Annotated in this window: 822 protein-coding genes, 25 tRNA genes, 1 other RNA gene, 18 pseudogenes and 1 riboswitch (2 of these 867 only partly in view); of the genes and pseudogenes, 494 read left to right on the forward strand and 372 right to left on the reverse strand. The window is 65.1% G+C overall.

Annotation, left to right across the window (positions count from 1 at the left end; genetic code table 11):
* The 5 genes from APT59_RS22800 to APT59_RS05480 form a co-directional block, all read right to left on the reverse strand.
* Window positions 1-110, reverse strand: the beginning of a protein-coding gene (locus APT59_RS22800) for a hypothetical protein (RefSeq protein ID WP_059313929.1). The gene continues 670 nt to the left of window position 1, outside the view; 110 of the gene's 780 nt are visible here — the first part of the coding sequence; the start codon lies at window positions 108-110; its stop codon lies beyond the left edge, outside the window.
* A 153-nt stretch (window positions 111-263) separates the two neighbouring features.
* The gene (locus APT59_RS05465; RefSeq protein ID WP_059313930.1) at window positions 264-1601 is read right to left on the reverse strand and encodes a sigma-54-dependent transcriptional regulator; all 1338 of its coding nucleotides are present in this window, start codon (window positions 1599-1601) and stop codon (window positions 264-266) included.
* Window positions 1586-3031, reverse strand: coding sequence for a sensor histidine kinase (locus APT59_RS05470; protein ID WP_059313931.1), 1446 nt, complete (start codon window positions 3029-3031; stop codon window positions 1586-1588). The genes APT59_RS05465 and APT59_RS05470 overlap by 16 nt, the downstream gene beginning before the upstream one ends.
* 72 nt (window positions 3032-3103) lie before the next feature.
* Window positions 3104-4255 carry an L-talarate/galactarate dehydratase gene (locus APT59_RS05475; protein ID WP_059313932.1) on the reverse strand — a complete coding sequence of 384 codons (1152 nt, stop codon included), beginning with the start codon at window positions 4253-4255 and terminating at the stop codon, window positions 3104-3106.
* Between the two features lie 63 nt (window positions 4256-4318).
* Window positions 4319-5353, reverse strand: coding sequence for a LacI family DNA-binding transcriptional regulator (locus APT59_RS05480; protein WP_059313933.1), 1035 nt, complete (start codon window positions 5351-5353; stop codon window positions 4319-4321).
* A gap of 150 nt (window positions 5354-5503) precedes the next feature.
* Here APT59_RS05480 and APT59_RS05485 point away from each other — a divergent pair, with 150 nt between their 5' ends.
* From APT59_RS05485 to APT59_RS05495, 3 genes are all read left to right on the forward strand, one after another.
* Window positions 5504-6103, forward strand: coding sequence for a LysE family translocator (locus APT59_RS05485; protein WP_059313934.1), 600 nt, complete (start codon window positions 5504-5506; stop codon window positions 6101-6103).
* Window positions 6104-6120: 17 nt separating this feature from the next.
* Complete coding sequence (locus APT59_RS05490) at window positions 6121-6978, forward strand: AraC family transcriptional regulator (protein WP_059313935.1); 858 nt, start codon at window positions 6121-6123, stop codon at window positions 6976-6978.
* Window positions 6979-7098: 120 nt separating this feature from the next.
* A complete protein-coding gene (locus APT59_RS05495; RefSeq protein WP_059313936.1) occupies window positions 7099-9072 on the forward strand; it encodes a BCCT family transporter in 1974 nt (657 codons plus the stop codon).
* A 70-nt stretch (window positions 9073-9142) separates the two neighbouring features.
* Here APT59_RS05495 and APT59_RS22875 read toward each other — a convergent pair whose 3' ends face one another.
* The 3 genes and pseudogenes from APT59_RS22875 to APT59_RS05505 form a co-directional block, all read right to left on the reverse strand.
* Window positions 9143-9850, reverse strand: a complete 708-nt coding sequence (locus APT59_RS22875) for a methyl-accepting chemotaxis protein (RefSeq protein WP_420480506.1) — start codon at window positions 9848-9850, stop codon at window positions 9143-9145.
* 201 nt (window positions 9851-10051) lie between these two features.
* Window positions 10052-11143 (reverse strand): annotated as a pseudogene (locus APT59_RS22880) (cache domain-containing protein); the annotation flags it as partial.
* Window positions 11144-11327: 184 nt separating this feature from the next.
* Window positions 11328-12080, reverse strand: a complete 753-nt coding sequence (locus APT59_RS05505; RefSeq protein WP_059313938.1) for a carbon-nitrogen hydrolase family protein — start codon at window positions 12078-12080, stop codon at window positions 11328-11330.
* Window positions 12081-12282: 202 nt separating this feature from the next.
* Between APT59_RS05505 and APT59_RS05510 the strand changes: the two genes are divergently transcribed.
* The 3 genes from APT59_RS05510 to dld all read left to right on the forward strand — a co-directional run bounded on the left by APT59_RS05510 (window position 12283) and on the right by dld (window position 16776).
* A complete protein-coding gene (locus tag APT59_RS05510; protein ID WP_059313939.1) occupies window positions 12283-13419 on the forward strand; it encodes an iron-containing alcohol dehydrogenase in 1137 nt (378 codons plus the stop codon).
* A 261-nt stretch (window positions 13420-13680) separates the two neighbouring features.
* A complete protein-coding gene (locus APT59_RS05515; RefSeq protein WP_237140602.1) occupies window positions 13681-14925 on the forward strand; it encodes an MFS transporter in 1245 nt (414 codons plus the stop codon).
* Window positions 14926-15006: 81 nt separating this feature from the next.
* Entirely contained in the window at window positions 15007-16776 is a 1770-nt protein-coding gene (gene dld / locus APT59_RS05520) for a D-lactate dehydrogenase (RefSeq protein ID WP_059313940.1), read from the forward strand.
* A 19-nt stretch (window positions 16777-16795) separates the two neighbouring features.
* Here dld and APT59_RS05525 read toward each other — a convergent pair whose 3' ends face one another.
* The 3 genes from APT59_RS05525 to APT59_RS05535 all read right to left on the reverse strand — a co-directional run bounded on the left by APT59_RS05525 (window position 16796) and on the right by APT59_RS05535 (window position 21818).
* A complete protein-coding gene (locus APT59_RS05525) occupies window positions 16796-17734 on the reverse strand; it encodes a LysR family transcriptional regulator (protein WP_059313941.1) in 939 nt (312 codons plus the stop codon).
* A gap of 379 nt (window positions 17735-18113) precedes the next feature.
* Window positions 18114-20393 (reverse strand): beta-glucosidase BglX, encoded by a 2280-nt coding sequence (gene bglX, locus APT59_RS05530; RefSeq protein ID WP_059313942.1) that lies wholly within the window; start codon window positions 20391-20393, stop codon window positions 18114-18116.
* 147 nt (window positions 20394-20540) lie between these two features.
* Window positions 20541-21818 (reverse strand): glucarate dehydratase family protein, encoded by a 1278-nt coding sequence (locus tag APT59_RS05535; protein ID WP_059313943.1) that lies wholly within the window; start codon window positions 21816-21818, stop codon window positions 20541-20543.
* 185 nt (window positions 21819-22003) lie between these two features.
* On the opposite strand from APT59_RS05535, the gene APT59_RS05540 reads away from it, so the two are divergent.
* Together APT59_RS05540 and APT59_RS05545 are read left to right on the forward strand one after the other, a co-directional pair.
* Window positions 22004-23665 (forward strand): VRR-NUC domain-containing protein, encoded by a 1662-nt coding sequence (locus APT59_RS05540; RefSeq protein ID WP_059313944.1) that lies wholly within the window; start codon window positions 22004-22006, stop codon window positions 23663-23665.
* On the forward strand, window positions 23662-25935 hold the full coding sequence (locus tag APT59_RS05545) for an ATP-dependent DNA helicase (RefSeq protein WP_059313945.1): 2274 nt from the start codon (window positions 23662-23664) through the stop codon (window positions 25933-25935). The genes APT59_RS05540 and APT59_RS05545 overlap by 4 nt, the downstream gene beginning before the upstream one ends.
* A 626-nt stretch (window positions 25936-26561) precedes the next feature.
* Here the strand turns inward: APT59_RS05545 and APT59_RS05550 are convergent.
* Complete coding sequence (locus tag APT59_RS05550) at window positions 26562-26945, reverse strand: glyoxalase superfamily protein (protein WP_059313946.1); 384 nt, start codon at window positions 26943-26945, stop codon at window positions 26562-26564.
* Window positions 26946-27186: 241 nt separating this feature from the next.
* Here APT59_RS05550 and APT59_RS05555 point away from each other — a divergent pair, with 241 nt between their 5' ends.
* On the forward strand, window positions 27187-28821 hold the full coding sequence (locus APT59_RS05555) for a glucan biosynthesis protein D (RefSeq protein WP_059313947.1): 1635 nt from the start codon (window positions 27187-27189) through the stop codon (window positions 28819-28821).
* Window positions 28822-28921: 100 nt separating this feature from the next.
* Here APT59_RS05555 and APT59_RS05560 read toward each other — a convergent pair whose 3' ends face one another.
* The 5 genes from APT59_RS05560 to APT59_RS05580 all read right to left on the reverse strand — a co-directional run bounded on the left by APT59_RS05560 (window position 28922) and on the right by APT59_RS05580 (window position 34116).
* The gene (locus APT59_RS05560; protein WP_059313948.1) at window positions 28922-29656 is read right to left on the reverse strand and encodes a GGDEF domain-containing protein; all 735 of its coding nucleotides are present in this window, start codon (window positions 29654-29656) and stop codon (window positions 28922-28924) included.
* A complete protein-coding gene (locus APT59_RS05565; protein WP_059313949.1) occupies window positions 29653-30042 on the reverse strand; it encodes a DUF1987 domain-containing protein in 390 nt (129 codons plus the stop codon). The genes APT59_RS05560 and APT59_RS05565 overlap by 4 nt, the downstream gene beginning before the upstream one ends.
* A 17-nt stretch (window positions 30043-30059) precedes the next feature.
* Entirely contained in the window at window positions 30060-30623 is a 564-nt protein-coding gene (locus APT59_RS05570; RefSeq protein ID WP_059313950.1) for a SiaB family protein kinase, read from the reverse strand.
* A 4-nt stretch (window positions 30624-30627) separates the two neighbouring features.
* Window positions 30628-31854: a SpoIIE family protein phosphatase gene (locus APT59_RS05575; RefSeq protein WP_059313951.1), complete on the reverse strand. Its 1227-nt coding sequence runs from the start codon at window positions 31852-31854 to the stop codon at window positions 30628-30630.
* A gap of 117 nt (window positions 31855-31971) precedes the next feature.
* Complete coding sequence (locus APT59_RS05580; protein ID WP_059313952.1) at window positions 31972-34116, reverse strand: polysaccharide biosynthesis tyrosine autokinase; 2145 nt, start codon at window positions 34114-34116, stop codon at window positions 31972-31974.
* 557 nt (window positions 34117-34673) lie between these two features.
* On the opposite strand from APT59_RS05580, the gene APT59_RS05585 reads away from it, so the two are divergent.
* Together APT59_RS05585 and APT59_RS05590 are read left to right on the forward strand one after the other, a co-directional pair.
* Complete coding sequence (locus tag APT59_RS05585) at window positions 34674-36251, forward strand: hypothetical protein (RefSeq protein WP_059313953.1); 1578 nt, start codon at window positions 34674-34676, stop codon at window positions 36249-36251.
* Between the two features lie 37 nt (window positions 36252-36288).
* Window positions 36289-37560 carry a hypothetical protein gene (locus tag APT59_RS05590; protein WP_059313954.1) on the forward strand — a complete coding sequence of 424 codons (1272 nt, stop codon included), beginning with the start codon at window positions 36289-36291 and terminating at the stop codon, window positions 37558-37560.
* A gap of 9 nt (window positions 37561-37569) precedes the next feature.
* Here the strand turns inward: APT59_RS05590 and APT59_RS05595 are convergent, their stop codons facing one another.
* Window positions 37570-38781 carry a YeeE/YedE family protein gene (locus tag APT59_RS05595; RefSeq protein ID WP_156428934.1) on the reverse strand — a complete coding sequence of 404 codons (1212 nt, stop codon included), beginning with the start codon at window positions 38779-38781 and terminating at the stop codon, window positions 37570-37572.
* Window positions 38782-38969: 188 nt separating this feature from the next.
* Between APT59_RS05595 and APT59_RS05600 the strand changes: the two genes are divergently transcribed.
* Window positions 38970-40106 carry a DUF1615 domain-containing protein gene (locus tag APT59_RS05600; RefSeq protein WP_420480499.1) on the forward strand — a complete coding sequence of 379 codons (1137 nt, stop codon included), beginning with the start codon at window positions 38970-38972 and terminating at the stop codon, window positions 40104-40106.
* A gap of 140 nt (window positions 40107-40246) precedes the next feature.
* The gene (locus tag APT59_RS05605) at window positions 40247-40600 is read left to right on the forward strand and encodes a hypothetical protein (RefSeq protein ID WP_059313956.1); all 354 of its coding nucleotides are present in this window, start codon (window positions 40247-40249) and stop codon (window positions 40598-40600) included.
* 3 nt (window positions 40601-40603) lie between these two features.
* Here APT59_RS05605 and APT59_RS05610 read toward each other — a convergent pair whose 3' ends face one another.
* From APT59_RS05610 to APT59_RS05625, 4 genes are all read right to left on the reverse strand, one after another.
* The gene (locus APT59_RS05610; RefSeq protein ID WP_059313957.1) at window positions 40604-41683 is read right to left on the reverse strand and encodes an SMP-30/gluconolactonase/LRE family protein; all 1080 of its coding nucleotides are present in this window, start codon (window positions 41681-41683) and stop codon (window positions 40604-40606) included.
* A gap of 116 nt (window positions 41684-41799) precedes the next feature.
* Window positions 41800-43047: a diguanylate cyclase gene (locus APT59_RS05615; protein WP_059313958.1), complete on the reverse strand. Its 1248-nt coding sequence runs from the start codon at window positions 43045-43047 to the stop codon at window positions 41800-41802.
* A gap of 119 nt (window positions 43048-43166) precedes the next feature.
* The gene (locus APT59_RS05620; protein WP_059313959.1) at window positions 43167-44420 is read right to left on the reverse strand and encodes an EAL domain-containing protein; all 1254 of its coding nucleotides are present in this window, start codon (window positions 44418-44420) and stop codon (window positions 43167-43169) included.
* Between the two features lie 83 nt (window positions 44421-44503).
* Complete coding sequence (locus tag APT59_RS05625) at window positions 44504-46261, reverse strand: putative bifunctional diguanylate cyclase/phosphodiesterase (protein ID WP_059313960.1); 1758 nt, start codon at window positions 46259-46261, stop codon at window positions 44504-44506.
* 234 nt (window positions 46262-46495) lie between these two features.
* Here APT59_RS05625 and APT59_RS05630 point away from each other — a divergent pair, with 234 nt between their 5' ends.
* Both APT59_RS05630 and APT59_RS05635 read left to right on the forward strand, forming a co-directional pair.
* Window positions 46496-47173: a haloacid dehalogenase type II gene (locus APT59_RS05630; protein WP_059313961.1), complete on the forward strand. Its 678-nt coding sequence runs from the start codon at window positions 46496-46498 to the stop codon at window positions 47171-47173.
* Window positions 47174-47247: 74 nt separating this feature from the next.
* The gene (locus APT59_RS05635) at window positions 47248-48564 is read left to right on the forward strand and encodes a leucine-rich repeat-containing protein kinase family protein (protein WP_059313962.1); all 1317 of its coding nucleotides are present in this window, start codon (window positions 47248-47250) and stop codon (window positions 48562-48564) included.
* Here APT59_RS05635 and APT59_RS05640 read toward each other — a convergent pair.
* Entirely contained in the window at window positions 48561-49253 is a 693-nt protein-coding gene (locus tag APT59_RS05640) for an aspartate/glutamate racemase family protein (RefSeq protein WP_059313963.1), read from the reverse strand. The two genes, APT59_RS05635 and APT59_RS05640, sit on opposite strands and share 4 nt — an antisense overlap.
* 193 nt (window positions 49254-49446) lie before the next feature.
* Here APT59_RS05640 and APT59_RS05645 point away from each other — a divergent pair, with 193 nt between their 5' ends.
* Window positions 49447-49638, forward strand: a complete 192-nt coding sequence (locus tag APT59_RS05645; protein ID WP_059316830.1) for a hypothetical protein — start codon at window positions 49447-49449, stop codon at window positions 49636-49638.
* A 41-nt stretch (window positions 49639-49679) separates the two neighbouring features.
* Here the strand turns inward: APT59_RS05645 and APT59_RS05650 are convergent, their stop codons facing one another.
* Window positions 49680-51308 (reverse strand): methyl-accepting chemotaxis protein, encoded by a 1629-nt coding sequence (locus tag APT59_RS05650; RefSeq protein WP_082696291.1) that lies wholly within the window; start codon window positions 51306-51308, stop codon window positions 49680-49682.
* Between the two features lie 537 nt (window positions 51309-51845).
* The gene (locus APT59_RS05655) at window positions 51846-52655 is read right to left on the reverse strand and encodes an SDR family NAD(P)-dependent oxidoreductase (protein WP_059313965.1); all 810 of its coding nucleotides are present in this window, start codon (window positions 52653-52655) and stop codon (window positions 51846-51848) included.
* Between the two features lie 122 nt (window positions 52656-52777).
* On the opposite strand from APT59_RS05655, the gene APT59_RS05660 reads away from it, so the two are divergent.
* Window positions 52778-52990, forward strand: a complete 213-nt coding sequence (locus tag APT59_RS05660) for a DUF3820 family protein (RefSeq protein ID WP_042136137.1) — start codon at window positions 52778-52780, stop codon at window positions 52988-52990.
* Here APT59_RS05660 and APT59_RS05665 read toward each other — a convergent pair.
* Together APT59_RS05665 and APT59_RS05670 are read right to left on the reverse strand one after the other, a co-directional pair.
* Window positions 52987-53439, reverse strand: coding sequence for a GNAT family N-acetyltransferase (locus APT59_RS05665; RefSeq protein ID WP_059313966.1), 453 nt, complete (start codon window positions 53437-53439; stop codon window positions 52987-52989). The genes APT59_RS05660 and APT59_RS05665 overlap by 4 nt on opposite strands.
* A gap of 2 nt (window positions 53440-53441) precedes the next feature.
* A complete protein-coding gene (locus APT59_RS05670; RefSeq protein ID WP_059316831.1) occupies window positions 53442-53666 on the reverse strand; it encodes a hypothetical protein in 225 nt (74 codons plus the stop codon).
* A 125-nt stretch (window positions 53667-53791) separates the two neighbouring features.
* Between APT59_RS05670 and APT59_RS05675 the strand changes: the two genes are divergently transcribed.
* Window positions 53792-54205, forward strand: a complete 414-nt coding sequence (locus APT59_RS05675) for a VOC family protein (RefSeq protein ID WP_174523128.1) — start codon at window positions 53792-53794, stop codon at window positions 54203-54205.
* A 29-nt stretch (window positions 54206-54234) separates the two neighbouring features.
* On the opposite strand, the gene APT59_RS05680 is transcribed toward APT59_RS05675, so the two are convergent.
* Window positions 54235-54585, reverse strand: a complete 351-nt coding sequence (locus tag APT59_RS05680) for a 4a-hydroxytetrahydrobiopterin dehydratase (protein ID WP_059313968.1) — start codon at window positions 54583-54585, stop codon at window positions 54235-54237.
* Window positions 54586-54748: 163 nt separating this feature from the next.
* Here APT59_RS05680 and acs point away from each other — a divergent pair, with 163 nt between their 5' ends.
* Both acs and APT59_RS05690 read left to right on the forward strand, forming a co-directional pair.
* Window positions 54749-56707: an acetate--CoA ligase gene (gene acs / locus APT59_RS05685; protein ID WP_059313969.1), complete on the forward strand. Its 1959-nt coding sequence runs from the start codon at window positions 54749-54751 to the stop codon at window positions 56705-56707.
* A 284-nt stretch (window positions 56708-56991) separates the two neighbouring features.
* Complete coding sequence (locus APT59_RS05690; protein WP_059313970.1) at window positions 56992-57954, forward strand: GlxA family transcriptional regulator; 963 nt, start codon at window positions 56992-56994, stop codon at window positions 57952-57954.
* Window positions 57955-57982: 28 nt separating this feature from the next.
* On the opposite strand, the gene APT59_RS05695 is transcribed toward APT59_RS05690, so the two are convergent.
* The 3 genes from APT59_RS05695 to APT59_RS05705 all read right to left on the reverse strand — a co-directional run bounded on the left by APT59_RS05695 (window position 57983) and on the right by APT59_RS05705 (window position 62063).
* Window positions 57983-60547, reverse strand: a complete 2565-nt coding sequence (locus tag APT59_RS05695) for an EAL domain-containing protein (RefSeq protein WP_059313971.1) — start codon at window positions 60545-60547, stop codon at window positions 57983-57985.
* 175 nt (window positions 60548-60722) lie between these two features.
* Window positions 60723-61403, reverse strand: a complete 681-nt coding sequence (locus APT59_RS05700) for a COG3650 family protein (protein ID WP_059313972.1) — start codon at window positions 61401-61403, stop codon at window positions 60723-60725.
* A gap of 60 nt (window positions 61404-61463) precedes the next feature.
* Window positions 61464-62063, reverse strand: coding sequence for a short chain dehydrogenase (locus APT59_RS05705; protein ID WP_059313973.1), 600 nt, complete (start codon window positions 62061-62063; stop codon window positions 61464-61466).
* 96 nt (window positions 62064-62159) lie between these two features.
* On the opposite strand from APT59_RS05705, the gene APT59_RS05710 reads away from it, so the two are divergent.
* The gene (locus APT59_RS05710) at window positions 62160-63071 is read left to right on the forward strand and encodes a LysR family transcriptional regulator (protein ID WP_059313974.1); all 912 of its coding nucleotides are present in this window, start codon (window positions 62160-62162) and stop codon (window positions 63069-63071) included.
* A 299-nt stretch (window positions 63072-63370) separates the two neighbouring features.
* On the opposite strand, the gene APT59_RS05715 is transcribed toward APT59_RS05710, so the two are convergent.
* The 5 genes from APT59_RS05715 to APT59_RS05735 form a co-directional block, all read right to left on the reverse strand.
* The gene (locus APT59_RS05715) at window positions 63371-64072 is read right to left on the reverse strand and encodes an ABC transporter ATP-binding protein (RefSeq protein WP_059313975.1); all 702 of its coding nucleotides are present in this window, start codon (window positions 64070-64072) and stop codon (window positions 63371-63373) included.
* Between the two features lie 11 nt (window positions 64073-64083).
* Complete coding sequence (livG, locus tag APT59_RS05720) at window positions 64084-64851, reverse strand: high-affinity branched-chain amino acid ABC transporter ATP-binding protein LivG (protein WP_059313976.1); 768 nt, start codon at window positions 64849-64851, stop codon at window positions 64084-64086.
* A complete protein-coding gene (locus APT59_RS05725) occupies window positions 64848-66104 on the reverse strand; it encodes a high-affinity branched-chain amino acid ABC transporter permease LivM (RefSeq protein ID WP_059313977.1) in 1257 nt (418 codons plus the stop codon). The genes livG and APT59_RS05725 overlap by 4 nt, the downstream gene beginning before the upstream one ends.
* Window positions 66101-67024: a high-affinity branched-chain amino acid ABC transporter permease LivH gene (gene livH, locus APT59_RS05730; protein ID WP_017642422.1), complete on the reverse strand. Its 924-nt coding sequence runs from the start codon at window positions 67022-67024 to the stop codon at window positions 66101-66103. Before livH ends, APT59_RS05725 begins: the two co-directional genes overlap by 4 nt.
* A gap of 114 nt (window positions 67025-67138) precedes the next feature.
* Window positions 67139-68260 carry a branched-chain amino acid ABC transporter substrate-binding protein gene (locus tag APT59_RS05735; protein ID WP_059313978.1) on the reverse strand — a complete coding sequence of 374 codons (1122 nt, stop codon included), beginning with the start codon at window positions 68258-68260 and terminating at the stop codon, window positions 67139-67141.
* 214 nt (window positions 68261-68474) lie between these two features.
* Here APT59_RS05735 and APT59_RS05740 point away from each other — a divergent pair, with 214 nt between their 5' ends.
* A complete protein-coding gene (locus tag APT59_RS05740; RefSeq protein ID WP_059313979.1) occupies window positions 68475-68792 on the forward strand; it encodes a DUF2288 family protein in 318 nt (105 codons plus the stop codon).
* A 45-nt stretch (window positions 68793-68837) separates the two neighbouring features.
* Here APT59_RS05740 and APT59_RS05745 read toward each other — a convergent pair whose 3' ends face one another.
* Window positions 68838-69824, reverse strand: coding sequence for an aldo/keto reductase (locus APT59_RS05745; protein ID WP_059313980.1), 987 nt, complete (start codon window positions 69822-69824; stop codon window positions 68838-68840).
* A gap of 111 nt (window positions 69825-69935) precedes the next feature.
* Between APT59_RS05745 and APT59_RS05750 the strand changes: the two genes are divergently transcribed.
* The 3 genes from APT59_RS05750 to APT59_RS05760 all read left to right on the forward strand — a co-directional run bounded on the left by APT59_RS05750 (window position 69936) and on the right by APT59_RS05760 (window position 72931).
* On the forward strand, window positions 69936-70823 hold the full coding sequence (locus APT59_RS05750; RefSeq protein WP_059313981.1) for a LysR family transcriptional regulator: 888 nt from the start codon (window positions 69936-69938) through the stop codon (window positions 70821-70823).
* An 89-nt stretch (window positions 70824-70912) separates the two neighbouring features.
* Complete coding sequence (selB, locus tag APT59_RS05755; protein ID WP_059313982.1) at window positions 70913-72826, forward strand: selenocysteine-specific translation elongation factor; 1914 nt, start codon at window positions 70913-70915, stop codon at window positions 72824-72826.
* A 9-nt stretch (window positions 72827-72835) separates the two neighbouring features.
* Window positions 72836-72931 (forward strand) — tRNA-Sec (locus APT59_RS05760).
* Window positions 72932-72941: 10 nt separating this feature from the next.
* Here the strand turns inward: APT59_RS05760 and APT59_RS05765 are convergent.
* Window positions 72942-73952, reverse strand: a complete 1011-nt coding sequence (locus APT59_RS05765) for a hypothetical protein (protein ID WP_059313983.1) — start codon at window positions 73950-73952, stop codon at window positions 72942-72944.
* A gap of 189 nt (window positions 73953-74141) precedes the next feature.
* Here APT59_RS05765 and APT59_RS05770 point away from each other — a divergent pair, with 189 nt between their 5' ends.
* Window positions 74142-74750 carry a TetR/AcrR family transcriptional regulator gene (locus APT59_RS05770; RefSeq protein ID WP_237140572.1) on the forward strand — a complete coding sequence of 203 codons (609 nt, stop codon included), beginning with the start codon at window positions 74142-74144 and terminating at the stop codon, window positions 74748-74750.
* 9 nt (window positions 74751-74759) lie between these two features.
* On the opposite strand, the gene APT59_RS05775 is transcribed toward APT59_RS05770, so the two are convergent.
* On the reverse strand, window positions 74760-78791 hold the full coding sequence (locus APT59_RS05775) for a bifunctional nitrate reductase/sulfite reductase flavoprotein subunit alpha (RefSeq protein ID WP_059313984.1): 4032 nt from the start codon (window positions 78789-78791) through the stop codon (window positions 74760-74762).
* Window positions 78792-79373: 582 nt separating this feature from the next.
* Here APT59_RS05775 and nirB point away from each other — a divergent pair.
* The 3 genes from nirB (at window position 79374) to APT59_RS05790 (ending at window position 82990) form a co-directional block, all read left to right on the forward strand.
* On the forward strand, window positions 79374-81923 hold the full coding sequence (nirB, locus tag APT59_RS05780) for a nitrite reductase large subunit NirB (RefSeq protein WP_059313985.1): 2550 nt from the start codon (window positions 79374-79376) through the stop codon (window positions 81921-81923).
* A 2-nt stretch (window positions 81924-81925) separates the two neighbouring features.
* Window positions 81926-82282 (forward strand): nitrite reductase small subunit NirD, encoded by a 357-nt coding sequence (gene nirD / locus APT59_RS05785; RefSeq protein ID WP_059313986.1) that lies wholly within the window; start codon window positions 81926-81928, stop codon window positions 82280-82282.
* Window positions 82283-82780: 498 nt separating this feature from the next.
* Window positions 82781-82990 carry a hypothetical protein gene (locus APT59_RS05790; protein WP_059313987.1) on the forward strand — a complete coding sequence of 70 codons (210 nt, stop codon included), beginning with the start codon at window positions 82781-82783 and terminating at the stop codon, window positions 82988-82990.
* Between the two features lie 4 nt (window positions 82991-82994).
* Here APT59_RS05790 and APT59_RS05795 read toward each other — a convergent pair whose 3' ends face one another.
* The 5 genes from APT59_RS05795 to APT59_RS05815 all read right to left on the reverse strand — a co-directional run bounded on the left by APT59_RS05795 (window position 82995) and on the right by APT59_RS05815 (window position 88056).
* Window positions 82995-85538 carry an EAL domain-containing protein gene (locus APT59_RS05795; RefSeq protein WP_059313988.1) on the reverse strand — a complete coding sequence of 848 codons (2544 nt, stop codon included), beginning with the start codon at window positions 85536-85538 and terminating at the stop codon, window positions 82995-82997.
* Between the two features lie 161 nt (window positions 85539-85699).
* Window positions 85700-86284, reverse strand: coding sequence for a DUF4136 domain-containing protein (locus APT59_RS05800; RefSeq protein ID WP_059313989.1), 585 nt, complete (start codon window positions 86282-86284; stop codon window positions 85700-85702).
* A 61-nt stretch (window positions 86285-86345) separates the two neighbouring features.
* The gene (locus APT59_RS05805; protein ID WP_059313990.1) at window positions 86346-86951 is read right to left on the reverse strand and encodes a DUF4136 domain-containing protein; all 606 of its coding nucleotides are present in this window, start codon (window positions 86949-86951) and stop codon (window positions 86346-86348) included.
* Between the two features lie 47 nt (window positions 86952-86998).
* Entirely contained in the window at window positions 86999-87754 is a 756-nt protein-coding gene (locus tag APT59_RS05810) for a methyltransferase domain-containing protein (protein ID WP_059313991.1), read from the reverse strand.
* Entirely contained in the window at window positions 87751-88056 is a 306-nt protein-coding gene (locus tag APT59_RS05815; protein WP_059313992.1) for a nucleotide pyrophosphohydrolase, read from the reverse strand. Before APT59_RS05815 ends, APT59_RS05810 begins: the two co-directional genes overlap by 4 nt.
* A gap of 144 nt (window positions 88057-88200) precedes the next feature.
* On the opposite strand from APT59_RS05815, the gene APT59_RS05820 reads away from it, so the two are divergent.
* The gene (locus APT59_RS05820; protein WP_059313993.1) at window positions 88201-89319 is read left to right on the forward strand and encodes a hypothetical protein; all 1119 of its coding nucleotides are present in this window, start codon (window positions 88201-88203) and stop codon (window positions 89317-89319) included.
* 343 nt (window positions 89320-89662) lie between these two features.
* On the opposite strand, the gene APT59_RS05825 is transcribed toward APT59_RS05820, so the two are convergent.
* The 10 genes from APT59_RS05825 to APT59_RS05870 all read right to left on the reverse strand — a co-directional run bounded on the left by APT59_RS05825 (window position 89663) and on the right by APT59_RS05870 (window position 102066).
* Window positions 89663-90082 (reverse strand): GNAT family acetyltransferase, encoded by a 420-nt coding sequence (locus APT59_RS05825; protein WP_059313994.1) that lies wholly within the window; start codon window positions 90080-90082, stop codon window positions 89663-89665.
* A gap of 232 nt (window positions 90083-90314) precedes the next feature.
* Window positions 90315-91325 (reverse strand): peptide ABC transporter ATP-binding protein, encoded by a 1011-nt coding sequence (locus APT59_RS05830; RefSeq protein WP_059313995.1) that lies wholly within the window; start codon window positions 91323-91325, stop codon window positions 90315-90317.
* Complete coding sequence (locus tag APT59_RS05835; protein WP_059313996.1) at window positions 91312-92343, reverse strand: ABC transporter ATP-binding protein; 1032 nt, start codon at window positions 92341-92343, stop codon at window positions 91312-91314. The genes APT59_RS05830 and APT59_RS05835 overlap by 14 nt, the downstream gene beginning before the upstream one ends.
* Window positions 92340-93251 (reverse strand): ABC transporter permease subunit, encoded by a 912-nt coding sequence (locus APT59_RS05840; protein ID WP_059313997.1) that lies wholly within the window; start codon window positions 93249-93251, stop codon window positions 92340-92342. The genes APT59_RS05835 and APT59_RS05840 overlap by 4 nt, the downstream gene beginning before the upstream one ends.
* 22 nt (window positions 93252-93273) lie before the next feature.
* Entirely contained in the window at window positions 93274-94284 is a 1011-nt protein-coding gene (locus APT59_RS05845) for an ABC transporter permease subunit (protein ID WP_059313998.1), read from the reverse strand.
* A 360-nt stretch (window positions 94285-94644) separates the two neighbouring features.
* Window positions 94645-96063 carry an OprD family outer membrane porin gene (locus APT59_RS05850; RefSeq protein ID WP_059313999.1) on the reverse strand — a complete coding sequence of 473 codons (1419 nt, stop codon included), beginning with the start codon at window positions 96061-96063 and terminating at the stop codon, window positions 94645-94647.
* Between the two features lie 145 nt (window positions 96064-96208).
* The gene (locus APT59_RS05855) at window positions 96209-97801 is read right to left on the reverse strand and encodes an ABC transporter substrate-binding protein (RefSeq protein ID WP_059314000.1); all 1593 of its coding nucleotides are present in this window, start codon (window positions 97799-97801) and stop codon (window positions 96209-96211) included.
* Between the two features lie 43 nt (window positions 97802-97844).
* Window positions 97845-99443 carry an ABC transporter substrate-binding protein gene (locus tag APT59_RS05860; protein WP_059314001.1) on the reverse strand — a complete coding sequence of 533 codons (1599 nt, stop codon included), beginning with the start codon at window positions 99441-99443 and terminating at the stop codon, window positions 97845-97847.
* A 70-nt stretch (window positions 99444-99513) separates the two neighbouring features.
* Window positions 99514-101112, reverse strand: coding sequence for an ABC transporter substrate-binding protein (locus APT59_RS05865; RefSeq protein ID WP_059314002.1), 1599 nt, complete (start codon window positions 101110-101112; stop codon window positions 99514-99516).
* A gap of 246 nt (window positions 101113-101358) precedes the next feature.
* Window positions 101359-102066: an SIMPL domain-containing protein gene (locus tag APT59_RS05870; RefSeq protein WP_059314003.1), complete on the reverse strand. Its 708-nt coding sequence runs from the start codon at window positions 102064-102066 to the stop codon at window positions 101359-101361.
* Between the two features lie 179 nt (window positions 102067-102245).
* Here APT59_RS05870 and APT59_RS05875 point away from each other — a divergent pair, with 179 nt between their 5' ends.
* The 6 genes from APT59_RS05875 (at window position 102246) to APT59_RS05900 (ending at window position 109115) form a co-directional block, all read left to right on the forward strand.
* Window positions 102246-103505, forward strand: coding sequence for an ATP-binding protein (locus APT59_RS05875; RefSeq protein ID WP_059314004.1), 1260 nt, complete (start codon window positions 102246-102248; stop codon window positions 103503-103505).
* Window positions 103506-103521: 16 nt separating this feature from the next.
* The gene (locus tag APT59_RS05880; RefSeq protein ID WP_059314005.1) at window positions 103522-104082 is read left to right on the forward strand and encodes a response regulator transcription factor; all 561 of its coding nucleotides are present in this window, start codon (window positions 103522-103524) and stop codon (window positions 104080-104082) included.
* A 122-nt stretch (window positions 104083-104204) separates the two neighbouring features.
* Window positions 104205-105938 (forward strand): ABC transporter ATP-binding protein/permease, encoded by a 1734-nt coding sequence (locus APT59_RS05885; RefSeq protein ID WP_059314006.1) that lies wholly within the window; start codon window positions 104205-104207, stop codon window positions 105936-105938.
* An 83-nt stretch (window positions 105939-106021) separates the two neighbouring features.
* A complete protein-coding gene (locus APT59_RS05890) occupies window positions 106022-106774 on the forward strand; it encodes a FadR/GntR family transcriptional regulator (protein WP_174523129.1) in 753 nt (250 codons plus the stop codon).
* Between the two features lie 133 nt (window positions 106775-106907).
* Window positions 106908-107819 (forward strand): 5-dehydro-4-deoxyglucarate dehydratase, encoded by a 912-nt coding sequence (kdgD, locus tag APT59_RS05895; protein WP_017642389.1) that lies wholly within the window; start codon window positions 106908-106910, stop codon window positions 107817-107819.
* A gap of 276 nt (window positions 107820-108095) precedes the next feature.
* Window positions 108096-109115, forward strand: coding sequence for an alginate lyase family protein (locus tag APT59_RS05900; RefSeq protein ID WP_059314008.1), 1020 nt, complete (start codon window positions 108096-108098; stop codon window positions 109113-109115).
* 21 nt (window positions 109116-109136) lie between these two features.
* Here APT59_RS05900 and APT59_RS05905 read toward each other — a convergent pair whose 3' ends face one another.
* The 4 genes from APT59_RS05905 to gatC all read right to left on the reverse strand — a co-directional run bounded on the left by APT59_RS05905 (window position 109137) and on the right by gatC (window position 112835).
* A complete protein-coding gene (locus APT59_RS05905; protein ID WP_059314009.1) occupies window positions 109137-109535 on the reverse strand; it encodes a septal ring lytic transglycosylase RlpA family protein in 399 nt (132 codons plus the stop codon).
* Between the two features lie 89 nt (window positions 109536-109624).
* Window positions 109625-111073, reverse strand: a complete 1449-nt coding sequence (gene gatB, locus APT59_RS05910; RefSeq protein ID WP_059314010.1) for an Asp-tRNA(Asn)/Glu-tRNA(Gln) amidotransferase subunit GatB — start codon at window positions 111071-111073, stop codon at window positions 109625-109627.
* A 14-nt stretch (window positions 111074-111087) separates the two neighbouring features.
* Window positions 111088-112539, reverse strand: a complete 1452-nt coding sequence (gene gatA, locus APT59_RS05915; RefSeq protein WP_059314011.1) for an Asp-tRNA(Asn)/Glu-tRNA(Gln) amidotransferase subunit GatA — start codon at window positions 112537-112539, stop codon at window positions 111088-111090.
* Between the two features lie 8 nt (window positions 112540-112547).
* Complete coding sequence (gatC, locus tag APT59_RS05920) at window positions 112548-112835, reverse strand: Asp-tRNA(Asn)/Glu-tRNA(Gln) amidotransferase subunit GatC (RefSeq protein ID WP_059314012.1); 288 nt, start codon at window positions 112833-112835, stop codon at window positions 112548-112550.
* A 231-nt stretch (window positions 112836-113066) separates the two neighbouring features.
* On the opposite strand from gatC, the gene mreB reads away from it, so the two are divergent.
* The 8 genes from mreB (at window position 113067) to tldD (ending at window position 124508) form a co-directional block, all read left to right on the forward strand.
* Window positions 113067-114110, forward strand: a complete 1044-nt coding sequence (mreB, locus tag APT59_RS05925; RefSeq protein WP_059314013.1) for a rod shape-determining protein MreB — start codon at window positions 113067-113069, stop codon at window positions 114108-114110.
* Between the two features lie 126 nt (window positions 114111-114236).
* Window positions 114237-115385 (forward strand): rod shape-determining protein MreC, encoded by a 1149-nt coding sequence (mreC, locus tag APT59_RS05930; RefSeq protein WP_237140605.1) that lies wholly within the window; start codon window positions 114237-114239, stop codon window positions 115383-115385.
* Window positions 115385-115873, forward strand: a complete 489-nt coding sequence (mreD, locus tag APT59_RS05935; protein WP_059314014.1) for a rod shape-determining protein MreD — start codon at window positions 115385-115387, stop codon at window positions 115871-115873. Before mreC ends, mreD begins: the two co-directional genes overlap by 1 nt.
* 204 nt (window positions 115874-116077) lie before the next feature.
* Window positions 116078-116686 (forward strand): Maf family protein, encoded by a 609-nt coding sequence (locus tag APT59_RS05940; RefSeq protein ID WP_059314015.1) that lies wholly within the window; start codon window positions 116078-116080, stop codon window positions 116684-116686.
* A gap of 55 nt (window positions 116687-116741) precedes the next feature.
* The gene (rng, locus tag APT59_RS05945) at window positions 116742-118196 is read left to right on the forward strand and encodes a ribonuclease G (RefSeq protein ID WP_059314016.1); all 1455 of its coding nucleotides are present in this window, start codon (window positions 116742-116744) and stop codon (window positions 118194-118196) included.
* A gap of 12 nt (window positions 118197-118208) precedes the next feature.
* Entirely contained in the window at window positions 118209-122039 is a 3831-nt protein-coding gene (locus APT59_RS05950; RefSeq protein ID WP_059316834.1) for a YhdP family protein, read from the forward strand.
* Between the two features lie 58 nt (window positions 122040-122097).
* On the forward strand, window positions 122098-122934 hold the full coding sequence (locus APT59_RS05955; protein WP_059314017.1) for a carbon-nitrogen hydrolase family protein: 837 nt from the start codon (window positions 122098-122100) through the stop codon (window positions 122932-122934).
* 128 nt (window positions 122935-123062) lie between these two features.
* Window positions 123063-124508 carry a metalloprotease TldD gene (tldD, locus tag APT59_RS05960; RefSeq protein ID WP_059314018.1) on the forward strand — a complete coding sequence of 482 codons (1446 nt, stop codon included), beginning with the start codon at window positions 123063-123065 and terminating at the stop codon, window positions 124506-124508.
* Window positions 124509-124543: 35 nt separating this feature from the next.
* Here tldD and yjgA read toward each other — a convergent pair whose 3' ends face one another.
* Window positions 124544-125068, reverse strand: coding sequence for a ribosome biogenesis factor YjgA (gene yjgA / locus APT59_RS05965; protein WP_059314019.1), 525 nt, complete (start codon window positions 125066-125068; stop codon window positions 124544-124546).
* A 92-nt stretch (window positions 125069-125160) separates the two neighbouring features.
* On the opposite strand from yjgA, the gene pmbA reads away from it, so the two are divergent.
* Together pmbA and APT59_RS05975 are read left to right on the forward strand one after the other, a co-directional pair.
* Window positions 125161-126510 carry a metalloprotease PmbA gene (gene pmbA / locus APT59_RS05970; RefSeq protein ID WP_059314020.1) on the forward strand — a complete coding sequence of 450 codons (1350 nt, stop codon included), beginning with the start codon at window positions 125161-125163 and terminating at the stop codon, window positions 126508-126510.
* A 223-nt stretch (window positions 126511-126733) separates the two neighbouring features.
* Window positions 126734-127348, forward strand: a complete 615-nt coding sequence (locus APT59_RS05975) for a superoxide dismutase (RefSeq protein WP_059314021.1) — start codon at window positions 126734-126736, stop codon at window positions 127346-127348.
* Between the two features lie 69 nt (window positions 127349-127417).
* Here the strand turns inward: APT59_RS05975 and APT59_RS05980 are convergent, their stop codons facing one another.
* From APT59_RS05980 to APT59_RS06020, 9 genes are all read right to left on the reverse strand, one after another.
* Complete coding sequence (locus tag APT59_RS05980) at window positions 127418-127690, reverse strand: HPr family phosphocarrier protein (protein ID WP_059314022.1); 273 nt, start codon at window positions 127688-127690, stop codon at window positions 127418-127420.
* Window positions 127691-127721: 31 nt separating this feature from the next.
* Window positions 127722-128576: an RNase adapter RapZ gene (rapZ, locus tag APT59_RS05985; RefSeq protein ID WP_059314023.1), complete on the reverse strand. Its 855-nt coding sequence runs from the start codon at window positions 128574-128576 to the stop codon at window positions 127722-127724.
* A 1-nt stretch (window position 128577) separates the two neighbouring features.
* Complete coding sequence (gene ptsN, locus APT59_RS05990; RefSeq protein ID WP_007159520.1) at window positions 128578-129042, reverse strand: PTS IIA-like nitrogen regulatory protein PtsN; 465 nt, start codon at window positions 129040-129042, stop codon at window positions 128578-128580.
* Between the two features lie 18 nt (window positions 129043-129060).
* Complete coding sequence (hpf, locus tag APT59_RS05995) at window positions 129061-129369, reverse strand: ribosome hibernation-promoting factor, HPF/YfiA family (RefSeq protein ID WP_007159519.1); 309 nt, start codon at window positions 129367-129369, stop codon at window positions 129061-129063.
* Between the two features lie 89 nt (window positions 129370-129458).
* Window positions 129459-130958: an RNA polymerase factor sigma-54 gene (locus APT59_RS06000; RefSeq protein ID WP_082696292.1), complete on the reverse strand. Its 1500-nt coding sequence runs from the start codon at window positions 130956-130958 to the stop codon at window positions 129459-129461.
* Window positions 130959-131060: 102 nt separating this feature from the next.
* Entirely contained in the window at window positions 131061-131789 is a 729-nt protein-coding gene (gene lptB / locus APT59_RS06005; RefSeq protein ID WP_017640054.1) for an LPS export ABC transporter ATP-binding protein, read from the reverse strand.
* Complete coding sequence (lptA, locus tag APT59_RS06010; RefSeq protein ID WP_059314025.1) at window positions 131786-132328, reverse strand: lipopolysaccharide transport periplasmic protein LptA; 543 nt, start codon at window positions 132326-132328, stop codon at window positions 131786-131788. The genes lptB and lptA overlap by 4 nt, the downstream gene beginning before the upstream one ends.
* On the reverse strand, window positions 132315-132887 hold the full coding sequence (gene lptC, locus APT59_RS06015) for an LPS export ABC transporter periplasmic protein LptC (RefSeq protein WP_059314026.1): 573 nt from the start codon (window positions 132885-132887) through the stop codon (window positions 132315-132317). Before lptC ends, lptA begins: the two co-directional genes overlap by 14 nt.
* A gap of 82 nt (window positions 132888-132969) precedes the next feature.
* The gene (locus tag APT59_RS06020; protein ID WP_059314027.1) at window positions 132970-133944 is read right to left on the reverse strand and encodes a KpsF/GutQ family sugar-phosphate isomerase; all 975 of its coding nucleotides are present in this window, start codon (window positions 133942-133944) and stop codon (window positions 132970-132972) included.
* A gap of 201 nt (window positions 133945-134145) precedes the next feature.
* Between APT59_RS06020 and APT59_RS06025 the strand changes: the two genes are divergently transcribed.
* From APT59_RS06025 to hisC, 10 genes are all read left to right on the forward strand, one after another.
* Window positions 134146-134955 (forward strand): ATP-binding cassette domain-containing protein, encoded by an 810-nt coding sequence (locus tag APT59_RS06025; RefSeq protein WP_017640057.1) that lies wholly within the window; start codon window positions 134146-134148, stop codon window positions 134953-134955.
* On the forward strand, window positions 134955-135749 hold the full coding sequence (mlaE, locus tag APT59_RS06030; protein ID WP_059314028.1) for a lipid asymmetry maintenance ABC transporter permease subunit MlaE: 795 nt from the start codon (window positions 134955-134957) through the stop codon (window positions 135747-135749). The genes APT59_RS06025 and mlaE overlap by 1 nt, the downstream gene beginning before the upstream one ends.
* A complete protein-coding gene (gene mlaD / locus APT59_RS06035; RefSeq protein ID WP_007159511.1) occupies window positions 135749-136225 on the forward strand; it encodes an outer membrane lipid asymmetry maintenance protein MlaD in 477 nt (158 codons plus the stop codon). Before mlaE ends, mlaD begins: the two co-directional genes overlap by 1 nt.
* Before the next feature lie 14 nt (window positions 136226-136239).
* Window positions 136240-136890 (forward strand): MlaC/ttg2D family ABC transporter substrate-binding protein, encoded by a 651-nt coding sequence (locus tag APT59_RS06040; protein ID WP_059316835.1) that lies wholly within the window; start codon window positions 136240-136242, stop codon window positions 136888-136890.
* The gene (locus APT59_RS06045) at window positions 136887-137201 is read left to right on the forward strand and encodes an STAS domain-containing protein (RefSeq protein ID WP_059314029.1); all 315 of its coding nucleotides are present in this window, start codon (window positions 136887-136889) and stop codon (window positions 137199-137201) included. Before APT59_RS06040 ends, APT59_RS06045 begins: the two co-directional genes overlap by 4 nt.
* A 216-nt stretch (window positions 137202-137417) precedes the next feature.
* Window positions 137418-137657, forward strand: coding sequence for a BolA family protein (locus tag APT59_RS06050; protein WP_059314030.1), 240 nt, complete (start codon window positions 137418-137420; stop codon window positions 137655-137657).
* Between the two features lie 22 nt (window positions 137658-137679).
* On the forward strand, window positions 137680-138945 hold the full coding sequence (murA, locus tag APT59_RS06055; RefSeq protein WP_059314031.1) for a UDP-N-acetylglucosamine 1-carboxyvinyltransferase: 1266 nt from the start codon (window positions 137680-137682) through the stop codon (window positions 138943-138945).
* 9 nt (window positions 138946-138954) lie between these two features.
* On the forward strand, window positions 138955-139587 hold the full coding sequence (hisG, locus tag APT59_RS06060) for an ATP phosphoribosyltransferase (protein WP_059314032.1): 633 nt from the start codon (window positions 138955-138957) through the stop codon (window positions 139585-139587).
* A gap of 319 nt (window positions 139588-139906) precedes the next feature.
* Window positions 139907-141226, forward strand: a complete 1320-nt coding sequence (hisD, locus tag APT59_RS06065) for a histidinol dehydrogenase (RefSeq protein ID WP_059314033.1) — start codon at window positions 139907-139909, stop codon at window positions 141224-141226.
* Window positions 141223-142278 (forward strand): histidinol-phosphate transaminase, encoded by a 1056-nt coding sequence (hisC, locus tag APT59_RS06070; protein ID WP_059314034.1) that lies wholly within the window; start codon window positions 141223-141225, stop codon window positions 142276-142278. The genes hisD and hisC overlap by 4 nt, the downstream gene beginning before the upstream one ends.
* A gap of 100 nt (window positions 142279-142378) precedes the next feature.
* On the opposite strand, the gene APT59_RS06075 is transcribed toward hisC, so the two are convergent.
* Window positions 142379-143500 carry a S1C family serine protease gene (locus APT59_RS06075; protein ID WP_059314035.1) on the reverse strand — a complete coding sequence of 374 codons (1122 nt, stop codon included), beginning with the start codon at window positions 143498-143500 and terminating at the stop codon, window positions 142379-142381.
* A gap of 80 nt (window positions 143501-143580) precedes the next feature.
* On the opposite strand from APT59_RS06075, the gene APT59_RS06080 reads away from it, so the two are divergent.
* The 3 genes from APT59_RS06080 (at window position 143581) to cysN (ending at window position 147355) form a co-directional block, all read left to right on the forward strand.
* Window positions 143581-144372 (forward strand): Nif3-like dinuclear metal center hexameric protein, encoded by a 792-nt coding sequence (locus APT59_RS06080; protein ID WP_237140573.1) that lies wholly within the window; start codon window positions 143581-143583, stop codon window positions 144370-144372.
* Window positions 144373-144537: 165 nt separating this feature from the next.
* Window positions 144538-145455 carry a sulfate adenylyltransferase subunit CysD gene (cysD, locus tag APT59_RS06085; protein ID WP_059314037.1) on the forward strand — a complete coding sequence of 306 codons (918 nt, stop codon included), beginning with the start codon at window positions 144538-144540 and terminating at the stop codon, window positions 145453-145455.
* A gap of 1 nt (window position 145456) precedes the next feature.
* Window positions 145457-147355, forward strand: a complete 1899-nt coding sequence (gene cysN, locus APT59_RS06090) for a sulfate adenylyltransferase subunit CysN (RefSeq protein WP_059314038.1) — start codon at window positions 145457-145459, stop codon at window positions 147353-147355.
* A 51-nt stretch (window positions 147356-147406) separates the two neighbouring features.
* Here the strand turns inward: cysN and APT59_RS06095 are convergent, their stop codons facing one another.
* The gene (locus APT59_RS06095; protein WP_059314039.1) at window positions 147407-147721 is read right to left on the reverse strand and encodes a hypothetical protein; all 315 of its coding nucleotides are present in this window, start codon (window positions 147719-147721) and stop codon (window positions 147407-147409) included.
* 210 nt (window positions 147722-147931) lie between these two features.
* Between APT59_RS06095 and APT59_RS06100 the strand changes: the two genes are divergently transcribed.
* Complete coding sequence (locus tag APT59_RS06100) at window positions 147932-149566, forward strand: Na+/H+ antiporter (protein ID WP_059314040.1); 1635 nt, start codon at window positions 147932-147934, stop codon at window positions 149564-149566.
* On the opposite strand, the gene dapC is transcribed toward APT59_RS06100, so the two are convergent.
* Genes dapC through map form a run of 3 tightly spaced genes read right to left on the reverse strand, consistent with a single transcriptional unit; the run spans window position 149563 to window position 154273 of the window.
* The gene (gene dapC / locus APT59_RS06105) at window positions 149563-150756 is read right to left on the reverse strand and encodes a succinyldiaminopimelate transaminase (protein ID WP_059314041.1); all 1194 of its coding nucleotides are present in this window, start codon (window positions 150754-150756) and stop codon (window positions 149563-149565) included. The two genes, APT59_RS06100 and dapC, sit on opposite strands and share 4 nt — an antisense overlap.
* 24 nt (window positions 150757-150780) lie before the next feature.
* Window positions 150781-153480 (reverse strand): [protein-PII] uridylyltransferase, encoded by a 2700-nt coding sequence (locus tag APT59_RS06110; RefSeq protein ID WP_059314042.1) that lies wholly within the window; start codon window positions 153478-153480, stop codon window positions 150781-150783.
* A 10-nt stretch (window positions 153481-153490) separates the two neighbouring features.
* Window positions 153491-154273 carry a type I methionyl aminopeptidase gene (gene map, locus APT59_RS06115; RefSeq protein WP_059314043.1) on the reverse strand — a complete coding sequence of 261 codons (783 nt, stop codon included), beginning with the start codon at window positions 154271-154273 and terminating at the stop codon, window positions 153491-153493.
* Window positions 154274-154558: 285 nt separating this feature from the next.
* Here map and rpsB point away from each other — a divergent pair, with 285 nt between their 5' ends.
* From rpsB to ispD, 23 genes are all read left to right on the forward strand, one after another.
* Window positions 154559-155296 carry a 30S ribosomal protein S2 gene (gene rpsB / locus APT59_RS06120; protein ID WP_059314044.1) on the forward strand — a complete coding sequence of 246 codons (738 nt, stop codon included), beginning with the start codon at window positions 154559-154561 and terminating at the stop codon, window positions 155294-155296.
* Between the two features lie 131 nt (window positions 155297-155427).
* Window positions 155428-156297, forward strand: coding sequence for a translation elongation factor Ts (tsf, locus tag APT59_RS06125; protein WP_007159493.1), 870 nt, complete (start codon window positions 155428-155430; stop codon window positions 156295-156297).
* Between the two features lie 192 nt (window positions 156298-156489).
* Window positions 156490-157233: a UMP kinase gene (gene pyrH, locus APT59_RS06130; RefSeq protein WP_059314045.1), complete on the forward strand. Its 744-nt coding sequence runs from the start codon at window positions 156490-156492 to the stop codon at window positions 157231-157233.
* A complete protein-coding gene (gene frr / locus APT59_RS06135; RefSeq protein WP_059314046.1) occupies window positions 157230-157787 on the forward strand; it encodes a ribosome recycling factor in 558 nt (185 codons plus the stop codon). The genes pyrH and frr overlap by 4 nt, the downstream gene beginning before the upstream one ends.
* An 18-nt stretch (window positions 157788-157805) precedes the next feature.
* Entirely contained in the window at window positions 157806-158555 is a 750-nt protein-coding gene (gene uppS, locus APT59_RS06140; protein ID WP_167348558.1) for a polyprenyl diphosphate synthase, read from the forward strand.
* The gene (locus APT59_RS06145; protein WP_059314047.1) at window positions 158555-159370 is read left to right on the forward strand and encodes a phosphatidate cytidylyltransferase; all 816 of its coding nucleotides are present in this window, start codon (window positions 158555-158557) and stop codon (window positions 159368-159370) included. The genes uppS and APT59_RS06145 overlap by 1 nt, the downstream gene beginning before the upstream one ends.
* Window positions 159367-160548, forward strand: a complete 1182-nt coding sequence (gene ispC, locus APT59_RS06150) for a 1-deoxy-D-xylulose-5-phosphate reductoisomerase (protein WP_059314048.1) — start codon at window positions 159367-159369, stop codon at window positions 160546-160548. The genes APT59_RS06145 and ispC overlap by 4 nt, the downstream gene beginning before the upstream one ends.
* Window positions 160549-160614: 66 nt before the next feature.
* Window positions 160615-161967 carry an RIP metalloprotease RseP gene (gene rseP, locus APT59_RS06155; RefSeq protein WP_059314049.1) on the forward strand — a complete coding sequence of 451 codons (1353 nt, stop codon included), beginning with the start codon at window positions 160615-160617 and terminating at the stop codon, window positions 161965-161967.
* Window positions 161968-162040: 73 nt separating this feature from the next.
* The gene (bamA, locus tag APT59_RS06160; RefSeq protein WP_059314050.1) at window positions 162041-164410 is read left to right on the forward strand and encodes an outer membrane protein assembly factor BamA; all 2370 of its coding nucleotides are present in this window, start codon (window positions 162041-162043) and stop codon (window positions 164408-164410) included.
* A gap of 38 nt (window positions 164411-164448) precedes the next feature.
* Window positions 164449-164952 (forward strand): OmpH family outer membrane protein, encoded by a 504-nt coding sequence (locus APT59_RS06165; protein ID WP_059314051.1) that lies wholly within the window; start codon window positions 164449-164451, stop codon window positions 164950-164952.
* Complete coding sequence (gene lpxD, locus APT59_RS06170) at window positions 164952-166025, forward strand: UDP-3-O-(3-hydroxymyristoyl)glucosamine N-acyltransferase (protein WP_059314052.1); 1074 nt, start codon at window positions 164952-164954, stop codon at window positions 166023-166025. Before APT59_RS06165 ends, lpxD begins: the two co-directional genes overlap by 1 nt.
* Before the next feature lie 45 nt (window positions 166026-166070).
* Window positions 166071-166511: a 3-hydroxyacyl-ACP dehydratase FabZ gene (gene fabZ, locus APT59_RS06175; RefSeq protein WP_059314053.1), complete on the forward strand. Its 441-nt coding sequence runs from the start codon at window positions 166071-166073 to the stop codon at window positions 166509-166511.
* Window positions 166508-167284, forward strand: a complete 777-nt coding sequence (lpxA, locus tag APT59_RS06180; protein ID WP_059314054.1) for an acyl-ACP--UDP-N-acetylglucosamine O-acyltransferase — start codon at window positions 166508-166510, stop codon at window positions 167282-167284. Before fabZ ends, lpxA begins: the two co-directional genes overlap by 4 nt.
* A complete protein-coding gene (lpxB, locus tag APT59_RS06185) occupies window positions 167268-168428 on the forward strand; it encodes a lipid-A-disaccharide synthase (RefSeq protein WP_059314055.1) in 1161 nt (386 codons plus the stop codon). The genes lpxA and lpxB overlap by 17 nt, the downstream gene beginning before the upstream one ends.
* Window positions 168428-169063, forward strand: a complete 636-nt coding sequence (rnhB, locus tag APT59_RS06190; protein WP_059314056.1) for a ribonuclease HII — start codon at window positions 168428-168430, stop codon at window positions 169061-169063. The genes lpxB and rnhB overlap by 1 nt, the downstream gene beginning before the upstream one ends.
* Window positions 169064-169139: 76 nt before the next feature.
* Window positions 169140-172661, forward strand: a complete 3522-nt coding sequence (gene dnaE, locus APT59_RS06195; RefSeq protein ID WP_059314057.1) for a DNA polymerase III subunit alpha — start codon at window positions 169140-169142, stop codon at window positions 172659-172661.
* 140 nt (window positions 172662-172801) lie between these two features.
* Complete coding sequence (locus APT59_RS06200) at window positions 172802-173752, forward strand: acetyl-CoA carboxylase carboxyltransferase subunit alpha (protein WP_059314058.1); 951 nt, start codon at window positions 172802-172804, stop codon at window positions 173750-173752.
* A 10-nt stretch (window positions 173753-173762) separates the two neighbouring features.
* The gene (tilS, locus tag APT59_RS06205) at window positions 173763-175079 is read left to right on the forward strand and encodes a tRNA lysidine(34) synthetase TilS (protein WP_059314059.1); all 1317 of its coding nucleotides are present in this window, start codon (window positions 173763-173765) and stop codon (window positions 175077-175079) included.
* 142 nt (window positions 175080-175221) lie between these two features.
* Window positions 175222-176850, forward strand: coding sequence for a CTP synthase (locus tag APT59_RS06210; RefSeq protein WP_059314060.1), 1629 nt, complete (start codon window positions 175222-175224; stop codon window positions 176848-176850).
* A 2-nt stretch (window positions 176851-176852) separates the two neighbouring features.
* Window positions 176853-177701, forward strand: coding sequence for a 3-deoxy-8-phosphooctulonate synthase (kdsA, locus tag APT59_RS06215; RefSeq protein WP_059314061.1), 849 nt, complete (start codon window positions 176853-176855; stop codon window positions 177699-177701).
* 79 nt (window positions 177702-177780) lie between these two features.
* Window positions 177781-179070, forward strand: a complete 1290-nt coding sequence (gene eno, locus APT59_RS06220; RefSeq protein WP_007159474.1) for a phosphopyruvate hydratase — start codon at window positions 177781-177783, stop codon at window positions 179068-179070.
* 166 nt (window positions 179071-179236) lie between these two features.
* Complete coding sequence (locus tag APT59_RS06225; RefSeq protein WP_007159473.1) at window positions 179237-179515, forward strand: septum formation initiator family protein; 279 nt, start codon at window positions 179237-179239, stop codon at window positions 179513-179515.
* On the forward strand, window positions 179515-180216 hold the full coding sequence (gene ispD / locus APT59_RS06230) for a 2-C-methyl-D-erythritol 4-phosphate cytidylyltransferase (RefSeq protein WP_059314062.1): 702 nt from the start codon (window positions 179515-179517) through the stop codon (window positions 180214-180216). The genes APT59_RS06225 and ispD overlap by 1 nt, the downstream gene beginning before the upstream one ends.
* A 48-nt stretch (window positions 180217-180264) precedes the next feature.
* On the opposite strand, the gene APT59_RS06235 is transcribed toward ispD, so the two are convergent.
* On the reverse strand, window positions 180265-181170 hold the full coding sequence (locus APT59_RS06235) for a LysR substrate-binding domain-containing protein (RefSeq protein WP_156428993.1): 906 nt from the start codon (window positions 181168-181170) through the stop codon (window positions 180265-180267).
* A 101-nt stretch (window positions 181171-181271) separates the two neighbouring features.
* On the opposite strand from APT59_RS06235, the gene APT59_RS06240 reads away from it, so the two are divergent.
* From APT59_RS06240 to rpoS, 8 genes are all read left to right on the forward strand, one after another.
* Window positions 181272-182384, forward strand: coding sequence for an S-(hydroxymethyl)glutathione dehydrogenase/class III alcohol dehydrogenase (locus APT59_RS06240; RefSeq protein WP_017639036.1), 1113 nt, complete (start codon window positions 181272-181274; stop codon window positions 182382-182384).
* A 41-nt stretch (window positions 182385-182425) separates the two neighbouring features.
* A complete protein-coding gene (gene fghA, locus APT59_RS06245) occupies window positions 182426-183280 on the forward strand; it encodes an S-formylglutathione hydrolase (protein ID WP_167348578.1) in 855 nt (284 codons plus the stop codon).
* 66 nt (window positions 183281-183346) lie between these two features.
* Window positions 183347-183820 (forward strand): 2-C-methyl-D-erythritol 2,4-cyclodiphosphate synthase, encoded by a 474-nt coding sequence (ispF, locus tag APT59_RS06250; protein ID WP_059314064.1) that lies wholly within the window; start codon window positions 183347-183349, stop codon window positions 183818-183820.
* The gene (gene truD, locus APT59_RS06255; protein WP_059314065.1) at window positions 183817-184875 is read left to right on the forward strand and encodes a tRNA pseudouridine(13) synthase TruD; all 1059 of its coding nucleotides are present in this window, start codon (window positions 183817-183819) and stop codon (window positions 184873-184875) included. Before ispF ends, truD begins: the two co-directional genes overlap by 4 nt.
* A complete protein-coding gene (gene surE, locus APT59_RS06260) occupies window positions 184863-185618 on the forward strand; it encodes a 5'/3'-nucleotidase SurE (RefSeq protein WP_059314066.1) in 756 nt (251 codons plus the stop codon). Before truD ends, surE begins: the two co-directional genes overlap by 13 nt.
* Window positions 185619-185656: 38 nt before the next feature.
* Window positions 185657-186295, forward strand: a complete 639-nt coding sequence (locus APT59_RS06265; protein ID WP_167348579.1) for a protein-L-isoaspartate(D-aspartate) O-methyltransferase — start codon at window positions 185657-185659, stop codon at window positions 186293-186295.
* Window positions 186296-186465: 170 nt separating this feature from the next.
* Window positions 186466-187302 carry a peptidoglycan DD-metalloendopeptidase family protein gene (locus APT59_RS06270; RefSeq protein ID WP_082696293.1) on the forward strand — a complete coding sequence of 279 codons (837 nt, stop codon included), beginning with the start codon at window positions 186466-186468 and terminating at the stop codon, window positions 187300-187302.
* A 110-nt stretch (window positions 187303-187412) separates the two neighbouring features.
* Window positions 187413-188405: an RNA polymerase sigma factor RpoS gene (gene rpoS, locus APT59_RS06275; protein ID WP_059314068.1), complete on the forward strand. Its 993-nt coding sequence runs from the start codon at window positions 187413-187415 to the stop codon at window positions 188403-188405.
* 406 nt (window positions 188406-188811) lie between these two features.
* Here the strand turns inward: rpoS and fdxA are convergent, their stop codons facing one another.
* The 9 genes from fdxA to APT59_RS06320 all read right to left on the reverse strand — a co-directional run bounded on the left by fdxA (window position 188812) and on the right by APT59_RS06320 (window position 199277).
* On the reverse strand, window positions 188812-189135 hold the full coding sequence (fdxA, locus tag APT59_RS06280) for a ferredoxin FdxA (RefSeq protein ID WP_059314069.1): 324 nt from the start codon (window positions 189133-189135) through the stop codon (window positions 188812-188814).
* Between the two features lie 68 nt (window positions 189136-189203).
* Window positions 189204-191780: a DNA mismatch repair protein MutS gene (mutS, locus tag APT59_RS06285; RefSeq protein WP_059314070.1), complete on the reverse strand. Its 2577-nt coding sequence runs from the start codon at window positions 191778-191780 to the stop codon at window positions 189204-189206.
* Between the two features lie 92 nt (window positions 191781-191872).
* Window positions 191873-193822 (reverse strand): ATP-binding protein, encoded by a 1950-nt coding sequence (locus APT59_RS06290; RefSeq protein ID WP_059314071.1) that lies wholly within the window; start codon window positions 193820-193822, stop codon window positions 191873-191875.
* Window positions 193823-193900: 78 nt separating this feature from the next.
* Window positions 193901-194107, reverse strand: coding sequence for a hypothetical protein (locus APT59_RS06295; RefSeq protein ID WP_059314072.1), 207 nt, complete (start codon window positions 194105-194107; stop codon window positions 193901-193903).
* A 53-nt stretch (window positions 194108-194160) separates the two neighbouring features.
* A complete protein-coding gene (locus APT59_RS06300; protein WP_059314073.1) occupies window positions 194161-195144 on the reverse strand; it encodes a 2-hydroxyacid dehydrogenase in 984 nt (327 codons plus the stop codon).
* Window positions 195145-195159: 15 nt separating this feature from the next.
* Window positions 195160-196443: an MFS transporter gene (locus tag APT59_RS06305; RefSeq protein WP_059314074.1), complete on the reverse strand. Its 1284-nt coding sequence runs from the start codon at window positions 196441-196443 to the stop codon at window positions 195160-195162.
* 37 nt (window positions 196444-196480) lie between these two features.
* Window positions 196481-197410 carry a sugar kinase gene (locus APT59_RS06310; protein ID WP_059314075.1) on the reverse strand — a complete coding sequence of 310 codons (930 nt, stop codon included), beginning with the start codon at window positions 197408-197410 and terminating at the stop codon, window positions 196481-196483.
* The gene (locus APT59_RS06315) at window positions 197403-198182 is read right to left on the reverse strand and encodes a sugar phosphate isomerase/epimerase family protein (protein ID WP_059314076.1); all 780 of its coding nucleotides are present in this window, start codon (window positions 198180-198182) and stop codon (window positions 197403-197405) included. Before APT59_RS06315 ends, APT59_RS06310 begins: the two co-directional genes overlap by 8 nt.
* A 57-nt stretch (window positions 198183-198239) precedes the next feature.
* The gene (locus APT59_RS06320) at window positions 198240-199277 is read right to left on the reverse strand and encodes a LacI family DNA-binding transcriptional regulator (protein ID WP_059314077.1); all 1038 of its coding nucleotides are present in this window, start codon (window positions 199275-199277) and stop codon (window positions 198240-198242) included.
* 165 nt (window positions 199278-199442) lie between these two features.
* Between APT59_RS06320 and APT59_RS06325 the strand changes: the two genes are divergently transcribed.
* The 3 genes from APT59_RS06325 (at window position 199443) to recX (ending at window position 201590) form a co-directional block, all read left to right on the forward strand.
* Window positions 199443-199943 (forward strand): CinA family protein, encoded by a 501-nt coding sequence (locus APT59_RS06325; protein ID WP_059314078.1) that lies wholly within the window; start codon window positions 199443-199445, stop codon window positions 199941-199943.
* An 86-nt stretch (window positions 199944-200029) separates the two neighbouring features.
* Window positions 200030-201073, forward strand: a complete 1044-nt coding sequence (gene recA / locus APT59_RS06330) for a recombinase RecA (RefSeq protein WP_017639019.1) — start codon at window positions 200030-200032, stop codon at window positions 201071-201073.
* Window positions 201074-201137: 64 nt separating this feature from the next.
* The gene (gene recX / locus APT59_RS06335; RefSeq protein WP_082696294.1) at window positions 201138-201590 is read left to right on the forward strand and encodes a recombination regulator RecX; all 453 of its coding nucleotides are present in this window, start codon (window positions 201138-201140) and stop codon (window positions 201588-201590) included.
* A 497-nt stretch (window positions 201591-202087) separates the two neighbouring features.
* Here the strand turns inward: recX and APT59_RS06345 are convergent, their stop codons facing one another.
* A complete protein-coding gene (locus APT59_RS06345) occupies window positions 202088-203164 on the reverse strand; it encodes a TIGR00730 family Rossman fold protein (protein ID WP_059314080.1) in 1077 nt (358 codons plus the stop codon).
* Between the two features lie 15 nt (window positions 203165-203179).
* The gene (locus tag APT59_RS06350; protein ID WP_059314081.1) at window positions 203180-203587 is read right to left on the reverse strand and encodes a quorum-sensing-regulated virulence factor family protein; all 408 of its coding nucleotides are present in this window, start codon (window positions 203585-203587) and stop codon (window positions 203180-203182) included.
* Window positions 203588-203728: 141 nt separating this feature from the next.
* Here APT59_RS06350 and APT59_RS06355 point away from each other — a divergent pair, with 141 nt between their 5' ends.
* Window positions 203729-204466, forward strand: a complete 738-nt coding sequence (locus tag APT59_RS06355) for a tRNA-uridine aminocarboxypropyltransferase (protein WP_059314082.1) — start codon at window positions 203729-203731, stop codon at window positions 204464-204466.
* Here the strand turns inward: APT59_RS06355 and APT59_RS06360 are convergent.
* Window positions 204459-205355, reverse strand: coding sequence for a DMT family transporter (locus tag APT59_RS06360; RefSeq protein ID WP_059314083.1), 897 nt, complete (start codon window positions 205353-205355; stop codon window positions 204459-204461). The genes APT59_RS06355 and APT59_RS06360 overlap by 8 nt on opposite strands.
* A 325-nt stretch (window positions 205356-205680) precedes the next feature.
* Here APT59_RS06360 and erdR point away from each other — a divergent pair, with 325 nt between their 5' ends.
* Together erdR and APT59_RS06370 are read left to right on the forward strand one after the other, a co-directional pair.
* Window positions 205681-206331 (forward strand): response regulator transcription factor ErdR, encoded by a 651-nt coding sequence (gene erdR, locus APT59_RS06365; protein ID WP_059314084.1) that lies wholly within the window; start codon window positions 205681-205683, stop codon window positions 206329-206331.
* 110 nt (window positions 206332-206441) lie between these two features.
* Window positions 206442-206822: a diacylglycerol kinase gene (locus APT59_RS06370; RefSeq protein WP_059314085.1), complete on the forward strand. Its 381-nt coding sequence runs from the start codon at window positions 206442-206444 to the stop codon at window positions 206820-206822.
* Between the two features lie 12 nt (window positions 206823-206834).
* Here the strand turns inward: APT59_RS06370 and APT59_RS06375 are convergent, their stop codons facing one another.
* Complete coding sequence (locus APT59_RS06375; protein WP_059314086.1) at window positions 206835-208034, reverse strand: zinc-binding metallopeptidase family protein; 1200 nt, start codon at window positions 208032-208034, stop codon at window positions 206835-206837.
* A gap of 307 nt (window positions 208035-208341) precedes the next feature.
* On the opposite strand from APT59_RS06375, the gene APT59_RS06380 reads away from it, so the two are divergent.
* The 8 genes from APT59_RS06380 (at window position 208342) to hutC (ending at window position 219610) form a co-directional block, all read left to right on the forward strand.
* Complete coding sequence (locus tag APT59_RS06380; RefSeq protein ID WP_059314087.1) at window positions 208342-210822, forward strand: circularly permuted type 2 ATP-grasp protein; 2481 nt, start codon at window positions 208342-208344, stop codon at window positions 210820-210822.
* Complete coding sequence (locus APT59_RS06385; RefSeq protein ID WP_059314088.1) at window positions 210822-211703, forward strand: transglutaminase family protein; 882 nt, start codon at window positions 210822-210824, stop codon at window positions 211701-211703. Before APT59_RS06380 ends, APT59_RS06385 begins: the two co-directional genes overlap by 1 nt.
* 210 nt (window positions 211704-211913) lie before the next feature.
* Complete coding sequence (gene hutI / locus APT59_RS06390; protein WP_059314089.1) at window positions 211914-213131, forward strand: imidazolonepropionase; 1218 nt, start codon at window positions 211914-211916, stop codon at window positions 213129-213131.
* On the forward strand, window positions 213121-214101 hold the full coding sequence (gene hutG / locus APT59_RS06395; protein ID WP_059314090.1) for a formimidoylglutamase: 981 nt from the start codon (window positions 213121-213123) through the stop codon (window positions 214099-214101). The genes hutI and hutG overlap by 11 nt, the downstream gene beginning before the upstream one ends.
* Window positions 214098-215762: a urocanate hydratase gene (gene hutU / locus APT59_RS06400; protein WP_059314091.1), complete on the forward strand. Its 1665-nt coding sequence runs from the start codon at window positions 214098-214100 to the stop codon at window positions 215760-215762. The genes hutG and hutU overlap by 4 nt, the downstream gene beginning before the upstream one ends.
* Window positions 215763-215846: 84 nt before the next feature.
* Window positions 215847-217238 carry a purine-cytosine permease family protein gene (locus APT59_RS06405; RefSeq protein ID WP_059314092.1) on the forward strand — a complete coding sequence of 464 codons (1392 nt, stop codon included), beginning with the start codon at window positions 215847-215849 and terminating at the stop codon, window positions 217236-217238.
* 49 nt (window positions 217239-217287) lie between these two features.
* Window positions 217288-218820 carry a histidine ammonia-lyase gene (hutH, locus tag APT59_RS06410; protein WP_059314093.1) on the forward strand — a complete coding sequence of 511 codons (1533 nt, stop codon included), beginning with the start codon at window positions 217288-217290 and terminating at the stop codon, window positions 218818-218820.
* A gap of 76 nt (window positions 218821-218896) precedes the next feature.
* Window positions 218897-219610, forward strand: coding sequence for a histidine utilization repressor (gene hutC / locus APT59_RS06415; RefSeq protein WP_059314094.1), 714 nt, complete (start codon window positions 218897-218899; stop codon window positions 219608-219610).
* 131 nt (window positions 219611-219741) lie between these two features.
* Here hutC and APT59_RS06420 read toward each other — a convergent pair whose 3' ends face one another.
* The 3 genes from APT59_RS06420 to APT59_RS06430 all read right to left on the reverse strand — a co-directional run bounded on the left by APT59_RS06420 (window position 219742) and on the right by APT59_RS06430 (window position 222678).
* Window positions 219742-220350, reverse strand: coding sequence for an FMN-dependent NADH-azoreductase (locus APT59_RS06420; protein ID WP_059314095.1), 609 nt, complete (start codon window positions 220348-220350; stop codon window positions 219742-219744).
* Between the two features lie 452 nt (window positions 220351-220802).
* On the reverse strand, window positions 220803-222182 hold the full coding sequence (locus APT59_RS06425; protein WP_059314096.1) for a PepSY-associated TM helix domain-containing protein: 1380 nt from the start codon (window positions 222180-222182) through the stop codon (window positions 220803-220805).
* Between the two features lie 88 nt (window positions 222183-222270).
* Complete coding sequence (locus APT59_RS06430; RefSeq protein ID WP_059314097.1) at window positions 222271-222678, reverse strand: hypothetical protein; 408 nt, start codon at window positions 222676-222678, stop codon at window positions 222271-222273.
* 102 nt (window positions 222679-222780) lie between these two features.
* Between APT59_RS06430 and APT59_RS06435 the strand changes: the two genes are divergently transcribed.
* A complete protein-coding gene (locus APT59_RS06435; RefSeq protein WP_059314098.1) occupies window positions 222781-223299 on the forward strand; it encodes a GNAT family N-acetyltransferase in 519 nt (172 codons plus the stop codon).
* 4 nt (window positions 223300-223303) lie between these two features.
* Here the strand turns inward: APT59_RS06435 and cobF are convergent, their stop codons facing one another.
* The 9 genes and pseudogenes from cobF to APT59_RS06475 form a co-directional block, all read right to left on the reverse strand.
* Window positions 223304-224062, reverse strand: coding sequence for a precorrin-6A synthase (deacetylating) (cobF, locus tag APT59_RS06440; RefSeq protein WP_059314099.1), 759 nt, complete (start codon window positions 224060-224062; stop codon window positions 223304-223306).
* A gap of 301 nt (window positions 224063-224363) precedes the next feature.
* The gene (locus tag APT59_RS06445) at window positions 224364-226979 is read right to left on the reverse strand and encodes an excinuclease ABC subunit UvrA (protein ID WP_059314100.1); all 2616 of its coding nucleotides are present in this window, start codon (window positions 226977-226979) and stop codon (window positions 224364-224366) included.
* Between the two features lie 131 nt (window positions 226980-227110).
* The gene (locus APT59_RS06450; RefSeq protein WP_059314101.1) at window positions 227111-229507 is read right to left on the reverse strand and encodes a TonB-dependent siderophore receptor; all 2397 of its coding nucleotides are present in this window, start codon (window positions 229505-229507) and stop codon (window positions 227111-227113) included.
* Window positions 229508-229645: 138 nt separating this feature from the next.
* A complete protein-coding gene (locus APT59_RS06455) occupies window positions 229646-230599 on the reverse strand; it encodes a FecR domain-containing protein (protein WP_059314102.1) in 954 nt (317 codons plus the stop codon).
* Complete coding sequence (locus APT59_RS06460; protein WP_059314103.1) at window positions 230596-231111, reverse strand: sigma-70 family RNA polymerase sigma factor; 516 nt, start codon at window positions 231109-231111, stop codon at window positions 230596-230598. The genes APT59_RS06455 and APT59_RS06460 overlap by 4 nt, the downstream gene beginning before the upstream one ends.
* Window positions 231112-231345: 234 nt before the next feature.
* Complete coding sequence (locus APT59_RS06465) at window positions 231346-232539, reverse strand: DUF2252 domain-containing protein (protein WP_059314104.1); 1194 nt, start codon at window positions 232537-232539, stop codon at window positions 231346-231348.
* A 118-nt stretch (window positions 232540-232657) separates the two neighbouring features.
* Window positions 232658-233521: a methyl-accepting chemotaxis protein gene (locus APT59_RS22885; protein ID WP_420480507.1), complete on the reverse strand. Its 864-nt coding sequence runs from the start codon at window positions 233519-233521 to the stop codon at window positions 232658-232660.
* Between the two features lie 39 nt (window positions 233522-233560).
* Window positions 233561-234289 (reverse strand): annotated as a pseudogene (locus APT59_RS22890) (CHASE3 domain-containing protein); the annotation flags it as partial.
* Window positions 234290-234693: 404 nt separating this feature from the next.
* Window positions 234694-236097 carry a PLP-dependent aminotransferase family protein gene (locus APT59_RS06475; protein WP_059314106.1) on the reverse strand — a complete coding sequence of 468 codons (1404 nt, stop codon included), beginning with the start codon at window positions 236095-236097 and terminating at the stop codon, window positions 234694-234696.
* Between the two features lie 210 nt (window positions 236098-236307).
* Here APT59_RS06475 and APT59_RS06480 point away from each other — a divergent pair, with 210 nt between their 5' ends.
* From APT59_RS06480 to APT59_RS06520, 9 genes are all read left to right on the forward strand, one after another.
* The gene (locus APT59_RS06480; RefSeq protein WP_059314107.1) at window positions 236308-236739 is read left to right on the forward strand and encodes a carboxymuconolactone decarboxylase family protein; all 432 of its coding nucleotides are present in this window, start codon (window positions 236308-236310) and stop codon (window positions 236737-236739) included.
* 481 nt (window positions 236740-237220) lie between these two features.
* A complete protein-coding gene (gene aspT / locus APT59_RS06485; RefSeq protein ID WP_059314108.1) occupies window positions 237221-238918 on the forward strand; it encodes an aspartate-alanine antiporter in 1698 nt (565 codons plus the stop codon).
* Window positions 238919-238934: 16 nt separating this feature from the next.
* On the forward strand, window positions 238935-240554 hold the full coding sequence (locus APT59_RS06490) for a bifunctional aspartate transaminase/aspartate 4-decarboxylase (RefSeq protein ID WP_059314109.1): 1620 nt from the start codon (window positions 238935-238937) through the stop codon (window positions 240552-240554).
* A 123-nt stretch (window positions 240555-240677) separates the two neighbouring features.
* Window positions 240678-242654 (forward strand): alkyl/aryl-sulfatase, encoded by a 1977-nt coding sequence (locus tag APT59_RS06495; RefSeq protein WP_059314110.1) that lies wholly within the window; start codon window positions 240678-240680, stop codon window positions 242652-242654.
* Window positions 242655-242666: 12 nt separating this feature from the next.
* The gene (locus APT59_RS06500) at window positions 242667-243560 is read left to right on the forward strand and encodes a transporter (protein WP_082696296.1); all 894 of its coding nucleotides are present in this window, start codon (window positions 242667-242669) and stop codon (window positions 243558-243560) included.
* Between the two features lie 128 nt (window positions 243561-243688).
* The gene (locus tag APT59_RS06505) at window positions 243689-244045 is read left to right on the forward strand and encodes a YajD family HNH nuclease (protein WP_059314111.1); all 357 of its coding nucleotides are present in this window, start codon (window positions 243689-243691) and stop codon (window positions 244043-244045) included.
* Window positions 244046-244149: 104 nt separating this feature from the next.
* Window positions 244150-244851: an ATP-dependent Clp protease proteolytic subunit gene (locus APT59_RS06510; RefSeq protein WP_082696297.1), complete on the forward strand. Its 702-nt coding sequence runs from the start codon at window positions 244150-244152 to the stop codon at window positions 244849-244851.
* 263 nt (window positions 244852-245114) lie between these two features.
* Window positions 245115-246599 (forward strand): SulP family inorganic anion transporter, encoded by a 1485-nt coding sequence (locus APT59_RS06515; protein ID WP_059314113.1) that lies wholly within the window; start codon window positions 245115-245117, stop codon window positions 246597-246599.
* A 16-nt stretch (window positions 246600-246615) separates the two neighbouring features.
* Window positions 246616-247467 carry a universal stress protein gene (locus APT59_RS06520; RefSeq protein WP_059314114.1) on the forward strand — a complete coding sequence of 284 codons (852 nt, stop codon included), beginning with the start codon at window positions 246616-246618 and terminating at the stop codon, window positions 247465-247467.
* A gap of 42 nt (window positions 247468-247509) precedes the next feature.
* Here APT59_RS06520 and APT59_RS06525 read toward each other — a convergent pair whose 3' ends face one another.
* Window positions 247510-248424, reverse strand: coding sequence for a LysR family transcriptional regulator (locus APT59_RS06525; protein ID WP_059314115.1), 915 nt, complete (start codon window positions 248422-248424; stop codon window positions 247510-247512).
* Window positions 248425-248542: 118 nt separating this feature from the next.
* On the opposite strand from APT59_RS06525, the gene APT59_RS06530 reads away from it, so the two are divergent.
* Window positions 248543-248803, forward strand: coding sequence for a DUF2798 domain-containing protein (locus APT59_RS06530; protein WP_017638984.1), 261 nt, complete (start codon window positions 248543-248545; stop codon window positions 248801-248803).
* 22 nt (window positions 248804-248825) lie between these two features.
* Here APT59_RS06530 and APT59_RS06535 read toward each other — a convergent pair whose 3' ends face one another.
* Window positions 248826-249476 (reverse strand): DUF998 domain-containing protein, encoded by a 651-nt coding sequence (locus tag APT59_RS06535; RefSeq protein WP_237140574.1) that lies wholly within the window; start codon window positions 249474-249476, stop codon window positions 248826-248828.
* 134 nt (window positions 249477-249610) lie between these two features.
* Here APT59_RS06535 and APT59_RS06540 point away from each other — a divergent pair, with 134 nt between their 5' ends.
* A complete protein-coding gene (locus APT59_RS06540) occupies window positions 249611-250480 on the forward strand; it encodes a LysR substrate-binding domain-containing protein (RefSeq protein ID WP_059314117.1) in 870 nt (289 codons plus the stop codon).
* A 689-nt stretch (window positions 250481-251169) separates the two neighbouring features.
* Here APT59_RS06540 and APT59_RS06545 read toward each other — a convergent pair.
* Both APT59_RS06545 and APT59_RS06550 read right to left on the reverse strand, forming a co-directional pair.
* Window positions 251170-252816 (reverse strand): acetolactate synthase large subunit, encoded by a 1647-nt coding sequence (locus tag APT59_RS06545; protein ID WP_059314118.1) that lies wholly within the window; start codon window positions 252814-252816, stop codon window positions 251170-251172.
* A 152-nt stretch (window positions 252817-252968) separates the two neighbouring features.
* Window positions 252969-254117, reverse strand: a complete 1149-nt coding sequence (locus APT59_RS06550) for a YbfB/YjiJ family MFS transporter (protein ID WP_059314119.1) — start codon at window positions 254115-254117, stop codon at window positions 252969-252971.
* Window positions 254118-254227: 110 nt separating this feature from the next.
* On the opposite strand from APT59_RS06550, the gene ptrR reads away from it, so the two are divergent.
* Window positions 254228-255112, forward strand: coding sequence for a putrescine utilization regulator PtrR (gene ptrR / locus APT59_RS06555; RefSeq protein ID WP_059314120.1), 885 nt, complete (start codon window positions 254228-254230; stop codon window positions 255110-255112).
* Between the two features lie 50 nt (window positions 255113-255162).
* Window positions 255163-256083 (forward strand): Gfo/Idh/MocA family protein, encoded by a 921-nt coding sequence (locus APT59_RS06560; RefSeq protein WP_059314121.1) that lies wholly within the window; start codon window positions 255163-255165, stop codon window positions 256081-256083.
* Window positions 256084-256737: 654 nt separating this feature from the next.
* Here APT59_RS06560 and trmA read toward each other — a convergent pair.
* The 4 genes from trmA to APT59_RS06580 form a co-directional block, all read right to left on the reverse strand.
* Window positions 256738-257826 carry a tRNA (uridine(54)-C5)-methyltransferase TrmA gene (trmA, locus tag APT59_RS06565; RefSeq protein WP_059314122.1) on the reverse strand — a complete coding sequence of 363 codons (1089 nt, stop codon included), beginning with the start codon at window positions 257824-257826 and terminating at the stop codon, window positions 256738-256740.
* 61 nt (window positions 257827-257887) lie between these two features.
* Window positions 257888-259183, reverse strand: a complete 1296-nt coding sequence (locus APT59_RS06570) for an NCS2 family permease (RefSeq protein ID WP_059314123.1) — start codon at window positions 259181-259183, stop codon at window positions 257888-257890.
* 205 nt (window positions 259184-259388) lie between these two features.
* Entirely contained in the window at window positions 259389-260528 is a 1140-nt protein-coding gene (locus APT59_RS22805; RefSeq protein ID WP_420480508.1) for a PAS domain-containing protein, read from the reverse strand.
* Window positions 260529-260920: 392 nt separating this feature from the next.
* Window positions 260921-262309, reverse strand: a complete 1389-nt coding sequence (locus APT59_RS06580) for an MFS transporter (protein WP_059314125.1) — start codon at window positions 262307-262309, stop codon at window positions 260921-260923.
* A gap of 250 nt (window positions 262310-262559) precedes the next feature.
* Between APT59_RS06580 and APT59_RS06585 the strand changes: the two genes are divergently transcribed.
* The 3 genes from APT59_RS06585 (at window position 262560) to APT59_RS06595 (ending at window position 264972) form a co-directional block, all read left to right on the forward strand.
* The gene (locus tag APT59_RS06585) at window positions 262560-262964 is read left to right on the forward strand and encodes an RcnB family protein (RefSeq protein ID WP_059314126.1); all 405 of its coding nucleotides are present in this window, start codon (window positions 262560-262562) and stop codon (window positions 262962-262964) included.
* 89 nt (window positions 262965-263053) lie between these two features.
* Window positions 263054-263356, forward strand: coding sequence for a putative quinol monooxygenase (locus APT59_RS06590; protein WP_059314127.1), 303 nt, complete (start codon window positions 263054-263056; stop codon window positions 263354-263356).
* Between the two features lie 62 nt (window positions 263357-263418).
* Complete coding sequence (locus APT59_RS06595) at window positions 263419-264972, forward strand: alkaline phosphatase D family protein (protein ID WP_082696298.1); 1554 nt, start codon at window positions 263419-263421, stop codon at window positions 264970-264972.
* Window positions 264973-265150: 178 nt separating this feature from the next.
* Here APT59_RS06595 and APT59_RS06600 read toward each other — a convergent pair whose 3' ends face one another.
* A complete protein-coding gene (locus APT59_RS06600) occupies window positions 265151-266503 on the reverse strand; it encodes a GntP family permease (protein ID WP_059314129.1) in 1353 nt (450 codons plus the stop codon).
* 61 nt (window positions 266504-266564) lie between these two features.
* Window positions 266565-267098, reverse strand: a complete 534-nt coding sequence (locus tag APT59_RS06605; protein ID WP_059314130.1) for a gluconokinase — start codon at window positions 267096-267098, stop codon at window positions 266565-266567.
* Window positions 267099-267284: 186 nt separating this feature from the next.
* Here APT59_RS06605 and APT59_RS06610 point away from each other — a divergent pair, with 186 nt between their 5' ends.
* On the forward strand, window positions 267285-268301 hold the full coding sequence (locus APT59_RS06610; RefSeq protein ID WP_059314131.1) for a LacI family DNA-binding transcriptional regulator: 1017 nt from the start codon (window positions 267285-267287) through the stop codon (window positions 268299-268301).
* 504 nt (window positions 268302-268805) lie between these two features.
* Here the strand turns inward: APT59_RS06610 and APT59_RS06615 are convergent.
* The 5 genes from APT59_RS06615 to APT59_RS06635 all read right to left on the reverse strand — a co-directional run bounded on the left by APT59_RS06615 (window position 268806) and on the right by APT59_RS06635 (window position 271798).
* Complete coding sequence (locus APT59_RS06615; protein ID WP_059314132.1) at window positions 268806-269279, reverse strand: GNAT family N-acetyltransferase; 474 nt, start codon at window positions 269277-269279, stop codon at window positions 268806-268808.
* Between the two features lie 52 nt (window positions 269280-269331).
* Complete coding sequence (locus APT59_RS06620) at window positions 269332-269664, reverse strand: hypothetical protein (RefSeq protein ID WP_059314133.1); 333 nt, start codon at window positions 269662-269664, stop codon at window positions 269332-269334.
* A 15-nt stretch (window positions 269665-269679) separates the two neighbouring features.
* The gene (locus tag APT59_RS06625; protein ID WP_059314134.1) at window positions 269680-270336 is read right to left on the reverse strand and encodes a DUF2726 domain-containing protein; all 657 of its coding nucleotides are present in this window, start codon (window positions 270334-270336) and stop codon (window positions 269680-269682) included.
* A 70-nt stretch (window positions 270337-270406) separates the two neighbouring features.
* Complete coding sequence (locus tag APT59_RS06630; RefSeq protein WP_059314135.1) at window positions 270407-270787, reverse strand: lysozyme inhibitor LprI family protein; 381 nt, start codon at window positions 270785-270787, stop codon at window positions 270407-270409.
* Between the two features lie 54 nt (window positions 270788-270841).
* A complete protein-coding gene (locus APT59_RS06635; RefSeq protein ID WP_059314136.1) occupies window positions 270842-271798 on the reverse strand; it encodes a LysR substrate-binding domain-containing protein in 957 nt (318 codons plus the stop codon).
* Window positions 271799-271901: 103 nt separating this feature from the next.
* Here APT59_RS06635 and APT59_RS06640 point away from each other — a divergent pair, with 103 nt between their 5' ends.
* Entirely contained in the window at window positions 271902-272804 is a 903-nt protein-coding gene (locus APT59_RS06640) for a DMT family transporter (RefSeq protein ID WP_059314137.1), read from the forward strand.
* 22 nt (window positions 272805-272826) lie between these two features.
* Window positions 272827-273723 carry a DMT family transporter gene (locus tag APT59_RS06645; protein ID WP_059314138.1) on the forward strand — a complete coding sequence of 299 codons (897 nt, stop codon included), beginning with the start codon at window positions 272827-272829 and terminating at the stop codon, window positions 273721-273723.
* Window positions 273724-273741: 18 nt separating this feature from the next.
* Here APT59_RS06645 and APT59_RS06650 read toward each other — a convergent pair whose 3' ends face one another.
* From APT59_RS06650 to paoA, 3 genes are read right to left on the reverse strand one after another with little or no spacing between them, the layout of a single operon-like run.
* Complete coding sequence (locus APT59_RS06650; protein WP_059314139.1) at window positions 273742-275964, reverse strand: xanthine dehydrogenase family protein molybdopterin-binding subunit; 2223 nt, start codon at window positions 275962-275964, stop codon at window positions 273742-273744.
* A 10-nt stretch (window positions 275965-275974) separates the two neighbouring features.
* Entirely contained in the window at window positions 275975-276955 is a 981-nt protein-coding gene (locus tag APT59_RS06655; protein ID WP_059314140.1) for an FAD binding domain-containing protein, read from the reverse strand.
* On the reverse strand, window positions 276952-277620 hold the full coding sequence (paoA, locus tag APT59_RS06660; protein WP_059314141.1) for an aldehyde dehydrogenase iron-sulfur subunit PaoA: 669 nt from the start codon (window positions 277618-277620) through the stop codon (window positions 276952-276954). Before paoA ends, APT59_RS06655 begins: the two co-directional genes overlap by 4 nt.
* A gap of 318 nt (window positions 277621-277938) precedes the next feature.
* On the opposite strand from paoA, the gene APT59_RS06665 reads away from it, so the two are divergent.
* Genes APT59_RS06665 through APT59_RS06675 form a run of 3 tightly spaced genes read left to right on the forward strand, consistent with a single transcriptional unit; the run spans window position 277939 to window position 281674 of the window.
* Complete coding sequence (locus tag APT59_RS06665) at window positions 277939-278469, forward strand: (2Fe-2S)-binding protein (RefSeq protein WP_059314142.1); 531 nt, start codon at window positions 277939-277941, stop codon at window positions 278467-278469.
* Window positions 278466-279452, forward strand: a complete 987-nt coding sequence (locus tag APT59_RS06670; RefSeq protein WP_059314143.1) for an FAD binding domain-containing protein — start codon at window positions 278466-278468, stop codon at window positions 279450-279452. The genes APT59_RS06665 and APT59_RS06670 overlap by 4 nt, the downstream gene beginning before the upstream one ends.
* Window positions 279449-281674, forward strand: a complete 2226-nt coding sequence (locus tag APT59_RS06675) for a xanthine dehydrogenase family protein molybdopterin-binding subunit (protein WP_059314144.1) — start codon at window positions 279449-279451, stop codon at window positions 281672-281674. Before APT59_RS06670 ends, APT59_RS06675 begins: the two co-directional genes overlap by 4 nt.
* 320 nt (window positions 281675-281994) lie before the next feature.
* Here APT59_RS06675 and APT59_RS06680 read toward each other — a convergent pair whose 3' ends face one another.
* On the reverse strand, window positions 281995-282174 hold the full coding sequence (locus tag APT59_RS06680; protein ID WP_017638952.1) for a hypothetical protein: 180 nt from the start codon (window positions 282172-282174) through the stop codon (window positions 281995-281997).
* 175 nt (window positions 282175-282349) lie between these two features.
* Here APT59_RS06680 and APT59_RS06685 point away from each other — a divergent pair, with 175 nt between their 5' ends.
* Window positions 282350-282832 carry a GNAT family N-acetyltransferase gene (locus APT59_RS06685; RefSeq protein WP_237140575.1) on the forward strand — a complete coding sequence of 161 codons (483 nt, stop codon included), beginning with the start codon at window positions 282350-282352 and terminating at the stop codon, window positions 282830-282832.
* Window positions 282833-282893: 61 nt separating this feature from the next.
* Here the strand turns inward: APT59_RS06685 and APT59_RS06690 are convergent, their stop codons facing one another.
* From APT59_RS06690 to purM, 3 genes are read right to left on the reverse strand one after another with little or no spacing between them, the layout of a single operon-like run.
* On the reverse strand, window positions 282894-283607 hold the full coding sequence (locus APT59_RS06690; protein ID WP_059314145.1) for a DUF3108 domain-containing protein: 714 nt from the start codon (window positions 283605-283607) through the stop codon (window positions 282894-282896).
* A gap of 15 nt (window positions 283608-283622) precedes the next feature.
* The gene (purN, locus tag APT59_RS06695; RefSeq protein ID WP_059314146.1) at window positions 283623-284291 is read right to left on the reverse strand and encodes a phosphoribosylglycinamide formyltransferase; all 669 of its coding nucleotides are present in this window, start codon (window positions 284289-284291) and stop codon (window positions 283623-283625) included.
* On the reverse strand, window positions 284288-285349 hold the full coding sequence (gene purM / locus APT59_RS06700) for a phosphoribosylformylglycinamidine cyclo-ligase (RefSeq protein WP_059314147.1): 1062 nt from the start codon (window positions 285347-285349) through the stop codon (window positions 284288-284290). Before purM ends, purN begins: the two co-directional genes overlap by 4 nt.
* A gap of 286 nt (window positions 285350-285635) precedes the next feature.
* On the opposite strand from purM, the gene APT59_RS06705 reads away from it, so the two are divergent.
* On the forward strand, window positions 285636-286724 hold the full coding sequence (locus APT59_RS06705) for a DUF2066 domain-containing protein (protein ID WP_059314148.1): 1089 nt from the start codon (window positions 285636-285638) through the stop codon (window positions 286722-286724).
* Between the two features lie 97 nt (window positions 286725-286821).
* Window positions 286822-287526 carry a DnaA regulatory inactivator Hda gene (gene hda / locus APT59_RS06710; protein ID WP_017638945.1) on the forward strand — a complete coding sequence of 235 codons (705 nt, stop codon included), beginning with the start codon at window positions 286822-286824 and terminating at the stop codon, window positions 287524-287526.
* A 15-nt stretch (window positions 287527-287541) separates the two neighbouring features.
* Here hda and wrbA read toward each other — a convergent pair whose 3' ends face one another.
* Together wrbA and arsC are read right to left on the reverse strand one after the other, a co-directional pair.
* A complete protein-coding gene (gene wrbA, locus APT59_RS06715) occupies window positions 287542-288141 on the reverse strand; it encodes an NAD(P)H:quinone oxidoreductase (protein ID WP_017638944.1) in 600 nt (199 codons plus the stop codon).
* Complete coding sequence (gene arsC, locus APT59_RS06720) at window positions 288138-288491, reverse strand: arsenate reductase (glutaredoxin) (protein WP_059314149.1); 354 nt, start codon at window positions 288489-288491, stop codon at window positions 288138-288140. Before arsC ends, wrbA begins: the two co-directional genes overlap by 4 nt.
* A gap of 91 nt (window positions 288492-288582) precedes the next feature.
* On the opposite strand from arsC, the gene APT59_RS06725 reads away from it, so the two are divergent.
* The gene (locus APT59_RS06725; protein ID WP_059314150.1) at window positions 288583-289830 is read left to right on the forward strand and encodes a YihY family inner membrane protein; all 1248 of its coding nucleotides are present in this window, start codon (window positions 288583-288585) and stop codon (window positions 289828-289830) included.
* Window positions 289830-290117: an acylphosphatase gene (locus APT59_RS06730; protein WP_156428994.1), complete on the forward strand. Its 288-nt coding sequence runs from the start codon at window positions 289830-289832 to the stop codon at window positions 290115-290117. Before APT59_RS06725 ends, APT59_RS06730 begins: the two co-directional genes overlap by 1 nt.
* Before the next feature lie 16 nt (window positions 290118-290133).
* Here APT59_RS06730 and APT59_RS06735 read toward each other — a convergent pair whose 3' ends face one another.
* Window positions 290134-291840, reverse strand: coding sequence for a proline--tRNA ligase (locus APT59_RS06735; protein ID WP_059314152.1), 1707 nt, complete (start codon window positions 291838-291840; stop codon window positions 290134-290136).
* A gap of 151 nt (window positions 291841-291991) precedes the next feature.
* Entirely contained in the window at window positions 291992-293329 is a 1338-nt protein-coding gene (locus tag APT59_RS06740) for an OprD family porin (protein ID WP_059314153.1), read from the reverse strand.
* A 368-nt stretch (window positions 293330-293697) separates the two neighbouring features.
* Between APT59_RS06740 and APT59_RS06745 the strand changes: the two genes are divergently transcribed.
* The 3 genes from APT59_RS06745 (at window position 293698) to APT59_RS06755 (ending at window position 299360) form a co-directional block, all read left to right on the forward strand.
* Complete coding sequence (locus APT59_RS06745; protein WP_059314154.1) at window positions 293698-294114, forward strand: HIT domain-containing protein; 417 nt, start codon at window positions 293698-293700, stop codon at window positions 294112-294114.
* Complete coding sequence (locus APT59_RS06750; protein ID WP_059314155.1) at window positions 294111-294320, forward strand: SlyX family protein; 210 nt, start codon at window positions 294111-294113, stop codon at window positions 294318-294320. The genes APT59_RS06745 and APT59_RS06750 overlap by 4 nt, the downstream gene beginning before the upstream one ends.
* 192 nt (window positions 294321-294512) lie before the next feature.
* Complete coding sequence (locus tag APT59_RS06755) at window positions 294513-299360, forward strand: NAD-glutamate dehydrogenase (protein WP_059314156.1); 4848 nt, start codon at window positions 294513-294515, stop codon at window positions 299358-299360.
* Window positions 299361-299466: 106 nt separating this feature from the next.
* On the opposite strand, the gene APT59_RS06760 is transcribed toward APT59_RS06755, so the two are convergent.
* Window positions 299467-300492 (reverse strand): alpha/beta fold hydrolase, encoded by a 1026-nt coding sequence (locus APT59_RS06760; RefSeq protein ID WP_059314157.1) that lies wholly within the window; start codon window positions 300490-300492, stop codon window positions 299467-299469.
* Window positions 300493-300707: 215 nt separating this feature from the next.
* Here APT59_RS06760 and APT59_RS06765 point away from each other — a divergent pair, with 215 nt between their 5' ends.
* The 4 genes from APT59_RS06765 (at window position 300708) to APT59_RS06780 (ending at window position 306538) form a co-directional block, all read left to right on the forward strand.
* On the forward strand, window positions 300708-302957 hold the full coding sequence (locus APT59_RS06765; protein WP_059314158.1) for an ATP-binding protein: 2250 nt from the start codon (window positions 300708-300710) through the stop codon (window positions 302955-302957).
* A gap of 8 nt (window positions 302958-302965) precedes the next feature.
* Window positions 302966-303427, forward strand: a complete 462-nt coding sequence (locus APT59_RS06770; protein ID WP_059314159.1) for a response regulator — start codon at window positions 302966-302968, stop codon at window positions 303425-303427.
* 102 nt (window positions 303428-303529) lie between these two features.
* On the forward strand, window positions 303530-305941 hold the full coding sequence (locus APT59_RS06775; protein ID WP_059314160.1) for a response regulator: 2412 nt from the start codon (window positions 303530-303532) through the stop codon (window positions 305939-305941).
* Between the two features lie 27 nt (window positions 305942-305968).
* On the forward strand, window positions 305969-306538 hold the full coding sequence (locus APT59_RS06780; RefSeq protein ID WP_174523130.1) for a biliverdin-producing heme oxygenase: 570 nt from the start codon (window positions 305969-305971) through the stop codon (window positions 306536-306538).
* A 6-nt stretch (window positions 306539-306544) separates the two neighbouring features.
* Here the strand turns inward: APT59_RS06780 and APT59_RS06785 are convergent, their stop codons facing one another.
* Complete coding sequence (locus tag APT59_RS06785) at window positions 306545-307420, reverse strand: hypothetical protein (RefSeq protein WP_059314162.1); 876 nt, start codon at window positions 307418-307420, stop codon at window positions 306545-306547.
* Window positions 307421-307605: 185 nt separating this feature from the next.
* Here APT59_RS06785 and APT59_RS06790 point away from each other — a divergent pair, with 185 nt between their 5' ends.
* Window positions 307606-308625, forward strand: a complete 1020-nt coding sequence (locus APT59_RS06790) for a quinone-dependent dihydroorotate dehydrogenase (protein WP_059314163.1) — start codon at window positions 307606-307608, stop codon at window positions 308623-308625.
* A gap of 120 nt (window positions 308626-308745) precedes the next feature.
* Here APT59_RS06790 and rmf read toward each other — a convergent pair whose 3' ends face one another.
* On the reverse strand, window positions 308746-308961 hold the full coding sequence (rmf, locus tag APT59_RS06795; RefSeq protein WP_007159291.1) for a ribosome modulation factor: 216 nt from the start codon (window positions 308959-308961) through the stop codon (window positions 308746-308748).
* Between the two features lie 318 nt (window positions 308962-309279).
* On the opposite strand from rmf, the gene rlmKL reads away from it, so the two are divergent.
* On the forward strand, window positions 309280-311451 hold the full coding sequence (rlmKL, locus tag APT59_RS06800; RefSeq protein WP_059314164.1) for a bifunctional 23S rRNA (guanine(2069)-N(7))-methyltransferase RlmK/23S rRNA (guanine(2445)-N(2))-methyltransferase RlmL: 2172 nt from the start codon (window positions 309280-309282) through the stop codon (window positions 311449-311451).
* A 167-nt stretch (window positions 311452-311618) separates the two neighbouring features.
* On the forward strand, window positions 311619-312653 hold the full coding sequence (locus tag APT59_RS06805; RefSeq protein WP_059314165.1) for an acyltransferase family protein: 1035 nt from the start codon (window positions 311619-311621) through the stop codon (window positions 312651-312653).
* Here the strand turns inward: APT59_RS06805 and APT59_RS06810 are convergent.
* Together APT59_RS06810 and APT59_RS06815 are read right to left on the reverse strand one after the other, a co-directional pair.
* On the reverse strand, window positions 312647-313705 hold the full coding sequence (locus tag APT59_RS06810; RefSeq protein WP_059314166.1) for an oxidoreductase: 1059 nt from the start codon (window positions 313703-313705) through the stop codon (window positions 312647-312649). The two genes, APT59_RS06805 and APT59_RS06810, sit on opposite strands and share 7 nt — an antisense overlap.
* Window positions 313706-313787: 82 nt before the next feature.
* Complete coding sequence (locus APT59_RS06815) at window positions 313788-314225, reverse strand: HPF/RaiA family ribosome-associated protein (RefSeq protein WP_017638924.1); 438 nt, start codon at window positions 314223-314225, stop codon at window positions 313788-313790.
* A 223-nt stretch (window positions 314226-314448) separates the two neighbouring features.
* Here APT59_RS06815 and APT59_RS06820 point away from each other — a divergent pair, with 223 nt between their 5' ends.
* Window positions 314449-315513, forward strand: coding sequence for a diguanylate cyclase (locus APT59_RS06820; protein ID WP_059314167.1), 1065 nt, complete (start codon window positions 314449-314451; stop codon window positions 315511-315513).
* On the forward strand, window positions 315510-315980 hold the full coding sequence (gene ybaK / locus APT59_RS06825) for a Cys-tRNA(Pro) deacylase (RefSeq protein ID WP_059314168.1): 471 nt from the start codon (window positions 315510-315512) through the stop codon (window positions 315978-315980). The genes APT59_RS06820 and ybaK overlap by 4 nt, the downstream gene beginning before the upstream one ends.
* Window positions 315981-316125: 145 nt before the next feature.
* Here the strand turns inward: ybaK and xylB are convergent, their stop codons facing one another.
* The 9 genes from xylB to APT59_RS06870 form a co-directional block, all read right to left on the reverse strand.
* Complete coding sequence (gene xylB, locus APT59_RS06830; protein WP_059314169.1) at window positions 316126-317622, reverse strand: xylulokinase; 1497 nt, start codon at window positions 317620-317622, stop codon at window positions 316126-316128.
* Window positions 317623-317644: 22 nt separating this feature from the next.
* Window positions 317645-319120 (reverse strand): mannitol dehydrogenase family protein, encoded by a 1476-nt coding sequence (locus APT59_RS06835; RefSeq protein WP_059314170.1) that lies wholly within the window; start codon window positions 319118-319120, stop codon window positions 317645-317647.
* Window positions 319121-319187: 67 nt separating this feature from the next.
* Window positions 319188-320285 carry an ABC transporter ATP-binding protein gene (locus APT59_RS06840; protein ID WP_059314171.1) on the reverse strand — a complete coding sequence of 366 codons (1098 nt, stop codon included), beginning with the start codon at window positions 320283-320285 and terminating at the stop codon, window positions 319188-319190.
* A gap of 157 nt (window positions 320286-320442) precedes the next feature.
* Window positions 320443-321276 (reverse strand): carbohydrate ABC transporter permease, encoded by an 834-nt coding sequence (locus APT59_RS06845; protein WP_059314172.1) that lies wholly within the window; start codon window positions 321274-321276, stop codon window positions 320443-320445.
* A 10-nt stretch (window positions 321277-321286) separates the two neighbouring features.
* Window positions 321287-322219 (reverse strand): carbohydrate ABC transporter permease, encoded by a 933-nt coding sequence (locus APT59_RS06850; RefSeq protein ID WP_059314173.1) that lies wholly within the window; start codon window positions 322217-322219, stop codon window positions 321287-321289.
* Between the two features lie 122 nt (window positions 322220-322341).
* Window positions 322342-323613: an ABC transporter substrate-binding protein gene (locus tag APT59_RS06855; RefSeq protein WP_420480509.1), complete on the reverse strand. Its 1272-nt coding sequence runs from the start codon at window positions 323611-323613 to the stop codon at window positions 322342-322344.
* A gap of 270 nt (window positions 323614-323883) precedes the next feature.
* Window positions 323884-324198, reverse strand: coding sequence for a hypothetical protein (locus APT59_RS06860; protein ID WP_059314175.1), 315 nt, complete (start codon window positions 324196-324198; stop codon window positions 323884-323886).
* Window positions 324199-324340: 142 nt separating this feature from the next.
* The gene (locus APT59_RS06865; protein WP_059314176.1) at window positions 324341-324586 is read right to left on the reverse strand and encodes a hypothetical protein; all 246 of its coding nucleotides are present in this window, start codon (window positions 324584-324586) and stop codon (window positions 324341-324343) included.
* Between the two features lie 152 nt (window positions 324587-324738).
* Window positions 324739-325179 (reverse strand): hypothetical protein, encoded by a 441-nt coding sequence (locus APT59_RS06870; protein ID WP_059314177.1) that lies wholly within the window; start codon window positions 325177-325179, stop codon window positions 324739-324741.
* 311 nt (window positions 325180-325490) lie between these two features.
* Here APT59_RS06870 and APT59_RS06875 point away from each other — a divergent pair, with 311 nt between their 5' ends.
* Window positions 325491-326300 (forward strand): inositol monophosphatase family protein, encoded by an 810-nt coding sequence (locus APT59_RS06875; RefSeq protein ID WP_059314178.1) that lies wholly within the window; start codon window positions 325491-325493, stop codon window positions 326298-326300.
* Between the two features lie 53 nt (window positions 326301-326353).
* Here the strand turns inward: APT59_RS06875 and APT59_RS06880 are convergent, their stop codons facing one another.
* A complete protein-coding gene (locus tag APT59_RS06880; RefSeq protein ID WP_059314179.1) occupies window positions 326354-326920 on the reverse strand; it encodes a fructose-2,6-bisphosphatase in 567 nt (188 codons plus the stop codon).
* Window positions 326921-327174: 254 nt separating this feature from the next.
* Here APT59_RS06880 and APT59_RS06885 point away from each other — a divergent pair, with 254 nt between their 5' ends.
* The 6 genes from APT59_RS06885 (at window position 327175) to APT59_RS06910 (ending at window position 334851) form a co-directional block, all read left to right on the forward strand.
* Window positions 327175-327624, forward strand: coding sequence for a FecR family protein (locus tag APT59_RS06885; RefSeq protein WP_237140576.1), 450 nt, complete (start codon window positions 327175-327177; stop codon window positions 327622-327624).
* Window positions 327621-328250, forward strand: coding sequence for an OmpA family protein (locus APT59_RS06890; RefSeq protein ID WP_059314180.1), 630 nt, complete (start codon window positions 327621-327623; stop codon window positions 328248-328250). Before APT59_RS06885 ends, APT59_RS06890 begins: the two co-directional genes overlap by 4 nt.
* Before the next feature lie 10 nt (window positions 328251-328260).
* On the forward strand, window positions 328261-330264 hold the full coding sequence (locus APT59_RS06895) for a CHASE2 domain-containing protein (RefSeq protein WP_059314181.1): 2004 nt from the start codon (window positions 328261-328263) through the stop codon (window positions 330262-330264).
* Between the two features lie 421 nt (window positions 330265-330685).
* A complete protein-coding gene (locus tag APT59_RS06900; RefSeq protein ID WP_059314182.1) occupies window positions 330686-333088 on the forward strand; it encodes a TonB-dependent siderophore receptor in 2403 nt (800 codons plus the stop codon).
* Between the two features lie 92 nt (window positions 333089-333180).
* Window positions 333181-333687, forward strand: coding sequence for a GNAT family N-acetyltransferase (locus tag APT59_RS06905; RefSeq protein ID WP_059314183.1), 507 nt, complete (start codon window positions 333181-333183; stop codon window positions 333685-333687).
* 99 nt (window positions 333688-333786) lie between these two features.
* Window positions 333787-334851: a 5-methyltetrahydropteroyltriglutamate--homocysteine methyltransferase gene (locus APT59_RS06910; RefSeq protein ID WP_059314184.1), complete on the forward strand. Its 1065-nt coding sequence runs from the start codon at window positions 333787-333789 to the stop codon at window positions 334849-334851.
* Between the two features lie 19 nt (window positions 334852-334870).
* Here APT59_RS06910 and APT59_RS06915 read toward each other — a convergent pair whose 3' ends face one another.
* Window positions 334871-335500, reverse strand: coding sequence for a LysE family translocator (locus tag APT59_RS06915; protein ID WP_059314185.1), 630 nt, complete (start codon window positions 335498-335500; stop codon window positions 334871-334873).
* A gap of 49 nt (window positions 335501-335549) precedes the next feature.
* Window positions 335550-336368 (reverse strand): pyruvate, water dikinase regulatory protein, encoded by an 819-nt coding sequence (gene ppsR / locus APT59_RS06920; protein WP_058767088.1) that lies wholly within the window; start codon window positions 336366-336368, stop codon window positions 335550-335552.
* Between the two features lie 126 nt (window positions 336369-336494).
* On the opposite strand from ppsR, the gene ppsA reads away from it, so the two are divergent.
* The 6 genes from ppsA (at window position 336495) to APT59_RS06950 (ending at window position 342951) form a co-directional block, all read left to right on the forward strand.
* Window positions 336495-338864 (forward strand): phosphoenolpyruvate synthase, encoded by a 2370-nt coding sequence (gene ppsA, locus APT59_RS06925; protein ID WP_059314186.1) that lies wholly within the window; start codon window positions 336495-336497, stop codon window positions 338862-338864.
* Window positions 338865-339013: 149 nt separating this feature from the next.
* Window positions 339014-340015 carry a zinc transporter ZntB gene (locus tag APT59_RS06930; RefSeq protein ID WP_059314187.1) on the forward strand — a complete coding sequence of 334 codons (1002 nt, stop codon included), beginning with the start codon at window positions 339014-339016 and terminating at the stop codon, window positions 340013-340015.
* A 48-nt stretch (window positions 340016-340063) separates the two neighbouring features.
* Entirely contained in the window at window positions 340064-340330 is a 267-nt protein-coding gene (locus APT59_RS06935) for a hypothetical protein (RefSeq protein ID WP_059314188.1), read from the forward strand.
* Window positions 340331-341155, forward strand: coding sequence for a mechanosensitive ion channel family protein (locus APT59_RS06940; protein WP_059314189.1), 825 nt, complete (start codon window positions 340331-340333; stop codon window positions 341153-341155). It begins immediately after the preceding gene.
* Between the two features lie 55 nt (window positions 341156-341210).
* A complete protein-coding gene (gene sigX / locus APT59_RS06945) occupies window positions 341211-341795 on the forward strand; it encodes an RNA polymerase sigma factor SigX (protein WP_007159259.1) in 585 nt (194 codons plus the stop codon).
* 100 nt (window positions 341796-341895) lie between these two features.
* Window positions 341896-342951, forward strand: coding sequence for an OmpA family protein (locus tag APT59_RS06950; RefSeq protein WP_059314190.1), 1056 nt, complete (start codon window positions 341896-341898; stop codon window positions 342949-342951).
* 123 nt (window positions 342952-343074) lie between these two features.
* Here the strand turns inward: APT59_RS06950 and gltA are convergent, their stop codons facing one another.
* Complete coding sequence (gene gltA / locus APT59_RS06955) at window positions 343075-344355, reverse strand: citrate synthase (protein ID WP_059314191.1); 1281 nt, start codon at window positions 344353-344355, stop codon at window positions 343075-343077.
* A gap of 345 nt (window positions 344356-344700) precedes the next feature.
* Here gltA and sdhC point away from each other — a divergent pair, with 345 nt between their 5' ends.
* The 10 genes from sdhC (at window position 344701) to brnQ (ending at window position 357524) form a co-directional block, all read left to right on the forward strand.
* Window positions 344701-345087, forward strand: a complete 387-nt coding sequence (gene sdhC / locus APT59_RS06960) for a succinate dehydrogenase, cytochrome b556 subunit (RefSeq protein WP_167348559.1) — start codon at window positions 344701-344703, stop codon at window positions 345085-345087.
* Window positions 345081-345449: a succinate dehydrogenase, hydrophobic membrane anchor protein gene (gene sdhD / locus APT59_RS06965; RefSeq protein ID WP_059314192.1), complete on the forward strand. Its 369-nt coding sequence runs from the start codon at window positions 345081-345083 to the stop codon at window positions 345447-345449. Before sdhC ends, sdhD begins: the two co-directional genes overlap by 7 nt.
* A 3-nt stretch (window positions 345450-345452) precedes the next feature.
* Window positions 345453-347225, forward strand: a complete 1773-nt coding sequence (gene sdhA / locus APT59_RS06970; protein WP_059314193.1) for a succinate dehydrogenase flavoprotein subunit — start codon at window positions 345453-345455, stop codon at window positions 347223-347225.
* 11 nt (window positions 347226-347236) lie between these two features.
* Window positions 347237-347941, forward strand: coding sequence for a succinate dehydrogenase iron-sulfur subunit (locus APT59_RS06975; RefSeq protein WP_059226978.1), 705 nt, complete (start codon window positions 347237-347239; stop codon window positions 347939-347941).
* Between the two features lie 185 nt (window positions 347942-348126).
* Entirely contained in the window at window positions 348127-350958 is a 2832-nt protein-coding gene (locus APT59_RS06980; RefSeq protein ID WP_059314194.1) for a 2-oxoglutarate dehydrogenase E1 component, read from the forward strand.
* 42 nt (window positions 350959-351000) lie between these two features.
* Entirely contained in the window at window positions 351001-352221 is a 1221-nt protein-coding gene (gene odhB, locus APT59_RS06985) for a 2-oxoglutarate dehydrogenase complex dihydrolipoyllysine-residue succinyltransferase (RefSeq protein ID WP_059314195.1), read from the forward strand.
* 80 nt (window positions 352222-352301) lie between these two features.
* Entirely contained in the window at window positions 352302-353738 is a 1437-nt protein-coding gene (gene lpdA / locus APT59_RS06990) for a dihydrolipoyl dehydrogenase (RefSeq protein WP_059314196.1), read from the forward strand.
* 183 nt (window positions 353739-353921) lie between these two features.
* Window positions 353922-355088 carry an ADP-forming succinate--CoA ligase subunit beta gene (gene sucC / locus APT59_RS06995; RefSeq protein WP_007159249.1) on the forward strand — a complete coding sequence of 389 codons (1167 nt, stop codon included), beginning with the start codon at window positions 353922-353924 and terminating at the stop codon, window positions 355086-355088.
* Window positions 355088-355975 carry a succinate--CoA ligase subunit alpha gene (gene sucD, locus APT59_RS07000; protein ID WP_027602680.1) on the forward strand — a complete coding sequence of 296 codons (888 nt, stop codon included), beginning with the start codon at window positions 355088-355090 and terminating at the stop codon, window positions 355973-355975. Before sucC ends, sucD begins: the two co-directional genes overlap by 1 nt.
* Before the next feature lie 205 nt (window positions 355976-356180).
* The gene (brnQ, locus tag APT59_RS07005; protein ID WP_059316843.1) at window positions 356181-357524 is read left to right on the forward strand and encodes a branched-chain amino acid transport system II carrier protein; all 1344 of its coding nucleotides are present in this window, start codon (window positions 356181-356183) and stop codon (window positions 357522-357524) included.
* Between the two features lie 55 nt (window positions 357525-357579).
* Here the strand turns inward: brnQ and APT59_RS07010 are convergent, their stop codons facing one another.
* Window positions 357580-357861, reverse strand: a complete 282-nt coding sequence (locus APT59_RS07010; RefSeq protein WP_059314197.1) for a hypothetical protein — start codon at window positions 357859-357861, stop codon at window positions 357580-357582.
* Window positions 357862-358061: 200 nt separating this feature from the next.
* Here APT59_RS07010 and htpG point away from each other — a divergent pair, with 200 nt between their 5' ends.
* Both htpG and APT59_RS07020 read left to right on the forward strand, forming a co-directional pair.
* Entirely contained in the window at window positions 358062-359966 is a 1905-nt protein-coding gene (gene htpG, locus APT59_RS07015; RefSeq protein WP_059314198.1) for a molecular chaperone HtpG, read from the forward strand.
* Between the two features lie 55 nt (window positions 359967-360021).
* On the forward strand, window positions 360022-360759 hold the full coding sequence (locus APT59_RS07020) for a dienelactone hydrolase family protein (protein WP_059314199.1): 738 nt from the start codon (window positions 360022-360024) through the stop codon (window positions 360757-360759).
* Window positions 360760-360803: 44 nt separating this feature from the next.
* On the opposite strand, the gene APT59_RS07025 is transcribed toward APT59_RS07020, so the two are convergent.
* Both APT59_RS07025 and APT59_RS07030 read right to left on the reverse strand, forming a co-directional pair.
* Entirely contained in the window at window positions 360804-361298 is a 495-nt protein-coding gene (locus APT59_RS07025) for a SprT family zinc-dependent metalloprotease (RefSeq protein ID WP_059314200.1), read from the reverse strand.
* 25 nt (window positions 361299-361323) lie between these two features.
* The gene (locus APT59_RS07030) at window positions 361324-361944 is read right to left on the reverse strand and encodes a DNA-J related domain-containing protein (RefSeq protein ID WP_059314201.1); all 621 of its coding nucleotides are present in this window, start codon (window positions 361942-361944) and stop codon (window positions 361324-361326) included.
* A gap of 97 nt (window positions 361945-362041) precedes the next feature.
* Here APT59_RS07030 and ttcA point away from each other — a divergent pair, with 97 nt between their 5' ends.
* The 9 genes from ttcA (at window position 362042) to APT59_RS07075 (ending at window position 370288) form a co-directional block, all read left to right on the forward strand.
* Window positions 362042-362866: a tRNA 2-thiocytidine(32) synthetase TtcA gene (gene ttcA, locus APT59_RS07035; protein WP_059314202.1), complete on the forward strand. Its 825-nt coding sequence runs from the start codon at window positions 362042-362044 to the stop codon at window positions 362864-362866.
* On the forward strand, window positions 362866-363537 hold the full coding sequence (locus APT59_RS07040) for a DNA-3-methyladenine glycosylase I (RefSeq protein ID WP_059314203.1): 672 nt from the start codon (window positions 362866-362868) through the stop codon (window positions 363535-363537). Before ttcA ends, APT59_RS07040 begins: the two co-directional genes overlap by 1 nt.
* The gene (locus APT59_RS07045; RefSeq protein WP_059314204.1) at window positions 363534-364298 is read left to right on the forward strand and encodes an SIR2 family NAD-dependent protein deacylase; all 765 of its coding nucleotides are present in this window, start codon (window positions 363534-363536) and stop codon (window positions 364296-364298) included. The genes APT59_RS07040 and APT59_RS07045 overlap by 4 nt, the downstream gene beginning before the upstream one ends.
* Before the next feature lie 96 nt (window positions 364299-364394).
* Complete coding sequence (locus tag APT59_RS07050) at window positions 364395-365033, forward strand: C40 family peptidase (RefSeq protein WP_420480500.1); 639 nt, start codon at window positions 364395-364397, stop codon at window positions 365031-365033.
* A gap of 96 nt (window positions 365034-365129) precedes the next feature.
* Entirely contained in the window at window positions 365130-365666 is a 537-nt protein-coding gene (locus APT59_RS07055; RefSeq protein ID WP_059314206.1) for a C40 family peptidase, read from the forward strand.
* Between the two features lie 54 nt (window positions 365667-365720).
* Window positions 365721-366041, forward strand: coding sequence for a hypothetical protein (locus tag APT59_RS07060; RefSeq protein WP_059314207.1), 321 nt, complete (start codon window positions 365721-365723; stop codon window positions 366039-366041).
* A 292-nt stretch (window positions 366042-366333) separates the two neighbouring features.
* On the forward strand, window positions 366334-367560 hold the full coding sequence (locus APT59_RS07065) for a cytochrome c (protein ID WP_059314208.1): 1227 nt from the start codon (window positions 366334-366336) through the stop codon (window positions 367558-367560).
* A gap of 62 nt (window positions 367561-367622) precedes the next feature.
* Window positions 367623-368045, forward strand: coding sequence for a (2Fe-2S)-binding protein (locus APT59_RS07070; RefSeq protein WP_237140606.1), 423 nt, complete (start codon window positions 367623-367625; stop codon window positions 368043-368045).
* A complete protein-coding gene (locus APT59_RS07075) occupies window positions 368042-370288 on the forward strand; it encodes a xanthine dehydrogenase family protein molybdopterin-binding subunit (protein WP_059314210.1) in 2247 nt (748 codons plus the stop codon). The genes APT59_RS07070 and APT59_RS07075 overlap by 4 nt, the downstream gene beginning before the upstream one ends.
* Here the strand turns inward: APT59_RS07075 and APT59_RS07080 are convergent.
* From APT59_RS07080 to APT59_RS07090, 3 genes are all read right to left on the reverse strand, one after another.
* Window positions 370285-370902: a DedA family protein gene (locus APT59_RS07080; protein ID WP_059314211.1), complete on the reverse strand. Its 618-nt coding sequence runs from the start codon at window positions 370900-370902 to the stop codon at window positions 370285-370287. The two genes, APT59_RS07075 and APT59_RS07080, sit on opposite strands and share 4 nt — an antisense overlap.
* A gap of 130 nt (window positions 370903-371032) precedes the next feature.
* Window positions 371033-371866, reverse strand: a complete 834-nt coding sequence (locus APT59_RS07085; RefSeq protein WP_059314212.1) for a metallophosphoesterase family protein — start codon at window positions 371864-371866, stop codon at window positions 371033-371035.
* Window positions 371867-371987: 121 nt separating this feature from the next.
* Window positions 371988-372356: a YggL family protein gene (locus APT59_RS07090; RefSeq protein WP_044342397.1), complete on the reverse strand. Its 369-nt coding sequence runs from the start codon at window positions 372354-372356 to the stop codon at window positions 371988-371990.
* Window positions 372357-372488: 132 nt separating this feature from the next.
* Between APT59_RS07090 and APT59_RS07095 the strand changes: the two genes are divergently transcribed.
* The 3 genes from APT59_RS07095 (at window position 372489) to APT59_RS07105 (ending at window position 375783) form a co-directional block, all read left to right on the forward strand.
* Complete coding sequence (locus tag APT59_RS07095; protein ID WP_059314213.1) at window positions 372489-373505, forward strand: LacI family DNA-binding transcriptional regulator; 1017 nt, start codon at window positions 372489-372491, stop codon at window positions 373503-373505.
* A gap of 90 nt (window positions 373506-373595) precedes the next feature.
* A complete protein-coding gene (locus APT59_RS07100) occupies window positions 373596-374573 on the forward strand; it encodes a 2-hydroxyacid dehydrogenase (RefSeq protein WP_059314214.1) in 978 nt (325 codons plus the stop codon).
* A 10-nt stretch (window positions 374574-374583) separates the two neighbouring features.
* Window positions 374584-375783: a mandelate racemase/muconate lactonizing enzyme family protein gene (locus APT59_RS07105; protein WP_059314215.1), complete on the forward strand. Its 1200-nt coding sequence runs from the start codon at window positions 374584-374586 to the stop codon at window positions 375781-375783.
* Between the two features lie 5 nt (window positions 375784-375788).
* Here the strand turns inward: APT59_RS07105 and APT59_RS07110 are convergent, their stop codons facing one another.
* Complete coding sequence (locus tag APT59_RS07110) at window positions 375789-376118, reverse strand: four-helix bundle copper-binding protein (RefSeq protein ID WP_059314216.1); 330 nt, start codon at window positions 376116-376118, stop codon at window positions 375789-375791.
* A 97-nt stretch (window positions 376119-376215) separates the two neighbouring features.
* A riboswitch (cobalamin riboswitch) is annotated at window positions 376216-376411 on the forward strand.
* Between the two features lie 94 nt (window positions 376412-376505).
* Between APT59_RS07110 and cobO the strand changes: the two genes are divergently transcribed.
* From cobO to APT59_RS07165, 11 genes are all read left to right on the forward strand, one after another.
* On the forward strand, window positions 376506-377132 hold the full coding sequence (gene cobO / locus APT59_RS07115; RefSeq protein ID WP_059314217.1) for a cob(I)yrinic acid a,c-diamide adenosyltransferase: 627 nt from the start codon (window positions 376506-376508) through the stop codon (window positions 377130-377132).
* Window positions 377126-378424 carry a cobyrinate a,c-diamide synthase gene (locus APT59_RS07120; protein WP_059314218.1) on the forward strand — a complete coding sequence of 433 codons (1299 nt, stop codon included), beginning with the start codon at window positions 377126-377128 and terminating at the stop codon, window positions 378422-378424. Before cobO ends, APT59_RS07120 begins: the two co-directional genes overlap by 7 nt.
* Window positions 378421-379071, forward strand: coding sequence for a 5,6-dimethylbenzimidazole synthase (gene bluB / locus APT59_RS07125; protein WP_059314219.1), 651 nt, complete (start codon window positions 378421-378423; stop codon window positions 379069-379071). Before APT59_RS07120 ends, bluB begins: the two co-directional genes overlap by 4 nt.
* Window positions 379068-379976 carry an adenosylcobinamide-phosphate synthase CbiB gene (gene cbiB / locus APT59_RS07130; RefSeq protein WP_059314220.1) on the forward strand — a complete coding sequence of 303 codons (909 nt, stop codon included), beginning with the start codon at window positions 379068-379070 and terminating at the stop codon, window positions 379974-379976. The genes bluB and cbiB overlap by 4 nt, the downstream gene beginning before the upstream one ends.
* Window positions 379969-380958 (forward strand): threonine-phosphate decarboxylase CobD, encoded by a 990-nt coding sequence (gene cobD, locus APT59_RS07135; protein WP_059314221.1) that lies wholly within the window; start codon window positions 379969-379971, stop codon window positions 380956-380958. The genes cbiB and cobD overlap by 8 nt, the downstream gene beginning before the upstream one ends.
* On the forward strand, window positions 380955-382406 hold the full coding sequence (locus APT59_RS07140; RefSeq protein ID WP_059314222.1) for a cobyric acid synthase: 1452 nt from the start codon (window positions 380955-380957) through the stop codon (window positions 382404-382406). Before cobD ends, APT59_RS07140 begins: the two co-directional genes overlap by 4 nt.
* A complete protein-coding gene (gene cobU / locus APT59_RS07145; protein ID WP_059314223.1) occupies window positions 382407-382928 on the forward strand; it encodes a bifunctional adenosylcobinamide kinase/adenosylcobinamide-phosphate guanylyltransferase in 522 nt (173 codons plus the stop codon).
* Window positions 382925-383983: a nicotinate-nucleotide--dimethylbenzimidazole phosphoribosyltransferase gene (gene cobT, locus APT59_RS07150; protein WP_059314224.1), complete on the forward strand. Its 1059-nt coding sequence runs from the start codon at window positions 382925-382927 to the stop codon at window positions 383981-383983. The genes cobU and cobT overlap by 4 nt, the downstream gene beginning before the upstream one ends.
* Window positions 383976-384527, forward strand: coding sequence for a histidine phosphatase family protein (locus APT59_RS07155; protein WP_059314225.1), 552 nt, complete (start codon window positions 383976-383978; stop codon window positions 384525-384527). Before cobT ends, APT59_RS07155 begins: the two co-directional genes overlap by 8 nt.
* Window positions 384527-385258: an adenosylcobinamide-GDP ribazoletransferase gene (locus APT59_RS07160; RefSeq protein WP_059314226.1), complete on the forward strand. Its 732-nt coding sequence runs from the start codon at window positions 384527-384529 to the stop codon at window positions 385256-385258. The genes APT59_RS07155 and APT59_RS07160 overlap by 1 nt, the downstream gene beginning before the upstream one ends.
* Window positions 385259-385418: 160 nt before the next feature.
* Entirely contained in the window at window positions 385419-387572 is a 2154-nt protein-coding gene (locus tag APT59_RS07165) for a putative bifunctional diguanylate cyclase/phosphodiesterase (RefSeq protein ID WP_059314227.1), read from the forward strand.
* 103 nt (window positions 387573-387675) lie between these two features.
* On the opposite strand, the gene APT59_RS07170 is transcribed toward APT59_RS07165, so the two are convergent.
* Complete coding sequence (locus APT59_RS07170) at window positions 387676-388980, reverse strand: OmpP1/FadL family transporter (protein ID WP_059314228.1); 1305 nt, start codon at window positions 388978-388980, stop codon at window positions 387676-387678.
* Between the two features lie 282 nt (window positions 388981-389262).
* Between APT59_RS07170 and rnd the strand changes: the two genes are divergently transcribed.
* From rnd to APT59_RS07185, 3 genes are read left to right on the forward strand one after another with little or no spacing between them, the layout of a single operon-like run.
* Complete coding sequence (gene rnd, locus APT59_RS07175; protein ID WP_059314229.1) at window positions 389263-390411, forward strand: ribonuclease D; 1149 nt, start codon at window positions 389263-389265, stop codon at window positions 390409-390411.
* Window positions 390408-390710 carry a YcgL domain-containing protein gene (locus APT59_RS07180; RefSeq protein WP_059314230.1) on the forward strand — a complete coding sequence of 101 codons (303 nt, stop codon included), beginning with the start codon at window positions 390408-390410 and terminating at the stop codon, window positions 390708-390710. The genes rnd and APT59_RS07180 overlap by 4 nt, the downstream gene beginning before the upstream one ends.
* Complete coding sequence (locus APT59_RS07185; RefSeq protein WP_059314231.1) at window positions 390707-391648, forward strand: D-2-hydroxyacid dehydrogenase; 942 nt, start codon at window positions 390707-390709, stop codon at window positions 391646-391648. The genes APT59_RS07180 and APT59_RS07185 overlap by 4 nt, the downstream gene beginning before the upstream one ends.
* Here the strand turns inward: APT59_RS07185 and APT59_RS07190 are convergent.
* Window positions 391633-392229 (reverse strand): nitroreductase family protein, encoded by a 597-nt coding sequence (locus tag APT59_RS07190; RefSeq protein ID WP_059314232.1) that lies wholly within the window; start codon window positions 392227-392229, stop codon window positions 391633-391635. The two genes, APT59_RS07185 and APT59_RS07190, sit on opposite strands and share 16 nt — an antisense overlap.
* Window positions 392230-392365: 136 nt before the next feature.
* Between APT59_RS07190 and APT59_RS07195 the strand changes: the two genes are divergently transcribed.
* Complete coding sequence (locus APT59_RS07195; RefSeq protein ID WP_059314233.1) at window positions 392366-392815, forward strand: YcgN family cysteine cluster protein; 450 nt, start codon at window positions 392366-392368, stop codon at window positions 392813-392815.
* Here the strand turns inward: APT59_RS07195 and APT59_RS07200 are convergent.
* Complete coding sequence (locus APT59_RS07200) at window positions 392812-393567, reverse strand: SRPBCC family protein (RefSeq protein ID WP_059314234.1); 756 nt, start codon at window positions 393565-393567, stop codon at window positions 392812-392814. The genes APT59_RS07195 and APT59_RS07200 overlap by 4 nt on opposite strands.
* Window positions 393568-393620: 53 nt before the next feature.
* Complete coding sequence (locus APT59_RS07205; protein ID WP_059314235.1) at window positions 393621-395642, reverse strand: S9 family peptidase; 2022 nt, start codon at window positions 395640-395642, stop codon at window positions 393621-393623.
* A gap of 89 nt (window positions 395643-395731) precedes the next feature.
* On the opposite strand from APT59_RS07205, the gene APT59_RS07210 reads away from it, so the two are divergent.
* The 4 genes from APT59_RS07210 (at window position 395732) to APT59_RS07225 (ending at window position 397773) form a co-directional block, all read left to right on the forward strand.
* A complete protein-coding gene (locus APT59_RS07210; protein WP_059314236.1) occupies window positions 395732-396205 on the forward strand; it encodes a hypothetical protein in 474 nt (157 codons plus the stop codon).
* 97 nt (window positions 396206-396302) lie between these two features.
* Complete coding sequence (locus APT59_RS07215; protein WP_059314237.1) at window positions 396303-397076, forward strand: class II glutamine amidotransferase; 774 nt, start codon at window positions 396303-396305, stop codon at window positions 397074-397076.
* Between the two features lie 18 nt (window positions 397077-397094).
* Window positions 397095-397607: a DUF2937 family protein gene (locus APT59_RS07220; protein ID WP_059314238.1), complete on the forward strand. Its 513-nt coding sequence runs from the start codon at window positions 397095-397097 to the stop codon at window positions 397605-397607.
* Window positions 397608-397696: 89 nt separating this feature from the next.
* Window positions 397697-397773 (forward strand) — tRNA-Val (locus tag APT59_RS07225).
* A gap of 435 nt (window positions 397774-398208) precedes the next feature.
* On the opposite strand, the gene APT59_RS07230 is transcribed toward APT59_RS07225, so the two are convergent.
* Together APT59_RS07230 and APT59_RS07235 are read right to left on the reverse strand one after the other, a co-directional pair.
* Entirely contained in the window at window positions 398209-399378 is a 1170-nt protein-coding gene (locus tag APT59_RS07230) for an MFS transporter (protein WP_059314239.1), read from the reverse strand.
* A gap of 564 nt (window positions 399379-399942) precedes the next feature.
* Window positions 399943-400650 carry a YfdX family protein gene (locus APT59_RS07235; RefSeq protein WP_059314240.1) on the reverse strand — a complete coding sequence of 236 codons (708 nt, stop codon included), beginning with the start codon at window positions 400648-400650 and terminating at the stop codon, window positions 399943-399945.
* A 438-nt stretch (window positions 400651-401088) separates the two neighbouring features.
* Here APT59_RS07235 and APT59_RS07240 point away from each other — a divergent pair, with 438 nt between their 5' ends.
* The 10 genes from APT59_RS07240 to APT59_RS07285 all read left to right on the forward strand — a co-directional run bounded on the left by APT59_RS07240 (window position 401089) and on the right by APT59_RS07285 (window position 408978).
* On the forward strand, window positions 401089-401370 hold the full coding sequence (locus tag APT59_RS07240; RefSeq protein WP_059314241.1) for a hypothetical protein: 282 nt from the start codon (window positions 401089-401091) through the stop codon (window positions 401368-401370).
* A gap of 206 nt (window positions 401371-401576) precedes the next feature.
* Window positions 401577-403499, forward strand: coding sequence for a threonine--tRNA ligase (thrS, locus tag APT59_RS07245; protein ID WP_059314242.1), 1923 nt, complete (start codon window positions 401577-401579; stop codon window positions 403497-403499).
* A gap of 20 nt (window positions 403500-403519) precedes the next feature.
* On the forward strand, window positions 403520-404053 hold the full coding sequence (infC, locus tag APT59_RS07250; RefSeq protein ID WP_059314243.1) for a translation initiation factor IF-3: 534 nt from the start codon (window positions 403520-403522) through the stop codon (window positions 404051-404053).
* 61 nt (window positions 404054-404114) lie between these two features.
* A complete protein-coding gene (rpmI, locus tag APT59_RS07255; RefSeq protein WP_059227088.1) occupies window positions 404115-404309 on the forward strand; it encodes a 50S ribosomal protein L35 in 195 nt (64 codons plus the stop codon).
* Between the two features lie 30 nt (window positions 404310-404339).
* Window positions 404340-404696 carry a 50S ribosomal protein L20 gene (gene rplT / locus APT59_RS07260; RefSeq protein WP_007159199.1) on the forward strand — a complete coding sequence of 119 codons (357 nt, stop codon included), beginning with the start codon at window positions 404340-404342 and terminating at the stop codon, window positions 404694-404696.
* Between the two features lie 96 nt (window positions 404697-404792).
* Window positions 404793-405794, forward strand: a complete 1002-nt coding sequence (pheS, locus tag APT59_RS07265) for a phenylalanine--tRNA ligase subunit alpha (RefSeq protein ID WP_007159198.1) — start codon at window positions 404793-404795, stop codon at window positions 405792-405794.
* 18 nt (window positions 405795-405812) lie between these two features.
* Window positions 405813-408191, forward strand: coding sequence for a phenylalanine--tRNA ligase subunit beta (pheT, locus tag APT59_RS07270; protein ID WP_059314244.1), 2379 nt, complete (start codon window positions 405813-405815; stop codon window positions 408189-408191).
* Between the two features lie 3 nt (window positions 408192-408194).
* Window positions 408195-408497, forward strand: coding sequence for an integration host factor subunit alpha (gene ihfA, locus APT59_RS07275; protein ID WP_007159196.1), 303 nt, complete (start codon window positions 408195-408197; stop codon window positions 408495-408497).
* Complete coding sequence (locus APT59_RS07280; RefSeq protein ID WP_007159195.1) at window positions 408478-408837, forward strand: MerR family transcriptional regulator; 360 nt, start codon at window positions 408478-408480, stop codon at window positions 408835-408837. The genes ihfA and APT59_RS07280 overlap by 20 nt, the downstream gene beginning before the upstream one ends.
* Window positions 408838-408901: 64 nt before the next feature.
* Window positions 408902-408978 (forward strand) — tRNA-Pro (locus tag APT59_RS07285).
* Between the two features lie 405 nt (window positions 408979-409383).
* On the opposite strand, the gene APT59_RS22110 is transcribed toward APT59_RS07285, so the two are convergent.
* Both APT59_RS22110 and APT59_RS07295 read right to left on the reverse strand, forming a co-directional pair.
* On the reverse strand, window positions 409384-409635 hold the full coding sequence (locus APT59_RS22110; protein ID WP_082696299.1) for a hypothetical protein: 252 nt from the start codon (window positions 409633-409635) through the stop codon (window positions 409384-409386).
* A 534-nt stretch (window positions 409636-410169) separates the two neighbouring features.
* A complete protein-coding gene (locus APT59_RS07295) occupies window positions 410170-411063 on the reverse strand; it encodes a LysR substrate-binding domain-containing protein (RefSeq protein ID WP_059314246.1) in 894 nt (297 codons plus the stop codon).
* A 223-nt stretch (window positions 411064-411286) separates the two neighbouring features.
* Here APT59_RS07295 and APT59_RS07300 point away from each other — a divergent pair, with 223 nt between their 5' ends.
* From APT59_RS07300 to APT59_RS07340, 9 genes are all read left to right on the forward strand, one after another.
* A complete protein-coding gene (locus tag APT59_RS07300) occupies window positions 411287-412360 on the forward strand; it encodes an ABC transporter substrate-binding protein (protein ID WP_237140578.1) in 1074 nt (357 codons plus the stop codon).
* 232 nt (window positions 412361-412592) lie between these two features.
* The gene (locus APT59_RS07305; protein WP_059314247.1) at window positions 412593-413666 is read left to right on the forward strand and encodes an ABC transporter ATP-binding protein; all 1074 of its coding nucleotides are present in this window, start codon (window positions 412593-412595) and stop codon (window positions 413664-413666) included.
* On the forward strand, window positions 413653-414525 hold the full coding sequence (locus tag APT59_RS07310; protein ID WP_059314248.1) for an ABC transporter permease: 873 nt from the start codon (window positions 413653-413655) through the stop codon (window positions 414523-414525). The genes APT59_RS07305 and APT59_RS07310 overlap by 14 nt, the downstream gene beginning before the upstream one ends.
* A gap of 5 nt (window positions 414526-414530) precedes the next feature.
* Window positions 414531-415328: an ABC transporter permease gene (locus tag APT59_RS07315; RefSeq protein ID WP_059314249.1), complete on the forward strand. Its 798-nt coding sequence runs from the start codon at window positions 414531-414533 to the stop codon at window positions 415326-415328.
* Complete coding sequence (locus APT59_RS07320; protein ID WP_059314250.1) at window positions 415325-416464, forward strand: NAD(P)/FAD-dependent oxidoreductase; 1140 nt, start codon at window positions 415325-415327, stop codon at window positions 416462-416464. The genes APT59_RS07315 and APT59_RS07320 overlap by 4 nt, the downstream gene beginning before the upstream one ends.
* Complete coding sequence (locus APT59_RS07325; RefSeq protein WP_059314251.1) at window positions 416454-416801, forward strand: (2Fe-2S)-binding protein; 348 nt, start codon at window positions 416454-416456, stop codon at window positions 416799-416801. Before APT59_RS07320 ends, APT59_RS07325 begins: the two co-directional genes overlap by 11 nt.
* Window positions 416798-418177, forward strand: coding sequence for an NAD(P)/FAD-dependent oxidoreductase (locus APT59_RS07330; protein ID WP_059314252.1), 1380 nt, complete (start codon window positions 416798-416800; stop codon window positions 418175-418177). The genes APT59_RS07325 and APT59_RS07330 overlap by 4 nt, the downstream gene beginning before the upstream one ends.
* 13 nt (window positions 418178-418190) lie before the next feature.
* Complete coding sequence (locus tag APT59_RS07335) at window positions 418191-419357, forward strand: NAD(P)/FAD-dependent oxidoreductase (RefSeq protein WP_237140579.1); 1167 nt, start codon at window positions 418191-418193, stop codon at window positions 419355-419357.
* Window positions 419318-419677, forward strand: a complete 360-nt coding sequence (locus APT59_RS07340; RefSeq protein WP_027596893.1) for a RidA family protein — start codon at window positions 419318-419320, stop codon at window positions 419675-419677. Before APT59_RS07335 ends, APT59_RS07340 begins: the two co-directional genes overlap by 40 nt.
* Window positions 419678-420078: 401 nt before the next feature.
* Here the strand turns inward: APT59_RS07340 and APT59_RS07345 are convergent, their stop codons facing one another.
* Window positions 420079-420861, reverse strand: a complete 783-nt coding sequence (locus APT59_RS07345) for a helix-turn-helix transcriptional regulator (protein WP_059314254.1) — start codon at window positions 420859-420861, stop codon at window positions 420079-420081.
* 140 nt (window positions 420862-421001) lie between these two features.
* Here APT59_RS07345 and APT59_RS07350 point away from each other — a divergent pair, with 140 nt between their 5' ends.
* From APT59_RS07350 to APT59_RS22115, 9 genes are all read left to right on the forward strand, one after another.
* Window positions 421002-421817, forward strand: a complete 816-nt coding sequence (locus tag APT59_RS07350) for a carbon-nitrogen hydrolase family protein (RefSeq protein ID WP_059314255.1) — start codon at window positions 421002-421004, stop codon at window positions 421815-421817.
* Between the two features lie 101 nt (window positions 421818-421918).
* Complete coding sequence (locus APT59_RS07355; RefSeq protein WP_059314256.1) at window positions 421919-423247, forward strand: APC family permease; 1329 nt, start codon at window positions 421919-421921, stop codon at window positions 423245-423247.
* A gap of 840 nt (window positions 423248-424087) precedes the next feature.
* Window positions 424088-425110 carry a 2-keto-3-deoxygluconate permease gene (locus tag APT59_RS07360; protein WP_059314257.1) on the forward strand — a complete coding sequence of 341 codons (1023 nt, stop codon included), beginning with the start codon at window positions 424088-424090 and terminating at the stop codon, window positions 425108-425110.
* The gene (locus tag APT59_RS07365; protein ID WP_059314258.1) at window positions 425107-426402 is read left to right on the forward strand and encodes a four-carbon acid sugar kinase family protein; all 1296 of its coding nucleotides are present in this window, start codon (window positions 425107-425109) and stop codon (window positions 426400-426402) included. Before APT59_RS07360 ends, APT59_RS07365 begins: the two co-directional genes overlap by 4 nt.
* A complete protein-coding gene (pdxA, locus tag APT59_RS07370) occupies window positions 426395-427396 on the forward strand; it encodes a 4-hydroxythreonine-4-phosphate dehydrogenase PdxA (RefSeq protein WP_059314259.1) in 1002 nt (333 codons plus the stop codon). Before APT59_RS07365 ends, pdxA begins: the two co-directional genes overlap by 8 nt.
* A 54-nt stretch (window positions 427397-427450) precedes the next feature.
* The gene (locus APT59_RS07375) at window positions 427451-428224 is read left to right on the forward strand and encodes a DeoR/GlpR family DNA-binding transcription regulator (protein WP_059314260.1); all 774 of its coding nucleotides are present in this window, start codon (window positions 427451-427453) and stop codon (window positions 428222-428224) included.
* A gap of 727 nt (window positions 428225-428951) precedes the next feature.
* Window positions 428952-429428 carry a GlcG/HbpS family heme-binding protein gene (locus tag APT59_RS07385; RefSeq protein WP_059314262.1) on the forward strand — a complete coding sequence of 159 codons (477 nt, stop codon included), beginning with the start codon at window positions 428952-428954 and terminating at the stop codon, window positions 429426-429428.
* 11 nt (window positions 429429-429439) lie between these two features.
* Window positions 429440-429838, forward strand: coding sequence for a hydroxyisourate hydrolase (gene uraH, locus APT59_RS07390; RefSeq protein WP_059314263.1), 399 nt, complete (start codon window positions 429440-429442; stop codon window positions 429836-429838).
* Window positions 429839-430109: 271 nt separating this feature from the next.
* Window positions 430110-430271, forward strand: coding sequence for a hypothetical protein (locus APT59_RS22115; RefSeq protein ID WP_237140580.1), 162 nt, complete (start codon window positions 430110-430112; stop codon window positions 430269-430271).
* A gap of 10 nt (window positions 430272-430281) precedes the next feature.
* Here APT59_RS22115 and APT59_RS07395 read toward each other — a convergent pair whose 3' ends face one another.
* From APT59_RS07395 to APT59_RS07410, 4 genes are all read right to left on the reverse strand, one after another.
* Complete coding sequence (locus APT59_RS07395; protein ID WP_059314264.1) at window positions 430282-431025, reverse strand: SDR family oxidoreductase; 744 nt, start codon at window positions 431023-431025, stop codon at window positions 430282-430284.
* A gap of 165 nt (window positions 431026-431190) precedes the next feature.
* Entirely contained in the window at window positions 431191-431628 is a 438-nt protein-coding gene (locus APT59_RS07400) for a YqaA family protein (protein ID WP_059314265.1), read from the reverse strand.
* 113 nt (window positions 431629-431741) lie between these two features.
* The gene (locus tag APT59_RS07405) at window positions 431742-432281 is read right to left on the reverse strand and encodes a DsbA family protein (protein WP_059314266.1); all 540 of its coding nucleotides are present in this window, start codon (window positions 432279-432281) and stop codon (window positions 431742-431744) included.
* 93 nt (window positions 432282-432374) lie between these two features.
* On the reverse strand, window positions 432375-433418 hold the full coding sequence (locus APT59_RS07410) for an SDR family oxidoreductase (RefSeq protein ID WP_059314267.1): 1044 nt from the start codon (window positions 433416-433418) through the stop codon (window positions 432375-432377).
* Between the two features lie 161 nt (window positions 433419-433579).
* Between APT59_RS07410 and APT59_RS07415 the strand changes: the two genes are divergently transcribed.
* On the forward strand, window positions 433580-434971 hold the full coding sequence (locus APT59_RS07415; protein WP_059314268.1) for a CoA transferase: 1392 nt from the start codon (window positions 433580-433582) through the stop codon (window positions 434969-434971).
* A gap of 35 nt (window positions 434972-435006) precedes the next feature.
* On the opposite strand, the gene yghU is transcribed toward APT59_RS07415, so the two are convergent.
* From yghU to APT59_RS07430, 3 genes are all read right to left on the reverse strand, one after another.
* The gene (yghU, locus tag APT59_RS07420; RefSeq protein WP_059314269.1) at window positions 435007-435840 is read right to left on the reverse strand and encodes a glutathione-dependent disulfide-bond oxidoreductase; all 834 of its coding nucleotides are present in this window, start codon (window positions 435838-435840) and stop codon (window positions 435007-435009) included.
* Between the two features lie 167 nt (window positions 435841-436007).
* Window positions 436008-436910, reverse strand: coding sequence for an AraC family transcriptional regulator (locus APT59_RS07425; RefSeq protein ID WP_059314270.1), 903 nt, complete (start codon window positions 436908-436910; stop codon window positions 436008-436010).
* A 65-nt stretch (window positions 436911-436975) separates the two neighbouring features.
* Complete coding sequence (locus tag APT59_RS07430; RefSeq protein ID WP_059314271.1) at window positions 436976-438070, reverse strand: GNAT family N-acetyltransferase/peptidase C39 family protein; 1095 nt, start codon at window positions 438068-438070, stop codon at window positions 436976-436978.
* Window positions 438071-438209: 139 nt separating this feature from the next.
* Here APT59_RS07430 and APT59_RS07435 point away from each other — a divergent pair, with 139 nt between their 5' ends.
* Window positions 438210-439703: a RimK family protein gene (locus APT59_RS07435; protein WP_059314272.1), complete on the forward strand. Its 1494-nt coding sequence runs from the start codon at window positions 438210-438212 to the stop codon at window positions 439701-439703.
* A gap of 121 nt (window positions 439704-439824) precedes the next feature.
* Here APT59_RS07435 and APT59_RS07440 read toward each other — a convergent pair whose 3' ends face one another.
* Complete coding sequence (locus APT59_RS07440; protein WP_007159125.1) at window positions 439825-440022, reverse strand: SEC-C metal-binding domain-containing protein; 198 nt, start codon at window positions 440020-440022, stop codon at window positions 439825-439827.
* A gap of 1 nt (window position 440023) precedes the next feature.
* Window positions 440024-440506, reverse strand: a complete 483-nt coding sequence (locus APT59_RS07445) for an LEA type 2 family protein (RefSeq protein ID WP_059314273.1) — start codon at window positions 440504-440506, stop codon at window positions 440024-440026.
* A gap of 168 nt (window positions 440507-440674) precedes the next feature.
* Here APT59_RS07445 and APT59_RS07450 point away from each other — a divergent pair, with 168 nt between their 5' ends.
* Window positions 440675-441250: a hypothetical protein gene (locus APT59_RS07450; protein ID WP_059314274.1), complete on the forward strand. Its 576-nt coding sequence runs from the start codon at window positions 440675-440677 to the stop codon at window positions 441248-441250.
* Window positions 441251-441255: 5 nt separating this feature from the next.
* Here APT59_RS07450 and APT59_RS07455 read toward each other — a convergent pair whose 3' ends face one another.
* Together APT59_RS07455 and APT59_RS07460 are read right to left on the reverse strand one after the other, a co-directional pair.
* The gene (locus tag APT59_RS07455) at window positions 441256-441729 is read right to left on the reverse strand and encodes a YchJ family protein (protein ID WP_059314275.1); all 474 of its coding nucleotides are present in this window, start codon (window positions 441727-441729) and stop codon (window positions 441256-441258) included.
* Between the two features lies 1 nt (window position 441730).
* The gene (locus tag APT59_RS07460; RefSeq protein WP_059314276.1) at window positions 441731-442228 is read right to left on the reverse strand and encodes a DUF6231 family protein; all 498 of its coding nucleotides are present in this window, start codon (window positions 442226-442228) and stop codon (window positions 441731-441733) included.
* A 135-nt stretch (window positions 442229-442363) separates the two neighbouring features.
* Here APT59_RS07460 and APT59_RS07465 point away from each other — a divergent pair, with 135 nt between their 5' ends.
* The 4 genes from APT59_RS07465 (at window position 442364) to APT59_RS07480 (ending at window position 446987) form a co-directional block, all read left to right on the forward strand.
* Complete coding sequence (locus APT59_RS07465) at window positions 442364-443017, forward strand: OmpA family protein (protein WP_026083574.1); 654 nt, start codon at window positions 442364-442366, stop codon at window positions 443015-443017.
* A gap of 90 nt (window positions 443018-443107) precedes the next feature.
* Window positions 443108-443368 carry a DUF1145 domain-containing protein gene (locus APT59_RS07470; protein ID WP_059314277.1) on the forward strand — a complete coding sequence of 87 codons (261 nt, stop codon included), beginning with the start codon at window positions 443108-443110 and terminating at the stop codon, window positions 443366-443368.
* Window positions 443369-443503: 135 nt separating this feature from the next.
* Window positions 443504-445648: an ATP-dependent DNA helicase DinG gene (gene dinG / locus APT59_RS07475; RefSeq protein WP_059314278.1), complete on the forward strand. Its 2145-nt coding sequence runs from the start codon at window positions 443504-443506 to the stop codon at window positions 445646-445648.
* A gap of 193 nt (window positions 445649-445841) precedes the next feature.
* Window positions 445842-446987: a serine hydrolase domain-containing protein gene (locus APT59_RS07480; RefSeq protein WP_059314279.1), complete on the forward strand. Its 1146-nt coding sequence runs from the start codon at window positions 445842-445844 to the stop codon at window positions 446985-446987.
* Between the two features lie 18 nt (window positions 446988-447005).
* Here APT59_RS07480 and APT59_RS07485 read toward each other — a convergent pair whose 3' ends face one another.
* Both APT59_RS07485 and APT59_RS07490 read right to left on the reverse strand, forming a co-directional pair.
* Window positions 447006-447575 (reverse strand): NYN domain-containing protein, encoded by a 570-nt coding sequence (locus APT59_RS07485; RefSeq protein WP_174523131.1) that lies wholly within the window; start codon window positions 447573-447575, stop codon window positions 447006-447008.
* A gap of 208 nt (window positions 447576-447783) precedes the next feature.
* Entirely contained in the window at window positions 447784-448203 is a 420-nt protein-coding gene (locus tag APT59_RS07490; RefSeq protein WP_059314281.1) for a hypothetical protein, read from the reverse strand.
* A gap of 231 nt (window positions 448204-448434) precedes the next feature.
* On the opposite strand from APT59_RS07490, the gene APT59_RS07495 reads away from it, so the two are divergent.
* The 26 genes from APT59_RS07495 to APT59_RS22120 all read left to right on the forward strand — a co-directional run bounded on the left by APT59_RS07495 (window position 448435) and on the right by APT59_RS22120 (window position 473490).
* Window positions 448435-449667, forward strand: a complete 1233-nt coding sequence (locus tag APT59_RS07495) for a glutamate carboxypeptidase (RefSeq protein WP_059314282.1) — start codon at window positions 448435-448437, stop codon at window positions 449665-449667.
* Between the two features lie 420 nt (window positions 449668-450087).
* Window positions 450088-450930 carry an OmpA family protein gene (locus APT59_RS07500; protein WP_059314283.1) on the forward strand — a complete coding sequence of 281 codons (843 nt, stop codon included), beginning with the start codon at window positions 450088-450090 and terminating at the stop codon, window positions 450928-450930.
* An 82-nt stretch (window positions 450931-451012) separates the two neighbouring features.
* Window positions 451013-451660, forward strand: coding sequence for a pyridoxamine 5'-phosphate oxidase (pdxH, locus tag APT59_RS07505; RefSeq protein WP_059314284.1), 648 nt, complete (start codon window positions 451013-451015; stop codon window positions 451658-451660).
* A gap of 270 nt (window positions 451661-451930) precedes the next feature.
* Window positions 451931-452395 (forward strand): glycine zipper 2TM domain-containing protein, encoded by a 465-nt coding sequence (locus APT59_RS07510; RefSeq protein ID WP_017639693.1) that lies wholly within the window; start codon window positions 451931-451933, stop codon window positions 452393-452395.
* A 186-nt stretch (window positions 452396-452581) separates the two neighbouring features.
* Window positions 452582-453802 (forward strand): aspartate aminotransferase family protein, encoded by a 1221-nt coding sequence (locus APT59_RS07515; RefSeq protein ID WP_017639694.1) that lies wholly within the window; start codon window positions 452582-452584, stop codon window positions 453800-453802.
* A 62-nt stretch (window positions 453803-453864) separates the two neighbouring features.
* Window positions 453865-454884 carry an arginine/ornithine succinyltransferase subunit alpha gene (aruF, locus tag APT59_RS07520; RefSeq protein WP_059314285.1) on the forward strand — a complete coding sequence of 340 codons (1020 nt, stop codon included), beginning with the start codon at window positions 453865-453867 and terminating at the stop codon, window positions 454882-454884.
* Between the two features lie 26 nt (window positions 454885-454910).
* Window positions 454911-455918 (forward strand): arginine N-succinyltransferase, encoded by a 1008-nt coding sequence (gene astA / locus APT59_RS07525; RefSeq protein ID WP_059314286.1) that lies wholly within the window; start codon window positions 454911-454913, stop codon window positions 455916-455918.
* 9 nt (window positions 455919-455927) lie between these two features.
* Window positions 455928-457391: a succinylglutamate-semialdehyde dehydrogenase gene (gene astD / locus APT59_RS07530; protein WP_059314287.1), complete on the forward strand. Its 1464-nt coding sequence runs from the start codon at window positions 455928-455930 to the stop codon at window positions 457389-457391.
* Window positions 457388-458749: an N-succinylarginine dihydrolase gene (gene astB, locus APT59_RS07535; RefSeq protein ID WP_059314288.1), complete on the forward strand. Its 1362-nt coding sequence runs from the start codon at window positions 457388-457390 to the stop codon at window positions 458747-458749. Before astD ends, astB begins: the two co-directional genes overlap by 4 nt.
* A gap of 14 nt (window positions 458750-458763) precedes the next feature.
* Window positions 458764-459060 carry a hypothetical protein gene (locus APT59_RS07540; protein WP_059314289.1) on the forward strand — a complete coding sequence of 99 codons (297 nt, stop codon included), beginning with the start codon at window positions 458764-458766 and terminating at the stop codon, window positions 459058-459060.
* A gap of 37 nt (window positions 459061-459097) precedes the next feature.
* The gene (gene astE / locus APT59_RS07545; RefSeq protein ID WP_037063295.1) at window positions 459098-460105 is read left to right on the forward strand and encodes a succinylglutamate desuccinylase; all 1008 of its coding nucleotides are present in this window, start codon (window positions 459098-459100) and stop codon (window positions 460103-460105) included.
* Between the two features lie 12 nt (window positions 460106-460117).
* Window positions 460118-461116 carry a low-specificity L-threonine aldolase gene (gene ltaE / locus APT59_RS07550; protein ID WP_059314290.1) on the forward strand — a complete coding sequence of 333 codons (999 nt, stop codon included), beginning with the start codon at window positions 460118-460120 and terminating at the stop codon, window positions 461114-461116.
* 185 nt (window positions 461117-461301) lie between these two features.
* Window positions 461302-463926: an alanine--tRNA ligase gene (gene alaS, locus APT59_RS07555; protein ID WP_059314291.1), complete on the forward strand. Its 2625-nt coding sequence runs from the start codon at window positions 461302-461304 to the stop codon at window positions 463924-463926.
* Between the two features lie 84 nt (window positions 463927-464010).
* A complete protein-coding gene (locus APT59_RS07560; RefSeq protein ID WP_059314292.1) occupies window positions 464011-465246 on the forward strand; it encodes an aspartate kinase in 1236 nt (411 codons plus the stop codon).
* Window positions 465247-465403: 157 nt separating this feature from the next.
* On the forward strand, window positions 465404-465589 hold the full coding sequence (gene csrA / locus APT59_RS07565) for a carbon storage regulator CsrA (protein WP_007159101.1): 186 nt from the start codon (window positions 465404-465406) through the stop codon (window positions 465587-465589).
* A 61-nt stretch (window positions 465590-465650) separates the two neighbouring features.
* Window positions 465651-465741, forward strand: a tRNA-Ser gene (locus tag APT59_RS07570).
* 106 nt (window positions 465742-465847) lie between these two features.
* Window positions 465848-465924, forward strand: a tRNA-Arg gene (locus APT59_RS07575).
* Window positions 465925-465984: 60 nt separating this feature from the next.
* Window positions 465985-466061, forward strand: a tRNA-Arg gene (locus tag APT59_RS07580).
* A gap of 143 nt (window positions 466062-466204) precedes the next feature.
* A complete protein-coding gene (locus tag APT59_RS07585) occupies window positions 466205-466645 on the forward strand; it encodes an acyl-CoA thioesterase (protein ID WP_059314293.1) in 441 nt (146 codons plus the stop codon).
* Window positions 466646-466647: 2 nt separating this feature from the next.
* The gene (locus tag APT59_RS07590) at window positions 466648-467646 is read left to right on the forward strand and encodes a tRNA dihydrouridine synthase (protein ID WP_059314294.1); all 999 of its coding nucleotides are present in this window, start codon (window positions 466648-466650) and stop codon (window positions 467644-467646) included.
* A 152-nt stretch (window positions 467647-467798) separates the two neighbouring features.
* Window positions 467799-469802, forward strand: a complete 2004-nt coding sequence (locus tag APT59_RS07595) for an FUSC family protein (protein WP_059314295.1) — start codon at window positions 467799-467801, stop codon at window positions 469800-469802.
* Window positions 469789-469992, forward strand: coding sequence for a DUF1656 domain-containing protein (locus tag APT59_RS07600; RefSeq protein ID WP_059314296.1), 204 nt, complete (start codon window positions 469789-469791; stop codon window positions 469990-469992). The genes APT59_RS07595 and APT59_RS07600 overlap by 14 nt, the downstream gene beginning before the upstream one ends.
* Before the next feature lie 27 nt (window positions 469993-470019).
* On the forward strand, window positions 470020-470922 hold the full coding sequence (locus APT59_RS07605; protein ID WP_059314297.1) for an HlyD family secretion protein: 903 nt from the start codon (window positions 470020-470022) through the stop codon (window positions 470920-470922).
* A gap of 240 nt (window positions 470923-471162) precedes the next feature.
* The gene (locus APT59_RS07610; RefSeq protein ID WP_059314298.1) at window positions 471163-471474 is read left to right on the forward strand and encodes a DUF485 domain-containing protein; all 312 of its coding nucleotides are present in this window, start codon (window positions 471163-471165) and stop codon (window positions 471472-471474) included.
* Window positions 471471-473126 (forward strand): cation acetate symporter, encoded by a 1656-nt coding sequence (locus APT59_RS07615; RefSeq protein ID WP_059314299.1) that lies wholly within the window; start codon window positions 471471-471473, stop codon window positions 473124-473126. Before APT59_RS07610 ends, APT59_RS07615 begins: the two co-directional genes overlap by 4 nt.
* 205 nt (window positions 473127-473331) lie before the next feature.
* Window positions 473332-473490, forward strand: a complete 159-nt coding sequence (locus APT59_RS22120; RefSeq protein WP_007159093.1) for a DUF3309 family protein — start codon at window positions 473332-473334, stop codon at window positions 473488-473490.
* Between the two features lie 159 nt (window positions 473491-473649).
* Here APT59_RS22120 and dacB read toward each other — a convergent pair whose 3' ends face one another.
* The 4 genes from dacB to APT59_RS07630 form a co-directional block, all read right to left on the reverse strand.
* Window positions 473650-475113, reverse strand: a complete 1464-nt coding sequence (gene dacB, locus APT59_RS07620) for a D-alanyl-D-alanine carboxypeptidase/D-alanyl-D-alanine-endopeptidase (RefSeq protein ID WP_059314300.1) — start codon at window positions 475111-475113, stop codon at window positions 473650-473652.
* Window positions 475114-475281: 168 nt separating this feature from the next.
* The gene (locus APT59_RS22530) at window positions 475282-475431 is read right to left on the reverse strand and encodes a hypothetical protein (RefSeq protein WP_017639713.1); all 150 of its coding nucleotides are present in this window, start codon (window positions 475429-475431) and stop codon (window positions 475282-475284) included.
* Window positions 475432-475457: 26 nt separating this feature from the next.
* Window positions 475458-476114, reverse strand: a complete 657-nt coding sequence (locus APT59_RS07625) for a hypothetical protein (protein WP_059314301.1) — start codon at window positions 476112-476114, stop codon at window positions 475458-475460.
* A 115-nt stretch (window positions 476115-476229) separates the two neighbouring features.
* Window positions 476230-476439 carry a cold-shock protein gene (locus APT59_RS07630; protein WP_007159089.1) on the reverse strand — a complete coding sequence of 70 codons (210 nt, stop codon included), beginning with the start codon at window positions 476437-476439 and terminating at the stop codon, window positions 476230-476232.
* 842 nt (window positions 476440-477281) lie between these two features.
* On the opposite strand from APT59_RS07630, the gene APT59_RS07635 reads away from it, so the two are divergent.
* Together APT59_RS07635 and APT59_RS07640 are read left to right on the forward strand one after the other, a co-directional pair.
* The gene (locus APT59_RS07635) at window positions 477282-477551 is read left to right on the forward strand and encodes a hypothetical protein (RefSeq protein ID WP_237140581.1); all 270 of its coding nucleotides are present in this window, start codon (window positions 477282-477284) and stop codon (window positions 477549-477551) included.
* A 286-nt stretch (window positions 477552-477837) separates the two neighbouring features.
* On the forward strand, window positions 477838-478689 hold the full coding sequence (locus APT59_RS07640; protein ID WP_059314303.1) for a S1 RNA-binding domain-containing protein: 852 nt from the start codon (window positions 477838-477840) through the stop codon (window positions 478687-478689).
* Here APT59_RS07640 and APT59_RS07645 read toward each other — a convergent pair.
* From APT59_RS07645 to APT59_RS07670, 6 genes are all read right to left on the reverse strand, one after another.
* A complete protein-coding gene (locus tag APT59_RS07645) occupies window positions 478643-481264 on the reverse strand; it encodes a ligase-associated DNA damage response DEXH box helicase (RefSeq protein WP_059314304.1) in 2622 nt (873 codons plus the stop codon). The two genes, APT59_RS07640 and APT59_RS07645, sit on opposite strands and share 47 nt — an antisense overlap.
* Before the next feature lie 12 nt (window positions 481265-481276).
* A complete protein-coding gene (locus tag APT59_RS07650; protein ID WP_059316845.1) occupies window positions 481277-482608 on the reverse strand; it encodes a deoxyguanosinetriphosphate triphosphohydrolase in 1332 nt (443 codons plus the stop codon).
* A gap of 93 nt (window positions 482609-482701) precedes the next feature.
* The gene (locus APT59_RS07655) at window positions 482702-483880 is read right to left on the reverse strand and encodes an EAL domain-containing protein (protein WP_059314305.1); all 1179 of its coding nucleotides are present in this window, start codon (window positions 483878-483880) and stop codon (window positions 482702-482704) included.
* A gap of 105 nt (window positions 483881-483985) precedes the next feature.
* Entirely contained in the window at window positions 483986-484327 is a 342-nt protein-coding gene (locus tag APT59_RS07660) for a hypothetical protein (RefSeq protein ID WP_059314306.1), read from the reverse strand.
* Window positions 484324-484716, reverse strand: coding sequence for a phage holin family protein (locus APT59_RS07665; RefSeq protein WP_059314307.1), 393 nt, complete (start codon window positions 484714-484716; stop codon window positions 484324-484326). The genes APT59_RS07660 and APT59_RS07665 overlap by 4 nt, the downstream gene beginning before the upstream one ends.
* Window positions 484717-484731: 15 nt before the next feature.
* Window positions 484732-485127, reverse strand: a complete 396-nt coding sequence (locus APT59_RS07670) for a DUF883 family protein (RefSeq protein ID WP_059314308.1) — start codon at window positions 485125-485127, stop codon at window positions 484732-484734.
* A gap of 347 nt (window positions 485128-485474) precedes the next feature.
* Between APT59_RS07670 and APT59_RS07675 the strand changes: the two genes are divergently transcribed.
* Window positions 485475-485762 (forward strand): DUF3509 domain-containing protein, encoded by a 288-nt coding sequence (locus APT59_RS07675; protein WP_007159080.1) that lies wholly within the window; start codon window positions 485475-485477, stop codon window positions 485760-485762.
* Window positions 485763-485896: 134 nt separating this feature from the next.
* Here APT59_RS07675 and APT59_RS07680 read toward each other — a convergent pair whose 3' ends face one another.
* From APT59_RS07680 to APT59_RS07695, 4 genes are all read right to left on the reverse strand, one after another.
* Complete coding sequence (locus APT59_RS07680) at window positions 485897-486331, reverse strand: hypothetical protein (RefSeq protein WP_059314309.1); 435 nt, start codon at window positions 486329-486331, stop codon at window positions 485897-485899.
* A gap of 15 nt (window positions 486332-486346) precedes the next feature.
* A complete protein-coding gene (locus APT59_RS07685; RefSeq protein WP_059314310.1) occupies window positions 486347-486628 on the reverse strand; it encodes a DUF3509 domain-containing protein in 282 nt (93 codons plus the stop codon).
* 97 nt (window positions 486629-486725) lie between these two features.
* Window positions 486726-487604, reverse strand: a complete 879-nt coding sequence (gene rfbD / locus APT59_RS07690; RefSeq protein ID WP_059314311.1) for a dTDP-4-dehydrorhamnose reductase — start codon at window positions 487602-487604, stop codon at window positions 486726-486728.
* A 566-nt stretch (window positions 487605-488170) separates the two neighbouring features.
* Window positions 488171-491641: a PAS domain-containing hybrid sensor histidine kinase/response regulator gene (locus APT59_RS07695; protein ID WP_059314312.1), complete on the reverse strand. Its 3471-nt coding sequence runs from the start codon at window positions 491639-491641 to the stop codon at window positions 488171-488173.
* 146 nt (window positions 491642-491787) lie between these two features.
* Here APT59_RS07695 and APT59_RS07700 point away from each other — a divergent pair, with 146 nt between their 5' ends.
* Both APT59_RS07700 and APT59_RS07705 read left to right on the forward strand, forming a co-directional pair.
* Window positions 491788-492354, forward strand: a complete 567-nt coding sequence (locus tag APT59_RS07700) for a GNAT family N-acetyltransferase (protein WP_059314313.1) — start codon at window positions 491788-491790, stop codon at window positions 492352-492354.
* A 175-nt stretch (window positions 492355-492529) separates the two neighbouring features.
* Window positions 492530-494986 carry a putative bifunctional diguanylate cyclase/phosphodiesterase gene (locus tag APT59_RS07705; protein ID WP_059314314.1) on the forward strand — a complete coding sequence of 819 codons (2457 nt, stop codon included), beginning with the start codon at window positions 492530-492532 and terminating at the stop codon, window positions 494984-494986.
* On the opposite strand, the gene APT59_RS07710 is transcribed toward APT59_RS07705, so the two are convergent.
* Both APT59_RS07710 and rdgC read right to left on the reverse strand, forming a co-directional pair.
* Complete coding sequence (locus APT59_RS07710) at window positions 494936-495877, reverse strand: bile acid:sodium symporter family protein (protein ID WP_059314315.1); 942 nt, start codon at window positions 495875-495877, stop codon at window positions 494936-494938. The two genes, APT59_RS07705 and APT59_RS07710, sit on opposite strands and share 51 nt — an antisense overlap.
* 60 nt (window positions 495878-495937) lie before the next feature.
* Window positions 495938-496858, reverse strand: coding sequence for a recombination-associated protein RdgC (gene rdgC, locus APT59_RS07715; RefSeq protein WP_059314316.1), 921 nt, complete (start codon window positions 496856-496858; stop codon window positions 495938-495940).
* Between the two features lie 211 nt (window positions 496859-497069).
* Here rdgC and APT59_RS07720 point away from each other — a divergent pair.
* Both APT59_RS07720 and APT59_RS07725 read left to right on the forward strand, forming a co-directional pair.
* Window positions 497070-497145, forward strand: a tRNA-Val gene (locus APT59_RS07720).
* Between the two features lie 13 nt (window positions 497146-497158).
* Window positions 497159-497235, forward strand: a tRNA-Asp gene (locus APT59_RS07725).
* Window positions 497236-497503: 268 nt separating this feature from the next.
* On the opposite strand, the gene APT59_RS07730 is transcribed toward APT59_RS07725, so the two are convergent.
* Window positions 497504-500533, reverse strand: a complete 3030-nt coding sequence (locus APT59_RS07730; RefSeq protein WP_059316846.1) for an FAD-binding and (Fe-S)-binding domain-containing protein — start codon at window positions 500531-500533, stop codon at window positions 497504-497506.
* A gap of 151 nt (window positions 500534-500684) precedes the next feature.
* Here APT59_RS07730 and APT59_RS07735 point away from each other — a divergent pair, with 151 nt between their 5' ends.
* Together APT59_RS07735 and APT59_RS07740 are read left to right on the forward strand one after the other, a co-directional pair.
* Complete coding sequence (locus APT59_RS07735) at window positions 500685-501590, forward strand: LysR substrate-binding domain-containing protein (protein ID WP_059314317.1); 906 nt, start codon at window positions 500685-500687, stop codon at window positions 501588-501590.
* Window positions 501587-502294, forward strand: a complete 708-nt coding sequence (locus tag APT59_RS07740) for a GntR family transcriptional regulator (RefSeq protein WP_059314318.1) — start codon at window positions 501587-501589, stop codon at window positions 502292-502294. Before APT59_RS07735 ends, APT59_RS07740 begins: the two co-directional genes overlap by 4 nt.
* Window positions 502295-502351: 57 nt before the next feature.
* Here the strand turns inward: APT59_RS07740 and APT59_RS07745 are convergent, their stop codons facing one another.
* Window positions 502352-503305 carry a PDR/VanB family oxidoreductase gene (locus tag APT59_RS07745; protein ID WP_059314319.1) on the reverse strand — a complete coding sequence of 318 codons (954 nt, stop codon included), beginning with the start codon at window positions 503303-503305 and terminating at the stop codon, window positions 502352-502354.
* A 9-nt stretch (window positions 503306-503314) separates the two neighbouring features.
* On the reverse strand, window positions 503315-504373 hold the full coding sequence (locus APT59_RS07750) for an aromatic ring-hydroxylating oxygenase subunit alpha (RefSeq protein ID WP_059314320.1): 1059 nt from the start codon (window positions 504371-504373) through the stop codon (window positions 503315-503317).
* A 389-nt stretch (window positions 504374-504762) separates the two neighbouring features.
* Here APT59_RS07750 and APT59_RS07755 point away from each other — a divergent pair, with 389 nt between their 5' ends.
* The 6 genes from APT59_RS07755 to APT59_RS07780 all read left to right on the forward strand — a co-directional run bounded on the left by APT59_RS07755 (window position 504763) and on the right by APT59_RS07780 (window position 513255).
* Window positions 504763-506106, forward strand: coding sequence for an MFS transporter (locus tag APT59_RS07755; RefSeq protein WP_059314321.1), 1344 nt, complete (start codon window positions 504763-504765; stop codon window positions 506104-506106).
* Window positions 506107-506212: 106 nt separating this feature from the next.
* Complete coding sequence (locus APT59_RS07760) at window positions 506213-507043, forward strand: p-hydroxycinnamoyl CoA hydratase/lyase (RefSeq protein WP_059314322.1); 831 nt, start codon at window positions 506213-506215, stop codon at window positions 507041-507043.
* A 40-nt stretch (window positions 507044-507083) separates the two neighbouring features.
* Entirely contained in the window at window positions 507084-508532 is a 1449-nt protein-coding gene (locus APT59_RS07765) for an aldehyde dehydrogenase (protein WP_059314323.1), read from the forward strand.
* Window positions 508533-508611: 79 nt separating this feature from the next.
* A complete protein-coding gene (locus APT59_RS07770; RefSeq protein WP_059314324.1) occupies window positions 508612-510480 on the forward strand; it encodes a feruloyl-CoA synthase in 1869 nt (622 codons plus the stop codon).
* Window positions 510481-510930: 450 nt separating this feature from the next.
* On the forward strand, window positions 510931-511851 hold the full coding sequence (locus APT59_RS07775; RefSeq protein ID WP_059314325.1) for an SMP-30/gluconolactonase/LRE family protein: 921 nt from the start codon (window positions 510931-510933) through the stop codon (window positions 511849-511851).
* A gap of 48 nt (window positions 511852-511899) precedes the next feature.
* Complete coding sequence (locus APT59_RS07780; RefSeq protein WP_059314326.1) at window positions 511900-513255, forward strand: MFS transporter; 1356 nt, start codon at window positions 511900-511902, stop codon at window positions 513253-513255.
* Window positions 513256-513436: 181 nt separating this feature from the next.
* Here APT59_RS07780 and APT59_RS07785 read toward each other — a convergent pair whose 3' ends face one another.
* A complete protein-coding gene (locus APT59_RS07785; protein WP_059314327.1) occupies window positions 513437-514111 on the reverse strand; it encodes an RraA family protein in 675 nt (224 codons plus the stop codon).
* A 212-nt stretch (window positions 514112-514323) separates the two neighbouring features.
* Between APT59_RS07785 and APT59_RS07790 the strand changes: the two genes are divergently transcribed.
* From APT59_RS07790 to APT59_RS07800, 3 genes are all read left to right on the forward strand, one after another.
* Complete coding sequence (locus APT59_RS07790; RefSeq protein ID WP_059314328.1) at window positions 514324-515301, forward strand: hydroxyacid dehydrogenase; 978 nt, start codon at window positions 514324-514326, stop codon at window positions 515299-515301.
* A gap of 73 nt (window positions 515302-515374) precedes the next feature.
* Window positions 515375-516706, forward strand: coding sequence for an MFS transporter (locus APT59_RS07795; RefSeq protein ID WP_059314329.1), 1332 nt, complete (start codon window positions 515375-515377; stop codon window positions 516704-516706).
* A 51-nt stretch (window positions 516707-516757) separates the two neighbouring features.
* Complete coding sequence (locus APT59_RS07800) at window positions 516758-517690, forward strand: amidohydrolase family protein (RefSeq protein WP_059314330.1); 933 nt, start codon at window positions 516758-516760, stop codon at window positions 517688-517690.
* Here APT59_RS07800 and APT59_RS07805 read toward each other — a convergent pair.
* The 4 genes from APT59_RS07805 to APT59_RS07815 form a co-directional block, all read right to left on the reverse strand.
* Window positions 517671-518393 (reverse strand): IclR family transcriptional regulator, encoded by a 723-nt coding sequence (locus tag APT59_RS07805; protein WP_059314331.1) that lies wholly within the window; start codon window positions 518391-518393, stop codon window positions 517671-517673. The genes APT59_RS07800 and APT59_RS07805 overlap by 20 nt on opposite strands.
* A gap of 192 nt (window positions 518394-518585) precedes the next feature.
* Window positions 518586-519050 carry a MarR family winged helix-turn-helix transcriptional regulator gene (locus APT59_RS07810; protein WP_059314332.1) on the reverse strand — a complete coding sequence of 155 codons (465 nt, stop codon included), beginning with the start codon at window positions 519048-519050 and terminating at the stop codon, window positions 518586-518588.
* A gap of 54 nt (window positions 519051-519104) precedes the next feature.
* Entirely contained in the window at window positions 519105-519269 is a 165-nt protein-coding gene (locus APT59_RS22125) for a helix-turn-helix domain-containing protein (RefSeq protein ID WP_082696301.1), read from the reverse strand.
* Window positions 519270-519519: 250 nt separating this feature from the next.
* The gene (locus APT59_RS07815) at window positions 519520-520005 is read right to left on the reverse strand and encodes a DUF4124 domain-containing protein (protein ID WP_059314333.1); all 486 of its coding nucleotides are present in this window, start codon (window positions 520003-520005) and stop codon (window positions 519520-519522) included.
* A 167-nt stretch (window positions 520006-520172) separates the two neighbouring features.
* Between APT59_RS07815 and lpxO the strand changes: the two genes are divergently transcribed.
* From lpxO to APT59_RS07835, 4 genes are all read left to right on the forward strand, one after another.
* Window positions 520173-521072 (forward strand): lipid A hydroxylase LpxO, encoded by a 900-nt coding sequence (gene lpxO, locus APT59_RS07820; RefSeq protein WP_059314334.1) that lies wholly within the window; start codon window positions 520173-520175, stop codon window positions 521070-521072.
* A gap of 122 nt (window positions 521073-521194) precedes the next feature.
* A complete protein-coding gene (imuA, locus tag APT59_RS07825) occupies window positions 521195-521809 on the forward strand; it encodes a translesion DNA synthesis-associated protein ImuA (protein WP_059314335.1) in 615 nt (204 codons plus the stop codon).
* 7 nt (window positions 521810-521816) lie between these two features.
* On the forward strand, window positions 521817-523226 hold the full coding sequence (locus tag APT59_RS07830; protein WP_059314336.1) for a Y-family DNA polymerase: 1410 nt from the start codon (window positions 521817-521819) through the stop codon (window positions 523224-523226).
* On the forward strand, window positions 523223-526297 hold the full coding sequence (locus APT59_RS07835) for an error-prone DNA polymerase (RefSeq protein WP_059314337.1): 3075 nt from the start codon (window positions 523223-523225) through the stop codon (window positions 526295-526297). The genes APT59_RS07830 and APT59_RS07835 overlap by 4 nt, the downstream gene beginning before the upstream one ends.
* A 95-nt stretch (window positions 526298-526392) precedes the next feature.
* Here APT59_RS07835 and APT59_RS07840 read toward each other — a convergent pair whose 3' ends face one another.
* The 3 genes from APT59_RS07840 to APT59_RS07850 all read right to left on the reverse strand — a co-directional run bounded on the left by APT59_RS07840 (window position 526393) and on the right by APT59_RS07850 (window position 528476).
* Window positions 526393-526665 (reverse strand): HU family DNA-binding protein, encoded by a 273-nt coding sequence (locus tag APT59_RS07840; protein WP_007159052.1) that lies wholly within the window; start codon window positions 526663-526665, stop codon window positions 526393-526395.
* Between the two features lie 424 nt (window positions 526666-527089).
* The gene (locus APT59_RS07845) at window positions 527090-527461 is read right to left on the reverse strand and encodes a YkgJ family cysteine cluster protein (protein WP_059314338.1); all 372 of its coding nucleotides are present in this window, start codon (window positions 527459-527461) and stop codon (window positions 527090-527092) included.
* A 106-nt stretch (window positions 527462-527567) separates the two neighbouring features.
* Window positions 527568-528476 (reverse strand): LysR family transcriptional regulator, encoded by a 909-nt coding sequence (locus APT59_RS07850; RefSeq protein WP_059314339.1) that lies wholly within the window; start codon window positions 528474-528476, stop codon window positions 527568-527570.
* A gap of 99 nt (window positions 528477-528575) precedes the next feature.
* Here APT59_RS07850 and APT59_RS07855 point away from each other — a divergent pair, with 99 nt between their 5' ends.
* The gene (locus tag APT59_RS07855; RefSeq protein WP_156428935.1) at window positions 528576-528974 is read left to right on the forward strand and encodes a DoxX family protein; all 399 of its coding nucleotides are present in this window, start codon (window positions 528576-528578) and stop codon (window positions 528972-528974) included.
* A gap of 21 nt (window positions 528975-528995) precedes the next feature.
* Complete coding sequence (locus tag APT59_RS07860; RefSeq protein ID WP_059314340.1) at window positions 528996-529772, forward strand: DODA-type extradiol aromatic ring-opening family dioxygenase; 777 nt, start codon at window positions 528996-528998, stop codon at window positions 529770-529772.
* 82 nt (window positions 529773-529854) lie between these two features.
* Here the strand turns inward: APT59_RS07860 and APT59_RS07865 are convergent, their stop codons facing one another.
* Window positions 529855-530448 (reverse strand): Yip1 family protein, encoded by a 594-nt coding sequence (locus APT59_RS07865; RefSeq protein WP_007159047.1) that lies wholly within the window; start codon window positions 530446-530448, stop codon window positions 529855-529857.
* 292 nt (window positions 530449-530740) lie between these two features.
* Here APT59_RS07865 and hpxO point away from each other — a divergent pair, with 292 nt between their 5' ends.
* From hpxO to APT59_RS07880, 3 genes are all read left to right on the forward strand, one after another.
* The gene (gene hpxO, locus APT59_RS07870) at window positions 530741-531898 is read left to right on the forward strand and encodes an FAD-dependent urate hydroxylase HpxO (protein WP_059314341.1); all 1158 of its coding nucleotides are present in this window, start codon (window positions 530741-530743) and stop codon (window positions 531896-531898) included.
* 75 nt (window positions 531899-531973) lie between these two features.
* Window positions 531974-532987, forward strand: coding sequence for an ABC transporter substrate-binding protein (locus APT59_RS07875; protein ID WP_059314342.1), 1014 nt, complete (start codon window positions 531974-531976; stop codon window positions 532985-532987).
* A gap of 46 nt (window positions 532988-533033) precedes the next feature.
* Window positions 533034-533816 (forward strand): phosphate/phosphite/phosphonate ABC transporter substrate-binding protein, encoded by a 783-nt coding sequence (locus tag APT59_RS07880; RefSeq protein ID WP_059314343.1) that lies wholly within the window; start codon window positions 533034-533036, stop codon window positions 533814-533816.
* 695 nt (window positions 533817-534511) lie between these two features.
* Here APT59_RS07880 and APT59_RS07885 read toward each other — a convergent pair.
* Window positions 534512-535348 carry an MBL fold metallo-hydrolase gene (locus APT59_RS07885; protein ID WP_059314344.1) on the reverse strand — a complete coding sequence of 279 codons (837 nt, stop codon included), beginning with the start codon at window positions 535346-535348 and terminating at the stop codon, window positions 534512-534514.
* Between the two features lie 158 nt (window positions 535349-535506).
* Between APT59_RS07885 and APT59_RS07890 the strand changes: the two genes are divergently transcribed.
* The 6 genes from APT59_RS07890 (at window position 535507) to APT59_RS07915 (ending at window position 540115) form a co-directional block, all read left to right on the forward strand.
* Window positions 535507-536184 carry a class I SAM-dependent methyltransferase gene (locus tag APT59_RS07890; RefSeq protein WP_059314345.1) on the forward strand — a complete coding sequence of 226 codons (678 nt, stop codon included), beginning with the start codon at window positions 535507-535509 and terminating at the stop codon, window positions 536182-536184.
* A gap of 87 nt (window positions 536185-536271) precedes the next feature.
* Window positions 536272-537231 (forward strand): ABC transporter substrate-binding protein, encoded by a 960-nt coding sequence (locus APT59_RS07895; RefSeq protein WP_059314346.1) that lies wholly within the window; start codon window positions 536272-536274, stop codon window positions 537229-537231.
* A 1-nt stretch (window position 537232) separates the two neighbouring features.
* Window positions 537233-538084 carry an ABC transporter permease gene (locus APT59_RS07900; protein WP_059314347.1) on the forward strand — a complete coding sequence of 284 codons (852 nt, stop codon included), beginning with the start codon at window positions 537233-537235 and terminating at the stop codon, window positions 538082-538084.
* Window positions 538081-538896: a quaternary amine ABC transporter ATP-binding protein gene (locus APT59_RS07905; RefSeq protein ID WP_059314348.1), complete on the forward strand. Its 816-nt coding sequence runs from the start codon at window positions 538081-538083 to the stop codon at window positions 538894-538896. Before APT59_RS07900 ends, APT59_RS07905 begins: the two co-directional genes overlap by 4 nt.
* 111 nt (window positions 538897-539007) lie before the next feature.
* Window positions 539008-539760 (forward strand): TerC family protein, encoded by a 753-nt coding sequence (locus APT59_RS07910; RefSeq protein WP_059314349.1) that lies wholly within the window; start codon window positions 539008-539010, stop codon window positions 539758-539760.
* Window positions 539761-539890: 130 nt separating this feature from the next.
* A complete protein-coding gene (locus APT59_RS07915) occupies window positions 539891-540115 on the forward strand; it encodes a hypothetical protein (RefSeq protein ID WP_059314350.1) in 225 nt (74 codons plus the stop codon).
* A 56-nt stretch (window positions 540116-540171) separates the two neighbouring features.
* Here APT59_RS07915 and APT59_RS07920 read toward each other — a convergent pair whose 3' ends face one another.
* The 8 genes from APT59_RS07920 to APT59_RS07955 all read right to left on the reverse strand — a co-directional run bounded on the left by APT59_RS07920 (window position 540172) and on the right by APT59_RS07955 (window position 549240).
* Window positions 540172-541593, reverse strand: coding sequence for a short-chain fatty acid transporter (locus APT59_RS07920; RefSeq protein ID WP_059314351.1), 1422 nt, complete (start codon window positions 541591-541593; stop codon window positions 540172-540174).
* 229 nt (window positions 541594-541822) lie between these two features.
* Window positions 541823-543004 carry an acetyl-CoA C-acetyltransferase gene (locus tag APT59_RS07925; protein ID WP_059314352.1) on the reverse strand — a complete coding sequence of 394 codons (1182 nt, stop codon included), beginning with the start codon at window positions 543002-543004 and terminating at the stop codon, window positions 541823-541825.
* A 13-nt stretch (window positions 543005-543017) separates the two neighbouring features.
* On the reverse strand, window positions 543018-543644 hold the full coding sequence (locus APT59_RS07930; protein ID WP_059314353.1) for a CoA transferase subunit B: 627 nt from the start codon (window positions 543642-543644) through the stop codon (window positions 543018-543020).
* 1 nt (window position 543645) lies between these two features.
* Window positions 543646-544347, reverse strand: coding sequence for a CoA transferase subunit A (locus tag APT59_RS07935; RefSeq protein WP_059314354.1), 702 nt, complete (start codon window positions 544345-544347; stop codon window positions 543646-543648).
* Between the two features lie 19 nt (window positions 544348-544366).
* Window positions 544367-545119: a 3-hydroxybutyrate dehydrogenase gene (locus tag APT59_RS07940; protein ID WP_059314355.1), complete on the reverse strand. Its 753-nt coding sequence runs from the start codon at window positions 545117-545119 to the stop codon at window positions 544367-544369.
* Between the two features lie 10 nt (window positions 545120-545129).
* Window positions 545130-546524, reverse strand: coding sequence for a GntP family permease (locus APT59_RS07945; RefSeq protein WP_059314356.1), 1395 nt, complete (start codon window positions 546522-546524; stop codon window positions 545130-545132).
* Window positions 546525-546883: 359 nt separating this feature from the next.
* The gene (locus APT59_RS07950) at window positions 546884-548326 is read right to left on the reverse strand and encodes a sigma-54 interaction domain-containing protein (RefSeq protein WP_059314357.1); all 1443 of its coding nucleotides are present in this window, start codon (window positions 548324-548326) and stop codon (window positions 546884-546886) included.
* Window positions 548323-549240: a 3-hydroxyacyl-CoA dehydrogenase family protein gene (locus tag APT59_RS07955; protein ID WP_059314358.1), complete on the reverse strand. Its 918-nt coding sequence runs from the start codon at window positions 549238-549240 to the stop codon at window positions 548323-548325. Before APT59_RS07955 ends, APT59_RS07950 begins: the two co-directional genes overlap by 4 nt.
* 198 nt (window positions 549241-549438) lie before the next feature.
* On the opposite strand from APT59_RS07955, the gene codB reads away from it, so the two are divergent.
* Entirely contained in the window at window positions 549439-550701 is a 1263-nt protein-coding gene (gene codB, locus APT59_RS07960) for a cytosine permease (protein WP_059314359.1), read from the forward strand.
* A 10-nt stretch (window positions 550702-550711) separates the two neighbouring features.
* Window positions 550712-551952 (forward strand): annotated as a pseudogene (gene codA / locus APT59_RS07965) (cytosine deaminase).
* A gap of 829 nt (window positions 551953-552781) precedes the next feature.
* Here the strand turns inward: codA and APT59_RS07970 are convergent.
* From APT59_RS07970 to APT59_RS07985, 4 genes are all read right to left on the reverse strand, one after another.
* Complete coding sequence (locus APT59_RS07970) at window positions 552782-553267, reverse strand: GNAT family N-acetyltransferase (RefSeq protein WP_059314360.1); 486 nt, start codon at window positions 553265-553267, stop codon at window positions 552782-552784.
* Window positions 553268-553303: 36 nt separating this feature from the next.
* Complete coding sequence (locus tag APT59_RS07975; RefSeq protein ID WP_059314361.1) at window positions 553304-555406, reverse strand: ATP-binding protein; 2103 nt, start codon at window positions 555404-555406, stop codon at window positions 553304-553306.
* Window positions 555403-556896, reverse strand: coding sequence for an ATPase domain-containing protein (locus tag APT59_RS07980; protein WP_059314362.1), 1494 nt, complete (start codon window positions 556894-556896; stop codon window positions 555403-555405). The genes APT59_RS07975 and APT59_RS07980 overlap by 4 nt, the downstream gene beginning before the upstream one ends.
* A gap of 261 nt (window positions 556897-557157) precedes the next feature.
* Window positions 557158-558762, reverse strand: a complete 1605-nt coding sequence (locus APT59_RS07985) for a hybrid sensor histidine kinase/response regulator (RefSeq protein ID WP_059314363.1) — start codon at window positions 558760-558762, stop codon at window positions 557158-557160.
* Window positions 558763-559003: 241 nt separating this feature from the next.
* Here APT59_RS07985 and APT59_RS07990 point away from each other — a divergent pair, with 241 nt between their 5' ends.
* The 3 genes from APT59_RS07990 (at window position 559004) to APT59_RS08000 (ending at window position 563763) form a co-directional block, all read left to right on the forward strand.
* Window positions 559004-559390, forward strand: a complete 387-nt coding sequence (locus APT59_RS07990) for a response regulator (protein ID WP_059314364.1) — start codon at window positions 559004-559006, stop codon at window positions 559388-559390.
* A gap of 216 nt (window positions 559391-559606) precedes the next feature.
* Window positions 559607-560095, forward strand: a complete 489-nt coding sequence (locus APT59_RS07995) for a hypothetical protein (RefSeq protein WP_059314365.1) — start codon at window positions 559607-559609, stop codon at window positions 560093-560095.
* Window positions 560096-561111: 1016 nt separating this feature from the next.
* Window positions 561112-563763: a TrlF family AAA-like ATPase gene (locus APT59_RS08000; RefSeq protein ID WP_059314366.1), complete on the forward strand. Its 2652-nt coding sequence runs from the start codon at window positions 561112-561114 to the stop codon at window positions 563761-563763.
* 450 nt (window positions 563764-564213) lie between these two features.
* Here APT59_RS08000 and APT59_RS08005 read toward each other — a convergent pair whose 3' ends face one another.
* The 16 genes from APT59_RS08005 to mobA all read right to left on the reverse strand — a co-directional run bounded on the left by APT59_RS08005 (window position 564214) and on the right by mobA (window position 574443).
* Window positions 564214-564996 carry a hypothetical protein gene (locus APT59_RS08005; protein WP_059314367.1) on the reverse strand — a complete coding sequence of 261 codons (783 nt, stop codon included), beginning with the start codon at window positions 564994-564996 and terminating at the stop codon, window positions 564214-564216.
* Between the two features lie 399 nt (window positions 564997-565395).
* On the reverse strand, window positions 565396-567186 hold the full coding sequence (locus tag APT59_RS08010; RefSeq protein ID WP_059314368.1) for a DUF927 domain-containing protein: 1791 nt from the start codon (window positions 567184-567186) through the stop codon (window positions 565396-565398).
* Window positions 567183-568190 (reverse strand): toprim domain-containing protein, encoded by a 1008-nt coding sequence (locus APT59_RS08015; protein ID WP_059314369.1) that lies wholly within the window; start codon window positions 568188-568190, stop codon window positions 567183-567185. Before APT59_RS08015 ends, APT59_RS08010 begins: the two co-directional genes overlap by 4 nt.
* Window positions 568183-568461, reverse strand: a complete 279-nt coding sequence (locus APT59_RS08020) for a hypothetical protein (RefSeq protein ID WP_059314370.1) — start codon at window positions 568459-568461, stop codon at window positions 568183-568185. Before APT59_RS08020 ends, APT59_RS08015 begins: the two co-directional genes overlap by 8 nt.
* On the reverse strand, window positions 568454-568711 hold the full coding sequence (locus APT59_RS08025; RefSeq protein WP_059314371.1) for a hypothetical protein: 258 nt from the start codon (window positions 568709-568711) through the stop codon (window positions 568454-568456). Before APT59_RS08025 ends, APT59_RS08020 begins: the two co-directional genes overlap by 8 nt.
* Window positions 568704-568970: a hypothetical protein gene (locus tag APT59_RS08030; protein ID WP_059314372.1), complete on the reverse strand. Its 267-nt coding sequence runs from the start codon at window positions 568968-568970 to the stop codon at window positions 568704-568706. Before APT59_RS08030 ends, APT59_RS08025 begins: the two co-directional genes overlap by 8 nt.
* Window positions 568971-569488: 518 nt before the next feature.
* Complete coding sequence (locus tag APT59_RS08035) at window positions 569489-569758, reverse strand: hypothetical protein (protein WP_059314373.1); 270 nt, start codon at window positions 569756-569758, stop codon at window positions 569489-569491.
* Window positions 569759-569789: 31 nt separating this feature from the next.
* A complete protein-coding gene (locus APT59_RS08040; protein ID WP_059314374.1) occupies window positions 569790-570041 on the reverse strand; it encodes a helix-turn-helix transcriptional regulator in 252 nt (83 codons plus the stop codon).
* Window positions 570038-570292, reverse strand: a complete 255-nt coding sequence (locus APT59_RS08045; protein ID WP_059314375.1) for a helix-turn-helix transcriptional regulator — start codon at window positions 570290-570292, stop codon at window positions 570038-570040. The genes APT59_RS08040 and APT59_RS08045 overlap by 4 nt, the downstream gene beginning before the upstream one ends.
* Window positions 570289-570747: an ogr/Delta-like zinc finger family protein gene (locus APT59_RS22130; RefSeq protein ID WP_335343161.1), complete on the reverse strand. Its 459-nt coding sequence runs from the start codon at window positions 570745-570747 to the stop codon at window positions 570289-570291. Before APT59_RS22130 ends, APT59_RS08045 begins: the two co-directional genes overlap by 4 nt.
* A complete protein-coding gene (locus APT59_RS08050; RefSeq protein ID WP_027602814.1) occupies window positions 570744-570956 on the reverse strand; it encodes a helix-turn-helix domain-containing protein in 213 nt (70 codons plus the stop codon). The genes APT59_RS22130 and APT59_RS08050 overlap by 4 nt, the downstream gene beginning before the upstream one ends.
* A 93-nt stretch (window positions 570957-571049) precedes the next feature.
* Window positions 571050-571976: a hypothetical protein gene (locus APT59_RS22380; RefSeq protein ID WP_156428936.1), complete on the reverse strand. Its 927-nt coding sequence runs from the start codon at window positions 571974-571976 to the stop codon at window positions 571050-571052.
* 5 nt (window positions 571977-571981) lie between these two features.
* Window positions 571982-573217: a tyrosine-type recombinase/integrase gene (locus tag APT59_RS08060; protein ID WP_059314377.1), complete on the reverse strand. Its 1236-nt coding sequence runs from the start codon at window positions 573215-573217 to the stop codon at window positions 571982-571984.
* Window positions 573218-573383: 166 nt separating this feature from the next.
* Window positions 573384-573460: transfer RNA gene (locus APT59_RS08065), tRNA-Pro, on the reverse strand.
* A 76-nt stretch (window positions 573461-573536) separates the two neighbouring features.
* Window positions 573537-573758 (reverse strand): YgdI/YgdR family lipoprotein, encoded by a 222-nt coding sequence (locus APT59_RS08070; RefSeq protein WP_059314378.1) that lies wholly within the window; start codon window positions 573756-573758, stop codon window positions 573537-573539.
* A gap of 109 nt (window positions 573759-573867) precedes the next feature.
* Window positions 573868-574443 (reverse strand): molybdenum cofactor guanylyltransferase MobA, encoded by a 576-nt coding sequence (mobA, locus tag APT59_RS08075; RefSeq protein WP_059314379.1) that lies wholly within the window; start codon window positions 574441-574443, stop codon window positions 573868-573870.
* A gap of 218 nt (window positions 574444-574661) precedes the next feature.
* On the opposite strand from mobA, the gene APT59_RS08080 reads away from it, so the two are divergent.
* The 5 genes from APT59_RS08080 to APT59_RS08100 all read left to right on the forward strand — a co-directional run bounded on the left by APT59_RS08080 (window position 574662) and on the right by APT59_RS08100 (window position 578905).
* Window positions 574662-575153, forward strand: a complete 492-nt coding sequence (locus APT59_RS08080) for a hypothetical protein (protein ID WP_059314380.1) — start codon at window positions 574662-574664, stop codon at window positions 575151-575153.
* A 239-nt stretch (window positions 575154-575392) separates the two neighbouring features.
* Entirely contained in the window at window positions 575393-575932 is a 540-nt protein-coding gene (gene moaB / locus APT59_RS08085; protein ID WP_059314381.1) for a molybdenum cofactor biosynthesis protein B, read from the forward strand.
* Window positions 575929-577125, forward strand: coding sequence for a gephyrin-like molybdotransferase Glp (gene glp / locus APT59_RS08090; RefSeq protein ID WP_059314382.1), 1197 nt, complete (start codon window positions 575929-575931; stop codon window positions 577123-577125). Before moaB ends, glp begins: the two co-directional genes overlap by 4 nt.
* A gap of 126 nt (window positions 577126-577251) precedes the next feature.
* Window positions 577252-578196 (forward strand): lipid kinase YegS, encoded by a 945-nt coding sequence (gene yegS, locus APT59_RS08095; RefSeq protein ID WP_059314383.1) that lies wholly within the window; start codon window positions 577252-577254, stop codon window positions 578194-578196.
* A 181-nt stretch (window positions 578197-578377) separates the two neighbouring features.
* Complete coding sequence (locus APT59_RS08100) at window positions 578378-578905, forward strand: sterol desaturase family protein (protein ID WP_082696304.1); 528 nt, start codon at window positions 578378-578380, stop codon at window positions 578903-578905.
* A 37-nt stretch (window positions 578906-578942) separates the two neighbouring features.
* Here APT59_RS08100 and APT59_RS08105 read toward each other — a convergent pair whose 3' ends face one another.
* The 6 genes from APT59_RS08105 to fni all read right to left on the reverse strand — a co-directional run bounded on the left by APT59_RS08105 (window position 578943) and on the right by fni (window position 585577).
* Window positions 578943-579473: a gluconate 2-dehydrogenase subunit 3 family protein gene (locus APT59_RS08105; RefSeq protein WP_059314384.1), complete on the reverse strand. Its 531-nt coding sequence runs from the start codon at window positions 579471-579473 to the stop codon at window positions 578943-578945.
* 172 nt (window positions 579474-579645) lie between these two features.
* Entirely contained in the window at window positions 579646-580581 is a 936-nt protein-coding gene (locus tag APT59_RS08110; RefSeq protein ID WP_059314385.1) for a phytoene/squalene synthase family protein, read from the reverse strand.
* A gap of 2 nt (window positions 580582-580583) precedes the next feature.
* Complete coding sequence (locus APT59_RS08115) at window positions 580584-582080, reverse strand: phytoene desaturase (protein ID WP_059314386.1); 1497 nt, start codon at window positions 582078-582080, stop codon at window positions 580584-580586.
* Window positions 582077-583243 (reverse strand): lycopene beta-cyclase CrtY, encoded by a 1167-nt coding sequence (crtY, locus tag APT59_RS08120; RefSeq protein ID WP_059316849.1) that lies wholly within the window; start codon window positions 583241-583243, stop codon window positions 582077-582079. Before crtY ends, APT59_RS08115 begins: the two co-directional genes overlap by 4 nt.
* Window positions 583233-584528: a nucleotide disphospho-sugar-binding domain-containing protein gene (locus APT59_RS08125; protein WP_082696305.1), complete on the reverse strand. Its 1296-nt coding sequence runs from the start codon at window positions 584526-584528 to the stop codon at window positions 583233-583235. Before APT59_RS08125 ends, crtY begins: the two co-directional genes overlap by 11 nt.
* Window positions 584528-585577, reverse strand: coding sequence for a type 2 isopentenyl-diphosphate Delta-isomerase (gene fni / locus APT59_RS08130; RefSeq protein WP_059314387.1), 1050 nt, complete (start codon window positions 585575-585577; stop codon window positions 584528-584530). The genes APT59_RS08125 and fni overlap by 1 nt, the downstream gene beginning before the upstream one ends.
* Before the next feature lie 135 nt (window positions 585578-585712).
* On the opposite strand from fni, the gene APT59_RS08135 reads away from it, so the two are divergent.
* A complete protein-coding gene (locus tag APT59_RS08135) occupies window positions 585713-586594 on the forward strand; it encodes a polyprenyl synthetase family protein (protein WP_059314388.1) in 882 nt (293 codons plus the stop codon).
* A 67-nt stretch (window positions 586595-586661) separates the two neighbouring features.
* Window positions 586662-586886, forward strand: a complete 225-nt coding sequence (locus tag APT59_RS08140) for a hypothetical protein (protein ID WP_059314389.1) — start codon at window positions 586662-586664, stop codon at window positions 586884-586886.
* 18 nt (window positions 586887-586904) lie between these two features.
* Here the strand turns inward: APT59_RS08140 and pdeM are convergent, their stop codons facing one another.
* Entirely contained in the window at window positions 586905-587564 is a 660-nt protein-coding gene (gene pdeM / locus APT59_RS08145) for a ligase-associated DNA damage response endonuclease PdeM (protein WP_059314390.1), read from the reverse strand.
* A 296-nt stretch (window positions 587565-587860) separates the two neighbouring features.
* On the opposite strand from pdeM, the gene APT59_RS08150 reads away from it, so the two are divergent.
* The 6 genes from APT59_RS08150 (at window position 587861) to APT59_RS08175 (ending at window position 595077) form a co-directional block, all read left to right on the forward strand.
* On the forward strand, window positions 587861-588124 hold the full coding sequence (locus APT59_RS08150; RefSeq protein WP_059314391.1) for a YeaC family protein: 264 nt from the start codon (window positions 587861-587863) through the stop codon (window positions 588122-588124).
* Between the two features lie 226 nt (window positions 588125-588350).
* Entirely contained in the window at window positions 588351-589184 is an 834-nt protein-coding gene (locus APT59_RS08155) for a DUF2797 domain-containing protein (protein ID WP_059314392.1), read from the forward strand.
* Between the two features lie 12 nt (window positions 589185-589196).
* Window positions 589197-591836 (forward strand): aminopeptidase N, encoded by a 2640-nt coding sequence (gene pepN / locus APT59_RS08160; RefSeq protein WP_059314393.1) that lies wholly within the window; start codon window positions 589197-589199, stop codon window positions 591834-591836.
* 344 nt (window positions 591837-592180) lie between these two features.
* The gene (locus tag APT59_RS08165; RefSeq protein ID WP_059314394.1) at window positions 592181-592789 is read left to right on the forward strand and encodes a hypothetical protein; all 609 of its coding nucleotides are present in this window, start codon (window positions 592181-592183) and stop codon (window positions 592787-592789) included.
* A 548-nt stretch (window positions 592790-593337) separates the two neighbouring features.
* Complete coding sequence (locus tag APT59_RS08170; protein ID WP_059314395.1) at window positions 593338-594240, forward strand: response regulator; 903 nt, start codon at window positions 593338-593340, stop codon at window positions 594238-594240.
* A gap of 3 nt (window positions 594241-594243) precedes the next feature.
* Window positions 594244-595077 carry a hypothetical protein gene (locus APT59_RS08175; protein WP_059314396.1) on the forward strand — a complete coding sequence of 278 codons (834 nt, stop codon included), beginning with the start codon at window positions 594244-594246 and terminating at the stop codon, window positions 595075-595077.
* Here the strand turns inward: APT59_RS08175 and APT59_RS08180 are convergent.
* Entirely contained in the window at window positions 595068-596258 is a 1191-nt protein-coding gene (locus tag APT59_RS08180) for a serine hydrolase domain-containing protein (protein WP_059314397.1), read from the reverse strand. The genes APT59_RS08175 and APT59_RS08180 overlap by 10 nt on opposite strands.
* 58 nt (window positions 596259-596316) lie before the next feature.
* Here APT59_RS08180 and def point away from each other — a divergent pair, with 58 nt between their 5' ends.
* Complete coding sequence (gene def / locus APT59_RS08185) at window positions 596317-596856, forward strand: peptide deformylase (protein ID WP_059314398.1); 540 nt, start codon at window positions 596317-596319, stop codon at window positions 596854-596856.
* A 4-nt stretch (window positions 596857-596860) separates the two neighbouring features.
* Here the strand turns inward: def and APT59_RS08190 are convergent, their stop codons facing one another.
* Window positions 596861-597490 carry a DsbA family oxidoreductase gene (locus APT59_RS08190; RefSeq protein WP_059314399.1) on the reverse strand — a complete coding sequence of 210 codons (630 nt, stop codon included), beginning with the start codon at window positions 597488-597490 and terminating at the stop codon, window positions 596861-596863.
* A gap of 259 nt (window positions 597491-597749) precedes the next feature.
* Between APT59_RS08190 and APT59_RS08195 the strand changes: the two genes are divergently transcribed.
* A complete protein-coding gene (locus APT59_RS08195) occupies window positions 597750-598688 on the forward strand; it encodes a bestrophin family protein (RefSeq protein WP_082696306.1) in 939 nt (312 codons plus the stop codon).
* 52 nt (window positions 598689-598740) lie between these two features.
* Here APT59_RS08195 and cprA read toward each other — a convergent pair whose 3' ends face one another.
* Window positions 598741-599892, reverse strand: a complete 1152-nt coding sequence (gene cprA, locus APT59_RS08200) for a cationic peptide resistance protein CprA (protein ID WP_059314400.1) — start codon at window positions 599890-599892, stop codon at window positions 598741-598743.
* A gap of 141 nt (window positions 599893-600033) precedes the next feature.
* Here cprA and APT59_RS08205 point away from each other — a divergent pair, with 141 nt between their 5' ends.
* The 13 genes from APT59_RS08205 (at window position 600034) to APT59_RS08260 (ending at window position 606127) form a co-directional block, all read left to right on the forward strand.
* Window positions 600034-600273: a DUF2789 domain-containing protein gene (locus tag APT59_RS08205; protein WP_017641794.1), complete on the forward strand. Its 240-nt coding sequence runs from the start codon at window positions 600034-600036 to the stop codon at window positions 600271-600273.
* Window positions 600274-600334: 61 nt separating this feature from the next.
* Window positions 600335-600466: a hypothetical protein gene (locus APT59_RS22765; RefSeq protein ID WP_257721112.1), complete on the forward strand. Its 132-nt coding sequence runs from the start codon at window positions 600335-600337 to the stop codon at window positions 600464-600466.
* A gap of 185 nt (window positions 600467-600651) precedes the next feature.
* Window positions 600652-601641 carry a DctP family TRAP transporter solute-binding subunit gene (locus tag APT59_RS08210; RefSeq protein ID WP_059314401.1) on the forward strand — a complete coding sequence of 330 codons (990 nt, stop codon included), beginning with the start codon at window positions 600652-600654 and terminating at the stop codon, window positions 601639-601641.
* A 72-nt stretch (window positions 601642-601713) separates the two neighbouring features.
* Complete coding sequence (locus APT59_RS08215; protein WP_059314402.1) at window positions 601714-602835, forward strand: beta-ketoacyl-ACP synthase III; 1122 nt, start codon at window positions 601714-601716, stop codon at window positions 602833-602835.
* A gap of 70 nt (window positions 602836-602905) precedes the next feature.
* On the forward strand, window positions 602906-603784 hold the full coding sequence (locus tag APT59_RS08220; RefSeq protein ID WP_082696307.1) for a ParB/Srx family N-terminal domain-containing protein: 879 nt from the start codon (window positions 602906-602908) through the stop codon (window positions 603782-603784).
* A gap of 99 nt (window positions 603785-603883) precedes the next feature.
* Window positions 603884-603959, forward strand: a tRNA-Ala gene (locus tag APT59_RS08225).
* Between the two features lie 41 nt (window positions 603960-604000).
* Window positions 604001-604076: transfer RNA gene (locus APT59_RS08230), tRNA-Glu, on the forward strand.
* Between the two features lie 40 nt (window positions 604077-604116).
* A tRNA-Ala gene (locus APT59_RS08235) sits at window positions 604117-604192 on the forward strand.
* Between the two features lie 34 nt (window positions 604193-604226).
* Window positions 604227-604302, forward strand: a tRNA-Glu gene (locus tag APT59_RS08240).
* Window positions 604303-604342: 40 nt separating this feature from the next.
* A tRNA-Ala gene (locus tag APT59_RS08245) sits at window positions 604343-604418 on the forward strand.
* A gap of 34 nt (window positions 604419-604452) precedes the next feature.
* A tRNA-Glu gene (locus APT59_RS08250) sits at window positions 604453-604528 on the forward strand.
* Between the two features lie 133 nt (window positions 604529-604661).
* The gene (locus APT59_RS08255; protein WP_059314404.1) at window positions 604662-605804 is read left to right on the forward strand and encodes a GNAT family N-acetyltransferase; all 1143 of its coding nucleotides are present in this window, start codon (window positions 604662-604664) and stop codon (window positions 605802-605804) included.
* Window positions 605798-606127 carry a YnfA family protein gene (locus tag APT59_RS08260; protein WP_059314405.1) on the forward strand — a complete coding sequence of 110 codons (330 nt, stop codon included), beginning with the start codon at window positions 605798-605800 and terminating at the stop codon, window positions 606125-606127. Before APT59_RS08255 ends, APT59_RS08260 begins: the two co-directional genes overlap by 7 nt.
* 15 nt (window positions 606128-606142) lie before the next feature.
* Here the strand turns inward: APT59_RS08260 and APT59_RS08265 are convergent, their stop codons facing one another.
* From APT59_RS08265 to APT59_RS08280, 4 genes are read right to left on the reverse strand one after another with little or no spacing between them, the layout of a single operon-like run.
* Entirely contained in the window at window positions 606143-606373 is a 231-nt protein-coding gene (locus APT59_RS08265) for a YheU family protein (protein ID WP_007162735.1), read from the reverse strand.
* A 54-nt stretch (window positions 606374-606427) separates the two neighbouring features.
* Complete coding sequence (locus APT59_RS08270) at window positions 606428-607615, reverse strand: osmoprotectant NAGGN system M42 family peptidase (protein WP_059314406.1); 1188 nt, start codon at window positions 607613-607615, stop codon at window positions 606428-606430.
* A complete protein-coding gene (gene ngg / locus APT59_RS08275) occupies window positions 607612-609351 on the reverse strand; it encodes an N-acetylglutaminylglutamine synthetase (protein WP_059314407.1) in 1740 nt (579 codons plus the stop codon). Before ngg ends, APT59_RS08270 begins: the two co-directional genes overlap by 4 nt.
* Before the next feature lie 13 nt (window positions 609352-609364).
* A complete protein-coding gene (locus APT59_RS08280; protein ID WP_059314408.1) occupies window positions 609365-611137 on the reverse strand; it encodes an N-acetylglutaminylglutamine amidotransferase in 1773 nt (590 codons plus the stop codon).
* Between the two features lie 393 nt (window positions 611138-611530).
* Between APT59_RS08280 and APT59_RS08285 the strand changes: the two genes are divergently transcribed.
* Window positions 611531-611791 (forward strand): type B 50S ribosomal protein L31, encoded by a 261-nt coding sequence (locus APT59_RS08285; RefSeq protein ID WP_059314409.1) that lies wholly within the window; start codon window positions 611531-611533, stop codon window positions 611789-611791.
* A 23-nt stretch (window positions 611792-611814) separates the two neighbouring features.
* On the opposite strand, the gene metR is transcribed toward APT59_RS08285, so the two are convergent.
* The 5 genes from metR to APT59_RS08310 form a co-directional block, all read right to left on the reverse strand.
* On the reverse strand, window positions 611815-612732 hold the full coding sequence (gene metR / locus APT59_RS08290; RefSeq protein WP_059316852.1) for a transcriptional regulator MetR: 918 nt from the start codon (window positions 612730-612732) through the stop codon (window positions 611815-611817).
* Window positions 612733-612881: 149 nt separating this feature from the next.
* Window positions 612882-614411 (reverse strand): glycerol-3-phosphate dehydrogenase, encoded by a 1530-nt coding sequence (glpD, locus tag APT59_RS08295; RefSeq protein ID WP_059314410.1) that lies wholly within the window; start codon window positions 614409-614411, stop codon window positions 612882-612884.
* 152 nt (window positions 614412-614563) lie between these two features.
* The gene (locus APT59_RS08300; protein WP_059314411.1) at window positions 614564-615328 is read right to left on the reverse strand and encodes a DeoR/GlpR family DNA-binding transcription regulator; all 765 of its coding nucleotides are present in this window, start codon (window positions 615326-615328) and stop codon (window positions 614564-614566) included.
* Between the two features lie 117 nt (window positions 615329-615445).
* Window positions 615446-616954 carry a glycerol kinase GlpK gene (gene glpK, locus APT59_RS08305; protein ID WP_059314412.1) on the reverse strand — a complete coding sequence of 503 codons (1509 nt, stop codon included), beginning with the start codon at window positions 616952-616954 and terminating at the stop codon, window positions 615446-615448.
* A 30-nt stretch (window positions 616955-616984) separates the two neighbouring features.
* On the reverse strand, window positions 616985-617857 hold the full coding sequence (locus APT59_RS08310) for an MIP/aquaporin family protein (RefSeq protein WP_059314413.1): 873 nt from the start codon (window positions 617855-617857) through the stop codon (window positions 616985-616987).
* A gap of 294 nt (window positions 617858-618151) precedes the next feature.
* Here APT59_RS08310 and APT59_RS08315 point away from each other — a divergent pair, with 294 nt between their 5' ends.
* The gene (locus APT59_RS08315) at window positions 618152-618934 is read left to right on the forward strand and encodes a PhzF family phenazine biosynthesis protein (protein WP_059314414.1); all 783 of its coding nucleotides are present in this window, start codon (window positions 618152-618154) and stop codon (window positions 618932-618934) included.
* A 45-nt stretch (window positions 618935-618979) separates the two neighbouring features.
* Here the strand turns inward: APT59_RS08315 and argF are convergent, their stop codons facing one another.
* The gene (argF, locus tag APT59_RS08320; RefSeq protein WP_059314415.1) at window positions 618980-619897 is read right to left on the reverse strand and encodes an ornithine carbamoyltransferase; all 918 of its coding nucleotides are present in this window, start codon (window positions 619895-619897) and stop codon (window positions 618980-618982) included.
* A 215-nt stretch (window positions 619898-620112) separates the two neighbouring features.
* Window positions 620113-620517 (reverse strand): DUF3597 domain-containing protein, encoded by a 405-nt coding sequence (locus APT59_RS08325; RefSeq protein ID WP_059314416.1) that lies wholly within the window; start codon window positions 620515-620517, stop codon window positions 620113-620115.
* 244 nt (window positions 620518-620761) lie between these two features.
* Here APT59_RS08325 and grxD point away from each other — a divergent pair, with 244 nt between their 5' ends.
* On the forward strand, window positions 620762-621088 hold the full coding sequence (grxD, locus tag APT59_RS08330) for a Grx4 family monothiol glutaredoxin (RefSeq protein WP_059314417.1): 327 nt from the start codon (window positions 620762-620764) through the stop codon (window positions 621086-621088).
* Window positions 621089-621146: 58 nt separating this feature from the next.
* Here the strand turns inward: grxD and bfr are convergent, their stop codons facing one another.
* The 4 genes from bfr to pyrC all read right to left on the reverse strand — a co-directional run bounded on the left by bfr (window position 621147) and on the right by pyrC (window position 623867).
* Window positions 621147-621623, reverse strand: a complete 477-nt coding sequence (gene bfr / locus APT59_RS08335; RefSeq protein ID WP_017640309.1) for a bacterioferritin — start codon at window positions 621621-621623, stop codon at window positions 621147-621149.
* Window positions 621624-621815: 192 nt separating this feature from the next.
* Window positions 621816-622031, reverse strand: coding sequence for a bacterioferritin-associated ferredoxin (locus APT59_RS08340; RefSeq protein WP_026083759.1), 216 nt, complete (start codon window positions 622029-622031; stop codon window positions 621816-621818).
* 118 nt (window positions 622032-622149) lie between these two features.
* Window positions 622150-622821, reverse strand: coding sequence for a ribonuclease T (gene rnt / locus APT59_RS08345; protein WP_420480510.1), 672 nt, complete (start codon window positions 622819-622821; stop codon window positions 622150-622152).
* A gap of 2 nt (window positions 622822-622823) precedes the next feature.
* Window positions 622824-623867, reverse strand: coding sequence for a dihydroorotase (gene pyrC / locus APT59_RS08350; RefSeq protein ID WP_059314419.1), 1044 nt, complete (start codon window positions 623865-623867; stop codon window positions 622824-622826).
* A 142-nt stretch (window positions 623868-624009) separates the two neighbouring features.
* Between pyrC and APT59_RS08355 the strand changes: the two genes are divergently transcribed.
* Both APT59_RS08355 and APT59_RS08360 read left to right on the forward strand, forming a co-directional pair.
* Complete coding sequence (locus APT59_RS08355; protein ID WP_059314420.1) at window positions 624010-624960, forward strand: flagellar protein MotY; 951 nt, start codon at window positions 624010-624012, stop codon at window positions 624958-624960.
* A gap of 117 nt (window positions 624961-625077) precedes the next feature.
* On the forward strand, window positions 625078-626295 hold the full coding sequence (locus APT59_RS08360; protein ID WP_059314421.1) for an argininosuccinate synthase: 1218 nt from the start codon (window positions 625078-625080) through the stop codon (window positions 626293-626295).
* A gap of 50 nt (window positions 626296-626345) precedes the next feature.
* On the opposite strand, the gene APT59_RS08365 is transcribed toward APT59_RS08360, so the two are convergent.
* From APT59_RS08365 to APT59_RS08385, 5 genes are all read right to left on the reverse strand, one after another.
* Entirely contained in the window at window positions 626346-626525 is a 180-nt protein-coding gene (locus APT59_RS08365; RefSeq protein ID WP_059314422.1) for a PA3496 family putative envelope integrity protein, read from the reverse strand.
* A gap of 142 nt (window positions 626526-626667) precedes the next feature.
* Window positions 626668-627306, reverse strand: coding sequence for an endonuclease III (nth, locus tag APT59_RS08370; RefSeq protein WP_059314423.1), 639 nt, complete (start codon window positions 627304-627306; stop codon window positions 626668-626670).
* Window positions 627303-628277: an RnfABCDGE type electron transport complex subunit B gene (locus tag APT59_RS08375; protein WP_059314424.1), complete on the reverse strand. Its 975-nt coding sequence runs from the start codon at window positions 628275-628277 to the stop codon at window positions 627303-627305. Before APT59_RS08375 ends, nth begins: the two co-directional genes overlap by 4 nt.
* Window positions 628278-628469: 192 nt before the next feature.
* Window positions 628470-630509, reverse strand: coding sequence for a methionine--tRNA ligase (gene metG, locus APT59_RS08380; RefSeq protein WP_059316853.1), 2040 nt, complete (start codon window positions 630507-630509; stop codon window positions 628470-628472).
* A gap of 220 nt (window positions 630510-630729) precedes the next feature.
* Window positions 630730-631881: a M14 family metallopeptidase gene (locus APT59_RS08385; protein ID WP_059314425.1), complete on the reverse strand. Its 1152-nt coding sequence runs from the start codon at window positions 631879-631881 to the stop codon at window positions 630730-630732.
* Between the two features lie 122 nt (window positions 631882-632003).
* Between APT59_RS08385 and apbC the strand changes: the two genes are divergently transcribed.
* The 5 genes from apbC (at window position 632004) to APT59_RS08410 (ending at window position 636555) form a co-directional block, all read left to right on the forward strand.
* Window positions 632004-633098 carry an iron-sulfur cluster carrier protein ApbC gene (gene apbC, locus APT59_RS08390; RefSeq protein WP_059314426.1) on the forward strand — a complete coding sequence of 365 codons (1095 nt, stop codon included), beginning with the start codon at window positions 632004-632006 and terminating at the stop codon, window positions 633096-633098.
* 82 nt (window positions 633099-633180) lie between these two features.
* On the forward strand, window positions 633181-633747 hold the full coding sequence (gene dcd / locus APT59_RS08395) for a dCTP deaminase (RefSeq protein WP_007162761.1): 567 nt from the start codon (window positions 633181-633183) through the stop codon (window positions 633745-633747).
* Window positions 633748-633862: 115 nt separating this feature from the next.
* Entirely contained in the window at window positions 633863-634792 is a 930-nt protein-coding gene (locus tag APT59_RS08400; protein WP_017640322.1) for a chemotaxis protein CheV, read from the forward strand.
* A 72-nt stretch (window positions 634793-634864) separates the two neighbouring features.
* On the forward strand, window positions 634865-635668 hold the full coding sequence (locus tag APT59_RS08405; protein ID WP_059314427.1) for an MOSC domain-containing protein: 804 nt from the start codon (window positions 634865-634867) through the stop codon (window positions 635666-635668).
* Window positions 635665-636555, forward strand: coding sequence for a S66 peptidase family protein (locus tag APT59_RS08410; protein WP_059314428.1), 891 nt, complete (start codon window positions 635665-635667; stop codon window positions 636553-636555). Before APT59_RS08405 ends, APT59_RS08410 begins: the two co-directional genes overlap by 4 nt.
* 21 nt (window positions 636556-636576) lie before the next feature.
* Here the strand turns inward: APT59_RS08410 and APT59_RS08415 are convergent, their stop codons facing one another.
* Window positions 636577-638430, reverse strand: a complete 1854-nt coding sequence (locus APT59_RS08415) for a pyruvate kinase (protein WP_059314429.1) — start codon at window positions 638428-638430, stop codon at window positions 636577-636579.
* A gap of 213 nt (window positions 638431-638643) precedes the next feature.
* Here APT59_RS08415 and nadA point away from each other — a divergent pair, with 213 nt between their 5' ends.
* On the forward strand, window positions 638644-639702 hold the full coding sequence (gene nadA, locus APT59_RS08420; RefSeq protein ID WP_059316854.1) for a quinolinate synthase NadA: 1059 nt from the start codon (window positions 638644-638646) through the stop codon (window positions 639700-639702).
* Here the strand turns inward: nadA and APT59_RS08425 are convergent.
* The gene (locus APT59_RS08425; RefSeq protein ID WP_059314430.1) at window positions 639699-641138 is read right to left on the reverse strand and encodes a M48 family metalloprotease; all 1440 of its coding nucleotides are present in this window, start codon (window positions 641136-641138) and stop codon (window positions 639699-639701) included. The genes nadA and APT59_RS08425 overlap by 4 nt on opposite strands.
* A 96-nt stretch (window positions 641139-641234) precedes the next feature.
* On the opposite strand from APT59_RS08425, the gene APT59_RS08430 reads away from it, so the two are divergent.
* Entirely contained in the window at window positions 641235-641489 is a 255-nt protein-coding gene (locus APT59_RS08430; RefSeq protein WP_059314431.1) for a sulfurtransferase TusA family protein, read from the forward strand.
* Here the strand turns inward: APT59_RS08430 and APT59_RS08435 are convergent, their stop codons facing one another.
* Window positions 641490-641963 carry a peroxiredoxin gene (locus tag APT59_RS08435; protein WP_059314432.1) on the reverse strand — a complete coding sequence of 158 codons (474 nt, stop codon included), beginning with the start codon at window positions 641961-641963 and terminating at the stop codon, window positions 641490-641492.
* A gap of 24 nt (window positions 641964-641987) precedes the next feature.
* A complete protein-coding gene (locus APT59_RS08440; protein WP_059314433.1) occupies window positions 641988-642548 on the reverse strand; it encodes a glycine cleavage system protein R in 561 nt (186 codons plus the stop codon).
* A 294-nt stretch (window positions 642549-642842) separates the two neighbouring features.
* Between APT59_RS08440 and dapA the strand changes: the two genes are divergently transcribed.
* The 5 genes from dapA to APT59_RS08465 all read left to right on the forward strand — a co-directional run bounded on the left by dapA (window position 642843) and on the right by APT59_RS08465 (window position 646655).
* Window positions 642843-643721, forward strand: coding sequence for a 4-hydroxy-tetrahydrodipicolinate synthase (gene dapA, locus APT59_RS08445; RefSeq protein ID WP_059314434.1), 879 nt, complete (start codon window positions 642843-642845; stop codon window positions 643719-643721).
* Window positions 643722-643735: 14 nt separating this feature from the next.
* On the forward strand, window positions 643736-644920 hold the full coding sequence (gene bamC / locus APT59_RS08450; protein WP_059314435.1) for an outer membrane protein assembly factor BamC: 1185 nt from the start codon (window positions 643736-643738) through the stop codon (window positions 644918-644920).
* Window positions 644859-645617, forward strand: coding sequence for an MBL fold metallo-hydrolase (locus APT59_RS08455; protein WP_059314436.1), 759 nt, complete (start codon window positions 644859-644861; stop codon window positions 645615-645617). Before bamC ends, APT59_RS08455 begins: the two co-directional genes overlap by 62 nt.
* Window positions 645618-645774: 157 nt before the next feature.
* The gene (gene purC / locus APT59_RS08460) at window positions 645775-646485 is read left to right on the forward strand and encodes a phosphoribosylaminoimidazolesuccinocarboxamide synthase (RefSeq protein ID WP_007162774.1); all 711 of its coding nucleotides are present in this window, start codon (window positions 645775-645777) and stop codon (window positions 646483-646485) included.
* 80 nt (window positions 646486-646565) lie between these two features.
* Window positions 646566-646655 (forward strand) — tRNA-Ser (locus APT59_RS08465).
* 59 nt (window positions 646656-646714) lie between these two features.
* On the opposite strand, the gene APT59_RS22385 is transcribed toward APT59_RS08465, so the two are convergent.
* From APT59_RS22385 to APT59_RS08485, 6 genes are all read right to left on the reverse strand, one after another.
* Window positions 646715-646990, reverse strand: a complete 276-nt coding sequence (locus APT59_RS22385) for a hypothetical protein (protein ID WP_156428937.1) — start codon at window positions 646988-646990, stop codon at window positions 646715-646717.
* 21 nt (window positions 646991-647011) lie between these two features.
* A complete protein-coding gene (locus tag APT59_RS22390) occupies window positions 647012-647251 on the reverse strand; it encodes a hypothetical protein (protein WP_156428938.1) in 240 nt (79 codons plus the stop codon).
* Between the two features lie 67 nt (window positions 647252-647318).
* Window positions 647319-647954: an EcsC family protein gene (locus tag APT59_RS08470; RefSeq protein WP_059314437.1), complete on the reverse strand. Its 636-nt coding sequence runs from the start codon at window positions 647952-647954 to the stop codon at window positions 647319-647321.
* 126 nt (window positions 647955-648080) lie between these two features.
* Window positions 648081-648905 carry a GIY-YIG nuclease family protein gene (locus APT59_RS08475; RefSeq protein WP_059314438.1) on the reverse strand — a complete coding sequence of 275 codons (825 nt, stop codon included), beginning with the start codon at window positions 648903-648905 and terminating at the stop codon, window positions 648081-648083.
* A 265-nt stretch (window positions 648906-649170) separates the two neighbouring features.
* Window positions 649171-649380, reverse strand: coding sequence for an S-4TM family putative pore-forming effector (locus APT59_RS22895; RefSeq protein WP_167348560.1), 210 nt, complete (start codon window positions 649378-649380; stop codon window positions 649171-649173).
* A gap of 808 nt (window positions 649381-650188) precedes the next feature.
* A complete protein-coding gene (locus tag APT59_RS08485) occupies window positions 650189-650479 on the reverse strand; it encodes a hypothetical protein (RefSeq protein WP_059314440.1) in 291 nt (96 codons plus the stop codon).
* Window positions 650480-651063: 584 nt separating this feature from the next.
* On the opposite strand from APT59_RS08485, the gene APT59_RS22685 reads away from it, so the two are divergent.
* Window positions 651064-651525, forward strand: coding sequence for a hypothetical protein (locus APT59_RS22685; RefSeq protein ID WP_059314441.1), 462 nt, complete (start codon window positions 651064-651066; stop codon window positions 651523-651525).
* A 73-nt stretch (window positions 651526-651598) separates the two neighbouring features.
* The gene (locus tag APT59_RS22690) at window positions 651599-651742 is read left to right on the forward strand and encodes a hypothetical protein (protein WP_237140582.1); all 144 of its coding nucleotides are present in this window, start codon (window positions 651599-651601) and stop codon (window positions 651740-651742) included.
* Between the two features lie 126 nt (window positions 651743-651868).
* Here APT59_RS22690 and APT59_RS08495 read toward each other — a convergent pair whose 3' ends face one another.
* The 3 genes from APT59_RS08495 to APT59_RS08505 form a co-directional block, all read right to left on the reverse strand.
* The gene (locus tag APT59_RS08495; RefSeq protein ID WP_059314442.1) at window positions 651869-652135 is read right to left on the reverse strand and encodes a hypothetical protein; all 267 of its coding nucleotides are present in this window, start codon (window positions 652133-652135) and stop codon (window positions 651869-651871) included.
* 285 nt (window positions 652136-652420) lie between these two features.
* The gene (rfbD, locus tag APT59_RS08500; RefSeq protein WP_059314443.1) at window positions 652421-653305 is read right to left on the reverse strand and encodes a dTDP-4-dehydrorhamnose reductase; all 885 of its coding nucleotides are present in this window, start codon (window positions 653303-653305) and stop codon (window positions 652421-652423) included.
* Between the two features lie 250 nt (window positions 653306-653555).
* Window positions 653556-654380, reverse strand: a complete 825-nt coding sequence (locus APT59_RS08505) for a sigma-54-dependent transcriptional regulator (RefSeq protein WP_059314444.1) — start codon at window positions 654378-654380, stop codon at window positions 653556-653558.
* A gap of 293 nt (window positions 654381-654673) precedes the next feature.
* On the opposite strand from APT59_RS08505, the gene APT59_RS08510 reads away from it, so the two are divergent.
* Window positions 654674-655066, forward strand: coding sequence for a hypothetical protein (locus tag APT59_RS08510; protein ID WP_059314445.1), 393 nt, complete (start codon window positions 654674-654676; stop codon window positions 655064-655066).
* Between the two features lie 6 nt (window positions 655067-655072).
* Here the strand turns inward: APT59_RS08510 and xth are convergent, their stop codons facing one another.
* The gene (gene xth, locus APT59_RS08515; RefSeq protein WP_059314446.1) at window positions 655073-655861 is read right to left on the reverse strand and encodes an exodeoxyribonuclease III; all 789 of its coding nucleotides are present in this window, start codon (window positions 655859-655861) and stop codon (window positions 655073-655075) included.
* Between the two features lie 448 nt (window positions 655862-656309).
* Here xth and APT59_RS08520 point away from each other — a divergent pair, with 448 nt between their 5' ends.
* Together APT59_RS08520 and APT59_RS08525 are read left to right on the forward strand one after the other, a co-directional pair.
* Window positions 656310-658985: a glycoside hydrolase family 5 protein gene (locus APT59_RS08520; RefSeq protein WP_059314447.1), complete on the forward strand. Its 2676-nt coding sequence runs from the start codon at window positions 656310-656312 to the stop codon at window positions 658983-658985.
* Window positions 658986-659212: 227 nt separating this feature from the next.
* Complete coding sequence (locus APT59_RS08525; RefSeq protein ID WP_059314448.1) at window positions 659213-659401, forward strand: hypothetical protein; 189 nt, start codon at window positions 659213-659215, stop codon at window positions 659399-659401.
* Between the two features lie 23 nt (window positions 659402-659424).
* Here the strand turns inward: APT59_RS08525 and APT59_RS08530 are convergent, their stop codons facing one another.
* The 4 genes from APT59_RS08530 to APT59_RS08545 form a co-directional block, all read right to left on the reverse strand.
* Window positions 659425-659766 carry an FKBP-type peptidyl-prolyl cis-trans isomerase gene (locus tag APT59_RS08530; protein ID WP_059314449.1) on the reverse strand — a complete coding sequence of 114 codons (342 nt, stop codon included), beginning with the start codon at window positions 659764-659766 and terminating at the stop codon, window positions 659425-659427.
* A gap of 59 nt (window positions 659767-659825) precedes the next feature.
* A complete protein-coding gene (locus APT59_RS08535) occupies window positions 659826-660686 on the reverse strand; it encodes a pirin family protein (RefSeq protein ID WP_059314450.1) in 861 nt (286 codons plus the stop codon).
* Between the two features lie 78 nt (window positions 660687-660764).
* Window positions 660765-661850: a sigma-54 interaction domain-containing protein gene (locus tag APT59_RS08540; RefSeq protein WP_059314451.1), complete on the reverse strand. Its 1086-nt coding sequence runs from the start codon at window positions 661848-661850 to the stop codon at window positions 660765-660767.
* Window positions 661851-661860: 10 nt separating this feature from the next.
* Entirely contained in the window at window positions 661861-663027 is a 1167-nt protein-coding gene (locus tag APT59_RS08545) for an acyl-CoA dehydrogenase family protein (RefSeq protein WP_082696308.1), read from the reverse strand.
* A gap of 366 nt (window positions 663028-663393) precedes the next feature.
* Here APT59_RS08545 and APT59_RS22900 point away from each other — a divergent pair.
* Both APT59_RS22900 and APT59_RS22905 read left to right on the forward strand, forming a co-directional pair.
* Window positions 663394-663966 (forward strand): annotated as a pseudogene (locus APT59_RS22900) (PAS domain-containing protein); the annotation flags it as partial.
* A 225-nt stretch (window positions 663967-664191) separates the two neighbouring features.
* A pseudogene (locus APT59_RS22905) lies at window positions 664192-664554 on the forward strand (methyl-accepting chemotaxis protein); the annotation flags it as partial.
* A 58-nt stretch (window positions 664555-664612) separates the two neighbouring features.
* On the opposite strand, the gene APT59_RS08555 reads toward APT59_RS22905, so the two are convergent.
* On the reverse strand, window positions 664613-665857 hold the full coding sequence (locus APT59_RS08555) for an acyl-CoA dehydrogenase family protein (protein ID WP_059314454.1): 1245 nt from the start codon (window positions 665855-665857) through the stop codon (window positions 664613-664615).
* A gap of 186 nt (window positions 665858-666043) precedes the next feature.
* Here APT59_RS08555 and APT59_RS08560 point away from each other — a divergent pair, with 186 nt between their 5' ends.
* The 3 genes from APT59_RS08560 (at window position 666044) to APT59_RS08570 (ending at window position 668848) form a co-directional block, all read left to right on the forward strand.
* Window positions 666044-667036, forward strand: coding sequence for a ribonuclease Z (locus APT59_RS08560; protein WP_059314455.1), 993 nt, complete (start codon window positions 666044-666046; stop codon window positions 667034-667036).
* 114 nt (window positions 667037-667150) lie between these two features.
* Window positions 667151-668272 (forward strand): YncE family protein, encoded by a 1122-nt coding sequence (locus tag APT59_RS08565; RefSeq protein ID WP_059314456.1) that lies wholly within the window; start codon window positions 667151-667153, stop codon window positions 668270-668272.
* A 105-nt stretch (window positions 668273-668377) separates the two neighbouring features.
* Complete coding sequence (locus tag APT59_RS08570) at window positions 668378-668848, forward strand: MEKHLA domain-containing protein (protein ID WP_059314457.1); 471 nt, start codon at window positions 668378-668380, stop codon at window positions 668846-668848.
* Window positions 668849-669053: 205 nt separating this feature from the next.
* Here the strand turns inward: APT59_RS08570 and APT59_RS08575 are convergent, their stop codons facing one another.
* From APT59_RS08575 to APT59_RS08590, 4 genes are all read right to left on the reverse strand, one after another.
* A complete protein-coding gene (locus APT59_RS08575) occupies window positions 669054-669722 on the reverse strand; it encodes a LutC/YkgG family protein (protein ID WP_059314458.1) in 669 nt (222 codons plus the stop codon).
* Window positions 669719-671173, reverse strand: coding sequence for a LutB/LldF family L-lactate oxidation iron-sulfur protein (locus APT59_RS08580; protein WP_059314459.1), 1455 nt, complete (start codon window positions 671171-671173; stop codon window positions 669719-669721). The genes APT59_RS08575 and APT59_RS08580 overlap by 4 nt, the downstream gene beginning before the upstream one ends.
* Entirely contained in the window at window positions 671170-671994 is an 825-nt protein-coding gene (locus APT59_RS08585; RefSeq protein ID WP_059314460.1) for a (Fe-S)-binding protein, read from the reverse strand. The genes APT59_RS08580 and APT59_RS08585 overlap by 4 nt, the downstream gene beginning before the upstream one ends.
* Window positions 671995-672066: 72 nt before the next feature.
* A complete protein-coding gene (locus tag APT59_RS08590) occupies window positions 672067-673764 on the reverse strand; it encodes a lactate permease LctP family transporter (RefSeq protein ID WP_059314461.1) in 1698 nt (565 codons plus the stop codon).
* Window positions 673765-673982: 218 nt separating this feature from the next.
* Between APT59_RS08590 and APT59_RS08595 the strand changes: the two genes are divergently transcribed.
* The 18 genes and pseudogenes from APT59_RS08595 (at window position 673983) to APT59_RS08665 (ending at window position 692031) form a co-directional block, all read left to right on the forward strand.
* Entirely contained in the window at window positions 673983-674750 is a 768-nt protein-coding gene (locus tag APT59_RS08595; RefSeq protein WP_059314462.1) for a GntR family transcriptional regulator, read from the forward strand.
* 565 nt (window positions 674751-675315) lie between these two features.
* Entirely contained in the window at window positions 675316-676062 is a 747-nt protein-coding gene (locus APT59_RS08600; RefSeq protein WP_420480511.1) for a methyl-accepting chemotaxis protein, read from the forward strand.
* 10 nt (window positions 676063-676072) lie between these two features.
* Window positions 676073-676444 carry a response regulator gene (locus APT59_RS08605; RefSeq protein WP_007162125.1) on the forward strand — a complete coding sequence of 124 codons (372 nt, stop codon included), beginning with the start codon at window positions 676073-676075 and terminating at the stop codon, window positions 676442-676444.
* Between the two features lie 19 nt (window positions 676445-676463).
* The gene (locus tag APT59_RS08610) at window positions 676464-676766 is read left to right on the forward strand and encodes an STAS domain-containing protein (RefSeq protein WP_059314464.1); all 303 of its coding nucleotides are present in this window, start codon (window positions 676464-676466) and stop codon (window positions 676764-676766) included.
* Complete coding sequence (locus APT59_RS08615; protein ID WP_059314465.1) at window positions 676763-678928, forward strand: chemotaxis protein CheA; 2166 nt, start codon at window positions 676763-676765, stop codon at window positions 678926-678928. Before APT59_RS08610 ends, APT59_RS08615 begins: the two co-directional genes overlap by 4 nt.
* 21 nt (window positions 678929-678949) lie before the next feature.
* Window positions 678950-680470 (forward strand): annotated as a pseudogene (locus APT59_RS22910) (MCP four helix bundle domain-containing protein); the annotation flags it as partial.
* Between the two features lie 57 nt (window positions 680471-680527).
* A pseudogene (locus APT59_RS22915) lies at window positions 680528-681245 on the forward strand (methyl-accepting chemotaxis protein); the annotation flags it as partial.
* A 246-nt stretch (window positions 681246-681491) separates the two neighbouring features.
* Window positions 681492-682688: pseudogene (locus tag APT59_RS22920) on the forward strand (MCP four helix bundle domain-containing protein); the annotation flags it as partial.
* A 63-nt stretch (window positions 682689-682751) separates the two neighbouring features.
* Window positions 682752-683462 (forward strand): annotated as a pseudogene (locus APT59_RS22925) (methyl-accepting chemotaxis protein); the annotation flags it as partial.
* Window positions 683463-683618: 156 nt separating this feature from the next.
* A complete protein-coding gene (locus tag APT59_RS08630; protein WP_059314467.1) occupies window positions 683619-684122 on the forward strand; it encodes a chemotaxis protein CheW in 504 nt (167 codons plus the stop codon).
* 117 nt (window positions 684123-684239) lie between these two features.
* Window positions 684240-685124 (forward strand): annotated as a pseudogene (locus tag APT59_RS22930) (methyl-accepting chemotaxis protein); the annotation flags it as partial.
* 72 nt (window positions 685125-685196) lie between these two features.
* Window positions 685197-686729: pseudogene (locus APT59_RS22935) on the forward strand (methyl-accepting chemotaxis protein); the annotation flags it as partial.
* A gap of 148 nt (window positions 686730-686877) precedes the next feature.
* Window positions 686878-688533 (forward strand): methyl-accepting chemotaxis protein, encoded by a 1656-nt coding sequence (locus tag APT59_RS08640; protein ID WP_059314468.1) that lies wholly within the window; start codon window positions 686878-686880, stop codon window positions 688531-688533.
* Window positions 688533-689003, forward strand: coding sequence for a chemotaxis protein CheW (locus APT59_RS08645; RefSeq protein ID WP_059314469.1), 471 nt, complete (start codon window positions 688533-688535; stop codon window positions 689001-689003). Before APT59_RS08640 ends, APT59_RS08645 begins: the two co-directional genes overlap by 1 nt.
* Window positions 689004-689013: 10 nt before the next feature.
* Window positions 689014-689817 carry a CheR family methyltransferase gene (locus tag APT59_RS08650; RefSeq protein WP_059314470.1) on the forward strand — a complete coding sequence of 268 codons (804 nt, stop codon included), beginning with the start codon at window positions 689014-689016 and terminating at the stop codon, window positions 689815-689817.
* Between the two features lie 92 nt (window positions 689818-689909).
* Entirely contained in the window at window positions 689910-690335 is a 426-nt protein-coding gene (locus APT59_RS08655) for a chemotaxis protein CheD (protein ID WP_237140584.1), read from the forward strand.
* Complete coding sequence (locus tag APT59_RS08660) at window positions 690332-691402, forward strand: protein-glutamate methylesterase/protein-glutamine glutaminase (protein WP_059314472.1); 1071 nt, start codon at window positions 690332-690334, stop codon at window positions 691400-691402. Before APT59_RS08655 ends, APT59_RS08660 begins: the two co-directional genes overlap by 4 nt.
* A gap of 53 nt (window positions 691403-691455) precedes the next feature.
* On the forward strand, window positions 691456-692031 hold the full coding sequence (locus tag APT59_RS08665; RefSeq protein ID WP_059314473.1) for a DUF1349 domain-containing protein: 576 nt from the start codon (window positions 691456-691458) through the stop codon (window positions 692029-692031).
* 15 nt (window positions 692032-692046) lie between these two features.
* Here the strand turns inward: APT59_RS08665 and APT59_RS08670 are convergent, their stop codons facing one another.
* A complete protein-coding gene (locus APT59_RS08670) occupies window positions 692047-692517 on the reverse strand; it encodes a MaoC family dehydratase (protein ID WP_059314474.1) in 471 nt (156 codons plus the stop codon).
* Between the two features lie 259 nt (window positions 692518-692776).
* Between APT59_RS08670 and APT59_RS08675 the strand changes: the two genes are divergently transcribed.
* The 4 genes from APT59_RS08675 (at window position 692777) to APT59_RS08690 (ending at window position 700346) form a co-directional block, all read left to right on the forward strand.
* The gene (locus tag APT59_RS08675) at window positions 692777-694456 is read left to right on the forward strand and encodes a long-chain fatty acid--CoA ligase (protein ID WP_059314475.1); all 1680 of its coding nucleotides are present in this window, start codon (window positions 692777-692779) and stop codon (window positions 694454-694456) included.
* Between the two features lie 152 nt (window positions 694457-694608).
* On the forward strand, window positions 694609-695388 hold the full coding sequence (locus APT59_RS08680; protein ID WP_059314476.1) for an SGNH/GDSL hydrolase family protein: 780 nt from the start codon (window positions 694609-694611) through the stop codon (window positions 695386-695388).
* A 143-nt stretch (window positions 695389-695531) separates the two neighbouring features.
* Entirely contained in the window at window positions 695532-699557 is a 4026-nt protein-coding gene (gene hrpA, locus APT59_RS08685; RefSeq protein ID WP_059314477.1) for an ATP-dependent RNA helicase HrpA, read from the forward strand.
* Window positions 699558-699614: 57 nt separating this feature from the next.
* Window positions 699615-700346 carry a Mut7-C RNAse domain-containing protein gene (locus APT59_RS08690; RefSeq protein WP_059314478.1) on the forward strand — a complete coding sequence of 244 codons (732 nt, stop codon included), beginning with the start codon at window positions 699615-699617 and terminating at the stop codon, window positions 700344-700346.
* Between the two features lies 1 nt (window position 700347).
* Here the strand turns inward: APT59_RS08690 and APT59_RS08695 are convergent, their stop codons facing one another.
* The gene (locus APT59_RS08695; RefSeq protein WP_059314479.1) at window positions 700348-701181 is read right to left on the reverse strand and encodes a DUF1206 domain-containing protein; all 834 of its coding nucleotides are present in this window, start codon (window positions 701179-701181) and stop codon (window positions 700348-700350) included.
* A gap of 140 nt (window positions 701182-701321) precedes the next feature.
* Between APT59_RS08695 and APT59_RS08700 the strand changes: the two genes are divergently transcribed.
* Window positions 701322-701795, forward strand: coding sequence for a GreA/GreB family elongation factor (locus tag APT59_RS08700; protein ID WP_059314480.1), 474 nt, complete (start codon window positions 701322-701324; stop codon window positions 701793-701795).
* 377 nt (window positions 701796-702172) lie between these two features.
* Here APT59_RS08700 and APT59_RS08705 read toward each other — a convergent pair whose 3' ends face one another.
* The 5 genes from APT59_RS08705 to APT59_RS08725 all read right to left on the reverse strand — a co-directional run bounded on the left by APT59_RS08705 (window position 702173) and on the right by APT59_RS08725 (window position 705530).
* Window positions 702173-702460 (reverse strand): hypothetical protein, encoded by a 288-nt coding sequence (locus tag APT59_RS08705; protein ID WP_059314481.1) that lies wholly within the window; start codon window positions 702458-702460, stop codon window positions 702173-702175.
* 13 nt (window positions 702461-702473) lie between these two features.
* The gene (locus APT59_RS08710; protein ID WP_059314482.1) at window positions 702474-703499 is read right to left on the reverse strand and encodes a TerC family protein; all 1026 of its coding nucleotides are present in this window, start codon (window positions 703497-703499) and stop codon (window positions 702474-702476) included.
* Between the two features lie 143 nt (window positions 703500-703642).
* Window positions 703643-704065 (reverse strand): DUF4440 domain-containing protein, encoded by a 423-nt coding sequence (locus tag APT59_RS08715; protein ID WP_059314483.1) that lies wholly within the window; start codon window positions 704063-704065, stop codon window positions 703643-703645.
* Window positions 704066-704228: 163 nt separating this feature from the next.
* The gene (locus APT59_RS08720) at window positions 704229-704540 is read right to left on the reverse strand and encodes a DUF6482 family protein (protein ID WP_059314484.1); all 312 of its coding nucleotides are present in this window, start codon (window positions 704538-704540) and stop codon (window positions 704229-704231) included.
* An 87-nt stretch (window positions 704541-704627) separates the two neighbouring features.
* A complete protein-coding gene (locus APT59_RS08725; RefSeq protein ID WP_059314485.1) occupies window positions 704628-705530 on the reverse strand; it encodes a LysR substrate-binding domain-containing protein in 903 nt (300 codons plus the stop codon).
* Between the two features lie 196 nt (window positions 705531-705726).
* Here APT59_RS08725 and APT59_RS08730 point away from each other — a divergent pair, with 196 nt between their 5' ends.
* From APT59_RS08730 to APT59_RS08750, 5 genes are read left to right on the forward strand one after another with little or no spacing between them, the layout of a single operon-like run.
* Window positions 705727-706554 carry a transporter substrate-binding domain-containing protein gene (locus tag APT59_RS08730; RefSeq protein WP_059314486.1) on the forward strand — a complete coding sequence of 276 codons (828 nt, stop codon included), beginning with the start codon at window positions 705727-705729 and terminating at the stop codon, window positions 706552-706554.
* 10 nt (window positions 706555-706564) lie between these two features.
* Window positions 706565-707227: an amino acid ABC transporter permease gene (locus APT59_RS08735; protein ID WP_059314487.1), complete on the forward strand. Its 663-nt coding sequence runs from the start codon at window positions 706565-706567 to the stop codon at window positions 707225-707227.
* 7 nt (window positions 707228-707234) lie between these two features.
* Entirely contained in the window at window positions 707235-707912 is a 678-nt protein-coding gene (locus APT59_RS08740; protein WP_059314488.1) for an amino acid ABC transporter permease, read from the forward strand.
* Window positions 707913-707923: 11 nt separating this feature from the next.
* Window positions 707924-709423, forward strand: coding sequence for an argininosuccinate lyase (argH, locus tag APT59_RS08745; RefSeq protein ID WP_059314489.1), 1500 nt, complete (start codon window positions 707924-707926; stop codon window positions 709421-709423).
* Window positions 709424-709428: 5 nt separating this feature from the next.
* Window positions 709429-710157 (forward strand): amino acid ABC transporter ATP-binding protein, encoded by a 729-nt coding sequence (locus APT59_RS08750; protein WP_059316856.1) that lies wholly within the window; start codon window positions 709429-709431, stop codon window positions 710155-710157.
* On the opposite strand, the gene APT59_RS08755 is transcribed toward APT59_RS08750, so the two are convergent.
* The 4 genes from APT59_RS08755 to APT59_RS08770 form a co-directional block, all read right to left on the reverse strand.
* Window positions 710154-711206, reverse strand: a complete 1053-nt coding sequence (locus APT59_RS08755; RefSeq protein ID WP_059314490.1) for a lipocalin-like domain-containing protein — start codon at window positions 711204-711206, stop codon at window positions 710154-710156. The two genes, APT59_RS08750 and APT59_RS08755, sit on opposite strands and share 4 nt — an antisense overlap.
* On the reverse strand, window positions 711196-713655 hold the full coding sequence (locus tag APT59_RS08760; protein WP_059314491.1) for an FtsX-like permease family protein: 2460 nt from the start codon (window positions 713653-713655) through the stop codon (window positions 711196-711198). Before APT59_RS08760 ends, APT59_RS08755 begins: the two co-directional genes overlap by 11 nt.
* On the reverse strand, window positions 713652-714326 hold the full coding sequence (locus APT59_RS08765; protein ID WP_059314492.1) for an ABC transporter ATP-binding protein: 675 nt from the start codon (window positions 714324-714326) through the stop codon (window positions 713652-713654). Before APT59_RS08765 ends, APT59_RS08760 begins: the two co-directional genes overlap by 4 nt.
* A gap of 63 nt (window positions 714327-714389) precedes the next feature.
* On the reverse strand, window positions 714390-714680 hold the full coding sequence (locus APT59_RS08770; protein ID WP_059314493.1) for a hypothetical protein: 291 nt from the start codon (window positions 714678-714680) through the stop codon (window positions 714390-714392).
* A 256-nt stretch (window positions 714681-714936) separates the two neighbouring features.
* Here APT59_RS08770 and APT59_RS08775 point away from each other — a divergent pair, with 256 nt between their 5' ends.
* From APT59_RS08775 to APT59_RS08785, 3 genes are all read left to right on the forward strand, one after another.
* Window positions 714937-715710, forward strand: coding sequence for an FKBP-type peptidyl-prolyl cis-trans isomerase (locus APT59_RS08775; protein WP_059314494.1), 774 nt, complete (start codon window positions 714937-714939; stop codon window positions 715708-715710).
* A gap of 149 nt (window positions 715711-715859) precedes the next feature.
* A complete protein-coding gene (locus tag APT59_RS08780) occupies window positions 715860-716324 on the forward strand; it encodes a YkvA family protein (RefSeq protein ID WP_059314495.1) in 465 nt (154 codons plus the stop codon).
* A gap of 5 nt (window positions 716325-716329) precedes the next feature.
* On the forward strand, window positions 716330-716701 hold the full coding sequence (locus tag APT59_RS08785; RefSeq protein WP_059314496.1) for a hypothetical protein: 372 nt from the start codon (window positions 716330-716332) through the stop codon (window positions 716699-716701).
* Window positions 716702-716704: 3 nt separating this feature from the next.
* Here the strand turns inward: APT59_RS08785 and APT59_RS08790 are convergent, their stop codons facing one another.
* Together APT59_RS08790 and APT59_RS08795 are read right to left on the reverse strand one after the other, a co-directional pair.
* Entirely contained in the window at window positions 716705-718450 is a 1746-nt protein-coding gene (locus APT59_RS08790; protein ID WP_059314497.1) for a bifunctional diguanylate cyclase/phosphodiesterase, read from the reverse strand.
* A gap of 92 nt (window positions 718451-718542) precedes the next feature.
* Window positions 718543-720624, reverse strand: a complete 2082-nt coding sequence (locus APT59_RS08795; RefSeq protein WP_059314498.1) for a carboxy terminal-processing peptidase — start codon at window positions 720622-720624, stop codon at window positions 718543-718545.
* Window positions 720625-720865: 241 nt separating this feature from the next.
* On the opposite strand from APT59_RS08795, the gene APT59_RS08800 reads away from it, so the two are divergent.
* Window positions 720866-721828 (forward strand): NAD(P)H-quinone oxidoreductase, encoded by a 963-nt coding sequence (locus APT59_RS08800; protein WP_059314499.1) that lies wholly within the window; start codon window positions 720866-720868, stop codon window positions 721826-721828.
* 571 nt (window positions 721829-722399) lie between these two features.
* Here APT59_RS08800 and APT59_RS08805 read toward each other — a convergent pair.
* The 6 genes from APT59_RS08805 to APT59_RS08830 are packed head-to-tail and all read right to left on the reverse strand — an operon-like array spanning window position 722400 to window position 727501.
* Window positions 722400-723053, reverse strand: coding sequence for an HAD family hydrolase (locus APT59_RS08805; RefSeq protein WP_059314500.1), 654 nt, complete (start codon window positions 723051-723053; stop codon window positions 722400-722402).
* Window positions 723050-724039: an ABC transporter ATP-binding protein gene (locus APT59_RS08810; RefSeq protein WP_059314501.1), complete on the reverse strand. Its 990-nt coding sequence runs from the start codon at window positions 724037-724039 to the stop codon at window positions 723050-723052. Before APT59_RS08810 ends, APT59_RS08805 begins: the two co-directional genes overlap by 4 nt.
* A complete protein-coding gene (locus APT59_RS08815) occupies window positions 724036-724821 on the reverse strand; it encodes an ABC transporter permease (protein ID WP_059314502.1) in 786 nt (261 codons plus the stop codon). Before APT59_RS08815 ends, APT59_RS08810 begins: the two co-directional genes overlap by 4 nt.
* Window positions 724808-725641, reverse strand: a complete 834-nt coding sequence (locus tag APT59_RS08820; RefSeq protein ID WP_059314503.1) for an ABC transporter permease — start codon at window positions 725639-725641, stop codon at window positions 724808-724810. Before APT59_RS08820 ends, APT59_RS08815 begins: the two co-directional genes overlap by 14 nt.
* Window positions 725638-726435 carry an alkaline phosphatase family protein gene (locus APT59_RS08825; protein WP_059314504.1) on the reverse strand — a complete coding sequence of 266 codons (798 nt, stop codon included), beginning with the start codon at window positions 726433-726435 and terminating at the stop codon, window positions 725638-725640. The genes APT59_RS08820 and APT59_RS08825 overlap by 4 nt, the downstream gene beginning before the upstream one ends.
* 4 nt (window positions 726436-726439) lie before the next feature.
* On the reverse strand, window positions 726440-727501 hold the full coding sequence (locus tag APT59_RS08830; protein ID WP_059314505.1) for an ABC transporter substrate-binding protein: 1062 nt from the start codon (window positions 727499-727501) through the stop codon (window positions 726440-726442).
* A 182-nt stretch (window positions 727502-727683) separates the two neighbouring features.
* On the opposite strand from APT59_RS08830, the gene APT59_RS08835 reads away from it, so the two are divergent.
* Window positions 727684-728421: a UTRA domain-containing protein gene (locus tag APT59_RS08835; RefSeq protein ID WP_059314506.1), complete on the forward strand. Its 738-nt coding sequence runs from the start codon at window positions 727684-727686 to the stop codon at window positions 728419-728421.
* 7 nt (window positions 728422-728428) lie between these two features.
* Here the strand turns inward: APT59_RS08835 and APT59_RS08840 are convergent, their stop codons facing one another.
* From APT59_RS08840 to minC, 6 genes are all read right to left on the reverse strand, one after another.
* Window positions 728429-729718 (reverse strand): M18 family aminopeptidase, encoded by a 1290-nt coding sequence (locus APT59_RS08840; RefSeq protein WP_059314507.1) that lies wholly within the window; start codon window positions 729716-729718, stop codon window positions 728429-728431.
* Window positions 729719-729804: 86 nt separating this feature from the next.
* Window positions 729805-730383, reverse strand: a complete 579-nt coding sequence (locus APT59_RS08845) for a class I SAM-dependent methyltransferase (RefSeq protein WP_059314508.1) — start codon at window positions 730381-730383, stop codon at window positions 729805-729807.
* 46 nt (window positions 730384-730429) lie between these two features.
* Complete coding sequence (locus APT59_RS08850; protein WP_059314509.1) at window positions 730430-731065, reverse strand: RluA family pseudouridine synthase; 636 nt, start codon at window positions 731063-731065, stop codon at window positions 730430-730432.
* Between the two features lie 116 nt (window positions 731066-731181).
* Window positions 731182-731436 carry a cell division topological specificity factor MinE gene (minE, locus tag APT59_RS08855; RefSeq protein ID WP_017642793.1) on the reverse strand — a complete coding sequence of 85 codons (255 nt, stop codon included), beginning with the start codon at window positions 731434-731436 and terminating at the stop codon, window positions 731182-731184.
* Window positions 731433-732251 (reverse strand): septum site-determining protein MinD, encoded by an 819-nt coding sequence (gene minD, locus APT59_RS08860; RefSeq protein WP_017642794.1) that lies wholly within the window; start codon window positions 732249-732251, stop codon window positions 731433-731435. Before minD ends, minE begins: the two co-directional genes overlap by 4 nt.
* A gap of 134 nt (window positions 732252-732385) precedes the next feature.
* Window positions 732386-733132, reverse strand: a complete 747-nt coding sequence (gene minC, locus APT59_RS08865; protein WP_059314510.1) for a septum site-determining protein MinC — start codon at window positions 733130-733132, stop codon at window positions 732386-732388.
* Between the two features lie 151 nt (window positions 733133-733283).
* On the opposite strand from minC, the gene APT59_RS08870 reads away from it, so the two are divergent.
* A complete protein-coding gene (locus APT59_RS08870; RefSeq protein ID WP_059314511.1) occupies window positions 733284-734219 on the forward strand; it encodes a lipid A biosynthesis lauroyl acyltransferase in 936 nt (311 codons plus the stop codon).
* Window positions 734220-735356 carry a patatin-like phospholipase family protein gene (locus APT59_RS08875; RefSeq protein WP_059314512.1) on the forward strand — a complete coding sequence of 379 codons (1137 nt, stop codon included), beginning with the start codon at window positions 734220-734222 and terminating at the stop codon, window positions 735354-735356.
* Between the two features lie 3 nt (window positions 735357-735359).
* Here the strand turns inward: APT59_RS08875 and APT59_RS08880 are convergent, their stop codons facing one another.
* A complete protein-coding gene (locus APT59_RS08880) occupies window positions 735360-736076 on the reverse strand; it encodes a VacJ family lipoprotein (protein WP_420480512.1) in 717 nt (238 codons plus the stop codon).
* Window positions 736077-736173: 97 nt separating this feature from the next.
* The gene (locus APT59_RS08885) at window positions 736174-737484 is read right to left on the reverse strand and encodes an alpha/beta fold hydrolase (protein WP_059314514.1); all 1311 of its coding nucleotides are present in this window, start codon (window positions 737482-737484) and stop codon (window positions 736174-736176) included.
* Window positions 737485-737752: 268 nt separating this feature from the next.
* On the opposite strand from APT59_RS08885, the gene APT59_RS08890 reads away from it, so the two are divergent.
* Window positions 737753-738598, forward strand: a complete 846-nt coding sequence (locus APT59_RS08890; RefSeq protein ID WP_420480513.1) for a glycine betaine ABC transporter substrate-binding protein — start codon at window positions 737753-737755, stop codon at window positions 738596-738598.
* Between the two features lie 43 nt (window positions 738599-738641).
* Here APT59_RS08890 and folD read toward each other — a convergent pair whose 3' ends face one another.
* The gene (folD, locus tag APT59_RS08895) at window positions 738642-739496 is read right to left on the reverse strand and encodes a bifunctional methylenetetrahydrofolate dehydrogenase/methenyltetrahydrofolate cyclohydrolase FolD (RefSeq protein WP_059314516.1); all 855 of its coding nucleotides are present in this window, start codon (window positions 739494-739496) and stop codon (window positions 738642-738644) included.
* A 249-nt stretch (window positions 739497-739745) separates the two neighbouring features.
* Here folD and APT59_RS08900 point away from each other — a divergent pair.
* The 3 genes from APT59_RS08900 (at window position 739746) to APT59_RS08910 (ending at window position 740069) form a co-directional block, all read left to right on the forward strand.
* Window positions 739746-739822, forward strand: a tRNA-Arg gene (locus APT59_RS08900).
* A 35-nt stretch (window positions 739823-739857) separates the two neighbouring features.
* Window positions 739858-739933: transfer RNA gene (locus APT59_RS08905), tRNA-His, on the forward strand.
* Window positions 739934-739984: 51 nt separating this feature from the next.
* Window positions 739985-740069: transfer RNA gene (locus APT59_RS08910), tRNA-Leu, on the forward strand.
* Between the two features lie 118 nt (window positions 740070-740187).
* Here APT59_RS08910 and APT59_RS08915 read toward each other — a convergent pair.
* From APT59_RS08915 to APT59_RS08920, 3 genes are all read right to left on the reverse strand, one after another.
* On the reverse strand, window positions 740188-740382 hold the full coding sequence (locus APT59_RS08915; protein ID WP_059314517.1) for a hypothetical protein: 195 nt from the start codon (window positions 740380-740382) through the stop codon (window positions 740188-740190).
* Window positions 740383-740561: 179 nt separating this feature from the next.
* Window positions 740562-740690, reverse strand: coding sequence for a hypothetical protein (locus APT59_RS22770; RefSeq protein ID WP_257721113.1), 129 nt, complete (start codon window positions 740688-740690; stop codon window positions 740562-740564).
* Window positions 740691-740779: 89 nt separating this feature from the next.
* On the reverse strand, window positions 740780-740983 hold the full coding sequence (locus APT59_RS08920) for a hypothetical protein (RefSeq protein WP_059314518.1): 204 nt from the start codon (window positions 740981-740983) through the stop codon (window positions 740780-740782).
* 166 nt (window positions 740984-741149) lie between these two features.
* Between APT59_RS08920 and APT59_RS08925 the strand changes: the two genes are divergently transcribed.
* The 7 genes and pseudogenes from APT59_RS08925 to APT59_RS22950 form a co-directional block, all read left to right on the forward strand.
* A complete protein-coding gene (locus APT59_RS08925; RefSeq protein WP_059314519.1) occupies window positions 741150-741512 on the forward strand; it encodes a hypothetical protein in 363 nt (120 codons plus the stop codon).
* Between the two features lie 118 nt (window positions 741513-741630).
* Window positions 741631-742416 carry a sulfite exporter TauE/SafE family protein gene (locus APT59_RS08930; protein WP_059314520.1) on the forward strand — a complete coding sequence of 262 codons (786 nt, stop codon included), beginning with the start codon at window positions 741631-741633 and terminating at the stop codon, window positions 742414-742416.
* Between the two features lie 144 nt (window positions 742417-742560).
* A pseudogene (locus APT59_RS08935) lies at window positions 742561-744375 on the forward strand (PAS domain-containing protein); the annotation flags it as partial.
* A gap of 213 nt (window positions 744376-744588) precedes the next feature.
* Window positions 744589-745035: pseudogene (locus APT59_RS22940) on the forward strand (methyl-accepting chemotaxis protein); the annotation flags it as partial.
* Window positions 745035-746489 (forward strand): chemotaxis protein CheW, encoded by a 1455-nt coding sequence (locus APT59_RS08940; protein ID WP_237140609.1) that lies wholly within the window; start codon window positions 745035-745037, stop codon window positions 746487-746489. The pseudogene APT59_RS22940 and the gene APT59_RS08940, both read left to right, overlap by 1 nt.
* Before the next feature lie 260 nt (window positions 746490-746749).
* Window positions 746750-747520, forward strand: a pseudogene (locus tag APT59_RS22945) (PAS domain-containing protein); the annotation flags it as partial.
* 105 nt (window positions 747521-747625) lie between these two features.
* Window positions 747626-748063, forward strand: a pseudogene (locus APT59_RS22950) (methyl-accepting chemotaxis protein); the annotation flags it as partial.
* Here the strand turns inward: APT59_RS22950 and APT59_RS08950 are convergent.
* Entirely contained in the window at window positions 748060-748677 is a 618-nt protein-coding gene (locus APT59_RS08950; protein ID WP_059314523.1) for a histidine phosphatase family protein, read from the reverse strand. The pseudogene APT59_RS22950 and the gene APT59_RS08950 sit on opposite strands and share 4 nt — an antisense overlap.
* 5 nt (window positions 748678-748682) lie before the next feature.
* Entirely contained in the window at window positions 748683-749840 is a 1158-nt protein-coding gene (locus tag APT59_RS08955) for a GAF domain-containing sensor histidine kinase (RefSeq protein ID WP_059314524.1), read from the reverse strand.
* A gap of 595 nt (window positions 749841-750435) precedes the next feature.
* Here APT59_RS08955 and tyrS point away from each other — a divergent pair.
* From tyrS to APT59_RS08985, 6 genes are all read left to right on the forward strand, one after another.
* Window positions 750436-751680: a tyrosine--tRNA ligase gene (gene tyrS / locus APT59_RS08960; RefSeq protein ID WP_059314525.1), complete on the forward strand. Its 1245-nt coding sequence runs from the start codon at window positions 750436-750438 to the stop codon at window positions 751678-751680.
* A 140-nt stretch (window positions 751681-751820) separates the two neighbouring features.
* Entirely contained in the window at window positions 751821-752375 is a 555-nt protein-coding gene (locus APT59_RS08965; RefSeq protein ID WP_237140585.1) for an SDR family NAD(P)-dependent oxidoreductase, read from the forward strand.
* Window positions 752376-752474: 99 nt separating this feature from the next.
* Window positions 752475-753242: an SDR family NAD(P)-dependent oxidoreductase gene (locus APT59_RS08970; protein ID WP_059314526.1), complete on the forward strand. Its 768-nt coding sequence runs from the start codon at window positions 752475-752477 to the stop codon at window positions 753240-753242.
* 184 nt (window positions 753243-753426) lie between these two features.
* The gene (locus APT59_RS08975; RefSeq protein WP_059314527.1) at window positions 753427-754611 is read left to right on the forward strand and encodes an acetyl-CoA C-acyltransferase; all 1185 of its coding nucleotides are present in this window, start codon (window positions 753427-753429) and stop codon (window positions 754609-754611) included.
* A 14-nt stretch (window positions 754612-754625) separates the two neighbouring features.
* Window positions 754626-755411 (forward strand): enoyl-CoA hydratase, encoded by a 786-nt coding sequence (locus APT59_RS08980; protein WP_059314528.1) that lies wholly within the window; start codon window positions 754626-754628, stop codon window positions 755409-755411.
* A 22-nt stretch (window positions 755412-755433) separates the two neighbouring features.
* On the forward strand, window positions 755434-755829 hold the full coding sequence (locus APT59_RS08985; protein WP_059314529.1) for an ester cyclase: 396 nt from the start codon (window positions 755434-755436) through the stop codon (window positions 755827-755829).
* Here the strand turns inward: APT59_RS08985 and APT59_RS08990 are convergent.
* The 5 genes from APT59_RS08990 to APT59_RS09010 are packed head-to-tail and all read right to left on the reverse strand — an operon-like array spanning window position 755811 to window position 761810.
* The gene (locus APT59_RS08990; protein WP_059314530.1) at window positions 755811-756851 is read right to left on the reverse strand and encodes a helix-turn-helix domain-containing protein; all 1041 of its coding nucleotides are present in this window, start codon (window positions 756849-756851) and stop codon (window positions 755811-755813) included. The two genes, APT59_RS08985 and APT59_RS08990, sit on opposite strands and share 19 nt — an antisense overlap.
* Window positions 756848-758230, reverse strand: a complete 1383-nt coding sequence (lpdA, locus tag APT59_RS08995; RefSeq protein WP_059314531.1) for a dihydrolipoyl dehydrogenase — start codon at window positions 758228-758230, stop codon at window positions 756848-756850. Before lpdA (APT59_RS08995) ends, APT59_RS08990 begins: the two co-directional genes overlap by 4 nt.
* Window positions 758231-758232: 2 nt before the next feature.
* The gene (locus APT59_RS09000) at window positions 758233-759513 is read right to left on the reverse strand and encodes a dihydrolipoamide acetyltransferase family protein (protein WP_059314532.1); all 1281 of its coding nucleotides are present in this window, start codon (window positions 759511-759513) and stop codon (window positions 758233-758235) included.
* Between the two features lies 1 nt (window position 759514).
* A complete protein-coding gene (locus APT59_RS09005; RefSeq protein WP_059314533.1) occupies window positions 759515-760573 on the reverse strand; it encodes an alpha-ketoacid dehydrogenase subunit beta in 1059 nt (352 codons plus the stop codon).
* Between the two features lie 4 nt (window positions 760574-760577).
* A complete protein-coding gene (locus tag APT59_RS09010; protein ID WP_059314534.1) occupies window positions 760578-761810 on the reverse strand; it encodes a thiamine pyrophosphate-dependent enzyme in 1233 nt (410 codons plus the stop codon).
* A 223-nt stretch (window positions 761811-762033) separates the two neighbouring features.
* On the opposite strand from APT59_RS09010, the gene APT59_RS09015 reads away from it, so the two are divergent.
* Window positions 762034-762495, forward strand: a complete 462-nt coding sequence (locus tag APT59_RS09015; RefSeq protein WP_059314535.1) for an Lrp/AsnC family transcriptional regulator — start codon at window positions 762034-762036, stop codon at window positions 762493-762495.
* A 14-nt stretch (window positions 762496-762509) separates the two neighbouring features.
* Here APT59_RS09015 and APT59_RS09020 read toward each other — a convergent pair whose 3' ends face one another.
* The gene (locus tag APT59_RS09020) at window positions 762510-762719 is read right to left on the reverse strand and encodes a hypothetical protein (protein WP_059314536.1); all 210 of its coding nucleotides are present in this window, start codon (window positions 762717-762719) and stop codon (window positions 762510-762512) included.
* A 64-nt stretch (window positions 762720-762783) separates the two neighbouring features.
* A complete protein-coding gene (locus APT59_RS09025) occupies window positions 762784-763191 on the reverse strand; it encodes a response regulator (protein WP_059314537.1) in 408 nt (135 codons plus the stop codon).
* A 394-nt stretch (window positions 763192-763585) separates the two neighbouring features.
* On the opposite strand from APT59_RS09025, the gene APT59_RS09030 reads away from it, so the two are divergent.
* The gene (locus tag APT59_RS09030) at window positions 763586-765352 is read left to right on the forward strand and encodes a glycoside hydrolase family 5 protein (RefSeq protein ID WP_059314538.1); all 1767 of its coding nucleotides are present in this window, start codon (window positions 763586-763588) and stop codon (window positions 765350-765352) included.
* A gap of 62 nt (window positions 765353-765414) precedes the next feature.
* Here the strand turns inward: APT59_RS09030 and APT59_RS09035 are convergent, their stop codons facing one another.
* The 7 genes from APT59_RS09035 to APT59_RS09065 form a co-directional block, all read right to left on the reverse strand.
* Window positions 765415-765966, reverse strand: a complete 552-nt coding sequence (locus tag APT59_RS09035; protein ID WP_059314539.1) for an ATP-dependent Clp protease proteolytic subunit — start codon at window positions 765964-765966, stop codon at window positions 765415-765417.
* Window positions 765967-766099: 133 nt separating this feature from the next.
* The gene (locus tag APT59_RS09040; protein ID WP_059314540.1) at window positions 766100-766900 is read right to left on the reverse strand and encodes a universal stress protein; all 801 of its coding nucleotides are present in this window, start codon (window positions 766898-766900) and stop codon (window positions 766100-766102) included.
* A 136-nt stretch (window positions 766901-767036) separates the two neighbouring features.
* A complete protein-coding gene (locus APT59_RS09045) occupies window positions 767037-768188 on the reverse strand; it encodes an acyl-CoA dehydrogenase family protein (protein WP_059314541.1) in 1152 nt (383 codons plus the stop codon).
* Window positions 768189-768199: 11 nt separating this feature from the next.
* Window positions 768200-769252, reverse strand: coding sequence for an enoyl-CoA hydratase/isomerase family protein (locus APT59_RS09050; protein ID WP_059314542.1), 1053 nt, complete (start codon window positions 769250-769252; stop codon window positions 768200-768202).
* Window positions 769249-770145 carry a 3-hydroxyisobutyrate dehydrogenase gene (mmsB, locus tag APT59_RS09055; RefSeq protein ID WP_059314543.1) on the reverse strand — a complete coding sequence of 299 codons (897 nt, stop codon included), beginning with the start codon at window positions 770143-770145 and terminating at the stop codon, window positions 769249-769251. The genes APT59_RS09050 and mmsB overlap by 4 nt, the downstream gene beginning before the upstream one ends.
* A 14-nt stretch (window positions 770146-770159) precedes the next feature.
* A complete protein-coding gene (locus tag APT59_RS09060) occupies window positions 770160-771674 on the reverse strand; it encodes a CoA-acylating methylmalonate-semialdehyde dehydrogenase (RefSeq protein ID WP_059314544.1) in 1515 nt (504 codons plus the stop codon).
* Window positions 771671-773404 carry an AMP-binding protein gene (locus APT59_RS09065; protein WP_059314545.1) on the reverse strand — a complete coding sequence of 578 codons (1734 nt, stop codon included), beginning with the start codon at window positions 773402-773404 and terminating at the stop codon, window positions 771671-771673. The genes APT59_RS09060 and APT59_RS09065 overlap by 4 nt, the downstream gene beginning before the upstream one ends.
* 208 nt (window positions 773405-773612) lie before the next feature.
* Between APT59_RS09065 and APT59_RS09070 the strand changes: the two genes are divergently transcribed.
* Window positions 773613-774569, forward strand: coding sequence for a LysR family transcriptional regulator (locus APT59_RS09070; protein WP_059314546.1), 957 nt, complete (start codon window positions 773613-773615; stop codon window positions 774567-774569).
* Window positions 774570-774667: 98 nt separating this feature from the next.
* Window positions 774668-775114 (forward strand): hypothetical protein, encoded by a 447-nt coding sequence (locus APT59_RS09075; RefSeq protein ID WP_174523133.1) that lies wholly within the window; start codon window positions 774668-774670, stop codon window positions 775112-775114.
* Between the two features lie 29 nt (window positions 775115-775143).
* Here the strand turns inward: APT59_RS09075 and APT59_RS09080 are convergent, their stop codons facing one another.
* On the reverse strand, window positions 775144-776094 hold the full coding sequence (locus APT59_RS09080; RefSeq protein ID WP_059314548.1) for a 2-hydroxyacid dehydrogenase: 951 nt from the start codon (window positions 776092-776094) through the stop codon (window positions 775144-775146).
* Window positions 776095-776150: 56 nt separating this feature from the next.
* Window positions 776151-777458: an Nramp family divalent metal transporter gene (locus APT59_RS09085; RefSeq protein WP_059314549.1), complete on the reverse strand. Its 1308-nt coding sequence runs from the start codon at window positions 777456-777458 to the stop codon at window positions 776151-776153.
* A 281-nt stretch (window positions 777459-777739) separates the two neighbouring features.
* Here APT59_RS09085 and tig point away from each other — a divergent pair, with 281 nt between their 5' ends.
* The 5 genes from tig (at window position 777740) to APT59_RS09110 (ending at window position 785728) form a co-directional block, all read left to right on the forward strand.
* Window positions 777740-779050: a trigger factor gene (gene tig, locus APT59_RS09090; protein ID WP_059314550.1), complete on the forward strand. Its 1311-nt coding sequence runs from the start codon at window positions 777740-777742 to the stop codon at window positions 779048-779050.
* A gap of 90 nt (window positions 779051-779140) precedes the next feature.
* Window positions 779141-779782, forward strand: a complete 642-nt coding sequence (gene clpP / locus APT59_RS09095; protein ID WP_007162222.1) for an ATP-dependent Clp endopeptidase proteolytic subunit ClpP — start codon at window positions 779141-779143, stop codon at window positions 779780-779782.
* Window positions 779783-779892: 110 nt separating this feature from the next.
* Window positions 779893-781173, forward strand: a complete 1281-nt coding sequence (gene clpX, locus APT59_RS09100; RefSeq protein WP_059314551.1) for an ATP-dependent Clp protease ATP-binding subunit ClpX — start codon at window positions 779893-779895, stop codon at window positions 781171-781173.
* A 127-nt stretch (window positions 781174-781300) separates the two neighbouring features.
* Entirely contained in the window at window positions 781301-783697 is a 2397-nt protein-coding gene (gene lon / locus APT59_RS09105; protein ID WP_059314552.1) for an endopeptidase La, read from the forward strand.
* Window positions 783698-783871: 174 nt separating this feature from the next.
* A complete protein-coding gene (locus APT59_RS09110) occupies window positions 783872-785728 on the forward strand; it encodes a SurA N-terminal domain-containing protein (RefSeq protein ID WP_059316858.1) in 1857 nt (618 codons plus the stop codon).
* Between the two features lie 116 nt (window positions 785729-785844).
* Here the strand turns inward: APT59_RS09110 and cysK are convergent, their stop codons facing one another.
* Window positions 785845-786819, reverse strand: coding sequence for a cysteine synthase A (gene cysK / locus APT59_RS09115; RefSeq protein ID WP_059314553.1), 975 nt, complete (start codon window positions 786817-786819; stop codon window positions 785845-785847).
* 111 nt (window positions 786820-786930) lie between these two features.
* Here cysK and APT59_RS09120 point away from each other — a divergent pair, with 111 nt between their 5' ends.
* Together APT59_RS09120 and APT59_RS09125 are read left to right on the forward strand one after the other, a co-directional pair.
* Window positions 786931-787764 (forward strand): AAA family ATPase, encoded by an 834-nt coding sequence (locus APT59_RS09120; protein ID WP_059314554.1) that lies wholly within the window; start codon window positions 786931-786933, stop codon window positions 787762-787764.
* 8 nt (window positions 787765-787772) lie between these two features.
* On the forward strand, window positions 787773-788948 hold the full coding sequence (locus APT59_RS09125) for a vWA domain-containing protein (protein WP_059314555.1): 1176 nt from the start codon (window positions 787773-787775) through the stop codon (window positions 788946-788948).
* Between the two features lie 40 nt (window positions 788949-788988).
* Here APT59_RS09125 and htpX read toward each other — a convergent pair whose 3' ends face one another.
* Window positions 788989-789867, reverse strand: a complete 879-nt coding sequence (gene htpX, locus APT59_RS09130; RefSeq protein WP_059314556.1) for a protease HtpX — start codon at window positions 789865-789867, stop codon at window positions 788989-788991.
* Window positions 789868-790049: 182 nt separating this feature from the next.
* On the reverse strand, window positions 790050-791261 hold the full coding sequence (locus tag APT59_RS09135) for a pyridoxal phosphate-dependent aminotransferase (RefSeq protein WP_059314557.1): 1212 nt from the start codon (window positions 791259-791261) through the stop codon (window positions 790050-790052).
* Between the two features lie 155 nt (window positions 791262-791416).
* Here APT59_RS09135 and msrB point away from each other — a divergent pair, with 155 nt between their 5' ends.
* The 4 genes from msrB (at window position 791417) to APT59_RS09155 (ending at window position 793784) form a co-directional block, all read left to right on the forward strand.
* Complete coding sequence (gene msrB / locus APT59_RS09140) at window positions 791417-791818, forward strand: peptide-methionine (R)-S-oxide reductase MsrB (protein WP_059314558.1); 402 nt, start codon at window positions 791417-791419, stop codon at window positions 791816-791818.
* Window positions 791815-792300, forward strand: a complete 486-nt coding sequence (locus APT59_RS09145; protein WP_059314559.1) for a glutathione peroxidase — start codon at window positions 791815-791817, stop codon at window positions 792298-792300. The genes msrB and APT59_RS09145 overlap by 4 nt, the downstream gene beginning before the upstream one ends.
* Before the next feature lie 102 nt (window positions 792301-792402).
* Entirely contained in the window at window positions 792403-793299 is an 897-nt protein-coding gene (locus tag APT59_RS09150) for an ATP-binding protein (protein WP_420480501.1), read from the forward strand.
* Window positions 793296-793784 carry a GAF domain-containing protein gene (locus tag APT59_RS09155; protein ID WP_059314561.1) on the forward strand — a complete coding sequence of 163 codons (489 nt, stop codon included), beginning with the start codon at window positions 793296-793298 and terminating at the stop codon, window positions 793782-793784. Before APT59_RS09150 ends, APT59_RS09155 begins: the two co-directional genes overlap by 4 nt.
* Window positions 793785-793808: 24 nt before the next feature.
* On the opposite strand, the gene APT59_RS09160 is transcribed toward APT59_RS09155, so the two are convergent.
* Complete coding sequence (locus APT59_RS09160) at window positions 793809-794576, reverse strand: hypothetical protein (RefSeq protein ID WP_237140586.1); 768 nt, start codon at window positions 794574-794576, stop codon at window positions 793809-793811.
* Window positions 794577-794747: 171 nt separating this feature from the next.
* Here APT59_RS09160 and APT59_RS09165 point away from each other — a divergent pair.
* The 6 genes from APT59_RS09165 to APT59_RS09190 all read left to right on the forward strand — a co-directional run bounded on the left by APT59_RS09165 (window position 794748) and on the right by APT59_RS09190 (window position 795344).
* Window positions 794748-794823, forward strand: a tRNA-Glu gene (locus tag APT59_RS09165).
* A 5-nt stretch (window positions 794824-794828) separates the two neighbouring features.
* Window positions 794829-794904: transfer RNA gene (locus APT59_RS09170), tRNA-Gly, on the forward strand.
* Between the two features lie 64 nt (window positions 794905-794968).
* Window positions 794969-795044, forward strand: a tRNA-Glu gene (locus APT59_RS09175).
* Window positions 795045-795048: 4 nt separating this feature from the next.
* Window positions 795049-795124 (forward strand) — tRNA-Gly (locus APT59_RS09180).
* Between the two features lie 64 nt (window positions 795125-795188).
* Window positions 795189-795264 (forward strand) — tRNA-Glu (locus tag APT59_RS09185).
* Window positions 795265-795268: 4 nt separating this feature from the next.
* A tRNA-Gly gene (locus tag APT59_RS09190) sits at window positions 795269-795344 on the forward strand.
* Window positions 795345-795435: 91 nt separating this feature from the next.
* On the opposite strand, the gene APT59_RS09195 is transcribed toward APT59_RS09190, so the two are convergent.
* Window positions 795436-796428, reverse strand: coding sequence for a sulfate ABC transporter substrate-binding protein (locus tag APT59_RS09195; protein WP_059314563.1), 993 nt, complete (start codon window positions 796426-796428; stop codon window positions 795436-795438).
* Window positions 796429-796594: 166 nt separating this feature from the next.
* Here APT59_RS09195 and smc point away from each other — a divergent pair, with 166 nt between their 5' ends.
* From smc to APT59_RS09250, 11 genes are all read left to right on the forward strand, one after another.
* Entirely contained in the window at window positions 796595-800080 is a 3486-nt protein-coding gene (smc, locus tag APT59_RS09200; RefSeq protein ID WP_059314564.1) for a chromosome segregation protein SMC, read from the forward strand.
* 204 nt (window positions 800081-800284) lie between these two features.
* Window positions 800285-801184 carry a cell division protein ZipA gene (zipA, locus tag APT59_RS09205; protein WP_059314565.1) on the forward strand — a complete coding sequence of 300 codons (900 nt, stop codon included), beginning with the start codon at window positions 800285-800287 and terminating at the stop codon, window positions 801182-801184.
* Window positions 801185-801298: 114 nt separating this feature from the next.
* On the forward strand, window positions 801299-803680 hold the full coding sequence (gene ligA / locus APT59_RS09210; protein WP_059314566.1) for an NAD-dependent DNA ligase LigA: 2382 nt from the start codon (window positions 801299-801301) through the stop codon (window positions 803678-803680).
* 146 nt (window positions 803681-803826) lie between these two features.
* Window positions 803827-803923, forward strand: an RNA gene (ffs, locus tag APT59_RS09215) — signal recognition particle sRNA small type.
* A 145-nt stretch (window positions 803924-804068) separates the two neighbouring features.
* Window positions 804069-804395: a hypothetical protein gene (locus APT59_RS09220; RefSeq protein ID WP_237140587.1), complete on the forward strand. Its 327-nt coding sequence runs from the start codon at window positions 804069-804071 to the stop codon at window positions 804393-804395.
* 178 nt (window positions 804396-804573) lie between these two features.
* Window positions 804574-806553, forward strand: a complete 1980-nt coding sequence (dnaX, locus tag APT59_RS09225; protein WP_082696310.1) for a DNA polymerase III subunit gamma/tau — start codon at window positions 804574-804576, stop codon at window positions 806551-806553.
* A 33-nt stretch (window positions 806554-806586) separates the two neighbouring features.
* Window positions 806587-806913 carry a YbaB/EbfC family nucleoid-associated protein gene (locus APT59_RS09230; protein ID WP_059314569.1) on the forward strand — a complete coding sequence of 109 codons (327 nt, stop codon included), beginning with the start codon at window positions 806587-806589 and terminating at the stop codon, window positions 806911-806913.
* 62 nt (window positions 806914-806975) lie between these two features.
* Window positions 806976-807575, forward strand: coding sequence for a recombination mediator RecR (gene recR, locus APT59_RS09235; protein ID WP_059314570.1), 600 nt, complete (start codon window positions 806976-806978; stop codon window positions 807573-807575).
* 98 nt (window positions 807576-807673) lie between these two features.
* The gene (locus tag APT59_RS09240; RefSeq protein WP_059314571.1) at window positions 807674-808183 is read left to right on the forward strand and encodes a sigma-70 family RNA polymerase sigma factor; all 510 of its coding nucleotides are present in this window, start codon (window positions 807674-807676) and stop codon (window positions 808181-808183) included.
* Window positions 808180-809109 carry a DUF4880 domain-containing protein gene (locus tag APT59_RS09245; RefSeq protein ID WP_059314572.1) on the forward strand — a complete coding sequence of 310 codons (930 nt, stop codon included), beginning with the start codon at window positions 808180-808182 and terminating at the stop codon, window positions 809107-809109. Before APT59_RS09240 ends, APT59_RS09245 begins: the two co-directional genes overlap by 4 nt.
* A gap of 75 nt (window positions 809110-809184) precedes the next feature.
* Window positions 809185-811602, forward strand: a complete 2418-nt coding sequence (locus tag APT59_RS09250) for a TonB-dependent siderophore receptor (RefSeq protein ID WP_059314573.1) — start codon at window positions 809185-809187, stop codon at window positions 811600-811602.
* A gap of 45 nt (window positions 811603-811647) precedes the next feature.
* Here the strand turns inward: APT59_RS09250 and fnr are convergent, their stop codons facing one another.
* Both fnr and hemN read right to left on the reverse strand, forming a co-directional pair.
* Window positions 811648-812379 carry a fumarate/nitrate reduction transcriptional regulator Fnr gene (gene fnr / locus APT59_RS09255; protein ID WP_059314574.1) on the reverse strand — a complete coding sequence of 244 codons (732 nt, stop codon included), beginning with the start codon at window positions 812377-812379 and terminating at the stop codon, window positions 811648-811650.
* 63 nt (window positions 812380-812442) lie between these two features.
* Window positions 812443-813825 carry an oxygen-independent coproporphyrinogen III oxidase gene (hemN, locus tag APT59_RS09260; RefSeq protein ID WP_059314575.1) on the reverse strand — a complete coding sequence of 461 codons (1383 nt, stop codon included), beginning with the start codon at window positions 813823-813825 and terminating at the stop codon, window positions 812443-812445.
* A gap of 111 nt (window positions 813826-813936) precedes the next feature.
* Here hemN and APT59_RS09265 point away from each other — a divergent pair, with 111 nt between their 5' ends.
* The gene (locus APT59_RS09265) at window positions 813937-814584 is read left to right on the forward strand and encodes an alpha/beta family hydrolase (protein ID WP_059314576.1); all 648 of its coding nucleotides are present in this window, start codon (window positions 813937-813939) and stop codon (window positions 814582-814584) included.
* On the opposite strand, the gene APT59_RS09270 is transcribed toward APT59_RS09265, so the two are convergent.
* The gene (locus tag APT59_RS09270) at window positions 814581-816149 is read right to left on the reverse strand and encodes a rhodanese-related sulfurtransferase (protein WP_059314577.1); all 1569 of its coding nucleotides are present in this window, start codon (window positions 816147-816149) and stop codon (window positions 814581-814583) included. The two genes, APT59_RS09265 and APT59_RS09270, sit on opposite strands and share 4 nt — an antisense overlap.
* Window positions 816146-816748, reverse strand: coding sequence for a cysteine dioxygenase (locus APT59_RS09275; RefSeq protein WP_059314578.1), 603 nt, complete (start codon window positions 816746-816748; stop codon window positions 816146-816148). The genes APT59_RS09270 and APT59_RS09275 overlap by 4 nt, the downstream gene beginning before the upstream one ends.
* A 251-nt stretch (window positions 816749-816999) precedes the next feature.
* On the opposite strand from APT59_RS09275, the gene APT59_RS09280 reads away from it, so the two are divergent.
* The 7 genes from APT59_RS09280 (at window position 817000) to APT59_RS09310 (ending at window position 823577) form a co-directional block, all read left to right on the forward strand.
* Entirely contained in the window at window positions 817000-817779 is a 780-nt protein-coding gene (locus APT59_RS09280) for a class II aldolase/adducin family protein (protein ID WP_059314579.1), read from the forward strand.
* Window positions 817776-818729 carry an ABC transporter substrate-binding protein gene (locus tag APT59_RS09285; RefSeq protein WP_059314580.1) on the forward strand — a complete coding sequence of 318 codons (954 nt, stop codon included), beginning with the start codon at window positions 817776-817778 and terminating at the stop codon, window positions 818727-818729. The genes APT59_RS09280 and APT59_RS09285 overlap by 4 nt, the downstream gene beginning before the upstream one ends.
* Entirely contained in the window at window positions 818726-819700 is a 975-nt protein-coding gene (locus APT59_RS09290) for an ABC transporter substrate-binding protein (protein ID WP_059314581.1), read from the forward strand. Before APT59_RS09285 ends, APT59_RS09290 begins: the two co-directional genes overlap by 4 nt.
* Before the next feature lie 205 nt (window positions 819701-819905).
* Complete coding sequence (locus APT59_RS09295; protein WP_059314582.1) at window positions 819906-820934, forward strand: ABC transporter substrate-binding protein; 1029 nt, start codon at window positions 819906-819908, stop codon at window positions 820932-820934.
* 63 nt (window positions 820935-820997) lie between these two features.
* Window positions 820998-821840 carry a MetQ/NlpA family ABC transporter substrate-binding protein gene (locus tag APT59_RS09300; RefSeq protein ID WP_059314583.1) on the forward strand — a complete coding sequence of 281 codons (843 nt, stop codon included), beginning with the start codon at window positions 820998-821000 and terminating at the stop codon, window positions 821838-821840.
* The gene (locus APT59_RS09305; RefSeq protein WP_059314584.1) at window positions 821837-822931 is read left to right on the forward strand and encodes a methionine ABC transporter ATP-binding protein; all 1095 of its coding nucleotides are present in this window, start codon (window positions 821837-821839) and stop codon (window positions 822929-822931) included. Before APT59_RS09300 ends, APT59_RS09305 begins: the two co-directional genes overlap by 4 nt.
* On the forward strand, window positions 822924-823577 hold the full coding sequence (locus tag APT59_RS09310; RefSeq protein WP_059314585.1) for a methionine ABC transporter permease: 654 nt from the start codon (window positions 822924-822926) through the stop codon (window positions 823575-823577). Before APT59_RS09305 ends, APT59_RS09310 begins: the two co-directional genes overlap by 8 nt.
* Here the strand turns inward: APT59_RS09310 and APT59_RS09315 are convergent.
* The gene (locus APT59_RS09315) at window positions 823574-824587 is read right to left on the reverse strand and encodes a GntR family transcriptional regulator (protein ID WP_059314586.1); all 1014 of its coding nucleotides are present in this window, start codon (window positions 824585-824587) and stop codon (window positions 823574-823576) included. The two genes, APT59_RS09310 and APT59_RS09315, sit on opposite strands and share 4 nt — an antisense overlap.
* Window positions 824588-824869: 282 nt before the next feature.
* On the opposite strand from APT59_RS09315, the gene APT59_RS09320 reads away from it, so the two are divergent.
* From APT59_RS09320 to APT59_RS09365, 10 genes are all read left to right on the forward strand, one after another.
* The gene (locus APT59_RS09320) at window positions 824870-826228 is read left to right on the forward strand and encodes an amidase (RefSeq protein WP_059314587.1); all 1359 of its coding nucleotides are present in this window, start codon (window positions 824870-824872) and stop codon (window positions 826226-826228) included.
* Window positions 826229-826300: 72 nt separating this feature from the next.
* Window positions 826301-827182, forward strand: coding sequence for a polysaccharide deacetylase family protein (locus tag APT59_RS09325; RefSeq protein WP_059314588.1), 882 nt, complete (start codon window positions 826301-826303; stop codon window positions 827180-827182).
* Window positions 827183-827207: 25 nt separating this feature from the next.
* On the forward strand, window positions 827208-828563 hold the full coding sequence (locus APT59_RS09330; protein ID WP_059314589.1) for an MFS transporter: 1356 nt from the start codon (window positions 827208-827210) through the stop codon (window positions 828561-828563).
* 11 nt (window positions 828564-828574) lie between these two features.
* Entirely contained in the window at window positions 828575-829345 is a 771-nt protein-coding gene (locus APT59_RS09335; protein WP_059314590.1) for an SDR family NAD(P)-dependent oxidoreductase, read from the forward strand.
* A gap of 10 nt (window positions 829346-829355) precedes the next feature.
* Complete coding sequence (locus APT59_RS09340; protein WP_059314591.1) at window positions 829356-830105, forward strand: SDR family NAD(P)-dependent oxidoreductase; 750 nt, start codon at window positions 829356-829358, stop codon at window positions 830103-830105.
* 9 nt (window positions 830106-830114) lie between these two features.
* Complete coding sequence (locus APT59_RS09345) at window positions 830115-830414, forward strand: hypothetical protein (RefSeq protein ID WP_059314592.1); 300 nt, start codon at window positions 830115-830117, stop codon at window positions 830412-830414.
* Window positions 830411-831400 carry a CobW family GTP-binding protein gene (locus APT59_RS09350; RefSeq protein WP_059314593.1) on the forward strand — a complete coding sequence of 330 codons (990 nt, stop codon included), beginning with the start codon at window positions 830411-830413 and terminating at the stop codon, window positions 831398-831400. The genes APT59_RS09345 and APT59_RS09350 overlap by 4 nt, the downstream gene beginning before the upstream one ends.
* Entirely contained in the window at window positions 831397-832581 is a 1185-nt protein-coding gene (locus tag APT59_RS09355) for an ABC transporter substrate-binding protein (protein ID WP_059314594.1), read from the forward strand. Before APT59_RS09350 ends, APT59_RS09355 begins: the two co-directional genes overlap by 4 nt.
* A 226-nt stretch (window positions 832582-832807) precedes the next feature.
* Window positions 832808-833899: a dimethylsulfone monooxygenase SfnG gene (gene sfnG, locus APT59_RS09360; RefSeq protein ID WP_059314595.1), complete on the forward strand. Its 1092-nt coding sequence runs from the start codon at window positions 832808-832810 to the stop codon at window positions 833897-833899.
* A 183-nt stretch (window positions 833900-834082) separates the two neighbouring features.
* Window positions 834083-834685, forward strand: a complete 603-nt coding sequence (locus tag APT59_RS09365; protein ID WP_059314596.1) for a class I SAM-dependent methyltransferase — start codon at window positions 834083-834085, stop codon at window positions 834683-834685.
* Window positions 834686-834700: 15 nt separating this feature from the next.
* Here the strand turns inward: APT59_RS09365 and APT59_RS09370 are convergent, their stop codons facing one another.
* Window positions 834701-835486, reverse strand: coding sequence for a MetQ/NlpA family ABC transporter substrate-binding protein (locus tag APT59_RS09370; RefSeq protein ID WP_059314597.1), 786 nt, complete (start codon window positions 835484-835486; stop codon window positions 834701-834703).
* 17 nt (window positions 835487-835503) lie between these two features.
* Window positions 835504-836871 carry an LLM class flavin-dependent oxidoreductase gene (locus APT59_RS09375; protein WP_059314598.1) on the reverse strand — a complete coding sequence of 456 codons (1368 nt, stop codon included), beginning with the start codon at window positions 836869-836871 and terminating at the stop codon, window positions 835504-835506.
* 269 nt (window positions 836872-837140) lie between these two features.
* Between APT59_RS09375 and APT59_RS09380 the strand changes: the two genes are divergently transcribed.
* From APT59_RS09380 to APT59_RS09410, 7 genes and pseudogenes are all read left to right on the forward strand, one after another.
* Window positions 837141-838103, forward strand: a complete 963-nt coding sequence (locus tag APT59_RS09380; RefSeq protein WP_059316859.1) for an aliphatic sulfonate ABC transporter substrate-binding protein — start codon at window positions 837141-837143, stop codon at window positions 838101-838103.
* Between the two features lie 497 nt (window positions 838104-838600).
* Window positions 838601-839970 (forward strand): annotated as a pseudogene (locus APT59_RS09385) (NAD-dependent succinate-semialdehyde dehydrogenase).
* 15 nt (window positions 839971-839985) lie between these two features.
* Entirely contained in the window at window positions 839986-840399 is a 414-nt protein-coding gene (locus APT59_RS09390; protein ID WP_059314599.1) for a cupin domain-containing protein, read from the forward strand.
* Window positions 840400-840414: 15 nt separating this feature from the next.
* Window positions 840415-840600, forward strand: coding sequence for a tautomerase family protein (locus tag APT59_RS09395; RefSeq protein WP_059314600.1), 186 nt, complete (start codon window positions 840415-840417; stop codon window positions 840598-840600).
* Window positions 840601-840755: 155 nt separating this feature from the next.
* Window positions 840756-841799 carry a lactonase family protein gene (locus APT59_RS09400; protein WP_059314601.1) on the forward strand — a complete coding sequence of 348 codons (1044 nt, stop codon included), beginning with the start codon at window positions 840756-840758 and terminating at the stop codon, window positions 841797-841799.
* A 69-nt stretch (window positions 841800-841868) separates the two neighbouring features.
* Window positions 841869-843185, forward strand: coding sequence for an MFS transporter (locus APT59_RS09405; RefSeq protein ID WP_059314602.1), 1317 nt, complete (start codon window positions 841869-841871; stop codon window positions 843183-843185).
* Between the two features lie 18 nt (window positions 843186-843203).
* Entirely contained in the window at window positions 843204-843938 is a 735-nt protein-coding gene (locus APT59_RS09410; protein ID WP_059314603.1) for a transporter substrate-binding domain-containing protein, read from the forward strand.
* 90 nt (window positions 843939-844028) lie between these two features.
* On the opposite strand, the gene APT59_RS09415 is transcribed toward APT59_RS09410, so the two are convergent.
* The 8 genes from APT59_RS09415 to acnA (APT59_RS09450) all read right to left on the reverse strand — a co-directional run bounded on the left by APT59_RS09415 (window position 844029) and on the right by acnA (APT59_RS09450) (window position 854725).
* Complete coding sequence (locus tag APT59_RS09415; protein WP_059314604.1) at window positions 844029-845090, reverse strand: AbrB family transcriptional regulator; 1062 nt, start codon at window positions 845088-845090, stop codon at window positions 844029-844031.
* Window positions 845091-845119: 29 nt separating this feature from the next.
* On the reverse strand, window positions 845120-846016 hold the full coding sequence (locus APT59_RS09420; RefSeq protein ID WP_059314605.1) for a LysR family transcriptional regulator: 897 nt from the start codon (window positions 846014-846016) through the stop codon (window positions 845120-845122).
* A gap of 18 nt (window positions 846017-846034) precedes the next feature.
* Complete coding sequence (gene otnK, locus APT59_RS09425) at window positions 846035-847306, reverse strand: 3-oxo-tetronate kinase (protein WP_059314606.1); 1272 nt, start codon at window positions 847304-847306, stop codon at window positions 846035-846037.
* A 67-nt stretch (window positions 847307-847373) separates the two neighbouring features.
* Window positions 847374-848444: an isocitrate/isopropylmalate dehydrogenase family protein gene (locus tag APT59_RS09430; protein WP_059314607.1), complete on the reverse strand. Its 1071-nt coding sequence runs from the start codon at window positions 848442-848444 to the stop codon at window positions 847374-847376.
* Window positions 848445-848669: 225 nt separating this feature from the next.
* A complete protein-coding gene (locus tag APT59_RS09435; RefSeq protein ID WP_059314608.1) occupies window positions 848670-849590 on the reverse strand; it encodes a GntR family transcriptional regulator in 921 nt (306 codons plus the stop codon).
* 140 nt (window positions 849591-849730) lie between these two features.
* Complete coding sequence (locus APT59_RS09440) at window positions 849731-851068, reverse strand: CitMHS family transporter (RefSeq protein WP_059314609.1); 1338 nt, start codon at window positions 851066-851068, stop codon at window positions 849731-849733.
* Window positions 851069-851137: 69 nt separating this feature from the next.
* The gene (gene phbB / locus APT59_RS09445) at window positions 851138-851881 is read right to left on the reverse strand and encodes an acetoacetyl-CoA reductase (protein ID WP_059314610.1); all 744 of its coding nucleotides are present in this window, start codon (window positions 851879-851881) and stop codon (window positions 851138-851140) included.
* Window positions 851882-852040: 159 nt separating this feature from the next.
* On the reverse strand, window positions 852041-854725 hold the full coding sequence (gene acnA, locus APT59_RS09450) for an aconitate hydratase AcnA (RefSeq protein WP_059314611.1): 2685 nt from the start codon (window positions 854723-854725) through the stop codon (window positions 852041-852043).
* Window positions 854726-854955: 230 nt separating this feature from the next.
* On the opposite strand from acnA (APT59_RS09450), the gene APT59_RS09455 reads away from it, so the two are divergent.
* The 12 genes from APT59_RS09455 to APT59_RS09510 all read left to right on the forward strand — a co-directional run bounded on the left by APT59_RS09455 (window position 854956) and on the right by APT59_RS09510 (window position 867105).
* Window positions 854956-855639: a TerC family protein gene (locus APT59_RS09455; RefSeq protein WP_059314612.1), complete on the forward strand. Its 684-nt coding sequence runs from the start codon at window positions 854956-854958 to the stop codon at window positions 855637-855639.
* Between the two features lie 30 nt (window positions 855640-855669).
* On the forward strand, window positions 855670-856143 hold the full coding sequence (rraA, locus tag APT59_RS09460) for a ribonuclease E activity regulator RraA (protein ID WP_059314613.1): 474 nt from the start codon (window positions 855670-855672) through the stop codon (window positions 856141-856143).
* Window positions 856144-856200: 57 nt separating this feature from the next.
* Window positions 856201-856866, forward strand: coding sequence for an aspartate/glutamate racemase family protein (locus APT59_RS09465; protein ID WP_059314614.1), 666 nt, complete (start codon window positions 856201-856203; stop codon window positions 856864-856866).
* A 140-nt stretch (window positions 856867-857006) separates the two neighbouring features.
* Entirely contained in the window at window positions 857007-858014 is a 1008-nt protein-coding gene (locus APT59_RS09470) for an ABC transporter substrate-binding protein (protein WP_059314615.1), read from the forward strand.
* 26 nt (window positions 858015-858040) lie between these two features.
* Entirely contained in the window at window positions 858041-858922 is an 882-nt protein-coding gene (locus tag APT59_RS09475; protein ID WP_059314616.1) for a TauD/TfdA dioxygenase family protein, read from the forward strand.
* Between the two features lie 158 nt (window positions 858923-859080).
* Window positions 859081-859962 carry an ABC transporter ATP-binding protein gene (locus APT59_RS09480; protein ID WP_059314617.1) on the forward strand — a complete coding sequence of 294 codons (882 nt, stop codon included), beginning with the start codon at window positions 859081-859083 and terminating at the stop codon, window positions 859960-859962.
* A gap of 14 nt (window positions 859963-859976) precedes the next feature.
* Window positions 859977-860843, forward strand: a complete 867-nt coding sequence (locus tag APT59_RS09485; RefSeq protein WP_059314618.1) for an ABC transporter permease — start codon at window positions 859977-859979, stop codon at window positions 860841-860843.
* Between the two features lie 629 nt (window positions 860844-861472).
* Window positions 861473-862561 (forward strand): LLM class flavin-dependent oxidoreductase, encoded by a 1089-nt coding sequence (locus APT59_RS09490; protein WP_059314619.1) that lies wholly within the window; start codon window positions 861473-861475, stop codon window positions 862559-862561.
* Between the two features lie 70 nt (window positions 862562-862631).
* Window positions 862632-863579, forward strand: a complete 948-nt coding sequence (locus APT59_RS09495; protein WP_059314620.1) for an ABC transporter substrate-binding protein — start codon at window positions 862632-862634, stop codon at window positions 863577-863579.
* Entirely contained in the window at window positions 863576-864901 is a 1326-nt protein-coding gene (locus APT59_RS09500) for an LLM class flavin-dependent oxidoreductase (protein WP_059314621.1), read from the forward strand. Before APT59_RS09495 ends, APT59_RS09500 begins: the two co-directional genes overlap by 4 nt.
* Window positions 864902-866083: an acyl-CoA dehydrogenase family protein gene (locus APT59_RS09505; protein WP_059314622.1), complete on the forward strand. Its 1182-nt coding sequence runs from the start codon at window positions 864902-864904 to the stop codon at window positions 866081-866083.
* Window positions 866084-866211: 128 nt separating this feature from the next.
* Complete coding sequence (locus tag APT59_RS09510; RefSeq protein WP_059314623.1) at window positions 866212-867105, forward strand: LysR family transcriptional regulator; 894 nt, start codon at window positions 866212-866214, stop codon at window positions 867103-867105.
* 48 nt (window positions 867106-867153) lie between these two features.
* Here APT59_RS09510 and acnA (APT59_RS09515) read toward each other — a convergent pair whose 3' ends face one another.
* On the reverse strand, window positions 867154-869853 hold the full coding sequence (acnA, locus tag APT59_RS09515) for an aconitate hydratase AcnA (RefSeq protein WP_059314624.1): 2700 nt from the start codon (window positions 869851-869853) through the stop codon (window positions 867154-867156).
* Window positions 869854-870042: 189 nt separating this feature from the next.
* On the opposite strand from acnA (APT59_RS09515), the gene rlmM reads away from it, so the two are divergent.
* The 3 genes from rlmM (at window position 870043) to APT59_RS09530 (ending at window position 872271) form a co-directional block, all read left to right on the forward strand.
* A complete protein-coding gene (rlmM, locus tag APT59_RS09520; RefSeq protein ID WP_059314625.1) occupies window positions 870043-871104 on the forward strand; it encodes a 23S rRNA (cytidine(2498)-2'-O)-methyltransferase RlmM in 1062 nt (353 codons plus the stop codon).
* Between the two features lie 271 nt (window positions 871105-871375).
* Window positions 871376-871615, forward strand: a complete 240-nt coding sequence (gene tusA / locus APT59_RS09525; protein WP_027597771.1) for a sulfurtransferase TusA — start codon at window positions 871376-871378, stop codon at window positions 871613-871615.
* 74 nt (window positions 871616-871689) lie between these two features.
* Entirely contained in the window at window positions 871690-872271 is a 582-nt protein-coding gene (locus tag APT59_RS09530) for an Sbal_3080 family lipoprotein (RefSeq protein ID WP_237140588.1), read from the forward strand.
* A 214-nt stretch (window positions 872272-872485) separates the two neighbouring features.
* On the opposite strand, the gene APT59_RS09535 is transcribed toward APT59_RS09530, so the two are convergent.
* The 3 genes from APT59_RS09535 to APT59_RS09545 form a co-directional block, all read right to left on the reverse strand.
* Window positions 872486-873136 (reverse strand): SGNH/GDSL hydrolase family protein, encoded by a 651-nt coding sequence (locus APT59_RS09535; RefSeq protein ID WP_082696311.1) that lies wholly within the window; start codon window positions 873134-873136, stop codon window positions 872486-872488.
* An 84-nt stretch (window positions 873137-873220) separates the two neighbouring features.
* The gene (locus APT59_RS09540; protein ID WP_059314626.1) at window positions 873221-875374 is read right to left on the reverse strand and encodes a mechanosensitive ion channel family protein; all 2154 of its coding nucleotides are present in this window, start codon (window positions 875372-875374) and stop codon (window positions 873221-873223) included.
* Window positions 875375-875442: 68 nt separating this feature from the next.
* Entirely contained in the window at window positions 875443-876819 is a 1377-nt protein-coding gene (locus APT59_RS09545) for an MATE family efflux transporter (RefSeq protein ID WP_059314627.1), read from the reverse strand.
* A gap of 130 nt (window positions 876820-876949) precedes the next feature.
* On the opposite strand from APT59_RS09545, the gene pdxB reads away from it, so the two are divergent.
* Window positions 876950-878113, forward strand: coding sequence for a 4-phosphoerythronate dehydrogenase PdxB (gene pdxB / locus APT59_RS09550; RefSeq protein WP_059314628.1), 1164 nt, complete (start codon window positions 876950-876952; stop codon window positions 878111-878113).
* Between the two features lie 83 nt (window positions 878114-878196).
* Here pdxB and APT59_RS09555 read toward each other — a convergent pair whose 3' ends face one another.
* Together APT59_RS09555 and APT59_RS09560 are read right to left on the reverse strand one after the other, a co-directional pair.
* A complete protein-coding gene (locus APT59_RS09555; protein ID WP_027597776.1) occupies window positions 878197-878478 on the reverse strand; it encodes a pyrimidine/purine nucleoside phosphorylase in 282 nt (93 codons plus the stop codon).
* Window positions 878479-878561: 83 nt separating this feature from the next.
* Complete coding sequence (locus tag APT59_RS09560) at window positions 878562-879113, reverse strand: exonuclease domain-containing protein (protein WP_059314629.1); 552 nt, start codon at window positions 879111-879113, stop codon at window positions 878562-878564.
* 184 nt (window positions 879114-879297) lie between these two features.
* Here APT59_RS09560 and APT59_RS09565 point away from each other — a divergent pair, with 184 nt between their 5' ends.
* On the forward strand, window positions 879298-879552 hold the full coding sequence (locus tag APT59_RS09565) for a YkgJ family cysteine cluster protein (RefSeq protein WP_059314630.1): 255 nt from the start codon (window positions 879298-879300) through the stop codon (window positions 879550-879552).
* 51 nt (window positions 879553-879603) lie between these two features.
* Complete coding sequence (locus tag APT59_RS09570) at window positions 879604-880203, forward strand: START domain-containing protein (RefSeq protein WP_059314631.1); 600 nt, start codon at window positions 879604-879606, stop codon at window positions 880201-880203.
* Between the two features lie 107 nt (window positions 880204-880310).
* On the opposite strand, the gene msrQ is transcribed toward APT59_RS09570, so the two are convergent.
* From msrQ to APT59_RS09585, 3 genes are all read right to left on the reverse strand, one after another.
* A complete protein-coding gene (gene msrQ / locus APT59_RS09575; RefSeq protein WP_059314632.1) occupies window positions 880311-880922 on the reverse strand; it encodes a protein-methionine-sulfoxide reductase heme-binding subunit MsrQ in 612 nt (203 codons plus the stop codon).
* Window positions 880922-881932 (reverse strand): protein-methionine-sulfoxide reductase catalytic subunit MsrP, encoded by a 1011-nt coding sequence (gene msrP, locus APT59_RS09580; RefSeq protein ID WP_059314633.1) that lies wholly within the window; start codon window positions 881930-881932, stop codon window positions 880922-880924. The genes msrQ and msrP overlap by 1 nt, the downstream gene beginning before the upstream one ends.
* A gap of 125 nt (window positions 881933-882057) precedes the next feature.
* A complete protein-coding gene (locus tag APT59_RS09585; protein WP_059314634.1) occupies window positions 882058-884307 on the reverse strand; it encodes a xanthine dehydrogenase family protein molybdopterin-binding subunit in 2250 nt (749 codons plus the stop codon).
* A gap of 109 nt (window positions 884308-884416) precedes the next feature.
* On the opposite strand from APT59_RS09585, the gene APT59_RS09590 reads away from it, so the two are divergent.
* On the forward strand, window positions 884417-886114 hold the full coding sequence (locus APT59_RS09590; RefSeq protein WP_059314635.1) for a dihydroxyacetone kinase family protein: 1698 nt from the start codon (window positions 884417-884419) through the stop codon (window positions 886112-886114).
* Here APT59_RS09590 and APT59_RS09595 read toward each other — a convergent pair.
* From APT59_RS09595 to speB, 5 genes and pseudogenes are all read right to left on the reverse strand, one after another.
* Entirely contained in the window at window positions 886111-886764 is a 654-nt protein-coding gene (locus tag APT59_RS09595; protein WP_059316862.1) for a DUF2238 domain-containing protein, read from the reverse strand. The two genes, APT59_RS09590 and APT59_RS09595, sit on opposite strands and share 4 nt — an antisense overlap.
* A 379-nt stretch (window positions 886765-887143) precedes the next feature.
* Window positions 887144-888748: a 5-guanidino-2-oxopentanoate decarboxylase gene (locus APT59_RS09600; protein WP_059314636.1), complete on the reverse strand. Its 1605-nt coding sequence runs from the start codon at window positions 888746-888748 to the stop codon at window positions 887144-887146.
* A 22-nt stretch (window positions 888749-888770) separates the two neighbouring features.
* Complete coding sequence (locus APT59_RS09605) at window positions 888771-890150, reverse strand: sodium:solute symporter (protein ID WP_059314637.1); 1380 nt, start codon at window positions 890148-890150, stop codon at window positions 888771-888773.
* Between the two features lie 129 nt (window positions 890151-890279).
* A pseudogene (locus APT59_RS22955) lies at window positions 890280-890555 on the reverse strand (hypothetical protein); the annotation flags it as partial.
* A gap of 135 nt (window positions 890556-890690) precedes the next feature.
* Entirely contained in the window at window positions 890691-891641 is a 951-nt protein-coding gene (gene speB / locus APT59_RS09615) for an agmatinase (RefSeq protein ID WP_059314639.1), read from the reverse strand.
* A gap of 136 nt (window positions 891642-891777) precedes the next feature.
* Here speB and APT59_RS09620 point away from each other — a divergent pair, with 136 nt between their 5' ends.
* The 5 genes and pseudogenes from APT59_RS09620 to APT59_RS22545 all read left to right on the forward strand — a co-directional run bounded on the left by APT59_RS09620 (window position 891778) and on the right by APT59_RS22545 (window position 895258).
* Window positions 891778-892680: a LysR family transcriptional regulator gene (locus APT59_RS09620; protein ID WP_017641749.1), complete on the forward strand. Its 903-nt coding sequence runs from the start codon at window positions 891778-891780 to the stop codon at window positions 892678-892680.
* 104 nt (window positions 892681-892784) lie between these two features.
* A pseudogene (locus tag APT59_RS22960) lies at window positions 892785-893066 on the forward strand (PAS domain-containing protein); the annotation flags it as partial.
* 153 nt (window positions 893067-893219) lie between these two features.
* A complete protein-coding gene (locus tag APT59_RS09625) occupies window positions 893220-894350 on the forward strand; it encodes a methyl-accepting chemotaxis protein (protein WP_420480514.1) in 1131 nt (376 codons plus the stop codon).
* 62 nt (window positions 894351-894412) lie between these two features.
* Window positions 894413-895024: a tRNA-uridine aminocarboxypropyltransferase gene (locus APT59_RS09630; RefSeq protein WP_059314641.1), complete on the forward strand. Its 612-nt coding sequence runs from the start codon at window positions 894413-894415 to the stop codon at window positions 895022-895024.
* A gap of 57 nt (window positions 895025-895081) precedes the next feature.
* Window positions 895082-895258 (forward strand): hypothetical protein, encoded by a 177-nt coding sequence (locus APT59_RS22545; RefSeq protein ID WP_167348562.1) that lies wholly within the window; start codon window positions 895082-895084, stop codon window positions 895256-895258.
* 67 nt (window positions 895259-895325) lie between these two features.
* Here APT59_RS22545 and APT59_RS09635 read toward each other — a convergent pair whose 3' ends face one another.
* Complete coding sequence (locus APT59_RS09635) at window positions 895326-895724, reverse strand: YbaN family protein (protein WP_059314642.1); 399 nt, start codon at window positions 895722-895724, stop codon at window positions 895326-895328.
* Window positions 895725-895727: 3 nt separating this feature from the next.
* Complete coding sequence (locus APT59_RS09640; RefSeq protein ID WP_059314643.1) at window positions 895728-896312, reverse strand: YecA family protein; 585 nt, start codon at window positions 896310-896312, stop codon at window positions 895728-895730.
* 162 nt (window positions 896313-896474) lie between these two features.
* On the opposite strand from APT59_RS09640, the gene recQ reads away from it, so the two are divergent.
* The 3 genes from recQ to APT59_RS09655 all read left to right on the forward strand — a co-directional run bounded on the left by recQ (window position 896475) and on the right by APT59_RS09655 (window position 901563).
* Window positions 896475-898613, forward strand: coding sequence for a DNA helicase RecQ (gene recQ, locus APT59_RS09645; protein WP_059314644.1), 2139 nt, complete (start codon window positions 896475-896477; stop codon window positions 898611-898613).
* Window positions 898614-898686: 73 nt separating this feature from the next.
* Entirely contained in the window at window positions 898687-899124 is a 438-nt protein-coding gene (locus APT59_RS09650; protein WP_059314645.1) for a MarR family transcriptional regulator, read from the forward strand.
* A 240-nt stretch (window positions 899125-899364) separates the two neighbouring features.
* Complete coding sequence (locus APT59_RS09655; protein ID WP_059314646.1) at window positions 899365-901563, forward strand: FimV/HubP family polar landmark protein; 2199 nt, start codon at window positions 899365-899367, stop codon at window positions 901561-901563.
* Here APT59_RS09655 and APT59_RS09660 read toward each other — a convergent pair whose 3' ends face one another.
* On the reverse strand, window positions 901564-903762 hold the full coding sequence (locus APT59_RS09660) for a patatin-like phospholipase family protein (protein ID WP_059314647.1): 2199 nt from the start codon (window positions 903760-903762) through the stop codon (window positions 901564-901566).
* Window positions 903763-903833: 71 nt separating this feature from the next.
* Here APT59_RS09660 and APT59_RS09665 point away from each other — a divergent pair, with 71 nt between their 5' ends.
* A complete protein-coding gene (locus APT59_RS09665) occupies window positions 903834-904154 on the forward strand; it encodes a SelT/SelW/SelH family protein (protein ID WP_059314648.1) in 321 nt (106 codons plus the stop codon).
* A gap of 2 nt (window positions 904155-904156) precedes the next feature.
* Here the strand turns inward: APT59_RS09665 and cspD are convergent, their stop codons facing one another.
* Entirely contained in the window at window positions 904157-904432 is a 276-nt protein-coding gene (gene cspD, locus APT59_RS09670) for a cold shock domain-containing protein CspD (RefSeq protein ID WP_059314649.1), read from the reverse strand.
* 221 nt (window positions 904433-904653) lie between these two features.
* Between cspD and clpS the strand changes: the two genes are divergently transcribed.
* Window positions 904654-905010 carry an ATP-dependent Clp protease adapter ClpS gene (gene clpS, locus APT59_RS09675; protein ID WP_059314650.1) on the forward strand — a complete coding sequence of 119 codons (357 nt, stop codon included), beginning with the start codon at window positions 904654-904656 and terminating at the stop codon, window positions 905008-905010.
* A gap of 48 nt (window positions 905011-905058) precedes the next feature.
* The gene (gene clpA / locus APT59_RS09680; RefSeq protein ID WP_059314651.1) at window positions 905059-907329 is read left to right on the forward strand and encodes an ATP-dependent Clp protease ATP-binding subunit ClpA; all 2271 of its coding nucleotides are present in this window, start codon (window positions 905059-905061) and stop codon (window positions 907327-907329) included.
* A 72-nt stretch (window positions 907330-907401) separates the two neighbouring features.
* Here the strand turns inward: clpA and infA are convergent, their stop codons facing one another.
* From infA to aat, 3 genes are all read right to left on the reverse strand, one after another.
* The gene (gene infA / locus APT59_RS09685; protein WP_002553999.1) at window positions 907402-907620 is read right to left on the reverse strand and encodes a translation initiation factor IF-1; all 219 of its coding nucleotides are present in this window, start codon (window positions 907618-907620) and stop codon (window positions 907402-907404) included.
* A gap of 95 nt (window positions 907621-907715) precedes the next feature.
* Window positions 907716-908423, reverse strand: a complete 708-nt coding sequence (locus APT59_RS09690) for an arginyltransferase (RefSeq protein ID WP_059314652.1) — start codon at window positions 908421-908423, stop codon at window positions 907716-907718.
* A 35-nt stretch (window positions 908424-908458) separates the two neighbouring features.
* A protein-coding gene (aat, locus tag APT59_RS09695) for a leucyl/phenylalanyl-tRNA--protein transferase (protein WP_059314653.1) crosses the window boundary here: on the reverse strand, window positions 908459-908908 show its 3' portion. 240 nt of this gene lie beyond the right edge of the window; only the last 450 of its 690 coding nucleotides appear in the window; the start codon falls outside the window, past its right edge; the stop codon is at window positions 908459-908461.

Genomic DNA, 908908 nt, shown 5'->3' on the forward strand with positions numbered 1-908908 from the left:
GCAGCGGTGGTCGCGGTGCCGGTGGCCGGCGCGGTTTGTGCCAGGACGAGGCCGCTGACGGACAGCAGGGCGAAGGTCCCGATCACGAGGGTTTGGGTCTTGGTAGGCATGGATGACTCCTGCGGTGGTTGACGATCAGACTATTGCAGGGCCTGTGCCAACTTTTATTTTCTTTATCAATCAATGGCTTGGTACTTTTAGCGGCTATCCGGGCCAGGCATTGCGTCCGGCTTGCGGACAGCCCTGTCGGCAAAGCGGACAGCCTAGGCGGGGCTGTCTTCTTCGCCGACACCCAGGCCCAGCCGGCTCAGCTTGGTGTAGAGCAGCTGGCGATGAATGCCCAGACGCCGCGCTGCTTCGGCGCGATTGCCGCCGCTGCGTTGCAGGGCCCGCTCGATCAGCAGGCGTTCAAGGCGCGCGGTGGCTTCGGCCAGGGTCTCTTCCGGCCAGCTGGCATCGATAGCCACCGCATCCGGGGTCTCGCCCTGCAGAAAGGCCAGGTCGGCGGCGACGATGCGCTCGCCCTGGGCCAGGGTCGCGGCGCGCTGGATGGCGTTGCGCAATTCCCGCACGTTGCCTGGCCAGGGGTGGCGCAGCAGCAGGGCGGCGGCATCGTCCGCTAGCACCCGGCCGCTGGGCGCGAGGAAGTGCTCGGCCAGGGGCAGGATGTCGGCGCGGCGCTCGCGCAGAGCCGGCAGGTGGATGGGCACCACGTGCAGGCGATAGAAGAGGTCTTCGCGGAAGTCGCCAGTGGTGACGCGCTGGGCCAGGTCGCGGTGGGTGGCCGCCACCAGCCGCACGTCCAGGCGCACCGGTGCGCCACCCACCGGGGTCACCTCACGTTCCTGCAGGGCGCGGAGGATCTTGGCCTGCATCGGCAATGGCATGTCGCCGATCTCGTCGAGAAAGAGAGTGCCGCCCTGGGCCTTGCGAAAGGCGCCGAGGCGATTGGCGGTGGCCCCGCTGAAGGCCCCGCGCACATGGCCGAAGAGTTCGCTTTCCAGCAGATCCGGCGGGATGGCCGCGCAGTTGACTGCCATGAAGGGCGCGCCGCGGCGCTTGCCGTGCTCGTGGATGGCGCGGGCCACCAGTTCCTTGCCGGTGCCGGTCTCGCCGGTGACCAGTACCGTGGCCTCGCTGTCCACCAGGCGGCCGATGGTCTTTTGCACCTGGCGCAGGGCATCGCTGCCGCCTACCAGGGTATGGCTTTCGACCGAGGCTGGCGGTGCGCTGGCGGCGCCGCGCTGGGCAGTCATGCCGGCCAGTACCCGGATCAGCTCCTCGCGGCCAATGGGCTTGGTAAGGTGGTCGAAGGCGCCCAGACGCATGGCCTCGATGGTATTGCCGGCGCTGGCAAAGGCGGTGAGCACCGTGACCGCCGGCGGCTCGGGGAGAGCGCGAATGCGCGCCAGTACCTCCAGGCCATCCAGCCCGGGCATGCGCAGGTCGAGCAGCACGGCGTCCACCGCCTCCCGTTCGAGCAGCGCCAGCCCCGCTTCGCCTTGATCCGCCTGCAGTACCCGGTAGCCCTGGTCCGCGGCGGTTTCCGCCAGGGCGTCGCGCAGACCAGCGTCGTCATCGATGATCAGCAGGGTTGGCATGGCAAGAGGATCTCGAAACGGGTGGAAGGGAAGGGTTCGGCCAGGCGCGCCTCGCCGCCATGGGCGCGGGCGGTTTCGCGGACCAGGGCCAGGCCGAGGCCTGTGCCTTCGGGGCGACCGGTGACGAAGGGTTCGAAGAGCTGCCCGCGCAGTTCGGCAGGCGGCCCCTGGCCTGCGTCTTCCACCGCCAGCACCAGCCAGTCGTCGCGCCGGCTGACGTCCAGGCGGATCTCGCTGTCGGCCGGAGCGGCCTGCAGGGCGTTGAGCAGCAGGTTGTCCAGGGCGCGACCCAGGGCGTCGCGGTCGAAACAGCCTTGATCGACGGCCACCCGGGCGACCAGGCGGATGCCACGCTGGCCCGCCTGGTCTTCGTGACTGGCCAGCACCTCGCGGCAGAAGGTCGGGAGATCGACGGCAGTCGGCTGCAACTGCGGCGGCTGGGTGAGATCGAGCAGGCGGCGCAGCAGGCTGTCCAGGCGGGCGATCTGCGGCAGGATGGCGTCCAGGGCGCGCCGCTGGCGCTCGGCATCGCCGGCCAGGGCGTTCTCGGCCTTGAGGCGCATGGCGGCCAGCGGATTGCGGATCTCGTGGGCGACCCCGGCGGCCACCCGGCCCAGCGCCGCCAGCCGCTCGCTGGCGTGGACCTGGGTGGTCAGGCGCTGGGCTTCGGCGCGGGCCTGGGCCAGGCGTTGCCCGGCCTGGTTGAGCGCGGCGAGCACCCGGTCCAATTCGCGTTCGCCGGTAAGGGCGAGGGTGGGCAGGTCCTGGCTGGCGCTCGTCCCGAGATCACGTTCGACCCGGGTGACATGCCGCGACCATTGCCAGGTGAGCCGGCCGAGCAGCAGGGTGGCCGCCAGCATGGCCAGCAGCAAAAGGCCGAGGCCCAGTTTCAGCTGACGCTGGCCGCTGCCCTCGGCAAAGGTCAGGCGGGTCAGGGTCCAGGCGGCGAGATCGGGGATGGGGCCGGACAGCGGACAGGCCGCCACCAGCACCGTGGCGCCGTCGACGCTGAAGCTGTCGCTCAGGCTGCGCGCCTCGGCCAGGGCGGCGGCGGCGAGATCGGCCAGATGCCGGCGCTCGGCATCGGTCAGGCTGAAGGGACTGGCGTCGGCCAGCATCCCCGCCTGCTCCTGCCAGAGACCGCCGCCCATGCCGCGATAGCGCAGCAGGGCGACGCTGGCCACGCCGTTGAGGCCCTGGCGTAGCGCCGGATCGGCGAGGCCGGCGGTAGGGCCGGACCAGCCGTTGCTGTAGAAGCGATAGCTGCTGGCGATGACCTGGCAGGCCTGCTCGGCTTCCACCGTGGCCTGGCCGAGCTGTGCGCTTTCCGACTGGCGCAGCAGCAGGATCATCAGCCAGCCGACCCCGACGGCCATGCCGCCGAGCATCAGCAGCAGCGCGATCAGACGGCTGCGCAGCGATCCGAACATGGGCATTCTCTTCCAGGTCTTGGCCTGGATAGAGTGCCATACCCCGGCGGAGTTCGAGTGCCAGAGCGGGTGTCAGCCACGCTGGCCGAATTCCGCTTCCTGCGCTGTCCAGCCGGCCACCCTTTCGCTGAGGGACAGGCCCAGGCCCGGGCGGATCGGTACCAGCATCCGGCCATCACAGGTTTCCAGGCGTTCGTTGAACAACGGCTCCAGCCATTCGAAATGCTCCACCCAGGGCTCGGTGGGATAGGTGGCGGCCAGATGCACGTGCAATTCCATGGCGAAGTGCGGCGCCAGCATCAGTCCAGCCTGTTCGGCCAAGGCGGCCACCTTGAGAAAGGGGGTGATGCCGCCAACCCGCGGGGCATCGGGCATCAGGAAGTCGGCGCCGCGCAGGCGAATGAATTCCTGGTGCTCGGCCACGCTGGTCAGCATCTCGCCGGTGGCGATGGGCGTGTCGAAGGTGGCGGCCAGGGCGGCGTGGCCTTCGGCGTCGTAGCAGTCCAGCGGCTCTTCGATCCAGATCAGGTCGAATTCCTCGAAGCGGCGGCACATCCGTTGGGCGGTGGGTCTATCCCATTGCTGGTTGGCGTCCACCATCAACGGAAAGCTGTCGCCCAGGTGCTGCCGGACGCGGGCGACGCGCTCCAGGTCCACCGCCCAGTCCGGCTGGCCGACCTTGAGCTTGATGCCGCCGATGCCCTGCTCGCGGGAGCGGTCGGTGTTTTCCAGCAACTGCTCCAGCGGCGTGTGCAGGAAGCCACCGGAGGTGTTGTAGCAGCGCACCGAATCACGCTGGGCGCCAAGCAGCCGCGCCAGGGACAGGTTGGCTCGACGCGCCTTGAGATCCCACAGGGCCACATCGAAGGCACCGATGGCCTGGGTGGCGAGGCCGCTGCGGCCCACCGAGGCACCGGCCCAGCAGAGCTTGGTCCAGAGCTTCTGGATGTCGCTGGGATTCTCGTCTAGCAGCACCGGGGCGATTTCCCGGGCATGGGCGAACTGCCCGGGGCCGCCAGCGCGCTTGGCGTAGCTGAAGCCCAGGCCGCGCTGGCCGTCGCGGGTCTCGATCTCGACGAAGAGGATGGCGATCTCGGTCATCGGCTTCTGCCGGCCAGTGAGCACCTTGGCGTCACTGATGGGATTGGCCAGCGGCAGGAATACGGAAGACAGGCGGACCCAGGCGATGCGGTCCTGGTCGGCGCTATAGGAGTTATCGGACATGTCAGGGACTCTTGGCGAGACAGGAGTCATGGACGCTAAGCTGATTACGCAATCATTCAAGCGTCAGCGCGTACTCTCGCGCATGATCAATTCAAAGCCGGTATCCCGTTGTCGCGACGCCTCGGCGCCCGCCAGGCGGGCGAGCAGGGCCGCAGCCGCATGGGTGCCCATGTCGGCACCACGCACGTCCACCGTACTCAGCGCCGGAAGCAGATGAGCGGCGCTGGCCAGGTTGCCGAAGCCCATCACGGCCAGGTCCTCTGGGACCCGCAGGTTGCGGGCATGGGCCTCGGCTAGCACGCCATGGGCCAGGGTGTCGGAACTGCAGACCACCACCTCCGGGTGTTCGCCGGCATCCAGCAGGCGAGCCAGGCCCTCGCGCCCCAGCACCGGCGTGGCCGGTGGCGGCAGGCTGACCTCGGGCGGCGTGCCTAGTCCCTGGCGGGCCAGTTCGGCACGGAAGGCATCGCGGCGCAGGCGTCCCCGGGGATCATCCAGGGTCAGGCTGGCGAAGCGGCGATAGCCGCGCTCCAGCAGTTGTGCGGCGATGGCGCAGCCCACCGCCGCATGGGAGAAACCCACCAGCATGTCCAGCGGCCGCTCGCCTTGGTCCCAGCATTCCACCAGCGGGATGCCGGCCTGGGAAAGACGCAGGCGACTGGCTGCCGTGTGCAGGGTGCCGGTCAGTACCATGGCATCGGGACGGCGGCGCAGCAGCGTGTCCAGCAACTGCTCCTCGCGTTCGGCGGAATAGTCGGTCAGGCCCAGCAGGGTCTGGTGGCCGGCCTCGGTCAAGGTCTGCATGAGTGCCTGCACGGTGTCGGCAAAGATGGAATTGACGATGGTGGGCACCAGCACGGCGATCAGCCGGCTGTCCTGGGGCATCGCCCCGGTAGTCAGCATGGCCGGCTGGTAGCCGCTCTCGCGCACCGCGCGGAAGACCTTTTCGCGCAGCACCGGACGGACGATTTCCGGTTGGTTGAGGGTACGGGAGACAGTGATCGGCGAGACTCCGGCCAGGCGTGCGACGTCCTTGAGGGTCGGTGGCTTGCCGTCGGCGCGACCACGCCAGGGCGGGGCGCTGCGATCACTGGACAAGGGAGGCCTCCGCTACGGATGGGAGCCTCGATTCTGCCGGGTTGTATGATGACCCTCAAGGTGAAGCAGCGGACAGCCACGAATGTACAAGCCAGGGACCTGGGGCACTGGCTAGCCTGGGCATCCCTTTCGGTCTCTGGCAGGTGCCCCTTGGAAATCATCCTCTACGCCCTGAGCGTCATGTACAGCCCCGGTCCGGTCAACGCCTTGGGCCTCAACGCCGGTCTGCAGGGCCAGGCCCGGCGGGCCCTGGGTTTCTATGCTGGGGTGGGCTGCGCCATGCTGATCCTGTTCCTGACGCTGGGTTACGCCGGTGCGGCCCTGGTCTCGGGCGCCTTGCTGCCCTGGTTGGCGCTGCTGGGCGGCGGCTACTGCCTGTACCTCGGCTATCGCATCGCCCGGGCCGCACCACCAACGGCGGACGAAGAGGGCGGGGCAACGCGGCTGACCTTCGCTAGCGGCCTGCTGATCCAGGGACTCAATCCCAAGGGCTGGCTGGCGGTGCTGCCCATCGCCACGGTGATGTTTCCGGCGGCTCAGGTGACGGGAGGCAAGATCGTCCTCTGGTCGCTGCCCCTGGCCCTGTCGGCGGGTGGCGCCCCGGCGAGCTATGCCTTGCTCGGGGCGCTGCTCGGGCGCTACCTGGTGCAAGGACGCGGCTTGCGCGGGGTGAACCTGCTGCTGGGGCTGAGCCTGGTCGGCTGCGCCCTGCTGCTGTTCCATGATGCGTGGCGCGGTCTGCTAGGCTGAGCGCCGGAGGAGTCGCCATGAGTACCCAGATCGAACTACCCGGTGCCACGGACTGGGTACGCCACGCTCCGGCCTTCGATGAGCTGGAATCCATCGAAGCCTTTTTCAGCGGCCACGCCTTCAATCCCCATCGCCATGCGACCTACGCCATCGGTCGCACCCTGGCCGGGGTGCAGAGTTTTTCCTATCGCGGCGCCAAGGCCAGCAGCCTGCCGGGCGAGACCATGGTCTTTCACCCGGACGAGGTCCACGACGGCCGCGCCGGTGCCGCCTGCGGCTTTCGCTATCGGATGCTCTATGTGCCGCCGGCCCTGGTGCAGGACATCCTCGGCGGGCGGCCCTTGCCCTTCCATCGCGAGGGCGTTTCCCTGGATCCGCGCCTGGCGCGGGCTACCGATGCGGTATTCGCCGCCCTCGACGAGCACCCCGATGCCCTGGGTCGCGACGATGCCCTCTATGGACTGGTCGCCACCCTGGCGGAGGTCTGCCAGGCCTGGCCCAGTCGTGGCCGGGTCGACTTCGTTGCCGCGCTGCGCGCCCGCGAATACCTGGAGGACCATCTCGACCAGGCCGTCACCCTCGATGACCTGGCGCAGTGCACCGGACGTGATCGCTGGAGTCTGACCCGCGATTTTCGCGCCTACTTCGGCACCAGTCCGCACCGCTACCTGACCCTGCGTCGTCTGGACCGGGTGCGCCTGGAGGTGCGTCTGGGGAAGGGGCTAGCCGAGGCGGCGGTGGCGGCAGGTTTCTGCGACCAGAGTCATATGACCAAACATTTCCGTCAGGCCTTCGGGATCGCGCCGGGACGCTGGTTCCGTGGACTGGCCGAACGCCCCGGCGTGTCTGCGGCGGATGGTACGGCGTACCCTTAGCGCCATAACGATTGCGGCCATCCCGTACCGCGGCGTGTACGGTTCCAGAAGCGTCGCCGGCGAAACGATTGCCGCTGAAGGCAGTCAACCTGTGCGCACTTCATAAACAGGAGCCCCTTTATGACCGGCCAGGGAGAATCTGCCGCCCGTCCCACCTTCAGTCCTCCGGTCTTCTGGACCTCGACTCTGCTACTACTGATACTGGTGCTCTACGCCAGTCTGTTCCAGGCCAATGCCCAATGGCTGTTCGCTGCCATCCAGGGCTGGATCATCACCAACCTGAGCTGGTTCTATATCCTCGCCGTGGCCATCATCCTCGGCACCGTGGTGTTTCTCGGCATGAGTCGCTATGGCGACATCAAGCTCGGTCCGGACCACAGCGAACCGGACTACGCCAACACCACCTGGTTCGCCATGCTGTTTTCCGCCGGCATGGGCATCGGCCTGATGTTCTTTGGCGTCGCCGAACCGGTGATGCACTTTCTCAACCCGCCCTATGCCGATGGCCAGACAGTGGACGCCGCGCGCCAGGCCATGCGCATCACCTTCTTCCACTGGGGTTTGCACGCCTGGTCGATCTACGCCATCGTCGCCTTGATCCTGGCCTACTTCAGCTACCGCCACGGCTTGCCGCTGACCCTGAGATCGGCGCTCTATCCGCTGATCGGCGAGCGTATCTACGGCCCTATCGGCCACGCGGTGGATATCTTCGCGATCATCGGTACGGTGCTGGGGGTCGCCACGTCCCTGGGCTTCGGCGTGTCGCAGATCAATACCGGCCTGAACGTGCTGTTCGGCGTACCGGTGTCCACCCCGGTGCAGATCGGTCTGATCGTGATCACCACGGCGCTGGCCACCCTGTCGGTGGTCTCGGGCCTGGACAAGGGCGTACGGCGCCTGTCGGAGCTCAATCTGGGCCTGGCGGTGCTGCTGATGCTCACCGTGATCATCCTCGGCCCGACCGTGCTGATCCTGCAAACCTTCGTCGAGAACACCGGCGGCTATCTCAGCGAGATCGTCAGCCGCACCCTCAACCTCAACGCCTATCGACCCACCGACTGGATCGGCGGTTGGACGCTGTTCTACTGGGGCTGGTGGCTGGCCTGGTCGCCCTTCGTCGGCCTGTTCATCGCCCGTATCTCGCGCGGGCGGACCATCCGCGAGTTCGTCTCTGGCGTGCTGCTGGTGCCGGCGGGTTTCACCCTGCTGTGGATGACCGTGTTCGGCAACACGGCGATCCACATGATCCTCACCGAGGGGATTACCGATCTGGCCGCCGCGGTGTCCCAGGACAGCTCCCTGGCGCTGTTCGCCTTTCTCGAGCACTTTCCCTTCGCCAGTGCGATTTCCATGGTGGCCATCGTCATGGTGGTGGTGTTCTTCGTCACCTCGGCCGATTCGGGCGCCATGGTGGTAGACATGCTGGCCTCGGGCGGGCAGGACCAGACACCGGTCTGGCAGCGGGTGTTCTGGGGCGCCAGCATGGGCCTGGTGGCCATTGCACTGCTTTTGGCTGATGGCCTGAAAGCCTTGCAGACCGCCACCATCGCCAGTGCGTTGCCGTTCACCATCGCCCTGCTGTTCAGCATGCATGGGTTGCTCAAGGCCCTCAAGCTGGACGCCACCAAGCGCGGTCTGCGCCACCAGGCGCTGGGTATCTCGCCGCCAACCATGAGGTCTCCCGGTGGCTGGCAGCGCCGACTGCGCGGTCTGGCCATGTTCCCACGTCGTAGCCACGTAGTGCGCTTCATCACCGAGGTCGCCAAGCCGGCATGCCTGGCCGTGGCCGAGGAATGGCGCAAGCAGGGCTATATCTGCAGCGTCGAGGATCGTGATGACGGCGGCGTGCGCCTGAGCGTTGGCCCGGCCGATCAGCCGGAGTTCGTCTACCAGGTAAGACCCCATGCCTACGCGATGCCCAGTTTCGTCATGGGCAGCGAGCCGGGGGAGGAGCGCAAGTACTTCCGCGCCCAGGTCTATCTGCGCGAGGGTGGCCAGGACCATGACGTCATGGGCTGGTCGCGCGAGGACGTCATCGGCGACATCCTCGATCAGTACGAACGCCACATGCACTTCCTGCATCTGGTGGGCTGAAACGAGGACCGGGCCTTGCGCCCGGTCCGCTGATACCCAAGGACCGCTGCCGAACTGGCAGCGGTCTTTTTTATTTCACCCGGAAACGCCGGACCACGGCGATCAACTGCTCGTTGGATGACTGCACGGCAGCCGTACTCTCGGCAGTGCGCTGACCGCTGGTGACCAGGTCGTCGACCATGTGGCGCACGGCGACCATGTTCTGGTTGATCTCGCCGGCCACCACGCTCTGCTCTTCGGCCGCCGCGGCGATCTGGGTCGACAGGTCGCTGATGCGCACCACCGAACCGTTCATCTCGTCCAGGCCAGAGGTGACCTCGCGGGTCTTCTCGGCGGTACTCTGGCAGCTGGTCTTGGTCACTTCCATGGCGGCTACCGCGGAGCTCACCCCCTGCTGCAGTCGGCCGAGCATCTCGTTGATCTCGGCGGTGCTCTGCTGGGTACGACCGGCCAGTGCACGGACCTCATCGGCTACCACCGCGAAGCCACGACCCTGCTCGCCGGCACGGGCCGCCTCGATGGCCGCGTTGAGCGCCAGCAGGTTGGTCTGGCCGGCGATCTCGCCGATCACCCCGAGCACGTCATTGATGCGCTGGGCATCGCCCTGCATGGCCTGCACCTTGAGGGTGGCGTCTTCCACCTGATCCACCAAGGCCAGGACGCTGGCCGAGGCCTGCTGGACCACCGCACGGGAACGCTCGGCCTGGCCATTGGCAGCCTGGGTGAGGGTGGCGGTGTCGCTGGCGCTGCGAGCCACGGAGTCGGAGGTGGCGCTCATCTCGGTGATGGCTGTCACCGCCTGGTCGGTTTCGCTGGCATGCCGGGCGAGGATGGCGCCGTTCTGCTGGGCCTGGCCATGGAGCTGCTTGAGTCCGGTGTCGATGCGGTCGGTGGCGTCGCCCACCTCGCCGATCAGCCGCTGCAGATAACCGATGAAGCCATTGACCGCGCCCGCCACCGCATCCACTTCATCCTTGCCGTGCACCGGGATGCGCCGGGTCAGGTCGGCATCGCCAGCGGAGAGCGATTCGATGTTGCGTTGCAGCAGGCCGAGGCGACCCATCAGCTTGCCGAGCGCCAGCACCATGACCGCCACCAGCAGCAGGACCAGCGGCAACTGGATCGCCGCCAGGGTCTTGAGGATGCCGGTGTTGGTCGCGGCGATGAGCGAGGTGGGCAGCGCCGTGGCGAGCAGCCACGGCGTGCCGGCCAGGGGACGCAGGAAGAAGGTGTGGGGCGTGCCGTGTTCGTCGACGTAGTTGTCACGCACCACGGCCTCGCCCTTGAGCTTGCCGAGATTCTGCTGGATCGCCGCGACGAAGGGCGAACGCGCGCCATAGGCCGAGACGTTGTTCAGGATCTGCGAATCCCCGAGTTCGCTGAGGTTGCTGAGGATCTTGCCATCGGCCTCGACGATCATCATGTCGGTGTCGTCGAGATCCTTGCGCAGCTGCTCCACCAGCGGGTTGAAAAAGCCCAGGGTCAGGTCGACGGTCGACACGCCAAAGGCCTTGCCGTCGCGCTGGATGGCCATGGCGCAGTTGGTGCGCGGCTCGGCGCTGGCGGCGTCCTTGTAGGCGGCGGCCCAGACGCACTGGCCCGCAGGACCCTTGAGGCCGGCCTGGAACCAGGACTGCTCCCAGTAGTTGAGCGCCTCGGGCGAGTTCCAGTGGGTATTGACGATCAGTTTGCCGCTGGCATCGCGGTGATAGAAGGTGCTGAACTTGTCGCGGCCCTGCTCGCGCTGGTTGGGCAGCGGCCAGATGCCGCCGCCGAACACCTTGGTGTCACCGTACTGGTCCACCAGGCCGGGCAGCACCCGGTCGATGGCGGCGCTGTCCAGCAGCGGCACGGCCTGGGTGATGGAGCGCTGTTGCGCCTGGATCTGATTGAGTTCGCGATAGATGCGGGTGCCGACCTCGTTGACCCGGGTAAGCACAGTGGATTCACCGGCGGCGACCAGGTCCGGGGTCACCCAGAGACGGATGCCGATGACGGTGGCAGCGAGGGTGGCGCCGATGAAGCCTAGAAAGATCAGGGTGTAGCGGGTCCGAACGGTATTCAAGGCCATGATGTCGCTCCTGCGGTTACAGCGTCGTTCACGCTGCGAAAGGCATCCGATGCGGTCGTGGGAAAGGCGGATGTCAGAGCCTTATCGGCGTCTGATGTGTGACCTTTAGTCGCAGGGTGAATGAGATACCGCGCGCTGTGACAGGTCGTGAAGTGACCCTATGGCCGGTTTTTGGTCGATGGTTCTACCAGATCGACAGCGGCAGGCTTTCACCTTGCCAGTTGTCTCCTTGCTGGCGGACCACCACGAGGCAGGGGCCATCCCCGGGGGCCGCTACCAGGCAGTGCCCGTCGGCCTGCCAGAAGGCGCTGCGGCCCACGCAGGCATAGCCGCCGGTGGGAGCGCCATGATTGGCCATGAGCACGGCCATGCCCAGGCGCCGGGCATGGTCCGCCAACTGGGCGCTGTCGGCGGGATAGCCGGTCGCCCCGATCACCGCCGAGACCAGATAGAGGTCGGCGCCTCGGGCGCGGGCGGCAGCGGCGTGGGCGGGTTGGTTGCTGTCGGCGCAGATGGCCAGGGCGCCCTTCAACCCTGGTAGCTCCAGCAGTTCGCCACCGCTGCCCGGCACGAAGGGCGGCGCTTCGCCCGGATGCAGGTATTGCTTGGTATGGACGCGGCAGCTGCCGTCCGCCCCCAGGATCAAGGCGCCGATCTGCAGCCCCGTCGGACCCTGGACCGGCGCTCCGACCACGGCCGTGAGCCCAGCTGCGCGACAAGCTTCGCGCAGCGGCAGCAGACGGATATCGGCGGGCTCCAGTGCCAGCGCCGCCGCCAGGGTCGGCTCGTAGCCCGTCAGGGACAACTCGGGAAACAGCAGCAACGTCACCCCGGCCTCGGCCGCCGCAGTGACGACGTCCAGATGGCTACGCAGGTTGGCAGTGAGATTACCGGGGATCGAGATTGACTGGGCAGCGGCGAGGGTAGGGCTGGACATCGGAACTCCAGGGGAAGTCGAGGCGGCCGGGAAGGGCTGGCAGAAGCTAGCGCTGGGCGCCCAAGCGGGATTTCCCCATTGCCCTTGGCCAAAGCCGGGTTGCCTCCAGGTTATACCGCTATCGCTACCTCTCAGTATTTAGGCCAAGAGCGCGCCGCTATAGTCGGGCCGTCTATCAATTTCAAGAATAACAGGACGGGTCATGGCGATAATCAACTATGTAACGGAGATCCGCTTCGGCGCCGGCTGTGCCGCGGAGCTAGCCGAAGTCAGCGCGCGCCTGGGCTTCCAGCGACCGCTGATCGTCACCGATCGTGGCGTGGTGGCGGCCGGTCTCATCGAGCAGCTGCTGGACATGAATTCCCTGGCCGCCTACCGGGTCTTCGACGCTACCCCAGCCAACCCCACCGAAGCCGCTACTCGCGAGGGGGTGGCCTGTTTTCTGGAAGCGGAGTGCGACGGCATCATCGCCGTTGGCGGCGGTTCGCCCATCGATCTGGCCAAGGCCATCGCCGTGTCCGCGCGCCATCCGGGGCCGTTGAAAAACTTCGCGGTCATCGAAGGCGGGCTGGCGCGGATCACCGCGGCAACGGTGCCTATCGTGGCGATTCCGACCACGGCGGGCACCGGCAGCGAAGTAGGGCGAGGCGCCATCATCATTCTCGATGATGGTCGCAAGGTCGGCATCCTTTCGCCCCATGTCATCCCGCGCGTGGCAATCTGCGATCCGCTGCTGACGCTCAGCCTGCCCCCGCATCTGACCGCCGCGACGGGCATGGACGCGGTGGCCCATTGCATCGAGACCTTTCTCGCTCCCGGCTTCAATCCGCCGGCCGAGGGCATCGCGCTGGATGGCCTGCGCCGTGCGTGGCGCCATCTGGAGCTGGCCTTCAATGAGCCGAGCAACCTGGAAGCCCGCACCCAGATGCTCAGCGCCTCGCTGCAGGGCGCCCTGGCCTTTCAGAAGGGGCTGGGCTGCGTGCACAGCCTGAGCCATTCGCTGGGGGGCATCGATCCGCGCCTGCACCATGGCACCCTCAACGCGGTGCTGCTGCCGGCGGTGGTCGCCTTCAACCGGGGGGCGGAGTCGGTGGTCCGCGAGGAAAAACTCGAACGGCTCGCCCAGGCCATGCAGCTGCCCGCGCAGCTGTCGGTGGAACAGGCGCTGGCGCACAAGGCCGAGGCCCTGCGCCTGCCGACGGGCCTGGGGCAGATGGGCGTCGATAAGGCGCTCATCCCGCGCATCGTCACTGGCGCCCTGGCCGATCACAGCCACAAGACCAATCCCCGGGAAGCCACGGCGGATGATTACGCCCAGCTGATCCAGGCCTCGTTCTGAGGCCTGGACATCCGTAGCGGAAAGCTTTTCCGCTGCCGTGTCGTCCGCAGGTCTGCCGCCTGTCCTCGAATCCGTTCGGGGCGGCAACAGGATGCGGATGACAGACGACCGTTATGCAAGACCCTCGCGCGGCAATCACAACAACTAAAGGACGCGAAACCTCATGGCTAATCCTGATACCGCCGTACCCACGGTGCAGTTCGATCCGCTCTATCGCAAGGTCGCCTGGCGGTTCTACCCCTGCTGCTGCTCGGCTACATCATCGCCTATCTCGACCGGGTCAACGTCGGCTTCGCCAAGCTCGCCATGCTCGGCGATCTCGGCATGTCCGATGCGGCCTATGGCCTGGGCGCCGGCATCTTCTTCATCGGTTACTTCATCTTCGAGGTTCCCAGCAACCTGATGCTGCATCGGGTCGGCGCCAAGCTGTGGATCGCGCGCATCATGATCACCTGGGGTCTGGTCTCGTCGCTGATGGCCTTCACCGGTCCCATAGCCCAACTGCTGGGTATCAGCAACGAGATGACCTTCTATGGCCTGCGTTTTCTGCTCGGCGTCTGCGAGGCCGGCTTCTTTCCCGGGGTCATCCTCTACCTGACCTACTGGTTTCCCTCGGCGCTGCACAGCCGCATGATGGCCATCGTCATCCTCGGCAATCCGGTGTCCTTCATCTTTGGCGGTCCGCTCAGCGGCGCTATCATGTACTACATGGGCGGCAGCGGCTTGCTGGCGGGCTGGCAGTGGATGTTCGTCATCGAGGCCATACCGGCCGTGGTGATCGGGGTGGTGGTGCTCTGCCTGCTAGACAACGGCATCCAGGATGCCAAGTGGCTGAACGAGCAGGAAAAGGCTGAGCTGACCCGGCGCCTCGCCGTGGACGCCTCGGAGAAGGTCAGCGTGCCTTTCAAGCGGCTCTTTGCCTTGCCCATCATCTGGCTGCTGACCGCCATCTACGTGCTGTTGATGCTCGGTAACTACGGCATCAATTTCTGGGTGCCGACCATCATCAAGAACGCCGGGGTGGCCTCGGTCCTGGACATCGGCCTCATCACCGCCATCCCCTATGTATTCGGCGCGGTGACCATGGTCTGGGTGACCCGCCAGGCCCAGCGCACGGGTAACCAGCGTGCCTATGGCGCCCTGATGTCGGTGCTGGCTGGCATCGGCCTGATCCTCTGCGCGGCCTTCCCCCAGCAGCTGCTGCTGATGATCCTGGGCGTCGCCTTCGCGGTAGGTGGCAGCCTGAGCGCCATCGCACTGTTCTGGGGACTGCCCGGGGCCTTCCTGCAGGGCGCCGCCGCCGCAGCCGGCATTGCCCTCATCAACTCCTTCGGCAATCTCGGCGGTTTCGCCGGGCCCTATCTGCTGGGCCTGCTGACGACCCTGTTCGGCTCGGCGCAGGTCGGCCTGATGCTGCTTGGGGGTTGCCTGCTGGTGTGTGCGGCGCTGATGCTGTGGGTGACCCGGCGGCCCGTGCCATCGAATGCCGGGATGCTGGCCGAGTAATCGCGCCGGCGCTACCCGCGCGTTTCCGAGCGGGAGCGGCCTTTGCTCGCTCCCGTTTCCTTTGCCAGCGAAGAGGGCGTCATGGATCTGGTCAGTGAGTTGCAAGCCATCGTCGGGCGTCGCCACGTCCTGCAGGGGGACGCCGCGACCCGCCGCTTCCGCCTGGGGATCCGCTATGGCGGCGGGGCGGTACTCGCCGTGGTGCAGCCCGGCAGCCTGCTGGAGATGTGGCGGGTGCTGCAGCGTTGTCACCAAGCCGGGACCATCATCATCTGCCAGGCGGCCAACACGGGCCTGACCGGGGGCTCCACCCCGGTGGCCGAGGGCTACGACCGCCCGGTGGTGCTGATCAACACCCTGCGCCTGACCCGCCTGGCCCTGCTGCGCCAGGGCGAGCAGGTGGTGTCCCAGCCGGGCGTGACCCTGAGCCAGTTGGAAACGACCCTGAAACCCCTGGGGCGCGAGCCGCATTCGGTGATCGGCTCGACTTGCATCGGTGCCTCCATCACCGGAGGCGTCTGCAACAACTCCGGAGGCTCGCTGATCCGCCGCGGCCCGGCCTTCACCCAGCTGTCACTGTTCGCCCGGATCGACGAAGCCGGGCAGCTGCAACTGGTCAATCATCTGGGCCTGAAATTGGGCGACACCCCTGAGGAGATCCTGAGCCGGCTCGACGAGGGGCGTTTCGACGACAGCGCCGTGCAGGACCCGGCCGGGGCCATGGCCTCCGATCGCGAGTACGCCCGCCACGTTCGCGACGTGACATCCGCCACGCCGGCCCGCTACAACGCCGACCCGCGGCGGCTGTACGAGGCGTCGGGCTCGGCGGGCAAGCTCGCCGTGTTCGCCCTGCGCCTGGATACCTTTGCCGCTGATCGCAACACCCGGGTGTTCTACATAGGCTCCAACCGAGCCGCTGATCTCGAAGCCATTCGCCGGCACATCCTGGTCAATTTCACCTCTCTGCCAATCGCCGGCGAGTACATGCACCGCACGGCCTATGAGCTGAGTCGCACCTACGGCAAGGATCTGTTTCTCTTCATCCAGCGTTGCGGTGCGCAGCGGGTGCCCCAGGCCTTTGCCTGGAAGACCCGCTTCGATGCCCTGAGCGAACGCCTGGGCCTGAGCGCCCAGCTCGGCGACCGACTCCTGCAACGCCTCGCCGCGCCGCTACCCGAGCATCTGCCGGCGCGGCTCAATGCGTTCGCCGAGCGCTTCGAGCATCATCTGCTGCTCAAGATGGGCGAAGAGGGCATCGACGAGGCGCGTGCCTATCTGCAGGCCTGGCTGCCCAGCGCGGACGCGGATTTCATCGAGTGCAGCGTGGAGGAGGGCAACGCCGCCTTCCTCAATCGCTTCGCGGTCGGCAACGCCATGAATCGCTACCGGGCGGTGCACCGGGATACCGTGGAAGACATCCTCGCCCTGGACATCGCCTTGCCGCGCAACACCCAGGACTGGTTCGAGACCCTGCCGCCAGAGCTGGCGGAACAGATCGAGGTGACCATGTACTGCGGGCACTTCTTCTGCCACGTGCTGCACCAGGAGTACCTGGTGAAGAAGGGGCGCGACTGCGCGGTGCTCAAGCGTCGCCTGCTGGCCCTGCTGGACGCCCGCGGCGCCCGCTATCCGGCCGAGCACAATGTCGGCCACCTCTACGAGGCGGCGCCCGAACTGGAGCGGCACTATCGCCAGCTCGATCCGACCAATGCCTTCAATCCCGGCATCGGTCGGCTGACGCGCCGCTATCGTTGGCAGGACGAGTGTTGCGCCGAGCATGCCGGTGAGGCCATCGCCGCGGCGGCTGCCGTTGCCAGAGCGGAGCCTGCGGAGACGAGCGACACGCCCTGACCGCCGTCCTTGAGCGTGCTCAGGTCTCCTGCTGGATCGCGTAGAGCGACTCCACGAGCAGCTCGAACGCCGGATTCTGCTGGGCGCTGCGCCGCGAGACCAGCTCATAGGGCTCGCTGTGGGACCTCAGCTGCAGCGGCAGGCGACTGACCAGGCCATGCTGGCAGACATAGTCCGCCACCTCGACCGAGACCAGGGCCACCAGCCGAGGATTGCGGCTCAGCAGCGACAGGGTGGTCAGCGCCGAGGTGGTCTCGATCAGGTGCAGCGGAAACGGCAGCTGGGCTTCGAAGAACTCGTGCTCCAAGGTGCGGCGCATGGGCATGTTGGCCCGATAGACCACCCAGCGACTGTCCGACAGATCCTGCAGCTCGACTCGCTCGCGCTGAGCCGCCGGATGGGAGGCATGGGCGATGACCGCGAGGGACTCGTCCTTGATGACCAGGGCGTCGTAGGCAGCGGGCTTGTCGCTCACCGATAGCCGGCAGATGGCGGCATCCAGCCGCCCCTGATCGACCAGGCCGAGCAGACTCTCGCTGGTGTCCTCCACCACCTCGATCGACAGCCGCGGCTGCAGCTCCAGCAGCCGGGAAATGGCATGGGTGAGCAGGGGGACGGCGCCCATGATGGTGCCGATGGCCAACTTGCCGCCCGAGCCACTGGCGATGGCGTGCAGCTCATGGCGCAGGTTGTCCAGGTCGGCCTGGATCAGCCGGGCGAAGCGAATCGCGCAGGTGCCGGCCGGCGTCGGCAGCAGGCCGCGGTTGGTGCGCAGGAATAACTCCACCCCCAGCGTGGATTCCAGCTCCTTGAGCGCCTTGCTGGCGCCCGGCTGCGTGAGCCCCAGGCCGTCCGCCGCATTGAGCAGCGAGCCCTTTTCCGCCAGGGCGATGAGCAGGCGCAGCTGCTTGGCGTGCAGGCGGGACATGATGGAGTTGAGACTGGCGAGATTCTTCATTGATCGAAGGTTATACCGCAGTGGCTGCGATCAGATCCTTAACAATAAGCAGCAGGTACGCGGCTTGGCTCGGTTTGCTGGGCTGTGGCGATAGAACGCCCGCAACTCAATCTACGGAACCTGTGTAGGTTGGGTTGAGCGCAGCAAAGCCCAGCGGGCCGGATTCAAGGTGCGTACCCTTTCCCTCACCCCAACCCTCTCCCAGAGGGAGAGGGGGCGGCAAAGGCGCGAAGGGAGGCGGCGGCATCGAGAGGTACGCTTTTATCCCCTCTCACCCTGGGAGAGGGGGCGGTAAAAGCGTGAAGGGAGGTGGGGCGGTATCAAGATGCACGCTTTACCCCCTCTCCCTTTGGGAGAGGGTTGGGGTGAGGGCAGCCCCCTAGAGCAACGTGAAACTTCCCTCGCGCACCCGCTCCGAATCCAGGCCGACCATCACCTTGAATTCGCCCGGTTCCGAGACCAGCTTGAGGTCGTTGTTGTAGAAGCGCAGGTCCGCCTCGGTGAGGGGGAAGTCCAGCTCGCGGCTTTCGCCTGGTTGCAGCATCACCTTCTGGAAGCCTTTGAGCTCCTTGACCGGTCGCGCCAGGGAGGCGGTCACGTCGTGCAGGTAGAGCTGCACGACGGTGGCGCCGGCGCGGGTGCCGGTGTTCTTGACCGTGACCTTGGCAGTCAGGGTGTCGCCCTTTTTCAGGGTGGCGCTGGACAGCTGCGGCGCCGAGACGTCGAAGGTGGTGTAGCTCAGGCCATAGCCGAAGGGGTAGAGCGGGCCGTTGACGATGTCGAAGTAGCGCGAGGTGTACTTGTTCGGCTTGGCCGCGTCGAAGGGCCGGCCGCTGCTCAGGTGGTTGTAGTACAGCGGCACCTGGCCCACTTCGCGGGGAAAGGTCATGGTCAGCTTGCCGGACGGGTTGTGGTCGCCGAACAGCACATCGGCCACGGCGTTGCCGCCCTCGGTGCCGGGGAACCAGGCTTCCAGCAGCGCATTGGCCTGCTCCTGTTCCCATTCCAGGGCCAGCGGGCGGCCATTCATCAGCACCAGCACCAGCGGCTTGCCGGTGGCCTTGAGCGCCTTGATCAGCTCGCGCTGGGTGTCGGGTACGCTGATGCGGGCGCGGCTGGAGGCCTCGTGGGCCATGCCCTGCGACTCGCCGACCACGGCCACCACCACGTCGGCCTGGCGCGCGGTGGCCACGGCTTCGGCGATCAATTCGCTGGCGCTGCGCGGGTCCACCGCGACCGCGGGTTCATAGGAGTTGAGGTAGGCCAGCACATCGCGGTCGTCCAGCAGGTTGGCGCCCTTGGCATAGAGCACCGCGCCCTGGCCGGCCACGGCGTTTTCCAGCCCACGGCGGATGGAGACCGCCTGGGCGGCCACGCCAGCGGCGGACCAGTTGCCCATGACGTCGCGCGGGCTGTCGGCCAGCGGACCGACCACGGCCAGGGTGGCGCCCTTGCGCAGTGGCAGGACGGCCTTCTCGTTCTTCAGCAGCACCAGGCTCTCGCGGGCCACCTGGCGCGCCTCGGCGCGGTGCAGGCGCGATTCGGCGTTGGTGTCGACCGGGTCCTGGCCCTGCAGGCGACGATAGGGATCGTCGAACAGGCCCAGGCGATACTTGGTCAGCAGCATGTCGCGCACGGCCTGGTCGATCTCGGCCTGGGTCACCTTGCCGGCCGCCAGCAGGGCGGGCAGCTGCTTGCCATAGACGTCGTCGTGCATGTTCAGCTCGACACCGGCCTTGAGCGCCTGCTCGGCGGCGTCGCGGGTGTCCTTGGCCACGCCGTGCAAGACCAGTTCGTTGATGGCGCCGTGGTCGCTGATCACCAGGCCCTTGTAGTTCCAGTCCTTGCGCAGCAGGTCCTGCAGCAGCCAGCGATTGGCCGTGGCTGGAACGCCGTTGATGCTGTTCAGGGCCACCATCACCGCGCCGGCTCCGGCCTCGGCGGCGGCGCGATAGGGCGGCAGGTAGTCCTGCATGAGCCGCTGCGGACTCATGTCGACGTTGCTGTAGTCACGCCCGGCTTCCACTGCGCCATAGCCGCCGAAGTGCTTGATGCTGGCCATCAGGCTGTCGGGCGCGCGCAGGTCGTTGCCCTGGTAGGCGCGTACCAGGGTGGCGCCGATGCGCGAGGTCAGCCAGGTGTCCTCGCCGAAGGTCTCGGAGGTACGGCCCCAGCGCGGTTCGCGGGTGACGTCGACGGTGGGGGAGAAGGTCAGGTCGAGGCCGTCGGCGGCCGCCTCGATGGCGGAGATGTGCGCGCTGGTGGCGATGGCGTCGAGATTCCAGGTGCTGGCCAGGCCCAGGTTGATGGGGAAGATGGTGCGCATGCCGTGGATGACGTCATAGGCATAGAACAGCGGGATCTTCAGCCGGCTGTGCACGACCTGGTCCTGCATCTGGCGGATGTCGGGGCGGGTCACGGTATTGAACATGGCGCCCACCTTGCCGGCGCGGATGTCCGCCATGATGGCTTCCTTGGGATAGTCCGGCCCGACGCTCACCAGATTGAGCTGGCCGATCTTTTCCTCCAGGGTCATCTTCGCCAGCAGGGCGTCGACGTAGGCGCGCGCCGGATCGGCGTCTTGCGCCGAGGCGAGGGTGGCGCCGATGGCCAGTCCCAGGCCGAGCATGAGTGCGGTGAGGCGTGGTGCGTTCAACATCTTCCCCCGATTCCCTGTGCGTATTTTTTCGTTGTTCTTGGGCACTGTCGTGCGCCGCCGATTGTACACAGCGAAGGGGCGGGAGGCGGAGCCGTCGACGGCCGGCGCGGGGCCGGTCGTCCGGGCTCGGGTGGGCTGCTGGAGGCGTCAGAAGCGCGGCTTGCGCGTCTCCCAGTCCGGCTGGTACTTGCGCATCTGGCGCACGTCGTCGCGGCTGCGGATGTCGATGGCGAGGAACTGCTCATGCAGCTTGGCCAGTTGCTCCTGATCCAGCTCCACACCCAGGCCGGGGGCGTCGGTGATCGCCACGCAGCCGTTGCGGATCGGCAGCTTGCCGCCCAGGATGACTTCCTCGTCCTCTTCCTGCCACGGGTAGTGGGTGTCGCAGGCATAGGCGAGATTGGGCACGGCGGCGGCCACATGGGTCATGGCCATGAGGCTGATGCCCAGGTGCGAGTTGGAGTGCATGGAGACGCCCAGGCCGAAGGTGTCGCACATCCGCGCTAGGATCTGGGTGTCTCGGAGGCCACCCCAGTAGTGATGGTCAGCCAAGACGATCTGCACACTGTTCTGCGCCACGCTGCGGCGGAATTCGTCGAAGTCGGTGACCACCATGTTGGTGGCCAGGGGAATGCCGGTGCGCCGATGCAGTTCGGCCATGCCGTCGAGGCCGGGGGTCGGGTCCTCGTAGTACTGGAGGTCGCCCGCCAGGACCTCGGCGATGCGCAGCGACGTTTCCAGCGACCAGTTGCCGTTGGGGTCGATGCGCAGCGGTGCCTCGGGAAAGGCCTGGCGCAGCGCCTTGATGCAGGCCGCTTCGTGATCCGGGCCAAGCAGGGTGCCGGCCTTGAGCTTGATGCTCTGGAAGCCGTTCTCCTCGATCATCCGCGCGGCCTGGGCCACCACCTGCTCGGGGCTGATGGCCTCGCCCCAGCGATCGGGCGGGTAGGGGGCGTCGATGTGCTCGGCGTACTTGAGGAACAGGTAGGCGCTGAAGGGGACTTCGCGGCGCACCGCGCCACCGAGCAGCTCCACCAGCGGAATGCCCAGGGAGCGTGCCTGCAGATCGAGGAAGGCCACCTCGAAGGCGGAATAGGCATTGGCCACCTGCTTGCTCGGATGGGAGCCGGGCGCCAGCTCCGCACCGGCCACCACGCCGCCGGCGAGACTGGCGACGGTCTCCACCACCCGCGCGCGCAGGCCATTGAGATCCCAGGCGGAGAGGCCGACCAGGCTGCTTTCCATGGCCTTGAGCACTGCCAGCACCGGGGCGTCGCCGTAGCTCTCGCCGAGGCCGATGTGGCCGTTGTCGCCTTCCACCTCGATGATGGATCTCAGCGCATAGGGTTCGTGGATGCCGCTGGCATTGAGCAGCGGCGCATCGCGAAAGGCGATGGGGGTGACTTTGATGCGTTTGATCTTCACGCTCAGACTCCTGGACTTGTAATTATGACGGCGGTCTTTGTCAGTCATCGTATGACTACTGGTCGGCTTCTTCAACCTGGAAATCGCACGACCGCCCGGGCGAACGACCGCGCATCGCTTCAGGGTTGCCCGCTCCGGTCGGGGCTGGATAAATAGCCAGCCGCTCGCCTATTGCCCGTGTCGTCATGAACGCTCCGCTCGAAGATCCCCTCTACTATCTGCACAACTTCCAGCGGGTACTGGACTGGGTTGCCCTGCGCTATCCCGATCTGCTCGACGACCACGAGCAGGGTTTCATCGCGGCCTTCGCCGACTTGCCACAGCCCTCGCGGGCATTGCTGGTGCGCCTGGTGATGCGCAAGGGCGAGGTGTTCCGCGCCAGCAAGCTGGTGTACAGCGAGATCGGCTGCCCCCGTGCCGCCGCCTTGCCGCTGGTGGACCTTGGCTGGCTGCTTTCCGATCCCGAATTGCACCTGATCGAACTCTTCGCCCTGCTGCGCAAGGAAGAACTGCTCGGCTGTTTCGGCAGCCGCCTGCCCAAGGCCGGTCGCAAGGAAGATTGGCTGGCGCGGCTGGAGGCCGAGCAGGCCACGCCCCTGGCCTTCAGCGGCTGGGCCGGCACGGTGCCGGAGCTGGTGGAGGAGGGCGTCTGGCGCCTGACGCTGATGGACCTCTGCGACCGCCTGCGCCTGCTGTTCTTTGGCAATCTGCACCAGGACTGGACCGATTTCGTGCTGGCCGATCTGGGCATCTTCCAGTACGAGACGGTGGCCTTCAGTGCCGAATCCCGCGCCTTCGGGCAGCGGCACGAGGTGGATGCCTATCTGCACATCCAGCGTTGTCGCCAGGCGCTGCGCGATGGCCTGCCAGCCGCCGAGCTGCTGCCGCTGCTGCCCGCCGAGCGCTTTGCCAACACCTGGCTGGAATTGCGCCGCGGCAAGCTGCTCCACGAACTGGCCCAGCACCACGAGCGCCTCGGCGAACTGGCCCAGGCGCAGGCGCTCTATGCCGCCTCGGCGCATCCCGAGTCGCGTATTCGCGCCCTGCGCATGCTCGAACGCCTGGAGGACTGGCCCGCCGCCCAGGCGCTGGCGGAAGCCATCGCCGCCGCACCGGCCCATGACGCCGAGCGCCAGCAGGTGGCGCGTATCCTGCCGCGGCTGGTGCGCAAGCAAGGTGGCCCGCCCAACAAGCGCCGCCCCGCCAGCCCGGTGGAGCGCCTCGATTTCGAACTGGTCAACGACGGCCTGCGCCGGGTCGAGTGGCTGGTGCGCGAGCACCTGGGCCGCGACGAGGCACCGGTGCACTATGTGGAAAACACCCTGCTTACCAGCCTCTTCGGCCTGCTGTGCTGGGACGCCATCTTCCTGGCCATCCCCGGCGCCTTCTTCCACCCCTATCAGCGCGAGCCGGCCGACCTGCGTCTGCCGGGCTTCCGCGAACGCCGCGCCGAGGCCTTCGCCACCTGCCTGGCGCGGCTGGACGATGGCTCCTACGCGGCGGTGATCCGCGAGCGTTTCGCCGCCAAGCGCGGCCTGGCCTCGCCCTTCGTCGCCTGGGGCATCCTCGGCAGCGACTTGCTCGACCAGGCCCTGGCCTGCCTGCCGGCACGTCACCTGCGGCTGTGCTTCGAGCGACTGCTGGAGGATCCGGAAAACAACCGCACCGGCTTGCCCGACCTGATCCAGTTCTGGCCGGCGGAAGGCCGCTACCGGATGATCGAGGTCAAGGGCCCGGGCGACCGCCTGCAGGACAACCAGCGCCGCTGGCTGGACTTCTTCGCCGCCCACGACATCCCGGTCAGCGTCTGCCACGTGCAGTGGCAGGTGGCCGCGACCTCCGCATGAGCTATCGCATCGCCGTTCGCGCCCTCTGCGAATTCACCGCCAAGGCCGGCGACCTGGACCTCAGGTTCACCCCGTCGCCCACCGCCCTGGAAGGTATCGAAGGCCACCAGCGGGTGGCGGCGCGGCGCGGTCCCGGCTATGAGCGCGAGGTCAGCCTGCAGGGCGACTTCGAGGACCTGCAGGTGCGTGGTCGCGCCGATGGCTTCGACGCCGCTGCCAATCGCCTGGAAGAGATCAAGACCCACAGGGGCAGCCTGGACCGCCAGCCCGGAAACCATCGTCACCTGCATTGGGCCCAGGCCAAGGTCTATGGGCATCTGCTTTGCCTGAGTCGTGAGTTATCCGGGCTGACCCTGGCGCTGGTCTATTTCGACATCGGCAGTGGCGCCGAGACCGTCTTCACCGAAGCCTGGACGGCGGCCGATCTGGCTGAGCACTTCGCCTTGCAGTGCTCGTGCTTTCTCGCCTGGGCGCGCCAGGAGCTGGCCCATCGCGCCGCGCGCGATGAGGCGCTGGCGACCCTGGCCTTTCCCCATGCCGACTTCCGCCACGGCCAGCGGCCGCTGGCGGAAGCCGTCTACAAGGCCGCCAGCGTCGGCTGTTGCCTGCTGGCCCAGGCGCCCACCGGCATCGGCAAGACGGTGGGCACCTTGTTCCCGCTGCTCAAGGCCATGCCGCGGCAGAATCTGGACCGGCTGTTCTTTCTCGCCGCCAAGACCCCCGGTCGCGCTCTGGCCCTGCATGGGCTGGAGTCCCTGGCCGCACCGGTGCGGGTGCTGGAACTGGTGGCGCGGGACAAGGCCTGCGAGCACCCGGAACTGGCCTGCCATGGCGAGTCCTGTCCGCTGGCACGAGGCTTTTACGACCGACTGCCGGCCGCCCGCGCCGCTGCCCTGGCCGCACCCACGCAGCTGACCCGGGCGCGGGTACGGGAGACGGCCCTGGCCCATGAGGTCTGCCCTTATTACCTGGCGCAGGAACTGGCGCGCTGGAGCGACGTGGTGGTGGGCGACTACAACTACTATTTCGACGGGAGCGCCATGCTCCATGCCCTGGCCCAGACCCAGGAGTGGCGGGTCGGGGTGCTGGTGGACGAGGCCCACAACCTGCTCGACCGCGCCCGCGGCATGTACAGCGCCAGCCTCGACCAGCGCCGCCTGGCCGCCGGCAAGAGCGTGGCGCCGCCGACCATCGCCAAGGGCCTGCAGGCGCTCAATCGCGAATGGAACCGCCTGCACAAGGAGCAGCAGGTCGACTACCAGGTGCAGGCGGAATTGCCCGCCGCCTTCCTCACCGCCCTGCAACGGGTGGTGGGTCTGCTCACCGAGCATTTCGGCGAATCCGGTCAGCCCCCGGCGCCGGAGTTGCAGACGCTGTTCTTCGACCTGCTGCAGTTCATGCGCCTGGGCGAGACCTTTGGCGATCATTCGCTGTTCGATGTCACCCTGCTCAAGGGCCGTGGCAAGGCGCAGTCGCAACTCAACCTGCGCAACCTGGTGCCGGCACCCTTCGTCGGCCCGCGGCTGGCGGCGGCCCACAGCTGCACCCTGTTCTCGGCCACCCTGATTCCTCAGCATTTTCACCGCGACCTGCTCGGGATCCCGGTTGGCAGTGCCTGGGTCGATGTCGCTTCGCCCTTCGCCGCCGAGCAGCTGGAGGTGCGCCTGGTGCGCCTCTCCACCCGCTACGCCGATCGCGCCGCCTCCCGCGCACCCATCGCCGCCCTGATCGCCGGTCGCTATCGCCAGCGACCGGGCAACTACCTGGCCTTCTTCAGCAGCTTCGACTACCTCGACCAGGTGGCCGAAGCCCTGGCCGAATTGGCACCTGACGTCCCCCAGTGGCGCCAATCGCGCGGCATGGACGAAGCCGCGCGCCAGGCCTTTCTCGACCGATTCCAGGCCGATGGCCGTGGTATCGGTTTCGCCGTTCTGGGCGGCAGTTTCGGCGAGGGCATCGACCTGCCCGGCGACCGCCTGATCGGCGCTTTCGTCGCCACCCTGGGCCTGCCCCAGCTCAATCCGGTCAACGAACAGCTGCGCCAGCGCCTGCAGCGGCGCTTCGGCGATGGCTATCGCTACGCCTATCTCTATCCAGGGCTACAGAAGGTCATCCAGGCCGCCGGCCGGGTGATCCGTACCGTGCAGGACCGCGGCTGCCTCTACCTCATCGACGACAGATTCACCCAGCCCGAGGTCAGGGCACTGCTGCCGAGTTGGTGGCAGGTGGAGGAGGGCGCGGTGCCCCTGTTGGAGCCGTTGCCGGCCTGAGGTCGTTGGGCTTCGCTGCGCTCAACCCAACCTACGAAGGTGACGGTGACCGTGGGCGGTGCCTTTCCCTCACCCCCACCCTCCTCCCGAGGGAGAGGGGGTAGGGCGGCAGAGGTTTGGTTCTGTAGGTTGGGTTGAGACGGCTCCACCGTCGAAGCCCAGCATGGCGGCGTCGGGCGGTGCCTTTCCCTCACCCCAACCCTCTCCCCGAGGGAGAGGGGGTAGGGCGGCAGAGGTTTGGTTCTGTAGGTTGGGTTGAGACAGCTCCACCGTCGAAGCCCAGCATGGCGGCGTCGGGCGGTGCCTATCCCTCACCCCAACCCTCTCCCCGAGGGAGAGGGGGTAGGGCGGCAGAGGTTTGGTTCTGTAGGTTGGGTTGAGACAGCTCCACCGTCGAAGCCCAGCATGGCGGCGTCGGGCGGTGCCTATCCCTCACCCCAACCCTCTCCCCGAGGGAGAGGGGGCGGAGCGGCAGGGGGGCGTGACGCCGGCGTAGGGTGGAAAACCGCGTAGCGTTTTCCACGAAGTGTGCCTGCGCTGATAGCCAAGTCCATCCAGGGTCTTCCGTAGGTTGGGTTGAGACAGCTCCACCGTCGAAGCCCAACGAAGCGGGCCTGCGCCAGGGGCTAACCCGCCGCCTCGTCCTCGCAAAACCTCAACCTGTTGCCAAAGGGATCGGCGATCTCCATCACCAGGCCCCAGGGCAGTTCCTGGATGCCCGGCCGGGCGAAGCCGTAGTCCTTGGCCAGCAGCTCGGTCTGTAGCGCGCGGATGCCGGTCAGCCGTACGAAGACCGTCGAGCCGGGACAGGCGTCGCCATGATGGCCGGAAAGGTGCAGGCGCAGACCGGCGCGCTCGACTTCGGCGTAGAGCGGCAATCCCGGCTCGAAGCGATGCTCCCAGACCAGGCGGAAGCCCAGGAAGCTGCAATAGAATTCACGCGCCTTTTCGTCATCGAAGATGCGCAGGATGGGGCTGGGTTGCCCGAAGGCGACGGTATCGATGGGCATGGCGGTACTCGACAGGCGCAGAAAGCGCGGTGGGGTGAGCGCCAGGGCGCACCTTTGAGGCTGCCCGGCAACCCGAACTGTGATCCGGAAAGCTTTGGTAACCCCTTTGGCAGACCAGAGCGTGCGCTAGGCTGCAGTTCACCGGTGCGATGGCGAACCTATCCGGGTATCGTGCATTCTTTTTCTCTCTGGCGGTTCGGCTGGGCCGAATCTTTTCATCCTTAGTGACCAAGGTTGATCCATGCAGCGTCGACACCTGCTCAAAGCGTCCCTGGCCCTGGCGGCCTACACCGGCATTCCTTCCACCGGGCTGTTCGCCCTCCAGGCCTTTGCCAATCCGGCCAATGGCGACGGCCAGGCCTTCGATTTCGACTGGCTCAAGCAGCATGCCAAGGAGCTGGCCGGAAAGGCCTACCAGCCTACCGCCCAGAAGCTGCCCGATACCCTGGCGAACATGACGCCCCAGCAGTTCAACGCCATTGGCTACGATGCCCAGCATTCGCTCTGGCACGACCTCAAGGGCCAGCTGGACGTGCAGTTCTTCCATGTCGGCATGGGCTTCAAGACACCCGTGCACATGTATTCGGTGGACCCCAAGACCAACGAGGCCAAGGAAGTCCACTTCCGCCCCGAGTTGTTCAACTACAACGACAGCGGTGTCGACAAGAGCCAGCTCAAGGGCGACCTGGGCTTTGCTGGCTTCAAGCTGTTCAAGGCGCCGCACCTGGCCCAGTACGACATCGTCTCCTTCCTGGGCGCCAGCTACTTCCGCGCCGTGGACAAGACCCGCCAGTACGGCCTTTCGGCCCGTGGCCTGGCCATCGATACCTACGCCGATCGGCCCGAGGAATTCCCCGATTTCACCAAGTTCTGGTTCGTCACCCCGAACAAGAACAGCACCCGCTTCGTGGTCTATGCGCTGCTGGATTCGCCCAGCGCCACCGGTGCCTATCGCTTCGACATCGACTGCCTGAACGACCGGGTGGTGATGGACGTGGACGCCAACGTCAACGCCCGTCGCGACATCAAGCAACTGGGCATCGCGCCCATGACCAGCATGTTCAGCTGTGGCACCCACGAGCGCCAGAGCTGCAACACCTATCATCCGCAGATCCACGACTCCGACCGCCTGGCCATGTGGAAGGGCAATGGCGAGTGGATCTGCCGCCCGCTGAACAACCCGCCCAAGCTGCAATTCAACGCCTTCAAGGACGACAGTCCCAAGGGCTTCGGCCTGGTGCAGACCGATCACGAGTTCGAAAGCTACCAGGACGTCATGGTCCGCTATGACCGCCGGCCGAGCCTGTGGGTCGAGCCCACCTCCGCCTGGGGCGAGGGCGCCATCCAGTTGCTGGAGATCCCCACCACCGGCGAGACCCTGGACAACATCGTGGCCTTCTGGGCCCCGGCCGAGACCATCACCGCCGGCAAGTCGCTGCACTATGGCTACAAGCTGCACTGGAGCGCGTTGCCACCGGTGAGCACGCCGCTGGCACGGGTCTACGCGACGCGTTCCGGGATCGGCGGCTTCCCCGAAGGCTGGGCGCCCGGTGAGCATTGGCCCAAGGTCTGGGCACGGCGCTTTGCCATCGACTTCAATGGCGGCGGCCTGTCCTTCCTGCCCGAGGGCACCGGCATCGAGCCGGTGGTGACCGTCACCGACGGCAAGGTGCAGGATTTCCATGTGCTCAAGATCGACGAGATTGGCGGCTACCGGGTGATCTTCGACTGGTACCCCACCAGCGACAAGGCCGACCCGGTGCAGATCCGCGCCTTCATCCGGACCCAGGACCGCGCCCTGAGCGAAACCTGGCTGTTCCAGTACTTCCCGCCGGCGGCCGACCAGCGCCGCTATCCGGACTGGAAGCAGTCCTAAGCGACTGACCTGAAAAAGCCGCTGTGCCTCGCCAGGCGCAGTGGCTTTTTTTCGTCCCGTGAAAGGCCAGGCAGGTGGTGATCGCCTGCGCTGGGCACCGCTAGTCGGCCAGCATCACCTGGTTGCGCCCGCCACGCTTGGCCTGATAGAGCGCCGCATCGGCCAGGCTGTAGGCGATCTCGAACTCGGTGCCCGGCGCATTCAGGCTGAGGCCGAAGCTGGCGGTCACCGATGCCGGCCCTGTCGTGTCCTGGGCGATGCGCAGGCGCAGGCGCTCGGTCATGGCCAGGACTTCGTCCCGCGCCGTGGTTGGCAGCAAGACGGTGAATTCCTCGCCACCTACCCGGCCGACGATGGCCGGCGCCTGGACGATCTCCTGCAGACAGCGGGCGATGGCTTGGATGACCCGGTCTCCGACCGGATGGCCGAATTCGTCGTTGATGCGTTTGAAGTGATCGATGTCCAGCACGATCATGGCGCCGCCACCCTGGCGCAGGGCCTGGCCGGCCTGGTCGATGACCGCGCCGCGATTGAGCACCCCGGTCAGGGCATCGTGGGTGGCGCGGTACTCCAGCTGCTGGGTGAGGGTCTGCAACTGCTGGTTGAGGGCATTCATCTCGCGCTCGGCGCGGTCGCTGCGCGCGATCAGCCGGCGGGTCTCGCGCATCAGCCGCTCGAAGTGCAGGGTCAGGTCGCCCAACGCGGCTCGGTAGCGTTCGGCGTCGGCGTCATCGGCCGTATAGAGCGCGCGTGCCGCCTGCAGCACACCGGCCTCCTGCTCGAACAGGTCGGGGCCTGGATCGGCCGGGCTATAGCGCCGGACGCTGGCGGTCATGCCGGCAGCTCGGGATGCTCGACGAACGCCAGGGCCTGGAAGTCCAGCCGCAACTCTTCGCCGAACTCCTGGATGGTCTCGTCTTCGGCATCGTAGTACCAGTGCAGCTCCACCCGGTTGCCGGCCTGGGCCGCCTGGTCCAGGGCGTCGAACAGGGTGAACAGCATCTTGGTGCTGGAACTGTTGAAGTAGGCGAGGGCGACATGCACCAGCAGCGTGGCCTCCTGCCGCTGGTCGAGATAGGCACGTAGCTGCTCGATCACCGGCAGATAGAAGGCGGCGGCGTTTTCCGGAAAGGATTCACCCTTGAGCCAAAGCACGTCTTCGGCGAAGCGGAAATCCACCTCGGGCGACGTGGGCGTGGGGGCGATGAACAGATTGTCCATACGAGAGTAGGCCCTGGTCAGATGATGGCTTTCAGGCAGAACAGGGCGGTGCCCGGATTCCGCGTGGACGGATGGAAGGCGAACTCCAGTGGCGCGCTGGCATCGCGCGCCATGGTCAGGAAGCCCAGGCCGGCGCCCTTGCTGTCGGTGGGGGTCTCGGCGCGCAGGGACTCGCGGTAGGCCTGCTTGATCTGCTCGATCGACATGCTGCACAGGGGTTCGAGGCGCGCGCGCAGGGCCTGGACCTTGTCGCTGACGATGGGATTGGCGCAGAGCATCTGGTAGTTGCCGTCCTGGCGGGTGATACAGACCGAACCCTGGCCCAGCTTGGCATCCGCGAGCGTGTCCGGGGGCAGGGCATCGGCGGAATAGTGCAGGACGTTCTGTGACAGTTCGATGAAGGAGGAAAACAGCTTGCGCCGGGTGGCGCCGCTGATGCCCTCGAATTCCAGTTGCAGTTTCACCACCTCGGCCATGGCGGCGACGATGCCATGGGAGAAGTAACCGTGGTGATAGAAGATCACCTGTTGCTGCTGGGCGATCTCCAGGAAGGCCCCGTTCTCGGCTAGGGAGGTCAGCATGACGTCAGTCCACGCGGATGCAGAAGAAGGTGAGGTCGTCGCGGCGCTGCTCGTCGCCTTGCCAGGCGGCGAGATCGTCGGCGAGTTGCTGGCAGAACACCGCGGTCGGTGCCGTGCGCGCGTCGGTCAGCCGATTCAGGGCGCGTTTCTTGCCGAAGGAGGTGCGTCGCGGGCCGCCGATCTGGTCGAGCAGGCCATCGGTGGTGGCGAACAGCAGGCTTCCCGGTGGCAGCGGCAGGGTGGTGGCTGGCCAGCACTGCTCCAGCGGGCTGTCGGCATACCCCAGGCCCAGGCGCAGGGGGACCAGGGTCAGGACCTCCGCGGCGTCGGGCACCAGGAGATGGAGCGGCAGGCGCGCGCCCGCATAGGTCAGGCCGTGGCCGTGGCGATCCACCCAGAAGCAGGCCAGGTCCAGGCCGTCGTTGGATTCGGAGATGCCCCCGGATTGCCCCAGCATCGCCTTGACACTCACGTTGATCGCCGCCAGCAGGGCGGAAGGATCACGCGGCCCCAGTTGTTGCAGGGCCTGGGTCAGGGAGGACGAGGCGATCATGGTCATGAAGGCGCCGGGCACCCCATGGCCGGTGCAGTCGGCGATGGCGCCGAACCAGCCGTCTTCGTATTGGGCGAAGTGATAGAAGTCGCCGCCGACCACATCGCGCGGCTGCCAGACCAGGGTGGCGTCTTGGGCCATCACCGCCAGGGTCTCGCGAGAACTGCGCAGCATGGCCCGCTGGATGACGCTGGCGTATTCGATGCTGTGCATGATCTGGCGATTCTTCTCGGCCTGCAGATCCGCGACGATGCGCATCAGCTGCACGCCCAGGCCGAGGCCGACGAAGCGGCCTTCACGGGTGACGATGAAGCCATCGGCCAGCGCCTTCTCGCCCACCTCGACGGTGCGGCGGGTCAGCTCCTCGATGGACAGGCCGGCGTCCACCACCAGGGGTTCCTTGTCCATGAAGGCGATGCAGCTCTTGCGATCGTAGACTTCCCGGTGATACGGCTTGCTCATCTGCGAGAGGAAGATGTCGCGGTTGATGAGCCCGATCGGTCGGTCGTTCTCGATCACCGCGAGGCTGGTGATCTCGCGCCGCTCGTTGAACAGATCCATGACCCTGGCATTGGTGTGCTCGGCCTCGACCGCCGGCCATTGCGTACAGAGATCCAGGGCGCTGCGCTGACAGGGGCGGAAGGCCGCGCGGGAGGAAGGCAGGGGAGCGGACGACATCGATAAGAATCCGTTCTCGGGAGGTCGATGCAGCCTAGGGGCTCCGTATTGAGCTTTGATGACAGGGGATGGCCAGGCGCCAGCATGGCGCTGCACCTGGCCTTGGGCGCTGGCGCTTCAACTCACCAGCAGCCCCAGGGAGCCGCGGGCGAACGGTTGGGGCGGGACGGCATTGAGCACCGCGCCTTGCAGGACCAGGCCGCTGTGGGCGAATTGGCGCTGGGTCGCCTCGATTTCCTTGGCGGTGTTGCAGCCATGGCGCGACACCAGCAGGCAGGTGCCGGCCTGGGCGGCGAGCAGTACCGCATCGGTCACCGCTAGCACCGGTGGGGTATCGAGGATCACCAGTTCGTAGTCCTGCTGCAGCCCACGCAGTAGCTCGGTACAGCGTGAACTCATCAGCAGTTCGGCTGGATTGGGCGGCCGGATGCCCCCCACCAGGCAATCCAGGCCGGCGATTACCGTGGGCTGGATCGCCTGCTCGGGCGTCGCCAGGCCGGCCAGCACCTCGGCAAGGCCCGGGCGGCGCGTCAGTTGCAGGCGACGGTGCAGGCGCCCGCGACGCAGGTCGGCGTCCACCAGCAGCACCCGCATCCCGCCTTCCGCCAAGACCCGGGCCAGTTGCACGGCCACCGAAGACTTGCCGGCGCCCGGGCTGGCGCTGGTGACCAGCAGCAGGTCATTGCGCGCCTCGGTACGGGCGAAGGCCAGGCTGGTGCGCAGGATCCGCAGTGCCTCCTGATAGCCGGCGTCGAGCGGCGTCTGCAGCGATCCACCGGCCTGGCGACCTGGCGCCAGGGGCAGTTGCGCCAGCACCGGCAGGCCGAGCTCTTCCAGGCTTCCAGCGTCCTCGATGCCACGCTCCAGGCTGGCGCGCAGATAGACCCAGGCACCGCCGGCCAGGCAGCCGAAGAGCAGGGCGCTGAGGATCAGCAGGGGTTTCTTCGGGTAGACCGGCGCAATCTGGGTATAGGCGTGGTCGATGATGCGCACATCGCTCACCGTGCCGGCTCGCACCACCGACAACTCCTGGATGCGCCTGCTGATCAGCGCATAGACCTTGTCTGCCGCCTCCACCTCGCGTTGCAGGCGCAGCACCTCCTGCTGGGTCTGCGGCAATTGGCCCAGGCGCCGCTGCAGGACCTGACGCTGGCGATTCAACACCTGGCGCCGCGCCAGCAGGGTCTGGTACAGCGGGTGGGTGGGGGTGAAGCGCAGGGCCAGGCCAAGGCGCTCCATTTCCAGGGCCGATAGCTGGCCGTCGAGCTCCACCGCCTGGCTCAGCAGGCTACGCCCTTCTGCACCGATGGCGATGGAGCCCCGTTGCCGCTGGTAGCTGTCCAGGGCCTGGCGACCGGCACTCAGGCGCTGGTTCACCCGTGGCAGCTCCTGGCGCAGGAAGGCCAGCTGCTGGGTGGACTCGTCGGCATTGCGGGTCACGTCCTGGCGCACATAGGCCTCGGTGAGGCCCTGCAGGATGCGCTGGGCCCGCAGGGCATCGGTATCCTGCAACTGGATCGAGAGGATGCCCGAGCGCTTGCCGCGCTCGCTGACCCTGAGTCGTTCCTGCAACGCCTGGATTGCCACGCCGCGGCGCTGCTTGACCAGGATGAATTCGGTGCCTGGATAGGCGTGCAGCTGGGCGATGTCCAGCCGCAACTCGCCCGCACTGGCCGGCTGGCCCAGGCGGCCCTCCAGCAGGCGGTTCCCCTTGGCATCGGCCAGCACGAAGCGATCGGGTGCCTCGGCGGTGAGGGTGAGCGGCTGGCCATAGAGGGCAGCGGGTACCGTGAGACTGGCGATCGTGAGCTGCTCTCCGCCCCAACCGAACCGATGGAGGCCGAACGGCGCGGTGGCTATCGCCGCGCTGGCCCGTTCGTGGCGGCGCGCCAGCCAGTCGCCGAGCAGCGGCACCCGCCGCGGGGTGACGCTGAGGTCGAGGCCCAGGGCATCCACCACCTCTCCAACCACGCGCCGCGAGGTGAGCAACTGCATCTCGGTGATGGCTTCCGGCGGTGGCATGGGGCGGCCGTTGTCCGCGTCGTCCAGGCGCACGATGCCACGCTGGTATTCGATCTGCAGGGTCGCCACCGCCTGATAGCGAGGAGCGGCGAACTGGGCGTAGGCCACGCCCAGCAAAGTGCAGAGGACCACGCAGGCGAGCAGGCCGCGGCGATGGCGCCAGAGCGCGGCGCAGTAGCGCGCGAAACCAATGTCCGCGGCGTGAGGAGCAGGGGGTAGAGCCTGATGCGACTTGTCCATGCAGGAGCGGGCCTTGGGCAGGTACGGTGAGGACAGCCGTCGCGGCCGATGCCTGTCCGGGGGAGACGGCGGTCGGCGAACCGGGGTCGAGATTTTCACACCAGGCTGGGCACAGCTGGGAACGCCAGGCGCTGGATCAAGGATCCGCGCCTTGTCGGCTGGAGTGCTGCGTCGACTCTAAGCGAAAGCAAAAGCCAAAAATGTGACACCCCGTGCAGAACGCGCCGGATGCCGGCTTGGCAGCGTCAAGGTGCTAAGGCAGTCTTCTTTGCGACCTGTCATGCCTGCCGACGACGCACCGTGGCAGGCCCTGTTCCTCGTCCCTCCAGTGGGGCCGTCGAGCCAGTCTTGTGTTAAGCGGCGTCGCCCCCGGGTGATGCCGTGTTCCTGACGGCTTCTTGAATGTAGTCAGCGGTTGAAGCCCGGTTACCCGCCTGTGTGGCCTCATGCCCACGCGCGGTCCTGTACCGGTTGTACCAGGCCTGCGGAGGGTAGCGCCTGGTTCTTCACTGCCCTGGACGGCGTTCTCGACTGCATGGCTGTCAGGAGACAGGACAATGAGTGTGGCATCTGGCGTTACCCATTCCGGGGTCCGGGTCGGACGATGGCCGTTCTGGCTGGGTGGTCTGGCGGTTGGCCTGTTGCTGCTGGCTGCGCTGCTCTGGCGCCTGCCGGATTTCCGCGACGGTACCGGGGCGCAGAATCTCGAAGCCAGCTACCACGTGCTGCTCAGTCTCAACGCCCTGGATGAATCCGGCGTGACCCGCCACTGGTGGCTGCCCACCATCACCCTGGGCGGCAGCCATGACCAGCAGGTGTCCTGGGGCGCCACCATCCCGACCCACAGTGGCGATTACGTCTACACCAGCTTCAGCAGCTACGGTTTTCTCGCCCCCTATCTGGGGCTCAAGGTCGCCGGCCTGCCGCCTTCAATGCACAACCTGGCGCTGTTCAACGCCGCCCTTGGCGCCCTGACGGCGCTGCTGCTGTTCCGCTTGATGTACCTGGTCTTGCGCAGCCAGGGCGCCAGTCGCGCCCTGGCCGCCGGCACCGCGGTGCTGGGCTGCCTGATCGCCGTGTTCAGTCGTGAGGCACTGCTCTCCCAGGGCCTGCTGTACTGGGTGCAGAGCTTCTACCAGGTGCTGCTGCTGGCCAGCCTGCTGACCTTCTTCCACTACCTCCAGGCACCGGTGGGCCAGCGTGCCCGTCTTGGCTGGGTACTGGCCGGGCTGGTCTGTTTCGGCGCCCTGACCGAATGGACCGGCTACGTCTTCGGCGGCGGCCTGGTCGCGCTGTTCTGGCTGCAACGTCGGCAATGGCCGGAAGGACAGCGGATGGCCTGGCGGCTGGCCTTCGCCACGGCGCTGGCCGGCCTGCTGGTGCTGCTGCACTACAGCCTGGCGGCGGGCCTTTTGCCGACGCTCAAGGCCTTTGCCCGGCGCTTTCTCGCCCGCAGTCCGAACAATGCCCACCTGACCGACTTCTTCGCCGGCTATGGGCTGTCGTTCGGGCTGTTCCTGGCGGCAGTGGCCATCGCCCTGGGCGTGCTGGTGTGGAAACGGCGCACGCTGAACTGGCCGCGCAGCACGGCTCTGCTGCTGGCCGCCGCCAGTCTGCCGCTGCTGGAAAACCTGCTGCTGCTGCAGCACGCCACCCAGTTTTCCTTCGACCGTCTCAAGTTCATCTTTCCCGCCGCGCTGGTGCTCGGCCTGGCCTTCATCGCCCTGAAAACCCCCGGGCGCGCTCTGCTTGCCGTCTTGCTGGTGGCAGCCGCGCTGCAGAACGGCCAGACCTATCGCCAGGATATCGCCGGCTACGCCGGCTGGCGCGTCATCGACCAGCAGAACCAGGCCCTGGTGGGGCTGGTGAAGGGCCAGGTCGCGCTGGACTGCACCCTCATCTCCACCGACATGACGGTGCGCGGCTACGCCAACCTGCTGTTCCACCGCAGCATCCACGAATTGCAGCGCCAGCCACTGGACTACCACCGCGAGTCGGGGGCCTGTGGCGGGCTCTATCTGGAAGGCCGGGATTTCCGCGTCGACCTGCCTGAATACACCCGCGCCCGCCTGAGTCTGGCGGACGGCCGCCAGCTGACCTACACCAAGGTCGAGGGTGACTGGCGCCTGCAATGAACGCCTTATCCATGAACACGCTGCGAGGAAACCGGGCATGCCGGGTACGCTGATCAATCGACTGAGTTTTCTGGCCCTGGGTGGCCTGATGGTCCTGCAGTTCGGCGTTTTCGAACAGAGCCCGACCAATCCGGTGGGCATCCGCTACGTGGGCGAGTTGTACCTGGCGATCTGCCTGGGTTTCTTCGTGCTCTTCACCCTAAGCACCTGGCAGCGACCGCAGCGTGACTATCAGCTGCTGATGGGCTTCTGCCTGTTTTCCACGGCGGTGTTCGTTGGCCTGCCGGCGCTGTTCGCCCAGCTGTTCTGGGGCCAGCCGCTGGTCTATGGCCTCATCGAGGAGCGGCGGGTGCTCTACTGCTTCAGCGCCTTTCTGGTGCTCTATCTGGCCAAGCGCCTGAATGCCCCCCAGTTCGAAAACCTGATCATCCTGGTCGGGCTGCTTTCGGCACTGCTGTGCTGGCTGTCCTACTTCAAGATGCTGCCCGACCTGCGCGACGAGGTGAAGGACCTCAGCCGCCCCGGGCGCGCGTCCACGGGCGCGGGGGCCATCTTCTTCGGCTATTTCATCTGCATCTACTTCGCCGGTCGCGGGCGCTCCTTCATCGACGGCCAGCTGCGCCCCAAGCTGCGTCACGGCATGCTGGCGCTGTTCTTTCTGGCGACCATCGTGGTGGTGCTGCAGACCCGCCAGCTGATCGTGGTCTGCCTGGTGTTCACCATCCTCGCCCTGCGCGCGCGGCTGGTGGGACCGGCGCTGTTCGGCGCCATCATCGTGGCGCCGCTGATCCTCTATCCTCACCTCCTGGAAACCCTCGGCTTCAACCTGGATTTCTATGCGCGCTCGGTGCAGGAAGGGCCAACCGACAACGTTCGGGAAAACACCATTTCCCAGATCATCAACCACCTGCAGCTGTACAACGGCTTGCCCAGCGGCAGCCTGAGCCTGATGTGGAACGACGGCTTCAAGCCGATCTTCGGCGACTACTTCTTCCTCTCCGACGTCGGCATCTTCGGCACCGTGTTCCGCTTCGGCTTCCTGTCCGTCCTGGTCATTCCCATTGGCCTGGCGGTCCATTACCTGGTCGCGCGCAAGCTGAGCCGGGACCTGGAATTCACCCTGGCGGTGTTCCTCGCCTTCATGACCATCTGGCCGCTGCAGGGCCTGTTCGAATACCAGGGCACCGCCGCCTTGCTCTTCGTCATGCAGGCGCTCAAGACCTATCACGGCGCGCCCCAGGTAGGGAGGGTGAGTCTGCAGGAGCGACCGGCTGCCCTGCCGTCCGGTCACCAGCCCTTGCCGGTCTAGCGGTCCGTTCTAGCAGCCGGTCAGCCGCTCGACGCGACGCTCGCCGGGAAAGAAGAAGGGACGCAGGCGCACGCCCAGGCTGTTGCCGGCGAAGGCCGCCACCAGCCACAGCCAGCCGTGCAGGCTGCCCGAGGCGATGCCGCTGAAGTAGGCGCCGATGTTGCAGCCGTAGGCCAGGCGTGCGCCGTAGCCCAGCAGCAGGCCGCCGAGCACCGCCGCGATCAGCGACCGCGCGGGAATGCGCAGGCTGGGGGCGAAGCGACCGGCCAGGCCGGCGGCGGCCAAGGCACCCAGCATGATGCCGAGGTTCATCACGCTGGTGATGTCGAACCAGAACGGCTCGGCCAGCGCCCGGGCATTCGCCGGTTGCTGCCAGAAGGCCCAGCCGGACACGTCCAGGCCGAGCAGCCCGGCGCCCTTGGCGCCCCAGAGCGCGAAAGCCGAAGTGACGCCCCAGGGGCGACCGGCCAGGGCCAGGGTGATGAAGTTGAGCACGGCCAGGGCGATGGCGCCCCAGACCAGCGGCCAGCTGCCGCGCAGCAGGCGCGCCGCGCCCTGATGTTCGCCGGGGACCGTGACTTCCAGGCTGCCGTGACGACGGCGCTCCAGCACCACCGTGGTCCAGGCGATCAACGCGAACAGCGCCAGGCTGACCAAGATACCGGGCAGCACGCCCAGGCTGGTCACCAGGGAGGTCGGCGGCAGGCTGGGCAGGGCGAACCACCAGCCCAGGTGGTGGGTGGCGACGAGCGAACCGATGACGAAGAACAGCAGGGTCACCAGCATCCGCGCATTGCCGCCGCCGGCGGTGAACAGGGTGCCGGAGGCGCAGCCACCGCCCAGTTGCATGCCGATGCCGAACAGGAAGGCGCCAACCACCACCGAGGTGGACAGCGGCGAGACGTTGCCACGGACCGCCTCGCCGAAAAGGCTGCCAGCGCCCAGGGCGGGAAAGAACAGCAATACGGCCAGGGCCAGCATCACCATCTGGGCACGCAGGCCGGCGCCGCGGCGGTCACGGATGAAAACTCGCCAGGCCGAGGTGAAGCCAAAGGCAGCGTGATAAAGGGTAAGGCCCAGCGCGCCGCCCAAGAGCAGCAAGAGTGCCTGGCGGCTACCTGCGGCCTGTCCGACGAAGACCATGCTCAGGGCGAGCAGGAGCGCGGCCCAGAGAGCGGCCCAGGGCAGGCGCGGGGAGGAAAGCGTGGAGGTCTGCTGCATCATGGTTCCAGTAGGTTCGAACTAAAGTCCGACAATTTTAGTAGGACTTGTCAGGGAATCCCAGCGGACAGACGCGGCTGCTTGAATGAAAGTGTTACATGTATATAACCAGTGGTTATAAGTCTTCTAGCTCAGCCTTTTGGCGTGGAGCGTGGTCAAAGCGGCCAAAGAAATCTCTTGGAGCTGCCGTGTCATCCGCCCTCGTCTTGCCTGCCATCGTTCTGCCCACCTGGTCGCGGCTGCGCGGCTGGACCGCCCTCGCTGGTGCACTGGTACTGGCCGGTTGCAGCCTGACGCCCACTTCCCAGGGGCCCACCCGCTCGCCAGCCGAGGTGCGGGCCGAGCTCTTGCGCCTGCTGCCCGCCAACGTGTCTGATCGGCAGGGCTGGGCGAGCGACATCCAGACCGCCTTCAGCGCCCAGGAGCTCGATCCCTCGACGGACAACCTCTGCGCCGTGCTGGCCGTGGCAGAGCAGGAGTCCACCTACCAGGTCGATCCTCCGGTGCCGGGGCTGGGGCGGATCGCCCGCGAGGAGATTGATCGGCGCGCGGCGCGGGCCTATGTGCCTCAGCTGCTGGTGCGCACGGCGCTCAATCTCCAGTCGCCCAGCGGCAAGACCTATGCCCAGCGCCTGGACGGTGCCCGTACCGAGCGCGAACTGAGTCTGATCTTCGAGGACTTCATCGCCATGGTGCCTCTGGGTAGCCAGCTGTTCGGACGCTTCAATCCGGTGCGCACCGGCGGCCCCATGCAGGTCAGCATCGACTTCGCCGAGGCCCATGCCCGCGACTATCCCTATGACCGCGAGGGCTCCATTCGCCACGAGGTGTTCAGCCGACGTGGTGGCCTCTATTTCGGCACCGCGCATCTGCTCGGTTATCCGGCGGACTATCCCACCCCGCTGTATCGCTTCGCCGATTTCAACGCCGGCTGGTATGCCAGTCGCAACGCCGCCTTCCAGAGTGCGGTGAGCCGAGCTTCAGGGGTGAAGCTGGCGCTGGATGGTGATCTGGTGGTGCCCGGGTCGCGGACCCAGGGCGAGACCGAGCGCGCGGTGAATCGCCTGGCCCCGGCACTGGGAATGAGCGACATCGCCATCCGCCACGATCTGGAAGCGGGCAATTCGGAAGACTTCGCCAAGACCGATCTCTATGCCAAGGTCTATGCCCTGGCGGAGCGCAAGGCCGGCCGCAGCCTGCCGCGTGCCGTCCTGCCGGGCATCACCCTGGAGAGCCCCAAGATTACCCGCACCCTGACCACCGCCTGGTTCGCCCAGCGGGTGGAAGAGCGCTGGCAGCGCTGCCGGAGCCGCGCCACGCGCTGAGTGGGGCAGGGGCCGAACGGCGCTGTCAGGGCGATGAGGGCCAGGGCAAGGTATGGCAATTGGCCAGACTATTGCCCTACCATGGGGAGATGAAGCGGCCTTACGCCGTACGGTTCTGGTGTAGTCCCCTAGAGGTCCAGATGACCGATATCCCCGGCTCGCGGTTGACGCTTATCGTCGACCAGCCCACCCCCTCAGCCCGCCATCGGCTGCCGCCCCGCGAACAGGCCAAGGCCCTGCGCCTGCTGCGCACCCTGGGCCTCGAAGCCAATACCCCGCCCGAGCTGGTGCTGGCCTGGCTGGAACGCCGCGATGGCGGCTGCTCGCTACCGGAAGCGGCGCGCCAGATCGGCCTGGGCAACTGGCTGGGGATCACCACCAGCCTGGCCGACCTCACGCAGAACCTGGCGCGCTTCGAGGCGGCCTATGCCCTGGACAACGTGCTCGACTCCCTGACCACCCTGGTCGAGCAATCACCGCCCGAGTCCCGCTAGCGGCTAGAGTCCGGCGCCGCGGATGTTGACGTAGAGGCTATAGAGCGAGTGGGAGCCGGCCATGAACAGCCGGTTGCCTTCCGGGCCACCAAAGCAGAGGTTGGGGCAGCGTTCCGGCAGATGGATATGCCCCAGTGCCTTGCCGCTGGGATCGAACACCCGCACGCCATCGAGCACCTCGGGCTTGGCCGCCGGGGCGCCGCTGCTACCCCAGCCGCACCAGAGATTGCCCGCCACGTCGCACTTGATGCCATCCAGGGCGCCGAACTCCAGCGCCTCGATGTGCTTGCGGCGCTCGCCCAGGCTGCCGTCGTCCTTGACGGTATAGGCCCATACCAGGCGATTGGGCTTGGCGCGGCCCTCGACCACATAGAGCAGCTTTTCGTCCGGCGAGAAGGCCAGGCCATTGGGGCCGTTGAGGTCGCCGATCACCCGGGTGACCGCCAGACTCTCGCCGTCGATGCGATAGACCCCGTCGGGTTGCTCGGTCTTCACGCGATGGCCCTCGTAATCGCTGTTCGCCTGGAACGGCGGATCGCTGAACCAGATGGAGCCATCCCGCTTGACCACCACGTCGTTGGGGGAGTTGAACGGCTTGCCCTCGAAGCCATCGGCCAGCACCGTGATGCGGCCATCGTGCTCGGTGCGGGTGACCCGCCGGCCCTGGCCGTGGGTGGTGGAACCTTCGCAGGCGATCAGTCGGCCCTGACGGTCGCGGGTCAGGCCATTGGAGAAATTCGACTGGGCGCGATAGGTGTCCAGCCGACCGCTGACCTCATCCCAGCGGATGATGCGGTTGTTGGGGATGTCGCTCATCAGCAGGTAGTTGCCGTCGCCGATCCAGACTGGCCCCTCGGCCCAGCGCAGACCGGTGGCCAGACGCTCGACGCTGGCATTGAAGAGGCGCAGTTCCAGGAAGCGGTCATCAAGGATCTCGATGAGCGGATCGGGATAGCGTTGGCTTAGGGGTTCGGCGGCACGGGCGAGGCTGGGCAGCGTGAGGGCGGCGCCGCAGACCAGGCCGCCCTGGAGCAGCCGGCGACGTGACAATGGCCGAGTGAGACCCGGATGGGAGTCGTGCATGAGGCAGGTCCTTGCTTGTTATTGTTGGACGAGACGATACGCATCAGCCCGGCGAGCCAGGTTGATCGTACGACATCATATGTCTTGTGGTGGGTCGCGCCAACCCGGGTGCTGACCTAGTCGGCGTCCAGCACCAGGCAGGTACGGCCACGGCCCTCGCGCTTGGCCTGATAGAGACGGCGATCGGCTTCGTGCAGGAAACCTTCGAGGTCGTTGGCGAGGCCACTGAAGACGCCCGCACTGAACGACAGCGGTGGCGCGCCGGGGGCATAGGTCTGGGCGTGGCAGTAACGCCGCAACAGATCCAGTGCCTGCAGCAACTGCTCCGGCGGCATCCGGCTGACCAGGGCGAATTCCTCGCCACCCAGGCGACCGGTCAGGTCCTGGGGCAGGGTGCGCGCCAGGGCCTGGGCGAACACCACCAGGGCGCTGTCGCCACTGGCATGACCGTATTCGTCGTTGATGCGCTTGAAGTGATCCAGGTCGAGCATGGCGACGCTGAGCGACCGCCCCTCGCGCTCGGCCTGGCGAAACCAGTCCCGGGCCTGATCCTGGAAGGCGCGGCGATTGCGCAGGCCGGTGAGGGAATCGTACTGGGCGGCATGGGTCAGGGCGCGCATGAGATCCCGACGCTCCAGGGTCGAGACCACCCGGCAGTTGAGCTCCTCGGGGCAGAAGGGTTTGCGCAGGAAGTCGTCGGCGCCCTGCTTGATGAACTTGGCGCTGAGCGACCCCTTCTCGTCCGCTGACAGCCCGATGATGCTGAGATCGTGACGCCGTAGCTTCTGGCGCAGCAGCTGCACCAGTTCGAAACCGCTGATGCCGGGCATGCTGTGGTCCACCACCAGCAGGTCGATGTCCGGCTGCTCCTGCAGCAGGCGCAGGGCCTCGTTGCCATCGCAGGCATCCAGCAACTGGTAGCGGTGGGGCGTCAGCACGTGGCGGATGTAGTTGCGGGTGGCGTCGGAATCCTCGGCGATCAGGATCTTCACCGCGGTATTGCTATCCAGCCGGCGCAGCAGGCGGAAGGCGAATTCGTAGGAGTACTGGCTCTCCTTGAGCACATAGTCGACCACGCCCTTGGTCAAGAGGTCGTCGCGCCGACGTTCGTCGTAGGAGCCGCTCAGGACGATGCAGGGCAGCCGATAGCGCAGCACCAGGTCAACGCTTTCGCCATTGGCGGCGTCGGGCAGGTTGAGATCCACCAGGGCGGCGAAGAAGAGGTTGGCCGAGGTCTCCAGCATCAGCTCGGCTTCGGCCAGGGTGGCGCAGAACACCGGCTCGAATTCGCGCTGCTGCCGAAAGAGGTGCGCCAGGATCTTGAGGACCATGGGGCTGTCTTCGATGACCAGGATGGAACGCACCGGTAACTCCTGCAGGGCAAAGGTCGGCCGAGAGCGGGTCTGGCGTCAGGTGAAGCGATGATTCGCCTAGGCGTATCGGCCGAAGGATCGGCGACTTGAATGGCCGCCGATCCTTCGATTCAGCTGTCCTGCTGGCCTTCGAGTTGGCGCTGCCGGGGCAGGCGCAGGGCGTCGTCGCGCGGTAGCGGGCGACTCAGCAGGTTGCCCTGCACCTTGTCCACCTGCAAGGCCTTGAGGGTCGCCAGTTCGGCGAGGGTTTCCACGCCCTCGGCGATCACTTCCTTACGCGTCTCGCGGGCGAAGGCGATGATGGCCGAGGCCAGCGCCCGGCGTTCGGCGTCGCTGTCGATGTCACGGACCAGGCTCATGTCCAGCTTGATCATGTCCGGGCGCAGCTTGAGGATGTGCCTCAGGCTCGAATAACCGGCGCCGGCATCGTCGATGGCCAGGCGCACGCCCTGCGCCCGCAAGGGTCGCAACTGGGCGTGGAGGGCGTCGTAGTCGTTCACCTCGGCGTGCTCGGTGATCTCCAGCACCAGCCGTCCCGGCGGATTGCCAGCCAGCAGCACGGGCAGGCGGCCGGCCAGGATGGTCTGCGGTGAACAGTTCATGGTCAGGTAGGTATCGTCCGGCAGGCTTTGCAGACCTTGCAACGCATAGCGCATGGCGCTCTCTTCGAGTTCGTCGCCCAGACCAACGGCGCTGGCCTCGGAAAACCACAGGTCGGGGCTGCGTTGCGGTGGGCAATGGAAGCGCGACAGGGATTCCCAGCCGGCAATGCGTAGATCGGCCAGGTAATAGATCGGTTGGTAGACGATGCTGGGTTGATGGGCGGCCACCGCGCCCTGGATACGCTGGCGCATCTCCACCTGGCCGCGGCGGCTGGAAGCATCCAGGCTGAGACGATCCGCCACCAGTTCGGCGAAGGTTCGTACCAGTTCCAGATCGCGCGGACTCAAGGTCGGATCAGGCTGGTACTTGAAGCAACAGAAGGTGCCATAGAGTTCGCCATCGCTGAGACGGACAGGCACGCTCAGGTGCGCACCGATGGGGACGGCGCGGGTTTCCGGGATCAAGCGGGTGGCGCCGATGGCGCGGGTATCGGGGATGAGTTCAGGCAGATGACCGGTGACCACCTGCTGGCAATAGCCCTGGCTGAGCGGCAGCGCATCACCGGCCTTGATCGGCGCGTCGGGCTCGGCATCGACATTGCGGAAGACGCGATCCTGCTGACGAAATTCGGCCAGAAAGGCCACGTCCATGTTCAGATGGGTGCGCAGCGCGTGCAGCACCTTGTCGATGCAGCCCTGACTGCTCAGATTGCCGGTATCCAGGCCAACCACGTCCAACAACTCGGTACCTGATTCCCTCATGTCCTCACTCCCGGGAAACTACGACCTGAACCAGTGTAGAGCCTGGAATGAATTTGTCAGTCAAATGACCTCGTCCTTTCGACTTAACCCTGTTCGGCGTACCAGGCCTCGAAGGCGGGCAGGGCCATGGGCCGCGCCAGCAGATAGCCCTGAACCTCGTCACAGCCGGCGTCTTGCAGAAAGGTCAGCACGTCTTCCGTCTCTATCCCTTCGGCGACGCTGCGATAGCCCAGCTTGCCGATCAGCGCCAGCAGTGCCCTGACCACCTCCTGCTTGCGCGGGTCGCTGGGCAGGTCATGGATCAGCGAGCGGTCGAGCTTGACGCTGGTGACCGGTAATTCGTAGAGGTAGGCGAAATTGCTGTAGCCGCTGCCAAAGTCGTCGATGGCGATGTTCAGTCCCAGGGCACGCAGGTCGTGCAACTGGGCGATGGCCTCCGGATTACGCCTGAGCCATTCACCTTCGGTGATCTCGACTTCCAGCCGCCGCGGGTCCACACCTTGGCGCTGGCAGGTCTCGCGCAGCAGCGCCACCAGGTCGCCCTCGTCGAAATCCCGGGGCGACAGGTTGAGCGACAGCCGCCCCTGGTAGTCACTGTCCCAGCGCGCCAGCTGGGCGATGGCGGTGCGGATCACCCAGCGCGTGACGCTGTGGATCAGCGCGGTCTTCTCGATCGCCGGGATGAAGTCGCCGGGCGCGATGGGGCCGAGTTGCGGGTGCGTCCAGCGCAGCAAGGCCTCGGCACTGCACAGGGTACGGTCGGGCAAGGCCAGGCGTGGCTGGAAGGCCAGACTGAAGTCGCCGCGTTCGAGGGCTTCGGGAAGTTGCCGCACCAGCTGGAAGATCCGCTGGAAGGCCTGGTCCTGCGGTCGCTCGTAGAGTCCCCAGTGGCGCGGGCTCAGGGCCGCCTGGTCGACGGCCACCAGGCCCTTGCGCAGCAGGTCGCGCACCTCGCCTGCCGTCAGCACGAAGGGCACCACGCCGGCCTTCACCGGTGGGTCGATGGGAATCCGGTCGGCTTGGACCGGCGTCCTCAGCTGGGCGATCAGAGTGTCCAGCAGGGGCGGATAGTCGCAGTCCGCGGGCAGCAGGAAGGCGAATCGCCTGGTGTCCACGTGATAGACCTTGGCCCGCTCGCTCAGGGCGTCGCACAGCCGGAGGGCCAGGCAGCGCAGGAAGGTTTCGAAGGGCCACATGCCCTGGGCCAGGACCAGTTGGTCCTTCCACTGGGTTTCCAGGGGGTCTATCAGCACCAGCAGACGCAACTCGCCGGGACGGAGTTCGGCCAGTTGGGCGACATCCGCCTGGAACTGCTGGCGGTTGGGCAAGCCGCTGACCGGGTCGCGTCGCCGCAGGTGCTGGCGCAAGGCGATGAGCCTCATCACCTGGGCGGCGAAGTCGTCCAGCCGCTTGCGTTCCGTCGCGTTCAGTTCCCGTGGCTGGCTGTCGAGAATGCACAGGCTACCAATGGCATAGCCGCCCTCGGTGACCAGGGTCGAACCCGCATAGAAGCGCACATGGGGGGCGCGCACCACCAGCGGGTTATGGCTGAAGCGCGCATCGCAACGGGCATCGTTGATCTCCATCCGGCCGTCCGCCGCCTGGATGGTATGGGCGCAGAAGGCGTCCTCTCTCGGCATCTGCGGCAGGTCGAAGCCGACCCGTGCCTTGAACCACTGACGGTCGCGATCCACCAGGCTGATCAGCGCGGTCGGTACGTTGAAGCTGCTGGCGACCAGCTCGCAAAGGCGATCGAATTCCTCCGCTGGCGCCGAGTCGAGCAACTCCAGGGCGTGCAGGGCGTTGAGGCGATCATCTTCATACTGCAGGAAATCGGCCATCGGGCTATCTCGGGCGGGTCGATGAGCCTTGTACGGGCAGCAAGCGCATCTTGGGAAAACTGTTGCCACTCGAGCCGGGCGGGGACGGCAAGCGAGAGGCAGGTCGACTGAGGTATCGGCGAGAAATCGTAAGACTTTAGGCTTTTAATCTTTCCTGCCAGTGTAAAACCTTAGCGCGGCTGCACCTCAATCGCGAGCCCTGGTCGAAGAGACATTCGCCGCCGAGTATCCCTCATGACCCTCACCTGCCTGTTCGACATCAACGAGACCGTGCTCGACCTGTCCGCGCTGGATGGCCTGTTCAGCGAGCTGTTCGGCGATCCCCATAGCCGTGAACTGTGGTTCGCCCAGACCCTGCAGAATGCCATGACGGCCGAACTCTGTAGCCGCCATGCGCCCTTCGAGGCCCAGGGCCAGGCGGCGCTGGACATGGTCGGCGAGCGGCTCGGGCGTTCGCTGACCGCGTCCGACAAGCAGCGGGTGGCCGCGGCGCTGAAGGCCTTGCCCGCCCATCCCGACGTCAGACCTGGACTCGACTTCGCCCGGGAGCAGGGCGTGCATTGTATCGCCTTCTCCAACAACGCCCGCGCCGCCACCCAGGCACAGCTTGAGCACGCTGGCCTGAGCGACGCCTTCGCCACCATTCTTTCCGCCGAGGACGCCGGCGCCAGCAAGCCGGCCACTGCCACCTATCGCCAGGCCGCCGCCAGCCTGGGGCAGCCGGCCGAGCGTCTGTGGCTGGTCGCCGTCCACGCCTGGGACATCGCCGGGGCCCAGGCCGCCGGCTTCAAGGGCGCCCTCGTGCAGCGGCGCCCCGACCAGGTGGCCAATCCCCTGGCACCCCCCGTGGTGACCGGAAGCGATCTGAGAGAGGCAGTGGCGCGCATTCTGGCGCATGAGGGCCGCAGCTAGCGGCCTGGCGTGCTAACGTCCGCGCCATCACCGGCCAGGTGCCGGTTTTTCAAGACAGTGAGAGTCGCTTTGCCATGACGGATACCCTAGCCCGGCTGCGTGCCGGCGAACTGGCGGGGGCCACGCGGCTGACCCTGCGCGCCGACCTGACCGAGTTTCCCGAAGAGATCTATGCCCTGGCCGACAGCCTGGAAATCCTTGACCTGTCCGGCAACCGGCTGACCCATCTGCCCGCTGATCTGGGCCGGCTGCACCGGTTGCGCATTCTCTTCTGCTCGGGCAATCCCTTCACCGAATTGCCCGAGGTGCTGGGCACGCTGCCCAACCTGGAGATGATCGGCTTCAAGGCCTGTGAGCTGGAGCAGGTGAGCGCGGCTGCGCTGCCGCCGCGGTTGCGCTGGTTGATCCTGACCGACAACCGCATCGCTACCCTGCCGACCGCCCTGGGCGAACGCCCGGCGCTGCAAAAACTGATGTTGGCGGGCAACCAGCTGGAGGCATTGCCGGCGAGCATGGCCGAGCTGCACCAGCTGGAACTCCTGCGCCTGTCGGCGAATCGCTTCGCGGCGCTGCCGCCGGCCATTCTCGAGCTGCCGCGGCTGACCTGGCTGGCCTATGGCGACAACCCCCTCGGCGCCGCCCGCGAACAGGCGGTGCGGGCCCAGGCGGCCCAGCAGCAACGCATCGCCTGGCGCGATCTGCGGCTTGGCGAGCGGCTGGGGGAGGGCGCCTCCGGCATCATTCACCAGGCGTGCTGGCAGTCGCCCGAGGGCCCGCGCGAGGTGGCGGTCAAGCTGTTCAAGGGCAGCATGACCAGTGACGGCACCCCGGAGAGCGAAAGCGCCGCCAGTCTCAGTGCCGGTACCCATCCCTGGCTGATCGGCGCCCTGGGCGATCTGGCCGATCATCCCGAGCAGCGCAGCGGCTTGGTGCTGGAACTGGTGGAACCGGCCTTCGGCAATCTGGCTGGTCCGCCCAGCTTCACCACCTGCAGCCGTGACGTCTATCCGGAAGACACCCGCTTTACCGCCGCCGCCGTACGCGAGATGGCGGGCGGCATGGCCAGCGCCCTGGCGCACCTGCATGGCCACGGCTTGGTCCATGGTGACTTCTATGCCCACAACATCCTCTGGGATGGCGGCGCGCGCTGCCTGCTGGGTGACTTCGGCGGTGCCTCCCTGCTGCCCGACGACACCGCGCAGGCCGCCCGGCTGCAGCGCTTCGAGAGTCGCGCCTTTGGCATCCTGCTGGACGAATGGCTGGCGCGGTGCAGCGAACCGGTCGATCCGGCCCTGGCGGCCCTGGCCGAGGAGTGCCAGCAGAGTACGCTGGATGCGCGCCCGCTGCTGGCGGACGTGGCGCGTCGCCTGCAGGGTCGGGCTGACACCTAGCTTAGCGCCCAGTCCACGGCAGCCAGGGCATGCAGTCGGGTGGTGTCGAACAGCGGCACCGCACTGTCGCTCTGGTCCACCAGCAGCATGATCTCCGTGCAGCCGAGCACGATGCCCTCGGCACCCTGGGCGACCAGCTCGCCGATGACCGCGCGGTAGGCTTCCCGTGATTCCGCGCGTACCTCACCCCGCACCAGCTCCTCGTAGATGATGCGGTGTACGGTCTGGCGCCCTGCCAGCTCGGGTACCCGTACCTTCAGGCCAAAACGCTCCGTCAGGCGCTCGCGATAGAAGGCCTGTTCCATGGTGAAGGCGGTACCCAGCAGGCCGATGGTCTCGAGGCCCTGGGCACGGATCGCCGCACCCGTGGGGTCGGCGATGTGCAACAGCGGCAGCGAGGTGGCCGCCTCGAGTTCCGCCGCCAGGCAGTGCATGGTGTTGGTACAGAGCACCAGGGCCTCGGCCCCGCCGGCGGCCAGTTGCCGCGCATGGTCTTGCAGGCGCTGACCCAGCGTCGTCCAGTCACCCGCATGCTGCAGGGCGGCGATCTCGGCGAAATCCACCGACAGCAAGAGGCAGGCGGCCGAATGGCTACCGCCCAGCCGTCGCCGGACCTCTTCGTTGAGGATGCGATAGTAGTGAGCCGAACTCTCCCAGCTCATGCCGCCTAGCAGGCCCAGGGTACGCATGGATTTTTCTCTCGGTGGCCAAAGAGGCCATCTTGCCTGGCGGGCGCGACGGATGAAGAGAGGCAGTGGCGCTTGGATGGAGCGGTACAGTGCGGCGTGCGACCGCCAGGCGGCAAGCGAGTCGGCGACTGGCGACGGCACCACCCTTCGCTATGCTTGCCAAAGGCCACTGTCGGCCCTGGAGGTGATCGTCATGCTCAAGGCACTGTTCACCGCGGTAGCCCTGACGCTCTTCGCGTCTGCCAGTGTCCAGGCGGCGCCCTGTCGGGATGCCCAGGGCAAGTTCGTCAAGTGCGACACGACCAAGGCCAAGGCCGCGCGATGCAAGGACGCCCAGGGTAAGTTCGCCAAATGCGGCATGCCTGGAGCCAAGCCGGTCGACTAGGGCAAGCCGTCCGCCAGCCTGGAGGCCGGCGGACGCCTCGCTTAGGCCACCTTGAAACGACCCACCAGCTGATTCATCTGCACCGCCAGTTGCGAGAGTTCGCTGCTGGCCGTGGCGGTCTGGCTGGCACCGGCGGCGCTCTGTACCGAGAGGTCGCGGATGGTCACCAGCGCCCGGTCCACTTCCCGGGCCACATGGGCCTGTTCTTCGGCAGCGGTGGCGATCAGGGTGGTGCGTTCGGTGATACCGGTCACCGCGCTGGTGATGACCGCCAGCGACTGTTCCGAATCCCGCGCCAGGTTCAGGGTGCGCTGGGCGAGACCGGCGGTGGCATTCATGGTGCTGACCGCCTCGCTGCTGCCGCGCTGCACCTGGCTGATGACGGCTTCGATCTCCTGGGTCGATTGTTGAGTCCGTTGCGCCAGCGCCCGTACCTCGTCGGCCACCACGGCGAAGCCCCGACCCGCATCACCGGCACGCGCGGCTTCGATGGCGGCGTTGAGGGCCAGCAGGTTGGTCTGTTCGGCCACCCCGCGGATCACCTCCAATACGGTGGTGATATTGCCGACATCGTTTGCCAGTTGCTGGATTTGCTGGCTGCTGTCGGTGACGTTGCCATTGAGCGCCTCGATGGCATGCACGGTCTGTTCGACGCTGGCGCGACCCTGGCGCGAGGCGGTATCGGAATCACGCGCCTCGGTCGAGGTGCTCTCGGCGTTGCGGGCGACTTCTTCCACCGCCGCGGTCATCTGGTTGACGGCAGTGGCGGCCTGTTCGATTTCCTGATTCTGCTGATTCAGGCCCCGGTTGGCGTCTTCGGTCACTGCGTGCATCTCGGTGGCGGCCGACGCCAGCTGGATGGCGGAATCGCTGATCTGCTGCAGGGTTTGCACCAGATTGCTGCGCATCCGCTCGAAGCTCAGGCTCAGTTGGTGGATCTCGTCGCGGCCCTGGTCCTGCCAGGATTGCATGAGGTCGCCATTGGCGATGCTTTCGGCCACCGCCATGCTGCGGCGGACCGGCACCACCAGGCTCTGGGTGAAGCGCCAGGCGATCAGCAGGGTCATGACCAGTGCCAGGACCATGGTAGCGGTCACATAGGTGAGGCTCTGCTCATAGAGGCTGGTCGCTTCCTTGCCGATCTCGGTGGCCTGCTCACGATTGACCTTGATGAGGCCCTGAACCTTGGCCAGCACCGGCTCGTTGAGCGGACGGAAGGTCTGGTTCAGATAGCTTCGGGCAGCGTCGGTGCCTTCGCTGGCCGAGCGCCGCAGCACCTCGTCCAGGGCCGTACGCCAGGGGGCGATGAGTTGGCGCAATTCCTGGTAGATACTGGCTTCCTTGTCGCTACCGATCACCTTCTGGTAGGCCTCAAGCGCCTTGGCGAAGCGGTCTTGCTCCTCCTTGAGCTGTGCCTGACTGGCCTGGCTCAAATTGCTGTCGGTGGTCGTGATGAATCTCAGGGTTTCCAGGCGAATCTGCAGGATGGCGGACTCCAGCTCGGCCGCGATTCTGGTGCCGCCCAAACTGCCATGCTCGATCTGCTGCTCGCTCTCCCGGAGCTTGCCGATCTGGTTCAGGCTGAATAGCCCGAGGCCAATCAGCAAGACCGCGAAACTGGTAAAGCACAGCAGCGCTCTGCTACCTATTTTCAGATTCCTTAATGACATTAACTGCTCCTCATTGTTGGAAATGACTGGCGGCAATGTTTCAAAAAACAATGGAATTTGAATCAGGTGGCCGATGAATAAGCTAAATCTGCGCTTGATCGGTAGCGCGATAGCTTTGCATCTTCTCTTTTTGTTTAGTCAATCTTATGGCGCTAATTTTCCGCTCTATCAGCCTGAGAGGCATTTTGGGATGTAATAACGCATTCCTATACGACATGGGATCTTTGGTTGGCGTCCGAGCGGAGGGTAGCTGTTGCACCTCAAGACGGTGCTAATAAGGAAAATAGCTGGATAACGTGGTTCTTCATTTCGGACTTAATGGTCCGAAATAATTTAAATAGTCCGGTATGGATGTTTTGCTTCAATCCAAAACGCCATGAAGTTAGAGAGCTAAGTTAGCTATCGGCGTCCAAAGAAATAATAATGATGAAATAACCAGAGATAGGCGACGTGAGCGCGGGGTGGTGATGCAGGTTTCGAAGGCCCTTGTTCTGGCATCAGGCCGCTTGGGCCTGATGCCAGTTGAAAAACCGGTTCTCAGTCGTCCTTCTGCGCCGACCCGGGTTCCGACCAGGCGCGGTGGCGTTCGGCCTTCTGGGCTTCGCTCTCGACGCGATTGAGCACCTCGCCCTCATGTTGGACCTCGGGCCCACCGCCGTAGACATGATCCAGGCCCTGCATCAGGGCGGCATAGCCCTGGGCCGCGACCTGTACCGGATCGTTCTTGGGACCGGCGCCGACGCTGGTGTCGTCCTCGCCGGCGCGGTGGAAGAAGTTGGTATCGGTCTGGCCGGGCATGAGCACCGTGAGGGTCACGCCGCTGTCCTTGAGTTCGTTGCGCACGGCGAAGGCGAAGGAATTGATGAACGCCTTGGAGGCGCCGTAGACCGCCTCGAAAGGAATCGGCGCCGTGGCCGAGATGGACGAGGTAAAGAGCACCCGGCCGCGACCGGCGGCGACCATGTCCGGCAAGACCAGCTTGGCCAGGTGCACGGTGGACATCACATTGAGCTGGATCAGTGCCATCTCGTCTTCCAGGCGCGTCTGGCCGACGAAGGCGCCGCCGAGGCCGACCCCGGCGTTGAGCACCACGACGTCCAGCGGCCGCCCTTGGCGGCGCAGGAATCTATAGGTCTCTTCCACGCCCACGGCGGTGCGCAGGTCGGCCGCATGGCTCCAGACCTTGACTCCCAGGGCGCGCAGCTCCCGCTCGGCGGCATCGAGGCCATCGCCACGGGAAACCAGCAGCAGATCATGGCCATGGCGGGCCAGCTGCTTGGCCAATTCGAAGCCGATGCCGCTGGAGGCACCGGTAACGGCGGCCAGTGGCCGGGTAACATTGCTCATGCTGAAATCCTCTGCAGACCTGTTGTAGCTGGGATCGTCGCGGAGGCGTGGCGCTCCCCGCAACCGACGGGTAACCCGAACCGGCATGGCATAATCGCCACGCCGTGTAGAGGAGACAAGCGATGCAGCCCGCGGATCTGGAAGCCCTGGTGACCTGGACCATGCCCTATGGCAAGTACGCCGGCCGTCTGCTGGCCGATCTGCCGGGCCACTACCTCAACTGGTTCGCCCGCAGCGGCTTTCCGCCCGGCGAACTGGGGCGGCTGTTGGCGCTGATGCAGGAGATCGACCACAACGGCCTCAAGCCGCTGCTCGATCCGCTGCGGCGACGCTAATCCGCCACACGGCGCATATCGATATGGGGAATCCCATCCTCGTCATACACCCCTGAGCAGGACGTGAAGCCGTAGCGGCCATAGTAGGCCTGCAGGTGGGCCTGGGCGGAGAGGAACAGCGGACGCCCGGGCCAGCGCTCGGCGCAGACCCGCAGGGCCTCTTCCAGCAACTGATGACCGAGACCGCTGCCCCGGCCTTCCGGCGCCACGATCACCCGGCCGATCACCGCCTCGTCACGCACCGCGCCGAGCAGCCGGAGATAGGCGAGCAGTTCGCCATCCTGCCAACCGAACAGGTGCCAGACGTCTTCCGTCAGATCCAGGCCGTCGGGATCGGGATAGACGCACTCCTGCTCCACCACGAAGACCCGGGCGCGCAGCACCAGGGCGGCATAGAGCTCGGCGGTGGTCAGTGCCGGGGCGACGCGGCAGGTCCACTGGATGGCCATGGTCAGTCCTTGCGCCGGCCGGACAGCATGCGGAAGCGATTGCGGTTGAGCAGCACGTAGCCGGTCAGTTGCAGGCCGGCGGCAAACAGCAGGCTGCGCATGGCGCCGGGCTCGGCGGGCCGTGGGCCCTGATAGAGGCCATAGAGGGCGAAGGCCACGCCCAGCAGGCCGAGGATAAAGAAGACCAGGCCGATCTTGGTCAGGCGGGGAAGGTTGCGCAGGTTCATGGGCATGTCGTCAAAGGCAAAGGCCGCCACGCTAACCGCCCGGACCGGGCTTGTCGAGCCGATAGGCAGCCGCGGCGTACTGGTCTAACGTGACCTGATGACCCTTGTCGCAGGAGCAGAGCCGCATGTTCAGTCATGTACAGGTAGGCGCGCGTGATCTGGAGCGCCTGATCGGTTTTTACGACGGCGTGTTGCACGAACTCGGTCTGGTACGGATGCCGGCCGAAGACGACGGTGGCCCGCCTGGGTGTGGCTGGCAGCGGCCAGGTCGAGAGTGGCCGCAATTCTATGTGCAGTTGCCGTTCAATGGCCTGCCGGCCTCCTGGGGCAACGGCGTGCAGGTGAGTTTTGCCGCACCGTCGCCAGCGGCAGTGGAAGCGGCCTGGCACCGGGCGCTGCAGCTGGGCGGCAGCGACGAGGGCGCGCCCGGGGTACGGCCAGGGTATGGCCCGGACTTCTACGCCGCCTATTGCCGCGATCCGGAAGGCAACAAGCTGTGCTTCGTCCATGCCGAGGGGCTGACCGCTGCCTGCGACTAGGGCCGTGCCTTGAGTCGTCGATCCAGCGGCTAGACGCTGGCCGACAGGGCGACCGCGTCGGTGCGGGCCGCCATGATGAAGTCGTTGCGGTGCAGGCCGCCGATGTTGTGCGTCCACCAGCTCACCGTCACCGCGCCCCATTCGGTGAGCAGGGCCGGGTGATGATCCTCGTGCTGGGCCTCCCGACCGACCCGATTGGTGAAGTCCAGGGCTTCGAGAAAGTTACCGAAGGCATAGCGGCGCTCCAGGCGCGGAACCCCCTGGCGTTCCACCAGCGTCCACCCCGGGACGGCCTTTAGCAATTCGGTGCTGGCGGCCTCGCTCAAGGCCGGCTCACTGGAGCGGCAGGGGACGCAATGGGACTGGGCGAGATCGGCCATGGGGCGCTCCTTGAGGGAAGAAAGTCATGAAAGCGGAAGGGTACCAGACCCGCCGGTCAGCCTATGGCGTCCCGTCCGACCATGGTCGAATGGCCCGAAACCGGTGCGCGCCGTACAACGGAAGGTAACAAGAACAACAGTTTCCCGCCGAGGAGATCGTCCCATGAGTGCCGCTTTCTACCCGGTCCGCGCGGAAGTCGCTTCCCGGACCCTGACCGATGAAGTCACCTATCGTCGCCTGTACCAGCAGTCCATCCTCAACCCCGATGGCTTCTGGCGCGAGCAGGCCCAGCGCCTGGACTGGATCAAACCCTTCAGCCGGGTCAAGCAGACCTCCTTCGACGATCATCGGGTCGACATCCAGTGGTTCGCCGATGGCACCCTGAACGCCTCCTACAACTGCCTGGACCGCCACCTGGAAACCCGTGGCGACCAGACCGCCATCATCTGGGAAGGCGACGATCCGGCCGACAGCCGTCACATCACCTACCGCGAACTGCATCGCGAGGTCTGCCAGCTGGCCAACGCCCTGCGCGGCCAGGACATCCATCGCGGCGACGTGGTGACCATCTACATGCCGATGATCCCCGAGGCCGTGGTCGCCATGCTGGCCTGCGCCCGCATTGGCGCGGTGCACTCGGTGGTGTTCGGCGGTTTCTCCCCTGAATCCCTGGCCGGCCGCATCAGCGACTGCCAGTCCAAGCTGGTCATCACCGCCGACGAAGGCGTGCGCGGCGGTCGCAAGATCCCGCTCAAGGCCAATGTCGACGAGGCCCTGACCAACCCGGCCACCTATTCGGTGCGCAAGGTGATCGTCTGCAAGCGCACCGGCGCCGACATCGCCTGGCACCGCCACCGTGACGTCTGGTATGAAGACATCACCTCGGTGGCCCCGGAACACTGCGAGCCCAAGGAGATGTCCGCCGAGGCGCCGCTGTTCATCCTCTATACCTCCGGCTCCACCGGCAAGCCCAAGGGCATCCTGCACACCACCGGTGGCTACCTGACCTATGCCGCCCTGACCCACGAGCGGGTCTTCGACTATCGCCCCGGCGAGGTCTACTGGTGCACCGCCGACGTCGGCTGGATCACCGGCCACAGCTACATCGTCTACGGCCCCCTGGCCAATGGTGCCACCACCCTGCTGTTCGAGGGCGTGCCCAACTACCCTGACGTCACCCGTATGGGCCAGGTGGTGGACAAGCACCAGGTCAACATCCTCTACACCGCGCCCACCGCCATCCGCGCCATGATGGCCCAGGGCGATGCGGCCATGCAGGGCGTCGACGGCAGCAGCCTGCGCCTGCTCGGGTCGGTGGGCGAGCCCATCAACCCTGAGGCCTGGCACTGGTACTACAAGACCGTGGGCCAGGAGCGCTGCCCCATCGTCGACACCTGGTGGCAGACCGAGACCGGCGGCATCCTCATCAGTCCGCTGCCGGGCGCCATTGGCCAGAAACCCGGTTCGGCGACCCGCCCGTTCTTCGGCATCCAGCCGGCACTGGTGGACAACGAAGGCAACCTGCTCGACGGCGCCGTGGAAGGCAACCTGGTGATCCTCGACTCCTGGCCGGGCCAGTCGCGCTCCATCTATGGCGACCATGACCGCTTCGTCGACACCTATTTCAAGACCTTCAAGGGCATGTACTTCACCGGTGACGGCGCCCGCCGCGACGAAGATGGCTACTACTGGATCACCGGTCGCGTCGATGACGTGCTCAACGTCTCCGGCCATCGCATGGGCACCGCCGAGATCGAGAGTGCCCTGGTCGCCCATGCCAAGGTCGCCGAAGCGGCGGTAGTGGGCATGCCCCATGACCTCAAGGGCCAGGGCATCTATGTCTACGTCACCCTCAACCAGGGCGAGGAGGGCAGCGAGGCGCTGCGCCAGGAGCTCAAGCAGTGGGTACGCAAGGAGATCGGGCCCATCGCAACGCCCGACGTCATCCAGTGGGCGCCCGGTCTGCCCAAGACCCGTTCCGGCAAGATCATGAGGCGCATCCTGCGCAAGATCGCCGTGGGTGAGTATGACTCCCTCGGTGACATCTCCACCCTGGCCGACCCGGGCGTGGTGCAACACCTGGTCGGTACCCATCAGCAGATGAGCCAGGCCGTGGCCTGATCCATCCGCCTCGCCAACCGCCCGCGCCCGTCACCGGTCGCGGGCGGTTTCTTTTGGGCGTCCCTATAAGGACTTGTCGCCAGGGTAAAAGCCCTGGCCGGTCAGCCGGGGCTAGAATCGCGCCAGCCGGCGGACCGGAGCGCACATCGGTCCGCTACCGGTGGCAAAGGCCAGGACAGGGGCACCACTCCGGCGTACCATGCGTGCACCCCACAAGGGTTTCATGGCGCGCGGTCCCCGGATCGGTCCGCACCCGCCGCTCTCGACAGGAAGCCAGACGTTAGATGACCATCCGCATCGCCTTTCTGCTGTGGCCCGACGTTCGTCCGCTGACCGTGGGCCTGGTCGAGGAAGCGTTGGAACTCGCTGCTCGCCATTCGAGCGATACGCCCTACGAGGTGCGCTTCCTGCAGGCTGGCAGCGAGTTGCAGCCGCGGCTGCCGGGTGGCCACTGGGAGGGACAGCTGGAACGCCTGGATCGGCTCTTCGTGCTGGCCGACGAACCTTCGCCGGCGCTGCCGCCGCCCCTGGTTGCGGCGCTGCGCCAGACCGCCCGGGCCGGTGTGGTCATGGGGGGCTTTTCCGCGGGCGTGCATATCCTGGCCCAGCTCGGCCTGCTCGACGGTCATCGCGCCGCCGTGCACTGGCGCTGGCTGGAGGAATTCAGCGAGCAGTTTCCCAAGGTCATCGCCACCCATCATCTCTACGAATGGGATCGCGATCGCCTGACCGCCTGCGGTGGCCTGGCCATCCTCGATCTGCTGCTGGCCATGATCGGCCGCGATCGCGACGCCGAACAGGCCGGCACCATTGCCGAGGAGCTGATCGTCGAGCGCCTGCGCGAAGGCAGCGAGCGGCAGCGCATTCCGCTGAAGAATCGGCTGGGGTCGAGTCATCCCAAGCTGACCCAGGCGGTGATGCTGATGGAAGCCAACATCGAAGAGCCGCTCACCACCGACGAGATCGCCCAGCACGTCTGTGTGTCCCGCCGGCAGCTGGAGCGGATCTTCAAGCAATACCTGGCGCGGGTGCCCAGCCAGTACTACCTGGAGCTGCGGCTGAACCGGGCGCGCAAGATGCTCACCCAGACCAGCAAGTCCATCATCCAGATCGGCCTGTCCTGCGGCTTCTCTTCGGGACCGCACTTTTCCAGCGCCTATCGCAACTTCTTCGGCGTCACCCCCCGCGATGACCGCAACCAGCGCCGCGGCGCGGCAGGCGAGGGCAGCATGGTGGCTGAGCGCTAGGCGAAGGGCCTGGCCCGCGCCCGTCACTTCAGCTCAGCGGCTGCGCCGCCACTTCGCTCAGCCAGGTGCCCAGGCGGGTGGCTGGCAAGGGCGCGCCGCAGTGGAAGCCCTGGATCTCGTCCGCTGGCAGGTGCTGCACCTGGCGCAGGTGGTCGGCGTCTTCCACGCCCTTGAGCGTCACCGTCAGCCCCAGCGACCGACCGAGGTCGATCATCGCCCGAACCAGGGCGCTGTCTTCCGGTGCATGGTCGGGCCGCGGGATCAGACTGCGGTCGAGGCGGATGCCATCCAGCGGATAGCGGCGCAGATAGGCCAGGGAGCACAGGCCGGAGCCGAAGTCGTCCAGGCACAGGCGCACGCCCAGGCCCTTGAGCGCGCCCAGGGTGTTGGCCACGTCCGCCGCCGGATCCAGCAGGGTACGTTCGGTGATTTCCAGTTCCAGACGGGGCGCCGCCAGGCCGCTCTGATAGAGCACCTCGGCTACGGTCTGCACCGGATCCTCGTTGGCATGGAATTGCTGCGGCGACAGATTCACCGATACCGAGAGCTGTTCCGGCCAGCCCTGGGCATCGTGGCAGGCCGTCTCCAGCACCCAGCGCCCCAGGCGTTGCCCAAGCCCGGCGTCTTCCGCCAGGGCCAGGAAGTCCAGGGGTTCCAGCAGGCCCTGGGTGGGATGGTCCCACCGTACCAGGGCCTCGAAGCCGCGCAGACTGCCATCGGCCAAGCAGCGCCGTGGTTGGTAGTAGAGACTGAGGCGGTTGTCGCGCAAGGCCTGGCGCAGATCCTGTTCCAACTGCCGGCGCAGCAGCACCTGTTCGTTCATGGCCGGCTCGTGGAAGCGCCAGGTGCCGCGACCGGCCGCCTTGGCCTGGTAGAGCGCGATGTCCGCCAGCCGCAGCAGTTCCGCCGGGATGCCGGTATCCCGTGGCGCCAGGGCCACGCCCAGGCTGCTGCCGATGAACACCCGCTGCTCGCCGAGGCGGAAGGGCTGGCGCAACTGCTCCACCAGGCGCCGGCAGAGGTCGGCGATGGCGCGTGGGTCGCGTTCGCCGCTGAGCACCACGCAGAATTCGTCGCCGCCCAGCCGCGCCACCAGATCGGTGGCGGTCACGTTCTGCCGCAGGCGCTGTGCCACTTCCTGCAGGACCTGGTCACCGGACGCATGACCGAGGGCGTCGTTGACCGTCTTGAAGCGATCCAGATCCAGGCTGATCAGGGCCAGGGGGCGCGGGTCCGGACCGTCCAGGCGGGTGGCGAGAAACTGGTGCAGGCGGTGGCGATTGGGCAGACCGGTCAGGGGGTCGTGCCAGGACAGGTGCTGCACCTGGGCCAGGGCTTCGATCTCGTCAGTGAGATCCGTGACGGTGCCACGATAGCCACCCTCGGGAATGGCGCGGGCCGCCACCCGGCAGGTGCGCTCGCGACCACTGCCGTCCAGGTAGTGGCACACCAGGGGCGGCCGCGGCTTGCGATCGTGCTCATGGCTGGCAAGCCAGTGCGCCAGGGTATCGGCATGGGGTGTCAGCAGCTCGTTGAGCGGGCGCCCCAGCCAACGTTCGGCGGCCTCGCCGGTGACCTCGGCGAAGCGCTCCGAGACGTAGACCAGACGCAGATTGGCGTCGACCTCCCATAGCCAGTCCGAGGTCGCCTCGGCGATATCGCGGAAGCGGCGTTCGCCGATGGCCAATTCGCTGCGGCTGGCCAGGAGGTCGTCGTACTGGGCATCCAGCTGGCGCATCGAGATCAGCGCCTGACGAAACAGCCAGATCAGCCCCAGCAGCAGGATCAGGACGCCACCGCCGAATAGCGGCAGGGTCTGCTGCATGAGCCACAACCCCGGACGCGGCGGGCGCCAGGTCAGCTGATAGCGGGAGCCCGGCAGTTGCCAGCTGGCGCGGCTGCCGGTCGGGTCGGTGGTGATGCCCAGGGGCGGCAGGCCGTTGACTTCGCTCAGCATGGCCAGCTTGGCCGGACTCAGGACATTGACGAACACCAGCACCGAGGCTGGGGGATCCTGGGGGCGGACGCCGGCATGGTCGCTCGGCGTGATGGCGGCAGCGGCCACCAGCGCTGGCGTACCGCCTACGTTCAGGACCCCGGAGACGCTGCCGGCGCGGGCATCCGCGCTGCGTGCGGCCGCCAGCAGACCGGCGACGTCGCCGGCCAGCCAGGGCGTGGCGGGGTCGGCGAGCTGGCCATCGAGCAGGCGATAGCGGGGCTGGTTCTGGCCGTCGAACACCAGCACCCCTTCGTACCCATAGACCCGGAACAGCGACTCGCCGAGGTTGCCCTGCGCGAAGGCCCAGTCACTGTCCAGCGCCTGGTGGAGGCGGAGATAGGCCTCGTCCCATTTGCTGTAGTCGATGAGGTTGCGGGCGACCTCTTCGTCGAGGCGTGTGAAGGTACGGCCAATGGCCCGCTCGGTCTGCTGGGCGACAGTGGCATCCTGGCGCACGGCGTTGTCGACCAGCAGGTAGCAGCCCAGGCCGATGAGCGCCAGCAGCAGTACGCACAGTGCCGGAAACAACCGCAGGATGATGGTGTGGCCGCGCCGGCGCGGCGGTGCGCTGCGGGACACTGGAGATGATGACATGCCTGAACCCTGGCTGATTGAGCGTTCCTGTGCCTTCGCCGGACGGTGCCCGAAGGCGACCGAGCGAAGCGGGTAGAACCTTGCCGCCGCTAGACTAGCCCGTGAAGAGGCGCGACGCTAAACGTAAAGCGGGAGATGCCAAGGAGATCGCGCTAAGCGACGCGCGAACCCCGTCCTAGGTGGGATTTCCGGCGCCGCCATAGGAGGCGCAGCCCTGCCAGGTCTGGCCATTGATGCGCAGTTCGGCCTGCAGCGACTGGACGGTGCCGGTACGGCCGTCCACGCAGCGCCGGGGGTTGATCCACAGCTCGACCTTCTCCCCGTTGGCTTCGGTGGACAGGGCGCGCATCCCGCCAGGCAGTTCTTCCTGCAGGTAGGGAAGGGCGCGGCGCTGCTGGCCAGCGGTGCTGATCAGCATGCCCTGGTTGCTCACCTGGACGTTCCAGTCCGGCCCGTGGCCGCTGGCGCTCATGGCGGTACGCTTGAAGTTGGGATCGCTGCAGCCAGGTCCGCTGTACTGCACGCGATAGACATCGGTGACGGCGAAGATGCCCTGGGCACCGTCGCGGCCGCCGGACTTCAGCTTGCCGCGCAGATCGGCGAACAGCGACGCGGCGCCACTGTCGGCGGCCAGTTCGTGGGCGTCGCGCAGGATGGCGGTGTTGTTGGCATCGGTGACGTCGAAGAAGCGCTGTTCCTGGCAGGGGCGAAACAGCAGCTGCTCGCCGCTCCAGCGCAGATCGCCCTGCAGGCGCTCGCCGCCCGGTGCACGCGGGGTGTCGTCGCTCTGGAACAGACTGCAGCCGCCGAGGAGGCCGAGCAGGGCGAAGGGAAAGATGGAACGCGGCGCTGGCATCGCGGGACTCCCGACTGAGGTGGGCACACGTTACTCAGACAACGCCGGGAGCTCAAGGACTTACCAGACGCGATAAGTCTTGCCGGTTTCCCTGCCTTCCACGCTGCGTTCGTAGGCCAGGGCCACGTCGGCGCCGGGTACTGGCTTGAAGCCGCGGAAGAAATCGCCGTAGTGCCCCAGCGATTCTTCCAGCACCGTCGGACTCACCGCGTTGAGACGCTGACCCCGCGGCAGCTCGATGGCCGCGCCGCGTACGAAGCCCTCCAGGGCGGCATTGACCATGGCCGCCGAGCTGCCCTGGGCGATGGGCTGCTCGTTGAGGATGCCGGTGGTGAGGGTGAAGGAGGCGCCATCGGCGGCCTGCGCCTGGCCCAGCAGCACCAGGTTGACCTGGCCCATGAGCTTGTCCTGCAGGCCTTTCTGAAAGGCCTCCGGGGTCATCTCGGTGAAGGGCGCGAAGGTCACCGAACCCACCGCGCTGATCAGGGCATCGAAGCGGCCGACCTGGGCGAACAGGGTACGGATGGACTCCGGCTGGGTGATGTCGACCTGCAGATCGCCGGATTGGCGACCGACACGGATCAGTTCATGACGACTGCCGAGGCGTGCGGCGATGGCACTGCCCAGGGTGCCGTTGGCACCGACGAGGATGACTTTCATGGCTTGGACTCCTTGTAGAAGAGGAGTCCAGCCTAGGATGATCCATTGGCATGATAAATCGGCCTATAGGCAATCCAGTGTTTCCAGGAGGAAACGATGCAGGAACAGCTGGCGGATCTGGTGGCATTTGCCGTGCTCTGCGAAGTGGGCAGCTTCACCACGGCGGCGCAGCGGCTGGGCTGCAGCAAGGGACAGCTGTCCAAGCGTATCCGGGCGTTGGAGAGTCGGCTGGAAACCGACCTGCTGCACCGAACCACCCGCCGGCTGACCCTGACCGCCGCGGGTCGTGAACTGTTGCCGGAAGCCCAGGCGCTGCGCCGCCAGGGCGAGCGGGCGTTGCAGAGCGTGGCGCGGCTGCGCGAGGAGGCGACCGGTCAGGTGCGGCTCACGGTGCCGGTCTCGCTGGGCTACACCTTCTTCGAGGTGCTGCTGGCCTGTCGCACGGCGCATCCTGGTATTCAGTTGGAGGTAGTGCTGGACAACGGCTATCGCGAGCTGGTGGCGGACGGCTTCGACCTGGCCATCCGCGCCCGGGTGGAACCGGACGAGCGCCTGGTGGCGCGGCCGCTGTTTGCCATGCAGGAGCTGACCTGCGCCGCGCCCGGGTATCTGCAGCGGCACGAGATACCGGCAGCGCCGGCCGATCTCGCCGGGCACGCCTGCCTGGTGAACAGCCACTATGCCGAAGGTGAGCGCTGGCTCTATCACCGCGACCACGGGCTCGAACGGGTGCAGGTGAACCCTGGCCTGGCCTGCAACCACTACAGCCTGCTCAAGCAGGCGGCGCTGGCGGGGCACGGCATCGCCCGGTTGCCGTCGTTCATGGTGCACGAGGAGTTGGCCAGTGGCGCCCTGGTCTGGCTGCTCAAGGAGTGGCGCACGCCCAGCCTGCCGCTGTTCCTGGTACATCCCTACCAGGGTGGGCTGCCCAAGCGGACGCGGGTCGTAGCGGAAGCCTTAAGCGACTGGTTCGAGCGCAGTCGGCAGCGGTTGGAGGCCTTGGGGTAGTGGGGCTGATGGAGCTGAAGGCCTGCAGGGATAACCCCCTCTCCCTCCGGGAGAGGGCACCCTTTGCCAGGAAGCCCCAGTGGAAAAGGCTGCGCCGTTTTCCACGCTACGGTGCTGTTGGGCTTCGACGGTGGAGCCGTCTCAACCCAACCTACGGTCGATCCGCCGTAGGTTGGGTTGAGCGTAGCGAAGCCCAACAAGCCATTGCCTCGATCAGGCACCGTTGGGCTTCGACGGTGGAGCCGTCTCAACCCAACCTACGTGCTATCGCGGCCATGGTGACGATTGGAACCAAAGACTCAACCGCCCAGATAGGCCTTGCGCACGTCCGGGTTGGCCAGCAGTTCGGCGCCGCTGTCCTGCATGACGATGCGGCCGTTCTCCAGCACGTAGCCGCGGTCGGCCAGCTTGAGCGCCTGGTTGGCGTTCTGCTCGACCAGGAACACCGTCACCCCATCCTGACGCAGCTGTTCGATGATCTCGAAGATCTGCTGGATGATGATGGGCGCCAGACCCAGGGAGGGTTCGTCGAGCAGCAGCAGGCGCGGCTCGCTCATCATCGCCCGGCCGATGGCGAGCATCTGCTGCTCGCCGCCGGACATGGTGCCGGCGCGCTGGGCATAGCGTTCCTTGAGGCGGGGGAAGAGGCCGAGGACCTTGTCCAGCTGACGGTCGTAGCCGTCCTTCTCGGTAAAGAAGCCGCCCATGGCCAGGTTCTCTTCCACGGTCAGGCGGGCGAACACCCGGCGGCCTTCCGGCACCACGGCGATGCCCTTGCGCATGATCTGCGCGGTTTCCTGGCCGACCAGTTCCTCGCCTTCGTAGCGGATGCTGCCGCCATGGGCGCGCGGCGTGCCGCAGAGGGTCATCAGCAGGGTGGACTTGCCGGCGCCGTTGGCGCCGATCAGGGTGACGATCTCGCCCCGGTTCACCTGCACGCTGACGCCATGCAGCGCCTGGATCTTGCCGTAGAAGGTGGAGACGTTGTCGAACTGCAGCATGGAGGTCTCCATCAGGATTCGCCCAGGTAGGCCTTGATCACGTCGGGATTGTTGCGGATCTGCTCCGGCGTCCCGTCGGCCAGGGGCGTGCCCTGGTTGATCACCACGATGTGGTCGGAAATGCTCATCACCAGATGCATGTCGTGCTCGATCAGCAGCACGGTCACGTCGTGCTCGGCGCGCAGCAGGGCGATGAGCGCCTTGAGGTCCTCGGTCTCGCGCGGGTTGAGACCGGCGGCCGGCTCGTCGAGCATGAGGATCTGCGGGCGCGTCATCATGCAGCGGGCGATTTCCAGGCGCCGCTGCTGGCCATAGGCGAGGTTGCCGGCGTTGCGGTTGGCGAACTCGGTGAGGTTGACCTGCTCCAGCCAGAAGCGCGCATAGTCCATGGCCTCGGCTTCGCTCTTGCGAAAGGCCGGGGTCTTGAACAGTCCGGCCAGGAAGCCGGTGTTGAGGTGGCGGTGCTGGGCCACCAGCAGGTTCTCCACCGCGGTCATTTCCTTGAACAGACGAACGTTCTGGAAGGTGCGCACCACGCCCTTGCGGGCGATCTTGTGCCCGGGCAGGCCCTGGATGGCCTCGCCGCGCAGGAGAATCTCACCGCCGCTGGGCCGGTAGAAGCCGGTCAGGCAGTTGAACACCGTGGTCTTGCCGGCACCGTTGGGACCGATCAGCGAGACCACCTGGCCCTGCTCCACGCGGATGTTGACGCCGTTGACGGCCAGCAGGCCGCCGAACCTCATGGACAGGCTGGAGACATCGAGAAGGGCTTGGCTCATTTGCGCAACTCCAGGTGCGGGCGTTGCATCGGGAGCAGGCCTTGCGGACGCCAGATCATCATCACGACCATCAGCAGGCCGAACATCAACATGCGGTATTCGCTGAATTCGCGCATCAGCTCCGGCAGCAGGATCATCACGATGGCCGCGAGGATCACGCCAAGCTGGGAACCCATGCCGCCCAGCACCACGATGGCCAGGATGATGGCCGACTCGATGAAGGTGAAGGATTCCGGCGACACCAGGCCCTGCCGGGCAGCGAAGAAGCTGCCGGCGAAACCTGCGAAGCAGGCGCCCAGGGTAAAGGCCGAGAGCTTGATCAGCGTGGGGTTCAGCCCCAGGGCGCGGCAGGCGATCTCGTCTTCGCGCAGGGCCTCCCAGGCGCGGCCGATGGGCATGCGCAGGAGGCGGTTGATCACGAACAGGGTCAGCAGCACCAGCAGCAGGGCGATCAGGTAGAGGAATATCACCTTGTATTCGGAGTTGTAGGGGATGCCGAAATACTCGTGGAAGGGCGTCATGCCCTCGGGTGCCCGGCGCTCGAAGGTCAGGCCGAACAGGGTCGGCTTGTCGATGCCGCTGATGCCATTGGGACCGCCGGTCCACTGGGTGAGGTTGCGCAGCAGGATGCGGATGATCTCGCCGAAGCCCAGGGTGACGATGGCCAGGTAGTCGCCGCGCAGGCGCAGCACCGGGAAACCGAGCACGAAACCGAACAGCGCCGCCATCAGCCCCGCCAGTGGCAGGCAGACCCAGAAGCCCAGCCCGTAGTAGTGCGAGAGCATGGCGTAGGTATAGGCGCCGACGGCATAGAAGCCGACGTAGCCCAGGTCCAGCAGACCGGCCAGACCCACCACGATGTTCAGGCCGAGGCCGAGCATCACGTAGATGAGGATCAGGGTGGCGATATCCACCGCGCCACGCGAGCCATAGAAGGGCCATACCAGGGCGACCAGCACCAGGCCCAGGATCACCCAGCGCTGGGTCTTGGGTTCGGTGAGCCTGGTGCCCAGGCCGGTGGCCGGCAGCTGCAGGCCGCCGCGGTTACGCCAGCCAGCGGTGAGCGAATCACGCACCAGTTGCCAGACGAACATCAGCACCGCGGCCAGGGCCACGATCCAGAGGGTACGCGGCGTGGCGCCGTGCACTTCGAGGTTGACGCCTACCGTCTCCAGCTTGAGGCCGAGGATGGGGTAGGCGACGGCCAGCACCAGCAGGGCGCTGAAGAAGGCGGTTCGCAGACGGGCACTCATACTTTTTCCACCTCCGGGCGACCCAGGATGCCGGTGGGGCGGAACAGCAGCACCAGCACCAGCAGGCTGAAAGCCACCACGTCCTTGTACTGGTCGCCGAAGACGTCGGCGCCGAAGGCCTCGGCCACGCCCAGTACCAGGCCGCCGAGCATGGCGCCGGGGATGCTGCCGATACCGCCGAGCACCGCCGCGGTGAAGGCCTTGATGCCGGCCAGGAAGCCCAGGCTCGGGTTGATCACGCCGTACTGGATGCCCAGCAGCACCGCGGCCACGGCAGCCAGGGTGGCGCCGATGACGAAGGTCAGGGCGATGATGCCGTTGGTGTTGATGCCCAGCAGGTTGGCCATCTTGATGTCCTCGGCGCAGGCGCGGCAGGCGCGGCCCAGGCGGGAGCGGGAGATGAACCAGGTCAGGCCGAACATGGTGAGCAGGGTGACGATGAAGATCAGCACCTGCACATAGGAGATCACCACGCCGTTCATGGCGTCGGTGCCGATGATGAAGTTGCCCGGCAGCAGGTTGGGGATCGACTTGTCCTTGGAGTCCTGGGCCAGCAGCACCCAGTTCTGCAGGAAGATCGACATGCCGATCGCCGAGATCAGCGGGATCAGCCGGTTACCGCCGCGCAGGGGGCGATAGGCGATGCGTTCGATGCTGTAGCCGTAGGCACTGGCGATGACGATGCTGGCGGCGAAGGCGGCGAGCATGACGATGGGCAGGCTGTGGATGCCCAGCATGGCGAGGCCCGCGATGGCGATGAACGCCACGTAGGAGCCGATCATGTACACCTCGCCATGGGCGAAGTTGATCATGCCGATGATGCCGTAGACCATGGTGTAGCCGATGGCGATCAGGGCATAGGTGCTGCCGACCGTGAGGCCGTTCACCAGCTGTTGCAGGTAGTGGTAGAACTCGGGCATGGGTGTCTCCAGGGGACCTATGAGCACTTCTGGTGCGGGTCCCAGGCCTCGGATGGAGGCGGATAAACGAAGCCCACCGCCGTTGGCGGTGGGCTTCGGTGTTACAGGCAGGGCTTACTTGGCTTCGGTCTTGGTGCCGTCGGCATGCCATTCGTAGACCACGAACTCGAAGTTCTTCAGGTCGCCTTTGTCGTCGAACGCCAACTCACCGGTGGGGGTGTCGAAGGTGTTGCTGCGCAGGGCCTTGGCCACGTCCTCGGGCTTCTCGTCGCCAGCCTTCTCGATGCCCTGGGCGATGACCTGCACGGCGGCATAGGAGGGGAACACGAAGGGACCGCTCGGATCCTGCTTCTTGTCCTTGAACGCCTGGACCAGGGCCTGGTTCTTGGGATCCTGGTCGAAGGAGCGCGGCAGGGTGACCAGCAGGCCTTCGGAGGCCTTGCCGGCGATGGCGGAGATGGAGCTGTTGCCCACGCCTTCCGGACCCATGAACTTGGCGGTCAGGCCCTTCTCGGCCGCCTGACGCAGGATCAGGCCCAGCTCGGGGTGGTAGCCGCCGTAGTAGACGAAGTCGACGTTGGCCTGCTTGAGCTTGGCGATCAGCGAGGAGAAGTCCTTGTCGCCGGAGTTGATGCCTTCGAACACGGCGACCTTGACGCCGGCCTTATCCAGAGTCTGCTTGACCGCGGTGGCGATGCCTTCGCCGTACTGCTGCTTGTCATGGATGACGGCGACGACCTTGGGCTTGACGTGCTCGACGATGAACTTGCCGGCGGTCGGGCCCTGCATGTTGTCCAGGCCGATGGTACGGAAGATCAGCTTGTAGCCGCGGTTGGTGAGGTCGGGGCTGGTGGCCGCCGGGGTCACCATCAGGATGCCTTCGTCCTCATAGATGTCGGAGGCGGGCTGGGTCGAGCTGGAGCACAGGTGGCCGACCACGAACTTGATGCCATCGTTGACGATCTTGTTGGCCACGGCCACGGCTTGCTTGGGATCGCAGGCGTCGTCGTAGATCACGCCTTCGAGCTGCTTGCCCTTGACGCCGCCGGCCTTGTTGATCTGCTCGATGGCCATCTGGGCACCAATGAACTCCATGTCACCGTACTGGGCGACCGGACCGGTCTTGGGACCGGCCAGACCGATCTTCAGGGTATCGGCCGCCAGGGTGTGGCTGGCCATGCCGGCGAGTGCCAGGGCGGCGATCAGACGGGAGAAACGCAGAGATGCCTTTTTCATGAGTGCTCCACTCGGAATGCTTTTATTAATGAGGCAGTTGGAAGCGAAAATGTGCCGATTTTGTTCTTTATGACGCGCTGCGCAGTTTAATCACCGTCTGTTCGTCTTGGAAAGCTGGCGACGACAACTTGTCGGACTTGTCGACCGCGCGTCCGGGCGCTCGGCAAGTGGGAAGGGCGCCGGTAGAATCCGCCCTTTTCGCGAGGCCCGCACCATGACCGATCACGCAACGCTCTACGCCACCCTGCTCGGGCAGACCGCCGCCATCGGCTGGGAAGAATTGCAACCGCATTTTGCGCGGGGCGTGCTGCTGGAAGTGGCACCCGAGCTGGACCTGATCGAGGCGGCCATCGCCGTGACCCAGGACGATGCCGGTCGCGTGGGGCAATGGCTGCAGCAGGGTCAGCTGGCCAAGGTCGACGAAGACCGGGCACGGCGGCGGCTGGAAGCCCCGGCGGTGGCCCTGTGGGCGGTGGTGGTCGCGCCCTGGGTACTGATGCAGGAGCGTCCGGCCGAGCGTTCCGCGGACTGAAACGCAAAGGCCCGCGCAAGGCGGGCCGTTGGTCGACGGTGAGAATCAAGCTTCGCTGTCGAGATCGCGCAGCTGGTGTTCGCCATAGCGATCGCCGGCGACCGCCTCCGGTGGCAGCAGTCGTTCCAGTTCGACGCGGTCCGCGACGCTGAGCGTGATGTCCAGTGCGCCCAGGGATTCGTCCAGCTGATCGCGCCGCCGGGCGCCGACCAGGGGCAGGATATCCTCACCCTGGGCGGCGACCCAGGCCACCGCCAGCCGGGCAGGGGTGGTGCCCCGGCGTTCGGCGAACTGCTTCAGGCCTTCCACCAGCGCCAGGTTGCGCTCCACGTTGCCCGGCTGGAAGCGCGGGCTGAGCGCGCGGAAGTCGCCGCCGCCGGAGGGCTGGCGCCAGTGGCCGCTGAGCAGGCCCCGGGAGAGCACACCATAGGCGGTGATGCCGATGCCGAGTTCGCGGCAGGTCGGCAGGATCTCCGCCTCGATACCGCGCGAGACCAGCGAATACTCGATCTGCAGGTCGCAGACCGGATGTACCGCCGCCGCCCGCCGCAGGGTGTCCGCCCCCACTTCGGAAAGGCCGATGTGGCGGATGTAGCCGGCCTGCACCAGCTCGGCGAGGGCGCCCATGGTGTCCTCGATGGGCACCTGGCGATCCAGCCGCGCCGGGCGATAGATGTCGATATGGTCCACACCCAGCCGCTTGAGGCTATAGGCGACGAAATTCTTGATCGCCGCGGGGCGGGTGTCGTAGCCCAGCCATTCGCCGGCCGGGCCGCGCAGGGCGCCGAACTTGACGCTGATCAGCGCCTCATCCCGCCGACCGCGCAGGGCGTCGCCCAGGAGCAGCTCGTTGTGGCCCATGCCATAGAAGTCACCGGTATCGAACAGGGTGACGCCGCGTTCGAGGGCGGCCTGGACGGTGGCGATGGCCTCGTCACGGTCGGCGGCGCCATAAAGGTCGGACATGCCCATGCAGCCCAGACCGAGCGTGGATACCAGGGGGCCCTGCTGGCCCAAGCGACGCTGTTGCATGAGGGACTCCTAGTCAGGTGGATGAGGCTGCACTCTAGCCTCCAAGGTGCTGTGCGATAATCCGGGCTGGACACAACGACCTGTTCGCTCAGCCGTACAATGGAGGTGCCAATGAATCTGGATGACCTGGCAGCCTTCGCCGCCGTGGCCGAGGCGCGCAGCTTTCGCGGCGCCGCCTATGTGCGCGGTGTGGCGGCGTCTTCCCTGAGCGATGCCGTGCGCCGGCTGGAGCGGGAGCTGGATGTCCGGTTGCTGCATCGCACCACTCGCAGCGTGACCCCCACCGATGCCGGCCAGCGCCTGCTGGAGCGCCTGACCCCGGCGCTGCGCGAGGTACGCGGCGCGCTGGACGCCATCAATGCCGAGGGCGAGAGCCCGGTCGGTAGTCTGAGACTCAACGTGCCCACCATCGTCGCCCGGGTGCTGTTGCCCCCGCTGATCGGGCCCTTCCTGGCCAGGCATCCCGGCATTCGCCTGGAGGTGGTGGCCGAGGATCGATTGATCGACGTGCTCGCCGCAGGCTTCGATGCCGGCGTGCGCTACGACGAGCATCTGGAAGGCGACATGATCAGCGTGCGGCTGGGCCCGGCCACCCAGAGATTCGCCGTGGCGGCCACGCCCGCCTACTTGGAACAGCATGGCGTACCTGTGCATCCCACTGACCTGGTCAGGCATTCCTGCATCGGCCATCGCTTCGCTAGCGGCCTGGTGGCGCAGTGGAGCTTCGAGCGCGGCAGCGAGGTCCTCAATGTCGCGCCGGGCAGTCGCCTGCTGGCCTCGACACTCGATCTGGAATTGCAGGCCGCCCTCGACGGTGTCGGCCTGATCTATTCCTTCGCCGACTACCTGGCCGAACCCCTGGCCGACGGCCGCCTGGTCGAGGTGCTGGCAGACTGGTCCAGCGTCTTTCCCGGTCCGCGGCTCTATTACGCGGATCGCCGGCAGCTGCCGGCCCCACTGCGGGCTTTCGTGGCCTTCTTGCGCGAGCGTCACGGCTAGGCGATACCGCCAGCCGCCGCTACCCTGGGGGTCCGACCGCCGTCCGGAGTCTCCATGACGTCCCTGTTTTCCCGCCTGATGCAGCCCTCATGATCATCGGTACCGCCGGCCACATCGACCATGGCAAGACCGCGCTGATCCAGGCCCTCACCGGGATCGCCGGTGATCGGCGGCGCGAAGAGCAGGCTCGGGGCATCACCATCGACCTGGGCTATGTCTACGCCGACCTGGGTGACGGCGGGCTCACCGGCTTCATCGACGTACCCGGCCACGAGCGCTTCGTGCACAACATGCTGGCGGGTGCCAGCGGCCTGGACCTGGCCTTGCTGGTGGTGGCCGCCGATGACGGCGTCATGCCCCAGACCCGCGAGCACCTGGCGATCCTCGAATTGCTCGGCATTCCCCGGCTGCTGGTGGCCCTGACCAAGGCCGACCGGGTGGACGCCGAGCGTCTGGCGGAGGTGCGCCAGGAAGTCGGTGTGCTGTTGGCTGCCGGGCCCTTCGCCGGCGCGCCGCTGTATCCGGTGGCCAGTCCCAGCGGCGCAGGCATTTCCGCATTGCGCGCCGCCTTGCTGAAGGCCCTGGGCGAGGTGCGTGAGCGCAATGCCCGGGGCAGCTTCCGCCTGGCGGTGGATCGGGTGTTCAGCGTCGCCGGTGCCGGGGTGGTCGTTACCGGCACTGCCTTTGCCGGCCAGGTCGCGGTGGGCGACGAACTCCTGCTCACCCCACGCGGGCAGCGCCTGCGGGTACGTGGTCTGCATGCCCAGAATCGTGCGGCCGAGACCGCCCGGGCCGGTCAACGGGTTTCCCTCAATCTCGCCGGTGAGCGACTGAGCACCGACAGCATCGCCCGCGGTGACTGGCTGGTGGCCGAGGCGCTGCATGCGCCCACCACCCGGATCGACGTGGAGCTCCGGCTGCTGCCCGGCGAGGCGCGCAACCTGGCGCACTGGACGCCGGTGCACGTGCACCTGGGTGCCCAGGATCTCACCGGCCGGGTGGCCCTGCTGGAAGGCGACAGCCTGGCACCCGGCGCCACGGCCCTGGCACAGCTGGTGCTCAATGCCCCGCTGCACGGCGTGCATGGCGATCGCCTGGTGCTGCGCGACCAGTCCGCCCAACGCACCCTGGGCGGCGCCCGGCTACTCGACCCCTTCGCCCCGGCGCGGCATCGCCGCACGCCGCAGCGCCTGGCACAACTCCAGGCACTGCGCCAGGGCGGTCTGGAGGAGGCCTTGCCCGAGCTCCTGGCCCAGGCCGACGGCGGCCTCGATCCGCGATTGCTCGCGCGCCAGTTCAATCGGCCCGAAGGCGACTGGCAGTTGCCAGCCGACACCCTGAGGGTGGAAACGCGCGTCGGCCCGCGGCTGTTCCAGGCTTCTCTGTGGCAGGCAGCGCTGGAGCGCCTCAGCGAGGCGCTTGCCACCTTTCACCAGGAACAACCCGACGAATTGGGCCCTGATCGGGATCGCCTGCGCCGCATCGCTGCACCGGCGCTGGAACGGCCCGTCTATCTGGCCCTGCTGGAGACGGCCCTGGCCGAGGGGCGACTGCAGAGCAGCGGCCCCTGGCTGCACCTGCCCGATCATCGGGTACGCCTCACCGAGGCGGAGGAGGGGCTCAAGGCCCGGCTCTGGCCGCTGCTGGAGGCCCAGCGTTTCGATCCGCCCTGGACGCGGGACCTGGCCAAGCACCTGGGTCAGCCCGAGGCCGAGGTACGGCTGCTGCTGCGCAAACTGGCTCGGCTGGGGGAACTGACCCAGGTGGTCAAGGATCTCTTCTATCCCCAGGCGAGCCTGGAAGCCGCGGCCGGCGAGGCATTGCGCCTGGAGCGCGAAGCAGGGATCATTCGCGCCGCGGCCTTCCGCGATGCCCTCGGCATCGGCCGCAAGCGCAGCATCCAGATCCTCGAATGCCTGGATCGCATCGGTTTCACCCGTCGCTTCGGCGACGAGCGCCGGGTTCGCCCGGACAGCGCCTGGGCCCGCGCGGCCGAGGGTTAGCGCAGCAGAGGAAGGCAATCACGCCCGGTGGCGTGGCCGGGCTTCAAACCCGGTTGGGGACGGCAGCCGTTCCCGGGTGGGTTCGACTCCCACTGCCTTCCGCCATTTCCCGCCGTCAGTGCCCATCCGCCAGCTGATGGATCACCCCGCCTTCCCGTTGCAACTCCTGCAGAAACCACTTGGCCTCCCAGAGCAACTCAGGCATGTAGAGGCCCGCAGGTAGCGGGGTGCCAGTCTCCAGTCCCAACACTCGCTCCAGCGACAGCACCAGGCCCAGAGCCGTGAGCGACGACTGGCCGTGGCGGAATTCCAGCACGGCACGCCGGGTGGTCCACCGGCCCGCTGCTTCGCCGGTGACGGTCACCACGATCTCGGCGGCCGTTTCCGCCCCTCGGCGGCGACTGGAGGACTCGCCCGTGGCCAGGTCGAAGCGGATATCTCCGGCCCCGGTGGCAGAATAGAGGCTCAGCAGGTCGATGGAGCCGAAGGCGGTAGCAGGCAGCCGGCGACCGTCCAGCGCGGTGATCTCTCCTTGGATCGCTGCGCCGGTCAGCCAGTGACGTCGACCGTTGTGGAACACCAGCGCGGCAGGGGCGGCGCTGTGGACACGCTCCATGTCTTCCCAGGCCAGCGGGCCGGCTGGATCCTTTTCGTCGAGCAGGACGTCGATCTTGATAGCGTCGACCCGCGCCAGGCCGCTTGCCTGGTCGAGCGCGAGCGCCAGAGCGGCTCCGGAGGCCCAGTGGCTGGACAGCACCAGAGCGTTGGCCGCAGGACGGTGCATGAACTGCGCGACCTCCAGCCCCAGTTCGGTGACGCCGGTGTTGGCATTCAAGTAGGGGATGCCCAAGGTCTGGGCGAGGCGCAGGCCGTGCAGCGCCTGGTCCGGCGCGAGCATGATCATGGCGCCGGGGGAGAGTGTCTCGTCCAGACCAAGTCCTGGCCGGTCGAGATCGAGGATGACTGCCTGGGCATTGCCCGCGATCCGGGCCACGGCCTGGGCAGTGCCAAGTGTGCGACCGCCCACCAGCAGAGGCCGGTCGGGGTGGCGCTTGCGAAACCACTGGACGGCCTGGCGGCCTACCGTGCCTGAGCCACCAGCGAAAAGTACGGGTTGCAGTGTCATGATCCGGTCCTCGATAGCGAAATGATGGGATCCATCGTCGGCGATAACCCTGATGTCGAGGATTCAGTGACCTGTTCCGCGACCACCACGGCAGGTCTGGCTGAAGACATCTTTTGCCGATAACCTACCAATAGTAGGTTGTATTCAGGATTAACCTACCTTTAGTAGGTTTGCAAGGTGATTTGACGAATGGCAGAACGATCCAAGGTGGAAAAGTCAGGCTCGGAGAGCTCGGGACGACGCCTCTCGAAGGCCGCGCGGCGGCAGCAGTTGCTGGAGACGGCGCGGTTCATCGCACGGGAAGAGGGGGCGGATCGCTTGACTCTCGGCCATCTGGCCGTGCGGGCCGGAGTGTCCAAGCCGGTGGTTTACGAGCACTTCGGCACCCGCTCGGGGCTGCTCATCGAGCTCTATCGCTGGTTGGATCTGGCGCAGATGGACGCCTTCCGCCAGACCCTGGTCGCCCGTCAGCAGAGTGCCGAAGAGGCCACCGCGGCGCTGGCCGAGGGTTACATCCGTTGCGTGACCGACATGCAGGGCGAGGTCGGCATGCTGGCGGCGGCGCTGGCGGGGAGTGAGGAAAAGACGGCGGTGTACCAGGAACTGCTGGAACATGGCACCCAGATGGTGGCGGCGGTGCTCACGTCGCACAGCAAAAGACCCGCCGCGGAGTTGCAGGTGTCCTGCATCGGCCTGGTCGGCGCGGGCGAGGCCCTGGCCGCGGCCGTGGTGCGCAAGACGCTGGGCGAGCGCGAGGCCATCGAGGCCTTCACCCGCCTGGTGCGCGCGGTACTGTAGTCAGCGACGCTAGTAGACGTCCTTCAGATAGCGCTTCTGTTCGCTCATCCCGCGCACATAGTCAGCGGCTGCCTCGTCGCTGAGGTGGCCGTGGGTCGCCACCACCTGGCGCAGGGCCTGGTCCACGTCCTTGGCCATGCGGCTGGCGTCGCCGCAGACATAGACGCGGGCGCCGTCCTGCAGCCAGCGCCAGACTTCGGCGCCGCGTTCGCGCAGCCGATCCTGCACATAGACCTTCTCGGCCTGGTCGCGGGAGAAGGCCAGGCTGAGTTCGCTCAGCAGGCCATCACGCTGGAAGGCTTCCAGCTCGTCGCGGTAGTAGAAGTCGTGGGCGGCGTGCTGTTCGCCGAAGAACAGCCAGTTGCGCCCCTGGTCGCCCCGGGCGCGGCGCTCGTGGAGAAAGCCGCGGAAGGGGGCGATGCCGGTGCCGGGGCCGATCATGATCAGCGGGACGTCGCTCTGGTCCGGCAGGCGGAAATGACGCGAGGACTGGATATGCACCTCGGTGGCGGCCTCGCCCAGGCGGTCGGCGAGAAAGCTGGAGGCCACGCCCTTGCGCTTACCGTAGCGCACCGCCGAGACGGTGAGGTGCACCTGGCCAGCATGGGCCAGGGGGCTGGAGGCGATGGAGTAGAGGCGCGGCTGCAGGCGCTTGAGGCTGCCGAGCAACTCGCGGGCATCGTGGCGGGCGGGAAAGCGGGCCAGCACATCGGCCAGTTGCCGGCCCCAGAGCCAGCGCTTGAATTCGTCGCGGTCGTTCAGCAGGGCGCGGCAATCGTCACTGCCGCTGCGCTCGGCGATCAGCGCCAGGGTCTCGGGGTTGGGGCGGGCGATCTCGTAGTGCTCGCCCAGGGCCTGACGCAGTGACAACTCCCCGACTTTTGGCACGGCGACCGGCTGTTCGCCGTCCAGACCGGCGAGGGTGAGGATCTCCTCGACCAGCTCCGGGCAGTTGCGCGCCCTCACGCTCAAGGCGTCGCCGGCCTCGTAGGCCAGGGGCTGATCGGATTCGAACCCGCACAGCCGCACCTCCTTGTTGGATCCGGCGCTGTTGAGTCTGCGGTTGATGACCAGCCGCGCCGGGACTGGCACCGGGCGATTGGGCGTGGTCGGGGCGGTGACGGACACGCTGGTGGTATGGGGCGCCAGTTGCTCTTGCAGCCTGGCCAGCCAGGCATCGGCGCCGTCGAGACCATCGGCGTCGCAGTCCAGGCGCGGGCACAGGCGGCGAGCGCCGAGTTCGGCCAGGCGGGTGTCGAGGCGCTGGCCGTGGCCGCAGAATTGCTCGTAGGTGGAATCGCCCAGGGCCAGCACGGCGTAGTCCAGTTCGGCCAGGGAGGCGTCGAGGCGACTGAGGCCCTGCCAGAAGGCCTGGCCGTTGTCCGGCGCCTCGCCGTCGCCAAAGGTGCTGCTGACCAGCAGCAGGCGGCGGGCACCGGTCAGGCGTTCCACGGCATAGGCGGCCATGTCGTGCAGTTCCACGCTGAGACCGGCCTGGCACAGGCGGGCGACGCAGCGCTCGGCCAGGGCTTCGGCGTTGCCGGTCTGGGACGCCCAGAGCACTACCAGATCGGCCGGCGCGGTGGGGGCCAGGGCCAGGCCGGCGGCCTGGCTTTCCGGTAGGCGGCTGAACAAGCCGGCGAGCAGGCCGTCGAGCCAGAGGCGGGTGTCGGCGGCCAGCGGCGCCTGGGCCGGCAGGCAGGGCACGCCCTGGGTCGCGCCGTCGCGCAGACCGTCCATGAAGCCTGCCAGGTAGGTGCGCTCGGCCGCGCTGAGCTGGGGCCGTACCGCGGTCGCGACCCCGGTGAGCTCGGCCAGGCGCGCCAGGGCGGGCTGGCGGCTGCTCTCGGCGACGGGCTCGTCAACCGGCAGCTGGCGGTGGGGAATGGTGGCGACGCGAGTCAGGCGCACGGCGCAGACCTTGAGCTCCGGTTGCAGCGAGAGCGGATCGACGGCGTCGCTGGTGACGGCATTGATGGCCAGGTCGCTGCCCTGGACGTCGGCCCAGTGAAAGGGCGCGAAGCAGTTGCCGGGCTGGACCCGGTCGCTAAGGGTTACCGGCAACACGGCACGGCCACGACGGGAGGTGATTTCCAGCCGGTCGCCGTCCGCCAGGCCCAGGGCTTCGGCATCCTGGGGATGTACCTCGATGAACGGGGCGGGGTTGAGGCGGTTGAGGGCGGCGATCTTGCCGGTCTTGGTCAGGGTGTGCCACTGGTGCTGCAGGCGGCCGGTATTGAGCACGAAGGGGTAGTCGGCATCGGGCAGTTCCGCCGGCTCCAGGTGCGGGCGGGCGAAGAATTGCGCCTTGCCGCTCGGGGTGGCGAAGTTGAGGGCGGTCGGTTCGCCGGTGGCGTCCAGGCGCAGGGTCTGGCTGCGGCCATCGTTGCGATAGCGGATCGGCTGGCGCGGGTCGCTCTCTGCGCTGGGGCAGGGCCATTGCAGCGGCGTCTCGCGCAGCCGGGCATGACTGGCGCCGCGAATGTCATAGCCGGTCTGGGGGTTGTGGAATTGCCGGATCTCGTCGAACACCTCGGCGGCCGAGGCATAGCTGAAGTGCTCGCCATAACCCAGGGCGCAGGCCACGTCGGCGATGATCCGCCAGTCGGCGCGGGCCTCGCCGGGCGGGGTGACGGCCTGGGGCGCCAGGGTCAGGTTACGCTCGGAATTGATCATCACCCCGTCGGCCTCGGCCCAGAGCGCGCCGGGCAGCAGGATGTCGGCGTACGGGTTGGTCTCGGTGTCGAGAAAGGCGTCCTGGGTGATCACCAGCTCGGCGGCCTGCAGACCGCGGACGACCGTCTCGCGATTGGCCACGCTGGCCACCGGGTTGGTGCAGATGATCCAGCAGGCCTTCACCTTACCGGTGGCCAGGTCCTCGAACAGGGCGACGGTACCCTGGCCGAGGCGGGTGTGCAGGGTGCCCTCGGGGATGCCCCAGGCCCGCTCGACGAAGGTGCGGTCGGTAGTCGACAGCAGGCTGCGCTGGCCAGGCAGGCCGGGGCCCATGTAGCCCATCTCGCGCCCGCCCATGGCGTTGGGCTGGCCGGTGAGGGAGAAGGGGCCGCTGCCGGGGCGGCAGATCTTGCCGGTGGCCAGGTGCAGGTTGCACAGGGCGTTGGTGCTCCAGGTGCCGTGGGTGCTCTGGTTCAGGCCCATGGTCCAGAGGCTGGTCCATTCGCCGGCCTCGCCGATCCAGCGTGCCGCGGTACGGATGTCCGCCTCGGTCAGCCCGGTCCCCGCGGCCACCCGTGCCGGGGTGTAGTCGGCGAGAAAATCGGGCATGGCCGCCCAACCTTCGGTATGGGCGGCGATAAAGGCTTCGTCCAGATGGCCCTCGGCGTACAGCAGATGCAGCAGACCGTTGAGCAACAGCAGGTCGCTGCCGGGGCGCAGTTGCAGGAAGAGATCGGCCTTCTCGGCGGTGGCGGTGCGCCGCGGATCTATCACGATCAGCTTGGCGCCGCGCTTGACCCGATCCAGTAGGCGCAGGAAGAGGATGGGATGACAGTCGGCCATGTTGGCGCCGCTGACGAGGAAGAGGTCGGCGCGGTCGAGGTCGTCGTAGGAGCCGGGCGGACCGTCGGCGCCAAGGGACAGCTTGTAGCCGGTGCCGGCACTGGCCATGCACAGTCGGGAGTTGGATTCGAGCTGGTTGGTGCCGATGAAGCCGCGGGCCAGCTTGCTCGCCAGGTACTGGGCCTCTAGCGACATCTGCCCGGACACATAGAAGGCGATGGCGTCCGGTCCGTCGCGGTCGAGGATGGCGCGCAGCCGTTCGGCGGTGGCGGCGATGGCCTGGTCCAGCCCGGTCTGCACCGGTTGGTGAGAGCGGTCATGGCGGACATAGGCCTGCGCCATGCGCCCGCTGTCCACCAGCGCCTGGTGGCTGGTGCTGCCCTTGGTGCAGAGGCGGCCGCGATTGGCGGGGTGGTCGCGATCGCCGCTGACCTTGATGACCCGGCCGTCTTCCACCTGCATGACCATCCCGCAGCCGACGCCGCAGTAGGGGCAGACGCTCTTGATGTGGGTAGTGGCCATGGCAAGGATCCTTCGAAAACCAGAAAGCGAAAAGGCGCCGGTCGCGCTCCCCGGAGGGAGGCGAACACGGCGCCTTTGTCGTGAAAGGAAGCGATCGGCGTTGACCGCTCCATGCCGGGGATTTAGCAAGGCTCGCGCCAGCTCGGTCCGGCGCGCTCGGGGAGCGCATCACTGCTGGTCTGGCGGGGTGCCAGCGGCGCTGATCGAGGTCGCTTCCCTCTCGGTCGAGGTGCGCCGTGACGGGGCAGGCAGGCCTTGCCCTGCACCGTTGTGGTTCCGGCTGGCACGCATCCGGAACGTGGGCGGCAGTCCCCTTTGCCGGCTACAGGCCGCGCCAGCTGCGGATATATAGGCCATCAGGCGAAACTGGCACAGCCGATGCAAAAGCCTTGGCAGACCCGTCCATTCGGGTCGCCCGGTCGATCAACGGCGATCGACAGCCACTGCAGGCGACGGGCACGGAGCAGCGCCTGGCGCTCCTCCCTACCAGAACAGGCAAAGGCGCCTGAGACCGCAAGGTTTCAGGCGCCTTTTTATTTGCCGCGAATCAACCTGATTGGCCTCGGCCGGGGGATAGCCTCCATGAACAGCATCGTGACCCGCAAAGAACGCCTGATCGTCGTCGGCAACGGCATGGTCGGCCATCACCTCGTCGAGCAGCTGCTGGCGGCCGGCGCCTTGGACCACTACGAGATCCACGTCTTCGGCGAAGAACGTCAGCGCGCCTATGATCGGGTACACCTCTCCGAGTACTTCGCCGGTCGCGACGCCGAATCCCTGGCCATGAGCGAAGCCGGCCTCTATGCCGTGCCCGGCCTGGTGCTGCACCTGGGCTGCGCGGTGACCGCCATCGACCGCGAGCAGCGCGAGGTACTGACGTCCGCAGGTACCTTTGGCTACGACCGCCTGGTGCTGGCCACCGGCTCCTATCCCTTCGTGCCGCCCATCGAGGGCGCCGAAGGCGACTCGCGCCTGGTCTATCGCACCCTGGACGACCTGGACACCATCCGCCTGGCCGCCGCCAGGGCGCGCCGCGGCGTGGTGGTGGGCGGCGGCCTGCTAGGGCTAGAGGCGGCCAATGCCCTGAAGTCTCTGGGCCTGGAAGCCCATGTGGTGGAATTCGCCCCACGGCTGATGCCGGTGCAGCTGGACGACCTGGGCGGCGCCGCCTTACGCCAGCGCATCGAAGACCTGGGCGTGGGCGTGCACCTGTCCAAGGCCACCCAGAACATCACCGCCGGCAGCGAGTACCGCTACCGCATGAACTTCGCCGGCGAGGATTTCCTCGAGACCGACCTGATCCTGTTTTCCGCCGGCATCCGGCCCCAGGACGCCCTGGCCCGCAGCTGCGGCCTGGAACTCGGCCCCCGCGGCGGGGTGGCGGTGGATAACGGCTGCCTGACCAGCGATCCCTTCATCCACGCCATTGGCGAGTGCGCCGCCTGGAATGGCAGCGTCTTCGGCCTGGTCGCGCCGGGCTACCAGATGGCGCGCCTGGTATCCGCCACCCTCTGCCACGGCCAGGGCACGCCCTTCACCGGCGCCGACATGTCCACCAAGCTCAAGCTGCTGGGCGTGGACGTGGGCTCCATCGGTGATGCCCACGGCGCCACCCCCGGCGCGCGCAGCTATCGCTACATCGACGAAGCCAGCGCCAGCTACCGTCGCCTGGTGGTCTCCGCCGATGGTAAGCACGTCCTCGGCGCCGTGCTGGTGGGCGACAACAGCTACTACGACACCCTGCTGCAATACGCCCAGAACGGCATCCCGCTGCCCCAGGATCCGGCCAGCCTGATCATGCCGGTGGGCGAGGGCGCCCCGACCCTGGGTGCCGACGCCTTGCCGGCCACCGCCACCCTCTGCTCCTGCCACAACGTCACCAAGGGCGCGGTCTGCGCCGCCATCGACGCCGGATGCACCGATCTCGCCGGCATCAAGAGCTGCACCAAGGCCGCCACCGGTTGCGGCGGCTGCGCGGCCCTGGTCAAGCAGGTGTTCGAGCACGAGCTGGTCGCCCGGGGCGTCGAGGTCGACAAGAGTCTCTGCGAACACTTCGCCCATACCCGCCAGGAGCTCTATCACCTGGTGCGGGTGGAAGGCATCCAGAGTTTCGACGAGCTGCTGGCGCGCCACGGCCACGGCCAGCATGGTTGCGACATCTGCAAGCCGGCGGTAGCCAACGTCCTGGCTTCCTGCTGGAACGCGCCCATCACAGCTCCGCACCTGGTGCCGCTGCAGGACACCAACGACACCTTCATGGCCAACATGCAGAAGAACGGCACCTATTCGGTGGTGCCACGCATCCCGGGCGGCGAGATCAGCCCGGAAGGCCTGATCGCCATCGGCCAGGTGGCGAAGAAATACGACCTCTACACCAAGATCACCGGCGGCCAGCGCATCGATCTCTTCGGCGCCCAGTTGCACGAGCTGCCGGACATCTGGGGCGAACTGATCGCCGCCGGCTTCGAGACCGGTCATGCCTACGGCAAGTCGACCCGCACGGTGAAGAGCTGCGTGGGCAGTACCTGGTGCCGCTACGGGGTGCAGGACAGCGTCAAGATGGCGCTGGACATCGAGCACCGCTACAAGGGCCTGCGTGCCCCGCACAAGCTCAAATTCGCGGTGAGCGGCTGCACCCGCGAATGCGCCGAGGCGCAGAGCAAGGACATCGGCGTGATCGCCACCGAGAACGGCTGGAATCTCTATGTTTGCGGCAATGGCGGCATGCGGCCGCGGCATGCCGAGCTGTTCGCCACCGACCTGGATGACGAAACCCTGATCCGCTACATCGACCGCCTGCTGATGTTCTACATCCGCACCGCCGACCGCCTGCAGCGCACCTCGGTGTGGCGCGAATCCCTGGAGGGCGGCCTCGACTATCTCAAGCAGGTGATCATCGAAGACAGCCTGGGCCTTGGCGCCGAGCTGGAAGCCCAGATGCAGCTGGTGGTGGATCGCTACGAATGCGAATGGGCCAACGCCCTGAACGATCCCGACAAGCTCAAGCGCTTCCGTACATTCGTCAACCAGCGCGGCAACGACCCGGACATTCACTTCGTCAAGGAACGTGGCCAGCGCCGACCGGCGCGTCACCACGAACTTCAGCTCATCGCCGTTACCGAGGAGGTTTGACCATGACCCAGACCAATACCGCCCGCGCCCTGCAACCCACCTGGCAACCCCTGTGCAGCCTGGCCGACCTGGTGCCCCAGTCCGGCGTGGTGGCCCTGCACGAGGGCGAGCAGGTGGCGCTGTTCTACCTGCCCGATACCGAGCAGAAGGTCTTTGCCGTGGGCAACCGCGATCCCAAGTCCGGTGCCAACGTCATCGGCCGTGGCATCGTCGGCCAGCTGGGCCAGGATCTGGTGATCGCCTCGCCACTGTACAAGCAGCATTTCCGCCTGGCGGATGGCGGCTGCCTGGAGTATCCCGAGCAGGCGCTGCCCACCTGGGCGGTACGGTTGAACGGGGAGCGGGTGGAGATCGCCTGAGGCGGCTTGGCCCTCACCCCAACCCTCTCCCGAAGGGAGAGGGGGCGGTACGGCGCGGCGCGGAGCTATTGGCGTAGCCTGGACAACGGCGCAGCCTTGTCTGGGAATGGCTACCGCGATGCTAGGTGATCCCTCACCCCAACCCTCTCCCGGAGGGAGAGGGGGCGGTACGGCGTGGCGCGGAGCTATTGGCGTAGCCTGGACAACGGCGCAGCCTTGTCCGGGAATAGCTGACGCGATACCAAGTGACACTCACCCCAACCCTCTCCCGGAGAGATAGGGGGCGGTACGGAGTGGGGCGGAGCTATTCGCGTAGCCTGGACAACGGCGCAGCCTTGTCCGGGTGATCACTACTGCGACTGACTGTTGCACACCCGGCAGTGCAGTGTTGCGCGATAGGTGCCGGTCCAGGCAGGCGGAAACCCTCGGACGGGACGATACTCAAGGAGCGGGGACGCTATCCGCCCGAGCCTGGCAATCGCCCCGCGGGAGACCACCATGCGCCTGACAAGAACCCTTCGCTCCGCACTGTTCATCACCCTGCTGCTGGCCCTGGCCGCCGTGGCCCTGCTGGAAGGCTGGCGCGCGCAACCGGTGGGCGAACCCGCCTTGCGCGCCGATCCGGTCTGCACCCACGGCTATGCGCCCTATGGCTGCTATCCGGTGCCGGCCCGTGGCGGTGATCTGGGGTGGCTGGAGCGCCTCTAGACGGTCAACCAGCCCGTAGCTCCGTGTCCAGCAGCGCCGTCAGCTCGCTGGCAGACAGGGCGTGGCCGACCAGCGCGCCCTGGACTTCATCGCAGTGCTGCGCCTGCAGCCAATGCAACTGGCCTGGCGTCTCGACGTCCGTCGCCGCCACCTTGAGGCCCAAGGTTCGTCCGAGGCCGATCAGGGCTTGTGCGATAGCCGCGTCGGCGTGCTGACGTTCCAGGTGGGTGATCACGCGGCTATCGAGGCTGATGCCGTCCAGCCACGGCTGGCGCAGTGCCTCGAAGGCGGTGAGACCCCTGCCGAAGTCGGCCAGGCTCAGACGCACCCCCAGCGCCTTGAGCGCTTGAAGGTGGTCCAGTTGCTGATCACAGTCGGCATGTAGCAGCGTGTCCGGAAGCTGCAGCTCCAGTCGTTCCGCTGCCAGGCCAGTCGCCTGCACGGTCTGGGCGACCGCCTCCAGCAGCTCCCCGGCAGCGGCGAATTGGCGTGGCGACAGACTGACCACCAGCTTCAGCGGCAGGGGCCAGGTAGCCGCGCTGCGACAGGCGCCCTCCAGCAGCCAGAGCCCCAGGGAAGCGCCAAGGCCGAGCTCTTCGGCCAGGGGCAAAAAGGCGTCCGGGGGCAACAGTCCGCGTACCGGGTGGGCCCACTGCACCTGGACCTCAACGCCGCACAGGGCGCCATCGGCGACGCTCCGGCGGGGCAGGTAGCTTAGGCGCAACTGGTCACGCGCCAGCGCCTGGCGCAGTTCCTGTTCCAGGTCACGACGCTGGCTGAGCTCGGCGTCCATGGCCGGCGCATGAAAGCACCAGCCGTTGCGGCCCGCGGCCTTGGCCTGGTAGAGCGCGATGTCGGCCAGCCGCAGCAATTCCTCGACCTGGTCGGCCTGGCCCGGGGCCTGGGCGATGCCGATGCTGGTCCCGACGCTGACGGTCTGCTCTTCCAGCAGGATCGGCCGGGCGATGGCGGTTACCAGCCGGGCACAGATCTGGTCGACCGTCGTGGCATCCAGGTGACCGAGCAGCACCACGATGAATTCATCGCCGCCCAGCCGCGCCACCAGGCCGCCGGGCCTCAGGCTGGCTTGCAGACGACGGGCGATTTCCTGCAGCACCCGATCACCGGCGGCGTGGCCGAGGCTGTCGTTGATCGGTTTGAAGCGATCCAGGTCCAGACTGAGCAGGGTGAGCGGCGTGCTGGGTTGCGCCAGTTGAGCGGCCAGGTAGTGCTGCAACTGCAACCGGTTCGCCAGCCCGGTCAGGCTGTCGTGTTGCGACAGGTGCTCGATTTCGGCCTGGGCGTTGACCGCGGCGGTGATGTCACTGGCGGTTCCACGAAAACCCGCACCCTTGGGCAAGGGGCGGGCGGTGATTTCGCAGACCCGGGAATGGCCGAGACGGTCACGATAATGGCAGCGCAGCACCTGACGCTCGTCGAGGTGTCGAGCGTTGTCCAGGAGCCAGTCAGCCAGGCTGGTCGTCTCGGTGCTGAACAGCTCCGCGAGCGGCCGACCGAGCCAGCTGCCAGGCGCATGCCCGGTGATGCGGGCGAAGCGTTCGGACAGATAGGCGATGCGGCCTTCGGCATCGCTTTCCCAGAGCCAGTCGGAGGCCGCCTCGGCGAGCTCGCGAAAGCGGCGTTCGCTGCGACTCAGCTCCGTCTGGCTGGCGACCAGGGCATCGAACTGCTGGTCGAGCTGCCGGGCCGAATTCAGCGCATGGCGGATCAGCAGCGCCAGCACCAGGCCGAGCAACAGCACCCCGGCCAGGAACACCGGTAGCGTCCGGCGCAGCAACTGGGCGCCGGGCCGTGGGGGTTGCCAGTTGAGCAACAGCGGTGAATCCAGCGGGCGCAGGGATTCATGATCGGGCAGAGGCAGCCGGGAGGCCTGCAGCGTCGGCAGCCCGTAGGTGTCGCTGAGATGAGCCAGGGTCGCGGGGTCGAGCACATTGACGAACAGCATCACCGAGGGCACGCCGGCGCCCGGCGTGACGCCATAGCTCGCGCCCGGCGTGATGGTGGCGGCGGCGACCAGCGCAGGGACGCCGCCGACACTCAGGATCCGCACCAGGCTTTCGGTTTCTCCAGGTCGCTTGCGAGTCGCCGCCAGCAGGGCAGTGAGATCCCCTTCCAGCCATTGCGCGGCCGTGCGCTCCGTTGGCTGGCCGTCGATCACGGCATAGACGGTACGGTCCTGGGGATCCAGCACGAAGACGCCGTTGTAGCCATAGAGCTCATAGGGAATGTCGCCAACGTTACGCTCCTCGTTGGCCCAGAAGCGATCGACCTTCAGGTGCAGGTGCTTGTAGGCCTCGCCCCACTTGGCATAGTTGATGATGTTATGGCCGATCTCGTTTTCCACCTGCTCCAGGGTGCGGGTGATATAGGTCCGCGCCCGCTGCTGGACATCGGCGTCCTGGCTGGAGGCGGTCTTGATCAGCAGGTAGCAGCCGATGCCGAGCAGGATCGGCAGGGCGCAAATGACCGGAAACAGGCGCAGCAACAGGGCGTGACTGCGACGGGTGGCGATGGGGGTTGACGACATGAGGGACCTGAGCGGCGCTGGACGACGGTCAGGTTTCCTGCGCGGTGGCCAAAGACGGCGCAAGGAATATCTGGCCAGGTGCCATTATCGGCGACTGGCTAACAGACGTCTGCTCATCATCGGACCAGGGGCAGCGCTGAGCTGCCCGGACGGTCGACCGCTCAAGGACGCGGCGGATAGCCTATCAGCAGTTCGTTGATCAGGCGGCCAAAGCCGGCACTGCGTTGGGCGGGCGTGGCGTTCTGGTCGTCCAGCAGCCGTTCTTCGCTAGCACGCCAGACCAGCTTGCCATCGCGGCCGTCGAGCATGTCGAGCTGCACCGTCATCACCGGATAGGTGACGGTCTGGGTGCGCACATAGCTCGGTCCCCAGGGGCCCGGGCCCCAGGCGGAGCCCCAAGGGCCACCCCAGCCCGGACCCCAGTAGGGGTCGGCATAGCTGTAGCTCTGCTGACGCTGGTCGAGGATCACATAGAGCTTGATCCTGAGGTCTGGCCGCGTGCCTGTCGCGGCGGGGCGCAGCCCACGCTGGTCGAGGCCGCCGCTGACCGAGTCGCGCAGGCGCTGCTCGGTAAGATCGCTGCGCACCCGGGGATCGTTGGGTCGGTACTCGATGGCTGGATCGGCCCAGCTCCAGCTGCGATAGGCGGCGAAATCGCGGCTGGCGTCATAGTCCAGGTTGCGGGGTCCCCGCTCGGCACAGGCCGCCAGCAGCAGGACCGACAGCAGCAGGAGACAGCGTTTCATGGGCGAACCTCTGGGTGAGCGCACTAGTCTGCTTGGACTGGCTTAAGGGCGACTTATCCCCTCAGCTCGGCGGATAGTTGGCCAACAGGCGGCGGGTGGTGTCTCTCAGGGTCCGCGCGCGTTCGCTGCCGTTGCCCCCGGTGGCCTGTTCGGCGGCCGAATGCCAGAGCACCCGGCCACTGGTGGGATCGAGCAATTCAACCTCTAGCACGTCCACCAAAAAGGTGCGGGTACGGGTCCGCGCCTGGCCGACCGTGGTGCCATAGCCAGGCCCGTAACCGTAGGGCCCATAGCCGCCGTAGCCATAGTTGGTGTCGTAGTAGTCGGTGTACTGCTCGCTGCGCTGCTGCTGGGTGAGGCGGGCACGGACCTGCAGATCGGCACGGGCACCCCCGAGTGCCGGCCGCAGGCCGCGCTGGTCGAGGCCATCGGCCACTGCCTGCTGCACGGTCTGGCCATCCAGGCCACCGCTGACCACGGCGGCACCAGGTGCCCAGCGCCAGGTGCGATAACGACTCCAATCGGTGGGCGCCACTGGATAGGCTGCTGGATCCTGCTGCGGCAATACCGGCGCCGAGGCCTCTGGCAGGCTGCTGGCGACATAGGGGTTGGGACTCTGGCAAGCGGCCAGGGTGAGCAGCGCGAGGCAGAGCAGGAGGCGACGCATGACCGGTTCCTCGAAGGAATGCTGGCCAGAGCATACCGCGCCCGGCGTTATCCTGCCTTAGCTTGGCAGAGCCAATGCAGATAGCGCCCCAGGCCCGCGAAAGCCGGGTGCCGTCGGTGGGCCAGTTCCATGGCCACCAGCTCCTCGCCGTCGGCACGGGTCTGGAATTCCGGCGGCATATAGTCGTGAAAGACCCGTACGCCGCTGCGCGCCTGGATCTGCCAGTCCGGCGCCAGCCAGGCCTCGACCTCGCGCGGATCGAGGGGCTGTTGCGGCGTGAGACCACGGCGACCCTCGCCCGCATAGTCGCCCCGCTTGAGCTTGCGAAAATGGCCCTTGAGCAGATTGCGATAGATCAGGGCGTCACGGTTGTAGAAGGCCAGGGACAGCCAGCCGTCCGTGGCCAGGCAGCGCTGCAGCGTCGGTAGGATCGCCGTGGGCGTCTCCAGCCATTCCAGCACCGCGTGGCAGAGCACCAGGTCGAAGGGTTCGGCGAAGGCGGGCAACTCCTGCCAGGGCAGCGCCAGCCAATCGGCCCGCAAGCCGGCGGCCGCGAAGGCCTCCTGGGCGCCGGCGAGCATGGGCGCCGACGGCTCGGCCAGGGTCACCGCATGACCCTGCTGGGCCAGCCAAAGACTCATGTGGCCAAGGCCGGCACCGATGTCCAGCACCCGCAGCGGGCGTTGCGGCAGCACCTCGGCGAGATCCGCCTGCAGCACGGCCAGGCGGATGGCGCCCTTGGTGCCGCCATAGATGTTGGCGGCGAAGCGGGTGGCGCGGTCGTCGAAGAAGGTATCGCTCACGGCAGGAAGCGCCTCTCGTTGTCGGCCAGCTTGGCCAGCACCGCCTGTTCCACGTCCAGCTCCAGTTCGCTGCCCAGTTGCAGCAGATAGAGCAGCACGTCGGCGATTTCCTGGCCGGCGTGTTCGCGCTCGGTGGCGCTCAGCGCGCGGGCCTCGGCATCGCTCTTCCACTGGAAGATCTCCACCAGCTCGGCCATCTCGACACTGGCGGCCATCGCCAGGTTCTTGGGGTTGTGATAACGCCGCCAGGCGTTGGCATCGCGGATGGCGTGCAGGCGGGTGAGCAGGGCAGGGAGGTCCATGGGCGTCCGGAGGCGTCGATAAACCACCATTCTCCCATGGCTGGCCCGGCGGACGGCAGTGTCCTGGCTGACGGCGGCCGGCGACAGCCCAGGCCGACTGCTCTACCCTGAGGCCTCCCCCTGACGTTGGCTGCTGGAGACCTGATGAAATTTCGCCTGTCCGGACTGTTGCTGGCCCTGACCATGATCACCGGCACTGCCCATGCCGAACGGCTGCTGCTGGAGGGCACCCTGGGGCAAGCCAGGGTGGTGGTGGACGTCGATCCCGCGGCCAACGACGAAGCCTATGGTCGCTATTTTTACGAACGCTATCGTCGCGATCTGCGCCTGAGCGGTCCGGCGCAGCGGGGCGACCAGCTTGAGCTGGAGGAGGGGGCGCCCTGGCAGGACGGACCCAAGGCCCGCTGGGCACTGGCCCGAGGTAGCGACGGACGCTGGACCGGTACCTGGAATGGTGAGGGCAAGACCCTGCCCATCGCGCTGGCGCCGCTGCACCTGGCCGAGGCCGTGGACACGGGTAGCTATCGCCAGAAGCTGCGCCAGGAAGACCCCTACGAATATCGCCGGCTGCAGGGACTGAGCCTGGTGCAGGGCGAGCGCCAGACCTTCATGGGCCGCGGCCTGCGCTGGTGGCGCGAGCCGGTCTCGGGCATGCGGCTGTTCACCGTGGAAGGCGCCAGCGAGGCGGCCAACGGCGTCTTGCGTGAACGCCTCTGGCAGGAGGTGGATGCTCACCTGAGCTGCATCGGTAGTGACGGCGACCATAGCCTGACCGTGACCCCTCAATTGCTCACCGAGCGGGTGCTCAGCGTCAACCTGTTCAGCGAATACAGCTGCAGCGGTGCGGCTCACCCGGATTTCGGCAGTGCGCCCCTGACCCTGGATCTCAAGAGCGGCCGCGAGCTGGCGCTGGAGGATGTCCTCTGGCTGGGCCGCGGTGCGCCGATCCGGCCGGCGGCGGACGATCGCTATTCCCAGGCGCTGGCGGACTATCGGGAAAAGACCCTGGCACCCTGGCTGGTCCGGCTGTTCACCCGGCTGTATCCGGAATTGATGCAGGCGCCGGCCAATGGCGACGGCTGCGACTACCGCAGCGCCGACGTCTGGCAATTCGCCCCCTGGTACCTGACGCCCAAGGGCCTCTACCTGGGCCCGACCTTCTACCGCGCCGCCCGCAGCTGCGACGAACCCGGCGGTACCCTGGTGCCCTACGCCGAAGTCCGGAAACATCCGGGGCCGCGGGTGGGATTGCTGCCGCACTGAGGCCTAGGTTGGCGCCGGGTAATGTTGGGCTTCGACGATGAAGGCGTCTCAATCCAACCTACGCGGTGGTCGACCAAGCAGCAGTAGGTTGGCGCTGAGCGCAGCGAAGCCCAACGAGGCTCCCGTTGGGCTTCGACCATAGAGCTGTCTCGGTCCAGCCTATAAAAGCGGTCGTAGCGCGGAGAACTGCATGGCGGTTTCCACCGGGAAGGAAGGTCCCGCGTGGGTAAGGCTGCGCCGTTACCCACCCTGCGGTCGCCGTCAGCCCCTAGCGTGGAAAACCGCAAAGCGTTTTCCACTGGCAATGAGGTATTTGCGGCGGAAAGCCGCCCTTCATCCACCTCTACTCGTCGGCGATCAGCCGCTTGCCCAGGGTGACGACCTCGGCCTCGGCATAGCCCAGCGCGGTATAGAAGCCGATGATCGCCGCGTTGTCCCGCCGTACCATCAGCTGCAGCTTGGGGCAGCCTCTTTCGATCAGCAGCCGTTCGCCGGTCTCTACCAGGCGGCGCGCATGGCCGCGGCGCTGATGCTCCGGTGCCACGGCGAGGTAATAGAGCCAGCCGCGATGGCCGTCGGTGCCGAGCATGGCGCTGGCCATGAGGATGCCGTCCACTTCGCCTACGAGGAACAATTCCGGCTGCTCGGCCAGCTTGCGCTGGATGTCGCGGTAGGGATCGTTCCAGGGGCGGGTCAGGCCGCAGACCTGCCAGAGGCTGGCGACGGCCTCGGTGTCGGCGGGCTGGAACGGACGGATGTGCATGGGGAGTCCGGCAGGGGGGGGCGGAGCTCAAAGATAACAGGCGGGGGTGTGGGCTTCGAGGAGGGTGCTGGCTTTGACGGCGCTATTGCGGCCATGGGCCGCTCCTACGGGTTTTGACATCCTGTAGGAGCGGCCCATGGCCGCGATAAGAGCGTTGCTCCTACGGAACGGCGTCAGTAGGAGCGGGCGCATCAGCGGACTGCCGTGGCCGGGATTGAGACGTCAGAAGCCGCTAGAGAAAGTTCTCCGCATAGTGGCAGGCCACCTGGCGGGCTTCCACGTTGCGCAGCGCCGGCACCTCGGTCTTGCACTTCTCCGTCGCATAGGGGCAGCGACGGTGGAAGACGCAACCGGGTGGCGGATCCAGCGGGTTGGGCAGTTCGCCCTGGATGCGGATGCGCGGCTTGCTCGGATCCGGGTGCAGGCTCGGGGTGGCCGACAGCAGCATCTGGGTATAGGGATGCAGGGGCCGCTCGAACAGCAGGTCGCGATTGGTCTTTTCGACGATGCAGCCCAGGTACATCACCATCACCTCGTCGGCGATATGGCGCACCACCGAGAGGTTGTGGGAGATGAACACATAGGCGGTCCGGTACTGCTGCTGCAGATCCATGAACAGATTGAGCACCTGCGCCTGGATGGAGACGTCCAGCGCCGAGGTCGGCTCGTCCGCCACCAGCACCTTGGGCTGCAGCATCATGGCGCGAGCCACGGCGATGCGCTGGCGCTGGCCGCCGGAGAACATGTGCGGATAGCGCTGGTAGTGCTCCGGTCGCAACCCCACCTGCTGCATCATCGCCTGGACCTTCTCGCGTCTTTCAGCGCGCGAGAGGCTGGTGTTGATCTGCAGCGGTTCGGCCAGCTGATCGCCGATCTTGCGCCGCGGATTGAGCGAGGCATAGGGATTCTGGAATACCATCTGCACCTCGCGGCGCAGCTCCTTGCGGCGAGCGGCATCGGCCTTGGCGACGTCCTGGCCACCAATGACCAGGCTGCCGGTAGTGGGCTGCTCGATCAGGGTCAGGGCGCGGGCCAGGGTGGACTTGCCGCAGCCGGACTCCCCCACCACGGCCAGGGTGCGTCCGGCCTGGAGGTCGAAGGAGACGCCGTTGAGCGCCTTGACCGTGGCGTTGTCCTTGAACAGGCCGCGGGACAGCTGATAGTGCTGGGTCAGGTCACGGGCTTCGAGCACGTTCCCCTGGGTGACAGGGGTTTCGAGGACGGTGGCTTCAGACGGCGCCATGGCGATCCTCCGGCAGCTGACTGGGACGTTGATGTTCGGGCAGCACTTCGGGCGCCTCGCCCGGGCCGACATTGCGCGGGAAGAAGCAGCGCACCGCTCCGCGGTCGTAGGGCTCCAGCGCCGGACGCTCCTGGCAGCGCGGCTGCACATAGGGGCAGCGCGGGCTGAGCAGGCAGCCGGCCGGCCGGTCGTAGCGACCGGGCACGATGCCGGGCAGGGTGTGCAGGCGGTCCGTCTGGCTATGCTCGGGAATGGCCGCGAGCAGGGCTTCGGTGTAGGGGTGGGCGGGCGCGTCGAACAGCGTCGGCACCACGCCTTTCTCCACCGCCTGGCCGGCATACATCACCACCACGCGCTGGGCGGTCTCGGCCACCACGGCGAGGTCGTGGGTGATGAGGATCAGCCCCATGCCCTCGTCACGCTGCAGGTTGACCAGCAGTTCCATGATCTGCGCCTGGATGGTCACGTCCAGGGCGGTGGTGGGTTCGTCGGCGATCAGCAGGCGCGGCTCGGCGGCGATGGCCATGGCGATGGCGACGCGCTGGCTCATGCCCCCTGACAGCTGGTGCGGATAGGCGCCGAGGCGACTGGCCGCGGCCGGGATCTCGACCTTTTCCAGCAGCTCCAGGGCGCGCTGGCGGGCGGCGCGACCCTTGAGACCCAGGTGCTGACGGATCACTTCTTCCAGCTGGAAGCCCACGGTGTAGCTGGGATTGAGCGCCGTCATCGGGTCCTGGAACACCATCGACAGCTCCTTGCCGATCAGGTGACGCCGACGGCGACCCTTGAGGCTGAGCAGGTCCTGGCCATCGAAGGTCAGGCGGTCGGCGGTGATACGGCCAGGGTGATCAATCAGGCCCATCACGGCCATCATGGTCACCGATTTGCCGGAGCCGGATTCACCGACGATGGCGACGATCTCGCCCTGATCCACCGTGAGATCGAGGCCTTCCACCACCGGCGGGGCGTCGGCGCCGCCGAAGCGGACCGAGAGGTTCTGGATTTCGAGGAGGCTCATGACTGCACCTTCAGACGCGGATCGAGGGCATCGCGCAGGCCGTCGCCCATCAGGTTGATGGCCAGCACGGTGAAGAGGATGGCGAGACCCGGCAGGGTCACCACCCACCAGGCGCGCTCGATGTAGTCGCGGGCCGAGGCCAGCATGGTGCCCCACTCGGGGGTGGGCGGCTGCACGCCGAGGCCGAGGAAGCCCAGGGCGGCGGCATCGAGGATCGCCGAGGAGAAGCTCAGGGTGGCCTGGACGATCAGCGGCGCCATGCAGTTGGGCAGCACGCTGACGAACATCAGGCGCAGGGTACCGGCGCCCGCCAGCCGCGAGGCGGTGACATAGTCGCGGTGCAGTTCGCCCATCACCGCGGCGCGGGTCAGGCGGACATAGGAGGGCAGCGAGACGATGGCGATGGCCACCACGGTGTTGATCAGGCCTGGGCCGAGGATGGCGACGATGGCCACGGCCAGCAGCAGCGAGGGCAGCGCCAGCATGATGTCCATCAGGCGCATGATCACCGGACCGGCGCGGTTGGGCGAGAAGCCGGCGATCAGTCCGAGCAGGATGCCGGGAATCAGCGAGAAGACCACCGAGGCCAGGCCGATCAGCAGCGACAGCCGGGCACCATGGATCAGCCGGCTGAGCAGGTCACGGCCCAGCTCGTCGGTGCCCAGGGGGAACTGACTGGTGCCACCGTCCAGCCACAGCGGCGGGGTGAGCATGAAGTCGCGGAACTGCTCGCTGGGCGCATGGGGTGCGACCCAGGGCGCGAAGAGCGCGCAGAAGACCACGATGACCATGAAGATCAGCCCGCCCAGGGCGCCCTTGTTGCGGGCGAAGGCGTGCCAGAACTCCTTGAAGGGGGAGGGGTAGAGGGCGCTCGGGTCTTGAGCGGCCGGGGTGTTTACCGTTGTCATAGGCTCTGTCCGTATGGGCGCATCAACGCTGGTGGCGGATGCGCGGATTGACCAGGCCGTAGAGGATGTCCACGACGAAATTGACCAGGATGACCAGGGTGGCGATCAGCAGGATGCCGTTCTGCACCACCGGGTAGTCCCGGGCGCCGATGGCCTCGATCAGCCACTTGCCGATGCCGGGCCAGGAAAAGATGGTCTCGGTGAGCACCGCGCCGGAGAGCAGGCTGCCCACCTGCAGGCCGAGCACCGTCAGGACCGGAATCAGGGCATTGCGCAGGGCGTGGACGAAGACCACGCGCCCCGGCGACAGGCCCTTGGCCCGGGCGGTCCGCACATAGTCTTCGCGCAGGACTTCGAGCATGGCCGAGCGGGTCATGCGGGCGATTACCGCCAGGGGAATGGTCCCCACCACGATGGCCGGCAGGATCAGGTGCTTGAGGGCGTCGATGAAGGCGCCGGGTTCGTCGGAGAGCAGGGTGTCGATGAGCATGAAGCCGGTGCGCGGCGGAATGTCGTAGAGCAGGTCCAGGCGGCCGGAAACCGGGGTCCAGCCGAGCTGCACCGAGAACAGCATGATCAGCAGCAGGCCCCACCAGAAGATCGGCATGGAGTAGCCGGTCAGGGCCACGCCCATCACCCCGTGGTCCACCGTGGAGCCGCGCCTCAGGGCGGCGAGGATGCCGGCCAGCACGCCGAACACCGTGGCGAACAGCATGGCCGCCACCGAAAGCTCCAGGGTGGCTGGGAACAGGGTCAGGAATTCGTCCCAGACCCCGACGCGGCTGCGCAGGGATTCGCCGAGGTTGCCCTGGGCGAGATTACCGATGTAGTCGAAATACTGCTGGTACAGGGGCTTGTCGAGGCCCAGGCGGTGCATGGCTTCGGCGTGCATCTGCGGATCGACGCGGCGTTCGCCCATCATGACTTCCACCGGATCGCCGGGGATGAGGCGGATCAGGGCGAAGGTCAGCAGGGTGACGCCAAAGAACGTCGGTATCAGCAGCCCGAAGCGACGGGCGATGAAGGCGAGCATCGGAGGGGGTATCTCCTCTTGAGGCTGATCAAGACGGCGCGAGTACATGCCCGGCCGCGTTTTTAAGTGAGAGCGCGCTCAAAAGCTAATGAGCTTTTGATCTGACTCTCAGACCTTGTGGGCCTGGATTCATCCCTGAAAAGACCATCCTGGTCCGCAACGAACGACACCTGCGGGCAGCAGGCTCGTTCGGTCCTACGAATAGGTTCGAAGAGCGCTCTGAACCAGTGCTCCAAACCCGGCAGACTACCACGTTGCCACGGGCGTCGATATCTTCGACATGGCCAGGGCTTCGCCGGTGTTCGCCACGCGATCCCGGCCAAGTGCCGGGTGCTGCGCGAAATCTGCCGGGTTCGGTCATCACAGCAGGTTGAACGGCAGGGTGGACACCAGGCGCAGTTCCTTGACGTTGCCGTCGACCTGGTTCTGGCTGGCGCGGTGATCGGTCAGCAGCAGGCGGAAGCGGCTGTCCTTGAGCGTGCCCTGTTGCACCTTGTAGGTGGTGACCAGGCCGATCTCGCGGTGCTTCTCGCCATCCTGCTGCAGGACCTCGGCATAGTTGGCGTACTTGCCGGCGCCGGCGTCGTAGTGGGTGCCGTCGATGTCCCAGCCCTTGGCGTACCAGACGCCGGTGCTCAGACCGGGCACGCCAAAGTAGCTCCAGTCAGTCTCGTAGCGGATCTGCAGTGACTTCTCGTTGGGGCCGTTGTAGTCCGAGACCAGGGAGTTGGCCAGGTAGATGGCCGCGGTCTCGTGGGCGTAGTCGAAGTACTCGTTGCCGTCGATCTGCTGGTAGGCCAGGGTCAGGCTGTGGGCCTGGTGGCTGCCGGTGAACGCCAGGCTCCAGGCGGTGTTGTCGATGTTGCCGGCCTTGGCGCTGCCGGCGTCGACGGTGCGATAGGCGTTGGCCACCGCCTTCCAGGCGAAGGTGTCGAGGGTGCCGCCGGCCTGGGTGACGCTCAGGAAGTACTGGTTCCAGACGTCTTCGAAGTTGGCGCCATAGACGCTGACTTCCCAGCCCTGGGGCAGCTTGTAGTTGCCGCCGAGAAAGCTCAGGCGGTCGGCGGTGACCTCGCGGGTGCCGTACTCGGTGGTCCACTTCTCGTCGCCGGCGCCGGTCCGCGGGCTGACGCGGGTGAAGCTGCCGCCCTGCAGCGAGAGGTTGTCCCACTCATCGCTGGTCAGCGCGAAGCCGTCGAAGCCGGAGGGGAAGGGCCGGTTGTCGTTGTAGCTGATCACCGGGGTGTCGAGCATGAAACGGCCGATCTTGAGTTCGGTGTTGGAGACGCGGAAGCGGGCATCGGCGATGCCCAGCTTGGACCATTCCGCATGGCCCTCGCCCTCGGCGTTGGCCAGGGTGCGGTTGCCGCCGCCACCGATGCGGCCCTTGCCGCGTTCCAGGTTGGTGGCCTGGTAGCCCGCCACGTCGATGCCGAAGCCCACCGGGCCCTGGGTGTAGCCGGAGCTGTACTTGAGCGCCGTGGCCTGGACCCAGGTGTTGCGCGAATGGGTGCGCACCCGGGTGCCGTTCTTGCTGTAGCTGAAGATCGGATCGGAGCTGGTCTCGCGGGCGAAGAAGTTGCGCGTGGTCAGGGTCAGGCTGTCGTCGGCCAGAAAACCCTTTGCGCCTGCCTGGCCCTTCACCGGCTTCTGCACGTTGGGCAGGGTCTGGACCTCGTTGGCGTAGCTGGGATCTTCCGGCGCCGGGGACTGGGCGTGGGCGGTCAGCGCCAGGGTGAGCAGGGAGAGGGCAAGGCCTCCACGGTGCAGGTTGGTCATCGGTTGTGCTCCAAAGCAGTTGTTTTTGCTGTTATCTGGGCGTTTTCCGGCACGACCGGACCCGTCGCGCCAGAGGCTGGCGCGAGGTGGGTAAGGTCGTGGGGCGGGCCGCCCGGGCCCGGTTTGTTGCGGCGTCAGGCGCCGATCAGTCGAGGGTCACCGTGGAGAAGTCGTAGACCCCCAACGGGCTCTGCACATAGCCCTGCACCTTGGGTTGCAGGACGTCGGTGAACAGCGGGTGCGCCAGCGGAATCCAGGGCATCTGCTGGTGGAAGATCTGCTGGGCCTGCTCGTAGAGGGCCGCGCGCTGGGCGGGATCGTTGATGCGCTTGGCCTTCTCGATGGCGTCGTTGAACGCCTTGTCGCACCAGAAGGAACGGTTCTCGCCACCCTGCACGGCCGCGCAACTCAGGTTGGTGGTGAGGAAGTTGTCCGGATCGCCATTGTCGCCGGTCCAGCTCATCATCATCAGGTCGTGCTCGCCGGCTTTGGTACGCTTGACGAACTCACCCCACTCGAACTGGGTGATCTCGGCCTTGATGCCGATCTTGGCCAGGTCGCCTTGGATCAGCTGGGCCACCAGGGCCGGACTGCCACCAGGACCGCTGCCGGTGCTGATGTAGTACTTGAGGGTGAAGCCATTGGCGTAGCCGGCGTCCTTGAGCAGCGCCTTGGCCTTCTCCACGTCGTGGGGCCAGGGCTTGATGTCCTTGGCATAGCCCAGCAGCGAGGAGGGGTAGGGGTTGATCGCCGCCTTGGCGCCGCCCTCGCCGAACACCGTCTTCAGGTAGTTCTGCTGATCGAAGGCCATGGCGATGGCCTGGCGCACCCGCACATCGCTCAGCGGCTTGTGCCTGGTGTTCATCGCCAGGTAGGAGGTGGTCTGGCTTTCCACCTGGGCCAGCTTGAGGTGCTTGTCCTGCTTGAGCATCGGCACGTCCTGCGGTTTGACCGTCAGGCCGATCTGGCACTCGTTGTTGCGTACCCGCTGGATACGCACGTTGGGATCCAGGGTCACCGCCAGCACCAGGCCATCCATCGGCGGCTTCTGGCCGAAGTAGTCCGGGTTGACCTTGTAGCGAGTATTGGAATCCTTGGCATAGCGCTGGAAGACGTAGGGACCGGTGCCGATGGGCTTCTGGTTGATGTCATCGGTCTTCTTGCTGGCTAGCAGGCTGTCGGCGTATTCCTTGGACAGGATGGAGCCGAAGGCCATGGCGAGGTCGGCGAGGAAGGGCGCCTCGGGCTGGTTGAGGGTGAAGCGCACATGGCTGTCGTCCACCTTCTCGATGGACTTGATCAGGCTGCCCATCTCCATGGCCGCGGCATAGGGATAGCCGCTGGGGGAGAGGTTGTACCAGGGGTTGTTCTTGTCGAGCATGCGCTCGAAGCTGAACACCACGTCGTCGGCGTTGAAGTCGCGGCTGGGCTTGAAGTACTCGGTGGTGTGGAATTTCACGCCTTGGCGCAGGGCGAAGGTGTACTGCAGGCCGTCAGGGGAGATCTCCCAGCTTTCCGCCAGGCCCGGCTCCAGTTCCGCGCTGCCCTGCTTGAATTCCACCAGGCGGTCGTACAGCGGCGTGGCCGAGGCGTTGAAGGTGTAGCCGGAGGTGTAGCGACCCGGGTCGAAGCCTTCCGGGTTGGCCTCGGTGCAGACCACCAGGGGCCGCGCCAGGGCGGCATTGGCCGTCAGGCAGAGGAGGGCGGCGAGGGACAGCGAGAAGAGTGGTTTGGACACGGAAGGCTCCTTGTGAAAGGCCCGCGGGGCGAGCCGGACAGGATCAGCGGTCGAGGCTTACGCCATAGAAACCGGTGACGCCGAAGGGGTTGATCTTGAAGCCCTGCACCTCTTTGCGCATGGGCTGGGACACCACCGAATGGGCCATGGGACTCACCGGCATCTGCTGGCGAATAATCTGTTGCGCCTGCTCGTAGAGACGGGTGCGCTGGGCGCGATCGTTGCTGGTCTTGGCCTGCTGGATGAGGGCGTCGTAGTCCTTGTCGCACCAGCGCGCATAGTTGCTGCCACCGATGGCGCTGCAGCCGTAGAGCACGCCCAGCCAGTTGTCCGGATCGCCGTTGTCACCGGTCCAGCCATAGGTCAGGACATCGTGCTCGCCGGCCTTGGCTCTCTTGATGTACTCGCCCCATTCGTAGCTGACGATCTTGGCCTTGATGCCGACCTTGGCCCAGTCCTGCTGGATCATCTGCGCCGACTGGCGAGCGTTGGGGTTGGAAGAGCGCTGCACGGTCATGGCCCAGAGAGCGATTTCGGTGCCGTCCTTGATCCCGGCCTGCTTGAGCAGGGCGCGGGCCTTGGTCGGATCATAGGGCGCGCCCTTGATGCTTTTGTCGTAGGACCACTGGTTGGGCGGGATCACGTTCTGCGCCACCTGGCCGGCCCCCTGGAACACGGTATCGACGATGGCCTGCTTGTTGATGGCCATGTCCAGGGCGCGCCGCACCTCGGGCTTGTCCAGCGGCGGATGCTGGACGTTGTAGGCGAGGAAGCCGACGTTGAAACCCGGCTGCTGCAGCACCTTGAGGTGAGGATCCTGCTTCATCTCCAGCAGATCCGCCGGGCGCGCATAGCCGCTGACCTGGCACTCGTTGGCCTTGAGCTTCTGCAGGCGGGTAGCGGCATCGGGAGTGATGGCGAAGATCAGGTTGTCGAGCTTGACGTCCTCGGGCTTCCAGTAGTCCGGATTACCCTTGAAGCGGATCACCGCATCCTTCTGGTAGCGACTGAAGACGAAGGGACCGGTGCCGATGGGCTGCTGGTTGAGCAGCTCGGGCTTGCCTTCCTTGAGCAACTGATCGGCGTATTCGGCCGATTGAATGGAGGCGAAGCTCATTGCCAGGTCGGCGGCGAAGGCGGCGTCCACCTTGTTCAGGGTGAAGACCACGGTGTGGTCGTCGACCTTGGCCACCTTGGCGATGTTCTGGTCCAGCCCCATGTCGGTGAAGTAGGGGAATTCGGTGGGATAGGCCCTACGGAACGGCTGGTTCTTGTCCAGCATGCGCTGGAAGGTGAAGACCACGTCGTCGGCGTTGAAGTCGCGCGTGGGCTTGAAGTAGTCGGTGGTGTGGAATTTCACGCCCTGGCGCAGGTGGAAGGTATAGGTCTTGCCATCCGCGCTTACGTCCCATTTGGTCGCCAGGCCCGGCTCCAGGGTGGTGCCGCCACGCTGGAACTGCACCAGGCGGTTGAAGACGGTTTCCGCGGAGGCATCGAATTCGGTGCCCGAGGTGTATTGCGCTGGATCGAAACCGGCCGGGCTGGCTTCCGAGCAATAGACGAGATTGCTCGCCGCCTGGGCGAGCGGAGCACAGGCGAGCAGGCTCGCCGCCAGCAACGAGTAGGCGTAGGGAAGGCGCATGGGTCTCACTCCATCAGTCAAATGAACGGCCAGGGCCGGGAGTCTGGCTCCCGACCCTGGCCAAGAGGCTTCACTTGCTGACGCTGACGCCGTAGAACTCGTTCAACCCGAAGGGGCTGATCTTGTAGTCCTGGACTTCCTTGCGCATCGGCATGTAGACCGTGGAATGCGCGATGGGCGTCATGGGTACCTGCTGCTTGAGCACCTGCTGGGCCTGTTCGTAGAGCTTGGTGCGCTCGCCCTGGTCGGTCACGCGCTTGGCCTTGACCACCAGGTCCTCGAACGGCTGGTAGCACCAGCGGGAGAAGTTGTTGCCACCGATGGCCTTGCAGCCGAAGAGGGTCGCCAGCCAGTTGTCCGGGTCGCCGTTGTCGCCGCTCCAGCCGATCAGCATGATGTCCTGCTCGCCGCTCTTGGAGCGCTTGATGTACTCGCCCCATTCGTAGCTGACGATCTTGGTCTTAACGCCGATCTTGGCCCAGTCCTGCTGCAGCATCTCTGCCATCAGGCGCGCATTGGGATTATAGGGACGCTGCACCGGCATGGCCCAGAGGGTAAGTTCGGTGCCTTCCTTAAAGCCGGCTTCCTTGAGCAGGGCCTTGGCCTTTTCCGGATCGTAGGGCGCGTCCTTGATGGACTTGTCGTAGGACCACTGGGTCGGCGGCATGGCGTTGACCGCCACCTGGCCGGCGCCTTGGTAGACGGCGTTGATGATGGCCTCCTTGTTGACGGCCATGTCCATCGCCTGGCGCACCTTGAGCTTCGCCAGATCGCCATGTTCGACGTTGTAGGAGATGTAGCCCAGGTTGAAGCCCGGCTGCGACGGCAGCTTGAGATTCGGGTCCTTCTTCAGGCCGTCCAGGTCCGCCGGACGCGGATAGACGGTGATCTGGCACTCGCCGGCCTTGAGCTTCTGCATCCGTACCGAAGGATCGGTGTTGATGGAGAAGATCAGGTTGTCCACCTTGGGCCCATCGACCTTGTCCCAGTAGTCCGGGTTGGCCTTGTAGCGGATCACCGCATCCTTCTGGTAGCGGCTGAAGACGAAGGGACCGGTGCCGATCGGCTTTTGGTTGATCTCGGCAGCCTTGCCGGCCTTGAGCAGCTTGTCGGCGTATTCGGCCGACTGGATCGACGGGAAGGGCATCGCCAGGTTCTGCAGGAAGGCGGCGTCCACTTCGTTGAGGGTCATGCGCACCGTGTAGTCGTCGACCTTTTCCACCTTGGCGATGTTCTGGTCCAGGCCCATGTCGGTGAAGTAGGGGAATTCGGTGGGGTAGGCCTTACGGAACGGATTGTCCTTGTCCAGCATGCGCTGGAAGGTGAAGAGGACGTCATCGGCATCGAAGTCGCGGGTCGGCTTGAAGTAGTCCGTGGTGTGGAATTTCACGCCCTTGCGCAGGTGGAAGGTGTACACCTTGCCGTCTTCGCTGATGTCCCAGCTCTCCGCCAGACCCGGCTTGACCTGGGTACCGCCGCGCTCGAACTGGGTCAGCTTGTTGAAGATGGTTTCCGCCGACGCATCGAAATCGGTGCCAGTGGTGTATTGCGCCGGATCGAAACCGGCCGGGCTGCCTTCGGAGCAGAACACCAGGTTGGTTGCCTGTGCCAGGGGTGCGCCGGCCAGCAGACCGGAAGCGAAGAGGGCAGCGAGTACGTTCTTGTGCATGGAGACCTCATGTCGGGGACGGCGCAACACGATGTGGCGTTGCGAAACAGAATGCCGATGTCTTGTGGACAGATGAGCCCACATGCACAGCTTATGCCCATGTCCATAGCTCAGGCGAGCTATTGACCCTGAGCGACCCAAACAGGAAACAGATGTCGCAAAGATGTAAGACGAGGTATCACGACGGGAAGGCAGTGCGCACCAAAAGTGCGCACCGAAACAGCGTTGTTACTTTTCTGCCCTAGATCAGGGCATCTGTACCTCGATGGTACCGCCCGCAGTCACTTCGACGGTGGTGGTACCGGGGGCAACGTCCGGAGTCACGGCATCACTGGCGGCCTTCATCGCCGACATGCGCAGCATCGGCAGCGGCTGGGGAACGCCACTGGTGCCCAGATCCAGATTGACGATGCGATAGCCCGAGCCCCCCAGGGCGTCGGTCGCCAACTGGGCGCGGGCCTTGAAGGCGGCCACGGCGTCCTTGAACAGGGCATCCTCCTGCTGCTTGCGGGTGCCATCGGCGATGGTGAATTGCAGGTTGCCCATCTTCAGCGTGCCCAGCAGCTCGCCGGTCAGCTTGGACAGGGCGGCGAAATCCGTGCTTTCCAGGCGCAGCTCGCCGCGCTCGCGCCAGGCATTGATGGCACGGCCCTGGTCTTCGTAGACCGGGTAGGTGTTGCGATTGCCCAGGGAGACATCCACGCCTTTGACCTTGCGGGCTTCTTCCAGGGCTGCATTGAGAGTCTTGGTGGTGTCGCTGGCCAGAGCGGCCGGATCCTGGCCCTGGCTCTCGGTATAGAGCATGACCTGCATGCGATCACGCGGCACTTCGCGACTGACCTCGGCCCTCAGGCTGATCTGGTTGTAACGCGGCTCGTCGGCCTGGGCGCCGGTGGCGAGCGCGGCGCTGAACAGGGCGGCGCCCAGCACGAGTGGGCGTAGGGAAAAGGTCATGGTGTTCTCCTGATTGGCAGTACGAAAGCCTTGGGACCTCAGGCCCGGCGGATGGTGCGTCGCATTGCCGCGTCAGCGGCTGAAGGCGGGCGGGGCTCGCTATAATGCCGGGTCTGCTCTGACGGACACGCCCCTCTGGGACCCGCCGTCTCGATCGTTTCTTGCGCCTGGAACCTCGCATGTTCTCCTTGCCCGTTCAATGGTTGTCCGCCAATCGCCAGAATCTCGGGCGCCTGGTTCTCATCCGCGTGCTGGTGCTGGCCGCCCAGGCTGGCTCGGTGGGCATCGCTCGGCTGTCGGGCATCGTCCAGCTGCCCTGGACGGCCCTGGCCATCACCCTGGGCGTCTCCGCGGTACTCTGCCTGTTCGCCGCCCTGCGACTGACCCGCCCCTGGCCGGTCACCGAGCAGGAATATGCCGCGCACCTGGGCTGTGACCTGGCCATCCACAGTGCGCTGCTGTATTTCGCCGGCGGGCCGACCAACCCCTTCGCCTCCTATTACCTGGTGCCCCTGACCATCGCCGCGGCCACATTGCCCTGGCTCTACACCCTGGTATTGGCGGCCCTGACCCTGGTGGTCTTCTCGCTGATGCTGCTCTCCTATGAGCCGCTGCATCTGCTGGTGGCCAACGATGGCGCGGTGCTGAGCTACGGCATGTGGCTGAGCTTCGCGCTGTCCGCCGCCGTCATCACCCTGTTCGTCGCGCGGATGGCCACTGCCCTGCGTGAGCAGGAGAACCTGCAGGCCCAACGCCGCGAGCAGGCCATGCGCGACCAGCAGTTGCTGGCGGTCGCCACCCAGGCAGCCGGTGCCGCCCATGAACTGGGTACCCCGCTGTCCACCATGAGCGTGCTGCTCAAGGAATTGCAGCAGGAGCACGCCGATCAGCCGACCCTGAGCGAGGACCTGGCGCTGTTGCAGGTGCAGGTCGGGCAATGCAAGCAGACCCTGCAGCAACTGGTGCGCGCCGCCGAGGCCGACCGGCGCCAGACCGTGCAGGAGCAGACCGCGGTGGAATGGCTGGAGGCGACCATGGATCGCTGGCACCTGATGCGGCCGGAAGCCACCTATCGCTTCGAGGTGGTCAGCCTGGGCACGCCGCCACGCCTGACGCCGCCGGTCGAACTTACCCAGGCACTGCTGAATCTACTCAACAATGCCGCCGATGCTTGCCCGGAAGACCTGGCCATCCGCCTGCACTGGGATGCTCGCGAGCTGTGCCTGTCGATTCGTGACCACGGGGCCGGAGTGCCCCTTGCCATCGCCGAGCAGCTTGGCAAGCCCTTCTTCACCACCAAGGGCAAGGGCTTCGGGCTGGGGCTGTTCCTCAGCCAGGCCAGCGTCACCCGTGCTGGTGGCACGGTGAAGCTCTACAATCACGAAGAAGGCGGCACCCTGACCGAATTGCGCCTGCCGCGGCACTACGCCTTGGCGTGAATGCCTGGAGAATTCTATGACTGACGACCTCAACAGTGGTTTCGACGACCAGCCCCACATCCTGCTGGTGGACGATGACCCCACCTTCACCCGGGTCATGGCCCGGGCCATGGATCGCCGTGGTCTGCGGGTATCCATCGCCGACAGCGCCGAGGAAGGCCTGCAATTGGCCAAGGACGACCTGCCGGACTACGCGGTGCTCGACCTGAAGATGGAAGGCGACTCCGGCCTGGTGCTGCTGCCCAAGCTGTTGGAACTGCATCCGGAGATGCGCGTGGTCTTGCTGACCGGCTATTCCAGCATCGCCACCGCCGTGGAAGCCATCAAGCGCGGCGCCACCAACTACCTGTGCAAGCCGGCCGATGCCGACGATGTCCTGGCCGCCTTGCTCGCCCAGCACGCCGACCTCGACACCCTGGTGCCGGACAATCCCATGTCGGTGGACCGCCTGCAGTGGGAGCACATCCAGCGGGTGCTGGCCGAGCACGAAGGCAACATCTCGGCGACTGCCCGTGCCCTGGGCATGCACCGCCGGACCCTGCAGCGCAAGCTGCAGAAGCGCCCCGTACGCCGCTGAGCGAGCCTCATCGTCCACGGGCCGGGGGCGATGAGTGTTACATTGTTTCAGTCAGACTCCGTTCAGGAATCTCGGCATAGGCTGTGCAAGCGTCTCGTTGAGCAGTCCTTGAGAGTCCGAGCATGTCCGAATCCGCCGTACCCGTACCCTCCGTCTATGGAGCTTCCCGCGGGCATTTTCTTGCCCGTGTCTGGGCCCTGATCACCCCCTACTGGCGCAGTGAGGAGAAGGGCAAGGCCTGGCTTCTGCTGTCCGTGGTCATCGCCCTGTCCCTGGCCGGAGTAGGCCTGTCGGTGGCCCTCAATACCTGGTATCGCTATTTCTACGATGCCCTGCAGAATCGTGATCTCGCCGCCTTCATCCGCCTGATGCTGTATTTCTGCGGCCTGGCGACCACGGCCATCCTGCTGGCGGTGTACCGGCTGTACCTGACCCAGGCGCTGACCATCAACTGGCGCCGCTGGCTGACCGAAAAGCACTTCGGGCTCTGGCTGTCCGATCGCAACTACTATCATCTCGAACGCGAAGGCGGCGCGGACAACCCCGACCAGCGCCTCACCGAAGACATCCGCGACTTCGCCGAAACCACCCTGACCCTAGGACTTGGTTTCATCCGTACCGTGGTCAGCCTGGTGTCCTTCAGCGTCATCCTGTTCGGCATTTCCGGCGACATCACCCTGTTTGGCATCACCATTCCGGCCTACATGTTCTGGGCCGCGCTGATCTACGCCACCATCGGCACCTGGCTGACCCATCTCATCGGTCGACGGCTGATCGGCCTGTACAACCAGCAGCAGCGCTACGAAGCCGATCTGCGTTTCGGTCTGATCAGGGTTCGCGAGAAGGCCGAAAGCGTGGCCTTGTTCCGTGGCGAGGCCAACGAGCAGCAACGCCTGCTGGAGCGTTTCGGCTATGTCTGGGGCAACTACCACCTGCTGATGAACTACACCAAGCGCCTGACCTTCTTTACCGCCGGCTACAGCCAGATCGCCATCGTTGCCGGCTTCGTGCTGGCGGCGCCGCGCTATTTCTCGGGCAAGATCCAGCTGGGCGACCTGATGCAGATCAACTCGGCCTTCGGCAACGTTCAGGAAAGTCTCAGCTGGTTCGTCGACGCCTACGTCAGCCTGGCATCCTGGCGCGCCATCTCCGATCGCCTGCTCACCTTCCGCGAAACCATGGCCGAACTGGGCCAGGAATCCGAAGTGCTGGTGCCGCGTACCGGCGACCAGGACCTGCTGCTGGAGAGCCTTACCCTGAGCGCCGCCGGCCGGCTGCTGCTACACCCCACCGATCTGCGCATCGCCCGTGGCGAGCACCTGCTGATCGAAGGCGCCTCGGGCAGCGGCAAGAGCACCCTGCTGCGCGCCCTGGCCGGACTCTGGCGGCAGGGGCAGGGCGATATCGCCGTGCCGGCCGGACGCCAGCTCTTCCTGCCACAGCAACCCTATCTGCCCATCGGCTCCCTGCGCGAGGCGCTGGCCTATCCGCAAGCCGCCGATGCCTACTCCGACGCACGTCTGACGGAGGTGTTGCAACTGTGCCGCCTGGAGCACCTTCTTGAGCATCTGGACGAAACCCGTCATTGGGAGCGGACCCTGTCGCCCGGCGAGCAGCAGCGGGTGGCCCTGGCGCGGGCGCTGCTCTATGCCCCCGAGTGGCTGTTCCTCGACGAGGCCAGCTCGGCGCTGAACGAGGCGGACGAGCGCCTTCTCTATGAGCGGCTGCTGGCCGAGAATCCTGGCCTTACCTTGGTCAGCGTCGGGCACCGGCCCAGCCTGAGGGCCTACCACCGTCGCCATTTGCTGCTGGAGGACCAAGAGCTGCGCCCTAGAGCGGTAGTGGACGTGTCTTGATATGGACCGAGCGGTCTAAATAGGGCGTTTGGGAGGAGGTGGGTGCTATGATTCCAGAGTCCCTTCAATCGGTACGAGAATCCATGTCAGCCCCCACCGTATCCCGCCCCCGAAAAAGACCCCGTAGCCTGGCAGAAGAGGTCGTCGCGGTGCTGATCCAGCAGATCGGCGATGGCCAGTTTCAGCCAGGCGACAAGCTCCCCACGGAATCGGCCATCATGCAGGCCCAAGGCGTGAGCCGCACCGTGGTACGCGAGGCCATCTCCCGACTGCAGGCCGGCGGCTATGTGGAGACCCGTCACGGCATAGGCACCTTCGTGCTGGAGCGACGCCCCGAGTCGCCGCTGCCAATCGATCTGGCGACCATCACCACCCTCAAGGACGTCCTGGCAATGCTCGAATTGCGCATCAGCCTGGAAGTCGAGGCAGCCGGCCTCGCGGCCCAACGTCGTTCCGCCGAGCAATTGCAGACGATGTGGACCTTGCTGGAAAACATGCGCACCGGTGTCGAGCAGCCCGACCGCGCGGTAAGCGCCGACCTGGAGTTGCACCTGTTGATCGCCAGCTCCACCGGCAATCGCTATTTCAGCGACATCATGGGTTACCTCGGCACGGTGCTGATTCCCCGTACCCGACTCAATTCCGCCTATCTCGCCCACGATGACCAGCAGCGCTACCAGAGCCGGCTGGACGCCGAGCATGAAGCCATCGTCCAGGCCATCGAAGACGGTGATCTGGAGGCGGCTCGTTCGGCCATGCGTCTGCACCTGAGCAACAGTCGCGAGCGCCTGAGACGCGCTCATGAAGAGATGGAGCGTCAGGCGGAAGGGGCGTGAAACCAGGCATTAATCTGGCGATACGCATTTTCATGGTAGGGGCTTGCCCCTTCCACAAGAGAGGTTGTACGATGACTTACAACAGGTAGCGGACGCGCCGCACCTCAGTCCAACCTACGCCGAGGCACTCAAGATGACTCCACAAGAACTCAAACACGTCCTCTCTTCCGGTCTGCTGTCCTTCCCGCTGACCGACTTCGATGCCAATGGCGACTTCCGTCCCGATACCTATGCCAAGCGCCTGGAGTGGCTGGCCCCCTACGGCGCTACCGCGCTGTTCGCGGCTGGCGGCACTGGTGAATTCTTCTCGCTGGAAGCCAGCGAATACAGCGGCATCATCAAGACCGCCGTGGACACCTGCCAGGGCAGCGTGCCGATTCTCGCTGGCGTCGGCGGCTCCACTCGCCAGGCCATCGCCTATGCCCAGGAAGCCGAGCGCCTGGGTGCCAAGGGTCTGTTGCTGCTGCCGCACTACCTGACCGAAGCCAGTCAGGACGGCGTCGCCGCCCATGTCGAGGCCGTCTGCAAATCGGTCAAGATCGGCGTAGTGGTCTACAATCGCAACGTCTGCCGCCTGCAGCCCCATCATCTGGAGCAGCTGGCCGAGCGTTGCCCTAACCTGATCGGCTACAAGGACGGCCTGGGTGACATCGAGCTGATGGTCGCCATCCGCCGCCGTCTGGGTGATCGCTTCAGCTACCTGGGCGGTCTGCCCACCGCCGAAGTCTATGCCGCCGCCTACAAGGCGCTGGGCGTACCGGTCTATTCGTCGGCCGTATTCAACTTCGTGCCCAAGACCGCCGTGCAGTTCTACGAAGCCATCGCCCGTGACGACCACGAGGCTGTCGGCAAGCTGATCGACGACTTCTTCCTGCCGTACCTGGAGATCCGCAACCGCTGCGCCGGTTACGCCGTGAGCATCGTCAAGGCGGGCGCCAAGATCGCCGGTTACGATGCCGGTCCCGTACGCACCCCGCTGACCGATCTCAAGCAGGACGAGTACGAGCAGCTGGCTGCACTGATGGACAAGCTCGGCCCGCAGTAAGGTCCAGCGCCTGAGAGGGCTATCAAGCACCTCTCCTCAGTTGCTTGCCCGCGACCAGTTGTCTGGTCGCGGGCTTTTTTCTGCCCGCGTCTCAAGGCGCTGGTAGAGCGCTCAAGGCCCTGAGGCGGCGAGGCTCGCCTGGCTTAAGGCGATCCTAAGGGCGGGTGGGCAGACTGGATTGCACGCCGCGCCTGGGTCGCGAAGCCGTTAGGGTAGGGGAGCTGGTGCCTTGGTGCAGGCGCTTCTTGAGCAACGTCCAGCCAGAGGGTCCCTGTCATGAGTGCCGCCCTGCTGTTTATCGCCCTCGCCGCGACACCTGGGCATGCGACCTGCCTGGCCGCCAAGCCGCCCTCGGCCGCTGCGCTGACGCGGTCGGTCGGCAACCCTCCAGCTCCCACGCCTCAGGCGCTGCCGATCATCCATACCGCGGGGACGCTGCCTCATACGGGCATCCACGATCAGTCCACGGCGGCCGTGCGCGATTTCGGCTATATGCTCGACTTGGCGCTGGCCTGGCGAGATAACCACGATGCCGCGGCCCTGGCGCGGCTGGCAGGCTATCTCGATGCCTGGATACCGCTATATCGGCCCAGCTTCCAACCCATCGACGAGACCAACCTGGGCATGCTCATCGCGGCCTATCGGTTGACCGCGACGAACCTTCCGGCGCCAACGGCCCGGCGCACCCGCGCCTTCATCGAGGCACTGGCTCAGGGGTATCTGCAGCAAATGGAGGCGCACCGCGGCGAAGACCGGGGCGTCTGGAGCAACAACTGGCAGAGCCACAGGATCAAGCTGGTGACCCTGGCGGCCAGCGCCCTGGATGACCGGGCACTGTTTGCCCGGGCGCGGGCGGCCTTCGTCACCCAGCTGGCGGTTAACATCAAACCCGATGGCGAGGTGCTCGACTTCAGCGAGCGCGATGCCTTGCACTATGTCGTCTACGATCTCGAACCGCTGGTGCTGGCTGCCGCAGTGGCCCGGGGGCGTGGCGAGGACTGGCTACGGCTGCCGGGCCGTGAAGGGCAGACCCTGGCCGCGGCGCTCGACTGGCTGCTGCCCTATGCGCAAGGCCAGCGCAGCCATGAAGAATTCCGCCATACGACGGTGCGCTTCGATGTGCAGCGGGCCGAGGCCGGGCTGCCAGGCTATGCGGGGGTCTGGGATCCGAAAGGCGCCAGGACGCTGTACTGGTCGGCCAGTCTGCTTGACCCGCGCTACGTAGCCATTGCCCAGAAGCTTGCCGCCGCGCCACCGCGGATGCTGTGGGCCTATGCCCCGGCCTGTCAGGGCTAGCCCGGGCTGGACCTGAGAGTCTCAGTCCAGGCTGCGGATGCTGACCCTGGAGGTACCGTCGGCCACCATATCGAGCCGATCGGCCGCGCTGCGCGACAGGTCGATCACGCGCCGGCGCACCGTCGGGCCGCGATCATTGATGCGGACCACCACGCTGCGGCCGTTGGCCAGGTTGATGACCTGGACGCGGGTACCGAAGGGCAGGGTGCGATGGGCGGCGGTCAGGGCGTTGGGGTCGTACTTCTCGCCGCTGGCGGTGCGGCGGCCGGCGTGCCACTTGGAGTAGAAGGACGCCATGCCGGTGTCCTGATAGTCATGGGCCGCGCTGGAGGACAGCGGTGGCGGGAAGCTCTCATGACTGGCGCAACCGGCGAACAGCAGGACCAGCGACAGCAGTCCAACGCGGTGGATCCGATGCATCTCGATGCCTCCTGGCAAAACGACCGGCAGCAGCTTAAGGGCTCGAACCGAGACTGTCAGCCCCGGTCCGTTACCCCGTGCGACTGCCGTCAGCCTTCCAGTTTCTGCTTGAGCAACTGGTTGACCTGGCCGGGGTTGGCCTTGCCCTTGGAAGCCTTCATCGCCTGGCCGACGAAGAAGCCGAACATTTTGCCGCGCTTGGCTTCGTCACTGGCGCGGTATTGCTCGACCTGGGCGGCATTGGCGGCCAGGACCTCGTCCAGCATGGCCTCGATGGCGCCGCTGTCAGTGACCTGCTTGAGGCCCTTGGCTTCGATGATGGCATCGGCACTCTCGCCTTCGCCGGCGGCCAGGGCTTCGAACACCATCTTGGCGATCTTGCCGGAGATGGTGTCGTCCTTGATGCGCAGGATCAGGCCGCCCAGCTGGGCCGCGTTCACCGGTGCCTGGCCGATCTCCAGGTCCTGCTTGTTGAGCAGGCTGGACAGGTCGCCCATCACCCAGTTGGCGGCCAGCTTGGCATCACCGCTCACCTGCTGGACTTCCTCGAAGTAGTCGGCCAACTCGCGGCTGGCGGACAACACGCTGGCGTCATAGACCGACAGGCCGTACTCACGCTGGAAGCGGTCGCGCTTTTCGGTCGGCAACTCAGGCAACTGGCTGCGCACCTCGGCCAGGAAGGCTGGCTCGATCACGACCGGCAGCAGGTCGGGGCAGGGGAAGTAACGGTAGTCGTTGGCTTCTTCCTTGCTCCGCATGGAGCGGGTCTCGTCCTTGTTGGGATCGTACAGGCGGGTTTCCTGCACCACCTTGCCACCGTCCTCGATGAGTTCGATCTGGCGCTGAACTTCGTGGTTGATGGCCTTCTCGATGAAGCGGAAGGAGTTGACGTTCTTGATCTCGGCGCGGGTGCCGAAGGCTTCCTGACCCTTGGGGCGCACCGAGACGTTGCAGTCGCAACGCAGCGAGCCCTCGGCCATGTTGCCGTCGCAGATACCCAGGTAGCGCACCAGGGCGTGGATGGCCTTGACGTAGGCCACGGCTTCCTTGGCGCTGCGGATGTCCGGCTCGGAGACGATCTCCAGCAGGGGGGTGCCGGCGCGGTTCAGGTCGATGCCGCTCATACCGTGGAAGTCTTCGTGCAGGCTCTTGCCGGCGTCCTCTTCCAGGTGCGCGCGGGTGATGCCGATACGCTTGACGGTGCCGTCTTCCAGGGTGATGTCCAGGTGGCCCTTGCCGACGATGGGATGATCCATCTGGCTGGTCTGGTAGCCCTTGGGCAGGTCCGGGTAGAAGTAGTTCTTGCGCGCGAAGACGTTGCGCTCGGCGATCTCGGCATCGATGGCCAGACCGAACTTGCAGGCCATGCGCACGGCCTCGGCGTTGAGCACCGGCAGGGTGCCGGGCATGCCCAGGTCGACCAGGCTGGCGTGGGCGTTGGGCTCGGCGCCGAAGCTGGTGGCGCTGCCGGAGAAAATCTTCGATTGGGTGCTGAGCTGAGCGTGGATCTCAAGCCCGATCACGGTTTCCCATTGCATGTCTCTATCCTTCCTCAGAAGCCGCTCGGCGCCTGGCGATGCCAGTCGCTGACCTGCTGGTACTGGTGGGCGACGTTGAGTAGACGGCCTTCCTGGAAATAGTTGCCGAGCAGTTGCACGCCCACCGGCAGGCCATCGACGAAGCCGGCCGGCATCGACAGGCCGGGGATGCCGGCGAGGTTGGCGGTGATGGTGTAGATGTCTTCGAGATAGGCGGAGACCGGGTCACCACCCTTTTCGCCGAGCTTCCAGGCCAGGTTCGGCGTGGTCGGGCCGAGGATGACGTCGACCTCGGCGAAGGCCGCGACAAAGTCGTTCTTGATCAGCCGGCGGATGCGCTGCGCCTTGAGGTAATAGGCGTCGTAGTAGCCAGCCGACAGGGCGTAGGTGCCGACCATGATGCGGCGCTTCACCTCGGCGCCGAAGCCTTCGCCGCGGGATCTCTTGTAGAGATCTTCCAGGTTGACCGGATTTTCGCAGCGATAGCCGAAGCGCACGCCGTCGAAGCGCGACAGGTTGGAGCTGGCCTCGGCCGGGGCGATGACGTAGTAGGCCGGGATGGCGTGCTGCAGGTTGGGCAGGGAGATGTCCTTGACGGTGGCGCCGAGCTTCTTCAGCTCCTCGACCACGGCCAGTACCTTCTCACCGATGCGGGCATCGAGACCGGCGCCGAAGTATTCCCTTGGCAGGCCGATGCGCAGGCCGGTCAGCGGCTGCTGCAGGGCGGCACGGTAGTCGTCCACCGGCTGATCGACGCTGGTGGAATCCTTGGGGTCGAAGCCGGCCATGGCCTGCAAGAGCAGGGCGCAGTCCTCGGCGGTGCGTGCCAGCGGACCGCCCTGGTCGAGGCTGGAGGCGTAGGCGATCATGCCCCAGCGCGAGACACGGCCATAGGTAGGCTTGATGCCGGTGAGGTTAGTCAGGGCCGCCGGCTGGCGGATCGAGCCGCCGGTGTCGGTGCCGGTGGCAGCCGGCAACAGCCGCGCGGCCACGGCAGCGGCGGAGCCGCCGGAAGAGCCGCCAGGCACCCGGGTGACGTCCCAGGGATTCTTCACCGGGCCGTAGTGGCTGGATTCGTTGGCCGAACCCATGGCGAATTCGTCCATGTTCAGCTTGCCGAGGGAGACGGTGCCGGCCGCGGCCAGCCTCTCCACCACGGTGGCGTCGTAGGGTGCCTTGAAGCCAGTGAGGATCTTCGAGCCGCAGCTGGTCAGCACGCCCTGGGTGCAGAACAGGTCCTTGTGGGCGAGGGGCGCGCCCAGCAGGGCGCCCGTCTCGCCGGCGGCGCGGCGGGCATCGGCAGCGCGCGCCTGTTCCAGGGCCTGCTCGGCGGTCACGGTGATGAAACTGTTGAGCTGGGGATCGAGCTGCTCGATCCGCTGCAGCAGCTCGCCGGTCAGTTCTTCGGCAGAAAAATCCTTCGCGGCCAGGGCGGCGGCGATCTCGGTCAGGGTCAGCTGATGCATGTCGTGTCTCACTCGATCACCTTGGGAACCAGGTACAGCCCGGCTTCCACGGCCGGGGCGATGGCCTGGTAGGCCGCGCGCCGGTCGCCTTCGGTAGCCTGGTCGGGCCGCAGGCGCTGGGTGGCTTCCAGCGGGTGGGCAAGGGGGGCTATGTCCGCGGTGTCCACGGCCTGCATCTGGTCGACGAGGCCGAGGATGTCGTTGAGGGTAGCGGTGGTAGCGGCGAGATCCGCCTCGTCGAGACCCAGGCGGGCCAGGTGAGCGATCTTTTCGACGTCGGTGCGTTCGAGCGCCATCGGCTTCTCCAAGCAGGAAGGCGGCGTGACCCAGTTGGCGGCCGCGTATGCTGGAGACGGGCTGGCGGGTCGGGCGCCGCGTTGAACGGGGGCTTAACGGCCCGGAAAAGCTCTCAATCTAGCATATCGGCGCCTTGCCCTAAATCCCCGCGATTGTTAGAGTCTGCCGCACTTTTTTACCCGCACGTTTGTCCTGTCGCGTGCCTGCTTGTCACCGCCTAGGGTCACCTCATGTTCAAGAAATTGCGTGGCATGTTCTCCAGCGATCTGTCGATCGACCTGGGGACCGCCAACACTCTGATTTACGTCCGCGAGCGCGGCATCGTGCTGAACGAGCCGTCGGTGGTCGCCATCCGCACCCACGGCAGTAGCAACCAGAAGAGCGTGGTCGCCGTCGGTACCGACGCCAAGCGCATGCTGGGTCGCACCCCGGGCAACATTGCCGCCATCCGTCCGATGAAGGACGGCGTCATTGCCGACTTCAGCGTCTGCGAAAAGATGTTGCAATACTTTATCAACAAGGTGCATGAGAACAGCTTCCTGCAGCCCAGTCCGCGGGTGCTGATCTGCGTGCCCTGCAAGTCGACCCAAGTCGAGCGCCGCGCCATCCGTGAATCCGCGCTCGGCGCGGGCGCCCGTGAGGTGTTCCTGATCGAGGAGCCGATGGCCGCAGCCATTGGCGCCGGTCTGCCGGTCGAGGAAGCCCATGGTTCCATGGTTGTCGACATCGGTGGTGGCACCACCGAGATCGCGCTGATCTCCCTGAACGGTGTGGTCTATGCCGAGTCCGTCCGCGTCGGCGGTGATCGCTTCGACGAAGCCATCGTCACCTACGTGCGCCGCAACTACGGCAGCCTGATCGGCGAATCCACCGCCGAGCGCATCAAGCAGGAAATCGGCACCGCCTACCCGGGCGGCGAGGTCCGCGAGATCGATGTCCGGGGTCGCAACCTGGCCGAAGGCGTCCCGCGCAGCTTCACCCTCAATTCCAACGAGGTGCTCGAAGCCATGCAGGAATCCCTGGCGACCATCGTCCAGGCGGTCAAGAGCTGCCTGGAGCAGTCACCGCCGGAGCTGGCGTCCGACATCGCCGAGCGTGGCCTGGTGCTCACCGGTGGTGGCGCTCTGCTGCGCGACCTGGACAAGCTGCTGGCGCTGGAAACCGGCCTGCCGGTGATCGTCGCCGAAGACCCGCTGACCTGCGTGGCCCGGGGCGGCGGCAAGGCGCTGGAAATGATGGATCGCCACGCCATGGACCTGCTGTCCACCGAATAAGGCAGTTCCAGGCTACAGGCCCCGCTCCGGTCGCCCCAGGCTACCGGGGTGCCGGGCGCGTTCTGCGAGGAACTCACCATCAAGCCGATTTTCAGCAAAGGCCCAGCGCTGGGCATTCGTCTGCTGATCCTGGCCGCCCTTTCGGTGGGTGTCATGGTCACCGACGCGCGTTTCGACTATCTGAAGCCGGTGCGCAGCGAACTGGCGCTGGTACTCTCGCCCCTCTATCAGGTGGCGGGCTTTCCCGTGCGCGCCTGGGAAGTTGTCAGCGACCAGTTTTCCAGCCGTACCGAGTTGATGGCGGAAAACGAAAGACTCAAGGCCGAGCAGCTCCTGCTGCAACGGCGACTGCAGAAGCTGGCCGCGCTCACCGAACAAAACGTACGCCTGCGCGAGCTGCTCAATTCCGCCGCCCTGGTGGACGACAAGGTGCTGGTTGGCGAGCTGATCGGCGTCGATCCCAATCCCTATACCCATCGCATCATCATCGACAAGGGCGCGAAGGACGGTGTCTTCGTCGGCCAACCGGTGCTCGACGCCAGTGGCCTGATGGGGCAGGTGGTGGAGGTGATGCCCTATTCGGCGCGCGTCCTGCTACTGACCGACGTGACTCACAGCATTCCGGTGCAGGTCAATCGCAACGGCTTGCGCGCCATTGCCGCCGGCACCGGTAACCCCGAGCGCCTGGAGCTGCGCTATGTGGCCGATACCGCCGACATCAAGGAAGGCGACCTGCTGGTGAGCTCCGGGTTGGGGCAGCGTTTCCCGGCCGGTTATCCGGTGGCCACGGTGTCCAAGGTGATCCACGACTCGGGGCAACCCTTCGCCGTGGTGCGCGCCATTCCCACCGCCAAGCTCAATCGCAGTCGCTACATGCTGCTGGTGTTCAGCGATACCCGCACCCCGGAGCAACGCGCCAACGATGCCGCCGAGGCCCAGGAGGCGGCGGATCGCCATGCCGCCCAGCGCCCGGCCGCCGCCGCGAATCCGGCCCCCGCCGGAGCCTCCGCCGCGCAGCCGCCAGCTCCTGCTACGCCAGCGCCGAGCGCCGCCGCCAGCAGTCGCGCCGCGACCCCGACCAAGCCTCCGGCGACCCAGGGTAACACTGGGGCTCATCCGGCCACGCCGACCAAGCCACCTGCGGGTGCGAATGGCGCCGCGGCGCATCCTGCCACGCCAGCCAGGTCGCCCGCCCAACCGGCCACGACCGGTACCCAGGCACCACGTCGGGCCCAGCAGCCAGCCGCGGAATTGCCCGACGAGGGTGATCGTTGATGGCGCTGCGCATCGGCCATAACGGGTGGGTGATCTGGCTCACCCTGCTGGTCGGGCTGCTGCTCTCCATCGTGCCCATGCCGGAATTCATGGAGATCGGTCGGCCGCTGTGGCTGGCCATGCTGCTGACCTTCTGGACCCTGGCCCTGCCGCACCGCGTCGGGCTGCTCACCGCCTGGGTGATGGGCATCGCCGAGGACGTGCTCTATGGCAGCCTGCTGGGGCAGACCGCCCTGGTGCTGAGCCTGGTCGTCTTCCTGGTCCGCTCCCTGGCGCAGCGGCTGCGCGCCTTTCCCGTCTGGCAACAGAGTTTCGTGCTGCTGGTGGTCTACGGTATCGCCCAGCTGCTGGCGCTGTGGCTCAACGCCCTGGCCGGCAGCCGGCCACCGACCCTGGTGTTTCTCACCCCCTCGCTGGTCAGCGCGCTGCTCTGGCCGTGGATCTATCTGCTGCTGCGCGGGCTGCGCCTCAGATTCGGTGTCACCTGAGGCGGTCTGAACCACCGCTGGGCGCAGGCAAGGCAGGCAAGACTCTCTGAGGACACGGCGTTTACCAGTGATGAACGAGCCTTCCGAAGGGATGTTCAACGCCGCATGACCGAGCGCAGGCTCTTTTCCCGCAAAGCCTAAGCTGGTTTCACCGGCGATGGGCTGGCATTCTCCCGTCATCCCCTCGTCATCTGGTTGTTGTCGATGCCCCAGCTCTATCTCGCCTCCGCCTCGCCACGGCGTGCCGAACTGCTCGAACAGATCGGCGTCGCCTTCCAGAAAGTCGCCGCGACGGTGGACGAAACCCCTCATCCGGGGGAGGCGGCGGACGCCTATGTCGAGCGCCTGGCCCGGGCCAAGGCGGCCATGGGCCGGCAAGTACTGGCCGGCGCCTCCGATGGCTGTGTCATTGGCGCCGACACCTGCGTGGTGCTCGATGACCAACTGCTCGGCAAGCCCCGCGATCGCGCCGAGGCGCTGGCCATGCTCAACGCCCTCGGTGGTCGACGGCATCGGGTGGTGACCGGCGTTGCCGTGGCCGATGGCGAGCGCTGTCTGAGTCGCGTGGTCGCCGCGGAGGTGGAGTTTCGTCCCCTGGCCCCCGGTGAAGCCGAACGCTACTGGGACACCGGCGAGCCGGCCGACAAGGCCGGCAGCTATGCCATCCAGGGTGCCGGCGCGGTCTTCGTTCGCGGACTGCAAGGCAGCTACAGCGCCGTCGTAGGGCTGCCGCTGTGCGAAACCGCGGAACTGCTGAGCGCTTTCGCCATCCCTTGTTGGCGGCCTGTCGGACGGCCGACCGCTCAGTCTTGAGGTCCCTGGTATCCCGGTCCTCATTCCGCCCCTCCACGTCGTCCAAGAGTCCTCCATGAGCGAAGAGATCCTCATCAACATCACTCCCATGGAGTCCCGTGTCGCCGTCGTGGAAAACGGTGTGCTGCAGGAGGTGCACGTCGAGCGCACGTTGCGTCGCGGTATCGTCGGCAACATCTATCGCGGCCGGGTCGTGCGGGTGCTGCCGGGCATGCAGGCGGCCTTCATCGACATCGGCCTGGCCCGCGCGGCCTTCATCCACGCCGCCGAGATCTCCCAGCGTGAAGGGGCGGCGGTGGAGAGCATCAGCGCGCTGGTGCGCGAGGGCCAGACGCTGGTGGTCCAGGTCACCAAGGACCCCATCGGCACCAAGGGCGCGCGCCTTACCACCCATCTGTCGATTCCCTCGCGCTATCTGGTCTATATGCCGCGTACCTCCCATGTCGGCATCTCGCTGAAGATCGAGGACGAAGCCGAACGCGAGCGCCTCAAGGCGATCATGGCGCGCTGCGTGGAAAGCGAGGGCATCGAGCACGAGGGCGGTTTCATCCTGCGCACCGCCGCCGAGGCGGCGCGCGAGGAAGACATCCTGGCCGACATCCGCTATCTGCGCCGCCTCTGGCAGCAGATCTCCAGCAATCTGCAGGGACCGACGCCGGCGCCCATCTATGAAGACCTGACCCTGGCCCTGCGTGCCCTGCGCGATCTGGTCGGGCCGCGTACGGAAAAGATCCGCGTCGACAGCCGCGAGAACTTCCAGCGCATCGGTCAGTTCGTCGAGGAGTTGATGCCCGAGGTCGCGGCGCGGCTGGAGCATTATCCGGGCGAGCGGCCGATCTTCGATCTGTATGGCGTGGAAGACGAGATCCAGAAGGCCCTGGAGCGCAAGGTACTGCTCAAGTCCGGCGGCTATCTGGTGATAGATCCCACCGAGGCGATGACCACCATCGACGTCAATACCGGCGCCTTCGTCGGCCATCGCAATCTGGAAGAGACCATCTTCAAGACCAACCTGGAGGCCGCTACCGCCATTGCCCGTCAGCTGCGGCTGCGCAATCTCGGCGGCATCATCATCATCGATTTCATCGACATGGAAGACGAGGAGCATCAGCGCCAGGTGATCCGTACCCTGGAAAAGCAGCTCGAACGCGACCATGCCAAGACCAATATCATCGGCATCACCGAGCTGGGCCTCCTGCAGATGACCCGCAAGCGCACCCGCGAGAGCCTGTCCCAGGTGCTCTGCGAACCCTGCGGCAATTGTCAGGGACGCGGCATCCTGCGCACCGCCGAGACCATTTGCTACGAGATCTTTCGTGAAATCCTGCGCGAGGCGCGGGCCTACCAGGCCAATTCCTATCTGGTGCTGGCCAATCAGAAGGTGGTGGATCGGCTGCTGGATGAGGAGTCGGGCAATGTCGCCGATCTCGAAGCCTTCATCGGCCGCACCGTCAAGTTCCAGGTGGAGACCATGTATTCTCAGGAGCAGTACGATGTCGTGCTGCTCTAGGTTCGTGCCTTGATGTCCCTGCTCAAACGCGGCGCGCTTGGCTTGGCGCTGCTACTGCTGGCCCTGGTGACCCTCTATATGGGCCTGGGGCGGCTGCTCATGCCCTGGGTCGGCGAATACCGCAGCGAGGTTGAGGGACGGGCTACCGCCGCGTTGGGCGAGCCGGTGCGCCTGGGCCGACTCGAAGGACGCTGGGCCACCTGGAATCCGGTGCTGATCCTGCGCGATCTGAGCCTGGGGCGCGGCGAAAGCAGCGTACAGCTGGATCATCTCAAGGTGGTGCCGGATGTGCTCGGCAGTCTCTGGCATCGCCAGCTGCGGCTCAAGTCGGTGCAGATCGATGGCGTCCATCTGGTCCTGGAGGAGGATGCCCAGGGCCACTGGCAATTGCGCGGCCTGCCGCCGCGGGCGCCGGACGCCAAGCCCTTCGATCCGGGTCCGCTGCTCGATGCCCTGGCGCGCCTGGGCCATGCCAGCCTGCTGGACAGCCAGCTCAGTCTGATCCCCCAGCAGGGTTCCCCGGTGACCCTCAGGTATGCCGAGGCCAGCCTGTCCCGGCAGTTGAACGGTGCCCTGGAACTGGCAACGCGTTTCCGACTGCCCGATGGCGGCACGGTGGCGGCGCATTTCATCGCCAGGCCACGGCCCGAGGACTGGCGCGCCAGTGGGCTGGAAGGCTATGTCAGCCTGCCCGCCAGCGACTGGTCCCGCTGGATCCCGGGAACCCTCACCCGGCAATGGCAATTGCGCCGTGCCCAGGCGGAAGGCGAGCTCTGGTTCGCCTGGGCCGAAGGGCGGTTGCAGCGTTCCCATCTGCGCCTGAAGGCGGATGAGCTGACGCTCGCCTATGCCGATCACCCCCCGGTGCGGCTGCAGGCCCTGGCGCTGGACAGCGACCAGCAGGCCGACGCTGCCGGCCAGTACAGCGGAGCGCTGGCGCTCAAGGCGCAGCTCGACGGCAAGCCGCTTGAAGCGCGCTACGCCCTGGCCTACGACAGCACCGCCCAGCACCTGCAGGTACGTAGCGACCAGCTGGATCTCAAGCAGGCTGCCCAGCTGGCGCGGGACCTGGCACCCTTGCCGGCGCCTGTCGCCCAGGCCGTGCAGGCCTTGGCGCCCCATGGTCAGCTGCGCAATCTCAACGCCGACTTCTATCCGCAGAAGCCCCTGCGCGAGCGGCTCTCCTATGCAGCCAACCTGGAGCGGGTGGGCGTTTCCGCCTATCGGGGGGCGCCTGCCGTCGAGGGTGTCACCGGCAGCCTGAGCGGCAGTCTGGGCGGCGGCGAATTGCGCCTGGACACCAGCGACTTCATGCTGCACCTGAGTGACCTCTTTCCCGAGCCCTGGCGCTATCGCACCGCCAAGGCGCGATTGACCTGGAGCCTCGACGATCAGCGCTTCACCCTTGGCAGTGCCCTGATGCAGGTCACTGGGCCGGAGGGTGCGGCCAGTGGCGACATGCACATCCAGCTCGGTCTGCACCCCGAGGTGGACAGCTACATGGACCTGCGTGTCGGCCTCAAGGACGGCGACGCGAGCTACACCCGCAAGTACCTGCCCACCAAGCTGCCGGCGACGGACTTCAGTCCGGAACTGGCCCAGTGGCTGACCACCGCCATCGTCGGCGGCCGGATCGACGAGGCCATCTACCAGTACCAGGGCTCCCTGCGCCATGGCTCGCCTCCGCACTCGCGCACCATGAGTCTGTTCTTCCGGGTGCACGATGCTCAGCTGGCCTATCAGCCCGGCTGGCCCGCGCTGCGCGAAGCCCGGGGTGATGTCTTCATCGAGAGCGATGGGGTCAAGGTTCAGGTACCCGAGGGGCGCATCCTCGACACCCGGGTCAGGGACGTCGAGGCCCGTATCCCGTTGCTGCACGATGGCAGCGCGCCGCACCTGCGTCTTACCGCACGACTCGACAGCAGCGTGCGCGACGGCCTGAAGATCCTCCAGGACACGCCGCTACCGACCGCTAAGGTCTTCGCCGGCTGGAAGGGGGAGGGGGCGCTCAACAACAGCAGCCTGAATCTGGACATTCCCCTGGCCAAGGGACAGCCACCCGTCGTGGTGGTCGAGCTGACGCCGGACAAGGCGCGCCTGGAGCTGGCGGATCCCCAGCTGACTCTCACCGACCTGCGCGGCACCTTCCGCTACGACACTCGTAGCGGCCTCAGTGCACCCGACATCCAGGCGCGTGTCTTCGATCAACCCATTCGCGGTCAGGCCCTGGCCGAAGGCAAGGTCAACGAGCCCCGTACCCGCCTGGTAGTGGACGGCCGTGTGGACGTGGACCAGCTGGCACGCTGGCTGGGCAGCGAGGGGCGACCCCTTCCGGCGCGGGGCCTGCTTGGCTATCGCCTCGGTCTGACCCTTGCCGAGCACAGCGAGCTGGCCGTTACCTCCGACCTGCGCGGGGTAGCCATCGATCTGCCGGCGCCCTTCGGCAAAAGCGCGGAGCAGAGCCGTGAGGCCTTCTTCAGCCTGGCGCTCAACGAGGGTGAGCGCCGGGTGGAAGCGACCTACAAGGGGCTTGCCGACGCCGTGCTGATGCTCGATCCCAAGGCCATGGACAAGGGGCGCGGCGAGATCGTGCTGGGTGGCGGGACCGCCAATCTGCCCACCACGGTCGGTTACGACCTGCGCGGCCAACTCGCGGAATTCGATCTGGCGGCCTGGCAGGACGTCTATCAGCGTTATGGCAAGGCCAGCGGCAGTGGCGGGGCGGGGCGGGGCGGCGGCAACGCGGTCGATATCTCCAGCCTCGGACGCGGCGATCTCAGCTTCGGGCGCTTTCTGGCGTTCGGCCAGGAAATCGACAACCTGCGCCTCACCTACGCGCCCCAGGGCAATGCCTGGCAACTGGGACTGGCCAGCCAGACCGTGGCTGGCCAAGTGCGTATCCCTCGCCAGACTGGCCAGCCGATCGACATCAACCTGCAGCACCTGCGCATTCCCCAGACCCCGGCAGATCCCTCGGTGGAAAGCGACGCGCCCCGTCCCGATCCGCTGGCTGACGTCGATCCGCGCACTTTGCCAGCGCTGAATCTGGTCATCGACCGTTTCGAACTGGGTGGGCGGCTGGTCGGTGCCCAGCGCCTGCAGCTCAGGCCGTCGCCATCCGGCGCCAACTTCAATGCCCTGGACCTCGACCTCCGCGGCCTCAAGGTCATGGGCTCCCTGCGTTGGGAGGGCGCGCCGGGCGCGACCCACAGCTATTACCAGGGACGTCTGTCCGGCGGCAACATCGCCGACATCCTGCTGGGCTGGAATTTCGCCTCCAGCGTGACCAGTCGCGATTTCCGGCTGGATGCCCGGGTCGACTGGCCCGGCTCGCCTGCCCATGTCGCCCTGGCGCGGCTCAATGGCAATCTCGATGCGCGCTTCAACGATGGCCATTTGCGCCAGGTGGAAGGAACGGCTTCGGCGCTGCGTATCTTCGGCCTGCTCAACTTCGAATCCATCCGCCGCCGCCTGCGGCTGGACTTCTCCGATCTGTTCGGCAAGGGCTTGAGCTACGACAGCATTACCGGGGTACTCGACGCCCAGCAGGGCGCCTTCCGTACCCGCAAGCCCATCAGCCTGAGCGGGCCGGGTGCCGAGATGAGTCTGCAGGGCCTGCTGGACATGGCCAGCAATCGCATCGACGCCAACCTCAAGGTCGGGCTGCCGGTCAGCAACTCCCTGCCGCTGGCCGCGCTGATCGCCGGGGCACCGGCCATCGGCGGCGCGCTGTTCATTGTCGATCGGCTGATTGGCGACCGCATCACCCGCATGGCCAGCATCAACTACCACATCGAAGGCCCCTGGCAGAATCCGACCATGACCACGGGCAAGCGCGATTGAGCGTTGCCCTGCGGCCGCGCCACTGCTTAGGATGGGCGATCCCTTCTGGAGTGCCTGCATGTCCATAGCCATCCTGCAGATGGTCAGCGGCCCCGCGGTGGCAGCCAACCTGCGCGCCGCCGAGCGGCTGCTCGAACGTGCCGCCAACGCCGGTGCGCAACTGGCGGTGCTGCCGGAAAACTTCGTCGCCATCGGGCATCCGGCCCCCGCCGAACTGGCCCGGGCGGAGGCGCTTGGCGAGGGTGAGATCCTGCCCTGGCTGTCCAGCCGGGCGCGCGAGCTGGGCCTCTGGCTGCTGGCCGGCACCCTGCCGCTGCTGCCCGACGGCGCCACCGAGGGCAAGCCCTGTGCCTGTTCGCTGCTGTTCGACGACCAGGGTCGCCGCGTCGCCCGCTATGACAAGCTGCATCTCTTCGATGCCGACGTCAGCGACAGCCAGGGCAGCTATCGCGAATCCGATCACTATGCCGCCGGTGAGACCCTCACGGTGGTGGATACCCCGGTCGGCCGCCTGCGCCTGACCGTCTGCTACGACCTGCGCTTTCCCGAACTCTATGGCGCCCTGCGCGCTGCCGGTGCGGAGCTGATCAGCGCCCCCTCGGCCTTTACCGTGCCGACCGGCCAAGCCCATTGGGAGCTGCTGCTGCGCGCCCGGGCGGTGGAAACCCAGAGCTATCTGCTGGGCGCCGCCCAGGGCGGTGTCCACGCCAATGGCCGCACGACCTGGGGCCACGCCATGGCCGTGGATCCCTGGGGCGAGGTGCTTGCCGTCCAGGCCAGCGGCGAAGCGGTCCTGCTCATCGAGCGCGATGCCGAGCGCCAGGCCCAGTTGCGCCAGCGAATGCCCGTCACCCAGCACCGCCGCTTCGCACCGGCGCGCTTGGCTGGCCACTAGGAGCCGAACGGCAATGGCGCCCATTGGTCATTTGCATCAGGGATCAGTCACTTCCGCGAGTAGGCTAGAGGCCACCTCGCGCCCCTTTCATCGTTCCGACGCCCGGGGTGGCGTCGTCTGGAGTTTCCATGAGTGATTACCTGAATAGCGTCGGCGCGGCCCTGCTGGGGCCGGGCGGACTCGCGCTGGACGATCTGCAGCCCGTGCTGCAGCGCCTGGCCGGCCCCGGCATCGACGCTGCGGACCTGTACTTCCAGAGCATCGTCTCCGAGTCCTGGCTGCTGGAAGACGGCATCGTCAAGGAAGGCGGTTTCCACCTCGACCAAGGCGTCGGGGTGCGGGCGCTGTCCGGCGAGAAGACCGGCTTCGCCTACAGCAACGCCATCACCGGCGAGGCGCTGGATCTCGCTGCCCAGGCCGCGCGCTCCATCTCCCGCAGTGGCGTCGAGGGCCAGGTCCAGGCATTTCGTGCGGTGGAACCCGCGCAGCGCCTCTATGGCCAGGACAACCCCCTCGATGTGCTGGATCGCGCGACCAAGGTGACCTTCCTGCAGCAACTGGACGAGGCCACCCGGGCTCTGGATCCGCGCATCCAGCAGGTCACCATCAGCCTGGCCGGCGTCTGGGAGCGCACCCTGGTGGCCGCGGTCGACGGCACCCTCGCCGCCGACGTGCGCCCCCTGGTGCGCCTGGGCGTCAGCGTCATCGTCGAGCAGAACGGTCGTCGCGAGCGCGGCAACAGCGGTGGCGGTGGCCGTTGCGACTACCGCTATTTCCAGAGCGACGACCGTGCCCTGGGCTATGCCCGCGAAGCGGTACGCCAGGCACTGGTCAATCTGGAAGCCACAGCGGCTCCGGCCGGCACCCTACCGGTGGTGCTGGGTGCCGGCTGGTCCGGCGTGCTCCTGCACGAAGCGGTCGGCCATGGCCTGGAAGGTGACTTCAACCGCAAGGGCAGCTCCAACTACAGCGGTCAGCTCGGCCGGCAGGTGGCCTCGTCGCTGTGCACCATCGTCGACGACGGCACCCTGCCGGATCGCCGTGGTTCCCTGTCCATCGACGACGAGGGTACCCCCAGCGGCTACAACGTGCTGATCGAGAACGGCATTCTCAAGGGCTACATGCAGGACAAGCTCAACGCCCGGCTGATGGGTGTGGCCCCCACCGGCAATGGTCGGCGCGAGTCCTATGCCCACCTGCCCATGCCGCGCATGACCAACACCTACATGCTCGCCGGCCAGAGCGATCCGGCCGAGATCATCGCCTCGGTGGAGAAGGGCATCTATTGCGCCAGCCTCGGCGGCGGTCAGGTGGACATCACCAGTGGCAAGTTCGTCTTCACCACCAACGAGGCCTACCTGATCGAGAACGGCAAGCTCGGTCGCCCGGTGAAGGGCGCCACCCTGATCGGCAATGGTCCCGAGGTCATGAACCGGGTATCCATGGTCGGCAACGACCTGGCGCTGGATGCGGGGGTAGGGACCTGTGGCAAGGATGGCCAGTCATTGCCGGTGGGCGTGGGTCAGCCGACCCTGAAGATCGACGCCATCACCGTGGGCGGCACCGGCGCCTGATGCCGGCACCGGCCGTGGCCGTAGCGGACAGAAACCTAGCGCAGACCGCGCTGGGTTTCGTCGAGGGTGCGGATGTACTTGAAGACCTTGCGCGCCGCCGCGGGCGGCTTGTTGTGCGCGGCCTCGTGCTGGGCATGGCGCACCAGGCCGCGCAGGTGCTGGCGGTCGGTTTCCGGATACAGCGCCACGAAGGCTTCCAGCGCCTGGTCGCCCTCGGCGATCAGGCGGTCGCGCCAGCGCTCCAGGGCATGAAAGCGCTCGTTGTACTGCCGCGTCGAGCTGTCCATCTGGTCGACCAGCGCCAGGATGGCCTCCAGATCCTGGTCACGCATCAGCTTGCCCAGGTATTGGACATGCCTTTTGCGCGCGATGTGCGTCTTGTGCTTGGGCGCCTCGGCAAGGGCCTTGCGCAGCGGATCGGTCAGGGGCAGGCGGTCCAGCTGCTCAGCCGGCAACCCGGCCAGGCGTTCGCCCAGCTCCTGCAGCGCGTGCAGCTCACGCTTGACCTGTGTCTTGCTCTTTTCGCCCAGCGGCGCGTCGTCGTCGTAAGAATCAACCATGAACTATGGGGTCCAGCTAAGAATGGGCGCCATCATAACGAGTTGCCGCACGGTTGTCCGGCCTGGCCGGCGCCGTCCGTAAGGAGAACGTCATGAATCGCAACGCCGCCGTGGGTCCCGCCGCGCTACCCGAATTGCGCGAACAGGTCGAAGCCATCCTGGCCGAGGCCCGTCGCCAGGGCGCCAGTGCCGGTGAAGTGGCCGTCTCGATCGACCAGGGGCTGTCCACCTCGGTCCGCAAGGGTGAGGTGGAAACGGTCGAGTTCAATCGCGACCAGGGCTTTGGCATCACCCTCTATGCCGGTCAGCGCAAGGGCTCGGCCAGTACCTCCGCTACCGGCCCCGAGGCGATCCGCGAGACCGTGGCCGCGGCCCTGGCCATCGCCAAGCACACCTCCGAGGATCCCTGTGCCGGCCTCGCCAACGCCGAGCTGATGGCACGTGGCGAGCTGCCCGATCTCGACCTCTATCATCCCTGGGACATCACCCCGGAGCAGGCCATCGAGCAGGCCCTGGCCTGTGAAGCCGCCGCCTATGCCGCCGACAGCCGCATCGGCAATGCCGACGGTACCACCCTCAATACCCACCAGAGCTGCCGGGTCTACGGCAACAGCCACGGTTTCGTCGGCGGCTACGCCAGCACCCGCCACAGCCTGAGCTGCGTGATGATCGCCGGCAGCGGCGAGGCCATGCAGCGCGACTACTATTACGACGTCAACCGCCTCGGCAGCGAACTGATGAGCGCCGAGGAAATCGGTCGGCGCGCCACTGAACGCGCCGTGAGCCGTCTGGGCGCCAGGCCGGTGCCCACCGCCAAGGTTCCAGTGCTCTTCTCCCCGGAAATGGCCGCCGGCCTGTTCGGCACCTTCCTCGCTGCCATTTCCGGCGGCAACCTCTATCGCAAGTCGTCCTTTCTTGAAGGCGCCCTCGGGCAGCAGGTGTTTCCCGACTGGCTGACCCTGGATGAACGGCCGCACGTGCCGCGCGCCCTGGGCAGTGCCGCCTTCGATGGTGAAGGCCTGGCCACCTACGCCAAGCCCTTCGTGGAGAACGGCCAGCTGGTGTCCTATGTGCTCGGCAGCTATTCCGCGCGTAAGCTGGGTATGCAGAGCACCGCCAATGCCGGTGGCGTGCACAACCTGCATGTCAGTCATGGCACGGCCGACCAGGCCGAGTTGATCCGGCAGATGGGCACAGGCTTCCTGGTCACGGAAATGATGGGGCAGGGTACCAACCTGGTCACCGGCGACTACTCCCGGGGCGCCGGTGGTTTCTGGATCGAGAATGGCGAGATCCAGTTTCCGGTCCAGGAGGTCACCATCGCCGGTCGCCTCGGTGACATGTTCCGCCAGATCCTGGCCGTGGGCAGCGACGTGGAACGCCGCGGCAGCCTGCGCACCGGCTCGGTGCTGATCGACGGCATGACCCTGGCGGGTAGCTAGAAAAGATGCCGGAAGTGTCGCGGTTAGGAAAATCCCGTCGAACGGGAGACAGCCCACCCCGTTAGTCGTTAGTATCCTAGCAATGCACTAGGACATAGCCGTGCGGTCGAATTCCGTGACCGGACGGCCCAGATTCAGACGGTGCGCCGTGGCGCACCAGCCGTACTCCCCGCCGCCCCAGGGCAGTGGGTCCATACCAAAAACCACCATGGAGACATTCCGCATGCCGCATACTCTGCCTCAGCTGCCCTACGCCTACGACGCGCTGGAACCGCACGTCGATGCCCAGACCATGGAAATCCACCACACCAAGCACCACCAGACCTACATCAACAACCTGAACGCTGCGCTGGAAGGCACCGAGTTCGCCAATTTGTCGGCCGAAGAAGTGGTTCGTCAGCTGGATAAGCTGCCCCAGGACAAGCGCGGTGCCGTGCAGAACAACGGTGGCGGCCATGCCAACCACAGCCTGTTCTGGACCGTGATGGCCCCCAATGCCGGCGGCAAGCCCGAAGGCGCCCTGGCTGAAGCCATCGAGTCCCAGCTGGGCGGCTTCGATGCCTTCAAGGAGGCCTTCACCAAGGCTGCCCTGACCCGCTTCGGCAGCGGCTGGGCCTGGCTGAGCGTCACCCCCGAGAAGAAGCTGGTGGTCGAGAGCACCGGCAACCAGGACAGCCCGCTGATGACCGGCAATACCCCGATCCTCGGCCTGGACGTCTGGGAGCACGCCTACTACCTGCGCTACCAGAACCGTCGTCCCGAATACATCGGTGCCTTCTTCAACGTCATCAACTGGCCGGAAGTGTCCCGTCGCTACGAAGCGGCGCTGAACGCCTGAGTTGACGTCCAATAAAAAAAGCCGCCCTCGGGCGGCTTTTTTTATTGGGCGAAGCTGGAGCAGGGCCGATCACTCACCCTCGTCGAAGTAGTTGTTGATCAGTTCGATCAGGGCGCGCATGGCCTCGTCGCTCTGCTCACCCTCGGTTTCCAGTTGCAGCACCGTGCCCTTGCCGGCGGCCAGCATCATGACCGCCATGATGCTCTTGCCATCGACTGGCGGCTCGCCACTGCGGCCTACGCGGACGCTGGCAGGATAACGGCCGGCCACGCCGACGAACTTGGCGGCCGCGCGGGCGTGCAGGCCCAGCTTGTTGATGATGGTGATCTGTTGGGCAGGCATTGAGTCTGTCCTTGTCGAAACAAAACGGGCGTCAGAGATCGCGATGGCGGATCTGAACGTTCTTGAGCAGGTCTTTGAGTTCGCGACCCAGGCGGTCGGCCAGGTAGACCGAACGGTGATGACCGCCGGTACAGCCAATGGCCACGGTCACATAGGACCTGTTGTTGGCCGCGAAGCGCGGCAGCCACTTCACCAGGTAATCGCGGATGTCATTGTACAGGGTCTCTACCTCGGGCTGTTGCTCGAGATAATCGCGCACCTGGGCATCGAGTCCGGAAAAGTCGCGCAGGTCCGGTTTCCAGTAGGGATTGGGCAGGAAACGTACATCGAAGACCATGTCCGCATCCACCGGCAGGCCCCGCTTGAAGCCGAAGGATTCCACCAGGTAGGCGGTGCCGGGCTCGGGCGCGTTCAGCAGACGCAACTTGAGGATGTCACGCAGCTGATAGAGATTCAGGTGAGTGGTGTCGATCTTAAGATCGGACAGATCGGCGATGGGCGACAGCAGCACCTGCTCATCGTGGATGGCCTCGGCCAGCGATCTTTCCTGATTGGACAGCGGATGCCGGCGGCGCGTCTCGGAAAAGCGCTTGAGCAAGGTCTGGTCATCGGCGTCCAGATAGAGGATGTCGCAGCGGATGTTGCGGCTGCGCACCTGTTCGAGCAATTCGGGAAAGCGCTGCAGCTGGCTGGGCAGATTGCGTGCATCGATGGACAGGGCGACCTTGGGCTGAGGTCGTTCCATGTCGGTGAGGGCGTGCTGGGCCAGTTCGGGCAGAAGGCTGGCCGGCAGGTTGTCGATGCAGTAGAAGCCATTGTCCTCAAGCACGTTGAGCGCCGTACTCTTGCCCGACCCGGAACGTCCGCTCACGATGATGAGGTGCATGTCAGTGTCCGCTCTGGGCCTCGACGACGATCTGATAGAGCGCCTGGCTGTCCTTGGCCTTGCGTAGCCGTTCGCGGATGTCCGCGCGGTCCAGGATGCCGGCGATCTGGCGCAGCAGGGTCAGGTGCTGTTCGGTAGCGGCTTCGGGTACCAGCAGCACGAACACCAGGTCTACCGGTGCGCCATCCAGGGAGTCGAAGTCCACGGGTTGCTGCAGGTGGAAGAGGACGCACAGCGGCTGTTGCAGGCCCGCCAGGCGACAGTGGGGAATGGCAATGCCATTGCCGAAGCCAGTGGAGCCCAGGCGCTCGCGCGCCATCAGGCATTCATGGATGTGCGCCGCATCATGGCCAGGCAATTCCTGCGCGGCCAGTTCGGCGATACGTTCCAGTACGGCGGCTTTGCTGCCACCCGGCGCACCCGTCTGGGTGCGGCCGGGGGTCAGAATATTTTCGAGTCTGATCATAAAGCGGCGATCGAAACCTCAGCGGACGCCGACGCCCTGCTGGCGTTCGATCGATTTTTCCTTGTGTTTAATCAGTTGGCGGTCGAGCTTGTCGGCCAGGAGATCAATGGCGGCATACATGTCGTCATGCTCGGCGTTGGCGACCACCGCGGCGCCAGCGACGTGCAGGGTGGCTTCGGCTTTCTGCTTGAGCTTGTCCACTTCAAGAATGACCTGGACGTTGGTAATACGGTCGAAGTGCCGTTCGAGGCGGGCGAGTTTCTCGCCGATGTAGTCACGCAGGGCTTCTGTCACTTCAAGCTGATGGCCACTGATGTTGACTTGCATACCGCTTCTCCTTATTGCCGGGCTGCGATCGGCGAAGCTGCTCGCCGACATGACACGGGTCGATCGAGGCACGGTCACATCAGGACGCGTCAGAGGAGACGCTTGCGTTCGCTGGACGGAGCGATACCCAGGGATTCCCGATACTTAGCCACCGTGCGACGAGCGACTTGTATACCTTGCGATTCCAGTAAACCAGCGATCTTGCTGTCACTCAACGGCTTTTTCGCGTTTTCCGCCGCTACCAATTTCTTGATGATCGCGCGGATCGCGGTGGAGGAGCATTCGCCCCCTTCGGCGGTGCTGACGTGACTGGAGAAGAAATACTTGAGTTCGTAGATGCCACGCGGGGTGTGCATGAACTTCTGGGTGGTCACCCGGGAGATGGTCGACTCGTGCATGCCCACCGCCTCGGCGATGTCGTGCAGGACCAACGGCTTCATGGCCTCTTCGCCGTATTCGAGAAAACCCCGCTGGTGCTCGACGATCTGGGTCGCCACCTTCATCAGGGTCTCGTTGCGGCTCTGCAGGCTCTTGATGAACCAGCGCGCTTCCTGCAGCTGATTGCGCATGTATGTATTGTCGGCGCTGCTGTCGGCGCGTTTGACGAAGCCCGCATACTGGGGATTCACCCGTAGGCGCGGCATGGATTCCTGATTGAGCTCCACCAGCCAGCGCTCGTTGTGCTTGCGCACGATGACGTCCGGTACCACGTATTCGGCTTCGCCGGACTCGATCTGGGAGCCAGGCCGCGGATGCAGCGTCTGGATCAGCTCGATGATCGGCTTGAGTTCGTCTTCCTTGATCTTCATGCGCCGCATCAGCTGCGCGTAGTCGCGGCTGCCGAGCAGATCCAGGTAGTCACCGACCAGGCGCTTGGCCTCGCCGAGCAAGGGGAGGGTGGCCGGCAGTTGCGCCAGCTGGATCAGCAGGCATTCGCGCAGATTGCGAGCGGCGACGCCGGCGGGCTCGAATTGCTGGACCCGTCGGAGCACCACCTCGACTTCGTCGAGATCGACTTCCAGGTCCGGGTCGAGCGAGGCATGGATGTCTTCGAGGCTTTCCTGCAGGTAACCGTCGGTATCGATGCCATCGATGATGGCCAGCGCGATCAGCCGATCGAGGTCCGACATGGGTGCCAGGTTGAGCTGCCAGAGCAGATGCGTCTGCAGGCTCTCGCCCGCCGAGGTGCGAGTGGTGAAGTCCCACTCGTCGTCGTCACTGCTGGGCAGGCTGCTGGCGCTGGTCTGGTAGATGTCTTCCCAGGCCGTGTCGACCGGCAGCTCGCTGTCGCTGGGGATGCGCTCGCTCCACTCGGATTCGTCGGCCAGCTCGTTGGTGGCGACCGAGGTTTCCTTGAAGGTGGTTTCCATGTTGCCGGAGTTCGCGTGCTCGTCGCTTTCGCCCGAGGCTTCGCTCTGGTCGAAGTCTTCCCCGTCTTCCTGGCGTTCCAGCATCGGATTGGATTCCAGGGCTTCCTGGATTTCCTGCTGCAAATCGAGCGTCGAGAGCTGGAGCAGACGTATGGCTTGTTGCAGCTGCGGCGTCATCGTCAGCTGCTGGCCCATCTTGAGGACTAGCGATGGTTTCATGGCTGCGGAAATACACCTTGTCTACCGACGCGAACAGCGCCACCGAACCTCGCGAACCCTGCGAGCGTTAGCAAATTATATGCCTTGTTTCCCCGGGTTTGCCTAGAGGCGGAATTCGTGGCCCAGATAGACTTCCTTCACCAGGTCGTTGGCAAGGACTTCTTCGGCGGTGCCTTCGGCGATGAGCTGGCCGTCATTGACGATATAGGCCGTTTCGCAGATGGTCAGGGTTTCCCGCACGTTGTGATCGGTGATGAGCACACCGATGCCCTTGGCCTTGAGGTGGCGGATGATCTGCTTGATATCGCCCACCGAGATGGGGTCCACGCCCGCGAAGGGTTCGTCAAGCAGGATGAACTTGGGCGCGGTGGCGAGGGCGCGGGCGATCTCGACACGGCGTCTTTCACCGCCAGACAGGCTCATGCCCCGGTTGTCGCGGATGTGGGTGATGTGGAATTCCTGCAGCAGGCTTTCCAGCTCGCGCAGTCGTCCGGCCTTGTCCAGGTCCTTGCGGGTTTCCAGAATGCCAAGGATGTTGTCGGCCACGGTCAGCTTGCGAAAGATCGAGGCTTCTTGGGGCAGATAGCCGATCCCGGCACGGGCGCGGCCATGCATGGGCAGCGCGGTGACATCCTGGTCGTCGATCAGCACGCGACCCTGATCCGCCTTGACCAGGCCGACGATCATGTAGAAGCAGGTGGTCTTGCCGGCGCCATTCGGGCCGAGCAGGCCAACGATTTGGCCGCTGTCGATGCTGACGCTGACATCACGAACGACCTGACGACCCTTGTAGCTCTTGGCCAGATGCTGGGCTTTGAGCGTAACCGTCATTGTTTCTGCCCCGACTGCTGCTGATCCTTGGGCTGGATGACCATGTCGATCCGCGGCCGCGGCGTGGTGACCTTGCTGCCGTTGGCCCGTCCCGCATTGACGATCTGGCGCTGGGTGTCGTAGACGATCTTCTCGCCTTCGAAGGTGTTGCCCTGTTGGACCACCTTGGCCTGGTCGATCAGGATGATGCGGTTTTCCTGGGCGAAGTATTGGATGGTCAGGCCATAGGCCTTGACGATGTCCTTGTCCGCCGAGGGTTTCTGCTCGTAGTAGGCCGGTTTGCCCACTGCGGTGGCGACCTTGATATTGCCCTGGTTGTCCTGGGTCAAGGTCACGGTATTGCCGGTGATCTTCATACTGCCCTGGGTGATGACCACGTCTCCGCGATACACGGCCACGCCCTGCTTGTCATCGAGCTCGGCGCTGTCGGCCTGCACGCGGATCGGCTGGGTGCGATCGGTCGGCAGGGCCCAAGCCGCGGCACTGCCCAAGGTGGCGCCGAGGGTGAACAGGAAGGGGAGGGTTTTAACGAACCTCATGCTGGCCTCTTACGTTGGACAGCAGGAGCATTCTGCCGTCTTCTAGATACGCTTTCATGCCATTGGCCGTGGTCACCCCATTGGCGGCCTCGATTCTAACGGCTTGCTCAGTTTGCGCATATTGTTTGTCAGGAAAGACGGTCATGCGGGTGGTGGTCAATACCACCGGGCGGCCTTTCGCGTCGGTACGTTCCACACGCACGTCATCGATCAGCTCCGCCTGACTGCCACCGGGGGCGACCTCGGCGCGGGCACTGCGAATGTGCCAGGGAAAGTCTGTGCCACGAAAGGCCAGCATGTCGGGCCGGGTCACCAGGGTGACGTCGGTGGCCTTGACATGTTCGCTGCGCTCGGCCTTGAGTTCGTACTGGATCTTGCCGTCCAGGCGATACTGAATCGTCCGGGTATTGAGGGCATAACCGTCGATGGCGCTGTCTTGCGGGGTCGATGACGCTGGAGCATCGACGAAGCGCTGCGGCAGGATGTTCCAGTAGCCGATCGCGATGAGCGCGGCGGCGATCAGGACCAACAGCACGGGTCGGCGCAAGCTGCGAAACATGAGGGTACCTGTGGTGGGTCGCACGTTGGCGGCGGGTTGAACACGAGTTGTGGGCGTATTTAGTCGGTCAGTATAACCCGGCCTACAGCACCCCGGCGCGTAGCAGGTCGCCCATGTTGAGCGCACCGACCGGGCGCCGCTCGTCATCGATCACCACCAGCGAGTTGACCTTGTGTTCTTCCATGATCTTCAGCGCCTCCGCCGCGAGCATCCGGGCCCTGGCGGTTCGACCGCCGCGGGTCATCACGGTTGCGATAGGTGTGGTCCGGACATCGATACCGCGATCCAGAGCGCGCCGCAGATCGCCATCGGTGAAGATACCGGCGAGGCGGCCATCGGCGCCCAGCACACTGGTCATGCCCAGCCCCTTGCGCGACATCTCCAGCAGGGCGTCGGACACTAGGGTGTCCTCGCTGACCTGCGGCAGATCGACGCCGGCATGCATGACGTCTTCCACCTTCAGCAGCAGGCGACGGCCCAGGGCGCCGCCTGGATGAGAGAAGGCGAAGTCCTCGGCGGTGAAGCCACGGGCTTCGAGCAGGGCGATGGCCAAGGCGTCGCCCAGGACCAGGGCGACGGTGGTCGAGGAGGTGGGCGCCAGGTTTAGCGGGCAAGCCTCGGTGGCGACGCTGGTGTCCAGATTGACGTCCGCCGCCTTCGCCAGGGGCGAGGTGGGATTGCCGGCAAAGCTGATCAGAGGGACGCCCAGGCGTTTGATCAGCGGCAGCAGGGTCAGGATCTCGCTGGAGGTGCCCGATTGGGAGATGGCGATGATGACGTCCTCGCGGGTGATCATGCCCATGTCGCCATGGCTGGCTTCGGCCGGATGCACGAAGAACGCCGGGCTGCCGGTGCTGGCCAAGGTAGCGGCGATCTTGTTGCCGACATGGCCGGACTTGCCCATGCCTAGCACGACTATTCGACCGCGACAGCCGAGCAGCAGACGGCAGGCCTGGGCAAATGTCGCGTCGACACGTGCGCTCAAAGCAGCTACAGCAGCTTGTTCAACATCTATGGTGCGCTTAGCGGAAGCGATGAAATCTATTGAGTCGGACATAGGTCAGAAGGCAGGTGAAGGGACAATCGGAAATTATATGCGCAAAGCCGTGACACTCAGCAACGTCGCTCGCGAGTCAGGGGCATCGGCAACGAATGGTATAGTGCCGCCCTTTTGCCGGGGCCATCGAGCGCGAAAGCCGCGTGTCCTGAAGCGGTGGAGCGGCGTCTCCCTGCACAGAGTTGAACCTTAGGAGTCTTGATGACCGTCGATAGCCCGTACGCCGTGGAGCTAAAGGGCGTTTCCTTCAAGCGCGGCACGCGTCTCATCTACGACCGTGTCGATATCCGTATCCCGCGGGGCAAGGTCACCGGGATCATGGGGCCGTCCGGCAGTGGCAAGACCACCCTGTTGCGCCTCATCGCTGCCCAGCTGCGGCCGAGCAGTGGCGAGATCTGGGTCAATGGCGCCAATCTGCCGCAGCTGTCCCGTGGCGAGCTGTTCGAGATGCGCCGACAGATGGGGGTGCTGTTCCAGAGCGGGGCGCTGTTCACCGATCTCGATGTCTTCGAGAACGTGGCCTTCCCGCTGCGGGTGCACACCAAGCTGCCCGAGGAGATGATCCGCGACATCGTCCTGCTCAAACTGCAGGCAGTAGGCCTGCGCGGTGCAGTCGAACTGATGCCGGACGAACTCTCCGGCGGCATGAAGCGCCGGGTCGCCCTGGCGCGGGCCATCGCCCTGGATCCACAAATCCTCATGTACGACGAGCCCTTCGTTGGCCAGGACCCCATCGCCATGGGCGTTCTGGTACGGCTGATCCGGCTGCTCAACCAGGCCCTTGGGCTGACCAGCATCGTGGTCTCCCACGACCTGGCCGAGACTGCCAGCATCGCTGACTACCTCTATGTGGTCGGCGATACCAAGGTGCTGGGGCAGGGCACGCCAAAGGAACTGCGCGAATCGCCGGATCCTCGGGTTCGCCAGTTCATGCAGGGCATCCCTGATGGCCCCGTACCCTTCCACTACGCCGCGCCTGATCTGCGCGATGCCTTGCTGGGGAAACACTGATGCGTAAGGTCTCCGCCGTGGAGCGGATTCGTCGGCTGGGCAAGGCCGGGCTGGACGTCGTGGCGGCCATTGGCCGCTCCGTCATCGTCCTGCTGCTGGCGGTGTTCGGTCGTGGTGGCGTGGGCAGCGGCCTACAGCTGCTGGGCAAGCAACTCTATTCGGTGGGCGTGATGTCACTGCCCATCATCGTGGTCTCGGGTTTCTTCATCGGCATGGTGATTGCCCTGCAGGGCTACAACATCCTGGTCAAGTACGGCTCCGAGCAGGCCGTGGGGCAGATGGTGGCCCTGACTCTGCTGCGCGAGCTGGGGCCAGTGGTGACCGCCCTGCTGTTCGCCGGTCGGGCCGGCTCCGCGCTGACCGCCGAGATCGGCAACATGAAATCTACCGAGCAGTTGTCCAGCCTGGAAATGATCGGCGTGGACCCGCTCAAGTACATCGTCGCGCCGCGCTTCTGGGCCGGCTTCATTTCCATGCCCCTGCTGGCCGCCATGTTCAACGTGGTGGGTATCTGGGGCGCGGCCATGGTCGCCATCGATTGGCTCGGCGTCTACGACGGCTCCTTCTGGGCCACCATGCAGAACAGCGTGATGCTCAGCGACGTGCTCAATGGCGTGATCAAGAGCCTGGTGTTCGCCTTCGTGGTGACCTGGGTCGCCGTTTTCCAGGGGTATGACTGCGAGCCGACCTCCGAAGGCATCGGTCGCGCCACTACCCGTACCGTCGTCTATGCGTCGCTTGCCGTGCTCGGCCTCGACTTCATTCTTACCGCCCTGATGTTTGGAGATCTCTGATGCAAACCCGCACCCAGGAAATCGGTGTCGGACTCTTCCTGCTGGCCGGCGTGCTCGCACTGCTGCTGCTGGCGCTGCGGGTAAGCGGTCTGACGATGAGCGACCATCACGATACCTACAAGGTCTATGCCTACTTCGACAACATCGCCGGTCTCACCGTGAGATCGCGAGTGACCATGTCCGGCGTGACCATTGGCAAGGTCACCGCCATCGATCTCGACCGCAACAGCTATCGCGGCCGGGTCACCATGCAGATCGACAAGCAGGTGGACAACCTGCCGACTGACTCCATCGCCTCCATCCTGACCGCTGGCCTGCTTGGTGAGAAATACATCGGCATCAGCGTCGGGGGCGACGAGCAGGTGCTCAAGGAAGGCTCGACTATTCGAGATACACAATCCTCGCTGGTTCTCGAGGATCTGATCGGTAAATTCCTGCTCAACTCGGTCAATAAAGACTCTTCCGCCAACAAATGATGAGAGGCTTCTTCATGCTCAAGCTAATTCGTCACGGAGTGATCGCGATCCTGGCCCTGCTGCCGCTGGTGTCCCAGGCGGCGCCCTCGGCCCATGACGTGATCCAGCAGACCACCAGTACCCTGCTCAGCGATCTCGAGGCCAATCGCGACAAGTATCGCAGCAACCCGGACGCCTTCTACGAGTCGCTCAACAGCATTCTCGGGCCGGTAGTGGATGCCGAGGGCATCTCGCGCAGCATCATGACCGTGCGCTATAGCCGCAGCGCTTCGCCCGAGCAGATGGCGCGCTTCCAGGAAAACTTCAAGCGCAGCCTGATGCAGTTCTATGGCAATGCGCTGCTGGAGTACAACAACCAGGGTATCCGCGTCCTGCCCGAAGGCCCGTCCGACGGCCCCGACCGCACCAGCGTGGGCATGGAGGTCAAGGGTAACAATGGCGCCGTGTATCCCGTGCAGTACAGCATGGTCAAGCAGGGCGAGGAATGGAAAGTCCGCAACGTCATCATCAACGGCCTGAACCTGGGCAAGCTGTTCCGTGACCAATTCGCCCAGGCGATGCAGGAAAACGGCAACGACCTGGACAAGACCATCAACAACTGGGCGGGCACCGTGGCCAAGGCCAAGGACTCTCCCGAGGCCCAGAAGGCCAAGGTCGGTTCGTGAGTCGCGCAACCATCACCCGCGAGGGCGCCCGGCTGCAACTGTCGGGCGTACTCGATCACGCCAGTGTGCCGGTCCTGCGCGAGCAGGGTCGAACCCTGATCGCTCAGGGCAGTGGTCCACTGGTGCTGGACTGCGCAGGGGTCGAACACTCCAACAGCGCCGGTCTGGCGCTGTTGCTGGCCTGGCTGCGCGATGCCCAGGCGGCGAGTCGCCCGCTGACCATCGCCGGCCTGCCGTCCGAGTTGCGGCAGATCGCCGACGTTTCGAATGCCCTGGAGTTGCTACCCCTGGCCGAGCAGGCTCACCGCTAGGTTGTGTCTAGAAAACCCCTGGGCACCGCCAGTTGGCATTGGAACTCAGCGTGGAATGCTCCTTTACCCCTGGTAAACGCCGCTTCCTCGCTGGCTTTCGCCTTTCCTGACCTTGGCTTGGCGACCTTGCAAACGAGCCATGGCAGTCATCGCAGTCGCCGTGCAGCCGGTTTTTTTGTATGATCGCCGGCTGTACTAGATTGCCGAGGTGCCGCCATGCAGGCCCAAGAAGTCAAAAGCCTCCTGGAGGCAAAACTGACCGATACCCAGGTCGAAGTGGAAGGCGAGGGCTGCAATTTCCAGCTCTACCTGATCAGCGACGAGCTCCAGGCGCTCAGCCCGGTCAAGCGTCAGCAGCAGGTCTACTCCCATCTCCAGCCGCAGATCGCCGATGGCAGCATCCATGCTGTCACCATGAAATTCTTCACCCGTGCTGCCTGGGCCGAACGCGCCTGATTCGCAGCGCCGAGAACTCGCTATGGACAAACTGATCATTACCGGCGGCAACTGCCTGAACGGTGAAATTCGCATTTCCGGGGCCAAGAACTCCGCCCTGCCGATTCTGGCCGCGACCCTGCTCGCCGATACCCCGGTGACCGTCGCCAACCTGCCGCACCTGCACGACATCACCACCATGATCGAGCTGTTCGGCCGCATGGGCGTTCAGCCGGTGATCGGTGAAAAGCTCAACGTCGAGGTGGATGCCTCCAGCATCAAGACCCTGGTCGCGCCCTATGAGCTGGTCAAGACCATGCGCGCTTCCATTCTGGTGCTGGGCCCCATGGTCGCCCGCTTCGGCGAGGCGGAAGTCGCCCTGCCCGGCGGTTGCGCCATCGGCTCGCGTCCGGTCGACCTGCACCTGCGCGGTCTGGAAGCCATGGGCGCCAAGATCACCGTCGAAGGCGGCTACATCAAGGCCAAGGCTCCGGCTGGCGGCCTGCGCGGCGCTCACTACTATTTCGATACCGTCAGCGTGACCGGTACCGAGAACGTGCTGATGGCCGCCACCCTGGCCAAGGGCCGCAGCGTCATCCAGAACGCCGCCCGTGAGCCCGAGGTGGTGGATCTGGCCAACTGCCTGATCGCCATGGGTGCCAACATCCAGGGCGCCGGTACCGACACCATCACCGTGGAAGGCGTCGAGCGCCTGGGCGGCGCCACCTATTCGGTCCTGCCCGACCGCATCGAGACCGGCAGCTACCTGGTCGCCGCCGCTGCCACCCGTGGCCGCGTCAAGCTCAAGGACACCGATCCGACCATCCTCGAGGCCGTGCTGGCCAAGCTGGAAGAGGCGGGTGCCCACATCTCCACCGGCAGCAACTGGATCGAGCTGGACATGAAGGGCAATCGCCCCCGCGCGGTAAACATCCGCACGGCGCCTTACCCCGCGTTCCCCACCGACATGCAGGCCCAGTTCATCTCCATGAACGCCGTCGCCGAAGGCACTGGCACCGTGGTGGAAACCATCTTCGAGAACCGCTTCATGCACGTTCACGAGATGGTGCGCATGGGCGCCAACATCGCTATCGAAGGCAATGCCGCCATCGTCACCGGCGTGCCCAGCCTCAAGGCCGCCCCGGTCATGGCGACCGATCTGCGCGCCTCGGCGAGTCTGGTCATCGCCGCCCTGGTGGCCGAAGGCGACACCCTGATCGATCGCATCTACCACATAGATCGCGGCTACGAATGCATCGAGGAGAAATTCCAGCTGCTCGGCGCCAAGATCCGTCGCACGCCCAAGTAAGGACCTCCGATGCTGACCATCGCCCTGTCCAAGGGCCGTATCCTCGACGACACCCTGCCGCTGCTGGCGGCGGCGGGGATCGCCCCGACCGAGAATCCGGACAAGAGCCGCAAGCTCATCATCCCGACCACCCAGGACGATGTACGCCTGCTCATCGTTCGCGCCACCGACGTGCCCACCTATGTGGAGCATGGCGCCGCGGACCTGGGTGTGGCCGGCAAGGACGTGCTGATGGAATACGGCGGCGATGGTCTCTACGAGCCGCTCGACCTGCGCATCGCCCGTTGCAAGCTGATGACCGCAGGCGCCGTAGGTGCTCCAGCGCCGCGCGGCCGGCTGCGGGTGGCGACCAAGTTCGTCAACGTCGCCAAGCGCTACTATGCCGAGCAGGGCCGCCAGGTCGACATCATCAAGCTGTACGGCTCCATGGAGCTGGCACCGCTGGTGGGTCTGGCCGACAAGATCATCGACGTGGTCGACACGGGCAATACGCTCAAGGCCAATGGCCTCGAACCCCAGGAGCTGATCGCCCACATCAGCTCGCGCTTGATCGTCAACAAGGCCTCGATGAAGATGCAGCACGGCCGTATTCAGGCCCTCATCGAGACCCTGCGCCAGGCCGTTGAGACGCACGGCGCCTGAGAACCTGTTCAAAGCCTGCTGCGCGTCGGCCAAACTACGTTGAAAATGGCTTCGGAATGCTCATTTACCACTCGTAAACTCGTTCGCGAGCCCGGTCCGCTTCCTCAACCATTTTCGTGGGGCCGCCTAGGCCTTGTTTGTCTCTAGCTCGCGAGACTTTGAACAGCTCTGGGTCCTGGCCGGCAGGTTGATGCCGGCTCGGACTGCTTCCGTCCCTCCAGCTTCGCCTATCCGTGCCATAGCCAAATTGTCGGGCGCCCACACGGAGCCGGCTGTTACTCTCGGGCGCCCCTTTCGCCTATCCTGAAGAGGACCCGCCATGACTGCTCCGCTCGCCATCCGCCGACTCGCCGCCGCCGCTCCGGATTTCGCCGAGCATCTGGATCATCTGCTGAGCTGGGAAGGGGTGTCCGACGCCGATATTAACCAGCGGGTCCTGGCGATCATCGCCGATGTCCGCCATCAGGGTGACCAGGCGCTACTCGAATACACCCGCCGCTTCGATGGCATCGAGACGACCTCCATGAGCGATCTCATCCTGCCGCGCGCACGCCTCGAGGAAGCCCTGACCCGGATCACGCCGGAGCAGCGCACGGCGCTGGAAGCCGCTGCTGAACGGGTGCGCAGCTATCACGAGAAGCAGCGCCAGGATTCCTGGCAGTATCAGGAGGCCGACGGCACCGTGCTCGGCCAGCAGGTCACCCCGCTGGATCGTGCCGGTCTCTATGTGCCGGGTGGCAAGGCCTCCTATCCCTCTTCGGTGCTGATGAACGCCATCCCGGCCAAGGTCGCTGGCGTGCCCGAGGTGGTCATGGTGGTGCCCACGCCCCGTGGCGAGGTCAACGAACTGGTGCTAGCGGCTGCGGCCCTGGCCGGCGTCGATCGCGTCTTCACCATAGGTGGTGCCCAGGCGGTGGCCGCTCTGGCCTATGGCACCGAAAGCGTACCGCCGGTGGACAAGATCGTCGGTCCTGGCAACATCTATGTCGCCACCGCCAAACGCCACGTGTTCGGCAAGGTCGGCATCGACATGATCGCCGGCCCGTCCGAGATCCTGGTGGTTTGCGACGGCCAGACCGATCCCGACTGGATCGCCATGGATCTTTTTTCCCAGGCCGAGCACGACGAGGACGCCCAGGCCATCCTGGTGAGTCCAGACGCTGCCTTCCTCGACGCCGTGGCGGCCAGCATCGCCCGGCTGCTGCCGGAGATGGAGCGCGCCGACATCATCCGCGCCTCCCTGGAGGGGCGTGGTGCGCTGATTCAGGTCGCCGACATGGCCCAGGCCATCGAGGTGGCCAACCGCATCGCGCCGGAACACCTGGAGCTGTCGGTCGCCGAGCCCGAGCAATGGCTGCCCAAGATCCGCCACGCTGGCGCCATCTTCATGGGTCGCTATACCGCCGAAGCCCTGGGCGACTACTGCGCCGGCCCCAACCACGTGCTGCCGACCTCGGGCACCGCGCGCTTCTCCTCGCCCCTGGGCGTGTATGACTTCCAGAAGCGCTCCTCGATCATCCACTGCTCGGCCGCCGGTGCCTCGGCGCTGGGCCGGGTCGCGTCGGTCCTGGCCCGTGGCGAGTCTCTGACCGCCCACGCTCGCAGCGCCGAATACCGTATTCAGGAGGAGCAGGCATGAGCGAGCTCTGGAGTCCCTTCGTCAAGAATCTGGTGCCCTATGTGCCAGGCGAGCAGCCCAAGCTGACCAATCTGGTCAAGCTCAACACCAACGAAAATCCCTATGGGCCTTCGCCGCGGGCGCTGGACGCCATCCGCGCCGCGGCCAGCGACGACCTGCGTCTCTATCCCGACCCCAACGGTCAGGCGCTCAAGGATGCGGTCGCTCAGTATTACGGCATCCAGAGCGATCAGGTCTTTGTCGGCAATGGCTCGGACGAAGTCCTGGCGCACATCTTCCTAGGCCTGTTCGGTCACGGGCGGCCGGTCCTGTTCCCGGACATCAGCTACAGCTTCTATCCGGTGTACTGCGGCCTCTACGACATCGCCTTCGAGACCCCGGCGCTGGATGAGGATTTCCAGATCGTCGTCGAAGACTATTTCCGGCCCAATGGCGGCATCATCTTCCCCAATCCCAATGCGCCCACTGGCAGCGCCCTGGCGCTGGAAGCGATCGAGCGTATCGTCGTTGGCAACCCGACGTCCGTGGTGGTGGTGGATGAAGCCTATGTCGATTTCGGTGCAGAGTCGGCGGTCGCCCTGATCGGGCGCCATCCCAATCTGGTGGTGACCCAGACGCTGTCCAAGTCCCGCTCCCTGGCCGGTCTGCGAGTGGGTCTGGCCATGGGCCAGGCGCCGCTGATGGAAGCCCTGGAACGAATCAAGAACAGCTTCAACTCCTATCCGCTGGACCGCCTGGCGTTGGCCGGGGCGGTGGCCGCCTTTGAGGATCGCGCCTATTTCGACGAGACCTGCCGGCAGGTGGTCGAAAGCCGTGAAAGCCTGGTGGCCCAGTTGCTGGAGCGGGGCTTCGAAGTATTGCCCTCGGCGGCCAACTTCATCTTCGCCCGTCATGTGCAGAAGGGTGGGGCAGCGCTGGCGGCGGGGTTGCGTGAGCACGGCGTCATTGTGCGCCACTTCAGCCGACCCGAACGCATCGCCGACTTCCTGCGCATCACCATCGGCACGCCGGCACAGAATCAGGCGCTGATCACGGCCCTCGACGCTCTCTGAGAGCTTGTCAAAGACCGCGGCGTGTCGGTCAGACGGCATTGAAAATGCCTTGTTTGGCTTTAGCTCAGAGCCTTGAGCAGGCTCTGAGCGCCGCGGGCGGCTAGCGCGCCTTCTCCATTAGGGGACGCAGACCGACAGTGACCTTGAGTTGCAGGGTCTTGTCCTGCCGCCGCACCTCGATGGGTATGCTGTCGCCCGGCTGCTTGCGGGCGATCTGATTCATCGCCAGCCGACCATCCTTGATCGGCTGCCCAGCCAGCTTGACCAGCACGTCGCCAGCGCGCAGACCGGCCTTGTGCGCCGGCCCATCGGGATCGATGTCCGTCACCACGATGCCCTGGTCGACCTTGAGGCCGTAGGTCTTGATCAGTTCCGGGGTGATCACCTCCACCGCCACGCCCAGCCAGCCCCGGATGACCTGACCATGCTGGATGATCGACCGCATGACCTCCATGGCCAGCTTGATCGGGATGGCGAAGCCGATGCCCTGGGAGCCGCCGGAGAGGATGGCGGTGTTGATGCCGATCAGGTTGCCATTGGCATCCACCAGCGCCCCGCCTGAATTGCCCAGGTTGATCGCCGCATCGGTCTGGATGAAGTCCTCGTAGGTGTTGAGGCCCAGCTGATTGCGGCCGGTGGCGCTGATGATGCCCATGGTCACGGTCTGGCCGACGCCGAAGGGGTTGCCGATGGCCAGCACCACGTCGCCGATGCGGATGGCGGTCGAATCGCCTACCGAGATGGCTGGCAGATTGGGCAGGTCGATCTTGAGCACGGCGAGGTCGGTGGCCGGATCGTTGCCGATCAGCTTGGCCAGGGTCTGGCGACCGTCGGCGAGCGCGACCACGATGGATTCGGCATCGAGCGTCACATGGTTGTTGGTCAGCAGGTAGCCATCATGACTCATCAGCACCGCCGAGCCGAGGCTCAGCTCTTCCACCGGCTTGGCCGGGCTCTTGCGGTCGTTGGCCGTGTCGCCGGCCTTGCCCGGCTTGGCTGCTTTGGTCGAGCGCAGCGACACCACCGCCGGTGCTGCCCGACTCGCCGCATCGGCGTAGGAGACCGGCCCCTGCTGGCGCCCAGGCGAGGGCGCCTGGGCAGCCTCGAACAGCGGCGGCTGGGCCGGTAGCCCGAGCCACTGGGGATAGTGCTGCATGATCAGGGCTGCAACGAGCAGACCGCACAGCACGGGCCAGCCGAGATAACGCAAAGCCTTGTACATCGATCACATCCTTGAATTTGTCCGCCCGAAGTGCGGCGGATAAGCTGGCGGCATTATAAGGAGCGGCGCCGCTCGATGACATGCCGGGGCGCCGCCACAGAGGAGGTAAGCCGTCCGTGACCCTGTCCCTTGATCTACTGGTAGAAACCGCCGACCGTTACCTGGAGACGGCTCGTATCCAGGATTATTGCCCCAATGGCCTGCAGGTCCAGGGCCGTGGGCAGCTTCGCCTGCTGGTCAGTGGCGTCACGGCCTCCCAGCAGTTGCTGGATGCCGCTGTAGCGGCCGGTGCCGATGCCATCCTCGTGCACCACGGCTACTTCTGGAAAAACGAAGATGCCCGTCTCATCGGCATGAAGCACCGCCGGATCAAGACCCTGCTGAGCCACGACATCAGCCTGCTAGCCTATCACCTGCCGCTGGACGTCCATCCCGAAGTGGGCAACAACGTTCAGCTGGGACGCCGCCTTGGCGTGCAGAACATTCGTCCGCTGCCGGGCGATGCCAGGGGGCTGATCTGGGAGGGCGAGCTGGCCGAGCCGTTGTCCGCGACGGATTTTGGTCGGCGGGTAGCGGATACCCTGCAGCGCCAGCCGCTGGTGGTCGGTGGCGGACGATCGATCCGGCGCCTGGCCTGGTGCACCGGAGGCGCCCAGGGCTATATCGATCAGGCCATCGCGGCGGGCGTGGACGCCTACCTGACCGGTGAGGTATCCGAGCAGACGGTGCACAGTGCCCGCGAAAACGGGGTCAGTTTCTTCGCTGCCGGCCACCATGCTACCGAGCGCTATGGGGTGCAGGCGCTGGGCGACTATCTGGCCACTCAACTGGGCGTGCAGCATCTATTTATCGACTGCGATAACCCGGCCTGAGCGTCATAAGCATATAGCTTCTAGTTCTAGAAGGGCTGTCGGGACATAACCATTGCCTATGATAAGGTTGAGGTTCGTCCACGGCCCGCTCTGTCCGGTGTGTCCAGTCGACTGGATGCCGCAACGGACATCTCCTAGGCCACCTTTCTGCAATCGTGAGTAGCCATGCTCGACAAACAGACGCACCTCAAACAGCTTGAGGCGGAAAGCATCCACATCATCCGTGAAGTGGCCGCCGAGTTCGACAATCCGGTCATGCTGTATTCCATCGGCAAGGATTCGGCCGTGATGCTGCACCTGGCCCGCAAGGCCTTCTTTCCCGGCAAGCTGCCGTTCCCGGTACTCCACGTGGACACCGGCTGGAAATTCCAGGCCATGTACGAATTCCGCGATCGCATGGTTGAGGACATGGGGCTCGATCTGCTGGTGCACAAGAATCCGGAGGGGGTCGCCCAGGGCATCAACCCCTTCACCCATGGCAGCGCCAAGCACACCGACATCATGAAGACCCAGGGCCTCAAGCAGGCGCTGGACAAGTACGGCTTCGACGCAGCCTTCGGCGGCGCCCGCCGTGATGAAGAGAAGTCCCGCGCCAAGGAGCGCGTCTACTCCTTCCGCGACAGCAAGCACCGCTGGGACCCCAAGAACCAGCGTCCCGAACTGTGGAACATCTACAACGGCAAGACCAACAAGAGCGAGTCGATCCGGGTCTTCCCGCTGTCCAACTGGACCGAGCTGGACATCTGGCAATACATCTATCTCGAAGGCATCCCGATCGTGCCGCTGTACTTCGCTGCCGAGCGCGAGGTGATCGAGAAGAACGGCACCCTGCTCATGATCGACGACGACCGTATCCTCGAGCACCTCTCGCCCGAGGAAAAGGCGCGTATCCACAAGCGCCAGGTGCGCTTCCGTACCCTCGGCTGCTACCCCCTGACCGGCGCGGTGGAGTCCCAGGCGACGACGCTGACGGACATCATCCAGGAGATGCTGCTCACCCGCACCTCCGAACGCCAGGGCCGGGTCATCGACCACGATGGCGCCGGATCCATGGAAGAGAAGAAACGTCAGGGGTATTTCTAAGATGTCGCACCAATCCGATCTGATCGGCCAGGACATCCTGGCCTACCTCGCACAGCACGAACGCAAGGAGCTGCTGCGCTTCCTCACCTGCGGCAACGTCGACGACGGCAAGAGCACCCTGATCGGGCGCCTGCTGCACGACTCCAAGATGATCTACGAGGATCACCTGGAAGCCATCACCCGTGACTCCAAGAAGGTGGGCACCACCGGCGAGGAGGTCGACCTGGCGTTGCTGGTGGACGGTCTGCAGGCCGAGCGCGAGCAGGGCATCACCATCGACGTGGCCTATCGCTACTTCTCCACGGCCAAGCGCAAGTTCATCATCGCCGACACCCCCGGCCATGAGCAGTACACCCGCAACATGGCCACCGGGGCCTCCACCTGCGACCTGGCGATCATCTTGGTCGATGCCCGTCACGGCATCCAGACCCAGACGCGCCGGCACAGCTACATCGCTTCGCTGCTGGGCATCAAGCACATCGTGGTCGCTATCAACAAGATGGACCTGCTGGGCTTCGACCAGGCGGTGTTCGAACGCATCAAGGACGACTACCTGGCCTTCGCCCAGCGCATCGAGCTGGGCGCCAAGGACATCCACTTCGTCCCCATGTCGGCGCTCAAGGGCGACAACGTGGTGAATCGCAGCGAGCAGACGCCCTGGTACAGCGGCAAGTCGCTGATGGAAATCCTCGAGACCGTGGAGATCGCCGCGGATCGCAATCTCGACGACCTGCGCTTTCCGGTGCAGTACGTCAATCGGCCCAACCTCAACTTCCGTGGCTTCGCCGGGACCCTGGCATCGGGTGTCGTTACCAAGGGCGATGCCGTGGTGGTCCTGCCGTCGGGCAAGGGCAGTCGGGTCAAGTCCATCGTCACCTACGAAGGCGAGCTGGAGCAGGCCGGTCCCGGCCAGGCGGTGACCCTGACCATGGAAGACGAGATCGACATCTCCCGGGGCGACGTACTGGTGCATGCCGACAACCGTCCCCAGGTGACCGACAGCTTCGAGGCCATGCTGGTGTGGATGGCCGAAGAGCCCATGCGCCCAGGCAAGAAGTACGACATCAAGCGCGCCACCAGCTATGTGCCGGGTTCGCTGCCGAGCATCGTGCACACGGTGGACGTCAATACCCTGGAACGCGGCGCCACCAGCGAGCTCAAGCTCAACGAGATCGCCCGGGTCAAGGTGGCCCTGGATTCCCCCATCGCCCTGGACGGCTATGGCGTCAACCGCACCACCGGCGCCTTCATCGTCATCGATCGCCTGACCAATGGCACCGTAGGTGCCGGCATGATCATCGCCGACCCGGTAGGTAGCGCTGGCCATGGCCAGAGCGCGCATCAGCTGCACGTCGCCACCAGCGAGCGGGCTGCCCGTTTCGGTCAGCAGCCCACCACGGTGCTCTTCACTGGCCTTTCCGGTGCCGGCAAGACCACCCTGGCCTATGCCCTGGAGCGGCGCCTGTTCGACGCCGGTCGCGCGGTCTTCGTGCTGGATGGCCAGAATCTGCGCCACGACCTGAACAAGGGCCTGCCGCAGGATCGCGCGGGTCGTCGCGAGAACTGGTTGCGCGCCGCCCAGGTGGCCCGTCAGTTCAACGAGGCGGGCCTGATCGCCCTGGCTGCGTTCGTCGCGCCGGATGCCGAGGGTCGGGCCCAGGCCCAGGCACTGATCGGTGCCGAGCGCCTGCTGACGGTACACGTCAAGGCTTCGCCAGCGGCTTGCGCCGAGCGGGATCCCCAGGGACTCTACACCGCCGGTGGCGACAATATCCCGGGCATCTCCTTTGCCTACGATGCGCCCGAAGACGCCGATCTGGTACTGGATACCGAACAGCTGTCGGTGGAGGAGGGGGTCCAGCAGATCCTCGACGTCCTGCGGCGACGCCAGGTGATCTAAGGCCTGCAGCGATAGAAAAAACCCGCCTTTCGGCGGGTTTTTCATGGGCCTTTACCAGCGTGGGGGCGGGCCATAGTAGTAGGCGCCAGGTGGCGGGCCGTAGTACACGGGGCGCGGCTCAACCACGCGATACTCGTAGACCGGTGCCGGCTCGTAGTAGACCACGCGCGGCGGTGGCGGCGGCGGTGGCCCCTCGATGTAGACCGGCTCGCGGGCATAGGAGTGGGAGACGATGGCTCCGCCAACCACGGCGCCAACCACTGCACCAAGAAAGGCCGGGCCGGGACCACGACCGTGGGCGGACGCCTGACCGGCGATGGCGAGGCAACCGGCAAGCACCACAGCTTGAGTGATGCGACGTAGCATGATGATTCTCCTGCGACCCGGGGTGATGAAACCGGGCATCTCTATCAGACCGCAGCGATGGCCGCTCGCCTAGGCAGCCCGGGGTAAAGTTTGGGTAAACCAAATACTTCGACATCAGTCCCAACAACCTGAGGTCGACGTGTCCCCAGCCTCGCGGGACGCATCTTCTGTATCTGGTACCGCGACCGGTGCCCCGACCACGAGACCACTGTGCAGATCCTCTATACCGCTCTGATCCTCTTGCTGATGGTGGGCGCCACCCGTCTCAGCGCCCACCTCATTCCCATCCCGCTGCCATTGATCCAGGTGGTGGTGGGCGCCTTGCTCGCCTGGCCCACGCTGGGGTTGCATGTCGCCCTGGATCCTGAACTCTTTCTGTTGCTGTTCATACCGGCGCTGCTGTTCTCCGATGGCTGGCGCATGCCCAAGCGCGAATTCTGGCGGCTGCGGCGCCCCATCTTCGTACTGGCCTTCGGCCTGGTGTTACTCACGGTGCTGGGCGCCGGCTGGTTCCTGCACTGGATGCTCAAGCTGCCCTGGGCAGTGGCCTTCGCCCTGGCTGCTGTGCTGTCGCCAACCGATGCCGTGGCCGTTTCCAGCATCGTCCGCGGACGGCTGCCCAGTGCGCTGCTGCATGTGATCCAGGGCGAGGCCCTGCTCAACGATGCCTCTGGCCTGGTGACCTTCAAGTTCGCCGTGGCGGCAGCCCTGACCGGCGCCTTTTCGCTCAGCCAGGCCAGCCTGGATTTCTTCATCGTCGCCGTGGGTGGGGCGCTGGTTGGCGGGGTGTTGAGCTGGCTGGTCGGTCGTGCCCGGGCCTGGATGGTGATCCGACGAGGCTGGAGCGATGCCGCACCCCATGTCGTCTTCATGCTGTTGCTGCCTTTCGCCGCCTATGTGCTGGCGGAGCGGTTGGGCGTCTCGGGCATCCTCTCGGCGGTGGCCGCCGGGATGATGCAGAGCCGGGTCGACATGCTGCCTCGACAGACCGCCACCCGACTGCTCAATCACAGCGTCTGGGGGCTGGTGGAGTTCGCTTTCAACGGCCTGGTATTTCTCATCCTCGGCCTGCAGCTACCTGACATCCTGGCGGCCGCGCTGCCAGCTTCCCAGGCGCTCTGGCCGGCCGCGGGCTGGCTGACGCTCTACGTGGTGGGGGCCTATCTGGTGATCATGGCCATTCGCTTCGGGGTCATCCTGGGCTATTGGCACCTGACCCAGCCCGGCAGCGGCCCTATCACCATCGCTGGCGATCCCCGCTGCATCGCCGCCATCGCTTCCCTCAGCGGGGTACGCGGCGCCGTGACCCTGGCGGGTGTGCTGTCGCTGCCGCTGATGCTGTCGGATGGCACGCCTTTTCCCCTGCGTGATGTCCTGGTATTCATCGCCGCCGGCGTGATCCTGCTGTCACTGGTGGTGGCGAGCGTCGGCATTCCGCTGCTCCTGGCGCGTTTGCCGGAGCAGTCCAACGACCTGCTGGAGCGTGAACGCTGCGAGGTACGGATCAATGCCGCCCGGGCGGCCATCGGGGCCTTGGAGGACGTGGAGTCAGACGATGCGGACGAACCAGCCCGGGCAGCGCTGCAGGCGGAGATCAAGGCCGGCATCATTGCCGAGTTTCGCGACGAGTTGAGTTCCGCCGATGACAGCGAGGATGCCCGTTCCTTGGCGCGTCTGCGGGATACCCTGGATGGCGAGCTGCGTCTGCTCGCCATCCGCGCCCAGCGTCGCGAACTCTATCGGCTGCGCATCGCCGGCGTGATCGATGACCTGGTGGTCAGCGAATTCCTGCGCGAACTGGACATCCAGGAGACCGCGCTGATGCGCGATCAGGGCAACCGCTAGCCCTTGCAGAAGCGGCGGATGCGCTCCGCTGCTTCCACACACTCGGCCAGGGGGGCGACCAGCGCCATGCGTACCCGTCCGGCACCTGGGTTGGTACCCTCCACCTCGCGCGAGAGGTAGGAGCCCGGTACGACCGTCACGTGCTCACGAGCGAAGAGGTCGCGGGCGAAGGCTTCGTCATCGCCGGGCGTCTTGGCCCAGAGATAGAAGCCGCCGTCCGGCAGGGAGACGTCCAGACTGCCCTGCAGAATGTCCAGTACGGCGGCGAATTTCTGCCGGTAGAGCGCGCGGTTCTCGCGGACATGGACTTCGTCGCGCCAGGCTACGGCACTAGCCTTCTGCACCTGCACCGGCATGGCGCAGCCATGATAGGTGCGATAGAGCAGGAAGCGCTTGAGGATGGTGGCATCGCCGGCGACGAAGCCGGATCTCATGCCCGGCAGGTTGGAGCGCTTGGAGAGGCTGTGGAAGACCACGCAACGGGCGAAGTCGCTGCGACCCAGTTCGGCGCAGGCGGTCAGCAGGCCGGGCGGCGGGCTGGCTTCATCGAAGTAGAGTTCGCTGTAGCATTCGTCGGCGGCGATCACGAAGTCGTGGCGGTCGGCGAGTTCGATGAGCTTCTTCAGCGTTTCCAGGGGTAGCAGGGCGCCCGTGGGATTACCCGGGGAGCAGAGGAAGAGCAGCTGGCACCGCTGCCAGACCTCATCCGGAACGCTGTCGAAATCGGGGTTGAAGCCGTTGTCCGCCAGGCAGGGCAGATAATGCGGCTCGGCGCCGGCCAGCAGGGCCGCCCCTTCGTAGATCTGATAGAAGGGATTGGGGCTCAGCACCAGACCGCGCTTGCTGCGATCCACCACTGCCTGGGTAAAGGAGAACAGGGCTTCCCGGGTACCAGTGACTGGCAGCACGTGACGAGCCGGATCCAGCCAGCCCGCGGGGACGGCGAAGCGCTGGCCGGCCCAGTCGGCGATGGCCTCACGCAGGTCGGCGATTCCCAGTGTGGTGGGATAGACCGCCAGTTGAGCCAGATTCGCGGTCAGCGCCTCGGCGACGAAGGCGGGTGCCGGGTGCTTGGGCTCGCCGATCGACAGCGGGATGGGGCTGATCGAAGCCGGCGGGGTGACGGTGGCCAGCAGGGCACGCAGTTTCTCGAACGGATAGGGCTGCAGCAGGTCGAGGGTGGGATTCATCGTCGGGTGGTCCTTCGTTCGAGACTAGATGCTGATGCGACTGAGTGGCGTCTGGCTGTCCCGCTCGCCCAGCTGCTTGATCAGGGCTTGCTGCAGCGCGGCGCAGAGGCTGGGATCCGACAGTGGGCGACCGTCGGCGTCGGTCACGTAGAAGACGTCTTCCACGCGTTCGCCGAGGGTGGCGATCTTGGCGTTGAGCACGGACAGGTCGAAATCGAGGAAGATCCGTCCCACCCGCGCCAGCAGACCGGGTCGGTCGGGCGCCGTCAGTTCGATGAGGCTCGCCGAACGCGTGGTGTCGGTATAGATGTTCACCTGGGGCGAAAAGGCGAAATGCTTGAGCTGGCGGGTCACGCGCCGATTGATGATGCTCGGGTATTCTTCCGGATGCTTGAGCGCCTCGATCAGGCCGGCGCGGATCTGGGCGATACGCGCGGGATTGTTGCCAATCGAGCCGCCATCGGTATCCAGCACGATGTAGGTGTCCAGGGTGAACTGGCTGCTGGAGGTGATGATGCGTGCGTCCTGAATGTTCAGGTTGAGCTGGTCCATCACCGCCACGGTAACCGCGAAGAAGTCGTGCTGGTCCGCGGCATAGATGAAGATCTGGGTGCCGCCCTCGGAGTCACGCTGGGTGGTCTCGCGGATCAGCACCAAAGGCTCGGCGGTATCGCCATGGCCGAGGATGGCCTCGGTGTGCCAGGCGACGTCCAGTGCGGTGTGGCGCAGGAAGTAGGTATCACCCAGCTGCGACCAGAGCTGCTCGGCGTCATCGGCATCGATGCCGCGGCGCATCAGGGTATCTAATGCTGATTGCTGGGTACTGCGGATCTGCTCCTCGCGGTTGACCGGATTCTCCAGGCCCCGACGCAGGGCACGCTTGGTCTCGGTGTATAGCTGGCGGAGCAGGGTGGCGCGCCAGGAGTTCCATAGCGACGGATTGGTCGCGGTGATGTCGGCCACGGTCAGGACATACAGATAGTCCAGGTGGGTATGATCGCCAACGGTCAGGGCGAAGTCGTGGATGACCTGGGGATCGGAGAGATCCTTGCGCTGGGCGGTGGTGGACATCACCAGGTGGTTGCGTACCAGCCAGCTGACCAGACGGGTGTCCCACTCCGGCAGCTGGTGGCGGCGACCGAAAGCTTCCACGTCTTCCGCGCCCAGCTCCGAATGATCGCCACCACGACCCTTGGCGATGTCGTGGTAGAGGCCGGCGACATAGATCAGCTCCGGCTTGGGCAGCTTGTGGATCACCCGCGTCGCCAGCGGATACTTCTCGGCGAGGACGTCGTAGCTCATCTTGCGCAGATGCTTGATGAGATTGAGGGTGTGGGCGTCGACCGTATAGATGTGGAAGAGGTCGTGCTGCATCTGCCCGACGATCTGGCCGAATTCGGGCAGGTAGAGCCCCAGCAGGCCATAACGATTCATGCGCCGTAGATTGCGGTGGATGCCGGATTCGCTCTTGAGCAGCTCGATGAACAGGCTGGTATTCCGAATGTCCTGGCGGAAGGCGTCATCGATCAGGTGACGGCTGTCGCGAAGCAGGCGGATGGTACCGGCGCTCGGTCCCTTGATCGCAGGGTTCTGCGCCAGCAGGACGAACAGCTCCATCAGGGCGAAGGGGGTGCGCAGGAAGACCTGGGGATGCACCACCTCGAGATAGCCGTTACGGATCTGGAACCTGTTGTTGAGCGGGGTGACCGCGGCAGGCACCTGCTCGTCGCGCAGATTCACTTCCTCGAAGTGCTGCATCACCACGTCGCTGAGCTGGGAGACGTCCATCACCACCCGGTAGTACTTCTGCATGAAGCGTTCTACCGCGAGCTTGGCGTCGTTATCCTCGTAACCGAGCAGGTTGGCGATGCGCCGCTGGTGGTCGAACAGCAGGCGGTCCTCGGCGCGACCGGCGAGCATGTGCAGGGCATAGCGGACCTTCCACAGGTACTCCTGTGCCGAGGTCAGCAGGCCGCATTCGCTTTCGGTCAGAAAGCCCTGGCCTACCAGCGCCTGCAGATTGAGGGTGCCGAACTGGCGCCGGGCGATCCACAGCAGTGTCTGGATATCGCGCAGACCACCCGGTGAACCCTTCACATTGGGTTCCAGGTTGTATTCGGTGTCGTTGTACTTCGCGTGCCGCGCGCTCTGTTCGGCACGCTTGGCCAGGTAGAAGGCGCGTCCGGGCCAGAGATGCTCGACGCCTGTCGCCGCCAGCATCGCCTGGCGCAGGTGCTCGGGGCCGGCGAGGGTGCGGCTTTCCATCAGGTTGGTGATCACCGTCAGGTCGGCCAGGGCCTCGGTGGTGCATTCGCGCAGGGACCGGACGCTTTGCCCCACGGCCAGGCCCACGTCCCATAGCAGGGTCAGGAAGCCTTCGATGGATGCGCGGAAGCGCTCCTGCTCTTCTTCGGCGAGCAGGATGAGCAGGTCGATATCCGAGTGTGGATGCAGTTCGCCGCGGCCATAGCCGCCTACGGCGAGCAGGGCGATGCCGTCAGACGGCCAACTGAAGCGATTCCAGGCCGCCGTGAGCAACTGATCGATGAACCAGGCGCGATCCTCGACCAGGCGACGCACGCTGCGTCCGGCCAGGAAACGGGCATCCAGGGTGGCGTTCGCGGCCCGGATGAATTTCTTGAAGGCCGCGAGAGGGCTGGCTTTCAGCGAAAGCTCAGCCTGGAACTGGCCGGCGTCGAACAACTCCGAATCGACCTGGGGCATGGGCGCTCACTCACGCAGAAACGCGGGGAAAGGTTTCGTCCTTTCTCAGGGTCAGGATCTCGTAACCCTCTTCGGTGACCAGCACCGTGTGTTCCCACTGCGCGGACAGCTTGCGGTCCTTGGTGATGGCGGTCCAGCCATCGCCCAGCAGGCGGGTCTCGTAGCGGCCCTGGTTGATCATCGGCTCGATGGTGAAGATCATCCCGGCCTGCAGCTCGAGGCCAGTGCCGGCGCGGCCGTAATGCACCACCTGCGGCTCCTCGTGGAAACCCTTGCCGATGCCATGGCCGCAGTATTCGCGGACCACCGAGAAGCCGTTTTTCTCGGCATATTTCTGGATGACCTCGCCGATGTCCCCCAGACGCGTGCCGGGACGGACGAGCTCGATGCCCTTGTAGAGGCACTCCTGGGTGACCTGGCAGAGGCGGCCGGCCCACTCGGGAACGTCACCTACCAGGTACATCTTGCTGGTATCCCCGTGATAGCCATCTTTGATCACGGTGATGTCCACGTTCATGATGTCGCCGCTCTTGAGTGGCTTGTCATTGGGAATGCCATGGCAGACCACGTGGTTCAGCGAGGTGCAGATGGATTTGGGGTAGCCCTTGTAGTTCAGCGGGGCAGGAATGGCCTGCTGCACGTTGACGATATAGTCGTGGGCCAGTCGATCCAGTTCTTCGGTAGTGATGCCGGGACGCACGTGTTCGTCCAGCATTTCGAGCACCTCGGCGGCCAATTGGCCGGCGATGCGCATCTTGGCGATGTCTTCAGGGGTCTTGAGGATGACGGTCATCGGAAATCTCTAGGTATCACGCCGGGTGTTAGCTTTCGATCCGTTATTCTATCAGAGCTGGTGCCCTTGCTGTGGCCACCGGCGGCACCCCGGATCTCCGGTGTCCACCAATCGCCGCTGGTGGTATCCGATAAGGCGTGATATAAAGTCGCGCGCTTTTTCGGGGCTCTGCCCTTTAGCGCTCCTAACCCCACACACGCATCGACACGATGACCTGGGTGCTTCCCAAGGGAAGTTGGTCATTGGGATGCGTGGAGGCCCAACCCGACTACGAGGAACATCTAAATGTCTCAAGTCTCCATGCGTGACATGCTGAAAGCCGGCGTGCATTTCGGCCACCAAACCCGTTACTGGAACCCGAAGATGGGCAAGTACATCTTCGGTGCGCGCAACAAGATCCACATCATCAACCTCGAAAAAACCCTGCCGATGTTCAACGAGGCCCTGACCTTCGTTGAGCGCCTGGCTTCCGGCAAGAACAAGATCCTGTTCGTCGGCACCAAGCGTTCCGCCGGCAAGATCGTTCGCGAAGAAGCCGCTCGTTGCGGTCAGCCCTTCGTCGATCACCGCTGGTTGGGCGGCATGCTGACCAACTACAAGACCATCCGTGCCTCGATCAAGCGTCTGCGCGATCTGGAAATCCAGTCCCAGGACGGTACTTTCGACAAGCTGACCAAGAAAGAAGCCCTGATGCGTACCCGTGACCTCGAGAAGCTCGAGCGCAGCCTGGGTGGTATCAAGGAGATGGGCGGCCTGCCGGACGCACTGTTCGTGGTCGACGTCGACCACGAGCGCATCGCCATCACCGAAGCCAACAAGCTGGGCATCCCGGTCATCGGCGTAGTCGATACCAACAGCAGCCCGGAAGGCGTTGACTACGTCATCCCCGGTAACGACGACGCCTTCCGCGCCGTTCAGCTGTACCTGAGCAGCGTTGCCGATGCCGTGATCCGTGGTGGTAACAACGGTGGTGCGGGCGAGCAATTCGTCGAAGAAGCCGCTGCCGAAGCCGTCGAGGGCTGAGCAAGTCGACCCTAGGGTCGAGCGGTTCGACGTGCGAGAAGGGGGCCTAGCCCCCTTTTTGCCTACTGGCGTTTCATTGGCTCCGTCTCTGTGCGGAGTGACCTCGAAACCGATTCAAGAGGATTTCAAACATGGCAGAAATCACTGCAGCCCTGGTCAAAGAACTGCGCGAGCGCACCGGCCAAGGCATGATGGATTGCAAGAAGGCCCTGGCCGCTGCCGGTGGCGACATCGAGAAAGCCATCGACGACATGCGTGCCGCTGGCGCCATCAAGGCTGCCAAGAAGGCCGGTAACGTGGCTGCCGAAGGCTCCATCGCGGTCAAGGTCGCTGATGACCACAAGGCTGCCGTCATCATCGAAGTCAACTCCCAGACCGATTTCCTGGCTCTGCAGGACGACTTCAAGGGCTTCGTCGCCGCCAGCCTGGACAAGGCCTTTGCCGAGAAGATGAGCGATGCCGCTCCGCTGATCGCCGCTCAGGAAGCTGCTCGTGAGGCGCTGGTCGCCAAGTGTGGCGAGAACGTCAACATCCGTCGCCTGACCCGTGTCGAAGGCGATGTCGTTGGCGCCTACCTGCACGGTCACCGCATCGGTGTGGTCGTTACCCTGCAGGGTGGCACCGCCGAACTGGCCAAGGAAATCGCCATGCACGTCGCGGCGAGCAACCCCCAGTTCCTGAATCCCTCCCAGGTTTCCGAAGAAGCTGTCGCCAAGGAAAAGGAAATTTTCCTGGCGCTGAACGCCGACAAGATCGCTGGCAAGCCGGAAAACATCGTGGAGAACATGGTCAAGGGTCGTATCAACAAGTTCCTGGCCGAAGCCAGCCTGGTTGAGCAGCCCTTCATCAAGGATCCGGAAGTCAAGGTCGGTGAGCTGGCCAAGAAAGCCGGCGCCGAGATCGTCTCCTTCGTGCGCTACGAAGTGGGCGAAGGCATCGAGAAGGCCGAAGTCGACTTCGCTGCCGAAGTGGCTGCCCAGCTGGCTGCCAGCAAGCAGTAAGCCCGGCATCCGCCGTTGACCAGGAGGCCGCCCGCTTCGAGCGCGCGGCCTCTTTGTCAAATTGGTAGGCAGGTCTAGTTTCTCGCCTCCCAAGGAGTTTTTTGCCGATTGGAGTGAACGCAACTGCGGTTGCGCTTTCCTATCGCAGGATCAAAATCCCCCGCACATGTTCATCGCCACAGGAGAGAGTGAATGGCACAGCAGATGAGTGGTCGCCAACCCCGTTACAAGCGTATTCTGCTGAAGCTCAGTGGCGAAGCCCTGATGGGAAGTGAAGACTTCGGGATCGATCCGAAGGTGCTGGATCGCATGTCGCTGGAAATCGGCCAGCTGGTGGGCATTGGTGTTCAGGTCGGTCTGGTGATCGGCGGTGGCAACCTGTTCCGCGGTGCGGCGCTGTCCGCCGTGGGCATGGACCGGGTGACCGGCGACCACATGGGCATGCTGGCTACCGTGATGAACGCCCTGGCCATGCGCGACGCCCTGGAGCGCTCCAACATTCCCGCCACGGTGATGTCCGCCATCTCCATGGTCGGCGTGACTGACCAGTACGATCGCCGCAAGGCATTGCGTCAGTTGAAGGGTGGCGAAGTGGTCATCTTCTCCGCCGGTACCGGCAATCCGTTCTTCACCACCGATTCCGCCGCCTGCCTGCGTGCGATCGAGGTGGAAGCCGATCTGGTGCTCAAGGCCACCAAGGTGGATGGTGTATACACGGCTGATCCCTTCAAGGATCCCAATGCCGAAAAATTCGAGCGCTTGACCTACGACGAGGTGCTCGACCGCAAGCTGGGTGTCATGGATCTCACGGCTATCTGTCTCTGCCGTGATCACAACATGCCCCTGCGGGTTTTCAACATGAACAAGCCCGGCGCCCTGCTCAACATCGTGGTGGGTGGTGGCGAGGGTACCCTGATCGAGGAGGGAGCAGCATGATTGACGAGATCAAGAAGGATGCGCAGGCGCGCATGACCAAGACCCTGGAAGCCCTGGGCCACGCCTTTGCCAAGATCCGTACCGGGCGTGCTCACCCGAGCATCCTGGACAGCGTCATGGTGTCTTACTACGGCAGCGATACCCCGCTGCGTCAGGTCGCCAACGTCAACGTCGAGGATTCGCGGACCCTGGCCTTGAACGTGTTCGACAAGAGCATGATCCAGGCCGTGGAAAAGGCCATCATGACCTCGGACCTGGGCCTCAATCCGGCCACTGCGGGCACCACCATTCGCGTGCCGATGCCGGCGCTAACCGAAGAGACGCGCAAGGGCTTCACCAAGCAGGCGCGTGCCGAAGCCGAACAGGCACGGGTCTCCGTGCGCAACATCCGTCGCGATGCCCTGGCTCAGCTCAAGGACCTGCTCAAGGAAAAAGAAATCAGTGAAGACGAGGATCGTCGTGCTCAGGATGAAGTCCAGAAGCTGACTGATAAATTCGTCGCCGAGGTGGACAAGGCTCTGGAGGCCAAGGAAGCCGACTTGATGGCTGTTTGACAACGGTTGGGATGTAGCATGGGCATGAGCAAGCCAGGCAAGGTGGTGCCACGTCACGTGGCGATCATCATGGATGGGAACAATCGCTGGGCGCGCCGTCGGTTGCTGCCGGGGGTCGCCGGTCACAAAGCCGGAGTGGACGCTGTTCGGGCGGTGATCGAGGTCTGCGGCGATGCGGGCGTCGAGGTGCTGACGCTGTTCGCCTTTTCCAGCGAGAACTGGCGGCGTCCGGCCGACGAGGTTGGCGCCCTGATGGAGCTTTTCCTTTCCGCCCTGCGGCGGGAAGCCAAGAAGCTGCATCAGAACGGCATTCGGCTGCGCATCGTTGGCGATCGCTCGCTGTTCCATCCGGAACTGCAGGCTGCCATGGCGGAAGTCGAGGCGCTCACCGCCCATCACACCCGATTCGTGCTGCAGATCGCGGCCAATTATGGCGGGCAATGGGATATCACCCAGGCTGCCCAGCAACTGGCGCTGCAGGTTCAGCAGGGCACTCTACAGCCCGCGGCCATCACGCCGGAACTGTTGCAGGGTTGCCTGGCGACCGCCGATCTACCTTTGCCCGACCTCTGCATCCGTACTGGCGGAGAACGGCGGGTGAGCAACTTCCTGCTCTGGCAGATCGCCTATGCCGAGCTGTATTTCTCCGACCTGTTCTGGCCGGACTTCAAGCACGAGGCCATGCACGCCGCCCTGGCCGACTTTGCCACTCGCCAACGGCGGTTCGGCAGGACCTGCGAACAGGTGGAAGCGGAGCTACGCGCCTAATGCTGAAGCAGCGAGTTATCACGGCGATGGTGCTCCTGCCCATCGCGCTGGCCGGATTCTTCTGGCTGGAAGGAGCAGCCTTCGCTCTGTTCATCGGTGCGGTCGTTGTCCTGGGTGCCTGGGAATGGGCGCGCTTGGCGGGGCTGGAGGCTCAGCCGCTGCGTTGCGCCTATGCCGCCGTGGTCGCCCTGGCCTTGCTGCTTTGCTGGTGGATGCCTGCCGGCGCGCACGGCCTGCTGTTCATCAGTCTCGCCTGGTGGCTGTACGCGACCGTGTTGGTACTGACCTATCCCGATAGCGCTCGGGCCTGGCAGGCTTCCTGGCGACGTCTGCTGATCGGGCTGGTAGTGCTGGTGCCGGCCTGGCAAGGACTGATGCTGCTCAAGGCAGCGCCGGGCGGCAATCTGCTGATTCTCGAAGTGATGATGCTGGTGTGGCTCGCCGACATCTTCGCCTATTTTTCCGGACGGGCCTTTGGCAAGCGCAAGCTGGCGCCAGCCGTAAGTCCGGGCAAGAGCTGGGAAGGGCTCTATGGTGGCTTGGCCGCCGCGCTGGTGGCCACTCTGGTGCTGGGCTTGGTCCGCGGCTGGGGTTTTGGTGACCTGCTGCAGGCGCTCCTTGGCGCCGCCTGCGTGGTGCTGATCTCCGTGGTGGGCGACCTCACCGAAAGCATGTTCAAGCGTCAGGCCGGACTCAAGGATAGTAGTCAGCTGCTGCCAGGGCACGGCGGCGTGCTGGATCGTATCGACAGCCTTACCGCCGCCGTCCCGCTGTTCGCCTTGCTGCTCTGGTGGGCTGGCTGGGGTGTCCAGTGAACGTCCAGCGGCTCTGCGTCCTGGGTGCCACGGGATCCATCGGCGCCAGCACCTTGGATGTCGTGGCGCAGCATCCTGACCGTTATCAGATCCTTGCCCTCAGCGGCCATCGCCGTCTGAACGAGCTGGCCGAGCTCTGCCGTCGCTTCCAGCCGGTCTACGCCGCCGTGCCGGACCAGGCCTCCGCCGACCGGCTGGCCGGTCTGCTGCAGGGCGCCCAGGCGCTCCCTGAGATCTTGGTAGGGGAGGCGGGTCTGGAGTTCATCGCTGCCCATCCCGAGGTCGATACCGTCATGGCGGCGATTGTCGGGGCGGCGGGACTCAAGCCGACATTGGCCGCGGTCAAGGCCGGCAAGCGCGTGCTGCTCGCCAACAAGGAAGCCCTGGTCATGAGTGGCGCCCTCTTCATTGAAGCGGTGCAGGCCAGCGGCGCGACCCTGTTGCCCATCGACAGCGAGCACAATGCGATTTTCCAGTGCCTGGCCGATCCGGCGACGCCGGGGTTGGCCCGCAAGGGCGTGCGCCGAATCTTGCTCACGGCCTCAGGCGGCCCGTTCCGTGAGACACCGGCCGAAGAGTTGATCGGAGTGACACCGGATCAGGCCTGCGCTCACCCCAAGTGGTCGATGGGGCGCAAGATTTCGGTGGATTCGGCCACCCTGATGAACAAGGGGCTGGAGTTGATCGAAGCCTGCTGGCTGTTCGAGGCGATACCGGATCAGGTCGAGGTGGTCATCCACCCCCAGAGCGTCATCCACTCTCTGGTGGACTATGTAGACGGTTCGGTGCTGGCTCAGCTCGGCAACCCCGACATGCGCACTCCCATCGCCCATGCCCTGGCATGGCCGGAGCGTATCGGTTCCGGGGTGGCGCCCCTGGACCTGTTCGACATCGGCCGGCTTGAATTCGAGCGGCCCGATGAAGCGCGCTTTCCCTGTCTGCGCTTGGCGCGCGAAGCCGCTCAGGCGGGCGGTTGCATGCCGGCGACGCTCAATGCCGCCAACGAGGTCGCCGTCGAGGCCTTTCTCGCGGGTCAACTCGGTTTTACCGAGATCCCGCAACTGATCGAGTCGGTGCTCAAGGGGGTCGAGCCCTGTCCGGCCGCCGATCTGGAAGCGGTCTTCGCGGCCGACAATACCGCTCGGCAGCTGGCCCAGGAGTGGTTGTCGAGGCGCTGATCCCGCGCCTCGACACCTGGCCTGCGAGTCCGCAGAATCTGCACACTGAGGTAGCGGAGGCAGCCAATGTCCATCCTTTATACGATACTGGGAACCCTGATCGCCCTGGGCGTCTTGGTGACCATTCACGAGTATGGCCATTTCTGGACCGCGCGTCGGTGCGGCGTCAAGGTCCTGCGCTTTTCCGTAGGCTTCGGCAAGCCACTGCTGCGCTGGCACGACCGGTACGGTACCGAATTCGTGGTGGCGGCCATCCCCCTGGGTGGCTACGTGAAGATGCTGGACGAGCGCGAAGCACCCGTCCCGCCCGAAGAGCAGCATGCCGCCTTCAACCGCAAGACGGTGCGCCAGCGCATCGCCATCGTGGCCGCTGGTCCGATCGCCAATTTCCTGCTAGCCATCCTGTTCTTCTGGTTGCTGGCCATGCTGGGCTCCCAGCAACCGCGTCCGGTCGTGGGGGCGATAGCAGCCGATACACCGGCTGCGACTGCCGGCATCCCGGTCGGGGCGGAGCTGACCGCGATCGATGACGCTGCCGTGGACAGCTGGTCCGCCGTCAACCTGCGTCTGGTCGATCGTCTGGGTGAAAGCGGTCCGCTGCGCATCCGCTATACGCTTCCAGGGACCACCGCGGAGCAGAATAGCGTCATCGAACTCCACTCCTGGCTACGCGGTGCGGAAGATCCCGATCCGATTCAGGCGTTGGGCCTGAAACCCTGGCGGCCAGAAATCCCCGCTGTCTTCGCCGAACTGGATCCGGCGGGTCCTGCCCAGGCCGCTGGCCTGCGGACCGGCGACCGTCTGCTCGCGTTGAACGAGACGGCCATCAAGGACTGGCAGCAGGCGGTGGACTGGGTGCGAGCCCATCCCAATCAGCAGGTCAAGGTGACTTACGAACGCCAGGGTCGGCAGCAGGACGTTTCCCTTCGCCTTGGGGCGCGCCATGTCGATGCTACCGAGTCCGGCTATCTGGGCGCCGGTGTGGCGCCGGTCAAATGGCCAGCGGACATGGTTCGCGAAATTAGCTATGGACCGGTGGCCGCCGTGGGTGAAGGCATCGGCCGAACCTGGCAGATGAGCGTGCTCACGCTGGTTTCCCTGAAGAAGATGCTCTTGGGAGAGCTGTCGGTAAAAAACTTGAGCGGGCCGATAACCATTGCTAAAGTGGCGGGCGCTTCGGCTCAGTCAGGCCTGGGGGATTTCCTCAATTTTCTGGCGTACCTGAGCATAAGCCTGGGGGTTCTGAATCTGTTGCCTATCCCTGTGCTCGACGGTGGTCACCTGGTGTTCTACTTCGTCGAGTGGATTCGCGGGCGGCCCTTGTCCGAGCGTGTGCAGACATGGGGCATGCAGATCGGTATTAGCCTCGTCGTGGGTGTGATGCTGCTGGCCTTGGTCAATGACCTCGGTCGCCTCTGACACTCTGCTGATTGCCGAATCTGCCGCCCAGTGCGGCAGATTCTTTATTTGCCAGTTGGAATAAAAGGGACTCATGAAACGCCTGCTGCTACCTGCGGTAATAGCCGCGCTGATGATCGGCGAGGTACACGCCGAGTCCTTCACCATCTCCGATATCCGCGTCAACGGATTGCAACGTGTATCGTCCGGCAGCGTCTTTGGCGCCTTGCCGCTGAACGTGGGCGAGGCCGTTGACGACAACAAATTGGCCGAGGCTTCCCGTTCCCTCTTCCGTACCGGATTCTTCCAGGATATCCAGCTGGGTCGTGACGGTAACGTCCTGGTCGTTAACCTGGTCGAGCGTCCTTCCATTTCCAGTATCACCCTGGAAGGCAACAAGGCGATCTCCAGCGACGACCTGATGAAGGGTCTCAAGCAGGCTGGTCTCGCCGAGGGTGAGATCTTCCAGCGTGCGACGCTGGAAGGGGTGCGTAATGAACTGCTGCGCCAGTACGTCGCCCAGGGCCGTTATTCCGCCAGCATCGATGCCGAAGTGGTGCCCCAGCCTCGCAACCGGGTGCAGCTGAAGATCACCATCAACGAGGGCGAGGTCGCGACCATCTCCCACGTCAACGTGGTGGGCAACACGGTCTTTGCCGAAGACGATCTCACCTCGCTGTTCGAGCTCAAGCCGAGCAACTGGTTGTCCTTCTTCCGTAACGATGACAAATACTCCCGGGAAAAGTTGGCGGGTGACCTCGAGCGTCTGCGTTCCTATTACCTGGATCGCGGCTACATCAACATGGACATCACCTCGACCCAGGTGTCCATCACGCCCGACAAGAAGCACGTCTACATCACGGTTAACGTCAACGAAGGGCAGAAGTACACCGTTCGTGAAGTCAAGCTGTCCGGCGACCTCAAGGTGCCGGAAGACGAACTGCGCAAACTGATGCTGGTCCAGCCGGGCCAGGTCTTCTCGCGCAAGGTCATGACCAGCACCTCGGACCTGATCACGCGTCGACTCGGCAACGAAGGCTATACCTTCGCCAACGTCAACGGCTTGCCCGAGCCCCATGACGACGACCACAGCGTTTCTCTGACCTATGTGGTCGACCCGGGCAAGCGTGCCTACGTCAACCGCATCAACTTCCGCGGCAACACCAAGACCGAGGACGAGGTGCTGCGTCGCGAGATGCGTCAGATGGAGGGCGGTTGGGCTTCCACCTACCTCATCGACCAGTCCAAGACCCGCCTCGAGCGCCTGGGCTACTTCAAGGAAGTCAAGGTCGAGACGCCCCAGGTGCCTGGCACCGACGACATGGTCGACGTCAATTACAACGTCGAAGAGCAGCCGTCGGGCTCCATCACAGCCAGCATCGGCTTCGCCCAGAGCGCCGGTCTGATCCTCGGTGGCTCCATCAGCCAGAACAACTTCCTGGGTACCGGCAACCAGGTCAGCATCGGTCTGACCCGTTCCCAGTACCAGAGTCGCTACAACTTCAGCTTCACCGACCCGTACTTCACCCCGGACGGCGTGAGCCTGGGTTACAACATCTTCTATCGCAGCACCGACTACAGCAAACTGTACGACAGTGACGTCTCCTACTACTCGATCAACAGCCTGGGTAGCGGTGTCACCCTGGGCTATCCGATCAGCGAGACCTCGCGCCTGACCTATGGTCTAAGCGTGCAGAAAGACGAGATCAATCCTGGTACATACAGTGCCGACGAGATCTACGATTTCGTCCAGCGCGAAGGGGATAACTTCACCAACTTCAAGGCCAGCATCGGCTGGTCGAGCTCGACCCTGAACCGCGGTGTCCTGCCGACCCGGGGTGCTTCCCAGAGCCTGACCGGTCAGATCACCATCCCGGGCAGCGACCTGAGCTTCTACAAACTCGACTACCGCGGCCAGCTGTTCACTCCGTTGACCGACAATACGGCGCTGCGCTTCCATACCGAGCTGGGCTATGGTGACGGCTATGGCAGTACCGACGGCCTACCGTTCTACGAGAACTATTACGCGGGCGGCTTCAACTCTGTACGGGGTTTCGAGGACAGCAGTCTGGGTCCGCGGACCACGCCACCGAGGAACCCGGCGACTTACGCTGATCAAGGTCAGGGCTACCGCGATCGGGAGAACGATGAGGCCTTCGGTGGCAATGTCCTGATCACCGGTGGTGTGGAATACCTTTTCCCCTTGCCCTTCGTGAAGGATCAGAAGTCCCTGCGAACCGTGCTGTTCTGGGACGTGGGTAACGTGTTCAGCACCAAGTGCTACCTGAACTCGACACAAAACTGCGGCGACGTCAGCTTCTCCAACATGGCCAGCTCCGTCGGCGTCGGTGTGACCTGGGTTACTGCCTTGGGTCCGCTGAGCTTCAGCCTCGGCGTTCCAGTCAAGAAGCCGACCAACTCCGATCCGCAGGTCTTCCAGTTCTCGCTGGGTCAGACGTTCTGACCCAGGTTACACCTTTGCGCTTTACGCAGGAGTCAACTGTGCACAAGTACACCCGTTACGCTCTGTTCGCTGCCGTTCTCGTTGCCGCTCCGGTTTTCGCCGACACCAAGATCGCCGTGCTGAACTACCAGATGGCCCTGCTGGAGTCGGACGCCGCCAAGAAGTACGCGGTCGATTCCGAAAAGAAATTCGGTCCTCAGCTGAACAAGCTGAAGAATCTGGAAGGCTCGGCCAAGGACATCCAGGACAAGCTCAACAAGGGCGGTGACAAGATGGCCCAGGCTGAGCGCACCCGTCTGGAAAATGATTTCCGCCAGAAAGCCCGGGATTTCCAGTTCCAGTCCAAGGAACTCAACGATGCCAAGGCCGCGTCCGACCGAGACATGCTCAAGCTGCTCAAGCCGCGCCTGGACAAGGCCGTGGAAGAGGTGCTGAAGAAGGGTGATTACGATCTGGTGCTCGAGCGCGGTGCCGTGGTGGACGTAAAGCCGCAGTACGACATCACGCGCCAAGTCATCGAGCGCATGAACGCGGGTCGTTAATGAGCCATACGACCTTTACGCTGGGCGAGCTGGCGCAATGGCTGGAAAGCCGCCAGTTGACCGTGGAATTACGCGGTTCGCCCGAGCGCCTGGTAACCGGCCTGGCTACCCTGCCAGAGGCCGGTGCTGACCAGCTGAGTTTTCTTGCCAATCCGCAGTATCGCCGCTATCTGGCCGACACCCAGGCTGGGGCGGTGCTGCTCACGGAAAAGGACGCCGACGGCTATGCCGGCGATGCCCTTATCCTGGCCAATCCCTATCTGGCCTATGCACGGCTGTCCCATCTGTTCGACCGCAAGCCACGTAGCGCGGCCGGCATCCATCCTACGGCGCTCGTCGCTGCGGATGCCCAGGTCGATCCGACGGCGGCCATTGGCCCCTATGTGGTGATTGAGGCACAGGCGCACATCGGTGCTGGCGTGAGTCTGGGAGCTCACTGCGTAGTGGGTGCGCGCAGCGTCATTGGTGCAGACAGCTGGCTGGCGCCACGGGTCACGCTCTATCACGACGTGATCATCGGCGAACGAGCAGTGGTGCAATCCGGCGCCGTGATCGGCGCGGAAGGCTTCGGCTTCGCCAGCGAGCGCGGCCAGTGGCAAAAAATCGCCCAGCTGGGTGGGGTGCTGATCGGCGACGACGTCGAGATCGGGGCCAATACCACCATCGACCGTGGCGCCCTGGCGAACACGATCATCAGTAATGGCGTCAAGCTCGACAACCAGATCATGATCGCGCACAACGTCCAGGTCGGTGAGCACACCGCCATGGCCGCCTGTGTCGGCATCTCTGGCAGTACCAAGATCGGCAAACACTGCACCATCGCCGGCGGCGTGGGCATGGTCGGTCATATCGAGGTGTGCGACAACGTGTTCGTCACCGGTATGACCATGGTGACTCGCTCGATTACCGAGCCCGGTGCCTATTCCTCCGGTACGGCCATGCAGCCGGCCGGGGAGTGGAAGAAGAGCGCCGCGCGGATTCGTCACCTCGACGACATGGCTCGCCGTCTGCAACATCTGGAAAAAATCGTTGCTACCGTGACCTCGCGGGATGACGCTGCTTCTGATGCTTGATTCTGCATCGGATGTTTCCCCTTTCTGAACAGGCCTTCCCCGACCATGATGGACATCAACGAGATCCGTGAATATCTCCCGCATCGCTATCCCTTTCTGTTAGTGGATCGCGTGCTGGAGCTGGATATCGAAGCCAAGCGCATTCGTGCCTACAAGAACGTCAGCATCAATGAGCCGTTCTTTACCGGCCACTTTCCCCAGCACCCGATCATGCCGGGCGTGCTGATCGTCGAGGCCATGGCGCAGGCAGCCGGTGTCCTTGGCTTCAAGATGATGAATTCCTCGCCGGCCGACGGCACCCTGTACTACTTCGTCGGATCGGATAAGCTGCGTTTTCGCCAGCCGGTGACGCCGGGTGATCAGCTGATGCTCGACGCTCGCTTCATCAGCACCAAGCGCGGCATCTGGAAATTCGAATGTCGGGCCAGTGTGGACGACAAGCCGGTCTGCTCGGCCGAGATCATCTGCGCGGAACGCAAGCTATGACGTTGATTGACCCCAGGGCTATCGTCGACCCCAAGGCACGGCTCGCTGCCGATGTCCAGGTCGGCCCCTGGTCGATCATCGGGCCAGATGTGGAGGTAGGCGAGGGTACCGTCATCGGGCCTCACGTCATCCTCAAGGGTCCGACCATGATCGGGCGTCACAATCGCATCTTCCAATTCTCGTCCATCGGCGAGGATACGCCTGACCTCAAGTATCAGGGCGAACCGACCCGGTTGCGGATCGGCGATCACAACACCATCCGCGAAGGGGTCACGATCCATCGCGGTACCGTGCAGGATCGGGAAGAGACCACCATTGGCGATCACAATCTGCTGATGGCCTATGTGCACATCGGCCATGACAGCGTGATCGGCAATCACTGCATCCTGGTCAACAACACGGCCCTCGCCGGACACGTGCATGTCGACGATTGGGCGATTCTCTCCGGCTATACCCTGGTCCATCAATTCTGCCGTATTGGCGCCCACAGCTTTTCCGGCATGGGCACGGCCATTGGCAAGGATGTACCGGCCTATGTCACGGTGTTCGGTAACCCAGCCGAAGCCCGTAGCATGAATTTCGAAGGCATGCGGCGGCGCGGCTTCTCGGCCGAGGCCATCAAGGAATTGCGCCGCGCCTACAAGGTGGTCTATCGCCAGGGGCTGACCGTCGATGACGCCATGCGGGAGCTGGAGCCGGTGGCCCAGCAGTTTCCCGAGGTGGCGGTATTCCGTGACTCCATCCTGAGTGCGACGCGTGGCATCACCCGCTGAGTTCGCCCAGCGTCCGCTGCGCGTCGCGCTGGTGGCAGGGGAGGCGTCGGGCGATCTGCTGGGCGCTGGCCTGATGCAGGCGCTGCGCGAGCAGCATCCGCATATTTCCTTCATGGGCGTCGGTGGTCCGCGGATGGAAGCCGAAGGGCTGGTGTCCGAGTTTCCCATGGAGCGCCTGGCAGTCATGGGGCTGGTCGAGGTGCTCGGCCGGCTGCGCGAACTGCTGGGCCGGCGCAAGGCGCTGATCGCCCAATTGCTCGATGCCCGTCCCGACGTCTTCATCGGTATCGATGCCCCGGATTTCGTCCTCGAGATCGAGGCCCAGCTGCATCGCGCGGGCATTCCCGCCGTGCATTACGTCAGCCCCTCGGTCTGGGCCTGGCGGCAGAAGCGGGTGCTGAAGATCCGTGATGGCTGCGACCTGATGCTGACCCTGTTTCCCTTCGAAGCCCGTTTCTACGAAGAGCAGCAGGTGCCGGTGCGTTTCGTCGGACATCCACTGGCCGACACCATTCCTTTGGACAGTGACCGCCTGACTGCCAGGCAGGCCCTGGGTTTGCCGGAACAGGGGCAGGTCGTGGCTCTGTTGCCCGGCAGTCGCGGTGGCGAAGTAGGGCGCCTCGGTGCGCTGTTCCTCGACGCTGCCGCCCAGTTGCTGGCCGTGCGTCCTGGTGTGCGTTTCGTCTTACCCTGTGCCAACGCCGCACGACGGGCTCAGGTGGAGCAATTGCTGGAAGGGCGACCGCCCTTGCCGCTGCTGCTGACCGATGGTCGCTCCCATGAAGTGCTGGCCGCCTGTGATGGCGTGCTGATCGCCTCGGGCACCGCGACCCTGGAGACACTGCTGTTCAAACGACCCATGGTGGTGGCCTATCGGGTGGCGCCCCTGACCTATCTGATTCTCAGGCAGCTGGTGAAAAGCCCCTACATTTCGCTGCCCAACCTCCTGGCCGGACGCAAGCTGGTGCCTGAGCTGATCCAGCACGAGGCAACGCCGGAGCGGCTGGTGGCTGAACTCCTGCCGCTGCTGGAGCGGCCGCAGCAGCAGACCGACAGCTTCGAAACCATCCATCACAGCCTGCGGCGCGATGCCTCGATCCAGGCGGCCGGCGCCGTGTTGGATCTCCTGCGGGCGCGCAGCTGATGCAGCTGGGGCTGGATTTCAATCTGGTCGAGGCGCTGGTCGCCGGGGTCGACGAAGTCGGTCGCGGCCCCTTATGTGGTGCTGTGGTGACAGCGGCGGTCATTCTTGATCCAGGCAAGCCCATCCTGGGGCTGAATGACTCCAAGAAGCTGTCGCTGGTCCGCCGTGAAGCCCTGTTCGAGGAGATTCAGGAAAAGGCCCTGGCCTGGTGCGTGGCCCGCGCCGAGGTCGCCGAGATCGATCGCCTGAACATCCTGCATGCCACCATGCTGGCCATGCAGCGGGCGGTGGAGGGCCTCCAAGTCCAGCCGCGTCTGGCGCTGATCGACGGCAATCGCTGCCCCAAACTGGCGGTGCCCAGTGCACCGGTGGTGAAGGGCGACAGCCAGGTCCCGGCAATCGCCGCGGCGTCCATTCTGGCCAAGGTGACCCGCGATCGCGAAATGCAGGTGCTGGATGCCCTCTATCCGGGCTATGGCCTGGCCGGACACAAGGGCTATCCCACCGCCGAGCACCTCGACGCGCTCAGGCGCCTGGGCCCCACGCCCATCCATCGGCGCTCCTTCGCACCGGTACGCGAGGCCTGGCTCGCCCTCGAGACCCAGGCCTCGACCCAGATCGTCGCGACCTACTGACGGCCGTCGCGGCGGTCTGACCCCAGGTCGACAATCCAGTACAATCCCGCGCCTCATGCATCAAGGGGTCTCTGCCATGTCCGCATCCTTCGTCCACCTGCGTCTACACACGGAATACTCCCTGGTCGACGGGATCGTGCGAGTGAAGGGGTTGGTCAAGGCCGCTGAAGCAGCCGGGATGCCGGCGGTGGCGGTGACCGACCAGGGTAACCTCTGTTCGCTGGTCAAGTTCTACAAGGCCGCCATGGGCGCCGGGATCAAGCCTATCGCTGGCGCCGACATCTGGATGGCCGGTCGCGATGGCAACGCCCCCCTGAGCCGCATGACCCTGCTGGTCATGAACGCCAAGGGCTATCGCAACCTCACCGAGCTCCTGTCCCGGGGTTTTCAGGAAGGTCAGCAGGACGGGCAGATCGTCATCCAGCGCGACTGGGTCAAGGAAGCCTGCGAAGGCCTGATCGCACTGTCCGGTTCGAAGGAAGGCGAAATCGGTCTGGCGCTGCTCGAAGGCGATCTGGCCCTGGCCGATCAGCTCTTCGAGGAATGGCAGCAGGTCTTCCAGGATCGCTTCTATCTGGAGATCCAGCGCACCGAAAGAGCAGGTGACGAAGAGCATCTGCATGCGGCGGTGGCCTTGGCCGATCGTTGTGGTGGTGCCCTGGTGGCGACCAACGACGTGCGCTTTCTCAAGGCCGAGGACTTCGAAGCCCACGAGACCCGCGTCTGCATCGGTGAGGGCCGTCCGCTGGACGATCCCCGGCGCGAGCGCAAGTACAGCGACCAGCAGTACCTGAAGTCGGCGGCCGAGATGGCCGAGCTGTTCAGCGACCTGCCCGAGGCGCTGGAAAACACCGTCGAGATCGCCAAGCGCTGCAACATCGAAATCCAGTTGGGCAAGTACTTCCTGCCCAACTTCCCGATTCCCAACGGGATGACCATCAACGACTACCTGCGCCATGTGTCCTTCGAGGGCCTGGAGGAGCGCCTGGCCGTGCTCTGGCCGCGCGAGACCACGCCGAACTACGAGGAAAAGCGCCAGGAGTACGTCGACCGGCTCAACTTCGAGCTCGACATCATCATCCAGATGGGCTTCCCCGGTTACTTCCTCATCGTGATGGACTTCATCAAGTGGGCGAAGAACAACGGCGTACCGGTCGGTCCCGGGCGGGGCTCGGGTGCCGGCTCCCTGGTGGCCTATGTGCTCAAGATCACCGACCTGGATCCGCTGGCCTACGACCTGCTGTTCGAGCGCTTCCTGAACCCCGAGCGGATCTCCATGCCCGACTTCGACGTCGACTTCTGCATGGACGGTCGTGACCGGGTGATCGAATACGTGGCCGACCTGTACGGCCGCGAGGCGGTGAGCCAGATCATCACGTTCGGCACCATGGCGGCCAAGGCGGTGGTGCGCGACGTGGCGCGGGTACAGGGCAAGTCCTATGGCCTGGCCGATCGCCTGTCGAAGATGATTCCTTTCGAAGTGGGCATGACCCTGCAGAAGGCCTTCGAGCAGGAAGAAGTGCTGCGCGACTTCCTGGCGACCGACGAGGACGCCAAGGAAATCTGGGACATGGCCCTGAAGCTGGAAGGCATCACCCGCGGCACCGGCAAGCACGCCGGCGGCGTGGTGATCGCGCCGACCAAGCTGACCGACTTCTCGCCCATCGCCTGCGACGAGGACGGCAACGGCCTGGTGACCCAGTTCGACAAGGACGACGTCGAGCAGGCCGGCCTGGTCAAGTTCGACTTCCTCGGCCTGCGCACCCTGACCATCATCAAGTGGGCGCTGGAGACCATCAACCGCACGGAAGTGGAGGAGGGGCGCGAGCCGCTCAACATCGACTTCATCCCGCTGGACGACAAGCCGACCTACGCCCTGCTGCAGAAGGCCGAGACCACTGCCGTCTTCCAGCTGGAATCCCGCGGCATGAAGGAGCTGATCAAGAAGCTCAAGCCGGACTGCCTGGAAGACCTCATCGCCCTGGTGGCGCTGTTCCGACCCGGTCCGCTGCAGTCGGGCATGGTGGACGACTTCATCAACCGCAAGCACGGTCGCGCCGAGCTGGCCTATCCGCACCCGGACTACCAGTACGATGGCCTGCAGCCGGTGCTGGCGCCGACCTACGGCATCATCCTCTACCAGGAGCAGGTGATGCAGATCGCCCAGGTCATGGGCGGCTACACCCTGGGCCAGGCGGACATGCTGCGCCGGGCCATGGGCAAGAAGAAGCCCGAGGAGATGGCCAAGCAGCGCGGCGGCTTCATCGAGGGCTGCGCCAATAACGGCATCGATGGTGAGCTGGCGGGCAATATCTTCGACCTGGTGGAGAAATTCGCCGGTTACGGCTTCAACAAGTCCCACTCGGCCGCCTATGGTCTGGTCTCCTACCAGACCGCCTGGCTGAAGACCCACTATCCGGCACCCTTCATGGCCGCGGTGCTGTCGGCGGACATGCACAACACCGACAAGGTGGTGATCCTCATCGAGGAATGCCGCCACATGAAGCTGCGCATCGACACGCCGGACGTGAACATCTCCGAGTTCAAGTTCACCGTGAACGAAGGCGGGCGAATCGTCTACGGCCTGGGCGCCATCAAGGGGGTGGGCGAGGGGCCGGTGGAGGCCATCGTCGAGGCACGTGCCGAAGGACCCTTCAAGGACCTGTTCGATTTCTGCGCGCGGGTGGACCTCAAGCGCATCAACAAGCGCACCCTGGAAGCTCTGATCCGCTCTGGCGCCCTGGATCGCCTGGGGCCGCACTACCATGACGAGATCAAGGCCTATCAGGCGACCATCGACCAGAACCGCGCCGTGCTGCTGGCGGCCATGGAAGAGGCCATCGCCTCGGCCGAGCAGACCGCCCGCAGTCACAACAGCGGCCATGTCGACCTCTTCGGTGGCGTCTTCGCCGAACCCGAGGCCGATGTCTATGCCAATCACCGGCGCGCCCGGGAGCTCAATCTCAAGGAGCGCCTGCGCGGAGAAAAGGAAACCCTGGGGCTGTACCTGACCGGCCACCCCATCGAGGAATACGAAGGCGAGGTGCGCCGGCTGGCGCGTCAGCGCATCGTCGACCTCAAGCCCTCGCGCGAGACCCAGACCGTGGCCGGGCTGATCGTCAACTTGCGGGTGATGAAGAACAAGCGTGGTGACAAAATGGGCTTCGTCACCCTGGACGACCGTTCCGGGCGCATCGAGGCCTCGCTGTTCGCCGAGGCTTTCAACGCGGCCCAGGCGCTCTTGCAGACCGACGCCCTGGTGATCGTCGAGGGCGAGGTCAGCCAGGACGACTTCTCCGGCGGCCTGCGGCTGCGCGCCAAGCGGGTGCTGGGCTTGGAAGAGGCCCGTACCGCCCTGGCGGAAAGTCTGAGGATCGCCGTGCGCAGCGAGTCCCTGGCCGGTGACCGGCTACGCTGGCTGGGTGAACTCTGCGGTCGTCACCGTGGTGCCTGTCCGGTCACCATCGACTACCAGGGCCCCACCGCGCGTGCCTTGCTGCAGTTCGGCGAGAATTACCGGATCGACCCGGCTGATGGCCTGATTCAAACCCTGCGTGACCAGTTCGGCAGGGAGAACGTCTTTCTCAACTATCGTTAAGCCCGAGCGCCTCGTGCGTTCCGTCCCAACCCTCGCCAGCGGCGGGTGCCAGTGACGCGGCAGGAGTCTCGACCTGTCTCGTCCGATCCCTTAAGGTAGGCGCCCCGGCCCCTGGCTCTAGATTGCAATAACGGATGCCCATGAACCCGAACTATCTCGATTTCGAACAGCCCATCGCCGATCTCCAGGCCAAGATCGAAGAACTTCGACTGGTCGGTAACGACAATGCGCTGAACATCAGTGACGAGATCGCCCGGTTGCAGGAGAAGAGCCAGGCGCTCACCAAGAGCATCTTCAGCGACCTGTCGAGTTGGCAGGTGGCCCGTCTGGCGCGTCATCCGCTGCGTCCCTACACCCTGGATTACATCAGCTACCTCTTCAGCGATTTCGAAGAGCTGCATGGCGACCGTCACTTCGCCGACGATCCGGCCATCGTGGGTGGCGTCGCCCGCCTGGAAGACCGTCCGGTAATGATCATCGGCCATCAGAAGGGCCGCGAAGTGCGCGAGAAGGTGCGGCGCAACTTCGGCATGCCGCGTCCGGAAGGCTATCGCAAGGCTTGCCGTCTGATGGAAATGGCCGAGCGTTTCAAGATGCCGATCCTGACCTTCATTGATACCCCCGGTGCCTACCCGGGCATCGATGCCGAAGAGCGTGGCCAGAGCGAGGCCATCGCCTGGAATCTGCGCGTCATGGCGCGTCTGAAGACTCCCATCATCGCCACCGTGATCGGCGAGGGTGGTTCCGGCGGCGCCCTGGCCATTGGCGTCTGCGATCAGCTCAACATGCTCCAGCACTCCACCTACTCGGTGATTTCGCCGGAAGGCTGCGCCTCCATCCTGTGGAAGACCGCCGAGAAGGCCCCCGATGCCGCCGAGGCCATGGGCATCACCGCCGAGCGGCTGAAGAGCCTGAACATCGTCGACCAGGTGATCGACGAGCCCCTGGGCGGTGCCCACCGCGATCCCCAGGCCATGGCCGCCAGCCTGCGCACCGCGCTGCTGGAACAGCTGGACGAACTCAAGGGCTACGATCTGCCGGCGCTGCTGGAGCGTCGTTACGAGCGCCTGATGAGCTACGGCATTTCCTGATCCCGCCTCCATGAGTCTGCTGGATCGGCTGCACGCCCGGCTGGAGCGGCAGCCGCCCACTCGTCACTGGCGGGTGGGTTTCTCTGGCGGACTCGACTCCACCGTCCTGCTGCACCTGTTCGCGCGCCTGCGCGAGCGTGGCCTGCTCGTCGAGCTGCAGGCGATACACGTGCACCATGGCCTGCAAGCCGTTGCGGATACCTGGGTCAGTCATTGCGCCCAGGTCTGTCAGGCATTGGCGGTTCCCCTCGATATCTTGCACGTGCGCACCGATCAGGCAGCCAGTCTCGAACGTGCCGCACGCGAGGCGCGCTATGCCGCCTTCGCACGGGTCCTGCCCGCGGAGGGCTGCCTGGTGCTCGGCCAGCACCGCGACGATCAGTTGGAGACGCTGCTGCATCGCCTGGTGCGTGGCACGGGTGTGAAGGGGCTGGCCGGCATGCCGGATGCGCGGCCGCTGGCTGCCGGTCGTCTCTGGCGCCCCTTGCTGGACGAGCCACGGGCCGCGCTGCTGGCCTATGCCCGGAACGAAAAGCTGGACTGGATCGAGGATCCCAGCAACGCCGACATCCAGCTGGATCGCAATTATCTGAGACACGAGGTGCTGCCCCGGCTGCGCACTCGCTGGCCAGGTGTCGACCAGGTCATGGCGCGCAGCGCTCGGCATCTGGCCGAGGCCGATGAGCTGCTGGGCGAGCTGGCCAGCCTGGATCTGCTGCGGGCTTGGCGAGGGGAGCAGCCCTTTGCCTGGGTGCCGCTGCCAAGCCTGGCTCTGGCGCCCCTGCAGACCCTGAGCGAGGCACGCCAGCGCAATGCCTTGCGCGCCTGGCTGGAACGTCTGACGCGCCAGCCTGACAGCGCCCATTGGGCCGGCTGGCAGGCGCTGCGCGAGGGGGGTGAGGCCAGCGATCCCTGCTGGCGCCTGGAAGGCGGCAGCGTGCGCCGTGGCGCTGGGCGGATCTGGTGGGTGCCGGATGCCTGGCAGGCCGAGCCGCTACCTGCGGCCTTAAACGGACAGGAAACCACCCTGGAGCTCGGGGGCAATGGCCGGCTGATATTCGTCGGTCGGCCTGCCGAATCCGGCTGGCGGATCGGCTATCGGCAGGGGGGCGAGCGGCTGCGGATCCCTGGTCGGGGCGCCCGTGATCTCAAGCGATTGCTCAATGAGCAGGCGGTGCCGCCGTTCCTACGCGGCCGTTTGCCGCTGCTCTGGCGAGGCGACGAACTGCTGGCCGTGGCCAATCTGCATGGCCTGGATGGTCTGCCAGGGGGAGGGCGGCTTGAGTGGCAGCCCGCAGACGGCATGGGTGGGTTTGAGCTGGGATGACCTTTAGGCTAGACTACGCTCCCGTCTTATACCGCATTTTCCGCTCGCCCCGAGTGGACGGTGTGCATTGGTCCGGCGCCAGGCCGACCGCTCTCGCTTTCATCGGCGGCTCTCCGCCTCAACGCAGATTCTAGGAATTTTCATGACGCGCTTTATTTTCGTCACGGGCGGTGTTGTTTCTTCTTTGGGGAAAGGCATCGCCTCGGCCTCCCTGGGCGCCATTCTGGAAGCGAGAGGGCTGAAGGTCACCATGCTCAAGCTGGATCCGTACATCAACGTGGATCCCGGCACCATGAGCCCCTTCCAGCACGGCGAGGTGTTCGTCACCCATGACGGCGCCGAAACCGACCTGGACCTGGGCCACTACGAGCGGTTCATCCGCACCACCGTGACCCAGAACAACAACTTCACCACCGGTCGCATCTACATGGACGTGCTGCGCAAGGAGCGCCGCGGCGACTACCTGGGCGCCACCGTGCAGGTGATCCCGCACATTACCGACGAGATCAAGCGGCGCATCATCAAGGGCGCTGGCGATGCCGATGTGGCCCTGGTGGAGATCGGCGGTACCGTCGGCGACATCGAGTCGCAGCCCTTCCTCGAAGCCATCCGCCAGCTGCGGGTAGAGATCGGGGCGCGTCGCGCCATGCTGATGCACCTGACCCTGGTGCCCTACATCGCTACCGCCGGCGAGACCAAGACCAAGCCGACCCAGCATTCGGTCAAGGAACTGCGCTCCATCGGCCTGCAACCCGATGTGCTGATCTGCCGTTCCGACCACACCGTCGACAGCTCCTCCCGTCGCAAGATCGCCCTCTTCACCAACGTCGAAGAGCGCGCGGTCATCTCCCTGGAAGACGTCGACACCATCTACCGCATCCCCTCGGTGCTGCATGCCCAGGGTCTGGACGAATTCGTCATCGAGCGCTTCGGCCTGGAGTGCCAGCCGGCCGATCTGTCCGAGTGGGATCGCGTGGTGGATGCCAAGCTCAATCCCGAGCAGGAAGTCACCATCGCCATGGTCGGCAAGTACATGGAGCTGCTCGACGCCTACAAGTCGCTGATCGAGGCCATGAACCACGCCGGTATCCAGAGCCGCACCAAGGTCAACCTGCGCTACATCGATTCCGAGCACATCGAGCAGCAGGGTACCCATCTGCTCAAGGGCGTCGATGCCATCCTCGTTCCCGGCGGCTTCGGCCTGCGCGGCGTGGAAGGCAAGATCGCCACCGTGCAGTACGCCCGCGAGAACAAGATTCCCTATTTGGGCATCTGCCTGGGCATGCAGGTGGCGGTCATTGAATTCGCCCGTAACGTGCTGGGCTGGAAAGACGCCAACTCCACTGAATTCGACAAGGCCAGCGGTCACCCCGTGGTCGGCCTGATCACCGAATGGCAGGATTCCACTGGCGCCACCGAGATCCGCACCGAAGGCTCCGATCTGGGCGGCACCATGCGCCTGGGCGCTCAGGAATGTCAGCTGATCAGCGGCACCCAGGTACATGACTGCTATGGCCAGGACGTCATCGTCGAGCGCCATCGTCATCGCTACGAGGTCAACAACAACCTGCTGCCGCAGATCCAGGCCGCCGGCCTGAAGATCTCCGGTCGTTCGGGCGACGGTGCCCTGGTGGAAGTGGTGGAAGCCCCGGATCATCCTTGGTTCGTCGCCTGCCAGTTCCACCCAGAGTTCACCTCCACCCCGCGTGATGGCCATCCGCTGTTCAGCGGCTTCGTCAACGCCGCCCTGCGCTACGCCAAGAAGGATTGATCATGACCGCTCAGAATATCGTCCGCGTCGGCAACATCGAGATCGCCAACGACAAGCCCTTCGTGCTGTTCGGCGGCATGAATGTGCTGGAATCCCGTGACCTGGCCATGCAGGTGTGCGAGCAATACGTCAAGGTGACCGAGAAGCTGGGTATCCCCTATGTCTTCAAGGCCAGCTTCGACAAGGCCAACCGCTCATCGGTAACCAGCTACCGTGGTCCCGGCATGGAGGCTGGCCTGCGCATCTTCGAAGAGCTCAAGGCCACCTTCGGCATGCCGGTGATCACCGACGTCCACGAGCCCTACCAGGCTGCCCCGGTGGCGGCGGTGTGCGACATCATCCAGCTGCCGGCCTTCCTCTCGCGGCAGACCGATCTGGTAGTGGCCATGGCCAAGACCGATGCCGTGATCAACATCAAGAAGGCCCAGTTCCTCGCGCCCCAGGAGATGAAGCACATCCTCGCCAAGTGCGAAGAAGCCGGTAACGACCAGCTGATCCTCTGCGAGCGTGGTTCCTCCTTCGGCTACAACAACCTGGTGGTCGACATGCTCGGCTTCGGCATCATGAAGAGCTTTGGCTACCCGGTGTTCTTCGACGTGACCCATGCCCTGCAGATGCCGGGCGGGCGCTCCGATTCCGCCGGCGGCCGCCGTGCCCAGGTCACCGACCTGGCCAAGGCCGGCATGAGCCAGGGCCTTGCCGGTCTGTTCCTCGAAGCCCATCCGGATCCTGAACACGCCAAGTGCGACGGCCCCTGTGCCTTGCGCCTGGACAAGCTGGAGCCTTTCCTGGCCCAGCTCAAGGCACTGGACGAGCTGGTGAAGTCGTTCACGCCGATCGAAACTGCCTAAGCGGCGGCTGAACCAAAAGGCCCGCGCGCAGCCGAAGGCTGATCCGTCAATGACCGGTAACATGGAGATCGATACAAAAATGGCTAACATCGTCGACATCAAGGGACGTGAGGTCCTGGATTCCCGCGGCAACCCCACCGTTGAAGCGGACGTGATCCTGGACAACGGTATCGTCGGTCGCGCCACCGCGCCGTCCGGCGCGTCCACCGGTTCGCGCGAGGCACTGGAGCTGCGCGACGGCGACAAGAGCCGCTATCTGGGCAAGGGCGTGCTGAAGGCCGTGGGCAACATCAACGGGCCGATCCGCGACCTGCTGCTGGGCAAGGATCCGAGCGACCAGAAGGCGCTGGACCGCGCCATGATCGAACTGGACGGTACCGACAACAAGGCCAAGCTGGGCGCCAACGCCATCCTGGCCGTGTCCCTGGCCGCTGCCAAGGCCGCCGCCGAAGACCAGGACCTGCCGCTCTACGCCCACATCGCCAACCTGAACGGCACCCCCGGCCAGTACTCCATGCCGGTGCCGATGATGAACATCATCAATGGCGGCGAGCATGCCGACAACAACGTCGACATCCAGGAATTCATGGTCCAGCCGGTCGGGGCCAAGAGCTTCGCCGACGCCCTGCGCGTGGGTGCCGAGATCTTCCATCACCTGAAAGCCGTGCTCAAGGCCCGTGGCCTGAGCACTTCCGTGGGTGACGAAGGCGGCTTCGCACCGAACCTGGCCTCCAACGCCGATGCCCTGGCTGCCATCGCCGAAGCGGTGAAGAACGCCGGCTACGAGCTGGGCACCGACGTGACCCTGGCCCTGGATTGCGCCTCCAGCGAGTTCTACAAAGACGGCCAGTACGACCTGTCCGGTGAAGGCAAGGCCTTCGACGCCAACGGTTTCGCCGACTACCTGGCCGGCCTGACCGAGCAGTTCCCGATCATCTCGATCGAAGACGGCATGGACGAGTCCGACTGGGCGGGCTGGAAGGCCCTGACCGACAAGATCGGCAGCAAGGTACAGCTGGTGGGCGACGATCTGTTCGTCACCAACACCAAGATCCTCAAGGAAGGCATCGAGAAGGGCATCGGTAACTCGATCCTGATCAAGTTCAACCAGATCGGCTCCCTGACCGAGACCCTGGAAGCCATCCAGATGGCCAAGGCCGCCGGCTACACCGCGGTGATCTCCCACCGCAGCGGCGAAACCGAAGACTCCACCATCGCCGACCTGGCCGTAGGTACCGCCGCCGGTCAGATCAAGACCGGCTCGCTGTGCCGTTCCGACCGCGTCTCCAAGTACAACCAGCTGCTGCGTATCGAAGAGCAACTGGGTGCCAAGGCACCGTACCGCGGCCGTGCCGAGTTCCGTAGCTAAGGGCTGTGTGAACGTGGAGGCGACGAGTCAGGTCGTTGCCTCCTGGCTCGTCTGCCGGACCACAGGATAGATGCCCAGTTTACAAGCGTAGAGCCGGGCTTCTATCCTGTTTTCGTTTCTGCCGCCGCCTTTGCGGCATCTGCCGCCCGCGAATCCGTTACCACCCATGCGAAGTCCCTACTGGCTGTTCCCCTTCCTGCTCCTGCTGCTTGGCGGTCTTCAGTATCGCCTGTGGGTTGGTGATGGCAGCTTCGCCCAGGTGCGCGAACTCAAGCAGCAGATCGCCGACCAGAATGGCGAGAACAAACGCCTGCTGGAGCGCAACGAGATTCTCGAAGCCGAGGTCGTCGAGCTCAAGAAAGGCATGGAGACCGTCGAGGAGCGTGCCCGCCACGAACTCGGCATGGTCAAACAAGGCGAAACCCTCTTCCTGCAATCCAAATAATGTCCCTGCTGCCTTCCTTCTGGGCGGTCATTCCCGCCGCGGGTGTGGGCGCGCGAATGCGTGCCGACCGGCCCAAGCAATACCTCGACCTGTGCGGCCGCAGCCTGCTGGAGCGCACCCTCGACTGTTTTCTCGATCATCCCCGTCTACGCGGCCTGGCGGTGAGCCTGGCGCCGGAAGATCCCTGGTGGCCGACGCTACCCTGCGCCACCGATGCCCGTATCCTTCGTGCACCGGGCGGTCGCGAGCGCGCCGACTCGGTACTCGGCGGCCTGCTGCTGCTAGCCGAGCAGGGTGCCACCGACGGCGACTGGGTGCTGGTGCATGACGCGGCGCGGCCCAATCTGCGACGTGATGACCTGGATCGGCTGCTGGCCGAACTGGCCCAGGACCCGGTGGGTGGCCTGCTGGGCGTGCCGGCGCGGGATACCCTCAAGCGTGTCGGGCGCGATGGCCGGGTGAGCGAAACCGTGGATCGCAGCCAGGTGTGGCTAGCCTACACACCGCAGATGTTCCGCCTCGGCGCCCTGCGCGATGCCCTCTGCGCCGGCCTAGCCGCGGGCGCCGCCATCACCGACGAGGCCTCGGCCATGGAATGGGCCGGCCATGCGCCGCGTCTGGTCGAGGGCCGGGTGGACAACATCAAGGTCACCACCCCCGAAGACCTGCAGCGACTGCAAGTTGTCTTCGCCGAGGCCTAGGACTCAGGCCTGTAGCTACACCTCGATCAGAAAGCGAGCCAGCGATGCTCACCCCCTGGATAGGGAGCGGCCGCCCAGGCGCTCCGCGCCCAGTCCCTGTTTGAGATGCTCCACCAGCAGGCGAATCTTTGGCGAGAGAAAGCGCCGCTGCGGATACAGGGCCCAGACCGCGCTATTGGGCGGCTGACGGTTGTCCAGCAGCGCGCGCAGCTCGCCGCGCGCCAGATGCGGCTGCACGTAGTAGTCCGGCAGCTGGCACAGACCGAAGCCACGCAGCGCGGCGTCCAATACCGCCTGGCCGCTGTTGCAGCGCCAGGAGCCCTGGACGCGGTGCAACACCTCGCGCTCGTTTTCGCGAAAGCTCCAGATGTCGCTGGTGCCGACCAGGCAGCGATGGCGGCTCAGTTCCGACAGGGTATGGGGCGCCCCGAAGCGCTCCAGATAGCTGGGGGCGGCGCACAGGTAGAGCTCCCGCGGCGCCAGCCGCGTCGCCACCAGGCGGGAATCGGCCAGGCGACCCAGGCGGATGGCCAGGTCGTAACCCTCGTGGAGCAGGTCGACGGTGCGATTGGTCAGGTCCAGTTCCAGGCTCACCTCGGGATGGCGGGCAAGGAAGTCATTGACCAGCGGCACGACGAAACGCTCGCCATAGGTCACGGCGCAGGTCATGCGGATCAGCCCCTTGGGCTGGCTGGAGAGGTCGCTGACCTCGCGCAGGGCTTCGTCGCGGGCCTCCTGCAGGCGACGGCAGTGTTGCAGGAAGGTGTGGCCGGCCTCGGTGAGGGCCACGCTGCGGGTGCTGCGGTAGAGCAGCCGAGCCTGCAGGCGCTCCTCCAGCCGTGCCACCTGGCGACTGACGTGGGAAGTGGAGGTCCCCAGGCGATCGGCGGCCTGGCCAAAGTGCAGGGTATTTGCCACCGCGACGAACTCATCGATGCCCTCCCAGCCCATGATTGTTTCCCTGTGGCAAAAATGAATTCCAGTATGCCCGATTGTTCCAGGATTTCTGGCGTCTAAACTGGTCACCTCGTTTTTTCGTCTGACTGGAGTCGAGCATGATCAAGTCCCGCGCCGCTGTAGCCTTCGCGCCCAATGAGCCTCTGAAGATCGTCGAAGTGGACGTCGAGCCGCCCAAGGCCGGCGAGGTGCTCATCCGCATCGTCGCCACCGGCGTCTGCCATACCGATGCCTACACCCTGTCCGGCCAGGATTCCGAGGGCGTCTTTCCCTGCATCCTCGGTCACGAAGGCGGTGGCATCGTCGAAGCAGTGGGCGAGGGCGTGACTTCGGTCGCCGTCGGCGATCACGTCATCCCGCTGTATACCGCCGAGTGCGGCCAGTGCAAATTCTGCAAATCCGGCAAGACCAACCTCTGCAGCTCGGTACGCGCGACCCAGGGCAAGGGCCTGATGCCCGATGGCACCACCCGCTTCTCCTACAACGGTGAGCCGATCTATCACTACATGGGCTGCTCGACCTTCTCCGAGTACACCGTGCTGCCAGAGGTGTCGGTCGCCAAGATCCCCGCCGAGGCGCCACTGGAAAAGGTCTGCCTGCTGGGTTGTGGCGTCACCACTGGCATCGGCGCCGTGCTCAACACCGCCAAGGTGGAAGAGGGCGCCACCGTCGCCGTCTTCGGTCTGGGCGGCATCGGCCTGGCCGCTATCATTGGCGCCAAGATGGCCAAGGCCAGCCGCATCATCGCCATCGACATCAACCCCTCCAAGTTCGACATCGCCCGTGAACTGGGCGCCACCGACTTCGTCAATCCCAAGGATCACCAGAAGCCGATCCAGGAAGTCATCGTCGAGCTGACCGACGGCGGCGTCGACTACAGCTTCGAGTGCGTCGGCAACGTCAACCTGATGCGTGCGGCCCTGGAGTGCTGCCACAAGGGCTGGGGCGAGTCGGTGATCATCGGCGTGGCCGGTGCCGGCCAGGAGATCAGCACCCGGCCGTTCCAGCTGGTGACCGGTCGCGTCTGGCGCGGCAGCGCCTTCGGTGGCGTCAAGGGCCGTAGCGAGCTGCCCGGCTATGTGCGCAAGGCGCAGAGCGGCGAGATTCCGCTGGATACCTTCATCACCCACACCATGGGCCTGGAGCAGATCAACGAAGCCTTCGAGCTGATGCACGAAGGCAAGAGCATCCGCACCGTCGTCCACTACTGATCGCCGAGAGGGCGCCCATGGGCGCCTTCTTTCCGAGGGAGATGACCATGAGTCTCGAACTGCTCTCCAGCAACAAGAGTTTCGGCGGTTGGCACAAACGCTATCGCCACCGTGCCCGCAGTCTCGACTGCGACATGACCTTCGCCGTCTATCTGCCGCCCCAGGCGGAAGCTCGTAGCGATCTGCCAGTACTCTACTGGCTGTCGGGCCTGACCTGTACCGACGAGAATTTCATGCAGAAGGCCGGTGCCCAGCGCCTGGCCGCCGAGCTGGGCCTGGTGCTGGTGGCGCCGGACACCAGTCCGCGGGGTGAAGGGGTACCCGACGATCCCGAGAAAGCCTGGGATTTCGGCCTGGGCGCCGGCTTCTACATCAATGCCACCCAGCAGCCCTGGGCCAGGCACTACCGCATGCACGACTACGTGGTCGAGGAACTGCCGGCGCTGATCGAGGCCAACTTCCCGGTCTCGGATCGCCGTGGCGTCAGCGGGCACTCCATGGGCGGCCATGGCGCCCTGATCTGCGCCCTGCGTCATCCGGGCCGCTATCGCTCGGTGTCGGCCTTCTCGCCCATCGTCAATCCGCTGGATTGCCCCTGGGGCCACAAGGCCTTCTCCAACTATCTGGGCGAGGATCGCAGCACCTGGGCGGAGTGGGACGCCTGTGCGCTACTGGAAAAGGCCGAGGAGCGTCTGCCGTTGCTGGTCGACCAGGGCGAGCAGGACAGCTTCCTTGCCGAACAGCTCAAGCCCCAGGCCCTGCAACGGGCGGCGGGTGCCGTCGGCCATCCCCTCGAACTGCGCCTGCAGCCGGGCTACGACCACAGCTATTTCTTCGTCGCCAGCTTCATCGACGACCATCTGCGGCATCATGCGGCGGCCCTGTCGACCCCCTGAGGGCGACGGGAGCTGTCCCCAGCCGGTAGAATCGACGCCCTGTCATTTTCCAGGGCGTCTTTCTTCATGCGCATAGGTCACGGTTTCGACGTTCACGCCTTCGGCGAGGGCGACTTCATTACCCTCGGTGGCATTCGTATTCCCCACCACCTTGGCCTGGTCGCCCACTCCGATGGCGACGTGCTGTTGCATGCCCTGGCCGACGCCCTGTTGGGCGCCGCGGCCCTGGGCGACATCGGCAAGCATTTCCCCGATACCGATCCGCGCTTCAAGGGCGCCGACAGCCGGATGCTACTGCGCCATGTAGTCGGCCTGGTGCGCGAGCAGGGCTGGAAGGTCGGCAACGTCGACGGCACCATCGCGGCCCAGGCGCCGAAGATGGCGCCGCACATCGAGGCCATGCGCCAGGCCATCGCCGAGGACCTGCAGGTCGAGCTGGGCCAGGTCAACGTCAAGGCCACCACCACCGAGCGCCTGGGTTTCGTCGGGCGCGAAGAGGGCATCGCCGTGCACGCCGTGGCCCTGTTGCTGCCGCTATGACCGAAGACCAGCTACTCGGGCCGCGCGCCCATGGCGAGCCCTGTGGCCAGGCGATTCTCAAGGCCAGCGCCGAGGACTTCCAGGTGGACGAGGTACTGGACATCCCGCTGAGCGGTGATGGCGAGCACCTCTGGCTGTGGGTCGAGAAGCGTGGCCTCAATACCGAAGAGGCGGTGCGCCGCCTGGCGCGGGCGGCCGGCGTGCCGCAGCGGGCGATCAGCTACGCCGGCCTCAAGGATCGCCAGGCGCTGACCCGCCAGTGGTTCAGCCTGCACCTGCCCGGCAAGGCCGATCCGGATCTTGCGGCCGCCTGCGACGAGACGCTGGTGATCCTCCAGCAGGGTAGGCACCGGCGCAAGCTGCAACGCGGCGCCCATGCCGCCAATGGCTTCCGCCTGCGCCTGACCGGACTCAAGGCCGATCCCGCGGCGCTGGAGGCTCGGCTGCAGGCCATCGCCGCCGAGGGCGTGCCCAACTATTTCGGTCCGCAACGTTTTGGCTATGAGGGCGGCAATCTGGTGGACGCCCAGCAATGCGCCCGTGAACAGCGCCTGCCCGAGCAGCGCAACCGGCGTTCGCGGACCTTGTCCGCCGCGCGCAGCTGGCTGTTCAATCAGGTGCTGGCCGGGCGCGTCGCCGAAAGCTCCTGGAATCGGGCGCAGGAGGGGGATCTGCTGGCCTTTACCGACAGCCGCAGCCACTTCCCGGCGACCGCCGCCGATCTGACGGATCCGCGCCTGGCAGCGCTCGATCTGCACCCTACCGGCCCGCTCTGGGGCGCCGGCGAATCGCCCGTGCAGGGCTCTGCCGCCGCCCTGGAACAGGAGGTGGCGAAGGCCGCCGGAGAGCTGCCCGCCTGGCTGGCCGGTGCCGGCCTCTCGCATGAACGGCGCATCCTGCGCCTCCCCATCGGCGGCCTGACGTGGCATTATCCCGCTCCTGACATTCTGCAACTCGAATTCGTCCTGCCGGCCGGCTGTTTTGCCACCGCAGTGGTTCGCGAGCTGGTAACGCTTGGCGAGGCAGGGCAGACGGAACATCCATGCGACTTCTGATCGCCAACGACGATGGGGTGCTGGCCCCCGGTATCGCCGCGCTGCATGCCGCGCTCGCCGCCCGTGCGGACTACGAGTGCCAGGTGGTCGCGCCGCTCTATGACATGAGCGGTGTGAGCAGTGCCCTGACGCTGGACCGCCCCCTGCATCCGCAGCGCCTGCCCAATGGCTACCTGGGCGTCAACGGCACGCCTACCGATTGCGTCCACCTCGGCCTCAATGGGCTGCTGGAGGAAACGCCCGACATGGTGGTGGCCGGTATCAATCTCGGCGCGAACCTGGGCGACGACGTCCTCTATTCCGGCACCGTGGCCGCGGCCATGGAAGGGCGTTTTCTCGCTCGCCCGGCCCTGGCCTTTTCACTGGTTTCACGCAGCCCCGACAACATGGCAGTGGCAGCGGAGATCGCTGCCCGTATCGTCGCCCTGCACGAAAGCTTCGACCTGCCGCCGCGCACCGTGCTCAACGTCAACATCCCGGATCTGCCGCTGGAGCAGATCAAGGGCCTGCAGCTGACCCGACTGGGTCACAGAGCCCAGGCCAAGCCGCCGGTGCGCGAGATCAATCCGCGCGGCAAGGCTGGCTACTGGATCTCGGTGTCGGGTGATGCGGTGGATGGCGGGCCGGGAACCGACTTCCATGCGGTACTGGAAGGCTATGTGTCGGTGACGCCGCTACAGTTCGATCGCACCTTCCGCGAGGGCTTCGCCGGCCTGTCGGCACTGACGGAGCTGCTGGCATGACTCAGGGGCAAGAGCATATGCAAAGACACGGCATCGGCATGACGTCCCAGCGCACCCGGGAGCGGCTCATCCAGCGCCTCTACGAAGAGGGGCTGTCCAACGCCCAGGTGCTGGAGGTGATTCGCCGCACGCCGCGTCACCTGTTCGTCGACGAGGCCCTGGCCCATCGGGCCTACGAGGACACGGCACTGCCCATCGGCCATAACCAGACCATTTCCCAGCCCTTCATGGTGGCGCGCATGACCGAGCTCCTGCTCGCCGGCGGCCCCCTGGACAAGGTCATGGAGATCGGTACCGGTTCCGGCTATCAGACCGCCATCCTGGCGCAGACCGTGGAGCGGGTATTTTCCGTCGAGCGTATCCAGTCGCTGCAGGACCGGGCCAAGGAACGCCTGCTCGAACTCAACCTGCGCAACGTGGTGTTCCGCTGGGGCGATGGCTGGGAAGGCTGGCCGGCGCTAGCGCCCTACAATGGCATCATCGTCACGGCAGCCGCGCGGGAGATCCCCCAGGCATTGCTCGACCAGCTAGCCCCCGGCGGCCGTCTGGTGATTCCGGTAGGCGCCGATGAGGAGCAGAAGCTCTTGCTGATCGTGCGCGAAGACGAAGGCTTCGTACGCCACGAACTCAATGCCGTACGCTTCGTACCCCTGCTCAACGGACCCCTGGCCCAGTGAGCGACAGGGAACGTTACCCCGGTACCGCGCTCCAAGGCAGCTTGACGGCTACGGCCGCTTGAGGCCGGCAGGATGGCCGGACGCTAGATGATCAGACTCTGCGGGAGGAACGGGTGAAGGCCCGAGCGCAAGGATTTCCAGGACGAGGGCGGTCAGGCTGGCTGGCGGCGGTGCTCGTCGCCCTGCTGCTGGCGGGCTGTTCGAGCAACGGTTCACGAGCGCCGGTGATCGACCGCGGCGATGGTCGTAGCAGCATTCCCCAGGTCACCTCCGGTCAGTATCGCGTCAAGCGCGGCGACACCCTGTTTTCCATTGCCTCGCGCAACGGCTGGGAATGGCGCGCCCTGGCCGCCCAGAACGGGATCAGTGCGCCCTTTGTCATCCATGTCGGTCAGGTGATCCGCTTTGGCAACGGATCCAGCGCCAGCAGTTCCAGTCGCATCATCCGCCGCTCCGTCCCGGCAGCCTCCAGTCCGGCGCCAGGCACTCCGGTCGCGACCCCGGTACCCATTCCGCCGCCAGTGACCTCCAGTCCCACTACCGCTACCCCGGTGGTGACGCCCAATCTGCCTGCTGCACCGCCCCCGACGCCGGTCACACCGGCCCAGACACCTACCCGCGACGTCCCTCAATCCGCGTCCGGTTGGGCTTGGCCGACGAAAGGCACCCTCATCAGTCGTTTCTCCGCCAGCAGCAGTCTAAACAAGGGAATAGACATCGCCGGACAGGAAGGCCAGCCCGTCATGGCCGCCGCCGACGGTACCGTTGTCTATGCGGGAAATGGTTTACGCGGTTATGGTGAACTGGTTATCGTCAAACACAGCGAAACCTACGTCAGTGCCTACGGTCACAATCGTAGGTTGCTGGTTCGGGAAGGTGAGCGTGTCAAGATAGGACAGACCATTGCCGAAATGGGGTCGACCGGGACCGACCGGGTCAAGCTCCATTTCGAGATTCGCCGTCAGGGCAAACCGGTGGATCCTTTGCAATTCCTGCCCAATCGCTGATTCGCTAGGTGCCGACTCGTTCCCGCAGCTCTTTGGGGGCGAGTCATGGCGCATCGGCAACGTATCGATACGCCCGGGCTCGAAGCACAGACGAGCAAGGGTTACTCAAGATGATCCAGAACAAACAAGAAACCGAGTACGATCTCGGAGATGATGTCCTGCTTCTCGATTCCAATCCCTTCGATGAGGAATCTGCCGATTCCGCCATGACCAAGGCGCTCTCCGGGCGCGGTAATCAGGTCTTGCGTGGGGCGAAGCTGGCCGACTATGGCCGAGCGCTCGACGCCACGCAGCTCTATCTCAATGAAATCGGCTTCTCGCCACTGCTCTCACCAGCGGAAGAGGTGCATTTCGCGCGGCTCGCGCAACGCGGTGATCCCGCCGGTCGCAAGCGCATGATCGAAAGCAACCTGCGCCTGGTGGTGAAGATCGCGCGGCGCTATATCAACCGTGGGCTGTCGCTGCTCGATCTGATCGAGGAGGGCAACCTGGGTCTGATTCGCGCCGTGGAGAAATTCGACCCCGAGCGGGGCTTCCGCTTCTCCACCTATGCCACCTGGTGGATCCGGCAGACCATCGAACGGGCGATCATGAATCAAACCCGTACCATTCGCCTGCCGATCCATGTGGTCAAGGAGCTCAACCTGCACCTGCGTGCAGCACGGGAACTGACCCAGAAGCTCGACCACGAGCCTTCGCCCGAGGAAATCGCGGCGTTGCTGGAAAAACCGGTGGCGGACGTCAAGCGGGTAATGGGCCTGAACGAGCGGATCAGCTCGGTGGACATGGTGCTGGGGCCGGATTCTGACAAGACTCTGCTCGATACCCTGACCGATGATCGTCCCACCGACCCTTGCGAGTTGCTGCAGGACTCAGACCTCAACCAGAGCATCGACCAGTGGCTGCTGGAGCTGCCGGAGAAGCAGCGCGAGGTGGTCGTGCGTCGTTTTGGCCTGCGTGGCCACGAGGCCTGCACCCTGGAAGAGGTCGGGCAGGAAATCGGCCTTACCCGCGAGCGGGTTCGGCAGATCCAGGTCGAGGCCCTCAAGCGGCTGCGGGAAATTTTCGAGCGCAACGGCCTGTCGAGTGATTCGTTGTTCTGATTATCCCTAGCTGAATGTCAGCCAAACGGAGCCCGGATTATTCCGGGCTTTTTTCTGTGCGCTGCTGTAAGTCGTGGCTTACAGCACACGTAAGCCTGAGTCGCTTGGGCCTGCCGGAAAGCATCGCTTGGACCAACGATCGATTTTCAAGTGCTTACTGCATAACGATTTTTCGTTACCAGCGCGGCAGCGAAGCGGTTTGGAAGGTCACATTGTGGCAGATTGCCAGCGTTCGGGAGAGGCGTACTATCGGCGCTGTGTCTGGGACGACACGGATTGGCAGGAAGCGAATCGGGAACACCTCAGGATGAGGTTCACCAGGACGGTGACAGGAATTCAGGGACAGGGACGAAGGGGGCGGAGCGATCCGCCCCCTTTTTTATTGCCGGGGCTTTTTCCGCAGGATCTAGCGTTCCAGCTGGGCGAGCTTGCCGGTCTTGCCATCCCACTCCGCGGCGTCGGGCAGGGCTTCCTTCTTCTCCGTGATGTTCGGCCAGATATTGGCCAACTCACTGTTGAGTTCGATGAAGGCTTCCTGACCGGCCGGAACCTCGTCTTCCGAGAAGATCGCCTGGGCCGGGCACTCGGGTTCGCACAGGGCGCAGTCGATGCACTCGTCCGGGTGGATCACCAGGAAGTTGGGGCCTTCGTAGAAGCAGTCCACCGGGCAGACTTCCACGCAGTCGGTATATTTGCATTTGATGCAGTTGTCAGTGACGACGAAGGTCATCTGCTCGTTCTCCTCAGGCTAAGGCGGCGGATTCTAGCAGCATTGCCGGAACCCTCGTATCCGTTAACTCAGATACGCTTTTTCCATTCGTAGATAAGCTCCAGGGCCCGTCTGGGTGTGATGTCGTCCGGCTGCAGGCGTTCCAGTTCCTCGATGAGAGGATGGATGGCGCTGGCGAACAGATCGGCCTGCAGCGGGCGGCCCTTGGCCGGCGCGCTCACCGGCAGCGGCGTACCCACCTCTCCATTGAAACTGGCCGCTTCCAGGCGAGCGAGGTGTTCGCGCGCCCGCAGGATGACGTCCTCCGGAACGCCCGCCAGTTGCGCCACGGCCAGGCCGTAGCTCTGGCTGGCCGGACCGGGCAGCACATGGTGCAGGAAGACGATGCGGTCGTTGTGCTCGGTGGCGTTGAGATGCACGTTGGCTACGCTCGGCTGGCCTTCCGGCAGCACGGTCAGCTCGAAATAGTGGGTGGCGAACAGCGTCCAGGCACGCAGCCGTGCCAGCTGCTCGGCGGCAGCCCAGGCGAGGGACAGGCCATCGAAGGTGCTGGTGCCGCGTCCTACCTCGTCCATCAGCACCAGGCTGTGTTCGCTGGCGTTGTGCAGGATGTTGGCGGTCTCGCTCATCTCCACCATGAAGGTGGAGCGACCGCCGGCCAAGTCGTCGCTGGAGCCGATACGGGTGAAGATGCGGTCGACCAGGGACAGCTCGCAGCTGGCCGCCGGGACGAAGCTGCCGACATGGGCCAGCAGCACGATCAGCGCCGTCTGACGCATGTAGGTGGACTTACCGCCCATGTTCGGGCCGGTGATCACCAGCATGCGGGTGTCGTTGTCGAGGGTGACGTCGTTGGCGACGAAGGGCGTTTCCAGCACCTGTTCCACCACCGGGTGGCGACCCTGGCCGATCTTCAGGCAGGGCTCCTCGACGAAGCGCGGCTTGTTCAGGTCCAGGTTGAGGGCGCGCTCGGCGAAGTTGGCCAGGACGTCCAGCTCGGCCAGGGCCGCGGCGCTGTCCTGCAGGGGCGCCAGGTGGCCGATGAGCTCGTCCAGCAGCGTCTCGTAAAGGGCCTTTTCCCGTGCTAGGGCGCGACTCTGGGCCGACAGGGCCTTGTCTTCGAAGGCCTTGAGCTCGGGAGTGATGAAGCGCTCGGCGCCCTTGAGGGTCTGGCGACGGATGTAGTCGGCTGGCGCCGATTCGGCCTGCCGGCTGGGAATCTCGATGAAGTAGCCGTGGACGCGGTTGTAGCCGACCTTGAGACCTTGCAGGCCGGTGCGGGCCTTTTCGCGGGCCTCCAGGTCCATGAGGAACTGGCCGGCGTTCTCGCTCAGGGTCTGCAGCTCGTCCAGCTCACTGTCGTAGCCACGCTTGATGACGCCGCCGTCGCGGATCACCGCAGGCGGGTTGTCGATGATGGCGCGGGCCAGGGTGGCGGCCAGTTCCGGATAGGTCTGGATGCTGCGCGCGAGGTCGAGCAGGTGCGGCGCGATCATCTGCGTCAGCCCTTCCTGCAGCGTCGGCAGCGCGGCCAGGGCATCGCGCAGGCGGGCGAGGTCGCGCGGGCGGGCGTTGCGCAGGCCGATGCGGGGGAGGATGCGCTCCAGGTCGCCGATGTCCTTGAGCTGCGGCTGCAGCGTTTCGAAGCGATAGCCTTCCAGCAGGCAGGTGATGGCGTCCTGGCGGGCTTCGATCACCGCGCGATTGCGCAGGGGACGATTCAACCAGCGGGTCAGCAGGCGACTGCCCATGGCGGTCTGGCAACGATCCACCACCGATTGCAGGGTGTTGTCGCGGCCACCGGCCAGGTTGACGTCCAGCTCCAGGTTGCGGCGACTGGCGCCGTCGAGGATGACGGTGTCGTCCAGGCGCTCGTGCCTGAGGCTGCGCAGGTGGGGCAGGGCGGTACGCTGGGTTTCCTTGGCATAGGCCAGCAGGCAGCCAGCGGCGCCGATGGCCAGGCCCAGCTTGTCGCAGCCGAAGCCCTTGAGGTCGCCGGTACCGAATTGCTGGCAGAGGCTCTTGAGCGCCGAGTCGCAATCGAAGTCCCAGGGCGCCCGGCGGCGTACGCCACGCCGCTTCTCGGCGGGCAGGCCGGCAGGCCAGTCGTCGGGAATCAGCAGTTCCGCGGGGTTGAGGCGATCCAGCTCCGCCAGCAGAGTCTCCCAGCCGGCCAGTTCCTGCACAGTGAAGCGGCCACTGGCGATGTCGAGCACGGCCAGGCCGAACAGACGCTCATCGCCCAGCACGGCGGTCAGCAGGTTGTCGCGGCGCTCGTCGAGCAGGGCCTCGTCGCTGACGGTGCCCGGGGTGATGATGCGTACCACCTGACGCTCCACCGGCCCCTTGCTGGTGGCCGGATCGCCGATCTGCTCGCAGATCACCACCGATTCGCCGAGCTTGACCAGCTTGGCCAGGTAGCCTTCGGCGGAGTGGAAGGGAATGCCGGCCATGGGAATGGATTTGCCGGCCGAGGCGCCGCGAGCGGTCAGGGTGATGTCGAGCAACTTGGCGGCACGCCGGGCGTCGTCGTAGAACAGCTCGTAGAAATCGCCCATGCGATAGAACAGCAGCTGCTCGGGATGTTGATGCTTGATCTTGAGGTACTGCTGCATCATGGGCGTGTGCGCGGAGAGATCGCTCATGCGGGTGTTTCGATCCGGTTGCCTTGGGATAGCCGCGTATTGTCCACCAACTCGTGGCGTTTGTCGGCCCCGCTCGGCTCAGAGGCGCACCGTCACGCCGATGGCGGCTGCTCGCGGGAAGCCAGCAACAGATCGATCTGGGTCAGGAGTCTGCCCAGGGTGAAAGGCTTGGCCAGCACCTGGAGGCCAGGGGTGGGCAGGGGTTCGCCCGGCAGGTCGGTCTCGGCGTAGCCGGTGATCAGCAGGGTCATCAGCCCCGGCCGTCTTTCGCGGGCCAAGGCGGTGAGCTGGCAGCCGTTCAGACCGCCCGGCAGGCCGATGTCGGTGATCAGCAGATCCAGGGGCGTATCCGATTCCAGCACCTGCAAGGCAGTGGCGGCATCCTTTGCCTCCAGCGTGCGGATCTGGTGTTCGCGCAGGGCCTCGTCTACCAGCATTCGCACCATGGGTTCATCGTCCACCACCAGGACCGTCATCCCCTCGGGATAGCGCGCCTGCGGCGATTGCGGCGTTTCGACCGGCGGGGCGGGCGCCGCCATCAGGCGCGGCAGGTAGAGGGTGACGGTGGTCCCGACGCCTGGCGCCGAGGCGATATGGGCAACGCCCCCGGATTGCTTGGCGAAACCGTAGATCATCGAAAGGCCAAGACCAGTGCCCATGCCGACTGGCTTGGTGGTGAAGAAGGGATCGAAGGCGCGCGCCAGGACCTCGGGTGGCATCCCCGAGCCGGTGTCGAGCACGGCCAGGGTCACGTAGTCCCCAGGCGGCAATTCCAGTGCGGCTGCCTGGGCGTCGGTCAGGCGGCGATTGGCTGTGACGATGCGCAGTATGCCGCCCTCGGGCATGGCGTCTCGCGCATTGATGCAGAGATTGAGCAGGGCGTTTTCCAGCTGGTGGGGATCGCAGAGGGTGAGGTTGAGCGCCTCGGCGAGTTCGATGTGGATCTCCACCTGGGTACCGACCGAACGGCGTATGAGTTCTTCCATGCCCAGCACCAGATCGTTGGTCTGGGTGGCGCTAGGGTCCAATGCCTGGCGACGGGAAAATGCCAGCAGCCGATGGGTGAGGGCCGCGGCGCGTTCGGCGGAGCCCTTGGCTGCACCGGTATAGCGTTCGAGATCGGCGAAACGACCTTGGTTGATCCGCAGAGTGAGCATGTCGAGGCTGCCGATCACGCCGGTCAGCAGGTTGTTGAAGTCATGGGCGATACCGCCGGTGAGCTGGCCCACGGCCTCCATCTTCTGACTTTGGCGCAGCTGTTCCTCGGCCTGGCGCAAGGCTTCCTGCTGCTCGCGGATGGCGGTGACCTCACGCACCGTGGAATAGATGAGGCCATCCTGCACCACCGAATTCCATGACAGCCAGCGATAGCCGCCCTCGCGATGCCGATAGCGATTCTCGAAGCCGAAGACCGGCTCACCTTGCTTCAGGCGTGCGAGGGCGGCTTGGGTAGGCGCGTGGTCCTCGGCATGGACGAAGGCCATGAAGGGTTCCTGGTGCAGCTGCTCCTCGCTCCAGCCCAGGGTATTGGTCCAGGCCGGATTGAGATCCAGCAGCTCACCTTCCAGGGTCGCCGTGCAGAGCAGGTCGGGGCTGGCCTGCCAGATGAGGTCGCGTTGGCGAGTGCGCAAGGTGACTTCTTCACCGAGGTTGCCGGCAACGCGATAGAGGGATTCCAGGCTGCGGCGTTGGGCGACGCAGACCACCGCCATCGTGACGTTCACCAGCACGAACAGGGCGTGGGACACCCAGCGCTCGCCAAACAGGGCGAAGTAGGCGGGCGCCTTGACGAACAGCGTCTCGGCCAGCAGGACGGAAAGCAGGGTAGCGAAGAGGCCGGGGCCTAGGCCGAACCAGAAGGCGGCCGTCATGATGAAGGGAATGAAGACCAGATAGGGCAGGCTGTCGATTCCCAGGCTCAGCCGGATGCCTGCTGCGATGGCAATAAGCACGGCTGCGCCCAGGTAGCGCAAGGGAGCGGGCGTGTCCCGCGGGACCAGCTGCAGCAGCCGTCCAAGCAGGGAGTAGGTCGCGATAGGCACTGGATGCTAGGCCTCGGGGCGCTGGTCCGTCACGGTACCTGAAGGGCGAACAGCCGGGCTCTTGGGCAGAAAGCGAAATCAGGTGCCTTCGTGCCGTTCGAATTCCTCCACCGCCCGGACCACGCCGGCGTTGTCCTGGGCCGTACTACGGGCCTGGCGTTCGAAGGCGGTGGCCAGCTCGTTGACCAGTTGCAGCAGGCGCGGGATGTCGCCGCTGCGCTCGGCATCGGCGGCTTGCTCGCGCACGCGGTTGACGAAGGCTTGGGGATCGTCGAAGGCAGTCATGGGCGTTCTCCGTGGGGGGTGATGTTCATCTGACCGCAAATGACGGCCAAGACTCACTCGCGACCCTGCCAGACCTCCGGATTGACCAGGTTGGCCGGGCGCTGACCGGTGAGGGCGGTTAGCAGATTGTCCACCGCACAGCGAGCCATGGCTTCGCGGGTCTCGTGGGTCGCCGAGCCCAGGTGCGGTGTCGGCACTACATTGGGCAGTTGCAGCAGGGGCGAGTCCGGTGCCACCGGCTCGCGGTCGAAGACGTCCAGCCCGGCGCCGCGGAGTCGGCCTTCCTGCAGGGCGGCGATCAGGGCGGCTTCATCGATCACCGGGCCGCGCGAGACATTGATCAGGATGGCGTGCGCCGGCAGCCGAGCGAGCTCGGCGGCACCCAGCAGGTGGTGAGTCTCGTCGCTCAGGGGCACGGTGACGCAGAGGAAGTCGCAACTCGCCAACAGCTCGGGCAACGGCAGGAAACGCGCAGCATAGCGCTCGTCCACCTCGGGCTTGGCGGCATGGGCGGTGTAGTTGACCTGCATGCCGAAACCCAGGTGGGCGCGGCGGGCGATGGCCTGGCCGATACGGCCCATGCCGACCAAACCCAGGGTCTTGCCGTAGACGTCGCAGCCGAAATGCGCTTCGCCCAGACTGGCCTGCCACTGGCCGGCGCGCACCCAGTCCGCCAGCTCGACGATGCGCCGCGCCGTGGCGAGCAGCAGGGCGAAGGCAGCGTCGGCCACGCTTTCAGTCAGGACATCCGGCGTGTTGCAGAGCAGGATGCCGCGGCGTTGCAGATAGGGCAGGTCATAGCTGTCGAAGCCGACCGAGACGCTGGCGATGGCCTCCAGTCGGGGTGCCAGGTCCAGCAGCTCCGGGGTCAGCTTGAAGCTGGAGCCGAGCAGGCCCTGGGCATCGGGTAGACGCTCACGCAGCCGGGCTTCGCCGTCCGGCGCCTTGACGTCGACGTATTCCAGATCGAAGGCCTCGCTCAGCCGTGCGGTCAGGGCGGGCGACAGGGCCTTGTAGTGGATCACCTTCTTTTTCATGGTCAGAGTATCCCTCTAGTGACTGGTGGCGGGCTTGAGCGCCGCGGTGCGGTTGACCGGCTCTTGGCGCAGCAACAGCGTCAGGAACACGGCCACCAGCAGGGCGCCGCCCATGAAGCCGAAGGAGGCCCCGGGACCGCCGGTCACACCATTGAGGTAGCCCACCAGATAGGAGCCGGCAAAGGACCCCAGGGCGCCCATGCTGTTGATCAGCGCCATGGCGCCGCCGGCGACGTTGCCCGGCAGGATCTCGGGGACGATGGCGAAGAAGGGGCCGTAGGGGGCGTACATGCAGGCCCCGGCGACCACCAGCAGGGCATAGGACCACCAGAAGTGCTGGGTGCCAAGGGCGAAGGAGCCCAGGAAGGCCAGGGCGGCGATCAGCAGCGGCGGCCAGACGAACAGCTTGCGATTCTGCATGCGGTCCGAGGCCCAGGACACCCCGAGCATGGCCAGCACGGCAGCCAGATAGGGCAGGGAGGACAGCCAGCCGGCCTGGACGATGTCTAGGTGGGCGCCCTGGCGCAGGATCGATGGCAGCCAGATGACGAAGCCATAGACGCCGATGCTCCAGCAGAAGTACTGCAGCGATAGCAGGATGACCTTAGGCGAGCGGAAGGCTTCGGCGTAGTTCTTGACCGGCTTCATGCCCTGTTGCTCGGCCTTCAGTGCCTCTTCCAGGCGGGCCTTTTCCTCAGGGGCGAGCCACTTGGCATCCTTGGGCCGCTCGGCGGCCAGGCGCCACCAGATGAAGGCCCAGATCACTGCCGGCAGGCCTTCGATGATAAACATCCAGCGCCAGTCCAGGGCATGGATCAGGTAGCCCGAGACCACCGACATCCAGAGAATGGTCACCGGGTTGCCGAGGATCAGGAAGGTATTGGCCCGCGAGCGCTCACGCTTGGTGAACCAGTGGCAGAGATAGACCAGCATCGCCGGCATCACCGCCGCTTCGACGACGCCGAGCAGGAAGCGGATGGCGATGAGCAGGGTGACGTTGGGCACCATGCCCGTCAGGGTAGCGAGGCCGCCCCAGGCGATCAGGCTCCAGAAGATCAGCCGCTTGACGCTGCGCTTTTCGGCATAGATGGCGCCGGGCACCTGGAAGAAGAAATAGCCGAGAAAGAACAAGGCGCCGAGCAGGGAGGACATCGCCGGGGTGATGCCCAGGTCGTCGGCCATGCCCGAGGCGGCGGCGAAACCGTAGTTGGCCCGGTCGAGGTAGGCCAGGCTGTAGGTGATGAAGACCACTGGCATCAGATACCACCAGCGGCGTGGAGCGAGAGAAGAGGCGTTCATGAGGTCACCTGCTTGATTGTTCTTGTAGGGGTGAAGATCAGGGTAGTTCGTGACGGTGGGGGAGGCCTTCCATGTCGCCGACGACCTGTACGGCGCGCGCGCCGATCCAGTTGCCACGGGCGACAGCGGCAGCGACGTCGAGGCCGTCGAGCAGGCCGCTGACGAAGCCGGTAGCGAAGCCATCGCCGGCGCCGACGGTGTCGACCACCTCGGCCACGGCGACGCCGGGTACCTCACCCTCGGCCTCGGGGGTGCGCCAGTAGCCCCCCTCGGGGCCGAGCTTGATGGCCACGGCCTTGGCTCCGCGGTCGAGGTAGAAGGCAGCGATGTCCGCCGGGGTGTCATAGCCGGTCAGTAGGCGGCCCTCGGCCAGCCCGGGCAGCACCCAGTCGGCCAGGGCTGCGAGTCCGTTGAGTTCGCGGCGCATCTGCGCCTCGCTGTCCCATAACGAAGGCCGCAGATTGGGATCGAAGGAGATGCTGCGTCCGGCACCCCGCATGGCTTCCAGCAGATGGCGGCTGAAAGCGCAGACGCTGGGCGACAGTGCCGGGGGAATGCCGGTGGCGTGCAGATGGCGCGCCCGCAGCAGGCTGGGGTCGAAATCTTCCTCGATGTTGAGGTGACTGGCCGCCGAGCCACGGCGGAAGTACTCGACGACCGGGTCGCTACCATCGGAAACGCGGGATTTGAGCTGGAAACCGGTGGGATGCTGCGGGTCGACCTTCAGGCGGCTGCAGTCCAGGCCCTCGGCTTCGAGGCTGGCGCGCACGAAGCGGCCGAAGGAGTCGTCACCGACTCGCGACAGCCAGGCGACCTTGAAGCCCAGGCGGCTCAGGCCGATCGCCACGTTGTTGTCGGCGCCGGCAATACGTTTGCCGAACTGGCCGACCGTGGCGAGCTCGCCAGGGGTCTCGGCGACGAACATGGTCATGGTTTCGCCAAAGGCGAGGATATCGAAGTCAGCCATGCTGGCGCTCCTGCTGCTGGCTATCGAAGGTGCGCAGGGCCGCTACCTGGCGGCGGGTCTCGGCCAGCAGGTCGGCCCCCATGAGGGGAAACTCGATGGCGCGCCGCAGGCCGGCGGGGAAGTGGACCATCAGGCTCTGCCAGGCCAGCAGATCGGCCGCTTCCGGAGGCACGGCGTGCAGGCCGCCGGCACGTCGGCGCACCGCCTTGCAGTGCAGGTAGCGGACGTCCCGTCCGAGTAGCCGTGCAGCCTGGAGGGGATCTTCGTCCTGCCAGCGCCAGTTGCCGACATCGAAGGTCAGCCCGACCGGCAGGCCCTTGGCACGGGCGGCCTGGATGAAGGCGCGCAGCGGCTCGACCCGTCCTCCCTGGGCGGTCTGGTCGTTTTCCACCAGCAACTGCGGACCGTCGCCAGCCAGCTGTTCGGCCAGGGACTGCAGGTCGGCCGCGGTGCGATAGTGACCGAGGGACACCTTGAGGGTATCGGCGCCCAACTGACGCGCTTCGGCGAGTGCCGTGGGCAGGCGCGGCGACAGGGCCGCTCCGGCTTCGGGCCAGAGCTCCAGGGGAACGGAGTAGACGCAGCCCAGGCCGGCGGCCTTGATGGCCACGCCCAGGGCGGTGAAATCGGGGGCATCGGTGAACAGCTCGGCGCGGATTTCCACATAGCTGGCCCCCGCGGCGGCGATCAGGTCGAGCCAGGCAGCCTGACCCTGGGTACGGACCCCGTCGGCGCCAAAGGCCGAGGTGGTGATGGCGATCTCCGGTGGCATTGTTATTCTCCTGAAACCGGTTTCAACAAATGACGGATAAAAATGCGAAAGGTGCCCTCAGGCCCGGGCGCGAGTCGACTGGCGTACGCACAACTCCGCGCCGAAGGTCTGCTGGAATGGCGCGCTGCGGTCACCGTCGATGCGTCGCTGCAGGCGCTCGAAGGCGGCTACGCCCAGGGCATGGGTAGGCTGGGCCAGGGCGCTGATGCCACCACCAACCAGGGGAAACCAATCCAGATCATCCAGAGCCAGCAGGCCAAGGCGCTCGAACAGGGGCTCACCCAGGGCCTGCAGGGCCAGGGTCGTCGCCAGGGTCGCCACGCCATTGGCGGTGAGCAGGGCCTTGGGGCCGGGGCCGGGGCTGGCGAGGAAGGCGGCCAGGGCGGTTTGCAGCGCCAGGGCGTTGTCGGCCTCGCCACAGTGTCCGCCACGACAGTCAGGGTGCTCGGCCAGGGCCGCGTCGAAGGCGCCCAGGCGCTGGAGGCGCGAGCTGGTCCCGTCCAGGGGCTCGCTCACCAGCAGCAGGTCGCGATAGCCCTGCTCGCGCAGGTGCGCCACCCCTAGCTCGATGGCCTGGTGGTTGTCGAGGCCGACCAGATCGGCCTCGACGCCCGGCAACTCGCGGTCCAGCAGCACCAGTGGCAGACGGCTGCCCAGGTGCTGCAGGTCGGCGGCATGTTGGCCGAAGGTGTTCACGATCAGGCCTTCGATGCTGTAGGACTGCAACGCCGCCAGTTGCTGGCGCTCCTGCCGGGCATCCTGGTCGGTATTGCAGATCAGCAGCGAATAGCCCTGCTGGCGGCAGGCCGTCTCGACGCCGTGCATCACGGCGGTGGAGTAGGGATTGAGCAGGTCGGCCACCAGCATGCCGATCAGTCGGCTACGTCCGCGCTTGAGACCGCGGGCCATCTGGTTGGGCTGGAAGTCGAGGGCGACCACGGCCTGCTCGATGCGGGCGGCGAGGGAATCTGACAGCAGGCGACGATCACCGCTGATATAGCGTGACACGCTGGCCTTGGATACGCCGGCAGCGGTGGCCACTTCGGCGATGGTCGCGCGGGTGGCGCGCGGACCGGGGAGATACATATCGTTCATGGCGTACCGCTGTTAGGATTTTGTAGGTGCCTGAAACCGGTTTCAGTAAATCTTTTCTCACGCGGGCCGGCAAGCCGGTCTAAGGTGCAGGCCGACCAGTGGTCGCCGTAGGCAGTCGCTTGCCGCGGTCACCTTTTATGTTCTCTTTTGCACAGGAAGGTCTCGATGGACTCCCTCGACAGTCTCGCCCAACAACTGGGTGACGCCCTGCAGGCGGCCGGCGCCCAGGTCACCACTGCCGAATCCTGCACCGGTGGCGGCATCGCCGAGGCGATCACCCGCGTCGCCGGCAGCTCGGCCTGGTTCGAGGCCGGCTTCGTCACCTACTCCAACCGCCAGAAGACCCTGCAACTGGACGTGCCCGAGGCGCTGTTTGAGCAGGTCGGCGCGGTCAGTGAGGAGGTGGTGGCGGCCATGGTCCATGGCGCCCAGCGGCGCGCCGAGGCGCGCTTCGCCGTGGCGGTGAGCGGCATCGCCGGGCCGGGTGGCGCGGTGCCCGGCAAGCCGGTCGGAACGGTCTGGCTGGCCTGGTTGGATGGGGAAAAACTGCGCACCGAACGTCAGGTCTTTGCCGGCGATCGCGCTGCCGTGCGTCAGCAGACCCAGGTCCGCGCGCTGCAGGTTTTACTGGCGTTATTGGCCGAGGAAAAAGCCCCTCAGGTGTAGCAACCGAGAGGCGACTATGGTTTAATACTGTTCACTTATACAGGTATCCACGGCCGTCTGGCCCTTCTTTCTCCGAGAGGAATCTAATGGACGACAACAAAAAGCGCGCCCTGGCCGCGGCCTTGGGACAAATTGAAAAGCAATTCGGCAAGGGCACCGTGATGCGCATGGGCGATCACGAGCGTCAGGCCATTCCGGCGATTTCCACCGGCTCCCTGGGGCTGGACATCGCCCTTGGCATCGGTGGTCTGCCCAAGGGCCGGATCGTCGAGATCTACGGTCCCGAATCCTCGGGTAAGACCACGCTGACCCTGTCGGTCATCGCTCAGGCCCAGAAGCAGGGTGCCACCTGCGCCTTCGTCGACGCCGAACACGCGCTGGATCCGGATTACGCCGGCAAGCTGGGTGTCAACGTCGACGACCTGCTGGTGTCCCAGCCGGACACCGGTGAGCAGGCGCTGGAAATCACCGACATGCTGGTGCGCTCCAACGCGGTCGACGTGATCATCGTCGACTCGGTGGCGGCCCTAGTGCCCAAGGCCGAGATCGAAGGCGAGATGGGTGACATGCACGTGGGTCTGCAGGCACGTCTGATGTCTCAGGCGCTGCGCAAGATCACCGGTAACATCAAGAACGCCAATTGCCTGGTCATCTTCATCAACCAGATCCGCATGAAGATCGGCGTGATGTTCGGCAACCCCGAAACCACCACTGGCGGCAATGCCCTGAAGTTCTACTCGTCGGTCCGTCTGGACATCCGCCGGATCGGCGCGGTGAAGGAAGGCGACGAGGTGATCGGTAGCGAAACCCGCGTCAAGGTGGTCAAGAACAAGGTGGCCCCGCCGTTCCGCCAGGCCGAGTTCCAGATCCTCTACGGCAAGGGTATCTACCTGAACGGCGAGATCATCGACCTGGGTGTGCAGTTGGGTCTGATCGAGAAGTCGGGCGCCTGGTACAGCTACCAGGGCAGCAAGATCGGCCAGGGCAAGGGCAACGCCGCCAAGTTCCTGGAAGACAATCCCGAGATCAAGGGCGCCGTGGACAAGGCGATCCGCGAGAAGCTGCTGAGCCAGCCGACCAATCAGAAGGCCGAAGTGGCTGCTGAAGAAGACGCTGACATCGATCTGTGATCAGGTACCACGTTTGAAACGACCCCCGCCACGTGCGGGGGTTTTTGCATAGGGGAGATTACTCGTGGGCAATCCGCTGGACACCACCGCTGCCATCCGCTTCGCGGCCATGGACCTGCTGGCACGCCGCGAGCATGGCCGCGAAGAGCTATCGCGCAAGCTGCGTCGACGCGGAGCCGAGGAAAGTCTGCTCGGTCCGGTACTGGATCGGCTGGCCGAGGACGGTCTGCTCAATGAGAGCCGCTATCTGGACAGCTATATCGCCAGCCGTGCTCGCGCCGGCTATGGCCCCATGCGCATTCGCGAAGAGCTAGGGCAACGCGGCTTGAAACGGGATCAGGTGGAAGCCGCGCTGCGCGAGGCGGACGTGGACTGGCAGGCGCAACTGGAAGACGTCTGGCGCAGGAAATTTGGTACGCCCCCCGCCGATGCCAAGGAGCGCGCCAAGCAGGGCCGCTTTCTGGCCTACCGTGGTTACGCCATGGATGGGATCAACCGGGTGTTGAGCCGGCGGTAGTGGGTTGTGGCCAGTGCTGTTGGGCTTCGCTACGCTCAGCGCCAGCCTGCAGGTCCATTCTGCCCCCCGGTGAGCGGCTGATTGCGGAAAACGGCTAACCCTCTCTTACTCAGGGAGAGGGTTGGGGTGAGGGCGCGCTTCGCGGTCATGCCCGAGGGGAAAAGGATTCGCCATTCCCGTGCGCTTGCCAGGAAACGCGTCGAGTTCAGAGCCATCGCGGCCATGGGCCGCTCCTACAGACCCTGATTTGACTGTAGGAGCGGCCCATGGCCGCGATAGCAGCGATCAACTTCGGTCGCGCAGGTTCGCGGTGGGCACATTGCAGACCATCTCGGCTCTGGTACCAGGGAACGTTGGGCTTCGCTGTACTCAGCGCCAACCTGCGGGCTGGTGACGTAGGTTGGGTTGAGACGGCCTTATCGTCGAAGCCCAACATTCAGTCGGAGGCCTGGGTTCGTTGGGCTTCGCTGTGCTCAGCGCCAACCTACATCTTCACCTCAGGCCACCCAATGCTCCGGCCGATTGAGCTCGTCCACCAGTTCACGCAGGCGGCCGTAGTGGCGGCCGTGGAAGTCGAAGGTGAGGCGCGTCAGGTGGGAGAATTCCGCCTCGTCGGCCTCGCCTTCACCCGGCGACAGCTGGGTGAAGCCCGGGGTGCGGCACAGATCACCGAAGTCGGCGGCCAGGCGTTGCAGGCAGGCGGGGGTCACGGGGTGCTTGAGGCGGATATGGAGATGGCCGTCGCGTCGGCGCGTGGAATGATAGTTGCCGTAGAAGTGCTCGATCTCAGCGGCGGCCGCCTCGGGCGAGCGCACCAGGCGCACCAGCTTGAGATCGGCGGGCAGGATGTAGCCTTCCTCCAGCAGATTGCGCTCCAGATAGGCCAGGGCGTCGTCCCAGAAGTGGCCGTCGGGCGTATCCAGCAACACCAGCGGCACCAGCGGGCTCTTGCCGGTCTGGATCAGGGTGAGTACCTCGAAGGTCTCGTCCAGGGTGCCGAAGCCTCCGGGGCAGAGCACCAGCGCGTCCGCCTCTTTGAGGAAGAACAGCTTGCGCACATAGAAGAAGTGGAAGGACAGCAGGTGATCCGTGCCTTCGATGGTTGGATTGGCACGTTGCTCGAAGGGCAGGGTGATGTTGAAACCCAGGCTGGCTTCAGGGCCGGCGCCCTCGTGGGCCGCACCCATGATGCCGGCGCCGCCGCCGGTGATGACCATCATGTCGCGACGGGCCAGGGCGCTGCCCAATTCGCGAGCGAGGGCGTAGAGGCCGTGATCGATCCGGGTCCGCGCTGAGCCGAACACCGTGACCTTACGCCGCCGGCGAAAGCGCTCCAGGGTGCGGAAGGCCTGCTCCAACTCCTTCAGCGTCTGCAGCATGATCTTGGCGTCCCAGCGTGCCGGGTTGGTTTGCGCCATGCGCACCACCGTCACCAGCATCTCGCGGTACAAACCCAGATTCGGGCTGCCGCCGGGCAGGGCATGCTCCAGCAGTTCGTCGATACGCTGACCGAGATCGGCGGCGCTGGGCTCCACGTGACGCGCCAGGTAGCTGTCGTCGCTGTCCTCGGTCATGCTGCGACCCTCCGCTTACTTGCCCAGGCCGCAGTCGGCGGCCTGGAAGCGCTCGACCATGACCGGCTTATTGGTCTGGTATTCGGTGAAGTCATAGACCAGGGTGGCGCCACGGGCCAGCAACTGGCGATAGCCGTTGTTCTGGCAGACGCTTTCGGCGAGCTGCACCCGTACCGTGGCTGGATTCTCGCGCATGCGGGCGGCATGGGCCGGACGGACGCTGAGGCTATTGATCAGCTGCTTGCCCTGCACAGTGTAGCCGCGGTCGAGGATGTCTTCGTTGACGGCGCGGGGCGTACCCTGGCTGCTCTCGGCAGCCACCTTGCGCAGCATCTGGTTGAGCTCGTGGTCCTTGAGCGACTCGGCCGCCTGAACGGTGAGGGGCAGGGCGAGGGTCAGGGCGAGCAAAGCAAAACGAGGCATCGTGTTCTCCAGCGTAGAGGAGCCCGTTTCGACCGTGGTCGCGGGCGGGGGTTCGCAAGGCGTCTATGCAGGGTAACCCGCCTGGCCGCCGCGGGCATCCCGATCGCTCTGGTAAACTGCGCTTTTTCACGTGAGCCCGGCATGACCCCGATCAGCGACATCCCTCCCCATGCCGTGGCCCGTTTGCGCCAGGAACGCCTGGCGCGCAGCATCAAGCCCTTCATCGCCCGCGGCTCGCGCATGGCACGTTGTCCGGCGTGCCGGCTGGCGCCCACCCATTGCCTCTGCGACCTGCGCCCCTTGCGTCAGACCCGCGCCGGGATGTGCCTGCTGATGCATGACGTGGAGCCGCTCAAGCCAAGCAACACGGGTTGGCTGATCGCCGACGTGGTGGCCGATACCCATGCCTTCGGCTGGAGTCGCACGGCAGTGGATCCGGCGTTGCCTGAGCTGCTCAGGCAGCCCGAGTGGCAGCCATTGCTGGTATTTCCCGGCGAATACGCCGACCCAGGTCGGGTAGTCGAAAGCCTGCCACTGGCCCCCGGCCAGCGACCACTGTTCGTGCTGCTGGATGCCACCTGGACCGAGGCGCGCAAGATGTTCCGCAAGAGTCCGTACCTGGACAGCCTGCCGGTGCTGAGCTTCCAGCCCACCGCCCTGTCGCGCTACCGTCTGCGGCGCTCCACCCGCGGCGAGCACCTGTGCACCGCCGAGGTCGCGGCCCTGTGCCTGGAGCTGGCCGGGGAGGCGCCCGCCGGGCGGCTGCTGGAGGCCTATCTGGATGTCTTCAGTGAGCGCTATCTGGACGCCAAGCATCATCTGCCATTGGCGGCGGACAGCCCGGCGAGCCAGCAGCTGAAGGCGCTGCGCGCTAGTTGACCGGCTTGACCTCGACCGGCGCCTGGCGTGGCCAGAGTTGGGCCGCCAGCATGCCGGCGAACATCAGGGCGCAGCCGAGGTAGCCACGGTCGCTGAGGGCCTCACCCAGCAGCCAGGCGCCAAAGCCGGCAGCGAACACCGCTTCCAGGGAAAAGATGACCGCCGCGTGGGAGGCGATGGCGCCGCGCTGCGCGAAGACCTGCAGGGTATAGCCGATGCCGGCGGCGATCACGCCGCCATAGAGCAGGTCAGGCAGGGCAAGGGCGATCCGGGCCGGCTGAAGCGGCTCGAAGGCCAGCGCCAGCAGCAGGCTCAGCACGGCGCAGACCAGAAATTGCAGGATCGACAGTACGGTGGCGTCGTGGCGGCTGGAGTAGTGACCCACGAGCAGGACATGGACGCCCCAGGCTAGGGCGCCAGCCAGTTGTAGCAGATCGCCCGAAGCGACGTGGAAGTTGTCGCCGATGCTCAGCAGCCCCATGCCGACCACCGCCAGGCTGGCACCGATCCAGGTCCCCAGATGGCTGCGCTGGCCCAGCAGCAGGCCCAGCAGTGGCACCACGATGACATAGAGCCCGGTGATGAAGCCGGAATTGGTCACGCTGGTGAACAGCAGGCCGACCTGTTGCAGATTGATCCCCAGGGTCAGCACCAGGCCCATCAGCAGTCCGCCCTTGAAGGTGTCGCGGGTCAGGCGTTGCTGGCGACCGCGGCGGCGCAGGAACAGCAGCAGCGGCAGCAGGGTAAGGGCGCCCAGGGCGAATCTCAGGCCGGTGTAGAGGAAGGGACCGATGTGCTCCATGCCACCGGTCTGGGCAATGAAGGCGCTGCCCCAGATGATGGCGGTGAGCAGCATGAGCAGGTCGGCACGCAGGGCAGCGCTGGGCATCGGGTGTCTCTTGGGCAAAAAAGCGCAACTGTGCCGCAACCGCCGGGCCTTGCCTACCGTCTGTGGTCCACTCGGCCTTGCCCCCGTCCGCGCCGTTCGGCATGCTGGCGCGATCTCGCATGCAGCCGGCACGCCAGGCTGCTGGTCTGCGCGGACCTCGGAGGCTGTTCCAAGGCTCACGAGCTGGAGACGAACCAGGTGAAGATGACCGAGGGCGCGACGTTTACGCAGGGTAGATGAGCGTCCCGAAGTCATGTCCACCGCCGTTTGGCCAACGCGCAGCAAGCGTTGAGCAGGCTCTCACGACAACAAGGAAGGCTACACCATGGCGGCTGCCTATCAGATATTGATCGCCGATGATCATCCGCTGTTTCGCAGCGCGCTGCAGCAGGCGCTCACCCTGGGCCTGGGCGCCCAGGCGAGTCTCACCGAAGTGGCCGACATCGCCGAACTCCAGGCCTGCCTGGCCGAGCGCACCGACTGGGATCTGGTCCTGCTCGATCTCAACATGCCCGGCGCCTACGGCTTTTCCGGGCTGGTTCTCCTGCGCGGCCAGTATCCCCAGGTGCCCGTGGTGATGATCTCGGCGCAGGAAGAACCGGCCGTGGTGCAACGCGCCCGGGAGTTCGGTGCCAGCGGCTTCATCCCCAAGTCCAGCGATCTGAGTACCCTGCAGCAGGCCGTCAGTCAGGTGCTGGACGGCGACACCTGGTGGCCACCACAGGTGGAAGGTGCCGCGGCCCTGAGCGAGGAGGCCAAGGCGGCCAGCGCCGGGCTTGCCAGTCTCACGCCGCAGCAGTTCCGGGTGCTCACCATGCTCTGCGAAGGCTTGCTCAACAAGCAGATCGCCTTCGAGCTGAATGTCTCCGAAGCCACGGTCAAGGCCCATGCCACGGCCATCTTCCGTAAACTCGGGGTCCGTACCCGCACCCAGGCGGCGCTCCTGCTGCAACAGCTGGAGAGCACCTCCAGCTAGCTTCGGTTGCCGTTGCCGCTTTCGATGGGCGGTCGCCTTGTGCGCGGCCCCCGGTCCTCACCCTTTTTTGTACCTGCCGTCCGCCGGGACCGGCAGTGCGACGCTGCTGGATGGAGCTTTCGGTGATTTCTCCCTACAAAGGCAAGACCGGTCTACGCCGGGTCATCAATGCCACGGGCTACTCCCTGGCCGGGCTGCGCACGGCCTTTCGCCAGGAAGCGGCCTTTCGTTCGCTGGTGGTGCTCAACCTTGTGCTGGTGCCGCTGGCCTTCTGGCTGGACGTGAGTCGTGGCGAGCGGGCGCTGCTGGTGGCGGTCTGCCTGCTGTCGCTGGTGGTCGAGCTGTTCAATGCCGCCATCGAGGCGGTGGTGGATCGCATTTCCCTGGACTGGCACGAACTGTCGAAGAACGCCAAGGATCTTGGCAGCGCTGCGCAGTTCGTGGCCATGATCATCATCGCCGTGGTCTGGGGCATCGTCCTGCTCGGCTGAGCAGGAAAAGGATCAGACGGTAGCGCCCAAGGTGGCACCCGCTGCGGTGTCATCCGCGGCCAGGCGCTGTTCCAGCACGCTGGGCTGGGCCGAATGGATGACCTTGTGGATGAAGTGCAGCTTGGCGATCACCGGGGCCGGCAGGGCGAAGGGATAGAAGTCCGGCTGGCCCATGCTGCGCGACAGCTCGTTGAGCATGGCGGCCAGCTCGATCCAGGCATTGGCGAAGCCGAGGAATTCGTCATCGCTGCGGTCTTCGGCCTCATAGAGCGCCTCGCGGGTGAACGGCTGGAAGTCCAGCTGTAGGCTGCCAGCGTTCATGCCCAGGCTGGCGGCGGTGGCCAGGGTGTCCATCATGTGCAGGTAGTGCGCCCAGGTCTCCGCCCAGTCTTCCCAGGGGTGCATGGTGGCGTAGGCACTCACGTACTGGCTTTCCCAGTTGGCCGGAGCACCCTGCTCGTAGTGACGCTTGAGGGCCTCGCCATAGTCGGCGCGCTCGTCGCCGAACAGGACGCGGAAGGGCTCTTCCCAAGCGGTGCCGGCGACCAGACGATCGAAGTAGTAGTGACCCACCTCGTGGCGGAAATGGCCGAGCAGGGTGCGATAGGGTTCGTGCATGTCGGCGCGGACCTTTTCCCGGTGGGCATCGTCCGCTTCGAGGATGTTCAGGGTGATGAGGCCATTGGCATGGCCGGTGGTAGGGGTACCGGTGGCGTCAGGGGCGAGAAAGTCGAAGGCGAGACCGCGCTCGGCATCGACCGTCTGGGGGATTACCTGCAGCCCCAGGCCCAGCAGCTGGGCGACCAGTTGCCGCTTGGCCAGCTCCAGCTTGCGCCAGCGCTCGCCGTTGCCCTCGAAGGACAGGTCCGGAATGGTGTGGTTGAGCTGGCAGGCCACGCAGAAGCCGTCGCCCGATTCGGCTGGCACCAGCCAGTTGCAAGCGGCTGGGGTATCCAGGTTGGCACAGCGGCGATAGAGGCCGCTGGTCGTCTCGGGTAGCTGCCAGAGGCCACCTTCCGCCGGCAGCAGTGCCGTCGGCATGCCCTGGTCCGGGGCGTAGCCCAGGGCATTGCCGCAGGCCAGGCATTCGCTGTTGGGAAAGAAGATGGCCTGGCCGCAGGTGCAGTTGGCGACCTTGCGCTGGACGGGCAGGGCGCGCAGGACATTGCGTTGCTGGCGATTCGAACTGTAGCTTCCGAGAAAATTGCGCATGGGGAATACCTGGCGAGAGCGGCCGCGTCGGACGCCAGGCGGAGCGCCGGCGTCTTGCTAGCGCTTTAGTAGAGCGGCCCGACCCTGGAGTTCCGGGTTGTTCGTCGCCTGGGGGTGCTGGCAAGAGCTCTGGAATCGGCGCCCGGACCAGAGGCCAGCCCGCGCGCATCGGCGGCCCGCGTTAGCGGTGGCGCATCCAGGCGCGCACCACTACCCTAGGTTACCGTCGACACTGTCGCGCGCCCCTAAGGCGTCGGCCCGTTCGGCTCTTGCGAACCTGCTCTCGTATCCTGTCAGCCGTCCAACCATGCCCCCGATCGCCTCCCACAATGCCAGCGACATGACCGGCAGCTACCACGAACTCTGGAGTCCGCGGGGTGGCGTGCGGCCGACCTGGCGGCGCTTCTATGGACACCTGGCGGGTCTGCGCCCGGCGCAGCTCGACCAGCGCCAGGCCCTGATCGCCCGGCAGATCCAGGAAAACGGCGTGACCTACAACGTCTATGCCGATCCCAAGGGCAGTGACCGGCCCTGGGCGCTGGATCTCCTGCCGCAGCTGATCTCGGCGGAGGAGTGGGCACCCCTGGCCGCTGGGGTGGCGCAACGGGCGCGACTGTTGAACCGGGTACTGGGCGATCTCTATGGTGAGCAACGTCTGCTGCACGAGCGACTGTTGCCGCCAGAGCTGGTATTTGGTCATCACAACTTTCTCTGGGCCTGCCAGGGCCTGCGACCGCCGGGCGATACCTGGCTGCACGTCTATGCGGTGGACCTGGCGCGGGCCCCTGACGGCCGCTGGTGGGTGCTGGCGGATCGTACCCAGGCGCCCTCCGGTGCCGGCTATGCCCTGGAAAACCGGCACATCGTGGCGCGGGCCTTTCCCGAATTGCACCGTGATCTGCAGGCGCAGCCCCTCAATGGCTACTTCCAGGCCCTGCAACGCACCCTGAGCACGGGCCTGGACACCGGCGACGAAGCGCCGCTGGCGGTGTTGCTGACGCCGGGGCGCTACAACGAGACCTACTTCGAGCACCTCTACCAGGCGCGCCAGCTGGGCTTTCCGCTGGTGGAGGGCCAGGACCTCACGGTCCGCAACGACTGCCTGTACCTGAAGACCTTGAGCGGGCTGCGTCGCGTCCATGCGGTGTTTCGCCGGCTGGACGACGACTTCTGCGATCCCCTGGAGCTGCGCACCGATTCGGCCCTGGGCGTGCCTGGCCTGTTGGAGGCTGTGCGCCAGGGTAATGTCATCATGGCCAACGCCTTGGGCAGCGGCCTGCTGGAATCGCCCGGCCTGCTCGGCTTCCTGCCGGGGGTCTGCCAGGCCTTGCTGGGCGAGACCCTAGCGCTGCCCTCCGTCGCCACCTGGTGGTGTGGCGAGACGCCGGTCCGGGAAGCGGCCCTGGCGCGGCTGGCGGAACTGGTGATCAAGCCGGCCTATCCCGGCCAGGGATTCGAGCCGGTGTTCGGCAAGGAACTGGATGCTCAGGGCCTGGCCGCCCTGCGTGAGCGTATTCTGGCCACGCCCCATGCCTATGTGGCCCAGGAGCGCATCCAGCTCTCGCAGGCGCCGGTCTGGCAGGGCGGCAGCCTGCAGTCACGGGCCATCGGCATGCGTGTCTACGCAGTGGCCAGCGAAGACGGCTACTGGGTCATGCCCGGTGGCCTGACCCGCGTGGCCCACGAAGGCGCTGCCGTGGTGTCCATGCAACGCGGTGGGTCGAGCAAGGATACCTGGGTGCTGGGCGGCAGCCGCGGCGCCGCCGAGGTGCCCGGGGCCCGGGTGCTGGGGGTGCGCGACCTGGTGCGCAAGGACCCCTTCCTGCCCTCGCGCACGGCGGAAAATCTGTTCTGGTATGGCCGCTACAGCGAGCGCTGCGAAGATGCCGCGCGTCTGCTGCGGATCGTGCTGAGCCGTTACCTGGACGCCGACGATGAGGGGCCGGCGGTGCAATCGGCCATCGACCTGGCCACTGCCCTGGAATGGCTGCCGGGGCAGGGCGGTCTCGCCGAGCAGCTGCACGCAGCCCTCGGGCCTGGCGACTTTCCCAGCGGCCTGGGCGCCAATCTGCAGCGCCTGCATTGGGCCGCGGCCCAGGTACGCGGACGGCTGTCGCCGGAGAACTGGCGCGCCATCCGCGAGGTGGAGCGCGAGGCCCATGGCCTGGGCCAGGTAGGCAGCGAGCCGGGCGAAGCGCTGCAGAGTCTCAACCGGCTGGTGATGGCGCTCGCCGCGGTGGCCGGCTTCACCTTCGACGACATGACCCACGACGAGAGCTGGCGCTTTCTGATGATCGGCCGACGCATCGAGCGGGTGCAGTTCCTCGCCGGCAGCCTGGCGCACTTTCTCGAAGGTGGCGCCACCTGGGATGCGGCCGGTCTGGAGTGGCTGTTGGAGCTGGGCAACAGCATCATCACCTATCGCTCGCGCTACCAGGCCGCGCCTCAGTTGATCCCGGTGCTGGACTTGCTGATGCTGCACGAGCACAACCCCTATTCGATCCGCTTCCAGCTGCACGCGCTGATCAACGCCGTGGAGCATCTGGAGCGCTACCATGGCCTGCCGCCCGATCCGGCACTGCACGACGCCTACGACCGGCTGCGTCGCTTCGACCTCGGCACCCTGGAAAACACCCTGTTCGGCGATGCCGGCCGGGTCGAGGTGCAGCAAGGCTTGGCGCGCCTGCTGCGGCAGATCGCCGGGGCCAGCAGCCAGCTGTCCGAGCGGGTCATCTATCGCTGCTTCGCCCATGTCGACGCGGTCAGCCAGCGCACGGTATCCATGTGATGAGCCCGGTCCGCTATCGCATCCAGCACGATACCCACTACCGCTACGAGGCGCCGGTGTCGCTCTCGCAGCAGTTGCTGCACCTGTTGCCGCGCGACTGCGCCTGGCAGCGTTGCCTGTCCCGGCAACTGGCGATCCTGCCGCAGCCGACGCAACGCCAGGACGCCTGGGACGCCTTCGGCAATCCGCTGACCCGACTGTCTTTCAAGCGCCCGCACGACGAACTCTATGTCGGGACCGAACTGGACGTGGAAGTGGACTCCCGCGCAGGTCTCCCGCTTGCGGACTCGCCCGCCTGGGAGCAGGTACGCGACGGGCTGCGCTATCCGGCTGCCCGCGCGGCGCTGGAGGTGCATCACTTTCGCTTCGAATCGCCGGCGGTACCCCTCGACGGCATCTTCGCCCGCTTCGCCGAGGACTGCTTTCCGCCCGGGCGGCCCCTGTTGCTGGGCTGCCGGGCGCTGATGGAAAAGATCCATCGCGAGTTCCGCTTCGACGCTACCGCTACCCAGGTGGCCACGCCCCTGCGCGAGGTGCTCGCGCATCGCCATGGCGTCTGCCAGGACTTCGCCCACCTGATGCTGGCCTGCCTGCGTGGCCTGGGATTGGTGGCGCGCTATGTCAGCGGCTATCTGCTGACCCGTCCACCACCCGGTAAGCCGCGGCTGATCGGCGCCGACGCCTCCCATGCCTGGATCAGCGTGCATTGTCCGGTGCTGGGCTGGGTCGACTTCGATCCCACCAACGACGTCCTGCCGGATCTCGAACACATCACCCTGGCCTGGGGCCGCGACTTCACCGATGTCTCACCGTTGCGCGGGGTGATCCTCGGTGGCGGCCACCACGATCCGGTGGTGGAGGTGACGGTGACGCCGTTGTAGCGTCCTGCCGTGCTCGGAGTGACTTCGCTGCGGCAGCTGACTTCTGTGTAATTGTCTATACAAAGCGAAGATGGCGCTTCCCTGCGGTAGCTCCCCCGATTCCTCATGACTGAGCTCGATTGGGTAGAGAAACAGGGCTGAAGATTGCCTCTGCTTGACGATTATCTGTCTCTCGATTAAATGTATATACATTAATCGGAGAGACCTTTTATGTCCGCCATCGCTCCCCAACCGCTGCTCTGGCGTAACGTCACCCTGTTCGATGGCATGCAGACTTGGCCCACGCCCATGGCGGTACGGGTGGAGGGCGAGCGCATCACGGGGCTTTGGAAAGAAGCCGACTTTCACGCTGAGCAGGGCGAAGGTGCCGAGGTCGTGGGGCAGGGCGGGGTGCTGACGCCCGGGCTGGTGGATTGCCATACGCATCTGGTCTACGCCGGCCAGCGCGCCGGGGAATTCGAGCAGCGTCTGGAAGGCGCCAGCTACGCCGAAATCGCCCGCGCGGGTGGCGGCATCCTGGGTACCGTGCACGCCACCCGGGCGGCCAGCGAGGCGGAACTCTTCGCCTTGAGCTTGCCGCGCTTGCAGGCCCTGGCCGACGAGGGTGTCACCACCGTGGAGATCAAGTCCGGCTACGGCCTGACGGTGGCCGACGAACTCAAGTTGCTGCGTGTCGCTCGCCGGTTGGGTGAGGCGCTACCAGTCCGGGTGATGACCACGCTGCTGGGCGCCCATGCCGTGCCACCGGAATTCCAGGGCGATGCCGATGGCTACGTCGATCTGGTCTGCCAGGAGATGATCCCCGCCGCAGTGGCTGAGGGTCTGGCCGATGCGGTGGACGTCTTCTGCGAGGGGATCGCCTTTTCGCCGGCCCAATGCGAGCGGGTCTTCCAGGCAGCACGGGCGCACGGCCTGCCGATCAAGGCCCATGCCGAGCAGCTGTCCAATCTGGGCGGCAGTGCCCTGGCCGCGAGCCTGGGCGCCCTGTCGGCGGATCATGTTGAGTACCTCGACGAAGCCGGCGTGCGCGCCATGGCAGCAGCCGGTACCGTCGCCGTGCTCCTGCCCGGTGCCTTCCTGATGCTAAGCGAAACCCAGCAGCCACCGGTGGAGCTGCTACGCCGGCACGGGGTGCCCATGGCCCTGGCCAGTGACGCCAATCCCGGCACCTCGCCGCTCTATCTGCCCACCCTGATCGCGCATCTGGGCTGCACCCTGTTTCGCCTCACGCCACGCGAGGCCCTGGCCGGCATGACCGCCCATGCCGCCCAGGCCCTGGGGCGCCCGGAGTTGGGCCGTATCCAGGTGGGCGCCCCGGCGGATCTCTGCCTGTGGGACGTCGGTCAGCCGGCCGAGCTGGCCTATGAGGTACGCCCCGGCCGTTTGCGGCAGCGTGTCTTCGCCGGGGAGGTGCAGCATGTTCGCTGATCGTCAGACGTTGGAACTCTGGAGCGGTCGTACCGATCCGGAAGCCGACGCCTTGCGCTGGCACCAGTGCATCCAGCCGCTGACCGTGAACAGCGCGCCGGGTATGGCGCTGCTGGGTTTCGCCTGTGACGAGGGCGTAAGGCGCAATCAGGGTCGCGTGGGCGCCGCCGAAGGCCCCACCGCAATGAGACGCGCCCTGGCCAATGTCGCCTGGCAGCGCCAGGGGGCGGCCTATGACGCCGGTGACATCCGCTGCGCCGACGGTGATCTGGAAGGCGCCCAGCAGCGCCTGGCCGAGGGCGTATGCCTCTTGCTGGACGCCGGCCACCTGCCGCTGGTGATGGGGGGCGGCCATGAGGTGGCCTGGGCCGATTGGTCGGGACTGGCGCTGCACCTGGCCAAGACCTTGCCCAAGCCGCGCATCGGTATCATCAACTTCGACGCCCATCTGGACCTGCGCGATCCGGTGCAGGGCCCTACCTCCGGTACGCCCTTCACCCAAATCGCCGCCCACTGCGCCACCCACGGCTGGCCCTTCCACTACGCCTGCCTGGGACTGAGTCTGGCCGCCAATACCCGCACCCTGCTCAGGCGAGCCACCGAGCTGGACGTGCTGATCCGCGAAGACCACGAAATCCGCGAGGGTAGCCTGGAGCGGATCGGCGCCGAGCTGGACGCCTTCGCCGCTGGCTGCGATGCCCTTTATTTGACCTTCGACCTGGATGTGCTACCGGCGGGCGAGGCACCCGGGGTCAGCGCCCCCGCCGCTCATGGCGTCAACCTCGTACTGCTGGAACCCCTGATCCGCCGGCTCAAGGCCAGCGGCAAGTTGCGCCTGGCCGATGTGGCCGAACTCAATCCCGCACTCGACCAGGACGGCCGCACGGCCCGGATCGCGGCGCGGCTGATCCATACCCTGGCCCTGGATCTCCAGACCGGCTCCGAACAACAAGAGAGGAAGACCGCATGACCCGTTTTCGTGAAGGCGAGATCCGCGCCCCCCGCGGCACCCAGCTCACTGCCAAGAGCTGGCTGACCGAAGCGCCGTTGCGCATGCTGATGAACAATCTCGATCCCGCGGTCGCGGAAAATCCCGAGGAGCTGGTGGTCTACGGTGGCATCGGCCGGGCAGCGCGCAATTGGGAAAGCTACGACCGCATCGTCGCCACCCTCAAGGAACTGGGCGACGACGAGACCCTGCTGGTGCAGTCGGGCAAGCCGGTCGGGGTGTTCAAGACCCACGCCGATGCCCCGCGGGTGCTGATCGCCAACTCCAACCTGGTACCGCACTGGGCCAGCTGGGAGCATTTCAACGAACTGGATGCCAAGGGCCTGGCCATGTACGGCCAGATGACCGCCGGCAGCTGGATCTACATCGGCAGCCAGGGCATCGTCCAGGGCACCTACGAGACCTTCGTCGAGGCCGGCCGCCAGCACTATCAGGGTGATCTGCGCGGCCGCTGGGTGCTCACTGCGGGCCTCGGTGGCATGGGCGGCGCCCAGCCGCTGGCCGCGACCCTGGCCGGCGCCTGCTCGCTGAACATCGAGTGCCAGCAGAGCCGCATCGATTTCCGCCTCAAGACCCGCTACGTGGACGAACAGGCCAGCGACCTGGACGACGCCCTGGCGCGCATCGCCCGGCATACCGCCGCCGGGGCCGCGGTTTCCATCGCCCTGCTGGGCAACGCCGCCGAGATTCTCCCCGAGCTGGTCCGCCGCGGCGTGCGTCCTGACATGGTGACCGACCAGACCAGCGCCCACGACCCGCTCAACGGCTACCTGCCGGCTGGCTGGAGCTGGGCCGAATACCGGGATCGTGCAGCTACCGATCCGGCTGGGATGGTCGCCGCGGCCAAGCAGTCGATGGCCGTGCACGTCCAGGCCATGCTGGCCTTCCAGCGCCAGGGCATCCCGACCTTCGACTACGGCAACAACATCCGCCAGATGGCCCAGGACGCCGGCGTCGCCGATGCCTTCGCCTTCCCGAGTTTCGTCCCGGCCTATATCCGGCCGCTGTTCTGCCGCGGCATCGGTCCCTTCCGCTGGGCGGCGCTGTCCGGTGATCCCGAGGACATCTACCGCACCGACGCCAAGGTCAAGGAGCTGATCCCCGACGATGCCCACCTGCACCGCTGGCTGGACATGGCCCGTGAACGCATCGCCTTCCAGGGCTTGCCGGCACGCATCTGCTGGGTTGGCCTGGGCCAGCGGGCCAAGCTGGGCCTGGCGTTCAACGAGATGGTGCGCAGCGGCGAACTCAAGGCGCCCGTCGTCATTGGTCGCGACCACCTGGACTCCGGCTCGGTGGCCAGCCCCAACCGCGAGACCGAGGCCATGCAGGACGGCTCCGATGCCGTCTCCGACTGGCCGCTGCTCAATGCCCTGCTCAATACCGCCAGCGGCGCCACCTGGGTCTCGCTGCACCATGGCGGCGGGGTAGGGATGGGCTTTTCCCAGCACTCCGGCATGGTCATCGTCTGCGACGGTACCGATGCCGCCGCGGCGCGCATCGCCCGGGTCCTGCACAACGACCCGGCCACCGGGGTGATGCGCCATGCCGATGCCGGCTACGAGATCGCCATCGAATGCGCCCGCGAGCAGGGCCTGAATCTGCCCATGATCAAGAGTTGAGCGTCCTGACGCCGGTGGTAGCACCGGCGTCCCGTTCCCGACAACAACAAGAGCGCCGACCTTCGGCGCCGTGGAGCGCGAACCATGCCCAAGGCCAACACCCCCCTGATCGAGCGGCGCTCGATCGACTTCATTCCCAAGACCGAGCGGCACGGTCGGCTCTACAGCCAGTTCACCCTCTGGCTGGGCGCCAACCTGCAGATCACCGCCATCGTCACCGGTGCCCTCGCCGTAGTGCTGGGGGGTGATGTCTTCTGGTCGTTGATCGGGCTGTTCATCGGCCAGTTGCTGGGCGGTGGGGTAATGGCGCTGCATGCCGTCCAGGGCCCCCGGCTCGGCCTGCCGCAGATGATCTCCAGCCGGGTGCAGTTCGGCGTCTATGGCGCGGCGATTCCCATCGTGCTGGTGTGCCTGATGTACCTGGGCTTCACCGCCACGGGCACCGTGCTGTCCGGCCAGGCGATCGCCCAGCTGGCCGGCATCAGCGACAGTGCCGGCATCCTGGTCTTCGCCACCTGCATCGTGGTGGCCACGGTCCTCGGCTACCGGGTGATCCACTGGGTCGGTCGACTGGCCAGCGTCCTAGGCATCCTCGCCTTCTGCTACCTGTTCGCCCGGCTGATCAGCCTGGGCGACCTGGGCGCCTTGCTGCAGATCCGCCACTTCAGCTGGGCGTCCTTTCTACTGGCCGTGTCCCTGGCCGCTTCCTGGCAGATCGCCTATGGCCCCTATGTGGCGGACTATTCCCGTTATCTGCCGAGCGCTACTTCGAGCTGGAAAACCTTTGCCGCCGTGGGGGCCGGTTCGATACTCGGCGCCCAGGCGGCCATGATCCTCGGCGTGCTGGCTGCAGCCCTGGCGAACGGCCAGTTCGCCGGGCGCGAGGTGGCCTATATCGTCGGCCTTGGCGGCAGTGGTGTGACCGCGGCGCTGCTGTACTTCAGCATCGCCTTCGGCAAGATCACCATCTCCACGCTCAATTCCTATGGCAGCTTCATGTGCATCGCCACGGTGATCAGTGGCTTTCGCGGTCATCTGGAGGTGTCGCGGCTCCAGCGGCTGTTCTTCGTGCTCGCCATCGTCGGCGCCGCCACCCTGGTGGCGCTGCTTGGCCAGCGGGAATTCCTCGGCGCCTTCAAGTCCTTCATCCTCTTCCTGCTGACCTTCTTCACGCCCTGGAGCGCGGTCAACCTGGTGGACTACTACGCCGTCAACCACGGCCGCTACGACCTGGCCGCCCTGGCTGATCCTGACGGGCGCTACGGTCGCTGGAATCGGGCCGGCCTGCTCGCCTACGGCGTCGGGGTGCTGATCCAGCTGCCGTTCCTCTCGACCAAACTCTACACCGGCCCGCTGGTGGCGCATCTGGGCGGCGTGGACATCTCCTGGATCATCGGCCTGCTGGTGCCGGCGGTCCTCTACTACCTGCTGGCCCGTCGCCAACCACTGCCGAACACGCGCCCGGCGGCAATCTGAATTTCTCGATCAACGCCGACACCTGCGGTGTGCGGCTCTGGAGTCCTAGATGAACACCCTGACCCTGAAACCCGGCACCCTCGATCTGGCCCAGCTGCGCCAGGCCTACCAGCAGCCACTGCGCGTCGAGCTGGATCCAGCGGCCTATGCGGCCATAGACGCCAGTGTGGCCTGCGTGGAAAACATCCTGGCCGAAGGCCGGACTGCCTATGGCATCAACACCGGTTTTGGTCTGCTGGCCTCGACACGGATCGCGCCGGCGGATCTCGAAAAGCTGCAGCGCTCCCTGGTCCTGTCCCATGCCGCTGGCGTCGGTGAGGCGCTGGACGACGATCTGGTGCGGCTGATCATGCTGCTCAAGGTCAACAGCCTGGCCCGTGGCTTTTCCGCCATCCGCCGCCAGGTCATCGAAGCCCTGATCGGCCTGATCAACGCCGAGGTCTATCCGCATATCCCGCTCAAGGGCTCGGTGGGCGCCTCGGGTGACCTGGCGCCGCTGGCGCACATGTCGCTGGTGCTGATCGGCGAGAGCAAGGCGCGTTACCAGGGCCAGTGGCTGCCGGCCCGCGAGGCGCTGGCGGTGGCGGGTCTCGAACCCCTGACTCTGGCGGCCAAGGAGGGCTTGGCGCTGCTCAATGGCACCCAGGTGTCCACCGCCTATGCCTTGCGCGGATTGTTCGAGGGGGAAGACCTGTTCGCCGCGGCCACCGTCTGTGGCGGCTTGAGCGTCGAGGCCATGCTCGGTTCCCGGGCGCCCTTCGATGCGCGCATCCATGCCGCACGGGGCCAGCGCGGCCAGATCGACGTGGCAGCGGCCTATCGCGAACTGCTCACCGCCAGCAGCGAGGTGTCCCGCTCCCACGCCAATTGCGACAAGGTCCAGGATCCCTATTCGCTGCGCTGCCAGCCCCAGGTGATGGGTGCCTGCCTGACCCAGCTGCGCCAGGCGGCCGAGGTATTGGAGGTCGAAGCCAACGCCGTGTCCGACAACCCCCTGGTATTCGCCGAGGAAGGTGATGTCATCTCCGGCGGCAACTTCCACGCCGAGCCGGTGGCCATGGCCGCCGACAATCTGGCCCTGGCGCTGGCCGAGATTGGCGCCCTGTCGGAGCGGCGCACCTCGCTGATGATGGATAGGCACATGTCCCAGCTGCCGCCCTTCCTGGTGGAGAACGGCGGGGTCAATTCCGGTTTCATGATAGCCCAGGTCACCGCGGCGGCCCTGGCCAGCGACAACAAGGCGCTGGCCCATCCGGCCAGCGTCGACAGCCTGCCCACCTCGGCCAACCAGGAAGACCACGTGTCCATGGCGCCCAACGCCGGCAAGCGCCTGTGGGCCATGGCCGAGAATGTGCGTGGCATCCTCGCCATCGAGTGGCTGGGCGCCTGCCAGGGCCTGGATTTCCGTCACGGCCTGAAGAGTTCGGAGCGACTGGAAAGGGCGCGCAGCATCCTGCGCGAGCGGGTGCCCTACTATCAGGAAGACCGCTTCTTCGCCCCGGACATCGAGGCCGCCAGCGCTCTGCTGGCCAGCGGCTGCCTGAACGCGCTGGTCACGCCGCGGCTGCTGCCCAGTCTTTGAGGCACACGCGGTCCGGCAGCCAGAAGGCCAGACCGCGCGTTATCATCGGCTTCCCATTTTCCGGCCTGGAGTTCGCGTGAGCAGCACGACACCCCCGCGCTACAAGGTGATCGAGGACTTCCTGCTCGAACGCATCCAGGGTGGTGCCTATCCGGTGCATCACCAGATCCCCACCGAAGAACAGCTGGCGCGGGATTTCGCCGTCAGCCGCATGACCGCCAACAAGGCCATCACCCGCCTGGTGCAGCAGGGCTACCTGATGCGCCAGGCGGGGCTGGGCACCTTCGTCATCGAGCGCAAGGCCGAATCCTCGCTGCACGAGGTGATGAACATCGCTGCCGAGGTACGCGCCCGGGGGCACCAGTATTCCAACGAGGTGCTGCGCAGCGAGGCCGTCGCCGCCGATGACGAGGTGGCCCTGCGCCTGGGGCTGCGGATCGGCAGCCAGGTTTTTCACAGCATCCTGGTACACCGCGAGGATGGCGTGCCCATCCAGCTGGAAGACCGCTACGTCAATCCGCGCTGGGTGCCGCATTATCTGGAGAGTGACTTCAGTCGCCAGACGCCCAATGAGGTGCTGGTAGCCAGCTGTCCGATCAGTGATGTGGAGCATATCGTCGAGGCGGTGCTGGCTAACGCCCAGACGGCGCGCTGGTTGGAGATCACCGAGGGGGCGGCTTGCCTGTCGATGATCCGCCGCACCTGGTCGGACGAACACCTGGTCAGCTATGTACGGCTGCTGCATCCGGGGGACAGGTACAAGTTGAGTTCGACGACCCGGCACCGTTGAGGGGCGAGAGTGGGGAGGGGTGTTGGGCTTCGCTGCGCTCAGCCCAACCTACGAGACTGTTCGCACGCGCCGATTTGCCCCCTCTCCCCTTAAGAGAGGGTTGGGGTGAGGGTAGCCCCTGCAGCCAGCGATCAGAGCTTGCTCACCAGCGCCACGGCGTCCTGTTTGGCCTGGTCGCGCGAAGCCTGATCGACCTCGGCACCGAACAGAGTCTTTTCCACCACCACGGTGTGCATCCGGTCGATGCCGACCATCTCGCACCAGGTGCGCAGATAGGACTCTTGGTGCTCCTGGCGATCCAGGGCCGCACCGCGGGCGGCGATCACCAGTGCCTGGCGGCCGCCGAGCAGGCCATTGAGGCCGCGGTCGTCGAAGGTGAACAGCAGGTCTTTCTGGCTGACCACGTCGAACAGCTGCTTGAGCTTGTAGGGGATGCCGAAATTCCAGCAGGGCACGCCGAACACCAGCACATCCGCCGCCTTGAAGCGCTGCGCCAGCGCCTTGGCGACCGTCCAGGCGTACGCCTGCTCGGCGCTCAGGGACTCGCCCTGGATGCCGGCGTACTTGGCGTCGAGAATGGGACCGTCGAATTCCGGCAGGTCGCAGTGCCAGACATCCAGGGTGTCCACCTCGGCATCTGGATGCCTGTCCTGCCAGGCCTGGATAAAGGCGTTGGCGACGTCCAGGGAGGCGGAGCGATCCTGGCGGGGCGAACCTATCACGTGCAGCAGTCGGGGCATGGGCAGATCCTCGCTCGATGGGGATTGCGATAACTATAAGCGTCTCGCTGGAGCGTGCCAGCCTCGAATGGGGTGTGCCGATGGATGGTCTGGGGGGCGGTTCCTGGAGTGACAATTGGTGTTGGGCGGGCCCTTATCCCAGCCCTCTCCCGGAGGGAGAGGGGCCGCCTGGCGCGGGCGGGAGGCTGCACTCCACGCGTTCGGGATGGCCCAGGTGGAAAACGCTGCGCGGTTTTCCACGCTACGGCTGCGATTGGGGACGGGCCCTCACCCCAGCCCTCTCCCAGAGGGAGAGGGGGCGGATTGGTGTGAGCGGGAGGCTGCGCTCCACGTGTGCGGCATGGGCACAGGTGGAAAACGCTGCGCGGTTTTCCACGCTACGGCTAGGTGAGGAGGTAGCTACGTAGGTTGGGCTAAGCGCAGCGAAGCCCAACGACTACCCCATCGTCCCATCAAGCCGAACCGGCCTCGGTGCGCAGCGCCGGACCGCGTAGGCCGAGCAGGGTGTCCAGCAGCAGGAACAGCAGCAGGCTGCCACCCAGCACCGGCAGGCACAGGCCGAGCAGAACGGCCGTCACGGGCACCAGCAAACGGGGCAGCGGCGAGAGCTGACGCCAGAGGGCGATCAGACCGGGTTGCGCCGGATCGCGGGTGGGACGGCGGCGCCACCAGAGCAGGTAGCCCCAGACGGTCATCACCAGCAGCCCCAGGGCGATGGCCACCAGCACCAGCTGGTTGGCCAGGCCGAACAGCACGCCCATGTGGGCATCGATGCCCCAGCGGGTCAGCTTGGCTGGCAGCGAGTACTGGGCGAAGCGCACCTGATCCACCACTTTCAGGCTGGTCGGATCGACGGAGACGGCGTCCACCCGGGTCGGCCAGCGGCGATCGATTTCGCTGACCGTCCAGGCCTTGTCGGTGCTACGAGCCGGACGGATCTCCAGCTTGCCGGCGTCGATACCGGCCGCACGGGCACTGGCCAGCACCTGGTCGAAGGTGGTCGGATCCAGCGACGGCGCCTTGGCCATGTGCATGGCGCCATGGCCGTGGTGCTCAGCATGCTCGTCGTGGGCCATGGCCGGGGCCGGGGCGCTGCCCAGGGCGGTCTTCACGCTGGGGGTGGACCACCCGTAGTGGGCGCGCAGCACGCCGATGTTGTCGCCGGCGAAGCGCGACCAGGTCAGGCCGGTGGCGGACAGGAACAGCAGCCCGCCCAGCAGCCAGACACCGGTGCTGGCGTGCAGGCCGCGCAGCCCTCGGGCCGGACGGCGTCGGCGGCGGCGCACCAGCCAGAGCGTCAGGCCGCCGAGGGCGGCGACCCATAGCCAGGAGGCGGCCAGTTCGCTGTAGAGACGTCCGGGCTCACCCAGCAGCAGGCTGCGGTGGAACTGATCGATGGCGGTGCGCAGTGGCAGGATGCCGCTGGTGCCATAGACGGTCAGGTCGCCACGAATGGCGCCGGTGACCGGATCGACGAAGAGGGCGCGATGGGCCGATTCGCCCAGGGACGGATCGTTGAACATCACCCGGGTGGTGTCGCCCACCGCCGGGGCCGGACGCACGGCGCCCAGGCTCAAGGCCGGGCCCGCCACCGCCTGGGCAGCACGGATCTGCTCGGCCAGCGGCAGCGTCTCACCGCGACTGGGGGTGTGCAGGGCCTCGGCATAGAGGCGTGCTTCGAGTTGCGGCGTCAGGGCATAGAGCAGGCCGCTGGCGGCGGCCACCAGCAGGAAGGGGCCGACGAAAAGGCCAATCAGGAAATGCAGCCGCGCCAGCAGTTGCAGCAGCGGCCCCGGCGTCTTGGCGGCCGGAGCGGAGGGGTGCGAAGTCATAGCGTTCACCACGGGTCGGCACGCGGCCAGCCGTTGGCCGCGTGCGGGATTACGAAAAAAGAGCACAGCAGTTTTCGTAGCCGGGGCGTCAGGGGGCCTGGGGGTGAAGCGCGGAGCGATAGGCCCGTGGTGGGGGCGGCAGGGCGCTCTGGTAGCGGCGGCGATGGGGATCGCCGGGCCGCAGCAGCCATTGCAGGGCGATGGCCAGCAGGGTGGCCAGGAACAGGGTGGCGGCAAAGACGCAATCGCCGGTGGGCGAGAGCGTGGTGATGCTGCCACCCGGCAGGCCGGCGTGCATGCCGGCCATGTCGTCCTGGGCCGCCTGTGACTGGGCGCCCTGGTGGTGCTCGTGCACCTGCGTGGAGAGGGGCGAGGCCGGCAGGGTAAGGCGCGCCAGCATCTGACCGTGGCCCAGGGCGCAGACGAGTCCGTTCAACAGGATGCAGGCCAGCAGCATCCAGGCGAGCGAAGCGCGTGGGGAACGGACGGTTTTCATGGCAGGGGACTGTATCATCGTCGTAGGCAGCGCACAGCCCGGCGGGCGCCGCCCTGCGCCGAAATGTCGCGCCCCCGTGGGCCGCCCAGACCAGAAGAGACCATGAGCGAAGCGCCAATCATCACCCTGGATCGGATCATCTCAGCGGATGACGGGATAGCCACCTTTCTGCTGGCGAGCTATCGCGAGGTGTTCGCCAGCCGCGCCGATGCCGCGCCCGTGCCGAAGGATCTGCGTCTTTTCGCCGATCACTATGGCGTTGGCCAGGGCTGCCTGCTGATCGCTCGCGACGCCTCTGGCAAGCCCATCGGCAGCATCGCCTATCGGCCCTATGACCGGCGTTTTCCGCAGCTGGCCTATCCTGGCGAGCGGGTGGTCGAAGTGGTTCGCCTGTATGTCGCACCCCCCTACCGGCGCCAGGGCCTGGGGCGACGGCTGTTCGGCGCGCTGCTGGCACAGGCAGGGCGGGACGGCGTGGCGCGTCTCTACTTGCACACCCATCCCTTCCTGCCCGGTGCCGAGGCCTTCTGGCTTGGCCAGGGCTTTCGGGTCGTCGAACGGGAGTCGGCCTTGCCCTGGCAGACCATCCATCTGGATCGCCGGCTAAGGGACGCACGATAGCGGCTCAGGCGTCTGCCGGCCCTCGGCAGAGCAGATAGGTATCCATGATCCAGCCGTGCCGGGCACGGGCGGCGCTGCGGGTCTGGTGGATGGTCTCGGCCACCGCCTGCAGCGGTCCGGCGATGAGGATCTCGTCCGCCGTGCCCACATAGGCACCCCAGTAGATATGCAGGCCGGGCTCGTCCAGGCGGCGATAGGCTTCGTGGGCGTCGAGCATCACCACCAGGCTGTCGAGGTGGGCGGGAAAGCGCTCCAGGCGCCGGCCGGGAGTGATCTCCAGCGCCTGGCCGATGCGATTGAGCGGCACCCGATGACGGGCGGCCAGGGCCTGGACACTGGAAATCCCGGGGATCACCTCGTAGTCGAAAGCCAGGCCCTCACGCCGGAGGGCGGCGAGGATGCGCAGGGTGCTGTCGTACAGCGCCGGATCGCCCCACACCAGGAAGGCACCGCAGTCGTCCGGCCCCAGTTCCTCCTCGATCATCCGCGCCATCAGCCTCTGCTTGGCGGCGTTGAGGTCGTCCACCGCCCGGCGGTAGTCACCCTCGCGGCGGCGTTCGGGGATGGGCGCGCTGACGAAGCGATAGCCCGGCTCGCGGATGTGGCGGGCACAGATCGTTTCGCGCAGGTGGATCAGGCTGCCCTTCTCGGCGCCCTTGTCGAACAGGAAGAACACCCGGGCGCGATTCAGCGCCTTGATGGCCTGGAGGGTGAGGTGGTCGGGATCGCCGGCGCCTATGCCGATGACCAGCAGCGTTTTCATGGCGTCGTCTCAGCGCAGGTCGGGGGCTCCAGTGTAACCAGGGACGTGGCCTCGGGAGAGCCGTTCGCCATCGTCGGCCACGTTCTTCGCCAGCACCGGCAGGCCAGTCCAGGCGATGCCGATAGGGCAGTGCAGCAGCCAGTCCAAGGGGGCTTCAAGGCGAACGCCTGGTAAAGCCCACTCTGGGCCGGCTCACCGCCCTGCGCGACGGCGTGCGCCACGCTGCCGTCTGCCCGGCACCCCGCTACCTGAAGTGCCCGCCGTTCCAACGCCTGTTGGGTATCCGTCAGCGCCGCTCGGTTCAGGCGTCGAACAAGGGCCGCAAATAGGGCGCCGTGGGGCTGGCGGGATCCTCCGCCACTGCGCGCGGCGTGCCGCAGGCGACGATGCGGCCGCCCGCCGTGCCGGCGCCGGGACCGATGTCGATCAGCCAGTCGCTGCCGGCCACCACCTGCAGGTTGTGCTCCACCAGCACCACGGTATTGCCTTCGTCGACCAGGCCGTGCAGTTGGCGCATCAGCCGCTCCACGTCGGCCGGGTGCAGGCCGGTGGTGGGTTCGTCCAGCACATAGAGGGTAGTGCCACGGCTGGTGCGCTGTAGCTCGGTGGCCAGCTTGATGCGCTGGGCCTCGCCACCGGAGAGTTCGGTGGCCGGTTGACCCAGGCGCAGGTAGCCCAGGCCGATGTCGACCAGCACCCGCAGCGCCCGCGCCACCGGGGCTTCCTCGGCGAAGAAGGCCAGGGCCTCGTCCACCGTCAGGCCCAGGACCTCGGCGATGGTCTTGCCTTGCCAGCGCACCTCCAGGGTCTCGGGGTTGTAGCGCGCGCCCTGGCAGGTGGGGCAGGCGGCGTAGACGCTGGGCATGAACAGCAGTTCGACGCTGACGAAGCCCTCGCCTTCGCAGGTCGGGCAGCGGCCCTTGGCGACGTTGAAGGAGAAGCGCCCGGCATCGAAGCCGCGTTCCTGGGCCTCGGGGGTGGCGGCGAACAGCTTGCGCACCCCGTCGAACAGGCCGGTGTAGGTCGCGAGGTTGGAGCGTGGCGTGCGGCCGATGGGCTTCTGGTCCACTGGCACGAGGCGACGGATGCCACCGAGGCCGCCGACCACCTGGCCGGTGGTGGCGGGCAGGGCGTCGCCGTCCAGTTCCGGCGCTTCGTCCCCGTCCTCGGCGGCGCGCTGGCCCAGTTCGGCGCCTACCAGCTCCAGCAGCGCCTGGCTGACCAGGCTGGACTTGCCCGAACCGGAGACGCCGGTCACCGCGGTCAGGCAGCCCAGCGGAAAGGCGGCGTCCAGCCCCTGCAGATTGTTGCGGGTGACCCCGGCCAGGCGCAGCCAGCCCTGGGGCTCGCGGGGTGGTCGGGTCTCGCGTTGCGGCGCGGCGAACAGGTAGCGCGCCGTCACCGACTCCGCGACCTCGGCCAGACCCGCGGGGGGACCGCTGTAGAGCACCCGGCCACCGCCTTCGCCGGCCGCGGGGCCGACATCCACCAGCCAGTCGGCACGCTTCATGGTGGCCAGGTCGTGCTCCACCACGAACAGCGAATTGCCCTGGGCCTTGAGGCCGTCGAGGGCTTCCAGCAGGGACTCGCCATCGGCCGGATGCAGGCCAGCGGAAGGCTCGTCCAGCACATAGACCACGCCGAACAGCTGGGACACCAGCTGTGTGGCCAGCCGCAGGCGCTGCAATTCACCGGAGGAAAGAGTAGTGGTGCTGCGCTCCAAGGCTAGATAACCAAGGCCCAGGCGGGTAAGGGTCTGCAGCCGTTCCAGCAATTCGGTGGCCATGCGCTGGGCGGCCAGGCGTTTCTCCGGCGAGAGATCGGGGGTACGGCGCACGTCCGGGGCACTGGCGTGATCGCTGCCGCCAGCGGCCTTGCGCCGGGCGCGATCCTGCTTACCGGCCTTGGCGTCCAGCACGCCCCTGTCCTGGGTGTCGTCGAAATTCCCCGCGGCCACCCGGCGCAGCAGCACGCTCAGGTCATCCAGCGGCAGCCGCGACAACTCGCCGATGTCCAGGCCGGCGAAGGTCACCGAGAGCGCCGCCCGGGTCAGGCGCTTGCCGTGGCACAGCGGGCAGGTCTGGCCAATCATGAAGCGCGCCGCGCGCTGCTTCATCTTGGCGCTCTGGGAATTGGCGAAGGTGTGCAGCACATGGCGCCGCGCCCCGGTGTAGGTGCCCTGGTAGCTGGGCTCGGCCTTGCGTTTGAGCGCGGCGCGGGCCTGTTCGGGGGTGAGGCCGGCATAGACCGGGACGGTGGGCTGCTCCTCGGTGAAAAGGATCCAGTCGCGCTGCTTCTGCGGCAGGTCGCGCCAGGGAATGTCGACGTCATAGCCCAGGGTGACCAGGATATCGCGCAGATTCTGCCCGCCCCAGGCGGTGGGCCAGGCGGCGATGGCGCGCTGGCGGATGGTCAGCGAGGGGTCCGGCACCATGGAGGCTTCCGTCACCTCGTAGACCCGGCCCAGGCCGTGGCACTCGGGGCAGGCGCCCTGGGGCGTGTTGGGCGAGAAATCCTCGGCATAGAGCATCGGCTGGTCGGCAGGGTAGCGACCGGCGCGGGAATAGAGCATCCGCACCAGGCTGGAAAGCCCGGTCACGCTGCCCATGGACGAACGACTGTTGGGCTGGCCGCGCTGCTGTTGCAGGGCCACCGCCGGCGGCAGGCCTTCGATGGCCTCCACCTGGGGCACCCCCACCTGGTCGATCAGCCGTCGGGCATAGGGCGCCACCGATTCGAAGTAGCGGCGCTGGGCCTCGGCATAGAGGGTGCCGAAGGCCAGCGACGACTTGCCCGAGCCGGATACCCCGGTGAACACCACCAGGGCATCGCGGGGGATATCCACGTCGACGTTCTTCAGGTTGTGCTCGCGGGCACCGCGGACGGAGACGAAACCGGGACGGGGGGAGGAGGGCATGACGGGCGGAAACCTTGTCTGAGAGCGTGCAGATTCGGACCGCGGCACGGCGCAAAGGATCGCCGGGCGATACCGGACGACGGGACAGAGGTCTCATCGTCCGGTTGCCCAGGCTCAAGGTTGCAGCGGGCTCAGAAGGTGTAGCTGACCGACAGCGTCGCGTTGCGCGGCGCACCGTAGTTGCCGCTGGTGGCGTTGTTGTACAGCGACAGCAGGTATTTGCGGTCGGTGAGGTTGTTGAGATTGAGCTGGGTGCTCCAGTGTTCGTCGACGTCGTAGCTGCCCAGCAGATCCACCAGCGCATAGGCGTTCTGGTGGATGCGGCTGTTGTTGTCGTTCTCGATACCGCTCTGCCATCTCAGCCGCGCGCCGACCTTGGCCTGGGGCAAGCCCGGCAGGCGATAGGTCGCCAGGCCACGCAGACTGTGGCTGGGCACGAATTTGCGCGCCCGCTCGCCGTCCGCGTCGTCGATGCGCACATAGGTGTAGCCGGCCAGCAGGTCCAGGCCGGGCAGCGCCTCGCCGGAGACCTGCAGCTCCAGGCCATGGCTCCGGTAGTCGGTGGTGTCGTAGAGGGTACGCGAACCCGTGAGCACCGAGGTCGAGGCGACGTTGCGCTGCTCGGTCTTGAACACCGCGGCGGTGAGGCTCAGGCGATCGTCGAACAGGCCGCCCTTGATGCCGGCTTCCAGGCTCTTGCCCTCCAGCGGATCGAGCAGCCGACCATCCAGCCCAAAGCTGTATTGCGGGCTGAAGATCTTGGTCCAGCTGGCATAGAGACTCCACTGCGGACTCAGGTCGTAGACCAGACCGGTGTAGGGGGTGACTTCGCCATGGACGCGGGTGTAGTAATCGTCGCCATAGCTCAGGCCGCTGGCATCGGCGCTGAGCATCCGCGCGCCCACGATCCAGTGCAGATCGTCGATCAGGTTGAAGCGGGCACCGGCGAACAGGCTCTTCTGGCGATCGGTGAAGTCCTGGGTATGGCCGATATCGTCGGTGTATTGCAGCGACGGCTCGGGGACGCCGGCCAGGGAGCCGGAGAGGGTGGTGGGGTAGTAGCCGTCCTCGGCGAGGATCTTTTCGCGTAGCTTCTGGTGGGTCCGGCCGTAGCTGGCGCCCAGGGTGAGTTCGTGGTCACGGCCGAACAGCTGGAAGGGGCCGGACAGCCTGGCTTCGCCGATCAGTTGGTGCGCCTTGCTGGCGGAGTGGTCGCCGAAGGCGGTGGCATCATCGCCACTGACTCCGAAGAGGTAGTACATGTCGGCGTTCTGCCGCTCGGTGACGCCGGTCGCCGTGAGGGTACCCTGCCAGCCGTTGCCGAAGTCGTGGGTGAATTCGCCGAAGACACGCTGGGTGTCCAGATTCCAGTAGGTCCAGTCCTGGCCGACACTGGCGCTGCGACTGCCGTAGTGGAGGGGATTGCCGTCCACATCGGCCAGCGGCAGGTTGCCCCAGGAGCTGCCGTTGGCGTCGCTGTTGTGCTGGGAGAAGCCGAGGGTCAGGGTATCGGCGTCGCTGAGGTCGAAGGCCACCAGGCCGGCGGCAACGTTCTTTTCATGACCATAGCGATCCAGCCAGGAATTGCCCTTGTCGTGGGCGTAGATGAAGCGCCCGCGCACGTTGCCGGTCTCGGTCAAGGGCCCGGAGACATCGGCGTCCACCCGGCGGTTGTCCCAGGAACCGACGCTGGCGCCGAGCCTGGCCTGGAAGTCGGCGGTGGGCCGCTTGCGCACGAAGTTGACCGCCGCGGAGGGATTGCCGGTGCCACTCATCAGGCCATTGGCCCCGTGCAGGACGTCCACCTGCTCGTATTCGGCCAGGTCCTGGTCGCCCACCAGGGTGGTGCTGACGAAGGGCATGCCCATGCCGTCGTACTGGAAGCTGTTGATGTCGAAGCCGCGCGAGGTGAACTGGGTGCGGTCGGTCTCGGTTTGCTCGACGGTCACCGACGGGGCGGCACGCAGGGCTTCCTTGATGCTCTGCAGGCGGAAATCCTCGACCTGGTCGCGGGTCAGGGTGGTGATCGCCTGGGGTGTCTGCCGCTCGGTCAGGCCCAGGCGCGTGGTGCTGGTGCTGACCGGGCGCTGGTAGCCGACATCCGCGCCACCGCCCGTGGCGCTGGCCTGGATGGTGGTTTCGGGCATGGCCAGGGCGGCCTCGGCGCTGCCGGCTTCCAAGGCATAGATGCCGGCGCCACGTTCGCTCCAGCGATAGCCGCTGCCACGCAGCAGGCGCTCGAAACCCTGGTCGAGGGTATAGCGGCCCTGCAGTCCCGGACTGCTGCGCCCGGCCAGCGGCGCCGGATCGAATACCAGCTGGACCCCGGCGGTGGCAGCGAAACGGGCCAGCACCGCAGTCAGCGGACCGGCGGGAACCCGGTAGTCACGCACCTCCGCGGCGGCCAGGGCCGGCAGCGGCAGCAGGGCCAGTCCAGTAGCGGCCAGGGGCACGCCCTGCAGGGCGACGGCCAGGATCAGTGGGGTGAAGGCTCGGGTGCCGGGTTGCTGCCGGTGGATCTTTGCCATGTCGTGTTGCCGTCCTCTAGAGCGCGCCAGGCGCGGGCTGCCACCGCTCTCCATGAGGGCGTCTGCAGCTATCCCGGACGAGCGCGGGAAAGTGCTCAGGGGCGGCGCACTTTATTTTTTCGCATCCGCCGCTGCCGTTCAGGGCGCACCCACCGCGACCCAGTAGCGGGTGCGGCGCGTGACGCGGATCGGCAGGGTGCGTTCCAGCGCCAGCAAGGCCTGGTCCGTGTCATCCAGCGACAGGGCGCCGGATACCCGCAACTCGGCCACCGCCGGGTCGCAGCGCAGCAGCCCAGGGCGATAGCGACCCAGTTCTGCCAGCACCTCGGCCAGGGGGCGGTCGTGGGCCAGCAGCATGCCACGCGTCCAGAGGCTGGCGTCCTCGTCCACCGGGGCGAGGCGCTGTACGCCACGGGCGTCGAACCAGGCCTGCTGCCCCGCGGCCAGGCGTATGGCCGCGCCCTGCTGCGGCCGCACTTCCACGCCATGGGCAAAGACCGCCACCCGACAGAGGTCCTCCTCCAGGCGCATGCTGAAACGGGTACCCAGGGCTTCGACCTCGCCTTGCGCCAGGCTGACCACGAACGGTCGCCGTGGCACCAGGGGATCGGTATGGGTGGTCACCAGCACCTCGCCGCGCCGCAGTCGCAGGCACCGCACCTGCGCGTCGAAGCGCACGTCCAGGGCGGAGGCGGTGTTCAGGACCAGCTGACTACCATCGGCGAGCACCAGGCTCCGGCGCTCGCCCGTGGCGGTGGCCAGGTCGGCCTCCGGTTCGCCCAGCGGCAGGCTACGCAGGGCCAGCCAGCCGCCAGGAACCCCCACCAGCAGGGCCGTGAGCAGGCGCAGGGTGCGTCGCCGGCTGAGCGTCCGGTCACCTGCACGCCGCACCACCTGCTGACCGATGTCGGTGGGAACGCTGGCGAAGGTGCCCATGACCCGTTCGGCCCGCGCCCAGGCGGCGCGATGGGCCTCGCTCTGCCCACGCCAACGCTCGAAGGCCTGGCGCTGTGCCTCGTCGGCTTCATCGAATTTGAGGGTGAGCAGCCACTCGGCCGCCTCTTCGAGCAGGCGTGGCGCGGGACGGGTCATGCCTCGCTGGCCACCAGGCAGGCGACCAGGGCGCGCTGGATGTGGCGGCGCACCGTGATCACCGCCAGGTCCAGCCGCACCGCGATCTCGGCCAGGGTCAGCCGCTGGAATTGCGCCAGCAGAAAGGCCTCCCGTACCGGCGCGGGCAGGCCGTCGAGCATGGCATCGATGCGCAGCAGGGCGTCGACGATCAGCCAGTGCGTCTCCGGCGAGGGCACCTGGGCTTCGGGCAGGTGGGCGATGGCTTCACGGTAGGCGCGCTCCACCTCTTGCCGCCGCCAGAGGTCGATCACCAGTCCCTTGGCCACCTGCACCAGATAACGCCGCGAGTCCTCGCGACCTGGGAGGCGCCCGGAGGTCAGGATGCGCAGGTAGGTGTCTTGGGCGATATCCGCCGCATCCGGCGCATTGCCCAGCCGCCCGCGCAGCCAGCCACTGAGCCAGCCATGATGGTCGCGATAGAGTTGGTCCAGCGCGACGGTCGGCGAGCCGGCAGGCAGGGCAGGGTGCATGGAAGATCCTTGGCGCGAGCGCCAGCCTCTAAATGATAAAGCGTCTCATTTTATTTAAAGGACAGACATCGCACAATGCGCGATTGCGTGGATCGACGAAGCGGGTAAGGGGCAAGCGGAAAGCGGTGGTGAGCGTAGCCCCTGGCAGACGGAGCCTGGCGGGCAGGTCCCAGGGGAGGGCATGGCAAGGGCGCGGCCTGAGGCGGACAGCCTCAGGCCGGCTTCACGACGAGCTCAGTCCTGCGCATGCTCCAGCGCATAGGCGCGGCAATGGGCGAGGTAGCCCATCTCGTGGGCGCCCACCAGCTGCACCACGCTGCTCCATAGCCAGGAGGGGGCATCCAGGGTGCGGGTGCGATTGCGTTGCAGATCGCTCATCCACTCCACGCGCGTGGCCAGGTCCATCTGCCGGGCGTGGGCGCGACCGACCACGCGAGCGAGATAAGCCGCGGCGCTCATGGCTTCGCGGGCGCTGAGTTCGTCCAGCTCCAGCTTGAGGTCCTGGGGCAGCAGTTCACGGATGAAGAAGGAGTGATCGAGCATGCGCACCGCCAGCATGCGATTGCCCAGCGCGGGGGAGAGCTGGCGTGCCCCTTCCACTACGCGCTTGCCGTTATCGCGTGGCATGGTCGCGTGAGCCACGCGCGGAGCGGCGGCGGCCACCGCCTGCTTGACGTCGATCAGGCAGTAGTCCTGATCGTCGCCATCGTCCACGCCCAGCAGCACGGCGTAACGGCGCAAGCCCAGGGAGCTGCAGCCCTTGACCCAGTAGGCACTGTCGAGCAGCTCGACGCGGCTGTCGTGGCTGCGGCCCTTGAGCGAGGTCACCAGGGCATGGATACCCGGGGTCTCGCACAGCTCGGCGATGGCCTGGCGCTCGGCCTTGCTCAGCTGCCAGAAGTGCTTGCCCAGCGGCAGCTTGGGTCGGGTGTTTTCCATACGCTCGCGGGCCAGGTGCTTCCAGGTGCGTTGCACCGCGCTGCGCATCCCGGCCTTGACCTGGGCCGGTCGCGGCACCTCGCGCTCGAGGTCGTCTTCGAAGGCGATCTCGTAGCCGCGCATCATTTCTTCGAGCATCCGCGCCGTGGTCACGCCCGGCAGGTCGGAGCCGCGTGCCGCCGTGGCCAGCGACAGCGCCAGGCGCACCAGGTCATGTGCCGGATTGCCGACCACGGTCTGGTCCAGGTCGCGGATATTGACGTCGGTGGCACCATGCAGGTCGCCGGTAGGGCCAAGATTGCCGGCGTGGCAGTCGCCACAGATCCATACCGCCGGCCCGTTGGGCAGGCTGCGGCCGGGTTGGCTGTGCAGCCACTCATAGAACTGGACCGTGCTGCCGCGGACATAGGCGTGGGCGGAACGGGCCATCTTCAGGTTACGCAGCTGGTTGAGGCGGGGAATACGATCAGCGGGACGCGGGGTTTTCATGCAGGGCGCAGGCCTCGAGGGATACGCCTGTGTGACCGCTTCGCTCGGTGAATGTTGCGGGGTATTTCACGGCCTGACCCCGGCAGCTGGCCGGGGTCGTGATCCGCCGGGTGAAGGGCTAGCAGCGGAACTGGCCGATCTGGCGATTCAGGTCGTTGGCCAGGGCATCGAGGGAGACGGCGGTCTGCACCGTCTCGTCGATGGCTTCGCTGTTCTGTTGGGCCATCTGCGCCAGGCGCTCCACGGTGCGGGCGACGTCGTGACTGGCGGCAGTCTGCTCGCGCAGCGCCAGGGAGATCTGGTTGACCACCCGCACCACATTGTCCGAGGACGCGTTGATGCTGACCACCGCCTCGCCGGCCTGGTTGGCCAGGTCGACGCCGCCGTTGACCTGGCGTACGCCCACTTCCATGTCGCTCATGGCGGCCTGGGTCGCGGCCTGGATCTTCTCGATCATGGCGGCGATCTCCTGGGTGGAGTTGGTGGTGCGTTGCGCCAGCTGGCGAACCTCATCGGCCACCACGGCGAAGCCGCGGCCCTGTTCGCCGGCCCGCGCCGCTTCGATGGCCGCGTTGAGCGCCAGCAGGTTGGTCTGGTCGGCGATGCCCTTGATCACGCTGACGATGGAGGACACCCGCTCGGAGTGCTCGCCCAGCTCGCCGATGCGCGTGGCCGAGGACTGCACCGTGCCGGCAATGGATCTCATGCTGTCCACCGAGGCCTGGATGGTCTGGCCGCCGTCCTGGGCCAGGCGGCCCGACTGGCTGGAGAGGTCGTGGGCTTCCCCGGCGTTGTCCGCCACGTGATTGATGCTCACGGTCAGTTCCTCCACGGTAGCGGCCATGCTGGAGGCGGCACTGGACTGCTCCTGGGCGGCGGCCGACAGCTGCTGGGAATTGGCGGAGATGGTATGGGCGGCGGCGACCAGCTGGTCGGTCCCCTGCTTGATGCCCTGGATCATGGCGCGCAGCTTTTCCTGCATCTGGCCAAAGGCGCCGAGCAGCTGACCCACTTCGTCGCGACCCGCGGCCGGGATCGGCGAATCCAGCTGGCCCGCGGCGATGTCGCGAGCGACGGCGACGGCCTGGGCCAGGCGGCCGACCACCGTCCGCGACAGCGACCAGGCGATGACCAGGGCCAGCAGGGTGGCGAGAATGCCCCCGCTGATCAGGATCAGCATGGCGTGCTGCTTGGCGTCCTGCATCGACTCGGTACGGCTGTCCAGCAGGCGGGTCTCACGGGTCTTGATCTGACCTAGCACGTCACGCATGTCGTCCATCTTGCCCTTGTCCTGGGCGGTGGCGATGCGGCTGGTGAGGACGTCCAGCGGCTGGCTGCCAGCATTGACCTGCCGCCGCAGCGCCAGGATCTGCTGCACCGACTCCTGGTGCCACTGCGCCTCGGCCTGACCCAGTTGTACCAGGCTGGCCTGCTGCTCGGGATTGTCACGGGTGAGCTGGGTCAGCTCCTGCAACTGCTCGGCGAATTGGCGTTTCCCCTGGTTGAGAGGATCGAGAAATTCGTCCTTGCCGGTCAGGGCGAAGCCGCGCATCCCGGTTTCCATGTTGACCAGCGCCAACAGCGCGGCGTCGGAATCCTGCAGTACGTGGTAGGAATGGATGTTCTGCTGGACCGCCGAATTGACCTGGTTGAAGCCCTGGCTGGCCGCCAGGATCAGCGCCAGGATGATGACCAGGATCGCGCCGAAGCCGAGTTTGAGTTTGTTCGAGATGGTCAGCTGTTGCAGCATGGGAAAACCTCAAGCGCTAGGTAGTCGACTCAGGCCCATCGGGCAGACGTTTGGGGGTACAGCGAGCTAGCGGAGGGGAACGCGACTGATCCGTGTCTTGCGCCGACGGCGGGGAAGCGTGGCTCCTGGTAGTGCAGGTACCGCTGAAAGGTGTGGCTCGCTCGGCGCGCTCTCGGAGTACAGCGAAAGCAGTACGGTTTCGACTGAAGAGGTGCAGGCCAGAGCCTTCGAGCTGGGTGTTTGAGCGAAGAGGCAGGAAAAAGTTTTATGTGACGCAGTAAACATTTTTGCGGTTGGCGTCAGGTGGCGCAGAGGGTGCGCCAGGGGCGAGCGGTAACCGGCTCCTGCCTACTAGGAGAGGTCGTCCTGCGTGAGCAGCGGTTCGGAGGTGCAAGGTGCGTTGCCTAGGCATTCCTCAGCCGAGCCAGTCGCCAAGCCAGTTCGGCGGCTTCCGCAGGGCTGGCGACGTTGGTGAAGCCCAGCAGCAGGCCCTGCCGCTCTGGCGTTTCCAGGTACCAGCGTGACAGGGCCTGGACCGCCAACCCCTCAGCCTGGGCGGCAGTTGCCCAGGGGCGGTCATCTCCCTCGATCAGGCGTGCCAGCAGGTGTAGGCCGCCCGCCTGGAGCTCGACTTGGACCCCCGGCGTGTTGGTTGCCAGCAGCGCCTCGGCCAGCCACTGGCGGCGCTGCCGGTAGAGGGTACGCATGCGGTTGAGATGACGAGCGAAATGCCCTTCTTCGAGAAAGCTTGCCACCGTGGCCTGCAGCAACTGGGGCGCGTGGTTGTGCAGGTGATCGGCGCTAAGGGTGAAGGCCTCGATCTGCTCGGGCGGCACGACCAGGTAGGCAAGGCGCAGACCGGGAAACAGCACCTTGCTGAAGGTGCCGGCATAGAGTACCCGTCCTTGGTCATCCAGACTCTTGAGCGCCGGCAGCGGCTTGCCCTGGTAGCGGTACTCGCTGTCGTAGTCGTCTTCGATGATCCAGGCCTGCTGGCGCTGTGCCCAGTCCAGCAGCGCCAGTCGCCGGGGCAGCGACAGGGCTACGCCCAGCGGACTCTGATGGCTGGGGGTAACCAGCGCGCAGCGCGCTGTGGGTGCCTGGGCTAAAGCGGCGGCCACATCCAGTCCTACGTCATCCACCTTCACCGGAATCAGCTCGAGACCCGCGGTCTGCAAGGCGCGCCGGGCGATGAAATAGCCGGGTTCCTCGAACCAGCAGGCATCACCGGGCGTTAGCAGCGTCTGGACGACCAGGTCCAGGCAGGCGCGATAGCCCGCGCAGACGAACACCTGTGCTGGATGACAGGCGATGCCCCGGGACAACCCCAGGTAGGTAGCGATGGCCGTGCGTAGGCCGGCATGACCCCGGGCATCGGGATAGACCAGCCCCTCCAGCCCCTGGTGGCGCAGCTGCCGCGCGGCCAGGCGTGTCCATACCTTGCGCGGAAAGGCATCCAGGGCGGGCAAGCCCAGCTGCAGGGGCAGGGGTGGCCCGCCAGCATGGGTCGTCAGCATCCGAGGCGCGACGGGGCTCATCGGTGGCGGTACAGCGGAGCGATTCCACTGCGGCGAGACGATGGTTCCGGCCGGGCCGCGTGGCAGCAGGAAGCCTTCGGCGATCAGCTGCTGGTAGGCCATCTCCACCGTTCCCCGGGCCACGTTCAGCTCCGCCGCCAGGGCACGCACCGCGGGTACCCGATCACCGGGACGCAAACGCCCGTCGTCCAGTGCCTGACGAAAGCGCTGATAGAGCTGCCGATAGAGAGGCAAGGCGAGGCGGCTGTCGAGGGCGGCGTTCAGGGTCATGGCCTGGTCATTTGTATCTTTCTTGGCTCTATAGCCTAGGCCATCGGCTGCCTAGAGTGGGCGCAGCTTTCCCGGCAACGCTCGCCAGGGCTTTGGGTACTCAGCTACCTGGAGGGCCCGTCCGACATTGCCGGACCCTGGCGACCGCCCGTAAACAACACTTCCGTGAGGCCATCTCGCCCACCTTGTGACCACTACCTGGAGTAAGCCATGAGCCAACTGCGCCTGCCGTTTTCCACCCTCTCGCCCGCCGCCTACCAAGGCCTGATCGCCACGGGCCAGGCCCTGGCGCAGAGTTCGCTCGGCCTGGAACTGGTGGAGCTGGTCTACTTGCGCATCTCCCAGATCAATGGCTGCGCCTTCTGCCTGGGCAAGCATGCCCAGACATTGCGCAAGCAAGGCGTGGCCCAGGCCAAGCTCGACCGTCTGGCCGGCTGGCGCATCAGCGATCTCTTCGACGCCCGCGAGCGCGCTGCCCTGGAATGGGCGGAAGCCCTGACTGCCGTCAGCCAGCAGGGCGCACCCGATGCCCTTTACGAACCACTCAAGATGCACTTCAGTGACGTCGAGGTCTCCGACCTGACCTTTGTCGTGGCACTGATGAACGCCTTCAATCGGCTGGCGGTGGGAATGAAGCTCTAGCCGGTGACGCGGCCAAAGGCGGCGGCCGGGAGCGAAAGGATCAGCCGAGACCCGGACGGACTGCGCCGAAATACCCGATGAATGGCAGGTACAGGTGCCAGGTGAGTTCCATCCGAAAAAAGCCAGGTGCAGGAGCGTTCGACCTCCATGCCAGGTCAGTGACGGCGGGCTGCCGGTGTCCTACCGTGCCTGGCCATGGGGAGCGGATTTCAAGCCCGCAAAGTCTGTTTTCGTGGCGCCGATTCGCGGTGGCTGCGCTTTTGACAGCTCTAAAATGCTGTGCTTAGGTTCTTTGGGCCATGCCGACGTAAGTCTTCATATGACCAGACTAACGTCGGCGGGGCGCCCTCGCTGTCAGGAGTTTCCTGCAGGGCAAGGTGGCGTAGCAGGTGGAGCCGTGGCTCTCCGGGCCGCTAGACGGCCAGGCCGGATGTCACTTCACCTCGTTCCGCTCGCGGATCCCTGGTCGAAGGCAGCCCTCATGGAATACCTGCAGCAGATCTTGAATCAGGCGCCGGAACTTGCCCTGTTCCTGTCCCTGGCCATCGGTTACTGGGTCGGCAGCATCCAGTTCGGCAAGTTCCAGCTGGGCGGGGTGGCCGGCTCGCTACTGGTGGCGGTGGTCATCAGCCAAGTCGGCATTAGCATCGACAACGGCATCAAGTCGGTGCTCTTCGCGCTGTTCATCTACGCCGTAGGTTTCGAGAGCGGGCCGCAATTCTTTCGCTCCCTGGGTCGGCAATCGCTGCGCGAGATCGTCCTGGCGGCGGTGATGGCACTCAGCGGTCTCCTGGCCATCATCGTCTGCGCCCGGCTGTTCGGCCTCGACAAGGGCATCGCCGCGGGGATCGCCGCCGGCTCCATGACCCAGTCCGCCATCATCGGCACCGCCAGCGCCGCCATCGCCAAGCTCGACTTGCCGCTTGAGCAGATCCAGGCACTGCAGGGCAACGTCGCCGTGGGCTATGCGGTGACCTACATCTTCGGCTCCTTCGGCGCCATCATCCTCTGCGTCAATGTGCTGCCCTGGTTCATGCAGCGCAGCATCCGCGACGATGCGACCCAGGCCGAGGCGGAGTTGCTGGCCGGGGCCAAGGTCTATGGCCCGGGGGAGTTGCCCGCCATCCCGCCGCTGGTGGGACGGCTCTATCGCATCGACCAGGCGGCTGGCCAGACCGTGGCACAGCTGGAAGTCAGCGACCAGGACGATCCCCAGGCGGCCCTCACTATAGAGCGCATCAAGCGCGGCGGCGCCCTGGTCGGGGTGACCCCGACGACGGTGCTGGAAGCCGACGACGTGGTGCTGGTGGTGGGACGGCGCGCCGGGGTGGTGGCCATCGCCGCGCGCCTGGGCGCCGAGCTGCAGTCCTCGCCCGACATGGATGTGGTGGTGGTGCAGCGTGACGTCAGCCTCGACAACCCGGCCTTCATCGGTCGCCGCGTGGTCGAGATCCGCCAGGCCGCCAGCCAGGCCCTGCGCCACGGCGTCTACGTGGTTGGCGTGAAACGCGCCGGGCGGCCCCTGTCGCTGGAGCCCGATACCGTCATCGAGGCAGGCGATCTGGTCACCCTCTATGGCACCCCGGACGACATCCAGCGGGTCGCCCAGCAAGTCGGTTCCATCATCGTCCCCAGCGACAAGACCGACTTCGTCTTCCATGGCTTCGGTCTGGCGGTCGGGCTGCTCATCGGCCTGGTCGTGATCCGCCTGGGAGCCATCCCCCTGACCCTGGGCAGCGGGGGCGGTGCGCTGATCGCCGGCCTGGTCTTTGGCTGGTATCGCAGTCGCCACCTGACCCGCGGCAACCTGCCGTTGCCGGCCTCGACGCTGTTGCGCGACCTCGGCCTGGCCGGATTCGTGGCGGTGGTGGGACTGCAGTCCGGGCGCCAGGCGGTGGAGACCATCGCCACCCAGGGCCTCTCCATCTTCCTCATCGGGGTGGTGGTCTGCGTGGTGCCCATCGTCATCACCATCCTGGTCGGTCACTATGTACTGCGCTACCGCAACCTGGCGCTGTTCGCCGGGGCCGTCGCCGGTGCGCGCAGCGCCAACCCCGCCTTCGGCGAGGTGCTGGACAAGGCCGGCAACTCGATCCCCACGGTGCCCTTCGCGGTCACCTACGCCCTGGCCAATGTGTTTCTCACCCTGCTCGGGCCACTGGTCGTGGCCTTCGCCTAACCGAAGGAAGCAAGTCATGAGCGAAGTCCAAGACGATTACGCCCAGTACGCCAAACTGAGTCCGTTCGAACTCAAGGACGAATTGATCAAGCTCGCCTCGGGCAGCGAGAACCGCCTGATGCTCAACGCCGGTCGCGGCAATCCCAACTTCCTGGCGACCCTGCCGAGGCGGGCCTTCTTCCGCCTCGGCCTGTTCGCCACCAGCGAGGCGGAACTGTCCTATTCCTACATGCCCCACGGGGTCGGCGGCCTGCCGCAGATCGATGGCATCGAGGCGCGCTTCGAGCGCTATACCGCCGAGCACCGCGACCAGCCCGGCGTGCTGTTCCTGGCCAAGAGCCTGAGCTATGTGCGCGACCAGCTGGGACTTTCGGCCTCGGCCTTCCTCCACGAGATGGTGGAAGGCATCCTCGGCGCCAACTACCCGGTGCCGCCGCGCATGCTCAGGATCTCCGAGCAGGTGGTCAGCCATTACATCGTCAAGGAGATGATCGGCGGCTACGTGCCCGCCGGCTCGGTCGACCTCTTCGCCGTGGAGGGCGGCACGGCCGCCATGACCTACATCTTCCATTCGCTGCAACAGAACGGCCTGGTCAAGCGGGGTGACAAGGTGGCCATCGGCATGCCGGCCTTCACTCCCTACATCGAGATCCCGGAGCTGGAAGAATTCGGTCTGGAGCAGGTGCACATCCACGCCGACCCCCAGGCGAACTGGCAGTATCCGGACAGCGAACTCGACAAGCTGCGCGATCCGACGATCAAGATCTTCTTCTGCATCAATCCCAGCAATCCGGCGTCGGTGAAGATGGACGACCGCAGCCTGGCCACTGTCGCCCGCCTCGTCGCCGAGGCGCGTCCGGACCTCTTCATCCTCACCGACGATGTCTACGGCACCTTTGCCGACGACTTCCGTTCGCTGTTCGCCACCTGCCCGCGCAACACCCTGCTGGTGTATTCCTTCTCCAAGTACTTCGGTGCCACCGGCTGGCGCCTGGGGGTGATAGGCGCGCACAAGGACAGCATCTTCGACCAGGCCCTGGCCGAGCTGCCCGAGGCGACCAAGGCTTCCCTGGACCGCCGCTATGGCAGCTTGCTGCCGGACGTGCGCGGCCTCAAGTTTCTCGATCGGCTCGTCGCCGACAGCCGCACCGTGGCGCTCAACCACACGGCCGGACTTTCCACGCCGCAGCAGGTGCAGATGGTGCTGTTCGCGCTGTTCGCCCTGATGGACGAAAGCGACGGCTACAAGACCGAACTGAAGAAGCTGGTGCGGCGCCGCGAAGCTGCCCTCTATCGCGAACTGGGCGTCGCCCCGGAGAGCGATCCCAACGCCGTCGACTATTACACCCTGCTGGATCTGGAAGACCTGGCCCGCAAGCTCCATGGCGACGCCTTCGCCACCTGGGTGAAGGCCAAGTTCAGCAGTGGTGACCTGCTGTTCCGCATCGCCAGGGAGACCGGCATCGTGCTCCTGCCCGGCAAGGGCTTCGGCACTCAGCAACCGGCTGCCCGGGTGTCCCTCGCCAACCTCAACGAATACGAGTACGCCAACATCGGCCGCTCGCTGCGAGCCATGGCGGAGCAGTATTTCGCCGAGTTTGAAAGGGAGGACGGCAACCACCCGGCGCAGCCCTGAGCCCGTTGCACACCCGAGTTACCGACGCTACCTGCCCGTGTCGCCTGGGGCACCCGGAGCTGGCGATGAACGCCAAGTGCCCGGACGCTGCGACTGGCCAACCCACTGTCGAGGAAAGCGCCCATGCGTCTGTCAGGCTGGATGATCCCCCTTTCCCTCATCGGCTCCCTGGCGAGTGCGGCAGAGCAGGCGTCCGCGCCGCAAGGCGCCAGCCCGGCAACCATCACGGCCAATCGGCAGCTCCTTGGCGTGCTGGACTTCGCCGATACCTCCGACTTCGATGACGCCTTGCGTGGGCGGATCGCGACGTTTCCCGAGGGTGTGATCCGCGATGAAAAAGGCAAGGTGGTCTGGGACCTGGCGGGCTATGGGTTCCTGGAGGCGCCGCAGGCGCCGGATACCGTCAATCCCAGCCTGTGGCGGCAGGAGCGCCTGAACAACATCGCGGGTCTTTTCCAGGTCACCGAGGGTATCTACCAGGTGCGGGGGCTGGACTTGTCCAACATGACCCTCATCGAGGGCAAGACCGGCGTCATCGTCATCGACCCGCTGATTTCCACCGAGACCGCCGCCGCTGCACTGGCGCTCTATCGCCAGCAGCGCGGCAATCGCCCAGTGAAGGCCGTCATCTATTCGCACTCCCATGTGGATCACTACGGCGGCGTGAAGGGCGTGGTCAGCGAAGACCAGGTTCGCTCCGGAGCGGTCAGGGTCTATGCCCCGAACGGTTTCCTCGAGCACGCGGTTTCCGAAAACGTCTATGCCGGGACCGCGATGAGCCGTCGGGCCCAGTACATGTACGGGGCGCTGTTGCCGAAGAGCCCCACGGGTCAGGTCGGCGCCGGGCTGGGCAAGACCACCTCGCGGGGCACGGTGAGTCTCATCGCGCCCACCGACATCCTCGGGGCCGACGGCGAGGCTGAGGTGACCAGGACCATCGACGGCCTGGAGGTCGAGTTTCAGCTGACACCCGGAACCGAGGCTCCGGCCGAAATGAACATGTACCTCCCGGCCTATCGGGCGCTGGGCGCAGCGGAGAACGCCACCCATACCCTGCATAACATTCTCACGATCCGTGGCGCGGAAGTGCGGGATGCCAAGAAATGGTCCGAGTATCTCGACCAGACCCTGGCTCGCTACGGCAACAGGAGCGAGGTGCTGTTCGCCCAGCACCATTGGCCGACCTGGGGGCGGGACAGGGTCGAGACGCTGCTGGCGGATCAAAGGGACATGTATCGGTACATCCATGACCAGACGCTGCGGCTGATAAATCTCGGCCTGACGCCCATGGAGATCGCTGATACGCTCGAAAGCCTACCGGAGCCGTTGGCGCGGCGGTGGTACAACCGCGGCTACTACGGGACCCTCAGTCATAACGTACGCGCAGTCTACCAGCGCTATCTGGGGTTCTACGACGGCAACCCCGCGAATCTCAACCCCTTGCCGCCCGTCGAGGCCGCCCGGCGCTACGTCGCTGTCATGGGGGGCGAGGAGCAGGTCGTCAGCAAGGCTCAGGTGTCCTATGACCAGGGCGACTATCGCTGGGTGGCGGAGCTCATGAAGCACGTGGTGTTCGCCAACCCCGCTTCGCGGCGTGGCCGGGAGCTCCTGGCGAATGCGCTCGAACAGATGGGCTACCAAAGCGAGGCAGGCACCTGGCGCAACGCCATGCTGATGGGCGCCAGCGAGCTCCGCAACGGTGTCCCTCCCGCATCGTCCACTACCGCCTCGCCTGATACGCTCAAGGCCCTGACCCTGGATATGTATTTCGATTACCTGGGCATTCGCCTGAATGGTCCCAAGGCAGCCAGATCCGGCGACAGCGTCTTGAACTGGATCTTCGACGACCTGGGCGAGACGCAGGTGCTGACCCTGCGTTCGGGGGTCCTGACGCATCGCAAGGCGCAGGCGGTGGCGACGGCGGACGCCACCGTCCGGCTCTCGCGAAGCACGCTCGACACCATCAACCTGGGCCAGACGACCTTCGACAAGGCCATCGAGGACGGGGCCATCGTCATCGAAGGACGTCGCGAGGCGGTCACTCAACTGCTGGCCAACCTCGACGACTTCGAAAATGTCTTCAACATCGTGACGCCTTGAGGGCCATGCATCATGGGCATCCGGATACCCCTTGCTCCGCTGGCCTTCATCCTGATCCTCCGGTCCGCAGACGTTACGGCCGACGGCGCCCGGGACTGGGAAAACGTGCCCGTCGACACCAACATCCTGTTTCTCTATTACACCTATTCGAACAGCGAGGCGTCGGTCGATCCCTCCTTGCCGATCAAGGGGGTGGAGGTTGATGCCCATGTTCCCCTGGTGAGGTATGCCCGCACCTTCGCGCTGGGCGATCGCGTGGCGGGCTTTCAGTTGATAGTGCCCTACGGCTTCGTCGATGCGCGGCTCAAGGGGACGCGATTGAGTACCGACACCGAGGGCCTCGGCGACATTACCGCCATCTTTCTGGCAAACCTCTATGGCGCTCCGGCTCTGACTCGGCAGCAGTTTCAGACGTGGACCGCGGGCCCTTTCCTGACCGCTTCGATGGCGGTGACCCTGCCAACCGGCGACTACGACAAGGATGCTCTGCTCAACGTAGGCAAGCACCGCTGGGCCTTGAAGCCGCAACTGTCCTTTGGGGCACCCTTTGGCCAGGGCGGCCTGTTGGCGATCAATGGCAACGTGCAGTTCTTCAGTGACAACAGCGAGAATCGCAACGGGCGGTTGGAGCAGGCACCGCTCTACGGTATCGAGGCTCATTTGAGCCATGACGCAGGCAAGCGCGCCTGGCTGTCGCTGGATACCTTCTATGCCTATGGCGGAACCACCCGCGTGAGTGACGAGGATCAGGACAATCGCCAGCGTACGCTGCGCCTGGGCGTCAGTGGCAGCTACAGTTTCACCTCCACGACGGCGGTGAGCACAGCGGTCACCCGGACCGTCCTGCGCGAGGATTACACCCCGGCCGCCACGACCTTCTCGATAAACGTCAACCATGCGTTTTAACTCGCGGGAGAGGAAACGCGCCTAACTCGCGCAAGCCTGAGGCTCCCGCGCCCGGTGTCCCGGCGCGATACCAGGACACCGGGCGCAGGCTATACTGACGGTCTCTTCTAGACCCCTAAGGGTGCAGCATGGCTACCGATACCTCGAAGCTGGATCGAATCCTCGCCGAGACCCAGCGCGAGCGCGAACGCGGCTATCGTGACAAGGCGCTGAAGATGTATCCCCACGTCTGTGGTCGCTGCGCGCGGGAATTCGCCGGCAAGCGCCTGAGCGAGCTGACCGTGCATCATCGCGACCACAACCACGACAACAATCCCCAGGATGGCTCCAACTGGGAATTGCTCTGCCTGTACTGCCACGACAACGAGCACAGCCGCTACACCGATCAGCAGTATTTCAGCGACAGCTCCCTGGGCACGCCCAAGGTGGCCCAGGCCACCCACAACCCCTTCGCGGGGCTGGCGGGACTGCTGAAAAAGGACTAAGCGCACGGCGATCCAGGCAGTCCGTCCTGCCTTAAGCCGATCTTAAGTCTCGCCCTCTAGCGTTTCAGGTCTTTGGCTGATTGCCGACCTGGGAGCGAGAGGGGATGAGACGTTCGAGCGTTGCTAAACGGTTGGCCGCCGGGGCCTTGGTCGTGCTGGCCGCAGGCTGTCTGCCGGAGGCCTCCGCCGAGATGGCCGTCATCCGCGGCGAGGGCACGGCTGCCAGCGCCGACACCGCGTCGGTGTACTTCAACAGCGGTATCAACGACCGCTCGGTCAGCTCCCTGCTGGCCGCCCTGAGCGACATCGCCCTCAAGTACCCCGCCACCAAGAACGTCAACCTCTATCTCAACAGCCCGGGCGGCAGCATGGAGGCGGGCTATGTCGCCTACGACTTCATCCGCCACTATCCGCTGCACATCAATACCATCGACGCCGCCGCGACGGATTCATCCGCCACCATGATCTATTGCGCGGCCGAAGATCGTTACGCGGCGCCACTCGCCAGCTTTCTCCTGCATCCGGCCGCGGCGGCCATCGCCGTCAACGGCTACATGAAGCCGGATCAGGCCAAGCAGGCGTTCGAGGACGTCGAGCGCGAGAACCTCAAGTTCCGTGAGATCTACAAGGGCTGCCTCAAGCTGGCGCCAGAAGAGCTCACCACCCTGCTGTCCTCCGAAAGCAACAGGCGACGACTGGGCTACGACGCCGCCAAGGACATCGGTTTGATCACCCGGGCACCGGACCGGCTGCCGCGTGGGACCGACCGGGCTACCTACTTCGTCAGCGACGGCGGAAGCAGGTGAGGGCAGGTTGACGCCCGGCCAGACCGGCAGGTGCGGTCTACAAACCCTCGTTCTTTCGTGATACCTTCCGGGTATGCATTTCCCCTCCCGCGACTGGCAACCCAGTCCCCCATAGCTCGCACCTCTCCCGTTCTTGCATCGCTGATGCAAGAACGTCTGCCGTCCTGTCGCGCCCGCGGCGTGACGGCTGCCAACCCTGGAATTCACGCCTGATCCGGCGTCTGCCACTCGCTCGACGGGTCAGGCACAGGTGCGAGTTGTCCATGTTGAATACCCTCAAGACACATTGGTTTTCCAATGTGAAGAACGATGTGCTGTCCGGATTGGTCGTCGCCCTGGCGCTGATCCCCGAAGCCATCGCCTTTTCCATCATCGCGGGACTCGATCCCAAGGTGGGGCTCTACGCCTCCTTCTGCATCGCCGTGGTGATCGCCTTCGTCGGTGGTCGCCCCGGCATGATCTCGGCGGCTACCGGCGCCATGGCGCTGCTGATGGTGACCCTGGTCAAGGAGCATGGCCTGCAATATCTGCTGGCCGCGACCCTGTTGACCGGGGTGCTGCAGATCGCTGCTGGCTATCTGCGCCTGGGTGCGCTGATGCGCTTCGTGTCCCGATCCGTGGTCACGGGGTTCGTCAATGCTCTGGCGATCCTGATCTTCCTGGCCCAGCTGCCCGAGCTGACCCATGTCGGCTGGGAGGTCTACGCCATGACCGCCACCGGGCTGGGCATCATCTATCTGTTCCCGCTGCTACCGGTGGTGGGCAGGCTGCTACCTTCGCCGCTGGTGTGCATCCTGGTGCTGACGGCTGTCTCCCTGGCCCTGGGTCTGGACATCCGCACGGTGGGCGACATGGGACAGCTGCCCGATACCCTGCCGGTGCTGCTCTGGCCCCAGGTGCCGCTGAATCTCGACACCCTGCTGATCATCCTGCCCTATTCCCTGGCGCTGGCCGTGGTGGGGCTGCTGGAATCCCTGATGACGGCCACCATCGTCGACGACATCACCGATACGCCTAGCGACAAGAATCGCGAGTGCAAGGGGCAGGGGATCGCCAACATCGCCGCCGGCCTGCTGGGCGGTATGGCGGGCTGCGCCATGATCGGCCAGTCGGTGATCAACATGAAATCCGGCGGGCGCACCCGGCTGTCCACTCTTTGCGCCGGCGTCTTCCTGCTGCTGATGGTGGTGTTTCTCGGTGACTGGCTCGCCCGGATTCCCATGGCGGCGCTGGTGGCGGTGATGATCATGGTCTCCATCGGCACCTTCAGCTGGGATTCGATCCGCAATCTGCGGCGGCACCCGCTTTCCACCAACCTGGTGATGGTGGCCACCGTGGTGGTCGTGGTCGCCACCCACAACCTGGCGCTCGGCGTGCTGGTCGGGGTGCTGCTGGCTTCGCTGTTCTTCGCCAACAAGGTGGGGCACCAGCTGACGCTGACGTCTCGTCTGGAAGCGCCCGGCATTCGCGTCTACGAGGTGCGTGGCCAGGTGTTCTTCTCATCCACCGCGGCCTTCATCGAGGCCTTCGATTTCAAGGAGGTGCTGGACGAGGTCCGCATCGATCTCAGGGCGGCCCAGTTCTGGGACATCACCGCCGTCGCCGCCCTGGACAAGGTCGTGCTCAGGTATCGCCGGGAAGGCGTAACCGTGCAGGTCCTCGACCTCGATCAGGCCAGCGCGACCCTGGTCGACCGCTTTGGCATCCACGACAAACCTGGGGCCGACAGCCAGCTGTTGGGCCACTGAGAGGGAGAACAGACCCATGAAAGACATCATCGCCTGCCTCGACGGTTCGCCGCTGACAGCCAGCGTCTGCGACCATGGCGCCTGGCTGGCACAACGGCTGGAGCTGCCCCTCACCCTGCTGCATGTCCTGGAGCGCAGCCTCTATCCCACAGCCCCCGATGCCAGCGGCACCATAGGCCTCGGTTCGCGCGAGCACCTGCTCGAGGAACTGGCGCGGCTGGACGAGCAGCGCGCGCGTCTGGCGCGTGCCGATGGCGCGGCCCTGTTGGCCGGGGCCGTGGAACGGTTGCAGGACCGCGGGCTGGTCAAGGCACCTGCCACGCTCCAGCGGCACGACTACCTGGTGGATACCTTGCGCGAACTGGAGGCGGACATGAGCCTGCTGGTGATCGGCAAGCGCGGCGAGCACGCCGGTCGCCGCGGTATCGGTAGCCAGCTGGAAACGGTGGTGCGAACACTGCACAAGCCCATCCTGGTCTGCGCCGCCGACTTCCGCGAACCCCAGCGCTTTCTACTCGCCTACGATGGTAGCGAGGCTACCCATCAGGGACTGCTGGAAGTCGCCAGGAGCGGGTTGCTGGCAGGGCTGCAGGGAGAGGTCTTGCAGGTCGGTGAGTCCACGCCGGCGCGCGTGGCCGAACTGGAGGCCGCTGCGGAGCTCCTGCGTACCGGCGGCAGCGAGGTGACGACCCACCTCATGGCAGGGCATCCGGCCGAGGTGATTCCCGAGCGGGTCCAGGCCTCTCGGGCCGACCTGCTGGTGATGGGCGCCTACCGCCATTCCGCCGCCCGGCGCTTGCTGCTGGGCAGTCAGACGTCCCACCTGCTGCACCACACCGACATCACCACCCTGGTACTGCGCCCCTGAGAAAGAGGCTCTGGTCGCTACGACGGCCAGGGCCTTCGCCTGTCAGGAATCAGGCTGCAGGGCCTGTTCGAGAAAGTCGATGAAAGCGCGAACCTTGCCGCTCAGCGCGGAACGCTCGGAAACGCAGGCATAGATGTCCATCGGCTCCGACTGCGCGGCGGTGGCGCCTTGGCTCTGGGCGTCGAACAGCCGCACCAGTTGGCCCCGCTCGATCAGCGGCAGGGCGACGAAGTCCGCCAGGCGCGCGATGCCGCCCCCGTTCACGGCGAGCTGGGCGATCATGTCAATGTCGTCGCAGACGAAGCCAGGGCGGGTGGCCGCCTCGAAGGTCTGACCCGCGCGCACGAAGCGCCAGGGCAGATAGCGTCCATCGGTGGGGTAGCGAAACAGCAGGCAGGCGTGCTGCTGCAGCTCTTCCGGGGTGCGGGGTGTGCCGGCCTGTTCGAGATAGGCGGGCGCGGCGCAGAACACAAAGGCACGAGAAGCGATCCGGCGGGCGACCAGGCTGTCGCTCAGCTGCGCCTTGATCCTCAGGCTGACATCGATCTGTTCCAGGCGATGATCCAGGCGCCGGTCGCTGCCGATCAATTCGATGTCGATGCCCGGATAGGTATGTTTGAACGCCGGCAGCAGCGGCGCGAGCAGGTGGCGGCCAAAGGCGGCGGTGGTGGCTATCCGCAGCGATCCCTGCGGCTCGCTGGCCAGGGTCGCCAGGTGGGCGGCGATCTCGACGTCCTGGGGGATGTGCCGGACTTTCTCGAAATAGCGGGCGCCACTTTCGGTCATGGCGAGACGGCGCGTGGTCCGCGACAGTAGCCGTACGCCCAGATGCGTTTCCAGGCGAGCGATGCTCTGGCTCACCGCGGCCGCGCTCAGGCCCTGAGCACGGGCGGCGCCGGCGATGCTGCCCGCTTCCACGACCCTGATGTAGGTACTGATCAAGCCCAGGATGTCCATGGGGGCCCTGCCGAAGGATTCGTTGATTTCTGTTTATAGTGAACCAAGGCGGAGAAGGCTACCGGCAGATATTCGCCCTTGTAAGCTTGGCCTCGATTCCTTGACCCGAGGCAACCCGATGAATCCGATCAGTCCTGCTACTTCCACCAAGCGCCGCTTTCCCAAGCGGGCGACGCCCTATGTCTTCGCCCTCTATATGTCGACCATCATGGCCCTGCTGATGTGCCTGGTGATCACCCTGGCGGAGTTCGGCTTCGACGCCGACTACTTCAGGAATGTGATGAGTGCCTATCAGGTGGCCATGCCGTCCGCCTTCGTCTGTGTGTTGCTGGTACGGCCTGTGGTCGCCCGGCTCGTCGCCCTGACCGTCCATGCTTGAGCGGTTTCAGGCGGCTGGTCGGTCACGGCTGGCTACCTGGGCTGCGCCTGGCCATTCCGCTCAGGACGGCGAGCCAGCCAACGCCCACGGCATAGTTGAGGCGCTGGTAGAGTCCGAAGCCTTGGCCGTCGGCGACCGCGCTCGCCATCATGCCTGCGGTGACCAGGGCCAGCAGGGTGCAGATCGCCGAGAAAACAGCCAGGCCGGGCGAGGCCAGCAACCGCTTGCCGAGCCAAGCCCAGAGCGCGCTCGCCAGGGTCAGCGACAGGAACATCACCAGGCCGGCCAGGTTGTGCAGCTGCTGGGAAACGGAGGGCTGCAGCGGGGCGCAGCCCTGGTCGCAGGGGAACAGCCCGGTGGCGAAGCTTGCCAGGCCATGGAGCAGGATCAGGGCCGCGCTCAACCCGGCCAGGCGCGACGTGCGAAAACGTCTGGCCAGCCCCAGGGCAACCAGCACGAAGAGCACCCCCAGAGGAACGTTGTTGAGCCAGGCGGAAAATCCCTGAGTGGGCGCATCGACAGCCCCCAGCCGACTCAGGGCATGATCGACATGGCTGTAACCGGGATACGCCAGGGCGGTCAGCCCTACGCCGATAGTCAACCAGAACGGAATCAACAGACCCGTGCCCAGCAGCAGCCGATCCATCCGGTTCCAGGCGAACGTCCTCGTCATCATCACTCCTGCTGCCTCCCTGGTGTCGTCTGGTCATGCTAGGAGGTGCTGGCGGGCAAGCGTTACGGATTTTTTTGCAAGGCAGCTTGCCCAGGCGTCATCCTGGGGCGCCCCGCTGCCAAGGATGACCGCTGATGACTAGACGCCTACCCAGTACTACGGCGCTGGTGGCCCTGGAGGCGGCCGCCCGCCATCTCAGCTTCGCCAAGGCGGCGCAGGAGCTGTCGCTCAGCGAGGGCGCGATCAGCCGGCAGATCGCCAAGCTGGAGGCTGCATTGGGCGTCAGGCTGTTTCTGCGGATCGGCAATCGCGTCGAGCTTTCCGCTGCCGGAGCCCGCTATGCCGCGCACATGCGCACGGCCCTTGCCGACATCGAACGCCACACGCGGCAACTGATCGCCCAGGCCCGCGGCACCACCGCGCTGGAGATCGGCGTCATCCCGACCCTGGCGGGTCGCTGGCTGATCCCGATGCTGGCGCGCTTCCAGGAGCGCTGTCCGGACATCGAGGTCAATCTGCGCGAGCGGACGCAGCCCTTCGCCCTGGAAGACAGCGGACTGCACGCCGCGATCAACTATGACCATCCGGTCTGGCACGGTCTGCGGGTGCAGCCGTTGTTCGAGACGCAGCTGGTCGCGGTCTGTCATCCGCGCCTGGCGGGCAATCCTCCGGCCAGCCTGCCGCTCCTGCACAAGCTGGAGAGTCCGCACAGCTGGGCCCGTTATGCCACGCTCACCGGGTTACCCCTGGGCGCCCAGGCGGTTGGTCCTACCTATGATCGCTACTCGCTGCTGATCGAGGCCGCCAAGGCCGGCTTTGGCATGGCCCTGGTACCTGAGCACTACATCGAGGAGGACCTGGTCGCCGGCCGGCTCCAGGCGCCCTGGCCGGTCCTGCCGGAACTGCGCGAACGCTATGTGCTGGTCACCCGTCCCACGACGGAAATCGATACTGCGCTCGCAAGTTTCGAACGTTGGCTACTGGAAGAGGCGAGGGTGGGGTGAGGGAGGTCGTGGAGCCGTAGGTTGGGCTGAGACGGCTCCACCGTCGAAGCCCGATGGCCCAGCCTTCACCTAAACTGGCGTTGGGCTTCGCTGTGCTCAGCCCAACCTGCCTTCGTGCCAGCGTGGAAAAGGCTGCACCGTTTTCCACCCTACGCCAGGCATGACAGGTGCCTCCCACTCCCTCGGGTAGAGCCAGCCGTAGGTTGGGCTGAGACGGCTCCATCGTCGAAGCCCAACGGCCCAGCCTTCACCTGACTGATGTTGGGCTTCGCTGTGCTCAGCCCAGCCTACCTTTTGTGCCGCGTTTTCCTTCCTGCTGGATGTCCATCCCAGGCGCTCCCTCTCCCTTGGGGCGAGGGCCGGGGTGAGGGAAAGGAGCGGGCGCAAGGAGCGCTAGGATCACACCTTGAGGCGTCTCATCGTCTTCTGCGGATGGCTGCGCAGGGTGGCCATGGCGACCTTGGTGGATTCCATGTCCGGGCTAGTAGCTCGATCTGGTCGACTGCCTTGCTCACTGTCGGACTCGTCTTCACCCAGTCGGGCAAGACCTTCGATCCGGAGCAGGTGGGGACGCGCCGAATCCCACGCAGCTGTAGCTTCCGGTAGTGCAAAGCTGGCGCAAGACACCGCCAAGCAAAAACGCCCCGACCTCACGGCCGGGGCGTTTCCCATGGGGCTAGGCTACCCGATCACACCGCTGCGCTGCGCTCCTTGATGTCCTGGTGCAGGATGCGGTCGTTCTCGGAGTAGTCCACCGGGCAGTCGATGACGTGGACGCCGGGGGTGTCCAGGCAATGCCGCACCAGCGGCGCGAAGGCCGCGGCGCTTTCCACGCGATGGCCGTTGGCGCCGTAGCTTTCGGCGTAGCGGACGAAGTCCGGGTTGCCGTAGTCCAGGCCGAAGTCCTCGAAGCCCATCTGCGCCTGCTTCCAGCGGATCATGCCATAGCCGTCGTCGCGCAGGATGATGACCACCAGGTTCATCTTCAGGCGCACCGCGGTTTCCAGCTCCTGGCTGTTCATCATGAAGCCACCGTCACCGCATACCGCCACGATGGGGGTATTGGGGTAGACCAGGCGCGCGGCCATGGCCGACGGCAGGCCAGCGCCCATGGTGGCCAGGGCGTTGTCCAGCAGCACCGTGTTGGGCATGTAGGCCTTGTAGTTGCGGGCGAACCAGATCTTGTAGATGCCGTTGTCCAGGGCGACGATGCCGTCGGACGGCAGCACGTTACGCAGATCGGCCACCAGGCGCTGCGGATAGACCGGGAAGCGGTCATCGGTCGCGCCTTCGGCGACATGGGCCTCGTTGGCTTCGCGGATGGTCAGCAGGCGGTCGAAGTCCCAGGTGGGCTGGACCTCGATGCGCTCCTTGATCTCCCAGATGGCGTTGGCGATGTCGCCGACCACCTCGACCTGGGGGAAGTACACCGGATCGACTTCGGCGGAGCGGAAGTTGATGTGGATGACCTCGGTGCCGCCCCGGGTCATGAAGAACGGCGGCTTCTCGATCACATCGTGGCCGATGTTGACGATAAGGTCGGCGGACTCCAGGGCGCGGTGCACGAAGTCACCGGCGGAAAGAGCGGCGTTGCCCAGGAAGCGCGGATGGCGCTCGTCGACCACGCCCTTGCCGAGCTGGGTGGTGACGAAGGGGATGCCGGTCTTCTCGATCAGCTGACGCAGCACCCGGGCGGTCATCTTGCGGTTGGTGCCGGCGCCCAGCACCAGTACCGGGCTGCGGGCGTTTTCCAGCTTGGAGACGGCGGCGGCGATGGCCTTGGCTTCGGCGACCGGACGACGGCTCAGGCTCGGCGGTACCGGCAGGCTCTCGGTGTGCTCGTCGGCGATGTCTTCCGGCAGTTCCAGGTGCACGGAGCCGGGCTTTTCTTCCTCGGCGAGGCGGAAGGCCTCGCGGATGCGCGACGGGATGTTGTCGGCGGAGGCGAACTGGTGGGTGTACTTGGTGAGCGGCGCCATCATGCGGCACACGTCGAGAATCTGGAAACGCCCCTGCTTGGATTTCTTGATCGGCTTCTGGCCGGTCAGCATCAGCATCGGCATGCCGCCCAGGTAGGCGTAGGCGCCGGCGGTGACCAGGTTGGTGGCCCCTGGACCGAGGGTGGAAAGGCAGACACCGGTCTTGCCGGTGAAGCGGCCGTAGGTGGCGGCCATGAAGCCGGCGGACTGCTCGTGGCGAGTCAGGATCAGCTTGATCTGCGAGGAGCGACGCAGGGATTCCAGCAGGTCCAGGTTCTCTTCGCCGGGAATGCCGAAGATGTATTCCACACCCTCGTTTTCCAAGCAGCGAACGACCAGATCGGAGGCCTTCATCATGAGTGTTGTGTTCCTTGTAGGGTGGGTGGCGAGCGCCTGAGGCGCCTCCTCTATGAGGCGCAGCGGCCACTGTACTCAGGAACGGCGAAACATTTCAAAACAAGGTGCGACCCCGTTTTACTTCTGTGACGAATAGCCGCAGCGGAAACGATTCAGGCGATGCAGCGTTGCAGTGACGCCCGGGCACTGCGCAGTTGCAGACCGGCGAAGAGCAGGCCCAGGGCGGCGATCACCAGCGCCGGTTGCAGGTTGCCGGCATAGTGACTGCTCACCGCGCCCAGCAACGGGCCGAGCAGCTGGCCGCTGGCGAAGCTGGCGGTCAGCACCCCGGCGTTGCGTTGCGGCGTGGCCGGCGCCAGCTCGCGACCGTATTGCATCGCCAGCTGCATGCAGGCGAGGAAGGGGCCACCACAGAGCAGCACGCCCAGGAACAGCGCCAGGCTGCCCGGCAACAGGCAGAGCACGACGCCCGTAGCCTGCAACCAGAGGGTCGCGATCAACCAGCGGCGGGTATCGGTGCCCGGGCGTCTCAGGCTGACCAGCACCACGCCCAGCGCGGCGGCCAGGCCGTATCCCGGCCAGAACATGTCGGCCTGCCACTGGCCATGGAAGCGGCTGGCCGCCATCTGCGACAGGAAGGTGGCCGGCAGGATGTAGCCGACGCCCACCAGGCCGTAGGCCAGGATCAACCGGTTGAAGGCGGGCGAGCGCTTGGCCGGCGCCGCGGCGGTGGTAGGCAGTGGGGTGGCGGGACCACGCCGCGGCAGCAGGGGCAGCAGCGCCAGGGTCGCGACGCTGGCGAGCAGGCCGTAGCTCAGCCACAGCTGGTTGGAGTCACCGCCCAGGCGATTGCTGACCAGGGCCATCAGGCCGCTGATGAGGATACCCACCCCGGGACCGGTAAAGACCAGGGCGCCCAGGCGCGGCCGTCCGGCCTCGGCGGCCAGGGGCTGGCTCAGACCGGTCACCATCACCAGCACCCAGGCACTGGCGAGGCCGGTGCCGAAGCGCAGCAGCGCCTGGGCGGCCAGGCCATCGGCCAGCAGCGACGCCAGGGTCAGGCCGGCGCAGAGCCAGAGGCCACCGACCAGGCGCGCGTGGGTGCGACGGGCGAAGAGGGCATCTAGGGCCCCGAGCAGATAGCCCAGGTAGTTGGCCGCGGCCAGCAGACTGGCGCCGGTGAGATCGATCTGACCTTCGGCGATGAGATGGGGCAGGGCAGGGGTGAGAGCGAAGCGGCCGATGCCCATGGCAGTGGCCAGGGCCAGCAGGCAGGCCAGCAGGCGGGCGGTGGCGGTCATCGAAAAGGCTCCGGAAGCGAGTGGATGTGGACAGCCTAGGCCTTGAAGTTGATCAATAAAAACGAATAATAGAGAAATAGATGTTCAGCTAAAGAGAAAGGTGGTGATCCATGGAGTTCGCAGAGCTACGCATCTTCCAGGCGGTGGCCGAGGAAGGTTCCCTGGTGAAGGCCGCCGAGCGACTCAATCGGGTGCCATCCAATCTCTCCACGCGTTTGCGCCAGCTGGAAGACAAACTGGGCGTGGAGCTGTTCCTGCGCGAGCGCCAGCGGCTGCACCTGACCGCCGCCGGCCATCGCCTGCTGGACTACGCCCACCGCCTGTTCGCCCTGGCCGACGAGGCACGCAGCGCGGTGCAGGGTAGCGAGCCGGCTGGCACCTTCGTCCTGGGTTCCATGTTCAGTACTGCAGCCATCCATCTGCCCGGCCTGCTGGCGCGCTATCACCAGCGCTATCCCAAGGTGAATCTGCAGGTGCACAGTGGCCCCAGTGGCGAACTGGTGGAGGGGCTGCTGGCCGGCCGTCTGGACGCCGCCCTGGTGGACGGCCCGGCGCCCGACGCGGCGCTGGAAGGCCAGCCCTGGTTCGAGGAGCGGCTGGTGCTGATCACCGGATTGGAGCTCGGACCGGTACGCTCGCCGGCCGACGTGGCGGGGCGCCCGGTGTTCGGCTTTCGCGCCGGCTGCTCTTATCGCCGCTACCTGGATACCTGGTACGCCGCGGCGGGGGTGCCCAGCGGGCCGGTGATGGAGATCGAGTCCTACCACAGCATGCTGGCCTGCGTGATCACTGGTGGAGTGGCGCTGATGCCGGAATCCATGCTCGACAGCCTGCCTGGCCGCGAGCGGGTGCAGCGCCACGCGATCCAGGCGCGCTTCGCCCAGGCCACTACCTGGCTGATGTGGCGCAAGGGCCGCGAGGGCGCCAATCTGCACAGCTGGCTGGAGTTGCGCGAGAGCCTGCAGACCGACCGCGAAGCTGTTGCTTTGGTGTGATGATTGCCCGATCCTAGACGGCGAACTTCCACCGTCTACCGAGGACGATCATGATAAGAATAGCCATCGTCGGTTTGGGCAAGATCGCCCGTGACCAGCACCTGCCGGCGCTCGCCGCCAATCCTGAATACGAGCTGGTCGCCGTGGCCAGCCGCAACGCCCAGCTCGACGGCGTCGCCCACTATCCCAGCCTGAGCGCCCTGCTCGAAGACGGCCCGGCCATCGACGCTGTGTCCCTCTGCGCGCCAGCGGCGGTGCGCTACGAACAGGCGCGCGAGGCCCTGGCCGCCGGCAAGCACGTGATGCTGGAAAAGCCCCCGGGGGCGACCCTGAGTGAAGTGGAAGCCCTGACCCGTCAGGCCGAGGCGGCGGGTCTTTCGCTGTTCGCCACCTGGCATTCCCGCTATGCCCAGGGCGTGCAGCCGGCCCGCGAATGGCTGGAAGGCAAGCGCATCCAGGCGGTGCGCATCGAATGGAAGGAAGACGTGCGCGTCTGGCACCCCGGTCAGGCCTGGATCTGGGAACCGGGCGGCATGGGCGTCTTCGATCCGGGCATCAATGCCCTGTCCATCGTCACCGCCATCCTGCCGCGGCCGTTCTTTCTCAAGGAGGCCGCGCTGCAGGTACCCGGCAATTGCCAGACCCCGGTGGCCGCGCAACTGGCCTTCGTCGACAGCGCCGGCGTACTCATCGCCGCCGACTTCGACTTCCTGCAGACCGGACCCCAGACCTGGGACATCCACGTCGACACCGAGGCCGGTCGCCTGACCCTGAGCAAAGGCGGCAGCGAACTGTACCTGGACGGCCAACTGACCCACCAAGGCCCCGACCAGGAATACGCCGGCCTCTATGCCCGCTTCGCCGAACTGGTCGCCCAGAACCGCTCCGACGTGGACGTGGCACCGCTCCGCCACGTGGCCGACGCCTTCCTCTATGGCCGTCGCGAGACAGTGGCGGAGTTCCACGAGTAGGGCGACCCTCACCCCAACCCTCTCCCCGAGGGAGAGGGGGCGCTTGGAACTAGCGTAGGGTGGAAAACGGCGCAGCCTTTTCCACGCGCGGTACTCGTAGGTTGGGCTGAGCGCAGCGAAGCCCAACGGGACGGGCCTGTTGGGCTCCGACAATGGAGCCGTCTCAGCCCAACCTACGGGTTAGCGGTTCCCTCACCCCAACCCTCTCCCTGAGGGAGAGGGGGCGCTTGGACCCAGCGTAGGGTGGAAAACGGCGCAGCCTTTTCCACGCGCGGTACTCGTAGGTTGGGCTGAGCGCAGCGAAGCCCAACGGGACGGGCCTGTTGGGCTTCGACGATGGAGCCGTCTCAGCCCAACCTACGGGTTAGCGGTTCCCTCACCCCAACCCTCTTCCTCTGAGGGAGAGGGGGGCGCTTGGACCCAGCGTAGGGTGGAAAACGGCGCAGCCTTTTCCACGTGCGGTACTCGTAGGTTGGGCTGAGCGCAGCGAAGCCCAACGGGGGGTGGTCCTGCCTGTTGGGCTTCGACGATGGAGCCGTCTCAGCCCAACCTACGGGGTAGCGGTTCCCTCACCCCAACCCTCTCCCTGAGGGAGAGGGGGCGCTTGGACCCAGGTAGGGTGGAAAACGGCGCAGCCTTTTCCACGCGGGCGGATCAACGCCGCTCCAGCAGCACCCCACTCTCCATATGGTGCGTCCAGGGGAACTGGTCGAACAGGGCGCAGCGGGTGATGCGGTGGGTGTCGTGCAACTGGGCGATGTTCTCGGCCAGGGTTTCCGGGTTGCAGGAGATGTAGAGGATGCGCTCGAAGCGGCGGGTCAGTTCGCAGGTGTCCCGGTCCATGCCGGCGCGGGGCGGGTCGACGAAGACGGTGCCGAACTGGTAGCTCTTGAGATCCACGCCGGCCAGGCGGCGGAAGGGCCGGACCTCGTTGAGCGCCTGGGTCAGTTCCTCGGCGGAGAGGCGAACCAGGGCGACATTGTCCACGCCATTGCTGGCCAGGTTGTGCAGCGCGGCGTTGACCGAGGTCTTGCTCACCTCGGTGGCCAGCACCCGGCGCACCCGGCTGGCCAGCGGCAGGGTGAAGTTGCCGTTGCCGCAATAGAGCTCCAGCAGATCGTCGTCACGTTCGCCCAGGGCGGTGTGGGCCCAGGTGAGCATCTTCTGATTGACCGTGCCATTGGGCTGGGTGAAGCCGCCCTCGGGTTGCAGATAGCGGTAGGTCTTCCCGGCCACCTCCAGTTCTTCGATCACATGATCGCGACCGATCACCAGGCGCTGGCCGCGGGAACGACCGATCAGGCTGACGCCGAGGTCGGCGGCCAGGCGCTCGGCGGCAGCCTGCCAGGCGGCGTCCAGGGGGCGGTGGTAGGCCAGGGTGATCAGGGCGTCGCCGCTCAAGGTAGTGAGGAATTCTGCCTGGAACAGCTTGAACGACAGGGCCACGTCCGCCTGCCAACCGGCCTTGAGGCGCGGCATCAGGTCATTGATGCGCTGGCTGGCGATGGGAAAGTCTTCGATGAGGATCGGCGTGTGCTTGTCGCCCGGGGCGAACATGGCGTAATGGCGTTCTTCGTTCTCCCGCCATAGGCGGAATTCGGCGCGCAGGCGGTAGTGCTGCAGCGGCGAGGCGAAGACCTCCGCTTCGGGAGCCTGGAAGGGCGCTAGCAGCTCGCGCAGACGGGTGGCCTTGGCGTCGAGTTGGACCTGGTAGTCGGCGGGGGCGAAGGAGGGCTGGGACATGGGCGAATCCGGAGAGGCGATGAGGCGGGGAACCTCGGGGCCGAAGCCCCGAGGGGAGGGGTCAGGCGTTGAACCAGCCCAGCTTGATGACGAACAGGATCGACAGGATGATCAGCGCCGAATTCAGCTCGCGGGTGCGGCCGGACAGCAGCTTGATGGCGGTCCAGGCGATGAAGCCGAAGGCGATGCCGTTGGCGATCGAGTAGGTCAGCGGCATGGCCAGGGCAGTGACCAGCACCGGGGCGGCGGTGGTCAGGTCTTCCCAGTCGATTTCGGCCAGGCCGGAGGTCATCAGCACGGCGATGAAGAACAGCGCCGGTGCGGTGGCGAAGGCCGGCACGCTGCCCGCCAGGGGGGCGAAGAACAGCGCCAGCAGGAACAGGACCGCGACCACCACGGCGGTGAGGCCGGTGCGGCCACCGGCGGAGACACCCGCGGCGGATTCGATGTAGCTGGTGGTGGTGGAGGTACCCAGCAGCGAGCCGAACATGGCGGCGGAGCTGTCGGCGATCAGGGCGCGGCCCATCTTTGGCAGGTGGCCGTCCTTACCCATCAGGCCGGCGCGCTTGGCCACGCCGATCAGGGTGCCGGAGTTGTCGAACAGGTCGACGAACAGGAAGGCGAAGATCACGCTGACCAGGCCGATGTCCAGGGCGCCCTTGATGTCCAGCTGCAGGAAGGTCGGCGCCAGCGACGGCGGCATGGACACCACGCCGCCGAAGGGGGTGACGCCCATGGCGATGGCGATGGCGGTGACCGCCAGGATGCCGATCAGCACCGCGCCGGTGATGCGACGGGCTTCCAGGGCGATGATCAGGAAGAAGCCGAGCACGGCAAGGATGGGGCCGGGCTTGGCCAGATCGCCGAGACCCACCAGGGTGGCCGGGTTATCGACCACGATGCCGGCGTTCTGCAGGGCGATCAGCGCCAGGAACAGGCCGATGCCGGCGGCGATGCCGGAGCGCAGGGCCAGGGGGATGTTGTTGATGATCCACTCGCGGATGCGAAAGATCGACAGCAGGAAGAACATCAGCGCCGAGAGGAACACCGCGCCCAGCGCCGCCTGCCAGGTGTGCCCCATGTGCAGCACCACGGTGTAGGTGAAGAAGGCGTTGAGGCCCATGCCTGGGGCGAGGGCGATGGGGTAGTTGGCGATCAGCCCCATGATCGCCGAGCCGATGGCCGCGGCCAGGCAGGTGGCGACGAAGACCGCGCCCTTGTCCATGCCGGTCGCGCCGAGAATGCTCGGGTTGACGAACAGGATGTAGGCCATGGCCAGGAAGGTGGTGACTCCCGCCAGCAGTTCGGTGCGGACAGAGGTGTTGTGGGCCTTGAGTTGGAAGAGTCGTTCCAGCATGGGATGCCTCGTGCGCGCCGGTCTGATCGGAAAAACGGGGCGCATGATAGCAGGTCGGACGACGACCGTAGCCTGGCGTGACCACACCAGGATCAGATCCGTTCGCTTGACCGCCAGCGGAGCCGGATTCGCGTTGAAGCCTCCAGCATAGGCTGCCCTGGGCGCGGAATCACGACCACCCTGGTGGGTGGCCGTAACCCGTCGATCAGCGCTTGATCATGTCGGCCGCGTGCTGGGTGGCCTCGGCGGTCCGGGTGGCCAGCTTGCGTACCTCGTCGGCAACCACCGCGAAGCCACGGCCGGCCTCGCCAGCGCGGGCCGCCTCGATGGCGGCGTTGAGCGCGAGCAGGTTGGTCTGCGCGGCGATGCCCTGAATGGAGGACACGATCTCGGTCAGCTTGAACAGGTTTTCCTCCATCGACTGATGCTGGGCCTGCTGCTGCTCGCGGAGCGCTTCCTGCTCGTAGCTGGCATGGATGTCGGTCAGGGCGCCTACCACCCGCACGGGCATGCCGTTGGCGGTACGACGTGTCTGGCCACGGGCCCTGAACCAGCGGTATTCGCCGTTCTTGAGCTTGAGCCGGTAGGTGATGTCGAACGGCGTCTGGCCGCTGCGATCATTGAGGTGGGCGCCAAAGGCATCGATGCTGCGCTGCTTGTCTTCGGGGTGCAGGCGCGAGGCCCAGCTGTCCAGGACGTCCGGAAATTCTTCCACGGTCTCGAAGCCCAGCAGGCGGCGGAATTGCGGTGACCACCAGAAGGGGTTCTTGGGATTGACTGGATCGCCAGCGATCACCGCCATGTCCCAGATGCCGTCGTTGAGCATTTCCCGCGACAGATCGAAGCGGGTCAGGGTGACGTCGAGCTCTTCATCCTTCATGCGCTGGTCATGGATGTCGCGCAGCGAGCCTGCCACCCGTAGTGGTGTGCCCTGGCCATCGCGCAGGGTTTCGCCACTGGCGCGAAACCAGCGGTACTCGCCGCTCTTGGTGGCGACCCGGTACTCGACGTCGTAGGGCGTACGGCCACTGCGGTCGTTGAGGTGCCGGGCGAAGGCATCCAGCGTCGGCTGGCTGTCCTCGGGGTGCAGGCGGCTGGCCCAGCTGCCCAATTCGTTGGGAAAGTCAGACTCATTGCGAAAGCCCAGCAGGGCACGGAACTGATCCGACCACCAGAAGGCATTGCGCGGGTTGACCGGATCGCCGGCCACCACTTCCATGTCCCAGAGCCCTTCGCTGGACGCCCGGTTGACCAGATCGAAGCGCGTCTTCAGCAACTGCACCTCGGCCTCGCGGTTTGCCAGTCGGGCGGTCAGGTCCTGGATATCCTGCTGCAGCTCCTGCATCTGGAGTTGCTGATCCTGCTGCTGCTTGAGCAGAGGCTGCAGGGCCTGGCCCAGTTCGCGAATCGCTGCAGGCCCCTGAAGCAGTTCTGGTCCGATCGCCTGTTGCGGGGCGTTGATCGCCGTGATGGCAGCGCGGATGCCGCGCAGAACTGCAGAGTGCTGAAGTAGCGACATGCGAGAAAGCTCCTGGAAGACGGATGATTAGTACGCTTTTTGTTAGCGCAGTGTCAGAGGTTATCGGCCGGCTTCGCTTGGGCTTTATAGCGTGCTAGAGGGATTTCTTGCGTAGAGGTAGCGATGAGGGGCAAGAGAGGCGGCTGGCGATCCTGCAGCCAGGCGGGGCGAGCCACCGTGGACGAGCAGGGCAGGCTGCCTGCTCCCGGCTGGTGCTGTCAGGGGAGGTGATGGCCGCTTACCGCGTCGCCCGCATCTCGCGCCAGGCGAAAGCTGTCCAGGGTACTCAGCACGCCCAGTACGCCGATGGCGATGAAAGCCAGGCGGAAGTCCAGAAGCTGCGGATCCAGGTGGCCGTGCCACTCCATCGAGGCGCGCAGCAGCAGGGCGGCGATGGCCACACCCAGTCCCATGGCCAGTTGGAAGTTGGTACTGAAGAGGGTCGAGGCATGGCTCAGCCGAGCCTTGGGGATGTCGGCGAAGGCCAGGGCATTGCTGGCGGTGAACTGCAGTGAGCGGAACACCCCGCTGGCGAATAGCAGGAGCAGCACCAGCGGTAAGGGCCAGGCCGGGGTGAGCAGGCCGCAAGCCAGCAGGCTCAGGGCGCTGAGCAGGCCGTTGACGGTGAGGATGCGGCGCAGGCCAAAGCGGCGCATGGCAGCGGTGGTGAAGGGCTTGGCCGCCAGGTTGCCGGCAAACAGCGCCAGCAGGAGCAACCCGGACTGGAAAGCGTCCAGTCCGAAGGACAGTTGGAACATCAGCGGCAGGAGGAAGGGCGCCGTGGCGATGGAGACGCGGAACAGTCCGCCACCGAGGATGGACGCCCGGTAGGTGGGAATGCGCAGGGTGCTGAAATCGATCAGCGGCCGTTCCAGCCGGGCCATGTGGCGCACCGCCTTGACGCCGAGGATCAGCCCTACTCCCATCCAGGCGAGGTTGCTGCCCAGGCTGCCCTGGTTCTGGCCGAGTCGCTCCACGCCCCACATGAAGGCCACGCAGGCGCCACCCAGCAGCAGAAAGCCGCGCCAGTCCAGCGGATGCCGCTGGGTGGGAATGTCAGCCGGTACCAGGCGCCAGGCCAGCAGCAGGGCGATCAGCCCTAGTGGCAGATTGAGATAGAAGATCCAGCGCCAGTCGGCATAGGTGGTGATGAGGCCACCCAGCGGCGGGCCCAGAACCGGTGCCACCAGGCCCGGCCAGGTGATGAGGGCGATGGCGCGTACCAGTTCGTGCTTTTCGGTCACCTGCAGCACCGCCAGCCGGCCCACCGGCACCATCAAGGCGCCCCCGATGCCCTGGAGGATGCGTGCGGCGATGAACTGTTCCAGGGACAGCGCCATGCCACAGAGCAGCGAGGCCAGGGTGAAGACGCCAATCGCCAAGGTAAAGACGGGGCGTGGCCCGAAACGCTCGGCGATCCAGCCGCTCACAGGGATGCCCACGGCGATGGCCAGCAGATAGGCGCTGATGCCCAGGTTGAGATCCACCGGATCGCGACCGAAAGACGCCGCCATCTGGGGCAGGGCCGTGGCGATCACGGTGGCATCGAGGTTTTCCATGAAAAAGGTGAAGCTCACCAGGCAGGCGAGCAGCTTCCAGCGTTCCATGAGTCTTGGTCCCTGGCCTAAGACGGGGGGCTACTCTGCCTGACGCGGCGCGAAGTCCGCCAGTCCAAGGGCCGTGCATGACAGTCAGGAATTGGCCGCCGTCATCCGAGGCAGCCTGCTGACGGCGAGAGAAGACAGTCGTCCTCGCTACGAGGGCCGCTGGCCCGGCTGACGCGAAGCGCTGCAAGGGATCGTGGAGCTTTTCCGGCAGCCCGGGGGTCCAACCTTCGAATGCAAAGGAGATACACCCATGATCAAGCAATCGCTGCTCTCTCTGGCACTGGGTACCGTCGTCCTCGCCGGTGCCCTGCAGGCACAGGCCGCTCCCGAATCCATGACCCCGGTGAAGCCCGCCGCCGACAAGGAAGCCTCGGAGCCGACCAACTCGCAGTATCAGAACAAGGTCAACAAGAAAGAGGCCAATCAGAGCGATGAGGCCATTACTCACGATCCCGATCATCCTACCTTTGAACTCGAGGAAGGCGGTCGGGCGCCGCGCAAGTACATCCGCGACGAGTACGTGATCAAGGACTGGAAGAAGCACGGCCTGGAACAGCCGGGCGAAGACAGCCAGTGGGTCAAGATCGGTTCCGACTATGTGATGATCAAGCGCAGCAATGCCGTGATCGACAAGATCGTCAAAGCCAAGCAGTGATCTACCTTGACCGGGGCCGAGCCATCGGCTCCGGTGGTATCCAGGGTGTCCAGGCGGCATGCTGAAGCACCCTTTCCGGAGTTTGTTGCATGACCAGTGAAATCCGCGTCGTCGCCATCTTGCAGGCCAAGCCCGATCAGGCCGCGGCTGTCGAAAAGGCCCTGCGTGCCATCGTCGCTCCTTCCCGCGCCGAAGCCGCCTGCCACTTCTATACACCGCATCGCGATCCGAGCCATGAAGGGCGTTATGTCTTCATCGAACGCTGGGCCAGCCGTGAAGCCCTGGCCGAGCATGAAGAGACCGCACACTTCAAGCAGCTGCTCACCGATCTCGACGGTCTGCTCAGCGAACCGCCCCAGGTCATGATCCTTGAAGAATTGCCGCTGGCCTAAGGCGGACGACATCGGGTTGTCACCTGTCTGAGCCACCCTGGCCTCTTTTCGCGGAGGCCCGGATGAACACTTCACGACGTCAAGCGCTCGGCCTGCTGGGTTTGGGCCTGAGCGCTCCCTGGTTTGCCGGTTGCAGTGCCCGTGAGTCGCAGCCGGATCCCTTTACCTTGGGCGTCGCCAGTGGCGATCCGACCCCCGAGGGTTTCGTCATCTGGACCCGGCTCGCGCCCGATCCGCTGGCCGTGGATGGTCTGGGAGGTCTGCGCGGCCCGGTCGAGGTTCAGTGGGAGATAGCCCTGGACCCAGGATTGCGCCAGGTGGTTCAACGGGGTACGGCCATGGCGCTGCCGCAAACCGCCTTCAGCCTGCCGATCACCCTGGCCGGCCTGGCGCCGGGGCGCCCCTACTGGTACCGCTTCACCGCGCTGGGGCATCAGAGCCGTACGGGGCGGGCCACCACGCTGCCGCCGTCCGCGAGCGCGCTGCAACGCCTGAAACTGGTGGCCGCATCCTGTTCCCACTACGAGAAGGGCTTTTTCAGCGCCTATCGGCACATGACCGACGAACAGCCGGATCTGGCGCTGTTTCTTGGCGACTATTTCTATGAGTCCAACGTGTCGCCACAGCTCCCGGCGGTGCGCCGGCACGGCCTGCCGGAAGCCCGGGACCTGGCCGGCTACCGACGGCGCCACGCCCTGTATCGTACCGATCCTGACCTGCAATACCTCCATGCCAACGTCACCTGTCTGATGACCTGGGACGACCACGAGGTGCAGAACGACTATTCCGGACCCTGGTCGGCCGACCCCAGGGTGAGCCAGGCGGCCTTTGCCGTGCGGCGCCAGGCGGCCTACCAGGCCTTCCGCGAGCATGTCCCGCTACGGGCCTGGCGGACCCAGGGGGCGGCGCTGCGTCTCTATGACCGTTGGCGCTTCGGCGACCTGGCCGAGATCCATCTGCTCGATGGTCGCCAGTACCGTAGCGAGCCAGCCTGTGCAACGCTCCAGACCCGGGGCGGCCATCTGGTGGCACCGACCTGCCCCGGCTTGCGCGATGCCGCGCGCAGCATGCTGGGTCAGGCACAGGAAGGCTGGCTGCTGGATGGCTTTCGCCATAACGCCACCCGCTGGAACCTGATCGCCCAGGATCTGCTGATGACACCCCTGCGCCAGCGTTTTCCAGACGGCGACCCGGCGCGCTGGACCGATGGCTGGGACGGTTATCCGGCCACCCGCGAGCGGCTGCTCGCGGCCATGGCCGACAGTCGCCTGGCCAATCCGGTGACCCTGGGCGGCGACATCCATTCGTTCTGGGTGACGGACCTGCACCGCGAGCCGGAGAACGAGCGGAGCCCGGTGGTGGCCAGCGAATTCGTCGGCACCTCCATCACCTCGGACGGTCCGGAATACCGACGTTTCCAAGCGTTGTTGCCGGAGAATCCCCAGGTGCGCTTCTTCGACAGTCGGCAGCGCGGCTATCTGGCCCTGGAGCTGACGCGGGAACGGTTGCAGGTGGACCTGCGCACCATCAGTGACCGAACCCGTCCGGATGCCGAGCGCAGCACCCGGGCGAGTTTCGTGGTGGAGGCGGGGCGGCCAGGGGCCGTCCCTGCCTGAGAGCCTGCTCCAAAGCTGCTGCGCGTCGGCCAATCTGCGTTGAAAATGGCTTCGGAATGCTCATTTACCCTACGTAAACTCGCGCGCGAGCCCGGTCCGCTTCCTCAGCTATTTTCGCGGGGCCGCCTAGGCCTTGCTTGGCTCTAGCTTGCTAGCCTTGGAACAGGCTCTGCAGGGTTCAGACGAACAGCGACAGCAGCATGATGAAGGCCAGGGCCACCACCGAGAGGATGGTTTCCATCATCGACCAGGTCTTGAAGGTCTCGGCCACGGTCATGTTGAAGTACTGCTTCACCAGCCAGAAGCCAGCGTCGTTGACGTGGGAGAGGATCACCGAACCGGCGCCAGCGGCCAGCACCAGCAGTTCCTTGTTCACGCCGGGGATCAGGGCCACCACGGGGGCGACGATGCCGGCGCCAGTGATGGTCGCCACGGTGGCGGAGCCGGTGGCCACGCGGATCACCGCCGCCACCAGCCAGGTCAGCAGGATGGGCGAGATCTGGGTTTGCACCGCCAGGTTGCCGATCACTTCACCGACGCCGCTGGCCACCAGCATCTGCTTGAAGCCACCACCCGCGCCAACGATCAGCACGATGGCCGCCACCGGGGCCAGACTCTGGTCCAGCAGCTTGACGATCTTCTCGCGGGAGAAGCCGCAGGCGGTGCCGAAGCTGTAGAAGCTCAGCAGCAGGGCGGCGAGCAGGGCGGTGATGGGGTGGCCGATGAAGTCCATCCAGACGCGGAAGTGGTTGTCGGCAGCGAAGAAGATGTCGGCGAAGGCCTTGAGCAGCATCAGGATCACCGGCAGCAGCACGGTGAAGACGGTGATGCCGAAGCCCGGCAGGTTACGGTTGTCGGTCTCCTGGGCGATCTGGGCGACCAGCTCGGGATTGGCCGAGCCAGGGATGCGCTTGGAGATCCAGGCACCGAAGATGGGACCGGCGATCATGGCGGTGGGCAGGCCGACCAGCAGGCCGTAGAAGATGGTCTTGCCGATGTCGGCGCCGAACACCCCGACCGCCAGCAGCGGACCCGGGTGCGGCGGCACCAGGCCGTGCACGGCGGAGAGACCGGCCAGCAGCGGGATGCCCAGCTTGACCAGCGACAGCCCGGTGCGGCGGGCGACGATGAACACCAGGGGCGCCAGCAGCACGAAGCCGATCTCGAAGAACAGCGGGATGCCCACCAGGAAGGCGGCGAACATCATCGCCCAGTGCACGCGCTTGATGCCGAAGGCGCGGATCAGCGTCTGGGCGATCTGGTCGGCGCCGCCGGAGTCGGCCATCAGCTTGCCGAGCATGGTGCCCAGGCCGAGCAGGATGCCAACGAAGCCGAGCACGCCGCCGAAGCCGTCCTGGAAGGATTTCATGACCTTTTCCACCGGCATGCCGGAGGTCAGCCCGAGAAAGCCCGAGGCGATGGTCAGGGCGATGAAGGGATGGACCTTGAACTTGGTGATCAGGAGCACCAGGCCAATGATGGTGACCAGGGCGTCGAGCAGAAGGAAGCTGTTGTGGTCCATGCCGAACATGGCGCCTCTCCTATTGTTGTTGTGGGCGTTGGGGGTGGTTGAAGTGGGTAGCGCTGTCTCGTCAGGCCGGCTGGGCCAGGCGAGTCGAGGTGTTCCACCAGGCCGATACCTGGGTACCAATGGCAGGCAGGGTGTCGCGTGCATCCACTACCAGCGTAGCCGGTTCACCGTGGGGTGCTTCCAGGGCGGCGAACTGACTGTCGATCAGGCTGGCGGGCATGAAGTGTCCCGGGCGATTGGCGACGCGCTGCGCAGCGGTCTCGCGGGTCAATTCGAGGAAGACGAAACCCAGGCCGGGTACCGCCTGGCGCAGCTGGTCGCGATAGCGGCGCTTGAGTGCGGAGCAGGTGAGCACGGGACGTTCGCCCGCGGCCACGGCGGCGGCCAGTTCTTCGCCCAGGCGAGTCAGCCAGCCGGCGCGATCGTTGTCGTCGAGGGGGATGCCAGCGCTCATCTTGGCGATGTTGGCCGGTGGGTGAAAGGCGTCGCCTTCGATCAGGCGGCCCTCGTCCTGCTCGGCGATGGCCGCGCCGACGCTGCTCTTGCCGCAGCCTGCGACGCCCATGACCACCAGCGCGGGAATGGGAGTGTTCATCGTCACCTCCGGTCTGGAGACAGCGCTACCCCGGAAAATGAAAAAGGTAGCGGCTTCCAGTTCTTGTCGATCTTGTTGGGCCGAATGCCGACGTGCTCCGGCAGGGCACATCAGGCTTGTAGTGTCTGCTGAGACAGCGCTACCTTAGGCGTGTTCTCCGTCTCTGACAAGCCTGAAACCACAACAATGAATCGAACGGGTTCTCGTAGTTCCGGTCGGCCCACCCTCACCGAGGTGGCGCTGCAGGCCGGCGTTTCTCCCATCACCGCTTCCCGTGTCTTGCGCGGGGTCGCCACCGTGGCGCCCGAGCTGGTCACCCGCGTGCAGGAGGCGGCCGCGCGCCTCGGTTATGTCACCAATCCGGCCGCCCGTGCCCTGGCCTCGGCCCAGGGGCATTCGGTGGTGGTGCTGGTACCGTCGCTGTCGAACCACCTGTTCATCGAACCGCTGGAGGCCATTCACGAGGTCCTGCATCCGCGCGGCCTGGAGGTGCTGATCGGCAACTATCACTACGATCCCGCGGAAGAGGAAAAGCTGATCCGCAACTACCTGGCCTATCAGCCCAGGGGCCTGCTGCTGACCGGCTTCGACCGCACCGACGCCGCCCGCCAGTTGCTGGCGGCCAGTGGGGTGCCTCGGGTACACATGATGGAGCTGGATCCAGCCGGCGCGACACCCAGTGTCGGCTTCTCCCAGCACGCGGCCGGTGCGGCGGCCGCGCGGCATCTACTGGCGGCGGGGCGTACGCGCCTGGGCTACGTGGCCGCGCAGCTCGATCCCCGGGCCCTGGCGCGGGGCGAAGGTTTTCGCGAGGTGCTGCGCGAAGCGGGGTGCTACGACCCGGGCCTGGACGTATTGGATCCGCAGCCGTCGTCCGTGGGATTGGGCGCCCGGCAATTCCGTGACCTGCTGGCGCAGCGACCGGATGTCGACGGCCTGTTCTTCTGCAATGACGACCTGGCCCAGGGCGCCCTGTTCGAGGCGCAGCGTCTGGGCATCGCCATTCCCGAGCGGATCTCGGTGCTGGGCTTCAACGACCTGCCCGGCTCGGCGCACACGGTGCCCCGGCTGTCCTCCATCCAGACCCCGCGCGCCGCGGTAGGGCGCCAAGCCGCGACCCTGTTGCTGGGACTGCTCGATGGTCGCAGTCAACCGACCTGCGTGGACCTGGGATTCGAGCTGGTGAGCCGGGAGAGTGTGTAGGGACCATCGTCGAAGGCTCATGGGGGGGGCTTCGATCCAGTAATGTTGGGCTTCGCTGCGCTCAGCGCCAACCTATGGCACCCGTGTTGGCCACGCGACGTAGGTTGGGTTGAGACGGCTCCATCGTCGAAGCCCAACGGCAGAGTCTCGATCCGGCCATGTTGGGCTTCGCTGCGCTCGGCGCCAACCTACGGTGCCCGTGCTGGCCACGCGACGTAGGTTGGGTTGAGACGGCTCCATCGTCGAAGCCCAACGGCAGAGTCTCGATCCGGCAATGTCGGGCTTCGCTGCGCTCAGCGCCAACCTACGGTACCCGTGTTGGCCGCGCGACGTAGGTTGGGTTGAGACGGCTCCACCGTCGAAGCCCAACGGCAGAGTCTCGATCCGGCCATGTTGGGCTTCGCTGCGCTCAGCGCCAACCTACGGGGCCTGGCCACTCACGCTCCTACCGCCTTGCCTTGACCGTAGGAGCGGCCCATGGCCGCGATGCGCTGGCGCCGACCCCTACCGCAACGACTTGGCCAGTATCCGCGACTGGCCCTGGAAGTCCTGCCGGGCATAGAAGGCCTGGGCGTCACGGTTGAACTCCATGACTTCCAGCCGCAGCTCGTCGACGCCGTTGTCCCGGGCCCAGGCTTCCACGGCTTCCAGCAGCCGCGCCCCCACTCCCTGGCGCTGGTGGCTGGTGGCGACCACCAGAGTGCCGATGCGGCAGAGGATGAGAGGCTGCAGAAAGGAAATCGAACCGGTATCGGACAGCCGCGCGGTGACGAAACCCACCAGGGCGTCCTCTGCCTCGGCGACGAACAGGACGCCATCCTCGGGCTCCAGCTGGGCGGCCCAGTAATCCTGGTCGCGCCAACCACCGGAGGGCCGGGCAAAGGTCGCCGGGGCCTGCTGGTGATGCTGCTCGGCGAGTTGTTCGGCCAGGGTGCAGATGGCGGCCAGGTCGGTAACGAAGGCAGGACGGATACGCAAGAGCGATGCTCGCAGAAAGAGTCAGCTGTTCACCTTAGCCGTACGGACCGGGTCAGGAAACATCCGGCTCGGCCGGCAGCTGCTGATACCAGTCGGCATAAGGCGTGTTCTTCGCCATCCGGCGGTTGTAATCGGGAGCGCCATCGGTCCACCAGACCGGACCGCGTTCGCCCAGGGCCCGCTTGGCCTCGTCCACCGCTGCACGGGCCTGACGCAGGGCCGCGTCGTCGCCCTGGCGCTTGGCGGTACCCACCTGGCGGCGGGCGTCCATCAGCTGGTGGGTCAGCATCTCACGGCGTTCAGCTGGCAGGCTGGGATCGGTACAGCGCCAGAGTCGACCCCTGACCGCGAAGTAGCGTCCGTCCGGGGTGGTGGGGTAGCTCATGGGCAGGGTCTCTGGTCAGTCGTCGATGTCGAGCAGGGCGCGGCAGTCCGGATAATTCGAGCAGGCCCAGAATTCCCGGCCCTGGTGGCGACCGCTGCGGGCGCGGCGGCGAACCATGGGCGCCTGGCATTCGGGGCATTCCGGCGCCAGCGCCTGGCTCGGGGCAGCCGCCCGGGCGCGTGGGCGACGGCCCCCGAAGACGGCATCGCGCACGGCACTGGCCGAATAGCGCGCCGCCGCCGGAATCTCCACCAGGCGCAACTGGGCGGCCTCGCATACCGCGCGGACGAAGCGGTCACGCTGCTGGCGGTGGCGCTGCAGGTGCGAACGGTCATTGAGCTCGACCACGGCGTGTACGGCGAGGTCGTCGCGGCGGCAGATGGCGAAGTCGAAGTGCTTGCAGTTGATGCGGTTCTGCGCGACCAGGTAGCGGCGCCGGTCGCGCAGCGGCAGGGTCTGGACCACATCGGCGATGCGGACCTTGCCGAACACCCGGTAGTCATCGCCCACGGCTTCGTCGAGCACGGCGAGAAAGGCCTTTTCGGCGGGGGTGAAGAGGGCTTCGACCTGGCGATAGGGAAAGGCGGCCTGGCGCCGACGCTGCCACCACCAGGATGCCCCCAACAGCAGTAGTCCGGCCAGGACCAGCAGGGGCAGATAACGCTCGTACATCTCGAACTCCAACAGCGGGGCGCCATGATAGTGAGTCCTGGCGCCGGACAGCAGCGGCGGCGACGAAACGTCAGTCGCGTCGCGGCAGTTGCCGTTGCAGATCGTCCAGGCGCAGCAGGGTCACGGACTTCAGACAGCTCAGATACTGCAGCTGCTGCATGGGGCCACTGAAACCGCGGGTGGCGGTCGTGCAGCGGGGTGCCCGGTCGGCCTGCCAGAGCTGCTGCAGGCGTTCGAAGGCAGGTCGTTGCGTGGGTGAGGTGGCTGCCAGCCGCCGACCATAGACGTCAGCCAGACGGGCCTCGGCCGCCGCCAGGTCGTCGGCTGCGCAGGCGGCCAACTGGGCCTCGCTCCCCTGACGATCGCAGGCGACGGGTGCGGGTTCGGCGGCGAGCGCCACGCGGGTAAGCGGGAGTGCGAGCAGGAGCAAGAGCAGGCGGGAGACAGGCATGAAGGACAGTTATCCAGGAGGCAGTCCCCCTAGACTGCCGCAAGCGCGAGCCGCTCACCAGGCGCCGTTGGTTTCCGGCTGCTCGCCCTGGGTGTCACGGAAGGCGCGGATCTGCTCCAGCAGCCAGGTCACCCAGCGCTGCACCGGCGCGTCCACCGTACCCCGGGGCAGTACCAGGAAGTAGGCCTGGGGCGACAGCTGATTGAACCGGTCCGGCAGCGGCCGCACCAGGGCGCCACTGGCCAGCAGGCGCTGGGCCAGCACACAGCCGCCGAGCGCCACGCCCTTGCCGGCGGCCGCCTGTTGCAGGGCCATGCCACTGAGCGAATAGCGCGGTCCGCGCAGATTGCCGCCAAGGCTGACGGCCTGGCTGGTGAACCAGTCCTGCCAGGCGTTGAAGCGGCTGCTGGGGCGACCCGACCGCCAACCACCGGGCCATTCGGCGTGCAGCAGGGGATAGTCCAGTAGCGCGGCGGGCTCCGTCAGGGGCGCCGGGATCAGAGTGGGACTGCAGACCGGAAAGATCCACTCGCGCAGCAGCAGGCGGACCTCGCCATCCTGCCAGTCGCCACGGCCATAGCGGATCGCCGCCTGGGCACCTCCCTCGGTGCCCAGCGGCACGATAGCGGACGAAGCGTCGAGGAAGACCTCGATATCCGGATGCCGGCGCTGGAAGTCTTCCAGGCGCGGCAGCAGCCATTCCTGGCCGAAGGTGGGTGGCGCACTGACGGTCAGAACGCTGCTCTTGACCCGTGCCCGGGCGACGGCGCGTGTCAGGCCGTCGAGGTGGGGTGCGATCTCCGCGGCCAGGTTCCGACCCGGCTCGGTGAGTCGTACCCCCTGAGGCAGGCGTTCGAACAGGGTCTGCCCCAGTTCGTCCTCCAGGAGGCGGATCTGCCGACTGATGGCCCCGGCGGTGACATGCAGCTCGGCTGCCGCCCTGGCGAAATGCTCATGCCGGGCAGCCGCCGCGAAGGCACGCAGGGCATTGAGGGGGAGGGCGATGGTCATGACAGCCTTAGTTTTCCTGAGCCTGACGCCCATTAAACATCGTTTGTCCAACCTGTTCAGCCGCCTTCACCATTCAGGCTCACTTATTCGTGGAGCGACGCTCATGCGCAAGGAGCTCGATCTCCCCGCTGTGCTGGTGATGCTGGTGCTTTGCCTGGTCTGGGGCCTGCAACAGACGGCGATCAAGGCCATCGCCGAACAGGTCGACCCGTTGCTGCAGATCGGCTGGCGCTCGCTGCTGGCGGCCGGGTTGCTCTATGGCCTGGCACGCTGGCGCGGCATCCGCTGTCTGGGCCGGGACCAGACCCTGGTTCCCGGCCTGCTCGCCGGTTCGTTGTTCGCCATGGAGTTCCTGTGCATGGCGGTGGGCCTGAACTACACCAGCGCCGCGCACATGGTGGTGTTCATCTACACGGCGCCGCTGTTCGCCGCCTGTGGCCTGCACTGGTTGGTACCGGGCGAGCGACTGTCGTTGCGTCAGTGGTTGGGCGTCGTATTGGCGGGTGTCGGCGTGGTCTGCGCCTTCCTGATCGGCCAGCCAAGCGGTGGGGCGAGCTGGCAAGGCGATCTGATCGGCCTGGTCGGTGGCGCCTGCTGGGGGGCTACCACGGTGCTGATCCGCCGCAGCGCTCTGGCCGAGGCGCCGCCCTTGCGCACCCTGTTCTATCAGCTTGGGGTGACTGGAGTGGTGCTGCTGGCGCTGGCCCTGCCACTGGGCAAGCGGCTGAACCTGTCGGGACTCGACTCCCTGGCCTGGTCGAGTCTGGCGTTCCAGGTGTTCATCGTCGCCGGCATCAGTCTGCTGGGCTGGTTCGTGCTGCTCAGTCGCTATCGCGCTGCCCCGCTGGGGGTGCTGACCCTGCTGACGCCCCTGTTCGGCGTGCTGATGGGGGTCTGGCTGCTGGGCGAGACACTCGGGGCAGGCTTTCTCGTCGGTGCGGCCCTGGTGCTCTGCGGTCTGCTGATCGTCAGCTATCCTTCCCGCTCGCGAACGGCCCCCCGCTGACTCGCCTGGTCCCGAGAATCCGATGCCTGCTACCTCCACCCACCCCTGGCTGTTGCGCCTCATCCCGCTGGTGTTCCTGGCCCTGTGGTCCGCCGGTTTCGCCGTCTCCAAGGTGGGCCTGGCCTATGCACCGCCCTTCACCCTGCTGGCGATGCGTTATGGGTTGGCGTTCAGCGTGCTGTTGGTCGCCTTTCTGATCCTGCGTCCGCCCTTGCCGCGCACGCGCCGGGAGTGGGCGAATCTGGCGGTCGTGGGCTTTCTGATCCAGGGGGTCTATTTCGGCATGAGCTACGGTGCCCTGGTGATGGGCGCCTCGGCCAACGTGGTCGCCATGGTGGCGTCGCTGCAGCCGATCCTGGTCGCCTTGGGCGCGCCCTTGCTGGTGGGCGAGCGGGTGGCGCCGCTGCAGTGGCTGGGCCTCGCCCTGGGCCTGCTGGGCGCGATCGGGGTGATCCTGGCGCGGGCCAGCGTCGCCGTGGAAACCCTTTCCGGCATCTGCCTGGCGGTAGGCGCCTTGCTGGGCATGACCAGCGCGGTGCTCTACGAGAAACGCCTGGGTGTCGCCCAGCATCCGGTCACCAATAACCTGGTGCAGTACAGCGTCGGTCTGGTGTGTTGCGCACCTCTGGCGCTGCTGTTCGAGCACACGCCGGTGCACTGGGCGCCCGCCTTCATCGGCGCCCTGGCCTATCTGGTGCTGGCCAATTCGCTGCTGGCCATCAGCCTGCTGGTGTGGATGATTCGCGCTGGCGAGGCGGCACGGGTCAGCGCGCTGTTCTTCTGCGTCCCGCCGGGCGCGGCCTTGACCGCCTGGCTGCTGCTCGGCGAAACCCTGCCGCCGCTGGCCTGGGTCGCCATGGTGATCGCCATCGGCGGAGTGCTCCTGGCGACGCGCTCAGGAGCGAAGGCGGCGCGCTGAAGAGCGCGCCGCCTGCCACTAGGCCGTCTTGAGTCCGGCCAGCACCTTGTCCACCGTCAGCGGATAGTCGCGGATGCGCACCCCGCAGGCGTTGTAGACGGCATTGGCAAGGGACGCGCCGGCACCGCAGATGCCCAGCTCACCCACGCCCTTGATCTTCAGCGGATTGGCCTTGGCGTCCAGCTCCGGCAGGAAGTGGGCCTCGATGGCGGGGATGTCCAGGTGACAGGGATAGTGGTAGTCGGCCAAGTCATGGTTGACGAAGTGGCCATGGCGGGTATCGATCACCCCCTCTTCGTGCAGAGCGCTGCCAACGCCCCAGATCATGCCGCCCAACATCTGCGAGTGGGCGGTCTTCTCGTTGAGAATGCGGCCGGCGGCGAACACCCCGAGCATGCGCCTTAGACGGATCTCGCCGGTGATGGCGTGCACCCCGACTTCAGCGAAGAAAGCGCCGTAGGCCTGCTGGGAATAGTCCTTGAGGGTCTGCCCCGGCTTGATCTCGCCGATGGCCTGGAGATCGTGTTCCCGGGCCAGCTCGGCAAGGTCGCGACTGCCGTTGTCGGCAATCAGCCGCCCGCCGACGAAGCGGGCACTGGCCGGATCCAGCCCGGCCGCCTCTGCGGCCTTCAGGCGCAGGTTCTCACAGGCGACATACACCGAGGAGCCGGAACTGGCCGCGCCAAAGGAGCCACCGGAGCCCGCACCCGCGGGGTCGTCGCTGTCTCCCAGCAGGACCTTGACCCGCTCCACCGGCAGCCCGAGCGACTCGCCGGCGATCTGCGCCAGGATGGTGTAGGTCCCGGTGCCGATGTCGGTCATGGAGGTCTTGACCGTGGCCGTGCCATCGGCTTCCAGCCGCACGCCGGCCTGGGAGGGCCTGAGCATGTTGGCGCGACTGGCTGCGGCCATGCCCATCCCGATCAGCCAGTCACCGTCGCGCATCTGGCCGGGCTTGGCACTGCGCTTGTTCCAGCCAAAGCGGCGGGCGCCGTCCTGCATGCAGTCCACCAGCTTGCGGGCGGAGAAGGGGATGTGCTTTTCCGGGTCCTGGCTGGGCTCGTTGCGCAGGCGCAGCTCGATGGGATCGAGATCGAGCATCGCGGCCAATTCGTCCATGGCGCTTTCGCTGGCGAGCATGCCCACGGCTTCGCCAGGCGCGCGGCAGGAGCCGGATTCGGGCAGGTCCAGTTCGACCATGCGGTGCGCCACCAGGCGATCGTCGCCGGCATAGAGGGTGCGCGAGGACAGCCCCGTGGGTTCGTAGTAGGTGAGGCCGCGGGCCGAGTGGGACCAGCCCTCGTGGGCCATGGCCAGAAGGCGGCCATCCCGGTCGGCGCCCAGGCGGATCCGCTGCACGGTGGCCGAACGGTGGTCGGTGATCTGGAACATCTGCTGGCGGGTGAGGGTGACCTTGACCGGTCGGCCGATAGCCCGGGCGGCCATGGCGCCGATCAGGGCATCGGCATAGATCGGCAGCTTGCCGCCGAAACCGCCGCCGATGTAGCGCGCCACGATGCGGACGTTCTCCTTGGGCAGTTGCAAGGTATTGGCCACGCAACTCTGTGCCTGCTCGACGAACTGGGTGGAGCAGTAGATGGTCACCCGGTCGCCGTCCCACTGGGCGAGGCTGGCGTGGGGCTCCATCTGCGCATGGATGTGGTAGGGCGTGGTATAGCGCTCGTCGAGCTTGACCGGTGCCCGGGCGAAGGCGGCGTCGACATCGCCCGAGGCGGTGTCGGTGGGCTGGTCGCCATCCGGTGGCTTCACCGCCTGGCCGAGGTTGGCGGCCAGATCGAAGGCGCCCGGTTCGGTGGCGTAGTCGATCTCCACCAGGGCCGCCGCCAGGCGTGCCTCCTCGAAGGTCTCGGCCACCACGAAGGCCACCGGTTCGCCGAAGTAACGCACCTGATCGCTGTCCAGGTAGGGCTTGGGCCGGCTGAAGCGGCTGTTGTTGTCTGGCTCGCGAGCCGCCTGGCGCGGGGCGTTGCGGTAGGTCAGGACGCTGAGCACGCCCGGCGCGCTTTCGGCGGCGGAGGTGTCCAGTCGAGCGATGCGGCCCTTGGCGATGGTGGCCCCGACGATAAAGCCATAGGCCACGCGATCATTGCGGAACTCGAAGCTGTAGGGCGCCTGGCCGGTGACCTTGAGCAGGCCGTCGACGCGATCGATGGGCTTGCCGATCAGGCCGCTCCGATTCTCGTCGATCAGGTTGCGGCCAACGGGTTCGTTCATTTCCATGCTGCTGTCCTCAGGCCTGTTGACGGGCATCGGCCACGCCAGCGCGCAGGACGCGGCGGGTCAGCTCGAGTTTGAAATCGTTGTGGCCATAGCCACGGGCGCCGGCGAGTAGGGCATCGCCCACCCCGGCCAGGTCACCGTCCGCCGCCTGGCCGGCAAAGGCCTGATCGGCCGCCGCCACGCGCCAGGGCTTGTGCGCCAGACCGCCGAAGGCGGCGCGACCGCTGCGGATGCGCGTGCCGTCGAACTCGACGATGGCCGCCATGGACACGAGGGCGAAGGCATAGGAGGCACGGTCGCGCACCTTGCGATACACCTGGATACCAGGCGGTGGCGGTGGCAGGGTCACGGCGGTGATGAGTTCGCCGGGTTGCAGCACCGTCTCGATCTGCGGGGTGTCACCGGGCAGGCGATGGAAGTCGGCGAGGGGGATGCGGCGGGTGCGGCCATTGGCTTCGCGGGTTTCCACCATCGCGTCCAGTACGCGCATGGCCACCGCCATGTCGGAGGGGTGCACGGCGATGCACTGGTCGCTGGCACCGAGCACCGCGTTCATCCGATTGAAGCCGCCCAGGGCCGCACAGCCACTGCCGGGCTGGCGTTTATTGCAGGGCATCGCAGTGTTGTAGAAATAGGAGCAACGAGTGCGCTGCAGCAGATTGCCGCCGGTGGTGGCCTTGTTGCGTAGCTGCGCCGAGGCGCCGGCCAGCAGGGCGCGCGACAGCACCGGATAGCGCTCCCGTACCCGCGCATCGGCAGCCAGGGTGGAATTGCGCACCAGGGTACCGATGCGCAGGCCGCCGTCCTCGGTGGCGCGGATCTGATCCAGCGCCAGGCGATTGATGTCCAGCACCTGGCTGGGCGTCTCGATCTCCAGCTTCATCAGATCCAGCAGGTTGGTGCCGCCAGCGATGAAGCGACTGCCTGCCTGGACGCCCTGGCGGCTGGCGTCGGCCTCGTTCTGGACACGCCGATAGTCGAAGACTCTCATGCCTGGCCCCCCGCCATCTGGATGGCCGCGACGATGTTGGGATAGGCGCTGCAGCGACAGAGGTTGCCACTCATGCGCTCGCGGATCTCTTCCTCGCTCAGCCGCATGGGGCCATCGAGGCGCGCCGAGACATGGCTGGGCATGCCGGCCTTGACCTCGTCGAGCAAGGCCACCGCCGAGCAGATCTGCCCAGGCGTGCAATAGCCGCACTGGAAGCCGTCCTTGGCCAGGAAGGCGGCTTGCATGGGATGCAGGCGCTCGGCGTTGCCCAGGCCCTCGATGGTGGTGATGGTATCGCCTTCGTGCATGGCCGCCAGGCTCAGGCAGCTGTTGATGCGCTGGCCGTTCACCAGCACCGTGCAGGCGCCGCACTGGCCATGGTCGCAGCCCTTCTTGGTGCCCGTGAGGTGCAGGTTCTCGCGCAGGGCATCGAGCAGGGTGGTGCGGCTGTCGACCTTGAGCCTGCGCGCCTCGCCATTGATCTGCAGCGTCAGCGGCAGCAGCTGCGGCAGGCGGGCAGCAATGGCCTGGGGTGTCAGGGGCGCGCCACCGCTGGCCTGGGCAAAGGTGTAGCCGGGAATGGCGCTGGTCGCCACCAGCACCGCGGAGGTGCCGAGGAACTGGCGCCGCGACAGGCGCCAGCGAGCATTGGAGTCGGAAGCCATGGTTGGATTCTCATCGTTGGGGGGGCATATCACGGGAGTTCTGATGACTACCGTGCCGCCAAGGGGGTTCAGGGCGCTGGCGCACCATCGGACAAGGTCGCCATACCAGATGTGTCCAGGCGGCGGAAAAGGGCTCTGGCTGGCGCCTCGGACCGCTTCGCTGAGCAGACCTCAACGTGACGTTGAATACCACTGGGCAGGGGTGCTGAACCGCTTCCGGTCGGCGTCGGTCCCTTACCTGAGGTGGCCTTTCGCTGCCACCACCTATTCCGACCACGGGGGCACCTGCACCCCGCGGCTTTAACCGTGAGGTCCGCCATGAACGCCACCCCCGCGCGCCAGGTTCAGCCCCTGGCCGAACCCGAGTCCCATACCATCGCCCTGACCCTCAACGGCAAGCAGTTGCAGCTGGCCGTCGAGCCCTGGACCACCCTGCTCGATCTCCTGCGCGATCACCTCGACCTGACCGGCACCAAGAAGGGTTGCGATCACGGCCAATGCGGCGCCTGCACGGTGCTGGTCAACGGTACCCGCATCAATAGCTGCCTGGCCCTGGCGGTCATGCAGGATGGCGCCGAAGTCACCACCATCGAAGGCTTGGCCCAGGGCGACCAGCTGCATCCCATGCAGGAGGCCTTCGTCGCCGAAGACGCCTTCCAATGTGGCTATTGCACCCCTGGCCAGATCTGTTCGGCCATCGGCATGCTCAAGGAAGGCCATGCCCAGAGTGAGGCCGAGGTAGCCGAGCAGATGAGCGGTAACCTTTGCCGTTGCGGCGCCTATCGCAACATCCGCGCCGCCATCGAGCGTGCGCGCCCGGCCTGCCAGCAAGGGGAGGGCCGCGAATGAACCGCTTCGGTTATGCCAAGCCCAACGCCGTGCCCGACGCCATCCGCCAGCATGGGCCCCAGACCCATTTCATCGCCGGGGGTACCAACCTGCTGGACCTGATGAAGGAAAACGTCGAGCGTCCCACGCAGCTGATCGACGTCAACGGCCTGCCCTTGCGTGAGGTCGAGGCAACCCCCGAAGGTGGCCTGCGCATCGGCGCCCTGGTCAAGAATGCCGAGGTGGCCTACCACCCCGAGGTGCAGCGTCGTTACCCACTACTGGCCAAGGCCATCCTCGCCGGCGCCTCACCGCAGCTGCGCAACATGGCCTCCACCGGTGGCAACCTCTTGCAGCGCACCCGCTGCTACTACTTCTATGACGTAGGCACGCCCTGCAACAAGCGCGAGCCGGGCTCCGGCTGCGGCGCCCGCGAGGGGCAGAATCGCATCCATGCCATCCTGGGCCACAGCGAGCAGTGCATCGCCACTCACCCCTCGGACATGTGCGTGGCCCTGGCCGCCCTACAGGCCAAGGTCGAGGTAAGCGGGCCCCAGGGTGATCGCGTCATCGACTTCGCCGATTTCCACCGCCTGCCCGGCGACACCCCGGAGCGCGACACCAACCTTGAGGCCGACGAACTCATCACCGCCGTGACCCTGCCGGCGGAAAGCCTGGCTGCCCACAGCGCCTACCTGAAGATTCGCGACCGCGCCTCCTATGCCTTCGCCCTGGTCTCGGTGGCGGCAGCCCTGGAACTGGACGGCGAGCGCATCAAGCAGGTGCGTGTCGCCCTGGGTGGCGTGGCCCATAAGCCCTGGCGCCTGCCGGAGGCCGAGCAGGCTCTGGTTGGCCAGGTCGCGGACAAGGCAGCCTTCGGTCAACTGGCCGATCGCTTGCTGCAAGGCGCCGAAGGCTTCGCCCACAACAGCTTCAAGATCGAACTGGCCCGGCGCGCCATCGTTCGCGCCCTTACCGAAGCCGCCGGAGGTACCCTGCAATGACCGTCGTCCATCTGCAAAAAGCCGTTCCCCGCGTCGATGGTCCGCTCAAGGTCACCGGTAAGGCCCTCTACGCCGGCGAATTCAGCGTGCCGGATCTGGCCTTTGGCTTCGTGGTCAACGCCACCATCACCAAGGGGCGTTTGCTCGATCTGGATGTCAGCGAAGCCCTGGCCCAGCCGGGTGTCGTCGAGGTGCTCAGCCACCTCAATCGTCCCAAGATGGCCAGCTATGACGAAAGCTACACCGACATGGACGCGGCCGATGGCAAGCCCTTTCGGCCGCTGTACAACGACCGCATCCTCTACAGTGGCCAGCCCATCGCGTTGGTAGTGGCTGACACCTTCGAGGCCGCGCGCCACGCCGCCTCGCTGATCCGTGCCCAATACAGCGAAGAGGAGCACGCTACCGACCTGGCCCAGGCCCGCGATCAGGCCCACGAAGCGCCCATGGAACTGCCGGAAAATCGTGGTAACGCCCCGGCAGCCTGGGCCGCGGCGCCCACTCGTATCGAAGCCGAATACCACTCCGCGGCGGAATTCCATAACCCCATGGAGATGCACGCCTCGACGGTCATCTACCACAAGGACGGCAAGCTGACGGTGCACGACAAGACCCAGGGCGTGCAGAACAGCGCCCAGTTCGTCAGCAGCATCTTCGGTCTGGGCGAAGGCGACGTGAAGGTCATCTCGCCCTTCGTTGGCGGCGCCTTTGGTTCCGGCCTGCGTCCGCAGTACCAGCTGGTCCTGGCGACCATGGCCGCCTTGCAGCTCAAGCGCTCGGTACGGGTCACCCTGACGCGCCAGCAGATGTTCACCTTCGGCTATCGCCCCGAGACCTATCAGCAGGTCAAGCTGGCCTGCGACAGCGACGGCAAGCTGCAGGCCATCGACCACAGCGCCCTGGGCATTACCTCGCGCTTCGAAGACTTCACCGAAATGGTGCTGGTCTGGTCGGCGTCGCTCTATGCCTGCCCCAACGTCAAGCTGGCCTACCAGCTGGCCGCGCTGGACGTCTACACCCCGCTGGACATGCGCGCACCGGGCGCTGTACTGGGCGTCTATGCGCTGGAAAGTGCCATGGACGAACTGGCCTATGCTGCTGACATCGATCCGTTGGAGCTGCGCATCCGCAACTTCACCGATGTCGATCCGGCCAAGGACAAACCCTACTCCAGCAAGGAACTGCTGGAATGCTATCGCCAGGCCGCCGAGCGTTTCGGCTGGGAGCAGCGCAGTATGGCGCCACGTTCCATGCGTGATGGCAATCAACTGGTCGGCTGGGGCATGGCGACCGGGGTCTGGGAGGCCATGCAGCAACCGGCCACGGCCAAGGCCGTGATGAACATCGACGGCAGTCTGGTGGTGGCCAGTGCCACGGCCGATATCGGCACCGGTACCTATACGGTGATGACCCAGATCGCCGCCGAGAACCTCGGGCTGCCGCTGGACAAGGTGACCTTCAAGCTAGGCGATTCCACCCTGCCCAAGGCCCCCCTCGAAGGCGGTTCCTTTACCGTGTCTTCGGTAGGCACCGCCGTGAAGCTGGCCTGCGACCAGTTGCGCCAGCAACTGCTGGATGCGGCCAAGGAGATGGACGACTCGCCGCTGGCCAAGGCCGAACTGGAGCAGGTGGTATTCGCCGACGGCGGCATCAGCCTCAAGACCGATCCTGCCCAGCGCGTCGACTTCACCGCCATCCTCAAGGCGTCCGGTTCGGCGTCCATGGAGACCCTGGCCAGCGCCGAGCCGGCAGAAGAGCGCGACAACTACGCCACCGGTACCCACTCGGCGGTGTTCGTTGAGGTCAAGGTGGACGAGGACTTCGGCAGCGTTCAGGTCAGCCGCGTGGTCACGGCCGTAGCCGCAGGCCGTATCCTCAACCTCAAGACCGGCGAGAACCAAGTAGCCGGTGGCATCGTCTGGGGCATTGGCATGGGCCTGCAGGAAGAGGGGATGATGGACACCACCGAAGGCCGCTGGATGAATCACAGCCTCGCCGAGTACCACTTCCCGGTGCAGGCCGATGTTCATCAGCTGGACGTGATCTTCGTCGAGGAACACGACGAGATCGTCAATCCGCTGGGCGCCAAGGGCATCGGCGAGATCGGCATCGTCGGCGTAGCGCCGGCCATCGCTAACGCCATCTTCCACGCCACCGGCAAGCGGGTGCGGGATCTGCCCATCACCCTGGACAAGGTCTTCGCCGACGAGCTGCTGCACTAGGCTCGGCTGTAGAGGGGTGGAGCGTGACGAAGCCCGACGCTTTGCGGTCGAGTCCGCTGCGTTGGGCGTCGACGGTGGAGCCGTCTCAACCCAACCTACGGAGGCTACCGTAGGTTGGCGCTGAGCACAGCGAAGCCCAACAGGTCGTGCTGTGTCCATGCTGTTGCGCTTCGACGATGGGACCGTCTCAACCCAACCTACGGAGGCTACCGTAGGTTGGCGCTGAGCGCAGCGAAGCCCAACACCCAAGCTCCGGCAACGAAAAAGGCCCGCCTCCAAGAGACGGGCCTTTTTCAGGCAGTCAGTAAACCGCTATTCGATCACTCGGCGTGCGACGCGCCGTCATGTTCGATTTGCTCTTTATACTCCAGGGCATCCGCTTCGCTCTGGTAGACACCGACCAATTCCCCTTCCTGTTTCACGTCCCACAGATGCATGCCCAGGCCACGGGCTTCGCGGGACATATGGTCTTCGTCACGTTCGGTTACGGTAATGGTCATGTTGTATCTCCTTGGTCGAGCCCGCACTACGGCAGGGCTTGAAGCCCATACTAGAGCGTTTCGCTTCAGGACCAAGGCGTATCTCGGCAACAAGTCGTTACAACTTCTGCGACAATCTGTCGCGCACCTTGCTGTCATCAGGCCATCGCTCTGTCGCCGATGTCTGGAATCCTTCGTGACACCTACTGCTTGCTCTGCCCAGCTGCGGCTTGCCACCTTGGCCGATGTAGAGGCTCTGTTCGCCGTCCGGCTTGCGGTTACCGACAATGTCCTGACTCGGGAACAGCTCGCTGACCTGGGTATAACCCCGGCATCGATCGCTGAACTGCTGGCTGCTGCGCCCTGTGCCTGGGTAGTGGAGGTGGATGGCGAGGTGGTGGGCTTCAGTCTGGTCGATCTGGTGGCGGGAGAGGTCTTCGCCCTGTTTGTCAGACCCGAATGGCAAGCCCAGGGTTTCGGCGCTCGCCTGTTGGCCGCGGCTGAGACCGCGCTGTTTCGCCAGCATGCCCTCATCTGGCTGGTCACCGACGGAGCGCCCTCGGTGAGGGCCAATGCTTTCTATCAGGCGCAGGGTTGGCGCCACGTCGCTCAGTTGCAGGGCACCGACGTGCGCTACGAGAAGAGCCGCAGCGTCGAGCAGCATGTCGAAGCTACCTGATGAGCGCTGACCCTAGGCAAAAAAACGCCCTCCGAAGAGGGCGTCATCATTGCGACCAGGATCAGTTGGCGCCTTTCACCGTGCGCCCGTTGACCGAGCCTTCCTTGAGGCTGGTCTGGTATTCCTTGCCGTCGCTCTCCTGCTGGTAGAGACGCACCAGCAGGTAGTCCCAATCCTTGGCGAACCACAGTTCGGTCTTGCGGCTGCTCTTGGTGGGATCACGCACGCGCTCCACCTTGATGGCATCGAACAGACCTAGCGGAGTGCGGATGCGCTCCGGACCGATGACGCGGAAGTCATAGGTGTCGATGCTGTCACCGTCGACGATCTGGTAGCTCATGCTCTTCTTGCCGTCGGCGACGTCCTGCTGCAGCTTGAGCTGGTAAGTCGACTTGTCCAGCAGACCACGATCCAGGGTCAGGCTGACCGGATCGTCCTTGTCCTTGCCGGTAACCTTCTTGGCGGCCCAGTCGAAGGTCAGTTCGCTCTCGCGGCTCTTGCCCAATCCGCTGCGCTTGTATTGGTAGGTATCCGGCAGGAAGGCTTCGCCCTCGCGGCGGAAGGTGCTGGACTCATTGAGGCCGGCGACCAGCATGGAGGCTTCGAACTTCAGCTCCCAGCGACCATCGGCTTCTTTCTCCAGCGAGCGTTCGGCGGAGCCGCTGACCGGCATCTGCTTCCAGTCGGCGGTGTAGCTGGCCGTGAAGGGCTGCAGGTCGAAGGCGAAGGCCGAGGCACTGCAGAGGGTGGCCAATAGGAACAACAGACGTCGCATCAGTTTCTCCTTGGATCAGGAAAGGGAGGCCGCGACCGTCAGCGACGGCAGCGTGGCCCCGGTAGGCGGCAGCGCCTGGCCATCGAGCTCGGCACCCAGGGTACCCAGCCGCAGACGACCTTCGGCGAACAACCGCACCGCCACAGGATAAAGGAGGTGCTCGGCGGCGTGTACCCGTGTTGCCAGGCTCTCCGCCGTATCTTCCGCCAGGACCGGCACCCGTGACTGCAGGACGACGGGACCGCCATCCAGTTCTTCGGTGACGAAGTGCACGCTGCAGCCATGCCAGGCATCGCCAGCGTCGAGGGCCCGTTGATGGGTATGCAGCCCCTTGTACAGCGGCAGCAGCGAGGGATGGATATTGAGCAGGCGGCCCTGGTAGCGCCGCACGAAGGTCGGCGTGAGGATGCGCATGAAGCCGGCCAGGACCACCAAGTCGGCGCCCTGGGCGTCGATGGCGGCCGCCAGGGCCGCATCGAAGCTGTCACGATCGCCATGCTCGCGGTGGTCGATCACCTGGGTGGCGATCCCGGCCTGACGGGCCCGCTCCAGGCCATAGGCCTCGGCGCGGTTGGCGATCACCGCCGCGATCCGCACGGGCGGTGTCGCAGCGTCGATCAGAGCTTGCAGGTTGCTGCCGTGGCCGGAGATGAGCACCACCACGGCGCAGTCGGCAGGGCTCATCCGTGCTGTTTCAGATTGTTCAGTACGACCTGGTCGGCGCCCTCGGCGGCCTGCTCGATACGGCCGATCACCCAGGGCTGCTCGCCCTCGGCACGCAGCACCTGCAGGGCGCCTTCTACCTGATCCTGGGCCACGCAGATGACCATGCCGACACCGCAGTTCAGTACACGGTGCATCTCGGTCTCATCGACGTTGCCCTGCTGCTGCAGCCAGTCGAACACCGCCGGACGCTGCCAGCTGGCCACGTCCACCACCGCCTGGGCACCCTCGGGCAGCACGCGCGGGATGTTGTCCAGGAGACCGCCGCCGGTGATGTGGGCCATGGCCTTGACCGCACCGGTCTCCTTGATCAGCTTGAGCAGCGGCTTCACATAGATGCGGGTGGGCGCCATCAGCAGTTCGGTCAGCGGCTGGCCGTCGAGCTGGATGTTCTCGATGTCGGCGCCGGCTACCTCGATGATCTTGCGGATCAGCGAATAGCCGTTGGAGTGCGGGCCGGAGGAGGGCAGGGCGATCAGGGCGTCGCCGGTGGCGACCTTGGAACCGTCGATGATCTCGGACTTTTCCACCACGCCGACGCAGAAGCCGGCCAGGTCGTAGTCTTCGCCTTCGTACATGCCGGGCATCTCGGCGGTCTCGCCACCCACCAGGGAGCAGCCAGCCTGTTCGCAACCGGTGCCGATGCCGGTCACCACCTGGGCGGCGACATCGACATTGAGCTTGCCGGTGGCGTAGTAGTCGAGGAAGAACAGCGGTTCGGCACCGCAGACCACCAGGTCGTTGACGCACATGGCCACCAGGTCGATGCCGATGCTGTCGTGCTTGGCCAGGTTCATGGCCAGACGCAGCTTGGTGCCGACGCCGTCGGTGCCGGAGACCAGTACCGGCTGGCGATAGCCTGCCGGGATCTCGCACAGGGCACCAAAGCCCCCCAGGCCGCCCATGACTTCCGGGCGGGCGGTGCGCTTGGCGACGCCCTTGATGCGTTCTACCAGAGCCTCACCGGCGTCGATGTCTACACCGGCGTCCTTGTAGCTCAGCTGGGGTTGTTTGCTCATGAATCCTGGCCTTTGGCTAATGGCGAAACGAGCCGGCTGGCGCCAGCCGGCAATGAGGCGGGCGATTTTACCAGAAGCCGTGCCAAAGCACGCGGCCCGCCGCAGCCTCCGGTCCGGGCGGCGATGGCACCCGGCCAGCCCCCTGTGGTCTGAGCCTGACCGCCTGCGAATTCGCCGGCTCGGTGCCGGCCTGCTGCGGGCTTCTTCGCAGCCTGGGTTCCCGCACCCTTGCCCGCGGGTCAGGCGGCTTTTAAGGTATGCCCCTTGCCCTTTCTATGGAATCGCCATGCGCCGTCTCGTCCTTCCGTTGCTCGCTTCGCTGCTGGTCCTGAGTCCGCTCGCCCGCGCCGAGGTGGTGGACAACCTCTACCAGGTCCGCGAGCCGGTGGCCTCGCAACAACCGGACGAGCGCAATGCCGCCCTCAAGCGCGCCCTGCAGGTGCTGGCCGGACGCCTGACCGGTAACCCCCAAGCCGGCCAGACCCCGGGTCTTGCCAGTGCCCTGGCGGCGCCCGAATCCCTGATCAGCCAGTACAGCTATGACGCCGGTCCGCCGGAAGTGCTGGTGGCCAACTTCGACCCGGCCGCTACCGAGCGCGCCCTGGGCCAGGCGGGTCTGTCGGTGTGGGGCGCCAATCGTCCGGTGGTGATGATCTGGTGGCTCAACGACGCCGACAGCGGGGCGACCCTGCTGGGTGACGGCCAACCCGCCAGCACCGGTGTGCAGCGCGGTGCCCAGCGCGCCGGCCTGCCGATTCGCCTGCCGCTGGCCGATCTCAACGAACAGCTGGCTGGCACCGCCGCCAACATCGACGCCAACGATCCGACCGCCTTGCGCCAGGCCTCCGAGCGCTATGGCGCCAATGCACTGCTGGCGGTACATGCCAAGCCCCAGGGTAATAGCTGGCAGGCCCAGTGGCGGCTGTGGAACGGTGGCGCTGCCGAGCAGGGCAGCAGCCAGGCAGCCGACCAGGACGCCCTGGCCGCAGCCGTCCTGCAGGACGTCGCCGGGCGCCTGTCGAAGAAATTCGTCTCCCGTCCTGGCACCACCCAGCCGCTGACCCTGGTGGCCGACAACTCCAACTTCGAGCGCTATGCCCAGCTGCAGAAGGTCCTGGAGCCCCTGTCGAGCCGCCTGGTGAAAGTCGAGGGTACCCAGCTGACCTATGACCTGACGGGCAATCCCGACCAGCTCCAGGCACAGCTTGGCCTGGCCGGTCTGCAGCCGGCTTCCGCGCCGGCCGCCCCCGCGTCCCCCGCACCGGCGACGCCGGGTGCTCCGGTGGACGCTACCGTTACGCCGACCGCTCCGGCAGCCCAGCCAGCCCCGTCCGCCCAGCCGGCGCGTACCACCCTGTATTTCCGTTGGCCGTGAGGGTAGACGGCCAACACTGAAGCGGCTGCTGCGAGGGGGCCAGGATTTGGTTAGACTTGGCGCCCTCGCGAAACTGCCAAGAGCCGTTCGAGCTGGCATGATGCCTTTACAGCTGCCCCTGGGTATTCGTCTGCGTGACGACGCCACCTTCGTCAATTACTACCCTGGCGCCAATGCTGCGGCGCTCGGCTATGTCGAGCGTCTCTGCGACGCCGATGCCGGCTGGACGGAAAGTCTGATCTATCTGTGGGGCGGCGCGGGTGCCGGCCGCAGTCATCTGATGCAGGCGGCCTGTCACCGCCTGGAAGAGCTGGGCGAGCGGGCCATCTACCTGCCCATGGGTGAACTGGCCGACTATGGCGTGGAGTTGTTCGACAACCTCGAGCAGTGCGAGCTGGTCTGCCTCGACGATCTCGACGCCCTGGCCGGCCAGCGACGCTGGGAAGAGGCGCTCTTCCACCTGTTCAATCGTCTGCGCGATGCCGGCAAACGCCTGCTCATCTCCAGTACCGCATCGCCGCGGCAACTGCCGGTACAGCTGGCCGATCTCAAGTCACGTCTGACCCTGGCACTGGTCTTCCAGCTGCGACCCCTGTCCGACGAAGACAAGCTGCGCGCCTTGCAGCTGCGCGCCTCTCGTCGCGGCCTGCACCTGACCGACGAGGTCGGCCGCTTCATCCTCTCGCGCAACACCCGCAGCATGGACGCCCTGTTCGACATGCTCGAACGTCTGGATCAGGCCTCGCTGCAGGCGCGGCGCAAGCTCACCATTCCCTTCGTCAAGGAAATCATGGGCTGGTAGCCGTGCCGGCTACCGCTACTTTTGCAGGCGTCCCGCCAGGGTCGCCAGGCGCTTGCCCAAGGCCCGGCACAGCGCCGTTTCCTGCTCGTCCAGCGCGCGCTTGCCATCGGCACCGGCGAAATGGCTTGGACCGTAGGGCGTGCCGCCGCCCTTGGTTTCCAGCAGGGCACTCTCGCTGTAGGGCAGGCCGGTGATGAGCATGCCATGGTGCAGCAGCGGCAGGGCCATGGACAGCAGGGTGCTCTCCTGGCCGCCATGCAGGCTGGCCGTGGAAGTGAAGACCCCCGCAGGCTTGTCCACCAGGGCGCCGGTCAGCCAGAGGCTGTTGGTGCCATCCAGGAAGTACTTCATGGCGGCGGCCATGTTGCCGTAGCGCGTCGGGCTGCCCAGGGCGAGCGCCGCGCAGTCGCGCAGATCATCGAGGGTCGCGTAGACCGCGCCCTGCTCGGGTACCGCCGGGGCGACGGCGGCGCACTCGGCGGACACCGCCGGCACCGTGCGCAGGCGTGCGGCCATGCCACCCATTTCCACCCCGCGAGCGACCTGTCGCGCCATCTCGGCAGTGGCGCCATGCCGGCTGTAGTAGAGCACCAGAACATAGGCTTCGGGGGTCATTGCAGGATCTCCAGGACACGCTCGGGGGGACGACCGACGACGGCGCGGTCGCCGCGTATGGCGATGGGTCTTTCGATCAGCTTGGGGTGGGCGGCCATGGCGGCGACCAGGGCGTCGTCGTCCAGCGCCGGGTCGGCGAGGTTCAGCTCGCGATAGGCATCCTCGCCGGTCCTTAGCAGCTGGCGCGCGCTCAGGCCCAGCTTGGCGAGCAGTCCGCGTAACTCGGCGGCGTCCGGCGGCGTCTCCAGGTAGGGCACCACGGATACGGCTAGCTCGCGGCTTTGCAGGAGGTCCAGCGCTGCGCGCGATTTCGAGCAGCGCGGATTGTGATAGAGGACGATTTCACTCATGGGCTGATCCATAGAAGGTAAGATGCCCATTGTAGCGGGTTGGCGAGGACTGCCGCGCCAGCCCTTGACCGTGCCTTTCGAGGAACCGCCAATGCCGGCCCGCTTGCGTGAACTGCTGTCCTTCGTTCGCTACCTCGCCGACCGCTTCATCGAAGACCGCGCGCCCAACAATGCCGCGGCCCTGACCTACACCACGCTGTTCGCCGTGGTCCCGGTGATGACCGTGACCTTCGCCATGCTCTCGGCGATTCCGGCCTTCCAGGGCACCGAAGTCCAGATCCAGGCCTTCATCTTCCGCAATTTCGTGCCCTCCACCGGGGCGACCCTGGAAGAATACTTGCGCAACTTCATCGAGCAGGCCCGGCACCTGACCTGGCTGGGCGTGGCCCTGCTGGCGGTGACGTCCTTCTTCATGCTGGTGACGGTGGAAAAGACCTTCAACGACATCTGGCGCGTACGCATCCCCCGGCGCGGGGTCTCCAGCTTCCTGCTCTACTGGGCGGTGCTCAGCCTGGGCCCCCTGCTGCTGGGCGCCGGTTTCGCCATGAGCACCTACCTGGCCTCGGTGGCCCTGGTCTTTGGCTCCTACGGCATGTCCGGCGCCCAGATGCTGCTCAAGGTCACGCCACTGCTGTTCAGCATCGCCGCCTTCACCCTGATGTACGCCGCCGTGCCTAACACCCGGGTACCCCTACGCCACGCGCTGATCGGCGGTGCCCTGACCGGGGTGCTGTTCGAAGCGGCCAAGAGCCTGTTCGGTCTCTATGTCTTCTATTTCCCCGGCTACCAGCTGATCTATGGCGCCTTCGCCACGGTGCCGCTGTTCCTGGTCTGGATCTATGTCTGCTGGCTGATCGTGTTGCTGGGGGCGGAGGTGGTGTGCAGCCTGTCCACCACCCATCATTGGCGGCGCGCGCCGCTGCCGGCGTTCTTCATCCTGCTCGCCGTACTGCGGGCCTTTCTGGAGCGGCAGCAAAGCGGTTCCAGTCTGCACCTGGGGCGGTTGCACCAGGCCGGCTGGAAGCTGCCGGAGCACGAATGGCACGCAGTGCTGGCGTTCCTGCAACAGGAGCGTCTGGTCTGCCAGAACGACAGCGGTCACTGGGTACTCTGCCGCGACCTGCACGGCTATGCCCTGCTGGATCTGCTGGACCGCTCCCCCTGGACACCTCCCGCACCGGACTGCTGGCCGCCCGCCGAACGTTTTCCCGGTGACTGGTATCCGCAGCTGCGGGAAGCCTTCGCGCGGCTGCAGGCACAGCGTCATGAACTGCTCGCCGGCAGCGTGGCCCACTGGCTCAAGGTCGCGCCGGTGCTGGAAGAAAGGGGCGCCCAATGATGAGAGACGGAGCGGCGCGTCACGGCCTGATCAGTGGCCGCGTACAGGGCGTCTACTACCGCGAGAGCACGCGGCAGGAGGCGCAGCGCCTGGGCGTCACCGGCTGGGTGCGAAATCTGGCGGATGGCCGGGTGGAGTGCCACCTGGAGGGTTCGGTCGAGGCACTGGCCCAGCTGGAACGCTGGCTCTGGCAGGGGCCGGCAGCGGCCCGGGTGACCGAGGTGGTGCTGGAGGAGGTGGCCTGTGAAGGCTTCACCGACTTCCAGGTCAGGCGCACGGACGCCTGACCTGAAGCGGTAGTCCTCAGCGGGCCTTGAGGAAGTCGACGATCTCGGCCAGGGCGATGTTCTGGCTGTCGCTGTCGGTACGGCCCTTGTATTCGACCAGACCTTCATTGAGGCCGCGCTCACCGACCACCAGGCGATGGGGAATGCCGATCAGCTCCATGTCGGCGAACTTCACACCGGGGCTGGTCTTCTTGTCACGGTCGTCCAGCAGCACATCGAAGCCAGCGGCCTTCAGTTCGGCATAGAGGCGATCGGTCGCTTCCTTCACCGCGGCGTTCTCGTACTTCATCGGCACCAGGGCGATCTGGAAGGGCGCCAGCGCGGCCGGCCAGCGGATGCCACGCTCGTCGTGGTTCTGCTCGATGGCGGCGGCGACCACGCGGGACACGCCAATACCGTAGCAGCCCATGGCCAGGACGGCGGGTTTGCCTTCTTCGCCCAGTACCGACAACTTCATGGCCTCGCTGTACTTGGTGCCCAGCTGGAAGATGTGGCCCACTTCGATGCCACGCTTGATCACCAGGGTGCCCTGACCGTCCGGGCTGGGATCGCCGGCCACCACGTTGCGCAGGTCGGCGACCTGGGGCAGCGGCAGATCGCGCTCCCAGTTGACGCCGAAGTAGTGCTTGTCTTCCTGGTTGGCGCCGATGCCGAAGTCGCTCATCAGGGCGACCGAGCGATCGACGATGCAGGGAATCGACAGATTCATCGGGCCTAGGGAGCCGGGGCTGGCGCCAATGGCGGCACGGATCTCGGGCTCGGTGGCGAACACCAGGGGGCTGGCGACCTCCGGCAGGTTGGCTGCCTTGATCTCATTGAGTTCGTGATCGCCACGCACCACCAGGGCGACCAGTTTGCCTTCCTCGGCGCCGCGAACCACCAGGGTCTTCACGGTCTTCTCGATGGCCAGACCGAATTTCTCCACCAGATCGGCGATGGTCTTGGTGTCGGGGGTGTCTACCAGACGCAGCTCCTCGGTGGCGGCGCCGCGCGCGGTTTCCCGCGGCAGGGCCTCGGCCTTCTCGATGTTGGCGGCATAGTCGGAGCTGTCGCTGAAGGCGATGTCGTCTTCACCAGAGCCGGCCAGCACATGGAATTCGTGGGAACCACTGCCACCGATAGAGCCGTTGTCTGCCTGCACCGGGCGGAAATTCAGGCCCAGGCGGCTGAAGACATTGCAGTACGCCTGGTACATGGCGTCATAGGTTTGCTGCAGCGACGCCTGGTTCAGGTGGAAGGAGTAGGCATCCTTCATCACGAACTCGCGACCACGCATCAGGCCGAAGCGCGGACGGATCTCGTCGCGGAACTTGGTCTGGATCTGGTACAGATTGATCGGTAGCTGCTTGTAGCTGTTCAACTCGTTGCGCATCAGGTCGGTAATGACTTCCTCGTGGGTCGGGCCCACGCAGAAATCGCGCTGATGGCGATCCTTCAGGCGCAGCAGCTCGGGGCCGTACTGCTCCCAGCGACCGGATTCCTGCCACAGCTCGGCGGGCTGGATCGCCGGCATCAGCACCTCCAGGGCGCCGGTAGCGTTCATTTCCTCGCGCACCACGGCCTCCACCTTGCGCAGCACGCGCAGGCCCAGCGGCAGCCAGGTATAGAGACCGGAGGCCAGCTTGCGGATCATGCCGGCGCGCAGCAACAGCTGGTGGCTGATCACCACGGCATCGGAAGGGGTTTCTTTGAGGGTGGACAGCAGGAACTGACTGGTACGCATGGCTAGGCGGTCTGTCGGCATCGAGACGGGACCGGCATTGTACGGTGGGGTGGGGCAGGGCGTACAGGGACGCGGGCGGTGCTGATCGGAGGCCGGAAAAGAACAGCCCGGCGAAGGCCGGGCTGCTGGATCGTGCGAGTGACGCTGTCCCTTACAGGATGCTCAGCGGGTACTCAGTGATCAGGCGGAACTCGTTGACGTTACCGCTACCATTGGAACCGGTGCTGGCATCGCCACGGTGCCAGGTCTGGCGAATGCGGAAGGACAGATCCTTAGCCGGGCCGCTCTGCAGAACGTACTTAGCTTCGACGTTGGTCTCATGCTCTTTATCGCCGTCTTGGTAGAAACCGGCGTAAGCAGTATTGACGTTTGGTGCATCGATGCCAGTACCGCGCACATAGCGAGTCATAAAGCTCAGGCCGGGTACACCCAGGGTGGCCATGTTCAGGTCGTAGCGAGCCTGCCAGGACTTCTCGCCTGGGGCGTTGAAGTCAGAGAACTGGATGGAGTTGGCCAGGAAGATGCTATCGCCGCCGCTACCCAGGGCGCTGCCCTTGCCACCTGCACCGACGTAATCGAACGGGGTATCGCCGTTAACCTTCTGAAAGCCCAAGGTGAAGGTATGAGCGTCGATGCTATAGGCAGCTGCCAGCGAAAAGGTGTTATTGCTGATGTCACCCAGCTTGGCGCTGCCAGTGTCCTTGGTGTAGTAGTAGTTGGCGTCGAAGGTCAACGACTGATTGGCGCTCAGCGGCTGAACGAAGTTGACGTTCGCGTAGTACTGGTTCCACAGATCTTCCAGGCGGCCGTAGTACAGCGAGGCGCTCAGTTGATCGTTGAACTTGTACTTGCCGCCTACATAGTCACCCGACTTGCTGGTAACACCATTCGGGCCGCCGGTGAGCTGCGCGCCCAGGTTGCCGTCATGGTAGGTGTTGATGTTGTCACGCGCCGCAGTAAAGTGACCTGCTTCCAAGAATAGGTTCTGAATTTCTTCGCTGGTCAGCATGAAGCCAGTAGCAGTCTGCGGGAACAGGCGGCTGCCGCCCACGGCGAACACAGGCGAGGTTGGCTGCAGGTTGCCGTACTTCAGAACGGTGTTGGAGATGCGCAGCTTGATCGCGGCACCAGCAGTGGAGTACTCGTCGTTCGGGCTTCCATCATTGCCGATCGGCAGGTTGCCAGTGCCGGCATAACCCTTGCCGCCATCCAGTTTAATGCCGAGGTAACCGAAGGCATCCACGCCAACACCGACAGTGCCTTGGGTGAAGCCCGAAGCATAGTTCAGCAGGAAGCCTTGGCTCCAATCGCGTCGATCATTATTTCCAGGGCCTTGGCGATCCCGGTTGAAATAGTAGTTGCGGTTCAACAGGGTCAGCTTGCTGTCTTCGACAAAGCCCTTGGACTCGGACTGCTGGTCGGCGAAAGCCAGTTGAGTGGTCCCTGCGGCTACTGCCAGGGCGAGAATGCTCCACTTCATCGCTTGCATCAGAAATGCTCCTTTGGGTTGAAAGTCAGCCATCGTGTCAGCCGTGGCTGTTTGTTCTAATAGCGGCACATATAGCACCTCTCTTAGAGAGGCGATAGGTTTCATCAAAATTTTGTGTGTGATGAACGGATTAGCCAAGACTCTTAAGAAATCTCTTTAAGAGTTCCCCTCCGATCGTCGTACCCGGATCGTGATAGCAAAAAGCATGCACAAATCTTCAATTCCAGTCCCCGCCTGTCTTTCGCGGGTCTATTCCCTGGGCCCTGGGCAGTTTCCAGAGCGCTGATTGCACCTTTGTGACACCAAAGGTTTCACTTACCCGAGGTCATGCACACTTTTAGTGCTGACCGGTGTTAGCAGGAGATGAGATGTTCCAAATCGACTCACGGTTGGCCGGCGACACCCTGGAGGTGGCGTCCTTGACGCTCTGCCAGGTGCTGTTGCTGAACGATCAACGCTATGACTGGCTGGTTCTGGTACCGCGACGTGAAAGTGTTACCGAGGTGCTCGATCTGTCACCGCTGGACCAGGCGCAACTGTGGCGAGAGGTGACACTTGTCGCTGGGGTGTTGCGTGAAGCGCAGCCGGATTACAAATTAAACATTGGTGCCCTGGGTAACATCGTCCGGCAACTTCATCTGCATATCCTGCTGCGGCGGGAAGGTGATCCCGCCTGGCCGGGCCCGGTTTGGGGCCATTCGCCCCGTGAGCCCTACAGCGAAGAAGCCGGACAGGCGGCCGTTGCCCGCTGGCGAGCGCAGTTGGAGCAGGAGGTACAGGCATGACTCTTGAAGAGCGTATCGCCGATCTGGAAATGCGTCAGGCGTTTCAGGACGACACCATCCAGACCCTCAATGACATCATCGTCGAGCAGCAACGCGCCCTGGATCGCTGTGCGGCGCAGATCCGCCTGCTGGCCGAGCGCCAGGCCGAGTTGCAAAGCGGTGGTGGCGGGGGGATGCCGGACGAGGCGCCGCCGCCCCACTATTGAGATCCGTTCCGCAGCTGAATCTTGTTGTCGCCCTGACGTACGTGCGCGACTGTCTTTGCCGGCTACTCTAGCGGCACTGCATCTTTGCACTTTTTTGGTGCAGTCCGGCCTCGTCCCTTGTGGAACTCGCTCCGGGAGAGGCCTGTCCTCTGCGGAGCGAAGCCCACAGCACCTTCAGGACGGAGTACGGTTATGGCGTTTTTCACCGCTGCCAGCCAAGCGGATTTCCAACAACAACTCAAAAATGCCCTCGCGGCCCATGTCGAAGGGGAAACCCTCGAGCAACTGGAGCGCTTTACCGCCCAGTTCTTCGGCATCGTCCCGCTGGAAGAACTCACTCAACGCCGGCTGTCCGACCTGGTCGGCTGCGTACTGTCGGCCTGGCGGCTGCTGGATGTCTTCGATCCCGCCGAACCGCGGGTTCAGGTCTTCAACCCGGATTACGAGCGACACGGCTGGCAATCGAGCCATACCGTGGTCGAGGTGCTGCATGTCGATTCGCCGTTCCTGGTGGACTCGGTGCGCATGGAACTCAATCGCCAGGGTTACAGCGTCCATACCCTGCAGAACAGCGTCCTCAGCGTGCGCCGGGATGCCCAGGGCCGCCTGATCGAACTGCTGCCCAAGGGACAGCAGGGCGAAGGGGTAAGCCGCGAGGCACTGATGTTTCTCGAGATCGATCGCTGCGCGGCAGCCACCGAGTTGCGCACCCTGGAAGCCGCGCTACAGGAAATCCTCGGCGAGGTGCGGCTGACGGTCGGTGACTTCGCTGCCATGAAGGCCAAGGTCGCCGACCTGCTGGGCTGGCTGGATCGGCGTCCGGCCGGGGTGGACGACGGCGAGCTGGCCGAGGTCAAGGCCTTCCTGGACTGGCTGCGCAACGACAGATTCACCTTTCTTGGCTACGAGGAATTTACCGTCGAGGGCGATGGTGATACCGCGGTACAACACTATGTGCCCGACTCCCTGCTGGGACTGTCGCGGCGTCTGCGCGGCCGACCGGAAACCGCCGAGATCAGCCTTTCCGGCGATCCGCTGCGCTATCTGCGCGAGCCGGTGTTGCTGTCCTTCGCCAAAGCCGCCGATCCAAGTCGCGTGCACCGTCCGGCCTATCCGGATTTCGTCTCCCTGCGTGAAGTGGACACCAATGGCCGGGTGGTGCGCGAGCATCGTTTCATGGGGCTCTATACCTCCAGCGTCTACAACGACAGCGTGCGCGAGATCCCCTATATCCGCCGCAAGGTCGACGAGGTGCGGCGGCGTGCCGATTTCGACAGCAGCGCCCACCTGGGCAAGGAGCTGGCGCAGGTCCTCGAAGGGTTGCCACGGGACGATCTGTTCCAGACCCCGGTAGACGATCTCTTCAGCACCGCCATGGCCATCGTGCAGATCCAGGAGCGCAGCAAGGTCCGCGTCTTCCTGCGCCGCGATCCCTATGGTCAGTTCTTCTATTGCCTGGCCTATGTGCCACGCGACATCTACTCCACCGAAGTCCGCCAGCGCATGCAGCAGATCCTCATGGATCGCCTGCATGGCACCGATTGCGAGTTCTGGACCTTCTTCTCCGAGTCCGTGCTGGCGCGGGTGCAGTTCATCCTTCGCGTCGATCCGCTGCAGCCGCAGGACGTCGATCCGGCGCGCCTGGAACAGGAGATGATGCAGGCCTGCCGTAGCTGGAAGGACGACTTCGCCAGCCTGATGGTGGACAGCTTCGGCGAGGCCCAGGGCACCTCCATCCTGGCCGACTATCCGCTGGGTTTCCCGGCCGGTTACCGCGAGCGCTTCGCACCGCACCTGGCCGTGGTGGACATGCGTCACCTGCTGGCCCTGAATGACGAGCGTCGTCTGGCCATGGGCTTCTACCAGCCGCTGACCCAGACCGGCGACAACATCCTGCACTGCAAGCTCTATCACGCCGATACGCCCCTGGCGCTGTCGGACGTCCTGCCGATCCTGGAAAACCTCGGTCTGCGGGTACTGGGTGAATTCCCCTACGAGCTGCGTCATCGCAATGGTCGCCGCTACTGGATCCATGATTTCGCTTTCACCACCGTGGCCGGGCTGGAGCTGGACCTGCAGCAACTCAACGACACCTTCCAGGACGCCTTCGTCCAGGTGGTGGACGGTCAGGCGGAAAACGACAGCTTCAACCGGCTGGTACTGACCGCCGGGCTGCCCTGGCGTGACGTCGCGGTGCTGCGGGCCTATGCGCGCTATCTCAAGCAGATCCGCATCGGTTTCGACATCGGTTATATCGCCGCCACCCTCAACGCCCATGTCGACATCGCCCGGGAACTGGTGCGGCTGTTCCGCATGAAGTTCTACCTGGCGCGGCGCATGACCAGCGAAGACCTGGACGACAAGCAGCAGCGCCTGGAGCAGGCCATCCTCAGCGCCCTGGACGACGTCGCGGTGCTCAACGAGGACCGCATCCTGCGGCGCTACCTGGACCTGATCAAGGCGACTTTGCGCACCAACGTCTTCCAGACCGATGCCGCCGGCAAGCCCAAGGCCTACTTCAGCTTCAAGCTCGATCCCAAGGCCATTCCCGAGCTGCCGCGCCCGGTGCCGCGCTACGAGATCTTCGTCTACAGCCCGCGTGTGGAAGGCGTGCACCTCCGCTTCGGCAATGTCGCCCGTGGCGGCCTGCGCTGGTCGGATCGTGAGGAGGACTACCGCACCGAGGTGCTGGGCCTGGTCAAGGCGCAGCAGGTCAAGAACTCGGTGATCGTGCCCGTGGGCGCCAAGGGCGGCTTCGTGCCGCGGCGACTGCCCACCGGTGGCTCCCGTGACGACATCCAGGCCGAGGCCATTGCCTGCTACCGCATCTTCATCAGTGGGCTGCTGGACATCACCGACAACCTCAAGGATGGCGAGGTGGTTCCGCCTGCCGCGGTGGTGCGCTACGACGGCGACGACCCCTATCTGGTGGTGGCGGCCGACAAGGGCACCGCGACCTTCTCCGATATCGCCAACGGCATCGCCCAGGACTACGGTTTCTGGCTCGACGACGCCTTCGCCTCCGGCGGCTCGGCGGGTTACGACCACAAGAAGATGGGCATCACTTCCCGGGGCGCCTGGGTCAGCGTGCAGCGCCACTTCCGTGAGCGCGGCATCGACGTCCAGACCGATCCGGTCACCGTGGTGGGCATCGGCGACATGGCCGGCGACGTCTTCGGCAACGGTCTCTTGCGTTCGCGCAGCCTGGAGCTGGTGGCGGCCTTCAACCACCTGCACATCTTCATCGACCCCAATCCGGACGCCGAGCGCAGCTATGTCGAGCGCGAGCGGCTGTTCAACCTGCCGCGGTCGAGCTGGACCGACTACGATGCCAGCCTGATCTCCCAGGGCGGCGGGATCTTCCCGCGCAGTGCCAAGCGCATCGCCATCAGCCCCGAGATGAAGGCGCGCTTCGACCTGCGGGCCGATCACCTGACGCCCAACGAGCTGATCAATGCCCTGCTCAAGGCGCCGGTCGATCTGATCTGGAACGGCGGCATCGGCACCTACGTCAAGGCCAGCTTCGAAACCCATGCCGATATCGGCGACAAGGCCAACGATGGCCTGCGCGTGGACGGTTGCGACCTACGTGCCAAGGTGATCGGCGAGGGTGGCAACCTGGGCATGAGCCAGCTGGCGCGGGTGGAATTCGGCCTGCACGGCGGCGCCTGCAACACCGACTTCATCGATAACGCCGGTGGCGTGGACTGCTCCGACCACGAGGTCAACATCAAGATCCTGCTGGGCGACGTGGTCTCCGCAGGTGACATGACCGTCAAGCAGCGCAACACGCTGATGGGCGAGATGACCGACGAGGTCGGCGAGCTGGTGGTTGCCAACAACTACATGCAGACCGGTGCCCTGTCCCTGGCGGAATACCGGGCGCGGACCCACCTGGCCGAATACCAGCGGCTGATCGTGGATCTCGAGGGTCGCGGCAAGCTGGATCGTACGCTGGAATTCCTGCCCAGCGACGAGGTGCTCGCCGAGCGCGCCGCCAAGGGGCAGGGGTTGACCCGTTCCGAGCTGTCGGTGCTGATCTCCTACAGCAAGATCGACCTCAAGGAACAGTTGCTGGCCTCTTCGATGCCGGACGACGACTACCTTGCCCGGGACATGCAGGGGGCCTTCCCGCAACGCCTGACCGAGCAATTCCCCGAGGCGATGGCGCGCCATCGCCTCAAGCGCGAGATCGTCGCCAACCAGATCGCCAACGACCTGATCAACCACATGGGCATCACCTTCGTGCAGCGCCTGTGCGAATCCACCGGCATGAGCGCGGCCGATGTCGCCCGGGCCTATGTGGTGATGCGCGACGTGCTGCATCTGCCGCACTGGTGGCGTCAGGTGGAAGCCCTGGATCATCAGGTGCCGGCCGAACTGCAGCTGCGTCTGATGAGCGAGCTGATGCGCCTGGGGCGCCGGGCCACCCGCTGGTTCCTGCGCAGCCATCGCAGTGGCCTGGATGCCGGGGCCGTGGCGGCCTTCTTCGGACCGCGTATCGCCGCACTGGGCGTACGCCTCGACGAACTGCTGCAGGGCGAGCCGCGCCAGGACTGGGAGGAACGCTTCCGCGCCTATACCGAGGCGGGCGTTCCCGAATTGCTGGCACGGGTCGTGGCTGGGACCAATCACATCTATACGCTGCTGCCGGTCATCCAGGCCGCGGAGGTCACTGCCCAGGATCCCCTGGAAGTGGCGGCCACCTGGTTCGCTGCGGGCGATGTGCTGGATCTGGCCTGGTATCAGCAGCAGCTCAACCAGCTGCCGGTGGCCAATGCCTGGCAGGCCCTGGCGCGCGAGGCGTTCCGTGACGAGGTGGATCTCCAGCAACGCACCATCACCATCGGCATGCTCAACTTGAGCGAGGCGCCCAGTGATCCGGAGGCACGGCTCTCGCTGTGGCTGGAGCGGCACCGGGCAGCGGTGGAGCGCTGGCGCGGGCTGCTGGTGGATCTGCGTAATGCCACCGGACAGGACTACGCGATGTACAGCGTCGCCAGTCGTGAACTGGCGGATCTGGCCAGCAGCAGCGTCTGAGGTGCAGGGTGTCCTTGAGCGAGGCTCGAGGTCACCCTGAATCCAGAGGGCAATGAAAAGGCAGCGTACCCCAGGGTGCGCCGCCTTTTTTGCTGTCTGGGGCCGATCAGTGACTGGCCGGGTCGCTCGGGGACCTCAGGGCATTCAGGCCTTGCAGTAGCGCCTGGTGGAAGCGTTCTGGCGCCTGCATCTGGGGCGCATGACCCAGGTCGTCGAATTCCACCAGCGTCGCCTGGGGAATGCGCTTGGCCGCTGCCTTGCCCAATTCGGGATAGTGACCCAGTCGCGCCTTGATCTCGGCGGGGGCCGCATCCTTGCCAATGGCGGTGGTATCGCGCTGACCTATCAGCAGCAGGGTCGGCATGCGCAGCTGCCCGAATTCATAGACCACCGGCTGGCTGTAGATCATGTCGTAGATCAGCGCAGAATTCCACGCGACCCTCTCCTTGCCCGGGCCGTCATTGAGGCCAGCCAGCATGGTTACCCAGCGCTCGTAACGGGGCGACCACTGACCGGCGTAATAGGTGGTCCTTTCGTAGTCGCGGATGGCGTCGGCCGAGGTGTTGAGCTCCCGGGCGTACCACTGGTCGACGCTACGATAGGGCACGCCCAGGGCCTTCCAGTCTTCCAGTCCGATCGGATTGACCAGGACCAGTTGCTCGGTGGCGTGGGGGTAGAGGAGGGCGTAGCGGGTCGCCAGCATGCCACCTGTCGAATGCCCGATCAGGGTCGCCTGGGCGATGCCCAGATGGTCGAGCAGGGCCCGGGTGTTGGCCGCCAGCTGCTGGAAGCTGTACTGGTAGTGGGCCGGCTTGCTGGACTTGCAGAAGCCGATCTGATCCGGCGCCACGACCCGATAGCCGGCAGCGCTCAATATCCGGATGCTGTCTGCCCAGGTGCCGGCGCAAAAGTTCTTGCCGTGCAAGAGCACCAGGGTTCGCCCTTTGGGTTCTCCGCTTGGCGCGACATCCAGATAGGCCATCTCTAGGCGCTGCTGCTGGGAATCGAAGGCAAAGGTCCGTACCGGGAAATCGTAGTCGAAGCCTTCGAGACGTTCTCCATAGACGGTGTCGGCCAGGGCAGGCGAACTGAGGAGCAAGGTAGTCAGGGGGAGGGCGAGACGCAGGGACATGAGGTGATCCGGAGGGTCAAACCTGCTCCGACTGGCAAGCTGCAGGGAAGATTCCGGAGCGCCGGGCAACGGCTGTCGCAATTCATGTCGATACCTACCGTCCATGCCGTTTCGCTTCGCGTCAAGCTTAGGGTCTGATAGTCTGAGAGACCCTTGTCCACGTTTCTGCGCACCTCTCTCCCTGCGCTTTCTTCCGATCACGTGAGGTTCCCGGTTTGGCGCTCGAGTCATCTTCCAAGACCCAGCCCGATGCTCTGGCCGACTGCGCCAACGAGCCGATCCAGATTCCCGGCAGCATTCAGGAACATGGCTTCCTGTTCGCTGTAGAAGAACCGGATCTACGCATCGTGCAGGCCAGTGCCAATGTCCGCGAATACCTTGGCCTGGCCGTGGAAGACGTGCTTGGCCGAACCCTAGGCGAACTGCTGCCGGAGCGAGACCTGCTCGCCATGCTCGGTGCGCTCACGCAGGAAGAGCAGAATCCCATCTACCAGGGCGACGTGACCCTGGGCCCGCAGCAGCAGACGTTCGCTCTATTCATGCATCGCTTCGGTGGCGTGCTGATCGTCGAGTTCGAAGCGCCGGTGGACAGCCGGCTCGGTCTCAATACCCTCTATCCCATGGTGCGGGTATTCATCGAACAGCTGCATCAGGCCGAAACCGTCGAGGCCATCGCGACCCTGGCGGTGCGCGAGGCCAAGCGCATTTCCGGTTTCGATCACACCATGATCTATCGCTTCGACGAGGACGGTCATGGCCAGGTGCTGGCCGAGGAGCTCGACCCGGGCGTACCCAGCTATCTGGGGCTGAGGTTTCCTGCTTCGGACATTCCCGCCCAGGCGCGTCGGCTGTATCTGGAAAATCGCATTCGGGTGATCGGCAACGCCAACTATGAGCCGTCGCCCCTGCAACCACAGACCAACCCTGTCACTGGGCAGCCGCTCGATCTCAGCTTCGCGCAACTGCGCAGCGTCTCGCCGGTGCACCTGCAGTACATGAGGAACATGGGCACCCTGGCGTCCATGTCCATTTCCATCGTGGTTGGCGGCCGTCTCTGGGGCCTGGTGCTCTGCCACGACCGCCAGCCGCAGCGCGTCTCCTTCCAGACGCGCACGGCCTGCGAGCTGTTCGGTCGCGTGCTGTCGTTGCAGATCGATGCGGCCGAGACCCACGCGCAATCCGATCGCCGCCTGGCGCTGCGCCAGTCCATGGTACAGATGCTCTCGACCATGGCCGACCGCGACAGCGTCTGCCAGGGCCTGCTGGAGTTGCCGCAGGTCTATCTGGACTTCGCGCGGGCGCAGGGCGCCGCCATCGTCTCTTCCGAAGGCACCGAACTGATCGGCCAGACTCCGCCGCGCGAGGTGGTGGACGGTCTGGTCGAATGGCTGTCGGTCAACGTCAAGGACCACTACATCACCGATAACGTCGCCAAGGACATCGCCGAGCTGCCGCAGCTCGCCCAGCATGCCGCTGGGGTATTGGCCGTGCCCATTTCCGAGCTGCATTCCCACTATCTGATTTGGTTCCGCAGCGAGCTGGTCCAGGTGGTCAACTGGGCAGGACGGCCGACCAAGCAGGAAGGCAGCGACGGACGGCTGTCGCCGCGGCAAAGTTTCGTGCTCTGGCAGGAAACGGTACGGGGGCTGTCGCTACCCTGGTCCGCGCTGGAGCTGGAAAGCGCCATCGAGCTGCGCAACGCGGTCCGCGGCATCGTGCTGCGCAAGGCCGAGGAAATGGCCGAACTGGCCGAAGAACTGCAGCGCAGCAACAAGGAATTGGCCGCCTTTTCCTACAGCGTGTCCCACGACCTGCGTGCACCGCTGCGGCATATTGCCGGCTATGCCGAGCTGCTGGGCGACATCGAAGGTGGCAAGCTGTCGGATCGCGGGCGCCGATTCCTGGAAAACATCGGGTCCTCGGCACGCTTCGCCGGCAGCCTGGTCGACAATCTGCTGAGCTTCTCGCAGATGGGACGAGCGGCGATCCGCTACTCCGACGTCAACCTCACCGCGCTGGTGGAGGCCATCCGCGAAGAGATGGCGCCGGACTACGAGGAGCGGGAGGTCGAATGGCGTGTCGGTCCGCTTCCCGTGGTCATCGCCGACGCCGCCTTCGTCCATCTCGCCTTGCGCAATCTCCTGGCCAACGCCATCAAGTACAGCCGTTATGAAGAACCTGCGGTGATCGAGATCGGCACCCTGCCGAGCGATTCCGAAGACATCATCTTCGTCCGGGACAATGGCGTCGGCTTCAACATGGATTACGTGGGCAAACTGTTCGGGGTCTTCCAGCGTTTGCACCACGCCGATGAATTCGAAGGGGTCGGTATCGGTCTGGCCAGCGTCAGACGCATCATCGAGCGCCATGACGGTCGCGTCTGGGCAGAAGGTGCCATAGGCGAGGGCGCTACCTTCTATTTCGCTCTGCCCAAACAACGCCCTTCACCGGTACACAAAAGGTAGTTCTCTTCATGCTCAAACCCATTGTGCTGGTCGAAGACAATCCGCACGATCTGGAACTCACCCTGGTGGCTCTGGAGCGCAGTCAGCTGGCTAACGATGTCGTGGTCCTGCGTGACGGCGCCGAAGCGGTCAGCTATCTGCTCAGGCGCGAGCCCTATGCCGATCGCGAGACCGGCAATCCCGCGGTGATGTTGCTGGATCTCAAGCTGCCCAAGGTCGATGGCCTCGAAGTCCTCGAGGTGGTGCGGGGTACGCCCGAACTGTGCAGTATCCCTGTCGTTATGTTGACTTCGTCACGGGAAGAGCCTGATCTCGAGAAAGCCTACGAGCTGGGAGTGAACGCTTACGTGGTCAAGCCGGTCGAGTTTCGTGATTTCGTCGCCGCGATCAGTGATCTCGGCGTATTCTGGGCCGTGCTCAATGAGCCGCCGCCGGGATCGCGACGGGTGACACGGCGGACTGGCCGCTAGCGAGTGAGCAGAATCAGTCCCTCTGTATCCAGTAATCCGCGACCGGCAGAGATGCGCGCCCCGGGTCCCCTGAGTGAACAGATCCAAGGCCGACGTCCGTTTATGCCTCTCTCGAAACAGATCAAGATCCTGCTGGTAGAAGACAGCAAGCTCGACGCCGAGCTGATCCTGATCGAGCTGGAAAGACATGGATTCGAGCTGCAATCCAAGATCGTCTATGAGCGTACCGGTCTTACCCTGGCCCTGAGTCAGCAGACCTACGACATCATCCTGTCCGATATCATCCTGCCGGGCTTCTCTGGGGCCGAGGCCCTGCGCGTGGCACGGGCATTGGCCCCGGAAACCCCCTTCATCTTCGTCTCGGGCATCTTCGGTGAAGTGCATGCGGTGGAGATGATGCGCCTGGGCGCCAACGACTATGTGCTCAAGCAGAGCATGGAGTTGCTGGCCAAGGCGGTCGAGCGGGCGCTGCTGGTGGTGCACGAGCGTCGCGAGCGGCGGCGTGCCGAAGAAGCCCTGCACAGTCTCGAGGTCAGGTCGCGGCTGGCCATGGATGCCTCGCGCTTGGGCATGTGGGAATACCTGCCGGCCAGTGGCACCCTGATCTGGGATGAGCGCTGCAAGGCCATGTTCGGCCTGCCGGCCGATACGGTGGTCGACCTGGCGGTGTTCGAGCGACTGTGCGGCGCTGACGGCCTCGAACGCTTTCTCGATACGGTCCGCCAGGCGGGTGCCGACGAACGCGACGACGACTACCGCAGCGAGTACCGCATCCGCCTGGACAACGGCGCACAGCGCTGGGTCGAGACTCGCGGTCAACCCTTCTTCGATGCCGGCGTCTGCACTCGCTTCCTGGGCGTGATGCTCGACATCACCCAGCAGCGTGATGCCGCGGAAAAGCTCGAACGCCTCAACGTCAGCCTCGGCGAGCGCGTCGAGGAACGGACCCGCGAGCGCGACCGTACCTGGGATCTCACCCGCGATCTGCTGCTGGTGTGCCAGCCGGACGGCATTCTGGTAGCGCTCAATCCGGCCTGGGAAGAAAATCTGGGCTGGTCGCGGGTGGAGCTGCTTGGTTCTTCGCTGCTGGCCTTGGTCCATCCCGACGAGCGCTTCATCACCGAAAACGAACTCGAGCAGTTGGCCACCCGGGCCGCCAGCCAACGCTTCGTCAATCGCATCCGCCACCGCGATGGCAGCTATCGCTGGATTTCCTGGACCGCGGTGCCAGATGCCGGCATGACCTATTGCTCCGGCCGCGACATCTCCTCGGAGGTCCTGGCGATGGAAGAGCTGGCGGCGGCCAACCGCCAGCTGCGCGAACAGATCGACGAACGTGAGCGCGTGGAGGCGACCCTGCAGCAGATGCAGCGGCTGGAAGCCGTGGGTCAGCTGACCGCGGGCGTGGCCCACGATTTCAACAACCTGCTGACCGTGATCCTCAGCAGTGCCAGTTTCCTGGAGCGCGATCTGACCCGGCTGGCTGCCAACGACAAGACCCAGGGCCGGGTACAGAACATCCGCGAAGCGGGTGAGCGTGGCGCCAAGCTGACCGCCCAGCTGCTGGCCTTTTCCCGCCGCCAGCGTCTGGCGCCCAAGCCGGTCAAGCTCAACGAAACCGTCGAGGGGATGCTCGAACTGCTGCGCAGCACCATGGGTGGCAGCGTCTGGATCGAGACTCATCTGCGTGCCGACTGCTGGCATGCGCTGGTCGATCCGACCCAGATCGAACTCATCATCCTCAACCTGGCGATCAATGCCCGGGATGCCATGGCGGTCGGTGGCACCCTGCGACTGAGCACCTCCAACCAGACCATCAGTCAGGCTCCCCAGCGTCCCGAAGAGCCGGAGCCCGGCGAATACGTGCTGCTGGCGGTGCAGGATTCCGGTACCGGGATGAGCGAGGAGGTGCTGGCCAAGGCCTTCGAGCCCTTCTTCACCACCAAGGAGGTGGGCAAGGGTTCCGGTCTGGGCCTGGCCCAGGTGTTCGGCTTCGCCAAGCAGTCCGGTGGTGGCGTGCGCATCGAGACGCAGATGGGCAGCGGCACCACGGTGCTGGTCTACCTGCCGCGCACCGAAGCGGAAGACGCCCTGGAGCCCGTGGGGCTGCCCGCGCTGGGTCGTGACGAACAGGCCGCCGAGCGACGCATCCTGCTGGTCGACGACGACCATGCGGTGCGCAACGTGACGGCAGCCCTGCTGGCCGATCTCGGCTATCAGGTGGTGGAGGCCAGCAATGGCTTCGCCGCCCTCAGCGCCCTGGAGCGCGATCCGCAGATCGATCTCCTGCTGGCCGACTTCGCCATGCCCGGCATGAACGGCGCCGAACTGGCCCGCCAGGCGCGCAAAAGGCTGCCGCAGCTGCCGGTGGTCTTCATCACCGGGTACGCCGAGCTGGGCGAACTCGATCCCGAACAATCTTTCATCGTGCCCAAGCCCTTTCGCGAGGCGGACCTGGCAGCTCGGCTGCAGGCGGCCCTGCGCGGCGAGAAGCCCCAGCCTTCGCCGCTTTGAAAGCAGCCGTCCAGACGAGGTATTTGCGTGTCCACCATCCGTGAAATGTTGCGCGCCGAGGGCGGAGCCCTGCACGAGCAGGTCGATACGACCTTCGGCCGCTATGCGCTGCAGACCCGGCCCCACTACACCGCGTTTCTGCAGGCCCATGCCCAGGCGCTGATCGGACTCGAAGAGCTCCTGGAGCGCTCCGGTATCCAGCGGCTGTTGCCCGATTGGGCGGAACGCCGGCGCGCGACGGTATTGGGCGAAGACCTCCAGCGTCTGGAAGCCGTGCAACCCGAGCCCGTCGTTCTCGAGCGTCTGCTCGATGAAGGTGAATGCTGGGGCGTGGCCTATGTCCTGGAGGGCTCGCGTCTGGGGTCTCGCCTGCTGGATCGTCATGCGGGCGAGAGCCCCGATGCGGCGGTGCGTGATGCTCGTGCCTATCTTGGGCATGTACCGCCCAAGGGGGCATGGCCGGCGTTTTTGGAGCGATTGGATACAGCAGGTGGCGATGCGGCCCTGCATCCGGCGATGTTGGCGGGGCAGCGACTGGCCTTCGAGGTCTTTCTGGCGGCAGGACAGCGGCACGCGCCCGCTACCGCCGCTGGCTGAGTCGGCCTAGAGCGCCTTCAGGTAGCCGATCACCTCGGCCGCGCCCAGGCGGTCGAGGGTCTCGGCGAGTACCCGCGCGTTGGCGACCTCTTGGGGCAGCAGCAGCCACTCCAGGTCCTGGCCCGGTGCCGTTAGTGGCAGGCGGGCATAGTCGAGCTTGAGGCCCAGCAGCACCTGAATGAAATCCGGATGATTCCAGACGGCGTTGGGCAGGGCGTAGAGGGCGAGCGCCTGTTGCAAGCGCTCGATGGCCGGCAGGTCCAGGCGCAGGCGCTGGATCTGCGCCGGAACGTCCACGGCGACGCCGCGAATGCGGGCATAGGCGACGATACTAGCGAAGGCCAGGGTGGTGGTCGCATCGTTTTCCAGGAACAGTCGGGCGCCTCGCCAACTGGCCTGGCGCAGGCGCAACGGCTGCTCAGTGGACAGATTGGGTAGCGTTCGATAGAGCGCGGCCTGAAAATCCCGATAACCGATGATTCGCACCTGATCACGCGCGGCGGGAAGAGCGGCCAGCTCTTCGAGCTGCACCACCGAATCCAGGGTCGGGTCGCTGAGCCGGTGACAGAGACCATCCAGCTTGCGCAGGTCCAGAGCGGTCAGCTGCAGGGTATCGGCGACCACCAGTTGACTCAGGAGGGTATGGGCCTTGCTCTTGATTTCCTGGGTCGGACCAGACAGCGCCGCCCGGGGCAGGCCAAAAAGCAGATGCAGCGGATGACCGTCATCCCACCACAGACTGTCAGCGGGGCTGGGCAGGGGGACGAAGGCATCGGCCAAACGCTCCAGGCAGCGCTGGATGCGGCGACTGGCCAGCGAGGGATGCAGATGGAGGGCCAGTGAAGACCAGGGACTGCCCAGGAGGTTGGCACCGTTGCTCATGAGGTCTCCGGGCGGATAGGAACTGCGCAGCCGATTCTAGCGTGGCAAAGACCGCGCCATCCCCGAATGATTCCCGAAAGGTAGGATCTTTTGTACGACCGACCGGTCGACCGCGGGCGGCAGCGACGTATGGCAGCGGGCAAGCCTGTATAATGCGCGCTTTCCGAATTACCTGTGAGTCCGCCATGTACGACGCGCTCCGTCCTTTGCTTTTCAAGATGTCTCCCGAGGGGTCTCACGACCTGGCACTGGATCTGATCGGTGCTGCCGGGCGTCTGGGCCTGACCGGTCTAGGCCGGCAACCGGGCCGCCTGCCGGTCCAGGTCATGGGGCTGGAGTTTCCCAATCCGGTCGGCCTGGCCGCCGGACTCGACAAGAATGGCGCAGCCATCGACGGCTTCGCCGGCCTGGGCTTCGGCTTTCTCGAGATCGGTACCGTGACGCCCCTCCCGCAGCCGGGCAATCCCAAGCCGCGTCTGTTCCGTCTGGAAGAGGCCAACGCCATCATCAATCGCATGGGTTTCAACAATGCGGGTGTGGAGGCGCTGATCGAGCGAGTCAGGGCAGCGCGGTTCAAGGGTGTGCTGGGGATCAACATCGGCAAGAACGCCGTGACCCCGGTCGAGCGGGCGGTGGATGACTACCTGATCGGTCTGGAGCGAGTCTATGCCCATGCCAGTTACGTCACGGTGAACGTGAGTTCGCCCAATACCCCCGGTTTGCGCAGCCTGCAATTCGGCGATGCGCTCAAGCGTCTGCTGGAGGCCTTGCGACAGCGTCAGGAAGATCTCGCGGTGGTGCATGGCCGCCGGGTGCCCATCGCGATAAAGATCGCCCCGGACCTGAGCGACGAGGAAATCGTGCTCACCGCCCAGGCGATTCGTGATGCCGGGATGGATGCCATCATCGCCACCAACACCACCCTGGGGCGCGAAGGGGTGGAGAATCTGCCCTATGCCGCCGAGGCCGGTGGCCTGTCAGGCGCGCCGGTACGAGAAAAGAGCACCCATGTGGTACGGGTCCTGGCGGGCGAGCTGGGTGGCCGTTTGCCGATCATTGCGGCGGGCGGGATTCTGTCGGGGGAAGATGCGGCGGAAAAGATCGCCGCGGGCGCCAGCCTCGTACAGCTGTACAGCGGCTTCATCTATCGCGGGCCGGCCCTGATCCGTGAAGCGGTGGATGCGATCGCCGCGGCGCGCCCCTGAGGGGAAGGGGGCTCGCTGGGAGCCCCCGTGGGACCTCTGGTCCCCGATCCCGGAAGAGGATCTGACTGGAACACAACCAGAACGCTGTGGAAGCCCGCGGCTTTCGCTAGTGAAATCGAATTAGCCTACGGCTTGAAGTTGATTCATGCGTTGAAGACCAGCGGTGCCTACGTAGCCGTCCCATTGGTCGCTACGGCCTTCACGCCAGCCATTGAGCCAGGCCTGCCGAACGGCGTCCTGGGTGAAGGGGCAGAGGTCCCGCGATTTGCCCACAATGCCGTGCTGATAACCACGCTGGAAAGCTCGTTCCATTGGATCACGCTTGAGTCTTCTCATAGGGTAGTGCCCTCGTAGGTTGACTTGCAGATTGTCCATGGCCCGTTGCAGGCCTAGATGCCAGAGCCGGCGTCCTGGCATCCGCCCCGCACCTTCGCGCTGCGGGTGGTCAATTACTAACCAAAGGTGCGCTGGCTGGGAATAACCTTTTAGCTATAAGCCGTAACCTAATCGAAATGAAATGGCGATAAACCGCCGCTGGAATGCCGTCACTGCGGCTTGTTGAGACGCAGTCAAACTTTATTCGGAGGGGGTTGTGCTGCTGGTCAATCCGACCAAAGGCAGGCAACTTCCTTCCGCTAGCCAATGGATTCAACGATGTCCGCGATGCAACAACTCATCCTCACCTGTCCCAAGGGTCTCGAGACCCTGCTGCTGGAAGAGGCCCAGGGCCTCGGCCTGCAGGAAGCCCGCAGCCAGACCGCGGCGGTGCGCGGCGAGGCGAGCCTCGCGGATGCCTATCGCCTGTGCCTCTGGTCGCGCCTGGCCAACCGGGTATTGCTGGTGCTGGCCCGTTTCCCGGTGGAAGATCCCCAGGCGCTGTACCTGGGCGTGCATGGCGTTGAGTGGGAAGAGCACCTGACGCCCACCGGCACCCTGGCGGTAGGCTTCAGTGGTCAGGGCGCCGGCATCGACAACACCCATTTCGGCGCGCTCAAGGTCAAGGACGCCATCGTCGATCGCCTGCGTGAGCGCACCGGGCAGCGTCCTACCATCGACAAGCTCGCGCCAGACCTGCGGGTGCATCTGCACCTGGAACGTGGCCAGGCCATCCTGTCACTGGATCTGTCCGGCCAGAGTCTGCACCAGCGTGGCTATCGCCTGCAGCAGGGGGCGGCGCCGCTCAAGGAGAACCTGGCGGCCGCGGTCCTCATCCGGGCCGGCTGGCCGGCTCTGGCGGCGGCTGGCGGAGCACTCGCCGACCCCATGTGCGGGGTGGGCACCTTCCTGGTCGAGGCCGGCCTGATGGCGGCGGACATAGCGCCGAACCTGCGTCGCGAGCGTTGGGGCTTTTCCGCCTGGCTGGGGCATGTGCCCGCCCTGTGGCAACAGCTGCATCAGGAAGCCGAGGCACGTGCGGCCGCCGGCCTGGCCAAGACGCCGCTGTGGATCCGTGGCTACGAAGCCGATCCGCGGCTGATCCAGCCGGCGCGCAACAATATCGAGCGGGCCGGCCTGTCCGACTGGATCAAGGTCTATCAGGGCGAGGTGGCCAGCTTCGAGCCGCGTCCCGACAAGGCCCAGACCGGTCTGGTGATCTGCAACCCGCCCTATGGCGAGCGCCTGGGCGATGAGGCCAGCCTGCTGTACCTCTACCAGAATCTCGGCGAGCGCCTGCGGCAGGCCTGCCTCGGCTGGCGCGCGGGGGTCTTCACCGGTGCGCCCGAACTGGGCAAGCGCATGGGCATCCGCAGTCACAAGCAATACGCCTTCTGGAACGGCGCCTTGCCCTGCAAGCTGCTGATGTTCGAGGTCGAGACTCGTCAGTTCGTAACCGGCAGCCGCAGCGGCGAGCGTTCGGCCACGGCCCAGGCGGCGGAGCCGCCCAAGCTGAGCGAAGGCGGGCAGATGTTCGCCAACCGCCTGCAGAAGAACCTCAAGCAGCTCGGCAAATGGGCACGCAATCAGGGCGTGCAGTGCTATCGGCTCTATGATGCCGACATGCCCGAGTACGCGGTGGCCGTGGATCTCTATGGTGACCGGGTGCACGTGCAGGAGTACGCGCCGCCACGCTCCATCGATCCGGAAAAGGCCCAGGCGCGGCTGCTCGATGCCCTGGCAGCCATTCCCCAGGCCTTGAACATCGATCCGTCGCTGGTGGTGGTCAAGCGGCGCGAGCGGCAGAGTGGCACCAAGCAGTACGAGCGTCAGGCCGCCCAGGGTGAATTCCTGCAGGTGGAGGAGGCGGGCGCCAAGCTGCTGGTCAACCTCACCGACTACCTGGACACCGGCCTGTTCCTGGATCACCGCCCGCTGCGGTTGCGCCTGCGCCAGGAAGCCCAGGGCAAGAGATTCCTCAACCTGTTCTGCTACACCGGCGCCGCTACCGTGCAGGCTGCCGTAGGCGGGGCGCGCAGCACCACCAGCGTCGACCTTTCGCGGACCTACCTGGACTGGGCCCGGCGCAACCTGGCGCTCAATGGTTTCTCCGAGCGCCATCGCCTGGAGCAGGGCGATGTGCTGCACTGGCTGGAGAATGATCGCGGTGAATACGATCTGATCTTCGTCGACCCACCCACCTTCTCCAACTCCAAGCGGTTGGAAGGCGTATTCGATGTGCAGCGCGATCATGTCGGCCTCATCGATTCGGCCATGGCCCACCTGAGCCGCAATGGAGCGCTGTACTTCTCCAACAACTTCCGCAAGTTCGAGTTGGACGAAAGCCTCAGCGAGCGCTATCGCGTCGAGGAGATCACCGCCAGCACCCTGGATCCGGATTTCGCGCGCAATCCCAAGATCCATCGGGCCTGGCGTCTGACCCTGCAGTGACGCCCGGCGGCTGAACTGTCGCTGAACGGACCCGGCATCGAGCCGTTCAGCCTGTGATCCGGCGCAATCCAGCCTTCTCCCGGGAACGCCCGGCCAGCCCATGCCGTCCACAATGACGGCGCGGCGCTGGGTCGTGCCTGGCGGGACGAGGAGGGACAGGTTTTACAATGCTGGTTTCATTGCAGGCTCTCAGGGCCCTGGCTGCCTGGCTGGTGGTCTTTCATCACTTCATGCAGGTGTTCTTCGATTTCCACGCCGACAGTCTTGGCGGTCACCTGCTTTCCACGCGTGGGCAGGTCGGAGTCGACATCTTCTTCGTGCTCAGCGGCTTCGTGATCTACCTGTCCACCGCAGGACGACCGCTCAGGCGAAGCACCTTCCTCTGGCATCGCATCGCCCGCATCGTCCCGGCCTACTGGCTGTACACCGCGGTGACCGCGCTGATCCTCTACCTGGCCAGCGACGTCATGCCGATCTACGGGGTCGCTGCGCGTGAACTGCTGCTCTCGCTGTTCTTCATCCCAAGCGAGAATCCGGCCGGTTTCGGCCACTATCCGATCCTGCCGGTAGGCTGGACGCTCAACTTCGAGATGCTGTTCTATCTGCTCTTCGCGCTGTCCTTTGGCGTGGCCGAGCGCTGGCGCATCGGCGTGGTCAGCCTGCTGGTGATCCTGGTCAGCCTGGTGCTGGCCCGTGAGTCTTTCGTCAGCAGCTTCTATCGCAATCCGATCATCTTCGAATTCCTGCTCGGCGTGGGCCTGGCCGCGCTCTATCGGCGCGGTGCCTTGCAAGGGCCCAAGCCACTGGCGCTGCTGGCTGCACTGGCGGCTCTCACCTGCCTGGTGAGCTTCCCGGCCGACCACCCCTGGCGCCTGCTCACCTGGGGCGTGCCCAGCGCGGTGCTGGTTGGCGCCTGCGTGATCCTGGAGCCCTGGTTTGCCGGTTCACGCCTGTGCAAGGCGCTGGGGGATTGGTCCTATTCGGTCTACCTGGTACACGTCATCGTGCTCTGGCTGGGCGACTACTGGCTGCACCAGCAGTGGGGCTTCAACCCCTACCAGACCCTGGCGGTCTGCCTGCCGGTGATCCTGCTGCTGGCCTGGGCCAGCTATGAGTGGATCGAGCGTCGCCTGTCCCGCACCCTGCGCCAGCTGGGTGAGCGCCTGGCGGGACGGCGTCCGCAATGGGTGGCCAGTCAGTAGGCGGTGCGTTCGGGTGCGGTCAGTTCGGGTTCCAGGGCCCGGCCTTCCGCCGCGGAGCGTTGCGCGGTCTCCAGCAAGGCCATGAGGGCGCAGGCCTGGGCGGGTGATACGGGATTGGCCGCACGCCCGGCAAGGGCCTCGACCAGCGCCAGGTAATAGCGCCGATGATCGCCGGCAGGCGTAGGCAGCGCCCGGCGCGCGCCGTCGGCGCCGATCAGCCAACCTGGATCGGGATCCTGCCCCCACTCGGGTCCACCCGGACGAACGCCTGCCTTGAGGGCATCTTCCTGGCGATCCGCGCCTGCCTTGATCCAGCTGCCGCCAGTGCCCTGGGCAAGGAAACGGGGTACGCCACCGGCGGCCAGCATGCCGGCTCTCAGGGTCACCTGGCGGGCGCCGTAGTCCAGTTGCACCTGGAACCAGTCATCGGTAAGGGCGCCGGGTCGTTGCCGCACCAGATTCGCCTGCAGGCGCCGCGGCAGACCGAACAGGCAGAGTGCCTGATCCAGGAGGTGGGGGCCCAGGTCGAACCAGAGGCCACTGCCGGGCAGATCCGCCTCTCGCCAGCGGTTTCGCACCTCGGGACGAAAGCGTTCGATCCGGGACTCCAGGCTGGTCAACTCACCCAGAGCTCCACTGGCGAGTACCTCCTGCAATCCGAGGAAATCACTGTCCCAGCGCCGATTCTGGAACACCGACAGCAACCGCCCGGCCTGGTCGGCTTCCTGGGACAGCTGCCGCGCTTCGGCGAGGGTGACGGTAAAGGGCTTGTCGACCACCACGTGCTTGCCTGCAGCCAGAGCAGCGCTGGCGAGGGGCGCATGGGTCTGGTTGGGGGAGGCGATGACCACCAGGTCGATGGCAGGATCCTGCACGGCGGCCAGGTAATCCGCCGTCACCCGGACTTCGGGCAGGTCCGCGTGCACACGCTCGGCATCCCGCGAGGCCACCAGTTCCAGCGCAAGGCCTGGGATCGAACGCAGCAGTGGGCCGTGGAAGGTCTGACCGACGAAACCATAGCCGATCAGGGCGACGCGAAGCGGAGAAGGCATGGAGCATCCTTTTTGCCGGGCTGAAAAAGACCGGGGCCGCTCGATGAGCGGCCCCGGTTGTATGCTGAAGCCAGAGGTTGCCTTACTTCAACTCGTGATCGTGAGCCAGTTGCTCCCGTTCAAGGAATTCGTCCTGCCGCAAGGAATCCTTGAACTCTTCGGAATCCTCCAGGGCAAGGGGGTCATTGAGTTCGCCGCCGGAAAGGCGCTTCTTCTCCAATTTGCCAGACAGGTGGGTGATGGCTCGCAGCAACTTGTCCGCTGCGCCATCCACTGCCAGGTCGAGGGACTCGGCCTTGTGGGTGACCGAGAGGGGTTGATGGCCCTTGATGCGCGCTTCCATTTGGCAGCGCTTGTCCTGGGCACCGGACTTGCCGGCGTTTTCGTCGTTGAGGTGCACCTCGACGCGGGTCAGGAGTTCGTCGAAACGATCCAGGCGGTCTTCCACCACGGACGTCACCCAATTCTGCAAACCGGCGCTGCCTTCGATGTTGTGGTCACTGTTGACTTGAACTTGCATGCGGCTTCCTCTTTTTGACGGGCCTGACCATTGGATGAGGCCGGTCAGGCCGAGGTTCAAGGCTGTTCGTCTGGTGCTCGTGTCACCCGATGTTTCCTTCTGGCAGTGTCTAGGCGCGTCGTAGCTATCGGTAAACGACGTTCAGGTCGCGGGTCGCTGGCGTTTTGCCCTCATCCACTGATAATGCGCGACCTTTCATCGTCCGTCGCAGTGGGGATCGCCAATGCCAGATGCGCTCACGCGTGGCCACAGTTTCGCCCGGCGGCTTTGGCTGCCCCGAGCGGTTGGCCTGTTGCTCAGCCTGAGCTGCATCGTCTCGGTCCAGATCACCCAGCCGGTATCCGTCGGCCTGTGGATCCTGCTGCTGGCCAATGCGCTGCTGTGGTCGCCGCTGGCCTATCTGCGCGCCGTCCGCGCCCGGGATCCCTATCGCGCCGAGTTGAGCAACCTGTTGCTGGATTGTGGCTCGGCGGGCTTCTGGGTGGCGAGCATGGGCTTCAACCTCCTGCCCAGCGTGACCCTGCTCGCCATGACCAGCCTCAACATGCTGGGCGCCGGTGGCCTGGTGTTCTGGCGCCGCGGCCTGCTCGCGCAGTTGGCCGGCATCCTCATCGGCCTGGTCGTGCTGCGCCACCCGGTCGCCATCCAGACCTCGACGGCGCAGATCTATGCCTGTCTGCCGATGATCATTGCCTATCCCTGGGCCCTGGGGCTGGTGAGCTTTCGCCTGGCGCAGCAGCTGTCGCGACGCAAGCAGGAGCTGGAGCTGATCAGCAAGCAGGACGGCATGACCGGCCTGCACAACCGAACCCATTGGGATCAGCTGCTGCAGCGTGAATTCGCCCGCTGCAAGCGCAGTGGCGCTGATGCCAGCCTGGTGATGATCGACCTGGACAACTTCAAGCTGGTCAACGACCGCTTTGGCCATCAGGCGGGCGACGAGGTGCTCCGTCAGTTTTCCAGTCTGCTGGCGCGGACCATCCGCACCAGTGATCTCGCCGGTCGTTTCGGCGGCGATGAATTCGGTATCCTGTTGCCCGATACCTCGCCCGAGCGAGCCTTGGATCTGATTCGCCGCCTGCAGGAGCGTTTGCAGGAAATGCAGGCGGGTAGCCCCGGCGAGCGCCAGCACGTACGCGTCGGCATGAGCTGCGGCATCGCCGGCTTCGACCGGGCCTACGATGACGTGGCCCACTGGCTGCAGGCGGCCGACTTCGCCCTCTACCGGGCCAAGGCCCAGGGTCGCGGACGGGCGGAGGTGGCCGACCCCCAAGGAGTGCTGGCATGACCCCGGCGATAGAACTGCTCAAGAAAAGCCAGGTGCCTCACGAGGTGCTGAGCTACCACCATGACCCCAAGGCCGCGTCCTATGGTCTGGAAGCCGTCGAAAAGCTCGGCCTGGCGGCGGCAACGGTATTCAAGACCCTGTTGGCCGTGAGCGAAAAGCACGAGCTGCTGGTGGCCATCGTGCCGGTCGCCGGTACCCTGGACCTCAAGGCCCTGGCCCAGGCCGCGGGGGTGAAGAAGCTGGAGATGGCCAAGCCTGATCAGGCCCAGCGCAGCACCGGCTATCTGGTGGGCGGGATCAGCCCGCTGGGGCAAAAGAAGCGGCTGCGTACCTTCATCGACGAGTCCGCGGCGGAATTGGCCAACATTCATGTCAGTGCGGGGCGCCGCGGGTTGGAAGTGGCCCTGGCACCGGCGGACCTCGCCCAATTGCTGGACGCGCCTTTCGTACCGATCGGCAAGGCCTGAGACGTAGGTTGATGCTGAGCGCAGCGAAGCCCAACGATGTAAAGGGCCAGCTGTGTTTTGTTGGGCTTCGCTGTGCTCAGCCCAACCTACGCCCTGAGTCTCGATGGGGTGAAAAATCGCCTGGCGTTTCTCACCCCTTCGTTCGCTAGGCTACCCCGTAGCTGTCACGCAACTGCTGCCGATAGCGCTGGTAAGCCGCTTCGTACTCGGCGACCCGGGCGGAATCCGGTTCGGCGCGGCTGGCCGGGTCCAGGTGCACGCAGCGCTCGGTAAGGCTGTCCAGCGACTCCGGACGGCCCTGTTCCCGACTCCAGCACCAGGCGGCCTGCAGGGCGCCGCCCAGGGCGGCGGCTTCGCCGTGGACCGGGCAGACCACCGGGGTGTTCATCAGATCGGCGATCAGTTGCCGCCACACCGGGCTCTTGGCACCCCCGCCGATGAGTCTCAGGGTGTCACCAGGCATGCCCAGGTCGCGCAGCAGATCGAAGCCATATCTCAGGGCGAAGCTGACCCCCTCGACCACCGCCCGGCACAGGTTGGCGCGGGTCAGGTTGGTGGCGGTGAGGCCGTGCAGGCTGGCGGTCGCCGTCGGTAGCGCCGGTACCCGTTCGCCATTGAGGAAGGGCAGCATCAGCACCCCCTCGGCCCCGATGGGCGACTCCGCGACCAGGCGGGTGAATTCGGCCAGATCCAGGCCGAGCAGTTCGCGGATCTGGCCGCTGGCATTGGTCAGGTTCATGGTGCAGATCAGCGGCAGCCAGCCGCCGTTGGACGAGCAGAAGCCCGCCACCGCCGGATGATCGCTGATACGCGGTTCGTCGGAGTAGCCATAGAGGGTACCCGAGGTACCCAGGCTCAGGGTGATCTGGCCGGCACGGCTGTTGCCGGTGCCCAGCGCGCCCATCATGTTGTCGCCGCCGCCGCTGGAGACTAGCGCCTGGGGATTGATGCCCAGCTGGCTGGCGACCTCCGGCCGTAGGCGACCGACCGGCTGGTCGGCCTCGATCAGCTCCGGCAGGGCACGTTCCAGACGACCGCTGGGGTCGATATGGCGCAGCAGTTCAAAGTCGTATTGGCGCGTTCGTACGTTGAAATAGCCGGTGCCCGAGGCATCGCCGTATTCCGCCACGGCGCGACCGGTCAGCCAGAAGTTCAGGTAATCGTGGGGCAGCAGCACCCGGGCGATCTGGTCGAACACCTCCGGGTGCTGTTCCTTGGTCCAGAGCAGCTTGGAGACGGTATAGCCCGGCGCGATGGCCAGGCCCAGGCGCTCGATGGACCCTTCCACGCCGCCGAGGTGTTCCAGCAGCCGCTCGTTTTCCGGGGTGGACTCGGTGTCGCACCAGAGTTTGGCCGGACGCAGCACCTTGCCGCTGTCGTCGAGCAGCACCAGACCATGCTGCTGGCCGGACACACCGACGCCAAGAATGTCCTGGCCATCGCTCCCGGCTTGAGCCAGGGCCGCGCGGGTGGCGGCCACCAGTGCCCGGATCCAGTCCGCCGGATTCTGTTCGCGGCGGCCATTGGCGCCTTCGGTCAAGGGGTGAGGCGCACTGCCTTCGCCCAGTACTACTCCGCGCTCGACATCCAGGATCACCGCCTTGGTGCCCTGGGTGCCGCAGTCGATCCCGAGAAACTTCATGCCTGGCCGCTCCTTGTCGTTATTAGTCGCCGAGCAGGGTCTGCAGGGTGGCGCTGACCCCATGGGTCCGCAAGTTGTACAGCTGTCGCTCGAAGGCGGCAACGAAGGCGGCGGATTTCGGGATGTGCTTGCCGAAGATTTCCTCGGCGCCCAGCAGGCGTTCGGTGAGATTCTTCTGATCCTGCACCAGCTCCTCGCAGTAGTTGGCCCGTGGATCGGGGATGCGATAGGTCGCGCCGGTCTCGTCCACGCCGCGCAGATAGACCGCCCAGGCAGCTACGACCAACGCCGCGCGATCCATGGCCTGGTCGTCTTCGATCAGGCGATTGATGGTCGGCACGGTGAACTTGGGAAACTTCGAGGAACCATCGGAGCATACCCGCTCCAGCTGGTCGGCGATGGCGCGGTTGGAGAAGCGCTCGATCAGGGTGTCCTTGTACTGGTCCAGGTCGATGCCGGGTACCGGCGCCAGCTGGGGCGTCACGTCCTCGTCCATGTAGGCGCGGATGTAGCGTACGAACAGCGGATCGGCCATGGTCTCGTGGACGAAGCGATAGCCCTTGAGGAAGCCCAGGTAGGTGAGGGCGAGGTGGCTGCCGTTGAGCAGCTTGATCTTCATCTCCTCGTAGGGGGTCACGTCGTCGGTGAACTGCACGCCGACGTCCTCCCAGGCCGGACGACCGGCGACGAAGCTGTCTTCCAGCACCCACTGCAGGAAGGGCTCACAGACCACCGGCCAGGCGTCCTCGACGCCGTGCTCGGCCAGCAGGGCCTCGCGATGGGCGGCACTGGTCATGGGGGTGATGCGATCGACCATGGCATTGGGGAAGCTGACCTGCTCGGCGATCCAGCCGTGCAGCTCTTCGTCCACCAGCGCGGCATAGGCCAGCAGGGCCTTGCGGGTGACCTGGCCGTTGTGCGGAAGGTTGTCGCAGGACATGACGGTGAAGGGGCCGGTGCCCTCGGCGCGGCGCTTGGCCAGGGCCGCCAGCAGGAAGCCGAAGACGCTGCGCGGATCACCGGGATGCTGCAGGTCGTGCTGGATCAGCGGCAGCTTGAAGTTGAATTCGCCGGTGCTGTCATCCATGCAGTAGCCGCCCTCGGTAATGGTGAGGGAGACGATGCGGGTACTGGGATGGGCCAGCTTGTCGATCAGGGTCTGGGTCCCTTCCTCGGCCAGCAGCATGCCGCTGATGGCGCCGACGACGCGGACCTCGGTGTCCGGCTCGTCGGCCAGCACCACCTGGGTGTAGAGATAGTCCTGGCCGGCCAGGGCATCACGCATGGCGCGGTCTTCGGCGCGCAGGCCGACGCCGCAGATGCTCCAGTCCAGGTCACGGCCCTGATTGAGCAGGGCCTCGGTGTAGATGGCCTGGTGCGCGCGGTGGAAGCCGCCGACGCCGATGTGGACGATACCCTGACGCAGCTGGCAGGCGGCGTAGCCGGGCTTGGCGATGTAGTCGGGAAGCTGTTCGAGGTGCTGGCGATTGAGTTTCACGATGGCGATCCTGCAAGGCGGTGCCCCGGGCGCGTGCGGGGCGCCGGGGCAGGAAAGGGGAGAGGGGTCAGGCGGCTTTGCGCAGCAGTGGCGCCACGGCGCGGCCCTGTTCGTCGAAGAGGTGGCAGAACTCGACGTCCAGCGCCAGGCGCTGCCGTTCGCCATAGGCCACGGCGCAGTCGCCGGGTACCCGCACGGTCAGTGGCTCTTCGGCCTCGGTGACCATGTGGCAATAGGTGTCGCTGCCCAGTCGCTCGGCCACGTCGGTGATCACCGGCAGCTGGCCGTCGGCGGCCAGCCGCAGGTGTTCCGGACGAATGCCCAGGGTCACCGGACTGCCGACCGCGAGCCCGGCGCCCTGGCGTGGCAGTCGCATGCGCGGTCCCGCAGCCAGCGCCACCTCGACGCCCTGGGCATCGGTGGCCACCACCTGGCCCTTGAGAAAGGCCATCTTCGGCGTGCCGAGAAAGCCGGCGACGAAGAGATTGGCCGGATGGTGATAGAGCTCCAGCGGCGAACCGACCTGCTCGACCCGCCCGCCATTGAGTACCACCACCTTGGTGGCGAGGGTCATGGCCTCCACCTGGTCATGGGTCACGTAGATCATGGTGGCCTGCAGCTCCTGATGCAGCCGTGCCAGTTCCAGGCGCATCTGCACGCGCAAGGCGGCGTCCAGGTTGGACAGCGGCTCGTCGAACAGGAAGATCTTCGGCTGGCGGACGATGGCGCGGCCAATGGCCACCCGCTGGCGCTGACCGCCGGAGAGCTGGCGCGGCTTGCGCTCCAGCAGGGGCGTCAGTTCGAGGATGCGCGCCGCGTCGCTGACCTTGCGCTCCACTTCCTGCTTGTCGACCTTGGCCAGGTCCAGGGCGAAGGAGAGATTCTTGCGTACGCTCATGTGTGGATAGAGGGCATAGGTCTGGAACACCATCGCCAGGTCGCGCTTGGCCGGGGAGACCTCGGTGATGTCGCGCCCGTCCAGCTCCAGGGTGCCGCTGGTGACCTCTTCCAGCCCGGCGATGAGGCGCAGCAGGGTGGACTTGCCGCAACCCGAGGGCCCGACGAAGACCACGAATTCGCGGTCGTTGATGTCCAGGTCCACACCCTTGATGATTTCCAGCGAGTCGAAGCCCTTGCGCAGGCTGCGGATTTTCAGATTGGCCATGACAGAAATCCTCTTGTTATTTGAGCCGTCGCTGCGCGTCGCGAGCGAAGGCGAGACAAGGAGGAAGGTCGCGAGAAAGCGCAGTTTACGCGGGTAAATGAGCATTTCGAGCGAGCTTCCGACGCCGGATCGGCAAGCGCAGTAGCGCAGCGACGGCTCATTTCACGGCGCCGAAGGACAGGCCGCGCACCAGTTGTTTCTGGCTGATCCAGCCGAAGATCAGGATGGGGGCGCAGGCCAGCGTCGAGACGGCTGACAGCTTGGCCCAGAACAGCCCCTGGGGACTGGAGTAGGAGGCGATCAGAGCGGTCAGCGGCGCGGCGTTGGACGAGGTCAGGTTGAGCGACCAGAAGGCCTCGTTCCAGCACAGGATCAGCGACAGCAGCATGGTGGAGGCGATGCCGCCCTTGCTGATCGGCAGCAGCACCCGGACGATTTCCTGGTAGGTGGTGGCGCCATCCAGGCGTGCCGCCTCGAGGATGTCCTTGGGGATGTCCTTGAAGTAGGTATAGACCATCCAGACCACGATCGGCAGGTTGATCAGGGTGTAGATGGCGATCAGCAACAGCCGGCTGTCGAGCAGCTCGAACTGCTTGGCCAACAGGTAGATGGGTACCAGTACCCCGACCGCCGGCAGCATCTTGGTAGAGAGCATCCACAGGAGCAGGCGCTGGGTGTTCTTGGTCTCGTGGAAAGCCATGGAATAGGCCGCCGGCAGCGCCAGCAACAGACTCAGCAGGGTGGCGCCAAAGGAGATCACCACCGAATTCAGCGCGAAGTGGAAGTAGTCGCTGCGTGCCTGGATGGTCAGGTAGTTCTCCAGCGTGGGCATGAAGAAGAACTGCGGCGGCGTGGCGAAGGCGTCGATCTCGGTCTTGAAGCTGGTCAGCACCATCCAGAAGATCGGGAAGAACAGCACCAGTGCCACCAGCCAGGCGAGCAGGCCCAGCAGCAGGCTCTGCAGGCGCCGGGATTGCTTGAGCGTCAGCATGTCGGGGTCCTCACTGTTGGGTCAGGTTCTTGCCAAGCATCCGCACCAGGATGATGGCGGCGATGTTGGCGATGAGCACGGCGATCAGGCCGCCGGCGGAAGCCAGGCCAACGTCGAACTGCAGCAGGGCCTGGTTGTAGATCAGGTAGGCCAGGTTGGTGGAGGCGAAGCCCGGGCCGCCGCTGGTGGTGGTGTAGATCTCGGCGAACACCGACAGCAGGAAGATGGTCTCGATCATCACCACCACGGCGATCGGCCGGGCCAGGTGCGGCAGGGTCAGGTGCCAGAAGATGGCGACCGGACCGGCACCGTCGAGGCGGGCCGCTTCCTTCTGTTCCTGGTCCAGCGACTGCATGGCGGTCATCAGGATGAGAATGGCGAAGGGCAGCCACTGCCAGGAGACGATCAGGATGATCGACAGCAGCGGGTGAGTGGCCAGCCAGTCCACCGGGGTAGCCCCGAACAGCTTCCAGATCGCCGCGAGAATGCCGGAGACCGGATGGAAGATCAGGTTCTTCCAGATCAGGGCGCTGACCGTGGGCATGATGAAGAAGGGCGAGATCAGCAGGACCCGGACGATGCCGCGTCCGAAGAACTCGCTGGCCTCCAGCAGCGCCGAGATCAGCACGCCGAAGACCACGCTGATCAGCAGCACGCTGCCCACCAGCAGCAGGGTGTTGGTCATGCCGGGCCAGAAGCCGGCATCGGTGACGAAGTATTCGAAGTTCTCCAGTCCGACGAAGGCGTGCTCGCCCGGATAGAGCAGGTTGTAGCGGATCAGCGAGAACCAGATGGTCATGCCCAGGGGCACCAGCATCCACACCAGCAGCAGGGCCACCGAAGGACTGATCAGGAACCAGCCGGGACCGGCACGGCGGCGTTGACGACGTGCTGGAGCGGCGGGGGTATCGACGGCGGGCGTCTTGAGCGTGGAGGTCTGCATGGCGATGCTCCGCAAGGCAGGAGGCCGTGACGAATCCCTGGCGTCTCGCGACGCCAGCGACGGATCAGGCAGGAAAAGCCGCTAGGCCGAGGTCCGCTGAGTGCGGACCCCGGTATCCAGCGCTACTTGGGATAACCGGCGCGCTTCATTTCCCGGGCAGTGGACTGCTGGGCCGCCTGCAGGGCCTGCTGCACCGGCATCTGCCCAGTCAGGGCTGCAGCGAACAGCTTGCCGACCGAGGTGCCGATGGCCTGGAACTCGGGAATGGTCACGTACTGGATGCCGACATAGGGCACCGGCTTGGCCGAGGGATGGGCCGGGTCGGCGTGCTGCAGCATGTCCAGGGAGACCTTGGCGAAAGGCGCCGCTGCCAGGTAGGCCTCGCTGTAGGTGGACTTGCGGGTACCCGGTGGCACGTTGGCGATACCGTCCTTGTCCGCGACCAGCTTGCCGTAATCCTTGGAGGTGGCCCAGGTCACGAAGGTCTTGGCCGCGTCCTTGTGCTTGGAGGTGGCCGGGATACCCAGCGACCAGGCGTACAGCCAGGACGAACCCTTGTCGGTGACCTCGCGCGGCGAGGCGGCGAAGCCGACGCTGTCCGCTACCTTGCTCTGGCTCTTGTCCATGGTGAAGGAGCCGGCGACGCTGGCATCGACCCAGATGGCGCACTTGCCGCTGTTGAACAGCGCCAGGTTTTCGTTGAAGCCGTTACTGGACGCCCCGGGCGGGCCGTACTTCTTCATGTTATCGACATAGTAGTTGGCGGCCGCGGTCCACTCCGGACCGGTGAATTCCGGCTGCCACTTTTCATCGAACCAGCGAGCGCCAAAGGCGTTGGCCATGGTGGTGATCAGGGCCATGTTCTCACCCCAGCCAGCCTTGCCTCTCAGGCAGAGGCCATACTGGTCCTTGTCCGGCTTGTTCAGCTTGCCGGCGAATTCGGCGATCTGGGTCCAGGTCGGCTGCTCAGGCATGGTAAGGCCGGCCTGCTGGAACAGATCCTTGCGGTAATAGGTGATGGAGCTTTCGGCGTAGAAGGGTAGGGCATAGAGGGTGCCCTTGACCGACAGGCCTTCGCGAACCGACGGGAAGAGGTCTTCCAGGTCGTAGTTGGCGGGCAGATCCTTCATCGGCTCCAACCAGTTCTGGGCGCCCCAGAGACCGGTTTCGTACATGCCGATGGTGAGCACATCGAATTGACCACCCTGGGTGGCGATATCGGTGGTCAGGCGCTGACGCAGGACGTTTTCTTCGAGGACGACCCAGTTGAGCTTGATGTCGGGATGCTGTTTTTCGAAGGTCTTCGACAGCCGCTGCATGCGGATCATGTCGCTGTTGTTGACGGTGGCGATGGTGACCGTCTCGGCGGCTTGAAGAGATAGCGAGAACGCCATGCCCGCAGAGAGGGTGACAGCGGACAATAAAAGCGCTTTTGGTGTTGTTTTCATCTTGCACTCCGCGTTCTGTGCCACTGCAGCAGACGCTGTTCTTGTTGTTGTAACCCACCACGCAGCCCGCTATGACGGCCCTTGCAGCGGAAGCCACGGATGGATTACAGCCCGTTGCCGCCCGGGAAACAAATGCTGGAAGACACCAAAAGCTGTACTTTTTTGCATATCGATTCGAGGCGGTTCTTTACTCCGTTCCAGGCTTGCATGGTCTAGCTAGAGGCTTTCCGCTCGCACCTTGGTGATGCCGTCCTCGCGATAGAGCTGCAGGGTTCCCGGGGTGGATTCGATCACCCGCTCGTTTTCGAGGAGAAAGGAGTAGACAGGGGTCGTACTACCTGGCGCGCGCAGGTTGCGGTACTCGTAGACCACCAGGTGATCCAGCTGGGCGACCCGTTGCGGCGAGCCGAAGCTTTGCTTGAGCTGGTCCTGGGTGTGACCACCGAATAGCGACGGATCTGGCGGCGGAGAGACGGGCGCAGAACTGCATGCCGTCAGCGCGGCGAACAAGAGAAAGGACAGGCGTTTCATGACGGCTCCGCATGCAGGTCAAAAGGGCAGACGAATGAGTTGCCCGTAGAACCAGACGGACCTGGAAAACGGCTATTCATTCCCTTGCTGGGAATAAAAAGCATACGAAATAGAAACCGTCCGTCGGGCTCAATCGAATGGCCTAGAACACCCAGCGTTGCTCTCGGACCAGCGGCTGGCGTTCGTTCAACCAACGTGCGCTGTCGGCAGGTTGCCGGCTATCTCGCGTCCGCGCCTGGGTACCAGCAGGCAGGGCAGTGGCTGGGACGGACGAGCTTTCGAGAGTGAGATCTGCCAGCTTGAGCGGCGGCATGGCGGGGAGGGAGGCAGCCCCAGCATTGAGGGCGGCAAAGGTAGCGATGAAGCTGGCCAGAATACGACGTCCCATTCCTTGGGTCTCCTGGTAGATCCGAAGCGCGAATCTACCATTCCAACGCCGATTTGGTTCCCCATTAGTTAGACGTTAATGCGCAACTGTGATCACGTTCGCCATCGGAGTCGCCAGTGGTTCACGTCACTGGCGGCGCGCGGGAGATCGCTTCAGGTCACTGGTACCGCTTCACTGTGTTTGGCGGCCAGGTAGCTGAATAGCGGCGGACAATCCGACACCAGACTGACCAGCGTCCGGCCAGCCGACGTTTCCTGACGCAACAGGACCTTTTCGCCCCGGGCGTTGAGATAGAGGGTGTATTCGGGCGTACTGGATTGAGCCATGAAACCTTCGCCCATCAGCGCACTACCCAGCGCCATGCGCTGGGGCATGTCGCAGATACCTTGCCACTGGAACGCCCGGATACCGAGGTTTTCCAGGGTCTCGGCGAGCGTGCAGTGGATGACCAGGGGCGGGTGATCGAACAGCGGGAATTCGGTCGACAACAGTTCCAGATGTCGCTCCAGACCTTCGAAATGTTGCCTGGGGATCAGTCGCCGCAACTGTTGCAGCTGACCATTGCCGTGGAATGGCGAAGTGTGTGCGGTCATGGCGTCCTCCCGGTACATCGAGCGCTTGAATGTTCTGACGGCGGCCAGCGGATTTGGTGCGGTCCGCTTGCACATTTCGCCGTATCGATTGCCATTACCCGACAGCCTGCAACAGCGAGATGACATGCCAGTGACCATGGCTACTAGTCCTACCTTTGGCACTGTCCGCTGGCCTGCTGATATTGAGGCGGCGTCATCGCGCCTGGAACCGGTCATCCTGGCGCGAGACGGTGTGCGGAAGGCTCGATAGTATTCTTTTCCGCTGCCCGAGCTGGCACCCTGACGCCCTTACCTTGCCACAGGAAAATCCCATGACCAGCATCGATCCCGCCATCGCCGAACGCTACCGCGCCGTTCAGGACATCGCCCGGGAAGCGGCCCAGGTCGGGCTCGAGTTCTATCGCCAGCGTGATGCGCTGCAGGTGGATCACAAGGGCGATGACCTGCAGGATGTGGTCAGCATTGCCGACAAAACGCTGGAGGACCTCATCCGCCAGCGGCTGAGCGAGCGTTTCCCGGAGGATGGCCTGCTGGGTGAAGAGGGCGGCGCCACCGATCTGGCCGCGGCCTACCTCTGGGTCATCGACCCCATCGACGGCACCGCACCCTTTCTCAATGGGCTGCACAACTGGTGTGTGTCCATCGGCCTGATGCACCAGGGTGAACCGCTGCTCGGTGCCATCATGGACCCGAACCACGACGAACTCTTTCATGGCCTGCGCGGCCATGGTGCCTTCGTCAACGGCCAGCCGTTGCGCGTCCACTCGGCTACGGCGGTGCGTCAGGGGCTGACCGGCCTGGGTACGACGCACAGACGCGGCAAGGAGCATTTCCTGCCCTTCGTGACCGGGTTGCTGGCCGAAGGCGGGCAGTTCTTTCGCAATGGGTCCGGCGCGCTGATGACCGCCTATGTCGCGGCCGGTCGCCTGATTGGCTACTACGAAACCCTGATCCATGGCTGGGACTGCCTGGCGGGCCTGGTACTGATCCAGGAAGCCGGCGGCCGTCACAACGCCTTTCTGCGCAACGACGGTCTGGTCAATGGCAATCCGCTGCTGGTGGCCGCGCCCGGCGTCTATGACCAGCTCGCCGCGCTGGTGGGCCCGTCGCTGGATGGCTGAGCGAGGCCGTGTGTTTCCCATTCGCGCGCAGCCATGGCGCGGGTCACCCGGTGTCAGCGGTCTCCCTTGCGATAGAGGCTTGGCTTCCAGTAGTCCTTGAGCAGCAGATGCAGGGGGCCGCGCCAGCCGCGCTTGCGCAATTGCCAGGCGATCAGCACGTTCATGATGCCGTGCCCCAGCAGCAGTACTGAGCCGTGGCGTTCGGCCAGGTCGATCAGGCGGTCGGCCGCCTGGGCGGCCCGTACTGACGAGCGGCGGATGGATTCGGTGTGGGCGGCGAAGCCTAGGAACCAGGCCGACCTGAACAGCAGGCGCCAGGCCTTGACCGGGAGCCGCGGCGTATCCACTTCCAGATACGGCAGATGAGCTTCGGCGTAGACATCGTCGACCGGGCTTCCGGTTCGCCCCATCAGGTATTCAAGGGAGCGTACGCAGCGGCTCGAAGGGCTGCTGACCACGTAGCCCGCCGCTTGCGCCAGCCGCCGCGTCTCCTCGGGTTCCTGGCCTGCGGGTACCGGCGCCTTTTGGTAGCGCGCCACCCAGTCCTTCATGTCTCGCGGTGTGCAGTGGGCCTTGCTGGAAAGATCGGGTTTGCCGTGACGGACCAGAATGATGTGCATGAAGGATGACCTGGAAACGATGGTCACTAGACCGCTGCCGTGGTCGTTCGTCCCGCTACACCCTGAGCGATGAGTGATAGCCAAGTGCCACTTGCTCTGCTTGCGGTGCCGCCTGGCTTGTTTATCTGGTAGAAGGTGATTGAGTTCACGACTCTAGATTGCACTCCACTGCGTGCCTGGCGATTTGAACTGGCTCGCCAGCCTCTGATCGTACCCAGCTACCACACTAGGTCAACTCATCCACGGACCGGGAAATGATGAAAAAAATAATATTTGCCCTGGGCCTGCTTGGCTTGCAGCTGCTGGGATCTCCTTGGGCCGCGGCCGATGACAGCCATGTGGCCCTGATCAAGAGTGTCGCGGGCAGCGTCAAGGTACTGCGCCAGGCGACCATTCTGGAGGCCCAGGCCGGTACCACGCTGCAGGTGGCCGATCGGCTGCAGACGGGTCCGGAGTCCACCGCAGCCATCGTCTTTCTCGACGGTACCCTGCTGACCCTGGGCAGCGGTGCGGACGTGCAGTTGCGTGACTATCTGTTCGAACCCAAGAGCAGCCGCTACGGCTTTTCGGTCTATTTGAACAAGGGCTCGGCGATCTACTCGTCCGGCAAGATCGGCAAGGTCTCGCCTGGCTCGGTGAAGATCGAAACGCCGTCCGCCACCATCGGCGTGCGGGGCACCCGTTTTCTGGTGCAGGCGCAATGAGGGGCGGCCGCGCTTGCCTGACCTCCGGTCGCGCGCTTTCGAGCCTGCTGCTGTGCGCCCTGTTGTTCCTGGCTGGTTGCGCCAGTCCACCCCAGACCCGTGTGGTACTGATGCCCGATGAGGACGGCCATGTCGGCGCCGTTTCGGTCACCAGTTCTGCCGGCCGGCAGGCCATCGACCAGGGCTTTGCCGAGGTCACCGTGGCCCGGCCCGGTCAAGCGCCTACGGCTTCCCAGCCAGTGGATCAGCCGACCTTCACGCAGCAGAATCAGCAGATCCTGGCGGCCCAGCCTTCGCCACCCAAGACCTTCGTGCTCAACTTCCTTTCCGACAGCATGGAGCTCACTCCCCAATCCAAGGCGCTCCTGCCTCAGGTGCTGGAGACTGCGCGCGAACGCCTGCCGACCGAAATCTCGGTATTCGGCCATGCGGATGGTTCGGGTGCGCCGTCCTACAACCTCGATCTCTCGGCCCAGCGTGCGCGTAAGGTCGCCGGTCTGCTGCAACGGCTCGATCCCAAGCTGCGCGTCAATGTCGAGTTCTTTGGCGACACGGTTCCCCTGGTACCGGCGCGCGCCGGCAAATCCGAACCGCGCAACCGACGCGCCGAAATCCTGATTCTCTAGAGTCTGGCGCATGAAAGCTGTCACTACCGCGCTGCGGCGTCGAGCGCCCTGGATGTTCCTGGTCAGCCTGGGACTATCGCTGGCCTTCGGTCTGGGCGCCTTGCTGCAACTGGCGCCGCTGCAGTACCTCGATCGTATCCTCTACGATCAGCTCAGCCGGTTTTCGGCCGACGAGGAAGACGCCAAGGCCGTCCAGGTAGTCAGCATCGATGAGGCCAGCCTCGCCGCGCTGGGGCAGTGGCCCTGGCCACGCTACCGGGTAGCGGAGTTGCTCTCCCGCATCGCCGAGGCGCAGCCGGCCGCCATCGCCGTCGATGTGCTGTTCAGCGAGCCGGATCGGACATCGCTCAAGGCGCTGCAGCGGAGCTTCGAGAACGACTTCGGCGTGGAACTGAATTTCTCCGGGGTTCCGCCGGAATTGCAGGACAACGACGGCTATCTCGGCTATGTCATGGGCCAGACGGGCGCCGTCGGTGCGCGCTTCTTCTTTCTCGGCCTGCCGACGCCCCACCTGAGCGGCTTGCGCCCGGGTGTCGGCTTCACGGGCGCGCTGGACGCACTCAGGCTACCCGAGGCGAGTGGGGCCCTGAGCAGCGTCGCTCCCATCGCTGACCAGACGCGCTTCAGCGGCTTCATCAATAGCCAGCGGGACAGCGACGGTATCCTGCGGCGGGTGCCCCTGTTGCTGAGTCATCAAGGCATCGTGCATCCCAGTCTGGCGCTCGCGGCCAGCATGCGCGCCCTGGGGCTTACCCAGGGGGTGATCGAAGACGGACTCGCCGGCCCGACGCTGCGCCTGGGCGATCACCGGCTGCCGCTCGACCGCGAGGGTCGGGCGCTGTTGCGTCTACATGCCGGTGCCCAGCACTATCCGGAGGTCTCGGCACTGGCCGTGCTGCAAGGGGCGGTGGCGCCCGCCGCGCTCAAGGGCAAGGTGGTGTTCGTCGGCGTCACGGCTGCGGGTTTCAATGACCTGCATACCACGGCGCTGGGCAAGATCTTTTCCGGCGTAAGGCTGCAGGCGGCCCTGGCCCAGGATCTGCTGGACGAGGCCCTGGTGCGGGTTCCGCAATTCGCCGGTGTACTGCAGTTGCTGTTGTGTCTGGCGAGCGGCCTGCTGTTGTCCGTAGGCTTTTTCTTCAACCGCAGTCAGCGCCTGTTCCTGCTGCTGGCGGTGGCCTTGATCGTGGTTCCGCAACTGCTCAGTGCCTGGTTGTTCATGCGTCTTAGCATCTTCGTGCCCTTGGCGGCGCCCTTGCTGCTGGTGCTGGTGCTGTCAGGCCTGGCGCTGGTGACCCGCAGCATCCTGGCACGGCGTCATGAGGAGCGTTGGCGGCGGCAACTGGAACGTTCGCGTCAGATCACCATCGAGTCCATGGCGGCGGTGGCCGAGACCCGGGATCCTGAAACCGGGGCCCATATCAAGCGTACCCAGCACTATGTCCGCGCCATCGCCGAGCACATGCGGCGCACCGGTCAGGCACCAGAGCTGCTCACACCGGATTACATCCAGCTGCTGTTCCTGTCCGCACCCCTGCACGACATCGGCAAGGTCGGCGTGCCGGACGCCATCCTGCTCAAGCCCGGTCGTTTGACGCCGGAAGAAATGCAGGTGATGCAGCGGCATGCCGAATTCGGGCGCCAGATCATCCTCAACACTGCGAGCCACCTGGAGGAGGACAACTTCCTCGCCTTGGCCGCCGAGATCGCCAGCACCCATCATGAGAAATGGGATGGCAGTGGTTATCCCAATGGGCTGGCCGGCACCACCATCCCCTTGGCGGGGCGGATCATGGCGGTAGCGGATATCTACGACGCCCTGATCAGCCGCCGCTGCTACAAGGAGCCCTTCAGCCATGAAGAGTCGCTGCGGATGATGCGTGAGATGCGTGGCACCACCTTCGATCCCGAAGTGCTGGATGCCTTTCTGGCCATCGAACCGCAGATCCTGGCCATCGCCCAGCGCTTTCACGATGAAGGCGCCGGAGGTTCAAAGCGCCTGGTCTGGGGATAGGGCGCGACAAGGAGGCATGGCCCATGTCAGTCCGGAATGGATGGTGGGATCCAACTGCACCGTGATAGCCCTACCCGCCCTGTCGCGTCCTCCAATCTGGAGCAACGCGATCCTTCCGGATACCGGGCTCTGCTGACATTGGGCACCTGTTACACCTGACGAAACATTCTCTTGAAATTTCTTATCGGCAGGCGATGGAAGGCCAGGGGCTCGAAAGGGCTGTGCTTGAGCGGTTGCTCCATGAACGGCATGGATTCGCGTTCGCTTATGATATTAATTTGCATTTACAGATGCTTCCAGGTTGCATAGCCTGCGTCCCGCCGCGCAAGACGGCATTGGATACCGGTCCCTGGAAAGCCTCCAGCGAGTCCTTACGTGGGGTACGGACGGGTCGGTGTTTCCCTAGAGGACGACCAACGACATGCAGCTCTTCTCCCTCCGCCTTCTCGCGCTTTCCGTATCCCTGGGCGTGGCGACCCTCGCCCAGGCCGCCCCTGTGGCGCTGTCCCAGCCGGCGCAGCCGCTGGCCGATGCTTTGCAGAGCTTCGCGCGCGCCAGTGGTCTTCAGGTGAACTACGATGCCACGGCCCTGGTGGGCAAGCGTGCGCCGGCGCTGTCGGGGCGGATGGAGCCGGACGTGGCGCTGCAGCGCCTGCTGGCTGGCAGCGGCCTGGCCGCTTCGGTCACCGGCAAGGTCGCGACCGTCGCCCCGGTGGCCACCCAGGCGGCGACCGGCAGCGTGGCGCTGGAGGCCACCACCATCAGCGCGGACGATGGCTCCCTGACGGGCCGGACGACCACCGAAGGGACACGCTCCTACACCACCGGTGCCATGAGCACCTCCACCGGCCTGCCCCTGTCGATCCGGGAGACGCCCCAGTCGGTGAGCGTCATCACCCGGCAGCGCATGGAAGACCAAGGCATGACCGATCTCAATGATGTGGTCAGATACGCCCCGGGCGTAACGCTGCGCAAGTTCGGCGGCGACCGCCAGGAATTCCTCTCCCGCGGCTTCCGCATCGACAACGTCATGTACGACGGCCTGCCCACCACGGCCGGGACCTTCACCCTCGACAGTTTGTCCTCGGCCGATCTGTCCATCTACGACCGTGTCGAGGTGGTCCGCGGCGCCACCGGCCTGATGACCGGGGCCGGCGATCCTTCGGCCACCCTGAACCTGGTGCGCAAGCGTCCGACCGCCTTTCCCCAGGTCAGCGTCACCACCAGCGCCGGCAGCTGGGACCGTTACCGTACCGAGGTCGACGCCTCCAACAAGCTCAACGAAGCCGGCACCCTGCGCGGTCGCGCCGTGGCTGCCTATGAGGACGGCCACAGCTTCCAGGACGTGCGCGAGCGCAAGCGCCAGACCTTCTATGGCGTCCTCGAAGCGGATCTCAGCGACTCCACTACCTGGACCATCGGCGCGTCCAAGCAGCGTGAGGACAAGACCTCCGACTGGGGCAGCCTGCCCAGCGGCCCCAATGGCGAGGACCTGCACCTGTCGCGCTCTACTTTCCTGAGCGGTGATTGGGCCTACTGGGATCAGGACAACTACACCCTGTTCTCCGACATCACCCACACCTTCGACAACGGCTGGAAGGCCAAGCTGGCGGCGCAGCAGGTCTGGGCGAATTCCGATACCTACTCCAACTACCTGACGTCCACGGCCGCGGACTTTAGCTACAGTTCGGTGAGTGACTTTGGTACCGCTTCGGGCGCCTATCGCACCGATTCCGATCAGCTCAACCTTGATGCTTCGGTGAGCGGGCCCTTCCAGTTTCTGGGTCGCGAGCACGAACTGATGGCCGGGATCAGTCGGCGGCAGGATAAGTTCTATCAGCGTGGCGGCTATTCCGGTGCTACTCCGGTGGACATCTACAACTTCCGCCCCAGCAGCATCCCCAAGCCGGCCAAGGACAGCCTGACACCCTATGCCAGCAAGAACACCACCACCGAAGAGGCGGTGTATGCGGCAGCGCGCTTCAATCCGGTGGACCCGCTGCACGTCATCGTCGGGGGACGAGTCAGCTGGTATGACTTCGACAACCTTTACAGCGACAACGACTACAAGGCCACCCGCGAAGTCACGCCCTATGCCGGCATCATCTACGACCTAAACGACACCTATTCGGTCTATGCCAGCTATACCGAGATCTTCAAGCCACAAAGCGAGCAGAACTCCGGGGGTTCGGTTCTGGAGCCCATGACTGGCAAAAGCTACGAGATCGGTCTCAAGGGTGCTTATTTCGATGGCGCGCTGAATGCCTCCGTGGCGCTGTTCGACACCATCCAGGAGAATCGTGCCTACCTGCCAGCCAATCAGGCCACCTTCTGCCCTGGCTACCCCGCGCAGAGCTGTTACAGCGCTGCGGGCGAGGTCCGCAGTCGCGGTATCGACGCGGAAATCTCCGGCCAACTGACGCCAAACTGGCAGGCGTCTGCAGCCTATACCCTGGTACTTAGCCAATACACCAAGGATGTCACCTACGAGGATCGCCGCTTCGCGCCCGAGCAGCCCAAGCACCTGTTCAAGGCCGTCACCAGCTACCAACTCACGGGTAGCCTGAGCAACTGGCGTATCGGTGCCGATCTGCAAGCTCAGAGCGAGACCTTCGAGCGCGTTGGCACCGGCGAGGCCAAGCAGGATAGCTATGCCCTGGTGGGTCTGATGGCCGGCTACCGCTTCAACGAGCACTGGGATGGCCGGGTCAACTTCAACAACATCTTCGACGAGAAATACTGGCAGGGCATCCCGACGGGTACCGGAAGTGGCACCTATGGCGATCCCCGTAACGTCATGCTCAGCCTGAAGTGGACCCTCTGATCCCGCGACTCCGTTAGCAGGCTCACGCTTCGCCCTTGTCCAGTCCCCTGGACCTGGGCGAAGCTACGGACGTCTGCGAAGGAGTGCCGCCCATGTCCAGCTCTACCGTACACCTGGAACGCTATGCCGATCGTCACGCCGAGGGCCTGGCCGCCCTCTATGGCGATCCGGCCGTGGCGCGGCAGGTGCTGCAATTGCCCTATCAGAGCGCCGAGCAGTGGCGGCAGCGTCAGACTGCCGAGCGCGAGGGACGGGTCGCGCTGGTCGCCCTGCAGCAGGGGCGGGTGGTGGGCAGTGCTAGTCTCGAACAGCAGCAGCGCATTCGCCGCCAGCACTGTGGTGCCCTCGGCATGGGGGTGGCCCGGGATTGCCAGGGGCAGGGCATAGGCACTCAGCTGCTGACGGCCCTGCTCGATCTCGCCGACAACTGGATGAATCTGCAGCGCGTGGAGTTGACCGTTTTCAGCGACAACGCGCCTGCGCTGGCGTTGTATCGCAAGCTGGGTTTCGAAGAGGAAGGTCTCTTGCGCCGCTATGCGCTACGCGATGGGGTATTCGTCGACGTCTGCAGCATGGCGCGTTTCAAACCTGGCACCTAAGGGTGTATGAGGAAAACTTGAGTTCGCCACAAGAAACCTGAGTTTGTTTCATGCGCGCCTGGGTAGGACAATCTCTGCCTTGTCAGGTGGAGGTGTGCAATGGTCAGGATTCATTCCCAGGGTTTTTCGCAGATCGAGCAACACGGCGATGCGTCCTTGGCGACGATGGCGCTCCTCGATGACACCCGTCGCGCAGCCCTGTTCGTGCGTGGACGCCAGCAGCGTCAGCAGGCGTGGCGTGCCCAGCAGGCCGCGGGCAGCGAGCTACTCGCCGTGGGTGACTTTGGCTGGGCTGATCGAGTGCTGGCCCATTCCTATCTGGTAGGCGCAGCCTCGCCCGCTACCTCTCAGGCTGCAACGGAAGACGGCCGCTGGTTCGATGGCGAGCGTTGCTATCGAATTCCCGAGTTCACTCGCGAGCAATCCTTCGTCCTCAACTGGGAGTATCTGTTCGACGAGGTTGCCGAAGCCCGAGCGCTCGGGTTGGCGGTCAAGCCAGTGATCCTGGGTCCCTTGACCTATCTGTGGCTAGGCCGCTCTCTCGATTCTGCCTTCGAGCGTCTCGACCTGCTGGAGTCGCTACTGCCCGTCTATGGCCAGATCTTCGCGAGGCTGGCCGAACAGGGCGTGGAATGGATTCAGATCGACGAGCCTCTGCTTGGCCGGGAATTGCCACTGACCTGGCGCACGGCCTTCGAACGAGCCTACAACCTGCTGCAGCGCGAGCCATTGAAGAAGCTGCTTGCCGTATGTGATGGGGAGCTGACCGACAACCTTGGTCTGGCCGCGGGTCTCCCGGTGGATGGACTGCATGTCGACTGGCCGCGTACGACCCAGGCGCAACAAGGTCTGCTCGATCGCCTACCTGCCTACAAAACACTTTCGCTGGGGCTGACTGGCGATTCCGAACCTGGTGCGCAAGAGCGGCGGTTGCAGTTCGCGCGTCAGGCGGGCGAACGCCTGCAGGATCGTCTCTGGCTGTCGCCTGCCGTCGGTTCGAGTGAGGCCGACTCGGGTCGGGCAGCCGCAACGAACAGTGAGTTCGTGCGCCTGGTCAGGGCCGCCAGGGTCAAGCCGGCAACCAGCGCGGAAAGATCCTGGTCAGCGATAGAAGCGGCGCTGGCGAAGCTGGGCGCGGCTCAGTCGGGCCTGGCTTCATCCTGAGCGGATTGCTACGGCAGGGCTAGCGGTGAGCGGTCAGTAGCAGGCCGCCCGCGCCGGCGAAAAAGGCTCCGGTAGCTTGGTTGAGCCGGCGTACGCCGCGGGAGCCGCGGATGAAGCGGCGGATCTGCCGGCCAAACAGACCATAGATGAAGGCCGCGACCATTTCGGCGAACAGGTGGGTGCCGCCGAGGTAGATGAATTGCTGCGTCGTTGGCTGGTTGGGATTGATGAACTGCGGAAAGACCGCTGCGAACAGCAGGATCGCCTTGGGGTTGCTGATGCCGATGAGGAATTCTTGCAGCATCAGGCGATGCAGTGCGCGCGGTTGCGCCGTACTGGTCTCGGTCAGATCCAGGCCCTCGAAGGCCCGGCTGCGCCAGCTCTTCACGCCCAGGTAGAGCAGGTAGAGGGCGCCGACCCACTTGATGACGGTAAAGGCCATCTCCGAGGCCAGCAGCATGGCCCCCAGGCCTACCGCCGAGATCACCAGGAAGATCACGAAGGCCACGTCGCGACCAAGCGCCGCCAGGCCAGCCGTCACCGCGCCATGGCGGATACCGTTGCTCAGGGAGCAGAAGTTGTTGGGGCCAGGCGTCAGGGCGATGAGCAGGGCGACCGGAAAGAACAGCAGGGCATCGACGAGGTTCATGGCGGTCGCCTGAGACGCCGAGAAGGCGCGGAAGAGGAGGGCTGGTGGGCTATTTAAACCGTCTTTCCACGCCTTTCTCCACCAGAATCTTCGCCGAGATTTCCTCTACGGAAAAATGCGTGGTGTTGATGAAGGAGATGTTCTCGCGGCGGAACAGACTTTCTACCTCGCGCAGTTCGAATTCGCACTGGGCGAAGCTCGCATAGCGGCTGTTAGGGCGCCGCTCGTGCCTGATCGCCGCCAGCCGTTCCGCGTCGATGGTCAGCCCGAACAGCTTGTCGCGATAGGTCTTGAGCGAGGCGGGCAATTGCAGGCGCTCCATGTCTTCCTCGGTCAACGGATAGTTGGCCGCGCGGATGCCATATTGCAGTGCCATATAGAGGCAGGTCGGCGTCTTGCCGCAGCGCGAGACCCCCACCAGGATCAAATCGGCCTGCGCATAGTGGGTCGTACGGGCGCCGTCGTCGTTTTCGAGTGCGAAATTGACGGCCTCGATCCGCTCCATGTAGTGACTATTGTGCATGATCGAATGTGACTTCCCTACCGAATACGAAGATTCGGCGGAAAGTTCCCGTTCGAGTGGGGATAAAAAGGTGGAGAAGATGTCGATCATGAACCCGTTTGACTGGTCCAGAATGGCCCGGATGTCACGGTTGACGATGGTATCGAAGATGATGGGCCGCGCACCGTCCTGAACGGCGGCGGCATTGATCTGCTGTACCATCGCCCTGGCCTTGTCCAACGTATCCACGTAGGGGCGGGTGACCTTCCTGAAGGTGATGTCCCCGAACTGGGCCAGGAGGCTCTGACCGAGGGTTTCGGCGGTGATGCCGGTGCCATCGGAGATGAAAAAGGCGGTTCGTTGCATGGAAGGACGTCCTGGTGGCGTACGGGGCAGGGATCGCTGCACTGTAACCTACCGTCGTCCACTGTCCATGGGGCGAGCGCCGAGGCGTACTGCTTTCCCACAAAGACACAAGATGGAGAGAAGACCTTGGACGAGTATGTAATTTCACTGGAGCAGCTTGGCGTGCACGACGTCGAGCGCGTGGGCGGCAAGAACGCATCTCTCGGCGAGATGATCGCCAACCTGGCTGGCGCGGGCGTGTCCGTTCCAGGCGGGTTCGCCACCACGGCCCAGGCCTACCGCGATTTCCTCGAGCAGAGCGGCCTGAACGAGCGCATCCACGCCGCCCTCGATGCCCTGGATGTCGATGACGTCGTCGCCCTGGCCAAGACTGGCGCGCAGATTCGCCAGTGGGTCATGGACGCGCCTTTCCCGGAGCGTCTGGATGCGGAGATCCGCAAGGCCTTCGCCCGGATTTCCGAGGGCAATCCCAATCTGGCGGTCGCCGTACGCTCTTCGGCGACCGCCGAAGACCTGCCGGATGCCTCCTTCGCCGGCCAGCAGGAAACCTTCCTCAACATCCGCGGTGTCGACAACGTCATTCGCGCGGCCAAGGAAGTCTTCGCCTCGCTCTTCAATGACCGCGCCATCGCCTACCGCGTGCACCAGGGCTTCGACCACAAGCTGGTCGCCCTGTCCGCTGGCGTGCAGCGCATGGTGCGCTCCGAAACCGGCGCCGCCGGCGTACTCTTCACCCTGGATACCGAATCCGGCTTCCGCGATGCGGTCTTCGTCACCGCCGCCTATGGCCTGGGCGAGACCGTGGTGCAAGGCGCGGTGAACCCGGACGAATTCTATGTGCACAAGCCCACCCTGGAAGCCGGTCGCCCGGCCATCCTGAGACGCAACCTGGGCAGCAAGGCCATCAAGATGGTCTATGGCGATGAAGCCAAGGCCGGTCGCTCCGTGCGCACCGTTGACGTCGAGCCCGCGGATCGCGCGCGCTTCTCCATCACCGATGCCGAGGTCACGGAGCTGTCCAAGCAGGCGCTGATCATCGAGCGCCACTACGGTCGTCCCATGGACATCGAGTGGGCCAAGGACGGCGACGATGGCAAGCTCTATATCGTTCAGGCCCGCCCGGAAACGGTGAAGAGCCGGGCCAGCGCCACCGTCATGGAGCGCTACCTGCTCAAGGAAAAAGGCCAGGTGCTGGTCGAGGGCCGGTCCATCGGCCAGCGTATCGGCGCGGGCAAGGTCAAGATCATCCGCGACGTCAGCGAGATGGATCGTGTCCAGCCTGGCGACGTGCTGGTGTCCGACATGACCGATCCCGACTGGGAGCCGGTGATGAAGCGTGCCAGCGCCATCGTCACCAACCGTGGCGGCCGTACCTGCCACGCCGCCATCATCGCTCGCGAGCTGGGCATCCCGGCCGTGGTGGGCTGCGGCAATGCTACCAGCCTGCTCAAGGACGGTCAGACCGTCACCGTTTCCTGCGCCGAGGGTGATACCGGCCTGATCTACGAAGGCGAACTGGGCTTCGACATCCGCCAGAGCTCGGTGGAGGCCATGCCCGAGTTGCCGTTCAAGATCATGATGAACGTCGGCAACCCCGATCGAGCCTTTGATTTCGCCCAGCTGCCCAATGCTGGCGTGGGCCTGGCGCGCCTCGAATTCATCATCAACCGCATGATCGGTGTGCACCCCAAGGCGCTGCTCAACTACGACAGCCTGCCCTTCGAGGTAAAGGAGAGTGTCGACAAGCGCATCGCCGGCTATGGTGATCCGGTCGGCTTCTATGTCGAGAAGCTGGTGGAAGGGGTATCCACCCTGGCCGCGGCCTTCTGGCCGAAAAAGGTCATCGTGCGCCTGTCGGACTTCAAGTCCAACGAATACGCCAACCTCATCGGCGGCAAGCTCTACGAGCCCGAGGAAGAGAACCCCATGCTGGGCTTCCGCGGCGCCTCCCGCTACATCAGCGAAAACTTCCGCGATTGCTTCGAGCTGGAATGCCGCGCCATGAAGAAGGTGCGTGAGGAGATGGGCCTGACCAACGTCGAGCTCATGGTGCCCTTCGTGCGGACCCTGGACGAGGCGGCACGCGTGGTCGAACTGCTTGGCGAGAACGGCCTCAAGCGTGGCGAGAACGACCTGCGCGTGATCATGATGTGCGAGCTGCCCTCCAATGCCCTGCTGGCGGACGAGTTCCTCGAGCACTTCGATGGCTTCTCCATCGGTTCCAACGACCTGACCCAGCTGACCCTGGGGCTGGATCGCGACTCCGGGATCATCGCTCACCTGTTCGACGAGCGTAATCCGGCGGTGAAGAAGCTGCTGGCCAATGCCATTGCCGCGTGCAACCGAGCCGGCAAGTACATCGGCATCTGCGGTCAGGGTCCCTCGGATCACCCGGACCTGGCCAAGTGGCTGATGGAGCAGGGGATCGAGAGCGTCTCCCTCAACCCCGACTCCGTCCTCGACACCTGGTTCTTCCTCGCCGAAGGCAACGCCTGATGCGGGGATGGCCTCGCCCGTGAGGGCGGGGCCATCCAGGTCAGGGATTAATCCACCCCTTTCCCCGAGTGCTGCCCTGGCTATCAACGCAGGGCGGCGCTCACCGGATCGCCGATCCAGCCGGTCGCGATCCCTGCACGAGAAGGTAGATGCAGCAGTACGACAGTGATGTGGAACAGGGCCTCATCTATGGCTATCTCCTCGATGGCCGTGGTGGCGGACGACGACTGAGCCGGCGGGAGCTGGCGGAGGTCGAGCCGGGCCCCAGCGAGGTGCTGTGGCTGCACTGGGACCGCAGCGTCCCCGAGGCCCAGGCCTGGCTGCGCCAGTCCAGTGGCCTGAGCGAATTCGCGTGCGATCTGCTGCTCGAAGAGGCCACTCGGCCGCGACTGGTCACTCAGCCCGACGACAGCCTGCTGCTCTTCCTGCGTGGGGTGAATCTCAATCCCGGTGCGGTTCCCGAAGACATGGTCTCGTTGCGGGTATTCGTCGACAAACGCCGGGTGATCTCCCTGCGCATGAGGCCGATGAAGGCTGCCGCCGAAGTTCAGGAAGACCTGGAGGCCGGGATCGGTGCCCAGAGCGCCGAAGACCTGGTGCTCTATCTCGCCAGCTACATGACCAGTCGGGTCGATGACCTGGTGCGTGGCCTGTCCGACCAGCTCGATGGCCTCGAAGAACAGGTCGACCAGGACGAGAACAGCCTGCCCGATCATGCCCAGGTGCTCACCCTCAGGCGTCGCGCCACTGGGCTACGGCGCTATCTGGCGCCGCAGCGCGACATCTATGCGGACCTGGCACGTGGCAAGCCGGCCTGGTTCGTCGAGACGGCCAGTCAGGGCTACTGGAGTGAATTGCACAACAGCCTGGTGCGCAATCTCGAAGAACTCGAAGTCATGCGCGAGCGGGTCGCGCTGCTGCAGGACGCCGAGCAGCGGGCGACTACCGAAAGAACCAATCGCACCCTCTATCTGCTAGCCATCATCACCGGCTTCTTCCTGCCCATCAGCTTCATCACCGGCCTGCTCGGGATGAACATGGGCGGGCTGCCAGGCTCCTCGTCACCCTTTGGCTTCCTGATCGCCTGTCTGCTGATCACCGCAGTGGCTGTCTTCCAGGTCTGGCTGTTTCGCCGACTGCGCTGGCTGTGACCCGTCTGCACCTCGCTGCGTCAAGAGAAAACGACCAGCGAGGTGTCCATGCACGATCCTTTCGAAGCGTCCCTCAAGGCGCTCCTCAATACTCCGGCCGAGGCGCGGGACGAGGAGGGCGATGACCAGGCACGCCTGCATCGCGTCCTCAAGACCGCCAACCGTCAAGTCGGCGCAGGCGCGCTGTTCGATCTGATCGGACGGCACTGGGTGGCGGCCCTGCTGCTGGCGTTGGGCAACGGCGCCCCTCATCTGAAGCCGCGGTCGCGTCGTACCCGGCGTGCTGCCGAATCATCCCCGGAGATCTTGAAGTAGATGGAATTCGATATCTGGACCCAGAGTCTGCTGTCCGCCATGACCACCCTGTGGAGCAAGGTGGCCGGCTTCATTCCCAATGTCTTCGGCGCCCTGGTGGTGATCCTGGCCGGATTCGCCGTCGCCAAGATTCTCGACACGGTGCTGTCGAAGGTGCTCGCCAAGCTCGGCCTGGATCGCGTCCTCGCCGGCGCCGGGGTCACCAAGCAGCTGGCCAAGATCGGTATCCGCATGCCGGTCACCACCCTGATCGGCCGGATCGTCTACTGGTTCGTGCTGCTGGTCTTCCTGGTATCGGCTGCCGAATCCCTGGGGCTGCAGCGTGTCTCGTCGACGCTGGACGTCATGGCGCTCTACGTACCCAAGATCTTTGGCGCCGCCCTGGTACTTATCGTCGGGGTCCTGCTGGCGCAACTGGTCAGTGGCCTGGTCCACGGCGCGGCCGAGAGCGTCGGCCTGAACTATGCCGCGGGCCTGGGCCGACTCGCCCAGGGGCTGGTCATCATCATTTCGATCTCGGTCGCTGTCGGTCAGCTGGAGATCAAGACCGAGCTGCTGAACCTGGTCATCGCCATCGTGCTGACCGCCTTCGCCCTGGCCGCGGCCCTGGCATTGGGCCTGGGTAGCCGGGGGCTGGTATCGCAGATCCTGGCTGGCATCTATGTGCGTGAACTCTACGAAGTCGGCCAATGGGTGACCCTGGCGAACGTCGAGGGCGAGATCGAGGAAATCGGCACCGCAAAGACGCTCATCATGACCGAAGAGGGCGATATCGTTTCCGTTCCGAACCGTCTATTGCTGGAGGCTCAGGTGCGCAGCCGCTGACAGGCGCTGCGGAGATGGCTATCATGCCCGCCACTTTTTGGTAGCTATCTCCGTCTTGAACAAGCCTGCCCCTCATGCCTACGACCCGACCACGCTCAGCGATGAAGAGCTGGTCCAGCGCGCGCATGGTGAACTCTTCCACGTGACGCGAGCCTACGAGGAACTGATGCGCCGTTACCAGCGCACCCTGTTCAACGTCTGCGCCCGTTATCTGGGGAACGACCGGGACGCAGACGATGTCTGCCAGGAGATCATGCTGAAGGTGCTTTACGGTTTGAAGAATTTCGAGGGGAAATCGAAATTCAAGACCTGGCTGTACAGCATCACCTACAATGAGTGCATCACCCAGTACCGCAAGGAGCGCCGCAAGCGGCGTCTGGTGGAGGCATTAAGTCTGGATCCGATGGAAGAAGCATCGGAGGAGCGGGCGCCGAAGCTGGAAGAAAAGGGAGGGATGGATCGCTGGCTGGTTCATGTGGGTCAGGTCGATCGGGAGATCCTGGTGCTGCGCTTCGTCGCAGAGCTGGAGTTCCAGGAGATCGCCGACATCATGCACATGGGCCTCAGCGCCACCAAGATGCGATACAAGCGGGCACTCGACAAACTGCGTGACAAGTTCGCAGCTGAAGTTGAGGGCTGACTGGATGAGTCTGCCGTAAGTTTTTGAACTTCACGAAAACTTGTTGTCGAAGCCTCCGGAGATTGCCGGAATTAGTACCACTAAAATGGGGATACAAAGGATGAAACTGAAGAGCACCTTGGGCGTCGTAATCGGCTCCCTGCTGGCAAGCGCCTCGCTGAGCGCCCTGGCACAAGGTCAAGGCGCCGTCGAGACTGAGCTGTTCGGCAGCCGTCTGTTCACCGACAGCCAGCGCAACATGACCAACGCCGACCTGTACGGCGGTTCCGTTGGCTACTTCCTGACCGACGACGTTGAGCTGGCGTTGTCCTACGGTGAGTACCACAACGCCCGTGGCGACCACGACCTGGGCCACAAGAACATCAAGGGCAGCCTGGCCGCTCTGGACGCTTACTACCACTTCGGTCAGCCCGGTGTAGGCCTGCGTCCGTACGTGTCCGGTGGCTTCGCTCACCAGTCCATCAGCAACCGCGACGTCAACGAAGGTGGCCGTGATCATTCCACCTACGCCAACCTGGGCGCCGGCCTGAAGTACTACTTCACCGAGAACCTGTATGCCCGTACCGGCGTACAAGCTAACTACAACATCGACTACGGCGACACCGAGTGGAGCGCTGCTGTAGGTGTTGGTCTGAACTTCGGTGGTTCCACCAAGAAAGAAGTCGCTCCGGCTCCGGCTCCGGCCCCCGTTGCTGACGTCTGCACCGATTCCGACAACGATGGCGTTTGCGACAACGTCGACAAGTGCCCGAACACCCCGGCCAACGTCACCGTTGACGCCACCGGCTGCCCGGCTGCTGCTGAAACCGTTCGCGTCGAGCTGGACGTGAAATTCGATTTCGACAAGGCCGTGGTCAAGCCCAACAGCTACGCCGACATCAAGAACCTGGCTGATTTCATGCAGCAGTACCCGCAGACCTCGACCACTGTTGAAGGCCACACCGACTCCGTCGGCACTGACGCCTACAACCAGAAGCTGTCCGAGCGTCGTGCCAACGCCGTGCGTAACGTGCTGGTCAACCAGTACGGCGTGCAGGGTGGCCGCGTGAACGCTGTTGGTTACGGTGAGTCCCGCCCGGTTGCTGACAACGCTACCGAAGCCGGTCGCGCCGTCAACCGTCGCGTAGAAGCTGAAGTCGAAGCTCAGGCCAAGTAATTAGCCTGATCCAGACACAAAGAAGCCCGCCTTGTGCGGGCTTTTTTGTGTCTGTCGTTGAGGTCTTGAAGTTGTCAGGCAATAAAAAACCCCGCCGGGGCGGGGTTCTTCATCACGAATCGATCAGCCGCGATCGTCCGGAATGTCACGCTGGGTCACGCCGGTGTACAGCTGACGCGGCCGGCCGATCTTGTAGGGGCCGGACAGCATTTCCTGCCAGTGCGAGATCCAGCCGACGGTCCGCGCCATGGCGAAGATCACGGTGAACATGCTGGTCGGAATGCCGATTGCCTTGAGGATGATGCCGGAATAGAAGTCCACGTTCGGGTAGAGATTGCGCTCGACGAAGTAGGGGTCTTTGCGCGCCAGTTCTTCCAGGCGCATGGCCAGTTCCAGCTGCGGATCGTTGATGCCCAGCTCGGCCAGGACTTCGTCGCAGGTCTGCTTCATCACCGTAGCGCGCGGATCGAAGTTCTTGTACACGCGATGGCCGAAGCCCATCAGCTTGAACGGATCGTTCTTGTCCTTGGCCTTGGCGACGAACTTGTCGATGTTGGACACATCGCCAATCTCGTCCAGCATTTTCAGAACGGCTTCGTTCGCGCCACCATGTGCCGGACCCCAGAGGGCGGCGATGCCTGCGGCGATGCAGGCGAAAGGATTGGCGCCGGAGGAGCCGGCCAGGCGGACGGTGGAGGTGGAGGCGTTCTGCTCGTGATCCGCGTGCAGGATGAAGATGCGATCCATGGCGCGCGCCAGTACCGGGCTGATCGGCTTTTCCTCACATGGCGTATTGAACATCATGTGCAGGAAGTTTTCCGCATATCCCAGGTTGTTGCGGGGATACAGCATCGGTTGGCCCATGGAGTACTTGTGCACCATGGCAGCCAGGGTCGGCATCTTGGCGATCAGGCGCATCGCCGAAATTTCGCGGTGCTGCGGATCGGTGATGTCCAGGGAGTCATGGTAGAAGGCTGACAGGGCGCCAACCACGCCGCACATGATGGCCATGGGGTGCGCATCGCGACGGAAGCCGTTGAAGAAGTTCTTCAGTTGCTCGTGAACCATGGTGTGGTTCTTGATGGTATCGACGAACTGCACTTTCTCTTGCGCGTTCGGCAATTCACCCTTGAGCAGCAGGTAACAGGTCTCGAGGTAGTCGGATTTCTCCGCCAGTTGCTCGATGGGGTAGCCGCGGTGCAGCAGAATGCCTTTGTCACCATCGATATAGGTGATCTTGGATTCGCACGAGGCAGTGGACATGAAGCCCGGGTCAAAGGTGAACACACCAGTGGAGGTGAGGTTGCGAACATCGATCACGTCCGGGCCAAGGGTGCCGGACATAACGGGCAGGTCAACCGGATCCGCTCCCGAGATGATCAACTGCGCTTTCTTGTCAGCCATTAGGCCTCCTTATTTTGCTTTGAAATCATCAATAAACCCTCCACTCAGGGCCTCGCCCACTATAGAGGGATAAATTTGAAAGTCAATTTACGAAAATATCGACCTAGAGGGTGTTTCTGGCCAGATTGTGCGGCGAAAAGACATTAACACGCAGGCTTCTGAATATCAGCTGGCGACGTCGGGATCGGGTATCGGCGTTTGTCATGAGTAGGCTAACTGTCTATAATTCTCGCCCGACCGTACCGGGTCGGCGAGCTGATGCCGAGCGGTCGACGCTTCCCTACAGAAGCGTGTAGCAGATGTGGAATCTCCTATAACTAGCCCGACCGCAATTGGGCCCTCAGTGTGAAAGAAGCCGTGAATAGCAAACGACCTGTAAACCTAGATCTCAGGACCATCAAACTACCTATCACAGCTTATACCTCGATTCTTCACCGTATCTCTGGCGTCATCCTGTTCCTCGGCATCGCAGTCATGCTCTATGGGCTGCACCTGTCGCTGGGTAGCGAGGAAGGCTTCGGCCAGGTGAAAGCTTTTCTGGCCTATCCGCTGGTCAAGCTCGTGATTTGGGGTCTGCTGTCCGCGTTGCTCTACCATCTGGTCGCCGGCATTCGGCACTTGATCATGGATGGGGGCGCCGGTGAAACCCTGCAGGGCGGCAAGCTGGGTGCACAGCTAGTGCTGGTCATTTCCGCAGTTCTGATCATTCTGGCAGGGGTTTGGGTATGGTAACCAACGTCACCAATCTTTCGCGTTCCGGTCTCTACGACTGGATGGCTCAACGGGTCTCGGCAGTCGTCCTCGCGGTCTACTTCCTCTTTCTGATCGGCTTCCTGATCCTTCACCCAGGGCTCACCTTCGAGCAGTGGCACGGGCTGTTCTCCAACACCCTGATGCGTATCTTCAGCCTGCTGGCGCTGGTGTCCATCTGTGTGCATGCCTGGGTCGGTATGTGGACCATTTCCACTGACTACCTGACCACCATGGCCATCGGCAAAGGTGCTACCGCCGTGCGTTTCCTGTTCCAGGCGGTATGCGGGTTCGCGATGTTCGCGTTCTTCGTCTGGGGCGTGCAGATCTTCTGGGGTGTTTGATCAATGTCCACAATTCGTCATATTTCGTTTGATGCCATCATCGTAGGTGGCGGCGGCGCTGGTATGCGCGCTGCCCTGCAATTGGCCCAGTCCGGCCACAAGACCGCAGTCATCACCAAGGTTTTCCCGACCCGGTCCCACACCGTATCCGCCCAGGGTGGCATCACCTGCGCCATCGCCTCGTCCGATCCGAACGATGACTGGCGCTGGCACATGTACGACACCGTCAAGGGGTCAGACTATATCGGTGACCAGGACGCTATCGAGTACATGTGCTCCGTAGGCCCGGAAGCGGTCTTCGAGCTGGAACACATGGGTCTGCCGTTCTCCCGTACCGAGCAGGGCCGCATCTATCAGCGTCCCTTTGGTGGCCAGTCCAAGGACTACGGCAAGGGCGGCCAGGCGGCTCGTACCTGCGCCGCGGCCGACCGTACCGGTCATGCCCTGCTGCACACCCTCTATCAGGGCAACCTGAAGAACAACACGGTATTCCTGAACGAGTGGTACGCCGTGGACTTGGTGAAGAACCAGGACGGCGTCGTGGTCGGTGTCATTGCCATCGCCATCGAAACCGGCGAGACCGTCTACGTCAAAGCCAAGGCCACCGTGCTGGCCACCGGAGGTGCGGGTCGTATCTACGCCTCCACTACCAACGCCCTGATCAACACTGGCGACGGTGTCGGCATGGCGCTGCGTGCCGGCGTGCCGGTGCAGGATATCGAAATGTGGCAGTTCCACCCGACCGGCATCGCCGGCGCCGGGGTACTGGTCACCGAAGGTTGCCGCGGTGAGGGTGGTTACCTGATCAACAAGCACGGCGAGCGCTTCATGGAGCGCTATGCACCCAACGCCAAGGATCTGGCCGGTCGCGACGTGGTCGCCCGCTCCATGGTGAAGGAAGTGCTGGCCGGCAACGGTTGTGGTCCGGATGGCGACCATGTGCTGCTGAAGCTGGACCACCTGGGTGAAGACGTCCTGCACAGTCGTCTGCCCGGCATCTGCGAACTGTCCAAGACCTTCGCCCATGTTGACCCGGTCGTCGCACCGGTACCCGTTATCCCTACATGCCACTATATGATGGGTGGCATCGCCACCAACATCCATGGTCAGGCCATCACTCAAGACGCCAACGGCAACGACAGGATCATCGAAGGTCTGTTCGCAGTAGGCGAAGTGGCCTGCGTATCCGTGCACGGTGCGAACCGGCTGGGCGGCAACTCGCTGCTGGACCTGGTGGTCTTCGGTCGTGCAGCTGGTCTGCACCTGGAGAAGGCACTCAAGGAAGGTATCGAGCACCGCGGTGCCTCGGAAAGCGATCTGGAAGCCTCGTTGCAGCGCCTGTCCGGCGTCAACGAGCGCACCACTGGTGACGACGTCGCTACCCTGCGCAAGCAACTGCAGACCTGCATGCAGAACTACTTCGGGGTGTTCCGCACCGGCGAGTACATGCAGAAGGGCATCGCCGAGCTGGCCGACCTGCGCGAGCGCATCGCCAAGGTCAAGATCAACGACAAGAGCCAGGGCTTCAACACCGCCCGCATCGAAGCGCTCGAGCTGCAGAACCTGCTCGAAGTGGCCGAAGCAACCGCCATCGCCGCCGAAAATCGCAAGGAATCCCGTGGTGCTCACGCCCGTGAAGACTTCGAGGAGCGCGACGACGAGAACTGGCTGTGCCACACCCTCTATTTCCCCGGTGAAAAGCGGGTCAGTAAGCGTGACGTCAACTTCGCGCCGAAGACCGTACCGATGTTCGAACCCAAGGTTCGGACTTACTAAAGGTGACCACCATGTTGAAAGTCAGCGTATATCGTTACAACCCGGATCAGGACGGCCTGCCGTCCATGCAGGAGTTCCAGGTCGATACCGGTGGGAAGGATCTCATGGTGCTGGACGTCCTGGCTCTGATCAAAGAACAGGATGAAGGCTTCTCCTACCGTCGTTCCTGCCGCGAAGGCGTGTGCGGCTCCGACGGCATGAACATCAACGGCAAGAACGGCCTGGCGTGCATCACGCCGCTGTCGGCCGTGGTCAAGAACGACAAGCTGGTCGTGCGTCCGCTGCCCGGCCTGCCGGTCATTCGTGACCTGGTCGTCGACATGAGCATCTTCTACAAGCAATACGAGAAGGTGAAGCCGTTCCTGCAGAACGAGACCCCGGCACCGGCCATCGAACGCCTGCAGAGCCCGGAAGACCGTGAGAAGATCGACGGTCTGTACGAGTGCATCCTGTGCGCCTGCTGCTCGACGTCCTGCCCGTCCTTCTGGTGGAACCCCGACAAGTTCCTCGGCCCCGCTGCACTGCTGCAGGCCTATCGCTTCCTGGCCGACAGTCGTGACACCAAGACCGAAGAGCGCCTGGCGGCCATGGACGATCCGTTCAGCGTGTTCCGCTGCCGCTCGATCATGAACTGTGTGGCGGTCTGTCCCAAGGGGCTGAACCCGACCAAGGCCATCGGCCATGTGCGGGCGATGCTGCTGCAGAGCGGTACCTGATCCACGTCCCGCCCGGCCAGTTGTGCCGGGCGGGTTCGTTAACGACCTCGATAGCTTGATTCAACCAATGTCCATTCAGGGATACCCGGAACAGCATCCGGGCATTGGCGCAGCCGTAGAGAGACCAGGTCTCGCATCGAGACTGGTCATCGGCTGATGCTATCTCTGCCGAAGGGGTGAACTAGATGCACGAAAGTCAGATGCAGCAACTGTGGGACAGCGCTCACCTGTCCGGCGGTAATGCTGCTTATGTGGAAGAGCTCTATGAGCTGTTTCTGCACGATGCCAACGCTGTGCCGGAAGAGTGGCGCACCTACTTCCAGAAGCTGCCCGCTGTCACTGGCAATTCGCCGGACGTTGCGCACTCCGCGATCCGCGACCATTTCGTGCTGTTGGGCAAGAACCAGCGGCGAGCTCAACCGGTCTCGGCCGGTACCGTCAGTTCCGAACACGAGAAGAAGCAGGTCGAAGTCCTGCGGCTGATCCAGGCGTTCCGTCTGCAGGGCCATCAGGCTGCTCAGCTCGACCCGCTGGGTCTGTGGAAGCGTCAGCCACCTGCCGATCTGCTGCTCAACCACTATGGGTTGACCGACGCCGATCTGGATACCACCTTCCGCACCGGTGAATTGTTCATCGGCAAAGAGGAAGCAACTCTCCGCGAAATCAGGGATGCCCTGCAAGAGACATATTGCCGCACGGTCGGTGCAGAGTTCATGCACATCGTCGATTCCGAAGAGCGCCGCTGGTTCCTGCAGCGCCTGGAAAGCGTCCGTGGCCGCCCGCAATATTCCCCGGAAGTCCGCACCCACCTGCTGGAGCGTCTGACCGCCGCCGAGGGCCTGGAAAAGTACCTGGGCACCAAGTACCCGGGCACCAAGCGTTTCGGCCTGGAAGGTGGCGAGAGCCTGATTCCGCTGATCGACGAGATCATCCAGCGTTCCGGCTCCTATGGGGTCAAGGAACTGGTGATCGGCATGGCCCACCGTGGCCGTCTGAACGTGCTGGTCAACACCCTGGGCAAGAATCCCCGCGATCTGTTCGACGAATTCGAAGGCAAGAAGCTGGTCGAGCTGGGCTCCGGTGACGTCAAGTACCACCAGGGTTTCTCCTCCAACGTCATGACCCAGGGCGGCGAAGTCCACCTGGCGCTGGCGTTCAACCCCTCGCACCTGGAGATTGTCTCTCCGGTGGTGGAGGGTTCGGTGCGTGCCCGCCAGGATCGCCGCGGCGATCGCTCCGGCGACAAGGTCGTGCCCGTTGCCATCCACGGCGACGCCGCCTTCGCTGGCCAGGGCGTGGTCATGGAAACCTTCCAGATGTCGCAGACCCGGGCGTACAAGACCGGCGGCACCCTGCACCTCGTCATCAACAACCAGGTGGGTTTCACCACCAACCGCCAGGAAGATGCGCGCTCGACCGAGTACGCCACCGACGTCGCCAAGATGATCCAGGCGCCGATCTTCCATGTGAACGGCGACGATCCCGAAGCGGTGCTGTTCGTCACCCAGCTGGCGGTCGACTACCGCATGCAGTTCAAGCGTGACATCGTCATCGACCTGGTGTGCTACCGCCGTCGCGGCCACAACGAGGCCGACGAGCCGAGCGGCACCCAGCCGCTGATGTACCAGCAGATCGCCAAGCAGCGCACCACCCGCGATCTCTATGCGGATGCCCTGACCCAGGCCGGCGTCGTCACTGCCGAGCAGGTCCAGGCGCAGTTCGAAGCCTATCGGGGCGCCCTCGACGAGGGTCGTCACGTGGTGGCCAGCCTGGTCAAGGAACCCAATCGCGACCTGTTCGTCGACTGGAAACCCTACCTCGGCCATGCCTGGACCGCGCGTCACGACACCGGCTTCGATCTCAAGACCCTGCAGGAACTGGCCAACAAGCTGCTGCAGATTCCGGAAGGCGTCGTGGTCCAGCGTCAGGTAGGCAAGATCCTCGAAGATCGCCAGAAGATGACTGCCGGCGGCCTGCCCCTGAACTGGGGTTTCGCCGAGACCATGGCCTACGCCACCCTGCTGCACGAAGGCCATCCGATCCGCATCACCGGTCAGGACGTCGGCCGTGGCACCTTCTCGCACCGCCATGCGGTGCTGCACAACCAGAAGGACGCCGTGCCCTACGTGCCCCTGCAGCACCTGGCCGAAGACCAGCCGTCGTTCGAGATCTACGACTCCTTCCTGTCCGAGGAAGCGGTACTGGGCTTCGAATACGGCTACGCCACCACCACGCCCAACGCGCTGGTGGTCTGGGAAGCCCAGTTCGGTGACTTCGCCAACGGTGCCCAGGTCGTCATCGACCAGTTCATCACCAGCGGCGAGATCAAGTGGGGTCGTCTCTGCGGCCTGACCATGCTGCTGCCCCATGGCTACGAAGGCCAGGGTCCGGAGCACTCGTCGGCTCGTCTGGAGCGTTACCTGCAGCTGTGCGCCGAGCAGAACATCCAGGTCTGCGTACCGACCACGCCGGCACAGATCTACCACCTGCTGCGTCGTCAGGTGATCCGCCCGCTGCGCAAGCCGCTGGTAGTGCTCACGCCCAAGTCGCTGCTGCGCCACAAGCTGGCCATCTCGACCCTGGAAGACCTGGCCCATGGCTCCTTCCAGACCGTGATCAACGAACTGGATCAGATCGATGCCCAGCAGGTGAAGCGCCTGGTTCTGTGCAGCGGCAAGGTCTACTACGACCTGCTGGAAAAGCGCCGCAGCGAAAATCGCCAGGACATCGCCATCGTTCGCCTGGAGCAACTCTATCCGTTCCCGGAAGACGACCTGGCCGAGGTACTGGCTGGCTACCCGAACCTCGAGCGCGTGGTCTGGTGCCAGGAAGAGCCGATGAACCAGGGTGCTTGGTACTGCAGCCAGCATCACATGCGTCGCGCCGTGTCCGGTTACAAGCAGGGCCTGGGTCTGGAATACGCCGGTCGCGATGCGTCCGCTGCGCCGGCCTGCGGTTATGCCTCCATGCACGCCGAGCAGCAGGAAAAACTGCTGCACGATGCTTTCTCCGTTTGATTCGCCACGCGACTACTAAAGATCACTAAGGAAATTCATAGAATGGCTATCGAGATCAAAGCCCCTACCTTCCCGGAATCGGTCGCTGACGGCACCGTCGCTACCTGGCACAAGAAGCCGGGCGAAGCGGTCAAACGTGACGAACTGCTGGTCGACATCGAGACCGACAAGGTCGTGCTGGAAGTCGTGGCACCGGTCGATGGCGTCCTGGCCGAAGTCCTGAAGAACGAAGGCGACACCGTGCTGAGCGAAGAAGTCATCGCTCGCGTGGAAGAGGGCGCCACTGCCGCCGCCGCGCCGGCTGCCCAGCCGGCCGCCGCCAGTGCTCCGGCTGCCGCACCGGCTGCCGGTGGTGAAGAGGATCCGATCCTCGCTCCCGCCGCACGCAAGATCGCCGAAGAAAACGGCATCGACCCGGCTACCCTGGTCGGCACCGGCAAGGGTGGTCGCATCACCAAGGAAGACGCCGTCGCCGCTGTCGAGGCCAAGAAGTCCGGCGCCGCTGCTCCGGCTGCCAAGCCCGCTGCCGCCGCTGCTCCGGTGGTGACCGCTGCTGGCGATCGCACCGAGAAGCGTGTGCCCATGACCCGCCTGCGCGCCAAGGTCGCCGAGCGCCTGGTTGAAGCCCAGTCCAGCATGGCCATGCTGACGACCTTCAACGAGGTCAACATGAAGCCGATCATGGACCTGCGCTCCAAGTACAAGGACATGTTCGAGAAGAAGCACAATGGCGTACGCCTAGGCTTCATGTCCTTCTTCGTCAAGGCGGCCACCGAGGCGCTCAAGCGCCAGCCGGGCGTCAACGCCTCCATCGACGGCAACGACATCGTCTACCACGGCTATCAGGACATCGGCGTGGCCGTGTCCAGTGACCGTGGCCTGGTAGTGCCGGTGCTGCGCAACGCCGAGTTCATGAGCCTGGCGGAAGTGGAAGGCACCATCGCTGACTTCGGTAAGAAGGCCAAGGCCGGCAAGCTGACCCTGGAAGACATGCAGGGCGGCACCTTCACCATCTCCAACGGTGGTGTCTTCGGCTCGCTGCTGTCCACGCCCATCGTCAACCCGCCGCAGACCGCGATCCTGGGCATGCACAAGATCCAGGAACGCCCGATGGCGGTGAACGGCCAGGTGGTGATCCTGCCGATGATGTATCTTGCGCTGTCCTACGACCATCGCCTGATCGATGGCAAGGAAGCCGTGACCTTCCTGGTCACCATGAAGGACCTGCTGGAAGACCCGGCTCGTCTGCTGCTGGACATCTGATCCGGCTCTCGCGGTGCGGGGCAGGGGCCACGCACCGCTTCAAGTTTTCCTGCCTGAAGCTGCTCCAAGGGGATTAGTGTATGAGCGACAAATTCGACGTAGTGGTGATCGGCGCCGGCCCTGGTGGCTACGTGGCCGCCATCCGTGCCGCGCAGCTCGGTCTGAAGACGGCCTGTGTCGAGCGCTACAAGGGCAAGGAAGGCAAGGTCGCCCTGGGCGGTACCTGCCTGAACGTGGGTTGCATTCCTTCCAAGGCGCTGCTGGACAGCTCCTACAAGTACCACGAGGCCCACGAAGGCTTTAAGGTCCACGGGATCGATGCGCCCAACGTCACCATCGACGTGCCCACCATGATCGGCCGCAAGGACCAGATCGTGAAGAACCTCACCGGCGGCGTGGCCACCCTGTTCAAGGCCAACGGCGTAACCCTGCTGGAAGGCAACGGCAAGCTGCTGTCCGGCAAGAAGGTCGAAGTCACTGGCCTGGACGGCAACGTCCAGGTGGTCGAGGCCGAGAACGTCATCCTGGCGTCCGGCTCGCGCCCCATCGACATCCCGCCGGCTCCGGTGGACCAGAAGGTCATCGTCGATTCCACCGGCGCCCTGGAATTCCAGAGCGTGCCCAAGCGTCTGGGCGTGATCGGTGCCGGCGTCATCGGTCTGGAACTGGGTTCGGTCTGGGCTCGCCTGGGTGCCGAAGTCACCGTGCTGGAAGCCCTGGACAAGTTCTTGGTCGCCGCCGATGAGCAGGTGTCCAAGGAAGCCTACAAGATCCTCTCCAAGCAGGGTCTGAACATCCGCATGGGTGCTCGTGTGACCGGCTCCCAGGTCAACGGCGAAGAAGTCACCGTCAACTACACCGAAGCCGGTGAAGAGAAGCAGATCACCTTCGATCGCCTGATCGTTGCCGTGGGCCGTCGTCCGGTCACTACCGACCTGCTGGCGTCCGACAGCGGCGTGGAAAGCGACGAGCGTGGCTACATCTACGTCGATGACTACTGCGCCACCAGCGTTCCGGGCGTGTTCGCCATCGGTGACTGTGTACGCGGTCTGATGCTGGCCCACAAGGCCTCGGAAGAGGGCGTGATGGTCGCCGAGCGTATCGCCGGTCACAAGGCTCAGATGAACTACGATCTGGTGCCCTCGGTGATCTACACCCACCCGGAAATCGCGTGGGTCGGCAAGACCGAGCAGGCGCTGAAGGCCGAAGGCGTCGAAGTCAACGTTGGCACCTTCCCCTTCGCGGTCAGCGGTCGTGCCCTGGCGGCCAACGACACCGCCGGCTTCGTCAAGGTCGTGGCCGATGCCAAGACCGATCGCGTCCTGGGCGTCCATGTGGTCGGCCCGAGCGCGGCGGAACTGGTGCAGCAGGGCGCCATCGCCATGGAATTCGGCACCAGTGCCGAAGACCTGGGCATGATGGTGTTCTCGCACCCGACGCTGTCCGAGGCGCTGCACGAAGCAGCCCTGGCGGTGAATGGTCATGCGATCCACGCAGTGAATCGCAAGAAGCGGTAAGAGATTTACGGAACCACGGGGTCGCCGACCGCCGTGGAGCCTCCGGGCTCCACCGCAGGAAGGCACCTCGGACCCTTGCGAGGCAGGGGTCACAGGTGGCGCGGTGCCCGCGACCGTCCAGAGGACGGCTCGGAGAACGCACAGCGTCGAATGCGCAATACCCAACGAAGACGGTAGACAAGCATGAATCTCCACGAGTATCAGGGTAAGCAGCTGTTCGCTGAATACGGCCTGCCCGTTTCCAAAGGCTACGCTGTCGACACCCCCCAGGAGGCCTACGAGGCTTGCGGCCGTATCGGCGGCGACGAGTGGGTCGTCAAGGCCCAGGTACATGCCGGTGGCCGTGGTAAGGCTGGCGGTGTGAAGCTGGTCAAGAGCAAGGAAGAAGCCAAGGAATTCGCCGCCAAGTGGCTGGGCCAACGTCTGGTGACCTACCAGACCGACGCCAACGGTCAGCCGGTCAGCAAGATCCTGGTTGAATCCTGCACCGACATCGACAAGGAGCTCTATCTGGGCGCCGTCGTCGATCGCTCCAGCCGCCGCATCGTGTTCATGGCGTCCACCGAAGGTGGCGTGGACATCGAGAAGGTCGCTCACGACACTCCGGAGAAGATTCTCAAGGCCACCATCGATCCGCTGGTAGGCGCTCAGCCTTACCAGGGTCGCGACCTGGCTTTCCAGCTGGGCCTGAAAGGTGACCAGATCAAGCAGTTCACCCAGATCTTCGTCGGTCTGGCCAAGCTGTTCCAGGACTACGACCTGGCCCTGCTGGAAGTGAACCCGCTGGTGATCAAGAAGGACGGCAACCTGCACTGCCTGGATGCCAAGATCAACATCGACAGCAACGCCATCTACCGTCAGCCCAAGCTGCGCGCCTTCCACGACCCGTCGCAGGACGACGCCCGTGAAGCCCATGCGCAGAAGTGGGAACTGAACTACGTAGCCCTGGAAGGCAGCATCGGCTGCATGGTCAACGGTGCCGGTCTGGCCATGGGTACCATGGACATCGTCAACCTGCACGGCGGCAAGCCGGCCAACTTCCTGGACGTTGGCGGCGGTGCGACCAAAGAGCGCGTGACCGAAGCCTTCAAGATCATCCTGTCCGACAGCAACGTGAAAGCCGTTCTGGTGAACATCTTCGGCGGCATCGTGCGCTGCGACATGATCGCCGAAGGCATCATCGGTGCCGTGAAGGAAGTCGGTGTGAAGGTGCCGGTCGTGGTTCGCCTCGAAGGCAACAACGCCGAACTCGGTGCCAAGGTCCTGGCCGAAAGCGGCCTGAACATCATCGCGGCAACCAGCCTGACCGACGCTGCCCAGCAGGTCGTCAAGGCCGCGGAGGGTAAGTAATGAGCGTCCTGATCAATAAAGACACCAAGGTCATCTGCCAGGGCTTCACCGGCAGCCAGGGTACCTTCCACTCCGAACAGGCCATCGCCTACGGCACCCAGATGGTCGGCGGCGTGACCCCCGGCAAGGGCGGCTCCACCCACCTGGGCCTGCCGGTGTTCAACACCGTCAAGGAAGCCGTGGAAGCTACCGGCGCTGACGCCTCGGTGATCTACGTTCCGGCTCCCTTCTGCAAAGACTCCATCCTGGAAGCGGCCTTCGGCGGCATCAAGCTGATCGTCTGCATCACCGAGGGTATCCCCACCCTCGACATGCTGGATGCCAAGGTGAAGTGCGACGAACTGGGCGTACGCCTGATCGGCCCGAACTGCCCCGGCGTCATCACCCCCGGCGAGTGCAAGATCGGCATCATGCCCGGTCACATTCACCTGCCGGGCAAGGTCGGTATCGTGTCGCGTTCCGGCACCCTGACCTATGAAGCCGTGAAACAGACCACCGACGCCGGCTTCGGCCAGTCCACCTGCGTGGGCATCGGCGGCGACCCCATCCCGGGCTCGAACTTCATCGATATCCTGAAGCTGTTCCAGGAAGATCCGCAGACCGAAGCCATCGTCATGATCGGCGAGATCGGCGGTAGCGCTGAAGAAGAAGCCGCGGCCTACATCAAGGCCAACGTGACCAAGCCGGTGGTGTCCTACATCGCCGGTGTCACCGCACCGCCCGGCAAGCGCATGGGCCATGCTGGCGCCATCATCTCCGGCGGCAAGGGCACTGCGGACGAGAAGTTCGCTGCCCTGCAGGACGCTGGTGTGAAGACCGTGCGTTCCCTGGCTGACATCGGCAAGGCCCTGGCCGAGCTGACCGGTTGGGAAGTCAAGAAGGCCTGAGCCTGACTGACTGTAGAAAAGGCCGCCCTCGGGCGGCCTTTTTCATGGGCGCGTTCATGACGCCTCATCACCTGTCGGCTGCCTTTTCGCCGGTAATTCGTTAGGATGGCAACCTTCCGCTCCATCGGCCACCTCGTGGCCCTTCCAAGACCTGCTCCCAAGAGGGTGGGCTGCCTCGTTTTCCTCATTGCTGGTACTGCCTTCCATGAAAGCTTTGCAAAGCCGGGACGTCCTGGCCCTCGGATTCATGACGTTCGCGCTGTTCGTCGGCGCGGGCAACATCATCTTTCCCCCGATCGTCGGCCTGCAGGCTGGCGAGCACGTCTGGAGCGCCGCCCTGGGCTTTCTGCTGACCGCAGTCGGGCTGCCGGTGCTGACCCTGATCGCCCTGGCGCGCGTCGGTGGCGGCATGGATGCCCTGAGCAGGCCGCTGGGCCAGACGGCTGCCCGGGCGCTCGCCATCGTCTGCTACCTTTCGGTGGGGCCGCTGTTCGCCACCCCGCGCACTGCCACGGTCTCTTTCGAGGTAGGCGTCGGGCCCCTGCTGGGTAACGGACCGATCCCGCTGTTCCTCTACAGCCTGGCCTATTTCCTGGTGGTGCTGCTGGTCTCCCTCTATCCGGGGCGACTGCTCGACACCGTCGGCCGCTTTCTCGGTCCGCTGAAGATCCTCGCCCTGGCGGTGCTGGGCGGCGCGGCGCTGTTCTGGCCAGCGGGTGGTCCTGCCACGGCGGCGCCCGACTACGCCTCGCGGGCGCTGTCCCAAGGCTTCGTCAACGGCTATCTGACCATGGATACACTGGGCGCCCTGGTATTCGGCATCGTCATCGTCAACGCCATTCGTGCCCGGGGCGTGACCGCCCCCGAGCTGCTGACACGCTATACCATCATCGCCGGCCTGATCGCAGGGGTTGGCTTGGTGCTGGTCTATCTGAGCCTGTTCCAGCTCGGGGCCGGCAGCGGGGCGCTGGTACCCCATGCCAGCAATGGCGCCGAGGTGCTGCATGCCTATGTGCAGCACACCTTCGGCAGTGTCGGCAGCGACTTCCTCGCGGTGCTCATTACCTTGGCCTGCCTGGTCACGGCAGTGGGTCTGACCTGCGCCTGCGCGGAGTTCTTCAGTGAGTTCCTGCCCTTCAGCTATCGCAGCCTGGTGGTCCTGCTGGCAGCCTTCTCGCTGCTGGTGTCCAACCTCGGCCTGACCCAGCTGATCCAGATCTCGGTGCCCATTCTCACCGCCATCTATCCGCCCTGTATCGCCTTGGTGGTCCTGAGCTTCTTCACCGCTCGCTGGGCGGCGCCCGGTCGCATCGTCGGGCCGGTGCTGCTGGTGGCGCTGGCATTCGGCATTCTTGATGGCTTGCAGACCGCCCACCTGACGGTGCCCTATCTGGGGGATGCCGTGCAGTGGCTGCCACTGGCCGACTCGGGCCTGGGCTGGCTGTTGCCGGCCGTGGTGGTGGGCCTCGTTGCCCTGGTGCTGGAAAGTCTGCGTCGCGGAGGCCGGGCGACAGAGAACGAGGCCGAGCCAGATCCCTCGCGCTCCTGAATCAGTCGTCCACAAAAAAGCCCGCATCAGCGGGCTTTTTTCATAACCGATCAGCTTACGGCTTGGGCTGGGTAGCCGGCGCGTTGCCGTTGGCGGTACCAGTGGCCGGGCTGACCGAGGTGGCTTCGCCGTTGGTTTGCTCCTTGGCAGCCTCGTTGGCGGCTTCGTTGCGCTGCTCGGCAGCCTTGTTGCTCTGCTCGGCGGCTTTGTTCAGGTTTTCCTGAGCTTTCTGTTCGGTCTTGGCAGCATCCTGAGCCTTGTTTTCGGAAGGCTTGTCACAGGCGGCGAGGCCGAAGGCGGCAGTGAAGAGCAGGGCGATGGCGAAGGGCTTTTTCATGTGTTTTCTCCTTATGAACTACACGACAGCCGTTCGAGCGCACCGTTAAAAGTTAAGTTCCGCGTCTATCTCAGGCATCGCCCAAATTCCTACCTGTATCGCGAACCGGAACCGGAAAGGTTGAAATGTTGCGTGTCGCCCCCATCTCCGCCACATCGCCAGGCATCTGGCGCGTACCTATCGATAGCGGAGTTCGTAGCATGAGTGTGGAGACTCAAAAGGAAACCCTAGGCTTCCAGACCGAAGTGAAGCAGCTGCTTCACCTGATGATTCACTCGCTGTATTCCAACAAGGAAATCTTCCTGCGCGAATTGATTTCCAACGCCTCCGATGCGGCCGACAAGCTCAGATTCGAGGCCTTGTCCAAGCCCGATCTGCTCGAAGGCGGGGATACGCTTAAGATTCGCCTGAGCTTCGACAAGGAGGCCGGCACGGTCACCCTCGAAGACAATGGCATCGGCATGAGCCGTGAAGAGGTCATCGCCCACCTTGGCACCATCGCCAAGTCCGGCACTGCCGATTTCCTGAAAAACCTCAGCGGCGACCAGAAGAAGGATTCCAACCTCATCGGTCAATTCGGTGTGGGCTTCTATTCGGCCTTCATCGTTGCCGACCAGGTCGATGTCTATACCCGTCGTGCCGGCCAACCCGCCGCAGAAGGCGTGCACTGGTCGTCCAAGGGGGAAGGGGAGTTCGAGGTCGCGACCATCGACAAGCCCGAGCGCGGTACCCGTATCGTGCTGCACCTCAAGCCCGAGGAGCTGGAATTCGCCGATGGCTGGCGCCTGCGCAACGTGGTCAAGAAGTACTCCGATCACATCGGTCTGCCCATCGAGTTGCCCAGGGAACAGCAGGAGAGCGAGGAAGAACAGTCGGCCGAAGCCGAGTGGGAGACCGTCAACCGTGCCAGCGCGCTCTGGACCCGTCCGCGTACCGAACTCAAGGACGAGGACTACCAGGAGTTCTACAAGCACGTCGGCCATGACTTTGAGAGTCCCTTGACCTGGAGCCACAACAAGGTCGAGGGCAAGCTCGAATACACCTCGCTGCTGTATGTGCCGGCCCGTGCCCCCTTCGATCTCTACCAGCGCGAAGCGCCCAAGGGCCTCAAGCTCTATGTGCAGCGCGTCTTCATCATGGATCAGGCCGACCAGTTCCTGCCGCTGTACCTGAGATTCATCAAGGGTGTGGTGGACTCCAACGACCTGTCGCTGAACGTTTCCCGCGAGATCCTGCAGAAGGATCCGGTGATCGACTCCATGAAGTCGGCCCTGACCAAGCGGGTGCTGGACATGCTGGAGAAGCTGGCCAAGAGCGAGCCGGAAAAATACCAGTCGTTCTGGGGGCACTTCGGCCAGGTGCTCAAGGAAGGTCCGGCGGAAGACTTCGCCAACCGCGAGAAGATCGCCGGCCTGCTGCGCTTCGCCTCGACTCACAATGGCGACGACGCTCAGAACGTTTCCCTGGCCGACTACATTGGCCGCATGAAGGAAGGTCAGGACAAGATCTACTACCTGACTGGCGAGAGCCATGCCCAGATCAAGAACAGCCCGCACCTGGAAGTCTTCCGCAAGAAGGGTGTCGAGGTGCTGCTGCTGACCGATCGCATCGACGAGTGGCTGATGAGCTACCTCACCGAATTCGACGGCAAGCACTTCGTCGATGTCGCCCGTGGCGATCTGGACCTCGGCAAGCTGGACAGCGAAGAAGACAAGCAAGCCCAGGAAGAGGTGGCCAAGACCAAGGAAGGCCTGGTGGAGCGCCTCAAGCAGGCCCTGGATGCTCAGGTCAGTGAAGTCCGCGTCTCCCATCGCCTGACCGACTCGCCGGCGATCCTCGCCATCGGTGAGCAGGACCTGGGGCTGCAGATGCGCCGGATTCTGGAAGCCAGCGGCCAGAAGGCGCCTGATTCCAAGCCGATCTTCGAGATCAATCCGCAGCACCCGCTGATCGAGAAACTCGATGGCGAGCCCGACGAGGATCGTTTTGCCGACCTGTCGCACATCCTGTTCGATCAGGCTGCGCTGGCCGCGGGCGATAGCCTCAAGGATCCCGCCGCCTATGTCCGCCGGTTAAACAAATTGCTGGTGGAATTGTCCGCTTAAAGATAGAGAAGCCCGCCTCGGCGGGCTTCTTTCTATCCACCCTTTGGAGGACCCCATGGTCGATGTCACTGTAAAACCCGTTGCCTACGAAATCGATGGCCAGCCGTTCGAGAGCCAGCTGGTCTACGCCACCAGTGGTAATCCCACTCGACCTGGCGTGCTGTTCGCGCCGAACTGGATGGGGGTGTCCCACGGTGCCGTGGAGCAGGCCAAAGAACTCGCCGAGGTCGACGGTCTGGCCTACCTGGTGGTGGACTTCTATGGGCGTAACGTCCGGCCGCAAAATGCCGACGAGGCCCTGGCAGCCATGACGCCGATCCGTGGCGATCGCGCCCTGCTGCGCCAGCGCATGCAGGCGGCCTATGCGGCGCTGGTTGCCCAGGCGGAGACAGCGGCGGTGGACGTCCATCAGATCGCGGCCATCGGCTTCTGCTTCGGTGGCTGCGCTGCTTTGGAGCTGGCGCGCGATGGTGCCCCGCTGAGCGCGGTGGTGACCTTCCACGCCAATCTCGATACGCCTACATCGGCCGATGCGGCTCGTATCACCGGCCCGGTGCTGGTGTTGCACGGTGCCTCGGATCCGATGGTGCCAGACGAGCAGCTCACCGGTTTCCGCCAGGAAATGGATGCCGCCCAGGTAGATTGGCAGTTGCTGAGCTATGGCGGCGCGGTGCATTCCTTCACCGATCCCGAAGCCAACAATCCGGGCAAGCAGCAGTACCACCCGGTGGTCGCCAAGCGTGCCTTCCTGGCGATGCACAACCTGTTCGCGGAAGTCTTCGCCCAAGGCTGAGTGCTTGCCAACACCTGCCGGCGCCCTGACCGGGCCCGGCAGGATCAGCCGCGGATGACTTCGTCGGTGAAGTCCAGCGGTGTCCGGCAGCGCCGGCACAGATAGCGTCGCCCCTTGCGCACCAGCGCGTGACGCTGGGCAGTGAACTCGAAACGACCATCCGGGCAACTGCAGCGATACAGATAGAGCGTTCGGGCTCGCTGTGGCAGCTCATAGGTATGGCAGCGATCCGGCGGCAGCCCATAGACGCCACGCATGATCAGCTGCCATTCCTCGCCGTGAGGCCTGATGCCACCGCCAAACAGTTGATGCGCCACCAGATGCGCCACCTCATGGGCGACAGTCTGTTCGAGAAAATGGCCCCGGTTTTCCTGATAGAGCTGCCCGTTGAATCTCAGCCGATTCTCGGTGAGATGAGCGACGCCGGCCCGCTGGCCACGCAGGGCCAGGCTGACTTCGGGGCGGGGAAAGCGGCGTTTGAAAAAGGCCTCGGCCTGCCGATAGCAGTCTTCGACCCGGTCTTTGAGTTGTTCAGGCATGGGCAACCTCTGGAGCGCCGGGCAATTATGCCGAAGCTCGTGCCTGTGCCCTAGCGTCCGCGGTCGGCTGGTGGCCGTAGTGCCGCCGCAGGGTATCCATGGCCGCATTGATGGCCTGCAGCCGGCCGGTGCTGCCGCCGTGATCGGGGTGATGACGGCTGGCGAGCTGGCGATAGCGGCGGCGGATCTGGCCATAGTCGGCCGAGCGATCCAGGCCCAGCAGGCGCAGGGCTTCCAGCAGCTCCGATTCGCCGTTGACCAGCGCCCAGAAGTGATTGAGCAGATTCGCCACGTCTTCGGGCGTGGTGGTCTCCAGCTGGGTGAGATCCAGGTAATAGGCACGCAAGGGGTCGGCCACGACCAGTCCGGCGCGGGCGCGCAGATAGGGGCGCAGCTCGATGCGCAGGGCGCTGATGATGAGTTCGGCGCGTTGCTCCGCACGCAATTGGTCGCGCAACTGGTAGAGGGCGTTGAAGACGCGAAAGTGCAGGCGGAAGAGTTGATAGTTGTCGGTTACCGGACGGGGTGGGATCAGCGGCGAGCCTGCCCGGCGCAGGGCCTGCAGCAATTCGTACTCCGACAGGCTGGTCTGGGCCCTGAGCAATTCCTGGTGCAGCGCCTTCATGAGCTCCTGGGTATCGCTCATGGCTGCCGGTCGCTCCGGACTGACGTTCGGGGTAGGGCGCCGGCCGCTTTGCGCGTAAAATGCCGGCCTTTCGTTTTTTCCTTTCGCGGATTCATCCATGGGCACCCTTTCGGTCAACCAGAACAAGCTGCAGAAACGCCTGCGCCGTCTTACCGGCGAAGCCATCGCCGACTACAACATGATCGAGGACGGCGACAAGGTCATGGTCTGCCTGTCCGGCGGCAAGGACAGCTACACCCTGCTCGACATGCTGCTCTATCTACAGAAGGTCGCCCCGATTCGTTTCGAGATCGTGGCGGTCAACCTCGACCAGAAACAGCCGGGCTTTCCTGAACACGTTTTACCTCAGTATCTGGCGGAGCTGGGGGTCGAGTACCACGTTCTGGAACGTGATACCTATTCCGTGGTGAAGGAAAAGATCCCCGAGGGCAAGACCACTTGCTCGCTGTGCTCGCGCCTGCGGCGGGGCATTCTCTACACCTTCGCCGATGAGATCGGCGCGACGAAGATGGCGCTCGGCCATCATCGCGATGACATGGTAGAAACCTTCTTTCTCAATTTGTTCCATGGCGGCACCCTCAAGGCCATGCCCCCCAAGCTGCGCGCCGACGACGGGCGCAACGTGGTGATTCGCCCGCTGGCCTATTGCAACGAGAAGGACATCGAGGCCTACGCCGTCCTGCGCGAATTCCCCATCATTCCCTGCAACCTCTGCGGCTCCCAGGAAAACCTGCAGCGCAAGGTGGTCAAGGAGATGCTGCTGGAGTGGGAGCGCAAGACGCCGGGACGTACCGAGATCATGTTCCGCGCCCTGCAGAACGTCGTGCCGTCGCAACTGGCCGATCGCGAGTTGTTCGATTTCGCCAGTCTCAAGATCGATGACAGCGCGACGCCGCGCTTCGTCCAGGTGATGAATCTCTGATGCGGGATTACACCTGGCTGCTCGAATACGCGCTCAACCGCTGCGGTTCCCGCGCGGCCCTGGAGGCGCGGCTGCCGCAACCGGTGGACGCCGCGACCCTGAGGTCCGTGGGCGATGACCGCTATCTGTCGCTGTTGACCCGCCGCATCTTTCGCGCCGGGCTCAAGCACAGCCTGGTGGATGCCAAGTGGCCCGCCTTCGAGGAGGTGTTCTTCGGCTTCGATCCGGAGAAGGTGGTGCTCATGGGCGGTGAGCGTCTGGAGCGGCTGATGCAGGATGCGCGGCTGATCCGCCACCTGGGCAAGCTGCGCAGCGTGCCGATCAACGCCCAGATGGTGCTCGATTTTCAGCGTAGCCATGGCAGCTTCGGTCAACTGCTGGCCGAGTGGCCAGGCCAGGACATCGTCGGTCTGTGGGAGCTGCTGACCAAGCGGGGCAACCAGCTGGGTGGTCTGTCGGCACAGCGTTTCCTGCGCATGGCCGGCAAGGACACCTTCCTGGCGACCGACGACGTGGTGACGGCGCTCAAGGCGCAGAACATCCTCGACAAGGCACCCACCGCCAAGCGTGACCGCCAGAAGATGCAAGAGGCCTTCAATCTCTGGCAGGAACAGAGCGGACGGCCGCTCTGCCAGCTGTCGGTGATGCTGGCTCTGACGGTGAATCATTGAGTGATGCCCTGGCGCGCGCTCAAGGCCTGCTCGAAAGGGCCGAGCGGGTGCTGTTCATTACCGGGGCAGGGCTGTCCGCCGATTCCGGACTGCCGACCTATCGCGGTCTGGGTGGCCTGTACAACGGCCTCACCGATGAGGGCGTCCCCATCGAGGCGGCGCTGTCGGGCAGCATGTTGCGGCAGCGTCCCGACGTCTGCTGGCGCTATCTTGCCCAGCTCGGACGAGCCTGCGCCGCGGCCGTGCCCAATGCGGCGCACCAGGCGATCGCCAGCTTCGGTCGGCGTTGTCCCGGCAGCTGGGTGCTGACCCAGAACATCGATGGCTTTCATCGGCAATCGGGGTTTCCGCTGGCGCGGCTGATCGAGATCCATGGGCAGCTGGAGCCGCTGGCCTGCATGAGCTGTGGGCAGGCGGTGGCGGATGCCCAGGCCTGCCTCGCAGGTCCGTTGCCACCGCGTTGCCTTGGCTGCGGTGGCATCCTGCGGCCACCGGTGGTGCTGTTCGAGGAGGCTCTGCCGGTCACCGAGCTGCAACGTCTGCAGGCTGCAGTGGCGGAGGGTTTCGATCTGGTGATCGCCGTCGGCACCACGGCTGCCTTTGGTTATATCCAGGCACCGATTGGCCAGACCCTGGCGCAGGGTGGCGATCTCATTGAGATCAACCCGGACCGTTCGTCGTTGAGCGGTCTGGCGACCATTCAGCTCAAAAAAAGGGCCGTAGACGTCCTTCCTCGGCTTTTGAGTCACATCAGCGGCTAAAAAAACTTGCTATCTGTGATCCAGGTCGGCAAGGTGGCGAAACTTTGAAAAAACGTCACGGTCGTGCCCATGCCAAGGAACCGCCTCGCACCCCTCGTGCCTCTGTCTTTTGTCTGTCTGCTCGCCGCCTGCGCAAGTGCACCGCAAAGCCCCGACGCCGCGGTCGCCCAGGATCAGTCCAGCTCCTCCCACACCTTCCAGATTGCCTCGCTGCATAGCCTGAGCAGTGCTGCCAACGGCTCGACGGCCGTGGAGAGCGAGGCAGGTCCGCAGCGTCCGGTCTTCCCTCATACCCGCTCACCGCAGCAGCTCGACTGGGATCACGAAGTGGGCCCGCGTCAGGCGCTACCCAATCTGGCAGACCAGATCCTCGACCGCGCGACCCAGCTGGTAGGGACGCCCTATCGCCGTGGCGGCAGCAGCTTGACTGGTTTCGATTGCAGCGGCTTCGTCAATTACGTGTTCCGCGAGCGGGCCGGCATGAACCTGCCGCGCTCGACCCGCGAGATCATCGATCTCGAAGTGCCGGTGGTGAGCAAGAACGATCTGGAACCCGGCGATCTGTTGCTGTTCAATAGCAACGGCCGTGGTCGGGTCAGTCACACCGGTATCTACATGGGCGAAGGCAAGTTTATCCATTCCTCCAGTCGCCGGAGCGGCGGGGTGCGAGTGGACAGCCTGGACGACCAGTACTGGAAGGTGAGTTTCCTGGAAGGCAAGCGCGTATTGCGCTGAAGCGTATCGCCGCGATTGTCGCCGGTGCGCTTCGAGGACCCACCGGTGCTGCGTGGCAGGCCGGCGGCGATCAATGGATAACTAAGGATGTTCCCAATGCCGCATGCGGCTCGCCTCGGATTGTATTGCGCCTTCGTGCTGCTGGCCGCCTGTGCCGGCAGACCGCCCCAGGCACCCGCACCGGTAGCCCCGGTCGCCTCTCGTCCCATGCTGGAAAGCCAGGCCCAGGCGGCTAACGATGTGCTCTTTCGCGCTATCGGGCTGGTGGGCACGCCCTATCGCTATGGTGGTAATACACCGGCTGGCGGTTTCGACTGCAGTGGCCTGATTGGCTATGTCTATCGCGACGCGGCCGGCGTCACCCTGCCACGCTCGACCCGGGAAATGATTACCCTGGGTTCGCCCAATGTGGCACGCAATGCCCTGCAGCCTGGCGACTTGATCTTCTTCGCCACCGCGGGCGGTCGCCAGGTGAGCCATGCCGGCATCTATGTCGGGGAAGGGCGCTTCGTGCATGCGCCGCGCACCGGCGGTACCGTACGCCTGGACAGTCTGGCCAAGCCCTATTGGCAGAAAAGCTACCTGCAAGCCAAGCGGGTCCTGTTCACGCCGAGTCTCGCCGGCGGCTATTGAACCCCGCTTCGCCTGGGCCGCTCGAATAGGCATCCAGCCCGTGCGGAGCCCATCATGCCCCAGCCGATACGTCTGCCGCCCCAGCCGGCTCGTTGCGAGCTGTGCGGTCGGGCGGCACCGCTCACCCGTCACCATCTGATTCCTCGTTCGCTGCACGACAAGGGCTACGTGCGCAAGAAATTCGACCGCGTCAGCCGGATCACCGCCACCCTCTGGGTCTGCCGACCCTGCCACAACCATATCCACCAGACCTTCGACGAGAAGACCTTGGCACTGGAATACAACAGTCGCGAGCTGCTCCTCAGCGATGCGCGCATTCGCCAATTCGTCGACTGGCTGGCAGCCAAGCCCGATGGCTTCGTGCCCAAGCGCTAGATAATACCACCCCTATAGATTGGAGCGTTTTGGAGTTCTCCTTGCTGTCCTGAGTGGCGCAAAACGCAAGTGATCAACGGCGAGGGGAGGGTGAAAGGCCTGGGTCGCGGTTTGTTGAGGGAGGGACGACTACCGCCGGAAATGTAAAGGCCGCCGAGGGCGCCCTGGTCAAAACTGTTGGCTGTCTCTCAGCTCCGGGGTTGCGTGGCACGGTAGCGCGCCGCTGCGATTAGGATGAGGCAAAAGCCACGGCGAAATCGGCCAGTCCGGTTCGACCTCACGAGGAGCGTCGATGAGATCCTTCGCCCTGCCAAGCCTGGCGGGGATCCTGCTTTTGTCTTCCGCTGCTTTGACCCAGGCGGATGAGGCGACCCTGACGCGGGGCGAATATCTGACTCGCCTGGGTAACTGCCAGGGCTGCCATACCCGCCCGGATGGCGCACCCTTCGCCGGCGGTGTCGCCTTCGATACGCCCTTCGGCCGCCTCTATTCGAGCAACATCACCCCGGATCGCCAGCAGGGGCTGGGCGACTGGACGGCGGATCAGTTCCGCCGCGCGCTGCACGACGGCCTCGGCCGTGAAGGCGAGCAGCTCTATCCCGCCTTTCCCTATACCGCCTTTACTCGCCTGAGCGACGAAGACGTCGCTGCTATCTTCGCCTTCCTGCGGATCCAGCGGCCGGTGCCCTATGCGCCGCCAGCCAATGCCCTGCGATTCCCCTATGACCAGCGTGCGCTGATCCGTGGCTGGAAGTGGCTGAACTTCACCCCAGGCCCGCTCCCCGCAGTGGCCGATGCCCGGCTGGCGCGGGGCGCCTACCTGGCCGAGGCCGTGGGGCACTGCCAGGAATGCCATACCCCGCGAACCTGGAGCCAGGGGCTCGATAGCGGTCGGGCCTATGCCGGGGCGACCCAGCAGGGCTGGACGGCCTGGAATCTCACCCCGGACCCTCGCGGTCTCGGCGGCTGGAGCGATGCCAAGCTCGCCAGTTATCTGCGTGAAGGGCATCAGCGTGGGGAGGCCGTGGCGGCGGGGCCCATGGCCGAGGTGGTGAGCGGCGGTACCCGCCATCTGGACGACGCCGATCTCGCTGCCCTGATCGCCTATCTGCGGACCTTGCCTGCCCAGCCAGGAGCGGTCCCCGCGCGCGCCGAGGTGCAGCCGCCCGGGGAAGGCGGACCTCTCACGGCGGGCGAGGCGGAAAGCGCAGCCCTGTTGCAGTCGGCCTGCGCCAGTTGCCATGCGCCGGATGATCGCGGTCCGGCTGGACCCTATCCGCGTTCCTTCAGCAACTATTCGGCGGTACGCGATCCGGCCGGGACCAACCTCGTACGCGTGCTGCTCGACGGGCTCGATCGTCAGGGCCGCACTGAGCATGCCTTCATGCCAGCCTATCGCGATCTGCTCAGCGACCAGCAGCTCGCCGACCTGGCCACTTACATCGGCCGCCGTTTCGGTGGCCATGCCGCCGCTATCCGTCCCGCGGATGTGGCGGCCGCGCGCGAAGGAGAGAAATAACAGTGGCGGCCATCGAGCTCAAGGTCAACGGCGAGACACGGCAGCTCGACGTCGATCCACGCATGCCTCTGCTGGACGCCCTGCGCGACGAGCTGGGTCTGAAGGGACCGAAATTCGGCTGTGGCCTGGGTGAATGCGGTGCCTGCACCGTGCTGGCGGATGGCAAGCCCGTCCGCGCCTGTCTGCTACCCGCGACGTCCTTCGTTGGTCGTGATCTGCTGACGCTGGAGGGCTTGGGTACCCCTGAGGCGCCCCATGCGTTGCAGCGGGCCTTTATCGAAGAACAGGCAGCCCAGTGCGGCTATTGCATCCCGGGCATGGTGATGACCGCCCAGGCGCTGCTGGAACGAGTGCCCGATCCGAGCGATGCGCAGATCCGCCAGGCGCTGGCGGCCAACCTCTGTGGCTGCGGCACCCACTACCGCATCCTGCGCGCGGTCAAGCGGGCGGCGGTGCTCTTGCGTGACAAGCAGGCCCCGGCATGACGCTGTCGCGACGCGCCTTTCTCGGCGGCGGCGCGGTGCTGCTGCTGGGCTTCAGCCTGCAGCGACCGGTCGCTGCCCAGGTGCTGCCCGCACCCGCCGATAGTGCCGCCCTGGCCAAGACCCTCGATCAGCGGCAATTGGATGCCTGGCTGGCGGTGGATGCCCAGGGCCAGGTCACTGTCTACAGCGGCAAGGTGGAGCTGGGGACCGGGGTCAGTACGGCGCTGCGCCAGATCGTGGCCGAGGAGCTCTGTGTGGCCTTCACCGCCACCCGGTTGATCCAGGGGGATACCCGGCTGACCCCGGATCAGGGCATCACCGCGGGCAGCAAGAGCCTGCAGGTAGGTGGTGCCCAGTTGCGCAAGGCCGCTGCCAGTGCGCGGCAATTCCTGTTCCTCGAAGGATCGCGGCGGCTAGGTCTGGATCTGGCGGTGGTGGATACGGTGGATGGCCGTGTGGTGTATCGCGGTGATCCCACTGGACGCTATGTCAGCTATGGCGAGCTGGTCGGCGGGCGGCCTCTGGGTCGGCTGGTCAACCAGGCCGTACGGACCCGGGCCATCAAGGATTACCGCCTGGTCGGTACTTCGGTGCCGCGCGAGGACATTCCCGCCAAGCTGTTCGGGAGCTTCGATTACGTCCATGACTTGCGCCTGCCCGGCATGCTGCACGGTTGCGTGGTGCGACCGCCCTGCACCGGCTCGGCGCGGCTGGCGGGGGTGAGCATTCGCGGCATTGATGCCAGTGCGCTGCCTGCCGGTGCTCAACTGGTGTACGAGGGCGCCTTCGTCGCGGTCTTGGCGGCGCAGCCATGGCTGGCGCGACAGGGGGCTGCGGCACTGCGGGTGGACTGGAGTCTGGTGCCGGACATGCCGCTGCCGGGCGAGCTCTATGCGCACCTGGAAGCCAAGGCCGGCCCGCCCGAGGTGCAGCAGGAGGCGGGTGATGTCGAGCAGGAGCTGGCGAACGCTGCGCAGCGGCTCGATGCCGAGTACCGCTGGCCCTATCAGAATCATGATTCCATCGGCCCCTCCTGCGCGGTGGCCGAGGTCCGCGCGGATGGTGCCACGGTCTGGAGTGGCACCCAGGGTGTCTATCAGCTACGAGCGGCCTTGGCGGATCTGCTAGGACTGCCGGAGGAAAGCATCTATGTGATCTATCAGCAGGCCTCCGGCTGCTATGGCCACAACGGCGCCGATGATGCGGCTGCCGATGCGGCGCTGCTGTCCAAGCTGAGCGGCCGACCGGTGCGGGTGCAATGGAGTCGCGCTGACGAGCACGGCTGGAATCCCAAGGGGCCAGCCATGCTGATGCGCCTGGCCGGTGGTCTGAGCACTGCGGGCGACCTGCTCGCCTGGCGCTTCGCCAACTGGACACCTACCCACCTGACCCGGCCCAATGACCAGACTGGCAGGACGGCGCTGCTCGCCGGACAGCTGGCCTACAACCTGCCGCTCAAGGGCGGGCGGGGCGGTGGCAACCGTAACGCCCCGCTGGATTACGACGTGATCAATGTCCAGGTATCCACGCACTGGCTGGAAGCCAGCGATTCGCCGCTGCGACCGTCGGCCTTGCGTGCCCTCGGGGCGGTCGGCAATACCTTCGCCAATGAATCCTTCATGGATGAGTTGGCCTTGGGGGCCGGGGTCGATCCGCTGGAATTCCGCCTGCGCTATCTGCAGGATCCAAGGGCGCGGGCGGTGCTACAGGCCGCTAGCGCCAAGGCCGGGTGGCAACCGCCGGTCCTGCAGGAAAAGGCTTGGGACGGTGCCCCCGCGAAAGGTCAGGGTCTGGCCTTCCTGCGCTACGAAAACGAGAACGCCTATGTGGCCGCGGTGGTCGAGGTGGCGGTGAGCGAGGCCACGGGTATCCGGGTCACTCGGGTGGTGGTGGCCCATGATTGCGGTCTGATCGTCAACCCGGACGGCTTGCGCAATCAACTGGAGGGCTGCGTGGTGCAAGGCATCGCCCGGACCCTCAAGCAGGCGGTGCGCTTTGATCACCAGGGGGTGACGAGCCTGGAGTGGAGCGCCTATCCGCCGCTGACCTTCGATGAGTTGCCCGAGCTGGAACTGGAGCTGATCGATCGGCCAGAGGAGCCGGCGGTGGGTGCCGGGGAGGCCACCACTGCCGCCATCCCCGCAGCCATCGCCAATGCCGTCGCCGCGGCGACCGGTCTGCGCCTGCGCGAGGTGCCCTTGAACCGCGAGCGCCTGCGCGCCGCGCTGGCCGCTCGCGGTTAGGCGCGTTTCAGGCGCTGCTTGAAAAACAGCACGCCACCGGCGCCCAGCAGGGCCACTACCGCGGCGCCGATCCACAGGGGCTCGTTGCCGGCAAAGCTGAATTGGTGGGCGCCCTTGGCGGCCAGGTAACCCGGGCTCATCATCAAGGGCGCCCAGACGATGGCGGACAGCACGTTGGCCGACTGAAAGCGCAGCTGGTTCATGGCCATCATCCCGGCCACCAGGGGCACGGTGTTGCGGATCATGGTCAGGAAGCGGCCGCCGAACACCGCGAAGAAGCCGTAGCGGCGGAAGAACAGCCGGGTCTTGGCTACCTGCTTGCGATAGCGGCGGAAGGGCGGCCGGTGGACGATGCTGGGCCCGAGCCAACGGCCGATGATGTAGGAGCAGATGTCGCCAAGGATCGCGCCAACGATGGCGGCCAGCACCAGCGGTACTGGCGAGAGGACCCCTGAGCCAGCCAGGCCGCCGACCACCAGCATCAGTGCCGTAGCCGGAATGAAGACGCCCAGCAGCACCAGGGATTCGCCAAAGGCGAGCAGGCCGACGATCAGCGGCGCCCAGGCCTGATGGGTTTCGATGAAGCCAAGCAGCGATTGCGTGAGAGATTCCATGAGGGCCACTCTTGCCGGAAAGTCCTAAGACTACGCGGCGTCCTGAGTCTGCCAGCCGTTTCAACAGCTTGAATCAATTTCCGTTGCCGGAAGTGCGCAGGAGCGCGCATTGGCGCCCCGGCTGCCGACCTCAGGTCTCCGCCAGGGCGTCCTGAGCGGCCTGCCAGCGCAGGTCGTGGCGTTCACCCACGACGAAGCGATCGCCCTGGAAATCCCAGCGCTCCACCTCGACGGTCTTGTCGGCGCCTTCACCGACCAGCAGGCGATTGAAGGAATTGGGCGAGGTACCGCGCACCCGAGAGGAGAGGGCGGTGCCGGCCTGGACGATCCAGACCTCGCGGGGCAAGGTTGGGTATTGCCGGCTCAGCGGCAGCACATAGGGCAGGTGGATGTGGCCACCCATCACCAGGTCCAGACCGGCATCGGCCCAGGTGGCGAGGGCATGATCGGCGTTATGCTGCAGGTTGCTGAGGTCGCTGAGTTCGAGGGCGCCAAAGGGCTGATGGGCGATGACGATGCGCAGCTTGTCCGGTCCGGCGCGGCGCAGGCGCTCGGCCACGCGCTCGATCTGCGCGGTGCTCACCGCACCGTCCTTGTGGCGCTGCGGAGCGGTGGTGTTGAGGCCCACCAGCAGCAGCTCGTCGTTCTCGAAACTGGGCTCCAGATCCCCACCGAAATGGCGGCGATAGTTGCCATAGGGCGTCAGGAAACGGGCGAAGACGTTGTACAGCGGCAGGTCGTGGTTGCCCGGGATCACCAGGGTGCGTGGGATGCCGTAGCTTTCCAGGCGTTCGACGAATACCTTGGCGGCGGCGAATTGCTCGCGCCGGGCGCGCTGGGTGATGTCCCCCGAGAGGATGAGGACATCGGCGCCGTGTTCGCGGACATGGGCTTCCAGGGCCGCGACCACGGCAGGTTGCTCGGTGCCGAAGTGAGTATCGGAGATTTGCAGAAGGGTCGTCATGAGGACCTGGTTTCCAACGGATTCCCCTTTACGACCGCAACGGGCGCCAAGCTATCCAGCAATGCTGTCTAAAGGCTAGTCCAAGGCCTGCCAGCCACGCGCAGCAGCCTTGAACCCTCTTTTAGACTTCGCCGTCGTGGTGCCAGGCGTCATGCAGGTCGGAGGCGTTGGCTTCGCCGACTTCGGCGCGGGCCTTGAGCCAGTCCAGCAGGGCGGTACGGTCTTCCTCGGTGGGCGAGGTGTAGCGCTTGTTGGCCATGATGGTGCCTTCGACCCAGGCGTTGTCGAAACCGCCGATGTAGTCCAGCTTGCGCTCTTCGACGTAGTCGATGAAGTCACCCAGGAAGGTGTCCAGATCGTCTTCGCTGAGTTCGTTCTTGAAGCTCACCTTGATTTCGAAGGCCAGCTCCTGGAACTCGCCCAGGTACTGCTTCTTGCGCAGGCGACGCTTCATGCGGCTCAAACGGGGATCTTGGTTGGTATCGGTCATGGCGAAGGCCTGGATATCGATGAAAGGGCAGGCATTATCCCTGGCGTTGGTCGGTAATGCCAATGGTGACCGCCGGGAGGGGCGGTTAGCATGACGGTTTTGGCTGCGACCAGAGCGCGCAGGGGTGGAAGGATGACGGGCAAGACGAGAAGCCGCTCCGGTAGCGTGACCATTCGCGACGTGGCCAGCCTGGCCGGCGTCGCACCGATCACCGTCTCGCGGGTGGTGAACGCGCCCGCAAGCGTCAAGGCGGCCACTCGTGAACGGGTACTGGCCGCCATAGCAGCAAGCGGCTACATGCCCAACCTGGTGGCTGGGGCCTTGGCCACCAATCGCAGTCGATTGGTGGCGGTGCTGGTGCCCATGCTGACCAATCCGCTGTTCGCCGACAGCTACCAGGCGGTGGCCGAGCGACTGGCTCAGGCCGGGTATCAGGTGTTGCTGGGCGTCACTGGCCACGATCCCGAGCATGAAGAGGCGCTGCTGGCGACCATTCTCAGCCGACGGCCGGATGGCCTGATCCTGACCGGCGTTGATCACACGCCGGCCAGTCGTGCCCGGCTAAAGGCGGCAGGCGTGCCGGTGGTGGAGACCTGGGATCTCAGCGCGGAGCCCATCGATCAGGGGGTGGGGTTTGACCATGAGGCAGTGGGCGCGCTGCTGGCCGAGCGGGCTAACGCTGGTGGTTATGCCCAGGTCGCCCAGGTGGCGGTGGACGACCCCCGTGGTACCCGGCGACGTCTGTCCCTGAGTCGGGCCCTGGCCACCCTCGGCATCGCCGAGACGGCGCCGGCGCTATTCACCGGCCTGCCCAGCCTGGAGCAGGGGCGCCAGGCCCTGTGCCAGCTGCTCGCCCAAACCAAGGTGCGGCCGCTGCTGGTGGTCTGCACCTCCGACACCCTGGCCCATGGCGTGCTGACCGAGGCCCTGGCACAGGGGCTGGCGGTGCCCGGCGACGTGGCGGTGATCGGTTTCGGCGACATGGCCTTCGCGGCCCATACCCTGCCTGCCTTGACCACGATACGGGTGGATGCCACGGCCTTGGGGCACACGGCAGCGGAATTGTTGTTGGCCCGTCTGGCGGGTAGTGATGGAGAGCCACAGCAGCGCGACCTGGGTGTCGATTGGATCGAGCGAGGTAGCACCTAAGGACAGATGGCGGTTGTCAGACGACTTGCTGGGCGCTAGGGTGATTGAAATGGTAGCGGTACCATTTTCGCTCAGCAGGGGAGGAGCCGGATGAAGATCGTGATGATTGGTGAAGCCGCCACGCACCAGGAGGCGCTTGCCAGGGACCTGGCCGGCCCGGCCACCTTTATTACCTTGCCGCGGGAAGCCCACGAATCAGCCGCCTGGGACGAGCGAATCGAGGGCGCCGATGTCTTGGTCGCCATGCGTCTGCAGCGTTCAACGCAGGCACCGAGGGTACGGCTGCTGCAGGTACCTGGCGCTGGCCTCGATGGCATCGATTTCGGGGTGCTGGCAGCGGACTGTCGCGTCTGCAACGTCTTCGAGCACGAGATTCCCATGGCCGAATACGCCCTGGCCTGCCTGCTGGATCATGAGGTGCGCCTGGGTGAGGCCCAGGCGGCCTTCGCCAGCGAGCGCTGGACCCATGCCTATCTGGGGCGCCAGCCGCGTGGTGAGTTGCAGGGCAGGACCCTGGCGATCCTGGGTTTTGGCAGGATCGGCCAGGCGGTGGCGCAGCGGGCGCGGGCCTTCGGCATGCGCATCCTGGCCATCACCCGTAGTGCCCGCGACGGCCGGGTGCCCGCCGGGGCCGATACTGCACTTGCGCCCGAGGCGCTGAACGAAGCCCTGGGCCTGGCCGATTACGTAGTGCTGGCCTGTCCGCTGGACGAGACCACCCGGGGCTGTTTCGGCGCTGCCCAGTTCGCCGCCATGCGGCCGGAGGCCGTGCTGCTGAACCTGGCACGGGCGGCGGTGGTGGAAGAAGACGCCCTCTATCAGGCGCTCGCCGACCGGCGCATCGCCAAGGCGTACCTGGACGTCTGGTACCGCTACCCCAGTGGCGAAGGCGATCTCGTGGCACCCGCACGGCATCGCTTCGAAGAACTGCCCAATGCCGTCTGCACGCCGCATGTCTCGGGTTGGACCCACGGGCTGTTCGCGCGCCGCTATGCCTTCATCGCCGCCAACATCGAACGCCTGCGTCGGGGCGAAACGCTGCTCAATCAGGTCCGCGGACCTCGCTAGAGGAGGCGCCATGCGCATCACTCGCATCGAAACCACCAGGCTCACGCAACTGCCCAATCTGCTCTGGGTGGAGATCCACACCGACAGTGGCCTGGTCGGTTTGGGTGAGACCTTTCGCGGCGCCGAAGCGGTGGAGGCGCAGATCCACTCGCTTTGCGCGCCACTGCTGTTGGGTCGCGATCCCCTGCAGATCGAAGCCCACAGTCGGGCGCTGCTGCGTGGCTATCTCGGCTTCAACGGCAGCGGCGTGGAAACCCGAGCGGCTTCGGCGCTGGACATCGCCCTCTGGGACCTGTTCGGCCAGGCTATGGGTGTGCCGATCCATCAGCTGCTGGGTGGCCAGGTCCACGAGCGGATGCGCGCCTACAACACCTGCGCCAGTCCCAACTTCAATACCGGTGGTGAGCAGCGCCGGCTGATCGCCAAGGGTGAGGCCCGTGTGGCCGGTCGCTACGACGATCAGGTGGCGGCAGTGGAAAACCCGGGCGAACTGGCCCAGAGCCTGATGGACGAAGGGTTTGCCGCCATGAAGATCTGGCCCTTCGATGCCTTCGCCCTGGCCAGTGGCGGCCAGTTTCTGTCCAGCACCGACTTGCGCCAGGGTCTGGAGCCCTTTGCGCGCATCAGGGAGGCGGTCGGCGATGGCATCGAGGTAATGTGCGAATTCCATTCCTTGTGGAATCCGACCTGCGCCCTGCAGATCGCCCGAGCACTCAAGGACTACAACATCTTCTGGGCGGAAGATCCGATCAAGATGGATCACGTTCAGGGGTTAGCGGATTTCCGGCGACTGGCGGGCATTCCGGTCTGCGGCAGCGAGACCCTAGCGATGCGCGGTGCCTTCCGCGATCTGCTGGCGGCCGATGCGCTGGACTATGTGATGGTGGACCTGTCCTGGTGCGGTGGGTTGAGCGAGGCACGCAAGATCGCCACCTTGGCCGAGGCCTATCAGAAGCCCATCGCCCCGCACGATTGCACCGGACCGGTGGTGCTGATGGCCTCGCTGCATCTGGGGTTGGCCTCAGCCAATGCCATCTTTCAGGAAGTGGTGCGAGCCTATCTGGCGGGCTTCTATCGTGAGCTGGTCACCGAGCTGCCGGTACTGGAGCAGGGCTGGCTGCTACCGCCAACCGCACCGGGCCTAGGCACCGCCCTGCATCCGGCGCTGCGTCAGCGGCCGGACCGGATCGGGCGGGTATCAACGCGGTAAGGGGCTCAGGCGGCCATGGCTGCGCAGGCATCGGCGCAGGCTTCACAGGCCTGGGCGCAAGCCTGGCAGTGGTCGGCCTTGTGCTTGCCGCATTCGGCGGCGCAGGCGCGGCAGGTCGCCACGCAGAGGGCACAGGCTTCGGCCAGGCGATCGCTGCCGCGCTGCATGAAGGTGGCGGCCAGGCGGCAGGCGTCGGCGCAGTCACGATCTAGGCGCACGCAATCGCGCATCATGTCCAGATTGGCTTCACCCAGACAGGCGCTGGCGCAGGTTTCGCACGCGGCCGCGCAGTCGAGGCAGGCCTTGATGCAGGCGGCGAGGGAGGATTCGGTCATAGGTATCTCCTGGCAGTGGGGTGCTAAGGGTGGACCCGGCCGCCGGGCGCCGAGTTCGGCCCGCGCGATCGATTGACGCTCTCTCGGGTAGTCCGTACCCTGCGCCCTTGCACGTGGTGCCCCGTTTGAGTCGGGGTGAAACAGGGAAGCCGGTCGAGCCGGCGCTGCCCCCGCAACGGTAGTTGAGTAGCAGCTGCGCGAGACCCACTGGCCCCGGCCGGGAAGGGGCGCAGCGGGTGCCCGAGGGTATCGACTCACCAGCCCGGAGACCGGCCACGCTTGCGTTCATCTCGGCGATGCGGAGGGCGTCGTGCGGCGTCGCCACCTGCCTTGCGCGGGCGGCGTCTCTGCCCGTTTCTCCGTCGCGCCCGCACCCGGAGAACCGCCATGACCGACACCCCTGATTCGAACAGCCCCGAGCGTGACGAGCGCCATCGCGCGCGCATGGTGCGCAAGAAGGCGGTGATCGACGCCCGGATCGCCGACGCCCAGGACGAACGCGGCCTGCTGCTGGTGCACACCGGCATCGGCAAGGGCAAGAGCAGCTCCGCCTTCGGCATGGCGGCACGCGCCCTCGGCCACGGCATGCAGGTCGGCGTGGTGCAATTCATCAAGGGCCGCCGCGACACCGGCGAGCAACTCTTCTTCAGGCGCTTCCCCGACGAGGTGCGTTACCACGTCATGGGCGAGGGTTTCACCTGGGACACCCAGGATCGTGCCCGCGACCTGCAGTCGGCGGCCGCGGCCTGGGCGGTGGCAGTGGAGCTCTTGCGCGATCCGGCCATCGGCCTGGTGCTGCTGGACGAACTCAACATCGCCTTCAAGCATGGCTATCTGGAGGTCGACCAGGTGCTGGCCGATCTCGCCGGGCGTCCGGCGCACCAGCATGTGGTGGTGACTGGCCGCGGCGCGCCGCCGGCCCTGATCGAAGCCGCCGACACCGTGACCGACATGAGTCTGGTCAAGCATGCCTTCCAGGCCGGCGTCCGCGCCCAGCAGGGCATCGAATGGTAGGCGAACCGCGGCACTGCCCGGCGCTGCTGATCGCCGCCCCGGCCTCCGGTCAGGGCAAGACCAGCGTCACCGCCGCCCTGGCCCGGTTGCATGCACGCCAGGGGCGGCGGGTGCGGGTGTTCAAGTGCGGCCCGGATTTTCTCGATCCGATGATCCTCGCCCGTGCCAGTGGCGCCCCGGTCTACCAGCTCGATCTGTGGATGATCGGCGAGGCCGAGAGTCGGCGCCTGTTGTGGGAAGCGGCGGCGGAGGCGGACCTCATCCTCATCGAAGGCGTCATGGGGCTGTTCGACGGGCAGCCGTCGGCGGCGGACCTGGCCGAGCGCTTCGGCGTACCGGTACTGGGGGTGATCGACGCCGCGGGCCTGGCGCAGACCTTTGGTGCCCTGGCCTATGGCCTGGCCCACTATCGGCCGAGCCTGCCGTTCGCCGGTGTGCTGGCCAATCGCAGTGGCAGCCCGCGGCAGACGCAGCTGATCCGCGGCAGCCTGCCGGCGGGCATGACCTTCTTTGGCAGCCTGCCAAGAGATGCCGGCATCGAGCTGCCCAGTCGCCACCTGGGGCTGATCCAGGCCGACGAGGTCACCGACCTGGATCGCCGTTTGGACATGGCGGCCGATGCCCTGGCCGCCAGCTCCGACATCGAATTGCCGCCGCCAGTGGCCTTCGCCGCGCCGGAGCCGACGCCGGTCGAACCGCTGCTGGCCGGGGTGCGCATTGGCGTGGCCCGCGATGCGGCCCTGGCGTTTCTCTACCAGGCCAACCTGGACTTGCTGCGCGCCCTGGGCGCCGAGCTGCAATTCTTTTCCGTGCTTGCCGACTCGACTCTGCCGGAGGTGGACAGCCTCTATCTACCGGGCGGCTATCCCGAGCTGCACCTGCAGGCGCTGTCCAACAACCTTGGCATGCGCGCCGCCATTCGCGCCCACCACGCCGCCGGCAAGCCGATCCTTGCCGAGTGCGGTGGCATGCTCTATCTGCTCCAGGAGCTGACCGACAAGGCCGGTGAGTCCGCCGCCATGCTCGGTCTCCTGCCGGGCAGCGCGCGGATGCAGGCCCGGCTGACCGCCCTGGCCCTGCAGTCGGTGGAGTTCGCGCAGGGCACCTTGCGCGGCCACACCTATCATCATTCCGCGTTGGAGTCGCCCGAGGCACCCTGGGCGCGGGGTCTGTGCCCCAATGGTAAGGCGGTGGCCGAGGCGGTCTATCGAGACGGTCGCCTCACCGCCAGCTATATTCACTTCTACATGCCGTCGGCACCCGCCGCGGCCGCCGCGATGTTCAAGCCGTGACCACGACACCCTATACCCCTGCCGAACAAGCCGCCGTCTACCGAGCCATCGCCGAGCGCCGCGACATGCGCCATTTCTGCGGTGGCGAGGTGCCTCCCGAACAACTGGCCCGCCTGCTGGGTGCCGCCCACCAGGCCCCCAGCGTCGGGCTGATGCAGCCCTGGCGCTTTCTGCGCATCAGCGATCCGGTCTTGCGCCAGCGCCTGCACGAGCTGGTGGAGGAAGAGCGCTGCGCCACCGCCGAAGCCCTCGGCGAGCGCAGCGATGACTTCATGAAGCTCAAGGTGCAGGGCATTCTCGACTGCGCCGAGGTGCTGGTCGCTGCCCTGATGGACGGGCGCGAAGCCCATATCTTCGGCCGCCGTACCCTGCCGGAGATGGACCTGGCCTCGCTCTCCTGCGCCATCCAGAATCTCTGGCTGGCCGCGCGTTGCGAAGGCCTGGGCATGGGTTGGGTCTCGCTGTTCGACCCGGAAGCGGTGCGCACCCTGCTGGAGATGCCCGAGGGGTCCCAGCCAGCGGCCATCCTCTGCCTGGGGCCGGTGGAAGCCTTCTATCCGCGACCCATGCTGGAGGAGGAGGGCTGGCGTCAGGGCCGCCCGCTGGAAGAACTGGTCTTCGAGAATCGTTGGGGCCAGAAGCCATGATGCTGGCCTTCGCGGTCGTCGGCGGCATGCTGCTCGACCTGCTGCTCGGCGAACCCCGTCGGGGCCATCCCCTGGTGCTGTTCGGCCGCTACGCCGACAGCCTCGAAGCGCGCTTCAACCCCGGTGGCCGTGGCTGGCGCAGTCATGGGGTGATGGCCTGGAGCCTGGCCGTGCTGCCCTGGGTGCTGCTCACCGCCTTGCTCTGCCAGATCGGCTGGCTGGCCTGGATCATCCAGCCTCTGGCGCTGTATCTGGCGGTGGGCCTACGTAGCCTGGGCGAGCACGCCGAGCCGGTGGCACGTGCCCTGCAGCGCAACAACCTGCCCGAAGCACGGCGCCGGGTCGGCTACCTCGTCAGTCGGGAGACAGACGAGCTGGACGAAACCGCTGTGGCCCGCGCCGCCACCGAATCCGTGCTGGAGAATGGCAGCGACGCCGTCTTCGCCGCGTTGTTCTGGTTCGCCCTGCTCGGTGCCCCGGGCGTGGTGCTCTATCGCCTGGCCAATACCCTGGACGCCATGTGGGGCTATCGCACCCCACGCCTGGAGCGCTTCGGCTGGGCCGCGGCGCGCCTGGACGATGTCCTCAACTATATTCCCGCGCGTCTGGTCGCCCTGACCTATGCCGGTCTTGGCCGCTTCTGGAGCGCCATCGAAAGCTGGCGCTCCCAGGCGCCGCTGTGGGACAGCCCCAACGCCGGCCCGGTGATGGCCGCCGGCGCCGGTGCCCTGGGGGTGAGCCTGGGCGGCGCCGCCCGCTACCACGGCGAATGGCACGAGCGTCCGTTGTTGGGTCGCGGTCCGGCCCCTACCTTCCTGGCCATCACCCGTGCCCTCCAGCTGGTACGACGCGGCGCCTGGCTGTGGACCTTGCTGATCGCCCTGGGAGGACTGCTGCTTGCTTGAGCACGGCGGTCGACTGCGGCGCGCGGCGCGCACCTATGATATCCCCCTGGCCGACTGGCTGGACCTGTCTACCGGACTGGCTCCTTGGCCCTGGCCATTGCCCGAGATTCCCGCCAGTGCCTGGGCGCGCCTGCCCGAGCCCGATGACGGCCTGGTGGACGCCGCCTGCAGCTACTATCGTGCGTCCGCGCTGTTGCCGGTGGCTGGTTCCCAGGCTGCCATCCAGGCGCTGCCCGTCCTGCGCGCGCCTTCGCGAGTCGGGGTGCTGGCGCCCTGTTATGCCGAGCATGCCCTGGCCTGGCGTCGCGCCGGCCACGAGGTGCTGGCGTGGAGCGAGGAGCAGATCGCGACCGGGCTCGACCAAGTGGACGTACTGGTGGTGGTCAACCCCAACAACCCTACTGGGCAGCGCCTCTCACCTGCGCGGCTGCTGGACTGGCATGCCCGCCTCGAAAGGCGGGGCGGCTGGCTGGTGGTGGACGAGGCCTTCATGGACCCGACGCCAGGTGCGAGTCTCGCGCCCTTCAGCGATCTGCCCGGGCTGATCGTGCTGCGCTCCTTTGGCAAGTTCTTCGGGTTGGCCGGCATGCGCCTGGGCTTTGTGCTCGCCGCGCCGGACTTGCTTTCGCCGCTCGATGAGCATCTCGGTCCCTGGACGGTCAACGGGCCCAGTCGTCATCTTGCGCGGCAGCTGCTGGTCGACCAGGCGGCTCATGAGCGCCAGCGTGAGGCGCTTCGGCAAGCCGGCGAGCGCCTGGCGGCGGTGCTCGCCGGGCACGCCCTCGACCCTAGCGGTGGCTGCGCCCTGTTTCAGCTGCTGCAGCGCCCAGATGCCACGGCCCTGCACGAGCACCTGGCGCGCCAGGCCATCTTTACCCGCTTGTTCCCCGACCTTGGCGCCCTGAGATTCGGCCTGCCAGGCGACGAGTCCGGCTGGCAGCGCCTGGACCAGGGGCTGGCCAACTACCGGAGTCCCCTATGAGTACGCTGATGGTGCAGGGCACCACGTCCGACGCCGGTAAGAGCACCCTGGTGGCCGCCCTGTGCCGCTGGCTCTATCGCCAGGGTGTAGGCGTAGTACCCTTCAAACCGCAGAACATGGCGCTCAACAGCGCGGTGACCGCTGACGGTGGCGAGATCGGCCGGGCCCAGGCGGTCCAGGCCCAGGCCTGTGGTCTGGCGCCCCATACCGACATGAATCCCGTGCTGCTCAAGCCCAATACCGACGTCGGCGCCCAGGTGATCATCCATGGCCGCGCCGTCACCAGCATGGACGCCAAGGCCTATCACGCCTACAAGCCCGTGGCCCGCGAAGCGGTACTGGCCTCTCATGCCCGGCTGGCCGAGCGCTTCGAGGTGGTGCTGGTGGAAGGCGCCGGCTCACCGGCCGAGATCAACCTGCGCCAGGGTGACATCGCCAACATGGGCTTCGCCGAGGCGGTGGACTGCCCGGTGCTGCTGGTGGCGGACATCGATCGCGGCGGTGTCTTCGCCCATCTGGTCGGCACCCTGGACCTGCTCGAACCCAGCGAGCAGGCACGCGTCGCTGGCTTCATCATCAACCGCTTCCGCGGCGACCTGGCCCTGCTGCAACCTGGGCTGGACTGGCTCGAAGCCCGCACCGGCAAACCGGTGCTTGGCGTGCTGCCCTATCTGCATGACCTGCACCTGGAAGCCGAGGATCGCCTGGCCACCGGCCAGGTCGCCAAGCAGGGACCCCGCTTGCGGGTGGCGGTGCCGGTGATGCCACGGCTGAGCAATCACACCGATTTCGATCCCCTGCGCCTGCATCCCCAGGTGGAACTGCTGTTCGTTCGGCAGGGCGAGGCCCTGCCCGCGGCGGATCTGATCATCCTGGGCGGCTCCAAGAGCGTGCGCAGCGATCTGACGTTCCTGCGTGCCCAGGGCTGGGACACGGCCATTGCCCGTCACCTGCGCTATGGCGGGCGTGTGCTGGGCATCTGCGGCGGCTTCCAGATGCTGGGCGAGCGAGTCGCCGATCCGCTAGGCCTGGAGGGTGCCCCGGGTGACAGCCTGGGCCTTGCACTCCTGGCCATGACCACCGAACTGGCCGCGGAGAAGCAGCTGCGCAACGTGCGCGGCTGGCTGTGCGACGGCGACGCCGAGGTCGCCGGCTATGAGATTCATGCCGGCGTCAGCCGGGGAGCGGCGCTGGAGCATCCGGTGCTGCGCTTCGAGGATGGTCGCGTCGATGGCAGTCTCAGCGCAGACGGCCAGGTGCTGGGTACCTACCTGCACGGCCTGTTCGAGTCGCCCGCTGCCAGTGTCGCGCTGTTGCGCTGGGCGGGTCTGGCCGAGCCGCAGCAGCTGGACTACCACGCCCTGCGCGAACGCGATCTGGAGCGCCTGGCCGACCTCGTCGAACACCATTTGGACACCGGGCGCCTGCGCGCCCTCTGCGAGCTCTAGATGCGCGAACTCATTCTTGGCGGCGCTCGCTCCGGCAAGAGCGCCCTGGCCGAGCGCCTGGCTGCCGACTGCGGACTGGCAGTCACCTATATCGCTACCGCCGGGGGCAGCGATGCCGAACTGGCGCGCCGCATCGAACGCCACGCGGCGCGCCGGCCCGCACACTGGGCGCTGGTGGAAGAGCCCCTGGCGCTGAGCGAACGCCTGCAGGCGCTGGCCGCGCCAGAGCAGTGTCTGCTGGTGGACTGCCTGACCCTCTGGCTGACCAACCTGCTGCTGCTCGACGATCCACAGCGCCTGGAGCAGGCCTGCGCGCAACTGCTCGACGTCATGCCCCAGCTGCCTGGCCGGCTTATCTTTGTCAGTAACGAGACCGGTCTGGGTATCGTCCCCCTGGGCGAGCTGACACGGCGTTATGTCGATGCCGCTGGCGAACTGCACCAGGCCCTGGCCACCCGCTGCGATCGCGTGGTGCTGAGCGTGGCCGGTCTCCCCCTGACCCTCAAAGGAACCCCGTTATGAGCATGCCCTGGTGGCAAGGACCCTGCCGCCAACCCGATACCGCTGCCGCCGAAGCCGCGCGCCAGCGGCAGATGGTCTTGACCAAGCCGAGCGGCTCGCTTGGCGATCTGGAGGTGCTGGCCATCCAGCTGGCGGCCCTGCAGGGCACGCCGCGCCCTCTGCTGCAGCGCACCGCCATCGCCGTCTTCGCCGGTGACCACGGGGTCGTGGAGGAGGGCGTCTCGGTCTATCCGCAGTCCGTCACCGCCGAGATGGTGCGCAACTTCGTGCGCGGTGGCGCCGCCATCAGCGTGCTCGCCCGGCAACTCGACGCCGCCTTGGAAGTCATCAACCTGGGCACCGTCACGCCCTTGGAAGCCCTGCCCGGGGTGATTGATCTACCCTTGGGACGCGGCACCGCCAATTTCACCCTGACGCCAGCCATGACCCATGACCAGTGCCAGGCGGCGCTGCAGGCCGGACGCGACGCCGTGTTGCGGGCCTGTGCCGGCGGCGCCGACCTCTTCATTGGCGGCGAGATGGGCATCGGCAACACCACCGCCGCCAGCGCCCTGGCCAGCGTGCTCCTGGACACCTCGCCGCTGGCCCTCGCCGGGCCCGGTACCGGGCTGGACGCCGATGGCGTGGCGCGCAAGGTGGCAGTCATCCAGCGTGCGTTGTTGCGTCATGGCGATGCCTTGCAGGATCCCTACGAACTGCTGCGCCGGCTGGGCGGTTTCGAGTTGGCCGCCTTGACCGGCGCCTATCTGGCCTGCGCCCAGCAGGGCCTGCCGACCCTGGTGGATGGCTTCATCTGCTCGGTCGCCGCGCTCTGTGCCCAACACCTGCAGCCCGATACCCGCGACTGGCTGCTGTTCGCCCATTGCGGCGCCGAGCCCGGCCATGCCGCCGTACTGCTGGCCCTGGGTGGCGAGCCGCTGCTGGACCTGGGCCTGCGCCTGGGCGAGGGCAGCGGTGCGGCCCTGGCGGTCCCGCTGCTGCAGCTGTCCTGTCGTCTGCACAGCGAGATGGCCACCTTCGCCGAAGCCAGCGTTTCCAGCCGCGCCCATGACTGATTGCTGGCTGCTGCGCCATGGCGCCACCGAGGGTCCCGAAGGCTTTCGCGGCCGCCTCGATCCGCCGCTGTCGGAACAGGGTTGGACGCAACTGCGCGCCGCCGTCGCCGCGCAGCCGCCTTTCCCCCTGATCCTGAGTTCGCCGCAGCAGCGCTGCGCACGCTTCGCCGAATGGCTGGCAGCGGAGCAGGGTGCCGAGCTGCTGCTGGAGCCCGATCTGCGCGAACTGGATTTCGGCGCCTGGGAAGGCCGCAGTGCGGCCGAGCTGATGCGGGACCAGGCCGAGGCCCTGGGGCTGTTCTGGGCCGATCCCTATGCCTATACCCCGCCCGAGGGCGAGCCCGTGGCCGCCTTCGCCGAGCGGGTGCTGGGGGCGGTGGCGCGCTGGCGTCCGCGACTGCAGGCGCAACGCAGCCTGATCGTCACCCACGGCGGCGTCATCCGCCTGCTGTTGGCGCGCCAGCGCGGTTTCCCGCCCAAGGATCTACTGCAGGTCGAGGCACCCTACGCGACCCTGCAGTCGCTGGCACTGGAGCAAGACTGATGCCGCTGTCCTGGTTGATCGCCGTGCAGTTCCTCACCCGCCTGCCGGTCCGGCTACCGGGCATGCCCGCACCCGAGGCCATCGGCCGTTCGGTGCTCTGGTATCCGGCAGTCGGCCTGCTAATCGGCGCTGTGCTGAGTCTGATCGCCTGGCTGGGCGCCGGGGGCGGCGTCTTCCTCCAGGCAGCGCTGGTGCTGGCCGCCTGGGTGATGGTGACGGGCGGGCTGCATCTGGATGGCCTGGCCGACACCTTCGATGCCTGGGTCGGTGGCTATGGCGACCGCGAGCGGACGCTGGCCATCATGAAGGATCCGGCCTGCGGCCCCATGGGCGTGCTGGCGCTGCTGCTGACCCTGCTGCTCAAATGGAGCGCCCTGGTCGTGCTCTTGCCGGACTCGCTGGCGTGCCTGTGGCTGGCGCCTCTGGCCGGTCGCCTGGCGCTGCCTTGGTTGCTGTTGACCACGGCCTATGTGCGTCCGGGCGGGTTGGGCGACATGCTCAGTCGCCATCTGCCACGGAAGCTGCTCAACAGGGTGCTGCTGCTTGGCGCTGCGGGTCTGGCCTTGCTGCCCCAGGGCTTCATGGCGCTGCTGGTGACCGCTGGCATCGCCTTGCTGGCGCGCCGGGCGCTGCGTCAGCGCCTGGGCGGTACCACCGGCGACACGGCAGGCGCGCTTCTCGAAATCACTGAAACCGGGGTGCTGGTGGCACTGGCGCTAACGTTGCGCTGAAAAATGTGCCCAAGCGTGAGACAGCCTGGGTTTTGCGACCTCCGTCCTTGAACGGCCCGGGTTAAACCATTATGAAGTGCCGTGGTATCTCGCCCAGCGAAGCCACCTCGGCACGTGCGGATCCAAGGGGGAGTCGTCGTCAGCTGGACAAGGAGCTCCCATGCCTGATGCGTCTCAACGCACCGCCTCGCCCCAGGAGATCGCTCCGGCCTCACGGCTCCGTCTCAAGCCGCGTAGTCTGTTCGCCACCTTCTTTCTGGCGTTCATCCTGGTCGATGCCCTAGGCACCTTGCTGTTCACCCTGCACAGCTATCGTCAGGCCCGGGATGCCAGCAGCCAGAGCATCGATTATCGGCTGATGAGCGCCGCCCTGGCACTGCCTGAAATCCTGGGCGAAGACTATCTGGCACAGCTGCAGGACCCGGCCAAGGCGGATTCCGCACGCTACCGACGCACCTTGATCAACCTGGATCGCTATGCCCGCAAGGCCGGGCTGGCGTCGCTCTATGCCTTCGTCAAGGAAGGTTCGAATTTTCGCTTCATCATGGATTCGGCCAACGAGGAAGAAATCCGCGTTGGCTACTTTGGCGACTATCGCCAGCTCTACGATCAGGCACCGCCGGAACTCGGAGCCGTGTTTGCCGATCATCAACCTCGTTTCGCGGAATACCAGGATAATTTTGGCAGTTTCCGTTCTCTGTTCCTGGCCATTCCCGGGCAGGACGGGCAAGCAGTCGTCATAGGGGCGGACATGTTCATGGAAGGAATAGCAGCAGCGGAGCAGTCGGCTCTACTGGATTCGCTGCTGATAGGCGCAATCATCTTTGCCCTGGGGGCTCTGGTCAGTCGGATACTGGCCGGTGCGCTCAATCGCTATCTTGCCCGCCTCGGGCAGGCCACCGAGCGCATCGCCGACGGCGACTATCAATTGGGCCTCAAGGAAGGGCGCGATCCGGTCGGCCGGCTGGGGCGCGCCATGAACCAGATGGGCGCTGCCCTGGCCGCGCGCGAGCGACGCATCAGCCAGCTGGCCTTTCGCGACATGCTTACCCGCCTGCCCAACCAGGTGCGGCTGGTCCTGGAGATTCGCCAGCGTATCGAGCGCGCCGCGGCCGGGCGTTTCGCCGTTTTGCTGCTGGACGTGGCGAACTTCCGCAACATCAACGAACTGCTCGGCCAGGAGGGCGGCGACAAGATCCTGCGTCATCTGGCGCGCCGGCTAAGGGTCGCGGCGCCGGAAGAAAACGGCGTAGCGCGGATCGGTGCCGACACCTTCGTGTTGCTGCTGCCCTGGTTCGATGGCGCTTCGGCGGAGGCAGCGCTGCTGTCGCTGCGCAACCTGGTGGAGAAACCCTTCGTCAGTGGCAATCAGCGAATATCCCTGCGTATCACCTTCGGCATCGCCTGCTACCCGGAACACGGCACCAGCGCCGAAGCTTTGCTGGCCAACGCCGAGACCGCCCTGCAGGATGCGCGCCGGCGGCAGCTGCCCTTCGCCTTCCATGATCCGGACCAGGAGCGTCAGCGTCAGCTCGGCATTGCCATGCTCGATGCCCTGGACCTCGCCGTGGATCACGATCAGTTGCGGCTCTATCTGCAACCCAAGATCGCGCTGCCGGATGGCCGGGTCGAGGGCGCCGAAGTCCTGATCCGCTGGCAACATCCGGAGTTGGGCCTGCTCAAGCCGGACGCCTTCGTCGGTATCGCCGAACAGAGCCGCAAGATCTGCGACATCACGCTCTGGGTGCTGGAACGTTGCATGCGTCTGCAGCGCGAGCGGCAGCTGGGTGCCCTCAAACTCAACGTCAATCTGTCGCTGCTGGATCTCGAGCACCCGGCCTTCATCGCCCGCATCGGCCGGCTGCTGGACGAGACGGGTGCCGTAGCCGCCGGCTTCTGCCTGGAGATCACCGAGTCCCGGGCCATGAGCAATCCGGTACAGGTGCTCGACTGCCTGCGCCAGCTCAAGGCGATGGGCTTCGAACTGTCGCTGGACGATTTCGGTGCCGGTCATTCCTCGCTGGCCTGCCTGAGCAGCTTTCCCATCGACGAGCTGAAGATCGACCGGCAGTTCATCGAGCACTGCCAGTTGCCGGGTGATCAGGAGGTGATTCGCCTGCTGGTCCAGCTTGGACAGCTACGCGGCCTGCGCGTGGTGGCGGAAGGGGTGGAAACCCACCAGGCGCTGCAGGTGCTCACCGAGCTGGGTTGCGACCAGATCCAGGGCCAGTTGGTAGCTGGGGCTCTGTCACTGGAGGACTTCCAGCATTGGTACGCCGAGCAGGAGCAAGGTTACTGGGAGCTCAGGGCGTAGACGAAAGGCAAAGCCCTTCACCGAGCGGGGCGGCTGACGCGCGATCAATATCCCGGAAAGCACGAAGCCGCCTCGCGGCGGCTTCGGTAGCGGATCCTAGGGCTTAGAAGCGGTAGGTCAGCTGGGCACCCAGGCCATGGGCGCTGTTGTCGTATTTGGCGCTGTAGCCGGCCTTGGTGGCGGTGGCGGGGCGATTTATCGACACATCGTCTTCCCAGAGATAGGCATAGGCCACATCGATGGTCATGTCCTTGGTCGGGGACCAGCCTGCGCCCACCGAGAAGGTCTTGCGATCACCCACCGGGATGCGCACGTTGCGGTCGCCGTTGTCCGCCGGGGTGGGGTCGATGGCCATGCCGGCACGTAGCACCCACTGGGGATTCAGCTGATAGGCCGCGCCCACGGCGTAGGACCAGGTGTCCTTCCATTTGAGCTCTTCCGACACGGTCGCCAGGGGCGAACCTAGTCCCTGCAGATTGGGCGTACCCTCGTTCTCCACGTCGATCGACTTGAGGCGACTCCAGCGGGTCCAGGTGGCGCCAGCGTACATCGTCCAGTCGTTGTTCAGACGATAGGTGAAGGAGGCATCGCTGCTCTCTGGCAGGGTGATATTGAGGCTGGCGTCATATTTGCCATTGAGGCGGCTGACCAGGGCGTTGGTGATGGGGCTGGCCTGGCTGTTGGCGCCAGTTACCTCGGTGTTGCCCTTGAGCTTGTAGGTGACCTTGGAGTGGTAGGTCAGGCCGAAGGTCAGGTCATCGGTCAGGTCCGCCAGCAGGCCGACGTTGAAGCCGTAGGCGGTGTCATCGCCATCGATCTTGACCTGGCCATCCTGAGTGCTGCCGAAGTTGACGTTGCTGTTGAGCTTGCCTTCGATGCGGTTGATAGTCGGGCCGAAGCCGACGGACACCTTGTCGGTGATCTTGTAGCTGACGGTCGGCTGGATGGTGATGACCTCCACCTTGCTCGCCTGGCCCTGGTAGCGGCCCTGGAAGGCATGCTCATAGTTGCTGATCAGCGCATAGGGGACGTAGACACCCAGGCCGAAGTGCAGGCGGTCATCCACCGGGGTCACGAAATAGCCGAAGGGCACCACCGAATTGGGCACCATGTCGCCGTCGTTGCTGCCCTGAACTGGCTGGCCAGTGGCATAGCGGCCGCTGGCGTCCTTGATGTCGATCTTGGCGTGAATGTAGGCGCCACCCAGGGAGACCTCGCGGCCCAGGCGTGACATGCCGGCCGGGTTGCCATAGATGGTGGAGGCGTCCTGCGCGGAGGAGGAGCGTCCGGCGAAGGAGGTACCCATCCCGCTAACACTTTGTTCGTTGATAGCCAGACCGTTCGCCAGGGCATAGCCGGAAGCGCTCGAAACGGCCAATGCAAGCAGGGTCAGTTTTATTGTTTTCATGCTCTTGCAGCTCCATTGAAAGGCGAGAAGCGCTACCCCCGCGGATTCCCAAGTCCGAGTGAGTACCTGCGCACACTCTGCTTTTAGCAGGCCTCGCCCGTGAATACAAAAAAAACTATTCGGTCACGTTTGGTTCGGGGTGGTCATCAGGCGTTCATCCGACGAACCCGCCTGGAAAGCCGCTGAATGCCCTGTTCCCCAGCGATGGACATACCGCCGACGGGCACCGAAGAACACGCTCGGGTGGCTTATACTGTCGGCTCATCTGTTCGGAGTGCGCCCTTGACTTCTGCCCCTCACTGGATCCGCAACGATGCGGCGCTGGCCACCCTCTGTCAGCGGTGCCAGACCTTGCCCTTCATCGCCCTCGATACCGAATTCATGCGGGTCGACACCTTCTATCCCAAGGCCGGCCTGATTCAGATAGGCGACGGCGAACAGGCCTATCTGGTCGATCCGCTGTGCATTGGCGACTGGACCCCTTTCTCAGCCTTGCTGGAAGACGCTTCCGTCGTGAAGGTGCTGCACGCTTGCAGCGAAGACCTGGAAGTGTTGCTGCGTTTGACCGGCAGCCTGCCGCAGCCGCTGTACGACACCCAACTGGCGGCTGCCTATCTGGGTCTGGCCCATTCCATGGGTTATTCGCGGCTGGTCGCCGAAGTGCTCAAGATCGACATACCCAAGGACGAGACGCGCTCGGACTGGCTGCAACGTCCCCTGACCCCGCTGCAGGAGCGCTACGCGGCAGCCGACGTGACCTACCTGGCCGACATCTACCGGCAGCTGGATGCACGGCTGGACGACCAGCGGCGCGCCTGGCTGCTGGAAGACGGCGCCGAGCTGGTGGCCAATCTGCGGCGTATCAGCGATCCCTGGGAAGCCTACCGCGACGTCAAGCTGGCCTGGCGCCTGTCGCGCCAGCAGCTGGCGGTGCTGCGGGTGCTCTGCCACTGGCGTGAGGTGACCGCCCGAGAGCGCGACCAGCCGCGCAACCATGTCCTGCGTGAACGCTCGCTCTGGCCGCTGGCGCGTTTCCAGCCCGACGACAAGCAGGCGCTGGCGCGCATCGACGACATGCACCCGCGCACCGTGCGCCAGGATGGCGATACCTTGCTGGCGCTGATCGACGAAGGCGTGGCTACCCCGGCCGACCAATGGCCGGCGCTGCAGTCCGAGCCCTTGCCCCACGAGGCATCGCCGCTGCTCAAGGCCCTGCGCGCCATCGGCGAACGCGATGCCGAGGCCCTGGGCATGGCACCGGAACTCATGCTGCGCAAGAAGGTGCTCGAAGCCCTGCTGCGTACCGGCTGGCCCGATGGCGACTACCAACTCCCGGAGAATCTCCGCGGCTGGCGTCGCGAGCGCTTTGGCCAGGCCCTTCTCGATCACCTGCAGGCGCAGCGCACCGCGCCCCTGGAAGACACCCCATGAAGCTGTTGTGCTCTATCTACCGAAGCCCGCGCAAGCCGGAAATGTACCTCTATGTCGACAAGCTCAAGGGTCTGACCCGCGTCCCCGAGGGCCTGCTCACCGCCTTTGGCCCCCCAGCGCTGGCCTTCGAGTTCGTGCTGACCCCGGAGCGCACGCTGGCGCGGGAAGACGTCGCCAAGGTTCTCGAGAACATCGCCAAGCAGGGCTATCACCTGCAGATGCCACCGCCGGAGTTGGAGCGCGACGACTACATCGAGCACCTACCCGAAGAACTGCTGCGTCTCAACGATCCGCTATGACCGCCGTCCTGCTGCTGGAAGACGAGCCTTCAGCCTATGTGCAGGCCTGGCGCCAATTGGCGCCGGACCTGGAACTGCAGGTGCCGGCGGACCCGGCCGAGGCTTTTCGTCTGGCGGCAGCAGGGGACTACTGGTTCGGCCAGCCGGATCGCGCAGCAGCGCTGCTGCGCGAGGGCGCCAAACCGACTTGGCTGCAATCCACCTGGGCCGGCTATGCGCCGCTGCTGGCAGCGGATCTGCCTTGCGACTATCGCTTCAGTCGCGCCGTGGGGTTGTTCGGCCAGAGCATTGGCGAATACGTCCTGACCTATCTGCTGCAGCATGAGCGTCAGGTCATTGCACGCCAGCTCAGCCAGCGTGAGCAACGCTGGGATACCCGCACGCCGGGCACCTTGGCCGGGCGGCGCTTGCTGCTGGTAGGAGCCGGTGACATCGGGCAGGACATGGCGCGGTTGTTCGCCCCCTTCGGCATGACGATCACCGGCGTGGCACGCAGCCCCCGCGCCGTGCCCGGCTTTGCCCAGGTCGTGACGCTGGCGGAGCTGCGCCAGGCGGCGAGGGAGGCAGACTTCGTGGTCAACCTGCTGCCGGACAGCACCAGCACTCGCGACATCTACGATGCGGCCTTCTTCGCCGCCTTGCCCGCAGGCGCCCTGTTCATCAATGCCGGACGCGGCACCAGCGTGGTGGATGCCGCTCTGATCGCCGCGCTGCAAGGCGGTCACCTGGCCGGAGCGGTGCTGGACGTGTTCCGCCAGGAGCCGCTGCCGCAGGACCATCCCTTCTGGCAGGCACCGAACCTGCAACTCACCGCTCATGTCGCCGGGCCCACGGCGCCGGCAGCGGCCATCCGGCTATTGCTGGACAATCTCCAGCGCCTGCAACAGGGGCAGCCCCTGCGCGGCGCTGTCGATCTCGCCCTTCAACCGAAGGTATAGGGGCCGGCCACTGCCAGCTCCTCGACCTTCAGTCGCGGGCTGGGTAGCTCACGGGCCTGCAGTTGTTCCGACAGGCTGGCCTTGTCGCCCAGTTTGCCGATGGCCACCGCCAGCTCGACCTTGAACGGCGCCGGTACCCGCAACTCACGCTGGATGCCTTCGCGATCAATCCCAGCCATGCCGTGCACGTGCCAACCGGCATTGGTCGCCTGCAGCGCCAGGTAGGCCCAGGCGGCGCCGGCGTCGAAGCTGTGGCTGGGGAAGGGCACTTCCTCGCCACTGCTAGCGCGCAGCAGGGTGGTCTTCGACAGGATGATCACCAGGGCCGAGGCATGCTGCGCCCAGGAGCGGTTGAACTCGCTGATCAGCGACAGGAACAGCTCCCAGTGGGCGTCGTCGCGCCGCGCATAGAGGAAGCGCCAAGGCTGGGCATTGAAGGCCGAAGGTGCCCAGCGCGCGGCTTCGATGAAGCCGAGCAGGGTCTCTTCCTCGATGGCTGTGGGTTCGAAGGCGCGGGGCGACCAGCGCTGCACGAACTGCGGGTCGACGGGGTACTGTGGCGTACGGCTGCTGCTGGTCATGGGCTCATCACACGTGGGAAAGAAGATCCGGCACGGTAATCCGACCCGATGGAGCCGACAAGGGCGCGAACGGTGCTTGGCGCCTGGGGCGTGCGGCACTAGACTGCGCGGCCTTTCCTTTGCCCGACAATCCGCCATGGCCGCCATCACCCAGCCGTTCTGGAAGCGCAAGACCCTCGATCAGCTCGATGCCCAGGAATGGGAATCGCTGTGCGACGGCTGTGGCCTGTGCTGTCTGCAGAAACTGGAAGATGAAGACGACGGCGCCGTCTATTACACGCGTATCGCCTGCAAGCTGCTGGATCTCAAGACCTGCCAGTGCAGTCGCTATGCCGAGCGTACCCGCTTCGTGCCCGACTGCATCCAGCTCACTCCGGCCCAGGCCGACCAATTCGCCTGGCTACCACCGAGCTGTGGCTATCGCCTGGTGGCCGAAGGCAAGGACCTGCCCGAATGGCATCCGCTGGTCTGCGACGATCCCGAGGCCGTGCACAAGGCCGGCATCTCCCAATCCGGCCGCATGCTTAGCGAGACCCAGGTCGCCGAAGACGACTGGGAAGACTACCTGATCTTCCGCGCCGGCTAGCCCAGCGGCGACTCCATGTGCGAGGTGCGCTCGATAGCCCCGTAGCGATCGCCGACCGCATGGGCCCGCTCCAGTAGCACCTTGAGTTCCGCCAGATCCTGAGCGATGCGGGTACCTGGGTCGCGGCGTAGCAGGCGGGCGAACAGGTGGCCCAGGCGACCGGCTGGCGGTTCGTAGGCCATGACGGCCGTCACCTCGGTGCCACCGGGCACATCTTCGAAGCTGACCCAACCCAGGTTGTTCAGGCCGGCATATCCGCAGGAGCGCCAGCCAATCAGCCGGCCCGGGACGTCGTCGGTGACTTCGGCGTCCCACTCGAAGCGGCCCATGGGTGCCTTGACCACCCAGTGCGAATAACGGTCGTTGAGCACGTCCACGCGCTCGATATGACGCATGAAAATCGGCAGGTTGGAGAAGTCGCGCCAGAACTGATAGAGCTCATCGCGCGGCCGGGCGATCACCACCCGCCGAGTCTGGGAGGCAGCCGAACGCCATGCCAGCGAGCGACGAACGTCACGTTCGAAACGAACCTTGGTCAGGGTGCGCCGAATCGAGCAATGGCCGCGCAGGCCACGATTCAGCAGCCAGGCACCGGTGGCGCCCGTGAGCAAGCCAAGCAGGCCGCCACGCGCCAGGCCGCGACTGAGCAGCAGGCCACCGCCGGCCACGGAGGCCAGGCGTTCCACGCCTTTTATGGCGGCGGCGTCGCGAGGCGGAGGAGCGAGAGGGGGAGTGGGGGCATCTAGGTGCATGGCAGATTCTCCTTTAGCTGTGGAAAAGACCTGCCCAGAGCCCCCGCCGTTCCCTAGCCGGTCAGGCCCAGTACCCGGAATACGAAGGCGTATTCCAGGGCCACGTCGCGCAAGGCCTGGTAACGGCCACTCATGCCCCCGTGGCCGGCGCCGAATTCGGTCTTGAGCAGCAGTAGCGGCGCCTGGTCGGTGCGCAGTTCGCGCAGCCGCGCCACCCACTTGGCGGCTTCCCAATATTGCACCCGGGTGTCGTGATAACCCGCCACCGCCAGAATGGCTGGATAGGCCTGGGCCTTCACGTTTTCATAGGGGGCATAGCTGGCAATGCGGTCGCGCACCTCCGGTTCGTTCGGATCGCCCCATTCGTCGTATTCGGTTACGGTCAGCGGTAGATCCGGCTTGAGCATGGTGTTGAGTACATCGACGAAGGGCACCTCGGCGATGGCGCCAGCGTAGAGTTCGGGACGCTGGTTGAGTACCGCGCCGATCAGCAGGCCGCCCGCGCTGCCGCCGCTGATGACCACCTGTTGCGGCGTCGTCAGGCCCTGATCGAGCAGATGCTCGGTGCAGGCGATGAAATCGTCGAAGGTGTTCTGCTTGTGTTCCAGCTTGCCGCTGCGATACCAGGCCTCGCCCAGCTCGCCACCACCGCGGACATGGGCGATGGCGAAGCGCACGCCGCGATCCAGCAGACTCAGGCGCGCGTGGGAGAACCAGGGGTCGAGGCTGTGGCCATAGGCGCCATAGCCATAGAGGTACAACGGGGCGCTCTGTGGCAGATCGCGACGACCGACCAGGCTGATGGGGATGCGCGTGCCATTGGCGGCGGTGGCCCAAAGGCGGCGGCTTTCATAGGCATCGGCGTCGAAGGGGCCTTCCACCGGGACCTGCTTGAGTACCCGCTGGGCGCCGCTGGCGAGATCCAGCTCGCGGACTTCCGCCGGGCGATTGAGCGCCTCGTAGCGCAGGCGCATGACCGGGCTGTTGAATTCCAGCACGTCCATGGCATCGAGGCTGTAGACCTCGTCCGGCAGGTCGACCCGATAGGGCGCCTGGCCGTAGGGACGAACTTCCAGAATCGGCAATCCTGCCGTACGCAGGCTCAGCACCAGCGCCTGGGCGCCGAGGCTGGCATCCTCCAGCATCACCTCAGGGTCGTGGGGCACGAGCAGTTGCCAATGCGACCGCGTCGGGCTCTCTTCGGCGGCCTGATAGAGCGCGAAGTTGATGCCGTCCTGGTTGCTGCGCACATACCAGCCGTCGACGCCATGATCAGGGAAATACTCATGGCCTTCTTCGCGCGGTGCCAGGCAGACGAAGGCTTCATCCGGCCGATCCGCGTCCAGTACCCAGGCCTCGCTGGTGGTCTTGCTGTGGGACAGCAGCAACAGCTTGCGTTCCGAGCTCGAGCGATAGCAGCCCAGGAAGAAGCGGCCGTCGGTCTCGTGGAAGACCAGTTGCGGTTCGGCATCGCCCAGGTGGTAGCGATAGAGCTTGTGGGGGCGATGGGATTCATCGCGCTCGCCAAAGAACAGGGTGCGGCTGTCATTGGCCCAGGTCAGGCTGCCATCGCATTCCTCGAAGGGCAGTTCGGTCACCGCGCCGGTGGCCAGCTCCCTCACATAGAGTCGATAGGTCTCATCGCCGACCTGGTCCAGACTGTAGGCGAGTCGGGTCTGGTCCGGGCTGATGGTGAAGCGGCCGACGGAGAGAAAGCCGCCGTCGGCGATGGCATTGCCGTCGAACAGCAATTCCTCGGTCGCGGGATCAGGCGTCAGGTCGCCATCGGCCGGGCGGCGGCAGCGATAGTTGCGACCGTATTCGTCACCGGCCTGGGTACGCTGATAGTAGAGATAGTCGCTGCGGGGGACGGGTAGGGACAGATCCGTCTCGCGAATGCGCGCGCGGATCTCCTCGAACAGCTGCTCGCGCAGGGCGGCCTCGGGTGCCAGCTGGGCTTCCAGGTAGGCGTTCTCGGCCTCCAGGTGAGCCAGCACCTCGGGGGCGTCACGGCTTTCCAGCCAGACGTAGGGGTCGTCGCCAGGGGCGCGGCGGGCGGTGGGGGCTTGGGTCATGCGAGCTCCTTGGGCGCCGCGCAAAGACACGCGGGCGGGGCAAAACCGCTATCATAGGCTTCTCCTTTCCGCTATCGCCATGGATCGCAATGACCGAGCAAGAGTACCTGATCGCCTGGGCCGTCTACGGCATCGCCGCGCTGCTGTTGTTGGTGGTGTCTTTCAAGGCCACCGGCTGGCTCTGGCGCTGGCTGCGTGAACCCCTGCGCCTGGTGGTGGCGGTGCTGCTGGTGACGCCCGCCATGGTGGATGCCGAGCATGGTCTCTACGCGCCAGCGATCGCGGTGACGGTGCTGGATCTGGTGTTCAAGGTCGGCAACAGCGCCTGGTCGGCGGTCGCCAACCTGGCCGCCGCTGGCACCATCGGTGTGGTGCTCTACCTGATCTTCGTCCTGTGCCGCTGGCTCTACCGCCGCTCGCATCCGCGCTCCGCCCCGGTCGCTGCGGAAGCGCCGGCGGATGGTCCTCAGCCCGAATCGCCGGCGGCCCTGCGCGACCCGGCAGCGCCGGCTGAGCGCCGCGAACCCCGAGGCCGCAGCGAGCGCGTGGAACCGCGTCTGTAATCCAGGCTTGCGCACTCGGCGTCACCCCTGCAGCATGACCGCGAAGGGCAGCGGCTGCAGTCGCCGTTGAACCAGGCAGCCACCCGGAGGGACGGACATGTGCGAATTGCTGGGCATGAGTGCCAACGTGCCCACGGATCTGGTCTTCAGTCTCCAGGGTCTGATGCAGCGTGGCGGCCGTACCGGCCCGCACCGGGACGGCTGGGGCGTCGCCTTCTATGAGGGGAGGGGCCTGCACCTGTTCAAGGATGCCCTGCCGGGTGCCGATTCCGAGGTGGCCAAGCTGGTCCAGGGCTATCCGATCAAGAGCCATACGGTGATCGGCCATATCCGTCACGCCAACGTGGGCGCGGTCAATCTGGCCAATACCCACCCCTTCGTGCGCGAGCTGGGCGGGCGCTACTGGAGCTTCGCCCACAATGGCCAGCTGCAGGATTTCCATCCCGAGCCGCGCTTCTATCGCCCGGTGGGCGATACCGACAGTGAAGCGGCCTTTTGCAGCCTGCTGGATCAGGTCCGCGAGCGCTTTCCCGAACCGGTGCCGGTCGAGATGCTGCTGCCGCAGCTGGTGAATGCCTGCGACGGCTTTCGCAAGAAGGGTGTCTTCAACTGTCTGCTCAGCGACGGCGACTGGCTGTTCAGCTTCTGCACCACCAAGCTGGCCCATATCACCCGCCGCGCCCCCTTCGGTCCGGCCCAGTTGCGTGATGCGGAAGTCCACATCGACTTCAAGGCCGAAACCACGCCGGATGATGTCGTCACCATCATGGCCACCGAACCCCTGACCTGCGATGAGGTCTGGACCCTGCACCAGCCAGGGGAATGGCATCTCTGGTGGAATGGCGAGATCGTCACCCAAGGCCGCGTTTGAACAGGAAGCCTCCCCGCGATGCTGCGTAGTTATATTCGTCTGCTGTTGTTCACCCTGGCCTTGCTGGTGGGGGTGCAGATTCCCGGCTTCATGCTCGATTACGAGCAGCGCGTGGACGCCCATCGCCTGGAGTCCGATCAGGCCCTGGGCGGCTTCCGGCGGACCGCGCAACAATATTTCGAGGGCAGTCTCGACGGCTTGCTGGCCCACTATCAGACCAGTGAGGATCCGGTTTTTCGCAGCGATGCCGACAGCCTCGCCGTCCTGATGCGGCGCAATGCGCTCTTCAACGAAGAATGGCAGGCGCTGCAAGGCCCCTGGTACCAGCGAGCCTGGCATATCCTGGTTCGACCCAATCCGGAGCTGCGTGACGAAACCCTGCGGCAGTACCGTTATCAGGTAGTGCTCACGCCTGAGGCCATCGGCTGGGGGGTAGGGCTGGGCCTGGTGCTGGCCGTGACGGTGGAAACCCTGGCGCTTTGGCTTTCGATCCTGCTCTATCCGCGGCGTCCGGCGCGGCGTCTTGCCTAGGTCTAAAAAAATATTTCACGTTTTCAGGTGTTTAGCGGAAAAAAGGGCTTGACGCTCATCTCCCGCGCTGTAGAATGCGCACCCACAGCAGGCACGTAGCTCAGTTGGTTAGAGCACCACCTTGACATGGTGGGGGTCGTTGGTTCGAATCCAATCGTGCCTACCAAACAAAACCCGCACTGCTGGCGGGTAAGAAAAAAGGCGATCCGAAAGGGTCGCCTTTTTTCGTTTGGGTATGGGTTGGGGGAAGCGCCAGCGGTCAGCGCTTCAGGTCCGTCCTGGTGACTGGGGCTCGATGACCAGTTCGCCGTATCCGCCCTGATTCTGGCGAATCACATCCGGATCGGCATGGCGCCTGAGTGATCGGCGTGTTCCGCCGGAGAAGGGTCATGAGCCAGGCGCCTGTTGCCCGGGCCACGGGGACGGTGGGGCAGTGACCGGCGCCAGGCCAATAGCGCGGCTCGGCCATTCTGCCGTCGCCTGCTATCCAGGAGTGGCCGCCAGGTCCTCGCGGCAAGCCGCTGGCGATTCTTCATGACCTGAGTCATTCCAGCGGCGTGCTGCTGGGCCAGGGTCTTTGCCCGCCCAGGAATGCGAAGCGCTAGGCGTCTTGCTGCCGGGCGGTCATTGGCCACGTGAGGGCAACGAACGCCATCCCGCCACCCACCAGCAGCAGCGCTGCACTCAGGCTCCAGTGCTGCGCGACGAAGCCGATCGTGGCCGGACCGATGAGAATACCGGCGTAGCCGATGGTGGTGATCGCTGCAATGGCGTGGCTTGCGGGCATCCGGGTCTGCCTTCCGGCGGCACTGAAAAGCACGGGGACGATGTTGGAAGCCCCAAGGCCAACCAGCAGAAAGCCGGCGAAGGCAAAGGGCTGGGTGGGTGCCAGGACTGCCATCAGGAAGCCTGCCGCGGCGAGTAGACCGCCGCCTACGACCACTTTCAGGCCGCCTAGCGTCTTCACGATCCAGTCGCCGGTCAGGCGGCCAATGGTCATTGCCAGCGCGAATACCGTGTAACCGAAGCCGGCCTGTGCCGGGTCGACGCCATGCGCATCGATCAGGAACAGGGCGCTCCAGTCCAGGATCGCGCCTTCACCGAGAAAAATCAGAAAACAGAGCAAGCCGATGAAGGCGACGATCCCGCGCGGCAGCGTGAACAGCGGGGTATGCCCGGCCTCGTGATTGCCGTAGGGCAGCAGCCCCTTGATTGAAGCCGCGAGTAGAACGATCAGCAGCGCGCTGAACACCAGGGTCGCAACCAGCGGTTGCGTTCCAGCCCCCAGCAGAACGCTCATGCCGCCGGCGCCGACAATCCCGCCGACACTGAACAGTCCGTGGAAGCCGGACATCATGTTGCGACCGCTGTCCTTTTCGACCATCACGGCCTGAATGTTGATCGCGACGTCCAGAGCGCCAACGCTTGCCCCGAACAAGGCCAGGGCTATGGCCATGCCGAAAATCGAATTGGCGAGGGCAAGCAGAGGCAGCACCAGGGCGAGTGCCACCGAGCTGGTCGCGATCACCGCGCGGCACCCAAAGCGGCTGGCGAGGATGCCGACGATAGGCATCGCGACAATGGAGCCTAGGCCCAGGCAAAGCAGCAGAAGGCCAAGCGTTGAGTCATCGGCGCCGATCCTCGCCTTGGCAACGGGCACCAAGGGTGCCCACGCGGCCATGGCAGAGCCCGCAATGAGGAAGCCCGCTCGGGTCGCCCATTGTTCGATCACTCCCGAAGGTTGTTGGGCGGCGAGTTGCACGTGTTGCATTGGAGAAACTCCAGAAAAAGGTGGCAGTAGAGGTGATAACACTTCATACCAGTGTTAGCTGATCATGCATCATTAAGCAAGAATGCGCACAATCGTGCATGTTGTGGCTCTATGCGCAGAGCTGGACGGCCATGCCTGATTCGAGCGGGCTGGCGTCGAGGCATAGGCAGGGCCTGGTAGCTCTGCCTAGGGGGGGAGGGGAGGTGAAGGCCTGTGCGAATCTGTGGGCGGAGCGGAGCTTCAGTATGTCGACAGGCTCAGGTGCAGTAGCAAACCGACGGCTTCTCCTGCAGCGACAGCCTATGTCTGGGCACCGTCAGGTTTTGGGCGTCGGCGGTTGAGGACAGGGCTCTCTGAGGCGTTTTTTGCAGAAGGGGTATGGTTGGGTCCAGTCAGGCCTGGCAAAAAAATCCGCATCGGTGGTGGGTAATGGAAAAGGGCGATCTCAGAGGTCGCCCTTTTGTGTTTGCCCATGCTGCACGCTGTGATCGATGCGGGCTTGCTGGGCATCGGGTCGTTTAACGAGGCGACCTTACGATCGCCCCGTTTGCCCAGGTCGGGCCATCAGCTGCTTGGGGTAACGGTCTCGGTGAAGGAGCCGGCCGGTTGCAGTCCGTGCTTGTTCGCCGTGAAGTCCATGGCCGTCGACGCGTAGCGCACCTCATCCTGAGCTTGCTTGAGCGTCAGGTTGGCTTCATAGAACTTATCACTGGCCAACTGCTTGGCCGCCTGATCGACGTCGGTGGTCGTCTGCTTGAGTGGTGCCAAGGCGATGGTGGTGTCGATATCCACGCCGGCCAGTCGCAGAGTTTCCGCAGCGCCCTTGGCGTCCCCGTGTTTGAGTTTGCTATTGGCGTCGGTGACTGCCTTCACTTTCTGTGGGTTGGCCATATAACTGTCTTGCACCATGGTATCACCCCATATCGGTAGCCAGGACGTTACGGTGGTGCTGGTATCGGCTTTGCCCTGATTGTCCTTGACCTTCAAGTCACTTGCGGCTTTTTTGAGTGCAGTATTATCCGACTGCGCAAGTTTGAGTGCCTGCTGGGCATCCTTGACATGGGCCACAGCTTTCGTGGTGTGACCTTGAAACAGTTCCACGCGCGCAGCGGAGATGTCGGTGAAGGCTCTTTGGCCCTGGGTGGACAGGGCCTGAAAGCTGCCCAATTCGCTCGGCGAGGGCGCTTGAGTGGCGGCGAAGGCCGCAGACGAGCAGGCGGCTACGATGGCGACGACCAGCATGCTTTTTGCCAGTTTATTCTTGACGTTCATTTGCTGCCTCCAGCGGATATGCAATTGAAGTAAGGCTATCGCTCAGGTACCAGAACCAAGTTCTGTAGTGCCTGGAATCGATATTCCGCCGAATCGCTTAACATTGGATTAATAGCCGCGGCGTGCTTCTTGAATGAGGGCTGAACGACGTCGCACTACAAGGCTTTAAACTATTTGAGCGGGCGTGAGCGCTTTTTGCGCGCGCTTAATCAAAGCCATGTTTGATGGAAGAATGACATTCATTCGGAGCGTAGGAAATTTCGGTCTTCAAGTGGCTCTTTTATAGAGCGCCTGACCGGTGGTGTCCTGGTCAAGCTGTGACCTCTTGCCTCGGTCGTGGCGGTCCGGCTTTTCACGTAGACTGGCTGACGATTTTTCTTGGGCCGCCAGACGATTCGCCAGAGGCGAGAAGGGGGCCGGTGCAGCGAGGAGCAGGTGATGACTCAAGGTGGTGAAGGGCGGCAGATCGGCAAGGGTGGCTGTCTCGGGTTGATCCTGCTGTCGATCCTGTTCGCGGTCGTGGTCTTCGGCTCCATCATCTACGTCTATCGCCACAATGCGACGCCGGTCAGCCGCGCCAACGAGCAGCAGGCCATCGACCAGTGCCTGGCGCGGGCCAATGCGCCGGAAACCTCGCCGGCCGATCGCCAGGCGCTGATGGAAAACTGCCAGGAAATGCAGAAGCAGTTCCTCAAGAAGTACCCCGACGCGGCCCGTTAAGCAGACGACAGTCCCTGGCGAGGTTGCGCCAGGTCTCGGTTTCTGAAAGGATTTCCGTCCCAAACTTTCCAGTGATCCTTTCGCGTCGCCCGGAATGCCTTGCGGCCCTGCCACTGTGCGGCGGGATTTCCAGCGGTGCGGCTGCTTACTGGCCAATCCCACCATGTGGCCCTTGGTATGGGTCACCACTGAGTTGAGGAGGCGCCATGCCTGTCATTACTCTCCCCGACGGTAGCCAACGTCCATTCGACAAGCCCGTCACCGTAGCCGAAGTCGCCCAGTCCATTGGTGCCGGTCTTGCCAAGGCCACCATCGCCGGTCGCGTCGATGGCCAATTGCGCGATGCCAGCGATCTCATCGAGCAGGATGCCAACCTGCAGATCATCACCGCCAAGGACGAGGACGGCCTGGAGATCATCCGCCATTCCTGCGCCCACCTGGTGGGTCATGCGGTCAAGCAGCTGTTCCCGACCGCCAGGATGGTCATTGGCCCGGTGATCGACGAAGGCTTCTACTACGACATCGCCTTCGAGCGCCCCTTCACCCTCGACGACCTGTCGGCCATCGAGACGCGGATGCGCGAGCTGATCGACAAGGACTACGACGTCATCAAGAAGATGACGCCGCGCGCCGAGGTCATCGAGGTGTTCAAGGCCCGGGGTGAGGAGTACAAGCTGCGCCTGATCGACGACATGCCCGAGGAGCAGGCCATGGGCCTGTACTACCACGAGGAATACGTCGACATGTGCCGTGGCCCGCACGTGCCCAACACCCGCTTCCTCAAGGCCTTCAAGCTGACCAAGCTGTCCGGCGCCTACTGGCGTGGCGACGCCAAGAACGAGCAGCTGCAGCGTATCTATGGCACTGCCTGGGCCGACAAGAAGCAGCTGGCGGCCTATATCCAGCGCATCGAGGAAGCCGAGAAGCGCGACCATCGTCGTATCGGCAAGCAGCTCGACCTCTTCCACCTGCAGGAAGAAGCACCCGGCATGGTGTTCTGGCACGCCAATGGCTGGACCGTCTACCAGGTACTCGAGCAGTACATGCGCAAGGTTCAGCGCGAGCACGGGTATCAGGAGATCAAGACGCCCCAGGTGGTTGATCGCGTTCTGTGGGAGCGCTCGGGTCACTGGTCCAACTACGCCGAAGGCATGTTCACTACGGCCTCGGAAAGTCGTGACTTTGCGATCAAGCCGATGAATTGCCCCTGCCACGTGCAGGTGTTCAATCAGGGGCTGAAGTCCTACCGCGACTTGCCGCTGCGCCTGGCCGAGTTCGGTGCCTGCCACCGCAATGAGCCGTCCGGTGCCTTGCACGGCATCATGCGCGTGCGGGGCTTCACCCAGGATGACGCCCACATCTTCTGTACCGAGGAGCAGGTCAAGCAGGAAGCCGACAACTTCATCAAGTTGACCCTGCAGGTCTATGCCGACTTCGGTTTCACCGACGTGATCATGAAGCTCTCCACCCGGCCGGCCAAGCGCGTCGGTTCCGAAGAGCTGTGGGATCGCGCCGAGAAGGCCCTGGCCGATGCACTGGATGCCTCGGGTCTGGACTGGGAATATCAGCCCGGCGAGGGCGCCTTCTACGGACCGAAGATCGAGTTCACCCTCAAGGATTGCCTGGGCCGTCAATGGCAGTGTGGTACTCTGCAGTACGATCCGAACCTGCCGGAGCGCCTCGACGCCAGCTACATCTCCGAGGACAACAGCCGTCAGCGTCCGGTGATGCTGCACCGCGCCATCCTCGGTTCCTTCGAGCGTTTCATCGGCATGCTCATCGAGCACTATGCCGGTCTGTTCCCGGCGTGGCTCGCCCCGACCCAGGCGGTGGTGCTCAATATCACCGACAAACAGGCCGATTTTGCCCAGCAGGTCGTCGGCGAATTGAACGCTGAGGGCTTCCGGGCCAAAGCCGACTTGAGAAACGAGAAGATCGGCTTTAAAATCCGCGAGCATACTTTGCTCAAGGTTCCCTATCTCCTCGTCATTGGAGACCGGGAGGTTGAGACACGATCCGTTGCCGTGCGTACCCGCGAAGGCGTCGACCTGGGCTCCATGCCCGTTGAGCGTTTCCGCGAGCTGCTCACGCAAGCGGTTTCCCGGCGTGGCCGGCAAGATTCGGAGTAATCACTATCAAGCAGCGTGACATGAGACAAGACAAGCGAGCAGCCCCCCGGGCACCGATCAACGAAAATATCACCGCCCGGGAAGTTCGCCTTATTGGCGCCGATGGACAGCAAGTAGGCATCGTCTCCATTCAGGAGGCCCTGCAGGCTGCCGAAGAAGCCAAGCTGGATCTGGTGGAAATCACCGCCGACGCCCTCCCTCCGGTCTGCCGGATCATGGACTACGGCAAGCACGTCTTCGAGAAGAAGAAGCAAGTCGCGGCGGCGAAGAAGAACCAGAAGCAGGCTCAGGTCAAAGAAATCAAGTTTCGTCCAGGGACGGAAGAAGGGGATTACCAGGTAAAACTACGCAACCTGGTACGTTTCCTAACCGAGGGGGACAAGGCCAAGATCTCGTTGAGATTTCGCGGCCGGGAGATGGCCCACCAGGAGCTGGGCATGGAGCTGTTGAAGCGGGTCGAAGCTGACCTCGTCGAACACGGCACCGTTGAGCAGCATCCTAAGATGGAAGGACGCCAACTCATCATGGTCATCGCCCCCAAGAAGAAAAAGTAACCACCAGGGCACTGGCAGGCCTTGCGGTTATGCGTAATCACTCAATGCGGAGTATCCGAACATGCCAAAGATGAAAACCAAAAGCGGCGCTGCGAAGCGCTTCAAGAAGACTGCTGGCGGCATCAAGCACAAGCACGCCTTCAAGAGCCACATCCTGACCAAGATGACCACCAAGCGTAAGCGTCAGCTGCGCGGTACGTCGCTGATGCATGCATCCGACGTCCAAAAGGTCGAGCGCATGCTGCGCCTTCGTTAATCCTGGTCAAGAATTTAGAGGAAGTTACTCATGGCTCGTGTTAAGCGTGGCGTTATCGCTCGTCGCCGTCACAAGAAAATCCTGAAGCTCGCAAAAGGCTACTACGGTGCCCGTTCGCGCGTCTTCCGCGTCGCTAAGCAAGCGGTAATCAAGGCAGGCCAATACGCCTACCGTGACCGCCGTCAGAAGAAGCGTCAGTTCCGCGCTCTGTGGATCGCTCGTATCAACGCTGGTGCTCGTATCAACGGTCTGTCCTACAGCCGTCTGATCGCCGGCCTGAAGAAAGCGGCCATCGAGATCGACCGTAAGGTACTGGCCGATCTGGCCGTGAACGAAAAAGCGGCGTTTGCTGCGATTGTCGAGAAAGCTAAAGCTTCGCTGGCTTAAGCCCCCCGGCAATCTCGCGCCTCTGGCGCGAAGCAACGTTATCAATAGGGGAAGAGCCTCATAGCTCTTCCCCTATTTTGTATCTGGAGTCCCTAGATGGAAAACCTGGATGCGCTGGTCTCCCAAGCCCTGGAGGCCGTGCGGCTCACCGAAGACACCAATGCCCTGGAACAGCTCCGGGTCAACTACCTGGGCAAGAAGGGTGAACTGACCCAGATCATGAAGACCCTGGGCCACCTCACGGCGGAGGAGCGTCCCCAGGCTGGCGCCCTGATCAACGCCGCCAAGGAACGTGTCCAGGACGCAATCAACAGCCGCAAGGCGACGCTGGAGCAGGCCGCCCTGGCCGCTCGCCTCGCTGCGGAACGCATCGACGTGACCCTGCCCGGTCGTGGTCAGGCCTCTGGCGGCCTGCATCCGGTCACCCGTACCCTGGAACGTATCGAGCGCCTATTCGCCAACATCGGCTATGGCGTTGCCACCGGTCCCGAGATCGAAGACGACTACCATAACTTCGAGGCGCTCAACATCCCTGGCCACCACCCGGCGCGGGCGATGCACGATACCTTCTACTTCAACGCCAACATGCTGCTGCGCACCCACACCTCGCCGGTGCAGATCCGCACCATGGAGAGCCAGCAGCCGCCGATTCGCATCATCTGCCCAGGTCGCGTGTACCGTTGCGATAGCGATCAGACCCACTCGCCGATGTTCCATCAGGTCGAAGGCCTGGTGATCGATGAAGAGGTCAGCTTCGCCGACCTCAAGAGCACCCTGGTGACCTTCCTGCGCGAATTCTTCGAGGAAGAGCTGGAAGTCCGCTTCCGTCCCTCCTACTTCCCCTTCACCGAGCCGTCTGCCGAGGTCGACATTCGCCGCCCGAGCCGCGATGGCGAACCGGCTTCGCGCTGGCTCGAGGTGCTGGGCTGCGGCATGGTCCACCCCAATGTCCTGCGCATGGCCGGTATCGATCCGGAGAAGTACCAGGGCTTCGCCTTTGGCATGGGCGCCGAGCGCCTGGCCATGCTGCGCTACGGGGTCAACGACCTGCGCCTCTTCTTCGACAACGATCTGCGCTTCCTGGCGCAATTCCGCTAGCTGCCAGACGGGAGTCCTATGAAATTCAGTGAACAATGGCTGCGTAGCTGGGTGAACCCTGCGGCTACGCACGAGGATCTGGTTGCCCGGCTGTCCATGGCCGGCCTGGAAGTGGACGGCGTCGAAGCGGCGGCCGGTCGCTTCCAGGGCGTCATCGTCGGCGAGGTGGTTTCCGTCGAGCGCCATCCCGATGCCGACAAGCTCAACGTCTGCCAGGTCAGCAACGGTCAGGAATCCTTCCAGGTGGTCTGCGGCGCGCCCAATGTGCGCGCGGGCCTCAAGGTGCCTTTCGCCACCGTTGGCGCCACGCTGCCCGGTGACTTCACCATCAAGAAGGCCAAGCTGCGCGGCGTGGAATCCCACGGCATGCTCTGCTCGGCCGGCGAACTGCAGATCAGCGATGACAACAGCGGCCTGTTGGAGCTGCCCGCCGGTGCGCCGGTGGGCGAGAGCATCCGCAGCTACCTGCAGCTGGACGACGCCATCATCGACGTCGACCTGACGCCCAACCGTGGTGACTGTCTGTCCATTGCCGGTCTGGCGCGGGAAGTAGGGGCCCTCTACAACGCCCAAGTCGAGCCGCTGCAGGTCGAGGCCGTAGCGCCTACGCACCAGGAGACCCGTCCGGTCGAGGTGCTGGCTCCCCACGCCTGCCCGCGTTACCTGGGTCGTGTGGTCAAGAATGTCGACCTGTCCCGTCCCACGCCGGACTGGATGGTCGAGCGCCTGCGCCGCAGCGGCGTGCGCAGCATCGACGCCGCCGTCGACGTCACCAACTACGTGATGCTCGAATTGGGTCAGCCCATGCATGCCTTCGATCTGGACCAGATCAAGGGCGGCATCCGCGTGCGCCTGGCCGATGCCGGCGAGCGTCTGGTGCTGCTGGACGGCCAGGACATCGAACTGCGCAACGACACCCTAGTGATCGCTGACTATGAACGCGCCCTGGCCATTGCCGGCGTCATGGGGGGCGAGCACAGTGGCGTCGCTGCCGGTACCCGTGACCTGTTCCTGGAAAGCGCCTTCTTCGACACCATCGCTGTGGCCGGCAAGGCCCGCTCCTATGGCCTGCACACCGATTCCTCCCACCGCTTCGAGCGGGGCGTGGACTTCGAGCTGGCGCGCAAGGCCATGGAGCGGGCGACCCGTCTGCTGCTGGACATCGGCGGCGGCGAACCGGGTCCGGTCATCGAGGCGGTCAGTGCCGAGCACCTGCCTCAGGTCGAACCGATCCTGCTGCGCGCTGAGCGCATCGAGCGTGTCCTGGGTCTGACCCTGGATGACGCCCAGGTCGAGCGTCTGCTCAGTGGTCTGGGTCTGGCCGTTGCCCGCCTGGAAGCCGGTCGCTGGCAGGTAGGTGTGCCCAGCCACCGTTTCGACATCAGCATCGAAGTGGACCTGATCGAAGAACTGGCGCGTCTCTATGGCTACAACCAGCTGCCGATCCGCTTCCCCCAGGCACGTCTGGCGCCGCAACCCCTGCCTGAGAGCAAGGGCGAGCTGAGCCAGTTGCGTCGCCTGCTGGTGGCCCGCGGTTACCAGGAAGCCATCACCTACAGCTTCATCGACGAAAAGACTTTCCGTCTGTTCGCCCCTGAGGCCCAGCCGGTGATGTTGGCCAACCCCATCTCCACCGACATGGCCGCCATGCGCTCGTCGCTGTGGCCGGGTCTGGTCAAAGCCGTGCAGTACAACCTCAACCGCCAGCAGGACCGTGTCCGGCTGTTCGAGTCGGGGCTGAGATTCGTCGGTGAGCTGGAAGGCCTGGTCCAGGAAAACGTCCTGGCCGGCGCCGTCTGTGGTTCGCGTCTGCCGGAGAGCTGGTCATCCGGGCGTGAGGCGGTGGACTTCTTCGACGTCAAGGCCGATGTCGAGGCGCTGCTGGCCCAGTCGGGTGCAGGTACTGACTTCCGCTTTGTGGCAGGTGAGCATCCGGCGTTGCACCCGGGGCAGACCGCGCTGATCGAAAGGGCAGGGCAGCCGGTCGGCTACCTGGGCGCCCTGCATCCGGAAGTGGCGCGTGAGTTGGACGTGGATCGTCCGGTGTTCCTCTTCGAGCTGGCGCTGGATGCTCTGACCACCGGCAGCCTGCCGCGCTTTGGCGAGCTGTCGCGCTTCCCGGAAGTGCGGCGTGACCTGGCGCTGGTGGTGGACGAAACCGTAGCCGCAGGAGACCTCCTGGCCGACATCCGCGAAAACGCCGGAGAAGGCCTCAAGGAACTGCGTCTGTTCGACGTCTACCAAGGCAAAGGCATTGATCCACATAGAAAAAGCGTCGCCATCGGCTTGACCTTGCTACATCCATCGCGCACATTAACCGATGAAGAAGTCAACGAAACGACGCAGAAAATCCTCGTTTCTCTGGAAAGAAGGTTCAACGCCACCTTAAGGAAATAGCGCATGGGGGCCCTGACGAAAGCTGAGATGGCCGAACGTCTGTTTGAAGAGCTCGGTCTGAACAAACGTGAAGCCAAGGAATTGGTCGAACTGTTCTTCGAAGAAATTCGTCATGCGCTCGAAAGCAACGAGCAGGTCAAGTTGTCCGGTTTCGGCAACTTCGACCTGCGCGACAAGCGCCAGCGCCCCGGACGCAATCCCAAGACAGGGGAGGAGATACCCATCACGGCTCGCCGTGTGGTGACCTTCCGCCCCGGGCAGAAACTGAAAGCCAGGGTCGAGGCCTATGCTGGAACCAAGTCATAACGACGAGCTGCCGGTCATACCGGGCAAGCGCTACTTCACCATCGGTGAGGTGAGCGACCTTTGCCTGGTCAAACCGCACGTGCTGCGCTACTGGGAGCAGGAATTTCCCCAGCTGAACCCGGTGAAGCGCCGCGGCAACCGGCGCTATTACCAGCGCCACGACGTGTTGATGATCCGCCAGATTCGCTCTCTGCTGTACAACGAAGGCTTCACCATCGGCGGGGCGCGCCAGCGCCTCACCCAGGGCGACGAGACCCGCGACGAGGGTTCGCAGTACCACCAGCTCATCCGCCAGATGATCAGCGAACTCGAAGAAGTCCTCGTCGTACTGAAGAAGTGAAAAAAAGCTTCCATTAATCAAAGCGTTGCAGTAAGATGCACGCCGTTCCCTAGAGGAACATAGTCGGGGCGTAGCGCAGCCTGGTAGCGCACTTGCATGGGGTGCAAGGGGTCGAGTGTTCGAATCACTCCGTCCCGACCAAATTAACGATGAGGCTCAAGCACTTAGTGGCTTGGGCCTTTTTCGTTTCTGGAGCTAAATCAAAATCAGCTGGCGATTCGCTTGGGTAGGGTTCCTGGTAGCTTTCGACCGGGTTGCTGCAAGAGGATTGCTGGTTATAGGCATACCTACCTTACTGAGTCTTCCACCCCGCCTGCTCACTGGTAACGACGTATAGAGACATCCAGCTCAGTAGAGCTCGGCATTACCTGCGCAGCTGTTCTCGTTATCGCCTGTGGCGGCTTATTCGATCTTGAGCGCCCTGTTCGAGATGCGCTCCTTCGATCATTGCCTAAAGCGTAATCCAACCTGCTTCCGGGCCAGCCGCTGCTTTGGACTAGCTAATAAAAATAGGAAGGCCCAGCGTTAATACTGGGCCTCCTAATGTCATTCAGCGTCCTTAGCGGCATCTGCTCCAGCAGAGGTGAGCTTTATCGGTAGCACCAAAGAGCGATCGCCTTGAGCGTCGACGTGGACGTTGCCCTTATGAATCAGCCCATGCTCTTGCAGGTCCTGAAGAACGTCCATGACGGCATCTTCACCGTGATGGTTATCGAGAATTTCACTACCCAGGCCCGCTGGATGCGAGTGATACAGGCGGCGCAAGATTTCAGCTTTGAGTTCTGCATTGATAGCCATGTGGTCTCCTCGTATGTGTGCAAGGGTTATGACAATCGTTGAGCTGACCAGTGCCTGCGAAGGAGAGGCCGGACATCTTCTGGAGCATCTATGCTACGCAGCTTAGGTCGTTGCAGTGCTTCGATGTTCGAAACAGGAGTGTCAGCCCTCTTCGCCTCGACTAAAAAATCCAGACGCTCGAAACCAACTAGGTTTTGATGCGTAAATTTTGTGCCTTTGTAGTCGAGCTCTGCCCCATAAGAGCGTGCTGCTGTAGAGCCTAAGCGTCTAGCCGTTGAGGGCTCAGCTATCTGGGCTGAGCGGGAAGGCAGTGGAAGCTGTCATCCCTCAGTCTGCACGTCGCACTCAAGCATGCGGCAGGTCTTTCGCATTGGGTTAACCGAATGAATAGCCCATCGCCTGCTGACCATCCTTGAAGAATCGAGACGAGTTTCGTTAAAACAACCCTATTGCTCTCGGTGATGATCCTGCTTGCAACAAAAGTTAGCTGGAGAAGCTTTCCTCGGGCGGGAAGAAGGGCGTGGAAATGAACTCTTAGTGTGGGAAGTGAGTTGCATAATGCTTCTTCAGCGCCTGAATGAAGTCCGTCGCCAGCGGCGTCTGGCCCGATCCCGCAGGCGCGACGACGTACACAGGAAACAACAGCTCCGGCTCGAAGCGGTGGATGGTGATGCCCTTGTGCAGAAAATCCTGGGCAACGTTCGGACTCATGAGGGCGGCGCCCATGCCGGCGGCGACCATCTCGCAGGTGATGGAGCTGTATTGGCCTTCCACGGCGAGTTTGCGTTCGACACCGGCCTGTTCGAAGACCCTGTCCATCTGCTCGCGGGTGCCATCGCCATGGCAGAGAGAGACGAAGTTCTCGCCGTGGAGATCCTGCGCCCTGATGACTTCCTTTGAAGCCAGTCGATGGCCTGGCGGCAGGACGCAGACGGCGCGGAGCCGGGTGATAAGCAGCGTTTCCAGAGGGCCGGCGTCGCTGGGCTGGACCACCACGCCCAAATCGCAGAATTGGGATTGCACCCACTGCACCACAGTGGGCGAGGCGTTCATGTGCAGGGAGACGGTCAGCTCAGGGCGGGTCGCGACGAAGTCCTTGATGACGTGGGGGATGAGCGTGAGGCCAGTCGAGGGCACTGCCGCGATACGCAGGCGGCCGGTGCCTAGGTTGCGGATGTTCTTGGCCGACTGGCGCAGGCTATCCAACCCTACATAGGCCCGCTCCACTTCCTGGAAGAAGGCACTGCCTTCCTTCGTGGGTATCAGCCGTACACCCGCGCGCTCGAACAGTTTGAGTCCGGTGCTCAGTTCCAGCTGTGCGATCAGTCGGCTGACGTTTGGCTGCGAAGTGTGCAGGGCTTCGGCGGCCGCGGTCATGGAGCCTAGACGCATCACGCTGCGGAAGGCCTCGATCTGTCTGAGATTCAATAGGGTTCTCCATATCAAATATGAATACTTAACCTGTACCTTCGTATTTGACCCTATGGGTTCAGGCTGACAATACTCGGTCACAAGCCAAATGGCCCCATAAAAAGAAAGCGTTTCCGAATGGCGGTTACCGCGATGTCCTCGGAGGCGGATGCCTGGATCTTCCGGTCGTGTCCTCACGACGTTCTCGATCTGCCGCAACGCAAAAAAGGGAGCATTGCCCGTGACCAGTCCGTATCTCGTCCGTATCTCATCCATCTCCTGTCGTCAGGGGCTGTCCGCGCTGCTGTTGGCCGCAGCGGCCGCTGGCATGGCGTTTCCGGCCCACGCCGAAACGACGCTGTACGTCGCCGGCGTCGGCGGTTCAACCGAGCAGATGTACAAGACCCGCGTCATTCCCGCCTTCGAGAAGGCGCATGGGGTCAAGGTCGTGTATGTGTCGGGCAACTCGACTGAAACGCTGGCCAAGTTGCAGGCCCAGAAGGGGCGGCAGCAGATCAACGTCGCCATGATGGACGATGGCCCCATGTACCAGGCGCTGCAGCTGGGGTTTTGCGAAAAGCTCACGGATGCGCCTGTCTACCAGGACCTGTATCCCTTGGCGCGGCTGAGCCCTGAGGCTACGGCAGTAGGTATGGTCGCCACCGGGATCGGCTACAACGAAGAGGCCTTCAAGAAGCGCGGATGGGCAGCCCCGACGTCCTGGACCGATCTGGAAGATCCCAAGTATCGGCAGCTGCTGGGCATGCCGCCAATCACCAATACCTACGGCCTGCATTCGTTGATCGAAATGGCGCGGCTGAATGGCGGCGGCGAGAAAGACATCGATCCGGGTTTCGCGGTGTTCGAGAAGAAGATCGCGCCGAACGTGCTGGCCTGGGTCAGTGCCCCGGGCGAGATGGACGGGATGATGCAGAACGGTGATGTGGTCATGGCGGTGTACGGCAGTGGCCGTGCAGTGGCGCTGCAGAACACCGGCTTTCCGCTCAAATTCATCTACCCGAAGGAGGGCGCTGTAGCCCTCCAGGTCGCCGCCTGCTCCGTCACGCCCAATGCGCAGTCCGAACTCTCCCAGCAGTTCATTCAGTACGTGCTGTCGCCGGAAATCCAGAAGATCCAGTCCGAAAGCAACGGCTTCGCGCCGGTCAATCGCACCGTGAAGCTGCCGCCAGAACTGGCTTCCCGTATGCCTTACGGACAGGAAAAGGTCGACAGCCTGCTCAAGGTCGATTGGGACACCATCAACCAGAAGCGTTCCGAATGGACGACGCGCTGGAACAGGACCATCGAGCGATAGTGGCGTACCGGCCAGACGGCGATGAAATGACAGCGGGATTGCGAGTGGAGAGGAGGTTGGCTTCGGGCTATCCCTCCGCACGTTGTAGCAGCAGGCCCTCACGTCCATTTCGCCATCGTCCGGTTCCATCTCGCTCAATGATCGAGTGGCTGGTTTTTCCCTAGCAATCGGTCGCTCCCACCTCCCTTGGACGAACAGCGATCACGCCTTCGTGATCGCCGGAGGCATGCCCATGGCTTTCCTGATCCTCGACGGCCTCGTCAAAACCTATGGTGATTTCACCGCTATCGCTGGACTCGACTTGGCAGTGGAGAAAGGCGAATTTCTTTCCCTACTCGGCCCTTCGGGGTGCGGCAAGACCACGACGCTGCAAAGCGTTGCGGGTTTCGTGCAGCCTACGGCCGGACGCATCGTGCTGGACGGGCGAGACATCACCCATGTCCGGCCGGAAAAGCGCGGGTTGGGGATGGTGTTCCAGAGCTATGCCCTGTTCCCCCACATGACCGTGGCCGAAAACGTCAGCTTCGGTCTGGAGATGCGCGGCGTGGCGCGTAGCGACAGGGCGGAGCGGGTAAAGTCAGCGCTCGATATGGTTCGGCTGCAGGGCCTGGGCGAACGCTATCCCAAGGCCCTGTCCGGCGGGCAGCGTCAGCGGGTGGCCATCGCGCGTGCCCTGGCGATCCGCCCGGACCTGTTGTTGCTGGACGAGCCGATGTCGAACCTCGACGCCAAGTTGCGCGAGGACATGCACATCGAATTGCGTGCCATCCAGCGCGACCTGGGTATCACCACCATCCTGGTCACCCACGACCAGGTTGAAGCGATGACCATGAGCGATCGCATCGCGGTGATGCACGGCGGGCGCATCGTGCAGATCGGTTCGCCCTTCGAGACCTACGAGCGGCCCCAGTCGCCTTTCGCCTCGAGCTTCCTGGGCAAGACCAACGCCTTCCCCGGTGCCGTCCACACTCGTAAGCCACGCTGCTACGAGGTCAAGGTCGACGGCCTGATGCTGCATGTCCCTCATGAGGGGCATCAGTTCGACGGCGATGTAAACGTCTACCTGCGTCCGGAAAAGATCCGCCTTACCGATCCTGCCGAAGCGCGCTTGTGCGGCAAGGTGCGCATGCGGGTGTTCCTCGGCAACCTCTGGCTGATCGGTGTCGAGAGCCCCCTGGGACCGGTCAACCTGACGCAGCCGAACCTCGGCGCGCCGCCGCCGCTGGAAGGGGAGGAGGTGGGCCTGACCTGGCTGGATGATGACCTGCGCCTGCTCGGCCGGGAGGTGTCCCATGGCCACCTATGATGCCGAACGGGTCGGCAGCGCGCCCTGGCTGCTGACCGGCCCTGCGCTTCTAGTATTCCTGACCCTGCTGGCGGCGCCGCTGGTGCTCACGGCCATGCTGTCGTTGAACCTGTTCAGCGACACTAAGGGGGTGATTCCCGTGTACTCGCTCGCCAACTACCTGGAGGTGTTCGGCGACGACTATTTCCACGAGATCTTCTTGCGTACGGGTGGGATGGCGCTCGCCGTCACCGTCTGCTCGGTCCTGATCGGCGTACCGGAGACGCTCATCATCGCTCGCATGCGGGCACCCTGGAGGTCACTGTTCCTGCTGGTGGTGCTCGGACCACTGCTCATCTCGGTCGTGGTGCGCACCCTGGGGTGGGCCATCCTGCTGGGCAACAACGGGCTGATCAACCAGGCGTTGCAGGCGCTGGGCGTCATCGATTTTCCGATCCGCATGATGTTCACCCAGTTCGGGGTCGTGCTGGCGCTGACCCATGTGCTGGTGCCCTTCATGGTGATCGCCGTCTGGGCCAGCCTGCAAAAGCTCGATCTGCAGGTGGAGCAGGCCGGCCTGTCGCTGGGCGCTTCGCGGATGACGACCTTCAGGCGGGTGGTGCTGCCGCAGATCGTGCCGGGAATCCTCTCGGGCTCGATCATCGTCTTCGCCCTGGCGGCCTCGGCCTTCGCCACCCCCGCGATCATCGGCGGACGTCGCCTCAAGGTGGTGGCGACGGCGGCCTACGACGAATTCCTGGGTTCGCTGAACTGGCCGCTGGGCGCCGCCATCGCGGTGCTGCTGCTGATCGCCAACCTGGTGATCGTGGTGGGTTGCAGCCGGTTGGCCGAGCGCCGTTTCAAACACGTCTTCGAGTGATCGCCATGTACCGGAACGGTTTCTTCTCCCTTGCCTTTCATGCGCTTTTCATCGCCTTCATCGTCGCGCCACTGGTGGTGGTGATGGCGGTGTCCTTTACCGGCGAAGGCTTCATTTCATTGCCTTCCGGTGGCCTGTCGCTGCGCTGGTTTGAGGCGCTGTGGGCCAACCAGGAAATGGTCGATGCCTTCTGGCTGTCGCTCAAGTTGGGCCTGGTGTCGGCGACGGTCGCGACCTTGCTCGCGGTCCCCGCGGCGCTGGCGATCAGTCGCTACGACTTTCCCGGACGCGGGGCGATCACGGGCTTCCTGATGTCGCCGCTGATGATTCCCTCGGTGGTGCTGGGGATCGCCTTCCTGCGCTTCTTTTCCCTTGCCCAGGTGGGCGGCTCGCTGTGGGCGCTGAGCATCACCCACGTCATCGTCGTGCTGCCCTATGCCTTGCGGCTGACGCTGGCGTCCACTATCGGCCTGGAGCGCGATGCGGAACATGCCGCGCTATCCCTGGGCGCCAGTCGGTTGCAGACCTTCTGGCGGGTGATCCTGCCGCGGATCCGCACTGGCGTGGTCGGCGGCTGGCTGCTCGCCTTCATCCAGAGCTTCGACGAACTGACCATGACGGTCTTCGTCGCCACACCCGGCACCACGACCTTGCCGGTCGCCATGTACAACCAGATTTCCCAGACCATCGATCCCCTGATCACGGCGGCCTCCACGGTGCTGATCCTGGGCACCCTGGCGGTGATGCTGCTGCTGGATCGGCTCGTCGGCCTGGATCGGGTGCTGATCGGAGAGAAGCAATGAACGACAGCAGCGTATCCCCCTCGGCAGAGGTCATCGTGGTTGGCGGTGGGCTGGTCGGCATGGCGGTCGCCTATGGCCTGGCGAAGGCCGGTACCAGGACGCTGGTGCTCGACCAGGGCGATGACGCCTTCCGCGCCTCCCGGGGCAACTTCGGTCTGGTCTGGGTGCAGGGCAAGGGCTTCGATCGCCTCGAATATTCCCGCTGGACGCGCTCCTCGGCGCTGGCCTGGGCCGGGCTGGCCGAGGACCTGCTGAAGGAGACGGACGTCGATGTCCGCCTGAAGCAGCCCGGCGGCTTTCACATGTGCTTTTCCGATCAGGAGCTGGCGGAGCGCCAGGTGCGGCTGGCAGGTATGCAAGCCGGTCTAGGTGACTATCCCTTCGAAATGCTGGATCAGGCGGATCTGCGGGCACGCCTGCCCGGCATCGGCCCAAAGGTCGTCGGGGCGAGCTATACGCCCATGGATGGCCACGTGAATCCGCTCAAGCTGCTGCGGGCCTTGCATGCGGGAGCGCAGTACCACGGGGCGACCGTACTGGGGCGGATGCCGGTCGAGCGGATCGATTCCGCGCCTGGCGAATTCACGGTGGTCACCCCCGGTCAGCGCTTCACCGCGCCGCGCCTGGTGCTGGCGGCGGGCCTGGGCAATCGGCCGCTGGGGGAGCAGGTCGGACTGCATGCCCCGGTCGCGCCAAATCGTGGGCAGGTGCTGGTCAGTGAGCGGGTTCGGCCCTTTCTCGACTACCCGACGATCAATGTGCGCCAGACGGACGAGGGCAGTGTGCAACTTGGCGATTCCATGGAGGAGGTCGGCTTCAACGACCTTACCACCACCGACGTGCTCGCCAGGATCGCCCAGCGTGGGGTCAACACCTTCCCACTGCTGGCTGACGTGCGCCTGGTGCGGGCCTGGGGCGCCCTGCGCGTCATGAGCCCGGATGGCTATCCGATCTACCAGGAGTCCGCGTCGCACCCCGGTGCCTTCGTCGTCACCTGCCACAGCGGCGTGACCCTGGCCGCGGCGCACGCGACCCGGATCGCGCCCTGGGTTCGGGGCGGCGAACAGCCGGAAGAGCTGGCGGTGTTCGCCGGCGAACGTTTTCTCACGGGGGAGGTGTTTTCCCATGCCCACTGATTCCTTGTTTCGCCGCGTGGACGCCGAAGGCGGCCGTCTCATCACCCTGACCTTCGACGACCAGGCCTTCCAGGTGCCGAGTGGTATCACGGTTGCCGCCGCCTTGCTGCTGGCCGGCATACGGCAATTCCGCACCTCCCCGGTGGGCGGTGAAGCCCGTGCGCCCTATTGCATGATGGGCGTGTGCTTCGAATGCCTGGTCGAGATCGATGGGGTGCCGAGTCGCCAGAGTTGCCTGATCGAGGCAACCGACGGCATGCGCATCCGTTCGCAGCAGGGCGCCAGGGAGCTGCCCTTCACCGCCGCCGAATCCGTGGTGATGGAGGTACAGCCATGAATCTCGAACCTATAGACGTCGTCGTCATCGGCGCGGGTCCTGCCGGCATGGCCGGGGCGCGAACCCTGGCGGACCTGGGCCTTTCCGTCGTGCTGCTGGACGAGCAGGCCGCGGTGGGCGGACAGATCTATAGAGGCATCGGCAACGCCACGCCGGCGCGGCGCGAGCTGCTCGGTGAGGATTATGCGGCAGGCGCCCGCCTGGCGGACGCGATGAAGGGTGCGAACGTGCGCCACGAAACGGGGGCTTCCGTCTGGCAGATCACCCGCGAGCGCCAGGTGCATTACCTCAAGGACGGACGGGTACGTTCCTTCGCCGCCAGGGCCGTGCTGCTGGCGACCGGCGCCATGGAGCGGCCCTTTCCCATTCCCGGCTGGACCTTGCCCGGTGTAATGACCGCTGGGGCCGCGCAGATCCTGCTCAAGACCGCCGGCATCGGTCCGCAGGGACCAGTGGTGCTGGCCGGGTGCGGACCGCTGCTCTACCTGCTTGGCTGGCAATACCTGAGGGCAGGCATACCCATCGCGGCCCTGGTGGACACCAGTCGCCGTGAGGACTACTGGAATGCGCGCAGGCACCTACTGGCGGCATTGCGGGCCTGGCCCTACCTGCGCAAGGGTGTCTCGCTGTTGCGCGCCCTGCGCAAGGGCGAGGTCCCGCACTACACCGGCGCCGAGCAGCTACAGGTCGAGGGGGAAGGGCAGGCCCAGGCGCTCAGCTTCGTCGTCGACGGGAAGGCACAACGGGTGTTGGCCAACACCGTGCTGCTGCACCAGGGCGTGGTGCCGAACATCCAGTTCACCCAGGCGCTCAGGGCCCAGCATCGCTGGGATGATGCGCAGCTGTGCTTCGTCCCGGAAACCGATGGCTGGGGCGCGCTCGATGTGCCCTTCATCGCGGTGGCCGGCGATGGCGCAGGGATTGGCGGTGCCCAGGCGGCCGCGTTGCAAGGGCAGCTCGCGGCGCTGGGGCTGGCGCGTAATCTGGGCCAGATCACCCCGGCCCAGCGCGATGCCCAGGCCGCGCCCCTGCGCGCCGAGCTGGAGCGCAACCTGCGTATCCGCCCCTTCCTCGATGCCCTGTATCGCCCGCGCGAGGAGAACCGCATTCCCGCCCGGGACGACGTCACCATCTGCCGCTGCGAAGAGGTCACGGCAGGCGATGTCCGCCGCTTCGTCGAGCTGGGCTGCAGTGGGCCCAATCAGGCGAAATCCTTCGGTCGCTGTGGCATGGGTCCCTGCCAAGGACGCATGTGCGGCTTGACCGTTACCGAGATCATCGCCAAGTCGCGGGGGCTCACGCCCGACGAGGTGGGCTACTACCGCATTCGCCCACCGATCAAGCCCATTACCCTGGGAGAGCTGGCCAGTGGCTGACAGGACGGCGGACGTGATCGTCATCGGCGCCGGGCTGCATGGATTGAGCACGGCCTGGCAGCTCGCGCAGCGCGGCGTGCGGGTAATCGTGCTCGAAGCCGACTACGCCGGGCGGCATGCCTCCGGTGTGAACGCCGGTGGAGTGCGGACGCTCGGCCGGCACCTGGCCGAAATCCCGCTGGCGCTGGCGTCTCGGGCTCTCTGGCACAACCTGCCGGAGCTGTTGGGAACCGATGCTAGTTTTGTCGCGAGCGGTCAGCTGAAACTGGCCGAAAATGATGATGAGCTCCAGCAATGTCGGGCACGCGTCGCCGAACTTCAGGCCCATGGCTTCACCCATGAGGTGCTCATCGATCGGCAGGAGGTTTTGGAGCTCCTCCCGACGGTGGCGCCCCATGTGGTGGGCGGCATCTGGGTGGCGGACGATGGCTACGCAACCCCTTACCGTGTAGTGACCGCGGTCCGGCAAGCGGCGGAGCGCCTGGGGATGGTGCTGCATGAACAGACGCCTGCGCTGTCCATCACCCAGCGAGGCACCCGTTGGCAGGTAGAGACGCGCCAAGGGCGGTTCGAGGCGGACCAGTTGGTGGTAACGGCAGGTGCCTGGGCGGGACGGTTGGCGGCCGAGGTGGGCGAGCCGGTACCCACCTATCCGCAAGGGCTGATGCTGATGGTGACCCATCGGGTGGCGCCCTTCTGCAGGCAGGTACTCGGCGCCACCGGCCGCGCCCTGTCCTTCAAGCAGTTTGACAACGGCACGGTGGTCATTGGCGGCAAGCTGATCGGTGCCCTGGACTTCGAGGCGCGCCATGGCGAAGTCGATATCACCCGTCTCGTGACCAGCGCCCAGACAGTGACGGATCTTTTTCCGCACCTCAGGCATCTGGGCATCAACCGCACCTGGTCCGGTATCGAAGCCTTCACCGAGGACGACCTGCCCGTCATCTCGAACAGCAGTCGCGCCAGTGGACTGACCTATTCGTTCGGTTACTGCGGCAGCGGTTTCCAGATGAGTCTCGGTACCGGCCAGCGCGTCGCGCAGCTGGTGCTGGGCGAGTCGTCACCCATCGATCTCGCAGCCTTTGCCATTGATCGCTTCCACAGAGATTCCTCAACCCCCAGGCTAGTAAAGGAGCCTATATGCAACCCATTACCCGTATCGAAACCAACCAGCGTATGAGCCGGGTCGTCCAGTACAAGGGCGGCATCACCTTCGTCGGCGGCCAGACGGCCAATGATCGAACCCAGGACATCAAGGGGCAGACCGCGCAGGTCCTGCAGAAGATCGACGACTACCTGGCCAAGGTCGGCCTGGACAAGACGCGCATCCTCAGCGCCCAGGTATGGCTGTCGGACATCCAGGCCAACTTCGCCGGCATGAACGAGGTGTGGGACGCCTGGGCACCCGAAGGGCAGGCACCTGCACGGGCCACGGTGGAGTCCAGGCTAGCGGCACCGGAGTTGCTGGTCGAGATCGCTATCGTCGCGGCGGCGGAGTGAGGACAGGCGCAGTGGCTCGCGTTCGATGGGACGCTGCGTCTATCTCGAACCTTTAGCAGAGCCCCTTTGTGGGGTATGGCTGACCTGGCTACAGACCTGCGAAGACCGCTGGGGCAGGTGCGCGATGTAAGACGTTTGTCGGGCAAAGGGGAGGCCCAAGGCTGGCGGGGTTGCCAGACCAGGCCCCGCCGCCGCGTCTACTCGACGGTAGTCGCTTGAGCGCTGGTGTACCGGGAACCTGAGAGTGCCCGGCGGAGAGAATGACCCTCTCGTCCGGTAACCCCTGAGCGCTGGTGCAGGCAACTCGCCTGGCATCGCCGCACGAAGATCCGCATCGGCATGGTTCATAGGCGTTTCCAGACCATGGAGCCTACGTCACCGGCTTACCCGGCTTGCCGCCGTTATTCGCGCTGAGCCTGCAGGAACACCGCGAACAGTTCCGATTGCGACTTGATGCCCAGCTTGCTGTAGACGTGCTTGCGGTGCACTTTCACGGTCTCGGCCGAGATGGCCAGTTTGCGCGCCACCTCCTTGCTGGAATAACCGCTGAGCACCAGGCGCGCGACTTCCAGCTCGCGGCCGGTCAGCGCCGTTTCGACCTGGCGTGCCATCCGTTCGAGGCGCTCCTGCCAGGGGGGAGCGGCTGTCGGCCCACTTGGCTCTGGCTCGTAGCCCAGGCGCTGGCGCGCCAGTGCCATGACCCAGGGCGCTACCAGGGTGAGCAGGGCAATCTGCTCAGGTCGGAAGCGTTGCCGTGAACCCAGTGAGAGACACAGGGTACGAGCCTCGGGGAGGACCACATTGAACTGGATCTCGTCAGCGACCACGTTGAGGCTGAAGTAGCGCTGGTAGTAGTCCGTTTGTTCAAAACAGTCCGGGGCGATTTCGCTCAGCCGCACCAGACCTTCACGCGGGCTCTCCCGACTGGCGATGTAGAAGGGATCGAGTAGGTAAAGGCCGTGCAGGTAGTCCTGAAAGAGCCGGTCGGGTGCACCGTCGTCGCCGGGACTTTCGGCCAGCACCTGCGGGCGCCCCTCGCTGAAGATCAGTGCCACCCAACTGTCATGGTGTACGTACTGCTCCAGCGCGCGGGCCATGGCACGCCAGAAATGCGGGCGATCGAGCGCTTCGATGAGTTCGGCCACGGTGTGATGGAAGGCGATGTCGTGCAAGGTCATGGTCATCTGTCTACCCCTATGGGGTTACCCCGCGTGCGTAATTCCGCCTGTGTGACTCCGCCGCCATACTCGACTCCGGACGGTGGGGTGTCCGCATTCTGTGTTTGCCCCCCACGTGATGCAACAACAAGAACGGAGCCCCCGTCATGCAAGTTGAACTCGCTCAGCTCACCGGTCGTGATGGTGATACGGCCCACAATCTCGCCCAGGCCCTGCAAGCCATCGCAGCGTGCAGGGCGGGCACTCGCCTGTTGGTGTTCCCGGAGACCTACCTGACGGGTTTTCCGACGCCGGAAAACGTCGCGGCCCTGGCTGAGCCTTTGAATGGCCCGAGCCTGACCGCCATCGGCAAGGCAGCGGCTGCGCGTGGGCTGGCTATTGCCATCGGTTTTGCCGAGGACGACGACGGCACGTTCTATAACACCACCGTGTTGATGGACGGGCAGGACATCGTGCTGGCCTACCGCAAGACGCACCTGTGGGCGTCGGATCGCGGCGTGTTCGCGCCGGGCGATCGCTACGGCACCGCGCTGCTCGACGGCGTGCGGGTTGGCCTGCTGGTGTGTTTCGACATCGAATTTCCCGAGAGCGCCCGTGCCCTGGGTGAGCTCGGCGCTGAGCTGCTGATCGTCACCAACGGCAACATGGATCCCTACGGGCCGACGCACCGAACCGCGATCATGGCACGGGCGATGGAAAACCAGGCCTATGCGGTCATGGCCAACCGCGTCGGCGCAGGGGACGACGGCCTGGTCTTCGCCGGCGGCAGCGCGGCGGTCGACCCCAACGGCAGCCTGCTGCTGGAAGCCGGTCGCGAGCCGTGCGCACAGACCATCGATCTGGACTTTCATCGCCTGGCCGAGGCCCGCCGTGATTACCGCTACCTGGAAGAGCGGCGCATAGCGCTGCCAGGTACGCGCATCGACCATGCCAATGGTGTGCGTGAGTTACTGATCCCCTGACCTTCTGAAGGGCGCCACAGACGCGCCCGTTGCGGCCTTGCCGCGCGCTTTTGCCGACTTCGGTCCTGCCATAACAACGTATAAAATGGGAGTAACCAGTAATGGCTCGTCTGCAACGATCCCTGTCTCTGGGAGCGGTGGTGCTGTTCGGCATCGCCTACATGACGCCGATCATCGTCCTCGGCACCTTCGGCATCCTGGCCGAGATTACCCATGGCGCGGTATCAGCGGCCTACCTGGCCGCTGCGGTGGCGATGTTCTTCACCGCACTGAGCTATGCGCGCATGGCCAAGCTGTTTCCGGTAGCCGGATCGGCCTATAGCTATGTACGCCACAGCATCAGCGATCATCTCGGGTTCATCGCCGGTTGGGCGGTGTTGCTCGACTATCTGTTCCTGCCGATGGCGATCTGGCTGATCGGTGCGGCCTACCTTCATTCGGCGTTCCCGCAACTGCCGCAGGCGCTTTGGGTGCTCACTTTCATCCTGGTCACCAGCGTGATCAACGTAGTAGGCCTACACCTGGCCAAGGGCATCAACAGCATCCTGATGCTGGTGCAGTTTCTGGTCCTGCTGGCCTTCGTGGCGCTGTGCGTGCATTACGTGGTGGGCGACGCCAGCAAGCCGCTGTTGTCGCTGCAGCCGTTCCTGGGCGAGGGTATGAACCTGTCCCTGGTGATGGCGGGCGCGGCGGTAGCCTGCTACTCCTTCCTGGGCTTCGATGCGGTCAGCACCCTGACCGAGGAAACCCGCGACCCCCAGCGCACCATTCCCAGGGCAATCCTGCTGATCACCCTGATCGGTGGACTGATCTTCGTGATCACCGCCTATTTCGTGCAACTGGCACATCCCTCCACCCTATTCGAGAGCAGCGATGCGGCGGCCTATGAGATCGCCCGCAATATCGGCGGTGATCTGTTTGTGTCGGTCTTCCTGATCGGATTGATCGTCGGTCAGTTCACCTCGGGCTTGTCGGCGCAGGCGAGCGCCTCGCGCCTGATGTTCGCCATGGGCCGCGACGGCGTCCTTCCCCGTGCGCTACTGGGCACCCTGAGTCCGCGGTTCGGTACGCCGGTGGGCGCTATCCTGGTCTGCGCGGTGGTAGCGCTGCTGGCACTCAAGCTTGACGTCGCCACGTCGACCTCATTCATCAACTTCGGCGCCTTTCTGGCGTTCAGCCTGGTGAACCTTTCGGTGATCGTTCACTTCGCGCGCCAGCCCCAGCAGCGTGGTCCCGTCCAACTGGTACTCTACCTGCTGTGTCCGCTTCTCGGCCTTCTGGCGACGCTGTGGCTGATGATCAGCCTAGACCGCCTGGCAATCATGCTCGGCTGTAGCTGGCTGATGCTCGGTGGCCTCTATCTGGCTTGGTTGACGGGCGGTTTTCATCGCCGGCCGCCGGCGCTCAGCTTTGAAGCTGAGCAGGGGTAAGTAGCTGGATCGTTGCAGCTCGAGGCCAGCAGCGCGAGCAGGTCGTCGACGGACCGCTCGTATGTCCTTGTCGACGGTTTCACCCGATACCGGACCATCACCGTATCAACTGCGGGCGCCTTTAGGCGCTCCGCCCAAGCGCTTGCTCGGACCTGGCAATCGGCTTTTGAAGATGACGACGCGGCGTATGGTATGCATCCAGACCGCGCTGGTATGGGTGTAGAGCGTATGCACCGCGAGCGTCAATGTTTTCTCCTGACCCCTCTGCTCACGGGTCCTGCGTAAATCAACATCAGCGCGTTAGCACTCAGGACACCACCTCCACGCGGACCAGACTCTGCTGACTAAGCGGGGCCAGGAACTCGGTCGCCGTGGCATCGGTAATCAGCGTCCAGTCCGTCTTGAGCGGCGTCCTGTGCTGCTGGCGATGGTCGAGTCGGCAAGCACGAACACTTCGGTTTGCTGCTGGATCATCAGTCCCGCGAAATATGCCGGCCCACAATGGTCGGACATCTCTAGCAGCACCCGTCGATCAATTTTCCCATCCCGGTAGCCAAGTCTTCGCGCTTGGCGCGCTTGGCATTCGAGTGATGCCAAGCAGGTCTACATCGGTCTCCCTGCCTGCCGCGCGTGCTGTGTGCGACGCAGGCCATTCGCTGATCGCTACTGGCGTCCATCCTGCTCAAATCGATCAATATCCTGTTTGGTTTGCGCATTCCTTTTATCTCTCGTATGCTGATTTTGCGCGAAGTAGTCATTAATTTGATCATTTCGCTCAGTATGCTTCACATCCGCCCCACCCCCATCACTGCGGCACCTATAAAAATAAGGAGCTCTCTCGTGGCCCAGATTCCAATCAAGCGCAGTATCGAGCGTGTACCCGGTGGCATGATGATCGTGCCGTTGTTGATCGGCTCGCTCGTCGCTACCTTCCTGCCGGACATGCCGAAGTTCTTCGGTTCGTTCACCAACGCGTTGTTCACCGGGTCGCTGCCGATCCTGGCAGTGTTTTATGTGTGCATGGGCGCAAGCATCGATATCAAGGCAACGCCTTACCTGCTCAAGAAGGGCGGGGTGCTGTTTGGCACCAAGGTCGGGACTGCGATTGTAATTGGCGTGATCATGGGCCAGTTCCTGGGCGAGCAGCCGATCAGTTCAGGGGTGTTTGCCGGGCTCTCCACTCTGGCTGTGGTAGCAGCGATGAACGATACCAACGGCGGTCTGTACATGGCGCTGATGGGGCAGTACGGGCGCTCCGAAGATGTGGGGGCCTATTCGGTGATGTCGCTGGAGTCGGGCCCGTTCCTAACCATGGTCACCCTGGGCGTTGCCGGGCTAGCGGCCTTTCCTTGGCCGACGCTGGTGGGCGCGATCCTGCCGCTGCTGCTCGGTATGCTGCTGGGCAATCTCGACCGTGAAATGCGCGAGTTCCTGGCCAAGGCCGTACCAGTGATGATCCCCTTCTTCGCCTTGGCACTGGGGGCGAGCCTGGACCTGCACAAGGTGTGGCAGGCCGGCTTACTGGGCATCGGCCTGGGCGTGGCGGTGGTGGTGCTCACGGGTATCCCTCTGTACTTCGCGGACCGCGCGTCGGGAGGTACTGGCGTTGCAGGGGTGGCGGCGGCGAATACCGCAGGCAATGCGGCGGCGGTGCCTGCGCTGGTAGCGGCGGCCAACCCGATCTATACCGAGGCGGCCAATTCCGCCACCTTGTTGGTGGCTGCCTGTGTAGTAGTGACCGCCGTGCTGTCACCGATTCTCACCGCGTCGGTCGCCAAACGTTATCAGACGCGTCACGGTGCGGCAGCGGAGGGCGCGAACGTGAGTGACAGTTCGGACACACGGCGGGAGGTCATTCGATGAAGTTATTGATTATCGCTGATGATCTTTCAGGTGCGGCGGATTGTGCCATTGCCTTCGCGGGCGCCGGTCAGAGCACGGTCGTGGCCTTGGATCCGTCCCACGATACAGGGGATGCGACAGTGGTGGCCATCGATACCGACACTCGTCGGCTCCTACCAGCACAAGCAGGTGAACGCACTCTCAAAGCGTGGCAGACCCTGCGCCGACCAGGGCAGCGCCTGTACAAGAAGATCGACTCCACCCTGCGTGGTAACTGGGCGGCGGAAGTTGCCGCCTTGAAGCTGGACGCGGGTCTGGCAATCATTGCGCCCGCTTTTCCGGCCACAGGGCGAACCACACTGGAAGGCAAGGTGTGGGTCAACGGTCACTCGCTCGAGAGCACGGACACCTGGCAACTCGAGCATGCTGGCCGTTGCGCGGATATCTCCACGCTGCTCGAGGAAGTCGGCCTTCGCGTGGCCAGGCTGCCGCTGGAGACGCTGCGCGGTGACGCGGCGGCGCTGGTCCGCGTTATCGCGGGCACGGCGGGCGGGCTGGCCGATGCGCTGATTGTTGACGCTGAGAGCAGCGAGGATCTGCGTATCCTGGCTCGGGTAACGGCCCAGTTGTCGGAACCGCTGTTCTGGGTGGGGTCGGGCGGCCTGGCTCGGGAAATGGCTGCGTTACCTGAATTGCTTGGTACGCCATCGCCGATGCCTACCACTACGCGGGAAAAGTATGCGCCTACGTTGGTGCTGGTGGGCAGCCTGTCCAGCGTGTCCGAACGCCAGTGCGCGATGCTTAAGGATCGCGCTGGCGTTACCGAGTTGACGGTGCCGCCGACGGTATTGCGCCAAGGCCCTTCACACGCGGACTGGGCCGAGTGGGAAGCTCGTATCGGCCAGATGCTGGGTGGTGGCAACGACTTGCTGGTCCGTATTGGCCGTGATGAGACCTTCAACCCTGCCGAGGGCGCGCAGCTTTCTACTTCGCTCGCGCAGCTCGTGAAGCAGCAGTTTGTCTATGTCGGCGGCCTGGTCGCAACGGGCGGCGAAACCGCGCGGGCCATGTTGGGGGCTGTCGGCATTGGCAGCCTCCAGCTGCTCTGTGAAATCGAAGCAGGTGTCGCGTTCGGGCACCCAATTTCCACCCGCGACGGGCACCGTCCCGGTGTGGTGACCAAGGCCGGTGCGTTCGGTACGGATCACGCGCTGTACGCCGCCTGGCTACATATGCACAACGCTCTCGAGCCCGCGCATGACGCTGCGGGTCCTATCTTAAATCCTGCGCTACAAGGTACCCATCATGAGTAATTATCTACCCGTCATCGGCATCACCATGGGCGATGCGACCGGGGTAGGCCCGGAAATCATCGTCAAGAGCCTCGCCCACGAGGTGGTGTATCAGCAGTGCCGCCCACTGGTGATCGGCGATGCGCAGCGCTTGGAGCAGGCCAACGAGATCGTCAAGGGCAGCGCCAAGGTGCGTCGCATCCAGGATGCCGGCGAAGCGCGCTACGAGCCGGGCATCATCGACTGTATCGACTTGGCACTGATCCCTGCGGACCTGCCCTTCGGACAGTTGTCGCCCATCGCAGGTGACGCCGCCTATCAATACATTGCCAGGGCGGTGCAGATGGCCGAAGCCGGCCAGATCGACGCCATCTGTACCGCCCCGCTAAACAAAGAGGCGCTGCATGCCGGCGGCCACAAGTATCCGGGGCACACCGAAATGCTTGCCCACCTGACTCAGGTTGACGAAGTGTCGATGATGCTGGTGGCGCCTCAGCTGCGGGTAATCCACGTCACTACGCACATGGGCATCATCGACGCAATTCGCAAGATCGAGCCTGGTCTGGTCCAGCGCACCATCGAACGCGGCAATGCCACCCTGATCAAGGCGGGCATCAGCCGGCCGCGCATCGGGGTGTGTGGTATCAACCCGCACGCGGGTGAAAACGGCCTGTTCGGCTACGGCGAGGAGGAGGAAAAGATCATCCCGGCCATAAAGCTGCTGCAGACGCAGGGCCTGGACGTGACCGGCCCGCTGCCGGCCGACACGCTGTTCTTCCGCGCCGGCCGTGGGGATTTTGACCTGGTGGTGGCCATGTATCACGACCAGGGGCATGGCCCGGTCAAGGTCCTGGGTCTGGAAGCAGGAGTGAACGTTACCGTAGGCCTGGACGTGATCCGCACCTCGGTGGACCACGGCACGGCCTTCGACATTGCCGGCAAGGGCATCGCTGACGAACGTAGCCTGCTTGAAGCACTGCGCCAGGGTACTGAGCTGGCCACGCGTCGAGGATGAGGGCTTGCGTCACCCTTGTGTAAGATTGTCGGCCCTTTCGTCACAAGGCCGTCTATGAAAGCCGCCGACCGTCATCGCGCCATCCTCGAGCTGGTGCGCGCCCGAGACACCCACGTCGAGCAACTCAGCGCAGCTCTCGGCGTGTCGGAAGCCACCGTGCGCCGGGACCTGGCTATGCTCGCCAAGCAACGGCATCTGGTGCGCACCCACGGCGGCGCGACTGCGCTGCTCGGCATGCACGAGCCGGAAGCTTCGCTGGAAGAGCGCAAGGCCAGCCAGCGGGATCAGAAAGACGCCATCGCCAGGGCCGCGGCCAGGCACGTGGAAGACGGTGACACGCTATTGCTAGACGGCGGCACCACCTGCGCGGCGCTGGCGTTGCACCTGTGTGCGCGGCAGAACCTGCACGTGGTCACCAACAATCTGCTCGCGGTGACACCCCTGGCCAACGCACCGGGCGTTCGCCTGACCCTGATCGGCGGCGATCTACGCGGCTCGAGCATGAGCACCCTCGGTCCGCTGGCGGAGCTGACCCTCAGCCGCTTGAGCGTGGACAAGGCGTTCCTAGGAGCGGACGGTGTGGTGGCCGAATTTGGCCTCTGCGAGGCCAGCGACCAACAGGCCTACCTGAAGGAGTGCATCATCAAACGCGCCGCCCAAGTGTTCGTTCTCGCCGACGCCGACAAACTCGGTCGAGCCCGCCAGCAACATTGGACACCTCTTGAACGGGAATGGACGCTTATCACCGATTCCCAAGCGCAAGAGACGCAGTTGGAACCCTTCAGGGCAGTGGCGCAGATCAGGGTCGAGACGGCTACTGTCGACTGACGCGGTTCTGGGAGCCGGGCGCTCGATGCAAATCGACAGGTAAAAGGCCGTGTTCGCTTTCGGCATACGATCGACAAGCGTCTAATACCGGGCGCGGCAAAACATGCGCTCTGCCGTGAATACCTGCTGCCGGTCTGAGAACGCCGCCGTTGCATTCGCGTCGGGTGTTGTCGGGCAGTGCCACAGACAGTTTTTTGCCGTGCCGTAGTCGGTCGTCAATTTGTTCCAAAGCGCTTTGCCGTGCAGGTGCACTCAGAAATGTTTTCGCGATCAAGCGCGCAGCAAGCTCGTTGAGATTATGTCGATGGCCATCCCGGGTAGGGATACCCAGAGATAGGCGGCATCACCCACCGTCAAAACCTGGCCGATCCGGTGCACCATTGTCACCGAGACTTTCGGACTCTTCTCTCTAAAGAGCAAAGCCACCCAGCTGACGTGGTGTACGTACTGCTTAACCGAGAGCACTGCCGGGACAAAGCGGTATAACCGCGGCCTGATGGTTCTGCCCAATGCAGAGCGGGAGCGCAAGCAGTCGCAAGTCTCATTGCGTGAGCGCGATGCAACTGTTTGTGCCTAGGCACCTGTTTTTGATCGGACCACGAGACAATGCGGCGTTGTACATACAGTTATCTACTTGATCAAACTGACAAAATTGTCATCCTGTAGTACCCCTTCCTGACCGAGCGATCAGGATAATTTGGCGGGGTCATCTCCTGGACCTCGAATCATGTCGCGCTTTCTTTCTTGCCTAACCGTCGCGCTGCTGGGCGCTACCTTGCTCGGTCAGGTGCAGGCAGCCCTGCCGCAGCACCCCGATCTCGACTTGGACGCCGCACATCGACTGGCGCAAGCCGCACCCTGCAGCGCCGCGCTCGCGGTGCTCGACCGCAGCGGCCAACTGATCCTCCTGCAGCGCGATACCCGCGTCGGGCCGCATAACGCCGAGGCGGCTCGCCGCAAGGCCTTCACCGCCCTGTCCACGCGCACCTCGTCCCAGGCGCTGGCCGAGCGCGCCCGGCAGAACCCGGACGCTGCCAATCTCGTCACCTTGCCCGAATTGCTGCTGTTGGGCGGCGGCATCCCCCTCTATGAGGGCGACCAGTTGGTCGGCGCCCTGGGCATCGCCGGTGCCGGCGGTGGCGGGGCGGACGAGCGTTGTGCGCTGACGGCTGCTGAACACCTCAATCTCAAACCCCATCCTTGAAGGAGATCTTCATGAAGACGTTCGTTCTGTTGTCTGGCCTGGCTCTGTCCGGCCTTGCCGTCGCCGCCCCCAATCCCTTGAGCGTCCATGTGCTCAACCTGGAAGACGGCAAGCCGTCGGCGGGGGTGCACGTAACCCTGGAGCGCCAGGTGGGGCAGGGCTGGCAGCCGCTGGCGGAAGAGGTCACCAACGACCAGGGTCGGGTGCCGGCGCTGTTCCCCAAGGAGCGGAGCTTCGAGAAGGGTGAATACCGCGTGGTCTTCAAGACCGGGGACTACTATCGCCAGCAGGGTCGTAGTGCCTTCTTCCCGGAAATCCCCGTGGTATTCGACGTCACCCAACCGGAGCAGCACTACCATATCCCACTGCTGCTGAGTCCCTACGGCTTCAGTACCTATCGAGGTTCCTAGATCAGTTGAGGGGCGAGGTGCCTTGCCAGAGCTACCGCTGGGATAGGTGAGGGCTAGCCAGTCACGTGATGGAATGGCATCCCCCCTGGTCAGCTTGCCGAGCTCCGCTTAGATGGGCACAACCTCTCGGCTGGCCGGGGGGACGACTCCTGCTGGTCGATCCCTTCGTGGTGTCTTGGACGAAAGGTGATGGCTTCTCCGGCGCTTCTACGAAGGCAGCACTGACCCGAGATCGCCCTGCGGTCTGGACGAGCATCTGCACAACCGTATCTTGCCCGGCCTCAAGGTCATGCAGGACGTCATGACCGCCGACGGCCGGCAGGTCTTCAACCTGTCTCGCTGCAGCCGCATTCCTGCGCAACTCATCCCGCGCGCCGATCTGGCGTCCGTGGAGGCGGCCTGGCTGGGGCAGCGGACCCGTCAAGCCGGTTGACGACGAAGCTTCAGTATTCCTGCCGCGTCGGGCGGAAGAGGATTTCGTTGATATCCACGTCGTCCGGTTGGCTCAAGGCGTAGATGACTGCCCGGGCAAAGGCGTCGGCGGGAATGGCGAGCTCATAGAGCTTGCGAACGTTCTCGGCAACGTCTGCTTCGGTGATGGTGTTGGGCAACTCGGTGGCCACCGCGCCGGGCGAGAGGATGGTGGTGCGCAGGCCATAGGGCTTGACCTCCTGGCGCAAGCCTTCGGAGATGATCCGTACGGCATGCTTGGTGGCCGAATAGACGGTGCTGCCGGCGCGGACCTTATGGCCGGCAACCGAGGCGACGTTGATGATGTGGCCGCTCTTCTGCGTTTGCATGGTCGGCAGTACCGCGGCGATGCCATAGAGCACGCCCTTGATGTTGACGTCGATCATCTGGTCCCAGTCTTCCAGACGCCGCCGGTCCAGTGGCGAATGCGGCATCAGCCCGGCGTTGTTGAGCATGACGTCGACACGACCATGGTGCTCCAACGCCAGATCGACCAGGGCCTGGACCTGCTCGGCCCGGGTCACGTTGGTGGCCTTGACCTCGACCTGGGCGCCCGTGGCCCGCAGATCGGTTGCCAGAGCTTCCAGACGTTCAAGTCGGCGCGCGCCCAGCACCAGGTGCGCGCCGTGTTGGGCCAGCATGCGCGCGGTGGCCTCACCCAGGCCGCTGCTGGCCCCCGTAATGACGACGACCTTGTCTCGGATGTTGTCGCTCATGGAAAGCTGCTCCTGAAGGCTGTTGAGAGTCATCAGACTTCATACCTTGCTCAAGGTGCATGGGCTGATGCGGCCGTTCTCCACTGGGCTTCGCTTACGCAGGTCTACGGCAAGCCCTCAGGCACCACGACATTCTGTCGAAATTTCAGAGCGGCCAGTCCGCAGTCAGCGCCAACCGAGGGTAAGACCCCAGACCCCCACATAGCGCATGGCCTTGGCCAGGGTCACCACCAGCAGAAAGCGCCACAGCGGTTCGCGCATCACCCCGGCCACCAGGGTGAGGGGATCGCCGATCACGGGCGTCCAACTGAGCAGCAGCGACCACCAGCCCCAGCGCTGATAGGCCGCCTGGATGCGGGCGAGCCGTTGCGGCGACACCGGAAACCAGCGGCGTTGGCGAAAGCGTTCGAGGTGGGTGCCCAGCCACCAGTTCAGCGTCGAACCCGCGACATTGCCCAGCGTCGCGGCCAGCAGCAGGAGCGCCGTGGCATAGCGCTCGGTGAGCAGCAGCCCGGCCAGGGCCGCTTCCGACTGCAGGGGCAGCAGGGTGGCCGCGCCAAAGGCGAGGGTGGCCAGGCCTAGGTAGACGCTCAGGGCTTCCAGAATGAAGCTCCCGCAAGGAAAGCCATTAAGGGTCTGTCTCGGGTCGGGACGAAGCCGCCGAGCATAGCGCGAGTAGCAGCGCTATGCCGCCTCACGACCCTGAGCCCCGGTGTTCAATCCAGCCTGGCGATCCAGTCCGCGACCGAATCGCCGCTGCTCATGTCCGGCTGCACCAGGCCATCGATCATGAAGGTCGGCGAGACATGGATGCCGTTCTGCCGGGCGTACTTGCAGTGCCACTTGATGGCGTGCTGCAGGTCCGGCTTGGCGAAGGCGTCGGCCAGGGCCAGGCCGCTGTAACGCTCCAGGCGCGCGATGATGTCGTTGGGTGTGGCCTCACGGTTGGGCCCGGTGGCGTGATCCTTGAACTCGAACTCCTCGCGGTGGGCGGCTACCGCCGCCAAGACCGCCTTTGCACTCTCCTTGCCACCTTCCAGGGTAGCGGCGGCCAGGACGCAGCGCACCACCACCCCGGAGAACAGGTGCCAGGGCTGGGATTGCAGGCGGATCTTCAGGGTGATCCGCTCAGGACCGGCCTGGGCCAGCAGGTCGTCGAGCTTGTTGAAGGCCTTGACCGAGAAGGGACAGGTAGGCTCGAGAAAGACTTCGAAGGTGCGGGGGCCATGACCCCAGCTGAGCGTGTCTGCGTACATCATGAAACTCCAACCGAATTGAGCGAAGCGATCAGGTTGTGACCGCGCGCTGTCCCGGGCGTTTTCCCAGGATTCAGGACGGCGCGGGACGCCTCAGGGAATCAGCCGTCGCCTGCGCATGTCCTCCAGATGCGCGAGCAAGACCTCGTCGGACCTCAGGATCATCTGCCCAAAACCCGCTTGCCGCGCCTTGGTCACGTCGAAGATGGCGTCCTTCTCGACATGGAAGATGAAATCGCCAAAGGCGCCGGGTGCGATTCGTTCGGGATCGGCCCCGGCCAGTCCTTCGCGTTGTGCCAGTGCCTGCCAGACCGGCTTCAGCGCGGTCAGGCGCTGGGCCAGGGAGATAGGTTGCGGCTCGCCCACGTCCAGACCGAACCAGTCGGCCAGCTTCGGCCAGACGTGACTCCAGCGGAAGACGTCGCCATTGGTGAGGTTGTAGGCGCCGTCGCGCTCTTCTTCCGCTGCCCAGACCGCCGCCTCGCCCAATAGCGGCGCGGCGGTGACGTTGACCAGGGCGCCGCGGTAGGCCTGCTCCGTTCCGGGAAATTGCATGGCCGTGCCGGTCTCGCGACAGAGCGCGCCATAGAGGCCGATGAGGTTGCCCAGATTCATGGCCGATCCCAGCGAATGGCCGATGACGATGTCGGGCCTCAGCGCCGTCCAGCGGATGCCTTCGGCTTCCAGGCGGCGAGCGAAGTCTTCATGGCGGAAGTAGAGGTTGGGCGGGAAGTGACGACTGTCGTCCTCGCGGGCCGGCGTCTTGTAGACCCCCAGGTGAGCGCCGTAGATCTTGCCGCCCTGGACGAAGGTGATGCGCTCCAGGGGTGCTCCGGCGCTACGCACCGCGCCCACCAGATTCTCCAGCATGGCGGCGTTTTCGTCCGCCTCCACGCCTGGATCGGGGTTCGGCTTGAGGGCGCTGTAGAAGAGATGGGTCACGCCGGCCAGGTCGGCCTTGGCCGCTGCCAGGCTATCCCGGTCCAGCAGGTCGGCGGTCAGATGGGGAAAGCGGCTTGGGCCCTGTTTCGAGCGGCCAACGGTGGTGATGGACCAGCCGGCCTTGGCGAAGGCCTCCAGCACGGCCTGGCCGATGATGCCGCTGGCGCCGGCGATGAGCAGCTGTCTTCCGGTCATGGGGTCTCCCGATAAGGTCTGGTGAAAGATGAAGAAAAGACCCTGGTGCCTGATGCTTTGTCCCCGTGGCGGGCCGGACGGTAGGCGGGCGAAAACCAGTGTCCTGCTCGCGCAGGCACGGCTACTGTGGCAATAACGCCTGCGGCTTTGGAGAACCTCCCTTGATCAGCCCATCCGGCACAGCTGCCATTCTCGACTCCCTGCTCGGCGAACTCGTCGCCGCCCTCGAACTGCCTGCCTCCCTGGCGTCAGCCCTGCAGGTTCAGGGTAGCGGCAGTCTCGCCTCCTGCTTTCCGGTCAGCGACCTGGCCACGGCGGTGATCGGTGTCGCCGGATTGGCCACCGCCGACCTGCTGGCCGAGAGAGGACCCGCGGTCCCGGTAGAGGTGGATCGTCATCTCGCCGCGGCCTGGTTCAAGACAACCTTGCGCCCCCTGGGCTGGGAATTGCCGGGCGTCTGGGACCCGGTCACCGGTGACTACCGCACCCGTGACGGCTGGCTGCGGTTGCACGCCAACGCGCCGCATCACCGGGAGCGCGCCCTGGCCGTGCTGGGTTGCACCAACAGCCATGACGCCGTCGCGCGGGCCATGGCCGATTGGCCTGGCGAAGCCCTGGAAACGGCCATCGTCGCAGCGGGTGGCTGCGCGGCCAAGCTCCGCACCCAGGCCGATTGGCAGGCGCATCAGCAGGGGCAAGCTGTCCGCGCCGACCCCCTGATCGCTCAGGAATGGACGGCTGCCGATACAGCGCTGGATTGGCAGCCGGATCCGCAGCGTCCCTTGCAGGGCATTCGGGTCCTCGACCTGACCCGGATCCTCGCCGGGCCCATCGCCACGCGATTGCTGGCTGGACTGGGCGCCGAGGTGCTACGGATCGATCCGCCCGGCTGGGACGAGCCGGCCCAGGCGCCCGAAGTCACCCTCGGCAAGCGCTGCGCACGGCTGGATCTCGGGCGACCTGCCGATCGCCAGCGCTTCGCGGCGCTGCTGGCCGAGGCGGACATCCTGGTTCACGGCTATCGCGCCGATGCGCTGGAACGGCTGGGTTACGGAGGGGCGCAGCGACGCGCGCTCAATCCCGGCCTGATCGATGTGTCCCTCTGCGCCTATGGCTGGAGCGGTCCCTGGGCGCTACGGCGGGGCTTCGACAGCCTGGTGCAGATGTCTTGTGGCATCGCGGCGGCCGGCAGTGAGTGGCGGCAGGCGGAGCAGCCGGTGCCCCTGCCGGTCCAGGCGCTCGATCATGCCACTGGCTATCTGATGGCCGCCGCGGCAATTCGGGGACTGGCGCGGCGTCAGCGGGAGGGGCGCGCGTTGACGGCGCGCCTGTCACTGGCGCGCACCGCCTGGCTGCTGACCGAGCGACCGGGCGCGTGCGGCGGTCCCGCTTACCACGGGCCGGAGGAAGGGGATTACCGCAAGGAACAGGAACCTACCGCCTGGGGATCGGCGTTGCGCTTGCGAGCGCCGCTCCGGATTGGCGGGGTCGAGCTGCAGTGGCGGCGCCCCGCGACGCGGCTCGGATCCGCCACGGCGGACTGGAGCCGCTAGGGGGCAGCAGACACCTGATGCACCCTCCGGTGGGATCAGTCCAGGTCGCTGGCCGAATGCCGCTCGGCCACTTGCTCGCCGGCCTCACCCCAGGTGCGATTGACCCGGCGACCACGCTGCACCGCCGGCCGGGCGGCGATGGCCTGCGCCCAGCGCTGGACGTGGGTGTAGTCCTGTACGGCAAGGAATTCCGCGGCGTTGTACAACTGGCCCAGCACCAGGTTGCCGTACCAGCTCCAGATGGCGATGTCGGCGATGCCGTATTCCTCGCCAGCCACATAGCTGCGCTCGGCCAGCAGACGGTCGAGCACATCGAGTTGGCGCTTGGCTTCCATGGCGTAGCGGTTGATGGGGTATTCGAGCTTTTCCGGCGCATAGGCATAGAAATGCCCGAAGCCACCGCCCAGGAAGGGCGCGGAGCCCATCTGCCAGAACAGCCAGTTCAGCGTCTCGGTGCGACCGGCGTGATCCTTCGGGATGAAAGCGCCAAAGCTGTCGGCGAGATACAGCAGGATGGCGCCGGATTCGAAGACGCGCAGCGGCTCGGCACCCCGACGATCCACCAGGGCCGGGATCTTGGAGTTGGGATTGATCTCCACGAAGCCGCTGGAAAACTGATCGCCCTCGCTGATACGGATCAGCCAGGCGTCGTACTCGGCGTCGGTATGCCCGAGCGCCAGCAGTTCTTCCAGCAGGATCGTCACCTTCATCCCATTGGGCGTGCCCAGGGAATACAGCTGGAAGGGGTGCTCGCCGACCGGCAGTTCCTGGTCATGGGTCGGGCCGGCAATGGGACGGTTGATGCTGGCGAAGTTGCCGCCGGAGGTGGTGGGGGTCCAGACGCGTGGGGGAGTGTAGGGATCGGTCATGGTGGCACTGTCCTCTGTCTGCACGGATTGGTAGTTCGATCATAACCGAACTTTGCACTTGGTCTGTCAATGGTCTCAAGCGGGCAACAGACCAAGTCCAGCAGCGCAGGCAGACACGGTAGATCAGCGATCCATGCAGACGCCGCCTGCCAGCGTATGGCAGGCGATCAGGCGTTCTGTTCGGTCAGTCGCTGCACGGTAAGGCTACGGTACTGGCGCGGGGTCATGCCCTTGAGCTGGTGGAAGCGGCGGTTGAAGTTGGAGATGTTGTTGAAGCCCGCCTCGAAGCAGATGTCGGTGACCGGCATGCGGCTGTGGGAGAGCATCTCGCAGGCCTTGCTGATGCGCAGGCTGTTGACGAATTCGACGAAGGTACGACCGGTGGCCTGGCGGAAGAAGCGCGAAAAATAGGTCGGCGTCATGCCCAGGTGCTCGGCTACTTCTTCCTGGGTGAAGTCGCGCTGGTAGTGATCGAAGATGAAGTTAAGGGCACGGTTGGTGCGATCCACCGCCTGTTCGCTGGCAGTGGCCGGCTCGACGCTGCCGGAGAGCAGCTGATAGCGCTCCGAGGTGGCCAGCGCCTCCATCAGCACCAGGAAATGACCGAGGCGGGTCGCACCGCCACTGTCGGCGATCTGTTGCAGTAACACCTCGGCACGGGCGATCAACTGCGAATCGTGGAATTCGATACCGTAGCGCGCCCGCTCCAGCAGGGGGGCCAGACCGCTCAACTCGGGAAACACTGCCGTGGCGTTGTCCACCGTCTCGTTGGTGAAGTTGACCAGCATGTCGCGCTTGGCCACCACCTCGCCCTCGGCGATTCGGCTGATCCAGTTGTGTGGCAGGTGGGGGCCGGTCAGAAACAGGCTGCCCGGATAGAAGTTGCCGATGTAGTCGCCGATGAAGGCCGTGCCTGAACTGGCCACGATCAGGTGCAGCTCGTATTCCTTGTGGAAATGCCAGCGCACCAGCGGACAGGGAAAGCCATGCTCCCGGTAGATCACCGAGTGACCGCTCAGGTCCTCCATCAACTCGTAGGAGGGATTGCTCTTGCGCAGGGACTGACTCATGGGGCGACCCATCGCTCACGTTGGTCCTGATCCTGGCCCTGTTCGCCGCGTGGCGCAACCCCGTCTCAGGCGGGCCGCAGCACCACTGCGGCGCGCAGCTTGCCGCGGCCGAAGCGACTCATCTTGTCGAACTCGGCGTGGGAGACGGGAATGTGCTGACAGTCCAGCTCCCGCCGGTGCTGACTGTGGTCGACATCGGGATCGTGCAGATAGACGAAGTCCTCGTCGCAGTCGGTGACCAGCACCCAGTGTGGCCCCTTGGCCTTGGTCAGCCGGAAGGAGCTGATCAGCACCAGGGGAAAGGCGCCTTCGGCGACCCAGCCAGCCACGTCCAGGCGGGTACGGTAGAGACGCTCGATGGGCGACTGCTTGACCTCGGCGCTGAAGTCTTCATGCACCAGGCGCATGACTTCCTTCTTCTCTTCGCTGCGGACCCCGTCGAGAAACAGTGGGCCCCGGGTGTTGACCTGCAAGGTCACGCGGAAGCCGCGTCGCTGGGCGGCCAGGGCCAGGCCATGGGGGCCGCAACCACCATGGCCCGCGGTCATGTAGATGGTCGTGGCTTCACGCCACAGCCGCAGTTCCTCGCGCCGCTCCAATGGCCGGCCCGGCTGCAGCGCGCCCATGGCCATCAGCAGGCAGGACGGGCCACAGGTGAAGTCGGTGGTCTGGCGATAGAAGGGTACCGGGCGCGCCTGCCCTTCGCGTGGCTGGCGGATACGCTTTTCGAAGCGCAGCGCCTGGCTGTGGTCTTCGTAGTAGTCCTCCACCGTGTCGAAGGGCAGATAGCCATTGCGCTCATAAAGGGCGATGGCGGCGGCGTTGTCCGGTCGTACTTCCAGGCGCAGATAGGCGCAGTCGCGCTCCACCGCCTCGTCTTCGGCGGCGTCGAGCAGGCGCTGACCCAGACGATGGCCACGGGCCGCCGGATCGACGGCGATGGAGTAGAGACGCGCCAGCGAGGTGTTCTGGTGAAACAGCACCAGAGCGTAGCCGGCCACCTGGCGGTCGTTTTCCGCCAGGATGAGCACGGCGTTCGCCCGGGTGAGCATCCAGTGGAAATTGCGCCGGGAAAGGCGGTCATAGCTGAAGCAGCGGGCTTCCAGATCGACCAGTGCCGCCAGATCGTCCAGCCCGGCGGGCCTGAGCATGAAACTCATCGCGAAGGATTCTCCTGGAGCAGAGCGGGCAGCCTGGCATGGTTAAGCAACGGTTAATAGCGCCCGCGTTACAACAGTTGGAGTGGTCTGGCGGCATCCGGGTTTCCGCCGCCACCACGCCCCGCATCGAGGAGGTCCAGTGAGCAAGCTGTATATCGTCGTGGAACGCAAGGAAGACTGGTCGTCCTACTATCCCAGCGAAGACGTCATCACCGCCCAGGAATACCTGGAGCAGTCCAACGAACAGGACAATGGCAAGCGGGTCCAGGTCATCAACCTCTGCCGCAGCCAGAAGTACCTCGGCCACGGCTACTACTGCTCGCTCCTCGCCGAAGCCCGCGGGCACAAGGTCATCCCCTCCGTGCGCACCATCAGCGAGTTGGCGCGCAAGTCGCTCTATGGCCTGGCCCTGGAGGACCTGGACAAGCTACTGACCAAGGCGCTGGCCGGCCATCCCTATGGCAGCGCCGATGGCTTCACCCTCACGCTCTATTTTGGCAATACCGACATCGCCCCCTTGCAGGATTTGGCGCGCCAGGTCTTCGAGGCCTTTCCCTGTCCGCTGCTGCTGGTGGAATTTCGCCGCGACCGCGCCGGTTGGCACATCGGCGGACTCAAGCTGGGCAGCATCCACAAGCTGCACGAACAGCAGGAAGATCACTTCGCCAACGCCCTCGACGGCTTCAGTCGCCGCGTCTGGCTAAAGCCCGGCCGCCGCGAGAAGTACCGATTCGACCTCGCCATCCTGCATGACCCCAAGGAAGCCTTTCCGCCTTCCGATGCCAAGGCGCTGAAGAACTTCGTGCGCGTCGGCAAGCACCTGGGCATGGACGTGGAGCTGATCGAAAAGAAGGACTATGCACGACTGGGTGAATTCGACGCCCTGTTCATTCGCGAGACCACCGCCATCGATCACCATACCTATCGCTTCGCCAAGAAAGCCGAAAGCGAGGGCCTGGTCGTGATGGACGATCCGCGCTCGATCCTCAGATGCACCAACAAGGTCTATCTGGCCGACCTCCTGCGCGCTCACAAGCTGGACATGCCCGCCACCGAGATCCTCTACAAGGACAACCCCGGCCAGCTCGAAGGGCTCGGCGAGCGCCTGGGCTTTCCGCTGGTGCTGAAAATCCCCGATGGCTCCTTTTCCCGGGGTGTCATCAAGGTCGAGGACCCGGCGCAGCTGCGCAAGGCCAGTGCCGAATTGTTCGAGCGCTCGGTGCTACTGCTGGCCCAGGAATTCTTTTACACCGAATACGACTGGCGCATCGGCGTGCTCAACCAGGAGCCGATCTTTGCCTGCCAGTACTTCATGTCCAAGGGCCACTGGCAGATCTACGACCACAGCGCCAGCGCCACCGAGGTCAGCGGCGATTTCCGTACCCTGGCGGTGCAGGACGCGCCCCACGCCGTGGTCGAACTGGCGGTACGCACTGCCAACCTGATTGGCGACGGTCTCTATGGCGTGGACCTGAAACAGGCGGGCGACAAGCTGGCGGTGATCGAGGTGAACGACAACCCCAACATCGATTGTGGGGTGGAGGATCTGGTGCTCAAAGACGATCTCTACGCCCTGGTGCTGGAGGAGTTCATCCGGCGGCTGGAATCGCAACGCGGCGGACAGCCCTGGTAACGCGCCAGGGTCGCGGAAAGGTAGGTTGGGTTGAGCGTAGCGAAGCCCAACAGTCCAGGCCGACTCCGCCATGTTGGGCTTCGACGGTAGAACCGCCTCAGCCCAACCTACGGAAACGGGCTCAGGCGCCGTGGCACTTCTTGAATTTCTTCTCGCTGCCGCACGGGCAGGGATCGTTGCGACCCACTTCCTTCAGCGGATTGCGCACCGGCTCCTGGGCCGGGCCATGATTGCAGTGCGGGCCGTGCACATGGTGGGCATGGCCGTGATCGTGGTCATGGTCGTGATTGCAATCGGGACCGTGGACGTGCTGGTTCATCTCATAACTCCGGGATGTAGGCGCCAGGCACGAACTGCCCCTGGCGAGAAAAATGGACACTGCGGCCGAACAGCCAGCCGGTCTTTACCCGGCCGCGCAGGCGGTAGTTGATCGGCTCGTTGGGGTTCTCCAGCATGCGACCGACGTCCTTCACGTAGCGCCACAGGTTGGTCTGTACCGGTACGGAGAAGCTGCGCCGACCATTGGCTGGCACCGACGAGTGCAGGTTGGTGACGCCCTGGGACAGCAGCAGGTCGTTCAGGTAGACCGTATAGGCCAGGCTGCGTACGGGCAGGGTGCTGTCGTTGGGGTTCTGGACGCGGAAGTGCAGCACGAAGTCTTGGCTCCAGAGCCGGGCGCGGATCAGCTCGACACCGGTCAGCTCGACCTGGGGTTCTTCGTAGTTGTGCCCGATGTAGGTACAACCGCCAAGGCTGCTCAGCAAGACGCCGAGCAGGGTGATGAACAAGGCCTGGCGAAGCATGCGGCACTCCCGTTTTCTGCGCAGTTTAACAAGCACCGATTGCTGCACAAGTCGGGGCCGCTTGGCACAGGCTAACAAAAAAACGGCGGGGCCAGTCGACCACGCAGACTGGACCGGCCCGACGTGACGTTGCATCCTGCATCCCTTGCCGTGACCGAGGAGGTCGTCATGTCCGCCGTTCTCTATGAAATCGCCTTCCACGGCGAGCTGATCGCCGGCGCCGATGCGCAGCAGACCCGGCAGAATCTGATGCGACTGTTTCAGGCGGATGAACAGCGCATCGCCGTGCTTTTCTCCGGTCGCCGCATGATCATCAAGAATCGCCTGGATGCGGCGACGGCCGAGCGCTATCGCGCCACCCTGGCCCAGGCCGGGGCGCTGGTCGAGGTCGCGCCCATGGCCGAGCCGGTCGAGCCGGCGGCGGCGCCAACCGAGACCCGGGCAGAGCCAGCACCGGCACCTGTACCCCTGTCCTCGCCATCCTCTGCCGAGCGTGGGTCACTGTCAGTCGCGCCCCGGGATGCGGTGATGGCTGCCTTCGTCGATGTCCAGGCGCCGGATTTCGGGCTGGCGCCGGTGGGCGCCGATCTCCAGGATCACAACGCGCCGGTGGCACCCCCGCAGGTTGACCTCTCGCACCTGAGTCTGGCCCCGGTGGGTAGCGATCTGGCTCCAGCATCCGCAGCGCTGCCCGTGGCGGTTCCGGACACGGATCACCTCACGCTTGCCCGGGAAGAGCCCTAGTCGGTCTACAGGAAACCGGCACAGCACTTCTTGAACTTGGCTCCACTGCCGCACAGGCAGGCATCATTGCGCCCCGGCAGGGGACGCACGGTCGGGTCGAGAAAGTACCAGCGGCCCTCGCGCTGGACGAAGCCCGAGCGCTCTTCATGACGATGGGCCCCGCGCCCATCGTCCCAACGTGCGACGAAGCTGACCCGGGCATGCTGCGCATCGCCTGGCTCGGGGCGATGCTCCAGCACCTGCAAACCCTGCCAGCGACTGCCCAGGCTCCAGGCCGCCAGGGCCTCCCGGTCCAGCTGTTGCTGCTGCGCGGGCGCCGTGGTGGAAACCAGGTAGTCGATCAGCCCCAGCACGTAGGCGCTGTAGCGCGAGCGCATCAGCCGTTCGGCATCGGGCGCCGGAAGGCCTTCATGGAACGGACCGCAACAGTCGCCGAGCGGGCGGTCCGAGCCACAGGGGCAGGGGGCCATGGATTGCATCTCACCACCAGTACTTGCCGAAATTCTGCGGATTGGCCCAGAACCGGGCATTGAGCCAGTCCGGGACCTGCTTGTAGTCGTGCAGATCATAGCTGAACAGGGTGACCACCTGGCCTTCGCGGGCGAAGCGTTCGCTGGCCTGCAGGGCGAGGGCGTAGAAATCCGTCGCCTGCCAGTCGCTGGCGGCCAGGTCCACCAGCACGGCCAGCCGCGAGGTGTTGAAATTGCGCAGGCCGCCGAGCAATTCGCGGCCTTGGCGCAATGGCAGGTGTTCGAGGCAGTCGGCAACGATCACCAGATCGTAGCGTTCGGCCAGCAGCGTAGGGTCCTCGTGCGGTGCCGAGGCGTGCAGCAGCTGGCACTGAGGGTGGGCGTCCACATAGGCTTGCAGCGCCGGCAGGGGTTCGCGTGCCACGCACAGCAGGCGCGTGGGTCTATGGTGCTCGAGCAAGCTTGCCAGAGCCTCTTGCGGGGTACGGGACGAGAATATCTTTGCCATTAAGGGAACCCTAATCAAATCGCGATTGACTAAGCAACCAGCGTTGTCAAGATGTGTACGCCACCATTAGTCTGACAGCGCAATACAACGAAAGACGAGCCTAACTCGCGGCACTAGGTCTATAGGAGACCCTTCATGAGCAAGAGCATCGCAAGGACAGCTTTACCCCTCATCCTGGCAAGCACCGTGCTGGCCGGTTGCGCGGGCGGCGTACAGAAATCCGATTGGCCGGTGTGCGCTGCGGTAGGCGCGCTGGTCGGCGGCGCGGCAGGTGCTACTCAGAGCGGTAACGTCGCCGGCATGGCGGCCCTGGGTATCGGCACCACCGCTGGCGCCTATTGCTGGGTGCATGGCAAGGGTAACGAGCAGGTCGCTCGCATGGAGCCCGCTCCGGCTCCGGCGCCCGCGCCGGCCCCCGCGCCGGCACCGCTGCCCAAGCAGGAAGTGATCACCGCGCGTGACCTGCACTTCGCCTTCGACTCCGCTGAAGTCAGTCCGCAGGACCGTGCCCAGCTCGATGGTATCGCCGGCCGTCTGCGTGGCGAAGCCGCCAGCACCCGTCTGTCGATCACCGGTCACACCGACAGCAAGGGTACCGATGCCTACAACCAGCGTCTGTCCGAGCGTCGTGCCAAGTCGGTCAGCAACTACCTGATCCAGGCCGGTGTGCCGGCGGCCAGCGTCGTGTCCGTGAAGGGCATGGGCGAGCGTCAGCCGATCGCGACCAACGAGACCGCTGAAGGCCGTGCCACCAACCGTCGCGTCGAAATCCAGATCGACCGCGAGTGATGCAGGGGCGGCGGACCTCGGTCCGCCGCCTTTACTTTTTCCGGCGATAGGCGTTATGGTCCGATCCATCTCGTCCTCCTGCTGGAATCCATGAAAACCCTGTCCCTTACCGGCAAAGTTCTTCTTCTGCTGTTCTGGCTCGCCGCAGCTGCCGCCCTCGCTCTGCCTCTCGCTCGTCCCTTCCCCGAATTGCTCGCGCTGGTCGCCCTGGCCCTGCTGCTGCTGCACCTGGGTGAAGTCTTCGCCAGCCGTCGTGCCTTGCGTCTGCGTCGCCACCCCTGGCTCGACCGCGTGAGCCTGTTGATCTTTGGCGCCTTTCATCGCCTGCCCCCACAGCTGCCGAGCGCCTGATCGGCCTGCGACCACAACGTTGGGCGCATCCTGACGACAGGCGCGTTATCATAGCGCCCAAGATCCATTACTGTAGATGCATACAGCGCTCGTCCGCCGGACGTGGCGCTGCTTTGCCATCGCCCGGAACCAGGCATGCTCAGCACCGAACTCAAGACCCAGATCCAGGGCGCCTACACGCGTTTCCTCGAAGCCAAGTCGCTCAAGCCACGCTATGGCCAGCGCCTGATGATCGCGGAAACCGCCAAGGGCCTGGGCGCCATCACCCAGGACGGGGAGGGCCACCGCGAAGGTGAGCCGGCCGTGGTGGCGGTGGAGGCGGGCACGGGTACCGGCAAGACCGTGGCCTATGCCCTGGCCGCCATCCCCGCGGCCAAGGCTGCCGGCAAGCGTCTGGTGATCGCCACGGCGACGGTGGCGTTGCAGGAGCAGATCGTGCACAAGGACCTGCCGGACATCCTGCGCAACAGCGGGCTGTCCTTCAGCTTCGCCCTGGCAAAGGGCCGCGGGCGCTATCTTTGCCTGTCCAAGCTGGACATGCTGCTGCAGGAAGGGCAGGCACAGAACGCCACGGCCCAGCTCTTCGCCGAGGACGGCTTCAAGATCGATGTGGACGAGTCGTCCAACGAGCTGTTCGGCAAGATGATCGAGCGCCTGGCCGGCAATCGCTGGGATGGTGACCGCGACAGTTGGCCGGAAGCCATCGAAGACGTGCAGTGGTCGCGCATCACCACCGACCACAGCCAGTGCACCAATCGCCACTGCCCGAATTTCCAGCAGTGCGCCTTCTACCGGGCGCGTGAGGGCATGACCAAGGTCGATGTCATCGTCACCAACCATGACCTGGTGCTGGCCGACCTGGCGCTGGGTGGCGGCGCCATCCTGCCCGATCCGCGCGACACCCTCTATGTGTTCGACGAAGGCCACCACCTGCCGGACAAGGCCATCGGTCACTTCGCCCATTTCACCCGGCTGAGATCTACCGCCGAGTGGCTGGAGCAGATCGCCAAGAATCTCACCAAGCTCCTCGCCCAACACCCGTTGCCGGGCGATCTCGGTCGCCTGGTCGAGCAGGTGCCGGAGCTGGCGCGGGAGATCAAGACCCAGCAGCAGTTCATGTTCACCGCCTGTGAGGCCCTGGCCGATTTCCGCGCCGGCGAGGACATGGAAGGCCGGGAACGGCCGCGCCACCGCTTCGTCGGCGGGGTCATTCCCGAAGACCTGCGGGAAATGGGCATCGAGCTCAAGAAAGGCTTCGCCAAGCTCACCGATCTGTTCACCCGCCTGACCGAGATGCTCAAGCAGGCCATGGATGGCGAATCCAGCATTGGCCTCGCCAGCTACCAGGCCGAGGAGTGGTATCCGCTGTTTGGCAGCCTGCTGGCCCGCGCCCAGGGCAACTGGGAGCTGTGGACGGCCTTCACCTGCGAAGACCCGGAAGACAGCCCGCCCATGGCGCGCTGGATGACCCTGGCCGAAACGGGATCGCTCTACGACATCGAGGTCAACGCCAGTCCCATCCTGGCTGCCGAGATGCTGCGTCGCCATCTATGGAACGTGGCCTTCGGCGCCCTGGTGACCTCCGCGACCCTGACCGCGCTCGGCACCTTCGACCGCTTCCGCATGAGATCCGGCCTGCCGCGCTCGGCGGCCACCGCCGTGGTCCCCAGCCCGTTCCGCCACGCCGAAGCCGGGGTGCTGCGGGTGCCGGATCTGAAGGCGGATCCGCGCAATGCCGCCGAGCACACCGCCGCCATCGTCCGCGAATTGCCGGCCATGCTGGAGGGCGCTCGTGGCGCCCTGGTGCTGTTTTCCTCTCGGCGGCAGATGCAGGACGTCTTCGACGGCCTGGAGCGGGACTGGCGCAAGCGGGTACTGATCCAGGGCAACCTGTCCAAGCAGGAGACCCTCAACAAGCACAAGAAGCGCGTCGATGACGGCGAGGCTAGCGTGCTGTTCGGTCTGGCCAGCTTTGCGGAAGGGGTCGACCTGCCCGGTGCCTACTGCGAGCACGTGGTCATCGCCAAGATTCCGTTCGCCGTGCCGGACGATCCGGTGGAAGCCGCCCTGGCCGAGTGGATCGAGGCGCGCGGCGGCAATCCGTTCATGGAGATCGCCGTGCCCGACGCCTCCCTGCGCCTGATCCAGGCCTGCGGCCGGTTGCTGCGTACCGAGCAGGACAGCGGCACCATCTCGCTGCTGGATCGCCGCCTGGTGACCCAGCGCTACGGCAAGGCCATCCTCAATGCGCTACCGCCGTTTCGGCGGGAGATTCAGTAATTGGCGGCCTTGGTTACGCCAATTCGTAGGTTGGGCTGAGACGGTTCCATCGTCGAAGCCCAACAGATCCGGCGCCGAGGCAACAGCTATTGGGCTTCGCCGCGCTCAACCCGACCTACCGCGACCTTGGGCAGTGGCCGTATCAGCGGACCGTCTGACCACGGCGCCAGAGCATCACCAGTAAGGAAGACCCATGACCGTCCACGGCTATCACGACCTGAGATTCGAATCCGTCCGCGAGGCCTTCGCCGAGTTGCTGGCCGCCGGCCAGACCCGCGGCGCGGCGCTGTGCGTCCAGGTCGGCGGTGAAACGGTGCTGGATCTCTGGGGCGGGATGGCGGACAAGGACGGCCAGACGCCGTGGCACACCGACACCCTGCTCAATCTGTTCTCCTGCACCAAGGCCTTCACCACGGTGGCGGCGTTGCAGTTGGTCGAGGAGGGCAAGCTGGCCCTCGATGCCCCGGTCGCCGAACGCTGGCCGGCATTCGCTGCGGCCGGCAAGGCCGACATCACCCTGCGGCAATTGCTCAGCCACCGCTCCGGCGTCTCCGCCTTGCGCGAACGCCTGGCGGGTGACGCCCTGTACGACTGGGACACCATGACCGCCGCGGTCGCCGCCGAGGCACCCTGGTGGACGCCCGGCACCGCCCATGGCTATGCCCCCATCACCTTTGGCTGGCTGCTGGGTGAACTGATCCGTCGCGCCGACGGCCGTGGCCCGGGCGAGGCCATCGTGGCCCGGACCGCCGAGCGCCTGGGTCTGGATTTCCACATCGGTCTGCCGGCGAGCGAAGACGAGCGCGTCGCCCATATCGTACGCGGCAAGGGGGTGCTGGGTGATGCCGCCGCGCAGCGCCTGCTCAAGACCACCATGAGCGATCCGGGCGCCTTGCCGACCCTGGCCTTCGGCAATCCATCCGGCGTGCTCACCAGCACCAACAAGGCCGAGTGGCGCCGCTTCGAGCAGCCGGCCGCCAACGGCCATGGCCATGCACGCAGCCTGGCGGGCTTCTATGCCGGTCTGCTGGCCGGCGATCTGCTGGAGTGGGAAACCCTGAGCGAGGCCCTGCGCGAGCACAGTCAGGGCGAAGATCGGACCCTGCTCACGCCGACCCGCTTCGGCCTGGGCTTCATGCTCGATCAACCGGACCAGGCCAACGCCACCTATGGCCTTGGGCCTCAGGCCTTCGGCCATCCGGGGGCGGGCGGCTCGACCGGCTTCGCCGACCCGGAGCGCGAGGTGGCCTTCGGTTTCGTCACCAACACCCTGGGGCCCTATGTGTTGATGGACCCGCGCGCCCAGGCCCTGGCGCGCGCGGTGGGGGAGTGCCTCTGACGCCGTCTCGACAGGCGGCTAGCGGGCGATGGCCGCCTCGATATCGCGGAATTCAATCACCCGGACGTAGGGCGCGATTTCGCCACTGATGGAAAAGTGCGCGCCGATCACCGTGACCTCGACGCCCTCGTTTTCCACCAGGTACTGGACGACCTCATGGAAGTCGCCATCGCCGGCCACCAGGTAGAGCTTTTTCCAGCCGCGTTTCGCATGGGAGCGCATCAGGTTGAACGCAAGGCCGACATCGACCCCCTTCTGGCTCTTGGTCGTGTACTGCTCGCCCGTTACCGGATGCAGGATCGGCCCGCCACCCACGGACGCAGGCCATTCGTGAGCCTTGGTTTGCAGCCAGTAGAGCTTGACCCTCAGGCCGGCGCCCTTGGGCGGGGCGGAGCTCAGGAACTTGTTGAAGCCGGTCTGGGCGATGGTGGGTGGGTCGCTATCGCAGTTGAAGTAGTAGGCGTCACCTATGGGTTCGCCCGCATCCTGCTCGATGAAAAGACGTAGTTTTAGATAGTCGAATTTGGCGCCGGATACAGAGCCGTTCCAGGCGCTCAGTGCATAGGCGCCGTCGACGAACCACGCCACGCCCGTTCGAGTTGTAGTTGGCATCGTATTGCTGGGACCAGGCCTGTTACCGTTGATGGGCGCACACCCGCACGCGGGATGCGCGGCGCCTATTGTGGGCTTAATTCCCTGTTTGCGCCTCAGGTAACGACAAGAGAATCCAAACGCCGTGATCTAGAGCGATCGCTCGGGCGGGAAAGCGGCCCTGGACGCTGGGGGGCGAGCGGATTTACGTCGCCCTGGCTTCACGACCGTCGTTGGCGTGCGCGGCATCGACGATCAAGGCGTTCTGCAACAGACGGATTCGCGGTGCCACATGGTAGGCGCCGTCATCGTTATGGCGCAGGTAGAGGCGTTGGCAGCCAAGACACCGCCATACCGTGCTCTGGTTGTAGGGATAGAACCGGGGAGCGATGGGCGCGTCATTCGACCAGTAGTGGGTGGCGCCTGGGTGATATTCCTCGATGATCGACTCCTCGGGCGCATGACGCGCCAGGGTGCCGATCTGCGCGAAGTCCGTTTCCCGGTAGCCCACCGGCCAGGCAGTCCACCCCGCCAGATCCCGCTGCAGGCAGCGGCAGTCCTGCTTGATGGCTGCGGCCCTTACGGCCAGGTCCCTGAGCGTCGCGACATCGATGAATCCGTCCATGAGCAAGCCTCCTGCTGGCCTGGCAGCCCTGCCGCGAAGCGGACCTTCGCCGACGATTGATCCCGCCATCATCACCCTGGCGTTCAGGGAACTCAATCAGCGCTATCGAAAAGGGGGCGTTGGCTCTCTTCGTACGTGCTGACGAGACGAAGCGCCACGCGGATTTCCCCTGGGTCGCGGTCCCGACTACAGTTGTCTGACTAATCCAACAACACCAACAAGGAATGCCCGATGTCCGCTCCGTTCTTCCGCACCACCCTCGCCGCCGTTCTTACCTGCTGTATCGCCTTGCCTGCCAGCGCCGCCCTCGACGAACGCATCCAGTCCGCGGCAGAGCAGGCCAAGGCACCGGCCCTCACCTTGCTGGAGCGACTGGTAAACATCGATTCGGGCTCCGGGTATGAGCCCGGGCTGACCGAAGTCGGCACCCTCTTGACCACCGAGCTGAAAAAGCTCGGCGCCGCCGTGCAACAGGTGCCCAACACCGCGCCGGACAAGAGCCAGCATCTGGTGGCGACCTTCAAGGGTACCGGCAAGGCCAAGATCCTCTTGCTGGCGCACATGGATACCGTATTCAAGGAAGGCACGGCCAAGGCCCGGCCATACCGTACCGACGAAAAGCGTGCCTATGGCCCGGGTGTGTCCGATGACAAGGGCGGCATCGTGGTCGCCCTGGCGGCCCTGGACATCCTCAAGAGCCTCGACTTCAAGGACTATGGGCAGATCACCCTGCTGCTGGATGCCAGCGAGGAAACCGGCTCTCAGGCCGCCACCGACCTGATTGCCAAGACCGCCAAGCAGCATGACGTGACGCTGAACCTGGAGCCGGGGCGTCCGGGCGACGGCCTGGTGATATGGCGCAAGGGCAGCGCCACCGCCGTGGTGGAGGTCAAGGGCAGGTCGTCCCACGCGGGGGTCGCCCCGGAATTGGGACGCAACGCCGCCACCGAGGTGGCGCACCAGGTATTGCAGCTGGGCAACCTGGGCGACGCGGAGAAGAAGACCTCCGTCAACTTCACCGTGATCAATGCCGGTGAGCGCATCAACGTGATTCCTGACCACGCCATCGCCAAGGCTGACGTGCGCGCTGCCTTGCCGGAGGAATTCGACCGGGTCGAGCGGGACCTGGCACGGATCGCCGCCACCAAGCAGGTCGCCGACACTGAGGTGACCACCCGCCTGGAGCGCGGCCTGCCGCCGATGCCTCAGACTCCGGCGAGCGACAAGCTCCTGGCCATGGCCCGGGGCATCTACGGCGAGCTGGGTCGTACCCTGGCCGTCGAAGGCAGCGGCGGCGCGGCGGATGCCAGCATCGCGGCGGGCGTCGGGGTTCCCACCCTGGACGGTTTCGGCATCGTCGGTGGCAAGCTGCATACCCCCGAGGAGTATGTCGAGCTGGACAGCGTCACGCCGCGCATCTATCTGCTCACGCGGATGCTGGTGGAACTGTCGAAGGCGCAGTGACGGCGCCTCAGGCAATTGCCTCCCGCAAGACCGGTGCCTGTGGCACCGGTTTCCCCATCTCTGTAACAAGACAGCGGTTGCCGCCAGGGATCGTGCGGTAGCCCTTCGCACCTGCCGTCGAATTCCTGATCTCGTGCAGAAATCAGCTCAGCCGTGAGCGACTGTGGACGACCTGCGTCTGGCAGTCGGCGGTCGTGACGTACGTGGGATGGCCAGCCGAGGGCAAGGCGCCGGTAGCCGATGGAGGCCTGGCAATCCTGCCATTGGTCGGCATACAGGTAAATTTCGTGACTCCACCGCTTTGCCCCGCGTAGGTTTGCGGCCACAATCTCGAAACTACTTTAAGTTCACTCGCGCCGCCGGCTCTGGCCGGGGCGTTGGATTCACTCTGTCCTCCGGCTTGCCGATGGGAAACTTTGCATGAAGCTGATCAAATCCACCACCCTCATTCTCTGCATGGGCGTGTCCGCCTGCAGTTCCTTCCAGGGCCAGGGCGACCAGGCCGCCGCGCCTGCCAAGCCGGGCAATGCCCAGGCCAGCACTGCCGCCAGTGGCGCGCACTGGTGGTGGCCCTTCGGCGGCAGTGAAAAGCCCGCCGAGCCGGTGAAGCCGGTCGCCAAGGCCGCCGAGCCCAAGGCCGAGGTCAAGGTTGCGGCCAAGGCGCCGGCGTCCAAGCCGGAGCAGGCCGCTGCGGGAGAGAAGGGTGGTCACTGGTGGTGGCCCTTCGGTAGCGAAGACGCCAAGCCGATGGCCAAGGCCGAGGCCCTCAAGCCAGTACCCGTCAAGGTCAGCAAGGCCTGGCTGGACGATCACGAGCAGAAGCTGCGCGTCGCCGTGGCCGGCAGCAACGTCAAGATCGAACGTCGTGACGATGCCCTGGTGCTGGTGGCTCCGGTCGACAGCTCCTTCAACCCGGATCGCGCGGAGATGCTGCTGCCGGTGATGCTCGGCCCGCTGTCCCGCTCGGCCAAGTCGGTGAGCGTTGACCAAGATAGCGCCGTCATCGTACTCGGCTTCAGCGACAGCACTGGCACTGCCGCGCTCAACGACAAGATCAGCCTGCAGCGGGCCCAGGCCGTGGCAGCGATCTTCCGTCTCAGCGGCTACACCGGCAATCGCCTCATCGTGCGTGGCCTGGCTGCGGCCCACCCGCGTGCCGACAACACCACCGCCGCCGGCCGCGCCGTCAATCGCCGGGTCGAGGTGCTCATCCAGCCGCGCGCGACCGTGCTGGCCAGCCTGCAGTCCCTGGCTACCCGCTAGGTCGGCAAAGCTTGTCCTGAAGCAGGCGAGCGGGGCGGGACTTGGTTAAGCTAGGTCGATACCGACCCAGCAGGAGACCTCCATGTCACCGTCCCTCGCCGATATGCGTCGCGACTACACCCGCGACGGCCTGACCGAAGCCCAGGCACCCGCTGATCCCTATGCCCTCTTCGGGCAGTGGTTCGAAGAGGCGGTGCGTACCGAGCAGCCGCCCGTCGAAGCCAATGCCTGCTGGCTCGCCACCGTCGATGGCGAAGGGCAACCCCATTGCCGCGTGTTGCTGCTCAAGGGCGTCGATGCCCAGGGCTTCGTCTTCTATACCAACTACGACAGCGCCAAGGGCCAGCAACTGGCGGCTCAGCCGCGGGCGGCCATGACCTTCTTCTGGCCGGCGCTGGAGCGTCAGGTGCGGATCGAGGGGCTGGTGGAGCAGGTCTCCGCCGAGGAGTCCGATGCCTACTACCGGGTCCGCCCGCTGGGCAGTCGCCTCGGCGCCTGGGCTTCGCCGCAGAGCCAGGTCATCGCCAATCGCTATGAGCTGGAGCAGCGCTTGACCGAGGTGCAGCAGCGGTTCGTCGACAGTGAACCCAGTCGCCCGCCGTTCTGGGGTGGTTATCGCCTCAAGCCGCAGCGCATCGAATTCTGGCAGGGGCGCTCCAGTCGCCTGCACGATCGCCTGGACTACCAGCGCACCGAAGACGGGTGGCAGCGCCAGCGACTGGCACCGTAGGACGGTAGCCTCGCGAACGGGCAGCAAGCGGATACGCGACGCCGCGGTACCAGCGGTACCAGCGGTACTCAGGGATTCCGAGCATTGCCCAGGCCTGCCGGGATGGACGCGCAGCCGTTTTGCTGGTCATTCTTAAGGCGTTCGCAAGGTACCGTCGTTACAGTCGCCGGAAACCTCCCCGGATGCCCTGGGTCAAGGATAATAGCGATCCGTATCCTGAGGTCCGCCCACTGCGGCCCCCTGTCTTTAATCTGCCTTTGGAGTTGCCTCATGAACAGAGTCCTACAACTCGCCGCTTCCCTGACCGCCGTCGCCCTGCTGGCAGGCTGCGCATCCGATCAGTCCGGCGACGTCTATTCGCGCGATGAGGCCAGGCAGGTACAGACCGTCCGCACCGGTACCATCACCGCGCTGCGCCCGGTCACCATCGAAGGCACCAAGTCGCCCATCGGTGCCGGTGCTGGCGCCGTGGTAGGCGGCATTGGCGGCAGTGCCATCGGCGGCGGTCGTGGCAGTTTCGTGACCGCCATCATCGGTGCGGTCGCCGGCGGCCTGCTGGGCTCGGCCACCGAAGAGGGCTTCACCAAGGCCAATGGCGTCGAGATCACCGTGAAGGAAGACGACGGCGGCTCGCGTGCCTATGTGCAAGCGGTCAACAAGGGCGAGATCTTCCGCGTCGGCGAGCGGGTGCGCATCCTGACCGTGAACGGCACCAGCCGCGTCGCGCCCAACTGATCGGCCTGACGTACCTTCGGGTACGTCCATGCCCTTCCAGAGCGGGTGTCCGAATCGCTAGACTGCGAATCGGACACCCGTTTGCGTTTTCGCCCGTAAATAGTTGTCGCCTGGGCGCAATGCCGCGCCCGGAGGTCGTCCTACAATCCCCCTCAGTCACCGCCGTGATCGGCAGGAGAAACCCCGATGTCCGCTTCTCAACCCAACGTGCAACGCGCCGCCTTCGATGAGGTGATGGTCCCGACCTACGCCCCTGCCGCGTTCATTCCGGTGCGAGGAGAGGGCTCCCGCGTCTGGGACCAGGCCGATCGCGAGTACGTGGATTTCGCCGGCGGCATCGCCGTCAGCGCCCTGGGCCATGGCCATCCAGCGCTGATCAACGCCCTGACCGAGCAGGCCGGCAAGCTCTGGCACGTCTCCAATATCTACACCAACGAGCCCGCCCTGCGTCTGGCGCGCAAGCTGGTGGATCACACCTTCGCCGACCGGGTGTTCTTCGCCAACTCCGGCGCGGAAGCCAACGAGGCGGCCTGCAAGCTGGCCCGTCGCTATGGCCATGACGTCAGCGGCGGCAGCCGCTACGAGATCGTCGCCGCCACTAATAGCTTCCACGGCCGTACCCTGTTCACCGTAAGCGTCGGTGGCCAGCCCAAGTATTCCGATGGTTTCGGTCCCAAGATCGAAGGCATCCGCCATGTGCCCTTCAACGACCTGGCCGCCCTCGAAGCCGTGGTGTCGGACAAGACCTGCGCCGTCATCCTCGAACCCATCCAGGGCGAGGGCGGCGTGCTGCCGGCCGACCAGGCCTACCTCGAAGGCGCCCGCCGCCTGTGCGACGCCCAGGGCGCGCTGTTGATCTTCGACGAGGTGCAGAGCGGCGTTGGTCGTAGCGGTCATCTCTACGCCTACCAGCACTACGGCGTGGTGCCGGACATCCTCACCACCGCCAAGAGCATCGGCGGTGGCTTCCCGCTGGCGGCCATGCTGACCACCGACAAGGTCGCCCAGCATTTCAGCGCGGGCGTGCATGGCAGCACCTACGGCGGCAATCCGCTGGGCTGCGCCGTCGGCGCCGCGCTGCTGGACATCGTCGCCACGCCGGAAACCCTGGCTGGCGTAGCCGCTCGCCATCAGCGCTTTGTCGCCGGCCTGGAGCAGCTCAACGCCCGCTATAGCCTGTTCGAGCAGGTTCGCGGCCTGGGTCTCCTGATCGGCGCGGTGCTCAACGACAGCTGGAAGGGGCGTGCCAAGGACATCGTCACCGCCGCCAACGAGGAAGGCCTGATGATCCTCCAGGCCGGCCCGGACGTGCTGCGCATGGCGCCAAGCCTGATCATCCCCGAGGCGGACATCGACGAAGGCCTGGCCCGCCTGGATCGCGCCCTGGCGCGCCTCACCCAAGGCTAATCTCCGGACGCGGGACGCGTACCGCTGGCATCCAGGGATGGATCCGTACACAAGGAGTTCTCATGCTGGTAATGCGCCCTGCGCGCGCGGCGGATCTGCCCCTGGTCCAGCGGCTCGCCGCGGATAGCCCGGTTGGCGTCACCTCGCTGCCCGACAACCCCGAACGGTTGCGCGACAAGATCCGCACCTCGGAGTCGTCGCTGGCGGCCGAGGTGGGCTTTCATGGCGAGGAGAGCTATTTCTTCGTGCTCGAAGACACCACCAGCGGCGAGCTGCTGGGCTGTTCGGCCATCGTCGCCTCGGCGGGCTTCTCCGAACCCTTCTACAGCTTTCGCAACGAGACCTTCATCCATGCCTCGCGCGAGCTGAAGATCCACAACAAGGTGCATGTGCTGTCGCTCTGTCACGACCTGACCGGCAACAGCGTGCTGAGCAGCTTCTACGTCCAGCGCCCGCTGCTCGACACCCCCCACGCCGAACTCAACTCCCGTGCCCGGCTGCTGTTCATGGCCGCCCACCCGGCGCGTTTCGCCGAGACGGTGGTGGTGGAGATCGTCGGCCTGGCGGACGATGACGGCGAATCGCCGTTCTGGAACGGGGTAGGGCGCAACTTCTTCGACCTGGACTACACCACCGCCGAGCGGCTGTCCGGGCAGAGGAGCCGCACCTTTCTCGCCGAGTTGATGCCGACCTATCCGCTCTATGTGCCCCTGCTGCCCGACAGTGCTCAGGAAGCCATGGGCCAGGTGCACCCGCGCGCGCAGATTACCTTCGACATCCTCAGTCGCGAAGGCTTCGAGACCGACAACTACATCGACATTTTCGATGGCGGCCCGACCTTGCACGCCCGCACCACGGCCATCCGGTCCATCGCCGAGAGCCGTCTCGCACCGGTGAGCGAGGGCGCAGTGGCGCCCGAGGACGCGCCCTGGTTCCTGATCGCCAACGATGGCCTGGAGAATTTCCGGGCGCTGGCCACGCCACTGCGCTGGGCTCCCGGTGAGTCCGTCGTCCTTTCCCCCGAGCAGATCGCCACCCTGGAGATCGCCGAAGGCGACCGGGTTCGTCTGGTAGCGCTGTAGCCGACCCTAGCGTCTTTGGAGGTCCGATGATCGTCCGTCCCGTTACCCGTGCCGATGTGCCCGCGCTGCTGCAACTGGCGCAAGCGGCCGGTGCCGGTCTCACCACGCTGCCCGCCAGCGAAGAACGCCTGGCGCAGCGGGTGGAAAACGCCGAACGCAGTTTCCTGCAGCAGGCGCAGCCTGCCGATGCCGACTATCTCTTCGCCTTGGAAGACGAGGGTGAGGTCATCGGCATCGCCGGGATCGCCGCCGCCCTGGGGCTGCGCGAACCCTGGTACAACTACCGGGTCGGCCTGACGGTGAGCGCCTCGCGTGAACTGGACATCCACCGGCAGATTCCCACGCTGTTCCTGGCCAACGACATGACCGGCAGCTCCGAGCTCTGCTCGCTGTTCCTGCGCGCCGATCGCCGTGGTGGGGCCGCCGGGCGGCTGCTGTCCAAGTCGCGCTTCCTGTTCATCGCCGAATTCCGCGAGCTGTTCGCCGAGCGCATCATCGCCGAATTGCGCGGCATGTCCGACGGTAACGGCCAGTCGCCGTTCTGGGAGGGCCTGGGCCGGCATTTCTTCAAGATGGAATTCTCCCAGGCGGACTATCTCACCGGCATCGGCAACCGCGGCTTCATCGCCGAACTCATGCCGCGCTTTCCGCTGTACACCTGCTTCCTGTCGCAAGAGGCGCGTCAGGTGATCGGGCGGGTGCACCCGGACACCGAGGCGGCTCGTCGGCTGCTGGAGGCCGAGGGCTTCAACTACCAGGGCTACGTCGACATCTTCGACGCTGGCCCGACCCTGGAGGCGGAAACCGCCAAGGTGCGGGCGATCCGTGACAGCCAGCGCCTGGTGCTGGCGGTGGGTACGCCTGGCGATGACGCTGAGGTCTATCTGATCCACAACCGCAAATGTCAGGACTGCCGCATCACCAGCGCCCGTGCTCGCCTGGCGGCCGGCACCCTGGTGGTCGACCTGGCCACCGCCCGCGAGCTGCGGCTGATGGCCGGCGCCCAGGTGCGCGCCGTGCGCCTGATGCCTTGAGGAGACGTCATGGATAGCCTCTATATCGCTGGTCAGTGGCGCCCCGGGCGGGGCGAGGTATTCAGCTCCGTCGATCCCTATGACGGCATCCCGCTCTGGCAGGGCGCGGCGGCGGACGCGGACGACGTCGATCAGGCCATTGCCGCCGCGCGCGAGGCCTTTCCGACCTGGGAAAGCCGCGGGCCGGCCGCTCGTCTGGCCATCCTGCAGGCCTTTGCCCAGGTGCTGCAGGCTCGCCGTGCAACCCTGGGGCGCGCCCTGGCCGAGGAGACCGGCAAACCCCTGTGGGAAGCCGATACCGAGATCGGCAGCATGATCGCCAAGGTGGCCATCTCCGCCCAGGCGGAAGCCGCGCGCAGCGGCGAACGTGCGGCGACGGTAGCCGATGCACGCAGCGTGACGCGCCATCGTCCCCATGGCGTCCTGGGGGTCTTCGGCCCCTACAACTTTCCCGGCCATCTGCCCAATGGGCATATCGTGCCGGCGCTGCTGGCCGGCAATACGCTGGTGTTCAAGCCTAGCGAGCTGACGCCGCGCTTCGCTGCCCTGACCCTGGATTGCTGGATCGCCGCCCGGCTGCCAGCGGGCGTGCTCAACCTGATTCAAGGGGGGCGTGCCACGGGTGAGGCCCTGGCCGCGCATCCCGGTCTGGACGGTATCCTCTTCACCGGTTCCAGCGCCACGGGCGCGGCCCTGCACCGCCTCAATGCGGACCGTCCGCAGCGGCTGCTGGCCCTGGAGATGGGCGGCAACAATCCGCTGGTGGTGGCGCCGGTGGCCGATCTGGACGCCGCCGTGGTGACCATCGTTCAGTCGGCCTTCCTTTCCGCCGGGCAGCGCTGCACCTGTGCCCGTCGCCTGCTCGTGCCCCAGGGTGACTGGGGCGATGCGCTGCTGGCGCGTCTGGCAAGCGTCAGCGCGGGTCTCAGTACCGGCCGCTTCGACGCCGATCCGGCGCCTTTCATGGGCACCGTCATCTCCCTCGCCGCTGCCCAGACCCTGCTGCGGACTCAGGCCCAGCGCCTGGCGCAGGGTGGCCGCGCGCTGCTGGAGATGCGTCAGCCGGATGCGACGCGCGCGCTGCTTACCCCGGGCATCCTCGATGTCTCGGGGATCCCTGAATTGCCCGACGAGGAAGTCTTCGGTCCGCTGCTGCAGGTCCAGCGCTATACGGACTTCGACCATGCCCTGGCGCTGGCCAACGCCACCCGCTTCGGCCTCGCGGCCGGGTTGCTGGCCGACGATCCGGCCACCTACGAACGGTTCTGGCAGGGCGTGCGCGCCGGCATCGTCAACTGGAATCGTCCGCTTACCGGGGCGGCCAGCGCGGCGCCCTTCGGCGGCGTCGGCGCCTCCGGCAATCATCGTCCCAGCGCCTACTACGCCGCGGATTACTGTGCCTTCCCGGTCGCCTCGCTGGAGAGCGACGCCCTGAGCCTGCCTGCCCAATTGCCCCCAGGATTACACCTATGATTCACCTCGCTCTCGCTGCTCGGGAGGTCAATTTCGACGGCCTGGTCGGTCCGACCCACAACTATGCGGGCCTGTCCTATGGCAACGTGGCCTCCCAGGCCAGCAAGCAGCAGTGTTCGAATCCGCGCGAGGCGGCACGTCAGGGCCTGGCCAAGATGCAGGCGCTGATGGAGCTGGGTTTCGAGCAGGGGGTCCTCGCGCCCCACGAGCGGCCCGACATCGCCTCGCTGCGCCGTCTAGGCTTCGCCGGCAGCGATGCCCAGGTGCTGGAAAGCGCCGCGCGCGAAGCTTTGCCGCTGCTGCTGTCCGCCAGCTCCGCCTCGGCCATGTGGACCGCCAACGCCGCCACCGTCAGCCCCAGCGCCGACACCCATGATGGCCGGGTGCATTTCACCCCGGCCAACCTGGCCTGCAAATTTCACCGCAGCCTCGAACCGACCACCACGGCGCGCATCCTCCAGGCGATGTTTCGCGATCCTGCGCATTTCCAGCACCATGCGCCGCTGCCCTCGGTGGCCCAGTTCGGCGACGAGGGCGCGGCCAACCACACCCGCTTCAGCCACGACCACGGCGCCCCGGGCGTGGAGTTCTTCGTCTTTGGCCGTAGCGCCTTCGATCCGCGCTATCCCGAGCCCCATCGCTATCCAGCTCGCCAGACCCTGGAAGCCTCCCAGGCCATCGCCCGGCTGCACGGGCTGAGCGAGGAGGGCGTGGTGTTCGCCCAACAGAATCCGGCGGTGGTGGACCAGGGCGTCTTCCACAACGACGTCATCTCGGTGGGCAACGCCCAGGTGCTGTTCCATCACGAAGACGCCTTTCTCGACAGCGACCGCGTGCTGGACGAACTGCAAGGCAAGCTCGCCAGGCGCGGCGGCCAGCTGCAGCGCCTCTGCGTGCGCCGCAGTGAGATCAGCGTCGGCGACGCCGTGCGTTCCTACCTGTTCAACAGCCAGTTGCTGGATCGGCCGGGGCAGGGCGCGCTGCTGGTGGTACCCGACGAATGCCGGCAGAATCCGGCGGTGTGGGACTACCTGCAGGCCCAGGTCAATAGCGCGGGGCCCCTGGGCGAGGTCAAGGTGTTCGATCTCAAGCAAAGCATGCAGAACGGCGGTGGACCCGCCTGTCTGCGGTTGCGGGTGGCCCTCAAGCCCGACGAGCTGGCGGCAGTGAATCCAGGGGTGCGCTTCACGCCGACGCTGCACACCCAACTACTCGACTGGGTGGATCGCCACTACCGCGACCGCCTGGCACCCGCGGATCTCGCCGATCCTCAACTGCTGGACGAGGTCCGCACTGCCCTCGACGAGCTGACCCAGTTGCTGGGCCTCGGCTCGGTCTATCCCTTTCAATTGCCCTGACGCCCGGAGTTTCCATGAGCGACCGTCTCGACCTGATCCTCGAACCTACCGCCGACGAGCAGCAGACGCTGCAAGTCCAGCGCCTGGCCATCCGCCTGGCCGGCCGCGACCTCTGGCTGGAAGCCGACGGCAGCGGCGGTCTCAACATCTTCGCCGACTCCCAGGACGACGAAGAACAGACCCCGGTCCTGGTGCTGCGGCCCCAGGCCCTCAATGCCCTGGGGCTGTCCATCGCCCTGGAAACCTTCGCCGACGAAGGCGATGAGAATCATGTGCATGACGCCGATTGCGGTTGCGGCCACGATCATTGAGTATCTAGCTCCGACACGTCGCTCAGCGGAGTAGAGCATGGCTGCATCTGAACGTTATCGGTTGGCGCTTGGCCGCCTGCTGGACCTGACCCTGGCCGGCCGCGAGCCGACCGAGAAGATTCAACTGACTGCCGACGGCACCCGTCTCCACTGGCTGACCGAAGGCGTGCTGGAAGTCACTCCGCCGGTGGCGCGCGACAACCACCTGGACCTGCTGCTCTCGGCGGGTATCCATGGCAACGAGACGGCGCCCATGGAGCTGCTCGACGAGTTGCTCGGCGGCATCGCCAGCGGAGCCCTGCGTCCTGCCTGCCGAATGCTGTTCATGTTCGGCAATCCCGATGCTATGCGCCGCGGCACCCGCTATGTCGAGCAGGATCTGAATCGCTTGTTCAACGGTCGCCATGCCCAGGCCGAAGGCTCCGAGGCCCAACGTGCCAACGATCTCGAGCGCCTGTCCGCGCAGTTCTTCAGCAAGCCTGATCGGGCCCGACTGCACTACGACCTGCACACCGCGCTGCGCGCCTCGGCGCTGCCGCGCTTCGCCCTCTATCCCTGGAGTGCCGGGCGCGAGCATTCGGAAGCCGAGTTGCAGCGCCTGGAAGCCGCCGGCATCGAAGCCGTGCTGCTCTATGACAAACCCGGTATCACCTTCAGCGCCTACACCTACGCCGAATGCCAGGCCGAAGCCCTGACCCTGGAGCTGGGCCAGGCCCGTCCCTTCGGCGAGAACAGCGAACTCGACCTGAGCCGCCTGCGGCTGCTGCTCGAAGCCCTGATCGAAGGCCGTGAAGCCGAACTGCCGCCGCCGGATTCCTCGCTGCTGAGATTCCGGGTCGCGCGCCAGGTGTACAAGTCCAGTCCGCGCTTCCAGCTGCACCTGGCAGACGACGTGGCCAACTTCTCGCCGCTGCGCCAGGGTTCGCTGCTGGCCGAGGATGGCAGCGAGCGCTGGATCGTCGACGAGGCCGAGGCGCGCATCATCTTCCCCAACCCCAAGGTCGCCGTCGGCCTGCGGGCCGGGCTCATCGTGGTCCCGGCATAAGGAGCGGCCTGCATGATCGATCTGCGCAGCGATACCGTCACCCAGCCCACGCCGGCCATGCGCCAGGCGATGCTGGACGCCGAACTCGGCGATGACGTCTATGGCGAAGACCCGACTGTCACCCGGCTGGAGCAGCGTCTGGCGGGCGATCTCGGCCTGGAGGCCGGACTCTTCGTGCCCAGCGGCACCATGAGCAATCTGCTCGGCCTGCTGGCGCACTGCGAGCGGGGCGACGAATACCTCGTCGGCCAGCAGGCGCATACCTACAAGTACGAAGGCGGGGGCGCCGCGGTGCTCGGCTCCATCCAGCCGCAGCCCATCGAGATGGCCGCCGACGGCAGCCTGGACCTCGACCTGGTGCGCAGCTACATCAAGGCCGATGACTTCCACTTCGCCCGCACGCGATTGCTGGCGCTGGAAAACACCATGCATGGCAAGGTCCTGCCGCTGGCCTATCTGGCGGCGGCACGCGCCTTTACCCGGGAGCACGGTTTGTCCCTGCACCTGGACGGCGCGCGGCTGTACAACGCTGCGGTCAAGCTGGGCGTACCGGTGCGCGAGATCAGCCAGCATTTCGATTCGGTGTCGATCTGCCTGTCCAAGGGCCTCGGTGCGCCGGTGGGTTCGGTGCTCTGCGGCGATGCTGCCCTGATCGCCAAGGCGCGTCGCTGGCGCAAGGTGGTCGGTGGCGGTATGCGCCAGGCCGGCATGCTGGCTGCGGCGGGGCTGCATGCCCTCGATCACCAGGTCGAGCGTCTGGCCGAAGACCACGCCCATGCCGCCCAGCTCGGCACTGCCCTGGCCGAACTCGGCTACCAGGTGGAGCCGGTGCAGACCAACATGGTCTACCTCGCCATGGGTAACGAAGCAACCGCCCTGCAGGCCTTCCTCGCCGCACGCGGCATCCGCATCAGTCCGGCTCCACGCCTGCGGCTGGTCACCCATCTGGACGTCAGCGCCGCCGATATCGAGGCGGCCGTCGCCGCTTTCGCCGCCTACCGCCGCCGCTAAGTCTTCCGACGACGTTTTTCCTGCGCAACCGGGGCGACACCGGGGCGCAGGCGTCGATATACTCCCAGGCATGCGTGTCCGTTTTCCGCACGTGCCGCGTCTGCGGCGCCCGCTCCGTTCGTCTCGTCTGCGATCCAGTCGGATGCCCGTCACGCGCGTCGAAAAGCCCATTGTCTGGAATGAATATGAAAAGCGCCGAAATCCGTGAAGCCTTCCTCCGCTTCTTCGAAGAGAAGGGGCACACCCGGGTCGCCTCCAGTTCGCTGATCCCTGCGAACGATCCGACCCTGCTGTTCACCAACGCCGGGATGAACCAGTTCAAGGACTGCTTCCTCGGCATGGAAAAGCGCAGCTACACCCGCGCCGCCACCAGCCAGAAGTGCGTGCGCGCGGGCGGCAAGCACAACGACCTGGAGAACGTCGGCTACACGGCGCGTCACCACACCTTCTTCGAGATGCTGGGCAACTTCAGCTTCGGCGACTACTTCAAGCGCGACGCCATCACCTTCGCCTGGGAATTCCTCACCTCGCCGCAGTGGCTGGGTCTGCCTCGGGAAAAGCTCTGGGTCACCGTCTACGCCACCGATGACGAGGCCTACGACATCTGGACCAAGGAAGTCGGGGTGCCCGCGGCGCAGATGGTGCGCATCGGCGACAACAAGGGCGCTCCCTATGCGTCGGACAACTTCTGGACCATGGGCGACACCGGTCCCTGCGGTCCCTGCACCGAGATCTTCTTCGACCATGGCCCCGAGATCTGGGGCGGCCCGCCCGGTTCGCCGGAAGAAGACGGTGATCGCTACATCGAGATCTGGAACAACGTCTTCATGCAGTTCAATCGCACCGCCGACGGCGTCCTGCATCCGCTACCGGCGCCCAGCGTCGACACCGGCATGGGCCTGGAGCGAGTAAGCGCCGTGCTGCAGCACGTGCATTCGAACTACGAGATCGACCTGTTCCAGAATCTGCTGGCGGCTTCGGCCGAGGCCATCGGCTGCGCCAACGACGAGGCCCCGTCGCTCAAGGTGGTGGCTGACCACATCCGCTCCTGCAGCTTCCTCATTGCCGACGGCGTGCTGCCGTCCAATGAAGGCCGCGGCTACGTGCTGCGTCGCATCATTCGCCGCGCCTGCCGCCACGGCAACAAGCTGGGCGCCAAGGGCACCTTCTTCCACAAGATCGTCGTCGCCCTGGTGGCCGAGATGGGGCAGGCCTATCCCGAACTGGTCCAGCAGCAGGCGCACATCGAGCGCGTGCTGCGCACCGAGGAAGAACAGTTCGCCAAGACCCTGGAGCAGGGCCTGAAGATCCTCGAGCAGGATCTGGCGCAGCTTCAAGGCGACACCATCCCCGGCGACGTGGTGTTCAAGCTCTATGACACCTACGGCTTCCCCGTGGACCTGACCAACGACATCGCCCGCGAGCGCAACCTGAACCTCGACGAGGCCGGCTTCGAACGCGAGATGGAGGCCCAGCGCGAGCGGGCTCGTTCCGCCAGCGCCTTTGGCGTGGACTACAACAGCCTGGTCAAGGTCGAGGGCGAAACCCGCTTCCTGGGCTATGACACCACCAGCGCCTCGGGCACCATCGTCGCCCTCTACCGTGCCGGTCAGCCGGTCGACAGCCTGGCCGAAGGCGAGGAGGGCGTGGTCATCCTCGACCAGACGCCGTTCTACGGTGAATCCGGTGGCCAGGTCGGTGATACCGGTACCCTGGAAAGCGCCGGCGTCGGCTTTGCCGTACGCGACACCACCAAGACCCAGGGTGCCTTCCTGCACCATGGCGTGGTGACCAAGGGTAGCCTCAACGTCGGCACCGCGCTCATGGCCCAGGTCGACACCAGCCGCCGCCAGGGCATCGCCCTGAACCACTCCGGTACCCACCTGCTGCACGCCGCACTGCGCCAGGTGCTGGGCGATCACGTCCACCAGAAGGGCTCCCTGGTCAACGACCAGCGCCTGAGATTCGACTTCAGCCACTTCGAGGCCATCAAGCCCGAGGAGCTCAAGCGCATCGAGACCATCGTCAACGAAGAGATCCGCAAGAACAGCGCTGTGACCACCGAGGTCATGGCCATCGACGAGGCCAAGGCCCGCGGCGCCATGGCGCTGTTCGGCGAAAAATATGGCGATGTGGTGCGCGTGGTCGGCATGGGCGGTGAATTCTCCGTCGAGCTGTGTGGTGGTACCCACGTCGCCCAGACCGGCGACATCGGCCTGCTCAAGCTGGTCAGCGAAGGCGGCGTGGCCTCCGGCGTGCGCCGCGTGGAAGCCATCACCGGTACCGCGGCCCTGGCCTATCTCAACGGCGCCGAGGAACAGCTGCGCGAAGCCGCCAGCCTGCTCAAGGGCAGCCGCGACAACGTGCTGGACAAGCTGGCCGCGCTGGTCGAACGCAATCGCCAGCTGGAGAAGGAAATCGAGCAGCTCAAGGCCAAGGCCGCCAGTGCTTCGGCCGGCGACCTGGTAGACCAGGCGGTGGCGGTCAAGGGCGCCAAGGTCCTGACCGCACGCCTGGATGGCCTCGACGGCAAGGCGCTGCTGGCGCTGGTCGATCAGCTCAAGAACAAGCTGGGCAGCGGCATGATCCTGCTGGGCGGCGAAGCCGACGGCAAGGTGGTGCTGGTCGCCGGCGTCACCGCTGACTTGACCGCCAAGCTCAAGGCCGGCGAGCTGATGAAGCGCGCCGCGGCCGTGGTCGGGGGCAAGGGTGGTGGTCGTCCGGACATGGCCCAGGGCGGCGGCACCGATGCCAGCCAGCTGGATGCGGCCCTGGCCTGTGCCGGTCAGTACGCCGAGGAAAGTCTCTAAGAGCGCTACGGGTCGCCGGGGAGGGCGGCCCGCTTCCTCCCTCAACAACATGAATCAGATTTTTCTGCGGACGGGCAGCAAGCAATGGCATTGATCGTACAGAAATTCGGCGGTACCTCGGTGGGTACGGTGGAGCGTATCGAGCAGGTCGCCGACAAGGTGAAACGCTTCCACGAAGCAGGTGACCAGATCGTCGTGGTGGTGTCGGCCATGAGCGGCGAGACCAACCGTTTGATCGGCCTCGCCAAGCAGATTATGGAGCAACCCGATCCGCGCGAGCTGGATGTCATGGTTTCCACGGGTGAGCAGGTCACCATCGGTCTGCTGACCATGGCGCTGCTCAAGCGCGGCGTCCAGGCGGTCTCCTACACGGGCAGCCAGGTGCGCATCCTTACCGACAGCGCGCACACCAAGGCACGTATCCAGCAGATCGACGATGCCCGCATCCGCGCCGACCTCAAGGCACGCAAGGTCGTGGTCGTAGCCGGCTTCCAGGGCGTCGACGAGCAGGGCAACATCACCACCCTGGGCCGTGGTGGCTCCGACACCACGGGCGTGGCCCTGGCGGCCGCGCTGAAGGCCGACGAATGCCAGATCTACACCGACGTCGACGGCGTCTACACCACCGATCCGCGCGTGGTGCCCCAGGCCCAGCGGCTGGACAAGATCACCTTCGAGGAAATGCTGGAAATGGCCAGCCTCGGCTCCAAGGTGCTGCAGATCCGCTCGGTGGAATTCGCCGGCAAATACAACGTGCCGCTGCGCGTGTTGCACAGCTTTCAGGAGGGTCCGGGCACCCTCATTACCCTTGATGAAGAGGAATCCATGGAACAGCCGATCATCTCCGGCATCGCCTTCAACCGTGACGAAGCCAAGCTGACCATTCGCGGTGTGCCGGATACCCCCGGCGTGGCCTTCAAGATCCTCGGCCCGATCAGCGCGGCCAACATCGAAGTCGACATGATCGTGCAGAACGTCGCGCACGATAACACCACCGACTTCACCTTCACCGTGCACCGCAACGACTACCAGGCGGCCCTAGAGATCCTCAAGCGCACCGGTGTCGAGATCGGTGCCCGTGAGTCCGTGGGCGACATCAAGATCGCCAAGGTCTCCATCGTCGGCGTCGGCATGAGATCCCATGCCGGGGTAGCCAGCCAGATGTTCGAAGCCCTGGCCAAGGAGAGCATCAACATCCAGATGATCTCCACCTCCGAGATCAAGGTCTCGGTGGTCATCGAGGAGAAATACCTGGAGCTGGCCGTCCGCGCGCTGCACACCGCTTTCGAACTCGACGCCCCCGCACGCGGCGTGGAGTGACCCTGCAAGCGAGGTCCCTGCCACAGGGGCCTCATCTATCGCCCCGGTCTGCGGAACTTTACTTGCATGGACAGAGGTCAATAGCGACTAGAAGGTCCATTCAGGGATCGTTTCGGCTTTTACGTGCAGACTGGGTTAAACGCTCAAGGAGAATGGAATGCTTATTTTGACTCGTCGGGTTGGTGAGACCCTGATGGTGGGTGACGAAGTCACTGTGACGGTGCTGGGGGTCAAGGGCAACCAGGTCCGTATCGGCGTCAATGCACCCAAGGAAGTCGCGGTTCATCGCGAGGAAATCTACCAGCGCATCCAGAAGGAAAAGGACCAAGAACCAAACCACTGATTTTTTTTGAATTTTTCTCTTTGCAAACGGGCAAACCTTCGATATAGTTTCGCCCCGTTGCGGTGAGGTGGCCGAGTGGCCGAAGGCGCTCCCCTGCTAAGGGAGTACACCTCAAAAGGGTGTCGAGGGTTCGAATCCCTCCCTCACCGCCATTTGCTTCAAACTGGCTCCGCTGTACTGACCAAATGGTAAGTACCTGATAAACAAGCAAATTTGCTTGACACGTCAGAAACGGAAGCTAGAATACGCAGCTTCAACGCACTCGTAGCTCAGCTGGATAGAGTACTCGGCTACGAACCGAGCGGTCGGAGGTTCGAATCCTCCCGAGTGCGCCAAATCGACGAAGCCTCTGGCTTCAGCAGTACCAGCGGTGTTCTGGCTAAACTCACCGAAACGCACTCGTAGCTCAGCTGGATAGAGTACTCGGCTACGAACCGAGCGGTCGGAGGTTCGAATCCTCCCGAGTGCGCCAAACATGAAGAAGGGCCTGCAGCGATGCAGGCCCTTTTTTATTGCCTGCGGATTCATGCGAATATCCGCGGCCATCCATCGCGCCGCGGCCGCCACCGGCCCGGTCAGTGTTTTTTCGGATATCGCCCGCGAGAGGGTCGCATCATGCAGTGGGACCGACCGACTCCCCATCTCCTGTCGCTGCGCATCGGTGCCGAGCACATCGATGGCCTGGGCCATGCCAACAATGCCGTCTACGTGAGCTGGCTCGAACAGTGTGCCTGGCAGCACTCGGCTGCACTGGGCCTGGATCTCGCCACCTTCCAGCGCCTGGACCGTGCCATGGCCGTGGTGCGCCACGAGATCGACTACCTCAGCAGTGGTTACCAGGACGACGAACTGATGCTGGGCACCTGGCTGGTGGACTGGGATCGCCGCCTGCGCATGACCCGCCAGTTTCAGCTGCAGCGTCCGGCGGACGGCGTGACCCTGTTGCGCGCCCGGACGACCTTCGTCTGCATCGAGCTATCCTCCGGCAAGCCCAAGCGCATGCCGCCCGAGTTCCTGGCCGGTTATGGCCAGGCGCTGCCCAGCGAGGACGTCTGAGCATGGAGATCGCCCTGGCGCCCATGGAAGGCCTCGTCGACGACATCCTGCGCGAATTGCTGACCGAGGTCGGCGGGCTCGACTGGTGCGTGAGCGAATTCATTCGCGTCTGTGATCGCCTGCTGCCGGCAGCGGCCTTCGCCAAGCTGGCTCCGGAGCTGGGGCAGGGCGCGCGGACACCTTCGGGTACCCCCATGCGGGTGCAACTGCTGGGCTCGGATCCAGCCTGCCTGGCCGACAACGCAGCCTTCGCCTGCACCCTGGGCGCACCGGTGATCGACCTCAATTTCGGCTGCCCGGCCAAGACCGTGAACAAGTCCCGTGGCGGCGCGGTGCTGCTTAAGGAGCCGGAGCTGCTCAACCGGATCGTCGAGAGTGTCCGCCAGGCCGTTCCGGCGGCCATTCCGGTCACCGCCAAGATGCGTCTGGGCTACGACAGCCCGAACAGTGCCCTGGCCTGCGCCGAGGCCCTGGCAGCCGGTGGCGCGTCGCAACTGGTGGTCCATGCGCGGACCAAGGTGGAAGGCTATCGCCCGCCCGCACATTGGGAATGGGTGGCACGGGTGGCCGATCGAGTCGCCGTGCCGGTACTGGCCAATGGCGAGATCTGGACCCTGGACGATTACTGGCGCTGCCGCAGCGTCAGCGGGCAGGCGTCGGTGATGCTGGGCCGAGGCCTGGTCTCCCGGCCCGATCTGGCGCTGCAGATCGCCGCGTCCGTGCGCGGTGAAGAGGCCACCCCCCAACACTGGGCAGAGATCCTGTCCCTGGTGCAGCGCTTCTGGCTGATGGCGCAACGCAAGCTGGCGCCACGCTATGCGCCCGGACGACTCAAGCAGTGGCTGGGCATGCTGACGCGCAGCTACCCCGAGGCCGCAGCGCTGTTCGCCCAGGTGCGCCGCGAGTCCGATTGCGCGCTGATCGACGGCTTGCTGGGCATGGCTGGGCAAAACCCGGCCAGTCTTGATCTCGATCAAGAACGCCTGCTGCAACCTGTATAGGCTGCAAGGGGTGGTGACGACGGAGCGTCGTCACTCGAGCACGCAAGGCACTTCAGGCGACCTAGGGTCGCCTTTTTTTCGTCTGGGCACTGACCGGAACTTCGCCTGGGCCGTGCGGCCTATGCTGGATCCCCTGGAATCCAAGAGTCACCGTGCGCCTACCCTGGACGGTCTTTCTCGCACCTTCGCCCGCGGCGCTGATCTTCGCCGGCAAGACCCTGTTCGCCGCCGCCCTGGCGCTCTGGCTGGCCTTTCGCTTCAGCCTCGAACAACCGGTCTGGGCCTGCATGACGGTGATGATCGTCTCCCAGCCGCTGTCGGGTATGGTGCTGGCCAAGGGACTGTTCCGCCTGCTGGGTACCATGGCGGGTACCTGCATGGCGGTGGTGCTCATGGCCTTCTTCGCCCAGACGCCCTGGCTGTTCCTGCTGGCCCTGGCGGGCTGGATGGCGCTGTGCACGGCGGCCTCGACCCTGTTGCGCAACCACTTCTCCTATGGCTTCGTGCTGGCCGGCTATACGGTCGCCATCATCGGTCTGCCCGCCATCGCCCATCCGCTGACGGTGTTCGATCAGGCGGTAGCCCGCTGTACCGAGATCTGCCTGGGTATCGTGGTGGCCTCGGCGGTGAGCGCCCTGATCTGGCCACAGCGCGTGGAGCAGAATCTGGCCGCCCAGGCGCGGCGTACCTGGGAGCAGGGCGTGGCCGCCGCGCGGGCGGAGCTGGCCGAGGCCCAGGATGCCACCCAGGGCCTGCTGGCCATGCTCGGCCAGGTGGTAGCGGTGGATGCCCAGCGTGACCACGCCTGGTTCGAAGGGCAGCGTGGTCGGCAGCGCGCCAGGGCGCTACGACTGCTTTCACGGGATCTGCTCAGCCTGTTGCGTACGGCCCGCGGCGCCATGCGCCAGTGGCGCGGCCTGGGGGAGGTCCAGCGCGCCGTTCTGCAGCCCTGGCGCGACGAAATGCTCGTAGCCCTGGCCGACCCCCAGGCTGAGGCGCTGGAGGCCCTCCTGCAGCGCCTGAGGGCGGCAGCCGGTACCACCACGTCGCTGGACAACGACCAGCGCTACCTGCTCGCCCGTTTCGCCATCCTGCTGGACAAGATCCAGCAGGCCGGTCGCGCCCTGGATAGCGTCCATACCGCGCAGCTCAGTGCCGTGGCACCCTCGGCCCTGGCCCGCCATCGCGACCTGCAGACGGCGCTGCTCTATGGCCTGCGCAGTGCCTGTGCGCTGCTGGGCGTCGGGGTGTTCTGGCTGGCCAGTGCCTGGCCGTCGGCACCCGGTGCCATGCTCATGGCCGGTGTCATCTGCAGCCTGTTCGCCAACCGCGACAATGCCGCCACCATAGGGCTCGGTTTCCTGCGCGGCATTCTCTATGCGGCGCCGGTCGCCATCCTCATCAGCCAGGTGTTGCTGCCACAGATCACCGGCTATCCGCTGTTGTGTTTGGTATTGGGCGTGCCACTGTTCTTCGCCGCCCTGGGCATGGCTGGTCCGCCCAGCGTGGTGGGGACGGCAACGGCCTTCGCCATTCACCTGCTGGTGCTGGTGTCGCCGAGCAACCAGGGCCACGTGGAGATGGGCGTCTTGCTCAACCAGCTGCAGAGCCTCTTGATCGGCGTGGGTTTCGCCGTGCTGGTGTTCCGCCTGATCAGCCTGCGTACGCCGCGACGGACCAGCCGCCGCATCCTCGAAGCCACCACCTACGATCTGCAGCGACTGGCCTCGGTGCCCCTGGCCAATGCCGAGACCTGGTTCGGGGGGCGCATGGCGGATCGCCTGCTACTCCTGGCGCGACATATCGAGCAGTTGTCGGCGACCGAGCGCGGGCGCTGGGAGCAGGGCTTGCTGGCACTGGACCTGGGCAACGAATTGCTGCATCTGCGGGCCTGTCTGGCAGGTGCGCAGGGCAACGTCGCTCAGGCGCGGGACGTCTTTCTGGCGCGCTTTACCGAGCAGTTGGCCGTAGGCTTCGGCAATCTGCAGTCCGGTGCCCTGGATACAGCGGCGGATCGCCTGCGTCAGGCGCTGGAGCAGGCCGCTGACGACGAGCCGCATCGACTGGCGCGCGGCGCCATCGGGCAGCTTCAGCAGACCTGGCGCAGCTGTTGTCTGAAGGCGATAGCGGAGGAGGGCACGGATGAATCTGCATGAATGGGCCATTGGCGGGGTCTACCTGGGCCCACTGTTCGTCTATGGCGTCCTGGCGCTGCTGCTGACGGCCCTGTCGATGTGGCTGCTGCAGCGCAGCCGGCTCGGGCGCCAGCTGTGGCACAGCGCCCTGTTCGGCTGCGCGCTGTTCGTGCTCTGGCTGGCCGGCATCGTCGCTGTCCTGGCCACCTGAGCCTAACAACAAGAGGATCGACCCTTGATGCACAAGACCCTGCGTGTGGCGATCACCCTGATCGTGGTGCTGCTGGCGATACTGGCTGGTACCTGGCTCTGGCACTTCTATCTCTATACGCCCTGGACCCGTGATGCACGGGTGCGTGCCGACGTAGTGGTGGTGGCACCCGACGTATCCGGCTGGGTAACCCGCCTGGCAGTGGTCGACAACCAGCTGGTCAAGCGAGGGGACCTGCTCATGCAGATCGACCAGCAGCGCTACCAGGCCAATCTCGACCACGCCAAGGCGGTGGCAGATACGCGCCAGCAACAGCTGCGCTTGCGTGAAAGCGAGGCCGCCCGCCGGCAGCGGTTGGGTACGAGCGCCATCAGTGCCGAAGACCGCGAGACCGCCCAGGTCAATGTGGCCGTCGCCCGCAGCCAGTACCAGGAAGCCCTGAGTGACGTGAACCTTGCGCAGATCAACCTGGATCGCAGTCGCGTCCTGGCGCCGCGGGAAGGACGCATCACCAACCTCAGGTTCGCCGAGGGCAACTATGTGCAGACCGGCCAGGCGGTGATGGCGCTGGTGGATACCCGCTCCTTCTATGTGATGGCCTATTTCGAGGAAACCAAGATCCCGCATATCCATCCTGGTGACGGGGTGCGGGTAAGGCTGATGAACCAGGCCGCGCCCTTGCAGGGCAAGGTGGCGAGCATCAGCAGCGGCATCACCGATCGCAATGCGGCCAACGATGCCCAGTTGCTGGCCAACGTCGAGCCGACGTTCAACTGGGTACGCCTGGCGCAACGCATTCCGGTGCGCATCGAGCTGCTGGACGTGCCGGCGGATATGCACCTCAGCGCCGGCATGACAGCGAGTGTCTCGGTGCTTGACGGGGAAGGCCACCATCCGCTGCAGGGCTGGCGTCGACTCTGGGATTACTGAAAGCCTTGAATGGGGAGGAAAAGTCGCCGAGCGAGGGTCAGGCAAGGCGAGGATTCGCGAGGAAGCGGACCGGGCTCGCGCTCGAGTTTACGAGTGGTAAATGAGCATTCCGGGCGAATTTCCAACGCAGCCTGGCCGAGCGCAGGCCCTTTTCAGTACGACTAAAGTCGTCTGGAAGCCTTACCGGGCGCGCCTAGAGTAGAGCTCGACGCTCCCGTCATGCTGTAAGGAACAACAATAATGAATGACAGCACCTACCGGCGGATTGAAGCCAGTCCGCGTTTCCAAGAACTGGTGCGCAAGCGCGGGCGTTTTGCCTGGACGCTTTCCGCCATCATGCTCGGACTCTATGCCGCCTTCATCCTTTTGATCGCCTTCGCGCCCAAGGTCCTAGGTACCCGTATCCATGCGGAGACCGCTATGACCTGGGGCATTCCCCTGGGCGTCGGTCTGATTCTCTCGGCCTTCGTGCTGACGGGTATCTACGTGCGCCGGGCCAATGGCGAATTCGATCGGCTCAACGCGGAAATCCTTCGGGAGGTGCAGCCATGAGACATCTACTCCTGGCCAGCGGGCTGCTCGCCCTGTCGCCTTCGCTCTGGGCAGCCGATGCCCTCACGGGCGCCGTCCAGCGCCAGCCGCTGAACATCTCCGCCATCCTGATGTTCGTGGTCTTTGTTGGGGCCACCCTGGGCATTACCTACTGGGCCTCCAAACGCAACCGTTCGGCCGCGGATTACTATGCCGCGGGTGGCCGCATCACCGGTTTCCAGAATGGCCTGGCCATCGCCGGTGACTACATGTCGGCCGCCTCCTTCCTCGGTATTTCCGCGCTGGTGTTCACCTCGGGCTACGACGGCCTGATCTACTCCATCGGCTTCCTGGTGGGCTGGCCGATCATCCTGTTCCTGATCGCCGAGCGCCTGCGCAACCTGGGCAAGTACACCTTCGCCGACGTGGCGTCCTATCGCCTCAAGCAAAAGGACATTCGCACCCTGTCCGCCTGCGGCTCGCTGGTGGTGGTCGCGCTCTACCTGATCGCCCAGATGGTCGGCGCCGGCAAGCTGATCCAGCTGCTGTTCGGCCTGGACTACAGCATCGCCGTGGTGCTGGTGGGCATTCTGATGGTGCTCTATGTGCTCTTCGGCGGCATGCTGGCCACCACCTGGGTGCAGATCATCAAGGCGGTGCTGCTGCTGTCCGGTGCCAGCTTCATGGCCTTCATGGTGATGAAACACGTGGGCTTCGACTTCAATCGGCTATTCGCCGAAGCCATCGCGGTACACCCGAAAGGCGAGGCCATCATGAGCCCCGGCGGTCTGGTGAAGGATCCGATCTCGGCCTTCTCCCTTGGCCTGGCGCTGATGTTCGGTACCGCCGGCCTGCCGCACATCCTGATGCGCTTCTTCACCGTGAGCGACGCCAAGGAAGCCCGCAAGAGCGTGTTCTACGCTACCGGCTTCATCGGCTACTTCTACATCCTGACCTTCATCATCGGCTTTGGCGCCATCCTGCTGGTCAGCACCAACCCGGCCTTCAAGGATGCCGCAGGTGCCCTGCTGGGCGGTAACAACATGGCGGCCGTGCACCTGGCCAACGCCGTGGGTGGCAGCATCTTCCTGGGCTTCATTTCGGCGGTAGCCTTCGCCACCATCCTGGCGGTGGTCGCCGGTCTGACCCTGGCCGGCGCCTCGGCGGTGTCCCATGACCTCTACGCCAGCGTGATCAAGAAGGGCCAGGCCAACGAGAAGGACGAAATCCGCGTCTCCAAGATCACCACCGTGGCCCTGGGCGTCGTCGCCATCGCCCTGGGGATTCTCTTCGAGAAGCAGAACATCGCCTTCATGGTGGGTCTGGCGTTCTCCATCGCTGCCAGCTGCAACTTCCCGGTCCTGCTGCTCTCGATGTACTGGAAGCGCCTGACCACCCGTGGCGCCATGATCGGTGGCTGGCTCGGCCTGATCACGGCGGTGACGCTGATGGTGCTCGGCCCGACCATATGGGTGACCATCCTCGGTCATGCCAAGCCCATCTACCCCTATGAGTACCCGGCACTGTTCTCCATCGCCGTGGCCTTCATCGGTATCTGGTTCTTCTCCATCACCGACAAGTCGGCGGCTGGTGGAGAGGAGCGGGCTCGCTTCTATCCGCAGTTCGTCAGATCCCAGACGGGTCTGGGTTCCAGTGGTGCGGTCTCCCACTAACCGTCCATAACGCTAGAACGAAGCCCGGATTGGCAACGATCCGGGCTTTTTTCGTGCGATAAATCAGATCTGGCAGGGGTTGCTGCAGGTCGCCTGACAACCTTGGGATTTTCCGCCACCGGCGCAGGTCCATGGAATAGGCCCGTTGCTTCGTATCATCCGATTACGGCGACGGTCGACCCTTGGCCTTCATGGAGAATGGCAGATGACTCTCTCGACCATCCTGGTTCTGGTACTGCTGGTCCTGCTCATTGGCGGACTTCCAGTGTTTCCGCATTCGCGCAGCTGGGGTTACGGCCCGTCCGGCATCGTGGGTGCCATCCTGGTCGTGCTGCTGGTATTGCTGCTACTGGGCATGATCTAGCAAGGGGTGTCGCGCTGAAAATGCCCCGCAAAGGTGCATCGGACAAAGTCCTTGCCCAAGTCGGTGCAGCGCGGTAACGTCGGTTTTCCGGCCTGCCTTGCCGAGTGCTGTAAACAAAACCGGAGTCCGTGAGAGCGGACTCCGGTTTTGTTTTGGGCGCTAGTTGGCCGCCGCGCCGTCCTGGCGACTGCGCTGGTAGAGATCCAGCACGACCTCATCCAGGATGGATGAGGCCCCCCAGGGACGGCTGCTGTTGAGGATGGCGACCACTACCCAGCTGCGGGCGTTGGCATCCCGAACGAAGCCCGCCAGGGCGCGCACGTTGTTCAGGGTGCCGGTCTTCATGTGCGCCTGGCCGGTCAGCGGCGAATTCTTCATGCGCTTGCGCAGGGTGCCGTCCATGCCAGCTAGGGGCAGGGAAGCGATGAATTCCGGCCCATAGGGGCTCTGCCAGGCCGCGCGCAGGATTTCGGCCATCTCCCGGGCACTGACCCGCTCGGTCCGTGACAGACCGGAGCCGTTCTCCATGATCAGGTGACTGGCATTGATGCCCTTGCGCGCCAGCCACGAGCGGATGACCCGCAGCGCTGCCTTGCCATCGTCGGCATCCGCCGAGGTGCGGAATTGCGCACCTATGGATAGGAATAGCTGCTGGGCCATGGTGTTGTTGCTGTACTTGTTGATGTCGCGAATGATCTCGACCACATCCGGTGAAAAGGCCCGTGCCAGCACCTCGGCATTGCGCGGCACGCTGCCTTCACGGGTACGGCCCTTGATGCTGCCACCCAGTTCCTGCCAGATGGCCCTGACCGCGCCGGCGGTATAGGCCGGGTGGTCGAGCAGCGACAGATAGCTCTGGGCGTTGCAGCCGTCCGGCAACTGGCCGCTGACTACCAGACTGGTACTGCCATCGGCCTGAGGCACCGGATTGAAGCGCACTTCGGGCCAGGCCGGGCAACCGCTCTTGCCGGTGGCGCGCATCTGGTTGTCGATGTTGACGTTGGTCAGCGGCGGATCCATGGATACGCTGACCCGGCCATCGGCCGAGCGGACCACCATGCGCACCGACTTGAGATTGACCAGCAGCGAATCGGGACCGACCAGGAAGGTCTTGTTCTCGTCGTCGCCATCGTCGTTGAAGGCGGGCAGGTTGGGCTTCACGAAGCGACTTCGATCCAGCACCAGGTCACCAGTGACTTCCAGCACGCCATTGGCCCGCAGGTCGCGCATGAGCAGCCAGAGCCGCTCCATGTTCAGCTTGGGATCGCCGCCACCCTTGAGGTAGAGGTTGCCGTTGAGGATGCCGTCCTTGAGGGTGCCGTCGGTATAGAACTCGGTCTTCCATTGATAGGTAGGACCCAGCAGTTCCAGAGCCGCGTAGGTGGTGATCAGCTTCATGGTCGAAGCCGGATTCACCGAGACGTCGGCGTTGTAGTAGTCGTTCTCGCCGGGGCCATCCAGCGGCAGCATGACCAGCGACAGGTCGCTGCCGGGAATCTTGTTGGTCTGCATCGCCTTTTCGATTCGCGGCGGCAGAAAGGAGGTATCGGCACTGACGGGCAGGGAAAAGCCCAGGGCGCAGCAGCTCAGCAGCAGGCCCAGAGATCGGAAGGTCTTTCGCATCGGGACACACACCTTGGCAGGGTACCGGCCTAGTTGAAGAGAAAAGGGGCCGATAGACGTCGGAGTGTGGGCATTATGCAGTAAGGAGGGAGGGGCGAGCCAACCCCAAGGGGCAGGGCGCGGATAAAGAAACGACCGCCGAAGCGGTCGTTTCTGGAAAGGACGGGATCAGTTGTAGCCGGTGGCGTCCTTGGTACGGTCCGGACTGTTTGGCGAAGGCGGATCGCGCCCGTCGTCGGTCTTGGCGTGCTCGGTGCGCAGGGGCTTTTCGTCCTTGGGCAGTTCGCGTTCGTCGGCTTTGCGCTTTTCTTCGGCCATGGGATCCTCGTCTACGTGATTACCTGTCAAGGTGTGACCGGCGCAGGCGTTTCGCCGTTCCCCTGGGGCGAGGAGCGGTCGGCGAACACGCCGGCGGCCTGCAGCTGGCGCAGCGCATCGCTGACCTGGCGAGCGAAGGTTTCTTCGATGGCGGTCCCAGCCTGGTGGCTGGCGGCCAGCGGCAGGAACCAGACTCCCATCCAGGTACGTACCGAACTGGCATTTTGCACTCGCGTGGGTGAGCTGCCGCCGGGCGCAATCCATTCGGCGGTCAGCACATAGTCGTCCTTGGCGGTACCCGGGACGAGAAAGAAGGTAGCACCGGTGATCAGGCCACTGGCGATAGCAGCGGCGTAGGAGGTGCTGTTGTACAGCTTGAGGCGCAGCAAGGCGTCATCGGGTCTGCCGGGTTCCGGCACCAGGGTGATGCGGTCGAACAGCCTGGAGCCTGCCAGGATCTCGCGCAGCCGGGGCTTCAGGCCTTCGCGGGCGACGGCGATCGACGTCGCGTCCTTGGCGTCCTCGACAGTGCCACGATAGAAATTGAATTCCACCAGCACATTGGCGCGCTGTGGTGGGGCGCTCAGGGGCGCGCGGAATGCCTGGGAAGAGAGTTCGTCACCGGGAAAGGCGGCGCAACCAGCGAGCAGAAGCAGGCAGAGCAGGGCAGCGAGAGTCTTCATGAAACGCACCTCATCCCTAAGTAGCGATAGCGAAAGCTGGCAGGGGCCAACGTCCGCAACGTCCGCGCAAAAAAAAGCCCAACCAGGGGTTGGGCTTTTTCGAGAAGGCGGGTGATTAGATCACCTGCACCTCATCAGCCTGCAGGCCTTTCTGGCCTTGCACGACCAGGAAGGAAACAGCCTGGCCTTCTTGCAGGCTCTTGAAGCCGTTACCCTGGATGGAGCGGTAGTGAACGAACACGTCCGGGCCGCTCTGGGGGGTGATGAAGCCGAAGCCTTTCTCGTCGTTGAACCACTTGACGGTGCCAGTTTGGCGAGTAGACATGGATTTCTCCTTGAATAAGATGACGTTGTTGTCCACGAGGACGACAGTTTTGAAACGAGGAGAAACCCATGCCGCGAAAGCTGGCCCTGATGTACTCCAGGTTCTCGACAGGTGAGCCGCTTTGTAGAGACAGCCTCACCTGACAGCGATGGATGGTCTCAGACTGGCTTGCGCAAAACAAGACCTTTGAGCTGCTCGATGTTGACTTTACCGACCATAGTCGAAGCGGCATCTGGCGCGGGCGAACTGATGGTAGAAAAGGGCGGCAGGATGCGGCCCTGGTCATGGAGCGGGAAGACTGAGCGAAGCGATCCGTGCTGAATCGTTTTCTATGCGCAACGTGTTGCGATCTAGTCGCTGCACAGGGCCTCACCTCCGCATATCGATGAGGTCTGTCCAAGGTTCGTCAGGTTTTTCAGGGCCCTATGAAGATCTAGGTACTCGCCGAGGGGCATTTGCGGAACAGTGCGCAGCTTAGCGGTTGATACCCCTGGCTGCTGATCGCGGAGCTTCAAACAGCTGGGAACGACGTCCGGATGTAGCGCGCACCTCTGGCTGAGCGAGACGACCGCTCGCTTCAAATGCCATGAAGGCGCTGGGTGCCCCCCATCCTGTACCTGGAAAAAGGTCGCCGATCGAGAAGCCGGCTCCATTGTGAGCATAGGTTTTCAGCAAGCCGAAGCAGCCGCTCGGCGTTTGAGGACAGAAGCTCAGTGGTGGCGCGGGCGGTCTTGGGCCAGTGGTGTCGGAAGGGTGATGAGCTGCTCAATTTCGGTAATGGCTAGGTGATATTATCTTGTCCGAATCATTACCCCCGGACCGCAACGGTCCAAGGAACTACTGTGAAAAACGGACTCGAAAGCGCAGGACGCGCATTGAGCCAAGGGCTCGCTGGCTACCGTGTCGAACTGCGCCGCCTGAACCTCAACGAAATATTGGTAGCGGTCTACCATGCCCACCAGTCGATCAAGCTGACCCAGCGGATACTGACCAACGAGCAGGCCAGCAATCCGTTCCTGCTGAATACGGTAGTGGCGGCCATGCGTGTCGAAGCTGATGCTGTGGGTCTCTTCATCGAGATTCCAATCGCCCAGGACTGCCTCACGGCCTGAGTTCAGGCGCGCCTGTAAGACCTCAACCTCCTCTAGCTGCCAGGTACACCGTTCGCGCCGAGGCTTGAGCCAGTTGCCGTGCGGGTGTTTCCACGGCACAGCATGGCGCCGAGCAGTGGAGAGGCATGAAGGGAATCAGGTCAGTGTCTGGTACACGAGCGACGCAGTGCCGGCAGCGATGCCTTTCATGATCCTGCGCACCTGTTTCAAGGGTGAGGCATAGCTATCAAGCGCCGGCTCTGATGATCGCGGTAAAATGGGCCGCTTTCTACAGGAGTCTCCGTTCATGGCCTTGCTGGGTCGTTTCAACAGCTTGCAGATTTTGCGCAATACACCCATCGGTCTGTTCCTTGACGCGGGCAACGACGGCGAGGTTCTGCTGCCGCGTCGCTATGCCCCGCGTGACGAACCCTGTGCCGAAGGTGATTGGCTCAATGTGTTCCTCTACCTGGACAGCGAGGACCGGCTCATCGCCACCACCGAGAAGCCGAAAGTGCAGGTTGGCGGCTTCGCCAGCCTGCGCGTGGTGGAAGTCGGTCGGGTCGGGATCTTCCTTGACTGGGGGCTACCCAAGGATCTGTTGCTGCCGCATTCCGAGGAGAAGCGTCCCCTGCAGGTGGGTGATCATTGCGTGGTGCACGTGCATCTGGATGCCCGTACCCGGCGGATCGTCGCCACTGCGCGGCTGGATCGCTACCTGGATCGCGAGCCGCCACGCTACAAGGCCGGCCAGCCGGTGCCCTTGCTGGTCGTCGAACAGACCGACCTGGGCTACAAGGTGATCGTCGACAACAAGCACTGGGGCCTGGTGCATCGCAACGAGGCCTTCAAGCCCCTGCGGCTGGGGCAGCGCGAGCGTGGCTTCATTCGTGAGGTACGGGCGGATGGCAAGATCAGCCTGACCCTGCAGCCCCAGGGCGCGGCCGCCGGTAACGACCTTGCCGAGCAGATCCTTGGCCTGGCGAGAGCCCGCGGTGGAGTGCTGGAGCTCAGCGACAGCAGTCCGCCCGCGCTGATCCATCAGCTGTTTGGCGTCAGCAAGGGCAACTTCAAGAAAGCCATCGGCCATCTCTATCGCCAGGGACGGATCGTTATCGAGGACGACCGGATTTCTGTACGCGAGGACGCCGCGGACTAGCGCCGCGACGGGGTGTCAGATCGCTGTCATGGCTGGGCTGCACCAGGGATTCGGGGTCGAAGGCGCGGGCTCGCTCGTCCGGCCCGGCTTCGCGTTCCAGGTCGCCGACCAGGCGGGTGATGCGATCGGCCAGCTTTTCCGAGCTCAGGCTTTCGCGCAGGCGCTCCACCATGAGCGGCAAGGCGAACGGCGAGGGGTGATCGAGAGTCACCAGGCGCAGGGGCAGCGCGCCGGTATGGGTCAGTGTCTGCTGCAGCCGATCGGCGTCGAGCTCCTGGCGCAGCACCTCGGTCTGAGCCTGGCCGAGCAGCAGGTTATCCGGATCGTACTGACGAAAGACCTGATAGAAGAGGCTGCTGCTGGCCTGTAGCTGGCGGTTGCTCTTGTGCGCGCCCGGATAGCCGGAAAAGATCAGCCCGGAGATGCGGGCGATCTCGCGAAAGCGCCGCTGGGCGAGTTCGGCGGCGTTGAGGCTTTCCAGGGTGTCACTGATCAGGTTGTCGGTGGTGAAGAGGCTGGCATCGAGCAGCCCTTCCCAGTCCAGGCTGACGGGTGAGACCAGCTCCAGGCCATAGTCGTTGACGGCGATGGAAAAGGTGCAGGGGCGGCGCTGCGCCAGGCGCCAGGCGAGCAGGCTGGCCAGTCCGAGATGGGCGTGGCGGCCAGCGAAGGGATAGAGAAAGAGGTGCGAGCCCTCGCGGGATTCCAGGGTCTCGGCGAGCAGGTAGTGGGCGCTGGGCAGCGCCGACCATTGCCGCTGGACATCCAGCAGCGGCTGCAGCAACCGCATTTCCGGACTCTCGTAACGTTGGGCCTCGGCATCTTCGAGCAGGGCCAGAACATGCTTGGCCAGGGTGTCCGAGAGCGGCATGCGGCTGCCGCTCCAGCGTGGGATGGCGGCCTTGCGACCGCTGGCGCGGCGCACGTATACCGTCATGTTCTCCACCCGCACCAGTTCCAGGGTACGGCCAGCGAAGAGAAAGTGATCACCAGGGCGCAGGCGGGCGATAAAGCCTTCCTCGATGTTACCCAGGCGATTGCCGCCGCCGCCCTTGGACCAGAATTGCACGTTGAGGCTGGTCTCGCTGACGATGGTGCCTATGCCCAGGCGATGCCGCTTGGCCAGTTGCTTGTCGGGGACGCGCCAGATGCCCTCGGCATCCGGCTCGGCGCGGCGATAGTCCGGATAGGCCGACAGGGAGGCGCCGCCAGTGCGGACGAAGGCGAGGGCCCAGGCCCATTCGCCGTCACTGAGGCCGCGATAGGCCCAGGCACTGCGGATTTCCGGCAGCAGGTCGTCCGGTTCGAAGCCACCCCCCAGGGCCACGGTCACCAGGTGCTGCACCAGGACATCGAGGGGCTTGACCGGGGCCGCGCGGGCCTCGATCTCCCCGGCCGTGATGGCGCGGCGGGTGGCGGCCGCATCCAGCAGGTCGAGGCTGTAGGTAGGCACCAGGGTCGCGCGCGAAGCGCGCCCCGGGGCGTGACCACTACGGCCGGCGCGTTGCAGGAGGCGGGCGATGCTCTTGGGCGAGCCGATCTGCAGTACCCGCTCCACGGGCAGGAAGTCCACGCCGAGGTCGAGGCTGGAGGTACAGATCACCGCCTTGAGCTGGCCATTCTTGAGGCCGCTCTCCACCCATTCTCGGGCCTGCTTCTCGATGGAGCCGTGGTGCAGGGCGATCAGGCCGGCCCAGTCCGGGCGTGCCTGCAGCAGGGCCTGGTACCAGAGCTCGGTCTGGGCCCGGGTATTGGTGAAGACCAGGGTGGTGGGGCTGTCTTCAAGTTCGCGGATCACCTGCTGCAGCAGGCGCATGCCCAGGTGCCCGGCCCAGGCGAAGCGCTCGACTCCGCCCTGAGGCAGCAGGGTATCCACCTGCAGGCGCTTGTCCTGGCGGCCCTGCACCAGGTGTCCCGGTTCTCCGGCCAGCAGGACATCCAGCGCGTGAGCCTGGTTGCCCAGGGTCGCCGACAGGCCCCATGTCTGCAGGCCGGGGTTCCAGCGGCGCAGGCGGGCCAGGGCGAGTTGGGTCTGGGTACCGCGCTTGTTGCCAAGCAGTTCGTGCCATTCATCGATGACCACCAGGCGGACATGACCCAAGGCTTCCTGGGCGTCCTCCCGCGACAGCAGCAGCGACAGACTTTCGGGAGTGGTTACCAGGGCAGTCGGCAGGCGGCGATTCTGTCGCGCACGCTCGCTGCTACCGGTATCACCGGTGCGCAGGCCCAGGGTCCACTCCAGCTCTTCCTCGAGTACCGGACGCTCCAGGGCGCGCAGGGTGTCCGCCGCCAGGGCGCGCATGGGCGTCAGCCAGAGCACCGTGAGCGGCGGTGGCGCCTGCTTGCGCTTGCTGGGCAGCCCCTTGGCGGTGATCGGCTTGGGCGCCACGAAGGCATCCAGGGCCGCCAGCCAGACCGCGTAGGTCTTGCCGGAACCGGTAGTGGCATGCAGCAGGCCGGATTCTCCGGCGGCGATGGCCTTGGCCACCTCGCGCTGGAAGGGAAAGGCCTTCCAGCCCTGGGCTGCCAGCCAGCGACTGCCGGGGCCCTTGCGCGATCGGGTAGCGGTGGCCATCTCGGCACTCCTTTAGACCGGGTTCGAACGCCCGGTCATCTCGGCCGCCATGGCGGTGGCGTAGCTGTCGGTCATGCCGGCGATGAAGTCGATCACCCGCATGAAGGCTTGGTGCAGGGTCCAGGAGGGATCCGGGGCGCTGTTGCCCAGCAGGTCGAGGATGCGCCGACTCTTGAAGGACGGCTCGCGGCCCCGATGCTGTTCCAGGGCAGCGCCGCAGAAGGCGTTGAGCAGGATCTCCAGGGTGGTGTAGGCACCGATCTCGTGGAGGGTCTTGCGCTTGTCGTGAAAGATCTTTTCCCGGGCCAGCGCCTTGGCACGCTGCACGCAGAGCTTGGCCGGACCGGCCATGTGCTCGACCAGATCATCACCCAGGGTGCCGGCGAGCAGGGCGTCCTGCTGTTCGACGAAGGCGCGGGCAGTGGCGTTGGTCAGGTGTTCGATGGCCTTACCGCGCAGGATCGCCAGCTTGCGCCGACGAGAGTCGCGCGGACCCAGCTGGCGATAGGTCTCGGGCAGATCATCGCCGACCAGGCCCAGCAGCAGCGCCTCGACCTCGGCATAGTCCAACAGCTCCATTTCCAGGCCGTCTTCCAGGTCGATCAGGCCATAGCAGATGTCGTCGGCGGCCTCCATGAGGTAGACCAGGGGATGCCGTGCCCAACGCTCGGGACCCAGCAGGGGCAGTTCGAGTTTTTCGGCGATTTGTTCCAGCAACGGCAATTCGCTCTGGTAGCAGCCGAACTTGTGCTTCTTGTAGCCAGGCGCCGCGGCATAGCGTGACGTCCAGGGGTACTTGAGATAGGTACCTAGGGTCGCGTAGGTCAGGCGGGTGCCGCCGTCGAACTGGTGGTATTCGAGCTGGGTCAGCACCCGGAAGCCCTGGGCATTGCCTTCGAAGTGCAGGAAATCCTGGCGCTCCGCTTCGCTCATGTCATCCAGCCAGCCGCGTCCGGCCGCTTGGGTGAACCAGTAGCGAATGGCGTCTTCGCCGGAATGGCCGAATGGCGGGTTGCCGATGTCATGGGCCAGGCAGGCGGATTGCACCACCATGCCGAGATCGCTCGGGTCACACCACTCGGGCAGGTCGCCTCTGAGGCTCTCGCCCACGCGCATGCCCAGGGAACGGCCGACGCAGCTGACCTCCAGGCTATGGGTCAGGCGCGTATGGATATGATCGTTGCTGGTCACGGGGTGGACCTGGGTCTTGCGGCCCAGCCGGCGGAAGGCGCCGGAAAAGATGATGCGATCGTGGTCCTTGTGAAAGGGGCTGCGCCCCAATTCATCCGGGCTGTGCAGGGGTTTGCCCAGCCGTTCGCGGATAAGAAGTGTCTGCCAGTCCAAGGCCATCCTCGAGCTATCACCGTTTAGGGGACGCCGGCGGTTACCGTTCGGCGCTTCTGCGTTCTGACCTCGGCAACATACGATCATCACCCCTCAGTTGGCAAAACCCGGCAGTTGGCTGGCGTCCAGGTCGATCAGCAGCAGGCGCTGACCGCTTTCCAGGAACTGGCTGGCGGTCAGGCAGTACTGGTTGGTCGTGGCATCGCGATACACCGTCGAGAGCGCCAACCGGCGCTCGTTCCAGCCCTCGGCCAGCAGTGCATAGAAGTAGGGACGCCAGGACCAGTTGTGGTTGAGGTAACGCCGGTTCTCGCGCCAGAACATGCCGTTCCATTCCAGGTTGGGGGTGATCTGGGTGCCGGCGCGGTCGCATTGGTAGATGCGCAGCAGGCCGGGAAAGGCGTGGGGATCGGGCAGGGCGCTCAGGGGGCCGCCGTGTTCCGCCCAGGGTTTCAGCCGGGTGACGAAGTCGGCGAGCCGCTGGCGCAAGGCGAGCAGCTGGGTCTGCTGAGCCAGCTTGCCGTCGACGAAGCGACTGCGCAGGGCGGCGAAGCGCTCCTGGTAGCGGTCACTGGCGCTCAGCTCATAGGTGGCCTGGGCGAACAGGAAACCCTGCACATAACGTGAGCCGCACTCCAGCGCGAAATCCAGTTCGGTCTCGGTTTCGACACCTTCGGCGATGAGCCAGCACCCGGTCTTTTCCGCCATCTGCGCGAGGGCCTTGACCGCATCGCCGCGGGTACCGCCCCGGGCAGCGGCCTGGAACAGCCGCATATCCAGCTTGAGAATGTCGGGTTGCAGGTCCAGCACCCGATCCAGTTGCGAATAGCCGGAACCGAAATCATCGATGGCGATGCGGATGCCGCGTTCCCGATAGCGGGCCACGGCCTCGGTCAGGCGCGGCAGATCGCCGGCAGCCTCGGTGATCTCGTAGACGACCCGGCTGGGCGCTACCCCAGAGCGTTCCAGCTGCACCAGGCTGGGCAGGTCGGCTCCACTCTCCAGCTGGCTGATCCAGCGTGGTGACAGGTTGAGGCTGAGAAACCAGTCTTCCGGTGCGCTGGCGAAGCGCTGCAGGGCATCCTCTCGAAGCGTGCGATCAAGGTGCAGCAAGTCTGCAGTCGGGGTATGCGGGTCGGCAAACAGGGGCCCGACGGAGGTGTGACTGCCGTCGGCCTGGCGCAGTCGGCCAAGCGCCTCGACCCCGGCGATACGTCCGGTAGCGGTGTCGATGAAGGGTTGGAAGAAGGCAGAGGGCTGAGCACTGGGCACGAGCGGTTCCTTGTCGTCAGGGAGGCAGGCGGTTGTCGACCTGACCCGATGCCATGCGATAAGGGTGCCAGATGGAAAAACGGCTCCCTGGGGAGCCGTTCATGATCAGCGGGGTGGCGGTAGCGGATGATCCGCCTGTTCGCGATGCCGGTTCTGCAATCGATTGACGATGGGATACAGCGCCAGGCCGATACGGGCCAGGCGGCCCACGGCGCCAAGGCGCTTGCCGAACAACGACAGGAACACCGTCGCGCCCAGCATCAGCGGCTTCTTCGCCGAGCTGGCGACCTTGTCGCGATTGGGTCGTACCAGATCACCGATAAGGCTGATGGGGTTGTGCAAGGGTTGGGCGTTGTAGATGAGCTGCTGGCGATACATCTCCATGCGCAGCCGGACCAGTTCCTTGCGCTTGGCCTGGCTGGTGGCAGAGGAAAGCGGCTGGTTCATGGCAGTAGGCGCTCCCGGTTGCGGTTCAGTTCTTCCAGGGTGGCATGGAAAGGCGCGGCGCCCTTGACCAGGCGAAGGGCTCGCAGGATGCAGATCGCCAGCGCCACGGCATAGAAGCCGCACAGCGCCAGAGTCGCGGTCATGCGATAGGTATCCCAGAAGGCGATGATGACCGCCGCCGAGATGCCTACCAGTACCAGCAGGCCAAAGATCAGGCTCAGGCCGGTAAAGAGGAACAGCTGGAAGGTACGAACCTTCTCTTCCTGTACCTCGATACCCAGCAATTCCAGGTGGCTCTGCAGCAGTCCTACTACCGCGCCGGCGAGGCGCTTGACCGAAGGCTTGGGCGCCTCGTCAGGCAGCTCCCGTGGAGGAGAGGAGGTGTCCATGGCAATCCCCCAGGCTTAGCGGCGCGATGCCAGCAGGCCGATCAGGAAACCGACACCGGCGGCAATGCCCAGGGCCTTGAAGGGATTGTCGGCCACGTATTCCTCGGTGGTCTCCTTGGCGACGACCCCCTGGCGGTAGAGGTCGTCCTGCTTGGTCTTGAGCACGTCGCGGGAACGCTCCAGGCTGGAGCTCAACTTGGCGCGCAGTTCATCTGCCTGCTCGCCAGCCATGCTTGCAGTGTGCTTGAGCAGCTGCTCGGCGTCGGCCAGCAGGGTGTGGAATTCGTCGGTCAGCGCCTGCTCGGCCTCGCCCAGATGACGACGGACCCGGTCAGTGTTCTGCTGGTGTGCCTGCTCATCGATATCAGCGGCAAGCTCGTCTTTGAGCACGGGGGAGATTTTGTCGTTCATGGGGCGCTCCTGAATAGGCAATGGGTATCCGTTTCAGGCCTTTCGAGTGAGGGCTCCGACCAAAGGTTCCACGGGCGGGGCCGCATGCCCTTCCAGTGCTTTCTCTATATAGAAGGGTCAAAGCATATAGAAGGGTCCAAAGCGGACGAATGGTCATACCATACCGATTTCGGGTCTCGAAAAGTTCCGCACTATTAATCGATTAGAAGAGCTGGCTCACAAAACGGCGTGCTAGCGCCATTGAGCGTCTTATTCAAGTATTGGGCTAGAACTTTGCTGTTTCTATCACTGTCAGTTGCGTCGTATTTGATCGTCCATGCACTTATAGACAAATAAGAGGGGGAAGAATGGAAAACGCCATTGATAGACTGACTGCCGCTTTCAGTACTTATAAATGCTCGGTCACGGCGCCTCGCCCTGACGGCAGTATCGTGCTGACGGTGCAGGACCAGCAGTGCGATGACGCACGGGTGAACCGGGTGGTCAGCGCCCGGCAGCTCGGTGAGAGCCAGCTGCTGAAAACGGTGATCGACGAAGTTCGCAAGGACGTATCGTTGCGGGCCGGAGCCTTGGCACCGCAATCCATGGCCGTGCTACGCGCCACCGGAGCCAATATGCTGAGATATTCCGAATAAGGGATAGCCAGCAGAAGACTTCAGCTCGAGACTTGCAGTACGGATGCCCTGCATTCGTTGGTCTCGAATACTGAAGATTACAGATAGCAAACAAGTACTTGGCTGCCTTTAGCAGTATGTCCAAGGTCGATTGTCTAGCTCTTGCACTTCAACAGGCGACAATCTCCGCAGGGAAGTTGCATCGCGGGTAGCGCGTACATGGGGCACGCAACGTCCATCACGCCCCAGGACGGGAAGCCCTGTCCGGCTTGTACGGCAGCCAGCCGAGCACTGGCGATCACACCATTGAGCAGTTCCTCTTCCCGATACAACGCCTGGCGCAAGGCCGGCGAGCGATAGAGGATGCGCCCACACCTATCCAATAGCGTGAAGGAAAAGCGCCCGGTGCGATCCGGCAGCGTCGGCCATACCTTGAGCGGGGCCAATTGCTCGTCGAGTCGTGCGCAGGTCAGCTGATACAGCGAGACGCCGACTGACGGGAGCGGCGTACTGGCACCCACGTTGTCGAGGAGCGTCGCAGGGCTTGAGGTTTGCACTAGACTGCTGGTCATGCCTTCCGTGGTTTGCATGGTCCTGTTCCTGCCTTAATTCGCCACGCTGAGGTGGTTTACCGTGCCGCTGCCGCCGGCCAGCAGAGCGCTGACGCCATGGCCCTCATCAATGGCAATACCCAGACGAATGCTATCGATCAGGCGTGCGAGTCGGGTCTGATCGTGCAGCTGCTGCTTGCTGATCAGCCGCTTTACCTTGACGCCATTGTCGTCGGACAGCGTCAAGCTGACGCTGCCGTCGAGGCGTTCGATGCGAAAGTTGACCCGAAAGTCGTGCTCGAAAGCCGCGGCGATGAGCTGGAAGGGGTTGTCCATGACGTACCTGACTGGCGTGAGCGGGGTCAGTGCCATTGACTTCAGGGGGCTGGGCTAGTTCTGCGGGAAACCTCAAAAGTATGACCGACGGCCCGTTTCAGCTGCTCACCTGAGTGTCGCGTTCGCTCCAGCACTGGGCGAAAGCCCGCTGCCAGTCGGGCAGCGTCTGCCCCAGCACCGCCGCCAGCTTGTCGGTGGACAGGCAGGAATTGGCGGGTCGATGCGCTGGGGTGGGGTAGGAGCTGCTGGGGATGGGGTTGAGGCGCGCCTTCAGTTCGCCGGTCTCGCGCAGCCGCTGCGCGATCTGTTCGGCGAAACCGTACCAGGACGTGGTACCGGTCGCGGTCAGGTGATAGGTGCCCCAGAGGTCCTGCTGGTCACTGCACGCCAGCAGGCGCTCGGTAGCGTCGGCGATGGTGCGCGTCCAGGTGGGGGCGCCGATCTGATCGGCGACGATATTCAGTTCGTCGCGTTCGCTGAGCAGGCGCACCATGGTGCGCAGGAAGTTGTTGCCCTGCCAGGAATAGACCCAGCTGGTACGCAGGATCAGATGACGTTCGGCCTGTTCACGTACGGCGTTTTCACCGGCCAGCTTGGTGCGCCCATAGACGTTGAGCGGGCAGGTGGGATCCTCCTCGCGATACCGGTCCTGCTTGCTGCCGTCGAAGACGTAGTCGGTGGAGTAGTGGACCATGGGCACGCCCAGTTGCTGGGCGGCGCGGGCAAAGACCTGGGGAACCCGTTCGTTGATCAGAGTGGCGGTCTGGGCATCGCTCTCGGCGGCATCCACGGCGGTATAGGCTGCAGCATTGATGATGACGTCGGGACGGGCAGCGAGAACGCGTTGGTAGAGGGCATCCAGCTGGGTGAAATCCACCTGGGCCCGGCCGACGACGGTCACCTGGGCCTTGGGGGCCAACAGGGTTTGCAGTGCCTGAGAAAGTTGTCCGTGTTGACCCGCGATGAAGACGTTCATGTGACTGAGCTATTCCAGAAGGGCTGGCGCGTCCGTGCCTGTTTGACAGGTTGGGCGTCGCCACGACAGCCCTGAGCAAAAGGCGCAGTCTACCCGATGACCGGCGTAGGACAAGGCTAGCCTTTCGCCTTCGCAGGGCCTTTGGCATTGGCTCTGCCAGGCCTGCCTGGCCGGAAACCAGCCCAGGCGAAAGGATGAAAAAATTTGTTTCACGAATACTTGACAATTGTGCGACGGGGGAAAGGTATCCGTTGGTCTTTTTCCAGGCGAGTTGTGCACAACTTGTGCTAGCGCCTGTCAAGTCCTCTCTGGCCCCCACAGATTCCTGTCTAGAATCGCCTTTTTGAATTAAGTTGTTGATTACGTTGAACTTATCAAACTGGTTAAAAAATGAGCAAGTTGTTTGCGGGGCCCGCAGAGCAAGGCTCAGGGTTCTTTTCCACCATGTTTTCAACAAAGTTATCAACAGAACCTGTGGATTGTTCCGAGAAGAGCCGACCTGAAAACCTTAATCGGTGCTGAACGACAGGCTGATTGGACGGGTGTCTGCCGTTCTGTCGTCCGGCTTAGCCGGACAGGGCCAACTGACGACTCAGCAGGGCGCGCAGTGAGGCCGGCTTCACTGGTTTGGGCAGGAAATCCAGGCGCGCTTCGCGCACCTTGGCCAGGCATTCCGGACGGCCATCGGCACTGATGACGATGCCGGGAATGTCCTGGCGCAGCACCTGGCGAATCCATTCTGCGACGTCCGGACCCGTGTCGGCATCACTGAGGTGGTAGTCGACGATCAGCAGGCGTGGCACCACCCCCTGATCCAGCAGGGCGGCACATTCTTCACGGCTGCGCGCGGTCCAGACCTGGCATCCCCAGCGGCCCAGCAGGCTGCGCAGGCCCAGCAGGATGCTGTCTTCGTTGTCGATGCACAGCACCGGATCGCCCGCCAAGGGCTGGGCGGCTTCGCTGGCAGTGGCCGCCTGGATGGCGAGGGCGGGCGCCAGGGGCACCCTGACGCTGAAGACACTGCCATGGCCCGGCCAGGAGCGCACCGAGAGTTCGTGGCCGAGCACCCGGCAGAGCCGATCGGCGATCGCCAGGCCCAGGCCCAGGCCTTTCTCGGCGCGGGTCTGGTGGCTGTCCAGACGCTTGAACTCCTCGAAGATCAGCTCGAGCTTGTCCGGCGGGATGCCGGGGCCGCTGTCCCAGACCTCCAGGCTCACGTTCTGCCCCTGGCGGCGTACTCCCAGCAGCACGCGGCCATGGGCGTATCTCAGGGCGTTGGTGAGGAAATTCTGCAATACCCGGCGCAGCAGCTTGCTGTCGCTGTTGACCACCAGCTGGCTGGTGCGGATGCGCAGACTGGTGCCCTGGTCCTGGGCCAGGGCCTTGAATTCGACACCCAGGGCCTCGAACAGGGTGGCCAGGGGGAAGGGCGCCGGCGCGGCCAGGATGCGCCCGTTCTCCAGGCGCGAGATGTCCAGCAGGTCGGCGATGAGGTCTTCGCTGGATCTCAGGGCACTGTCCATGTTGCGCACCAGCTCCTGGGCCTCCTGGGCGAGGCCGTCCTGGTGGGCGAGGGCAGCGGTGAACAGTCGGGCAGCGCTCAGCGGCTGCATGAGGTCATGGCTGACCGCGGTGAGGAAACGGCTCTTGGACTGGTTGGCCGCCTCCGCGTGGGCCCTGGCTTCCTCCAATGCCTGGTTGAGCTGCGAGAGTTCGCGGGTGCGTTCTTCCACCCGCTGTTCCAGGCCTTCGTTGGCTTCGCGCAGGGCGCGCTCGGCCTCGCGGAAGGCGGTGATGTCGGTAAAGCTCATCACGAAGCCACGGCCGGGCATGGGGCTGCCGATCAGCTCGATCACCCGGCCGTTGGGAAAGGTGCGCTCCGAGGTGTGGGGAATGCCCTGGCGCATCCGTTCCACCCGGCGCGCCACGTGGTCGTCGGCGTCGCCAGGTCCGCAGAGGCCACGCAGGGCGTTGTAGCGGATGATCTCGGCGATGGGGCGGCCGACCTGGATCATGCCGTCCGGATAGTCGAACAGCTCCAGGTAACGCTGGTTCCAGGCGACCAGGCGCAGCGACTGGTCGACCACGCTGATGCCCTGGGAGATGTTCTCGATGGCGCCCTGCAGCAGCGCCCGGTTGAATTCGAGTACCTCCGAGGCCTCGTCGGCGATGCGCACCACGTCGTCGACCTGCATGTCGCGGCCTTCGATGGCGGCCTTGACCACGGCGCGCGCGGAGGAGGCACCGATAACCCCGGCCAGCAGCCGCTCGGTCTGGGCGATCCACTCGCTGTTGGCGTTCATGCCAGGGTGGTAGGTGAGGCCGCTCTGCTCGGCGAAGCGGCTGAAACTCAGGCGTGCGCGCTCATCACCCACGAAGCGGGCGGCGAGCAGCCGCAGGTCCTCCAGCTTCACCGCCAGCAGGGCGCGATTGCGCGGCCGGGGCAGGGCGTACTGGGCGATGAAGCGCCCGGCCTGCCAGTATTCCGAGACCCGGGTGCGCGAGAGCAGCGACACCAGGGCGAACAGCAGGAAGTTGCCGGCCAGGGAGACCAGGGCGCCGACCGTGGTCGGTTGTAGCGTCCGCTCCCCCGCGGGCTGCTCGAACCAGGCCAGGCCGGGAAAGGCCTCCAGCGGCCATTGCAGGCTGGTGGCTACTACCGGCAGCACCATCAGATAGCCCCAGAGCAGCGCGCCGGCGGTGAGCCCGGCAAAGACGCCCCGGCGATTGGCGGCCTTCCAGAACAGCGCCCCGACCATGGCCGGCCCGAGCTGGGCAATGGCGGCAAAGGCGATCTGGCCGATAGTGGCGAGACTGGCATTGGAGCCCAGCAGGCGATAGCTGCAATAGGCCAGCACCAGGATGACCACGATGCTGGCGCGGCGCACCGTGAGCATCCAGTGGCTGAACACCGCGTGCGGACTCTCGACCTGCCCACGGCGCTTGAGCAGCCAGGGCAGGACGATGTCGTTGGAGATCATGGTGGAGAGGGCGACGCAGGCGACGATCACCATGCCGGTGGCCGCCGAGGCGCCGCCTAGAAAGGCCAGCAAGGCCAGCCAGGGACGCTCCTGGGCCAGCGGCAGGCTGATGACGAAGGAGTCGGGCAGCACGCCGCCGGGCAGGTGCAGCTGGCCGGCCAGGGCGATGGGAATGACGAACAGGGCGGCCAGCGCCAGGTAGAGCGGAAACACCCAGCGCGCCAGGTTGACGTCCCGGGTATCGATGTTTTCCACCACCGTCACATGGAACTGGCGCGGCAGGCACATCACGGCGATGAAGGCCACGCCGGTCTGGATCAGCAGGCCCGGCCAGTCCAGCGTCTCCCGCCAGTATTCCTGCAGCTGCGGCGCCTGTTGGGAGCGGGCGAGCAGGTCGGCGAAGCCGTCGTGCAGGTCGTAGGTGACCCAGAGGCCCACGGCGATAAAGGCGGCGAGCTTGACCAGGGATTCGAAGGCGATCGCCAGCATCATGCCGCGATGGTGCTCGGTGACATCCAGGTTGCGGGTGCCGAAGAGAATGGCGAACACCGCCAGGACCAGGGAAACGAACAGCGCGGTGTCCTGGGCGCGGGTGCTCAGGGACTCGGCATTGATGCCGGTCAGCAGATTGACGCCGATGACGATGCCCTTGAGCTGCAGCGCCAGGTAGGGGAGGACGCCGACCAGGCAGATGAGTGCGACGACGATGGCCAGGGTCTGGGACTTGCCATAGCGGGAGGCGATGAAGTCGGCGATGGAGGTGATGTTTTCCTTCTTGCTGATCAGCACCATCTTCTTGACCAGTTGCGGGGCCAGCAGCAGGAAGAGGATGGGGCCCAGGTAGATGGGCAGGAACGACCAGAGCTGGTCGGCAGCCTGACCGACCGCGCCGAAAAAGGTCCAGCTGGTGCAATAGACGGCCAGCGACAGGCTGTAGACCCAGGCCCGCAGGCGTGGCTTGAGCGGTGGGCGGCGATCGCCATAGAAGGCGATGGCGAACAGCATGGCGAGGTAGCCGAGGGTTACGGTGATGATCAGCCCGCTGGGCAGGGACATGGCGACTCCAGGCAATCCAGGCGCCCATCGCGCCCGGACAAAGTGTCGCACCTTGGGGTGCCAGACGTCAGGTCTGGCGACATTGGGTTGAGCCAGACGGTTTGCCCTGTTAGGTTGGCGGGCTGATTCAAGCGAGAGAGAGTGTCATGTTCCAAGCGCAGCCCATTTCCCTGCAACGTGGTGCGCTGCGCCTGGATCCGCTGACGGAAGGCGACGTGCTCGAACTGGTCGGCCTGGCCGAGCGCAATCGCGAGGCGCTGCATTATCTGAGCGGACCGTTGCGGCCGGACTGGTACCGTCTGGCGCTGGCCGAGCAGCGCGAGGGGCGAGCCTTGCCCTTTGCCGTACGGATCGCCGACCGGCTGGTGGGTACGACCCGCTTCGCCGACTTCCTGCCCGCCTTGCCCGCCGCCGAGATCGGCTGGACCTGGCTCGATGCCGAGCAACACGGCAGCGGCCTGAATGGCAACATCAAGTACCTGATGCTGCGCCATGCCTTCGAGCACTGGCAGTTGGTACGGGTACAGCTCAAGACGGCAGCGACCAATCTCCGGTCCCAGGCGGCCATCGAAAAGCTGGGTGCGGTGCGCGAGGGGCTCTTGCGCAATCATCGGCGCTTGGCGGACGGTCGGCTGGACGACACCATCATCTACAGCATTACCGACCGCGAGTGGCCCGAGGTGAAGGCGCGACTGGAGGCGTCCTTCAACTAGCGGCAACGTCTGGCCGACCGTTCGTCGCTGACCATCGCTACGCAACGGGTCTGCGCCGCTTGTTTGGCGCCGCTATTCCGGCGGCCGTCCTTTCTTGTCCAACAGTTTTCCGCAATACGGCCGACATGCCTGCTCAATGGTACGAGTTCGCCTGTCTCCTTTCGCGGATCGCTGTATGTCTTCATTGTCACCTTCCTCTGCGCTGCGCACGCTCAGGGTCGTCTGGCCCTTCGTCATCATCCTGTCCTGCCAGGCGCTGGTAGCCATCTTCAGCCTGCAACTGCTGTCGACGGTGCGCGCCTATGTGTCCGCGGAAAGCCTGTGGAGCAAGAGCCTGGGCAACGCCATGCTGTCGCTGGGTGCCTACCTGGATGAAGGACGCCTCGAGGCCTATCAGGACTATCTGGCTTCCATCAGCGTCAATGACCTGGATCGTGCGGCGCGCACGGAACTGGATAACGGCGGAAGTCCTGCCGAAGCCGCGCGCCTGCTGCGCCTGGCCGGCAACAGCCCGGATGACATCGATGGGCTCATCACCCTTTTTCGCCTGGCCCGACACGTCGAACCGTTCGAGGGAGTGATCGCCCGCTGGCAGGTCACCGATCCCTACATGGACGAGTTCCAGGCCCTGGCGCGGACCAGTTTCGAATTGATCAGGCTACAGGGGCCGGGGCCGGCGCTGATCCCGTTGAAGCGCCACCTGCTGGATTTGCACGACCGCATGATGCCGGAGACCGTAGCCTTCTCGGAGCGCCTCGGCCTGGCGTCACGGCAGATGGTGCGCGGGCTGTTCATCGCCAATGTGCTGGTGGGTGCACTGCTGGTCCTGCTGGCCATCTGGCGCATGCACAGCCTGGTGCAGCAGCGCTGGCGTTCCGAGCAGGCACTGCAGGCCGAGAAGGAGCACATGCAGGTCATCCTGGCTTCCATCGGCGATGCGGTGCTGGCGCTCAATGCCCAGGGGCGGCTGCTCTATCACAATCCGGCGGCGGCGCGTCTGCTCGCCAAGCCTGAACTGGCAGCCGGCACACCGGTCAATCACCTGTTCGATATCCAGATCGAGGACCAGCCGGGGTCGACGCGCCCGCTGGCCGAGCGGCTGCTGAGTCAGGATTGGCGGGCCGGCGACGAACCCCTGGCCCATCAACTGGTACTCACCGAAGGGACCCGTATCCCGGTGGCGCTGACGGTGAGCGCGCTGCCGCGTGGCGAGGCCGGCACCGGGGTGGTGCTGGTGATGCACGACCAGACCCGGGAGCGAGCCTTCCTGCACGATCTGGCCTGGCAGGCGAGTCACGATGCCCTGACCGGGCTGCTCAATAGGCGCGAGTTCGAGACCCGGCTGGAGCGCCTGCTGGCCAATCCAGAGCTGGTCTGCGCGTCGCTGCTGTTCATCGATCTCGATCAGTTCAAGATCGTCAACGACACCTCCGGGCACTTCCACGGCGATCGGCTGCTGCGCCAGCTCTGCGAGTTGCTGGGTGGTCAGCTGGGTGAAGACGACTGCCTGGCGCGCCTGGGCGGTGATGAATTCGGCGTTCTGCTGGAAAACCGTACGCCGGCTGAGGCCGAGGCCGTGGCCGAACGACTGCGTTGCTGCGTCGGTGCTCTCCAGTTCGAGGCTGCCGGGCAGGGCTTTCGCGTCGGCTTGAGCATTGGCGTGGTGCACCTGGGTGGTCATGCCCTGGCGCCGGAGGAGGCCCTGCGGCTCGCCGATCTGGCCTGCTACGCCGCGAAGGACAAGGGCCGCAATCGCATCCAGGTCTTTGCGCCAGGTGATGTGGAGCTGGACCAGCGTCATGGCGAAATGGCCTGGGTGCAGCGCCTGCACCGGGCGCTGGCCGAGGACAGATTCCGCTTGTTCGTCCAGCCGATCCTGGGTTTGCGCAGTGAGACCGTAGCGGATCGCCATGTGGAGGTGCTGATGCGGCTGGAGGAGGGCGATCGACTGATCGCGCCAGGCGTCTTCATCCCGGCGGCGGAACGCTATGGGCTGATGCCGGACCTGGATCGTTGGGTGATCGCCGCGGCGCTGGCCCGCTTCGCCGAATTGCCCAACGGGCTGCTCGATACCCTGGCCATCAACCTGTCGGGTCATTCCCTGGGCGAAGCGGGCCTGGCCTCGTTCGTCAAGCAGCAGCTCCAGCGCTGGCAGATCGCGCCGGCACGGATCTGCTTCGAGATCACCGAAACCAGCGCCGTGGCCAATCTGGATGCGGCGCGGCAGTTCATGGACGAATTGCGTGGGCTGGGGGTGAGATTTTCCCTGGACGACTTCGGCGCCGGAATGTCGTCCTTCACCTATCTCAAGCACCTGCCGGTGGACTACCTGAAGATCGATGGCAGTTTTGTCCGCCATCTGCTGGAGGATGCGGTGGACAGCGCCATGGTCGAGGCGATCAACCAGCTGGGGCATCTCACCGGCAAGAAGACCATCGCCGAATTCGCCGAGAACGACGCGGTGATCGCGGCGCTAGGCGCCCTGGGCGTCGACTATGCCCAGGGCTACGGCATCGCCCGGCCGCAGCCCTTTACCGAAGACACCTGCCAGGCACTGCTCCGGCAGGTGTGGTGCGAGCCTTCAGGCGCGGCCGTCGTCGTCCTTGAAGCGGCGGAAGAGGGTGGCCAGTAGCGCGCCTGAGATGTTGTGCCAGACGCTGAATAGGGCGCTGGGCACCGCTGCCAGTGGCGAGAAATGCGCGGTGGCCAGGGCGGCGCCAAGACCGGAATTCTGCATGCCGACTTCCAGCGCCAGGGACTTGCGCTGGGCCAACGGCAGCTTGCAGAACTTGCCGGTGAGATAGCCGAGCAGGAAGCCGAAGCCGTTGTGCAGGATCACCACCGCCATGATCAGCAGGCCGGACTCGGCGATGCGCGCCTGGCTGGCGGCCACCACTGCGGCGACGATCACCACGATGCTGACCACCGAGGCCAGCGGCAGCACCTCGACCAGCGCGCCGACCCGTCGGCCGAGCAGGCGCTGAGCGACGAGGCCCAGGGCGATGGGCAGCAGCACCACTTGCAGGATCGACCAGAACAGGCCGCCAAAGGAGATCGGCAGCCAGGTGGAGGCCAGCAGCCAGATCAGCGCCGGGGTCAGCAGGGGAGCCAGCAGGGTGGTCACGGCAGCGATGGCTACCGACAGCGCCAGGTCGCCCTTGGCCAGCCAGGTCATGACGTTGGACGCCGTGCCGCTGGGGCAGCAGCCGACCAGGATGACGCCCACGGCGATCTCTGGCGGCAGGTGAAACAGCTGGCACAGCGCCCAGGCCACGCCCGGCATGATAACGAAGTGCGCCACCACGCCCAGCAGCACTCGCCAGGGGTGGCGACCGACGGCGGCGAAGTCCTCGACCTTGAGGGTCAGGCCCATGCCGAACATGATCATCCCCAGCAGCGGCACGATGGCGACGCTCAGGGGCTTGAACACGGCGGGAGCGAAAAACGCCAGCAGGGCGGCGAGCAGCACCCAGAAGGCGAAGGTATTGCCGACGAAGCGGCTGAGGGCGGCCAGGGCGCGCATGGCAAACTCCTTTTTGTAAGGACAGAAAAAAGGCCGGTCTGCGCCGGCCTTGATTGAAGCTTACAGTCCCTGGGGCAGCTCTTCGCCGCCCAGGGCTTCGATCAGCTGTGGCAGGAATTCCGCCAGGGTCATCATCATCAGCACGAAGCTGGCGTCCTGCTGGCCGAGGGCGTCTTCGCCACCGTCCTGTTCGGCCTGGTCCTGCAGCAGGTCCTCGAACTTCAGGCGCTTGATGGTGACCTTGTCGTCCAGCAGCAGGGCGAGCTTGTCTTGCCAGGCCAGGGCCAGCTTGGTGACCAGCTTGCCAGCGCCCAGGTGGTTCTGGATCTCTTCGCTGGTGAGGTCCTGGCCTTTGCAGCGCACCACGCCGCCATCTTCGCCGGCGTCGCGCAGTTCGCACTCGTCGAGAATATAGAGGCCGTGGGTGGCGTCACCGGCCTTGACCCAGTCGGTGAAGGTGGCCATCGGCGCCTGCTTGACGCCCAGCGGCCGTACCGGCAGCGAGCCCAGGGCATCGCGCAGGGTGGACAGCAGGTCCTCGGCGCGCTTGGCGCTGGAGGCGTCCACCAGGATCCAGCCCTGCTTGGGATCGATGGCGGCATAGGTGGTCTGGCGACGAATGAAGGCGCGCGGCAGGAAGGCCTGGACGATCTCGTCCTTGATCTGCTCCTTCTCCTTCTTGTAGACCTTGCGCATCTGCTGGTTTTCGATCTCGTCGACCTTTTCCTGAACGGCTTCCTTGACCACGCTGCTGGGCAGGATGCGTTCTTCCTTGCGCGCGGCGATCAGGAAGAAGCCCTGGCTTTCGTGTACCAGCGGCAGGTCCGGGCCCTTGCCGAAAGGGGCGACGAAGCCATAGGTGGACAACTCCTGGCTGGCACAGGGGCGCGCCGGTTTGGCGGCGAGGGCGGCGTCGAGGGCTTCGGTCTCGAAGGCGACTTCCTGGGTGAGACGGTAGACGAGCAGATTACGGAACCACATGGTGTCACTCCCAAAAACGAAGCGCGCATTATCCGCGTCGCCCGCCCTGGAGGCCAACCCCGGATCGCGGTGGTCGTCGGGAATGCCGGCTTTCTCTGACAGCTCCGGAGCGCAACGCTAAGCCTTTGGAAGTGCTGGGAAAATTTTTTTCAAAAAGGGGTTGCCAGGTGGGAAACCCCTCCGTAGAATGCGCCCCACTTCGAGAGCAAACGGGTGATTAGCTCAGCTGGGAGAGCATCTGCCTTACAAGCAGAGGGTCGGCGGTTCGATCCCGTCATCACCCACCACTCGAGGTAATGCGCAGCGGTAGTTCAGTCGGTTAGAATACCGGCCTGTCACGCCGGGGGTCGCGGGTTCGAGTCCCGTCCGCTGCGCCATTTAAAGGTTGTCTGGTCCTGAACGCCAGCAACCATCGAAAAGCGGCCCTAGTGGCCGCTTTTTCGTTTGGGCGCGATTTTCCTATCGTGCTTTCTCGCGTTTTTCCTTCCTTATATGAATTGCTTGGGTCGATGGGTTTCCACCTTGGCCTGATCACCCGCGCGTGGAAAACGCTGCGCGTTAATCGCGGCCATGGGCCGCTCCTACAGGGTGTCACGCGCTTGTAGGAACGGCTCATGGCCGCGATAGGTGGGGCAAGGTGCGAACTCAGCCCCTTATTGCATCAAGTACCGCTTCCAACGGGTGGCGGAGGCGGCGATCGTCGATGCGCTTGACCTGGCTGCGGCAGGAGTAGCCGGTGGCCAGGGCTTCGCCCTGTTCGGCCGGTACCGCCAGGGCGCGGGCCCAGGACTGGTCGTAGATCACCTTGGAGGTCGCCAGATTGCGCGCCTCGTGGCCGTAGGTGCCGGACATGCCGCAGCATCCGGTGCTTTCCGGCTTGAGTCCGAGACCCAGGCGCTCGAACACCTGCTGCCATTGGCTGACGCTGGCCGGGGCGTTGGTCTTTTCGGTGCAATGGCCGAGCAGGCGATAGACCTTGTCACCGACCACCTGCTGCTCTTTCGGCAACACCTGCAGCAGCCACTCCTGGGGCAGGAGCACCTCGGGCATCCGGGCGATGCCGGGGACCTTGGGGTATTCCTGGCGATAGACCAGGGTCATGGCCGGATCCAGGCCCACCAGCTTGACGCCGAAGCCGGCCAGGCTGGCGAGCCCCGCCGCGTTGCGCCGCGCCGTGCGTTCGAAGGCGCCGAGGAAGCCTTGTACCTGCAAGGGTTTGCCATTGGCGCGATAGGGCGCTAGGAACACCCGCTGGCCCAGACGGGCAGCCAATTCGAGAAAGGCGGCGGTGAGTGGGGTCTCGAAATAGCGGGTGAAGGCGTCCTGCACCAGGACGAGGGTCTTGGCGCGTTCTTCGTCGCTCAGTGCCAGCAGCCGCTCCGGGGTAGCGATCTGTACCTGCCATTGCTGCATGACCGGCGCCAGGTCGAAGCGGCTGAGCAGGGGGCTGTCGACCATGCCGATGCGCTCCGCGAACAGCCGCTGGATGGGCGTGGCGCCCATGACGGCGTTGTAGAGGCCGGGTGCACGGGCGAACGCCGGCAGGCTGAATTCCAGCGAACCTATCAGGTAGTCGCGCAGGGGGCGCAGGTAGCGACGGTGATAGAGCTCGAGAAAGCGCGAGCGGAATTCCGGCACATTGACCTTGATCGGGCACTGGCCCGCGCAGGACTTGCAGGCCAAACAGCCGGCCATGGCGTCATAGACCTCGTGGGAGAAGTCCGCCTCGGCCTGACGGCCATTGCGCCAGCGCTGGGGCAGGGCCTTGAGCCAGTTCAGGGCGCCACGCGGCGCCGGGGCCAGGACATCGATGCCGGCTTGGCCCTGCAGGCGCAGCCATTCGCGGATCAGGGAGGCACGGCCCTTGGGGGAGTGGACGCGCTGGCGGGTGGCCTTCCACGAGGGGCACATGGCGTCGTCGGGATCGTAGTTGTAGCAGGCGCCGTTACCGTTGCAGTGCATGGCAGTGCCGTAGCTCTGCCAGACGCGCTCGTCGAGGGTGCGGTCCAGTTCGCCCCTGAGGGTCACGCCATCGACCTTGAGCAGTTCGGCGCCGCTGGCGAGCGGGGTGGCGATCTTGCCCGGATTGAGCTGGTTGTGCGGGTCGAAGGCGCCCTTGAGCGCCTGCAGGGCGGGATAGAGATCGCCAAAGAAGGCCGGCGCATATTCCGAGCGCACGCCCTTGCCGTGTTCGCCCCAGAGCAGGCCGCCGTATTTCTGCGTCAGTGCGGCCACCTGGTCGGAGAGGGGGCGGACCAGCGCCGCCTGGCGCGGATCCTTGAGGTCCAGCGCCGGGCGCACGTGCAGCACCCCGGCGTCGACGTGGCCGAACATGCCGTATTGCAGGTTGTGGCCGTCGAGCAGGGCGCGGAATTCGGCGATGAAGTCGGCCAGGCGCTCCGGCGGCACCGCGGTGTCCTCGACGAAGGGCTGCGGGCGGATCTCGCCCTGGACATTGCCCAGGAGCCCCACGGCGCGCTTGCGCATGGTGTAGACACAAGTCACGGCATTGCGCCCGATGGCCAGGGTGTGGCCCAGACGCTCGACGGTGGGGTCCTGGCGCAGGTGCTCCAGAAAGCCCTGGACGCGGGCGTCCACTGCCTCGGGATCGTCGCCGCTGAATTCCACCAGGTTGATGCCCAGGGTGGGGCGCTCCACATCCTCGGGAAAGTATTCCGCCACGCTGTGCCAGACGATGTCCTGCATGGCCAGCAGCAGTACCTTGGAGTCCACCGTCTCGATGGACAGCGGTTTCAATTCGATCAGGGCGCGGGCGTCGCGCAGGGCATCCATGAAGCTGCCATAGCGGACGTTGACCAGCACCGAGTACTTGGGAATCGGCAGGACATTGAGCTTGGCTTCGGCGATGAAGGCCAGGGAGCCTTCGGCGCCGCAGAGCACGCTATTGAGGTTGAAGCGACCGTCCGGCTCGACCAGGTGCGCCAGGTCATAGCCGGTCAGGCAGCGGTTGAGCTTGGGAAAGCGCGCCTCGATCAGTTCGGCCTGATTCTCGGCGATGTCCCGGGCGCAGCGGTAAACCGCGCCGGTGCGGTCCTGGCGGGCGCAGAGGGCGTCCAGCTCGGTGTTGTCCACCGGGCGACTCTCCAGGCGTTCGCCCCCGATCAGGTAGGCGTCCAGTTCCAGTACGTGGTTGCGGGTCTTGCCGTAGGTCACGCTGCCCTGGCCGCTGGCATCGGTGTTGATCATGCCGCCGAGGGTGGCGCGGTTGGACGTCGACAGTTCCGGGGCGAAGAACAGCCCGTGGGGCCTTAGTGCGGCGTTGAGCTGGTCCTTGACCACCCCGGCCTGGACCCGTACCCAGCCCTCTGCAGCGTTGATCTCCAGGATCCGGTTCAGGTGGCGGGAGAGGTCGACCACGATGCCGTCGGTGAGCGACTGGCCATTGGTGCCGGTGCCCCCGCCGCGCGGGGTGAGGACCACGCCCTGGAAGCGCGACTCGCCCATCAGTTGGGCCAGGCGCTGGACGTCGGCGCTGTCCTTGGGAAACACCGCCGCCTGGGGCAGGCGCTGGTAGATGGAGTTGTCGGTGGCCATGATTGTACGGCTGGCATGGTCCGGTGCGATCTCACCCTGGAAACCGCTGGCGGCGAGGGCGCTGAGGAAGTCGGTGTAGGCGGCGGCGAGGGGCGCCGGGGCCGGCAGGCGGGCGATCATGTTCATCAGGCGGGCTCTCTGGCGGCGGATGGCCGTCTCCTTCAGCGAACGAAGGAATGGCATCGACCTTTTCTGGCTATAGTAGGCATTCTCACCACAGCGCGCCGGGGCCACAACCGAAGATTCCGCCGCCTATGCCGGAAGATCCTGAATGAATCACCGTCGCCTGACGCCCTCCATGTCGCTGCTGCTGGCCTTCGAGGCGGCGGCGCGCCACGAGAGCTATACCCGGGCGGCCGAAGAGCTGTCCTTGACTCAGAGTGCCGTAGGGCGCCAGGTGCAGGCGCTGGAACAGTTGCTGGGTCTGACGCTGTTCCGCCGCGAAGGCCGGCAGATCGTGCTTACCGACGTGGGCCGCGCCTATAGCCGTGAGCTGGGCTTGGCCCTGGGGCAGATCCGCAGCGCCACCCTGCAGGCCATGGCCTTCGCCTCCGGGCAGGGCACGCTGCGCCTGGCGGTGCTGCCGACCTTTGGTTCCAAGTGGCTGTTGCCACGCCTGGGTGACTTCTACGCTGCCCATCCCGGCATGCTGGTGCACCTGCATTCGCGCATCCAGGCGGTGGACTTCGCCGCCAGCGAGATCGATGCGGCTATCAGCGTCGGCAGCGGTAACTGGCCTGGGCTTTGTGCTCATCCGCTGCAGGCCGAGCAGCTTGTGGTGATTGCCAGCCCGACGACGCTGGCCGAGTTGCCGGATGCGACGCCGGCGACCCTGGCTGGCCAGCTGCTGCTGGGCGTGGCCAATAATCCCCAGGCCTGGGGTGAATGGTTCCGCCACCATGAGCTGCCCCATCGGGCCATGCGCCCGGGGCCGAGTTTCGAGCTGACCTCGCACCTGATCCAGGCGGTGCGCGCCGGTATCGGCATCGGGCTGGTGCCGCGGGTACTGGTGGAGGACGAGCTGGCCCAGGGCGAGCTGCTGGCCTGCGGTCCGGCGCTGGTCAGCCGGCGCAGCTATTACCTGGTCTATCCGCCGCGCAACGAAGGGCTGCCGTCGCTGCAGGCCTTTCGCCAGTGGCTGCTGGCCGAGATTAACGAAGGAGAGGGGCAGTCATGAGCAAGCCGGGACAGCGGGTACTGGCCGCGCTGCGGCAGATGATTCTGTCTGGCGAACTCACGGCGGGCGAGCGGCTGGCGGAGATTCCCACCGCCGAGCGCTTCGCCGTGTCACGCATGCCGGTGCGCCTGGCCCTGCGCACCCTGGCCCAGGAGGGCTTGCTGGAGCGCAGCGGCGCCCGGGGCTATCAGGTGCGCGCGCTGACGGGCGCCGATCTGGAAGGCGCGGTGGAGGTGCGCGGCGTGCTGGAAGGCCTGGCCGCGCGCCAGGCGGCCGAGCGCGGCCTGGATGCGGCCACGCGCGCCACGCTGGAAGACTGCCTGCGCCGTGGCGATCGGCTGTTCGCCAAGGGCCATGTGCGGCTGGAGGACCTGGAGGGCTATCACGATCTCAATCGGGCGTTCCACCAGGCCATCGTCGCGGCCAGTGGCAATCCGGCCATCGCCGTGGCCCTGGGGCGTCACGAGCACCTGCCCTTCGCCTCGGTGAGCGCCCTGGCGGTGGATGCCGAGGATCTCGACCGCGAGTACCGCCGCTTCAATTTCGCCCACCTGCAGCACCATGCGGTGTTCGACGCCCTGGTGCGCGGCCAGGGCGCCCGCGCCGAGGGCATCATGCGCGAGCATGCCCAGGCGACCCTGGGGTACGCCCGGTGGTTTGGCGGAAACGAAGGCGAGGCGGGGGCGATGAAGGTGCTGGTGTAGGCAAGGCTCCCTCACCCTAGCCCTCTCCCAGAGGGAGGGGAGGGTCTGCCTGGGTCGTCAGAGATCCAGTACCAACCGCTCGCCCTTGGCCCGCGAGCAGCAGGGGGTGAAGCGATCGTTGGCGGCGTGCTCGGCTTCGGAAAGAAAGAGGTCGCGGTGCTCGGGTTCGCCGGCCAGCACCGGGGTCAGGCAGGTGCCGCAGAGGCCCTGGCCACAGGAGACCGGCAGGACGATCCCGAGGTCGGCCAGCACCTCGACCACGCTGCGCTCGGCCGGTACCTCCACGCGGCGTCCGCTGCGCGCCAGTTCCACCTCGAAGGGCCGTTGCTCGCCCTGGGCGGCGGGGTCGGCGGCGAAGTATTCGCGGTGGATCTGCCCGGGTTGCCAGCCCTGGGCCTGGGCGGCGTCCACCACGGCGGCCATGAAGCCCACGGGACCGCAGACATAGAGGTGGTCGTCCGGCGCCGCCGGGCCGAGCAGATGCTGGAAGTTGGGTCGCAGCGCCGGGTCGTGCTGGTCGAAGTGGACCCTGACCTGGTCGGCATAGGGCCGCGCCTTGAGCCAGGGGATGAAGGCGGCGTGCTCGCGATCTCGCACCAGGTAGCGCAGGCTGAAGCGCGCGCCCTGCTGATGGAGCTGCTCGGCCATGGCCAGGATCGGGGTGATGCCGATACCACCGGCCAGCAGCTGGGTGCGGCGCGCAGTGGGGACCAGCGCGAAGAGGTTGCGCGGCTCGCTCACCTGCAGGCGATCACCTACCTCCAATTCATGCATGGCCTGGGAGCCGCCGCGGGAGTCGGCGACGAGGAGCACCGCGAGGCGATAGCGAGTCGGGGCGGGCTCGGGTGCGGTGCAAAGCGAATAGTGGCGGACCAGGCCGTCTCCCAGAGTGATCTCCAGGTGGGCGCCGGCGCTGAAGCCGGGCAGCGGGCCACCGTCGGCGCGGGCCAGGTCGAAGGCCAGGATGGTCGGGGCTTCACGTTGCACGGCGGTGACGATCAGATCGAGCATGACTGTCTCCTAGGCGATCTGCCGGACCGGGATGCCGGTGGCGGCCTGTTCGGCGGCCAGCAGGCGGTCGATGATCTGCCGCGACTGCACGCCGCCGGCATCGATATTGAGCTTGAGCAGCCCGCGTTCGGGATAGCGCAAGAGGTTCTGCTGCTGGCGCTCGAGCATCTCCAGGTCTTCGCCGAAGATCTTGCCCTGGCCCTCGCGGATGCTGGCGGTGAGTTCGGCGTCCTCCGCCTTGAAGTTGCGTGCCATCCCCCAGAAGTACCAGATGGAGGTCTCGGTCTCGGGGGTGATGAAGTCCACCACCACGCTGGCGGCCTTGACCGCCGCCGGCGCGTCGTAGCCGCCATGGCCGGCATGGGCCACGCCTACTTCGATCATCACGTGGCTGGGCGGGGTGAAGCGGCAGATCTGCCAGCGATCCACCGGGACGTCATCGGCCAGGCCATTGCCACGCAGGGCCATGCGCCAGAAGGGCGGGGCGGAGATGTTTTCCATGTGCCGGCTGGTGATTACCTCGTCGCCCTCGACGCGGGTGGCTGGCGGCGCCTCGTCGATCTCCTTCTGGCCGATGCTGGAGGCATGGACGTAGGTCTCGTGGGTGAGGTCCATGAGGTTATCGATCATCAGTCGGTAGTCGCACTGGATATGATACAGGCCGCCGCCATAGGCCCAGTCGGGGCTTTCGGCCCATTCCAGATAGGGAATCAGGGCCGGATCGGCCTTGGCCTGATCACCTGGCCAGACCCAGATGAAGCCGTGCCGCTCCACGGCGGCATAGGGGCGTACCGCGGGAAAGACGCCGACCCGCTGGCCTGGCATGCCCAGGGTCTTGCCGCCGCAGCCCATTTCCAGGCCGTGATAGCCACAGACCAGGGTGCCGTCGCGGACGAAGCCCAGCGACAGCGGCGCACCACGGTGCGGGCAGAAGTCTTCCAGCGCCACCACCTGGCCGTTGGCGTCGCGATAGAAGACCAGGGGCTCGCCGCAGATCTGCCGGCCGAGGGGCTTGTCTTGGACTTCGTCGGGGGTGCAGGCGACGTACCAGGCGTTCTTCGGGTACATGATTGGAACCTCTTGTTGTTGTCTATTGGATCCAATAATTGATTGGGGTACCCAAGGGTGTCAATGCGGTTAGCCCTGGTGGGGTAGCGGTTGCTGGTCGATAATCGCCCGGTAAATTGCGGCTGTATTCGGTGTAGTGAAGCCCGAATAGCCTTGATTGTCCTGGTATTTCCTCTGGTTGGTACCTGGGTGAAGGTCAAACGTGAGTTCAGTCTGAGGCAGACACCATCTTGTGAATTGGATCCATTTTTGCCAGCCTTTTCGAGCTGTGATTCCAACAACAAGAATTCAAGGATGCTTGCCATGTCAGAGCGCTTCGCCGTCTTCTCCTTTCGGGCCAGGAGCACCGTGCTCCGTTTCCGTTCTCCTTCCTGCGCCGGAGGTGGGCGATGAGCGATCTGCGCGAGATCGTCGATCAGGGCCCCATGCGCGGTTTCCAGTACCTGGCGGTGCTGGTCTGCATCCTGCTCAACATGATCGATGGCTTCGACGTGCTGGTGATGGCCTTTACCGCGGCCTCGGTGTCTCGCGAATGGGGCCTCTCCGGATCCCAGATGGGGATGTTGCTCAGCGCCGGTCTGGTGGGGATGGCCGCCGGTTCGCTGTTGCTGGCGCCGTTGGCCGATCACTGGGGGCGCCGGCGCCTGATCCTGTTCTGCCTGCTGCTCTCGGGCGCCGGCATGCTGCTCTCGGCGCTGGCTGGCTCACCTCTGCAACTGGCGTTGCTGCGGGGCCTGACCGGACTGGGCGTAGGTGGGGTGCTGGCCAGCAGCAACGTGATCGCCAGCGAGTATTCGGCGCGCCGCTGGCGCGGCCTGGCGGTCAGCCTGCAGGGCATGGGCTATGCCCTGGGCGCTACCCTGGGAGGACTACTGGCGGTCTGGCTGCTGTCGCACTGGGGCTGGCGCGCGGTCTTCTGCGCCGGCGGCCTCATCACCCTGGGAGCCATTCCCCTGGTGCTCATCGGCCTGCCCGAGTCGCTGGATTTCCTCCTCACGCGACGCCCGGCCGGGGCCCTGGTACGGATCAACCGGCTGGCCCGACGCCTGGGGCAGCCGCCACTGGCCGCGCTGCCACCCCGGACCGAGGCCCGAGCGGCGGGCGGTACCGTCGGCCGGCTGCTGGCGCCCGCGCTACGGCGGACCACGCTGCTGGTGTGGACGCTGTTCTTCCTGGCCATGTTCGGCTTCTACTTCATCATGAGCTGGACGCCCAAGCTGCTGACCACCCTGGGGCTGTCCGAGCAGCAGGGGGTGGCTGGTGGCGTGCTGCTTAGCGTAGGCGGCATCTTTGGCGCCGCCCTGGTCGGCCTGCTGTTCGCCCGCTTGCCGCTGTCACGCGCGCTGGGTGGCTTCATGCTGACCACCGCGCTGCTGCTGGTGGCCTTCGCCCAGATGGGCAGTTCCTACCTGGGTGCCCTGGCCATGGGCCTGCTGATCGGGCTTTTCGCCAATGGCTGCGTCGCCGGACTCTATGCGCTGCCAGCGCTGGCCTATGCCGCCGAAGTCAGGGCCACCGGGGTGGGCTGGGGCATCGGCATCGGCCGTCTTGGCGCCATCCTCTCACCGGTGGTGGCCGGGCTGCTGCTCGACAACGGGTGGCCCCCGCTGCGCCTGTATCTGGTCTTTGCCGGGGTGTTCGTGGCGGCAGGTCTGCTGCTCCTGCTGACTCGTCCCGAGCAGCGACCTACGGCCACGGAGGTGAGTCGGCGGCAGGGCGAGGCGCTGGGCTAGCCGCTTTTGGCAAGGTCATCTTTTTGCCGAAAATAGTTAATTGACTTAACTAATTCCCTGGCGTAGCTTCGGCTCCATATCCACCCAACAACAAGAGGCACACGCCATGGGCAGTTACGACGGACGCTGGCAGACGGTCAAAGTGGACATCGAGGACGGTATCGCCTGGGTGACGCTCAATCGTCCCGAGAAACGCAACGCCATGAGTCCCACCCTCAACCGCGAGATGGTCGAGGTGCTGGAGACCCTGGAGCAGGACGCCAACGCCGGCGTGCTGGTGCTGACCGGTGCCGGCGATGCCTGGACCGCGGGCATGGATCTCAAGGAATACTTCCGCGAGACCGATGCCGGCCCTGAAATCCTGCAGGAGAAGATTCGCCGCGAGGCCTCCCAGTGGCAGTGGAAGCTCCTGCGCATGTACGCCAAGCCGACCATCGCCATGGTCAACGGCTGGTGCTTTGGCGGCGGCTTCAGCCCGCTGGTGGCCTGCGATCTGGCCATCACCGCCGACGAGGCCACCTTCGGCCTGTCCGAGATCAACTGGGGCATTCCTCCGGGCAACCTGGTGAGCAAGGCCCTGGCCGACACCGTGGGTCACCGCACCGCGCTCTACTATGTGATGACCGGCAAGACCTTCAGCGGTCCCGAAGCCGCCGCCATGGGGCTAGTCAACCAGAGCGTGCCACGTGACCAGTTGCGTGAGGTGACCACCGCCCTGGCACGTGAGCTGCTGGACAAGAATCCGGTGGTGCTGCGTGCCGCCAAGGTCGGCTTCAAGCGCTGCCGCGAACTGACCTGGGAGCAGAACGAGGACTACCTCTATGCCAAGCTCGACCAGTCGCGTCTGCAGGATCCGGAAGGCGGTCGCGAGCAGGGCATGAAGCAGTTCCTCGACGACAAGAGCATCAAGCCCGGTCTGCAGACCTACAAACGCTAGATCGCCACCGCCCACCCGTACAACAACAAGAGGTAGCGTCATGGTCGAGGTATCCCTGCTCATCGGCGGCGCCAGCCGCCCGGCCGGCAACGGTCGCAGCTATCAGCGTTGCCATCCGGTGACCGGCGCGGTGGTCTCCACGGTGGCCGCCGCCACCCCGGAGGATGCCGACGCCGCCGTCGCCGCGGCCCAGGCCGCCTTTCCCGCCTGGGCGGCGCTACCGCCGGGCGAGCGGCGCCGCCGGCTGCTGGCCGCGGCCGACGGGCTGGCCGCACGCAGTGACGAATTCGTCGCCCTGGCCGGGGAGACCGGCGCCATGGCCAACTGGTACGGCTTCAATGTCCACCTGGCGGCCAACATGCTGCGCGAAGCGGCGGCCATGACCACCCAGATCCAGGGCGAGGTCATTCCCTCCGATGTGCCTGGCAGCTTCGCCATGGCGCTGCGCCAGCCCTGCGGCGTGGTGCTGGGCATCGCGCCCTGGAATGCCCCGGTGATCCTGGGCACCCGCGCCCTGGCCATGCCGCTGGCCTGCGGCAACACCGTGGTGCTCAAGGCCTCGGAGCAGAGCCCGGGCGTGCACCGGTTGATCGGCCAGGTGCTGCAGGATGCCGGCCTGGGCGACGGTGTGGTCAACGTCGTCACCAATGCTCCGGAAGATGCCCCGGCCATCGTCGAGCGGCTGATCGCCAACCCGGCGGTGCGGCGCGTCAACTTCACCGGGTCCACCCGGGTCGGTCGTATCGTCGGTGAGCTGTCGGCTCGCCACCTAAAGCCGGCCGTGCTGGAGCTGGGCGGCAAGGCACCGCTGCTGGTGCTGGAGGACGCTGATCTGGATGCCGCGGTCGCTGCTGCGGCCTTCGGTGCCTACTTCAACCAGGGGCAGATCTGCATGTCCACCGAGCGCCTGCTGGTGGACAGCCGCATCGCCGACGCCTTCGTCGAGCGCCTGGCGGCCAAGGTGCGCACCCTCAAGGCCGGTGATCCGAGTGCACCCGACTCCGTCCTCGGCTCCCTGATCGACGCCAGCGCCGGCACCCGCATCAAGGCCATGATCGACGACGCCGTGGGCAAGGGCGCGCGCCTGGTCTGCGGTGGCGAGCTGGAGGGCAGCATCCTGCAGCCGACGCTGCTGGATGGCGTCACCGCCGAGATGCAGCTCTATGCCGAGGAGTCCTTCGGTCCGGTGGCGGTGGTGATCCGTGCCGAGGGCGATGAGGCCCTGCTGCGCCTGGCCAACGATTCCGAATTCGGCCTCTCGTCGGCCATCTTCAGCCGCGACACCGCCCGTGCCCTGGCGCTGGCGCAGCGGGTGGAGAGCGGCATCTGCCACATCAACGGCCCCACGGTACACGACGAGGCGCAGATGCCCTTTGGCGGCGTCAAGTCGAGCGGCTACGGCAGCTTCGGCTCGCACGCTTCCATCGAGCACTTCACTCAGTTGCGCTGGGTGACGCTGCAGACGGGGCCGCGCCACTACCCGATCTGATCAGCGTCCGCCGTCCCTCGCTCCTGTCGCGACAACAATAAGAGGCGCCTTCGGGCGCCAGCCCAGAGGAGAATTCAAGGTGAGTCACGTCACGCACACCCGCGCGCCCGCCGATCAGCCGCTGCGCTATCGCCCGGTGACCCTGGGACAACCCGGCGTCACCGTGGAAGAGCGGGGTGGACTGCTCTACATGGCCTCCCAGGAAGCCCTGACGCCACCGCCGCCGCGACTGTTGGATCGGCTGCTGCACTGGGCCGAGGTGGCACCGAACCGCACCTTCTTCGCTGCCCGGGACACGGGCGGTGCCTGGCGCGAATTCTCCTATGCCGAGATGTTGCAACGGGTGCGCCAGCTGGCCGCCGCGCTGCTGGAGTTCGGCCTCTCCGCCGAGCGCCCGCTGGCGATCCTCTCCGGCAACGATCCCGAACACCTGCAATTGGCCATGGCGGCACTCTACGCCGGCATTCCCTTCTGCCCGGTGTCGCCCGGCTATGCACTGCTGTCCCAGGATCACGCCAAGCTGCGCCATGTCTGCGGCCTGCTGCAGCCGGGACTGGTGTTCGTCAGCGATGGCCCGGCCTTCCAGAAGGCGCTGGACGCCGTGCTGCCGGCCGACGTACCGGTGATCGCGGTTCGCGGTCAGGTACAGGGCCGTATCACCCTGGCCTTCGCGGCGCTGCTCGCTCGCGGTGAATTGGCCGCGGCCGAGCGCGCCTTCGCCGCGACCGGCCCGGACAGCATCGCCAAGTTCCTTTTCACTTCCGGCTCCACCAAGCTGCCCAAGGCGGTGACCACCACCCAGCGCATGCTCTGCGCCAACCAGCAGATGCTGTTGCAGACCTTTCCGGTGTTTGGCGAGGAGCCGCCGGTGCTGGTGGACTGGCTGCCCTGGAACCACACCTTCGGTGGCAGTCACAACCTGGGTATCGTGCTCTACAACGGCGGCACCTTCTATCTCGACGAAGGCAAGCCGACACCCCAGGGCTTCGGCGAAACCCTGCGCAATCTGCGCGAAATGTCACCCACCGCCTATCTCACGGTGCCACGCGGCTGGGAAGAGCTGGCCAATGCCCTGGAGCGCGATGCCGAGTTGCGCGAGCGCTTCTTTGCCCGCATGCGGCTGTTCTTCTTTGCCGCGGCGGGGCTGTCGCAAAGTGTCTGGGATCGCCTGGATCGCATCGCCGAGGCCCACTGCGGTGAGCGCATCCGCATGATGGCCGGCCTGGGCATGACCGAGGCCTCGCCCAGTTGCACCTTCACCACCGGCCCGCTGTCGGTGGCCGGCTACGTCGGGGTGCCGGCGCCGGGGTGCGAACTCAAGCTGGTGCCGGTGGACGGCAAGCTGGAAGGGCGTTTCCGCGGGCCGCACATCATGCCCGGCTACTGGCGCGATGCCACCCAGACCGCCGCCTGCTTCGACGAAGAAGGGTTCTACTGCTCGGGCGATGCCCTCAAGCTCGCCGATCCCGCCAATCCGCAACTGGGCCTGATGTTCGATGGCCGCATCGCCGAGGACTTCAAGCTGTCCTCCGGGGTGTTCGTCAGCGTCGGTCCCTTGCGCAACCGCGCGGTACTGGAGGGCACGCCGCTGGTGCAGGACGTGGTGGTGGCGGCGCCGGATCGCGAGTGCCTCGGCCTGCTGGTCTTTCCACGCCTGGCGGACTGCCGGCAACTGGCCGGGCTGGACGAGACCGCCGATGCCGCCACGGTGCTGGCCAGCGCGCCGGTACGGGACTGGTTCGCCACCTGGCTCAAGCGCCTCAATCGCGAGGCCTCGGGCAACGCCAGCCGCCTGGAATGGATCGCCCTGCAGGAGGAGCCGCCGTCCGCCGACCGTGGCGAGATCACCGACAAGGGTTCGCTCAACCAGCGCAGCGTCCTGACCCATCGTGCGGAACGGTTGGAGGCCTGCTATCGCGGAACGGCGCCGCTGTTTATCCGGGCCTGAGGTGCAATCCAGAGGATCAGGCGACACGGTGCAATGCCGGCTGTTCCTGTCCTCGCGGTCTTGGCCGAAAGGATATCTCGACCCATGCGGTTCCTGTTTGAGAAACGTCTGACACCCTGAGTGGTGTCAGGCGTTTTCATTTCTACCTTCTGCGAATTGGGCTGGCGCCAACAGCGAGGCCCGCCGTATCTGCCGCTTCCGTCTGGTCCGCCGTTCACCTGGGCTTCGTCATCTCATCCGCGCATCGGATCTGGGGGGTGGTTGTTCAATACGGCGATTCCTGTCTCTCATTCTGATTTTTAGATTACTTAATCCATTCTTGGCTGAGATTTTGGATTTTTACTGCTTGCATTTGGCTATTCATACTTTATTTTGAAATATCGTTTCATAAATACAAGGGTAAAACCCCTCCGCTAGCCGGCGTAATTCGCCTTCCAAAGGTCTCTGTGCATGAGCTTCTTCGCTGCGCCTCCGACGCTGGAAACCTCCGTCTTCACCCGCCTGCCCGAGCGCTATCGCCAGCCGCGGCGCACGGCCTGGGCCGATGCCAATCGCCAGGGCAGGGCCATCGATTCCTTTCTGGAAGGGCCCTCCTTCGATCGACAGGGCAATCTCTATGTGACCGATATCCCCTATGGGCGCATCTTTCGCATCGACCCCAAGGGCGAGTGGGAGCTGGTCTGCGAATACGACGGCTGGCCCAATGGGCTGAAGATCCACTGCGACGGGCGAATCTTCATCGCCGACTACAAGCGCGGCATCCTGCAACTCGATCCACGGCGTGGCGAAGTGGAGACGGTGCTGGGCAGCGCCGGCTCGGAAGGCTTCAAGGGCGTCAACGACCTGGTGTTCTCGCCGAGCGGTGATCTCTACTTCACCGACCAGGGGCAGACCGGTCTGCAGGATCCCAGTGGGCGCGTCTATCGCCTGGGCGCCGATGGCCAGCTCAGCTGCCTGCTGGCCACGGTGCCCAGTCCCAACGGCATCGTCTTCGATCCACGCCTCAACCATCTGCTGATAGCAGTCACCCGGGCCCAGCAGGTCTGGCGCATTCCGCTGGGCAACGGTCCGCTGATCGGCAAGGTCGGTGTCTTCGCCCAGCTGCATGGCGGCCTGGGTGGCCCCGACGGTCTGGCGCTGGACGAGGAGAGCAATCTCTATATCGCCCACACCGGCTTCGGCTCGGTGTGGCAACTCTCTCCGGTGGCCGAACCCCTGGCGCGCCTGCGCTCCTGCGCCGGCATCAGCAACACCAACCTGGCCTTCGGCGGTCCCGAAGGTCGCAGCCTGTTCATCACCGAATCCGAGACCGGCAGCATCCTGCGCGTCGAGACTCCGGTGCGCGGACTCCCCCTGTACTCCCATCTCTGACCGGCGCGGCCGCGCTTGCCCAGACAACAATTACAAGAGAGGTCATCCATGAACCAGACGAGTACTGGCGCCCAGGCGCCGCTGACCGATGCCGAGGGCGAGCAGCTTCTGCGACGCGCCCTGTGGCGCATCCTGCCGTTCATCTTCGCCTGCTACGTGGTCAGCTACCTGGATCGCACCAACGTGGGATTCGCCGCCCTGAGCATGAATCAGGACCTGGGGCTTACAGCGACGATGTTCGGCTGGGCAGCGGGTCTGTTCTTCTTCGGCTATTTCCTCTTCGAGGTGCCGAGCAACCTGTTGTTGCAGCGCTTCGGTGCGCGGGTGTGGATCGCGCGGATCATGATCAGCTGGGGACTGATCTCCATGGCCACGGCCTTCGCCACCGGCCCGGTCAGCTTCAGCATCCTGCGCTTCCTGCTGGGGATAGCCGAGGCTGGCTTCACCCCGGGGGTCTATCTCTATTTCACCTACTGGTTTCCGGGTAAATGGCGCGCCAAGGCTACTGCCGCCTTCCTGCTGGGGATTCCCACCGCCAACATCATCGGCTCACCGCTGTCGGGGCTGCTGCTGGACGTGCACGACTTCATGGGGCTGAGGAACTGGCAGTTCCTGCTGGTGGCGGAAGCCCTGCCGGCGGTGCTGCTGGGCATCCTCTGTCTCTTCGTGCTGGTAGATACGCCGGCCAAGGCGCGCTGGTTGTCGACCCGCGAGCGCACCTGGCTGACCGAGCGCCTGGCACGCGAGCAGCGCGAGATCGGCTCGACCCATGGTTCCACGCTGCGCCACGCCTTCACCAATTCCAAGGTGTTCGTGCTGGCCGCCATCAATTTCTGCGGCATCGTGGGCTCCGTTGGCATCGGCATCTGGATGCCGCAGATCATCAAGAGCCTGGGCATGCAGAACACCACCGTGGGATTGGTGGCCACTATTCCCTATGTGCTCGGTGCCGTCGCCATGACGCTCTGGGCACGCCAGGCCAGCCGAAGTGCCCAGCGTCTGCCCTATGTGGCGGGCGCCCTGGCGCTGGCCGCCCTTGGTCTGGTGGGCGCCGCACTCTCGGCGGATCCGCTGCTGCGCATGACCTGTATCAGCGTGACGGTAGCCAGCATACTGTCCTTCCAGGCGACCTTCTGGGCCATTCCCTCCACCTTCCTGACCGGCAGGGCGGCGGCGGGCGGGCTGGCGCTGATCGTCTCCATCGGCAACCTGGGCGGCTTCGTCGGGCCCTTCGCCATCGGCCTGGTGAAGGATGCCACCCAGAGTTTCTCCGGGCCCTTCTATGTGGTGGCCTCGGTGCTGGCGCTGGGCGTCGCTCTGATGCTCTGGCTGGGTGATCCGAGTCGGCGGGCGCCGGTACGGCCAGTGGGCGAGGCTGCATTGCAGGGCGCTGGTCGGACCTGAAGGGGGCGGCAGGGAAGGCGCCCACGCGGCGCCTTCCTTTCTTGGCCAAGGCCTGATGGCTGTGAGAGATGTGGCACCACCAGGCATCCTTTAGGTGAGGTGCGGTTATAGAACAGCCTGGAGGAAGATGCAGACATGAAAAAGGCAGCCCTTGGCTGCCTTTTTCATGTCTGAGCGCGGGCTAGGGCAGGGCACAGCCCTTTTCCTTGAGCGCCGCCAGTACCCAGCTGCGGTCGTTCTTGCCTTCGGCGATCTGCTGCATCTGCTTTTCTTCGGCGGCGTGCTTGGCGGCGGCGCGGTCATAGACCTCGGCGACGTGGTCATAGGGCACGCAGAGCAGGCCGTCGTCATCGCCGATCACCAGGTCGCCCGGCTCGATGACCATGCCGTCGATGGCGATGGGCACGTTGATCTCGCCGGGGCCGTCCTTGTACGGACCGCGGTGGGAGACGCCGGCGGCGAACAGCGGGAAGTCACCGGCGCCGATGTTGGCGGCATCGCGGATGGCGCCGTTGATGACGATGCCGGCCACGCCGCGCTTGATCGCGTAGGCCACCATCATCTCGCCGATCAGGGCGTTGCTCAGATCGCCGCCGGCATCCACCACGATGACGTCACCCGGTTCGGCGATGTCCAGGGCGTAATGCAGCATGAGGTTGTCGCCCGGGCGCGCCTTCACGGTCAGCGCCGGGCCGGCCAACACGCCCTGGCGATGCATGGGGCGCAGCCGCGAGCCGCCGGCGGTCATGCGGTGCATGGAGTCGCTGACGTTGGCGACCGGGATGTCGCGGTAACGCGCGACCCAGTCGGCTGCGATCTTGCGTTGGGCATTGAGCACTCTGAAGCCGATGGTCATGGGCGTTTCTCTTGTAGGGATTGTCGGATGCCGCCACGTGTTAGCTGGCTAAATTCAGAATTGCATTTCGTTTTAGTGGATTCAAGTCCCTTAGTCGACCGATTTAGCGAGCACTTCAATAAAATTTGCAATGGCGTTTCATTATGATAGGTTCTGAATCAGATCACTCGCCCTAGGCGCTGTGCCCGTCCATAACAACAAGGGGTACCTCGATGACCCGCAAGATCCTGCTCACCGGTCCGGCATTGGCTCCCGAAGCCATGGCCCTGGCCGCCGCCCACGACGTTCAGGTCATCCCGACCGAGCCCTACATGCCCCATGACGACCTGCTCGTCCTGATCCGCCAGGAGCAGCCGGACGCCATCATCGTGCGCCAGGGCAAGCTGACCCGCGCCCTGATCGAGGCGTCGGCCAGGCTGGCGATCATCGCCAAGCACGGCGTGGGCTACGACACCATCGACCTGCAGGCCGCGGCCGACCGGGGGATTCCGGTCACCATCGCCCTGGGCGCCAATGCCCAGTCGGTGGCCGAACACGCCTTCGCCCTGATGTTCAGCGTGGCGCGACAGACCGCCTGGCTGGATGCGCGGATGCGCGCCGGGCACTGGGACAAGGCCCAGGCCAACGGCACTGAGCTCTTCGGCAAGACCCTGGGCCTGGTGGGACTGGGTGCCATCGGCAGCGTGCTGATGGACCTGGTGGCACCGCTGCGGATGCAGGTCCGCGTTTATGATCCCTATCTCAAGAACCTGCCCGCGCGCGATCATGTGCAGCGTGAAGAGAGCTTCGACAACCTGTTGGCCGAGTGCGACGTCATCAGCCTGCATTGCCCCCTGACCGAAGCCAACCGCCACCTGTTCAGCGCCGCTCAGTTCGCCCGCATGCGTCCGGGCAGCCTGCTGATCAACACCGCCCGTGGCGAGCTGATCGATACCCAGGCCCTGGTGACGGCGCTGCGCGAAGGTCAGATCGGTGGCGCCGGCCTGGACACCTTCCATCCCGAACCGCCGCCGGCGGACAGCGACCTGTGGGGACTCGCCAATCTGGTGGCCACGCCCCACGTCGGCGCCAACACCACCGAGGCGCGCGACCGCGTCGGCCTGGTGGCGGTGCAGCAGATTCTCGATTGCTGGCACGGCAAGACGGTGGAGTCACGCGCGGTGGTCAACCGCCACCTGACGGCCGCCTAGACCCGGCTGCGACGCGGTAGCCTGCAGCCCGGCTGCCGCGTCTTTCTCCACAACAATAAGACGGAGAGCTCTCATGACTACCTCAACGCCCCCGATCAGCGAGCTGGAACGCACGACGATGCGTCGCGTCGCCTGGCGCATCCTGCCGTTCCTGATCGTCTGTTACCTGATCGCCATCATCGATCGCGGCAACATCGGCATGGCCTCGCTGCAGATGAACAAGGACCTGGGCCTGACCCCGGCGATCTTCGGCTTCGCCAGCAGCCTGTTCTTCTTTTCCTACTTCCTGGTAGAGGTGCCGAGCAACCTGGCCCTGCAGCGCTTCGGCGCGCGGATCTGGATCGCCCGGATCATGATCACCTGGGGCCTGATTTCGGCCGGTACCGCCTTCGTGCAGGGGGCCAACTCGCTGTACGTGATGCGCTTCCTGCTCGGCGCCGCGGAAGCGGGCTTCTTTCCCGGGGTGCTCCTGTATCTCACCTACTGGCTACCCTCCAACTATAGAGCGCGGATGGTCGCTATCTTCATGGTGGCGATACCAGGCGCCAACTTCCTCGGCTCACCGCTTTCCGGACTGCTGCTGAGCCTGGACGGCTGGCTGGGCATGCGCGGCTGGCACTGGCTGTTCATCCTCGAAGGTATCCCCGCCGTGCTGCTGGGTATCGCCTGCCTGTTCATGCTGACCGATCGCCCGGAGCAGGCCAGGTGGCTGAGCGATGAGCAGCGCAACTGGCTGACGCTCAAGCTGGCCGAGGAGCGCGGGCGCAAGACCAGCATCGGTCATATATCCCTGTGGCAGCTGCTCAAGCACAAGGACATCTGGGTAATGGCGCTGATCTACTCGGGCGCCTCGGCGGCCGGCAGCACCATGAGCGTCTGGGCGCCGCAATTGCTCAAGTCCTTTGGCCTGTCCAATCTGGAGGTCGGCCTCACCAATGCCATTCCCTATGGCCTGGCCTCCGTGGCGATGGTCCTCTGGGGCCGCAGCTCGGATCGGACCGGCGAACGTCGCTGGCACACCTCGCTCACCATGCTGCTGATCGCCGTGGGCCTCCTGCTGGGCATGTTCACCTCGTCCCTGGCGGCCACGGTGATCCTGTTGAGCGTGGTGCTGATCGGTGCCTACTCGATGAAGGGGCCGTTCTGGGCACTCGCCTCGGGCTGGTTGTCATCTTCCACCGCCGCGGCGGGTCTGGCCGCCATCGGCGCCCTGGCCAACCTGATCGGCGGCGGCGTGATGGTCAACGTCTATGGTGCCATCCACGGCGCCACTCACAGCCATGCCCTGGCCGTGCTGCCGCTGGCCACCCTGTGCGCCATCAGCGGCCTGCTGGTGCTGGTCATGGGCCGCAAGGCCGCCCGCGCCAAGGCCGAAGCTCAGGCCGCAACCGCTAACGCCAGCTAGTGGCGACCGCTGCCGGCCCGCTCGGGCCGGCAGCCTCACGAGGACTCCAGCATGACCTTCACGCGTCGGCGCTTCCTGCATGCGAGCGCCCAGGCAAGTGCCGCCCTGTGCCTGTTCAATACTCTCGGCGCCCAGGCCGCCACGCCCTTTTCCGGTATCCAGACAGCACCAACGCTCAAGGCTCCGGCTGGCAGTGTCGACTGCCACATGCACCTCTACGACGACCGCTACGCGGCCGCGCCCGGCGCCAAGCTGTTACCGCCCAATGCCTCTCTGGACGACTACCGCCAGTTGCAGGCGCTGCTGGGGCTGCAACGCCTGGTGATCGTCACGCCGTCCACCTATGGCACCAACAATGGTTGCCTGCTCGATGGCCTGGCGCGCTGCGGAGGGCAGGCCCGGGGTGTGGCGGTCATCGACCGGACCATCACGGATGCCGAACTGCAGAAGTTGCATCAGGCCGGGGTGCGCGGTATCCGCTTCAATCTCAGCTATGGCGGCGCCGATCTGGCGGATCTTGAGCCCCTGGCCGCACGGGTGAACGAATGGGGCTGGAACGTCCAGGTGGTCGCTCCTGGCAACCAGCTGGTGGAACTCGAAAGCCGCCTGCAACGCCTGCCGGCGCGACTGGTGATCGATCACCTGGGTCATGTGCCCCAGCCGGAAGGGGTGAACTCGGCGGCCTTCGCCGTGCTGGGTCGGCTGTTGGACGGCGGCCGTACCTGGGTGAAGCTGTCGGGGCCCTACATCAGATCGCGCAGTGGTCCGCCGGACTATGCTGACGTCGGCGCCGTGGCGCGGGAGCTGGTGCGGCGCCATCCCGAGCAGCTGCTGTGGGGCAGCGACTGGCCTCACCCCACGATGCCGGCTGACAACAAACCGGACGACGGACACATCTTCGACCTGCTGGCCGAGTGGGCCCCCGATGACCAGACGCGTACCGCCATCCTGCGTGACAACCCGGTCAGTCTGTACGGTTTTTGACCGTTGAGCCGTACAGCGGCTTGCCGCCCAGGCTGCGGGTCAGTTCGTCGGCGGTGGCACCCAGTACCCCATGCAAGGCGCGAGCGCGTTCCTGGGTGAGGCGATTGGCCGGGCCGGAGATGACCAGGGCGCCGAGCAGTTCCTCCTGGGCGCCATAGATCGGCAGCGCCAGGGACGCGGCATGGGGATCGGTGACACCACAGGAGTAGTAGGGCGTCAGACCGGCCTTGGCGACCTCATGGGAGGTCTGCAGGGCCTGGGCGCTGGCCGCTTCGTCCATGGGGCGCATGTCGCCGGGCTGCAGGTGCAGGCGCAGGCGATGTGGCGAATTCACCCGGTACTGGCAGAGTCGATAGGCGCCGTGGCGCACATAGAAGGAAGCGGTCTCGCCACTCTCTTCGGTCAGCTGGTGCAGGCGCGGCATGATGTGGCGCTCCACGTCGTGGGCGTCCTGGTAGATGGCATTCAGCCTCACCACTTCGCTGGCCAGCATGTAGCGGCCATCGGCGAGGCGCGTGACCAGGCCAAAGGTCTCCAGCGAGACCAGCAGGCGCATGATGGTGCTCTTGATCAGCCCGGTGCGGGTGGTGAGCTCGGCCAGGCTCAGGGCCGAATCGCCGATACGAAAGGCGGTGAGCACGGTCAGGACGCGGTCGGCGGAGGCGACGCCAGCAACCTCCGGGCGTGGACGAGGGGTGTTCAACCTGGATGTCTCCTGAGCGGGCGGGAAGCCGCATTATCCGCGAGCGAGCCACAAGCGCCTAGGGTTTGCTTGGCCCTCACCCCAGCCCTCTCCCTGAGGGAGAGGGTGTATTCGAGCGTAGGTTGGCTTTCGTAGGTTGCGGTTGTGCGCAGCGAAGCCCAGCACGGAACACCGCTATCAACCGTCAGCCCTTCAGCCCAACTCCCCATTGAGCTTGCGCAGCAGGCGCAACAGCTCGGCCCGTTCGGCGTCGTCCAACTGGGCGGTGGCGGCGCGGTCGCTGGCGGCGGCGCGGTCCTTGAGTTCACCGACCAAGGCGCGACCCTGGTCGGTAAGGTGCAGGGCGTAGGCGCGGCGGTCCTGAGTATCGCGCACCCGGGCGGCCAGGCCCTGGCGTTCCAGCTTGTTCAGCAGCAGGACCAGTTGCGGCGGCTCGATGGCCAGGCGCCGGGCCAGGTCGGCCTGCATCAGGCCCGGCTCCTGTTCGAGGATCACCAGGGCGGTGAACTGGGCAGGGCGCAGGTCGTAGCTCGCCAGGCTGTCCACCAGGTGCTGGAACATCTTCATCTGGGCGCGGCGCAGGGCATAGCCTACGGCGGTGTCCAGCCAGGGGGTGGCGGCAGGGTCCAGGGTCATGGTGTCGTCGAGGGAACTCATCGGCGGGAAGGGCTTCCGTCGGAGATGGCGAGAGGAGGGTATCGAGGGGTCATTCTAGTCCAGATCCCGTCTCGCGCGTCGATGGCGATAGGCGAACTGGGCGCGGCTCAGGCCAAGCAGCCGCGCGGCAGCGGCCACATTGCCGCGGCTGCGCACCAGGGCTTCGTCCAGCAGCTCGGCTTCGAGCTGACCCAGATGCAACGAGCGTTCGTCATCCACGCCGAGGCGCTCTAGCCAAAGTGACGCTCTGGCAACGCTTCCACGAGATCGGTCGGTAGCGGCTCACCGTGAAGCAGGGGGAGGTCGTTAAATTCGTTAGGGGCGCTAACGCTCACCCGTGCTCCATGGGTTCTGCAGTTCGCGTACATCACCGGGGAAAATGTAGTCGCCGACAACAATCAATTCGAACAGGCCAGAACCGCACCGAAGGGCGCAAGTTCGTCGTCAACTTCCTGCACAAGCGCTAGCGCTAGCGATCGATCGGGATGCCCCGGTTCGGCGGCGGCGGAGGCGCCGGCGGCTGGGGCTGCTGGGCCTGAGGATGGGGCACCATATGCCAGCTTTCGTCACGCGGACGGCGGTCGATGTAGACCGGTACCGGCTGATAGAGGATGCCTGATCCGCGTACCTGGGTTTCCTGCCGAAAGCTGGAGGAAGAGGACGAGCCACCAACCACGGTGATGTCATCGACCGGGCGCTGATGGCTGCTGGCCGGTGCCGGTACAACGGTGACTTCGCGCGGCGCGACGGCCGGCGGAGGCGTGGCGGGTTTGGGCGGAGGGGTGAAGCCGTTGCTGTCGGGCAGATTCTGCAGCGGAATGGTGGTGATCTGACTATTGGTCGGGCAAGCGCCCTGGGTATAGGTCGTCCGCCCCTGGGCGTCCACGCATTTGTAGACATCCTGAGCGGCCACGACGCCACTGGCGAACAGCAGGCCATAGAGCAGCGAACGCATGATGAGGCCCTCCGGGCACTCGAAGTGTCACCTGCAGGATACAAGATGACCGCGACGGCTCCCAGTATCGAGAATAAGCCTGCGGCTAATCGTCAGACCTTAAAGGCTAGGCCTGGTCTGCTGTGAACGTATAACATCCTGAAACATTCTTTCCAGGACAGCGACGCGTGAAGTGGTTCGTTATCGGCGGTTTTTTTCTCTGCGTTTTGTATGTGCACTTCCGCGGTCGGGTGCGCCATCGCTTCCTCCGTCAGCTCAGTGATCATTCGACGGTGCTGGCACCGCTTAACACCTTCATGTTCCTGACGTCGCGGGTACCCAACCAGCCCTATCACCCGGTGGAGCGCTTTCCCGAACTCCAGGTGCTGCAGGACAACTGGCAGCTTATCCGCGACGAGGCCCTGGACCTGCTGCGCGCCGGCCAGATCAAGAAAGCCGCCGAGCACAACGATGCCGGCTTCAACTCCTTCTTCAAGAGCGGCTGGAAGCGCTTCTATCTGAAGTGGTACGGCGACAGCCATCCTTCCGCCATGCAGCTGTGCCCGCAGACCACCGAACTGCTGCGGGGCATCGGCACGGTCAAGGCCGCCATGTTCGCCGAGCTGCCGCCCGGTTCGCGGCTGGTGCGCCATCGGGATCCCTACGGTGGCTCCCTGCGCTATCACCTGGGCTTGAACACGCCCAACGATCCGCGCTGCTTCATCGAGGTGGACGGCCAGCGCTATCACTGGCGCGATGGCCAGGCGGTGGTGTTCGACGAAACCTTCATCCACTACGCCGAGAACACCACCGAGCAGGATCGCATCATCCTGTTCTGCGACATCGAGCGGCCCCTGCGCTATCGCTGGGCCGGCGCCTTCAACCGTTGGGTCAGCGGCACCCTGCTGGCCTCCGCGGCCTCGCCCAATGACGCCAGCGACAGAACCGGCGGCCTCAACCGCGCCTTCCGGCATCTCTATCGCATCCGCCAGCGCGGCAAGGCGCTGAAAAAGCGCAACCGCTTCCGCTACTACCTCGAACAGTGGCTGCTGTTGGCGGCGCTGATCGGCGTGGTCATCTGGATCTGACGGTCGCCTTCGTCAGCCAAGACAGCGGTTCGACTTGACCCCGACGCGAATCGCCTCTAATACTGTATAAATATACATATAGAGGCGATAGCCATGGACAACACCCCTGCAGGTCTGGCGGCATGAGCGGCGGCGCCAGCCTGGCCCGGCTGTTCGAGGAGCGGCGGCTCTGGAAGGGGCAGACCAGTCCCGAGGCCCGGCGTAGCCGGCAGCCCACCGGCGTCGTGGCCCTCGATGCCCATCTGCCCGGGGCAGGGTGGCCCGAAGCGGCCCTTACCGAATTGCTGCTCGCCGGGCCTGGCCACGGTGAGTTGCGCCTGCTCTGGCCGACCCTGGCCCGTCTGAGCCAGGCCGCCGAACGCATCGCCCTGATCGGCCCGCCACTGTTGCCCTATCCCTTGGCCTGGCAGGCGGCCGGCGTGGTGCTGGAATCCTTGGTGGTGATCCGCGCCCAGGGCGCCGAGGTGCTCTGGGCCGCCGAACAGTGCCTGCGTTCGGGATGCTTCGGCGCGGTGCTCTGCTGGCCCGAGCGGGCCGATGATCGCCAGTTGCGCCGGTTGCAGGTCGCCGCCGAGAGCGGTCGTACCCTGGCCTTTGCCCTGCGCCCGGCCGCCGCCCTGAACAATCCCTCGCCAGCGGCCTTGCGCCTGGAACTCAAGGCGCCTCTCGAACGGGTCCACATCCGCAAATGCCGGGGTGGTCAGCCCGGTTCTCTCAGCCTGGCCGGCGGCGCTTGAGCAGGCCATGCGCTGGGCCTGCATCCTCTTTCCGCAGCTGGCACTGGATGCCGTGCTGCGCCGCCATCCGCAGCCGGAGCAGCCGCTGGTGCTGCTGGCCGGACCGCCACACCGACGCCTGCTGCAAGCCGTCAATCCGGCTGCGCGAGCCCTGGGGCTGCGTCCCGGCCTGACCCTGGCCGCTGCCCAGGCACTGACCCGCGACTTCGAGCAGCAGGAGCACGATCCGGCGCTCATCGAGACGGCCGAAGCGTTGCTGGCGGCCTGGGGTTATGGCTTCAGCTCCCAGGTCAGCCGCCACTATCCCCGGGCGCTGTTGCTGGAGGTGCAGTCCAGCCTACCGCTGCTGGGACCCTGGCCGCGTCTTGAGCGGCGCCTACGGCAGGAACTCGAGGCCCTGGGCTTTCGTCATCGACTGGCCCTGGCGCCCAACCCGGTGGCGGCGCGGATGCTGACCAATGTCGCCGATGGTCTGGTCGCGTCCCCCGAAGATCTGCCGCACCTGCTCGACCGCCTGCCCGTGGAGCGGGCCGGTTTCGCCCCCCAGCAGGCCCAGGCACTGGTACGCATGGGCATCCGCCGCCTGGAGCAGCTCAAGGCTTTGCCCAGGGCTGCCCTGGCCCGGCGTTTCGCGCCCGAGCTCCTGCAGCAGCTGGATCTGCTGTGCGGCAGTCGCAGCCTGGCGCTGGAGTTCTATCGGCCGCCCGATCGCTTCGTGGCGCGGGTGGAACTCAACTTCGAGGTGGAGTCCCACCAGGCGCTGCTGTTCCCGCTGCGCCGCCTCACCGCCGACCTGGCCGCCTGGCTGGCCAGTCGCGACCGCGGCGTGCAGCGTTTCCTCCTGTGGCTGGAGCATCGCCAGGGCCCGGCCAGCATGCTCGCCATCGGCCTGCTGGCGCCCGAGCGGGATGCCGCCCTGCTGTTCGAATTCGCCCGTGGCCGTCTCGAACAACTGCAGGTGGTGGCGCCGGTCCTGGCGCTGCGTCTGGAAAGCGAGGAGTTGCCGCTTTTCGTACCCGAGCGCCACGGGCTGTTCGACGAGCGACCGGACCAGGCCGTGGGGTGGGAGGTACTGCGCGAGCGCCTGCGCGCGCGGCTGGGCGAGGAGGCGGTGCTCGGCCTTGGCATTCAGGCGGATCACCGCCCCGAGCGGGCCCTGGTCTGGCGTCACGAACGGCGCCCGGAAACCGCCTTGCCTGGCCTGCGTCCGGGCTGGCTGCTGCACGAACCGCGCCCTCTCGACGGTCAGCCAAGACGGGTCCTGGCCGGTCCCGAACGCATCGAAAGTGGCTGGTGGGACGACGGCGACCAGCGCCGTGACTACTACCGCATCGAGGTGGCCGACGGACGCCAGGCCTGGGCCTTCCGCCGCTATGGCGAAGAGGCGCCCTGGTGGATCCAGGGCTGGTTCGCATGAGCGGCTATGCCGAGTTGCACTGCCTGTCGAATTTCAGTTTCCAGCGCGGTGCCTCCAGTGCTTTCGAATTGTTCGAGCGGGCCAAGGCGCTGGGCTACGGGGCGCTGGCCATCACCGACGAATGCACCCTGAGCGGCATCGTCCGTGCCTGGCAGGCGGCGCGCCAGGTCGGGCTGCCCCTCGTCGTCGGCAGCGAGATGACCCTGGACGACGGCCTGCGCCTGGTCCTGCTGGTGGAGGATCTCCAGGGCTATGCAAGTCTCTGCGCCCTGATCACCCGGGCGCGCCGCCGTGCCCCCAAGGGGCGCTACCAGCTAGGTCGCGCGGATCTGCAGCAATCCTTGCCCGGCCTGCTGGCCATCTGGTTGCCGGGCAGCGAGCCCCTGGTCGAGGAGGGCGCCTGGCTCAAGCAGGTCTTCGCCAAGCGGCTGTGGATAGGCGTCGAGTTGCTGCGCCAGGCCGACGATGCCGCCCGGCTCGCCCAGCTGCAGGCGCTGGGTACGCAGCTGGATCTGCCTGGGGTGGCCTGCGGTGACGTGCACATGCACACCCGGGGGCGACGCGCTCTGCAGGATGTGCTCACCGCCATCCGCCATCATCTGCCGGTGGCCCAGGCCGGTTACCGGTTGCACCCCAATGGCGAGCGCCATCTGCGGCCGCTGGCGGTGTTGGAGGGGCTCTATCCTGAAGCCCTGCGCGGCGAAACCTTGAAGATCGCCACCCGCTGCCGCTTCGACCTGAATGAGTTGCGCTACCACTATCCCCACGAGGTGGTACCCGCTGGCGAAACGGCCCATTCCTGGCTCGCCGAACTGACCCGTCGCGGCCTGGCCTGGCGCTGGCCGGAAGGATCGCCAGACAGGGTCACCCAGCAGGTAGCGGTGGAGCTGGCGCTGATCGCCGAGAAGGGCTACGAGAACTACTTTCTTACCGTGCACGACATCGTCGACTACGCCCGCCGCCAGCACATCCTTTGCCAGGGCCGTGGTTCGGCGGCCAACTCGGTGGTCTGCTACGTGCTGGGGATCACCGAGCTGAATCCGCTCACCGGCCATCTGCTGTTCGAGCGCTTCATCTCCCGCGAGCGCGACGAGCCGCCCGACATCGACGTCGACTTCGAGCACGAGCGACGCGAAGAGGTCATCCAGTACGTCTTTCGCCGCTATGGTCGCGAGCGAGCCGCGCTCACCGCAGTGGTCAGTACCTATCACGCCGCCGGCGCCCTGCGCGATGTCGGCAAGGCCCTGGGCCTGCCGGGTGACCAGCTCGATGCCCTGTCCGGCTGCGCCGGGCGCTGGACCGACGAGATCCCGGGCCCGCAGCGCCTGCGCGAAGCGGGTTTCGACCCGGACAGCCCGCTGCTGCAGCGAGTGCTCATTCTCGCTGGTCAACTGATCGGGTTTCCCCGGCATCTCTCCCAGCATCCCGGCGGCTTCGTCATCTCCGAGGCTCCCCTGGCGACGCTGGTGCCGGTCGAGAATGCCGCCATGCCCGAGCGCACCCTGATCCAGTGGGACAAGGACGACCTCGATGCCGTGGGCCTGCTCAAGGTCGACATCCTCGCCCTGGGCATGCTCAGCGCCCTGCGCCGCTGCTTTGACCTGGTCGCCGACTGGCGCGACCAGCGCTGGACCCTGGCCAGCCTGCCCCAGGAGGATGGGCCTACCTACGCCATGATCTCCCGTGCCGATACGGTGGGGGTGTTCCAGATCGAATCCCGTGCCCAGATGGCCATGCTGCCGCGCCTCAGGCCTCAGACCCTCTACGACCTGGTGATCGAGGTGGCCATTGTGCGGCCCGGCCCCATCCAGGGCGACATGGTGCATCCCTACCTGCGCCGCCGGAATGGGGAGGAAGAGGCGGACTATCCCCATGACGAGCTACGCCCGGCTCTGGAACGTACCCTGGGGGTGCCGCTGTTCCAGGAGCAGGTGATGCAGATCGCCATGGTCGCCGCCGAATATACCCCAGGCGAGGCCGATCAGCTGCGGCGTTCCATGGCCGCCTGGAAGCGCCATGGTGGCCTCGAACCCCACCGCGAGCGGCTGCACAGGCGCATGGTCGAGCGCGGCTATAGCCCGGCATTCGCCGCGCGCCTCTTCGAGCAGATCAAGGGCTTTGGCAGCTACGGTTTTCCCGAATCCCATGCCGCCAGCTTCGCCCTGCTGACCTATGCCAGCTCCTGGCTCAAGTGCCACGAGCCGGCCGCCTTCGCCTGTGCCCTGGTCAACAGCTGGCCCATGGGGTTCTACAGCCCCGACCAGGTCCTTCAGGACGCCCGGCGCCACGGCATCGAGGTGCGTGCCGTGACCGTGCAGGCCAGCGACTGGGACTGCCGGCTGGAGGCGGGCGCGGGCCATCAGCCGGCGATCCGTCTGGGCTTGCGACTGGTGCAGGGGCTGGCGGAAGCGGTCGGCCGGCGTCTGGTGGCCGCGCGAGGCACGCAGCCTTTCCGCGATGTCGAGGATCTCTGCCGGCGGGCAGAGCTGGATGCCCGGGCGCGCGGGCAACTGGCCGAGGCTGGCGCCCTGGCGGAGCTCGCCGGCGATCGCCATCAGGCGCGCTGGGCCATGGCCGGGGTGGAGCGCCAGCTGCCGCTGTTCGAGGCAACCGGCAGCGCCGCCGAGGAGCGCCCGGTCTTGCCCGCGCCCAGTGTCGCCGAAGACGTCCACGCCGACTATCGCATGCTGGGTACCACCCTGGGTCCGCATCCGCTGTCCCTGCTCAGGGGCGAACTCCAGGCGCGGCGTTGCCGGGATTTTCGCCAACTGGCCGAGATCGAGCCAGGTGCCCTGGTGCGGGTAGCAGGCCTGGTGCGCGGACGGCAGCGACCCGGCACGGCCAGCGGGGTTATCTTCGTGACCCTGGAAGACGAGCACGGCATGCTCAATGTGGTGGTCTGGCGCGCGGTGGGCGAGCAGCAGCGACGACCGCTGTTGCAGGCTCGGCTGCTACAGGTCGAGGGGCATCTGGAGCGCGACGCGGGGGTACAGCACCTGATCGCTGGTCGCTTGACCGACCTGAGTCCACTGCTCGACGAACTCATGGTGTCGAGTCGGGACTTTCACTAGGGCGAGGAGAGGATAGAGCAGGAGAGGGTGAAGCGGAGGACTGTCTTCCGAAGCGCTCTTGAGCGCCCGGAAGACAAGAATCGACCAACGCAGTCTTAGCTGACGGCGTCTTTCAGGCCTTTGCCGGGCTTGAAGCCGGGCAGCTTGGCAGCGGCGATCTTGATGGTGGCACCGGTCTGCGGGTTGCGGCCTTCGCGAGCAGCGCGCTCTTTTACTGCGAAAGTTCCGAAACCGACCAGGCTGACGCTGTCGCCTTGCTTCAGGGCGTCGGTCACCGCAGTGGTGAAGGCGTCCAGGGCTTTGGCAGCGGTGGCCTTGGGCAGGTCGGCAGACGCGGCAATGGCGTCGATCAGCTCAGCTTTATTCATGTAAAAACTCCATGTGTGAGTATTGGCCAGGCAGTATAGCGGCAGCTTTGCCTTGCGTAGAGCCTTTGTGAGCCTCTACGTGGCCGGTTGAAGCAGCCTTGTTGTTCGGCGCTACAGGATACGCATAGCGGGCGAAAGAACGATAGGGTATTCGATCTGGCAGGGGCGTGAAAACCTGATCCGCACTGCATTTTCCACGCTTCACAGCCCAGCCGTCGCCTTTTTGGGCAGCGCCGATGGCCGTTTGGTTTCCTCCAGGCGCCGAACGAAAAGTCGCGAGCGAGGGTGAGGCGAGGTGAAAACGCTACGCAAGCGTAGTTCACGCGTAGTGAATGAGCACGGCGACGGCGCCACCCTTACCGCGCTGGTGCCCAGGGGTTTTGCAGCGAAGCATCACCCAGCGCTGCTGGTTTTGGTACAGCGCCTAGGCTACCCGGTCAGGAGAAAGCTGGGGCTGCAGCGGTGGCGTAAGAGGTGGTAGACCATAGGCGGCGCGGGCGGCATCGCAGTGGGGATTGGCTTCGCCGTTCTCCCAGGCGGCGGTGAACTCGCGGCAGGTGCTAGAGCGGTTCTCGTAGACGGTACAGCGGGTACCGCAGCCCACCTCGCCCAGCAGCGCCACGCAGCGTACCGGCTTCTGCTCGGTGCCCTGCATGGCCGCCAGATGGGGGCTGACCGCGACGGTCAGGTAGTCGGGTACCAGGCCGCCTGCCGACTGGCATTCGCCCCAATAGAAAGACACGCGGAAATGGGCGCAGCAGGCGCCACAGTTGAGGCAGGGATTCTCGGTCGACATGGACGAACGCCATCGCAGGAACCGGCAGCGCCGGCGGGACAGACGCGGATTCTAGGCAAGCCCCAGCAAGCTGCGAAGCCCCCCGCAACGACCGTTCGGCGGCGACCTACGGCAGTCTTTTCAGGTGTCCGGGTGTGACCAGATGTCGCTGCAGCCAGGCGATGAACAGCCGTACCTTGGCCGGTACCAGTCGCCGATGAGGATAGAGGGCGTGGATGGCGATGGCCTGGGTATGCCAGGGGGCGAACAAGCGCTCCAGCCGACCCGTCGCCAAATCGGCACTCACCAGGAAATCCGGCTGGCGAATGATGCCGTGGCCGTCCAGCGCCGCCTGGTGCAGGACACTGCCATTGTTGGCGCGCAGATGCCCGCTGACCTTGACCTGCAGACGCTCTCCCTCCCGCTGGAATTCCCAGTCGTCGCCATCGCTGGCGTAGCTGTAGAGCAGGCAGCGATGCTGGCGCAATTCGGCGGGATGCTCAGGGCGACCATGGCGCTGCAGATAGGCGGGCGCGGCGCAGATGAACAGTTCCACCGCCCCCAGCGGCTGTGCCACCAGGCTGGAGTCGCTCAGCTCGCCGATGCGCACGGCCAGATCGAAACCCTCCTCGACCAGGCGCACCGGCCGATCACTCAGTTCCAGGTCGATGGAGACGTCCGGATACTCATGCAGGAAGCTGCTCACCAGGGGCGCTAGGTGGCGCACACCGAAGGTGAGGGGGGCACTGACCCTGAGCCGTCCGCGAGGGCGCTCGTGGCCCTCCTGCAGGCGCTGCTCCAGCACGTCCAGATCGCCCAGCAGCGGCACGAGCCCTTCATAGAGTGTACGACCGGCCTCGGTCAGGCTCAGGGTACGGGTGGTACGTTGCAACAGGCGGGTGCCGTAGTGCCGTTCCAGGGCGGCCAGGTGCTTGGTGAGCGCCGAGCGAGACAGCTCCAGACGCTCGGCCGCGGCTGTCAGGCTGCCCAGTTCGACGATCTTGATGAAGGCTTGCAGGGATCTCAACGTATCCAAAGATTGTTTCCAATACGTGCACAGTTCATTCCCAGGGTGCGCCTTTATTCGCTGCTTGGAAACAGGACAATAGGCTCATCTTCCTGTCCGAGAATCATCATGACCGACCGCACCTCGTCCCATGCCGCCCTGTTACTGCGCCTCGCCCTGGGCACCATGTTCCTTGCCCATGGCCTGACCAAGTTGCTGGTGTTTACCCTGCCGGGCACGGCGGGCTTCTTCGCCTCGGTGGGCTTTCCTGGCTGGATGGCGTATCCGGTCACCTTCTTCGAACTGGGCGCGGGCGTGCTCTTGATCCTGGGCGCCTGGGTGCGTCCGGTCGCGGCAGTGGCCGCCGTCCAACTGTTCGCGGCCGCGACGGTCCATTTCGGCAACGGCTGGTCCTTCTCCAATCCCAACGGCGGCTGGGAATATCCGATCTTCCTTGCCGTGACCGCCGCTGCCCTGGCCCTGCTGGGCGCAGGTCGGCTCTCCTGGGATGCCCGCAAGCACGCCTGATCACCCTACGAGGTCGCCACCATGTCGCTTCCCACCTTGTTCGTTTCCCACGGCTCGCCCATGGAGGCGCTCGATGCCGGCGCGGCGGGCGAGGCCTGGCGCGCCCTGGGGCAGGCCCTGCCGACCCCGGCGGCCATCGTCATGGTGTCGGCGCACTTCGATACCCGGATACCGGTATTCGGCAACGCCAAGCGGCCGGCCACCGTCCATGACTTCCATGGCTTTCCCGAGGCCCTCTACCGGCTGGATTATCCTGCGCCTGGCGCTCCGGCACTGGCCGACCAGCTGGCTCAGGGGCTACGTGACCAGGGCTGGGAGGCCGAAACCGGTGAGCAGGGACTGGACCATGGCGCCTGGGTGCCTTTGCGCTATCTCTATCCCGACGCTCGGATCCCCGTGGTACCCCTGTCGATGAGCGCCGCTCGCGGACCGGAGTACCATTTCGCCCTGGGTCAGGCGCTGACCCGGGTGCTACCCGCCGATACCCTGCTGATCGGCTCCGGCAGCCTGACCCACAACCTGGGTGATTTCCGCCGTGGCGGTGACGAGTCACCTGGCTATGTGCGGAACTTCCAGCAGTGGATCCAGGGCCGTCTGCGCGAGCGGGATCTGGAGGCCTTGCTCGATTACCGGCGCCAGGCACCGGGTGCCCGCCAGGCGCATCCTACCGACGAGCACCTGTTGCCGCTCTTCGTCGCCCTCGGTGCAGCGGATCCGCAAGGCAGCTTCCAGGTCCACCACGACGGCATCGCCCATCGCATCCTGGCCATGGATCTCTACGGCTTTTCCCGCCACTAGCCGCTCAAAAAGAAAGCCCGGGTCAATCGCTGACCCGGGCCCTTGTCTTTCGGACGAAACTGTTCGCTGCAGGCATCGCTCCTCAGCCGAACAGCTCCGGACCGTAGCCCCACATCAGCACCGTAGTAGCCATCAGCACTTCCAGCACCAGCACCCCGATGGCCAGGGTGGAGCCGGACATGATGAAGCCTTCCCGCTGGTCGATGTTGAGGAAGGAGGGGATGCCGGTGTAGAGCAGGTAGGCCGAATAGGCCAGGCCGACGATCCCGGCGATTGCGCACAACCACACCAGTGGATAGAAGCCCACCAGCCCGCTCAGCAACATGGGCGTGGCTACATAGCCGGCGAAGAGAATGCAGCGATTGGCACTGGGCCGATCCGGATAGCGCCGCGCCAGCCAATGGATCACGTGTCCCATGGCCACCACCGCGGCCATGATCAGCGCATAGCTGATAACCGCCAGCACCACGGCGGTAGGTAGATCCAGTACATGGGCTTCGCCGCCGCCGAAGCGCCAGCCGAAGGTGGTGGTACCCACCAGCGAGGCAACGACGGGAATGGCGGCCAGGAAGGCGACGTGATGGGCAAAGAAGTGCCCGACGGTTTCCCCTTCGCGACGAATCTGTTGCCACTCGCGATCGGGATGGGCCAGCAGGCCCCAGACATGATTGATCATGATTCTGCTCCTCACCCGCTGTGGTCGCCGCAAGCGGGCCTCTATGGGATGGCGAACGCTGTGTCTCACGCAACTGGCGACTACCTTTGGAGTATAGAAGAGCTCTGCAATGCGTCATGCGAGCCGACGAAGGGCAGTCTGCCTGGAAACGAAGCGACCAATGGTCATGGGGCACCAGTCCGGTGCACTTTTTTATGCGGTATCGCTCGTTGGTGCCCTACGCTCGATACCTGACCACCTGGACAGGATATTGCTTGCTCAAGGCATCTGTTACCGCCATGCGAGGCCCGCCATGCCATCTCTCGACATCATCATCGCCGGTGCCGGCATGGGCGGCCTTACTGCCGCCCTGGCGCTCGGTCAGGCCGGGCATCGGGTCCGCCTGTTCGAGCGGGCGCAGGGCCTGGCCCCCATCGGCGCGGCTCTCTCCATCTGGCCAAACGGCGTCAAGGTGCTCGAATGCCTCGGCCTCGGACCGGCTATCGCGGCGGTGAGCGGCGATATGCAGACCATGAGCTATCACGATCGCGAGGGGCGTTTGCTCACCCGCTTCAGCCTGCTGCCTCTCTATAAGGCGGTTGACCGCCCGGCGCGTCCCATCGCCCGCGCCCACCTGCAGCGACTGTTACTGGACGCCGTGGGGACCGAACGGGTGACCCTGGGCGTCGCTTGCGAGGATTTCGCACAGGACGCGGACGCCGTGACCGTGCAGCTCAGCGACGGTCGTCGCGAGCGAGCCGATCTGCTGATCGCCGCCGATGGCACCCACTCGCGCTTGCGGGATCGGGTGGTGGGGCAGGCGATCACCCGGGAATACTGTGGCTACGTGAATTGGAATGGCCGGGTCGCCATCGCGCCGGAGCTGGCGGACGAGCACGAATGGGCGCAATTCGTCGGGGATCACCAGCGCGTCTCGCTGATGCCCATGGGCGGCGGCGAATTCTATTTCTTCTTCGATGTGCCCCTGCCCAAGGGCACGCCCAACGAGCGCGATCTGTACCGCGCGGAGCTGGCCGCGCACTTCGCCGGCTGGGCACCGCCGGTGCAGCGCCTCATCGAGCGCCTGGATCCTCAGGGCGTGGCTCGCGTGGAAATCCACGATACCCGTCCGCTGCCGACGCTGGTACGGGGACGGGTGGCCTTGCTGGGCGATTCCGCCCATGCCATGGCGCCGGATCTGGGGCAGGGCGGTTGCCAGGCCATGGAAGACGCCTGGGTGCTGGCGCGGTGCCTGGAGGCAGACGCCGATCCGCGCGTGGCACTCCAGGCCTATGAGCAGGCGCGCCTGGAGCGGGTCGCCGGGATCGTCGAGCGAGCGCGCAAGCGCTGCGAGATCACCCATGGCCACGAGCCCCTGGCCACCCAGGCCTGGTACGCTGAATTGGCCCGCGAAACCGGGGAGACGGTGATCGCCGGCCTGCGCAAGACCGCCGATGGCGGCCCGCTGTGAATTAGCCCTGGCCCACGGTGACGATTGGCAGTGCCGGGGGTCGAAAAGCCCACGTCCTCGTCGGAGAGTTAGCCCATGCGTCTGCGTCTCGCCCTGACCCTCGCCAGCTTCGCCATCGCTCCGCTGGCCTTCGCCGCCGATGGCGGCTGCCCCTATCCGCAAACGGTGAAATTCGCCGGACCCAACTGGGAAAGCGGCATGTTCACCACCGAGGTCCTGCGCCTGCTGGTGGAGAAGGGCTACGGTTGCCAGACCGACAGCGTGCCGGGCAATACCGTGACGCTGGAAAACGCCCTGGCACAAAACGACATCCAGGTCACCGGCGAGCAGTGGGCCGGGCGCAGCCCGGCCTGGCGCGCGGCGGAAAAGGCCGGCAAGGTCTTTGCCGTGGGCGAGACGGTCAAGGGCGCCACCGAAGGCTGGTGGGTGCCGGAATACCTGGTCAAGGGCGATCCCGCTCGCGGTATCAAGGCCAAGGCGCCGGATCTGAAGAGCGTGGCCGATCTGCCCCGCTATAAAGAGCTGTTCCGCGATCCGGAAGAGCCAGGCAAGGGCCGCTTCCTCAACTGCCCGACCGGCTGGACCTGCGAGATCGTCAACAGTCAGAAGCTCAAGGCCTACAAGCTCACCGACAGCTACACCAACTTCCGCACTGGCACCGGCCCTGCGCTGGACGCCGCCATCGCCACTGCCATGCGCCGCGGCGAGCCGGTGCTCTTCTACTATTGGTCGCCGACCCCCTTGATGGGCCGCTACAAGCTGGTTCAGCTGGAAGAACCGCCCTTCAGCGAGAAAGCCTGGGCGACGCTGTCGGATCCCAAGAACCCCGATCCACTGCCATCGCGCTCGCTGCCGGCCAAGATCACCATCGGCGTCTCCCGCGACCTGCATGACAAGGCGCCAGCTTTGGTGGCGCTGTTCGAAAAGGTCGAATTCCCCCTCGACCAGTTCAACGGCATCCTCGCGGGCATGGCGGAGAAGCGTGAAGACGCCCAGGTGGTGGCCAAGCGTTTCCTCAAGGAGCATCCGGAGGTCTGGACATCCTGGCTGCCGGCGGAAAACGCCGAGCGGGTGAAGGCGGCGCTCTAAGTGCAGTGATAGAGGATAATGGCGGTTTTCCGTACTGGAGCCGCCCATGACCGTTGCCGCCCTTACCATGTACGTCGAGCCCGCCGAGGTGCGCGATGCCTATCGCCAGCTCGCCGAGGCCGTGGCACTACGCCTGGGGACGACGCTCGAACCTGCGCCCGAAGAGCTGCCTGCGCTCTGGAGCCATCCCGAGCTGCTGCTGGCCCAGACCTGCGGCTATCCCTGGGCCACCCGACTGCGCGGCCAGGTGCGCCTGGTCGCTGCGCCGCGTTACCGCTTCGATGGCTGCGAAGGCGCCGAGCATTGCGCCTTCATCCTGGTACCCGAAACCCTCGAAGCGAGCAGCCTCGCGGACCTGCGCGGTAAGCGCGTGGCGCTCAACAGCCTGGATTCCAACACCGGCATGAATCTCCTGCGCCAGGCCGTGGCCCCCCTGGCCGAGCGCGGGCGCTTCTTTGGCGAAGTGATCGTCAGCGAGAGCCATGCCAACAGCCTGGCGCTGTTGCAGCAGGGGCACGCCGACGTGGCCGCGGTGGACGCCGTGACCTATGGCTACCTGCAGCGCGCTGAACCCGAGCGAGTGGCCGGTCTGCGCCCGCTGCAGCGTACCCGCTGGAGTCCGGCGCTGCCCTTTATCACCGCGGCCAGTCGCTCCGATGCGGAGGTTCAGGCTTTGCGTGAGGCACTAAGCGACAGCCTGGCCGCCGATCCCGAGCTGGCCGAACGCCTCGCCATCGAGGGCTTCACCGCAGTAGACGAAGCGACCTATCTGCCCCTGCTGGACTGGCGCCGCGAGGCGTTGGAGCAGGGCTATCCGGTGATTGCGTAGGTTGGGATGAGACAGCGCCATCATCGAAGCTCAAACATGAAGGATCCAGGCCTGGCACCGTTGCTGCCGCGTTCCGACCCATCGCGGCCATGGGCCGCTCCTACGGGACAGCATGCCTCTGTAGGAGCAGCCCATGGCCGCGATGAGCGTCGTAGGTTGGGTTGAGACGGCTCTATCGTCGAAGCCCAAACATGAAGGGGCAGGCCTGGCACCGTTGGCGCTGCGTTCCGACCCATCGCGGCCATGGGCCGCTCCTACAGGAGAGCATGCCTTTGTAGGAGCGGTCCATGGCCGCGATGAGCGTCGTAGGTTGGGTTGAGGCGGCTCCATCGTCGAAGCCCAAACATGAAGGGACCAGGCCTGGCGCCGTTGCTGCGGCGTTCCGACCCATCGCGGCCATGGGCCGCTCCTACGGGACAGCATGCCTCTGTAGGAGCGGCCCATGGCCGCGATGAGCATCGTAGGCTGGGTTGAGACGGCTCTATCGTCGAAGCCCAAACATGAAGGGGCCAGGCCTGGCACCGTTGGCGCTGCGTTCCGACCCATCGCGGCCATGGGCCGCGCCTACGGGACATCATGCCTTTGTAGGAGCAGCCCATGGCCGCGATGAGCATCGTAGGTTGGGTCGAGACGACTCCACAGTCGAAGCCCAACATGTGGACTCCGCCCTTTGGGCTTCGCTGCCCTCGACCAACCTACGCTGGCACTCCCTCCTGTAACCGCCGAAACTCCATCAGGTCATGGCTGCAGAACAGTGTCAGCCCCAGATCCTGGCGCAGGGAGAGTTCGCGCAGGCGGGCCTGGTTGTCCAGGCGGCTGGCGCGGTCGTCTTCCATCAGGCGCTGGTAGAACCTCAGGCCCGGCGTGCAGTGACGCTCGGGGCGGCCCATCTCGTCGCGGTAGAAGTAGGCGTCACCGGCGTGCAGCAGCCAGCCGCCCTCATGCTGGATGGCGATGCCGGCATGGCCCGGGGTATGACCGGGCAGCGGGATCATCAGGATCTCCGGCGGCAGCCCAGGCAGGTCACGCACGCTGGCGAAGCCGTTCCACTGCTCGCCCTGGGGTTCATGGAAATTCCAGTGGCGGATCCCTTCCCACTGCGCCGGGCTGTAGCGACGGCGGCCGATGAAGCCGTGGCGCTGGCGCTGGGCGTCCCACTCACGCTGGAGCACATGGACCTGGGCCTGGGGAAAGTCATCCAGGCCGCCCGCGTGATCGAAGTCCAGGTGGGTCAGCACGATATGGCGAACATCGCCCGGACGAAAACCCAGGCGGCGAATCTGCGCCAGGGCGCTGAGCTCGGGGTCGTACTGGATGCGATTCATCAGCCGGAAGAAGGGACTCAGCCGCCGACCGCGCTCCTTGAGGTCGGCTTCACCGAAACCGGTATCCACCAGCACCAGACCGGACCGGTCCGTCTCCACCAGCAGGCAATGGCAGGCGAGGTGCGCGGCGAGGCCACGGCTGAAACCGTCGTACAGTGCCCCACCCAGGGGGCACATGCAGCCACAGTTGAGGTGATGGATACGCATGGTGGGCTCCGTGAGAATGTTCTCCGGTAGAAGAGGCGAGGGCGGACAAAGTTCGAGCGCAACGGCCGTCCGCTCAGGCGACCCTGCTGGCGCTGATGCTTGCCAGCAAGGGCCGGCAGGCCTAGGGTGGCGACGATCAATCGACCGGAGCACGACTCTTGGGTAGCGACAGCCAGGCGGGCGCCGCCGTCTATTCGCCTCTTACCCTGCGCCTCTACGACGCCTGGGTACTGGGGATTTCCAATCGGTACGCCTGGGGCTGTCCCACCGGCGAGGTCCTGCTGCCGTTCTTCCGCCAGCACGTCGGTCGACGTCATCTCGAGGTGGGCGTGGGCACCGGCTACTACCTGGCCAAGGCGGATCTGCCGGCCGACACCGAGGTCACCCTGCTGGATCTCAACCCCGCCAGTCTCACCGCCGCCCGCGCGCGTCTAGGGCGTCTGGCCCGAACCCTGCGCCACGATGTGCTGGAGCCGCTGGACGCTGCGGTTGGCCCCTTCGATTCCATCGCCCTGTTCTATCTGCTGCACTGCCTGCCGGGCAGCCTGGCGCAGAAGGGGCGGGCGTTCGCCCAGCTCGCACCAGTACTGGCACCCGGTGGCGTGGTATTCGGCGCCACCATCCTGGGCGACGCCGCGGGCCACAACGGCTTTGGCCAACGGCTGATGACCCTGTACAACCGCAAGGGCATCTTCGGCAACGCGGGCGATACCCTGGCGGATCTCGAGCGTGAGTTGCGTCGGCATTTCGTCCAGGTCGAGTTGCGCCAAGTGGGTCGGGTGGCGCTGTTCAGCGCCCGTGAGCCCCACGCAGGCAGTGCCAGAGCCTTCGGCTGAACCCTGAGCCTTCGGCGCTGACCAAGGTAGGATCGCCAGCGGAACGGCTCTGCCGTCCTGGCCCTCCCAGTGCAGACGGAGCCTCTCATGCCCACAGCCTTTCCCCGCCGTTCCCTCCTGGCCGCCGGCCTCTCCCTTGGCCTGCTGGCCGCCGGCACTGCCCAGGCCGACAGCTGGTGCGCCAGCAAGCCGGTGAAGTTCGCTGGGGTGAACTGGGAAAGCGGCATGCTGCTCACCGAATTGATGGGCTTCGTCCTGCAGCACGGTTATGACTGCAAGGTGGACAGCATCCCCGGCAACTCCATCACCCTGGAGCAAGCCCTGGGCAACAACGACATTCAGGTATTCGCCGAGGAGTGGATCGGCCGCAGCGAGGTCTGGAACAAGGCCGCCGCAGCTGGCAAGGTGGTTGGCGTAGGCGCCCCTATCGAAGGCGCCACCGAGGGCTGGTACGTGCCGCGCTACCTGGTGGAGGGCAAGGGTGCCAAGGCGCCCAACTTGAAGAGCATCGCCGACCTGGGTCAGTACGCCGAGCTGTTCCGCGATCCGGAAGAGCCGGGCAAGGGCCGCTTCTATAACTGCCCGGCCGGCTGGACCTGCGAATTGGAAAACACCCAGATGCTGCAGAGCTATGGCCTGAGCGACAAATACACCAACTTCCGCCCCGGCACCGGGCCGGCGCTGGACGCTGCCATCGTCTCGGCCACCCGGCGCAAGCAGCCGATCCTCACCTACTACTGGTCGCCGACGCCGCTGCTGGGCCGGGTCGATATGGTGCAGCTCAAGCCGCGCGACGGCGAGGAGAAGCACATCCAGGTGCAGGCCGGACTCTCCAAACCCTTCCACGACGGCGCCCCTGAACTGGTCGCCGTGCTGAGCCGCGTCAATGTGCCCATCGACCTGCTCAACCGCACCCTGGCCGAACAGGCCGAAGCCAAGCAGGACGCGCCTGCCGCCGCCAAGGCGCTGCTCAAGGCCCATCCCGAACTCTGGCAGGCCTGGGTGACCGACGCGGCAGCGCGCAGCAAGATCCAGGCGGCGCTCTAGGATGTTTCCCGAAGGCCTGACCTTTTCCTTCGCCGACGCCGTCAATCGCGGCGTCGACTGGCTGGTGACCCGCTACGGCGATGTCTTCCGCACCGTCTCCGACACCCTGCTACAGGCCATCGTCTGGCTCGAAGGCCTGCTGCGCAGCACCCCCTGGTGGGCGCTGTTGCTGATCGTCGCGGCCCTGGCCGCCCATGCCACCCGACGGGTACTGCCGACCCTGCTGATCACCGGCCTGCTGTTCCTGGTCGGTGCCCTGGGGCTGTGGGACAAGCTGATGCAGACCCTGGCGCTGGTGCTGGTGGCCACCGCCATCGCGGTGATCATCGGCATACCCCTGGGCATCCTCTGCGCCCGTAGCGCTCGCCTGCGCCTGGTGCTGATGCCGCTACTGGACATCATGCAGACCATGCCCAGCTTCGTGTACCTGATCCCGGTGCTGATGCTGTTCGGCCTGGGCAAGGTGCCGGCGATCTTCGCCACGGTGATCTATGCCGCACCACCCTTGATCCGCCTCACCGATCTGGGTATCCGCCAGGTCGATCGCGAGGTCATGGAAGCGGTCAACGCCTTTGGCGCCAGTCGCTGGCAGCAGCTGTTCGGCGTGCAGTTGCCGCTGGCGCTGCCGAGCATCATGGCCGGCATCAACCAGACCACCATGATGGCGCTGTCCATGGTGGTGATCGCCTCCATGATTGGCGCCCGCGGCCTCGGTGAGGAAGTGCTGGTTGGCATCCAGACCCTGGACGTGGGCAAGGGCCTGCAGGCGGGCCTGGCCATTGTCATCCTGGCCGTGGTGATCGACCGCATCACCCAGGCCTACGGTCGTCAGCGCCACGAGGTGGAGCGATGAAAATCGTCGTCGAACGGGTCTCCAAGATCTTCGGCAAGCGCGAACAGGCGGCCCTGGCCTTGCTCCGCGAGGGGCATGACAAGGCCGAGATCCTTGCGCGCACCGGTTGCGTGGTGGGCGTGGACGACCTGTCCCTGGAAATCGCCGAGGGCGAGATCTTCGTCATCATGGGGCTGTCCGGGTCCGGCAAGTCGACCCTGGTGCGTCACTTCAACCGGCTGATCGACCCGAGCAGCGGGCGCATCCTCATCGATGGCCAGGACATCCTGCAACTGCCGCTGCCGGCGCTGCGCGAGTTGCGGCGTCAGCGCATCAGCATGGTGTTCCAGAGCTTTGGCCTCTTGCCGCACCGACGGGTGCTGGACAACGTCGCCTACGGCCTCAAGGTCCGCGGCGAGCCCAAGGCGGTGTGCCGGGAACGGGCATTGCACTGGCTGGAGGTGGTCGGCCTGGCCGGCTACGAGGGCAAGTGGCCGCATCAGCTCTCCGGTGGCATGCGCCAACGGGTCGGCCTGGCCCGCGCCCTGGCCGCGGATACCGAGATCATCCTGATGGACGAGGCCTTTTCCGCCCTCGATCCGCTGATCCGTGCCGAGATGCAGGAACAACTGCTGGAACTGCAACAGCGGCTGCACAAGACCATCGTCTTCATCACCCACGACCTGGACGAGGCACTGCGCCTGGGCAATCGCATCGCCATTCTGCGCGATGGTCGCCTTGTGCAGGTGGGTACTCCCGCGGACATCCTCGGCCAGCCGGCCGACGACTACGTGGCCCGCTTCGTCCAGCGGCGCACCGCTGCGACAGTTTGAAACAATTGTGGCAGAGGCCTTCACGAGCATTTCACAGGCGTGACGCTCTGATGGTGAGACCTGCGGCCTGACCCTGTCAGGCCTTTCTCTTCCCACTGGAACCGCGCCGCAATGGACTATCTGCTACAACTCGCCGCTGACCCTACCGTCTGGGCCGCGCTGGCCACCCTGATCGTGATGGAGGTGGTGCTCGGCATCGACAACCTGATCTTCATCTCCATCCTGACCAACAAGCTGCCTGTCCACCAGCAGCAGAAGGGCCGTCGCATCGGCATCAGCCTGGCGCTGGTCCTGCGTCTGGGTCTGCTCGGTACCGTGGCCTGGATCGTCCAGCTCACCGAGCCGATCATTGAGGTCTTCGGCAAGAGCTTTTCCTGGAAGGACCTGATCCTCATCGCCGGTGGCCTGTTCCTGTTGTGGAAGGCGACCAAGGAGATCCATCACAACGTCGACCCCGAGCCTGACAGCGCCCTGACCAAGGGCGGCGAGACGGCGACCCTGGCGTTCGGCTCCGCCATCGTGCAGATCCTCTTGCTGGACCTGGTGTTCTCGGTGGACAGCATCATCACCGCCGTGGGCATGACCGAGCACCTGCCGGTGATGGTGATCGCGGTGGTGGTGGCGGTGACCGTCATGTTGCTGGCGGCCGACCCCTTGGCCAAGTTCATCGACAGGAACCCCACTGTCGTGATGCTGGCGCTGGGTTTCCTGATCATGATCGGCATGACCCTGATCGCCGAGGGCTTCGGCGCCCATGTACCCAAGGGCTACATCTATGCAGCCATGGCCTTCTCGGCGCTGATCGAGGGTCTGAACATGCTGTCGCGGCGGGCCAAGCGTCGCCAGCAGCCAGCTGGCAAATGAGAAAAAGGCGTGCTGGAAGGCTTTGTTACATTCCGGCACGTCTATTGCTAACTATAACTCGAGAACCTAGGCACTATCGTTCTAGCCCCTTGTCATAGCAGCGTCACACGTGAGGTTTACAACTGAAGTCATGAACATACAAGCCCAAGCCCAGAACGCCATGCATGCCCTCAGCGCCGCCTTCGCGCCGATGAGCTGCGTCATCGACGCCCCCAGCAAGCGTGGTTTTTCCTTCATCGTCGTCAACGAGCATGGCGTGGCCAAGCACACCCGCCGGATCTACCGCGACGAATACAGCACCCCAAGCCGCCTGCAGGCCATCATCGATAGTACCCGTCTGGCCATCGCCGGCTGAGATTCAGCCGGCTTCCGCTTTACCCCTCCCGCTTTACCTTCTGCGCCCCACCCGAGCTACGGGTGTACCGGCGGCAGATACGCCAACGTTCCCCCCAACAGCCACAGCAGCACCAGCACCAGGGGTGCATGGACCAGCAGCTGCACGAAGGAAAAGCCGACCAGGTCGCGCGCCTTCAGCCCCAGCACGCCCAGCAGCGGCAGCATGTAGAAGGGATTGATCAGATTCGGCAGTGCCTCGGCGGCGTTGTAGATCTGTACCGCCCAGCCCAGGTGATACTGCAGGTCGTTGGCTACCTGCATCACATAGGGCGCCTCGATGATCCACTTGCCCCCGCCCGAGGGGATGAAGAACCCCAGCAGCGCCGAATAGACCCCCATCAACAGGGCGTAGGTGTCGTGGGTGGCGATCTGCGTGAAGAACGCGGCGATATGGTGCGCCAGAGTCTGGCCATCGGCGCCGTTGACCTTGGTCAGGATGGCGGCGATGGACCCGTACAGCGGGAACTGGATCAGCACCCCGGTGGTGGCCGGCACGGCCCGGGCCACGGCGTCGAGGAAATGCCGCGGCCGCCAGTGCAGCAGGGCCCCCACGCTGATGAACAGCAGGTTGTAGGTGTTCAGCCCGGAGATGGCCTCGATGGCCGGCTTGCTGGCGAATTCCTGTACCAGCCAGCCCGCAGCCAGCAAGACCAGCAGCACGATCAGGATCGGACTGTATTCGAGCCATTCGCCCGGACGGGTCGGCTTGTCGGCGGCCTTGGGTGCCGGGGTGACGTCGACGCCACAGGCGCGGGCATCGCGCGCGCTGTCCGGACCCGGTGCGGTGACATAGGCGATCACCGCCGAGACCACCAGCAGCACCAGCAGCAGGGCCCCGGATTGCCAGAGGAACAGCGTCTGGCTGAACGGGATTACCCCGGTAATGGCCAGGATCGACGGGGGCAGGCTGGCCGGGTTGGCCTGCAGCTGCGCCGCCGAAGACGACAGCCCCAGGGCCCAGACCGCGCCCAGGCCGAGGTAGGCGGCGGCACCGGCGGCGCGATAGTCCATCTTGAGTTCTTCACGTCGCGCCAAGGCGCGCACCAGCAGGCCGCCGAACACCAGGCTAAGGCCCCAGTTGAGCAGGGAGGCGAGCATGGCGACCAGGGCCACCCAGCACACCGCACCACGCCCGGTTCGGGGCACCCGCGCCAGCCGCTCGATCAGTCGCGCGGCCGGTCCGGAGCTAGCCACCACATAGCCGCCAATGACCACGAAGGCCATCTGCATGGTGAAAGGAATCAGGCTCCAGAAGCCATCGCCAAAGGCCTTGGCGGTCTTGGCTGCCGGCGCACCCATGCCAAGGGCGGCCAGGGCCACCACGGCCACGGCGAGCACGGCGAACACCCAGGAGTCGGGAAACCAGCGTTCGGCCCAATTGGAACAGGCCAGGGCGAATCGCGCGCTGCGCGAGTCGCGGGAAGGGGTGGTGGTCATGAGAGATCCTTTTGTTGTTGTTTTTTAGGGAAACATCGGCAGTAGCGTGGAAAACGGCGCAGCCTTTTCCACGCGTTGGGACAGGTGGGTAAGGCTGCGCCGTTACCCACCCTACGGCTTGCGTATTGAGACGTAGGTTGGGCTGAGACGGCTCCATCGTCGAAGCCCAACATGAGGGACGCGGCTTGGGATTTTTGGGCTTCGCTGCGCTTAACCCAACCTACGATTGCTACCGCCGCTCCACCGCCAATGCCACCCCCTGGCCGCCCCCGATGCACAGGGTCGCCAAGCCTCGACGCCCGTCACGGCGACGCAGTTCGTGGAGCAGGGTTACCAGCACCCGGCAACCGGAGGCGCCGATGGGGTGGCCTAGGGCGATGGCGCCGCCGTTGACGTTAACCTTCTCGTCATCCCAGCCCAGCTCCTGGCCCACCGCCAGCGCCTGGGCGGCGAAGGCTTCGTTGGCTTCGATCAGATCGACGTCGGCCAGCTGCCAGCCGGCTTTTTCCAGCGTCTTGCGGGTGGCCGACACAGGGCCGATACCCATGATCGCCGGGTCTACCCCGGCGCTGGCATAGGCGGCGATATGGGCGAGCGGCGTGAGCCCCAGGGCAGTGGCCTTGGCCGCACTCATCACCAATACCGCAGCGGCACCGTCGTTCAGGCTGGAGGCGTTGCCCGCGGTGACGCTGCCGTCCTTGGTGAAGGCCGGCCGGAGGCGCGCCAGCCCCTCGGCGGTGGTATCGGCGCGGATACCCTCGTCGGTGGCGAACAGCAGCGGCTCGCCCCTGCGCTGGGGAATGGAAATCGGCGTGATCTCATCCTGGAAACGCCCGGATTCCACCGCTGCCGCCGCGCGCTGCTGGGAGCGGGCGGCAAAGGCGTCCTGGGCCTCGCGGCTGATCTGGTACTGCTGCACCAGATTCTCGGCGGTCTGGCCCATGTGGTAGTCGTTGAAGGCATCCCACAGGCCATCGCTGAGCATGGTGTCGACCAGCTCGGCATGGCCCAGCCGCAAGCCGGCGCGCACCTTGGGCAGCACATAGGGCGCCAGGCTCATGTTCTCCATGCCGCCGGCGACGACGATCTCGGCGTCGCCGCAGCGGATCGCCTGGACGGCCAGTTGCACCGCCTTGAGGCCGGAGCCGCAAACCTTGTTCAGGGTCAGGGCCGGCACCTCGTGGGGCAGGCCGGCCTTGACCGCTGCCTGGCGCGCCGGATTCTGGCCGGCGCCGGCGGTGAGCACCTGGCCGAGGATGACTTCATCCACCTGCGCCGGGGCCACGCCGGTCTGCTCCAGCAGGGCGCGGATGACGGTGGCGCCGAGCTCCACGGCGGGCACATTGGCCAGCGAACCCTGGAAACTGCCGACCGCGGTGCGGGTGGCAGCGACGATGACGACGTCTTGCATGGCTGGGATCTCCTCAGGCCTGGATGGGGGCGCCGGTGGCGGCGCGCAGTTCATCGAGGCTGACGCCTTCGGCCAGCTCCACCAGCCGGAGACCGCCCTCGGTCACCTCCAGCACGGCCAGATCGGTGATGATCAGGTCGACCACGCCGACCCCGGTCAGCGGCAGGTCGCAGGCCGGCAGGATCTTGTGGGCGCCCTTGGCGGTATGCTCCATCAGCACCACCACGCGCTGCACGCCAGCCACCAGGTCCATGGCGCCGCCCATGCCCTTGACCATCTTGCCGGGGATCATCCAGTTGGCCAGGTCGCCCTGGGCCGACACCTGCATGGCGCCCAGGATGGCCAGGTTCACATGGCCGCCGCGGATCATGCCGAAGCTGGTGGCGCTGTCGAAATAGCTGCTGCCGGGCAGGGCGGTGACGGTCTGCTTGCCGGCGTTGATCAGGTCCGGATCGACCGTCTCGGCGGTGGGGAAGGGGCCGATGCCGAGCAGGCCGTTCTCCGACTGCAGCCAGACGTCCATGCCGGCAGGAATATAGTTGGCGACGAGGGTCGGCAAGCCGATGCCGAGGTTGACGTAGAAGCCGTCCTGCAGCTCCCGGGCGGCGCGTTGCGCCATCTGTTCGCGGGTCCAGGCCATCTTACTTCTCCTCGCTCAGGGTGCGTTTCTCGATGCGTTTCTCGGGGCTTGCGTTGACCACCAGGCGCTGCACGAAGATGCCGGGCAGGTGGATCTGGTCGGGGTCCAGCTCGCCGACTTCCACCAGCTCTTCCACCTCGGCGATGCAGACGCGACCGGCCATGGCGCACAGCGGGTTGAAGTTGCGCGCGGTCTTGTTGAACACCAGGTTGCCGGCCTTGTCGGCGCGCAGCGCCTTGACCAGGGCCACGTCGGCGGTCAGCGCCAGTTCCATGACATGGGGCTGGCCATTGAAATCGCGCACCTCCTTGCCCTCGGCCACCAGGGTGCCGTAGCCGGTACGGGTATAGAACGCCGGAATGCCCGCGCCACCGGCGCGCAGCTTCTCGGCCAGGGTCCCCTGGGGCGTGAATTCCAGTTCCAGCTCGCCAGCCAGGTACTGGCGCTCGAACTCCTTGTTCTCGCCCACGTAGGAGGAAATCATCTTGCGGATCTGCCGGGTCTCCAGCAGTTGGCCGAGGCCGAAGCCATCCACCCCGGCGTTATTGCTGATGGCGGTCAGCTCGCGGGCACCGGTATCGCGCAGCGCGGCGATCAGCGCCTCGGGAATGCCGCAGAGGCCGAAGCCGCCCACGGCCAGGGTGATGCCGTCGCCGACCAGCCCGTCGAGGGCGGCCGCGGCGTTGGGATAGAGCTTGTTCATGGCAGAGATCCTCTTGTCGTTATTGAGCGGTCCAGCCGCCGTCCATGGTCCAGGCGGCGCCGCGCACCTGGGCGGCGGCGTCGCTGCACAGGAACAGCGCCAGCTCGCCCAGCTGGTCGGTGGTGACGAAATCCTGCGACGGCTGCTTTTCGCTGAGCAGGTCGCGACGCGCCTGATCCGGATCGCTACCACGGCTGTCCAGTTGCTGCTGGATCAGCGGGGTGAGCACGAAACCTGGGCACAGTGCGTTGCAGGTGATGCCGGTGCGGGCGGTTTCCAGGGCGGTGACCTTGGTCAGACCCACCACGCCATGCTTGGCGGCGACATAGGCGGCCTTGCCGGTGGAGGCCACCAGGCCATGCACCGAGGAGATGTTGACGATGCGGCCCCAGTTGCCTTCGCGCATGCCCGGCAGCGCCAGACGGGTGGTGTGGAACACCGCCGAGAGATTGAGGGCGATCACCGCGTCCCAGCGCTCCACCGGAAAGTCCTCCACCGGCGCCACGTGCTGGATGCCGGCGTTGTTGACCAGGATGTCCACGCCGCCGAAGTCGCGTTTGGCGTAGGCGAAGAGGTCTTCGATCTCCTCCGGCCTGGACAGGTCGGCCCCGTGGAAACCCGAGCGACCGGGGAGGCTGGCCTGGGCCGCAGCGGGATCGCCGAAGCCGTTGAGGATGAGGGTGGCGCCAGCGGCGGCCAGGCGCTGGGCGATGCCCAGGCCGATGCCGCTGGTGGAGCCGGTGACCAGGGCGGTCTTGCCGGTAAGGTCCATGGTGGTCTCCTTAGACGAGGCCGGTCAGGTAGTAGAGGGCGATGACGAAGAACACCGCCACGGTCTTGATCAGGGTGATCTTGAACACGCCGCCATAGGCTTCGCGGTGGGTCAGGCCGGTCACCGCCAGCAGGGTGATCACCGCGCCGTTGTGCGGCAGGGTGTCCATGCCGCCACTGGCCATGGCCGCCACCCGGTGCAGGACTTCCAGGGGAATGCCCGCGCCATTGGCGGCGGCGATGAAGGTGTCGCTCATGGCCGCCAGGGCGATGCTCATGCCGCCCGAGGCGGAACCGGTGATGCCGGCCAGCAGGGTCACGCTCACCGCCTCGTTGATCAACGGATCGGGGATGGCCTTGAGGCCCTGGGCGAACAGCACGAAACCGGGCAGGGCGGCGATCACCGCGCCGAAGCCGTATTCGGACGCCGTGTTCATCCCGGCCAACAGGGCGCCGGAGACGGCGGTTTTGCTGCCCTCGGCCAACCGGCCGCGGATGGCGCCGAAGCCGGTCGCCAGCACCAGCAGGATGCCCGCCAGCAGCGCGCCTTCCACCGCCCAGATGCCGGTCAGCTTGGCTACCTCCTGGGTCACCGGCTTGGCCATGCCCGGCAGCGCCAGGTTGTGGGTGGCGCCGTACCAGTCGGGAATCCAGCGGGTCAGCAGGAGGTTGAGCACGCCCACCAGCACCAGCGGCGCCAGGGCCAGCCAGGGGTTGGGCAGCGGCAGGTCGGCGGAGGTCTCCGGCTCGTTGCGCAGCGGCACGCTGGCATAGCCTTCGCCGCTAGTGCGGGCCTTGCGGCGGGCGCTGCCAAGGTAGGCCAGGCCCACGGCGATGACGAACAGCGATCCAGCCAAGCCCAGCCAGGGCGCGGCCCAGGCGGTGGTCTGGAAGAAGCTGGTGGGAATGATGTTCTGGATCTGCGGCGTGCCGGGCAGGGCATCCATGGTGAAGGAAAAGGCGCCTAGGGCGATGGTGGCCGGAATCAGCCGCTTGGGGATGTCGCTCTGGCGAAACATCTCGGCGGCGAAGGGATACACGGCGAAGACCACCACGAACAGCGAGACGCCGCCATAGGTGAGCAGGGCGCAGACCGCGACGATCACCGGGATGGCTCGTTCGCGCCCGAGCAGGCGGATGGCCGCGGCGACGATGGCGCGGGAGAAACCCGACAGCTCGATCAGCTTGCCGAACAGGGCGCCCAGCATGAACACCGGGAAGTAGAGCTTGAGAAAGCCCACCATCTTGTCCATGAACACCCCGGTGAAGGCGGGCGCCACGGCGGACGGATCGGTGAGCAACACGGCGCCGAGGGCGGCGAGAGGGGCGAAGAGGATGACACTGAAACCCCGGTAGGCGGCGAACATCAGCAGCGCCAGGGCGGCGAGTGCAATCAGGACACTCATGGCTTCTCCTAGAGCTTCGCCTGGGGCGAAGCGATTCTTGTTGTTATAGGGCGATACCGAGATCGCCTGAACGCAGGAGCCAGAACCGTGCCAAGTTATTAAGTCTTTGTTTTATATGATCTTTTATCTCAGCAATAGACAATCGCCAAAAGTTTTTCTCAAAAGCTGGACCCTGTAGGTTGGGTTGAGCGGAGCGAAGCCCAACATTTGCCCGAGGCCAACAATGTTGGGCTTCTACGATAGAGCCGTCTCAACCCAAGCTACGGCTCGGACCCTGTAGGAGCGGCCCATGGCCGCGATAGTCCGCCCATCGCGGCCATGGGCCGCTCCTACAGGGTGTCTCTGTTTATAGAGGTGTCTCAATTAAGAGACGTCAGTCCCAGTGCCACCAGTTTCTTGTACAGCGTAGACCGCCCTAACCCTAGGCGCCGAGCGGCTTCATCCACCTTGCCGCCGCAGGCGGCAAGAGTGTCCTGCAACAGCTCGCGATCGAAGCGCTGGCGGGCTTCGGCATAGGTTTCGCCGCTTTGGCCAGGGAGGGATCGACCTGCTGTGACAGGTGCGGGGGCCCCATCCAGCGCCGCGGCCAGGGCCCTCGCATCCAGCTGGCTGTCGTCGCCTAGCAGCACCGCGCGTTCCAGCACATTGCGCAACTCGCGCACGTTGCCGGGCCAGGGTTGGCGCTGCAGCAGCGCCAGGCCATCGGCGGTGAGGTCGGGCGTCGACTGTCCGCCAACCTGGGGCAGGCTGTCGAGGATGGCCTCGGCCAGCACCGCCAGGTCGTCCAGTCGCTCACGCAGCGGCGGGATGCGGATCGGCAGCACGTTGAGGCGATAATAGAGATCGGCGCGAAAGCGTCCTTCAGCCACGGCCGCCTCTAGGTCACGGGAAGTGGCGGCGATCATCCGCACGTCACAGGCCAGCACCTCGTTAGAGCCCAGTGGCTCGTACTCCTTTTCCTGCAGCACCCTTAGCAACTTGGCCTGCAAGGCCAGGGGCATGTCGCCGATCTCGTCGAGAAAGAGGGTGCCGCCCTGGGCGATCTGCAACTTGCCTGGACGTGCCCGGCGCTCGGCGCCGGTAAAGGCGCCTGGCGCGGTGCCGAAGAATTCCGCTTCCAGCAGACTTTCCGGAATGGCGGCGGCATTGATGCTGACGAAGGGTCGCCCAGCGCGTGGCGAGGCGCCGTGGATGGCATGGGCCAGCAGCTCCTTGCCGGTACCGGTCTCGCCCAGCAACAGCACCGCTGCTTCACTGGCCGCGGCGCGGCGGGCGCGACGCTTGACCTCCAGGCTGGCCGGTCCGCTACCAACGAAATGGCCGAAGCCGTACTTGGCGGTGCGCGCGTGCTGCAGCGAACGCCGGGTGGTGGCCAGCTCTTCCTGGATGCGCAGGTAGCGGGTCACCAAGGGCGCCAGCTGCTGCAACTGGTCGAACAGGGCGAAGCCGATGGCGCCGATCAGTTCGCCGTCATCGGTATGGATCGGCAGCCGCATCACCACCAGGGGGCCGCTGCGGGTCTCCAGCATGTCCAGCAGGATCGGCTGACCGTTGCGCGCCACCTCCCGCAGCAGGCTGTGGGGAATGATCTGCTCCACCGGCTGGCCGATGGCGGCGGCGGCATCCGGCAGGCCGAAGTGCTGGGCGTATCTCTGGTTGATCCAGACGATACGCGCCTCGCGGTCGACGATCACCGTGCCATTGCTGGTCTGCTCGATGATCTCGAACAGCGAGCGGATCGCCCGCTGGCGGATGCCGGCGTAGTCTTCCAGCCCGGGCAGACCCGGCGGGGTACGGCTCATGGCTTCAGCGCATGGCGCAGCTGGTGCAGCCGCCGCTGGACGATGCGTTCGCGCCGTGCCGCGTCCCAGTCATAGAAGCCCGCGCCACTGCGCACCCCGGTGCGGCCGGCGGCCACCTGGTCTTCCAGCAGTTGCAGTGGGGCCTCGTCTCGCGCCAGGGTCGGCCAGAGGTGGCTGGCGATGTCGCGGAAGGTGTCCAGGCCACCCATGTCCGCCGCCTCCAGGGGGCCGACCATGGCATAGCGCCGACCCAGGGAGGCGCGCATCACCCGATCCACCGTCTCGGCATCCGCCGCGCCGCTCTGCACGATGTGCAGGGCCTCGCGCAGCAGGGCAAATTGCAGGCGATTGCCGACGAAGCCGGGAATGGCCCGCTGTAGCACCACGGCCTCCAATTCGGCGGCTTCCAGCAGCTGGCGAACGGACTCCAGGTGCGCGGACAGGGTGGCCGTGCCGGGTACCAGCTCCACCAGGGGAATGAAGTGTGGCGGATTCCAGAAGTGCGCGATCAGCAAGCGCTCGGGATAACGCAGGTGCGCGGCCAGCTCGTCCGGTGGCAGGCCGCTGGTGTTGCTGGCGATCAGGGCGTCCGGGCGCAGCACGGCTTCGAGCTGAGCATAGAGACGATGCTTGAGCTCCAGGCGCTCGGGTACGGCTTCGAACAGCAGGTCGCAGTCGGCGAGATCGGCAAGCTCGGTCGTCGTCGTGAGGCGGCCTATGACTGCCTCGGTGTCCACCGCGATATCCGCTTCTTCCAGCTCGGCGAGCAGGGTGCGCGCGGTGGCCGCGACCTCGGCGAGTCGGCTGGGGTCGACGTCCTGCAGGCGCACGGCATGACCGTGGCGAGCGAGGTGCACGGCGATACCGATGCCCATGAGACCGGAACCCAGGACGGCGAGGCGTGGCGTGGTCATGATCTTTTCCTTGTAAGACGGCCGCGGCAACCGTCTCACACTTGACCGCCCCCGGCCAAGGCACGGGGGGTCGCCTTGCACCAAAGGCGGGCCCTGGTAATGGATTCGTTGCGGGACCCTGGGCTCTGTCACGCCCCTTGGCAGAGTCTGGCATGGGCACTGCTACAGGACAGGCACGTCCATCCCGAGGAGTCCCTTATGAGCAACGCCGGCAACGACTATCCCCTGAGCGAAGTCCCGCCTCATGCCCGCAAGGGACTGGCCTCCCTAGCCATGGTACTGTTGGGCTTCACCTTCTTCACCGCCACTATGTTCGCCGGCGGCAAGCTGGGGGTGGCCTTCGGTTTCGCCGACCTGCTGCTGGTGATCGCCCTCGGCAATCTGCTGCTGGGTCTCTATGCCGCGGCCCTCGGCCATATCGCCTGTCGCAGCGGCCTCAACTCGGTGCTGATGGGGCGCTTCGCCTTTGGCGAACGCGGCAGCAAGCTGTGCGATCTTATCCTCGGCTTCACCCAGATCGGCTGGTACGCCTGGGGTACGGCCACCGCCGCCGTGGTGCTGGGCAAGTACTTCGGCCTGGAGCAGGGCGCGGTGCTGGCGCTGATGGCGGTGTTCGGCCTGGGCTTCTGCGCCACCGCCTACATTGGCTATCGGGGCCTGGAGATCCTCTCCTGGATCGCCGTGCCGGCCATGGCCCTGCTACTGATCCTGTCGATGAGCGTGACTACCGCCAAGGCCGGAGGGCTAGCCGGCCTGCTGGCGATCCAGCCCAGTGCCCGCCTGGACCTCTCTACCGCCATCACCCTGGTGTTCGGCACCTTCGTCAGTGGCGCCACCCAGGCCACCAACTGGACGCGCTTCGCCCGTTCCACCCGGGTAGCGGTGCTGGCCAGTCTGATCGGCTTCTTTGTCGGTAACGGCCTGATGGTGCTGATCGGCGCCTATGGTGCCATCGTCTATCAGCAGCCCGACGTGGTGGAGGTGCTGATGCTGCAGGGCTTCGCCACCGCCGCCCTGGCCATGCTGCTGCTCAATATCTGGAGCACCCAGGACAACACCATCTACAACTTCGCCGTGGCCGGCTGCAATCTGGTGCGCACCAGCCGCCGCAAGACGGTGACCCTGGCCGGCGCCCTGATCGGCACCGCCCTGGCGGTACTGGGCATGTACGACCTGCTGGTGCCCTATCTGGTCCTGCTCGGCACCGTGATCCCGCCCATCGGCGGGGTGCTCGTCGCCGACTTCTGGCTGCGCCACCGCGGCCGCTATCCGCTGCTCGCCGAGGCCCGCCTGCCAGACTACAACTGGCCGGGCCTGGCCGCCTATGGGTTGGGCACCATCGCCGCCTTCGGCTCTCCCTGGGTCGCACCGCTGGTGGGCATCGGGGTGGCGGCGCTCGGCTATGGCGTGTTCAATGGCCTGAGTCGCGGTCGTCGTACCGCCGCCCCCGCTTCGCTCTAGGAGATCCACCATGCGCATCCTCAACGCCCGCCTGCGTGACCGCGAAGGCCTCCACGACATCCGCCTCGAAGGCGGACGCATCGCCGCCATCGCCGAGCAGCTGATGCCCCCGCGGTAGGGCCGGACGACCTCGACGCCGCTGGCAACCTGGTGGTGCCGCCCTTCGTCGAGCCGCACATCCACCTCGATGCCACCCTGACCGCCGGCGAGCCGCGCTGGAACATGAGCGGCACCCTGTTCGAAGGCATCGAGTGCTGGGGCGAGCGCAAGGCCACCATCACCCAGGAAGACACCAAGACCCGCGCCAAGCGTACGATCCGTGCCCTGGCGGTCCACGGCATCCAGCACGTGCGCACCCATGTGGATGTCACCGATCCGTCCCTGGCGGCGCTCAAGGCGATGCTGGAGGTGCGCGAGGAAACCGGGCACCTGATCGACCTCCAGATCGTCGCCTTCCCCCAGGAGGGCATCGATTCCTTCAAGAATGGGCGCGAGCTGATGGAGGAGTCCATCCGCCTGGGCGCCGATGTGGTCGGTGGCATTCCGCACTTCGAATACACCCGCGACCAGGGCGTAAGCTCGGTGAAATTCCTCATGGACCTGGCCGAGCGCACCGGCTGCCTGGTGGACGTCCATTGCGACGAAACCGACGATCCACATTCGCGCTTTCTGGAGGTGCTGGCCGAAGAGGCGCGCAGCCGCGGCATGGGTTCGCGGGTCACCGCGAGCCACACCACCGCCATGGGCTCCTATGACAACGCCTACTGCGCCAAGCTGTTCCGCCTGCTGACCCACGCCGGCATCAACTTCATCTCCTGCCCGACCGAGAGCATCCACCTGCAGGGCCGCTTCGACAGCTTCCCCAAGCGCCGCGGCGTGACCCGGGTCAACGAGTTGCTGGAGGCTGGCCTCAATGTTTGCTTCGCCCAGGATTCCATCGTCGATCCCTGGTATCCGCTGGGCAACGGCAACATCCTGCGGGTGCTGGAAGCGGGGCTGCACATCTGCCACATGCTCGGCTATCGCAACCTGCAGTCGGCGCTGGATCTGGTCACGGTGAACAGTGCCAAGGCGCTGTGCTTGGGCGACCGTTATGGCCTGGAGGAGGGGCGGCCCGCCAACCTGCTGGTGCTCTCCGCCGACAGCGACTACGAGATGGTCCGCAGCCAGGGCCTGCCGTTGTACTCCATCCGCCACGGCAAGGTGCTGATGCAACGCCGCCCGGCGCAGGTGGAGCTGGCGGATCGGTAATAGGTATTGGTCAGGGCGGTCGGGTGGTCCGCCGATGCGGACAGGCTTGCCGGTCGCTTGTGATTTTTCAGGACTGGCAAAGATCTGAATCTCACTCGGACAACCCCCTCTCCCTCTGGGAGAGGGCTGGGGTGAGGGCGCGCCCCATACCGAAGCCCCCTGTGGAAAAGGCTGCGCCGTTTTCCACGCTACGCCACTGGGTCTAGGTAGGCGCGGCTGCGACCACGGTAGGTTGGGTTGAGACGGCTCCATCGTCGAAGCCCAACGTTGGCGCTGTTGGGCTTCGCTAGCGCTTAACCCAACCTACGAAGCTCCATGAGTGATCGGCTGATCGCGGCCATGGGCCGCTCCTACGTGCTGACTCCTGTAGGAGCGGCCCATGGCCGCGATACCCAATACCATCATTTGCATCGGCGGACCGCCTTGGCCTCGACCAACATTGGCGCTGTTGGACTTCGCTAGCGCTCAACCCAACCTACGAAGACCCATGAGTGATCGGCTGATCGCGGCCATGGGCCGCTCCTACGTGCTGACTCCTGTAGGAGCGGCCCATGGCCGCGATACCCAATACCATCATTTGCATCGGCGGAGCGCCTTGGCCTCGACCAACATTGGCGCTGTTGGACTTCGCTAGCGCTCAACCCAACCTACGAAGACCCATGAGTGATCGGCTGATCGCGGCCATGGGCCGCTCCTACGTGCTGACTCCTGTAGGAGCGGCCCGTGGCCGCGATACCCAATACCATCACCCAAATCGGCGGATCGCCATGGCCTCGACCAACATTGGCGCTGTTGGACTTCGCTAGCGCTCAACCCAACCTACGAAAACCTACCGCCCGCTTTCCGCGAAATCCCGTAGCGCCGCGCCGTCCAGGCGATAGCGCACCCACTCGCCCTGGGCCTTGGCACCGAGGCTTTCGTAGAAGTCGATGGCCGGGGTGTTCCAATCCAGCACGCTCCATTCCAGGCGGCCGCAATCATTGGCCACGGCCTCGCGGGCCAGCTCGCGCAGCAGGCCCTTGCCCAGGCCGGTGCCGCGGGCGATCGGGCTCACATAGAGGTCTTCCAGGTAGATGCCGTTGCGGCCCAGCCAGGTGGAATAGCTGTAGAAATACACCGCGTAGCCCACCACCACGCCCTCGTGCTCGGCGACCAGGGCGCGGGTCGGGGTGTCGGGGGCGAAGAGGGTGGCCTCGATCTGCGCCGGGCTGGCCAGCACCTCGTGGACGGCCTTTTCGTAGTCGGCCAGTTCGACGATCAGGGCATGGATACGGGCGGCGTCTTCGCGGCGGGCGGGGCGGATCTGGAGCGTCATGGGGGTCCTTGGCTAGGTCGCGGGGCGACGACGACCTCAGGAGGTAGCCGTCGCCCGGTGGGCTGCCCGGGACAGCATGGCGGCGACCTGCGCGGCCAGCTGGTCCAGGGTGAAGGGCTTGGTCATGAGTTCCATGTTACCACCCAGAAAGGCCGTCCTACTGAGCGCGCCCTCGGCATAGCCGGTCAGGAACAGCACCGGCAGCCGTGGTCTGAGCTGCTGGATCACCTCCGCCAGCTGGCGCCCATTCAGGCCCGGCAGGCCGACATCGGTCACCAGCAGGTTCAATTCGGGGATCTGCTCCAGCAGGCGCAGCGCGGTCTTGCCTTCGGCCGCGCTCCAGACGCGATAGCCCAGGGCTTCCAGCGCCTCCTGGTTGACCAGGCGCACGGCGTCGTCGTCTTCCACCAGCAGGATGGTTTCGCCGGCGCCCTGGGCGAATTCCGCCGGCGTGGACCGCTTCGGCTCGGCGTTCTGCTCCGCTGTCGGCAGGTAGACGCAGACCCGGGTGCCGCGCTCGTTGCTGGCGATGGTCAGGCGGCCATTACTCTGCCGGGCGAAGCCATATACCATCGACAGGCCCAGCCCCGTGCCCTGGCCCTGCGGCTTGGTGGTGAAGAAGGGTTCGAGCACCTTGCCCAGCAGCCGCTCCGGGATGCCGGTCCCGGTATCCAGGACCTCGATGCGGACATAGTCTCCCGGCACCAGGGCATCGTCCTCGGTCCCCTGTGCGGTAACGGTGACCAGGGAGGTCGCCAGGTTGATGACCCCGCCGTCCGGCATGGCATCGCGGGCGTTGATCACCAGGTTGAGCAGGGCGTTCTCCAGCTGATTGGCGTCGGCCAGGATCCAGGGCAGGTCATCGGCAAGGGCCAGCGTCACCGAGATCTGCTCGCTCACCGTGCGTTGCAGCAGTTCCTGCAACGCCAGGATCAGTTCGTTGGCGCACATGGGCCGGGATTCCAGCGATTGCCGGCGCGAGAACGCCAGCAGCCGCTGGGTGAGCGACGCCGCCCGATGCGCCGAGTGCTGCGCGGCCTCCATGTACCGCTCCAGGCCTTGCAGCTGGTTCTTGCCCTTGATCCGCATCAGATCGAGCGCGCCCAGTACCCCGGTCAGCATGTTGTTGAAGTCATGGGCGATACCGCCAGTGAGCTGGCCGACCGCTTCCATCTTCAACGACTGCCGCAGCTGCTCTTCGGCGCGGCTGCGCTCGGTGGTTTCCCGTTGCAACTCGCTCAGAGTGTGGGCGAGGGTGCGGGTTCGTTCCGCCACCTGGGATTCCAGTTCTTCGTTGAAGCGCCGCAAGGCCAGTTCCGCGCGCTTTTCCTCGCTGATGTCGGCGATCACCGTGGTCGCGCCGATGATCCGCTGAGCCTCGTCGTGCAAGGGCACCGCGCTCACGCGCAGCCAGGATTCCTCGCCCGCATCGTTGGTGTGATAGAAATCCTGCCCCTTCACCCGCTCGCCCCGCAGGGCCCGCGCCCCGGGGAATTGATCGGGCTGCAGCAGCCGCCCGGCGGTATCCAGGGCGGCCCAGCGCAGCGCCTCCTCAGGCTGCCGAGACGGGATCTGCTGGCCGGACACATGCTGCTCATAGAAGGGGTTGCTGACCAGGGTGCGGCCTTCGCTATCCATGAAGGCCACGCCGACCGGCAGGTTCTCCAGCAGCGTCTGCATGCGCTCACGTTCCTGGGCGAGTTCGGTGAGACGATCGCGCATCTCGAACTGGCGCAGGCGTGAGCGCCAGGCGGCCGCGACGCTGCTCAGCAGGGAAGCACCGCTCAGGGGCCGTTCCAGGATCACCAGATTGGTCGCCGCCGCGGGCAGCTGACGGCGCAGGAGATCATTGCCCCGTCCCGAACGCTTAGAGTCCGACGCCAGCAGCACCAGCGGAATGTCCGACCAGGTCGGCTGCCGCTCCAATGCCTCTGCCAGGGAGGTCATGTCCTGGCGCAGGGCCTCCTCGGTGAAGACGATGATCCCGATGTCGTCGCCGAGCGCTGCCGCCACCTCGTCCAGGGTGGACAGGTAGCGGGTGTGATAGCCCTGGGTGAAGAGCCGCTGCAGGCTGGCTGCGTCACCTCGCAAGGGCGCGCAGATGATGAGCTCGCAGGACGGCGCCGCTGTCTTCGTCAATCGCGCTCTTCCATCAGGGGCTGTTTGGCACCGAAATACTCCGGCGTACCGGTCAGCACGCCACGGAAGTCCACCAGGGGCTTGCCGACCCGGATGCCCTTGGTGTCGATGCGCAATTCCCGAATCGCGTCTTCATGACCGCCACCGCGGTGCTTGAGGATGGAAATGGCCTTGCGCAGGCGCCCCTGTGCTTCGAAGAAGCGGATCAGCACCACGGTGTCGGCGATATAGGAGATGTCGAGACTGGACGTCATCGAGCCGACCAGCCCGTGCTGGGGATTGATGAGAAAGGTCACCACCCCGGATTGACTCAGGTACGAGAGCAGTTCGTGCATCTGCAGGATCAGCTGCTGTTCCTGCGGCATGGCCGCCAGGTAGCCGTTGAGACTGTCCAGCACCAGCATCCGGCAGTCGTCTTCCTCGACATCCCGCCGCACGCGCCAGGCGAACTCGCCCGGAGACAGCTCGGCGGGATCGATCTGGTGGACCACCAGCAGACCTTCCTCGATATAGCGCAGGAGCGGCATGCCCATGCTGTCCGCGCGCTTGAGCAGGGTGCCGATGCGCTCGTCGAACTCATAGACGGCGCACCTCTCGCCCCGCGCGCAGGCCGCCATCACGAACTGCAGGGCGAGGGTGGTCTTGCCCGTACCGGCCGGGCCGGTGATCAGGGTGCTGGTGCCGCGCAAGGGACCGCCGTGCAACAGGGCGTCCATGTCGTCGATATTGCTGGGCACCGGCTCGCCGGCGAAATCCTGGTAGCGTCCCGCCGCGATCATGCGCGGATAGACCTCCAGGCCGCCGCGGCGGATGGTGAAATCGTGATAACCGGCGATGAAGTCCACGCCGCGCAGTTTCTGAACCTGCAGGCGTCGGCGCGCGGCGCCGAAGTCCAGGGTCAGGCGCTCCAGGGTCAACACCCCGTGGCAGAGGCTGTGCAGGTGGTTGTCGCGTTCGCCGCCGCTGGTGGTCAGATCGTCCACCAGCAGGACGGTAAGGCCACGCCCGGCGAAGAACTGCTTGAGCGCCAGCACCTGGCGCCGATAACGCAGCGGGTCCTGCGCCAGCAGGCGCATCTCCGACAGGCTGTCGAACACCAGCCGGCTCGGTTTGAGCTCGTCCACGCGAGCCTGGATCAGCCCGATGGTGTCACCCAGCTCGGATTCCCAGGGATGCAGGATGGTCTGCTCCTGCGCGCCGCCCAGTACCGCATCGGCGGCCGACAGCTCGAACAGATCCACGCCGTCCAGGCTCCAGCCATGGGACTCGGCCACGCTCTGCAGTTCTTCACCGGTCTCCGACAGCGTGATGTACAGCACCGACTCGCCTCGGCGCACGCCTTCGAAGAGAAACTGCAGGCCCAGGGTCGTCTTGCCCGACCCCGGGGTGCCTTCGAGCAGGTAGAGCCGATCTTTTGGCAAACCGCCGCGCAAGACCCTGTCCAGGCCGGGATTGCCTGTCGCGATAATTGACGGGCTAGGGGAACTCATGGATGACCGGACCTCGCGGCGACGGGAACGAAAGAGGACGATAACCCCGCCGCGCAGGCGGTCCCTGAGCAGACTCGGGGCGCGCGATGACGTGGGGAACCGATGGAGCCACGCCGGCAGGCGGCAGCGCTGGAGGTCGAAAGCGCGATGCGCGCCGAATTAATCGTCAGTCTAATAGCGTCGCCTGCCAGAGGCCACACCGGCGGAGGTCGTCGACGCGCCGTCGGTGCTTCCCGGTGCCTTAACGGCACCTCAATGCGATCAGGCGATGCCGTTCGGCCCATCCAGCACCCGGCGCACCTTGCGCGCCAAATCATTGGGGATATAGGGCTTGGAGATGACATCGAACTCGGACCCGCCGATGTCGGTACGCTCCAGGGAGTTCTCGGCGTAGCCGGTGGTGAGCAGCACCTTGATCTGCGGTTGCAGGCGCTTCACTTCGCGCGCCAGCATTACCCCGTTCATGCCACCGGGCATGATCAGGTCGGTGAATACCAGATCGAAGGGCTGCTCGTTCTCGCGCAGCACACGCAGGGCTTCACTGGCATTGAAGGCGATCTGCGCCGTGTAGCCGTAGTCCTCCAGCACCAGCTTGGCCAGCTCGGCGACGTCCGGGCGATCTTCCACCACCAGGATGCGCTCCGTGCCACTGCGCCGCTCCGAGCGCTGCTCCGTCTGCTGATGGGTGACATGGCTGTCATCCACCGGGAAGTAGAGGCGCAGCGTGGTGCCGACGTCCTCTTCCGAATAGATGCGCACCGTGCCACCGGACTGCTTGGCGAAGCCATAGACCATCGATAGCCCAAGCCCCGAGCCCTTGCCTTCTTCCTTGGTGGTGAAGAAGGGGTCCATCACCCGGTCGCGAATGCTGGCCGGCATGCCATGACCGTTGTCGGTGATTGCCAGGCTGACGTAACGGCCGGGCATGAGCCCGTCGTACGACATATTGGCCAGCTCGCGCACCTCGATGTTGCGCGTTTCTATGCCCACGCTCGGCTGCGGGCAATCCAGCAGGGCGTCCCGGGCGTTGATCAGGATGTTGAGCAGCGCCACCTCTGCCTGGGTCGGGTCGATCCGGCAATTCCACAGCTCGGGATCCAACTGGGTGCGAATTTCCACGTCGCCCAGGGTGCGTTCGGCTAGCTCATGGGCGCCACGAACCAGGTTGTTCAGGTTGAGCACCCGGCCTTCGAGCTTCTGCTTGCGCGAAAAGGCCAGCAGCTGCTGGGTGAGGGTACTGGCGCGCTCGGCCGCCGACTTGGCGTGGGTCGCGCTGCGCACGATGCGTTCCTGATCGAAGCTGGGCTTCTCCGCGGTGCGGTGGATGATGTCGATGTAGCCCATCATCACCTGCAGCAGATTGTTGAAGTCATGGGCGATGCCGCCGGTGAGCTGGCCCAGCGCCTCCATCTTCTGCGCCTGGCGCAGGGCATCCTCGGCATCGCGGCGGCGACTAACATCCAGCTGGGAGGCGAAGAAATAGGTCAGCTCGCCCGCGTCGTTGTACACCGGCGAAACGAACAGCGCGTTCCAGAAGGTCGAGCCGTCCTTGCGATAGTTGATGATCTCCACCGAGATCTCGCGTTCCTGTTCCACCGCCTCGCGAAGGGAGTTGACCACCGAACGATCGGTTTCCGGGCCCTGCAGGAAGCGGCAGTTACGCCCGAGCAGTTCTTCCACCAGGTAGCCGGTCATGTCAGTGAAGGCGTTGTTGGCGAAGATGATCGGATTGTCCGGCTGGTTAGGATCGGTGATCAGCATCGGCATCCGCGTGGTTTCCACCGCGGCGAAGAAGATGTTCTTGCCCTCGTGCGAAACATCACTCGTCGCGGAGTTGTCGACCCGCGCCTTGCGGGATGGGGGCATTTGGCTCACGGGGGCGGGGTCCTTGGAGAGGCAGAAGGGGCGTCAAGCCCTCAGACAGCCAAGCGGCGCAAAAACTTCATCGGCGTCGCGCTTGAGGCTGTCTGGCGCGGTCGTCAGCCGGGCTGGAACCCAGGCAGGGCGCGGCTTTGGCGGCCATTTGCCAGCGTACCGCTCACCCGCTTCAGGTGACCGTTAAGGAAGTTTGTGGAGAACCTCTCACCCGGACGATGTCTGACCTGCCATGAAGCCAAGAAGCCTTGATATACAAAGACAAATTCTTGTCCTGGAGGATGATCCGAGGCAGCGCGAGCTGCTGACCGAAATCCTCACCGAACAAGGCCTGAACGTCGTGGCTGTGGCTTCCAGCGATGACGCCCTGGCGCACATGGATACCCGCGGCAGCGACACCAAGCTGGTCATCGCCGACGTGAACGTGCCAGGGATGCTGGATGGGCTGGCCTTCGCGCAGTTGGCCGCGGCCAGCTGGCCCACGGTGCCCTTCATCATCATTTCCGGCTACATCGACCAGGACCTCGCCATCCTGCCACGTCGCGCCGCCTTCCTGCCCAAACCCTGGGGCGTGGACGATCTTTGTCAGCTCGTCGAGAACCTGCTGCCGCGCCGCTAGTCCTGAGAGGCGAAGACACTCTTTCTCGGCCACCCCGAGATCCATGACCGGGCTCGACGCCTGGTTCTGCAGCCGGTTCGCCTACCTCTCGTCGGCCATCCAGTACCGGGCATGGCGAAATGACATGATATCCGTCGGCTAGCGTTCCCACCCGGGAACCAAATGCCCCGAACGCTATCAATGTGCCATCTATTTTCGACTGGCAAGGAGCGCTTCATGGACGCAGTCATCACCCAGATTTCTCAGATCTCCGATTGGGAATTTCTCATTGCGCTGGAGCGCAGCCTGGAAAGTCGCGGTCGCCTGGATCTCACCGCCAGCAAAGCCCTCGAACGCCAGGGTCAGCTGCTGTCGCGCCGCTACCTCTTGCAGAAGGGCAAGCTCGGCAATGGCCCCTTCACCCCGGTCGAAGACGAGATCCTCCAGGTGCTGGCCACCGCCACCGCCGCCTTGCGTCGTAGCCGTCGCATGCCCCACAACATCGTCAAGAGCCTGCGCGCGGGCGGTCTGATCGAGGCCGTCGAACGCAACGTCTGTCACGCCGGTGCCCTGCAGTGCCGCACCGACTTCGAAGCCGACGGCATTCCCCGCGGCACCCTGGAGCGCATCGTCGATCGCTATCCCCAGGCCTTCGAACTGGAAGCCCGCCGCGCCGCCGCCCGTTACATGGCCGAGAACGAGCCCGCCTTCCGCGCCGCCGGTTGAGCCCCTCAGGCCGCCTGCGGGCGGCCGTCTCCTGGTGTGCAAGGTTGATCGCCAAGCGCTGGTCCGCGTGACTCTTTCGTGCCACTGCCGCAACGGGCCGCGCTAGGCTCTTCGCCGCATACCTGCTCACCATCATCCCCAGCCTTGATACGGCGTTGTTCCTGCGCACCGCTGCCACCGATGGTCGCGCCTAGGCCTGGCGTGTGGCCTTGGGATAAATGCTAGCTGCCTGCCGTGAGGCGCTGCCGTTGCCTTCGACCTGGGTATGTTGCTGGCGGTGTTAGCAATGTCCTCAATCCAACGGTCGGCGTCTTCTCTCTATTCTTCCTGCTCCAGTTCATGCTCAAGGCCAATCCCCGATGCCTGTACCTTCGACCTGATCGGCCTCCACGTCGTTTTGCGCCTGATCTGACCTAGACCCTAACAAGCCCACCCGCACGACGGGAGCAGTGCTAAGCACGAACGCCGTCAGCTGATCGCTTGAGCGTGCGCCAGGCGTGGTCTGCCGTTCGTGGTGAGGCTGGTGTTGAGTCGGTGGTGGAGGGGGGTCGTGCTCCTGGCCGTAGTGCCAAGGGAGACGCCTAAGACGATAAGGCCCGCACTAGGCGGGCTTCGATGTGATCCTTGCGGACCAAGTTGGTCGAGCGACTACGTCAATACTCAGCTCTGAATCCCCCGTAAACATAAGGCTTTAAGAGGTCTATTTGGGCTAGGCATACACAGGGGCATACACGGAGACTTTAAGATGTGGTTGCTTCGCCAGGCCTACCCGAAGCAGAAAAGAAAGCTACGAAGATGTGCCCTACGCTCCGTCTGTGAGGAGATCCATAACGCTCATCGCCCAATCTTGATTCGAACCAGTAGCTGAAACGTCTGGCTTAGAGCGCCTTCCAAAAGGCCGCAGTAGTGAAGGGCATACACTGAACGTTCGTCAGTTGTCAGATGTTGACTAGAAAGACTGTGAGATGTGTAGCACATTGCTCCTTTCACTTCTTACCTAAGCAAGGACGCAAAAGATGATTGGCTCGTGTTGGAATAAGTGGGATCTGCATATTCACTCGCCGTTTACTAATTTGAACAATGGTTTCAAATGTGAGGTTGAACAGTACGTCGCCAATATTAAGGAAAATAGCCTAAGTCTGCTTGGTGTTACAAACTATTGGTATTTTCAAGAGAATGAGCTAGAAATTATCAGAGAGGAGTTAAGAAGACAGGGCTGCTCTACTACTGTTATTGGAAATTTGGAGTTCAGAGTTGCGCAGCCAAACAAACAAGGCGACTGGATAAACGTTCATTGCCTATTTTCAGAGAGTTTGAGTACCGCTCAAATAAACGCAGTGGTATCCAGGCTTAAGCTAACAAATACCACAAAAGATGATCTCGTAATTTACTGTTCAGAAGCTGATTTTGCCACCAAAACTATTGGTTGTGATGATGCGATAGTAGACTTCAAAAGTCTCTGCGAACATATGGAGAGTAATCTGGTCTTTGGTAGGGATTACCTTATCGCTATATGTCCGAATGGGTATGGCGGCTACAGGCCTGATATCAACGAGGGACGCTCTCGAGCTATCGCTTCGGAGATCGATAAGAAAGGTCAAGTCCTGTTCGGACGTCCACAGGATAGGGATTTTTTTCTTAGCAGCACTCGATATGAGGGAGCTACCGCGAAGCCCATATTTTTTTGCTCAGACGCGCACCGTTTGGATCAGATTGGTACCCAATACTCCTGGGTTAAAGCAAAGCCCAATTTTCAAGGTTTAAAGCAAGTGCTTTTCGAGCCGTCGGATCGTATCTATCAGACGGATGATTTTGTTGAGAACAGCTTCATCAAACCGTATTTCGATAGCATTGAGATTGAGGGCCCTATATTCCAGGGGCAAGAGATCTCGTTCAAGAAACAAAATATACCTTTAAATAAAAACATGATTGCCATAATTGGCGGGCGAGGAACGGGGAAAAGCCTGTTTCTCGATGCGATGCATTCTAGGCTAGCTGTATGCTATGGCCACAAGCGAGTGAGAGGGGTGTCGGTTGAAAACCTACGTATCAGGGTCTCTCAAGGTGGAGACCTAATAAATTTCGATCAGACCTCTACAGTTCCTTATCCGTACTTGCATGTTTCGCAAGGCGAGATTCACGAGTTCGCGAAAGACCCTTCGGTACTTAGTTTGGAGATAAAAAAGATGCTTGGCCTGCGTCAACGGCCATTCGATCCTGCTCTGTCCGAAGAGCTCATGGAAAACATGGGTAGGTACCGCTCGTTTATTGATTACTGGGGCGCTGTTGACACTAATGGATCCGCAATAAACAAGCCTGATTATCAGCAGAATATTATCAATATTAATTCGCAGTTAATTGCGACTCTTACAAATGAGCAAAACGCTGCTCTTATATCTCGATATCAGGATAATAATAGGTTGCTCAATGAGCAGCGCGCATTCCTGTCTACTTCTAATGAAATTAAATCCTTTATAGAAAGGACCGTCATTGGGCTAAATGATAGGATTTCGGCATATAATGGCTCTGCATATGCTATCAGCAAATCTCCTCCACTTGGTTATACGGATGTCTTGCAAGCGATAGCGGCAAACGTAGCTCACACCGAGACTTCGGTAGCCGTTTTGGCTGCGCAGAATGAGGAAATTAAGGCAGAGTTTGCGCAAAAAGGCATCAAGCAAGATGTTTCCTCTCTGCTGGGTAAAGTTAACGAATATCGTCTAAATATTGATAATGCAAATGCAAAGCTACAGGAAATACAAGGTCGTACCTCGCAGTATTTCTCGGAGCAAAAGAGACGTGCGGAAATAGCTGCAAGTTACGATACCTATCTTGAGAGCTTGCGTGGCGAAGTCGATATTGCTTATGCGTCCCTGCTGGCACCCAACGCAGATTGGAATGCTGAACAGAATGAGCTTGTACAGAGCATACTAAAGGATATTCAAGTATCAGGTTCAATTCTGTTTGATAAGGGGGCTTTTTATAGCGGTCTTGAGGAGTGTGTGAATAGAGGTAAATTTCGTGCTTCGGCAGGAAAGTCTACTTCTGAAAGGTTGGCTGAGACCTTTAATGTTCATAATAAATCTGACTTCTTCAAGATGCTTATGGGGCACAAGCTTATTCAGTTGGGCGATCAGCTGGTGTCTCTTGAAGACTTTTTTTGGAGTGATGATTATTTTAACCAAGGTGGCCGATTCGAGCTATTTGATTATCTCTACTCTCCGTCTCGTATTAAGAACTATTTGAAAGTGAATGCTGAGTTCTCTTATAAAGGGAAGTCGGTTGAGAAGTTGTCCGTTGGGCAGCGGGGCACATTTTACGTTTGCCTGAAGTTGGCTACAGATCCTTTTGGGAGTCCTTTCGTATTTGATCAGCCGGAAGATGATTTGGATAATGGCTTTATAATGGGTCAGTTAGTACCTTTGTTTAAGCAGATAAAGAAGTATCGACAAGTTATAATCGTCACCCACAACGCGAATCTTGTTGTCAACTCGGACGCGGAACAGGTAATTGTCGCGGAAAACGATGGCGAAGTTGTTAGCTATGTCTCAGGAGCCCTTGAGGAGGGAGATGTCCGCGGGGGGATTGGTATCAGATCCATGGTGTGTTCCATCTTGGAGGGTGGCCATGAAGCGTTCGCTAATCGTGAGAAGAAATATGGACTCTGAAAACACTTAGCGAATCGACGGTTACTGCAGGGATCCGCAGGGCTTGCCTGCATCCTGAATAGCGCATAAGGGCTAGTGCTAGCGCTAGTTTGAGCTACGTGCAGGGGTGCAGAAAAAGCGACACATTTAGCCCGCAGGTGTGGCGGGGGGACAACGGCGCGCGCCGGGTACAGAGCCCTTCGGCGCGGCCCCTGGCGGCCGAGGTGTGGGACCGGCTGCTCGCACGTCTCCACGGCGCCCGCCGTCGGCCTTTCGCTGGCCAGGATAGGGTGATCGGTGCAGTCAGTCGGCTCCGCAGCCTGTGATGCTCCACAGGCGCAGCTCTCCATCCAGCGGGCAGGGGTCTGACCTGATCGGACTCCCTGCAAGGCGCGTAGCGCGTCGATGCGGGCCTTGGCGGCGGCACACGAAAAGGCCGCCCGTAGGCGGCCTGTCGCTGGCCAGGAAGAGCTAGGCGCTGTGCTGCTGATCTTGTCGCTCGAGCAGCGCCTGGGCCTCGGCTCGCTGGCGGTTCAGCACGAGGACATTGGTTGCCCGCCCCGTCAGTTCGTAGGCCGTGAGGTCGAGTGCCTGCAAGGTCTGCTCGAGCGGATCCGCCTTGGCAGGCTCTACGGCTGCCGCTGCTTCGTCCACAAGCTTGGCCAAGGCTCGCTCCATACGTCCCCGTGCGGCCTGCTGGCGCTCGGCTTGGCCTTGGGCAGTTGCGCCGTTGCCGGTGATGTCTTCTCTGATTACCACGTGCAGGTGCTTGTCCTCCTGGCGCTGCATCAGCCTCAGCCAGGTGCGGCCCTCGGCCGTGGCGAACAGCGCCGCCGATGCAATGGCGAGGCGGTGATCGCCATAGGCCGCCCTGGCCTTCTCCTGGGTACTGTCATACGTCCGGCGAGCATAGGCCGTTTCCACCTGAGCCAGCTGATAGCTCGGCTCCAGTTCGGCCGCCAGCTGCTCGTAGCTTTCGGCCAGCTCACGTTTGTCTTGCTCGTCGCGCTTCGCCTTCAAGACCTCTAGGGTCAGCTCGCCATCTGCGTCACGGAAGGCCGCTCGCCATTCACTGCCGGCCGTCTCCGATTCGTGCCGGGCAGCGCGGGCGGTGGCGCGGTGTTTCTCCAGACGCTTGCCCAGGGTGACCAGAGTTTCGCGTTGGGCCAGGTAGCTAGCCTTCGCCTCGTCATGGATGACCAGGGCAGCAGCAACGTCTTCGGGGAGGGAGTTTGTTTGGGTCTCGGTATTCATGGGGGCTCTCGTTTTGGTGCTGGGGGCTCGTGACCGACCGTGCTCGAGCACTGCCAGCAGTCGCCATTGGGGTTGTGTGGATCAATTGAAGAGAGGGGCGTCAAGCACTTCGTGCCAGAACACCCTTGTTCGTGTCTGAAAACGAAAATCGACCGGGAACGTGGGCACGCGGACAAAACCGCTCTGGAATGCGGGTTTGCGAGTGGGATTTTGATCCCACCCTTTTTCGAGCGGGAACAGAGGGAGGAGGGAGGCTATTACTTGAACAGAGTTGTGTTCCCACATTCCCACTCTCGTAATTCAAATGGGAACGCTGTAACCCGCGTCGTTGCTGGCCTGTTCCCACGTTCCCACTGTTCCCGCTGAAAACAGTCAGCAAGGTGTTATCTACTGAGAGATTCATGCTTGACTCTCTCCTTCGGTCTCCAGGCGCTCGGGGTCGATGACGTAGAACCGAGCATTGCCTCCGCCTGGCGTGCGATAGCGTTTCGTGCGCCGGGAGGTGCGGGCCTCTTCATCCACTTTGGCGAGCGCATTGGCTTCCACCAGGGCGCGCAGGATCCGCTCCTTGCCGTAGCCGGCCGCCGCCTCGAGCAGTGCGGGCGCGTTGAACAGGTACAGCCGGCGATCGTCGATCAGCTCGTAGAAGCCGGCCCGATCGCGCACGGTCGACGCGGCGTGCTCGGCGTGGATCCAGGAGAAGCGGCTGTCGCCGTGCAGGGCGATGAAATCGCCAATACCGCGCAGGATCTGGCGCTCCTCGGCGTTGCCATCACCCATCCTGGCGAGCCATTCGCCGAACAGCTGGCGGCAGGCGTTACCCGCCGCGCCGACCGGCCAGCCCAGTAGCCCGCGTTCCGCCGCCAGTTCGCCGGCCAGGGCGAGCACGGCGAAGCGATCCGCCACCCGGCCAGCCTGGGAGCTTTCAGTGCGGAAGGTGGCGCGCACCTGGCGAAAGCGCTCGAGTAAGTCTTCAGGCGTCTTGAGCAGGCTTTCCACGAACGCTGGCCCCAGGTGGCCGTAGTCTTGGCCCACGGCATCGGTCAGCAACCGGTGGAATTCCTGGCCGGTCAGGCCATGCACGTCGTCGAACGCGCGGAAGGGGCGAGTGCCGGCATTCACGTCCACCATGCGCAGCTCCGCGCCGGCATGGGCGCCGTTGCCGGCAATGGCGGCGTGCTCGGAGAGCGAGCGCTCGCCGCTGGACAGCGCCAGGACGCGCCAGGTCAGCTTGGCGCGACCCTCGCGCTCGCGGGTCATGGTGCTCTTGCCCATGCCGTTGGCGATGGCGTAGGCCATCTCCTGGACGCGCTTGGGGTCGGCCCGCTTGATCTCGTCCAGGATCAGCACCGTGTCATTGCGTGAGGCCGCCTCGATCTCCACGCCGCCCTTGGACACGTCCCAGGACGCAGCAAAGGTGCCGGGGTTGCCCCAGACCGACGCCGCGAGTAGCTGTGCCAGTGACTTGCCGCTCGAGGAATCGCCTACCAGGTGGATGCCGCCGCCGTTGATACCCAGCTTGGCCAGTAGCGGCCCGGCGAGGGCGCAGCAGATGGACAGGATCAGCACCGGATTGCCCAGGCAGTAGGGCGCTATCTGCGCTTGCCAGTTGGTCAGCGTACCCTTGCTGGTGAAGAGGTTCACCGCCCGGCCGGAGTCTTGATAGCGCACGTTGTCGCCGCCGATCACCCGCGATGGCAGGACAAAGGCGCCGGACTCATGCCAGCCCGGCTTGGTGGTGGTGGCGATCACCCTGGCCGGCGCGTGGTAGCTGGCGAGGTACGGCGCGACGTGGCGGCGTTGGTGGTACTCGATGGCCAGGCCCTGGCGCATGAGCGCCTTGAGCACCTCGTCGGCCTTGCCGGCCAGGGCTTCCATGGGCATGACCCACTCAATGCGCTTGCCGCGATAGCGAAAGCTGAGCAGGCGACCAATGCTGCCGTCCTCGGTGTTCACCGTCTCGGCGTCGACGTGCAGCGGCGAGCAGATCCAGTAGTCGAAGGGCACCGGCTTGTCTTCCGGACCGGTGTGCTTGACGCCGTGGTACCAGGTGCCTTCGCGGAATTGCTTGCCCTCCTTGAAGACCGGGCGGTCGTAGACGGCAAAGCACGGCCGATCCAAGGTGTCACGGTCCGGGGCCTTGGGTTCGCCGACCAGGCTCAGGCCGCTTTTTGCTTCGGGCGTGCTCATGCCGGCACCTCCCAGCGTCCACTCTGCCAGAGGTGCAGGTCGTTGAAGTCGGATAGCTCGGCCGGGCCGTCATACGGCCAGTCCGGAAAGACCACCAGGGCCTCCGCCGCGGCGGCCGCCCGGTTCGCCGCGGCGCGGCCCGGATTGCCCAAGGTGAGGCGGTCGTCGTCGCCGGCGATCACCAGCTCGACGCGGCGGCCGAAGCGCTCGCGCATGGCCAGGGCCACCGGTTTGAGGTTGCCGGCGTTGAGCGCGCAGACCACCGGCGCGCCGGTGTGGTGGTGCAGGGTGGCCCCGGTGGCCCAGCCCTCGCAGATGTACAGCCGGGCGCCGTCCTGGACCTTGCCCAATGGGCAATAGCAGCCCTGCACACGACCCCCGGCCAGAAAGCGCTTATTGCCCTGGCCATCGATGATCTGCAGGTTGACCAGGCGTCCGTCCAGGACCAGGGGCACGGCCAGCCGGCCGTGCGAGATCTGGCGCAGTCCGAACGGTTCGACCTGCTTGGCCTGCAGGTAGGTGTGCAGCCGATCCACCGGCTTGCCATGCTGCCAGAGCAAGGCCGCCTGGCGCGCCGCAGCGGTCTGCTTGTCGTGCAGCTGCGCCTCGGCGTCGCGCTGTTGCTGCTCGAGGCGCTGGCGAGTGGCCAGGGCGTCGGTCGAGGGTTGGCCATCCCCCCTGGCGAGCGCTTCGAAAAGCCCCAGGCCTAGACGTTGATCGATCTCCCGCGCCGCGTCGCCCTGACGGCAACCGCGTAGGTAGGCCAGCAGTGATACCAGGTCGCCGCCGTGGGCGGCGCTGTCGGCGAAGTCGTTCCACTTGCCGCTGTCCAGGGAGACGCCGAAGGAACCGGCCTGGCGATCGCCGCGTGCGGCGTTGGGCGCGACCCACTCGCGGCCCTGGCGACTGCCTTTCGGCAGCCACTCAGGGAGCAGGGTGGTGGCGTTGGCCAGGGCGTGGAGCGCGGCCTGCCGGATGATGTCGGGAATGCGACTCTCAGCCATGGGGCACCTCCCCATACAGGCCGACGGTACGCGCCGCCTTGTAGAGATCCGTGGCATCGGCCAGCAGGATGCGGACCACCTCGGCGACGTTGAGCAGGTCTTGGCTGGCGGCGTCCTTGGTGGTCATGCAGGTGAGGCTATCGACCAGGCCATAGGCAGCGGTAAGGCGGTGCTCGGCGCAGTCCACTAGGGCAGCAAAGCCCGGCGTGGTATCCACCAGCAGGACCGAGGCATAGGTCGGGTTGAGGGTCAGAGGAATGAGGTTACTCATGGCCGGCCTCCGTCTGCACCATGGCCAGGAGCAGGCGCAGCAGCGAGAGCGGCACCTGGCGGATATGGAGCTGGCCTACCTGTTCGGCGGCGTGGACGTCTGCGCGCAGCTGGTCTGTGACGCCGGGCTGATGGTTGAGGGCGTCGACGGCATCGAGCATCGCCTCGAGGGCGGGGCGCGAGGGCGACTGGCCGGCCGGGTTGGCCAACTCGGTCAGCAGCTGGTGGAGAGCACCGATGGAATCAGCCATGGCGCACCTCCAGAACAGCGGTGGCCACCGGGGTGACGGCGGTAGGCGTGGCAGGACGAATGGAGAGGGTGGTGTCGGTAGCAGCGGCAGCTGGCGCGAGAGTGGCCTCAAGGGCGCGAGCGCGCTGCATGTGGTGGTTGTAACGGGCGAGACGGGTGGAAAGACTGGAATTTGCGTGCAGGGCAGCTAAGGCCATGGCCTTGTGTGCGGCGACGCGGATACAGCGGGGGGACGGATTGAGGGCGTGCGAACGCTTCATAGGGTGTAGCTCCTGTGCTGAGGAGCTGTCACCGCTCGCGGCCAAGCGAGGAATGGTGACAGCTGTACGCGGGTTGGCCGACCGGGGCACAAGGATCCCGGCACACCCGAAGGTGTCCCGCGCACAGCTGCCATAACTCGGAGCTGCAGACGCAAAAAAAGCGCCTGCAGTAGAGATCTGGGCGCCTGTGCGCCATGTGCTTGCCGACCGGCCAAGGTCGGTCGCGGAATTTGCCGCGACGTGAAGACTATAGGGCGTCTCAAGGAGGCTTGGCAAGGCTTGAGCGTGCTTTACCTGTAACAGGTCATGCTGCACCGCAGCGCCCGCCACGCGGGTCGAACGGCTGAAAACGCTTAGGGCTGTGGTAGCCTTGCGGGTGCGGATTGATTGGTTCTGAGCCCTGGCAGCGTTGGCGCGCTTGCCGGGGCTTTGTCTTTTCTGAGACATGCAAAACTCCTCTCCGCCGAGCAAGCCCGGCGGCGTATGCGTATGGATTCAGGAAGGGAAGCGGGGGCGAATCAGCAGTCGGTCAGGATGGCCGGTGCAGGGCTGGTCTGACTGAAGGTCAGGGCATCGCCTGGCAGGCCGCTAGTGGTATGCCGGGCGCTGTTGGTTGTGCCTGACACGTTCAGCTCGATCTTGGCGCCCACGCGGTTCGGGCCGAGGGTGCGGAAGGTCTGCTGGCCGGGTTTGCGTGCCGCCTCGATGAGCGCGGCCTCGATGCTGGCGATGTCCTCAACGGCGAAGGTCAGGGTCTGGTTGTCGATGGTCAAGGTGCAGCGGTTCATAGTGGATCTCCTGGGTAGGGAACTGGCGGGCCTAGGACGCAGCGCTGGCGAGCCGTCGCTCGGCGAGGCGGTCGGCGATCCATTGATCGATCTCCGCTTCCAGCCACGCGACGCTGGTCCGGCCGATGGGGACCGGCTCCGGGAAGGTGCCGGCACGAATGTCGGCATAGATCGCAGCCCGGCTCTTGCCGGTCTTGAGTTCCACCTCGCGGCGCCGCAGCAGGCGATTGCCCAGGTTGATGCGCTCAATGGGGCGGAATGCGCTCTGTGCCGGCTTGCTCATGCACGTTGCTCCCGGGCAGCGATGCGACCTTCAATCCAGGCCTGCACTTCGCCCAGGACGAAGCCGACAGGAGCGTTACGGGCGGTGCTGTCGCTGAGCTTGACCGGCTTGGGGAAGGTCGGATCGGTCTTCATCAGACGATGCGCTGTGGTGCGGGAAAGGCAGGTCAAGGCGAGCAGCTCCGGCATACGCACGAACCGCAACGATTCCTGGCTGAAGCTGACGGACTTCTTGCTGGGGGTCGTGCTCATGCTGCACCTCCCTCTACCTGGCCAGCGCACGCCAGGTCGACAGGCTGCTCGAGGTCGTCCAGCGCCGCTCGACGGAGGGCGCTCGGCGCATAGGGCAGGGTGACGTCAGGGTTCGGCTGACTGGATGGGCTGAGGCGATGGGTGATTTCATCGATACCCAGGAAGGTCGCGCCGCATACAGGATTCCGACAGATAAGGAAGGTGCGCGACAGAAGCGGGTGCTTGCTCGTCGAGCTGCGTTTCACTAGGGAGGCACCGCAGTCGGGACACCGGCGCCGCGGCGTGTTGTTTCGGGTGAATTTGGGAGTGTTTGTCATGGGTGGCACGCATTGGATTCTGGACGTGCCAAGCTTCCCTTGGACTGCCGAGGAACGATATGCGGCGGATTTGTAGCGAGCGCTGCCACAAGTAGCCAGAGGGGAGAGGATGGTTTGCCGGGGGCTTGAGAAGGTCATTCGGCACCTCCCTGGCGGCGAGACTCCAGCCAGCGGGCGACGTCCTGCTCGCGATACCGCACCAGTCGCCCGACCTTCAGGAAGGGCAGGTCATGGCGGCCGGTGCTGCGCCAGGTGGCCAGTGTGCGAAGGGAGACGCCCAGCGCCTGGGCTGCGCGGCGGGGCGTCCAGAGATCAGCGCAATGCGCTGTAGGTGAGGGATGGTGCATCTTCGTCTCCGTAATGCGTTCTCGATGACGGAGCGAAGGGTGCAAGGTTGCAGTGCCTGACCGGTAATTTTTCCGAATTCCGAATTCGGAAAATCAGGGTTGCAGGTGCCTTAGCGCTGCGCTCAGCGTTTTGCTGAAGCCATCGCTTTTCAGTTCGTAGTTGTGCTCAACCGCTATACGCGCAAGCTCTTTCGAAATGGTCGAGCAGTTGGGTCTGCCGCCACACGAGAGTCCTCTCTTCCGATTTCCCATCTTCTCGAGTTGATCGAGTTTGTCACCCAATTCTGCAATCAGGTGGGCAGCGAAACCAATTGTTCTGAGTAATGGCTCCGGGCGCTTGGATGCAGTAGTTGTGGGTGGCAGCACGTTGCTTGCCTCTGGGCGATTAGCAACGGGATAAGCCATCCATGGCGCGGGACTGTGGATGAAAGGAATATCTTCTGGGCTGTCCTCGTCTGGCGACTTGAGGAGGTTCAAGTTACAGAGGCAAGGGGGGAGCTGCGGTTGACCAGGTAAAGTTGCTGCAAGCTGCTCCAGATCAGTGATATGGATAAAGAAGTCATAGTGACCTTCCTTCAGGCTGATAGCCTTTCCATCATCACCGACTCGATAGCAGGCACCGACGGTTATCACTCCACTATCCAGCGGATTGATTTGAACAGTAATGCCAATAGGCTGTTGATGTCCTGCCCTGCAGTTACTAGCAAAAATTTGATAATGGGCAATTGGTACAGGTCCCTCGAAATGAATTATAAATTCCGATTTATCTAGAAAAACAGGTACCGGCGACTCGACGTAACGTGCAAAGAATGGCGGCAGTTTCTTCATTCTTTCTTCGTCGTAAACGATACTAAAAACGCCTAGGTCTGCGTCATCGATTGGCCAATAATGCGCCCGGATGATGTTGTTAGTCGCAGCCCTATCAATAGCGTCTTCATCAAACTTTCGTCCGGTTTTGTCCGACAGGTAGGCGGCGGCCTCTGAATAGTTGAGCCACTCTTTGAATTCATAAGATGACATTGAGATTATCCTTTGGCTTGAAAGTCGACCGTAACGACATTGCCTTTTTCAAGTTTGTCCAAATGATCCGCATACCACTGCATCATCACTCGCCGCTGATCGAGGTAGATGGCCTTGTTATAAACGCCTGCAACGCCCTGCTCGGCATGAGCGAGTTGCGCCTCGACATGCTCGCGAGGAAACCCATGTTCTCGAAGTGTCGTCGAGGCGATATGGCGGAAGCCGTGGCCCGTCTGCCTGCCCTCGTAGCCCATACGCCGGAGAGCCATGTTGAAGGCCATGTTGCTCCGAGGCTTCTTGCGATCGTTGCGGCCGGGCAGCAGTAGAGGATAGTGCCCGTTCAGCTCCTGTAGCCCCTTGAGCAGCTCGAGCGCCTGGCGGGATAAGGGCACTAGATGATCGCGCCGCTTCTTCATACGGGCCGCAGGGATGTTCCAGATTGCGGCCTCGAGGTCGAACTCAGACCAAGGCGCCTCGCGCAGCTCACTTGGCCGCACACCCGTCAGCATCAGCAGCTTCAGGCCAAGCCGGATGTCATGTGCATGGGGATAAGCACCCATCGCTCGCAGCAGCTCGGGCAGCTCTTCTTGGGAGACGTGGGCGTAGTTCTCAGCTGGCTTGGTTTGCAGGAACCTGTGCAGCCCTTCGAGCGGGTTGTGGGTAGCCCGTCCCGTGACCCTGGCAAGGTCGTAGATCTCCTTGCAGAAGCGGCGCACGTTGCCCATCTGGTCGATGATGCCTTTGCGCTCCATGCCCCGCAGAAACTCCATCCACTCGATGGGCATGATCTCAGTGAAGGGGCGGGGGCCGAAGACGGGGAAAACGTGCAGCTCGAGGGCGCCGATGATTCGCCGGGCGGTGCCATCCTCCCAGCGTGGCTTGCGTGCGTCGTACCACTCGCGCGCCAGCTTCTCGAAGGTATTGGTGGCGGCGAGCGCCTCGGCTGCCTTGCGCTCGCGCTTGGTCAGCATCGGGCTCTTGCCGCTGGCGACCTCGGCTTTCAACTCTGCGGCCTTGGCACGGGCGGCGGCACCACTCACGGCCGGGTAGGCGCCCAGGCCGAGCCAGGACCATTTGCCGTCTGGCTTCTTGTAGCGAAGCTCCCAGCTTTTCTGGCCGTTGGGTTTGACGCGGAAGTAGAGGCCGTTGCCATCCTGCTCGCGGTAGACGGCGGCTTCAGGCTCGAGGCTGAAGAGGGCGGTGTCGGAAAGGGGGCGACGCTTGATGTCCTGGCGCTTCATCCTTGTATGCCTTTGGTTCGAATTTTCCCAAGGCATACACACTGGCATACACCATGGGTTGGGATGACCAGAGACTACATGGAACCACCAGAAACAACAAAGCCCGCACTGGGCGGGCTTTTGAGGCTGTTTTTGGTACCACTTGGGGCAACCAGAAACAAGGTAATGGTCGGAGCGACTGGATTCGAACCAGCGACCTTCTCGTCCCGAACGAGACGCGCTACCAAGCTGCGCTACGCTCCGTAATGGATGGCGCGCATTCTACCTAAAACTCATGCAAGCACAAGGGGTTAGGTAAAAAAATCGCGCCGGGCAGGAATCAGAGCTCTTTGATGGTGCGAACCTGGTCCTTGTTGATGCGGGTCGGCTTGCCGTCGAGCTGCTTGAAGGTATAGAAGCCCGAGTCGTCGTCATACTTCGGCGTGTCGGTGGCCTGGATCTCGCGGCCATCGTTGAGGGTGATGACGCTGGGCGTGGAGCAGCCGGCGAGCAGGGCGCTGGCAACGACCAGCAGGGCGGCGGGGAGCAGGTGCTTGTTCATGGGGCAGTCTCCTTTCTTGGCAACCAAGCGGGCTTAGGACCGCGCGTCTGGGGCCGAGTTCGTCCCAGAACCGTCCGGTCACTTGCGCTGGCGCCGCGGTTCGCTGCGTTCACCCCGGCTGTTGCAGCGCCGTGGGATCGTTGAAGTTGGCGAGGCGGGCATCGTCCTTGGCGAACTCCACGCCGGTCAGGCCGAGGGGCAGCAGCGCCCCACGCGGGCTGCGCTCGCCCTGGGCCCAAGCCTGGCGCAGCGCGGGCAGCAGGTGTCGGGGGAGGGCGGTGAACAGGGGCTGCCAATAGCCGTCCTGGCGTGCCATGACCGGCCCCTGGGTCGCCTGCGCTGCCGCTAGCAGCTGGTAAACGAGGGTGGCATCGAGACGCGGCGCATCGCAGGGCAGCAGCAGCACCCAGTCATGGCGCGCCACGGCGAGGCCGGCGAGGATGCCGGCCAGGGGGCCCGGAAAGTCCGGCTCTTCATCGGCCACCACCTGGTCGGCCCACTGGGCATAGCGCGCTGCATTGCGATTGCAGGAGATCACCAGGTCGTCGGTGAGCGAGCGCACCGCGGCCTGAACATGGGCCACTAGCGGCTGCCCCTGCCATTCCACTAGCCCCTTGTCGCGTCCACCCATGCGCTGCCCACGGCCACCGGCAAGGATGAGGATGGAGGCGGGCAGGAGTGACATGCAGGGGACCTCGGGTGGGCGTTGGCGCGCTGGCCGGAAGGGAAATCGGGCGACCATCCTAGCCGAGTTTCGCCAGCGGCCCCGTCAAGAACGCGGGTTGGCCTGGTTCGGGCGCTGGGCTAGACTCGGGCGCGCCCGCTGGAAAGTGGCGTGCTAGACACCTTTTATCCCATTCGCACAGCGGGCGGGAGTTCCCGCCCAAAAGGAGTTTGGAAACGATGAAGACGATGCTGTTATCCGTCCTGGCCATGGCGGCGCTGCCCGCCCTTGGCGCAGGTGGTGGTGAACCGCCCTCGGTCAAGGTCACCTTTGGCCAGCCGACCATCCGGCAAAAGCTGTTCTACGAAAAGCTCTACGAGAAGAAGCCCTATCCCGACGCCACCCTCTATTACTACGACAATGGCGTCTACAAGATCATCTCCCCGGGCGAGGAGCACTACGGCGTCTACGTGGTGCACGGCAAGCTGACCGATGACCAGTACCAGGTGGATTTCATCTCGCTGCCGTCCGCGGACTGGGGCGGCAAGACGGCCCGGCACTTCCTCAAGTTCGATCGCAAGGCCGGCACCTTCAAGCAGCAGGCGACCTGGGAGGAAGATCCGGACATCGCGCCGCAATACGGCCGCTTCAGTCAGGACACCAACGACATCGCCGATCCGCGCCCCATCAAGTGGGACACCCATGCCGAAGGCGAGCAGCGCAAGCGCTAGGCCAGGGCCAGAGACGCTCCCTTCTGGTTGAAGGGGCGTCGGCTTTTCCTCTAGGCTGTGGTGATGCAGCCCTCCCGGACCTTTCCGTTGACCGTGGCCGACAGTGCCCCTTTCTGTGGGCGCGGTCGCCCTCTGGCGGTTGCCAGCCCGCCGCTCACCACCCCCGGGAAACCCGCTGCCCGTCCAGCGGTCTCCCGCTGCACGCCTTCTTCCCTCGCATACTTCGGAAACCCAAGCAGATGAGCCACAAAGCCGAGGCGGTTTTCGTACCGCTGAACATCGCCGTGCTGACGGTCAGTGACACCCGGACCTTCGACAACGACACCTCAGGTCAGCTGTTCGTCGACCGCCTGGAGTCCGCCGGGCATTTCCTCGCCGCCCGCGTGCTGCTCAAGGATGACCTCTACAAGATCCGCGCCCAGGTCGCCCAATGGATCGCCGAAGACCAGGTGCAGGTGGTCCTTATCACTGGCGGCACCGGTTTCACCGGTCGCGACAGCACCCCGGAAGCCGTGGCCTGCCTGCTGGACAAGCAGGTGGATGGCTTCGGCGAGCTGTTCCGCCAGATCTCCGTGGCCGACATCGGTACCTCCACGGTGCAGTCCCGCGCCCTGGCGGGACTCGCCAACGGTACCCTGGTCTGCTGCCTGCCGGGCTCGACCAATGCCTGCCGCACTGCCTGGGACGGCATCCTCGCCGAGCAGCTGGACAACCGTCATCGCCCCTGCAACTTCGTGCCGCACCTCAAGCAGGCCGAACCCTGCGGGCCACGCGGATGAGCCTGCTGTCGCTGGAAGAAGCCCTGGCCCGTCTGCTGGCCATGGCGGCCGAAGACGGTCCCTTGCCCCAGGAGCGCGTGGCCCTGGGAGACGCTGACAGCCGCATCCTGGCCGCCCCGCTGATCGCCGATCTGGATCTGCCGCCGTGGGACAACAGCGCCATGGACGGCTATGCCCTGCGGCTGGATGACTGGCAGGGCGAGCCGCTACGGGTTTCCCAGCGCATCTTCGCCGGCCAGGCGCCCGCGCCCCTGGAGCCGGGAACCTGCGCACGGATCTTTACCGGCGCGCCGGTGCCCGCCGGTGCCGACTGCGTGGAAATGCAGGAAAACGCCGAGGTCCTCGACGACGGTCGGGTGCGCTTCGTCGAGATGCTGCGGCCGGGCCGCAACATCCGCCGCCGCGGCAACGAGGTCAAGGTGGGTGACGAGGTGCTGTCGGCCGGGACCGTCCTGGGCCCGGTGGAGCTGGGCGTCGCCGCCTCGCTGGGGCGTGCCCAGCTCGAAGTCCATCGACGGCTCAAGGTCGCGGTGCTGTCCACCGGTGACGAACTCGTCGCGCCTGGCCAGCCACTCGGGCCGGGGCAGATCTACAACAGCAATCGCGCCCTGCTGATCAGCTGGCTACGGCGGCTGGGGTGCGAGGTGTCGGACCAGGGCATCCTGCCGGATGACCTCGCCGAGACCCGCAAGCGCCTGGGCTCGCTGCAGGCCGACCTGATCCTCTCCACTGGTGGCGTCTCCGTCGGTGAGGCCGATTATCTCGGCCAGGCCCTGCGCGAAGAGGGCGAGCTGACGCTGTGGAAGCTGGCGCTCAAACCAGGCAAGCCACTGACCTGCGGACGCTTCCGGGGTATCCCCCTGATCGGGCTGCCGGGCAATCCGGCCTCGACGCTGGTGACCTTCGGTCTGCTGGCGCGGCCCTATCTGCTGCGCCGGGCCGGCAAGATCGACGTGGCGCCCTTGAGTGTCGAGGTGCCGGCTGGTTTCGACTGGCCACGGGCGGGTGCGCGTCGCGAATACCAGCGCGCGCGGCTGGAGAATGGCCGGGCGGTACCTCACCGCAACCAGGGCTCCAACGTGCTGCAAACCGCGGCCTGGGCCCATGGTCTGGTAGAGCTCCGCGAGGACCGTACCTTCGCCGAGGGCGATCCGGTGCGCTTCATCCCGCTGGCCGAATTGCTCAAGGCGTAGCAAGCCGGAGGTCGCGACTGAACGTGGCCGTTGGGCCACAGTCCTAGTCTCCAGATTCGCTCGCCGGGCACTGCCCGGCACCTGACGCGGCATCTCGCCGCGCAGAGCCAACCTTGGACGACAGACATGACGACGACAGGCACCCTGGCTGACGCAGCCCTGGTCATTCTCAATGGCAAGGAAACCGGCAACGAGGAGGTCCGGGAGGCGATCCTCGAACGGCGCGCCGCCGGCCATCGCATCGATGTGCGAGTGACCTGGGAAGAAGACGACGCCGCGCGCTTCGTCGAGCAGGCGACCCGCGAGGGCTACGGCACCCTGGTGGCGGCTGGCGGCGACGGTACCCTGCGCGCGGTGGCCGAAGCCATGGCCCAGAACCACAGCCAGGCGCGCCTCGGTCTGCTGCCGCTGGGCACCGCCAATGATTTCGCCCGCGCCGCCGGCGTGCCGGTAGAGCCTGCGGCAGCCCTGGCGCTGCTCGATGGCCCAACCAGCGCCATCGACCTGGTGGCAGCCGATGGTCAGCTGTTCCTCAACATGGCCACCGGTGGCTTTGGCTCCCAGGTCACCGCCAACACCCCAGGTGAACTCAAGCGCCTGCTCGGCGGGGCGGCCTATCTGCTCACCGGCCTGACCCGCTTCGCCGAGGTGCATTCGGCCCACGGCCATTTTCGTGGGCCGGGATTCGAGTGGGAAGGCGAATTCCTCGCCCTTGGCATCGGCAACGGCCGCCAGGCGGGTGGGGGGCATGTGCTCTGTCCCACGGCCGTGGTCAACGATGGCCTGCTCGATATCGGCATCCTGCCGGCCTCCCAGGACGTGCTCGGCACCCTTGGCGAATTCCTCAGCAAGGGGTTCAGCACCGAGGAGATGTTTGTCCGTGCGCGCCTGCCCTGGGTGGAGCTGGAGGCCGCCGAAGGCCTGGACATGAACCTCGATGGCGAACCGGTCAAGCGCGACCGGGTGAGATTCGAGGTGCGTCCGGGTATCCTGCAGGTCTGTCTACCGGTGGATTCGCCCCTGCTGGGCGAGACTGCCGGCACGCTAGCCGAACCGGCAGCGACGTCCTAAGAAGGTGTTCACGAGCTCGCGAGCTAGAGACAAACAAGGCGAAAATGCCTGAGGAAGCGGAGTTTACGAATTGTAAATGAGCATTCCGACGGGGCTGGCCCTCCAGGGCATTTTCAGCACAGTTTGGCCGACGCCCAGCGGATTGTGAGCAGCTTCCAAGCAGGTGGCTGCGGAGGTAACGTTGGAATTACTGATCAATGCGGGAATCGTGCTGGCGACCGTGGCGGGTATGGAAGCCTTCGCCTGGTGGTCGCACAAGTACATCATGCACGGCTGGGGGTGGGGCTGGCATGAATCCCACCATCGCCCGCGCACCGGCTGGTTCGAGAAGAACGACCTCTACGCCATCGTCTTCGCCGGCCTCGCCATCCTGCTGATCGCCCTCGGCAATGCCGGTTACTGGCGCCTGCAGTGGATAGGCGCGGGCATGACGCTCTACGGCCTGCTGTACTTCATCGCCCACGATGGTCTGGTGCACCAACGCTGGCCATTCCGCTACGTTCCGCGCAATGGCTATCTGAAGCGCCTCTATCAGGCGCATCGCATGCACCATGCGGTGGATGGTCGAGAGGGCTGCGTGTCCTTCGGCTTCCTGCTGGCGCCGACCACGCAAAAACTCAAGCAGCAGCTGCGTGAGATACACGGTGGCGCGCTGGATTCCTCGCGCGAACGCAAGGCGCGGGACCAGGCTGAAGAGGGCGTGGAGTAGGAGAGGGCTGCGCCTCCGAGGGAGGCGCAGTGGGGTATCAGGCGACGGCGGGGGTGTCGTAGGCGGCGAACAACGAGTGTGCATACTGGCTGCGCTCGCTTTCGTTGCGCAGCAGATCGATGAATTCCTTGGCGGGCGGATTCAGGGTTCCAGCCTCGGCGGCGGTGACCACCTGAGCCTGTTCACCCGCGGCCAGATCAGCGAAGCCCGCACCGAGACGCTCGGTGCAGTAGGCATCCACCACGGTCAGGCCATCACGCAGCAGGTCGCGCAGATTGGCGCCCTGTTGCACCTGCACCTGATCGTCGAAGGGATCGATGATGTTGGGGCGATCGCCATGGGCATAGGGCGTGAGCATGTGGCGGTCGATGAATTCGGGCAGGCGGGTATCGGCCTGTTCGCTGTCGGCCCGCAGATGCGCGCAGAGCGCGACCAAAGTGCGCCACTGGGTGGCGGTGAAGAATTCGGGCTTGTAACCGGACTGCGCGTTAGCGGAAAGGCCAAGGGCAAGTAGTGACGAGGAGGCAGCGAAGCGATCGTGTGAAACAGCCGTTTCCGTCTTGTGCATGTGCAAATCCCATACTCGTAGGCTGACTACCGGATGCAGCGCTCTGGCTCATGCATCCATCCATCCGCGGCCCGCGAGGGGTCGCTTTAATCCGACCCGTTTATCGCATAAAAGTTTGCCGTTGGTCATCCCCGAGATGCACGCAAATGTGACCGCCGCTCTATGGCGGGCGTCAGCGGCGCGGCCGGGTCCAGAGCGCGGCCGGGCGCGCCTCGTTGCGCTGGTGCCGCGAGAGCATGGCGCGGGCGGCACCGCGGCAGACCAGACGCAGCTTGTCGGCGGTGCTGGTGCTGACGCGCTGATCCCAGGCGTGAGCGCCCAGTTGCAGCACCTGCACGCCGATCTCGCGATAGACGCCCCGCGCGGTGGCGATGGCCCAGGCCGAGCGCAGGGGCAGGGCGGCGATGCCCTGGCGCGCCGAGTCGTAGTAGGGCTCGGCCAGGCGCACCAGGCGCTCGGCCAGTTGCGCCACGGCATCGCGATGCCGGGGTTCGGCCAGTTCGGCGGTGGGGACGCCCAGCTCGTCGAGCCATAGGCGCGGCAGGTAGATACGCCCGATACGGGCATCCTCGACGATGTCGCGGGCGATGTTGGTGAGCTGGAAGGCCATGCCCAGGTCGCAGGCGCGATCCAGGGTCTCCTCGTCTTCGGCGCCCATGATGCGCGCCATCATCACGCCTACCACGCCAGCGACGTGGTAGCAGTACTCCAGGGTGTCTTCCAGCTCCACATAGACGCGCTCCTCGACATCCATGCGAAAGCCAGCCAGGTGGTCCAGCGGCAGCGCCAGGGGAATGCCGTGGCGCTTGACCACCCGTTGGAAGGCAGCAAAAGCCGGATCCCGCAGCGACTCATCGCCGTAGGCCGCGCGGGTCAGACGTTCCAGTTCGGCCAGGCGCTCCCGGCCACCCAGGCGGTCGCCCTCGACCTGGCCATGGCCCAGCTCCTGGCCGTCGATGACATCGTCGCAATGGCGGCACCAGGCATACAGCAGCACCGCGCTCTCGCGGGTCTCTGGCGCGAACAGCTTGGCGGCGGCGGCAAAGCTCTTGGAGCCGACGGCGATGCTCTGTTCGGCGTGATCGACGACGTCATGGGTGGCAGTCATGGCTAACCGTGCTCCTCGAGGATGACGCTGGCGGTGGCCTTGGCTGAGCCCACCACGCCCGGAACGCCGGCACCGGGATGGGTCCCCGCGCCGACCAGATAGAGGTTGGGAATGACACTATCGCGATTGTGCGGCCGGAACCAGGCGCTCTGGGTGAGGATGGGCTCCAGGGAGAAGGCCGAGCCGTGGTAGGCGTTCAGCTCCTGGTGGAAATCGGCGGGGGTGAAGATGCGCGAGGTGACCAGGTGCTCACGCAGCCCCGGCATGTAGCGCTCTTCCAGGTAGGCGAGGATCTTGTCGCGCAGGCGCGGGCCTTCCACGCTCCAGTCGACGTCGGCATTGCCCAGGTGTGGTACCGGCGCCAGCACGTAGTGGGCACTCTGGCCGGGTGGCGCCAGCGAGGGGTCGGTGACGCAGGGCGAGTGCAGATAGAGCGAGAAGTCGTCCGGTACGCCGGGGCCCTTGAACAGCTCGTCGATGAGGCCGCGATAGCGCTGGCCGAAGCAGACCATGTGGTGTTCGAGGCCCACCGGCGGCCGGCTCAGGCCGAAGTGGATGACGAACAGCGACATGCTGTGTCTCTTGCGCTTGAGGCGGTTGCTCTCGACCACGCCATGGGTGTGGTGACCGAGCAGCTTGCGATAGGTATGCACCACGTCGGCGTTGGAGGCCACCAGATCGGCCTCGATCTGGCTGCCATCGGCCAGGCAGACGCCGGTGGCGCGATTGCCTTCAGTGAGGATACGTCCCACCGGCGCGTTCAGCCGTACTTCGCCGCCGAGATCGGTAAAGAGCTTCAGCAGACCCAGGACCAGTTGATGGGTACCGCCCTTGGCGAACCAGACGCCCCACTTGCGCTCCAGCGCGTGGATCAGCGCATAGATCGAGGAGGTGGCGAAGGGATTGCCGCCCACCAGCAGGGTATGGAACGACAGCGCCTGGCGCAGTTTTTCGCTCTTCACGAAACGCGACACCTGGGCGTAGACGCTGCGCCAGGCACTGAGCTGGAGCAGCTTGGGTCCGGCGGCGAGCATGTCGCTCACCTTGAGGAAGGGCTTGGCGCCCAGGCGGATATAGCCTTCCTCGAACACCGCCTGGGAATAGGCGAGAAAGCGCTGGTAGCCCGCCACATCGTCCGGTTCCAGGGCGCGGATCTGTTCGTCCAGTCGGGCCTGGTCGTTGACGTAGTCGAAACGGGTGCCGTCTTCCCAGCACAGCTGGTAGAAGGGGCTGACCGGGAGGAGCTCAACATAGTCGCTCATCCGCCGACCACTGAGGGCGAACAGCTCTTCGAGCGCTGAGGGATCGGTGATGACGGTGGGGCCGGCATCGAAGGTGAAGCCCGCGTCCTCATAGACGTAGGCACGGCCACCGGGCTTGTCGCGACCCTCGATGAGGGTGGTGGCGATGCCGGCCGACTGCAGGCGGATCGCCAGGGCGATACCGCCAAAGCCGGCGCCGATGACGATGGCCCGCTTGGGCACGTTACCTTGGGTCATGGTGCTTCCTTGGACTGAGGGGGACGCGCCAGCGCAGCATCCAGTGCCGGTTTCAGCGGTACCGGCGGTTTGCCGGAAAGGATGCGCAGGCGATCGAAGGCGGTAAGGCGGCCGGCGTAGAACCGCTGGATCAGCGGTTCGCCGAGGCCGTAGAACCGTTGCATGACACGCACCCGGTGTTCGGGGCGGCCAGCGAGAAAGAGCATGCGGTTGAGCAGGCGGAAAAAGCCTTGGCCCTGCCAGCGGCCCCGGGCATAGTCCCGCAGGATATCGCGCAGCGTCGCACTGGAGGTGAAGGGCTGGGCGGCCAGGTGCTCCGCCAGGCGCACCGCTTCGGGCAGCGAATAGCCGGTGGTGGGATGGAACAGCCCCGCAGCCAGGCCAATGGGCGCACCGTCCGTGACATTGCGCCAGTAGCGGCCGAGATCGCCGCCCAGGGTGATGGGCAGCACGCCCTGTTCCTCGCGCAGCACCTCGGCGATTTCCCAATCCTGCTGGCGGGCGTAGTCGGCCAGATGCTGGCGCAGACGTTCGACGGGAAGGCTTTCGCCGTCGGCGTAGTAGGTGTCTTCGATCAGCAGGCGATCCGGGGCCAGCGGCAGGCTGTAGACGAAGCGATAGCCGTCCAGCTGATCGACGGTGGCGTCCATCACGATGGGTTCGGCGAGGCCGTGGGGGTGGGTAAGACGCACCTCCTGGCCGAGAAATTTCTGATAGCCGAGCCAGAGCGCCGGATCGGGTCGCGGCCCCCGGGCGTCGATCACCGCGCCCGCGGCCAGGGTGTAGCCATCGGCGAAGACCACGCCGTCGTCCTGCAGCCGCAACACCTCGCGGCCCAGCAACAGGCGCTCGGCCGGCAGCCGTGCGCTCAGCACCTCATGGAAGCGCTCGGCGCTGATGCTGGCGTAGCCGCTACCGAGCTGCCGCTGCCGCTCGGGGAAGCGCACCTCGTAGCCCGGCCAGCGGTGGGCGACCAGGGGCGCGATCCAGGCATGCTGGGGCGCGGTGAGGTCTGGCTCGTGGAAGGACCAGGTGTGATTGCCACCCAGGCGCGGGCCGGCCTCCACCAGGCGCCAGTCCAGCTCCGGGCGGGTTTCGGCCAGGCGCAGGGCGAGCAATCCCCCGGCCAGGCCACCCCCGACGATCAGCAGGTCAGGGCGCATGATGCAGTCCTCGCCGGGCCAGGCCATCCACCAACCGTGCAGCGGCGGTGGCACCCCCGGCCGCCGCCGCGATGGGCACGAAGCGTTCGGCCGCCCGGCGATAGCTGGGATCGGCCAGGACCGCGCCAAGGGCCTGGGCGAGGCGTGCCTTGCTGGCTAGCCGCGGCGCCAGGCAAAGGCCGGCGCCGACCCGCTCCAGGCGCCGGGCGATGCCCGGCTGATCGAAGACCATGGGCAGGGCCAGCATGGGTTTGCCGGCCGCTAGGGCGTCCAGCACGGTATTGAAACCGCCATGGGTGATGACGGCATCGGCGCGGGCAATGGCGGCTTCCTGGGGCGCGAAGTCGGTGACCCAGGTGGCGCCATCGTCGAGCAGGCGGCGCTCGGCGGTGCCATCCAGCCGCCCGCAGTGGGCGATCAGCACCTGAACGTCCAGCTGGCGACAGGCCTGGGCGACGCGGCGGAACAGCGGTAGCCGTCCGCCCTGCAGCGTGCCGAAGGAGGCGAAGACGAAGGGTCGGCGCGGATCTATCTCCAGCGCCAGATGCTGTTCGCGAGCCGCCGGCGGACGCAGCGGGCCTACCTCGTGGAAGTGGGGCGGCGGCGCACGGCGGGGAAAGTCGAAGCCCGGCAGACACTGGCTCAGCTGCAGATAGGGCGAGAAGCAGTCATCCAGGGTACGCCGCTCGCCAAGACCGAAAGCCTGGGCCTGGCGCTGGATCACCTTGCCCTGGCCACGCATGATCAGGTCGAACACCTGGGTGGCGCCCTGGACGATCTGCCGCTCCCGCTCGCTGCCAGGATAGGCGAAGGGCAGGGTGGGCAACGGCAGGTGGGGTTCGCGATTCATCGGCACGGCGCACGCCAAGGAGGCATAGGGCAGGCCGAGATGCTCTCCAAGTAGGCCGCCGGCCGGCTCCATCTGATCGGCGATGAGGCAATCGACGCCCAGGTCACGCAAGGCTCCCGGGCCTTCGCGGCAGAACAGTTCGGTATTGCGTGCCATGTCGGCGATCACCCCGAACACCGACCAAGGCTTGCTGCTGGCGGTACGGGCGAGCAAGGGGCCCAGGCTGCCACGCGGATGGCTGGTCGCACCTATGGCCTGGAAGTCGATCCCGGCCGGAAGCGGCCGGTCGCCGACCTCCGCCTGGTGCAACAGGGTGACCCGATGACCAAGCGCGACCAGCGCCTCGCCCAGCACTAGATGGGTGGACAGGTGGCTCGGCAGCGGCGGCGAGATCAGGGCGACATGCATGGCGGCGTCCGGTCGGGTGTCGGCCACTATGGGCACCGGGCCGAGGTGGCGTCCAGCAGCTCGGCCTGGCGCAACTGCGCCAGATCGGCCGAACCGGTGCAGAAGCAGGCGATGCGCAGCTGCTCGATCACCACCTGGAAATGCGCGATCACCGCCTCGGTCGACTCGGTAGCACCGGGGAGAGCGGCCGCCGCCTGACCCGCGAGGTCTGCGCCGAGGCGAATGGCCTTGGCCACGTCGATGCCGTCGCGGATGCCGCCCGAGGCGATCACCGTTGCTTGCGGGCAGGCGGCGCGTACCTGACGCAGGCTTTCGGCGGTGGGGATGCCCCAGTCGGCGAAGGCTCGGGCGATGGCACGCTGCTGCGCGTCACGGGCGCGCTCGGCTTCCACGGCAGCCCAGCTGGTCCCGCCCGCGCCCGCTACGTCCAGCACGGCTACGCCCACGTCGATCAGCTGCCGAGCAGCGCGACCGGAGAGCCCGGCGCCCACTTCCTTGACGACGACCGGTACGGCCAGATGTGTAACCAGGTTTTCCAGCGCGGCCAGAATGCCCCGCCAAGTGCGATCACCACCGGCCTGTACGGCTTCCTGCAGCGGATTGAGATGCACGATCAAGGCGTCTGCCTCGATCATCTCCACCGCCCGCCGCGCCTCGGTGAGGCCATAGCCGGCCACCAGCTGCGCGGCGCCAAAATTGGCCAGCAGCGGTACGTCCGGCGCCAGGCGGCGCAATTCACCGGTCAGGCCCTGGTCGCCCCCCTGCTGCAGGGCGATGCGCTGGGAGCCGACGGCCAGGGCGATACCCAGGGCCTGGGCCGCTTCGGCCAGATGCCGGTTGATCAGCGCCGCCCGCTCTGGACCGCCGGTCATGGAGCTGATGAGCAGGGGCGCTGCCAGCGGACGGTCGAACAGGCGCGTGCCCAGGTCGACGTCGTCGAGATTCAGTTCGGGCAGGGCGTCATGGGTGAAGCGAAAGGCCTCCAGGCCCGTGGTGACGGCGCTGCGGGCCTTGTGGGGATCCAGCACGATGTCCAGATGATCGTTCTTGCGGCTTGCCAGTTCCCAATCCACCATGTCTTCTAGAGTCCGCCCTGAATGACCTTTCGTCGGTCGTTGTGGTCTGGTAGGGGACGACGGGTTCGCTTTGCGAAGACCGAATCCACCGAGGTGCGACCGTTCGTCGGTTCCACATATGGAGTATCTCGACTCATGGCGACCGTATTAGTGCCGAACGCGACAGACAATTTTGCCGCTACGCTCCAAGGGCAGCGTACCCGTATCGACGAGCGTCTGGCAGTACTGTTGCCGGCCGGTGATGATCCGGTCGCCGAGGCCATCCGCAGTGGCGTCATGGCGCCCGGCAAGCGGTTGCGTCCGCTGCTGATGGTGCTGGCGGCCGACGACCTGGGCCAGCCCGACGAGGCCGTGCTCGACCTGGGCTGTGCGGTGGAGATGGTCCATGCGGCCTCGCTGTTCCTCGACGACATGCCCTGCATGGACGATGCCCGGCTACGCCGTGGCCGGCCGACCCTGCATGTACAGTTTGGTGAAGACGTCGCCATGCTGGCGGCAGTGGCCCTGCTCAGCCACGCCCTGCGCCTGGTCGCCGGGCTGGCCGCGGTGCCGGCCGAGACCCGCACCCAGATGGTCTGCCAGTTAGCGGATGCCGTTGGCACGGCCGGTCTGGTCTGCGGCCAGTACCACGATCTGCATGGCGGACGGCAGGCCCGCCCGGCCGATGCCATCGCCCTCACCAACCAGCTCAAGACCGGCGCGCTGTTTTCCGCCGCCATGGGCATGGCCAGCGCGACCCTGGTCACCTCCGCGCAGCAGCGCGAGGCGTTTCAGGTCTTCGCCTGCCAGTTGGGTCTGGCCTTCCAGTTGCTCGACGACCTCGACGATGGCAAGGGCCTGGGCAAGGATGCTGACAAGGATGGTGACAAATCCACCCTGGTCAGCCTGCTGGGTCGCGATCATGCCCAGCGCCAGCTGCAGAGCCATCTCAGGCAGGCACGCGAAGCGCTTGCCCAGGCCGATTGCGCCGACGGCGCCTTGGCCGGGCTACTCGATATCGTCTTTCGTCCGCGTTAGGGCGAATTCTCCCGGATCTGGCCCTCTAAACCCTGGATAGCCTTTTTCCTGTGAGAGGAGCGTGAAGATGTCGAAGTGGAAGATTGCCTACAGCAACAGTGACGGCAACACCTCGGTGGTTTCCACCGAAGCCGAGCAGAAGCCGGACATGGAACGCGTCGCCCAGATCGTGCGTGACGATGCTCTGGAAGAGTACGACGACAGCGAAGTACCGCGGGATTACGACGAACCCACGGTAGCCCTGCTGGAACGCCATGGCATCACCATCACCGGGATCACCGAAGAAGGCTGATTCTCAAGGTGTCTGGCTCTAGCGCAAGGGCCAGATACCGCCATCCCCCACCACGAAGATCCGCCGCGCTGGGTTGGGCGCCAGCAGGTGCCCGCCGGTGAAGTCACCAAAGGCCGGCAGGATCAGCACCTCATCATTTTCCAGACAGAAGCAGGGCAGACGCAGTGCCTGTCGTCCCCGGCCGTGCAGCCGAAACGCCGGATGGATGTGCCCGGCCAGCACCGGCAGTCGCGGATGGGGATCGGGTTCGTGCTGCAGCGACAGACCCTCCAGTTCCAGCGGCTCACCCACCACCTCGATGCCCAGATTCGCCGGGGGATCCCCGGCGCGCCGGTCATGGTTGCCGCGGATCAACAGCAGGCGTAGCTCGGCCTGGCGCTCGCGCCAGCGCGCCAGGGTGTCCAGGGTCAGGGGCGCGCGGGATTCCGGAGCATGCAGGAAGTCGCCCAGGAAGATGATCTCGCGACAGTCGTAGCGCGCCAGCAGGGCATCCAGCCGGGCGATGTTGCCCGCCGTGGTGCCATGGGGCACAGGCTGACCCAGCGCCCGAAACGCGGCGGCCTTACCAAAGTGGATGTCCGCTACCAGCAGCGCTTGGCGCGCTGGCCAATAGATCGCCTTTTCCGCGAGCAGCCAGAGTTCGACTCCGGCGAGGATGAGGGGGTGATAGGCAGGCATGACGTCTCCAGAAAAGCTCCCTGCTCTGATAGCGGTCATGTGCCAGGGTTCAGCGTGTCGCATGCTGGGCAGCACAGCCAGCTTGTAGCGATGGCGATCCGCCGATGCGACCACGCCGGCAGGTAAAGAGGGAGCTCGGGATCATCGCGGCCATTACCTCTCAGGCTAGTTGTAGGAGCGGCCCACGGCCGCGATCCGTTCGCACGGTAGGGCCTATGACCGCCATTGAGCCAGGCCAGGTGCACCGCGGCGGGCAGCCCGGTAAACTGGCGGTTCACTAGAGTCCGGAGCGACCCATGTCGACATCCTTCGCCCAGATGCTGGAAAACATCACCCCCGATATCTACGACGGCCTGAAGCTGGCCGTGGAGATCGGCAAGTGGCCCGACGGCCGCAAACTCAGTCGTGACCAGGTCGAGCTCTGTCTGCAGGCAGTGATTGCCTACGAGGCCAAGCACCTGCCCGAAGACCAGCGGACCGGTTATATGGGCCCCCAGGAATGCGCCTCCAAGTCGGTGCCCATCGAGAACATCCTGTTCAAGTCCGACGCCATTCACTGATCGGCCACGCCCTACCCGACGAGGTGCCCTTCGCCAGAAGAGGCACTTCGCGTCTTTATCAGAGCCCGCCCAACGTCTGCTGCGCGTCGGCCAAACGGCGTTGAAAAGGCCTTCGGAATGCTCATTTACCATTCGTAAACTCCGCTTCCTCAGGCCTTTTCGCCTTGTTTGTCGCTAGCTCGCGAGACGTTGAGCGGGCTCTTAGAAACCGAGAAGCACCACCGTGATGACCGAACTGGGCCGTGGCGCCCTGCGCAAGATGGCCGTGACCCTGGCCGACCCCGTCAACTATGCCTTCCGCCTCGATGAGCGCGAGGTGCCGGTCAACCCGCTGATCGGCCGCCGCGTGCGCCTCGAATACCTGGGCGCCATCCATTGCACGCACTGCGGTCGCAAGACCCGCAAGAGCTTCAGCCAGGGCTATTGCTATCCCTGCTTCATTGCCCTGGCCCAGTGCGACAGCTGCATCGTCAGCCCGGAGAAGTGCCACTACGAGCACGGCACCTGCCGCCAGCCGGAGTGGGGCGAAGCCCACTGCATGGTGCCCCACGTGGTCTACCTGGCCAATTCCTCGGGCCTCAAGGTGGGCATCACCCGCGCCACCCAGCTGCCCACTCGCTGGATCGACCAGGGCGCCTACCAGGCGCTGCCGATCCTGAGGGTCGCCACCCGGCAGCAATCCGGCCTGGTGGAGGACGTGTTGCGTAGCCAGGTGGGCGACCGCACCAACTGGCGCGCCATGCTCAAGGGCGTCGCCGCGCCGGAAGACCTGGTGGCGGTACGCGAGCGCATCTTCGATGCCTGCGCCCAGGGCCTGGACGATCTCCAGGGCCGTTTCGGCCTGCAGGCGATCCAGCCGGTGGTCGACATGGCGCCCATCGAGATCCATTATCCGGTCACGGTCTATCCCACCAAGGTGGTCAGTCATGACCTGGAAAAGACGCCTGTGGTGGAAGGCACGCTGCTGGGCATCAAGGGTCAATACCTGATGTTCTACACCGGCGTGATCAACATTCGCAAGTACACGGCCTATCAGCTGGCCGTGTCCGTTTCCGAGTAAGGATGTAAACCCATGCGCACCGACCAGCCCCAGACCATCTACCTCAAGGACTACCAGGCGCCCGAGTACCTCATCGAGGAAACCCGCCTGCGCTTCGAGCTGCACGACGACCAGACCCTGGTGCACGCCGAGCTGCGCCTGCAGCGTAATCCGGCGCGTGGCGCCGGCTTGCCGCCGCTGGTGCTGCACGGCGAGGAGCTGGAGTTGCTGGCGGTCGCGCTGGACGATCAGGCGCTGGCCGCTGGCGATTACCAGGTCGAGGCGGGCAGCCTGACCCTGCAGCCGCAGGGCGAGGCCTTCGTGCTCAAGACCTCAGTGCGCATCCATCCGGAAAGCAACACCGCCCTGGAAGGGCTGTACGTCTCCGGCAAGATGTTCTGCACCCAGTGCGAGGCCGAGGGCTTCCGCAAGATCACCTACTACCTGGATCGCCCGGACGTGATGAGCGTCTTCACCACCACGGTGGAGGCCGACAAGGCCAAGTACCCGATCCTGCTCTCCAACGGCAACCCCGTGGCCAGCGGCGACACCGAGGGTGGTCGGCACTGGGCCACCTGGGAAGATCCCTTCCCCAAGCCGGCCTATCTGTTCGCCCTCGTGGCCGGTGACCTCTGGTGCGTGGAAGACAGCTACCGCACCGGCAGCGGCCGCGACGTGGCCCTGCGTATCTATGTCGAGCCGGAAAACATCGGCAAGCTGCAGCACGCCATGGACAGCCTGAAGAAATCCATGCGCTGGGACGAAGAGGCCTATGGCCGCGAATATGATCTGGACATCTTCATGATCGTGGCGGTGAACGACTTCAACATGGGCGCCATGGAAAACAAGGGGCTCAACATCTTCAACTCCAGCGCCGTGCTGGCCAGCCCGCGCACCGCCACCGACGCCGCTCACCAGCGCGTCGAGGCCATCGTCGCCCACGAGTACTTCCACAACTGGTCGGGCAACCGCGTGACCTGCCGCGACTGGTTCCAGCTGTCGCTCAAGGAAGGCTTCACCGTGTTCCGTGATGCCGGCTTCAGCTCCGACATGAATTCGCCAACGGTCAAGCGCATTGAGGACGTGGCCTTCCTGCGCACCAACCAGTTCGCCGAGGACGCCGGCCCCATGGCCCACCCGGTGCGTCCGGATCACTTCATCGAGATCTCCAACTTCTACACCCTGACGGTGTACGAGAAGGGCGCCGAGGTGGTGCGGATGCTGCACACCCTGTTGGGCCCCGATGGCTTCCGCAAGGGCACCGATCTCTACTTCGAGCGTCACGATGGCCAGGCGGTGACCTGCGATGATTTCGTCAAGGCGCTGGAAGACGCCAATGGCGCCGACTTCAGCCAGTTCAAGCGCTGGTACAGCCAGTCCGGTACCCCGCGCCTGGCGGTCAGCGAGCAGTACGATGCGGCGGCCAAGACCTATCGCCTGACCTTCCGCCAGAGCTGTCCGCCTACCCCGGGCCAGCCGACCAAGGAGCCCTTCGTCATCCCGGTCCAGCTGGGCCTGCTGGATGGCCAGGGCCGCGAGCTGCCTCTGCGCCTGGAAGGCGAAGCCGCCGCCCAGGGCACCGACCGGGTGCTGTCGGTCACCCAGGCCGAGCAGACCTTCACCTTCGTCGACGTGCCCGAGCAGCCGCTGCCTTCGCTGCTGCGTGGCTTCTCCGCGCCGGTCAAGCTCAGCTTCCCCTACAGCCGCGAGCAGCTGACCTTCCTCATGCAGCATGACAGCGACGGCTTCAATCGCTGGGATGCTGGTCAGCAACTGGCGGTGCAGGTGCTGCAGGAGATGATCGCCGGCCAGCCGCTGGACACCCGTCTGGTGGAGGCCCTGCGCACCGTGGCGGCGGACGAGTCCCTCGATCCGGCCATGGTCGCCGAGATGCTGTCGCTGCCGTCCGAGGCCTACCTGGTGGAGCTGTCCGAACAGGCCGATCCGGGGGCCATCCATGGCGCTCGTCGCCAGGCCCGCCGTGCCATCGCCGAGGCCCTGCGCGACGTGCTCTGGCAGCGCTACCGCAGCGCTCGTGAGGAATCGAGTGCCACGCCCTACCAGGCCAGCGCCGACCATATCGCGCGTCGCAGCCTGCAGAACGCCGCCCTGGGCTATCTGATGCTGCTGGAAGAGCCGGAAGCCCGCGATGCCGCCCTGGAGCAGTTCGAGCACGCCGACAACATGACCGAGCGCCTGGCCGCGCTGAGTGCCCTGGTCAATTCTGGCTTCGAGCAGGAGAAGGCGGAGGTGCTGGCGCGCTTCCACGAGGAGTTCAAGGCCGATCCGCTGGTCATGGACACTTGGCTCAGCGTCCAGGCTTCCAGTCCGCTGCCGGGCGGCCTGGCCCGCGTCCAGGCGCTGATGGAGAACCCGGTCTTCACCCTGAAGAACCCCAACAAGGTGCGGGCGCTGATCGGGGCCTTCGCCAACGCCAACCTGGTCAACTTCCACGCCGAGGATGGCAGCGGCTACCGCTTCCTGGCCGACCAGATCATCACCCTCAACCGGCTCAATCCGCAGATCGCGTCGCGCCTGCTCACGCCCCTGACCCGCTGGAAGAAGTACGGTCCTGCGCGTCAGGCCCTGATGCGCGCCGAACTGGAGCGCATCCTGGCCAGCGGCGAGCTGTCCAGCGATGTCTATGAGGTGGTGAGCAAGAGCTTGGCGTAGATCGGTTCGGCAGCGCGCCCGCTCGGGCTGCGAAATCCATAGGGTGGGCTGAGCGACGCGACGCCCAACCTTGCCCGCCGCCCCAAAGCCCGACGCCCAGCCGTTGGGCTTTTTTTTGCCCGTCATCTTCCTTGCGGCTAGAGTCCAGAGATCGTCTGTCACCCGATCCGCCAAGCAGTCGTGTGCACCTCGTCCCCGCGCAGGCGCCGCCTGGCTGATAGAGATGTTTTCGGCTGACGGCTGTATTCAAATCAGCTGCAGGACGAGGTGTAGCCGCCGACAGGGCAGGCGATAGGTCTCGATGGGCCACCAGGCCCACCCACCGTCAGAGAGGGAAGCGGTAGATGAATCATGCACAGCTGATGGATTGGGGCTTCGTCCTCATAACCCTGTGCAACATCCTGCTGATTGCCCTGGTGGTGTTTCTCCTGTGGCAGCGCTACGTTGCTGGCGACGCCGCGACCAAGAGCGAGGCCGCCAGCGAGGAACAGCCGCCGCCTGTTCCCGTGGCGGTAGAAAACCTGCCTGCCGACACCCCGCCACCACAGCTGCCCACCAGCACCGCCCCGGTTGCGAACCGTAACGTCGATCTCTTCGACGAAGGTCCGGAAGAGGTCTATGACGCCAACTATCCCGAGTGGAAGAAGAGCGACGACCCCTATGTCGAGGAGCTGCTGTCGCACCGCGAAGCCCTGGAGCTCAAGGTGGACAACATGGTCATGAGGCTCACCCGCGCGCACAAGGTGGTGACCGGCCTGCGGGCGCAGAATCGCGAGCTGCGCGCCTCCGAGGCCCAGGCACAGCGCCTGCAAGAGGAGCTGATCCGGACCCAGACCACCCTCGCCCAGATTCGCCAGGAGCGGGATGCCCTGATGGCCGAGGTAAAGCACAGCCGCAAGGCGGACGCGCCTCCACGCAATCCGACCGACGCGGGCGCGCCATCCGCACCTTGACCGGTGATTTCCCGGGCGGTGCTTCACCAGCCATCTTCCCAATCAGCGCATCCGTCGCGCTGAGCGGCGGTCCTTATGGCTTGTCTCTACAGCGCCCTATCCACGGTACGTAACGCTTGCCGCAGCGCCTTTATCCAGATCGATGTCCAGCTGACGCGCCGTCACGACCTGATCCCAATCTGGTAGAGGCGGTAAAGGCTCTCTACGTCATGAGCGCGAGACGTTGCAGGCGGTGATGCTGGTGCGCCAGCAGGCCCACTCAGCGTAGCGGCACGCACCCTGGTCCTGGAGGGGTTGCTCTGTCTGGTCGAAGCGGATAATAAGGTTGAAACCCGCAAGCTAGAGCTTCTAAGGCTGTATTGCGCGATGCTGGAATTGCCATTTCCCGTCATAGGAGATCGCCTTTCCTGCGCCGATGCCGAGCTATCGCAGGAATCCCGCCGTTCGGCGGTTACTGGCCAAATGACATCGGGCGCGTGATTCAAGCCTGCAGCCGAGGCGTATGTCCAAGAAGGGATAGCCGGGTGCCCACAACTCAGGGATGAAGCATGAAGTTCCTCGTAGTAGACGACAGTCGAGCGGTCCAGACCATCATCAAGCGCATTCTGGTCAGTACGGGCTACAAGGATATCGAGTTGCGGGTCGCGTCCACCGGTAGTGAGGCTCTGGCCCTGCTGAAGAACTGGACGCCGAATCTGGTGCTCACCGACTGGCACATGCCCGGCATGAGTGGCCTAGAACTGCTCCAGGCGATCCGCCAGCGGGTGGGGGCCGATATCCATGTGGGCTTTGTCACCACCGAGTCCTCGGCGCGCAACATCCAGGAGGCCTACCGCAATGGCGCGGCCTTCGTCGTCACCAAGCCCTTTACCCAGGACACCTTGCAGCAGGCGGTGCTCACGGTGCTCCAGGATGGCGCCAGTGCCGAACAGGCCATCGGATCCTCCGGTCGCGAGAGCCTGCCGATGCCGACCCGCTTCAAGCCTGATCCACAAAGTATTCGCCAATTGCTCGGCCGGTCGTCCATCGCTTGCCAGATCGAGCCCATGGCCCCGATTCCGGTCGACCGCCTGGCCTTGCCCTATGTGATTGGCATCTATGGCCATCCGCAGAGCAAGGCGCTGGAAGCGGTGTGTCTGCTGGATCTCAACGCGGCCTGTATTCTCGGCGGGTCCCTCGCGGGCCTTGCTCCCGGCGCCATCCATGCCGCCATCGCCAGCGGGACCCTGAGTCGGGAGATCTACGAGAACGCTACCGCCTTTCTGGCGGACCTCAACGGCATGATCTCCGCCGGCAAGGGTGGCGCACCGCTGGTGCTCAGTACCAGCCACCTGGTGCAGAAGCCTTTCGAGAAGCTCTACAGCCTCTGGCGGCAAAACAACGGTCGAGCCGATTTCAGCCTGTCCTTTCCCGAACTCGGCGACGGTTTCATCGCCTTCCTGCTGAGCTAGGGAATGGACGACTCGCGCTTCGTCGAATGGGGTTTCCTGCTGGTCACCCTGTCCAACGTATTGCTCATCGCCCTGGTCATGACGCTGCTCTGGCAACGGCTCTTTCCACCCCCCGTAGCGGTGACCGAGGACGAGGAGACCGCCGAGCCCGGCGAGTCCCTGGCACTCGGTAGCCAGGCCGAGACCGCGGCCAGCCTGATTGACGATGCGCGGCAAGCGGATGTCGAACCCCTGGGCCAGGCCATGAGCGACAGCCTGGACCTGGTGGGCCGCCTCGACGGGGTCGAGGGCGATGACTACCCGGACTGGAAGAAGACCAACCAGCCCTATATCGACGACCTGCTGTCCCACCGCGAGAATCTGGAGTTCAGGCTGGACGATCTCAAGTCCAAGCTGGATCGAGCACACAAGCTGATCAGCAACCTGCACGTGCAGAATCGCGAAATGCGCGGTGCGGAGGCGAAGTTGCAGCGCCTGAGTCTCGACCACGATCGGGTCCAGGGAGCCCTGCTGGAAATGCGCCGCGAGCGCGATCAGCTCAAGACCAAGGTGCAGCGGCTCGGCGAAGAGCTGCTGCGCCAGCGGCAGCAGCTGGCCCCGGCCGCTGCGCCGGAGGGGGATGGACGATTGCAGGAGGAGCTGGAAACCCTGCGTGAAAGCCTCGAAGAAGAACGCGCGAAGTTGTCGCGGACCTTGGTGGAGAAGGAGTTCATCGAGCAGGTATTCATCGACACCGATGCGGTCACCGACAACTACCAGGCCCTGCAGCGCGAGCATGCCGCACTGCAGGAGCAGTTGCGCGCGTTACAGGCCAGGCTAGCCGTCAGTCAGTCCTGATAGAGGGCATCGCGGATGGCGTCGGGGAAGGGCCCGCTCATGCCGGCGATCGCCGTATTGGTCAGGATCACCACGCTCAATTCGCGCGCCGGGTCGATGAACCAGGCGTTGCCGTAGACGCCACCCCACTGCAGGGTGCCAGGCGTCTGCGGTGTCTTCGCCAGCCGGGCATCGCGCAGCACCGCCGCGCCCAGGCTGAACCCCCAGCCAGGGGCGTCTTCGCGTTGCAGCCCTGGGATCTGATCTTCCATGAACAGCCGTTGACTGGCTGGTTGCAGCAGCTTGCCCTGGCGGAGTGCCTCCAGGAAGGCCAGATAGTCACCTGCGCTTCCTTGCATGCCGCCACCGCCCGAGGCGAAGGCGTTCGCCGAAAGGGCGCGCGCCGGGGAATAGAGGATGCCGCCCTTGGGCAGCGGCAGCAGATAGGGCTCGCTCATGGGTTCGGGGCGTGGATAGCCGTCGCGATAGGCGGTCGCCAGGCGCGCGGGGTCGGTGACGTGGAAGGTCAGATCCTGCAGCGCGAGCGGTGCCGATACCTCGCGCTGGACCACGGCGGGCAGCGGCAGCCCTGTCGCGGCGGCGATCACACCACCCATCACGTCCAGGCCAAGGGAGTAGCGCCAGTGGCTGCCGGGGCCGAAGTCCAGCGGCACGCCCGCCAGGCGCCTTAGATTCTCTTCCAGGGTCAGGGTAGCGCCATCGAGGCCGTCGGATACTCCGGCTTGGTGATAGGGACCATCCCGCTCTTCGCCAAAGCCGTAGTGCAGCCCGGAGGTATGGCTGAGCAGCTGCGCCAGGGTGGGCACGGCCGGCGTGCCGTCGGCCAGGCGCGTGGTGAAGTAGGGCAGGTAGCGACTGACGGGAGCCTGCAGGTCCAGCTGGCCCTGGTCCGCCAGGCGGAGTGCCGTGACGGCCACCACCGGCTTGGTGAGGGAGGCGAAGCGGAACAGCTGGTCTTGCTGCATGGCGCGGCCGGCCTCACGGTCGGCGAAGCCGGCCGCGCGGTGATACACCACCCGTCCCTGGCGAGCGACCATGACCACGGTGCCGACGATGCGTTGCTGGGCGATGGCGCGCTCCAGGATCGGATCCAGGCGGGCGGCGAGCGCGGCGTCCTCGGCCTGGGCGAGGGGAACGCTGAGGCCGAGACCGAGGGCGCTGGCGAGCAGTAGGGAAGACATCTGGTTTAAGCTCCTGACGGATGCCGGCGGCTGGACCGGCCAAAGAAGGAATCCTCGCATGATTCGCGACATTTTGAAGATGGGTGATCCCCGACTGCTACGGGTGGCGCCGCCGGTGGCTGCCGCGCGCCTCGGCTCGGCCGAGCTGCATGGGCTGATCCAGGACATGTTCGACACCATGGCCGCCGCCGGAGGCGTTGGTCTGGCCGCGCCGCAGATCGGGGAGGACCTGCAGCTCATGGTCTTCGGCTTCGAACGCAACGCCCGCTACCCCGATGCCCCGCCCGTGCCGCTGCAGGTCTTGATCAATCCGCATATCGAGGTGCTCGATGCCAGCGAAGAGCTGGGCTGGGAGGGGTGCCTGTCGATTCCGGGTCTGCGCGGCGAGGTGCCGCGGCCGCGGCGAATTCGCTATCGCGGCGTGGACGGTGACGGCCGCCCGGTGGAGCGGGAGGCGGAGGGCTTCCATGCGCGGGTGGTGCTGCATGAGTACGACCATCTGATCGGTCGTCTCTACCCATCGCGCATCCAGGACTTCGCCCGCTTCGGCTTCACCGAGGTGCTCTTTCCCGAGCTGACGCCGGCTGCCCAGCGCTAGGCGCTCAGGCGTCCAGCTGCGCCCGCACGGCCGCCGCGAGCTGGGCGAAGGGCACTGCCCCGTCCAGCGCCTGGGCTTCTTCGATAGGGGCTCGTGCGGATCTGAGCAGCAGGGTCGGCACGGCGGTGATGCCCAGGGCTTCGGCGCGATCCTCGGCGTGCAGCACCACATCGGTATGCTCGCCACGGGCGAGGCTGGCCTTGAGTGCCTCGCTGTCGAGCCCGTTGCGGCGTGCCAGATCGAGCAGGACCTCCAGGTCACCGATATCGCGACCCTCTTCGAAGAAGGCCTGGAAGACCGCGAGGTGGAAGGCGTCGAAGCGGTCGTGGTCGCGCGCGAACTCCGCCGCTTCCAAGGCCAGGCGGCTGCGCGGTTGTACCGGCGGCAGGCGCAGCACCATGCCGTACTCGGCGGCCATGGGGTAGACCGCGCGATCCCAGGTCCGGCGCAGGTAGTCGCCCGCGGGGTCGAGGGTGGGGGTGGGGTCGGGGCGTAGTTCGAAGGCATGCCATTCGATGGCAAGGCTGTCGCCGAACTCCTCCTGCAGGCGCGCCAGCTGGGGCAGTTCCAGATAGCAGAAGGGGCAGACGTAGTCGCTCCAGACATCCAGACGAACGCTCGGGGTGGCGGTCATGGCAGTGCTCCGGAAGGGCATGGTGTCCGTCGGACCGCGAGCAGGCGCGGATGTTCGGCGATGATGGATTTTCCGAACCAGACAGGCAGGCGCCGAGCACCGTCCTGTCGGTTGTTCTTCATATCTGGAAACCGAATTCCCGCCGCTCAATTGCGTGAAGTGGGTGGCGCTCCGCGATCCAGAGGCTTGCCTTGAACCAGTCTCGGCGCTCAGGTTCGTATCGCTGCACCTCTTCTTTCACGCGCTAAGGGCTATCACCTTGGGTTTTTTCGACCGCAAACTGACATTCCTTCGGCAGACCTTCTCCTACGTCGGCTGGTCGGTGTTCTGGCTTCTGCTGTGGGACATCGCTATCACCGTCGACTACATGATCTTCGTCGATCAGCGGGCGCAACTGCCCAGCATCCCGCTGACCCTGATCGGCTCGGCGCTGATCGTGCTGACCAGCTTCCGCAACACCAGTGCCTATCAGCGCTGGTGGGAGGCGCGCACCCTCTGGGGCGGCATGGTCAACAGCTCACGCAGCTTTACCCGGCAGGCGCTGACGCTCATCGACGACGGCGACGAACACTTCAACGCCATCAAGACGGTCCTCATCGAGCGCCACCTTGCTTATGTCCGCTGCCTGGCCTGCCAGCTCAGCGGGGATCCCTTGCCCAAGGAGGTACGTACCTACCTGGGCAAGGAGGAGTGGGCGATGCGCAAGGAGACCAACAACTTCGCCAACGCCATCCTCAGCGGTTCCTCCAGCCTGATCGCCCTGGAGTATCGCGCCGGTCGGCTGGACAGCATTCGCCTGGAGCGTCTCGAGGCCACCTTCGTCGACATGTCCAACTGGCAGGGCGGCATGGAGCGGATCGCCAATACGCCCTTGCCCTATCCCTATGTGAACTTCCCGCGGCTGTTCATCTTTCTGTTCTGCGTGCTGATGCCCATCGGCCTGGTGGAAAGTCTGGAGTGGTACACGCCGCTGGCCTCCACGGTGGTGGGTTTCATCTTCCTGGCGATGGAAAAGGTCGGCACCGATCTGCAGAACCCCTTCCAGCGCAGTCGGCACCAGATCACCATGGGCACCATCTGCAACACCATCGAAGGCAATCTGCGCACCATGCTGCGCGATGCCCGTGGCGGTTACGCCTCGGTCAGCGAGATCGTGCGGGATTCGCGGATGAATTCGCCGGAGAGGGATTCCGTCTGACGGCCTGGACGGCACCCGGCGGCCAGTACGGCCGGGTGCCCGAACCGGCGCTCTACTTGAAGTCCCACTGCATCTGCGCGGGGATGCTGATGTCCCGCGAGGAGTGCACGCAGACGTCCAGGTAGTCGGTGAAGCGCGGCGGGGCAGCGATGCCTTCGTCGAGCAGGCGCTGATTGTCGAACAGGTAGTTCAGGTCGGCGAAGCCGCCGTACAGCTTGAGCGCGCGCAGCACCAGGCGCGGATTGGCCGGGCCGATGCGTTCGTTGAAGTCCGCGGCCAGTTCCTTGAGGTCGGCACTGTCCACCTGCCGATAACGATCGCCCACCGGGGCATCACCCATGGCACCGGCATAGGCCTCGTCGATCTCGCCAAAGGTGCAGGCGCCCGCATTACCCGCGGAGATGTGGTACAGGCTGTAGCTCAGCTTGGGCTTCAGTGCCAGTTCCACCAAGGCTTCGGCGCAGTAGTCCACCGGGATGACATCGATCTGTTCATCGAGGCCGCAGGTGAAGCGCTCCAGGGCGAAGCCCATGCGGAATACCCAGAAGATACTTCCCGAGGCCTTGCAGCCCGAACGGCGGTGGCCCACGACGATGGAGGGGCGCGCCACCACCAGCGGCAGCAGCGGCAACTCATTGCGCAACTTCAGTTCGATGGCCGCCTTGGACGCGGTGTAGTCCACCAACTGCTGGTCCGGCTCGGGAAAGTCCCAGGTCTCGGCGACCGGCGATTCGCGCTGGGGGCCGCAGGCCATGGCGGTGCTGACATGCAGGAAGCGTTTCAAGCGACGGGACTGGGCGCAGGCCTCGGCCAGGGCGAAGGTGCCTTCGACATTGACCGGCCAGATCTTGGGATTGCGCGAGAAGGAGGCCACTGCCGCGCAGTTGATGACCTCGTCCAGCGCCAGCAGCTGGGGCCTGGCGGCCTCGATCCACTGGGTATCGAGCAGATCGCCGCAGAGGATTTGCTCGGGTTGCAGCCGGGCGGCCAGATGTTCGTCGACGTCGTGCATGCGCAGGTTCTGCAGCAGGCGCTCCAGGCCTTCCGCCTGGGTAGCGGCGCGGACGAGGAATCTCAGGCCTTCGATATGTCCCAGCTCCAACAGGCGCAGGGTGACGGCGCCGCCGAGAAAGCCGGTGGCTCCGGTGACGAGGATACGGCGCTGCGGGGCGGTGAACTGGATGGAGGAGACGGGAAGCGACATTGGGGAGGGCCCTGGTAGGGTGAACGTGGGCGTAACCTTAAGGTACGTCGCTGAAGGATTTATTAAGGCCGGGGAACCCCTCAAGGCTGGCGTCTTTCTAGATGCTTGCCTTTACCGACCGATACCTGTCTGGAGACCCCTATGGAACTTCCCGTTCACGACCTGACGACCCTTTTCGAGCAACTGGGCCTGGATTCCGATCCGGCTGCCATCGATGCTTTCATCGCCAGCCATTCACCGCTGCCTGACGAGGTGAAGGTCTCGGAAGCCGATTTCTGGTCACCGTCGCAAAAGGCGTTCCTGAAGGACGAGATCATGGAAGATGCCGATTGGGCACCGATCGTCGACGAGCTGAACGTCCGCCTGCATCGCCATGACTAACGTACAGGGCCGAGTCCTTTCGGCTCTGTAGTCCTTCCCTTTCCGCGTCTGGAGATTTGCCATGAACGCCGTCTATGCCCAGCAGCAGCCGAACGATCCGCCCGTCGCCGACGATGAAGACGAGGTAAGCGAAGAGCAGCTCGACGAATCCGTCGAGGAAACCTTTCCCGCAAGTGATCCTATTTCGCCCTGATGGATGCCTGGCGCCGTTTCGACGGCGCTGTTCCTACCCCTGATCCTGCTTTCTTGCACATTCGTCGTGCCACTTCCCTCCGCTGACCAGTCATTCGCCTTGTGACTGCTAAGGTGACCGCGTCGCATGCGCACTGCGACGGGGCACGGAAGCGGCCCAATGGATCGTTCATCGCAGGGAATCCCATGATCAAGACCTTTCTCGCCACCCTGGCCGGGTCGTTGCTCGCGCTGGCCGCGCCGCTGGCCGTCGCCGACCCCATCGTCATCAAGTTCGCCCATGTGGTCACGGACGACACGCCCAAGGGGCGCGGTGCGTTGCAGTTCCAGAAGCTGGTGCAGGAGCGTCTGGCCGGCAAGGTCAAGGTCGAGGTCTATCCCAGCTCCACCCTGGTAGGCGACGCCGACGAACTGGAGGCCTTGCGCAGCAACCGGGTGCAGATGCTGGCCCCTTCGGTCTCCAAGCTGAATGCGTTGTCCAAGGCGCTCAGGGTCTACGATCTCCCCTATCTGTTCGACAACCTGGAGGCGGTCAAGCGCTTCCAGCGCCGTGACAAGAGCCGTGAACTGCTGGGCAGCCTGGTCACCCACGGCATCACCGGGTTGGCCTATTGGAACAACGGTGGCCGTCAGCTTTCCGCCACGCGGGAAATCCACGCGCCTGCCGATCTCAAGGGCCTGACCTTCCGCGTCGAATCTTCCGAAGTCCTCGCCGCCTACTACCAGCAGCTGGGCGCCGAGGCGGTCCAGCTGCCGTTCGCCCAGGTCTACGACGCCTTGCGGACCGGCAAGGTGCAAGGCGCGGAGAATCCCTGGTCGAACCTGCTGGGGCAGAAGATCAACACCGTGCAGCCCTACATCGTCGAGGACAATCACAGCTTCTTGACCTATATGCTCATTACCAACACCAGCTTCTGGAACGCTCTGCCCTTCGAGATCCGTAGCGACTTGGAGGCGATCCTCGACGAGGTGACCCAGTCCGTGAACCGCGATGCGGAGGGCATCAACGCCAAGGCCCGCGAGCGGGTGACGGCATCCGGCACCAGCAAGATCCTGGTGCCAACGCCCGCCGAGCGCGAGGCCTGGCGCGCCGCCGTAATGCCCCTGATCAAGAAATACGAGGGCGAGGTGGGCAGCGACGTCCTGCGGGCTGCCGAGGCGGCCAATCGGCGCTGAGATTGCACGGGCGTCCACTCTGGATTTGCGGCAAACTGGCACGGCGTCATCCCGACAACAAGAGGAATAGCCGTGCAGCACGCGGTCATCAGCGGTAGTGGGCTCTATACGCCGCCCGAAAGCATTTCCAACGACGAACTGGTCGCGTCGTTCAACCAGTGGGCCGGCCAGTGGAACGCCGAGCATGCCGACGCCATCGCCCAGGGCAGCCTGGCGCCCCAGCCGGAATCCAGCGCCGCCTTCATCGAGAAGGCCTCCGGCATCCGCAGCCGCCATGTGGTCGACAAGGCGGGCATTCTCGATCCGGCGCGCATGGTGCCGCGCATCCCCGAACGGACCAATGACGAACCCTCGATCCTCTGCGAGATGGGCGTCGCTGCGGCCCGCGAAGCCCTGGAACGAGCGGGACGTACCGCCGCCGACATCGACGGTGTCATCGTTGCCTGCTCCAATCTGCAGCGCCCCTATCCGGCGGTAGCCATCGAGGTCCAGGCCGCCCTGGGTATCCAGGGCTATGGCTTCGACATGAACGTCGCCTGCTCATCGGCGACCTTTGGCCTGCAGACCGCCGCCAACGCCGTGCAACTGGGCCAGGCCCGGGCGGTACTGGTGATCGATCCGGAAATCTGCACGGGCCACCTCAACTTCCGTGACCGCGACAGCCACTTCATCTTTGGCGATGCCGCCACCGCCCTGGTGGTGGAACGCGCCGACCAGGCCATCTCGGCGCATCGTTTCGAGATCCTGGGCACCAGGCTGTTCACCCAGTTCTCCAACAACATCCGCAACAACTTCGGCTTCCTCAACCGCGCGGCGGAGGAGGGCATGACCAATCCGGACAAGCTGTTCGTCCAGGAAGGGCGCAAGGTGTTCAAGGAGGTCTGTCCGCTGGTAGCCGAACTGATCGCCAACCACCTCACCGAGCTGGACATTCCGGTCGAGCGGGTGTCGCGTTTCTGGTTGCACCAGGCCAACCTGGCGATGAACCACCTCATCGTCAAACGCCTGCTGGGGCGCGAGCCTGAGGCCAACGAGGCGCCGGTCATCCTGGATACCTATGGCAACACCAGCTCGGCAGGCTCGGTCATCGCGCTGCATCTGCATCATGAGGATCTGGCCAGCGGTAGCCTCGGCGTACTCAGCTCCTTCGGTGCGGGCTACTCCATCGGCAGCGTGATTCTGCGCAAGGTCTGATCGACGGCAGGAGTCTTCCCGGGATGACCGTTGTCGGACCTGGGAAGACATCTTGAGTAAGGGAAACCCCGTGCAGCCAGGAAGCCTGCTCCGGGTACAGCTGCGACAGCTGCGCCCCACCCAGCCCGCGATCGGTCATGACCAGGTGCTGTACAAGCTTGGCAAGTACGCCTGCGACCGGCGCAAGCTGTTCGACGACTACTGTGAAGCCAACGGCCAGCACCTGAGTGGTGGATTCCAGCCCAGCACCAGCCTGCGTTCCGCAGGCGATACCCTGGGCGCCAGGCCGCCCGGAACCTACCCGGACGAAATGAAGACCGTCGTCATAGGGCCGGAGCAGCAGCTCTATCTCACCGACGGCCACCACACCTTTTCCGCCTTCTGGGAACATCCCGGCGGTGGCCCCGAGACCTGGGTATGGGTCAGGGTCACCGACGATTTCAGTGCGTCCGCGACCATGGCGGAGTTCTGGATTCGCCTGCTGGATGAACGCAAGGCCTGGCTCAAGGATCCCCAGGGGCGGCCGATCCTGCCCGAACAGCTCCCAGCATCTCTGGGGCTCACCGCCATGGCGGACGATCCCTATCGCGCCCTGGTGTATTTCACGCGCCAGATCGGCTACGACAAGCCACGTACTCCAGACGGTCGGGTATTGCCGTCGGAATTCCTGGAGTTCTACTGGGCCGAATGGCTGCGCATGCTGCTGCCCTTGCAGGGCTACGATCTCGATGATCGCAAGCGTTACGCCAAGCTCGTCGAGCAGGCGGCCAAGTTGATGGTGGCGAACCCCGGCATGCTGATCGGCAGTTCGGGGCGTACCGCGCTGGAGATGGGCGGTTACCGAGCGGTGGACAAGAAGGTACTGCGCAAGCTTTCTGCCAGCGATGGCAAGTTCACCTACCTGCTGGCCGCCCGCGCCCAGCGTGCGGCCCTGTCCCGGGCGATCTAGCCGATTCAAGGCATAAGTGTCTGTTACTAGCAGCTTTTTTTCTCTTTGGTGTTGACAGGGGAGGCCGGGCCTCTTAACATGCGCACCGTCCTGACCGACGGGGCTATAGCTCAGCTGGGAGAGCGCTTGCATGGCATGCAAGAGGTCGACGGTTCGATCCCGTCTAGCTCCACCAAATTTCGATTTCGCCTGCGGGGGAAATCGGTAGAAGGTTTCGTCCCCTTCGTCTAGTGGCCTAGGACACCGCCCTTTCACGGCGGTAACAGGGGTTCGAGTCCCCTAGGGGACGCCATATCAGTCACGTATCCCAGACGTGACAAGATGCTGTACTTGGGGCTATAGCTCAGCTGGGAGAGCGCTTGCATGGCATGCAAGAGGTCGACGGTTCGATCCCGTCTAGCTCCACCAATTTAGTGATCCGCAAGGGTCGCACCAGGGTAACGTCCCCTTCGTCTAGTGGCCTAGGACACCGCCCTTTCACGGCGGTAACAGGGGTTCGAGTCCCCTAGGGGACGCCATATCGGTCACGTATCCCAGACGTGACAAGATGCTGTACTTGGGGCTATAGCTCAGCTGGGAGAGCGCTTGCATGGCATGCAAGAGGTCGACGGTTCGATCCCGTCTAGCTCCACCAATTTAGTGATCCGCAAGGGTCGCACCAGGGTAACGTCCCCTTCGTCTAGTGGCCTAGGACACCGCCCTTTCACGGCGGTAACAGGGGTTCGAGTCCCCTAGGGGACGCCACACTCGAAAGAAACCGCCTCACGGCGGTTTTTTTTCGTCCGCACGAAAGCCATTCACCAGGGTCTTTCCCAGGTGCCCGTCAGGGCATTGATTGTGTTAGACCTGTACGCCGAGTCCAAGCAAGGGGAGTGGGATGATCGTCGAGTATCTCTACAGCCTGGCCCAGGTGTCTGCCGAGCAGTGGAACGGTTTGCTGGTGGACGACCAGCCCTTTCTGCGGCATGAATTCCTCTCCACCCTGGAAGACAGTGGCAGCCTGGGGCAGGGGACCGGCTGGCAGCCGGCGCACCAGATCCTCAAGGATGCCCAGGGACAGCTGCTCGCCGCGATGCCGGCCTATCTCAAGGCGCACTCCTATGGCGAATACGTCTTCGACTGGGCTTGGGCCGATGCCTGCCGCCGAGCCGGGATCGACTACTATCCCAAGCTGCTGGCCGCCGTGCCCTTCTCGCCGGTACAAGGCGCGCGCCTGCTGGGTGAGCCAGCCGCCTGCGCGACCCTGCTCGACGCCACCACGGGCAGCCTGGCCGGTCTGGAGCTCTCCAGCCTGCACGTCAACTTCACTGACCCCAAGGCCGATGCCGTGCTGCAGGATCGCGATGGCTGGCTGGCCCGCCTCGGTTGCCAGTTCCACTGGCATAATCGCGGCTACCGCGACTATGGCGATTTTCTCGCAGCCTTGACCTCGCGCAAGCGCAAGCAGTTGCGCAAGGAGCGCGATCAGGTTGCTGGCCTGGGGGTGAGTTTCGCGTGGCGCAAAGGCGATGAGTTGAGCGAGGCGGAGTGGGACTTCGTCTATGCCTGCTATGCCAATACCTATGAGGTGCGCGGCCAGGATCCCTATCTGACGCGCGCCTTCTTCAGCCTGCTGGCGGAACGGCTGCCCGAGGCCATTCGTGTGGTGCTGGTGCGCCAGGGCAGCCGGCCGGTAGCCATGGCCTTCTACCTGAGAGACGGCGACACCCTCTATGGTCGCTACTGGGGCTGCCTGCAGGAATTCGACCAGCTGCATTTCGAGACCTGCTTCTACCAGGGCATCGAGTACGCCATCGCCGAAGGACTGCAGCGCTTCGATGCCGGCGCCCAGGGCGAGCACAAGCTGATTCGCGGCTTCGAACCTACGCTGACCCGTTCCTGGCACTACTTGGTGCATCCGGGGCTCAGAGCGGCCGTGGCCGAGTTTCTCGATCAGGAGCGAGCAGGGGTCCAGGCTTATGCCCGACAAGCCGCCGAAGCCTTGCCCTACCGCCAGGAGGATGGCGCGGCCTCATGCTGAACTATCTCTGGTTCCTGCTGGCCGCGCTGTTCGAGATCGCGGGCTGCTACGCCTTCTGGCTCTGGCTGCGTCTGGATCGCAGTCCCTGGTGGATAGTCCCGGGTCTCGCCAGCTTGGTGCTCTTCGCCTTGCTGCTGACCCGTATCGAATCTGCCTACGCCGGTCGCGCCTATGCCGCCTATGGCGGCATCTATGTAGTGGCCTCGCTGGGTTGGCTGGCGCTGGTCGAGCGCACTCGCCCGACCTGGACGGACCTGGCGGGTGGCTTGCTCTGCGTAGCGGGGGCGCTGGTGATCCTGCTGGCGCCGCGGGGCAGCGCCTAGGCGGTCGGTAGGACCCTAGTCGTCGAGCAGCTCGGGGGGCACATCGCGCCTTAGCACCAGCTGGCACAGAGCACTGTCCGGATCGAAGAGGATGACGGCTTCGCCGGTTTCCAGGGCGCGCCGGGCGCGCTGGGTGCGGGTCGCCAGGGGCGTTTCGTCACCGTTGTCGGTGCCGTCGCGGGTAACGAAGTCTTCCAGCAGGTTGTCGAGGGTGGCGGCAGCGAGCTGGTCGTGGGGGATGATCATGGAGAGGTGCCTGGAAAAAGGCGCCCAGGATACCCCAGGCGCGATAGTCGAACGCTATTTGCTGCTGTCGCCGACGACCTCTTCCAGGGGCGGCAGATGCGTCTGGTTGTCCATCTGGGTGTCCTCCGGCAGCAGCTGATGACCAAAGCGGTCCAGCGAGCTGTCGGCGGGCTGGGCATCGCTGTCGAACACCGGTGGGCTAAGCATGTAGCCGGTCAGCAGCTGACTGAGCGCCGCCAGGCTGACGATATGGGTGCGCTCGTAGCCGTGGGTGGCATCGCAGCCAAAGGCGAGCAGGGCGACCCGTACGTCCTGGCCGGAGCTGATCGCCGAGTGGGCGTCGCTGTAGTAGTAGCGGAACAGGTCGCGCCGGACCGGGATGTCATTGCGTTGCGCCAGGCGTAGCAGGTGCCGCGACAGGTGATAGTCGTAGGGGCCCGCGGAGTCCTGCATGGCGACGCTGACCCGATGCTCGTCGGACCTCTGACCCGGCGCGACCGGGGCGATGTCGATACCGACGAATTCGCTGACGTCCCAGGGCAGGGCACCGGCAGCCCCTGAGCCCACTTCTTCGGTGATGGTGAACAGCGGATGGCAGTCGATGGGTGGGGTCTGGCCGGTTTCCTTGAGCATCTTCAAGGCGGTGAGCAGGGCAGCCACGCCCGCCTTGTCGTCCAGATGGCGCGAGCTGATGTAGCCGCTGTCGGTGAATTCCGGCAGCGGATCGAAGGCGACGAAGTCGCCGACCTGCACGCCCAGCTGCTCGGTCTCGTGGCGGCTCTTGGTCACGGCATCGAGGCGTAGCTCGATGTGATCCCAGGTCACCGGCATCTTGTCGATCTCGGTATTGAAGGCATGGCCGGAGGCCAGGAGCGGCAATACGCTGCCTCTCAGGGTGCCATCGTCAGTGAACAGGCTGACCCGACTGCCTTCAGCGAAGCGGCTGGACCAGTGGCCCACGGCCGCCAGGCCCAGGCGACCGTTGTCCTTGATCTCGCGGACGATGGCACCAATGGTGTCCAGGTGCGCGGAGACCGCCCGGTCCGGACTCTCCTTGTGGCCCTTGATGGTGGCGCGGATGGTGCCACGCCGCGTGAGCTCGAAGGGGATGTCGAGTTCGTTGAGCCGCTCGGCGACGTACATGACGATGGTGTCGGTGAAACCGGTGGGGCTGGGAATCGCCAGCAGGTCCAGCAGGACCTTGCGCAGGTAATCCAGATCCGGTTCAGGCAATCGATTCATAGCGGAACCTCCCGGGATAGCGGGAACAACAGGTCGATGAAGCGCTCGGCGGTGGGGCGTGGCTCGTGATTGGCCAGGCCCGGACGTTCGTTGGCTTCGATGATGACGTAGTCGGGTGAGTCGGCGGCGGGGACCAGCAGGTCCATGCCGGTGACGGGGATGTCCAATGCGCGCGCGGCCTGGATGGCCGCGTCGGCGAGCACCGGATGCAGGCTATCGGTGACGTCCTCCAGGATGCCGCCAGTGTGCAGATTGGCCGTCTTGCGCACGGCCAGGTGGGTGCCGGCGGGCAGCACGCTGTCCCAGTCGTGACCGGCGCCGCGGATGGCGCGCTCGGTTTCCTCGTCCATCGGGATGCGCGACTCGCCGCCGGTAGCTGCCTGGCGGCGGCGGCTCTGGGCTTCGATCAGGTCCCTGACGCTATGCTGGCCATCGCCGACGATTTCCGCCGGGCGGCGGATGGCGGCAGCCACTACTTCGTGGCCAATGACCACCACGCGCAGATCGAGGCCCTGGTGAAAGCTTTCCAGCAGCACGCGATCGTCATGGCGCTGCGCCGCCTGGATGGCGGTGGCAAGGTGCTCGGCGTCGCGGATATCCACGGCCACGCCCTTGCCTTGTTCGCCATTGACCGGCTTGACCACCAGGGCGCCATGCTTTTCCAGAAAGGCAGTGTTGTCTTCCTCGCTGCCAGCCAGTTGCTGCTCCGGTACCTTCAGCCCGGCACGGGCCAGGGTGCGACTGGTCAGCACCTTGTCGGCGCAGAGGGTCATGGTCACAGCGGAGGTGAGATCGGTGAGGGATTCGCGGCAACGAATGCGCCTGTTGCCCTGGATCAAGGTGAAAAGACCCCCTTCGGCATCGTCCACCTGCACCTCGATGCCACGCCGCAGGGCTTCGTCGACAATGATCCGTGCATAGGGATTCAGCTCGGCGGCAGGGCCGGGGCCGAGGAACAGCGTCTGATTGATGCCGTTCTTGCACTTGATGGCGAAGGTCTGCAGCTGACGGAAACCCAGCTTGTCGTAGAGTCGCTTGGCTTGCAGGTTGTCATGCAGCACCGACAGGTCCAGGTAGGCTAGGCCGCGGCTGGCATAGTGTTCGATCAGGTGGCGAACCAGCGCCTCGCCGACCCCAGGCCGGCTGCACTCGGGCGAGACCGCCAGGCACCACAGCGAGGAGCCGCCATCCGGATCCCGGAAGGCCTTGACGTGACTGAGGCCCATCACCGAGCCGATGATGGCGCCGCTGTCGTCGTCTTCCGCCAGCCAGTAGACCGGACCGCCCTTGTGCCGGGGCGTCAGCCGCTCGGTGTCGACGGGCAGCATGTGTCGTTGCTGATAGAGTCGGTTGATCTCGTTCCAGTCTTGCGCGGAGCAGGCGCGGCGGATACGAAAGCCGCGATAGATCCGGCGCGCCGGGCGATAGTCGCTGAACCAGACCCGCAGGGTATCGCTAGGATCGAGAAACAGCTGCTGTGGCGCCTGGGCCAGCACCTGGTGCGGTGCGGCCACATAGAGCGCGATATCGCGCTCGCCCGGCGTCTCGTTGAGCAGCTCCTTGGCCAGACTGGCGGGGTCGGGATAGGTATGGCCGACGAGCAGCCGTCCCCAGCCGCAATGAAGGCAGAGCGGCTGGGAGGTCGGATGGTCGCCTTCCGCCAGGCGTGCCTGCAGCCGTTCGTAGGAGGGCGTCTGGGCACGCTGGAGGCGCTGGTTGTAGCTGGTCGCTTTCATGCCTTGTGCACCCTCACAGTCCGTGTTCGCTCATCCAGAGGTTGAGCGCGGCGAGTTGCCAGAGCTTGGAACCACGCAGGGGCGTGATGCGATCGGCCGGATTGGTCAGCAGGCGATCGATCTCGGCGGTGTCGAACAAACCGCGATCCTGGCTGGGATCCAGCAGCAGCTCGCGTACCCAGGTCAGGGTGTTGCCTTCCAGGTGCTTGAGGCCCGGCACCGGGAAATACCCCTTGGGTCGGTCGATCACCTTCTGAGGGATAACCTTGCGCGCGGCGGCCTTGAGTACCTGCTTGCCGCCGTCGCCCAGTTTGAACTCGGCGGGAATGCGTGCCGAGAGTTCGGCCAGGCGATAGTCGAGGAAGGGCACCCGAGCTTCCAGGCCCCAGGCCATGGTCATGTTGTCGACCCGCTTGACCGGGTCATCCACCAGCATCACGGTGCTGTCCAGGCGCAGGGCCTTGTCGACCCCGGCGCTGGCGCCCGGCTTGGCGAAGTGCTGACGGACGAAGGCTTCGGCGGCGTCTCCCTCCAGGCGTACACCCGCCTGCACGGTGGCGGCGTACTGGGCGTAGTCGCGGTCGAAGAAGGCGGCGCGGTAGGCGGCGAAGGGGTCGGCGGCGCCATGCACCTGGGGATACCAGTGGTAGCCGGCGAAGAGTTCGTCCGCGCCCTGACCGCTCTGGACCACCTTGCAGTGCTTGGAGACCTCACGGGAGAGCAGGTAGAAGGCGATGCAATCGTGGCTCACCATGGGCTCGCTCATGGCCGAGAAGGCACGCGGCAGCTGCTGGATGATCTCGTCTTCGGCGATGCGCAGTTGATGGTGGCGAGTGCCGTAGTGATTGGCTATCAGATCGGAGTACTGGAATTCGTCACCACGTTCGCCACCGGCATCCTCGAAGCCGATGGAGAAGGTCAGCAGGTCCTTGACGCCCGAGTCGTGCAGCAGGCCGACCAGCAGGCTGGAATCCACGCCCCCCGACAGCAATACGCCCACCTCGCGCGCGGCGCGTTGGCGGACCGCGACGGCATCCTTGAGGCCATGCAGGACCCGTTCGGCCCAATCGTCCAGGGTGTAGCGGCGCTCCTCTTCACGGGGGCCGTAGTCCAGGTTCCACCAGGTCTCCTGATGCTGCTGGCCCGAGGCATCCACGGTCATCCAGGTCGCTGGCGGCAGCTTCTGCACGCCCTTCAGGATGGTGCGCGGCGCTGGCACCACGGCATGGAAGTTCAGGTAGTGGTTGAGCGCGACCGGATCGATGCTTGTGTCGACGTCGCCGGCTTCCAGCAGGGCAGGCAGGCTGGAGGCGAATCTCAGGCGCTTGTCGGTGAACGACAGATACAGCGGCTTGATACCCAGGCGATCCCGGGCGATGAATAGCCGACCGCTGTCTCGCTCCCAGATGGCGAAGGCGAACATGCCGTTGAGCTTGGGCAGCATATCCTTGCCCCAGGCGTGATAAGCCTTGAGCAGGATTTCGGTGTCACCCCCGGAATAAAAGCTATAACCCTTGGCTTCCAGCTCGGTACGCAGTTCCGGATAGTTGTAGATGGCGCCGTTGAACACCATGGACAGACCCAGTTCCGGCTCGATCATGGGTTGGCCCGAAGCTTCCGCCAGATCCATGATCTTCAGCCGGCGATGGCCCAGGGCGACCGGTCCCTGGCTGTGGAAGCCCCAGGCATCGGGTCCGCGCTGTTCGAGGCGGTGGGTAATGCGCTCCACCACGCTGATGGCTGCGGGTTGTTGATCGAAACGAAGCTCTCCGGCGATGCCGCACATGGTTCTGTGCCTCTTGAATCCTTGGGATGCGGCGCGGTGAGTTCAATCCCGAACCCGGCGTGCGCATCCAATGCGTGTGGACTTCTCGCAATCCTTGAGAAGCCAATGCAATGGCGCTGTGCGTGTGGGAGGCGTGGAGCGGACAGGTCGTCTGTCTGGCGCTCCAGGTCTGAACGCACGCATCGACCGACAGCAGGTCTCAGAGAGGGTGGGGTGCCGCCGGTCAGGGCCTCAGGTTACGAGCCCCGGGCACGGCGGATGGTTCCATGCGAATGGCCGTGGCTGCCGCCACCGTCACAGGTGGGGCTGCCGGATCGGCTTCAATATGTTATAATGTATCTTTAATGTGCCGAAGACATCCTGTCATCGGTGCTCCAGATCAGGAGAGCCTTCATGAGACCCGGTATCCATCCCAACTACCGTCCTGTGCTGTTCCACGACACCACGTCGGACACCTATTTCCTGATTCGCTCCACCGCCGAGAGCGACCGCACCCAGGAATACGAAGGTCAGACCTATCCCTATATCAGCCTCGACGTGTCCAGCGCGTCCCACCCGATCTACACCGGCGAGCAGCGTCAGATGAAGGTCGAAGGCCGCGTCTCGAGCTTCAACAAGAAGTTCGCCGGCTTTCCGGGTGGCAACAGCAAGTAGCGTCCCACGGGCAGCGCGCCGGCTCAGCGCGCGCTGCTGACCCCTTCGAGGGTGGCGAAGGAGGTGTCCTTGGCGGTCAGCAGGAAATCCTGCATGAAGGGCGCCTCCAGCATGTCTTCGCGGATCGCCGCATAGAGCGTCGCATAGAGTCCCTTCTCTCCCAGTCGGCGCGCCGTGACATAGCCGCGTGAGCTGTATTCGTGGATCGCCCAGTTGGGCAAACAGCAGACCCCGCGACCCGACGCCACCAGTTGCAGCATCATCACCGTCATTTCCGCCGTGCGAATCGACAGCGGCTCGACATCGGCCGGATCGAGAAAGCGGGTGAAGATATCCAAGCGATCGCGTTCCACCGGATAGGTGATCTGGGTCTCCTGAGCGAGATCCCCGGGCACGATGAAGGGACGCTGTGCCAGTGGGTGTTGGTTGGCCACCGCCAGCAGGGCTTCGTAGGTGAACAGCGGCACGTAGGTGACGCCCGAAAGATCCACCGGATCGGCTGTCACCACCAGATCCAGATCGCCTCGGGCCAGGGCGGGCAAGGGGGCGAAGGAGAAACCGGAGGCCAGGTCCAGCTCCACTTCCGGCCAGGAATCACGAAATTGATCGATGGTGGGCATCAGCCACTGAAAGCAGCTGTGGCATTCGATGGCCATATGCAGCCGTCCCGCCGTTCCGCCCACCAATCGTGCGAGGTCTCGCTCGGCACTGCGCAAGTGGGGCAATACCGCATCGGCGGTCTGCAGCAGCCGCAGGCCGGCACTGGTGAAGCGGATGGGCTTGGTCTTGCGAATGAACAGGGGGGTACCCAGGCGCTCTTCCAGTTCCTTGAACTGATGGGAGAGGGCGGATTGGGTCAGGTGCAGACGCTCCGCTGCTTCCACCAGGCTGGAGGATTCGCGGAGAGCATGCAGGGTTTTCAGGTGGCGAATTTCGAACATGGCGCTGGCACTGGACATAAAGGCGCATCATGAAGACTTTTCATGGTGCTGCCTATGCTCTACCGTGCTCGGCGAGCTGTTGCAGTGTCTAGCGCCGTGGAAAAACATGTCGATCCCTGAGCGGATAGCCCGCTCAGGGACAGGCTTCTTCAGGCGGCGTTACTGTCTTTTGCGGCTTGGGCCGGTTCTGAATGCGCGAGGAAGTCTTCCAGCGCAGCCCGCTCGGCATCGGTGAATACCAGGCCCAGCTTGGTCCGTCGCCAGAGTACGTCATCGGCACTGGTGACCCACTCGTGGCGTTGCAGGTATTCCACCTCGCGCACATGGAGATCAGCGCCCAGCACCGCACCTAGGTCCTCGACCGAGCGCGAATCACCCAGCAGGGTCCAGACGCGACTGCCGTAGGTGGTCGCCCAGCGCTGCGCCAGGGCAGGCGTCAGGCCACTGACCTTGTCCAGCAATTCACGAGTCAGCGCCTGCGGCGTGGTCATGTTTTCGCCACCGGGCAGCGGTGCGGAGGCTGTCCAGCTGTTGCCTAGCTTGGGGAAGAAGGGCTGCAGCTGCGCCATCGCCGACTCGGCGAGCTTGCGGTAGGTGGTCAGCTTGCCACCGAATACCGACAGCAGTGGCGCGCCCTGTTCTTCAGCCAGCGACAGGGTGTAGTCGCGGGTGATGGCGGAAGGATTGTCCGACTCGTCGTCGCACAGCGGACGGACACCAGAGAAGGTGTGCAGGACGTCGTCACGGCTAAGTTGCTTGCGGAAGTGAGCATTGGCCACGCCCAGCACATAGTCGATTTCCTGATCGGTGATGGTCACCTTGGCCGGGTCGCCCTGGTATTCGCGATCCGTGGTGCCGACCATGGTGTACTGGCCCAGGTAGGGGATAGCGAAGACGATGCGGCGGTCTTCGTTCTGCATGATGTAGGCCTGGTCGCCTTCATACAGCTTGGGCACGATGACATGGCTGCCCTGGATCAGGCGGATGCCATAGGGCGACTTCTGCTGCAGGTCCTGGCGAATGAAGCTGGCGACCCAGGGGCCTGCCGCGTTCACCAGCGCCTTGGCACGAATCTGCCGACGGCCCTGAGGGCCCTCGATCTCGACGTCCCAATGACCGTCAACCCGGCGGGCGCTGACGCAACGGGTACGGGTCACGATGTCGGCACCCTTGTCGCGCGCCTGCATGGCGTTGAGCACCACCAGGCGCGCATCGTCCACCCAGCAATCGGAATATTCGAAGCCGCGCTTGATCTCGGCCTTGAGCGGTCCTTGTGCGTCGAACTTGAGACCACGGGAGCCCGGCAGCTTTTCCCGCTTGCCCAGGTGGTCATAAAGGAAGAGGCCAGCACGGATCATCCAGGCCGGCCGCAGGTGCGGGCGGTGCGGCAGGACGAAGCGCATGGGCTTGACGATGTGCGGCGCCTTGGCCAGCAACACCTCGCGCTCAGCCAGGGCTTCGCGCACCAGGCGGAATTCGTGGTGTTCCAGATAGCGGAGGCCACCGTGGATCAGCTTGCTGCTGGCGGAAGAGGTGTGACTCGCCAGATCGTCGCGTTCACAAAGAAACACCGACAGTCCACGACCCGCTGCATCGGCCGCAATGCCTACGCCATTGATACCACCACCGATGACGGCGAGATCGTAAGTCCGGGGAGTTGCAGTGGATGCCTGGGCCATGATGCCTCCTGTGAAACGAACATAATTATTCGGTTTCGAACATAATAGCCCAGCAAAAACACAGGTTCTAGCCAAGCCTGTGTCTTCAGACCGCTAAAACGAAAAAAAACGAATATTGAGGAGGGTGAGGCGACGAATGGTCGCCCCTCGGACTAGCGCGAGCGTGCCACTTCCACCTTGACCTGCCACTCGCGCAGGCAGCGAGCGAAGGCGGGCGAGGGTTCCTGCTCGGTGAAGAGCTGGTCTATCTGTTCGAGGCTGCCCAGTCGAATCATGGCGTTGCGACCAAATTTGCTGGAGTCGGCGGCGAGAAACACCTGGCGGGCGTTATGGATGATGGCCTGGGAGACGCAGACTTCCTGATAGTCGAAATCCAGCAGGGTGCCGTCCTCGTCGATGCCGCTGATGCCAACCAGGGCGTAGTCGACCTTGAACTGCTTGATGAAGTCAGCGGTAGCCTGACCCACCACGCCACCGTCGCTGCGTACCTTGCCGCTGGCGATGAGGACGTCGAAATCGTCCTTGGCGCTGAGGATGTTGGCCACATGGAGGTTGTTGGTGATGATCTTGAGGCTGCGATGCCCGAGCAGGGCATGGGCGATGGCCTCGGTGGTGGTACCGATGTTGATGAACAGCGAGGCGTGGTCGGGTACGGCGGCGGCCACGGCTTCGGCGATCAGGCGCTTTTCCTCACGCATCTGACCGGCCCTCATGCTGTATTCGGTATTTTCCACGCTGGAATCATGGGCGGCGCCGCCATGGTAGCGTCGCAGCAGGCCGGCTTCGGCGAGCTGATTGATGTCGCGGCGGATCGTCTGGGGAGTAACGGAGAAGTGCTGGGCCAGCTCTTCGATGCTGACGTAGCCACGCTCACGAACCAGTTCGAGAATCTGCTGTTGGCGGGGCGCCAGGCTCATTACGGCTTCCTTGAGGTGATCGAGTAAATTCACAGAGGATGCCGTAGGTCGTTCATAGTGGAAAGCGCTTGTCGCGTAAAGCAAGACCGGCGTCGGAAGACGCCGGTCGTTTCGCTGTCAGTCGAGTGCCCAACCGCGGGTCCGCTCGACGGCTTTCTTCCAGCCCTTGTACAGGGTGTCTCTCTTGCTCGGATCGCAGGCCGGTTCGAAGACCCGCTCGATGGTGCTCTTGCTGCGCAACTCGTCCAGGCTGCTCCAGAAGCCGGTAGCGAGGCCGGCGAGGTAGGCCGCGCCCAGGGCGGTGGTCTCCTTCATTTCCGGCCGCTCGACGCGAGTGCCGAGCACGTCCGCCTGGAACTGCATGAGGAAGTTGTTGGCGGTAGCGCCACCGTCCACGCGCAGCGACTTCAGGGCTTCACCGGCGTCCTGCTGCATGGCGTCCAGTACGTCGCGGGTCTGGAAGGCAATGGATTCCAAGGTGGCGCGGATGATGTGATCCACCTTGACGCCGCGGGTCAGGCCGAACAGGGCGCCCCGGGCATAGGGGTCCCAGTAGGGCGCGCCCAGACCGGTGAAGGCCGGGACCAGGTAGACGCCGTTGCTATCGGTCACCTTGGTGGCGAAGTACTCGGAGTCCAGGGAATCGTTGATCACCTTGAGTTCGTCGCGCAGCCATTGCACGGTGGAGCCGCCGTTGAAGATGGCGCCTTCCAGGGCATAGTTGACCTCGCCGCGGGGACCGCAGGCGATGGTGGTCAGCAGGCCGTGCTGGGACTGCACCGCCTTCTCCCCGGTGTTCATCAGCAGGAAGCAGCCGGTGCCATAGGTGTTCTTGGCCTGGCCTGGCTCAACGCACATCTGGCCGAACAGCGCTGCCTGCTGGTCGCCGGCGATACCGGCGATCGGGATGCCGGTGGTCTGGGTGCTGCCCAGGTGCGCATGCCCATAGACCTCGGAAGACGACTTCACCTCCGGCAGCATCTCGCGCGGGATATCCAGCACCTCGAGCATGGTGGCATCCCACTCACGCTTGTGGATATCGAACAGCAGGGTGCGCGAGGCGTTGGTGTAGTCAGTCACATGGGCCTTGCCCTGGGTCATCTTCCAGATCAACCAGGTGTCCACGGTGCCGAACAGCAACTCGCCACGGCGGGCGCGCTCGCGGCTGCCTTCCACGTGATCGAGGATCCACTTGATCTTGGTGCCCGAGAAGTAGGGGTCGATCACCAGGCCCGTGGTCTTGCGGATATGGTCTTCCATGCCATCACGCTTGAGCTGGTCGCAGATCGCGGTGCTCTGGCGGCTCTGCCAGACGATGGCGTTGTAGATTGGGCGGCCGGTAGTCTTGTCCCAGACGATGGCGGTTTCGCGCTGGTTGGTGATGCCGATGGCCGCGATCTGCTCGTTGCTAATGCTGGCCTGGGCCAGGGCCTCGACGAAGACGGCGCTCTGGGTCGCCCAGATTTCCATCGGGTCATGTTCTACCCAGCCGGCCTGCGGATAGATCTGCGCGAATTCGCGCTGGGCGATGGTCACCACGTTGGCGTTGCGGTCCAGGACGATGGCGCGGGAGCTGGTAGTGCCCTGGTCGAGCGCGACGATGTACTGCTTGTTCTGGTCGGTCATGGTCGTGTTCCTTATTGTGATTCGCGGCGATCAGGACGCTTTGGAAGCGGAGTTCACTTCGGTACGGGAGCTTGCCTCGGCCTTGGCCGGAACATCGCAGGCACCCGAGGCCAGGCCGGGCAGGTGACGGCAGATCAGCGCCTTGTAACCAGCGGCGCCCAGGCAGGCACCGACGATGGGGCCGAAGATGGGTACCAGGAAGTAGGGGATGTCGCGGCCGCCGGTGAAGGCGATCTCACCCCAGCCCGCGAAGAAGGTCATCAGCTTGGGCCCGAAATCCCGGGCTGGGTTCATGGCGAAACCGGTCAGCGGGCCCATGGAACCGCCGATCACGGCGATCAGCAGGCCGATCAGCAGGGGCGCGAGAGGGCCGCGGGGCAGGCCGTTGCCGTCGTCGGTAAGGGCCATGATCATGGCCAGCAGAATGGCGGTGATAACGGCTTCGACCAGGAAGGCCTGACCGACCGACAGGGACGGATGGGGATAGGTCGAGAAGACACCGGCCAGCTCCAGGCTCGCCTGGCTGCCGCGGACCATGTGGTGCGCCTGTTCATAATCGAAAAACAGGCTGCTGTAGAGGCCGTAGACCAGCGCCGCGCCGCAGAAGGCACCGGCGACCTGGGCCAGGATGTAGGCCGGAACCTTGCGTCTTTCGAAGCCACCGAACAACCAGAGAGCGATGGTGACCGCCGGGCTCAGGTGCGCACCGGAAACACCGGCGGACAGATAGACCGCCATGCTCACGCCGACGCCCCAGATGATACTGATTTCCCACAGCCCAAGGGTGGCACCGCCGACTTTCGCCGCCGCCACGCAACCGGTACCGAAGAAGATGAGCAGGGCAGTACCGAGGAATTCGGCGATGCATTGACCGCGTAGAGTTGGAGCGAGAAGAGTACTCATGGGGGGAGCCTCATGGTTGTTGTATTTATAGGTGGCCCTAGAGCCATTTGTTCGCAACCGAAAATCTAATTTCAAATATGAAAACTGTCAAAGCTCCTGAGCGCAAAAACAGTGACGACGTTCGACAATTCATTGCCAATGCGACGCCGCCTGCTACTTTGGTCATATAGGCCCGAGCGACAACCTGCCCGTTATCAGGTCTGAAGTAATGATGTCGCTGCCAGAGCCTGCCTGAGACCAGGTGCTTACGCGACCTCACGCCTGCTGTTCTTTCTTTCTGCCCAGGTAGCGCGCATGTCCCTAGAATTTCACCAGGTCGATGCCTTCACCGATCAACCCTTTCGTGGCAACCCTGCGGCCGTGTACCGCCTAGACAGCTGGCCTGCCGACGATCTGCTGCAACGGATCGCCACCGAGCACAACCTATCGGAAACCGCCTTCGTGGTGCGTGAGGGCGAGACCTGGCGGATCCGCTGGTTCACCCCGCGCGTTGAGGTGCCGCTGTGCGGCCATGCCACCCTGGCCGCTGCCCATGTGCTGTTCGAAAGCTATGGGGAAGCAGGCGATCGGCTGGAGTTCATCAGTCAGTCCGGTGTGTTACGGGTGTTTCGCGAGGCCGAGGGGCTGCTGGCGCTCGATTTTCCGGCACTGGTCCCCTCGGAGCTGGGTGTGACCCCTGAGCTGGAGCGAGCCCTGCGAGTCTCGCCCGTGGATGCCCTGGCGGCGGACAAGCTGCTGGTGCTGCTGGAGTCGGAGGAGGCCGTGCGCGAGTGCAAGCCGGACCTGACCGCCATCGCCAGGCTGCCCTGGCAGGGCGTCATCGTCACTGCCCGGGGGCGGGACGTCGACTTCGTCTCGCGCTTCTTCGCGCCGGCAGTTGGTGTGGACGAGGATCCGGTCACCGGCTCGGCCCATTGCAGCCTGATCCCCTATTGGTCGCGACGGCTGGCCAAGCGCATGCTTACCGCACAACAGCTCTCGGCGCGGGGAGGTCAGCTCTGGTGTCGGCTCGACGGAGACCGGGTGAGTATCGCCGGACGCGCGGTCACCGTATTCAGGGGCCAGCTGCTGCTGTGAACCGGCCGCCTCGGATGCCTGGCGCATCCAAGGAGGCTAACGTCCTCAGGCGTGTAGCGGCGGCGCGATGAGGAATTCGAGCAGCGCCTTCTGGGCGTGGAGGCGATTTTCGGCTTCGTCCCAGACCACGGCTCGGGGATCGTCCAGCAGGGTATGGCTGATCTCCTCGCCACGGTGGGCCGGCAGGCAGTGCATGAACAGCACGTCCTCGGCGGCGCCGTCGAGCAGTTCGGCATTGACCTGATAGGGCTTGAAGGCTGCCAGACGCAGGCGGGTTTCCTCTTCCTGCCCCATGGAGGTCCAGACGTCGGTACTGACGAGGTGCGCCTGGGCCACGGCCTCACGGGGATCGCGGGTCAGCTGAACCCGATCACCGGCGCGTTCGAGAAAGCGCGGATTGGGCTCATAGCCTTCCGGGCAGGCGATGCGCAGGGTGAAGTCGAGTTGCTCGGCCGCCTCGATGTAGCTGTTGCACATGTTGTTACCGTCGCCGATCCAGGCCACGGTCTTGCCGCGGATGTCGCCCCGGTGTTCGAAGAAGGTCTGCATGTCCGCCAGCAGCTGGCAGGGATGCAGGTCGTCCGACAGGCCATTGATCACCGGTACCTGGGAGTTGGCCGCGAAGGTGGTCAGCATCTCGTGGGCATAGGTGCGGATCATCACGCCATCGAGCATGCTGGACATGACCCGGGCACTGTCCGGGACTGGCTCGCCGCGGCCGAGTTGGGTATCGCGGGAGGACAGGAAGATCGCCTGGCCGCCGAGCTGGATCATGCCGGCCTCGAAAGAAAGGCGGGTACGGGTCGAGGCCTTCTCGAAGATCATACCCAGGACGCGATTACGCAGGGGCTCATGGAGCATGCCCTGGTTGCGCAACGCCTTGAGTTCGATGCCGCGTGCGATGAGTTGCCGGAGTTCCTCGGGGGAACAATCCATGAAAGAGAGAAAGTGGCGAACCGTCATTTCGTTACCCTAGCGTCCCGTCCCGGTAACGGCCACCCGTGAAGGGCGCGGCGAACCTGAGAGCATGCCGTTTTACACGGCGGAAAGACCAAAGGCGAAATGGTATAAGTTCATGTCGCATTTTACCACCATCGCACGCTGGCACCTTTTCAGGCCTGCCAACGCGCGGTGGGGTAGAGCTCGGGAGCACTCCGGACAGAGTGCTCCGGCAGGGCTTACAGCAGGTCAGCGGGAACGTTGCCGCCATTGTCGGCGAGTTTCTGCAGGACGGCCTTGTGCAGCCACATGTTCATCTCGGCAGAGTCACTCATCTTGTCGGCAGGGCAGTTCAGTTCCTTGGCCAGTTCCTGGCGCGCGGTCAGGCTGCTGTCCAGGTCGAGGAGCTTGAGCAGGTCGACGATGGAGGTCTTCCAATTGAGCTGTTCGCCTTTCTGGGCGGCCAGGCCGTCGAGCTTGGCGGCGACGTCCACCTGGCTCATGGGGGCGGCGCTGCCGGTCGAAGCCGGGTTTCCGGCGGGTGCGGCGGTATCGGTCGCGCCAGCGGTGGGGGCTGCGGCGGGGGTATCCGCGTGGGCTTCACCAATGCCGAGCTTCGAGAGGATCTTGCTGAACAGGCTCATGGAGTTCTCCTGGGGTCTTGGATCAGGCGCATCACGTGGCGCCTACCCTTAACCTGACCACAGCCTCGCCGCCAAAGTTTGCCAAGTGGCCTACCGAATCACCGCCGGCGGAGCGAACGGCCTTGAATGAGCGTGGTCGATTGGCAGGTCGAGCCGCGCCTGTTTCGGGCTGGACGTCGCGGAAATCCCGGCGTTCCACCGGCCTTTCCGTTACAATCGTCCCACCGTATTAGCGAGGTGCATCGTGGAAATCATCGATACCATCAAAGACCAGATTGCCAACAATCCTGTGCTGCTCTACATGAAGGGTTCGCCGAACGCGCCTCAGTGCGGCTTCTCTTCCCGTGCCGCTCAGGTACTGATGGCCTGTGGCGAAAAATTCGCCTATGTCGATATCCTGCAGAATCCGGAAATCCGCGCCAATCTGCCCAAGTACGCCAACTGGCCGACCTTTCCCCAGCTGTGGGTTGGCGGCGAGCTGGTCGGCGGCAGTGATATCCTGGCCGAGCTGTACGAAAAGGGTGAGCTGCAGACCCTGATCAAGCAGGCCGTGGAGCAGAAGGACGCCTGAGTCCTCCGCCACAAAAAAAGCCCGCATCATGCGGGCTTTTTCATGGGCGTCTGCTCGATCAATCGTCGTCGTGCATCTGCGACTGGATGTAGTTCTCGATCCCGACGCTGGCGATGAGGCTCAGCTGGGTTTCCAGCCAATCGATGTGCTCTTCCTCGGATTCGAGGATGCTCTTGAGCATGTCGCGGCTCACGTAGTCCCGCACGCTTTCACAATAGGTGATGGCTTCACGCAGGTCAGCCACGGCGCTGATCTCCAGGCGCAGGTCGCACTGGATCATCTCCTGGGTGTTCTCGCCGATCATCAGCTTGCCCAGATCCTGCAGGTTGGGCAGGCCTTCCAGGAACAGGATGCGCTCGATCAGGCGATCGGCGTGCTTCATCTCGTCGATGGATTCCTTGTACTCGTGATGACCCAGCTTGCGGATACCCCAGTCGTTGTACATCCGCGAGTGCAGGAAATACTGGTTGATGGCCACCAGTTCGTTGCCGAGGATCTTGTTCAAATGCTGGATGACGGTGATATCGCCTTTCATGGCCGGACCTGCAAATCGGGTGGGATTGCCGGCAGTCTGAGCGTGGAAGGGCCCTTTGTCAAAAGCTTAAGTTGTTGAAAAATCGACGAAAATCGAACGGTAATCGAAAGCTTTTCCATCCTTTCCGTAAGCGTTTGATTAGACAATAAAAAAGCCGGACACAAGGTCCGGCTTTTTTTGCAGGGATGTCGCTCAGGCGCGCGGGACGTCCAGGGCGTAGGCGAGCTGCTGGGCACCATGCAGCTCACCGAGGGTTTCCTTGACGACCTGCTTGGCGAGGCAGGCGCACTTGCCGCACTGGGTGGCGCAACCCGTGCTTTCCCGGACTTCCCGATAACTGCAGCAGCCTTCATAGATGGCTTCGCGAATATGCTTGTCGGTCACGCCACGGCAAAGACACACGTACATGGATCGCCTGCTGTATGAGTGGAGGTGCCGCCAAAGCTAATGACAATGAGAATGATTGTCAAAGTTGTAGGCGGCAAAATCTCATTAAAGGCGTCCTTGGCGACAGGCGGTTGTCAGATCAGTCCAGGTCGACCCAGCCGCCCATTTCCCGCCACCGATTGACGATGCCGCAAAACAGCTCGGCGGTCTTCTCGGTGTCGTAACGGGCCGAGTGGGCTTCACGATTGTCGAACTCGATGCCGGCCGCCTGGCAGGCCTTGGCCAGTACCGTCTGACCATAGGCCAGACCGGCCAGGGTGGCGGTATCGAAGCTGGAGAACGGGTGGAAGGGGTTGCGCTTCAGGCCGCAGCGCAGCACCGCGGCATTGAGAAAGCCCAGATCGAAGCTGCTGTTATGGCCGACCAGGATGGCTCTCTTGCAGCCGCTGGCCTTGAGCGACTTGCGTACACCCTTGAAGATCTCGCTCAGCGCCTGCTCTTCGCCCACTGCCATGCGCAGCGGATGGTCGAGCTTGATGCCGGTGAACTCCAGCGCCGCAGCTTCGATATTGGCGCCAGCGAAGGGCTCGACGCGGAAGAAATAGGTGTGATCCGGATAGAGCACTCCTTCCTCGTCCATGGCCACGGTGGTGGCGGCGATTTCCAGCAGGGCATCGGTGGCGGCGTTGAAGCCGCCGGTCTCGACGTCGATCACCACCGGCAGATAGCCGCGGAAGCGGCGCGCCATGGGGATGCGCGAGTCGGACATGGGCTGGCTGGCATCCAGTTCGTCGCTGAAGGTCTCATCCATGCTCATACGCTCACCTCCAGACGCCAGCGCAAGGTCTCGCCCGCGCGCAGGGGAACCACCTCGTGATCGCCAAAGGGGAGGGAGGCCGGCGCCTGCCAGTCCTCGCGCACCAGGGTCACGGTCTCGGTGTTGCGCGGCAGGCCATAGAAGTCAGGGCCGAAGTGGCTGGCGAAGCCTTCCAGGCGGTCGAGGGCGTCGCGGCTCTCGAAGGCTTCGGCATAGAGCTCGAGCGCACCGTAGGCGGTATAGCAGCCGGCACAACCGCAGGCCGCTTCCTTGGCGTGACGGGCGTGGGGCGCCGAGTCGGTGCCGAGGAAGAACTTGGGGTTGCCGCTGGTGGCGGCGTCTAGCAGGGCGCTCTGGTGGGTGTTGCGCTTGAGGATCGGCAGGCAATAGAAATGCGGCCGGATGCCGCCCACCAGCATGTGGTTGCGGTTGTACAGCAGGTGATGGACGGTGATGGTGGCACCCACGTTGGCCGGGGCCTCGCGCACGAAGGCAGCGGCGTCGCCCGTGGTGATGTGTTCGAACACCACCTTCAGCGTCGGGAAGCGCTGGACGATACGCACCAGGTGCTCGTCGATGAATTTCTTCTCGCGGTCGAAGACGTCCACCTCGGCATGGGTGACCTCGCCATGCACCAGTAGCGGCAGGCCGATCTCGGCCATGGCTTCCAGGGTCGGGAAGAGGTTGTCGAGGGAGGTGACCCCGGAATCGGAGTTGGTGGTGGCTCCGGCCGGATAGAGCTTGGCGGCATGCACGAAACCGCTGGCCTTGGCACTGCGCACGTCTTCCGGGCTGGTGCGATCGGTGAGGTAGAGCACCATCAGCGGCTCGAAGCGGCTGCCCACCGGACGTGCGGCCAGGATGCGCTCGCGGTAGTCGGCGGCCTGCTCGGCATTGCGCACCGGTGGTACCAGGTTGGGCATGACGATGGCGCGACCGAATTCGCGGGCGGCGTCGGCGACGGTCTGCGGCAGGGCGGCGCCGTCGCGCAGGTGAATGTGCCAGTCATCGGGACGGGCAAGGGTGATCCGGTCGGTCATACGGGATTCCAGGCTGCGGGAAAGTGGGGAAATGCTACCGGAAAAGGGGGTAGCCGGCACCCGTGCAGCGGGATCGCGCTCAAGTTTTCCGCGCCCTTGACCGATATGAAGCCCAGGTACTTTTTTCTTTCCGGAGCTCGACGTGCGCCCGCGTTACCTCTTCCTTTCCTGTCTGCTGCTCGCCGTTCCGGCCTGGGGGATGACCTTCCAGAGTCGGCTCGAGAGCGTGGAGTGGAAGGTGGAGGGCGACATCTTCGCCTGTCGGCTGCTGCAGCCCATCCCGCGCTTCGGCAGCGGTGGTTTCCTGCGCCGCGCCGGCGAGGCCACGGTATTCGAGCTGCGCCCCAACGGTCAGTGGTTGCCGGTGGGCAGCGCCAGCCTCAAGGCCGCGGCGGTGCCCTGGAAGCCGGGCCTTGGCGACATCAGCCTCGGCTCGGTCAAGGTGGTGGAGGGGGAGCAGGCCCTGACGACCAGCGCGCAGCAGGCTCAGCGCCTGCTGGCGGGATTGATGGAAGGGCGCATGCCGCAGGTCAGTCGGCCGGGTGCCCTGGATGACCGCGTCGAGGTCCGGCTGCTGCCCGTGCACTTCGAGCCGGCCTACCAGCAGTTCCAGGCCTGTACCCAGAAGCTGCTGGCGGTCAACTTCGAGCAGATTCGCCATTCCCAGGTCGGCTTCCCGGGCGGTGGCGATACCCTGGACGACAGCGCCAAGGCCAAGCTCGATCTCATCGACGAGTACCTGAAGGCCGATCCGACGGTCAACCACGTCATCGTCTCGGGCTACAGCGACAACCAGGGCACCCGGCTGGACAATCGCCAGGAATCCCGGCTGCGTGCCATCGCCGTGATGGAGTACCTGAAGACCAAGGGCTTCCCCGCGGAGCAGATCGAGTTGCGCTTCTTTGGCGAGCAGTATCCGCTCGCACCCAACAACAGCAAGACCAACCGGGCGCTCAACCGGCGCGTGACCCTGGTGTTCTCGCGGGTGCCGCCAAGCAGCGAGCCAGCGGCCGCGCCGACCACCAGTACCGCGGCCAATCCGAGTGAGCCACCGGCGCCGACCCCCGCCCCGCCAGCCAAGCCCAAGGGCTGATCCGCTGCAACCGCATGTCGCCCAGACATCAGAGTGCGTCGCGCCTCTGTAAAAGCGGCGATACCACCAGTAGAATTACCGCTTTCCGACTCAATGCAACACACGGGAGCGAACGGCATGGCGGATGTGAAGAAGGTAGTCCTGGCGTATTCCGGCGGCCTGGACACCTCGGTGATCCTCAAGTGGCTGCAGGATACCTATAACTGCGAAGTGGTGACCTTCACCGCTGACCTCGGCCAGGGCGAGGAAGTCGAACCGGCACGCGCCAAGGCCCAGGCCATGGGCGTCAAGGAAATCTACATCGACGACCTGCGTGAAGAGTTCGTCCGCGACTTCGTCTACCCGATGTTCCGCGCCAATACCGTCTACGAAGGCGAGTACCTGCTGGGTACGTCCATCGCCCGTCCGCTGATCGCCAAGCGCCTGATCGAGATCGCCAACGAGACCGGCGCCGATGCCATCTCCCACGGCGCCACCGGCAAGGGCAACGACCAGGTGCGCTTCGAGCTGGGCGCCTATGCGCTCAAGCCGGGCGTCAAGGTGATCGCCCCCTGGCGCGAGTGGGACCTGCTCTCCCGCGAGAAGCTGATGGACTACGCCGAAAAGCACCAGATCCCGATCGAGCGTCACGGCAAGAAGAAGTCGCCGTACTCCATGGATGCCAACCTGCTGCACATCTCCTATGAGGGTGGCGTGCTGGAAGACACCTGGACCGAGCACGAAGAAGACATGTGGCGCTGGACCAAGTCCCCGGAAGCCGCGCCGGACACCCCGACCTACATCGAGCTGACCTACCGCGCCGGTGACATCGTCGCCATCGATGGCAAGGAGCTGAGCCCGGCGACCGTGCTGGCCGAGCTCAACCGCATCGGCGGCGAGAACGGCATCGGTCGCCTGGACATCGTCGAGAACCGCTATGTGGGCATGAAGTCCCGTGGCTGCTACGAGACCCCCGGTGGCACCATCATGCTCAAGGCGCACCGCGCCATCGAGTCCATCACCCTCGACCGCGAAGTGGCCCACCTCAAGGACGAGCTGATGCCCAAGTACGCCAGCCTGATCTACACCGGCTACTGGTGGAGTCCGGAGCGGCTGATGCTGCAGAAGATGATCGACGCCTCCCAGGCCAGCGTGAACGGCGTGGTACGCCTGAAGCTGTACAAGGGCAACGTCATCGTCGTCGGTCGCAAATCCGACGAGTCGCTGTTCGACGCCAACATCGCCACCTTCGAAGAAGACGGCGGCGCGTACAACCAGGCCGACGCGGCGGGCTTCATCAAGCTCAACGCCCTGCGCATGCGCATTGCCGCGGGCAAGGGTCGCACCCTGCTGTAAGGGTGGCGACGCCATGCGAAACCCCAGCCTAGGCTGGGGTTTTTTATGGCTTACAGGTCGAAGTCGTACTCGGAGATCTGCCGCTTGAGTCGGCGTTCTTCGAGCATGTCGTCGATCAGGCGCCGCTTGGTCAGGTTGGTCTTGCTGACGACGGGTTCCACCGTTTCGGGCGCTTCGCCATCGCTCTCGAAATCGTCGTCTACATCGATATCGCTTTTGTCTTCGGCCATTGGTAACTCCTGCAAGGCTGGACAGGGTCACACGCCAGTCATCGACAGGGCTGCGGGACCTTTTCGCGCACCTTATAGCGACAAAGCAGGGGCTGGTAAAAAAGATTTTTTCAATCGCTGAAGGGCTTTGGTGAGCCCTTTTTCAATCGTCCGAGGTTTTTGCCTTGTATTCGCAGAGGTCCTCGATGCGGCAACTGCCACAGCGAGGCTTACGCGCCTGGCAGACGTAGCGGCCATGCAGGATGAGCCAGTGGTGGGCATCCAGCAGGTAATCCTTGGGCACCACCTTGAGCAGCTTGAGCTCGACCACCACCACGTTCTTGCCGGGGGCCAGGTTGGTCCTGTTGCTGACCCGGAAGATGTGGGTATCCACCGCCATGGCGATCTGCCGGAAGGCCGTGTTGAGCACCACGTTGGCGGTCTTGCGACCGACCCCGGGCAGGGCTTCCAGGGCTTCGCGGGTCTGGGGTACCTCGCCGCCATGGCGCTCCAGCAGCAGCCGGCAGGTTTCGATGACGTTCTTGGCCTTGCCGTTGTAGAGGCCGATGGTCTTGATGTACTCCGACAGCCCTGCCACGCCCAGGTCGAGGATGGCCTGGGGCGTGTTAGCCACCGGATAGAGGCGCGCGGTGGCCTTGTTGACGCTGACGTCGGTGGCCTGGGCGGAGAGGATCACCGCGATCAGCAACTCGAAGGGCGAGGCATAGGCCAACTCCGTCTTGGGGTCGGGATTGTCCTCGTGCAGACGACGAAAGATTTCCAGGCGTTTGGCGGCGTTCATCGGGCGGTTCGCTCTTCGAGGGCGGCGAGATGAGAGGCGGCCTGCTGCGCGGCGCTGCCCAGCGCTTCGAGTTGCTCGCGCTGTTCGGCGGTGGGCGTGGCCCCAAAGGCGCGTTCGGCCTTGGTCAGCTGGGCACGCGCCAGGGTGGCGGCGATCCGCGCCTGCTTGAGGGCGGCGGGATCGGTAGCGACCGTCGCCAGGGCAGGTGCGCTGGCAGTGACGGGCGCTTGCTGCGCCTTGTCCAGGGCCGCCTGGGCCTGCTGGGCGGCTTCACGCAACTGCTGTACCTGGGTTTCCAGCGCGGGCGTGCCGTATTGGACCAGTTGCCGTTCGGCCTTCTGCAGGGCGACACGCGCCATGGCGGCAGCGATCTTCAGCGGCTTGAGCGAGGATTCCGCCGTGGCGGGGGGCTCTGCAACCGTGGCGGTCGCAGGTGGCACCTGACGGCGCTGGCGCTCGGCGTCCAGCCGTTCGCGGTCCCGCTGCAGGCGTGCCTGGCGGGTGTCGAAACGGCTGCGGTAGTACTGCGCGCGCTGACGTTCAGCCTGGCGATCGACCGGTGCCGGTACCGCCACCAGATCGATGCAGTCCACCGGACAGGGCGCCAGGCACAGCTCGCAACCACTGCATTCGCTTTCGATGACCGTGTGCATCAGCTTGGCCGCGCCAAGTATGGCGTCGGTGGGGCAGACCTGGATGCACTTGGTACAACCGATGCACTCGGCTTCGCGAATCACCGCACGCTGGCTAGGCGTGACCGGATAGGGCGAGTCCAGTGGCAGGGTCGGGCGCTGCAGCAGGGCCGAAAGCTCGACGATGGTGGCTGCGCCCCCGGGCGGGCACTTGTTGTGCGCCTCGCCCGCGGCGATGCCGGCGGCATAGGGCTGGCAGCCGGGATGGCCACACTTGCCGCATTGGGTCTGGGGCAGCAGGGCGTCGATGGCGGTGATGAGGGTAGCGTGGGCGTTCATGATCAGGGTCGGGGCTGGGGGAAGAACGGCGCCCTGAGAGCCTGCTCAAAGTCGGCTGCGCGTCGGCCAAACTGCGTTGAAAATGGCTTCGGAATGCTCATTTACGCTTTGTAAACTCCGCTTCCTCAGCCATGTTCGCCTTGTTTGTCGCTAGCTCGCTCGCCTTTGAGCAGGCTCTCGGCGCCGTCTCTGTCACATCACCCGCTGGCCGGGCTTGGCGCCGCTGTCGGGGCTGAGCAGGTGGATCTCGCTGCCGCCGGGGCCGGCGGCCAGGACCATGCCTTCGGAGACGCCGAACTTCATCTTGCGCGGCGCCAGGTTGGCTACGTACAGGGTCAGGCGACCTTCGAGCTGACTCGGCTCCGGGTAGGCGCTCTTGATGCCGGAGAAGACGTTGCGCTTGGCATCGCCGATGTCCAGGGTCAGGCGCAGGAGCTTGTCGGCGCCTTCGACGAATTCGGCCTTTTCGATCAGGGCGATGCGCAGGTCGACCTTGGAGAAGGTGTCGAAGTCGATGGTCTCGGCCAGCGGGGCCTTGGTCAGTTCGCCATTGCCGGCGGGCTGGGCCGTGGCCTGGGCGGCCAGGTCTTCCTTGGAAGCGTCGATCATGGTCTGCACCTTGGCGGGTTCGATGCGGGTGAGCAGGGGCTGGAAGGCATTGAGCTGATGATTGGCCAGGCGGGTGTCGAGGTCGGCCCAGGTCAGGGGGGCGACGTTGAGGAAGGCCTCGGCGGCGGCGGTCAGGTTGGGCAGTACCGGCTTGAGCAGGATCGCCAGCTGGCGGAACAGCTCGATGCCCTGGGCGCAGATCGCCTGGACTTCGTCGGCCTTGCCGTCCTGCTTGGCCAGGCTCCAGGGCGCCTTGTCGGCAATCCAGGCGTTGGCGCGGTCGGCCAGGGCCATGATCTCGCGCATGGCACGACCGAAGTCACGGGTCTCGTAGGCCTCGGCGATGCTGGGCGTGGCGGCGCGGAAGGCGGCTTCCAGTTCGGGGGCGGCCTGGGCGTCCACCAGCAGGCCGGCGTTGCCCTTGTGGATGAAACCGGCGCAGCGGCTGGCGATGTTGACCACCTTGCCCACCAGGTCGGAATTGACCTTCTGCACGAAGTCCTCGAGGTTCAGGTCGATGTCCTCGACATGGCGCGAGAGCTTGGCGGCGAAGTAGTAGCGCAGGTATTCGGGATTCAGATGATCCAGGTAGGTGCGCGCCTTGATGAAGGTGCCGCGGGACTTGGACATCTTCTGGCCGTCGACGGTAAGGAAACCGTGGACGTTCAGCGCCGTCGGCTTGCGGTAGCCGGCGCCTTCGAGCATGGCCGGCCAGAACAGCGCATGGAAGTTGACGATGTCCTTGCCGATGAAGTGGTACAGCTCGGCCACGCTGTCCTTGGCCCAGTAGGCGTCGAAGTCCAGGTCGTCGCGACGGTCGCAGAGGTTCTTGAAGCTGGCCATGTAGCCGATGGGCGCGTCCAGCCAGACATAGAAGTACTTGCCTGGGGCGTCGGGGATCTCGAAGCCGAAGTAGGGCGCATCGCGGGAGATGTCCCATTCCTGCAGGCCGGCATCCAGCCATTCGGCGATCTTGTTGGCCACCGACTCCTGCAGGGCGCCGCTGCGGGTCCAGCCCTTGAGCATCTCGGCGAAGTCGGGAAGCTTGAAGAAGAAGTGCTCGGATTCGCGCAGCACCGGGGTCGCGCCGGAGATGGCCGATTTGGGATCCTTCAGTTCGGTGGGCGCGTAGGTGGCGCCGCACTTCTCGCAGTTGTCGCCGTACTGGTCGGCGCTGCCACACTTGGGACAGGTGCCCTTGATGAAGCGGTCGGCCAGGAACATCTGCTTGTCCGGGTCGAAATACTGGGTGACCGGACGGGTGGCGATGTGGCCGTTCTCGCGCAGCTTCAGGTAGATGGCGCGCGACAGCTCGCGATTCTCTTCCGCATGGGTGGAGTGGAAGTTGTCGAAGGCCACGCCGAAATCGGCGAAGTCGGCGCTGTGTTCGCGCTTGACGTTGTCGATCAGCTGCTCGGGCGTGATGCCCTCGCGCTCGGCGCGCAGCATGATGGCCGAGCCGTGGGCGTCGTCGGCGCAGACATAGATGCACTGATTGCCGCGCAGCCGCTGGAAGCGGGCCCAGATGTCGGTCTGGATGTACTCGACCATGTGGCCGAGGTGGATGGAGCCGTTGGCGTAGGGCAGGGCGCTGGTGACGAGAATCTTGCGGGGCTCGGTCATGGTCTTGGCTGGATCGCGGCGCTGATAAGGTGACCGACCATCATAGCGAAATGGCCGGTCGGTTTCATCCGTGGGGACGGGCATTGAAAAGCGCGAAGTCCTGCGCGCTAGCGCCAGGCAAGGCGGAAATTGCCGAAGAAGCGCAGTTTACAACGGGTAAATGAGCATTCTGAGGCAGTTTCCAACGCAGTCTGGCCGACGCGCAGCAGACTTCGAGCATTCAGAGATCGGCCAGCTGCCAGTACAGGGCATTGACCATGGCCGCGCCCAGGGCAGCGCTGCGGGCACCGTTCCAGCCCACATCCGGACGGGGATCGTTGGCGTTGTCCTTGAAGGGCAGTTCCAGGGTCAGGGCCAGGCAGCCATGGGTATGGCCGACATACTTGGTGGCGAGCTTGAGGGTCTCGCTGCCGAAGTGACCCCGGGGATAGCCGTACCGGGTCTGGAAGTCCGGGCTGGCACGCTGGAAGCGCTGCAGGAAGGCCTGTTGCTCGGCCTCTTCGCGCTCACCGAAGTTGGGCAGGCCATTGCAGCCGTCGACGAAGACATAGGGCAGGGCTTCGTCGCCGTGGATGTCGAGGAAGAGGTCGCAGCCGGTCGCGGCAATGGCGCGGCGCACCGCCAGGATCTCGGGGCTGCGCTCCTCGTCCGGCTCCAGCCATTCGCGGTTGAGGTTGGCACCGGCCGCGTTGGTGCGCAGATTGCCCAGGGCCGAACCGTCGGGATTCATGTTGGGCACCACGTGCAACACGGCGTGTTCCAGCAGCTTGGCGCCGACCGGGTCGCCCTGGTGTTCGCCCAGGCCCAGCAGGCGGCGCAGGAGGCCTTCGACGAACCACTCGGCCATGGGCTCACCGGGGTGCTGGCGGGCGATGACCCAGATGTTCTTCTTGCCGGCGCCCGGCGTGCCGATGCGCAACAGGTCCAGTGACCGGCCCAACAGCGAGCGACCGACGGTTTCCAGACGGACGGCAGGATGGCGCTGCGCTTCACCGACGAAGGCCAGGTGGCGGCTCTCCGGATAGGGCTCGAAGTAGGCGAAGAACAGACTGTCGTGATCGGGGATGACGTCCCAGCTCAGGGTCTTGCCGTCGTAGTGGGTGGGAATGCGGAACCACTCCTGGCCACAATAGCTCGCGGCCACGCCATAGTCGCGCCAGCCCTCAGGGTAGGCGCACTCGCCGGCATTAGCGAAGCTCAGCCGGCAGGGCAGGCCGCGGGCACCCTCCAGGCGGAAGTGGAACCACTGGGTGAAGGGCGAGGCAGTGTCGGGACGGATGCGCAGACGGATGTCGGCGGGGTCGGCCAGGGACAGCACCTCGACGGCACCGCTGTCGAAGGTGGAACTGATGTGCAGGGAAGGCTGGTTCACGCAGGGCTCCACGGGCTGGGGGCAAGCCGGGAGTGTAGCGCCGTGCGGATAGGCTTTACCAAGGACAGTGGGTAGCATAGGCCGCAGCTTCTCTTTCCTATCCGTCGTTTCCGGGAGTCTGCATGACCGCTCCGACTCGCGAGGCCATCGAGGCCGCGCTGCGCCAGTATCACGATCCCTATCTCGAACAGGACCTGCTCAGCGCCGGCGCCCTGCGCGACCTCGCGCTGGACGGTGGCCGCGTAAGGGCCCGCTTCGAGCTGGGCTATGCCGCCGGATTGTTCAAGGGCGGCCTGGCCCAGGTGCTCAAAACCGCGCTGGAGAACGTGCCCGGGGTCGAGACCGCCGAGGTCCAGATCGATTGCCAGATCGCCCCTCACGCGGCCCAGCCGCAGCTGGACGCCATGGGCAACGTCAAGAACATCATCGCCGTGGCCTCCGGCAAGGGTGGCGTGGGCAAGTCCACCACCGCCGCCAACCTGGCGCTGGCCTTGGCCCGCGAAGGCGCCCGGGTCGGCGTGCTGGACGCCGACATCTATGGCCCCAGCCAGGGGATCATGTTCGGCTTCGCCGAGGGCACCCGTCCCGAAGTGCGCGATGAAAAGTGGTTCATCCCGCTGCAGGCCCATGGCGTCGAGGTCATGTCCATGGCCTTCCTGACCAATGACAAGACCCCGGTGGCCTGGCGTGGCCCGATGGTCTCCGGCGCCCTGATCCAGCTGATTACCCAGACCGCCTGGAACGACCTCGACTACCTGGTGATCGACATGCCGCCCGGCACTGGCGATATCCAGCTGACCCTGGCACAGAAGGTGCCAGTGGCCGGCGCGGTGATCGTCACCACGCCCCAGGATCTGGCCCTGCTGGATGCCAGGAAGGGCGTGGAAATGTTCCAGAAGGTCAACATCCCGGTGCTCGGGGTGGTGGAGAACATGGCCGTGCACATCTGCTCCAACTGCGGCCATGCCGAGCACCTGTTCGGCGAAGGCGGCGGCAGCAAGCTGGCCGAGCAGTACGGCGTGGATCTCCTGGCCTCCCTGCCGCTGGCCATGGCCATCCGCGAGCAGGCCGACGCTGGACGTCCCACCGCCATCGCCGATCCCGACAGCCAGATCGCGCTGATCTACCAGGAACTGGCACGCAAGGTCGGGGCCCGCATCGCCTTGGGCGGCCAGGCTGGGGGCGGCATGCCGACCATCACCGTCAGCGACGACTGATTTCGTCCGGTCGTCTTTGAGACCGCGCGGCTATCCACTAGAATGCGCGGTCAATTTTTTCACCCCCGGAGCAAGACCTGCCATGAGCATCAAATCGGACAAGTGGATTCGCCGCATGGCCCAGGAGCACGGCATGATCGAGCCCTTCGTCGAGCGCCAGATGCGCGGCGCGGACGACAGCCGGGTGATTTCCTACGGGGTGTCCAGCTACGGCTACGACGTGCGCTGCGCCAATGAATTCAAGGTCTTCACCAACATTCATTCGGCAGTGGTGGACCCGAAGAATTTCGACGACAAGAGCTTCGTCGACGTGGTCAGCGATGTCTGCATCATCCCGCCGAACTCCTTCGCCCTGGCGCGCACCGTGGAATACTTCCGTATCCCCCGTGACGTCCTGACCATCTGCCTGGGCAAGAGCACCTATGCCCGCTGCGGCATCATCGTCAACGTCACGCCGCTGGAACCCGAGTGGGAAGGCCACGTCACCCTGGAGTTTTCCAACACCACGACGCTGCCGGCCAAGATCTACGCCAACGAGGGCGTGGCCCAGATGCTGTTCCTGCAATCCGACGAGGCCTGCGAGGTTTCCTACAAGGATCGCGGTGGCAAGTACCAGGGCCAGCGCGGCGTGACCCTGCCGCGCGCCTGATCCGCGCGTCCGTCCTGGAAGCCGCCCTCGGGCGGCTTTCCTGTTTCCGGGACTCAAGAACTGGCGTCAGCCGCCGATAGCCTGTGACCTGACTTATCTTTGGAGTGGACTTTCCATGGCTGGCATTCTCGACACCGTCGATCAACGCACTCAGCTGGTTGGCGAGAACCGTCTGGAAATTCTCATGTTCCAGCTGTCCAGCCGGCAGATGTTCGCCATCAACGTGTTCAAGGTGCAGGAGGTGCTCAAGCTGCCGCGCCTGACCCAGATGCCCAAGCGCCATCCCATGATCTGCGGCGTCGTCCACCTGCGGGGTCAGACCCTGCCCGTGATCGATCTGGCCGCGGCCATCGGCATGCGACCGATCACGCCCGACGAAAACAGCACCATCATCGTCACCGAGTACAACCGCTCGGTTCAGGCCTTCCTGGTGGGTAGCGTCGATCGCATCATCAACCTCAACTGGGACAGCATCCAGGCTCCGCCCGGCGGCGCCGGACGCCAGCACTACCTGACCGCCATCACCCGCATCGAAGACCGGCTGGTGGAAGTGATCGACGTGGAAAAGGTGCTGGCGGAGATCGCCCCCTATAACGTCAAGGTCTCCCAGGAACGCCTCGCCGATCCGCTGCTGGCCAAGGCTCGCGGCCGTGAGGTGCTGCTGGTGGACGACTCCAGCACGGCCATCGGCCAGCTGCGCGATACCCTGGTGCAGCTGGATCTGAAATTCCACGTGGCCACCGATGGCCTGCAGGCCCTGCGCAAGCTCAAGGCCTGGGCCGACGAGGGCGTGGTGCTGACTGAGAAGCTGCTGATGGTGCTCACCGATGCCGAGATGCCGGAAATGGACGGCTACCGCCTGACCACCGAGATCCGCCAGGATCCGCGCCTCGCCGATCTCTATGTGGTGTTGCACACCTCGCTGTCGGGCAGCTTCAACGAAGCCATGGTGAAAAAGGTGGGCTGCAACGCCTTCCTCTCCAAGTTCCAGCCCGATCAACTGGTCGAGGAAGTGCGCCGGCGCCTGGCGCTGGCCGAGGAGTAATCCCCGCGGTTTCGCCGCTCCGGCGCCTCCCTTACACTGGCGGCCTTTGTCCGCCGCCAGGAAGCCGCGCCCATGTCGCACCTCAGTGCCCTCTATCGTTATCCCGTCAAGTCGACGGCCGTGGAATCCCTGGCGCAGGCCGAGGTGGACGCCCTGGGCCTGGTGGGTGATCGCCGCTGGATGGTGGTGGATGCCGACACCGGCCGCTTCCTGACCCTGCGCCAACTGGCGAAGATGAATCACATCGAGGCGCGCTGGCTGGCCGCTGACTGCCTGCGCCTGAGCGCGCCGGGCCAGGAGCCGATCGAGGTGACCGTCCCGGAGGCCACGGGCGAACGCCTGGGTGTCACCATCTGGCGCGACACCCTGCAGGCGCCGGTGGCCGCCGAGGCCGATGCCTGGTTGAGCGATTTCCTTGGGCGTCCTTGCCGCCTGGTGCACATCGCCGAGAGCCATGCTCGCCAGATCAACACCGATTTCGCCGAGCCCGGGCAGAAGGTGCATTTCGCAGACGGCTTTCCCTTGCTGCTGACCAGCGAGGCCTCCCTGGCCGACCTGGTGGCGCGAGTGGGTAAACCGCTGGAAATGCTGCGCTTTCGTCCAAATCTGGTCGTGGAAGGGACGCCGGCCTATGCCGAAGACGGCTGGAAGCGACTGCGCATCGGTGCGGTGGACTTCGCCGTGGCCTGTCCCTGCGCGCGTTGCATCGTCATCACCCAAGACCCAGTTACCGGCGAGAAAGACCCGGATCGGCAACCGCTGACCGCGCTGCGCGAATACCGCTTCAATGACAACCGCATGTTGTTCGGCATGAACGTCATCCCCCTGGGCCGTGGCGTCATCGAAGCCGGCATGCCGGTGGAGGTGCTGGAATGAGTCCCGTGCGGCGTGTGGCGCTGGTCAGTCCGGCAGGTGCGGTCAAGGAAGAGCTGGTCACGGCAGCGGTCGAGCAGTTGCAGGCCGCCGGTATCGAAGCGGTGCTGGGTGAGCAGGCGCTCAAGCGGCATCGCTATCTCGCCGGAACCGCAGAGGAGCGGGCAGCGGATCTGCATTGGGCGTTCAGCCAGGCAGACGTGGATGCAGTCTGGTGCCTGCGCGGCGGCTATGGCTCCGCCCAGCTGCTGCCCTGGCTGGACTGGTCGCGGCTATCCAGCAGCAAGGGTCGGCCGCTGATCGGCTACTCCGATCTGACCGTACTGCTGGAAGCCTTTCACCGCCGTGGCCTCACTGCTATCCACGGTCCCGGCGCGCTGGACTGGGGGCGTCGTGACGAGGATCCTGAAGCCCAGGCCGCCCGTACCCGCTCCCTGGAGTCGGTGCTGGAGCTATGCGCCGGTACCCGTCCGGGCTGGCAGCTGGAGCGTCTCGCCGGTCCCGCCCAGGTGCCTGCGGGTGAGCTGATCGGCGGTAACCTCACCACCCTGGCCAGCGTGGTCGGCACGGCGGCGGCGCTGCGTCCCCATGATGGCGCCATCCTCATGCTGGAAGACGTCGGCGAGCCCTACTACCGGCTGGAGCGCAGCCTCTGCCAGCTGCTGGGCAACCTGACCGAACATCGCATCGGCGCCGTCTGCCTGGGCACCTTCACCGACTGCCCGCAGCGCAACGTCGAGCAGTCCCTGGAAGAGATCTTCGCCGAGTGGCTGGCACCGCGTGGCATCGCCCTCTATCGCGGCCTGCCCAGCGGCCATGGCCCGGAAAACCAGGCCTGGCCCTATGGTGCCCGCGTTCGTCTGGAAGCGGGTCGCCTGCAGGTCCTCTAGGGCAAGCGCGCCCTGGGTGGATCAATCCGCCCAGGGTGAAGCCAGTTCCAACTTGCGCAGCATCTGGCGTTTCTTGCTGTTGTAGCCCTGCATCCGCACCAGCAGCTCATCCAGGGTGGCCACCGCCTTGAGGATGTGCGGGCCCTTGTTCAGCATCACGCATTCGGCGCGGACCCCGGTGGCGGCATCGGTGATCTCGGCACGGGAGGGCGAGCCCTTCTTGGCCAGGTTCTCCAGGACCTGGGTCGCCCAGATCACCGGCACATGGGCCGCCTCGCAGAGGCAGAGGATGTCTTCCTGCAGCGCCGCCAGGCGTTCGAAGCCACCTTCCACCGCCAGATCGCCCCGGGCGATCATGACGCCGAAGCCGCCGCGACGCATGCCTGCCAGCAGCAGCGCGGGGAGGTTGTCGAAGCCTCGGCGGGTCTCGATCTTCAGCACCACGCCCAGGTGATCGGCCTGCAGCCGCTCCAGTTCCGCGAGCAGTGCCCGGACATCGTCCGCGCTGTTCACGAAGGACATCTCGATGCCATCGGCATGCTCGGCGGCAAAGGCCAGGGCGGCAAGGTCCTGGTCGCCCAGCGCTGACAGCCGCAGGGTGCTCTGGGGAAAGTTGATGCCCTTGTCGCCTTTGAGCTTGGCCCCACCCGGCGCATGGGTGATGCGGACCTGCAGCGTGTCCAGGTCGACGCGCTCGATCACGCCGCCGATTTTGCCGTCGTCGAACCAGACCGGTTCACCGCCGCGCACGTCGGCGAACACCTGCGGGAGGGTGCAGCCCAGGGTCGCCGGTGTCAGCAGGCGACCCGTGCTGTCATGGCTGGCAGGGCGCCCTGGCGTCTGGTCGGCGGTCAGGATCAACAGATCGTCCTCTTTCAGCCGCAGCACGCCCGGTTGCGGTGCGAAATCACCGATGTGGCTGTGCGTCTTGCGACCGCCACGCTCGACGGTCAGGCGCAGGCCGGAAGCGAGATAGGAGGTCTTGTGCACTTCCGCCCAGCAGCCCTTGGGTGACACCTCGACGACCTCCAGTCGTCGCTGTGCCTGGCGCGCATCCAGCAGGCGGATGCGCTCGCCGACCTGCAGTCCGCGCAACCAGCGCTCGCCGACCTGGATACTGGCCGCGGCGGCGGAGGGCGCCGGGTGGGGGTGACGCCGGCTCGTCAGCCAGAGGCGCGCCGGATGCCGGACCCGGCCCTGGATGTCGCGCTCGGGTTTCACCTTCTGCACGGCCAGGCCGGGAGCGATGGGGCCGGTGCGCAGCTTGGGCCCCGGCAGGTCCATGAATACCTTGCAGGGCTGGTCCACTTCCGTGCTGGCACGGCGCACGTGTTCGATCATTCGTGTCCAGCTGGCCGGTTCGTCGTGGGCGCAATTGATGCGCGCGCAATCCATGCCCGCGGCCAGCAGGTCGCGTACCAGCGAATAGTTGTCTGCGGCCTCGCGGGGCAGGGTGACCATGATGCGCACCTCCCGCGTGCGGGACGCGGCGCCGAACAGGGTGCGGGCATGGCGAGCCAGGGGATGCTCCGTCCGGGGCACGGATGGTGCCGACGGAGCCTGCCCCAGCAATCGCTCCACCATGCCGACGAGGGTCGCTACGGCGGGAAGCACCTCGGCTTCGGAGCGGCCGAGGGAAGACAGCCCCAGGGCGGAAAGGCGCAGCTGCAAGGCATGCAGGTCCTGGTCGCGCAGCGCCAGGTAGGCCAGCAGGTTGCGGGCGCTGGCGCGATAGGCGGGATTGAGGGCCTGCCGGTCCAGGCGCGGGTCGGCGGCGGCTTGCTCCAGGGCGGTATGCAGTCGGCGCAGCTCGTCGAGCAGGCCTGTGAGATCGTGATCGGAAGTCCGGGCGCGTGAGGCGGAGCGGGGCGGCACGAGGATTCTCCAGTAGAGGCAGCCGGCGAGACGCTCGCCGGGCGTTCCTGTCTCGGACCTGCGGCCGCAAGATAAGTGGAACGCCAAGTGTTGCCAGACATTAGCGGCAGATGGCCACTCATCGCGCAGGATCGCTGCGGTCGACCGTAGGGAGTCGGCGAGGATGCTGCTATGATGCGCGGCCTTGACGACCCCCGTTTTCAGGTACCCGCCATGGCGCAGATTTCCGAACGTCTCCTGGTCCAGGCCCATCTGGCCGCCAAGCAGCCCAAGGCGCTCGGGCCGGATGAGATCGCGGCCTACAAGACCGCCATTGCCCGCGAGCTCAAGGCGCAGAACGCGGTGCTCCTGGCCCATTACTACACCGATCCGCTGATCCAGGCCCTGGCCGAGGAAACCGGCGGCTGCGTCGCCGACTCCCTGGAAATGGCGCGCTTCGGCAATCGCCATCCGGCGTCCACCGTGGTGGTGGCTGGCGTGAAGTTCATGGGCGAGACGGCCAAGATCCTCAACCCGGAAAAACGGGTGCTGATGCCGACCCTGGAAGCCACCTGCTCGCTGGACCTGGGCTGCCCGGTGGAGGAGTTTTCGGCTTTCTGCGACCAGCATCCCGAGCGCACCGTGGTGGTCTACGCCAATACCTCCGCGGCCGTGAAGGCGCGGGCGGACTGGGTAGTGACGTCCGGCTGTGCGCTGGACATCGTCGAGCACCTGATGGACAACGACGAGACCATCCTCTGGGCCCCGGACAGGCACCTGGGGCGCTATATCCAGCGTGAGACCGGTGCGGACATGCTGCTTTGGGAAGGCTCCTGCATCGTTCACGAGGAGTTCAAGGCCAGCCAGCTGGAGGACCTCAAGCGGCTCTACCCAGAGGCAGCCATCCTGGTGCATCCGGAGTCGCCCGAGGCGGTGATCGAGCTGGCCGACCATGTCGGCTCCACCAGCCAGATGATCAAGGCCGCCCAGACGCTGCCCAATCGCCAGTTCATCGTCGCTACCGACCGCGGCATCTTCTACAAGATGCAGCAGGCCTGCCCGGACAAGGTCTTCATCGAGGCGCCCACCGCTGGCAACGGCGCGGCGTGCCGCAGTTGTGCCCACTGCCCCTGGATGGCGATGAACACCCTGGAGCGCACGCTCAACTGCCTGCTCGACGGCTCTGGCGAGGTACTGGTTGACCCAGCGCTCATCCCCAGGGCGGTCAAGCCGCTCAAGCGGATGCTCGACTTCACCCAGGCCATGCAGCTAAGGGTCAAGGGCAACGCCTAGCGCAGGATCTCTTCGCTCAGCTTGCGCTGGGCGATCATCTCCTGCTGGCGGGCGTCGATTCGCGCGGCCAGTTGATAGTTGCTGGCCGCGCGCTGTTTGGCGAAGCCCAGCTGCTGGATGGCCTGGTTGTAGTCCCCGGTCAGGGCGAAGTACTCGGCCCGCGCCTGATGCACCCCGACCAGATCGCCGGCCTGGCCCCGTACATCGGCCGCCTGATTCCACAGGTCCGGGTCGATCGGGCGCTGCTTGAGCAGCTTGTCCAGTAGCTGACTGGCGGCCTTGGGCTGCTTGGTGCGAGTGAGCATGTCTACCTGCGCCAGGGTCACGGCCAGATCGTCCGGATAGAGCTCCATCAACCGCTGGACGCGCTTCTGGGCATCAGGCAGGCGATTGGCGGTGATGTCCAGATCGGCCTGGGCAAGGTTGTAGCTGATATCGTCCGGTGCCTTGCGCAGCAAGGGCGCGAGGGTATCGCGGGCCTCGTTGAGCTGGCCCTGGCGCGTCAGGCCCATGGCCAGCCCGTAACGCGCGGGATCGTTGTCCGGTGCTTCCTGCAACTGCGCCCGATAGCGCTTGACCAGCAGGCCGGCGGTTTCCTCGAAATACATCTGGGCGCGGATCTTCATCAGCTGGAAGTGAGTGCTGTCCTCGACGCCACCCTTGGGAAGACGCTCGGCGCGCGCCTGGGTATCGGCGATTCGGCTCTCGGTGACTGGGTGGGTCAGCAGGAATTCCGGCGGGGTGCGATCGTAGCGATACTGGCGGGCGAGGCGGCCGAACATCTCCGGCATGGCACGCGGGTCGTAGCCGGCGCGTTCCAGGTTGACGATGCCGACGCGGTCGGCCTCCTGCTCGTTGAGGCGCGAAAAACGCAGCTGGCTCTGGATCGCCGCCGCCTGGGTCGAGGCGATGGCAGCGATGCCGGCGTCACCTCCGCCGGCCGCGGCCGCCACGATGCCGGCCAGCAGCGCCGCCATCAGCGGCAGCTGCATGCGTTGCTGATTCTCCACCCCACGGGCGAAATGGCGCTGGATCAGGTGGCCCAGTTCGTGAGCCATGACCGCCGCGTATTCCGCCTCGTTCTCGGCCTTGAGAAAGAGACCACCGTTCACCCCGATCACCCCACCGGGCGCGGCGAAGGCGTTGATCTCCGGGTCCTTGATCAGGATGAATGCCAGGCGGTGATCCTGCAGATCGCTGGTTTCCGCCAGGCGGTACACCGACCGCTCGACGAACTGCTTGAGCTGGGGGTCGTTGAGGCTGGGGACCTGGCCACGCAACATGCTCAGCCAGGCGCGGCCCATCTGAAACTCTTGCTCGGGCGAGACGATCGAAGAGCTGGCATCGCCCAGCGAGGGCAGATCGTTCGCACCTTGCGCCAGGATAGGCGCGCAGAGCAGCGCCAGGGACAGCAGGGCGGGGCGCAAGACTTTCATGGCATGACTCGTGGCCGCAAAATGGCTACTTTAGCGGCCCACCGTCTGGGTGCCTAGCAAACGCGGGCCCTGTCGTATCCCGTAACGGAGAATTTCATGGCCGATCTGAGCCAACCCTATACCGGCGCCGTATCCGCCCAGCTCGACGCCAGCGGCCTGAGTTGCCCCATGCCGCTGCTCAAGGCCAAGCTGGAACTCAACCGGCTGTCTTCCGGCGATGTCCTCGCCGTGGTGGCGACGGATGCCGGCTCGCAACGCGACTTCCGGACCTTCGCCAAGCTCTCAGGCCACGCCTTGGTGGGTGAAGAGGTGGCGGGGGAGACCTTCCGCTACTGGCTGCGCAAGGCCTGATCAGGCCTCGTTCAGCGCCTGCGCGGCGGCCAGCACCTCGGCGACGTGGCCGGGGACCTTGACGCCGCGCCAGACCTGGCGCACCACGCCTTCCCGGTCGATGAGGAAGGTACTGCGATCCACGCCGATGTAGTCCTTGCCATAGAGCTTTTTCTGCCGCATCACGTCGAACAGCTGGCAGAGGGTCTCGTCCTTGTCACTGATCAGCTCGAAGGGAAAGCCCTGCTTGGCGCGGAAGTTCTCGTGGGTGCGCAGGCTGTCACGGGAGACGCCCAGTACCAGGGTATTGGCCGCCAGGAACTGCTCGTGCAAGTCGCGAAAGCCCTGGCCCTGGGTGGTGCAGCCGGGCGTGTTGTCCTTGGGGTAGAAGTACAGCACCGCCTGGCGGCCACGCAGGCTCTCGGGTGAGACCTCGAGGCCGCTGGTGGCCTGGGCCTGGAACGCCGGAAGCGGTTGGTCGAGGGTCACGCTCATGAACAGCTCCTCTGCTTGCTCCACTTAATTGCTTTGCGGCCGCCAGGGCTCGATCAGGGCGTCGAGATTCAGGGCGTCGGCGAAATCCAGGAACTGGTCACGCAGCCAGCTGATCTGGGTGCCGGCCGGCAGCGTCACGGTGATGGTGGCATTGAGCATGGTGCCGCCGGTCTGGGGCGCCAGGTAGGAGTCGCAGACCAGATTTTCCACTTCGATCTTGTGGTCGGCAAAGAACTGGCACAGTTCGTTGAGGATGTCCGGGCGATAGGCGGCGCTGACATAGACGACGTATGGCAGGGCCTGCGGACGATTCTCCAGCGCGGCGCTGCGGGTGACGCCCACGGTAAAGCCATGGCGCTTGCCGAGGCCGGCGAGTCCGCCTTCGAGGCGCGCCAGACCATCCCAGTTGCCGGAGACCTGCAGGATCAACGCGCTGTATTCCCCGTGCCGGCTCAGGCGGCTGCTGACCACCGCGCAACGGTTTTCCATGCAGCTGCGGTAGAGCACGTTGGTCAGCTCCATGGGATTGGCGCCCAGCGCACTGATGACGAGAAATTGTTCGCGAATCGGGGGGGTAGCGGACATTGGGGTTCCTGGCAGGGGAGATACGACTGGGTTCTGCAAGAAAAGCGACTACGCTCGGTGATGCTTCGTGGAAAAAGGCGTCGGAATGCTCAGCTACCGCTCGTAAGCTCCATTTCCTCAGCTTTTTCCGTCTCGGCCGACCTGCGCTCGCCAACTTTTCCTGCAGAACCTGGCAAAGGCGAAAGGGTAGCGAAAAGCGCTCGCCGGGGGAATGCCCATTGGGGGCACGTTGCTTGTGCTGGCGCAGAGGCGTCAGTACCATTACCGCTCTCTTTTTCCGGCAGGAGCGGTTGCATGATTGCGGGGAGCATGGTGGCGCTGGTCACCCCTATGGACGCCCAGGGGCGTATCGACTGGGACAACCTGACCAAGCTGGTGGACTTCCATCTCGCCGAAGGCACCGACGCCATCGTCGCGGTGGGCACCTCGGGTGAATCCGCCACGGTCGACGTCGACGAGCACGTAGCCGTGATCCGTCATGTGGTCGAGCAGGTCAAGGGCCTCATCCCGGTCATTGCCGGCACCGGTGGCAACTCCACCCGTGAGGCCATCGACCTCACCCGCGCCGCCAAGGACGCGGGCGCCGATGCCTGCCTGCTGGTCGTGCCCTATTACAACAAGCCGACCCAGGAAGGGCTGTATCAGCACTTCCGCATGATCGCCGAAACCGTCGCCATCCCGCAGATTCTCTACAACGTGCCGGGCCGTACCGCCTGCGACATGTTGGCCGAGACCGTCGAGCGGCTGGCCAAGGTGCCGAACATCATCGGCATCAAGGAAGCCACCGGCGATCTGGCCCGGGCCCGTGACATCCTGTCGCGCGTCAGCAAGGACTTCCTGGTCTACTCGGGCGATGACGCTACCGCGGCTGAACTCATGCTGCTGGGCGGCAAGGGCAACATCTCGGTCACGGCCAACGTCGCGCCCAAGGCGATGAGCGAGCTCTGCGCCGCCGCCATGAACGGCGACGCCGACACCGCACGCGCGTTGAACGAAAAGCTCATGCCGCTGCACAAGAATCTGTTCATCGAATCGAATCCGATCCCGGTGAAGTGGGCCCTTCACGAAATGGGCATGATCGACGCCGGTATCCGCCTGCCCCTGACCTGGCTCAGCTCGCGCTGCCACGAAGTGGTACGTCAGGCCCTGCGTCAGGCGGGAGTGCTGGCGTGATTAGGAAGCAGTCGATGAAACGTGTCCTGGGTTTGACGACATTAGGCCTCGCCGTGGCCACCGCCAGTGGCTGTAGCTGGGTGTGGGGCGAGCACGGTTATTTCCGTGATCGCGGCAATGACTACCTCGAGTCCCGCGAGACCGGCCCCATGCAGGTGCCGACCGATGTCCAGGCCAAGCCGCTCGACCCGCTGCTGCCGATCCCGGCCAACGTGGCCGATACCCAGAACCGCTCCTATGGCTTCGAGGTACCTCGGCCCCAGGCGCTGGCCGTTCAAGGCAGCGGCAGCGAGCAGTTCAGCGTCCAGCGCAGCGGCAATGCCCGCTGGCTGGCTGCCCAGAAGGTCCCGGCCAACGTCTGGCCAGTGGCTCGTCAGTACCTGACCGACAACGGCTTCCGCATCGCCGAGGAGCGTCCGCAGACCGGTGAACTCATCACCGCCTGGCAGTCGCCCACCGAGCTGTCGACGCCGCTGGCCCGCAGTCTGAGCACCAACGGCCGCCTGCAGCCGGGCAACGAGCTGCGTACCCGCCTGCGCATCGAGCCGGGCGTGCAGTCCGGCAGCAGCGAAATCTTCCTGCAGACCCAGACCCGCAGCCAGGGCAGCTCCAGCGAGCCGTCCTGGTCCAGCAGCCAGAACAGCTCGGCGCTCGATGACGCTCTGCTGAACCAGGTGCTGGCTGGTCTGGACCGCAGCGAGGAGGGCAGTGGCTCGGTCTCGCTGCTGGCCACGGGTAGCTACGATACTCCCGAGCGCGTGACCTACGAGGTCGACGGCAGCGGCGTGCCCATGCTGGTGCTGGAGAGTGATCTGAATCGCGCCTGGTCCAGCATCGGTCGTGCCATCGAAGGCGCCGATATCCGTGTCGACGACATGGATCGCAGCCTGGGCGTGTACTACGTGAACCTCGCCGAAGGCGCGCAGAAACCCGAAGAGCGCAAGCCAGGGTTCTTTGGCCGCCTGTTCGGCAAGGGCGAAAGCAAGGAAGAGGAAGACGCTCGGGCACGACGCTTCCAGGTGCGCCTCACCTCGGTGGGCAACACCGTTCAGGTTACCCTGGACAAGACCATCAACACCGCAGCACCCCAGGACATCGCCGAAGGCGTGCTGAAAAAGCTTCAGACGAGCATGCAGTATGCGCTTCGCAATCCTGGGCAGCGGCAGTCGGGGCAACTCGACCCTGGTGCACAGCCATAACAGCTATGTCCTGATCGACTGCGGCTTCTCCCTGCGGGAAGCCGAGCGTCGCCTGGCCCGGCTGGGCGTGGTACCTGCCCAGCTGGACGCCGTCTTGGTCACCCACGAACACTCCGATCACGTGCAGGGCGTCGAGCTCCTGGCGCGCAAGCACGGGGTGCCGGTCTATTACAGCGCCGGTACCGGGCGCGGCCTGCGCAAGCCGGTGGCGGCCCAGGGGCTGCTGGTGGATGGCGAGCGGCTGGTGCTGGATGCACTGGAGGTGACGGTGGTGCAGGTCTCCCACGATGCCCTGGAGCCGACGCAATTCGTCTTCGACGATGGCCGCAAGCGCCTGGGCGTGCTCACTGATCTCGGTGAGGCGACGCCTGGTGTGCTGACCCATTACCGCGGCCTCGATGCCCTGGTGATCGAGGCCAACCATGACAGCAATATGCTTGCCTCAGGGCCCTATCCCTATCACCTCAAGGCGCGGGTTGGCGGGGTGCGCGGGCATCTCAACAACCGCCAGTCGGCCGATCTGGTGGTGGAGCTGGCCTGCCCAGGCCTGCAGCATCTGGTACTCGCCCATCTGAGCGAAAAGAACAACAACCCCTGGCTCGCTCGCGCCTGCTTCACCAATGTGCTCGGTTGCGATGCGGACTGGCTGCAGATCGCCGATCAGCAGCAGGGGCTGGAATGGCAGGCCATCGCCTAGGGCGCTGGCCGAGCTTTCTTTAACAGCCGGGCGCTGCCGCACGGCCAAAATACCCACGATCCTATGTAAACTGCGCTTCCCGGCTGTACTCGTCCCGAACCGGTCGTCTCACCTGCGTTCGTCCACAGCCTGCAAGCCATTCGAACCGGAGTCTAAGATGGAAAAACGCGCAGAACTCTACCGTGGCAAGGCCAAGTCGGTATTCACCACCGACGATCCCGATCGCCTGGTCCTGTTGTTCCGCAACGACACCTCTGCCTTCGATGGCGAGCGTATCGAGCAGCTCGAGCGCAAGGGCATGGTGAACAACAAGTTCAATGCCTTCGTGATGCAGAAGCTCGAAGCCGCCGGTATTCCCACCCAGTTCGAACAGCTGCTGGGCGACAACGAGTGCCTGGTCAAGAAGCTCGAGATGATTCCGGTGGAGTGCGTGGTGCGCAACTTCGCTGCCGGCAGTCTGGTCCGCCGCCTGGGTGTGGAAGAGGGCCTGGAACTGACTCCGCCGACCTTCGAACTCTTCCTGAAGAACGATGCGCTGCACGACCCCATGGTCAACGAAAGCCATGTCCAGGCCTTTGGCTGGGCCACTCTCGACCAGTTGGCCGAGATGAAGGCGCTGACCTTCCGCATCAACGATATCCTCAAGCAGCTGTTCGACGACGCCGGCTTGCTGCTGGTGGACTTCAAGCTCGAATTCGGCCTGTTCCACGGCAAGGTCGTGCTGGGCGACGAATTCAGCCCGGACGGCAGCCGTCTCTGGGACAAGGAAACCCGGAAGAAGATGGACAAGGACCGCTTCCGCCAGGGTCTGGGCGGCGTGATCGAGGCCTACGAAGAAGTCGCCCAGCGCCTGGGCGTCCCGCTCTAAACGCAAGCCGCTGATACCAGAGCTTTTTTTGCAATTGCTTGTTCGCTTTTGCCCGCATGGCTGGTATCATGCGCCGCGTTGGAGAGATGCCGGAGTGGTCGAACGGGACGGATTCGAAATCCGTTGAGTCAGCAATGGCTCCTAGGGTTCAAATCCCTATCTCTCCGCCATACGAATAGAACCCTCGCAAATCGTTGATTTGCGGGGGTTTTTTGTTTTTGGATCTTGCCTATTGTACGTAGGGATAGTACGTAAGATTTTTGCCTTCTTTGCGAGAGTTCGGCCAGGCTGAAAGCGAATCGCCCCGCTCAAAAGCCGCCATTGCCCAACGTCTGATCTGAATTGGTCTGTCTGAATACGGAAGCAAATCGTTCTGCTGGTAGAGGCTAGTAAGCCCTCGCATTGCCAGCACCAAGTCTTCATTTGCGGCTTTCAGGTATCGCTGTTCAGCATAGCCAAGGTTTTTCTCAACACCTTTGCCTTTCTTGTACGCATTGCCGACCATTTAATTACCCGACATTTGCTCTTAGTTAGCAGCAAGCTTGTAATATTTGAAAGCCTTCTGAGGGGCTTTGAAACCTTCGCTTTCGTAAATTATTCCAAGCTCTGTCTGCACACGAACGACACCCTTGCCTGCCAAAGGCGTAAAGATTTTAATAGCTTTAGGTTTGTCCTTTACTTTGATAGCAGCCCAACCATCCTCGAATGAGAGTGGCTTGCAGGCAACCAAAAAAATAGCAAAGGAAATTAAAGCTAATTTTTTCACATCGATACCCTATTTGGCTGGGGTTAAGCCCAGCCAATCCATGAATAGAAAAATTAGGCGAATTTTTCTATTTTGGCGGCAAAAAAGTCTTTTTGGCAATGTTGCCGATGGAATTAGTCGTTACGCTATCGAAGGTCCCGCCGACAATTCCGCCCAAAATAGGAACCATTTTTGTCAAGTTAAAGACGCCTGTCGTGCCAGCCTTAGTAACTAGGCGGAAACCAACTTTGGCGTTGATTGCTTTGATAGTTTCTTTTGAAAGGTTTTTGATAAAGCTCTGAGTCATCTTGGCTCCAATTTGGATTCCAACGTCTTTCAAAATGTCAACAGAAGCTGTTCCTACCAAACACAAATAAACCATTGCCTTGACTTGATCGCTTTTCAAGTCGTAGCCGCCCATATGGGCAATTGCTGTCACCATGCGAATTTGAACGTATAGGACACTAGTGATGTTTGCAGGGATGGCGACTGGCAGTGTGATTATACCGCCCAATCCAGTAACGAATCCTGACGCCCCGGCTTTACTGTTTTGCCAGCGAATGAGCGAGTCAGCGCATTTATGCAAATTTGTTTCTTTTGAGGTGTAGTCGCTAGCCATCTCTGCAGCTGAACCTAAGCCAGTAACGCCGTCCACCGCTTTGTCATATGCCCAGTCTAGAACCGCCATCATCTTGCTTGGTGTAATTTCTTTTCCCGTGCTCATGCAAATTCCTTAATTCACGACTGTCTGTTGGATTAGAGATGCCATCGCGTTTGGCACCAAAACCCTATGGTTATCGACGATTCGGATAAAACCTTGAGTCGGTAGCGACGGTCCAAAGGGGCGTCATCAATTACCGTTCAAACCGCTGTCGCGGGTCAATAGGCGGCGCTTCCAGTGAATCTCCTTCTCTATCATCTCCTCTTTGCCTGTGTGCTTGTCAGCGATTTCGAGGATGCTGAATCTGAAATTTTCAGCGAAATCCTTGCCGCGCTTGGTGTGTAGATCTCGAATGCGTGTATTGCCGCCGTGCCCGCTATTGGCATAGTTCGACCATCGATCCCATAGACCGCCTGTCCCGGTCGCTGAGCCTACGTATAGCTGTTCTTCATCTTTGGTGCGGTCTGAGATTAGGTAGACGCCGGCCACGCTGGAGAGGGCTGTTTGCCACGATTCCAGGCCTTGGCCGACGATGATCTTCAACTCACCATGGGATACGTCCACCTCCCTGAAGCCAGGGAATCTACCAACCGTCATCGGCTTTTCAAGGATGGAGGACATAACCATGCTTTTCAGGCACGTTTCGAGCCATAGGTAATTCATTCGGGGCTTCGTGTAGTCGAGGATCAAACGTCCTTCCAGCTCGGCAAATTCTGGTACGCGGCGATAGTCGTAAACGAAGTCACGTTTCTCCTTTTTAGTCTTCGTGTCATTCAGTTTCATAGAGTCGTATACACCAGCCAGAAGCCATTTCTTGGTGCCGGGGAGCTCGACCAATCCAATGACGTACTTACACTCAAAATTCCTGCGGGACTGCCACGATTGCCACTCATCAAAATCCCCCGCTAGGTAGACGTCCATAGGGTGCTCAATCCCATTGTGCTGAGCGAGATGCACCTTGGTGTTTTGGGCGGTGAGGGAAGGTAAAAGGCTGGTGAGAAGCTGAATCAGCATGAGGTTGCTCTGGTGAGTTTATGGGCGGCGACCGCTAACGATTCACTCGAATAGCGCAGGGAATCAACGTCAAAGTTCAGGAATGGTTGGTTACGCGGCGCCGTCCTCGCGGCCCCGTAGTTTGTGAGACCAATATGTGTTGTAGAGCTTTGGCTTCTTTTGAAAGTGGATGCATCTCTTGACCTCCTGCAACTGGCTATGGACAGACTCACTCGTTTGAAGTGAAATTTAGTATGCTTAAAAAATTTAGAAGATAAATTAGTAATTACCTGAATCTTTCCTCAGGTTGCTGTGTGGTCAAGCGCATAACGTTTTCATCAGAATTACGTAAAAATTTGTAAAAAACAGGGATTAACCAGTCGCTTTTTCGTTTTGCATACAGTTGATCTTGAACTGCTTCAATGGATTTATAAATTTCAGCGTCGTTATGGTTCTCCGCTGCATTGATAAGTGATTGATCCAGGCATTCAAGCAACCGTTCTGAATTGGAAATAGAGGCTTTATTTTATTTTAGGGTATTGTAACTATAGTCCAAGATTGGACCAAGCAAAGCAGTCAAATTCGTAATGATTGCCGATGTAGAGAGGTCAATCGCAAAGCAAAAGCTGACATCTGCACGGCTGCGATTGCGACCGAGACGGGCAGAGAACTAAAGATCATCAAGACACTCACGTCGGGTGACATGCCTGAGGTTGGCTACACACGGCATGACGGGGACAAATTCCGTTACCGCTGTCGTGTGGAGGGTAATCGGGTGGTTTGGCAGGCATATTTTCCTGACCGGTCAGCGTGGGGACGTTGGAGGAACAGCTCTGACGATGCGGTGCTTACCTTTCAGGCAGATTCAGAAAAGCTATCTATTTCCAGTAGCATGACCGGGATCACCGACACCTACCGGAAGAAAGCCTTCGGTAAGCGCTGATCAGTCAAACGAAGCGGATGGCCCCTTGATTCAATGAAGAGTCGTTCGCTTCCGCTCAAGCAGAATTTCCAAGGTTTCAACGTCCTTGATTTGCTGGGCAAGCCGATTGAATTGATGCGTCAGCCAGTGACGGCTTGACTCGACATGGCGTCGGCGTCGCTCGATCTCCCGCTCCAACTCAGGCAGTGACTTCTGATCCATCGTTTCTAGGTCGGGACTGCGGTAGGGCATCTCATGCGTCCTTGCATGGTGGCTAACTGGCATCGCGTACCATGCCGAGGTTGGCCTTCGGTTTACAGTCCGCCAAATACCAAAACCCCGAGTGTGCGAGGCACCTCGGGGTTTTTATTGCCTACGCCTTCTAACCTGCCTTGCTTCTGCTCGAGTCGACGTCTGGGGCCGTAGGCGCTTCCTCGGCGTCTGCATGGGGCAGGCGCTGGCTGGAAAACTCCTGCAGCCGCTGGTAATGGGTCAGCCAGAAGCCCAGTTCCAGGTTTAGGGTTTTGAGCTCGAAAGCGGTGAGTGTTGAAGGCCCTTTGGAAATTGCCTTTCCCGCAAGGTCGATGGCTGCCAGTTGCCCGGCCGTGCGAGCGGGACAGTTTCTGATGGCGTAACGGAGTGCCTCTCTAAAGTCGCTATCCAGGCCAGGCATAAAAAAGTCCTTGAATGACTAAGAGGATTTAGCATGTAGCCGTGCATCGAACGCCATCGGGTAGCGGACATGCCAACTTCTATCCGCGGCTGATCTGGCTTGGACGCAGCGGTTCGGGACTTGAATGGACCGTGGCCAACTGGTTGTCACCGCTGCATTTTCGGCTACCGGTGGATAGCGAAGTTGTTTGCATACTAGATAGCTGGCAAGGCGGTTGCGCGGGCTTTTTTACCTGGGTAGATAAGCGGTGCAAGAACCTGTACGCGGCCTGTACCCGGCTCTAAATCCAGGGTTTGCTTGGCTGGACCGCTAATAATCCGGCGATTCGCAGGCGTTTTTCTTATATAGGATTTGGACGAAGCCGCTGTCACCTGAGCGCTGTTAGATCCCTTGACCTTGGTGTTCATCATCGCCGCAAGCCGTCGAGCGGTAGCCTGGAAAGCCCGGGAATGGCTGGACGCTCTGGGCAAATGGGGCGATGCTGAAAACGTACGCCACAGAGCGTGCGATCCCAAGGGCCGAGCGGCAAGCTGCGGGCCTTTGAAGATGGCTTCGGCGTATAACAATAAAAGAGGAGTCGAGCGATGTTCTACAAGGTCAGCGTGTATTCACGGCCTGAAGATCGTGGGCTGCTGGTGTGGCGATGGAAGAAGCAATTTCTGGGTGAGTGGGTGGAGTCGCGTCAGGAGTTCGAAGATTGCGACCACTGCGTCCATCATGCCTTGCAGGATGCCAAGGGGCAGAGCGTTCATCTTGAGACGGATCGCTGCACCCTGTATCGCTACCGCTTCGAAAGCATGTTGCACCAGTATGGCAGTTGCTACTGCCTGAGCGGTGGTCGATCGGCCGAGGCGGTGCTGGACCTCATCGCTCAGATCGAAGAGCGCCACAATGTCATAGTGCTGTGCAACGGCCAGCCCTTCTTCGCCCACTATCGGGCGGATCTGCAGGCGGAAGGGACGCTCGCTCCTGAGCTTTGGCAAGGCGTGGAATGGCGCGGATTGGAAGGGCGCTTCGAGTATGCCCGCAATCGCAAGAGGCCCTGATCGTTGTAGTGCGGAACGCAGAAAGGGTCAGAGTGGCAGCCGCTCCTGATGCATGATGCATGATGCATGATGCATGATGCATGATGCTGATGTCGGCTGGAGCCTGAATGCCCAACTGGACGCGATCGCCCTGCAACTTGAGAACGCGGATGTTGATGCGGCCATTGAACAGCTGGTCCAGCACCTCTTCTTCATCCGCTTCCGGTCTAAGGAATAGATTGATGATTTCGTCGGTGCGCCAGGTCAGTACCAGATAAGACATGAGCATCCCTGCCATGAATTTCGTGACTCGATGATTGCCAGTTCCCCACCGGGTGATAGCCAGTAGGCAGCTTGTCAGGCTCTAGTATCGCAGTCTGCGGCGATTCGTAGCCCGGTAGCGACGTTCTAACTGCCACCTTCTCCCGATAAAGCCCGCTATTCCTGCCAGTACCGTTGCCAGGTTGACGGCATTGGTCGGGCGGCTGCCGTGGTAGCCGGCGATCACCACCACCAGCGTCGCTAGAGCCCAGATGACAATGGTGGCCGCGACGGCTACAGCCATTTCGTTGAGTTCGGGGCGTTGCCCTTGCTGCGGGTGGCAGAAGGGATTTTCGTATTCGTCCGACATGGAGTACTCCGGCAAACGTTCTTGTTGGAGAGTATTGCCAAGAACCTTATCGGCAGATGATGAAGAGTCTGGATCGAATCGATAGCGCGATCAGCGAAATCTTTGTCGGGCGGATGGAGGGTACTCGTGGAGCCCTGGGTGGTCAGCGTGGACGGTATGGGGGCCATCTCCCTAGCGAGCGACGCGTTCGAAAGGGTAGTCACCAGTACGCACGACGAGGCGTGGGCGTCGTGGTGTGCGGCGAGTGCCGCCCGGCGGTAGTCGTCCGCCGGGATCCTGGCCGGCTCAGCGCGTGGCTTCGTCGCGCTCGAACAGGCTCCAGCAGCGATCAAAGTCCGCCTGCCAATCCGGCAGGGCAGTGGGCAATACCGCCGCGACCTTGCTGCAGTCCAGCCGCGAATAGAGCGGGCGGGTTGCCGGGGTAGGGTAGTGCTCGGTGGTAGTGGGATAGAGGCGGGCACGCAATTCGCCACGCTGCTCCAAGCGCTCGGCGATGGCCGCGGCAAAACCGTACCAGGAGGTTTGCCCTGCATTGGTAAGGTGATAGAGGCCGCCCACATCGCCTCGTTCGAGCAGCCGCTCGACCAGCTGGCGCGTGGCTGTGGCTATCGTTGGCGCCCAGGTCGGGGCACCCTGTTGGTCATCCACCACATGCAGCTCATCCCGCTCCGCCAGCAGGCGGCGCATGGTGTTGAAAAAGCACTGACCATCATGGGAATAGACCCAGGAGGTGCGCAGGACTAGGGCGCGACCACCCGCCGCCAGCACAGCCTGCTCGCCCGCCAGCTTGGAGCGCCCATAAACGCTCAGGGGGGCAGGGGCGCAGTCTTCCGTATAGGGACGACGACGCGTACCGTCGAAGACATAGTCGGACGAGTAGTGGACAAAGGGGATGCCTCTGTCCTTCGCCAGTTCCGCCAGAATCTGCGGGGCTCTCACATTGATGGCCTCGGCGCGCTCAACTTCCTCTTCGGCTTGATCCACGGCGGTGTAGGCCGCGGCATTGAGGATGAGGTCGGGTGCCAAGCCGTCGAAGGCTTTACGTAGGATGGCGGTCTGAGCGAGGTCCAGATCCGCTTGGCCCAGGACGGTCAACTGATGGGTGCTACCGAACTCACGCTGGAGGGCGCGCGAAACTTGGCCGGAACGGCCAGTGATTACAATATTCATGAAACCATGCCTGGATGCCTTCGGCTGAGGGCATACGTCCTATAAATCGATTCCTGAAAAGCCCAAGGCTTTTCCCGCACGAAACGAAACCTGCCGCCTTTGGCGACAAATCTGGTTTTCCGGTCATCTTTCCGGGGAAAGATGGCAGCCGCTGGCTATGGCGGAGTGGGCATCGACTGGAGGGACGTAGCGGTCATGGTAAGACTCGATGAGGAAGTACGCGGCTAGGACTGCCGTCTGTCGGCGGAGTTCAGTGCGAACCCAGGGACGATGGCAGCAGCTTGCCAAGCTGGAGACCCGACGTCGAGGCGGTCAGCAGGGCGGTATGGAGAACCTGTTCAAGTTCGCGGATGTTTCCCGGCCAGGCGTAGGCCAGCAGCGCCGCTTCATCCTGGGCCGTCAGCACCGGGGGTTCGCGACCCAGGCGCTCGGCATGCTGCTTCAGAAAATGCCGAGCGAGGGGTAGCAGATCCGCCGGCCGCTCCCGCAGGGCGGGCACCGGAACCAGGCCGGGTGCGAGCAGCTGCCAGAGGTGCGGATTGAAGTGGCCGGCCACGACCGCCTCGGCCAGCTCCACGCTGGAGCCGACGCTCAGGCGCACCGCTATCGGAGTCCGTTGAGTGCTGCCCACGCGCAGGATGCTGCCTTCCTGCAGAACCTCGACCAGCGCCTCCTGCAACTCAGCTGGCAGATCGGCAATTTCATCGAGATAAAGACTGCCGTCGTTTGCGGTGCCGAACCAGCCCACGCGGCTGCCGGAGGTACCGGCATAGGCCCGGGGGACATAGCCGAACAACTCGGCAGCGCCATGGCGCCTGCTGAGCGAGGCGCAATTCAGGCTGCTGAAGAGGCCGGTTCGCCCACTGCGTTCGTGCAGACGGCGCGCCAGTAACTCGCGACCGGTGCCCCATTCGCCGGACAACACCACGGGGCCTGGCAAAGGGGCGAGCTGGTCCAGCCGTTCGAGCAGCTGCCGGGAGCGCGGATCGGCGAAGGCCAGGGCCTTGGCGCGGATGGTGAGAGCGCTGTGCTGATCGGTCGGGACGATCAGGAGTTCGGGTGAGGCAATAGGCATGGCGACATCGGTAAGCAATCAAATCGCTATGCTATCGACTGAGATTTATAGCTAAAAATACGTTTTAGCTATTCGCTTAGGTTTTTTGGTTATCTAGCGAAAAGGCCAGGGCAGCCTTTTGATGTTCAGGAATCAGAGTTTCCAAGTCGATGTCAGGTAAGCCGATAGGCGGGGTACCTGGACATCGGCGCGGTCTATCGGGGCGTCACGAGTTGCATGTCCGATGCCGACATCGCTAGGGTAGGCCGGCGGGACTGGTTCTACCGCCCTTGAAGAAGAGGAACTGCCGATCGATGCCTTCCCTGCGTGCGCCCTGTCCGCCTGGTGTCTGTACCTGTGATCGCGAAGCCGTGCTGGCTGATCCTCAAGGTGACGCTCGAGCCCTGCTGCTCAATCGCCAGGAGGAGCAGCGGCTGTTGGGCCGCCTGGAGAATATCGCCAGCGTGGCCGAGCTGCAGCATTTGCAGCAGCGCTTGCAGGAGCAGTTGGGCATCCGCCTGGAGATCCGGCCGGGATCGGGAGAGGTGCGCAGTGCCAGGGGTATGCTGATCGAGCTGCAGCCACGACCGGGGCTGTGTCGCAAACTCCACCAGTCGATACCCGCGGCCATCCGTCGTGGCCTGGCGCAGCACCCTGAAATCCTTTACGGGCTACTCAATGCCAACGACCTGTTGCGCGACGCCTGAGTGTGCTCAGGCAGGCCCCTTGAAGCGAATCCAGGTCGGGGCGTGGTCACTGGTCTTTTCCAGGTCGCGCACCCAGCGGTGGACGCCCGCTTCCTGAAGTTCAGAACGCAGCCCGGGGCTCAGCAGCAGGTGGTCGATGCGCAGGCCGGCATTGCGTTGCCAGCGTTGGCGGAAATAGTCCCAGTAGGTGTAGATGGCTTCATCGGGGTGGCAGGCGCGTAGCGCGTCCAGCCAGCCCTGGGCGAGCAGACGCTCGAAGCAGGCACGGCTTTCGGGTTGCAACAGGGCGTCCTTGCGCCAGGACTTGGGATCGTAGATGTCCCGATCGGTCGGGACCACGTTGTAGTCACCCGCCAACACCACCGGATGCCCGCTTTCGATCAGGCCCTGGGCATGATCAATGAAGCGGTCGAACCAGGCCAGCTTGTAATCGAACTTGGGGCCGGGCCAGGGATTGCCGTTGGGCAGATAGAGGCTGGCGACGATTACGCCTTTCACCGCCGCTTCCAGGTAACGACGTTGGGAATCGTCCTCCATCCCGGGCAGGCCCCGGCGAATCTCCAGGGGCTGATCGTCACGCGCCAGGATGGCCACGCCATTCCAGGAGGGCTGCCCATCCCAGAGGGCGCCGTAGCCGGCGGCCTCCAGCTCAGCCTCGGGGAAGTCCAAGGCTTTCGCCTTCAGCTCCTGCAGGCAGACGATGTCCGGCTGCTCCCGCTCCAGCCACTGCAACAGAATGGGAAGCCGGGCCCGAATGCCATTGACGTTGTAGGTCGCGAGGGTGAGGGCGGTCATGGGACGTTCCTTGAAAGGTTATAGCCATGACCAAGGCCTAGTGTCGGCAGTTCCTCTTACGCCTCTTTGTGATCAAGTTCGCATTATTTTGTGACTTACTTTTTTTGGCACCTTCGGGAACTTTTTGGCCATTGCTCGATTGTCATGAAGGGAAATTTGACATCGCGTCGCTGATTTGTAGTCAGTTAACGAACTGTGACCGGCGAAGTTCACCGAGCAGATGATCGGATAATTAGAAAAATCTATAAAAATCAGTTACCTAAATTATAGCTATATGATGGCTAAATAATGGCTATCAGTGCAGGGCGATGGAGTTGGCATGCCACTTGTATAGAGCTAGCTGCCTGGAGGCAATGTCGTGTGGAAACCCCATCCGCACGACTCTTCTCTCACTTCATATCGGCCCGTGTTCAGGGAGCGCGTTCACCCGTCGATTTAGCAGTTGGTGATGATGAATCCATCCTTCCTGAAGTTTTCCCGCAGGACCGCCAAGGTGCTGCCTTTCGTCGCTGCGCTTGCCCTGGCCAATGGTGCCAAGGCCGAGCAGGTCAGCCTGGTCGGTTTGAATCTGTCCGGTGCCGGTTTCGCCGGTCAGGTGCTGCCGGGTGTGAACGGTACGAACTACATCTTTCCCGTGGAAGCCTACTTCAAGCAGTGGAGCGCCAAGGGGATCAAGCTGATTCGTTTCCCGATCATCTGGGAGCGACTGCAGCCGGTGCTGGGCGGTCCGCTGGATCCGACCTATGCCGCGCTGGTGGACCAGACCTTTGCCAATGCGCAGAAGTACGGCATGCGGATCATCCTCGATCTGCACAACTACACCTTCTATCGCGGTTCGGTGATCGGCAGCACGGCAGTGCCCTATGACCGCTACCAGGAGATCATGACCCGTATCGCCCAGCGCTGGAGCAATCAGCCTGCGCTCTATGCCTACGACATCATGAACGAGCCGCACGACTCCATGGCCCAGTGGCCGATCGCTGCCCAATACGGTATCAACGGCGTGCGCGCGGTCGACAAGACCAAACCCATCATGATCGAGGGCAACGGCTGGTCGGAGGCGACCCGCTGGCCGCTGTGGAACGACTCCCTGCTGGCGCTCAAGGATCCGTCCGACAACCTGATCTTCCAGGCACATTCCTATTTCGACGAAAGCGCCGGCGGCAACTACACCGGAATCGATGTCGGCAAGTTGAGCCAGGACTACGGCGTGGAGCGCGTGCGGCCCTTCGTCGAGTGGCTCAAGAAGAACAAAAAGAAGGGCATGATCGGGGAGTTCGGCGTGCCGGATAACGATCCGCGCTGGCTGCCGCTGATGGACCGGATGCTGGCCTATCTCAAGCAGAACTGCATTCCTTCGACCTACTGGGCGGCCGGCCCGGGTTGGGGCAACTACTTCCTGTCGGTGGAGCCGATCAATGGCGCCGACCGGCCGCAGTGGCCGACCCTGCGCAAATACCTCGATGACAGTAGCTGCTCCGCCATCGGCCCCATCGCCAGCGGCGCAGGCAGTACGCCGGCGAGCGGCTCAGGCACCACGGGTAGCTCGAGCGGTGGCAGCGGTGGCAGCGGTGGCGCTCCTACCGGCTCCACCAATGGCGGGACTACGGGGCCGGGCACTTCCGCAGGCAATGGTAGTACCGGCAATACCGGTGGCTCGACCACTACTGGGGTCACCACCTCGATCAACGACTTCACCAACGAAGATTGGCTGCATGGCGTGTATCGCAAGTCGGCGGGTTTCTCCATTCCCGCGTCGGCCGCGAACGTGGGGGCCTTCAAGGTAGGCGCCCAGATAACGCCGGCCGATGGCAAGAGCTACAAGGTGACCTATGCCCAGGTCGTCGGCAGTAACATGAGCGTCTTCATCGAGAGCCCGCAGCTCGATGGCAACGCCTATGGCTATCCCAAGACGCTGCGCACCGGGACCACCACCTCCGGCACGCCGGCCACGGTACCGGGCACCACCACGGGCTCGACTGGCAGCACGGGCACCTCCAGCGCGAGCAGCAGCTCAGGCAATGCCGCGTCGGTCGTGACGGTGCCGACGGTCGAGACCAAGCCCGTGACCGGAACCGGCAGTACCGGGGCGACCGGTTCCAGCCCGGCGCAGACGGGGGCCTCGTCGACGCCCGTGGCGTCGGCTGGCACGCCAGTGAATACCGCCAAGCTCAATCTGGTCGGGCTGAATTTCTCTGGCGCCGCCTTCGCGCCCCAGACGCTGCCGGGGGTGCTCAACGTCAGCTACATCATGCCGGGCGAGGCGCATTTCCAGCAGTGGAGCGCCAAGGGCGTGCGGCTGATTCGCTTCCCGGTGATCTGGGAGCGGCTGCAGACGCGCTTCTTCGGCAGTCTGGAAGGGGCTTACACCCAGCAGGTCACCCAGGTGCTGGAGCTGGCCAAGAAATACAACATGAAGGTGATCCTGGCGCTGGATAACGGGGGGCGCTACAAGGGCACCCTGATTGGCACCGGCAGCGTTACCAACTTCAACTACTGGGATCTGATGTACCGCCTGGCCTACCAGTGGGGCAACCATGCGGCGCTCTATGGCTACGACATCATGGGCAAGCCCAACGGCGCCGACAGCAGTTGGCCGGTCACCGCGCAATCCGGTATCGACGGTGTGCGTACCATGGACCGTACCCATCCGGTGATCGTGCAGGGCAATGCCTGGGGCAGCGCGGCCAACTGGCCGGCGGTCAGCAACGCCTTGCTGGGTCTCAAGGATCCGGCGAACAACCTGATCTATGCGGCCAACGTCTACCTGGACCAGGACGGCAGCGGTAGCTATGCGGCGCAGAACATGAACGGCTTCGATCCGCAGGTAGGGGTCAATCGCGTCAAACCCTTCGTCGAATGGCTCAAGCGCAACGGCAAGCGGGGCATGATCGCCGAATTTGGCGTTCCCTCCGGCGACAGCCGCTGGTTGACCGCGACCGACAACCTGCTCGCCTACCTGCAGCAGAACTGCATGCCGCTGACCTACTGGGCTGCCGGACCGGGCTGGGGCACATCCGCACTGGCGGTCGAGCCGGTGAACGGGGTGGAGCGACCGCAGTGGCCGACGCTGAAGAAGTACGTCGACGCCAGCAACAGCTGTACGGCGGTAGGGCCCCGCTGAGGCGGATTTCGCTCAGCGCGAAGGCGAAGAAATCCTCAGGGGTTCATCGCTTTTTTCTTGGCTGACCGATAGGCGAAAAGACAAGGGTTCCGCGCGCTGGAAGCGTTCCCGCGCGCGGTAAAATGGCTCTGGAACAGTGCTTGGGGGGACGACGAACGGCTCTAGCTCGACTTGTCGCGGCGCGGTTAGAGTCGAAATCGACACCACAAGCACAAGGAGTAGGTGCCATGACTCAAACTACCCAGGAGCGGTTGCAGAATCTCGAAGAGCAGATTCGCAGCCATCGACAGGACCTCGCACGAAGCCGGCAGAGCTTCCAGGAGCAATTCGTCATCTACACCCACAAATTCGCGCGCCTGAGTGTGCTCGAAGCCCAACTCGAACTGGTGCGCAATAACACCAAGGCGCCGAACTGAAGGCGCTACCGGTCGGCCAGTCCTCACTCGTCCCGCGTCAGGACTTCCAGTAATTCGATTTCGAACCTCAGGTTGGCGTGGGGCTTGATCAGGGTGCCAACCTGGCGTTCGCCATAGGCGAGGGCCGCGGGCACTTCCAGGCGCCGCTTGCCCCCCACCCGCATGCCCATCAGCCCCACGTCCCAGCCCTTGATCACGCGCCCCGTGCCAATGACGCACTGGAAGGGCCGACCCTTGGCGCGGGACGAATCGAACAGGGTGCCATCGTCCAACCAGCCCTCGTAATGGGTGGTGATCAGGGCACCCTTGACCACGGCCTTGCCGTCGCCCACCACCACGTCCTCGATTCGTACCTCGTCGCTCATCGTCACGCTCCTGCTGAAAAGGCGCAGTCTAGCCTGTTGCTCAGGTTGGGCGACCCGCCTTAGTCCGGCACATCGCCGAACAGCCCTGCCTGGTAGTCGCGGATCGCCTGGCGGATCTCATCGGCGGTGTTCATGACGAAAGGCCCATGGGCGACGATGGGTTCGGCGAAGGGAGCGGCATGCCCATAGAGCAGGACGGCGCCTTCGCGGCTGGCGATGTCGATATGGTCGCCGTCGTCGGCGAATTCGAACAGGTGCCAGGGCGCTTCATCGCGTCCGGCGATCTGCAGGGTGCCACGAACGCCATAGCAGAACACCGTCGCGCCCGCGGGGGCGGGCAGGGATATCTGGCCGCCAGGTGCGATCTCGACCGTCATCAGGGTGATGGGCGTCAGGGTCGGTACCGCGCCCTGAACACCCTGGTGGCTGCCGGACGCCAGCTGGATGCGCACCCGACCCTCATCGGCTTCGATCAGCGGCATGTCCGCGGCGGAGATGCCGTGGTAGGCGGGCGGCGTGAACTTCAGGCGGGCGGGGAGGTTGACCCACAATTGCAGGATCTCCAGGTCGCCGCCGTCACGCTTGAAGGCGGCGGGTGACAGCTCCGCATGGACCAGGCCGCTGCCCGCGGTCATCCACTGGATGCCTCCGGCCTCGATGACACTCTCATGGCCGCCGCTGTCGCGGTGGGCGAGGGCGCCGGCGAGGATGAAGGTCACCGTCTCGAACCCGCGATGGGGGTGGGGACCGAAGGGCAGGCCGGCGTTGTGCGGCGGATAGACCTGGGGGCCGTGGTGGTTGAGGAAGAGGAAGGGGTCCAGGTGGGCCAGTCCGGGGCCTGGTAACGGCCGCCGGGTCTGGAGCTCGCCGATGTCATCGCGCCGGGCGGGATGGCGGTGGAGCAGGGTACGGGCAGACATGAGGGGGCCTCGCAGGAGCAAAAGGTCAGTGTAAAGGGCCCCTCGCCGACCGGGTACCCCGCACCGGCCGGCCGCCGCTCAGATGGAGAAGCGAACCTCCCGTTCCGGACGAGACGTTGCCGGCCGCCGGTGATTGACCACCAGCTCGCCGATGCGGATCAGATGGGCGCGGGTGACGTTGCGACTCAAGCCCAGCAGGCGCGCGGTATGCACCTGGTTGCGATGGCAGAAGCGATAAGCGGCCCTCACCAGGGCGTCTTCGACGCGCTCGTGCAAGGCTTCCGGCTGTTCCTCGAAGAGCTGGGCGAAGGCCTCGGTCAGCAGGGTATCGACCGGCGCCGGCTCGCGTGGCCGGGACGCCGGCATAGCGAGGCTGGGACGCTGGACGAAGACCAGGTCCGCGGCATCGATCAGGCCCTGCGGCTTGAGCAGCAGCGCATGCTGCAGGGTATTTTCCAGCTCGCGGATGTTGCCGGGCCAGGGGTGCTCCAGCAGGCGTCGCTCCGCCGCGGGCGTGAGGGAAACCGAGTCCTGGGCGTAGGCGTGCAGGAAATGCCGGGCCAGCGGCAGGATATCGCCCTGCCGCTGGCGTAGGGGCAGCAACGGCAGGCTGACCACATTGAGGCGATACCAGAGGTCTTCACGAAAGGTCCCTTCGGTCACTGCCCGCTCCAGCGGGACGTTGGTCGCGGCGATGATGCGCACGTCCAGGGCGACGCTGCGGCGGGAGCCCAGGCGGACCACCTCGCGCTCCTGCAGGACCCGGAGCAGCTTGACCTGTACCGACAGGGGCAGATCGCCGATCTCGTCGAGAAACAGGGTGCCACCGTTGGCCTCCTCGAACCAGCCGGCGCGCGCGGTCAGCGCGCCGGTGAAGGCGCCCTTTTCATGGCCGAACAGTTCCGCCTCGACCAGGCTTTCGGCGAAGGCGCCGCAGTTCACTGCGACGAAGGGGCCGGCATGGCGATGGCTGAGGGCGTGGATATGGCGCGCGATCAGCTCCTTGCCGGTGCCGGTCTCGCCGATCACCAGCACGCTGGCGTCGCTGGGGGCGACCTTTTCCAGGTGGGCGAGCAACTCTCGGGAACGGGGATCGGCGAAGACCTGGGCCGTCGCCCGGTAGCGGGGGACCTCAGGCGTGCGCGTCAGGGTCAGCAGCGTCATCGCGGGCTCCTCAGGAATAGAAGCTGGGGCTGGGCAAGGCATCGTTGAGGGCCCAGTCGCCCAGTTCGTGAAGTTTGTAATCGACCGGGTCGTGCAGGGTCTGGGTGCGCAGGTTGCGCCAGTAACGGTCCAGCCGCAGGGCGCCCGCGGTGGCCCGGGCGCCGCCGACCTCGAACAGCCGGCTGGCGAGATCGAGGCCGTGGCGACTGGCCGCCACCTTGGCCGTGGCGATGGCGATGGCCAGTTCACCTCTAGCCTCTGCGGTGAGGGCCGTCCCCTGGGGCCAGGCCTGAGCGAAGGCGCCATTGGCTCGCTCCACCAGCAGGCGGCTGCTTTCCAAGGCGACCCAGAACTCTCCGTAGTGGCGCAGGATGTAGGGGTCTTCGCTGGCACTGGCAGCCGGGGACTTGAACCAGGGACGTGCCTGGGTGGCGGTGTAGCGGCGCGCCTCGGTGAAGGCGCCTTCGGCCAGGCCGAGAAAGATGTTGGCGAAGATCAGCTGGGCCAGCAGCGGGCGCAGACAGGCGAAAGGGGTGCTCAGGGGGCCGGGGTCGAGCAGCCATTCCTGTTGTTCGACGCGAACGCCGTCGAAGCGCGCGCTGCCGCTGTCGGTCTGCCGCTGACCGTTGTTGTCCCAGTCGTCGAACAGCTGGATACCCGCGCGTCCGCTGGGCACCACGGCGATCAGCAGACGGCCGCTGTCATCGTTTTCCAGCGCTGACAGCAGCAGCAGATCGGAGTCCAGGGCGCCGCTGCAAAAGCTCTTCTGGCCATCCACCTGCCAGGCGTCGCCGCTCCGGCGGGCCAGGGTGCGGCGATCCAGCGGATTGAGGGCGTTACCCCAGAACAGGGCGTTGCGCGCGGTGCGCTCCAGCCAGGGCCGCCACTGCTCAGGCTGGCCGAACAGCTGGGCGGTGGCCAGCAGCAGATGATGGAAGCCAAAGACATGGGCCAGGGAGCTGTCGACCCGGGCGAGCAGGCGTACCGCTTCCAGCGTCTCGTCCCAGGAGGCACCCAGGCCACCGAGGTCCGTTGGAATGCTCAAGGCGAGCAGGCCACTGCGACGCAGGGCGTCCCGCTCGGCCTTGGGGGTTCCGCCCTGACGATCACGCTCCGCCGCCGTGGCGGCGAAGTCGGTCAACAATGGGGTAAGGGGTTCCAGCAGCGAGTAGGACATGGTGGGCCCTGGCATAGAAATGGTCGGCACGAGTTAGAACGTAAAGCCGGGATAGCCCTGATCTGAAATATTTTTTTGTTATTAGGTAATGGTCTGGTCCCATCCATCTTCCATTTTGACCGCCCGGTCTCAAGTGCGGTTATCGGACTCAAGACCTGGCCAGTACCTGTCGATATAGCGCTAACTCAATCTCCCGGGTAGGGGCGTGTCATGTTCAACAAAGGACTAAAACAAGAACTGCAGCGTCTCCGCGAGCAGGTGGACTCCTTCAAGCGGCTCAAGGCCGAACTCGATGTGGAGATGATAGGCCTGGAGCTGGACGGCAGGGGTTGCATCACCTCCGTGAACGCCAACTTCGAAAAGGAAATGGGCCTGCGTGCGGCGGAGCTCCTGGGACGTTCCCTGGTGGATCTCATCCCGGCGCACGTCAAAAACCAGGAGTACAGCCGTCGGCTGCAGCAGTGCCTGAGTCGCGGTGAGCCCTACAGCGGCGCCCTGCACCTGCTGCGCGGCGACGGACGCGAAGCCTGGCTGCGCGGCATCCTGCATCCCTTCCATGACAGCCAGGGTCAGGTCACGCGCTTTCGGCTGTTCTGCAATAACCTGACGCGCACCATCGAGACCTCCCGCGAGCATGAGAGCCTGCTCAAGGCCCTGCGGCGTTCCACGGCGGTCATCGAGTTCAACCTCGACGGCGAGGTGCTCGATGCCAACGACCGTTTCCTGCAGGCCACGGGCTATTCCCTCGCGCAGATCAAGGGCAAGCATCACCGCCTGTTCTGCGAACCCGCCGAAGCCAATTCCGAGGCGTACCAGCAATTTTGGGCGCGCTTGCGGCGTGGCGAATTCATCGTTGATCGCTTCAAGCGGCTGGATGCTCAGGGTCGCGATGTCTGGCTGGAGGCGTCCTACAACCCGGTGATCGATGCCCACGACCGGCTGTACAAGGTGGTCAAGTTCGCCACCGTCATCACCGATCAGGTCCATCAGGAGCAGGCGGTGTCCGAGGCGGCCAGTGTGGCCTTCGAAACCTCCCAGCATACCGACGACACTGCCCGCAAGGGCGCGGTGGTGGCGCAGCAGACGGTGGACGTGATGCGCGCCCTGGCCAGCCAGATGCAGGAGGCGGTCACAGGTATCGAGGCCTTGGACAATCAGTCCCAGGTGATCGGCACCATCATCAAGACCATCAGCGGCATCGCCGAGCAGACCAACCTGCTGGCGCTCAATGCCGCCATCGAGGCCGCACGGGCGGGCGAGCAGGGACGCGGTTTCGCCGTGGTGGCCGACGAGGTCAGGCAACTGGCCTCGCGGACCAGCAAGGCGACCGAGGAAATCGTCGGCGTGGTGCAGCAGAATCAGCAGCTGGCGAGCCAGGCGGTGACGGTGATCGAAAACGGGCGACGTCAGGCCGAGCAGGGGCTGGAGCTGGCCGGGCAGGCTGGGCAGGTGATCGTGGAGATCCAGGACGGCGCCCAGCGCGTGGTCGGAGCCGTGGGGCGCTTCGCCCGGCAGCTGTCGACCTGATCCCTCGCGCGCCTCATGAAGAAACGGCAACCCCAGGGTTGCCGTTTTGCATCTTGCGTCAGACGTGCTTGCTGCCGTCGCCGATCTGCCAGACGAAGGTCGGTTCGTGACCCTCGATCTCCCAGGCGCCGACGATGCGTTCCTTGTAGATCAGCGGATTGTGGGAGGCAGCCGTGCGGGCATTGCGCCAGTGGCGATCGAGCCCCTTGGTGGTGCTGGTGGCCGAGGCGCCCAGGGCATTGAACAGATCGCTGGTAGCGCGCAGCACCAGGTCGGCCACCGCGGACTGCGCCTGGGCGGACTCCAGCTCCGCCGCCACATTGGCCTCATGCTCCGCGGCGGCATCCTCGGCGTAGCGCGCTGCGAAGGCCGCCTGGGCCGCGGCGGCCGCCTGCAGGGTCGCGGCTTCAGCCGCGTAGACGAAGGCCGAGGCCTTGCCCACCACCTGCTGCACCTGGGGGTCGGCGCTCGCCGCGCTGGCGTTGCCGTGGCTGTAGACCCGGGTACGTGCCTTGACCTCCTGGGCAAAGTCGCGCACGGCGGCCTGCCCGCTGCCGGTGATCACGGCGAGCAGCACCAGCTGGTAGAAGGCGGTCTGGTAGGTGAAGCGGGTGCTGAAATCGATGAGATTGCCCGGCTCCACCAGCACCTCTTCGAACACCGAGGTGCCACTGGCGGTAGTGCGCTGGCCAAAGCCGTCCCAGTCGTCGGACTGGCGCACGCCTGGCTGGTCGGTGCGGATGGCGGCGATGACGTCGCCACCGGCGTCGTCGCGTTGGGCGTAGACGTCGATCCAGTCGGCGAACAGGCTGCCGGTGCTGTAGTACTTGGTGCCGTTGAGGCGCCATTCACCGTTTCTCTGGCTGACCCGGGTGATGACTTCGCCGAGCTTGACCGTGCCGATCTCGGTCCAGGCATTGCCCACCAGATCTCCGGCGACGAAACGCTCGAACCAGACCTGCTGGGAGGCGCTGGCATGGGCGTTGAGGCGATCCTCGACAAAGGCGAAGTGGCCACGCAGGGCCTGGGGCAGATTGCTGTCGGCGGCCGCCAGCTCGATCAGCAGGCGCACCAGCTGCGGCAGGCTGGCGCCGTCACCACCGAATTCCTGCGGCACCCGCACGGCGCCGAAGCCGGCCTCCTTGAGCCAGGCGATAGGCGCATAGGGCAGGGTGCGAGTGCGCTCTCGCTCCAGGGCGCCTTCGGCGATACGGGCGAAGAGGGGGCGGAAGCGGGCCGCCAGTTGTTCGTAGTCGGGAGCCTCGGCGTGGGGCGACGGCAGGTGGCGAGCGGGCAGATTCATGATGATCCTCGGCGAATGGGAGTCGACGCTAGGGCCTTTGCAAGAGTGTTGCCAGCGTGCAAAAGCCCATTTCAGAGGGGCTCGCGCCTTGTCAGCTGACCTGGTCCCAGCAGCGCTGACCGATCGCTGTTGGCCAGGCGACAGTGGCGTCCGGCGCGCTAGACTGGTCTTTTGCGCGGAGCCTCCATGGATCTTCTCTTTCTCGGTACCTCGGCCGGGGTGCCTACGCGTCGGCGCAATGTCTCGGCCCTTGCCCTGATCGAGGACCAGGGCAAGGGCTGGTTCCTCGTCGACTGCGGCGAGGCCACCCAGCATCAGCTCCTGCGCACCCCGCTGTCGGCCGCGGATCTGCGTGCCATCTGCATCACCCATGTCCACGGCGACCACTGCTATGGCCTGCCGGGACTCCTGGCCAGCGCCGCCATGACCGGACGCAGCCAGCCACTGGTGCTGATCGCACCCCAGGCGGTCCATGACTGGCTGGCCGCTACCCATGCGCTGACCGCCCTGCACCTGCCTTTCGAGTTGCAGCTCCATGCCCTGGAAGGCTTTGCCGGCGTCTCCCTGGGTGCCTGGGATATCGACGCCGTCGCGCTCTCCCACCGCGTGCCCAGTCACGCCTTTCGCTTCTGCGAGGCCCGTCGGCCGCAGCGACTCGATCCGGCGGCTCTGGCGGCCGCCCAGGTGCCGCGCGGTCCGCTGTGGGGGCGGCTACATGCGGGAGAGGACGTGCTGCACGAGGGGCGACTGCTGCGCAGCGCCGACTACCTGCAGGCAGCCCATGGGGAACGACGATTGGTGGTGGCGGGGGACAACGACGATCCCGCCTTGCTCACAGAGGCCTGCCAGGGCGCTCAGGTGCTGGTCCATGAAGCCACTTACGCCCAGGCGCAGATCGACAAGACCGGCCAGAGCTGGGGTCACAGCAGTGCTGCCGGAATCGCCCGGTTCGCCGAGGCGCGAGGGTTGCCGGCGTTGCTGCTTACCCATTTCAGTCCGCGCTATCAGGCCGATTCGGGACGTTCGCCCTCAATCGAGGAGCTGCGCCGGGAGGCTGCCGCGCATTATGGCGGTGACTTGCACCTCGCCGAGGATTTCTCTTGCTTTCGTCTGGATCGTCAGGGGCGGCTGAAAGCCCTGGAGCAGAGCAGTACGAGAGTGTGCGCTGGTCACTCCTAGGTTAGAGGTGGATACGTTTCGGTCTTGTCTGACCTGTTCTCCTTGGGCATAGTGCGAACGTTTATCATTTCAGGATCAGCCCGATCCTTCGCATTTCGTTCCTAGGAGAAGCAAATGGCGGTGTCTTTCAACAAGGTTTCGACGCTGGGCGCCATGGCGCTACTGTCCCTGGCAGTGGCTGCCTGCTCCAACCGCCAGGAGGCACCGACGCCACCGCCACCCGCGCCGGCTCCCGTCGCCGCGCAACCGGCCGCGCCCCAGGCGCCTGCCGAACTCAAGCGCATCGAGCTGGGTTATGGCGTCTATGAGCTGGCCTACAGTCCGGCCAAGCAGTCGGTCTATGCCGCGACCGCCCAGTTGACCAAGGGCGTCACCGGCGGAGTGATCTATCAGCTCGATCCGACCACCCTGGCCGTCACCGGCCAGATCCACACCGATCTGAAGAACTTCGCCCTGACCACCGATGCCAGTGGCGAGACGCTGTTCGTCACCAACTCCCTGGACGGCGGCCTCAGTCGCATCGATCTGCGCACCGGCAAGGTGGAGAAGCGGCTGAAGTTCAACGAGATGGGCCGCGATGGCCATCCGGTCAATCCGCGCCAGGTCATCCTGCATGACGGCATGCTGTATGTCGGTGGCGTCGGTGATCCGGGTGTGATCTGGGTGGTGGACGCCAAGACCCTGACCCTCAAGGCGCGCATTCCCAACGCCGGCAAGTGGGTGACCGGCCTGCTGTACTCCGAAGACACCGGGCGCCTCTACGCCGCCAACGGCAGCGGTGAAGTACTGGTGATCAATCCGCGCACCCGCAAGATCGAGCACCGCTGGACGCCGGGCGATGGCGGCAAGTACCTGCTGCTGAACCTGGCCGAGGACCGGGCGAACCACCAGCTGTTCGTCACCGACAACTCCGAAGCCAAGACCGTGCTGGTCTTCGACATCCGCACCGGCAAGGTGATCAAGCGCCTGCCCGTGGGCGATGCCCTGGCGATCAAGCTCAATACCACCCGTAACGAGCTGTACATCACCCAGCGCGAGACCGGTCGGCTGCTGATCCTGGACGCCACTACCTACGCCGAGAAGAAGGCCTACGACCTCAAGCCCAATCCCAACAGCCTGCTGGTGAGCCCTGACGGCCAGACCCTGTATGCGACGGTGAAGACGCCCTTCGACAAGGAATACATGAACACCGCGCCGGAGAGCGTGGTGCGCATCGACCTCTCCGCGGTGAAGTAAACCGCGCCTGCGAGCTGCCGTGGCGTCCTGCCACGGTGGCCCTGGGCTTCCCAAGCCCGCCGGCTTGCTCTTGAATGGGGCTTCCATTCCTGAGGAGCTACCGGTTTGTCAGCTACCGATCTCAGCCTGCTTCCGTTACTGGAAGCCTCCTACCGCCTCTGGCTCGGCCAGCCGCTCCCCCGTCCCGCCGACCTGCCCGAGGCTGACGTTTTCGCCTGGCTGCATGAGCGTGCACCCTATGCCCTACTGGCCCACGGCAGCGAAAGCGATCCGTTGTTCTGCTACGTCAACGAGCAGGCCCTGAGCTGCTTTGGCTATCCTCGCGACGAATTCATCGGCATGCCCTCGCGCTTCAGCGCCTCGCCCAAGGATAGGGACGAGCGTCAGCGATTGATGGAGGCGGTGGGGCGCCAGGGTTATGCCAGCGGCTACGAAGGCTGGCGGGTAGACAAGGCGGGGGAGGCCTTCCAGATCCATGACGGCGTGGTGTGGAACCTGGTCGATGCGCAAGGCACACGGCTGGGGCAGGCGGCCTTGTTCTGGCCGGACCCGCAGCGGATCGGGCAGGTGGATTGAGGCGGGTAGTGTTGGGCTCAGCTACGCTCAGCCCAATCTACGAAAATCCAGGCATACCTCGTACTACCCCCTCTCCCTTTGGGAGAGGGTTGGGGTGAGGGGCGTTTGGATTCAGCGACAGCTGTTGGGCTTCGCTGCGCTCAACCCAACCTACGCAGTGAGCTGGACTGCCCCCTCTGCCTTGTAGGGTAAAGGGGTACTACCCTCACTCGTCCTCGATGATCAGCACCACCAGGTCCTTGGGTCCATGGGCGCCATAGGCCAGCACCTGCTCGATGTCGGCGGTCTTGGACGGGCCCGAGATCAGCAGGGCGTTGGTCGGCATGCCGTCCTGCCAGTGGTGCTGTTGCTGCAGCTCGTAGAAGTTGTCGACCACCGTGCTGGCCCTGAGCAGGGCGATGTGCAGTGGTGGGACCAGGCTCATCAGGCGTGGCTCCTGGCGATCCGGCCAGAGCACCAGGCTGCCGGTGGAGGCCAGGGCGCCGAGGGTACCGGTAAGGCTGGCCGGGGTGTCGTTGAACAGTTCGGCCTTCCATTCCTCCACCGGCCGGTCATAGGCCTTCCAGCGGGGCTGCCCCTCCGCCTGCCAGCGCTCGGCCAAGCGGGCGCCGTGGGGCGTGCCGGGGGCGATCAGCAACTGCTCCAGCCCACGCTCGGCGAGGACGCGTTCGACCAGCGCCGGCCAGTCCGCCGTGGTGGTCAGGTGGGTTTCGGTGTGCACCGTCTCCATCAGGGTGCGCAGGCGGGCGATGCGTTCCTCAGGAGGATAGCGCCAGGGCTCGGTGACCAGGGCTTCGTCGAAGTTGTCGGCCAGCGGCTGCGTACCCTGGAGGCTGCCGCGCAGTTTGGCGAGGATGTTGTCGCGGGCGCTCATGGGCGTTTCTCCAGGTGTTCGCGGGCCAGTTCGTGCAGCGAGCGCGATGCCGGCCTGGGCGTGCTGTGATGCTCCGTCCACGGGCCGAGCTGACCGGGGGTGAAGCGGCCGAAGCGGGTGGCGAGGTAGCTGAAGCCGCGATAGAGCAGGGGTGAGGTGTAGAGATTCTGCCAGGCATGCCAAGTCCAGCGCTCGCGGGCGGAAAACTTGCTGCCCTGACCGCGTAGGAGATGCGGTTCTGCTTCGGGAGCCTTGACGTTCTCTTCCCGCAGTCGCCGCAAGATCGCCGGAATCGGGATCTTGACCGGACAGACCTCGCCGCAGGCCCCACACAGGGACGAGGCGCTGGGATGATCGGGCGCCTGCTCCAGGCCCACCAGGTGCGGGGTGATGATGGCGCCGATGGGGCCCGGATAGACCTCACCATAGGCGTGGCCACCGATGCGGGTATAGACCGGGCAGTGGTTCATGCAGGCGCCGCAGCGGATGCAGTTGAGGGTCTGGCGCAGTTCGCTGTCGGCGAAGGCCTGGCTGCGGCCGTTGTCGAGCAGCACCAGATGCACCTCGCGCGGTCCGTCCAGTTCTTCGGCCTTGCGTGGCCCGGAGATCATGTTGACGTAGGTGGTGATGGGCTGGCCCAGCGCCGAGCGGGTCAGCAGCGACAGCAGGGGCACCACGTCGCGCAGATTTTCCACCACCTTCTCGATGCCGGTTACGGCGATGTGCACCGGCGGCACCGTGGTCGACATCCGCCCGTTGCCTTCGTTTTCCACCAGCAGCAGGGTGCCGGTCTCGGCCACGGCGAAGTTGACGCCGGAAATGCCGATGTCGGCCTCGAAGAATTTCTGCCGCAGCACGCGCCGGCCGGTCTGGATCAGTTCGTCGACGTCGGTGGTGTAGGGCTCGGCTAGGTGTTCGTGAAAGAGGGTGCCCACCTGCTGCCGGTTGAGGTGGATGGCCGGCATGATGATGTGCGAGGGCTTCTCCCCGGCGAGCTGGATGATGTACTCGCCCATGTCCGACTCCAGGCAATCGATGCCCTGGGCGCCGAGGACGTGGTTCATGTCCATCTCCTCGCTGACCATGGACTTGCCCTTGATCAGCAGCCGCGCCTCATGGCGCTCGGCGATCTGCTGGACGATGGCGTTGGCCTCGGCGGTGGTCTCGGCCCAGTGCACCTGGACGCCATTGCGCCTGAGGTTGGCTTCCAGCCGCTCCAGCAGGTCGGGCAGCTTGGACAGCGCCCGGGCGCGGACGCGGTTGCCCAGTTCGCGCAATCGCTCGCGCTCGTCGGCATCGCTCATGCTGGCCAGGCGCTTGGTCATCAGCGAATCCATGGCGGTGCGGAAGTTGCGCCTCAGCTGGTCGTCGCCCAGCGCCTGGCGCGCGCGAGTCTTGAAGGGTGGCGCCTCACTGACGTCGGTCAGGGGGATCTTGAGCATCTCGTTCATGCTTCACCTCCGATGCGGCGCCAGAGAAAGCTCGCCAGGTGTTCGCCGCGCAGGGCGGCACGCTGTTTTTCCAGGGCGCCGTTGATGTTCATCAGGCAACCGCAATCGGCGGTGAGTACCTGGGCCGCGCCGCTGTCCTGCAGGGCGCGGGTCTTGTCCGCCACCATGGCACCGGAGATGTCCGGCATGCGTACCGAGAAGGTGCCGCCAAAGCCGCAGCATTCGCTTTCATGGTCATGGTCGACGCGCTCGACGGCCTGTAGTTGGCCGAGCAGGGCGCGGCCGTGCAGGTGGGTCTGCATCTCGCGGCGGGCGCTACAGGAGGTGTGCAGGGCGACCTTCGTCGGGGCGCCGCGATCCTGGTAGTCGACCTGGCAGACGTTGAGCAGGAATTCCGCCAGTTCATAGGTGCGCTCGGCCAGATCCTGTACCTGGCGCAAGGTCTCGGGATCGTCGGCGAACAGCTCGGCATAGTGATGGCGCAGCATGCCGGCGCAGGAGCCGGAGGGCACCACCACGGGCCAGGGTTCGGCGAACAGCGCCAGCTGGGCACGGGCCACGGCACGCGCTTCCTCGGTGTAGCCCGAGGTGTAGGCCGGCTGGCCGCAGCAGCTTTGCGCCTGGGGGAAATGCACGCGGATGCCCTCGCGCTCCAGCAGGCGGATGCTGTCCATGCCGGCTTCAGGATAGAAGAGATCTACCACGCAGGTGCCGAACAGATAGACCTGGCTTGGCTTGTCGCGCGGATAGGTCCGCGGGGGCGCCAGCGGCGGCGCGGTGCGGGTGGCGTTGGGGGCGGCGTTGTGGAAGAGCTCGTTCATCAGGCGTACTCCGGGTTGGCCCGGTTGGGAGAAGACCGGCGGCGAACTGAGCCGCCGCCGGGAAACGCACGATCAGTGCACCAGCATGCCGGTGAACACATAGGCCTGCGCCAGGGTGATCAGCCCGACCAGCACGGCGAAGCCAATGCTGTGACGCACGGTGAAGCGGAACAGGTCGGACTCCTTGCCCACCATGCCGGTGGCGGCGCAGGCCACGGCGATGGATTGCGGCGAGATCATCTTGCCGGTCACGCCGCCGGAGCTGTTGGCAGCGACCAGCAGGGTGTCCGAGACCCCGATCTGGTGCGCGGTGGTGGCCTGCAGCGAGCCGAACAGTGCGTTGGACGAGGTATCCGAACCGGTGAGGAACACCCCCAGCCAGCCCAGCAGCGGCGAAAAGAAGGGGAACAGTGCACCGGTACCCGCCAAGAGCAGGGCCAGGGTGGTGGACATGCCCGAGTAGTTGACGACGAAGGCGAAGGCCAGCACCAGTCCGATCGACAGGATCGGCTTGCGCAGTTCCACCAGGGTCTCCTTGAACACCCCCACGGCGGTCGACGGCTTGATGCGGAAGATGGCCATGGAGATCAGTGCCGAGATCAGGATGGCCGTGCCCGACGCGGACAGCAGGTCGAGCTTGTAGACCGCCGGCATGGGGGTCGGGGTCGCCACGATGGGGGCGGCCTTGAGCACCAGCTTGTCCAGGTAGGGCACCGGCACGCTGATCACCAGCGCATAGAGCGCACCGCCACTGGCGAACAGCGCCTTGAAGGCCTTGGTGGTCCAGATGGTGACGACCACCGTGAGGATCAGGAACGGCGACCAGGCCTTGATCACGGTACCCAGGGAATGCTCCGGCGGCAGGCGACCGCCCTGGCCGAAGCCGGCACCACCGCCCCCCAGCATGGCCGCACCGCCGCCGCCCGTCACGGCCGTGGCACCGGCGGTGGCATGCTGCGGCTGGCGCAGCTTGAGGTAGGCGGTGAGGGCGATCATGGCGGCCAGGGACGAAGTGATGTCGGGCAGCTCCGGACCGATGAAGTTGGAGGTCAGGTACTGGAACACGGCGAAGGTGCCACCGCAGATCAGGGCCGGCTTCCAGGTTTCCCGCAGGCCGCGCATGCCGTCCATCATGAACATCAGCCACAGCGGTACCAGCAGCGACAGCAGCGGCAGCTGGCGACCGGTCATGGCGCCGATCTTGAAGGCGTCGATGCCGGTGACCTGGCCGGCGACGATGGTCGGGATGCCCAGGGCGCCGAAGGCCACCGGTGCGGTGTTGGCGATCAGGCAGAGACCGGCCGCTTTCAGCGGGTTGTGGCCCAGGCCCACCAGCAGCGCGGCAGTGATGGCCACGGGTGCGCCAAAGCCGGCGGCCCCTTCGAGAAAGGCGCCGAAGCAGAAGCCGATCAGCAGCACCTGCAGGCGCTGGTCGTCGGTGATGGACAGGACCGAGCTGCGGATGATGTCGAACTGGCCGCATTTGACCGTCAACTTGTAGAGAAACACCGCCGTCACGATGATCCAGGCGATGGGCCAGAGGCCGTACAGAAAGCCGTAGCCGGCCGAGGCCAACGCCTTGTCCACCGGCATGCGATAGACGAACAGGGCAATGAGCAGGGCGATCGCCAGGGTGATGGCGCCCGCTACGTGCCCCTTGAGCCTGAGGCCGGCGAGGGCGATGAAGAAGAACAGGATCGGTAGGGCAGCGACAAAGGCCGAAAGGCCCAGGCTGCCCAGGGGAAGATAGATTTGTTGCCAGGTTTCCATCGGGTGCTCCTTGATTGTTTTTGTACGGAAGCGGCAGGACGGGGTTGCACAGCATCGCGGCCTGTGGCAAAAATTGGTAAGACCAATTTACAAGAGCGACTTCACGCACGTTAAGCGGGGTCTTTGCTGCTGTCAAATCGCCAGGAGTGCGACTTTAGTCGTCCAGTCGTTTTCTACCCGGCCAAGGCCTTGCCGCCTGCCGGGTTTCGAGGGTTTTCATGGGTTTTGAACCGGTCAAGCAACGTCGTCTGTCCGACGACATCGTCAAGCATCTGGAGGCGCTGATCGCCGAGGGCTCGCTGCGCCCGGGTGAGCGGCTGCCCGCCGAACGCGCCCTGGCCGAGCGCTTCGGGGTATCGCGTCCGTCGCTGCGGGAGGCCATCCAGAAGCTGGTGGCGCGCGGTCTGCTGCTCAGCCGCCAGGGCGGCGGCACCTATGTCACCGAGGCACTGAACAGCGCCTTCACCGATCCGCTACTGCCGCTGCTGGAAAGCCGCGAGGAAACCCGGCGGGATCTGCTGGAGTTTCGTCATACCCTGGAAAGCGCCTGCGCCTACTATGCGGCGCAACGGGCCACCGAGCCTGACCTGGCAAGGCTGAAACTGGCCTGGGAGCGGTTGGAGGATTGCTACGGGCGGCGCGAGACGCTCACGCGGGAAGAGGAGGGCGAAGCGGATGCGGCCTTTCACCTGGCCATCGCCGAGGCGAGTCATAACGCCGTCTACCTGCACAGCATCCGCAGCCTATTTGAATTGCTGCGCCATCACATGGTGACCAACATCGGCGGCATGCACGCCCAACGCGGCGAAACCCGCGATCGCCTGTTGGAACAGCACCGAGTGCTCTACCAGGCAATCGTCGCCGGAGAAGCCGAACGCGCCCGCGAAGCGGCAAGTTGTCACCTGGACTATGTGCGCGAGGTTCTGGAGGAGGCTGGCGCCATGGCAGGCCGTCTAGCACGGGCCAAACGACGCGATGAACTCTGAAAAGAGCTGGCGGAAAAACGTGTAATGGCACTATGCTATTACTATAAGTTATCCGTCCGTTGCTAAAGTTTAGCGTTCCAGAGCTGATAACCCGGTCACACCTTCCCGCCTTCGCTGGCGTCTAGACCGGTATCTTCCTGTGGATCAAGTCCCTTCCTCGCCCTCTCTCGTCGACCTTACCTTCACGCCTGCATTGCTCGGCGCCTGCGGTACTGCCGCGATTCTGTTCGCAGGTGGCGTGACACCGACCACTCTGGCGCTAGGCGCTGCCCAGACAGGCCTGGCGGTAGGGCTGGGCTTCTGGCAGCTGCGTCGCGCCCAGGCGCGGCAGGCTGCCCACGCGAAGAGCCAGGCCTTCAGCCAACCCTTGTCTGGCGGGCGTGACGAAGCGCTCGAAGCCCTGTGCGTGGCGGTGCTGCCGGTCTGGTCCGAACAGATCGAAGCGGCACGTGCCCATACCGAGCAGGAAATCGTCAGCCTGACCAGCCGCTTCGCCGAGCTGGCCGACCGTATCCACAGCGTGGCGGGCAATGACCAGGGCAGCGGTGATCGCCTGGTCAACCTGATGGCCAGCAGCCAGAACCAGCTGGATGGCATCCTGCAGTCGCTGCGCGAGGCGCTGTCGAGCAAGGGCGCGCTGCTGACCGAGGTCAATGGCCTCGCCGGGCTCACCGAGCAACTCAAGAGCATGGCCAAGGACGTCGGCGACGTGGCGCGCCAGACCAACCTGCTGGCGCTCAATGCCGCCATCGAGGCCGCGCGTGCCGGTGAAGCCGGGCGCGGCTTCGCGGTGGTCGCCGACGAAGTCCGCAAGCTCTCCACCCTGTCCGGCGATACCGGGCAGAAGATCGGCGAAACCGTGGAAACGGTGAATGGCGCCATTGCCCGTACCCTGGAACTGTCGCAACTCCACGCCGAGCGCGACACCGGCACCCTGAACCAGTCCGGTGAAACCATCGAGCAGGTCATCGGCGCCTTTGGTGGCACCACCCGCGACGTGGTCGAGCGCAGCGATACCCTGGCCGAGAACGCCACCGCCGTAGGCGGGGCCATCGCCGAAGTGCTGGTCGCCCTGCAGTTCCAAGATCGCGTCAGCCAGATGCTCGGCCATATCCGTGATGACCAGGCTCGCCTCGAGCGCCTGGTCATCGAGCGCCGCGCCCTGGCTGCCAGTGGTCAGCCGCTGCCGTCCCTCGATACCCAAGGCTGGCTCGCCGAGCTGGCCCGTACCTACACCATGGCCGAGCAGGTCGCCGTGCACCAAGGCAAGCGACCGGCCGCCGCCGCCGAATCCGATATCACGTTCTTCTAAGGAAGCTGCAATGAGCAACAAGACCATTCTGATCGTCGATGACTCCATCTCTATTCGCCAGGTGGTGTCCATGACGCTGAAAAGCGCGGGCTACGACGTCATCGAAGGCTGTGATGGCCGGGACGCCCTGACCAAGCTGGATGGCCGCAAGGTGCATCTGATCATCAGCGACGTGAACATGCCCAACATGGACGGCATCACCTTCGTCACCGCGGCCAAGAAGCTGCCGGCCTACAAGTTCACCCCGGTGATCATGCTCACCACCGAATCCGACGCCGCCAAGAAGGCCGCTGGCCAGGCCGCCGGTGCCAAGGCCTGGATGGTCAAGCCATTCCAACCGGCGCAGATGCTGGCGGCGGTTTCCAAGCTGATCATGCCCTGATAGCCCTGGAGGCTGCCCCATGAGCGATGTCGTTCGTACCCGGTTGCCCCTTGTCGGGCCGCTGACCATCTATACCGCGGCTGACAGCAAGCCGCTGCTGATGGAGCCCCTGACTGCCGGGGTCACCGTGGCGCTGGAACTGGCCGAGGTCGACGAATTCGATTCGGCCGGTCTGCAACTGCTGCTGCTGGCCCACCGGGAGGCCCAGCGCCTGGGCGGTAGCCTCGAACTGGTCGATCCCAGCCCGGCCGTAACCGAGTTGCTGGAGCTGGCTGGCCTCACCGACTTCTTCACGGCTGCTGCCGAAGGAGTAGCCGCATGAATCTGGACGAGATCCTCAAGACTTTCATCGCCGAGAGCGAGGAGCTGCTGCAGCAGATGGAAGCCGCGCTGCTGCAGATCGAGCAGGCGCCGGACGACGTCGAGCTGATCAACGCCATCTTTCGCGCCGCCCACACCATCAAGGGTTCGGCGGGGCTGTTCGGCCTGGACCATGTGGTCGCCTTCACCCATGTCGCGGAAAGCGTGCTCGACCGCATTCGCAGCAATGAGCTGGCTTTCGACGAAACCCTGTCGGCACTGTTTCTGGAGGTCTGCGACCACCTCAACGGCCTGATCGCCCGGGTATCTTCCGGCAGCGAACCCGAGGCGGATTTCCAGGCCGCGGGCGCGGCGCTGGTGCAACGCCTGGAGCACTACCTGCAGCCGAGCGCCAAGGTGACCCAGCCCACCGCCGCTCCTCGGACCCTGACGGCGCCGGTGGACGGCGTGGCCGCCGGCCACTGGCACCTGTCGCTGCGTTTCGGCCCGGACATGCTGCGTAACGGCATGGATCCGCTGGCCTTCGTGCGTTACCTCAACAGCTTCGGCCGTATCGTCAACATCGTGACCCTGACCGATGCCATTCCGCCGGCGGCCGAGATGGATCCGGAGACCTGCTACCTGGGCTTCGAAGTCGCCTTCGACAGCGAGGCCGACAAGGAAACCATCGAGGCGGCCTTCGAGTTCGTTCGCGAAGACAGCCAGATCCGCATCCTGCCGCCCCATAGCCGCAGCAGCGACTATTGCCAGCTGATCGAGGACCTGGCCGAGGAAGATCTGCGCCTGGGTGAGATCCTGGTGCGCTGCGGCACTCTGACCGCCACCGAGCTTGATGAGGTCCTGCGCCGCCAGGCGGATCCGGCGACGCCGCGTCAGCCCATCGGCGAAGCCCTGGTGGAAGCCCAACTGGTCAATCCGCCCGTGGTGGATGCCGCGCTGAACAAGCAGCGCAAGATCAAGGAGCAGCGGGCGCCGGCCGGCGAAGGCCAGCTGATCCGCATCGACGCCACCAAGCTCGACCAGCTGATCGATCTGATCGGCGAGCTCATCATCGCCGGCGCCGGTACCCAGCTCATCGCCCAGCAGAGCGGTCTGGCCGCGCTGGTGGAATCCACCGGGGTGCTGTCGCGCCTGGTGGAAGAGGTGCGCGACACCGCCCTGACCCTGCGCATGGTGCAGATCGGCACCACCTTCAACCGCTTCCAGCGCGTGGTGCGTGACGTTTCCAAGGAAATCGGCAAGGACATCGCCCTGAAGATCAGTGGTGGTGAGACCGAGCTGGACAAGACCGTGGTGGAAAAGATCGGCGATCCGCTGACCCACCTGATCCGCAATGCCATGGACCATGGCATCGAATCCGCCGAGCTGCGCCTGGCGCGCGGCAAGCCGGCCCAGGGTACCGTGGGCCTCAACGCCTATCACGAGTCGAGCAGCATCGTCATCGAAGTCACCGACGACGGTGGCGGTCTGTCGCGCGAGCGCATCCTGCGCAAGGCCACCGAGCGCGGCCTGATCGCCGAAGGCCAGGTGCTGGCCGACAAGGACGTCTTCAACCTGATCTTCGAGCCGGGTTTCTCCACCGCCGAGCAGATCAGCAACCTGTCCGGTCGCGGCGTTGGCATGGACGTGGTGAAAAAGAACATCACCGCCCTGCGCGGCAGCGTCGACCTCACCAGCGAAGAGGGCCGCGGTACTACCGTGACCATCCGCCTGCCGCTGACCCTGGCGATCATCGACGGCTTCCTCATCGGTGTCGGCAAGGCCACCTACGTGGTGCCCCTGGAAGCGGTGGAGGAGTGCATCGAGTTGACCGAGGCGGGCAGCGTCCAGGCCAGCGGCAACGACTATCTCGACCTGCGCGGCGAGGTCCTGCCGGTGCTGCGTCTGCGCCAGCTGTTCGCCATCGAGGAAGCGCCGCCGCGGCGGCAGAACGTGGTGGTGGTGCGCTATGCCGGCCAGCGCGCCGGCCTGGTGGTCGACCAGCTGATGGGCGAGTTCCAGACCGTGATCAAGCCCCTGGGTCCGCTGTTCGGCCACAACCGCAGTCTGGGCGGCTTCACCATCCTGGGTACCGGCGAGGTGGCGCTGATCCTCAACGTACCTGGCCTGATCGGCGAGGCGTCCTCCGCCTCCGTCTCCATCCCTCCGCCCGTCCTGGCCTGATCGACTAGAGAATTCGACTTCATGACCGTTACCAAACGCATGTCCCTGCTGATCCTTTCCGCGCTGCTGGGGATCATCCTGCTCGCCGGGCTGGCCTATTATCAATTGCATCGGGTCTATGCACAGGCCAACTTCGGCAACGACGACACCGTGCCGGCCATTCTTGGCATCGATGCCATCGACGCCCACTCCGCCGACACCATCACCAACATCTATCGTCACCTCGCCGCCGATGGTGAGGTCGCCACACGAATGGCGGAAAAGGAACTCGCTGAATCCCAGCGCCTGACCGACGAGGCGCTCAAGGCCTATCAGGATCAGATTTCCGACGACACCGATCGGCGCCTGTGGGAAGACGACAAGCAGGCGATCGCCGCCCTGAACCAACTGGCGGCCAAGGTCATCCCGCTGTCCCGCGCCAGCCAGGATGACGAGGTCAAGCGGCTGCTCGGCGAGAACCAGGAGACGATCACCCATGTGGGTGACGCTCTCGATGCCCATCGCCTCTACAACCAGAAACTGGGCGGTGAACAATCCGCCCTGGCCCGGGATACCCTGGGCCAGGCCACGGTGCTGTCGGTTGGCATTTCCTTGGCGACCCTGCTGATGATCGGCCTGCTGGGCTTCTTCATCACCCGCAACCTGCTGCGTCAGCTGGGTGGCGAGCCGGCCGAGGTGGCCAAGGTCGCCAACCGGACCGCCGCGGGCGATCTGCCCGATGATCTGCGCCTGCGCGCAGGCGACGACTCCAGCCTGATGGCCGCCATGCAGCGCATGGTGGTGACCCTGCGCGGTCTGGTGCAGGAGATGACCACCATGGCCAGCGAGCACGATCGCGGCGAGACCGAAGCCCGTATCCCCCTGGAGCGCTTCCAGGGCACCTTCCGCAATGTCGCCGAAGGCGTCAACGCCATGGTCGCCGGCCATCTGAGTGATTCCGCCAAGGCCATGGCCTGCGTCAAGAGCTTTGGGGAAGGCGATCTGGCGGCGACGCTGGAACGCTTCCCTGGCAAGAAGGCGGTGATCAACGACAACCTCGAGCAGGTGCGCGACAACATCCAGCTGCTGGTAGCGGAGATGGTGCAGCTGTCTCAGGCCCATGATCGCGGCGAAACCGATGCGCGCATTCCGGTGGAGCGGTTCCAGGGCACCTTCCGCAGCATGGCCGAAGGCGTCAACGCCATGGTCGCTGGCCATCTGAACGATTCCGCCAAGGCCATGGCCTGCGTCAAGAGCTTTGGCGAGGGCGATCTGGCAGCGACGCTGGAGCGCTTCCCTGGCAAGAAGGCGGTGATCAACGACAACCTCGAACAGGTGCGCAGCAACATCCAGCGCCTGGTCGAGGACGCCAACCAGCTGAGCCAGGCCGCCATGGCCGGTCGCCTGGATACCCGCGCCGATGCCAACGCCCACCAGGGGGATTTCCGCCGTATCGTCGCCGGCATCAACGGCACCCTGGATGCCATCGTCGCCCCGGTCAACGAAGCCATGGGCGTGATGGCAGGCCTGGCCCAGGGCGACCTGAGCCGTACCGTGCGCGGTAATTACCAAGGCCAGTTGCTGGAGCTCAAGGAGTCGATCAACGGCACCGTTGGCAAGCTGAACCAGATCATCGGCGATGTGCGTCTGTCGGCTGACTCCCTGGCCAGTGCCTCGGAAGAGATCTCCGCCACCGCCCAGAGCATGAGTCAGGCCAGCACCGAACAGGCCGCCTCGGTGGAGGAGACCAGTGCCAGCGTCGAGCAGATGTCGGCCTCCATCGCCCAGAACACCGAGAATGCCAAGGTCACCGATGGCATGGCCGGCAAGGCGGCCCGAGAAGCCGATGAGGGCGGTCAGGCCGTCGGTGAGACCCTGGTGGCCATGAAGACCATTGCCGAGAAGATCGGCATCGTCGACGACATCGCCTACCAGACCAACCTGCTGGCGCTCAACGCCGCCATCGAGGCTGCCCGCGCCGGTGAACACGGCAAGGGCTTCGCCGTGGTGGCCGCCGAGGTACGCAAGCTGGCCGAGCGCAGCCAGGTCGCAGCCCAGGAAATCGGCACCGTGGCCAAGAGCAGCGTGGCCCTGGCCGAGCGTGCCGGCACCCTGCTGGACCAGATGGTGCCTTCCATCAGCAAGACCTCCGATCTGGTGCAGGAAATCGCCGCGGCCAGCGAAGAGCAGAGCAGTGGGGTGAGCCAGATCAACGGCGCCATGCTGCAACTGAGTCAGATCACTCAGCAGAACGCCTCGGCGTCCGAAGAGCTGGCAGGCACCGCCGAAGAGATGAGCGGTCAGGCCGAGCAGCTGCAACGGCTGATGGGGTTCTTCAATACCGGTGAAGGCCGGGTGGTGCAGGACCTGGATCGGGCACTGGAGGCTTCGCGGCTCAAGGTGACGCGAGCGCCGGGCAAGGTGGTACGCACAGGTACCTCGGGCCCCGCGCCCGAAGGCTACGTTCCTTTCGAAGCCTGATCCCTTAGTCAATCGCCACCTTTTAGGTGGCCTTTTTGAGACCATCGATATGACTGTCATCAAGAAAATGCTGCTGCTGGTGCTGTCCGCGCTATTGGGCATCATGGTGCTGGCCGGCACCGGGCAATACGAAATCGACAAGGTGTTCCAGGCGGCCAACTATGGCAACGACAACACCGTGCCCAGTCTGAAGGCCCTCGGTGAGGTCAACGACAGCCGCTCCGACTACGTGGTGGGCATCTATCGTCACGTGCTGTCGACCAGCAGCGAAGCCATGACCACCGTGGAGCAGGACCTGGCCGTGGCCAAGGAGCGCATCGGCCAGAACCTCGACAAGTACCAGGCGCTGGTCTCGGACGACCGTGATCGCGCTCTGTTGGCGGCCGACCGGGCCGCCTTCACTGCCCTGTTCAGCCTGGGCGACCAGGTCATCGCCCTGTCGCGGCAGAATCGTAACGAGGATGCCCAGACCCTGATGCGCAGCCGCACCGAGGTGCTGGCCGCCATCAACAAGGCCCTCGACGAGCACGTCACCTACAACCAGACCCTGGCGCAGCAGGGCGTGCAGGTCGCTCAGAAGACCAAGGTCGAGGCAACCTGGCTGGCGCTGTCCATCGCCCTGGCCACGCTGCTTGCCGTCGCCCTGCTGGGCTTCTTCATCACCCGCAACCTGTTGCGTCAGCTGGGCGGTGAGCCCGCCGCGGTCGCCACCCTGGCCGGCCGCGTGGCCGCCGGTGATTTGCCTGACGACATCAAGCTGCGCGCCGAGGACAAGACCAGCCTGATGGCGGCCATGCAGAACATGGTCACCACCCTGCGTGGCCTGATCACGGAAATGAGCAGCATGTCCTCGGCCCATGACCGCGGTGAAACCGCGGTGCGCATCCCGGCAGAGCAATTCCAAGGTGCCTATCGCAGCATGGCCGAAGGCGTCAATGGAATGGTCGCTGGCCATCTGAGCGATTCCGCCAAGGCCATGGCTTGCGTCAAGAGCTTTGGCGAAGGCGATTTGTCGGTGGCACTGGAGCGCTTCCCCGGCCAGAAGGCGGTGATCAACGACAACCTCGAACAGGTGCGCAGCAACATCCAGCGCCTGGTCGAGGACGCCAACCAGCTGAGCCAGGCCGCCATGGCCGGGCGCCTGGACACCCGCGCCGACGCCAGTGCCCACCAGGGCGATTTCCGCCGCATCGTCGCTGGCATCAACGGCACCCTCGACGCCATCGTCGCCCCGGTCAACGAAGCCATGGACGTGATGGCCGGGCTGGCCCAGGGTGACCTGAGCCGCACCGTACGCGGTGACTATCAAGGCCAGCTGCTGGAGCTCAAGGAGTCGATCAATGGGACCGTCGGCAAGCTGAACCAGATCATCGGCGACGTGCGTCTGTCGGCCGATGCCCTGGCCAGCGCCTCGGAAGAGATCTCCGCTACCGCCCAGAGCATGAGCCAGGCCAGTACCGAACAGGCCGCCTCGGTGGAGGAGACCAGTGCCAGCGTCGAGCAGATGTCGGCCTCCATCGCCCAGAACACCGAGAACGCCAAGGTCACCGACGGCATGGCTGGCAAGGCTGCGCGTGAGGCGAGCGAAGGCGGTGACGCGGTGGGCGAGACCCTGATCGCCATGAAGACCATCGCCGAGAAGATCGGCATCGTCGACGACATCGCCTACCAGACCAACCTGCTGGCGCTCAACGCCGCCATCGAGGCTGCCCGCGCCGGTGAACACGGCAAGGGCTTCGCCGTGGTGGCCGCCGAGGTACGCAAGCTGGCCGAACGCAGCCAGATCGCGGCCCAGGAGATCGGCACCGTGGCCAAGAGCAGCGTGGCCCTGGCCGAGCGCGCCGGATCACTGCTCGACGAAATGGTGCCGTCCATCAGCAAGACCTCCGATCTGGTACAGGAAATCGCCGCGGCCAGCGAAGAGCAGAGCAGTGGTGTCACCCAGATCAACGGCGCCATGCTGCAACTCAATCAGATCACCCAGCAGAACGCCTCGGCCTCCGAGGAGTTGGCGGCGACCGCCGAGGAAATGAGCGGTCAGGCCGAGCAGCTGCAACGGCTGATGGGATTCTTCAACACCGGCGACCGTCGCGTGGTCCAGGACCTGGAACGTGCCATCGAACAGGTACGACCGGCCAAACGTGCCGTCCCTCCGGTCACTGCCCGCCGGGCTCCGCAGGCAGACAGTAGCCTGCCGGACGGCTATGTCCGCTTCTCGGAGTAACAACCTATGACTACCCCGACGCTTCCCGACATCGTCCAGGACTCTCTGGGCCATCAGCACCTGACCTTCATGGTGGGTTGCGAGACCTACGCGGTGGATACCCTCGCCGTGCGCGAGATCATCGAGTTCGGCCAGCTGACCCAGGTGCCCCTGATGCCGGCGTGCATCCGCGGCGTCATCAACCTGCGGGGTGCCGTGGTGCCCGTCGTCGATCTGGAGGCGCGGTTCGGTGGCGCACCGACTCGGGTCGGGCCGCGTACCTGCATCGTCATCCTTGAAGTGATCGCGGACGAGGATACCCATGTCCTGGGCGTCGTGGTGGATGCGGTCAGCGAGGTTCTGGAGATCGAGCCGGCCGATATCCGGCCGGCCCCGGCGTTTGGCAGTCGCCTGCCGCCGCATTTCATCTCGGGAATGGTCAAGGCCGATGACGGCTTCGTAGTGGTGCTGGATGTCGCTCAGGTCCTGAGCGTCGACCAGCTTGCTGATCTGGCGCAAGCCAAAGGATAAGAGCAATAGCGGTTTCAAAAATAAATATCCAAGGAGACGACCATGTCCGAACTGTCCCGTTGTTTCACACAGATTCGCACTATGTTCGCCGGCGTAGCCGTTGGCGTCCTGCTGTTGATGGGCATCGCAGGCTACGAATTGAATGTCTTTGGCGCTGCTGCTTCAGCGCAATGGGGAGTGGGTTTCGTTGGTGTTCTACTACTCGCGCTGATCGGGCTGAGTGCCCGGGTGATCGTGCGAAGCTTGCGCAGTGCCCTGGGCGCCGAGCCCGAGGTGGTCACCGCGCTCACCGCGCGGCTCGCCCGTGGCGAGCTGCCTGCGACCACCGCTGCGCCGCAAGGGAAAGATGACAGTCTGCTGGCGCACCTGCTCTGGGTGACCGCCTCTTTGCGTGAGCTGCATGCGGATAGTGCCCGGGTCGCTGCCGCCCAGGCCGAAGGGCGCACGGAGCAGCGCCTGGTGACCACGACCTTGCCCGGCTGCTACGGCGAGATCGCGGCGGAGGTCAATACCCTGCTGGCCCAGGGGCTTGCCGATCAGGAGCGGATCCTGGGCTGTCTGCAGGCCTTCGGCCACGGCGATTTCAGCCAACCGCTGGCCACCTTCCCCGGCCAGAAAGCGGTCCTGAACGATAACATCGAGCTTCTGCGTAGCGCCGTCCTTACCCTGATCGACGACGTCCAGCAGATGTCGCGCGAGCATGATGCAGGTGATATCGACGTCCGGATCGACGCCGAGCGCTTCCAGGGCCTCTATCGTGAGTTGGCTACTGGCATCAACGTCATGGTCGCCGGACACATCACGGTCAAGAAAAAGGCCATGGCCTGCGTCAAAGCCTTCGGGGAGGGCGATCTCGACGCACCGCTGGAACGCTTCCCTGGCAAGAAAGCCTTTATCAACGACGACATCGAGCAGCTGCGCGGCAACATCCAGGCCCTGATGGCCGAGATGCAGCACATGTCCCATGAGCACGATGCCGGCGACATCGACGTCTGCATCGACGCCGAGCGTTTCCAAGGTTCCTACCGCGAGATCGCCGTGGGGATCAATGCCATGGTGGCGGGACACATCGCGGTCAAGAAAAAGGCCATGGCCTGCGTCAAGGCCTTTGGCGAAGGCGACCTCAAAGCGCCACTGGAGCGCTTCCCCGGCAAGAAAGCCTTTATCAACGACAACATCGAGCAGCTGCGCGACAACATCCAGGCCCTGATGGCCGAGATGCAGCACATGTCCCACGAGCACGATGCCGGCGATATCGACGTCTGCATCGATGCCGAGCGTTTCCAGGGTTCCTATCGCGAGATCGCCATGGGGATCAATGCCATGGTCGCCGGGCACATCGCGGTCAAGAAAAAGGCCATGGCCTGCATCAAGGCCTTTGGTGAGGGCGACCTGTCGGCGCCGCTGGAGGCCTTCCCTGGCAAGAAAGCGTTCATCAACGACAACATCGAACAGGTACGCGCCAACATCCAGCGCTTGATCGACGACGCCCAGCACCTGAGCCAGGCCGCCATGGCCGGTCGCCTGGATACCCGCGCCGATGCCAGCGTCCATCAGGGCGATTTCCGCCGCATCGTCGCCGGCATCAACGGCACCCTGGACGCCATCGTGGCGCCGGTCAACGAGGCCATGAGCGTGATGGCGGGGCTGGCCCAGGGGGATCTGAGTCGCACCGTGCGCGGTGACTATCATGGCCAGCTGCTGGAGCTCAAGGATTCGGTCAACGCCACCGTCGGCAAGCTGAACCAGATCATCGGTGAGGTCCGTATGTCGGCGGATTCCCTGGCCAGTGCCTCCGAAGAGCTTTCCGCCACGGCCCATAACCTGAGCCAGGCCACGACCGAGCAGGCGGCCTCGGTGGAGGAGACCAGCGCCAGCGTCGAGCAGATGTCGGCCTCCATCGCCCAGAACACCGAGAACGCCAAGGTCACCGACGGCATGGCCGGCAAGGCGGCCCGAGAAGCCGATGAGGGCGGTCAGGCCGTCGGTGAGACCCTGGTGGCCATGAAGACCATTGCCGAGAAGATCGGCATCGTCGACGACATCGCCTACCAGACCAACCTGCTGGCCCTCAACGCCGCCATCGAGGCTGCCCGTGCCGGTGAACACGGCAAGGGCTTCGCCGTGGTGGCCGCCGAAGTACGCAAGCTGGCCGAGCGCAGCCAGGTCGCGGCCCAGGAAATCGGCACCGTGGCCAAGAGCAGCGTGGCCCTGGCCGAGCGCGCCGGGTCATTGCTCGACGAAATCGTACCGTCCATCGGTAAAACCTCGGATCTGGTGCAGGAAATTGCCGCGGCGTCCGAAGAACAGAGCAGTGGCGTTTCGCAAATCAACAATGTCATGCAGCAACTTAGCCAGATCACCCAGCAAAACGCCTCCGCCTCCGAAGAGCTCGCTGCCACGGCGGAGGAGATGAGTGGCCAGGCCGAACAGCTCCAGCAGCTCATGGGCTTCTTCAGCACCGGAGAAGGGCGGGCGGTGCACGATCTGGAGCGCGCGCTGGGCCAGGCAAGGTCGACGCTGAATCGCCCGCCGCAATCCCTTGAACTCACTGCTCAATCGACGGGGACGAATGGGCCGGACGGTTATGTGCGTTTCTCGGAGTAAAGACGCGAAGAGTGCTGCTGATGTTGTCCTGTCGAGGTGCTGGACCGGCCTCTTCAGGACTGAAACCCCGCCGTACTAGAAAAAAGCGCCTACCGAAGGTAAGGCGCTTCACCAAAAAGCAGTACATCGCGCCGGAGGCGCTCGCACCATGCTGAACAAACTTCGTGTATCGACCAAGCTGGCGATAGGTTTCGGTACCGCCATCCTGTTGCTGCTGCTGGTCATAGGCGTATCCCTGCTGAACATGGGAACGATGAAGAACTCGGCCGACAACATGTCGCAGTTCCGTTTCCCCATGACAGTGCAAGCCAACACCCTGGTGCGCAATACCCTGGACAGCGGTCGCCTGCTGCGCAACCTGCTGCTGCTGACTGACGAAGCGGCCGTGGCCAAGACCAAGGAAGACATCGCCAAGGTCCGCGCGGACAACAGCGAGATCCTCGCTGACCTGAAAAAGAAGATCACCAGCGATGAGGGCAAGCAAAAGCTGGCCGCCGCCGTGGATGCGCGTCAGCGTTTGCAGGACAAATACGGCGAGTTCTTTCGCCTGCTGGACAGTGACCGCGGTCAGGCTCGGGACTACCTGCTGAACGTTTTTGCCCCCAACAACAACGAACTGGTCGCGGCCCTGGGTGCCTTGAACGACCTCCAGGCGCAGCGCATGCAGGAAGCCGGGGAAGCGGCCACCGCTGCCTATATGGACGCCCGTAACCTGATGCTGGTGATCGGCGCCGTGGCGACCCTGATCGCCGTCCTGCTCGGCTACCTGATCACTCGCAGCCTGATCCGTCAGCTGGGCGGCGAGCCGGCCTACGCCGCCGAGGTGGTGCAGCGCGTTGCCCGGGGCGACCTGAGTGTCGAGGTGGCGACCCGTGAAGGTGACACCACCAGCATGCTGGCGTCCGTACGGGCCATGACCACCACCCTGGCGCAGATCATCAGCGATGTGCGCAGTTCGGCCGATGGCCTGGCCAGTGCCTCCGAAGAGGTCTCGGCCACCGCCCAGAGCATGAGCCAGGCCAGCACCGAGCAGGCGGCTTCCGTCGAGGAAACCAGCGCCAGCATCGAAGAGATGTCGGCCTCCATTGCCCAGAACACCGAGAACGCCAAGATCACCGACGGCATGGCCGGCAAGGCCGCGCGGGAGGCGGACGAGGGTGGTCAGGCCGTACGCGAGACGTTGGTAGCCATGAAGACCATCGCCGACAAGATCGGCATCGTCGACGACATCGCCTACCAGACCAACCTGCTGGCGCTCAATGCCGCCATCGAAGCCGCTCGCGCCGGTGAACACGGCAAGGGCTTCGCCGTGGTGGCCGCCGAGGTGCGCAAGCTGGCCGAACGTAGCCAGGTCGCGGCCCAGGAAATCGGCACCGTGGCCAAGAGCAGCGTGGCCCTGGCCGAGCGCGCCGGGTCGCTGCTGGGCGAGATGGTGCCATCCATCAATAGGACCTCCGACCTGGTGCAGGAGATCACCGCTGCCTCGGAAGAGCAGAGTGCCGGTGTCGAGCAGATCAACGGCGCCATGCTGCAACTGAGCCAGATCACCCAGCAGAACGCCTCGGCGTCCGAAGAGCTGGCCGCCACCGCGGAAGAGATGAGCGGCCAGGCCGAGCAGCTCCAGCAATTGATGGAGTACTTCACCCTCGGCAGTACATCGGCATCGCAACAGATCGTGCGCCCCACCAACAATCGCCCGGCTCCGAGTCTGGCCGAGCGCACCTCTGCGCTGATCGACACTCCCCGTCGCGCCCCGCGTGGTGGTGTGCCGGCCGGTTTCGCCCGTTTCGAGGAACAAGCCTGATGCTATCCCGCCAGTTTCTGACCTTTCAGCTCGCCGGTGATCTCTACGGCGTCAACACTGCCTGCGTGCGGGAAATCATCGAGTACGGTGCCGTCACCACGGTGCCCATGCTGCCGCCCGCCATCCGCGGCGTCATCAACCTGCGTGGCGCGGCCGTGCCGGTGATGGACCTTGGCGTGCGCTTTCGCAACCAGGTGAGCGAAACCTCTCGCCGCAGCTGCATCGTGGTACTGGAAATCCAGGTCGACGGCGGCCCCCAGGTCTTCGGCATCGTGGTGGACGCGGTCTGTGAGGTACTGGAGATCGCCGCCGACGCCATCGAGGCGGCGCCGCGCTTTGGTGCCTCGATCCGCACCGACTTCATCCTCGGCATGGCCAAGCAGGGTGCGGGTTTCGTCATCCTGCTCGACATGGATCGGGTGCTGGGCGAAGACGACCTCGCTCAGCTCGCCGCCATGACGGCTGCCTGAGGACGGGTGCATGGAGCTTCCCGCGCTGACCGACAGCGAGTTCCGGCAGTTTCGCAGCTTCATCTTCCGGGTCGCCGGCATCAGCATGTCCGATGCCAAGCGCCCGCTGGTGAGCGGCCGCCTCGCCAAGCGTGTGCGCCAGCGTGGCACGCCCAGCTACGACGCCTACTTCCAGCTGATCCAGCGCGATCAGACGGAGTGCCAGATGGCGGTCGATCTGCTGACCACCAACGAGACCTATTTCTTTCGCGAACCCAAGCACTTCGACTTTCTCCGTGAGCAGGTGCTGCCGAACTGGGATCGGCGCCAGTCGCTGCGCCTGTGGAGCGGTGCCTGCTCCTCGGGTGAGGAGCCCTATACCCTGGCCATGACCCTTGCCGAGGGCCTGGGCGAACGACCCTGGGAGATCGTTGCCTCCGACCTCAGCACCCGGGTACTGGCCAAGGCGCGCAGCGCTCAGTATCCCCTGGCGGAGGCCGAGGACATCCCGCCGGCGCTACTGCGGCGCTATTGCTTCAAGGGGGTGGGCGAAAACGAGGGCACCTTTCTGGTGGATCCCCGGCTGACGGCGCGCATTTCCTTCCGGCAGATCAACCTCAATAACGCGCTGCCAGATATGGGTACCTTCGACATCATCTTCCTGCGCAACGTGATGATCTACTTCGATCTGCCGACCAAGCGCCAGGTGGTATCGCGGCTGGTTCGCCATCTGCGGCCCGGTGGTTACTTCTTCGTGAGTCATTCCGAAAGCCTGAACGGAGTGACCGACGCGCTGAGGATGGTCAGCCCGTCCATCTATCAACGTCCGCTCTGATCATGGCTGCCGTGCCGGAAGTCTTCCTGCGCCCTGGTGACTGGTATTTTGGCCGGGGAGAACTCCGCGTCCGGACCATCCTCGGTTCCTGCGTGGCTTTCGTGTTCTGGCATCCACAGCGCCGCCTCGGCGGTATGACCCATGCGCTGCTGCCCAAGCGCCAGCGTCCGACCCCGGGCGCCGCCACCGCCATCGATGGCCACTATGTGGACGAATCCCTGCAGTTGATGTTGGATGCGGTCGCACGCCACGGTGGCGATCTGCCCGGCTATCAGGTGCACCTCTACGGCGGTGGCAACATGTTTCCCCAGATCCTGCGCGGAAGGGTCCGCAACATCGGCGACATCAATGTCGATGCCGCGCTGGCGCAGCTCGCCGAGGCGGGTGTGCGCACGGTGCGGACTCACGTCCGCGGCGCCGGCCATCGCAAACTTTCCCTGGACCTCGTCGACGGCCGGGTGCTCATGCAACAGGTGGAGCTAACCTACGTTCCGCCGCTTACGAGATTTACGCCATGAACAAGATCAAGGTCCTCATCGTCGACGACTCGGCCGTGGTGCGGCAGGTGCTCGCCCAGAGTCTCGCGGAGGATCCCGCCATCGAGGTCATGGGCGTCGCCGCCGACCCGGTGTTCGCCCAGGACAAGATGCGCAAGCAGTGGCCCGACGTCATCGTGCTGGACGTAGAGATGCCGCGCATGGACGGCATCACTTTTCTCAAGAAGATCATGGCCGAGCGGCCGACCCCGGTGGTGATCTGCTCGACCCTGACCGAAAAGGGCGCAGCTACCACCCTGCAGGCCATGGCCGCCGGGGCGGTCAGCATCGTCACCAAGCCCCAGGCCAATCTCAAGCAATTCCTCAAGGATGCTTCGGACGACCTCACCAGTGCGGTGAAGGCCGCGGCCCGGGCCAATCTCAAGCGCCTGGTGCCGCGCGGCGTGCCCGTTACACCGACGCCCAAGCTCAGTGCCGACGCCATCCTGCCGGCGGGCGGCAGTCCGGCCATGGCCCGTACCACCGAGCGCATCGTCGCCCTGGGTACCTCCACCGGCGGCACCCAGGCGCTGGAAGCGGTACTGACGACGCTGCCGCGGGTCTGCCCGGGCATCGTGGTGGTGCAGCACATGCCGGAGCGTTTCACCGCGGCTTTCGCCGAGCGGCTGGATCGCCTCTGCGAACTGGAGGTGCGCGAAGCCCGGCACGGCGACCGGGTCCTGCCCGGCCGGGTGCTCATCGCGCCGGGTGGGCGGCACATGCTGCTCAAGCGCAGTGGCGCGCAGTATCAGGTGGACGTCATCGACGGGCCGCCGGTCAGTCGCCACCGGCCTTCGGTGGACGTGCTGTTTCGCTCGGTGGCCCGGGCCGCCGGCAGCAACGCCCTGGGCATCATCATGACCGGCATGGGCGACGACGGCGCGCGCGGCCTCAAGGAATTGCGCGAGGCCGGTGGCCGCACCCTCGGCCAGGACGAGGACAGCTGCGTGGTCTACGGCATGCCCAAGGAAGCCATGAAGCTGGGCGCCGTGGAGCAGGAAATCGGTCTCAACCAGATCGCCGCCGCCATCCTCAAAGGCGGGGTCTAGACGAACTTGCGGGGCAGTCCGGACTCCAAGCGCCAGCACGCGAGGAGAGCCCCATGTTCGACATCTGCCACTGGATCAACGAACCCGAAACCTGGCTGGCCGAGCCCGCTCGGCTGAGGGTCATCACCGACCGCCACAGCGACTTCTGGCGCCTGACCCATGACGGCGCCGAGCGTGACAGCGGCCACTTCTTCGGTGCCCGGGTCCACAGTGGCTTCACTGCCCAACTGCGGGTAGCGGCGCGCTGCAAGAATCAGGGCGATCATGCCGGCATCATGGTGCGAATCGATGGGCACCACTGGCTGCGCGCCGGCATCGGCTATTTCGACGACACCCCGCAACTGCTCAGCGTACTGACCCAGGGCCGCTCCGACCTGGCCCTGGGCGCGCCGCTCGGTGATCACGAAGAACTCTGGCTGAGAGTGACCCTGACCCAGGGCACGCTGCGCGTGCAGGCATCCCTCGATGGTCAGCGCTGGCCGCTGCTGCGGCTGGCCAGCTTGCCGGTGGCAGCGGAATACCGCGTCGGCCCGGTGTGCGGCACCCCGGAGCGGGGCGGCATGGAGGTGGCCTTCAGCGATTTCAGTCTGCAGGCCCCGTTGCAGCGCGGCCTCGCTGATCTGAGCTGAGGCGGGGAGGGGCCGTCAGCCGACGGTGACGGGAGGCAGTTCCACCTGCTGTACCTGCACCGGCTTGCGCGGAGCGACCACCTTGGCAACGCCATCGACGACCTTTTCACCGTGCTGATTGAAGACACGGGTGGCCAGGTTCACGCGAAATTTCGGCAGCTTCTCCAGCACCTCGATCTCCACCGTCAGGGTATCGCCCAGCTTGACCGGCTTCTCGAAGGTCATGGTCTGGTCGACATAGAGGGTGCCCGGGCCTGGCAGGTTGCAGGCCACTGCGGCGCTGATCAGGGCGCCGCTGAGCATGCCGTGGGCGATGGGTTCGCGAAACAGCGTCTTGGCCGCGAAATCGGCGTCCAGGTGCAGCGGATTGCAGTCGCCGGAAAGGGCAGCGAACAGCAGCACATCGCGCTGCTCGATGGTGCGGGTCACGGTAGCCTTCTGGCCGATTTCGAGGGCCTCATAAGGGATGTTTTCAGTCAGACTCATGACGCGCTCCGGCAGCTGTGAAAGGGCGGCGGACGCCGCGAAGCCGGGCATTCTACCCAGGCCCAGGGCCCGAGGCGAATCGTCGCCCAGAAAAGCTGCCATGAAGCGTGACCGAAAATGACTATATGGTCATTAAGTGACGTAAAGGGCGGATATTGATGCTGTTGCGGCTAGGGCAAAGCTGCTAGGCTCGCAGGGCCGGTTCACTGCTGATCACGGCACTCTCCCATGACAATAACCAAGAGCAGGAGCGGGCTGCATGATGCCGAATTTCTGGAGTGACAAGTATCCTGAGGGCATCCAGACAGACATAGACCTGGACCGTTATCGCAACGTCCTGGCGGTGTTTCGCGAGGCCTGCCAGACCTACGCCGAACGCCCGGCGTTCAGCAACCTGGGGCGGACGCTGAGCTACCGTGAACTCTATGAGCTGTCCGGTCAGTTCGCTGCCTACCTGCAGAAGCACACCGATCTGCAACCGGGCGATCGCATCGCGGTACAGATGCCCAATGTGCTGCAGTATCCGGTGGTGGTCTTTGGCGCCATGCGCGCCGGCCTGGTGGTGGTCAATACCAACCCGCTCTACACCGCCCGCGAGATGCAGCATCAGTTCAAGGATTCCGGCGCCCGGGCGCTGGTCTGCCTGGCCAACATGGCGCACCTGGCCGAGCAGGTGCTGCCGCAGACCGACATCCGCCACGTCATCGTCACCGAGGTCGGCGACCTGCTGCCGACCTTCAAGCGACTGCTGGTCAATGCCGTGGTGCGCCACGTCAAGAAGATGGTGCCGGCCTACCGCATTCCCCATTCCATCCGCTTCGTCGATGCCATGACCAAGGGCGAGCACGTCGATTTCGTCGACGCCGACCCGGCGGCGGAAGACATCGCCGTGCTGCAGTACACCGGCGGCACCACCGGCATCGCCAAAGGCGCCATGCTGACCCATCGCAACCTGGTGGCCAACATGCTGCAGTGCCAGGTGCTGATGACCAAGTACCTGGGCGGCGGCGCTCAGGTCATGATCGCGCCGCTGCCGCTCTACCACATCTATGCCTTCACCATTCACTGCATGGCCATGCTGATCCAGGGCAACCATAACGTCCTGATCACCAATCCGCGCGATTTGCCGGCGCTGGTCAAGGAACTCAAGCAGTGGCGCTTCAACGGCTTCGTCGGCCTCAACACCCTGTTCGCCGCCCTGTGCAACAGCGAGGATTTCCGCCAGCTGGATTTCTCCCAGCTCAAGGTGACCTTTTCCGGTGGCATGGCGCTACAGCAATCCGTGGCCCTGCGCTGGGAAGAGGTCACCGGCTGCGGCATCTGCGAAGGCTACGGCATGACCGAAACCAGTCCGGTGGTGAGCTTCAATCCGCTGGAGCGTCGTCGGCTGGGTACCATCGGCATGCCGGTGCCGGGCACCGACTGCAAGGTGGTGGATGCCGATGGCGTGGCCCAGGGTTTCGACACCCCCGGCGAACTGTGCGTCAAGGGTCCCCAGGTGATGAAGGGCTACTGGCTGCGGCCCGAGGCCACCGCCGAGGTGCTCGACGCGGAGGGTTGGCTGCGCACCGGCGACATTGCCGTGATCGAGCCGGATGGCTATCTGCGCATCGTCGATCGCAAGAAGGACATGATTCTGGTCTCTGGTTTCAACGTCTATCCCAACGAGCTGGAAGAGGTTCTTTCCCAGCTGCCTGGCGTGCTGCAATGCGCGGCCATCGGCATTCCCGACGAGGTAGCGGGAGAGAAGATCAAGGTGTTCGTGGTGCCCAGACCGGGTGCCTCCCTGACCACCGAGCAGGTGCTCAGGCACATGCACGATCATCTCACCGGCTACAAGCGACCCAAGCTGGTGGAATTCCGCGACAGTCTGCCGACCACCAACGTCGGCAAGATCCTGCGCCGCGAACTGCGTGACGCCGAACTCAAGAAGACGTAACAGCGGTTCGCTATGCCCCCAAGCCGCTACCTCTCGTCGACTGGTAGCGGCGCGGCACCTCGTCAAGCATGGTTTTCGCAAGAGGTTCGGGTATAAACCGCAGGCGGCATTTTGCCGCCATCACCTCAGACCTCTCTCCTCGGGGACACACCATGCGAATTCGCGTACGCCAGGCCTTGCTGGGCCTTCTGCTGCTGGGCTCGACCGTGCTGGGCCAGGCTCAGGCCGGCGAGCCCATCCGCGTCCTGTTCGTGGGCAATAGCTACACTTTCGTCAACGATCTGCCGGCGATGGTCCGTCAAATGTCCGTCGAGGCCGGTCAGTCGCGCCCCTTGGACGTCAAGCATGTGACCTTCAGTGGTGCGAGCCTCGAACAACACTGGAAGCGCCACGACGTGCAGGACGAGCTGGCCAGGGCCAACTACGATTACGTGGTGATCCAGGACCACAGCATGATGCCGGTGAAGAATCCCGACCTCACCCGTCAGTACGTGCGCCTGATCGCCGACCTGGCGCGCAAGGACGGCGCCCAGCCGATCCTCTACCTGACCTGGGCGCGGCAGAACAATTCGACCATGCAGGCCCAGCTGGACAGCGTCTACACCCCCCTGGCCAAGGAGACCGGCGCGCTGCTGGCACCCGTGGGCCAGGCCTGGCAGAAGGCCTTGGCCGATCAGCCGCAACCCGGGCTGTTCCTGCCCGATGGCAGCCATCCGTCCTTCACGGGTACCTACCTGACCGCCTCGGTGTTCTATGCGCTGATCTATGGCACCCGTCCGCCGTTGCCGGCTGCGGGGGAGAAGATCAAGTTCGATCACGCCGATCCGGCGGATCTGCAGCAGGATGCCTGGAAGGCCCTGCAGTCCCTCGACATGGCCCTGCGTACCCCGCCGGCCAAGCTGAACATGGCCAGCGTCCAGGCCAAGCGCTGATCCGGTACCGCCCTTGCGCGACCAGACGTCGCGCAAGGGCGTGCAGCCCCGCTGTTTTCCGCCCGCCGTTCTTGTAAAGCCCCGCCTTACCCCCCAACTCTTTTACACTTACCGGTCCAAGCGACCGCCGTTGAAAGAGTTTCATGACCGATACCCCCTCCGTTGCCCGTCTTGCCGCCAATCTGGATCAGGCCTTCAACGCCGATCGCCATCGCCTGAGGCGCCAGCTCCAGGCCCTGCAGAAACAGCCCGATCCGACCCGCGAGGCCCAGTGGCTGGAGCGTTTCCAGGCCTCCTGCGCCAAGGTCGAGGCACGGCGTGCCAGCGTGCCGAGTATCCGCTACGACGACGCCTTGCCCATCGCCGCCAAGCGCGAGGAGATCAAGCGCGCCATCGAAGGCCATCAGGTGGTGGTGATCGCCGGTGAGACCGGCTCGGGCAAGACCACCCAGCTGCCGAAGATCTGTCTGGAGCTGGGCAGGGGCGTGCGCGGCCTGATCGGCCACACCCAGCCCCGCCGGCTGGCGGCGCGCAGCGTGGCCGCCCGGGTGGCCGAGGAAATTGGCTCACCCCTGGGCGAACTGGTGGGCTATCAGGTGCGCTTCGAGGACCAGAGCACCGATGCCAGCCTGATCAAGCTGATGACCGACGGTATCCTGCTGGCCGAGACCCAGCACGACCGCTTTCTCGAACGTTACGACACGATCATCGTCGACGAGGCCCACGAGCGCAGTCTCAACATCGATTTCCTGCTGGGGTTTCTCAAGACCCTGCTGCCGCGCCGGCCCGATCTCAAGCTGATCATCACCTCGGCCACCATCGACCTGGAGCGCTTCTCCCAGCATTTTGACGGCGCGCCCATCGTCGAGGTGTCCGGACGTACCTATCCGGTGGATACCTGGTACCGCCCCCTCAGCGCCGAGGTGGACGAAGACGGCGAGCGGCTGGTGGACGATCTCTCGGTGGATCAGGGCATCCTTCAGGCACTGGACGAGATCGAAGCCCACGAGCACAGCGTCGGCCAGCGCCCGGGCGATGTTCTGGTGTTCCTGCCGGGTGAACGGGAGATCCGTGATTGCGCGGAGGTCCTGCGCAAGGCTCAGCTTCGATTCACCGAGGTCTTGCCGCTCTATGCGCGCCTGACCCCGGCCGAACAGCAGAAGATCTTTCAGCCGCGCCCCGGGCGCAAGATCGTGTTGGCCACCAACGTCGCCGAGACCTCGCTGACCGTGCCGGGCATCCGCTACGTGATCGACAGCGGCACGGCGCGCATCAGCCGCTACAGCTACCGCGCCAAGGTCCAGCGGCTGCCGATCGAAGCCATCTCCCAGGCCAGCGCCAACCAGCGCAAGGGCCGCTGCGGCCGGGTCGAGCCCGGCATCTGCATTCGCCTCTACAGCGAGGAGGACTTCCTCGGTCGCCCGACCTTTACCGATCCGGAGATCCTGCGCACCAACCTGGCAGCGGTGATCCTGCAGATGCTGCACCTGCGTCTGGGTCGCATCGAGGACTTTCCCTTCATCGAGCCGCCGGATGGCAAGGCGATCAAGGACGGCTTCACCCTGTTGCAGGAGCTCTCGGCAGTGGATGCCGAGGGTCGACTGCTGCCCCTGGGCCGGCAACTGGCGCGCCTGCCCGTCGATCCACGCCTGGGCCGCATGCTGCTGGAGGCGACGGAGCAGGGCAGTCTCGCCGAGGTGCTGATCGTTACCAGCGCCCTGTCGGTGCAGGACCCGCGCGAGCGTCCGGCGGATCGCCAGACCCAGGCCGATCAGGCCCACGCCCAATGGAAGGACCCGGATTCGGACTTCGCCGCCCTGGTCAATCTCTGGCACGGGTTCGAAGAGCAGCGCCAGGCGCTGGGTTCCAATGCCCTGCGCAGCTGGTGCCGCAAGCACTTCCTCAATTATCTGCGGCTGCGCGAATGGCGCGATGCCCATCGCCAGCTGACTCTGCTGTGCCGCGAGCTGGGACTCAAGGCGCGCAAGACGGAGAATCCATCGCCGGCGTCCGCGGAGACTGTCGACAAGCCGGTGCTCACCACCGACAAGCGCGTCAACGCCAAGGCCCAGCAACAGGCGGAGGCCAGCGAGGCAGCGGTGCGCGCCCGCGGTTATGCGGCGCTGCACAAGGCCATTCTGGCCGGTCTGCTCAGCCAGATCGGCCATAAGAGCGAGGACGGTGACTACCTCGGTGCCCGGCAGCGGCGCTTCTGGATCCATCCCAGCAGCGTCATCGGTCGCAAGAAGCCCACCTGGATCATGGCCGCCGAACTGGTGGAAACCACCAAGCTGTTCGCCCGCATGGTGGCCAAGATCGAACCGGACTGGATCGAGCCGGTGGCCGGCCATCTGGTCAAGAAGACCCACCTGGAACCCCATTGGGAGAAGAAGCGCGGTCAGGTAGTGGCCTTTGAGCAGGTCACCCTCTATGGCCTGATCGTGGTGGGTCGCCGTCCGGTGCACTTCGGCCCCATCGATCCGCCTGCTGCCCGCGAGCTGTTCATCCGTGAGGGCCTGGTGCGTGGCGAGATCAATAGCCGCGCCAAGTGCCTGGCCGCCAACCGGGCACTGCTGGAGCGGCTGGACGAACTGGAAGCCAAGGCACGGCGCCGCGACATTCTCGCCGACGAGGAGACGCTGTTCGACTACTATGCCGCGCGGCTGCCGGCGGACGTCTACCAGACCGCCACCTTCGACAGCTGGTACCGCCGCGAGAGCGCCAAGCAGCCCGACCTGCTGCTGATGCGCGAAGAGGACGTCCTTGCCCGCGAAGCCAGTGAGGTCACCGCGACCCAGTACCCGGACACTCTGCGCCTGGGCGAACTGATCCTGCCGCTGTCCTACGAATTCGATCCGACCCATCCGCGCGACGGCGTCACCCTGCGGGTGCCCGCGCCGCTGCTGCCGCAGCTACCGCCCCAGCGCCTCGACTGGCTGGTGCCCGGCCTGTTGTACGACCGCTGCGTGGCGCTGGTGCGCAACCTGCCCAAGGCGTTGCGCAAGAACTTCGTGCCGGTGCCGGATTTCGTCCGCGCCGCCCTGGACAAGATCCCCTTCGGCGAGGGGTCGCTCCACGAAGCCCTGGGGCGTGAGCTGCAGCGCATGACCGGCGCGCGCATTCCCGACGAAGCCTGGCCGGAAGCCGAAGCCGGCCTGGACCCTCATTTGCGCATGAATCTCGAAGTCGTCGATGCCCAGGGCAAGCCCCTGGGCGAAGGTCGCGATCTGGCCGAGGTGACGGCGCGCTTCGCCCAGGAAAGCCAGGCGGCACTGGCGCTACCGACACAGAAGCGTCAGGAGCAGCGCCCGGTGGAGGCCAAGGCCTTCGCCGAGGTGGCGGCCAAGACCCAGCAGCAGGTGGCAGGGCTGTCGATGACGGTCTATCCGGCACTGGTGGACGAGCAGGGCACCGTACGCGAAGGCCGCTTTGCCACCCAGGCCGAGGCCAGCTACCAGCACCGGCGGGCGCTGCAGCGACTGCTGCTGCAGCAACTGACCGAGCAGGCCAAGTTCCTGCGCGGCAAGTTGCCCGGCCTCACCGAGCTGGGCCTGCTGCATCGTGAACTGGGGCGTCCGGAAGCCCTGGTGGAAGACATCCTGCTGGCCAGCCTGGATGCCGCTATCCTCGCCGACGAGGCCCAGCTGCCACGGGATGGTGCCGGGCTGGCCTCCCTTGCCGAGAGACGCAAGGCGGGCTTGACCGAACAGGCCGAACGCATCGCGCGCCTGACCCTGGAGATCCTCAAGCTCTGGCATGGCCTGCAGAAGAAATTCAAAGGGCGCATCGACCTGGCCCAGGCGGTGGCCCTGAACGACATCAAGGCGCAATTGGCCAGCCTGGTCTATCCCGGCTTCGTCCGGGACACGCCACTGGAATGGCTCAAGGAATACCCGCGCTACCTCAAGGCCATCGAGCAGCGCTTCGACAAGCTCGGCGGCCAGGTACAGCGTGATCGCGTCTGGAGCGGCGAGCTGGCCGGACTCTGGGAGCAGTACCGCGCCCGCGCTGCCAAGCATGGCCAGGAGGGCAAACGCGACGCCAATCTGGAGCTCTATCGCTGGATGCTGGAAGAGTACCGGGTGTCACTCTGGGCCCAGCAACTGGGGACCCGGATGCCGGTGTCGGACAAGCGCTTGAACAAGCAGTGGAGTCAGGTGGAAGCCTAGCGGGTCATCCATCGGAAGGGACGCGTGCAAGGGCCTGGGGCTGGCATAGTCGAGGCCATGACCCAGGCCTGTTTTCGCTTCCATGGCGCCCTCGAACGCTTCCTGGCCCCGGCCCATCGTGGTCGGACGGTCTGGGTCGAGTGCGCCTCGGTGGCAAGCGCCAAGCATCAGATCGAAGCACTCGGCATACCCCATACCGAAGTGGGACTGTTGCTGATCAATGGCCAGGCCGGCAGCCTGAAACAGCGTCTGCGAGAGGGCGATCAGGTGGTCGTCCATCCCGCCATGGCGATCGCGAGGGATGAAAAGCGGCCTGGCGATCTACCAATTGCGCCTCCGCGCTTTGTCGCTGACGCCCACCTGGGTGCCCTGGCGCGGCGGCTGCGCATGGCCGGTTTCGATACCCTATACGACAATGCCTACGCCGACCCGGCGCTGGCCGAGCTGGCCAACCGTGAGGCACGTTTTCTGCTCACCCGGGATCGCGAATTGCTCAAGCGGCGCCAGGTGGTGCAGGGCTGCTATATCCATGCACTGCGGCCTGAAGCCCAACTGGGTGAGCTGTTCGAGCGACTGGCCTTGCGCCACTGGGCCGCGCCCTTTACCCGCTGCCTGACCTGCAATGCGGAGTTGCAGCCTGTCGCTCTCGAGCAAGTCAGCGAGCGCATCCCTGTACGGGTTCGCGCCCGTCACCAGGCCTTTGTCCACTGCCCAGCGTGCGACAAGCTGTTCTGGGAGGGCAGCCACTGGCGCGCCATGCGCGAGCGGCTGGCCCCGCTGGGGGCCTGAGCTAGCGCGGCAATACCTGGCGTAGCGAACCACCCACATCCGGCAGATCCATCTCGATACGCCGCCACCAGGCTTCGGCAAAGCTGTAGAGGGCGAAGGCAATCAGGCCGAGGCCGACCACCAACAGGATCAGCGCACCGAAGGGCAGGTTCTGCAGGCCGTTCAGCGCATCCTTCATACCTGGCGGGTGCAGCGCCTGGTAGCGCGAACCGCTGACCACCAGCAGAACCGCGATCTCGACGAAGGCCACCCCGCGGGCGATCAGGCCGAAGCGGCCGATGGGGCGGATCAGCCGCAGTTGTTCGGGACTGGCTTCAAGGTAGCGCTCGAAGCTGGCTTTCCAGCCCTTCACGAAGTGCGCGAGCCCTACACCCAGGGGGATCAGCGCAGCGACGTACACCAGCAGGTTGGAATAGGGCCAGCTGAGCAGCATCTGTAGAAAGTCATTGGTGTCGCCACCCGAGCCGCCACCCTGGCGCAGACCGCTGATCAGCAGGCCCAGGGCGAAGAAGGCGAGGGCGCCATAGGTGATACCGCCTACCAGCAGGCCGGCGCGAATCACCAGGCCCTTGGGCTTGTTGCCATGGCCATCGACGTCGCGCAGTGCCTGGAGGATGCGCCAGGCCGCAAAGGCGACCAGGCCGACCACCACCAGCCCGACCAGGAAATGGCCGAAGGGCTGGGCGAGCAGGGCTTCCAGGCTGTCATGGCTGTCCGCCGGCTGGCCGGAACCGCGCGCCGCCAGCAGGGCGAGCACGCCGATGATGAGATAGACGAGGCCACGAGCGGCGTAGCCGCCGCGAGCCAGCAAGGTAAGTCCGGTACGAGTGTGCATCTGTTATGCCCTGTTACATTCTGCCTTGTACTGACCGGTGGCCCGCGTATGGGTTCTAATGGCCGGACGGACGTTCTCCGAGGACTGGCAGCGGGCGGGTTTTGGCCTTAGGCTCGCACCCTTTGCCCGGCGACCGGTTCATGGACAAAGCGCGACTGCTTCCCCTCATTCTTCAGGCCCTGGAAGGCGACCGTGATGTCATCAGCCAGCAGCTGACAGCTAGCCACGAAGCGGCCACCCATAGCGAAAGCAAGGCCGAGAACAAGTACGACACCCGCGGCCTGGAGGCGGCCTATCTGGCCGACGGCCAGCGCCGGCGTCTGCACGAGATCGAGCTGGCCCTGGCCGCCTACCGAACGCTGACGCTTGTACCCATGAGCGATGGTATCCGAGTCGGCGCCCTGGTCGAGCTGGCCACCGCGACGTCCAGCCGCTGGCTGTTCCTCGGCCCGGACGCGGCGGGACTCAAGGTCAGGCTCGATGGCCAGGACGTGCTGGTGATCTCGCCGCGCGCGCCCCTGGGTCAGGCGCTGCTGGGTCGCGAGGAGGGGGATGAGGTGGCGGTGACGGTGGAAGGAAAGGTGCACCGGCAGGAGATCGTGGCGGTGTACTGAGCGTCAGGCTGCTCCCAAGGACTGCCGTAGGTTGGGTTGAGCGTTAGCGAAGCCCAACAGGGCCTAGCTTCGGTGCGGGTCCTGTTGGGCTTCGACGATGGAGCCGTCTCAACCCTACCTACGAGCATCGCCGCCAAAGGACCGTAGGTTGGGTTGAGCGTTAGCGAAGCCCAACAGGGCCTAGCTTCGGTGCGGGTCTTGTTGGGCTTCGACGATGGGGCCGTCTCAGCCCAACCTACGAGCATCGCCGCCGGATGAGTCACCGTAGGTTGGGTTGAGCACAGCGAAGCCCAACAGGCTTGGCTTGATTCTAGGACTGTTGGGCTTCGACGATGGAGCCGTCTCAACCCAACCTACGCTCCTCTGCGACCAAGGACTCAGGCTTCGACGCCCTCCACCGATCGGGTAGCCCGGGGCGGGGTTGCCTCTTCCTTTTCCTGCTTGGGCCGGTGCTGATCCAGCCAGGCGCGACCCTGGTTCTGGGCCTCGTCGACCTTCTTGTCGAGCTCGTCGAGGGTCCCGCCCAGGGTTTCCCGCACCTGTTCACGAGCGGCTTCTTCCACCTTGGTGGCGAAGCTGTCCGCCGCCTTCTCGGCGCTGTCACAGCCGCCTAGGCCCAGCAGCAGGAGAATGCCGGCGAGGCCGAGCGTGGCTTTGAAGCTCATGGTCGTCTCCCGTTCACGAAGGCTTGTTCAAGGAGTCACGGGTTTCGTGACCGGTCGACGCAGGCTTCGCCTCGCCGCGCGTCTTGTACAGCGAGACGAGTACGCCACCAGCCAGCAGGCCCAGGGTCACGCTCAGGGAGATCGCCGGCGGGATCTTGCCGATGATGCCCACCAGGAAGATCTTGCAGCCGATGAATACCAGCACCAGCGCCAGGGCGTACTTCAGGTAGGCGAAGCGGTGGATCATGGCCGCCAGGGCGAAGTACAGGGCGCGCAGGCCGAGGATGGCGAAGACGTTGGAGGTGTAGACGATGAAGGGATCCTGGGTGATGGCGAAGATCGCCGGCACGCTGTCCACCGCGAACACCAGGTCGGCGCACTCGATCACGATCAGCGCGAGGAACATCGGCGTTACCCAGAGCACCGTCTTGCCGCTGGCGTCGGGCTGGCGCACGAAGAAGTGCTCGCCGTGCAGCTCATCGGTCACCCGCAACTTCTTGCGCAGGAACTTGATGAAGACGTTGTCGTCGAGCTTGGGTTCTTCGTCCACCTTGGCGAGCAGCATCTTGACCCCGGTGATCACCAGGAAGGCGCCGAAGACATAGAGGATCCAGTCGAACTGGTGGAGCAGGGCGGCGCCCAGGCCGATCATGATGGCGCGTAGTACGATCACCCCGAGGATGCCCCAGAACAGCACCCGGTGCTGGTACTTACGCGGGATGGCGAAGAAGCCGAAGATCACTGCCATCAGGAAGACGTTGTCCATGGACAGCGACTTCTCGATCAGGAAACCGGTGACGTAGTCGAGGCTGGCGTCGGCGCCCTTGAGCTGCCAGACGAAGAGGGCGAACAGCAGGCCCGCGGTGATGTAGCCGGCGGACAGCAGCAGGCTCTCCTTGACCTCGATGGGCTTGTTCTCCTTGTGGAGGACACCCAGGTCGAAGGCCAGAAGGGCGATGACTACGGCGAAGAAGGTGAGCCACATCCAGGTGGCGGTGCCGAGGAAGTCGGCGAAGAAAAATTCATGCAGGGCGTTCATGAGCCCCTCCTTAGTCAAGTTTCAAGACTATGACTCGACATGGCGGCACACGCCGTCAGAGGGGCCCGGGTCACCCAGACAGGATTTAGAACTCGGGTACGTTCGGCAAGGGTTGCAGTTTTACAAAATGCAACCGCTCTAGGTCAGGCCTCCCGGGAAGAGTGATGGCCGGTGATCAGCCAGCGGCCTTCGATCTGCTCGAAGGTGAAAAGGAAGCGCGCAGGCACACTGATCACCTGCTCGCCTTCACGGTAGTGAAAGACGTAGAGACCGCCGACGACCACGGTGCTGAGCTTGCTGCTGACCCTTTTCTTGAAGATCTGCACGTCGCAGACCAGTCCTTCGTTGGCGAGGAAGTTGCGGAAGTACTCGCGCCGGCTGTCCTCGCAGTCCCGCACCTCGTTGGATAGCGTGGGGACCAGGATGGCGTCCGGCGCATAGAGGGCAAGAATGGCTTCCACATCACGGGTGGCGACGGTTGCGGCCCAGGTGTGCAGGGCCGCCTTGGCCCCGGCGAGGCTGGCGATCTCCTCGTTGGAGCGGGCAGGGGAAATGGCTACGGACACAGGGTAATCCTCCGGCGAGCATGGAATTGTTATAATATAACAATCCGCTTCGGACGAGCACGTTGTGGCAGCAGATTGCCTAAAGGCGATGTCGGCAGGAGGCGTTCAGGTCATGGAGGAGGGACGTCGCCGTCGGACGCCGGCGACGGAGGTGTCTGGCGTCTCAGCGATTTTCCACTTTCGAGCGCAGCGGAATTTCCTCACGGGAGTCCGTCTGGGTGACGTCCTGGCCGACCATTTCTTCGTAGACCGCTGGCTGGGCGATGAACAGCCGCACGTCCTTGACGTCATCGAGAATACGGCGGGCTTCTTCCACCGAGGCCACGTGCAGGGTGGCACCCTTGTCATCCGCCACAGGCATCGAGGTACCTTCCACCAGCGCATGGATGACGTAGGAGCCACCCTCCATGGACACCAGATTGACTTCCTTGACCGCACCGGCCTTGATCTGCTGATTCAGCTCTTTGACATTCATCGAGACACCTCGGTTATCACGCTAACAAGCCCCGCGCACGGCAGGGAAGATAAGGATTCGAGGCGGGAGCGGGGACGGGAGTTCCGGTCATTGCCAATGACGTACGGCCTCATGGAGAGTGGCACGCATTTCCGCGGCGAAGGCCAGGGTCAGGGTGCCCGCTGGTCGGTGGTCGGCCAGCAGCAGGTAGCTGGTGAAGCGAATCGCCGGCTGGAAGGGGCGCCATTCCAAGCCGGCGTGGAGATAATCCTGTGCAACTAGCGGACTAACGATGCTGACGCCCAGTCCAAGACCGACCATCGCACAAATGGTTGCCGCATAGGGCGTCTCAAGGCTTAGTCGACGCCGTTCGGCCGGTTCCTGGAAGTGACGATCAATACGGGTACGGGTGCTATCACCTGATACCAGCGAGATGAATTCCTCGTCAGCTAAATCCGCCGGCGTTACGTGCTCCAGCTGACCTAGGCGGTGGCCGGCTGGGAACACGCAGACGCCAGGCACGTCGCTGAGCACTTCCGCCGTTACCCCTGGCAACTGGTCTCCTACATAGGACGCCAACCCCAGGTCGCAGAATTGAGAGGCTGCCCAGTGCGCGACCGTGGGAGAGTCACTCGTGTGGATAGTGATGGCGACCTGCGGATACCGATCACGAAACCGCTGCACAACCCGCGGCAGCAGGGTGAGTGACAGAGAGGGCACCGCGGCGATGCGCAGGCGTCCGGTGCCTCCGTGGGCGATGGCACGTGCCGAAGCCTGCAAGCTAGCCAACCCAACGAAGGCGCGTTCCACGTCGCGGAATAGAGCCGTACCTTCTTCGGTAGGCAGCAGGCGTCCGGCAATACGCTCAAAAAGCCGGAAATTGCAGCTGCGTTCCAGTTGAGCGACCAACCGGCTGATATTTGGCTGCGAGGTATGCAGGGCCTCGGCGGCCGCGGTCATGGAGCCAGACAGCATCGTCGCGCGAAAGGCTTCCACCTGTTTCATGTTCATCCGCTAACCCCATATCAGATCCGTATGCCTGCCTAGCGTATTGGCATTTGCCAGCATGACGCCATAAGTCTTACAAGAGAGCCAAGGCGCGACGAACGCCAGCCATAAACGACCGCCTGCTGCATCTTCCGATCTGCCCTCAAAGTTCTGCTTCCGGCTACTGCCGGTGGTAGTCACTGTTCTTCTAGGAGGCAACATGTCGTATCGCGCGTTTTTCGGGGCCATCCTGGCGCTCGGCCTTATTGGTTTCGTCCAGGCCGCACCTCTGCCTCCCGTACCACCCAGCGTCACCGAAGCCGGCATGTTGCGCGCCGGGGTACGTTGCGATCAGCCACCCTATGGCTACCAGGACAGCAACGGTGATTTCGCCGGCGTAGAAGTAGAGATGTCCCGGCAGATCGCCGATTGGGCGCTGGGTTCGCGGGACAAGGTGAGCTTTACCTGTGTCACCGCCGAAAACCGGGTGCCCCAGTTGCTCGGGCGCAAGGTAGACATGCTTATCGCCACCCTCGGGGTAACCCCGGAGCGGCAGCGGGTCATTGACTTCACCATCCCCTACCGCTGGGGTGCAAGCGATGTGTTGGTGCGCAAGGACAGCGGTATCGACACCATTGCCGCGCTACGGGGCAAGACCCTTGCCACCCTCAAGGGCTCGGTGCAGGCCAAGTGGTTCGAAGACTATGAGCCGGAGGTAAAGACGCTGCGCATGAACAGCGCCGCTGACGCGCTGCAGACCTTTCGCCAGGGCCGGGCCGACGCCTACACCCATGATGCTGCGACCCTGGTGGTGGTGACCGCCCATGACGACAGCGTCCGTTTGGTGGGTGAGCCCTTCCAGATATCCGATGCCGCCATTGGCGTGCGCAAGAACGAGACGCAGTGGCGTGACTACCTCAGCGCGGCAGTGACGCGGATGCACGAGGAACACCTGTTCCGGCCGTGGGTGGAGCGGCTGGTCCCGGAGAATATTCGCAGCTACTACCTGAGTGTATTTGAAGAGCCGCGTCCCGAAGAAAGCCACTAGGAGTACGGTGATGGACTTCGACCTGGATTACCTGGTGGCCCAGTGGCCAGCGCTGCTCGACGGCCTGGCGATGACGTTGAAGGTCTCCCTGCTAGCCATCGTGCTGTCGTTGGCAATAGGTGTCGTGGGCGGCGCAGTGAGGTTGTTTCGGGTTCCGCTCATGGCGCAGTTGTCCGCCCTCTATGTCGAATTAATTCGCAATACGCCGATCCTGGTGCAGCTGTTCTTCATCTTCTACGGACTACCCGCGGTAGGCCTGGGCCTATCGCTGTTCTGGTCCGGGGTGCTCTGTCTGTCGCTTTGGGCCGGTGCCTATCAGGTCGAGAACTTGCGTGGCGGCCTGGCCACTGTGGAGCGGGGAATGCGTGAGGCGAGTCTGGCCCTCAATCTCAAGCCCTGGCAGTACTTCTGTCTGATCGCCCTGCCCATCGCCGTGCGCACCGCGTTGCCAGCGGTGCTTAATACGGCCATCTCACTATTGAAGAACTCATCCTATCTGCAGGCCATCGGGTTGGCCGAGTTGACCTTTGTTGCGGTGGATCGCATCGCCACGGATTTTCGCGCGCTGGAGATGTTCAGCGCGATCTGTGTGCTCTACCTGTGCATGGTGGCAGTGCTGGCGCTAGCCACGCAGCGGTTATCCGCTCATTTGCAACGGCCATTCCGGCAGTGAGGTGCCCATGAGTTTCTTTTTGGAAAACTGGAATTTCGTGGTCAAGGGTCTGCTGATGACTCTGCAGCTGGCGCTGGTCGTTTTGCTCTTCACCACCCTGGTCTCGGTTGTGTTTGGTGTACTGGCCACGCTCCCGCAGCGCTGGTTGGGCTGGCTGATCCACGGTTATGTGGAGCTGTTTCGCTCGATCCCGCTAATCGTCAACGTCTTTTTTATCTTCTTCGGCGCGCCGCTGCTCGGACTGGACCTGTCGCCCTTCGCCGCGGTGACCACCGGCCTGACCCTCTGGGGCAGTGCCAATGGCATCGAGATAGTTCGTGGTGGTTTGGAGGCAGTGCCTCGGCATCAATGGAAGAGTGCCTGGGCGCTAGGTTTGCCACGTTGGCGCATCTACTTGCACATCATAGGTCCGCAATCTCTCAAGGCCATTTTGCCGGCCTATACCGGGCTGCTCACCCTACTGGTCCAGGCTACCTCCCTCGGAGCTCTGGTCGGAGTCGGCGAGTTCCTGAAGACCGGTCAGACCCTGATCGAGCGTACCACCATGATGACGGGCGCCAGTCCTGCCTTCACCGTCTACGGCACGGTGCTGCTCGTCTATTTCATCATCTGCTCATTGCTCAGCTGGCTCAGTCGCTACCTTGAGCGCCGTCTGGGTCGTCCGCTGGTCCGTAACCCGTCCTAGAGAGGCATCCCATGCAAGAATCCAAGGTTAGTCGTCGTCTCCGGGAGGCCACTGCGCCCGAGGTCTGCGAATTCATCTATGCCCCGCGCCTGGCCGGCTTCGCCGAGGGCTTTCCCTACCTAGGCGACGTCAACAAGGCCCATGTGGTAATGCTAGCCGAGCAAGGGCTGATTGACCGCGCCCAGGCTGCGGCCTTGGCCCGCGGCATTCTGGAGCTGGAGACCGCAGGTCCTGCGGCGGTGCACCTAGATCCATTGCGCGAGGATGCCTACTTCAATTACGAGGCCGCGCTGATCGAGCGCCTTGGGGCGGACATCGGTGGTCGCCTGCACATCGGCCGCAGCCGTAACGACATCCTTGCCACGCTTGACCGATTGCGGGCTCGGGATGTGCTCGCCGAGGTATTGGAAACGTTGCAAGAGGTCCGGACGACCGCCCTCCAGAGAGCCGAGCGCTATGCCAATACGGTGATGCCGGGGCATACCCACCTGCAGCCGGCGCAGCCGATCACCTATGGCTTCTATCTGGCCGGTGTGGCACAGGCGCTGGAGCGGGACAGCCTGCGCCTGGCCGCAACCCTCGACAGCATGAATCAGAGTCCTCTGGGCGCGGCTGCCTTTGCCGGCACCCCTTTCGCTATCGACCGAGCGCGTACGGCTGAGCTGCTGGGCTTCGATGGCTACCTGGACAATGCCCTGGACGCCGTTGCCTCGCGCGACTTCATCCTCGAAGGACTATCGCATCTAAGCCTATTGGCGGTGTTCTGGAGTCGAATAGCTCAGGACTACTTTGTCTGGGCTACTCATGAATTCGGCCTGATCGAATTTCCCGACAGCGTCGCCGGTACCTCCAGCATCATGCCGCAGAAGAAGAATCCGGTAGTGCTGGAATACCTCAAGGGCCGGAGCGGGCACATTGCCGGACTGCTGATGGCCGCCACCATGACGGTCAAGGGCACGCACTTTAGCCACAGCGGCGACGCTAATCGTGAAGGCACCCGTGGCTTCTGGGAGGCGGCGGAAGAAACCCTCCGCTGTCTGCGGCTCCTGGATTTGGTGTTGCGTACCGCACAACCCGATGGGGTACGTGGTTTGGAGCGCAGTGCCCTAGACTTCTCCACTGCCACGGGGTTGGCCGACCTCATCGTACGTGAAGGAGGGCTTTCGTTCCGCGAAGCACACCATGTCGTAGGGGCCGTGGTACGTCAGGCGCTGGATGCGGGGCTACCAGCTCACGCCATCGACAGTGACATGCTCGACCAGGCCGCCCAGGCGGTAATCGGACGTTCGTTGGGACTAGATGCCACCCGAGTCGGCGAGAGTCTGGATCCCACTGCCAACGTCGCCTCGCGCCAATCCCCTGGAGGCCCGGGCGCACCGGCGCTGGCGCGCACTTTGGTAGCCGCTAGGGCGCGTCTGACCCTGGAACAGGAACGTCAGCAGAATCGCCGCGCACGCCAGGCGCAGAGCCAGACGCGCCTCAATGCCAGTCTGCGGGCGCTGACCCAGTGAGGACGCTGCTGAGGGTACGTGGCTTGAGCAAGAGCTTCGGCGCACAGCCGATCGTCCGCGGGGTGGACCTCGATGTTGCTGCGGGTGAGGTGGTTGTGGTGATAGGTCCGAGCGGCTCTGGAAAGTCGACATTCATCCGCTGTCTCAACAGCTTGGAACAGCCATCAGCCGGTACCGTGGAGCTTGACGGTGTACCAGTTCATGCCGGCGACCGCCGTGCCTTGGCAACGTTGCGACAGAAAGTAGGGATGGTGTTCCAGGACTACACCTTGTTCCCGCATCTCTCGGTGCTACGCAACCTGACCTTGGCGCCGGTCAAGTTGGGGCGGCTGAGCGCTGCCGAAGCCAATCGTCAGGCCCGAGCATTACTGGAGAGAGTAGGGCTAGCGCACAAGGCTGATGCCTATCCGGCCGAGCTCTCAGGTGGCCAGCAGCAGCGGGTGGCTATCGTTCGAGCATTAGCCCTGCAGCCGCAACTCCTGCTGTTCGACGAGCCGACCTCGGCGCTTGATCCGGAAACGGTCAACGAGGTACTGGCGATCATGAAAGATCTGGCCCGTGAGGGCATGACCATGGTCGTGGTAACCCACGAGATGGGCTTTGCCCGCGAGGTAGCGGACCGCGTGTTGTTTTTTGACGGTGGCCGCATCCTGGAGAGCGGCGCACCGGCGCAGCTATTTGGCGCGCCGCAAGAGCCGCGTACCCAGCAGTTCCTTGCGAATGTGCTGCACTAGTAGCCCGTCATCTCCAGATAGCCCATCCCCTTGGCACTGCCCTCCACGCCCACCGGGCCTTCCCAGTAGGGCGTGCCCAGGGCCATCCAGGCGTCGGGATTGACGGCAGCGATGCGCAGGTCGATGTTCTGCGCGGGAAGGACGATGGACCAGCGTACCGGCACCTCGCGTCCGGCAACCGAGTGGGTAGCCTGGGGTGTGAGGCGGATGTCGCCTGGCTGCAGAGGCTGGTTGTGGCCGTTGGCGGCGATCAGGTTGCCGAACAGGTAATGCTGGCCATCAGCCTGGCGCAGGCGATAGAGCATCAGCTGGCGACCGTCGTCCAGGTGCAGGGAAAACCAGTCCCAGCCGAGCTGGTCCGCGGCCAGGTGCTGGCTGCTCCATTCGCGATCGAGCCAGGCCTGGCCCTTGACCGGGATGCGTCGCCCCTCGATCTCCAGTTCGCCCTGCGCCTGGAAGAAGGGTTGGCTGTAATAGTAGGACGCCTGGCCGCTGGCGGATTTGCGACTCACGCCGCCTTCGCCCTGGAGCACCAGCGGGCCGGTCGCCGCGAGATCTAGTCGGTAGGCAAAGCCCGGACCTTGGGCCTGGACCTGCGCCTGTCCGGCCAGGTCCCCTGTCAGACTCCAGTTATCGATCCAGGCAGAAAAGGGTGCGGCGGTGACACCGGCCTGGCCGATGCCGCCACGCCCCTGGGTCTGGACAGAGAACTGCCGCGTTTCGGTGGTGAGACCGGCGTGGCCCAGCCAGAGATTGCCGTTGCGCCAGCCAGGCTGATTGGCGCCGGGCCTCAAGGCGCTGCGAAACAGCGTCCACTGGGCGCCATAGTGACGTCCTTCGGCGTCGCTGAGGTTGGCCGTGACGTACCACCATTCGATGCGGAAATCCGGATGAGCACCATGATCGGCCGGAAAGCTGAAGACCTTGCCGGGCACCACGGCTGCGAAGTTCTCGCTGCCCTGGCCAAGGCCGGCGAAGCCGTTGCCAGCCTGCTTTTCATCACAGCCGGTAAGCAGCAGGAGTGCGACCAGCAGGACCCTAGTGTTCATTACCGAGTTCTCGCAGCAGATCCAGGGGTTGACTGCGCTGCAGGCGCAACAGCGGCCAGGCAGCGGCCAGCAGCGTGGCCACCAGGGCGATCGCGGACAACGCCAGCAACTGCCCGGGAAAGACCTGCAGCGGCAGGCGCCAGCCAAAGGCCTGGACGTTCACCACGGCGACCAGACACCAGGCGAGCAGGATGCCCAGGGGGATGGCGAGGGCCAGGGTCAGGAGCGCAAGGCCCAGCAACTGCCCCAGACTGAGCAGGATCAGCCGCGGACGTTCGATGCCCAGCGCCCAGAGCGGCGCGAGTTGACCGAGGCGCCTTTGTGCCTGGCCGAGCAGGGCGATGAACAGGGCCAGACCGGCCACTGCCAGGGTCAGGGCATTGAGGGCGGCGGTGGCGCTGAAGGTGCGTTCGAAGACCTGGTCGGCATAACGGCGCAGCTGGCCCTGGTCGATAGAGCGACTGGCGTCCAGGCCGAAGCGCTGCTGCAGACCTGCTCGCAAGGCCTCCACCTGGTTGGGTGCCATGCGAATGACGATGCGGACCAGGGCGGCGTCTGGCCATAGCGCCCGCAGACGCGCCTGGGACAGCAGCAGATGTCCGCGGGGATTGCCGTAGTCGGCGTAGGTGGCGAGTACGGGGGCGGACCAGCGTTCCTGGCTGCCCAGCAGTTCGACAGGCTGTCCCTTGGCTAACTGAAGGTGCCGGGCCAGTTGTTCGCTGAGCATCACCCCCTCGCCCGCGAAGAAGGGCGTCCAGGCGTCGCCACCGGCATCGAGCAGTGGCCAGTGCTCGCGATAGAGGTCAGCGTCCACCACACCACTCAGGGTAGTCGGCAGGCCCTGCAGTCTGGTCTCCAGCTCGTACACCGGCAGCACGGCGCGCACGCTGGGCTGCCGGGGCAGCCAGTCGAGCAGGGCGGCTGCCTCCTTGGCGTCCGCTGGGCGCAGATAGAGTTCGGCGGCCAGGCGCTGATCGAGCCAGCCGTCGAAGGTGCGACGAAAGCCCTCGGTCATGCTGCCGGCGCCGACGTTTGCCGCCAGGGCCAGGAGCAGCGCCATCAAGGCCTGGGACAGCCCCGGTAGCTGTTGCCGGGCATCGGCCAGGAACCAGCGTGCCAGTGGTCGACGGGCCCGTTTGAGCGACAGGTCCAGCAAGGCGCTCAGCAGGGGTGGCAACGCCAGGGCAGCCGCCAGCAGGAGGCAGCCGAGCAAGGCGAGGCCACTGGCCAGGCTGTTGCCTCCCAGCAGAAGACCCAGCGCCACCAGCCCTACCAGCACAGCGGCCAGGGCCTGGCGTCGGAGCCAGCGGCCGTGGGCCGCGCGCCAGGCTTCGCCCTGGGCGAGCGCCAGCAAGGGCAGGCGTGCCGCACGCCAGAGACCATCGGCGCCCGCCAGCAGGGCACCGCCCAGGCTGAGGCCGAGGCCCGCCAGCCACCAGGCCGGGCTCAGGGTCAGGGTGCCGGCGACTTCGGCGCCATAGAGCCCGCGCAAGCTGGCCGCTACGTCCGGCAGCAGCAGAGCGGCCAGGGCGTAGCCACTGGCCACGCCCAGGGCGCCCGCCACCAGGGCGATGAGCGCAAGTTCCAGGGTCAGTGCCAGGACCAGGGTCGCGGCCGACAGCCCGCAGGCCCGCAGCGTGCGCAGCAGCGAGCGCCGTTGTTCCAGGGCCAGGCCGGTTGCCGCGTGGACGATGAACAACCCTACGGCGAAGGCCAGCAGGCCAAGCGCCAGCAGGTTGAGGTGGAAGCTGTCGGTCAACCGATCCAGCTCGGCGCCCTGGTCGTTTTCCACCCGTTGCAGTGGCTCGCCGTCGAGCGTGGGCAACTCGCGCTGGAAGGCTTTCGGCAGGATCAGCCGGGAGAGCTGCTCGGGAGCCTCCAGCAGGCGTTGCGCCTGACCGATATCTACTACCAGGGTGCCAGGTGCCATCCCAGGGCGGGGCTGAAGGGGCGGCAGGGCCAGACCGTCCGCCCGGTGCAGCACCTCGTTGGCCTGAAGGTGCCATTCACGCAAGGTTTCCGGCGCGACCCAGGTGGCACCCGCCGGACTGAGAAAGTCGAAGAGCGCCTCGGGTGGGGCGCTGGCCGCGACGCCCTGGTCGCTGGGCAGGGTAACCGGTTCTAGGCCCAGCAGCGGCACTGGGCGGTCGTGCCCGGCCAGTGCCAGGCGACCCTGTAGCACGGGAGATACCGGCCAGCCCTGGCGACGCAGCTCGACGAACAGCGATTGGGGAAAGTGCTTACCGTCGCGGGTCTCCAGGCTGGACTGATCGGCGCCGAATAACGCGCTAGCCTGGGCATAGCTCTGTCGGGCCTGGGCGTTGAGTGCCAGCACCCCGATCAATAGGGTGGTTGCGAGCCAGAGTCCTGCCAGCAGTCCGACGAGCTGCAGGGGATGCCGCCGCCAGTGGCTGACCAGGCTGTGCAGACTCCAATAGAGCAGCCTCATGCTGGGGGCACGGTGACGCCGCCGAGGCGACCCCGTTCCAAGTGCAGGGTGCGATCGAGATGACCGGCGATGCGCGCGCTGTGGGTGACCATCAGCAGGCTGCTGCCGGTTTCGCCCACCAGCTCCAGCATCAGCGCCAGGGCCTGGTCGCCGCTCGCCTCGTCCAGGTTGCCGGTGGGTTCATCGGCCAGCAGCAGCGGCGGGCGCGATGCCAGGGCGCGGCCCAGGGCCACGCGTTGCTGCTGTCCACCGGACAGTTGCTCGGGGTAGCGATCCAGCAGGTCGGCCAGACCCAGGCGCTCGGCCAGCTCGGCCTGCCAATGGGCATCCTGGCGACCGGCCAGCCTTGCCTGGAAGGCGAGGTTATCGGCCACCGTCAGGCTGGCGATGAGGTTGAATTGTTGGAAGATCAGGCCGATGCCCTCGCGGCGCCAGGCGGCCAGGGCTCTTTCGTTGAGGCTGGAAAGCACCTGGCCATTAGCCTTGATACGACCGCGGTCAGAACGGTCCAAGCCGGCGACCAGGTGCAGCAGGGTGCTCTTGCCACTGCCGGATTCGCCCATCAGCGCCAGGCTGGCACCCCGGGCCAGGCTGAGATCCACGCCACGTAGCACCGGCAATGGGCCCTGGGGGGTTGGATAACTCTTGTGCAGATCGGTGATGGTCAGCATCGCGCCTCCAGCGCCGGTCGTGGTCTGCAATCGACCGGACGTGGGCGGCGACGTTCAGCGTGGCTAGCGACGTTTGGTTTTGACCTTGCCGGCTTTTTCATCTTCCTCGCGCTGCAGGCGCTCGCACTTGCGCACCATGGTGAGGTAGTACACGGCGCTGCCGGCGAACAGAATGATGGGCAGGGCCATGGACATCTCCAGCAGGCTGCCCGGGAAGGCGCTGGGTACCCAGTGGTGATAGAGCAGGATGCCGATCGCCAGCAGCACCGAGTACAGCAGGCCGTAGCCCGCGGCCTTGCGCGATTCGCGAGCGAGGTCGAGGGGCGGACGGTTCAGATCGTTGGGCTCGAACATGGAGGTCTCTGGCAGGCACGGAAGAAGGCGTTAGTTTAACGCCTGGACTCGCGCCGGTCGCCACTGCTCGGGCGCCTTGGACAAGACGTCGCAGGGGCTGCCTGCCGCTTGTTCACGCGATGTTCAGGCAGACCTAAGCTTGAAATCTTATCCTTTGCAGCCATTTAGAGGCCTGGCGATGGCAAGCGAGCAGGTCTCCTTGTAAGCTCGATCAGGTTTTTGAAACGCGCACGATGCGCACGGATAAGGAATCAACATGAAACAGTATCGGTTGGCAGCAGCAGTGGCCCTGGTGGGTCTGGTTCTGAGCGGCTGCGACTCCAAGCCCAAGGTCGAGCTGGAAAGCCCGGCCCAGAAGGCGTCCTACGGCATCGGCCTGAACATGGGCAAGAGCCTGGCTCAGGAAGGTATCGATGACCTGGATCCCAAGGCCGTCGCCCTGGGTATCGAAGACGCGGTAGGCAAGAAGGATCAGAAGCTGACCGATCAGCAGCTCACCGAGGCCTTCGCCGCCCTGCAGAAGCGTGCCGAAGAGAAGATGACCAAGGTCAGCGAGGACAACGCCAAGGCCGGTAAGAAATTCCTCGAAGAAAACGGCAAGAAGCCTGGCGTGGTCACCACCGCCTCCGGCCTGCAGTACGAAGTGGTCAAGAAGGGCGATGGCCCGCAGCCCAAGCCCACCGACGTGGTCACCGTGCACTACGAGGGCAAGCTGGTCGACGGCACCGTGTTCGACAGCTCCATCAAGCGTGGCACCCCGATCGACCTGCCGGTCAACGGCGTGATCCCGGGCTGGGTTGAGGCGCTGCAACTGATGCATGTCGGTGAGAAGGTCAAGCTGTACATCCCCTCCGAGCTGGCCTACGGCGCCCAGAGCCCGAGCCCGGCGATTCCGGCCAACTCCGTGCTGGTATTCGACCTGGAACTGCTGGGCATCAAGGACGCCGCCGCCGCGGACGCCGAAGACGCTCCGGCCGCTCCGGCTGCCGATGCTCCGGCTGCTGCCGAAAAGGCTCCGGCCAAGAAGTAAGCTGCTGCCGCTCCGCCAAACGCCCTGCTTGCAGGGCGTTTTACATTGGGCGCCGGGAAACCCTGAGGCGGCGGCGCGATCAAAGTTGAGGTGCGAAGCCTTGTGCCAAACAGGCCCCTGCCCAACGTCGTCTCCTGCCAGAGGTGTCCATGAAGCCGCCGAAGAATTTTGATCGCTATCTTGGTATCGCCCAACGGCTGCTGGTCCGTGGCCGACTGCCGGCCCTGTTGCTGGGGGTGGCACGCAAGACCAGCAAGCGTGGCCTCAAGCTGGGCGAGGCACGCGATACCCTGAGCCTGTTCCATCAGCTGCTGCTGGCCTGGTGGCGTGGTCAGTATCGCGGGGTCAGTCGCAAGACGCTGCTGACCGTCGCTGGCGGTCTGGTCTACTTCCTGTTGCCCATCGACCTGATTCCCGACTGGGTGCCCATGTTCGGGCTGCTCGACGACCTCGCCGTCCTCGCCTGGATCGGCAAGGCCTGCAGTGATGAGCTGGACGGCTTTCGTGCCTGGCGCGCCAACCGTACCGCGAGCCAGCAGGCTGCCCTGGCGGCGTTGCCCGACAAGCATGAGCGACCAGCGGCAGGTGTCGCCCTCGATCAGCTGCGGGACTGAACGGGTTGAGCGTACGGATCAGTCGCCAGCACTGGCTGGCCTTGCTGGACGAACTGGAGAGTGCGCGGCGTAGCCGTAGCCTGCTGACCTATCGCTCGGTGATCGAGCGGCTGGGCCTGCCCCAGCCGGCGATGGTGACCCTGACGACCGCCCTGGAATACCTGGCCGCCCTGGACCGTCGCGAAGGGCGCCCCTTGCGCAGTGCCCTGGTGGTGAGCCAGAGCGGCACCCGCATCCCTCGTGAAGGCTTCTTCGACTGTGCAATGCGACTAGGCGCCCTGGAAGGCTCGCCACCGGTGACCGATGCGGTCAGCTGGCACGCGGCGGAAGTAACCCGGGTATTCGAACTCCACTATCCCGATCATCGCCAGGAATAGGCGTCAGGCGCGCATCAGGTGCAGGCTGTAGCCGGGAACCAGTTTGGCATTGCGCTTGGCTTCCGAGGCCAGACCAGCCAGCCCGCTGGCGTCCACCCGCTTGCCGGCGTCCTTGTCCAGCTCCACCACGCCAAGCGATAACGACAGCAGCGGATACTCCCGCCGGCGACCGTCCCGGTCGTACGCCAGGAAGCAGCCGGCCTCCAGGTGTTCGCTGCGATAGAAGTGGCGGCAGCGTTCCTGGAAGGCTGCCATCAGGCCATTGAGCCGCTGCCGCCAGTCCGTCGAGCCCAACACCACCAGGAAGTCGTCGCCGCCGATATGGCCGACGAAATCCTGCTGTGGGTCCAGGCGCTCGGAAAGGGTCTGCGCCAGGCAAAGCAGCACCTCGTCACCCTTGGCATAGCCATAGAGGTCGTTGAAGGGCTTGAAGCCGTCGATGTCGACATAGCACACGACGGCTTCACGCTGCTGATCCAGCAGGCGGGTCAGGCATTGCTGGATGGGCACGTTGCCCGGCAGCTGGGTCAAGGGGTTGGCGTGTTTGGCCTGCTGGATACGCTGCTCGGTGATCAAGCGCAAGACATCCATCACCCGGCCGACGCCGACATAGCGACCACCCTCGGTGATGATGAAGTCTTCTTCGATCCGCTGGCGGGCGCGGGTGGTGAGCAGGCGGCTGACCTGTTGCAGCGACTGGGTGCTCTCGCTGGCGAGGAAGTCCTGGCTCATCAGCCGGGCGATGGGTTTGCGGGCGAACACCTCGTGGGCGAAGGGTTTGAGCAGCGCCGAGCTCAGTTCGTGGTGATGAACGATGCCCACCGGGCGGTCATCGCTATCCACCACCGCCAGGGTATTGAGGCTGGGTTGCAGGCGAAAGCGCTCCAGCACGTCGGGGATCAGCATGTCCTCACCCACGGCGACCTGTTCCACCCTGAGGCTGGCTACAGTGGTCGATTCCTCGGCGAGGTCCGGGCTGCGGGTGATCATGACCGGTAACAGGGTCTGAATTTCACGGGGTGGCGTCGCGGTTGGGCGACCCAGCAGGTAACCCTGCACCAGATCGACGCCCATGTTCGCCAGGGTGGACAGCTCTTCGTGGGTTTCGATGCCTTCGGCGATCACCTTGGCCCGGGAGACCTCGGCCATCTTCAGGATGGAGCCGACGAACTCGCGTTTCACCTTGTCGCGATGGATGGACTCGATGAAGTGCCGATCGATCTTGACGAAGTCCGGACGCAATTCCGACCAGCGCCTGAGGCTGGAGTAGCCGGCACCCAGGTCGTCGAGGGCGATGGAGAAGCCCATGGCGCGGTAGTGGTGCAGGGCGGTGGCCAGCAGCGCGAAGTCGTCGATGGGCGCCTGTTCGGTCAGTTCGATCACCACCTGGGCGGGGGAGAGTCCGAGGCGCTGCAGCAGCTTGAGGGTCTGGCCGGACTGGTGCGCCGGCTCCAGCAGGGTTTCCGGGCAGACATTGAGAAACAGCAGACCGTCCAGCGCCAGTTCGCGAAAGCTCTGGCAGGACTGGTGACGCGCGGCGATTTCCAGCTCGGAGAGCCGACCGGCCTGGCGGGCGGTGGCATAGAGCGGCAGGGGTGAGTGCAGGGGCGTATTGGAAGCTCCCCGGATGAGGGCTTCATAGCCCAGGATGCGTCGTTCGCTCAAGGACACTATGGGTTGAAAGAGCGAATGCAACTCGCGGTTGGCGAGAATGCGATCCAACACTCCAGCCTGGTCGTTAAGCGTCATGGTAAGCCTGCAAGAACCCGAAAACGAAAATGCCCGGGGGTCGCACTTGGCGACCCCCGGGCATTTCACGACAGAGATATGACGCTTTGATGTCAGCGCTTGGGCGGCGTCTTGCTCAGGTCCAGATAGTCCAGCAGCACGTGACCGGATTCCATCAGGTAGGCGTCATCCTGGGGCTTGGTCTTGTCGTCATCGATCGCCGGATTGTCTTCGTCGATCTTCTTCAGCTCCTTGAGCGGGGCTTCACCCTTGCCCTTGCGTCGCTCGTTTTCCATGGCCAGCTGGCGATTATCCAGCGCGGTCTGTTCGGCGCGACGCTTCTGCTCGTTGAGGCTGACGGTGGTGTCCGCCGCCAGCTCCTGGGCCAGCTTGAGCCGTTCCCGGGCGAAGATGAAATCCGGATCCTTCTGTATCCGCACGTCATGGCGCTTGACCAGGTCCGGCAGGTAGTTGGCGAAGGGGTTGCTCAGGCCGGTTACCGCTGGGGCGATGGTGTCCCAGGGCATGGAATCGGGCAGGGCGCTCTCGCCGATCTGCTTGGTGTCCACCACTGCCGGGTAGTCGATGTCCGGCAGGACGCCCTGGTGCTGGGTGCTCTGGCCGGAAACGCGATAGAACTTGGCGATGGTCAGTTTCAGCTCGCCGTGGTTGAGCGGCTGGATGGTCTGCACGGTGCCCTTGCCGAAGGTCTGGCCGCCGACGATCAGGGCGCGGTGATAGTCCTGCATGGCGCCGGCGAAGATCTCCGAGGCCGAAGCGGACAGGCGATTGACCAGCACGGTCAGCGGGCCCTTGTAGAAGGCGCCACCTTCGTCATCGGCCAGCACCTCGACCTTGCCGTCGCCATTGCGTACCAGCACGGTGGGGCCCTGGTCGATGAACAGGCCGGTCAGCTCGGTGGCTTCCTGCAGGGAGCCACCGCCGTTGTTGCGCAGGTCCAGGACGATGCCGTCGACCTTTTCCTTCTGCAGTTCGCCGATGAGCTTCTTCACGTCACGCGTGGTGCTCTTGTAGTTCGGGTCGCCAGCGCGATAGGCCTTGAAGTCCAGGTAGAAGGCCGGCACGTCGATCACGCCGAGCTTGTAGTGCTTGCCCTCGTGGGGCACGTCGATGACGTGCTTCTGGGCAGCCTGCTCTTCGAGCTTGACCGCTTCGCGGGTAATGGCGACCACCTTGGTCTTCTGGTCGTTCGGCGCGTTGCTCGCCGGGATGATCTCCAGCCGCACCTTGGAGCCCTTGGGCCCGCGGATCAGCTTGACCACTTCGTCCAGGCGCCAGCCGACCACGTCGACCATTTCACCATCGCCCTGGGCGACGCCGACGATCTTGTCCGCCGGAGCGATCTGCTTGGACTTGTCCGCCGGGCCAGCCGGCACCAGACGCAGGATCTGCACGTAGTCGTTGTCGTTTTGCAGCACCGCACCGATGCCTTCCAGCGACAGACTCATGTTGATGTCGAAGTTTTCCGCGCTTTCCGGCGAGAGGTACTGGGTATGCGGATCATAGGACTCGGCGAAGGCGTTGATGTAGGTCTGGAAGACGTCTTCGCTACGGGTCTGGTTGAGGCGCGCCAGCTGATTCTTGTACCTCTTGGTCAGCTGCTGCTGGATCTGCTGATCGGTCTTGCCGGACAGGCGCAGGCGCAGGACTTCGTCCTTGAGCTTGCGATGCCAGAGATCGTCCAGCGCGGCGGTATCCGCCGGCCAGGCAGCCTTTTCGCGATTGGTGTCGAAGGACTCGTCGGCGGTGAAGTCGAGCTTGCCGATGCCGGCGTTGAGCAGGCCCAGACCATAGTTCAGCCGCTCGGTCATGCGCTGGGCGTAACGACGGTAGATGGCGAAGCCCGGTTCGAGATTGCCCTGCTTGAGGTAATCATCGAAGCGCGTGCGCGCCGCATCGAATTCGCGAATGTCGGCCGCATTGAAATACAGCCGGCCGGGATCAAGCATCTTCAGATAGCTGTCGTAGATCTTGATCGACTGAGCATCGTTGAGCGGCGGCTTGCTGTAATGATGACGCTTGAGCAGTTCGACGATGTTGAGGCTGGCGATCACCTGATCACGGTCGGGTTGCAGCTTCTCGGCGCCAACCGGCGCGTTGGGCTTGGCGAAGAGGGGCGTTGCGCTGACGCCAAGCAGGACAACGAGGGCGGTACGGGACAAGAGCTGCTTCATGTGTATTCGACTAATGCACGGAAAGGAATAGGCTATAGGCCCCACCCGGCCCGGGCGGTTCCGCGGCCAGGGGACATATGACAGGCACTGACGAAAGTCGTCTGGCGGCGGTCAGCGCGAGAGATAGAGGCGATAGGAAGGGATGGCTGTGACAGCCCCGCATCTTCCGGTCCGCTCGACTCACGCAGAACCCGTCGATGCAGGCGCTTTTCGTCAAAGCCTGAGCCACTATGGAGGCACCGTGAACGCATTGCAAGGTATCGAAGGGCAACTGGAATGGCAGTCACTGAGCGCTCGCGCTCTGGCGCCTGGGGAAATTCGCATCAAGGTCGCAGCCGCAGGTCTCAACCGCGCCGACCTGTTGCAGCTGGCCGGTAACTATCCGCCGCCGCCCGGTGCGCCGGCCACCCTGGGCCTGGAATGCGCCGGGGTGGTCAGCGAGACGACCGCGGATTCGCGCTGGCAGGTCGGTGACCGCGTTTGCGCGCTCCTCGCCGGGGGCGGCATGGCCAGCGAAGTGGTTGTGGACGGGCGCCAGGCCGCCTCCGTACCGGAAGGCCTGTCGCTGATCGAGGCGGCGGCACTGCCCGAAGTCTGGGCGACCGCCTGGAGCAATCTGTTCGATCTGGCCGCGCTTCAGCCGGGCGAGAAGGTGCTGCTGCACGCCGGTGCCAGCGGCGTTGGTTCGGCCGCCATCCAGCTGTGCAAGGCCTTCGGTAATCCCTGCTGGGTCAGTGTCGGCTCGCAGGATCGTCTGGCCCACTGCGAGCGTCTTGGCGCCGAGGGCGGGGTGCTGCGCAAGACCGATCTGGAGGGGCTGCGTGATTTCGCGCCCTTCCACGTCATCCTCGATCCGGTCGGGGCCAACTATGCATCGCTCAACCTGGATCTGCTGGGTCAGGATGGGCGCTGGGTGCTGATCGGCCTCATGGGCGGTCGCCAGGCCGAAATGGATCTGGGCAAGGTGCTCGGCAAGCGCATCCGCATCATCGGCTCGACCCTGCGCAACCGCTCGGTCGAATTCAAGGCCAAGACCATGAGATCGCTGGAAGCCAAGGTCTGGCCGTTGTTCGCCGAAGGCAAGTTGAACGTCAACCTGGAACGTCGCTTCACCGCCCAGAACGCCGAAGCCGCCTTTGCCGCCCTGGAAAGCAACGAGGTGAACGGCAAGGTGGTGCTGGTGCTGGACGAAGGGTTGGAGTGATGCCCACCTAAAGTGATCGCGGCCATGGCGGCCTGCTGCTCCTAAGGAAGCCTCGTCTCCCGTAGGAGCGGTTCATGGCCGAGAAGTCTCGTAGCGTGGAAAACCGCGCCGCGTTTTCCACTATGCCTTCGGCGCGCCAGACTCGTGGATAAGGCTGCGCCGTTATCCACTCTACGAGATTCACGCCCTTGTAGGAGCGGCCCATGGCCGCGATATCTCGTAGCGTGGAAAACCGCGTCGCATTTTCCACTATGCCTTCGGCACGCCGGATTCGTGGATAAGGCTGCGCTGTTATCCACCCTACGAAATCCAAGCCCTTGTAGGAGCGGCCCATGGCCGCGATATCTCGTAGCCTGGAAAACCGGGCCGCATTTTCCACTATGCCTTCGGCGCGCCAGGCTCGTGGATAAGGCGGCGCCGTTATCCACCCTACGAGATTTACGCCTTTGTAGTAGCGGCCCATGGCCGCGATATCTTGTAGCCTGGAAAACCGCGCCGCGTTTTCCACTATGTCTTCGGCGCGCCAGACTCGGGGATAAGGCTGCGCCGTTATCCACTCTCCCGGTTAGACCTACCGCCAGCTGAGGATCGGCCAGCCGGCCTGTTCGGCTCTTTCGCGCAACACCGGATCCGGATTCACCACATGCGGTTTGCCGACCGCTTCGAGCAGCGGCAGGTCGTTTCGCGAGTCGGAATAGAAGCTGGCATTGGTCAGCAGACTGCGGTCGCCGTCCAGGGCTTCCAGCAGGCGGGTCAGCTTGCCTTCCCGGTAGGTCATGACGCCTTCCACCTGGCCGCTGTAGACGCCATGGCTGACCTGCAAGTCGATGGCCAGTACCTCCTCCACCCCCAGCCGCTCGGCGATGGGCTCCACCAGATGCACCCCGGAAGCCGAGACGATCATCACCCGGTCGCCGGCAGCGCGGTGCGCGGCGATGCACTTCATGGCATCGCTGAAGATCAGGGGTTCGATGACGTCCTCGACCCAGGGCCCGACCTCGAAATCCACTTCCTCGGGCGTACGGCCTACCAGGGGTTCGAGGTGGAAGGCCATGTAGTCCTCCATGGCCAGTTCGCCTTGGGCGTAGGCGGTCATCAGCTCGGTGTCGCGTCGTACGAAGGACTCGCGGTCGACCCAGCCGAGCACGCCCATCTGCTGGCTCCAGAGGCTCGAGCAGTCACCATCGATAAGGGTTTCGTCGAGATCGAAAATCGCCAGGGTCATGCCACTTCTCTCAGGCTGTCGGATTCGACGGTCAGGGTGACGGCTGTACCGTTCGGCTGCAAGGCCGTCGGACCGTGGTTGAGCACATCGACATTGAGTTCGCAGGCTTCGGTGGCGACCCGGTAGCGGATCACGTTGCCCAGCAGGCTGTGGCCGACGATACGTCCGGCAAAGCCACCGGGGATGCCCAGGCGAATGGCCTCGGGACGAATGGCGACCTGTCCCTGGAAGGTCTGACCGAACAGCCGGCTGGCCTGATCGGCACTGAGCAGGTTGTAGTTGCCAATGAAGCCGGCGGCGAAGGCATCCACCGGTGCGGTGTAGAGCGTCTCGGCATCGCCGCTCTGGACGATGCGCCCCTCGCGCATGAGCACGATGCGATCGGACAGGGTGAGGGCCTCTTCCTGGTCATGGGTGACGAACACCGTGGTCAGCCCCAGCTCCTGCTGAATGGCGCGGATCTGCTCGCGCAGGTGGCGGCGGATACGCGCATCCAGCGCCGAGAGCGGTTCGTCCAGGAGCAGCAGGCGCGGTCGCACGATCAGCGAGCGTGCCAGGGCCACACGTTGGCATTGCCCACCGGAAAGCTGGTGCGGATAACGCGCGGCGAAGCCTTCCAGTTCCACCAGCGTCAGGGCCTCCACGACCCGCTCGCGAACTTCGTCGCGCGCCAGCCGTTGCATGCGCAGGCCGAAGGCGACGTTCTGCTCCACGGTCATGTTGGGGAACAGGGCGTAGCTCTGGAACACCATGGCGATGCCGCGACGTTGCGGTGGCAGCTTGGTGATGTCCTGGCCGGCCAGCACGATGGCACCGCGGTCGACCTCGGTGAGGCCGGCCAGGCAGCGCAGCAGGGTGGACTTGCCGCAGCCGGAGGGGCCGAGGAGGGTGACGAGTTCGCCCTGTTCGGCGTGGAACTCGATGTCGGTGAACAGGGTGTTGGCGCCGTAGCGCTTGTGCAGTCCCTTGACCGCGAGATAACTCATGTCCGCTCCCGATTCAGGCGATTGGCGATCCAGGTCATTAGCAGCACCGCGAAGAAGTAGGAGATGACCAGGGCGCTGGTGAGGTGGCCGCTGCCGTTGCGCAGGTTGTAGAGGTAGATCTGCAACGTCTCGTAGCGCGTCCCCACCAGCAGGTTGGCGAAGACGAATTCGCCGATGAGAAAGGAGAACGACAGGAACAGCGCCACCATCAGCCCGGTACGCAGATTGGGCAGTACCACCAGCAGGGCCGCGCGCCAGGAACTGGCGCCAAGCAGGTGGGCGGCGTCCATCAGGTCACGCAGGTTGAGCGCCTGGAGGTTGTTGCTGATGGCCCGGTACATGAAGGGCAGGGCGATGGTGAAATAGCAGAACACCAGAATCCAGGGCGTGCCGGTCAGCGGCAGTGGGCCCCCGGCATAGAGTTGCAGCAGCCCCACCGCCGAGACCACCGGAGGTACCGCGAAGGGCAGCAGGATCAGCACGTTCATCAGCGCATCCAGCCGCGGGAAGTGGTAGGCGATGGCGAACATGGCGGGCAGGATCAGTACGCAGGACAGCGCCAGGGCGCCAAAGCAGATCGCCAGGGAACGGCCGAAGGCGGCGAGAAAGCGCGGATCGCTCCACAGCTGCAGGTACCACTTGAACGTGAAGCCGGCCGGCAGCAGGGTCGCCGACCACTGGGTGGCGAGCGAGTAGACCAGCGTCGCGGCCAGGGGCGCGAACAGGATCAGGAACAGCAGCCAGACCACCAGGCGATGATAGAGGCGCTCAGCTCTGGACATGACGACTCCGCCTTAGCAGCCACTGGTGGACGAGGGTGATCAGGGTCATGAAGGCCACGAGCAGCATGGCCAGCGCCGCGGCCAGGTTGGGTTCCAGATAGATATCGCCGGAAACCAGGGCGGCGATGCGCACCGGCACCACGTTGAAGTTGCCGACGGTGAGGGCGTAGACGGTGGCGTAGGCGCCCAGGGCATTGGCCAGCAGGATGATGAAGGTGCCCACCAGCGCCGGACTGAGCACCGGCAGGCCGATGTGCCGCCAGTATTGCCAGGTGCCGGCGCCAAGCAGTGCCGCCGCATCGCGCCAGTCCTGCTTCAGGGCCTCGAAGGCCGGGAACAGCAGCAACACGCCCAGGGGAATCTGGAAGTAGGTGTAGATGAGGATCAGGCCGCCCTTGGTGTAGAGGTTGAAGCTTTCCATCAGCCCCAGTTGCTTGAGTGCCAGGGTCAGGCAGCCGTTGATGCCCAGCAGGATGATGAAGGCGAAGGCCAGCGGTACCCCGGCGAAGTTGCTGGTCATGTTGGTGAAGGCCACCACGAAGCCACGCAGTCGCGAGTCCACGCGGGTCAGCGAATAGGCGCCGAGCAGGGCGATAAGCAGGCCGCAGACGCTGGACCAGAGCGAGATTTCCAGGGAGAAGCGGATGGCCTGCAGGTAGAAGGGCGAGCTAAGAATCTCGCCGTAGTTGCCCAGGCCCCAGCCGCTTTCGCTGGAGTTGAAGCTGTTGAAGGCGATCCAGGCCAGGGGCGCCAGTTGGAAGGCGCCGAACACCAGCAAGAACGGCAGAATCAACAGCAGGGCGAGCCAGGGCCGCTTCATGCCAGCAGCTCCCGGCACAATGGCTTGTCGTGAGCCAGGCCCAGCAAGCTGCACACCGTTCCGCAGATCTCCACCTGCCGCGGCGTGGCCTCGCCCAGGGAGAAGCCTTCGCCGAACACGAACAGCGGAACCTCGCGTTCTTCCGGTAGCGTCCCGCCATGGCTACGGTCGTCGTTCATGCCGTGATCGGCAGTCACCAGCACCTGGTAGCCAGCATCGAGCCAGGCAGGCAGATAGTGTGACAACAGGCCATCGGCGCGGCGCGCGGCATTGCGGTATTCGGGGCTGGAGAGACCGTGCTTGTGGCCCGCGTCGTCGATGTTCATCGGATGCACCAGCAGGATGTCCGGGGCATGGGCGAGGCGCAGGTGCTCGGCGTCGTCGAACAGGTGGGAATCCGGGTAGTGGTCGGCGTAGTAGAAGTGGCCGTACTGGATCGGCAGGCTGCTGTCGCTGACGTGCCTGTCCCGGCCCGGCTCGAAGGGGCTGCGATTGTAGAGTTCGCTGACCCAGTGGTAAGCCGCCGCCGCGGTGGTGAGACCGGCAGCCTGCGCCAGATGGAACAGGCTGGTTTCTGTCGAGAGCCGACTGACCCCGTTGTGGACGATGCCGCTGCTCACCGGTGGCACCCCGGTGAGCAGGCATTCGTAGAGCGGCCTGGAGAGCGAAGGCAACTCGCACTCCAGGCGGTAGAGGCGACCCCGGCCGGCCAGGCACAGCGCCTGAAGGAAGCCGAGTCCGTGTTCGGCGACCCTCAGGGCGAGTCCGTCCAGTACGACCAGGATGACCTTCATGACGTCACTGCTGCATGTTGATCAGGACATGTTCCTGCCAGAGCCGTGGCAGGCGCTTGGAAGTCTCTTCCCAGGCCTTGGCGTCGGTGATGGGGCGCGCCTTGGCGTATTGCGCCTGGGGCAGCAGCTTGGCCTGGACCTCCGCCGGCAGGGTCAGGTGCTCGGCGCGGATCGGTCGGGCATAGCCCTCGGCCAGGTTGATCTGGCCCGCGTCGGAGAAGATGTACTCACGGGCCAGCTTGGCGGCATTGGGGTGCTTGGCGTACTTGTTGATGATGGTGGTGTAGCCGGAGGTCACCGAGCCGTCGGAAGGGATCAGCACCTCGAAGCGCGAGCGGTCGATCTGGTCCCGGTAGTTCAGGGCATTGAAGTCCCAGACCACGCCCACCTCTACCTCGCCTTTCTCGATGTTGGCCACCACCGGGTTGGTGAAGGACAGACGGCCCTGCTTGGCCAGCTTGGCGAAGAAATCCAGCGCCGGCTTGATGTTCTTTTCGTCGCCGCCGTTGGCGTAGGCCGCGGCCAGCACGCCGCTCACCGCCTGGGAGGCGGCACTTACGTCACCGATGGTGACCTTGTAGTTGCCCTTGAGCAGATCGGCCCAGGAGTGAGGCACGTCCTTGACGGTCTGCTTGTTGACGATGAAGGCGATGGTGCCGGTGTAGGCCAGCGCCCAGTGCCCGTCGCTGTCCTTGGCCCAGCTCGGCACCTGGTCCCAGGTGCTCGGCTTGTAGGGCTGGGTAACGCCCTTCTGCACGGCGATGGGGCCGAAGGAAGCACCGACGTCACCGATGTCGGCGGAGGCGTTCTCGCCTTCGGCGGCGAACTTGGCGATTTCCTGGGCGGAGCTCATGTCGGTGTCCTGATGCTTGAGCCCGTACTTCTGCGCAAGATCCTGCCAGGTCCCTTTCCAGTTCGCCCAGGTATCGGGCATGCCGACGCTGTTCACCTCGCCTTCCTTGCGGGCAGCGGCTTCGAGGGTTTTGAGATCGGCGGTATCGGCGAAGGCGGTACCGGCCTGTACCGCAACGGCTGTGGCCAACAAGGAAGCAAGCAGACGGGTCATACGGGCGCTCCAGGTGTTAGGGCTTGGTCTAGGTCAGCAAGACACAGGCCAATCTAGGACCCCGGTATGACGATTTGATGGCAATACGCCTTGTTCCGGCGCTGGCACGGGGGCTGCAGTCGTCACCAAGCGGTCATCTGGCCGTCCTAGTCTCCTGGCAAACCCTAGTCGAGGCGCTCCGGGTGCACCAATCCGAAACTGGTCTAGTCCAAAAAAGCGCGCCCGGTGCGGGCGCCATCCGCCGGGCGCTGCAGGAGCAGATCGCCCATGGCTTGCTGCCGGCCATGGAGCGGTTGCCGTCCGAGCGCCAGCTGAGCGAACTCTTCGCCACCACCCGCATCACCCTGCGCGAGGCCTTGCTACAGCTGGAAGCCCTGGGCCTGATCTACCGCGAGGAGCGCCGTGGCTGGTTCGTCGCGCCGCCGCGCCTGGCCTATAACCCCCTGGCGCGCACTCATTTTCACGCCATGGTCGAAGCCCAGGGTCGCCGACCGGCTACCGAGGTATTGGCCGCGCGACAGCTGCTGGCGTCCGCGGAGGTCTGTCGCCTGCTGGAGTTGCCGGCGCTGTCCAGCGTCTATCAGATCCGGCGAGTAAGGCGCATCGATGGCCGCCTGGTGCTCTATGTCGAGCACTATCTCAATGCCGCCTATTTCCCTGGACTGCTGGAGCATGATCTGCAGCGCTCCCTCACCGAGCTGTACCGCGATCGCTATGACATCCGCTACGGCGAGGTGCGTTTCGAGATCCTGCCCACGGCGCTGCTGCCGGAAGCCGCCCAGGCCCTGCGGGTGGCGCAGGGCAGTCCGGCACTGCACATCACCCGCATCAACCATGACCACCAGGGAAGGCTGATCGACTGCGACCTGGAATTCTGGCGTCACGACGCCATCCAGGTCAGGGTCGAGGTGCCAGACTAGCCCTGACTCAGAGCGGCAACTCGGAGCTGGCGTAAAAGGCCGTCAGCACCTTGATCAGGTAACCCAGGTCGCGGCTGCCAGCGAGTTCACGGATGGAGTGCATGGCGAAGGTGGGCAGGCCGATGTCCACGGTGCGCACCCCCAGCTGGCCGGCGGTGATGGGGCCGATGGTGGAGCCGCAACCCATGTCGCTGCGCACCACGAAGCTCTGCACCGGTACCTCTTCGCGCTGGCAGAGGTCGCGGAAGAAGGCGGCGGTTTCGCTGCTGGTGGCGTAGCGCTGGTTGGCATTCACCTTGATCACCGGGCCGGCGTTCAGTCGCGGGCCGTGGTTGCCATCGTGCTTGTCGGCATAGTTGGGGTGTACGCCATGGGCATTGTCGGCCGAGATCAGCAGGGAGCGCTGCAGGGTACGCGTGAAGGCGTCTCCTGCGGGCAATAGGCGTTGCAGTACCTGCTCCAGGAAGGGACCGTCGGCGCCGCAGCATGAGGTGGAACCCACTTCCTCATGATCGGTGCAGACCAGCACGGCATTCTCGTCACCTTCGCTCGCCAGCAGGGCCTCGAGGCCGGCATGGCACGATAGAAGGTTGTCCAGGCGGGCTGCCGCGATGAAGTCGTCGTCCAGGCCGATGAGGGCGGCAGGTTGAACGTCATAGAAGCTCAGCTCGAAATCCAGCACCTCGGCATCATCAATGCCGTGCTCCTGCTTCAAGCGAGCGGCTAGCAGGGCGCGGAAGTCACGGCGTTCGCCGGCAGGGACCTGCGCCAGGATCGGCGGCAGTTCGTTCTGGGCGTTGATGGCCCAGCCCTGGTTGGCCTCGCGGTTGAGGTGGATGGCCAGGTTGGGAATGATCGCCAGCGGCTTGCGGAAATCAACCAGTCGACTTCGGACCCGGCCCCCGGTGCGGAAGGTCACCCGTCCGGCCAGCGACAGGTCGCGGTCGAACCAGGGCGCCATGAGCATGCCGCCATAGACCTCGACTCCCAGTTGCCAGAAGCCCTGCCGCTGCAACTCCGGCTGCGGCTTGACCTTGAGACAGGGGCTGTCGGTATGGGCGCCAACCAGGCGCAGACCGCGCTCCAGCGGCTGGCTGCCCAGGCGCACGGCGATCAGGGAGGAGTCGTTGCGGGTGACGTAGTAGCGTCCACCCGGTTGCACGGACCAGCTTTCGCGCTCGTCCAGGCGCTTATAGCCGGCCGCTTCGAGGCGGCTGGCGAGGCTGGCGGTAGCATGGAAGGGGGTAGGAGAGCTGGCGAGAAAATCGATGAGGCCTTGGATCTGATCGGTACGCATGGACGACTCCGGACGACAAGGCGTCCAGTCTAGGTTCTGGACCCGGGGGAGTCGAGCGCAGCGCCCAGGCGCCGAGAGCAGGTCGCTCAGCGTCGCCGCAGGACCAGATGGTGAATGTGCCAGTGCTTGGGCCGCCCGATTGGGGTGTGGCCGTCCTCTTCCTCTTCAAGCTGCAGGAGGACCTCCCAGCCGTGCAGCAGCTGCTGCAGTTCGGCGGCCTTTACGACCGTCACGCCCTTGCTGGCCCAGCTGTCCCGTTCACCGAACAGTTGACCGCAGAAGAGACCGCCCGGGCGCACCGCGGCGCTGATCCGTGCCCAGAGGTCAGGGAAGCGCGCCGGTTCGCAAAAGGGCAGGGCGAAGCTGGCATTGATGAGGTCGCCGCGTGGGAGCTCGACGGTTTCGAGTTGCGCCTGCCGGGTTTCCAGACGTGCCTGCCACGAATCCGATATTCGCTGCCGCAGTAGGCCCAGGGCTTCGGCCTCGGCATCCACGGCGTGCACCTGCCAGCCTTGTTCCAGCAGGACGAAGGTATCGCGGCCGGTGCCGCAGCCCAGGTCCAGTGCGATCCCGGGTGGGGCAGTCCAGCTGGCCAGCGCCTGCAGCAGGGTCTCGCGCGGACCGCCGTTGGCGGTGGCAGTGTAATAGGACGTCCAGGGGGACATGGGGCGCTCCTCAGGTGAGCGCACAGTATGCCAGTGACAGCGGGGGTCAGAAGGGGGCGGGACTGGTGAAGCTCATGCGCTCGCCCGAGACGGGATGGGTCAATGCCAGCAGGCTGGCGTGCAGGCAAAGGCGCGGTTGGGCGGAAAGGGCATCGCCCCGGGCATAGAGCTGATCGCCCAGCAGTGGGTGTCCGATGCTCAGCATATGGACCCGCAGCTGATGCGACCGTCCGGTGATAGGAGTGAGCTCCACCCGGCTGTAATGACCATGGCGTTCCAGCACCTGCCAGAAGGTCAGGGCGTGACGTCCCAGTTCGTGATCCACCACGTGGCGCGGCTTGGTCGGCGGGTCGTAGCGCAGCGGTAATTCGATGCGGCCGCTGTTGGCGTCCGGCTCGCCCCAGCACAGGGCGGTATAAGCCTTTTCCGTCTCGCGATCATGGAACTGCCGCGACAGTTCGCGATGACTGTCGGCATCCCGCGCCAGTACGATGACACCGGAGGTTTCCCAGTCCAGGCGGTGGACGATGCGCGCCTCGGGATAGCCGTTTTCCTGCAGGCGGGTCACCAGGCAGTCGCGGTTGTCTTCGGCACGACCAGGGACCGACAGCAGCAGGGTGGGCTTGTCGACCACCAGCAGGGCGTTGTCCTGGTGAATGATGCGGATGTTGGAGAGAGGCATGGGATTCCTAGAGGCCTGGCTTCGAATCCTGCGTCCGCTTGGCAGATGCCAGGAATTCGACATGGCTTAAACGCCAACGGCGGCCCTGGGGCCGCCGCTGTCCTGCCTGGTTCGCGTTAGCGGTCGGGCAGGGTGATGTTGAGTTCGAGGATGGAGCAGCTGCCCTGGTTTTCCAGCTCTACCTGGATCTGGTCCTGCTCGATCGGCACGTACTTGCGGATCACTTCCAGCAGGTCCTTCTGCAGCTGCGGCAGATAGTCCGGCTGCTCGTGGCGACCACGCTCGTGGGCCACGATGATCTGTAGCCGTTCCTTGGCTATCGAAGCGCTGTTCTGCTTCTTCCGGTCGCGAAAGAAGTCGAAGATGTTCATTCGGCACCACCCCCGAACAGACGTTGCAGGAAGCCTTTCTTCTTCACGTCGAGGAAGCGATAGGCCACTTCCTTGCCGAGCAGTCGCTCCACGGTATCACTGTAAGCCTGACCGGCGTCGCTCTGTTCGTCGAGAATCACCGGAATGCCCTGGTTCGAGGCCTTGAGCACCGCCTGGGATTCGGGGATCACGCCGAGCAGGCGAATGGACAGGATCTCTTCCACGTCCTCGACGCCAAGCATCTCGCCCTTGGTGACGCGCTCGGGGTTGTAGCGGGTCAGCAGCAGGTGCTCCTTGATGGCTTCCTCGCCCTTTTCGGCGCGGCGCGATTTGCTGGCCAGCAGGCCGAGCATGCGGTCGGAGTCACGCACCGAGGAGACCTCGGGGTTGGTGACCACGATGGCCTCGTCGGCGAAGTACATCGCCAGGTGGGCACCCTTCTCGATCCCGGCGGGGGAGTCGCAGACGATGAAGTCGAAGGTCTGCTTGAGTTCGTTGATCACGCGCTCGACGCCGTCCTGGGTCAGGGCGTCCTTGTCGCGGGTCTGGCTGGCAGCCAGCACGAACAGGTTTTCGAGACGCTTGTCCTTGATCAGGGCCTGGCTCAGGGTGGCTTCGTTGTTGATCACGTTGACGAAGTCATACACCACCCGGCGCTCGCAACCCATGATCAGGTCGAGGTTACGCAGGCCAACGTCGAAGTCGACGATGACGGTCTTGTGGCCGCGCAGAGCGAGACCGGTACCGATGGCAGCGCTGCTGGTGGTCTTGCCGACGCCGCCCTTGCCGGAGGTGACTACGAGTACTTTGGCCAAACTGATTCACCTTGATCGAAAGTAATAACTGAAGCGACTCGGTGCCCTCGGTGACGAGATTGCAGGCAGTGTCGCGCTTCGTATTGCCCTTGGCGGTTTAGGCGCCAATTGCGAAAAATTCGCGAAATTATCCGTTAAAGGCGGGTGATGTTCAACACATCTCCCACCAAAGCGACCTGTACCGGATTGCCCCATTGCGGATGGCGTCGCAGGTCTTCGGCGACCTTGTACTGGCCGGCGATGGACAGCAGTTCCGCGGTCAGCTGCTGGCAGAAAATCCGCGCTTTTGTATCACCTTTGACGCCAGCCAGGGCACGGCCACGCATGGGGCCGTAGACGTGGATGTTGCCGTCGGCGAGCAATTCCGCGCCGGGGCTGACCGGCGCCAGCACCACCAGATCGCCGGCCGGGGCATAGAGCTGCACCCCGCCGCGCACCGGCGCGGTGATGATCTTGGTCGGATTGATCGCCGGGGCGGGCGGTACGACAGGTTCGGCTGGCTTGACCGGCTCGCGGTCACGCGGGTCGACCTGGCGCTCACGACCGCCGGAGCTGGGCGGCAGGATCGGCAGGTCGTAGTCGTTGGCGGCGGCCAGGTCCCCGCTGCGGCTGGCACGCAGGGCCAGGGTGCGCAGGCCATGGCGGCGGCAGAGGTCGAGGAGGGCGCCCAGGTCGAGCGGACCGGCATCGTCGGCGAGCTTGTCCAGGCCGAGCACCAGCGGTGTTTCCTGGAAGAAATTGGGTGCCTGAGCGACTTTCTGGGCCAGTTGCCGGTCCAGGCGCCCCAGGTCGTTGCGGAGAAGCTCCAGCACGGTCACGGCGAGCATGTTGCCCTTGAGCTGGAAGACGGAGTCGCTTTCGGAAGGATCGGCTGCGGTCATAGTGGATACTTGTGCTTGGATGGCGGGACTTATAGCGGGATGCCCTGCGTGTCGCAACCCTCGTCGGGCGACGGGGGCCGTGACTGTGAAGGCTACGGGAAATCTGCGCGAGGCCTGTAGAATGGCGCGACTTTTTCATGCAGGAGTTCCGATGGAGCGGCCGTCTTTCCGCCTCGCCTTTCTCAATCCACGGTATTGGCCGCTCTGGCTGGGGCTTGGCCTGCTCTGGCTGCTGGTCCAATTGCCCTATGCCGTGCTGCTGCGCCTGGCCCAAGGGCTTGGCTGGATCTTCTATCACGTCGCCGGTCAGCGGCGGGCCATTGCCCGTCGAAACCTGGAGCTCTGTTTTCCCCAGCTCGACGAGCGGGCACGCGATCGGCTGCTACGCCGCAACTTCGCCAGCAGCGCCATGGCCCTGCTGGAAATGGCCATGAGCTGGTGGTGGCCGCGTCAGCGCCTGGCCCGGCTGGCCCATATCGAGGGCATCGAGCATCTGCAGGCCGCCCAGCGCGACGGGCAGGGCGTCATCCTCATGGCACTGCATTTCACCACTCTGGAAATCGGCGCGGCGCTCCTCGGGCAGCGGCATACCATCGACGGCATGTACCGCCAGCACAAGAATCCGGTGTTCGACTTCATCCAGCGCCGCGGTCGCGAGCGTCACAACCTGGACGCTACTGCCATTGAGCGCGAAGACGTCCGTGCCATGCTCAAGGTGCTGCGGGCCGGGCGGGCGATCTGGTATGCGCCCGACCAGGACTATGGCGCCAAGCAGAGCCTGTTCGTGCCCCTGTTCGGCATTCCTGCGGCCACCGTCACGGCCACCACCAAGTTCGCGCGGCTAGGACGGGCGCGGGTGCTGCCCTTCACCCAGGAGCGCCTGGCGGATGGCTCGGGCTACCGGCTGGTCGTCCATCCGCCCCTGGCCGACTTTCCTGGCGAGAACGAGGAAGCCGATTGCCTGCGCATCAATCGGTGGGTCGAGCGCTGCGTCAGCCAGCTGCCGGAGCAATACCTCTGGGCCCATCGGCGCTTCAAGACCCGCCCGCCCGGCGAGCCCAAGCTGTATCCCAAGAAGAAGCGCTAGATGAGTGGTGCCGCCGAGCAGCGTACCGGGCTGATCCTGGCCGGCGGCGGTGCCCGCGCGGCCTACCAGGTCGGTGTGCTGCAGGTGGTAGCAGACACCCTGAGCGCCCCGGCGAACAATCCCTTTCCCATCCTCGTCGGTACCTCGGCTGGCGCCCTCAATGCGGCGGTACTGGCCTGCGGTGCTTTGGATTTCGGTCGCGCGGTAACGCGCCTGGCAGCGGTGTGGTCAGGGCTGGAAACCGGGATGATCTATCGCAGCGACTGGGGTGGAGCGACACGCCAGGCCGCGCGTTTCGGCCTGCAGACGGTGTTCGGCGCCTGGCGGCAAGAACCACTGGCCTTGCTCGACAACGCGCCGCTACGGGCGCTGCTCAGCCGCGAACTGGATTTCTCCGGCATCACCGCCGCCCTGCGCCAGCGCGCCTTGCGGGCGGTGGCGGTCACCGCCTTTGGCTATGCCTCGGGTCAGGCCATGACCTTCTACCAGGGCCATGGCACGCTCGATCCCTGGTTCCGCCATCGCCGGATCGGGGTACCGGCGCGGCTGGCGGTCGATCACCTGCTGGCCAGTACGGCCATTCCGTTGTTCTTTCCGCCGGTCAAGGTGGGTCGCGAATATCTCGGGGACGGTTCGGTCAGGCAGACGGCACCCATCAGTCCGGCGCTGCATCTGGGGGCGGATCGAATCCTGGTGATAGGGCTCGGTGCCCAGGGTGGTAACGAGCTAGGTCTGCAGGGGCGGCCGCCCTCGGTGGCGCAGATCGGTGGGCATCTGCTCAACAGTACCTTCGTCGATGCCCTCGATAGCGATACCGAAACCCTGCGGCGACTCAATCTGCTCAGCAGCGCCTTGCCGGCCGGTGATCCAGTCACCGGGCGCTTCTGCCGCCCGGTAGAAATGCTGGTGATCTCGCCAAGCCAGCCGCTCGCCGACATCGCCACCCGCCACCGCAAACGCCTGCCGCCAGCATTGCGGCAGTTGCTGCGGGGCGTCGGCGTGAACCGGCCTTCGGGCAGCGCCTTGCTGAGTTATCTGCTGTTCGAGTCGGCCTACTGCCAGGAGCTCATGGCGCTGGGCCGGGCCGATGCCCAAGCCCGCTTACCGGAACTCCAGAGCTTTCTCGCCGGGGGCTGACGCTTACTCGGCGATCTGCAGCTCACGCGCCTTGGTGTAGAAGTAGCGGATCTTCTCGTACTCGAACGGCGAATTCAGCTGGCCGTATCTCATGTCGGTGACGTATCTCAGGTTGATACCACGCAACACCATGATCTCCGGATGGCGACTGCTCTCGTCGTTGACGTTGAGGAAGTTCACCTGACTCTCCGCGGCGAAATCCACCGCCAGCCCGCCGGTATCGCGCAGGTTGGACGGACCGAGGATCGGCAGCATCAGGTAGGGACCATTGCCGACTCCGTAGAAGCCCAGGGTCTGGCCAAAGTCTTCCGGTTGCTTGATGAGGCCCACCTTGGTGGCCGGATCCCAGAGGCCGAACACCCCGATGGTGGTGTTGAGCAACAGCCGGCCGGTGGTGTCCAGGGCACGACGGCCCTTGAACTGCAGGACGCTGTTGAGCAGGTTGTTGACGTCACCCAGGTTGCTGAAGAAGTTGCTCACGCCGGAGCGGACGAAGCGCGGCGTGATCCAGCGGTAGCCATTGACCACCGGCAGCAGTACCCACTCATCCAGTCGGTAGTTGAAGTGGTAGACGTGACGGTTCCAGGATTCGAGCGGATCGTAGACGTCCAGGGCGACCAGGGAAGCTCGTTCGAATTCGCGTTGGTCCAGTCCCGAGTTGTACTTGAGCGTCGAGAGTGGATTGCTGAAACCGTCGGCCCCGACCGGTGCGGCCGGCATGGTGTCCGAGCCGATGGTCAGCGAGGAGGAGGGCAACGGGCTCGATTCGGCAGCGAAGACCGAGGCACTGGCCAGCAGAAGAAGAGCGAGCAGGGACTTAACCACGGGCGAAGAACTCCAGCATGGCGTTCGCATTGACGCGGTAGTTGAGATTGCCGCAATGGCCGCCATGGGGGTAGACGGTCAAGCGATCGCCAAAGGTCTTGCGCAGGAAACCGAGGTCGCCCGGGCCGAGAATGATGTCGTCGGCATTATGCATGACGCCGATCTTGGGGCTGCTCTTCAAGTAGTCCTCAAGGGCCGTCAGACTGGATTTGCGCGCCAGATCGTCAAGGTTCTGCCCCTTGAAGTTCTTCTGCCAGAACGGCATCACCTGCTCGGTCATGTAGCAGTCGAAATCGCACTGCAGCGAGCGGGCGAAGAAGCGCGTCAGGCTGGTGCCTTCGGTGATGGGGTAGGTCGGCGGGGTGATCAGACCGCGACGATTGATCAGGTCGGAGGTGAAGGCGATGTCTGCTGCCGAGAAGCGGAAGGACGAGCCGATCAGCATGGCCAGTTCTTCGTTGCTCAGGCGCTCTGGCGAACGCTGGAAGTCGCGCACCACGGCGTCATTGAAGTCGACATAACCCTTTTCCTGGAAGTAGCGGGTCAGCTTCGCCAGGATGAGTTCGTAGAAGGTGCGGTTGTTGGTCACGCCCTTCACTTCGGTCTGTACCAGGCGATCGAGGTTGCGCACCGAGGTCAGCAGATTGACCGGCGGATTCACCATCAGCACCTTCTTGAAATTGAAGCTGCGCTGGCTCTCGTCGAGGTAGGAGACGAAGGCCGCATCCAGGCCACCCAGGCTGTAGCCGGTCAGGTAGTAATCGGTGACCGGCAGCTTGGGATGCTGGGCACGTACCGCCTGCATGGCGCGATAGAGATCCTCGGCGTCATGCGGGGTGTAGCCCGGGGTAGCGGTCCGCGAGACCGATACCATGAAGTCCCAGCTGGTGGGCGAGGACAGCTGCACCACGTGGTAGCCGGCAGCGTAATAGAGCCGCTTCAGGTATTCCTGGGTGCTGGAGGAATAGTTGGCGCCAGTGCCGGCGATGAGGAAGATCAGTGGCGCCGGATGGTCCTGGCGAGCGAGGCGGTAATGGAATTTCTTGACTGGCCAGAAGTTGCCAGGCAGCTGATATTCCCGTTCCGGACGCAGGTTGATGCTGTAGTCGTCCTGGTCGATGGTGCTTTCGGGCGGCAGCTCCGGACGGAATTTTTCCGGCGTGGTGACGATGGTGGCCTCGAAAGGATTGACCAGGGGATAGCCATAGGTGGCGGCATCCACTTCGGCTGCCGCCTGCGCGGTACCGCAGAGACTGGAAAACAGCGCGCCCAGCAGGGCGGCGACGCGCAACGTAAAACGCATGGACAGAGTCCTTTCAGAGGGCTGAGAGCGTAGGTAAGACAACGGCCCGCCGATAGGTTGCATCGACAGGGGAAGGTTTCTGCGAGGCGTTGATTACAGAGCGGTCCATGGTCCGCGTCAAGCGACAACCGATGTCGTGAAAAGTGCGGCTCTTGTCGCTAACCGGTCTATGTAGGTCGTCCAGGCGGTAGTGGCCATCTTGCATTGCCCGAATGATGGGTATGGGGCAACCGCCCGAATTCCATAGCGAGAGGACTGCTGCATGAGCATGGTGAAGAAACTGTTGGGAATAGGACTGGGTGTTGCGCTCACCACCGCCATGAGCCTGGCCCAGGCGGCCAAGCCCGAAATCACCATCGGCTATGTCGATGGCTGGGCCGACAGCGTGGCAACCACCCACACCGCAGCTGAAGTGATCCGCCAGAATCTGGGCTATGAAGTCAAGCTCATGCCGGTTGCTGCCGGCATCATGTGGCAGGGCGTCGCTCGCGGCAAACTCGACGCCATGCTCTCCGCCTGGTTGCCGGTCACCCACGGCGCCTACTACGAGAAGATGAAAGACCAGGTGGTCGACCTGAACGTCAACACCCCCGACGCCAAGATCGGTTTGATCGTGCCGGACTACGTCAAGGCCAACAGCATCGCCGATCTGCAGGCGCAGAAGGCCGACTTCGGCGGCCGTATCATCGGTATCGACGCCGGTGCCGGGGTCATGATCAAGGCCGATCAGGCGATCAAGGACTACGGCCTGGATTACAAGCTGGTGGCCAGTTCGGGCAGCGGCATGATCGCCGAGCTGACCCGCGCCGAGAAGGACCAGAAGGCCGTCGTGGTGACCGGTTGGGTGCCGCACTGGATGTTCGCCAAGTGGAAACTCAAGTTCCTGGAAGATCCCAAGGGCGTATTCGGCGGCTCCGAGCATGTCGATACCGTGGCCAACCCCGCGCTGGAAGCCAAGGCCAAGCCGGTCTGGGACTTCCTGAAGAAGTTCGCCTGGCAGCCGGGTGAGGTGAACGAGGTGATGCTGGCGGTCGAAGAAGGTCAGAAGCCGGAAGAGGCCGCCAAGGCCTGGCTGGCCAAGCACCCGGATCGCGTGAAGTCCTGGCTGCCCTGAGACGTAGCCGAATGAAGAACGGGCCCCGCGGGGCCCGTTTTTTTTAGCTGTGCAGCTGTTCGGCAGCGTACAGGGTGTTTTCCAGCAGGCAAGCCCGCGTCATGGGGCCGACTCCGCCCGGTACCGGGGTGATCCAGCTGGCACGTTCGCGCGCGCTTTCGTACTCCACGTCGCCAACCAGGCGGCCGTCGGCCTGGCGATTGATGCCGACGTCAATGACGATGGCGCCGGGCTTGATCCATTCGCCCTTGACCAACCCCGGCTTGCCCACGGCCACCACTACCAGGTCGGCCTGGCTGACATGGTGTTCGAGGGAGCGGGTGAATCTGTGGGTGACCGTGGCGGTGCAGCCGGCCAGCAGCAGTTCCAGCGCCATGGGGCGACCAACGATGTTGGAAGCGCCGACCACCACCGCATCCAGACCATAGAGGTCGACACCGGTGCTGTGCAGCAGGGTCATGATGCCCTTGGGCGTGCAGGGCCGCAGCTGGGGGTTGCGCTGCGCCAGACGGCCCAGGTTATAGGGGTGGAAGCCGTCCACGTCCTTGTCGGTGCGGATGCGTTCGAGCAGCGTGGTGGCATCCAGGTGGGCGGGGAGGGGCAGCTGCAGGAGGATGCCATCGACGCTGGTGTCGTCATTGAGACGGTCGATCAGGGCTTCCAGCTCCGCCTGGCTGGTGCTGGCCGGCAGGTCATGGGCATAGGAGTCGAAGCCTACCTCTTCGCAATCCTTGCGTTTGTGCGCCACATAGACGCGCGAGGCGGGATCGTCGCCGACCAGGATGACGGCGAGGCCAGGGGCGCGCAGTCCGGCGCTACGACGTTGAGAGACTCGCTGGGCAATATCCTGGCGCAGGCGGGCGGCAATGGACTTGCCGTCGATCAGTTGGGCGGTCATGGGCGGTTTCTGGTGGTGACGGAAAAGGGTCGGCTATTTTCGCATGGACGGGCCCACTGGCAACAGAGAAGCCTCGAGCGACGGCTAACTCATTCTTTCTGCTTAAAAATTTTTAAAAAATTAGTTGACGGGGTGCCGCGAGCTTTATAACATTCGCCCCGCTTGCCGAGCACAGCCCAAGTCACTGACAAGGGCCAGGCAAGAGGCTTCTCACCAAGGAAGTCTCTGCTAGGGCAGCTGCCGTAACAGGCGCCCGTAGCTCAGCTGGATAGAGCATCCGCCTTCTAAGCGGATGGTCGCAGGTTCGAGTCCTGCCGGGCGCGCCATTGGCGGTTCGGCGACGGCAAGCATGTAAGATATGGTGGGCGTAGCTCAGTTGGTAGAGCACAGGATTGTGGCTCCTGGTGTCGTGGGTTCGATTCCCATCGTCCACCCCATATTCAGCGAACGCCAGACCTCGTGTCTGGCGTTCGTCTTTCAAGCGTCTCGCGGACGTGGTGGAATTGGTAGACACACCAGATTTAGGTTCTGGCGCCGCAAGGTGTGAGAGTTCGAGTCTCTCCGTCCGCACCAATCAAGATGCAAAGCAGAAAGCCGGCCTAGTGCCGGTTTTTTTGTGTCTGGAATTCGAGCGGCAGCCGGTGCCTTGAGGTGCGCAGCCGCCAGCGCCCCTGTTTCCAGCCTTGGGTGGTTAGTGGAGATGCCGGAGCAGAGGCGCGCAGAGGGCGAGGCCAAAGGTGGTGCCAAACAGCACGGCCCCGGTCCATTTCTGGCGGAAGCCGCTGGCTAGGCGTACGCCTGTGGGCGCTGGTGAGCTGTCCCTCACGGCCGCGTACGGGTGCGGGTCGTCGAACAGGGTGATCGAGCGGGTCAGTTGGGTTCGCATGATCCGGCCTCTCGCTGTGTGCACTAATAGTTATTGCCACCTTTCGAGAGTAGCGCGCCGGGCGATCAATGCAAGTTGCAGGCGGATCACTGGCGGACAGGGCGCGTGCGGGCAGGCGAGCGTCGGGTCAACGACGGACTCGCTGTGCCTGGTAGCTGAAGACGCCAGGCGACAGACGGTCAGGCAAGGGTCTCGCTCAGCAGGAAGAGCGTACCGCCGATGGCGCCGCCACTGAGCAGCACCAGGGTCAGCAAGACGCTGCCGACCCACTGAGCGATGTCGTCACTGATTTCGTAGTCCGAGTTCATGCCAGGCTCCAGGTAGAGATACCCGTCCTAGATATCAGTCGTCCGTTACAGTGCGACGACGCCGCAGCGATGACGTCTGGGCGGGCACCTCAGCTGGAGGCCCAACTCAGCCACAGCGTCTGTTCTTCGCTGAGCTGGCCGACCTCACGTAGCGCGCGTTCAAGGTCTTCCCGTACCCGGCGCTTGAGATCGGCATTGAGGTCGATCTGGGCGGTTTCCGCCAACTGATCGGCAAGCGAGAGGTCCGCGCTGAGCTGGCGTAATCGAGGGCCGATGAAATCCTTTTGCTGCATGAGCCGCTCCTGGTTCCTGATGCCCCGGAGTGTGGCATGAGCCGGCTTCCACTGAACATAAGTCGGAAAGATATTGTCTGACTCGATTGGTTAAAAGTTCGACTTGCGTCGTTTTGAGACAAGGCAATGTCCGAAGCGGTAAGAGTTTTATAGGGAAGCAAGGATCATGAGCGGGAATTCGACGCGCAAGCTGCTGGTATTGACGGCAGGTTTCGGTCTGCTGGTAGTGGCCGCCGTGGCGACCACGCACAAGAGCGATTCGACTGGCAGCGAGCCGGCCGTGGTAGCGACGACGGCGCCGCCGGTGGCAGCCCATGCACCGACCACGGGTACCCATCCCGTTGCCGAAGAGCACAAGCAGGATCTGCAGAGCTTTCTCGCTCAAGCCTCGTTGACACCCTGCGGCGTCTCGATACCGGCGACCATCAGCGATCCTGCCTGTCGTGACGCGGTCGCGACCCATGCTCGCCATGCGGGCTATGACGATGCGGAGATCACCGCCTACCTGGACGCGCATCGCGCTAGATGATCCGTCAGACATAGCACTAGGGGTTATAAGTAAAGATTCTTTCAATATATCTCGGCATAACCTGAGTCGTTATCCTGTGCGGCCGCTAGATGAGCCGACAACGGCAATTGGGGCTGTAATGGAAGTAGGGGCAATAGGCTTCGTGATCGCGGGGCTGGTGGTGGGCTTCATCGTGGGCATGACCGGGGTAGGGGGCGGCTCCCTGATGACGCCCATCCTGCTCTGGTTCGGGATCAACCCGGCCGCTGCGGTGGGTACCGATCTGCTCTATGCCGCCATCACCAAGGCCGGTGGCGTCTTCGTCCATCAGCGCAATCGCAACATCGACTGGGCCGTGACCGGCTGGCTGGCCGCAGGCAGCGTACCGGCCGCGCTGCTGACGCTACTCGCCCTGGCGCTGTTGCCGGGCGATCAGCACGCCACCAATGCGCTGATCAAGCAGGCGCTGGGCATCGTGCTGCTGCTGACGGCCCTGGCCATCCTGTTCAAGCGGCAGATCTTTGCCTTCGCCAGTCGCCATGCCGGCGACAGACTGCACCTGAGTGCCGGTCGCCTCATCGCCCTGACGGTGCTGACCGGCGCAGTGCTGGGCTTCATGGTGACCCTGACCTCCATTGGCGCCGGGGCCTTGGGCACGGTCGCACTCTTTCTGCTCTATCCGTTGATGGCGACCCGGCGGCTGGTCGGCACCGAAATCGCCCATGCGGTCCCCCTGACCCTGGTGGCGGGGCTCGGTCATGCCGGCCTGGGCAATCTGGACTGGCACGTGCTGGGCTTTCTGCTGCTGGGTTCGCTACCGGGCATCTTCATGGGCAGTCATCTCTCCGGACGGGTGCCGGACAAGGTACTGCGGCCTTGCCTCGCGATCATGCTGATGCTCATCGGCGCCAAGCTGGTGGCGTGAGACCAGCTGCAAGCGAAACGGGTCATTCGTCAGACGACTACTGGCGCTCCGCTGAGCGAAAACCTCTCTAGGATAGACGGAACTCAAATTGTTATCGCAATTGCCGATAGCCTGATTGCCGAGTCCCTTCCTGGAGTTGCCCCCATGTCTTCCGCTTTCACCGCCTCTGCCACCGTCGATGATGCCAGCGCCTATCACACCCTGCGCCAGGCCCTGGATCGCTCCCTGGCGGTGATCGAGTTCGATCTGCAGGGGACGGTGCTGCATGCCAACGGCAATTTCCTGGAGACCTTCGGTTATCGCCTGGATGAGATCAGCGGACGCCACCATCGTCTGTTCTGCCCGGCGGCAGTGGCCGAGAGCGAAGACTACCAGGCGTTCTGGGAGACGCTGAGTCGTGGCGAGTTCCGCAGTGGCGTCTATCGACGCAAGCGCAAGGACGGCAGCCTGGTGTGGATTCGCGCCACCTATAACCCGCTGCTGGATGCCGAGGGCAAACCCCAGCGCATCATCAAGTTCGCCACCGATATCACTGAAGCCCGGCTGCAGGCGGTGGAGTTCGAGGGCAAGATCGCAGCCATCCATCGCTCCCAGGCGGTGATCGAATTCGATCTGCAGGGCAACGTGCTCTGGGCCAACGACAACTTCCTCGACATGACCGGCTACGAGCTGGATGAGCTGCGCGGGCGGCATCATAGTCTGATGTGCCCGGCCGACTACGCTCGCTCGCCGGAATATGCCCTGCTGTGGAATCGACTGGGCCAGGGCACCTTCGATACCGGCGTCTACAAGCGTATCCGCCGCGATGGCCGACCGATCTGGATCCAGGCCACCTACAATCCCATCCTCGACAGCGACGGCCGACCCTACAAGGTGGTGAAGTTCGCCACCGACGTGACCGACGCGCAACTCCAGGCCGCCGAATTCGAAGGCAAGATGGCCGCCATCGATCGGGCCCAGGCGGTGATCGAATTCGATCTGCACGGCACCATCCTCGACGCCAACGAAAATTTCCTCGCCGCACTCGGCTATCGCCTGGAAGAGGTGCGTGGCAAGCATCACCGGATCTTCTGCGAACCGGATGATGCGCGCTCGCCGGGGTATCGGCTGTTCTGGGAAAAGCTCGGCCGCGGCGACTTCGATGCCGGCTTGTACAAGCGCCGCGCCAGCGATGGGCGTCAGGTGTGGATCCAGGCCACCTACAATCCCATCCTCGATGCCGAGGGCAAACCCTACAAGGTCGTCAAATTCGCCAGTGACGTGACCGAAAGTCAGCTGCGCAACAGCGACTACGAAGGCAAGGTAGCGGCCATCGACCGGTCCCAGGCCATCGCCGAATTCTCGCTGGACGGCACGGTGCTGACCGCCAACCGCAACTTCCTGCTGGCCTTGGGTTACCAGGCCGACGAGATAGTGGGCAAGCATCACCGCCTGTTCTGCGCTGACGACTATGCCCGCTCGGCGGAGTATCGGTTGTTCTGGGATAAGCTTGGGCGCGGTGAATTCGATGCCGGGGTGTACAAGCGGCGCAACAGTCGTGGCGAGGAGATCTGGATCCAGGCCACCTACAACCCGATCTTCGACGCCGACGGCAAGCCGTGCAAGGTGGTGAAGTTCGCCGTGGACATCACCGAGAGTCAGATTCGCAACAGCGACTATGCCGGCAAGGTGGCCGCCATCGATCGCGGCCAGGCGGTGATCGAGTTCGACCTGACCGGCAAGATCCTCGATGCCAATCGCAACTTCCTGGCTACCCTCGGCTATCGCCTGGAAGAGATTCGTGGCCAGCATCATCGGCTCTTCTGCGAAGCCGAGCACGTCGCTTCCAGCGAGTACCGTGAGTTCTGGGCGCGACTGGCTCAGGGCGAGGTGTTCGGCGGGCGCTTCATGCGGCTGAGCAAGTTCGGTCAGCGGATCTGGATCCAGGCGACCTACAACCCGATCTTCGACGCCGAAGGGCAGGTGCACAAGGTGGTGAAGTTCGCCACCGACATCACCCGCCAGGTCGAGATGGAGCAGCACGTGCGGCAGAAGATCGAGCAGATGAATCTCTCGCTGCACGCCCTGACCCGTTCCATCAACCAGATCGCCGAGACCACCGATGACGCCAACCGCATGGCGCGCCGCACCCTGGAGGAAGCCGAGCGCGGCTCCCTGACGCTGACTCGCTCGCTGGATGCCATGGCTGCCATAGGCACCACCGCCGGTGGTATCCAGGACATCGTCCAGGTCATCAGCGACATCGCCAACCAGACCAACATGCTGGCCTTCAATGCCGCCATCGAGGCCGCTCGTGCCGGTGAGCACGGCCTGGGCTTCTCGGTGGTGGCCGACGAGGTACGCAAGCTTGCCGAGAAGTCGTCCCAGGCGACCAAGGAGATCAACAAGCTGATCCTGGAGTCGGTCAAGAGCATCGCCCAGGGCAGTGAGATCTCCCGCAGCGTGGGAGAGGCCTTCGGCATGATCGCCGAAGGAGTGGGCAAGACCCAGCAGTCCATCGAGGCCATCAACGGCTCCACCGCCGCGCAGCTCGACGATGCGGCGCGGGTCAATCAGCTGATCCAGGAGCTGGACGCCGCCACTACGCTCGCGCCGGTCGTGGGAGGACCGCGTTCGTGATGCAGACCCAGGGCGTCGTGCGGATCGGTGACCTGGAAGTCGCCATCGCCGCCCAGGCCCTGGAGCGCGTAGTGGCCTGGCCGGAGCGCCTGGTGCCTCATCCCAGCCCGGCGTCCTGGATGCTCGGTCTCTTCGAGCTGGACGGGCGCCCGCTGCCCCTGGTCGACGGTCATCGCCTGTTGGGATTGCCCCCGGTGGAAACGCCGCGGCGGGTCGCCGTGATTCGTCAGGGCGGCGGCCGCTTCGGCCTGAGCATCGACGGCGTGGTGGATATCCTCAATCTCGCGCGCGAGGCCATCGTGGCGCTGCAGGGGGCAGCCGGTCGCCTGCTGGGGCGCATCCATCTGCAGCCGGAGACGGGACGGATCATCCACCTGCTGGATCTGGAGGTACTGGCGGCGTTGCCAGGTTTCGAGGCCAGCGCCGAGGCGCCGGCGGGTCGGCACCAGGCCGCCAGCGCGGACCGCAAAGGCGAGCGTCTCTATCTGCTGTTCGAGTGCGATGGCCGGCGCCTGTGCCTGGATGCGGCGGTGGTACAGGAGCTGGTGGATCGACCGCAGCTGGAGCCCACTGAGTTCGCCAGCGACAGCTGTCGCCATCACGTCCAGCTGCGTGGCCAGACGCTGCCGGTGCTCGAACTGTCCACGTTACTCGGCCTGACCACCTCGACGGTCCACGGTCGCGAGCAGTTGCTGGTGTTGGCCGCGGGCGAGCGGGGCGAGTACCGGGTGGCCTTCGGCTTCGAGCGCCTACTCGGCATGTGGCGCCGTGACCCGGCGCAGTGCGCGCCGCTGCTCGACTTCGGCCTGGAGCAGCCAGGGCTGTTGCGGGGGGTGTTCAGCGACGCGGACGGCGAGTCGGCGGTGGTGCTCGATCACGCTGCCCTGGGGCGCCAGGAGGCCGCCGTGGCCTATGCACGCATCTATCGCACCGACCGCAATCTCCTGGACGAGGAGCGTCAGCGGACCCGGCGTCAGCCCTGCCTGAGTTTTCTCGCCGGCGCGCTGTTCGCGGTACCCCTGGAACAGGTGGCCGAGGTCTTGCCGCTGCCGCCGCGCTATCTGCGCCTGGGGCAGCGCGATCCACGACTGCTGGGGCTGCTGGAAGTGCGGGGGCAGCAGATCACCCTGGTCTGCCTCCGTACCCTGGCGGGGGAAACGGCGGTCGAGTCCGCCGCCAGCGATCAGGTGATCGTGGTTCAGGGCGAGCGTCAGCGCCTGGGCTTCGTGGTCCAGCGGGTAGAGGCCATCGAGAGCTTTACCGATCTGCGCGAGGATGCCCTGGCACGCAGCTGGCAATTGCCGGAGGACGGCCGGCTGGCGGCGCAGCGGGCGCTGAGTTGGGTAGGTATCGGTACGGCGGGTAATAGTCGTCAGGCGACTCTGATCGACCTGCTCGGGCTGGTCCGCCGCTTCGAAGGCCAGGCCAGCCAGCAGGGTTTGCCGGTCAATTGAGGCTACCATTCGTCGATTCCTTGAACGGTATCCTGGCCGCCATCGGGAAGGGAGCCGTGGCTGCCCAGGTAAGGGCCATCGAAGCAGTAGGGGCGACCTAGAGCCTGTAGGAATTCGCGGCCAATGCCACGGCCTGCCTGGCGCTGGCGCCAGCGCGACCATAACTGGCTCTTTGCCGCTAGACGCGCCGTCCGGTGGGGTTTCAAGAAATGTCGCGGCGCGTCGAACCAGAGTAGGACACAACTTACCTGGGTGATCCCATGTTCAACTCCGCACTCAAACGCCGTATCGCTGATCTCGAAGCCGAGCTGGCCGAGCACCGTCAGCTGCGCGCGGCGTTCTGCAACGATGCCATTAGCCTACTGCTGGACGCCCAGGGCCGCATCGAGGATTTCAACGAGAACTTCGCGCTCTGCCTGGGCTATGCCCCAGGCAGCCTGACCGGGCGCAATCTGGATGACATCATTCCGGACTATGTGAAATGCATGGAATGCTATGGCGACCTGAAGCGCAGCTTCAGCGAAGGTCGCCAGGTGAGCGGCATCTATCGCCTGATCCGTAGTACTGGCGGCGTGGCCTGGCTCTATGCGATCTGGACACCAGTGCGTGACACCCAGGGCCGGGTCAAGCAGATCCGCTGCTATGCCTACGACCGCACCGAGCAGGTGGAAACCGCCACCGAGCACTCAGGGATCATCAATGCCCTGTTGCGCTCCACCGCAGTGATCGAATTCAACCTGGCGGGCGAGGTGCTTACCGCCAACGAGCGGTTCCTCCAGGGCATGGGCTATTCGCTGGCGCAGATCGTCGGCAAGCACCACCGAATGTTCTGCACCCGGGAAGAGGCGGAGTCTCCGGATTATCGCGTCTTCTGGGACCGGCTGAATCGCGGCGACTATGTCGCCAGTCGCTTCAAGCGCATTGACAGCCACGGCCGCACGGTCTGGTTGGAGGCGTCCTACAATCCGGTGCTCAATACCCGCGGCGAGCTGTACAAGGTCATCAAGTTCGCCACCGTCATCACTGAACAGGTAGAGCAGGAGCTGGCCGTGGCCGAAGCCGCGCGGGTCGCCTTCGACATCTCCCAGACCACCGATGAAAGCGCTCGTCAGGGCGCGGCCGTGGTGCAGGACACGGTAGCGGTGATGACCCGCATCGCCGACGAGATCCAGGTCGCCGCCAACGGTATCGAGGACCTTGGCAAACAGTCGCTGGTGATCAGCTCCATCGTCAAGACCATCAGCGGGATCGCCGAGCAGACCAATCTGCTGGCGCTCAACGCCGCCATCGAGGCGGCGCGGGCCGGCGAGCAGGGGCGCGGTTTCGCCGTGGTCGCGGACGAGGTCCGGCAATTGGCCGGACGCACCAGCAAGGCCACCGAGGAGATCGTCGGGGTGGTACAGCAGAACCAGCAGCTGGCCCAGACCGCGGTCAGCAACATGGCGGCGAGTCGGCAACAGGCGGAGCAGGGCCTGCACCTGGCCAGCAACGCTGGGGTGCGCATCACCGAGATCCAGGACGGCGCCCGCCAGGTGGTGGGTGCGGTCAGCCAGTTCGCCCGGCGGCTGAGTTAAGGCTGCTCGCCCCAGCCGGCGGCGCTGTACCACCGATAGCCCTCGGCCGTGAGTTCCAGCCAACGGCCCTGGTGGATGACCATCCGGGTGGCCACCTCGGGGCTGGCCAGGCCGGTCGCTACCAGCAGGCTGCGGATCAGGGCGCCGTGGGCCACCAGCAGGGTGGGGCCATCGAGCGCCTCCAGCAGCGGGCGAACCCGCTCGGTCGCATCCGCATAGCTTTCCCCACCCGGTACCCGAAAGGTATAGGGCTCGGCAGCGCGGCTGGCGTGCTGCTCGGGATAGCGCTGGGCGATGGTGGGCATGTCCAGGCCTTCCCAGTCGCCAAAGGCCTTTTCCGCCAGGCGCGCGTCCTGGCCCAGGCTCCTTGGGGTACCGGGCAGTTGCGCGAGGATCAGCTCGAGGGTTTCGCTGGCGCGCTGCAGCGGACTGCTCAGGCAGGCGAAGGGACCTATGTCGTAGCGTTCGCGCAGGGCGAGGCCGACGGCCTGCGCCTGGGCGCGACCACGAGCGTTCAACGGGATGTCCTGGCGTCCTTGCAGGCGGCCGCTGGCGTTCCAGTCGGTTTCGCCGTGACGGATCACCAGCAAGGGAGTGGGCAAAGGCAAAGGCAAAGGCATCAATCCAGGGCAGTGGGTAGAGTCAGGATGAAGCGCTGACGACCGTTCTCCAGGCGGGCGATCAAACTGCCGCCATGGCCGCGGGCGATCTCCTGGGCGAGATAGAGGCCCAGCGCCAGGCCGGCGGGTCGTTGCGCGTCGGCCTGGGTCAGCGCGGGCTGGAACAGTTGGGCCAGGGTAGCAGGGTCCACCGTGGCGGCGCTGCTGTTCACCTCGAGTTGGTAGCTGCGCTCTTCGAGCGCACCGCGCAGGACGAGGGTGTCACCCGCAGGGCTCTGGACGGCGGCGTGCTCGAGCAGGGCGCCCACCGCCTGCAGGAGGTGCGGCAGATCGAGCCGGAGCGCAGCCGGCAGCACGGGCAAGTCGCCGTTGAAATGCCGATCGGGAAAACGCGCCTGCAGTGTCGCGAGCAAGCTGGCGAGACGTTCGTTCACGCCATCCTCCAGCGCCAGCTTCAAGGGCAGGCCCAGCCCCAGGCGCGTCCGTACGAAGTCGGCCGCCTCGCCACAGCGCCCGGCCAGCCTGCCGGCCTCGGCTTGCCCGTCGCGGGCCTGGGAATCCTGGGTGGCCAGCGCCTGCAACGGCCGCTGCAGGTCCTGTTCAAAAAGCACCAGCAACTGCTCGCGCAGCGTTTGCAGATCGCTGTCGCCGCGCGGTCCGGGCATTTCGTCACGGCGTTGCTCTTCGCGTGCGAGCAGCTCGCCCAGCAAGCGGGCGAACCCTTCCAGGGTGGTGATCACCGAGCCCTGTTCCAGTCGCGGAGCGGGTCGAGGATCGAAGGCGCAGAGGGTGCCGAAGAAGGTGCCATTGGGGCGGAATACGGGTACTGACAGATAGCTCTTCCAGCCATAGAGGCTGGGCGCCGGATGGTCACAGTAGGTGGGATTCTGTTCCACGTCGCTGATGACCACGGCGTCGTGGGAAGAGCGCACGTGATTGCAGAGGGTGGACTCGAGATCCAGCTCCGCGCCGGGTTGCAGGCCGTAGGCGATCCGATCCTCCACGGCGCAGGCGATCCAGCGCTGGTCGGTGACCTCCGCGATGGTGGCGACACCGAGGCCGCTGACCTCGCACACGACGCGCAGGAGCGCCGCGACGGAATCCAGCGACGCCAGCAGTTCAAGGCTTTCCACGGCGCTGGAGGGGTGACTGGACATGGTGTGGTAACTCTCTGACGGACAAGGCCTGAACGCTAGGCCAAGAGACGCCGGAGGGCAACCATCAGCTAGGCGTCGTTGAGGTTGTTCCAGGCTACGACTAGCCGATCAGATCGGTCGCGTAGGCCAGTACGGTAAGGCAGAGCAGTAGCAGCAGCAGGTTGGCCGGGGTGATGCTTTTCATCAATGGGATCCTCTCACGCAAGGGGTTTTCCTTGTCCAGGTACACCTGGAAACGCCACGTCGGCGCGGGGGATCGCTAGGGGTGGAGCGGGTAGGTTCATCTCTGCGTCTCGATACTGCTGGCAAAGGACAGGAGTCGGAACGCCACTGTCGCCGTTCGTTCAGCGCCTGCCAGGGGAGCTGCGACATCTGGTCGAAGCGGCAGTGCGAGCGGTTCGCAGTTGCCAACGGCTGAGCAAGCCGGTAGCGTGACGCCCCATGCGAACCTTCCTCTGTCCTATCAGCGCTTATTACTACTACCTGACCAATATCGGGTGGTAGGTACTGCGCTGCATGACCGAACCGCCTAGGGCGGCTCGGTCAAGGCAACTTCTCCCGGTCTCCCTGGCACCGTCCAGCCACAGGAGACCCCATGGACAGCACCACGCAAGACCTGCTCGCCACCCTCGAAGCCCGCGGTTTCGTCCACCAGACCACCGACCGGGATGGCCTCGCGCGCGCCTTCGCTGCCGGGCCGGTGACCGGCTATCTCGGCTTCGACGCCACCGCCGACAGCCTCCACGTCGGCCATCTGCAAGGCCTGATGCTGATGCGCTGGCTGCAGCGTGCCGGCCATCCCATCCTCTTGCTGATCGGTGGCGCCACCACCCGCATTGGCGACCCCAGTTTCCGCGACAGCAGTCGCCCGGTACTCACCGACGGCCAGATCGCCCTGAACATGGCCGGCATCGCCAAGGCCTTTCACCGCTATCTCGAAGTGGGCGATGGCCACGGTCGTGCCCAGGTGGTGGACAACGCCGAGTGGCTCGACGGCCTGGGCTACCTGGATTTTCTCGGCGCCGTGGGCCGGCATTTTTCCATCAACCGGCTGCTCACCTTCGATGCCATCAAGAATCGTCTCGACCGCGAGCACTCGCTGTCCTTCGAGGAATTCGGCTACACCCTGCTGCAGGCCTACGACTTCGTCGAGCTGTCGCGGCGCTATGGCTGCACCCTGCAACTAGGCGGCGCGGACCAGTGGGCCAACATCATCAACGGCGTGGAGCTGTCGCGCCGTCAGGGCGGCCCTCAGCTCTATGGTCTGACCATGCCGCTGCTGGCCACCCGTGATGGGCGCAAGATGGGCAAGTCGGCTCAGGGCGCGGTCTGGCTCAACGAGGAGCGGCTGTCGGCCTTCGACTTCTGGCAGTTCTGGCGCAACTGCGACGATGCCGACGTCGAACGTTTCCTGGCCCTGTTTACCGAATTGCCGTTGGACGAGGTTCGCCGACTGGGCGCCCTGGGCGGCGCGGAAATCAACCTGGCCAAGACGGTGCTGGCCAACGAGGCGACGCGGCTCGCCCATGGCGAGAGGGCACAGCGCGAGGCCGAGGCGGCGGCCGCCGAGGTATTCGCCGATCGAGACGGCGCGGGTCAGCTGCCGGAAATCGCCCTGACTCGCAAAGAGCTGGAAGAGGGCGTCAGCCTGGTCGAATTGTTGGTGGCAGCCGGGCTGCAGCCTTCGCGCAGTGCGGTGCGTCGCCTGGCGGAAGGCGGTGGCCTGCGCCTGGGCGAGCAGCCGGTGATGGATCCCGATATCCGTCTAACGCTGACGGACGCCGGGCGGCGGGTAAGTCTGGGCAAGAAAAGACATTTGCGCATCACGTTGACGGACTGAGGAGAAGGCTATGAATGTCTGGGTGATCGGTGCCTCGCGGGGCATAGGTTTGGGGCTGGTGGAGCGCTATCTGGCGCAGGGTGCTCAGGTGTTGGCGCTGGTGCGAACGCCGAACGCCGAACGCCGCGTTGGACGCCCTGGTGGCGACTGCCAAGGGCCGGCTGCGGGTGGTGACCGGCGATCTGTGCGATCCCGACCTCGGCACACGACTGCTGGAAGAGTCGCGTCCTGGCTCGCTGGATCGGCTGATCGTCAACGCCGGCATCATGGGGCCGGCAGAAGAGGACGGGCAGCGGGCGACGGCTGCGGAGCTGGGCGAGCTGTTCCTCACCAATGCCGTGGCGCCCCTGCGGTTGCTGGATGTCCTGGCGCCGCGAATGGCCGCCGAGGGGGTGATGGCCTGTCTGAGTTCGCAGATGGGCAGCATCAGCCTGGCGCGGTCCGCCGAGATGCCGCTCTATGGCGCCAGCAAGGCAGCGCTGAACAGCCTGCTGCAGAGCTGGGTGGCCGGGCGGCAACCGGCCTTCGCGGTGCTGGCACTGCATCCGGGCTGGGTCCGCACCGAGCTGGGCGGGGCAAGCGCCCCGGTCGAAGTCGCCGATAGTGTGGCTGGTCTGGTCGCGACGATCGAGGCCCGGGTTGGCCAAAGCGGCAGCGCCTTTCTCGACTACCAAGGCCAGGCCTTGCCCTGGTGAGCCGGTGGCCGGATCGCTCAGGCGCGATGAGCGATCCGGCCCTTGTCCCGCTGCGGGGGAGGGTCGAAGATGCGGGCATTACCCCCTGGGAGTGCCCTCATGCGCATCGATGATCGAACCTTCCTGGTAACCGGCGCCGGCTCCGGCCTCGGCGCGGCCACCGCCGGGCTGCTGGTGGCGGCAGGCGCCCGGGTGGCGCTGTTGGATCTGCAGGCCGATGCCGTGCAGGCCCAGGCCGAACGCCTCGGCGACCAGGCCCTGGCGCTGCCGGTGGACGTGACCGATGCTGGAGCCCTGAGCGCCGCCATCGACAGCCTTATGGAACGTTGGGGCAGTCTGCAGGGCGCGATCAACTGCGCCGGTATCGTCGGTGGCGCCCGCATCCTCGGGCGCAATGGGCCGCACGATCTGGCGGCCTTCGCCCGCATCGTCACCGTCAATCTGGTGGGCAGCTTCAATGTCTTGCGCCTGGCCGCGGCCGCTATGGCCCAAGGTGAGGCCGACGAGGGCGGCGAGCGCGGCGTGATCATCAATACCGCCTCCATTGCCGCCTTCGATGGCCAGATCGGCCAGGCCGCCTATGCTGCCTCCAAGGGTGGGGTCGCCTCTCTCACCCTGCCGGCTGCTCGCGAACTGGCCGGGCAGGGGATCCGGGTCATGACCATCGCGCCTGGGGTGTTCGAGACGCCCATGATGGCCGGCATGACCCCTGAGGTCCGCGATGCCCTGGCCGCCAATGTGCCCTTTCCACCGCGGCTCGGGCGGGGCGAGGAATTCGCCGCCCTGGTCCGCCACATCATCGAGAATCCCATGCTCAACGGCGAGGTGATCCGCCTCGACGGCGCCCTGCGCATGGCCCCGCGCTAGGCCCTGTACGAAAAGTCGCCGAGCGACGGTCAGGCGAGGCGAAAAGCGCTGAGGAAGCGGACCGGGCTCGCGAGCGAGTTTACGAGTGGTAAATGAGCATTCCGACGGGGCTGGCCATCCAGGCGCTTTTCAACGAAGCATCACCGAGTGTAGGCACTTTTCGTAAGGGCCTAGGAGAGTTGTCATGAACGACCCCATTGTCATCGTCGCCGCTGCCCGTACGCCAATGGGCGCCCTGGGGGGCGAGCTGGCCGCGCTGTCGGCGCCGCAATTGGGCAGTGCCGTGGTGCGCGCGGTACTGGAGCGGGCCGGCTGGTCGCCCGAGCGAGTCGACGAGGTGCTGCTGGGCTGCGTCCTCCCCGCGGGCCTTGGCCAGGCCCCCGCGCGCCAGGCCGCCCTCGGTGCTGGCCTGGCCCAGACGACGCGCTGTACCACCCTGAACAAGATGTGCGGCTCGGGCATGCAGGCGACCATCCTCGGTCATGACCTGTTGCGTGCCGGCAGTGCCGAGGTGGTGGTGGCAGGTGGCATGGAAAGCATGAGCCGTGCGCCTTATCTGCTGGAAAAGGCCCGCAGCGGCTACCGCCTCGGCCATGGCGCCCTGATCGACAGCATGTTTCTCGACGGCCTGGAAGACGCCTATGAACCCGGGCGCCTGATGGGGACCTTCGCCGAGGATTGCGCGGCGCGCCTGGGCATCGGCCGCGAACGCCAGGATGCCTATGCTCAGCAGTCTCTCGCACGGGCACGCCAGGCCCAGGCCAGTGGCGCCTTTGCCGCCGAGATCGTCCCGGTGGAGGTAGTGACGCGCAAGGAGATCCTGCGCCTCGACACCGACGAGCAACCCCGCCGCGCCGACCCTGCGCGGATTCCCACGCTCAAGCCGGCCTTCCGCGAAGGCGGCACCGTGACCGCGGCCAATGCCAGCTCCATCTCCGATGGCGCAGCGGCGCTGCTGCTGATGCGCGCCAGCACGGCCGCGCATGAAGGCCTGACGCCGCTGGCGACCATCCGTGGCCACGCCGCCCATGCCGGGGTGCCGGGCGACTTTCCCACCGCCCCCATCGGCGCCATCCGCACGCTGCTCGAGCGCATCGACTGGCAGTTGGGTGATGTCGACCTCTTCGAGATCAACGAAGCCTTCGCCGTGGTGGCGCTGGCTGCCCAGGATGCCCTGGGGCTGGACCCGGAGCGGCTGAACGTGCACGGTGGTGCCTGTGCCCTGGGCCACCCCATCGGTGCCTCCGGCGCGCGCATCCTGGTGACCCTGATCCAGGCGCTGCGCCACCGTGGCTTGCGCCGGGGCGTGGCCGCCATTTGCATCGGCGGCGGCGAGGCCACCGCGTTGGCGCTGGAACTCAACAACTAGACAAGGACAAGATCATGAGCGAACCCTCTGCCGAATCGACCCTGTTGCTGGACATCCAGGATCGCGTGGCCCTCATCACCCTCAATAGACCCAAGGCGCTCAACGCCCTCAATGCCCAGCTACTCACTGAGCTGGACGCCATGCTGGCGCGCCTGGACGCCGATTCCGAGGTGGGGTGCGTGGTGCTCACTGGCTCGGCCAAGGCCTTCGCCGCCGGGGCGGACATCAAGGAAATGGCCGGGCAGGGTTATCCGCAGATCTATCTGGACGACTACTTCCGCGTCGCCGACCGCATCGCCGAGCGTCGCAAGCCCTTGATCGCCGCCGTGGCCGGCTACGCCCTGGGCGGTGGCTGCGAACTGGCACTGCTGTGCGACTTCATCTACGCCGCCGACACCGCCCGCTTCGGCCTGCCGGAGCTTACCCTGGGCGTCATCCCCGGTATCGGCGGCACCCAGCGGCTGACCCGCGCCCTGGGCAAGGCCAAGGCCATGGAACTGTGCTTGACCGGTCGACAACTGGACGCCACCGAGGCCGAGCGCGCCGGCCTGGTCGCCCAGGTGTTTCCCGCCGACCAGCTCCTGGAGCGCACCCTGGAAGCCGCGCGGGGCATCGCCAGCCGTTCCCTGCCAGCGACCCTGCTGCTCAAGGAAAGCGTCAATCGGGCCTTCGAAACCAGCCTGGCCGAGGGCATCCGTTTCGAGCGCCGGGTCTTCCATTCGCTGTTCGCCAGCGCCGACCAGAAGGAAGGCATGGCGGCCTTCGTCGAGAAGCGTCCGGCGAAGTTCGAGCATCGCTAGGCAATACCGGGGGGATCAAGCCGTGTCAGCCGATAGGTTAGGCGAGCGCTATCAGGCCTATCTCGACTGCCTAAATCGCCAGGCCTGGGCGGAGCTTGGCCGTCATGTCGATGAGGCCGTCGAGCACAATGGTCGGCCCTTGGGGCTGGCAGGCTATCAGGCGATGCTCGAAGGCGATCATGCCGCCATTCCTGACTTGCACTTCGCCGCGCAGCTGCTGGTGGTCGAGTTGCCCTGGCTGGCGGCGCGGCTGGACTTCGACTGCACGCCGCATGGTGAATTGTTCGGGTTGGCGGTGAAGGGTCGCCGGGTCCGCTTTGCCGAGCACGTCTTCTATCGCTTCGAGAACGGCCGCATTCGCGAGGTGCGTTCGGTGATAGATACGGCTGCCATCGCGGCTCAGCTGGCGGCGGGCTGACTGGCGCGGGTAGGGCGCTGGCGATAACCCAGGGGGCTCAGCCCCGTCCATCTGCGGAAGGCGCGCTGGAAGGAGCGAGGATCGGCGAAGCCCAGGCGCAGGGCCAGTTCGTCCAGGGGGAGGGCGCCCTGATCCAGCTGGCGGCAGGCCAGGCGGCAACGGCGCTCGTCCTTGAGGCGCTGGTAGGACTGGCCACTAGCCGCCAGCTGACGTCTCAGGGTGGCGGACGAGAGGCCCAGGTCTGCCGCTAGGCGGACGGCATCCGGCCAGTCCTCGGGCGCACGACTGCGCAGCAGGGCGCGGATGCGGGCGATCAGGCTGGCGTCGTCTCGATAGTGCACCAGCAGATTGCCTGGCGCGGCGGCGATGAAGCGCCGTGCGTCTGCGGCAGTGCGCCGGATCGGCAGGGCCAGCAGGGCGGCGTCCAGCACCAGGCAGTCGTCGTCGCTGCCAAAGCAGAGCCCTGGACCGAAGCGTTGTTGGTAGTCGGCCAGCAGTTCCGCACCCGGCGCCTGAGCGGTCAGACGGATCTCCTCCAGCGGCAGGCGCCGGCCCACCAGCCAGCAGGCCAGGCCATGCAGGATCAGCCAGAGGGTGAAGACCGCGAAGCTGCCCGGCAGACTACCTGGTGCCAGTCGCAAGGTCGCCCGCTCACCGTCGCGTTGCAGCCGCAGATCCACGCCCAGGGTCAGCCGCAGGAAGTCGGCGCTGTGCCGCAGGGCATCGCCCAAGGTCGGCTGCAGACGGGCACTCTGGCAGAGAAAAGCAAAGCTGCCAGCCGGAAGCGGGCGCGGACCCAGGGCGAAGAACTCGTCATCGAAGCGCCACGCCAGGCGATACCACAGCTGGCCGAACAGCGGCGCCGAGAGGCGGTCGCCGGCACCGCCAAGAAGCAGCGCCGGCAACGGGATGCCTTCGGCGGCGAGCAGCGCGTCCGGCCGCTGGCCACTTTGCCGGCACAGCCCGGCCAGGGCTTCGTCGAGAATACCCAGGGCCAGGCTGTCGCGCGGCAGGCCGGTCACAGGTGCAGCGCCCGGCCCAGGGCCCGCAGCGCCGCTTCCTGTACGGCCTCGCCCAGGGTGGGGTGGGGGTGCAGGGTGGCGGCCACGTCTTCCAGTTGCATGCCCATCTCCAGGCTGTGGGAAAAGGCCGTGGCCAGTTCGGCGACCTGCTGCCCGGTGGCCTGCCAGCCGAGAATGCGGTGGTCGTCCTCGCGGGCCACTACCCGTACGAAGCCCTCAGGAGCTTCCAGTGTCAGGGCGCGGCCATTGGCGGCGAAGGGGAAGCTGGCGACCTTGGTCTCCAGGCCCTGGGCCTTGGCCTGCTCGGGGGTGAGGCCTACCACCACGATTTCCGGATCGGTGTAGCAGACCGCCGGAATGGCCACCGGCGCGAAGCGCCGACGCTTGCCGGCGATGAGCTCAGCCACCACTTCGCCCTGAGCCATGGCGCGATGCGCCAGCAGCGGCTCGCCGGTCAGGTCGCCAATGGCCCAGACGTCGGTCATGCTGGTGCGGCAGCCGTCGTCGACGCGGATATAGCGGCCGTCATAGTCCAGCGGCAGGCGGTCCAGGCCTTCGGTGCGCGGTCGGCGGCCGGCCGACACCAGGATGCGTTGCGCCGGCAGAACCTGCTCCTGGCCGTCGCTGGTGGTCATTCGCAGGCCAGCGCCATCGGCCGCCAGGCCAGCGACGGTGCAGTTCAGGTGCAGCGCGATGCCCAGACGATCCAGCCGCTGGCGCAGCGGCGTCGTCAGCTCGGCGTCATAGCCGGGCAGCAGTCGCGACTGGGCTTCCACCACGGCGACCTGGGCGCCCAGCTTGCGATAGGCGATGCCCAGTTCCAGGCCGATGTAGCCGGCGCCCACCACGACCAGATGCTCGGGAATGTCGGTCGGCGACAGCGCCTCGGTCGCCGAGACCACGGGGCCGCCAAAAGGCAGGTTGGGCAGCTCCACCGAGGTGGAGCCCATGGCCAGTACCAGGTGCTCGGTGCGGATGCGCAGCCGCTCACCACCGGCCCGCTGCACCTCTACGGTCTTGCCGTCGAGAATCTCGGCCCAGCCTTCGACGACGGTTACCCCCTGCTTCTTGAGCAGGGCAGCAACGCCGGTGGTGAGACGGTCGACGATGCCATTCTTCCAGGCCACGGCCTGGCCGAGGTCCAGTTCCGGACGCCCGTGGCGAATGCCCAGGCTGCCCTGTTCCGCACGCCCGCAGGCCCGCTGGTATTCCTCGGCTACGTGGATCATGGCCTTGGAAGGGATGCAGCCGACGTTGAGGCAGGTGCCGCCGAGGGCGGCGCCCTCCACCAGGGTGGTGGCGATGCCCAGCTGGGCGGCGCGCAGGGCGGCGACATAACCGCCGGGGCCGCCGCCGATGATGAGGAGTCGGGTGTCCATGGCTACTCCAGGAAAAGGGTGGCGGGTTGTTCGAGCAGCTGGCGCACGGCCTGGATGAAACTGGCGGCGTCCTGGCCATCGATCAGCCGGTGGTCGAAGGAAGCGGAGAGATTCATCAACTTGCGTGGCACCACCAGGCCATTGCGGAAGGCTGGGCGTTCGACGATGCGGTTCACGCCGATGATGGCCACCTCGGGATGGTTGATGATGGGCGTGGAGGCGATACCCCCCAACGGACCGAGGCTGCTGATGGTCAGGGTGGAGCCACCCAGCTCATCGCGCCCGGCCTTGCCGCTGCGCACCGCGGTAGCGAGGCGCGCCACCTCCTGGGCACAGCCCCAGAGATCCAGCGCCTCGGCATGGCGCACCACCGGTACCGCCAGGCCCTGTTCGCCCTGGGTGGCGATGCCCAGGTGCACCGCACCATAACGCGTCACGGTGCTGGTCTCTTCGTCGAAGCGGGCATTCATCTGCGGGAAATCCCGCACCGCCACCACCAGCGCCCGCGCCAGGAAGGGCAGCAAGGTGAGGTGTGCGCGGCGTCCCTGCCAGCGCTGATTGAGGGTGGCACGCAAGGCTTCCAGCTCGGTGACGTCCAGCTCTTCCACATAGGTGAAATGGGGGATGTGGCGCTTGGCGGCCTGCATCTTCTCGGCGATCTTGCGTCTCAGGCCGATCAGCGGGATGCGCTCCTCGCCACTGCGCCTGACGAGACCTCCGCCACCCGTGGCCGGCGGCAGACCCGCGTCGCGTTGCTGTACATAGGCTTCCAGATCGCCGTGCAGGATGCGTCCGCCCTGGCCGGTACCGGTGACGAAGCGGAGCTCGATGCCCAGGTCCCAGGCGTGCTGGCGCACTGCCGGTGACGCCAGCGGCGCACTGCCCGGTGCCGGGCGGGAAGCCGGTCTATCGTCCTCGCGCTCAGACTCGGGTGCCGGACGCGGCGGAGCGGGTTCCGGCGCAGGCCTGGGCGCTTCTACCTTGGGCGCGGGTGTGGATGCCATGGGAGCGGGGCGAGTGGCTTCCCGCTGGTTGCCGTCACCGGCCACCTCCAGACGGATCAGCTCGGCGCCCACCGCCAGCACCTGGCCAGGCTCGCCGCCCAGGGCTAGCACCCGGCCAACCACCGGGGAAGGAATCTCCACCATGGCCTTGTCGGTCATGACATCGGCGAGGGTCTGGTCTTCGCTGACCTCGTCCCCCACGGCCACGTACCACTTGACCAGCTCCACTTCGGCGATGCCTTCGCCGATGTCCGGCATCTTGATGACATGGGTACCCATCTCAGACCTCCATCACGCGCTTGAGCGCGGCGCCGACCCGGGACGGACCTGGGAAGTAGTCCCATTCCTGGGCATGGGGGTAGGGGGTGTCCCAGCCAGTGACCCGCTCGATGGGCGCCTCCAGGCGATGGAAACAGTGCTCCTGCATCAGCGAGACCAGCTCGGCGCCGTAGCCGCAGGTACGGGTGGCTTCGTGGACCACGACGCAGCGGCCGGTCTTGGTCACCGAGTCGGTGAGGGTCTGCAGATCCAGGGGCCAGAGGCTGCGGATGTCGATCACCTCGGCGTCGATGCCGGTCTCGGCGGCGGCGGCCAGGGCGACCCAGACGGTGGTGCCGTAGGTCAGCACCGTGACCTGCTTGCCCGGGCGGACCACGGCGGCCCGTTCCAGCTCGACCCGATAGTAGCCATCCGGCACGGCGCTGGCCGGGTGCCCCGACCAGGGCGTCACCGGACGGTCGTGATGGCCGTCGAAGGGGCCGTTGTAGAGGCGCTTGGGTTCGAGAAAGATCACCGGGTCATCGCTCTCGATGGAAGCGATCAATAGGCCCTTGGCGTCATAGGGATTGGACGGCATCACCGTGCGCAGGCCGCAGACCTGGGTGAACATCGCCTCCGGGCTCTGGCTGTGGGTCTGGCCGCCATAGATGCCGCCGCCGCAGGGCATGCGAAATACCAGCGGTGAGGTGAACTGGCCCACCGAGCGATAGCGCAGCCGCGCCGCCTCGGAGACGATCTGGTCGATGGCCGGATAGACATAGTCGGCGAACTGGATTTCCGCCACCGGCCGCAGGCCATAGGCGCCCATGCCCACCGCGGCGCCGGCGATGCCGTTCTCCGAGATGGGCGCATCGAACACCCGCGAGGCGCCGTACTTGGCCTGCAGGCCCTCGGTGCAACGAAAGACGCCGCCGAAGTAGCCGACGTCCTCGCCGAACACCACCACGTTGTCGTCGCGTTCGAGCATCACGTCCATCGCCGAGCGAATGGCCTGGATCATGGTCAGGGTGCTGTGGCTGCCGGCCTGGGTCGGCAGGTCGGTTTCCTGTTGTACGGTCATGGCGTCACTTCCCGAGCTGTTGGCGTTGGCGGCGCAGGTGCGGCGGCAGGTCCTGGTAGACCTCCTCGAACATGTCGGCGGCGCTGGGGGCAAGATCGCTGGCAAAGGTGCCATGGGCCTCGGCGGCCTTCTGTGCGGCTGCCACCTCGGCTTCCAGCTCGGCGCTCAGCGCCTGGTGCTGTTCGTCCGACCAGAGGCCACGACCGATCAGGTGCGCCTTGAGCCGGTCGATGGGGTCGCCCAGGGGAAAGTGCGCCCAGTCATCGGCAGGGCGGTACTTGGCGGGATCGTCCGAGGTGGAATGGGGACCGGCGCGGTAGGTGACCCATTCGATCAGGGTCGGCCCCAGGTTGCGCCGGGCGCGCTCGGCGGCCCAGCGCGAGGCTGCCAGCACGGCGAGGAAGTCGTTGCCATCCACTCGCAGCGCGGCGATGCCGTAGCCGATGCCACGGGTGGCCAGGGTGATGCCCTCGCCGCCAGCGATGGCCTGGAAGGTGGAGATGGCCCACTGGTTGTTGACGACGTTGAGGATCACCGGCGCCCGGTAGACATGGGCGAAGGTGAGGGCGGCGTGGAAGTCTCCTTCGGCGGTGGCGCCGTCGCCGATCCAGCCGGCGGCGATGCGCGTATCGCCCTTGATCGCCGAGGCCATGGCCCAGCCCACCGCCTGGATGTACTGGGTGCCCAGGTTGCCGGAGATGGAGAAGAAACCGAGGTCGCGGTAGGAGTACATGACCGGCAGCTGGCGACCCTTGAGGGGGTCACGAGCGTTGGACAAGAGCTGGCAGATCATCTCGTCCAGCGGTGCCTCGCGGGCGATGAGGATGCCCTGCTGGCGGTAGGTGGGAAAATGCATGTCGTCCGGGCGCAGCGCCAGGGTCTGGCCGACGGCGATGGCTTCCTCGCCCAGGCACTGCATGTAGAAGGACAGCTTCTTCTGCCGCTGGGCCTTGAGCATCCGGGCATCGAACAGCCGCGTCTTGAGCATGGCGCGCAGGCCTTGCAGCAACACTTCGGGCGTTTCTTCCGTCGCCCAGGGCCCGACGGCGCGGCCATCCTCATCAAGGATACGGATCAGTTGGGTCGCCAGCTCGCGGGTATCCACCGGCGCCACGTCGATGGGCGGCTTTTCCGCGCGACCGGCGGGGCAGAGCTGCAGATAGCTGAAGTCGGTAGGGCGTCCCGGTCGGCCGCTGGGCTCGGGAACGTGCAGGCGCAGGGGTGGGTAGTCGCTCATGGCCGCCCCCTCAGGTAGGTAAGGGTGCGGGCGGGTCGCAGGACGGGTTGGCCGTCCGGGTGCGATGCAGGGTGCCACATGGTGGAGGCCTCGGCATTCTTGTTATTGGTCACCTGAGTATAGGCCGGCTTTGCTAGCCGTTTTGCCGCAATTTGGAGGTGTGCAGCAGGGCCGTTTGGTGCTATTGAACTCTCTACAAGAACAACAGTAGAGGTTTTGCACCATGGCTGGTCTGGACCGTATCGACCTGCGCATCCTCAATGCCCTGTCCGCCGATGGCCGTCTGAGCTGGCGAGATCTGGCGCAGAAGATCGGCTTGTCGCTCACCCCCACCCTGCGGCGGGTCAAGCGGCTGGAAGAGGAGCGCTACATCCAGGGGTATCACGCCCAGCTCGACGAAACGCGGCTCGCCGGCAGTGTCAGCGTCTTCGTGTCGGTACGGTTGGAAAAGCAGTCCACCGACTACCTGCGCGCCTTCGAAGGGGAGATCGTCAAGGCGCCCCAGGTGATGAGCTGCTTCCAGATGACCGGGGATGCGGACTATGTACTGCGGGTGGTCGTGCAGGACCTAGCGGCCTACCAGCGCTTCCTGGCGGAGGTACTGACCTGCATCCCGGGGGTCGCCAGCGTGACCTCGGCGTTTTCGCTCAAGGCCGTCCTGCTCAGACCGGCGCCACCCCTGTGAGCGGTCGGTAGCGCTCAGCTACCCAGCGAGCGACGAACCTGCTGCGCCTGAACGGCACAGTAGTTCGAATCCCGAAGGCGGGCGGTATCCAACATCAGCGTCACGCGACGTTGACCGGAGGGACTGCAGAGCTGCGCGGGCAAACCACCGTCCGGCGTGAGCGGGCCGAACAGGCAGGAGACGTTGGGTAGCTGGGAAACGAACTGCTGGGTAAGGGCGAGCATTGTTATTGTCCGGAATACCGAGGTGGCAATGTGACATCGCGCACACTGCCGAGGTTCCCGACCATCAGGCGCTGGGCGTCACCGAATAGGCCACGCCGTTTACCGCATCGATCAGTTGGCCGATCGACCAGGGTTTCGGCAGGAAGCGGACCTTGCACTTGATGCTGGCCGTGGACGGCGTTTCGTAGCCGGACATGACAATAATCGGCATGTCTGGCCACCGCTGGCACACCAGGTTGGCCAACTGCGCCCCATCCATCGAGCCGGGCATGCGGATGTCCGTCAATAAGATGTCGATAGTGGCGTCTTCTTTCTCCAACAGCGACAGGGCGGTGTCGGCGGAGTCAGCGGCGATGACGTTGAAGCCTTCGGGCTCGAGGATCTCGCGGACGAAATCCGCTACCAATGGCTCGTCGTCCACCACCAGGAGAGTGGGTTGGAAGACAGGGGTTCCCGGCTGTTCTGCGCGCATGACTGGACCTTATATACAAGACATTGCTGAGCCTTGGAGGGCAAGGACCGGGGAAAATTCCCTGGCCATTAGCTAAGGATTTTGGCGTCATTTTTCTGTCTGTGCGTGCGAATTCTTCTGCCAGACGCAGCTATCCGCCCCTGCGACCCTGAGTCGCGCATATTTGGTTACGTTTGCCGCAAAGGCTCTAGCGCAAGGCTTTCAGAGTTTTGGTTTCCGCCATGACTGCCGGATGGCTGAAAGGTTTCATCTGGATGGCATGTGACTTGTATTGGGTAAGGCAACTGCAGGACGCAGAGCGCTTTTTTGTCACGTCCCAGTGGCCCTACCTAAACCAGGCTTTGCTCGTACACAAAGGATATCGACGCCACGCCTCCCAAAGCAGTACTCGCCCATGACGCCTATCCGCTCCTTTGCTACCGCCCTCCGTCGTCCGCTCGTTGCGGCCGCTACCATTCTCGCGCTGTCCGCTGCCGTAGCCCAGGCCGAGCCTGTCAGCCTGGTCGGTCTGAATCTGTCTGGTGCGGGCTTTGCGCCCCAGGTGCTGCCCGGTATCAATGGCACCAACTACATCTTCCCGGTAGAGGCCTACTTCCAGCAATGGAGCGCGCGGGGCGTCAAGTTGATCCGTTTCCCCGTCATCTGGGAGCGTCTGCAGCCGCGCCTGGGCGGACCGCTGGACAGCGCCTATGTCGCCCTAATGAACCAGAGCTTCGGCTATGCGCAGAAGCACGGCATCAAGATCATCCTCGACCTGCACAACTACGCCCGTTATCGCGGCCAGGTGATAGGGACCAGTAGCGTGCCCTATGCCCGCTATCAGGAGATCATGACGCTCATCGCACGGCAGTGGAGCGGTCAGTCCGCGCTGTACGCCTACGACATCATGAACGAGCCCCACGATGCCATGGCCTACTGGCCGACCGCGGCCCAGTACGGCATCAATGGTGTCCGCGCGGTGGACAGCACTCGTCCGATCATCGTCGAGGGCAACGGCTGGTCGAGCGCGACCCGCTGGGCCGAGTTCAACGATGCCCTGCTGGGGCTGAAGGATCCGTCCAACAACATCATCTTCTCGGCGCACTCCTACTTCGACGAGAACGCCGGCGGTAGCTACGACAAGACCGACGTCAACAAGCTGGATGCCAACTATGGCGTGACCCGGGTGAAGCCCTTCGTTGACTGGCTGAAGAAGAACGGCAAGCGTGGCTATATCGGCGAGTTCGGTGTCCCGGACAACAATCCGCGCTGGAACCTGCTGATGGACAACATGCTGGCCTATCTCAAGCAGAACTGCATTCCGTCCTCCTACTGGGCCGCCGGCCCGGGCTGGGGCAGCTACTTCATGTCGGTGGAGCCCATCAACGGCCAGGAGCGCCCGCAGTGGCCGACCCTGCGCAAGTACCTGGACGACAGCAGCTGCACCGCCATCGGTCCGATCGCCGGTGGCAGCACCACCCCCGCGACCGGGGGCACCGCTCCCGGCAACAGCGGCTCCACGGGTGGCAATGCCGGCGCCGTCGGTAACGCGGGTAGTAGCAACAACGTGGGCAACGCAGGCAATGCAGGCAGCAACGCTGGCGTCCAGATTCCGCCGAGCACCGGTGCGACCGCGGGCACCGTCACCTCGGTGGTCAACGACTTCACCAACCCGGACTGGCACAAGGGAGTGTTCCTCAAAAAGGCCGCTATCTCGGTACCCGGTACCTCGGTGAACCGCGCGGCCTTCAAGGCCGGTGCCTACCTCACCACCGCGGACGGCCAGGTGCGCCGGATATCCTCGGTCCAGGCTGGTAACAGCCTGGGTGTCTTCACCGAGGGTGCGCCTTTCAACGGCAACGTCGTGGGCTATCCCAAGACGGTGAGCGTGTCGCCCACTGGAGTGACCAGCGCCGCCAGCGTCAGCAGTGCCATCAACGACTTCACCAACACCGACTGGAACCGAGGCGTCTATCGCCGTGCCGCCGCCATCTCGATCCCGGCTACCGCGGCCAATCGCTCGGCTTTCAAGCTGGGTGGCTCGGTGCGGCTCGCCAACGGCCAGATCGTCAAGATCAGCTATGTGCAGGATGGGGCGAAGAATCTGGGCGTCTTCCTTGATGCCGGCCGCTTGGATGCCAGCGTCGGCTACCCCAATACCCTGGTGTCCTTCAGCCGCTGATTTCCAGGATCGGGCAATAAAAAACCCGGTGGCCAACGGCCACCGGGTTTTTTATTGCCTGCTCAGAGATGGATGAAGGTGGTGACCTCTTCCGGCTGCACCCGGCATTCATCCACGGCATGGATCACCCCCGTGGTCAGGGCTGCTTCCGGGCTCAGCAACCGGGCGTTGGCCTTCAGGCAGCTGTGGATGTCCAGGGCCTCGACCGCACCGGCGGTGCGCTCGGCGACGATACGGGCATAGAGATCCAGGTCGTAGTCCAGGCACATGGCGTATTCGGCCATGCGCGCATGGTCCACCGAGTTGTTCAGGTTCCAATAGAAGGAATGGTAGAGAAACTTGCTGTGACGACTGGCGGTGCGGTGCTCGCCGGCCAGAAAGAGGATGTTGCCCATGGATTCGACGGTACCCAGGTTGTGGGTGTGGACTGGAACCGGCAGGGACAACAGGAAGTTGTACATCGTGAAGCCATAGCTGCAGTCGCCGCCCATGGTGGCGATCTTGAGCAGGATGCGCGAGGCGTCCTGTTGCACCGCCTGCGAGCACTGGGCGATCAGTTGGCCGCAGCTGCCGGAATTGATGGGACCGGTGAAATGAATGACATGGGTGCTCATGGGGCCTACCGACGCGCCGGGGAGCCCGACGGAGGGCAGGGCTCTATGTCCCTTGCTTCGGCCGACCTGCGGGTCGGCTTGAGCCCTGACCGCGCCGCGCCGACGAAGCGCGCCTGGCGGGGACGGACGTGATCTAGCGCAGCAGCAACATCGGCACTTCGGTCTTGTGCAACAGCTGGGTGGTGCGACTGCCACGCAGGAAGCGCCATACCGAGGAATGGCTGAAGGCGCCCATGATGAGCAGGTCTGCCCGGCGTTCGTCGAGATGGCGAGGGACGATGCGTTCCACGTCGCCATGGGCGACCGTGGTATCCACTCGGCAACCGGCGCTGCGCAGCAGCAGCGCCAGGTCTTCCAGGCGCTTGCGCAGGATCGGGTCGTCTTCGCCGACCCGCAGCAGGGTGCCACTCATGCCGGTCAGCAACGGACTGCGTGCCAGGGCCAGGATGCCCTGGTGGGTCGCTTCGCGGCCGTCGTAGGCGATGGTGAACTGGCGCGGCGGCTTGAAGGGGCCCGAGCACACCAGGATCGGCCGATGCACGGCGCGCACCACCGCTTCCAGCTGTCCACCGATACCGCTGTCCCCGGAGCGTTCGCCGCGCTTGCCGATCACCAGCAGCCGGGTGTCGGCTTCGAGGGTCTTGAGGGTATCGACCAACCCCTCCGGGCGACGCAGGATCTGCGGCGCCGAGGTCAGGCCCTGCTGCAACAGCCGCTGGCGGGCATTGAGCAGCAGCGCCTTGGCCATCCCGGCACCGGCGTCATCGTCGAGATAGACCGGCGTACCGTTGGCGACCTTCTTGCCACTATTAGCGGATTCCTGCACATGGAGCAGAGTGACGGGTGCATCCAGCCGTCGCGACAACCAGGCGGTGTGGTCGCAGACGCTTTCGGCGTGGGGAGAACCATCGATGCAGGCGAGCAGGGAGGCCATAGCGGTATTCCTTGGGGAGACGGGACCAGACACGATCCCAGTCCGGAGCGTAGCACCCGCCCAGCGCCTGCTGATGACACTCGGGTGTCATCTTCGGCTTTTGCTGGGCAGGTCACGGCCGTCATCCCGGACGCCCTCACATTTCGTAGCGATCGAGTTCCCGGGTGATCAGCAAGCGCTGGATTTCACTGGAGCCTTCGTAGATCTGGGTGATGCGGATATCGCGGTAGTACTGCTCCACCGGATAGTCCTCCAGGTAGCCATAGCCGCCATGGATCTGGATGGCCTTGGAGCACACCCATTCGCCCGTCTCGGTGGCGAACAGCTTGGCCTGGGAGGCTTCGCTGAGGCAGGGCTCACCGGCCGTGCGCAGGCGCGCGGCATGCAGGATCAGCAGGCGCGCGGCGTTGAGCCGGGTGTGCATGTCGGCCAGCATGTTGGCGATGCTCTGGTGCTGGATGATGGCCTTGTCGAACTGGATGCGCTCGCGGGCATAGCCCAGGGCTGCCTCGAAGGCGGCGCGGGCGATCCCCAGGGCCTGGGCGGCGATGCCGATGCGTCCGCCTTCCAGGTTGGAGAGGGCGATGGCGAGGCCCTTGCCGCGCTCGCCCAGCAGATTGGCCGCCGGAATACGGCAGTTGTCCAGGGTGACGGCGCAGGTGTCGGAGGCGCGCAGGCCCATCTTGTGCTCGGTGCGCTCGACGCGAAAGCCGGGGGTGTCGGTAGGCACCAGGAAGGCCGATAGACCCTTCTTGCCCAAGTCCGGGTCGGTCACCGCGAAGACGATGGCCAGGCCCGCGCGGCGCCCGTTGCTGACGAACTGCTTGCTGCCGTTCAGCACCCAGGTGTCGCCCTCCAGCACGGCCCGGGTGCGCAAGTTGTGGGCCTCGGAGCCGGCCTGGGGTTCGGTCAGGCAAAAGCAGCCGATGACCTTGCCGGCGGCCAGGTCGGGCAGCCAACGATCCTGCTGTTCGGCGTTGCCGTAGCGTAGCAGGGGACCGCAGCCCACCGAGCTGTGGATGCTCATCAGGGCGCCGAGGCTGCCATCGCCAGCGGAAATCTCCTCGACGGCCAGGGCATAGGCGACATAGTCCATGTAGGTGCCGCCCCATTGCTCCGGCACCACCATGCCCAGTAGGCCGAGCTCGCCCAGCTGGGCGACCACGGCGTCGTCGATCCACTCGGCCTTTTCCCAGGCGCGGGCATGGGGCGCCACCTCACGGCGGGCGAAGTCGCGCGCCATGTCGCGGATCATGCGTTGTTCTTCGGTGAGTTCGATATCGTGCATGGAGGCCTTCCTCAGGAATGGCGGAAATCGGTGAAAAAGGCCGCGACGCGACGCGGATCCAGATCCTGCCAGCGGGCCGGATTCCAGTGGGGCGTGCGGTCCTTGTCTACCAGCATGGCGCGCACCCCTTCGACGATCTCGCCTTTTTCGAACCAGCGGCGATCCAGGTGCAGCTCCAGGGCGAAGCATTGCTCCAGCGACAGCCCGCTGCCCTGGCGCAGCAACTCCAGCGCCGTGGCGACCGCCAGCGGCGAGCGCCTATCCAGGGTGGCGAGGGTTTCCTGCGCCCAGTCGCGATACGCGGGGCGGCTTTCCGCCTGCAGGCTGCCGCGCAGCTCCTCTACGGTCGCCGCGGCGAAGTGCTCGGCGATGGCCGGACGCAGGTCGGTCAGGCGGGCGGTTTCGGCCGGCGCCCCGGCGAATTCCTGGAGCAGGGCGGCCAGGTCCGTCGGTCCTTGGGCCGTGGCCTCTTCCAGGCGCTGCGCCAGGGCCTCGTTACTGGCTTCCGGAACGAAGACATCGGCGAGCCCCGCGGCCAGGGCATCAGCCGGGCCGATCTGCTCGCCGGTCAGGCCCAGATAAAGGCCGAGGTGATCCGGCAGGCGTGGCAGGAAGTGGCTGGCGCCAACATCGGGAAAATAGCCGATGGCGGTCTCCGGCATGGCCATCCGCGTACGTTCGCTGACGATGCGTAGTCGCGCGGCCTGCACCAGGCCCATGCCGCCGCCCAGCACCAGGCCATGGGCCAGTGCCAGCACCGGCTTGGGATAGCGGTGCAGGGCCAGGTCCAGGGCGTATTCCTCGGTGAAGAAAATCTGGTGCAGGTCGTCGCCACGCTGGTAGCTGTCGTACAGCGCGCGGACATCGCCGCCGGCGCAGAAGGCCTTGGGCCCGTTGCCGCGCAGCACCACGACCCGCACCCCGGGGTCGCCTTCCCAGTCGCGCAGGGCGCCGTGCAGGCTGCGCACCATCTCCAGGTCCAGGGCATTGAGCCCGGCCGGGCGATCGAGGGTCAGGTAGCCGACCCCGCCGCGTCTTTCCAACAGTACCTTGGCGTCACTCATGCACCGTCCTCGTCCAGGTAGTCCTGGATGATGGCCGAGAAATCCAGGCCGCCGCCACCGGCGCGGCTGAACCGTTGATAGAGCTGCTGAGCCACCGCGCCGAGGATTACCGGCTGGCGCACGGCGCGGGCGGCCTCGGTGGCCAGGCCCAAATCCTTGAGCATGAGGTCGGCGGCGAAGCCACCCTGGTAGCCGCGCGAGGCTGGCGCCTGGGGCAGGACGTCCGGATAGGGGTTGTTCACCTCCGAACTCCAGCAGCGGCCGCTGCTGGTATTGATCACCCCGGCCAGGGTCTTGGCGTCCATGCCCAGGCGCGTGCCCAGCGCCATGGCCTCGGCCGCGCCGATCATGGAGATGCCGAGCAGCAGGTTATTGGCCACCTTGGCTACCTGGCCGTTGCCACTGGCGCCGCAGTGCACCAGGTTGCGGCCCATGGCGGCCAGCAGCGGCTGGGCGCGCTGGAAGCCGGCCTCGCTGCCCCCGACCATGAAGGTCAGGGTGCCCGCCGCGGCACCGCCGGTACCCCCGGAGACCGGGGCGTCCAGCAGTTCCAGCCCGCGTTCGGCAGCGGCCGTGGCCACTGCCCGGGCGCTGAGCGGATCGATGGTGGAGGAATCGATCAGCAGGGTGCCCGGTCTCGCGTGGGCGAGCAGGCCCTCCTCGCCGAGATAGACCGTTTTCACGTGGGTCGCGGCAGGCAGCATGGTGATGATCACCTCGGCACCGCTCTGCGCCACGGCGACAGGAGAGGCAGCGACTTCGGCACCTTCGTTCCGCAACGCCTCGAGGGCCGCGGCGGAGAGGTCATAGACGGTTAGCTGATGGCCGGCCTTGAGCAGGTTGCGGGCCATGGGCGCGCCCATGTTGCCCAGTCCCAGAAATCCCAGATGCATGCTGGCGTCTCCCGCTACTTGAGGGTGATGGTGGTGTTGACGACACCGGCGCTGCCGACATCCTGCTCGTCGGGCCAGCGTGTGGTGATGGTCTTGGTCTGGGTATAGAACAGCACCGCCTGCTTGCCATAGGGCCCCAGGTCGCCGAGCTTGGACGCGCGCGAACCGCTGAAGGAAAACAGCGGCACCGGCACCGGGATGGGCACGTTGATGCCGACCTGGCCGACATCGATGTCTTCCTGGAAGCGACGCGCCGCGGCGCCGGAGCGCGTGAAGAGGGCGACGCCGTTGCCGTTGGGATTGGCGTTGATCAGGGCGATGGCCTCGTCGAGGGTGGCGGCGTGCATCACGCAGAGCACCGGGCCGAACAGCTCTTCGCGATACAGCGTCATCTCCGTGGTCACCCCGGAGAACAGCGTCGGGCCGACGAAATTGCCTTTCTCGTAGCGCTCGACCTGGATATTGCGACCGTCCAGCTCCAGGGTCGCGCCTTCGCTCACGCCACGCTCGATCAGGCCGCTGACCCGGTCCAATGCCTGGCAGGAGATCAGCGGGCCGACGTCGGTGCCATTCTCGTGACCCGCACCCACCTTGAGGCTGCGCGCCTTGGCCACCAGATCCGGTACCCAGCTGTTGGCTTCGCCCACCAGCACCACCACGGAAACCGCCATGCAGCGCTGACCGGCCGCGCCGAAGGCGGCGCCCACCAGGTTGGCCAGGGTCTGTTCGCGGGGCGCGTCGGGCATCACCACCGCATGGTTCTTGGCGCCCATCATGCACTGCACGCGCTTGCCAGCCTCGCTGGCGCGGCGATAGACATGGGTACCTACACGGGTCGAACCGACAAAGGACAGCGCCTTGATATCCGGGTGATCGCAGAGGGCATCCACCACCGCCGGTCCGCCATGGACCACGTTGAGCACACCGGGCGGCACGCCGGCTTCCAGCGCCAGCTCGGCCAAGCGCATGGTTACCAGCGGATCCTGCTCCGAGGGCTTAAGGACAAAGGTGTTGCCGCAGGCGATGGCCATGGGGAACATCCACAGCGGAATCATCGCCGGGAAGTTGAAGGGGGTAATGCCGGCGCAAACGCCCAGGGGTTGCAGCAGCGTATAGGTGTCCACCCCGCTGGCGACGTTATTGGCCAGTTCGCCCAGTTGCAGGTTGCCGATGGCGGCCGCGTGCTCAACTACCTCCAGGCCGCGAAAGACGTCGCCCTCGGCGTCGGCCAGGGTCTTGCCCTGCTCGGCGGTGAGCAGCGCGGCCAGTTCGCTCATATGCTCGCGGATCAGGTGCTGGTAGCGCAGGAAGATGCGCGCCCGGGCGCCGATGGGCGTCTTGCGCCAGGTGGCGAAGGCCGTCTTGGCACTGGCCACGGCGCGTTGCACTTCCTCGGCGGTGGCGAAGGGCACCCGCGCCAGCACCTCCTGCGTCGCCGGATTGATCACCTCGCGGCCTTCGCGGCTGGTGGAGGTGACGAATTGGCCGTCGATCAGCAGCGGCACGTCTTGGATGGCGGTCTGGGTCATGACAGGGATTCCTGGGCGGTGGCAACGGAGGCCGGGGCAGGGTGGTTGGCGAAATCTTCTTCGGCATAGTCGTGGAGCTCGGCTGTGCCAGCCGCGCGGCGCTGTGCCTCGCCCAGGCGCAGCTCGATGCGGCGGATCTTGCCGGACAGCGTCTTGGGCAGTTCGCTGACGAATTGCAGGCGGCGCACCCGCTTGTAGGGCGACAGGCAGTCGCGGGCGAAGCCGAGCAATTCCCGCGCAAGGGCGGCCGAGGGCTGCTGGCCGGCGGCGAGGATGACGAAGGCCTTGGGCACATTGAGACGCAAGGGGTCCGGGCTGGGCACCACGGCCACCTCCATCACCGCGGGGTGCTCGATCAGGGCGCTTTCCAGTTCGAAGGGGCTGATGCGGTAGTCCGCCGACTTGAAGACGTCATCGGCACGCCCGACAAAGGTGATGTAGCCATCGACGTCACGTACCGCGGTATCACCGGTACGGTAGTAGCCGTCGCGCATCACCTCGGCGGTTTTCTCCGGGCTGTCCTCATAGCCCAGCATCAAACCGGCCGGTCGTGGCTGGAGCGACAGGGCCACCTCGCCGTCATCGCCTGGTTGGCCGTCGGCATCCAGCAGCTGGATCTGGCAACCCGGCAGGGGGCGGCCCATGGAGCCGGGCTTGAGCGGCTGCCCTGGGGTGTTGCCGACCAGTGCCGTGGTTTCCGACTGGCCGAAGCCATCTCTCAGGGTCAGGCCCCAGGCATCCTGCAGGCTGTCGATGATCTCCGGATTGAGCGGCTCGCCGGCGCCAACGAGTTCGCGCAGGTTGAGGCGATTGCGATAGGCGGCGAGATCCTCCTGGATCAGCATGCGCCACACGGTCGGCGGCGCGCAGAGGCTGGTGACTGGATAGCGCGCCAGCACCTCCAGCAGCGCCTGGGGCTTGAACCGCGGCACATCATGGATGAATACGCAGGCACCGGCGTTCCAAGGCGCGAAGACGCAGCTCCAGGCATGCTTGGCCCAGCCAGGGGAGGAGATGTTGAGGTGCACATCGCCCGGTTGCAGGCCGATCCAGTAGAGGGTGGACAGATGCCCCACCGGATAGCTGCTATGGCTGTGCAGGACCAGTTTGGGTCGCGAGGTAGTTCCCGAGGTGAAATAGAGCAGCAGCGGATCCTCTGCCCGGGTCGGCCCATCGGGCAGGAAGTCGCTGGCGCAGGCGGCCGGTGCGTAGGGCTGCCAGCCGGCCACGGGCGTCCCGACGCAGATGCGGGTAAGGCCGGGGTCCAGACTGGCACAACGCTCCGTATGAGCACTGCCCACCACCAGGTGGGCGATGCGCCCGCGCGCGACCCGATCCTGCAGATCGGCATCACTGAGCAGGGTGGTGGCGGGCACCACCACCGCGCCCAGTTTGAAGGCGCCCAGCAGGGTTTCCCACAGCGCCACCTCGTTGCCCAGCATCACCAGGATGCGTTCGCCACGACGAACGCCCTGGCTGCGCAGGAAGTTGGCGGTGCGATTCGAGGTCTGGGCCAGCTCGGCGAAGCTGTAGCGTTCTTCACGACCCTCGGCATCGAGTCGCCACAGTGCCGGACCGGAATGCTCTTCGGCCAGGCGATCGAAATGGTCCAGCGCCCAGTTGAAGTGCTCCAGCTGCGGCCACTGGAAGTCCCGGACGGCAGTGGCGTAGTCGGTGCGATGGCGCAGCAGAAAGTCGCGTGCCTCGCGAAAGGCATCTCCGGTCGTCATGACGGATACCTCGCGATATCGATGACCAAAGGCGGGTGGCGAAGTCCGGCGTGGCCCCCGGACAGGGCGTGATCGTGGGTCATGGATGCCTGCTCTTTATTGTTGTTGGCTAGCAGCGGGTCGCGCCGTCACCACTCGTGACGCGCCCTGGTAAGCAGTATAGTTCCGGCAAAAGTCTCTTGGCTTCCGACAAAAACGCCCGACCGACATGCAAAAATCCAATAACCCGGCAGCGCGTCTTGACTGGGACGATCTCAGATTCTTCCTCGAAGTCGCCCGCACCCAGAAGGCCAGCGCCGCGGCGCGGCGGTTGGGGGTCGACTACACCACCGTCTCGCGGCGTATCTCGGCCCTGGAAAAGGCGCTCGGTGCCCTGCTGTTCGAGAAGTCGCGCAGTACCGGCTTCAGCCTCACCATGGAAGGCCAGCGCCTGCTGGTGCACGCCGAAACCCTGGAAAGCACCCTGCAAACCGCCTGCGAGCAGATATCGGATACGCGTCTGGCACCTTCCGGCCAGGTGCGCATCGGCGCAACCGAGGGCTTCGGCAGCTACTTCGTCGCGCCCCAGCTGAGCTTTTTCCAGGATCGCTATCCCGGCATCACCCTGGAGGTGCTCCCGGTTCCGCACTTCGTCAACCTCTCGCGTCGGGAGGCCGACATCGCCATCACCCTGGAGCGCCCCGAGCGCGGGCCCTATGTCTGCCGCAAGCTGTGCGACTACCGCCTGCGGCTGTATGCCACCGCCGACTACCTGGCCAGGCACCCGCCCATCACACAGCTCGCGGATCTGCGGCGGCACAGGTTCATCACCTATGTCGACGATCTCGCCTTCAGCCCCGAGTTGCTCTACCTGGAACGCATCCTGCCCGAGGCCAGCAGCGGCCTGCGAAGCACCAGCGTGATCGCCCAGTACCAGGCCGCCCTGTGCGGCCACGCCCTGGCGATCCTGCCCTGCTTTGTCGCCGAGCCCGATGCGCGGTTGGTGGCGCTGTTGCCGGAGCAGATCCAGATCACCCGGCAATTCTGGCTCTACTACCGCGAAGACTTGCGCCGCCTGCGTCGCATCACCCTGGTCACCGACTATCTGCGCGCCTGTACCGATGCCAATCGCGACTTCCTGCTGGGCGAGACCCGCAGCCCTCGCCTGGGCTGGCCAGAGACTTGAAGTCCGTCACCGACCGGCTGGGCACCCCTGAACAGGACTGGGGTCTCAGAGCTGTGGGTCGTCCGTCGACGGCCTCCAGTCAACAGATGGGAACGGCAATGGAACGATATCAGGCATTGAGTCAGGCGCTGAGCAAGGCGGCCGAGCGTGAGGAAGCCTATTGGCAGGAACTGGAGCGGCGCCTGCATGAGTTGCCGGATTGCTTCACCCGCTATCTGGGGCTGAACTCCGCGGATCAAGTGGACGCCGGGCTGGGCCTGGAAAAACGCGTCGATGGCAACATCGTCCGCGAGATGGAGGTCTATGCCCGCTACGACCTCACGGTGATCGTCGATGACCTGGCCGGTACGCCGCAGACTTTCGCCATCGGCCTGTCCTTCTTCTATACCAACGAGCATTTCGTGTTGAAGGAGCGTGATGGGGAATTCTCCGTTGCCCTCGAACCGCAGGACGATCCCGATCGATTCTGGGACGAAGGCTGCCGCGAGATCTACGATTCGCTGGCACGGCGGATCCGCAGCAAGACCCTGCCCGCCATCGAGTAGGAGACGGCGGCCGCTCGGGCCGCCGCTTTTCAGACGGGAGTGACCAGGGTCCCGTCGGTGAAATAGCGCTCCACATTGGCCAGCACCAGATCGGCCATGGCCTGGCGTGTCTCCCGGGTGCCGCTGCCGAGGTGTGGGGTAAGTACAACGTTATCCAGCGCCAGCAAGGCCTTGGGGACCTGGGGCTCGTCGGCGAAGACGTCCAGCCCGGCGCCGCCCAGGGCTCCCGACTGCAGGGCCTCCACCAGGGCCTGCTCATCGACCACACTGCCACGGGCGATATTGATCAGATAGCCACGCGGACCCAGGGCCGCAAGAATGCCGGCGTCGATCAATCCATCGGTGGCAGGGCCGCCAGGCAGCGACAGCACCAGGAAGTCCGCGGCCTTCGCCAGTTCTTCGAGACTGGCATGGTACTGGTAGGGCACATCGGTCTGTTGATGACGGCCGTGATAGGCCACGTCCATGCCAAAGGCTTGTACCCGGTGCGCGATGCTCTTGCCGATGTTGCCAAGCCCGACGATGCCGCAGGTCTTGCCGGCCAGGCGTGAGGTCAACGGAAACTTGCCCGAGCGCCAGTCGCCCCGGCGCACGAAACGATCCGCAGCGGTGATGCCACGGGCGACGTCGATCAGCAGGGCAAAGGCGGTATCGGCTACGCAATCGTCCAGCACGCCCGGGGTGTTGCTAACCGCTACGCCCAGATCCCGGGCGGCGGCGATGTCGATGCTGTCATAACCCACCCCGAAGCTGAACACGGCTTTCAGGCCGGGAAGAGCGCTCATCAACTCGCGGGTCGCACCGTGTACGCCGGAGGTCACCAGGGCGCGAACCTCCTGGCCCCGCTCGCTTAGCAGCCTGGCCTGATCCGGTGCCTCCCAGAAGCGCAGGATCTCGTGGCGTGCGGCCAGGGCGTCTTGTAGCGCAGGTAGCAGCGGGCCCACCTGCAGCAGCACGGGGCGATCTTTCTGTTCAGCCATCTCTAGTCTCCTTGAAAAAGAAGGGGCGGCGAACCCGCCCCTCTGATCGATTGGCCTCAGCCCAGCAGCTGGATGCCAAGCTGGATCGCGACCCAGATCGCCAGCAGGGTGGCGAAGCCCAGAGCGAGGTTCTCGAACCAGTTGTTGCGGTATTTATCGCCCAGCAGCGACTTCTGGTTGGACATGATCAACAGGCCCAGGGAGATCACCGGCAGGCCGACGATGTTCAGGGCATTCACACCGATGGTCAGGGTCACGAAGTCGGGCATGCCCGGCAGCGACCACACCAGCGGTGTCACCAGAATGAAAAGCATGAACCACTTGTGCAGCGGGTCTTTGTGGAAGGTCTTGCCATAACGCTCGCGGCGCTCCGGACGGATGTGTTGCAGGGCGTCGGTGATCAGCATGGGGAAGGCGGTGGTCTTGCCTACCACGCTGGCGAACAGGGTGGCGAAGACGCCGGTGAAGAAAATCAACCAGCCGCCCGAGCCGAAGAACAGTTCCAGCGCCGAGCCCAGGTCATTCAGGGTGTTCACCTGCAGGCCGTTGGGTCTGAGGATTTCCACGCCGACGACCCAGATGGCCAGGTTGATAATGATGCCAACCACCACGGCGAACAGCAGGTCGTTGCGCTGGATGCGCTTGTGCTCCGGGCCGGTCCAGCCCTTTTCCTTCATCACATAGGGATGCACGAAGTTGGCGATGGAACCGGCCACGGCGCCAATGACCGATACCGCTACCAGCAGAGCTCCATGCACGCCTTCATCTGGCGGAATGCTGAAGCCGATGGTGCCGCGCAGGATGCCGCCCAGGTCCGGGCCCGACATCACCGCCAAGGTGATGAAGGCAAGGGTCATGACCGCCAGCAGCACCTTCATCACGCCTTCGATCAGGGCATAGAAGTTACGCCCCACCAGCAGCCAGATCGCGATCACCACCGCCACCGAGCAGAGCAGCGGATAGTCGACATGGAGGAGGGTGGCCAGGGCCTCGCCAGCGCCCTTGAGCATGTAGGCGTTGGTCAGGTGCCCCATGACGAGCGCGTACCCGAGCATGAACCAGGCGAACACCGGGTGCAGCTGGGCATAGCCTTCGAGGATCGACATGCCCTTGTTATTGCACAGCTGGAAGCGCGCGATGATGTTGACGATGAGAAAGCGCAGCAGCAGGGAAACCGCCAGCACCCACATCATGGCGTAGCCGTAGTTCGCCCCCGCCACCGAGGAGGTGATGAGGTCGCCAGCGCCCAGCCAGGACAATACGGCGATGATGCCGGGGCCGAGCAGTTTCGCCATCCGGCGCAGGCCGGAGCTGTGTTCCTGGGCAACGGGTACGGATTTATCGACGGAACCGGATCGCTCCATGGGGCAACTCTCCTAACGATTGTTGTTGTTCTGGATGAGGCCTCGGGAGGCCTTATTGTTAGCTTGCCCTTTCAGGGTTTAGCACTACATACGATGTCGTACAACTAATGGCGGGCTACAAAATGTTGCCTTTGGTCAGGTAAGGCGTCGCCGGATCGTGGACTGCCTTACGTACCGCTGGATCAAGCCAGGTGACTTCGCTTGAGACTGTCTCTAGAATGGTCGCCCTTGATTCTGGGGGGTCGGAAAGCCGGCCTGTTCTTGTGCCACGAGGAATATCCATGCAAGTTTCCGTTGAAAACACCTCTGCTCTCGAGCGTCGCATGACCATTGGCGTGCCGGCCGAGCGTATTGAAACCGAAGTGAACAAGCGTCTGCAGCAGACTGCCCGACGCGCCAAGGTTCCCGGTTTCCGCCCGGGCAAGGTACCCATGAGCGTCATCCGTCAGCGCTACGAAGCCTCGGCGCGTCAGGAAGCCTTGGGTGATCTCATTCAGGAAACCTTCTACGAAGCCGTCGTCGAGCAAAAGCTCAATCCGGCCGGCGCACCCGCCGTCGAACCCAAGGTGTTCGAAAAGGGCAAGGATCTGGAATACGTCGCGACCTTCGAAGTCTTCCCCGAATTCGAAGTCAAGGGTTTGGACGGCATCGAGATCGAGCGCCAGGACTCCAGCGTCGAAGACGCCGACATCGACAAGATGCTCGACGTGCTGCGCAAGCAGGGCACCCGTTATGAAGTCGTCGACCGCGCTGCCGCTACCGACGACCAGGTCACCATCGACTTCGTCGGCACCCAGGATGGCGAAGCCTTCTCCGGTGGTTCCGCCGAGGGCACCAAGCTGGTCCTGGGCTCCGGCCGCATGATCCCCGGTTTCGAAGACGGTCTGGTCGGCGCCAAGGCTGGTGAAGAGCGCGTGCTCGACCTGACCTTCCCCGAGGACTACCAGAACCTGGACCTGGCCGGCAAAGCCGCTCAGTTCAAGGTCACCGTCAAGGAAGTGGCCGCTCCCGAGCTGCCCGAGCTGAACGAAGCCTTCTTCAAGCAGTTCGGCGTGGAAGAGACCACCGTCGAAGGGTTCCGCGCCGAAGTGCGCAAGAACATGGAGCGCGAACTGCGCCAGGCCCTGAAGACCAAGGTCAAGAACCAGGTCATGGACGGTCTGCTGGCCGCCAACCAGATCGACGTACCGGCTGCCCTGATCAGCAACGAAGTGGATCGTCTGCGCGTGCAGGCCGTCCAGCAGTTCGGCGGCAACATCCAGCCCGACCAGCTGCCGGCCGAACTCTTCAGCGAGCAGGCCAAGCGCCGCGTGCTGCTGGGCCTGATCATCGCCGAGATGGTCAAGCAGTTCGAGCTCAAGCCCGATGACGCCCGCGTTCGCGAGCTGATCGAGGAGATGGCCGCTGCCTACCAGGAGCCCGAGCAGGTAGTGAAGTGGTACTACCAGAACGAGCAGCAGCTGAACGAAGTGCGTTCGGTTGTACTGGAAGAACAAGTCGTGGATACTGTCCTCAAGCAGGCAAAAGTCACCGACAAGCAGGTCTCCTACGAGGACGCGGTCAAACCGACCGAGGCTCCGCAAGCAGCCTGATCTGCCTCCAGTTGCTAGTTCACCTAAGCCAGCCTCGTGCTGGCTTATGTGTTTTTGACAGGTTATCCAGATAGGGAGCTAGTGCAGGACATGTCCCGCAACTCATACATGCAATCCATGCCCGATATTCAAGCCGCTGGCGGTCTGGTACCCATGGTGGTGGAGCAATCCGCCCGTGGCGAGCGCGCCTATGACATCTACTCCCGGCTGCTCAAGGAGCGGGTCATCTTCCTGGTCGGCCAGGTCGAGGACTACATGGCCAACCTGGTCGTCGCCCAGCTGCTGTTCCTGGAAGCGGAGAATCCTGACAAGGACATCCACCTCTATATCAACAGCCCGGGTGGCTCGGTGACCGCAGGCATGTCGATCTACGACACCATGCAGTTCATCAAGCCCGACGTCTCCACCATCTGCATCGGCCAGGCCTGCAGCATGGGTGCCCTGCTGCTGGCAGGCGGCGCCGCCGAGAAGCGCTTCTGCCTGCCGCACTCGCGGATGATGATTCACCAGCCCCTGGGCGGCTTCCAGGGTCAGGCGTCGGACATCGAGATTCACGCCCGTGAAATTTTGACCATCCGTGAGCGTCTGAACAAGGTGCTCGCGCATCACACCGGTCAGCCCATGGACGTGATCGCCCGCGATACCGACCGTGACAACTTCATGAGTGGCCCCGAAGCCGTTGCCTACGGTCTGATCGACAAGGTCCTCGAGAAGCGCAACATCCCCGCCTGACCCCGCCTCGACCACCTGCCCAGACGCCGGTCGTTTGGGCGGGTAGGCTTGAAAAACCGTGCAATAGGCTCCATCTTGTTGATGTAAGCACATTCCATTGGATCGATCGAATGACAGATACGCGCAATAGCGACGATAACGGCAAGCTGCTTTACTGCTCCTTCTGCGGCAAGAGTCAGCACGAAGTACGTAAATTGATCGCTGGACCCTCCGTCTTCATCTGCGACGAATGCGTCGACCTGTGCAATGACATCATCCGCGAGGAAGTCCAGGAAGCGCAGGCCGAAAGCAATGCGCACAAGCTGCCAGCGCCGAAGGAAATCAGCGCCATCCTCGACCAGTATGTCATTGGTCAGCAGCGTGCCAAGCGGGTCCTCGCCGTTGCCGTCTACAACCACTACAAGCGTCTGAATCAGCGCGAGAAGAAAGACGACGTCGAGCTGGGCAAGAGCAATATTCTGCTCATCGGCCCGACTGGCTCGGGCAAGACGTTGTTGGCGGAAACGCTGGCGCGCCTGCTCAACGTACCTTTCACCATCGCCGATGCCACCACTCTGACCGAAGCCGGTTACGTGGGTGAAGACGTCGAGAACATCATCCAGAAGCTGCTGCAGAAGTGCGACTACGATGTGGAAAAGGCCCAGATGGGCATCGTCTACATCGACGAGATCGACAAGATCTCGCGTAAGTCCGACAACCCCTCCATCACCCGTGATGTCTCGGGCGAGGGTGTGCAGCAGGCGCTGCTGAAGCTGATCGAGGGTACCGTGGCGTCGGTTCCGCCCCAGGGTGGCCGCAAGCATCCCCAGCAGGAATTCCTGCAGGTGGATACGCGCAATATCCTGTTCATCTGCGGCGGTGCCTTCGCTGGCTTGGAAAAGGTCATTCAGAACCGTTCCACCAAGGGCGGCGGTATCGGCTTCAACGCCGAGGTTCGCAGTCAGGAACTGGGCAAGAAGATCGGCGAATCCCTGCGTGATGCCGAGCCCGAGGATCTGGTCAAGTTCGGCCTGATTCCCGAGTTCGTCGGTCGTCTGCCGGTCATCGCGACCCTGGACGAACTGGATGAGCCAGCGCTCATGCAGATCCTGACCGAGCCGAAGAACGCCCTGACCAAGCAGTACGCCAAGCTGTTTGAAATGGAAGACGTCGACCTGGAGTTCCGCCCCGATGCACTGAAGGCGGTCGCTCGCAAGGCACTGGAACGCAAGACCGGTGCCCGCGGCCTGAGGTCCATCCTCGAAGGCATCCTGCTCGAGACCATGTACGAGATTCCTTCACAGAAGGAAGTCAGCAAGGTGGTCATCGACGAGAGCGTCATCGATGGGAGTTCCCAGCCGCTGCTCATCTATGAGAACACCGAGCCCGCCAAGGCGGCGCCAGACGCGTGACAAAAAGGGGCTTCGGCCCCTTTTTCATTTCAGCGACGGTTGTATTTTGCGGCGGCCAACCTCATGTTAGGGAAAACCGAGGCCTTAACCGCATCTGCGGCCGATTATTTGCCGAGACCCGTACCCCATGACTACGACGATAGAACTTCCCCTGCTGCCCCTACGAGACGTAGTGGTCTATCCCCACATGGTCATCCCATTGTTCGTCGGAAGGGAAAAGTCCGTCGAGGCCCTCGAGGCCGCCATGGCTGGCGACAAGCAGATCCTGCTGGTCGCACAGAAGAATCCCGGCGATGACGATCCCGCCGCGGATGACATGTATCACATGGGTACGGTCGCGACCGTTCTCCAGCTGCTCAAGCTTCCTGACGGTACCGTCAAGGTCCTGGTCGAAGGCGAGCAGCGCGGCCGCATTGAGTCCTTCGTCGAGAATCAGGCCTATGCCCGTGCCCTGGTGACCCTGATCGACGACAGCGAAGCCCCGGACCGCGAGTCCGAGGTCTTCTCGCGCAGCCTGATGAGCCAGTTCGAGCAGTATGTTCAGCTCGGCAAGAAGGTACCGGCCGAGGTCCTGTCTTCGCTCAATAGCATCGAAGATCCCAGCCGCCTGGTCGACACCATGGCCGCCCACATGGCGCTGAAGATCGAGCAGAAGCAGGAAATCCTCGAGATCACCGAGCTCGGCGCGCGCGTCGAGCACGTGCTGGCCCTGCTGGATGCGGAAATCGACCTCTTGCAGGTGGAAAAGCGCATCCGTGGTCGCGTCAAGAAGCAGATGGAGCGTAGTCAGCGCGAGTACTACCTCAACGAGCAGATGAAGGCCATCCAGAAAGAACTGGGTGACATCGACGAAGGCCACAACGAGGTCGAGGATCTCAAGCGCCGCATCGACGCCGCGGGTCTGCCCAAGGATGCCCTGGCCAAGGCCACTGCCGAGCTGAACAAGCTCAAGCAGATGTCGCCCATGTCGGCCGAGGCCACCGTGGTGCGTTCCTACATCGACTGGCTGGTGAACGTGCCGTGGCAGGCGGAGAGCAAGGTCCGTCTGGACCTGGGCCGTGCCGAAGAGGTTCTGGACAAGGACCACTATGGCCTCGAGGAAGTGAAAGAGCGCATCCTGGAATACCTCGCCGTGCAGAAGCGCGTGAAGAAGGTGCGGGGCCCGGTGCTGTGCCTGGTCGGTCCGCCCGGTGTGGGCAAGACCTCCCTGGCCGAATCCATCGCCCGCTCCACCGGCCGCAAGTTCGTGCGCATGGCCCTGGGTGGCGTGCGTGACGAAGCCGAAATCCGTGGTCACCGTCGTACCTACATTGGCTCCATGCCGGGTCGTCTCATTCAGAAGATGACCAAGGTCGGCGTGCGCAATCCACTGTTCCTGCTCGACGAAATCGACAAGATGGGCAACGACATGCGTGGCGATCCCGCCTCCGCGCTGCTCGAGGTCCTGGATCCGGAGCAGAACCACACCTTCAACGACCATTACCTCGAAGTCGACTACGACCTCTCCGACGTGATGTTCGTCTGCACCGCCAACTCCATGAACATTCCGGCGCCACTGCTGGACCGTATGGAAGTCATTCGCCTGCCCGGTTACACCGAGGCGGAAAAGGTCAACATCGCCACTCGCTACCTGATTCCCAAGCAGGTCAAGGCCAATGGCCTGAAGAAGGACGAGGTGGCCTTCGACGAAGATGCCCTACGTGACATCATTCGCTACTACACCCGTGAAGCGGGCGTGCGGAGTCTGGAGCGCCAGGTAGCCAAGGTCTGTCGCAAGGTGGTCAAGCAGCATGCCCTGAGCAAGGAGCGTACTGCCAGCGTCACCGTGGATACCCTGGAGCACTGGCTGGGCGTGCGCAAGTTCCGCTATGGCCTGGCCGAGCAACAGGATCAGATCGGCCAGGTGACCGGCCTGGCCTGGACCCAGGTGGGTGGTGAACTCCTGACCATCGAGTCCGCTGTCGTCCCCGGCAAGGGCCAGATGATCAAGACCGGCTCCCTGGGTGATGTCATGGCCGAGTCCATTACCGCGGCCCTGACCGTGGTGCGCAGTCGTGGTCGCAGCCTGGGCATTCCCAAGGACTTCCACGAGAAGCACGACATCCATATCCACGTTCCCGAAGGCGCCACGCCGAAGGACGGTCCGAGTGCCGGTATCGGGATGTGCACGGCGCTGGTCTCGGCCGCCACCCGCATTCCGGTGCGTGCCGACGTGGCCATGACCGGCGAGATCACCTTGCGCGGTCAGGTACTGGCCATCGGTGGGCTCAAGGAAAAGTTGCTCGCGGCCCATCGTGGCGGCATCCGTACCGTGATCATTCCGGAAGAAAACGTCCGGGATCTGCGGGACATTCCGGACAACATCAAGGCTGACTTGCAGATCAAGCCGGTCAAATGGATTGACGAGGTCTTGGAGGTTGCGCTGCAATACACGCCGGAGCCGCTTCCGGACGATGGTCCGGAGCTCGTCAGCAAGGACGAGAAGCGGGATCAGGAAGGCAAGGAGCGCGTCAGTACCCACTGACGGCGTACCTGGGCTTGATGGGCGGGCCGCCAGACGAGGTTGCTGGTGTTCCGCCGTCCTGCTGGATGCAAGGTCCTTGATCGACGAAAAGGCGCATCTCGAGATGCGCCTTTTCGCTATTTGCTATTCGACGATTTCGCCATGGCCGGTCTGGCCACAGCTCGTGGGGGGAACATGCTACAAAACATCAGGGACCGTTCGCAGGGATGGATTGCCAAAGTCATCATCGGATTCATCATCCTGCTGATGGCATTGACCGGCTTCGAAGCGATCATCCGTGCGACGGGTCACCAGGGCGCCGTTGCCCTGGTTAACGGCGACGAGATCAAGCAGACGGAGCTGGCCCAGGCCGTGGAAATGCAGCGTCGCCAGCTGCAACAGCAACTGGGGCAGGGGTTCGATCCGTCCACCCTGGATGACCGCCTGCTGCGTGAGTCCGCCCTAAAGGCGCTGATCGACAAGCAATTGCTGCTGCAGAGCGCCAAGGCCGATCGCTTCGCCTTCTCCGAACAGGCGCTGGATCAGCTGATCCTCAACACCCCCGAATTCCAGACCGAAGGGCGTTTCGATCCCCAGCGCTTCGATCAGGCCGTTCGCCAGATGAACTACAACCGCCTGCAATTCCGGGACCTGCTGCGTGACGAGATGCTGATCGGTCAGCTACGCGCCGGCATCGTCGGCAGCAATTTCGTTACCGATGCCGATATCGAGACCTTCGCGGCCCTCGAGCGCCAGACCCGTGACTTCGCCATGCGTACCGTCAAGGCTTCCACCAGCGGTATCGTGCCAACGCAGGAGGAGATTCAGGCGTACTACGACAGCCACAAGAATGACTTCATGACGCCCGAGCAGGTGGTCATCGAGTACGTGGAGCTGAAGAAGGACGCCTTCCTGGCCAAGGCCAAGGTCGACGAAAGCCGCCTGCAGGCGGCCTACAAGTCCGAAATCGCCAATCTGTCGGAGCAGCGTGACGCCGCCCATATCCTCATTGAGGTCAACGACAAGCAGAATGACGAGCAGGCCAAGGCCAAGATCAAGCAGATCCAGGAGCGCCTGAGCAAGGGTGAAGACTTCGCCAAGCTCGCCAAGGAGTTCTCCCAGGATCCGGGCTCGGCGGCCAATGGCGGTGACCTGGGCTTTGCCGGTCGCGGTGTCTACGACCCGGCCTTCGAAGAGGCGCTGTATGCCCTGGCGCCGCATCAGGTATCCGCGCCGGTGCGCACCAGCTTCGGCTGGCATCTGATCAAGCTGCAAGGGGTCCAGGCGCCGGAAGTGCCCACCCTGGCCAGCGTTCGGCCACGCCTGGAGCAGCAACTGAAGGCGGAAGACGCTGATCGGCTGTTCGTGGAAGCAGGTCGTAAGCTGGAAAGCTCTGCCTATGAGGCCTCCGACCTGAGCCAGCCGGCCCAGGAGCAAGGCCTTCAGGTCAAGACCAGTGCTCCCTTCGGTCGTGAGGGTGGTGAGGGTCTCACTGCCAATCGTCAGGTGATCGAGGCGGCTTTCAGCGAGGACGTGTTGCGCAACGGCGCCAACAGCGCCGCCTTGCAGCTGGATCCGGATACCCTGGTGGTCATTCGCGACAAGGAGCACCGCACGCCGCAGCTGCAGCCCTTGGACGCGGTCAAGAAAGAGATCGTGACCCGCTTGAGCCAGGAAAAGGCCACGGCCGTCGCCAAGCAGACTGGCGAAGAGCAGCTCAAGGCCCTGCGTGACGGCGGTAAGGCGCCGGCAGGCGACTGGCGTACCGTCGAAGCGGCTACCCGCAATCAGGAGGGCGTCGATCCCCAGGTACTGCAAGCGGTGTTCCGCATGGCCAAGCCGGAAGCCGACAAGCCGTCCTATGCCGGTATCAGCCTGCGGAACGGCGACTTCGTGCTGCTGCGCCTGCAGGGCGTCGGGGTACCCAAGGAAGCCCTGAGTGCCGAGGACAAGGCGCTCTATCGTCGCTACCTGGCCTCGCGAGCCGGACAGGTCGACTTTGCGGCCTATCGCCGGGCCCTGGATGCCAAGGCCGAGATCAAGCATCTCTGATACGAAAAAAGCCCGGGAAACCGGGCTTTTTCTTGAGGGGCACCCAGAGCGCCGGATGCCGTGCGGCCTGCCAGGCCAGAGGCCGGGAAGGGAGGAGGGGGCTCGTTGCCGGCGTTCTACTGGACGAGTTCCTGCTCGTCGAACAGGTCGTCGAAGAGCATGGTCGACAGATAGCGCTCGCCGGAATCCGGCAGGATGACCACGATGGTCTTGCCCTGCATCTCCGGCGTCTCGGCCATACGGACCGCCGCAGCCATGGCGGCACCGCAGGAGATGCCGCAGAGGATGCCTTCCTCGCGCATCAGGCGCTGGGCCATCAACTTGGCTTGCTCATCGCTTACCTGCTCGACGCGATCGACCATGGCGAGGTCCAGGTTGCCGGGTACGAAGCCGGCCCCGATGCCCTGGATCTTGTGTGGGCTGGGTTTCACTTCCGCACCGGCAAGGGTCTGGCTGATGACCGGCGAGGTTTCCGGCTCCACGGCGACCGAAAGGATCGGCTTGCCCTTGGTGTTCTTGATGAAGCGCGAGATGCCGGTCAGGGTGCCACCGGTACCGACGCCGGCTACCAGTACGTCGATGGCACCATCGGTATCGTTCCAGATTTCCGGGCCGGTGGTCTTTTCATGGATGGCCGGATTGGCCGGATTATCGAACTGCTGCGGCATGAAGTAGCGATCGGGCTCGCTTTCGGCGATCTCCCGCGCCTTGTCGATGGCGCCCTTCATGCCCTTGGCCGGTTCGGTCAGGACCAGCTCCGCACCCAGTGCCTTCAGGACCTTGCGTCGCTCCAGGCTCATGGAGGCGGGCATGGTCAGCACCAGGCGATAGCCACGGGCGGCGGCGACATAGGCCAGGCCGATACCGGTATTACCCGAGGTCGGCTCCACCAGACTCATGCCGGGCTTGAGCAGGCCCTTGGCTTCGGCGTCCCAGATCAGGTTGGCACCGATGCGGCATTTGACCGAATACCCCGGGTTACGTCCCTCGATCTTGGCGAGCAGGGTAACCCCCTTGGGACCGAGGCGATTGATGTAGATCAGCGGCGTATTACCGATGGACTGGGCATTGTCAGCGAAGATGCGGCTCATGGCGGATCCTGTACGGCGCGGAAAACTCGCAGCCTAGGCCTTGCGTCCGATGGCGTCCAGCCCAGGCACGGCCTGCTATCGTCAGGCGAAACAGCTGCTAGAGGATCGATGATGGCCTTTCAGGGTACCGAGCGTTATGTGGCTACGGCCGAGCTCAGTCTGGCGGTCAATGCCGCCATTCAATTGGGACGTCCACTCCTGGTGAAGGGTGAGCCCGGCACCGGCAAGACCCTGCTGGCCGAGCAGGTGGCCCAGAGCCAGGGCGCACGTCTTATCACCTGGCACGTCAAGTCCACCACCAAGGCGCAGCAAGGGCTCTACGAATACGACGCCGTGAGTCGCCTGCGCGATTCCCAGCTGGGCGATCCCCGGGTGCAGGAGGTGGCGAACTACATCAAGCCCGGCAAGGTGTGGGATGCCTTCACCGCTGAGGAGCCGGTGGTGTTGCTGATCGACGAGATCGACAAGGCCGACATCGAGTTTCCCAACGACCTGCTGCTGGAGCTCGACCGCATGGAGTTCCATGTCTACGAGACGGGGGAGACCATTCGCGCCGAGCGGCGACCGATCATCATCATCACCTCCAACAATGAGAAGGAGCTGCCGGACGCCTTCCTGCGTCGGTGCTTCTTTCATTTCATTCGTTTTCCGGAGCGCGACACCCTTGAGCGCATCGTCCAGGTCCATTATCCCGACCTCCAGGGGCGGCTGGTCAGGGAAGCCCTGGATCTCTTCTATGACCTGCGCAACGTCTCGGGCCTGAAGAAGAAGCCGTCCACCTCGGAGCTGGTGGACTGGCTGGCGCTGTTGCTGGGTGACGAGCAGGCGCAACAGGGGTTGCATGTGGAGGGTGGCCTGCCACCCCTGGCGGGCGCCCTGCTGAAGAACGAGCAAGACCTGCAACTGCTCGAGCGCCAGGCGTTCATGCGTCGTCGGCGGAGCTGAGAACCGGCATGTTCCTCGACTTCTTCACGCGCCTGAGGGCCGCTGGCATTCCGGTGTCCCTGGGCGAATTGCTGGATCTGCATGCCGCACTGGACGCCGGTCTCGCCGTCGCCGATCCCGAGGCCTTCTATCTGCTGGCGCGGGCGGTGCTGGTCAAGGACGAGCGCTTCTTCGACCGTTTCGACCAGGTCTATGCCGGTGAGATGGCCAGGTCGGAGCGTCTGTCGGAGACGCAGGCGATTCCCGCGGACTGGTTGCGGTTGGAACTGCAGCGATTGCTTTCCGACGAGGATCGCCAGCGACTTCAGGCCCTGGGTGGCCTCGACGAATTGCTCGATACTCTGCGGCAGCGGCTCGCCGAACAGCGTGAGCGCCATGCCGGTGGCAACAAGTGGATAGGCACGGGCGGTACCAGTCCCTTCGGCAGCGGTGGCTACAATCCCTTTGGCGTACGCGTTGGTGAGGCCGGTACTCGTCAGGGGCGGGCGGCCAAGGTCTGGGAGCAGCGGGACTACCGCAATCTGGACGACCGCGCGCCCCTGGACAGACGCAACCTGCAACTGGCCCTGCGCCGGCTGCGTCGCTTCGCTCGCCAGGGCGCGGCGGCTGAATTCGACCTGGAGGGCACCGTGGCCGCGACGGCCCGGGAGGGTGGGTTGCTGGACGTGCGCTATCGCCCTGAGCGACACAATGCCACCAAGGTGCTCCTGTTGCTCGATGTCGGGGGTTCCATGGATCTGCACGTACGCCTGTGCACCGAGCTGTTCAGCGCCTGTCGCCTCGAGTTTCGCCACCTGGAGCACTACTACTTCCACAATTGCGTCTACGAACGGGTCTGGCGCGATAACGCCCGTCGACACGAGGAAGGTCTGGCGACCGCCGAGTTGCTGCGCCGCTACGGAGCGGACTATCGCCTGGTGATCGTAGGCGACGCCAGCATGGGGCCCTATGAGATCACCCATCCCGGCGGCAGCGTCGAGCATTGGAACGAAGAACCTGGCGCGCTTTGGATCCAGCGGCTCTGCCAGCATTTCCCCCGGGCGGTCTGGCTCAATCCCTATCCGCAGGATGGCTGGGCCAGCAGCACCTCGATCCAGCTGCTCCGCGACCTCATTGCCCAGCGCATGTTTCCCCTGACCGGCGAGGGGCTGGGCGATGCCATCCGGTCCTTGACCCGCCCATGAAAAAACCCGGCCGAAGCCGGGTTTTTTTCATCGCTCGCGCTTAGCGCTGACCGTAGCGGCGCAGGGCCTCGATGCGGTCTTCCAGCGGCGGGTGGCTCATCAGCAGACCGGCCAGGCCGTTCTTCAGCGAGCCATTGATGCCGAAGGCGTTCAGGGTGTCGGGCATCTGCACCGGGATGCCCTGCTCGGCGCGCAGGCGCTGCAAGGCGCCGATCATGGCGTTGGGACCGGCCAGGCGCGCACCGGCTTCGTCGGCGCGGAATTCGCGTTTGCGCGAGAACCACATGACGATGATGCTGGCCAGGATGCCCAGTACCAGCTCGGCGACGATGGTGGTCACGAAGTAGGCGATCCCGTGGCCTTCTTCGTTCTTGAAGATGGCCTTGTCGACGAAGTTGCCGAAGATCCGCGCAAAGAACATCACGAAGGTGTTCACCACGCCCTGGATCAAGGCCAGGGTCACCATGTCGCCATTGGCGACGTGGCCGATCTCGTGGGCCAGCACCGCACGCACCTCGTCAGGCGAGAAGCGCTCCAGCAGTCCCTGGCTGACCGCGACCAGGGCGTCGTTGCGGTTCCAGCCGGTGGCAAAGGCGTTGGCCTCGTAGGCCGGGAAGATGCCGACCTCAGGGGTCTTGATGCCGGCCTCGCGAGCCAGCTCTTCCACCGTCTGCAGCAGCCACTGCTCATGACGGGTACGCGGCTGGCTGATGACCTCGGTACGGGTGCTCATCTTCGCCATCCACTTGGAGATGAACAGCGAGACCAGCGAGCCGGCGAAACCGAATACGGCACAGAACACCAGCAGACTGCCATGGTTCTGACCGGTGTAGCGATCCACGCCAAGCACCTTCAAGGTGATGCTGGCAACGATCAGCACCGCCAGGTTGGTAGCCAGAAACAACAGAATGCGCATCATGGTGGGGTACAGCTCCTCACAGGTTTATCTGCCGGCTATATAAGGTTCGGCCCCGATCCATTCAACGTTTCCACTATTGCAAACTGTGTCGTCCGTTGGCCAGGCGGGCGAGGGGGCGAGCGCCTGTGCCGGCTGACGCCTTCAGGGGCGGCAACCGGTGAAAGACGCGGAAATGCTTTGCTCTACTGGGAATAGCCACCCAGGAAGTTGCCGATGCGGCCGATGGCCTGCTCCAGATCGTCGACGCGGGGCAGGGTGACGACCCGGAAGTGGTCGGGCCAGGGCCAGTTGAACGCGGTGCCCTGCACCACTAGCAGCTTCTCCGACAGCAGCAGGTCCAGGACGAACTTCTCGTCATTGTGGATGGGGCAGACCTTGGGGTCGATCCGCGGGAAGGCATAGAGCGCGCCCATCGGCTTGACGCAGCTGACGCCGGGGATGGCGTTGAGCAATTCCCAGGTGCGATTGCGCTGTTCCAGCAGGCGTCCGTGCGGCAGCACCAGGTCGTTGATGCTCTGGTAGCCGCCCAGCGCGGTCTGGATCGCATGCTGCGCCGGGACATTGGCGCACAGGCGCATGTTGGCGAGGATGTCGAGGCCCTCGATATAGCTGTGGGCGCGGTGCTTGGGCCCCGAGACGATCAGCCAGCCCGAGCGGAAGCCAGCCACGCGATAGGACTTGGACAGGCCGTTGAAGGTCAGGCAGAGGACGTCCGGCGCCAGGGAGGCGGTGGAGATGTGCTGGGCTTCGTCGTAGAGAATCTTGTCGTAGATCTCGTCGGAGAACAGCACCAGATTGTGCCGCCGGGCCAGCTCGACGATGCCTTCCAGTACTTCCTTGGAATAGACCGCGCCGGTGGGGTTGTTGGGGTTGATCAGCACCAGCGCCTTGGTGTTGCTGGTGATCTTGGCTTCCATGTCGGCCAGGTCCGGGAACCAGCCAGCCTGTTCGTCGCACAGGTAGTGCACCGGCTTGCCGCCCGCGAGGCTGACCGCCGCTGTCCACAGGGGGTAGTCAGGCGCCGGGATCAGCACCTCGTCGTTGTTGTTGAGCAGCGCCTGCATGGCCATGACGATCAGTTCGGAGACGCCATTGCCCAGATAGATGTCTTCGATGCCGACACCTTCGATGCGCTTCTGCTGGCAATACTGCATGACTGCCTTGCGCGCGCTGAACAGCCCCTTGGAGTCGCTATAGCCCTGGGCGGTCGGCAGGTTGCGGATGACGTCCTGCAGGATTTCCTCCGGCGCCTCGAAGCCGAAGGGCGCCGGGTTGCCGATGTTGAGCTTCAGGATGCGGTGGCCTTCCTCTTCGAGGCGCTTGGCATGCTTGAGGACCGGACCGCGGATGTCGTAGCAGACATTGGCGAGCTTGTTCGACTTGGAGACCTGCATGGGGAAATGAATCCTGGAAAAGGGCGAGAAAGACTCGGTGAAGGCGGACGCCGACCGGCGCTTGGCAGCATCCGGGGGTGGATGCCAGACTGAGCGGGAATCATACGGCTGCATCGCCTGTTACAAAAGATGCGCCGGCATCCAGAGAGGTCACCATGGAAAAAGTACAGCGTAGCCCAGAAGATTGGCGCGAGCGTCTGACCGACGATCAGTTTCGCGTGTGCCGCCTGGCGGCTACCGAGGCGCCCTATACCGGTGCCTACTGCAACACCAAGACGCCTGGCGTCTATCGCTGCGCCTGCTGTGAGCTCGCGTTGTTCGACTCCAGCACCAAGTTCGATTCCGGTTGCGGCTGGCCGAGTTACTACGCGCCCATCGACGCCGAGGCCGTGCGCGAAAAAGAAGACTTCAGCCATGGCATGCACCGGGTCGAGGTACTCTGCGCCCGCTGCGACGCCCATCTGGGGCACGTCTTTCCCGACGGCCCGCCGCCGACCGGCCTGCGCTACTGCATCAATTCCGTCGCCCTTGATCTCCAGCCCAGAGAAACCGCGTGATCTCAGAGATTCTGCAGTTACCCTTCCAGACGGCGGACGGCCAGCAGGCGTGCCTGGCGGACTGGACGGCCCGAGCCTATCTGGTGGTCAATACCGCCAGTCGCTGCGGTTTCACCCGCCAGTACGCCGGGCTCGAGGAATTGCAGCAGCGCTATCTGGCCGACGGCTTGCGCGTGATCGTCTTTCCCTGCAATCAATTCGGCGGCCAGGAGCCGGGAAGCAACGCCGAGATTCAGAATTTCTGCGTGACCCGCTTCGGGGTCAGCTTTCCGGTCATGGCCAAGCTCGACGTCAATGGCGAAGCGGCCCACCCCTTGTTCAACGCCTTGAAGCGCGCGGCGCCAGGGTTGCTCGGAACCGCTATCCGCTGGAACTTCACCAAGTTCCTGATCACTCCGGAGCGAGGGCGGGTGCAGCGCTTTGCCCCCATCACTCGGCCTTCCCAGTTGGACAAGCACATCCGCCGGGCCCTGGCGCGTTAGCTCCGGATCTCGACAAGGGCTTTCAATTGGATTGAAAAGTAATACGATTAAAGCGCCTTCCATGGAGGGTGCCTTGTCCGCTTCCCTTTTTCGTCGTCAAGGATGTTTCCTGTGAGTGCCTCCCTAGAAGACTTTCTGCTCCAGGCCCGCCAGGTGCTCGAGCGCCTGGAGCCCCTGCTGCCCCATCGTCGCGAATCTCTGGATTGGCAGCACTGCTATGCCGCACGTTGGCGCCGTGAAGGCCATGGCGGCTACCTGCAGCCGCTCGAGGTCAACCTGGAGTTGCGGCTGGCCGATCTGCTGGGTATCGATCGGCAACGCGACCAGCTCGCTCGCAATACCCGCCAATTCGTCGCCGGACTGCCTGCCAACCACACCCTGCTGTGGGGGGCTCGCGGTACCGGCAAGTCGTCGCTGATCCGTGCCCTGCTGGCGGAATACGCGGGGCAGGGCCTGCGCCTGATCGAAATCGAACGCGATGATCTCGCCGATCTGCCGCGTGCGGTAGAGCAACTCGCCGGGCAAGCGCAGCGTTTCGTGGTGTTCTGCGACGACCTGTCCTTCGACGCCGGCAGTGACGATTATCGAGTGCTCAAGAGCGTGCTCGATGGCTCGCTGGAGCAGGCGCCGGACAACGTCCTGCTCTATGCCACCTCCAATCGTCGTCACCTGGTGGCCGAGCGGCAGAGCGACAACGCCAACTGGGAGCACGTCGATGGCGAACTGCACCCGAGCGAGGCGGCCGAGGACAAGATCGCGCTGTCGGACCGTTTCGGTCTGTGGCTGTCCTTCTATCCCTTTACCCAGGATCACTATCTCGCCGTCGTTCGCCACTGGTGCACGACCCTGGCCGGCAAGTCCGGGGTGGAGCTGGAGTGGTCGGAAGACGCCGATCGCGAGGCCATCCGCTGGGCCTCCGGCCGCGGCAACCGCAATGGCCGCTGTGCCTATCAATTCGCCCGGCAATGGGTCGGGCTCAAGCTATTGGAGAAAGCATGACCGTAGAACTGACGGGCGTAGGTGCAGGACTGGAGGGCTACGCCATGTTGGCGGCCCAGGTCGAGGCCCTGCTGGCCGGTGAGCGCAATCTGGTGGCCAATGCCGCCCAGCTGTCGGCCTTCATCTACCAGGAAGTGCCGGACCTGAATTGGGCCGGCTTCTATTTCGTCGAGGGTCAGGACCAGCTGCTGCTCGGACCCTTCCAGGGCAAGGTGGCCTGCATGCGCATTCCCTTCAGCAAGGGTGTATGCGGCGCGGCCGCCCGGGAGCGCCGTACCCAGCGCGTCGAGGACGTCCATGCCTTTCCCGGGCATATCGCCTGTGACGCTGCTTCGCGTAGCGAACTGGTGGTTCCGTTGATCCAGGAAGGTCGCCTGATCGGCGTGCTAGATCTCGACAGCCCGAATCCAGGACGCTTCAGTGCGGCGGATCAAGCGGGCATCGAAAGCCTGGTGGCGGCCTTCATGGCTGCCACCGACTGCTGATCCCAGGGGAGGACAGGGAAGCCCTCACTCGTAGTCGTTCTTCTTGCGCCAGCTGTCGTCCTTGAGGGTATCCACGCTGTCCGACAGCTCGTTGGCGCTGCTGCTGGCCTGCTCGGCCAGTTCGCTCTGCTGACGTTTCACCTGAGCGATCTGTTCTTCCAGATGGGCCAGCAACTCGGTGTAGCGCTCGGGTTGCTGCTGCTTGCGAATCTGCATGATCGCCCGTTCGTACGATTGGCGTGCCTGGATGTAGTGGTCGGTCTTGATCTGCTGTTCGGCCTGATAGCGGAAGAACTCCACATAGGTCACGGTGAGCAGATAGCGCATCTCGCCTACCCAGCGCTGCGCTTCCTGGCCATCGAGAATGCCGATCTGGTTGGCGTGGGCGACGAGTGCATGCAGCATCTCCATATAGCCGCGGACCTCCTTGACCCGAGCCTCGGTATGCACCGGCCGGGCGGCATTGGTGAGTTCGATGTCATCGCCCTTGGCCAGGGCTTCTTCCAGTTCGGTCTTGCGCGCGGTCAGGCTGGCGGAAGGAGTCTGCAAGGCGGCGAGGCGGGCGATCAATCCCAGTTCGATGCGATGAAACAGCTGCTTGAGCGCCGGTGTCATCAGCTGGCCCGGCAGGCTGCCGGACAACTGGGCGCAACGCTTGATCCGGTCGGTGAGATCGGCGACCAGCCGCTGCTTTTCCAGCCGTCCCGCTTCGAGCTTCTGGTTGACGAAGGCGATCATGATCACCAGAAGGATGCCAAGTCCCACTACCGCTGCAATCATCGTTGAGGACATGACCTTCTCCATGGTGCTTGCCCGCCGTTTGTCGTACGAGCGAAGTCGTTGATTTGAAAAGTATTTAATCAGCTATTGACGCCCAGGGTAAGGCTCCCTAGAATGCGCGCACTCCCAACGGCGGCAAGCGTCAGCCGAGTGGTAGGCCAGAGTCCTCAGGGATTCTACCTGGTCCCCTTCGTCTAGTGGCCTAGGACACCGCCCTTTCACGGCGGTAACAGGGGTTCGAGTCCCCTAGGGGACGCCAAAATTGCGGGAATAGCTCAGTTGGTAGAGCACGACCTTGCCAAGGTCGGGGTCGCGAGTTCGAGTCTCGTTTCCCGCTCCAAATACAATCCGGTTGCTCAAGGGCAGGCGGATGCAAGGTGAAAGGCCTTGCTGAAAGAGGTTTCGTCCCCTTCGTCTAGTGGCCTAGGACACCGCCCTTTCACGGCGGTAACAGGGGTTCGAGTCCCCTAGGGGACGCCATATTGCGGGAATAGCTCAGTTGGTAGAGCACGACCTTGCCAAGGTCGGGGTCGCGAGTTCGAGTCTCGTTTCCCGCTCCAAACATAATCCAGCCGTTTCGTTACAGTTGGATGCGAGGTGAAAGACCTTGCGGAAAGAGGTTTCGTCCCCTTCGTCTAGTGGCCTAGGACACCGCCCTTTCACGGCGGTAACAGGGGTTCGAGTCCCCTAGGGGACGCCACATTGCGGGAATAGCTCAGTTGGTAGAGCACGACCTTGCCAAGGTCGGGGTCGCGAGTTCGAGTCTCGTTTCCCGCTCCAAATAAACAAGAACACCGCCTCCGGGCGGTGTTTTTGTTTATGCGTTTTTTGGCTGCTCCAGGCGCCCGGCACTGGGCCGGGCGAGGCAGGCTTACTGGGGCGTATAGATCTGGTCGAAAACACCGCCATCGGCGAAGTGGGTCTTCTGGATGCCGCTCCAAGGGCCGAATTCCTTTTGCGCATCCACCAGCTCGAGCGTGGGAAAGCGGTCGGCGTACTGCGCCAGGATCTGGGTATTGCGAGGGCGCAGGAAGTTTTGCGCGGCGATCTTCTGGCCTTCGTCGGACCAGAGATATTTGAGGTAATCCTCGGCCTCGGCGCGGGTACCTTTCTTGTCGACGACGCTGTCGACCACGCTCACCGGTGGCTCGGCCTGCACCGAGATGCTCGGGTAGACCACTTCGAAGCCGCCCCGGCCGAACTCCCGGGCGATCATCTCGGCTTCGTTCTCGAAGGTCACCAGGACATCGCCCTGCTGATTCTTCATGAAGGTGGTGGTAGCGGCGCGGCCGCCGGTATCCAGGATGGACACATGCTTGAACAGGTCGGCGACAAAGGCGCGGGCCTTCTGCTCATCCCCGCCCGGCTGGCGCAAGGCGTAGGTCCAGGCGGAAAGGTAGGTGTAGCGACCGTTTCCGGAGGTCTTGGGATTGGGCACGATCACTTCAACGCCGTCCTTGAGCAGGTCGGACCAGTCGTGGATACCCTTGGGGTTGCCCTGGCGCACGATGAGTACCGTGGCCGAAGTGAAGGGTGCGCTGCGATCGGGTAGGCGGGTTTCCCAGTCCTTGGGCACCAGGCCGCGGTCGGCCAGCGCCTGGATGTCGGTGGCCTGGTTCATGGTGATGACGTCGGCCTGCAAGCCATCAATGACCGCGCGAGCCTGCTTGCTGGAGCCGCCGTGGGACATCTGGATCACCGGAGTGTCGCCGTGCTCGGCTTTCCAATGCGCCTGGAAGGCCGGGTTGTAATCCTTGTAGAAGTCCCGCATCACGTCATAGGAGACGTTGAGCAGCGGTGGGGCGGCGAGGGCCTGGGTGCTGGCAGCCAAAGCCGCGAGCAGGGTCAAGCGAAGGGTCTTCATGGGGGCGTCCTGCGGATAGGGATGCAGGACTATAGCCTCTCATCCCGGCGGCAGGCAGAACGGCTGGAAATAAGCTAATGCGGCGACGGCAGGCAGGGCCGCCGGTGGTAGACTTTCGCCCTTTCGCCTGCGGTTGGGCACGGCGCGGTGAACAAGGGCTCCTGATATGCGATTGAGGTCGATCAAGCTGGCGGGATTCAAATCCTTCGTCGATCCGACGACGGTGAATTTCCCGAGCAACATGGCAGCGGTGGTCGGCCCCAACGGTTGCGGCAAGTCGAACATCATCGACGCCGTGCGCTGGGTGATGGGCGAGAGCTCGGCCAAGAACCTGCGCGGCGAGTCGATGACGGACGTCATTTTCAACGGTTCCAACAGCCGCAAACCCGTATCCCAGGCTTCCATCGAGCTGATCTTCGACAATTCCGACCATACCCTGGTGGGCGAGTACGCCAGCTATGCGGAGATCTCCATTCGCCGCCGGGTGACCCGCGAAGGCCAGAACACCTATTTCCTCAACGGCACCAAGTGCCGCCGCCGCGATATCACGGACATCTTTCTCGGTACCGGCCTGGGGCCGCGCAGCTATTCGATCATCGAGCAGGGGATGATCTCCAAGCTGATCGAGGCGCGTCCGGAGGATCTGCGGCACTACATCGAAGAGGCGGCGGGTATCTCCAAGTACAAGGAGCGGCGTCGCGAGACCGAGAATCGCATCCGTCGCACCCAGGAGAATCTCGCCCGCCTGACCGACCTGCGCGAAGAGCTGGAGCGTCAGCTGGAGCGGCTGCATCGCCAGGCGCAGTCGGCCGAGCGCTTCCAGGCCTTCAAGCAGGAAGAGCGGCAGCTCAAGGCGCAGTTGCAGGCGGTGCGCTGGCGCGAGCTGGATAACCGCGTCGAGCAACGCGAAAAGGTGATCCGCAACCAGGAAACTGCCCTCGAAGCCCTGATCGCCGAGCAACGCCAGGCAGACGCCGGCATTGAACGGCTGCGCGATGGCCATCATGAGCTGAGCGAGGCCTTCAACTTGGTGCAGGGCCGCTTCTACTCCCTCGGAGGCGACATCGCCCGCCTGGAGCAGACCATCCAGCACGGTCAGCAGCGCCAGCGCCAGCTGCAGGACGACCTGCGCGAAGCCGAGCAAGCCCGTAGCGAAGCCGAATCCCACCTCGAGCACGACCGGGTGCTGCTCGCCACCTTCGAAGAAGAGCTGGCGATGCTCGAGCCCGAGGAAGAGGCGGCACGTGAGTTGGGCGAGGAGGGCAGCGCCGCGCTGGAAGAGGCGGAGCTGGCCCTGGCGGACTGGCAGCAGCGCTGGGAGGCCCTCAGTGCGGCGAGTGTCGAGCCGCAACGGGAGGCGGACGTGCAGCAGGCGCGCATCCGCTCGCTGGAGCAGAGTCTGGAGCGCGGCATGGACCGGCAGCGCCGGCTACGCGACGAGCGCACCCTGCTGGGTGAGGACGGCCCATCCGAGCGCCTGGTCATGCTGGAAGAGCAGATCGCCGAAGACGAATTGCTGCTGGAGGGCCTGGCTGAACAGGAGTTGCAGGTCGCCGATGGCCTGCAACAGCTGCGAGATGAATTGCTGGTGCTGGCGGGCGAACAGAGTCAGCGCCAGGGCGAATTGCAGCGGCTCGAAGGCCGTATCGCCTCGCTGGAGGCTCTGCAGCAGGCCGCCCTGGCGCCTGATACCGGTGCTGCCCAGTGGCTCGAGGCCGAGGGTCTCACTCAGGCGCCGCAGCTGGCGGACGACGTGCAGGTCACTCCCGGCTGGGAGCTGGCAGTGGAAACCGTGCTGGGCAGCGATCTGCAGGCGGTCTGCCTGGATGACCTCGCGCCGCTACGGGTCGACACCTTCGCCAGCGGCTCCCTGAGCCTGGCATCGCCCGGTCCGGCACCCGCCGCGCTGGGCAGTCTGCTGGAAAAAGTGCAGGCGCCGCGCGACCTGTCGCCCTGGCTGGGGCAGGTGCTGGTTGCGAGCGGCTACGACGAGGCCCTGGCGCGGCGGGCTGCTCTCGCGCCGGGGCAGAGCCTGATCACCCCGGAAGGCTATTGGATCTCCCGGCACTTCCTGCGCGTGCGGCGTGCCCAGGCCGCCGAGGGCAGTGTTCTGGCGCGCGGTCGTGAACTGGAAGAGCTGCAGGCCCGTCGCCTGGAGCTGAGCGAAGCGCTCGTGCTGCAGGAGGAGCGCCTGGAGGATCGTCGCGCGGCCCAGCAGCGGCTGGAGGGCGAGCGCGAAGATGCGCGTCGGCGCCAGCAGCAGGAGCAGCAGCGTCTGGCCGAGTCTCGCGCCCAGCTGTCCGCCCAGCAGGCACGCGCTGAGCAGCTGAGCATTCGTCGACGGCAGCTGGAAGCCGATCTCAACGATGTCGAGCAGCAACTGGCGCGTGAGCAGGAAGAATTGGGTGAGTGCCGGCTGCGCCTGCAGGATGCCCTCGATGCCATGGCCGTGGATACCGAACAGCGCGCCCAGCTCCAGGAGCAGCGCGACCGCCACCGGCAGGCGGTGGAGTCGGCGCGGCAGCGACAGCGGCAGGCCCAGGAGCAACTGCATCAACTCACGGTGCGCCTGACTACCCTGAGGGCGCAGCGCCAGTCCACGCTTCAGGCGCTGAAGCGTCTGGAGCTGCAGACCGCACGGCTCGGTGAGCGCTGTGAGCAGCTCAGTCTGAATCTGGAGGAGGGCGGTGAGCCCCTCGACGAGTTGCGCCTGCGCCTGGAAGAGCTGCTCGAACGACGCCTTCAGGTGGACGAGGAGATGCGTACCGCGCGGCTGGCGTTGGAAGATGCCGATCGGGAGCTGCGCGATTTCGAGCGGCGGCGTCTGCAGGCGGAGCAACAGGCCACGCTGCTGCGCGGCCAGTTGGAGCAGCACCGCCTGGAATGGCAGGGATTGGCGACCCGCCGCAGCGGCTTCGCCGAGCAGTTGGCAGCCGATGGCTATGACCTGCCGACGGTGATCGCGAATCTGCCGGAGGAGGCCAGCGAGGCAGCCTGGGAGGAGCAGCTGGAAACCGTCGCGGCGCGGATCGCCCGGCTTGGACCGATCAACCTGGCGGCCATCGACGAATATCAGCAGCAGGCCGAGCGCAAGACCTATCTGGACGCCCAGAACGCCGACCTGGTGGAAGCGTTGGAGACCCTGGAAAGTGTCATCCGCAAGATCGATCGGGAAACTCGAAATCGCTTCAAGGATACCTTCGACCAGATCAATCACGGCCTGCAGGCATTGTTCCCAAAAGTTTTCGGTGGCGGCAGTGCCTACCTGGAACTTACCGGGGAAGATTTACTCGATACCGGGGTTGCGATCATGGCGCGTCCGCCGGGCAAGAAGAACAGCACCATCCATTTGTTGTCGGGTGGCGAGAAGGCGCTGACGGCTCTGGCCCTGGTCTTTGCCATCTTTCAGCTGAATCCGGCGCCGTTCTGCATGCTCGATGAAGTGGATGCCCCTCTGGATGACGCCAACGTCGGTCGTTATGCCCGCTTGGTCAAGAGCATGTCGGAGAAGGTGCAGTTCATTTACATCACGCACAACAAGATCGCCATGGAAATGGCCGATCAGCTATTGGGCGTTACCATGCACGAGCCGGGCTGTTCACGGCTGGTGGCGGTGGACGTGGAAGAGGCGGTGGCCATGGTCGATGCCTAGTGACCCACAGCCTCGCGGCATGGCGGTGTAAAGTTGTCAGTAGTCGTGCTAGCTTATGGCCGCGGTAGCGGTAAGTAGAAAAAGCTAAGAAGAACACTGACTTGGCGTAGGTTTCGGACGTTTTGGAAAGGCCTCGCAGGCGTCGACTTTCCAAAGTTTCCCGACGGATGTCGGTCCATTATTTTACAGGGGTATGTCTTTTTCATGGATATGGGTCTGCGCGAGTGGCTGATCATCATCGGCGTCATCGTCATCGCCGGTATTCTGTTCGATGGTTGGCGTCGCATGAGCGGCAAGGGCAAGCTCAAGTTCAAGCTTGACCAGTCGCTGAGCAATCATCCGGAAAACGAGGACGAGGATCCGGAAATCGTCGGTCCGACGCGGGTGGTAGAGCCCAAGGAGCCGTCGTTGGACGACCCGGGCGAGCCGACGCCGCCACGCTCCACCCAGCGCAAGCGTCGCGAAGAGCGTCGTGAAGAACCCAATGCCGACAACTTCGACCTGTCCGCCAGCGATGAAAGCCTCGCGGGCCTGGCGGCCGATTCCGATGAAGTGGTGACCCGCGGTCGGGACAAGCCGCGCAAGGAAAGACCGCTGAGCACCAAGGCGCCCGAGCGCGAGCCGGTCAGCGAGCCCGTCAGCAGCGGCAGCAACCAGGCCGCCATGGCACCGGTGGACGAAGTGCTGGTGATCAACGTCATTTCCCGGGACGAGAAGGGCTTCTCCGGTCCGGCCCTGCTGCAGAACATCCTCGAAAGCGGATTGAGATTCGGTGACATGGACATCTTCCATCGTCACGAGAGCATGTCCGGCAATGGCGAGGTGCTGTTCTCCATGGCCAATGCCGTACGTCCAGGTACCTTCGACCTGGACGCCATCGACGACTTCCACACCCCCGCGGTGAGCTTCTTCCTGGGCCTGCCCGGTCCGCGCCATCCCAAGCAGGCCTTCGACCTGATGGTCGCTGCGGCGCGCAAGCTCTCGTCGGAACTCAATGGCGAGTTGAAGGACGAGCAGCGCAGCGTCATGACCGCTCAGACCATCGAGCACTATCGTCAGCGCATCGTCGACTTCGAACGCAAGAGCCTGATGCTCAAGCGTTGATCGCGCCGGAGCGAACCAAGAGCAGCCTCGGCTGCTCTTTTTGTTTGTAATCTTTGTAGCGGCGCCGCTGGTGGCGCCAGGGCCACCCCTGGGTGGCGACAGTGAGAGACCGCCATGACCGACGCCCAAGATGCCGTCACCCGGATCGCCGCCCTGCGCAGCGAGATCGACGCCCACAACTACCGGTATTACGTGCTGGATGAGCCGAGCGTACCCGATGCCGAGTACGACCGGTTGTTCGGCGAGCTCAAGGCCCTGGAGGCCGAGCATCCCGAATTGGTGACGCCCGACTCGCCCACCCAGAGGGTCAGTGGTTCGGCGCTGGCGGCCTTCGGTACCATCCGTCACGAGGTGCCCATGCTCAGCCTGGGCAATGCCTTCGCCGACGAGAATCTGCAGGACTTCGACCGCAGCGTCGGCAAGCGCCTACGCGAGGAATTCGGCGAGACCGACTTCGCCGGACCGGATTCTGGGGTGGAATATACCTGTGAACCCAAGCTCGACGGCCTGGCCGTCAGTCTGCTGTACGAGGAGGGCGTGCTGACCCGGGGCGCTACCCGTGGCGATGGCACCACCGGCGAAGACATCACCGCCAATGTCCGCACCATCCGCAATATTCCGCTGCGCTTGCAGGGCGAAGGCTGGCCGGCGGTGCTGGAGGTGCGCGGCGAAGTATTCATGTCCCGCACTGGCTTCGAGGCACTCAACGCCCGGGCCATGGAGAGTGGCGGTAAGACCTTCGCCAATCCGCGTAACGCCGCGGCCGGTAGTCTGCGCCAGCTGGATTCGCGCATCACCGCCCAGCGTCCGCTGGAGTTCTGCGCCTATGGCTTTGGTCGCGTCGAAGGCGGGGCGCTGCCGGAGACTCAGTACGACATCCTGCAGCGGCTCCGGGAATGGGGTATTCCCATCAGTCGGGAGCTGCGCAAGGTGCAGGGCGCCGAGGGCTGTCGTGCCTACTATCAGGACATCGGCCAGCGGCGGGATGCCCTGGCCTACGAGATCGACGGTGTGGTCTACAAGGTCAACCGTCTCGACTGGCAGGGTGAGCTAGGTTTTCGCGCGCGCGAGCCGCGCTGGGCGCTGGCGCACAAGTTTCCCGCTCGCGAAGAGCTGACCGAGCTGCTCAATGTCGAATTCCAGGTAGGGCGCACCGGGGCCATCACCCCGGTCGCCCGTCTCAAGCCGGTACAGGTGGCGGGCGTCACCGTGACCAACGCCACCCTGCACAACATGGATGAGATCGCCCGCCTGGGGGTGATGATCGGCGATAGCGTGATCGTGCGCCGCGCCGGGGACGTCATCCCGCAGATCATGCAGGTGGTACCGGAGCGGCGGCCAGCGGATGCCCGGCCGGTGGAGATCCCCACCCATTGCCCAGTATGCGGTTCTGCGGTGGAGCGCACCCAGCTGATCAAGCGCGGCAAAGGCAAGGAGTCGGTGAGCGAGGGCGCGGTCTATCGCTGTGTGGGGCGTCTGGCCTGCCAGGCCCAGCTCAAGCAGGCGATCATTCATTTCGCCTCGCGGCGGGCCATGGACATCGATGGCCTGGGCGATCGCATCGTCGAGCAACTGGTAGACCGGGACCTGGTGAAGTCGCCGGCCGACCTGTACACCCTGACCTACGAGCAGGTCGTCGAGCTCGAAGGCTTCGCCGAGCTTTCCAGTCGCAACCTATTAGCCGCCATCGAAGCCAGTCGCAAGCCGGCGCTGGCCCGCTTCATCTTCGCCCTGGGGATTCCCGAGGTGGGTGAGGAGACGGCCAAACGCCTGGCGCGCGCCCTGGGCAGTCTGCAGCGCATTCGCGAGGCGCTGCCCGAGGTGCTGATCTATCTGCCCGATATCGGGCCTGAAGTGGCCTTCGAGATCCACAACTTCTTCCAGTCCACGCACAACCGTGACGTGCTGGAAGCGCTGCTGGCCAATGGTATCGAGCTGGCCGACGAGGCTGAGGTCCACGCCGAGTTCTCCGGCTATGCCAGCTTCGCCGAATTCCTCGACCAATTGCATATTCCCTATCTGGGCAAGACCGGCGCCAAGACCCTCGCCACGGCCTTTCCCAGCCTGGCCACGCTGATCGAGGGCTCCCAGGACTGGCTGAGCTTCAAGACGCTCGCGGGACTCAACGAGCGGGCCAAGCAGGGACTGCGCGAATACTTCGCCGAGGCGGACAAGGTAGCCAAGGCACTGGCCATCGAGGCACAGCTCAAGGCCTTCGGCATGCACTGGGAGAGCACGCGCCAGGTTGTGCAGGGATTGCCCTTCGCCGGTCAGACCTGGGTGCTCACCGGGACGCTGGAGGCCATGAGTCGCGATGAAGCCAAGGAGCGCCTGGAAGCCCTGGGGGCCAAGGTCTCGGGTTCGGTGTCGGCCAAGACCGCCGTGGTGGTCGCCGGCCCGGGGGCGGGCTCCAAACTGACCAAGGCCACGGAGCTCGGGGTGAAGGTATTGGATGAGGCGGCCTTCCTGCAGATCCTCGCCGCCCAGGGCCGGTAGCGTCGCTGCGGGGCAGGGCGGGTAGACGGCCTCGAGCCTTCGATCTCCCGCGTTACCTTGCAGCTAAGTCCTTGTAAGACTTGCAACTTCGCCCCAACCGCGTAGAATGACGCACCTCACCTAAGGGTGAGGCGTTATGGTGGCTCTGTCGGTCCCCCCGCAACGATCAACCGTGAACCCGGTCAGGCCCGGAAGGGAGCAGCCGCAGCGGTGATGTCGTGTGCCGGGGTGTGGCTGGCGGGGCCACCTCCATTTCTGCCCCTCGCTTTTCCTTCTGCTTTTCCCTCCTCGCTACTCTTTCCCTGTTCCGATCCTTTTCAATGCGCTAACCCCTTCACAGGGTTTAAGTGACGAAATGCACTGTTTTGGATCATGGCTCCGTGCCATCATGAGCGATGAATTTCAATACTGGACGAATGTCCAAGGATCCCTCGTGAAGAACGGACTCGAAAGCGCAGGACGCGCCCTTAGCTATGGTTTGCAACCCTATCGTGTCGATTGCCGGCGCGATTCTCCCGCTACCCTGGTGGCGCAGATCTTTCACCCTCAAGAGCCGCTCCTGCTGATCAGGATCAACCTGACCAATGAGGAGGCGAACAACCCCTTCAAGCTGAACGCTACCGTTACCCGGCTGCGTAGCCAGCTGGATGCGCTCGCGGCCTATGTCTCCAGTGTGGTCCTCGCAGACGGCGAAGAGCGCTGCCTGCGTGCCTGAGACGATCTTTCCGGCGCCATTTCTCCTCCTGATCGCTTGAAAATCCGCCTGGCTACCTCCATCTAACGAGGTAGCCGAAGTCCTCGTGGCATCGCCTTGGTGCCACGCCACGGGATGCATTCGTGGCCCCTCTTCGTTAGCATGTGCTCCCCCCACGTCTTCTCCTGATCAGGTCTCGATGAGTTACCAGGTTCTTGCGCGCAAATGGCGCCCGCGGTCGTTCCGCGAAATGGTCGGCCAGACCCATGTGCTCAAGGCGCTGATCAACGCGCTGGATAACGAGCGGCTGCACCACGCCTATCTCTTCACCGGAACCCGCGGGGTGGGCAAGACCACCATCGCGCGGATCCTGGCCAAGTGCCTGAATTGCGAGACCGGGATCAGCTCGACGCCCTGTGGTAGCTGCTCGGTATGCCGTGAGATCGACGAAGGACGTTTCGTCGATCTGATCGAGGTGGATGCCGCCAGCCGTACCAAGGTGGAAGACACCCGTGAGCTGCTGGAGAACGTGCAGTACGCGCCGTCCCGCGGTCGCTACAAGGTGTACCTCATCGACGAGGTGCACATGCTCTCCACCCACAGCTTCAATGCCCTGCTCAAGACGCTGGAAGAGCCGCCGCCCCACGTCAAGTTCCTGCTCGCCACCACCGATCCGCAAAAGCTGCCGGTCACCATCCTTTCGCGCTGCCTGCAGTTCTCGCTGAAGAACATGCCGCCGGAGCGGGTCGTTGCCCATCTTCAGCACGTACTTGCCGCGGAAAGCATTCCCTTCGAGGACGACGCCCTCTGGCTGCTGGGGCGCGCGGCCGATGGCTCCATGCGCGATGCCATGAGCCTGACCGACCAGGCGATCGCCTTTGGCGAGGGCAAGGTACTGGCTGCCGACGTGCGCGCCATGCTCGGCACCCTCGACCATGGCCAGGTCTACGACGTGCTCCAGGCCCTGCTGGAAGGGGATGGGCGTGCCGTGCTGGACGCGGTCCGCCATCTGGCCGAGCAAGGCCCCGATTGGGGCGGTGTTCTGGCCGAGCTGCTCAATGTGCTGCACCGCGTGGCCATCGCCCAGGTGTTGCCCGATGCGGTGGACAATGGCCAGGGCGACCGCGAGCGGGTATTGACCCTGGCGCAGACGCTGCCGGCGGAAGACGTCCAGTATTATTACCAGTTGGGTCTGGTTGGCCGGCGCGATCTGCCGCTGGCGCCGGACCCGCGGCACGGCTTCGAGATGGTCCTGCTGCGCATGCTGGCCTTCCGGCCGGCGGGTGCGGCCATCCCCGAGCGACCGGCCTTAAAGACGACGGGAGCCAGCCCGGCCACGGCTGACTCCAACCCCCGTCCGGTGGCCGCAGCGGTCCCGACGCCGGCAGCGCCTGCAGCCTCGCCTCAAACGGCACCCGCGCCGGCATCGGCATCGCCATCTTTGAGTAATACCACCCCTAAAGAGTCGCCGGTCGATCTTCCCTGGGAGGAACCTGCGCAGCCAGTAGTCGAGGCGGTAAAGGCGCCGGCGCCGGCTCCGGTGGCGCGGCCCGTTACGCCAGCGCCCAGCGCGCCCGCCACGCCCCGGGTCGAGACGACCCCTGCGGCGACGGTGATCGCCGAGTTGCCGGCGGACACCTCCGGTGACGATCTGGACGGTGACGAAGAGCCGCCGCCAGCCGAGGATTACTACGAAGTAGGGCTGGACGACTATCTCGACAGCCTTGGCGAACCGGCGGTCGACGAGGTAGCCGCGGCTCCAGCGCCTGCGGTGCAGCCGGCCACGGGCCTCGCGGCCGATTGGCAGGCGCTGTTCCCCGATCTCAAGCTGGGCGGTCTGACCGCCAGCATCGCGGCCAACTGCACCCTGGTGGCAGTGGACGACGATCGCTGGCATCTGCACCTGGATCCGGCGCAGAGCGCCCTGTTCAACGCCAACCAGCAGCTCCGGCTCAACGATGCGCTGAACCAGCAGCAGGGACGTACAATCACGCTCGAGGTCACCATTCAGACCCCCGAGCAGGAGACGCCCGCCCAGGCCGCCGCCAGGCGTCGGGCGGAGCGACAGCGGCTGGCGGAGCAGTCCATCCAGGATGACCCGCTCATCCGCCAGATGATGCAACAGTTCGCCGCCACGGTGCGCGCGGGTACCATCGAGCCGGTCGACACCCAAGCCTGACCGGTTTTCCATTCATAGTTCGAGGTAGCAGACATGATGAAAGGTGGCATGGCCGGCCTGATGAAGCAGGCCCAGCAGATGCAGGAAAAGATGCAGAAGATGCAGGAAGAGCTGGCGAACGCCGAAGTGACCGGTCAATCCGGCGCCGGGCTGGTCAGCATCGTCATGACCGGCCGACATGACGTCAAGCGCGTCAGCCTGGACGACAGCCTGATGCAGGAAGACAAGGAAATCCTCGAAGACCTGATCGCCGCCGCGGTGAATGACGCGGTGCGCAAGATCGAGCAGAACAGCCAGGACAAGATGTCCGGCATGACCTCCGGGATGCAGCTGCCGCCCGGCTTCAAGATGCCTTTCTAAGACGTTCCAGCTCCGGGTGTCCGCTGGACACCCGTTTCTCCCGCCTTCCAGTACGGTAGTCCATGAGCTTCAGTCCCCTGATTCGCCAATTGATCGATGCGCTCCGGGTCCTGCCCGGTGTTGGCCAGAAGTCTGCCCAGCGCATGGCCCTGCAACTGCTCGAACGCGAACGCCAGGGCGGCCTGCGCCTGGCCAGTGCCCTCAGCGCGGCCATGGAAGGGGTAGGCTACTGCCGCCAGTGCCGTACCCTGAGCGAAAGCGAGATCTGCGGCTTTTGCAGCGATACCCGGCGTGACGACAGCCTGCTGTGCGTGGTCGAGGGCCCCATGGACGTCTTCGCCGTGGAGCAGACCGGCTATCGCGGGCGCTACTTCGTGCTCAAGGGGCACCTGTCGCCCATCGACGGTCTGGGACCGGACGCCATCGGTGTGCCCGAACTCGAACGGCGCGTCAGCGAGGGCGGCTTCCAGGAGATGATCATCGCCACCAACCCCACGGTGGAAGGCGAGGCGACTGCCTACTACATCGCCCATCTGCTGGCGCCCAAGGGCCTGACCATCTCCCGGATCGCCCATGGCGTGCCCCTGGGCGGCGAGCTGGATCTGGTCGACGGCGGAACCCTGACCCATGCCTTCGCCGGGCGCAAGCCGATCTCGCTCTAGCGCCGTACTATCCCGTCACCCTGAAAGGGCGACAGCTCTGTATCTTGTGATCGAGAAGCATTATCATTATCGGATGTCAGCTGCTTCCGAGGATGGTGATGCAGACGCTCGAGTCCGACCGGCACGGACAAATCCGGACCCTCTACCTGGACCACCACGGCTGGCTGCGCGAGCGCCTGCAGCGGCGGCTGGGTTGCCTGGGGCAGGCGGCCGACCTGGCCCAGGACACCTTCGTCCGGCTGCTGGCGCGAGAAACCGAGCTGGAACGCCTGCGTGAACCACGCGCCTTTCTGGCTACCGTTGCCCAGGGATTGCTGGCCAATCATTGGCGCCGCCAGGCGCTGGAGCGCGCCTATCTGGAGGCCCTGGCCACGCGACCCGAGGAGGTACAGTCCTCGCCGGAAGCCCAGGCGCTGATCCTGGAAACCCTCACCGAGCTCGATGCGCTACTTGATCGCCTGCCCAGTCGCGTGCGCCAGGCCTTTCTGCTGGCGCAGCTCGAAGGCCTCACCTATGCCGTCATCGCCCAGCGTCTGGGCGTGTCGGAGCGGATGGTCAAGAAGTACATGGCGCAGGCCATGCTCCACTGCCTGGAACTGGTCTCTTGAGTGCCCTGAACCCTGGCCGCGGTGAACCGCTGGAAGAGGCGGCGCTCTGGTTTGCCGAGCTGGCTGCCGACGAGGTGGATCCCGCCACCGAGCGCGCCTGGGAGCGTTGGCTCCAGGCGGACACTCGCCACGCCGTCGCCTGGGCACGGGTGGAGGAGATCAGCGCCCGCTTCGCGGGTCTGCCGGTGTCAGGACGCCTGGCGCTGGCGCGGCGCGAGACCCTGGGGCGGCGCCGTGCGCTCAAGGTGTTGGGCCTGGCCCTGGGTGGCCTGGCACTGGGCTGGAATCGCCCGGACGACTGGCGGCTAGGGCAGGGTGCCGACCTGAGCACGGCAGTCGGTGAGATCCGTGCCTTCGGCCTCGCCACTGGGGTGCGGGGCTGGCTCAACACCGACAGCCAGCTGGCGCGGGAGACTTCAAACCGCTGGAGGCTATTGCGCGGCGAGGTGCTGTTGGAAAGTCGGCGCGGGGCGGCGCTCCTGCAATTGGACACGGCGGTCGGTCAGGTGCGTTTTGGCCCGGGCTGTTGCGCGGTTCGAGCGCGCGAGGACGGGCTGGAGGTCGCAGCCTATAGCGGCATCCTCCAGTTGTTGCCACTACAGGCACCCCCTCAGGTCCTGGCTGAAGGGGCTCGCGGCCTGATGACCGTGAACGGGGTGCGGCCGCTGGGTCGCGTCGATCCGGGTCGTCAGCTCTGGCGCCAGGGGCGGCTGGTGGTGGACGACTGGTCTTTGCAGGCCTTGGTAGAGGAACTCGGGCGTTATCGCCCGGGGCTGCTGACCTGCACCGCCACGGTCGCCGGACTGCGCGTGGTAGGCAGCTATCCACTGGGCGACACCGATCGCGCCCTGGCAGCCCTGGCCGATAGCCTCCCGGTGCGGGTGGAGCGGCGCCTGCCCTGGTGGGTGCAGCTCGTGCCCGCCTAAAAAAAATGCGGCGGGTGGTTCCCCTTTTGCGCGCTCGTGGGGCTTAGGGGAAACGATCTGTTATTCGAGGCCTCCATGCATTGCCCACCCTGCTTTACCCTTCACCCCCTGCGTCGCGCGGCACGTGTCCTGGCGCTGGCCGTACCGTTGGGGATTACCGGTCTGGTCGCGCCGTTGGGCCTGGCCCAGGCCGCGCCCCCAGCTCAGGAGTACCGTATCGAGGCAGGCAGCCTGGCCGCCGTGGTCAGCACCTTCGCCGCCCAGAGTGGCGTACTGCTCTCGGCACCAGCCCAAGGTCTGGAGGGGCGCCGCAGTCCGGGGCTGCAGGGCCGCTACACACCGGGCGAAGGCTTCCAGCAGATCCTCCAAGGCAGCGGCCTGCAGGCGGTGCGCCAGGCCGATGGCAGCTATCGCCTGGAGTCGGTGGCCGCGACCGGCGTGACCTCCCTGAGCGACACCACGGTGACCGGCTTCGCCCTGGGCAATGCCCTGGGCGAGACCGATGGCTACCTCGCGACCCATAGCAACGTGGCCACCAAGACCAGCAAGGGGCTGCTGGAAACCTCCCAGTCGGTCTCGGTGGTGACCCGCGAGCAGATCGATGAGCAGGGCGCCAAGACCGTGCAGCAGGCCATGAGATACACCCCGGGCATCTTCACCGGGCAGATCGGCGCGTCCAATCGCTATGACTATGTGGTGATGCGCGGCTTCGCCGACAACAGCGTCGACAATGTCTTTCTCGACGGCCTCAAGACCATGGGCGACAGCGGCACCTTCAGCTCGCTGCAGGTCGATCCCTATTTTCTCGAACGCATCGACGTAGTGAAGGGGCCGGCCTCGGTGCTCTATGGCCGTAGCCTGCCAGGCGGGCTGGTGGCGCTCACCAGCAAGAAACCGCTGTACCAGCCCTATCATCAGGTCCAGGCCATGCTGGGCAATCTCGGCCAGCGCGGCGCCGGCTTCGATTTCGGCGGGCCGCTGGACGAGGAGGGGCGTATCGCCTATCGCCTGGTGGGCCTCGCCCAGCACAGCGATACCCAGTTCAACCACGTGGAAGAAGAGCGCTATGCCCTGGCGCCCAGCCTGGCCATCGACCTGAGCGACGACACCACCCTGACCCTGCAGGCCTATCTGCAAAAGGACCCGGACGGTGGCTACCACAGCGGGGTACCGGCCGAGGGCAGTCTCTATCGGCGCAACGGTCGCTACATCAGCAACCATTTCTTCGACGGCGAGCCGGACCACGACAAGTTCGAGCGCACCCAGCAGATGGTCGGCTATCAGTTCGAGCACAGGTTCAATGACGTCTGGAGTGCGCGGCAGAACTTCCGCTATGCCAAGTCGCGGGTCGAGCTGGAGCAGGTCTATGGCTACGGCTATGTTGGCGACAGCAACCTGCTCAATCGCTATTACTCCGGCGGCCGCGAGAACCTGCATGCCTATACCCTGGACAATCTGGTCCAGGCGGACTTCGATTGGGCCGGCAGCCGGCACACCCTGCTCGCCGGGCTGGACTACCAGCGTCGCTGGACCCATGTGGATTGGCCCAGTGGCACGGCGGATCCGCTGGACGCCTTCGAGCCCAGCTACGGCGGTCAGGTGACCATCTCCCCCGGCACCGAATACCGCCGCGAGCTGGCACAGACCGGCGTCTACCTGCAGGATCTCATCGAGCTGGATCGCTGGCGCTTTTCCCTGGGTCTACGCCAGGACTGGGTGGAGATCGGCATCGAGGATCGTCTGGCGGGTACGCGCAGCAGCGCGCGCCGCGGCCAGGCCAGCGGGCGGGCCGGGGCACTCTATCTGTTCGACAATGGCCTGGCGCCCTACCTGAGCTATTCCACGTCCTTCAATCCCAATGCCTACAACGACGAAGCGGGCAATCCCCTGGAGCCCACCGAGGGCAAGCAGTGGGAGCTGGGCCTGAAGTACCAGCCGCCGGGCAGCACCAGCTTCTACACCGCCTCGCTGTTCCACATCACCCAGGAAAACGTGGCGACCAAGCTGCCGCAGGAAGACTTCTATTCCTCGGTAGGCGAGATCCGTTCCCGTGGCCTGGAGCTGGAAGGCCATCTGCAGCTGGCCGAGCGCCTCAAGCTGCTGGGCAGCTATACCTTCACCGACATCGAGTACACCCAGGCGCTGGATGGCAACCAGGGCAACACGCCGAACCAGGCGCCGCGCCACCAGGCGTCGCTGTGGGGTGAATACGAGCTGGCCGGACCACTGGCGGGGTTCAGCGTCGGCGCCGGGGCGCGCTACGTGGGTACCAGCTGGGCGGACAAGGCCAACACCCGTAAGGTACCAGCCTACACCCTGGTGGATGCCATGCTCGCCTATGACTTCACCCGGCTGGGGATGCCGGGGCTCACGGCACGGGTCAATGCCAACAACCTGATGGGCAAGGACTATGTGGCGTCCTGCTATAGCCTGGACTTCTGCTATTTCGGGGAGGAGCGCAACGTGACCGCGACGGTCAGCTACAGCTTCTAAAGGGGCCGGGCGCCTGTTGCTGGCTGAGCGGCAGGCGCAAGCGGCTCAGCCTTCCAGCTGGCCGCCCGCGAGGGCGCAGAGGCGGGCGGAGTCGAGGATGCGTACTTCCTTGCCTTCGGCCGCCAGCACGCCGCTCTGCTGGAAGCGGGTGAAGACCCGCGACACGGTTTCCACCGCCAGGCCGAGGAAGTTGCCGATTTCGTTGCGCGACATGCTCAGGCGGAATTGCTGGGCGGAAAAGCCACGGGCATGGAAGCGCGCCGAGAGATTGACCAGGAAGGTGGCTATGCGCTCGTCTGCGCTCTTCTTGGACAAGAGCACCATCATCTGCTGGTCGTCGCGGATTTCCCGGCTCATCACCCGCAACAATTGCCGGCGCAGTTGCGGCAGCTGCTCGGAGAGCTCGTCCAGGCGCTCGAAGGGGATCTCGCAGACGGTGGTGGTCTCCAGCGCCCGGGCCGAGACCGGATAGCGCTCGGTGTCCATGCCCGACAGCCCGACCAGTTCGCTGGGCAGGTGGAAGCCGGTGATCTGCTCCTCCCCGGTATCGCTCAGGCTGCTGGTGCGCAGCGCGCCGGAACGCACCGCATAGACCGAGCCGAAGGTATCGCCCTGGCGGAACAGGTGGTCGCCCTTGGCCAGCGGCCGGCCGCGCTTGACGATCTGGTCGAGGGCGTCGAGGTCCTTCAGGTCGAGCGAGAGCGGCAGGCACAGCGAGGCGAGGCTGCAATCCTTGCAATGGGCCTGGGCGGTGCGCAGCTTGAGGGGCTCGGTCATGGCGGAGGATCGCTTCTCGTCTGGTTCCAAAAGTCTAACTTTAGCAGTCATGGCAGGCATGGGTCATATCACCCGGGAAAAGCGCTGGTTGTCGTGGCCCGACAGGTAGCGGTCGAACAGCATGCACAGGGCGCGTATTAGCAGGCGGCCAGGGGGCAGCACCTGGAGGCCGCGCTCGTCGAGGCGGATCAGGCCGTCGGCGGCCATGGCCAGTAGCTGCGGCCAGGCGTCGGCGAAGTACTGGCGAAAATCCAGTTCGCAACTGCGTTCGATGGCGGCGAAATCCAGCTGGAAGTGGCAGATCAGCTGGCCGATCACCGCGCCGCGAATGCGGTCATCCCGCGACCGTCGCACGCCGCGGGCCACCGCCAGGTCGCCCTGGCCCAGGCGTTCCTGGTAGCGGGCGAGGTCGGGCGTATTCTGGCAGAGGACATCGCCGATCTGGCTGATGGCGGAGACGCCCAGGCCCAGCAGGTCGCAGTGACCGTGGGTGGTGTAACCCTGGAAATTGCGCTGCAGGGTGCCGTCTTCCTGGGCGATGGCCAGGTCATCGTCGGGCAGGGCGAAGTGGTCCATGCCGATGTAGCGATAGCCGGCGGCCAGCAGCTGTTCCACCGTGCGCTGCAGCATCTCCAGCTTGGCCGCGGGGTCCGGCAGCTCGCTGGCTTCGATGCGCCGCTGCGGCGGAAAGCGCTGTGGCAGATGGGCGTAGTTGAACACCGACAGGCGATGCGGTTGCAGCTCCAGGACCCGTTCCACGGTGTGGGAAAAGCTGGCCGGGGTTTGCCGGGGCAGGCCGTAGATGAGGTCCAGGTTGATGGAGCGGTAGTCGAGGGCGCGAGCGGCCTCCACCAGGGTGCGGGTGTCGTCGAAGGGTTGCAGGCGATTGATCGCCAGCTGCACCTGCAGGTCCAGGTCCTGGACGCCGAAGCTCACGCGGTTGAAGCCCAGCTCGCGGAGCAGGCCCATGGTGCTCCAGTCGGCTTCGCGCGGGTCGATCTCGATGGAGTAGTCGCCGCGGTCGTCGTCGGCCAGGGTGAAGTGGCGGCGCAGGTCAGCCATCAGCTCGCGCAGCTGCATGGGGTTGAGAAAGGTCGGGGTGCCACCGCCAAGGTGCAGCTGTTCCACCCGCTGCCCACCGTCCAGGTGCCGGCTGGTGAGGACCATCTCCTGGCGCAGGGCCTCCAGGTAGGCGGCGCTGCGGCTGCGGTCCTTGGTGATGACCTTGTTGCAGGCGCAGTAGTAGCAGATGTTCGCGCAGAAGGGCACGTGCAGGTAGAGCGACAGCGGGCGTCCGGCCTGGCGGCTCAGGCGCAGGGCGCCGAGCAGGTCGAAGGGGCCGATGCCGTCGTGGAATTGCACGGCGGTGGGGTAGGAGGTGTAGCGGGGGCCGGCGCGATCGTAGCGGGCGATGAGGTCGGCGTCCCAGACGAGGGCGGCTGTCATGCCGGGCTCCAATGGTTTCGAGGCGCCCAGTGTGAGGGGCAGGCTCCTGGCTTTATTGATCCAGATCAATAAAGGCCGGGTTAAGCTCTGGCGTTTGACGAGGAGTAGCCCATGGCAGACGAGTTGTACCTCGACAGCTTTCGCGAATGCCGCTCCGCCGGTACCCCCTTGGCGACCCTGTTGCTGGCCCATGGGGCAGGGGCGGGGATGGACAGCGCCTTCATGCAGCAGCTGGCCGAGGAGCTGGCCCGGCGCGAGATCCGCACCCTGAGATTCGAATTCCCCTACATGGCGCGGGCCCGTGCCGAAGGCCGGCGGCGCCCGCCCAATCCGGCGCCGGTCCTGCTGGAGCACTGGCGCCAGGTGGTGAAGCGCTGGCGCGCAGCAGAAAGCGGACCGCTGTGGCTGGCGGGCAAATCCATGGGTGGGCGGATGGCCAGTCTGCTGGCCGACGAGCTGGGCGCAGAGGGCCTCATTTGCCTCGGTTATCCCTTCCACCCGGCCGGCAAGCCGGAGCGTCTGCGCACCGAACACCTGGCGACCCTGGCCACGCCGACGCTGATTGTCCAAGGCGAGCGGGATGCCCTGGGGTCGCGAGAGGAGGTGGTGGGCTACACCCTGGCGCCAAGCATCGAGGTGCAGTGGATCGCGACCGCGGACCATGATCTCAAACCACTCAAGCGCAGTGGCCTGAATCAGGCCCAGGTGCTGGTGGACACGGCGGCGCGGGTGGCGGGCTTCGTGCGGACCAGCGGCTAGATCACCCGGAAACCACTGGTGCCATCCCGCCGTAACTGCTCGACCAGGCCGAACTCCCAGTCCAGGTAGGCCTGCATGGCTTCCCGCGGGGCGTCGGTGCCCTCATAGGGGCGCCGGTAGCGATCACGCCGGATCGACAGCAGCCGCGTCTCGCCGGCTTCGACCGGCAGGCCGGCGGCCAGCCAGGCGGCGGTTCCGCCCTCCAGGAGCAGGACCGGCCGGTCAGTGGTGGCCTGGACGTCGACGGCGGCGAAGGCGGCCAGTTGACCACTGCCACAGGTGCAGACATAGCGCTCGGCGGGTGGCAGCTGCGTTGGCAGATCGGCGCGCAGCACCCAGGCCGCGCCGGGGATATGCCTTTGCACATAGGTGGCGCTGGCGGTGACGTCCACCATCAGGGTGCCTGGCTCGGCCAGCAATTCCTGCAGCCGCGTCACCGAGATGCGCTCCACCGGCCCCGGCATGGGCACCGGTGCCTGCCAGGGGCCGGTGGCACTCATGGCGCTCGTCGGGATGTCGTCGACCACCGCAACCGCCCAGCCCATCTGCGCCAGCCAGGAGGCGCTCATGTTGGCGCGCACGCCGTCGTCGTCCACCAGCGCCAGGCGCGCGCCACGCACCGGGGCACTGTGATCGGTCTCCTGCACCAGTTGGCCGCCGGGAGTGGAGCGGGCGCCGGGCAGGTGGCCGGCGGCGTATTCCTCGGGAGTGCGCACATCGATCAGGTAGTTCGTGCGACTGTCATCGGCGTGCCAGGCGTTCAGCTCGGCGAAGGCCAGGCGGGTGACGCCGGCACGGTCGGCGACTTGGCGCGCGCGCACTGCGGCGGTCGTCCTGGTGTCCGCTCCCACCTCACCAAAGCGACGTCGCTGACCCTGTTCCAGATCCTGGCCGGCCAGGGTCCAGCCGATGGTGCCGTTGCGCAGGGCCGCCACCGGATTGGGAATGCCGGCATTGATCAGCGACTGGGCGCCGATCAGGCTGCGGGTACGGCCGGCGCAATTGACGATGACCCGGGTCCGGGGGTCGGGTGCGAGCTCGGCCACCCGCAGCACCAGTTCGGCACCCGGCACGCTGACCCCGCCGGGAATGCTCATGGTCTGGTATTCCTCGAAACGGCGGGCGTCGAGGATCACCAGATCGGCGCCCTGATCCAGCAGCGCCCTGACCTCCTCGGCGGGCAGCGAGGGCGTATGGCGCCGAGCCTCCACCAACTCGCCAAAGGCCTTGCTCGGCACATTGACGTCGATGAAGAGTTCGCCGCCGCTGGCGCGCCAGCCTTCCAGGCCGCCGTCGAGCAGGGCCACGTCGGTGTAGCCCAGGGCCCGCAGACGCTCGGCTGCGCGTTCGGCCAGGCCCTCGCCATTGTCGTAGAGGGTAATGGCCACGTCGCGCCGTGGCAGCCGCGACCAGGCCTCCAGTTCCAGGCGTGACAGCGGCAGGTTGGCGGCCCACAGCGGATGGCCGGCGGCGAAGGTGTCTTCCTCGCGGACGTCGAGCAGGGCGACCTCGGCGCCGGCGAGCAGGGCCTGGCGGATGTCTTCGGGCGTACGGATGACGGTCATGGCGTGGCGGTCTCCTGGGACAGGTCCCACAGGTTGGGCAGCTGGCGATTGGTGTAGCCGGAGATGAAGGGCTTTTCCTGGCCATCCTCGGCATAGACGGCGCGACGCACGGCGCCGATGTTGCCGCCATAGACATGGATGCTGATGGAGGTGCGGTCGGCATGGGCGTTGCTGACCTGGTGGATGTCGCCCACCCGCGGCGAGACCGCTTCCACCTGGCCCGGCTCCAGGCGCACGGGCGCGCCTTCCGGCAGCAGGCGACCGGCGGGGTCGCGGGCGAAGCCCTGGGCAATCTCTGCCCCGCGCAGCATGCCGATCAGGCCCCAGGTACGGTGGTCGTGCACCGGAGTGGCCTGGCCCGGACCCCAGACGAAACTCACCACCGAGAAGCGCTGGCGGGCATCGGCATGCAGCAGGTACTGGCTGTAGCGCTCGGGGCGGGGCAGGGCACAGTCCTCGGGCAGCCAGTCGTCATGGCGGACCAGTTCGCCGAGCAGGGCGGCGCCGCGCTGCAGCAGCTGAGCTTCGGCAGGGTGTTCGTCGACCAAGGTGGCGAGGTCATGCAGGAACAGGCGCAGGCGATCGAGCCTAGGGGGCATGGCGGGCTCCACGGATGAGACGGGTGGGCAATGCCGGCCATTAAAGCAAGGTCAGGGCCTGGCGCCTTAGATCGATTGGTTCTGTGCTAAAAACCATTAATCGCATAATTATAAAATTTATTTATCCATTTCGTGCATATTAGGTTATGCACAATCGATATTTCCGTCTCGGCGACTCACAACGGTAGGTTCTAAGCAGACCAGGGCAACGCCCATCGCCCTGGCGCTTCTTCTGCTTTCGGAGCCCATGCATGACCGCCTTCCCCAACCCCCTCGCCAGCGTCCGCGCCCAGGTGTCCGCCGCCGAATGGGAGGCGCGGGTCAAGCTCGCCGCCGCCTATCGCCTGGCCGCCCGTGAACGCTGGACCGACCATATCTATACTCACTTTTCGCTGCGGGTGCCGGGCCCCGATGTGCACTTCCTGATCAATCCCTTCGGCCAGACCTTCGACGAGATCACCGCCTCTTCGCTGGTGAAAGTAGACATCGACGGCGAGATCGTCCTCGACCCTACCGGGCTAGGCATCAACCCGGCCGGCTACGTGATCCACAGCGCCATCCACCGTGCCCAGCCGGACCTCCATGCGGTGTTGCACACCCACACGGCCGCGGGCATTGGCGTGTCCGCCCAGCGCGGCGGATTGCTGATGATTTCCCAGCACGCCATGAGGTTCTTTGGCCGCCTGGCCTATCATGGCTACGAGGGCGTGGCCCTGGATCTGGACGAGCAGAGTCGGCTGGTGGCCGACCTCGGGGCGCACCCGGCGATGATCCTCTGCAACCATGGGCTGCTGACCGTGGGCGCGAGTCTGGAGGAAGCCTTCTGGCACCTCTATTACCTGGAGCGTTCCTGCGCGGCGCAACTGGCGGCGCAGAGCGGCGGTGCCGAGCTGGTGATCGCCGCGGACGCCATCGCGCAGAAGGTCAGCGACCTCATTCCCGGCAACCTGGCGCGCGGTGCCCATATCCGTCACTGGGAGGCGGCGGTACGCCAACTGGAGCGCCACGAGGGCCGGGAGTACGCGCAATGAAGCGCTTACTCGCCACGCTGGGCCTGGCGCTGCTGCTAGGGCAGGCCCAGGCGGCGCCGGATCTCTCCGGGGTGACCCTGGTGCTGGGCGACCAGGCCCGCGGTCTGCGCGCCATGATGGAAGCCGCCGGGACCCTCGAAGGCGCGCCCTACAGCTATCGCTGGGCCAACTTCCAGGGCGCCGCGCCGCTGTTCGAGGCCCAGCGCGTCGGCGCGGTGGATACCTCCTACGCCGGGGACCTGCCGGTGCTGATGGCCGCGTCCGGCGGCGTGCCGCTCAAGCTCGTCGCCACCAATGTCGGCTATCCCCAGGCCAATGGCCTGCTGGTACAGAAGGATTCGCCGATCCGTTCGGTGAGGGACCTCAAGGGGCGCACCGTGGTGGTGTCCTCGGCCAAGGGCAGCATCTCCCAGCACCTGCTCTATGCCGCCCTCGAAGAGGCTGGCGTCAAGCGCGACGAGGTGACGGTCAAGTTCGTGCTGCCCACTGATGCCAGCGCCGCCTTCAATGCCGGGCAGATCGACGCCTGGGCCACCTTCGATCCCTATCTCGGCATCGCCGAGCAGCACGGCGCCCGGTTGCTGCGCGATGGCCAGGGGCTGACCACCGCGCTGGGCTTTCTCACCGCCACGCCAGCGTCGCTGGAGGACCCGGCCAAGCGCGCCGCCATCGCCGATTTCGCCGGGCGCCTGGCCCAGGCGCGGGCCTGGGCGGTCGCCCATCCGCAGGACTATGCCCGGGTCTACGCCGAGCTGACGCGCCTGCCGGAAGGTGCCGCGGTGGCTATTTCCACCCGCACCTCCCGTGGCCTGCGCCCCGTGCAGCCGGCGGACCTCGCTGCGGTACAGCAGGTGGCGGATCTCTTCAGCGAACTCCAGGTGCTGCCCAAACCGGTCGACGTCGCCGCCCTGGCCGATGCCAGTGTCTTTACCCAGGAAGCCAAACCATGACCCTCATCCGCCGTACCCTGCTGGCGCTACCGCTGCTGCTCGCCGCCAGTTCGGCCCTGGCCGCCGAGCCCCTGACCCTGCGCATCGCCGACCAGAAGGGCAACATGCGCGCCCAGTTGGAGGCGGCCGACGGCCTGCGCGACCTGCCGGGCTATCGCATCCAGTGGGCGGAATTTCCCGCCGCCGCGCCCCTGGCCGAAGCGCTTAATGCGGGCGCGGTGGATGCCGGCATCATCGGCGATGGCCCGCTGCTGTTCGCCCTGGCCGCTGGCGCGCCGGTCAAGGCCATCGCCGTGGACAAGTCCGATCCCTATGGCACGGCGGTGATCGTGCCACGCGACTCGCCACTGCGGAGCGCGGCCGATCTCAAGGGCAAGCGCATCGCCACCGGGCGCGGCTCCATCGGCCATTACATCGCGCTCAAGGCGCTGGATTCCGTGGGCCTGACCGCCCGGGACGTGAGCTTTCGCTTCCTTGGTCCGGTGGATGCCAAGATGGCCCTGGCCAATGGCTCGGTGGATGCCTGGGCGACCTGGGAGCCTTATACCGCCCAGGCCGAGGAGGTCGACGGCGCCCGGGTGCTGGTCAGTGGTCGCGGACTCTGGGCGGGCAACAGCTTCCTGGCCGCCACCGACACGGCCCTGGCCGATCCGGCCCAGCGCGCGGCGCTGCAGGACTACCTCGACCGTCTGGCCGCTGCCCAGCGCTGGGGCTACGCCCACCTCGATGGCTATGCCAAGACCCTGGCGCAGATCATCGGCTTTCCCGAGGCGGTGGCCCGGCTGCAATTCGAGCGCCGCCAGCTGCACTGGGAACCCATCGATCCTGGGGTGGTGGCCGACCAGCAGACAGCGGCGGACTTCTACCACCGCAGCGGCCTGATTCCGCAGCGTCTGGAGGCCCGGGCGACCTTCGCCGAGGGGTTCCGGGTAAGCAAGCCGGACGAGCCGCGGCAGGCGGCGCGGGAGTAGGGTGGTAGGAATCTCCCGGTGGTGTTGGGCTTCGCGTTGCTCAGCGCCAACCTACTGACAGGGCACCCCCTCTCCCCGGGGGAGAGGGCTGGGGTGAGGGAAATACCCACCCATCCTTGACCTATCTATATAACCCATCCTTATTTCAAAAAGGCTTAACAGCTTGAGTAGGCTATAAGCCAATCCCATGGATGAGCGTGCCACGATGCCCTTACGTCTTCCCTTCACCCGTCGTCCCCTGGCTTTGGGACTCACCGTAAGCCTGCTCATCGGGCTGGTCGCTGCACCCCAGGTGGCCCAGGCCGAGGGTACCCTGCGCATCTCCGAACAATTCGGCGTGTCCTACCTGATCCTGCATGTGCTGCGGGACCAGCAACTGATCGAGAAGCACGGTAAGGAAGAGGGCGTCGACATCAAGGTCGACTGGATAAAGCTGTCCGGTGGCGCAGCCGTCAACGAGGCGGTGCTGTCGGGCGCGGTGGACGTCGGCTCCGCCGGGCTCGGGCCGCTGTTCACGCTCTGGGACCGCACCCATGGTCGACAGAACGTCAAGGCCGTGGCCAGCCTGGGGGCCTTTCCCAACTACCTGGTCACCAACAACCCGCAGGTGAAGACCCTGGCCGATTTCACCGCCAAGGACCGCATCGCCGTGCCGGCGGTCAACGTCTCGGTGCAGTCGCGCTTCCTGCAGTACGCCGCCGCCCAGGCCTTTGGCGAGAAGAATTGGAATCGCCTGGATCCCCTGACCGTGGCGGTACCCCATCCGGATGCCACCGCGGCGGTGATCTCCGGCGGTACCGAGATCGACAGCCACTTCGCCAATCCGCCATTCCAGGAGCAGGAACTCGCCAGCGGCAAGGTGCACAGGGTGCTCAGTTCCTATGACGTGCTCGGCGGGGCCGTCTCGCCCAACTTGGTGTTCGTCACCGAGAAATTCCGCCGGGACAATCCCAAGACCTACAAGGCCTTCCGTGAGGCATTGGTCGAGGCCGGGCAGATCATCGAGAAGGACAAGGCCACCGCCGCCCGTACCTACGTGAAGGTCGAGCATTCCCGTCTCGATCCGGCGCTGATCCAGCGGATCATCGAAAGCCCCGAGGTCAACTTCGACACGGCGCCGCAGAACACCCTCAAGCTTGCCCAGTTCATGTACCGCATCGGGGCCATCCGCAACCAGCCCAGCGCCTGGCAGGACTATTTCTTCGTCGATGCGCCCAACCAGAACGGCAGCTGACCCCTTTTCCCTTACGGGTTCCACCGGACCACCGGACGAGCCCTCGACATCTCGAGGTCTCCCATGGCTATTCCTTCGATTTTTCAGCGCCTCGGGCTGCTCATGGCGAGCACGACCCTGGCACTGTCCGCCCAGGCCGCCGAGCCGCAGAAGATTCGCCTCGGCATCAACGACAGTCCGCAGAACGCCGCCCTGGAGCGTGCCGCCGAGGTGGCGCGGGAAAAGGGCGTGGAGGTGGAGATCGTCGCCTTCAGTGACTGGAACACGCCGAATCTGGCGCTCGCTCACGGCGACATCGACGTCAATTACTTCCAGCACCAGCCGTTCCTGGACAACGCCAACGCCCAGAACGGCTATGGCCTGGTGCCCATCGCCTATGGTGTGGAAAACAAGGTCGGCCTCTATTCCAAGCGCGTGAAGAGTTTCGCCGAGGTGCCGGACGGCGCCACCGTGGCGGTGGCCGACGACCCGGTCAACCAGGGGCGCGGGCTGCACCTCTATGCCCGCGCCGGTCTGATCCAGCTCAGGCCGGATGCCGGCCCAAAGGCGAGCCTGCAGGACATCGTCGCCAATCCCCGCCACCTCAAATTCATCGAGTTGCCCGGGCCGCAACTGGCGCGGGTACTGGACGACGTGACCCTGGCGCAGAGCTATCCCTCGCATATCCTCGCCGCGGGTACCACGGATCCCAACAGTGCCCTGCTGTTCAGTGACGACGAAGCCAGCGGTCACCGCTACGCCCTGAGGTTCGTGACCAGGCCAGACAAGGCCGCCGACCCGGCGATCCGCACCTTCATCCAGGTGTTCCAGAACGATCCGCGGGTGCGCGAGGCCATCGCCAAGGCCTATGGCAATCCGCAGCTCTACAGCCTGGCCTGGCTGAATCGGCAGGAGGCCTCGCGATGACCAGTGCACTGCGTCACTCTCCAGCACCGCAGATTCTTGCCGAACCCGAGCGCCTGGCCGTACAGGAGCATCTGCGTCTGACCGGGGTGCAGAAGGTCTACACCGGCGGCGCGGTGCCGGTCACGGCCCTGGCGGACATCGACCTCAGCATCGCCCGTGGCGAGATCTTCGGCATCATCGGCCGCAGCGGCGCGGGCAAGTCCAGCCTGATCCGCACCCTCAACCGTCTGGAGGATGTCAGCGCCGGCCAGGTGCTGGTCGACGGCGTCGACATAGGCGCCCTGAAGGGCGACCGGCTGGTGGCGCTGCGGCGACGCATTGGCATGATCTTCCAGCACTTCAATCTGCTGGCCTCGCAGACGGTGCTGGAGAACCTGGCGCTGCCGCTCAAGGCCGCTGGCTTTCGCCGCGACGAGATCGAAGCCCGGGCCCGGGAATTGCTGGAACTGGTGGGCCTGCAAGGCAAGGAGCAGGTCTATCCATCCCGTCTGTCCGGCGGCCAGAAGCAGCGGGTGGGCATCGCCCGTGCCCTGATGCTCAAGCCCGAGCTGCTGCTCTGCGACGAGGCTACCTCGGCGCTGGACCCGGAGACCACCCAGTCGATCCTGGCATTGCTGCAGGACATCAATCGGCGCCTGGGCCTGACCATCGTGCTCATCACCCACGAGATGGCGGTGATCCGCCAGATCTGCGACCGGGTGGTGGTACTGGAGCACGGCCGCATCGTCGAGCAGGGACCGGTGTGGCAACTCTTCGGCGCGCCCCAGGCGGAGGCCACCCGTGCACTGCTGGCACCGTTCTCCGCACAGTTGCCAGCGGATCTCGCCAATCGGCTGAGTGCCAGCCGCCAACCTGGTGCGCGGACAGTGCTCGAACTGAGCTACGACGGCCAGGGTGAGGAGCCCGACTTCCAGGCGCTGGACCACGCGCTTGGCGCGCCGCTGGAATTGCTGCATGGCGGTATCGATCGCATCCAGGGGCGAGCCCTGGGCCGCTTGCTGGTAGCCACGACAGCGCACGAGCGGCGTTTGGCCGCCTTTCTTGGGCAACCTGGGCTGTTCGCCCGCGCGAAGGTACTGGGTTATGTCTGAGTTCATGCTCAAGGCGCTGTGGAAGGCCTTCCTCGATACCCTGACCATGGTCAGCGTGTCCGCGGCCATCGTCTGGTTCGCCGGCATCGCCCTGGCGGTGGTGCTGGTCACCACCGGGCGCGGCGCCATCTTCGCCGCGCCCACCCTCAACCGGGTGCTGGGCACGGTGGTCAACGCCTTTCGCGCCACGCCCTTCATCATCCTGCTGGTGGCTCTGATCCCGCTGACGCGGCTGATCACCGGTACCACCATCGGCGTCTGGGCGGCGGTGGTTCCCATCACCCTCAGCGCCACGCCGTTCTTCGCTCGTATCGCCGAGGTCAGCCTGCGCGAAGTTGGCGGTGGGGTAATCGAGGCGGCCCAGGCGCTGGGCTGCGAGCGGCGCCACATCGTCTTCAACGTGCTGTTGCCCGAGGCGCTGCCCGGCATCATCGGTGGCTTCACCGTGACCCTGGTAGCCATGATCGGCGCCTCGGCCATGGCCGGCGCCATCGGCGCGGGCGGGTTGGGCGACCTGGCCATCCGCTACGGCTACCAGCGCTACGACACCCAGGTGATGGCCGTGGTGATCGCCATCCTGGTGATGCTGGTATGCGGTATCCAGTTCATCGGCGACCGCTACGTGCGGCACCTGCGGGCTCGTTAGCTGAGGCGCTCCAGATAGGACGGCAGTTCCGGGTCGGGCAGCACCGACAGTACCTTGAGCCGCTGCAGGGTGCGGTCGCGGCCGCGCAGGAGGTGGTTGCGCAACTGGCTGGCCGCCGCATCGGGACTGCCCACCAGCAGGGATTCCAGCACCAGGCGATGCTCCACCAGCACCGCCTCGTCCAGCGGGGTGCCGAGCGACTGGTGGAAGATGCGTGACACATTCAGCGGACTCTGGCTGTGAGCGATGAGCTGGGCCAGCTTTCGATTGCGCAGACCGGCCAGGCAGCGCCCATGCAGATCCGCCTCGATGCGCTCCACCGCCGCCCAGGAAGTGGGGGCGGGCTGGTCGCCCAGTTGCTCGAGCCGTTCGAGCATATCCAGCAGTTCGCTGCGCGCCAGCCCCGGCGCGGTCTGCAACAGCGCCTCGGGTTCCAGGAGCGCGCGGATCTCGTAGTCGTCGCGGATGGCCTGGGCGGTGAGGGGGCCGGCCAGCCACTGGCCATAGGGCTCCTTTTCCACCAGGCCGCGATCGTGCAGGCGCATCAGGGCTTCGCGGACCACGGCGCGACTGACGCCCAGGTGGTCGGCAGCCGGCTGCTCGTCCAGCCGGAAATGGCCGAAGAGCATGGCGTGGCTGACGCAGGCGGCGATTTCGTCGCCGACCCGCTCGCCCAGGGAGCGCGTATCGATCAATTCGTCGCTGCTGTCCAGGCCGAGCAACTGCCGCGTCAGCGGCTGACGCTGCGGCTCGCCCGCGGTACCGACCGGATCGATCAGGTAGCCGCGCCCCTCGAAGCGGCGAATCAGGCCTTCCTCCTGCAGCAGCGTCAGCGCCTGGCGCACCGGTACCCGGCTGGTGCCGAACAGTTGCGCCAGCGGCGCCTCGACCAGCACCAGCCCCGGCGCCGCACGGCCGGCCAGGATGGCTTCGCGCAGTGCACTGCGGATCATCGCGTAGCGCGCGGCGGTACGACTGTCATCGAGGGGGGCGGGGACTGCTGCCGACATCGGGGACCTTCCGGAAACGAGATGAGAATTGTGGCACAGGCCCACGGCCTTTCGCGCGTTACCGGTGGGGTCAGGTACACGCACGGTAACGGGGCAGGCGTTACGGTTCTGCACAAAAATGGATCTATTTAATTTAAGTACATTTTATTGGCTTGGGGTGAGGGCAGGTTCAGATCACCCCTATTGCCTCTATTTGCGAGCGGGCTGCGGCCTTTTGCTAAAGCTGGCACAAAGCCTGCTCTATTAAACGTACCAAATTATAAAATGTACGTTTAAGGAGTGATGATGGAATCCGCTCAAGCCCTGGCAATGGATGCGGTCGGTCTCGGTGAAGCCTATGCCGCCGGGACCCTCGATCCGGTCGCGGTATTCGAAGCGGCCCTGGGATGCGCCCAGTCTTCCTCTTCCGTCTTCATCACCCTGACGATGGCACGCGGTCGCGCCGAAGCCCTGGCTTCCAGGGAGCGCTGGCGCGCTGGGCAGCCGCGTTCCCCGTTGGATGGCGTACCCCTGGCCTGGAAGGACCTCTTCGATCTGCAGGGAGAGATCACCACCTGCGGTGCCGAACTTCGCCGCGCAGCGTCGCCTGCCACGATCGATGCCGTCATGGTCCAGCGCCTGAGCCAGGCTGGGCTGGTCAGCCTGGGCAAGGTCAATCTCAGCGAGTTCGCCTATTCCGGCATCGGCTTGAATCCCCATTTCGGTACGCCCGCCAACCCGTGGGCGAGCGGCGAGGTGCGTATCCCGGGAGGCTCCTCTTCCGGTTCGGCGGTGGCCGTCGCCGCGGGGATCGTACCCCTGGCCCTCGGCACCGACACTGCCGGGTCGGTACGCCTGCCGGCCGCCCTCAATGGCCTGGTGGGCTATCGCCCCAGCCTGGGTCGCTATCCGGCGGCTGGCATCTTTCCGTTGGCCGCCTCCTATGACGCGCCGGGTCCGCTGGCGCGCAGCCTGCGTGACGTGCAGTGCCTGGATCACCTGCTGGTGGGCGGCGCTGCTCGACCGCTGCCGGCGGCAACGGATCTGCGGGTGGTGCTGGATGTGAGCGTGCTGGACGATGCCCGGATAGAGCCGGCGGTGCGAGCCAATCTGCTGGCCGCCGCCGAGCGGCTGGCCCGTGCCGGGGTGAGTGTGGAGCGCCGCGCTCGTACGGTCTTTGCCGAGGCCCTGGAGTTTCTCGCCGAGGAAGGCTGGCCAGGTGCGGTGGAGGCCTTCGCGCTGCACCGCGACGTGCTCGACGGTCCCGACGCCGCGCACCTGGATCCGCGGGTACGGCAGCGCCTGGAGCGTGCGCGGGCGTTGCCGGTCGACCATCTGGCCGTTCTGCATGAACGCCGCGATCAGCTGCGGGCGCGCTTTGCCGCCGAATTCGCCGAGGCCCTGCTGCTGGTGCCGACAGTGAGCCGCGTGGCGCCGCTGCTGGCCCCTCTGGAAGCCGACGCTGATCTGTTCGCCGCCACCAATCTGGAGCTGCTGCGCCTGACCATGGCCGGGAGCCTGCTCGGTGCGCCTGGCGTATCGCTACCGAGCGGCCGCGATGCCCAGGGCCTGCCCACCGGCCTGCTGCTGGTGGCCCCGGCGGCGGCGGACGAGCGCCTGCTCGATGCCGCCACGATCCTGGAAGCTCAGCTCCGCGTCTGATTTCAAGCGGCGGTGGCGGGGGCCCGGCTCCGCGATCGACCTGTGTCTGTCCGGGTACTGGAGGTTGCAACGATGGCCAAAGAAATCTTCGTTTCCATCGGCGTCGACGTCGACGCGGTGGCAGGCTGGCTCGGCTCCTACGGCGGCGAGGATTCGCCCGATGACATCTCCCGCGGGTTGTTCGCCGGCGAGGTGGGGGCGCCGCGGCTGCTCAAGCTGTTCGAGCGCTACGGCCTCAAGACCACCTGGTTCATTCCGGGGCATTCGGTGGAAACCTTTCCCGAACAGATGCAGGCGGTGGCCGCGGCAGGTCACGAGATCGGCATCCACGGCTACAGCCACGAGAATCCCATCGCCATGACCCCCGAGCAGGAAGAGGCGGTGCTGGACAGGTCCATCGAGCTGATCACCACCTTGGCCGGCAAGCGGCCCACCGGCTACGTGGCGCCCTGGTGGGAATTCAGCCGGGTCACCAACGAGCTGCTGCTGAAAAAAGGCATCAAGTACGACCACAGCCTGATGCACAACGACTTCAGTCCCTATTACGTGCGGGTGGGCGACAGCTGGACCAAGATCGACTACAGCCAGCAGCCCGAGAGCTGGATGAAGCCCCTGGTGCGCGGCCAGGAAACCGACCTGGTGGAGATCCCGGCCAACTGGTACCTCGACGACCTGCCGCCGATGATGTTCATCAAGAAGGCACCCAACAGCCACGGCTTCGTCAATCCGCGCCATCTGGAAGAGATGTGGCGCGACCAGTTCGACTGGGTCTATCGCGAGATGGACTATGCCGTCTTCCCCATCACCATCCACCCCGATGTCTCGGGGCGGCCGCAGGTGCTGCTGATGCTCGAACGCCTGATCGAGCACATCCAGGGTCACGCCGGAGTGCATTTCGCCACCATGGACGAGATCGCCGACGACTTCCTGCGGCGCCAGCCGCGCCAGCGCTAAGCGCCCAGCCCACAGGTACAGGACCATGACCCTCCCTGCCGCCAGCCCGCTCCATACGGAAACCACCGCTGCCTGGAAACCGCAGCAACTGTCTTCCGGTGATGTCCGCTATGCCACCTGGATCGCCTTCTTCGCCTGGGTGTTCGCCGTGTACGATTTCATCCTGTTCGGCACCCTGCTGCCGGTGATGGGTGGGCACTTCAACTGGAGCGAGGCCGAGCAGGCCGAACTCGCCACCTGGGTGGCGCTGGGTGGGGCCATCATCGCCTTCGCCATCGGCCCGCTGGTGGACCGGATCGGTCGCCGCGGCGGCATCATCGTCACCATCGGCGGCACCGCCCTGTGCTCGGCGTTGACCGCGCTCTGTGCCGGCATGGGCAAGGTGCCATTGGTGCTGGTTCGCTCGGTCGCTGGCCTGGGCTACGCGGAGGAGGGGGTCAACGCCACCTACCTGACCGAGGTCTATGCCGCCTCCGACGATCCGCGGCTGATCCGGCGCCGGGGCTTCATCTACAGCCTGGTGCAGAGCGGCTGGCCGATCGGCGCCCTGATCGCCGCCGGGCTCACTGCCTTGCTGCTGCCCCACATTGGCTGGCAGGGCTGCTTCGTGTTCGCCGCCGTGCCGGCCTTCGTCATCGCGGTGCTGGCGCGCAAGCTCAAGGAGTCTCCGCAATTCCAGGTGCACGCCCGCATCCAGCGTCTGCGGCGCGAAGGCCAGGAGCAGGACGCCCGTGCCTTGGCCCACGAATACGGCGTGGACTACGAAGAGCACGCCAAGGCCGGCGTGGCCATGGCCTTCAAGGGCCAGGCGCTGCGCCCGACCCTGGTCTTGAGCCTGGCCATCCTGCTCAACTGGTCGGCGATCCAGGTGTTCAGCGTGCTGGGGACCTCGGTGATCGTCAGCGTGCACAAGCTCAGCTTCGAGAACTCGCTGTGGATCCTGGTGCTGTCCAACGCCGTCGGCTTCATCGGCTACCTGTTCCATGGCTGGCTGGGCGATCGCATCGGTCGGCGCAACACCGTGGCCCTCGGCTGGATGTGCGGCGGCGTGGCCTTCTTCGCCATGTTGCAGGCGCCGAGCCAGTTGGTACCAGTGGTGGCGCTCTACAGCCTGGGGCTGTTCTTTCTCACCGGGCCCTATTCGGCCATGTTGTTCTTCATGGGCGAAAGCTTTCCCACCAGCATCCGTGCCACGGGTGGCGCCATCGTCCACGCCATGGGGCCGATCGGCGCCATCCTCGCCGGCCTCGGCATCACCAGCGTTCTCGGCAGCGGTGGCGAGTGGCACAGCGCCGCGCTCTGGTTCGGTGCCCTGCCGTGCTTTCTCTCCGGCCTGGTGATGTGGGCCGCGCGCCACGTCGAACCCACCAGCCTCAAATGACAGGAGCCTCGATGAACGCTCACATTTCACCCGTTGCCCTGATCACCGGCGCCGCTAGCGGCATCGGCCAGGCCCTGGCCGTCACCTATGCCCGCCATGGCGTGCGGGTGGTCGGCGGCTACTACCCCGGCGATCCCCATGACCCCGAAGACACCCGGCGGCTGGTGGCCGCCGCGGGTGGCGAGTGCCTGCTCGAACCGCTGGACGTCAGCGACAGCGCCTCGGTGGATGCCCTGGCCGATGCCGCCCTGGCGCACTTCGGACGACTCGACTATGCCGTGGCCAACGCCGGTCTGCTGCGCGCCGCGCCGCTGCTGGAGATGAGCGATGAGCGCTGGCACGAGATGCTCGACGTCGACCTTACCGGGGTGATGCGCACCTTCCGAGCCGCGGCGCGGCACCTGGGGGAGGGCGGCGCCCTGGTGGCCATATCGTCCATCGCCGGCGGTGTCTACGGCTGGCAGGACCATGCCCACTATGCCGCCGCCAAGGCCGGGGTGCCGGGCCTCTGTCGCTCGCTGGCGGTCGAACTGGCGCCGCGCGGCATTCGCTGCAACGCGGTGATTCCCGGTCTGATCGAGACGCCCCAGTCGCTGGACGCCAAGAACTCCCTTGGTCCGGAGGGCCTGGCCAAGGCCGCCCACAGCATTCCCCTGGGCCGCGTCGGCAAGCCCGAGGAGGTGGCGGCGCTGGTGCGTTTCCTGACCAGTACCGAAGCCAGCTACATCACCGGCCAAAGTCTGATCGTCGATGGCGGTCTCACCGTGCGCTGGCCCGATTGAGGAGAAGAGCATGTTCGAGCTGACAGACCGTCGCGCCCTGGTGACCGGCGCCGCCAGCGGGATCGGCGCCGCCATCGCGCGAGCCTATGCCGCTGCCGGCGCGCACCTGGTACTGGCCGACCGCGACGCCGAGCGACTGGCGCGGGTGGCCACGGAATGCCGTGCCCTGGGCGCGTCGGTGACGGAGACCGTCGCCGACGTTGGCCAGCCGGATGGCGCCCGAGCCGGAGTGGACGCTTGCGTGGCGGCTTACGGCGGCATCGACATCCTGGTCAACAATGCCGGGATGCTGACCCAGGCACCCTGTGTCGACCTGACCCTGGAGCAGTGGAACGACATGCTGCGCGTCGACCTCACCAGCGTCTTTCTCGCCAGCCAGCACGCCCTGCCGCACATGCAGGCGCAGCGCTGGGGACGCATCATCAATGTCGCTTCCCAGCTCGGCATCAAGGGTGGCGCCGAGCTCTGCCACTATGCGGCGGCCAAGGCCGGGGTGATCGGCTTCACCAAGTCGCTGGCGCTGGAGGTGGGCCGCGACAACGTGCTGGTCAACGCCATCGCCCCCGGGCCCATCGAGACGCCCCTGGTGGACGGCATTAGCGCCGACTGGAAGGCAGCCAAGGCCCGCGAGCTGCCGCTAGGGCGCTTCGGGCGCGCGGAGGAGGTGGCGCCGGTCGCGCTACTGCTGGCCAGCGATCCGGGTGGCAATCTCTTCGTCGGCCAAACCCTGGGCCCCAATTCCGGCGATGTCATGCCCTAGGAGGTACCCATGTGCGGACTCTGCGGCCTGCTCGGGCCAGATCTCCATTGGAGCGATCCCCTGGGCGACGACCTGCCGCGACGGCGCGAGCGCCTGCGTCGGGTCGCGGCCATCAACCGGGTGGTGGCGCCGTTCCGGCTCACGGTGAGCGACGTCCAGGGCGCCTCCTACCTGGTCCAGGGTCCGACCGGACGCCAGGCGCTGGCCGAGGGGCTGGACGATCTCTGGCGCCAAGCCGAGGGGGTGCTGGGGCGACCGCTCGATCCCCTGGATCCGCGCGTCCTGGCACCGCTGGAGGGGGCGCCATGAGCCTGGCGGTCAATGTCATCACCGGCTTTCTCGGGAGCGGCAAGACCACGCTGTTGCGGCGCCTGCTGGCCCAGGAAGCCCTGGGCGAGACGGCGCTGCTGATCAACGAATTCGGCGAAGTCGGCATCGACCACCTGCTGGTGGAAGAGGTGGCGCCCGATACCGTGCTGCTGCCCAGCGGCTGCGTCTGCTGCTCGGTGCGCGGTGACCTCAAGGAAGCATTGCTGACGTTGCACGGGCGCCGTAGTCGCGGCGAGATCCCGGCCTTTCGCCGGGTCCTGCTGGAGACCACCGGCCTGGCCGATCCCGGCCCCATCCTGGCCACGCTCAACCTCGATCCCCAGCTGCGCGGTCGCTTCCACCTGGGGCTCCTGGTGACGGTGGTGGACGCCGAGCATGCCGCGCTGCAGGAAGGGCTGCACCCGGAGTGGCTCAACCAGGTCACCGCGGCCGACCGGCTGCTGCTGAGCAAGGCCGACCGGGTCGCGCCTGCCGTGCTGGAGCGGCTGGACCGGCAGCTGGCCCAGCTCAATCCCACCGCCACTCGGGCCCTGGCGGCTTCCGTGGTTAGTGGCGATGACCTGCTGCTGGGCGAAGGCCTGCGGGCCGCCGACCCGGCCGCCGAGGTCGGTCGCTGGCGCCTGTTCGCCGCGGTCGCCGAAGGCCGCCACGGCAGCGCCGAGGTCTGCTGCCTTGAGTTCGACCGGCCGCTGGACTGGATGGCCTTCGGGGTGTGGCTGTCGATGCTGCTAAGATGCCACGGGCAACGCATCCTGCGAGTCAAGGGCATCCTCGACGTGATCGACGCCAGCCAACCCATCGTCATCCATGGCGTGCAGCACAGCCTGCATCCGCCGGTGCACCTGCCGGCCTGGCCGGCGGGCGAACGCCGCTCGCGCCTGGTATTCATCGTCCGTGACCTGGATACCGCGCTGCTCAGGCGCTCCTTCGCCGCCTTCATGGGCGGCCTGGGCCGGGCCGCATGAGCACGCCGCTGACCCTGAGGGTGCTGGGCACCTCGGTGACCCTGCTCGAACCCATTCGCCAGCGGGCGGAGGCGGAGCTGGGCATCCGCCTGGTCTACCAGATCCACGATGTCCAGACCGCCCAGCGCATCGCCGTGCTGGAGCCGGGCAGCTACGATCTCTATGACCAGTGGTTCCACAACGTCGACTTCGTCTGGCCGGCGCGGGCGATCCAGCCCATCGACATCCGCCGCATCGCGCTCTGGGAGGAAATCAACGATCTGCCCAAACGCGGGCGGCTGCACGCCACGGATCGCCTGGCGCCGGGCTGCCGGCCGTGCGACCGCCTCTATGTGCAGCACGACGGCAGCCTGGGCGGTCAGCCCAGCGAGCGCATCAGCATGCTGCCGCTGACCCACAACGCCGACAGCTTCGCCTACCGACCCGAAAGCCTGCCCACCGCCCTGGTCGGCCAGGAGGAGAGCTGGGCCTGGCTGATCGACGAGGGTTGGTGCGGCCACAGCGCCCTGCAGAGCGACGCTGCCATCGGTGCCCTGGACGCTGCCCTGGCGATCCAGGCAGCAGGTCTCGCACGCTTCGACGACATCGGCAACCTGCGCCTGGAGGAGATCGATCGCCTGGCCGAGCTGCTGGTGGAGCGCCAGCGGCATCGGCATTTCGCCGCCTTCTGGTCCGACGACCGCAGCGCCGGCGAGCTGACCCTGGCCGCCGGGGTGGACATCCAGAGTCTCTGGTCGCCGATGCTCATGGCCCTGCATCGCGCCGGGGTCGACTACCGGGTGGCGGTACCACGCGAAGGCTATCGGGCTTGGTTCGGCGGCCTGTCGCTGTCGCGTTGCGCCGAGGGACGGGTGCGTGATGCCGCCTATGCCTACCTCAACTGGTGGCTCGCCGGCTGGCCTGGCGCGGTCATGGCCCGTCAGGGCTTCTACATCGCCAATCCGGTAAGGGCCAGGGATCACCTGAGCGCAGCGGAGTGGGATTTCTGGTACGGCGGTCTGCCAGCGCGGGAGGAGCTGTACGGTAGCGACGGCCTGCCGTTGATCGAGGTGGGTCAGCGTCGCGAGGGCGGTTCCTACGCCGAGCGCATGAGCCATATCGGCGTGTGGAATTCGGTGATGGACGAGCACAACTATCTGGTGCGGCGCTGGAGCGAATTCTTGCGCACCACGGCCGCCTGAGGCGACATCCTTTAGGCGAGAACCGCGTGCCAGACGCCTTGCTGCGCTGTTGCTCAGGCGACAGCAGCTGGACAACTGCCCTTGGCGCTACACCTGAAATCGTCTGGTTAATATCTGCAAGTTATTGATATAAAAAGACTTAAAGACTTGGTTCGGTTCTTGATTGAAGGCTTAGGGTCACTGTTTCGCTCGCCCTCGCGGCGAGCCCAACTCGGAGAGCCTTTGCATGTCGCAGAACCCCGTCAAATTTGCCTATTGGGTCCCCAACGTCAGTGGTGGCCTGGTCGTCAGCACCATCGAGCAACGCACCCACTGGGGCATCGACTACAACCGCACCCTGGCCCGGCTCGCCGAGCGGGCCGGTTTCGACTATGCCCTGACGCAGATTCGTTTCACCGCCGGCTACGGCGCCGAATACCAGCACGAGTCGGTGGCCTTCAGCCATGCGCTGCTGGCCGCCACCGAGCGTCTCAAGGTGATCGCCGCCATCCTGCCCGGCCCCTGGAATCCGGCGCTGGCGGCCAAGCAGCTGGCGACCATCGACCAGCTCACCAACGGCCGTATCGCCATCAACCTGGTGTCTGGCTGGTTCAAGGGCGAATTCCATGGCATCGGTGAACCCTGGCTGGAGCACGACGAGCGCTATCGCCGCTCCGAGGAATTCCTCCGTGCCCTCAAGGGTATCTGGACCCAGGACAACTTCAGCTTCGCCGGCGACTTCTATCGCTTCCGCGACTACACCCTGAAACCCAAGCCGCTGCAGCAGCCCCATCCAGAGATCTTCCAGGGTGGCAGCTCGCGGGCGGCACGGGACATGGCGGCGCGGGTTTCCGACTGGTACTTCACCAACGGCGGCACCCGCGAGGAGATTCGCGTCCAGGTGCAGGACCTGCGCGCCAAGGCCACGGCGGAGGGGCGTGAGGTCAAGGTCGGGGTGAATGCCTTCATCATCGCGCGCGACACCGAGACCGAGGCGCGCGAGGTGTTACGGGAGATCGTGGCGAAGGCCAACCCGGAGGCGGTCAAGGCCTTTGGCGATGCGGCGCGCCAGGCTGGTGCTGCCAGCCCGGAAGGCAAGGGCAACTGGGCCGACTCCAGCTTCGAGGACCTGGTGCAGTACAACGACGGCTTCAAGCCGAACCTGATCGGTACGCCCGAACAGGTCGCCGAGCGCATCGTGGCCCTCAAGGCCGAAGGCGTGGACTTGGTGCTGGCCGGTTTCCTGCATTTCCAGGAGGAGGTGGAGTATTTCGGCCAGCGGGTGCTGCCGCTCGTGCGCGAACTGGAGGCTCGGGCCGCCTCCCAGGCCGCGGCCTAGGCCAGAGGGCTCCCCTGGGTCACGCGAGGCATTGGCTGGCCCGTGACCCAGGCACCTGGCCGGAGAACGCCAGGTGGCGGTCTGAACGCAAAAACTGCCAGGCGAAAGGGCCGGGGCGAGAAGCAGGGCCGGAAGCCACGAGCAGGCTGGGCTAAGCTCCTGGGATAGCCAGGGAGCCCGACCTTGAACAAGACCTCCTACAACGCCATTGCCGACACCTTCCGCCAGACCCGGATCAGCCTCAGAGACGACGAGCGTCGCTATCTGGCGCTGCTGCTGGAAAATCTGGCACCCGGCGCCACCGTGCTCGATCTGGGCTGCGGCACGGGCACGCCGGTCGCCGCCGCCATCCTGGCCGAGGGGCATCGCGTGCTCGGTGTCGATCAGGCCGCCGCCATGCTGGCTCACGCGCGACGGGAATTCCCCAAGCAGCGCTGGATAGAGGCGCGCCTGGAAAACTACGCCTGCGCGGAACCCTACCAGGGCGCGCTGCTCTGGGATTCGTTGTTCCACCTGGAGCGCCGCTGGCACGGGCCCGTCCTGGCGCGAGTGGTCGCCGGGCTGCCAGCGGGCGGGCGACTGATGCTGACGGCAGGTGGTTCTGGGAGCGATGCCTTCGTCGATACCATGTTCGAACAGCCGTTCTTCTACGACTCCCATCCGCCGGAGGTGCTGCGGGGCCTCCTGCTGGAGCAGGGCGTGCGCATCCTCGTCGACGAATTCATGGACCTGCCCGATGGCGGCAGGAACCGCGGACGCTGCGCCTTCGTCGTCGAAAAACCTTGATCGGGCCCGCGAGCGCTACTCCTTCCAGCCTGGCTGGTACAGGGTGCCGTAGGCCTGGTCCAGCGCGGCGCGTACCTTAGGCGAGTGCTGGTAGAGATCGATCAGCTTGGCCAGGCGCGGGTCGTCCCTGTTGTCCGGACGGGCGACGAACTGGATGACGTACTCGGGATGGTCGAGGCCGTCGAACAACAGCGCCTGGTTGGGATCGAGGGTCTTGGCCAGGCGCAGGTAATGCGGATAGCCCTGGGCCAGGTCGACATCGTCCAGCGAGCGGGCCAACTGCACGGCTTCGAGTTCGATGATCTGGATGTCGCGCGGATTGCCGGTGATGTCGGCGAGTGTCGCGTGGTAGCCGACGCCAGGCTTCAAGGTGATGAAGCCGGCCTTCTCCAGCAGCAACAGGCCACGGCCGCCATTGATAGCATCGTTGGCGATGGCCACCCGCGCGCCCTTGGGGACTTCCGCCAGGGTGCGGTACTTCTTCGAATAGAGCCCGACGTTGTTGATGATCCCCGGCGCCACTGCCACCAGGTCATAGCCGGCACTGCGCTTGGCGTTCTCCAGGAAGGGGATGTGCTGGTAGTAGTTGGCGTCGATGTCATGGTTGGCGAGGCTGGTGTTGGGGGCGATCCAGTCGCTGAATTCGACGAGCTCGACGTCCACGCCGGCGGCCTTGGCTTCCTGCGCCGCCACTTCCAGGGGCGGGGCGAAGGCGGCGGTGGTGCCAATCTTGAGCGGGGCGGCAAAGGCCGTACCGCTGACGAGGCCGAGGGCGAAAAGCAGGGGTTTCAGGCGGGGCATGGGGTGTCCTTGAGCGTTCAGTCCTGACGGAAGCGGGTGCCGAAGTGCCGGGCATCGAGGCGATCACCGCGCCCGAACAGCTTGTGTCTGAAGCTGCCCTCGGCGTAGGCGGTCTTGTAGCGACCCCGGCTCTGCAGCTCCGGGATCACCAGGTCGATGAAGTCGCCGTAGCACTCGGGGGTGACGGTGCGGGCGAGGTTGAAGCCGTCCAGCCCGGTCTCGTCGGTCCACCCGAGCAGGGCATCCGCTACCTGCCGAGGATCACCGACCAGGGTGGTGTAGCGTCCGCCTAGGGCGTGCTGCTCCAGCAGCTTGCGACGGGTCCAGCCGGCATCCTTGGCCACCAGGCGCTTGAGCGCCGATTCGATGGCCTCGGTCCGTTGCGGGCGGATGGGTTCGTCGAGGCCATAGGCGGCCAGGTCGATGCCCACCGAGGCCGCATGGTGGGCGACCCCGGCCTCGGCGCTGGCATGGTTCAGGTACTCGGCGTGCTTGTCCCGTGCCTCGGCGGCGGTAGGGGCGACGATCACCGTGAGGCCCATGAACAGTTTGACGTCCGCGGCATCGCGGCCCGCCGCGACTGCCGCGCCGCGCACTCGCTCGACCTGGGCGCGGGTGGCGGCCTGGTCCTGCCCTGAAATGAAGACGCACTCGGCATGGCGTCCGGCAAAGGCCAGACCGCGATCCGAGGAGCCGGCCTGGAACAGCACCGGGGTGCGTTGCCGCGAGGGCTCGCAGAGGTGATAGCCCTCGACGTCGAAGAATTCGCCGTGGTGCACGACCTTGCGCACCCGCTCGGGACGGGCATAGATCCGCTGGACGCGGTCACGGACCACGGCGTCGTCGGCCCAGCTGCCTTCGAGCAGCTTGTAGAGCACTTCCAGGTATTCGTCCGCCTGGTCGTAGCGGCGGTCGTGGGCGATCTGGCGCGCCAGGCCCATGGCCCGGGCGGCGCTGTCCAGGTAGCCGGTGACGATGTTCCAGCCGACGCGGCCTTCGCTCAGGTGATCCAGGGTCGAAAGGCGGCGGGCGAAGGGGTAGGGCGGCTCATAGGTGAGATTGGCGGTCAGACCGAACCCCAGGTGCCGGGTGCTGGCGGCCATGGCCGAGACCAGCAGGAAGGGATCGTTGACCGGCAGCTGGATGGATTCGCGCAGGGTCAGGTCGACGTTGCCGCCATAGACGTCGTAGACGCCCAGGATGTCGGCGATGAACAGGCCATCAAACAGCCCACGTTCCAGCAGCTGGGCCAGCTCGGTCCAGTAGCCCAGCGTGTGGTAGGTGCTGGAGGTGTCGCGCGGATGGGTCCACAAGCCATGATTGATGTGGCCCACGGTGTTCATGTTAAAGGCGTTGAGCAGTATCTGCTTGGCAGGGGCAGTCATGGAGCGGGCGCCCCTGCGGGGAAAAGAGTCCGGAGCTCAGCCATGGGATCCTCGGGTTCAAGGCGAAAGGAGAGATCCGGTGGTCCGGTGGTTATACGTTAGCTTCAAGATATACAGGGCTTTAAATAGCCTTTCGGAATAACGTTAAGGCCTTCGCGAGCATAGCGCGCTTCTCTAACCAAATTCCAAATCGGTATTAAGCTGACCTTTGCTTATTCCTTATCGTGGCCGCCATCTATTCACCGCCCGCTGAGGAATTCATGGCCGCTATCCGCTTTCCGTTCAGCGCAGGTCTCCGCCGGGGACTGCTCGCCCTGGGTCTGCTGGGACTCGCCTGCGCCGCCCAGGCCGAGACCAGCCTGCGCATCGGCTACCAGAAATCCTCCACCCTGCTGGTGCTGCTCAAGGAGCAGGGCACCCTGCAACGCGACCTGGCGGCCCAGGGCATCACGCTCAGCTGGCACGAATTCTCCAGCGGTCTGCCGCTGCTGGAAGCGCTCAATGTCGGCAACGTGGATCTCTCAGCCGACGTCGCCGACACCGTGCCGGTGTTCGCCCAGGCGGCGGGTGCCAAACTCACCTATTTCGCCCGGGAAACGCCATCGCCCCAGGCCCAGGCCATCCTGGTACCGGAGGGCTCGCCGCTGCAGAGCCTCGCCGATCTCAAGGGTAAGCGCATCGCCGTGACCAAGGCCGCTGGTAGTCACTACCTGCTGATCGCCGCCCTGCAGAAGGCCGGCCTGAGCTTCGCCGACATCCAGCCGGCCTATCTCACCCCGGCGGACGGTCGTGCCGCCCTGGAGAACGGCAAGGTAGACGCCTGGGTGACCTGGGAGCCCTTCGTCGCCAGCGCCCAGCGCCAGCAGCACGTTCGTATCCTCGCCTCGGGCGAGGGCCTGGCCAGCTACCAGCGCTACTACCTGGCCGCCACGCCCTATGCCCAGGCCCATCCCGAGGTGCTGGCCCTGATCTTCGCCGAATTGCGGCGTACCGGCCAGTGGGTGAAGCAACACCCCGCCGCGGCGGCACGCATCCTCGGTCCGCAGTGGGGCCGCCTGGACGAAGCCACCGTCGAGCTGGCCAACAGCCGCCGCACCTACGCTGTCCAGCCGGTCAGCCGCGCGGCCCTGGACGAGCAGCAGCGCATCGCCGACGCCTTCCATGCCGCCACGCTGCTGCCTGCCCCCGTGGACGCCGGCGCAGTGGACCTGTGGTGCCCTACCGTGCTCTGACCGAAGGCTAGCTGATCAGGTTGTCATGCGGTACGACGCCACGCTACGCCACGCCGTGTGACTTGCCCTGCTAAGCCAGGCGCTCCATCCAAGGAACTTCACCCGAACCACGCCCAGGTGCGCCCGCCCGCCTGGCGCCGGGTGGTGAGCGCTTGCGCGTCCGGCAAGGCTTCACCGTCGCCTTACCCCATTCCGCCACGGCCTGCGCGGAGCTGCGACGACTCACGGCGCTGGGCTCGCGCCTGGAGGAGCGGGGCCACGAGTCGAATTGCTGTTCCGATTCATTCGCCGTCCCGTAGAAACCCGGTACCTCTTCCACCAAGGTTTGCTGCCGCTTGCTCGGTTAATCACATTGGTATAACGTAATAACAAAGTACCAATGAGTGATGGGAGTGACGCGGTTTTTTGGCGTGTGCCAGACAGTACAGTGACTGCACTGTTCAGAAGTCGCACCTATCATTGTCTTTCGTTAAAATAAAAAACAAATGGAGTCGCTCATGATTGAAGTCGTCAACCCCGCTACCGGGACCGCCATCGCGACCTACTACACCCATACCCGGGCACAGGTCGAAGAGCGCCTGGTCCAGGCCGCTGTGGCGCAGCGGCAGTGGGCGGAGTGTCCCCTGACCGAGCGCTGTGCGGCCCTCGTCCGCCTGGCAGCCGTCTTGCGGGCCGGTCGCGACACCTATGCCCGGCTCATCGTCAGCGAGATGGGCAAGCCCCTGATGGAGGCCGAGGCGGAAATCGAGAAGTCCGCGCTCACCTGCGAGTTCTATGCCGAGCAGGCACCGTGCTTTCTCGGCGATACCCCCGTGGCGAGCGCCGCAGCTGATAGCCGGGTGGTCTACGATCCGCTCGGCGTAGTGCTCGCGGTGATGCCCTGGAATTACCCCTTCTGGCAGTTCATCCGCTTCGCCGCGCCAGCTCTGGCGGCCGGCAATGGTGCCATCCTCAAGCACGCCAGCAATGTCCCGGGCTGCGCGCTGGCGTTGGAGCAGGCGTTCGCCAAGGCCGACCTGCCCTTGGGCCTGGTGGCCACGCTGCTGATCGAGGGGAGGGAGGTGGCAGGAGTGCTGGCGGATCCGCGCATCGCCGCCGTTACCCTGACCGGTTCCACCGCGGTCGGCCAGCAGGTGGCCAGCCAGGCCGGCTCCCTGATGAAAAAGCAGGTGCTGGAACTGGGCGGCTCGGACCCCTTCATCGTGCTGGCCGATGCCGACGTGGCCCTGGCCGCACAGACCGCGGTCAAGGCGCGCTTTGGCAACGCCGGTCAGAGCTGCATTTCCGCCAAGCGTTTCATCGTCGTCGACGCGGTGGCTGACGCCTTCACCGAGGCCTTCGCGACAGCGGCCGCGGCCCTGCGGCTGGGCGATCCGTTGGATCGTGCCACCCAGATCGGTCCGCTGGCCCGCGCCAGTCTGCGCGAGGACCTGCAGCGCCAGGTGACGCTCAGCCTCGTCGAGGGGCGCGGCTGGTGCTGGGCGGCACGCCGCTCCCCGGGCCGGGTTTCTTCTATCCGCCCACCGTGCTCGACCGGGTGACCCCGGAGATGACCGTGGCCCGCGAAGAGACCTTCGGGCCGGTGGCCGCGATCATCCGGGTAGCGGACGAAGACGAGGCGATCCGCGTCGCCAATGCCAGCGAGTTCGGTCTGGGTGCGGCCCTCTGGACCCGCGATCTGGCGCGGGCCCAGCGCCTCGCCCGGCGTATCGAGGCGGGCGCGGTGTTCATCAATGCGCTGGTGGCTTCCGATCCACGGGTGCCCTTCGGTGGCATCAAGCAGTCCGGCTATGGCCGAGAGCTGGGCGAATGGGGCATCCGCGAATTCACCAACGTCAAGACCGTCTGGCAGGGCGCCCAGTCCTGACCCAAGGAGACTTTCATGATCAAGACCGATTCCGCCGCCTGGCTGCTCAAGCCCGAGACCATCGCCAAGCACGACCGCGGCGGTGGCGCCGCCACCATGCCGCTGGTGACCGCGGGCCTGGGGGCGCGCAATTTCATCAACGGCTACACCGAATTCCAGGGTGGAGCGCAGATTCCCTTCCATTACCACAATTGCGAAGAGAGCGTGATGCTGGTGGAGGGCCGGGCGATCTTCGATATAGACGGCCAGGAGTTCACCGTCGCGCCTCAGGACGTGACCTACATTCCGGCTGGCGTGCCTCATCGCTTTCGCAATGCCTCGGCCACCGAGCCCATGAAGATTCTCTGGATCTATGGCTCTGCTGAGGCCACACGCACCCTGGTGGAAACGGGCGAAACGCGCCCGATCGCCGCCGAACACCGTACCTAGTTCCAGGAGCTACTCATGCCGGAAGTCGTCGTTCATGCGGTCAAGGGCCGCAGTGCCGAACAGAAGAAACTGCTGATGAAACGCATCACCGAGGCGGTGGTGGATAGCTTCGGCGTACCCGCTGACCGGGTAGTGGTACAGATCGTCGAGGCCGAGCCGGAAGACAAGGCCCGCGGCGGCGTGCCTTACAGCGAGCGCTGAGACGGGCGCTGGCGAGCGTTCGCCAGGCGCGAACGCCTCGTTGGCCAAAGGTCAATTTTCGCTGGGGAGCAGGTTGCCTAAGGTGACGCAAGCGGGTCGGACGGTCGCCTTGGCGCGGACGTCGGACCCTTCCAGTCGGTGCCAGGAGAGCCCCTATGTACGCCTATGTCGGCAGCCGAACCACCCGTGCCCGCCAGGCCCGCGGGGAGGGCATCAGCGTTTACCGGGTCACGCCCGCAGGCGCGCTGGAACTCGTCCAGGTGGTCGGTGACCTGATCAATCCGTCCTACCTGACCCTCAATCGGGCGGGTGACCGTCTCTATACGGTGCATGGCGACGAGCAGGCGGTCAGCGCCTTCGCCGTCGACCGCCAGACCGGGCATCTGGCCTTCCTCAATCGGCAGGACACCGGCGGCCGCAATCCGGTCCACCTGGCACTGGCCCCGGATGATCGCCATCTGGTGGTGAGCAATCACCTTGGCCGCAGTCTCGCCGTTCTACCGGTATCGGCGGATGGCCGCCTGGAGCCTCTGGTCCAGCTGCTGGAGTTGCAGGGCGAACCCGGGCCGCACCGCCAGGAACAGCCCCATGCCAAGCCGCACTGCAATCCTTTCGACCCCAGTGGCCGCTTCGTACTGGTGCCGGACAAGGGGCTGGACCGGATCTTCAGCTTCGCCTTTCACGACGGACGCCTGGTGCCGGTAGCCGAGGTGGCGACCCGCGAAGGCGCGGGGCCGCGGCATCTGGTCTGCCATCCGCACCTGCCGCGGGCCTATGTGGTCAACGAGCTGGATTCGACCCTCACCTCCTATGCCTTTGCTGCCCGCTCCGGTGTCCTCGAGCCCCTGGCCATCCACTCGACGCTGCCGGCCAGCTTCACCGGCAACAGCCGCGCGGCGGCCATCGAACTGGATCGCAGCGGGCGTCTGCTCTACACCACCAATCGCGGCCACGACAGCCTGATGGTCTTCACGCTGGATCCCCAGAGCGGGCTGCCAACGCCGCTCGGCAGCCTGGCGAGCGGTGGCCGCACGCCACGCGCCTTCGCCCTGGCGCCGGATGGCCGCCAGCTATTCGCCCTCAACGAAGACAGCGACAGCATCGTCACCTTCCTGGTCGACGAGACCCGCGGAATCCTCGAAGCCACCGGCACGGCGGTGCGCTGCGGCAGCCCGGTGTGCCTGGTCTTCAGCCCCTGAAGGCCACTGCTCCGCCGCGTCCTACAACAACAAGATCGGCCGCCTCGTCGGCGGCCCTGTGAGGCCACCATGAATACCATCCCCGCGACCCGGGAGCAGGCCATCATCCGCAAGGTGACCTGGCGCATTATTCCCTTCGTGTTCCTGCTCTACATCGTCTCCTATCTGGATCGCGCCAACATCGGCTACGCGGCGTTGCAGATGATCGCCGAGCTGGCCCTGTCCAGCGAAGTCTTCGGCTTCGTTTCGGGCATCTTCTTCATCGGCTACTTCCTGTTCGAGGTGCCGAGCAACCTCCTGCTCGATCGCTTTGGCGCGCGGGTGTGGATCGCGCGCATCCTGGTCACCTGGGGGGTGATCGCCGCGGCCACGGCCTTCGCCCAGACCGCGATGCACCTCTATATTCTGCGCTTTCTGCTGGGGGTGGCCGAGGCGGGTTTCTTTCCCGGAATCATCGTCTATCTGACCTACTGGTTTCGCTCACGCGAACTGGCCACCACGGTGGCACTCTTCACCGCGGCGATCCCGGTGTCCTACGTCATCGGCGCGCCGCTCTCGACCTGGATCATGGACAACGTCCATTGGTTGGGCTGGAGTGGTTGGCGCTGGATGCTGTTTCTCGAAGGCATCCCGGCGGTGTTCCTCGGTGTGCTGTGCTATCTCTATCTCACCGATCGGCCCGAACAGGCACGCTGGCTGGCAGATGAAGAAAAGGTCTGGCTGCTCGCCGAGCTGGAGCGTGATCGGCAGGCGCGCAAGGACGTCAGGCATTTCGGCGCGCTCAAGGCCATGAGCAATCCCAAGGTGCTCTACCTGGCCTTCATCTACTTCGTCTACCAGTGCGGCAGCCTGGGTGTAGGTTACTGGATGCCGCAGATCATCAAGGGCTTCTCCTCCGCGCTGAGCCATACCCAGATCGGTCTGATCGCCACCATTCCCTATATCGTCGCCACCCTGGTGATGATCGCCTGGTCGCGACGTTCAGATCGCCACGGCGAACGGCGTCTGCACTCGGCCTTACCGCTGGCGGTCGCGGCGGTGGCGCTGGTAGGGGCCGGACTGGTGCGCGATCCTTACCTGGCGATCGGCTTGATCAGCCTGGCGCTGGCCGGTCTGTACAGCTTCAAGTCGCCGTTCTGGGCGCTGCCGACGCTGTTTCTCAGCCGCTCCACGGCCGCGGTATCCATCGCCGTGATCAATTCCATTGGCAACCTGGGCGGCTTTGTCGGACCCTTCATGATCGGCATGGTGAAGGGCAATACCCAGAGCGCCTCGGCGGGCCTGCTGTTTCTCAGTGCGCTGCTGGCGATCGCCTTCGTCATGACCCTGCTGATCCGTCTCGACCGTGGCGACGACAATACCCGCGCCGCTGCGGCCACCACCTGACCTCCAAGGAGTTCTCCCATGACCCCCAGCTCAGCGGTACTCGCGGACCTCGCCCCCCAGGGCGCGCTACGGACGGCGATCAACTACGGCAATCCGGTGCTGGCGCAGCGCGGCGCCGATGGCCAGCCGGCCGGGGTCTCCGCGGCCCTGGCCCGCGCCCTGGCCGAGCGCCTGGGCATGCCCGTACAGTTCAGCACCTACGACGCCGCCGGCAAGGTCTTCGCCGCCCTCGAAGAAGACGCCTGGGACCTGGCCTTCCTGGCCATCGAACCGGTACGGGCGGCGCAGATCGACTTCAGCCATCCCTACGTCATCATCGAGGGCACCTATCTGCTGCGGGACGCCGATCCCGCCCAGGGCGTCGCCGAGCTGGACCGGGCCGGCCGCCGTATCGCCGTGGGGCAGGGAGCCGCCTACGACCTCTATCTGAGCCGTACCCTGATGCAGGCCGAGCTGGTGCGGGCGCCGACCTCCGCGGCCGCCGTGGACTGGTTCGTCGACCAGGGCCTGGACGCCGCTGCCGGCGTGCGCCAACCGCTGGAGGCCTATGCCCGGGCTCACGCCGGCTACCGGGTGCTGGCCGACAGCTTCACCGAAATCCGTCAGGCCATGGCCGTGCCAAAGGGGCGCAGCGCTGGTGCGGCCTTCGTCCGGGATTTTCTCGACGAGCAGATCCGCAACGGCTTCGTCGCCCGCGAGCTGGCCGCCAGCGGTCAGTCCGAGGCACGAGTGGGACCGGCACTGGGCAGCTGACAGCATCTGGACCGGGCTGCGGGCAAAGACCGCAGCCCTCTCCTTGGCGCTCGCCACCCGTCCGGCAGCGCTACGCCGTCGCAGCCGGCGCTATGGCGATTCCCTGGTCACCGGCTCGGCCGAGCGTGCGCACCAGCGCCGATACAGCGGCTCTGCCACTGCCATCACCACCACCAGACGCAGGATCTGCATGGCGGTAACGGTGCCCACGCCCAGCCCCAGGGCCTCCGCCGTCAGGTACATCTCGGTGGTGCTGCCCGGCGTCATGCCCAGGCCCAGCGTGGTGAAGGGCAGGGCGAATACCTGGGCCAGCAGCCAGGCGATCAGGAAGGTGGCGGCCAGGCAGAGCAGGGTGTAGAGGGTTGCCAGCAGCAGAAAGCGCGGCGAGCGGCGAAAGAAGGCGCGGTCGAAGTGGCACCCCAGGGTGACGCCGATGAGCACCTGGGCCAGATGGCTCAGCGTCGGCGGCAGGCTGGTGACCAGGCCGCTGGAGGCAGTGACCAGGCAGCACAGGGCCAGGGGGCCGAACATCCAGGGATTGGGCCAGCCGCGGCGCTTCCAGGCCAGGGCCGCCACCAGGCCCGCCGCCAGCAGCGGTGCCAGCCAGCGCCAGTCCGGCGGTGGTGGGACATGGGCGGCCTGGGCGATACCCGGCACGCCCCAGAGCATGGCGGGCGGCACCACCAGCACGATGATCACCAGCCGCAGGGTATGGGCGGCGGCGACCTTGGGGGCATCGGCGCCATGGCGTTCGGCCAGATTGATCATCTCGGCGAAGTTGGCTGGCATGAAGGCGAAAAACGCCGTCTTGCGTTCCGTGCCCAGGCGCTGCACGGCGGTGATACCCACCAGCGCCAGCAGTAGCGTGGCAACCGCTGCCAAGGCGATCAGCGGCAGGTGCCTGACGACCTCGGTCAGTACCGCCGGGGTGAAGTGCAGACCAATGGCCGTGGCGATCAGCCATTGGCCCGCGGGGCGGCCGTGGGGAATGGCGGTGATGCGCCAGCCCAGGCAGCGGCAGAGGGTCACGGCGATCAGGGCGCCGGTGATCCAGGGCAACGGCCAGTGCACCAGGCTGGCGAGCCAGCCGCCGAGCAAGCCGACGAAGGGGGTGGGCCACCAGGGGCAAGGGGCGAAGCGGGAAGTCGACATGGCGTTGTACAGGGATCCGGTTGCAGGGTTCAGGAGCGCAGATGACCGACAAAGGCCTTGGCTACCGGTGACAGCGCGCTATAGCGCCGCACCACTACGACGATGGCGCGGCTGGCCCAGGCTTCGTCCAGTTCCAGGGCCACCAGTTTCATCGGCTTGAGATAGGGCCGCACGATGGACTCGGGCAGTACGCACAGGCCCAGGCGAATCGCCGCCAGCCGGCACATGGCCTCGAAGCTGCTGATGCGCACGCGTTGACGGATGCCGCGCTGGAGCAGCGCTGCCTGGCGCGAGAGCAGGGCGTTCATCGAGCTTTCCACGTGGGGGCCGATGAATTCGTGGTCCAGGGTCTCGGCGAAGCTTACCCGGTCACGCCCGGCCAGGGGGTGATCCGCAGCGGCGATCACCACCAGTCGCTCGCGGCGATAGGCGAAGGTCTCCAGGTCCAGGGCGGCGGTATCGGCCGCGACGATGCCCACGTCCGCCCGGCCTTCCGCCACCGCCTGGACGATGCTGCCGCCCACCCGCTCCTCGATGTCGAAATCGACCCGCGGATAGAGGCCCATGAAGCTGGCGAGATCGGGGGTCAGGTGGTTGGTCAGCGCCGAGGTGATGGCTTGCAGGCGGATATGGCCGGTGGCGCCGCTGCCGTGCTCGTTGAGCTCCAGCTGCATGAGTCGCAGATCGCCATGCACCCGCTCCACATAATGCAGCATGGTCTCGCCGGCCGGGGTGAGTCCCATACCACGGGCGTGCCGAATGAACAGTGGCACCCCGACCTGGTCTTCCAGTTCGCTGATTCTCTTGCTCACGGCGGAGACGGCCAGATGGCAGAGCCGCGCGGCGCGGGTGACGTTGCGCTCCTGTGCCACCGCCCGGAAGACGTTCAGGCTGACCAGGTCGTAGCGTGGCGCAGAGCCGCTCATGAGCGATCCTTGCAAGGGTCAGGGGGCGACGGCCAGGGCCCGTTCGAAGAAGTCCGGCGTGCCGAAATTGCCGGATTTGAGCGCCAGGGCGATGTCCCCCCGGGCGCCGCTGCCCAGCGTCCAGGGTACGCCCGGGGCGATGGGCGCACCGATACGCAGACTGTCAATGGCAAGCGCCTTGACCACTGCGCCCGAGGTCTCACCGCCGGCCACTACCAGCCGGGTCACACCGCATTCGTGCAGGCCCTGGGCGATGCGGGCCAGGGCGTCTTCCACCAACTGGCCGGCGCGCTCCACGCCCAGCTGTGCCTGGGCCCTGCGCACCTCCGCGGGATCAGCGCTGCCATAGAGGAGTACTGGCTCGGAAGGCAGCCGCGCTGCGGCCCACTCCAGGGCAGCGCTGACCTGATCCTCGCCTGCGGCCAGGGCCAGCGGATCGAGGCGGAAGCCAGGCCGGTGCTCTAGCCAGAGGGCCACCTGGCCACGGGTCGCGGTGGAACAGCTGCCCGACAACACGGCAGCCAGACCAGGCGCAGCCGGCAGGGCTGACGCTTCGGCATGGGCGGCCAGCAGGCCACGGCGACGGAAGTTGGCCGGCAGCCCCAGAGCCACGCCGGAACCGCCGGTGACGAGAGGATGATCCGCCACGGCTGCGCCTATGGCATGCAGGTCGGCGTTGTCGATAGCGTCGACGATGGCATGGCGGACGCCCTGCGTCTGGAGGTCGGCCAGAGCCGTGGCAATGGCTGCGCTGCCCTGGCGCACCTGGGGCAGGCGCACCAGGCCCACGGAATGGGACGTCTGCGCCTGCAGCACCCGCACCAGGTTGCTGTCGGTCATGGGCGTCAGCGGATGGTGGCGCATGCCCGACTCGGCCAGGGGCTGGTCGCCGACGAACAGCTGGCCGAGGTAGAGGGTCCGACCGTTTTCGGGGAAGGCGGGGCAGGCGATGCTCAGGCGAGCACCGAGGGCCTCGGCCAGGGCATCGGCGACCGGTCCGATGTTGCCGGCCGCGGTGGAATCGAAGGTGGAACAATACTTGAAGAAGAATTGCCGACATCCCAGCTCGCGCAGATAGGCCAGGGCTGCCAGGGACTGGGCGACCGCTTCGGCGGCGGGCAGGGTGCGGGTCTTGAGGGCGACCACCACGGCATCGGCGTCGCTGGGCAGCGGACGGTCCGGCACGCCCAGTACCTGAACGGTGCGCATGCCCTGGGCCACCAGGGTACTGGCGAGGTCGGTACCGCCGGTGAAGTCGTCGGCGATGCAGCCCAGGAGCGGCGTGGCCATGGTGATTCTCCTTGTTATTGTTAGGAATGACCGGGGCGCGCACGCCCCGGGAGACGCAGGTATGGCCTTAGCCGCGCAGGATCTGGGCCACCGCCTGGCCGAAGGCGGCGCAGCCCAGGCTGCCGCCCAGGTCGGCCGTCCGCTTGGCCGGATCTTCCAGCACCTTGTCCACCGCCTGGTCGATCGCCGCGGCCGCTTCCTGCAGCTTGGCGTTGCCGCGGTGCTCGCCCATCCAGTGCAGCATCATGCCGATGGACAGGATCATCGACACCGGATTGGCCTTGTCCTGGCCGGCGATGTCCGGTGCCGAGCCGTGCTGGGCCTGGGCGCAGCAGTGGATGTTGCTGGCCATGATCGAGCCGGCCAGGCCCAGGCTGCCGGAGAGTTCGCTGGCCAGGTCGCTGATGATGTCGCCATAGAAGTTGGTGGCCACCAGCACGTCGAAGCGCTCGGGATTGCGCACCAGGTGCGCGGTGGAGGCGTCCACCAGCAGGTCGTCCAGCTGCACCTCGGGGAATTCCTTGGCCACGTTACGCACGCATTCCAGGAACAGGCCGTCGGTCATGTGGAAGCTGTTGGCCTTGTGGATGGCGGTGACCTTGCGGCGGCGCTTCATGGCCAGCTCGAAGGCCTGGCGGGCGATGCGCTCACTGCAGTGGCGGGTGATCTTGCGGGTTGACAACGCCATGTCTGGAGAGGGCATCACCTCGCCCCAACCGCGGCTCATGTTGCGATCCGGATAGAAGCCTTCGGTGGCCTCGCGCATGATCACCAGGTCCATGCTCTTGCCTTCCTTCATGTTGGAGGCGAGGAACGGGCGGGTGCGTGCCGGGCGCACGTTGGCATAGAGATCGAGGCCGATGCGAAAACCGGCGGAGACGTTGCGACCGCCTTTCTCCGGTGCCGGGTAGTCGGCGTGGGACTGGGTGCCGAGGATCACGCCATCGTAGGTCTTGGCCTTTTCCAGGGTCTCGTCGCGCAGGGTAATGCCGTGCTTCTCCAGACTGGTGAAGCCGACGTCGTCGTAATCGAAGGCCAATCCCAGGCCGAACTTCTCGTTGGCGACGTCCAGCACGGACATCGACGCCTGGATGATTTCGGGACCGATACCGTCGCAGGGCAGGACCAGAATACGCATTGTTTTCTCCTTGTAGATTCTGCAGTGAAGTCGGCCTGGCGGGTGAGCAGGAAGGAGTCACGGCATCGCCAGAACGCTTTGTACTTTATGGCATCTAAAAACAATTCGTGCAACGGGTAGCGGACAAAAAAGCGCGCCTTGTCGCTCGTCGCGACCGTGCGGTTCGGTACCCGAGGCGGGCCCGGGCAAGCGAAGGATGAAAGGGGAGTAGCGCGGGAGCGCGGATCAGGCCGGCTGCTTTTCCGCGTCTTCTTCGGCGGCTTCCAGCTGGCGGTCCTGGGCGGCCTTGAGGCGGCTGACCACGTCCAGGTGCTGGTGCAGGAAGACTGCTGCCTCTTCGCGGCTGCCGCCTTCGAGCAGGTCGAGAATGTGCAGGTGCTCCTGGCTCTGGCCGATCTGCCGCGAGCGCTCGACGTTCGATCTGTAGGCCATGAAGCGGCGCAACTGATTCTGTCGGCGGATGGCTTCGAGCAGGAAGACGTTGCCCGAGCAGCGCACCAGCAATTCGTGGAAGCTGGAGCCGATCTCGAACAACTGCGCGCGAGACAGGGTGAACAGCTCACCGTCCAGCAGCCGCTGCTGCCACTGGCGGGCCTGGGCGAAGGCCCGCTTGTCGATGCGATAGCCCGGTTCGCGCAGGGCGAAGGGCTCGATGGCCATGCGGAAGCGATAGCTTTGGATATGGGCTTCGCTGTCATGCAGGAAGGTATTGATCTCCCACCCCTGGCCAGGGCGGCGTTCGATCATGGCCTCGCTGGCCAGGCGGTTGAGCACCTTGAGCAACTGGCCGCGGGGAATCTGGTAGCGACGCAGCAACTCGGCCTCGAAGAAGCTGTTGCGGATGTCCCCGCGCAGCATGTCGTCCACCACCCGCAGATAGAGCTCCTCGTAGGGATCGTCCTCGCTGGGCAGGGCCGCCTGCTCGATGGTGCTGGCATTACGGGTCAGGAAGAAGCCGCGATTGGGCTCCTTGCGCGCCAGGCCCAGTTCTTCGAGAAGGGCAAAACCGCGGCGCACCGGTGAGCGGGAAACGCCCAGTTCCTTGGCGAAGGCCTCTTCACGCAACGGATCACCGGCTTTCATCGAGCGGGCACGGGCAAGATCGATGATGCGCGGGGCGAGTTGTTCGGCGAGGTCTTTTTTCATCGGGATTCTTCTGGACAACGGATACCGGGTGGTGCGTGCCGGGCAGGACGGCTGGCCGGGTCTGGCGGATAGCCCGACGTTACCATAACCGCGGCTACCCGGAGCGGACGACGGCGCGGAAGGCGCCGTCGCCGAGGCCATCAGGTCGCCGAGTACAGTGGGAACAGGCCCAGTACCATGGAGACGGCCATAAGCAGGAAGCTCAGGGCGAACGCCCATTTCATGGTGTAGCGCTGGTGATCGCTGAACTCTACCCCGGCCAGGCCCACCAGCAGGTAGGTGGACGCTACCAGCGGACTGAGCAGGTGCACCGGCTGGCCGATGAGCGAGGCCCGGCCGATCTCCGCCGCGCCTATGCCGTAGGCCTCGGCGGCATGGGCCAGCACTGGCAGCACGCCGTAGTAGAAGGCGTCGTTGGACATGAAGAAGGTGCCGGGGATGCTCAGCAGCGCGGTGATGGGCGCCAGGTAGTTGCCCCAGCTCTCCGGCAAGGCCCAGAGCAGCGAACCGGACATCGCCTTGACCATGCCGGTCCCGGACAGGATGCCGGCGAAGATACCGGCGGCGATGAAGATCGAGATCTGCGTCAGGGCTGCGGGCGCATGGGCCGAGATGCGGCGGCGCTGTTCGTCCATCTGCCGGTAGTTGATGGTCAGCGCGATGCAGAAGGCGACCATGAACAGGATCGGCAGCGGCAGCAGTTCGATCACGAGGCAGGTCATCAGTGCCAAGGTGAGCAGGGCATTGAACCAGAACAGCTTGGGCCGGCGCAGCTCGGCGTTCTCATCGCTCAAGGTCAGCAGATCACCCATGTCTTCGTCCATGCCCGTCGCGCGTAACGGGTTGCTGCCTGGCGCCACCAGCAGGCCCAGGCGGCGCCGCTCCTGCAACCCCAGCCAGAAGGCCAGCGCCAATACCCCGATGAAGCTGACGATCATCGGCGGGATCAGCGGAATGAACAGCTGACTGGTTTCCACCTGCAGCGCCGCGGCGATCCGCGCCATGGGACCGCTCCAGGGCAGCAGGTTGGTAACGCTGGCAGCGAGGATGACCACGCAGGGCAGGATCAGTGGATTCAGCCGCAGTCGGCGGAACAGCGGCAGCATGGCGGTCAGGGTGATCATGTAGGTGGTGGAACCGTCACCGTCCAGCGACACCATGCCGGCCAGCAGCGTGGCGAAGAGCACGGCCTTCGCGGGATCGCCTTTGATCAGCTTGATGAAGGTGCGGATGATGGGATCGAACAGCCCGGTGTCGAACATCAGGCCGAAGTAGAGGATGGCAAACATCACCATGATGGCAGTGGGCGCGACCTTGCGCAGACCATCGATCATCATCGGGCCCATTTCGGGAGCGAAGCCGCCGATGATGGCGAAGACGATGGGGATGATGGTCAGGGCCACCAGCGGTGGCAGACGCTTGGTCATGATCAGCGCCATGAAGGTCACGATCATTCCAAAGCCAAGTAGAGAGAGCATCTGTATCTCCTGATTCCAAAATACAACTTTTGTTGTGGTTGTCGTTGTGGTCTGGTGACGGAGCGGCGATCAGCTCATGTGCAGCCCGCCGTTGAGGGAGAAGTCCGCGCCAGTGGCGAAGGCCGATTCGTCCGAGGCCAGCCAGGAACAGATCGAGGCGATCTCTTCCGGGGTACCCAGGCGGCGCATGGGGATCTCGTGAACGATGCGATCCATGAGTTCAGTACGGGTCAGGGCCTTGAGTCGTGGCGTGGCGATGTAGCCGGGCGAGACGGTGTTGACGGTGACCCCACGCGCTGCCAGTTCCCTGGCCAGCGCCCGGGTGAAGCCACGGATCGCAGACTTGGCGGTGGAGTAGTTGACCTGGCCGACCTGGCCAAGCTGGGCGTTGACCGAGGAAATGTTGATGATCCGGCCCCAGCCGCGGGACGTCATGCCGTCGATCACCTGGCGGGTGACGTTGAACAGCGAATTGAGATTGGTATCGATGACGGTCTGCCAGTCGCCCGGCTGCATGTCGCGGAACACCACGTTGCAGGCGGTACCGGCATTGTTGACCAGCACATCGACCGGACCGACCTCGTCGCGAATCTTGGCGAAGGCGGCGCGGGTGGATTCCCAGTCAGCAACGTTCCCTTCGGCCGCGATGAAATCGAAGCCCAGCTTGCGTTGCTGTGCGAGCCAGTCGGTCTTGAGCGATGAGTCCGGGCCGCAGCCGGCGATGACGGTGAAGCCGTCCCGGGCCAGGCGTTGACAGACGGCGGTACCCAGACCGCCCATTCCGGCTGTGACGAAGGCGATGCGCTTGCTCATGTGTTGCTCTCCTGTTGTCGTTCTTGTCGGGCGTGAGCCGTGTTGGAAGCAAGGTACGTCGAACGTTATTGTCCTGTAAACACACAAGATACAATATTGCGGCTAGGATGCTGCTTCTGTGGCGTGGAAGCAGCATGGATCCAGTGGGTCAGCTAGGCGTCAGGCCGGCGCCTCACTCAGTGCCTTGCGGATGACGTAGGGCAGGATTCCGCCCTGGCGCAGGTAGAGAATCTCCTGGCTGGAATCCAATGGCAGTTCCAGAACGATGCTGTCCTGCCGGCCATCCGGGCGGGTGATGCTCAGGGTGATGGGATTAATACCCACCTGCAGTTCGTCGAGGCCGACGAAATCAAGGCGTTCTTCGGCGCTCAGGGCCAGCGCTTCGACGGTCAGGCCGGCCGGGAAACGGACCGGGAAGATGCCCATTCCGATCAGGTTGCTGCGGTGGATGCGCTCGAAGCTCTGCGCCACCACCAGCCGAACCCCCAGGGTGGCCTGGGCCTTGGCCGCCCAGTCGCGACTGGAGCCGGCGCCATAGTTGATGCCGGCGAACACCACCAGCGGCGTGCCTTGGCGGACCCAGCTGAGGGCGGCGTCGTACACCGGCAATACCTCGCCGTCGGCTGCCCGCGCCCAGCCGCCCTGGCCCGGATGCGCCGGCAGCAGGCGATTCTTCACCGCGCGGTTGACGAAGGCACCGCGCATCATCACCTCGTGATTGCTGCGCCGGGTGGAGTACTGGTTGAGGTCTTCCGGCAACTCGCCGTGGGCCACCAGCCACTGGCCGGCGGGGCTGTCCAGGGGAATAGCGCTGGCGGGCGAAATATGGTCGGTGGTGATGTTGTCGCCCAGCACCATCAGGGCCCGGGCACCGCGCACGGCCAGCGATGTTGGCGGCTCCGGTGCGATACCTTCCAGATAGACCGGACGCCGCAGGTAGGTCGAGCTGGGCGACCAGGGAAAGCGTACGCTACCCTCGGCCGACAGCGCCTGCCAGTGATGGGTCCCATCCCAGAGAGTGGCGTTGCGCTGGCGGAACAGCTCCGGGCGCACTGTCTCGCGGACCAGCGCCTGGACCTCGTCGTCGTCCGGCATCAGGTCGCGCAGGTGGACCGGCTGACCGGCCTGATCCAGCCCCAGCACGGCCTGTTCGAGATCGACGTCGATACTGCCCGCCAGGGCGTAGGCGACCACCAGGGCCGGTGAGGCGAGGTAACCGAACTGCGCCTTGGGATTGACCCGCCCCTCGAAGTTGCGGTTACCGGACAGCACCACCACTGTCTTCAGGCCCCGGTCGGCGAAGGCCTCCATGTGGGATTCGAACTTGCCCGAGTTGCCGATGCAAGTCATGCAGCCGAAACCGGCCAGGTCGAAACCGAGGGCCGCGAAGTCGCTCAGCAGATCGGCATCGCGCAGGTAGTCCGCTACCACCCGGGAGCCAGGGGAGAGCGAGGTCTTCACCCAGGGCTTGCGGGTGAGGCCACGTTCGCGCGCCCTTCGCGCCAGGAGACCTGCCTGGATCATCTGGCTCGGGTTGGCAGTGTTGGTGCAGCTGGTGATGGCGGCGATGGAAATGGCGCCATGGGTCAGCGGCTGGCCGAAGCTCGGCTCGAAGTAGTCCGCCGCCGGGGTGGAACGCGCGATCAGACCGACGTCCGCATCGACTGGCACCTCAGCCCGAAAGGAGTCTGCGGCTCTGGCCAGGGGCTGCCACTGGTGCGGCTGGTGCGGACCGGCCACGCTGGGCTCGATACTCGCGAGGTCCAGGTGGATGACCTCTGTGAACTGGGGTTCAGGGTCGTCGTCGTGACGCCAGAGGGTCTGGGCCTCCAGATAAGCGGCGACGCGCTCACGCAGCTCCGGCGTGCGGCCGGTGAGCTCGAGGTACTCCATGGTCACCGTATCGAAGGGGAAGAACACCACGGTCGCCCCGTATTCCGGTGCCATGTTGGACAGGGTGCCGCGTACGGCCCAACTCAGGCCCGACAGGCCCGGTCCGCAGAACTCGACGAACTTGCCTACCACGCCGCGCTGACGCAGCAACTGGGTGACTTTCAAGGAAAGGTCAGTGGCGGTCACCCCCGGACGCAGCGCGTTGGTCACGCGGATACCGATGACCTCGGGAAAGCTAATCGGTACCGGTTCGCCCAGCATGGCCGCCTGGCCTTCCAGACCGCCCACGCCCCAACCGAGGATGCCGATGGCGTTGATCATCGGCGTATGGCTGTCGGTAGCGACCATATCGTCCGGGTGCAGCAGTGGCTGGCCGTCGCTGGTCTCGCTTTCCCAGACCACGGTGCCGAGTGACTCCATGTTGACCTGGTGGATGATGCCGGTGCCCGGTGGGACCACCTTGAAGTTGTCCAAACTCTTCTGCGCCCATTTGATGAACTGGTAACGCTCGGTGTTGCGGCGATAGTCGATGTCCAGATTGGCTTCCACCGCGTCCGGCTCGGCGAAGCGTTCGACGATCACCGAGTGGTCGATGGTGAGCACCGCCGGGATGCGTGGATTCATCCGACTCGGATCACCGCCCAGTTCGGCCACCATGTCGCGCATGCCGGCGAAGTCGGCCAGGGCGGGCAGGCAGGTGGTGTCGTGGAACATCAGGCGGTTGGGTAGGAAGGGCGCTTCACACGGCGGGCCTTCACCACGGGCGCGCGCCAGCACTGGCGGTAGCGCCTCGGGAAAGCAGCGGGCGACGTTTTCCACCAGTAGGCGCAAGGAGTACGGCAGGCGCGCCAGGGTGTTGGCGTCGAACAGACGCTTGAGGTCGACATAGGCGTAATGCCGGTCGCCGAGGGTGAGCTGGCCGGCGTGGGCGGAATCCAGGGCAAACTTCATGGGCTATCCGGTCTGATTGGGGAAGGAAGGGACAGGGGCATCCTAGGAGGGCTCGTCAGCCACCGAAATTGGTATCTGGCCAAGGCAGCGTTCTCCGTACACGAACGCAAGGTCTCAGGGCTTGGCAAATATTGTGCTGTGTTGATATAAAAGACAATATTAGCGACCTGAAATCATTGCGGCCCTCTGCTGCCCAAGGGACGTCAGCCCCTAAATAGACGAGGTCCACCTTGCTTACCACCCTGTCCGATCCGATCTTTCTGACCAGCCTGCTCCAGATCGTCATCATCGATATCCTGCTCGGCGGCGACAATGCCGTAGTGATCGCCCTGGCCTGTCGCCGCCTGCCCGAGGCGCAACGACGCAAGGCCATCCTCGGCGGGGTCGCTGGCGCCGTGGTGCTACGTATCCTGCTGCTGTTCGTCGCCAGCTACGTGCTGGGCTGGCCGCTGCTCAAGGTGGTGGGCGGCGTGCTGCTGCTGTGGATCGGCATCAAGCTGCTAGTGCCCGAGGACGACGAGGCCGACGTCAAGGCCGGTACCAGCCTGGGCCAGGCCATCTGGATCATCATGGTGGCCGATGTGGTGATGAGTCTGGACAACGTCATCGCCGTGGCCGGCGCTGCCCAGGGCCATCTGGGCCTGGCCGTCACCGGCGTGCTCATCAGCATCCCCATCATCATCTTCGGTAGCCAGATCATCCTGCGCCTGATGGAGCGCTTCCGCTGGTTGGTCATGGCCGGGGCAGCCCTGCTTGGCTGGATCGCCGGCAAGCTGATCGCCAGTGACGAACTCCTGCAGGGTTGGCTCGGTACCGCCGACATGCACTGGGTTCCCTATGCGGCCGGCGTTCTCGGCGTCCTCATCGTGCTCGTGACTGGTCAGCTGCTGGCACGGCGAACAGTACCGGCCTGATCGATCTTTCGACCACCAAGGAGCACCACCATGACCTTCAAGACCACCGACCTCTGTGACGACCATGGCGACCGCGCGCGCGTCCTGCAGCCGATCTTCCAGGACCTGGGCGGCCGCCAGGACTTCGCCGGGCCGGCGCTGACGGTCAGGTGCTTCGAGGACAACTCGCGGATCAAGGAACTGAGTCAGCAAGCGGGCGAGGGCCGTGTGCTGGTGGTGGATGGCGGTGGTAGCGACCGCTGTGCGCTGCTAGGCGACATCATCGCCGAGGACCTGGTTAAGAACGGCTGGGCCGGCGCCCTCATCTACGGCCACGTCCGTGACAAGGCGGTGCTCGCCGGGCTGCCCCTGGCGGTCAAGGCTTTGGGCGTCTCGCCACGAAAGTCGGTCAAACGCGACGAAGGCCAGATCGGCGAGGCGGTGACCTTCGCCGGGCAGACGATCCGTAGCGGCGATCAGCTCTACGCCGATGCCGACGGCGTGATCGTCCTCGACGTCCGCTAGGCGCCTCTGCGGGCTACCAGCCGCCTTTCGGGCGGCCCTTCCAGGAGCGCTATCGCCATGACCACTGCCAAACGCATCTTTCTGATTCACGCCACCCGCATCGCCATCGAACCCATCAACACCGCCTTCGCCCAGGGCTGGCCCGAGGCGCAGCGCTTCGATCTCTGGGACGACTCGCTGTCGAAGGACGCCAGCACCGCCGGGGGTAGCACGCCGGTGCTTGACCAGCGCATCCAGGACCTCGCCGACCATGCCTTTCGCGGCGAGGCCGACGCCGTGCTCTTTACCTGCTCGGCCTTCTCCAGCGCCATCGAAGCGTGCCAGCGCCGCTATCGACGACCGGTCCTCAAGCCCAACGAGGCCATGGTGCAGGAGGCCCTGGCCCAAGGCGGGCGCATTGCCGCCCTGACCACCTTCGGCCCGGCGGGGGCGGCCATCGTCAGCGACTTCGAGGTCGAGGCACAGCGACTCGGCCAGGCCGTGAACATCACGCCGATCCTCTGCGAAGGCGCGCTCGAGGCGCTGCATGGAGGTGACCAGGCCCGCCACGACGCCCTCATCGCCACGACTGCGGCCCGCCTTCGTGGCGATTATGATGTGCTCTGCTTCGCTCAGTTCTCCATGACCGCCGCGCAGGCGGCCAGTGAGATCGCCTGGGCCGGGCCGGTGCTCACCACCCCGGCCAGCGCCGTACGGCGCCTGCGGCAGCTGCTGGAAGGGTAGTGCCGTCGCGGCGGTCGACCTGGACCTTTGCTCATGTGCCGCCGCGCATATGGTTAGACAAATTCTGTCTTTACCAAAAGTTATAACAGCTCATTAGCCTATAACGCTTTCGGGGAGCCAATTGGCACGGAGCGTGGTGGATGAGCAGGGTAGGCAATGGATTCGCGGCGATCCTGGCAGTGGTTGGCGCCCTGGGTTTTGCCGGCCAAGTCGTGGCCGAGGGCAAGATCAGCATCGCCCAGCAATTCGGCATCGGTTATCTGATCCTCGACGTGGTGCGCGACCAGCGGCTGATCGAGAAGCACGGCAAGGCAGCCGGCCTCGACATCCGGGTGGACTGGAACAGCATTTCCGGCGCTACTGCCATGAATGAGGCGCTGCTGGCTGGTTCGCTGGACGTGGTGTCCGCCGGCGTACCGCCGATGCTGACCGTCTGGGATCGCACCCGCGGACGGCAAAACGTCAAGGCCATCGCCGCCCTGGGCGCCATGCCCAACTACCTGTTGAGCAATCGCGCTGAGGTCAGGTCGATAGCGGACCTGACCGATAGGGACCGCATCGCCGTCCCGGCGGCGGGTGTGGGCTTCCAGTCGCGCACCCTGCAGATCGAGACCGCCAAGCTTTTTGGCGACGCCCAGTTCAAGAAATTCGATGCCATCAGTGTGAGTCTGCCGCATCCCGATGCCAGCGCCGCCCTGCTGGCGGGCGGCTCGGAGATCACCACCCATTTCTCCAGTCCGCCGTTCCAGTACCAGGCGCTGGAGAATCCCCGGGTCCATCGCATCCTCAGCAGCTACGACGTCCTCGGCGGTCCGGGCACCTTCAACGTGCTCTACACCACCGAGAAATTCCACGACGAGAATCCCCAGACCTACCGCGCCTTCTATGACGCCTTGGTAGAAGCCGCCACCTTCATCCGCGCCAACAAGGCCGCGGCCGCGGAAGCCTATATCCGCGTTGAGCATTCCAAGCTGCCGCTGGCCCTGGTGCAGCGCATCGTCGAAGACCCGGAGATCGACTTCACCGTCGAGCCCCAGCGGACCTTCGTCTACGCCCAGAAGCTGCACGAGCTGGGCGTGCTGAAACACCAGGCTGCCGCCTGGCAGGACTATTTCTTCCCCGAAGCCCACGAGCGTCCCGGCAGCTGAGCTGGACCACCAAGGAGAACACTCCAATGACCCTCGCTTCCCCCCGTCCGGCCGCCGACCAGGCCTTCGAGATCCGTCCCTTCGGTAACCTGGGTGCCGAGATCCTCGGCATCGAGCTGGCCCGGCCGCTCAATGCCGAAGACTTCGCCCGCGTCCATCGCGCCCACCTGGATCATCACGTGGTGGTGTTCCGCGATCAGCGCATCACCCCGGAGGAGCAGATCGCCTTCAGCCGCCGCTTCGGTGAATTGCAGATCCATGTGCTCAAGCAATTCCACCTGGCCGGCCATCCGGAAATCCTCATCGTCTCCAACATCGTCGAAGACGGCCAGCCCATTGGTCTCGGCGATGCCGGCAAGTTCTGGCACTCGGATCTCTCCTACAAGGAGCTGCCGAGCCTGGGCTCCATGCTGCACGCCCAGGAGTTGCCGGAGGAGGGCGGCGATACCGTCTTCGCCAACATGCACCTGGCCTACGACACCCTGCCGGCGGCGCTCAAGCGTCAGGTCGAGGGTCTCCAGGCCGAGCATTCCTATACCGCCACCTACGCCAAGCCCAAGTTCGAGGGCAACTGGCGGCCGACCCTGACCGCCGCGCAACTGGCCGAGGTCAAGGCGGTGGTGCATCCGGTGGTGCGGACCCATCCGGAAAACGGTCGCAAGGCGCTGTTCGTCAGCGAGGGCTTCACCACCCACATCGTCGGCCTGCCGGAAGACGAGAGTCGCGAGCTGCTGGCCGAGCTGCATGCCCACAGCGTCAAGCCCGAGCACCTCTATCGCCACCAGTGGCGGCCCTACGACCTGGTGTTCTGGGACAACCGCTCGCTGCTGCACCTGGCGGCCGGCTGCCCCAATCATCTGCGGCGCAAGCTGTACCGCACCACCATCCAGGGCGATGCGCCTTTTTGAAAGCTTGCTCAAAGTCTGCTGCGCGTCGGCCAAACCGCGTTGAAAAGCCCGTCGGAATGCTCATTTACCACCCGTAAATTCCGCTTCCTCCGGCCTTTTCGCCTTGTTTGGCTCTAGCTCGCAAAACTTTGAGCAACCTTTAAATACCGGAGACGACCATGAATGCTCCTCTTGCTTCCCGTCCGCACCTGACCCTGGCGCAGACCCAGCCGCTGCTGCAGGTGCAGGATCTCGACGTCGAATACCGCACCCGCGAGCGCCGGGTGCGGGCCACGCACCAGGTGTCCTTCGAGGTGCATGGCGCCGACCGTTTCGTGCTGCTCGGCCCGTCCGGCTGCGGCAAGTCCAGCTTGCTCAAGTCGGTGGCGGGCTTCCTGCCGCCGCTGCACGGCGAGATTCGCCTGGAGGGCCAGCCGATCAAGGACCCGGGACCGGATCGCATCGTGGTGTTCCAGGAATTCGACCAGTTGCCGCCCTGGAAGACGGTGCTGGAAAACACCATGTTCCCGCTGCTCGCCAGTCGCCAGGCCAGTCGTGGCGAGGCACGTGAGCGGGCGCTGCATTACCTCGACAAGGTCGGCCTGACGCGCTTCGTCGATGCCTATCCGCATCATCTCTCCGGTGGCATGAAGCAGCGGGTGGCCATCGCTCGCGCCCTGGCCATGCAGCCCAAGATCCTGCTGATGGACGAACCCTTCGCCGCCCTCGACGCCCTGACCCGCCGCAAGATGCAGGAAGAACTCCTGACGCTCTGGGATGAGGTGCGCTTCACCCTGCTGTTCGTCACCCACTCCATCGAAGAGGCGCTGGTGGTGGGCAATCGCATCCTGCTCCTGTCGCCCCATCCGGGCCGGGTCCGCGCGGAACTCAACTGCCACCAGTTCGGCCTCGAGGACTTCGGCGGCGCCGAATTCCAGAGTACCGCGCTGCGCATCCACAACCTGCTGTTCCCCGACAACGTTCAGACCCTGCCACCGGAGGTCGCCGACGAGCGCCTGCGCCTGCAGCAGGCCATCGTCCAGGGCCGAATTTCCTACTAGCTTCGAGGTAGACCATGACTCGACAGCCCCCGGTGCGGGCCGAATACCAACGGGACCTCGCGCCCCTCGACGATCTGCCGCTGGCGGTCGAACTACCCCTGGCCACGCGCCTGTGGAGCCAGGCCTGGCTGCGCAAGCTGGTGATCCTGGCGATCCTGATGCTGGCCTGGGAAGTGGCCGCCCGTTGGCAGGGCAACGACCTGCTGCTGCCCAGCTTCCTGCAGACCGCCGCCGCCTTCTGGGATGGCCTGGTGATTGGCGAGTTGCCGGCCAAGGTCGCCATTTCCCTCGGCACCCTGCTCAAGGGCTATCTGCTGGGCGTGGTGCTGGCCCTGGCGCTGAGCGCCCTGGCCGTCTCCACCCAGTTCGGTCGCGACCTGCTCGGCACCCTGACCTCGATGTTCAATCCGCTGCCGGCCATCGCCCTGCTGCCCCTGGCGCTGCTCTGGTTCGGCCTGGGCGAGAACAGCCTGGTGTTCGTGCTGGTGCATTCGGTGCTCTGGCCCATGGCGCTCAATACCTACTCCGGCTTTCTCGGCGTCTCCGACACCCTGCGCATGGCAGGGCGCAACTATGGCCTCACGGGGCTGAGATACGTCGGGCTGATCCTCATCCCGGCGGCGCTACCGGCCATCATCTCGGGCCTGAAGATCGGCTGGGCCTTCGCCTGGCGCACCCTGATCGCCGCCGAGCTGGTGTTCGGCGCCTCCAGCGGCAAGGGTGGCCTGGGCTGGTACATCTTCCAGAATCGCAATGAGCTCTACACCGACCGCGTCTTCGCTGGCCTCGCCGCGGTGATCATCATCGGCCTGCTGGTGGAAGGCCTGGTGTTCGCCACCCTGGAGCGGCTGACGGTGAAGAAGTGGGGGATGCAGCGTTAGGGTCTTCCCCGGCCTATTCGGCTTCGCTGCGCTCAACCCAACCTACGAGATAGCACTGTAGGTTGGGTTGAGACGGCTCCACCGTCGAAGCCCAACAATGCACGGACTTTGGCCGGGTAACCGCGGATCTAGACCTTCGCGCGGAGTGCCCCCTCTCCCCCTGGGAGAGGGCTGGGGTGAGGGCGCCCTTCGCAGCGAATTCCTCCTGTGGAAAAGGCTGCGCCGTTTTCCACGCTACGGTGCTCAACCCAGCCTGCGGAACACCCTCGTAGGTTGGGTGAGACGGCTCCACCATCGAAGCCCAACAATGCACGGACTTTGGCCGGGTAACCGCGGATCTAGACCTTCGTGCGGGCTGTCCCTTCCCCCTGGGAGAGGGCTGGGGTGAGGACGCCCTTCGCAGCGAACTCCTCCAGCGGAAAAGGCTGCGCCGTTTTCCACGCTACAGCGCCATCGCGGTCATGAGAAGAAGTACGGAGCTATCTTTATTAAATGCGCAATGTAAATAAATCTCGCATTAGGATATGCGTATAAGGAATTTCCTTGTTATGCGCTGGCTATCTAAGGTGGACCCCAGCCAACGCCTTCCCAGAAGGCGTCCCCTTTACCTCGGCACGGGATTCACCACCATGAGCGTTCAGTTCCTCGGCATGATCGGCCATCGCCTCACCTCGGAGATCATCGCCCCCTCCGGCCCCATCTTCGACAAGGGCTACATCACCCGCTTCGCCCAGGCCCACGAGCTGGCCGGCTTCGATCGCATTCTGGTCGGCTACTGGTCCGATCAACCCGATGGCTTCCTGGTCACCGCCCTGGCGGGGCAGGCCACCCGGACACTCAAGTTCCTGCTAGCCCATCGTCCCGGCTTCGTTGCCCCGACCCTGGCGGCACGCAAGCTGGCGACCCTCGATCATCTGCTCGACGGCCGCCTGGCGGTGCACATCATCAGCGGCGGCAGCGACGGGGAGCAGCGCAAGGATGGCGACTGGCTCGACCACGACCAGCGCTATGCCCGCACCGAAGAGTTTCTCGACGTGGTGCGCCAGGAGTGGACCAGCCCCCAGCCCTTCGACCATGAGGGCGAGCACTACCGGGTGGCGAATGGCTTCTCCGCCATCAAGCCGCTGCAGCAACCGAGCTTGCCGGTCTATTTCGGCGGCTCCTCGGCGGCCGCCTTGCGGGTGGCCGGCAAGCACGCCGATGTCTTCGCGCTGTGGGGCGAGTCCCTGGCCCAGACCCGCGAGACCATCGCCGCGGTCCGCGCCGAGGCGGCGTGCCATGGCCGCACCCCCAGCTTCAACGTCTCCTTCCGGGTGATCCTGGGCGAAACCGAGGATGCTGCCTGGGCCAAGGCCGAGGCCATCCGCCAACAGGCCAAGGCGCGCCTGGCCGCAGAAGGCGCCGTGCATCCGGCCAAGCCGGAAGCGGTCGGGGCCCAGCGCCTGCGCGACACCGTGGCCCTGGGTGATCGTGTGGATCGTCGGCTCTGGACCGGCATCGCCGCCCTGGTCGGCGGCGGGCACAACTCTACCGCCCTGGTGGGCACCGCCGAGCAGGTCGCCGATGCCCTGCTGGACTACTACGACCTGGGCATCGACAGCTTCCTGATCCGCGGTTTCGATCCGCTCAACGATGCCGTGGAATACGGTCGCGAGCTGATTCCCCTGACCCGGCAAAAGGTCGCCGCGCGCCTGGCCAGCGTCCGCCGCACCGGCTGAAACTTTCTCACCTACCTACCGCGCGACCGTACCCACGGAGCGCTCCCGATACCTTCGAGGAGACGTTTTCGTGATCAAGGGATTGCTATTCGCCGCCGGCCTGCTGGCCGGCACCTCCGCCAACCTGGCCCAGGCGGTCACCCTTACCATCGGTGATCAGTTCTACTACAGCAGTACCCTGTTGGAGCAGGCGGGTGAACTCAAGGACCTGCCGTACCAGATCCAGTGGAAGAGATTCAACGCCGGGGCGCCGGTGGTGGAAGCGCTCAATGTCGGCTCCATCGACCTGGGCATTGTCGGCGACACCCCGGTGATTGCCCTGGCCGCCTGCGGGGGACCGATCAAGGTGGTGGCGGTGACCCGCAACCGCCCGGACGGCACCGCCATCGTGGTCGGCGAGGATTCGCCGATCAAGACGGTGGCGGACCTGGCCGGCAAGCGCGTGGCCATCTGGAAGGGCTCCTGGAGCCAGCAGCTGGTCTACTCGGCGCTGGAGCAGGCCGGGCTGCCCAGTGACGCCCCCCGCTACAGCTATCTGATGCCCACCGAGGCGGTAGCCGCCCTGAGCCAGGGCACGCTCGATGCCACTGCCACCTGGGAACCCTACGTGAGTATGGTGGAGCGTCAGGGCGGACGGGTGCTGGTCACCGCCAAGGACCTGATGCCAGCGCCGGTCTATGTGGTGGCCAACACCCAGCGCCTGGACGAAAACCGCGCCGCCATTGGCGATTTTGTGGCCCGCCTGCAACGGGCCCGCAGCTGGGCACGCGACCACGTCGACGTCTATGCCCAGGCTTGGGCCAAACGCAACAACTCCGATTCGGCCATCGCCGAACGCTGGTTCCGCCGCGACGCCACCTGGGTCGAGCCAATCAGCGCCCAGACCCTGAGCGATGGCCAGAAGACCGCCGACTTCCTGGTCAAGGCCGGGGTGCTGCAGCAGCCCTATGACGTCAAGTCTCTCTATGACCAGAGCTTCAATCGCTACCTGCAAGCTTCCACGGAGGTCAGCCGATGAGTCGCCAATTGCACCTCGCCGGCTTCCTGCTGGCCGGTCCCGTCGTCCATAGCCACGCCATCTGGCGCCATCCCGAGACTCAAGGCGATTTCCTCGACCCGGACTACTACGTCCGCGCGGCCAAGGCCCTGGAGGAGGGGCTGTTCGACTTCCTGTTCTTCGCCGACCGCCTGGCCGTGGGCGATCAGCTCGGCGGCTCGCGGGAGACCGCCCTGCGCCTGGGCGCCCAGGATGCCACCCGCCTCGACCCGCTGCCGCTGCTGTCCTATCTGGTGGCCCATACCCGCCACCTTGGCCTTGGTTGCACCCGCTCCACCACCTACTACGAACCCGCCCATGTCGCCCGGGCCTTCGCCACCCTCGATCACCTGTCCCGCGGGCGCGCAGCCTGGAATATCGTCACCTCGATGAACGACAGCGAGGGCCGGCTGTTCGGCAGGGAGCGCCACCTGGAACACGACCTGCGCTACGACCGTGCCGATGAATTCGTCGAAGTGGCACTCAAGCTCTGGCGCAGCTGGGGGCCAGGCGCTCTGCGGCTGGATCGCGAAGGCGGCGTGCTGGCCGATCCCGCGCAGGTGCGCGCCCTCGATCACCAGGGCGACTGGTTCCGCGTGGAGGGCCCGCTCAATATCTCGCGCAGTCCCCAGGGGCGCCCGGTGCTGATCCAGGCCGGTTCCAGCGGTCGTGGCCGGCGCTTTGGCGCGCGTTGGGCCGAAGCCATCTTCACCATCCAGCCGAACCTCGCCGCTATGCGCACCTTTCGCGACGATGTCCGCCGCCAGGTGCTGGAGCAGGGGCGCTCGCCCGACCGCTGCAAGATCCTCACTTCGGTGATGCCCTTCATCGGCGGCAGCGAAGCCGAGGCGCGCGCCAAGCAGGAGCGGCACAACGCCCTGGCGCAACCGGAAGTGGGGCTGATCACCCTCTGCTCCCAGCTCAACATCGACCTGTCCCGCTTCACCCTGGACACCGCCCTGGGCGAGGTGGCCGAGGTCGGCGACCTGCCGTTGGCCGCTGCCGAGAAGCTGCTGGCGCTGGGGCGGCGCACCACCCTGGCCGAACTGGGTCGCAGCTACGCCGCCAGTGTCCGCGTGCCGCAGCTGGTGGGTACCGCTGCCCAGATCGCCGACCAGTTGGCCGAGTGGTTCGAAGCCGGCGGGTGCGACGGCTTCGTGATTTCCCCCGGCTACCTGCCGGGTTCCTTCGTCGAATTCAGCGAGAGCGTGGTGCCGCACCTGCAGCGCCGCGGGCTGTTCCGGCGCCAGTACCAAGGCACGACCCTGAGAGATCACCTGGGCCTCGGCCCCCTGGAGGACTAGATGAGCACGATCGAGGAGGCTGCTGGCTGGCTGACGCTGGCCCGCGAAATCGGCGCGGAGTTCGCCGCCCGGGTGGTGGCCGACGAACGCGAGCGCATTCGTCCCGACGCCCAGCTGCAAAGACTCAAGGACAGCGGCCTGACCAACCTGGTCATACCCGTGCACCTCGGGGGCGCCGGTCAGCCTTGGTCGCTGGCCATGCGTGTGCTGCGCGAGATCGCTGCCGGTGATGGTTCAGTGGGCCTGCTCTATGGGTACCACCTGCTCAATACCGTCAACCTGCGGCGCGAGCCCCGGCCCAGGCGCGACCGACTACTGGCGGAAATCGCGGAAGGCCGTCTGTGGCTGGCCGGGGTGGTCAATCCGCGTGATGACGACATCCTGGCCCTTCCGCTCGCCGGCGGTGGCTATCGCCTGACCGGGCGCAAGGGTTTCTGTAGCGGTGCCGCCTTTGCCGACCGCCTCACCATCAGCGCCCGCGACCGGGAGAGTGGCGCACGGCTGATGGTCACCCTGCCGGCGGACCGGCCCGGATTGGCCTACGCCGATGACTGGGATCACTTCGGCGTGGCCCGCAGCGACAGTGGCAGCTTTACCCTAACAGACGTCTGGGCCAGCGCCGAGGAGGTCCAGATCTGCGACCTGGAGGACGCCGACGACTTCGCCGCGGTGATCCGCACCCCGGTCAACCAGTCGGCTTTTACCCAGTACTACCTGGGGGCAGCCCAGGGCGCCCTGCGCGAGGCGCGACGCTATCTGCACGAAGAGGCGCGGCCCTGGGTGCATTCCCTGGCCACCCGCGCCAGCGAGGATCAACTGGTGCTGAGCCAGATGGGCGAACTCTGGATCGCCCTCCAAGGCGCCGTGGCCCTGGCCGATCTAGCGGCGCAACGGGTACAGGAGCTGCTCGACGCCGACGATGCCTTTACCGCCGAACTGCGCGGCGAGACGGCCATTGCCGTGGCCAGCGCCAAGGTGCTGGCGGCGCGCACCGCGCTGGACGTCACAACTCGCGTGTTCGACGCCCTGGGCGCTCGCGCCACGCACAACCGTCTCGGCCTGGATCGCTTCTGGCGCGATGTGCGCACCCACAGCCTGCACGATCCACTGGCCTACAAGGTACTGGAGGTCGGTTGTTATGCGGTCAAAGGCCAGTATCCCGATATCCGCGCCTATACCTGACGAACGTCCGTATCACCGCTGTGGATTTAGTGTGGAGTGGACGACGTAGCACTGAACAAGGGCAGGTGAGATGGCCCTGGGTTATGCTTGGGATGCATGTCCAGAACCGAAAAGTCAGGCGCCTCCTCATGAAGACCGACGATATCGAAGCCTTTGTCGCGGTGCTCCGCAGCGGTTCCCTCAATGCCGCCGCACTGTCCCTGGGACTTACCCAGCCAGCCATCACCCGCCGCCTGCAGAGCCTGGAACAGGATCTGGGTGTCGAGTTGCTCGACCGCCACACCAAGCCACTCAAGCCGACACGCCTGGGTCAGGAGGTCTACGGCCACTGCCGCGCCATCCTGCGCGAGATGGACGCCCTGCGCGAGCGAGTGGCGGGTGATGTCCCGCCGTCCGGACTGCTGCGCCTTGGCGTACCCCAGACCTTGGGCGATGCGCTGTTGCTGGAGGCCGTGAAGGCTATCCGCACCCGCTACCCGGAACTGCGTACCCAGGTGGCGACCGGTTGGGGCAGCGTGCTGGTCAGCCGTATCGAGCACGGCGAGCTGGAGGGCGCCCTGGTGCTGTTTCCGGCCAACAAGGTGTTTCCCGACGGCGTCGAGGCCAATGCCTTGGGCGCCATGCCGCTGCAGGTGGTCTGCGCCCGAGACCAGGCGCCGGTCAAGGCGCAACGGCTGGCCGACATCCAGGGTCAGGGCTGGGTGCTCAATCCCGATGGCTGTGGCTTTCGCGCCAGCCTGCAACGAACCCTGGCCGAGCAGGGTCAGGCGTTGCGTATTAACCTGGAAACCTATGGCACAGAACTCCAGCTCGGCCTCGTGGCGGACGACCAGGGTCTAGGCCTGGTCCCGGCACCGCTGCTGGCCTTGAGTGCCCATCGCGAACGCCTGGCGGTGATCCCGCTGAAGGACTTCAAGCCGGAGATCCAGCTATGGCTGATCTACCCGCGCTTTCTCGGACCGCTGCAGGAGGTGGTCGAGGGGTTCGGGCGGGCGGCGAGTCAGCTGTTGGCAACCTCCTGACAGCAGAACGCCCGGTAGCCAGGCTGCCGGGCGTTCGCTAACGCCTGCTTAGGCCGCAGGCTTGGCCAGGAACTCCCGCAGTACATAGTGCAGGATGCCGCCGGCCTTGAAGTAGCTCACCTCGTTGAGGGTGTCGATGCGGCAGAGCACCTCGACGCTTTCCAGGCTGCCATCCTCACGGGTGACTTCCAGGGTCAGCGGCATGCGCGGGCGCAATTCGACACCGTCGATGCCCAACACGGCGATCTTTTCCTTGCCGGTCAGCCCCAGGGACTTGCGGTCGACGCCGTCCTTGAATTGCAGCGGCAACACGCCCATGCCTACTAGGTTGGAACGGTGGATGCGCTCGAAGCTCTCGGCGACCACCGCCTTGACACCCAGCAGGTTGGTACCCTTGGCGGCCCAGTCACGAGAGGAGCCGGTGCCGTATTCCTTGCCGGCGATGATGACCAGCGGGGTGTTCTCCAGCTCGTACTTCATGGCCGCGTCGTAGATCGACAGCTTTTCGCCAGTGGGGACGTGGTAGGTGTTGCCGCCTTCTTCACCGCCCAACATCTCGTTCTTTATGCGGATGTTGGCGAAGGTGCCTCTCATCATGACTTCGTGGTTGCCACGGCGCGAGCCGTAGGAGTTGAAGTCGGCATAGTCCACGCCATGCTCGGCCAGATAGCGGCCAGCGGGGCTGTCCTTCTTGATGTTGCCGGCAGGGGAGATGTGGTCGGTGGTGACCGAATCGCCCAGCAGCGCCAGGATGCGGGCATCGTGGATATCGGCGATACGTGGCGGATCGCCGGCGATGGTTTCGAAGAACGGCGGATTCTGGATGTAGGTGGAGTCGGCGTCCCAGACATAGGTCTCAGCGTCCGGCACCTGGATAGCCTGCCACTTCTCGTCACCATCGAACACGGCGCCGTATTGCTTGTGGAACATGGCGGTGTCGAGTTTCTGCACGGCGTCGGCCACTTCCTGCTGGGTGGGCCAGACGTCTTTCAGATAGACCGGCTGGCCGTCATTGCCGGTGCCCAGCGGCTCCTGGGTCAGATCGACCTTGACGCTGCCGGCGAGCGCATAGGCCACCACCAGCGGCGGTGAGGCCAGCCAGTTGGTCTTGACCAGCGGATGCACACGGCCTTCGAAGTTGCGGTTGCCGGAGAGCACCGAAGCCACGGTGAGGTCGGCGTCCTGGATCGCCTTCTCGATGGGGTCGAGCAGCGGGCCGGAGTTGCCGATGCAGGTGGTGCAGCCATAGCCGACCAGGTCGAAGCCAAGGTCGTTGAGATAGGGCGTGAGACCGGCGGCATTGTAGTAGTCGGTCACCACCTTGGAGCCGGGGGCGAGAGAAGACTTCACCCAAGGCTTGCGCATCAGGCCCTTCTCGGCCGCCTTCTTGGCCAGCAGACCGGCTGCCATCATGACGCTGGGGTTGGATGTGTTGGTGCAGGAGGTGATGGCAGCGATCACCACGGCGCCGTCCTCCAGCTGGAAGGTCTGGCCGTCGAGCTGCACTTCGACGCCACTGCCAGCCTTGGGTGCCTCGGCTTTTTTCGGTGCCAGGGCAGCGAAGTCGCCAAAGGTCTTGGCGACTTCGCCAAGCAGTACGCGATCCTGGGGTCGCTTGGGACCGGCCAGGCTGGACTGGACTTCGCCCATGTCCAGTTCCAGCACGTCGGTGAATGCCGGCTCGTCGCCGGGATTACGCCAGAGGCCTTGGGCCTGGGTGTAGGCCTCCACCAACTGCACGGTTTCCTCGGGGCGACCGGACAGGCGCAGGTAATCCAGGGTGATCTGGTCAACCGGGAAGAAGCCACAGGTGGCGCCGTATTCCGGGGCCATGTTGCCGATGGTGGCACGGTCGGCGAGGGGCAGGGTGGTCAGGCCATCACCAAAGAATTCGACGAACTTGCCCACCACGCCCTTCTTGCGCAGCATCTGGGTCACGGTCAGCACCAGGTCGGTGGCGGTGATGCCCTCGCGCAGCTTGCCGGTGAGCTTGAAGCCCACCACCTCGGGGATCAGCATGGACACCGGCTGGCCGAGCATGGCCGCCTCGGCCTCGATACCGCCCACGCCCCAGCCCAGCACGCCCAGGCCATTGATCATGGTGGTGTGGGAGTCGGTGCCGACCAGGGTGTCGGGGAAGGCATAGGTGCGGCCGTCCTCTTCCTTGGTCCAGACGGTGCGGCCCAGGTACTCCAGGTTGACCTGGTGGCAGATACCGGTGCCCGGCGGGACCACGCGGAAGTTGTCGAAGGCGTTCTGGCCCCAGCGCAGGAAGGCGTAGCGCTCGCCATTACGCTCCATCTCGATCTCGACGTTCTCGTGGTAGGCGTTTTCGCTGGCGTAGCGGTCCACCATCACGGAATGGTCGATCACCAGGTCGACGGGGGAAAGCGGATTGATCCGCTGCGGATCGCCACCGGCCTTGGCTACGGCTTCGCGCATGGCGGCCAGGTCGACCACTGCCGGTACGCCGGTGAAGTCCTGCATCAGCACCCGCGCCGGCCGGTACTGGATCTCGCGATTGGCGGAACGGGTCTTGGTCCAGTCGGCCAGGGCCTGGAGGTCCTCGCCGGTAACGGTCTGGTTGTCTTCCCAACGCAGCAGGTTCTCCAGCAGCACCTTGAGCGATTTAGGCAGCTTGTCGAGACTGCCCAAGGTCTTGGCCGCGTCGGGCAGGCTGTAATAGTGGTAGGTGCGCTCACCGACCTGCAGGGTCTTGAGGCTTTTGAGGCTGTCCAGGGCTGGCATCAGGGGTCTCCTTATCGACGGTTGCCCGCTGGCCGTTCGGGCCTCGAAAGGCAGACGAGACCCGTTCCAGCGCTGCGCGGACTGATTTTTCTAGGTGTAGTACTGGACCGACAGCCGCCGCTGGCGTTCCCCAGACGGCGCGCTGGGGTATAGTGCGCGCCCTGCGTGACCCCTTGAGGAAGCCCTGTCGTGAATACCTTGTTGCTGCTGTGCCGTACCGGATTCGAAGGCGAGGTCTGCGCCGAGCTCGGTGAGCGGGCGGCGCTGCTCGGCGTGGCGGGCTACGCCAAAGGCAAGCCGGGCGCGGCCTATGCCGAATTCGTCTGCGGCGATGCGACCGACGCCGCGCGCCTGATGCAGCACCTGAGGTTCGCCGAGCTGGTCTTTCCCCGCCAATGGTCGCGCGGCGCCTTTCTGAGCCTGCCCGAGCAGGATCGCATCGGTCCGTTGCTGGAGCTGCTGGCGGGCTATCCCGTCTGCGGCAGCCTGGCGCTGGAAATGCCTGACACCAACGACGGCAAGGCCCTGTCGACCTTTTGCAAGAAGTTCGAACGCCCCTTGACCCTTGCCCTGCGCAAGGCCGGCCGCCTGGTGGACGATGCCCGGGCGCCGCGTCTGCAGCTGACCTTCCTCAGCGGCCGCGAAGTCTTCGTCGGCCTGGTCGAGCCGGACAACGCCGCGCTCTGGCCCATGGGCATCCCACGGCTGAAGTTTCCTCGCGAGGCCCCCAGTCGCTCGACGCTCAAACTGGAAGAAGCTTGGCACCAGTTCATTCCCCGCGCCGAATGGGAGACTCGCCTGGCGCCGGAGATGCGTGCCGTGGATCTGGGCGCGGCGCCTGGTGGCTGGACCTGGCAACTAGTGGCCCGCGAGATGCTGGTGACAGCGGTGGACAATGGCCCGATGAACGAGGTGCTGATGGACAGCGGCCTGGTGGAGCACCTGCAGGTCGACGGCTATGCCTACGTCCCCAAGCGACCGGTGGACTGGATGGTCTGCGACATCGTCGAGAAGCCTGCGCGCACCGCGGCGTTGATCGAACGCTGGATCGGCGAGGGTCATTGCCGCGAGGCGGTGGTCAATCTTAAGTTGCCGATGAAGCAGCGCTATCGCGAAGTGGCCGGTATCCTCGAGCGCCTGCGCGACCATTTCGAAGGTCGCGGCCAGCGCGTGGTCATCGGCTGCAAGCAGCTCTACCACGACCGCGAGGAAGTGACCTGTCATCTGCGCCGGATGGATCGGAAACCCTGAGGACCTATCCAAAGTTTGCTGCGCGTCGGCCAGGCTGCGTTGACAGCCGCCTGGATCGCCAGCCCGCCCTGAGGTGGACCCGTCGAAATGCTCATTTACACTCGTAAACTGCGCTTCCTCGACGGCTTTATTCGCTGGCGCTCACCCTTCGGGCCAGCCGTTGGCTGTTACTCTCGCTGGTCGTTGCGCCTTGCCTGTCTCTAGCTCGCGAAACTTTGCACAGGTTCTCGCGCCTACTCGATATCTATTTTTAGCGTTTTCTGGAGTGCCGATGACCCTCGAAGCCGATGCCACCCTCGACGCCAGCGGGCTCAACTGCCCGGAACCGGTGATGATGCTGCACAACAAGGTGCGCGACATCGCCCCCGGCGCCCTGCTCAAGGTCATCGCCACCGATCCGTCCACCCAGCGCGACATCCCCAAGTTCTGCGTCTTCCTCGGCCATGAGCTGGTGGAGAAGAGCGAAGGGGAAGGGCGCTACCTGTACTGGATCCGCAAAAAGGTGGAATGACCTTCAGCGCAGGGCTCGCTTTGCTGCTGTGACTTGGCTCACAATCGCCGGTCTAGCAAGCAGGGATGCCTTTGATGAAAGCCAGGACGCTGTGTGTTGTTTCGTTGATTCTCGCGGGTTGTACCTCGGTACAGGTCGAGCCTGTCGCGGTACGTCCGGATCTGGTGTGTATCCAGGAAAATCCTGCCGTCTGGGTAAAGGATTTCCTGCCCGTGGTCCGTGCCGGCTTCGCCCGCCATGGCGTCCCTACCGAGACCTATGCGCAGGTGCCGCGCCAGTGCCCTTATGTTCTCGAGTACACCGCCCGGCAGACGTGGGATATGGCCCCCTATCTCTCCGTGGCCGAGTTGACGATTCGCGATGCCGGTGGCCGCCAGGTGGGCCAGGCCGATTACCATCTGCGTGGCAAGGGTGGCCTCTCCCTGATGAAGTGGCAGGGAACCGCGGCGAAGCTCAATCCGGTGATAGACCAACTCCTGGGTCAGATGCGTCCCGCGCCCGTCGTCCGGTCCACAGCGCCTGTTGCCTCGACCGCCATGCCGGCTGCGCTGACCTTTGAAGACGAGCTGGCTGCACTTCAGGCCAGAAACCTGGGTTATCAGGCTTACAGCGAGCAGTACCACGCCCTTCGTCAGCGTTATGGCCTGGATCGTTGAAAACGGGGCTGAGCCGAGGGTGTTGGGCTTCGCTGCGCTCAACCCAACCTACGGGGATGCGGTTCTGTAGGTTGGGCGCAGACGGCCCCATTGTCGAAGCCCAACAGGACGATGCCAGCCACCCCGTAGCGTGGAAAACCGCGCAGCGTTTTCCACCGTCGAGCCCCCGACCTCGTAGACAAGGCCGCGCCGTTGTCCAGGCTACGTTCTACGTTCAGGCGCTAGCGGCCGCTCTGACCACCCCCACCAGATGCTCCCCCAGCCGCCGATGCTGGTCCGCTTCGAAATGCACGCCGTCCACTGGGCTTACCTGGATGAGCTCCCCGGCATCGACGAAGGTCGCGCCCTGGGCCTCGGCTACCTGGCGATAGCGCTCGGCCAATTGGCGGGACTTGGCCGCGCCGCCGGCGAAGATCTCGCCGAGAAAGCCCACTTCCTCGATGGGGGCCGGTGCCATCACGATGAGCCTGGGCGTGGCGCCGTTCGGGCCGGCATTGCAGCGTTTGATCTCTTCCAGCAGCACCTGCAACGCACTGGCGATGTCCGCAGGCGTCACCGACAGCCGTGCCTTGAGATCGTTGGTGCCGAGCATCAGCAGCAGAACGTCCACGGGCAGCTGGCTTTCCAGGCAGGGTCGGAGATAGGTGAGGCCGTTCTTGTGCTGGCCGTCGATGGGGTCGTCGTGCACCGTGGTTCGTGCCGGCAGGCCTTCTTCGATCACCTGCCAGTCGCTGCCCAGGCCGCGGGCCAGGATGCCGGTCCAGCGTTCGTCCCAGCCGAAGCGTTCGAGTACGCCCGGCTGGGTCAATGGCCGGGTGCCATGGGTGTTGGAGTCGCCATAACAGAGCAGGGTACGCAGGGGCATGTCAGGACCTCGCCAGGACAGAGTGACGTACACCCTAGAGGCTTTTCCGCAGCGCCGCGAGGACCGACGGTCGTGCCAGCGGCCTCAGCCTTCGCTCGGCGCTTCGCTGCCCCGCGCCGCCTGATCCAGCGGCGAGCCGCCTACCTCGTAGCGCACGTTCATGCGCGGCGACGCCAGTTCGATGCCGGCATCGTCCAGGTAGCGCTTGAGCTTGAGGTTGAAGGCCCGCGAGACCTCCCACTGCTTGATTGGTGCGGTCTTGAAGCGAAATCTCAGGATGGCCATGCCCGAATCGAAGCTCTCCACCCCCTGCAGCTCCAGCGGCGACCAGATGTCCCGGCCCATCAGCGGGTCCTGGCGCAGCGAGCGGCCGACCTCCTGGACCATCTCGATAGCCTTGTCCACCGACATCGCCTGCGGGATCGGCAGGCGGAAGATGGCGTAGCCGAACTGCCGCGAGTAGTTCTGGATGCTCTTGATCTCGCTGAAGGGGATGGTGTGGACGATGCCGTCGATGTCCCGCAGCCGCACGGTGCGGATGGTCAGGCCCTCGACGGTACCCAGGTGGTTGCCCACGTCGACGTAGTCGCCGATGGCCAGGGAATCCTCGATGATGATGAATAGCCCGGTGATGAGGTCGGCTACCAGGCTCTGGGCACCAAAGCCCACCGCCAGGCCGATGACGCCGGCACCCGCCAGCAGCGGGGTGACGTTCACGCCCATGTTGGCCAGGGCGACGATCAGGGCGATGACGAAGATGGTCAGGAACAGCACGTTGCGGATCAGCGGCAACATGGTCTGGGCGCGAGCATTGTTGGGGCTCACGCGGTGCAGATTGAGGCTGCGATGGATGGCGGTGTCGGCCAGGATCCATACCAGCCAGGCCAGCAACAGGGTGCCACCCAGGCCAAAGAACTTGCTGGCGACCGCATGGCCGTCACCCTGGCTGAACCCCAGCAGGGAGAGATTCCAGGCCCGCAGGGCCAGCTCGATTCCCACCAGCCAGATGACGATCCCCAGTACCAGCACGAAGAACGCCCGCAGCCGTTCGGCATAGGCTTCCTGGATTCGGCCGTGATGGCGCCGGTGCAGCAGGCGCGCCCGGACCAGGGCATTGAGCCCCATGGCGGCACCCATGGTCACGGCGAACAGCAGTGCCCGGCGCAGGGCGTCGCTGGTGTCGCCGGCTGAAACGAAGGTAGCCACCACCGAGACGGCCACCAGGATCAGCAGCGGCAGGTGCCAGAGCCGGGCGATCAGGTGGCGCACGCCCTGGAGACCGCGCAGCGCCTGACGCTTGGCCAGGGGCTGGTTGCGGATCAGGTGGGCGATGGGGCGGCGGAATCTAAGGGCGAATTGCGCCGTGAGCAGGGCGGCGCAGATATTGGCGCCAATGGCGATGACCGCGGCCAGGTGCGGCCCCAGGGTCTCGGCCAGGTGCGGATCGCTGGCCACGCCACCCAGGGCCGCCAGGCTGCCGATGATCCACAGCGGGCGAAAGGCGCGCCGGCGCAGGATCAGCAACGCCCGGCTGCGGTGCGCGCCGCTGGGCAGGGAGCAGATCACTACTACCGTTGCCGCGAACAGCGGGCCGATGACGGCGGCATAGGCCAGGGTCACGGCCACGGTCTTGCCCAGGGAATCCGGCATCCACAGGGATACCAGCAGGGTGATGACGAACGCCAGCAGCCAGGGTGCCAGCTTGCGCAGGGCGAAACGCACCAGGTCCAGGGTCCGCGGTCTGAGCGGCAACTCCTCGGCCAGCCCGAACCTGATGCGCAGCCGATGGCTGATGCTCTTCAGGCCCAGGGCACAACCGGCCCAGAAGGCCAGGGTGATGACGAAACCCAACAGCAGATTGAGCCGCTGTTCGGGCGCGGGTGCCAACATGGCCAGCTCCGCGCCAGCCTGATCCAGCTGGAATTGCCAGCGCTCGCGCAGGTTGTCGCGCTGCAATTGCTGCTCGACCACCGTCATGGTGTCGGTGATCAGGCCGATCACTCCCTGGGAGGCGCTGGGTTCCGCCTTGGTCTGGGCGGCCTGCAGCTTCTTGAGATCCGCCAGCAGACGATTGCGCTGCTGATCGCTTTCCAGGGTCTTGATGACCTGGTCCAGGGACTGGCCGAACTGGGGGTCGACCTGATCCTTCTCTGTACCTGGCAGCCCGGGCAGGGCTGCCTGGACCGGACCGATGAGCAGGAAGCAGAGGCAAAACAGCTGTAGCAGGCGAAAGATCATCGAAGCCGCACGCTCGCGAAAGGTGAAAACGCCCGTCCTGAACGGCCCAGGGCCGTCCGACGAGGGGGTCAGTGTAACAAGGGCTTGGCGCCGTGGATGCGTCGACGGGCACTGCGCGCCAGGCGCACCGAAAGCAGGATGGCCGCGCAGGTCAGACCCAGTACCAGGCCCTGCCAGAGGCCGGCCGGTCCGCGTGGCGCACCGAACCAGTCGCTCAGTCCCAGCGCCCAGCCGACCGGCAGTCCCACGCCCCAGTAGGCCAGCAGGGTGATGACCATGGTCGCGCGGGTATCCTGATAGCCGCGCAGGGCGCCCGCGGCGGTGACCTGGATGGCGTCGGAGAACTGGAAGATGCCGGCGAATACCAGCAGCGAGGCCGCCAGCTGGATCACCGCCAGGTCCTGGGAGTAGAGCCCGGCGATGAAGGTGCGCGCGGTCAGCATCAGGGTGCAGGAAACGCAGGCGCAGAGCAGCCCGGCGGCCATGCCGACGCCCGCGGCGAAACGGGCCTCGCGCGGCTCGCCGCGGCCCAGTGCCTGACCGACGCGGACGGTTACCGCCATCCCCAGCGCCAGGGGCACCATGAACACCAGACCGGAGAAGTTGAGCGCCACCTGGTGACCGGCCACCACGGTCGGGCCCAGTTCACCGATCAGCAACGCCACCACGGAGAAGATGCTGGACTCGGCGAACACGGCGATGCCGATGGGCACGCCGATGGCCAGCAGGGCGCGCAGCGTGGGTCCGTGTGGCCGCTCGAAGCGGGCGAAGATGGCGCAGGAGCGATAGCGTTCGGTACGGATTATCGCCAGCATGGCCAGCAGCATCGCCCACATCACCGTGCCGGAGGCGAAGCCGCAGCCGGCGCCGCCCAGGGCCGGCAGGCCCAGGTGGCCCTGGATGAAGATCCAGTTCAGCGGCACGTTCAGCGCCAACCCCGCGAGGCCGACCAGCATCGCCGGCCGGGTGCGCCCGAGGCCGTCGCTGAAGCAGCGCAGCACATAGTAGAAGGCGGTGGCTGGCAACCCCATGGCGATGCCCTTGAGATAGAGCAGGGTCGGGCCGATCAGTTGCGGGTCGACGTGCATGGCCACCAGCAGCGGCCGGGCATTGAGCAGTAGCAGGCTGGCGATGAGGCCACAGCCAAGGGCCAGCCACAGCGCCTGGCGCACTAGCGAGCCGATCTCACCGCTGCGCCCGCCGCCGTGGCGCTCGGCTACCTTGGGCGTGGTCGCCAGCAGGATGCCGGTCATCAGCAGGAACACCGGAATCCACACGGAGTTGCCCAGGGCGACGGCAGCCAGATCCAGCGGCCCGACACGGCCGGCCATCACGGCGTCGACGAAGCCCATGGCCGAATGCGAGAGCTGGGCGATGACGATGGGCGCGGCCAGGGAGAGCAGGGCGCCGAATTCACGTCTGATACGAGGCAGAGAGGAGGTCACTTGAGCGGTCGGTCAGCTTCGGGGCCAATAGTCTAGACCTCATGGCCGGCGTGGCAAGCCTCGCGGCGACCGTTGCCTGGTGCGAATGGCCTGCTAAAGTGCCGATCCCCGCCCCTGCGAGTGCCCAGGCATGCACATCCTTGCCGACGAAAACATACCGCTGCTGGACGCCTTTTTCGGACCCCATGCGACCCTCGAACGCCTTCCTGGTCGCGCCTTCGATCGCGAAGCCGTGGGCCGCGCCGATGCGCTGCTGGTGCGCTCCATCACCCGCATTGACGAGACGCTGCTGGCAGGTTCGAAGGTCGGCTTCGTCGGTACCTGCACCATAGGCACCGACCATCTCGATCTCGGCTATCTGCAGCAGGCGGGCATCCGCTGGAGCAACGCCCCCGGCTGCAATGCCCGTGGGGTGGTGGACTGGGTGCTTGGCGCGCTGCTGGCGCTGGCCGATGGCACCGGCGCGGAGCTGGCGCAGCGGACCTATGGCATCGTCGGCGCCGGTCAGGTCGGCGGCCGCCTCGCCATGGTGCTGCGCGGACTGGGCTGGAAGGTACTGGTCTGCGATCCGCCGCGTCAGGCGACGGAGCAGGGCGACTTCCACAGCCTGGATGAGCTGATCGCGCGGTGCGACGTGCTCTGCCTGCATACGCCACTGATCCGCGAGGGTGCGCAGCGCACCCTGCACCTGTTCGATGCCGACCGCCTGACCAGCCTGCGCCCAGGAAGCTGGCTACTCAATGCCTGCCGCGGCGAGGTGATCGACAACGCCGCGCTGCGTACCCATCTGGCCGGTGGCGCCGAGCTGGCGGTGGCACTGGATGTCTGGGAAGGCGAGCCAGGTATCGACCCTGAATTGGCTCGTCTCTGCCACCTGGTGACGCCCCATATCGCCGGGCACAGCCTGGAAGGCAAGTGGCGCGGCACGGCGCAGATCTATGAGGCGTTTTGCGCCTGGGCGGGAGAAACGCCACGCTTGGGTCTGAGCGACCTGTTGCCGCCGCAGCAGCTGGAACGCCTGGTGTTCAGCGGGGACACGCCGCAGGCGACGGCCTTCAAACGCGTCTGTCGTGCGGTCTACGATCCGCGTGATGACGATGCGGCGCTACGCGCGACCCTCGGCCTGCCGGCCCTGGCGCGTGCCCAGGCGTTCGACGCCCTGCGCAAGGGCTACCCCATGCGTCGGGAGATTCCGGGGCTGGTGCTCGAAGGGGCGGGCATGACTCGGCTGGCGAGTGCCCTGGGCTGCAGCTGGCGACATGGCGACGACTCCGAAAGCGGCGGTGTCGCTTAGGACAGAGCCGAAGCGCAAGCGTTCAGGCGGGGTAGCGGCCCCCGCCAGTCGGCCTGGATGGCCGAGTGACGGGACTCACGGACTCAGTGGTATTCGCAGAGGTAGGCGGTGTCTTCCGCGACCTTGAGCTGGAACTTGGCGTTGGCCGGCACGGTGAACTGGCTGCCCGCGGCGAAGGTTTCCCAGGTCTCGCTGCCCGGCAGCTTCACGGTCAGGGCGCCGGCCACCACGTGCATGACCTCCAGCTGGCTGGTGCCGAATTCGTATTCGCCGGGGGCCATGACGCCCAGGGTGGCAGGCTTGGACTTCAGGCTGAAGGCGATGGATTTGACGGTGCCGTCGAAGTATTCGTTGACCTTGAACATCGGGTTTCCTTGTGCGAGAGCGGTTAGAACCGTCCGCGAGTATGCCCAAGGCCGTCCCCGGCTGTCACCGCTTCCTGCGTCGGTCAGCGCGCGAAGGCCGGCAGACTGGCGGGCAACAGCTTGGCGGTGTTGCGCGCGTCGGTCTCGGCACGATGGAGCACCCCGGTAAAGGCCAGTCCGGCCGACTCCAGCGCGGCGGTAAGACCCAGCGGCCGCGCCAGGCCGCGGGCCTTGGCGAAGGCCTGCTTGAGATTGCGATGCGGCACCCGCGCCAGGTGGGTGTGCAGGTCGTGCTCGCGCCAGGCGCGTTCCAGCAGGCGGCGGTCGAAGTCGCCCCAGCTGCACCAGCCGGCCAGGGTGGTTTCGTAGGCGCCCAGCCAGCGCTCGAAGGTCGGCCAGGTGCCAGCCAGCCGCTCGGCCCCATCGACATCGGCCTGGCTGATATGGGTGAGGTCGCGGCAGAAGGGTGTCAGCAGCGGCAGGCGCTCAGGCTGGACGAAGCTCTGGTAGCGATCCAGCTCCTGGCCCTCGGCGTCCACCATCACCGCGCCGATCTCGATGATCTCCATCAATTCCAGCGGCCAGCCACCTTCGTCGGTGGTCGCTTCCAGGTCCAGCACCAGCCAATGCTTCATTGTCACGCCCTCGGGCCAGCCGCCTCGCTCATCGCAGATAAGACGGCCGAAAAATCTCTGGGTTGCGTAGCATCGTGCGAATGGATGTTACATTCATGACTGTATAGCGACATCTGGTCACGATTCGCTTGTGAGGCCCCAGCCTTGGTTTTAAGCTTCAAGCCTCTTCTCTGCGAGTTTCACCATGGAATGCCGTCCGGGTTGTGGCGCTTGTTGCATCGCGCCGTCGATCTCCTCACCACTGCCACGCATGCCCCAGGGCAAGCCATCCGGCGTGCGTTGCGCCCATCTGGACAGCACCAATCGCTGCGATCTGTTCGGCTCGCCGCTACGTCCTGCCGTATGCGGAGGCTTCCTGGCCGAGCCGGCCTTCTGTGGCGCCAGCAGTGCCGAGGCCATGGCCATCCTGTTGCGGCTCGAAGGCGAGACCGCCGCCTGATCCGATCTCTCGACAACGCTCTCCGACAACCACAACAACAAGGGACGTCCCATGCACAAGCCGCTTCGCTCCATCCTTGCCCTGACCCTGCTCGCAGCCACCGGCCTGGCCCAGGCCGAGGACTGGCAGCTCGCCAAGCAGGAAGACGGTATCCAGGTCTATACCCGTGCCGTCGCTGGCTCCAAGTACAAGGCCTACCGCGGCGTGGTACAGATCAAGGCCGTTCCGGCCACCATCGCCCGCCTGCAGGATGATCCAGTGGGCTCGTGCAAGTGGATCTTCCGCTGCCAGTCGCTGCAGGTACTCAAGCGTCAGGACAACCAGGCCTGGACCTATATGCGCATCGACATGCCCTGGCCGGTGACCGCGCGCGACGTGGTGCTGCACATCACCGAGCAGAAGACCCCTGACGGCGGTTTCACCCGTACCCTAGAAGGTCAGCCGGATTACCGTCCCGCTGCCGATGGCTATGTACGGGTGGCGAGCTTCCAGGGCCAGTGGCGGGTGGTGCCGAAGAATGGCGGCTCGGAAGTGACCTACGAGGCCCAGAGCGAGCCGGGTGGCAGCGTGCCGTCCTGGCTGGCCAACAGCTTCGTGGTGGATGCCCCGCTCAACACCCTGAAGGGCCTGCGCCAGGCCGCGCAGCGCTGATCGATCATCTCTACCCTTAGGCCTGGCGCCCCTGGCGCCGGCCTTTTAATACCACCCCTATGATTTTGAGGCGTGGAGAATTTGCCTCCCTGCCTCGACAGCTGTAATCAACGAGCAGGGAGGGTGGCTGCCTGATTGCGTCTTCTACGACGCCAGCCATCCACCAGGCGGAAGGCCAGCAATGCAGCGCCGATGGCGGCGTAGATCGCCCATTCTTCCAGGTCCGAGCGCACAATCCAGAGATAGTGCAAAAGCCCCAAGCCCAGCACCAGGTAGGCCAGCCGATGCAGCTCCTTCCAGCGCTTGCCCAGGCGGCGCATGGCCGGGCGGTTGGAAGTGACTGCCAGGGCCAGCAGGATCAGCAGGGCCGCAGCACCGACGATGATGTAGGGCCGGCGCTGCAGCTCCACGCCCAGTTGCGACAGGTCAAAGCCCAGCACGAAGGCCAGGTAGCCCAGGAAGTGCAACAGGGCGTAGGTGAAGGTCCACAGCCCCAGCTGACGGCGGATAACCGGCCAGAGCTTCCAGCGGGTGAGCCGCGACAGTGGGGTCAGGCTGAGGGTCAGCAACAGCAGCACCAGGGTACCGGTGCCCAGCTTGTCCACTAGCGCCTTGCCCGGGTCCGGGCCGAGGGCGAAGATCCACGCCTGGTACAGCCACCACAGCGGCGGGCAGAGCGCGGCGACGAACACCGCGACCCGCCAAAGCAGCAATCCCATCAGTAGTTTCTCCGCAGATCCATGCTGGCATAGAGCGAGGCCACTTCCTCGCCATAGCCATTGAACATCAGGGTCGGCCGAACATTGGGGCTGAAGAGACCGCTGGGCAGCCGACGTTCGCGGGCCTGGCTCCAGCGCGGGTGATCCACTTCCGGATTGACGTTGGCATAGAAGCCATATTCATTGGGCGCCATCCCCTGCCAGGTGGTGCGCGGTTGTTCTTCCACCAGGCTGATCCGCACGATGGACTTGATGCCCTTGAAGCCGTACTTCCAGGGCACGATCAGGCGTAGCGGCGCGCCGTTCTGGTTGGGCAGCACCCGGCCGTACATGCCCACCGTCATCAGGGTCAGCGGATGCATGGCCTCGTCCAGGCGCAGGCCCTCGACATAGGGCCAGTCCAGCAGGGCGAAGCTGGAGTTCATGCCAGGCATGTGCTTCGGGTCCTTGAGCGTCTCGAATCTGACGTAGCGGGCCTTGCCCGTGGGTTCGACCCGCTTGAGCAGGCTGGCCAGCGGAAAGCCCAGCCAGGGAATGACCATCGACCAGGCCTCCACGCACCTCATGCGATAGATGCGCTCTTCCAGGGTGTCGGGCCCGAACAGATCCTCCAGGCCATAGGTGCCGGGTTTGCCCACCTCGCCATCGACCACCACGCTCCAGGGTTGGGTCGGCAGCTGGCCCGCGTGGGCCGCGGGATCGCTCTTGTCCGGACCGAATTCGTAGAAGTTGTTGTAGTGGGTGGCGTCCTTGAAGGGGGTGATGTCTTCGCCCTTGACCGTGGCCGCCTGCCAACGGGTATCCGGCAGCTTGCGCTCGAACCAGTCGGGGCCCTTGGCGGCGTCGACGTCACCATAGGTAGAGGCGGCGGCCATTGCCCAGCCGGGCAGGGCGGCGCCAGCGAGCAGGGCGCCACTGGCACCGAGCAGCTGGCGCCGGGACAGGTAGACGGCTTCAGGGGTGATCTCCGACCCACGACAGGCAGAGCGCGGAACGATCTTGATCGGCATGACGAACCTCGACGGGATGCGCGCAGGAGGGCGCGGCTGGCTATCAGCGTGAGACATCCCGGTCGTGAAAAGCTTCCAGACCAGACGATAGCCTGCCGCCACGGTCTGGCGGAAGGCCGTTTCGCTCAGCCGAGCAACTTGTCCAGGGTGATGGGCAACTGCCGCACCCGGATGCCGGTGGCATGGAAGACCGCATTGGCGATCGCCGGGGCAACCCCGACCACGCCGATCTCGCCGAGCCCCTTGATACCCAGCGGATGCCCCAGGCGGTCGTCTTCGTCCAGCAGCAGGGCCTCAAGTACGGGCACGTCGGCCTGGGTAGCCACCAGGGCTTCGGCCAAATCCGCGTTCATCCAGCGCCCTTGCGTCAGGTCCAGTCGACTCTGTTCCAGCAGCGCCTGGCCGAGGCCCCAGATCATGCCGCCCTCCAACTGATTCTGGGCCAGACGGCGATTGACGATACGGCCACCGGCGAAGGCACCTACCAGGCGGCGGACCCGGACCGTTCCCAGCTGCGGATCCACCGCCACTTCGGCGAACTGGGCGCCAAAGGCGGCACGACCGAGCGCCGGGCGTTGGGCCACCTGGTCGGCGGTGCTGGCTTCAGCGCTCACCTCGGCAAGGCCATGGCATTGCAGCAACGGGCCCAGCTCATGACGTTGATCTGGGGCACGCTCGCTGACCAGAGCGCCGTCCGCGAGGCGCCAGCCCCCGACGTCGGACGCATCCGCCCCGGTCAGCGCTACCAGGCGCCGACGCAGCTGGTCGGCAGCGGCCTGGATGGCCGCACCGAGACTGAGCGTGGTGGAGGAGCTGGCAGTCAGGGAACTGTAGGGGAGGTCGGTGTCGCCCCAATGCAGCTGAACACGTTCCAGCGGTAGCCCCAGCGCCTCGGCGGCTAGCTGAGTGAGCGCCGTCCAGCTGCCCTGGCCCAGCTCGTGGGTGGCGCTCTCGACCACCGCCGTGCCATTGGCGCTCAGCCGGATGCGTGCCGAGGCGGCCATCTGGGCGACATGGTAGACCGAGGTGGCCATGCCGTAGCCGATCAGCAGATCGCCATCGCGCATGGCGCCGATGCCGGGATCACGGTCCGCCCAACCGATGGCCGCGGCACCGGCCGCGTAGCATTGGCGCAGGCTCTTGCTCGACCAGGGATTGCCGCTCTGGGGTTCCACGTCGGCATGGTTGCGTAGCCGTACGTCCAGCGGGTCCAGGCGCAGGTGATGGGCCCATTCATCCAGGGCGCTCTCGACCGCGAACTGGCTGACCGCCACGCCCGGGGCGCGTAGCCAGCTGGGTGCATTGAGGTGCAGCCGCGCCGTGGCATGGCCGGTACGCAGGTGATGGCAGGCATAGAGCTTGGGCGTCATCTCGCCGACGGGTTCTATGAAGTTCGAGGTGTGGGCGTTCTGGATCAGGGCCTCCTGCAGCAGCACGCTCAGCTGGCCATCGCGAGTGCCGCCCAGGCGCAATCGCTGGCGGGTGGCGCCCCGAAAGGGCATCAGCGAGAAGGTCTGCCGCCGGGTCAACACCAGCTTCACGGGCCGGCCGGCGAGCCGCGCCGCCATGGCCGCGAGCAAGGGATGGGCATTGCCTTTCTTGCCGCCAAAGCCGCCGCCGACCAGGGGTGAGCGAAAGCGGATGCGCGTGGAGAAGTCCGCCTCGGCGCGACCGGCGCGCATCACGGCGGGGAAGTCCGGGCTGACGCCGAGGTCGAACGCCTGCGCCAGGGCATAGGCATCGCCATAGGTGAACTGGGTGCCGGCGTCCACCACCAGTCGGCCCTGGTTGTCCCAGGCGGCGAGGGCCGCCCCGGGCTCCAGGGCATTGTGATGCTGGGGCTCCGTGGTGTACTCCAACTCCAGGCGCTCTTCCGCCTGCGTCCAGGCCGCATCGGGCTGGCCGCGCTCGGTGATCGCCGGTTCGCCGGCGCCGACCACCTGCGGATATTCAGCCGGCAGCCGGGTGAAGTCGAAGTCTTGCTTCGGCGCTTCTGCGCTGTATTCCACCTCGATCAGCTGCGCGGCGAATTCGGCCTGGTCCGCCCGCTCGGCGACCACCACCGCGAGGGGCTGGCCGCTGTATTGGAGGCGGTCGTCCTGCAAGGGCAGGAAGCGGCCCAGCTCGCCGCCGGGCAGGGTGTTGATCGGCCGCAGGCGCGGGGCGTTCAGGTGCGTCATGACCAGCAGCACCCCTGTTGCCTGCTCGGCGGCCGCCACCACCAGCCGCGCCACCTGTCCTTGCGCGTGATCGCTCTGCACCAGGGCGGCATGCAGCGGCGTGCCTGGGATGTCGCTATGGGTGAGATCGGCGCTGTAGCGGGCGGCACCCGTGACCTTGGCCAGGCTTTCGAGGCGGTGAGGGGCAGGGGGCATGGATAGGCTCCGGTGGGTGGCCTTTCGGCAGACTGCCCCTGGCGGCGTGCCGTTCGTGCCGCTGGTCGCGTGCCATACTGCGGCGACCTCTCGCCCTCAGGAGTGCCCGATGAAGAAGCTGATCAATAACCCCGTCACCGTGGTTCGCGAGCTGCTCGAAGGTCTCGTGAGCCTGGACCCCGGTCTTGCCCTGCTGGCCGACGAACAGGTGATACTACGCCACCCCCTGGCCGACGTCCGCGAACGCCCGGTGGCGGTTATCTCTGGTGGCGGCAGCGGCCATGAACCGGCCCATGCCGGCTACGTCGGCGAGGGGATGCTGACGGCGGCGGTGGCGGGCGACGTCTTCACCTCGCCCAGCGTGGATGCCGTACTGGCAGCCATCCGGGCGGCAGCCGGCCCGGCGGGCGCGCTGCTAGTCGTCAAGAACTACACCGGTGACCGCCTCAACTTCGGCCTCGCCGCGGAACTGGCCCGCAGCGAAGGCATTCCCGTCGAAACGGTGCTGGTGGCGGACGACGCGGCCTTGCGCCATACCGTGGCGCCGGAGAAGCGTCGAGGCATCGCCGGCACCGTGTTGATCCATAAGCTCGCTGGCGCCGCTGCCGCCGCCGGGCGACCCCTCGCCGAGGTGGCCAGCCTGGCGCGCGAGGCCAGTGCCGAACTGCGCAGCATGGGGGTCGCCCTGGGCGCCTGCACGGTGCCGGCGGTGGGGCACCCAGGCTTCGAACTAGCGGACGACGAGGTGGAGTGGGGCCTTGGCATCCACGGCGAGCAGGGCGTCGAGCGCGGGCCCTGGCTAGGCGCCGATGCCACCGTGGCGCGACTGCTGGATACCCTGGTCGAGGATGGCGGCTATCCTGGCGGGACGCGTCTCGCCTTGCTGGTCAATGGCCTGGGCGCCACGCCACCGCTGGAGCTCGCCCTGGTGGCCCGGGCGGCGCTGATCGAGTTGCGTCGGCGCGGCCTGAGCGTGGAGCGGGCCTGGACCGGTACCTTCCTCAGTGCCCTGGACATGCCGGGCTGTTCGCTGTCGCTGCTGCCGGTGGACGAGGCGCGCCTGGCATTGCTGGATGCGCCAACCCAGGCGCGGGCCTGGCCCGGTGACGGTCGGGTGCCAGCGGCGCCGCGTCTGCTGTCCGCGCCTGAGGTGACGGCCGAGGCGACGACGTGCACGCCCGGGCCCCTGGCGGAGCGCCTGCATGCCGCAGTGGACGCCGTGATCGCCAGCCTGCTGGCCAACGAAACCCGTCTCACCGACCTGGACAGCCGCGCCGGTGACGGCGATCTGGGCACCAGCCTGGCCCGTGGCGCCGAGGCGATGCGCGCCCTGCCAGGCAGCGCCTGGTACACCCCGGCCAGTGCCCTGGCAGCCATGGGACAGGCCCTGCGGCGTGCCATCGGTGGCAGTTCCGGACCCTTCTATGCCTGCGCGCTGGTCCGCGCGGCCCAGGTGTTGGACGGGGTCGCGCGACCGACACTGGCCCAGTGGGCCCAGGCCTTCGATCAGGGCGTCCTGGCGCTGGCGGAGCTGGGCGGCGCCCAGCCGGGCCAGCGCACGATGCTCGATGCGCTTCGACCTGCCGCGGATACCTTGCTGGCAGCTGCCCAGGCTGGCTCCAGCCCAGCGCAGGCCTTCGCCGAAGCGGTGGCTGCCGCTCGGAAGGGCGCCGAGGCTACCGCCGAGATGGTTCCGGGCCAGGGCCGTGCCAGTTACCTGGGCGAACGTACCCGTGGCATTCCCGATGGCGGCGCCGTGGCCGTGGTCTGTTGGCTGGACGCGTTGGAACCCGTGATCGCCCGCTAGCGCGAACCAACGTCATGGCCGGTCCCGCGACGTCCGGGCCAGCCATGGCGGCAGACCAGCGAGAGCAAGGCGCCGAGAAAGGCCAGTGCCATGTCTTTCTGTGCGTCCCAGGGATCGCCCTGGGCGCCGACGAAGGCTTCCGCGTCATCGCCCGCCAGCAGGTCAGCGCCCAGCCATTCCATGAGCTCGTAGCCCGCCGAGGAGGCGAGCACGAACTCGAGGGCGGCATAGGCACTCTGCCAGCCGCGTAGCCCGGTCAGGCCCTGGACCACTTCACGAAAGGGGCGGGCCAGCAGCAGCCCGTAGGCGAAGTGCACCAGGCGGTCGTAATGGTTGCGCTGCAGACCCAGGGCCTCGTCCAGGCGGAAACCGGTCAGCGCCTGCCAGGCATCGTCGTAGGGAACCTGGGAATAGGTGTAGTGGGCGCCGATCTGGTGCAGTACGAGAAACGCGAAGAGTTGCAGGCTGGCGCTGGCCGAGAGCGGAAACCGTCGCTGGATAACCACGATGGCTACCACGGCCAGGATCACCAGCAGCTGTTCGATCCCCCAGGTCAGCCGGTCCACGGGTGCCCAGCCGAGTGCCAGGGTAAGCGTGACCAGGGTCAGCAGCAGGACTAGTTGTAGCCGGGAACACGGGGAAACGTTCAAATGCTTGGGGGCCTTGCGGGGACGGAAGGAGGCGAGTCGCGGTGGCGACCACTGCTGCATGGACAGATCGACACCTGCCAGCGTTCCAGCACCTGCGCGGCTTCGGTGAGAAAACCCCAGGCGCAACGTAGGCACCTGACGCCTGGGTACCGTCGTCCAGTCGGCGCGGCGCTTCTATGCTTTCTTGCCCTTCAGTGTGGCATGGGTACGCGAAACCTTCGCGGGGCCCCTGTAGGTTCCAGGTGCTGCTGGATCTCAAGTGCCGGCCCAGGATCTAGGCAGCAATCTTGCTCGGATGCCGATGCGCCCCGTCTGCGGCCTGATCCCTAGCGAGATCAGGCGGTGCAGCGCGCTCGTCATGGTTCCCTTGCCTGACTGATCAGGCCGACACGAAGGGTGCTACCTCGCGCAGCTCGATCAGCAGTGGCCGATCGGTTGGCGCGGTGGCGAGCAGGTCCTGGACATGATCCAGATCCCGTGCGCGTTCGGCCAGGCAGCCGAAGGCCCGCGCCAGCGCGAGAAAATCCGGGGTGACCAGGTCGACGCCCAGGGGCGTGATGTCCCGCTGTTCCATATAGCGGCGGATCTCGCCGTAGCCGTGGTTATTCCACAGCAAGATGACGATGCCGATCTGCGCCTCCACGGCGCTCGCCAGCTCGCTGAGGGTAAAGAGCAGACCGCCGTCCCCGACCAGGCAGATCACCGGGCGCCTGGGGTCCGCCAGGCGTGCGCCCAGGGCGGCGGGCAGGCCATAGCCCAGGGTGCCGTAACCGGTGGAGGCATTGAACCAGCGCCGTGGTCCGTCCAACTCCACCAGGTGATTGCCGGCGTAGACGGTCTGGGTGGAATCGCCCACGTAGCGCGCGTCCGGCAGCGCCCTTTGCAGCCGCTCGAACAGCTGGCGAAAGTGCGTCCAACCGGCCAGTTCGCGCGCCAGGCCAGCCTGGGCAATGGCCGTGCGCCGGGCGCCGGGACCGGTCGGGTCGAGTTCGCGGCGGGGCAGGCGTTGCAGCAGACCCTGCAGCGCGGCCTGGGCGTCGCCCACCACGCCTAGCCAGGGTGGGTGACCAGCCACCAGCATCCTGGGGTCCAGGTCGATGCGGATCAGGTCGCCGGTCAACTGGAAACCGCCGTCGAAGACCACATCGTAGTCGGTCTCGCCCAGTTCGGTACCCACCGCCAGGATGACGTCCGCCTCTCGCGCCAGGGCGCGTACCGGTGGTAGCGCCTGGTTGCTGCCCAGTGCCAGGGGATGGCCAGGCGGCAACAGACCCTTGGCATTGATGGTGGTGGCAGTGGGCGCATCCAGCGCGGCGGCCAGCGCGCGTACCTCGTCAGCCGCGTCCTGGCAGCCCCCACCGATCAACAGCAGCGGACGTTCGGCCTCGCGCAGCCGAACCGCGGCGCAGTCGAGCAGGGCCGCGGCCGGCTCCGGGCGGGCCAGCTTGGGCTTGGGCATCAGTGCCAGGTGATCGGCCGGTGCCGTGATGATGTCCAGCGGCAGTTCCAGATGGACCGGCCTTGGCCGCTCGCCGTCGAACACGGCGAAGGCACGCGCCAGTACGCTTGGCAGGCCGTCCACCTCCAGCAGGGTATGGCTGAAGGCGGTAACCCCGGCCGTCAGGTTGCGCTGGTTCGGAAGCTCATGCAGATAGCCGGCGCCATGGCCGAGCCGCGCGCGTTCGTTGACGCTGGAAATCACCAGCAGCGGGACCGAATCGCCATAGGCCTGGGCCATGGCGGTCAGGCAGTTGGTCAGTCCGGGTCCGCTGATGACGAAGCATACCCCGGGCCGTCCGCTGGCCCGGGCATAGCCGTCCGCCATGAAGCCCGCGCCCTGTTCATGGCGTGGGGTGATGTGGCGAATACCGCTGCCGGGGAGGCCGCGATAGAGCTCCACGGTATGGACCCCGGGGATGCCGAAGACGGTGTCCACGCCCCAGGCGGCCAGTTGGCGGACCAGAAATTCGCCACAGGTGGTCATGCGCATTCTCCTCCAGGGTCGATCAGGCAGGACGGCCGGCAACCTCGGCGCGCGGCGTGAGCAGGCTTACCAGCACGAAGCTGAGCAGGCTCAGCGCCAGGCTGAAGTAGATCGGCGTATTGGCTTCCAGGCCATCCTTGAGCATGAAGACGATGGCCGCGCCGGATCCCAGCAGCATGCTCGCCAGGGCCCCGGGCGTGGTGGCGCGCTTCCAGAAAATGGCCCCTAGCAGGGGCACCAGGATGCCGCCCACCAGCAGGTTGTAGGCCAGTGTCAGGGCGCCGATGACGTCGTTCACCAGCAGCGCGATGACGAGCACGGCAAGGCCGGTGAGCAGGGTGAACAGTCGGGCCATGCCCAGGGTCGAGGCCTTGCCGCCGCGCAGCCGGGGCAGAAGGTCTTCGGTCAGGGTGGTGGACGCGGCCAGCAGGCCGGCGCTGGCGGTGGACATCATGGCGGCCAGGGCGGCGGCGATCACCAGGCCGCGAATGCCGTCCGGCAGGGCGCTGCGGACGATGGCGGCGAAGGCATTGTTGGCACCGCCCAGGTCCGGCAGCAGCACCCGGGCGCACATGCCGATCAAGGCGCCCACCAGGCCATAGATCACGCAGTAGACCCCGGCCAGGCTGCCCGCCACCCGCGCCACGCCTTCGCTGCGAGCAGTGAAGACGCGCTGCCAGATGTCCTGGCCGATGAGGATGCCGAAGAAGTAGATCAGGAAGTAGGTGAGGATGGTGTCATAGCCAATGGTGGTCAGGGCGAAGGCGCTGGCCGGCAGCTTGGCCACCAGGGCGTCCCAGCCGCCTACTCGGGCGAGACAGATGGGCAGCAGCACGAACATCAGGCCGGCCGTCTTGATGATGAACTGGACGATGTCGGTCAGCGTCAGCGACCACATGCCGCCAATGCTGGAATAGATCACCACCACGCTGCCGCCGAGCAGGATGGCGCTCCAGAAGGGCAGTTCGAACAGCACCTGGATCACCGTACCCATGGCCAGCACCGAGACCACGCTGAGCATCAGCGCATAGACGAACATGATGGCGGCACTGGCCTGGCGTGCCAGGGGGGTGTAACGCCGTTCCAGCACCTGGGTCACGGTGAAGATGCGCAACTTGAGCAGTGGTTTGGCGAGAAACAGGTTGAGCACCAGGATGCCGCCGCCAAGCATGGCGCACAGCCAGAAGCCGGAAAGACCATGGACGTAGCCCAGCCGTACCGTGCCGACGGTGGCGGCGCCACCCAGCACCGTGGCGGCCATGGTGCCCAGATAGAAGGCCGGGCCGAGGTTGCGGCCGGCGACGAGGAATTCTTCCTGATTGCGAGCACGGCGCATGCCGTACCAGCCGAGCAGGAGCATGGCCAGGGCATAGGCCAGGACGACGGAAATATCCAGGATCATGGGAGCGGATCTCTTGTAGGGATGGGCAGGGCCGGGCACTCCGGGCCCGTGATGACTCGGTCTTCAGGCGACGCGAGCGCTATCTAGAGCGGAGCCGGCCGCGGCGTGCCTGGGTCGCCGTGCGCTGGCCGGACCGTATACGGCGGCCGGTTCCGAAAACAACCGGAGCAGGGCCAGGTAGACCTGGGTGGCGCCGCCCAGGCCCCCACGAGCGATGGCCAGCCCCCCGGTCGTGAACGACCGCCCGAAGAGGATCGGAGCACGGCCAAGCGCGGCGGTGGCGAAGGTGTTGGCGCCGCCGAAGATCAGGCGGAAGAGATCGAAGGGGGTGGCATGGCGTTCGTGGTCGGGAATCTGCTCGACCCCGAAGGTTTCGATACGGGTGATGCCGTCATGATGGTCCATGGATGACGCCTCGACACGGTTATACGCAGGGCAGGGCCCGCGTTCTTGTTGTCGGCGGGCCAGGAGCCCGCCGGTGTTCGGCAGCGAAAGACAGCGGGTGGGCGACCGTCATGGCGGGTCACCGCACCGAAGGGGTTAGCGGTAGGTCACCCCCGGCAGCACGCAGAGCATCTCGTAGAGCAGGTTCGCGCCGAGCAGGGCGGTGTTGCCGGTGGTGTCGTAGGGCGGCGACACCTCCACCAGGTCACAGCCCACCAGATCGAGGCCGCGGCAGCCGCGGATGATTTCCAGCGCTTGGATGGTGGTCAGGCCGCCGATCTCCGGGGTACCGGTGCCTGGCGCCCAGGCCGGGTCGATGCTGTCGATGTCGTAGGACAGGTATACCGGCCCGCCGCCCACCCGCGCGCGCACCTCGGCCATCAGCGGGGTCAGGGACTGATGCCAGCACTCCTCGGCCTGCACCACCCGGAAGCCCTGTTCGCGGCACCAGTCGAAGTCGTCGGCGGCATAGCCCTGGGCCCGCAGGCCGATCTGCACCACCCGGTTGCAGTCCAGCAGGCCTTCTTCCACGGCGCGGCGGAACGTGGTGCCATGGGCGATCTTCTCGCCGAACATGTGCTCGTTGACATCGGCATGGGCATCCACGTGCACCAGGCCGATCTCGCCGTATTTCTTCTTCATGGCCCGCAGGATGGGCAGCGTCAGGGTGTGGTCGCCGCCCAGGGTGAGGGGGGTGACATCGTGCTCCAGCACCCGGTCGTAGTGCTCCTCGATCAGCCGCACCGTGTCCAGCAGGTTGAAGGTATTGATGGCGACATCGCCCAGATCGGCGACGCTCAGGGAGTCGAAGGGCGCCGCGCCGGTGGCCATGTTGTAGGGACGGATCATCACCGATTCGCTGCGCAGCTGCCGCGGACCGAAACGGGTGCCGGAGCGCAACGAGGTGCCGATGTCCAGGGGGATGCCGATGAAGGCGGCGTCGAGTCCGGCCGGGGAAGCGAGGTGGGGCAGCCGCAGCATGCTGGCGATGCCGCCGAAGCGGGGCATCTCGTTGCCGCCCAGCGGCTGGTGCAGGATCTTTTCCACGGGTCATCCTCGTTGTGCTGATGACCCGATTGTGCAAAGTCGCTGACAGGCGAAGAATCGGCGCGGGCAAAAAATCACTTCAGAGATTTCTGAACTAATGGCTAGACTGCCGGGCCGCGTCCACCGGGAGTCCGCCATGGCCAATGCTCTCCACGACATCCGTCTGCTCAAGCTGTTCGCCTGCGTGGTACGCCACCAGGGCTTCGCCGCGGCGCAGCAGGAACTGAACCTGTCCACCTCGGCCATCAGCACCTACATGAGTCAGCTGGAAGGGCAGCTCGGAGTCACCCTCTGTCATCGCGGCCGTGGCGGCTTCGCCCTCACCAGCAAGGGCGAACTCTTCCACCAGGAGACGCTGCGCATCCTGGGCGAGATCGAAGGCTTCGAACGCTATGCCACGACCCTCAAGGGCGAGTTGAGCGGCACCCTCAACCTGGGCGTACTGGATTCACTGTCCAGCGAGCCGGCGCTGCCGCTGGCCGATGTGATCGGCAGCTATACCCACGACTATCCCGGCGTCCACCTGCATCTGGCGGTGACCAGTCCCTACGAGTTGCAGCTGGGCGTGCTCGAAGGACGGCTGGACCTGGCGGTGGGTGCCTTTTCCGCGCGCATGAACGGGGTGGTCTACCAGCCGCTGTACCGCGAGCAGCACTGGCTCTACTGCAGCGATCGTCATCCGCTGTTCCCGGAACGACGCATTCCCGCCGAGGTGATCACCCGCCAGCGCATGGTGCGGCGCGGCTACTGGAGTCAGGCTGAGCTGGCACGCCATGGCTTCAAGGAAAGCGCCGCCACCGTGGAAAGCATGGAGGCCCAGCTGATCCTCATCCTCTCCGGCGCCTATATCGGCTACCTGCCGGAGCACTATGTCCATGCCTGGGTCGACCAGGGGCGCCTCAAGGCGCTGCAACCGGCGACCTTTGGCTATCAGGCGCCGTTCTCCCTCATCACCCGCCGAGGGCGTGGAAGGGAGCCGCTTATCCAGAGTTTTCAACGCATTCTTAAAGCCCAGATGCAACATGCCGATAGCGACTAGGACGATAACCAAAGGGTTACCGTTTTCACCTGTGCGGGCAATTAGCCACCATTTAAATGGTTGATGTCCCACGGAGTAGATAACCTGCTAGATAAGGCACCCGCATGCGCACGAATTTGCCGGTCACCCAACAGGGCCGTACCTTCAAGGAAGAAGAACGACTCATCTCCACCACCGACTTGCAGGGGAACATCACCTACTGCAACGAAGCGTTCATCGCCATCAGTGGCTATACGCGGGAGGAGCTGATCGGCAGTCCGCACAACCTGGTGCGTCATCCCGACATGCCGCCGCCCGTATTCGGCCACATGTGGGCGACCCTCAAGGAGGGCAAGCCGTGGATGGGCATCGTCAAGAATCGCTGCAAGAACGGCGACTTCTACTGGGTCAGTGCCTACGTCACGCCGATCCTGGAACAGGGGCGGGTGATCGGCTACGAATCCGTGCGTTCCCTGCCCAGTGCCAATGAGGTGCGCCGCGCCGGCGAGCTCTATGCCCGGATCAATGCCGGCAAGGCTCCCGTGCCCCGGATCCGTCGCCTGACCAGCGCCATCTCCGCCTGCTGGTCGACCGTGGCGGCCGCCGGCGGCATCCTGGGCGGTCACTTCCTCCTGGACGACACCGCTCAGGCAGCCCTTATCGTCGCGGCCCTGCTGGGTGTCAGTGCCCACCAGCTGTATCGCCAGCGCGCCAGTATCGAGCGCATTCTTGCGGATCATCCCAAGATGTTCTCCAGCGATGTGGTCGCGCCGACCTACAGCGACCAGATCGGCGCCCCGGCGCGTCTGGATCTCGCGTTGCACAGCGAAGCCGCGCGCCTGCAGACCGCCTTGACGCGTCTGGCCGACGTTGGCGACAGCGTACGCCAGAAGGCCCGCGAGTCTTCCCAGCTATCCCAGTCCGGGGCCGAGCTGCTGGAACAGCAGCGCCACGAGACCGACCAGTCCGCCGCCGCCATTACCCAGATGACCTCTACCATCCACGAGGTCTCGCAAAACGTCCAGGAGACCGCCCAGGCCGCCGCCAACGCGGAGAACATGGTGCATTCCGGACGCGACAAGGCTGAAGAAAGCCTGATGTCCATGCGCGAACTTGGCACGGCGGTCAGCGACATTGGCCAGGCGGTGGGTGAGCTGGCCAGCTCGACCCAGAGCATCGGCAGCGTCGCCGACGTCATCACCGCCATCGCTGAGCAGACCAACCTGCTGGCGCTGAACGCCGCCATCGAAGCCGCCCGCGCCGGTGAAGCCGGTCGTGGCTTCGCCGTGGTGGCCGATGAGGTCCGCTCCCTGGCCTCCCGCACCCGCGAGTCCACCGAGCAGATCCACCAGATCATCGCCAACCTGCAGGCCAATGCCGAGCGCGCCGTGGCCACCGCCAGTCGCGGTGAAGAGACCTCGCGCCAGAGCGAACGCCATTCGGCGGCGGTGCGCGAATCCCTGGAAGGCATCAGCGAATCGGTCAGCCTCATCACCGCCATGAGTCAGCAGATGGCCACCGCCGTGGAAGAGCAGAGCCACGTCTCCGAAGACATCAACCGGCAGATCAGCCGGATCGCCGATCTTTCCGACAACAGCTCGGCCCAGGCCCGCCGTGGCTCGGAACTGAGTCGCGAACTGGAAGGCATGGCCGACTACCTGCACGACCTCACCGCGCGCTTCAATCGCTGAGGTGCCGGGGGAGCGGCGGTGATCCGGTATGATCGTCGCCGTCCTCCGCTGCGGAAATCTCGATGTCCCGTCCCGCCTGCGCGCGTTGCCAGCGCCCCTTGTCGCTGTGCCTGTGCGCACTGATCCCTTCGCTGTCCAGCCATACGCGGATACTGCTGCTGCAGCATCCCAGCGAACGACGCCATCCGCTCAATACCGCGCGCCTGGCCGCCCTGGGGCTCGCCAATGCACAACTGGAGATCGGCGAGACCTTTGCCGACCTCCCACGCTGGCTCGCCGGCCATGAAGCCTGGCTGCTGTTCCCAGGCCCTGAGGCAGTCACGATCGATCGGCTGCCGCCCGCGAGCGCGACCCCGGCGAAACGGCTGCTGGTGATTCCCGATGGCACCTGGCGCAAGGCGCGCCTGCTGCTGCACACCAATCCGGCGCTGGCGGCGCTGCCGAGGGCCACCTTGCCACCCGGCCCACCGTCCCGCTATCGCGTACGCAAGGCCCCTGCAGCCGAGGCGTTATCCACCGTGGAGGCCGTCGTGGCAGCGCTGAATGCATTGGAGGCACCGGCCCGCTTCGAGGCCTTGCTGGCGCCTTTCGACGCGCTCATCGATGGCCAGATCGCCGCCATGGGCGCTGAAACCTTTGCACGCAATCATGGCGGGCCGGTGCGGGGAGATTGAGGGAATTCCCCTGCTGCAGGACCACTCTACCTAGAGAGTCAGCAGAGGAGTCACGCCATGTCCCGCTTCCCGATCCATTCGCACGACGAATTCGCCACCCTTGCCGCCTATGCCTTACCCCGCGCGGGTGGCGAGGCCGATCAGCCCGATCCCGCCCCCATCCAGCCCAGCGAGCCGGGCGAGCCCACCGTCCCCGACCAAGCGCCGCCGACCCCCATGGCCAGAGCGGCCTGATGCCACCGCATCACCCATGAAAAAAGGGCGATCATCACCGATCGCCCTTTTTTATGCCCAATGCCGGCTAGCGCCGGGTCTTCTGCCGGAGCAGGTAGACCGTTACCGCCGCACAACTGGCAAAGGCCGCTACCCGTGCCCAGACATAGGGCACTAGCCAGCAGGAAAAGCCCACGCTGATCCACATGGCGACGATGGCGTAGACCTTGCCCTTGAGCGGGATCCCTTCGCCTTCCAGGTAGGGCTTGATCCAGGGCCCCAGCCACTTGTGGTTGACGAGCCACAGATAGAAGCGCTCCGAGCTGCGCATGAAGCAGGCGGCCGCCAAGAGCAGGAAGGGCGTGGTGGGCAGCAGCGGCAAGAACGCGCCGATAACGCCCAGCGCTACGCTGAGCCAGCCTAGCCCTAGCAGCAGGTAGCGCACCCACCCCTTCTTCTGCCGGGGTCTGGCGGGGGCTTTGTCCATCGCTCAGTGGCGCGGCTTGAGCAGCGCCGGCTTTTCTTCGGGAGAGTGGCAGAGCAGGAACAGCTGGGTCAGCAATTCCGGGATCTGCACCATCATGTCGGCGACCAGGCGGCGATCCTGGGCGATCTCGGAGAACTCGGGCTGTTCGTCGAACAGGCCCGAGCCGACCATGATCGGCAGCAGCAGCTCGCTGACTTCGTCTTCGGCATCTTCGAACCATACGGCTTCGCGCAGGAACACCCCTTCCATGAAGCCGATGCACCAGCCGCGCAGCTCGGATTCGTCTGGCTCGGGGCCGAGGTCCAGGTCGCACGGCAGATCCAGCTCTTCGTCACTGCCCAGCACGCGCAGGATATGCGCCTTGAGCTGCACCAGGGCGCGCTCGATCTCTTCCTGCTGAGTGGCATCGCGATACTGCGGCGGCTCGGCGAAGAGAGCGTCGATCCACTCGCGTTCGGGAACCTCTTCCGGGCAGATGGACAGGGCGGTCAGGTAGCCATGGGCGGCTACGTAGTCGAGCGCTTCTTCGTGCAGATCGTCTGCATCGAGAAAATCGCGCAGACGGGTCAATTGTTCGGCGAAGGACATCGGCTACTTACCTCGGAAAGGAATCGAAAGGGCAGAACGGCCGGAATTGTAGACGAGCGCCCGAGTCACGTCGAACCTGGCGGCCGGTGGCCGGCCGACGGAAAAGCACCGCCGCAGCGACCTCGGCATCCGTATAATGGCCTTTCCATTCGAGGAGGCTTCATGTCAGAACCCGCGCTGCGCATCCTTAAAGACGTCTTTGGCTACGACGCGTTCCGTGGCAACCAGGCCCGGATCATCGAGCGTGTGGCCAGCGGTGGCGATGCGCTGGTGCTGATGCCCACGGGCGGCGGTAAATCTCTGTGCTACCAGGTGCCCGCCCTGATGCGCCCCGGCGTGGCCGTAGTGGTTTCGCCGCTGATCGCGCTGATGGACGACCAAGTCGCCACCCTTGAAGAGCTTGGCGTGGCGGCCACCGCCCTCAACTCCACCATGACCGGCGAACAGCAGCGTTCCGTCGCCGCGCGGCTGGAGCGCGGCGAAATCAAGCTGCTCTATCTCGCACCGGAACGGCTGGTGCAGCCGCGCATGCTGGACTTCCTCAAGCGCTTGCCCATCGCCCTGTTCGCCATCGATGAAGCCCACTGCGTGTCCCAATGGGGTCATGACTTCCGCCCGGAATACATGCAGCTCGGTCAGTTGGCCGAGCACTTTCCCGGCGTGCCGCGCCTGGCGCTCACCGCTACGGCGGATTCCCGCACCCGCGAAGAGATGGCCAGCCGCCTGCACCTGGAGGAGGCCGAGCGCTTTCTCTCCAGCTTCGATCGTCCCAACATCTTCTATCGCATCGTGCCCAAGGAAGCGCCGCGCAAGCAGCTGCTGGCCTTTCTCGCCGAGCGCCGTGGCGATGCCGGCATCGTCTACTGCATGTCGCGCAAGAAGGTGGAGGAGGTGGCCGAACAGCTCAGTGGCCAGGGGTTTCCTGCCTTGCCCTATCACGCCGGCCTGCCCAGCGACGTCCGCGCCGCCAACCAGAAGCGTTTCCTCAATGAGGAAGGGCTGATCATGGTCGCCACCATCGCCTTCGGCATGGGCATCGACAAACCCAACGTGCGCTTCGTCGCCCACCTCGACCTGCCCAAGAGCCTCGAAGCCTACTACCAGGAAACCGGTCGCGCCGGTCGTGATGGCCTGCCGGCCGATGCCTGGATGGCCTATGGGCTGCAGGACGTGCTGCTGCTGCGGCAGATGATGCAAAGCTCTGAAGGCGACGAACGCCACAAGCGCATCGAACGGCACAAGCTCGAAGCCATGCTGGCGCTGTGCGAGGAAACCCGCTGCCGCCGCCAGGTGCTGCTGGCCTATTTCGACGAGCACCTGCCCCAGCCCTGCGGCCATTGCGACAACTGCATCGACACCGTCGAGACCTGGGACGCCACCGAACCGGCGCGCCAGGCGCTGTCGGCCATCTACCGTAGCGGTCAGCGCTATGGGGTAGGGCACCTGGTCGACATCCTGCTCGGTCGCGAGACCGAAAAGATCACCAGCCTCGGCCACCAGCGCCTGGCCGTGTTCGGCCTGGGCAAGGCCCGCGGCGAAGATGAGTGGCGCACCCTGTTCCGCCAGCTGGTCGCCCGCGGTCTGGCCGAGGTTGACGTCGATGGCTACGGTGGTCTGCGGCTGACCGAAAGCTGCCGACCCCTGCTGCGCGGCGAGGTGCGCATCGAATTGCGCCGAGATCCCAAGCCTCAACGGGGGCGAGGTACGGGTACCAGCGGGTCGGCCAGTGCCGCCAGCCAGCTGGTACGTGCCGATGAGCGCGAGCTGTGGGAAGTCCTGCGCACCCTGAGGCGCAAGCTGGCCGAAGAGCACTCGGTGCCCCCGTACGTGATCTTTCCCGATGCCACCCTGCTGGAGATGTTGCGCAGCCAGCCGCGCTCGCTGGACGAGATGAGCCGTGTCAGTGGCGTGGGCGCGCGCAAGCTGGAGCGCTATGGTCAGGCCTTCCTCGATGCCTTGACCGATGGCAGCGCCGCCCCGGCCCCGGTCGCCGACGTGCGCCATGAGGTCTTGACCCTGGTGCGTGCCGGCATGACGCCAGAACAGGCCGCGCGGCAGCTGAGTTGCTCGGAAAAGAATATCTATGCCCTGTTGGCCGAAGCCATCGCCCAGCAGCAGATCGCGCTGGAACAGGCCTTGGACTTGCCCGAGGACCTCTTGGCGGAGATTCAGGACGCCTTCCTCGAAGACGAGGGCGAATTGCCGCCGGTAGCCCAGATCGCCGCGCGCTTCGAGGGGCGGGTGGCGAGCGGTGCGCTGTACTGCGTGCGGGCTGCCCTGCAGGCGGAATTGGCCGACTAGCGAGGCACGGCGGTTGCCCCGCCGTGCCTTCAACCAGAATAATGAGAAAATCCAAGTACAAGGTTTAGCCTGAATGACCCCTACCGATCCACATCTGTTCGGCCGCCAGATCTTTCATGTCTCTCGTGCCTGGCGCGCCGAGCTCGACCGTCGCCTGAGTCATCTGGGGCTCTCCCAGGCCCGTTGGCAGGTGTTGCTGAACCTCGCCCGGATGAAAGGCGTCCAGCCTACCCAGCGCGAGCTGGCGCAGAGCATCAGTATCGAGGGGCCGACCCTGGCCCGGCTGTTGGACGGTCTGGAGAAGCAGGGGCTGGTGAAGCGTCTGGCGGTCACCGAAGATCGCCGCGCCAAGCGCATCATGCTGACCCAGGAAGCCGGTCCGCTGATCGAGAAGATCGAGACCATCGCCGAGGCCCTGCGCAAGGAGCTGCTCAGCGGCTTGGATGACGCGGAGATCGCCATCTGTCAGCAGGTGCACCAGCGCGTCCTTGCCAATCTCGAACGCGGTTGAATGCCGTCTGGCGGCTTGACCAGCCCCGAGGCCGGGGCCAGATGCCGGCGCAAGTCCGGGCCGAGACGTCTGGCACCGCCGCTGGCGGCCTAACTCACCCACCGTCGCCTTTTCTACGCTGACGACCATCGGTTTGCCGTCTGTCGGTATCGATGCTACGTTCCAGCGTAGCGGAGGCGATTTTTGTGAGCCACCACGCTAAAACACCGGTTTCTTCGAATACCTGACGCAGCGGTATCCATGGTCGCGAAACGCCGTCCCCTTGCCTTATTCCTTCTGTCGGCCGCCACGCTGACCACTCTTCCTCAAGCGGCGCTTGCCCTCGGCCTGGGTGGTATCACGCTCCAGTCTTCTCTCAACGAGCCCCTGCGGGCGCGAATCGAGCTGGTCAACATCGGTGCTGCCGAGGCCGGGGACTTCCGCATCCACCTGGCCACGAACGAAGCGTTCGCCCAGGCGGGGGTCGACCGTACCCAGTTCTTGAACGATCTGGTGTTCACCCCGCACCTGCGCACGGCCGCGGGCAGCTACATCGAGGTCACCTCCCGCCGCTCCCTGGTCGAGCCCTATCTCGGCTTCATCGTCCAGCTGGAACAACCAGACGGCAAGCAGCTGCGTGAGTTCACCCTGCTGGTGGATCCGCCTCGCAGCAGTGGTGCGCCTACCAGTGTTGCCAGTACCGCCCCGATGCCCGCCCCGGTTGCCCCTGCTCGCGCCGGTACTTCGACCGCTAGCCCGGCGGCTCGTGAGTCCGCGCCTCGGCAGCCCGAGCTCGCACCCTCGCCAGGCCTGGCCGCCGGTGACGGCATCTACCAGACGCGGCCCAAGGACACCCTCTGGAGCATCTCCAAGCGTCTTGGTCCGTTGGCCAATCGGTCGGCGGAGCAACTGATGGCGGATCTGTTCGCGCTCAATCCGGCGTCCTTCGCCAACAACGATCCTGGAAGGCTGAAAGCCGGCCAGCGACTGCGTCTGCCGGCGGGTGTCAATGAGCCCGCGCCGCGGCAGCCGGTGGTGGCCAAGGCTGCACCACAGCCCGCAGCCAGCCCGGTCCCTGTCGCGCCCGTTACGCCTGCGCCCGCACCTGCGCCAGCCGCGCCGGGGGCTGCCACAGCGCCGGTTTCCACGCCAGCACCCGCAGCCGATTCTGCAGCACCGCCAGCGACCCCGTCTCAGCCAGCTGGAAGCATCCCGGAAGACGCCAAGCCCTTGCTGGTGACCCAGGATCTCGGGCGGCAGGTCGGCGATCTGGAGGGGCAGCTCACCCAGTTGCAGGAACGTTACGATACGCTGCTGGCGCAGAAGGAAGCCCAGATCACCCAGCTTCAGCAAGACCGGGATGGCTTGCAGCAGCAACTGAATCAGGCGCGGTCGGTAGCCCTGGCCACGCCAACGCCTGCTCCGACACAGGTGTCGGCGACGCCAGTAACGGAAACGGCTCCTCCTCCGGCGGCTGCTGTTGCCAGCAGTCCTGTCTCAGGCGAGGCCGACGAAGGCCTGCTGTCGCCGCGCTTGCTCCTGCTGGCCGGTGCTGCGGCCATCCTGGCCCTGGCTGGTGTGCTCTGGTGGCGTCGTCGCCAGGCGGAGCAGGCAGCGGTCTTCAGCGAAGACGAGGAGCTGGACGTGGAGCCGGCCGAGCCCTTGCCCGAGCCGGTGCTGGCGGCTACCCAGCCGGTGCCCGTCCACGCCAAGACTCCTGCCGCGGCCAGTCCGGCACCGGTCGACGATCATGCCGGTCGAGCGGAAATCTACATCGCCTATGGTCGCTATGGTCAGGCGCGAGAGGTGCTGGAGAGCGGTCTCGCCGAAGACGATCGTCGCCAGGATCTACGTCTGCTGCTGCTCAGGGTGCTGGCCACCCTGGGTGAGGCCCAGGCGTTCAGCCAGCACGAACAGCGCTTTCTGGCCCTGGGCGGGGCGGCGGCCAGTCTTGTCGTCTTGCACGCACAGTTTCCGGGCATTTCGGCCAATGCGCCAGATGATCTACCCGAAGATGATCTGGATCTCGATCTGCCGGCGTTCGATGCGCCGGCCAGCGAGTGGTCGGCGGAGCTGCAATTCGCCGAGCCGGCTGCGCCAGCGCCGGTGACCGAAGAACACTACGATCTGGATCTCGCTGATCTGAGCCTCGATGAGGCCATCGCCCTGACCGAAGAGCTGGACGCAGATTCCGGCTGGAAGCAGGCCGATGCCCTGGAGATCACCCTGGAAGACGACTTTCCTGAGGGGCTGGGCGAGTTGCCGGCGGTCTTGGAGCTGGACATGAGTCTCGACGAGCACTTCATGACCGACGACATCGCCCGACGCTTCGCCGAGGCCGAGGCGTGTCTCGACCAAGGCGACCTTCAGCATGCCACCTCGCTGCTGCAGGAGATCGTCAGCGAGGGCAGTGACAGCCAGCGCGAGCGGGCGGAAATGCTGCTCTCCCGTATCGCCTGATCAGAAGCTGTTGCCCAGGTTGATGTAGAACGCATGCTCGCCCTGGTCGCTCAGGCCATAGGTGAACTTGAGCGGTCCCAGTGGCGTGTCCAGGCCCAGGAACAGGCTGGCGGCGCTGATGTTGCCGCTGTCATAGTCGTCGTCTCGATTCCAGATGCGCCCCTGTTCCAGGCTGCCGCCTAGGTAGACCGGGGTGTCCAGCGGGAATAGTGAACGCTGGGTGAGCTGGTGGTAGTAGATCAGCCGCGCCAGGCCGTAGTTCTGGCCAGACAAGGCGTCCTGGCGATAGCCCGAGAGCTGCCAGGCGCCGCCCAGCAGGAAACTGCTGGTCACCACATTGGTATCGCTGTCGGTCGACAGGGTGCGACCCAGGCCGCCGCCGATCACGAAGGTGTTGTAGCCATAGCTGAGCGCCTTGTTCAGGTGCAGGTCCAGCTGCCGGTAGCGGGAGTCGGAACCCAGGCTGGGATCGAATTGCTTGAGTGTCAACGCCAGGTCCTGGCCCTCACGCGGGAAGTTCACGTCGTCCAGATCGTCCAGCGAATAGCGCAGCTCATAGAAGCTTTCGGTGAAGGATTCCTCCGGGGTGTCACGCGGTCCGACATGCACCTTGGTACTACCCCAGTCGTGGCCGATGCCCAGCCGCACCTCGGCCTTGTTGCCGATCTGCCGGCCCAGGTTCAGGCCGAAGCCATAGCGTTCGCGACGGTACTCTGCGATGGGGTGATTGCGCTCCAGCTGTTCGATATTGCGTGCCTCGCCACCGACGTAGGGCGCGATGAAGTAACGTGAACCGACATCCAGAGGTTGGTAGAACTCGCTGTAGAGCTCCTGGTGATCGCCGATCTGGGCCCGCGTCAGCCATTCGCCGCCCAGGCGGTTGAGGCCGTTGATGCGATAGCTGGCGCCGAAATTGAAGGCGCTGTCGCCCCGCAGGTCGTCCGACAGGTTCAGGCCCAGCCGCAGGAAGTCCGTGCCGCTGCGCTTGCCGCGGGCATAGATCATCAGCACATTGTCGCCGGGCCCGTCCCGACGGATGCGGTATTCCACCTGGTCGAAGTAGTCCAGGCCGTAGAGCGTGCTCATGTCGTCCTGGAGGCGTTCGACATTGAGCGGCTCCCCCAGCCGCTGACGGATGTAGTGACGGATGACCTCGTCTTCTACCTTGGAGTCGTTCTCGATGCGGATGGCATCGATGACCGGGGTCCGGCTGCTGGGCGACCGGGCGGCAGCCACCGCCGAGGACGGCTCGCTCGGCGCATTCCTGCGCAATACCGCCAGTTCGCCGGCCATGGCCATGGTAGCCCGATAGCCCGCATCGATCAGTGCCTTGACCTCGCTGAAGTCGGCGCTGGTATAGCTGGCCAGCGGCGGCTGGATGAGCAGGTCCTGCTTGCCCAGCGTTGCCAGCTGCGCCTGGGAGTTGTTGCGGGTCATCAGGGTGGTGGACTGGTTGAGCACGTCGAGCACCGTGGTCAGGTCCTTGCGCTTGAGCAGAGGGGTGCCGATATCGACCACTATGACGCGTTGCGCCCCCATGTTCCGGGCAACGTCGATGGGAATGTTGTCGACCATGCCGCCATCCACCAGCAGTCGCCCGTCGATTTCCACGGGGGCGAACACCGCCGGAATCGACATGCTGGCGCGAATGGCGCGGGGCAGATGGCCATGATCGAAGACCACCTTCTCGCCGGTGGTGATGTCCGTCGCCACTGCCCGGAAGGGAATGGCCAGCTGGTTGAAGTCCCGGGTATCGCTGGTATGCACGAACAGCTTTTCCAGCATCATCCCCAGGTTCTGGCCCTGGATCACGCCGATCGGGAGGCCCAGGGTGCCGTCATCGCGAAAGCTGAGCTTCTGCTTGACCAGGAAGTCCCGGTCATCCTGCTTGCGGCGAAAGGGGACATCCTTGCGTGGCGGCTGGTCGGACAGCACCTGGCCCCAGTCCATGTCCAAGGCGATGCGCTCCAGCTCTTCGGCACTGTAGCCGGCGGCATAGAGCCCGCCGATCACCGCGCCCATGCTGGTACCGGCAATGGCATCGACCTGGATACCTTGCTCTTCCAGTGCCTTCAGCACGCCGATATGGGCAAGTCCTCGCGCGGCGCCGCCGGACAGCACCAGGCCGACGGTAGGCGGTGGCGCGCCCCAGGCCAGGGCGGACAGGAGAAGACAGGCTACCAGCAGCAACGGGCGCATAGGTCGGACCACATGGCGGACAGGATCGAGGGCTGCGTATTATAAGGAGCCCAGGCCTTGCGAGGTGTACCGTGGCTGATGCCAAACCTTTCATCACCATTCACTACTGCACCCAGTGCCAATGGCTACTGCGCTCGGGCTGGCTGGCTCAGGAGCTGCTCAGTACATTTGGGACCGACCTGGGTGGAGTGACGCTGCTACCGGGTACCGGTGGGGTGTTCGAGATCGCCTGTGGCGGAGAGGTGCTCTGGGAGCGAAAGAAGGACGGCGGTTTTCCCGATGCTAGAACGCTGAAGAACCGGGTCAGGGACCTGCTGTTTCCGGAGCGCGATCTGGGGCATGGCGAAGGCAGGCGAAGCGGGTCGGGAGATGGCGCCCCCGAAGGGGCGTGAGATCAGGCTTCCGTACTGACCGTATCCCGTACATCGTGGGTGTTGGTGGCAGGCGCGGCAGCGGTCGCGCTCACTTCAGCCGCACGGATCTCCACGGCATGCAGACCCTTGGGGCCCTGAACGATATTGAAATTGACCGCCTGGCCCGCTTTGAGTGTGCGGTAACCGTCCATCTGAATGGCCGAGTAATGAGCGAATAGGTCTTCATCACTGTTTTCTGCAACGATGAAGCCATATCCTTTGGCGTTATTGAACCATTTGACCTTGCCACTGAGCATACCGGCTCCCTCTGCAAAGGACTCCAAGCCTGGAGTATCATTCGACTACAGTTCCAGTGAATCCACACAGGCGCCACTACTACGGAACCCTTGGTACCTCGTCGGGTACAGGATGTTTGTAACACCCTTTCAGCCTTAGTCAAGGCAAGGCAACGGGTGGCTGAGACGTGGATCAAGCTCTTTTTTCCTGCTATTCATCCCGAAATTCGGAATCGATCAGAATGCGTGCAATCGACCCCATCCGACTGGCGGCGGACGACAACGAACATCAGGACGGCGACAACGGTGGCCTGGCAGTGCAGGAGGCAAAACCTGCGCTAAAACGGCCAGCCAGATATCGTGTTCTGATGTATAACGATGACTACACCCCCATGGAGTTCGTCGTAGAGGTGCTGGAGAGCTATTTCAGCATGAACCGCGAAGCCGCTACCCAGGTGATGCTTACCGTGCATACCCAGGGAAAGGCAGTCTGCGGAACATTTACTCGCGATGTCGCTGAAACCAAGGCCATGCAAGTCAATCAATATGCGAGGGAGTGCAACCACCCGCTATTGTGTGAAATCGAAATCGAAAGTTAGATTTGTGCTGCTTGGGCTACTGTGCTGCTTGGGCTATGAGGTGAAGCTATGTTGAATCGTGAGCTCGAAGTCACCCTGAATCTCGCCTTCAAGGAGGCGAGGACGAAGCGTCATGAATTCATGACCGTTGAGCACCTCCTGCTGGCGCTGCTGGACAATGAAGCGGCCGCCACCGTGTTGAGAGCCTGCGGCGCCAACATCGATCGCCTGCGCCGCGATCTGTTGGAATTCATAGATTCCACCACACCACTCATTCCTCAGCAGGATGATGAGCGCGAGACGCAGCCGACGCTGGGCTTCCAGCGTGTCCTGCAGCGCGCGGTCTTCCACGTGCAGAGTTCGGGTAAGCGCGAAGTAACCGGCGCCAATGTGCTGGTCGCCATTTTCAGCGAGCAGGAAAGCCAGGCGGTCTTCCTACTCAAGCAACAGAGCGTGGCCCGGATCGATGTCGTCAATTTCATCGCCCACGGCATCTCCAAGGTGCCTGGTGCCGCGCCCGAAGCCGAGCAGGATCAAGACGCCGCCGAGGAAGAGGGCGCCGAGCCCAGTTCCTCCAACAATCCGCTCGAAGCCTATGCCAGCAATCTCAACGAGCAGGCCCGTCAGGGTCGCATCGATCCGCTGGTCGGGCGTGAGCACGAAGTGGAGCGCGTCGCCCAGATCCTGGCCCGGCGCCGCAAGAACAACCCGCTGCTGGTGGGGGAGGCAGGCGTTGGCAAGACGGCTATCGCCGAGGGCCTGGCCAAGCGCATCGTCGATGGTCAGGTGCCTGATCTGCTGGCTGATAGCGTGGTCTATTCCCTGGATCTTGGCGCATTGCTGGCTGGTACCAAGTACCGCGGCGATTTCGAGAAGAGATTCAAGGCGCTGCTGGCCGAATTGAAGAAGCGGCCTCATGCCGTGCTCTTCATCGATGAGATCCATACCATCATTGGTGCCGGCGCTGCTTCAGGCGGGGTGATGGATGCCTCCAATCTGCTCAAGCCGCTGCTGTCCTCCGGTGAGATCCGCTGCATAGGCTCGACTACCTTCCAGGAATTCCGCGGCATCTTCGAGAAGGATCGGGCGCTGGCCCGACGTTTCCAGAAGGTCGACGTGGTCGAGCCCTCGGTGGATGACACCTATGGCATCCTGCGGGGCCTCAAAGGGCGCTTCGAGCAGCACCACCACATCGAGTACACCGATGAAGCGCTGCGTGCCGCGGCGGAGCTCGCCGCCCGCTACATCAACGACAGGCACATGCCCGACAAGGCCATCGACGTCATCGACGAGGCGGGTGCCTACCAGCGTCTGCAGCCCGAAGAGCGTCGCGCCGCGCGCATCGATGTTCAGCAGGTTGAAGACATCGTCGCCAAGATCGCGCGGATTCCGCCCAAGACCGTCAATAGCTCCGACAAGGAACTGCTGCGCAACCTGGAGCGGGACCTCAAGCTGACCGTCTTCGGTCAGGATCTGGCCATCGAATCCCTGTCCACGGCTATCAAGCTCTCCCGTGCGGGTCTGAAATCGCCGGACAAGCCCGTTGGTTCCTTCCTCTTCGCCGGTCCCACCGGCGTGGGCAAGACCGAGGCGGCGCGGCAACTGGCCAAGGCCATGGGTGTGGAGCTGGTGCGCTTCGACATGTCCGAGTACATGGAGCGCCACACGGTGTCCCGTCTGATCGGCGCGCCTCCCGGCTACGTCGGCTTCGACCAGGGTGGGTTGCTGACCGAGGCGATCACCAAGACACCACACTGCGTGCTGCTGCTCGACGAAATCGAAAAGGCGCATCCCGAGGTATTCAACCTGCTGTTGCAGGTCATGGACCATGGCACTCTGACGGATAACAATGGCCGCAAAGCCGACTTCCGCAACGTGATCCTGATCCTGACCACCAACGCTGGTGCCGAAACCGCCTCGCGTGCCTCCATCGGCTTCACCCTGCAGGACCACACGTCCGATGCCATGGAAGTCATCAAGAAGAGCTTCACGCCGGAATTCCGCAACCGCCTGGACACCATCATCCAGTTCGGTCGCCTGAGCACCGAAGTCATCAAGAGCATCGTCGACAAGTTCCTCACCGAACTCCAGGCGCAACTCGAAGACAAGCGTGTCCAGCTGGAAGTCAGCGATGCGGCCCGTGGCTGGCTGGCGGAGCGTGGCTATGACGTGCAGATGGGCGCTCGTCCCATGGCGCGACTCATCCAGGACAAGATCAAGCGGCCGCTGGCCGAGCAGATCCTGTTCGGGGACCTGGCGGACCATGGCGGTATCGTCCACATCGATGCGGTGAACGACGAACTGGAGTTCGAGTTCGAAACCACGGCCGAACCTGCCTGAGGGCAGGTCGCGGTTTTATTAGCGCCCATGAAAAAGCCCGGCATTGCCGGGCTTTTTCATGAAAGGATCCGCTTAACGCGCGCGGTAGGTGATCCGGCCCTTGCTCAGATCGTAAGGCGTCAGCTCCACGCGAACCTTGTCGCCCGTCAGGATGCGGATGTAGTTCTTACGCATCTTTCCGGAGATGTGCGCGGTGACGACGTGCCCATTTTCCAACTCCACGCGAAACATGGTGTTGGGCAGGGTGTCGACGACAGTACCTTCCATTTCGAAGCTGTCTTCTTTCGACATATATAGAAAAGCCCTCGGTGACAAGAATAGGCCCAGAGCAGTCCGGGCGAAAAAGGCCCATATTCTGACAGAAATTCAGAAAAAGCGCTATTTCGTCAGGCCAGGGCTACCCAGCGTTGATTGACGAAGAGCTCTATGGGGCGATACTCGGTCTTATAGGACATCTTGCGACACCCTTTGATCCAATAGCCGAGATAAACCGCATCCAAGCCCAGTCGGCGGGATTCGGCGATCTGCCACAGGATACCGAAGACACCCAGGCTGCGCTTCTCTTCGTTGGGGTCGTAGAAGGTATAGACCGCCGACATGCCATTGGGCAGCACGTCGGTAACGGCGACACCGACCAGGCGATCCTCTACGCGCATCTCGTAGAAGAAGGCGTAAGGCAGGTGGCTGACCAGGAAGGTGGAGAACTGCCCCCGGCTTGGTGGGAACATATCGCCATCGGCATGGCGCTCGCTGATGTAGCGGGCGTACAGCTGATAGCGTTCTTCGGTGAAGCCCGGGTCGCAGCGGGTGACCTTGATGTCGAGGTTACGCTTGAGGACGCGGTTCTGTTTGCGGCTGGGGCGGAAGCGGATCACGGGAATGCGGGCGGGAACGCAGGCTTTGCACAGCTGGCAGTGAGGGCGGTAAAGGTGATCGCCACTGCGCCGAAAACCCAGCTCGGACAGTTCCGCGTAGATCTGGCCGTTCATGGGCTGCGAGGGGTCGAGAAACAACGTGGTCGCCTGCTCGTTGGGCAGGTAACTGCAAGCGTGAGGCTGGGTTGCGTAGAACTTGAGTCTCGCCAGCTCGGTCATGTCGAACCTCTACATAAGCCTAGCCTGAGTGTAAGTCACCCGCATGAGGTAGGCCAGGCGGCCATACTGGCCTGATCCAGGTATTTGGCCAGGTAATCGGCAAAGCGTTCCCGAGGAAGGCTGCTGGCGCCAAGGCTCTGCAGATGTGCCGTCTGCATCTGGCAGTCGATCATCACGAAGCCCCAGGCTGCCAGGTCGCGCACCAGGGTCACGAAGCCGATCTTGGAGGCATTGTCCGCGTGGCTGAACATGGATTCGCCAAAGAACAGCTTGCCCATGGCGATGCCATAGAGTCCGCCCACCAGCTGGTCGCCGTCCCAGACCTCTACCGAGTGGGCCCAGCCTTGGGCGTGGAGCTCGCCATAGGCCTGCTGCATCTCGGTGGTGATCCAGGTGCCGTCGGCGTCGCGCCGTGGTCCGGCACAGGCCTGGATGACCTGGGTGAAGGCCTTGTCGTAGGTCACGCTGAGCCGGGTCTTGCGCAA

Source organism: Pseudomonas oryzihabitans, from assembly GCF_001518815.1.
In the GTDB taxonomy this organism is placed as follows: Bacteria; Pseudomonadota; Gammaproteobacteria; order Pseudomonadales; family Pseudomonadaceae; genus Chryseomonas; species Chryseomonas oryzihabitans_E.

Coding starts and splice junctions, on each gene's coding strand:
- xylB (WP_059314169.1), bottom strand. CDS start 317,622: ATGAAGTTTCTCGGGATCGACTGCGGCACCCAGGGCACCAAGGCGGTG.
- astE (WP_037063295.1), top strand. CDS start 459,098: ATGGCTGCATCTGAACGTTATCGGTTGGCGCTTGGCCGCCTGCTGGAC.
- APT59_RS07750 (WP_059314320.1), bottom strand. CDS start 504,373: ATGTACCCGAAGAACGCCTGGTACGTCGCCTGCACCCCCGACGAAGTC.
- APT59_RS22770 (WP_257721113.1), bottom strand. CDS start 740,690: ATGAACTCGGACTACGAAATCAGTGACGACATCGCTCAGTGGGTCGGC.
- APT59_RS08815 (WP_059314502.1), bottom strand. CDS start 724,821: ATGTCCAGAGCTGAGCGCCTCTATCATCGCCTGGTGGTCTGGCTGCTG.
- APT59_RS05900 (WP_059314008.1), top strand. CDS start 108,096: ATGAGTGCCGCCCTGCTGTTTATCGCCCTCGCCGCGACACCTGGGCAT.
- livG (WP_059313976.1), bottom strand. CDS start 64,851: ATGAGCCAAGCCCTTCTCGATGTCTCCAGCCTGTCCATGAGGTTCGGC.
- APT59_RS06145 (WP_059314047.1), top strand. CDS start 158,555: ATGCTGAAGCAGCGAGTTATCACGGCGATGGTGCTCCTGCCCATCGCG.
- hutU (WP_059314091.1), top strand. CDS start 214,098: ATGACCCGTTTTCGTGAAGGCGAGATCCGCGCCCCCCGCGGCACCCAG.
- APT59_RS07995 (WP_059314365.1), top strand. CDS start 559,607: ATGGACGCAGTCATCACCCAGATTTCTCAGATCTCCGATTGGGAATTT.
- APT59_RS06355 (WP_059314082.1), top strand. CDS start 203,729: ATGACCCCGATCAGCGACATCCCTCCCCATGCCGTGGCCCGTTTGCGC.
- lpxA (WP_059314054.1), top strand. CDS start 166,508: ATGACGTTGATTGACCCCAGGGCTATCGTCGACCCCAAGGCACGGCTC.
- APT59_RS08015 (WP_059314369.1), bottom strand. CDS start 568,190: ATGGCTGAGAGTCGCATTCCCGACATCATCCGGCAGGCCGCGCTCCAC.
- APT59_RS05735 (WP_059313978.1), bottom strand. CDS start 68,260: ATGAAAAAGGCATCTCTGCGTTTCTCCCGTCTGATCGCCGCCCTGGCA.
- APT59_RS06630 (WP_059314135.1), bottom strand. CDS start 270,787: ATGCCTGTCTCCCGCCTGCTCTTGCTCCTGCTCGCACTCCCGCTTACC.
- APT59_RS08940 (WP_237140609.1), top strand. CDS start 745,035: ATGCAGACCCAGGGCGTCGTGCGGATCGGTGACCTGGAAGTCGCCATC.
- pdxH (WP_059314284.1), top strand. CDS start 451,013: ATGTCACCGTCCCTCGCCGATATGCGTCGCGACTACACCCGCGACGGC.
- APT59_RS09370 (WP_059314597.1), bottom strand. CDS start 835,486: ATGCCCCGCCTGAAACCCCTGCTTTTCGCCCTCGGCCTCGTCAGCGGT.
- ligA (WP_059314566.1), top strand. CDS start 801,299: ATGACCGACGCCCAAGATGCCGTCACCCGGATCGCCGCCCTGCGCAGC.
- APT59_RS08605 (WP_007162125.1), top strand. CDS start 676,073: ATGAGCAACAAGACCATTCTGATCGTCGATGACTCCATCTCTATTCGC.
- codB (WP_059314359.1), top strand. CDS start 549,439: ATGAGCAACGCCGGCAACGACTATCCCCTGAGCGAAGTCCCGCCTCAT.
- APT59_RS09160 (WP_237140586.1), bottom strand. CDS start 794,576: ATGTCCTCAACGATGATTGCAGCGGTAGTGGGACTTGGCATCCTTCTG.
- APT59_RS09345 (WP_059314592.1), top strand. CDS start 830,115: ATGTGCGGACTCTGCGGCCTGCTCGGGCCAGATCTCCATTGGAGCGAT.
- APT59_RS07695 (WP_059314312.1), bottom strand. CDS start 491,641: ATGTCCCTGCCCAGCGGGCTGATCATCACCGTAACCCTCGGCTACCTC.
- APT59_RS09060 (WP_059314544.1), bottom strand. CDS start 771,674: ATGACCCAGACCGCCATCCAAGACGTGCCGCTGCTGATCGACGGCCAA.
- APT59_RS07095 (WP_059314213.1), top strand. CDS start 372,489: ATGACGGGCAAGACGAGAAGCCGCTCCGGTAGCGTGACCATTCGCGAC.
- APT59_RS08050 (WP_027602814.1), bottom strand. CDS start 570,956: ATGCACCATCCCTCACCTACAGCGCATTGCGCTGATCTCTGGACGCCC.
- APT59_RS09300 (WP_059314583.1), top strand. CDS start 820,998: ATGGCTATTCCTTCGATTTTTCAGCGCCTCGGGCTGCTCATGGCGAGC.
- fabZ (WP_059314053.1), top strand. CDS start 166,071: ATGATGGACATCAACGAGATCCGTGAATATCTCCCGCATCGCTATCCC.
- APT59_RS09155 (WP_059314561.1), top strand. CDS start 793,296: ATGACCGTAGAACTGACGGGCGTAGGTGCAGGACTGGAGGGCTACGCC.
- APT59_RS07700 (WP_059314313.1), top strand. CDS start 491,788: ATGTTCCAAGCGCAGCCCATTTCCCTGCAACGTGGTGCGCTGCGCCTG.
- APT59_RS07235 (WP_059314240.1), bottom strand. CDS start 400,650: ATGAACGTCAAGAATAAACTGGCAAAAAGCATGCTGGTCGTCGCCATC.
- APT59_RS05475 (WP_059313932.1), bottom strand. CDS start 4,255: ATGTCCGATAACTCCTATAGCGCCGACCAGGACCGCATCGCCTGGGTC.
- APT59_RS08310 (WP_059314413.1), bottom strand. CDS start 617,857: ATGAGTACTCTTCTCGCTCCAACTCTACGCGGTCAATGCATCGCCGAA.
- rplT (WP_007159199.1), top strand. CDS start 404,340: ATGGCTCGTGTTAAGCGTGGCGTTATCGCTCGTCGCCGTCACAAGAAA.
- APT59_RS22110 (WP_082696299.1), bottom strand. CDS start 409,635: ATGGCTATCAATGCAGAACTCAAAGCTGAAATCTTGCGCCGCCTGTAT.
- APT59_RS06915 (WP_059314185.1), bottom strand. CDS start 335,500: ATGAACCTCGTCGATGCCCTGCTGTTCTTTCCGGTCGCCCTGCTCATC.
- APT59_RS07980 (WP_059314362.1), bottom strand. CDS start 556,896: ATGAGTTCCCCTAGCCCGTCAATTATCGCGACAGGCAATCCCGGCCTG.
- APT59_RS05700 (WP_059313972.1), bottom strand. CDS start 61,403: ATGCCAGCGCCGCGTTCCATCTTTCCCTTCGCCCTGCTCGGCCTCCTC.
- APT59_RS08920 (WP_059314518.1), bottom strand. CDS start 740,983: ATGCAGCAAAAGGATTTCATCGGCCCTCGATTACGCCAGCTCAGCGCG.
- dcd (WP_007162761.1), top strand. CDS start 633,181: ATGAGCATCAAATCGGACAAGTGGATTCGCCGCATGGCCCAGGAGCAC.
- APT59_RS07795 (WP_059314329.1), top strand. CDS start 515,375: ATGACTACCTCAACGCCCCCGATCAGCGAGCTGGAACGCACGACGATG.
- APT59_RS08545 (WP_082696308.1), bottom strand. CDS start 663,027: ATGTCCTACTCGCTGCTGGAACCCCTTACCCCATTGTTGACCGACTTC.
- APT59_RS05655 (WP_059313965.1), bottom strand. CDS start 52,655: ATGAGCAATGTTACCCGGCCACTGGCCGCCGTTACCGGTGCCTCCAGC.
- APT59_RS06870 (WP_059314177.1), bottom strand. CDS start 325,179: ATGACCGCACACACTTCGCCATTCCACGGCAATGGTCAGCTGCAACAG.
- tig (WP_059314550.1), top strand. CDS start 777,740: ATGCAAGTTTCCGTTGAAAACACCTCTGCTCTCGAGCGTCGCATGACC.
- APT59_RS05980 (WP_059314022.1), bottom strand. CDS start 127,690: ATGCCTGCCCAACAGATCACCATCATCAACAAGCTGGGCCTGCACGCC.
- APT59_RS09035 (WP_059314539.1), bottom strand. CDS start 765,966: ATGAGCACCCATGTCATTCATTTCACCGGTCCCATCAATTCCGGCAGC.
- APT59_RS07915 (WP_059314350.1), top strand. CDS start 539,891: ATGAACATACAAGCCCAAGCCCAGAACGCCATGCATGCCCTCAGCGCC.
- APT59_RS05805 (WP_059313990.1), bottom strand. CDS start 86,951: ATGCGTCGCCTCCTGCTCTGCCTCGCGCTGCTCACCCTGGCCGCTTGC.
- nth (WP_059314423.1), bottom strand. CDS start 627,306: ATGAACGCCGCCAAACGCCTGGAAATCTTTCGTCGTCTGCACGAGGAC.
- APT59_RS07110 (WP_059314216.1), bottom strand. CDS start 376,118: ATGACCGAATCCTCCCTCGCCGCCTGCATCAAGGCCTGCCTCGACTGC.
- rfbD (WP_059314443.1), bottom strand. CDS start 653,305: ATGAATATTGTAATCACTGGCCGTTCCGGCCAAGTTTCGCGCGCCCTC.
- APT59_RS07560 (WP_059314292.1), top strand. CDS start 464,011: ATGGCATTGATCGTACAGAAATTCGGCGGTACCTCGGTGGGTACGGTG.
- APT59_RS07240 (WP_059314241.1), top strand. CDS start 401,089: ATGACTCAAGGTGGTGAAGGGCGGCAGATCGGCAAGGGTGGCTGTCTC.
- infC (WP_059314243.1), top strand. CDS start 403,520: ATGAGACAAGACAAGCGAGCAGCCCCCCGGGCACCGATCAACGAAAAT.
- APT59_RS08510 (WP_059314445.1), top strand. CDS start 654,674: ATGCCTTCCCTGCGTGCGCCCTGTCCGCCTGGTGTCTGTACCTGTGAT.
- APT59_RS09280 (WP_059314579.1), top strand. CDS start 817,000: ATGACCGCCTTCCCCAACCCCCTCGCCAGCGTCCGCGCCCAGGTGTCC.
- recA (WP_017639019.1), top strand. CDS start 200,030: ATGGACGACAACAAAAAGCGCGCCCTGGCCGCGGCCTTGGGACAAATT.
- APT59_RS07470 (WP_059314277.1), top strand. CDS start 443,108: ATGAAAACCCTGTCCCTTACCGGCAAAGTTCTTCTTCTGCTGTTCTGG.
- APT59_RS08885 (WP_059314514.1), bottom strand. CDS start 737,484: ATGCGTTTTACGTTGCGCGTCGCCGCCCTGCTGGGCGCGCTGTTTTCC.
- hpxO (WP_059314341.1), top strand. CDS start 530,741: ATGCCATCTCTCGACATCATCATCGCCGGTGCCGGCATGGGCGGCCTT.
- APT59_RS09125 (WP_059314555.1), top strand. CDS start 787,773: ATGTTCCTCGACTTCTTCACGCGCCTGAGGGCCGCTGGCATTCCGGTG.
- APT59_RS05635 (WP_059313962.1), top strand. CDS start 47,248: ATGACGGATACCCTAGCCCGGCTGCGTGCCGGCGAACTGGCGGGGGCC.
- APT59_RS06590 (WP_059314127.1), top strand. CDS start 263,054: ATGACCAGTGAAATCCGCGTCGTCGCCATCTTGCAGGCCAAGCCCGAT.
- APT59_RS07200 (WP_059314234.1), bottom strand. CDS start 393,567: ATGCACCTAGATGCCCCCACTCCCCCTCTCGCTCCTCCGCCTCGCGAC.
- tyrS (WP_059314525.1), top strand. CDS start 750,436: ATGGACAGCACCACGCAAGACCTGCTCGCCACCCTCGAAGCCCGCGGT.
- APT59_RS08435 (WP_059314432.1), bottom strand. CDS start 641,963: ATGAGCGTGACCCTCGACCAACCGCTTCCGGCGTTCCAGGCCCAGGCC.
- APT59_RS09250 (WP_059314573.1), top strand. CDS start 809,185: ATGCATTGCCCACCCTGCTTTACCCTTCACCCCCTGCGTCGCGCGGCA.
- APT59_RS06380 (WP_059314087.1), top strand. CDS start 208,342: ATGCCCCCGATCGCCTCCCACAATGCCAGCGACATGACCGGCAGCTAC.
- APT59_RS08810 (WP_059314501.1), bottom strand. CDS start 724,039: ATGAGTTATCTCGCGGTCAAGGGACTGCACAAGCGCTACGGCGCCAAC.
- gltA (WP_059314191.1), bottom strand. CDS start 344,355: ATGGCTGACAAGAAAGCGCAGTTGATCATCTCGGGAGCGGATCCGGTT.
- APT59_RS07920 (WP_059314351.1), bottom strand. CDS start 541,593: ATGACCACCACCCCTTCCCGCGACTCGCGCAGCGCGCGATTCGCCCTG.
- APT59_RS08255 (WP_059314404.1), top strand. CDS start 604,662: ATGATCGTCGAGTATCTCTACAGCCTGGCCCAGGTGTCTGCCGAGCAG.
- APT59_RS05465 (WP_059313930.1), bottom strand. CDS start 1,601: ATGCCAACCCTGCTGATCATCGATGACGACGCTGGTCTGCGCGACGCC.
- APT59_RS07410 (WP_059314267.1), bottom strand. CDS start 433,418: ATGACCGGAAGACAGCTGCTCATCGCCGGCGCCAGCGGCATCATCGGC.
- def (WP_059314398.1), top strand. CDS start 596,317: ATGATTCGCGACATTTTGAAGATGGGTGATCCCCGACTGCTACGGGTG.
- APT59_RS06935 (WP_059314188.1), top strand. CDS start 340,064: ATGCACGATCCTTTCGAAGCGTCCCTCAAGGCGCTCCTCAATACTCCG.
- APT59_RS06680 (WP_017638952.1), bottom strand. CDS start 282,174: ATGACCATTACCGTAACCGAACGTGACGAAGACCATATGTCCCGCGAA.
- APT59_RS06930 (WP_059314187.1), top strand. CDS start 339,014: ATGCAGCAGTACGACAGTGATGTGGAACAGGGCCTCATCTATGGCTAT.
- ppsR (WP_058767088.1), bottom strand. CDS start 336,368: ATGCAACGAACCGCCTTTTTCATCTCCGATGGCACCGGCATCACCGCC.
- yghU (WP_059314269.1), bottom strand. CDS start 435,840: ATGACCGATCCCTACACTCCCCCACGCGTCTGGACCCCCACCACCTCC.
- APT59_RS06645 (WP_059314138.1), top strand. CDS start 272,827: ATGCCTGCTACCTCCACCCACCCCTGGCTGTTGCGCCTCATCCCGCTG.
- sdhA (WP_059314193.1), top strand. CDS start 345,453: ATGTCCACAATTCGTCATATTTCGTTTGATGCCATCATCGTAGGTGGC.
- APT59_RS08670 (WP_059314474.1), bottom strand. CDS start 692,517: ATGAGTCTGACTGAAAACATCCCTTATGAGGCCCTCGAAATCGGCCAG.
- APT59_RS08575 (WP_059314458.1), bottom strand. CDS start 669,722: ATGAGCGCCCGCGACAACATCCTCGCCAAACTGCGCGGCAGCCTCCAG.
- APT59_RS08755 (WP_059314490.1), bottom strand. CDS start 711,206: ATGAACACTAGGGTCCTGCTGGTCGCACTCCTGCTGCTTACCGGCTGT.
- APT59_RS09080 (WP_059314548.1), bottom strand. CDS start 776,094: ATGGCTGAACAGAAAGATCGCCCCGTGCTGCTGCAGGTGGGCCCGCTG.
- APT59_RS08660 (WP_059314472.1), top strand. CDS start 690,332: ATGAACAAGATCAAGGTCCTCATCGTCGACGACTCGGCCGTGGTGCGG.
- APT59_RS08830 (WP_059314505.1), bottom strand. CDS start 727,501: ATGACCCGTCTGCTTGCTTCCTTGTTGGCCACAGCCGTTGCGGTACAG.
- rpmI (WP_059227088.1), top strand. CDS start 404,115: ATGCCAAAGATGAAAACCAAAAGCGGCGCTGCGAAGCGCTTCAAGAAG.
- argH (WP_059314489.1), top strand. CDS start 707,924: ATGCAAGAATCCAAGGTTAGTCGTCGTCTCCGGGAGGCCACTGCGCCC.
- APT59_RS09005 (WP_059314533.1), bottom strand. CDS start 760,573: ATGACCGTACAACAGGAAACCGACCTGCCGACCCAGGCCGGCAGCCAC.
- minC (WP_059314510.1), bottom strand. CDS start 733,132: ATGACCGCAGCCGATCCTTCCGAAAGCGACTCCGTCTTCCAGCTCAAG.
- APT59_RS22380 (WP_156428936.1), bottom strand. CDS start 571,976: ATGTCATCTTATGAATTCAAAGAGTGGCTCAACTATTCAGAGGCCGCC.
- APT59_RS06435 (WP_059314098.1), top strand. CDS start 222,781: ATGAGCGAAGCGCCAATCATCACCCTGGATCGGATCATCTCAGCGGAT.
- APT59_RS08110 (WP_059314385.1), bottom strand. CDS start 580,581: ATGACTGCCACCCATGACGTCGTCGATCACGCCGAACAGAGCATCGCC.
- APT59_RS09510 (WP_059314623.1), top strand. CDS start 866,212: ATGAAGACCGACGATATCGAAGCCTTTGTCGCGGTGCTCCGCAGCGGT.
- purM (WP_059314147.1), bottom strand. CDS start 285,349: ATGAGCAAACAACCCCAGCTGAGCTACAAGGACGCCGGTGTAGACATC.
- APT59_RS07060 (WP_059314207.1), top strand. CDS start 365,721: ATGCCCCAGCCGATACGTCTGCCGCCCCAGCCGGCTCGTTGCGAGCTG.
- APT59_RS08205 (WP_017641794.1), top strand. CDS start 600,034: ATGGAACTTCCCGTTCACGACCTGACGACCCTTTTCGAGCAACTGGGC.
- APT59_RS08560 (WP_059314455.1), top strand. CDS start 666,044: ATGGATCTTCTCTTTCTCGGTACCTCGGCCGGGGTGCCTACGCGTCGG.
- APT59_RS09065 (WP_059314545.1), bottom strand. CDS start 773,404: ATGACGACCGGAGATGCCTTTCGCGAGGCACGCGACTTTCTGCTGCGC.
- APT59_RS08540 (WP_059314451.1), bottom strand. CDS start 661,850: ATGACGCTGCTGACCCTGACGCGCACGCCTGAGGTCCCCCGCTACCGG.
- lptB (WP_017640054.1), bottom strand. CDS start 131,789: ATGACGGTTACGCTCAAAGCCCAGCATCTGGCCAAGAGCTACAAGGGT.
- APT59_RS06855 (WP_420480509.1), bottom strand. CDS start 323,613: ATGGCGTTCTCGCTATCTCTTCAAGCCGCCGAGACGGTCACCATCGCC.
- APT59_RS05575 (WP_059313951.1), bottom strand. CDS start 31,854: ATGTCGTCCGCTCCCCTGCCTTCCTCCCGCGCGGCCTTCCGCCCCTGT.
- APT59_RS06025 (WP_017640057.1), top strand. CDS start 134,146: ATGACCGTCGATAGCCCGTACGCCGTGGAGCTAAAGGGCGTTTCCTTC.
- APT59_RS09350 (WP_059314593.1), top strand. CDS start 830,411: ATGAGCCTGGCGGTCAATGTCATCACCGGCTTTCTCGGGAGCGGCAAG.
- arsC (WP_059314149.1), bottom strand. CDS start 288,491: ATGAGTGAAATCGTCCTCTATCACAATCCGCGCTGCTCGAAATCGCGC.
- APT59_RS07440 (WP_007159125.1), bottom strand. CDS start 440,022: ATGAACCAGCACGTCCACGGTCCCGATTGCAATCACGACCATGACCAC.
- APT59_RS06460 (WP_059314103.1), bottom strand. CDS start 231,111: ATGCACCCTGCCCTGCCTGCCGGCTCGCCGACCGTCGCGCTGGACCAA.
- APT59_RS07365 (WP_059314258.1), top strand. CDS start 425,107: ATGAAGTTATTGATTATCGCTGATGATCTTTCAGGTGCGGCGGATTGT.
- cobU (WP_059314223.1), top strand. CDS start 382,407: ATGCGCGAACTCATTCTTGGCGGCGCTCGCTCCGGCAAGAGCGCCCTG.
- APT59_RS06550 (WP_059314119.1), bottom strand. CDS start 254,117: ATGACCGCCACCGCCCGCCTGCTGGCCTGCCTGCTGGCCCTGGCCACT.
- APT59_RS07710 (WP_059314315.1), bottom strand. CDS start 495,877: ATGCGCGCCCTGGCCGCCCTCAGCCGCTTCGTCGGCAATACCTTCGCC.
- rraA (WP_059314613.1), top strand. CDS start 855,670: ATGACCTTCAAGACCACCGACCTCTGTGACGACCATGGCGACCGCGCG.
- APT59_RS07885 (WP_059314344.1), bottom strand. CDS start 535,348: ATGCGTATCCATCACCTCAACTGTGGCTGCATGTGCCCCCTGGGTGGG.
- APT59_RS05820 (WP_059313993.1), top strand. CDS start 88,201: ATGAAATTTCGCCTGTCCGGACTGTTGCTGGCCCTGACCATGATCACC.
- APT59_RS09220 (WP_237140587.1), top strand. CDS start 804,069: ATGAGCGATGAATTTCAATACTGGACGAATGTCCAAGGATCCCTCGTG.
- APT59_RS06860 (WP_059314175.1), bottom strand. CDS start 324,198: ATGAAACGCCTGTCCTTTCTCTTGTTCGCCGCGCTGACGGCATGCAGT.
- APT59_RS08175 (WP_059314396.1), top strand. CDS start 594,244: ATGGACGACTCGCGCTTCGTCGAATGGGGTTTCCTGCTGGTCACCCTG.
- APT59_RS07170 (WP_059314228.1), bottom strand. CDS start 388,980: ATGAAAACAATAAAACTGACCCTGCTTGCATTGGCCGTTTCGAGCGCT.
- APT59_RS22130 (WP_335343161.1), bottom strand. CDS start 570,747: ATGACCTTCTCAAGCCCCCGGCAAACCATCCTCTCCCCTCTGGCTACT.
- selB (WP_059313982.1), top strand. CDS start 70,913: ATGATCATCGGTACCGCCGGCCACATCGACCATGGCAAGACCGCGCTG.
- APT59_RS09620 (WP_017641749.1), top strand. CDS start 891,778: ATGGCCAATGCTCTCCACGACATCCGTCTGCTCAAGCTGTTCGCCTGC.
- APT59_RS06475 (WP_059314106.1), bottom strand. CDS start 236,097: ATGACCCTGAACGCCGCCCTCGACAGCCGCCTCGCCTTGCCTCTCTAT.
- APT59_RS09405 (WP_059314602.1), top strand. CDS start 841,869: ATGAATACCATCCCCGCGACCCGGGAGCAGGCCATCATCCGCAAGGTG.
- APT59_RS22885 (WP_420480507.1), bottom strand. CDS start 233,521: ATGCAGGAAAAGCTGCGCGCCATGATCCAGGGCATCAAGCAGGGGACC.
- mreD (WP_059314014.1), top strand. CDS start 115,385: ATGGCGCTGCGCATCGGCCATAACGGGTGGGTGATCTGGCTCACCCTG.
- murA (WP_059314031.1), top strand. CDS start 137,680: ATGGACAAACTGATCATTACCGGCGGCAACTGCCTGAACGGTGAAATT.
- APT59_RS07945 (WP_059314356.1), bottom strand. CDS start 546,524: ATGAGTGTCCTGATTGCACTCGCCGCCCTGGCGCTGCTGATGTTCGCC.
- APT59_RS08260 (WP_059314405.1), top strand. CDS start 605,798: ATGCTGAACTATCTCTGGTTCCTGCTGGCCGCGCTGTTCGAGATCGCG.
- APT59_RS07640 (WP_059314303.1), top strand. CDS start 477,838: ATGGCCTTGCTGGGTCGTTTCAACAGCTTGCAGATTTTGCGCAATACA.
- APT59_RS07405 (WP_059314266.1), bottom strand. CDS start 432,281: ATGTACGCAGACACGCTCAGCTGGGGTCATGGCCCCCGCACCTTCGAA.
- APT59_RS08280 (WP_059314408.1), bottom strand. CDS start 611,137: ATGTGCGGCATCGCCGGAGAGCTTCGTTTCGATCAACAACCCGCAGCC.
- APT59_RS06980 (WP_059314194.1), top strand. CDS start 348,127: ATGCACGAAAGTCAGATGCAGCAACTGTGGGACAGCGCTCACCTGTCC.
- APT59_RS07880 (WP_059314343.1), top strand. CDS start 533,034: ATGACCGTTGCCGCCCTTACCATGTACGTCGAGCCCGCCGAGGTGCGC.
- mutS (WP_059314070.1), bottom strand. CDS start 191,780: ATGAGCGATCTCTCCGCGCACACGCCCATGATGCAGCAGTACCTCAAG.
- APT59_RS08925 (WP_059314519.1), top strand. CDS start 741,150: ATGAGCGGGAATTCGACGCGCAAGCTGCTGGTATTGACGGCAGGTTTC.
- APT59_RS06820 (WP_059314167.1), top strand. CDS start 314,449: ATGCCAGATGCGCTCACGCGTGGCCACAGTTTCGCCCGGCGGCTTTGG.
- APT59_RS06350 (WP_059314081.1), bottom strand. CDS start 203,587: ATGCCTCGTTTTGCTTTGCTCGCCCTGACCCTCGCCCTGCCCCTCACC.
- alaS (WP_059314291.1), top strand. CDS start 461,302: ATGAAAAGCGCCGAAATCCGTGAAGCCTTCCTCCGCTTCTTCGAAGAG.
- APT59_RS07160 (WP_059314226.1), top strand. CDS start 384,527: ATGCCGCTGTCCTGGTTGATCGCCGTGCAGTTCCTCACCCGCCTGCCG.
- APT59_RS09415 (WP_059314604.1), bottom strand. CDS start 845,090: ATGTCGACTTCCCGCTTCGCCCCTTGCCCCTGGTGGCCCACCCCCTTC.
- pyrH (WP_059314045.1), top strand. CDS start 156,490: ATGGCACAGCAGATGAGTGGTCGCCAACCCCGTTACAAGCGTATTCTG.
- APT59_RS05850 (WP_059313999.1), bottom strand. CDS start 96,063: ATGACCAACCTGCACCGTGGAGGCCTTGCCCTCTCCCTGCTCACCCTG.
- wrbA (WP_017638944.1), bottom strand. CDS start 288,141: ATGACCCCCGAAGCCTATGTTCTGGTGCTCTACTACAGCCGGCATGGC.
- APT59_RS07020 (WP_059314199.1), top strand. CDS start 360,022: ATGGTCGATGTCACTGTAAAACCCGTTGCCTACGAAATCGATGGCCAG.
- APT59_RS06600 (WP_059314129.1), bottom strand. CDS start 266,503: ATGTTCGGCATGGACCACAACAGCTTCCTTCTGCTCGACGCCCTGGTC.
- cysN (WP_059314038.1), top strand. CDS start 145,457: ATGTCGCACCAATCCGATCTGATCGGCCAGGACATCCTGGCCTACCTC.
- APT59_RS06950 (WP_059314190.1), top strand. CDS start 341,896: ATGAAACTGAAGAGCACCTTGGGCGTCGTAATCGGCTCCCTGCTGGCA.
- ihfA (WP_007159196.1), top strand. CDS start 408,195: ATGGGGGCCCTGACGAAAGCTGAGATGGCCGAACGTCTGTTTGAAGAG.
- htpX (WP_059314556.1), bottom strand. CDS start 789,867: ATGATGCGCATTCTGTTGTTTCTGGCTACCAACCTGGCGGTGCTGATC.
- APT59_RS08565 (WP_059314456.1), top strand. CDS start 667,151: ATGGCGGTGTCTTTCAACAAGGTTTCGACGCTGGGCGCCATGGCGCTA.
- APT59_RS09045 (WP_059314541.1), bottom strand. CDS start 768,188: ATGCACGATATCGAACTCACCGAAGAACAACGCATGATCCGCGACATG.
- APT59_RS06785 (WP_059314162.1), bottom strand. CDS start 307,420: ATGAGCAACGGTGCCAACCTCCTGGGCAGTCCCTGGTCTTCACTGGCC.
- APT59_RS08530 (WP_059314449.1), bottom strand. CDS start 659,766: ATGAGCGACGAGGTACGAATCGAGGACGTGGTGGTGGGCGACGGCAAG.
- APT59_RS08780 (WP_059314495.1), top strand. CDS start 715,860: ATGAAGCCGCCGAAGAATTTTGATCGCTATCTTGGTATCGCCCAACGG.
- APT59_RS05660 (WP_042136137.1), top strand. CDS start 52,778: ATGCAGCCCGCGGATCTGGAAGCCCTGGTGACCTGGACCATGCCCTAT.
- glp (WP_059314382.1), top strand. CDS start 575,929: ATGAGCCTGCTGTCGCTGGAAGAAGCCCTGGCCCGTCTGCTGGCCATG.
- APT59_RS09430 (WP_059314607.1), bottom strand. CDS start 848,444: ATGCGTATTCTGGTCCTGCCCTGCGACGGTATCGGTCCCGAAATCATC.
- APT59_RS07605 (WP_059314297.1), top strand. CDS start 470,020: ATGCACAAGACCCTGCGTGTGGCGATCACCCTGATCGTGGTGCTGCTG.
- APT59_RS08630 (WP_059314467.1), top strand. CDS start 683,619: ATGACTACCCCGACGCTTCCCGACATCGTCCAGGACTCTCTGGGCCAT.
- rng (WP_059314016.1), top strand. CDS start 116,742: ATGAGCGAAGAGATCCTCATCAACATCACTCCCATGGAGTCCCGTGTC.
- APT59_RS07465 (WP_026083574.1), top strand. CDS start 442,364: ATGAGCAAGAGCATCGCAAGGACAGCTTTACCCCTCATCCTGGCAAGC.
- cprA (WP_059314400.1), bottom strand. CDS start 599,892: ATGTCGCTTCCCGTCTCCTCCATCCAGTTCACCGCCCCGCAGCGCCGT.
- APT59_RS05645 (WP_059316830.1), top strand. CDS start 49,447: ATGCTCAAGGCACTGTTCACCGCGGTAGCCCTGACGCTCTTCGCGTCT.
- APT59_RS05885 (WP_059314006.1), top strand. CDS start 104,205: ATGTCCGAATCCGCCGTACCCGTACCCTCCGTCTATGGAGCTTCCCGC.
- hemN (WP_059314575.1), bottom strand. CDS start 813,825: ATGACAGCCGCCCTCGTCTGGGACGCCGACCTCATCGCCCGCTACGAT.
- APT59_RS08645 (WP_059314469.1), top strand. CDS start 688,533: ATGCTATCCCGCCAGTTTCTGACCTTTCAGCTCGCCGGTGATCTCTAC.
- APT59_RS06320 (WP_059314077.1), bottom strand. CDS start 199,277: ATGAACGATATGTATCTCCCCGGTCCGCGCGCCACCCGCGCGACCATC.
- APT59_RS07395 (WP_059314264.1), bottom strand. CDS start 431,025: ATGAGCGACAACATCCGAGACAAGGTCGTCGTCATTACGGGGGCCAGC.
- APT59_RS08915 (WP_059314517.1), bottom strand. CDS start 740,382: ATGCGAACCCAACTGACCCGCTCGATCACCCTGTTCGACGACCCGCAC.
- APT59_RS05790 (WP_059313987.1), top strand. CDS start 82,781: ATGCGCCTGACAAGAACCCTTCGCTCCGCACTGTTCATCACCCTGCTG.
- APT59_RS06865 (WP_059314176.1), bottom strand. CDS start 324,586: ATGGGACGTCGTATTCTGGCCAGCTTCATCGCTACCTTTGCCGCCCTC.
- APT59_RS08505 (WP_059314444.1), bottom strand. CDS start 654,380: ATGCCTATTGCCTCACCCGAACTCCTGATCGTCCCGACCGATCAGCAC.
- APT59_RS08105 (WP_059314384.1), bottom strand. CDS start 579,473: ATGCACAAGACGGAAACGGCTGTTTCACACGATCGCTTCGCTGCCTCC.
- APT59_RS07100 (WP_059314214.1), top strand. CDS start 373,596: ATGAAGATCGTGATGATTGGTGAAGCCGCCACGCACCAGGAGGCGCTT.
- APT59_RS05905 (WP_059314009.1), bottom strand. CDS start 109,535: ATGCATCGGATCCACCGCGTTGGACTGCTGTCGCTGGTCCTGCTGTTC.
- APT59_RS09505 (WP_059314622.1), top strand. CDS start 864,902: ATGAGCACGATCGAGGAGGCTGCTGGCTGGCTGACGCTGGCCCGCGAA.
- bamA (WP_059314050.1), top strand. CDS start 162,041: ATGAAACGCCTGCTGCTACCTGCGGTAATAGCCGCGCTGATGATCGGC.
- APT59_RS05950 (WP_059316834.1), top strand. CDS start 118,209: ATGTCCCTGCTCAAACGCGGCGCGCTTGGCTTGGCGCTGCTACTGCTG.
- APT59_RS22875 (WP_420480506.1), bottom strand. CDS start 9,850: ATGAGCGCCACCTCCGACTCCGTGGCTCGCAGCGCCAGCGACACCGCC.
- APT59_RS06880 (WP_059314179.1), bottom strand. CDS start 326,920: ATGCACATCATTCTGGTCCGTCACGGCAAACCCGATCTTTCCAGCAAG.
- APT59_RS07835 (WP_059314337.1), top strand. CDS start 523,223: ATGAGCGGCTATGCCGAGTTGCACTGCCTGTCGAATTTCAGTTTCCAG.
- APT59_RS09555 (WP_027597776.1), bottom strand. CDS start 878,478: ATGTTCAAGGTCAACGAATACTTCGACGGCACCGTCAAATCCATCGCC.
- APT59_RS08870 (WP_059314511.1), top strand. CDS start 733,284: ATGGAGCGGCCGTCTTTCCGCCTCGCCTTTCTCAATCCACGGTATTGG.
- gatC (WP_059314012.1), bottom strand. CDS start 112,835: ATGGCGCTCGAACGCACCGACGTCGAAAAGATCGCTCACCTGGCCCGC.
- APT59_RS06885 (WP_237140576.1), top strand. CDS start 327,175: ATGATGAAAAAAATAATATTTGCCCTGGGCCTGCTTGGCTTGCAGCTG.
- APT59_RS07040 (WP_059314203.1), top strand. CDS start 362,866: ATGCGGGATTACACCTGGCTGCTCGAATACGCGCTCAACCGCTGCGGT.
- APT59_RS05740 (WP_059313979.1), top strand. CDS start 68,475: ATGACCGATCACGCAACGCTCTACGCCACCCTGCTCGGGCAGACCGCC.
- APT59_RS08170 (WP_059314395.1), top strand. CDS start 593,338: ATGAAGTTCCTCGTAGTAGACGACAGTCGAGCGGTCCAGACCATCATC.
- APT59_RS07385 (WP_059314262.1), top strand. CDS start 428,952: ATGTCGCGCTTTCTTTCTTGCCTAACCGTCGCGCTGCTGGGCGCTACC.
- glpD (WP_059314410.1), bottom strand. CDS start 614,411: ATGGCCCAGGCATCCACTGCAACTCCCCGGACTTACGATCTCGCCGTC.
- APT59_RS07585 (WP_059314293.1), top strand. CDS start 466,205: ATGCAGTGGGACCGACCGACTCCCCATCTCCTGTCGCTGCGCATCGGT.
- hutG (WP_059314090.1), top strand. CDS start 213,121: ATGTTCGCTGATCGTCAGACGTTGGAACTCTGGAGCGGTCGTACCGAT.
- APT59_RS09110 (WP_059316858.1), top strand. CDS start 783,872: ATGCTACAAAACATCAGGGACCGTTCGCAGGGATGGATTGCCAAAGTC.
- rpsB (WP_059314044.1), top strand. CDS start 154,559: ATGTCTCAAGTCTCCATGCGTGACATGCTGAAAGCCGGCGTGCATTTC.
- APT59_RS08340 (WP_026083759.1), bottom strand. CDS start 622,031: ATGTACGTGTGTCTTTGCCGTGGCGTGACCGACAAGCATATTCGCGAA.
- APT59_RS05495 (WP_059313936.1), top strand. CDS start 7,099: ATGACCGGCCAGGGAGAATCTGCCGCCCGTCCCACCTTCAGTCCTCCG.
- APT59_RS08615 (WP_059314465.1), top strand. CDS start 676,763: ATGAATCTGGACGAGATCCTCAAGACTTTCATCGCCGAGAGCGAGGAG.
- rmf (WP_007159291.1), bottom strand. CDS start 308,961: ATGAGAAGACTCAAGCGTGATCCAATGGAACGAGCTTTCCAGCGTGGT.
- purC (WP_007162774.1), top strand. CDS start 645,775: ATGGAAAAACGCGCAGAACTCTACCGTGGCAAGGCCAAGTCGGTATTC.
- APT59_RS22685 (WP_059314441.1), top strand. CDS start 651,064: ATGTTCTACAAGGTCAGCGTGTATTCACGGCCTGAAGATCGTGGGCTG.
- APT59_RS07765 (WP_059314323.1), top strand. CDS start 507,084: ATGGTCGAGGTATCCCTGCTCATCGGCGGCGCCAGCCGCCCGGCCGGC.
- APT59_RS06040 (WP_059316835.1), top strand. CDS start 136,240: ATGCTCAAGCTAATTCGTCACGGAGTGATCGCGATCCTGGCCCTGCTG.
- APT59_RS09120 (WP_059314554.1), top strand. CDS start 786,931: ATGGCCTTTCAGGGTACCGAGCGTTATGTGGCTACGGCCGAGCTCAGT.
- APT59_RS07180 (WP_059314230.1), top strand. CDS start 390,408: ATGAAGCTGTTGTGCTCTATCTACCGAAGCCCGCGCAAGCCGGAAATG.
- APT59_RS06385 (WP_059314088.1), top strand. CDS start 210,822: ATGAGCCCGGTCCGCTATCGCATCCAGCACGATACCCACTACCGCTAC.
- bglX (WP_059313942.1), bottom strand. CDS start 20,393: ATGTTGAACGCACCACGCCTCACCGCACTCATGCTCGGCCTGGGACTG.
- dnaE (WP_059314057.1), top strand. CDS start 169,140: ATGTCCGCATCCTTCGTCCACCTGCGTCTACACACGGAATACTCCCTG.
- eno (WP_007159474.1), top strand. CDS start 177,781: ATGGCTAACATCGTCGACATCAAGGGACGTGAGGTCCTGGATTCCCGC.
- APT59_RS08475 (WP_059314438.1), bottom strand. CDS start 648,905: ATGCTGATTCAGCTTCTCACCAGCCTTTTACCTTCCCTCACCGCCCAA.
- APT59_RS09630 (WP_059314641.1), top strand. CDS start 894,413: ATGTCCCGTCCCGCCTGCGCGCGTTGCCAGCGCCCCTTGTCGCTGTGC.
- APT59_RS07955 (WP_059314358.1), bottom strand. CDS start 549,240: ATGACCACGCCACGCCTCGCCGTCCTGGGTTCCGGTCTCATGGGCATC.
- pheT (WP_059314244.1), top strand. CDS start 405,813: ATGAAATTCAGTGAACAATGGCTGCGTAGCTGGGTGAACCCTGCGGCT.
- APT59_RS09050 (WP_059314542.1), bottom strand. CDS start 769,252: ATGAGTGACGCCAAGGTACTGTTGGAAAGACGCGGCGGGGTCGGCTAC.
- APT59_RS07445 (WP_059314273.1), bottom strand. CDS start 440,506: ATGCTTCGCCAGGCCTTGTTCATCACCCTGCTCGGCGTCTTGCTGAGC.
- pheS (WP_007159198.1), top strand. CDS start 404,793: ATGGAAAACCTGGATGCGCTGGTCTCCCAAGCCCTGGAGGCCGTGCGG.
- argF (WP_059314415.1), bottom strand. CDS start 619,897: ATGACGGTTCGCCACTTTCTCTCTTTCATGGATTGTTCCCCCGAGGAA.
- APT59_RS08060 (WP_059314377.1), bottom strand. CDS start 573,217: ATGAAGCGCCAGGACATCAAGCGTCGCCCCCTTTCCGACACCGCCCTC.
- pyrC (WP_059314419.1), bottom strand. CDS start 623,867: ATGACCGACCGGATCACCCTTGCCCGTCCCGATGACTGGCACATTCAC.
- brnQ (WP_059316843.1), top strand. CDS start 356,181: ATGAAAGCTTTGCAAAGCCGGGACGTCCTGGCCCTCGGATTCATGACG.
- APT59_RS07775 (WP_059314325.1), top strand. CDS start 510,931: ATGAGCTTCTTCGCTGCGCCTCCGACGCTGGAAACCTCCGTCTTCACC.
- gatA (WP_059314011.1), bottom strand. CDS start 112,539: ATGCATCAGCTGACCCTGACCGAGATCGCCGCCGCCCTGGCCGCGAAG.
- nirB (WP_059313985.1), top strand. CDS start 79,374: ATGAACAGCATCGTGACCCGCAAAGAACGCCTGATCGTCGTCGGCAAC.
- recR (WP_059314570.1), top strand. CDS start 806,976: ATGAGCTTCAGTCCCCTGATTCGCCAATTGATCGATGCGCTCCGGGTC.
- rnt (WP_420480510.1), bottom strand. CDS start 622,821: ATGGATGAGACCTTCAGCGACGAACTGGATGCCAGCCAGCCCATGTCC.
- ybaK (WP_059314168.1), top strand. CDS start 315,510: ATGACCCCGGCGATAGAACTGCTCAAGAAAAGCCAGGTGCCTCACGAG.
- lptA (WP_059314025.1), bottom strand. CDS start 132,328: ATGAGGTTCGTTAAAACCCTCCCCTTCCTGTTCACCCTCGGCGCCACC.
- cobT (WP_059314224.1), top strand. CDS start 382,925: ATGAGCATGCCCTGGTGGCAAGGACCCTGCCGCCAACCCGATACCGCT.
- APT59_RS06580 (WP_059314125.1), bottom strand. CDS start 262,309: ATGGAACGCTGGAAGCTGCTCGCCTGCCTGGTGAGCTTCACCTTTTTC.
- APT59_RS05470 (WP_059313931.1), bottom strand. CDS start 3,031: ATGTTCGGATCGCTGCGCAGCCGTCTGATCGCGCTGCTGCTGATGCTC.
- lptC (WP_059314026.1), bottom strand. CDS start 132,887: ATGTTTCGCAGCTTGCGCCGACCCGTGCTGTTGGTCCTGATCGCCGCC.
- APT59_RS07230 (WP_059314239.1), bottom strand. CDS start 399,378: ATGCAACACGTGCAACTCGCCGCCCAACAACCTTCGGGAGTGATCGAA.
- APT59_RS09470 (WP_059314615.1), top strand. CDS start 857,007: ATGAGCAGGGTAGGCAATGGATTCGCGGCGATCCTGGCAGTGGTTGGC.
- APT59_RS08805 (WP_059314500.1), bottom strand. CDS start 723,053: ATGACCCTGGCGATTTTCGATCTCGACGAAACCCTTATCGATGGTGAC.
- mobA (WP_059314379.1), bottom strand. CDS start 574,443: ATGTCACTCCTGCCCGCCTCCATCCTCATCCTTGCCGGTGGCCGTGGG.
- APT59_RS08890 (WP_420480513.1), top strand. CDS start 737,753: ATGGTGAAGAAACTGTTGGGAATAGGACTGGGTGTTGCGCTCACCACC.
- metR (WP_059316852.1), bottom strand. CDS start 612,732: ATGTTCGAAATTCGCCACCTGAAAACCCTGCATGCTCTCCGCGAATCC.
- yjgA (WP_059314019.1), bottom strand. CDS start 125,068: ATGGTTGATTCTTACGACGACGACGCGCCGCTGGGCGAAAAGAGCAAG.
- APT59_RS06635 (WP_059314136.1), bottom strand. CDS start 271,798: ATGACCATCGCCCTCCCCCTCAATGCCCTGCGTGCCTTCGCGGCGGCT.
- APT59_RS07030 (WP_059314201.1), bottom strand. CDS start 361,944: ATGAGCGATACCCAGGAGCTCATGAAGGCGCTGCACCAGGAATTGCTC.
- APT59_RS05680 (WP_059313968.1), bottom strand. CDS start 54,585: ATGGCCGATCTCGCCCAGTCCCATTGCGTCCCCTGCCGCTCCAGTGAG.
- APT59_RS06725 (WP_059314150.1), top strand. CDS start 288,583: ATGCCGGCCCGCTTGCGTGAACTGCTGTCCTTCGTTCGCTACCTCGCC.
- APT59_RS06510 (WP_082696297.1), top strand. CDS start 244,150: ATGAGACGTTCGAGCGTTGCTAAACGGTTGGCCGCCGGGGCCTTGGTC.
- APT59_RS06500 (WP_082696296.1), top strand. CDS start 242,667: ATGGGCATCCGGATACCCCTTGCTCCGCTGGCCTTCATCCTGATCCTC.
- APT59_RS07515 (WP_017639694.1), top strand. CDS start 452,582: ATGTCCGCTTCTCAACCCAACGTGCAACGCGCCGCCTTCGATGAGGTG.
- APT59_RS08595 (WP_059314462.1), top strand. CDS start 673,983: ATGGGTTTTGAACCGGTCAAGCAACGTCGTCTGTCCGACGACATCGTC.
- rpoS (WP_059314068.1), top strand. CDS start 187,413: ATGATCCAGAACAAACAAGAAACCGAGTACGATCTCGGAGATGATGTC.
- truD (WP_059314065.1), top strand. CDS start 183,817: ATGACCGAAGACCAGCTACTCGGGCCGCGCGCCCATGGCGAGCCCTGT.
- APT59_RS05830 (WP_059313995.1), bottom strand. CDS start 91,325: ATGGCGCCGTCTGAAGCCACCGTCCTCGAAACCCCTGTCACCCAGGGG.
- APT59_RS07610 (WP_059314298.1), top strand. CDS start 471,163: ATGAATGACAGCACCTACCGGCGGATTGAAGCCAGTCCGCGTTTCCAA.
- APT59_RS06690 (WP_059314145.1), bottom strand. CDS start 283,607: ATGCGACGTCTGTTGTTCCTATTGGCCACCCTCTGCAGTGCCTCGGCC.
- APT59_RS07540 (WP_059314289.1), top strand. CDS start 458,764: ATGAGCGACCGTCTCGACCTGATCCTCGAACCTACCGCCGACGAGCAG.
- APT59_RS08600 (WP_420480511.1), top strand. CDS start 675,316: ATGGCCAGCAGCCAGAACCAGCTGGATGGCATCCTGCAGTCGCTGCGC.
- APT59_RS05870 (WP_059314003.1), bottom strand. CDS start 102,066: ATGACCTTTTCCCTACGCCCACTCGTGCTGGGCGCCGCCCTGTTCAGC.
- APT59_RS08705 (WP_059314481.1), bottom strand. CDS start 702,460: ATGAGCTTCAAAGCCACGCTCGGCCTCGCCGGCATTCTCCTGCTGCTG.
- APT59_RS07500 (WP_059314283.1), top strand. CDS start 450,088: ATGAAGCTGATCAAATCCACCACCCTCATTCTCTGCATGGGCGTGTCC.
- APT59_RS07800 (WP_059314330.1), top strand. CDS start 516,758: ATGACCTTCACGCGTCGGCGCTTCCTGCATGCGAGCGCCCAGGCAAGT.
- APT59_RS08155 (WP_059314392.1), top strand. CDS start 588,351: ATGACCGAACTGGGCCGTGGCGCCCTGCGCAAGATGGCCGTGACCCTG.
- fdxA (WP_059314069.1), bottom strand. CDS start 189,135: ATGACCTTCGTCGTCACTGACAACTGCATCAAATGCAAATATACCGAC.
- APT59_RS05625 (WP_059313960.1), bottom strand. CDS start 46,261: ATGGCCGATTTCCTGCAGTATGAAGATGATCGCCTCAACGCCCTGCAC.
- APT59_RS09590 (WP_059314635.1), top strand. CDS start 884,417: ATGAAGAAGCTGATCAATAACCCCGTCACCGTGGTTCGCGAGCTGCTC.
- APT59_RS22765 (WP_257721112.1), top strand. CDS start 600,335: ATGAACGCCGTCTATGCCCAGCAGCAGCCGAACGATCCGCCCGTCGCC.
- surE (WP_059314066.1), top strand. CDS start 184,863: ATGCGACTTCTGATCGCCAACGACGATGGGGTGCTGGCCCCCGGTATC.
- APT59_RS09560 (WP_059314629.1), bottom strand. CDS start 879,113: ATGAAGCATTGGCTGGTGCTGGACCTGGAAGCGACCACCGACGAAGGT.
- APT59_RS08400 (WP_017640322.1), top strand. CDS start 633,863: ATGGCTGGCATTCTCGACACCGTCGATCAACGCACTCAGCTGGTTGGC.
- APT59_RS07215 (WP_059314237.1), top strand. CDS start 396,303: ATGTGCGAATTGCTGGGCATGAGTGCCAACGTGCCCACGGATCTGGTC.
- APT59_RS07740 (WP_059314318.1), top strand. CDS start 501,587: ATGAGCAAGCCGGGACAGCGGGTACTGGCCGCGCTGCGGCAGATGATT.
- APT59_RS08300 (WP_059314411.1), bottom strand. CDS start 615,328: ATGAGCCTGGCGCCCCGCCAACAGCAGATTCTCGAACTGGTTCGTGAG.
- imuA (WP_059314335.1), top strand. CDS start 521,195: ATGAGCGGCGGCGCCAGCCTGGCCCGGCTGTTCGAGGAGCGGCGGCTC.
- APT59_RS08850 (WP_059314509.1), bottom strand. CDS start 731,065: ATGCCTCTCTCCAACATCCGCATCATTCACCAGGACAACGCCCTGCTG.
- paoA (WP_059314141.1), bottom strand. CDS start 277,620: ATGGCTTCCGACTCCAATGCTCGCTGGCGCCTGTCGCGGCGCCAGTTC.
- APT59_RS09480 (WP_059314617.1), top strand. CDS start 859,081: ATGAATGCTCCTCTTGCTTCCCGTCCGCACCTGACCCTGGCGCAGACC.
- APT59_RS07305 (WP_059314247.1), top strand. CDS start 412,593: ATGGCTTTCCTGATCCTCGACGGCCTCGTCAAAACCTATGGTGATTTC.
- APT59_RS09085 (WP_059314549.1), bottom strand. CDS start 777,458: ATGGAGCGATCCGGTTCCGTCGATAAATCCGTACCCGTTGCCCAGGAA.
- APT59_RS07155 (WP_059314225.1), top strand. CDS start 383,976: ATGACTGATTGCTGGCTGCTGCGCCATGGCGCCACCGAGGGTCCCGAA.
- APT59_RS08020 (WP_059314370.1), bottom strand. CDS start 568,461: ATGAGTAACCTCATTCCTCTGACCCTCAACCCGACCTATGCCTCGGTC.
- APT59_RS09535 (WP_082696311.1), bottom strand. CDS start 873,136: ATGCCCCTGCGTACCCTGCTCTGTTATGGCGACTCCAACACCCATGGC.
- APT59_RS07615 (WP_059314299.1), top strand. CDS start 471,471: ATGAGACATCTACTCCTGGCCAGCGGGCTGCTCGCCCTGTCGCCTTCG.
- APT59_RS05875 (WP_059314004.1), top strand. CDS start 102,246: ATGTTCTCCTTGCCCGTTCAATGGTTGTCCGCCAATCGCCAGAATCTC.
- APT59_RS06775 (WP_059314160.1), top strand. CDS start 303,530: ATGCCTCTCTCGAAACAGATCAAGATCCTGCTGGTAGAAGACAGCAAG.
- APT59_RS09030 (WP_059314538.1), top strand. CDS start 763,586: ATGACGCCTATCCGCTCCTTTGCTACCGCCCTCCGTCGTCCGCTCGTT.
- astB (WP_059314288.1), top strand. CDS start 457,388: ATGATTCACCTCGCTCTCGCTGCTCGGGAGGTCAATTTCGACGGCCTG.
- APT59_RS05540 (WP_059313944.1), top strand. CDS start 22,004: ATGAACGCTCCGCTCGAAGATCCCCTCTACTATCTGCACAACTTCCAG.
- APT59_RS06845 (WP_059314172.1), bottom strand. CDS start 321,276: ATGCTGACGCTCAAGCAATCCCGGCGCCTGCAGAGCCTGCTGCTGGGC.
- APT59_RS08520 (WP_059314447.1), top strand. CDS start 656,310: ATGATGAATCCATCCTTCCTGAAGTTTTCCCGCAGGACCGCCAAGGTG.
- clpA (WP_059314651.1), top strand. CDS start 905,059: ATGTTGAATCGTGAGCTCGAAGTCACCCTGAATCTCGCCTTCAAGGAG.
- APT59_RS06545 (WP_059314118.1), bottom strand. CDS start 252,816: ATGATGAAGGCCTCCGATCTGGTCGTTCGCTGCTTGGAAAACGAGGGT.
- APT59_RS06910 (WP_059314184.1), top strand. CDS start 333,787: ATGGTCAGGATTCATTCCCAGGGTTTTTCGCAGATCGAGCAACACGGC.
- APT59_RS08740 (WP_059314488.1), top strand. CDS start 707,235: ATGAGTTTCTTTTTGGAAAACTGGAATTTCGTGGTCAAGGGTCTGCTG.
- APT59_RS06815 (WP_017638924.1), bottom strand. CDS start 314,225: ATGCAAGTTCAAGTCAACAGTGACCACAACATCGAAGGCAGCGCCGGT.
- APT59_RS08315 (WP_059314414.1), top strand. CDS start 618,152: ATGTCCCTAGAATTTCACCAGGTCGATGCCTTCACCGATCAACCCTTT.
- APT59_RS22120 (WP_007159093.1), top strand. CDS start 473,332: ATGACTCTCTCGACCATCCTGGTTCTGGTACTGCTGGTCCTGCTCATT.
- APT59_RS05610 (WP_059313957.1), bottom strand. CDS start 41,683: ATGCACGACTCCCATCCGGGTCTCACTCGGCCATTGTCACGTCGCCGG.
- smc (WP_059314564.1), top strand. CDS start 796,595: ATGCGATTGAGGTCGATCAAGCTGGCGGGATTCAAATCCTTCGTCGAT.
- APT59_RS08080 (WP_059314380.1), top strand. CDS start 574,662: ATGAAGACGATGCTGTTATCCGTCCTGGCCATGGCGGCGCTGCCCGCC.
- cobO (WP_059314217.1), top strand. CDS start 376,506: ATGACCGACACCCCTGATTCGAACAGCCCCGAGCGTGACGAGCGCCAT.
- trmA (WP_059314122.1), bottom strand. CDS start 257,826: ATGTCCCAGCCCTCCTTCGCCCCCGCCGACTACCAGGTCCAACTCGAC.
- APT59_RS07165 (WP_059314227.1), top strand. CDS start 385,419: ATGCCTGATGCGTCTCAACGCACCGCCTCGCCCCAGGAGATCGCTCCG.
- APT59_RS08590 (WP_059314461.1), bottom strand. CDS start 673,764: ATGGAAACCTGGCAACAAATCTATCTTCCCCTGGGCAGCCTGGGCCTT.
- APT59_RS08360 (WP_059314421.1), top strand. CDS start 625,078: ATGGCGGATGTGAAGAAGGTAGTCCTGGCGTATTCCGGCGGCCTGGAC.
- APT59_RS08045 (WP_059314375.1), bottom strand. CDS start 570,292: ATGAGCACGACCCCCAGCAAGAAGTCCGTCAGCTTCAGCCAGGAATCG.
- APT59_RS06305 (WP_059314074.1), bottom strand. CDS start 196,443: ATGAACGCCTCTTCTCTCGCTCCACGCCGCTGGTGGTATCTGATGCCA.
- msrP (WP_059314633.1), bottom strand. CDS start 881,932: ATGCCGATCAAGATCGTTCCGCGCTCTGCCTGTCGTGGGTCGGAGATC.
- APT59_RS06360 (WP_059314083.1), bottom strand. CDS start 205,355: ATGCCCAGCGCTGCCCTGCGTGCCGACCTGCTCATGCTGCTCACCGCC.
- APT59_RS07315 (WP_059314249.1), top strand. CDS start 414,531: ATGTACCGGAACGGTTTCTTCTCCCTTGCCTTTCATGCGCTTTTCATC.
- gatB (WP_059314010.1), bottom strand. CDS start 111,073: ATGCAATGGGAAACCGTGATCGGGCTTGAGATCCACGCTCAGCTCAGC.
- APT59_RS07815 (WP_059314333.1), bottom strand. CDS start 520,005: ATGCGTTCGCTGCTCTATGGCCTGCTGTTCGCCAGTGGCGTCGTGGCC.
- APT59_RS08730 (WP_059314486.1), top strand. CDS start 705,727: ATGTCGTATCGCGCGTTTTTCGGGGCCATCCTGGCGCTCGGCCTTATT.
- APT59_RS08495 (WP_059314442.1), bottom strand. CDS start 652,135: ATGTCGGACGAATACGAAAATCCCTTCTGCCACCCGCAGCAAGGGCAA.
- APT59_RS05745 (WP_059313980.1), bottom strand. CDS start 69,824: ATGCAACAGCGTCGCTTGGGCCAGCAGGGCCCCCTGGTATCCACGCTC.
- nirD (WP_059313986.1), top strand. CDS start 81,926: ATGACCCAGACCAATACCGCCCGCGCCCTGCAACCCACCTGGCAACCC.
- APT59_RS09330 (WP_059314589.1), top strand. CDS start 827,208: ATGACCCTCCCTGCCGCCAGCCCGCTCCATACGGAAACCACCGCTGCC.
- APT59_RS09230 (WP_059314569.1), top strand. CDS start 806,587: ATGATGAAAGGTGGCATGGCCGGCCTGATGAAGCAGGCCCAGCAGATG.
- APT59_RS22545 (WP_167348562.1), top strand. CDS start 895,082: ATGTCCCGCTTCCCGATCCATTCGCACGACGAATTCGCCACCCTTGCC.
- APT59_RS08070 (WP_059314378.1), bottom strand. CDS start 573,758: ATGAACAAGCACCTGCTCCCCGCCGCCCTGCTGGTCGTTGCCAGCGCC.
- APT59_RS06670 (WP_059314143.1), top strand. CDS start 278,466: ATGAACCGCTTCGGTTATGCCAAGCCCAACGCCGTGCCCGACGCCATC.
- APT59_RS05630 (WP_059313961.1), top strand. CDS start 46,496: ATGACCCTCACCTGCCTGTTCGACATCAACGAGACCGTGCTCGACCTG.
- APT59_RS06455 (WP_059314102.1), bottom strand. CDS start 230,599: ATGACCCGTCCCGCGCCACGCCTGCTCGAAGAGGCGGCCGAGTGGCTG.
- mmsB (WP_059314543.1), bottom strand. CDS start 770,145: ATGCATCTGGGATTTCTGGGACTGGGCAACATGGGCGCGCCCATGGCC.
- APT59_RS05650 (WP_082696291.1), bottom strand. CDS start 51,308: ATGTCATTAAGGAATCTGAAAATAGGTAGCAGAGCGCTGCTGTGCTTT.
- hutI (WP_059314089.1), top strand. CDS start 211,914: ATGTCCGCCATCGCTCCCCAACCGCTGCTCTGGCGTAACGTCACCCTG.
- APT59_RS07140 (WP_059314222.1), top strand. CDS start 380,955: ATGAGTACGCTGATGGTGCAGGGCACCACGTCCGACGCCGGTAAGAGC.
- APT59_RS07590 (WP_059314294.1), top strand. CDS start 466,648: ATGGAGATCGCCCTGGCGCCCATGGAAGGCCTCGTCGACGACATCCTG.
- APT59_RS08115 (WP_059314386.1), bottom strand. CDS start 582,080: ATGACCCAAGGTAACGTGCCCAAGCGGGCCATCGTCATCGGCGCCGGC.
- APT59_RS05710 (WP_059313974.1), top strand. CDS start 62,160: ATGCAGGAACAGCTGGCGGATCTGGTGGCATTTGCCGTGCTCTGCGAA.
- APT59_RS09605 (WP_059314637.1), bottom strand. CDS start 890,150: ATGATCCTGGATATTTCCGTCGTCCTGGCCTATGCCCTGGCCATGCTC.
- APT59_RS06000 (WP_082696292.1), bottom strand. CDS start 130,958: ATGAAACCATCGCTAGTCCTCAAGATGGGCCAGCAGCTGACGATGACG.
- lpdA (WP_059314196.1), top strand. CDS start 352,302: ATGAGCGACAAATTCGACGTAGTGGTGATCGGCGCCGGCCCTGGTGGC.
- APT59_RS09435 (WP_059314608.1), bottom strand. CDS start 849,590: ATGAAAAAAGACCTCGCCGAACAACTCGCCCCGCGCATCATCGATCTT.
- APT59_RS09265 (WP_059314576.1), top strand. CDS start 813,937: ATGGCAGACGAGTTGTACCTCGACAGCTTTCGCGAATGCCGCTCCGCC.
- APT59_RS06450 (WP_059314101.1), bottom strand. CDS start 229,507: ATGGCAAAGATCCACCGGCAGCAACCCGGCACCCGAGCCTTCACCCCA.
- APT59_RS07685 (WP_059314310.1), bottom strand. CDS start 486,628: ATGGACAACCCCTTCCAGCTCATCGCCGCGGCTTTCGAGCACGACTTT.
- APT59_RS07630 (WP_007159089.1), bottom strand. CDS start 476,439: ATGTCTACTCGCCAAACTGGCACCGTCAAGTGGTTCAACGACGAGAAA.
- APT59_RS07745 (WP_059314319.1), bottom strand. CDS start 503,305: ATGCTCGATCTGATCGTCACCGCCGTGCAACGTGAAGCCCCGACCATC.
- APT59_RS07375 (WP_059314260.1), top strand. CDS start 427,451: ATGAAAGCCGCCGACCGTCATCGCGCCATCCTCGAGCTGGTGCGCGCC.
- APT59_RS08135 (WP_059314388.1), top strand. CDS start 585,713: ATGGCGACCGTATTAGTGCCGAACGCGACAGACAATTTTGCCGCTACG.
- APT59_RS09585 (WP_059314634.1), bottom strand. CDS start 884,307: ATGCCCCCTGCCCCTCACCGCCTCGAAAGCCTGGCCAAGGTCACGGGT.
- APT59_RS09635 (WP_059314642.1), bottom strand. CDS start 895,724: ATGGACAAAGCCCCCGCCAGACCCCGGCAGAAGAAGGGGTGGGTGCGC.
- APT59_RS05750 (WP_059313981.1), top strand. CDS start 69,936: ATGAATCTGGATGACCTGGCAGCCTTCGCCGCCGTGGCCGAGGCGCGC.
- APT59_RS08690 (WP_059314478.1), top strand. CDS start 699,615: ATGACCCAGGCCTGTTTTCGCTTCCATGGCGCCCTCGAACGCTTCCTG.
- APT59_RS08975 (WP_059314527.1), top strand. CDS start 753,427: ATGAACGACCCCATTGTCATCGTCGCCGCTGCCCGTACGCCAATGGGC.
- APT59_RS05860 (WP_059314001.1), bottom strand. CDS start 99,443: ATGCGCCTTCCCTACGCCTACTCGTTGCTGGCGGCGAGCCTGCTCGCC.
- APT59_RS06095 (WP_059314039.1), bottom strand. CDS start 147,721: ATGCTACGTCGCATCACTCAAGCTGTGGTGCTTGCCGGTTGCCTCGCC.
- APT59_RS09500 (WP_059314621.1), top strand. CDS start 863,576: ATGAGTCGCCAATTGCACCTCGCCGGCTTCCTGCTGGCCGGTCCCGTC.
- APT59_RS06375 (WP_059314086.1), bottom strand. CDS start 208,034: ATGCGCAATTTTCTCGGAAGCTACAGTTCGAATCGCCAGCAACGCAAT.
- APT59_RS08010 (WP_059314368.1), bottom strand. CDS start 567,186: ATGAGCACGCCCGAAGCAAAAAGCGGCCTGAGCCTGGTCGGCGAACCC.
- APT59_RS09570 (WP_059314631.1), top strand. CDS start 879,604: ATGCACAAGCCGCTTCGCTCCATCCTTGCCCTGACCCTGCTCGCAGCC.
- cspD (WP_059314649.1), bottom strand. CDS start 904,432: ATGCTCAGTGGCAAGGTCAAATGGTTCAATAACGCCAAAGGATATGGC.
- APT59_RS07490 (WP_059314281.1), bottom strand. CDS start 448,203: ATGGACGGATTCATCGATGTCGCGACGCTCAGGGACCTGGCCGTAAGG.
- APT59_RS08470 (WP_059314437.1), bottom strand. CDS start 647,954: ATGAGCACGGGAAAAGAAATTACACCAAGCAAGATGATGGCGGTTCTA.
- pmbA (WP_059314020.1), top strand. CDS start 125,161: ATGAATCGCAACGCCGCCGTGGGTCCCGCCGCGCTACCCGAATTGCGC.
- mlaE (WP_059314028.1), top strand. CDS start 134,955: ATGCGTAAGGTCTCCGCCGTGGAGCGGATTCGTCGGCTGGGCAAGGCC.
- APT59_RS05880 (WP_059314005.1), top strand. CDS start 103,522: ATGACTGACGACCTCAACAGTGGTTTCGACGACCAGCCCCACATCCTG.
- APT59_RS06595 (WP_082696298.1), top strand. CDS start 263,419: ATGAACACTTCACGACGTCAAGCGCTCGGCCTGCTGGGTTTGGGCCTG.
- tsf (WP_007159493.1), top strand. CDS start 155,428: ATGGCAGAAATCACTGCAGCCCTGGTCAAAGAACTGCGCGAGCGCACC.
- APT59_RS06295 (WP_059314072.1), bottom strand. CDS start 194,107: ATGACTGCCTTCGACGATCCCCAAGCCTTCGTCAACCGCGTGCGCGAG.
- APT59_RS09355 (WP_059314594.1), top strand. CDS start 831,397: ATGAGCACGCCGCTGACCCTGAGGGTGCTGGGCACCTCGGTGACCCTG.
- APT59_RS07280 (WP_007159195.1), top strand. CDS start 408,478: ATGCTGGAACCAAGTCATAACGACGAGCTGCCGGTCATACCGGGCAAG.
- APT59_RS05590 (WP_059313954.1), top strand. CDS start 36,289: ATGCCGGGTACGCTGATCAATCGACTGAGTTTTCTGGCCCTGGGTGGC.
- APT59_RS08040 (WP_059314374.1), bottom strand. CDS start 570,041: ATGAGCAAGCCGGCACAGAGCGCATTCCGCCCCATTGAGCGCATCAAC.
- APT59_RS22385 (WP_156428937.1), bottom strand. CDS start 646,990: ATGGTCGGCAATGCGTACAAGAAAGGCAAAGGTGTTGAGAAAAACCTT.
- APT59_RS07480 (WP_059314279.1), top strand. CDS start 445,842: ATGACCGTCCACGGCTATCACGACCTGAGATTCGAATCCGTCCGCGAG.
- APT59_RS07195 (WP_059314233.1), top strand. CDS start 392,366: ATGGCCGCCATCACCCAGCCGTTCTGGAAGCGCAAGACCCTCGATCAG.
- APT59_RS06110 (WP_059314042.1), bottom strand. CDS start 153,480: ATGCCCCAGGTCGATTCGGAGTTGTTCGACGCCGGCCAGTTCCAGGCT.
- APT59_RS06730 (WP_156428994.1), top strand. CDS start 289,830: ATGAGAGACGGAGCGGCGCGTCACGGCCTGATCAGTGGCCGCGTACAG.
- APT59_RS07950 (WP_059314357.1), bottom strand. CDS start 548,326: ATGAGCCGTACCCCGCCGGGTCTGCCCGGGCTGGAAGACTACGCCGGC.
- APT59_RS05695 (WP_059313971.1), bottom strand. CDS start 60,547: ATGTCATCATCTCCAGTGTCCCGCAGCGCACCGCCGCGCCGGCGCGGC.
- APT59_RS06445 (WP_059314100.1), bottom strand. CDS start 226,979: ATGCCCTCCTCCCCCCGTCCCGGTTTCGTCTCCGTCCGCGGTGCCCGC.
- APT59_RS07645 (WP_059314304.1), bottom strand. CDS start 481,264: ATGGCCACCGCTACCCGATCGCGCAAGGGCCCCGGCAGTCGCTGGCTG.
- APT59_RS05955 (WP_059314017.1), top strand. CDS start 122,098: ATGTCCATAGCCATCCTGCAGATGGTCAGCGGCCCCGCGGTGGCAGCC.
- APT59_RS05715 (WP_059313975.1), bottom strand. CDS start 64,072: ATGCTGCAGTTCGACAACGTCTCCACCTTCTACGGCAAGATCCAGGCG.
- astD (WP_059314287.1), top strand. CDS start 455,928: ATGGATAGCCTCTATATCGCTGGTCAGTGGCGCCCCGGGCGGGGCGAG.
- APT59_RS07120 (WP_059314218.1), top strand. CDS start 377,126: ATGGTAGGCGAACCGCGGCACTGCCCGGCGCTGCTGATCGCCGCCCCG.
- APT59_RS08000 (WP_059314366.1), top strand. CDS start 561,112: ATGATTGGCTCGTGTTGGAATAAGTGGGATCTGCATATTCACTCGCCG.
- APT59_RS06810 (WP_059314166.1), bottom strand. CDS start 313,705: ATGCCTTCTCCGCTTCGCGTCGCCCTGATCGGCTATGGTTTCGTCGGT.
- APT59_RS06905 (WP_059314183.1), top strand. CDS start 333,181: ATGTCCAGCTCTACCGTACACCTGGAACGCTATGCCGATCGTCACGCC.
- csrA (WP_007159101.1), top strand. CDS start 465,404: ATGCTTATTTTGACTCGTCGGGTTGGTGAGACCCTGATGGTGGGTGAC.
- sucD (WP_027602680.1), top strand. CDS start 355,088: ATGAGCGTCCTGATCAATAAAGACACCAAGGTCATCTGCCAGGGCTTC.
- APT59_RS09465 (WP_059314614.1), top strand. CDS start 856,201: ATGACCACTGCCAAACGCATCTTTCTGATTCACGCCACCCGCATCGCC.
- APT59_RS08840 (WP_059314507.1), bottom strand. CDS start 729,718: ATGCGTACCGATCAGATCCAAGGCCTCATCGATTTTCTCGCCAGCTCT.
- APT59_RS07760 (WP_059314322.1), top strand. CDS start 506,213: ATGGGCAGTTACGACGGACGCTGGCAGACGGTCAAAGTGGACATCGAG.
- APT59_RS08325 (WP_059314416.1), bottom strand. CDS start 620,517: ATGAGCCTGTTCAGCAAGATCCTCTCGAAGCTCGGCATTGGTGAAGCC.
- APT59_RS07310 (WP_059314248.1), top strand. CDS start 413,653: ATGGCCACCTATGATGCCGAACGGGTCGGCAGCGCGCCCTGGCTGCTG.
- APT59_RS06465 (WP_059314104.1), bottom strand. CDS start 232,539: ATGAAAACCCCGCGTCCCGCTGATCGTATTCCCCGCCTCAACCAGCTG.
- APT59_RS09395 (WP_059314600.1), top strand. CDS start 840,415: ATGCCGGAAGTCGTCGTTCATGCGGTCAAGGGCCGCAGTGCCGAACAG.
- APT59_RS06755 (WP_059314156.1), top strand. CDS start 294,513: ATGGCGTTTTTCACCGCTGCCAGCCAAGCGGATTTCCAACAACAACTC.
- APT59_RS08525 (WP_059314448.1), top strand. CDS start 659,213: ATGACTCAAACTACCCAGGAGCGGTTGCAGAATCTCGAAGAGCAGATT.
- APT59_RS07600 (WP_059314296.1), top strand. CDS start 469,789: ATGAATCTGCATGAATGGGCCATTGGCGGGGTCTACCTGGGCCCACTG.
- metG (WP_059316853.1), bottom strand. CDS start 630,509: ATGACCGAGCCCCGCAAGATTCTCGTCACCAGCGCCCTGCCCTACGCC.
- APT59_RS07185 (WP_059314231.1), top strand. CDS start 390,707: ATGACCGCCGTCCTGCTGCTGGAAGACGAGCCTTCAGCCTATGTGCAG.
- APT59_RS07730 (WP_059316846.1), bottom strand. CDS start 500,533: ATGATCGCCCGCCTGCCGGCCCCGGCGCCCCTCGCCGCCGCCTACACC.
- APT59_RS05675 (WP_174523128.1), top strand. CDS start 53,792: ATGTTCAGTCATGTACAGGTAGGCGCGCGTGATCTGGAGCGCCTGATC.
- APT59_RS07205 (WP_059314235.1), bottom strand. CDS start 395,642: ATGACCCAAGCCCCCACCGCCCGCCGCGCCCCTGGCGACGACCCCTAC.
- APT59_RS07900 (WP_059314347.1), top strand. CDS start 537,233: ATGTTTCCCGAAGGCCTGACCTTTTCCTTCGCCGACGCCGTCAATCGC.
- APT59_RS08980 (WP_059314528.1), top strand. CDS start 754,626: ATGAGCGAACCCTCTGCCGAATCGACCCTGTTGCTGGACATCCAGGAT.
- erdR (WP_059314084.1), top strand. CDS start 205,681: ATGGCGGCTGCCTATCAGATATTGATCGCCGATGATCATCCGCTGTTT.
- kdgD (WP_017642389.1), top strand. CDS start 106,908: ATGACTCCACAAGAACTCAAACACGTCCTCTCTTCCGGTCTGCTGTCC.
- APT59_RS07220 (WP_059314238.1), top strand. CDS start 397,095: ATGCTGCGTAGTTATATTCGTCTGCTGTTGTTCACCCTGGCCTTGCTG.
- APT59_RS07680 (WP_059314309.1), bottom strand. CDS start 486,331: ATGCAAACCACGGAAGGCATGACCAGCAGTCTAGTGCAAACCTCAAGC.
- APT59_RS05940 (WP_059314015.1), top strand. CDS start 116,078: ATGCCCCAGCTCTATCTCGCCTCCGCCTCGCCACGGCGTGCCGAACTG.
- yegS (WP_059314383.1), top strand. CDS start 577,252: ATGACGACGACAGGCACCCTGGCTGACGCAGCCCTGGTCATTCTCAAT.
- APT59_RS06975 (WP_059226978.1), top strand. CDS start 347,237: ATGTTGAAAGTCAGCGTATATCGTTACAACCCGGATCAGGACGGCCTG.
- APT59_RS08150 (WP_059314391.1), top strand. CDS start 587,861: ATGTCGACATCCTTCGCCCAGATGCTGGAAAACATCACCCCCGATATC.
- bfr (WP_017640309.1), bottom strand. CDS start 621,623: ATGAAAGGCGATATCACCGTCATCCAGCATTTGAACAAGATCCTCGGC.
- APT59_RS09375 (WP_059314598.1), bottom strand. CDS start 836,871: ATGACTGCCCCTGCCAAGCAGATACTGCTCAACGCCTTTAACATGAAC.
- APT59_RS09660 (WP_059314647.1), bottom strand. CDS start 903,762: ATGCGCCCGTTGCTGCTGGTAGCCTGTCTTCTCCTGTCCGCCCTGGCC.
- APT59_RS05890 (WP_174523129.1), top strand. CDS start 106,022: ATGTCAGCCCCCACCGTATCCCGCCCCCGAAAAAGACCCCGTAGCCTG.
- APT59_RS08285 (WP_059314409.1), top strand. CDS start 611,531: ATGAGACCCGGTATCCATCCCAACTACCGTCCTGTGCTGTTCCACGAC.
- APT59_RS05670 (WP_059316831.1), bottom strand. CDS start 53,666: ATGAACCTGCGCAACCTTCCCCGCCTGACCAAGATCGGCCTGGTCTTC.
- APT59_RS07865 (WP_007159047.1), bottom strand. CDS start 530,448: ATGATCAATCATGTCTGGGGCCTGCTGGCCCATCCCGATCGCGAGTGG.
- ngg (WP_059314407.1), bottom strand. CDS start 609,351: ATGAAAGCGACCAGCTACAACCAGCGCCTCCAGCGTGCCCAGACGCCC.
- ptrR (WP_059314120.1), top strand. CDS start 254,228: ATGGAGTTCGCAGAGCTACGCATCTTCCAGGCGGTGGCCGAGGAAGGT.
- APT59_RS08775 (WP_059314494.1), top strand. CDS start 714,937: ATGAAACAGTATCGGTTGGCAGCAGCAGTGGCCCTGGTGGGTCTGGTT.
- hisC (WP_059314034.1), top strand. CDS start 141,223: ATGAGCGAGCTCTGGAGTCCCTTCGTCAAGAATCTGGTGCCCTATGTG.
- APT59_RS08035 (WP_059314373.1), bottom strand. CDS start 569,758: ATGAACCGCTGCACCTTGACCATCGACAACCAGACCCTGACCTTCGCC.
- APT59_RS05510 (WP_059313939.1), top strand. CDS start 12,283: ATGGCGATAATCAACTATGTAACGGAGATCCGCTTCGGCGCCGGCTGT.
- cysK (WP_059314553.1), bottom strand. CDS start 786,819: ATGAGCCGCATCTTCGCTGACAATGCCCAGTCCATCGGTAATACGCCG.
- rapZ (WP_059314023.1), bottom strand. CDS start 128,576: ATGCACCTCATCATCGTGAGCGGACGTTCCGGGTCGGGCAAGAGTACG.
- APT59_RS07895 (WP_059314346.1), top strand. CDS start 536,272: ATGCCCACAGCCTTTCCCCGCCGTTCCCTCCTGGCCGCCGGCCTCTCC.
- APT59_RS07355 (WP_059314256.1), top strand. CDS start 421,919: ATGGCTCGTCTGCAACGATCCCTGTCTCTGGGAGCGGTGGTGCTGTTC.
- hisD (WP_059314033.1), top strand. CDS start 139,907: ATGACTGCTCCGCTCGCCATCCGCCGACTCGCCGCCGCCGCTCCGGAT.
- hda (WP_017638945.1), top strand. CDS start 286,822: ATGATGCCTTTACAGCTGCCCCTGGGTATTCGTCTGCGTGACGACGCC.
- APT59_RS06520 (WP_059314114.1), top strand. CDS start 246,616: ATGAAAGACATCATCGCCTGCCTCGACGGTTCGCCGCTGACAGCCAGC.
- APT59_RS07845 (WP_059314338.1), bottom strand. CDS start 527,461: ATGTCGACCGAGAATCCCTGCCTCAACTGTGGCGCCTGCTGCGCCCAT.
- APT59_RS06265 (WP_167348579.1), top strand. CDS start 185,657: ATGACGTCCCAGCGCACCCGGGAGCGGCTCATCCAGCGCCTCTACGAA.
- APT59_RS08270 (WP_059314406.1), bottom strand. CDS start 607,615: ATGAATCGATTGCCTGAACCGGATCTGGATTACCTGCGCAAGGTCCTG.
- APT59_RS09410 (WP_059314603.1), top strand. CDS start 843,204: ATGACCCCCAGCTCAGCGGTACTCGCGGACCTCGCCCCCCAGGGCGCG.
- APT59_RS05840 (WP_059313997.1), bottom strand. CDS start 93,251: ATGACAACGGTAAACACCCCGGCCGCTCAAGACCCGAGCGCCCTCTAC.
- tldD (WP_059314018.1), top strand. CDS start 123,063: ATGAGTGATTACCTGAATAGCGTCGGCGCGGCCCTGCTGGGGCCGGGC.
- APT59_RS06075 (WP_059314035.1), bottom strand. CDS start 143,500: ATGTACAAGGCTTTGCGTTATCTCGGCTGGCCCGTGCTGTGCGGTCTG.
- APT59_RS08820 (WP_059314503.1), bottom strand. CDS start 725,641: ATGAAGCGGCCCTGGCTCGCCCTGCTGTTGATTCTGCCGTTCTTGCTG.
- APT59_RS06225 (WP_007159473.1), top strand. CDS start 179,237: ATGCGAAGTCCCTACTGGCTGTTCCCCTTCCTGCTCCTGCTGCTTGGC.
- APT59_RS06790 (WP_059314163.1), top strand. CDS start 307,606: ATGTACGACGCGCTCCGTCCTTTGCTTTTCAAGATGTCTCCCGAGGGG.
- APT59_RS06495 (WP_059314110.1), top strand. CDS start 240,678: ATGCGTCTGTCAGGCTGGATGATCCCCCTTTCCCTCATCGGCTCCCTG.
- APT59_RS09240 (WP_059314571.1), top strand. CDS start 807,674: ATGCAGACGCTCGAGTCCGACCGGCACGGACAAATCCGGACCCTCTAC.
- APT59_RS06760 (WP_059314157.1), bottom strand. CDS start 300,492: ATGTCCCTGCGTCTCGCCCTCCCCCTGACTACCTTGCTCCTCAGTTCG.
- APT59_RS09310 (WP_059314585.1), top strand. CDS start 822,924: ATGTCTGAGTTCATGCTCAAGGCGCTGTGGAAGGCCTTCCTCGATACC.
- APT59_RS06875 (WP_059314178.1), top strand. CDS start 325,491: ATGACCAGCATCGATCCCGCCATCGCCGAACGCTACCGCGCCGTTCAG.
- rdgC (WP_059314316.1), bottom strand. CDS start 496,858: ATGTGGTTCCGTAATCTGCTCGTCTACCGTCTCACCCAGGAAGTCGCC.
- APT59_RS07940 (WP_059314355.1), bottom strand. CDS start 545,119: ATGGACCTTACCGGCAAGACCGCCCTGGTCACCGGCTCCACCAGCGGC.
- APT59_RS08675 (WP_059314475.1), top strand. CDS start 692,777: ATGATGCCGAATTTCTGGAGTGACAAGTATCCTGAGGGCATCCAGACA.
- APT59_RS07875 (WP_059314342.1), top strand. CDS start 531,974: ATGCGTCTGCGTCTCGCCCTGACCCTCGCCAGCTTCGCCATCGCTCCG.
- APT59_RS09150 (WP_420480501.1), top strand. CDS start 792,403: ATGTTTCCTGTGAGTGCCTCCCTAGAAGACTTTCTGCTCCAGGCCCGC.
- APT59_RS09315 (WP_059314586.1), bottom strand. CDS start 824,587: ATGTCGGCAGCAGTCCCCGCCCCCCTCGATGACAGTCGTACCGCCGCG.
- recQ (WP_059314644.1), top strand. CDS start 896,475: ATGTCAGAACCCGCGCTGCGCATCCTTAAAGACGTCTTTGGCTACGAC.
- APT59_RS09390 (WP_059314599.1), top strand. CDS start 839,986: ATGATCAAGACCGATTCCGCCGCCTGGCTGCTCAAGCCCGAGACCATC.
- APT59_RS08535 (WP_059314450.1), bottom strand. CDS start 660,686: ATGTCTGCCCGTACCCTGCTCCACCGCCATCCCGCCCGGCGCGATGAC.
- clpS (WP_059314650.1), top strand. CDS start 904,654: ATGCGTGCAATCGACCCCATCCGACTGGCGGCGGACGACAACGAACAT.
- sucC (WP_007159249.1), top strand. CDS start 353,922: ATGAATCTCCACGAGTATCAGGGTAAGCAGCTGTTCGCTGAATACGGC.
- cobF (WP_059314099.1), bottom strand. CDS start 224,062: ATGAAAACGCTGCTGGTCATCGGCATAGGCGCCGGCGATCCCGACCAC.
- APT59_RS06240 (WP_017639036.1), top strand. CDS start 181,272: ATGATCAAGTCCCGCGCCGCTGTAGCCTTCGCGCCCAATGAGCCTCTG.
- APT59_RS06505 (WP_059314111.1), top strand. CDS start 243,689: ATGGCTACCGATACCTCGAAGCTGGATCGAATCCTCGCCGAGACCCAG.
- APT59_RS08610 (WP_059314464.1), top strand. CDS start 676,464: ATGAGCGATGTCGTTCGTACCCGGTTGCCCCTTGTCGGGCCGCTGACC.
- APT59_RS06840 (WP_059314171.1), bottom strand. CDS start 320,285: ATGGCCAATCTGAAAATCCGCAGCCTGCGCAAGGGCTTCGACTCGCTG.
- APT59_RS07910 (WP_059314349.1), top strand. CDS start 539,008: ATGGACTATCTGCTACAACTCGCCGCTGACCCTACCGTCTGGGCCGCG.
- APT59_RS08930 (WP_059314520.1), top strand. CDS start 741,631: ATGGAAGTAGGGGCAATAGGCTTCGTGATCGCGGGGCTGGTGGTGGGC.
- APT59_RS09655 (WP_059314646.1), top strand. CDS start 899,365: ATGGTCGCGAAACGCCGTCCCCTTGCCTTATTCCTTCTGTCGGCCGCC.
- hpf (WP_007159519.1), bottom strand. CDS start 129,369: ATGCAAGTCAACATCAGTGGCCATCAGCTTGAAGTGACAGAAGCCCTG.
- APT59_RS05490 (WP_059313935.1), top strand. CDS start 6,121: ATGAGTACCCAGATCGAACTACCCGGTGCCACGGACTGGGTACGCCAC.
- dapC (WP_059314041.1), bottom strand. CDS start 150,756: ATGAATCCCACCCTCGACCTGCTGCAGCCCTATCCGTTCGAGAAACTG.
- APT59_RS06345 (WP_059314080.1), bottom strand. CDS start 203,164: ATGACCGAGGACAGCGACGACAGCTACCTGGCGCGTCACGTGGAGCCC.
- APT59_RS08955 (WP_059314524.1), bottom strand. CDS start 749,840: ATGTCCAGTCACCCCTCCAGCGCCGTGGAAAGCCTTGAACTGCTGGCG.
- APT59_RS09335 (WP_059314590.1), top strand. CDS start 828,575: ATGAACGCTCACATTTCACCCGTTGCCCTGATCACCGGCGCCGCTAGC.
- APT59_RS07350 (WP_059314255.1), top strand. CDS start 421,002: ATGCAAGTTGAACTCGCTCAGCTCACCGGTCGTGATGGTGATACGGCC.
- APT59_RS07985 (WP_059314363.1), bottom strand. CDS start 558,762: ATGCCCCCATCCCGCAAGGCGCGGGTCGACAACTCCGCGACGAGTGAT.
- APT59_RS05815 (WP_059313992.1), bottom strand. CDS start 88,056: ATGGACCTCCCTGCCCTGCTCACCCGCCTGCACGCCATCCGCGATGCC.
- APT59_RS09320 (WP_059314587.1), top strand. CDS start 824,870: ATGATGGAATCCGCTCAAGCCCTGGCAATGGATGCGGTCGGTCTCGGT.
- APT59_RS06420 (WP_059314095.1), bottom strand. CDS start 220,350: ATGCCCCGACTGCTGCACGTGATAGGTTCGCCCCGCCAGGATCGCTCC.
- APT59_RS08410 (WP_059314428.1), top strand. CDS start 635,665: ATGAGTCCCGTGCGGCGTGTGGCGCTGGTCAGTCCGGCAGGTGCGGTC.
- APT59_RS07660 (WP_059314306.1), bottom strand. CDS start 484,327: ATGAACCAGCCGCTTTCCTCTGCCACCAGCCAGGCCAAGCGCAAGGAA.
- APT59_RS05525 (WP_059313941.1), bottom strand. CDS start 17,734: ATGAAGAATCTCGCCAGTCTCAACTCCATCATGTCCCGCCTGCACGCC.
- APT59_RS09295 (WP_059314582.1), top strand. CDS start 819,906: ATGCCCTTACGTCTTCCCTTCACCCGTCGTCCCCTGGCTTTGGGACTC.
- APT59_RS08795 (WP_059314498.1), bottom strand. CDS start 720,624: ATGAAGCAGCTCTTGTCCCGTACCGCCCTCGTTGTCCTGCTTGGCGTC.
- APT59_RS06610 (WP_059314131.1), top strand. CDS start 267,285: ATGAATCGAACGGGTTCTCGTAGTTCCGGTCGGCCCACCCTCACCGAG.
- dinG (WP_059314278.1), top strand. CDS start 443,504: ATGCTCAGCACCGAACTCAAGACCCAGATCCAGGGCGCCTACACGCGT.
- APT59_RS06665 (WP_059314142.1), top strand. CDS start 277,939: ATGAACGCCACCCCCGCGCGCCAGGTTCAGCCCCTGGCCGAACCCGAG.
- APT59_RS05605 (WP_059313956.1), top strand. CDS start 40,247: ATGACCGATATCCCCGGCTCGCGGTTGACGCTTATCGTCGACCAGCCC.
- fghA (WP_167348578.1), top strand. CDS start 182,426: ATGACCATGAGTCTCGAACTGCTCTCCAGCAACAAGAGTTTCGGCGGT.
- APT59_RS07625 (WP_059314301.1), bottom strand. CDS start 476,114: ATGAAGACTCTCGCTGCCCTGCTCTGCCTGCTTCTGCTCGCTGGTTGC.
- APT59_RS06405 (WP_059314092.1), top strand. CDS start 215,847: ATGCCCAAGGCCAACACCCCCCTGATCGAGCGGCGCTCGATCGACTTC.
- APT59_RS07425 (WP_059314270.1), bottom strand. CDS start 436,910: ATGAGTCAGTCCCTGCGCAAGAGCAATCCCTCCTACGAGTTGATGGAG.
- APT59_RS08555 (WP_059314454.1), bottom strand. CDS start 665,857: ATGAATCTGCCCGCTCGCCACCTGCCGTCGCCCCACGCCGAGGCTCCC.
- APT59_RS06310 (WP_059314075.1), bottom strand. CDS start 197,410: ATGGCTGACTTCGATATCCTCGCCTTTGGCGAAACCATGACCATGTTC.
- APT59_RS06640 (WP_059314137.1), top strand. CDS start 271,902: ATGCGCAAGGAGCTCGATCTCCCCGCTGTGCTGGTGATGCTGGTGCTT.
- tusA (WP_027597771.1), top strand. CDS start 871,376: ATGACCCTCGAAGCCGATGCCACCCTCGACGCCAGCGGGCTCAACTGC.
- APT59_RS08665 (WP_059314473.1), top strand. CDS start 691,456: ATGTTCGACATCTGCCACTGGATCAACGAACCCGAAACCTGGCTGGCC.
- APT59_RS09270 (WP_059314577.1), bottom strand. CDS start 816,149: ATGACCGTCATCCGTACGCCCGAAGACATCCGCCAGGCCCTGCTCGCC.
- ttcA (WP_059314202.1), top strand. CDS start 362,042: ATGGGCACCCTTTCGGTCAACCAGAACAAGCTGCAGAAACGCCTGCGC.
- APT59_RS06315 (WP_059314076.1), bottom strand. CDS start 198,182: ATGCCACCGGAGATCGCCATCACCACCTCGGCCTTTGGCGCCGACGGG.
- APT59_RS06675 (WP_059314144.1), top strand. CDS start 279,449: ATGACCGTCGTCCATCTGCAAAAAGCCGTTCCCCGCGTCGATGGTCCG.
- APT59_RS07055 (WP_059314206.1), top strand. CDS start 365,130: ATGCCGCATGCGGCTCGCCTCGGATTGTATTGCGCCTTCGTGCTGCTG.
- APT59_RS09440 (WP_059314609.1), bottom strand. CDS start 851,068: ATGCTCTCTCTACTTGGCTTTGGAATGATCGTGACCTTCATGGCGCTG.
- APT59_RS05580 (WP_059313952.1), bottom strand. CDS start 34,116: ATGGACAAGTCGCATCAGGCTCTACCCCCTGCTCCTCACGCCGCGGAC.
- APT59_RS07665 (WP_059314307.1), bottom strand. CDS start 484,716: ATGGACACCTCCTCTCCTCCACGGGAGCTGCCTGACGAGGCGCCCAAG.
- APT59_RS07075 (WP_059314210.1), top strand. CDS start 368,042: ATGACGCTGTCGCGACGCGCCTTTCTCGGCGGCGGCGCGGTGCTGCTG.
- APT59_RS06080 (WP_237140573.1), top strand. CDS start 143,581: ATGCCGGGGCGCCGCCACAGAGGAGGTAAGCCGTCCGTGACCCTGTCC.
- APT59_RS08365 (WP_059314422.1), bottom strand. CDS start 626,525: ATGGCCGAAGACAAAAGCGATATCGATGTAGACGACGATTTCGAGAGC.
- APT59_RS08180 (WP_059314397.1), bottom strand. CDS start 596,258: ATGTCTTCCCTACTGCTCGCCAGCGCCCTCGGTCTCGGCCTCAGCGTT.
- dnaX (WP_082696310.1), top strand. CDS start 804,574: ATGAGTTACCAGGTTCTTGCGCGCAAATGGCGCCCGCGGTCGTTCCGC.
- phbB (WP_059314610.1), bottom strand. CDS start 851,881: ATGAGCAAGCGCATCGCCTTCGTCACAGCCGGAATGGGCGGTCTGGGT.
- APT59_RS05845 (WP_059313998.1), bottom strand. CDS start 94,284: ATGCTCGCCTTCATCGCCCGTCGCTTCGGGCTGCTGATACCGACGTTC.
- APT59_RS07830 (WP_059314336.1), top strand. CDS start 521,817: ATGCGCTGGGCCTGCATCCTCTTTCCGCAGCTGGCACTGGATGCCGTG.
- APT59_RS06750 (WP_059314155.1), top strand. CDS start 294,111: ATGACTCTTGAAGAGCGTATCGCCGATCTGGAAATGCGTCAGGCGTTT.
- APT59_RS06605 (WP_059314130.1), bottom strand. CDS start 267,098: ATGAACACTCCCATTCCCGCGCTGGTGGTCATGGGCGTCGCAGGCTGC.
- sfnG (WP_059314595.1), top strand. CDS start 832,808: ATGTCGCAGAACCCCGTCAAATTTGCCTATTGGGTCCCCAACGTCAGT.
- APT59_RS07810 (WP_059314332.1), bottom strand. CDS start 519,050: ATGAGTTCCCTCGACGACACCATGACCCTGGACCCTGCCGCCACCCCC.
- APT59_RS08695 (WP_059314479.1), bottom strand. CDS start 701,181: ATGCACACTCGTACCGGACTTACCTTGCTGGCTCGCGGCGGCTACGCC.
- APT59_RS09640 (WP_059314643.1), bottom strand. CDS start 896,312: ATGTCCTTCGCCGAACAATTGACCCGTCTGCGCGATTTTCTCGATGCA.
- APT59_RS06705 (WP_059314148.1), top strand. CDS start 285,636: ATGCGCCGTCTCGTCCTTCCGTTGCTCGCTTCGCTGCTGGTCCTGAGT.
- aruF (WP_059314285.1), top strand. CDS start 453,865: ATGCTGGTAATGCGCCCTGCGCGCGCGGCGGATCTGCCCCTGGTCCAG.
- APT59_RS08265 (WP_007162735.1), bottom strand. CDS start 606,373: ATGATCATCCCCCACGACCAGCTCGCTGCCGCCACCCTCGACAACCTG.
- msrQ (WP_059314632.1), bottom strand. CDS start 880,922: ATGGGATTGCTGCTTTGGCGGGTCGCGGTGTTCGTCGCCGCGCTCTGC.
- cysD (WP_059314037.1), top strand. CDS start 144,538: ATGCTCGACAAACAGACGCACCTCAAACAGCTTGAGGCGGAAAGCATC.
- APT59_RS08720 (WP_059314484.1), bottom strand. CDS start 704,540: ATGAATGTCAAAGAGCTGAATCAGCAGATCAAGGCCGGTGCGGTCAAG.
- APT59_RS07190 (WP_059314232.1), bottom strand. CDS start 392,229: ATGACCAGCAGCAGCCGTACGCCACAGTACCCCGTCGACCCGCAGTTC.
- APT59_RS07705 (WP_059314314.1), top strand. CDS start 492,530: ATGTCTTCATTGTCACCTTCCTCTGCGCTGCGCACGCTCAGGGTCGTC.
- APT59_RS09040 (WP_059314540.1), bottom strand. CDS start 766,900: ATGGCCTCCCTGCTCGCCTGCATCGATGGTTCTCCCCACGCCGAAAGC.
- APT59_RS06735 (WP_059314152.1), bottom strand. CDS start 291,840: ATGCGTACCAGTCAGTTCCTGCTGTCCACCCTCAAAGAAACCCCTTCC.
- APT59_RS09275 (WP_059314578.1), bottom strand. CDS start 816,748: ATGCCCCCTAGGCTCGATCGCCTGCGCCTGTTCCTGCATGACCTCGCC.
- APT59_RS08770 (WP_059314493.1), bottom strand. CDS start 714,680: ATGTTCGAGCCCAACGATCTGAACCGTCCGCCCCTCGACCTCGCTCGC.
- APT59_RS05975 (WP_059314021.1), top strand. CDS start 126,734: ATGCCGCATACTCTGCCTCAGCTGCCCTACGCCTACGACGCGCTGGAA.
- uraH (WP_059314263.1), top strand. CDS start 429,440: ATGAAGACGTTCGTTCTGTTGTCTGGCCTGGCTCTGTCCGGCCTTGCC.
- astA (WP_059314286.1), top strand. CDS start 454,911: ATGATCGTCCGTCCCGTTACCCGTGCCGATGTGCCCGCGCTGCTGCAA.
- rseP (WP_059314049.1), top strand. CDS start 160,615: ATGTCCATCCTTTATACGATACTGGGAACCCTGATCGCCCTGGGCGTC.
- APT59_RS06490 (WP_059314109.1), top strand. CDS start 238,935: ATGAGCGAAGTCCAAGACGATTACGCCCAGTACGCCAAACTGAGTCCG.
- fnr (WP_059314574.1), bottom strand. CDS start 812,379: ATGACCGAGCCCCTCAAGCTGCGCACCGCCCAGGCCCATTGCAAGGAT.
- bamC (WP_059314435.1), top strand. CDS start 643,736: ATGAAACGTGTCCTGGGTTTGACGACATTAGGCCTCGCCGTGGCCACC.
- APT59_RS07840 (WP_007159052.1), bottom strand. CDS start 526,665: ATGAATAAAGCTGAGCTGATCGACGCCATTGCCGCGTCTGCCGACCTG.
- APT59_RS08790 (WP_059314497.1), bottom strand. CDS start 718,450: ATGACGCTTAACGACCAGGCTGGAGTGTTGGATCGCATTCTCGCCAAC.
- APT59_RS09475 (WP_059314616.1), top strand. CDS start 858,041: ATGACCCTCGCTTCCCCCCGTCCGGCCGCCGACCAGGCCTTCGAGATC.
- APT59_RS08765 (WP_059314492.1), bottom strand. CDS start 714,326: ATGCTGACCATCACCGATCTGCACAAGAGTTATCCAACCCCCCAGGGC.
- acs (WP_059313969.1), top strand. CDS start 54,749: ATGAGTGCCGCTTTCTACCCGGTCCGCGCGGAAGTCGCTTCCCGGACC.
- APT59_RS06525 (WP_059314115.1), bottom strand. CDS start 248,424: ATGGACATCCTGGGCTTGATCAGTACCTACATCAGGGTCGTGGAAGCG.
- APT59_RS06940 (WP_059314189.1), top strand. CDS start 340,331: ATGGAATTCGATATCTGGACCCAGAGTCTGCTGTCCGCCATGACCACC.
- ispD (WP_059314062.1), top strand. CDS start 179,515: ATGTCCCTGCTGCCTTCCTTCTGGGCGGTCATTCCCGCCGCGGGTGTG.
- APT59_RS09420 (WP_059314605.1), bottom strand. CDS start 846,016: ATGAGCGGCTCTGCGCCACGCTACGACCTGGTCAGCCTGAACGTCTTC.
- APT59_RS08680 (WP_059314476.1), top strand. CDS start 694,609: ATGCGAATTCGCGTACGCCAGGCCTTGCTGGGCCTTCTGCTGCTGGGC.
- APT59_RS22690 (WP_237140582.1), top strand. CDS start 651,599: ATGATGCATGATGCTGATGTCGGCTGGAGCCTGAATGCCCAACTGGAC.
- APT59_RS09490 (WP_059314619.1), top strand. CDS start 861,473: ATGAGCGTTCAGTTCCTCGGCATGATCGGCCATCGCCTCACCTCGGAG.
- APT59_RS09690 (WP_059314652.1), bottom strand. CDS start 908,423: ATGACCGAGCTGGCGAGACTCAAGTTCTACGCAACCCAGCCTCACGCT.
- lpdA (WP_059314531.1), bottom strand. CDS start 758,230: ATGGACACCCGACTCCTCATCATCGGCGGCGGCCCCGGCGGTTATGTC.
- APT59_RS08825 (WP_059314504.1), bottom strand. CDS start 726,435: ATGAAGGTCATCCTGGTCGTACTGGACGGACTCGCCCTGAGGGTCGCC.
- APT59_RS07855 (WP_156428935.1), top strand. CDS start 528,576: ATGACCGACCGCACCTCGTCCCATGCCGCCCTGTTACTGCGCCTCGCC.
- APT59_RS08735 (WP_059314487.1), top strand. CDS start 706,565: ATGGACTTCGACCTGGATTACCTGGTGGCCCAGTGGCCAGCGCTGCTC.
- APT59_RS05725 (WP_059313977.1), bottom strand. CDS start 66,104: ATGAGTGCCCGTCTGCGAACCGCCTTCTTCAGCGCCCTGCTGGTGCTG.
- APT59_RS08405 (WP_059314427.1), top strand. CDS start 634,865: ATGTCGCACCTCAGTGCCCTCTATCGTTATCCCGTCAAGTCGACGGCC.
- APT59_RS07460 (WP_059314276.1), bottom strand. CDS start 442,228: ATGGCAAAGATATTCTCGTCCCGTACCCCGCAAGAGGCTCTGGCAAGC.
- tilS (WP_059314059.1), top strand. CDS start 173,763: ATGAGTCTGCTGGATCGGCTGCACGCCCGGCTGGAGCGGCAGCCGCCC.
- APT59_RS08030 (WP_059314372.1), bottom strand. CDS start 568,970: ATGAAGCGTTCGCACGCCCTCAATCCGTCCCCCCGCTGTATCCGCGTC.
- APT59_RS07430 (WP_059314271.1), bottom strand. CDS start 438,070: ATGAGTTTCATGCTCAGGCCCGCCGGGCTGGACGATCTGGCGGCACTG.
- APT59_RS07070 (WP_237140606.1), top strand. CDS start 367,623: ATGCCTCTGCTGGACGCCCTGCGCGACGAGCTGGGTCTGAAGGGACCG.
- rfbD (WP_059314311.1), bottom strand. CDS start 487,604: ATGAACGTCTTCATCGCGGGTCAACACGGACAACTTTCTCAGGCACTG.
- APT59_RS22805 (WP_420480508.1), bottom strand. CDS start 260,528: ATGCAGGAGCTGCAGCAGGATATCCAGGACCTGACCGCCCGACTGGCA.
- APT59_RS05640 (WP_059313963.1), bottom strand. CDS start 49,253: ATGCGTACCCTGGGCCTGCTAGGCGGCATGAGCTGGGAGAGTTCGGCT.
- APT59_RS08440 (WP_059314433.1), bottom strand. CDS start 642,548: ATGTCCGCTACCCCCCCGATTCGCGAACAATTTCTCGTCATCAGTGCG.
- APT59_RS06850 (WP_059314173.1), bottom strand. CDS start 322,219: ATGCAGACCTCCACGCTCAAGACGCCCGCCGTCGATACCCCCGCCGCT.
- crtY (WP_059316849.1), bottom strand. CDS start 583,243: ATGCGCCCTGACCTGCTGATCGTCGGGGGTGGCCTGGCCGGGGGATTG.
- APT59_RS06895 (WP_059314181.1), top strand. CDS start 328,261: ATGAAAGCTGTCACTACCGCGCTGCGGCGTCGAGCGCCCTGGATGTTC.
- APT59_RS08640 (WP_059314468.1), top strand. CDS start 686,878: ATGCTGAACAAACTTCGTGTATCGACCAAGCTGGCGATAGGTTTCGGT.
- zipA (WP_059314565.1), top strand. CDS start 800,285: ATGGATATGGGTCTGCGCGAGTGGCTGATCATCATCGGCGTCATCGTC.
- APT59_RS05865 (WP_059314002.1), bottom strand. CDS start 101,112: ATGCACAAGAACGTACTCGCTGCCCTCTTCGCTTCCGGTCTGCTGGCC.
- glpK (WP_059314412.1), bottom strand. CDS start 616,954: ATGACCGACCAGAACAAGCAGTACATCGTCGCGCTCGACCAGGGCACT.
- APT59_RS06585 (WP_059314126.1), top strand. CDS start 262,560: ATGATCAAGCAATCGCTGCTCTCTCTGGCACTGGGTACCGTCGTCCTC.
- APT59_RS06300 (WP_059314073.1), bottom strand. CDS start 195,144: ATGAAAAAGAAGGTGATCCACTACAAGGCCCTGTCGCCCGCCCTGACC.
- APT59_RS06480 (WP_059314107.1), top strand. CDS start 236,308: ATGAGCCAACTGCGCCTGCCGTTTTCCACCCTCTCGCCCGCCGCCTAC.
- APT59_RS05545 (WP_059313945.1), top strand. CDS start 23,662: ATGAGCTATCGCATCGCCGTTCGCGCCCTCTGCGAATTCACCGCCAAG.
- APT59_RS07675 (WP_007159080.1), top strand. CDS start 485,475: ATGGAAAACGCCATTGATAGACTGACTGCCGCTTTCAGTACTTATAAA.
- APT59_RS05705 (WP_059313973.1), bottom strand. CDS start 62,063: ATGAAAGTCATCCTCGTCGGTGCCAACGGCACCCTGGGCAGTGCCATC.
- APT59_RS06425 (WP_059314096.1), bottom strand. CDS start 222,182: ATGACTTCGCACCCCTCCGCTCCGGCCGCCAAGACGCCGGGGCCGCTG.
- APT59_RS06890 (WP_059314180.1), top strand. CDS start 327,621: ATGAGGGGCGGCCGCGCTTGCCTGACCTCCGGTCGCGCGCTTTCGAGC.
- APT59_RS09650 (WP_059314645.1), top strand. CDS start 898,687: ATGACCCCTACCGATCCACATCTGTTCGGCCGCCAGATCTTTCATGTC.
- APT59_RS07330 (WP_059314252.1), top strand. CDS start 416,798: ATGAATCTCGAACCTATAGACGTCGTCGTCATCGGCGCGGGTCCTGCC.
- APT59_RS05585 (WP_059313953.1), top strand. CDS start 34,674: ATGAGTGTGGCATCTGGCGTTACCCATTCCGGGGTCCGGGTCGGACGA.
- livH (WP_017642422.1), bottom strand. CDS start 67,024: ATGCCCGAGTTCTACCACTACCTGCAACAGCTGGTGAACGGCCTCACG.
- APT59_RS07990 (WP_059314364.1), top strand. CDS start 559,004: ATGAAGCCAAGAAGCCTTGATATACAAAGACAAATTCTTGTCCTGGAG.
- APT59_RS09305 (WP_059314584.1), top strand. CDS start 821,837: ATGACCAGTGCACTGCGTCACTCTCCAGCACCGCAGATTCTTGCCGAA.
- APT59_RS06540 (WP_059314117.1), top strand. CDS start 249,611: ATGACTAGACGCCTACCCAGTACTACGGCGCTGGTGGCCCTGGAGGCG.
- dacB (WP_059314300.1), bottom strand. CDS start 475,113: ATGCGAAAGACCTTCCGATCTCTGGGCCTGCTGCTGAGCTGCTGCGCC.
- APT59_RS09530 (WP_237140588.1), top strand. CDS start 871,690: ATGAAAGCCAGGACGCTGTGTGTTGTTTCGTTGATTCTCGCGGGTTGT.
- rnhB (WP_059314056.1), top strand. CDS start 168,428: ATGCAGCTGGGGCTGGATTTCAATCTGGTCGAGGCGCTGGTCGCCGGG.
- APT59_RS08005 (WP_059314367.1), bottom strand. CDS start 564,996: ATGAATACCGAGACCCAAACAAACTCCCTCCCCGAAGACGTTGCTGCT.
- APT59_RS09565 (WP_059314630.1), top strand. CDS start 879,298: ATGGAATGCCGTCCGGGTTGTGGCGCTTGTTGCATCGCGCCGTCGATC.
- APT59_RS09400 (WP_059314601.1), top strand. CDS start 840,756: ATGTACGCCTATGTCGGCAGCCGAACCACCCGTGCCCGCCAGGCCCGC.
- APT59_RS06900 (WP_059314182.1), top strand. CDS start 330,686: ATGCAGCTCTTCTCCCTCCGCCTTCTCGCGCTTTCCGTATCCCTGGGC.
- APT59_RS05555 (WP_059313947.1), top strand. CDS start 27,187: ATGCAGCGTCGACACCTGCTCAAAGCGTCCCTGGCCCTGGCGGCCTAC.
- APT59_RS09025 (WP_059314537.1), bottom strand. CDS start 763,191: ATGCGCGCAGAACAGCCGGGAACCCCTGTCTTCCAACCCACTCTCCTG.
- APT59_RS07860 (WP_059314340.1), top strand. CDS start 528,996: ATGTCGCTTCCCACCTTGTTCGTTTCCCACGGCTCGCCCATGGAGGCG.
- APT59_RS05505 (WP_059313938.1), bottom strand. CDS start 12,080: ATGTCCAGCCCTACCCTCGCCGCTGCCCAGTCAATCTCGATCCCCGGT.
- cbiB (WP_059314220.1), top strand. CDS start 379,068: ATGATGCTGGCCTTCGCGGTCGTCGGCGGCATGCTGCTCGACCTGCTG.
- clpX (WP_059314551.1), top strand. CDS start 779,893: ATGACAGATACGCGCAATAGCGACGATAACGGCAAGCTGCTTTACTGC.
- APT59_RS08760 (WP_059314491.1), bottom strand. CDS start 713,655: ATGAGGCTGCTCTATTGGAGTCTGCACAGCCTGGTCAGCCACTGGCGG.
- APT59_RS07970 (WP_059314360.1), bottom strand. CDS start 553,267: ATGACGCTCCAGATCCGCCCCGCCCGCCGCGAAGACGCCGCCCGTATC.
- APT59_RS08375 (WP_059314424.1), bottom strand. CDS start 628,277: ATGAACGCCCACGCTACCCTCATCACCGCCATCGACGCCCTGCTGCCC.
- APT59_RS07905 (WP_059314348.1), top strand. CDS start 538,081: ATGAAAATCGTCGTCGAACGGGTCTCCAAGATCTTCGGCAAGCGCGAA.
- rlmKL (WP_059314164.1), top strand. CDS start 309,280: ATGTCCGCGATGCAACAACTCATCCTCACCTGTCCCAAGGGTCTCGAG.
- APT59_RS05620 (WP_059313959.1), bottom strand. CDS start 44,420: ATGAGGGAATCAGGTACCGAGTTGTTGGACGTGGTTGGCCTGGATACC.
- APT59_RS08425 (WP_059314430.1), bottom strand. CDS start 641,138: ATGAAAGTCTTGCGCCCCGCCCTGCTGTCCCTGGCGCTGCTCTGCGCG.
- APT59_RS05565 (WP_059313949.1), bottom strand. CDS start 30,042: ATGGACAATCTGTTCATCGCCCCCACGCCCACGTCGCCCGAGGTGGAT.
- pdxA (WP_059314259.1), top strand. CDS start 426,395: ATGAGTAATTATCTACCCGTCATCGGCATCACCATGGGCGATGCGACC.
- APT59_RS09135 (WP_059314557.1), bottom strand. CDS start 791,261: ATGCAGGTCTCCAAGTCGAACAAGCTCGCCAATGTCTGCTACGACATC.
- otnK (WP_059314606.1), bottom strand. CDS start 847,306: ATGGCCACGCCGCTCCTGGGCTGCATCGCCGACGACTTCACCGGCGGT.
- APT59_RS06625 (WP_059314134.1), bottom strand. CDS start 270,336: ATGTACGAGCGTTATCTGCCCCTGCTGGTCCTGGCCGGACTACTGCTG.
- pdxB (WP_059314628.1), top strand. CDS start 876,950: ATGCACATCCTTGCCGACGAAAACATACCGCTGCTGGACGCCTTTTTC.
- dapA (WP_059314434.1), top strand. CDS start 642,843: ATGATTGCGGGGAGCATGGTGGCGCTGGTCACCCCTATGGACGCCCAG.
- APT59_RS07085 (WP_059314212.1), bottom strand. CDS start 371,866: ATGACGACCCTTCTGCAAATCTCCGATACTCACTTCGGCACCGAGCAA.
- APT59_RS09020 (WP_059314536.1), bottom strand. CDS start 762,719: ATGCTCGCCCTTACCCAGCAGTTCGTTTCCCAGCTACCCAACGTCTCC.
- APT59_RS09600 (WP_059314636.1), bottom strand. CDS start 888,748: ATGACCACCTGTGGCGAATTTCTGGTCCGCCAACTGGCCGCCTGGGGC.
- acnA (WP_059314624.1), bottom strand. CDS start 869,853: ATGCCAGCCCTGGACAGCCTCAAAAGCCTCAAGACCCTGCAGGTCGGT.
- APT59_RS07455 (WP_059314275.1), bottom strand. CDS start 441,729: ATGCAATCCATGGCCCCCTGCCCCTGTGGCTCGGACCGCCCGCTCGGC.
- mreB (WP_059314013.1), top strand. CDS start 113,067: ATGTTCAAGAAATTGCGTGGCATGTTCTCCAGCGATCTGTCGATCGAC.
- APT59_RS07930 (WP_059314353.1), bottom strand. CDS start 543,644: ATGGCCTGGACCCGCGAACAGATGGCGCAACGCGCCGCCCGGGAGCTG.
- APT59_RS06650 (WP_059314139.1), bottom strand. CDS start 275,964: ATGGAAATGAACGAACCCGTTGGCCGCAACCTGATCGACGAGAATCGG.
- APT59_RS06770 (WP_059314159.1), top strand. CDS start 302,966: ATGCTCAAACCCATTGTGCTGGTCGAAGACAATCCGCACGATCTGGAA.
- APT59_RS05835 (WP_059313996.1), bottom strand. CDS start 92,343: ATGAGCCTCCTCGAAATCCAGAACCTCTCGGTCCGCTTCGGCGGCGCC.
- APT59_RS07345 (WP_059314254.1), bottom strand. CDS start 420,861: ATGACCATGACCTTGCACGACATCGCCTTCCATCACACCGTGGCCGAA.
- APT59_RS09290 (WP_059314581.1), top strand. CDS start 818,726: ATGACCCTCATCCGCCGTACCCTGCTGGCGCTACCGCTGCTGCTCGCC.
- hrpA (WP_059314477.1), top strand. CDS start 695,532: ATGACCGATACCCCCTCCGTTGCCCGTCTTGCCGCCAATCTGGATCAG.
- APT59_RS08455 (WP_059314436.1), top strand. CDS start 644,859: ATGCGCTTCGCAATCCTGGGCAGCGGCAGTCGGGGCAACTCGACCCTG.
- frr (WP_059314046.1), top strand. CDS start 157,230: ATGATTGACGAGATCAAGAAGGATGCGCAGGCGCGCATGACCAAGACC.
- xth (WP_059314446.1), bottom strand. CDS start 655,861: ATGACCGCCCTCACCCTCGCGACCTACAACGTCAATGGCATTCGGGCC.
- APT59_RS05570 (WP_059313950.1), bottom strand. CDS start 30,623: ATGCTGACCTCCCTAGCCGAGAACGGGGCCTTCCTGGAGATCGCCCAG.
- APT59_RS07320 (WP_059314250.1), top strand. CDS start 415,325: ATGAACGACAGCAGCGTATCCCCCTCGGCAGAGGTCATCGTGGTTGGC.
- APT59_RS08845 (WP_059314508.1), bottom strand. CDS start 730,383: ATGTCCCCCTGGACGTCCTATTACACTGCCACCGCCAACGGCGGTCCG.
- map (WP_059314043.1), bottom strand. CDS start 154,273: ATGACCGTCATCCTCAAGACCCCTGAAGACATCGCCAAGATGCGCATC.
- APT59_RS07735 (WP_059314317.1), top strand. CDS start 500,685: ATGAATCACCGTCGCCTGACGCCCTCCATGTCGCTGCTGCTGGCCTTC.
- APT59_RS07090 (WP_044342397.1), bottom strand. CDS start 372,356: ATGACCGATACCAACCAAGATCCCCGTTTGAGCCGCATGAAGCGTCGC.
- APT59_RS05560 (WP_059313948.1), bottom strand. CDS start 29,656: ATGACCGCCAGCGTCCGGCGCTATAGCCCGGCCGATCCAGGCCCCGAC.
- APT59_RS05795 (WP_059313988.1), bottom strand. CDS start 85,538: ATGTCGTCAACCCCCATCGCCACCCGTCGCAGTCACGCCCTGTTGCTG.
- lpxD (WP_059314052.1), top strand. CDS start 164,952: ATGAGCCATACGACCTTTACGCTGGGCGAGCTGGCGCAATGGCTGGAA.
- APT59_RS06020 (WP_059314027.1), bottom strand. CDS start 133,944: ATGTCCGACTCAATAGATTTCATCGCTTCCGCTAAGCGCACCATAGAT.
- APT59_RS07080 (WP_059314211.1), bottom strand. CDS start 370,902: ATGGAATCTCTCACGCAATCGCTGCTTGGCTTCATCGAAACCCATCAG.
- APT59_RS09285 (WP_059314580.1), top strand. CDS start 817,776: ATGAAGCGCTTACTCGCCACGCTGGGCCTGGCGCTGCTGCTAGGGCAG.
- APT59_RS09485 (WP_059314618.1), top strand. CDS start 859,977: ATGACTCGACAGCCCCCGGTGCGGGCCGAATACCAACGGGACCTCGCG.
- APT59_RS05800 (WP_059313989.1), bottom strand. CDS start 86,284: ATGAAACGCTGTCTCCTGCTGCTGTCGGTCCTGCTGCTGGCGGCCTGT.
- moaB (WP_059314381.1), top strand. CDS start 575,393: ATGAGCCACAAAGCCGAGGCGGTTTTCGTACCGCTGAACATCGCCGTG.
- APT59_RS08190 (WP_059314399.1), bottom strand. CDS start 597,490: ATGACCGCCACCCCGAGCGTTCGTCTGGATGTCTGGAGCGACTACGTC.
- APT59_RS08710 (WP_059314482.1), bottom strand. CDS start 703,499: ATGAACGCCCTGCATGAATTTTTCTTCGCCGACTTCCTCGGCACCGCC.
- APT59_RS07065 (WP_059314208.1), top strand. CDS start 366,334: ATGAGATCCTTCGCCCTGCCAAGCCTGGCGGGGATCCTGCTTTTGTCT.
- APT59_RS07105 (WP_059314215.1), top strand. CDS start 374,584: ATGCGCATCACTCGCATCGAAACCACCAGGCTCACGCAACTGCCCAAT.
- kdsA (WP_059314061.1), top strand. CDS start 176,853: ATGACCGCTCAGAATATCGTCCGCGTCGGCAACATCGAGATCGCCAAC.
- APT59_RS05765 (WP_059313983.1), bottom strand. CDS start 73,952: ATGACACTGCAACCCGTACTTTTCGCTGGTGGCTCAGGCACGGTAGGC.
- APT59_RS07010 (WP_059314197.1), bottom strand. CDS start 357,861: ATGAAAAAGCCCTTCGCCATCGCCCTGCTCTTCACTGCCGCCTTCGGC.
- APT59_RS07340 (WP_027596893.1), top strand. CDS start 419,318: ATGCAACCCATTACCCGTATCGAAACCAACCAGCGTATGAGCCGGGTC.
- APT59_RS08880 (WP_420480512.1), bottom strand. CDS start 736,076: ATGCCGGCCGCACCGGTCGGGGCCGACGGTTTCAGCAATCCACTCTCG.
- APT59_RS07025 (WP_059314200.1), bottom strand. CDS start 361,298: ATGCCTGAACAACTCAAAGACCGGGTCGAAGACTGCTATCGGCAGGCC.
- hutH (WP_059314093.1), top strand. CDS start 217,288: ATGAACACCCTGACCCTGAAACCCGGCACCCTCGATCTGGCCCAGCTG.
- lon (WP_059314552.1), top strand. CDS start 781,301: ATGACTACGACGATAGAACTTCCCCTGCTGCCCCTACGAGACGTAGTG.
- APT59_RS07780 (WP_059314326.1), top strand. CDS start 511,900: ATGAACCAGACGAGTACTGGCGCCCAGGCGCCGCTGACCGATGCCGAG.
- APT59_RS08875 (WP_059314512.1), top strand. CDS start 734,220: ATGAGTGGTGCCGCCGAGCAGCGTACCGGGCTGATCCTGGCCGGCGGC.
- APT59_RS07790 (WP_059314328.1), top strand. CDS start 514,324: ATGACCCGCAAGATCCTGCTCACCGGTCCGGCATTGGCTCCCGAAGCC.
- infA (WP_002553999.1), bottom strand. CDS start 907,620: ATGTCGAAAGAAGACAGCTTCGAAATGGAAGGTACTGTCGTCGACACC.
- APT59_RS06430 (WP_059314097.1), bottom strand. CDS start 222,678: ATGAAAACCGTCCGTTCCCCACGCGCTTCGCTCGCCTGGATGCTGCTG.
- APT59_RS07450 (WP_059314274.1), top strand. CDS start 440,675: ATGTCCGCCGTTCTCTATGAAATCGCCTTCCACGGCGAGCTGATCGCC.
- APT59_RS06530 (WP_017638984.1), top strand. CDS start 248,543: ATGAATCCGATCAGTCCTGCTACTTCCACCAAGCGCCGCTTTCCCAAG.
- APT59_RS09325 (WP_059314588.1), top strand. CDS start 826,301: ATGGCCAAAGAAATCTTCGTTTCCATCGGCGTCGACGTCGACGCGGTG.
- APT59_RS05595 (WP_156428934.1), bottom strand. CDS start 38,781: ATGCAGCAGACCTCCACGCTTTCCTCCCCGCGCCTGCCCTGGGCCGCT.
- APT59_RS05690 (WP_059313970.1), top strand. CDS start 56,992: ATGACCATCCGCATCGCCTTTCTGCTGTGGCCCGACGTTCGTCCGCTG.
- aspT (WP_059314108.1), top strand. CDS start 237,221: ATGGAATACCTGCAGCAGATCTTGAATCAGGCGCCGGAACTTGCCCTG.
- APT59_RS09075 (WP_174523133.1), top strand. CDS start 774,668: ATGGAACGATATCAGGCATTGAGTCAGGCGCTGAGCAAGGCGGCCGAG.
- APT59_RS06805 (WP_059314165.1), top strand. CDS start 311,619: ATGCTGGTTTCATTGCAGGCTCTCAGGGCCCTGGCTGCCTGGCTGGTG.
- odhB (WP_059314195.1), top strand. CDS start 351,001: ATGGCTATCGAGATCAAAGCCCCTACCTTCCCGGAATCGGTCGCTGAC.
- APT59_RS08970 (WP_059314526.1), top strand. CDS start 752,475: ATGCGCATCGATGATCGAACCTTCCTGGTAACCGGCGCCGGCTCCGGC.
- APT59_RS07935 (WP_059314354.1), bottom strand. CDS start 544,347: ATGAACAAGCTCTATCCCAACGCCGCGGCCGCCCTCGACGGGCTGGTC.
- APT59_RS06515 (WP_059314113.1), top strand. CDS start 245,115: ATGTTGAATACCCTCAAGACACATTGGTTTTCCAATGTGAAGAACGAT.
- thrS (WP_059314242.1), top strand. CDS start 401,577: ATGCCTGTCATTACTCTCCCCGACGGTAGCCAACGTCCATTCGACAAG.
- ispF (WP_059314064.1), top strand. CDS start 183,347: ATGCGCATAGGTCACGGTTTCGACGTTCACGCCTTCGGCGAGGGCGAC.
- APT59_RS08140 (WP_059314389.1), top strand. CDS start 586,662: ATGTCGAAGTGGAAGATTGCCTACAGCAACAGTGACGGCAACACCTCG.
- APT59_RS08650 (WP_059314470.1), top strand. CDS start 689,014: ATGGAGCTTCCCGCGCTGACCGACAGCGAGTTCCGGCAGTTTCGCAGC.
- APT59_RS08700 (WP_059314480.1), top strand. CDS start 701,322: ATGGACAAAGCGCGACTGCTTCCCCTCATTCTTCAGGCCCTGGAAGGC.
- APT59_RS07785 (WP_059314327.1), bottom strand. CDS start 514,111: ATGACCATCGGCTTCAGAGTGCTCAATGCCCAACGCAAGATCGCAGCC.
- nadA (WP_059316854.1), top strand. CDS start 638,644: ATGGCGCAGATTTCCGAACGTCTCCTGGTCCAGGCCCATCTGGCCGCC.
- clpP (WP_007162222.1), top strand. CDS start 779,141: ATGTCCCGCAACTCATACATGCAATCCATGCCCGATATTCAAGCCGCT.
- mlaD (WP_007159511.1), top strand. CDS start 135,749: ATGCAAACCCGCACCCAGGAAATCGGTGTCGGACTCTTCCTGCTGGCC.
- msrB (WP_059314558.1), top strand. CDS start 791,417: ATGGAAAAAGTACAGCGTAGCCCAGAAGATTGGCGCGAGCGTCTGACC.
- APT59_RS06535 (WP_237140574.1), bottom strand. CDS start 249,476: ATGACGAGGACGTTCGCCTGGAACCGGATGGATCGGCTGCTGCTGGGC.
- APT59_RS06370 (WP_059314085.1), top strand. CDS start 206,442: ATGGAGCTTTCGGTGATTTCTCCCTACAAAGGCAAGACCGGTCTACGC.
- APT59_RS08580 (WP_059314459.1), bottom strand. CDS start 671,173: ATGAACGAGATGCTCAAGATCCCCCTGACCGACGTCAGTGAGGCGCCA.
- minE (WP_017642793.1), bottom strand. CDS start 731,436: ATGAACATCTTCGACTTCTTTCGCGACCGGAAGAAGCAGAACAGCGCT.
- APT59_RS07510 (WP_017639693.1), top strand. CDS start 451,931: ATGAACAGAGTCCTACAACTCGCCGCTTCCCTGACCGCCGTCGCCCTG.
- APT59_RS07670 (WP_059314308.1), bottom strand. CDS start 485,127: ATGAACGACAAAATCTCCCCCGTGCTCAAAGACGAGCTTGCCGCTGAT.
- APT59_RS07210 (WP_059314236.1), top strand. CDS start 395,732: ATGACCGAGCAAGAGTACCTGATCGCCTGGGCCGTCTACGGCATCGCC.
- APT59_RS09540 (WP_059314626.1), bottom strand. CDS start 875,374: ATGATCTTTCGCCTGCTACAGCTGTTTTGCCTCTGCTTCCTGCTCATC.
- APT59_RS09015 (WP_059314535.1), top strand. CDS start 762,034: ATGGCTGGTCTGGACCGTATCGACCTGCGCATCCTCAATGCCCTGTCC.
- APT59_RS08585 (WP_059314460.1), bottom strand. CDS start 671,994: ATGAACGAGCTCTTCCACAACGCCGCCCCCAACGCCACCCGCACCGCG.
- APT59_RS06620 (WP_059314133.1), bottom strand. CDS start 269,664: ATGAGCTACCCCACCACCCCGGACGGACGCTACTTCGCGGTCAGGGGT.
- APT59_RS08725 (WP_059314485.1), bottom strand. CDS start 705,530: ATGAACATGAAACAGGTGGAAGCCTTTCGCGCGACGATGCTGTCTGGC.
- hisG (WP_059314032.1), top strand. CDS start 138,955: ATGCTGACCATCGCCCTGTCCAAGGGCCGTATCCTCGACGACACCCTG.
- APT59_RS22530 (WP_017639713.1), bottom strand. CDS start 475,431: ATGGCCGAAGAAAAGCGCAAAGCCGACGAACGCGAACTGCCCAAGGAC.
- APT59_RS05770 (WP_237140572.1), top strand. CDS start 74,142: ATGGCAGAACGATCCAAGGTGGAAAAGTCAGGCTCGGAGAGCTCGGGA.
- sdhD (WP_059314192.1), top strand. CDS start 345,081: ATGGTAACCAACGTCACCAATCTTTCGCGTTCCGGTCTCTACGACTGG.
- htpG (WP_059314198.1), top strand. CDS start 358,062: ATGAGTGTGGAGACTCAAAAGGAAACCCTAGGCTTCCAGACCGAAGTG.
- pdeM (WP_059314390.1), bottom strand. CDS start 587,564: ATGCCTGCCTATCACCCCCTCATCCTCGCCGGAGTCGAACTCTGGCTG.
- uppS (WP_167348558.1), top strand. CDS start 157,806: ATGGGCATGAGCAAGCCAGGCAAGGTGGTGCCACGTCACGTGGCGATC.
- apbC (WP_059314426.1), top strand. CDS start 632,004: ATGACCGCTCCGACTCGCGAGGCCATCGAGGCCGCGCTGCGCCAGTAT.
- APT59_RS06210 (WP_059314060.1), top strand. CDS start 175,222: ATGACGCGCTTTATTTTCGTCACGGGCGGTGTTGTTTCTTCTTTGGGG.
- acnA (WP_059314611.1), bottom strand. CDS start 854,725: ATGAAGTTTGCCCTGGATTCCGCCCACGCCGGCCAGCTCACCCTCGGC.
- APT59_RS09000 (WP_059314532.1), bottom strand. CDS start 759,513: ATGGGTACCCATGTCATCAAGATGCCGGACATCGGCGAAGGCATCGCC.
- APT59_RS09340 (WP_059314591.1), top strand. CDS start 829,356: ATGTTCGAGCTGACAGACCGTCGCGCCCTGGTGACCGGCGCCGCCAGC.
- purN (WP_059314146.1), bottom strand. CDS start 284,291: ATGAGCCCTGCCGACTGCGCCGTGGTGGTGCTCATCTCCGGCCACGGC.
- dld (WP_059313940.1), top strand. CDS start 15,007: ATGGATCTGGTCAGTGAGTTGCAAGCCATCGTCGGGCGTCGCCACGTC.
- APT59_RS06655 (WP_059314140.1), bottom strand. CDS start 276,955: ATGAGAGTCTTCGACTATCGGCGTGTCCAGAACGAGGCCGACGCCAGC.
- APT59_RS05825 (WP_059313994.1), bottom strand. CDS start 90,082: ATGCACATCCGTCCGTTCCAGCCCGCCGACACCGAGGCCGTCGCCAGC.
- ltaE (WP_059314290.1), top strand. CDS start 460,118: ATGATCGATCTGCGCAGCGATACCGTCACCCAGCCCACGCCGGCCATG.
- APT59_RS06325 (WP_059314078.1), top strand. CDS start 199,443: ATGGACTCCCTCGACAGTCTCGCCCAACAACTGGGTGACGCCCTGCAG.
- APT59_RS06050 (WP_059314030.1), top strand. CDS start 137,418: ATGCAGGCCCAAGAAGTCAAAAGCCTCCTGGAGGCAAAACTGACCGAT.
- APT59_RS09070 (WP_059314546.1), top strand. CDS start 773,613: ATGCAAAAATCCAATAACCCGGCAGCGCGTCTTGACTGGGACGATCTC.
- APT59_RS05775 (WP_059313984.1), bottom strand. CDS start 78,791: ATGGCCACTACCCACATCAAGAGCGTCTGCCCCTACTGCGGCGTCGGC.
- APT59_RS05550 (WP_059313946.1), bottom strand. CDS start 26,945: ATGCCCATCGATACCGTCGCCTTCGGGCAACCCAGCCCCATCCTGCGC.
- APT59_RS08485 (WP_059314440.1), bottom strand. CDS start 650,479: ATGCCTGGCCTGGATAGCGACTTTAGAGAGGCACTCCGTTACGCCATC.
- APT59_RS06560 (WP_059314121.1), top strand. CDS start 255,163: ATGATAAGAATAGCCATCGTCGGTTTGGGCAAGATCGCCCGTGACCAG.
- pepN (WP_059314393.1), top strand. CDS start 589,197: ATGCGCACCGACCAGCCCCAGACCATCTACCTCAAGGACTACCAGGCG.
- APT59_RS07755 (WP_059314321.1), top strand. CDS start 504,763: ATGAGCGATCTGCGCGAGATCGTCGATCAGGGCCCCATGCGCGGTTTC.
- APT59_RS08210 (WP_059314401.1), top strand. CDS start 600,652: ATGATCAAGACCTTTCTCGCCACCCTGGCCGGGTCGTTGCTCGCGCTG.
- APT59_RS06200 (WP_059314058.1), top strand. CDS start 172,802: ATGAACCCGAACTATCTCGATTTCGAACAGCCCATCGCCGATCTCCAG.
- APT59_RS08025 (WP_059314371.1), bottom strand. CDS start 568,711: ATGGCTGATTCCATCGGTGCTCTCCACCAGCTGCTGACCGAGTTGGCC.
- APT59_RS08430 (WP_059314431.1), top strand. CDS start 641,235: ATGGCCGATCTGAGCCAACCCTATACCGGCGCCGTATCCGCCCAGCTC.
- APT59_RS05665 (WP_059313966.1), bottom strand. CDS start 53,439: ATGGCCATCCAGTGGACCTGCCGCGTCGCCCCGGCACTGACCACCGCC.
- APT59_RS06740 (WP_059314153.1), bottom strand. CDS start 293,329: ATGCAAGCGATGAAGTGGAGCATTCTCGCCCTGGCAGTAGCCGCAGGG.
- APT59_RS09195 (WP_059314563.1), bottom strand. CDS start 796,428: ATGAAGACCCTTCGCTTGACCCTGCTCGCGGCTTTGGCTGCCAGCACC.
- ptsN (WP_007159520.1), bottom strand. CDS start 129,042: ATGATCAGACTCGAAAATATTCTGACCCCCGGCCGCACCCAGACGGGT.
- APT59_RS09010 (WP_059314534.1), bottom strand. CDS start 761,810: ATGAGCGACTACCCACCCCTGCGCCTGCACGTTCCCGAGCCCAGCGGC.
- APT59_RS06570 (WP_059314123.1), bottom strand. CDS start 259,183: ATGCTGGAACGACTCTTCCAACTCAAGGCCCACAACACCTCTGTCCGC.
- APT59_RS07325 (WP_059314251.1), top strand. CDS start 416,454: ATGCCCACTGATTCCTTGTTTCGCCGCGTGGACGCCGAAGGCGGCCGT.
- APT59_RS06745 (WP_059314154.1), top strand. CDS start 293,698: ATGTTCCAAATCGACTCACGGTTGGCCGGCGACACCCTGGAGGTGGCG.
- APT59_RS08165 (WP_059314394.1), top strand. CDS start 592,181: ATGAATCATGCACAGCTGATGGATTGGGGCTTCGTCCTCATAACCCTG.
- APT59_RS07495 (WP_059314282.1), top strand. CDS start 448,435: ATGTCCGCTCCGTTCTTCCGCACCACCCTCGCCGCCGTTCTTACCTGC.
- fni (WP_059314387.1), bottom strand. CDS start 585,577: ATGGTGGATTGGGAACTGGCAAGCCGCAAGAACGATCATCTGGACATC.
- APT59_RS07925 (WP_059314352.1), bottom strand. CDS start 543,004: ATGCAAGACGTCGTCATCGTCGCTGCCACCCGCACCGCGGTCGGCAGT.
- folD (WP_059314516.1), bottom strand. CDS start 739,496: ATGACCGCCCAACTGATCGACGGCAAGTCCATTGCCGCCCGCCTGCGC.